General features: G+C 64.3%; 865 protein-coding genes, 5 tRNA genes, 3 other RNA genes, 3 pseudogenes and 4 riboswitches (1 of these 880 running past the window's edge). Of the genes and pseudogenes, 461 read left to right on the plus strand and 415 right to left on the minus strand.

Going from position 1 to position 893,246, the window contains the following annotated elements; all coding sequences use genetic code 11:
• Window positions 1-310: 310 nt before the first annotated feature.
• Entirely contained in the window at window positions 311-1,306 is a 996-nt protein-coding gene (locus tag EUU22_RS10925) for a KpsF/GutQ family sugar-phosphate isomerase (RefSeq protein WP_129332032.1), read from the plus strand.
• A gap of 7 nt (window positions 1,307-1,313) precedes the next feature.
• Here the strand turns inward: EUU22_RS10925 and EUU22_RS10930 are convergent, their stop codons facing one another.
• The 11 genes from EUU22_RS10930 to EUU22_RS10980 form a co-directional block, all read right to left on the minus strand.
• Window positions 1,314-1,772, minus strand: a complete 459-nt coding sequence (locus EUU22_RS10930) for an NfeD family protein (protein WP_129332033.1) — start codon at window positions 1,770-1,772, stop codon at window positions 1,314-1,316.
• Window positions 1,773-1,775: 3 nt separating this feature from the next.
• Complete coding sequence (locus tag EUU22_RS10935) at window positions 1,776-2,789, minus strand: SPFH domain-containing protein (protein WP_129332034.1); 1,014 nt, start codon at window positions 2,787-2,789, stop codon at window positions 1,776-1,778.
• 92 nt (window positions 2,790-2,881) lie between these two features.
• Window positions 2,882-3,916: a ferrochelatase gene (gene hemH / locus EUU22_RS10940; RefSeq protein ID WP_129332035.1), complete on the minus strand. Its 1,035-nt coding sequence runs from the start codon at window positions 3,914-3,916 to the stop codon at window positions 2,882-2,884.
• Window positions 3,917-4,047: 131 nt separating this feature from the next.
• The gene (locus EUU22_RS10945) at window positions 4,048-5,892 is read right to left on the minus strand and encodes a 5'-nucleotidase C-terminal domain-containing protein (RefSeq protein ID WP_129332036.1); all 1,845 of its coding nucleotides are present in this window, start codon (window positions 5,890-5,892) and stop codon (window positions 4,048-4,050) included.
• A 278-nt stretch (window positions 5,893-6,170) separates the two neighbouring features.
• On the minus strand, window positions 6,171-6,533 hold the full coding sequence (gene omp10 / locus EUU22_RS10950) for an outer membrane lipoprotein Omp10 (protein ID WP_129332037.1): 363 nt from the start codon (window positions 6,531-6,533) through the stop codon (window positions 6,171-6,173).
• Between the two features lie 188 nt (window positions 6,534-6,721).
• Window positions 6,722-8,167 (minus strand): homospermidine synthase, encoded by a 1,446-nt coding sequence (locus EUU22_RS10955; RefSeq protein WP_129332038.1) that lies wholly within the window; start codon window positions 8,165-8,167, stop codon window positions 6,722-6,724.
• A gap of 117 nt (window positions 8,168-8,284) precedes the next feature.
• Window positions 8,285-9,229, minus strand: a complete 945-nt coding sequence (locus EUU22_RS10960) for a heme-dependent oxidative N-demethylase family protein (RefSeq protein ID WP_342635420.1) — start codon at window positions 9,227-9,229, stop codon at window positions 8,285-8,287.
• Between the two features lie 13 nt (window positions 9,230-9,242).
• Window positions 9,243-9,527 (minus strand): YciI family protein, encoded by a 285-nt coding sequence (locus EUU22_RS10965; protein WP_129332039.1) that lies wholly within the window; start codon window positions 9,525-9,527, stop codon window positions 9,243-9,245.
• The gene (locus EUU22_RS10970; RefSeq protein ID WP_129332040.1) at window positions 9,528-10,157 is read right to left on the minus strand and encodes an aminotransferase class IV family protein; all 630 of its coding nucleotides are present in this window, start codon (window positions 10,155-10,157) and stop codon (window positions 9,528-9,530) included.
• Entirely contained in the window at window positions 10,142-11,323 is a 1,182-nt protein-coding gene (locus tag EUU22_RS10975; RefSeq protein WP_129332041.1) for an aminodeoxychorismate synthase component I, read from the minus strand. The genes EUU22_RS10970 and EUU22_RS10975 overlap by 16 nt, the downstream gene beginning before the upstream one ends.
• A complete protein-coding gene (locus EUU22_RS10980) occupies window positions 11,320-13,176 on the minus strand; it encodes a M3 family oligoendopeptidase (protein ID WP_129332042.1) in 1,857 nt (618 codons plus the stop codon). The genes EUU22_RS10975 and EUU22_RS10980 overlap by 4 nt, the downstream gene beginning before the upstream one ends.
• A gap of 261 nt (window positions 13,177-13,437) precedes the next feature.
• Between EUU22_RS10980 and EUU22_RS10985 the strand changes: the two genes are divergently transcribed.
• Window positions 13,438-14,979 (plus strand): sigma-54-dependent transcriptional regulator, encoded by a 1,542-nt coding sequence (locus tag EUU22_RS10985; RefSeq protein WP_129332043.1) that lies wholly within the window; start codon window positions 13,438-13,440, stop codon window positions 14,977-14,979.
• Between the two features lie 120 nt (window positions 14,980-15,099).
• Window positions 15,100-17,004, plus strand: coding sequence for a peptidoglycan L,D-endopeptidase MepK (gene mepK, locus EUU22_RS10990; RefSeq protein WP_129332044.1), 1,905 nt, complete (start codon window positions 15,100-15,102; stop codon window positions 17,002-17,004).
• A gap of 94 nt (window positions 17,005-17,098) precedes the next feature.
• On the opposite strand, the gene EUU22_RS10995 is transcribed toward mepK, so the two are convergent.
• The 3 genes from EUU22_RS10995 to EUU22_RS11005 form a co-directional block, all read right to left on the minus strand.
• Window positions 17,099-17,365, minus strand: coding sequence for a DUF2312 domain-containing protein (locus EUU22_RS10995; protein ID WP_129332045.1), 267 nt, complete (start codon window positions 17,363-17,365; stop codon window positions 17,099-17,101).
• A gap of 93 nt (window positions 17,366-17,458) precedes the next feature.
• On the minus strand, window positions 17,459-17,764 hold the full coding sequence (locus EUU22_RS11000) for a DUF1244 domain-containing protein (protein ID WP_129332046.1): 306 nt from the start codon (window positions 17,762-17,764) through the stop codon (window positions 17,459-17,461).
• 14 nt (window positions 17,765-17,778) lie between these two features.
• Window positions 17,779-18,573, minus strand: coding sequence for an N-formylglutamate amidohydrolase (locus tag EUU22_RS11005; RefSeq protein WP_129332047.1), 795 nt, complete (start codon window positions 18,571-18,573; stop codon window positions 17,779-17,781).
• Window positions 18,574-18,824: 251 nt separating this feature from the next.
• Here EUU22_RS11005 and EUU22_RS11010 point away from each other — a divergent pair, with 251 nt between their 5' ends.
• Both EUU22_RS11010 and pyk read left to right on the plus strand, forming a co-directional pair.
• Complete coding sequence (locus tag EUU22_RS11010; protein ID WP_129332048.1) at window positions 18,825-19,253, plus strand: DUF1036 domain-containing protein; 429 nt, start codon at window positions 18,825-18,827, stop codon at window positions 19,251-19,253.
• On the plus strand, window positions 19,253-20,692 hold the full coding sequence (gene pyk / locus EUU22_RS11015) for a pyruvate kinase (protein WP_129332049.1): 1,440 nt from the start codon (window positions 19,253-19,255) through the stop codon (window positions 20,690-20,692). Before EUU22_RS11010 ends, pyk begins: the two co-directional genes overlap by 1 nt.
• 133 nt (window positions 20,693-20,825) lie before the next feature.
• On the opposite strand, the gene EUU22_RS11020 is transcribed toward pyk, so the two are convergent.
• The 6 genes from EUU22_RS11020 to EUU22_RS11045 all read right to left on the minus strand — a co-directional run bounded on the left by EUU22_RS11020 (window position 20,826) and on the right by EUU22_RS11045 (window position 24,687).
• A complete protein-coding gene (locus tag EUU22_RS11020) occupies window positions 20,826-21,815 on the minus strand; it encodes an alpha/beta fold hydrolase (protein ID WP_129332050.1) in 990 nt (329 codons plus the stop codon).
• 58 nt (window positions 21,816-21,873) lie between these two features.
• Window positions 21,874-22,476, minus strand: a complete 603-nt coding sequence (locus EUU22_RS11025) for a tetratricopeptide repeat protein (protein ID WP_129332051.1) — start codon at window positions 22,474-22,476, stop codon at window positions 21,874-21,876.
• 126 nt (window positions 22,477-22,602) lie between these two features.
• Window positions 22,603-22,728: a type B 50S ribosomal protein L36 gene (gene ykgO, locus EUU22_RS11030; protein WP_003497670.1), complete on the minus strand. Its 126-nt coding sequence runs from the start codon at window positions 22,726-22,728 to the stop codon at window positions 22,603-22,605.
• 176 nt (window positions 22,729-22,904) lie between these two features.
• Window positions 22,905-23,972 carry a 5-(carboxyamino)imidazole ribonucleotide synthase gene (locus EUU22_RS11035; RefSeq protein ID WP_129332052.1) on the minus strand — a complete coding sequence of 356 codons (1,068 nt, stop codon included), beginning with the start codon at window positions 23,970-23,972 and terminating at the stop codon, window positions 22,905-22,907.
• Window positions 23,969-24,466 carry a 5-(carboxyamino)imidazole ribonucleotide mutase gene (gene purE / locus EUU22_RS11040; RefSeq protein ID WP_129332053.1) on the minus strand — a complete coding sequence of 166 codons (498 nt, stop codon included), beginning with the start codon at window positions 24,464-24,466 and terminating at the stop codon, window positions 23,969-23,971. Before purE ends, EUU22_RS11035 begins: the two co-directional genes overlap by 4 nt.
• A gap of 17 nt (window positions 24,467-24,483) precedes the next feature.
• Window positions 24,484-24,687, minus strand: a complete 204-nt coding sequence (locus tag EUU22_RS11045) for a YdcH family protein (RefSeq protein WP_112689863.1) — start codon at window positions 24,685-24,687, stop codon at window positions 24,484-24,486.
• A gap of 229 nt (window positions 24,688-24,916) precedes the next feature.
• Between EUU22_RS11045 and EUU22_RS11050 the strand changes: the two genes are divergently transcribed.
• Complete coding sequence (locus tag EUU22_RS11050) at window positions 24,917-25,093, plus strand: YdcH family protein (protein ID WP_112689862.1); 177 nt, start codon at window positions 24,917-24,919, stop codon at window positions 25,091-25,093.
• Window positions 25,094-25,276: 183 nt separating this feature from the next.
• On the opposite strand, the gene EUU22_RS11055 is transcribed toward EUU22_RS11050, so the two are convergent.
• Both EUU22_RS11055 and EUU22_RS11060 read right to left on the minus strand, forming a co-directional pair.
• Entirely contained in the window at window positions 25,277-25,537 is a 261-nt protein-coding gene (locus EUU22_RS11055; protein WP_129332054.1) for an ArsR/SmtB family transcription factor, read from the minus strand.
• Window positions 25,538-25,617: 80 nt separating this feature from the next.
• A complete protein-coding gene (locus EUU22_RS11060) occupies window positions 25,618-26,382 on the minus strand; it encodes a sulfite exporter TauE/SafE family protein (protein WP_129332055.1) in 765 nt (254 codons plus the stop codon).
• A 104-nt stretch (window positions 26,383-26,486) separates the two neighbouring features.
• Here EUU22_RS11060 and EUU22_RS11065 point away from each other — a divergent pair, with 104 nt between their 5' ends.
• From EUU22_RS11065 to EUU22_RS11095, 7 genes are all read left to right on the plus strand, one after another.
• The gene (locus EUU22_RS11065) at window positions 26,487-27,140 is read left to right on the plus strand and encodes a thiamine phosphate synthase (protein WP_129332056.1); all 654 of its coding nucleotides are present in this window, start codon (window positions 26,487-26,489) and stop codon (window positions 27,138-27,140) included.
• 8 nt (window positions 27,141-27,148) lie between these two features.
• Window positions 27,149-28,255: a tetratricopeptide repeat protein gene (locus EUU22_RS11070; RefSeq protein ID WP_129332057.1), complete on the plus strand. Its 1,107-nt coding sequence runs from the start codon at window positions 27,149-27,151 to the stop codon at window positions 28,253-28,255.
• Between the two features lie 115 nt (window positions 28,256-28,370).
• Window positions 28,371-29,639: an MgtC/SapB family protein gene (locus EUU22_RS11075; protein ID WP_129332824.1), complete on the plus strand. Its 1,269-nt coding sequence runs from the start codon at window positions 28,371-28,373 to the stop codon at window positions 29,637-29,639.
• A 144-nt stretch (window positions 29,640-29,783) separates the two neighbouring features.
• Complete coding sequence (locus EUU22_RS11080; protein WP_129332058.1) at window positions 29,784-30,584, plus strand: inositol monophosphatase family protein; 801 nt, start codon at window positions 29,784-29,786, stop codon at window positions 30,582-30,584.
• 100 nt (window positions 30,585-30,684) lie between these two features.
• Entirely contained in the window at window positions 30,685-31,716 is a 1,032-nt protein-coding gene (locus EUU22_RS11085) for a flagellar motor protein MotA (RefSeq protein WP_129332059.1), read from the plus strand.
• Window positions 31,717-31,719: 3 nt separating this feature from the next.
• Window positions 31,720-32,751, plus strand: coding sequence for a peptidoglycan -binding protein (locus EUU22_RS11090; RefSeq protein WP_129332060.1), 1,032 nt, complete (start codon window positions 31,720-31,722; stop codon window positions 32,749-32,751).
• 80 nt (window positions 32,752-32,831) lie between these two features.
• Window positions 32,832-34,475, plus strand: coding sequence for an FAD-binding dehydrogenase (locus tag EUU22_RS11095; RefSeq protein WP_129332061.1), 1,644 nt, complete (start codon window positions 32,832-32,834; stop codon window positions 34,473-34,475).
• Window positions 34,476-34,495: 20 nt separating this feature from the next.
• On the opposite strand, the gene EUU22_RS11100 is transcribed toward EUU22_RS11095, so the two are convergent.
• Window positions 34,496-36,298 carry an ABC transporter transmembrane domain-containing protein gene (locus tag EUU22_RS11100; RefSeq protein ID WP_439329139.1) on the minus strand — a complete coding sequence of 601 codons (1,803 nt, stop codon included), beginning with the start codon at window positions 36,296-36,298 and terminating at the stop codon, window positions 34,496-34,498.
• A gap of 193 nt (window positions 36,299-36,491) precedes the next feature.
• Here EUU22_RS11100 and rpmE point away from each other — a divergent pair, with 193 nt between their 5' ends.
• Entirely contained in the window at window positions 36,492-36,713 is a 222-nt protein-coding gene (gene rpmE / locus EUU22_RS11105; RefSeq protein ID WP_112689852.1) for a 50S ribosomal protein L31, read from the plus strand.
• A 168-nt stretch (window positions 36,714-36,881) separates the two neighbouring features.
• Here rpmE and rcdA read toward each other — a convergent pair whose 3' ends face one another.
• The 3 genes from rcdA to EUU22_RS11120 form a co-directional block, all read right to left on the minus strand.
• Window positions 36,882-37,397 carry a protease adaptor protein RcdA gene (gene rcdA, locus EUU22_RS11110; RefSeq protein ID WP_129332063.1) on the minus strand — a complete coding sequence of 172 codons (516 nt, stop codon included), beginning with the start codon at window positions 37,395-37,397 and terminating at the stop codon, window positions 36,882-36,884.
• A 368-nt stretch (window positions 37,398-37,765) separates the two neighbouring features.
• Window positions 37,766-37,963 (minus strand): DUF1192 domain-containing protein, encoded by a 198-nt coding sequence (locus EUU22_RS11115; protein ID WP_114364212.1) that lies wholly within the window; start codon window positions 37,961-37,963, stop codon window positions 37,766-37,768.
• A gap of 3 nt (window positions 37,964-37,966) precedes the next feature.
• On the minus strand, window positions 37,967-39,250 hold the full coding sequence (locus tag EUU22_RS11120; RefSeq protein ID WP_129332064.1) for an MFS transporter: 1,284 nt from the start codon (window positions 39,248-39,250) through the stop codon (window positions 37,967-37,969).
• A 177-nt stretch (window positions 39,251-39,427) separates the two neighbouring features.
• Between EUU22_RS11120 and EUU22_RS25285 the strand changes: the two genes are divergently transcribed.
• Window positions 39,428-39,583, plus strand: a complete 156-nt coding sequence (locus EUU22_RS25285) for a hypothetical protein (protein WP_165351152.1) — start codon at window positions 39,428-39,430, stop codon at window positions 39,581-39,583.
• 4 nt (window positions 39,584-39,587) lie between these two features.
• Here the strand turns inward: EUU22_RS25285 and EUU22_RS11125 are convergent, their stop codons facing one another.
• A complete protein-coding gene (locus EUU22_RS11125; protein ID WP_129332065.1) occupies window positions 39,588-40,499 on the minus strand; it encodes a PhzF family phenazine biosynthesis protein in 912 nt (303 codons plus the stop codon).
• A gap of 358 nt (window positions 40,500-40,857) precedes the next feature.
• Here EUU22_RS11125 and EUU22_RS11130 point away from each other — a divergent pair, with 358 nt between their 5' ends.
• Window positions 40,858-41,532, plus strand: a complete 675-nt coding sequence (locus EUU22_RS11130) for an AAA family ATPase (RefSeq protein WP_245485003.1) — start codon at window positions 40,858-40,860, stop codon at window positions 41,530-41,532.
• A 67-nt stretch (window positions 41,533-41,599) separates the two neighbouring features.
• On the opposite strand, the gene EUU22_RS11135 is transcribed toward EUU22_RS11130, so the two are convergent.
• The 5 genes from EUU22_RS11135 to tkt all read right to left on the minus strand — a co-directional run bounded on the left by EUU22_RS11135 (window position 41,600) and on the right by tkt (window position 49,253).
• Complete coding sequence (locus EUU22_RS11135; RefSeq protein WP_129332067.1) at window positions 41,600-42,496, minus strand: fructose bisphosphate aldolase; 897 nt, start codon at window positions 42,494-42,496, stop codon at window positions 41,600-41,602.
• Window positions 42,497-42,799: 303 nt separating this feature from the next.
• Complete coding sequence (locus tag EUU22_RS11140; RefSeq protein ID WP_129332068.1) at window positions 42,800-44,002, minus strand: phosphoglycerate kinase; 1,203 nt, start codon at window positions 44,000-44,002, stop codon at window positions 42,800-42,802.
• A 97-nt stretch (window positions 44,003-44,099) separates the two neighbouring features.
• Window positions 44,100-45,908, minus strand: a complete 1,809-nt coding sequence (locus EUU22_RS11145) for a potassium/proton antiporter (protein WP_129332069.1) — start codon at window positions 45,906-45,908, stop codon at window positions 44,100-44,102.
• A gap of 272 nt (window positions 45,909-46,180) precedes the next feature.
• The gene (gap, locus tag EUU22_RS11150) at window positions 46,181-47,191 is read right to left on the minus strand and encodes a type I glyceraldehyde-3-phosphate dehydrogenase (protein ID WP_129332070.1); all 1,011 of its coding nucleotides are present in this window, start codon (window positions 47,189-47,191) and stop codon (window positions 46,181-46,183) included.
• Window positions 47,192-47,270: 79 nt separating this feature from the next.
• Window positions 47,271-49,253, minus strand: a complete 1,983-nt coding sequence (gene tkt / locus EUU22_RS11155) for a transketolase (RefSeq protein WP_129332071.1) — start codon at window positions 49,251-49,253, stop codon at window positions 47,271-47,273.
• Window positions 49,254-49,563: 310 nt separating this feature from the next.
• Between tkt and EUU22_RS11160 the strand changes: the two genes are divergently transcribed.
• The 3 genes from EUU22_RS11160 (at window position 49,564) to ssrS (ending at window position 50,490) form a co-directional block, all read left to right on the plus strand.
• Entirely contained in the window at window positions 49,564-49,836 is a 273-nt protein-coding gene (locus EUU22_RS11160; protein ID WP_129332072.1) for a DUF4164 domain-containing protein, read from the plus strand.
• Between the two features lie 38 nt (window positions 49,837-49,874).
• Entirely contained in the window at window positions 49,875-50,261 is a 387-nt protein-coding gene (locus EUU22_RS11165) for a cell division protein ZapA (protein WP_129332073.1), read from the plus strand.
• Between the two features lie 68 nt (window positions 50,262-50,329).
• Window positions 50,330-50,490: non-coding RNA, 6S RNA (gene ssrS, locus EUU22_RS11170), on the plus strand.
• Between the two features lie 10 nt (window positions 50,491-50,500).
• Here the strand turns inward: ssrS and EUU22_RS11175 are convergent.
• Complete coding sequence (locus EUU22_RS11175; RefSeq protein ID WP_129332074.1) at window positions 50,501-51,130, minus strand: LysE family translocator; 630 nt, start codon at window positions 51,128-51,130, stop codon at window positions 50,501-50,503.
• A gap of 189 nt (window positions 51,131-51,319) precedes the next feature.
• Complete coding sequence (locus EUU22_RS11180; protein ID WP_129332075.1) at window positions 51,320-53,326, minus strand: methyl-accepting chemotaxis protein; 2,007 nt, start codon at window positions 53,324-53,326, stop codon at window positions 51,320-51,322.
• Window positions 53,327-53,582: 256 nt separating this feature from the next.
• Between EUU22_RS11180 and EUU22_RS11185 the strand changes: the two genes are divergently transcribed.
• Window positions 53,583-54,221, plus strand: a complete 639-nt coding sequence (locus EUU22_RS11185) for an FMN-binding negative transcriptional regulator (RefSeq protein ID WP_129332076.1) — start codon at window positions 53,583-53,585, stop codon at window positions 54,219-54,221.
• A 4-nt stretch (window positions 54,222-54,225) separates the two neighbouring features.
• Here the strand turns inward: EUU22_RS11185 and EUU22_RS11190 are convergent, their stop codons facing one another.
• A complete protein-coding gene (locus EUU22_RS11190; protein ID WP_129332077.1) occupies window positions 54,226-55,470 on the minus strand; it encodes an SAM-dependent methyltransferase in 1,245 nt (414 codons plus the stop codon).
• A gap of 185 nt (window positions 55,471-55,655) precedes the next feature.
• Between EUU22_RS11190 and EUU22_RS11195 the strand changes: the two genes are divergently transcribed.
• From EUU22_RS11195 to EUU22_RS11205, 3 genes are all read left to right on the plus strand, one after another.
• Complete coding sequence (locus tag EUU22_RS11195; protein WP_129332078.1) at window positions 55,656-56,231, plus strand: 5-formyltetrahydrofolate cyclo-ligase; 576 nt, start codon at window positions 55,656-55,658, stop codon at window positions 56,229-56,231.
• 18 nt (window positions 56,232-56,249) lie between these two features.
• Window positions 56,250-57,074: a TIGR00282 family metallophosphoesterase gene (locus EUU22_RS11200; RefSeq protein WP_129332079.1), complete on the plus strand. Its 825-nt coding sequence runs from the start codon at window positions 56,250-56,252 to the stop codon at window positions 57,072-57,074.
• Between the two features lie 101 nt (window positions 57,075-57,175).
• Window positions 57,176-57,997: an MBL fold metallo-hydrolase gene (locus EUU22_RS11205; protein WP_129332080.1), complete on the plus strand. Its 822-nt coding sequence runs from the start codon at window positions 57,176-57,178 to the stop codon at window positions 57,995-57,997.
• A gap of 7 nt (window positions 57,998-58,004) precedes the next feature.
• On the opposite strand, the gene EUU22_RS11210 is transcribed toward EUU22_RS11205, so the two are convergent.
• Together EUU22_RS11210 and EUU22_RS11215 are read right to left on the minus strand one after the other, a co-directional pair.
• Window positions 58,005-59,336 (minus strand): GAF domain-containing protein, encoded by a 1,332-nt coding sequence (locus tag EUU22_RS11210; RefSeq protein WP_129332081.1) that lies wholly within the window; start codon window positions 59,334-59,336, stop codon window positions 58,005-58,007.
• Window positions 59,333-59,800 carry a pyridoxamine 5'-phosphate oxidase family protein gene (locus EUU22_RS11215; RefSeq protein WP_129332082.1) on the minus strand — a complete coding sequence of 156 codons (468 nt, stop codon included), beginning with the start codon at window positions 59,798-59,800 and terminating at the stop codon, window positions 59,333-59,335. Before EUU22_RS11215 ends, EUU22_RS11210 begins: the two co-directional genes overlap by 4 nt.
• Window positions 59,801-59,939: 139 nt before the next feature.
• Between EUU22_RS11215 and EUU22_RS11220 the strand changes: the two genes are divergently transcribed.
• Both EUU22_RS11220 and EUU22_RS11225 read left to right on the plus strand, forming a co-directional pair.
• The gene (locus tag EUU22_RS11220) at window positions 59,940-61,478 is read left to right on the plus strand and encodes a flavin-containing monooxygenase (protein WP_129332083.1); all 1,539 of its coding nucleotides are present in this window, start codon (window positions 59,940-59,942) and stop codon (window positions 61,476-61,478) included.
• A 153-nt stretch (window positions 61,479-61,631) separates the two neighbouring features.
• On the plus strand, window positions 61,632-62,378 hold the full coding sequence (locus tag EUU22_RS11225) for a YebC/PmpR family DNA-binding transcriptional regulator (protein WP_129332084.1): 747 nt from the start codon (window positions 61,632-61,634) through the stop codon (window positions 62,376-62,378).
• Window positions 62,379-62,477: 99 nt separating this feature from the next.
• On the opposite strand, the gene glmM is transcribed toward EUU22_RS11225, so the two are convergent.
• The 10 genes from glmM to ybgC all read right to left on the minus strand — a co-directional run bounded on the left by glmM (window position 62,478) and on the right by ybgC (window position 73,610).
• Window positions 62,478-63,833, minus strand: a complete 1,356-nt coding sequence (glmM, locus tag EUU22_RS11230) for a phosphoglucosamine mutase (RefSeq protein WP_129332085.1) — start codon at window positions 63,831-63,833, stop codon at window positions 62,478-62,480.
• Between the two features lie 236 nt (window positions 63,834-64,069).
• Window positions 64,070-66,007 carry an ATP-dependent zinc metalloprotease FtsH gene (gene ftsH, locus EUU22_RS11235; protein WP_129332086.1) on the minus strand — a complete coding sequence of 646 codons (1,938 nt, stop codon included), beginning with the start codon at window positions 66,005-66,007 and terminating at the stop codon, window positions 64,070-64,072.
• A 125-nt stretch (window positions 66,008-66,132) separates the two neighbouring features.
• Window positions 66,133-67,461, minus strand: a complete 1,329-nt coding sequence (gene tilS, locus EUU22_RS11240; protein ID WP_129332087.1) for a tRNA lysidine(34) synthetase TilS — start codon at window positions 67,459-67,461, stop codon at window positions 66,133-66,135.
• A gap of 13 nt (window positions 67,462-67,474) precedes the next feature.
• Window positions 67,475-68,446 (minus strand): tol-pal system protein YbgF, encoded by a 972-nt coding sequence (gene ybgF / locus EUU22_RS11245; protein ID WP_129332088.1) that lies wholly within the window; start codon window positions 68,444-68,446, stop codon window positions 67,475-67,477.
• Window positions 68,447-68,612: 166 nt separating this feature from the next.
• Entirely contained in the window at window positions 68,613-69,149 is a 537-nt protein-coding gene (gene pal, locus EUU22_RS11250) for a peptidoglycan-associated lipoprotein Pal (RefSeq protein WP_129332089.1), read from the minus strand.
• A 157-nt stretch (window positions 69,150-69,306) separates the two neighbouring features.
• Window positions 69,307-70,614, minus strand: coding sequence for a Tol-Pal system beta propeller repeat protein TolB (gene tolB / locus EUU22_RS11255; RefSeq protein ID WP_112689826.1), 1,308 nt, complete (start codon window positions 70,612-70,614; stop codon window positions 69,307-69,309).
• Between the two features lie 23 nt (window positions 70,615-70,637).
• Complete coding sequence (gene tolA, locus EUU22_RS11260) at window positions 70,638-71,744, minus strand: cell envelope integrity protein TolA (protein ID WP_129332090.1); 1,107 nt, start codon at window positions 71,742-71,744, stop codon at window positions 70,638-70,640.
• Window positions 71,745-71,753: 9 nt separating this feature from the next.
• Entirely contained in the window at window positions 71,754-72,212 is a 459-nt protein-coding gene (gene tolR, locus EUU22_RS11265) for a protein TolR (protein WP_129332091.1), read from the minus strand.
• Between the two features lie 26 nt (window positions 72,213-72,238).
• A complete protein-coding gene (tolQ, locus tag EUU22_RS11270; RefSeq protein ID WP_112689823.1) occupies window positions 72,239-72,958 on the minus strand; it encodes a protein TolQ in 720 nt (239 codons plus the stop codon).
• Window positions 72,959-73,151: 193 nt separating this feature from the next.
• A complete protein-coding gene (gene ybgC, locus EUU22_RS11275) occupies window positions 73,152-73,610 on the minus strand; it encodes a tol-pal system-associated acyl-CoA thioesterase (RefSeq protein WP_129332092.1) in 459 nt (152 codons plus the stop codon).
• A 125-nt stretch (window positions 73,611-73,735) separates the two neighbouring features.
• Here ybgC and EUU22_RS11280 point away from each other — a divergent pair, with 125 nt between their 5' ends.
• From EUU22_RS11280 to EUU22_RS11290, 3 genes are read left to right on the plus strand one after another with little or no spacing between them, the layout of a single operon-like run.
• Entirely contained in the window at window positions 73,736-74,956 is a 1,221-nt protein-coding gene (locus EUU22_RS11280) for an NAD-dependent epimerase/dehydratase family protein (protein ID WP_129332093.1), read from the plus strand.
• Window positions 74,953-75,825, plus strand: a complete 873-nt coding sequence (locus tag EUU22_RS11285) for a glycosyltransferase (protein WP_129332094.1) — start codon at window positions 74,953-74,955, stop codon at window positions 75,823-75,825. Before EUU22_RS11280 ends, EUU22_RS11285 begins: the two co-directional genes overlap by 4 nt.
• Window positions 75,822-76,712 carry an NAD-dependent epimerase/dehydratase family protein gene (locus EUU22_RS11290; protein ID WP_129332095.1) on the plus strand — a complete coding sequence of 297 codons (891 nt, stop codon included), beginning with the start codon at window positions 75,822-75,824 and terminating at the stop codon, window positions 76,710-76,712. Before EUU22_RS11285 ends, EUU22_RS11290 begins: the two co-directional genes overlap by 4 nt.
• Before the next feature lie 21 nt (window positions 76,713-76,733).
• Here the strand turns inward: EUU22_RS11290 and EUU22_RS11295 are convergent, their stop codons facing one another.
• The 6 genes from EUU22_RS11295 to ruvC are packed head-to-tail and all read right to left on the minus strand — an operon-like array spanning window position 76,734 to window position 80,245.
• On the minus strand, window positions 76,734-77,300 hold the full coding sequence (locus EUU22_RS11295; protein ID WP_129332096.1) for a DinB family protein: 567 nt from the start codon (window positions 77,298-77,300) through the stop codon (window positions 76,734-76,736).
• Window positions 77,301-77,328: 28 nt separating this feature from the next.
• Window positions 77,329-78,369, minus strand: a complete 1,041-nt coding sequence (gene ruvB, locus EUU22_RS11300) for a Holliday junction branch migration DNA helicase RuvB (RefSeq protein WP_129332097.1) — start codon at window positions 78,367-78,369, stop codon at window positions 77,329-77,331.
• On the minus strand, window positions 78,366-78,725 hold the full coding sequence (locus tag EUU22_RS11305) for a type II toxin-antitoxin system VapC family toxin (protein ID WP_129332098.1): 360 nt from the start codon (window positions 78,723-78,725) through the stop codon (window positions 78,366-78,368). Before EUU22_RS11305 ends, ruvB begins: the two co-directional genes overlap by 4 nt.
• Window positions 78,688-79,023, minus strand: a complete 336-nt coding sequence (locus EUU22_RS11310) for an AbrB/MazE/SpoVT family DNA-binding domain-containing protein (protein WP_129332099.1) — start codon at window positions 79,021-79,023, stop codon at window positions 78,688-78,690. The genes EUU22_RS11305 and EUU22_RS11310 overlap by 38 nt, the downstream gene beginning before the upstream one ends.
• A 59-nt stretch (window positions 79,024-79,082) precedes the next feature.
• On the minus strand, window positions 79,083-79,700 hold the full coding sequence (gene ruvA, locus EUU22_RS11315) for a Holliday junction branch migration protein RuvA (protein WP_129332100.1): 618 nt from the start codon (window positions 79,698-79,700) through the stop codon (window positions 79,083-79,085).
• 32 nt (window positions 79,701-79,732) lie between these two features.
• The gene (gene ruvC, locus EUU22_RS11320; protein WP_129332101.1) at window positions 79,733-80,245 is read right to left on the minus strand and encodes a crossover junction endodeoxyribonuclease RuvC; all 513 of its coding nucleotides are present in this window, start codon (window positions 80,243-80,245) and stop codon (window positions 79,733-79,735) included.
• A 173-nt stretch (window positions 80,246-80,418) separates the two neighbouring features.
• Between ruvC and EUU22_RS11325 the strand changes: the two genes are divergently transcribed.
• The 7 genes from EUU22_RS11325 (at window position 80,419) to serA (ending at window position 89,608) form a co-directional block, all read left to right on the plus strand.
• On the plus strand, window positions 80,419-81,420 hold the full coding sequence (locus EUU22_RS11325) for an LLM class flavin-dependent oxidoreductase (RefSeq protein WP_129332102.1): 1,002 nt from the start codon (window positions 80,419-80,421) through the stop codon (window positions 81,418-81,420).
• Between the two features lie 219 nt (window positions 81,421-81,639).
• Complete coding sequence (locus tag EUU22_RS11330) at window positions 81,640-83,961, plus strand: methyl-accepting chemotaxis protein (RefSeq protein WP_129332103.1); 2,322 nt, start codon at window positions 81,640-81,642, stop codon at window positions 83,959-83,961.
• A 246-nt stretch (window positions 83,962-84,207) separates the two neighbouring features.
• Entirely contained in the window at window positions 84,208-84,978 is a 771-nt protein-coding gene (locus EUU22_RS11335) for an outer membrane protein (RefSeq protein ID WP_129332104.1), read from the plus strand.
• Between the two features lie 168 nt (window positions 84,979-85,146).
• Complete coding sequence (locus EUU22_RS11340; RefSeq protein ID WP_129332105.1) at window positions 85,147-85,536, plus strand: hypothetical protein; 390 nt, start codon at window positions 85,147-85,149, stop codon at window positions 85,534-85,536.
• A 224-nt stretch (window positions 85,537-85,760) separates the two neighbouring features.
• On the plus strand, window positions 85,761-86,558 hold the full coding sequence (locus EUU22_RS11345) for an outer membrane protein (protein ID WP_129332106.1): 798 nt from the start codon (window positions 85,761-85,763) through the stop codon (window positions 86,556-86,558).
• A gap of 197 nt (window positions 86,559-86,755) precedes the next feature.
• Window positions 86,756-87,934: a phosphoserine transaminase gene (locus EUU22_RS11350; protein ID WP_129332107.1), complete on the plus strand. Its 1,179-nt coding sequence runs from the start codon at window positions 86,756-86,758 to the stop codon at window positions 87,932-87,934.
• Between the two features lie 78 nt (window positions 87,935-88,012).
• Entirely contained in the window at window positions 88,013-89,608 is a 1,596-nt protein-coding gene (gene serA, locus EUU22_RS11355; protein WP_129332108.1) for a phosphoglycerate dehydrogenase, read from the plus strand.
• 61 nt (window positions 89,609-89,669) lie between these two features.
• Here the strand turns inward: serA and EUU22_RS11360 are convergent, their stop codons facing one another.
• Window positions 89,670-90,602 (minus strand): AraC family transcriptional regulator, encoded by a 933-nt coding sequence (locus EUU22_RS11360; protein ID WP_129332109.1) that lies wholly within the window; start codon window positions 90,600-90,602, stop codon window positions 89,670-89,672.
• Between the two features lie 139 nt (window positions 90,603-90,741).
• On the opposite strand from EUU22_RS11360, the gene EUU22_RS11365 reads away from it, so the two are divergent.
• The gene (locus EUU22_RS11365; protein WP_129332110.1) at window positions 90,742-91,347 is read left to right on the plus strand and encodes a LysE family translocator; all 606 of its coding nucleotides are present in this window, start codon (window positions 90,742-90,744) and stop codon (window positions 91,345-91,347) included.
• A gap of 137 nt (window positions 91,348-91,484) precedes the next feature.
• Window positions 91,485-92,471, plus strand: coding sequence for a Tim44 domain-containing protein (locus EUU22_RS11370; RefSeq protein WP_129332825.1), 987 nt, complete (start codon window positions 91,485-91,487; stop codon window positions 92,469-92,471).
• Window positions 92,472-92,796: 325 nt separating this feature from the next.
• On the opposite strand, the gene EUU22_RS11375 is transcribed toward EUU22_RS11370, so the two are convergent.
• Window positions 92,797-93,375 (minus strand): transglycosylase SLT domain-containing protein, encoded by a 579-nt coding sequence (locus EUU22_RS11375; protein ID WP_129332111.1) that lies wholly within the window; start codon window positions 93,373-93,375, stop codon window positions 92,797-92,799.
• Window positions 93,376-93,544: 169 nt separating this feature from the next.
• On the opposite strand from EUU22_RS11375, the gene EUU22_RS11380 reads away from it, so the two are divergent.
• Window positions 93,545-94,855, plus strand: coding sequence for a capsular polysaccharide export protein, LipB/KpsS family (locus EUU22_RS11380; RefSeq protein WP_129332112.1), 1,311 nt, complete (start codon window positions 93,545-93,547; stop codon window positions 94,853-94,855).
• On the opposite strand, the gene arsC is transcribed toward EUU22_RS11380, so the two are convergent.
• The 5 genes from arsC to EUU22_RS11405 form a co-directional block, all read right to left on the minus strand.
• Window positions 94,852-95,274 carry an arsenate reductase (glutaredoxin) gene (gene arsC / locus EUU22_RS11385; RefSeq protein ID WP_129332113.1) on the minus strand — a complete coding sequence of 141 codons (423 nt, stop codon included), beginning with the start codon at window positions 95,272-95,274 and terminating at the stop codon, window positions 94,852-94,854. The two genes, EUU22_RS11380 and arsC, sit on opposite strands and share 4 nt — an antisense overlap.
• Window positions 95,275-95,276: 2 nt before the next feature.
• A complete protein-coding gene (gene arsB / locus EUU22_RS11390) occupies window positions 95,277-96,335 on the minus strand; it encodes an ACR3 family arsenite efflux transporter (RefSeq protein ID WP_129332114.1) in 1,059 nt (352 codons plus the stop codon).
• A complete protein-coding gene (locus EUU22_RS11395; protein WP_129332115.1) occupies window positions 96,335-96,877 on the minus strand; it encodes an arsenate reductase ArsC in 543 nt (180 codons plus the stop codon). Before EUU22_RS11395 ends, arsB begins: the two co-directional genes overlap by 1 nt.
• A 37-nt stretch (window positions 96,878-96,914) precedes the next feature.
• Window positions 96,915-97,268 carry an ArsR/SmtB family transcription factor gene (locus EUU22_RS11400; protein WP_129332116.1) on the minus strand — a complete coding sequence of 118 codons (354 nt, stop codon included), beginning with the start codon at window positions 97,266-97,268 and terminating at the stop codon, window positions 96,915-96,917.
• 1,179 nt (window positions 97,269-98,447) lie between these two features.
• Window positions 98,448-99,356 (minus strand): LysR family transcriptional regulator, encoded by a 909-nt coding sequence (locus EUU22_RS11405; RefSeq protein ID WP_129332117.1) that lies wholly within the window; start codon window positions 99,354-99,356, stop codon window positions 98,448-98,450.
• A 110-nt stretch (window positions 99,357-99,466) separates the two neighbouring features.
• Between EUU22_RS11405 and hglS the strand changes: the two genes are divergently transcribed.
• From hglS to EUU22_RS11425, 4 genes are read left to right on the plus strand one after another with little or no spacing between them, the layout of a single operon-like run.
• Entirely contained in the window at window positions 99,467-100,864 is a 1,398-nt protein-coding gene (gene hglS, locus EUU22_RS11410) for a 2-oxoadipate dioxygenase/decarboxylase HglS (protein WP_129332118.1), read from the plus strand.
• 8 nt (window positions 100,865-100,872) lie between these two features.
• Window positions 100,873-102,291: an FAD-binding oxidoreductase gene (locus EUU22_RS11415; protein WP_129332119.1), complete on the plus strand. Its 1,419-nt coding sequence runs from the start codon at window positions 100,873-100,875 to the stop codon at window positions 102,289-102,291.
• A gap of 49 nt (window positions 102,292-102,340) precedes the next feature.
• Window positions 102,341-103,867, plus strand: a complete 1,527-nt coding sequence (amaB, locus tag EUU22_RS11420; RefSeq protein ID WP_129332120.1) for an L-piperidine-6-carboxylate dehydrogenase — start codon at window positions 102,341-102,343, stop codon at window positions 103,865-103,867.
• A 5-nt stretch (window positions 103,868-103,872) separates the two neighbouring features.
• Entirely contained in the window at window positions 103,873-105,105 is a 1,233-nt protein-coding gene (locus EUU22_RS11425; protein WP_129332121.1) for a pyridoxal phosphate-dependent aminotransferase, read from the plus strand.
• A gap of 222 nt (window positions 105,106-105,327) precedes the next feature.
• On the opposite strand, the gene EUU22_RS11430 is transcribed toward EUU22_RS11425, so the two are convergent.
• Window positions 105,328-105,915 (minus strand): TetR/AcrR family transcriptional regulator, encoded by a 588-nt coding sequence (locus EUU22_RS11430; protein WP_129332122.1) that lies wholly within the window; start codon window positions 105,913-105,915, stop codon window positions 105,328-105,330.
• A gap of 97 nt (window positions 105,916-106,012) precedes the next feature.
• On the opposite strand from EUU22_RS11430, the gene EUU22_RS11435 reads away from it, so the two are divergent.
• From EUU22_RS11435 to EUU22_RS11445, 3 genes are all read left to right on the plus strand, one after another.
• Window positions 106,013-107,125, plus strand: coding sequence for an efflux RND transporter periplasmic adaptor subunit (locus EUU22_RS11435; RefSeq protein WP_129332123.1), 1,113 nt, complete (start codon window positions 106,013-106,015; stop codon window positions 107,123-107,125).
• Window positions 107,125-110,238: an efflux RND transporter permease subunit gene (locus EUU22_RS11440; protein ID WP_129332124.1), complete on the plus strand. Its 3,114-nt coding sequence runs from the start codon at window positions 107,125-107,127 to the stop codon at window positions 110,236-110,238. Before EUU22_RS11435 ends, EUU22_RS11440 begins: the two co-directional genes overlap by 1 nt.
• A gap of 315 nt (window positions 110,239-110,553) precedes the next feature.
• Window positions 110,554-111,366, plus strand: coding sequence for an oxidoreductase (locus EUU22_RS11445; RefSeq protein WP_129332125.1), 813 nt, complete (start codon window positions 110,554-110,556; stop codon window positions 111,364-111,366).
• A 345-nt stretch (window positions 111,367-111,711) separates the two neighbouring features.
• Here the strand turns inward: EUU22_RS11445 and EUU22_RS11450 are convergent, their stop codons facing one another.
• From EUU22_RS11450 to EUU22_RS11460, 3 genes are all read right to left on the minus strand, one after another.
• Complete coding sequence (locus EUU22_RS11450; RefSeq protein WP_129332126.1) at window positions 111,712-112,329, minus strand: outer membrane protein; 618 nt, start codon at window positions 112,327-112,329, stop codon at window positions 111,712-111,714.
• Between the two features lie 197 nt (window positions 112,330-112,526).
• A complete protein-coding gene (locus EUU22_RS11455) occupies window positions 112,527-112,883 on the minus strand; it encodes a hypothetical protein (RefSeq protein ID WP_245485005.1) in 357 nt (118 codons plus the stop codon).
• A gap of 154 nt (window positions 112,884-113,037) precedes the next feature.
• A complete protein-coding gene (locus EUU22_RS11460; protein ID WP_129332128.1) occupies window positions 113,038-113,391 on the minus strand; it encodes a hypothetical protein in 354 nt (117 codons plus the stop codon).
• Window positions 113,392-113,635: 244 nt separating this feature from the next.
• On the opposite strand from EUU22_RS11460, the gene EUU22_RS11465 reads away from it, so the two are divergent.
• The 3 genes from EUU22_RS11465 to EUU22_RS11475 all read left to right on the plus strand — a co-directional run bounded on the left by EUU22_RS11465 (window position 113,636) and on the right by EUU22_RS11475 (window position 115,510).
• Window positions 113,636-113,893, plus strand: a complete 258-nt coding sequence (locus EUU22_RS11465) for a hypothetical protein (protein ID WP_129332129.1) — start codon at window positions 113,636-113,638, stop codon at window positions 113,891-113,893.
• Between the two features lie 64 nt (window positions 113,894-113,957).
• Window positions 113,958-114,326, plus strand: a complete 369-nt coding sequence (locus tag EUU22_RS11470; protein WP_129332130.1) for a hypothetical protein — start codon at window positions 113,958-113,960, stop codon at window positions 114,324-114,326.
• Entirely contained in the window at window positions 114,323-115,510 is a 1,188-nt protein-coding gene (locus EUU22_RS11475; RefSeq protein ID WP_129332131.1) for a hypothetical protein, read from the plus strand. Before EUU22_RS11470 ends, EUU22_RS11475 begins: the two co-directional genes overlap by 4 nt.
• Window positions 115,511-115,910: 400 nt before the next feature.
• Here EUU22_RS11475 and EUU22_RS11480 read toward each other — a convergent pair whose 3' ends face one another.
• The 4 genes from EUU22_RS11480 to EUU22_RS11495 all read right to left on the minus strand — a co-directional run bounded on the left by EUU22_RS11480 (window position 115,911) and on the right by EUU22_RS11495 (window position 122,354).
• Window positions 115,911-117,023 carry an alpha/beta hydrolase gene (locus tag EUU22_RS11480; protein WP_129332132.1) on the minus strand — a complete coding sequence of 371 codons (1,113 nt, stop codon included), beginning with the start codon at window positions 117,021-117,023 and terminating at the stop codon, window positions 115,911-115,913.
• Window positions 117,024-117,094: 71 nt separating this feature from the next.
• Window positions 117,095-120,163 carry an efflux RND transporter permease subunit gene (locus tag EUU22_RS11485; RefSeq protein ID WP_129332133.1) on the minus strand — a complete coding sequence of 1,023 codons (3,069 nt, stop codon included), beginning with the start codon at window positions 120,161-120,163 and terminating at the stop codon, window positions 117,095-117,097.
• Window positions 120,160-121,233: an efflux RND transporter periplasmic adaptor subunit gene (locus EUU22_RS11490; protein ID WP_129332134.1), complete on the minus strand. Its 1,074-nt coding sequence runs from the start codon at window positions 121,231-121,233 to the stop codon at window positions 120,160-120,162. The genes EUU22_RS11485 and EUU22_RS11490 overlap by 4 nt, the downstream gene beginning before the upstream one ends.
• Complete coding sequence (locus tag EUU22_RS11495; RefSeq protein WP_129332135.1) at window positions 121,230-122,354, minus strand: efflux RND transporter periplasmic adaptor subunit; 1,125 nt, start codon at window positions 122,352-122,354, stop codon at window positions 121,230-121,232. Before EUU22_RS11495 ends, EUU22_RS11490 begins: the two co-directional genes overlap by 4 nt.
• A 103-nt stretch (window positions 122,355-122,457) precedes the next feature.
• On the opposite strand from EUU22_RS11495, the gene EUU22_RS11500 reads away from it, so the two are divergent.
• The 8 genes from EUU22_RS11500 to EUU22_RS11535 all read left to right on the plus strand — a co-directional run bounded on the left by EUU22_RS11500 (window position 122,458) and on the right by EUU22_RS11535 (window position 133,222).
• Window positions 122,458-123,102: a TetR/AcrR family transcriptional regulator gene (locus EUU22_RS11500; protein ID WP_165351153.1), complete on the plus strand. Its 645-nt coding sequence runs from the start codon at window positions 122,458-122,460 to the stop codon at window positions 123,100-123,102.
• Between the two features lie 567 nt (window positions 123,103-123,669).
• Entirely contained in the window at window positions 123,670-123,801 is a 132-nt protein-coding gene (kdpF, locus tag EUU22_RS11505; protein WP_205687897.1) for a K(+)-transporting ATPase subunit F, read from the plus strand.
• A gap of 13 nt (window positions 123,802-123,814) precedes the next feature.
• Entirely contained in the window at window positions 123,815-125,524 is a 1,710-nt protein-coding gene (gene kdpA, locus EUU22_RS11510; protein WP_129332137.1) for a potassium-transporting ATPase subunit KdpA, read from the plus strand.
• Between the two features lie 9 nt (window positions 125,525-125,533).
• Window positions 125,534-127,570 carry a potassium-transporting ATPase subunit KdpB gene (kdpB, locus tag EUU22_RS11515; protein ID WP_129332138.1) on the plus strand — a complete coding sequence of 679 codons (2,037 nt, stop codon included), beginning with the start codon at window positions 125,534-125,536 and terminating at the stop codon, window positions 127,568-127,570.
• A 2-nt stretch (window positions 127,571-127,572) separates the two neighbouring features.
• On the plus strand, window positions 127,573-128,142 hold the full coding sequence (gene kdpC / locus EUU22_RS11520; protein ID WP_129332139.1) for a potassium-transporting ATPase subunit KdpC: 570 nt from the start codon (window positions 127,573-127,575) through the stop codon (window positions 128,140-128,142).
• 8 nt (window positions 128,143-128,150) lie between these two features.
• Window positions 128,151-130,844, plus strand: a complete 2,694-nt coding sequence (locus tag EUU22_RS11525; RefSeq protein ID WP_129332140.1) for an ATP-binding protein — start codon at window positions 128,151-128,153, stop codon at window positions 130,842-130,844.
• On the plus strand, window positions 130,841-131,551 hold the full coding sequence (locus tag EUU22_RS11530) for a response regulator (RefSeq protein WP_129332141.1): 711 nt from the start codon (window positions 130,841-130,843) through the stop codon (window positions 131,549-131,551). Before EUU22_RS11525 ends, EUU22_RS11530 begins: the two co-directional genes overlap by 4 nt.
• Window positions 131,552-131,764: 213 nt before the next feature.
• Window positions 131,765-133,222, plus strand: a complete 1,458-nt coding sequence (locus tag EUU22_RS11535) for a TrkH family potassium uptake protein (RefSeq protein WP_205687898.1) — start codon at window positions 131,765-131,767, stop codon at window positions 133,220-133,222.
• A 292-nt stretch (window positions 133,223-133,514) separates the two neighbouring features.
• Here EUU22_RS11535 and EUU22_RS11540 read toward each other — a convergent pair.
• A tRNA-Met gene (locus EUU22_RS11540) sits at window positions 133,515-133,591 on the minus strand.
• A gap of 174 nt (window positions 133,592-133,765) precedes the next feature.
• Window positions 133,766-134,962, minus strand: coding sequence for a tRNA 2-thiouridine(34) synthase MnmA (mnmA, locus tag EUU22_RS11545; protein ID WP_129332142.1), 1,197 nt, complete (start codon window positions 134,960-134,962; stop codon window positions 133,766-133,768).
• Between the two features lie 205 nt (window positions 134,963-135,167).
• Here mnmA and dgcA point away from each other — a divergent pair, with 205 nt between their 5' ends.
• The 4 genes from dgcA to EUU22_RS11565 all read left to right on the plus strand — a co-directional run bounded on the left by dgcA (window position 135,168) and on the right by EUU22_RS11565 (window position 138,651).
• The gene (dgcA, locus tag EUU22_RS11550) at window positions 135,168-136,157 is read left to right on the plus strand and encodes an N-acetyl-D-Glu racemase DgcA (RefSeq protein WP_129332828.1); all 990 of its coding nucleotides are present in this window, start codon (window positions 135,168-135,170) and stop codon (window positions 136,155-136,157) included.
• A 49-nt stretch (window positions 136,158-136,206) separates the two neighbouring features.
• Window positions 136,207-137,613 (plus strand): pyridoxal phosphate-dependent decarboxylase family protein, encoded by a 1,407-nt coding sequence (locus tag EUU22_RS11555; RefSeq protein ID WP_129332829.1) that lies wholly within the window; start codon window positions 136,207-136,209, stop codon window positions 137,611-137,613.
• Between the two features lie 41 nt (window positions 137,614-137,654).
• Window positions 137,655-138,188: a homoprotocatechuate degradation operon regulator HpaR gene (gene hpaR, locus EUU22_RS11560; protein ID WP_129332143.1), complete on the plus strand. Its 534-nt coding sequence runs from the start codon at window positions 137,655-137,657 to the stop codon at window positions 138,186-138,188.
• 67 nt (window positions 138,189-138,255) lie between these two features.
• Window positions 138,256-138,651, plus strand: coding sequence for a VOC family protein (locus EUU22_RS11565; protein WP_129332144.1), 396 nt, complete (start codon window positions 138,256-138,258; stop codon window positions 138,649-138,651).
• A gap of 51 nt (window positions 138,652-138,702) precedes the next feature.
• Here the strand turns inward: EUU22_RS11565 and EUU22_RS11570 are convergent, their stop codons facing one another.
• From EUU22_RS11570 to EUU22_RS11580, 3 genes are all read right to left on the minus strand, one after another.
• Window positions 138,703-139,893, minus strand: a complete 1,191-nt coding sequence (locus EUU22_RS11570; RefSeq protein WP_129332145.1) for a ceramide glucosyltransferase — start codon at window positions 139,891-139,893, stop codon at window positions 138,703-138,705.
• Window positions 139,894-140,027: 134 nt separating this feature from the next.
• The gene (locus EUU22_RS11575) at window positions 140,028-140,633 is read right to left on the minus strand and encodes a DedA family protein (RefSeq protein ID WP_129332146.1); all 606 of its coding nucleotides are present in this window, start codon (window positions 140,631-140,633) and stop codon (window positions 140,028-140,030) included.
• Window positions 140,630-140,986 (minus strand): hypothetical protein, encoded by a 357-nt coding sequence (locus tag EUU22_RS11580; protein ID WP_129332147.1) that lies wholly within the window; start codon window positions 140,984-140,986, stop codon window positions 140,630-140,632. Before EUU22_RS11580 ends, EUU22_RS11575 begins: the two co-directional genes overlap by 4 nt.
• A 104-nt stretch (window positions 140,987-141,090) precedes the next feature.
• On the opposite strand from EUU22_RS11580, the gene ung reads away from it, so the two are divergent.
• The 3 genes from ung to EUU22_RS11595 all read left to right on the plus strand — a co-directional run bounded on the left by ung (window position 141,091) and on the right by EUU22_RS11595 (window position 143,975).
• Window positions 141,091-141,795 (plus strand): uracil-DNA glycosylase, encoded by a 705-nt coding sequence (ung, locus tag EUU22_RS11585; RefSeq protein WP_129332148.1) that lies wholly within the window; start codon window positions 141,091-141,093, stop codon window positions 141,793-141,795.
• Window positions 141,796-141,883: 88 nt separating this feature from the next.
• A complete protein-coding gene (locus EUU22_RS11590) occupies window positions 141,884-143,311 on the plus strand; it encodes an aldehyde dehydrogenase family protein (RefSeq protein ID WP_129332149.1) in 1,428 nt (475 codons plus the stop codon).
• 265 nt (window positions 143,312-143,576) lie between these two features.
• On the plus strand, window positions 143,577-143,975 hold the full coding sequence (locus EUU22_RS11595; RefSeq protein WP_129332150.1) for a DUF1236 domain-containing protein: 399 nt from the start codon (window positions 143,577-143,579) through the stop codon (window positions 143,973-143,975).
• 69 nt (window positions 143,976-144,044) lie between these two features.
• Here the strand turns inward: EUU22_RS11595 and EUU22_RS11600 are convergent, their stop codons facing one another.
• Window positions 144,045-144,938, minus strand: coding sequence for a DMT family transporter (locus EUU22_RS11600; RefSeq protein WP_129332151.1), 894 nt, complete (start codon window positions 144,936-144,938; stop codon window positions 144,045-144,047).
• A 197-nt stretch (window positions 144,939-145,135) separates the two neighbouring features.
• Between EUU22_RS11600 and EUU22_RS11605 the strand changes: the two genes are divergently transcribed.
• Complete coding sequence (locus EUU22_RS11605; RefSeq protein WP_129332152.1) at window positions 145,136-146,434, plus strand: adenylosuccinate synthase; 1,299 nt, start codon at window positions 145,136-145,138, stop codon at window positions 146,432-146,434.
• A 60-nt stretch (window positions 146,435-146,494) separates the two neighbouring features.
• On the plus strand, window positions 146,495-148,819 hold the full coding sequence (locus EUU22_RS11610; protein ID WP_165351154.1) for a hypothetical protein: 2,325 nt from the start codon (window positions 146,495-146,497) through the stop codon (window positions 148,817-148,819).
• A gap of 143 nt (window positions 148,820-148,962) precedes the next feature.
• Here EUU22_RS11610 and rpoH read toward each other — a convergent pair whose 3' ends face one another.
• The 5 genes from rpoH to EUU22_RS11630 form a co-directional block, all read right to left on the minus strand.
• Entirely contained in the window at window positions 148,963-149,865 is a 903-nt protein-coding gene (gene rpoH, locus EUU22_RS11615) for an RNA polymerase sigma factor RpoH (protein ID WP_129332154.1), read from the minus strand.
• A 189-nt stretch (window positions 149,866-150,054) separates the two neighbouring features.
• Complete coding sequence (locus tag EUU22_RS26275; RefSeq protein WP_439329141.1) at window positions 150,055-150,384, minus strand: YjiS-like domain-containing protein; 330 nt, start codon at window positions 150,382-150,384, stop codon at window positions 150,055-150,057.
• Window positions 150,385-150,454: 70 nt separating this feature from the next.
• Window positions 150,455-150,622, minus strand: a complete 168-nt coding sequence (locus tag EUU22_RS25290; protein WP_165351155.1) for a hypothetical protein — start codon at window positions 150,620-150,622, stop codon at window positions 150,455-150,457.
• A 95-nt stretch (window positions 150,623-150,717) separates the two neighbouring features.
• Window positions 150,718-151,548: a helix-turn-helix transcriptional regulator gene (locus tag EUU22_RS11625; RefSeq protein ID WP_129332155.1), complete on the minus strand. Its 831-nt coding sequence runs from the start codon at window positions 151,546-151,548 to the stop codon at window positions 150,718-150,720.
• A 106-nt stretch (window positions 151,549-151,654) separates the two neighbouring features.
• Window positions 151,655-152,680 carry an RluA family pseudouridine synthase gene (locus EUU22_RS11630; protein WP_129332156.1) on the minus strand — a complete coding sequence of 342 codons (1,026 nt, stop codon included), beginning with the start codon at window positions 152,678-152,680 and terminating at the stop codon, window positions 151,655-151,657.
• 93 nt (window positions 152,681-152,773) lie between these two features.
• On the opposite strand from EUU22_RS11630, the gene EUU22_RS11635 reads away from it, so the two are divergent.
• On the plus strand, window positions 152,774-153,157 hold the full coding sequence (locus tag EUU22_RS11635) for a hypothetical protein (RefSeq protein WP_129332157.1): 384 nt from the start codon (window positions 152,774-152,776) through the stop codon (window positions 153,155-153,157).
• Between the two features lie 10 nt (window positions 153,158-153,167).
• Window positions 153,168-154,001, plus strand: coding sequence for a TrmH family RNA methyltransferase (locus tag EUU22_RS11640; RefSeq protein WP_129332158.1), 834 nt, complete (start codon window positions 153,168-153,170; stop codon window positions 153,999-154,001).
• 7 nt (window positions 154,002-154,008) lie between these two features.
• Here EUU22_RS11640 and EUU22_RS11645 read toward each other — a convergent pair whose 3' ends face one another.
• The gene (locus tag EUU22_RS11645; protein WP_129332159.1) at window positions 154,009-155,199 is read right to left on the minus strand and encodes a coiled-coil domain-containing protein; all 1,191 of its coding nucleotides are present in this window, start codon (window positions 155,197-155,199) and stop codon (window positions 154,009-154,011) included.
• Window positions 155,200-155,339: 140 nt separating this feature from the next.
• The gene (locus EUU22_RS11650; protein WP_129332160.1) at window positions 155,340-155,930 is read right to left on the minus strand and encodes a DUF1134 domain-containing protein; all 591 of its coding nucleotides are present in this window, start codon (window positions 155,928-155,930) and stop codon (window positions 155,340-155,342) included.
• Between the two features lie 188 nt (window positions 155,931-156,118).
• On the opposite strand from EUU22_RS11650, the gene chpT reads away from it, so the two are divergent.
• Window positions 156,119-156,769 carry a histidine phosphotransferase ChpT gene (gene chpT / locus EUU22_RS11655; protein WP_129332161.1) on the plus strand — a complete coding sequence of 217 codons (651 nt, stop codon included), beginning with the start codon at window positions 156,119-156,121 and terminating at the stop codon, window positions 156,767-156,769.
• Window positions 156,770-156,944: 175 nt separating this feature from the next.
• Window positions 156,945-157,307: a response regulator gene (locus EUU22_RS11660; protein WP_112688588.1), complete on the plus strand. Its 363-nt coding sequence runs from the start codon at window positions 156,945-156,947 to the stop codon at window positions 157,305-157,307.
• Window positions 157,308-157,463: 156 nt separating this feature from the next.
• On the opposite strand, the gene ctrA is transcribed toward EUU22_RS11660, so the two are convergent.
• Entirely contained in the window at window positions 157,464-158,165 is a 702-nt protein-coding gene (ctrA, locus tag EUU22_RS11665) for a response regulator transcription factor CtrA (RefSeq protein ID WP_099058674.1), read from the minus strand.
• Window positions 158,166-158,613: 448 nt separating this feature from the next.
• On the opposite strand from ctrA, the gene EUU22_RS11670 reads away from it, so the two are divergent.
• Window positions 158,614-158,964, plus strand: coding sequence for a flagellar export protein FliJ (locus EUU22_RS11670; RefSeq protein ID WP_129332162.1), 351 nt, complete (start codon window positions 158,614-158,616; stop codon window positions 158,962-158,964).
• Between the two features lie 110 nt (window positions 158,965-159,074).
• Here EUU22_RS11670 and EUU22_RS11675 read toward each other — a convergent pair whose 3' ends face one another.
• A complete protein-coding gene (locus tag EUU22_RS11675; protein WP_129332163.1) occupies window positions 159,075-159,356 on the minus strand; it encodes a GNAT family N-acetyltransferase in 282 nt (93 codons plus the stop codon).
• A 170-nt stretch (window positions 159,357-159,526) separates the two neighbouring features.
• Window positions 159,527-159,802: a CtrA inhibitor SciP gene (gene sciP / locus EUU22_RS11680; RefSeq protein ID WP_112688600.1), complete on the minus strand. Its 276-nt coding sequence runs from the start codon at window positions 159,800-159,802 to the stop codon at window positions 159,527-159,529.
• A gap of 395 nt (window positions 159,803-160,197) precedes the next feature.
• Here sciP and EUU22_RS11685 point away from each other — a divergent pair, with 395 nt between their 5' ends.
• On the plus strand, window positions 160,198-160,902 hold the full coding sequence (locus EUU22_RS11685; protein ID WP_129332164.1) for a helix-turn-helix transcriptional regulator: 705 nt from the start codon (window positions 160,198-160,200) through the stop codon (window positions 160,900-160,902).
• Between the two features lie 11 nt (window positions 160,903-160,913).
• Here the strand turns inward: EUU22_RS11685 and EUU22_RS11690 are convergent, their stop codons facing one another.
• Entirely contained in the window at window positions 160,914-161,951 is a 1,038-nt protein-coding gene (locus tag EUU22_RS11690; protein ID WP_129332165.1) for a DUF2793 domain-containing protein, read from the minus strand.
• 167 nt (window positions 161,952-162,118) lie between these two features.
• The gene (gene cysQ / locus EUU22_RS11695; protein WP_129332166.1) at window positions 162,119-162,910 is read right to left on the minus strand and encodes a 3'(2'),5'-bisphosphate nucleotidase CysQ; all 792 of its coding nucleotides are present in this window, start codon (window positions 162,908-162,910) and stop codon (window positions 162,119-162,121) included.
• 447 nt (window positions 162,911-163,357) lie between these two features.
• On the opposite strand from cysQ, the gene EUU22_RS11700 reads away from it, so the two are divergent.
• The 6 genes from EUU22_RS11700 (at window position 163,358) to EUU22_RS11725 (ending at window position 168,891) form a co-directional block, all read left to right on the plus strand.
• Window positions 163,358-164,260, plus strand: a complete 903-nt coding sequence (locus EUU22_RS11700; protein ID WP_129332167.1) for a branched-chain amino acid ABC transporter permease — start codon at window positions 163,358-163,360, stop codon at window positions 164,258-164,260.
• A gap of 4 nt (window positions 164,261-164,264) precedes the next feature.
• Window positions 164,265-165,656 (plus strand): high-affinity branched-chain amino acid ABC transporter permease LivM, encoded by a 1,392-nt coding sequence (livM, locus tag EUU22_RS11705; RefSeq protein WP_129332168.1) that lies wholly within the window; start codon window positions 164,265-164,267, stop codon window positions 165,654-165,656.
• The gene (locus EUU22_RS11710; RefSeq protein ID WP_129332169.1) at window positions 165,656-166,531 is read left to right on the plus strand and encodes an ABC transporter ATP-binding protein; all 876 of its coding nucleotides are present in this window, start codon (window positions 165,656-165,658) and stop codon (window positions 166,529-166,531) included. The genes livM and EUU22_RS11710 overlap by 1 nt, the downstream gene beginning before the upstream one ends.
• Window positions 166,531-167,259 carry an ABC transporter ATP-binding protein gene (locus EUU22_RS11715; protein ID WP_129332170.1) on the plus strand — a complete coding sequence of 243 codons (729 nt, stop codon included), beginning with the start codon at window positions 166,531-166,533 and terminating at the stop codon, window positions 167,257-167,259. Before EUU22_RS11710 ends, EUU22_RS11715 begins: the two co-directional genes overlap by 1 nt.
• Before the next feature lie 21 nt (window positions 167,260-167,280).
• A complete protein-coding gene (locus EUU22_RS11720; protein ID WP_112688614.1) occupies window positions 167,281-167,634 on the plus strand; it encodes a DUF6867 family protein in 354 nt (117 codons plus the stop codon).
• Window positions 167,635-167,775: 141 nt separating this feature from the next.
• Window positions 167,776-168,891 carry a branched-chain amino acid ABC transporter substrate-binding protein gene (locus EUU22_RS11725; protein WP_129332171.1) on the plus strand — a complete coding sequence of 372 codons (1,116 nt, stop codon included), beginning with the start codon at window positions 167,776-167,778 and terminating at the stop codon, window positions 168,889-168,891.
• A gap of 200 nt (window positions 168,892-169,091) precedes the next feature.
• Here EUU22_RS11725 and EUU22_RS11730 read toward each other — a convergent pair whose 3' ends face one another.
• Both EUU22_RS11730 and EUU22_RS11735 read right to left on the minus strand, forming a co-directional pair.
• Window positions 169,092-170,012 (minus strand): response regulator transcription factor, encoded by a 921-nt coding sequence (locus EUU22_RS11730; protein ID WP_129332172.1) that lies wholly within the window; start codon window positions 170,010-170,012, stop codon window positions 169,092-169,094.
• A complete protein-coding gene (locus EUU22_RS11735) occupies window positions 170,005-173,394 on the minus strand; it encodes a hybrid sensor histidine kinase/response regulator (RefSeq protein ID WP_129332173.1) in 3,390 nt (1,129 codons plus the stop codon). The genes EUU22_RS11730 and EUU22_RS11735 overlap by 8 nt, the downstream gene beginning before the upstream one ends.
• A gap of 267 nt (window positions 173,395-173,661) precedes the next feature.
• Between EUU22_RS11735 and EUU22_RS11740 the strand changes: the two genes are divergently transcribed.
• From EUU22_RS11740 to ureG, 19 genes are all read left to right on the plus strand, one after another.
• Window positions 173,662-174,294 (plus strand): YjbE family putative metal transport protein, encoded by a 633-nt coding sequence (locus tag EUU22_RS11740; RefSeq protein WP_129332174.1) that lies wholly within the window; start codon window positions 173,662-173,664, stop codon window positions 174,292-174,294.
• Window positions 174,295-174,864: 570 nt separating this feature from the next.
• Window positions 174,865-176,154, plus strand: a complete 1,290-nt coding sequence (gene urtA, locus EUU22_RS11745) for an urea ABC transporter substrate-binding protein (protein ID WP_129332175.1) — start codon at window positions 174,865-174,867, stop codon at window positions 176,152-176,154.
• 213 nt (window positions 176,155-176,367) lie between these two features.
• The gene (urtB, locus tag EUU22_RS11750) at window positions 176,368-177,972 is read left to right on the plus strand and encodes an urea ABC transporter permease subunit UrtB (protein WP_129332176.1); all 1,605 of its coding nucleotides are present in this window, start codon (window positions 176,368-176,370) and stop codon (window positions 177,970-177,972) included.
• Window positions 177,969-179,138: an urea ABC transporter permease subunit UrtC gene (gene urtC, locus EUU22_RS11755; RefSeq protein WP_129332177.1), complete on the plus strand. Its 1,170-nt coding sequence runs from the start codon at window positions 177,969-177,971 to the stop codon at window positions 179,136-179,138. Before urtB ends, urtC begins: the two co-directional genes overlap by 4 nt.
• A gap of 4 nt (window positions 179,139-179,142) precedes the next feature.
• Entirely contained in the window at window positions 179,143-179,898 is a 756-nt protein-coding gene (gene urtD, locus EUU22_RS11760) for an urea ABC transporter ATP-binding protein UrtD (RefSeq protein ID WP_129332178.1), read from the plus strand.
• 175 nt (window positions 179,899-180,073) lie between these two features.
• Window positions 180,074-180,769, plus strand: coding sequence for an urea ABC transporter ATP-binding subunit UrtE (urtE, locus tag EUU22_RS11765; protein WP_129332179.1), 696 nt, complete (start codon window positions 180,074-180,076; stop codon window positions 180,767-180,769).
• A gap of 95 nt (window positions 180,770-180,864) precedes the next feature.
• The gene (locus EUU22_RS11770; protein ID WP_129332180.1) at window positions 180,865-182,016 is read left to right on the plus strand and encodes a CE1 family esterase; all 1,152 of its coding nucleotides are present in this window, start codon (window positions 180,865-180,867) and stop codon (window positions 182,014-182,016) included.
• Entirely contained in the window at window positions 181,959-182,777 is an 819-nt protein-coding gene (locus tag EUU22_RS11775) for an urease accessory protein UreD (protein ID WP_129332181.1), read from the plus strand. Before EUU22_RS11770 ends, EUU22_RS11775 begins: the two co-directional genes overlap by 58 nt.
• Window positions 182,778-182,803: 26 nt before the next feature.
• Window positions 182,804-183,106, plus strand: coding sequence for an urease subunit gamma (locus tag EUU22_RS11780; RefSeq protein ID WP_112688637.1), 303 nt, complete (start codon window positions 182,804-182,806; stop codon window positions 183,104-183,106).
• A gap of 19 nt (window positions 183,107-183,125) precedes the next feature.
• Window positions 183,126-183,431 carry an urease subunit beta gene (locus EUU22_RS11785; protein WP_129332182.1) on the plus strand — a complete coding sequence of 102 codons (306 nt, stop codon included), beginning with the start codon at window positions 183,126-183,128 and terminating at the stop codon, window positions 183,429-183,431.
• Window positions 183,431-183,787 (plus strand): GFA family protein, encoded by a 357-nt coding sequence (locus EUU22_RS11790; protein ID WP_129332183.1) that lies wholly within the window; start codon window positions 183,431-183,433, stop codon window positions 183,785-183,787. Before EUU22_RS11785 ends, EUU22_RS11790 begins: the two co-directional genes overlap by 1 nt.
• Window positions 183,788-183,829: 42 nt before the next feature.
• On the plus strand, window positions 183,830-184,249 hold the full coding sequence (locus EUU22_RS11795) for a lysozyme inhibitor LprI family protein (RefSeq protein ID WP_129332831.1): 420 nt from the start codon (window positions 183,830-183,832) through the stop codon (window positions 184,247-184,249).
• Between the two features lie 15 nt (window positions 184,250-184,264).
• Complete coding sequence (locus EUU22_RS11800) at window positions 184,265-184,909, plus strand: Urease operon accessory protein (protein WP_129332184.1); 645 nt, start codon at window positions 184,265-184,267, stop codon at window positions 184,907-184,909.
• Between the two features lie 4 nt (window positions 184,910-184,913).
• Window positions 184,914-186,626 carry an urease subunit alpha gene (gene ureC, locus EUU22_RS11805; protein ID WP_129332185.1) on the plus strand — a complete coding sequence of 571 codons (1,713 nt, stop codon included), beginning with the start codon at window positions 184,914-184,916 and terminating at the stop codon, window positions 186,624-186,626.
• Window positions 186,627-186,829: 203 nt separating this feature from the next.
• A complete protein-coding gene (locus EUU22_RS11810) occupies window positions 186,830-187,366 on the plus strand; it encodes a peroxiredoxin (RefSeq protein WP_165351175.1) in 537 nt (178 codons plus the stop codon).
• A 160-nt stretch (window positions 187,367-187,526) separates the two neighbouring features.
• Window positions 187,527-187,997, plus strand: a complete 471-nt coding sequence (gene ureE, locus EUU22_RS11815; protein WP_129332187.1) for an urease accessory protein UreE — start codon at window positions 187,527-187,529, stop codon at window positions 187,995-187,997.
• Between the two features lie 6 nt (window positions 187,998-188,003).
• Window positions 188,004-188,675: an urease accessory protein UreF gene (locus tag EUU22_RS11820; RefSeq protein ID WP_129332188.1), complete on the plus strand. Its 672-nt coding sequence runs from the start codon at window positions 188,004-188,006 to the stop codon at window positions 188,673-188,675.
• Window positions 188,672-189,109, plus strand: a complete 438-nt coding sequence (locus tag EUU22_RS11825) for a DUF3995 domain-containing protein (RefSeq protein ID WP_129332189.1) — start codon at window positions 188,672-188,674, stop codon at window positions 189,107-189,109. Before EUU22_RS11820 ends, EUU22_RS11825 begins: the two co-directional genes overlap by 4 nt.
• Window positions 189,106-189,717 carry an urease accessory protein UreG gene (gene ureG / locus EUU22_RS11830; RefSeq protein ID WP_129332190.1) on the plus strand — a complete coding sequence of 204 codons (612 nt, stop codon included), beginning with the start codon at window positions 189,106-189,108 and terminating at the stop codon, window positions 189,715-189,717. Before EUU22_RS11825 ends, ureG begins: the two co-directional genes overlap by 4 nt.
• 31 nt (window positions 189,718-189,748) lie before the next feature.
• On the opposite strand, the gene EUU22_RS11835 is transcribed toward ureG, so the two are convergent.
• The 7 genes from EUU22_RS11835 to EUU22_RS11865 all read right to left on the minus strand — a co-directional run bounded on the left by EUU22_RS11835 (window position 189,749) and on the right by EUU22_RS11865 (window position 199,361).
• Window positions 189,749-190,438: a Crp/Fnr family transcriptional regulator gene (locus EUU22_RS11835; protein WP_165351176.1), complete on the minus strand. Its 690-nt coding sequence runs from the start codon at window positions 190,436-190,438 to the stop codon at window positions 189,749-189,751.
• 400 nt (window positions 190,439-190,838) lie between these two features.
• Window positions 190,839-194,165 (minus strand): efflux RND transporter permease subunit, encoded by a 3,327-nt coding sequence (locus tag EUU22_RS11840; protein WP_129332192.1) that lies wholly within the window; start codon window positions 194,163-194,165, stop codon window positions 190,839-190,841.
• 14 nt (window positions 194,166-194,179) lie between these two features.
• The gene (locus EUU22_RS11845) at window positions 194,180-195,370 is read right to left on the minus strand and encodes an efflux RND transporter periplasmic adaptor subunit (RefSeq protein WP_129332193.1); all 1,191 of its coding nucleotides are present in this window, start codon (window positions 195,368-195,370) and stop codon (window positions 194,180-194,182) included.
• A 378-nt stretch (window positions 195,371-195,748) separates the two neighbouring features.
• Window positions 195,749-196,741: an ABC transporter substrate-binding protein gene (locus tag EUU22_RS11850; protein WP_129332194.1), complete on the minus strand. Its 993-nt coding sequence runs from the start codon at window positions 196,739-196,741 to the stop codon at window positions 195,749-195,751.
• Window positions 196,742-196,761: 20 nt separating this feature from the next.
• Window positions 196,762-197,631, minus strand: coding sequence for an ABC transporter permease (locus EUU22_RS11855; RefSeq protein ID WP_129332195.1), 870 nt, complete (start codon window positions 197,629-197,631; stop codon window positions 196,762-196,764).
• Complete coding sequence (locus EUU22_RS11860; RefSeq protein WP_129332196.1) at window positions 197,628-198,512, minus strand: ABC transporter permease; 885 nt, start codon at window positions 198,510-198,512, stop codon at window positions 197,628-197,630. Before EUU22_RS11860 ends, EUU22_RS11855 begins: the two co-directional genes overlap by 4 nt.
• A 60-nt stretch (window positions 198,513-198,572) precedes the next feature.
• Window positions 198,573-199,361 (minus strand): ABC transporter ATP-binding protein, encoded by a 789-nt coding sequence (locus tag EUU22_RS11865; protein WP_129332197.1) that lies wholly within the window; start codon window positions 199,359-199,361, stop codon window positions 198,573-198,575.
• 124 nt (window positions 199,362-199,485) lie between these two features.
• On the opposite strand from EUU22_RS11865, the gene EUU22_RS11870 reads away from it, so the two are divergent.
• A complete protein-coding gene (locus tag EUU22_RS11870; protein WP_129332198.1) occupies window positions 199,486-199,899 on the plus strand; it encodes a cupin domain-containing protein in 414 nt (137 codons plus the stop codon).
• Between the two features lie 89 nt (window positions 199,900-199,988).
• Here the strand turns inward: EUU22_RS11870 and hydA are convergent, their stop codons facing one another.
• From hydA to EUU22_RS11885, 5 genes are all read right to left on the minus strand, one after another.
• On the minus strand, window positions 199,989-201,443 hold the full coding sequence (gene hydA, locus EUU22_RS11875) for a dihydropyrimidinase (protein ID WP_129332199.1): 1,455 nt from the start codon (window positions 201,441-201,443) through the stop codon (window positions 199,989-199,991).
• A 10-nt stretch (window positions 201,444-201,453) separates the two neighbouring features.
• Window positions 201,454-201,798, minus strand: a complete 345-nt coding sequence (locus tag EUU22_RS11880) for a barstar family protein (protein ID WP_129332200.1) — start codon at window positions 201,796-201,798, stop codon at window positions 201,454-201,456.
• Complete coding sequence (locus EUU22_RS25980) at window positions 201,795-201,926, minus strand: hypothetical protein (protein ID WP_280956486.1); 132 nt, start codon at window positions 201,924-201,926, stop codon at window positions 201,795-201,797. Before EUU22_RS25980 ends, EUU22_RS11880 begins: the two co-directional genes overlap by 4 nt.
• Window positions 201,927-202,107: 181 nt before the next feature.
• Entirely contained in the window at window positions 202,108-202,473 is a 366-nt protein-coding gene (locus EUU22_RS26415) for a YxzC family protein (protein ID WP_500681143.1), read from the minus strand.
• Window positions 202,407-203,660 (minus strand): Zn-dependent hydrolase, encoded by a 1,254-nt coding sequence (locus EUU22_RS11885; protein ID WP_129332201.1) that lies wholly within the window; start codon window positions 203,658-203,660, stop codon window positions 202,407-202,409. Before EUU22_RS11885 ends, EUU22_RS26415 begins: the two co-directional genes overlap by 67 nt.
• 290 nt (window positions 203,661-203,950) lie before the next feature.
• On the opposite strand from EUU22_RS11885, the gene EUU22_RS11890 reads away from it, so the two are divergent.
• Complete coding sequence (locus tag EUU22_RS11890) at window positions 203,951-204,598, plus strand: TetR family transcriptional regulator C-terminal domain-containing protein (RefSeq protein ID WP_129332202.1); 648 nt, start codon at window positions 203,951-203,953, stop codon at window positions 204,596-204,598.
• Here EUU22_RS11890 and EUU22_RS11895 read toward each other — a convergent pair whose 3' ends face one another.
• The 6 genes from EUU22_RS11895 to EUU22_RS11920 form a co-directional block, all read right to left on the minus strand.
• A complete protein-coding gene (locus EUU22_RS11895) occupies window positions 204,599-205,528 on the minus strand; it encodes a DMT family transporter (RefSeq protein ID WP_245485007.1) in 930 nt (309 codons plus the stop codon).
• Window positions 205,529-205,642: 114 nt separating this feature from the next.
• Window positions 205,643-206,479: an EamA family transporter gene (locus tag EUU22_RS11900; RefSeq protein WP_129332203.1), complete on the minus strand. Its 837-nt coding sequence runs from the start codon at window positions 206,477-206,479 to the stop codon at window positions 205,643-205,645.
• Between the two features lie 3 nt (window positions 206,480-206,482).
• The gene (locus EUU22_RS11905; protein WP_129332204.1) at window positions 206,483-209,146 is read right to left on the minus strand and encodes a bifunctional diguanylate cyclase/phosphodiesterase; all 2,664 of its coding nucleotides are present in this window, start codon (window positions 209,144-209,146) and stop codon (window positions 206,483-206,485) included.
• A 273-nt stretch (window positions 209,147-209,419) separates the two neighbouring features.
• Window positions 209,420-210,733 (minus strand): NAD-dependent dihydropyrimidine dehydrogenase subunit PreA, encoded by a 1,314-nt coding sequence (gene preA, locus EUU22_RS11910; RefSeq protein ID WP_129332205.1) that lies wholly within the window; start codon window positions 210,731-210,733, stop codon window positions 209,420-209,422.
• A gap of 18 nt (window positions 210,734-210,751) precedes the next feature.
• Window positions 210,752-212,113, minus strand: a complete 1,362-nt coding sequence (locus EUU22_RS11915; RefSeq protein WP_129332206.1) for an NAD(P)-dependent oxidoreductase — start codon at window positions 212,111-212,113, stop codon at window positions 210,752-210,754.
• 117 nt (window positions 212,114-212,230) lie between these two features.
• Complete coding sequence (locus tag EUU22_RS11920) at window positions 212,231-213,112, minus strand: helix-turn-helix domain-containing protein (RefSeq protein ID WP_129332207.1); 882 nt, start codon at window positions 213,110-213,112, stop codon at window positions 212,231-212,233.
• Window positions 213,113-213,220: 108 nt separating this feature from the next.
• Here EUU22_RS11920 and pobA point away from each other — a divergent pair, with 108 nt between their 5' ends.
• The 3 genes from pobA (at window position 213,221) to EUU22_RS11935 (ending at window position 215,254) form a co-directional block, all read left to right on the plus strand.
• The gene (pobA, locus tag EUU22_RS11925; RefSeq protein ID WP_129332208.1) at window positions 213,221-214,390 is read left to right on the plus strand and encodes a 4-hydroxybenzoate 3-monooxygenase; all 1,170 of its coding nucleotides are present in this window, start codon (window positions 213,221-213,223) and stop codon (window positions 214,388-214,390) included.
• 184 nt (window positions 214,391-214,574) lie between these two features.
• A complete protein-coding gene (locus tag EUU22_RS11930) occupies window positions 214,575-214,973 on the plus strand; it encodes a DUF2325 domain-containing protein (RefSeq protein ID WP_129332209.1) in 399 nt (132 codons plus the stop codon).
• Window positions 214,970-215,254, plus strand: a complete 285-nt coding sequence (locus tag EUU22_RS11935) for a hypothetical protein (protein WP_129332210.1) — start codon at window positions 214,970-214,972, stop codon at window positions 215,252-215,254. Before EUU22_RS11930 ends, EUU22_RS11935 begins: the two co-directional genes overlap by 4 nt.
• A 19-nt stretch (window positions 215,255-215,273) precedes the next feature.
• Here the strand turns inward: EUU22_RS11935 and EUU22_RS11940 are convergent, their stop codons facing one another.
• The 4 genes from EUU22_RS11940 to EUU22_RS11955 all read right to left on the minus strand — a co-directional run bounded on the left by EUU22_RS11940 (window position 215,274) and on the right by EUU22_RS11955 (window position 218,054).
• The gene (locus EUU22_RS11940) at window positions 215,274-215,636 is read right to left on the minus strand and encodes a DUF423 domain-containing protein (protein ID WP_129332211.1); all 363 of its coding nucleotides are present in this window, start codon (window positions 215,634-215,636) and stop codon (window positions 215,274-215,276) included.
• Window positions 215,637-215,644: 8 nt separating this feature from the next.
• A complete protein-coding gene (locus EUU22_RS11945) occupies window positions 215,645-216,034 on the minus strand; it encodes a group II truncated hemoglobin (protein WP_129332212.1) in 390 nt (129 codons plus the stop codon).
• Window positions 216,035-216,261: 227 nt separating this feature from the next.
• Window positions 216,262-217,212, minus strand: a complete 951-nt coding sequence (locus EUU22_RS11950) for a trypsin-like serine peptidase (RefSeq protein ID WP_129332213.1) — start codon at window positions 217,210-217,212, stop codon at window positions 216,262-216,264.
• Window positions 217,213-217,358: 146 nt separating this feature from the next.
• A complete protein-coding gene (locus EUU22_RS11955; RefSeq protein ID WP_205687899.1) occupies window positions 217,359-218,054 on the minus strand; it encodes a hypothetical protein in 696 nt (231 codons plus the stop codon).
• A gap of 368 nt (window positions 218,055-218,422) precedes the next feature.
• Between EUU22_RS11955 and EUU22_RS11960 the strand changes: the two genes are divergently transcribed.
• On the plus strand, window positions 218,423-219,055 hold the full coding sequence (locus tag EUU22_RS11960; protein WP_439329142.1) for a recombinase family protein: 633 nt from the start codon (window positions 218,423-218,425) through the stop codon (window positions 219,053-219,055).
• Between the two features lie 196 nt (window positions 219,056-219,251).
• Window positions 219,252-219,554 (plus strand): hypothetical protein, encoded by a 303-nt coding sequence (locus EUU22_RS11965; protein WP_129332214.1) that lies wholly within the window; start codon window positions 219,252-219,254, stop codon window positions 219,552-219,554.
• Between the two features lie 130 nt (window positions 219,555-219,684).
• On the opposite strand, the gene EUU22_RS11970 is transcribed toward EUU22_RS11965, so the two are convergent.
• The 3 genes from EUU22_RS11970 to EUU22_RS11980 form a co-directional block, all read right to left on the minus strand.
• A complete protein-coding gene (locus EUU22_RS11970) occupies window positions 219,685-220,632 on the minus strand; it encodes a hypothetical protein (protein WP_129332215.1) in 948 nt (315 codons plus the stop codon).
• On the minus strand, window positions 220,632-221,210 hold the full coding sequence (locus EUU22_RS11975) for a DUF6932 family protein (protein WP_245485009.1): 579 nt from the start codon (window positions 221,208-221,210) through the stop codon (window positions 220,632-220,634). The genes EUU22_RS11970 and EUU22_RS11975 overlap by 1 nt, the downstream gene beginning before the upstream one ends.
• 157 nt (window positions 221,211-221,367) lie before the next feature.
• A tRNA-Arg gene (locus EUU22_RS11980) sits at window positions 221,368-221,444 on the minus strand.
• Window positions 221,445-221,783: 339 nt separating this feature from the next.
• On the opposite strand from EUU22_RS11980, the gene EUU22_RS11985 reads away from it, so the two are divergent.
• Window positions 221,784-222,248: a MarR family winged helix-turn-helix transcriptional regulator gene (locus EUU22_RS11985; protein WP_245485011.1), complete on the plus strand. Its 465-nt coding sequence runs from the start codon at window positions 221,784-221,786 to the stop codon at window positions 222,246-222,248.
• Window positions 222,249-222,261: 13 nt separating this feature from the next.
• Here EUU22_RS11985 and EUU22_RS11990 read toward each other — a convergent pair whose 3' ends face one another.
• A complete protein-coding gene (locus EUU22_RS11990; RefSeq protein WP_129332216.1) occupies window positions 222,262-222,741 on the minus strand; it encodes a hypothetical protein in 480 nt (159 codons plus the stop codon).
• 76 nt (window positions 222,742-222,817) lie between these two features.
• Window positions 222,818-223,786 (minus strand): quinone oxidoreductase family protein, encoded by a 969-nt coding sequence (locus tag EUU22_RS11995; RefSeq protein WP_129332217.1) that lies wholly within the window; start codon window positions 223,784-223,786, stop codon window positions 222,818-222,820.
• Between the two features lie 100 nt (window positions 223,787-223,886).
• On the opposite strand from EUU22_RS11995, the gene EUU22_RS12000 reads away from it, so the two are divergent.
• Entirely contained in the window at window positions 223,887-224,777 is an 891-nt protein-coding gene (locus EUU22_RS12000; RefSeq protein WP_129332218.1) for a LysR family transcriptional regulator, read from the plus strand.
• Here the strand turns inward: EUU22_RS12000 and EUU22_RS12005 are convergent.
• Genes EUU22_RS12005 through EUU22_RS12015 form a run of 3 tightly spaced genes read right to left on the minus strand, consistent with a single transcriptional unit; the run spans window position 224,743 to window position 227,937 of the window.
• The gene (locus EUU22_RS12005) at window positions 224,743-225,558 is read right to left on the minus strand and encodes a transglutaminase family protein (protein WP_129332219.1); all 816 of its coding nucleotides are present in this window, start codon (window positions 225,556-225,558) and stop codon (window positions 224,743-224,745) included. The two genes, EUU22_RS12000 and EUU22_RS12005, sit on opposite strands and share 35 nt — an antisense overlap.
• A 21-nt stretch (window positions 225,559-225,579) precedes the next feature.
• Window positions 225,580-226,524: an alpha-E domain-containing protein gene (locus EUU22_RS12010; RefSeq protein ID WP_129332220.1), complete on the minus strand. Its 945-nt coding sequence runs from the start codon at window positions 226,522-226,524 to the stop codon at window positions 225,580-225,582.
• 3 nt (window positions 226,525-226,527) lie between these two features.
• Window positions 226,528-227,937, minus strand: coding sequence for a circularly permuted type 2 ATP-grasp protein (locus tag EUU22_RS12015; RefSeq protein ID WP_165351156.1), 1,410 nt, complete (start codon window positions 227,935-227,937; stop codon window positions 226,528-226,530).
• Between the two features lie 345 nt (window positions 227,938-228,282).
• Here EUU22_RS12015 and EUU22_RS12025 point away from each other — a divergent pair, with 345 nt between their 5' ends.
• Both EUU22_RS12025 and EUU22_RS12030 read left to right on the plus strand, forming a co-directional pair.
• The gene (locus tag EUU22_RS12025; RefSeq protein ID WP_129332222.1) at window positions 228,283-229,188 is read left to right on the plus strand and encodes a DMT family transporter; all 906 of its coding nucleotides are present in this window, start codon (window positions 228,283-228,285) and stop codon (window positions 229,186-229,188) included.
• Between the two features lie 40 nt (window positions 229,189-229,228).
• Window positions 229,229-229,972 (plus strand): SDR family oxidoreductase, encoded by a 744-nt coding sequence (locus tag EUU22_RS12030; RefSeq protein ID WP_129332223.1) that lies wholly within the window; start codon window positions 229,229-229,231, stop codon window positions 229,970-229,972.
• Window positions 229,973-230,015: 43 nt separating this feature from the next.
• Here EUU22_RS12030 and EUU22_RS12035 read toward each other — a convergent pair whose 3' ends face one another.
• From EUU22_RS12035 to EUU22_RS12050, 4 genes are all read right to left on the minus strand, one after another.
• A complete protein-coding gene (locus EUU22_RS12035) occupies window positions 230,016-231,416 on the minus strand; it encodes a DEAD/DEAH box helicase (RefSeq protein ID WP_129332224.1) in 1,401 nt (466 codons plus the stop codon).
• A 229-nt stretch (window positions 231,417-231,645) separates the two neighbouring features.
• Window positions 231,646-233,013 carry a sensor histidine kinase gene (locus tag EUU22_RS12040; protein WP_245485013.1) on the minus strand — a complete coding sequence of 456 codons (1,368 nt, stop codon included), beginning with the start codon at window positions 233,011-233,013 and terminating at the stop codon, window positions 231,646-231,648.
• Window positions 233,013-233,678 (minus strand): response regulator transcription factor, encoded by a 666-nt coding sequence (locus tag EUU22_RS12045; RefSeq protein WP_129332226.1) that lies wholly within the window; start codon window positions 233,676-233,678, stop codon window positions 233,013-233,015. Before EUU22_RS12045 ends, EUU22_RS12040 begins: the two co-directional genes overlap by 1 nt.
• Window positions 233,678-234,175: a PepSY domain-containing protein gene (locus tag EUU22_RS12050; RefSeq protein ID WP_129332227.1), complete on the minus strand. Its 498-nt coding sequence runs from the start codon at window positions 234,173-234,175 to the stop codon at window positions 233,678-233,680. The genes EUU22_RS12045 and EUU22_RS12050 overlap by 1 nt, the downstream gene beginning before the upstream one ends.
• A 134-nt stretch (window positions 234,176-234,309) precedes the next feature.
• On the opposite strand from EUU22_RS12050, the gene EUU22_RS12055 reads away from it, so the two are divergent.
• Complete coding sequence (locus tag EUU22_RS12055; protein ID WP_129332228.1) at window positions 234,310-234,585, plus strand: PepSY domain-containing protein; 276 nt, start codon at window positions 234,310-234,312, stop codon at window positions 234,583-234,585.
• Window positions 234,585-235,157, plus strand: coding sequence for a cytochrome b/b6 domain-containing protein (locus tag EUU22_RS12060; protein ID WP_129332229.1), 573 nt, complete (start codon window positions 234,585-234,587; stop codon window positions 235,155-235,157). Before EUU22_RS12055 ends, EUU22_RS12060 begins: the two co-directional genes overlap by 1 nt.
• Before the next feature lie 52 nt (window positions 235,158-235,209).
• Here the strand turns inward: EUU22_RS12060 and EUU22_RS12065 are convergent, their stop codons facing one another.
• Window positions 235,210-235,494 (minus strand): hypothetical protein, encoded by a 285-nt coding sequence (locus EUU22_RS12065; RefSeq protein ID WP_129332230.1) that lies wholly within the window; start codon window positions 235,492-235,494, stop codon window positions 235,210-235,212.
• Between the two features lie 106 nt (window positions 235,495-235,600).
• On the opposite strand from EUU22_RS12065, the gene EUU22_RS12070 reads away from it, so the two are divergent.
• The gene (locus tag EUU22_RS12070; protein ID WP_129332231.1) at window positions 235,601-236,281 is read left to right on the plus strand and encodes a helix-turn-helix transcriptional regulator; all 681 of its coding nucleotides are present in this window, start codon (window positions 235,601-235,603) and stop codon (window positions 236,279-236,281) included.
• 228 nt (window positions 236,282-236,509) lie between these two features.
• On the plus strand, window positions 236,510-240,142 hold the full coding sequence (locus EUU22_RS12075) for a PAS-domain containing protein (RefSeq protein ID WP_165351157.1): 3,633 nt from the start codon (window positions 236,510-236,512) through the stop codon (window positions 240,140-240,142).
• Here the strand turns inward: EUU22_RS12075 and mnmC2 are convergent.
• Window positions 240,131-240,862, minus strand: coding sequence for a tRNA (5-methylaminomethyl-2-thiouridine)(34)-methyltransferase MnmC2 (gene mnmC2, locus EUU22_RS12080; RefSeq protein ID WP_129332233.1), 732 nt, complete (start codon window positions 240,860-240,862; stop codon window positions 240,131-240,133). The two genes, EUU22_RS12075 and mnmC2, sit on opposite strands and share 12 nt — an antisense overlap.
• Here mnmC2 and EUU22_RS12085 point away from each other — a divergent pair.
• The 5 genes from EUU22_RS12085 (at window position 240,861) to alc (ending at window position 245,420) form a co-directional block, all read left to right on the plus strand.
• Entirely contained in the window at window positions 240,861-242,039 is a 1,179-nt protein-coding gene (locus tag EUU22_RS12085) for an NAD(P)/FAD-dependent oxidoreductase (RefSeq protein ID WP_129332234.1), read from the plus strand. The genes mnmC2 and EUU22_RS12085 overlap by 2 nt on opposite strands.
• A gap of 113 nt (window positions 242,040-242,152) precedes the next feature.
• Complete coding sequence (locus tag EUU22_RS12090) at window positions 242,153-242,860, plus strand: DUF1045 domain-containing protein (RefSeq protein WP_129332235.1); 708 nt, start codon at window positions 242,153-242,155, stop codon at window positions 242,858-242,860.
• Window positions 242,861-242,970: 110 nt separating this feature from the next.
• Window positions 242,971-243,894, plus strand: a complete 924-nt coding sequence (puuE, locus tag EUU22_RS12095; RefSeq protein WP_129332236.1) for an allantoinase PuuE — start codon at window positions 242,971-242,973, stop codon at window positions 243,892-243,894.
• A gap of 1 nt (window position 243,895) precedes the next feature.
• On the plus strand, window positions 243,896-244,396 hold the full coding sequence (gene uraD, locus EUU22_RS12100) for a 2-oxo-4-hydroxy-4-carboxy-5-ureidoimidazoline decarboxylase (RefSeq protein WP_129332237.1): 501 nt from the start codon (window positions 243,896-243,898) through the stop codon (window positions 244,394-244,396).
• Between the two features lies 1 nt (window position 244,397).
• Window positions 244,398-245,420: an allantoicase gene (alc, locus tag EUU22_RS12105; protein ID WP_129332238.1), complete on the plus strand. Its 1,023-nt coding sequence runs from the start codon at window positions 244,398-244,400 to the stop codon at window positions 245,418-245,420.
• Window positions 245,421-245,438: 18 nt separating this feature from the next.
• Here the strand turns inward: alc and EUU22_RS12110 are convergent, their stop codons facing one another.
• The gene (locus EUU22_RS12110; RefSeq protein WP_129332239.1) at window positions 245,439-245,615 is read right to left on the minus strand and encodes a DUF2735 domain-containing protein; all 177 of its coding nucleotides are present in this window, start codon (window positions 245,613-245,615) and stop codon (window positions 245,439-245,441) included.
• Window positions 245,616-246,012: 397 nt separating this feature from the next.
• On the opposite strand from EUU22_RS12110, the gene EUU22_RS12115 reads away from it, so the two are divergent.
• The 6 genes from EUU22_RS12115 (at window position 246,013) to EUU22_RS12140 (ending at window position 249,402) form a co-directional block, all read left to right on the plus strand.
• Complete coding sequence (locus tag EUU22_RS12115) at window positions 246,013-247,047, plus strand: glutamine synthetase beta-grasp domain-containing protein (RefSeq protein WP_129332240.1); 1,035 nt, start codon at window positions 246,013-246,015, stop codon at window positions 247,045-247,047.
• A gap of 99 nt (window positions 247,048-247,146) precedes the next feature.
• A complete protein-coding gene (locus tag EUU22_RS12120; protein ID WP_114361235.1) occupies window positions 247,147-247,440 on the plus strand; it encodes a nucleotidyltransferase family protein in 294 nt (97 codons plus the stop codon).
• Window positions 247,437-247,802, plus strand: coding sequence for a HepT-like ribonuclease domain-containing protein (locus EUU22_RS12125; protein ID WP_129332241.1), 366 nt, complete (start codon window positions 247,437-247,439; stop codon window positions 247,800-247,802). Before EUU22_RS12120 ends, EUU22_RS12125 begins: the two co-directional genes overlap by 4 nt.
• A 2-nt stretch (window positions 247,803-247,804) precedes the next feature.
• Window positions 247,805-248,305: an ureidoglycolate lyase gene (locus tag EUU22_RS12130; protein WP_129332242.1), complete on the plus strand. Its 501-nt coding sequence runs from the start codon at window positions 247,805-247,807 to the stop codon at window positions 248,303-248,305.
• Window positions 248,302-248,658, plus strand: coding sequence for a hydroxyisourate hydrolase (gene uraH / locus EUU22_RS12135; RefSeq protein ID WP_129332243.1), 357 nt, complete (start codon window positions 248,302-248,304; stop codon window positions 248,656-248,658). The genes EUU22_RS12130 and uraH overlap by 4 nt, the downstream gene beginning before the upstream one ends.
• Before the next feature lie 3 nt (window positions 248,659-248,661).
• Window positions 248,662-249,402, plus strand: coding sequence for a metallophosphoesterase family protein (locus EUU22_RS12140; RefSeq protein WP_129332244.1), 741 nt, complete (start codon window positions 248,662-248,664; stop codon window positions 249,400-249,402).
• Between the two features lie 30 nt (window positions 249,403-249,432).
• Here EUU22_RS12140 and EUU22_RS12145 read toward each other — a convergent pair whose 3' ends face one another.
• From EUU22_RS12145 to puuD, 3 genes are read right to left on the minus strand one after another with little or no spacing between them, the layout of a single operon-like run.
• Window positions 249,433-249,873 (minus strand): potassium channel family protein, encoded by a 441-nt coding sequence (locus tag EUU22_RS12145; RefSeq protein ID WP_129332245.1) that lies wholly within the window; start codon window positions 249,871-249,873, stop codon window positions 249,433-249,435.
• 21 nt (window positions 249,874-249,894) lie between these two features.
• Window positions 249,895-251,214: a guanine deaminase gene (gene guaD / locus EUU22_RS12150; RefSeq protein WP_129332246.1), complete on the minus strand. Its 1,320-nt coding sequence runs from the start codon at window positions 251,212-251,214 to the stop codon at window positions 249,895-249,897.
• Window positions 251,211-252,449 carry a urate hydroxylase PuuD gene (gene puuD, locus EUU22_RS12155; RefSeq protein ID WP_129332247.1) on the minus strand — a complete coding sequence of 413 codons (1,239 nt, stop codon included), beginning with the start codon at window positions 252,447-252,449 and terminating at the stop codon, window positions 251,211-251,213. Before puuD ends, guaD begins: the two co-directional genes overlap by 4 nt.
• Window positions 252,450-252,663: 214 nt before the next feature.
• Between puuD and EUU22_RS12160 the strand changes: the two genes are divergently transcribed.
• Window positions 252,664-252,996, plus strand: a complete 333-nt coding sequence (locus EUU22_RS12160) for a hypothetical protein (RefSeq protein WP_129332248.1) — start codon at window positions 252,664-252,666, stop codon at window positions 252,994-252,996.
• Here the strand turns inward: EUU22_RS12160 and EUU22_RS12165 are convergent.
• From EUU22_RS12165 to EUU22_RS12185, 5 genes are all read right to left on the minus strand, one after another.
• Complete coding sequence (locus EUU22_RS12165) at window positions 252,972-253,916, minus strand: LysR substrate-binding domain-containing protein (protein WP_129332249.1); 945 nt, start codon at window positions 253,914-253,916, stop codon at window positions 252,972-252,974. The genes EUU22_RS12160 and EUU22_RS12165 overlap by 25 nt on opposite strands.
• A 334-nt stretch (window positions 253,917-254,250) precedes the next feature.
• On the minus strand, window positions 254,251-255,051 hold the full coding sequence (gene xdhC / locus EUU22_RS12170) for a xanthine dehydrogenase accessory protein XdhC (protein ID WP_129332250.1): 801 nt from the start codon (window positions 255,049-255,051) through the stop codon (window positions 254,251-254,253).
• Between the two features lie 36 nt (window positions 255,052-255,087).
• Entirely contained in the window at window positions 255,088-257,427 is a 2,340-nt protein-coding gene (gene xdhB / locus EUU22_RS12175) for a xanthine dehydrogenase molybdopterin binding subunit (protein ID WP_129332251.1), read from the minus strand.
• A 261-nt stretch (window positions 257,428-257,688) separates the two neighbouring features.
• Complete coding sequence (xdhA, locus tag EUU22_RS12180; RefSeq protein ID WP_129332252.1) at window positions 257,689-259,158, minus strand: xanthine dehydrogenase small subunit; 1,470 nt, start codon at window positions 259,156-259,158, stop codon at window positions 257,689-257,691.
• Window positions 259,159-259,190: 32 nt separating this feature from the next.
• A complete protein-coding gene (locus tag EUU22_RS12185; protein ID WP_129332253.1) occupies window positions 259,191-259,964 on the minus strand; it encodes a 3-hydroxybutyrate dehydrogenase in 774 nt (257 codons plus the stop codon).
• A gap of 243 nt (window positions 259,965-260,207) precedes the next feature.
• Here EUU22_RS12185 and glpK point away from each other — a divergent pair, with 243 nt between their 5' ends.
• From glpK to EUU22_RS12210, 5 genes are all read left to right on the plus strand, one after another.
• The gene (glpK, locus tag EUU22_RS12190; RefSeq protein ID WP_129332254.1) at window positions 260,208-261,701 is read left to right on the plus strand and encodes a glycerol kinase GlpK; all 1,494 of its coding nucleotides are present in this window, start codon (window positions 260,208-260,210) and stop codon (window positions 261,699-261,701) included.
• A 104-nt stretch (window positions 261,702-261,805) separates the two neighbouring features.
• Window positions 261,806-262,852, plus strand: coding sequence for an LLM class flavin-dependent oxidoreductase (locus EUU22_RS12195; RefSeq protein ID WP_129332255.1), 1,047 nt, complete (start codon window positions 261,806-261,808; stop codon window positions 262,850-262,852).
• A gap of 60 nt (window positions 262,853-262,912) precedes the next feature.
• The gene (gene map, locus EUU22_RS12200; RefSeq protein WP_129332256.1) at window positions 262,913-263,662 is read left to right on the plus strand and encodes a type I methionyl aminopeptidase; all 750 of its coding nucleotides are present in this window, start codon (window positions 262,913-262,915) and stop codon (window positions 263,660-263,662) included.
• 80 nt (window positions 263,663-263,742) lie between these two features.
• Window positions 263,743-264,006, plus strand: a complete 264-nt coding sequence (locus EUU22_RS12205; RefSeq protein ID WP_129332257.1) for a CopG family ribbon-helix-helix protein — start codon at window positions 263,743-263,745, stop codon at window positions 264,004-264,006.
• Window positions 264,003-264,320 (plus strand): type II toxin-antitoxin system RelE/ParE family toxin, encoded by a 318-nt coding sequence (locus tag EUU22_RS12210; RefSeq protein WP_129332258.1) that lies wholly within the window; start codon window positions 264,003-264,005, stop codon window positions 264,318-264,320. Before EUU22_RS12205 ends, EUU22_RS12210 begins: the two co-directional genes overlap by 4 nt.
• A 27-nt stretch (window positions 264,321-264,347) precedes the next feature.
• Here the strand turns inward: EUU22_RS12210 and EUU22_RS12215 are convergent, their stop codons facing one another.
• On the minus strand, window positions 264,348-264,578 hold the full coding sequence (locus tag EUU22_RS12215) for a hypothetical protein (protein WP_129332259.1): 231 nt from the start codon (window positions 264,576-264,578) through the stop codon (window positions 264,348-264,350).
• A 166-nt stretch (window positions 264,579-264,744) separates the two neighbouring features.
• Between EUU22_RS12215 and EUU22_RS12220 the strand changes: the two genes are divergently transcribed.
• Both EUU22_RS12220 and bacA read left to right on the plus strand, forming a co-directional pair.
• Window positions 264,745-265,923 (plus strand): YbfB/YjiJ family MFS transporter, encoded by a 1,179-nt coding sequence (locus tag EUU22_RS12220; RefSeq protein ID WP_129332260.1) that lies wholly within the window; start codon window positions 264,745-264,747, stop codon window positions 265,921-265,923.
• A 158-nt stretch (window positions 265,924-266,081) separates the two neighbouring features.
• Complete coding sequence (gene bacA / locus EUU22_RS12225; protein ID WP_129332261.1) at window positions 266,082-267,338, plus strand: bacteroid development protein BacA; 1,257 nt, start codon at window positions 266,082-266,084, stop codon at window positions 267,336-267,338.
• 43 nt (window positions 267,339-267,381) lie between these two features.
• Here the strand turns inward: bacA and EUU22_RS12230 are convergent, their stop codons facing one another.
• Entirely contained in the window at window positions 267,382-268,383 is a 1,002-nt protein-coding gene (locus EUU22_RS12230) for a polysaccharide deacetylase family protein (RefSeq protein ID WP_129332262.1), read from the minus strand.
• 219 nt (window positions 268,384-268,602) lie between these two features.
• On the opposite strand from EUU22_RS12230, the gene EUU22_RS12235 reads away from it, so the two are divergent.
• The 3 genes from EUU22_RS12235 to der all read left to right on the plus strand — a co-directional run bounded on the left by EUU22_RS12235 (window position 268,603) and on the right by der (window position 271,427).
• Window positions 268,603-269,181, plus strand: coding sequence for an NnrU family protein (locus EUU22_RS12235; RefSeq protein WP_129332263.1), 579 nt, complete (start codon window positions 268,603-268,605; stop codon window positions 269,179-269,181).
• Between the two features lie 106 nt (window positions 269,182-269,287).
• On the plus strand, window positions 269,288-269,959 hold the full coding sequence (locus EUU22_RS12240) for a tetratricopeptide repeat protein (protein WP_129332264.1): 672 nt from the start codon (window positions 269,288-269,290) through the stop codon (window positions 269,957-269,959).
• 34 nt (window positions 269,960-269,993) lie between these two features.
• On the plus strand, window positions 269,994-271,427 hold the full coding sequence (gene der / locus EUU22_RS12245; protein ID WP_129332265.1) for a ribosome biogenesis GTPase Der: 1,434 nt from the start codon (window positions 269,994-269,996) through the stop codon (window positions 271,425-271,427).
• A 3-nt stretch (window positions 271,428-271,430) separates the two neighbouring features.
• On the opposite strand, the gene EUU22_RS12250 is transcribed toward der, so the two are convergent.
• Complete coding sequence (locus tag EUU22_RS12250) at window positions 271,431-272,477, minus strand: glycosyltransferase family 4 protein (RefSeq protein ID WP_129332266.1); 1,047 nt, start codon at window positions 272,475-272,477, stop codon at window positions 271,431-271,433.
• A gap of 185 nt (window positions 272,478-272,662) precedes the next feature.
• Between EUU22_RS12250 and bglA the strand changes: the two genes are divergently transcribed.
• Window positions 272,663-274,327 carry a beta-galactosidase BglA gene (gene bglA / locus EUU22_RS12255; protein WP_129332267.1) on the plus strand — a complete coding sequence of 555 codons (1,665 nt, stop codon included), beginning with the start codon at window positions 272,663-272,665 and terminating at the stop codon, window positions 274,325-274,327.
• A gap of 2 nt (window positions 274,328-274,329) precedes the next feature.
• Window positions 274,330-274,770 carry an aminoglycoside 6'-N-acetyltransferase gene (gene aac(6') / locus EUU22_RS12260; RefSeq protein ID WP_129332268.1) on the plus strand — a complete coding sequence of 147 codons (441 nt, stop codon included), beginning with the start codon at window positions 274,330-274,332 and terminating at the stop codon, window positions 274,768-274,770.
• Window positions 274,771-274,810: 40 nt separating this feature from the next.
• On the opposite strand, the gene eglC is transcribed toward aac(6'), so the two are convergent.
• From eglC to EUU22_RS12295, 7 genes are all read right to left on the minus strand, one after another.
• The gene (gene eglC, locus EUU22_RS12265; protein ID WP_129332269.1) at window positions 274,811-276,238 is read right to left on the minus strand and encodes an endo-1,3-1,4-beta-glycanase EglC; all 1,428 of its coding nucleotides are present in this window, start codon (window positions 276,236-276,238) and stop codon (window positions 274,811-274,813) included.
• A gap of 137 nt (window positions 276,239-276,375) precedes the next feature.
• Window positions 276,376-278,070 (minus strand): adenine deaminase, encoded by a 1,695-nt coding sequence (ade, locus tag EUU22_RS12270; RefSeq protein WP_165351158.1) that lies wholly within the window; start codon window positions 278,068-278,070, stop codon window positions 276,376-276,378.
• A gap of 177 nt (window positions 278,071-278,247) precedes the next feature.
• Window positions 278,248-278,658 (minus strand): carboxymuconolactone decarboxylase family protein, encoded by a 411-nt coding sequence (locus tag EUU22_RS12275; RefSeq protein ID WP_129332271.1) that lies wholly within the window; start codon window positions 278,656-278,658, stop codon window positions 278,248-278,250.
• Window positions 278,658-279,470, minus strand: a complete 813-nt coding sequence (locus EUU22_RS12280) for a cyclase family protein (protein WP_129332272.1) — start codon at window positions 279,468-279,470, stop codon at window positions 278,658-278,660. Before EUU22_RS12280 ends, EUU22_RS12275 begins: the two co-directional genes overlap by 1 nt.
• A gap of 88 nt (window positions 279,471-279,558) precedes the next feature.
• A complete protein-coding gene (locus EUU22_RS12285) occupies window positions 279,559-279,996 on the minus strand; it encodes an SAM-dependent methyltransferase (RefSeq protein WP_129332273.1) in 438 nt (145 codons plus the stop codon).
• A 3-nt stretch (window positions 279,997-279,999) separates the two neighbouring features.
• Window positions 280,000-280,869, minus strand: a complete 870-nt coding sequence (locus EUU22_RS12290; RefSeq protein WP_129332274.1) for an aldose 1-epimerase family protein — start codon at window positions 280,867-280,869, stop codon at window positions 280,000-280,002.
• An 80-nt stretch (window positions 280,870-280,949) separates the two neighbouring features.
• A complete protein-coding gene (locus EUU22_RS12295; protein ID WP_129332275.1) occupies window positions 280,950-281,351 on the minus strand; it encodes a rhodanese-like domain-containing protein in 402 nt (133 codons plus the stop codon).
• A gap of 237 nt (window positions 281,352-281,588) precedes the next feature.
• Between EUU22_RS12295 and EUU22_RS12300 the strand changes: the two genes are divergently transcribed.
• Window positions 281,589-282,386 carry an SDR family NAD(P)-dependent oxidoreductase gene (locus EUU22_RS12300; protein WP_129332276.1) on the plus strand — a complete coding sequence of 266 codons (798 nt, stop codon included), beginning with the start codon at window positions 281,589-281,591 and terminating at the stop codon, window positions 282,384-282,386.
• Between the two features lie 101 nt (window positions 282,387-282,487).
• Here the strand turns inward: EUU22_RS12300 and EUU22_RS12305 are convergent, their stop codons facing one another.
• Window positions 282,488-283,594, minus strand: coding sequence for a branched-chain amino acid ABC transporter substrate-binding protein (locus EUU22_RS12305; protein ID WP_129332277.1), 1,107 nt, complete (start codon window positions 283,592-283,594; stop codon window positions 282,488-282,490).
• A gap of 216 nt (window positions 283,595-283,810) precedes the next feature.
• A complete protein-coding gene (gene aptA / locus EUU22_RS12310) occupies window positions 283,811-285,139 on the minus strand; it encodes an omega-aminotransferase AptA (protein WP_129332278.1) in 1,329 nt (442 codons plus the stop codon).
• Between aptA and EUU22_RS12315 the strand changes: the two genes are divergently transcribed.
• Window positions 285,138-285,422, plus strand: a complete 285-nt coding sequence (locus tag EUU22_RS12315) for a hypothetical protein (RefSeq protein WP_129332279.1) — start codon at window positions 285,138-285,140, stop codon at window positions 285,420-285,422. The two genes, aptA and EUU22_RS12315, sit on opposite strands and share 2 nt — an antisense overlap.
• Window positions 285,423-285,514: 92 nt before the next feature.
• Here the strand turns inward: EUU22_RS12315 and EUU22_RS12320 are convergent, their stop codons facing one another.
• The 5 genes from EUU22_RS12320 to EUU22_RS12340 all read right to left on the minus strand — a co-directional run bounded on the left by EUU22_RS12320 (window position 285,515) and on the right by EUU22_RS12340 (window position 289,781).
• Window positions 285,515-285,832 (minus strand): ArsR/SmtB family transcription factor, encoded by a 318-nt coding sequence (locus EUU22_RS12320; protein ID WP_129332835.1) that lies wholly within the window; start codon window positions 285,830-285,832, stop codon window positions 285,515-285,517.
• 115 nt (window positions 285,833-285,947) lie between these two features.
• Window positions 285,948-286,697: a HugZ family pyridoxamine 5'-phosphate oxidase gene (locus EUU22_RS12325; RefSeq protein WP_129332280.1), complete on the minus strand. Its 750-nt coding sequence runs from the start codon at window positions 286,695-286,697 to the stop codon at window positions 285,948-285,950.
• A gap of 119 nt (window positions 286,698-286,816) precedes the next feature.
• Window positions 286,817-287,863, minus strand: a complete 1,047-nt coding sequence (gene choV / locus EUU22_RS12330) for a choline ABC transporter ATP-binding protein (protein WP_129332281.1) — start codon at window positions 287,861-287,863, stop codon at window positions 286,817-286,819.
• The gene (gene choW, locus EUU22_RS12335) at window positions 287,863-288,735 is read right to left on the minus strand and encodes a choline ABC transporter permease subunit (RefSeq protein WP_129332282.1); all 873 of its coding nucleotides are present in this window, start codon (window positions 288,733-288,735) and stop codon (window positions 287,863-287,865) included. Before choW ends, choV begins: the two co-directional genes overlap by 1 nt.
• A gap of 89 nt (window positions 288,736-288,824) precedes the next feature.
• Window positions 288,825-289,781, minus strand: coding sequence for a choline ABC transporter substrate-binding protein (locus EUU22_RS12340; protein ID WP_129332283.1), 957 nt, complete (start codon window positions 289,779-289,781; stop codon window positions 288,825-288,827).
• Between the two features lie 233 nt (window positions 289,782-290,014).
• On the opposite strand from EUU22_RS12340, the gene EUU22_RS12345 reads away from it, so the two are divergent.
• The 5 genes from EUU22_RS12345 to EUU22_RS12365 all read left to right on the plus strand — a co-directional run bounded on the left by EUU22_RS12345 (window position 290,015) and on the right by EUU22_RS12365 (window position 294,480).
• The gene (locus EUU22_RS12345; protein WP_129332284.1) at window positions 290,015-290,596 is read left to right on the plus strand and encodes a thymidine kinase; all 582 of its coding nucleotides are present in this window, start codon (window positions 290,015-290,017) and stop codon (window positions 290,594-290,596) included.
• 129 nt (window positions 290,597-290,725) lie between these two features.
• Window positions 290,726-291,109, plus strand: a complete 384-nt coding sequence (locus EUU22_RS12350; protein ID WP_129332285.1) for a c-type cytochrome — start codon at window positions 290,726-290,728, stop codon at window positions 291,107-291,109.
• 186 nt (window positions 291,110-291,295) lie between these two features.
• Window positions 291,296-292,153, plus strand: coding sequence for a hypothetical protein (locus EUU22_RS12355; protein ID WP_129332286.1), 858 nt, complete (start codon window positions 291,296-291,298; stop codon window positions 292,151-292,153).
• A gap of 88 nt (window positions 292,154-292,241) precedes the next feature.
• Window positions 292,242-293,153: a prohibitin family protein gene (locus tag EUU22_RS12360; protein ID WP_129332287.1), complete on the plus strand. Its 912-nt coding sequence runs from the start codon at window positions 292,242-292,244 to the stop codon at window positions 293,151-293,153.
• Window positions 293,154-293,370: 217 nt separating this feature from the next.
• Window positions 293,371-294,480 carry a DUF2333 family protein gene (locus tag EUU22_RS12365; protein ID WP_129332288.1) on the plus strand — a complete coding sequence of 370 codons (1,110 nt, stop codon included), beginning with the start codon at window positions 293,371-293,373 and terminating at the stop codon, window positions 294,478-294,480.
• 57 nt (window positions 294,481-294,537) lie between these two features.
• Here EUU22_RS12365 and EUU22_RS12370 read toward each other — a convergent pair whose 3' ends face one another.
• Window positions 294,538-295,254 (minus strand): helix-turn-helix transcriptional regulator, encoded by a 717-nt coding sequence (locus tag EUU22_RS12370; RefSeq protein WP_129332289.1) that lies wholly within the window; start codon window positions 295,252-295,254, stop codon window positions 294,538-294,540.
• Window positions 295,255-295,417: 163 nt separating this feature from the next.
• Window positions 295,418-295,879 (minus strand): Lrp/AsnC ligand binding domain-containing protein, encoded by a 462-nt coding sequence (locus EUU22_RS12375; RefSeq protein WP_129332290.1) that lies wholly within the window; start codon window positions 295,877-295,879, stop codon window positions 295,418-295,420.
• A 110-nt stretch (window positions 295,880-295,989) separates the two neighbouring features.
• Here EUU22_RS12375 and putA point away from each other — a divergent pair, with 110 nt between their 5' ends.
• On the plus strand, window positions 295,990-299,109 hold the full coding sequence (gene putA, locus EUU22_RS12380) for a bifunctional proline dehydrogenase/L-glutamate gamma-semialdehyde dehydrogenase PutA (RefSeq protein WP_245485015.1): 3,120 nt from the start codon (window positions 295,990-295,992) through the stop codon (window positions 299,107-299,109).
• A 199-nt stretch (window positions 299,110-299,308) separates the two neighbouring features.
• Window positions 299,309-300,988 carry a formate--tetrahydrofolate ligase gene (locus tag EUU22_RS12385; protein ID WP_129332291.1) on the plus strand — a complete coding sequence of 560 codons (1,680 nt, stop codon included), beginning with the start codon at window positions 299,309-299,311 and terminating at the stop codon, window positions 300,986-300,988.
• A 125-nt stretch (window positions 300,989-301,113) separates the two neighbouring features.
• On the opposite strand, the gene EUU22_RS12390 is transcribed toward EUU22_RS12385, so the two are convergent.
• From EUU22_RS12390 to EUU22_RS12410, 5 genes and pseudogenes are all read right to left on the minus strand, one after another.
• Entirely contained in the window at window positions 301,114-301,566 is a 453-nt protein-coding gene (locus EUU22_RS12390; protein ID WP_129332292.1) for a cupin domain-containing protein, read from the minus strand.
• Complete coding sequence (locus EUU22_RS12395; RefSeq protein WP_129332293.1) at window positions 301,563-302,201, minus strand: TetR/AcrR family transcriptional regulator; 639 nt, start codon at window positions 302,199-302,201, stop codon at window positions 301,563-301,565. The genes EUU22_RS12390 and EUU22_RS12395 overlap by 4 nt, the downstream gene beginning before the upstream one ends.
• A gap of 211 nt (window positions 302,202-302,412) precedes the next feature.
• Window positions 302,413-302,712 (minus strand): annotated as a pseudogene (locus tag EUU22_RS26280) (extensin family protein); the annotation flags it as partial.
• Window positions 302,713-302,752: 40 nt separating this feature from the next.
• Entirely contained in the window at window positions 302,753-303,880 is a 1,128-nt protein-coding gene (locus EUU22_RS12405) for a M24 family metallopeptidase (RefSeq protein WP_165351159.1), read from the minus strand.
• 281 nt (window positions 303,881-304,161) lie between these two features.
• Window positions 304,162-304,962: an extensin-like domain-containing protein gene (locus tag EUU22_RS12410; RefSeq protein ID WP_245485017.1), complete on the minus strand. Its 801-nt coding sequence runs from the start codon at window positions 304,960-304,962 to the stop codon at window positions 304,162-304,164.
• Window positions 304,963-305,254: 292 nt separating this feature from the next.
• On the opposite strand from EUU22_RS12410, the gene EUU22_RS12415 reads away from it, so the two are divergent.
• The gene (locus EUU22_RS12415; protein ID WP_129332297.1) at window positions 305,255-307,444 is read left to right on the plus strand and encodes an anthranilate synthase; all 2,190 of its coding nucleotides are present in this window, start codon (window positions 305,255-305,257) and stop codon (window positions 307,442-307,444) included.
• 524 nt (window positions 307,445-307,968) lie between these two features.
• Here the strand turns inward: EUU22_RS12415 and EUU22_RS12420 are convergent.
• Together EUU22_RS12420 and EUU22_RS12425 are read right to left on the minus strand one after the other, a co-directional pair.
• Window positions 307,969-308,283 carry a HigA family addiction module antitoxin gene (locus tag EUU22_RS12420; protein WP_129332298.1) on the minus strand — a complete coding sequence of 105 codons (315 nt, stop codon included), beginning with the start codon at window positions 308,281-308,283 and terminating at the stop codon, window positions 307,969-307,971.
• Window positions 308,255-308,539, minus strand: a complete 285-nt coding sequence (locus tag EUU22_RS12425) for a type II toxin-antitoxin system RelE/ParE family toxin (RefSeq protein ID WP_129332299.1) — start codon at window positions 308,537-308,539, stop codon at window positions 308,255-308,257. The genes EUU22_RS12420 and EUU22_RS12425 overlap by 29 nt, the downstream gene beginning before the upstream one ends.
• A 207-nt stretch (window positions 308,540-308,746) precedes the next feature.
• Between EUU22_RS12425 and EUU22_RS12430 the strand changes: the two genes are divergently transcribed.
• From EUU22_RS12430 to EUU22_RS12440, 3 genes are all read left to right on the plus strand, one after another.
• Window positions 308,747-309,652, plus strand: a complete 906-nt coding sequence (locus EUU22_RS12430; protein ID WP_129332300.1) for a cation diffusion facilitator family transporter — start codon at window positions 308,747-308,749, stop codon at window positions 309,650-309,652.
• Between the two features lie 12 nt (window positions 309,653-309,664).
• The gene (gene queF / locus EUU22_RS12435) at window positions 309,665-310,129 is read left to right on the plus strand and encodes a preQ(1) synthase (RefSeq protein WP_129332301.1); all 465 of its coding nucleotides are present in this window, start codon (window positions 309,665-309,667) and stop codon (window positions 310,127-310,129) included.
• 163 nt (window positions 310,130-310,292) lie between these two features.
• Window positions 310,293-312,515: a putative bifunctional diguanylate cyclase/phosphodiesterase gene (locus EUU22_RS12440; protein WP_165351160.1), complete on the plus strand. Its 2,223-nt coding sequence runs from the start codon at window positions 310,293-310,295 to the stop codon at window positions 312,513-312,515.
• 27 nt (window positions 312,516-312,542) lie between these two features.
• On the opposite strand, the gene EUU22_RS12445 is transcribed toward EUU22_RS12440, so the two are convergent.
• The 5 genes from EUU22_RS12445 to EUU22_RS12465 all read right to left on the minus strand — a co-directional run bounded on the left by EUU22_RS12445 (window position 312,543) and on the right by EUU22_RS12465 (window position 316,517).
• Window positions 312,543-313,298, minus strand: a complete 756-nt coding sequence (locus EUU22_RS12445) for an amino acid ABC transporter ATP-binding protein (protein WP_129332303.1) — start codon at window positions 313,296-313,298, stop codon at window positions 312,543-312,545.
• Entirely contained in the window at window positions 313,295-313,975 is a 681-nt protein-coding gene (locus tag EUU22_RS12450) for an amino acid ABC transporter permease (RefSeq protein ID WP_129332304.1), read from the minus strand. The genes EUU22_RS12445 and EUU22_RS12450 overlap by 4 nt, the downstream gene beginning before the upstream one ends.
• A gap of 200 nt (window positions 313,976-314,175) precedes the next feature.
• Complete coding sequence (locus EUU22_RS12455; protein WP_129332305.1) at window positions 314,176-314,949, minus strand: amino acid ABC transporter substrate-binding protein; 774 nt, start codon at window positions 314,947-314,949, stop codon at window positions 314,176-314,178.
• Between the two features lie 247 nt (window positions 314,950-315,196).
• Complete coding sequence (locus tag EUU22_RS12460) at window positions 315,197-315,769, minus strand: HupE/UreJ family protein (protein WP_129332306.1); 573 nt, start codon at window positions 315,767-315,769, stop codon at window positions 315,197-315,199.
• A 235-nt stretch (window positions 315,770-316,004) separates the two neighbouring features.
• Window positions 316,005-316,517 carry a hypothetical protein gene (locus EUU22_RS12465; RefSeq protein WP_129332307.1) on the minus strand — a complete coding sequence of 171 codons (513 nt, stop codon included), beginning with the start codon at window positions 316,515-316,517 and terminating at the stop codon, window positions 316,005-316,007.
• A 250-nt stretch (window positions 316,518-316,767) separates the two neighbouring features.
• On the opposite strand from EUU22_RS12465, the gene EUU22_RS12470 reads away from it, so the two are divergent.
• Window positions 316,768-318,261, plus strand: a complete 1,494-nt coding sequence (locus EUU22_RS12470) for a protein adenylyltransferase SelO (protein WP_245485019.1) — start codon at window positions 316,768-316,770, stop codon at window positions 318,259-318,261.
• A gap of 6 nt (window positions 318,262-318,267) precedes the next feature.
• On the opposite strand, the gene EUU22_RS12475 is transcribed toward EUU22_RS12470, so the two are convergent.
• Window positions 318,268-318,825: a cysteine hydrolase family protein gene (locus tag EUU22_RS12475; RefSeq protein ID WP_129332309.1), complete on the minus strand. Its 558-nt coding sequence runs from the start codon at window positions 318,823-318,825 to the stop codon at window positions 318,268-318,270.
• A gap of 84 nt (window positions 318,826-318,909) precedes the next feature.
• On the minus strand, window positions 318,910-320,013 hold the full coding sequence (locus EUU22_RS12480) for a saccharopine dehydrogenase family protein (RefSeq protein WP_129332310.1): 1,104 nt from the start codon (window positions 320,011-320,013) through the stop codon (window positions 318,910-318,912).
• 126 nt (window positions 320,014-320,139) lie between these two features.
• Between EUU22_RS12480 and EUU22_RS12485 the strand changes: the two genes are divergently transcribed.
• The 8 genes from EUU22_RS12485 to EUU22_RS12520 all read left to right on the plus strand — a co-directional run bounded on the left by EUU22_RS12485 (window position 320,140) and on the right by EUU22_RS12520 (window position 328,101).
• A complete protein-coding gene (locus tag EUU22_RS12485) occupies window positions 320,140-320,571 on the plus strand; it encodes an Lrp/AsnC family transcriptional regulator (protein WP_112690878.1) in 432 nt (143 codons plus the stop codon).
• Window positions 320,572-320,718: 147 nt separating this feature from the next.
• Window positions 320,719-321,300 (plus strand): ATP-dependent Clp protease proteolytic subunit, encoded by a 582-nt coding sequence (locus tag EUU22_RS12490; RefSeq protein ID WP_129332311.1) that lies wholly within the window; start codon window positions 320,719-320,721, stop codon window positions 321,298-321,300.
• A 102-nt stretch (window positions 321,301-321,402) separates the two neighbouring features.
• The gene (locus EUU22_RS12495; RefSeq protein WP_129332312.1) at window positions 321,403-321,615 is read left to right on the plus strand and encodes a hypothetical protein; all 213 of its coding nucleotides are present in this window, start codon (window positions 321,403-321,405) and stop codon (window positions 321,613-321,615) included.
• A 441-nt stretch (window positions 321,616-322,056) separates the two neighbouring features.
• Window positions 322,057-322,782, plus strand: coding sequence for a c-type cytochrome (locus tag EUU22_RS12500; protein ID WP_129332313.1), 726 nt, complete (start codon window positions 322,057-322,059; stop codon window positions 322,780-322,782).
• 80 nt (window positions 322,783-322,862) lie between these two features.
• Window positions 322,863-323,456, plus strand: coding sequence for a NapC/NirT family cytochrome c (locus tag EUU22_RS12505; protein WP_129332314.1), 594 nt, complete (start codon window positions 322,863-322,865; stop codon window positions 323,454-323,456).
• Window positions 323,457-324,033: 577 nt separating this feature from the next.
• Window positions 324,034-325,230, plus strand: a complete 1,197-nt coding sequence (locus tag EUU22_RS12510; protein ID WP_129332315.1) for a benzoate/H(+) symporter BenE family transporter — start codon at window positions 324,034-324,036, stop codon at window positions 325,228-325,230.
• A gap of 363 nt (window positions 325,231-325,593) precedes the next feature.
• Window positions 325,594-327,306: a 2-isopropylmalate synthase gene (gene leuA / locus EUU22_RS12515; protein ID WP_129332316.1), complete on the plus strand. Its 1,713-nt coding sequence runs from the start codon at window positions 325,594-325,596 to the stop codon at window positions 327,304-327,306.
• A 3-nt stretch (window positions 327,307-327,309) separates the two neighbouring features.
• Complete coding sequence (locus EUU22_RS12520; RefSeq protein ID WP_129332317.1) at window positions 327,310-328,101, plus strand: alpha/beta fold hydrolase; 792 nt, start codon at window positions 327,310-327,312, stop codon at window positions 328,099-328,101.
• A 10-nt stretch (window positions 328,102-328,111) separates the two neighbouring features.
• Here EUU22_RS12520 and EUU22_RS12525 read toward each other — a convergent pair whose 3' ends face one another.
• Complete coding sequence (locus EUU22_RS12525) at window positions 328,112-329,020, minus strand: metallophosphoesterase family protein (protein ID WP_129332318.1); 909 nt, start codon at window positions 329,018-329,020, stop codon at window positions 328,112-328,114.
• 40 nt (window positions 329,021-329,060) lie between these two features.
• Between EUU22_RS12525 and EUU22_RS12530 the strand changes: the two genes are divergently transcribed.
• Window positions 329,061-329,552, plus strand: coding sequence for an NUDIX domain-containing protein (locus tag EUU22_RS12530; protein WP_129332319.1), 492 nt, complete (start codon window positions 329,061-329,063; stop codon window positions 329,550-329,552).
• Here EUU22_RS12530 and EUU22_RS12535 read toward each other — a convergent pair.
• A complete protein-coding gene (locus EUU22_RS12535; protein WP_129332320.1) occupies window positions 329,518-330,543 on the minus strand; it encodes a glutathione S-transferase family protein in 1,026 nt (341 codons plus the stop codon). The two genes, EUU22_RS12530 and EUU22_RS12535, sit on opposite strands and share 35 nt — an antisense overlap.
• 262 nt (window positions 330,544-330,805) lie before the next feature.
• On the opposite strand from EUU22_RS12535, the gene EUU22_RS12540 reads away from it, so the two are divergent.
• Window positions 330,806-331,306: a GNAT family N-acetyltransferase gene (locus tag EUU22_RS12540; RefSeq protein ID WP_129332321.1), complete on the plus strand. Its 501-nt coding sequence runs from the start codon at window positions 330,806-330,808 to the stop codon at window positions 331,304-331,306.
• A gap of 12 nt (window positions 331,307-331,318) precedes the next feature.
• Here EUU22_RS12540 and EUU22_RS12545 read toward each other — a convergent pair whose 3' ends face one another.
• Genes EUU22_RS12545 through EUU22_RS12555 form a run of 3 tightly spaced genes read right to left on the minus strand, consistent with a single transcriptional unit; the run spans window position 331,319 to window position 332,432 of the window.
• Window positions 331,319-331,741, minus strand: coding sequence for a GNAT family N-acetyltransferase (locus EUU22_RS12545; RefSeq protein WP_129332322.1), 423 nt, complete (start codon window positions 331,739-331,741; stop codon window positions 331,319-331,321).
• 44 nt (window positions 331,742-331,785) lie between these two features.
• Window positions 331,786-332,097, minus strand: a complete 312-nt coding sequence (locus tag EUU22_RS12550; protein WP_129332323.1) for a helix-turn-helix domain-containing transcriptional regulator — start codon at window positions 332,095-332,097, stop codon at window positions 331,786-331,788.
• Between the two features lie 11 nt (window positions 332,098-332,108).
• Window positions 332,109-332,432 (minus strand): type II toxin-antitoxin system RelE/ParE family toxin, encoded by a 324-nt coding sequence (locus EUU22_RS12555; RefSeq protein ID WP_129332324.1) that lies wholly within the window; start codon window positions 332,430-332,432, stop codon window positions 332,109-332,111.
• A 249-nt stretch (window positions 332,433-332,681) separates the two neighbouring features.
• Here EUU22_RS12555 and EUU22_RS12560 point away from each other — a divergent pair, with 249 nt between their 5' ends.
• Window positions 332,682-333,017, plus strand: coding sequence for a nuclear transport factor 2 family protein (locus EUU22_RS12560; RefSeq protein ID WP_129332325.1), 336 nt, complete (start codon window positions 332,682-332,684; stop codon window positions 333,015-333,017).
• A gap of 9 nt (window positions 333,018-333,026) precedes the next feature.
• Here the strand turns inward: EUU22_RS12560 and EUU22_RS12565 are convergent, their stop codons facing one another.
• Genes EUU22_RS12565 through EUU22_RS12580 form a run of 4 tightly spaced genes read right to left on the minus strand, consistent with a single transcriptional unit; the run spans window position 333,027 to window position 339,841 of the window.
• A complete protein-coding gene (locus EUU22_RS12565) occupies window positions 333,027-335,096 on the minus strand; it encodes a hypothetical protein (protein WP_129332326.1) in 2,070 nt (689 codons plus the stop codon).
• Window positions 335,097-335,098: 2 nt separating this feature from the next.
• Window positions 335,099-337,900 (minus strand): DUF4159 domain-containing protein, encoded by a 2,802-nt coding sequence (locus EUU22_RS12570; protein WP_129332327.1) that lies wholly within the window; start codon window positions 337,898-337,900, stop codon window positions 335,099-335,101.
• Window positions 337,897-338,814: a DUF58 domain-containing protein gene (locus EUU22_RS12575; RefSeq protein WP_129332328.1), complete on the minus strand. Its 918-nt coding sequence runs from the start codon at window positions 338,812-338,814 to the stop codon at window positions 337,897-337,899. The genes EUU22_RS12570 and EUU22_RS12575 overlap by 4 nt, the downstream gene beginning before the upstream one ends.
• A gap of 13 nt (window positions 338,815-338,827) precedes the next feature.
• Window positions 338,828-339,841, minus strand: coding sequence for an AAA family ATPase (locus EUU22_RS12580; protein WP_129332329.1), 1,014 nt, complete (start codon window positions 339,839-339,841; stop codon window positions 338,828-338,830).
• A gap of 158 nt (window positions 339,842-339,999) precedes the next feature.
• Here EUU22_RS12580 and EUU22_RS12585 point away from each other — a divergent pair, with 158 nt between their 5' ends.
• From EUU22_RS12585 to EUU22_RS12595, 3 genes are read left to right on the plus strand one after another with little or no spacing between them, the layout of a single operon-like run.
• Window positions 340,000-340,617 (plus strand): DUF1285 domain-containing protein, encoded by a 618-nt coding sequence (locus tag EUU22_RS12585; protein ID WP_129332330.1) that lies wholly within the window; start codon window positions 340,000-340,002, stop codon window positions 340,615-340,617.
• Window positions 340,614-341,261 (plus strand): CoA pyrophosphatase, encoded by a 648-nt coding sequence (locus tag EUU22_RS12590; protein WP_439329144.1) that lies wholly within the window; start codon window positions 340,614-340,616, stop codon window positions 341,259-341,261. Before EUU22_RS12585 ends, EUU22_RS12590 begins: the two co-directional genes overlap by 4 nt.
• A complete protein-coding gene (locus tag EUU22_RS12595; RefSeq protein WP_129332331.1) occupies window positions 341,258-342,514 on the plus strand; it encodes a CCA tRNA nucleotidyltransferase in 1,257 nt (418 codons plus the stop codon). Before EUU22_RS12590 ends, EUU22_RS12595 begins: the two co-directional genes overlap by 4 nt.
• 6 nt (window positions 342,515-342,520) lie before the next feature.
• Here the strand turns inward: EUU22_RS12595 and EUU22_RS12600 are convergent, their stop codons facing one another.
• From EUU22_RS12600 to hemF, 3 genes are all read right to left on the minus strand, one after another.
• Entirely contained in the window at window positions 342,521-342,709 is a 189-nt protein-coding gene (locus tag EUU22_RS12600) for a DUF1059 domain-containing protein (protein ID WP_112690834.1), read from the minus strand.
• A 103-nt stretch (window positions 342,710-342,812) separates the two neighbouring features.
• A complete protein-coding gene (locus EUU22_RS12605) occupies window positions 342,813-343,079 on the minus strand; it encodes a hypothetical protein (RefSeq protein ID WP_129332332.1) in 267 nt (88 codons plus the stop codon).
• A 104-nt stretch (window positions 343,080-343,183) separates the two neighbouring features.
• Window positions 343,184-344,098: an oxygen-dependent coproporphyrinogen oxidase gene (gene hemF, locus EUU22_RS12610; protein WP_129332333.1), complete on the minus strand. Its 915-nt coding sequence runs from the start codon at window positions 344,096-344,098 to the stop codon at window positions 343,184-343,186.
• Between the two features lie 163 nt (window positions 344,099-344,261).
• Between hemF and EUU22_RS12615 the strand changes: the two genes are divergently transcribed.
• Together EUU22_RS12615 and EUU22_RS12620 are read left to right on the plus strand one after the other, a co-directional pair.
• Entirely contained in the window at window positions 344,262-344,522 is a 261-nt protein-coding gene (locus EUU22_RS12615) for a hypothetical protein (protein ID WP_129332334.1), read from the plus strand.
• Window positions 344,523-344,665: 143 nt separating this feature from the next.
• Window positions 344,666-345,622: a flagellin N-terminal helical domain-containing protein gene (locus EUU22_RS12620; RefSeq protein WP_129332335.1), complete on the plus strand. Its 957-nt coding sequence runs from the start codon at window positions 344,666-344,668 to the stop codon at window positions 345,620-345,622.
• A 36-nt stretch (window positions 345,623-345,658) separates the two neighbouring features.
• Here EUU22_RS12620 and EUU22_RS12625 read toward each other — a convergent pair whose 3' ends face one another.
• From EUU22_RS12625 to EUU22_RS12635, 3 genes are all read right to left on the minus strand, one after another.
• Window positions 345,659-346,798 carry a cell envelope biogenesis protein OmpA gene (locus EUU22_RS12625; protein ID WP_205687900.1) on the minus strand — a complete coding sequence of 380 codons (1,140 nt, stop codon included), beginning with the start codon at window positions 346,796-346,798 and terminating at the stop codon, window positions 345,659-345,661.
• Window positions 346,799-346,879: 81 nt separating this feature from the next.
• Entirely contained in the window at window positions 346,880-347,344 is a 465-nt protein-coding gene (soxR, locus tag EUU22_RS12630; protein WP_129332336.1) for a redox-sensitive transcriptional activator SoxR, read from the minus strand.
• A gap of 79 nt (window positions 347,345-347,423) precedes the next feature.
• Entirely contained in the window at window positions 347,424-347,891 is a 468-nt protein-coding gene (locus tag EUU22_RS12635) for a tRNA (cytidine(34)-2'-O)-methyltransferase (protein WP_129332337.1), read from the minus strand.
• Window positions 347,892-348,274: 383 nt separating this feature from the next.
• Between EUU22_RS12635 and EUU22_RS12640 the strand changes: the two genes are divergently transcribed.
• The 6 genes from EUU22_RS12640 to EUU22_RS12665 all read left to right on the plus strand — a co-directional run bounded on the left by EUU22_RS12640 (window position 348,275) and on the right by EUU22_RS12665 (window position 355,924).
• Entirely contained in the window at window positions 348,275-350,134 is a 1,860-nt protein-coding gene (locus tag EUU22_RS12640) for an ABC transporter ATP-binding protein (protein ID WP_129332338.1), read from the plus strand.
• A gap of 113 nt (window positions 350,135-350,247) precedes the next feature.
• Window positions 350,248-352,161 (plus strand): ABC transporter ATP-binding protein, encoded by a 1,914-nt coding sequence (locus EUU22_RS12645; RefSeq protein WP_129332339.1) that lies wholly within the window; start codon window positions 350,248-350,250, stop codon window positions 352,159-352,161.
• Between the two features lie 337 nt (window positions 352,162-352,498).
• Window positions 352,499-353,077, plus strand: a complete 579-nt coding sequence (gene petA / locus EUU22_RS12650; RefSeq protein WP_129332340.1) for a ubiquinol-cytochrome c reductase iron-sulfur subunit — start codon at window positions 352,499-352,501, stop codon at window positions 353,075-353,077.
• 13 nt (window positions 353,078-353,090) lie between these two features.
• Window positions 353,091-354,359 (plus strand): cytochrome b, encoded by a 1,269-nt coding sequence (locus EUU22_RS12655; protein ID WP_129332341.1) that lies wholly within the window; start codon window positions 353,091-353,093, stop codon window positions 354,357-354,359.
• Between the two features lie 23 nt (window positions 354,360-354,382).
• The gene (locus tag EUU22_RS12660; RefSeq protein WP_129332342.1) at window positions 354,383-355,261 is read left to right on the plus strand and encodes a cytochrome c1; all 879 of its coding nucleotides are present in this window, start codon (window positions 354,383-354,385) and stop codon (window positions 355,259-355,261) included.
• A 120-nt stretch (window positions 355,262-355,381) separates the two neighbouring features.
• Window positions 355,382-355,924, plus strand: coding sequence for an adenine phosphoribosyltransferase (locus EUU22_RS12665; protein ID WP_129332343.1), 543 nt, complete (start codon window positions 355,382-355,384; stop codon window positions 355,922-355,924).
• A 19-nt stretch (window positions 355,925-355,943) separates the two neighbouring features.
• Here the strand turns inward: EUU22_RS12665 and EUU22_RS12670 are convergent, their stop codons facing one another.
• Window positions 355,944-356,426 carry a MaoC family dehydratase gene (locus EUU22_RS12670; RefSeq protein WP_129332344.1) on the minus strand — a complete coding sequence of 161 codons (483 nt, stop codon included), beginning with the start codon at window positions 356,424-356,426 and terminating at the stop codon, window positions 355,944-355,946.
• The gene (locus tag EUU22_RS12675) at window positions 356,423-356,893 is read right to left on the minus strand and encodes a MaoC family dehydratase (protein WP_129332345.1); all 471 of its coding nucleotides are present in this window, start codon (window positions 356,891-356,893) and stop codon (window positions 356,423-356,425) included. Before EUU22_RS12675 ends, EUU22_RS12670 begins: the two co-directional genes overlap by 4 nt.
• Window positions 356,894-356,959: 66 nt before the next feature.
• Between EUU22_RS12675 and EUU22_RS12680 the strand changes: the two genes are divergently transcribed.
• Complete coding sequence (locus EUU22_RS12680) at window positions 356,960-357,616, plus strand: Crp/Fnr family transcriptional regulator (RefSeq protein ID WP_129332346.1); 657 nt, start codon at window positions 356,960-356,962, stop codon at window positions 357,614-357,616.
• 112 nt (window positions 357,617-357,728) lie between these two features.
• Window positions 357,729-357,935 (plus strand): YgaP family membrane protein, encoded by a 207-nt coding sequence (locus tag EUU22_RS12685; protein WP_129332347.1) that lies wholly within the window; start codon window positions 357,729-357,731, stop codon window positions 357,933-357,935.
• Between the two features lie 82 nt (window positions 357,936-358,017).
• On the opposite strand, the gene ychF is transcribed toward EUU22_RS12685, so the two are convergent.
• Window positions 358,018-359,121 (minus strand): redox-regulated ATPase YchF, encoded by a 1,104-nt coding sequence (gene ychF, locus EUU22_RS12690; protein ID WP_129332348.1) that lies wholly within the window; start codon window positions 359,119-359,121, stop codon window positions 358,018-358,020.
• A gap of 230 nt (window positions 359,122-359,351) precedes the next feature.
• Here ychF and clpS point away from each other — a divergent pair, with 230 nt between their 5' ends.
• Window positions 359,352-359,663 carry an ATP-dependent Clp protease adapter ClpS gene (gene clpS / locus EUU22_RS12695; RefSeq protein ID WP_129332349.1) on the plus strand — a complete coding sequence of 104 codons (312 nt, stop codon included), beginning with the start codon at window positions 359,352-359,354 and terminating at the stop codon, window positions 359,661-359,663.
• A gap of 9 nt (window positions 359,664-359,672) precedes the next feature.
• Here the strand turns inward: clpS and EUU22_RS12700 are convergent, their stop codons facing one another.
• From EUU22_RS12700 to EUU22_RS12720, 5 genes are all read right to left on the minus strand, one after another.
• Window positions 359,673-360,131 carry a GNAT family N-acetyltransferase gene (locus tag EUU22_RS12700; protein WP_129332350.1) on the minus strand — a complete coding sequence of 153 codons (459 nt, stop codon included), beginning with the start codon at window positions 360,129-360,131 and terminating at the stop codon, window positions 359,673-359,675.
• Window positions 360,132-360,135: 4 nt separating this feature from the next.
• Window positions 360,136-360,852, minus strand: coding sequence for an aminoacyl-tRNA hydrolase (pth, locus tag EUU22_RS12705; RefSeq protein ID WP_129332351.1), 717 nt, complete (start codon window positions 360,850-360,852; stop codon window positions 360,136-360,138).
• An 80-nt stretch (window positions 360,853-360,932) separates the two neighbouring features.
• Window positions 360,933-361,649, minus strand: coding sequence for a substrate-binding periplasmic protein (locus EUU22_RS12710; protein WP_129332352.1), 717 nt, complete (start codon window positions 361,647-361,649; stop codon window positions 360,933-360,935).
• A 32-nt stretch (window positions 361,650-361,681) separates the two neighbouring features.
• A complete protein-coding gene (locus EUU22_RS12715) occupies window positions 361,682-364,051 on the minus strand; it encodes a putative bifunctional diguanylate cyclase/phosphodiesterase (protein WP_129332353.1) in 2,370 nt (789 codons plus the stop codon).
• 229 nt (window positions 364,052-364,280) lie between these two features.
• Window positions 364,281-364,883 (minus strand): 50S ribosomal protein L25/general stress protein Ctc, encoded by a 603-nt coding sequence (locus tag EUU22_RS12720; RefSeq protein WP_129332354.1) that lies wholly within the window; start codon window positions 364,881-364,883, stop codon window positions 364,281-364,283.
• Window positions 364,884-365,256: 373 nt separating this feature from the next.
• Between EUU22_RS12720 and EUU22_RS12725 the strand changes: the two genes are divergently transcribed.
• From EUU22_RS12725 to EUU22_RS12735, 3 genes are all read left to right on the plus strand, one after another.
• The gene (locus EUU22_RS12725) at window positions 365,257-366,216 is read left to right on the plus strand and encodes a helix-turn-helix domain-containing protein (RefSeq protein ID WP_129332355.1); all 960 of its coding nucleotides are present in this window, start codon (window positions 365,257-365,259) and stop codon (window positions 366,214-366,216) included.
• 137 nt (window positions 366,217-366,353) lie between these two features.
• A complete protein-coding gene (adh, locus tag EUU22_RS12730; protein WP_129332356.1) occupies window positions 366,354-367,868 on the plus strand; it encodes an aldehyde dehydrogenase in 1,515 nt (504 codons plus the stop codon).
• Window positions 367,869-368,033: 165 nt separating this feature from the next.
• Complete coding sequence (locus tag EUU22_RS12735) at window positions 368,034-368,423, plus strand: DUF779 domain-containing protein (RefSeq protein WP_129332357.1); 390 nt, start codon at window positions 368,034-368,036, stop codon at window positions 368,421-368,423.
• Window positions 368,424-368,484: 61 nt separating this feature from the next.
• On the opposite strand, the gene EUU22_RS12740 is transcribed toward EUU22_RS12735, so the two are convergent.
• The 7 genes from EUU22_RS12740 to lgt form a co-directional block, all read right to left on the minus strand.
• Window positions 368,485-370,758 carry a methyl-accepting chemotaxis protein gene (locus EUU22_RS12740; protein WP_129332358.1) on the minus strand — a complete coding sequence of 758 codons (2,274 nt, stop codon included), beginning with the start codon at window positions 370,756-370,758 and terminating at the stop codon, window positions 368,485-368,487.
• Between the two features lie 139 nt (window positions 370,759-370,897).
• Entirely contained in the window at window positions 370,898-371,830 is a 933-nt protein-coding gene (locus EUU22_RS12745) for a ribose-phosphate pyrophosphokinase (RefSeq protein WP_129332359.1), read from the minus strand.
• Between the two features lie 112 nt (window positions 371,831-371,942).
• A complete protein-coding gene (locus tag EUU22_RS12750; protein WP_129332360.1) occupies window positions 371,943-372,686 on the minus strand; it encodes a hypothetical protein in 744 nt (247 codons plus the stop codon).
• 97 nt (window positions 372,687-372,783) lie between these two features.
• Window positions 372,784-373,935, minus strand: coding sequence for a M24 family metallopeptidase (locus EUU22_RS12755; protein ID WP_129332361.1), 1,152 nt, complete (start codon window positions 373,933-373,935; stop codon window positions 372,784-372,786).
• Window position 373,936: 1 nt separating this feature from the next.
• Complete coding sequence (gene pgeF, locus EUU22_RS12760; protein ID WP_129332362.1) at window positions 373,937-374,731, minus strand: peptidoglycan editing factor PgeF; 795 nt, start codon at window positions 374,729-374,731, stop codon at window positions 373,937-373,939.
• Window positions 374,732-374,854: 123 nt separating this feature from the next.
• Window positions 374,855-375,955, minus strand: coding sequence for a class I SAM-dependent methyltransferase (locus EUU22_RS12765; RefSeq protein WP_129332363.1), 1,101 nt, complete (start codon window positions 375,953-375,955; stop codon window positions 374,855-374,857).
• Window positions 375,956-375,974: 19 nt separating this feature from the next.
• The gene (gene lgt, locus EUU22_RS12770; protein ID WP_129332364.1) at window positions 375,975-376,814 is read right to left on the minus strand and encodes a prolipoprotein diacylglyceryl transferase; all 840 of its coding nucleotides are present in this window, start codon (window positions 376,812-376,814) and stop codon (window positions 375,975-375,977) included.
• A gap of 197 nt (window positions 376,815-377,011) precedes the next feature.
• Here lgt and EUU22_RS12775 point away from each other — a divergent pair, with 197 nt between their 5' ends.
• The 4 genes from EUU22_RS12775 (at window position 377,012) to EUU22_RS12790 (ending at window position 379,434) form a co-directional block, all read left to right on the plus strand.
• Entirely contained in the window at window positions 377,012-377,272 is a 261-nt protein-coding gene (locus tag EUU22_RS12775) for an accessory factor UbiK family protein (RefSeq protein ID WP_129332365.1), read from the plus strand.
• Window positions 377,273-377,761: 489 nt separating this feature from the next.
• A complete protein-coding gene (locus tag EUU22_RS12780) occupies window positions 377,762-378,262 on the plus strand; it encodes a type III secretion system chaperone family protein (protein ID WP_129332366.1) in 501 nt (166 codons plus the stop codon).
• 3 nt (window positions 378,263-378,265) lie between these two features.
• A complete protein-coding gene (gene proC / locus EUU22_RS12785) occupies window positions 378,266-379,078 on the plus strand; it encodes a pyrroline-5-carboxylate reductase (protein WP_129332367.1) in 813 nt (270 codons plus the stop codon).
• The gene (locus EUU22_RS12790) at window positions 379,075-379,434 is read left to right on the plus strand and encodes a tRNA-binding protein (protein ID WP_129332368.1); all 360 of its coding nucleotides are present in this window, start codon (window positions 379,075-379,077) and stop codon (window positions 379,432-379,434) included. The genes proC and EUU22_RS12790 overlap by 4 nt, the downstream gene beginning before the upstream one ends.
• A 12-nt stretch (window positions 379,435-379,446) precedes the next feature.
• On the opposite strand, the gene EUU22_RS12795 is transcribed toward EUU22_RS12790, so the two are convergent.
• The 4 genes from EUU22_RS12795 to EUU22_RS12810 are packed head-to-tail and all read right to left on the minus strand — an operon-like array spanning window position 379,447 to window position 382,690.
• A complete protein-coding gene (locus EUU22_RS12795) occupies window positions 379,447-380,034 on the minus strand; it encodes a DUF1349 domain-containing protein (RefSeq protein ID WP_129332369.1) in 588 nt (195 codons plus the stop codon).
• 21 nt (window positions 380,035-380,055) lie between these two features.
• Entirely contained in the window at window positions 380,056-381,435 is a 1,380-nt protein-coding gene (locus EUU22_RS12800) for an ATP-binding protein (RefSeq protein ID WP_129332370.1), read from the minus strand.
• A gap of 37 nt (window positions 381,436-381,472) precedes the next feature.
• Entirely contained in the window at window positions 381,473-382,177 is a 705-nt protein-coding gene (locus EUU22_RS12805) for a response regulator (protein ID WP_129332371.1), read from the minus strand.
• Entirely contained in the window at window positions 382,178-382,690 is a 513-nt protein-coding gene (locus EUU22_RS12810) for a MarR family winged helix-turn-helix transcriptional regulator (protein ID WP_129332372.1), read from the minus strand.
• A gap of 292 nt (window positions 382,691-382,982) precedes the next feature.
• Here EUU22_RS12810 and EUU22_RS12815 point away from each other — a divergent pair, with 292 nt between their 5' ends.
• Window positions 382,983-383,630 carry an MBL fold metallo-hydrolase gene (locus tag EUU22_RS12815; protein WP_129332373.1) on the plus strand — a complete coding sequence of 216 codons (648 nt, stop codon included), beginning with the start codon at window positions 382,983-382,985 and terminating at the stop codon, window positions 383,628-383,630.
• Window positions 383,631-383,697: 67 nt separating this feature from the next.
• Here EUU22_RS12815 and EUU22_RS12820 read toward each other — a convergent pair whose 3' ends face one another.
• The 6 genes from EUU22_RS12820 to EUU22_RS12845 form a co-directional block, all read right to left on the minus strand.
• Window positions 383,698-384,108, minus strand: coding sequence for a BA14K family protein (locus tag EUU22_RS12820; protein ID WP_129332374.1), 411 nt, complete (start codon window positions 384,106-384,108; stop codon window positions 383,698-383,700).
• 148 nt (window positions 384,109-384,256) lie between these two features.
• Window positions 384,257-384,472, minus strand: coding sequence for a cold-shock protein (locus tag EUU22_RS12825; RefSeq protein ID WP_112690789.1), 216 nt, complete (start codon window positions 384,470-384,472; stop codon window positions 384,257-384,259).
• Window positions 384,473-384,936: 464 nt separating this feature from the next.
• Window positions 384,937-385,827, minus strand: a complete 891-nt coding sequence (locus EUU22_RS12830; protein ID WP_129332375.1) for a DMT family transporter — start codon at window positions 385,825-385,827, stop codon at window positions 384,937-384,939.
• A gap of 93 nt (window positions 385,828-385,920) precedes the next feature.
• Complete coding sequence (locus EUU22_RS12835; RefSeq protein WP_205687901.1) at window positions 385,921-387,069, minus strand: PQQ-dependent sugar dehydrogenase; 1,149 nt, start codon at window positions 387,067-387,069, stop codon at window positions 385,921-385,923.
• 97 nt (window positions 387,070-387,166) lie between these two features.
• Window positions 387,167-387,571: a hypothetical protein gene (locus EUU22_RS12840; RefSeq protein WP_129332376.1), complete on the minus strand. Its 405-nt coding sequence runs from the start codon at window positions 387,569-387,571 to the stop codon at window positions 387,167-387,169.
• A 245-nt stretch (window positions 387,572-387,816) separates the two neighbouring features.
• Window positions 387,817-388,746, minus strand: coding sequence for an EAL domain-containing protein (locus EUU22_RS12845; RefSeq protein ID WP_129332377.1), 930 nt, complete (start codon window positions 388,744-388,746; stop codon window positions 387,817-387,819).
• Window positions 388,747-388,966: 220 nt separating this feature from the next.
• Here EUU22_RS12845 and EUU22_RS12850 point away from each other — a divergent pair, with 220 nt between their 5' ends.
• Window positions 388,967-390,169 (plus strand): pyridoxal phosphate-dependent aminotransferase, encoded by a 1,203-nt coding sequence (locus EUU22_RS12850; protein WP_129332378.1) that lies wholly within the window; start codon window positions 388,967-388,969, stop codon window positions 390,167-390,169.
• Between the two features lie 73 nt (window positions 390,170-390,242).
• Here EUU22_RS12850 and EUU22_RS12855 read toward each other — a convergent pair whose 3' ends face one another.
• The gene (locus EUU22_RS12855) at window positions 390,243-391,442 is read right to left on the minus strand and encodes an OpgC family protein (RefSeq protein WP_129332379.1); all 1,200 of its coding nucleotides are present in this window, start codon (window positions 391,440-391,442) and stop codon (window positions 390,243-390,245) included.
• 333 nt (window positions 391,443-391,775) lie between these two features.
• Between EUU22_RS12855 and EUU22_RS12860 the strand changes: the two genes are divergently transcribed.
• Entirely contained in the window at window positions 391,776-392,042 is a 267-nt protein-coding gene (locus tag EUU22_RS12860) for a DUF2188 domain-containing protein (protein ID WP_114361361.1), read from the plus strand.
• Between the two features lie 174 nt (window positions 392,043-392,216).
• Here EUU22_RS12860 and EUU22_RS12865 read toward each other — a convergent pair whose 3' ends face one another.
• Complete coding sequence (locus tag EUU22_RS12865; RefSeq protein WP_129332380.1) at window positions 392,217-393,113, minus strand: LysR family transcriptional regulator; 897 nt, start codon at window positions 393,111-393,113, stop codon at window positions 392,217-392,219.
• A gap of 96 nt (window positions 393,114-393,209) precedes the next feature.
• Here EUU22_RS12865 and EUU22_RS12870 point away from each other — a divergent pair, with 96 nt between their 5' ends.
• Window positions 393,210-394,226 carry an NAD-dependent epimerase/dehydratase family protein gene (locus tag EUU22_RS12870; RefSeq protein WP_205687902.1) on the plus strand — a complete coding sequence of 339 codons (1,017 nt, stop codon included), beginning with the start codon at window positions 393,210-393,212 and terminating at the stop codon, window positions 394,224-394,226.
• Between the two features lie 47 nt (window positions 394,227-394,273).
• On the opposite strand, the gene EUU22_RS12875 is transcribed toward EUU22_RS12870, so the two are convergent.
• The 4 genes from EUU22_RS12875 to trxB all read right to left on the minus strand — a co-directional run bounded on the left by EUU22_RS12875 (window position 394,274) and on the right by trxB (window position 398,009).
• Complete coding sequence (locus EUU22_RS12875) at window positions 394,274-395,386, minus strand: alkene reductase (protein WP_129332381.1); 1,113 nt, start codon at window positions 395,384-395,386, stop codon at window positions 394,274-394,276.
• An 87-nt stretch (window positions 395,387-395,473) separates the two neighbouring features.
• A complete protein-coding gene (locus EUU22_RS12880; RefSeq protein ID WP_129332382.1) occupies window positions 395,474-395,767 on the minus strand; it encodes an ArsR/SmtB family transcription factor in 294 nt (97 codons plus the stop codon).
• A 350-nt stretch (window positions 395,768-396,117) separates the two neighbouring features.
• Window positions 396,118-397,014 carry a LysR family transcriptional regulator VtlR gene (locus EUU22_RS12885; RefSeq protein WP_129332383.1) on the minus strand — a complete coding sequence of 299 codons (897 nt, stop codon included), beginning with the start codon at window positions 397,012-397,014 and terminating at the stop codon, window positions 396,118-396,120.
• Between the two features lie 20 nt (window positions 397,015-397,034).
• Window positions 397,035-398,009, minus strand: a complete 975-nt coding sequence (gene trxB, locus EUU22_RS12890) for a thioredoxin-disulfide reductase (protein ID WP_129332384.1) — start codon at window positions 398,007-398,009, stop codon at window positions 397,035-397,037.
• Window positions 398,010-398,239: 230 nt separating this feature from the next.
• On the opposite strand from trxB, the gene EUU22_RS12895 reads away from it, so the two are divergent.
• The 3 genes from EUU22_RS12895 (at window position 398,240) to EUU22_RS12905 (ending at window position 400,297) form a co-directional block, all read left to right on the plus strand.
• Window positions 398,240-398,707, plus strand: a complete 468-nt coding sequence (locus EUU22_RS12895; protein ID WP_129332385.1) for an Lrp/AsnC family transcriptional regulator — start codon at window positions 398,240-398,242, stop codon at window positions 398,705-398,707.
• Window positions 398,708-398,726: 19 nt separating this feature from the next.
• Entirely contained in the window at window positions 398,727-399,572 is an 846-nt protein-coding gene (locus EUU22_RS12900) for a glycosyltransferase family A protein (protein ID WP_129332386.1), read from the plus strand.
• 80 nt (window positions 399,573-399,652) lie between these two features.
• A complete protein-coding gene (locus EUU22_RS12905; RefSeq protein ID WP_129332387.1) occupies window positions 399,653-400,297 on the plus strand; it encodes a glycosyltransferase family 29 protein in 645 nt (214 codons plus the stop codon).
• A gap of 5 nt (window positions 400,298-400,302) precedes the next feature.
• Here the strand turns inward: EUU22_RS12905 and EUU22_RS12910 are convergent, their stop codons facing one another.
• On the minus strand, window positions 400,303-401,322 hold the full coding sequence (locus EUU22_RS12910; RefSeq protein WP_129332388.1) for a polysaccharide pyruvyl transferase family protein: 1,020 nt from the start codon (window positions 401,320-401,322) through the stop codon (window positions 400,303-400,305).
• 169 nt (window positions 401,323-401,491) lie between these two features.
• On the opposite strand from EUU22_RS12910, the gene EUU22_RS12915 reads away from it, so the two are divergent.
• Window positions 401,492-402,418: a WaaZ-like lipopolysaccharide core biosynthesis protein gene (locus tag EUU22_RS12915; protein WP_245485021.1), complete on the plus strand. Its 927-nt coding sequence runs from the start codon at window positions 401,492-401,494 to the stop codon at window positions 402,416-402,418.
• Window positions 402,419-402,433: 15 nt separating this feature from the next.
• Here the strand turns inward: EUU22_RS12915 and EUU22_RS12920 are convergent, their stop codons facing one another.
• The 3 genes from EUU22_RS12920 to EUU22_RS12930 all read right to left on the minus strand — a co-directional run bounded on the left by EUU22_RS12920 (window position 402,434) and on the right by EUU22_RS12930 (window position 405,395).
• Window positions 402,434-403,489, minus strand: a complete 1,056-nt coding sequence (locus tag EUU22_RS12920) for a glycosyltransferase family 4 protein (protein ID WP_129332389.1) — start codon at window positions 403,487-403,489, stop codon at window positions 402,434-402,436.
• A gap of 31 nt (window positions 403,490-403,520) precedes the next feature.
• A complete protein-coding gene (greA, locus tag EUU22_RS12925) occupies window positions 403,521-403,997 on the minus strand; it encodes a transcription elongation factor GreA (protein ID WP_129332390.1) in 477 nt (158 codons plus the stop codon).
• 162 nt (window positions 403,998-404,159) lie between these two features.
• A complete protein-coding gene (locus tag EUU22_RS12930; protein WP_129332391.1) occupies window positions 404,160-405,395 on the minus strand; it encodes a T6SS phospholipase effector Tle1-like catalytic domain-containing protein in 1,236 nt (411 codons plus the stop codon).
• 211 nt (window positions 405,396-405,606) lie between these two features.
• On the opposite strand from EUU22_RS12930, the gene EUU22_RS12935 reads away from it, so the two are divergent.
• Window positions 405,607-406,458, plus strand: a complete 852-nt coding sequence (locus EUU22_RS12935; RefSeq protein ID WP_129332392.1) for a DMT family transporter — start codon at window positions 405,607-405,609, stop codon at window positions 406,456-406,458.
• A 67-nt stretch (window positions 406,459-406,525) separates the two neighbouring features.
• Here the strand turns inward: EUU22_RS12935 and EUU22_RS12940 are convergent, their stop codons facing one another.
• The 6 genes from EUU22_RS12940 to EUU22_RS12965 all read right to left on the minus strand — a co-directional run bounded on the left by EUU22_RS12940 (window position 406,526) and on the right by EUU22_RS12965 (window position 414,218).
• Window positions 406,526-408,067, minus strand: a complete 1,542-nt coding sequence (locus tag EUU22_RS12940; RefSeq protein ID WP_129332393.1) for an MFS transporter — start codon at window positions 408,065-408,067, stop codon at window positions 406,526-406,528.
• 136 nt (window positions 408,068-408,203) lie between these two features.
• Window positions 408,204-408,680, minus strand: coding sequence for an SRPBCC family protein (locus EUU22_RS12945; RefSeq protein ID WP_129332394.1), 477 nt, complete (start codon window positions 408,678-408,680; stop codon window positions 408,204-408,206).
• 1 nt (window position 408,681) lies between these two features.
• A complete protein-coding gene (locus EUU22_RS12950) occupies window positions 408,682-409,131 on the minus strand; it encodes an SRPBCC domain-containing protein (protein ID WP_129332395.1) in 450 nt (149 codons plus the stop codon).
• A complete protein-coding gene (locus tag EUU22_RS12955; RefSeq protein WP_129332396.1) occupies window positions 409,128-409,475 on the minus strand; it encodes an ArsR/SmtB family transcription factor in 348 nt (115 codons plus the stop codon). The genes EUU22_RS12950 and EUU22_RS12955 overlap by 4 nt, the downstream gene beginning before the upstream one ends.
• 97 nt (window positions 409,476-409,572) lie before the next feature.
• The gene (carB, locus tag EUU22_RS12960) at window positions 409,573-413,055 is read right to left on the minus strand and encodes a carbamoyl-phosphate synthase large subunit (RefSeq protein WP_129332397.1); all 3,483 of its coding nucleotides are present in this window, start codon (window positions 413,053-413,055) and stop codon (window positions 409,573-409,575) included.
• Window positions 413,056-413,273: 218 nt separating this feature from the next.
• Window positions 413,274-414,218 carry a phosphatase PAP2 family protein gene (locus EUU22_RS12965; RefSeq protein ID WP_129332398.1) on the minus strand — a complete coding sequence of 315 codons (945 nt, stop codon included), beginning with the start codon at window positions 414,216-414,218 and terminating at the stop codon, window positions 413,274-413,276.
• Window positions 414,219-414,403: 185 nt separating this feature from the next.
• On the opposite strand from EUU22_RS12965, the gene EUU22_RS12970 reads away from it, so the two are divergent.
• Both EUU22_RS12970 and ypfJ read left to right on the plus strand, forming a co-directional pair.
• Entirely contained in the window at window positions 414,404-415,888 is a 1,485-nt protein-coding gene (locus tag EUU22_RS12970; protein WP_129332399.1) for an amidase, read from the plus strand.
• A 103-nt stretch (window positions 415,889-415,991) separates the two neighbouring features.
• On the plus strand, window positions 415,992-416,909 hold the full coding sequence (gene ypfJ / locus EUU22_RS12975) for a KPN_02809 family neutral zinc metallopeptidase (RefSeq protein ID WP_129332400.1): 918 nt from the start codon (window positions 415,992-415,994) through the stop codon (window positions 416,907-416,909).
• 42 nt (window positions 416,910-416,951) lie between these two features.
• On the opposite strand, the gene EUU22_RS12980 is transcribed toward ypfJ, so the two are convergent.
• Window positions 416,952-417,437 (minus strand): SRPBCC family protein, encoded by a 486-nt coding sequence (locus EUU22_RS12980; protein ID WP_129332401.1) that lies wholly within the window; start codon window positions 417,435-417,437, stop codon window positions 416,952-416,954.
• 50 nt (window positions 417,438-417,487) lie between these two features.
• Here EUU22_RS12980 and EUU22_RS12985 point away from each other — a divergent pair, with 50 nt between their 5' ends.
• Together EUU22_RS12985 and EUU22_RS12990 are read left to right on the plus strand one after the other, a co-directional pair.
• Complete coding sequence (locus tag EUU22_RS12985) at window positions 417,488-417,811, plus strand: ArsR/SmtB family transcription factor (RefSeq protein ID WP_129332402.1); 324 nt, start codon at window positions 417,488-417,490, stop codon at window positions 417,809-417,811.
• A 190-nt stretch (window positions 417,812-418,001) separates the two neighbouring features.
• Window positions 418,002-419,399, plus strand: coding sequence for an MATE family efflux transporter (locus tag EUU22_RS12990; protein WP_129332403.1), 1,398 nt, complete (start codon window positions 418,002-418,004; stop codon window positions 419,397-419,399).
• 41 nt (window positions 419,400-419,440) lie between these two features.
• Here the strand turns inward: EUU22_RS12990 and carA are convergent, their stop codons facing one another.
• Complete coding sequence (carA, locus tag EUU22_RS12995; RefSeq protein ID WP_129332404.1) at window positions 419,441-420,646, minus strand: glutamine-hydrolyzing carbamoyl-phosphate synthase small subunit; 1,206 nt, start codon at window positions 420,644-420,646, stop codon at window positions 419,441-419,443.
• A 329-nt stretch (window positions 420,647-420,975) separates the two neighbouring features.
• On the opposite strand from carA, the gene EUU22_RS13000 reads away from it, so the two are divergent.
• On the plus strand, window positions 420,976-421,425 hold the full coding sequence (locus tag EUU22_RS13000; RefSeq protein WP_129332841.1) for a GatB/YqeY domain-containing protein: 450 nt from the start codon (window positions 420,976-420,978) through the stop codon (window positions 421,423-421,425).
• A 55-nt stretch (window positions 421,426-421,480) separates the two neighbouring features.
• On the opposite strand, the gene EUU22_RS13005 is transcribed toward EUU22_RS13000, so the two are convergent.
• Window positions 421,481-421,810 carry a BrnA antitoxin family protein gene (locus EUU22_RS13005; protein WP_129332405.1) on the minus strand — a complete coding sequence of 110 codons (330 nt, stop codon included), beginning with the start codon at window positions 421,808-421,810 and terminating at the stop codon, window positions 421,481-421,483.
• Window positions 421,776-422,048, minus strand: a complete 273-nt coding sequence (locus tag EUU22_RS13010) for a BrnT family toxin (RefSeq protein ID WP_129332406.1) — start codon at window positions 422,046-422,048, stop codon at window positions 421,776-421,778. Before EUU22_RS13010 ends, EUU22_RS13005 begins: the two co-directional genes overlap by 35 nt.
• A gap of 418 nt (window positions 422,049-422,466) precedes the next feature.
• Between EUU22_RS13010 and dnaG the strand changes: the two genes are divergently transcribed.
• The 3 genes from dnaG (at window position 422,467) to EUU22_RS13025 (ending at window position 428,101) form a co-directional block, all read left to right on the plus strand.
• Window positions 422,467-424,464, plus strand: a complete 1,998-nt coding sequence (gene dnaG / locus EUU22_RS13015) for a DNA primase (protein ID WP_129332407.1) — start codon at window positions 422,467-422,469, stop codon at window positions 424,462-424,464.
• 401 nt (window positions 424,465-424,865) lie between these two features.
• Complete coding sequence (gene rpoD / locus EUU22_RS13020; protein WP_129332408.1) at window positions 424,866-426,914, plus strand: RNA polymerase sigma factor RpoD; 2,049 nt, start codon at window positions 424,866-424,868, stop codon at window positions 426,912-426,914.
• A gap of 170 nt (window positions 426,915-427,084) precedes the next feature.
• A complete protein-coding gene (locus tag EUU22_RS13025) occupies window positions 427,085-428,101 on the plus strand; it encodes a DUF930 domain-containing protein (RefSeq protein WP_129332409.1) in 1,017 nt (338 codons plus the stop codon).
• Between the two features lie 8 nt (window positions 428,102-428,109).
• Here EUU22_RS13025 and EUU22_RS13030 read toward each other — a convergent pair whose 3' ends face one another.
• On the minus strand, window positions 428,110-428,715 hold the full coding sequence (locus EUU22_RS13030; RefSeq protein WP_129332410.1) for a LysE/ArgO family amino acid transporter: 606 nt from the start codon (window positions 428,713-428,715) through the stop codon (window positions 428,110-428,112).
• 92 nt (window positions 428,716-428,807) lie between these two features.
• Here EUU22_RS13030 and EUU22_RS13035 point away from each other — a divergent pair, with 92 nt between their 5' ends.
• Both EUU22_RS13035 and EUU22_RS13040 read left to right on the plus strand, forming a co-directional pair.
• Complete coding sequence (locus tag EUU22_RS13035; protein WP_129332411.1) at window positions 428,808-429,698, plus strand: LysR family transcriptional regulator ArgP; 891 nt, start codon at window positions 428,808-428,810, stop codon at window positions 429,696-429,698.
• A gap of 97 nt (window positions 429,699-429,795) precedes the next feature.
• On the plus strand, window positions 429,796-430,155 hold the full coding sequence (locus tag EUU22_RS13040; protein ID WP_280956496.1) for a YybH family protein: 360 nt from the start codon (window positions 429,796-429,798) through the stop codon (window positions 430,153-430,155).
• Between the two features lie 6 nt (window positions 430,156-430,161).
• Here the strand turns inward: EUU22_RS13040 and EUU22_RS13045 are convergent, their stop codons facing one another.
• Window positions 430,162-430,629 (minus strand): heme-degrading domain-containing protein, encoded by a 468-nt coding sequence (locus EUU22_RS13045; protein WP_129332413.1) that lies wholly within the window; start codon window positions 430,627-430,629, stop codon window positions 430,162-430,164.
• A 99-nt stretch (window positions 430,630-430,728) separates the two neighbouring features.
• On the opposite strand from EUU22_RS13045, the gene EUU22_RS13050 reads away from it, so the two are divergent.
• Both EUU22_RS13050 and EUU22_RS13055 read left to right on the plus strand, forming a co-directional pair.
• Complete coding sequence (locus tag EUU22_RS13050; RefSeq protein ID WP_129332414.1) at window positions 430,729-431,148, plus strand: secondary thiamine-phosphate synthase enzyme YjbQ; 420 nt, start codon at window positions 430,729-430,731, stop codon at window positions 431,146-431,148.
• Between the two features lie 134 nt (window positions 431,149-431,282).
• The gene (locus EUU22_RS13055) at window positions 431,283-431,660 is read left to right on the plus strand and encodes a hypothetical protein (protein ID WP_129332415.1); all 378 of its coding nucleotides are present in this window, start codon (window positions 431,283-431,285) and stop codon (window positions 431,658-431,660) included.
• A 77-nt stretch (window positions 431,661-431,737) separates the two neighbouring features.
• On the opposite strand, the gene EUU22_RS13060 is transcribed toward EUU22_RS13055, so the two are convergent.
• The gene (locus tag EUU22_RS13060) at window positions 431,738-432,478 is read right to left on the minus strand and encodes an SIMPL domain-containing protein (RefSeq protein ID WP_129332416.1); all 741 of its coding nucleotides are present in this window, start codon (window positions 432,476-432,478) and stop codon (window positions 431,738-431,740) included.
• Window positions 432,479-432,628: 150 nt separating this feature from the next.
• On the opposite strand from EUU22_RS13060, the gene EUU22_RS13065 reads away from it, so the two are divergent.
• Window positions 432,629-432,704: transfer RNA gene (locus EUU22_RS13065), tRNA-Ile, on the plus strand.
• Window positions 432,705-433,249: 545 nt separating this feature from the next.
• On the opposite strand, the gene EUU22_RS13070 is transcribed toward EUU22_RS13065, so the two are convergent.
• The gene (locus tag EUU22_RS13070; protein ID WP_165351162.1) at window positions 433,250-433,576 is read right to left on the minus strand and encodes a GYD domain-containing protein; all 327 of its coding nucleotides are present in this window, start codon (window positions 433,574-433,576) and stop codon (window positions 433,250-433,252) included.
• Between the two features lie 716 nt (window positions 433,577-434,292).
• Here EUU22_RS13070 and EUU22_RS13075 point away from each other — a divergent pair.
• The 3 genes from EUU22_RS13075 to EUU22_RS13085 are packed head-to-tail and all read left to right on the plus strand — an operon-like array spanning window position 434,293 to window position 438,575.
• Window positions 434,293-435,000 carry an ABC transporter ATP-binding protein gene (locus tag EUU22_RS13075; protein WP_129332417.1) on the plus strand — a complete coding sequence of 236 codons (708 nt, stop codon included), beginning with the start codon at window positions 434,293-434,295 and terminating at the stop codon, window positions 434,998-435,000.
• 6 nt (window positions 435,001-435,006) lie between these two features.
• On the plus strand, window positions 435,007-437,367 hold the full coding sequence (locus tag EUU22_RS13080) for an ABC transporter permease (RefSeq protein WP_129332418.1): 2,361 nt from the start codon (window positions 435,007-435,009) through the stop codon (window positions 437,365-437,367).
• A 5-nt stretch (window positions 437,368-437,372) separates the two neighbouring features.
• A complete protein-coding gene (locus EUU22_RS13085) occupies window positions 437,373-438,575 on the plus strand; it encodes an efflux RND transporter periplasmic adaptor subunit (RefSeq protein WP_129332419.1) in 1,203 nt (400 codons plus the stop codon).
• 294 nt (window positions 438,576-438,869) lie between these two features.
• On the opposite strand, the gene EUU22_RS13090 is transcribed toward EUU22_RS13085, so the two are convergent.
• Window positions 438,870-440,132 carry an AGE family epimerase/isomerase gene (locus EUU22_RS13090; RefSeq protein WP_129332420.1) on the minus strand — a complete coding sequence of 421 codons (1,263 nt, stop codon included), beginning with the start codon at window positions 440,130-440,132 and terminating at the stop codon, window positions 438,870-438,872.
• A 189-nt stretch (window positions 440,133-440,321) separates the two neighbouring features.
• Between EUU22_RS13090 and metH the strand changes: the two genes are divergently transcribed.
• On the plus strand, window positions 440,322-444,095 hold the full coding sequence (gene metH, locus EUU22_RS13095) for a methionine synthase (RefSeq protein ID WP_129332421.1): 3,774 nt from the start codon (window positions 440,322-440,324) through the stop codon (window positions 444,093-444,095).
• Window positions 444,096-444,259: 164 nt separating this feature from the next.
• Here the strand turns inward: metH and EUU22_RS13100 are convergent, their stop codons facing one another.
• The 6 genes from EUU22_RS13100 to EUU22_RS13125 all read right to left on the minus strand — a co-directional run bounded on the left by EUU22_RS13100 (window position 444,260) and on the right by EUU22_RS13125 (window position 450,515).
• Entirely contained in the window at window positions 444,260-445,411 is a 1,152-nt protein-coding gene (locus EUU22_RS13100; protein WP_129332422.1) for an ABC transporter substrate-binding protein, read from the minus strand.
• An 88-nt stretch (window positions 445,412-445,499) separates the two neighbouring features.
• Window positions 445,500-446,561 carry an ABC transporter ATP-binding protein gene (locus EUU22_RS13105; protein ID WP_129332423.1) on the minus strand — a complete coding sequence of 354 codons (1,062 nt, stop codon included), beginning with the start codon at window positions 446,559-446,561 and terminating at the stop codon, window positions 445,500-445,502.
• A gap of 11 nt (window positions 446,562-446,572) precedes the next feature.
• On the minus strand, window positions 446,573-447,364 hold the full coding sequence (locus EUU22_RS13110; protein WP_129332424.1) for an ABC transporter permease: 792 nt from the start codon (window positions 447,362-447,364) through the stop codon (window positions 446,573-446,575).
• A complete protein-coding gene (locus EUU22_RS13115) occupies window positions 447,361-448,236 on the minus strand; it encodes an ABC transporter permease (protein WP_129332425.1) in 876 nt (291 codons plus the stop codon). The genes EUU22_RS13110 and EUU22_RS13115 overlap by 4 nt, the downstream gene beginning before the upstream one ends.
• Window positions 448,237-448,348: 112 nt before the next feature.
• On the minus strand, window positions 448,349-449,413 hold the full coding sequence (locus EUU22_RS13120) for an ABC transporter substrate-binding protein (protein ID WP_439329152.1): 1,065 nt from the start codon (window positions 449,411-449,413) through the stop codon (window positions 448,349-448,351).
• A gap of 190 nt (window positions 449,414-449,603) precedes the next feature.
• Window positions 449,604-450,515 carry a MurR/RpiR family transcriptional regulator gene (locus EUU22_RS13125; RefSeq protein WP_439329146.1) on the minus strand — a complete coding sequence of 304 codons (912 nt, stop codon included), beginning with the start codon at window positions 450,513-450,515 and terminating at the stop codon, window positions 449,604-449,606.
• Window positions 450,516-450,658: 143 nt separating this feature from the next.
• Here EUU22_RS13125 and EUU22_RS13130 point away from each other — a divergent pair, with 143 nt between their 5' ends.
• The 7 genes from EUU22_RS13130 (at window position 450,659) to hyoA (ending at window position 462,513) form a co-directional block, all read left to right on the plus strand.
• Window positions 450,659-451,432: an N-formylglutamate amidohydrolase gene (locus tag EUU22_RS13130; protein WP_129332427.1), complete on the plus strand. Its 774-nt coding sequence runs from the start codon at window positions 450,659-450,661 to the stop codon at window positions 451,430-451,432.
• A gap of 112 nt (window positions 451,433-451,544) precedes the next feature.
• Window positions 451,545-453,098 (plus strand): amino acid permease, encoded by a 1,554-nt coding sequence (locus EUU22_RS13135; protein ID WP_129332428.1) that lies wholly within the window; start codon window positions 451,545-451,547, stop codon window positions 453,096-453,098.
• Between the two features lie 112 nt (window positions 453,099-453,210).
• Window positions 453,211-454,581: a glutamine synthetase family protein gene (locus EUU22_RS13140; RefSeq protein ID WP_129332429.1), complete on the plus strand. Its 1,371-nt coding sequence runs from the start codon at window positions 453,211-453,213 to the stop codon at window positions 454,579-454,581.
• Window positions 454,582-454,605: 24 nt separating this feature from the next.
• On the plus strand, window positions 454,606-455,991 hold the full coding sequence (locus EUU22_RS13145) for an aldehyde dehydrogenase family protein (protein WP_129332430.1): 1,386 nt from the start codon (window positions 454,606-454,608) through the stop codon (window positions 455,989-455,991).
• Entirely contained in the window at window positions 455,988-457,133 is a 1,146-nt protein-coding gene (locus tag EUU22_RS13150; RefSeq protein WP_129332431.1) for an iron-containing alcohol dehydrogenase, read from the plus strand. The genes EUU22_RS13145 and EUU22_RS13150 overlap by 4 nt, the downstream gene beginning before the upstream one ends.
• A 218-nt stretch (window positions 457,134-457,351) precedes the next feature.
• Window positions 457,352-458,071, plus strand: a complete 720-nt coding sequence (locus EUU22_RS13155) for an AAA family ATPase (RefSeq protein ID WP_129332432.1) — start codon at window positions 457,352-457,354, stop codon at window positions 458,069-458,071.
• Window positions 458,072-458,166: 95 nt separating this feature from the next.
• Complete coding sequence (gene hyoA / locus EUU22_RS13160) at window positions 458,167-462,513, plus strand: NACHT domain-containing antiphage protein HyoA (protein WP_129332433.1); 4,347 nt, start codon at window positions 458,167-458,169, stop codon at window positions 462,511-462,513.
• 136 nt (window positions 462,514-462,649) lie between these two features.
• Here the strand turns inward: hyoA and EUU22_RS13165 are convergent, their stop codons facing one another.
• The gene (locus tag EUU22_RS13165; protein ID WP_129332844.1) at window positions 462,650-463,978 is read right to left on the minus strand and encodes a L,D-transpeptidase; all 1,329 of its coding nucleotides are present in this window, start codon (window positions 463,976-463,978) and stop codon (window positions 462,650-462,652) included.
• Window positions 463,979-464,153: 175 nt separating this feature from the next.
• On the opposite strand from EUU22_RS13165, the gene EUU22_RS13170 reads away from it, so the two are divergent.
• The 3 genes from EUU22_RS13170 (at window position 464,154) to EUU22_RS13180 (ending at window position 465,789) form a co-directional block, all read left to right on the plus strand.
• On the plus strand, window positions 464,154-464,987 hold the full coding sequence (locus EUU22_RS13170; RefSeq protein ID WP_129332434.1) for an aldose 1-epimerase family protein: 834 nt from the start codon (window positions 464,154-464,156) through the stop codon (window positions 464,985-464,987).
• 79 nt (window positions 464,988-465,066) lie between these two features.
• Entirely contained in the window at window positions 465,067-465,405 is a 339-nt protein-coding gene (locus tag EUU22_RS13175) for a protein tyrosine phosphatase family protein (RefSeq protein WP_129332435.1), read from the plus strand.
• Between the two features lie 42 nt (window positions 465,406-465,447).
• Window positions 465,448-465,789 (plus strand): RidA family protein, encoded by a 342-nt coding sequence (locus EUU22_RS13180; RefSeq protein WP_129332436.1) that lies wholly within the window; start codon window positions 465,448-465,450, stop codon window positions 465,787-465,789.
• 6 nt (window positions 465,790-465,795) lie between these two features.
• Here the strand turns inward: EUU22_RS13180 and EUU22_RS13185 are convergent, their stop codons facing one another.
• Window positions 465,796-466,821: a LysR family transcriptional regulator gene (locus EUU22_RS13185; protein ID WP_129332437.1), complete on the minus strand. Its 1,026-nt coding sequence runs from the start codon at window positions 466,819-466,821 to the stop codon at window positions 465,796-465,798.
• Between the two features lie 112 nt (window positions 466,822-466,933).
• On the opposite strand from EUU22_RS13185, the gene EUU22_RS13190 reads away from it, so the two are divergent.
• The 4 genes from EUU22_RS13190 to EUU22_RS13205 all read left to right on the plus strand — a co-directional run bounded on the left by EUU22_RS13190 (window position 466,934) and on the right by EUU22_RS13205 (window position 469,078).
• A complete protein-coding gene (locus EUU22_RS13190) occupies window positions 466,934-467,236 on the plus strand; it encodes a monooxygenase (protein WP_129332438.1) in 303 nt (100 codons plus the stop codon).
• 11 nt (window positions 467,237-467,247) lie between these two features.
• Window positions 467,248-467,529: an antibiotic biosynthesis monooxygenase family protein gene (locus EUU22_RS13195; protein WP_129332439.1), complete on the plus strand. Its 282-nt coding sequence runs from the start codon at window positions 467,248-467,250 to the stop codon at window positions 467,527-467,529.
• A gap of 220 nt (window positions 467,530-467,749) precedes the next feature.
• Complete coding sequence (locus EUU22_RS13200) at window positions 467,750-468,076, plus strand: hypothetical protein (protein WP_129332440.1); 327 nt, start codon at window positions 467,750-467,752, stop codon at window positions 468,074-468,076.
• 132 nt (window positions 468,077-468,208) lie between these two features.
• On the plus strand, window positions 468,209-469,078 hold the full coding sequence (locus tag EUU22_RS13205) for a metallophosphoesterase (protein WP_129332441.1): 870 nt from the start codon (window positions 468,209-468,211) through the stop codon (window positions 469,076-469,078).
• Here EUU22_RS13205 and EUU22_RS13210 read toward each other — a convergent pair.
• The gene (locus EUU22_RS13210) at window positions 469,075-469,776 is read right to left on the minus strand and encodes a helix-turn-helix transcriptional regulator (protein WP_129332442.1); all 702 of its coding nucleotides are present in this window, start codon (window positions 469,774-469,776) and stop codon (window positions 469,075-469,077) included. The genes EUU22_RS13205 and EUU22_RS13210 overlap by 4 nt on opposite strands.
• 130 nt (window positions 469,777-469,906) lie before the next feature.
• Between EUU22_RS13210 and EUU22_RS13215 the strand changes: the two genes are divergently transcribed.
• The 5 genes from EUU22_RS13215 (at window position 469,907) to EUU22_RS13235 (ending at window position 473,004) form a co-directional block, all read left to right on the plus strand.
• On the plus strand, window positions 469,907-470,536 hold the full coding sequence (locus EUU22_RS13215) for a LysE family translocator (RefSeq protein WP_129332443.1): 630 nt from the start codon (window positions 469,907-469,909) through the stop codon (window positions 470,534-470,536).
• A 369-nt stretch (window positions 470,537-470,905) separates the two neighbouring features.
• Entirely contained in the window at window positions 470,906-471,349 is a 444-nt protein-coding gene (locus EUU22_RS13220) for a c-type cytochrome (protein ID WP_129332444.1), read from the plus strand.
• Between the two features lie 95 nt (window positions 471,350-471,444).
• Window positions 471,445-472,362: a c-type cytochrome gene (locus tag EUU22_RS13225; protein WP_129332445.1), complete on the plus strand. Its 918-nt coding sequence runs from the start codon at window positions 471,445-471,447 to the stop codon at window positions 472,360-472,362.
• A gap of 52 nt (window positions 472,363-472,414) precedes the next feature.
• Entirely contained in the window at window positions 472,415-472,669 is a 255-nt protein-coding gene (locus EUU22_RS13230; RefSeq protein WP_129332446.1) for a type II toxin-antitoxin system HicA family toxin, read from the plus strand.
• A complete protein-coding gene (locus tag EUU22_RS13235; protein WP_129332447.1) occupies window positions 472,666-473,004 on the plus strand; it encodes a type II toxin-antitoxin system HicB family antitoxin in 339 nt (112 codons plus the stop codon). The genes EUU22_RS13230 and EUU22_RS13235 overlap by 4 nt, the downstream gene beginning before the upstream one ends.
• Window positions 473,005-473,096: 92 nt before the next feature.
• Here the strand turns inward: EUU22_RS13235 and EUU22_RS13240 are convergent, their stop codons facing one another.
• Window positions 473,097-473,333 (minus strand): DUF1127 domain-containing protein, encoded by a 237-nt coding sequence (locus EUU22_RS13240; RefSeq protein ID WP_129332448.1) that lies wholly within the window; start codon window positions 473,331-473,333, stop codon window positions 473,097-473,099.
• A gap of 455 nt (window positions 473,334-473,788) precedes the next feature.
• Between EUU22_RS13240 and EUU22_RS13245 the strand changes: the two genes are divergently transcribed.
• The 4 genes from EUU22_RS13245 to EUU22_RS13260 all read left to right on the plus strand — a co-directional run bounded on the left by EUU22_RS13245 (window position 473,789) and on the right by EUU22_RS13260 (window position 475,607).
• A complete protein-coding gene (locus EUU22_RS13245) occupies window positions 473,789-474,013 on the plus strand; it encodes a hypothetical protein (protein WP_129332449.1) in 225 nt (74 codons plus the stop codon).
• A 16-nt stretch (window positions 474,014-474,029) separates the two neighbouring features.
• A riboswitch (cobalamin riboswitch) is annotated at window positions 474,030-474,244 on the plus strand.
• A 126-nt stretch (window positions 474,245-474,370) separates the two neighbouring features.
• Window positions 474,371-474,556, plus strand: a complete 186-nt coding sequence (locus tag EUU22_RS13250; protein ID WP_112690132.1) for a CbtB domain-containing protein — start codon at window positions 474,371-474,373, stop codon at window positions 474,554-474,556.
• A 12-nt stretch (window positions 474,557-474,568) separates the two neighbouring features.
• Window positions 474,569-475,315, plus strand: coding sequence for a CbtA family protein (locus EUU22_RS13255; RefSeq protein WP_129332450.1), 747 nt, complete (start codon window positions 474,569-474,571; stop codon window positions 475,313-475,315).
• Between the two features lie 7 nt (window positions 475,316-475,322).
• Window positions 475,323-475,607 carry a hypothetical protein gene (locus EUU22_RS13260; RefSeq protein WP_129332451.1) on the plus strand — a complete coding sequence of 95 codons (285 nt, stop codon included), beginning with the start codon at window positions 475,323-475,325 and terminating at the stop codon, window positions 475,605-475,607.
• Window positions 475,608-475,616: 9 nt separating this feature from the next.
• Here the strand turns inward: EUU22_RS13260 and EUU22_RS13265 are convergent, their stop codons facing one another.
• Both EUU22_RS13265 and EUU22_RS13270 read right to left on the minus strand, forming a co-directional pair.
• Window positions 475,617-476,183 (minus strand): type 1 glutamine amidotransferase family protein, encoded by a 567-nt coding sequence (locus EUU22_RS13265; protein WP_129332452.1) that lies wholly within the window; start codon window positions 476,181-476,183, stop codon window positions 475,617-475,619.
• Window positions 476,184-476,208: 25 nt separating this feature from the next.
• A complete protein-coding gene (locus EUU22_RS13270; protein WP_165351163.1) occupies window positions 476,209-476,781 on the minus strand; it encodes a GNAT family N-acetyltransferase in 573 nt (190 codons plus the stop codon).
• A gap of 207 nt (window positions 476,782-476,988) precedes the next feature.
• Between EUU22_RS13270 and EUU22_RS13275 the strand changes: the two genes are divergently transcribed.
• On the plus strand, window positions 476,989-477,555 hold the full coding sequence (locus EUU22_RS13275; RefSeq protein ID WP_129332454.1) for a nucleoside 2-deoxyribosyltransferase: 567 nt from the start codon (window positions 476,989-476,991) through the stop codon (window positions 477,553-477,555).
• Between the two features lies 1 nt (window position 477,556).
• On the opposite strand, the gene EUU22_RS13280 is transcribed toward EUU22_RS13275, so the two are convergent.
• The 3 genes from EUU22_RS13280 to EUU22_RS13290 all read right to left on the minus strand — a co-directional run bounded on the left by EUU22_RS13280 (window position 477,557) and on the right by EUU22_RS13290 (window position 479,875).
• Entirely contained in the window at window positions 477,557-478,015 is a 459-nt protein-coding gene (locus EUU22_RS13280) for a cupin domain-containing protein (protein ID WP_129332455.1), read from the minus strand.
• Window positions 478,016-478,125: 110 nt separating this feature from the next.
• Window positions 478,126-478,944 carry a class I SAM-dependent methyltransferase gene (locus tag EUU22_RS13285; protein WP_129332456.1) on the minus strand — a complete coding sequence of 273 codons (819 nt, stop codon included), beginning with the start codon at window positions 478,942-478,944 and terminating at the stop codon, window positions 478,126-478,128.
• Between the two features lie 10 nt (window positions 478,945-478,954).
• Window positions 478,955-479,875, minus strand: a complete 921-nt coding sequence (locus EUU22_RS13290) for a metal-dependent hydrolase (protein WP_129332457.1) — start codon at window positions 479,873-479,875, stop codon at window positions 478,955-478,957.
• Window positions 479,876-480,191: 316 nt separating this feature from the next.
• On the opposite strand from EUU22_RS13290, the gene EUU22_RS13295 reads away from it, so the two are divergent.
• Window positions 480,192-480,602, plus strand: coding sequence for a universal stress protein (locus tag EUU22_RS13295; RefSeq protein ID WP_129332458.1), 411 nt, complete (start codon window positions 480,192-480,194; stop codon window positions 480,600-480,602).
• Window positions 480,603-480,629: 27 nt separating this feature from the next.
• Window positions 480,630-480,947 carry a TraR/DksA family transcriptional regulator gene (locus EUU22_RS13300; RefSeq protein ID WP_129332459.1) on the plus strand — a complete coding sequence of 106 codons (318 nt, stop codon included), beginning with the start codon at window positions 480,630-480,632 and terminating at the stop codon, window positions 480,945-480,947.
• 114 nt (window positions 480,948-481,061) lie between these two features.
• On the opposite strand, the gene EUU22_RS13305 is transcribed toward EUU22_RS13300, so the two are convergent.
• Window positions 481,062-481,595 carry an MAPEG family protein gene (locus EUU22_RS13305; RefSeq protein ID WP_245485025.1) on the minus strand — a complete coding sequence of 178 codons (534 nt, stop codon included), beginning with the start codon at window positions 481,593-481,595 and terminating at the stop codon, window positions 481,062-481,064.
• A gap of 63 nt (window positions 481,596-481,658) precedes the next feature.
• Between EUU22_RS13305 and trhA the strand changes: the two genes are divergently transcribed.
• Complete coding sequence (gene trhA, locus EUU22_RS13310; protein WP_129332460.1) at window positions 481,659-482,312, plus strand: PAQR family membrane homeostasis protein TrhA; 654 nt, start codon at window positions 481,659-481,661, stop codon at window positions 482,310-482,312.
• Window positions 482,313-482,321: 9 nt separating this feature from the next.
• Here trhA and EUU22_RS13315 read toward each other — a convergent pair whose 3' ends face one another.
• Window positions 482,322-482,768 carry an ABZJ_00895 family protein gene (locus EUU22_RS13315; RefSeq protein WP_129332461.1) on the minus strand — a complete coding sequence of 149 codons (447 nt, stop codon included), beginning with the start codon at window positions 482,766-482,768 and terminating at the stop codon, window positions 482,322-482,324.
• Between the two features lie 126 nt (window positions 482,769-482,894).
• A complete protein-coding gene (locus EUU22_RS13320) occupies window positions 482,895-483,464 on the minus strand; it encodes a helix-turn-helix domain-containing protein (RefSeq protein ID WP_129332462.1) in 570 nt (189 codons plus the stop codon).
• Window positions 483,465-483,490: 26 nt separating this feature from the next.
• On the opposite strand from EUU22_RS13320, the gene EUU22_RS13325 reads away from it, so the two are divergent.
• From EUU22_RS13325 to EUU22_RS13335, 3 genes are all read left to right on the plus strand, one after another.
• Window positions 483,491-483,991, plus strand: coding sequence for a GNAT family N-acetyltransferase (locus tag EUU22_RS13325; RefSeq protein WP_129332463.1), 501 nt, complete (start codon window positions 483,491-483,493; stop codon window positions 483,989-483,991).
• A gap of 124 nt (window positions 483,992-484,115) precedes the next feature.
• Entirely contained in the window at window positions 484,116-485,246 is a 1,131-nt protein-coding gene (locus EUU22_RS13330) for an AI-2E family transporter (protein ID WP_129332464.1), read from the plus strand.
• A 107-nt stretch (window positions 485,247-485,353) separates the two neighbouring features.
• Window positions 485,354-486,643, plus strand: coding sequence for an NAD(P)/FAD-dependent oxidoreductase (locus EUU22_RS13335; RefSeq protein ID WP_129332465.1), 1,290 nt, complete (start codon window positions 485,354-485,356; stop codon window positions 486,641-486,643).
• Window positions 486,644-486,820: 177 nt separating this feature from the next.
• On the opposite strand, the gene EUU22_RS13340 is transcribed toward EUU22_RS13335, so the two are convergent.
• Both EUU22_RS13340 and EUU22_RS13345 read right to left on the minus strand, forming a co-directional pair.
• On the minus strand, window positions 486,821-487,408 hold the full coding sequence (locus EUU22_RS13340; RefSeq protein WP_129332466.1) for a dihydrofolate reductase family protein: 588 nt from the start codon (window positions 487,406-487,408) through the stop codon (window positions 486,821-486,823).
• Between the two features lie 35 nt (window positions 487,409-487,443).
• Entirely contained in the window at window positions 487,444-488,325 is an 882-nt protein-coding gene (locus EUU22_RS13345) for an NmrA family NAD(P)-binding protein (protein WP_129332467.1), read from the minus strand.
• Window positions 488,326-488,447: 122 nt separating this feature from the next.
• Between EUU22_RS13345 and EUU22_RS13350 the strand changes: the two genes are divergently transcribed.
• Complete coding sequence (locus tag EUU22_RS13350) at window positions 488,448-488,870, plus strand: winged helix-turn-helix transcriptional regulator (protein WP_129332468.1); 423 nt, start codon at window positions 488,448-488,450, stop codon at window positions 488,868-488,870.
• A gap of 83 nt (window positions 488,871-488,953) precedes the next feature.
• On the opposite strand, the gene EUU22_RS13355 is transcribed toward EUU22_RS13350, so the two are convergent.
• A complete protein-coding gene (locus EUU22_RS13355; RefSeq protein ID WP_129332469.1) occupies window positions 488,954-489,712 on the minus strand; it encodes a polysaccharide deacetylase family protein in 759 nt (252 codons plus the stop codon).
• A 376-nt stretch (window positions 489,713-490,088) separates the two neighbouring features.
• Between EUU22_RS13355 and EUU22_RS13360 the strand changes: the two genes are divergently transcribed.
• From EUU22_RS13360 to EUU22_RS13395, 8 genes and pseudogenes are all read left to right on the plus strand, one after another.
• The gene (locus tag EUU22_RS13360) at window positions 490,089-492,197 is read left to right on the plus strand and encodes a S9 family peptidase (RefSeq protein WP_129332470.1); all 2,109 of its coding nucleotides are present in this window, start codon (window positions 490,089-490,091) and stop codon (window positions 492,195-492,197) included.
• A gap of 97 nt (window positions 492,198-492,294) precedes the next feature.
• The gene (locus EUU22_RS13365) at window positions 492,295-492,816 is read left to right on the plus strand and encodes a DUF1697 domain-containing protein (RefSeq protein WP_129332471.1); all 522 of its coding nucleotides are present in this window, start codon (window positions 492,295-492,297) and stop codon (window positions 492,814-492,816) included.
• A gap of 283 nt (window positions 492,817-493,099) precedes the next feature.
• The gene (locus EUU22_RS13370; RefSeq protein ID WP_165351164.1) at window positions 493,100-494,128 is read left to right on the plus strand and encodes a class I SAM-dependent methyltransferase; all 1,029 of its coding nucleotides are present in this window, start codon (window positions 493,100-493,102) and stop codon (window positions 494,126-494,128) included.
• Window positions 494,125-494,745: a LysE family translocator gene (locus EUU22_RS13375; protein WP_129332472.1), complete on the plus strand. Its 621-nt coding sequence runs from the start codon at window positions 494,125-494,127 to the stop codon at window positions 494,743-494,745. The genes EUU22_RS13370 and EUU22_RS13375 overlap by 4 nt, the downstream gene beginning before the upstream one ends.
• A gap of 122 nt (window positions 494,746-494,867) precedes the next feature.
• Window positions 494,868-495,014: pseudogene (locus EUU22_RS13380) on the plus strand (DUF1697 domain-containing protein); the annotation flags it as partial.
• Window positions 495,015-495,211: 197 nt separating this feature from the next.
• A complete protein-coding gene (locus EUU22_RS13385) occupies window positions 495,212-495,922 on the plus strand; it encodes a hypothetical protein (protein ID WP_129332473.1) in 711 nt (236 codons plus the stop codon).
• 155 nt (window positions 495,923-496,077) lie between these two features.
• Window positions 496,078-496,608, plus strand: a complete 531-nt coding sequence (locus EUU22_RS13390) for a hypothetical protein (RefSeq protein ID WP_129332474.1) — start codon at window positions 496,078-496,080, stop codon at window positions 496,606-496,608.
• A gap of 99 nt (window positions 496,609-496,707) precedes the next feature.
• Window positions 496,708-497,025 carry a hypothetical protein gene (locus EUU22_RS13395; RefSeq protein WP_129332475.1) on the plus strand — a complete coding sequence of 106 codons (318 nt, stop codon included), beginning with the start codon at window positions 496,708-496,710 and terminating at the stop codon, window positions 497,023-497,025.
• A gap of 24 nt (window positions 497,026-497,049) precedes the next feature.
• Here the strand turns inward: EUU22_RS13395 and EUU22_RS13400 are convergent, their stop codons facing one another.
• Window positions 497,050-497,787, minus strand: a complete 738-nt coding sequence (locus EUU22_RS13400; protein ID WP_129332476.1) for a cation efflux transmembrane domain-containing protein — start codon at window positions 497,785-497,787, stop codon at window positions 497,050-497,052.
• Between the two features lie 87 nt (window positions 497,788-497,874).
• On the opposite strand from EUU22_RS13400, the gene EUU22_RS13405 reads away from it, so the two are divergent.
• Entirely contained in the window at window positions 497,875-498,288 is a 414-nt protein-coding gene (locus EUU22_RS13405; protein WP_129332477.1) for a MerR family transcriptional regulator, read from the plus strand.
• Window positions 498,289-498,835: 547 nt separating this feature from the next.
• Here the strand turns inward: EUU22_RS13405 and EUU22_RS13410 are convergent.
• Window positions 498,836-499,567, minus strand: coding sequence for a hypothetical protein (locus tag EUU22_RS13410; protein WP_129332478.1), 732 nt, complete (start codon window positions 499,565-499,567; stop codon window positions 498,836-498,838).
• Window positions 499,568-499,594: 27 nt separating this feature from the next.
• On the opposite strand from EUU22_RS13410, the gene EUU22_RS13415 reads away from it, so the two are divergent.
• Entirely contained in the window at window positions 499,595-500,782 is a 1,188-nt protein-coding gene (locus EUU22_RS13415; RefSeq protein WP_129332479.1) for a helix-turn-helix domain-containing protein, read from the plus strand.
• Here the strand turns inward: EUU22_RS13415 and EUU22_RS13420 are convergent.
• Window positions 500,763-501,176, minus strand: coding sequence for a type II toxin-antitoxin system VapC family toxin (locus tag EUU22_RS13420; RefSeq protein WP_129332480.1), 414 nt, complete (start codon window positions 501,174-501,176; stop codon window positions 500,763-500,765). The two genes, EUU22_RS13415 and EUU22_RS13420, sit on opposite strands and share 20 nt — an antisense overlap.
• Entirely contained in the window at window positions 501,173-501,421 is a 249-nt protein-coding gene (locus EUU22_RS13425) for a type II toxin-antitoxin system VapB family antitoxin (protein ID WP_129332481.1), read from the minus strand. Before EUU22_RS13425 ends, EUU22_RS13420 begins: the two co-directional genes overlap by 4 nt.
• Window positions 501,422-501,537: 116 nt before the next feature.
• On the opposite strand from EUU22_RS13425, the gene EUU22_RS13430 reads away from it, so the two are divergent.
• From EUU22_RS13430 to EUU22_RS13445, 4 genes are all read left to right on the plus strand, one after another.
• Complete coding sequence (locus EUU22_RS13430; RefSeq protein WP_129332482.1) at window positions 501,538-501,816, plus strand: metal/formaldehyde-sensitive transcriptional repressor; 279 nt, start codon at window positions 501,538-501,540, stop codon at window positions 501,814-501,816.
• On the plus strand, window positions 501,813-502,781 hold the full coding sequence (gene dmeF, locus EUU22_RS13435; protein WP_129332483.1) for a CDF family Co(II)/Ni(II) efflux transporter DmeF: 969 nt from the start codon (window positions 501,813-501,815) through the stop codon (window positions 502,779-502,781). Before EUU22_RS13430 ends, dmeF begins: the two co-directional genes overlap by 4 nt.
• Window positions 502,782-502,871: 90 nt before the next feature.
• Entirely contained in the window at window positions 502,872-503,216 is a 345-nt protein-coding gene (locus tag EUU22_RS13440; protein ID WP_129332484.1) for a YkgJ family cysteine cluster protein, read from the plus strand.
• A gap of 218 nt (window positions 503,217-503,434) precedes the next feature.
• Window positions 503,435-504,037 carry a superoxide dismutase gene (locus EUU22_RS13445; protein ID WP_129332485.1) on the plus strand — a complete coding sequence of 201 codons (603 nt, stop codon included), beginning with the start codon at window positions 503,435-503,437 and terminating at the stop codon, window positions 504,035-504,037.
• Between the two features lie 93 nt (window positions 504,038-504,130).
• Here the strand turns inward: EUU22_RS13445 and EUU22_RS13450 are convergent, their stop codons facing one another.
• The 7 genes from EUU22_RS13450 to EUU22_RS13480 all read right to left on the minus strand — a co-directional run bounded on the left by EUU22_RS13450 (window position 504,131) and on the right by EUU22_RS13480 (window position 510,672).
• On the minus strand, window positions 504,131-504,553 hold the full coding sequence (locus EUU22_RS13450) for a VOC family protein (protein ID WP_129332486.1): 423 nt from the start codon (window positions 504,551-504,553) through the stop codon (window positions 504,131-504,133).
• Between the two features lie 238 nt (window positions 504,554-504,791).
• Window positions 504,792-505,427, minus strand: coding sequence for a LysE family translocator (locus tag EUU22_RS13455; protein ID WP_129332487.1), 636 nt, complete (start codon window positions 505,425-505,427; stop codon window positions 504,792-504,794).
• Between the two features lie 175 nt (window positions 505,428-505,602).
• The gene (locus tag EUU22_RS13460; protein ID WP_129332488.1) at window positions 505,603-505,890 is read right to left on the minus strand and encodes a YciI family protein; all 288 of its coding nucleotides are present in this window, start codon (window positions 505,888-505,890) and stop codon (window positions 505,603-505,605) included.
• Between the two features lie 78 nt (window positions 505,891-505,968).
• A complete protein-coding gene (locus EUU22_RS13465; RefSeq protein WP_129332489.1) occupies window positions 505,969-506,553 on the minus strand; it encodes a TetR/AcrR family transcriptional regulator in 585 nt (194 codons plus the stop codon).
• 159 nt (window positions 506,554-506,712) lie between these two features.
• Window positions 506,713-508,365 (minus strand): thiamine pyrophosphate-binding protein, encoded by a 1,653-nt coding sequence (locus tag EUU22_RS13470; protein WP_129332490.1) that lies wholly within the window; start codon window positions 508,363-508,365, stop codon window positions 506,713-506,715.
• Between the two features lie 2 nt (window positions 508,366-508,367).
• The gene (caiB, locus tag EUU22_RS13475; protein WP_129332491.1) at window positions 508,368-509,564 is read right to left on the minus strand and encodes a succinate--glutarate CoA-transferase; all 1,197 of its coding nucleotides are present in this window, start codon (window positions 509,562-509,564) and stop codon (window positions 508,368-508,370) included.
• 175 nt (window positions 509,565-509,739) lie between these two features.
• Window positions 509,740-510,672 (minus strand): alpha/beta fold hydrolase, encoded by a 933-nt coding sequence (locus tag EUU22_RS13480; protein ID WP_129332492.1) that lies wholly within the window; start codon window positions 510,670-510,672, stop codon window positions 509,740-509,742.
• 281 nt (window positions 510,673-510,953) lie between these two features.
• Between EUU22_RS13480 and ettA the strand changes: the two genes are divergently transcribed.
• From ettA to EUU22_RS13500, 4 genes are all read left to right on the plus strand, one after another.
• Window positions 510,954-512,603, plus strand: a complete 1,650-nt coding sequence (gene ettA / locus EUU22_RS13485) for an energy-dependent translational throttle protein EttA (RefSeq protein WP_129332493.1) — start codon at window positions 510,954-510,956, stop codon at window positions 512,601-512,603.
• A gap of 160 nt (window positions 512,604-512,763) precedes the next feature.
• Window positions 512,764-513,774: an ArsR/SmtB family transcription factor gene (locus EUU22_RS13490; protein ID WP_129332494.1), complete on the plus strand. Its 1,011-nt coding sequence runs from the start codon at window positions 512,764-512,766 to the stop codon at window positions 513,772-513,774.
• A 1-nt stretch (window position 513,775) separates the two neighbouring features.
• On the plus strand, window positions 513,776-514,684 hold the full coding sequence (metF, locus tag EUU22_RS13495; RefSeq protein ID WP_129332495.1) for a methylenetetrahydrofolate reductase [NAD(P)H]: 909 nt from the start codon (window positions 513,776-513,778) through the stop codon (window positions 514,682-514,684).
• Window positions 514,685-515,155: 471 nt separating this feature from the next.
• Complete coding sequence (locus EUU22_RS13500) at window positions 515,156-516,577, plus strand: cation:proton antiporter domain-containing protein (protein WP_342635421.1); 1,422 nt, start codon at window positions 515,156-515,158, stop codon at window positions 516,575-516,577.
• A 7-nt stretch (window positions 516,578-516,584) separates the two neighbouring features.
• Here EUU22_RS13500 and EUU22_RS13505 read toward each other — a convergent pair whose 3' ends face one another.
• From EUU22_RS13505 to EUU22_RS13520, 4 genes are all read right to left on the minus strand, one after another.
• A complete protein-coding gene (locus EUU22_RS13505) occupies window positions 516,585-517,775 on the minus strand; it encodes a lytic murein transglycosylase (protein ID WP_129332496.1) in 1,191 nt (396 codons plus the stop codon).
• 147 nt (window positions 517,776-517,922) lie between these two features.
• Window positions 517,923-518,702 carry a glycoside hydrolase family 25 protein gene (locus EUU22_RS13510; protein WP_129332497.1) on the minus strand — a complete coding sequence of 260 codons (780 nt, stop codon included), beginning with the start codon at window positions 518,700-518,702 and terminating at the stop codon, window positions 517,923-517,925.
• A gap of 127 nt (window positions 518,703-518,829) precedes the next feature.
• Window positions 518,830-519,495 (minus strand): class I SAM-dependent methyltransferase, encoded by a 666-nt coding sequence (locus EUU22_RS13515; RefSeq protein ID WP_129332498.1) that lies wholly within the window; start codon window positions 519,493-519,495, stop codon window positions 518,830-518,832.
• Window positions 519,495-520,742 carry a BtaA family protein gene (locus EUU22_RS13520; protein WP_129332499.1) on the minus strand — a complete coding sequence of 416 codons (1,248 nt, stop codon included), beginning with the start codon at window positions 520,740-520,742 and terminating at the stop codon, window positions 519,495-519,497. Before EUU22_RS13520 ends, EUU22_RS13515 begins: the two co-directional genes overlap by 1 nt.
• Before the next feature lie 216 nt (window positions 520,743-520,958).
• Between EUU22_RS13520 and EUU22_RS13525 the strand changes: the two genes are divergently transcribed.
• Window positions 520,959-522,332: a serine hydrolase domain-containing protein gene (locus EUU22_RS13525; protein ID WP_129332500.1), complete on the plus strand. Its 1,374-nt coding sequence runs from the start codon at window positions 520,959-520,961 to the stop codon at window positions 522,330-522,332.
• Between the two features lie 2 nt (window positions 522,333-522,334).
• On the opposite strand, the gene EUU22_RS13530 is transcribed toward EUU22_RS13525, so the two are convergent.
• From EUU22_RS13530 to EUU22_RS13540, 3 genes are all read right to left on the minus strand, one after another.
• The gene (locus tag EUU22_RS13530; protein WP_439329147.1) at window positions 522,335-523,252 is read right to left on the minus strand and encodes a transglycosylase SLT domain-containing protein; all 918 of its coding nucleotides are present in this window, start codon (window positions 523,250-523,252) and stop codon (window positions 522,335-522,337) included.
• A gap of 124 nt (window positions 523,253-523,376) precedes the next feature.
• A complete protein-coding gene (locus tag EUU22_RS13535; RefSeq protein ID WP_129332502.1) occupies window positions 523,377-524,012 on the minus strand; it encodes a LysE family translocator in 636 nt (211 codons plus the stop codon).
• A 49-nt stretch (window positions 524,013-524,061) separates the two neighbouring features.
• Window positions 524,062-525,276, minus strand: coding sequence for a pyrophosphate--fructose-6-phosphate 1-phosphotransferase (locus EUU22_RS13540; protein ID WP_129332503.1), 1,215 nt, complete (start codon window positions 525,274-525,276; stop codon window positions 524,062-524,064).
• Between the two features lie 352 nt (window positions 525,277-525,628).
• Between EUU22_RS13540 and EUU22_RS13545 the strand changes: the two genes are divergently transcribed.
• The 28 genes from EUU22_RS13545 to EUU22_RS13680 all read left to right on the plus strand — a co-directional run bounded on the left by EUU22_RS13545 (window position 525,629) and on the right by EUU22_RS13680 (window position 559,730).
• Entirely contained in the window at window positions 525,629-526,363 is a 735-nt protein-coding gene (locus EUU22_RS13545) for a J domain-containing protein (RefSeq protein WP_129332504.1), read from the plus strand.
• Entirely contained in the window at window positions 526,360-527,121 is a 762-nt protein-coding gene (locus EUU22_RS13550) for an N-acetylmuramoyl-L-alanine amidase (protein WP_129332505.1), read from the plus strand. Before EUU22_RS13545 ends, EUU22_RS13550 begins: the two co-directional genes overlap by 4 nt.
• A gap of 267 nt (window positions 527,122-527,388) precedes the next feature.
• Window positions 527,389-527,916 (plus strand): lytic transglycosylase domain-containing protein, encoded by a 528-nt coding sequence (locus tag EUU22_RS13555; protein ID WP_129332506.1) that lies wholly within the window; start codon window positions 527,389-527,391, stop codon window positions 527,914-527,916.
• Window positions 527,917-528,089: 173 nt separating this feature from the next.
• Window positions 528,090-529,277 carry an FAD-dependent oxidoreductase gene (locus EUU22_RS13560; RefSeq protein WP_129332507.1) on the plus strand — a complete coding sequence of 396 codons (1,188 nt, stop codon included), beginning with the start codon at window positions 528,090-528,092 and terminating at the stop codon, window positions 529,275-529,277.
• 71 nt (window positions 529,278-529,348) lie between these two features.
• Window positions 529,349-529,779: RNase P RNA component class A (rnpB, locus tag EUU22_RS13565), an RNA gene on the plus strand.
• A gap of 405 nt (window positions 529,780-530,184) precedes the next feature.
• Complete coding sequence (gene mraZ / locus EUU22_RS13570; protein ID WP_129332508.1) at window positions 530,185-530,625, plus strand: division/cell wall cluster transcriptional repressor MraZ; 441 nt, start codon at window positions 530,185-530,187, stop codon at window positions 530,623-530,625.
• Window positions 530,626-530,639: 14 nt separating this feature from the next.
• The gene (gene rsmH, locus EUU22_RS13575) at window positions 530,640-531,665 is read left to right on the plus strand and encodes a 16S rRNA (cytosine(1402)-N(4))-methyltransferase RsmH (protein ID WP_129332509.1); all 1,026 of its coding nucleotides are present in this window, start codon (window positions 530,640-530,642) and stop codon (window positions 531,663-531,665) included.
• Window positions 531,666-531,668: 3 nt separating this feature from the next.
• Complete coding sequence (gene ftsL, locus EUU22_RS13580) at window positions 531,669-532,043, plus strand: cell division protein FtsL (RefSeq protein WP_129332510.1); 375 nt, start codon at window positions 531,669-531,671, stop codon at window positions 532,041-532,043.
• Window positions 532,043-533,788, plus strand: a complete 1,746-nt coding sequence (locus tag EUU22_RS13585; RefSeq protein WP_129332511.1) for a peptidoglycan D,D-transpeptidase FtsI family protein — start codon at window positions 532,043-532,045, stop codon at window positions 533,786-533,788. Before ftsL ends, EUU22_RS13585 begins: the two co-directional genes overlap by 1 nt.
• Window positions 533,789-533,854: 66 nt before the next feature.
• On the plus strand, window positions 533,855-535,315 hold the full coding sequence (locus tag EUU22_RS13590) for a UDP-N-acetylmuramoyl-L-alanyl-D-glutamate--2,6-diaminopimelate ligase (protein WP_129332512.1): 1,461 nt from the start codon (window positions 533,855-533,857) through the stop codon (window positions 535,313-535,315).
• Window positions 535,312-536,745 (plus strand): UDP-N-acetylmuramoylalanyl-D-glutamyl-2,6-diaminopimelate--D-alanyl-D-alanine ligase, encoded by a 1,434-nt coding sequence (locus tag EUU22_RS13595; protein ID WP_129332513.1) that lies wholly within the window; start codon window positions 535,312-535,314, stop codon window positions 536,743-536,745. Before EUU22_RS13590 ends, EUU22_RS13595 begins: the two co-directional genes overlap by 4 nt.
• A gap of 25 nt (window positions 536,746-536,770) precedes the next feature.
• On the plus strand, window positions 536,771-537,871 hold the full coding sequence (gene mraY, locus EUU22_RS13600) for a phospho-N-acetylmuramoyl-pentapeptide-transferase (protein ID WP_129332514.1): 1,101 nt from the start codon (window positions 536,771-536,773) through the stop codon (window positions 537,869-537,871).
• Window positions 537,872-537,878: 7 nt separating this feature from the next.
• Window positions 537,879-539,288, plus strand: a complete 1,410-nt coding sequence (gene murD, locus EUU22_RS13605) for a UDP-N-acetylmuramoyl-L-alanine--D-glutamate ligase (RefSeq protein ID WP_129332515.1) — start codon at window positions 537,879-537,881, stop codon at window positions 539,286-539,288.
• Between the two features lies 1 nt (window position 539,289).
• On the plus strand, window positions 539,290-540,444 hold the full coding sequence (ftsW, locus tag EUU22_RS13610) for a putative lipid II flippase FtsW (RefSeq protein ID WP_129332516.1): 1,155 nt from the start codon (window positions 539,290-539,292) through the stop codon (window positions 540,442-540,444).
• A 6-nt stretch (window positions 540,445-540,450) separates the two neighbouring features.
• The gene (gene murG, locus EUU22_RS13615; protein ID WP_129332517.1) at window positions 540,451-541,569 is read left to right on the plus strand and encodes an undecaprenyldiphospho-muramoylpentapeptide beta-N-acetylglucosaminyltransferase; all 1,119 of its coding nucleotides are present in this window, start codon (window positions 540,451-540,453) and stop codon (window positions 541,567-541,569) included.
• Window positions 541,566-542,981, plus strand: coding sequence for a UDP-N-acetylmuramate--L-alanine ligase (murC, locus tag EUU22_RS13620; protein WP_129332518.1), 1,416 nt, complete (start codon window positions 541,566-541,568; stop codon window positions 542,979-542,981). The genes murG and murC overlap by 4 nt, the downstream gene beginning before the upstream one ends.
• Window positions 542,978-543,952, plus strand: a complete 975-nt coding sequence (gene murB / locus EUU22_RS13625) for a UDP-N-acetylmuramate dehydrogenase (protein ID WP_129332519.1) — start codon at window positions 542,978-542,980, stop codon at window positions 543,950-543,952. Before murC ends, murB begins: the two co-directional genes overlap by 4 nt.
• Before the next feature lie 358 nt (window positions 543,953-544,310).
• Window positions 544,311-545,237 (plus strand): D-alanine--D-alanine ligase, encoded by a 927-nt coding sequence (locus tag EUU22_RS13630; protein WP_129332520.1) that lies wholly within the window; start codon window positions 544,311-544,313, stop codon window positions 545,235-545,237.
• A gap of 29 nt (window positions 545,238-545,266) precedes the next feature.
• Window positions 545,267-546,151 (plus strand): cell division protein FtsQ/DivIB, encoded by an 885-nt coding sequence (locus EUU22_RS13635; protein WP_245485064.1) that lies wholly within the window; start codon window positions 545,267-545,269, stop codon window positions 546,149-546,151.
• On the plus strand, window positions 546,148-547,479 hold the full coding sequence (gene ftsA, locus EUU22_RS13640; protein ID WP_129332522.1) for a cell division protein FtsA: 1,332 nt from the start codon (window positions 546,148-546,150) through the stop codon (window positions 547,477-547,479). The genes EUU22_RS13635 and ftsA overlap by 4 nt, the downstream gene beginning before the upstream one ends.
• 92 nt (window positions 547,480-547,571) lie before the next feature.
• The gene (ftsZ, locus tag EUU22_RS13645) at window positions 547,572-549,305 is read left to right on the plus strand and encodes a cell division protein FtsZ (RefSeq protein WP_129332523.1); all 1,734 of its coding nucleotides are present in this window, start codon (window positions 547,572-547,574) and stop codon (window positions 549,303-549,305) included.
• A gap of 284 nt (window positions 549,306-549,589) precedes the next feature.
• A complete protein-coding gene (gene lpxC / locus EUU22_RS13650) occupies window positions 549,590-550,546 on the plus strand; it encodes a UDP-3-O-acyl-N-acetylglucosamine deacetylase (protein ID WP_129332524.1) in 957 nt (318 codons plus the stop codon).
• 263 nt (window positions 550,547-550,809) lie between these two features.
• Window positions 550,810-551,658, plus strand: a complete 849-nt coding sequence (locus EUU22_RS13655; RefSeq protein ID WP_129332848.1) for an outer membrane protein assembly factor BamD — start codon at window positions 550,810-550,812, stop codon at window positions 551,656-551,658.
• 34 nt (window positions 551,659-551,692) lie between these two features.
• Complete coding sequence (recN, locus tag EUU22_RS13660) at window positions 551,693-553,366, plus strand: DNA repair protein RecN (protein WP_129332525.1); 1,674 nt, start codon at window positions 551,693-551,695, stop codon at window positions 553,364-553,366.
• Between the two features lie 66 nt (window positions 553,367-553,432).
• On the plus strand, window positions 553,433-554,881 hold the full coding sequence (gene cls / locus EUU22_RS13665; RefSeq protein ID WP_129332526.1) for a cardiolipin synthase: 1,449 nt from the start codon (window positions 553,433-553,435) through the stop codon (window positions 554,879-554,881).
• A gap of 38 nt (window positions 554,882-554,919) precedes the next feature.
• Window positions 554,920-555,735, plus strand: coding sequence for an endonuclease/exonuclease/phosphatase family protein (locus tag EUU22_RS13670; RefSeq protein WP_129332527.1), 816 nt, complete (start codon window positions 554,920-554,922; stop codon window positions 555,733-555,735).
• A gap of 66 nt (window positions 555,736-555,801) precedes the next feature.
• A complete protein-coding gene (gene ligA / locus EUU22_RS13675; protein WP_129332528.1) occupies window positions 555,802-557,955 on the plus strand; it encodes an NAD-dependent DNA ligase LigA in 2,154 nt (717 codons plus the stop codon).
• A 113-nt stretch (window positions 557,956-558,068) separates the two neighbouring features.
• Complete coding sequence (locus EUU22_RS13680) at window positions 558,069-559,730, plus strand: U32 family peptidase (protein WP_129332529.1); 1,662 nt, start codon at window positions 558,069-558,071, stop codon at window positions 559,728-559,730.
• 46 nt (window positions 559,731-559,776) lie between these two features.
• Here the strand turns inward: EUU22_RS13680 and EUU22_RS13685 are convergent, their stop codons facing one another.
• Window positions 559,777-560,607, minus strand: coding sequence for a GGDEF domain-containing protein (locus tag EUU22_RS13685; protein ID WP_165351165.1), 831 nt, complete (start codon window positions 560,605-560,607; stop codon window positions 559,777-559,779).
• A gap of 234 nt (window positions 560,608-560,841) precedes the next feature.
• Window positions 560,842-562,899, minus strand: coding sequence for a DEAD/DEAH box helicase (locus tag EUU22_RS13690; RefSeq protein WP_129332531.1), 2,058 nt, complete (start codon window positions 562,897-562,899; stop codon window positions 560,842-560,844).
• A gap of 258 nt (window positions 562,900-563,157) precedes the next feature.
• Between EUU22_RS13690 and EUU22_RS13695 the strand changes: the two genes are divergently transcribed.
• Entirely contained in the window at window positions 563,158-563,775 is a 618-nt protein-coding gene (locus EUU22_RS13695; RefSeq protein WP_129332532.1) for a 3'-5' exonuclease, read from the plus strand.
• An 86-nt stretch (window positions 563,776-563,861) separates the two neighbouring features.
• On the plus strand, window positions 563,862-564,350 hold the full coding sequence (locus EUU22_RS13700; RefSeq protein ID WP_129332533.1) for a CreA family protein: 489 nt from the start codon (window positions 563,862-563,864) through the stop codon (window positions 564,348-564,350).
• 360 nt (window positions 564,351-564,710) lie between these two features.
• Here EUU22_RS13700 and EUU22_RS13705 read toward each other — a convergent pair whose 3' ends face one another.
• A complete protein-coding gene (locus EUU22_RS13705) occupies window positions 564,711-565,175 on the minus strand; it encodes a chemotaxis protein CheW (protein ID WP_112688099.1) in 465 nt (154 codons plus the stop codon).
• A 257-nt stretch (window positions 565,176-565,432) separates the two neighbouring features.
• Window positions 565,433-566,221: a DUF2189 domain-containing protein gene (locus EUU22_RS13710; protein WP_129332534.1), complete on the minus strand. Its 789-nt coding sequence runs from the start codon at window positions 566,219-566,221 to the stop codon at window positions 565,433-565,435.
• A 136-nt stretch (window positions 566,222-566,357) separates the two neighbouring features.
• Between EUU22_RS13710 and EUU22_RS25295 the strand changes: the two genes are divergently transcribed.
• The 3 genes from EUU22_RS25295 (at window position 566,358) to EUU22_RS13720 (ending at window position 568,259) form a co-directional block, all read left to right on the plus strand.
• A complete protein-coding gene (locus tag EUU22_RS25295; protein WP_165351166.1) occupies window positions 566,358-566,516 on the plus strand; it encodes a hypothetical protein in 159 nt (52 codons plus the stop codon).
• Window positions 566,517-566,661: 145 nt separating this feature from the next.
• Window positions 566,662-567,261 (plus strand): SCO family protein, encoded by a 600-nt coding sequence (locus EUU22_RS13715; RefSeq protein ID WP_129332535.1) that lies wholly within the window; start codon window positions 566,662-566,664, stop codon window positions 567,259-567,261.
• Window positions 567,262-567,383: 122 nt separating this feature from the next.
• The gene (locus EUU22_RS13720) at window positions 567,384-568,259 is read left to right on the plus strand and encodes a 50S ribosomal protein L11 methyltransferase (protein WP_129332536.1); all 876 of its coding nucleotides are present in this window, start codon (window positions 567,384-567,386) and stop codon (window positions 568,257-568,259) included.
• 217 nt (window positions 568,260-568,476) lie between these two features.
• On the opposite strand, the gene EUU22_RS25300 is transcribed toward EUU22_RS13720, so the two are convergent.
• Window positions 568,477-568,650 (minus strand): hypothetical protein, encoded by a 174-nt coding sequence (locus EUU22_RS25300; RefSeq protein ID WP_165351167.1) that lies wholly within the window; start codon window positions 568,648-568,650, stop codon window positions 568,477-568,479.
• A 291-nt stretch (window positions 568,651-568,941) separates the two neighbouring features.
• Between EUU22_RS25300 and EUU22_RS13725 the strand changes: the two genes are divergently transcribed.
• Window positions 568,942-570,777 (plus strand): aminopeptidase P family protein, encoded by a 1,836-nt coding sequence (locus EUU22_RS13725; protein WP_129332537.1) that lies wholly within the window; start codon window positions 568,942-568,944, stop codon window positions 570,775-570,777.
• Here the strand turns inward: EUU22_RS13725 and EUU22_RS13730 are convergent.
• Complete coding sequence (locus tag EUU22_RS13730; RefSeq protein WP_129332538.1) at window positions 570,767-571,078, minus strand: AzlD family protein; 312 nt, start codon at window positions 571,076-571,078, stop codon at window positions 570,767-570,769. The two genes, EUU22_RS13725 and EUU22_RS13730, sit on opposite strands and share 11 nt — an antisense overlap.
• Window positions 571,075-571,794 (minus strand): AzlC family ABC transporter permease, encoded by a 720-nt coding sequence (locus EUU22_RS13735; RefSeq protein WP_129332539.1) that lies wholly within the window; start codon window positions 571,792-571,794, stop codon window positions 571,075-571,077. The genes EUU22_RS13730 and EUU22_RS13735 overlap by 4 nt, the downstream gene beginning before the upstream one ends.
• A 136-nt stretch (window positions 571,795-571,930) precedes the next feature.
• On the opposite strand from EUU22_RS13735, the gene EUU22_RS13740 reads away from it, so the two are divergent.
• Complete coding sequence (locus tag EUU22_RS13740; RefSeq protein ID WP_129332540.1) at window positions 571,931-572,179, plus strand: DUF2164 domain-containing protein; 249 nt, start codon at window positions 571,931-571,933, stop codon at window positions 572,177-572,179.
• Window positions 572,180-572,209: 30 nt separating this feature from the next.
• On the opposite strand, the gene panB is transcribed toward EUU22_RS13740, so the two are convergent.
• From panB to pncA, 3 genes are all read right to left on the minus strand, one after another.
• Window positions 572,210-573,037, minus strand: coding sequence for a 3-methyl-2-oxobutanoate hydroxymethyltransferase (gene panB / locus EUU22_RS13745; protein WP_129332541.1), 828 nt, complete (start codon window positions 573,035-573,037; stop codon window positions 572,210-572,212).
• Between the two features lies 1 nt (window position 573,038).
• Window positions 573,039-573,911: a pantoate--beta-alanine ligase gene (panC, locus tag EUU22_RS13750; RefSeq protein ID WP_129332542.1), complete on the minus strand. Its 873-nt coding sequence runs from the start codon at window positions 573,909-573,911 to the stop codon at window positions 573,039-573,041.
• Window positions 573,912-573,998: 87 nt separating this feature from the next.
• A complete protein-coding gene (pncA, locus tag EUU22_RS13755; protein ID WP_129332543.1) occupies window positions 573,999-574,625 on the minus strand; it encodes a bifunctional nicotinamidase/pyrazinamidase in 627 nt (208 codons plus the stop codon).
• A 190-nt stretch (window positions 574,626-574,815) separates the two neighbouring features.
• Between pncA and EUU22_RS13760 the strand changes: the two genes are divergently transcribed.
• Window positions 574,816-575,901 (plus strand): cache domain-containing protein, encoded by a 1,086-nt coding sequence (locus EUU22_RS13760; RefSeq protein ID WP_165351168.1) that lies wholly within the window; start codon window positions 574,816-574,818, stop codon window positions 575,899-575,901.
• Between the two features lie 12 nt (window positions 575,902-575,913).
• Here the strand turns inward: EUU22_RS13760 and EUU22_RS13765 are convergent, their stop codons facing one another.
• The 6 genes from EUU22_RS13765 to EUU22_RS13790 form a co-directional block, all read right to left on the minus strand.
• Complete coding sequence (locus tag EUU22_RS13765) at window positions 575,914-577,887, minus strand: glycosyltransferase (RefSeq protein WP_129332545.1); 1,974 nt, start codon at window positions 577,885-577,887, stop codon at window positions 575,914-575,916.
• 3 nt (window positions 577,888-577,890) lie between these two features.
• Window positions 577,891-579,084: an HlyD family secretion protein gene (locus tag EUU22_RS13770; protein WP_165351169.1), complete on the minus strand. Its 1,194-nt coding sequence runs from the start codon at window positions 579,082-579,084 to the stop codon at window positions 577,891-577,893.
• Between the two features lie 217 nt (window positions 579,085-579,301).
• Window positions 579,302-581,386 (minus strand): penicillin-binding protein 1C, encoded by a 2,085-nt coding sequence (gene pbpC / locus EUU22_RS13775; RefSeq protein ID WP_129332547.1) that lies wholly within the window; start codon window positions 581,384-581,386, stop codon window positions 579,302-579,304.
• Window positions 581,386-586,839 (minus strand): alpha-2-macroglobulin family protein, encoded by a 5,454-nt coding sequence (locus EUU22_RS13780; RefSeq protein WP_439329148.1) that lies wholly within the window; start codon window positions 586,837-586,839, stop codon window positions 581,386-581,388. The genes pbpC and EUU22_RS13780 overlap by 1 nt, the downstream gene beginning before the upstream one ends.
• Window positions 586,840-586,983: 144 nt before the next feature.
• Window positions 586,984-588,207, minus strand: coding sequence for a TIGR03862 family flavoprotein (locus EUU22_RS13785; protein ID WP_129332849.1), 1,224 nt, complete (start codon window positions 588,205-588,207; stop codon window positions 586,984-586,986).
• A 22-nt stretch (window positions 588,208-588,229) separates the two neighbouring features.
• The gene (locus EUU22_RS13790) at window positions 588,230-589,819 is read right to left on the minus strand and encodes an MBL fold metallo-hydrolase (RefSeq protein WP_129332549.1); all 1,590 of its coding nucleotides are present in this window, start codon (window positions 589,817-589,819) and stop codon (window positions 588,230-588,232) included.
• 261 nt (window positions 589,820-590,080) lie between these two features.
• Between EUU22_RS13790 and EUU22_RS13795 the strand changes: the two genes are divergently transcribed.
• The 3 genes from EUU22_RS13795 (at window position 590,081) to EUU22_RS13805 (ending at window position 593,973) form a co-directional block, all read left to right on the plus strand.
• Window positions 590,081-592,423 carry a glucose/quinate/shikimate family membrane-bound PQQ-dependent dehydrogenase gene (locus EUU22_RS13795; RefSeq protein WP_129332550.1) on the plus strand — a complete coding sequence of 781 codons (2,343 nt, stop codon included), beginning with the start codon at window positions 590,081-590,083 and terminating at the stop codon, window positions 592,421-592,423.
• Window positions 592,424-592,535: 112 nt separating this feature from the next.
• On the plus strand, window positions 592,536-593,588 hold the full coding sequence (locus tag EUU22_RS13800; RefSeq protein WP_129332551.1) for an endonuclease/exonuclease/phosphatase family protein: 1,053 nt from the start codon (window positions 592,536-592,538) through the stop codon (window positions 593,586-593,588).
• A 91-nt stretch (window positions 593,589-593,679) separates the two neighbouring features.
• The gene (locus EUU22_RS13805) at window positions 593,680-593,973 is read left to right on the plus strand and encodes a DUF6074 family protein (protein ID WP_129332552.1); all 294 of its coding nucleotides are present in this window, start codon (window positions 593,680-593,682) and stop codon (window positions 593,971-593,973) included.
• 36 nt (window positions 593,974-594,009) lie between these two features.
• On the opposite strand, the gene EUU22_RS13810 is transcribed toward EUU22_RS13805, so the two are convergent.
• From EUU22_RS13810 to EUU22_RS13820, 3 genes are all read right to left on the minus strand, one after another.
• Window positions 594,010-595,374, minus strand: coding sequence for a virulence factor family protein (locus EUU22_RS13810; RefSeq protein ID WP_129332553.1), 1,365 nt, complete (start codon window positions 595,372-595,374; stop codon window positions 594,010-594,012).
• A complete protein-coding gene (gene mprF, locus EUU22_RS13815) occupies window positions 595,371-597,953 on the minus strand; it encodes a bifunctional lysylphosphatidylglycerol flippase/synthetase MprF (RefSeq protein WP_129332554.1) in 2,583 nt (860 codons plus the stop codon). The genes EUU22_RS13810 and mprF overlap by 4 nt, the downstream gene beginning before the upstream one ends.
• A 278-nt stretch (window positions 597,954-598,231) precedes the next feature.
• Window positions 598,232-600,823: an ATP-dependent helicase gene (locus EUU22_RS13820; RefSeq protein ID WP_129332555.1), complete on the minus strand. Its 2,592-nt coding sequence runs from the start codon at window positions 600,821-600,823 to the stop codon at window positions 598,232-598,234.
• Window positions 600,824-601,103: 280 nt separating this feature from the next.
• Here EUU22_RS13820 and EUU22_RS13825 point away from each other — a divergent pair, with 280 nt between their 5' ends.
• Both EUU22_RS13825 and EUU22_RS13830 read left to right on the plus strand, forming a co-directional pair.
• Window positions 601,104-602,276 (plus strand): efflux RND transporter periplasmic adaptor subunit, encoded by a 1,173-nt coding sequence (locus EUU22_RS13825; RefSeq protein WP_129332556.1) that lies wholly within the window; start codon window positions 601,104-601,106, stop codon window positions 602,274-602,276.
• On the plus strand, window positions 602,273-605,401 hold the full coding sequence (locus tag EUU22_RS13830) for an efflux RND transporter permease subunit (protein WP_129332557.1): 3,129 nt from the start codon (window positions 602,273-602,275) through the stop codon (window positions 605,399-605,401). The genes EUU22_RS13825 and EUU22_RS13830 overlap by 4 nt, the downstream gene beginning before the upstream one ends.
• 5 nt (window positions 605,402-605,406) lie before the next feature.
• Here EUU22_RS13830 and EUU22_RS13835 read toward each other — a convergent pair whose 3' ends face one another.
• Window positions 605,407-606,369 (minus strand): alpha/beta hydrolase, encoded by a 963-nt coding sequence (locus EUU22_RS13835; protein WP_165351170.1) that lies wholly within the window; start codon window positions 606,367-606,369, stop codon window positions 605,407-605,409.
• Window positions 606,370-606,542: 173 nt separating this feature from the next.
• Between EUU22_RS13835 and EUU22_RS13840 the strand changes: the two genes are divergently transcribed.
• The 3 genes from EUU22_RS13840 (at window position 606,543) to EUU22_RS13850 (ending at window position 613,590) form a co-directional block, all read left to right on the plus strand.
• A complete protein-coding gene (locus EUU22_RS13840; protein WP_129332559.1) occupies window positions 606,543-607,952 on the plus strand; it encodes an FAD-binding oxidoreductase in 1,410 nt (469 codons plus the stop codon).
• Between the two features lie 111 nt (window positions 607,953-608,063).
• Window positions 608,064-611,825: an AsmA family protein gene (locus EUU22_RS13845; protein ID WP_129332560.1), complete on the plus strand. Its 3,762-nt coding sequence runs from the start codon at window positions 608,064-608,066 to the stop codon at window positions 611,823-611,825.
• Between the two features lie 100 nt (window positions 611,826-611,925).
• Window positions 611,926-613,590 carry a hypothetical protein gene (locus EUU22_RS13850; RefSeq protein WP_129332561.1) on the plus strand — a complete coding sequence of 555 codons (1,665 nt, stop codon included), beginning with the start codon at window positions 611,926-611,928 and terminating at the stop codon, window positions 613,588-613,590.
• 22 nt (window positions 613,591-613,612) lie between these two features.
• Here the strand turns inward: EUU22_RS13850 and EUU22_RS13855 are convergent, their stop codons facing one another.
• From EUU22_RS13855 to EUU22_RS13880, 6 genes are all read right to left on the minus strand, one after another.
• Window positions 613,613-613,852, minus strand: coding sequence for a ribbon-helix-helix domain-containing protein (locus EUU22_RS13855; protein ID WP_245485027.1), 240 nt, complete (start codon window positions 613,850-613,852; stop codon window positions 613,613-613,615).
• A 65-nt stretch (window positions 613,853-613,917) separates the two neighbouring features.
• Window positions 613,918-614,121 (minus strand): DUF4169 family protein, encoded by a 204-nt coding sequence (locus EUU22_RS13860; protein ID WP_129332562.1) that lies wholly within the window; start codon window positions 614,119-614,121, stop codon window positions 613,918-613,920.
• Between the two features lie 54 nt (window positions 614,122-614,175).
• On the minus strand, window positions 614,176-614,685 hold the full coding sequence (locus EUU22_RS13865; RefSeq protein WP_129332563.1) for an SspB family protein: 510 nt from the start codon (window positions 614,683-614,685) through the stop codon (window positions 614,176-614,178).
• A gap of 123 nt (window positions 614,686-614,808) precedes the next feature.
• Window positions 614,809-615,187: a transfer-messenger RNA gene (gene ssrA / locus EUU22_RS13870) on the minus strand.
• 174 nt (window positions 615,188-615,361) lie between these two features.
• Window positions 615,362-615,586, minus strand: coding sequence for a hypothetical protein (locus EUU22_RS13875; RefSeq protein WP_129332564.1), 225 nt, complete (start codon window positions 615,584-615,586; stop codon window positions 615,362-615,364).
• A gap of 114 nt (window positions 615,587-615,700) precedes the next feature.
• Window positions 615,701-616,081 (minus strand): AprI/Inh family metalloprotease inhibitor, encoded by a 381-nt coding sequence (locus EUU22_RS13880; protein ID WP_129332565.1) that lies wholly within the window; start codon window positions 616,079-616,081, stop codon window positions 615,701-615,703.
• Between the two features lie 267 nt (window positions 616,082-616,348).
• On the opposite strand from EUU22_RS13880, the gene EUU22_RS13885 reads away from it, so the two are divergent.
• The 7 genes from EUU22_RS13885 (at window position 616,349) to EUU22_RS13915 (ending at window position 622,080) form a co-directional block, all read left to right on the plus strand.
• Window positions 616,349-616,657, plus strand: a complete 309-nt coding sequence (locus EUU22_RS13885; RefSeq protein WP_129332566.1) for a DUF2853 family protein — start codon at window positions 616,349-616,351, stop codon at window positions 616,655-616,657.
• Between the two features lie 93 nt (window positions 616,658-616,750).
• Window positions 616,751-617,545 (plus strand): thymidylate synthase, encoded by a 795-nt coding sequence (locus tag EUU22_RS13890; protein ID WP_129332567.1) that lies wholly within the window; start codon window positions 616,751-616,753, stop codon window positions 617,543-617,545.
• Window positions 617,546-617,581: 36 nt separating this feature from the next.
• Window positions 617,582-618,103, plus strand: coding sequence for a dihydrofolate reductase (locus tag EUU22_RS13895; RefSeq protein ID WP_129332568.1), 522 nt, complete (start codon window positions 617,582-617,584; stop codon window positions 618,101-618,103).
• 140 nt (window positions 618,104-618,243) lie between these two features.
• Complete coding sequence (gene hflK / locus EUU22_RS13900) at window positions 618,244-619,317, plus strand: FtsH protease activity modulator HflK (protein ID WP_129332569.1); 1,074 nt, start codon at window positions 618,244-618,246, stop codon at window positions 619,315-619,317.
• A gap of 2 nt (window positions 619,318-619,319) precedes the next feature.
• Entirely contained in the window at window positions 619,320-620,246 is a 927-nt protein-coding gene (gene hflC, locus EUU22_RS13905; protein WP_165351171.1) for a protease modulator HflC, read from the plus strand.
• 12 nt (window positions 620,247-620,258) lie between these two features.
• On the plus strand, window positions 620,259-620,444 hold the full coding sequence (locus EUU22_RS13910) for a DUF2065 domain-containing protein (protein ID WP_129332571.1): 186 nt from the start codon (window positions 620,259-620,261) through the stop codon (window positions 620,442-620,444).
• A gap of 94 nt (window positions 620,445-620,538) precedes the next feature.
• The gene (locus EUU22_RS13915; protein ID WP_129332572.1) at window positions 620,539-622,080 is read left to right on the plus strand and encodes a Do family serine endopeptidase; all 1,542 of its coding nucleotides are present in this window, start codon (window positions 620,539-620,541) and stop codon (window positions 622,078-622,080) included.
• Between the two features lie 129 nt (window positions 622,081-622,209).
• On the opposite strand, the gene EUU22_RS13920 is transcribed toward EUU22_RS13915, so the two are convergent.
• Together EUU22_RS13920 and serB are read right to left on the minus strand one after the other, a co-directional pair.
• Window positions 622,210-622,758, minus strand: coding sequence for a GNAT family N-acetyltransferase (locus EUU22_RS13920; protein ID WP_129332573.1), 549 nt, complete (start codon window positions 622,756-622,758; stop codon window positions 622,210-622,212).
• 15 nt (window positions 622,759-622,773) lie between these two features.
• Entirely contained in the window at window positions 622,774-623,664 is an 891-nt protein-coding gene (gene serB / locus EUU22_RS13925; protein WP_129332574.1) for a phosphoserine phosphatase SerB, read from the minus strand.
• Between serB and miaA the strand changes: the two genes are divergently transcribed.
• Window positions 623,663-624,556 carry a tRNA (adenosine(37)-N6)-dimethylallyltransferase MiaA gene (gene miaA, locus EUU22_RS13930; RefSeq protein WP_129332575.1) on the plus strand — a complete coding sequence of 298 codons (894 nt, stop codon included), beginning with the start codon at window positions 623,663-623,665 and terminating at the stop codon, window positions 624,554-624,556. The genes serB and miaA overlap by 2 nt on opposite strands.
• Window positions 624,557-624,583: 27 nt before the next feature.
• Here the strand turns inward: miaA and EUU22_RS13935 are convergent, their stop codons facing one another.
• Window positions 624,584-626,623 (minus strand): ATP-binding protein, encoded by a 2,040-nt coding sequence (locus EUU22_RS13935; RefSeq protein ID WP_129332576.1) that lies wholly within the window; start codon window positions 626,621-626,623, stop codon window positions 624,584-624,586.
• 333 nt (window positions 626,624-626,956) lie between these two features.
• On the opposite strand from EUU22_RS13935, the gene EUU22_RS13940 reads away from it, so the two are divergent.
• A complete protein-coding gene (locus EUU22_RS13940) occupies window positions 626,957-628,735 on the plus strand; it encodes an acetolactate synthase 3 large subunit (RefSeq protein WP_129332577.1) in 1,779 nt (592 codons plus the stop codon).
• Window positions 628,736-628,751: 16 nt separating this feature from the next.
• A complete protein-coding gene (gene ilvN / locus EUU22_RS13945) occupies window positions 628,752-629,324 on the plus strand; it encodes an acetolactate synthase small subunit (protein ID WP_129332578.1) in 573 nt (190 codons plus the stop codon).
• A 92-nt stretch (window positions 629,325-629,416) separates the two neighbouring features.
• Here ilvN and EUU22_RS25610 read toward each other — a convergent pair whose 3' ends face one another.
• Both EUU22_RS25610 and EUU22_RS13955 read right to left on the minus strand, forming a co-directional pair.
• On the minus strand, window positions 629,417-629,887 hold the full coding sequence (locus tag EUU22_RS25610) for a metalloregulator ArsR/SmtB family transcription factor (protein ID WP_205687903.1): 471 nt from the start codon (window positions 629,885-629,887) through the stop codon (window positions 629,417-629,419).
• Between the two features lie 164 nt (window positions 629,888-630,051).
• Complete coding sequence (locus EUU22_RS13955; RefSeq protein WP_129332579.1) at window positions 630,052-630,897, minus strand: aldo/keto reductase; 846 nt, start codon at window positions 630,895-630,897, stop codon at window positions 630,052-630,054.
• 177 nt (window positions 630,898-631,074) lie between these two features.
• Between EUU22_RS13955 and EUU22_RS13960 the strand changes: the two genes are divergently transcribed.
• The gene (locus EUU22_RS13960) at window positions 631,075-631,668 is read left to right on the plus strand and encodes a LysE family translocator (RefSeq protein ID WP_129332580.1); all 594 of its coding nucleotides are present in this window, start codon (window positions 631,075-631,077) and stop codon (window positions 631,666-631,668) included.
• Here EUU22_RS13960 and EUU22_RS13965 read toward each other — a convergent pair.
• From EUU22_RS13965 to EUU22_RS13985, 5 genes are read right to left on the minus strand one after another with little or no spacing between them, the layout of a single operon-like run.
• Entirely contained in the window at window positions 631,660-632,139 is a 480-nt protein-coding gene (locus EUU22_RS13965) for a DUF2269 family protein (RefSeq protein WP_129332581.1), read from the minus strand. The genes EUU22_RS13960 and EUU22_RS13965 overlap by 9 nt on opposite strands.
• Window positions 632,139-633,425 (minus strand): SDR family oxidoreductase, encoded by a 1,287-nt coding sequence (locus tag EUU22_RS13970; protein ID WP_129332582.1) that lies wholly within the window; start codon window positions 633,423-633,425, stop codon window positions 632,139-632,141. Before EUU22_RS13970 ends, EUU22_RS13965 begins: the two co-directional genes overlap by 1 nt.
• Window positions 633,426-633,475: 50 nt before the next feature.
• Window positions 633,476-634,261 carry an anti-sigma factor family protein gene (locus tag EUU22_RS13975; protein WP_129332583.1) on the minus strand — a complete coding sequence of 262 codons (786 nt, stop codon included), beginning with the start codon at window positions 634,259-634,261 and terminating at the stop codon, window positions 633,476-633,478.
• On the minus strand, window positions 634,261-634,815 hold the full coding sequence (locus EUU22_RS13980; protein ID WP_129332584.1) for an RNA polymerase sigma factor: 555 nt from the start codon (window positions 634,813-634,815) through the stop codon (window positions 634,261-634,263). Before EUU22_RS13980 ends, EUU22_RS13975 begins: the two co-directional genes overlap by 1 nt.
• Window positions 634,799-635,173, minus strand: a complete 375-nt coding sequence (locus EUU22_RS13985; RefSeq protein ID WP_129332585.1) for a COG4315 family predicted lipoprotein — start codon at window positions 635,171-635,173, stop codon at window positions 634,799-634,801. The genes EUU22_RS13980 and EUU22_RS13985 overlap by 17 nt, the downstream gene beginning before the upstream one ends.
• A 227-nt stretch (window positions 635,174-635,400) precedes the next feature.
• Between EUU22_RS13985 and EUU22_RS13990 the strand changes: the two genes are divergently transcribed.
• A complete protein-coding gene (locus tag EUU22_RS13990) occupies window positions 635,401-636,528 on the plus strand; it encodes an ATP-dependent DNA helicase (protein ID WP_129332851.1) in 1,128 nt (375 codons plus the stop codon).
• Between the two features lie 15 nt (window positions 636,529-636,543).
• On the opposite strand, the gene EUU22_RS13995 is transcribed toward EUU22_RS13990, so the two are convergent.
• Together EUU22_RS13995 and EUU22_RS14000 are read right to left on the minus strand one after the other, a co-directional pair.
• A complete protein-coding gene (locus EUU22_RS13995) occupies window positions 636,544-637,044 on the minus strand; it encodes a DUF4405 domain-containing protein (protein WP_129332586.1) in 501 nt (166 codons plus the stop codon).
• Between the two features lie 130 nt (window positions 637,045-637,174).
• Window positions 637,175-637,870 (minus strand): MerR family transcriptional regulator, encoded by a 696-nt coding sequence (locus EUU22_RS14000; RefSeq protein WP_129332587.1) that lies wholly within the window; start codon window positions 637,868-637,870, stop codon window positions 637,175-637,177.
• Window positions 637,871-638,264: 394 nt separating this feature from the next.
• Between EUU22_RS14000 and EUU22_RS14005 the strand changes: the two genes are divergently transcribed.
• Window positions 638,265-639,017, plus strand: coding sequence for a pyridoxine 5'-phosphate synthase (locus tag EUU22_RS14005; protein WP_129332588.1), 753 nt, complete (start codon window positions 638,265-638,267; stop codon window positions 639,015-639,017).
• Window positions 639,018-639,065: 48 nt separating this feature from the next.
• Here the strand turns inward: EUU22_RS14005 and EUU22_RS14010 are convergent, their stop codons facing one another.
• Window positions 639,066-639,944, minus strand: coding sequence for an NAD(P)H-binding protein (locus tag EUU22_RS14010; RefSeq protein WP_129332589.1), 879 nt, complete (start codon window positions 639,942-639,944; stop codon window positions 639,066-639,068).
• Window positions 639,945-640,116: 172 nt separating this feature from the next.
• On the opposite strand from EUU22_RS14010, the gene EUU22_RS14015 reads away from it, so the two are divergent.
• On the plus strand, window positions 640,117-640,488 hold the full coding sequence (locus tag EUU22_RS14015) for a winged helix-turn-helix transcriptional regulator (protein WP_245485070.1): 372 nt from the start codon (window positions 640,117-640,119) through the stop codon (window positions 640,486-640,488).
• A 12-nt stretch (window positions 640,489-640,500) separates the two neighbouring features.
• On the opposite strand, the gene EUU22_RS14020 is transcribed toward EUU22_RS14015, so the two are convergent.
• Complete coding sequence (locus EUU22_RS14020) at window positions 640,501-641,427, minus strand: bifunctional helix-turn-helix transcriptional regulator/GNAT family N-acetyltransferase (protein WP_129332591.1); 927 nt, start codon at window positions 641,425-641,427, stop codon at window positions 640,501-640,503.
• 61 nt (window positions 641,428-641,488) lie between these two features.
• Complete coding sequence (locus EUU22_RS14025; RefSeq protein WP_129332592.1) at window positions 641,489-642,208, minus strand: aspartate/glutamate racemase family protein; 720 nt, start codon at window positions 642,206-642,208, stop codon at window positions 641,489-641,491.
• Window positions 642,209-642,369: 161 nt separating this feature from the next.
• On the opposite strand from EUU22_RS14025, the gene EUU22_RS14030 reads away from it, so the two are divergent.
• Complete coding sequence (locus EUU22_RS14030; RefSeq protein ID WP_112688210.1) at window positions 642,370-642,834, plus strand: Lrp/AsnC family transcriptional regulator; 465 nt, start codon at window positions 642,370-642,372, stop codon at window positions 642,832-642,834.
• A gap of 3 nt (window positions 642,835-642,837) precedes the next feature.
• On the opposite strand, the gene EUU22_RS14035 is transcribed toward EUU22_RS14030, so the two are convergent.
• The 4 genes from EUU22_RS14035 to EUU22_RS14050 all read right to left on the minus strand — a co-directional run bounded on the left by EUU22_RS14035 (window position 642,838) and on the right by EUU22_RS14050 (window position 644,181).
• A complete protein-coding gene (locus EUU22_RS14035; protein WP_129332593.1) occupies window positions 642,838-643,227 on the minus strand; it encodes a DUF4087 domain-containing protein in 390 nt (129 codons plus the stop codon).
• Window positions 643,228-643,381: 154 nt separating this feature from the next.
• Window positions 643,382-643,618 (minus strand): hypothetical protein, encoded by a 237-nt coding sequence (locus tag EUU22_RS14040; protein WP_129332594.1) that lies wholly within the window; start codon window positions 643,616-643,618, stop codon window positions 643,382-643,384.
• A 58-nt stretch (window positions 643,619-643,676) separates the two neighbouring features.
• A complete protein-coding gene (locus EUU22_RS14045) occupies window positions 643,677-643,907 on the minus strand; it encodes a hypothetical protein (protein ID WP_129332595.1) in 231 nt (76 codons plus the stop codon).
• A gap of 58 nt (window positions 643,908-643,965) precedes the next feature.
• Entirely contained in the window at window positions 643,966-644,181 is a 216-nt protein-coding gene (locus EUU22_RS14050) for a hypothetical protein (RefSeq protein WP_129332596.1), read from the minus strand.
• A gap of 745 nt (window positions 644,182-644,926) precedes the next feature.
• Between EUU22_RS14050 and EUU22_RS14060 the strand changes: the two genes are divergently transcribed.
• Entirely contained in the window at window positions 644,927-645,565 is a 639-nt protein-coding gene (locus EUU22_RS14060) for a TetR/AcrR family transcriptional regulator C-terminal domain-containing protein (RefSeq protein ID WP_129332597.1), read from the plus strand.
• A gap of 66 nt (window positions 645,566-645,631) precedes the next feature.
• Window positions 645,632-646,651, plus strand: a complete 1,020-nt coding sequence (gene ilvC, locus EUU22_RS14065) for a ketol-acid reductoisomerase (protein ID WP_114361523.1) — start codon at window positions 645,632-645,634, stop codon at window positions 646,649-646,651.
• A 111-nt stretch (window positions 646,652-646,762) separates the two neighbouring features.
• Here ilvC and EUU22_RS14070 read toward each other — a convergent pair whose 3' ends face one another.
• Window positions 646,763-647,137: a hypothetical protein gene (locus EUU22_RS14070; protein ID WP_129332598.1), complete on the minus strand. Its 375-nt coding sequence runs from the start codon at window positions 647,135-647,137 to the stop codon at window positions 646,763-646,765.
• 227 nt (window positions 647,138-647,364) lie between these two features.
• On the minus strand, window positions 647,365-647,850 hold the full coding sequence (locus EUU22_RS14075; protein WP_129332599.1) for a cupin domain-containing protein: 486 nt from the start codon (window positions 647,848-647,850) through the stop codon (window positions 647,365-647,367).
• A 69-nt stretch (window positions 647,851-647,919) separates the two neighbouring features.
• Here EUU22_RS14075 and EUU22_RS14080 point away from each other — a divergent pair, with 69 nt between their 5' ends.
• On the plus strand, window positions 647,920-648,558 hold the full coding sequence (locus tag EUU22_RS14080; RefSeq protein ID WP_129332600.1) for a TetR/AcrR family transcriptional regulator: 639 nt from the start codon (window positions 647,920-647,922) through the stop codon (window positions 648,556-648,558).
• A 186-nt stretch (window positions 648,559-648,744) separates the two neighbouring features.
• Complete coding sequence (locus EUU22_RS14085; protein ID WP_129332601.1) at window positions 648,745-649,971, plus strand: aminotransferase-like domain-containing protein; 1,227 nt, start codon at window positions 648,745-648,747, stop codon at window positions 649,969-649,971.
• Window positions 649,972-650,061: 90 nt separating this feature from the next.
• Here EUU22_RS14085 and EUU22_RS14090 read toward each other — a convergent pair whose 3' ends face one another.
• Window positions 650,062-651,969 (minus strand): CASTOR/POLLUX-related putative ion channel, encoded by a 1,908-nt coding sequence (locus EUU22_RS14090; protein WP_245485029.1) that lies wholly within the window; start codon window positions 651,967-651,969, stop codon window positions 650,062-650,064.
• 308 nt (window positions 651,970-652,277) lie between these two features.
• On the opposite strand from EUU22_RS14090, the gene EUU22_RS14095 reads away from it, so the two are divergent.
• The 10 genes from EUU22_RS14095 to EUU22_RS14140 all read left to right on the plus strand — a co-directional run bounded on the left by EUU22_RS14095 (window position 652,278) and on the right by EUU22_RS14140 (window position 662,341).
• On the plus strand, window positions 652,278-653,018 hold the full coding sequence (locus EUU22_RS14095; RefSeq protein ID WP_129332602.1) for an NUDIX hydrolase: 741 nt from the start codon (window positions 652,278-652,280) through the stop codon (window positions 653,016-653,018).
• A 50-nt stretch (window positions 653,019-653,068) separates the two neighbouring features.
• Window positions 653,069-653,998 carry a PhzF family phenazine biosynthesis protein gene (locus EUU22_RS14100; RefSeq protein WP_439329149.1) on the plus strand — a complete coding sequence of 310 codons (930 nt, stop codon included), beginning with the start codon at window positions 653,069-653,071 and terminating at the stop codon, window positions 653,996-653,998.
• 127 nt (window positions 653,999-654,125) lie between these two features.
• Window positions 654,126-654,201: transfer RNA gene (locus EUU22_RS14105), tRNA-Lys, on the plus strand.
• A gap of 153 nt (window positions 654,202-654,354) precedes the next feature.
• Window positions 654,355-654,747 (plus strand): hypothetical protein, encoded by a 393-nt coding sequence (locus EUU22_RS14110; RefSeq protein ID WP_129332604.1) that lies wholly within the window; start codon window positions 654,355-654,357, stop codon window positions 654,745-654,747.
• Window positions 654,748-655,098: 351 nt separating this feature from the next.
• Complete coding sequence (locus EUU22_RS14115) at window positions 655,099-657,711, plus strand: mechanosensitive ion channel family protein (RefSeq protein WP_129332605.1); 2,613 nt, start codon at window positions 655,099-655,101, stop codon at window positions 657,709-657,711.
• A gap of 111 nt (window positions 657,712-657,822) precedes the next feature.
• Window positions 657,823-658,086 carry a hypothetical protein gene (locus EUU22_RS14120; RefSeq protein ID WP_129332606.1) on the plus strand — a complete coding sequence of 88 codons (264 nt, stop codon included), beginning with the start codon at window positions 657,823-657,825 and terminating at the stop codon, window positions 658,084-658,086.
• Between the two features lie 187 nt (window positions 658,087-658,273).
• Window positions 658,274-659,098, plus strand: coding sequence for a response regulator (locus EUU22_RS14125; RefSeq protein WP_129332607.1), 825 nt, complete (start codon window positions 658,274-658,276; stop codon window positions 659,096-659,098).
• A 102-nt stretch (window positions 659,099-659,200) separates the two neighbouring features.
• Window positions 659,201-660,547 carry a diguanylate cyclase gene (locus tag EUU22_RS14130; RefSeq protein ID WP_245485033.1) on the plus strand — a complete coding sequence of 449 codons (1,347 nt, stop codon included), beginning with the start codon at window positions 659,201-659,203 and terminating at the stop codon, window positions 660,545-660,547.
• Between the two features lie 109 nt (window positions 660,548-660,656).
• Window positions 660,657-661,583, plus strand: coding sequence for an ABC transporter ATP-binding protein (locus tag EUU22_RS14135; protein WP_129332609.1), 927 nt, complete (start codon window positions 660,657-660,659; stop codon window positions 661,581-661,583).
• On the plus strand, window positions 661,580-662,341 hold the full coding sequence (locus tag EUU22_RS14140; protein WP_129332610.1) for an ABC transporter permease: 762 nt from the start codon (window positions 661,580-661,582) through the stop codon (window positions 662,339-662,341). The genes EUU22_RS14135 and EUU22_RS14140 overlap by 4 nt, the downstream gene beginning before the upstream one ends.
• Window positions 662,342-662,356: 15 nt before the next feature.
• Here the strand turns inward: EUU22_RS14140 and EUU22_RS14145 are convergent, their stop codons facing one another.
• From EUU22_RS14145 to EUU22_RS14155, 3 genes are read right to left on the minus strand one after another with little or no spacing between them, the layout of a single operon-like run.
• The gene (locus EUU22_RS14145) at window positions 662,357-663,058 is read right to left on the minus strand and encodes a TIGR02281 family clan AA aspartic protease (protein WP_129332611.1); all 702 of its coding nucleotides are present in this window, start codon (window positions 663,056-663,058) and stop codon (window positions 662,357-662,359) included.
• Window positions 663,055-663,276 carry a DUF1289 domain-containing protein gene (locus EUU22_RS14150; RefSeq protein ID WP_129332612.1) on the minus strand — a complete coding sequence of 74 codons (222 nt, stop codon included), beginning with the start codon at window positions 663,274-663,276 and terminating at the stop codon, window positions 663,055-663,057. Before EUU22_RS14150 ends, EUU22_RS14145 begins: the two co-directional genes overlap by 4 nt.
• A gap of 36 nt (window positions 663,277-663,312) precedes the next feature.
• The gene (locus EUU22_RS14155; RefSeq protein WP_129332613.1) at window positions 663,313-664,095 is read right to left on the minus strand and encodes an adenosylcobinamide-GDP ribazoletransferase; all 783 of its coding nucleotides are present in this window, start codon (window positions 664,093-664,095) and stop codon (window positions 663,313-663,315) included.
• A gap of 128 nt (window positions 664,096-664,223) precedes the next feature.
• Between EUU22_RS14155 and cobT the strand changes: the two genes are divergently transcribed.
• Together cobT and EUU22_RS14165 are read left to right on the plus strand one after the other, a co-directional pair.
• Window positions 664,224-665,246: a nicotinate-nucleotide--dimethylbenzimidazole phosphoribosyltransferase gene (gene cobT / locus EUU22_RS14160; protein ID WP_129332614.1), complete on the plus strand. Its 1,023-nt coding sequence runs from the start codon at window positions 664,224-664,226 to the stop codon at window positions 665,244-665,246.
• Window positions 665,239-665,646, plus strand: a complete 408-nt coding sequence (locus EUU22_RS14165; protein WP_129332615.1) for a diacylglycerol kinase — start codon at window positions 665,239-665,241, stop codon at window positions 665,644-665,646. The genes cobT and EUU22_RS14165 overlap by 8 nt, the downstream gene beginning before the upstream one ends.
• Before the next feature lie 31 nt (window positions 665,647-665,677).
• On the opposite strand, the gene EUU22_RS14170 is transcribed toward EUU22_RS14165, so the two are convergent.
• On the minus strand, window positions 665,678-667,213 hold the full coding sequence (locus tag EUU22_RS14170; protein ID WP_129332616.1) for a sensor histidine kinase: 1,536 nt from the start codon (window positions 667,211-667,213) through the stop codon (window positions 665,678-665,680).
• 122 nt (window positions 667,214-667,335) lie between these two features.
• On the opposite strand from EUU22_RS14170, the gene EUU22_RS14175 reads away from it, so the two are divergent.
• From EUU22_RS14175 to EUU22_RS14190, 4 genes are read left to right on the plus strand one after another with little or no spacing between them, the layout of a single operon-like run.
• On the plus strand, window positions 667,336-667,914 hold the full coding sequence (locus EUU22_RS14175) for a thermonuclease family protein (RefSeq protein WP_245485035.1): 579 nt from the start codon (window positions 667,336-667,338) through the stop codon (window positions 667,912-667,914).
• 19 nt (window positions 667,915-667,933) lie between these two features.
• Window positions 667,934-668,545: a glutathione S-transferase family protein gene (locus tag EUU22_RS14180; protein WP_129332618.1), complete on the plus strand. Its 612-nt coding sequence runs from the start codon at window positions 667,934-667,936 to the stop codon at window positions 668,543-668,545.
• An 11-nt stretch (window positions 668,546-668,556) separates the two neighbouring features.
• Window positions 668,557-669,201, plus strand: coding sequence for a uracil-DNA glycosylase family protein (locus EUU22_RS14185; protein ID WP_129332619.1), 645 nt, complete (start codon window positions 668,557-668,559; stop codon window positions 669,199-669,201).
• Window positions 669,202-669,258: 57 nt separating this feature from the next.
• The gene (locus EUU22_RS14190) at window positions 669,259-669,747 is read left to right on the plus strand and encodes an Lrp/AsnC family transcriptional regulator (protein WP_129332620.1); all 489 of its coding nucleotides are present in this window, start codon (window positions 669,259-669,261) and stop codon (window positions 669,745-669,747) included.
• Window positions 669,748-669,766: 19 nt separating this feature from the next.
• On the opposite strand, the gene EUU22_RS14195 is transcribed toward EUU22_RS14190, so the two are convergent.
• The 3 genes and pseudogenes from EUU22_RS14195 to EUU22_RS14205 form a co-directional block, all read right to left on the minus strand.
• Complete coding sequence (locus EUU22_RS14195) at window positions 669,767-670,456, minus strand: DNA alkylation repair protein (protein ID WP_129332621.1); 690 nt, start codon at window positions 670,454-670,456, stop codon at window positions 669,767-669,769.
• Window positions 670,453-671,331 (minus strand): annotated as a pseudogene (locus tag EUU22_RS14200) (NAD(P)-dependent oxidoreductase); the annotation flags it as partial. The pseudogene EUU22_RS14200 and the gene EUU22_RS14195, both read right to left, overlap by 4 nt.
• 94 nt (window positions 671,332-671,425) lie before the next feature.
• A complete protein-coding gene (locus EUU22_RS14205) occupies window positions 671,426-672,235 on the minus strand; it encodes a class I SAM-dependent methyltransferase (protein WP_129332623.1) in 810 nt (269 codons plus the stop codon).
• Window positions 672,236-672,395: 160 nt separating this feature from the next.
• Here EUU22_RS14205 and EUU22_RS14210 point away from each other — a divergent pair, with 160 nt between their 5' ends.
• Window positions 672,396-673,115, plus strand: coding sequence for a DUF2270 domain-containing protein (locus tag EUU22_RS14210; protein ID WP_129332624.1), 720 nt, complete (start codon window positions 672,396-672,398; stop codon window positions 673,113-673,115).
• 7 nt (window positions 673,116-673,122) lie between these two features.
• Here the strand turns inward: EUU22_RS14210 and EUU22_RS14215 are convergent, their stop codons facing one another.
• The 4 genes from EUU22_RS14215 to EUU22_RS14230 form a co-directional block, all read right to left on the minus strand.
• On the minus strand, window positions 673,123-673,389 hold the full coding sequence (locus tag EUU22_RS14215; RefSeq protein WP_112685169.1) for an usg protein: 267 nt from the start codon (window positions 673,387-673,389) through the stop codon (window positions 673,123-673,125).
• A gap of 240 nt (window positions 673,390-673,629) precedes the next feature.
• Complete coding sequence (locus EUU22_RS14220; protein WP_129332625.1) at window positions 673,630-674,460, minus strand: ABC transporter permease; 831 nt, start codon at window positions 674,458-674,460, stop codon at window positions 673,630-673,632.
• Window positions 674,457-675,257, minus strand: a complete 801-nt coding sequence (locus EUU22_RS14225) for an ABC transporter permease (RefSeq protein ID WP_129332626.1) — start codon at window positions 675,255-675,257, stop codon at window positions 674,457-674,459. Before EUU22_RS14225 ends, EUU22_RS14220 begins: the two co-directional genes overlap by 4 nt.
• A 113-nt stretch (window positions 675,258-675,370) precedes the next feature.
• On the minus strand, window positions 675,371-676,147 hold the full coding sequence (locus tag EUU22_RS14230; RefSeq protein ID WP_129332627.1) for an ABC transporter substrate-binding protein: 777 nt from the start codon (window positions 676,145-676,147) through the stop codon (window positions 675,371-675,373).
• A 364-nt stretch (window positions 676,148-676,511) separates the two neighbouring features.
• Between EUU22_RS14230 and EUU22_RS14235 the strand changes: the two genes are divergently transcribed.
• Window positions 676,512-678,752 (plus strand): OmpA family protein, encoded by a 2,241-nt coding sequence (locus EUU22_RS14235; protein ID WP_129332628.1) that lies wholly within the window; start codon window positions 676,512-676,514, stop codon window positions 678,750-678,752.
• 59 nt (window positions 678,753-678,811) lie between these two features.
• Here EUU22_RS14235 and mobB read toward each other — a convergent pair whose 3' ends face one another.
• The 4 genes from mobB to moaA all read right to left on the minus strand — a co-directional run bounded on the left by mobB (window position 678,812) and on the right by moaA (window position 682,039).
• Window positions 678,812-679,345: a molybdopterin-guanine dinucleotide biosynthesis protein B gene (gene mobB, locus EUU22_RS14240; protein WP_129332629.1), complete on the minus strand. Its 534-nt coding sequence runs from the start codon at window positions 679,343-679,345 to the stop codon at window positions 678,812-678,814.
• Window positions 679,342-679,962, minus strand: coding sequence for a molybdenum cofactor guanylyltransferase MobA (gene mobA, locus EUU22_RS14245; protein ID WP_129332630.1), 621 nt, complete (start codon window positions 679,960-679,962; stop codon window positions 679,342-679,344). Before mobA ends, mobB begins: the two co-directional genes overlap by 4 nt.
• The gene (locus EUU22_RS14250; protein ID WP_129332631.1) at window positions 679,959-680,834 is read right to left on the minus strand and encodes a DMT family transporter; all 876 of its coding nucleotides are present in this window, start codon (window positions 680,832-680,834) and stop codon (window positions 679,959-679,961) included. The genes mobA and EUU22_RS14250 overlap by 4 nt, the downstream gene beginning before the upstream one ends.
• 215 nt (window positions 680,835-681,049) lie before the next feature.
• Entirely contained in the window at window positions 681,050-682,039 is a 990-nt protein-coding gene (moaA, locus tag EUU22_RS14255; protein WP_439329153.1) for a GTP 3',8-cyclase MoaA, read from the minus strand.
• A 205-nt stretch (window positions 682,040-682,244) separates the two neighbouring features.
• On the opposite strand from moaA, the gene EUU22_RS14260 reads away from it, so the two are divergent.
• Together EUU22_RS14260 and EUU22_RS14265 are read left to right on the plus strand one after the other, a co-directional pair.
• Complete coding sequence (locus EUU22_RS14260; RefSeq protein ID WP_129332633.1) at window positions 682,245-682,607, plus strand: gamma-butyrobetaine hydroxylase family protein; 363 nt, start codon at window positions 682,245-682,247, stop codon at window positions 682,605-682,607.
• Between the two features lie 21 nt (window positions 682,608-682,628).
• Entirely contained in the window at window positions 682,629-683,216 is a 588-nt protein-coding gene (locus EUU22_RS14265; RefSeq protein ID WP_129332634.1) for a TMEM175 family protein, read from the plus strand.
• Window positions 683,217-683,229: 13 nt separating this feature from the next.
• On the opposite strand, the gene EUU22_RS14270 is transcribed toward EUU22_RS14265, so the two are convergent.
• Window positions 683,230-683,697, minus strand: coding sequence for a MarR family winged helix-turn-helix transcriptional regulator (locus EUU22_RS14270; RefSeq protein ID WP_129332635.1), 468 nt, complete (start codon window positions 683,695-683,697; stop codon window positions 683,230-683,232).
• 48 nt (window positions 683,698-683,745) lie between these two features.
• Between EUU22_RS14270 and EUU22_RS14275 the strand changes: the two genes are divergently transcribed.
• Both EUU22_RS14275 and EUU22_RS14280 read left to right on the plus strand, forming a co-directional pair.
• Window positions 683,746-684,678, plus strand: a complete 933-nt coding sequence (locus tag EUU22_RS14275; protein WP_129332636.1) for an alpha/beta hydrolase — start codon at window positions 683,746-683,748, stop codon at window positions 684,676-684,678.
• Between the two features lie 46 nt (window positions 684,679-684,724).
• On the plus strand, window positions 684,725-685,333 hold the full coding sequence (locus tag EUU22_RS14280) for a pyridoxamine 5'-phosphate oxidase family protein (protein WP_129332637.1): 609 nt from the start codon (window positions 684,725-684,727) through the stop codon (window positions 685,331-685,333).
• 4 nt (window positions 685,334-685,337) lie between these two features.
• Here the strand turns inward: EUU22_RS14280 and EUU22_RS14285 are convergent, their stop codons facing one another.
• The 3 genes from EUU22_RS14285 to fumC form a co-directional block, all read right to left on the minus strand.
• Window positions 685,338-686,408, minus strand: a complete 1,071-nt coding sequence (locus EUU22_RS14285; RefSeq protein ID WP_129332638.1) for a GGDEF domain-containing protein — start codon at window positions 686,406-686,408, stop codon at window positions 685,338-685,340.
• A 224-nt stretch (window positions 686,409-686,632) separates the two neighbouring features.
• Complete coding sequence (locus EUU22_RS14290; protein ID WP_129332639.1) at window positions 686,633-688,240, minus strand: fumarate hydratase; 1,608 nt, start codon at window positions 688,238-688,240, stop codon at window positions 686,633-686,635.
• Window positions 688,241-688,389: 149 nt separating this feature from the next.
• Entirely contained in the window at window positions 688,390-689,781 is a 1,392-nt protein-coding gene (fumC, locus tag EUU22_RS14295; protein WP_129332640.1) for a class II fumarate hydratase, read from the minus strand.
• Window positions 689,782-690,163: 382 nt separating this feature from the next.
• Between fumC and EUU22_RS14300 the strand changes: the two genes are divergently transcribed.
• Entirely contained in the window at window positions 690,164-692,062 is a 1,899-nt protein-coding gene (locus EUU22_RS14300) for a L,D-transpeptidase family protein (RefSeq protein WP_129332641.1), read from the plus strand.
• 18 nt (window positions 692,063-692,080) lie between these two features.
• Here EUU22_RS14300 and EUU22_RS14305 read toward each other — a convergent pair whose 3' ends face one another.
• Window positions 692,081-692,758 carry an HAD family hydrolase gene (locus EUU22_RS14305; protein ID WP_245485037.1) on the minus strand — a complete coding sequence of 226 codons (678 nt, stop codon included), beginning with the start codon at window positions 692,756-692,758 and terminating at the stop codon, window positions 692,081-692,083.
• 153 nt (window positions 692,759-692,911) lie between these two features.
• Between EUU22_RS14305 and rpiA the strand changes: the two genes are divergently transcribed.
• The 3 genes from rpiA (at window position 692,912) to gor (ending at window position 695,683) form a co-directional block, all read left to right on the plus strand.
• Window positions 692,912-693,604, plus strand: coding sequence for a ribose-5-phosphate isomerase RpiA (gene rpiA, locus EUU22_RS14310; RefSeq protein ID WP_129332643.1), 693 nt, complete (start codon window positions 692,912-692,914; stop codon window positions 693,602-693,604).
• 24 nt (window positions 693,605-693,628) lie between these two features.
• Complete coding sequence (locus EUU22_RS14315) at window positions 693,629-694,174, plus strand: DUF2059 domain-containing protein (protein WP_129332644.1); 546 nt, start codon at window positions 693,629-693,631, stop codon at window positions 694,172-694,174.
• Window positions 694,175-694,294: 120 nt separating this feature from the next.
• Window positions 694,295-695,683, plus strand: coding sequence for a glutathione-disulfide reductase (gor, locus tag EUU22_RS14320; protein ID WP_129332645.1), 1,389 nt, complete (start codon window positions 694,295-694,297; stop codon window positions 695,681-695,683).
• A 31-nt stretch (window positions 695,684-695,714) separates the two neighbouring features.
• On the opposite strand, the gene EUU22_RS14325 is transcribed toward gor, so the two are convergent.
• Together EUU22_RS14325 and EUU22_RS14330 are read right to left on the minus strand one after the other, a co-directional pair.
• Entirely contained in the window at window positions 695,715-697,004 is a 1,290-nt protein-coding gene (locus EUU22_RS14325; protein WP_129332646.1) for a vWA domain-containing protein, read from the minus strand.
• 191 nt (window positions 697,005-697,195) lie between these two features.
• A complete protein-coding gene (locus EUU22_RS14330; RefSeq protein WP_129332647.1) occupies window positions 697,196-698,098 on the minus strand; it encodes an alpha/beta hydrolase family protein in 903 nt (300 codons plus the stop codon).
• Window positions 698,099-698,377: 279 nt separating this feature from the next.
• Between EUU22_RS14330 and EUU22_RS14335 the strand changes: the two genes are divergently transcribed.
• Window positions 698,378-699,754 carry a class II 3-deoxy-7-phosphoheptulonate synthase gene (locus EUU22_RS14335; protein ID WP_129332648.1) on the plus strand — a complete coding sequence of 459 codons (1,377 nt, stop codon included), beginning with the start codon at window positions 698,378-698,380 and terminating at the stop codon, window positions 699,752-699,754.
• Window positions 699,755-699,867: 113 nt separating this feature from the next.
• On the plus strand, window positions 699,868-700,284 hold the full coding sequence (locus tag EUU22_RS14340) for a GFA family protein (protein WP_129332649.1): 417 nt from the start codon (window positions 699,868-699,870) through the stop codon (window positions 700,282-700,284).
• Here EUU22_RS14340 and EUU22_RS14345 read toward each other — a convergent pair.
• Both EUU22_RS14345 and EUU22_RS14350 read right to left on the minus strand, forming a co-directional pair.
• Entirely contained in the window at window positions 700,218-701,171 is a 954-nt protein-coding gene (locus tag EUU22_RS14345) for a hypothetical protein (protein WP_245485039.1), read from the minus strand. The genes EUU22_RS14340 and EUU22_RS14345 overlap by 67 nt on opposite strands.
• A gap of 175 nt (window positions 701,172-701,346) precedes the next feature.
• Window positions 701,347-703,287, minus strand: a complete 1,941-nt coding sequence (locus tag EUU22_RS14350) for an LTA synthase family protein (protein ID WP_439329150.1) — start codon at window positions 703,285-703,287, stop codon at window positions 701,347-701,349.
• Between the two features lie 181 nt (window positions 703,288-703,468).
• Here EUU22_RS14350 and EUU22_RS14355 point away from each other — a divergent pair, with 181 nt between their 5' ends.
• The 3 genes from EUU22_RS14355 (at window position 703,469) to bluB (ending at window position 706,983) form a co-directional block, all read left to right on the plus strand.
• The gene (locus EUU22_RS14355; protein ID WP_439329151.1) at window positions 703,469-705,136 is read left to right on the plus strand and encodes an NAD+ synthase; all 1,668 of its coding nucleotides are present in this window, start codon (window positions 703,469-703,471) and stop codon (window positions 705,134-705,136) included.
• A gap of 28 nt (window positions 705,137-705,164) precedes the next feature.
• Window positions 705,165-705,995 carry a TolB family protein gene (locus EUU22_RS14360; RefSeq protein WP_129332651.1) on the plus strand — a complete coding sequence of 277 codons (831 nt, stop codon included), beginning with the start codon at window positions 705,165-705,167 and terminating at the stop codon, window positions 705,993-705,995.
• Window positions 705,996-706,039: 44 nt separating this feature from the next.
• Window positions 706,040-706,244, plus strand: a riboswitch (cobalamin riboswitch).
• 46 nt (window positions 706,245-706,290) lie between these two features.
• Complete coding sequence (bluB, locus tag EUU22_RS14365) at window positions 706,291-706,983, plus strand: 5,6-dimethylbenzimidazole synthase (RefSeq protein ID WP_129332652.1); 693 nt, start codon at window positions 706,291-706,293, stop codon at window positions 706,981-706,983.
• 31 nt (window positions 706,984-707,014) lie between these two features.
• Here bluB and EUU22_RS14370 read toward each other — a convergent pair whose 3' ends face one another.
• The 5 genes from EUU22_RS14370 to EUU22_RS25305 all read right to left on the minus strand — a co-directional run bounded on the left by EUU22_RS14370 (window position 707,015) and on the right by EUU22_RS25305 (window position 712,555).
• The gene (locus EUU22_RS14370; protein WP_129332653.1) at window positions 707,015-708,082 is read right to left on the minus strand and encodes a DUF2865 domain-containing protein; all 1,068 of its coding nucleotides are present in this window, start codon (window positions 708,080-708,082) and stop codon (window positions 707,015-707,017) included.
• 174 nt (window positions 708,083-708,256) lie between these two features.
• Window positions 708,257-708,901 carry an acyl-homoserine-lactone synthase gene (locus tag EUU22_RS14375; RefSeq protein WP_129332654.1) on the minus strand — a complete coding sequence of 215 codons (645 nt, stop codon included), beginning with the start codon at window positions 708,899-708,901 and terminating at the stop codon, window positions 708,257-708,259.
• A gap of 161 nt (window positions 708,902-709,062) precedes the next feature.
• Entirely contained in the window at window positions 709,063-709,812 is a 750-nt protein-coding gene (locus EUU22_RS14380) for a helix-turn-helix transcriptional regulator (RefSeq protein WP_129332655.1), read from the minus strand.
• A gap of 150 nt (window positions 709,813-709,962) precedes the next feature.
• A complete protein-coding gene (locus EUU22_RS14385; protein ID WP_129332656.1) occupies window positions 709,963-712,275 on the minus strand; it encodes an NADP-dependent malic enzyme in 2,313 nt (770 codons plus the stop codon).
• A 103-nt stretch (window positions 712,276-712,378) separates the two neighbouring features.
• Window positions 712,379-712,555 (minus strand): lipoprotein, encoded by a 177-nt coding sequence (locus tag EUU22_RS25305; protein WP_165351172.1) that lies wholly within the window; start codon window positions 712,553-712,555, stop codon window positions 712,379-712,381.
• Window positions 712,556-712,741: 186 nt separating this feature from the next.
• Here EUU22_RS25305 and EUU22_RS14390 point away from each other — a divergent pair, with 186 nt between their 5' ends.
• From EUU22_RS14390 to EUU22_RS14415, 6 genes are all read left to right on the plus strand, one after another.
• The gene (locus EUU22_RS14390) at window positions 712,742-713,338 is read left to right on the plus strand and encodes a TetR/AcrR family transcriptional regulator (protein ID WP_129332657.1); all 597 of its coding nucleotides are present in this window, start codon (window positions 712,742-712,744) and stop codon (window positions 713,336-713,338) included.
• 108 nt (window positions 713,339-713,446) lie between these two features.
• Window positions 713,447-714,328, plus strand: coding sequence for a UDP-2,3-diacylglucosamine diphosphatase (locus EUU22_RS14395; protein ID WP_129332658.1), 882 nt, complete (start codon window positions 713,447-713,449; stop codon window positions 714,326-714,328).
• 173 nt (window positions 714,329-714,501) lie between these two features.
• Window positions 714,502-715,644 carry an ABC transporter permease gene (locus tag EUU22_RS14400; protein ID WP_245485043.1) on the plus strand — a complete coding sequence of 381 codons (1,143 nt, stop codon included), beginning with the start codon at window positions 714,502-714,504 and terminating at the stop codon, window positions 715,642-715,644.
• A gap of 10 nt (window positions 715,645-715,654) precedes the next feature.
• Window positions 715,655-716,476 carry an ABC transporter ATP-binding protein gene (locus tag EUU22_RS14405; protein ID WP_129332660.1) on the plus strand — a complete coding sequence of 274 codons (822 nt, stop codon included), beginning with the start codon at window positions 715,655-715,657 and terminating at the stop codon, window positions 716,474-716,476.
• A 9-nt stretch (window positions 716,477-716,485) separates the two neighbouring features.
• Window positions 716,486-717,856, plus strand: coding sequence for an MlaD family protein (locus EUU22_RS14410; protein WP_129332661.1), 1,371 nt, complete (start codon window positions 716,486-716,488; stop codon window positions 717,854-717,856).
• 31 nt (window positions 717,857-717,887) lie between these two features.
• Entirely contained in the window at window positions 717,888-718,508 is a 621-nt protein-coding gene (locus EUU22_RS14415; RefSeq protein WP_129332854.1) for an ABC-type transport auxiliary lipoprotein family protein, read from the plus strand.
• Between the two features lie 85 nt (window positions 718,509-718,593).
• On the opposite strand, the gene EUU22_RS14420 is transcribed toward EUU22_RS14415, so the two are convergent.
• Complete coding sequence (locus EUU22_RS14420; protein WP_129332662.1) at window positions 718,594-724,083, minus strand: apolipoprotein A-IV repeat region-like domain-containing protein; 5,490 nt, start codon at window positions 724,081-724,083, stop codon at window positions 718,594-718,596.
• Window positions 724,084-724,551: 468 nt separating this feature from the next.
• On the opposite strand from EUU22_RS14420, the gene EUU22_RS14425 reads away from it, so the two are divergent.
• Both EUU22_RS14425 and EUU22_RS14430 read left to right on the plus strand, forming a co-directional pair.
• Window positions 724,552-724,935, plus strand: a complete 384-nt coding sequence (locus EUU22_RS14425) for an Hpt domain-containing protein (protein WP_129332663.1) — start codon at window positions 724,552-724,554, stop codon at window positions 724,933-724,935.
• Between the two features lie 160 nt (window positions 724,936-725,095).
• The gene (locus EUU22_RS14430) at window positions 725,096-725,416 is read left to right on the plus strand and encodes a 2Fe-2S iron-sulfur cluster-binding protein (protein WP_129332664.1); all 321 of its coding nucleotides are present in this window, start codon (window positions 725,096-725,098) and stop codon (window positions 725,414-725,416) included.
• Window positions 725,417-725,704: 288 nt separating this feature from the next.
• Here the strand turns inward: EUU22_RS14430 and EUU22_RS14435 are convergent, their stop codons facing one another.
• Window positions 725,705-726,322 (minus strand): DUF922 domain-containing Zn-dependent protease, encoded by a 618-nt coding sequence (locus tag EUU22_RS14435; protein WP_129332665.1) that lies wholly within the window; start codon window positions 726,320-726,322, stop codon window positions 725,705-725,707.
• Between the two features lie 106 nt (window positions 726,323-726,428).
• Between EUU22_RS14435 and folP the strand changes: the two genes are divergently transcribed.
• On the plus strand, window positions 726,429-727,289 hold the full coding sequence (folP, locus tag EUU22_RS14440) for a dihydropteroate synthase (RefSeq protein ID WP_129332855.1): 861 nt from the start codon (window positions 726,429-726,431) through the stop codon (window positions 727,287-727,289).
• Window positions 727,290-727,297: 8 nt separating this feature from the next.
• Window positions 727,298-727,807, plus strand: a complete 510-nt coding sequence (gene folK, locus EUU22_RS14445) for a 2-amino-4-hydroxy-6-hydroxymethyldihydropteridine diphosphokinase (protein WP_129332856.1) — start codon at window positions 727,298-727,300, stop codon at window positions 727,805-727,807.
• Here the strand turns inward: folK and EUU22_RS14450 are convergent, their stop codons facing one another.
• The 4 genes from EUU22_RS14450 to EUU22_RS14465 all read right to left on the minus strand — a co-directional run bounded on the left by EUU22_RS14450 (window position 727,808) and on the right by EUU22_RS14465 (window position 731,687).
• A complete protein-coding gene (locus EUU22_RS14450; RefSeq protein ID WP_129332666.1) occupies window positions 727,808-728,359 on the minus strand; it encodes a hypothetical protein in 552 nt (183 codons plus the stop codon).
• Between the two features lie 125 nt (window positions 728,360-728,484).
• Window positions 728,485-729,564 carry a YcjF family protein gene (locus EUU22_RS14455; protein WP_129332667.1) on the minus strand — a complete coding sequence of 360 codons (1,080 nt, stop codon included), beginning with the start codon at window positions 729,562-729,564 and terminating at the stop codon, window positions 728,485-728,487.
• Window positions 729,561-731,024 carry a YcjX family GTP-binding protein gene (locus EUU22_RS14460; RefSeq protein ID WP_129332668.1) on the minus strand — a complete coding sequence of 488 codons (1,464 nt, stop codon included), beginning with the start codon at window positions 731,022-731,024 and terminating at the stop codon, window positions 729,561-729,563. The genes EUU22_RS14455 and EUU22_RS14460 overlap by 4 nt, the downstream gene beginning before the upstream one ends.
• 153 nt (window positions 731,025-731,177) lie before the next feature.
• On the minus strand, window positions 731,178-731,687 hold the full coding sequence (locus EUU22_RS14465; RefSeq protein ID WP_129332669.1) for a SixA phosphatase family protein: 510 nt from the start codon (window positions 731,685-731,687) through the stop codon (window positions 731,178-731,180).
• A gap of 273 nt (window positions 731,688-731,960) precedes the next feature.
• On the opposite strand from EUU22_RS14465, the gene dksA reads away from it, so the two are divergent.
• Window positions 731,961-732,380, plus strand: a complete 420-nt coding sequence (gene dksA, locus EUU22_RS14470) for an RNA polymerase-binding protein DksA (RefSeq protein WP_112685083.1) — start codon at window positions 731,961-731,963, stop codon at window positions 732,378-732,380.
• Between the two features lie 96 nt (window positions 732,381-732,476).
• On the opposite strand, the gene EUU22_RS14475 is transcribed toward dksA, so the two are convergent.
• Entirely contained in the window at window positions 732,477-733,787 is a 1,311-nt protein-coding gene (locus tag EUU22_RS14475; protein WP_129332670.1) for a flagellar biosynthetic protein FliO, read from the minus strand.
• 279 nt (window positions 733,788-734,066) lie between these two features.
• Between EUU22_RS14475 and cckA the strand changes: the two genes are divergently transcribed.
• Window positions 734,067-736,670, plus strand: coding sequence for a cell cycle histidine kinase CckA (cckA, locus tag EUU22_RS14480; protein WP_129332671.1), 2,604 nt, complete (start codon window positions 734,067-734,069; stop codon window positions 736,668-736,670).
• Between the two features lie 138 nt (window positions 736,671-736,808).
• Here the strand turns inward: cckA and EUU22_RS14485 are convergent, their stop codons facing one another.
• Both EUU22_RS14485 and EUU22_RS14490 read right to left on the minus strand, forming a co-directional pair.
• Window positions 736,809-737,735: a pseudouridine-5'-phosphate glycosidase gene (locus EUU22_RS14485; RefSeq protein ID WP_129332672.1), complete on the minus strand. Its 927-nt coding sequence runs from the start codon at window positions 737,733-737,735 to the stop codon at window positions 736,809-736,811.
• A gap of 28 nt (window positions 737,736-737,763) precedes the next feature.
• A complete protein-coding gene (locus EUU22_RS14490; protein WP_129332673.1) occupies window positions 737,764-738,708 on the minus strand; it encodes a carbohydrate kinase family protein in 945 nt (314 codons plus the stop codon).
• A gap of 243 nt (window positions 738,709-738,951) precedes the next feature.
• Between EUU22_RS14490 and recA the strand changes: the two genes are divergently transcribed.
• The 3 genes from recA (at window position 738,952) to EUU22_RS14505 (ending at window position 744,170) form a co-directional block, all read left to right on the plus strand.
• Window positions 738,952-740,040, plus strand: a complete 1,089-nt coding sequence (gene recA, locus EUU22_RS14495; protein WP_129332674.1) for a recombinase RecA — start codon at window positions 738,952-738,954, stop codon at window positions 740,038-740,040.
• Between the two features lie 156 nt (window positions 740,041-740,196).
• Window positions 740,197-742,860, plus strand: coding sequence for an alanine--tRNA ligase (gene alaS / locus EUU22_RS14500; protein ID WP_129332675.1), 2,664 nt, complete (start codon window positions 740,197-740,199; stop codon window positions 742,858-742,860).
• Window positions 742,861-742,946: 86 nt separating this feature from the next.
• Window positions 742,947-744,170, plus strand: coding sequence for a GGDEF domain-containing protein (locus EUU22_RS14505; RefSeq protein ID WP_129332676.1), 1,224 nt, complete (start codon window positions 742,947-742,949; stop codon window positions 744,168-744,170).
• A 32-nt stretch (window positions 744,171-744,202) separates the two neighbouring features.
• Here the strand turns inward: EUU22_RS14505 and EUU22_RS14510 are convergent, their stop codons facing one another.
• Both EUU22_RS14510 and EUU22_RS14515 read right to left on the minus strand, forming a co-directional pair.
• Window positions 744,203-744,826 (minus strand): glutathione S-transferase family protein, encoded by a 624-nt coding sequence (locus EUU22_RS14510; RefSeq protein ID WP_129332677.1) that lies wholly within the window; start codon window positions 744,824-744,826, stop codon window positions 744,203-744,205.
• 127 nt (window positions 744,827-744,953) lie between these two features.
• The gene (locus EUU22_RS14515; protein WP_129332678.1) at window positions 744,954-746,168 is read right to left on the minus strand and encodes an NADP-dependent isocitrate dehydrogenase; all 1,215 of its coding nucleotides are present in this window, start codon (window positions 746,166-746,168) and stop codon (window positions 744,954-744,956) included.
• 229 nt (window positions 746,169-746,397) lie between these two features.
• Between EUU22_RS14515 and EUU22_RS14520 the strand changes: the two genes are divergently transcribed.
• The 7 genes from EUU22_RS14520 to EUU22_RS14550 all read left to right on the plus strand — a co-directional run bounded on the left by EUU22_RS14520 (window position 746,398) and on the right by EUU22_RS14550 (window position 752,854).
• Complete coding sequence (locus EUU22_RS14520; protein ID WP_129332679.1) at window positions 746,398-746,928, plus strand: hypothetical protein; 531 nt, start codon at window positions 746,398-746,400, stop codon at window positions 746,926-746,928.
• A 23-nt stretch (window positions 746,929-746,951) separates the two neighbouring features.
• Window positions 746,952-747,482, plus strand: coding sequence for a hypothetical protein (locus EUU22_RS14525; RefSeq protein ID WP_129332680.1), 531 nt, complete (start codon window positions 746,952-746,954; stop codon window positions 747,480-747,482).
• Window positions 747,479-748,042 (plus strand): hypothetical protein, encoded by a 564-nt coding sequence (locus EUU22_RS14530; RefSeq protein WP_129332681.1) that lies wholly within the window; start codon window positions 747,479-747,481, stop codon window positions 748,040-748,042. Before EUU22_RS14525 ends, EUU22_RS14530 begins: the two co-directional genes overlap by 4 nt.
• A 66-nt stretch (window positions 748,043-748,108) precedes the next feature.
• Window positions 748,109-748,933 (plus strand): RNA methyltransferase, encoded by an 825-nt coding sequence (locus tag EUU22_RS14535; RefSeq protein ID WP_129332682.1) that lies wholly within the window; start codon window positions 748,109-748,111, stop codon window positions 748,931-748,933.
• A complete protein-coding gene (gene murI, locus EUU22_RS14540; RefSeq protein WP_129332683.1) occupies window positions 748,914-749,717 on the plus strand; it encodes a glutamate racemase in 804 nt (267 codons plus the stop codon). Before EUU22_RS14535 ends, murI begins: the two co-directional genes overlap by 20 nt.
• 144 nt (window positions 749,718-749,861) lie before the next feature.
• Window positions 749,862-751,154: a hemolysin family protein gene (locus EUU22_RS14545; protein WP_129332684.1), complete on the plus strand. Its 1,293-nt coding sequence runs from the start codon at window positions 749,862-749,864 to the stop codon at window positions 751,152-751,154.
• Window positions 751,155-751,327: 173 nt separating this feature from the next.
• The gene (locus EUU22_RS14550; RefSeq protein WP_129332685.1) at window positions 751,328-752,854 is read left to right on the plus strand and encodes a helicase HerA domain-containing protein; all 1,527 of its coding nucleotides are present in this window, start codon (window positions 751,328-751,330) and stop codon (window positions 752,852-752,854) included.
• A gap of 37 nt (window positions 752,855-752,891) precedes the next feature.
• On the opposite strand, the gene pepT is transcribed toward EUU22_RS14550, so the two are convergent.
• Both pepT and EUU22_RS14560 read right to left on the minus strand, forming a co-directional pair.
• Entirely contained in the window at window positions 752,892-754,133 is a 1,242-nt protein-coding gene (pepT, locus tag EUU22_RS14555) for a peptidase T (protein ID WP_129332686.1), read from the minus strand.
• A 127-nt stretch (window positions 754,134-754,260) separates the two neighbouring features.
• Window positions 754,261-755,250, minus strand: coding sequence for a TerC family protein (locus EUU22_RS14560; RefSeq protein ID WP_129332687.1), 990 nt, complete (start codon window positions 755,248-755,250; stop codon window positions 754,261-754,263).
• A 428-nt stretch (window positions 755,251-755,678) separates the two neighbouring features.
• Between EUU22_RS14560 and rpsD the strand changes: the two genes are divergently transcribed.
• From rpsD to EUU22_RS14580, 4 genes are all read left to right on the plus strand, one after another.
• Entirely contained in the window at window positions 755,679-756,296 is a 618-nt protein-coding gene (rpsD, locus tag EUU22_RS14565; RefSeq protein WP_129332688.1) for a 30S ribosomal protein S4, read from the plus strand.
• Window positions 756,297-756,364: 68 nt separating this feature from the next.
• Entirely contained in the window at window positions 756,365-757,291 is a 927-nt protein-coding gene (locus EUU22_RS14570) for a glutaminase (RefSeq protein WP_129332689.1), read from the plus strand.
• A gap of 61 nt (window positions 757,292-757,352) precedes the next feature.
• A complete protein-coding gene (gene ttcA, locus EUU22_RS14575) occupies window positions 757,353-758,240 on the plus strand; it encodes a tRNA 2-thiocytidine(32) synthetase TtcA (RefSeq protein ID WP_129332690.1) in 888 nt (295 codons plus the stop codon).
• A gap of 2 nt (window positions 758,241-758,242) precedes the next feature.
• Window positions 758,243-759,064 (plus strand): inositol monophosphatase family protein, encoded by an 822-nt coding sequence (locus EUU22_RS14580; RefSeq protein WP_129332857.1) that lies wholly within the window; start codon window positions 758,243-758,245, stop codon window positions 759,062-759,064.
• A 35-nt stretch (window positions 759,065-759,099) separates the two neighbouring features.
• Here the strand turns inward: EUU22_RS14580 and EUU22_RS14585 are convergent, their stop codons facing one another.
• Window positions 759,100-760,305, minus strand: coding sequence for a multidrug effflux MFS transporter (locus EUU22_RS14585; protein ID WP_129332858.1), 1,206 nt, complete (start codon window positions 760,303-760,305; stop codon window positions 759,100-759,102).
• A gap of 145 nt (window positions 760,306-760,450) precedes the next feature.
• Window positions 760,451-760,786 carry a Grx4 family monothiol glutaredoxin gene (gene grxD, locus EUU22_RS14590; protein WP_129332691.1) on the minus strand — a complete coding sequence of 112 codons (336 nt, stop codon included), beginning with the start codon at window positions 760,784-760,786 and terminating at the stop codon, window positions 760,451-760,453.
• On the opposite strand from grxD, the gene EUU22_RS14595 reads away from it, so the two are divergent.
• Window positions 760,776-761,009 carry a hypothetical protein gene (locus EUU22_RS14595; protein WP_129332692.1) on the plus strand — a complete coding sequence of 78 codons (234 nt, stop codon included), beginning with the start codon at window positions 760,776-760,778 and terminating at the stop codon, window positions 761,007-761,009. The genes grxD and EUU22_RS14595 overlap by 11 nt on opposite strands.
• Window positions 761,010-761,109: 100 nt before the next feature.
• Here the strand turns inward: EUU22_RS14595 and EUU22_RS14600 are convergent, their stop codons facing one another.
• The 3 genes from EUU22_RS14600 to EUU22_RS14610 form a co-directional block, all read right to left on the minus strand.
• On the minus strand, window positions 761,110-761,343 hold the full coding sequence (locus tag EUU22_RS14600; protein WP_129332693.1) for a BolA/IbaG family iron-sulfur metabolism protein: 234 nt from the start codon (window positions 761,341-761,343) through the stop codon (window positions 761,110-761,112).
• 28 nt (window positions 761,344-761,371) lie between these two features.
• Window positions 761,372-763,594 carry a phosphoribosylformylglycinamidine synthase subunit PurL gene (gene purL / locus EUU22_RS14605; RefSeq protein WP_129332694.1) on the minus strand — a complete coding sequence of 741 codons (2,223 nt, stop codon included), beginning with the start codon at window positions 763,592-763,594 and terminating at the stop codon, window positions 761,372-761,374.
• Window positions 763,595-763,700: 106 nt separating this feature from the next.
• Complete coding sequence (locus tag EUU22_RS14610) at window positions 763,701-765,119, minus strand: aminotransferase-like domain-containing protein (RefSeq protein ID WP_129332695.1); 1,419 nt, start codon at window positions 765,117-765,119, stop codon at window positions 763,701-763,703.
• Window positions 765,120-765,205: 86 nt separating this feature from the next.
• On the opposite strand from EUU22_RS14610, the gene EUU22_RS14615 reads away from it, so the two are divergent.
• Complete coding sequence (locus EUU22_RS14615; protein WP_245485045.1) at window positions 765,206-765,460, plus strand: YjiS-like domain-containing protein; 255 nt, start codon at window positions 765,206-765,208, stop codon at window positions 765,458-765,460.
• A 35-nt stretch (window positions 765,461-765,495) separates the two neighbouring features.
• Here EUU22_RS14615 and EUU22_RS14620 read toward each other — a convergent pair whose 3' ends face one another.
• The 6 genes from EUU22_RS14620 to purC all read right to left on the minus strand — a co-directional run bounded on the left by EUU22_RS14620 (window position 765,496) and on the right by purC (window position 768,657).
• On the minus strand, window positions 765,496-766,068 hold the full coding sequence (locus EUU22_RS14620; RefSeq protein ID WP_129332696.1) for an acyloxyacyl hydrolase: 573 nt from the start codon (window positions 766,066-766,068) through the stop codon (window positions 765,496-765,498).
• 185 nt (window positions 766,069-766,253) lie between these two features.
• Window positions 766,254-766,637, minus strand: coding sequence for a hypothetical protein (locus EUU22_RS14625; protein WP_129332697.1), 384 nt, complete (start codon window positions 766,635-766,637; stop codon window positions 766,254-766,256).
• A 47-nt stretch (window positions 766,638-766,684) separates the two neighbouring features.
• On the minus strand, window positions 766,685-767,359 hold the full coding sequence (purQ, locus tag EUU22_RS14630; RefSeq protein WP_129332698.1) for a phosphoribosylformylglycinamidine synthase subunit PurQ: 675 nt from the start codon (window positions 767,357-767,359) through the stop codon (window positions 766,685-766,687).
• On the minus strand, window positions 767,356-767,613 hold the full coding sequence (locus EUU22_RS14635; protein ID WP_129332699.1) for a hypothetical protein: 258 nt from the start codon (window positions 767,611-767,613) through the stop codon (window positions 767,356-767,358). The genes purQ and EUU22_RS14635 overlap by 4 nt, the downstream gene beginning before the upstream one ends.
• Window positions 767,614-767,631: 18 nt before the next feature.
• The gene (gene purS, locus EUU22_RS14640; RefSeq protein ID WP_112685021.1) at window positions 767,632-767,874 is read right to left on the minus strand and encodes a phosphoribosylformylglycinamidine synthase subunit PurS; all 243 of its coding nucleotides are present in this window, start codon (window positions 767,872-767,874) and stop codon (window positions 767,632-767,634) included.
• 18 nt (window positions 767,875-767,892) lie between these two features.
• A complete protein-coding gene (purC, locus tag EUU22_RS14645; protein ID WP_112685019.1) occupies window positions 767,893-768,657 on the minus strand; it encodes a phosphoribosylaminoimidazolesuccinocarboxamide synthase in 765 nt (254 codons plus the stop codon).
• 232 nt (window positions 768,658-768,889) lie between these two features.
• On the opposite strand from purC, the gene EUU22_RS14650 reads away from it, so the two are divergent.
• The gene (locus EUU22_RS14650) at window positions 768,890-769,201 is read left to right on the plus strand and encodes a DUF1476 domain-containing protein (RefSeq protein ID WP_129332700.1); all 312 of its coding nucleotides are present in this window, start codon (window positions 768,890-768,892) and stop codon (window positions 769,199-769,201) included.
• A gap of 37 nt (window positions 769,202-769,238) precedes the next feature.
• Here the strand turns inward: EUU22_RS14650 and EUU22_RS14655 are convergent, their stop codons facing one another.
• From EUU22_RS14655 to EUU22_RS14665, 3 genes are all read right to left on the minus strand, one after another.
• Complete coding sequence (locus EUU22_RS14655) at window positions 769,239-771,755, minus strand: sensor domain-containing protein (protein ID WP_245485047.1); 2,517 nt, start codon at window positions 771,753-771,755, stop codon at window positions 769,239-769,241.
• A gap of 113 nt (window positions 771,756-771,868) precedes the next feature.
• Window positions 771,869-772,417 carry an RBBP9/YdeN family alpha/beta hydrolase gene (locus tag EUU22_RS14660; protein ID WP_129332701.1) on the minus strand — a complete coding sequence of 183 codons (549 nt, stop codon included), beginning with the start codon at window positions 772,415-772,417 and terminating at the stop codon, window positions 771,869-771,871.
• An 86-nt stretch (window positions 772,418-772,503) separates the two neighbouring features.
• Window positions 772,504-773,961 (minus strand): ferredoxin reductase family protein, encoded by a 1,458-nt coding sequence (locus tag EUU22_RS14665; RefSeq protein ID WP_165351173.1) that lies wholly within the window; start codon window positions 773,959-773,961, stop codon window positions 772,504-772,506.
• Window positions 773,962-774,132: 171 nt separating this feature from the next.
• Between EUU22_RS14665 and EUU22_RS14670 the strand changes: the two genes are divergently transcribed.
• A complete protein-coding gene (locus EUU22_RS14670; RefSeq protein WP_129332703.1) occupies window positions 774,133-774,597 on the plus strand; it encodes a low affinity iron permease family protein in 465 nt (154 codons plus the stop codon).
• Between the two features lie 12 nt (window positions 774,598-774,609).
• On the opposite strand, the gene purB is transcribed toward EUU22_RS14670, so the two are convergent.
• The 4 genes from purB to rpe form a co-directional block, all read right to left on the minus strand.
• Window positions 774,610-775,911, minus strand: a complete 1,302-nt coding sequence (gene purB / locus EUU22_RS14675) for an adenylosuccinate lyase (RefSeq protein ID WP_129332704.1) — start codon at window positions 775,909-775,911, stop codon at window positions 774,610-774,612.
• Between the two features lie 61 nt (window positions 775,912-775,972).
• The gene (locus tag EUU22_RS14680; protein ID WP_129332705.1) at window positions 775,973-776,494 is read right to left on the minus strand and encodes a hypothetical protein; all 522 of its coding nucleotides are present in this window, start codon (window positions 776,492-776,494) and stop codon (window positions 775,973-775,975) included.
• Between the two features lies 1 nt (window position 776,495).
• On the minus strand, window positions 776,496-777,230 hold the full coding sequence (locus EUU22_RS14685) for a DUF2259 domain-containing protein (RefSeq protein ID WP_129332706.1): 735 nt from the start codon (window positions 777,228-777,230) through the stop codon (window positions 776,496-776,498).
• Complete coding sequence (gene rpe, locus EUU22_RS14690) at window positions 777,227-777,904, minus strand: ribulose-phosphate 3-epimerase (RefSeq protein ID WP_129332707.1); 678 nt, start codon at window positions 777,902-777,904, stop codon at window positions 777,227-777,229. The genes EUU22_RS14685 and rpe overlap by 4 nt, the downstream gene beginning before the upstream one ends.
• Window positions 777,905-778,049: 145 nt before the next feature.
• Between rpe and EUU22_RS14695 the strand changes: the two genes are divergently transcribed.
• Window positions 778,050-778,805, plus strand: coding sequence for an SDR family NAD(P)-dependent oxidoreductase (locus EUU22_RS14695; RefSeq protein WP_129332708.1), 756 nt, complete (start codon window positions 778,050-778,052; stop codon window positions 778,803-778,805).
• Between the two features lie 17 nt (window positions 778,806-778,822).
• Here EUU22_RS14695 and EUU22_RS14700 read toward each other — a convergent pair whose 3' ends face one another.
• Window positions 778,823-779,887, minus strand: coding sequence for a branched-chain amino acid ABC transporter substrate-binding protein (locus tag EUU22_RS14700; RefSeq protein WP_129332861.1), 1,065 nt, complete (start codon window positions 779,885-779,887; stop codon window positions 778,823-778,825).
• Between the two features lie 201 nt (window positions 779,888-780,088).
• Between EUU22_RS14700 and EUU22_RS14705 the strand changes: the two genes are divergently transcribed.
• From EUU22_RS14705 to EUU22_RS14735, 7 genes are read left to right on the plus strand one after another with little or no spacing between them, the layout of a single operon-like run.
• Entirely contained in the window at window positions 780,089-780,583 is a 495-nt protein-coding gene (locus EUU22_RS14705) for a flavin reductase (protein ID WP_129332709.1), read from the plus strand.
• Window positions 780,584-780,607: 24 nt separating this feature from the next.
• Window positions 780,608-781,537, plus strand: a complete 930-nt coding sequence (locus tag EUU22_RS14710) for an AAA family ATPase (RefSeq protein WP_129332710.1) — start codon at window positions 780,608-780,610, stop codon at window positions 781,535-781,537.
• Between the two features lies 1 nt (window position 781,538).
• On the plus strand, window positions 781,539-782,810 hold the full coding sequence (locus tag EUU22_RS14715; protein ID WP_129332711.1) for a vWA domain-containing protein: 1,272 nt from the start codon (window positions 781,539-781,541) through the stop codon (window positions 782,808-782,810).
• The gene (locus EUU22_RS14720; protein WP_114361626.1) at window positions 782,794-783,123 is read left to right on the plus strand and encodes an XdhC family protein; all 330 of its coding nucleotides are present in this window, start codon (window positions 782,794-782,796) and stop codon (window positions 783,121-783,123) included. Before EUU22_RS14715 ends, EUU22_RS14720 begins: the two co-directional genes overlap by 17 nt.
• Window positions 783,123-783,827: an XdhC family protein gene (locus tag EUU22_RS14725; protein WP_129332712.1), complete on the plus strand. Its 705-nt coding sequence runs from the start codon at window positions 783,123-783,125 to the stop codon at window positions 783,825-783,827. The genes EUU22_RS14720 and EUU22_RS14725 overlap by 1 nt, the downstream gene beginning before the upstream one ends.
• Complete coding sequence (locus EUU22_RS14730; RefSeq protein ID WP_129332713.1) at window positions 783,824-785,455, plus strand: NTP transferase domain-containing protein; 1,632 nt, start codon at window positions 783,824-783,826, stop codon at window positions 785,453-785,455. The genes EUU22_RS14725 and EUU22_RS14730 overlap by 4 nt, the downstream gene beginning before the upstream one ends.
• A gap of 4 nt (window positions 785,456-785,459) precedes the next feature.
• The gene (locus EUU22_RS14735; RefSeq protein ID WP_129332714.1) at window positions 785,460-785,801 is read left to right on the plus strand and encodes a TfoX/Sxy family protein; all 342 of its coding nucleotides are present in this window, start codon (window positions 785,460-785,462) and stop codon (window positions 785,799-785,801) included.
• On the opposite strand, the gene EUU22_RS14740 is transcribed toward EUU22_RS14735, so the two are convergent.
• The 6 genes from EUU22_RS14740 to EUU22_RS14765 form a co-directional block, all read right to left on the minus strand.
• Window positions 785,789-786,196: an NUDIX domain-containing protein gene (locus EUU22_RS14740; protein WP_112684983.1), complete on the minus strand. Its 408-nt coding sequence runs from the start codon at window positions 786,194-786,196 to the stop codon at window positions 785,789-785,791. The two genes, EUU22_RS14735 and EUU22_RS14740, sit on opposite strands and share 13 nt — an antisense overlap.
• Entirely contained in the window at window positions 786,196-787,680 is a 1,485-nt protein-coding gene (locus tag EUU22_RS14745) for a DEAD/DEAH box helicase (RefSeq protein WP_129332715.1), read from the minus strand. The genes EUU22_RS14740 and EUU22_RS14745 overlap by 1 nt, the downstream gene beginning before the upstream one ends.
• A 148-nt stretch (window positions 787,681-787,828) precedes the next feature.
• Entirely contained in the window at window positions 787,829-788,452 is a 624-nt protein-coding gene (locus EUU22_RS14750; RefSeq protein WP_129332716.1) for a LysE family translocator, read from the minus strand.
• Window positions 788,453-788,510: 58 nt separating this feature from the next.
• Window positions 788,511-789,800: a M23 family metallopeptidase gene (locus tag EUU22_RS14755; RefSeq protein ID WP_245485049.1), complete on the minus strand. Its 1,290-nt coding sequence runs from the start codon at window positions 789,798-789,800 to the stop codon at window positions 788,511-788,513.
• Between the two features lie 160 nt (window positions 789,801-789,960).
• Window positions 789,961-790,788, minus strand: coding sequence for a ferritin-like domain-containing protein (locus tag EUU22_RS14760; RefSeq protein WP_129332717.1), 828 nt, complete (start codon window positions 790,786-790,788; stop codon window positions 789,961-789,963).
• Between the two features lies 1 nt (window position 790,789).
• Window positions 790,790-791,266: a peroxiredoxin gene (locus EUU22_RS14765; protein ID WP_129332718.1), complete on the minus strand. Its 477-nt coding sequence runs from the start codon at window positions 791,264-791,266 to the stop codon at window positions 790,790-790,792.
• 123 nt (window positions 791,267-791,389) lie between these two features.
• Between EUU22_RS14765 and EUU22_RS14770 the strand changes: the two genes are divergently transcribed.
• Complete coding sequence (locus EUU22_RS14770; RefSeq protein WP_129332719.1) at window positions 791,390-794,800, plus strand: hypothetical protein; 3,411 nt, start codon at window positions 791,390-791,392, stop codon at window positions 794,798-794,800.
• A gap of 57 nt (window positions 794,801-794,857) precedes the next feature.
• Here EUU22_RS14770 and tyrS read toward each other — a convergent pair whose 3' ends face one another.
• Complete coding sequence (gene tyrS / locus EUU22_RS14775) at window positions 794,858-796,111, minus strand: tyrosine--tRNA ligase (RefSeq protein WP_129332720.1); 1,254 nt, start codon at window positions 796,109-796,111, stop codon at window positions 794,858-794,860.
• Between the two features lie 124 nt (window positions 796,112-796,235).
• On the opposite strand from tyrS, the gene EUU22_RS14780 reads away from it, so the two are divergent.
• Window positions 796,236-797,381 carry an anhydro-N-acetylmuramic acid kinase gene (locus tag EUU22_RS14780; RefSeq protein WP_129332721.1) on the plus strand — a complete coding sequence of 382 codons (1,146 nt, stop codon included), beginning with the start codon at window positions 796,236-796,238 and terminating at the stop codon, window positions 797,379-797,381.
• A gap of 112 nt (window positions 797,382-797,493) precedes the next feature.
• Entirely contained in the window at window positions 797,494-798,663 is a 1,170-nt protein-coding gene (locus tag EUU22_RS14785) for a GGDEF domain-containing protein (protein WP_129332722.1), read from the plus strand.
• Between the two features lie 70 nt (window positions 798,664-798,733).
• On the opposite strand, the gene EUU22_RS14790 is transcribed toward EUU22_RS14785, so the two are convergent.
• A complete protein-coding gene (locus tag EUU22_RS14790; protein WP_129332723.1) occupies window positions 798,734-799,411 on the minus strand; it encodes an alpha/beta hydrolase in 678 nt (225 codons plus the stop codon).
• 218 nt (window positions 799,412-799,629) lie between these two features.
• Here EUU22_RS14790 and EUU22_RS14795 point away from each other — a divergent pair, with 218 nt between their 5' ends.
• From EUU22_RS14795 to EUU22_RS14850, 12 genes are all read left to right on the plus strand, one after another.
• Complete coding sequence (locus EUU22_RS14795; protein WP_129332724.1) at window positions 799,630-800,796, plus strand: cysteine desulfurase family protein; 1,167 nt, start codon at window positions 799,630-799,632, stop codon at window positions 800,794-800,796.
• Between the two features lie 143 nt (window positions 800,797-800,939).
• Window positions 800,940-802,409 (plus strand): Fe-S cluster assembly protein SufB, encoded by a 1,470-nt coding sequence (gene sufB, locus EUU22_RS14800; protein ID WP_129332725.1) that lies wholly within the window; start codon window positions 800,940-800,942, stop codon window positions 802,407-802,409.
• A 210-nt stretch (window positions 802,410-802,619) separates the two neighbouring features.
• Entirely contained in the window at window positions 802,620-803,375 is a 756-nt protein-coding gene (gene sufC / locus EUU22_RS14805; RefSeq protein WP_129332726.1) for a Fe-S cluster assembly ATPase SufC, read from the plus strand.
• A 23-nt stretch (window positions 803,376-803,398) separates the two neighbouring features.
• Window positions 803,399-804,673 (plus strand): Fe-S cluster assembly protein SufD, encoded by a 1,275-nt coding sequence (sufD, locus tag EUU22_RS14810; RefSeq protein WP_129332727.1) that lies wholly within the window; start codon window positions 803,399-803,401, stop codon window positions 804,671-804,673.
• Window positions 804,666-805,910 carry a cysteine desulfurase gene (locus EUU22_RS14815; RefSeq protein ID WP_129332728.1) on the plus strand — a complete coding sequence of 415 codons (1,245 nt, stop codon included), beginning with the start codon at window positions 804,666-804,668 and terminating at the stop codon, window positions 805,908-805,910. Before sufD ends, EUU22_RS14815 begins: the two co-directional genes overlap by 8 nt.
• A 10-nt stretch (window positions 805,911-805,920) precedes the next feature.
• On the plus strand, window positions 805,921-806,301 hold the full coding sequence (locus EUU22_RS14820) for an SUF system Fe-S cluster assembly protein (RefSeq protein ID WP_112684953.1): 381 nt from the start codon (window positions 805,921-805,923) through the stop codon (window positions 806,299-806,301).
• Window positions 806,302-806,379: 78 nt separating this feature from the next.
• On the plus strand, window positions 806,380-806,772 hold the full coding sequence (sufA, locus tag EUU22_RS14825) for a Fe-S cluster assembly scaffold SufA (RefSeq protein ID WP_129332729.1): 393 nt from the start codon (window positions 806,380-806,382) through the stop codon (window positions 806,770-806,772).
• Window positions 806,773-806,958: 186 nt separating this feature from the next.
• Window positions 806,959-807,408, plus strand: coding sequence for an Lrp/AsnC family transcriptional regulator (locus tag EUU22_RS14830; RefSeq protein WP_129332730.1), 450 nt, complete (start codon window positions 806,959-806,961; stop codon window positions 807,406-807,408).
• A gap of 2 nt (window positions 807,409-807,410) precedes the next feature.
• The gene (locus tag EUU22_RS14835) at window positions 807,411-808,037 is read left to right on the plus strand and encodes a LysE family translocator (protein WP_129332731.1); all 627 of its coding nucleotides are present in this window, start codon (window positions 807,411-807,413) and stop codon (window positions 808,035-808,037) included.
• Between the two features lie 139 nt (window positions 808,038-808,176).
• On the plus strand, window positions 808,177-808,989 hold the full coding sequence (locus EUU22_RS14840; RefSeq protein ID WP_129332732.1) for a hypothetical protein: 813 nt from the start codon (window positions 808,177-808,179) through the stop codon (window positions 808,987-808,989).
• A gap of 23 nt (window positions 808,990-809,012) precedes the next feature.
• On the plus strand, window positions 809,013-809,360 hold the full coding sequence (locus tag EUU22_RS14845; RefSeq protein ID WP_342635424.1) for a LysE family transporter: 348 nt from the start codon (window positions 809,013-809,015) through the stop codon (window positions 809,358-809,360).
• Window positions 809,361-809,482: 122 nt separating this feature from the next.
• Window positions 809,483-811,075, plus strand: coding sequence for a hypothetical protein (locus tag EUU22_RS14850; RefSeq protein ID WP_129332734.1), 1,593 nt, complete (start codon window positions 809,483-809,485; stop codon window positions 811,073-811,075).
• A gap of 71 nt (window positions 811,076-811,146) precedes the next feature.
• Here the strand turns inward: EUU22_RS14850 and EUU22_RS14855 are convergent, their stop codons facing one another.
• From EUU22_RS14855 to gcvT, 5 genes are all read right to left on the minus strand, one after another.
• Window positions 811,147-811,473 carry a flagellar basal body rod C-terminal domain-containing protein gene (locus tag EUU22_RS14855; RefSeq protein ID WP_129332735.1) on the minus strand — a complete coding sequence of 109 codons (327 nt, stop codon included), beginning with the start codon at window positions 811,471-811,473 and terminating at the stop codon, window positions 811,147-811,149.
• 242 nt (window positions 811,474-811,715) lie between these two features.
• Window positions 811,716-811,850 carry a hypothetical protein gene (locus EUU22_RS25985; protein ID WP_280956494.1) on the minus strand — a complete coding sequence of 45 codons (135 nt, stop codon included), beginning with the start codon at window positions 811,848-811,850 and terminating at the stop codon, window positions 811,716-811,718.
• Window positions 811,851-811,957: 107 nt separating this feature from the next.
• On the minus strand, window positions 811,958-814,822 hold the full coding sequence (gene gcvP / locus EUU22_RS14860) for an aminomethyl-transferring glycine dehydrogenase (protein WP_129332736.1): 2,865 nt from the start codon (window positions 814,820-814,822) through the stop codon (window positions 811,958-811,960).
• Window positions 814,819-815,181: a glycine cleavage system protein GcvH gene (gcvH, locus tag EUU22_RS14865; RefSeq protein ID WP_129332737.1), complete on the minus strand. Its 363-nt coding sequence runs from the start codon at window positions 815,179-815,181 to the stop codon at window positions 814,819-814,821. The genes gcvP and gcvH overlap by 4 nt, the downstream gene beginning before the upstream one ends.
• An 83-nt stretch (window positions 815,182-815,264) precedes the next feature.
• Window positions 815,265-816,398, minus strand: a complete 1,134-nt coding sequence (gene gcvT, locus EUU22_RS14870; protein ID WP_129332738.1) for a glycine cleavage system aminomethyltransferase GcvT — start codon at window positions 816,396-816,398, stop codon at window positions 815,265-815,267.
• Between the two features lie 153 nt (window positions 816,399-816,551).
• A riboswitch (glycine riboswitch) is annotated at window positions 816,552-816,640 on the minus strand.
• A 226-nt stretch (window positions 816,641-816,866) separates the two neighbouring features.
• Here gcvT and EUU22_RS14875 point away from each other — a divergent pair.
• Together EUU22_RS14875 and EUU22_RS14880 are read left to right on the plus strand one after the other, a co-directional pair.
• The gene (locus EUU22_RS14875) at window positions 816,867-817,238 is read left to right on the plus strand and encodes a hypothetical protein (protein WP_129332739.1); all 372 of its coding nucleotides are present in this window, start codon (window positions 816,867-816,869) and stop codon (window positions 817,236-817,238) included.
• Between the two features lie 93 nt (window positions 817,239-817,331).
• A complete protein-coding gene (locus EUU22_RS14880) occupies window positions 817,332-818,384 on the plus strand; it encodes a copper chaperone PCu(A)C domain-containing protein (protein ID WP_129332740.1) in 1,053 nt (350 codons plus the stop codon).
• An 80-nt stretch (window positions 818,385-818,464) separates the two neighbouring features.
• Here the strand turns inward: EUU22_RS14880 and EUU22_RS14885 are convergent, their stop codons facing one another.
• Entirely contained in the window at window positions 818,465-818,740 is a 276-nt protein-coding gene (locus EUU22_RS14885; protein WP_129332741.1) for a hypothetical protein, read from the minus strand.
• Window positions 818,741-819,030: 290 nt separating this feature from the next.
• Here EUU22_RS14885 and EUU22_RS14890 point away from each other — a divergent pair, with 290 nt between their 5' ends.
• The 10 genes from EUU22_RS14890 (at window position 819,031) to cobO (ending at window position 830,111) form a co-directional block, all read left to right on the plus strand.
• The gene (locus tag EUU22_RS14890; RefSeq protein ID WP_129332742.1) at window positions 819,031-819,567 is read left to right on the plus strand and encodes a flavodoxin domain-containing protein; all 537 of its coding nucleotides are present in this window, start codon (window positions 819,031-819,033) and stop codon (window positions 819,565-819,567) included.
• A gap of 59 nt (window positions 819,568-819,626) precedes the next feature.
• Entirely contained in the window at window positions 819,627-820,004 is a 378-nt protein-coding gene (crcB, locus tag EUU22_RS14895; RefSeq protein ID WP_129332743.1) for a fluoride efflux transporter CrcB, read from the plus strand.
• A 94-nt stretch (window positions 820,005-820,098) separates the two neighbouring features.
• On the plus strand, window positions 820,099-821,091 hold the full coding sequence (locus tag EUU22_RS14900) for an RluA family pseudouridine synthase (RefSeq protein ID WP_129332744.1): 993 nt from the start codon (window positions 820,099-820,101) through the stop codon (window positions 821,089-821,091).
• The gene (locus tag EUU22_RS14905) at window positions 821,088-821,759 is read left to right on the plus strand and encodes an HAD-IA family hydrolase (RefSeq protein WP_129332745.1); all 672 of its coding nucleotides are present in this window, start codon (window positions 821,088-821,090) and stop codon (window positions 821,757-821,759) included. Before EUU22_RS14900 ends, EUU22_RS14905 begins: the two co-directional genes overlap by 4 nt.
• On the plus strand, window positions 821,752-822,543 hold the full coding sequence (locus EUU22_RS14910; protein ID WP_129332746.1) for an ATP12 family chaperone protein: 792 nt from the start codon (window positions 821,752-821,754) through the stop codon (window positions 822,541-822,543). Before EUU22_RS14905 ends, EUU22_RS14910 begins: the two co-directional genes overlap by 8 nt.
• Before the next feature lie 62 nt (window positions 822,544-822,605).
• A complete protein-coding gene (locus EUU22_RS14915) occupies window positions 822,606-823,073 on the plus strand; it encodes a hypothetical protein (protein ID WP_129332747.1) in 468 nt (155 codons plus the stop codon).
• Window positions 823,074-823,135: 62 nt separating this feature from the next.
• Window positions 823,136-823,503: riboswitch (cobalamin riboswitch) on the plus strand.
• 169 nt (window positions 823,504-823,672) lie between these two features.
• On the plus strand, window positions 823,673-824,197 hold the full coding sequence (gene cobU / locus EUU22_RS14920) for a bifunctional adenosylcobinamide kinase/adenosylcobinamide-phosphate guanylyltransferase (RefSeq protein WP_245485051.1): 525 nt from the start codon (window positions 823,673-823,675) through the stop codon (window positions 824,195-824,197).
• Window positions 824,198-824,200: 3 nt separating this feature from the next.
• Window positions 824,201-825,280 (plus strand): cobalamin biosynthesis protein CobW, encoded by a 1,080-nt coding sequence (cobW, locus tag EUU22_RS14925; RefSeq protein ID WP_129332749.1) that lies wholly within the window; start codon window positions 824,201-824,203, stop codon window positions 825,278-825,280.
• 275 nt (window positions 825,281-825,555) lie between these two features.
• Window positions 825,556-829,455, plus strand: a complete 3,900-nt coding sequence (cobN, locus tag EUU22_RS14935; RefSeq protein WP_129332750.1) for a cobaltochelatase subunit CobN — start codon at window positions 825,556-825,558, stop codon at window positions 829,453-829,455.
• 23 nt (window positions 829,456-829,478) lie between these two features.
• Window positions 829,479-830,111, plus strand: a complete 633-nt coding sequence (cobO, locus tag EUU22_RS14940; protein WP_129332751.1) for a cob(I)yrinic acid a,c-diamide adenosyltransferase — start codon at window positions 829,479-829,481, stop codon at window positions 830,109-830,111.
• Window positions 830,112-830,124: 13 nt separating this feature from the next.
• Here cobO and EUU22_RS14945 read toward each other — a convergent pair whose 3' ends face one another.
• The 3 genes from EUU22_RS14945 to EUU22_RS14955 all read right to left on the minus strand — a co-directional run bounded on the left by EUU22_RS14945 (window position 830,125) and on the right by EUU22_RS14955 (window position 832,196).
• Entirely contained in the window at window positions 830,125-830,940 is an 816-nt protein-coding gene (locus tag EUU22_RS14945; RefSeq protein WP_129332752.1) for a helix-turn-helix domain-containing protein, read from the minus strand.
• Window positions 830,937-831,299 carry a nuclear transport factor 2 family protein gene (locus tag EUU22_RS14950; protein ID WP_129332753.1) on the minus strand — a complete coding sequence of 121 codons (363 nt, stop codon included), beginning with the start codon at window positions 831,297-831,299 and terminating at the stop codon, window positions 830,937-830,939. Before EUU22_RS14950 ends, EUU22_RS14945 begins: the two co-directional genes overlap by 4 nt.
• A 111-nt stretch (window positions 831,300-831,410) precedes the next feature.
• Window positions 831,411-832,196, minus strand: coding sequence for a TSUP family transporter (locus EUU22_RS14955; RefSeq protein ID WP_129332754.1), 786 nt, complete (start codon window positions 832,194-832,196; stop codon window positions 831,411-831,413).
• 333 nt (window positions 832,197-832,529) lie between these two features.
• On the opposite strand from EUU22_RS14955, the gene EUU22_RS14960 reads away from it, so the two are divergent.
• From EUU22_RS14960 to EUU22_RS15005, 9 genes are all read left to right on the plus strand, one after another.
• Window positions 832,530-833,855: a sirohydrochlorin chelatase gene (locus EUU22_RS14960; RefSeq protein ID WP_129332755.1), complete on the plus strand. Its 1,326-nt coding sequence runs from the start codon at window positions 832,530-832,532 to the stop codon at window positions 833,853-833,855.
• Between the two features lie 25 nt (window positions 833,856-833,880).
• On the plus strand, window positions 833,881-834,525 hold the full coding sequence (locus tag EUU22_RS14965) for a precorrin-8X methylmutase (RefSeq protein WP_129332756.1): 645 nt from the start codon (window positions 833,881-833,883) through the stop codon (window positions 834,523-834,525).
• Complete coding sequence (gene cbiE / locus EUU22_RS14970) at window positions 834,518-835,747, plus strand: precorrin-6y C5,15-methyltransferase (decarboxylating) subunit CbiE (protein WP_129332757.1); 1,230 nt, start codon at window positions 834,518-834,520, stop codon at window positions 835,745-835,747. The genes EUU22_RS14965 and cbiE overlap by 8 nt, the downstream gene beginning before the upstream one ends.
• Window positions 835,744-836,487 carry a precorrin-2 C(20)-methyltransferase gene (gene cobI, locus EUU22_RS14975; protein WP_129332758.1) on the plus strand — a complete coding sequence of 248 codons (744 nt, stop codon included), beginning with the start codon at window positions 835,744-835,746 and terminating at the stop codon, window positions 836,485-836,487. Before cbiE ends, cobI begins: the two co-directional genes overlap by 4 nt.
• The gene (gene cobJ, locus EUU22_RS14980) at window positions 836,484-838,436 is read left to right on the plus strand and encodes a precorrin-3B C(17)-methyltransferase (RefSeq protein WP_129332759.1); all 1,953 of its coding nucleotides are present in this window, start codon (window positions 836,484-836,486) and stop codon (window positions 838,434-838,436) included. Before cobI ends, cobJ begins: the two co-directional genes overlap by 4 nt.
• Window positions 838,437-838,683: 247 nt before the next feature.
• Window positions 838,684-839,466 carry a precorrin-4 C(11)-methyltransferase gene (gene cobM / locus EUU22_RS14990; protein WP_129332760.1) on the plus strand — a complete coding sequence of 261 codons (783 nt, stop codon included), beginning with the start codon at window positions 838,684-838,686 and terminating at the stop codon, window positions 839,464-839,466.
• A gap of 3 nt (window positions 839,467-839,469) precedes the next feature.
• Window positions 839,470-839,775: a DUF1905 domain-containing protein gene (locus tag EUU22_RS14995; protein WP_129332761.1), complete on the plus strand. Its 306-nt coding sequence runs from the start codon at window positions 839,470-839,472 to the stop codon at window positions 839,773-839,775.
• Between the two features lie 83 nt (window positions 839,776-839,858).
• Window positions 839,859-840,314, plus strand: a complete 456-nt coding sequence (locus EUU22_RS15000) for a GFA family protein (protein WP_129332762.1) — start codon at window positions 839,859-839,861, stop codon at window positions 840,312-840,314.
• Between the two features lie 76 nt (window positions 840,315-840,390).
• Window positions 840,391-841,350, plus strand: a complete 960-nt coding sequence (locus EUU22_RS15005) for a nucleoside hydrolase (RefSeq protein ID WP_129332763.1) — start codon at window positions 840,391-840,393, stop codon at window positions 841,348-841,350.
• Window positions 841,351-841,372: 22 nt separating this feature from the next.
• Here EUU22_RS15005 and EUU22_RS15010 read toward each other — a convergent pair whose 3' ends face one another.
• Window positions 841,373-841,756 (minus strand): nuclear transport factor 2 family protein, encoded by a 384-nt coding sequence (locus EUU22_RS15010; protein WP_245485053.1) that lies wholly within the window; start codon window positions 841,754-841,756, stop codon window positions 841,373-841,375.
• Between the two features lie 231 nt (window positions 841,757-841,987).
• Here EUU22_RS15010 and EUU22_RS15015 point away from each other — a divergent pair, with 231 nt between their 5' ends.
• Together EUU22_RS15015 and EUU22_RS15020 are read left to right on the plus strand one after the other, a co-directional pair.
• Window positions 841,988-842,329: an ArsR/SmtB family transcription factor gene (locus EUU22_RS15015; RefSeq protein ID WP_129332764.1), complete on the plus strand. Its 342-nt coding sequence runs from the start codon at window positions 841,988-841,990 to the stop codon at window positions 842,327-842,329.
• Entirely contained in the window at window positions 842,316-842,744 is a 429-nt protein-coding gene (locus tag EUU22_RS15020) for an SRPBCC family protein (protein ID WP_129332765.1), read from the plus strand. The genes EUU22_RS15015 and EUU22_RS15020 overlap by 14 nt, the downstream gene beginning before the upstream one ends.
• Before the next feature lie 24 nt (window positions 842,745-842,768).
• Here EUU22_RS15020 and EUU22_RS15025 read toward each other — a convergent pair whose 3' ends face one another.
• The gene (locus EUU22_RS15025; protein WP_129332766.1) at window positions 842,769-843,461 is read right to left on the minus strand and encodes a cobalt-precorrin-6A reductase; all 693 of its coding nucleotides are present in this window, start codon (window positions 843,459-843,461) and stop codon (window positions 842,769-842,771) included.
• Window positions 843,445-844,581 (minus strand): cobalt-precorrin-5B (C(1))-methyltransferase, encoded by a 1,137-nt coding sequence (locus EUU22_RS15030; protein ID WP_129332767.1) that lies wholly within the window; start codon window positions 844,579-844,581, stop codon window positions 843,445-843,447. The genes EUU22_RS15025 and EUU22_RS15030 overlap by 17 nt, the downstream gene beginning before the upstream one ends.
• Window positions 844,582-844,675: 94 nt before the next feature.
• Here EUU22_RS15030 and cobA point away from each other — a divergent pair, with 94 nt between their 5' ends.
• From cobA to EUU22_RS15055, 5 genes are all read left to right on the plus strand, one after another.
• Entirely contained in the window at window positions 844,676-845,518 is an 843-nt protein-coding gene (gene cobA / locus EUU22_RS15035) for a uroporphyrinogen-III C-methyltransferase (protein ID WP_129332768.1), read from the plus strand.
• On the plus strand, window positions 845,515-846,819 hold the full coding sequence (locus EUU22_RS15040) for a cobyrinic acid a,c-diamide synthase CobB (RefSeq protein WP_129332769.1): 1,305 nt from the start codon (window positions 845,515-845,517) through the stop codon (window positions 846,817-846,819). Before cobA ends, EUU22_RS15040 begins: the two co-directional genes overlap by 4 nt.
• Window positions 846,816-847,820, plus strand: a complete 1,005-nt coding sequence (gene cobD, locus EUU22_RS15045; protein ID WP_129332770.1) for a threonine-phosphate decarboxylase CobD — start codon at window positions 846,816-846,818, stop codon at window positions 847,818-847,820. Before EUU22_RS15040 ends, cobD begins: the two co-directional genes overlap by 4 nt.
• On the plus strand, window positions 847,817-848,800 hold the full coding sequence (gene cbiB, locus EUU22_RS15050; protein ID WP_129332771.1) for an adenosylcobinamide-phosphate synthase CbiB: 984 nt from the start codon (window positions 847,817-847,819) through the stop codon (window positions 848,798-848,800). The genes cobD and cbiB overlap by 4 nt, the downstream gene beginning before the upstream one ends.
• A gap of 84 nt (window positions 848,801-848,884) precedes the next feature.
• Window positions 848,885-849,313: a L,D-transpeptidase gene (locus EUU22_RS15055; RefSeq protein ID WP_129332772.1), complete on the plus strand. Its 429-nt coding sequence runs from the start codon at window positions 848,885-848,887 to the stop codon at window positions 849,311-849,313.
• Window positions 849,314-849,384: 71 nt separating this feature from the next.
• Here the strand turns inward: EUU22_RS15055 and EUU22_RS15060 are convergent, their stop codons facing one another.
• Window positions 849,385-850,110, minus strand: a complete 726-nt coding sequence (locus tag EUU22_RS15060) for a Crp/Fnr family transcriptional regulator (protein WP_129332864.1) — start codon at window positions 850,108-850,110, stop codon at window positions 849,385-849,387.
• Between the two features lie 207 nt (window positions 850,111-850,317).
• Between EUU22_RS15060 and hemN the strand changes: the two genes are divergently transcribed.
• From hemN to EUU22_RS15100, 8 genes are all read left to right on the plus strand, one after another.
• A complete protein-coding gene (hemN, locus tag EUU22_RS15065) occupies window positions 850,318-851,667 on the plus strand; it encodes an oxygen-independent coproporphyrinogen III oxidase (protein ID WP_129332865.1) in 1,350 nt (449 codons plus the stop codon).
• Window positions 851,668-851,772: 105 nt separating this feature from the next.
• Window positions 851,773-852,051 carry an acyl carrier protein gene (locus EUU22_RS15070; protein ID WP_112831921.1) on the plus strand — a complete coding sequence of 93 codons (279 nt, stop codon included), beginning with the start codon at window positions 851,773-851,775 and terminating at the stop codon, window positions 852,049-852,051.
• 22 nt (window positions 852,052-852,073) lie between these two features.
• Entirely contained in the window at window positions 852,074-852,553 is a 480-nt protein-coding gene (locus EUU22_RS15075) for a 3-hydroxyacyl-ACP dehydratase FabZ family protein (RefSeq protein ID WP_129332773.1), read from the plus strand.
• Between the two features lie 133 nt (window positions 852,554-852,686).
• Window positions 852,687-853,889 (plus strand): beta-ketoacyl-ACP synthase, encoded by a 1,203-nt coding sequence (locus tag EUU22_RS15080; RefSeq protein WP_129332774.1) that lies wholly within the window; start codon window positions 852,687-852,689, stop codon window positions 853,887-853,889.
• Between the two features lie 14 nt (window positions 853,890-853,903).
• Window positions 853,904-855,190 carry a beta-ketoacyl-ACP synthase gene (locus EUU22_RS15085; protein WP_129332775.1) on the plus strand — a complete coding sequence of 429 codons (1,287 nt, stop codon included), beginning with the start codon at window positions 853,904-853,906 and terminating at the stop codon, window positions 855,188-855,190.
• 56 nt (window positions 855,191-855,246) lie between these two features.
• Window positions 855,247-856,275: a zinc-binding dehydrogenase gene (locus tag EUU22_RS15090; RefSeq protein WP_129332776.1), complete on the plus strand. Its 1,029-nt coding sequence runs from the start codon at window positions 855,247-855,249 to the stop codon at window positions 856,273-856,275.
• A 4-nt stretch (window positions 856,276-856,279) separates the two neighbouring features.
• A complete protein-coding gene (locus EUU22_RS15095) occupies window positions 856,280-857,218 on the plus strand; it encodes a lipid A biosynthesis lauroyl acyltransferase (protein ID WP_129332777.1) in 939 nt (312 codons plus the stop codon).
• 207 nt (window positions 857,219-857,425) lie between these two features.
• Window positions 857,426-858,154: a PAS domain-containing protein gene (locus tag EUU22_RS15100; protein WP_129332778.1), complete on the plus strand. Its 729-nt coding sequence runs from the start codon at window positions 857,426-857,428 to the stop codon at window positions 858,152-858,154.
• Between the two features lie 42 nt (window positions 858,155-858,196).
• Here the strand turns inward: EUU22_RS15100 and EUU22_RS15105 are convergent, their stop codons facing one another.
• Entirely contained in the window at window positions 858,197-858,715 is a 519-nt protein-coding gene (locus tag EUU22_RS15105) for a hemerythrin domain-containing protein (protein WP_245485054.1), read from the minus strand.
• Between the two features lie 291 nt (window positions 858,716-859,006).
• On the opposite strand from EUU22_RS15105, the gene ccoN reads away from it, so the two are divergent.
• The 9 genes from ccoN to gnd all read left to right on the plus strand — a co-directional run bounded on the left by ccoN (window position 859,007) and on the right by gnd (window position 868,821).
• Window positions 859,007-860,635, plus strand: coding sequence for a cytochrome-c oxidase, cbb3-type subunit I (gene ccoN, locus EUU22_RS15110; protein ID WP_129332780.1), 1,629 nt, complete (start codon window positions 859,007-859,009; stop codon window positions 860,633-860,635).
• A 14-nt stretch (window positions 860,636-860,649) separates the two neighbouring features.
• Window positions 860,650-861,381 carry a cytochrome-c oxidase, cbb3-type subunit II gene (gene ccoO / locus EUU22_RS15115; RefSeq protein ID WP_129332781.1) on the plus strand — a complete coding sequence of 244 codons (732 nt, stop codon included), beginning with the start codon at window positions 860,650-860,652 and terminating at the stop codon, window positions 861,379-861,381.
• Between the two features lie 10 nt (window positions 861,382-861,391).
• A complete protein-coding gene (locus EUU22_RS15120) occupies window positions 861,392-861,544 on the plus strand; it encodes a cbb3-type cytochrome c oxidase subunit 3 (RefSeq protein ID WP_112684844.1) in 153 nt (50 codons plus the stop codon).
• A gap of 3 nt (window positions 861,545-861,547) precedes the next feature.
• A complete protein-coding gene (gene ccoP / locus EUU22_RS15125) occupies window positions 861,548-862,411 on the plus strand; it encodes a cytochrome-c oxidase, cbb3-type subunit III (protein ID WP_129332782.1) in 864 nt (287 codons plus the stop codon).
• A gap of 283 nt (window positions 862,412-862,694) precedes the next feature.
• Complete coding sequence (ccoG, locus tag EUU22_RS15130; protein WP_129332783.1) at window positions 862,695-864,284, plus strand: cytochrome c oxidase accessory protein CcoG; 1,590 nt, start codon at window positions 862,695-862,697, stop codon at window positions 864,282-864,284.
• The gene (locus EUU22_RS15135; protein WP_129332784.1) at window positions 864,281-864,826 is read left to right on the plus strand and encodes a FixH family protein; all 546 of its coding nucleotides are present in this window, start codon (window positions 864,281-864,283) and stop codon (window positions 864,824-864,826) included. Before ccoG ends, EUU22_RS15135 begins: the two co-directional genes overlap by 4 nt.
• The gene (locus tag EUU22_RS15140; protein WP_129332785.1) at window positions 864,823-867,123 is read left to right on the plus strand and encodes a cation-translocating P-type ATPase; all 2,301 of its coding nucleotides are present in this window, start codon (window positions 864,823-864,825) and stop codon (window positions 867,121-867,123) included. The genes EUU22_RS15135 and EUU22_RS15140 overlap by 4 nt, the downstream gene beginning before the upstream one ends.
• Window positions 867,120-867,275, plus strand: a complete 156-nt coding sequence (gene ccoS / locus EUU22_RS15145) for a cbb3-type cytochrome oxidase assembly protein CcoS (protein WP_129332786.1) — start codon at window positions 867,120-867,122, stop codon at window positions 867,273-867,275. The genes EUU22_RS15140 and ccoS overlap by 4 nt, the downstream gene beginning before the upstream one ends.
• A gap of 124 nt (window positions 867,276-867,399) precedes the next feature.
• Entirely contained in the window at window positions 867,400-868,821 is a 1,422-nt protein-coding gene (gene gnd / locus EUU22_RS15150; protein WP_129332787.1) for an NADP-dependent phosphogluconate dehydrogenase, read from the plus strand.
• A 34-nt stretch (window positions 868,822-868,855) separates the two neighbouring features.
• Here gnd and EUU22_RS15155 read toward each other — a convergent pair whose 3' ends face one another.
• Window positions 868,856-869,890, minus strand: a complete 1,035-nt coding sequence (locus EUU22_RS15155) for a LacI family transcriptional regulator (protein ID WP_129332788.1) — start codon at window positions 869,888-869,890, stop codon at window positions 868,856-868,858.
• 450 nt (window positions 869,891-870,340) lie between these two features.
• On the opposite strand from EUU22_RS15155, the gene EUU22_RS15160 reads away from it, so the two are divergent.
• From EUU22_RS15160 to EUU22_RS15200, 9 genes are all read left to right on the plus strand, one after another.
• Window positions 870,341-871,576, plus strand: coding sequence for an ABC transporter substrate-binding protein (locus tag EUU22_RS15160; RefSeq protein ID WP_129332789.1), 1,236 nt, complete (start codon window positions 870,341-870,343; stop codon window positions 871,574-871,576).
• Window positions 871,577-871,736: 160 nt separating this feature from the next.
• A complete protein-coding gene (locus EUU22_RS15165) occupies window positions 871,737-872,639 on the plus strand; it encodes a carbohydrate ABC transporter permease (protein WP_129332790.1) in 903 nt (300 codons plus the stop codon).
• Complete coding sequence (locus tag EUU22_RS15170; protein ID WP_129332791.1) at window positions 872,632-873,576, plus strand: carbohydrate ABC transporter permease; 945 nt, start codon at window positions 872,632-872,634, stop codon at window positions 873,574-873,576. Before EUU22_RS15165 ends, EUU22_RS15170 begins: the two co-directional genes overlap by 8 nt.
• A 5-nt stretch (window positions 873,577-873,581) precedes the next feature.
• Window positions 873,582-874,673 (plus strand): ABC transporter ATP-binding protein, encoded by a 1,092-nt coding sequence (locus EUU22_RS15175; RefSeq protein WP_129332792.1) that lies wholly within the window; start codon window positions 873,582-873,584, stop codon window positions 874,671-874,673.
• Between the two features lie 55 nt (window positions 874,674-874,728).
• Window positions 874,729-877,188: a beta-mannosidase gene (locus tag EUU22_RS15180; RefSeq protein WP_245485056.1), complete on the plus strand. Its 2,460-nt coding sequence runs from the start codon at window positions 874,729-874,731 to the stop codon at window positions 877,186-877,188.
• A 65-nt stretch (window positions 877,189-877,253) separates the two neighbouring features.
• Window positions 877,254-878,015 (plus strand): sugar phosphate isomerase/epimerase family protein, encoded by a 762-nt coding sequence (locus tag EUU22_RS15185; RefSeq protein ID WP_129332793.1) that lies wholly within the window; start codon window positions 877,254-877,256, stop codon window positions 878,013-878,015.
• A gap of 28 nt (window positions 878,016-878,043) precedes the next feature.
• Entirely contained in the window at window positions 878,044-879,177 is a 1,134-nt protein-coding gene (locus EUU22_RS15190) for a Gfo/Idh/MocA family protein (RefSeq protein ID WP_129332794.1), read from the plus strand.
• 202 nt (window positions 879,178-879,379) lie between these two features.
• Window positions 879,380-880,432 (plus strand): L-glyceraldehyde 3-phosphate reductase, encoded by a 1,053-nt coding sequence (gene mgrA, locus EUU22_RS15195; RefSeq protein WP_129332795.1) that lies wholly within the window; start codon window positions 879,380-879,382, stop codon window positions 880,430-880,432.
• A gap of 238 nt (window positions 880,433-880,670) precedes the next feature.
• The gene (locus tag EUU22_RS15200; RefSeq protein WP_129332796.1) at window positions 880,671-882,284 is read left to right on the plus strand and encodes a glycoside hydrolase family 43 protein; all 1,614 of its coding nucleotides are present in this window, start codon (window positions 880,671-880,673) and stop codon (window positions 882,282-882,284) included.
• Here the strand turns inward: EUU22_RS15200 and fghA are convergent.
• The 10 genes from fghA to lipB all read right to left on the minus strand — a co-directional run bounded on the left by fghA (window position 882,281) and on the right by lipB (window position 889,235).
• Window positions 882,281-883,114 (minus strand): S-formylglutathione hydrolase, encoded by an 834-nt coding sequence (gene fghA, locus EUU22_RS15205; protein ID WP_129332797.1) that lies wholly within the window; start codon window positions 883,112-883,114, stop codon window positions 882,281-882,283. The two genes, EUU22_RS15200 and fghA, sit on opposite strands and share 4 nt — an antisense overlap.
• 24 nt (window positions 883,115-883,138) lie before the next feature.
• The gene (locus EUU22_RS15210) at window positions 883,139-883,801 is read right to left on the minus strand and encodes a DUF1345 domain-containing protein (RefSeq protein ID WP_129332798.1); all 663 of its coding nucleotides are present in this window, start codon (window positions 883,799-883,801) and stop codon (window positions 883,139-883,141) included.
• Window positions 883,802-883,896: 95 nt separating this feature from the next.
• Complete coding sequence (locus EUU22_RS15215; protein WP_129332799.1) at window positions 883,897-884,343, minus strand: YaiI/YqxD family protein; 447 nt, start codon at window positions 884,341-884,343, stop codon at window positions 883,897-883,899.
• A 7-nt stretch (window positions 884,344-884,350) separates the two neighbouring features.
• The gene (locus tag EUU22_RS15220) at window positions 884,351-884,608 is read right to left on the minus strand and encodes a BrnA antitoxin family protein (RefSeq protein ID WP_129332800.1); all 258 of its coding nucleotides are present in this window, start codon (window positions 884,606-884,608) and stop codon (window positions 884,351-884,353) included.
• Window positions 884,571-884,960, minus strand: coding sequence for a BrnT family toxin (locus EUU22_RS15225; protein WP_342635423.1), 390 nt, complete (start codon window positions 884,958-884,960; stop codon window positions 884,571-884,573). Before EUU22_RS15225 ends, EUU22_RS15220 begins: the two co-directional genes overlap by 38 nt.
• A complete protein-coding gene (locus EUU22_RS15230) occupies window positions 884,932-885,393 on the minus strand; it encodes a GNAT family N-acetyltransferase (protein WP_129332802.1) in 462 nt (153 codons plus the stop codon). Before EUU22_RS15230 ends, EUU22_RS15225 begins: the two co-directional genes overlap by 29 nt.
• Window positions 885,390-886,517, minus strand: coding sequence for an S-(hydroxymethyl)glutathione dehydrogenase/class III alcohol dehydrogenase (locus EUU22_RS15235; protein ID WP_129332803.1), 1,128 nt, complete (start codon window positions 886,515-886,517; stop codon window positions 885,390-885,392). Before EUU22_RS15235 ends, EUU22_RS15230 begins: the two co-directional genes overlap by 4 nt.
• Before the next feature lie 135 nt (window positions 886,518-886,652).
• On the minus strand, window positions 886,653-887,369 hold the full coding sequence (locus EUU22_RS15240) for a hypothetical protein (protein WP_129332804.1): 717 nt from the start codon (window positions 887,367-887,369) through the stop codon (window positions 886,653-886,655).
• A 97-nt stretch (window positions 887,370-887,466) separates the two neighbouring features.
• A complete protein-coding gene (locus EUU22_RS15245; protein ID WP_129332805.1) occupies window positions 887,467-888,396 on the minus strand; it encodes a DMT family transporter in 930 nt (309 codons plus the stop codon).
• Between the two features lie 80 nt (window positions 888,397-888,476).
• Window positions 888,477-889,235 carry a lipoyl(octanoyl) transferase LipB gene (gene lipB, locus EUU22_RS15250; protein WP_129332806.1) on the minus strand — a complete coding sequence of 253 codons (759 nt, stop codon included), beginning with the start codon at window positions 889,233-889,235 and terminating at the stop codon, window positions 888,477-888,479.
• Window positions 889,236-889,427: 192 nt separating this feature from the next.
• Here lipB and EUU22_RS15255 point away from each other — a divergent pair.
• A tRNA-Leu gene (locus tag EUU22_RS15255) sits at window positions 889,428-889,512 on the plus strand.
• A gap of 77 nt (window positions 889,513-889,589) precedes the next feature.
• On the opposite strand, the gene EUU22_RS15260 is transcribed toward EUU22_RS15255, so the two are convergent.
• Window positions 889,590-890,084 (minus strand): peptide deformylase, encoded by a 495-nt coding sequence (locus EUU22_RS15260; protein ID WP_129332807.1) that lies wholly within the window; start codon window positions 890,082-890,084, stop codon window positions 889,590-889,592.
• Window positions 890,085-890,262: 178 nt separating this feature from the next.
• Here EUU22_RS15260 and mgtE point away from each other — a divergent pair, with 178 nt between their 5' ends.
• Window positions 890,263-891,681: a magnesium transporter gene (gene mgtE, locus EUU22_RS15265; RefSeq protein WP_129332808.1), complete on the plus strand. Its 1,419-nt coding sequence runs from the start codon at window positions 890,263-890,265 to the stop codon at window positions 891,679-891,681.
• Between the two features lie 66 nt (window positions 891,682-891,747).
• Window positions 891,748-892,134, plus strand: a complete 387-nt coding sequence (locus EUU22_RS15270; protein WP_114361723.1) for a MerR family transcriptional regulator — start codon at window positions 891,748-891,750, stop codon at window positions 892,132-892,134.
• Between the two features lie 6 nt (window positions 892,135-892,140).
• Here the strand turns inward: EUU22_RS15270 and EUU22_RS15275 are convergent, their stop codons facing one another.
• Together EUU22_RS15275 and EUU22_RS15280 are read right to left on the minus strand one after the other, a co-directional pair.
• Complete coding sequence (locus EUU22_RS15275; protein ID WP_129332809.1) at window positions 892,141-892,617, minus strand: methyltransferase family protein; 477 nt, start codon at window positions 892,615-892,617, stop codon at window positions 892,141-892,143.
• Between the two features lie 12 nt (window positions 892,618-892,629).
• Window positions 892,630-893,246 carry the 3' portion of a heparan-alpha-glucosaminide N-acetyltransferase gene (locus EUU22_RS15280; RefSeq protein ID WP_129332810.1) on the minus strand. The gene runs 352 nt beyond the window's last position, so only the last 617 of its 969 coding nucleotides appear in the window; its start codon lies beyond the right edge, outside the window; the stop codon is at window positions 892,630-892,632.

The following is an 893,246-nucleotide window of genomic DNA, read 5'->3' on the forward strand; positions in this document are numbered from 1 at the left end:
GAGGCGGCGGCGGCAAGGCTGCCGGCGGTCAGGCAGGCGGCCAACAGGCGCGGGGCCCGCGGGCGCTTTCCTCCGGCTCCGCTTCTTGCGATTGAATTCATGGGGTCCAGGCTCGGCGATCGCTTGAAAATGCTTACCCAAACGTAAAGCCATGTGGTTAACGTTTGGTTGCGACCACACCCGCCGGAGCACGGTGCCGGGCCACTCCCTGTGGCTGCAACGCCACTAAGTTGTGCAAGGAATGTGGACCGAAAGCCGCAGCAGGCACGGAAATGTGGACAAGAAAAGGCAAAAGCAGTATGGGTCGCCCATGATCAAGCGCGCCGTCAAACTTGTCGAAGCCGGGGCTATCGAATCCGCCCTGCGCACCGTTGCAACCGAAAAGAGTGGTTTGGACGCCCTGCAGGGTGCCCTTACCGGATACCTGGCAGGTCCCTTCTGCAACGCGATCAAGGTGATCGGAAGCATTTCCGGTCGCGTGGTCGTCAGCGGTGTCGGCAAGAGCGGCCATATCGGTTCCAAGATTGCTGCGACCTTCGCGTCGACGGGCACGCCCTCCTTCTTCGTTCACCCGGTGGAAGCCAATCACGGCGACCTCGGTATGATCGCCCGCGACGACGTGATCCTGGCGATGTCCTGGAGCGGCGAGAGCACCGAACTGCACGGCATCCTCTCCTATTCGCGGCGCTTCTCCATTCCGCTGATCGCGATGACGGCCGGCGAGACCTCGACGCTGGCGCGCGAAGCCGACATCGTGTTGCTGCTGCCCAAAGAACAGGAAGCCTGCCCGCACGGTCTCGCCCCGACGACCTCGACGATGATGCAGCTTGCCATGGGTGACGCGCTCGCCGTTGCGCTGCTCGAAGCGCGCGGCTTCACGGCGCTCGATTTCCGCACCTTCCATCCGGGCGGCAAGCTCGGCGCGATGCTGACGCACGTGACGGACATCATGCACACCGGCGACAGCATCCCACTGGTGCCGCTCGGCACCTCGATGCCGGACGCCATCACCATGCTGTCGATGAAGCGCTTTGGCTGCGTCGGCGTCGTGGACGGTAAGGGCACGCTCTGCGGCATTGTCACCGACGGCGACATCGCACGTCATCTCGCGCGCAACCTCGCGGAGCTGACCGTCGACGACGTCATGACGCGCAATCCGAAGATCGTCGCGCCGGCGACGCTTGCGACCAGCGCGATGGGCCTGCTCAACCAGCACAATATCTCGGCGCTCTTCGTCGCCGACGAGGACCGCACGCCGCTCGGCATCGTGCATTTCCACGACCTGCTGCGGATCGGCGTCGCCTGATCTCCGGTCAGGCCGCCTCCACCACCAGATCCCGTCCTGTCCCTGAAACCACCTTCACCTTGGTGCCGGCCGGTAGGTCCGGCCCCATGACAGGCCAGTAGGTGTCGTCGAGACGGATGCGCCCCCGACCATTGACGATCGGTTCGGGGAGGGTCGCCGTGCGCCCGACGAGGCTCGCGCCCCGCTGGTTGAGCAGCGGTTCGTCGGTCGCCTGTTCGCCGGAAGACAGGAAGCGACGGCCGGCAAAGGTCGAGACCACAGCAAGGGTGGCAAAGACGAGAAACTGCAGCTGCCAGACCCAGAAGCCCATCGTCCAGAGCAGGATGGACAGGAGGCCCGTCAATAGTGCGGCAATCCCGATCCAGACGAGGAAGACGCCGGGCAGGGCCAGCTCGGCGGCCAGCAGAAGAAAGCCGAGGAGCCACCAGCTCCAGGGGCCGAGTTCGCTGATCAGGCGCATCAGCATGGCTCAGCTCTCCTCGCTCGGCCGGTCTGCGGCGAAGGGGTTCACCGCCGGTGTCGAACGGCTCGGGCTTACGCGCGGCCGCGGCGGTTGGGGTGCTGCCTCGCCGAAGACCTCGCGGGCGATGGCGCCGATGCCGCCGAGCGTGCCGATGAGGCTCGAGGCTTCCATCGGCATCAGCACGACCTTCGAATTGGAGGCCGTGCCGATCGAGGTCATCGCCTCGGTGTATTTCTGCGCCACGAAGTAGTTGATCGCATTGATGTCGCCGGCGGCGATCGCCTGCGATACCATCTGCGTCGCCTTGGCTTCCGCTTCCGCCAGACGTTCACGGGCCTCCGCCTCGCGGTAGGCGGCCTCACGCTGGCCTTCGGCTTCGAGGATGGCCGATTGCTTGGCGCCCTCCGCCCGCAGGATCTGCGCGTTGCGATAGCCTTCGGCTTCGAGCACCTGGGCACGCTTCTCGCGCTCGGCCTTCATCTGCCGCGCCATGGCGTCGACGAGATCGGCCGGCGGGCGGATGTCCTTGATCTCGACGCGGGTGACCTTGATGCCCCAGGGGCCGACCGCCTCGTCGACGACCCTGAGCAGCCGGTCGTTGATCGCCTCGCGGTTCGAGAGCAGCTCGTCGAGGTCCATCGAGCCCATGACCGAACGGATGTTGGTCATGGTGAGGTTGAGGATCGCATTTTCGAGATTGGCGACCTGATAGGCCGCCTGCGCGGCGTTCAGCACCTGGTAGAAGGCGACGGCGTCGGCGGAGACGCTCGCATTGTCCTTGGTGATGACCTCCTGGGTCGGAACGTCGAGGACCTGTTCCATGACGTTCAGCTTGGCGCCGATCCGCTCGATGAACGGGATAATCAGGTTGAGGCCCGGCTCCAGCGTACGGGTATAGCGGCCGAAGCGCTCGATGGTGTAGCGGAAGCCCTGCGGCACCGTCTTGATCCCGGCAAACAGGACCAGGATGACGAGTGCCACGAGTGCAATGACGACGATGTCCGAACCGGCGAGACCCATTTCTGCCCTCCTCTACACGGTGTCGTAGCAGTTGATCACTTCGGCACGTTAAGCGCAAGAAACAACAGCGGGTTTCGCCGGGAGGAGGTGCGTCAGACCCAGCCCTGCAGCTCGCGGCGCACAACCTTTTCGAGCACGCGCATGCCTTCGGGGCTGTCGTTGAGGCAGGGGATGTGGACGAACTTCTCGCCGCCGTGCTCGTGGAAACTCTCCGCGGCCTCGCCGGCGATCTCCTCCAGCGTCTCCAGACAGTCGGAGACGAAGCCCGGATTGATGACCGCGATCCGTTTTACGCCCTCGTGTGCAAGCTTCTCGACGGTCTTGTCGGTGTAGGGCTGCAGCCATTCCTCCGGCCCGAACCGCGACTGGAAGGTCACCATGAACCGATCCTTCGGCAGGCCGAGACGCTCGCGCAGCAGCCGTCCGGTCTTCTGGCAGAAACAGTGATAGGGATCGCCCTGCTTGAAATAGGATTGCGGGATGCCGTGGAAGGAGGCGAGCAGCATTTCCGGCTGCCAGTCGAGGCCGGCGAGCGTCTTTTCCACCGAGACCGCCAGTGCGTCGATGTATTCCGGGTCGTCGTGATATTGCGGCACGGTGCGCAGCGCCGGCTGCCAGCGCATCGCCATCAGCTTTTCGAAGGCCTTGTCGTTGACGGTCGCCGTCGTGGAGGCGGCATATTGGGGATAGAGCGGGAAGAGCAGGATCTTGTCGCAGCCCGCCGCCTGCAGCGCGTCGATCTTCGTGGCGATGGACGGCTGGCCGTAGCGCATCGCCCAGTCGACGACGACGTTTGGAAGGTCCCGGAGTGCCGCTGTCAGCAGCTCGGACTGGCTGCGGGTATAGGTGCGCAGGTAGCTCTCGTCCTTCTCCTTGTTCCAGATTTCCGCATAGGCCTTGCCGACCTTCTGCGGGCGGGTGTTGAGCACGATGCCGAAGAGGATCGGATACCATTTCCACGGCGACCACTCGATCACGCGCTTGTCGGTCAGGAATTCCTTGAGGTAGCGCCGCATCGAGGCGTAGTCGGTGCCGTCCGGCGTGCCGAGATTGACCAGGAGAACGCCGACTTTTCCGAAGCGAACGGGCGGGTGGTTGGCTGGCAGGTGGGTGAGATCGGCTGTCATTGTCTGTGCTCGTCCTGATCCTGTGTCGCCGCCTCGCAGATTGGGTGAGCGCGGCGCGCGTGAGCCTTTTCTAAAAAGAAAAGCCGGTCCGGGGAAGCCCGGGCCGGCCAGATGTCTGCAGGAAAGCAAGCTTATTTCGCGGGAACTTCGAGTTCCTGGCCGACCATCAGGAAGTCGGGGTTCTTCAGCTTGTTGGCTTCGGCGATCTTCGACCACATCATGCCGTCGCCGAAGAGCTCCTTGGCGATCTTCCAGAGGCTGTCGCCGGCTGCCACCGAATAGGTCTTGACGGTTGCAACCGCCGCGTCGGCAGCCGCCGGTGCGGGGGTTTCCTTCGCGGGTGCCGTTGCGGCCGGGGCCTGTGCAGCGCCGGCGACTTCCGCAACACGGCCGTCGGTATAGGGCTTGTAGGGGCTGTTTTTGGCGATGTACTCGGCCACCACCGTTTCGAGGCCCGGACCGTAGTCGTAGGCGTTGGTGCCGGCGGTCGCGAAGATCTTGTAGCCGTCGCCGCCCGCACGCATGTAGTTGTTGGTCGCGACACCGTAGGTCTTGGCCGGGTCGAGCGGGACGAAAGCATCGCCCTCCTTGACCTCGACGGAGATCACGCGGCTGCCGGCCGGCTTCGATTTGTCGAAGCTGTATTTCAGGCCGGCGACCTGCGGGAAGCGGCCGGCACCTTCCTCGATCTGGCCGAGGCCGTTCTCGAGTGCCGCGACGATGTCGGCGCCCTTCAAGTGGAAGGTGGCGAGCGTGTTCTGGAACGGCAGCACGGTCAGCACTTCGCCCATGGTGACGACGCCGCCGTCGATCGAGGCGCGCAGGCCCCCGCCGTTCTGGATGGCGATCGTGATACCCTGATCCTTGACGCGGTCGACCATGGCGTCGGCGACGAGGTTGCCCATCGAGCATTCCTTGACGCGGCAGACCTCGCGCGAGCCGTCGATGACATCGGCCGACTGGCCGATTTCCTTCTTCTTCAGTTCGTCGATCGGGCCTGCGAGTTCCGCGACCTTCGCGGTATAGCCTTCGTCCGGCTTGACGGAAGCGTCGAGGAGCTTCGGCGCACCCTCGGCCGACTTGACCACGCCGGCATCGTCGAAGACGACCTTCAGGTCGCCCAGATACTTCGAATAGGCGTAGGCGGTCACGATCGGCACGTCGACGCCCGACGGTGACTTGACCAGCGTCGGGTAGGGGCCGGCAGCCTTCTCGTCGGTGCTCGAAAGCAGCGTGTGGCTATGCCCGCCGACGATGACATCGATGCCGTCGACGGCCTTCGCGATCTCCTGGTCCTTGACGTAGCCGACATGCGAGAGCAGCACGATCTTGTTGACGCCTGCGGCCTGGATTTCCTTCACCGCATCCTTCAGATAGCCGATCTCGTCGGCGAAGAGCACATCCTTGCCGGGCGAGGAGGTTTCGTCGGTGTCGCTTGCAAGCACGGAGACGATCGCGACCTTCTCGCCGCCGAATTCCTTGACGATATAGGGCTTGTATTTGTCGGCGATCGGCGTGTTGAGGCCGGCGAGCGTGTTGCCGGAGATCATCGGGAACTTGAGCGCCGCGATGAAGCGGGCGAGCTCTTCCGGACCGTCGTCGAATTCGTGGTTGCCGATCGCCATGGCGTCGAAGCCGATGCCGTTCATGAACTCGGCGATCGGTGCGCTCTTGTAGGTCGTATAGAAGAGGGAGCCCTGGAACTGGTCGCCGGCGTCGAGAACCAGCACGTTGGTGCCGGAGAGTTCGCCACGACGGGTGTCGATCGCCGTCTTCATGCGGGCGATGCCGCCGAAGCACTCGTTCTTGCCAGCCTCTTCCTCCGAGCAGGTCGAATCGTACTTGTTGATCGCCTCGATACGCGAGTGGAAGTCGTTGATGTGCAGGATGTTCAGCTCGAAATCCGCAAAGGCTGCGCCCGCCGAGAGGGCGAGCACGGACACACTCAACAGGCCCAATCGAAATTGTTTCAACATCGGTTTTCTCCTGATATCTGCGGCCTACTTCTTCAGCCGCCGTTCGTATTTCCGCTCGGTATTCAAAGGACTACACTTTGCGGCGATGTTTCCACCAAGTGCCTGCGACCGCAAGAGCAAATGCGCGTGGTCCCCGTCGCTCGACACAGACGTGGTAAACCGGCAAAGCGACAGTTGCGCGAAGAGACGGGTGGTCTTGAGGTCCGCGGTGCGGAAGGCGCACGAGAACGACGCCGGGCCGGTGGCCCGGGCGCTTCATCTGCGAGAATGGAATGCGATCAGGACCGGCGGGCGAGCGAGAACTGTGCACCGCTGTCGGAGGTGCAGTTCAGCTGGTTCGGCGTCACCAGTGCGCAATTGACCTTCGACTGCGTGTTGCGGACGAGCGAGGTCATGTTGATCTCGACCAGGCGATCCGAAATGTTGGCGTAGGTGCCGGAAGCGAGGAGCTGGTTCGTATCGGTCGTGCGCGTGTTGAACGTGCCGCCGGAGAAGGTGGAGGTGATTCCGTTCGGATCGACCCACGTGCCTTCAACGGTCGTCGCCTGACGAACCGGTGGCATCGGGCGCGGGCCACTGGAGTAACATGCCGACAGCGCCGAGGCGCATACCAGCAGAACGCCGAGATTCCTGATTTTCATTCGTGTTTCCCCACATAGTCCGGGCCAGCCTTGACCCGGAACCATGCCGCCAACAAATGGTGAAAGCAAGGCCAAGTATCCGCCTTTGCGCGGTTTTCCAACGTCGAGCGCCGGCGCTTGACCGTTGGCAAAAGAAAACCCGCCGCGCGAGGCGGCGGGCAAGGAGCGGGTGCCCCGGACTGCCTGGATCAGCGAACGAGGATGTTCCGGAATTGCCACGGGTCCTTGGTGTCGAGGTCTTCGGGGAAGAGGCCTGGGCGGCCGTCGAGCGGCGTCCAGTCGGTGTAGTGGCCCTCGACCGGGCCGAGATAGGGCGACTGGACTTCCAGGCAGCGCTTGTAGTCCATCTCGTCGGCCTCGACGATGCCTGCTTCCGGGTTTTCGAGCGCCCAGACCATGCCGGCGAGCACGGCGGAGGAAACCTGCAGGCCGGTGGCGTTCTGGTAGGGGGCGATGCGGCGGGTCTCTTCGACCGACAGGCGCGAGCCGTACCAATAGGCGTTCTTCTCGTGGCCGTAGAGCAGTACGCCGAGTTCGTCGATGCCGTCGACCAGCTCGTCCTCGTCGAGCACGTGCAGCACCGGCTGCGGATTGCCGCCGTTACCGAACATCTCATGGAGCGAGAGCACCGCGTCGTTCGCCGGGTGGTAGGCATAGTGGCAGGTCGGGCGGAAGGTCACTTCGTCGTCCTTGTCGCGAACCGTGAAGTAGTCGGCGATCGAGATCGACTCGTTGTGTGTGACGAGGAAGCCGTATTGCGCGCCCGGCGTCGGGCACCAGCTCCGCACGCGGGTATTGGCGCCTGGCTGCTCGAGGTAGATGGCCGCCTTGCAGCCCTTCTTGTGCTTCTTGGCGTTCTTCGGCATCCACTTTTCGTGGGTACCCCAGCCGAGTTCGGCCGGCTGCAGGCCTTCCGAGATGAAGCCTTCGACCGACCAGGTGTTCCAGAAGACGTCGAGCGGCTTCGGATGCTTCGTGCGCTGGGTGTCGCGCTCGGCGATGTGGACGCCCTTTACGCCGACCTTCTTCATCAGGCGGGCCCAACCTTCGCGGTCGTTCTGGTCCGGCTCGTCGAACTTGAGACCGATCTCGTTGGCGAGATTGACCAGCGCCTGCTTGACGAACCAGGACACCATGCCCGGGTTGGCGCCGCAGGTGGAGACGGCCGTGGTGCCGCCGGGATTCTTCTTCTTTTCCTGACGCGCCGTTTCGCGCAGCGCATAGTTGGTGCGGTCGGCATTCTTCATGTTCTTGTCGAAATAGAAGCCGAGCCAGGGTTCGACGACGGTGTCGATGTAGAGCACGCCGAGCTTGCGGCAGAGCTTCATGAGATCGAGCGAGCCGGTGTCGACCGAGAGATTGACGCAGAAGCCCTGGCCGGTGCCGTCGGTCAGCAGCGGCGTCAGCAAGGTCTTGTAGTTGTCCTTGGTGACATGCGCCTGGATGTGGCGGACGCCATGCTCGGCAAGCAGGGGAGCTTCGTCGTTGCGCGGGTCGATGACGACCATCCGGCTCTTGTCGAATTTGAAGTGACGTTCGATCAGCGGCAGCGTGCCGCGGCCGATGGAGCCGAAGCCGATCATCACGATTGGGCCTGTGATCTCTGCGTGAACCGGATAATCTTGCTTGCTCATTCCACTCTCCTTCAGATGCGCAGTCGACCGCGCGGGCGCCTGCAGAACCTCGCTGCAACGGCCTTTCCGGTTCTCGGAACGCTCTAGATCATAAATTACTGACACAATAAAGAGGCCTCAGGCGGCGCCGTTCTTCTCTTTGTTTGCCGGGAACATGTCGCCGCGCAGGCAGGAAACGAGTTCGTCCCTCTTTTCGGCAAGCCCCTTGTAGTTCACCTGTGCCGCGGTGAGCGCCTCCAGCTGTTCGGCCAGCTTTGCGGCGAGCTCGGCGCCGGCCGGATGGGTGGCGAAAGCGCGGATGGGATCGAGATAGATGCGGATCGTGAAGACGATGTCGCCGGAGACCGGGAGCTTGCGCAAGGTCTGCCGTTCGACCCTGACGATCGCCCTGTCCGCCGCGACTGCCGTCGACGAAGGTTCGACGGGAAGCTTCGCCGTCTGCGGATGGAAAAGGGCGTGGCGCCAGTTGATCGACCAGTTGAACCGTTCGGCCGGCTGGTCTGGATGGAGACCGTCGAAGATGCGATTGACGAGCGTGGCATTGCGCGTGCCGGCCTGAAAACCGGGGACGGCCGCGTGAACCTCCTCCATCGGGCGGCCGAACTTCTCCTTCAGCGACCACGAAGAGGGGAAGGAGAGATGGGCGGCGGCAATCTGCCAGCCGTTCTCGCGCCGGCGCATCAGGACGAGATCGTCCTGCACCAGGAAACCCGCCCGCAGAAGCGGCGGCATCGCCGCGTCGGAAAGGTCGACCGAATGGCCGGCGACGTGCATCACACTGCCGGAGCGGCGGTAGATCTCTCCATGTTCCCGCTGAAGGTAGTCGGAGAGCAGGTCGAGGCATTCCTGCTGACCGGCACGGGTGTCCGGCGCTTCCATGAAGATCTCGTCGGCATAAAGGCCGAAGAGGCGCCGTTTCTCGGCAAGCTCGCCTGCGAGCTGTTCGTCCGGCTCGGTCCAGCGGCGGAGGTCGAGCGGGCGCAGGCCGATGGTGAAGGGCGTCGACGAGCCGTCATAGGGAGTGCGGGGCGGCCTGGCGGATGTCGTGGTGGTCATCTCCATGGCCGCCGCTCCCTCAGGATTTCAGGATTTCGAAACCGGGCGCCGCCGTCGTCAGCAGCGTCTCGGTGACCTCGCAATCGGCGATGCCATTCGTCACGAAGGGATCGGTGGCGGCAAAAGCCTCGATCTCGGCGCGGTCGCCTGTCGCAAGAATGACGCCGCCGGTCCGCGGCACCTTGCGTCCAGAGGCGAGAAACCAGCCGCGCTCGTAGCCATGCTGGAGCCAGGCGAGGTGTTCATCCATGAAGCGGTCGGCTTCTTCGAGGCTCTTCTTGTAGGTGAGCGAGAGTATCAGCATTCAGGTGTCGCTTTCGATGAGTTCGGCCCTGATCAGGCCGCGCAGGGAGTTGCCGACGAAGAACGGCTGGTCCTTGAGGTCCTGCGGACGCAGCAGCGAGCTGCGGGCCTTGCGCTCGCGGATCAGTTCGGCCCGGAGGATGCCCGGCAGCAGTCCGCTCGACAGCGGCGGCGTGATGAATTGCCCGCCGATATCCTCGACGAAGACATTGGTGATCGTGCCTTCGCAGACCTCGCCGCGCTGGTTGAGGAGGAGAACCTCGTCGGCTTCTTCGGGCGTGAATTCCGCTCTCGCGGCCTCGTAGGGTTCCCGGCGCGTCGTCTTGTGGCGGAAAAGGGCATCCTCGGAATCCATCCGGGTCATGGCGATGCGCACCTTCCACACCGTGTCGGGCGCCTGCGGCTCGAAGGGTGTCGCCGTCACTTCGACCTGTCCGCGGAAGTTCATGGTGAGCCGGACGCGCAGCGGCTTATCACCAGTCTTCAGCGCCTTGAGCTTGGCCTCGACGTTCTGCGGCTGGCGAAATCCCAGCGCGTCGGCAGAGCGCGCCAGCCGCCGCAGGTGCTGGTCGAGCCGCCGAAAGCCTTCGCCCGGCTGCCACCGCATGGTTTCGATCAGCGAGAAATCCATTGGTCCCCTACCGCGAATCGCGCCTTCAGCAGGCATTCCTCGTATTCCGCCCCGGCGTTCGAATCGAAGACGATGCCGCCGCCGACATTGAAGATCGCCTCTCCGTTCTTGAAAAGCGAAAGCGTGCGGATGGCAACCGAAAAACGCATCGGCCCCGCCGGGTCGATGTAGCCGATCGCGCCGCAATAGACGTCCCGCGGCCCGACTTCCAGGTCGTGCAGGATTTCCATGGCGCGCATCTTCGGCGCGCCGGTGATCGACCCGCAGGGAAAGAGCGCGGCGAAGATGTCGGCTATGGTGATGCCGGGCGAGAGCTTCGCGCGCACATGGCTCACCATCTGGTGCAGCGTTGGATAGGTCTCGATCTCGAAGAGCTTCGGCACGGAGAGCGTTCCGACCTCGCTGATACGGGAAATGTCGTTGCGCAGCAGATCGACGATCATCCGGTTTTCGGCCTGGGTCTTCTCGTCGGCGAGCATGGCGGCGATGATCTCGCGATCCTCCGCCGACGTCTTTCCGCGGGCGGCCGTCCCCTTCATCGGGTGGGTCTCGATGAAACCGCCCTTGTCTACGGCGAAGAAGAGTTCCGGCGAGCGCGACAGGATGACCGGTCCCTCGAGATCGACGAGCGCGCCGTAGCGTACCGGCTGACGCTCGATCAGCGACCAGAAGGCGGCGAGCGGATCGCCGTCCCAGCGGGCGCGGATCGGCATCGTCAGGTTCGCCTGGTAGCAATCTCCCTCGCGCAGATGCCGGTGCAGCCGGTCGAAGCGGCGCTGATAGGACGGAAAATCCCAGGCCGCGTGCGGCTCGGTGATGAAGGGCGCATTCTCCTTCCGCTGCCGGGGCGCCGCCAGAGGGTGATCGTCGCCGGCCGGTGCATCGAAGACGCCGAAGCAGACGAGCGGCGTTTCGCGATTTTCGGCGGCGAGCGGCGCGAGCTTCTTCTCGAAGAGGTATCCGGCCTCGTAGGAGAAGAAGCCGGCGAGCCACTTGCCGGCCCGGTGGGCCTCATCGAGGCGCGCAAGTGCGGGGAAGAAGCCGTCGGCGTCATGGGCGACGATGATCTCCGACGGCGCGGCAAAGACCGTGCATTCGCCGCGCGTGTCGTCGCGGAATAGAACATAGCGGCCGGCCTCGGCCGGCGATGCGGCGGGCGTCGTCATGGAGTGTCGTCGAGCGCTTCCAGTTCGTCGATGAGGCTTTCGATCATCGACAGGCCCTTGGCCCAGAAGGACGGATCGGTGGCGTCAAGGCCGAAAGGCTTCAGGAGTTCGGAATGGTGCTTGGTGCCGCCGGCCTTCAGGAGCTCGAAATACTTGTCCTGGAAGCCCGCCTCCGCCTGCCGGTAGACCGCATAGAGCGAATTCACCAGGCAGTCGCCGAAGGCATAGGCGTAGACATAGAAGGGCGAATGGATGAAGTGGGGGATATAGGCCCACCACGTCTCGTAGCCTTCCGAGATGCTGATCGCGGGTCCGAGGCTTTCGGCCTGTACCGACAGCCAGAGTTCGCCGATGGTCTCGGCCGTCAGTTCGCCCTCCTTGCGGGCGGTGTGCACCTTGCGCTCGAATTCGTAGAAGGCGATCTGGCGGACGACCGTGTTGATCATGTCCTCGACCTTCTGCGCCAACATCGCCTTGCGTTCGCGCCGGTCCTTCGTCTGGTCGAGAAGGGCGCGGAAGGTCAGCATTTCCCCGAAGACCGAGGCGGTCTCGGCGAGCGTCAGCGGCGTCTGGCACATCAGCGCGCCTTGCGCGCCGGCCAGCACCTGATGCACGCCGTGGCCGAGCTCGTGGGCGAGCGTCATGACGTCCCGCGGCTTGCCGAGGTAGTTGACCAGGACATACGGGTGGGCCGAGGGCACCGTCGGGTGGGCGAAGGCGCCCGGCGCCTTGCCGGGCCGTGCCGGCGCATCGATCCAGCCGCCATCGAAGAAACGGCCGGCGATCGCCGCCATTTCCGGCGCGAACCGGCCATAGGCGGAAAGCACGGTCTCCTTCGCCTCGTCCCAGGGGATTACGCGGTCGGAGCTTTCCGGAAGCGGGGCGTTGCGGTCCCAGTAATTGAGCGTGTCCATGCCGAGCCACTTCGCCTTCATCGCGTAGTAGCGGTGCGAGAGCCGCGGGTAGGCGGCCTTGACCGCGCTTGCCAGCGCATCGACCACGTCCCGCTCGACGCGGTTGGAAAGGTGGCGGCTGTCGGCGATGTCCTCGAACCCGCGCCAGCGGTCGGAAATGTCCTTGTCCTTGGCGAGCGTGTTCGTCACCAGAACGAAGATGCGGATATTCTCCTTGAAGGTCGCCGAGAGCGCGAGCGCCGCTACCCTGCGGCGTTCCGGATCGGCATCCTGCAGAAGGTTGAGAGTGGCTTCGAGCGGCAGCGCCTCGCCGTCGATGGTGAAGCGGAGGCTCGCCAGCGTCTCGTCGAAGAGCCGGTTGAAGGCGCCGGCGCCCGTCATCGACTTTTCGAGGAAGAGCTGTTCGATCCGGTCCTCGAGCTGGAAGGGCTTGTCCTTGCGCAGGTCGACGATCCACGGCCGGTAGTGTCCGGCGGCCGGGTCCCGGTCCATGCAGGCGTTCATGACCGCGTCATCGATGCGGTTGAGTTCGAGCGTGAAGAAGAGGAGGTGTCCCGAAAGATCGGTCAGCTTCGCCTGAACGTCGCCGAAGAACTTGCCGTTCGCGGTGTTCGTCATGTCCGAGTAGTAGGTGAGGCCGGCATAGGAGGCGAGGCGGCCCAGCAGGTCGTCGAGCGCCTCGTATTCGCCGAGCGCGGCACCGATCCCCTGTTCGCCGGTGGCGGCCGCCGCTTCGGCGAGCTTGCCCTTCCATTTCGCTTCGAAGGCGAGCGTGTCCTTCTCCGCCTTTTCGAGGTCGCGCGTGAACTCCGCGGAGGTCGACGATGGATAGAGATCTTCGAGCTTCCAGACCGGCAGCGTTCCGAGTGCGGGCGCGCTCTCGGCGGCCACGGCGGGTTCGGCGGCGAGCACGATGGCGGGGGTCCGGTGTGGGCGCATGGGGCAGTCCTTCCGTTTCAAAGGCGATTGGGGGTCAGGTTTAGAGCAGTCGGCGCCCGATGAAAACCGTACATCGCGACGGAAATTTGCCCGCAGAAGGCATGCCTCCGGCCCGGTTTCACGGGGCAACCTGTGCAAAAACGCGATTCGCTAAAATGCGAATGTTTTTGAAAACCGGATTTTCAAGCCTCTCCGGCAGCCTCGGGGCTCGAAGGTTCACAAACGCATGATGCGTCGGAATGATTCCGGGGAGCTCGAAAAGTGACAGCACACATTCTCGTTATTGACGACGATCCGCAGGAGCGTCGTTCGCTGAAGGCCGTGATCGAAAGCCGCGGTCATGCCGTGCACGTGGCCGAAAATGATCAGGCGGGCCTCGAAGTCCTGAGAAAAATGCGCGGCGAGATCGACGCCGTGCTGCTCGATCTCAAGTCGGGGGAGGGGAACGGCCTCTCCGTGCTGTCGTTTCTCGACCGCCTGCGCTCCGACGTGCCGGTCATCGTCCAGACGGCCGAAAGCGGCACCGACCTGGCGGTGGAGGCGATGCGCGCCGGCGCATTCGACTTCGTGGTCAAACCGACCTCTCTCGAACGGATCGCCACGGCCGTGTCCAATGCCCTGAAACTGCATGAGAGCGATGTCTCCGGCCGTCCGCTCAAGCGCGGACGTTCTGCCTCGGTCTCGTTCAGCGACATCACCGCGGCAAGCGCCGGCATGGCGCGCGTGCTCGAGCTCGGCCGTCGCGCCGTCCAGTCGCACCTCCCGATCATGGTCGAGGGCGAGGCAGGCGTCGGCAAGGAAATGCTCGCCCGCGCCATCCATTCCGCAAGCGAGAGGTCCGGCCGGCCGTTCGTCGCCGTCAACTGTGCGGCGATCCCGCACGCGACCATCGAAGCCGTGCTGTTCGGGCGTCCCGACCAGGACGGAGCCGACGAGGGCCTCATCGGCAAGTTCAAGGAGGCCGACGGCGGCACCTTGTTCATCGAGGAGATCGGCGACCTTCCGCTGCACGCCCAGGCGAAGCTCCTCGAGGCCGTTCAGAAAGGCGAGATCGTCGCTGCCGGCGGCCGCAGTCCCCAAAAGGTCGACGTCCGGATCATCGCCTCGACCAGCAAGGACCTCATCGAGGAGGTCAAGGCGAGCCGCTTCCGCGAAGATCTCTACTACCGCCTCAGCGTCTTCCCGATCACCGTCCCGGCACTGCGCCGCCGGAAGGAGGACATCGTCCACCTGGCACGCGCCTTCGCCGAACGGTTTTCCGCCGAGCAGCGTCTCCAGCGGCCGCTCGGCATCGGCTCGGGCGCGCTCGCGCTGCTGACCGCCTACGACTGGCCGGGTAATGTCCGGCAACTCGAAAACGCCGTGTTCCGCGCGGTGGTTCTCGCCGAGGGCGGCGAACTGACCGAGCGGGATTTCCCGCAGGTCGCCGCGCAGCTTCCGGGTCGCGGCGGGCCGTTTGCGACCTCGCTTACGCGCACCCCGCCACCTGCCGCAAGCGAGCCGCCAGGCACGATATCCGGTTCCCCGTTCGTGGCCGAATCAGGGCACGCCCCGTCGGCCGCGCTCTCCGCCGCCGCGGCAAATGTGGCAGCGAGGGCGAATGTGATCGTCAGCACCGACGAGAGCGGCAATGTCCGCAAGCTTGCGGAGGTCGAAGAGGAACTGATTCGTTTCGCGCTCAAATTCTACCGTGGCCAGATGAGCCAGGTCGCGAGAAAGCTCGGAATCGGGCGCTCGACGCTCTATCGCAAGCTCAGGGACTACGGAATCGATCCGGACAACCCGCAGAAGGATGCAGCTTGAGCAAGGTCAATGCAGCCCCGTTAACGCTCGGGTAAATATATTCCGTTACCAGCAGTAAATCACTTGTTAGACAAGCGTTCACTATATATGGATTGAGTGCAAATCTGTGGCAGTTTTGCCATGGTGTTACCGCATTTGGCATTCATCTGGATAGCGTGGGACGCAGTCTTTCGGACGGGGATTGAATTGCAGATTACGGATGCAACGATCGCGCCTTTCGGCTGTGCCGGGCGCAACGGAAAAGCTGCAAACGCGATTTCTGCCGTCAGGCATCTCTTCCTGGCCTTCGTGTTCGCGGTTCTTTCGCTAACCGCATTTGTCGTTTCCGCCTCTGACGCTGCGGCGGAAACCCGCACGTTGAAGATTCATTTCGTCCATACGGGCGAAAAGGCTTCCATCACCTTCAAGCGCAACGGTCGCTACGATGCGAGCGGTCTGAAGCAGCTCAACTACATTCTCCGTGACTGGCGCCGCAACGAGCCGACGAAGATGAACCCGCGGCTCTTCGACCTCGTCTGGCAGGTCTACCGGCAGGCGGGCGCCAGCGGTTACATCAACGTCGTGTCCGGCTATCGCTCACCCGAGACGAACTCGATGCTGCGCAAGCGCTCCAAGGGCGTCGCCAAGGAAAGCCAGCATATGCGCGGCACGGCGATGGACTTCTATATCCCGGGCGTTTCGCTGAAGACGCTGCGCGAGGTCGGCATGAAGATGCAGGCCGGCGGCGTCGGCTACTATCCGAATTCCGGCTCTCCCTTCGTCCACATGGACGTCGCGGGCGTTCGCTCCTGGCCGCGCATGTCGCGCAATGAGCTCGTCCGGCTCTTCCCGAACGGCAAGACACTGCATCTTCCGAGCGACGGCAGGCCTCTGCCCGGCTACCAGCAGGCCATGGCCGAGTACAAGCAGCGGCTGAGTTCTTCCGATATCGTCGTCGCCGACAACAAGACGCCGGGCAAACGCAAGAACCTTCTCGCCTTCCTGTTCGGAACCGGCGACGAGGACGAGGAAGAAGATGTCGTCGTGCCGAGCGAGCGCCCGGCCACCCGGCAGCAGCCTGTCCTGACGAATTCGCCGCCTGTCATGATGGCCTCGGCAGCACCGCCTCCGGGTGTGGAAACCGCGGCTGCGCCCGTCGTCGAGGCCGCGCCCGCCGAGGCTGCGCCGACGACGTCGGTCGACAACGCACCGGTGCCGCTGTCGCGTCCCTCGCTCCGGCCGCAGACCGGCGATACCAGCCTTGCCGTCGCCCTTTATTCTCCGGCCCGCAATCCGGCTGAAGAGGCGCTGTCACAGGTGGCTTCCGCCACGCCGCAGGGTAGCGAGAACTTCGCCGATCTCGAGACCTACAAGATCCCGGTTCCGACCCTTCTCGGCCAGCGCGGCATGAAGGGCGACGCCGAGAGCGAGATCCTGACGGCGTCGGTCGATCCCACCCAGGCCGGCGAACAGGCCGAAGATTTTGCCGTCCCCGTTCCGATCGGCCGTCCGGCCGTCGCCGAGGCTCTGCTCGCCCAGGCCGACGGCCAGGAAGAGGCGGAGGCCGACGAGGTCGAACAGGCGATCCTGTCGCCTGAAGCCGCCGCGGCGCTTGAGGAGAGCCGTCAGGCCGACGCGGCCGCCGCGGAGACGAAGGAAGCGCCGGTCGAGGTCGCCGCCCTTCATCCGCAGGCCGAGCCCTCGTCCCGGTCCGTCGATTTCGGCGACGTCTTCGACGCTCCGGCGGCGCAGAAGCCGGCAACGTCCGGCATCGAAGCCGGCCTGCCGGCCAAGGGTGGGCGTCCGAGCCGCGCCGATGCCGAGGCCGCGCGCGTCGCGATGACCGGCGGTACGGCACTCACCCAGACGATGCTGTCGCAGTGGGCGATCAGCCAGAACAAGTTCGAAACCGTGGCGAAGCCGGTCAAGGCGCCGCGGGTCGTCAGCCGCGCGCTCAGCGCCGAGCCGGCGAAGATCTACCCGGTCGGCTTCAAGGGCGATGCCCAGCCGGTCGATTCCGGTCGCTTCGGTCCGGTGACCCCCTGACCGACCCGGAACGTTCGGCAGGAACGGGATTTCCAGCAAAAAACCCGCCGGCATCGCCGGCGGGTTTTTCGTTCACAGGCCGTGAGGCTTGCGTTTACTGCGCGTCCGGCGGGGTTTCGATCATGCCGAGCGCATGCAGGTAGGTGTCGAGGATCAGGTCCTCCTCCATCCGCTCCTGCTCGTCCTTCTTGCGCAGCGCGATGACCTTCTTCAGGATCTTGGTGTCGAAGCCCATGCCTTTGGCTTCGCCGTAGACATCCTTGATATCGTCGGCGATGGTCTTCTTTTCTTCTTCCAGCCGCTCGATCCTTTCGACAAAGGCGCGAAGCTGGTCGCGGGCGACGCCGTGGGCATCAGACATGAAATTCTCCTGTATCTCTGGAAACGAATTCGGATCGGTGCTGACCTGCCGCGAAGCGCGGCCCGCGTCAAGACCGGTTCGACGGCTGTGCCCTCATTCCTTCGGTCTGTTGCGCTCGAACGCCGCCTTCTGTTCCTCGTTCGCCTCGCTCTGGTGAAGCGCCTTCCACTCCTCGTAGGGCATGCCGTAGACGTGTTCGCGAGATTCGTCCTTCGAGAGGTCGGTGCCCGCCTCGCGGGCCGCGTCGAGATACCAGTTGGCGAGGCAGTTGCGGCAGAAGCCGGCGAAGTTCATCAGGTCGATGTTCTGCACATCGGTGCGCTTGCGCAGGTGGGCGACCAGCCGGCGGAAGGCTGCGGCTTCGAAATCCCTCTGCTGTTCGGGTGTGAGATCCGTCATGGTTTGCCTCCTCCTCAGGTCTCGTAGGCGCCGGTGCGCGAGGCGAAGCGCTGATAGGCATGCAGCGCCGGATCGGCGTTGAGCGCGGCGAAGATCGGCGCCAGCCGTTCGGCCCAGGCGTCGATGCCGACGTCTCCCGCGATCAGGTCCTGGCGCACCTCGAGCAGCGCATGGGGTATGCCTTTCGTCATGCAGTGGCGGTACATCGTATCGCCCTTCAGCGCACCGTCGTAGGGTTCGTTGTCGCCGACCACGAGGTCTCCGGAGGCGCGCAGGCCATCAAGGAGAGGGCGCACGGCACGGTCGTCGGTGTCCCACAGGACGGCTGCGTGCCAGGGGCGGGGAACGCCCTTCCATGCCGGCGTGAAGGAATGCAGCGAGAGCACGAGCGGTGCCTTGCCGGAGTTCGCCGCGACGCTCTCGATCGTCTCGGAGACGGCGCGGTGATACGGCCGGTGAAACCGCTCGATGCGAGCCTGCCATTCCTCCGCGGTGATCGGATGATTGCCCGGAATGATCGCTCCGTCAGAGATCTTCATGACCAGCGTCGGGTCGTCTTCGCCGCGGTTGGGATCGATCAGCAGCCGCGAGAAGCAGCCGAGCACGGCGGGTACGCCGAGCCGGTCCGCCAGCCGGCGGGTCAGGCCTTCGATCCCGATGTCGTAGGCGATGTGGCGGCGGAAGGCTTCCTCGGGCAGGCCGAGCCGGCCGTACTCGTCGGGGAGCCGGTTCATCGCATGGTCGGCAAGCAGCACCATGCCGCTGTCATAGTGACCGGGTATGATTTCGAATGCAGGGAAGTCTTGCATGGATGAGGGGGTGCCCGTTTGGCTTTGCGGTTTGATGACATGGGGGAAAGCGGAGCGCAAGCTTTCCCATACGTCACGTTTGTGCCAAGATCGCGGTCGATGCTTCAGGTCTGAAATTTAATCGATTAGACTTAAGTTGACATTCCCGCCTCATCATCGCAAGAAAGCAACCGATGCACCAGAATGGAGTTCGATCGGAAATCGTGCCGAAGCGAAATTCGACCAAGAGCGCGCGCGGAAACGTGCGCAACATGAAGGGCCTGATCATTGCCGGAGCCTTCCTTGCTCCCCTGGTGACGGCTGGTGCAGCACATGCCGAATTCAGGGTTTGCAACGGTACGCAGAACCTGGTCGGTGTCGCCGTCGGATACCGCGCCGCGGAAGGGTGGATCACGGAGGGCTGGTGGCAAGTGCCGGCCGCGACGTGCGCGACCCTGATCGAGGGCGAGCTCCAGTCACGTTATTATTATCTCTATGCTGAAGACGCCGCACGCGGCGGCCGCTGGGCCGGCGACATCAAGATGTGCGTCGCCGAGAACGAATTTAAGATCGTCGGCGTACAGGATTGCTACGCGCGCGGCTATCAGCAGATGGGCTTCAAGGAATATGACACCGGCCGCCAGGGCAGCTGGATGGTCCAGCTTTCCGATACGCCCGGCACGCAAGAAAGCCAGAATTGATGAAGCGTAACCGCAAGGTCAAGATCCTCGCCACCCTCGGACCCGCATCCTCCGAAGAATCCATGATCCGAAAACTGCACGAGGCGGGTGCAGATCTCTTCCGCATCAACATGAGCCATGCCAACCACGACGTGATGCGCACGCTGATTGCGCGCATCCGCAGCGTCGAGGCGGCCTGCGGCCGGCCGATCGGCATCCTCGCCGACCTGCAGGGACCGAAGCTCCGCGTCGGCAAGTTCGCAGCGACCACGGTCGAGCTCGTTCCGGGCCAGACCTTCACGCTCGACAATCGCGACGAGCCCGGCGACGACACCCGTGTCTACCTGCCGCATCCGGAAATCCTCGAGGCCGTGAAGCCCGGCCACCGGCTCTTGATCGACGACGGCAAGCTGCACCTGCGGGCGGAAAAATGTGACGGCAAGAGCATCGTCACGACGGTCGTCTCCGGCACCAAGATCTCCGACCGCAAGGGCGTGAGCCTGCCTGACACGCTGCTCGGCGTCGGTGCTCTCACCGACAAGGACCGCGCCGACCTCGATGCGGTGCTCGCGACCGGCGAAGTGGACTGGGTCGCGCTTTCCTTCATCCAGCGCCCTGAAGACCTCGCGGACGTTCGCAAGGTGGCGCGCGGCCGCGTCGGCCTCATGTCCAAGATCGAGAAGCCTCAGGCGATCGAGCGCATCGACGAGATCATCGAGCTCTCCGATGCGCTGATGGTGGCCCGCGGCGACCTCGGCGTCGAGATGCCGCTCGAAGCGGTTCCCGGCCTGCAGAAGCAGCTGATCCGCGCCTGCCGCAAGGCGGGCAAGCCGGTCGTCGTCGCGACCCAGATGCTGGAATCGATGATCTCCGCGCCGGTTCCGACCCGCGCGGAAGTCTCCGACGTCGCGACCGCCGTCTTCGAGGGTGCGGACGCGATCATGCTTTCGGCCGAATCCGCATCCGGCCAGTACCCGGTGGAAGCCGTCTCGACCATGGCGTCGATCGCCTTCACCGTGGAGCGCGAGCCGCATTATCCGGGCATCATCTATGCGCAGCGTGCCCAGCCGGAGGCGACGGGAGCGGATGCCATCTCGCTCGCCGCCCGGCAGATCGCCGAGACGCTGAAGCTCTCATCCATCGTCTGCTACACCTCTTCCGGCACGACCGGCCTGCGCGCCTCGCGCGAGCGCCCGGAAGTGCCGATCATCGCGCTGTCGCCGGTCATCCAGACGGCGCGCCGTCTCTCGGTGGTGTGGGGCCTGCATTGCGTCGTTTCGGAAGAGCCGACGGACCTGGACGACATGGTCAACCGCGCCTGCCGCATCGTCGTTCAGGAAGGATTCGGCAAGCCGGGCGACCGCATCATCATCTCCGCCGGTGTCCCGCTCGGCACGCCGGGCTCCACGAACATGCTGCGGATCGCCTATATCGGGTCGGACGGCCTGAGCGGCGTCTGACGACCTCTGCCGCGAACGCCGAACGAAAAGCCGCCTCCAGGGCGGCTTTTTTGTGCGTGGTTGAAGGGCGTTCGTGTGGGGCTGCTGGCCATGCAGCCGCATGGCGGGCGCCGGTGCCGCAACACCACCCGCTTTAACGCTCCGGCTCCAGCCTCTGCGCCATGGCCTGCAGGTCGTGTTTGCGGCCCGCAATCTTCTCCATCGCCGAAATTGCGAGATGACGTGCGGCATAATCCGGCTTGTGGCCGAGGCCCTTGATCCAGACGAGTTCGGATCCCTCGATGTCGCGGGCTAGTCCGCGAGAATGGATTTGCGCCAGAACGATGTCGTCGCTGTCACCCGTGACGATCACCGTCGGCGCCTTGATCTCGCGATAGCGGGGCGAGAAACGCGACACATAGCCGTGCAGATTGGCGACATCTTTCGCATTGGCGCGGAAGGTGGCGGGGCGCAGAACGAGAGCAGGGGCGGTGTCTGCGACATAGGTATCGGGACGTGGATTGGGGGCGAAGACGTTACGGGTGGCGGCTTCCAGCCGCGCCATGCCGGCATGCAGCGCCACCGTATGGCAGAAAAGGGGGCCGAGGACCGGCGTGGAGGCCAGGCGATAGTACCAGTCCACGCCACCCGGCCAGGGATGCGTCGCTGGCGCAAGGAACAGCAGGCCCACGGTCTTGTCGGGGTACAGAACGCCGAAGCTCGCCGCGATCGCACCGCCGAAGGAATGGCCGACGATGATCGCCCGCTCGATGCCGCGCTTTTCCATGAGCAGCGCGATGGCCGCCGCCTGGCCGTCCGGATAGGCGTTTTCCGAACCGCCGCGTTCGGAATAGCCGTGACCCGGGCGGTCGACGAAGAGCAATTCGGCGCGGTCCCGGAGCGGTTTCAGGAACGTCGTTGCCTGGTCGCGCAGATTGCCGCTGGCGCCATGAATGAAGACGATGGGCGGAAGGTCCGGATTCCGCCCGGCCGGGACGTGCAATGCGTTGATGGCGAAACCGCCGAGATCAGTTTTCTCGCCGATATTGGGGACGCTCTGTTCGATCGCGCGGGCCCGCAGCGCAGTGCCGGCGGCAGAGAGCGATGCGATACCGACAAGCGAGGCGAGGGCGGAAAGGAGCATGATTCGAATTCGGAAGGTTCGGGGCCGGGTCAGAGGCTGTGGATCGACGGAGGCACACTCACGTCCGGCTGCCGGCGAGCTTCTCCGAGAGCTTCGTCACCAGGTCCTGTGCTTCTCGGTCGGCCGGGTAGATCTCGAGGTAACGTTCCCACGCCTTCAGCGACATTTCCTCCCGGCCGCGTTCCGCGAGGATCGCCGCCATGCCGGCGAGCGCACCGAAGTGACGGGGCTCGATCGCCAGCACATGCTCGATGTCGGACATCGCCTTGCCGTAGTCGTTCATCGTGTAATGCAGCGTGGCGCGCTGGTTCCAGGCGCCGGCGAAGTCCGGTCTCAGGGTAATCGCCTGATCCAGGAAGTCGAGCGCGGCAGGATTGCGCCTCTCCTTGATCGCCTCGGCCGCCCACTGCATCAGGAGGTCGATGGTCGGGCTGCCGGAGGTGTTCCAGTGGGTGGTGATCTCCGCGGCGATTTCGCTCGCCGCTTCCGGGTCACGTTCTCTCTTCAGGTCCGTCAGAAGGGCCTGGATGTCTTTGACCGATTCGTCGCCGAGCGTCTGCGCCTCGGTCTCCGTGGAGGTGGGGCCGATGTCCTGGGAGAGGGCCGGACCGCAGGCGACAAGGAGGCCCGCAATCATGAACGTGCAACGAAAATAGCGCATGCGGTTATGATAGACCGCCTGCGCTATGTTTCAAACTCAAAATCAAGAGAGGGCGCGGCTGTCGCTTCTCTCCATTCGCTCCGGAAAATCCGGCCGATGGCGTGCGACGGCGGCGCGTCCCGCAGATCAGCCCTGGCGGGCCTTGAAGCGCGGGTTCTGCTTGTTGATGATGTAAACGCGACCCTTGCGGCGAACCAGACGGTTATCGCGATGACGGGCCTTGAGCGCTTTCAGCGAATTCTTGATCTTCATTTTCCTGATCCGCAACGGTTGCCGGGGAACTTTCGATTCGCCCGTTGTCTTCAACAATCAAAAGCGCGCCGCGGGGCGCGCTCCTTTAGGGTTGGTGGCCAATAGCCCGACAAAGCCCTTCGTGTCAACCGGTTGGACCGGTTTTCCAGCGCCCTGCGCCGGATTTTCCTGCCTTATCAGCGGCGTCCTGCTGTGAGTTCGGTGACGTGTCCCATCTTTCGGCCGGGGCGCGACTCGGTCTTGCCGTAGAGATGGACGAGCACGTCCGGGCGCGAAAGCCAGTTGGGCACCTGCAGGATGTCGTCGCCGATGAGGTTGGTCATCACGCAGTCGGAATGGCGCCGGGGATCGCCGAGCGGCAACGAGGCGATCGCCCGGATGTGCTGCTCGAACTGCGAGACGACACAGGCCGCCTCGGTCCAGTGGCCGGAATTGTGCACCCTCGGGGCAATCTCGTTGGCGACGAGACTGCCGTCCGGCAGGACGAAGAATTCGATCCCGACCACGCCGACATAGTTCAGCGCGTCGAGAAGCTTCTTCGCCGCGTCGCGGGCGGCCTCTGCCGTCGCGTCCGTGATGCGGGCAGGCAGCGTCGAGGTGTCGAGAATGCCGTCGCGGTGGACGTTCTCCGCCGGATCGTAGCAGGCGACGGCACCGTCGGTCCCGCGGGCGGCGATGATCGAGATTTCACGCTCGAAGGGAACGAAGCTTTCGAGGATCAGCGGCACGCCGCCCAGGGCCTCGAAGGCGCCGGCCGGGCTTTCGTCCGCCGAGCGGAAGACGCGCTGGCCCTTGCCGTCATAGCCGAGGCGGCGGGTCTTCAGCACGCCACATCCGCCGAAATCGGCAAGCGCCGCCTCGAGCTGCGCCTGATTGTCGATCGCATGGAAACGCGCGGTCGGAATGCCGCAGCCGTTGAGGAACCGCTTCTCCGTCAGCCGGTCCTGCGCCACTTCGAGCGCCTTCGGCGGCGGATAGACCGGAACGTTGCGGGCGAGCATCTCGGCGGCCTCGACCGGCACGTTCTCGAACTCGTAGGTGACGATGTCGCAATCGGCCGCAAGCTCGGCGAGCGCCACCGGATCGGCATAGGCGGCGGTGATCTGGCGGTTCGCCAGCTGCGCGGCCGGACAGTCGGCCTGCGGTTCGAGGATGATCGTGCGGAAATTCAGACGGGAGGCGGCCATCGCGAGCATGCGGCCGAGCTGGCCGCCACCGATGATGCCGATGGTGCGGGCGCTCATGCTTCGTCCATGGGGTATTCAGCGACGGTGGCGGTCTGGCGCTCCCGCCATTCGTCGAGCCGGTCTGCGAGGTCTTCGTCGGAAAGCGCCAGCACGGCGGCGGCCAGCAGCGCGGCATTCACCGCGCCGGCCTTGCCGATCGCGAGCGTGCCGACCGGAATGCCCGCCGGCATCTGCACGATCGACAGCAGGCTGTCCTGGCCGGAAAGCGCCCGCGACTGCACCGGAACGCCGAAGACGGGCAGTGGCGTCATCGCCGCGGTCATGCCGGGCAGATGAGCGGCGCCGCCGGCACCGGCGATGATGACCTTGAAGCCTTCGTCACGCGCACCCTTCGAGAAGGCGACCAGCCGGTCCGGCGTTCGGTGGGCGGAGATGATGCGGGCCTCGTAGCTGACGCCGAGCGCGTCCAGCGTGTCGGCGGCATTCTTCATGGTTTCCCAGTCGGACTGGCTTCCCATGATGATGGCGACGGGAGGGCGCTCCTCGGTCATCGTCGTGGCCCTTTCTTTCAGGCGATGATATCGGGAATGATCTGGTCTTCGAGCTTGCTCATCCGGTCCTTGATCACAAGCTTCTTCTTCTTCATGCGCTGGATGCGCAGGACGTCGCATCCGGTCGCCGTCATCGCGTTGATCGCGACGTCGTAGTCCTCATGCTCCTGGCGGAGTCTTGCCAGCTGAAGCCTGATGTCCGCCTGTTCCTGATCGGGCATGTTCTCGTCCCCATGTCGTCTTTGCATCTTTGTCGGATGCGCCGAAGATTCGCGCAAGCTCCTATCACCAAATGCGGGTAACGGGAAGTTATCCTTGATCCCGAATTTGCGGCGAGAAGTCGCTGCTTTGGCCTTCGACAAAACACATTCTTCATGTCACACTGCTGTCGTAATGCCTGAGGCCCCAGCGGTGGACGGCTGGAGGCAGGCGAAAGGAAGGACGTATCAAATGACCATTCAGGCTCATCTTGAATCGCTCGAAAAGAAGCACGGAGCCCTTGAGGAGAGGCTTCACACTGCTCTTACTTCTCCCTCCGTCGATGACAAGGAAATCGCAGAGATCAAGCGCCACAAGTTGCGCATCAAGGACGAGATCGAACGTCTTAGGTCGTCCACCCGACACTGACATTTCTCGTTCCCGCCGGGCAGGCCGTCGGACCCGCCCCGGCTGAGAGACAGTTTTCCGATCATCCTTATAGGCCCCGGAAACCAAAGCGGTTTTCGGGGCCTTTCATTGTCGGATGGATTGCCGGGAGGCGACACGTGCGAGGTGAGGGCAAGCGTCTGTAAAGGACAGGGACCGGGGGTCTCAGATCCAGAACTGGTCGAGCCAGAGGTTCATCCGGTTGAAGCCCGGCGTGTTGACCGCATAGATGCGCTTCGTGCCGGATGTGGTGACGGTCACGAGATTGCAGTCGAGGAGGGCCTTGAGGTGCTGCGAAACGGCCGGCCGGCTGATCGGCAGGCCCTTGGCAAGATCGTTGACGGTCCTGGGGGCGCGGCGAAGCTCCTCCAGGAGATGGCGCCGGTTCGGGTCGGCAATCGCTGCAAAGGGATCCGAGTTCGACATGGCGTCAGCCTACGGCAAGTGGAGCCGCCCGGCAAGACGTGATGTGCAGTGCAGCAAGCCGTCCGCTGCGCCGCCGGGGCCTAGAACTGCAGGCCATCCCAGATGAGTTTCGCCGCGGCGACGAGCACCATCCCATACATCAGCGGATAGAAGACCGCGGGCTTCAGGTAGCGGACGACGCGGGCGCCGATCAGGGTCGAGACGAGCGCGACCGGCAGCAGGGTGGCCGAGACGGTGAGATTGGTGCTGTCGAGGCTGCCGAGCGCGAAATAGGGGATGACCTTGATCGCGTTGACGATGGCGAAGAAGCGCGTGCTGGTGCCGGTATAGGTCTGCGGATCGAGTTTCAGCGGCAGCACATAGATCTGGAAGGGCGGACCACCGGCATGGGCGACGAAGCTCGCATAGCCGGAAAGGCTGCCCCAGACGGTGCCGGCGACCGGGCGTTCAGGCGCGGCCGGCGGTTCCTCGTGCCGTCTCGGACCGAAGGTCTCGACGAAATAGCGGACGGCGAAGAGAAGCGCGATGCCGCCGAGGATGAGCCGCATGGCGTTTGCCGAAACATAGGCCGAGGTCGCCCAGGCGATGGCGATGCCGAGGATCGCGCCCGGCAGCATGGCGAGGAGCGTCGGTCGATTGTTGTGCTTGCGCCAGGCCCAGAGCGCCACCGCATCCATGACGAGCAGGATCGGCAGGAAGATCGCCGCCGCCTGCAGCGGCGGCACCACGAGCGCCATCATCGGGACGCCGATCAGGGCGAGCGCACCGCCGAGCCCTCCCTTGGAAAGGCCGACGAGGGCGACGGCCGGTATCGCGGCGGCGAAGAACTGTATGTCGGGCAACATTTGTTTCCATTGATCCTTGGACGAGACCGGTCTATCGGATTCACTTGAACAAAACGAGGGTGGAATTCCGCACCCCGCAGATTTCGCCGAAAATGGATTGACCGATGACCGGACCTGAAGACCGCTGCCGCCTTGTGCTGATCGTGCCCGACATTGCCGATGCGGAGGAAAAGGCCCGCATCGTCGGTGACGCCCTGAGGGGCGGAGACGTCGCCTCCGTCATCGTGCCGCAATACGATCTCGACGACACCGCCTTCCAGAAGCATGCGGAGAAGCTGGTGCCGGTCATCCAGGCGGCGGGTGCAGCCGCGCTCATCGTCGACAACAGCCGTGTCGCCGGACGTGTGAAGGCCGACGGCCTGCACATCACCGGCAATGCGAAGGCGCTCGCCGAGGCGGTGGAGAAGCATGCGCCGAAGCTGATCGTCGGCGGCGGCAACGCGATGGACCGCCATCATGCGCTGGAGATCGGTGAGGTACAGCCGGACTACATCTTCTTCGGCCGGCTCGACGGCGACATCAAGCCGGAGGCGCATTCCAAGAACCTGGCGCTCGGCGAGTGGTGGGCGGCCATGGTGGAAATCCCGACGCTGGTGATGGGCGGCAACGATCCCTCCTCGGCGCTCGCCGTCGCCGAAACCGGCGTCGAGTTCGTGGCGCTCGGCAAGGCGGTGTTCGCCGATCCGGCGCAGGCCGCGAGTGTGGTTGCATCGGTCAACGCCGTTCTTGACGAAAAAGCGCCACGGTTTGAAGATTGAACCTCGACATGCGGTTCATTCGATATTCTCTCGGCATCCTGATTTCGTCCGTCTCCATTGCGCTCTGGAGTGGTTATGCCGCGCCCGCTCGGGCGCAGGGCAAGGATGAGGCGCTCACCCGCCCGCTGCCGGCGGACGCAGGCAAGCTGGAACGCGGCGACCGCCCGACCTCCGGCAAAGGGGCAGCCGAGGGTGGGGCGGAACCGTCATCGAAGGGGCTCACCCTTTTCGAACGCATGGGGGCACCACTTCCCGACCTGCCACCCGAGCCCGAATACAAGGGACCGGTCGACGAGGCCTACGGCGCCTTCCAGCGCGGGCTCTATCTCACCGCGATCGACAAGGCGCTGCCGCGGGCGCAACTCGGTGATCCGGCGGCGCAGACGCTGATTGCCGAGATGACCTCGCGCGGCTTCGGGGTGAAGCGCGACGAGAAGGCCGCGGCCTTCTGGTACGGGCAGGCGGCGGCGGGCGGCGATCCGGCGGCGATGTTCAAGTACGCGCTCCTCCTCATGGAGGGACGCGATGTCCCGCGCGACAAGGCCAAGGCCGACGACTACATGCGCAAGGCCGCGGAGGCCGGCAACGCCTCGGCGCAGTTCAACTGGGCACAGACGCTCGTCTCCGACAATCCGGGTGACAAGGGCCTGAAGCTTGCGCTGCCCTTCTACGAGAAATCCGCTGAGCAGGGGATCGCCGACGCGCAATACGCCGTCGCGCAGGTCTACAACGCGCTCAAGGACCTTCCCGAAGAGAAGAAGTCGAAGGCTCGCTACTGGCTGCAAAGGGCCGCGCGCGCCGGTTTCGACACCGCCCAGCTCGACATGGGGATCTGGCTGGTGAACGGCGTCGGCGGCGAGCGGAACTACGACGAGGGCTTCATCTGGCTGGGCATCGCCGCCAAACACGGCAATGTCGTCGCGCAGAACCGCCTTGCACATCTCTACGTCAATGCGCTCGGTACGCGCCCCGATCCGGTTGAGGCGGCGAAGTGGTATGTCCTTTCGCGCCGCGCGGGGCTCAAGGACCCGGCGCTCGAGGACTTCTATCTCGGACTGACCGACGAGCAGCAGAAGCAGGCGATCGAAGCCGCGAACAGGTTCCGGCGCGGCTGAGCGTCCGGTCGCGTCGCTTCTGCGTCCGCGGACACCGACATTTGCGCTGGCGGTCGCTGCGGCGGAATGCGATGTTCCGAATCGGACGGGCATGTCACCGCTGGCAGGGGGCGGGATGGACGAGATCGAACTCTATCAGCGGCTTGGACTGGCGATTGCGATCGGGGCAGCGGTCGGCGTCGAGCGTCACTGGCGCGCGAAAGACGAGCCGGAAGGTGCCCGGGCGGCGGGCATCCGCACCTTCACGATGATCGGCATGACCGGCGGCGTCGCCGGTCTTGTTGAAAAGTATCTTCCCTCCGGCGTCGCCGGATCAGGAATCGCCGTCACGGGCTTCCTGGTTGCGATGACGCTGGTGGTCGCCGTCTTCGAGCTGCGCGAGGCGATCGCCTCGAAATCCTTCAGCGTCACCTCCGTCGTCGCGGCCATGCTCACCTTCGGCCTCGGCGTCGTCGCGGTTCTCGGCAACATGACGCTCGCGTCGGCCGGCGGTGTGGCGCTGCTCGCGATCCTCGCGGCAAAGCAGTTTCTGCATCAGGCGATCCAGCGTCTGCAATGGGTGGAACTGCGCTCGGCGGTCATCCTGCTCACCATGACCTTCGTGCTCCTGCCTGTCATCCCCAAGGAGCCGATAGGACCCTTCGGCGGCGTCTCCCCGGCAAGCCTTGTGCTCGTCGCCATCACGCTCGCCTCGATCTCCTTCGTGGGCTATGTCGCGGTCCGCATCCTCGGCTCCTCGCGTGGCGATCTCGTTGCCGGGGCCATCGGCGGCCTCGTCTCCTCGACAGGTGCGACGATCGCGTTTGCAAGGCGCGCGCGCGACGGCGAGCCGAACCGAACGCTCGCCGCCGGGGTGATCGCGGCGGGTGCGGTGTCGCTTGCGCGCACCGCCTTCCTCGTCGGAACGCTCGCACCGTCGCTGCTGCCTTCGCTGCTGCCGCCGCTCGGCGTCGGCGGCGCCGTGATGACGGTTTACGCGCTCGTGCTTGCCGCGCGCGTTCCGTCGGGCGACGGCGCACGGATGCCGCAGAACCCGTTCGAACTGTCGGCGGTCGCCAAGATGGCCCTGCTCCTCGTCGCCGTCGCTTTCCTCGCGCGCGCCGCTGCCGCCTATTTCGGTGCGACCGGCCTCATCCTCGCGGCGGGCCTGACGGGGCTCGCCGATATCGATGCCACGACGGTTGCCGTCGCCGGCATGCTTCCGACGCTCGACCGGGAAACGGCGGTCGAGGCGATCGGCGTCGCCGTGCTCGCCAACACCGCGGCCAAGGCTGTCTATGCTTCGGCGCTTGCCGGCGGCGCCTTCGGCCGCCATCTCTGGGCAGCCTCGATCCTCGCCTCGCTCGCCGCTTCGGTCGTCCTCCTCGCGTCGTTGGCATCCTGAAGGCTGCCGCTTGCCCGCGATGGTGGCCGAGGCCCCTTGAATTCGGGCGATTTTTGTGGTCTTGAACCGGCTCCGCGATCCTTCAGGCGCCGCCGCTCACCGAAGCCGCGCGCCTCGCCGCAAATTTCAAGGAAAAACACCGAAATGGCCCGTTCAGCTCTCCTCAATGTCATGGTTCAGGCCGCGCTCAAGGCCGGCAAGTCGCTGGCGCGCGATTTCGGCGAGGTCCAGAACCTGCAGGTCTCAGTGAAGGGACCCGGTGACTTCGTCTCTCAGGCCGATTTCCGTGCGGAGAAGATCGTCAAGGAAGAGCTCCTGAAGGCGCGCCCGACCTACGGCTTCCTCGGCGAGGAGGGCGAGGAGATCATCGGCACCGACGGCTCCCACCGCTGGCTCGTCGATCCGCTGGACGGTACCACCAACTTCCTGCACGGCATTCCGCAGTTCGCCGTCTCGATCGCGCTCGAACGCAATGGCGAGGTCGTCGCCGGCGTCGTCTTCAATCCCGCGACCGACGAGCTCTTCACCGCCGAGCGCGGCGGCGGCGCCTTCCTCAACGACCGCCGCCTTCGGGTCGCTGCCCGCAAGACTCTTTCCGATTGCGTCATCGGCTGCGGCATCCCGCACCTCGGCAAGTCGAATCACGGCAAGTTCCTGCTCGAGCTGCGCCACGTGATGGGCGAAGTCTCGGGCGTGCGCCGCATCGGATCGGCCGCACTCGATCTCGCCTATGTCGCGGCGGGCCGCTTCGACGGCTTCTGGGAAACCCACCTCAACGCCTGGGACATCGCGGCCGGCCTGATCCTCATCCGCGAGGCGGGCGGCTTCACCAGCGATACCGACGGCGGCACCGACATGCTGTCGACCGGCACCGTCGTCGCCGGCAACGAATACATCCAGAAGGCGCTCCTCGAGGTCATCGGTCGGCCGGTGCCGAAAGCCTGACACCGTGTCGCCGGCTGTGGCCGGCGGGCGACTCCCCCTTCAATTCGTCTCAATTTTCCACTAGCCTCCCGCAGCAAGATCCCGGGAGGCTGAGGACGATATGGTGAAAGTGAAGCTGGCGGACCTGGAAGCGGCCGAGACGGGGACGGGGAACTACGAGCACAAGCTCTCGAGCCCGATGCCCTTCTTCACCACCATGCTGATCTTCCTGATCATCGTGGGCTTCATCATCGCGATTCTCTACCGGCAGGCCCACGCGGCCTTCGTCACCAATCCGGGGCTGAACGGGCTCATCCTCGGCGTTCTCGCGGTCGGGATCATCCTCGTCTTCACCCATGTCCTGGCGCTGCGACCGGAAGTGCGCTGGTTCAATTCCTTCCTCGCCGCCGGCAGCGCCGACAAGGTCGGGCGTGAGCCGCGCCTGCTCGCGCCGGTGCGTTCGCTGATCGGCAGCCGGCGCGACCTTGCGATCTCGACGGCCTCGCTGCGCTCCATCCTCGATTCGATCGCCACGCGCCTCGACGAGTCGCGGGACACGTCCCGTTACCTGATCGGGCTTCTCGTCTTCCTCGGCCTGCTCGGCACCTTCTGGGGCCTGCTCGGCACCATCAGTTCGATCACCGCGGTCATCCAGTCTCTCGACCCGACGTCCGGCGACAGCGCCGACGTGCTGCAGGCGCTGAAGAACGGGCTCACCGGGCCGCTGAGCGGCATGGGCACGGCGTTTTCGTCCTCGCTGCTCGGCCTTTCCGGTTCGCTCATCCTCGGTTTCCTCGACCTGCAGGCGGGTCGCGCGCAGAACCGTTTCTATACCGAACTCGAAAACTGGCTCTCCTCGGTGACGGATGTCGGCTCCGACCTCATGGTCGCCGAGACGCCGGCCGTCTCCTCCGACGACATGAAGCGGCTGATCGGTCAGATGCACAAGCTGATGACCCAGCAGGCCGGCGCCAGCAACGAACGCTCGGTCGCCGCCGTCGCCAACCTAGCGGAGGGCATCCAGGGCCTCGTCAAGAACATGCGCAACGAACAGCAGATGTTGCGCGACTGGATCGAACAGCAGCAGGAAGACGCCCGCGCCATGCGCAAGGTCCTCGAACGGTTGAACGACAAGATGGGCGGGGACGAGTAACCGATGGCCCTTGCGCGCAACCGCCGCCGGGAACGGGGCGTCGACTACTGGCCGGGCTTCGTCGACGCGCTCTCGACATTGCTTCTCGCCATCATGTTCCTGCTGACCGTCTTCGTGCTGGCGCAGTTCATCCTCAGCCGCGAAATCTCCGGCAAGGACGAGGTGCTCAACCGGCTGAACAGCCAGATTGCCGAGCTCACCGAATTGCTGGCGCTCGAAAAGAGCGGCAAGCAGGACCTCGAAGACACGCTTGCGACCCTGCAGTCGTCGCTCGCCACGTCCGAAAGCGAGCGCAGCCGCCTGCAGCAGCTTCTCGCGAGCGGTGCGGGTTCGGCGGAGGCTGCCAATAGCCGCATCGGCACGCTCAACCAGCAACTCGACCAGGAGAAGGAAGTCAGCGCCCGGGCGCTAAGCCAGGTGGAACTGCTGAACCAGCAGATCGCCGCACTTCGCGCGCAGATCGCCGCCGTCGAGCAGGCGCTGCAGGCATCCGAGGCCAAGGACCAGACGTCGCAGGCGAAGATCGCCGATCTCGGACGTCGCCTCAACGTCGCTCTCGCCCAGCGCGTGCAGGAGCTCAATCGCTATCGCTCGGACTTCTTCGGCCGGTTGCGCGAAATTCTCTCCGACCGCGAGAACATCCGCATCGTCGGCGACCGCTTCGTCTTCCAGTCGGAGGTGCTCTTCCCGTCCGGCAGCAGCGACCTCAATCCGGAGGGCGAAGTCGAGATGGCCAAGCTCGCGACGGCGCTCATCGATCTCGCCAAGGAAATCCCGGCGGAGATCAACTGGGTGCTGCGCGTCGACGGCCATACCGACAACGTGCCGCTGCTCGGCACCGGCCGCTATGCCGACAATTGGGAGCTCTCCTCGGCACGCGCCATCGCGGTGGTGAAGTTCCTGATTTCTCGCGGCGTGCCGGCCAACCGGCTGGTGGCTGCGGGCTTCGGCGAATTCCAGCCGATCGCCGAGGGCGACAGCCCCGACGCACGCTCGCAGAACCGGCGTATCGAGCTGAAGCTCACCGAGCGATAAGTCGCCTGCCTCGGCGGGCAGGGTTGTCAAACCCTTACGTGTTCGTAAAAGTAAGAAACGGACACGGGGAGGGGCAGACGATGGATTTCGACGTACTGGTGATCGGGGGCGGACTTGCCGGGCTCGTGGCGGCGACGGAGGCGGCGGATCGCGGGCTCAGGACCTGCATCCTCGACCAGGAGGGCGAGCAGAGCCTCGGAGGCCAGGCCTTCTGGTCGCTCGGCGGCCTCTTCTTTGTCGACAGTCCCGAACAGCGCCGGATGCGCATCCGCGACAGCTACGAGCTGGCACGGCAGGACTGGTTCGGATCGGCCGGCTTCGACCGGCCCGAAGACCACTGGCCGCGGCTGTGGGCCGAAGCCTATCTGCAATTTGCCGCCGGCGAAAAGCGCGACTGGCTGCACAGGCAGGGGCTGCGCTGGTTTCCTGTCGTCGGCTGGGCCGAGCGCGGCGGTTCGCTCGCCGCTGGCCACGGCAACTCCGTGCCGCGCTTCCACGTCACCTGGGGAACGGGGCCGGCGGTCATCGAGCCATTCGTCCGCCGCGCCCGTGCCGCAGAGGCCGCGGGCCGTCTCACTTTCCGTTTCCGTCATCAGGTCGACCGGCTGATCGTCACCAACGGTGCCGTCACGGGCGCACAGGGAACGATCCTCAAGCCGGACGCCATCCAGCGCGGAGGCGCAAGTTCGCGCCATCCCGTCGGCGAGTTCGAGATCAGTGCGGGCGCGGTGATCGTCACGTCCGGCGGCATCGGCGGCAACCACGACCTCGTGCGCAAGAACTGGCCCGTGGAGCGGCTCGGCCCGGCGCCGAAATCGATGGTCGCCGGCGTGCCGGCCTATGTCGACGGCCGCATGCTCGCGATCGCCCAGAGCGCGGGCGGGCGCATCGTCAACGGCGACCGCATGTGGCACTATACCGAAGGCCTCAGGAACTACGATCCCATCTGGCCGAACCACGGCATCCGCATCCTGCCCGGGCCGTCCTCCTTCTGGTGCGATGCCGACGGCAACCGCTTCGAGGCGTCGGCGATGCCGGGCTTCGATACACTGGCGACGCTGAAGGCGATCCGCGTGCGCGGCCACGAATACAGCTGGTTCATCCTGACCAAGGCGATCATCAAGCGCGAGTTCGCGCTCTCCGGCTCGGAGCAGAATCCCGATCTCACCGGCAAGGACATCCGTCGTCTCCTGTCGCGCCTCGGCCGTAATCCGCCGGGGCCGGTGCAGGCGTTCATGGACAAGGGCGAGGATTTCGTCGTGCGCGACAACCTTGAGGATCTCGTCGCCGGCATGAACGAGCTGACCGGCGAGCACCGGCTCGGCGTGCAGCACGTCCGCGCGCAGATCGAGGCCCGCGACCGGGAACTCGACAATCCCTTCAACAAGGATGCACAGATCACCGCAATCCACGGCGCCCGCAAATATCTCGGCGATCGATTCATGCGCACGGCGAAGCCGCACCGGCTTCTCGACCCGAAGGCCGGACCGCTGATCGGGGTTCGCCTGCACGTGCTGACGCGCAAGACGCTCGGCGGGCTGCACACGGATCTCCATGCGCGCGTGCTCGGCGCAAACGACGAGCCTATCCCCGGCCTCTATGCCGCCGGTGAAGTCTCCGGCTTCGGCGGTGGCGGCATGCACGGCTACAATGCGCTCGAGGGCACCTTCCTCGGCGGCTGCCTGTTTTCCGGACGCGTCGCCGGGCGCTCGGTCGGGGCCTGACGCGAGAGGGCGAGGCGCCGCTACTTGGCGGCGGCGCCGAGGTCCTGCGCCCCGGTTTCGAACTGCAGGCGGGCGAGCTTCGCATAGAGCCCGCCCTCGCGGATGAGGCTCTGGTGGGTGCCTTCCTCGGCGATGCGGCCGTCGTCGAGGACGAGGATGCGGTCGGCCTTCAGCACGGTCGCGAGGCGGTGGGCGATGACGATCGTCGTCCGGTTCTGCATCAGCCCGTCGAGCGCCTTCTGCACCAGTGTCTCACTTTCGGCGTCGAGCGCCGAGGTCGCCTCGTCGAGCAGCAGCAGCGGCGCGTTCTTCAGCAGGGCACGGGCGATCGCGATCCGCTGCCGCTGGCCGCCGGAAAGCGTGATGCCGCGTTCGCCGACCTGGGTATCGAAGCCCTTCTCCAGGCGGTCGATGAACTCCCGCGCCTGCGCGGCCTCGGCCGCGGCGATCACCTCGGCGCGGCTTGCATCCGGTGATCCGAAGGCGATGTTGTCGTGGATCGAGGAGGCGAAGATCGTGACGTCCTGCGGGACGATGGCGATGCGGGCGCGCAGCGCATCGGGCGCGACATCGCGAACGTCGAGCCCGTCGAGCCTGACTGCGCCGCTCACCGGATCGTAGAAGCGCAGCATCAGCGAGAAGACGGTGCTCTTGCCGGCACCCGATGGGCCGACGATCGCCACCGTCTCGCCGGGCTCGACCTTGAAGCTCAGGCCTTTCAGCGCCGAGCGGCCCGGATGGCTCGGATAGGAGAAACGGACGCCGTCGAACTCGACCCGGCCGGTCGCCGGTTCGGGAAGCGCCCTGGGGGAGGCAGGGGCGGCGATCGCGGGTTCCTCGTGCAGCAGTTCCATCAATCGTTCGGCGGCGCCGCCTGCCTGGGCAAGCTCGCCCCAGACTTCCGAAAGCGAGCCGAGCGCGCCTGCGGCGATCACCGAATAAAGCAGGAACTGACCGAGCGTGCCCGCGCTCAGCGTTCCGGCCAGCACACTCTGTGCACCATACCAGAGAACGGCGACGACGCTGCCGAAGACGAGGGTGATCGCAAAGCCGGTCAGGAAGGCACGGGAGCGGATCGCCGTGCGGGCGGCCGTATAGGCGCTTTCCACCGCATCGCCGTAGCGGGCCGTGGCGATCGCCTCGCCGTTGAAGGCCTGCAGCGTGCGCGTCGCGCCGATCGTCTCGCTCGCATAGGCGGTGGCGGCGGCAAGCGTGTCCTGCGCCGCGCGGGAGCGCTTGCGCACCGACCGGCCGAAACCGACCAGCGGAAAGACGATCACCGGTATGGCGATGAGGACGAGAACCGAAAGCCGCGGGCTGGTGTAGATCATCATGCCCACGGCGCCAAGACAGAGGATGGAGTTTCGAAGCGCAAGCGATGCGCTCGCGCCCACCGCCGACTTGATCTGCGTCGTGTCCGCGGTCAGCCGCGAGACGATTTCGCCGGACTGGTTGACGTCGAAGAAGGAGGGCGAAAGCCGCGTCACGTGCTCGAAGACGGCGCGCCGGAGGTCGGAGACGACCCGTTCGCCGATCGAGATGACATAGTAGTAGCGCATGGCGCTGGCGAGGGCGAGCAGCACCGCCATGACCACCAGCATGCCGAAATAGCTGTTGATGAAGCCACGGTCTGCGCCGCTGAAGCCGTGGTCGATCATCCGCCGGACGGCGAGCGGCAGGGCGAGCGTCGTTCCTGCGGCGAGCGCCAGGAAGAAAAGGGCAGCCGCGACCATGCTCCGATAGCGCATCAGGTAGGGCAGGAGCCCGCCGAGCGGCTTCAGCGAACGTCTTCTTTTCGACTCGGGCTCGGTAACGTCGGACACCTTGGCATTTCTCCCATTCGCCGTTCGCGCTCGTGCGCTCGGGCCTCTTGTTATCCTTGCGCCCTTCATGTATAGGCACGGCATCGAATTGGGAAGCCGTGGCCTGATCGGGACTATGGCTTCATTTATTAAATAGGTTCCGAAGATGCAAACGCGGCTTTTCGGTTCCTCCGCCACAAGCAGGAAGATCGTTATGAAGGCTGACATCCATCCCGAATACCACATGATCAAGGTGGTCATGACCGACGGCACCGAATACGAAACCCGTTCGACCTGGGGTTCGGAAGGCGCTGTCATGAACCTCGAAATCGACCCGAAGTCGCACCCGGCCTGGACGGGCGGCAACCAGCAGCTCATGGACCGCGGCGGCCGTCTTTCGAAGTTCAACAAGCGTTTCGGCGGCCTCGGCCTCTGATTGCTTCGAAGCTTCCGCTTCAGTTTCCAAAGCCCGGCCTCGCGCCGGGCTTTTTGCTTTTATGGCTTCGGTATCGGCAAGATGGTGCCTTTCGGACGTCTGCCGAAAACGAAAAATCCCGGCGAGGCGATGCCTGCCGGGATGATCTGATGCGCCGCTTGCCTTCGTTCAGTTGCTGGTGAAGGCGGTCCGCAGGAGGTCGAGCTGCGCCTTGACGCTGTTCTCGTTGTCCGGGACGACTGCAGCTTCCGCCGGGCGGTAGATTTCGCGGTCGAGGAGGGCGATGCGGTTCTGCAGGCGCAGCGAGCGTTCGACGAGATCGCGGAAGGCTTCCGGCAGGTCGTTCCAGCCGGGCGCCGACTTGTCGACGTTGAAGCCGTCGAGGCGAACCTTGCTCTTCTCCGACAGGACCTGGTCGCGGCTCATCTCGCCATTGTTGACAGCCCGCTGCAGCAGCAGCCACGAGGCCATCTGCATAAGCCGCGTGGTCAGTCGCATCGACTCGGCTGCGTAGAGAACGGAGGCCATGCGCGGCAGGACCTTGGCGGCGGAGCGTCCGGGACCGTCGAGATAGGCGGCCGTCTCCTCGACCAGCCCCATGCCTTCCGAATAGATAGCCTTGAACTGGCTCGAAGTGGCAGCGCGACCGGCAAAGCTGATCGTATTCACACCGACTTCCGACATGGTCATCACCCCTGTTTTACGCATAACTCTTGCGGCCGCATCTTGTTGCATTCCCGAAGAATGCCCGCCGGCTCTTATGACGTCACGATGCTATCAATAGCTTAAACGCGCAAGCCAAATCTTAAGGAAAGGTTAATTCCCACAGTTTTGCCGAGCGTCCGTCATAAGGCCAAAAAAAGAGCCGCGAAAGCGGCTCTCAAGGTAAAACAGGGAGAAAATCAGACCTATTCGCCATGAGGAGAAACTGCCTGAATCCAGAAGCTCTGGATGAAAGTTACATTAACTAAAAAGAGTTAATGAATGGTTAACCGCTTCCCCCGGTAGTGTTGTTCCTTGTGACAGCCGGCGATATGCCGGTGAGCCGATGGCTATACTTTCGGGCGGAACAGGCTCTCGGCCGCAAGCTTGCCGGCTTGCTTGCGCTGCCGCTCGGCGTCGAGGCGGGCGATCTCCTCTTCCAGCAGGCCGATGCGCGCCGTCAACTCGTCGGCGGAAAGCATCGAGAGATCGGAGCCGATCTCGTGAACCGTCTTCTTTTTCGGACGTTCGTCGTCGCTCATGCTCATGGCTTAGTTCTCCTGGCTGGCGGGCTCGGTCTCCGCGACATCGGTGAGCGGCGCTGCACGGGGATCGAGATTGAGACTTTCCGGCGTGCTGGTCGGTGCGGCCCCGACCGGGATCTTCGGCACGTAGTCGCGTTCTCCCGCTGGCACCGCCGGACGCAGGCGGCTGCGGTAGATGGCGTAGGTGGTCAGAAGCCCGTGCGACGTGGCCGTGACGGCAAAGAGCGCGTAGGGGCCGAGTTGCGTCATCACCGGGCCGCCGAGCGTCGGGCCGATGATCGTGCCGATGCCGAAGAGCAGCAGAAGGCCGCCGGAGACCTTCACGAAGTCGTCGGCGCGGGCGAAGTCGTTCGCATGCGCAACGGCGATCGGGTAGAGCGCGTTGGCGGCGGCGCCGTAGAGCGCGACGAAGCCGATCAGGACATAGGCGTCGTGCGGCTGGACGAGCGCCAGGATCACGGCGGCGAGGGCGGCGATGCCCGACAGCGCCGCCAGCACGTAGCGGCGGTCGGTGGTGTCGGAGAGCTTGCCCGCCGGAAACTGCATCATCGCGCCGACGAAGATGGTGAGACTCATCATCACCGCGATCGTCGTCGGGGAAAGGCCGGCGCGCGCGCCGAAGACGGCACCGAGCGTGCCGTAGGCGCCGTTGGCGATGCCGATCAGCAGGATGCCGACGAAGGAGATCGGCGAATTGCGGTAGAGGCTGCGGAGATCAAGGCTGACCGATTTCAGCGGCTGCGGCGTCGCCGCCGTCGACAGCGTCGTCGGCAGCATGGCGAGGCAGTAGAAGATGCCGCAGAACATGAAGAGGATGGTGGTCGACGGATCGCCGAGCGGTACCAGCATCTGCCCTCCGACGACCCCGATCAGCGTAATCGAGATGTAGAAGGAGAAGATCATGCCGCGGCTCTCATTGGTCGCGCGCTCGTTCAGCCAGCTCTCGATGATCATCGAGGTGCCGGCGGTGCAGAAGCCGGTCACGGCCCTCAGCACCACCCACCAGTATTGGTCGACCTGGATGCCGGTCAAAAGCGCGATGATGGCGATCAGAGAGATGAAGCTCGAGAAGGCGCGCACGTGGCCGACGCGCATGACCAGCTTCGGCGCGAAGAAGCAACCGAGCACGAAGCCCGTCGCCCAGGACGTGCCGAGCAGGCCGAGGATCTCGTTCGAATAGCCCTCCGCGGACCCGCGCACGGGCAGAAGCAGCCCGTGCAGGCCATTGCCGAGGAAGAGGAACAGGGTGCCCAGGAGGAGGGCGAGGACGGGCAGCAAGTTACGGCGCATGGGTGCGATTCGCAGCCTTCTGTTCGAAGCTCATGAGGGTCGATCGGCCCTAGTGGTCGACTGAAACGTCACAGATTGCAAGATCAGCCTGACAAAGATCAGTCTTGCTCCGGCGTCCTTGAGAAGCAAAAGTGTCCGCCGTATGACGCTTTCCCGATTCTTCCGCAAGGACCTGCAATGACCAAAGCGATCGCCGCGTTCCTGATCCTCGCCATGGTCGTGCAACTCATCAAGCCGCTCGGGGTTCCCGGGCTGCGCAAACGCGGCGATTTCTGGAAGCTGGCCGTCGTAGCCTTCGCAATCTGGTCCGTCGTGCTTCTGATCCGCCCCTGACTGCTCAGAGCGAGATGGTGCCGCGCATCACCTCGACGCAGTCGCCGGAGATGTCGACGGTGTGGACATGGCCGTCGCGCTTTTCCACCGCGACATGGATATGGCTTGCGCGTCCCATCTCCACGCCCTGTTCCACGAGATAGCTGAAATGACCGTGCGGCGCCGGCTCCAGGGAGGTCAGGAGCGCACCGAGGGCGGCCGACGCGCTGCCCGTCGCCGGGTCTTCCGGAACGTTGTCGAGCGGCGCGAACATGCGTGCGCGGATATGTCCGCCGCCGAGACGGGTGTAGAGGAAGAGCGGGCAATCGCTCTCCTCCGCGGCGAAGGTGGCGGACATTTCTTCCAGCGTCTCGACGTTCGGCTTGGCGCTGCCCAGCGCATCGAGATCGGAAAGTTCCGCGACGATGAATTTGAGACCGACCGAGGCGAACAGGGGGACGTGGTGGTCGGCGACGACGTCGCGCGGGGAGAGGCTTGCGGCGCGGGCGAGAAGCGGCACCGGAACCTGGGCGCCGAGCGAAAGCGGCTGTGGTGCCCGGATCGTCGCCCCGCGCACGGTGTCGCCGGACCGGCGGAGCGTAACGGTGACGAGGCCCGCCTTTTCCTCGAAGCGCAGCGCCTCTCCGACGGACTGGCCGAAGATCCGGGCCAGCCGCCCGACGACGAAGGCGGTGCCTACATTCGGATGGCCGGCGAAGGGAACCTCGGTGGTCGGCGTGAAGATTCGCACCCGCGCAGTATTGCCGATGTCGTCCGCCGGCAGCAGGAAGGTCGTCTCGGAATAACCGAACTCGGCGGCGATGCGCTGCATCTCCTCCGCCGTCAGCCCGCTGCCGTCGAGAACGACGGCGAGCGGATTGCCGCGAAAGCGGTGCTCGGTGAAGACGTCGACGGTGACGAACGGACATTCCCGCATGCCTGGCACTCCCTGATTGCGATCCCGGTCGTATGTATAACGAAAAGGCCCGGCAACGTGCCGGGCTTTCGTGTCATTGTGACAAAGAGGCGAGCGTCAGGCGGCGTTTCCGAGGATCAGATGCCGTTGGCGGCGAGGCTGTTCAACGGGGCTCGATGGGGGAAGGCGCACACCCTTCTATGTATGCCGTGCTCACGGGGCGAATTACGTGGGCTCTGAGCAACTTCAGATTGTCATATGCTCACGCAACTTGCAATATGGAAGCATGTTGTACCTTGATTCCATCTCTCGGCGCGAAGATCGTCCACGCCCAGAGTACTATCCTTTCTCGGTTCCGAGTTTGATGAGACTCGATCGATTGACGTTTCATACGCCGATCACTTTCCTCGCCGGTGAAAATGCGACCGGCAAGTCCACCCTTCTGGAGGCTCTTGCCGCCGGCATGGACGCTTACGCGATTGGTGCATCGGGGCGGGTGGTCGATGATCCTTACCTTTCGCACGCTCTGGAGCTCGCCGGTACGTTCTACTTCTCTCGCCGACGCGCATCTCGGATCAGGATGTTCCTACGGTCGGAAGACGTGTTGGGTCATATCCGCTCCTTGAACGAGGAGAGACTGGAGGACTTCCGCTACGAAATGGAGAAGCAAGAACGCGCTGACCTACCGGACTACGATGAGGTGAAGCGATCGATCATCCGAGGAAATGAACTCGACGGACGGTCTCATGGAGAGCGCTTCCTCCATATTCTGGGTGAGAGGCTGCACGGCGGCGGCCTTTACTTCCTGGACGAGCCTGAGGCTCCGCTGTCTCCCGTCAATCAGATCCGTCTGGCGCAAATGCTGCGAGGCGCGAGTAGGGCAGGAGGACAGTTTATTGTAGCCACACATTCGCCGGTGCTGCTCGGACTGCCGGAGGCAACGATTTACGAGTTCAATGACGACGGCATTGTGCAAAAGCGCTATGAGGAACTGACAAGCGTTCGCCTTTTGAAACGGTTCCTGGCAGCGCCTGAGCGTTATCTCGATGACTAGCGTGCGGCGAAAAAGCCCGGCAACGTGCCGGGCTTTCGTGTCATCGTGACAAAGAGGCGGGGCCGTATCAGGCCTTGTTGACGCTCGCGTTGTAGATCTGATCGATCGTTTCGGTGAGGCTCGCGTCGAACTCCGCGTCGCTCATCGAGACGCGCAGCTTTTCCGTCAGCGCGCGCGAGAAGCTCGCGATCATGCCGTGGTTGTGGCTGAGCTTTTCGCAGGCGTCCGCCGTGGTGTAGCCGCCGGAAAGGGCGACGACGCGGACGACCGACTTGTGGGCGACCAGAGGCGCGTAGAAATCGGCGACCGTCGGGATCGTCAGCTTCAGCATGACGGCTTCGCCCGCCGGAAGCTTGTCGAGCTGCGCCGCGATCTCGTCGCGAAGAATGGCTTCGGCCTCGACCTTGGTCGGGCTCTTGATCGAGACTTCGGGCTCGACGATCGGGACAAGTCCCTGGCCGATGATCTGGCGTGCGACCTCGAACTGCTGCTTCACGACGGCGGCAATCCCGGCCTTGTCGGCCTGAGCGATCACCGAGCGCATCTTGGTGCCGAACATGCCCTTTTCGCGACCGCGGATGAGGAGGGCGTCGAGATCGGGCATGGCCTTCATCATCTGAACGCCGTTCTGTTCGGCTTCGAGGCCCTTGTCGACCTTGAGGAAGGGCACGACGCCGCGCTTTTCCCACAGATAGGACGGAACAGGCTGACCGCCGACGTCGCCGTCCATGGTCCGCTCGAACAGGATGGCGCCGATGACCTTGTCGCCGGTAAAGGCGGGCGCGCTCATGATGCGGACGCGCATGGCATGCATCAGGCGGAACATTTCCTCGTCGCCCTGGTACTCGGACTCGGAAATGCCGTAAAGGCTCAACGCTTTGGGTGTTGAACCACCGCTTTGATCCAGCGCCGCAATGAAGCCGGGTGCAGAGGTGATCTTGTTCAACATCTTCGCGTCTACCATATCTCACTCCTATCCCTACGATGGCGCGATACGCGCACACGTAGTTCGTTGATGTTACGACCAATCGGCTACGCCGAATTGATCATTGCCCGGATCGATATCGCTTGGATGTTCGGCTATTTCGCCTTCCTTCCGGGGTGCAACTGGCCGATAACAGAAGTTTTCCCAAAGGCAAATCCCGGTCTAATTGATTGAAACGATTGAAATTATTTCAATCGTTTAAAATAGCTGAAATCTTTGAACCGGGTGCGACGGCGGCGCGGAATGCGGACGATCCGCGCCGCCTCGTGGCATCTAGGGCGCTCAGGCCGTCCTGGACAGGACTGCGACGCCCGGCAGTTCCTTGCCTTCCATCCATTCGAGGAAGGCGCCGCCGGCCGTCGAGACATAGGTGAAGTCGTCGGCGACGCCGGCATGGTTCAGCGCCGAGACGGTGTCGCCGCCGCCGGCGACCGAGACCAGCTGGCCTTCCCGGGTGCAGTCGGCCGCATGGCGGGCGGCGGCGACCGTCGCCTTGTCGAAGGGCGCGATCTCGAAGGCGCCGAGCGGGCCGTTCCAGACAAGCGTTGCTGCACGGCCGATCCAGGCATTGACTGCTTCGACCGATTTCGGCCCGACGTCGAGAACCATGGCGTCGGCGGGGATCGCGTTGATGTCGACAGTCTCGTTGTCGGCACCGGCCTTGAACTCGCGGGCGACCACGCCGTCCGAGGGAAGGACGATCGCGCAGCCGGCGGTCGCGGCTTCGAGCATGATCTGCTTTGCGGTGTCGGCGAGGTCGTGCTCGCAGAGCGACTTGCCGACATTGGTGCCGTTGGCCGCGAGGAAGGTATTGGCCATGCCGCCGCCGATGACCAGCGCATCGACCTTCTTCACCAGGTTCATCAGGAGGTCGATCTTGGTCGAGACCTTGGCGCCGCCGACGATCGCCACCACCGGACGTGCCGGATTGCCGAGACCCTTCTCGAGTGCCTCCAGCTCGGCCTGCATGGTGCGGCCGGCATAGGCGGGCAGATGGTGGGCGAGGCCCTCCGTCGAGGCGTGGGCGCGATGGGCGGCGGAGAAGGCGTCGTTGACGTAGATGTCGCCGTTCTTGGCGAGCTCGGCTACGAATTCCGGCGTGTTCTTTTCCTCGCCCTTGTGGAAGCGGGTGTTTTCGAGGAGCAGGATGTCACCGTTGTTCATCTTTGCGATGGCGTCAGCCGCGGGCGCGCCGATGCAGTCGGAGGCGAAGGCGACGCGCTGGTCCAGCACTTCCTCGACCGCCGGTGCGATCAGCGAGAGCGACATGTCGGCGACCGGTTCGCCCTTCGGCCGGCCGAAATGGGCGAGCAGGATGACCTTCGCACCCTTCTGCGAAAGCTCGCGAATGGTGGGCGCCACGCGCTCGATGCGGGTGGTGTCGCTGACCTTGCCGTCGGTCACCGGAACGTTGAGGTCCACACGGACCAGTACGCGCTTGCCGGCGATGTCGGTCAGATCGTCGAGTGTCTTGAAAGCCGCCATGGTGATACTCGTCCCTCCAGTCTCTTTGGGTTCTAAAACGTGAGGGCCGGACATTACTACGCCTGCCCCGTGACGCAAGGCGAGGGCGGGGCAAAATTCACTCGGCCGCCTTGCGGACCTTGCGCAGATAGTCGCGCAGCGCGTGGGCAATCTCCCGAAGATTGAGGAAGATCGGCAGGTTGGTAGCCGGTGCCACCGGTTCGAGCGACACGCCGACCGAGGCAATATGTCCCGTCTCGTCGATATCGCGGACGATGAGGACGATCGTGCCGAGACGGACGCGATCGGCATAGTCCGCCTTTCCGCCGAGGCGCTGCTCGATCAGCTCGGCGACGGTGATTGCGCGCTCCGCCTCGTTCACGAGCAATGGTCCGTAGGCCTGGTCGAGATTGTCGACGCGGGTCGAGGGCGCGATCGCGAACATGCCGAAGAACTCGCTGTCGTTCTCGTCCACCGGCGCCTTGCTGGCGAACAGGCGGTCGAGCAGGCGGGAATAGCCCGGCGCGATGAACAGATAGACCTGGTCGTGTTCCTTGAGCCGGCCGGCATACTGGTAGCGCATCGACTTGCCGTCGCGGATGACGAGCGACGGCATCGCCCAGCGGGGAATGCGTTCGCCGCGCAGCACCGGGCTGTCGGCGACGACGCGGTAGGCGAGCAGTTCGTGGTGGGCGGCGCCCGGCAGGTCGAGCTCCAGCTTGTCGATCGCGCCGATGCGCGGCGGGATGATGAGGCCGAGCTTGCGGGCGACGGGTTTGATCGTCCAGCCCTGCAACAGCAGCGAGATCATGACGACGATGAAGGCGGTGTTGAAATAGATCTGCCCGCCTTCCAGTCCACCGAGGATCGGAAGGATTGCAAGCAGGATCGAGACCGCGCCACGCAGGCCGACCCAGGCGATGAAGCCGGTTTCGCGCTGGGTGTAGTCGAACGGGAGCAGGCAGAGCCACACCGCCAGCGGACGAGCCACGAAGACGAGGAACAGGCCGAGGATGACCGCCGGCAGGAGGATCTGCGGAAACTGCGAGGGGGTGGCGAGCAGGCCGAGCACGAGGAACATGACGATCTGGGCGAGCCAGGTCATGCCGTCCTGGAAGCGGGTGATCGAGCCGCGGGCGGGGATCTTCTGGCTGCCGGCATAGATGCCGGCCACATAGACGGCGAGGAAGCCGCTGCCGCCGACCGCGCCGGTATAGGAAAAGACGAGGAGGGCCATCGTCAGCATGAAGATCGGTGCGAGCCCCCGCTCGACGGAAATCCGCTTGAGTACGAAGACGATGACCGCGCCGCCGATCAAACCGAGCGCGAGCCCGAGCCCCATCTGCTCGACGAAGAGGCGCAAGAGCGCCATGTCGAAGCCGGAATAGCCCTTGCCGGTCGACAGCAGCTGAACCAGCGCCATGGTGAGGAAGATCGCCATCGGATCGTTGGTGCCGGACTCGACTTCCAGTGTCGAGCGCACCCGGTCGCGGATGTTGATGCCGCCGATGCGCAGCAGGAAGAACACCGCCGCCGCGTCGGTGGAGGCGACGATCGAGCCGAGGAGGGCTCCTTCGAGGAAGGAGAGGTCGAGCAGCAGGTGCGCGAGCGCGCCGAAGAGGCTGGCGGTCAGCAGCACCCCCACCGTCGACAGCATCAGCGCCGGCGTCGCCGACAGCCGGAACGACTGCAGCGAGGTGCCGTAGCCGGAATCGAACAGAATGATCGCGAGCGCCACGGAGCCGAGCGCATAGGCGAGCGAATTGTTGGAAAAGTCGATTCCGAGACCGTCGACGCCGGTCACGAGGCCGATCAGCAGGAAGAGCAGGAGGAGGGGTGCGCCGAAGCGGAAGGCGAGCAGGCTCGAAAACGCCGCGAGGAGGACCAGCGCCGTGCCCACCAGCGTCATCGCATAGAATTCGTCCACCTGCTCATCCCCCTCGTTGCCGCCCGCATCGTGTCGTCCCGCTCCTGCCGAATCATACCGGCCCCGCAGGCGCAGCACGAAAGTGTCGGCAACGCTTTCCGCCCCGGTGTAGGGGTCGGTGTAGGGCTGGGAACGATCTGGCAGGACTGCCGAAAGACGAGAGTCGTACTTGTCGCCCGCAATCGTGATCAGAGTAGGGCGGGAGCGGGAAAAATGAAAGGCGGACCGGTATCCCGGCCCGCCTCTTCGAGGACAATCGTTGGGTCGATCGCTCAGATGAGCTTGCCGAGCGCGACTGCCGTGTCGGACATGCGGTTCGAGAAGCCCCATTCGTTGTCGTACCAGGTGAGGATACGGACGAAATTGCCTTCGAGCACCTTGGTCTGGTCGATCGCGAAGATCGAGGAGTGGCTGTCGTGGTTGAAGTCGCGCGAGACCAGCGGTTCCTCGGTGTAGCCGAGAATGCCCTTCAGGGCGCCGTTCGAAGCAGCCTTGATGGCCTCGTTGATTTCCTGGGCGGTGGTGTTCTTCTTGGCGACGAACTTGAAGTCGACGACCGAGACGTTCGGGGTCGGCACGCGGATCGAGGTGCCGTCCAGCTTGCCCTTGAGGTGCGGCAGGACCAGGCCGACGGCCTTTGCGGCGCCGGTCGAGGTCGGGATCATGGAGAGCGCTGCGGCACGGGCGCGGTACAGGTCCTTGTGCATGGTGTCGAGCGTCGGCTGGTCGCCGGTATAGGAATGGATCGTGGTCATGAAGCCATGGTCGATGCCGACGGCGTCGTCGAGCGTCTTGACGACCGGCACCAGGCAGTTGGTGGTGCAGGACGCGTTGGAGATGACCAGGTGATCCTTGGTCAGCTTGTCGTGGTTGACGCCGAAGACGACGGTCAGGTCGGCACCATCCGCGGGAGCCGAGACGATGACGCGCTTGGCGCCGGCCTGGAGATGCAGGGCGGCCTTGTCGCGCGCGGTGAAGATGCCGGTGCATTCCATGGCGATGTCGACGCCGAGTTCGCCATGCGGCAGGGTTGCCGGATCCTTGATCGCCGTGACCTTGATCGGCTTGCCTCCGCCGACGATGATCGTGTCGCCTTCGACCTTCACCTCGGCCGGGAACTTGCCGTGGATCGAGTCGTAGCGCAGAAGGTGGGCGTTGGTTTCGACCGGGCCGAGGTCGTTGATCGCGACCACTTCGATGTCCGTGCGACCGGACTCGACGATGGCGCGCAGCACGTTGCGGCCGATGCGGCCGAAGCCGTTGATGGCAACTTTAAGAGTCATGGCGTTCACTCCCCTGTAGAAAAGAATTCGAAACTAATGGATCGCAGGGCGTTGGCAATCGCCCTGCGACAATTTGACGTTAGCCAAGCTTTGCTTCGGCGGCGGCAACCACGGCCTCGGCAGTGATGCCGAAGTGCTTGTAGAGCTCCTTGTAGGGGCCGGAGGCGCCGAAGGAGGACATGCCGACGAAAATGCCGTCGGAGCCGATGACGCTGTCCCAGCCCTGGCGGATGCCGGCTTCGACACCGATCTTCACCGGTGCATTGCCGATGATCGCCTGACGGTAGGCTTCCGGCTGTTCGGCGAAGAGCTCGAAGCAGGGGACCGAGACGACGCGGGCGGGAATACCCTTGCCGGTGAGCTCGGCCTGTGCCTTCAGCGCGATCTCGACTTCCGAGCCGGAGGCGAAGATCGAGACCTTCGCGTCGCTTGCCGAGACGAGTTCGTAGGCGCCGCTGGCGCAGAGGTTCTTCTCTTCATATTCGGTGCGTGCCGCGACGAGGTTCTGGCGCGTCAGCGCGAGACCCGAGGGGCGGTGCTTCTGCTCGAGCGCGATCTGCCAGCATTCCGCCGTTTCGGTCGCGTCCGCCGGACGGAACATCAAGAGGTTCGGAATGGCGCGCAGCGCGGCCATGTGCTCGACCGGCTGATGGGTCGGGCCGTCCTCACCGAGGCCGATCGAATCGTGGGTCAGCACGTGGATGACCCGGATGCCCATGAGCGCGGCAAGCCGGATCGACGGACGGCAATAGTCCGAGAAGATCAGGAAGCCGCCGGAATAGGGGATCAGCCCACCGTGCAGCGCGATGCCGTTCATGGCGGCGGCCATGCCGTGCTCGCGGATGCCGTAATGGATGTAGCGGCCGGAGAAGTCGGTCGGCGTGATCGACTTCGTCTGGCTGGTCTTGGTGTTGTTCGAGCCGGTCAGGTCGGCGGAGCCGCCGATCGTTTCTGAAAGCACGCCGTTGATGACTTCGAGCGCATCCTCGGAGGCCTTGCGGGTCGCGACCGTCGGCTTCGTTTCGGCGAGCTTCTTCTTGTAGGCGTCGATCGCCGCGTCGAAACTGCCCGGCAGGTCGCCGGCGAAGCGCCGGGTGAATTCCGCCCGCTTGTCGGCGTCGGCGGCTGCGAGGCGTCCTTCCCAGTCCTTGCGGGCCTTCGTGGAGCGCAGGCCGGCCAGGCGCCAGGCGTCGAGCACGTCGGCGGGAATGGTGAAGGCTTCCTCGCCCCATCCGAGCTCCTTGCGGGCGGCGACGATCTCGTCGGCGCCGAGCGGCGAGCCGTGGACCTTGTGGGTGCCTGCCTTGTTCGGCGCACCGTAGCCGATCACCGTCTTGCAGGCGATCATCGTCGGCTTGTCGGACTTGCGGGCTTCCTCGATCGCGGCGGCGATCGCTTCCGGATCATGGCCGTCGACAGAGAGCGTGTTCCAGCCAGAGGCGCGGAAGCGCGCATGCTGGTCGGTCGAGTCGGAAAGCGAAATCGCGCCGTCGATCGAGATGCCGTTGTCGTCCCAGAGTACGATCAGCTTGTTGAGCTTCAGGTGACCGGCGAGCGTGATCGCTTCCTGGCTGATGCCTTCCATGAGGCAGCCGTCGCCGGCGATCACATAGGTGTAGTGATCCATCAGCTCGGCGCCGAACTCGTTGGTGAGCTTCTTTTCGGCGATCACCATGCCGACGGCGTTGGCAATCCCCTGGCCGAGCGGCCCGGTCGTCGTCTCGATGCCGGAGGCGTGGCCGTATTCGGGATGGCCGGCGGTCTTCGCGCCCAGCTGGCGGAACTGCTTGATGTCCTCGATCGTCATGTCCTCGTAGCCGGTGAGATAGAGGAGGCTGTAGAGGAGCATGGAGCCGTGGCCGGCGGACAGCACGAAGCGGTCGCGGTCGGGCCAGAGCGGGTTCTTCGGATCGAACTTCAGGAAGCGGGTAAAAAGGACGGTCGCGACATCGGCGGTTCCCATCGGCATGCCGGGATGGCCGGAATTGGCCTTCTCGACGGCGTCCATGGCGAGAAATCGGATCGCATTTGCCATCCGGTTGTGTTTTTCGGGAGAAATCATAGTTTTTCCGCTTGTTCCGAGTCACTGGGGATGTCCGCACCTGCCGCGGACCGCCTGAAGGCGGCTGATCCATAGCAGGTGAGGCGCGCGAGTCAACAAATCCGCTGGGTTTGCGGTTCCGATCCGCCTAGATTTCGCCTCGCCGGAACGCCGCGACGGGCGGGTTCGGCCGTCGTCCACAGGATAGGCAAATCCGCGCCTCTCCGGTTTTATTGACGGGTGGCAATACAAGCGAATACTGTCGAAGAAACACGATGGCGGGCTTCGGTGTCCGATTCGGTGGACTTTTTTCGGAAGGCCGGGACAAGCAATGTCGACGGACAACACGGTTGAGGCGGCGCTCGGCGCCCTGCGACAGGCGATTTCCGGCCTGGAGAACGCCGTCGACATGCGCTTCGAGGCGGAGCGCGAGAATGCCGAGGTCGAAAGCGAGGTCAAGCGCGTCCACGCCGACCGCGCGCGGCTCGCCCAGGAACTCGACCAGGCGGAATTTCGCGCCAACCGGCTCGAGGAAGTCAATCGCGAGGTCTCGCGGCGGCTGGTGACGGCCATGGAAACGATACGGGCGGTGCTCGACCGCTGACGTCGGCGGGTGCGTGGTCTCGATATGCGGAAGGGCGTATGGCACAGGTAACGGTGACGATCGACGGGAAAGCCTACCGCATGGCCTGCGAGGAGGGCCAGGAGGCGCATCTCGTCGAGCTTGCGACCCGGTTCGACAACTACGTCTCGCATCTGAAGTCGCAATTCGGCGAGATCGGCGATCTGCGGATCACCGTCATGGCCGGCATCATGGTGATGGACGAGCTTTCGGAAATGAACCGCAAGATCGCCGAACTGGAGCGCGAGCTCGCCGGGCTCCGCGAGGGCCGCGATACGGCCGACGCCGGCAACCGGCGCAAGGAAGAACTGCTCGCCGCGACCATCGCCGAGCTCGCCGAGCGGCTGAATGCGATCACCCGCAAACTGACGGCCCGCCCTTCGGGCACTGCTGCGCAGGAAAGCTGAGCCCCGAAGCTTTTTTTTTGGCGACGTGACCTCTGGCGCGGCGGGGCATTTGGCCCTATATCAGGGATCGCGGTCTGCGCCTCACGACAGGAAACCACAATCCCTGGGGCCATACTCGATCCAGAGGGAGCTGTCCCTGGCCAGGCCCGTGGGCTTGGACACACGGCGCCCACCTACTTTTGTAGGCGCCCAGGATCGTAAAAACTCCATCGGTTGCCGTGGATCGCACTTCTCTTTTCTTACATCGACGGCCGCTGCGCGAGGGCGAGCATCGCCCCGAAGGCGATCATCATGCTGCCACTCACCCGGTTCACCCAGCCGAAAGACGACTTCCCCTTCGCGAAACGGCCGAGCCGTCGGCCGGCGATCGCATAGAGGGTGATCGCGATCACTTCCAAAACGAGGAAGATGACGCCGAGGACCGTGAAGCTCAGCGCGTAGTTCGCGGCGTCGAGGAACTGCGGGAAGAAGGCGGTGAAGATCAGGATCGCCTTCGGATTGCCGATCGCCACCCAGAACTCCTGTTGCGCGAGCTTCTTCATAGAAAGGGCGGTCCTGATCTCCGCGGCGCGCTCGATCTGCGGCGCACCGGCGCGCAGGATCTTGATGCCGAGCCAGACCAGATAGGCGGCACCCGCCCATTTGATGGCCGAGAAGGCGATCTCCGAGGCGATCAGCAGTGCGCCGAGGCCGACCGCCGTGATGACGATCATGATCGCGAAGGCGGCGAGGCGGGCCATGGAGGCGGCCAGCGCGACGCCGACGCCCCAGCGCATGCCGTTGGTGAGCGCGAGAAGATTGTTCGGCCCGAACGCCATGTTGAGGGCGAAGCAGGCGGGAATGAACCACAGGATCGTGTGCAGGGACATGGGCGTACCGGTTCGAAAGAGGAGAAACTGTTTGTAGCGGGCGTACTGCACCTTCGCAACAGGAAGTGGTATTGACCCGCAAATGCCCTGTTGCCTAACTGGGCCGTTTCGTTCGTGCCCGGGAGAGTGCCATGTACCAGCCGCCGCGATCGTTCGCGACGGCTTTGTGCTTGTGGATGCCCGAGCCGGTCAGAATTCCTCCCAACTGTCCTGCGATGTCGCCGGAGCGGTGTTGTTGCTGCCGAAAGCCTTGGCGAGGGTTCCGACCATCTTGCGCGCCGGAGAGGCGACCGGTCGTGCCTGGGCGGACGCCGGACGTGGGGACGCGGCGCGCGGCAACTGCTCCGCGGACTGGTAGGCCGGAGCGCTCACGCCGCGGTCGCTCATGCGGAACTGCGAGACAAGGCCGGCGAGACCGCGCGCACTGTCGGCGAGACGGTGCGTGACGGCCGTCGCCTCCTCGACCATTGCCGCATTCTTCTGCGTGAACTGGTCCATATGGTTGACGGAGCTGTTGATCTCGTTGAGCGCGGTCGATTGCTCGCGAGACGCGGAGGCGATCGCGGAGATGTGCTCGTTGATCACCGCCACCTGGTTCGAGATCTCGCCGAGCGCCGCACCCGTCTGCTGCACGAGCGACACGCCGCCCGCGACCGCTTCTCCGGATTTGTTGATCAGGACCTTGATGTCCTTCGCGGCGTTGGCGGAGCGCTGAGCCAGTTCGCGGACCTCCTGCGCGACGACGGCAAACCCCTTGCCGGCTTCACCTGCACGGGCCGCCTCGACACCGGCGTTGAGCGCCAGCAGGTTCGTCTGGAATGCGATCTCGTCGATGACGTTGATGATCTTGGATATTTCGCTCGACGCCTGCTCGATGCGGCCCATGGCATCGATCGCATCGGAGACGACCTTGCTGGAGCTTTCCGTGCTTTGGCGCGCCTTGATCGCCATGTTTGCCGCTTCGTCGGCCTTCGCGGAAGAACCGCGGACGGTCGAGGTGATCTCCTCTAGCGCGGCCGAGGTCTCTTCGAGCGATGCCGCCTGCTGTTCGGTCCGCTTCGACAGGTCGTCGGTCGCGGAGCGCATCTCCGCGGAGCTCGCATCGATGCCAGCGGTCTCGGCCCGCAGTTCCGCCATGGTACCGGCGAGCTTTCCGACCGAGTTGTTGAAATCGACGCGGAGCTTGTCAAGGTTGCCGGCAAAGGAACGTTCGATGCGGACCGTCAGGTCGCCGTCGCTCAGTTTCTGGAGAGAACCGGCGAGAACTTCGACCGCGTCCTGAACGGCACGTGCGTCTTCAACCTTGGCCAGTTCGCGCTCTTGGCGTTCACGCTCGCTGCGGGCTGCGGTATCGGCCGCCTCGCGTTCGATCTCGATCTTCTGGATCGCGCTTTCGCGGAAGATGTTGATGGCGCGGGCGAGCGCACCGATCTCGTTTCTGAGATCCTGATCCGGTACTGCGGTGTCGAGATGCCCGGAGGCGAGACTGTCGGCGACCGTGGTGAGACGCGGCAGGGCGCCGACGATACGGCGGACCAGCAGGGCGATGAGGGTTGCGGCGATCGCCAGAACGATCAGTGCGGTGATCCCGATCGCGTAAATCATCTCGGCCGCGATGCTGTTGATTTCGGCCTTGCGGACGCCGGCATAGAGGATGCCGATCACATCACCTTTCGGCGAGAAGATCGGCTGATAGATGGTGTAGTACGGCGTTTCCAGGATCACGGCCTCGCCGCGATAGACCTGCCCCTTTGTCACGAAGGGATAGACGGCGCCTTTCTGGCCGAGTGCCGTACCGACGGCACGGTTTCCGTCCGGCTTGATGATATTGGTGGTACGGCGCCAGAAGTCCTTGCTCTGCGGATCCCAGGCGAAGATCGTCGCGGTCTGGCCGGTCATACGGCCGATCGTGTCGATCATGGTGTGATCCGTGAATTCCGTCGGGATCGACTCCATCTCGATCCGCGCGACGTTGCCGTCCTTCCCCCAGGTCACCTTGGTCCCGGGGAGATCGCGTTCGATGAAGGTGGCCGCCGTCCGCAGGCTAGCGTTCTGGCCGGCGATGGCCTGTTCCTGGATGCGGTTCTCGATGCTGTCGGAGATGACCCAGGAGACCGCACCGAGCGACGCGACTAGGATGATCACCGTCGTCACGGTAATTGTTTTCGTTATGCCGAAACGCGAAAAGATCTTCATGCAGAAGCGCCCCTTGGACATTGGCTTTCGCATTACTCTACGGCCTTGGGGTTAACCCTTGGTTTTCCGGGAAAATCGAAAATGGAAGTTGACGAATGCCAAGATGGCGGCGTGCGACAGCCCCTTCTTGAGCAAGAGGGCAGAGAGGCCTTTCGTTTCGCGTACGGGGACTCGGCTTTGCAAACGGGACCAGTCTTGACCCGCAATCGCGCTGCTGCCTAATTGGGCCGTTCCGTCTGCACCCCGGAGAGTGCCCATGTACCAGCCGCCGCATCATCGCGAGGACCGTCGCGAGGTCCAGCATGCCCTTATCCGGAGCCATCCGCTCGGGCTGCTGATTTCGTCCGGCGAAGGCGGGCTTCTCGCCAATCCGATACCCTTTCGGCTGGTGAACACGGATCTGGGGATGGGCACGCTTCAGGCGCATATGGCGAGAGCCAATCCGCAATGGCGGGCCCTTGCCGCCGGCGCGGAGGTTCTCATCGTCTTCCAGGGCGCCGATCACTACATCACCCCGGCCTGGTACGAGACGAAGCGCGAGACCGGCAAGGTCGTGCCCACCTGGAATTATGCGATCGTCCAGGTGCGGGGCACGGTCCGGGTGATCGAGGACAGCCAGTGGCTCCGCGCGCAGGTGAACCGGCTGACCGACGGCCACGAGAGCAGGCGGATGATTCCGTGGGCCGTCGGCGATGCGCCCGACGACTTCATCACCGCACAGCTCAAGGGCATTGTCGGCATCGAGGTGCAGATCACCGCCATCGAAGGCAAATGGAAGGTCAGCCAGAACCGTAACGAGGCCGATCGCCGCGGCGTTGCCGAAGGTCTCGACGCGGAGGGCAGCGAAACGGCCGGAGCTATGGCTGGCATGGTGCGCGAATGGGGCGGCCTCTGAGCGGTCACACCCGCAGATCCAGTTGCTTCTCCCGCTCGATGTAGCTGCGCTGCAGGTCGGTCACGTAATCGCGGACGATGGGGACCGCATCGCGGGTCCGTGACAGCTGCAGGTGGAAGACCATCTGGCTGCCGGCGCGGAACATCATCTCGCAGCTGATCAGATAGAATTCCCACATGCGGGCGAAGCGCTCGTCATACATGGCGACAACCTTGTCGCGATTGGCCTCGAAGCGCCGGCACCAGTGGGCGAGCGTGGTCGCGTAATGCACGCGCAACACCTCGATGTCGGTGACCCACAGGCTGTTCCGCTCGGTGACGGAGACCACTTCCGACAGGGCCGGGGAATAGCCGCCGGGGAAGATATACTTGCGCAGCCACGGGCTCGTCGTTCCGGGCGGGCTCATGTGCCCGATCGAATGGATGACGGCGACGCCGTCGTCCGGCATCAGCGCGTTCAGCTTCTTGAAGAACTCGTCGTAGTGCTGCACGCCGACATGCTCGAACATGCCGACCGAGACGATTCGGTCGAACGTCTCCGTCACGTCGCGGTAGTCCTTCAGTTCGAAGCGGACGCGCCCCGCAAGGCCGGCATCGGCCGCCCTCTTGGTCGCAAGCGCGTGCTGCTCCTTCGACAGCGTCACGCCGACGACCGCGACGTCCTCCAACTGTGCGAGGTAGAGCGCGAGATCGCCCCAGCCGCAGCCGATGTCGAGCACCTTCATGCCGGGTTTCAGGTCGAGCTTTGCCGCGAGCAGCCGCAGCTTGTTGCGCTGCGCTTGCTCCAGCGTCTCCTCCGGTTCGCGGAAATAGGCACAGGAATAGAGCATGTTCTCGTCGAGGAAGAGCTTGTAGAAGTCGTTGCCGAGGTCGTAGTGATGGGCGACGTTCTGCTGTGCCTGGCCCTTGCGGTTCGACTGCTCGCGCTTGCGGAACCGCATCCGCACCGCGCGGATCGCCTTCTGGATCGGATAGGAGCCGAGCGACAGCCGGTTGATCGAAAAGAGCATCAGGAAGTCGCGCAGGCTCGAACCTTCCTCGAAGCGCATGGTGCCGTCCATGTAGGCTTCGCCGGCGACGAGCTCCGCCTTGAAGACGAGGCTGCGGTAGAGCTTCGGATCGGTGAGCCGCATCGTCACCTGCGGCCCCTCCTGCAATCCGCCGAAGACGTGCCGCTTGCCCTCGGCGTCGATGACCGTCAGCCGGCCCGTCTTGATGAATGACTTCAGCATATGGGAAAGCAGGAACATGCAGACCTCGCGCGCTGGCCGGAACGGTCTGCATGTTAGCGCATTCCTCAACCGTTGCGAGTGGCAATTGTCGGCGACGCCGACAGGGCCGGGACGACTTGCAATGGCGCACATAGCGGCTAATACGAAGTCTCAACGGCATAAGGTGCCGCGCGGATCGGTCGGCGGTAGCGCAGGGAGACGGAATGACGGGGAATGCGGCGATGAAGGCGCAGTTGCGCAAGGAACGGCTCGAGCGGCGGGACGCGATCCCCGCCGACACGCGGATCGAATACAGCCTGGCGATCGCCGCCTTCGGCGAGGCGCTGGCGTTCGAACCCGGAGCGGTCGTTTCCGGCTTCCTGCCGATCCGTTCCGAGGCCGACATCCGCCCGCTGATGGCCCGGCTGCGCGAGCGCGGTGCGCGTCTCTGCCTGCCGGTGGTGCTCGACCGCGAGACCATCGTCTTCCGGGAACTCCTTCCCGGCGGCGAGCTCGTCTCCACCGGTTTCGGCACGCGCGGGCCGGGGCCGGACGCGGCGGAGCTCGATCCGGACATCTTGCTGGTGCCGCTCGCCGCCTTCGACGGCGGCGGTCACCGCATCGGCTACGGCGCCGGCCATTACGACCGGGCGATCGCGCGATTGCGGCAAAAAGGGCGTGATCCCCGGCTGATCGGCATTGCATTCGCCTGCCAGGAAGTGGCACATGTCCCCTTCGAACCGCACGACGTCCGGCTGGAAGCTGTGGTGACGGAGAATGGCATGCGGACTTTTGGATGATGATGACTGGATACGTGAATGCGGTTGCTTTTTCTCGGTGACATGGTCGGCAAGACGGGACGGACGGCGGTGTGGGAGCGGCTTCCCGGCCTGATTTCCGACCTGAAACTCGATTTCGTCGTCGTCAACGGCGAGAACGCCGCCGGCGGCTTCGGCATCACCGAGGACATCTACCTCGAAACCATCAATGCCGGCGCCGATGTCGTGACCACCGGAAACCACGTGTGGGACCAGAAGGAGGCCGTCTCCTTCTGCGAGCGCCACGACCAGTTCTTGCGCCCCGCCAACTATCCGGCGGGGACGCCCGGCAAGGGCTCCGGCGTCTTCTACGCCCGCAACGGCGCGCGCGTGCTCGTCGCCAACATCATGGGCCGGGTCTTCATGCATCCGGAGCTCGATGATCCCTTCACCTCGGCGGAGGCGATCCTGTCGGCCTGCCCGCTCAAGGAACAGGCTGACGCCATCGTCTTCGATTTCCACGCCGAGGCGACCAGCGAGAAGCAGTGCTTCGGCCATTTCGTCGACGGCCGGGCGAGTTTCGTCGTCGGCACCCATACGCACGTCCCGACCGCCGACCACCAGATTCTCAACGGCGGCACGGCCTATATGTCGGACGCCGGCATGTGCGGCGATTACGACTCCTCCCTCGGCATGGACAAGGAAGAGCCGCTCAATCGCTTCATCTCGAAGATGCCGAAAGGGCGGTTCGAGGCGGCGCACGGGCCGGCGACGATCTGCGGCGTCGGCGTCGAGATTTCCGACCGCACCGGTCTTGCCGAGAAGATCGCGCCGCTCCGGATCGGGCCGCGGCTCACCGAGACGATCCCGGATTTCTGGCGGTAAGCCCGCCGCGGCGGCTCTAACGCAAATGTGAGCCTCTCCGGCTTTACCTGGTCGCTGTCCTGGCCCATCCTCTGCCATCGGATGGATGGTGCGGGGCCGGCATGATGCTGCGACTTGCCATAGCGTTCATTTCCCTGATCTTTGCCGCCGTCGGTGTCCGCGCCGAGGAAGAACGTCCGCCGGTCAGCGAATGCCAGCTTGTCGCCGAAACCCTGCCGAAGGCGACATTCGTGCGCTTCGATGCTTCCCCCTCGCTCCAGTTGGCCGCGGCCGACCACACGGTGACGATCACCTATCTCGGCCACTCGACCTTCCTCATCGAAACGCCCGGCGGCATCTCGATCGCGACGGACTATAACGGCTGGCTGCGCTCGCCGCGCATGCCGGACGTGGTGACGATGAACAAGGCGCATTCGAGCCATTACACGCTCGCGCCGGATCCGGCGATCGCCAATGTCCTGCACGGCTGGAGCGATACGCCCGGCGACAAGGCGGTGCATCAGGTCGTGGTCGGCGACGCCTATATCCGCAACGTCACCACCGACATCCGCAGCTTCGGCGGCTTCGAGGCGAACGGCAATTCGATCTTCATCTTCGAGGTCGCAGGTCTCTGCATCGGCCATCTCGGACACCTGCACCACGAGCTGACGGACGGGCACTTCGCCGAGATCGGTCGGCTCGACGTCGTCATGGTTCCCGTCGACGGCGGTCTCACCATGGGTGCCGACAGCATGAGCCGTACGGTCAAGCGGCTGCGCTCGGCGCTGATCCTGCCGATGCACCGCCGCGGTCCGCCGATCGCCGATTTCCTCGCGATGTTCGACCAGAGCTTCGACTGGAAGCTCTCCGACAGCGCCGCCGTCACCGTCTCCATCGCCACGCTGCCGCAAAAGCCGCTGATCCTGGTGCTGAGGGGCGTCTGAGATCCGCCTACCGGCGGGTAAGGCGAACTTCGCCCTCGACGGCGAGCCCGATCTTGCCGCGGCCGAGTTGCTGGAGGCGGATCGGCAGGTGCTTCTCGTCGAGCCGGCGCCGCAGCAGCAGAAGGCGGGTTTCGAGATTGTCCTTGTAGTCGGGCAGGCGGAGACTCGTGTCGAGACGGATCTCGCGGTTGGTGAACTCCCGCCGTCCGCCCTCGAGATACTGGCCGAGCATGTGCACCAGCAGCCGCCCCGCCACGCCCTTGATCACGTAATCGCCGTTGATGAAGACGCTGTCGTCGAACGGGTGATGGGCGATGTCGATCCGGCGGCCGCCGGGAGCGGTTGCGACATCGGCCGGGAAGGCGGCTTCCGGATCGAAGGACATGCGTTCGCAGAGCGCGAGCGACGCCGCCGCCTGCCGGGCGACGATCGAAAGGGCTGCTTCGTCCTCGCGGGTGAAGGCGAGGCGTCTCCCGCTCTCGACGAAGAGGACGCCCTCGACATGTCCCTGGACGAGGAGCGGCACGGCGATCTGGCTCATCGCGTCCGCCATGCCCGGCAGCACGATCTCCCGCGTCCGGTTTTCGTCCGGCGAGGAGTGGCGCACCGCCGACCCGAAGCGGCGGATGCGGCTCATGTCGCTCACCTTGACGATCCTGCCGCTCGCTGCCGCCGATCCGATCAACCCCTCGCCGTACGGCACCTCGGCGCCGATGCCCGAGGGGACATAGCCGGTGCTGCCGATCGCGGTGATCTGCGCCTTTTCTCCATAGCTCTGGAAAAGCAGGGCGTGGCCGAAGCCGAGATGTTCAAAAATGCCTCCGAGGAGCGCGTCGACGATGCCACCCGCATCCGTCGCCGCGGCGATGTCGGCGACTATTTTCTCGGCGGCGACGAGCCGGTCCGGCCGCGGGCGTGCGGAAAGCGCGCTCGTCTCGACCGGCGAAGGGATCGCCTCGATGTCGGCCACGCGGAAGACGTCGACGCAGCGGAGCCGCATGACGTCGCCCATACCGACCTGGGCGCTGCCGGCGGCGACCTCCCGCGCGAGACGGTCGAACAGGGCGCCATCCTCCAGCGTGTAGGCAAAGGCGAGCTGCAGGCGGAACTGCGCGCCCGTGAGGCCGTCGACGACGACGAGGGTCGCTTTCGGGTTGAGGCGGATATTGGCGGCGGTCTTGGCGAAGAACTGGTTGGAGAGCGCCACGTGTTCGTCGTCGACCATCGACACGTGGGAGAGATACGAAATGTTCGGCACGCCTTCGGGGTCGGCGGTGGCGATGATCGAGGGAATGACGCCCTCGAAACACGCTTCGAGATCACGGAGGACAATCGTCATGTTGCCGCGCTCCAGAGTCTCGAGCCCGCCTTCGCCCCCGGCGTCTGCACGAAGACCGAAGCGACGTCGACCGTCACCAGCCGCGCGTCGCGGTGGCTGAGCCAGGGGGCGATGATCTCCGGCGCAATTCCGAGGCGCATCAGCGCGGAGACCATGGCGACCATGTAGCGTTCCGAGCGCGCAATCTCGTCCGCCTCGGCGTCTCGCACCTCCGCCTTGCCCTTGATCTGGTAGGTCACGTAGTCGGCGGGGCGCGAGAAGGTCGCGGCAATTTCGCCGTTCGCCCTGAGGTTGGCGATCGTGCCCGGCCACTGCCAGGCGGAGACGACGATGGCGATCCGGCGTCCGTCGAGCGGCCATGCGCCGACGCCGCGGCCGACCTCCGGACGGCGGTCGGCATCCGCCGTCCCGATGATCTGCATCACCGGGCTTTCGATGAAGGCCGCCAGTTCGTGGTCCAGCATGGAATCTCTCCTCTTTCGACATGCATAGCGCAGCCCGCGAAGTTTTAGGATTCCCGCCGCCCGGCTTAGCAAGCTTTTAGGAAACGGCCGCCGCCGAAGCGCCTATTGGCAAGGCTCCCAGCGAACGAAGGAGAGCAGGATGAAACAGCAAACGACAGCGATGCCCGAGAATTGCGTCGCCGTGATCGGCGCCGGACCCGGCGGACTTGCCGCAGCGAAGTGGCTCATGGCCCACGGGCTTGATCCGGTCGTCTTCGAAGCGTCCGCCCGGTTGGGCGGCCAGTGGAACTCGGCCTGCGCGACGAGCGCCGTCTGGCCGGGCATGCGCACGAACACGAGCCGGATCATGACGGCCTTTTCCGATCTCGACCACGCGCCCGGCAGCGCGACCTATCTCACCCAGGACGAGATGCTCGACTATCTCGAGCGCTATGCCTTCGTCTCGGGACTGTTGCCGACGCTGCGGCTGTCGACCCGGGTGGAGAGCCTCGAAGCTGCGGCCGGCGGTGGCTGGCTCATCCGCTCGGCGAGCGGCGGGCGCGAGCGCTCGGAGGTCTTCCGGCGGGTTGTGGTGGCGACGGGTCGCTGCGGTACGCCGTCGGTCCCGGAGATTTCGGGCCTCTCGGGCTTTTCCGGATCGCTCGGCGCAATCCACGCCGCCCAATATAACGGCGCCGAGCGCTATCGCGGACGACACGTGCTCGTTGCCGGTTGCTCGATCAGCGCGCTCGAGATCGCCTCGGAGCTCGCCTATGGCGGCGCGCGGGTCACGGTCGCCAATCGCCGCCAGCGCTATGTCCTGCCGAAGCTGATCTCCGGCGTGCCGACCGAGCACGCGATGTTCAACCGCGCCGCAGCCCTCCTCGGCGGCGTGTTGCCGCCGCCGGAGCTTGCCGCGGGGCTGCGGGCCAAGGTGCTCGCCGTCGCAGGCAATCCGGCGCAGTTCGGGGCACCCGCACCCGACGACGACATCTTCGCCGCCGGCATCACCCAGTCGCAGCAGTTCCTGCCGGCGGTGGCGGAAGGGCGCATCGCGGTCATGCCGTGGATCGAGGAGATCGATGGAAACCGTGTCCTCTTCCGCGGCGGCCGCCGGGGCGAGTTCGACGGCATCATCCTCGGGACCGGCTACCGCCTGTCGCTGCCCTTCCTCGATGCCGCGACGGCCGCGACACTCGGCCTCGACGACGTGCACATGGACCTCCATGATCACACCTTCCACCCCGACCTGCCGGGTCTCGCCTTCCTCGGCCTCTACGATCTCGTCGGTCCCTACCTGCCGGTGCTCGAACTGCAGGCCCGCTGGATCAGCTATTGTTTCGCCGGGGTCGTGCCGATGCCGTCGCAGGCGGAGATGGCGGAAGGCGTCGGGCGGGCGCGGGCCATGCGCGCCGGGCCTCCGGCAGTGCCGATGCATGTCGCCGCCCTCGGCTTCGCGCGCAATGCCGGGGTCGACCCGGATCTTTCCGCACGGCCGGATCTCGAACGGGCGCTGCTCTTCGGTCCGCTCTCGGCCGTCTCCTTCCGCCTCGACGGTGCGGATGCGCTCCCCGATGCGACCTTGCGGGTGCAAGGGGCCGCCGCCGCCTTCGGTGCCGTCGCCCATCCCGCCTTCACGGCGGAGGAGCAGGCGATCCGCGGTCTCGTGCGCCGCGAGGCATTGTCTTCCGCCGCCTGATCCTCCGGGGCCGCCGCCGGGCGGCCCCTCGCAACCGCCCGCCGTTCGCCGCGGGGAGCCTGCGGTGGCGGAAATGCCCCTGCCGCACTTGAACCGGGCGGTTTTCGCTCTTATAAGGCGCCATTCCCAACAATAAGTGTGATCAGGGGTGCCATGGCTGGCCATTCACAGTTCAAAAACATCATGCACCGCAAGGGCCGTCAGGATGCCGTGCGGTCGAAAATGTTCTCCAAGCTCGCGCGCGAAATCACCGTTGCCGCAAAGACCGGTCTGCCCGATCCGACGATGAATGCGGCACTTCGCCTGGCTGTTCAGAACGCCAAGGCGCAGTCGATGCCGAAGGACAACATCGAACGCGCGATCAAGAAGGCATCGGGCGCCGATGCCGAAACCTATGATGCCATCCGATACGAGGGCTATGGTCCGGGCGGCGTTGCCGTCATCGTCGAGACCCTGACCGACAATCGCAACCGCACCGCCTCTTCCGTGCGCTCCACCTTCTCCAAGGCCGGCGGCGCACTCGGCGAAACCGGCTCGGTTTCCTTCTCCTTCGACCATGTCGGTGAAATCACCTACAAGCTTTCCGTCGGCGACGCCGACAAGGTGATGGAAGCGGCGATCGAAGCCGGCGCCGAAGACGTCGTCACCGACGAGGACGGCCACACGATCTACTGCGGCTTCGAGGACATCAACGAAGTCTCGAAGGCGCTGGAATCGACCCTCGGCGAAGCCGAATCCGTCAAGGCGATCTGGAAGCCGCAGAACACGATCGAAGTCGACGAGGAAAAGGCGCAGTCGCTGATGAAGCTCATCGACACGCTGGAAGACGACGACGACGTGCAGAACGTCTACTCGAACTTCGAAGTCTCCGACGAGGTCATGGCCAAGCTCTCGGCCTGATCGTCAAGTCACGACACAAAATGAGGCCCGGTTGCCTGCGCAGCCGGGCCTTTTTCTTGTTTGCTCGTGACGTCCGAGTATGACTCCCCTACTGAGAGCTTAAGCCGCCGCGCCGCGGGCGCCGCCGATCACGCCGACGAGGTCGTTGACGATGCGCTCGATCTGGCTGCGGTCGTCGCCTTCCGCCATCACGCGGATCAGCGGTTCGGTGCCGGAGGGGCGGATCACCAGGCGGCCGCTCTTGGCGAGCTCGCTCTCGGCGTCGGCGATCGCCTGCTTGACCGTCTTGTCCTCGAGCGGCTTGCCGCCGGAGATGCGGACGTTGCGCAGGAGCTGCGGCACGGGATCGAAGCGGTGGCAGATCTCGCTCACCGTCTTGCCGGTGCGCTTGACGCAGGCGAGAATCTGCAGCGCCGCAATGATGCCGTCGCCGGTGGTGCCGAAGTCCGAGAGCACGATGTGGCCCGACTGCTCGCCGCCGACATTGTAGTGGTGCTGGCGCATGTACTCGACGACGTAGCGGTCGCCGACCTTGGTGCGGGCGAGATTGAGGCCCTTGCCGTTGAGGAAGCGTTCCAGCCCGAGATTGGACATCACGGTCGCCACGATGCCGTCGCCCTTGAGGCTCTGGTCGTTCGCCCAGGTCTCGGCGATCACCGCCATCAGCTGGTCGCCGTCGACGATGGCGCCGTTCTCGTCGACGATGATGACGCGGTCGGCGTCGCCATCGAGCGCGATGCCGATGTCTGCGCGCACTTCGTGGACCTTCTTCTGCAGCGCCGAAGGATGGGTCGAGCCGCAATCGAGATTGATGTTGGTGCCGTTCGGCTCGTTGCCGATGGTAATCACCTCGGCGCCAAGCTCCCAGAGCGCGGCGGGAGCCACCTTGTAGGCGGCGCCGTTGGCGCAGTCGATGGCGATCCGGAGGCCATGCAGGGTGACGTCGCGCGGCAGGGTGCGCTTGACGAACTCGATATAGCGATAGATGTCGCCGTCGACGCGCTTGGCGCGGCCGATTTCCTTGGCCGGGGCGAGCTGCGCATAGATGTCCTTGTCCAGGAGCTCCTCGATCTGCTGCTCGATCTCGTCGGAAAGCTTGTAGCCGTCCGGCCCGAAGAGCTTGATGCCGTTGTCGGCAAAGGGATTGTGCGAGGCGGAGATCATCACGCCGATGTCGGCGCGCAGCGAGCGGGTCAGCATGGCGACCGCAGGGGTCGGGATCGGTCCGAGCAGGAAGACGTCGAGGCCGGCGGCGGTAAAGCCCGCGACGAGGGCGTTCTCGAGCATGTAGCCGGAAAGGCGGGTATCCTTGCCGATCACCACGCGGTGCCGATGCTGGCCGCGGCGAAAGATCGTGCCCACGGCAATGCCCACCCGCATGGCGAGATCCGGCGTCATCGGAAAGACGTTGGACTGTCCACGGATACCGTCCGTACCGAAATAGCGACGTGACATGTGTACTCCCGAAAGTGCATTGGCGGTGCCGCGGGTGGTTTCAGGCTCCGCCGCGCGACTACACGCAGACGGGCCGGGACGCGGCACCCTCTCGGGCTGCTCTTGCCACAAAACGCGCGAAACGGCACGTAAATTCGCGTCAATGTCCAATATATCCTGTTACCGGAAACGAAAGGGACCGCCGGTCTTTCGAGCGGCGGTCCCGTGTTTCTGCAGGTATGCCTGCGAGGGAGGGGTCAGTGCGGCTGGGGTTCCAGACCGCCCTCGGCCTCTCCGCCCTTGGCGCCGGTGTCCTTCTTGACGCCCGTCGTCGGCACGGCCGAACCGCGGCTCGGCGGCGTGTCGTCGCCGAGGTCGCGGGCGGGCTTCTCGCCCTTCAGCAGGGCCTTGATCTCGTCGCCGGTCAGCGTTTCGTATTCCAGCAGGCCCTCGGCCAGCGCGACGAAGTCGTCGTGCTGCCCGGTGAGGATGCGGTGTGCGTCGACATAGGCCTCGTTGATCAGGCGGCGCACTTCGTTGTCGATCTTCTGCGCGGTCGATTCCGAGACGTTGCGGCTCTGCGAGACGGAATGACCGAGGAAGACTTCCTGCTGGTTCTCGCCGTAGGCGACCTGGCCGAGTTCGTCGGAGAAGCCCCACTGGGTGACCATGGCGCGGGCGAGCTTGGTCGCCTGCTCGATGTCGGAGGCGGCGCCGGAGGTGATGTTCTCCTTGCCGAAGGTCAGTTCCTCGGCGACGCGGCCGCCCATCATGATCGCGAGCCGCGAGACCATCCACTTGTAGCTCATCGAGTAGCGGTCGCCCTCGGGAAGCTGCATGACCATGCCGAGGGCACGGCCGCGCGGAATGATCGTCGCCTTGTGCAGCGGATCGGCGATCGGCACGTTGAGCGCGACGATCGCATGCCCTGCCTCGTGATAGGCGGTCAGCTTCTTCTCGGCCTCGGTCATGGCGGACGAGCGGCGTTCCGCGCCCATCATGATCTTGTCCTTGGCGTCTTCGAATTCCTGCATGGTGACGACGCGCTTGTTGCGCCGCGCCGCCATCAGCGCCGCCTCGTTGACGAGGTTCATCAGGTCGGCGCCGGAGAAGCCGGGCGTGCCGCGGGCGAGCACCTTGAGGTCGACATTCGGCGCCAGCGGAACGTTGCGGGCATGGACCTTCAGGATGCGTTCGCGGCCGACGATGTCCGGGTTCGGGACGACGACCTGGCGGTCGAAGCGGCCCGGACGCAGAAGCGCCGGATCGAGAACGTCGGGACGGTTGGTCGCGGCGATCAGGATGATGCCTTCGTTGGCCTCGAAGCCGTCCATCTCGACGAGCAACTGGTTGAGCGTCTGTTCGCGCTCGTCGTTGCCGCCGCCGAGGCCAGCGCCGCGATGACGGCCGACCGCATCGATTTCGTCGATGAAGATGATGCAGGGCGCGTTCTTCTTCGCCTGCTCGAACATGTCGCGGACGCGGCTTGCGCCGACGCCGACGAACATTTCGACGAAGTCCGAACCCGAAATGGTGAAGAAGGGCACGTTGGCCTCGCCGGCGATGGCGCGGGCGAGCAGCGTCTTACCGGTACCGGGCGGGCCGACCAAAAGCACGCCGCGGGGAATACGTCCGCCGAGGCGCTGGAACTTCTGCGGGTCGCGGAGGAATTCGACGATTTCCTCGAGGTCCTGCTTGGCCTCGTCGACGCCTGCGACGTCATCGAAGGTCACGCGGCCATGGGCCTCGGTGAGTAACTTCGCCTTGGACTTGCCGAACCCCATGGCGCCGCGCGATCCGCCCTGCATCTGCCGCATGAAGAACAGCCAGACGCCGAGGATCAGCAGCATCGGCAGAAGCGTGCCGAGATAGCTGAGGAAGCCGGAGGAACCGTCGGTCTCGGGGCGGGCGACGATCATGACGTTCTTCGACTGCAGCTTTTCGAGCAGCATGTCGTCGATGACCGGCGCATAGGTCTGGAAGGCCGTTCCGTTCTCGACATAGGTGCCGGCGACGCGATTGCCGGTGACGGTGACGTCACGGACGCGGCCGGAATCGACTTCACGAAGGAACTGCGAATACGGGATTTCGCGCGAGCTGGTCTGAGACGGCGACGTCTGGAACATGCTGAAGAGAGCGATCAACAGCAAGGCGATGATGGCCCATAGCGCGAAATTACGAAAATTTGGGTTCATTGAACTCCCCGAACAGAAACAGCCTGCATTGCCTGCGGCCGGTATGATTGTCCATTAACATAGGATTGCGGTGCCGCATTGCCAAGGAAAACCGACCTCGCGAATGCGTTTTCCGTCAACAAGACCTAAATTGGCGCAACGGGATACAGGGACCTGCCGAAGAGCGCGGCCAGAACGTCGGCGGCGGCGAGATCGAAAACCGGCAGAAAATGGTCGAAGGGGGCGAGCACCGGCTCGACCGAAACGGCCTCCACCTCGGCGGCCGCGACGGGTACGCCGCGTTCCGGGGAGATAACATGCGGCAGAACCCGTGCCCGGTGCCGCGCAAGGAGACGGGGGACGGGCCGGTCGTCATCGCCGGCGGGCAGGTCCGGGCCGGGTCCGATCCGGATTTCCTCCTCGCCACCGTTCGTGACGAGAAACCGGTCGTCCCAGAGCGCCGTTCGTCCCGGCGCGATGGTGACTTCCGGCAGATTGCGGTTTTCCCGCATCAGATAGAACCCGTCGGTCCGCTTCCAGCAAAGCGTGCGCGCCGCCGTCGTCCGGCCATGTCCGGGTGCAAGCGCGAGGGCGGTGACGCGATCCATCTGCTCGCCCGCCGGCAGATAGGACCGGCCGCCGAGGACGGCGAGCAGGAACGCCAGCGCATGGCGCAGCACCTCCGGTTCGGCGTCGAATGCTTCGGGCGCGAGCCGGATGATGGTTCCGTGCCGGACCGTGGCGGTGGCACGCAGCAGGTTCGCGGCTTCTGCGGAAAGACGAATGCGGCGGGTGGCGGCGGTCCGGTCGACGTCCGGGGCCGCCTGCGACAGCGCCATGCGGGTGCGGACGCGCTCATAGCCGGGATTGACGTTGCTCGGGTCGTCGATCCAGCCGAGGCCGTTCCGGGTCAGGAAGGCGCGGATCGCCGCGCGCCGGACGGAAAGGAAAGGCCGCACGATCCAGAGCCTGCGGTCGTAGAGGGTGGCGGGGGCCATGCCGGCAAGACCGTGCGGGGAGGGGGCACGGGCCGTGCGCATGGTGATCGTTTCCGCCTGGTCGTCGACGGTATGGCCGGTCACGACCAGATCTGCGTGGCGTTCGACGGCGATATCGGCCAGGAGACGGTAGCGCGCTTCCCGTGCGGTGGCGGAAATGCCGGTCGCGGGCTTCTCGCCGAGCCAGCGGCGGGTTTCGTGCGGGATGCCGAGGTCGCGGCAGAATTCGGCGACGCGCGCGGCTTCGTCGGCGGAGTCCGGCCTCAGGGCGTGGTCGATCGTGGCGGCGAAAAGAGTGTGGGGCTGGTCGCCTGCGGCAATGCGCCGGTGCAGGGCGAGGAGAAGGCCGGTGGAATCGCTGCCGCCGGAAATCGCGACGAGGATGCGCGAGGGCTTTGCGAGCGAACCGAGAAACTGCGAGATGGCGTCTTCGGGCGAGGTGTCCCGCTCGGGCAGGATGTCTGCGGGCGCGTCCATCGCGACGGCCGCGTCAGCAGCTCAGGCGCTTCTGTTCGGTCGCAACCTTGTTGACGACGGCGCGCGAGGCCTTGGGGTAGCGGCGCGTCACTTCCTTGAGCGTGGCGCAGGCGGTCTCGGTATTGTCGAGGGCTGCAAGCGACATGCCGAGCTTCAGCAGCATTTCCGGGGCCTTCGGCGAGGAGCCGTAAGCCTGGTGTGCGTTGAGGAAGGTCTTCGCCGCCTCGTTGAACTTGCCCTGGGAATATTGCGCCTCGCCCAGCCAGAAATGCGCATCGGCCGCCTTGCGGCTCTGCGGATAGCGGCTCAGGAAGTCGTTGAACTCGTTCTCGGCAAGGCCGTAGTCGCCGGAAAGCACATGGCCATAGGCGACCTGGTAGACGTCGGACTCGCTGCCGAGCGAGGCGACTTCGGCACCGCCCGCGGCGGCCGGCGTGTCGACGCCGGGAAGGTTGCTGCCGCTCTCAGCGCCGGGGTTGATCGAGGCGGAGACGGGCATGCCGCTCGAATCGAGCTCGATCGAGCCGAGCGTCTGCTCCGGCGTTCCGAGCGCCGCGCCCGAGGGATCCCCGGCGGATGCCGGGGGCTCGGTGGTGATGACGCGGGCGACCTCGTCCTGCTGCGTGCCGCTCTCGACCGGGGCCTTGAGCGCCCCGCTCTTGGTCGACTTCGACTTCTCCAGATCCTGGAAGCGGAATTCGTTGTCTTCCTGGAACTTGCGGATCTGCTCCTGCATCTGCAGGAGCTGGTAGCTCATTTCCTCGACCCGGCCGTTCAGGGCGCGGATCTCTTCCTCGAGCTGGAGTACGCGGACGGAGGCGTCGTTGCTCTGGGCGAGCACGACCGGCTGCCGCGCGTTGGTGCCCGCCGGGGCCTGTGCCGCCGACGAACCGATACCCGGCATAAGCTGCATGGAGCTCGCGGTGCCGTACAGTCCCCCCAGCGAGACCGTCGCGAGCATCGCGGCCATGGCAAGTCGTTTCATGTCAAGTTTCCTGTTTCGATCTGATCCTCGCGCACGCCGGCGCGGACAGCCGATTCTTTCCAATCGCGGGTAAAAAGCAACTGAAGTTCGGCCAAAGTATGGAGAAAAGACGGAAGGCGGCCCCCTTGCAGGGACCGCCTTCGACAATCGGTCGGAATGCCTGTTCTCAGAGGCCGGCGCCGCCGCCGAGCACGGTGACCGCGCGGCGGTTCTGCGACCAGCAGGAGATGTCGTCGCAGACGGCGACCGGACGTTCCTTGCCGTAGGAGATGGTCTTCATGCGGTTCGCCGGAACGCCGCGCGAGGCGAGGTAGTCGCGGGTCGTGGCGGCACGGCGGGCGCCGAGAGCGAGGTTGTATTCGCGGGTGCCGCGTTCGTCGGCATGGCCTTCGACGGTGATCGCGTACTGCGGATACTTCATCAGCCATTGGGCCTGGCGGTCGAGCGTCTGCTGGGCGTCGGCACGGATCGAGGACGAGTCGGTGTCGAAGAAGATGCGGTCGCCGACGTTCACGGTGAAGTCCTGCTGCGAACCCGGGGTGCCCGCACCACCGGCACCAAGGCCGAGGTCGGAGGCGCTGTTCGGAAGGTTCTTCTTCGAGGCGCAGCCGGCGAGGGCAAGCGTGAGGGCCAGCGCGACGATGGCGGGGTTGCGCGCGAGTTTCTGCATGCGGCTCGTGGCCGGAACGTAAGTACGGCTCATCGCCGGTCTCTCCTTGAATGTCTTCGGTTAGGGTTGCCGGACTCTAACCGTTCTAGGTTAACCGGCATCGAATGAACATGGTTAACAGGGTCCTAAAACACCGCTGAAAGCCGCTGATTTGCAGCACTTTGCGGCAAGAAAGAGGCGCAATTGCGCCTCATTCGAGGAGCGGCGACCAGGCCGGGTCCGAGGCGTAGGACGGCGTCTGGATCATCTGCTCGTTATAGCCGGTGAGATCGATCGAATAGAGCTGCGGCCCGCCGGCGCCGGCTGCCTGGCGGAAGAACATGATGACGCGACCGTTCGGCGCCCAGGTCGGGCCCTCGTTGTGGAAGCCGGTCGTCAGGATGCGTTCGCCGGAACCGTCGGGCTTCATTACGCCGATCGAGAACTTGCCGCCCGACTGCTTGGTGAAGGCGATGAGGTCGCCGCGCGGCGACCAGACCGGCGTCGAATAGGAACCGTCGCCGAAGGAGATGCGGGTCTGGCCGGAGCCGTCGGCGCCCATGACGTAGAGCTGCTGGCGTCCGCCGCGGTCGCTTTCGAAGACGATCCGCCCACCGTCCGGGGAATAGGAGGGCGAGGTGTCGATCGCCGCGGTGTTGGTGAGCCGCGTCGTCGTGCGCGAGCGCAGGTCCATCGTGTAGATGTTGGCGTTACCGTCCTGCTGCAGGCTCATGATGACCCGCTGGCCATCGGGAGAGAAGCGCGGGCTGAAGGTCATGCCGGGGAAGTTGCCGACGACTTCGCGCTGCCCGGTTTCGAGCTGCAGGAGGTAGACACGCGGCTGCTGGCCTTCGAAGGACATGTAGGTCACTTCCTGGCGGCTCGGCGAGAAGCGCGGCGTCAGCACGATGTCCTTGGTGTTGGTCAGCATGCGGACGTTTGCGCCGTCCTGGTCCATGATCGCGAGCTGGCGCTTGCGGTCGGCCTTGGTGCCGCTTTCCGAGACGAAGACGACGCGGGTGTCGAAATAGCCCTTCTCGCCGGTGATGCGCTCATAGATCGCATCGGCGATGATGTGGGCGACACGGCGCCAGTTCTCCGGCTGGGTGAAGAACTGCTGGCCGGTCATCTGCTGGCCGGCGAAGGTGTCCCACAGGCGGAACTCGGCGCGCAGTCGTCCGTCGCCTTCCTTGCTGATCCGGCCGACGACGAGCGCCTGGGCGTTGACGACCTTCCAGTCCTCGAAGCGCGGGGCCTGGTCGGGGTTGGAGACCTTCTCGATGAAGGCCTGGCGGTTGACCGGGGCGAACAGCCCCGAGCGTTTCAGGTCCGCCTCGATCACCTGGGATATCCGGGCGCCGATGTCGTCACCCGACACGAAGTCGGTGACGGCGATCGGCAGGGGTTCGACATTGCCCTTGTTGATGTTGATCTCGACGAGCGCGTTCGCCGGCGTTGCGAAGGCGCCGGCAAGGCCGACGATCACCGCCAGATATCGAAGAAGATTGAGCTTCATCATTCGTTTCAGGCCTTTAGCTTTTTTTACATCATTTCGCTGGGGTCGAAGTTCACGACGACCTCCGACCAGGCGTCATATTTGTCGGGTGGAAGATTGGTGAAGGGCGCCGAGCGCAGGACTGCACGCCGCGCGCTCGCCATCATGACCTGCTGCGTGGAGGCTTCGCCGCCGCTGGCGGTGACCTCCGGATCTCCGACCAGGTTGCCGGCTTCGTCGAGCCGGAAGCGGACCTGGATGACCATGCCCTCCATTCCGGCGAGGCCGGGAATGAACGACCAGTTGTTCTGGATCACGCCTTTCAGCGCATCCATCTCGCTCTGGCTGAGCTTCGAGCCGCCGGTGGTCTTCTTGCCGCCGAACGCCGCCTTGTCCTGGGAGGCCTTGGCGCCGCCGGCCGTCGGATCGTTCTTGTTGAGAAGCGCTGCGATCTCGTCGGCGTTGAAGTCGCTTTCCTTCGACGACTTGGACTTGGCCGATTCCTGATTCTTGTCGGCCTTCTTCTTGTCCGGGCTCTTCGCCGTCTGGGTCTCCGCCGGCTTCTTCTCCGCCGGCTTTTCGGCGGGCTTCGGCTTTTCCGGTTTCGGCTTGGCGGCCGGCAGGGGCACGCTTTCCGGCAGCGGGATTTCCTCGGCCGCCGTTTCCTCGGGCTTGGCTTCCGGCTTCGCCTCGGGCGCCGGCTCGGGCTTCGTTTCGCTCGGCGGCTCCGCCTTGGCGACCTCGGTCGAAGGATTGGTCGCCGTGTCTTCCTTGATGATGTCCTGGACGTCGTTGGTCACGTCGTCCTGCTTCGGCTGGACCTTCTCGACCTTTTCCGGCGCGGCGGAGGATTCGGCATTGTTCGGCTTGGCGTTCGGGGTCGGCACCGATTTCAGGTCGACCTTGTTGTCGCCGAGGTTCTCGGCGTTCTCCACAGAGGTCGGCTTCTGCGTCGGCACGGGCGCGGACTTCTCGGCGACGGGCGCCTTCTTGTCGCCCTGCTGGATCTGGGTGATCTCCTCGATCGGCACGATGTCGACCGGCAGCGCCTCGACGTCGGCGACGTCGAAGGACTGGGGCGCGCTGATGGTGACCAGCGCCATGACGAGCGCCAGCACATGCAGGACGGCCGATGTGATGAGACTGCCTTTCATAGCGTCCGATCACTTTTCCTGTTCTTGCAGCGTCACGAGGCCGATGTTCTTGTAACCGGCCGCGGAAATGCGGGCCATCACCTTCATCACGGTGCCGTAGGCGGCGGTGGTGTCGCCGCGCACGTAGATGCGTTCGTTGTAGCCGGTGGTGGCGATTGCCTGCAGCTTGGCGACGACCTCGTCGATGGCGATCGGGGTCTCCTGCAGATACACCTCTCCGGCCGGATTGACCGAGATGGTGATCGGCTGGGTGTCGGCGTTCATCGCCTTCGCCTGCGTTTCCGGCAGGTCGATCGGCACGCCGACCGTCATCATCGGCGCGGCCACCATGAAGATGATCAGCAGCACGAGCATGACGTCGACGAGCGGCGTCACGTTGATGTCGCTCATCGGCTTCTTCTTGCCGCCGCCACGACGCGAGCCGCGGCGACCGCCGCCACCGCCATTCGATCCAACAGACATTGCCATCGGTCAGTCTCCGTAACCGGCCGCCCTTACTGGGCGGCCTGACGCGGTTGCAGCTTCTCGTCGATCTGGCGCGAGAGGATGGCCGAGAATTCGTCGGCGAAACCTTCCATGCGGGCCGTCAGCTTGCCGGCATCGCCGGAGAAGCGGTTGTAGGCGATAACCGCGGGAATAGCGGCGACGAGGCCGATCGCGGTCGCGAGCAGCGCTTCGGCGATACCCGGGGCGACGACGGCGAGATTGGTCGACTTCGATCCGGCGATCGCCTGGAAGGAGGTCATGATACCGACGACGGTGCCGAACAGGCCGACGAAGGGTGCGGCAGAGCCGATGGTGGCGAGCGAGCCGAGGCGGGCCTCCAGCTGTTCGGATTCACGCGCGAGCGTCACGTCCATGGCACGGTCGATACGCATCTGCAGGCCGATCGGCGAACGGGCGCCGCGTTCGAAGCTCTTCTTCCATTCCCGCATGGCGGCGACGAAGATCGCGCCGAGGCCCGTATTGTTGCGCTCGGCAAGCGTCCGATAGAGTTCCTCGAGCGACTGGCCCGACCAGAAAACCTGCTCGAACTGGTCGAACTGCCGCCGCGCCCTCGTGTAGCTCATCGTCTTGTCGATGACGATCGCCCAGGTCCAGACCGAGGCCGAAAGCAGCCCCAGCATGACCAGTTTCACCACGAAGCCCGCCTGTATGAACAGACTCCAGAGGCTCACGTCCTGCGTCGCTGCCGCCAAATCAACTGCTTCCATCGCTTTGTAATCCCCGAAATCCAAACGCCCGGCACGAGACCGGGCGGTTCAAGATTGCTTGCCTATAAGGAGTCCGGTCGCCATCCGCTTCAAGCTCCCAGAACGCCTTGTTGCGTTCAATTTTGGTCAAACGAAGGCGTGCATCGCACAAATCTGCGTGCCGCCAGTAAGCCCCGATATGGTTAAGATATCGTTAGTGCGGCGCTTGTGCGCTCGATGTGAGGAACTGTGCCGCGAGCGTCTCCGGCAGGCGGCGCGGGCGCCCGAGCCGGTTGACGACGGCGATGGTCACCTTTGCCGCGATCAGCAGCTGCTCGCCACGGCGGATCTCCTGCTTGAGCACCATCTTGGCACCGCCCGCCTTCGTCGTCGTCGTGGAAATCTCCAGCACGTCGTCCATGCGCGCCGGGCTCTTGAAGTCGATCTCCATCCGGTGGACGACAAAAACGAGGCCTTCGTCGTCGATGCCGAGCAGCGTGCTCTGTTCGACGCCGAGGCAGCGCAGATAGTCGGTGCGGCCGCGTTCCAGGAAGTGCAGGTAGCGGGCGTGATAGACGAGGCCGGAGAAGTCGGTGTCTTCGTAATAGACCCGCTGGAGCAGGCGATGGCCGGTTTCGACGAGCTCGCCGCATATGGAAATCGCTTTGTTCATCAAATGCTTATCCTTTTACACTCTCAATAGCTCAGGGTTTTGTGGAGCCGGACCGGCGGCATTGTAGTTCTGTCACAAATGGGCATTATCAGAATTCGAGCGCAACCGGCACAGGAGTCGATACCATGCGAATAGCAGTGATGGGCGGTGATGGTTTTGTCGGCTGGCCGACGTCCTTGCATCTTTCCGATGCCGGCCATGATGTCCACATCCTCGACAATCTCTCCCGCCGCTGGATCGACACCGAGCTCGGCGTCCAGTCGCTGACGCCGATGGATTCCATTCAGGAGCGCACCCGCGTCTGGCATGCGGAAACCGGGCGTCGCATTCATTTCCACCTTATCGATCTCGCCCGAGACTACGAGCTCTTGAAGAACTGGCTCGCCGAATACCGGCCGGATGCGATCATCCATTTCGCCGAGCAGCGGGCGGCGCCTTACTCCATGAAGAGCGACCGCCACAAGAACTACACAGTCAACAACAACATCAACGCGACTCACAATCTGCTGAATGCGCTGGTCGAGCTCAACCTCGACGCTCACCTCGTGCACCTCGGCACCATGGGTGTCTACGGCTATTCGACGGTCGGTGCCGCAATCCCCGAAGGCTATCTGCCGGTCGGCGTCGAGACGACCTCCGGCGAGACGGTCTCTCAGGAAATCCTCTACCCCGCCAATCCCGGCTCGATCTACCACATGACCAAGTGCCTGGATCAGCTTCTCTTCCAGTTCTATGCCAAGAACGACGGCCTCAGGATCACCGATCTCCATCAGGGCATCGTCTGGGGCACGCACACCGAACAGACCCGCCGCCATCCGCAGCTCGTCAACCGCTTCGATTACGACGGCGATTACGGCACCGTGCTCAACCGCTTCCTGATCCAGGCGGCGATCGGTTATCCGCTGACGGTGCATGGCACCGGCGGGCAGACGCGCGCCTTCATCCACATCCAGGATTCGGTGCGCTGCATCGAGATTGCGCTCAACAATCCGCCGGCGCGCGGATCGCGGGTCGAGATCTTCAACCAGATGACCGAGACGCACCGGGTGCGCGACCTCGCCGAGATGATCGCCGGCATGACCGGTTCGGAGATCGCCTGGCTCCCCAATCCGCGCAAGGAAGCCCCGGAAAACGACCTTGTCGTCAGGAACGACAAGTTCCTCGGCCTCGGTCTTCAACCGACGACGCTTCAGGGCGGGCTGCTCGACGAGATCGTCGAGGTGGCGAAGAAGTTCGCCTACCGCGTCGACCGTTCGCGCGTGCCGGCCGTCTCGGCCTGGACGAAGGACATCGCCAAGACGATCAACCGCGATCCCGAAGGCAAGAAGCTGAAGTCCGTATCATGATGATGGGCAGCGAAACCGTGCGGGGCATCCGCTCCGCAACGGCGGCCCGTTCGCGGGAAGCCTACGTCACGCTCGTGACCAATGCCGACTACGCCATGGGCGCCACGGCGCTCGCCCGCTCCATCCGCCTCACCGGCAGCCGGGCCGACATCGTCGTGCTCCACACCGGCGGCGTCGGGGCGGCCGATCTCGCGCCGCTGGAGGCGCTCGACTGCCGGCTGGTCGAAGTCGAGCACCTGCCGCTCTCGGACGCCTTCAACGCGCGGCATGCCCGCGGGCGGCTGCATGCGGATGCGCCCTTCACCAAGGGGCGGAAGCCCTCCTTCCACACACCGCTCGACAATTTCTGCAAGCTCCGGCTCTGGCAGCTCATCGACTACCGCGCCTGCATCTTCATCGATGCGGACGCCATCGTCCTCAGGAACATCGACCGGCTGTTCGAATATCCGGAATTTTCCGCGGCGCCGAACGTATACGAGAGCCTTGCGGACTTCCACCGGCTGAATTCCGGCGTCTTCGTCGCCCGGCCGTCGCTGCTCACCTTCGAGGCGATGCTGCACAGCCTCGACCGGCCGGACGTCTTCTGGCGGCGCACCGACCAGACCTTCCTCGAAGCGTTCTTTCCGGACTGGCACGGCCTGCCGGTCTTCATGAACATGCTGCAATACGTCTGGTTCAACCTGCCGGAACTCTGGGACTGGAAGGCGATCTCGGTGCTCCACTACCAGTATGAGAAGCCGTGGGAAGCCGATCACCCGAAGAGTGCCGCGCTCCGGCCGCTGATCGATCTCTGGCACGCCTATCACACCGGCGAGGGGATACCCGACCTCGCCGCGCTTGCCAATCCCGCGCGGGCGGAGGTCGCATGAAGGTTCTGGTGTCCGGCGGAACCGGCCTCGTCGGGCGCTACGTCGTCGAGGAACTGCTCGCCGCCGGATACTCGGTCGTGGTCGCCGGCCGGCAGGCACCGCCGCCCGGCCATTTCTCCCGCCCGGTCGGGTTTCGGCCGCTTGCCCTCGATCCGGAAGCTGACCACGCGGCTGCCTTCGACGACGTCTATCATTTCGTCCACGCCGCCTTCGACCATCTTCCCGGAAAGTATCGCGGTGGCGAGGGGAGCGACCCTGACGGCTTCCGGCGGCGCAATCTCGACGGCACGGTGGCGCTCTTTGAGGCGGCGAAGAAAGCCGGGCTGCGGCGCTGCGTCTTCCTGTCGAGCCGCGCGGTCTATGACGGCTGCCGCCAGCCGGCGCCGTTCCGGGAGGATATGGTGCTCGCGCCCGAGAGCCTCTACGGCGAGGTCAAGCTGACCGCCGAACGGGTGCTGTCCGACCTTTCCGCGCCGGGTTTTGCGGGCACGAGTCTGCGGCTCACCGGCGTCTACGGCGATCTCCGGCCGAACAAGTGGGACAGTCTCTTCGCGGACTATCGCGCCGGCCGGCCGGTCGCCGCCCGCGCCGGCACCGAGGTGCACGGCCGCGACGTCGGCCGGGCGGTGAAGCTGCTGCTCGAGGCGGACACGTCGAAGGTGGCGGCACAGTCCTTCAACGTTTCCGACATCGTCGTCGACCGCCGCGACCTCATTTCGCTCTACGGAGCGCTCGTCGGCTGTCCCCATCGGCCACCGGAGGCGGCCGATCTTGCGGGGATCGGGGAGATGGCGACGGACGGCATCCGGGCGCTCGGCTGGCGGCCGGGCGGGCGGGCGCTGTTCGAGGCGACGATCGGCAGCCTTGCCGGTCAGGACGCCGGCTGACGCCGGCGTTCGCGGATACCGTCAGCGCATCAGCTCCGCCTCGCTCCAGCCGAGTGCCGCCATGGCGTCCCGCCGCGCCTCCGCATCGTCGCCGACGATGAACTCGTCGAGCTGCGGCGGCTTCACGCTGGTGCCGGCGAGCATGGCATGGACCTGCCCGCGATGGTGCGTCTGGTGCTGGAAGAGGTGGCTCAGGATGTCGTCGCAGCGATCGTGCTGCACGCGGTCACCGCGATGAACCGCGACGATCCGCGCGAGGTCGCCGGCCGTGAGCCGGTCGCAGAAATCGAGGAGCCGCCGGTCGACGGCCGCCTGTGCTTCCGCCAGTCCCGGCAGGTCGTGAAGCGGTTCCTCGTCCTCCCAGGCCTTCGGCCCGAGCCTCCCACCTTCCAGTGCATCGACATAGAACCAGTCGACGACGAGGATGTGGTTGAGGGTCTTGAGGATCGAGGGAAAGAAGCTGGTGCGCGCCGCCTCCAGCTCGCCCGGCCGAAGGCGCGCACAGGCCTGATACAGCCGCCAGTTGGCGAGCGCATTGTTGCGCGCGAGCTTACGGAAGACGCGGGTGGGGTCGGTCAGGTCGTCCATCGCTGCACTCCCTTCGTCTGTGATCGGACTATTCATCCTCCAGCGTCAGCCGGAACTGCGCGGCCTCGAGGTCCTTCGGCGGCTGCAGGCCGAGGTGTTTCCACGCGGTCGCCGTGAGCACCCGCCCGCGCGGCGTGCGCTGGATGAAGCCCTGCTGGATCATGTAGGGCTCGATGATGTCCTCGATCGCGTCGCGCGGTTCCGAGAGGCCTGCGGCGATCGTCTCGATGCCGACAGGGCCGCCGCCGAAATTGACCGCGATCATGTTGAGATAGCGTTTGTCGAGCTGGTCGAGGCCCATATTGTCGACCAGGAGGCGCGTCAGCGCCTCGTCGGCGATCTCCCGCGTCACGGCCTCGGCGCGGGCGACTTCGGCAAAGTCGCGCACGCGGCGGAGCAGCCGGCCGGCGATGCGCGGCGTGCCGCGGGCGCGCCTTGCGATCTCGCGCGCGCCTTCGTCGGTCATGCCGAGTCCCATCAGCCGTGCGCCCCGCCGGACGATGCTTTCGAGTTCCTCGACCGTGTAGAAGGAGAGCCGCACCGGAATGCCGAAGCGGTCGCGCAGCGGCGTCGTCAGCAGGCCGAGACGGGTGGTCGCGGCGACGAGGGTGAACTTCGAGAGGTCGATCTTGACCGAGCGGGCGGCCGGGCCTTCGCCGATGATGAGGTCGAGTTGGAAATCCTCCATCGCCGGATAGAGGATTTCCTCGACCGCCGGGTTCAACCGATGGATTTCGTCGATGAAGAGAACGTCGCGCTCTTCGAGGTTGGTCAGAAGAGCGGCCAGGTCACCCGCCTTGGCGATGACCGGACCGGAGGTCGAGCGGAAATTGACGCCGAGCTCCTTCGCCATGATCTGGGCGAGCGTCGTCTTGCCGAGGCCGGGCGGGCCGACGAACAGCACGTGGTCGAGCGCCTCGCCGCGTCCCTTCGCCGCGTCGATGAAGATCTTCAGGTTCGCCCGCGCCTCGGCCTGGCCGGTGAACTCGTCGAGCGATTGCGGGCGCAGCGTGGCGTCGATGTCCTCGCCGCGCTTGTCCGGGGAGAGGATGGGGTTCGGTGTGCTCATGCGAGGAGTTCCATGCCGGGTATATAGCGGGCGGCTTGTTGGTCAAAGGTGACGGTCTTCAAACAGCCTGCTTTCTTTGCCAGCGCTGCGATCACATGGTCGGCGATATCGAACTTCTCCAATCGATCCGCCGTGAATACGCCGGCCACGAAGTCAGGATCTTCAAAAACGATTTCACGGCTCTCCAGCAGTCCCTGAAACAAGAGGGCGATCTTCCGATTGTCGATGCGATAGCTCTTGTTCATGACCCAGCATGTCTCGACGAAAACCAGGACTGAAACATAAGCGGGGCTTTCTGCCGATCGGCCCCGAAAGAAATCAACCGCTCTTGCGTGTTGTGCCGGATCGTCCGCCATCAGAAATCTTAGAAGCACGTTGGTGTCTATTCCAATCACGCACAATTCTCCGATCGTCGTCGGCTAAGGACTGAGCAATCGCGTCATCGATCTCGTCGATTGTCATGCCGGCGCCGGTCGCGGGAACCCCCAGAATTCCGGCGAACTCCATGATGCTCCTGGTTTTTGCCTTCAACTTGACTTCCCCGTTCTCGATCACGAAATCGATGCGATCGCCGGGGGTCAAATCAAGGAACTTCCTGATCTCGATGGGAATGGTCGTTTGTCCCTTCGACGTCAGTTTTGCTCCGTAGCCCATTACCGTCTCCTGTCCTTACTTTTGTATAATAGTAAGGAATTTTGTTGCGGGCAAGGATGTCACCGCGAGAGCTCCTTCAGCCCCAGCCGGATGAGCTTGGCGCTGTCGGCGCCTTCGCCGGCGGTCTTGAGGGCCGCCGCCACGGCGTTGGCAGCCTGTTCGCGCGAATAGCCGAGATTGGTGAGCGCCGAGACGGCGTCGGAGACCGGGGCAGGGGCGACGCCTTCGCCGAGCTCCTGCTTCAAGCCGATCGTTCCCGCCGCCTCGCCGGCGAAGGCGGGCGCCTTGTTCTTCAGTTCGGTGACGATGCGCACCGCGACCTTCGGCCCGACACCCGGCGCCCGCGAGATCGACGTCTTGTCCTGTAGCGCGATCGCGTTGGCGAGTTCGGACGGGGTGAGCGTCGAAAGCACCGCGAGCGCGACCTTGGTGCCCACGCCCTGCACGCTCTGCAGCAGGTTGAACCATTCCCGTTCCAGCGCCGTCAGGAAGCCGAAGAGCTTCAACTGGTCCTCCCGGACATAGGTCTCGATGAAGAGCACGGCCGCCTCGCCGGCGGAGCCGAGCTTCGAGAGCGTGCGCGAGGAGCAGTGGGCGATGTAGCAGACGCCGTGGACGTCGATCAGCGCGTAGTCGCTGCCGATTTCCTCGATGGTGCCTTTGAGCTTGCCGATCATGAAGTGTTCCGTCGGGTGGTGGGTGCGAATTGTCAGCCGGTGGCGAGAACCCTGCGCATCCGCTCGCCGCCGCGATTGTGGGCGTGGCAGATGGCGATCGCTAGCGCGTCGGCGGCGTCGTTGCCCTTGAACTCGGCCTTCGGCATCAGGATCTTCAGCATCATGTGGATCTGCTGCTTCTCTCCGTGGCCGACGCCGATCACCGATTTCTTCACCGCGTTGGGTGCATACTCGGACACCGGCAGGCCGGCGCGGGCCGGAACCAGCATGGCGACGCCGCGCGCCTGGCCGAGCTTCAGCGTCGCAACCGCGTCCTTGTTCACGAATGTCTGTTCGACGGCCGCCTCGTCCGGCCTGTAGGAATGGACGATCTCGGCAAGCCCGTCATGCAGCTGGCAGAGGCGCGAGGCGAGATCCATGTCTCCGTCCGAGGTCACGGTACCGGAGGCGACGAAACGCAGGCTGTTGCCGAGCGTCTCGATGACACCCCAGCCGGTGCGCCTGAGGCCCGGATCGATACCGATGATGCGAATCGCACTTTGCATGGCTCACCCTATTCCGTCTCCCGGAGGGTTTGCCAGCAAAATGTGAACAAAACAAAAACATTCAACAACAAGGGATCGTGATCGCCGCCGCGCCGGCTTCGGGGTGGCAATCGCCATCCGCCTTTCTAAATAGAGTTTTCCGACCACGAGAGAACGAGACGCAGGGGCTGCCGATGATACCTTTTTCGATCCTCGACCTTTCACCGATCGCCGAGGGACACACCGTCGGCGAGGCGCTGGACGCGTCACGACGAATGGCGCAGAAGGCCGAGGCCTGCGGCTACAACCGCTTCTGGCTCGCCGAGCACCACGGCATGCCGGGGATCGCCAGCGCCGCCACCTCGATCGTCATCGCCCATGTCGGTGCAGCCACCTCGCGCATCCGCATCGGCTCGGGCGGCGTCATGCTGCCCAATCACTCGCCGCTCGTGATCGCCGAGCAGTTCGGCACACTGGAGGCGCTCTTTCCCGGCCGTGTGGACCTCGGGCTCGGACGGGCTCCGGGTACCGACATGCGCACCGCGCGCGCCCTGCGCCGCAACCTCGAAGCCTCCGCCGACAGCTTTCCGCGTGACATCATCGACCTGCAGCGGCTGCTCGGCCCGAGGCAGGAGGAGCAGGCCGTGATCGCGGTCCCCGGCAACAACAGCAACGTCCCGCTCTGGCTTCTCGGGTCGAGCCTCTACAGCGCCCACCTCGCCGCGGCACTCGGCCTGCCTTACGCCTTCGCCTCGCATTTCGCGCCGGACCAGTTGATGGAGGCGATCGCGATCTACCGCGAGCGCTTCGAACCGTCGGAACAGTTGCAGAAGCCCTATGTCATGGTCGGCGCCATGGCGGTCGCGGCAGGGACAGATGCCGAGGCGCAGCGCCTCTTCACCTCGGCGCAACAGCAGTTCATCAATCTGAGGCGCAATGTCCGCCGGCCGTTCCCGCGCCCGGTCGAAACGATGGACGGGCTCTGGTCGGATGCGGAGCGGATGGGCGTCGAGCATACGCTGCGCTATGCGGTGGTCGGCGCGGCCTCGACCGCGGAAGAGAAGCTCTCCCGTTTCCTCCAGGAGACCGGTGCCGACGAGCTCATCATTTCGACGCCCGTCCATGACGTCGAGGCCCGGCTGCGGTCGATCGAGATTTTCAGTACCTTCTCAGGGGTAATGAAACCTGCGCGCTGAGGTCGGCGGAACGCGTGATTTGTCGCTGCCGAAGGTATTTTCATCGGCTTTTCAGCGCTTTTGTGAGATGTTGCCCGCCAAATTAACCGGCATTTAAGCAAAGCTTCCCAAGGGTAGAGTATCACGGTCCGTCTGGTGCCGCGCTCCCCCGCGAGCCGACGAGCCGTCTCAAGGGGAAATGCGTCGCAAAGGCGCAATGCGGGAAGGCTGGATAGAGTAATGCATTACCGGTTCAATTCACTGTCCTCGAAAGTCATTGGCATTTTTCTTCTGCTCACCGCGGCGTCGGTCGGCGTGCTCAACGTTCTCGCCTATTACACATCGAGCAGCATCTTTGGCCGCCAGACCTACCACGCGATGGAGAGCACGCTCACCTTCCGCGGCGACATGCTGAAGGAACAGCTCACGCAGATGGAGAATCAGGCGACCTCGATCGCCAAGATCGAGAGCCTGCAGCAGTCAGTGACCTCGCTGAAGAGCGGCTGGAACACTATCGTGAAGAATTCGGGCGATGCCCGCGCGGAACTGCGTTCGGTCTTCGTCGACAAGAATCCCAATCCGGCCAACGAGCGCGAGAAACTCGTGAAGCCCGAGGGCCCGAGCGGCTTCTACTACGGAGCGCACGAGAAAACCCAGGCCGAGGTCGCCGGCTTCCTCGCCGACACGCAGTTCCGTGACCTGCTGATCGCCGACCAGACCGGCAATATCGTCTATTCTTACAAGAAGGACCGCACCTTCGCCGAGAACGTGACGGCCGGCGAATTCCAGGCGTCCGGTATCGGCCGTGCCTTTGCCGCCAGCGCGGAAGCCGCCGCCGGGGCGACGGAGGATGCAGCCCCGACGCGCTTCTCCGGCCTCGTCGTCGGCAGCGATCCGTCCTCGCCCGACATCTATTTCGCGGTGCCGGTCGTGAAGTTCGGCGCCTTCAAGGGCACGATCCTGTTCCAGCTCAAGGAAAGCGCCGTCGCCGGCATCCTCTCCAAGGGGATCACCACCGAGAGCGGCGAGCGTTCGGCGATCCTTTCCACCGACGGAACCGGCATTGCGCTTTCGCCGGACGGCCACCTCGCCGACATCTCTGCCGCGCCCTTCGGCTTCAGCGCCGATGCGATGGCCGCGACCGACACGGTGATCAACGATTTCGACCGTGACGGCGACGCCGCCCGCGCCTATGCGCGACCGATCGAGTTCGGCGAACACGGCTTCCTCGTCGTCGAAAGCATCGGTCTTTCCGAACTCAATGCCGGCTCCCTCGAGATCGCCGGCATCCTGACGGCGATCGCCGTTGCCGCGCTCGCCGTCATGGCGGTTGCGACCGGCGTCCTCACCCGCCGCCTCTTCGCGCCGCTCGCAAAGCTTGCGACCGTCACCGGCGACGTTGCGAACGGCAAGCTCGACGACGTGGTCGGCAACCAGGACCGCAAGGACGAGATCGGAACCATGGCGCGCGCGCTGGAACGTTTCCGCACGGCGCTCATCGAACAGCATCGCCTGGAAGCCGCAAACGAGGAAAACCGCGAAAAGTCGGAAGCCGAGCGCCGCCAGCGCTTCGCCGAGCGCGAAGCCGAGGCACGCACGCTGCAGGCGGTCGTCGAGGCGCTGGACGAGGGTCTCGACCGGCTCGCCGGCGGCGATCTCGCCTTCCAGATCACCCAGGTCTTCCCGCAGGATCTCGAAGGCCTGCGGCACAACTTCAACAAGGCGCTCTCCACGCTGAGCCAGACGCTCTCGGGTATCGGCGGAAACTCCGTCGCCGTCCGCGAGGGCTCGGAGGAAATGCGTGCCGGCGCCGACCAGCTTGCAGCGCGCACGGAGCGTCAGGCGGCCGCCATTACCGAAACCGCAAGCGCGATCAAGGCGATCACCGACGCGGTGAAGACGCAGATCGCCCGCGCCGAGGACGCCGAGCGGCTGGCCCGCAACGCCAAGAACGACACCGAGCATTCCGGGCACATCATGCGTGACACGATCGCCGCGATGGAGGCGATCCAGACGTCCTCGCAGCAGATCAACCGGATCATCGGCGTGATCGACGAGATCGCCTTCCAGACCAATCTTCTCGCGCTCAACGCAGGTGTCGAGGCGGCGCGTGCCGGCGAAAGCGGCAAGGGTTTTGCCGTCGTCGCCCAGGAAGTGCGCGAGCTCGCCCAGCGTTCGGCAGCGGCCGCGAAGGAGATCGCGAGCCTCCTTGCGAAGTCGACGAGCGAGGTGGCGAACGGCGTCTCGCTGGTGGAAAGGGCCGGCTCTGCGCTCCAGGGCATCGGCGCGCATGTCGTGGCGATCAACGGACAGATCGGCGAGATCATGGAATCGACCCGCGAGGAAGCGCAGACGCTGGTCGAGATCAACAGCTCCGTCGGCCAGATCGACATCATGACCCAGCAGAATGCGGCGATGGTCGAGGAAACGACCGCCGCCATCCACCGTCTCGCTTCCGAAGCGGTCGAGATGGACCAGCGGCTCGGTCAGTTCCAGCTCGCCCAGTCCGGGCGTGCGGGAGACGACCGGTACGGCCACGACGCGATGCGCCGCGCCGGCTGATCGCACCGCGATCCTCGCTGACGCATACTATAGTGCCGGCCCACGGGCCGGCATTTTCTTTGCCGATAGTGGCGACCGCTACACCTGAAAGTACCGGTTACAGTAAAGACCCTCAAAAAATATGGTTAAGTACTAGAGTTAACGAGTACGCTTAATGCCGTGTTAACTCCGATTTGCGATCTTTCTGTCGAACAAGCACACGGCGCCAACCCCACGGCCGAAAAAAGGTGCGCGGAGTAACGACAGATGACCAGATTGCCCATCGCATTTGCAGCAATGCTTCTTGCAAGTACGTCGGCGTTCGCTGCCGACCTTTACGTCGAGCCTGATCCGCAACCGGTGGCGCCGGCCTTCGGCGGCTTCTACCTGCGTGGTCACCTCGGCATGAGCAACCAGCAGCTCGGCAGCCTCGAACACACGCTCTTCGACGACGTCGAGATCCACGAATTCCTTGATGAGGGCGGCTTCGACAGCGCGCCGCTCGCCGGCATCGGCGTCGGCTACCAGTTCAACGACTGGCTGCGCGCAGACGCCTTCGTCGAATATCGCGGCGACGCGAGCTTCTCCGCGCTCGACCGCTACGGCCACACCGGCGCGGCGGGCACCGTCTGGGACGGCACCAACGACTATTCGGGCACCAAGTCGGAATGGCTCTTGATGGCGAACGCCTATGTCGACGTCGGCCACTGGTACGGCATCACGCCCTATGTCGGCGCCGGTATCGGCGCGTCGCGGAACACGATCTCCCACTTCAAGGACGTCAACGTTCCGACGGCGGGCGTCTCTTACGGCGACACGGCCTCGACCTGGAACTTCGCCTGGGCGCTCCATGCGGGCCTCGCCTATCAGGTCACGGACCGCATGACCCTCGACCTCGGCTATTCCTACATGAACCTCGGGGATGCCAAGACAGGCGATCTCAAGGCCTATGACGGCTCGGTGACCAACGAGCCGATGCACTTCAAGGACATCACGTCCCACGACATCAAGCTCGGCTTCCGCTATTCGCTGCAATAGCCGCGCGTCGGGTGAACGCATGCCGAAGGCCGCCGGAGAGATCCGGCGGCTTTTTTCGTTGCGGGGCGTTTTTCTTGCCGCTGTCAGCTTCCCGTCAGGTGCCGGTCAGGCATCCGTCAGCCAGTGTTGAGTATTCATAATCCCATCTTCAACACGGAGGACAAACCAATGAAGACCTACACCGCAGTATTCGCCGCCCTTCTCGCCGCTTCCACTTCCTCGTTGCTTGCCGCTCCCGCCATGGCGAGCGAAGGTTGCTCCACCGTCGCCCAGTGCCTCGGCCACGAGACTGCCTCCGCCGACAGCAACCGTTCGAGCGACGACAACGGCATGGGCGACACCGACCGCAATCGCGAACGCTACGGCAATGACGACAACGGAAATGATGACAACGGCCGCGGCGACGACAACGGCCGCGATGATAACGGTCGCGACGACAACGACCATGGTGCCGGCCATGACAACGGCAACGACAGCGATCACGGCGCCGGCCATGACGGTGGCAACGATCACGACGGCGGAAACGATCACGACGGCGGCAACGACAACGACGATTGATCGCCTGCCCGGAACGCTTCCGGCATTGCCTCCTCGCTTCGAAGCCGGGAGCGTCGACGGGACGAGGCCGCCTTCGGGCGGCCTTTCCGCGTTCAGGGAGGCCCATTCCTTAACGAACATGCTTAACCGACATGCTTAACGGCGGGTTAACCAGTCGCCGGCATAGTGCGGGCTGATGATCGTTGGTCCGGGCGGCGCGCGCTTGCCCGAACAGGAAAAATGCCATGAAGCCGGCCCGTCTTTTCGCAATCACCGCACTTGCCTTTACCGCCGTCGCCGGTTCGGCGCGCGCCGAAGACAAGGACCTCATCGATGCACCGGAAGTCGATATCACCGCAGGCGAGCCGAAGGCCGGGCTCTATCTGCGCGCCGATCTCGGCTATTCCCCCTGGACCGGCGACGACGATGCGTCCTACCGCTTCAATGATGGCGTCAATTCGGGCGACTTCGATGATTCGCGATTCGGCAAGCCGCTCTCCGGCGGCGCCGGCATCGGCTATCAGTTCAACGACCTCTTCCGCGCCGACCTGACGGGCGAGTTCTTCGAGGGAACCTTCGAAGGCTCCGGACGCACCGCGCAGCCCTGTTCGGGTGCGGCGCCCGCCGGCACCGGTTGCTCCTATGACGGCAGTGCGGATTTCCGCGCCTACGGCTTCATGGCGAACGGCTATGTCGATATCCTGAACGTCTCCGGCTTCACCCCCTACGTCGGCGCCGGCATCGGCGCGACCCATGTCGCCTGGGGAACCTTCACCGCGAGCCCGAGCTGCGTCGACGGCAGCGGCGCTTGCGGCGGCGCGACCTTCGCCGACGCGCGCTACGCCGGCGAGGACGGCTGGCGGTTCACCTATGCCCTGATGGCGGGCATCAGCTACAGCGTCAGCGACCGCGTGAAGCTCGATATCGGCTATCGCTTTTCCGACATCGCCGGTGGAGCCATGTTCTCCGGCGGCGGCTCGAGCGAGGATGCCGGCCTCAGGCGTCACGAATTCCGCGCCGGCGTGCGCGTGAGCCTCTGGTAGACAGAGGTTTTTTCATCGTACCACGAGAGTTTGCCGGACCACGTGCCGGCGACGTGCGACGTTTTGACTGCAACGGTTGCGGCAAAAATTTTCCGGATCGCGACACAAAGCGCTTGACTGGAAAAGGGCGGAGGACTAACGACGACGGCGGGACACCTCTCCCCAACGAGAGGCTAATTACCTGGAAGGGTATCTATATGGCTGATATCGTCGCCCCCGCCGCGCGTCCGGCGAACACTCACTTTTCTTCTGGCCCCTGCTCGAAGCGCCCCGGTTGGTCGCTCGAAGCGCTCGCTGATGCTCCGCTCGGTCGTTCGCACCGCGCCAAGGTCGGCAAGACCAAGCTGAAGCAGGCCATCGACCTCACCCGCGAAATCCTGAACGTGCCGGCGGACTACCGCATCGGCATCGTGCCCGCCTCCGACACCGGCGCCGTCGAGATGGCGCTCTGGTCGCTGCTCGGCGAGCGCGGCGTCGACATGCTCGCCTGGGAAAGCTTCGGCGCCGGCTGGGTCACCGACGTGGTCAAGCAACTGAAGCTTCAGGACGTCCGCAAGTTCGAAGCGGCCTACGGCGAGCTTCCCGACCTTTCCGCCGTCGATTTCGACCGCGACGTGGTCTTCACCTGGAACGGCACCACCTCGGGCGTCCGCGTCCCGAACGCCGACTTCATCCCGGCGGACCGCAAGGGCCTGACGATCTGCGACGCCACTTCGGCGGCGTTCGCGCAGAACCTTGACTTCGCCAAGCTCGACGTTGTCACCTTCTCCTGGCAGAAGGTGCTGGGCGGGGAGGGCGGCCACGGCATGCTCATCCTCTCGCCGCGCGCCGTCGCGCGTCTCGAAAGCTATACGCCGGCCTGGCCGCTGCCGAAGATCTTCCGCATGACCAAGGGCGGCAAGCTGATCGAGGGCATTTTCACCGGCGAGACCATCAACACGCCGTCGATGCTCTGCGTCGAGGACTATATCGACGCGCTCCTCTGGGCCAAGTCGATCGGTGGCCTCGAAGGCCTGATGGCCCGCGCCGACGCGAATGCGAAGGTGATCGCCGACTTCGTCGCGGCGAATGACTGGATCGCCAACCTCGCCAGGGACCCGGCGACGGCCTCCAACACCTCCGTCTGCCTGACGATCGTCGACAAGGACGTTCTGGCGCTCGACGCCGACGCGCAGGCCGCCTTCGCCAAGGGCATCGTCAACCTGCTCGACAAGCAAGACGTTGCCTACGACATCGGCGCCTATCGCGACGCGCCGTCCGGACTTCGCATCTGGGCCGGTGCCACCATCGAGACGGCCGACATGGAAGCGCTGATGCCTTGGCTCGCCTGGGCCTATCAGACGCAGAAGGCGACGCTTTCCAAGGCTGCGGCCTGACACCGATCCGGCTTCGCCCGCGGGCGAAGCCCTCTTTCCCGAATTCTGACACACGAACTCTTTGAAGGAGGCCTCGTCATGGCACCTCGCGTTCTCGTATCCGACGAACTGTCGGAAACCGCCGTCCAGATCTTCCGCGATCGCGGCGTCGAAGTCGATTTCCAGCCGAAGCTCGGCAAGGACAAGGAAAAGCTCGCCGAAATCATCGGCAACTATGATGGTCTCGCCATCCGCTCCGCCACCAAGGCGACGGAAAAGCTGATCGCCGCCGCGACCAATCTCAAGGTCATCGGCCGCGCCGGCATCGGCGTCGACAATGTCGACATCCCGGCCGCCTCGCGCCGCGGTATCATCGTCATGAACACCCCGTTCGGCAACTCGATCACCACCGCCGAACACGCGATCGCGCTGATGTTCGCCGTCGCCCGCCAGATCCCCGCCGCCGATGCCTCGACCCAGGCCGGCAAGTGGGAGAAGTCGAAGTTCATGGGTGTCGAGATCACCGGCAAGACGCTCGGCGTCATCGGCGCCGGCAATATCGGCGGCATCGTCTGCAAGAAGGCGATCGGGCTCGGCATGCATGTGCTGGCCTATGACCCCTTCCTGTCGAAGGAGCGCGCCGAGGAGATGGGCGTGACCAAGGTCGAGCTCGACGACCTGCTCGCCCACGCCGACTTCATCACCCTGCACGTGCCGATGACCGACAAGACCCGTGGCATCCTGGGCAAGGAAGCGATCGCCAAGACGAAGCCCGGCGTGCGAATCATCAACTGCGCCCGCGGCGGCCTGGTCGACGAGGCGGCGCTTGCCGAAGCGATCAAGTCCGGCCATGTCGCCGGCGCCGGCTTCGACGTCTTCGAGGTTGAGCCCGCGACGGAAAGCCCGCTGTTCGGCCTGCCGAACGTCGTCTGCACGCCGCATCTCGGCGCTTCGACAACGGAAGCGCAGGAGAACGTCGCGCTCCAGGTTGCCGAACAAATGTCCGACTACCTGATCAAGGGCGCGGTCTCCAACGCCATCAACATGCCGTCGATCACGGCGGAAGAGGCGCCGATCCTGAAACCGTTCATCCGGTTGGCCGACGTGCTCGGCTCGTTTGCAGGCCAGGTCACCGAAAGCCCGATCAAGGAAATCGAGATCCTCTACGACGGTGTCACCGCGACGATGAACACCAAGGCGCTGACGAGCGCGCTGCTCGCCGGCCTCATCCGCAACCAGGTCTCGGACGTCAACATGGTCTCGGCTCCGATCATGATCAAGGAGAAGGGCATCGTGCTCTCCGAGGTCAAGCGCGACAAGACCGGCGTCTACGACGGCTACATCAAGCTCACCGTCGTCACCGAGCGCCAGACCCGTTCGGTCGCCGGCACGGTGTTCTCCGACGGCAAGCCGCGCTTCATCCAGATCAAGGGCATCAACATGGATGCCGATGTCGGCGCGCACATGATCTACATCGCCAATACCGACGTTCCCGGCATGATCGGCTTCATGGGCACGACGCTCGGCGATGCCGGGGTCAACATCGCCAATTTCCAGCTCGGCCGCGAGAAGGAAGGCGGGGATGCGATCGCGCTTCTCTATGTTGACGAGCCGGTCAGGCAGGATGTCCTCGACAAGCTGACTGCCCACCACGCGATCAAGCAGGCGAAGCCGCTGATCTTCAACGTCGACTGATTTTCCTCCTCCCAGGGAAATGACCGAAGCCCGGCGCGATTATCGTCCGCGCCGGGCTTTTTCATGCCTGCCCGCGGCTTTCCCGGCGGAAGCGCGCGGGCGAGACGCCGAAGGCCGCCTTGAAGCGCAGGGAGAAGGAGGGCAGCGAGCGGTAGCCGCAGCGCTCGGCGATGTCGGTGACATCGAGCGCGGAACGGGCGAGCAGCGCCCTTGCCTTCGCCAGCCGCCAGGCGGTGAGATACTCGATGGGCGGCAGGCCGACATCGGCGGCGAATTCCGCGGCGAACCGGCTGCGGGACATGCCGGCGACTTTCGACAGCAGATCGACCGTCCAGTCGCGCTCCGGTGCGTCGTGCATGGCGTAGAGGGCGCGCGAGAGCCGCCGGTCGGCGAGCGCGGCGACAAAGCCGGTGCGCGCCTCCTCGTCCATGGAAAGCCGGCGGATCGTCTGGATCAGGATGATCTCGACGAGCCGCGTGACGATCGCCGGCATCCCCTGTTTCCGGCCCGTCGCCTCCATCGTCAGTAGCCGGAGTGCCGCGGCGGCGGCCGCTTCGTCCCGCAACTCGGCCGGGCGGACGACCAGAAGCGCCGGCAGTCCGGCAATCAGCGGATGGGGGATCGCCTCGTCGAAGGCGCAGAAGCCGCAGAGCAGGCGTGTCGCCGGATTGCCGCCGGCGCTCAGTACCCCGTCTTCCGGCGGATGCTTCGCGAGCACCTCGGCAAGATCCGTGGGCGGCCGGGTCGGCAGATCGGAGACGATCTGCACGTTTCCGTGCGGCACGATCGCCAGGTCGCCTTCGACGAGCCTCTGCGGTTCCTCGTCTCCGACGCGGATCCAGGCCTCGCCGTCGAGCACCACGTGAAAGCGGATATGCTGCCGCTCCTTCGGCAGGCCGACCGAAAACGCCTTCGGAAACGCCGCCTCGAAGTAGAGCCGGGTTTCGAGCCGCAGCGCCGAAAATATCCCTGTAAGCAGGTCGTTCTTATTCATGTCGGTCGATCTCGGGACGTTTGGATAAAAACACGGGATGATCCGAGGCTGCGCTCCCACCTCTCCGATGTCAACATCCGAGCGTGATCGGAGTCACCGATCGCATTGTGCCCTCAAACAGACCACCCTGGAGGTCCCCATGTTCTCCGGAAATCTCTTCGCCCTTGCCGGCTTCGCCCTGGTCATGTCGATCTCTCCGGGGCCGTCGAACGTCATGCTGCTCGCCTCCGGCATGAATTTCGGTTTCGTCCGTTCCCTGCCGCTGCTCTTCGGCGTGACCTGCGGCTTCCTGTCCATGGTCCTGCTCGTCGGCCTCGGGCTCGGCGAAGTGCTGGCGATGTCGCCGGCCGTCTACCTCGCGCTCAAGATCCTCTGCGCCGTCTATGTCCTCTGGCTCGCCGTGAAGATCGCCCGCAGCGGCGCGGCCGGCACCGCCGGCGACCCCTCGATGGCCCGGCCGATCGGCTTCATCGAGGCGGCGCTCTTCCAGCTCGTCAATCCGAAGGCCTGGGCGGTGGCCCTGATCGTCACGGCCTCCTACACCGATCCGTCCCGCTATCTCGCCAGCCTGATGCTGCTGATCTTGGTCTTCGCGGTGGTGAACGTGCCCTCGATCGGCGTCTGGTCGCTCTTCGGGCAGGCGCTGCGGCGTGCCATCGGGGAGGGCAGGCGCATCGTCTGGTTCAACGGCGCGATGGCCGTGCTGCTCGTCGCCTCCATGCTTCCGGTGCTGCTCCGGGCCTGACCAAGGGGCTGATCCGTCGCGGGCCACGACTTTCCGGTTGATTTCGGCGTTTTGCCCTTCAACTCGCTCGCCACCCTCTCCATATGGTAGGCGTATCGGTCGCCATTCCGGCGGCGGAGGAAATGCAGGAAGGCATGATGCGGCAATACGGAAAATTCTTCGGGATACTGGCGATCGCGCTTGCGGTCGTCGTCAGCGTGGCCGATCTCGCGGAGGCGCGACGCGCCGGAAGCTTCGGCGGGTTCGGCAGCCGCGGCACCCGTACCTACAGCGCCCCGCCCGTCACCCGGACAGCACCCGCGCCGGCTTCCCCGATCGAACGCAGCATGACGCCGCAGAGCCAGGCCACCCGCCCCGCGACCGCCCCGAACCCGACGGGACGCACCGGTGGCCTGTTCGGCGGTCTCGCCGGCGGCCTGATGGGCGGCCTCCTGATGGGCGGCCTGTTCGGCATGCTCCTCGGCCACGGCATGGGCGGTGGTTTCGGCTTCCTCGGCCTTCTGCTGCAGGGCGCGCTGATCTTCTTTGCCATCCGCTTCGCGATGCGCATGTTCGGTAATCGCGAGACGGCCTATTCCGGCGCCGGTTCCTCGGCCCGCAGCAATGTCGCGAGCGGCCCCGGCTTTCATATCCCGCGCATGGGCGGCGTCGATTTCGGCGGCTCGCCGGCATCCGCCGCGCCGCGCGCACCGTCCGCCTCCGCCGACGAGATCGGCATCAGCCAGGCGGACCTCGACCGCTTCGACGGCCTGCTCAAGGAAATGCAGACAGCCTACATGGCCGAGGACTATTCCGCGCTCCGCCGCATCACCACGCCGGAAGCGATGTCCTATCTCGCCGAGGAGCTGAGCGAGAACGCCACCAAGGGCGTGAAGAACGAGGTGCGCGACGTCCGCCTGCTGCAGGGTGATGTCGCCGAAGCCTGGCGCGAGGGCAATGTCGACTATGCGACCGTCGCCATGCGCTACGAGAGCATCGACGTCCTGCGCGACCGCGCCACCGGCAAGGTGGTGAGCGGCGACCCGGACAATCTCTCCGAATCGACCGAGATATGGACCTTCGTCCGCCGGCCCGGAACCGACTGGCAGATTTCCGCCATCCAGGCGACGGGCGAGGCCGAGTAGGGCTGCCGGTCCGGGATTGCCTCTTCTCCCCGCCGGGGAGAAGAGGAACGGACATCGCTCATCCAGACCAGATCAAATGCGGCAGGAAGGACATTGGTGGCCTGTCGCATGCGAACGAGGTTCCCGTCATGCCGGGCTCGACCCGGCATCCAGTCGCGCGATGTCCATCGCGCGGAAAGACGTCTTCGCTCTTATAAGAATGAGTTCTTTCGGCTCGCCGACGCTCGCCGTCGGGATCCCGGATCAAGTCCGGGATGACGGCGAATGAGGGGCTGTACCGACCAAAGGCGGAGGAGGTGGCCCTGTCCACCCCGCGCCGTCCTTCTCAATCCGGGCAGCTCTGCAGCTGGCGGGCGTAAGTATAGGTGATCTCGGTGAAGCGCTTGGCGCCGGAGAGCGCCTCGCTGTTGTTCCTCCAGCTGCCCTTGGCGTAGCCGGCATGGCCGGAATGGTAGGCGAGGTAGAGCTGGTAGGGATCGTTGAGCGGGATGCCGTTCTTCATCGCGCTTTCGCGGTGATACCAGGCGATGAAGGACATCGCGTCGGAGAAATCGGTGCGCCGTGCCGACCAGCGTCCGGTCTCGCGCTGATAGCGCTCCCAGGTGCCGTCGAGCGCCTGCGAATAGCCGTAGGCCGTCGATTTGCGTTTCCACGGAATGAAACCGAGGAGCTTGGTGCGCGGCGGGCGCGCATTGTGCTTGAAATTCGATTCCGTGTAGATCGTCGCCATCAGGATCGGCACGGGCACGCCGTATTCCCGTTCGGCACCCTTTGCCGCCCGTCGCCAATTGTTGAACAGCCCGTCACGCTGCTCGAATATCGCGCAGGCATTTCGGGTCTGGCTCGGCGGTTTCGCACAAGCGGTCAATGCCAGCAGAAGGCCAACGACAATTACGCCACGCATCGCTAATCCTCACTTCGACTGGCAATCCTATTAGGTAAAATTTAACGAAAGGTTTTCCGATCGGCGTTTTGCGTCGTCGTGCTGCTTCGCGGCCGGAACTGGCGGATCGCGTGAAGACAGGGTAAAGGCAGTTTCAGGTTGTCCGTGGCCAGCGAGCAAGGAACATTCAATGAGCACCCGGCCGACGCCCCTGCCGGTCGTCGCCTTCCATATCCACCAGTGGAAAAGGCGGCTGCTGGAGGCCTATTTTCCGGAATGGCGCTTCCACTACATCCCCTTTCACCTCGGTGACGACGAGTTCCGCACCGTCTGGGCGCCGCGGATCGCCGCGCTCGGAAAGACCGCCTTCGTGGTCTGGGGGCCGAACCTGCCGGAGGCGGCGCGCGCCTACGCAGCGGCGCACGACATTCCGGTCCACTTCGTCGAGGACGGCTTCCTGCGCTCGCTGCAGTCGAGCGCCGGGCAGAGCGCGCCCTTCTCGCTGACGGTCGACGGCAGGCGCCCCTATTTCGACGCCCGCGGCCCGTCCGACCTCGAGAACCTCCTGAAGACCCATGATTTCGAGGCCGATCCGGCGCTTCTGTCGCGGGCGAGCGCCGGGATCGCCGCGCTGCTCGAGAGCCGGGTCAGCAAGTACAACGCGCCACAGGCCGCGCGGACCGCACCGGCAACAGGTGACGGACGCCGCAGCGTGCTGGTGGTCGGGCAGGTGGAGGACGACGCCTCGATCCGCTTCGGCTGCGACCGGCTCTTCCGCAACAACGATCTCGTGCGGCTGGCGGCTCAGGAAAATCCCGGCGCCCGCATCGTCTACAAGCCGCATCCCGACGTGCTGAAAGGCGTGCGCAAGGCGCAGTCCGATCCGAAGGCGGTCGCGCATCTCTGCGAGATCCTGACCGATCCGGTCCCGCTCCCGGACGTGCTGGAGGCTGCCGACCACGTCTACACCATCACCTCGCTCGCCGGCTTCGAGGCGCTCTTGCGCCGCAAGCCGGTGACGGTGATCGGTTCGCCCTTCTATGCGGGCTGGGGCCTCACGGACGACCGGCAGGCCAATCCGCGCCGCGGCCGCAAGCTCAGCCTCGAGGCGCTGTTTGCCGGCGTCTATCTCCTCTATCCGCGCTATTTCGATCCGCTGACGGGTGCGGCAAGCAGTTTCGAGGCGTGCCTCGCACAGATGGTCGCGTGGCGCGAGGAGGGTGTGCCGGCGGAAAGCCGTCGGCTCGTCGGCACGCGCCGCCGCGCCGCACCCTGGCGGCCTTCCGGTCCCTACGGTTTGCTCGGCTGGCGGCATCTCCTGCCGCCGCTGGTCGCACCGCTCGTCGCGCGCCTCGGCTCGGCCGAAGATGCGGCAAGCTACAGGTCCGACCCGATCGGCTTCTTCCGGGAGCTTTCCGATCCCGGTTTCCGCAGGCTCGGGCGGCTCCTCTATCCCTTCGACGACGACCGCTTTGCGGACGGCTTCGACCGGGCGCCCTAGAGGCGCTCGCCGCTCTCGCCGAGAACCTGTTCGCCGTCCTCCTTGGCGAAGGCGCCCTTGAAGGCGTCTGCCGGCAGGATGTCGAGCACCGCTTCCGAGGGCCGGCAGAGCCGCGTGCCGAGCGGCGTCACCACGAAGGGCCGGTTGATCAGGATCGGATGGGCGAGCATGGCGTCCAGCAATTGCGCGTCGGTGAGCGCCGGGTCGTCGAGGCCGAGCTCGGCATAGGGCGTGCCCTTCTCGCGGATCGCCTCGCGCACGGAGAGCCCCGCGTCGCGGATCATCGCGGCAAGCTCTTCCCGGCCGGGCGGAGTCTTCAGGTATTCAACGACCGTCGGCTCGATGCCGGCGTGGCGGATCAGCGCCAGCGTGTTGCGCGAGGTGCCGCAGGCGGGGTTGTGGTAGATGGTCACGTTCATCTTCAGGCCTTTTCGGTGGAGATGCCGCGGGAGACGGCGGCGCCGCGTTCGTACCATCCCTTGCTGCGGTTGACGATCCAGACGACCGACAGCATGACCGGAACCTCGATCAGCACGCCGACGACGGTGGCGAGTGCCGCACCCGACTGGAAGCCGAACAGGCTGATCGCCGCGGCGACGGCGAGCTCGAAGAAGTTCGAGGCACCGATGAGGGCGGACGGGCCGGCGACGCAGTGCTCCTCGCCGGACCAGCGGTTGAGGAGATAGGCGAGCCCGGAATTGAAATAGACCTGGATCAGGATCGGCACGGCGAGCAGGCCGATGACCGCCGGCTGCGCGATGATCTGTTCACCCTGGAAGCCGAAGAGCAAGACCAGTGTCGCAAGCAGCGAGACGAGCGACAGCGGCTGCAGTTTCGCGAGCAGGCGCTCCAGCCGGATCGGTGTGCCGGCGGCAAGCAGCCGGCGCCGCAGGAGCTGTGCCACCGCGACGGGGATGACGATATAGAGCACCACCGAGAGCACCAGCGTGTCCCACGGGACGGTGATCGCCGAGAGCCCGAGCAGCAGCGCCACGATCGGCGCGAAGGCGACGACCATGATCGCGTCGTTCAGCGCCACCTGCGTCAGGGTGAAATGCGGCTCGCCCTTCGTCAGGTTGGACCAGACGAAGACCATCGCCGTGCAGGGTGCGGCGGCGAGGATGATGAGGCCGGCGATGTAGGAATCGATCTGACCCGCCGGCAGGTAGGGGCGGAAGAGCCAGCCGACGAAGAGCCAGCCGAGCAGCGCCATCGAGAAGGGCTTGACCGCCCAGTTGACCAGCAGGGTGACGCCGATGCCGCGCCAGTGGCGGCCGACTTCGGCCAGCGCTGCGAAGTCGATCTTCAGCAGCATCGGCACGATCATCAGCCAGATCAGCACGGCGACCGGCAGGTTCACCTTGGCGACTTCCAGCGCGCCGATCGCGTGAAAGAGCGGCGGGAAGAGATGGCCGAGCGCGATGCCGGCGACGATGCAGAGGCCGACCCAGACGGTCAGGTAGCGTTCGAACGTGGACATCAGGCGACCTTTCCGCCGGCCGTATCGGCCGCTGCATGGCTTGCGCCCTCCATGGCGCCGATCTGCTTCAGCCGGGTCTGCAGCGCGAGCTTGTCGATCGAGGAAAGCGGCAGGCTGGTGAAGACGGTGATGCGGTTCTTCAGGAAGCGGGCGGCCTGGCCGAAGGCGCGTTCCTTATCGAGATCGGAGCCCTCGACGGCGGCCGGGTCCTCGACGCCCCAGTGGGCGGTCATCGGATGGCCGGGCCAGACCGGGCAGGCCTCGCCGGCGGCGTTGTCGCAGACGGTGAAGATGAAATCGATCTCCGGCGCGCCGGGCTCGGCGAACTCGTCCCAGCTCTTCGAGCGGTAGCCGTCGGTCGGATAGCCGAGGGCGGCGAGCGTCTTCAGCGCCAGCGGATGCACCTCGCCCTTCGGCCGGCTGCCGGCGGAGAAGGTGCGGAAGCGTCCGTTCCCCTCCTTCGCCAGGATCGCCTCGGCGAGAATGGAGCGGGCGGAATTGCCCGTGCAGAGGAAGAGCACGTTGTAGATCCTGTCGGTCATGGTCGTCGTCCGTCGGTTGTTTGCGGCGTGAGGGCGGTCATTGTGCGCGGGCCGCCGGCGGGCAGCAGGGCGCGAGGTCGGCGATCAGCGGCGCGCAGAGTTCGGCATTGCCGCCGCAGCAGTCCTTGAGGAGATAAAGCGTCATCGCCCGGAAGCGGGCGAGATCGGCGCGGTAGAGGATCGACCGGCCCTGCCGCTCGCCCGTCACCAGCCCCGCCTGGGCCAGCGTCGAAAGATGCGCCGACATGGTGTTCTGCGGCACGCCGGCAAGCCGCGCCAGCTCTCCCGCCGGCACGCCGTCCGGTTCCCGCGCCACCAGCAGGCGAAAGGTCTGCAGCCGTGTCGGCTGGGCAAGGGCGGCCAGCGCCGCGATGACGTTCTTCTCATCCATATATCCAGAATAATGGATGGATTGGCTGTGTCAAGGCAGGAGAGGGGCCGCATGTCGGTGCGACCCCCACCTCCCCCTTGAGGGGGGAGGTCGCGCGGAACGCGCGGGTGGGGGTGACGACATCACGGATCACCCCATCCCGGACCTGCGGTCCTCCGGGTTGAGCCGCGTGTCTCAACCCGTTCTTCGAACCCCGCCGCAAGGGGAGGGTGAACCCCGCCGCGTCTCTTTCCTCGCGCTCGAAGACCGGCCGTGCCCGCGGCGACGTCGCGCTCTCCCTCTTCTCCCCGCCGGGGAGAAGTGCCGAGCGGAGCGAGGCGATGAGGGGGCGGGATGGCACCGCGCAAACTATCTGGCGAGGGCGAGCAAGGCCCCCCTCATCCGGCCTTCGGCCACCTTCTCCCCGCCGGGGAGAAGGGGAAAACCGCCCCCCCCCACTGCGGCTCACCGCAAAAATTCCCCAACAAAATCAATCCACGACATCCTTTTTCATTCACCCCCTTCCGACCTGTCGTAGAATCAACCCGTTCCGCCATCGGATACACCGGACCATGCGAAGTCCGGCGAGGCGGGACCGGCGCCGGGGTGGACGACTGTCGCAGGTCGAAAGCTCCGGCCGCTGCAACGGTCTCCCTCCGCGGGAGGCGGAAGGCGAGAAGGTCCGGACCGGTTCGCCGTCACCGCCGCTAATGCGGGCGTGCCTTGGAGGCACACAGACAGGCGCCCTGGGAGCTTGAAAAAGCCCCCCGGCGAAAAGACGGCGGGGTGGAACGCGCGGCGGAAATGCCGCTCCTCCATCTGCCGGCGAGGGTCAGGCCGGACGGTACCATCCGGCGGGATCTTCCCGGGCCACCGGCCAGGCGTCAGCGAAGGTCCGTCACCGGACGGATGAGCGCTCGATGCCGATCCGCGCCGGCCGATGTCGAGACTTCAGAGTTTCGGCAAAGGCGCCGCCATGCCAGAGAGACGCATGCAGCGGGAAAGAACGCCGAACGGGGCGCCGCAAGGAGCCACATACTTGATACTCTGACAGGCCCCCTGCGGCGCCGCGTCCGAGACTGAAGTGACCCGACCCGGAGGGAGCGATCCCGACCGGCGGCGGAGCTTGAGGGATTTTTGACAGTCTGGCGGTATCGGGGCGGCAATCAAGCCCTGGCATGGTCGCCCTGCGTGGACGGATCAGGCACCCTCTCCGGTGCGGACCTGCGACAGGAGCCAGTTCTGGAAATCCGTGGCGAGCGAACTTCCCTTCATGTCCTCCGGCGTGACGATGTAGTAGCTGTTGTCGGTCGTAATCGGCCGGTCCATGACGGCCACGAGGCCGCCGGACTCGAGTTCGCCTTCGATCAGGTAGCGCGGGACGAGGGCGAATCCCATCCCGGCGACGGCCGCCTCGATGACCATGTTGAACTGGTCGAACCGGTTTCCATGAAACGCATCGAGGGCTTCGAGGCCGTTCATCGAGAACCATTCCCCCCACAGCCTCGGTCTCGTGGTGAGATGGAGAAGCGGCGCCCTGGACAGGTCGGAGGGAACCTCCGCCGGAAACCGCGCGACCAGCGCGGGGCTCGCGACCGGTACGATCGTCTCGCCGCAGAGATAGGTGCATACGGCATGCGCCCAGATCGGCTGCCCGTAATGGATGGCGACATCGAAGCGATCGACCCCGAAATCGAACGGTTCCGACCGCGATGCGACATTAACGACCGTGCCCGGATGCAGGTCGAGGAATTCGGGCAGCCGCCGCACCAGCCATCGGCTTCCGAAGGTCGGCAGCGTCGCCACGGAAAGCACCTTCTTGCCGTCCGACGAGGCCTTGGCGCGCAGCACCATGTCCTCGGTCCTTTCGAGCAGCTGCCGCACTTCCGGCAGAAGGACCTGCCCGGTGGCGGAGAGCACCACTCTCTGCCGGATGCGCTCGAAGAGCGTGATGCCGAGCTGCTCTTCAAGCGCCCTGATCTGCCGGCTGACGGCGCTCTGGGTCAGGTTGAGCTCGGCGGCGGCCAGCGTGAAATTTCCGTGCCTGGCACAGCATTCGAAGGCCTGGAGGACGGTTATGTCCGGGATCATCGCGCGGTTGAGTTTCATTCCGTTCTCGCATCAAGCCATCAGAAAGCGTCGCATTACAGCCCGAATTCGCATCGGTATAGTGCAGAATATGAATGAACCGCCTGTAGTCAACTGCGAGTTGGGCCCCCATGACAAAAACTGAATTCGTTTCCTCCGACAGCATCCGCGCCGCGTTTTCGGCGGCCATGTCGGCGATGTACCGCAACGAGGTTCCCGCTTACGGGACCCTGATGTCGCTGGTCGCCCAGGTGAACGAGGGGGTGCTTGCCGAAGACCCGGGGATGAAGCAGCGTCTTGCCGAGACCGATACGCTCGACCGGATCTCCGAGGAGCGTCACGGCGCGATCCGGCTCGGCACGGCGCAGGAGCTGTCGACGATCCGGCGCGTGTTCGCGGTGATGGGAATGCATCCGGTCGGCTATTACGACCTTTCCACCGCCGGCGTTCCCGTCCATTCGACGGCCTTCCGCCCCGTCGGCGACACGGCCCTGAAGCTCAACCCGTTCCGCATCTTCACCTCGTTGCTCCGGCTGGACCTCGTCCGGGACGAGCAGCTGCGCGCGGATGCGGCGGAGGTCCTGTCGAAGCGGAAGATCTTCACCGACGGGGCGCTCGAACTTCTCGACAAGGCCGAGAAGCAGGGCGGGCTCGACCGGGACGACGCCTCGCGGTTCGTCGAGGAGGTCCTGCAGACCTTCCGCTGGCACGACAAGGCGATCGTCAGCGCCGAAATGTACCGTCGCCTCCACGATGCCCACCGTCTCGTCGCCGACGTCGTGTCCTTCAGGGGTCCCCACATCAATCACCTGACGCCCCGCACGCTCGACATCGACGAGGTCCAGCGCCGGATGCCGGTCGAGGGGATTTCTCCGAAGGCGATCGTGGAGGGGCCGCCGACCCGTCAATGCCCCATCCTGCTGCGCCAGACGTCCTTCAAGGCGCTCGAGGAAGCGGTGGCGTTCGAGGACGGCAAGGGTGGCTGGCGCTCCGGTTCGCATACGGCCCGTTTCGGCGAGATCGAGCAGCGGGGCGTGGCGCTGACGCCCAAGGGCAGGGCGCTCTACGATCGTCTGCTGAACGAGACGCGCGAGCGCTGCCGGCCGGCGGCGGACGGCTCCAACGCCGCCGAATACGAGGCGGCTCTCGCCGACGTGTTCAAGGCGTTCCCCGACGACTGGAACGCGATCCGCAAGGCCGGGCTCGGCTACTTCAGCTATTCGCTCACCCCGGCCGGCGAAAAGGCCGACAGGACGGGCATGGACCTCGAAACCGCGATCGCGAACGGCCTCGTGCAGTTCGACCCGATCACCTATGAGGACTTCCTGCCCGTCAGCGCTGCCGGCATATTCCAGTCCAACCTCGGCGACGATGCCACGCAGGAATTCGTTGCCAGCCCCAATCAGCGGATGTTCGAGCGGGATCTCGGCGCGAGCGTACTGGACGAATTCGCCCACTATGCCGCGATCATGCAGGCGTCCATCGATCGTTGTCTCGGCGACGGCCGGCTGGCGGCGGCTGCGGAGTGACGGCTTCGATGGATCTGTCCGCGCATATTGCGGCGCTCCGCAGCCTGATCGGTGAAGCCGCCGTGCTCGACGATCGGGCTGACATGGCGGCCTATGCGACGGGTGCACGCTACGACGAGGGCCGCGCGGCCTTCGTCGCGCGACCCTCGACGACCGAACAGGTGTCCGCCGTCGTCTCCTACTGCGTCCGCAACGATATCCCCCTGGTGCCCCAGTCGGGGAACACGGGTCTCGTTTCCGGCTCCACGCCCGATACGACCGGGACGCAGGGGGTGCTGAGCCTCGATCGCCTCACCGGTGTTTTCGATCTCGACGTCGCCAACCGCTCCGTGCGGGCGGGTGCGGGGCTCCGTCTCTCCGATCTCAACGCGCGGCTCGAAGACGCAGGCCTGTTCTTCCCGATCGATCTCGGCGCCGACCCGCGTCTGGGCGGGATGCTCGCCACGAACACCGGCGGGTCCAGGTTCCTGCGATACGGGGACGTGCGTCGCAACACGCTCGGACTGAAAGTCGTTCTTGCCGATGAAGAGGGGACGGTGCTCGATCTCTCGGACGAATTGCGGAAGAACAATACCGGTGTCGACTTCAAGCAGATATTCATCGGAACGTCCGGCGCCTACGGCGTGATCACCGAATGCGTGCTGAACCTCGAGGCGCTGCCGCGTCAGGTCGCGACCGCCTTGCTGATGCCGGCCTCGATCGATCGCGTGCCTGAACTTCTCTCCCATATGGAAGCTGCGCTCGGCGGCTACCTCTCGGCCTTCGAGGGCATGTCGGGCAACGCCATCAGCGCCGCGCTCGACCACGTCCCCTCGCTCCGCAACCCGTTCCAGGGCGGCATTGTCCCCGAATTCGTGATCCTTGCGGAGATTTCGAGATCGAATGCTCCGCGGAAGGGTGAACAGAGCCTCGACGAGGTGCTGGAGACCGTGCTGGAAGAGGTCTGGGAGACGCATGAAGGCCTGCTCGCGGACGCACTCGTTGGCCCGCCGCAGGAAATCTGGGCCATGCGTCACGCGCTGTCCGAAGGCGTCAAGCATCGTGGCCGGCTGATCGCGTTCGACCTTTCGTTTCGCCGCGGCGACGTCATGGCCTTCCTCGCCCGGATGAGGAGGGAGCTGCCGTCGAACTTCCCCGATGTCGCCATCTGCGACTTCGGCCACGTCGGTGACGGTGGCGTGCATTTCAACCTCGTCGTCGCAAGGGACGATGCCCGGCTGCAGGACGACGGCTTCGAAAACGCCCTGAGGACCTGGGTATTCGATATCGTCGTTCGGGATTTCGGCGGAAGTTTCAGCGCCGAGCACGCGATCGGCAGAAAGAACCAGGCCTATTACGATCGATACACACCCGCGGAGATACGCAGGCTGGCAACCGGACTGAAGGCGGTCCTGTCGCCCGGCCGGATCGGCGCCGCGCGCTTTTGAAAAATGGTCGGCGTCAGCCGCAAAACAGGGAATTCAACGGAGAACGACAATGACAAATGCCGTCGATGTAAAAAAAGAAGCCGCAAGCCTGCTCGACAAGCTGGGCGTGAGCCGCGACACGTGGACCGGGGGCGACATGCCGGCCTACAGCCCCGTATCCGGTGAGGAGATCGGCCGTCTCAGGACCGTCTCCGCTGCGGATGCCGGCAAGATGATCGACGACGCCCACGAGGCGTTCCTGCAGTGGCGGCTCGTTCCGGCGCCGAAGCGCGGCGAGCTCGTCCGTCTGCTCGGCGAGGAGCTGCGTGCGTCCAAGGCGGATCTCGGCCGGCTCGTCTCGATCGAAGCCGGCAAGATCACGTCGGAGGGCCTCGGCGAGGTCCAGGAGATGATCGACATCTGCGACTTCGCGGTCGGCCTGTCGCGCCAGCTCTACGGTCTCACGATCGCGACGGAACGCCCCGGACACCGCATGATGGAGACCTGGCATCCGCTCGGCGTGGTCGGCATCATTTCCGCGTTCAACTTCCCGGTCGCCGTCTGGGCGTGGAATGCGGCGCTTGCTCTGGTCTGCGGCAATCCCGTGGTCTGGAAGCCGTCCGAAAAGACGACGCTGACTGCCCTTGCCGCCGATGCCATCCTCAAGCGGGCGATCAGGCGTTTCGGCGATGCCCCGGCAAACCTCTCCCAGGTTCTCGTCGGTGACCGCGCGATCGGCGAGGTCCTCGTCGATCATCCCAGGGTGGCGCTCGTCTCGGCGACGGGCTCGACCCGCATGGGCCGGGAGGTCGGTCCGCGCCTCGCCCGGCGCTTCGCCCGCTCGGTCCTCGAACTCGGCGGCAACAATGCCGGCATCGTCTGCCCCTCGGCCGATCTCGACATGGCACTCCGGGCGATCGCGTTCGGCGCCATGGGCACGGCTGGCCAGCGCTGCACGACCTTGCGCCGGCTCTTCGTCCACGAAAGCGTCTACGACCAGCTCGTGCCGCGCCTGAAGAAGGCCTATCAGAGCGTCTCCGTCGGAAACCCGCTGGAGACCTCGGCGCTTGTCGGTCCGCTCATCGACAAGCCGGCATTCGACGGCATGCAGAAGGCGCTCGCCGCGGCCAAGGCCGAAGGCGGCTCCGTCACCGGCGGCGAACGCGTCGCCGAGGCCGGGAAGGATACCGCCTACTACGTCAAGCCCGCTCTCGTGGAGATGCCGCGGCAGGCCGGGCCGGTGCTCGAGGAAACCTTCGCCCCGATCCTCTACGTGATGAAGTATTCGGACTTCGACCAGGTCCTTCGGGATCACAACGCGGTGTCTGCTGGGCTTTCCTCCTCGATCTTCACGCTCGACATGCGGGAGGCCGAGCGCTTCCTGTCTGCCGACGGTTCGGATTGCGGCATCGCCAACGTCAACATCGGTACGTCCGGTGCCGAGATCGGCGGCGCGTTCGGCGGCGAGAAGGAGACGGGCGGCGGTCGCGAGTCCGGATCGGATGCCTGGAAAGCCTATATGCGCCGGGCGACCAACACGGTGAACTACTCCAAGGCCCTTCCGCTCGCCCAGGGCGTGTCGTTCGAGATCGAGTGAGCGCCATGGCCGATATCGCAGTACCCCCTGTAGCCGAGTTCCGGTCGGCGTCGCGCATCGCCTCGATCGGCGTCTCGAAGATCCTCATGATCGGCGCGCGGGCCGCCGCCCGCAAGCGCGAAGGACGGCCCGTCATCGTCCTCGGGGCGGGTGAACCGGATTTCGACACCCCCGAAAACATCAAGGAAGCCGCGAAGGCGGCGATCGACCGTGGCGAGACGAAATACACCGCGCTCGACGGGTCGCCCGAGCTCAAGAAGGCGGTGGCGGAGAAATTCCGCCGCGAAAACGGCGTGGACTACGCCGTCGACGAGATCACGGTCGCCACCGGCGCCAAGCAGATCCTGTTCAACGCCTTCATGGCCAGTCTCGATGCCGGCGACGAGGTCATCATTCCCACGCCGTACTGGACCTCCTATTCGGACATCATCGAGGTTTGCGGCGGCGTGCCGGTGCTCATTCCCTGTGATGCGGCATCCGGGTTCCGGCTGACGGCCGACCGCCTCGAAAAGGCGATCACCCCGAAGACGAAGTGGGTTCTGCTGAACTCGCCTTCCAATCCCTCCGGAGCGGCCTATGGCGAGGCGGATTATCGTCCGCTGCTCGACGTGCTTCTGCGCCATCCGCATGTCTGGCTCATGGTCGACGACATGTACGAGCACATCGTCTATGACGACTTCGACTTCGTGACCCCGGTCGCGCTGGAGCCCGCATTGAAGTCCCGCACGTTGACCATCAACGGTGTCTCCAAGGCCTATGCCATGACGGGGTGGCGCATCGGCTATGCGGGCGGTCCGAAGGCGCTGATCAAGGCGATGGCCGTCATCCAGAGCCAGGCGACCTCATGCCCGAGTTCCGTCAGCCAGGCTGCGGCGGTCGAAGCGCTGAACGGACCTCAGGACTTCCTCGCGGAGCGGCAGGCGAGCTTCAGGCGGCGGCGCGATCTCGTCGTGTCCGCCCTCAACAAGATCGACGGCATCGAGTGCCGCGTGCCCGAAGGCGCGTTCTACACGTTTGCGAGCTGTAAGGGCATGATCGGCCGCACGGCGCCCGACGGGAAGCGGATCGAGAGCGATACCGACTTCACCGACTATCTTCTGGAGACGGTGGACGTCGCCGTCGTTCCGGGCTCGGCATTCGGCCTTTCTACGTATTTCCGCATTTCCTATGCGACGTCGGAGGCGGAACTGACCGAGGCACTCTCGCGGATCGCAGCAGCCTCCGCGGCCCTCGCCTGACAAGCGAAGACACCGCGCAGCGGTGTCTTCCAGCACAAGTATTCCAGTGCCGGGGTGTCGCGCCGAGGGAAACCATCCGCGCGACGCCCAGTCTGCCCCCCAGACCGTCGGCGGCTTATCGGCAGTAGTCGCGATCGGTTACCCGAACGCTCATCTGTGACCCGCCGGTGCTGCAGATGAACGAGCCGCTCTCGGGCTCGACAAGAGACGGCCCGCTGCTGTTCAATCGCCCTTCTTAGAGGCCGCGATACGCTTCACCTCCGCGGCCGCTGTTTCCAGCAGCCGGTCCGACAGTTTCTCGCCCGTCAGGATCCGGGAGAGAGACATCGCGCCGACCATGAGCGAAAGTGCTGCCATTGCCTTGCGCGACGCGTCTGCGTCATCGCTGGCCGGCATCATTTCTTCGAGGACTTGCAGATGTGCCTTGATGCCATCCTGGAATGGCTTGCGGACCTCCGGGCTCTGGCGAGCAGCATCGGCGCCGAGAGCCACCAGCGGGCAGCCATCCCCCGTTTCTCCGCGGTGTCCTGGAGAAAGATAGAAATCGATGACGGCCTGGAGCGGATCGGAACTCGAAGCCGCCGCCGATGACCACCTGCGGGTCGCGCTTTCCATAGCTCGCTGCGACGCAAGTGCCGCAAGATCATCCTTGGATTCGAACTGCTTGTAGAAGCCGCCCTGGGTGAGGCCGGCCCCCTTCATCAGATCCTTGAGGCCGATGCCGTCAAAGCCCCTCTCGCGAAAGAGCCTGCTGGCGACATTGATGACCGTCTCGCGGTTCGCCTCGGCCTGGGCGCGACTGACTCTCATGACTGCCTCCATTTAGATTACTATTGACATCTATATGTCATTTAGAGTTAGGTTGCAATCTAAGAATTGTGTCGCCACCGTCAAGAAGGTCAGTGTCATGAAACGTAAGATCCTCCTCTCAACCGTGGCAGTGGCTGCTCTCGTCGGTGCCGCCGCTGCGTTTTTCCTGCTTCCATCCACGAACAGGGATGCGGAGGCGGCAGATCCCCGCAGTCTGCCTCCGCTCGTCAGCGTGACGAAGGTCAAGACCCCGGATACCGCGAACCGAAGCTTCACCGGCACGGTTGCTGCCCGGGTGCAGAGCGATCTCGGCTTTCGGGTTCCCGGAAAGATCGTCGAACGGCTCGTCGGCCTTGGCGAAGAAGTCAAGGCCGGGCAGCCACTGATGCGGGTTGACGATACAGACCTGCGTCTTGCCCTGTCGGCAAAGCGCAATGGTGTTGCCGCGGCCAAGGCAACATTCGTTCAGGTGCAGGCCGACGAGCGGCGGTATGCTGCCCTCGTCAAGAACGGCCTGGCAGCGTCTCCGCAGAAATACGAACAGTCGAAGGCCGCGCTCGATACCGCGACCGCCCAGCTTGCTGCGGCCGAAGCAGAGGCGAAGGTCGCCGAAAACGAGGCGGCATATGCAGTCCTCGTGGCAGACGCGGACGGCACGATCGTCGAGACGCTCGGCGAACCGGGGCAGGTGGTCTCGGCGGGCCAGCCGGTTGTCCGGTTGGCGAAGGCGGGACCTCGCGAAGCGCTCGTCTGGTTGCCGGAAAATCTTCGTCCCGAGCTCGGCGCCGTCGCGAAGGCGAAGATCTATGGTAACGGCACCGAAGAGGAAGCGGCGCTCAGACAGATTTCCGACGCTGCCGATCCTCAGACCCGCACCTATGAAACACGCTGGGTCTTGCAGGGGTCTGCGGCGTCCGCGCCACTCGGGGCAACGGTCACGATCAGCCTGCAGAACGAAGCGGCACAGTCACATGCCGAAGTCCCCGTCGGCGCACTGCTGGATGACGGCGTCCGCATGGGCGTCTGGGTCTTGAACGAGCAGACTTCCAGTGTGCACTTCCGGGAAGTGAAGGTCGAACGGATCGGCGAGGAGAGGGCCGTCGTCTCAAATCTAATGACCGGGGAGGTCATCGTCGCCCTCGGCGCGCATCTGCTTCAGGACGGCGCAAGCGTGCGCACCGGTGTAGAGAAGGCAGAGGCGGCAAACTGATGAGCTTCAATCTCTCCGCACTCGCCGTTCGTGAGCGAGCCGTCACCCTGTTCTTCATCGTCCTGCTGGCCGCGGCCGGCGCCTATGCGTTCGTCAAGCTCGGTCGGGCCGAAGACCCGTCGTTCACGATCAAGACGCTCACGGTTACGTCTGTCTGGCCGGGCGCGACCGCGCGTGAGATGCAAGATCTCGTCGCCGAGCCGCTCGAAAAGAGGATACAGGAACTGACCTGGTACGATCGTGTGGAAACGACGACGCGGCCGGGTTACGCCTTCCTGACCGTCACGCTCAAGGACAATACTCCGGCTTCGGCTGTCGAAGGAGAATTCTACCAGGCGCGCAAGAAACTCGGCGACGAAGCCCGAAATCTGCCTGCCGGCGTCATTGGTCCTTTTGTCAACGACGAGTATTCCGACGTCAGTTTCGCCCTTTATGCCCTGAAAGCAAAGGGCATGGCGATGCGCGACCTCGTGCGGCAGGCCGAGACGATCCGTCAGGACATGCTTCACGTCCCTGGCGTCAAGAAAATCAACATTCTCGGTGAGCAGCCGGAACAGATCTTCGTCGAATTTTCCTACTCCAAGCTGGCAACGCTCGGGATCTCTGCACAAGACATCGCTGCTGCCCTGCAGCGGCGCAACACCGTGACTCCCGCAGGATCGATTGATACGCAAGGCCCCCAGGTCTTCATCCGGTTCGATGGCGCCTATGACAGCGTCGAGTCGATTGCCGATACGCCGATCGTCGCCGCCGGACGCATCCTCAAGCTGTCGGATTTCGCCGAGATTCGTCGCGGATACCAGGACCCTCCCACCTATCTCATTCGCCACGACGGCGAGCCCGCCATCATGCTGGGCGTGGTGATGCAGCAGGGTTGGAACGGTCTGGAACTCGGCAAGGCCCTGGAGGAGCGGTCCTCGACCATCGCGCAAGCCCTCCCGCTCGGCATGACGCTCGCGAAAGTGAGCGATCAGGCGGTCAATATCGAGGAAGCGGTCGGCGAGTTCATGCTGAAATTCGCCATGGCTCTCGGCGTCGTCCTGTTCGTGAGCCTCATCAGCCTCGGCTGGCGCGTCGGTATCGTCGTCGCACTTGCCGTTCCGCTGACGCTCGGCGTGGTCTTCCTCATCATGCTGGAGACCGGACGCTTTTTCGACCGCATCACGCTCGGCGCATTGATCCTGGCGCTCGGTCTGCTCGTTGACGATGCCATCATCGCCATCGAAGTCATGGTGGTGAAGATGGAAGAAGGCATGGACCGCATCAAGGCGGCCGCCTATGCTTGGAGCCACACGGCCGCCCCGATGCTGTCGGGTACCCTCGTCACCATCATCGGGCTGATGCCGGTCGGCTTCGCCAGATCCACCGCCGGCGAATATGCCGGCAACATCTTCTGGATCGTCGGCTTTGCGCTGATCGTCTCGTGGATCGTGGCGGTGATCTTCACGCCCTACCTCGGCGTCAAGATGCTGCCGGCGATCAAGCCGGTGGAAGGTGGCCACCACGCCATCTACAACACACCGAATTACCGGCGCCTTCGTGGTCTGATCGAATTCGCCGTCCGTCACAAGTTCCTGACCTGTGGCCTTGTCGGTGTCGCCATGGCCGTCTCGGTCATCGGCATGGGGTCCGTAAAGCAGCAGTTTTTCCCGACGTCGGACCGTCCCGAGGTTCTGGTGGAAGTGCGGATGCCGGAAGGGACCAGCATCGAGACGACGACCGAAACGGTCGAGAAACTCGAAGGCTGGCTGAAGGAACAGCCCGAAACGAAGATCGCGACCAGCTATATCGGTCAGGGCGCACCGCGCTTCTTCTTCGCCATGGCACCCGAACTTCCGGACCCGGCATTCGCCAAGATCGTTGTACTGACGCCGGACGCGGAAGCACGCGAGGCTCTCAAGCACCGCCTGCGGACGGCAATCGCCAGCGGTCTCGCTCCGGAGGCTTATGTGCGGGTGACGCAACTCGTCTTCGGCCCTTATACGCCGTTCCCGGTCGAGTTTCGTATCATGGGACCGGACCCGGATGAACTGTACAAGATCTCCGAACAGGCTCTCGCGCTCATGAAGACTGTTCCCGATGTCCGCCAGACGAACCGCGACTGGGGCAACCGCACTCCTGTCCTGCGTTTCATTCCCGACCAGGACCGGCTCAACCTCATCGGCCTTTCTCCGGCAGAGGCTGCCCAGCAGATGCAGTTGTTGCTGAGCGGGGTTCCGATCACACAGGTGCGCGAAGACATTCGCAACGTTTCCGTCATTGCGCGCAGTGCCGGCGAAAACAGGCTCGATCCCTCGCGGCTGGCGGACTTCTCGCTGATGAGCAGGAACGGTCGTCCGGTGCCACTCGACCAGATCGGCCACTCCGAAATCCGTTTCGAGGAGCCGGTCATGAAGCGCCGTGACCGCACCCCTGTCGTCACGATCCGTTCGGACATCAACGAGGCGACGCAGCCGCCGGAAGTCTCCAAGGAAATCCTGAAGGCCCTGCAGCCTCTGATCGCCTCGCTTCCGGTCGGATACCGGATCGAAATGGGTGGCAACATCGAAGAGTCACTGAAAGCGAATACGGCACTTGTCCAGATCTTCCCGGCGATGATTGCCGCCATGCTCATCGTCATCATCCTTCAGGTTCGGAGCCTGTCGACGATGACGATGGTCATGCTGACCGGGCCGCTCGGCCTTGCGGGCGTCGTTCCCGTCCTGCTCATGTTCAACCAGCCCTTCGGCTTCAACGCCATCCTCGGCCTGATTGGACTGGCCGGCATCCTGATGCGAAACACGTTGATCCTGACGGAGCAAATCAAGGAAAACCAGGCGGCGGGTCTCGATGACTATCATGCCGTCATCGAAGCGACCGTGCAGAGGACGAGACCCGTCATCCTGACGGCGCTTGCTGCCGTGCTCGCATTCATCCCGCTGACGCATTCGGTCTTCTGGGGATCCATGGCCTATACGCTGATCGGCGGCACGGCCGTCGGAACGGTGATGATCCTGCTGTTCCTGCCGGCCCTTTATGCGACCTGGTTCCGTATCAGGCCGCCCAAGGCAGAAGCGCACCCGCAGCCCGGCCAAGAGGTTGAGGGTTCCGAACTGGCGCTGGCAGCTGAGTGACCCGATGTCGCGCCGTGACAGCTGGTTCTTCGACTGGACGCGGGCGCTGGGCGATTTCTCTGATCCGAACATGCGCTCGTCTCCGCAGGCAGGCTGTGGATCGTCGAGGACTGAGCGTCTGATGCCGTCGTGCAATTCATCGACATTTTTGGCCTTTCCCGCTCAACACCCCTTGATTTTTTATATTATGGATGACATCTATCATTAAGATAGATTTCGAACAACATCTATTTTTCCTCATGTCGCCGGTTCGTCCGTGCTGGTGACAAGCGGTTGACCTGGAACAGAAGATAGATCGCAGCAAAGGAGGCCACTGTGCCCAAACAGAAAGTTGTCGTGATAACAGGGGCGTCTTCAGGGATCGGCGAGGCCACGGCCCGTCTTCTCGCGCAGAACGGCTACTGCGTATTCGGGGGTGCACGTAACCCGAGCCGGGCGAGGCCGATCTCCGGCGTCAAATTCGGGACACTTGATGTGACCGATGATGCATCGGTCGTGAGCTTTGTCGATTGGGTTCTGTCCGAGGCCGGAAAGATCGACATCCTGATCAATAATGCAGGGGTTTCCCTGGCAGGCCCGGTCGAACAAACGTCGATTGCCGAAGCAACGAAGGTCTTTGATGTCAACGTCTTCGGCCCGCTGCGCATGATCCGGGCGGTCCTGCCGTCGATGCGGAGTGCGCGCAGCGGTCTCATCGTCAATATCAGCTCGGTTCTGGGCTTCCTGCCGGCGCCGTTCATGGGCATCTACGCGAGCACCAAACACGCGCTCGAGGGCATGTCCGAATCTCTCGATCACGAGATCCGGGATTTCAACGTGCGCGTCATCCTGATGGAACCAGCGTTCACGAACACCAATCTCGACGTCAATTCGGCGAATACGGAGGCGCCCTTGGGCGTGTATTCCAGCCAGGTCGAGGCGACGATGAAGACCGTCGTGGCACAGATCAAGTCTGCACCGGGTCCGGAGCTGGTCGCAGAGAGGATTCTTGCAGCCCTCGAGGGCCCGTACAAGATGCGTCAGCCCGTAGGACGCCAGGCAACTCTCCTCAGCCGATTGCGCAGGTTCGTGCCGGCAAAGGGCTTCGACGGAAGCCTGCGAAAGTCGTTCGGATTCCGCAAGGCCTGACTTGCGGAGAACGTGATGCCAAAACCGGGTCGGCTCGCACGCTCCAAGCATGCGGGCACCCGAAGGCACCATACTCGCGAGAGGCGTCTTGATCTGCCGAACCGGAACGCGGCGTAGGATCGAACGGCCGAGCTCTCCGATCCTTCGGGAATTCTCAAAAGTGGTATCGAACCTGCACTGGCCGACATCTTCATCCGGGAACATCCTGCGATATTCCGCTCGGGGAGCGCCGCGCGTTCAGTGGAAGGAACGGGCTTGAATAGCCGATGAGCCGGGGAGGGCCCGACTCATCGTGATCGCCGTTTTGGTGCTGGAGGTCTGGACGATCGAGGGGCGTATTCGGCCCTAGAACTTGTAGCTCGCGCCGACGAGAACCTTGTGCTGGGTCGCTCCGAAATCCCCGATCGCCGAGCCGAAATCCTTCTTCCCGAAATCGGAGTACCGATACTCGCCCCTCATCAGGATATTGTCGGTGATCGCATATTCGACGCCGCCGCCGGCGGTCCAGCCGATCAGGATATCATCCTTCTTCCCGGTGCCGGGCACCTCCACCTTGCCCCCTGCAGCGGTGGCGCCGACGGTTGCAAAGACCAGGGTCCGGTCAAGAGCGTAGCCGACGCGCGCCCGACCGGAAGCTTCCCATTCGAGCCCTGCATCGTTCTTGTCGTCGAAGTTGTAGTTGAAATCGTTCTCGATGCCGTAGACGATGTTTCCGGACTGGAAGTTGTAGCCGGCATGGAGGCCCGCGAGGCCGCTGTCGACATCCTGGTCCGCCCCGAGGACGGTCGTCTTGTTCCAGGAATATCCGCCTTGCGCGCCGAGATAGAAGCCTGACCAATCATAGGGCGTGTACGCCTGCTGCTCGGGAGGGCTGGCGGGTTCCTCGAAAACGAGGTCGGCGGCGGCTGCAGGCAGGGCTGCCGCGATTGCCAGGACGGTGAGGGTTGTCAGTCTGATCTGCATGGGGTACCTCGTCTTTGCTGGGGAAAGAGAAGACGCCGCTTGATGCGGCGCCCGGCTCATGAAGCGAAACATGGCGCAAGCCAATGTTGCGGAGTGTCCTTTGATGTTGCGTTTTGTTGCGGCGCTCGGGCCTCGGGTCAGGTCCGACGGACTTGCGGATCGATCACCGATGGAGGGTTCTTGCACCGCGTCGAGCGTCAATGGGCTTCGTGGACCACGCCGACGATCTCTCCCCGGCGGGATACGCTCACAAGCAGGTCGTCGCCGTCTCGTGATGCCCTCAGCAGATATCGTTCGCCCACGTTCGTCACGTCCCTGACACGATAGCCACGGCGCTCCAGGAGGCGGATCGCGTCATATGGGCCGAAACTCGCCCAGCGGTTCGTCCAGCCGTCCCTCGTGTCGTGACGGCGATTCCACCGCCGAAGAGACTCGCCCTCGGCCCGACCTTCGCCAGAATAGACACCCGACGGCTGGTCCTCGTAGATGACGACTTGGGCCCGAGCTGCAGGACTGGACCCCATTGTCGTGGCAATGGCCATTCCGACCGCCATGAAACGCTTCCTCATCGCTCAACCTTTCCTTTTTGCCTGGTTTACGACGCACTGCTGCCGCAGGAGCACAGCCGCGTGATCATGACCGTCACCGTTTCCGATGGTGTGCTTTTTGATTGAGAAATGTTGCGCGGAAGGGCCGTGATCTTGCCCCTCAGACGATTGCCGTCGAGGTGAGGCTGTCCACGATGACTGTCGCGACGTCGCAGGCGATCACCACCTGAAGCAGGAAGATCAGCACCCCCTGCCGATTGCGTCGACGTTCGCGTTGGCCACCGTTCACCCAGGGCGTCGGCGCCGACGTAGGATATCTGATCCAGAATATGGCCAGCCAGGGGATGTCGAAGACTGCGAACTGAAGCGCCGTCGCGCCGAGAAGCCAGAAGACCACGTTGCCGCCCAGGCAGACAAGGCAGACAAGGCGGTTCTGGGGATGGACCCGCCTCGTCGAGGCCCGCCATGCTTGCGCGACCTGCGACGGCATATTGCCGATCTTCGTGTTGTTCACTGTTTCTGTCGCCTTTGCGGAGTGGAAGTCCGGCAGCAGGGCAGCAGATCCTGAGGGCGCTGTGTGTTGAGTCTTGTTGCGGGAGATTTTTTGATGATCGCGAAGGTCCGGACACATGCGGAGAAATGGCGACCGTGTGGAGAGGTCTGAAGACCGTGTACGCCTGCTGCAACAAAACTGAACAAATCAGAACGTTGCTTTGCGTTTGAAGCTCTAAGGATGAGCTTCGAAAGGAGCACCTTCGATGTTGTTTTCACCGTCCCGAGAACCGGAACCTCAGGTTCTGATCGTCCTGGAGAGTCTCCGGACCTCCATGCGCATTCAAGCGCTTCTGTCCCGATATGGGGTGTCGGCTACCCCGGTCTCGCTCGCCGCACTGGACGAAGACCGGCCGTTCACGGGCTCCCGGCTCGTCGTGACCTATACGGCCATGATCGGTCGCGTCAGGTCGGCGCTGGACCTGCCGGTGGTCAATGTCGAGACACAAAACGCAACACGATAGAACACCAGTTGACATCGAACCGGCTATTGACAGGAGCCAGACAGTCACAGAGGGCATTCTCTCGATGCATACATATTCCGCCGTGGCCGACCGACTGCAGGTTCTGGTCTGCCTGTCCAACCCCAGAGGGCTGTTGCTCGTGAATGAAATACTGACCCGGGAAGGCTTTGCGGTTACGACGGCAAGTACTGTGGGCGAATTCGAGGATGCGATGCGGTTGGGCGGGTTCAGTGCGATTGTGACGGCGACCGAGGCTATCGGCACGATCCGGGAGATAACGAGGCTGCCGGTCGTCAATATCCGGGCGTCCATCCGCGAATGGGCGGACGCGCAGACGGGCGATCGTAGCTGCCTATTCGACAGGGCGGCCTTCGTGGCCGGGCTCCGGAGCGCCGCCACAAGCAGCCTCGTCGGACCGGGGACGAGCCGATGACCGGAAGGCGCGCGGTTCCGGTCGCAAAAGCGAACCCGCCCGAGCATATCGGCAAGCGGATCGTCCTGCACTTTCCCGGTTTCGAGCCGCTGGATGCGCACAAGCACCGCCAGCGCTACGAGCGTTCACTGCGAAAGACGACGACGGTCTGGGGTTTTTCAGCCGACGCAGGCCCGATCCGCGGCCCTGGCGCCTGCCGGTATTTCGACGTCGAAAGTCAAGGCGCAACGTGGTGCACGTCGAGCCGCATCCATATCTTCGACCACAACGACATCGTCGAGCAACTGAACGGACGGCCGCTTGCCCGGCGGCTGGCCCTTGGGTTCGTCGGTGCCGCTCGCGTCGTTCTCGGAGGTGGCGCATTTGCCTATTTCCGGCACGCCTGGCGCTTCGGCCTGTTTTTCGTCTTTCCATTCCTGCTTGTCGGGCTGGCGATGGCGGCGAGCCTCGTCATCGCCGCATATCCGCACTGGCTTGGTCTTGCTCCGTGGCACTATCCGCTGGCGATCGTGCTTGCCTACGCCTTCTTCTTCTCGATTTTCCTTCCGTGGTCGGATCGGTTTCACACCCTGCATCTGTTCTCCGACTGGGAGATGGCGGTCGCGCTGGCGCATCTCGACCGGCCCGACGTCCTCGGCTGGCTCGAGGACTGTGCGGCGTCGGCCAGGGCGGCGCTCTGCGAGGAGGCGGACGAATATGTCATCAGCTCCCACAGCATGGGTTCGAGTGTCGCCGTGCATGTCCTCGGAATGCTGCTCGAAAGGGAGCCCGACTTGCTCGAAGGAAAGCGCGTGGCCTTCGTCACGCTCGGAGGAGCGGTTCTGCAATGTGCCTTGCTGCGCCCGGCCAGGATGCTGCGGGCGCGGGTGGGTGTGATCGCCCGCGCGACGGAAATATCATGGCTGGACATCCAGTGCCTGACGGACGCGGTCAATTTCTATAGGTCGAAGGTGGTTGCGCTCGCCGGACATCCGGATGCCCCCCAGGCCCAAATCGCGTTCATCCGCATCAAGCACATGCTGTCCCCGGAACGCTACCGGCGGATCAAGCGGGATCTGTTGCGCGTCCACCGGCAATACGTTCTCGACGGCGACCAGCGCGCATCCTTCGACTTTTCGCTGATGACGGCCGGACCACTTCCCGCCGTGTGGTTCGCAAACGACATACGCGCTCACATGCCGTAGATTGGCCGTGACGATCCGATTCCGAGATGTCTCATGACGTCTTACCCCACGGTCGAGGGATCTCGTGTCAAAATTCCGGAAATTCGCGGCCGGCGACGGAAGCACGATGCGCTTGGCACTGTAATGGTGGTAGCGGGAGAGTGCTTCCGCCAATACCGTGCGACGGTCGATATCGTATGCTGAGCCGGTTTCGTGGCGGGTCCAACATTGGCGGGCGGCGTGGTGCCCGGAGATCGATGTGCCGCGGATCGCCGTCCGGCATTCGCGCGTCACGTCGTTCACAAGATCAGGGACGTGGCGGCGCCTGCTGCACGCGAAATTGACGATGGACTTGCTCGAGTGCCCACCGCGCATTGCCTTTCCCAACGGCGAATGGAATGTCGACCTCGGTGGTAGCAAGCTATGGGAGCCTTGGCGCGTTCGAAGGTCTCGTGAGAAGATGACCGACGGCGTCGAAGACGAAGACACCGGGGCTGATCGAAGCCTCGGTGCCCGGCTGATACTGTCTCTTGATCTGTCCGGCCGATTTGGCGAGGTTCACATACCTGTCATGCCCGAGGCCATCATTGTCTTCGATCCCGGTGATGTCGACCAGCCGAAGATTATGATCTTCTGCTGCCGCGACGACTCTTGCATCGTCGACATCCGATGTCCCGACCCGCGGCCGCTCGCGGCCGAGGAAGCTCGATGCGCCGAGCGCCTTGTCCTCTTTGGAGACCAGCAGGGTAATGGGGCGAGGCAGCCGGCCGATGTCGTTCAACTGGGAAAGGAAGAGATCGACGTCGATATCTGCCGCTGCCAGAACGATATCGAGTTTCTGGGTGGTGCTCGACTGCTTCTCGAGTTCCAGCTGGCGCACCGCCTCGATGGCGAGCAGCGACCCCATGCTGTGGGCGAAAAGCACGATGTGTTTGACGCCCTGTGTTCGACCGATCAGGACGAGCAACCTCGTAAGTTCCGTCCGTGAAGCCAGGGCTTCGTCCTTGTCTGCGACATAGCCGGTGAGGCTTGCCTGCGACGGCCAGGAAAAAAGGATCGGCGGTGGCAGCGTCCTGGCGTCGGCGCCGAGTTGCGCGGTCCGGAAAAGTGCCTCCTGATGGCTGTAGTTGTAGCCATGCACGAAGACGCCGACAGTCCCGTCGTCGTCGACGGTGCGCTCAACTTCGGCCGAGAACTGCGACAGGGTCAGATCATCATGGTCCGTGACGATGAATTGCCGTCGCGGATCGGCGGGAACCGTTGGATAAATGATGCTGGCGGCGGGTCGGTTCGCGGGAACTGAAAACCGATACCGTTCGAAGCCCAGATTGTCCGATCGCCGGCCCAGCGGATCGTCGTCCTTTGATCTCAATTTCCGGTTTGTCGCCGCAAGCACGATGACTTCGTGCGCCGGCTGCCCGAGCACGCGTGGTGTCAGGACTTCCTCGGTGGGACGGGAGACGCATCCCGTGACCAGCAGCATCAATGTCGCGACCAAAAGGAGTCGCCAGGCGTCGGGGCGGAAACGGAGCATCTGCGGGCCTTTTCGCAGGGGGTACCGGGTACCGGGATAGGAGGGCGCCCGGGTTATGCCCGGGCGCCTGCTCACGGAGTGACCTCGCCGGTCATCTCGTCGGGCTTGCGAATGCGGAACCAGACGACATAGAGCGCCGGCAGGAAGAGCAGCGTCAGCACCGTCCCGACGATGATGCCGCCCATCATCGCGTAGGCCATCGGGCCCCAGAAGATCTCGCGAGCAATCGGGATGAGTGCAAGAGAGGCGGCGGCCGCCGTCAGCATGATCGGACGCATGCGGTGTTCGGCGGCCTCGCGGACCGCGTCCCAGGCATGCCTGCCGGATTTGCGCAGCGTGTCGATCTCGACGACCAGAATGACCGAGTTGCGGATGAGAATGCCGATCAGTGCCAGCACGCCGAGGATCGCGACGAACCCCAGGGGTGCACCGCTCGGCAGCAACGCGCCCACCACGCCGATCAGGCCGAGAGGGGCGACGATGACCACCATCAACAGACGCTGGAAGCTTTGCAGCTGGAACATCAGGATCGTCGCCATCGTGAGCAGCATCAGCGGGACGACGGCGGCGATCGGCGCCTGGCTCGTTGCGCTGCTTTCGACGGAGCCGCCGGTTTCCACGCTGTAGCCGCCCGGCAGCTTGGCCGCGAAGGCGTCGATGGCGGGCTTCAGTCGCTGGTCGATTGTAGCCGGCTGGGTGTCGTCCGCAATCGCCGCCTTGACCGTGATCGTCGGAATGCGGTCACGGCGCCAGATCACCGGTTGCTCCAGTTCGTAGCGGAAGTTGGCGATCGAGGCGAGCGGAACCGATTGGCCGTTGCTGCCGGGCAGCTGCAGGTTGCGCAGCGTCTCGATCGACTCCCGCTCGTCCTTGGTGGCGCGAGCCACCACATTGACCAGATAGATGCTGTCGCGGATCTGGGTGATGGTCGAACCGCCCGTTATGTTGTTGAGCGACGTCGCGATGTCGGACGAGCTGACGCCGAGCTGGCGGGCCTTGTCCTGCAGCACATCGACTTTCACTACCCGGGCCGGCTCGTTCCAGTCGAAGACGATACTGGTGAGGCGCGGGTCCTGGCCGACGATGCCGGCCAATTCCTGGGCATAGGCGCGCACCATCTGCGGGTCGGGGCCACCCACGCGATACTGGACGGGACGACCGACCGGAGGGCCGAGTTCCATCTGCTTCACGAAGACGTCCGTCCCCGGATATTCCTCCTCGGCGGCGGTCTTCAGCTTGGCCATCAGGCGGTCACGCGCGTCGATATCCTTCGCGACGACGACCATCTGTCCGAAATTGTTCGTCGAAGGCTGGACGTCGAACGAAAGCACAAAGCGCTTGGCGCCCTGCCCGACATAGGAGGTCCAATGGTCGACATCGGGGTCGCCGGCGATGTGCTTGGCCTCGAAGGCATCCATATCCGCCTTGGTCTGGGCGATGGTATAGTTCTGGCGGGCCGTCCAGTCGATAATCAGCTCAGGCCGATCGGACGCCGGGAAGAACTGCTGCTGCACGAAGCCCATGCCGTAGACGGAAAGACCGAACATCGCCACGGTGGCCAGGATCGTTGCCTTGGGCCAATGCATGCAGGCGGCGAGAATCCTGGAAAACACGCGCGCCAGCAGGCTCTTCTGTTCGTGATGCGCCTTCATCGTCTTCGGCAGCATCAACACGCCGAGCAGGGGGGCAAACAAGACCGCGACGATCCACGAGACGATCAGCGAGATCGCGATGACCACAAAGAGCGAGAAGGTGAATTCACCCGCCGCACTGTCGTTGAGACCGACCGGTATGAAGCTCGCGACGGTCACGAGCGTGCCGGTGAGCATCGGAAAGGCGGTCGAGGTCCACACGGCCGTTGCCGCCTTGGACAGGGGTTGGCCGTGCTCCAGCTTGGATACCATCATCTCAATCGCAATCATCGCGTCATCCACCAGCAGGCCGAGTGCGATGATGAGTGCGCCGAGGGAAATGCGCTGCAGCGAGATGCCGAGATATGCCATGAAGACGAAGGTGATCGCCAGAACCAGCGGGATCGAGACGGCGACGACGAGGCCGGCGCGCATGCCAAGGCTGAGGAAGCTGACGACGAGAACGATGGCGATGGCCTCGAAGAGGGCCTTGGTGAAACCGCCGACGGCCTCGTCCACGACGACCGCCTGGTCTGCCACGTGATGCACGCCGATGCCGATGGGCATGCCGGCGATGACCTTGTCCATCTTTTCCGACAGCGCCTCGCCGAAGTTCAGCAGGTTGGCGCCGGGCTTCATGCCGATCGCCAGTCCGATGGCGGGCTTGCCGTTGACGCGGAAGAGCGGCTGCTCGGGATCGGAATAGCCGCGCGTGATCTTGGCGACGTCGCTCAATCGGAAGAAGCGGTCGTTGACGCGCAGGTTGATGTCACGCAGCGCATCTTCGGTGGCGAACTGGCCGGAAACGCGCAGGTTGATGCTCTCTTCACCGGTACGCAGCGTGCCGGAGGCGACGACGGCGTTCTGGTTCTGAAGCGTCTCGATGATATCGCTCTGGCTGAGGCCGAGCGCCGCCGTCTGCTTCGTCGAGAATTCCAGATAGACGACCTCGTCCTGCGCACCGATCAGGTCCACCTTGCCGACATTCGGCACGGAGAGAATCTGCTGGCGGGCTGCCTCGAGATAATCGCGCAGCTGGCGCTGGCTCAGCCCGTCGGCAGTGAAGGCGTAGATATTGCCGTAGACGTCGCCGAAGCTGTCGATGAAATAGGGACCCTGGACACCCTGAGGCAGGTTGGGCGTGATGTCACCGATCATGTTGCGAACCTTGACCCAGGTCGGCTTCACGTCCGCGGCCTTCGTATTTTCCCGCAGGTTGACGTAGATCGTCGTCTGCCCGGGCGTGTTGATGCTCTTCGTGTAGTCGAGCGATTCAAGTTCCTGCAGCTTCTTCTCGATCCGGTCGGTGACCTGACTCGTCATCTCGTCCACGGAGGCGCCGGGCCAGGAGGCCTGGATCAACATGGTCTTGATGGTAAAGTCCGGATCCTCCTCGCGACCGAGATTGATGTAGGACAGGACGCCCGCGACACTGGCGAGGATCATGAAATACCAGACGAGCGACTTGTGCTGGAGCGCCCATTCGGAAAGATTGAATTTCGTGTTCATTGCGGCATCTCGTCTGGGATTCTGACAGGTTGATCATCGGCGAGTGAATTGACACCCGCCGTCACGACACGCTCGCCTTCGTCAAGGCCGCTGAGGACGTCGACACCGCCGGCGGCGGATGGACGGATCGTTACGGTACGGCGCTGCACCTTCCTGGCGGCCGGATCGACCACCCAGACGAAACGGGCGCCGTCATCGCCGCCGATCGCCGTTTCCGGCAGCCAGAGGTGGCCTTCGCTCGGTGCGACGGGTGTCGCGGTGATCGTGCTTCCGAGCCTGAAGCTGTCCGGCGGGCTCTCCAGCGCGATCTTGGTGCGGCGGCTGCGTGTGGCCGCGTCCGCCTGCGGGGACACCTCGCGCACCGTGCCCGTGACCTTCACCTCCGGGTTGGCCTGCAGGATCACCTCGAAGGGGGTGCCGATCGCGGTCAACTGGTTGTAGCTGTCGGGAATGTCCACCACGGCATCGCGTGCCTCCAGGCGCGCGATCGTCAGTACGGTCTGGCCTGCGGTTACCACTTGCCCGACTTCGGCGGAGAGGGATGATACGACCCCGTCCGATTCCGCGTTCAGGACTGCATAGTCCAGCTGTTCGCGCGCTTTCGTCAGGCTGGCCCGCAATTGCTGCAGGGTCGCCTCGGCCGCCTCGCGTGACTGGACGGCCTCTTCCACCTGCTCCTTCGTCGTGGCGTTGGAGGCGAGGAGCGTCCGTTGGCGCTGCTCGTTTACCCGAGCCAGATCAAACTTGGCCTCGGCCGAGGCGAGGTCGGCTTCCGCCTGCCTGACGGCCAACTCGAGGCTGGTGGCATCCAGGCGGGCGAGTTCCTGGCCCTTTTGCACAAGGTCGCCGACATTGACGTCACGCGAGACGATGCGGCCCAAAACCTGGAAACCGAGATCCGTACTGAACTTGGCCTCGACGGTTCCGACAAAGCCGAAGGTGGTTGCCTCGCGTGGCTTGGCCAGCATGGAGAGCACGGGCCGCACCGGCGCCTCGGTCGCCTTTTCCTCCGAGCATGCGCTGAGGCCGGCCGACAGCAGGATGAGAGGGAGGAAGAACTTGAACCTCATCGGGTCGACTCCTCGGTGTAGGAAACGGACTGGTTCTCGCGGAGGAACTGGCCGCCTTCGACGACGATCAGTTCGCCGGCTTGCAGGCCGCCGGAGAGTACGACCCTCGAGGCGTCGTATCGTTCGATGATGACTGGCTTCATCCGGGTGATCTTCGTATCGGGGTCCACGACCCAGACCGCCGGCTTGCCGGCCTTGGAGAACATCGACTGCCACGGAATGGAAACGCGCTCCCGCCGGGCCAGGACCACATTGGCGATAATGGCCGAGCCGAGCGTCATTTCCGCCGGCGGATTGGAAATCGCAAGCTTCACGCGCACCGTGCCGAGCGATCGATCGAGTGCGGGGCTCACCTCGCGCGGCGTCGCCTGCGCCTTGACGTCGGGGCGCGACAGCAGCGCGACCTCCATCGACTGCGGCACGGTGCGGCTGATGGCCGATTCCTGCACGTTGAAGACGGCGTCGCGCTCGCCGTCGTGCGCCAAAGTGAAGACGGTGGTGGAAGCCTGGACCACCTGGCCGGTCTCGACATCGCGATCGGTGATCGTACCATCGGCATCGGCGCGCAACTCGGTCTGCTGCAGGGCCTCGATCGCCGTCTCGAGCTTGGCGCGCGCGGCTTCCAGGTCCTTTCCGGCCGACTGGTACTGCTGCAGCGCGCTGTCGAGATTCTGCTGCGACATGGCGCCGGTCTGGGTCAGCGCCTTGCGCCGGGTAAGAACCGAGCTCGTCATGCGCAGCGTCGCCTCCTGCGACGCGACTGCTGCCCGCGCCGACTCCAGGTCGGCCTTCTGCTCGGTTGGATCGAGTGTCGCCAGCACCTGACCGGCCATCACATGGTCGCCGACGCCGGCGGTGCGCGAGATAACGCGGCCGCTGATCTTGAAGGAGAGGTCGCTTTCGACGCGTGCCTTGATCTCGCCCGTCGCCGACGCGCGGACGACATCACTCGTCACCGTCGCGGCCTCGACCCTGACATGGGCGGCATCGGCCGTCGCTTGTTTGTTTCCTGCGTCGCAAGCAGTGAGCGCAAGAACCGAGAGCGCGGCGAGTGTCGGTGCCGCTCCGAATCTACGGTCCCATCTGGCGCGTTCGGGCGCCCTGGCTGACGTCTGTGGCATATCTGTTTCCCGGGAGTCTGTGGGTGAAAGGCATTTTATTCATCACGTGTTGAATATAATCCGCGAATGCGCTATGCTTGTCAAGTATCAAGAGGAGAGAGCGTTGACAGACGGACAGAAGCCTTCGGAACGTGGTCGTGGGCGCCCGAAGAAGGGCAGGGAACTGGATGTTGATGCGCTGTTCGAGGCCGCGGTCGCCAATTTTGCGGAATGGGGTTTCGAACGTGCGTCGCTCAGAAAGATCGCCGGTCAGGCCGGCGTCGACGTCGCACTGATTTCCTATCGTTACGGCTCAAAACTGGCGCTCTGGATGGCAGTGGTCGACGCCGTCGCGGAGGAGACCCTCATCCGCATCCGCGAGTCACAGGAACTCTGCCGTGAACTTCCGCCGAATGAACAGATGGATCGTCTCTGCAGAGAGATGGTCGATCTCGTCGGCGCCCGCCCGCTCTTCGCGCAGCTTCTGATCAGCGAAATCATGACGAATGCGGACAGCGAGCGGAAGGCGCTGATCGAAGAACGGCTTGCCCGGCCGGTCTATGAGCTGCTGCTCGGATGTGTCAGGACGATACGGGGGCCGGATGATGGCCCCCGGGAGGTTGACACGGGCCTTTCGCTGATTGCGGCAATGTCCATGATCGGCTCTGTCATCTCGACGCAGATTTTCTTTCAGCGGTTGATTCCGGCTGCGGGAGACAAGCAGCAACTGTTCAGGCAGTTGGCCGTTCTGATGCGTCGGCTGATCTGACCAGCGCCGCTCCAGATTGCCGGCGGCGGTGGCTATCGGTTGCGACCTTCATCCCCACATGCGGTGAGCGACGACTTCCGCATCGGGATAAGGCTCGCAATGCTGTCGTCAGTCGAGAGGGTGGCGCGTGTGCACTAGCTGTACAATCTCAGGAGGTTGTTCATCCTTCAGGGTCCTCGGCTGGAGTTTGGCGACTGCAGCCTAAACCTCTTCCGGATGAACAACCTCTTGAGATTTCACAGCTAGCGGCAGGTTCGCGCCCTCGTATCTGGCGTGGTCTGCAGCCCATTCGCATCCCATAAATGGACATGTCATGCTAGTGCGAAACGGCATGTTAAAGCCAGACGCGACCATTCGGTGGGCCGGGCAATACGCCGCCCGCCAGGCTGGGGACGCATCGATAGCTGAGCGCTGCAGCACCTCCTTATCATTTCTTTATCTCCGCCCCGGCTCTTCCCAATCGAAAACTGACGCGTGGTCGCCGTAGCGTTCGCCTGTTCCAACAGGAGAATCCGGACATGTCCGACATTGTCTTTCTGACGCTGGGCTGCGGCACGCTATTGCTGCTTGTGCTCTACGCCCGCGCGCTCGAGCGGCTATAAGGAGGCTGTCATGTTTGAGCCTCTCATCGGCCTCGTGGTCGTCATCGCGCTCGGCGCCTATCTGGTGGCGACGCTTCTGCGGCCCGAACGTTTCTGATCTAGAGCCTGTCATGACTATCATCGGGTGGCTCCAGATCAGCCTTCTCTTCATCGCGGTCCTCCTCGTCATCAAGCCGCTCGGGCTCTACATGGCGAAGGTGTTTTCCGGCGAACGCACCTTCCTTTCGCCCGTGCTCGGGCGGATGGAAAACGACCTCTACCGCCTCGGCGGTATCGAGCCCGGCAGGGAGCAGAGCTGGCTCGCCTATACGACCGCCATGCTCGTCTTCTCCCTGGCGGGCTTCGTCATCCTCTATGCAATCCTGCGCCTGCAGGCCTTCCTGCCGCTCAATCCGCAAGGCTTTGCCGGCATGTCGCCGGATCTTGCCTTCAATACGGCGGTTTCGTTCGTCACCAACACCAACTGGCAGAATTACGCCGGCGAGACGACCCTCAGCCATTTCAGCCAGATGGCCGGCCTGACGGTGCAGAACTTCCTGTCCGCCGCCACCGGCATGGCGCTTGCCGTCGCTTTCACCCGTGCCTTCGCCCGGTCGAAGGTCGCGACGCTCGGCAATTTCTGGGTCGATGTCACCCGCGCGACACTCTATGTGCTGCTGCCGCTCGCGATCGTCGTCGCGCTAGCCTTTGTGGCGATGGGGCTGCCGCAGACCCTCGATCCGTCAGTGACGGCCACGACGCTGGAAGGCACGCAGCAGGTCATCTCGCTCGGACCCGTCGCCTCGCAGGAGGCGATCAAGCAGCTCGGCACGAACGGCGGCGGCTTCTTCAACGCCAACGCCGCCCATCCCTTCGAAAACCCGACGGCATTCTCCGATTATCTGAACATCTTCGCCATGCTCTCGATCTCGGCGGCACTGGTCTACAGCTTCGGTCAGATGGTCGGGAACCGGCGGCAGGGCTGGGCACTGCTGGGCGCGATGGCGATCCTGCTGGTCGGCGGCGTCGCCGTCACCTACTGGGCAGAGGCCCAGGGCAATCCCATCCTGACGGCGCTCGGCGTCGACCCCTCCCTCGGCAACATGGAGGGCAAGGAAGTCCGGTTCGGCCAGGCCATGACGGCACTCTACGCCGCCGTGACGACAGGCCTTTCAGACGGCGGCGTCAACGGCATGCACGGCTCCTTCACCGGTCTCGGCGGCCTCGTCCCGATGTTCCTCATCCAGCTCGGCGAAGTCCTGCCCGGCGGTGTCGGTTCAGGTCTCTACGGCATGCTGGTCTTTGCCATTCTGTCGGTCTTCGTCGCCGGCCTGATGGTCGGGCGGACGCCGGAATTCCTCGGCAAGAAGATCGACGGCCGGGAGATGAAATACGCGATGCTCGCCGTACTCATCCTGCCGCTTGCCATCCTCGGCTTCACCGCAGTATCGGCCATGCTGCCCTTCGCCGTCGCCAGCATCGGCACGTCCGGTCCGCACGGACTGTCGGAAATCCTCTATGCCTATACCTCGGCCGCCGGCAACAACGGCTCCGCCTTCGGCGGGCTCACGGGCAACACGGCCTGGTACAACACGACGCTCGGGATCGCGATGCTTCTCGGCCGTTTTGGCTATGTCGTTCCGGTGATGGCGATCGCCGGATCGCTCGCCGCAAAAGTCAAGGCCCCCGCCTCCGCCGGAACATTCCCGACGGACGGATCGCTCTTCATCGGACTCCTGATCGGCATCATTCTCATTCTCGGCGGTCTTCAGTTCTTCCCCGCGCTCGCGCTCGGTCCGGTCGCGGAGCATCTCGCGATGCTGGCCGGCCAGACTTTCTGAGGGAATCTCATGTCTCACAAACCTCCAAGTCCCAGCCTTCTCGATCCGGCCATCCTTTTGCCCGCAGCGAAGGACGCCGTCCGCAAGCTCGACCCGCGACAGCTCGTCCGCAACCCGGTCATCTTCGTCACCGAAGTCGTCGCGACCCTTGTCACACTGCTCTTCCTGCGGGATCTCGCCGCCGGTCCGTCGGTGGCATCCTTCTCCGGCCAGATTGCCGCCTGGCTGTGGTTTACGGTTCTCTTCGCCACCTTCGCCGAAGCGGTCGCCGAAGGGCGCGGCCGCGCGCAGGCGGACAGCCTCCGGCGCGCGAAATCCGAACTTGTCGCGCGCAGGCTCTCTTCGGGCGGCGTGACGGAGATCGTGCCGGCGACCAGTCTGAAGGTCGGAGACCTCGTTCTCGTTGCCGCCGGCGAACTGATCCCGGGCGACGGTGAGGTCATCGAGGGTGTCGCCTCGGTGAACGAAAGCGCGATCACCGGGGAGTCCGCGCCGGTCATCCGCGAGTCCGGCGGCGACCGCTCGGCCGTCACGGGCGGCACGCAGGTGCTGTCCGACGAGATCAAGATCAGGATCACCGTCGCGCCGGGCTCATCCTTCGTCGACCGCATGATCGCACTCATCGAAGGCGCGCAGCGTCAGAAGACACCGAACGAGATCGCGCTGTCGATCCTGCTCTCCGGCCTGACACTGATCTTCCTGTTCGTCTGCGCCGCGGTCTGGGGTCTCGCGGGATATTCCGGCACGGTGCTGTCGGTCACGGTTCTCGCCGCGTTGCTCGTGACCCTGATTCCCACGACGATCGGCGGGCTGCTGTCAGCAATCGGTATCGCCGGCATGGATCGCCTGGTGCGCTTCAACGTGATCGCCACGTCGGGTCGCGCGGTGGAAGCAGCCGGCGATGTCGATACGCTGCTCCTCGACAAGACCGGCACGATCACCTTCGGAAACCGGATGGCAAGCGACTTCATCCCCGCTCCCGGGGTCAAAACCGGCGAACTGGCCGAGGCCGCGCTTCTTGCGAGCCTCTCGGACGATACCCCCGAAGGCCGCTCGATCGTCGCCCTCGCGACGGGCGACTTCGGCATTCCCATGCCCGATGCCCGCCTCGATGCCGTCATCGGCTTCACCGCCGAAACGCGCCTTTCCGGTGTGGATCAGGGTGGCCGCAGGCTGCGCAAGGGTGCCATCGACGCCGTCCTGAGGTTTGCCAGCGTCGCGGAAGAGGATACGCCCGCCGAGTTCCAGAGGGCCGTCGATGCGGTCGCCCGCGGCGGCGGCACGCCGCTCGGGGTGGTCGACGGGGGGCGGCTGCTCGGCGTGATCCATCTGAAGGATGTGGTCAAACCGGGCATCAAGGAACGCTTTGCAGCGCTTCGCGCCATGGGTATCCGGACTGTGATGGTCACCGGCGACAACCCCGTGACTGCAGCGGCGATCGCCTCTGAGGCGGGTGTCGACGACTTCCTCGCCCAGGCGACGCCTGAGGACAAGCTCGCCTACATCCGTCGCGAGCAACAGGGAGGACGCCTGATTGCCATGTGCGGCGATGGTACCAATGACGCGCCTGCGCTCGCCCAGGCCGATGTCGGCGTCGCCATGCAGACCGGCACGCAGGCTGCGCGCGAGGCTGCCAACATGGTCGACCTCGATTCGAGCCCGACTAAGCTCATCGAGATCGTCGAGATCGGCAAGCAGCTTCTGATGACACGTGGGTCCCTGACGACCTTTTCGATCGCCAACGACGTGGCCAAATATTTCGCCATCATTCCTGCGCTCTTCGTCGTCACCTATCCGGCGCTCGATGCACTCAACATCATGCGCCTTGCCTCGCCGCAGTCGGCCATTCTTTCGGCCGTCATCTTCAACGCGCTGATCATCGTGGCGCTGATCCCACTCGCGCTCAAGGGTGTGGCCTACCGCCCGTCGGGCGCGGCCGCGCTGCTTCGCCGCAACCTCCTGGTCTACGGCGTCGGCGGCCTGCTGCTGCCTTTCGCCGGAATCAAGGCCATCGACATCGCCGTCAGCGCACTTCATCTGGTGTAACCATGCTCAAGCATCTCAGACCCGCCCTCACTCTCGTCGTGACCATGACCGCGCTCACCGGTCTTGCCTATCCGCTGGCGATCAACGGGATTGCCCAGGTCGTGCTTCCGGTTCAGGCCAATGGCAGCCTGATCGAGCGCGACGGCAAGGTCGTCGGCTCCTCCCTGATCGGGCAGAACTTCACATCCGACCGCTATTTCTGGCCCCGTCCCTCCGCGACAGGGCCCGAACCCTACAATGCGGCTGCATCCTCCGGCTCGAACCTCGGCGCAACGTCCGTGAAACTTCGCGACCGCGTGGCGGCCGACATGGAGAAGCTCAAGGGCGCGGGGATCGGAGAACGCGTTCCCGCGGACGCCGTCACGGCGTCCGGCTCGGGCCTTGACTCGCATGTCTCTCCCGCCTACGCGATGGCACAGGTAGCACGCGTCGCGAAAGCGCGTGGCCTGAGTGAAGCCGCCGTCAGGGATCTCGTCGCCCGGCAGGCGGAGGACCGCATACTCGGTTTCATCGGAGAACCACGCGTGAATGTGCTGGAACTCAATCTCCAGCTCGACGCCTTGAAGACATGAGATGATTGATGGCGGACAAAGACCGCGATTTGGACCGAAGGCCCGATCCGGATGCCCTGCTTGCACTGGCGACGGAAGGCCGCCGGGGCAAGCTGACCGTATTCCTGGGCGCGGCACCCGGCGTCGGGAAGACCTATGCCATGCTGACGCGCGCGCGGCGACTGAAGGAAGAAGGAACCGACATTGTCGTCGGCCTCGCGGAGACGCATGGGCGCTCGGAAACCGCCTCCCTGCTTCGTGGTCTGGACGTTCTTCCCCGACTGAAGGTGCCATACAAGGGAAGAGAGCTCGAAGAGTTTGACCTCGATGCAGCCCTCGCGCGGCATCCCCAGGTCATCGTCGTCGACGAGATCGCCCACAGCAACCCCGAGACCGCACGCCATCCGAAACGGTATCAGGACATCGAGGAACTGATCGCCGCCGGCATCGACGTCTGGACCGCCCTCAATATCCAGCACCTGGAAAGCCTCTCGGACCTCGTTGCCGATATCACCGGCGTGGTGGTGCGCGAAAGACTGCCCGATACCGTCCTGAAGAACGCGGACGAGGTCGTGCTCGTCGACCTGCCGCCAGCCGAACTGATCGAGCGGCTGAAGGAGGGAAAGGTCTACGTGCCGGAGAGCGCCAAGCGCGCCACGGAGAGATTCTTCAGGCTCGGCAACCTGACTGCTCTCCGCGAAATCGCCCTGCGGCGTACGGCCGACCGGGTCGATGACCAGGTCGTCGCCTATCTTCGGCAGAACGCAATCGAGGGAACCTGGTCATCCGGCGAGCGTCTTCTCGTCTGCATCGGACCTGGCGCACTGTCGGAAAAGGTCGTTCGGGTCGCGAGCCGGCTGGCAACCGGCCTCAATGCGCCCTGGACGGTCGTGACGGTAGAGGCGGCGGACCGCGAAACCAACGACGTCGCGGCGCTGCGCCGGGTGGAGGAGACCTTTCGCCTTGCTGAACGGCTGGGTGCGGAAACCAAACGCATCACCGGCAACGACTTCGTCCGGGATATACTTGCCTTCGCGCGCAAGGAACATGCGACCCAGATCGTCATCGGGATGTCACGCCGCAGCGGGTGGCGCCATCTCTTCCGACCGTCGCTGACGACAGCGCTCGCGAAACGCGCCAAGAGTATCGGCATCCATCTGGTGACGGCGGAAAAGACACAAGAGCCGCAAACCGCGAAACGATCCCGCCGGTTCGAGTTTGCCGGCGTACGCCGGTCGGCTGCAACCGCCATCGTGCTCGTGGCAGCCACGACGGCGCTCGGTCTGCTCATCGACCGCGTCGTGATGCTCCCGAACATCTCGCTGCTCTTCCTTCTCGCGGTCCTCGGCGCAGCCGTTCACGCCGGCTATGCCGCGGCCCTGTTCGCAGCTTTGCTGTCGACATTTGCCTATAATTTCTTCTTCATCGATCCCCGGCACACGCTGACGATTGCCGCCCCGCATGAGGTCTTCGCGCTTTTCGTCTTTCTCACCGCGGCCGTGATCGCCGGTAGTCTTGCCTCGCGTATTCGCGAGCAGGCTGACGTCGCAAGCGTGCGCGCCAATGCACTCCAGTCGCTCTACGACTTCTCGCGCAAATTGTCCGGCACGGCCAAGGCCGACGACGTGCTTTGGGCTGCGGTCACACAGCTTCACTCGAGCCTGAAGCGCAGCGTCGTGATCCTGACCCCCAGCGGACCTGATCTGTCCGTCGCCGCAGCCTGGCCACCCGACACCGACCTCGGGGTCTCCGACGTTACCGCCGCCCATTGGGCCCACGACAAGCAGGAACCCGCCGGCAGCGGTACGGGGACGTTGCCGAGCAGCCAATTCCAGTTCCGGCCACTCACGAGCCCCCACGGCGTAGTCGGGGTGTGCGGCTACGCATGCAGCGATACTCCCCTGGACATCAATGCGGAGCGGGCCCTGTCGGCGATTCTCGACCAGACGGCGACCGCAATCGACAGGGCGCGCCTTGCCGAGCAGGCGGTCGAGCAGTCGGCGCGCCTTGAAGGCGAGCGCTATCGCGAGGCTTTGCTCTCTTCCATTTCCCATGATCTGAAGACGCCGCTTGCGACGATCACGGGGGCCGTTACCAGCCTGCGCCAGCTCGGCCGGAAGATGAGTGCCGAAAGCCGCGACGATCTCCTCCAGACGATCGAGGAGGAAAGTGCCCGGCTCGCCCGCTTTGTCGGCAACCTGCTCGACATGACCCGCATCGAAGCCGGCACGTTGAATGCAAAAAGAGACTGGGTCGACGTCGGCGACATGGTGCGCTCCTCGGTCGACCGGGCGCGAAAATACTTCCCCGGCCAGAGCATCGAAACGGGCATTTCGCCGGATCTGCCTCTCTTGCGCGGCGACAGCGTCCTCCTGGGACAGGTTCTGTTCAACCTGCTCGACAATGCGGTGAAATACGGCGGTGGCGAACCGGTCAGTATCTATGCCCGGCGTGACGGCGAGGATATCCTCGTCTCCGTGACAGATCTCGGCAAGGGTGTTCCGGCGGAAGACCTGGAACGCATCTTCGAGAAATTCTACCGCCGCGGCCGGAGCGACGGCAGGTCACTCGGAACGGGTCTCGGCCTGTCGATCGCACGTGGATTCGTCGAGGCAATGGGCGGCCGCATTTATGCCGAAAGTCCGGCGCTGAAAAAGAGGGGAACACGTGTCGTGATGCGTTTTCCCGCAGCCGAAACGCCAGCTGAAGTACAGACCCGATGACAGCCCATCGCATTCTGGTCGTCGACGACGAGCCGCAGATCCAGCGTTTCCTGAGGCCGGCCCTGTCGGCGGCCGGCTACGATGTCGTCGAAGCGGGGACCGGCCAGGAAGCCCTGAGATCACTGGCGACTGCGGCGCCCGACGTCATGATCCTGGATCTCGGATTGCCGGATATGGACGGCAAGGACGTCATCGCCAATGTGCGGGGATGGTCCGAGATTCCGATCATCATCCTGTCCGCACGCGGACACGAAAGCGAGAAGATCGCTGCGCTCGACCTCGGCGCCGACGACTACATCGAGAAGCCGTTCGGCATTGGGGAACTGACTGCGCGCATCCGCACGGCGTTGCGGCACGTGGACCGGACCGAAGTCGCCGCTCCGGCAATCGCGGCGGATGGGCTCCTGATCGACAGCGTGAAACGTCTGGTCACACGCGGCGGCGAACCGATCAGGCTGACGCCGAAAGAATACGACCTTCTGCTTCTGCTTGCGAGGCATGCCGGGCGCGTCGTTACCCACCGGACCTTGCTCACGTCCGTTTGGGGACCGGCCCACGGCGAGGACCTGCACTATCTGCGGGTCTTCATCGGCCAGTTGCGTCAGAAAGTCGAACGCGACGCGTCCTCGCCCAGTATCATCCTCACCGAACCTGGGGTCGGCTATCGTTTCCTCCGCGACGGCGACCACGATCAGGCGGCGGGTTGAACCCCAGGCGAATCGACGCGATCGGCGGACATCCGACAATCGGCGTCTTTATCTTTTCTTTATGTGCATCCGCCAATTCCCAATGGAATCCTTAGCCCGGCAAACGCACTATCCGTGAAGTTGACGGCTTGTGGCCGTCGCGCCGAACGCAGGACGACTCACCCAACCTGTCGCGTGGCCTCGCCCATCCGAACAACACGCCGGTCCCCATCCGTGACTGTCGATCGCATCCGCTTCATTCTTTTCCTCAACGGACTGCTTTTGTGGCCATTGGCCACCATGATGCTGTTGCCGGCCATGATCGATCTGATCGATCGCAATACGGCCGATGCGCTGCGTTTTCTTGCTATGTCCGCGATGACGGCCATGACCGCCAGTCTGCTGGTGTTTGCTTTCCGTCAGGAGGGGACCAGCTTTTCGGATCGGCGGACCGGCTTCCTCATGACCGCAAGTGCATGGGTGGTCGTCTGCGTTTTCGGGGCGCTTCCACTCCTTGGAGGTTCCGGCGAGGTGAGCTTCACCGACGCCATGTTCGAATCCGTATCGGCGCTGACCACGACGGGGTCGACAGTTCTCTCCGGTCTCGACGACATGCCCCGTGGCATCCTGTTATGGCGGTCCCTGCTGCAATGGCTCGGAGGGGTCGGGATCATTGCCATGGCGATGAGTTTCCTTCCGACGCTGCGTGTCGGAGGGATGCAGCTCTTCCTCTCGGAATCCTCCGATATCTCCGGGAAACCCTTTGCCAAGGTCAGCCAGATCGTCCGGAGCATCCTGGTGGTCTATCTCGGCCTGACGCTTGCCTGCGCCGTCGGCCTGATGCTGGCGGGCATGCCGACCTTCGACGCCGTCAATCATGCGATGACAACGATCGCAACCGGTGGCCTCTCAACCAAGGACGCCTCCATCGGTTACTACCGGTCGGTGCCGATCGAGGTGGTCACCGAGATATTCATGGTGATGGGCGCTTTGCCGCTGGCATCCTATGCCATATTCATCGCGCATCGCGGCAAGAGGCCTTTCATCGACGAGCAGATCAAGGCCTTCATCTTCGTGCTCCTCGCAGCAATCGGACTGTCGACAACCTGGAACGTGATGCAGGGAATGGAGCCTCCGACTGCGCTGCGCCTGTCCGCGTTCAACGTGACGTCGGTCCTGACCGATACGGGCTTCGCGACAACCGATTTCTCGGCTTGGGGAAGCTTTGCAGTCGGCCTGTTCTTCCTCCTCTATCTGATCGGCGGCTGCGCGGGTTCCACCGCGGGCGCGATCAAGATATTCCGGTGGCAGGTCCTGTTCCTGAGCGTGCGACGAAGCCTCCAGTTGATGATCTACCCCAACGCCGTTGCCCGTGTCCGTTATCAGGGCAATCCATTGAGTGACGACGTCATCAACAACGTCCGGAATTTCTTCTTTCTCTACATTCTGACACTGCTCGTTCTCTCGCTCGGCGTGATGGCCACTGGCGTCGACTTTCTCTCGGCGACCACATCGATCGCCCAGGGCATGGCGAATGCCGGACCCGGCCTCGGTCCGCTGGTGGGGCCTGCGACCACCTTTGCAGCCATTCCCGACACAGCCAAATGGTTGGTAATGGCGGCGATGCTTCTCGGCCGGCTGGAACTTCTGACCGTCTACGTGATGCTGATGCCGGCCTTCTGGTCACGGTAGGAGGAACGATTTCAGCTTATGCGGAAGGTCTATCCATCGTCGGACTTCTTTGTCTCCGAAAGACGAGGCCCGGCGAAACGGGTTGACCACAGGCGGGATAAGGCGATGACAGAGATCCGGACGGGCCCGTGCCGGCGCATTGGTCTGCCCGAGAGCAGCATCACCGCCCGCGCAGTTCGTTCTACGGCCCTAACTCTGGCGGGAAACCGCGCGTGAACGCATCGTCGTACCCGACGGCCATGCCGCCGACGGGCGAGGGCGATAAGCCAGTTCTTTGAAAATAAAGGGGAATTGGTAGCGGGAGAGGGACTTGAACCCCCGACACGCGGATTATGATTCCGCTGCTCTAACCACCTGAGCTACCCCGCCACAGGCACCGTGAAGAGGTCATTTCGACCACCCCGGCGTCAGGATGAGCGGCTTATAAGGTGCCGCTCCCGTTGGTGTCAAGCGCCCGATCATCTTTTTGAGGCGCTTTTGCAATCTCGTCCGCCGGTGGCCTTTTGCGGCCATTCTGCGCGGCGTTTTCCGGCGCTTTCGCCCTCAGGCGGCGGCAGGTGCCGAAAGCAGCGCCTTCAGCGAAGCCTCCGCCGGGGCGGAGCGTTCGGAACGTTCGATGAAGCCGCCGCCATAGACGCGGGCATCGGGGCCGGGGGCCGAATAGAGCACGCAGGCCTGTCCCGGGGCGACGCCGGCCTCGCCGATTTCGAGGTCGACATAGACGCCCCTGTCGTCGGCGTGCAGCACCGCCGGTGCGGGCGGGCGGGTCGAGCGGACCTTGGCGAAGCAGGCGAAGCCGTCGGCGGCTTCTTCGCGAAGCGTCTGGTCGCCGAGCCAGTTGATGTCGCGCAGATACACCCGGCGGGTGTCGAGCGCTTCCTTCGGGCCGACGATCACGCGCCGCGAGCGGGCGTCGAGATAGACGACGTAGAGCGGCTCGCCGGTCGCGACGCCGAGACCCTTCCGCTGCCCGATCGTGTAGTGGAGGATGCCCTCGTGATGACCGAGCACGCGGCCGTCCATGTGCACGATGTCGCCGCCGAGCGCCGAATTCGGCCGGAGCTTGGTGATGATGTCGGCATACTTGCCCTGCGGCACGAAGCAGATGTCCTGGCTGTCGGCCTTCTTGGCGACGACGAGCCCCATTTCCTCGGCGAGCGCGCGCGTTTCGGCCTTGGAGAGGCCGCCGAGCGGGAAGCGCAGGTAATCGATCTGTTCCTGCGTCGTCGCGAACAGGAAATAGCTCTGGTCGCGCTCGCTGTCGACCGGACGGAAGAGTGCGCGGTGGCCGGGATCGTTCGCCAGCGGCATCGCCCGCGAGCGGATGTAATGGCCGGTCGCGAGCGCATCGGCGCCGAGTTCCTTCGCGGTCGCGAGCAGGTCGGCGAACTTGACCGTCTGGTTGCAGGCCACACAGGGGATCGGCGTCTCGCCGGCGACATAGCTTTCCATGAACGGGTTGATCACCGTGTCGCGGAAGCGCTGTTCGTAGTCGAGCACGTAATGCGGGATGCCGAGGGTCTCGCAGACGCGGCGGGCGTCGTCGATGTCCTGTCCGGCGCAGCACGAACCGGCGCGGTGGACGGCGGCGCCGTGGTCGTAGAGCTGCAGCGTGATGCCGAGGACGTCGTAGCCCTCGCGCTTCAGAATGCCGGCGACGACCGAGCTGTCCACCCCGCCCGACATGGCGACGACGACGCGCGTATCTTCGGGCCTCTTGTCAAAATCCAGTGTGTTCACGGGCGGTCCGCCAGTCTTGAAATCGGTAACGGGTGTCTCTGGCAGGCCTTTGTCGCCTGCCGCCGGGGCGCACAGTCGCGCTCGTCCGGCCAGTCCGGGATCTTAACCCGATCGTCGCAGGGATATAGAAAGGAATGTCCCCGCACGCAAGGGGGCGGTGATTCGCGGGCTCTCCCGCGACAGCTACACGAAGAGGCGCGACGCGATGAACCCGGCCCTTTCCCTCGCCGTGACGGAGGAGCGCTTCCCCGTCGCCGGCGCCTTCACCATTTCGCGCGGCTCGCGCACCGAGATCCGCGTCGTCACCGTCGAACTTTCCGATGGGACGTTCCGCGGACGCGGCGAATGCGTGCCCTATGCCCGTTACGGCGAGACGGTGGAGGGAGTCGCCGAAACGATCCGCTCGCTCGAGGACGATCTCCGCCGGGGTCTCGACCGCGTCGCCCTGCAATCGCGCCTGCCGGCGGGAGCCGCACGAAACGGGCTCGACTGCGCCTTCTGGGACCTCGAAGCCAAGCGCGCGGGCCGGCCGGCCTGGCAATGCGCCGGACTTGCCGCACCTCTGCCCGTCGAGACCGCCTATACGCTCTCGCTCGACACGCCGGAGAAGATGGCGGACGCCGCCTCCCGCAATGCCGGGCGGCCGCTGCTGAAAGTGAAGCTCGGGGGCGAGGGCGACCTCGAACGCATCGAGGCGGTGAGGGCGGGGGCGCCGCGGGCGAAGATCATCGTCGACGCCAACGAGGGCTGGACGGTCGAGCAGTATCTGGCTCTGGCGCCGACGCTCGTGCGGCTCGGTGTCGCGCTGGTCGAGCAGCCGCTCGCCGCCGGAAACGACAGTGCGCTTGCGGAGATCGAACGCATACTGCCGGTCTGCGCCGACGAGAGCTGCCACGACCGGACCTCGCTTGCGCATCTTTCCGGCAAATATGACGCGGTGAACATCAAGCTCGACAAGACCGGCGGGCTCACCGAGGCGCTGGCGCTCCGGGACGAGGCGATCGGGCAGGGGTTCGACATCATGGTCGGCTGCATGCTCGGCACCTCGCTCGCCATGGCGCCGGCCTTCCTCGTCGCGCAGGGCGCGCCCTACGTCGACCTCGACGGGCCGCTGCTGCTCGCCTCCGACCGCGACGATCCGATCCGTTACGAGGGCTCGCTGATGCAGGCGCCCGATACGGCGCTCTGGGGCTGAGCGGCAGGTGCGCATATCGATGACAGAGGAAGAGGGGCAGGGGCAGGCAATGGACAGCGACGAATTCCGCATGTGGTCGCGGCGGGTGGCGGATTGGGGCGTCGACTATCGCGAGAGCCTCCGCGAGCGCCCGGTGCGCGCCAGAACGAAGCCCGGTGACATCGCCCGGCAGATCGCCGACTCGGCGCCCGAGGCGGGCGAGCCGATGGAGGTGATCTTCGCCGATTTCGAGCGGATCGTGCCGGACGGACTGACCCACTGGCAGCATCCGCGCTTCTTTGCCTATTTCCCCGCCAATGCGGCGCCGGCCTCCGTCGTCGCCGACTATCTGGTGACGGCGATCGCCGCGCAATGCATGCTCTGGCAGACTTCGCCGGCGGCGACCGAAATGGAAACGCGGGTCGTCGACTGGCTGCGCCAGGCGCTCGGCCTGCCGGTGGGTTTTGCGGGCGTCATCCAGGATTCCGCCTCGACCGCGACGCTTGCCGCCGTCCTGGTGATGCGCGAGCGTGCGCTGAAATGGGCGGGTAATCGCGAGGGGTTGTCCGCGCACCCGGCGGTGCGCGTCTACGCCTCGGAGCAGGTGCATACCTCGGTCGACCGCGCGATCTGGATTTCCGGCATCGGCGCCGACAACCTCGTGCGCATCCCGACCAAGGGGCCACTGCACGGCATGGACCCGGAGGCGCTCGATGCGGCAATCCGTGCCGATCTGGCAAACGGCCTTCTGCCCGCGGGCGTCGTCGCCTGCACCGGCGGCACTTCGATCGGCGCCTGCGATCCGATCGACCGGGTGGCCGAGGTCGCCCATGCATACGGCCTCTATCTGCATGTGGATGCCGCCTGGGCCGGCTCGGCGATGATCTGCCCGGAATTCCGTACGCTGTGGGAAGGGATCGACGGGGCCGATTCCATCGTCTTCAATCCGCACAAGTGGCTCGGCGCCCAGTTCGACTGCTCGGTCCAGTTCCTCAAACACCCCGAAGAGCAGGTTCGCACGCTCGCCATCCACCCGGAATACCTGAAGACGCACGGCCATGACGGCATCATCAACTATTCGGAATGGTCTGTGCCGCTCGGGCGCCGCTTCCGGGCGCTGAAACTCTGGTTCCTCATGCGCCACCACGGCCTCGAAGGCCTGAGAACGATGATCCGCAACCACGTTGCATGGTCGGTCGAACTCGCTGGACGGCTTGCGGCCGAGCCGGACTTCGAGATCGTCACGGAGCCGGTGCTGTCGCTCTTCTCCTTCCGCCACAGGGGCGGGGAGGATGCGGACCGGCACAATCTCGCGCTGGTGCAGGCGATCAACGACGACGGCCGCATCTATCTCACGCAGACGCGCGTCGCAGGCGCGATCGCCATCCGCTTCCAGGCCGGGCAGTTCGACATGACCCGCGACGACATGGAGGTGGCGTTCGCGACGATCACCGAGGTTGCCCGCAGTCTGAAATGACGCGGCGTGGCGGGTTCGAAAGGTTCCGGGACGGAAACAGAATGGCGGACGAGACGGTCGAGCAGGATGTGGCGAAGGAAGGCGGGCAGCCGCGCGTCCGGCTGCGGCATTTCTCCCGCTCGCTGCCGATGCTGCTTCTCAGGGCCCGGGAAGCGATGATGCGGCATTTCCGCAATTCGCTGCGCGTGCACGACATCACCGAGCAGCAGTGGCGCATCCTTCGCGCGCTGGTGACGGCTCCGGAAATCGAGGTGACGGAACTCGCCCGGGCGACGTTCCTGCTCGGGCCGAGCCTCTCGCGCATCCTGAAGGATCTCGAAACGCGGCGGCTCATCGAGCGTCACCAGGACGAGAATGACCTCCGGCGCTCCCGGATCGCGATCAGCAAGACAGGCCTGGCTCTCATCGAGAAGGTCTCGCCGCAATCCGAAGAGATCTACTGCGAGATCACCCGCGCCTTCGGCGCCGAGCGGATGCGGGCGCTGCAGAAGCTCCTGGAGGAACTCGAGGCGGTGGTGAGCGGCCTTGAAGGTCGACGCCTTCCGGAGGAGAAGGGCGAGGGCGACGAGCGGTGAGCGGGCGCCGTCCGCTCCTGTTCCGGGGTGCTCCGCACGACGATTTTCAGCCACACAGGAGTTGGTCTTGGCAAAGATGATACATTCGATGATCCGCGTGCTCGACGAGGCCCGCGCGACGGATTTCTACCGCAAGGCGTTCGGGCTCGAGATTGCCGAACGGCTCGACTTCGACAGCTTCACGCTCCTCTATCTCAGCAGTCCGGAGAGCGAGTTCGAGCTCGAGCTGACGATCAACAAGGGGCGCGAGGAGGCCTATGCACCCGGGGACGGCTATGGTCACCTCGCGGTTTCGGTCGATGATCTCGACGCGGAGCACGCGCGCTTCGCCGAACTCGGGCTGAACCCCGGCAAACTCGTCGAGTTCAACCGCGACGGGGTTCTGTTCGCCCGGTTCTTCTTCGTGACCGATCCGGACGGCTACAAGATCGAGGTCCTGCAGCGTCACGGGCGCTTCAAGTAAGATGCGACGAATGCGGCCGGGGCGACGCGTCCCGGCCGCGCTTCCTGTTCCTCAGTGCCAGGCGGAGCGGAATGCCCGCGCCTTCGCCTTGGTCCGGTCGATTGCGTGGCGCAGGCGGTAGGCATTGCGCGGGGAGAGGTGCTGCTGCACGGCCATGGAATGGCCGCGCCAGACGAAGCCATTGCCGAACCACGCCGATACCCAAAGGACCGGCAGCGCGAGATCACGCAGCACGAGGGCGAGCGGCGTGTTGCGGCCGAGCGGCCAGCCGAAGGCACGGATGACGAGAAGCTCGCAGCCGTACCAGACGGCGGCATAGGCGAGCACGGCCGCGGGCGACCAGAGACCGGCCACGCTACCGACGATCGCGCCGGCGAGCGGGAAGGCGCCGCCGACCAGGATTTCCGGCAGGAAGAACAGCGGAAACGACACCCGCCGCAGGCGTGCCCAGCGGAGTTGTCGCCGCCAGATGCCCTGCCATGTGCGGCGTCCGAGCGGTTGCGGAAAGGGAATGTCGACGAGACGGACCGAAAGCCCGGCTTCGCGCACGATCTTGGTGGAAGCGGCATCTTCCGCCACCTCGTCGGCGAGGCGGGCGAAACCGCCGGCGCGGTCGAGCAAGCCGCGGTGGAAGAGCATGGTCTTGCCCTGGGCGAAGCCGAGACCGATTTCGTCGGCGAGCATCTGCCAGCGCGCCTGGAAGCTGTCGAGCCAGGCGGCCTCGACTTCGGCTGCAAAACCGAGGGGTTCCGTGCCGGCCGGCGGCGAGCACACCATGCCGGTGTCGGGCTCCCAGCGTGAGAAGAGCTGCGAGAGATAGTCCTTCGGCGCGAGCACGTTGCTGTCGGCGATCACGATCCACGGGTAGCGCGCCGCGTCCCAGCCCTTCACGAGGTTGTTCAGCTTCGGATTGATGCTGACCTGATTGTTGCCGACGAGGAGTGTCGAGGGAATGTCCGGATGCTCCGCCATCAGCCGTTTCACCAGCGGAATGGCCGGATCGCCGGCGTCCTCGACGCAGAAGACGACTTCGTAGACGGGCCAGTCGAGAAGAAAGGTCGAGCGCAGCGTCGCCTCGAGATTGTTCTCGATGCCGCAGAAGGGCCGCAGGATGCTGACGGCCGGCCGGGCGGTCTGCGCCGGGTGGGCCTTTGGTCTGGTTCTTGTCTTCCGGCGGTAGATCCAGCCGAGGCTGACGAGGTGGATAAGCAGGGCAGTCGCGCAGAACGTCATGATCAACATGGTCACGATCCTTGTACCATCCGCTGCCTGATACTATCGCCTCATGACAATTCTGCAAAAGGGTATTGCCCTCCTGCTACGAAAGATGGGGACGGACGCGAATGCCGGAATCCGTTGCCTGCGAGACCTGTCGGTCAGGTGCTGCCGGATTTGCCGCGGCGGAGGACGGTGACGAGCCGCCAGCCGAGGAGAAGCGCCACGATCCCGGCGGCGAGGAAGCCGCTCGCGTCGCCGACGATCTCGGCGACGGCGAGGATGTTGTCGCTGAAGACGATTCCGAGCCCGACATGCAGCGTGACCCACACCGCCTCGCCGGCGACGCCGACCGCGGTGAAGTGCGCCCAGGAAAAGCCGGTCGCTCCGGTCACCAGGTTCACATAGGGGCCGAGCGGGCTGAAGAGCCAGCGGGTGAGAAAAATGCCGATCGTCGCATGGCGGGCGATCTCCTGCGTCGCGCGGTCGAGCGCGGCCTTGCCGGCGGGCTTCCTCGCGATGCGGCCGGTGACCGCCCGGCCGGCGAAGCGCCCGATGACGTAGCCGATCTGGTCGCCGCCGACGGCCGCGGCAAACGCAGTCACGAAGACTGCCGTCAGGCCGAAATCGCCGGCGGCGGCGAAGGAACCCATCAGCATCATCACCAGCGAGGCGGGAAGCGGCAGCCCGAGGCAGCTCAGGCCCGCCACCGCTGCAAGCAGCGGCAGTCCGTAGACCGGGACGAGCGCGAGCAGGGTGTCGCTCATCGATGGGGGCCGCTTTCGCGGAGCTTGGCGATCGCCTGCTCGATCTCGGCGCGGAACTCCTCCGGGGTCATGCCGCGGTCGCGGGCGAGCTGTTCCACCGTCGGGCGCCGGCCGCTGCCGGGTGGCCCAACTCCCAGCGCATCCGCCAGCGCCTCGCGCGGCAGGTCGTAGGAGCGGGCGATGTAGCCGATCGTCATCCAGGTCTCGATCGGCTGGTCGCGATGCTCCGGTGCGCTCCAATAGATAACGTAGAAGGCGAAGCGTGCCGCAAAGAAGAGCGCGAGCGCCGAGGCCGCGAGGAAGGCGAGAAGCAGCACGCGGTGTTCGCGCCAGAGGATTGCCGCTCTCTTCATGTCCGGTCGTGCCTCATCCCGTCCGCGAGGACGGCCGCACTTGACTCGGTCCGCCGTCCTCTTTCATTCAAGGACGAGTTAACCGCAAAAGACGATGGCCGACAATGAGCGCAGCAGACGTCAGACTGGAGGAGAGCTGGAAACGGGTCCTCGGGCCGGAGTTTTCAAGCCCTTACATGCAGCAATTGCGGGAGTTCCTCGTCGCCGAGAGGGCGAACGGCAAGCGGATATTCCCAAAGGGTGCGGAATATTTCCGGGCGCTCGACCTGACGCCGCTCGGCAAGGTGCGGGTGGTGATCCTGGGCCAAGATCCCTATCACGGCGCCGGCCAGGCGCACGGGCTCTGTTTCAGCGTGCAGCCGGGCGTGCGCATCCCGCCGTCGCTCGTCAACATCTACAAGGAGCTGGAAACGGACCTCGGTATCCGCCCGGTCCGCCACGGCTTCCTCGAAAGCTGGGCGAGGCAGGGCGTGCTGCTGCTCAACAGCGTGCTGACCGTCGAGGAGGCTCGCGCCGCCTCGCATCAGGGCCGCGGCTGGGAACGCTTCACCGATGCGGTGATCCGTGCCGTCAACGACGAGTGTTCCTCCGTCGTCTTCATGCTCTGGGGCTCCTATGCGCAGAAGAAGGCGGCCTTCGTCGATCGCGAGCGCCATCTGGTGCTGAGGGCGCCGCATCCCTCGCCGCTCTCGGCGCATAACGGCTTTTTCGGCTGCAGGCATTTCTCCAAGGCGAACGAGTTTCTGCGTTCACGGGGGCTGGAACCGATCGACTGGCAGTTGCCGACCGATCCCGTGCTTTCGCAATAAACTGCCGCTGATCATCTGCCGCCGTGCTTGCGGCCATGGCCTGCCTGTCGGATAGTGCGGCCCTGTCGTCCAGATCGGGAGCCCGCGCATGAGCAATCGCCTCAAATTCTTCATCGATGGCCAGTGGGTCGATCCGGTTCAACCAGCGCTGCTCGACGTCATCGATCCGTCGACCGAAGAGGTGTTCACGCAGATTGCCATCGGGTCGGCCGCCGATGTCGACCGGGCGGTGGCGGCGGCAAAGGCGGCATTCCCGGCCTTTTCCATGACGTCGCGGGAGGACCGGCTTTCGCTTCTCGAGCGCATACTCGCCGCTTACAACGACCGCATCGACGACATCGCCGAGGCGGTCAGCCGCGAGATGGGCGCGCCGCTTCCCTTCGCCCGTGATTCGCAGGCGACCTCAGGCTCGGCGCATCTCGAAACGACCATCGAGGCGCTGAAGACCTTCGCCTTCAGCGAGAAGCGCGGCACGACGATGATCGTGCGCGAGCCGATCGGCGTCTGCGCCCTCATCACCCCGTGGAACTGGCCGCTCAACCAGATCGCCTGCAAGGTGGCGCCGGCTATCGCCGCCGGCTGCACCATGGTGCTGAAGCCGTCGGAGATCGCACCGATCACCGGCGTCATCTTCGCCGAGATCATGGAGGCGGCGGGCACTCCGAAGGGCGTCTTCAACCTCGTGCACGGAACCGGGCCGGATGTCGGCCAGCCGATGGCGAGCCATCCCGATGTCGACATGGTCTCCTTCACCGGATCGACGCGCGCCGGCGTCGCCGTCGCCAAGGTTGCGGCCGACACGGTGAAGCGGGTGGCGCAGGAACTCGGCGGCAAGTCGGCAAACATCATCCTGCCGGATGCCGATCTGGAGGTTGCGGTGCGCAAGGGCGTCGCCGGTTGTTTCGGCAATTCCGGGCAGTCCTGCAACGCGCCGACGCGCATGCTGGTGCCGGCCGACCGGCACGACGAGGCGCTGGCGGTCGCGAAAGCCGCCGCGGAACCCTTCGTCGTCGGTGATCCCCGTTCGCCGGACACCCGGCTCGGCCCGGTGGTCAGCCACGTCCAGTTCGACAAGATCCAGGCGCTGATCGAGGCCGGCATTCGCGAGGGGGCGACGCTGGTCGCCGGCGGGCCGGGACGGCCGGAGCATCTCAACCGTGGCTATTATGTGCGCCCGACGGTGTTCGGCAACGTTACGAACGACATGACCATCGCACGCGAAGAGATCTTCGGGCCGGTCCTGTCGATCCTGCCCTACAAGGATGAGGAAGAGGCGATCGCGATCGCCAACGACACGGTCTACGGGCTTGCCGCCTATGTCCAGTCGGGGGATATCGGCCACGCCCGCAGGGTGGCGGCACGGCTCCGGGCCGGTTGCGTCCATATCAACTATCCGGCGTGGGACCCTTATGCGCCCTTCGGCGGCTACAAGCAGTCCGGCAACGGCCGCGAATACGGCGAGTGGGGCCTGCACGACTTCCTGGAGGTCAAGGCGGTCATCGGCTACGGCGAGTGAGTGTCGGCGCATCCGTCCGCAGATTGCCGCCTTTTCGCCGCTCCGGCGCCTGAATTGCTCGGACGAAGGGCAGGGGCCGCGAAGAAAATATGCGGTCTCCGGTCTTCGATCTGACTTCTTTCTTCTCCCGGATTTTAAAGGGATTTTTGTCTTTTTCGACCCTCGTCAAGGCAGTTCCCGACCCGGTTTTGAGCGTATTTCCCGGAACAAAAAAACGAGATTCACGGTTTCCCGGCCATGGCAAACAGCCAGAAAGGATGAAGCCATGAAGACGAAACTGCTAGCTATCTCCGCCCTTGTTTTCGGTGCACTCGCCGGGACCAGCGCGGCGCAGGAAGGCACCGTGACCGGTGCGGCGGGGGGTGCCGTGACGGGCGCCATCGTCGGTGGTCCGGTCGGTGCTGCGGTCGGTGGTGTCGTCGGCGCAATCGCCGGGACGGCCGTCGCTCCGCCGCCACCTGAAGTCATCACCTATGTCGAGCAGCAGCCGGCGCCCGCCACGGCCGTGGTCGTCGACCAGCCGATTGCCGTCGGCACGACGCTGCCGCAGGAGGTGGTCCTGGTTCCCGTTCCGGAGAACCCGACCTACGCCTATGCGGTGGTCAACCAGCAACGGGTGATCGTGGACCCGCAGACCCATGTGGTCGTGAGCGTGGTCCAGTAACACCCGACCCAGCAAGATCCGACCTTGTCGAAGGGAGCCGTGAGGGCTCCCTTCTTCGTTTTACGTGCCTTATTTACCCGCCGTCGCGGGCTTGCCCCATTCGGCGATCGCGATCCCTCCGAGCACGAGGACGAGCGCGACGACGTGGAAGAGCTGCACCGGCTCGGAAATGAGGGTGACCGAGAGCAGTGTGCCGAAGACCGGTACGAGATTGATGAAGAGGCCTGCGCGGTTGGCGCCGATGCCTTCGACGCCCTTGATGTAGAAGATCTGCGAGATGAGCGACGGGAAGAGGGCCGCATAGGCGACGAGCGCCCAGCCGGTGAGGTCCGGCGCGACCAGATTGCCGGCGGCTGCCTCCCAGAAGACGAGAGGCAGGGCGCTCAGGGTCGCGCCGAGGGAAGCGCCCGCCATCATGCTCTTCCAGTGCAGCGGCGGCTTCCAGCGCAGGCCGACGGTGTAGATCGCATAGGCGACCACCGCCAGCAGCAGCAGGGCATCACCGTAGTTGAGGGTCAGTGCGAGCAGGGCCGCGAGGTCGCCGTGGCCGGCCGTCAGGGCGACGCCGACGAAACTGATGAGGAAGCCGACGATCTGGACGAGGGACACGGGTATACGGAAGAAGGCGAAGTTCAGCACGAAGATCAGGACGGGGATGCCGCCCTGTTCGATCGCGCCGTTGACCGCGCTGGTATACTGCAGGGCGGTGTAGAGGAAACCGTTGAACGCCGTGTAGCCGATGGCGCCGTAGGCAAGCAGCAGAAGCCAGTTGCGCCGGAGCACCGGCCAGTCGGCCTTGAGCTGCGGTACGGAAATGGCCGAGATCAGGATCGCGGCGATCGCCCAACGGGAGAGATTGAGCGCCATCGGGCTTATGTGGCCGATCGCCAGCTTGCCGACGATGGTGTTGCCGCCCCAGAAAAGCGTGCAGACGGTGAGCAGAATATAGGAACGAAAAGGCAAGCGGCTTACCTTCGGATTGGGACGGGAACGGCCGGCGCGTCGCGCCGGTCCGGCCTTCGGGATAGGCGAGGGAGGGGGCATTGTCACGCAAAAAGCCAAATCGCCTTTCACAAACAGGTCGATTTTAAAAAAGCAACACAGTATAGATGCGCGGGTTTGGACAGGGCGCAGCCAGCGCAGATAGGCAGGATTTCGAAATGACGAACGTCGTGGTGGTCGGGTCGCAATGGGGTGACGAGGGTAAGGGCAAGATTGTCGACTGGCTCTCCGAGCGCGCCGATGTCGTGGTGCGTTACCAGGGCGGACACAATGCCGGCCATACGCTGGTCATCGATGGGGTGAGCTACAAGCTCTCGCTCCTGCCCTCCGGCGTTGTCCGGCCGGGCAAGATGGCCGTGATCGGCAACGGCGTGGTCGTCGACCCCCATGCACTCGTCGCCGAAATCGGCCGGCTCGAAGCGCAGGGCATCAAGGTCACGCCGGAAAACCTGAAGCTTGCCGACAATGCGACGCTGATTCTCTCGCTGCACCGGGAACTGGACGGCATGCGCGAGGACGCGGCTTCCAATTCCGGCACCAAGATCGGCACGACCCGTCGCGGCATCGGTCCGGCCTACGAGGACAAGGTCGGCCGCCGCGCGATCCGCGTCATGGATCTCGCCAACACCGAGGCGTTGGCGGGCAAGGTCGACCGTATCCTGACCCACCACAATGCGTTACGTCGCGGCTTCGGCGTTCCGGAAGTCAGCCATGAAGCGATCATGAAGGAACTGACGGATGTCGCAGACCGCATCCTCCCCTTCATGGATACCGTCTGGAGCTATCTCGACAAGGAGCGCCGCAAGGGTTCGCGTATCCTTTTCGAAGGCGCGCAAGGGTCGCTGCTCGACATCGACCACGGCACCTATCCCTTCGTGACCTCGTCGAACACCGTCGCGGGCCAGGCGGCCGCAGGCTCCGGCATGGGGCCGGGCGCGCTCGGTTATATCCTCGGCATCACCAAGGCCTACACGACCCGCGTCGGCGAGGGGCCGTTCCCGACGGAGCTCACCGACGAGATCGGCCAGTTCCTCGGCGAACGTGGCCATGAATTCGGCACCGTGACGGGCCGCAAGCGTCGCTGCGGCTGGTTCGATGCGGCCCTCGTTCGCCAGGCAGTCGCCACCAACGGCATTTCCGGTATCGCGCTCACGAAGCTCGACGTTCTCGACGGTCTCGACGAGATCAAGATCTGCGTCGGCTACACGCTCGACGGCAAGGAGATCGATCATTTGCCGGCGAGCCAGGGCGACCAGGCTCGCGTCGAGCCCGTCTATATCACGCTCGAAGGCTGGAAGGATTCCACCGTCGGCGCCCGCAGATGGGCCGACCTGCCGGCGCAGGCGATCAAGTATGTACGCCAGGTCGAGGAACTGATCGGGGCGCCGGTGGCGCTGCTTTCGACCAGCCCCGAACGTGACGACACCATACTTGTGACCGACCCGTTTGAGGATTAATGTCGGAATTCTTTAACGAATTGTCCGCCGGCCTGAGCCGGCGATCAAGAGAAAGTGCTCATGGCTGATTTCATTTCGGTTATCCGGCGTGCCGTCGACGGCCTGTCGAACAACACACCGGAGATGCGTGCGAAGGTCTATGAAAAGGCCCGGAGCGCGGTGGCGCGGCAGCTGGAGAACATGTCGCCGCGTCCGCCGGAGGAGATGCTGCGTCGCCAGATGGACAAGCTCGAAGCTGCCATCCAGGAGGTCGAAGCCGAGCACATCGAAGCCCTGCCGGAAGAGCCGGAAGCCGCCATGCTGGAGGAGGCGCTGGGGATCGCCCCGGCCGCCGCGGCCCATGCCGAGCCGGAACCTGAACCTGAACCGGAACCGGAAGCCTATCAGGAGCCTGTCGCCGAAGAAGGCCACGCGCCTCACGAGGCCTACGCGGAGCCGGCAGAGGAACAGGCTGAGGAAGAAGCCGAGGCCGAGCTTTATGAAGAGCCTGCCGCGCCGGTCTCTCCAGCGTATGCGGTGGAACCCGCAGAGGACGAGCACGCAGAGCCTCCGGCAGAGGAACATGCCGAGCCCGCCTACCACTACGAGGAGGCCGAACCCGAGCATGTCGCGTGGGGCGCGGAGGGCGAACACGCCGCCACCGCGCCGGCCGAGGAAGCTTACCCCGGCGAGCCCTGGCCGCATGCGGCCGAGGAACAGCCGGTAGAGGCGGCGGAGGAGGAGGAGGAAGAGCGGGCCGTCGAGCCGGAAAGCGAGCTGCCTGTCGTTTCCGCGGAGCCCGAGGTCGGGGAAGCCGCAGCCGAAGAGCCGGTAGCCGCAGCACCTACCGCCTGGTCTGAGAGCGTTCCGGACTACGGCCGTACCTACGGCGACTGGGCGGAGACCGCGCGCGAGGAAGAAAAGCCGCACGAATTCGAAGCGCCGGAAACGGCTGCTGCTGCGCCGGCCTCGGCCATGCCTGAGGCGGCGTTCGAGCCTTGGGAGACGACGGAAGAACCGCAGCCGCAGGAGACGCCGGCTGCTGCCGCGCCCGCCGGAAAGGCAGCCTCGCACGATATCGATCTGCTCGACTGGGACACCACGGCCTACCAGCCGCCGGCCGGCGTCGACGGAAGCAAGGGCGGCGAGGCGCAGAACTTCGACGACTTCGCCGATTGGTACGCAGCGGTGGCGACGCCGGCAGCCGGGGCGGCGCTCGAAGCAGGCGATGCCGCGGAGGGCCAGAAGGCGGCTCGCGCGGCCACCGAGACGACGGCCGGCGGGACGGTTCCTCCGGCGGAGAAAGCTCCAAGCAAAGCCTATCGCATCCAACAGACCAAGCGGCGCAACTATGCGCCGATCGCGGTCGGCGTGCTCGTCGTGGCCGCACTTGCCGGCGGCGGCTACGAACTCTGGGCGAACCGTGATGCGGTGACCACCTTCGTCGGCGACTCCGTCAAATCGCTGACGGCGATGGTTGCCGGCAACGGGACGGAAACGACGCCGCCGCCCGCAGAGACCACCACGACCGAGACGCCGGATGCGACGGCTACTCCGCCCGAGGCGGGGGCCGAGACAAAGGCTCCCGACGCCAACACCAAGGCACCGACGCCTGCCGAAGACGGCGCGGTCAAGGGGCAGAAGTTCACTCAGCGCCTGCTGGCGGATGGAAGCGAAGTCGATGAAGGCGCCGGCACGGCCGCCGGAAACGCCGGCACCGAAGGGCGCTCGATCTCCGAACAGAACGTAGACGGCACTCAGCCCTCCGGCCAGGCCGGGGCGACGGCCGACGGCACCACCGCCGGCGCGACCACGCCGCCGCCGGTCGATATGAGCAAGCCCGTCGCCGGCGAGAAAGCCTTCCTCTACGAGGAACGGCTCGGCCAGACGGCACCGACGGCGATCGCCGGCGCCGTCCAGTGGACGGCGCTCAACGACACGAGCGAGAACGGTCGCCCCAATCCGGCGATCCAGGGCAAGCTCTCCATACCGGATCGCGGCCTTTCGGCGCTGATCACCATCAAGCGGAACGCTGACAACTCGCTGCCCGCGAGCCACCTGATCGAGGTCGTCTTCTCGGTGCCGGCGGATTTCGAAGGTGGGGCGGTCGACAACGTCCAGCGCATCGCCATGAAGCGGACGGAACAGGACCGCGGCGACCCGCTGGTGGCGGTTTCCGCGAAGATCACCGACGACAGCTACCTGATCGCGCTCAACGACTTCCAGGATGTGGTCGCGCGCAACCTCGACCTGCTGCGTACCCGCAACTGGATCGATATCCCGGTGACGTACCGCAACGGTCGCCGGGCCCTGCTGACGCTCGACAAGGGTACCGCCGGCGTGGCCGTGTTCGACGAGGTCCTGAAGCAGTGGGCGGCGCTCGACAGCGGCGGCAACGGCGGCTGACGGCAACAAAAAAGGGTTTCGGGAGCTAGCCCGAAACCCTGTGTCACAAAAGGCGGAGAGGCGGCACGGATGCCGCCGCGAAAGCGTGTGTCAGACCGCGCGTCCGCCTGCCGACGGACCGGCGGCATCCGGGAAATCCGAAATCAGGCTTCGACCACGCTCAGCGCGGAGGCGCGCTGGAGCGCCTCCTTCTGCACGGCTTCCTGCACCTTCTCGAAGGCGCGGACCTCGATCTGGCGGACGCGTTCGCGGCTGATGTCGAATTCCGCCGACAGGTCTTCCAGCGTCACCGGATCCTCCGCCAGACGGCGGGCCTCGAAGATACGCCGTTCACGATCGTTGAGGACACTCATGGCACGGGCCAGCATGCGCCGGCGCGTTTCCAGCTCGTCCTGCTCGATGAGGACATCTTCCTGGCTGTCGTGTTCGTCGACGAGCCAGTCCTGCCACTGGCCGGATTCACCCTCGGCGGCACGGATCGGGGCGTTCAGCGACGCGTCGCCGGAGAGGCGGCGGTTCATCGAGACGACCTCGTCCTCGGAGACGTTCAGCTTGGTGGCGATTTCCGTCACCTGCTCGGGTTTCAGGTCGCCTTCCTCGATCGCCTGGATCTTGCCCTTGAGGCGGCGGAGATTGAAGAACAGCCGCTTCTGATTGGCGGTCGTCCCCATCTTCACCAGCGACCAGGAGCGAAGGATGTATTCCTGGATCGCGGCCTTGATCCACCACATGGCGTAGGTCGCCAGGCGGAAGCCGCGTTCCGGATCGAATTTCTTGACCGCCTGCATCAGGCCGACATTGCCCTCGGAGACGACTTCGCCGATCGGCAGGCCGTAGCCGCGATAGCCCATGGCAATCTTGGCGACGAGGCGCAGGTGGCTGGTGACGAGCTTGTGGGCGGCATCGCGGTCGTTATGCTCGGCATAACGCTTGGCCAGCATGTATTCTTCCTGCGGCTCAAGCATCGGAAATTTACGGATTTCGTCGAGATAACGGCTCAGGCCGGCTTCGCCGGCGGCGATGATAGGCAAAGTATTGCGGGCCATAAAGCACCCCCTTCCTTGTGTCGCGACGGTCCCCTTGAGTGACCCCAGTCGATAGGCGGACCGATCGGCATGGCTTCCGGACGAAGCCCATGCCGAGCCATATGCCAGATAAGTACGGCAAAACGGTGATTCAAGCCATCCTCACTGTGTTATATCATTACAATTCGGTAACCTCGACCGTCTTCGGGGTCACAAGCGCGTGAGGCGTTCCAGCCCGTATGACTGGCGCCTCCGATAGCGTTCGAAATCGCCGTCGAACTGGCCGCGCGATACGCCGATGTCCTTCAGCGTCTGGTCGGAAAGGCCGTGAAGCGCGTTCCTGTTGCGCCGCCGCTCCCGCATCCTGCGAAAGAAGGTCGCGACGCCGCCGAGCCACGAAGCTGCATGTGTGGCTCCGCCCGCCGGACGGTCGGTCGCGCCACGGTTCATCGTCATTTCGGCAGAGGTTCCGTGCCCGGCCGAAGGAAGGTCGAGCACATTCCACCGCGGGCGTGTCCGCCCCGGATCATGGTTGTCCATCACTTTTTCTCCTGTCAGAAAGGACCGGCCCGTCCGGGCCGGCCGTCAAGCAGAGGCGGTTCGTCTCGCCTCAGTTCTGCATGTGTGCCGCTGGCTCGCGGCCGATCGCCTGGTAGGCTTCCCGCAGGGCGTCCGCACATTCCTGGCAACAGACCTCCACGGTCTTGCCGCCGATCCGCACGGCGATGCGGGTGTCGTCGAGCTTGCAGTCACAGGCAGCACATGTGTCGTTCTTCATCATCCGCTCCTTTGCATCGGCTGTTTGTTTACGATCTAAAAATGCCTCTTTCGCCGGTCCGCCGCTGTCAGATTCTTTAGCGATCTATCGCCGGTTCAACGCAATCCGACGAACCGCTGGAATTCCGCCGGCGTGCGGCCATAGGCCTGGCGGAAGGCGGCACTGAAGTGGCTGTGGCTCGAAAAGCCGAGTTCGAGGCCGAGCGCCGTCAGGTCGTCATAATCCCCCAGAAGGTCGAGCGCCTTGGCGAGCCTCAGACGCAATTGGTAGCGATAGAGCGGCACCCCCTCGACCTGCTGGAACACCTGGGTGAGATAGACGGGGGAGACGCCGGCTTCCGCGGCGATCTCGCCGAGCGTCCAGCGGCGAGCGAGGTCGGAGGAGAGCACGAGCTTCGCCCGGTCGGCGAGTTTCCTGCGGCCGTAGCTCGACGACGAGCCGCCGCCGGTGTTGCGCCGTCCGACGGCGCGGCGAACGAGCGTCAGCGCCAGCGTCTCGCCCTCCAGCATTTCGGCGGTGCCGGTGGCGAGGCCGTGACGCAGCAGGGCGACGAGCGCCTGGGCGCGCGCATCGATCTGCAGCTTCTGTTTGTTGAAGGCGAAGGCCGGAATTTTGGTCGAATGGGTGTCGGGAACAAGTTCGGCAAACAGCGCTTCCGGCATCGCAACGCTCAGGCAGGCATCGCCGCCGGCGACCGGATGACTGACCCGATAGGCTTCGCCGCGGTTGAAGAGGAGCACCTGGTTCGGCTCGGCGACGACGTCCTCTTCGCCGATGCGCCGCACGAAGACGCCGCGGTAGGGGAAGACGAGGCAGGTCTGCGACGCCCGTTCTTCCTCGCCCATCTCGCGGCACGCGCCGTCGCAGATGACGTCGCGAACGGCGACGCTCTCCGTATCGAGCAGCAGGTTCACCACGAAGGCCATGGCCGGTTCTCCAGTTTGGGATGAAGAACATAACGCGAACAAGCGCGTTCCGCCACCCGTTTCTTGAGAAAATCGACCGTTATGAATCGTTGTCCGGCGTCGAGGCTCAGACCGCGCGCAGGGCCTCGATCACCTTGACCATGTCGTCCGGCAGGGGCACTTCAAAGCGCATGACCTCGCCGGTGGAAGGATGCTCGAACTGCAGCAGATAGGCGTGCAATGCCTGGCGCGGGAAGCGATTGACGATTGTCCTTGCGGGTTCCGGCAGCAGGTTCGCCTTGGTGCGGAAGGCGGCGCCGTAATCGACATCGCCGATGAGCGGATGGCCGATATGGGCCATATGAACGCGGATCTGGTGGGTGCGGCCAGTCTCCAGCCGGCATTCGACGAGCGAGGCGATGCAGGTGGCGTCCGGCTTCTCGCCGTAGCGTTCGAGCACCTCGTAATGGGTGATCGCCTCGCGCGCGTCGTCGCTCTCCTCGCGCTTGACGGCCCGCTTGGTGCGGTCGCCGCCGCGGCCGAGCGGCGCGTCGATCGTTCCGTGCAGGCTCCGCGGCCGGCCCCAGACGATTGCCTGGTAGGCGCGTTCCAGCGGGCCGGTGCGGCCATGGTCGGCGAACTGGTCGGCGAGGTGGCGATGGGAGAGGTCGTTCTTGGCGACGACCATGACGCCCGAGGTATCCTTGTCCAGCCGGTGGACGATACCCGGCCGCCTGACCCCGCCGATCCCCGAAAGGCTGTCGCCGCAATGATGAATCAGCGCGTTGACGAGCGTGCCGGTCCAGTTGCCGGCTGCCGGATGGACGACGAGGCCCGGCGGCTTGACGACGACGATCAGGTCCTTGTCCTCGTAGACGACGTCGAGCGGGATATCCTCGCCCTTCGGCTCCGGGTCTTCCGGCTCCGGCATCACGATTGCCAGACGGTCGCCGGGGTGGATCTTGCGCTTCGGCTCGGTGGTCGGATTGCCGTTCAGCGTGACCGCGCCCTGTTCGATCAGCGCCTTCACGCGGCTGCGCGAGAGGCTTCCTTCGAGATGGGCGGCAAGCCAGGCATCGATGCGGCCTTCGGCATCGTCGCCGGCAATCAGCTCTTTCCTTGCGCTTTCGGGTTGGTTAAAGGGGTCGTTCATCCCTGCGATCCTGCGTAACGGCGGTTTTCCGCCCGGCTCGCTCTCGATCAGAACGGGCCACGGCCGGTCGCTCCGAAGGAAAGGCAAGCGTATATGACGAATTTCGAGCCAGAAGAACAGGAAGAAAAACCGCTCGATCCGGCGCTGGAAAATGTCCGCCGAAAGATGGTGCGTCTGCAACTCGTCTCCGCGGGCATCATGTTCGTCAGCCTTATGGCGGTGTTGGCGGCGGTTGTCTACAAGGCGACCAAGACCGAGACCCGCGAACCGGTCGCATCAACCTCGCTTGCCATCCCCGCCGACCAGCCGGTGACGGCGACGGCCAGCCTGCCGCAGGGCTTCACGGTCCAGTCGACTGCGCTTTCGGGCAGCCAGATCCTGTTCTTCGGTCAGATGCCCGACGGTACGCGCAAGGCACTCGTCTTCGACATCACCGTCGGCCGCGTCGTCGCGGACGTAACGGTCACCGGGCAGTGACCCCAGCCGTATGACGCCGGCGCGCGAAAGAACGGAGATCACCGATCCGGACGATCCGCGCATCGCGGAGTTCCGGCATATCCGCGAGCGCGATCTCACGGGGCGGGAAGGACGGTTCGTCGCCGAAGGCACGGTCGTCCTGCGCATGTTGGCGGCGGCGCACGGGGCGGGCCGCGGCATCCGGGCGGAGAAGATCCTGCTCCTGCGTAACCGGGCCGCCGGTCTCGCCGACATCCTGTCGCTCTTTCCGGCGGATGTTCCCGTCTACGAGGCGGAGGCTCCTGTGATCGATGCGATCGCGGGCTTCCATCTTCATCGCGGTGTGCTGGCGCTAGGCGTTCGCGACGCCGCGCCTCCACTGATGGAACTGTTGCGGGCACTGCCGGATGATGCGCTGGTACTCGCCGCCTGCGGCATCTCCAACCACGACAATATCGGCGCGATGTTCCGCAATGCAGCCGCCTTCGGGGCGAGCGCCGTGGTGCTTGACGAAACTTGTTGCGATCCGCTCTACCGCAAGGCGCTCCGCGTGTCGGTCGGATCGGTGCTCACCATGCCCTTTGCGCGCGAAGGCTCGATCCTCGACATGCTCGGGGCCCTCGCCGAAGCCGGGTTTGCGATCTGGGCGCTGTCGCCGAAGGGTGAGACGGAAATCCGCGACATCGCGCCGTCGCCGCGCCTGGCGCTGGTGATGGGAACGGAAGGCGAAGGGCTGCCACCCGCGGTGCTGTCGCGGTTCCACACAGCCCGCATCGCCCAGTCCCCGGACCTCGACAGCCTGAATGTCGGGACGGCGAGCGGGATTGCCCTCTACAGCGCGGCGATGGCCAAGCGCATCCTCTGAAAAACCGTTATTCGGGCGTCGTCGGAACGGCCGCCGCCGGCAGCGACGGATCGAAGGCCACTGCGCGTTCGGCGAGCGACTTGCGAGCCTCGGCGCTACGGACGGGAACCTTGGAGAGCAGCGCGCGGATGGGCGAGCCGGCGCCTTCCCGGCGGGCCGTGAGCGCGATCATCTTGGCGGCGATCTCGGCGATCTCCTCCCGCAGCGCCTCGTCGTTTGCGGGCGACGTCGCCTTCATCAGTCGCTCGGTGAGCGCCGTGTGGCGGTGGCGCAGTTCCTCGGCGAGCAGATCGGGGTCGATCGCGGCCGCCGGCTGCATCAGCACCAGCGGGTCTTCGGTGGCTTGCTCGGGAATGTCGATCTCCTTGATGTCGGGCGCGGAAATATTGGCGGCGCGAAGGGCGCGGAGCGCCGCCCGCACCTGGCGATTGCCGGCCTTCAGATTCTCCCTGAGCGTGGCGATCTCCTTCGTCCGGCGTTCGATGACGGCATCCTTGTCCACGACCTCGGCCATCAGCCGCGCCAGCCGGTCGTCGAGCCGCAGGAGCTTGTCTTCTTCCTGCGCCAGCCGCATCTCTGCGTCCTTGGCGCGGCGGGTGGCGAGCTTCGTCTCCCGCCCCAGCTCGTCTCGCTCGGCCCGCAGCGTCTGCACCCGCATCTTCAGGTTCTCGATCTCGGTGTCGCGACCGCTCTTCTCGATCTTCAGGTCGTCGATTTCGCGGTTCATCCGGGAAATGCGCACGACGAGGCGCTCGATCTCGAGGTCCTTGGCGACGGCCGCCTCCTCGGTGCGCTTCAGCGTCGCGTGCAGATGCAGCGCCTCGCTCTCGGCACGCCGGATCTCCGCACGGAAATTCGCGGCCTCGACGCTCATCTCGTCGATCTGGGTGCGGAGGTCCTGGCTTTCCGCGGAGAGCCGGCCGGCCTCCGTGGCGAGCGTCTCGTTCTTGAGCTTGAGGTCGACGGACTTGTCTCGCTCGCGCTTCAGGTCCTGCGACATCCGGGCGTTCTCGGCGGCATAGACGGCGCGGGCCATGTCCTTCTGGGCGCGAACTTCGCGCGGGCTGAGCGGCACCGTCGCCTTCAGTCGCTTCTCGGTATAGCGGACGATCCGCTTGTGGACCGACGGCGCGACCAGCATCACCAGGAGAACCGCCGAGAGGAAGCCCAATCCGAACAGCAGTGCATATTCAATCACGATCGCGCCATCTCGACTGAGCTATTGCGGACACCCTGCCTGTCATTAAACACGCGGCTTGCTGGAGAACAAGCGGGCCTGAGAACGGGCGAACGGGAAAGTCTCCCGATTTGCCGTTCCCCGACAAAGCGTCTGCCCGCTCAGAAGGGGTTCCAGGTCGGCTGGCGGGTGAGCTTCAAGTAGCCGACATTGATGCCGAGACGGGCGCCGACACCGGTGCGGATCGGCACGAGGACGATGTTCTGGTTCTTCAGCACGGTCATGCCGAGGCCGGCGACCACGTAGGCCGACCCGCTGACGCCGCCGTAGCGGGCAAAGAGACTGTCGATGCTCGGCAGGTCGTAGACCAGCATCATCGCGCGCGTGCCGTTGCCGCCGTAATCGAGGCCGAGGGAAGGGCCCTGCCAGAAGACGTCGTGCTGGCCGGCATTCTTGGTGTAGAGCATGCCTTCGCCGTAGGTGAGGCCGGCGATGAAGGCGCCCGAGCCTTCCTGGCCGAGGATGTAGCCGTTCGGCAGTCCGTACTGGGAAAATGCCTTCTCGATCACCTTGGCGAGCGCGCCGCTGGTTTCACCGAAGAAGCTGTGGCCGGCGTCGACGATTTCCTGGGCGGTATATTCGTCATTCGCGGCGGCGACGGGCGCCACGTGGAAGCCCATGCCGACAAGAAGGACGATCGCCGCCATCAGCGCACGAAGGCCTGCGGTCTCGCGGATGAAGTCAGGGCGCATGGTTTCCTCCAAACTTTCGATGCGGGTGCATCACTATGCCGAGTAAAACTATTTAGTCGTGATCGCCTTAATAATCGGTTTACCAAATATGGTGTCATTATGGCGCGAGGATTCCCGCCCGAGCGGGAAGGCCGCTTGCTCATGGCGCCCTGTTTCTTAACGGGCGACCGCGCCTCCAGGAGATACCGATGCCGAAGAACGCCAACCTCACTCTCGCCGGTCCCGATCTGGCAGCGCTGCTGTGCAGCCGGGTCTGCCACGACGTGATCTCGCCGGTCGGAGCGATCAACAACGGGTTGGAACTCCTCGACGAAGGCGGCGCCGACGAGGATGCGATGGAACTCATCCGCACCAGCGCGCTGAACGCCTCGGTGCGACTGAAATTTGCCCGTCTGGCCTTCGGTGCCTCCGGATCGGTCGGCGCTTCCATCGACACCGGAGAGGCGGAGAAGGCCGCGCGCGACTTCGTTGCCGCGGAAAAGAAGACCGAACTCGCCTGGAACGGTCCCCGGGCGATCATCGCCAAGAACCGGGTCAAGCTTCTGCTCAACCTCTTCCTCGTCGCCTACAGCGCCATTCCGCGGGGCGGTTCGGTCGAAGTAACCCTCGAAGATCCTGAATTCGAAGCGAAATTCCGCATCACCGCGAAGGGACGCATGATGCGGGTGCCGGCAAAATTCGCGGAGATCTGCTCCGGCACCATTGAGGAGGCGATCGACGCCCACTCGATCCAGCCTTACTACACGGTGCTTCTCGCCCAGGAATGCGGCATGGAGATCAAGTATTACCAGACGGACGAAGAAGTCGTCTTCACCGCCGAGCTCGTGCCGGCGGCCTGAGCGCTCCTCGTGCCGCCAGACCGGCCATCTGCGCAGGGCGCGCGTGCCCCGCGCGGAATGCCGGCGAGCCTGCCCCGCAACGGGACAAAAGGCGGTAACCTTTCCTTAGCGGTCTCACCCTAGACTATCCTTCGGCCCAGTGCTGCAATTCGGGGTGGAAAACCGGGAGTCTCTGATGCAACGTCTGATGATCGCAGACAGTTCGGATATCGTCCGCAAGGTCGGCAAGCGTATCCTCTCGGAGATCGGTTTCCTCGTTCTCGAAGCCGCTTCCGCCCGCGATGCGCTGCTGCGCTGCGAGACCGAACTTCCCAACATCATCATCGTCGATGCAGGCCTCGACGGGGCGCTCGATCTCATCACCAACATCCGTGCGCTGCCGGACGGCAAGAGCGTGCTCATCTATTACTGCGTGATCGAGGCCGACCTGAAGACGATGATGGCAGGCAAGCGTGCCGGGGCCAACGAATTCCTGCTGAAGCCTTTCGACCGCAAGATCCTGACGCAGATCTTCACCGGCAAGGCGATCGCTGCCTGACCTGAGACCCAGAAGCATTTGCCGACCGCCCGTCCGCCCGGTCCCGCCGTGGCGGACGAACCGTTTTTGCACACCGGGTTTCCGAGCAAAACGGCAGGCACAAAAAAACCTGCCCCGAAGGGCAGGTTCCAGGAATGCGGGGAGGGGATGGCCCTGTCAGGCCGTTTCCATGTATTCCGAACCGTCCGGCTCGCGCAGGACATAGCCGCGGCCCCAGACGGTTTCGATGTAGTTGGCGCCGCCGGCGGCGTTGGCGAGCTTCTTGCGGAGCTTGCAGATGAAGACGTCGATGATCTTCAGTTCCGGCTCGTCCATGCCGCCGTAGAGGTGGTTGAGGAACATTTCCTTGGTGAGCGTCGTGCCCTTGCGGAGCGAAAGGAGCTCCAGCATCTGGTATTCCTTGCCGGTCAGGTGAACGCGCTGGCCGCCGACTTCGACCGTCTTGGCATCGAGGTTCACGATGAGTTCGCCGGTGATGATGATCGACTGGGCGTGGCCCTTCGAACGGCGAACGATGGCATGGATGCGGGCGACGAGCTCGTCCTTGTGGAACGGCTTGGTCATGTAGTCGTCGGCGCCGAAGCCGAGGCCGCGGACCTTGTCTTCGATGCCGGCCATGCCGGAGAGGATGAGGATCGGGGTCTTGACCTTGGAAAGACGCAGCGTGCGCAGGACCTCGTAGCCGGACATGTCGGGCAGGTTCAGGTCGAGCAGGATAATGTCGTAATCGTAGAGTTTTCCGAGATCGACGCCTTCTTCACCGAGGTCGGTGGTGTAGACGTTGAAGCTTTCGGATTTGAGCATCAGCTCGATGCTCTGCGCTGTGGCGCTGTCGTCTTCAATGAGTAGAACCCGCATAATTATCCCCTTTACCGCCGCCGAAAGGTCGAGTTGGCCCCCTACGCGATACGGATCCAGTCGTTGCCTGATTTGAAGGCTGCCACCAAATGGTTAACAAATTCTGATTCCCTCTGACAAGGTGTACCGAATTTATTAAGCAAAGATACCAGTCTCCTGTTTTTTCACAGATTTCGGGCATCGCCATAAGTGAATCAACTTGCGAGGAAAGCACGCTAACCGATTCATTTGACTCATCATTGTCGCAGGCCATTTTCGGACCCTGGCATTTACCGACCCTTAAATGATCGTCCCTATCATTAACGATGCCCGTAAACGAAAGGTTACCAGCGGTAGTTTTTTGTTAACCCCGGCGGACTTTTTGCAGTGACTGATTCGTCCGAACGGCATGGGCAGGTAGTTTTTGAGCATGTGTGGCGGGGGGTCTCGCATCACGGGAGTATTGCGTATGAAGTCGCGTGAGAGCCTATTGCGCCTGAAGGAATTTCAGGTCGCGGAGAAGCGTCGGCAATTGCAACAGCTGCAGACTATGATGTCCGAATTCGATCGCATGGCGAAGGAACTCGAGAACCAGATCATTCTCGAGGAAAAGAAGTCCGGCATTTCCGATCCGAACCATTTCGCCTATCCGACCTTTGCCAAGGCGGCACGCCAGCGCGCGGACAATCTCCAGATCTCGATCCGGGAACTGAAGGTCCAGCAGGACGCAGCCGAACTGGCGCTGGAAGAGGCGGAGGCCGAAATGGCAAAGGCCGCCGCGCTCGGGGAGCGCGACAGCCAGATGCGCGCCCGCGCATAGGTGGACGCCCCTCAAGGGCGCCCGGGAACGAACTGCAAAATGCCGCGACCTGTGGTCGCGGCATTTTCGTTTTTAGGTGGAAATATCGGCGGGAACGGTCCGTCGATCGCTCAGAACTGGATGACGTCGTTCCATTCCGGATGGCGGTTCGCCTGGGCGCGGAAAAAGGGGCAGAGCGGAATGATCTTCCAGCCGCCGGTGCGAGCCTGCTCGATGACGTGAACGGCAAGTGCCTGACCGACACCCTTGCCGCGAAGAGCTTCGGCGACCTCCGTATGATCGACAATGATGAGGCGAGGGGAGGTACGCGAATAGGTCATGACGGCATCGGCGCCGTCCAGGGTCGCGCGGTAGCGGCCACCCGATCCAGTCTCTTCGTGGCTGAAATCCATCTTCCTGCTCCTCGTTGGGGGACAATGTTGCGGCGGGGGACGCCGGTGACTCGACCGGCAGGCCGCGCTTCAATATGGGAGGCGGATTGCAAAACGAAAAGGCGCTCGATGTGTTCGAACGCCGGATCGTGGGAGAAAGGGTTCAGCCGGGAGGGGCTGCCCGGTACAGCTCAGTGGCGATACTGCTGGATGCGGGTGGTGCGAAGACCCGGCAGGCCGTGGTCGTTGATCGAAGATTGCCAGGAAAGGAACTCCTCGACCGTCAGCGTATAGCGCTCGCAGGCTTCCTCGAGGCTCAGCAGGCCACCCCGCACCGCGGCGACGACTTCCGCCTTCCGCCGTATGACCCAGCGGCGCGTATTGGCCGGGGGCAGATCGGCGATGGTCAGGGGACTGCCATCGGGGCCGATGACGTATTTTACTCGCGGGCGGATCATATCGGTCATTGGACTCTCTACACATACTCAAGACCACACGAGCGCATGCTAGCCGGGCATCTTTAAAAATTGCCTAAGCAGGCAGTTACGATTTGATAAGAATTCTACCATTTTACCGACTGTGGTTTCCGCTGCGCGTTTCTGCGGCTGCCGCTACGTAAATTTGAGCGAAATGCATAGGAGTCATTCCTAAAGAACAGTATTCGTTTTCGCTAAACCATGTATAAAGCCCGCAAACAACGCGGACGGAAGTGCATTTTCTTCGCCGCGAGGCCTTCGTTTCGACGAGCGCTCCTCCTCCGCCCATAAAGACGGATCGTTCTTGCGTCTCGGCCGCGCGGGCCAATTGCATTTCGTCATCGACAGCCATTTTCAGGAAATGCCCGCGAGGGCATGAGGACATCATGTTGACAGGCCGCAATCACGCATACCGTATGTCGGACGAGGCGCCGGTCGAGGAGGAGCTTTCCTCCGAGCAGAAGCTTTCCGGCCTGTTGCGGCGCTTCGGACTGGATTTCTATCTGGTTGCGGCCTTCCCCGCGTCGCAAGCCCCGGCTTTCGCCGACAGTCTCGTCGCCTCGAACTGGCCCTCCAGTCTCATCAAGGCCTATGACCGGAGCGGATGCTATAGGGAGAGCGCGCTCGTTCGCCGGCTCCGTGACACGCTGCAGCCCCTGTCCTTTTCGGAGTGGCCGTTTCTCGATGGGCGCCTGCAAGGAAATGCGGCGCCGATCGACGTTTCCGGCGGCTTCGAGAGGACGCTCGCCTTCGCCATCCAGGACCGGGACCGCCAGCGTCTGATCTTCGCCTTCTCCGGACGACGGCGACCGCTCGGCGAGGACGAGGTCGCGATGCTCTATCTCTCCTGTCTCGCTCTCGTCGACGACGGCCTCGGCCTCGCGCGCCCGTTGCCGGCGGAACCGCTGAGCGGTCGCGAGCTCGATTGCCTCAGGTGGTCGGCCGAGGGCAAGAGCAGCGACGAGATCGCGATCATCCTCGACATCTCCCCGCACACGGTCGTGAGTTATCTGAAGAATGCGCTGCGCAAGCTCGGCGCGGTCAATCGCATGCAGGCGATCGCCCGCGCCTGCCGGCTCGGACTGATCTAGGCCGATCGACCCTAGATCATCACCGCCGAGAGCTCCGTGCCGCCATAGCCGAACCGGAGTTCGGCGCTGCCCCCGTGCCTGAACGAGAGTTCGTCGCCGGCCGAGAGCCATGTCACAACCATGGCCGATTGAAACGTCCCGGAGGAGAGGGCAGGGCCGTTGATCGTGCTGATGCTGGTCGTTCCGTTGACTGTGAGCGCGATCTCATGCCCGGCGGAGGACAAGAGGGCAGCGCCGATACTCACCTGATAGATGCCGGTCGCCGGAACCGTGAGCGCGTGGCCGTATCCCGAACCGAGAGCCGGTCCGAGTGCAAACCCTCCCTGGACGACATGAAGGTCGTCGAAACCGGTATGGCTGCCGTCGGCCGGTGCGAGGGTCGAGGCCGCGAGCGAGGCGCGCACGGCGGGGCGTCCGGTCATCTCGACGACGCCCGCGGCTGAGATCGCGAGCGCGGTCGTCCAGCTGCTGCCGTCGGGGCTCACCTTGATCGCGAAGGCGTCGGAGCCTGCAAGCCCCATCTCGGCGCGTCCCTGCCAGCCCGACTGGAACAGCAGCGAAGCCGTCTCGGCGGCGGCGGCCTTGTTGATCTTCACCTGGTGGCCGTGGCCGGCATGGCTGAAGAGAGTTGCGTCGGCGGCGACGGCGAGCCGGTTGTAGCCGTCGGCTGCGGCGTTGATGCCGAGCGTCTCGACTGCGGCGTCCGCCGGCAGCGGCAGGTCGTTCCAGCCACCCTCGGCGAAGACGACCAGTCGCCCACGCTGCAGGTCGAAGGCACGCCAGCCCGGGCGAGGCGTGATGAAGATCCAGCTGCCGTCCTGGCGAAAGGCGAGCCTGCCTTCCTTGCCGCTCCAGGCACCGGCCGCAGGTGCAGCCGTCCAGTAGCAACCGCCGTCCGCGGCATCCGCCGGCGGCGAGGCCGATGTGCCGACGATCACCAACTGGACGAGGGCGTCGAGCCGCTGCAGCGCCTCGTTGTGGGTGACGTGCTTCTGGGCCTGGGCGGGGAGGAGGTAGGGCAAAGCGAGGTTGGCTGTGGCGTCGGTCATGGCCGTGCTTCTCCGGTTGGTGCGCCGGCCGATGCCGGTCGATGCCGGCACAGGTTGCGACGCAGGTTCGGAGAATTGTCCCACGGCCCACGGGAGGGTGAACGAAAACGGGTTCCGTTCATTGAAAGGAAAGAGTTTTTTCGCCCGTTGCCGCGATGCCGCCCGCCTCAGACCGGCTGACGCCGGCCCCAGGCGATGAAGGAGGGATTGGCGAAGTCGCTGTCGGTCGCCTGTCCGACCTTGCCGTAGCGGAGCGGCAGGCCGTCGAGGTCGAGCGTCATGCCGCCGGCCGCTCTCAGCACCGCGTCGCCCGCGGCGGTATCCCATTCCATCGTGCGGCCGAAGCGCGGATAGACGTCGGCGACGCCCTCCGCCAGCAGGCAGAACTTGAGGGACGATCCGACGGATGTCCGCGACGACACGCGCTGCCGGTCGAGGAACGTCTCGGTCTCCGGCGTGCTGTGCGAACGGCTGGCGACGGCAACCATCTCTTCGGCGACCGGGCGGGCGTGAATGGCCTTGCGGGCGGATATGGTGAAGTCCGGCGCGATCAGGAGCTTTTCCGCACCCGCGGACGATCCGCTGTAGGCGACACCCCTGGCGGGGGCGTAGACGACGCCCGCGACCGGTGCGCCGTCGACGACGAGCGCGATGTTGACGGTGAAGTCCTCGCGGCGGTTGACGAATTCCTTCGTCCCGTCGAGCGGGTCGACGAGGATGAACGGCCTGCCCGCGACTTCGGGCACCTTGCCGGCGGCGGCGGATTCCTCGGCGACGACCGGGGTGTCCGGAAGAGCAGTGGCGAGAATTGCGAGAATGATCCGCTCGGCGCGCTCGTCGGCCTCGGTCACGGGGGAGGCGTCGTCCTTCAGCCGGACGGTCGCACCCGCCTCGAAAACCTCCATGATCGCCCGCCCGGCACTGACCGCCGCTCTTTCGAAGGTGTCCAGTACTTGCATCCCGCGTCCTCCTTCATTGCCGCGCTCCGGGAAAGGCCGACCGTCAGAAAGCGGCTGGCCGTCACCGTTAAGCTATGGCAAGATTGATGAAAAGCCGACGGGTGTTTTCTGCCGCCGTTTTCACCGGCGACGGCGGTTCCGGACGTCGGCCGGGTGCCGCACACGGCCGTCGCCGCCGCCGCGGAAGGCCCGCATGGCGACAGGCCCTCCCCGGCAATTCGGTGGGATTCCCGGCATTGGCTATTTCCGAAGCAACTTACGTCGCTTTTTTGGGTGATTTGCCGCGGAAATCGCCAAATCTGTGGGGGAAACCAACAAAATGTGCGTAAGGAAGCTTTTGCGCTTCACATTTTCACCGAAAACGCTATCAAATCCCGTCAACCGAAAAAACCCGGAACGGGGAAACTAAAAAGGGACGCGTTGACGACCGCGTCTGGGGGATAACATATGGAGTATTTCGTCCAGCAGCTCATAAACGGGCTGACTCTCGGGTCTATCTATGGCCTCGTGGCCATCGGCTACACCATGGTCTACGGCATCATCGGCATGATCAACTTTGCCCATGGTGACATCTTCATGCTCGGCAGCTTCGCTGCCTTGATCGTCTTTCTCATCCTGACATCGTTCTTCGCAGGCATTCCGGTCGCGCTCGCGCTGCTGGTGATGCTGGTCGTTGCAATGCTGATGACCGGGTTGTGGAACTGGGTGATCGAACGCGTCGCCTACCGTCCGTTGCGTGGTTCCTTCCGGCTTGCGCCGCTCATCACCGCAATCGGCATGTCGATCGTGCTCTCGAACTTCATTCAGGTCGCACAGGGTCCGCGCAACAAGCCGATTCCGTCGCTCGTCAGCGACGTCTATCATCTTGGCGCAGTCACCGTTTCCCTGAAGCAGATCATCATCGTCGTCGTCACGGCGGTGCTGCTTTCGATCTTCTGGTACATCGTTAACAAGACGCCGCTCGGCCGTGCGCAACGAGCGACCGAGCAGGACCGCAAGATGGCGGCACTCCTCGGCGTCGACGTCGACCGCACCATTTCGATCACCTTCGTCATGGGTGCTGCACTCGCAGCGGTCGCCGGTACCATGTACCTGATGTATTACGGGGTCGCCTCGTTCGCCGACGGCTTCACGCCGGGCGTCAAGGCGTTCACGGCCGCGGTTCTCGGCGGCATCGGCTCGCTTCCGGGCGCAGTTCTCGGCGGGCTGCTGATTGGTCTCATCGAGTCGCTCTGGTCGGCCTACTTCACGATCGCCTACAAGGATGTCGCGACCTTCGCGATCCTGGCTTTCGTGCTGATCTTCAAGCCGACCGGCATTCTGGGCCGTCCTGAAGTCGAGAAGGTGTGATCCGATGGCGAATACTGCAACCGTGCAAAACAACGCCCAGTCGGGTCGTCTCGCGAAGGCCTTCAAGGAAGGCATCTTCGCCGGCGTGCTCGCGCTCGGCATGTTCATCCTCTACATCGGCATCAAGACCGACCAGGACATCTCCAACACGTTGATCTGGTATCCGCGCTGGGGCCTGCTCGCCATCTTCGTCGCGATTGCCGCAATCGGCCGCTTCCTGATGGTCGGCTTCCTCTCGCCCTGGCTTGCCGACCGCAAGTCGAGCCGGGCCCAGGTTCCGGTCCACGAGGTCGAGGCCAAGGCGAGCTTCTTCCACAAGCACTTCCTGAAGATCGCGCTGCTGGCCCTGGTTCTCTATCCGCCGGTCATCGTCGCCGTCTACGGTGTCCAGGGTTCGCTGAAGTTCGTCGACAACTTCGGCATCCAGATCCTCATCTACGTGATGCTTGCCTGGGGCCTCAACATCGTCGTGGGTCTCGCCGGTCTGCTCGACCTCGGCTATGTCGCCTTCTACGCGGTCGGTGCCTATTCCTACGCGCTGCTGTCGCAGCAGTTCGGGCTCTCCTTCTGGGTTCTGCTGCCGATCTCGGGCATCCTTGCCGCCTTCTGGGGCATCATGCTCGGCTTCCCGGTCCTCAGGCTGCGCGGCGACTACCTGGCGATCGTGACGCTCGCCTTCGGTGAGATCATCCGTCTGGTGCTGATCAACTGGACCGACGTCACCAAGGGTACCTTCGGCGTCTCCGGCATTCCGAAGGCGACGCTGTTCGGCATCAAGTTCGACGCCTCGCCCGACGGCTTCGCCAAGCTCTTCGGTCTGCCGATGTCCTCGGCCTACTACAAGATCTTCCTCTTCTACCTGATCCTCGCGCTCTGCCTGCTGACGGCCTATGTGACCATCCGCCTGCGCCGCATGCCAATCGGTCGGGCCTGGGAAGCGTTGCGCGAAGACGAGACCGCCTGCCGTTCGCTCGGCATCAACACGGTGACGACGAAGCTGACGGCCTTTGCCATCGGTGCGATGTTCGGCGGCTTCGCCGGCTCCTTCTTCGCTGCCCGCCAGGGCTTCGTCTCTCCGGAATCCTTCGTGTTCCTGGAATCCGCCGTGATCCTCGCAATCGTCGTTCTCGGCGGCATGGGTTCGCTGACGGGCATCGCGGTCGCCGCGATCGTCATGGTCGGCGGAACCGAACTGCTGCGCGAAATGGAGTTCCTGAAGCAAATCTTCGGACCGGACTTCACGCCGGAGCTCTATCGCATGCTGCTCTTCGGCCTTGCGATGATCATCGTTATGCTCTTCAAGCCCCGCGGCTTCGTGGGCTCGCGTGAACCCACCGCCTTCCTCAAGGAGCGCAAGGCGGTATCCGGAAGCTTTACCAAGGAAGGTCACGGCTGATGACCTCCGGAACCGAACACATGACGAATGACAACATCCTGAAGGTGGAACATCTGTCGATGAAATTCGGCGGACTGATGGCCATCAACGACCTCTCCTTCGACGTGCGGCGGGGCGACATCACCGCCCTCATCGGACCGAACGGCGCCGGCAAGACGACCGTGTTCAACTGCATCACCGGCTTCTACAAGCCGACGATGGGGATGCTCACGCTCACCCAGCGCTCGGGCAAGCAGTACCTGCTCGAGCGCCTGCCGGACTTCGAGATCACCAAGCAGGCCAAGGTGGCGCGTACCTTCCAGAACATCCGCCTCTTCTCGGGGCTGACGGTTCTCGAAAACCTGCTGGTCGCGCAGCACAACGCCCTGATGCGTGCGTCGGGTTACACCGTTCTCGGCCTGCTCGGCCTGCCGGCCTACAAGCGGGCGGCCAAGGAGTCGGTCGAGAAGGCGGCGCACTGGCTCGAAAAGGCCGATCTCGTCGATCGCGCCGACGATCCGGCGGGCGATCTGCCCTACGGTGCCCAGCGGCGTCTCGAGATCGCGCGTGCCATGTGCACCGAGCCGGAACTCCTCTGCCTCGACGAGCCCGCAGCCGGCCTCAATCCGCGTGAATCGGCGGCGCTCAACACCCTTCTTCACAGCATCCGGGGCGATACCGGGACGTCGATCCTGCTGATCGAGCACGACATGTCGGTGGTCATGGAGATTTCCGACCACATCGTGGTGCTCGAATACGGTCAGAAGATCTCGGACGGCACGCCGGATCACGTGAAGAACGACCCGAAGGTCATCGCGGCCTATCTGGGTGTCGAGGATGAAGAGTTGGATGAAGCGATTTCTGAGGTCGAAGCCGTATCGGGAGGGCAGAACTGATGTCCACTGAACCGCTTCTCAAGGTAAAAGACGTCGAGACCTATTACGGCAACATCCGTGCGCTCGGCGGGGTGAACGTCGAGGTTCATCAGGGTGAAATCGTGTCGCTGATCGGCGCCAACGGCGCCGGCAAGTCAACGCTGATGATGACGATCTGCGGCAGCCCGCAGGCCCGTTCCGGTCAGGTCGTCTTCGACGGCACGGACATCACGCGGATGCCGACGCACCTGATCGCGCGTCGCCGCATCGCCCAGTCGCCGGAAGGTCGCCGCATCTTCCCGCGCATGACGGTCTTCGAAAACCTGCAGATGGGCGCGGGGCTCGACAACCTCAAGTATTTCAACGAGGACGTCGAGAAGATCTTCACCCTCTTCCCGCGCCTCAAGGAACGCCAGCACCAGCGTGGCGGCACGCTTTCGGGCGGCGAGCAGCAGATGCTCTCCATCGGCCGCGCCCTGATGGCGCGCCCGAAGCTCCTCCTCCTCGACGAACCCTCGCTCGGCCTCGCTCCGCTGATCGTCAAGGGGATCTTCGAGGCGATCAAGAAGCTCAACAAGGAGGAGGGGCTTACCGTCTTCCTCGTCGAGCAGAATGCCTTCGCGGCTCTCAAGCTGTCCGACCGCGCCTATGTGATGGTCAACGGCCTCGTCACCATGAGTGGCACCGGCAAGGAACTCCTCGCGGACCCGCAGGTTCGCGCGGCCTACCTTGAAGGCGGCCATCACTGATCGGGTTAGGGGGAATTTGACATGCAAGGATTGTTTTTCGAGACCGACACCGGCGTCCGCTACGTCCTGCGGTTCCTGGTGCTGCTGCTCGGTTTCTGGACCGCGTGGCGGACGGGCAAGGCCGTCGCCGAAGGCTGGCAGCACTATCCGACGGTGATCGTCTATACGCTTTTGCTCGGCGTCGTGATGCGCTTTCTGCATTACGCGCTCTTTCAGGGGCCGTTCATCAGCCCCTTCTATTATGTGATCGACGTTGCTCTGCTGCTGGTCTTTGCGACGGCCGGATACCGGGTTCGACGGACCCGTCAGATGGTTGATAACTATTACTGGCTTTATGAGAAGACCTCGGCCTTCTCGTGGAAGAAGAAAGATTGACAGCCACGTTTTTCTTGTCACAGATTGCGACAAGAAGGGGTTGGCTCTCATACAGAGTGGAACAGATTTCCGGCGCAGTGATGGTGGGTATTGCGTACGGTTTCAGAAACCTAACCTGCCTAAAAAATTGGGAGTAACAATATGAAGAAGCTTCTTCTTTCTGCTGTTGCGCTGACGGCCATGGTGGCCTACGGCGGCAGCGCCTGGGCCGAGGTGCTCGTCGGCGTCGGCGGTCCGCTGACTGGTCCGAACGCCGCTTTCGGTGCTCAGCTCCAGAAGGGTGCTGAACAGGCTGCAGCCGACATCAACGCTGCCGGCGGCATCAACGGCGAGCAGATCAAGATCGTTCTCGGCGACGACGTCTCCGACGCCAAGCAGGGCGTTTCGGTTGCCAACAAGTTCGTTGCTGACGGCGTGAAGTTCGTTATCGGTCACTTCAACTCCGGCGTTTCGATCCCGGCTTCGGAAGTCTACGCCGAAAACGGCATCCTGCAGATCACCCCGGCATCCACCAACCCGCAGTATACCGAACGGGGCATGTGGAACACTTTCCGCGTCTGCGGTCGTGACGACCAGCAGGGCGAGGTAGCCGGTGCTTACATCGCCGACAAGTTCAAGGACACCAAGGTCGCCGTCGTTCACGACAAGACCCCGTATGGCCAGGGCCTCGCCGATGAAACCAAGAAGGCGATGAACGCTGCCGGCGTCACCGAAGTCCTGTACGAAGGCATCACGCCCGGCGACAAGGACTACTCGGCTCTGATCGCGAAGATGAAGGAAGCCGGCGTCGGCCTCGTCTACTTCGGCGGTCTGCACACCGAAGCCGGCCTCATCATGCGCCAGATGGCCGACCAGGGCCTGAAGGCGACCCTGATGTCGGGCGACGGCATCACCTCGAACGAACTGGCCTCGATCGCCGGCGACGCCGTCAACGGCACGCTGATGACCTTCCCGCCGGATCCGCGCAAGAACGCCGCCGCTGCCGACGCCGTCAAGAAGTTCCGCGACGCCGGCTTCGAACCGGAAGCCTACACCCTCTACTCCTACGCTGCTCTGCAGGTGATCGCCGAAGCCGCCAAGAAGGCCGGCACGAACGATTCCGAAGCGGTTGCCGCCGCGCTGAAGGAAAAGGGTCCGTACGCCACCGTTATCGGCGAACTCGGCTGGAACGAGAAGGGCGACATCACGCGTCCGGACTACGTCATGTACACCTGGAAGAAGGGCGAGGACGGCAAGTACTCGTACTTCCAGGACTAATTCGATCCATCACGGGATTGACGGAAAGCCCGGCCTCGTGCCGGGCTTTCTGCGTTATCGGGGAGCGAATAGGGAATAGGGAATAGGGAATAGGGGGTGTGTTCTCGGGGCAATTGACACGGGAGCGAGCCTTAATCTCACCTACTCGCCACTCGCCACTCGCCACTCGCCACTCGCTACTCGCTACTCGCTACTCGCCCTTACGCCTCATGCAGCACGTTCGCGGCCTTGACGGCGGCGGAAGCGCGGTTCTCGACGCCGAGCTTCACGTAGATCTGCTCCAGGTGCTTGTTGACGGTGCGGGCGGAGAGGCCGAGGATTTCGCCGATGTCGCGGTTGGATTTGCCCTTGGCGATCCATGCGAGAACCTCGGATTCGCGCGCGGTGAGGGCGAAGGACCGGCGTAGGGCCTCGTCGCTGTTCTTGGCGCCGGCCGTCAGGCGGAAAAGGTATTCGTCGGCTCCGATCGCGCCGAGAAACGCAAAGTGCAGCAAGGCATCGCCGGATGGCGGATACGAAAAGGTGGCCTCCCCGCCCTGTCCCTGCTTGCCGCGTGTCGCCATCCAGCCGGCGACGACGGGTGCCATGAGATCGGCGCCGTCGTCGCGGCCGGTCGCCTCGCTGATCAGCCGCGAAGCCTGTGGCGTCGACCAGCGCACACCGCCGTCGGCCCGGAAGGCGACGAGATGGCGGCCGGTGGCGTCGAGCGCCACGCGGGCGCTGCGGGCGGAGCGGGCATTGGCGAGATGCACGCGGATGCGGGCGCGAAGCTCGTCGATGTTGATCGGCTTCGTCAGGTAGTCGACGCCGCCCGAGTCCAGGGCGTGCACGACATGCTCCGTTTCGGTGAGGCCGGTCATGAAGATCACCGGCACCGGCGCGACGGCCGCGTCGGCCTTCAGCCTGCGGCAGGTCTCGAAACCGTCCATGGTCGGCATCACTGCATCGAGGAGGATCAGGTCGGGGCTGATGCGCCCGACGATCGACAGCGCCGCCTGCCCCGAGGTCGCGATCAGCACCGAGAAGCCGGATTGCTCCAGCGCTTCTGTGAGGAAACCGAGCGCCTCCGGGCTGTCGTCGACGAGCAGCACGATGTCGCGGGGTTGGAGCGCGTCAGCCACGGGTTTCGACCCTTTCCGTCTCGTAGGTCTTCAGGAGAGCGAGATAGCCCGGAATGTCGAAGGACTGCACATGGACGCGCAGCGCCTCGGTGAAGGCGAGATGGTCCGGGTCCGCGCCGATCTCGCCGAGCTTTGCCTCTATGCCGCGGATATAGCCGATCTCTCCGAGCCGAACGAGTTCATCAATGTGACCGGCGGCAGGGGGCTTCGGCCTTTCCGGCGCACCGGTCTTTCGCGTCGTAACCTGCTCGTCGGCATAGGTCCAGTCGAGGCCGAGATACTTCGCGAGCTTGTCGCGCAGCCGGCGCACGTCGACCGGCTTTGCGATCGTGTCATTGTGGGCATCGCTGCCGCCGTTCGATACCGAGCCGTCGCCGATATTGGCGGAGAGCATCAGGATGGGGGCGGTCTGACCTGCCTCCCGCAACCGCTCCACGAGCTGCCAGCCGTTCATGCCGGGCATGGAAATGTCGACGAGAAAGAGGTCGGCCTTGACCCCCTCGATCAGGGTCAGGCATTCCGGCCCGCCGGCGGCAGTCAGCACCACGAAGTCGAGCGGCGCCAGCACCTCGCGCATCAAGTCGCGGTGGTCCTCGTTGTCGTCGACGACGACGATGGTCCGGCGCGGTCCGGTATAGGAGACGATCTTCCGCTCGGGCGCCGGCGCGGTGTTCGGCCGGTCGACGGCCGAAAGCATCAGTCGCACGCGGAAGGTCGATCCTTTGTCGCGCTCGCTCAAGACGCCGATCTCACCGCCGAGCGTATTGGTGAGCAGCTTGGTGATCGTCAGGCCGAGGCCGAGGCCGGGGAGGGGGCGGACATTGTCGGCCTCGCCGCGCTGGAAAGGCTCGAAGATCCGCGTGAGTTCCTTCTCGGCGATGCCTCGCCCGGTATCGGAAACCGTGAAGGTCGCGACCTGGCTGCGGTAGTCGACCTTGAAGCTGACGCTGCCGCGGTCGGTGAACTTGATCGCGTTCGAGAGCAGGTTGACGAGGATCTGGCGCAGCCGCTTCTCGTCGGTGCGGACATATTGCGGCAGGCCGCGGGCGCGCTCGTGGACGAAGACGAGCCCCTTGGCCTCCGCCTGCGGGCGGAACATGTCGGTGATCTGGTCGAGGAAGTCCTGGATGTCGAGTTCGTTGGAATAGACCTGCAGGCGGCCGGCCTCGATCTTGGAGATGTCGAGGAGACCGTCGATGAGGCCGGAGAGGTGATCGGCGGAACGGCGGATGACTCGAATAGCGGATTGCCGCTTCGGCGGGATCGTCTCGTCGCGCTCGAGGATCTGCGCGTAGCCGAGCACCGCGTTGAGCGGCGTGCGCAATTCGTGGGAGAGGCCGACGACATAGCGGCTCTTGGCGCGGTTGGCGGCTTCCGCCGTCTCCTTCGCCGTCTGCAGGGCGGCGTCGGTCTTCCGGTGGGCGGCGATCTCCTTCAGGAGCAGCGTGTTCTGGCGGGAGGATTCCTCCTCTGCGACAACCCGGCTGTCATGGGCGAGCACGTAGAACCAGCTGGCGACGCCGGCAATCACCGAGAAGACGAAGAAGACGATCAGCGCAGTGCGGTCGACCACCGCCGCGGTCTGCGGGGAGGCGGCGCCGACCTGGTGGGCGATGAGCGTCAGGATGGCGCCGATGCCGGTGATCGCCACGATGGCTGTGAGGGTGTAGCGGCCGAGTCGGGTCGACAACCTGGTGATGATGCTTTCCGGCAGGAAGGAACGGGCGACGACCGCCGTCTGCGCGTCGAGCCGTGCGTGCGGCTTGCACATATCGTGGCAACGGCTGTCGAGCGAACAGCAGAGCGAGCAGATGGGCGCGGCGTAGGCCGGGCACCACGCCATGTCCTCGGGCTCGAAGGGGTGCTCGCAGATGGAACAGCTGATCGCGGTGAGGTTTTTCCAGCTCTGCCGCGGCTTGCGGGCGAGATAGTACCGGCCGCTCGTCGCCCAAGCGATCAGCGGGGCGATCACGAAGGCGACGAGCGTCACATAGGTGGCGAGCGAGGCCATCAGTGGACCGAACAGCCCGAAATGCGCGGCAAGCGCGAGGCCGCCGGAGGCGACGAGGGTGCCGAGTCCGACCGGGTTGACGTCGTAGAGATGGGCGCGTTTGAACTCGATGCCGGGGGGCGCGAGCCCGAGCGGCTTGTTGACGAAGAGATCGGCGGAGACGGTGCAGAGCCAGGACATCGCGACGATCGAGAAGATGCCGAGCGTTTCTTCCAGCAGCCGGTAGATGCCGAGTTCCATCAGCAAGAGCGCGATCGCCACGTTGAAGACGAGCCAGACGACCCGGCCGGGATGGCTGTGGGTGAGGCGGGAGAAGAAGTTCGACCAGGCGAGCGACCCGGCATAGGCGTTCATCACGTTGATCTTCAGCTGCGAGACCACCACGAAGCCGGCCATCAGCAGCAGGGCCGCCGTATGGTTCGGGATCATGTAGCCGAAGGCAGTCACGTACATGCGCGCGGGATCGGCGGCTTCGCCGACGGGGACGCCGGTCGAGAGCGTCAGCACGGCGAGGAAGGAGCCCGCCAGCAGTTTCGGCACGCCGAGCACGACCCAGCCGGCACCGGCGAGGAAGACGGCGATGCGGTGATGGAGCCTCTGCCCGCCCTCCGGCGGCAGGAAGCGAAGGAAGTCGACCTGTTCGCCGATCTGCGGCATCAGCGCGAGGATGACGGCGGAGGCCGCACCGAAATCCACGAGGTCGAAGGCGGCGTTCTCTCCCATGGCCGCGGCCGGATGGCCGATGCCGGCAAAGGCCCGCCAGAGGTCGATCGTCTCCCAGTCCATGACGGCGATGAAGGCGAAGGGCAGGACGTTGAGCACGATCCAGAAAGGCTGCGTGACCAGCTGGAATTTCGAGATCAACCGCACGCCGTAGGTAACGAGTGGAATGACGACTGCGGCCGAGACGATGTAGCCGATCCACGGCGGCACACCGAAGGCGAGGTCGAGCGCTCCGGTCATGATCGACGCCTCGATGGCGAAGAGCATGAAGGTGAAGCTCGCATAGATCAGCGAGGTGATGGTGGAACCGATATAGCCGAAGCCGGCGCCGCGGGTCAGAAGGTCGATGTCGACGCCGTGGCGGATGGCGTAGCGGGTGATCGGTACGCCGACGAGTAGCATGACCAGCGCCGCCGCGAGGATCGCAAGACAAGCATTCGTGGTACCGTAGGACAGCGTGATGGTGCCGCCGATCGCCTCCAGCGCCAGGAAGGAGATGGCGCCGATCGCCGTCTGCGAGATGCGCGAGGACGAAAAGCGCCGCGCGCCCTTTGCCGTGAAGCGAAGGGCGTAGTCTTCGAGCGTCTGGTCGGCGACCCAGCGATTGTACTCGCGACGGACGGGGATGATGCGTTGGCGTGCGGCCATGCCTAAAAACTGGCGCCTTCTTCGAAGTGACTATTGTCTGTGCATTTTCATGGGAATCGCGCGAATGGCAAGGGCGATTTGCCGGGTACGCGCTTTGCGGCAGGGCGGCTCCCGCCTACGATGTGACGCGGTGCGTGCGGAATATCGGTCATTCCGTGATTTTCCTGCGCGAAACGGGCCGGCCGGGGAAATTGCCCTTTCGCGTGGTCGACCCGTCGGTTAAGCGGTGGGTGCAGGTAGTCACATCGGAGTGGGTCGACGGAGATGATGGAACTTTTTACCGCAGCTGGATTGGCGGCGTTTTTTCAGGTCGTTGCCATCGACCTCGTGCTCGCGGGCGACAATGCAATCGTGATCGGGCTGGCGGCCGCAGGACTTCCGGCGGCACAGCGGCGAAACGCAATTCTCGTCGGCGTTGCCGCCGCCACCATCTTGCGCATCACCTTCGCAACGGCGACCGCCTTCCTCCTGACGGTCGTCGGCCTGCAGCTTCTCGGCGGACTGATGCTCGCCTGGGTCTGCTGGAAGATGTGGTCGGAACTGCGCAGCGCCGCGCACGAACCGCACAAGCAGGGCGAGACCGACGACACCGAGCTCACCATCAAGGAAAAGACCTTCCTTCTGGCGGCGACGGAAATCGTCATCGCCGACGTCTCGATGTCGCTCGACAACGTGCTCGCGGTCGCCGGTGCGGCGAAGGAGCACATGATCATCCTTGCTTTCGGCCTGATCCTTTCGATCACGCTGATGGGGCTCGCCGCCAACCTGGTCGCGACCCTGCTGCATCGCCACCGCTGGATCGCCTATGTCGGCCTCGGCGTCATCAGCTACGTGACGGTCAGCATGATCTATCACGGCTTCCTGGAAGTCTGGCCTGTCGCTCTCGGCTATCTCGGCTAGGCGCCCGCGTCTGCACTTTCCATCGGCTGTGCGCCGGTCGCCGCAAGGTGGCCGGCGTTTTCCGTTCCCGGGCTCCGGATGGCGATCATGCCGTGTCCCGTCAGCTTTCTGTCAGCGTCGTCCTGCTAGAACTCTTTCCATCGGGAAACGAGACGACGACGTCTCGCGACGGATTGGGGAGGAGAGGACGATGAACGCGACCGGTGTCGAAAACGGGGCGACCAAGCCCGTCCGGTGCGCTGGAGACCAGCGCCGCACCTTCTCCTGATTTTGCCGCCTGCTGTCCTGTCGCCGAGCCATCGCCAGGGACCGTCTCGCTCTGCCGCCGCAACGAGCGACACCCCCATTTGCGCTCTGTTGATGCCGGACACAGGCGAGCAAGGGGCCGTCACGTTCCCTGAAATGTGACGGCCCCACCTTCTCGCCGCGATCCCGCGGCGCAAGCTTTCCCCCCTCGGGATACGTCAAACGACGTATGTGGTTTTGCACCGCAGCAGCCGATAGTTCCCCCAGCAACGGCGAACGCCCAGACGGCCCGGTTGCGGAACTTACAAAGAGGGGAACAATCAGATGAGACTGAAGGCACATCTTTGCGGCGCGCTCGCCGCCGCCATGCTGTCGACGACGGCGTTTACCGTCGCCTTCGCCGCCGACGACACGATCAAGATCGGCGTCCTGCATTCGCTGTCCGGCACGATGGCGATCTCGGAGACGACGCTCAAGGACGCCATGCTGATGCTCGTCGACGAGCAGAACAAGAAGGGTGGCGTTCTCGGCAAGAAGCTCGAAGCCGTCGTCGTCGACCCGGCCTCCGACTGGCCGCTGTTTGCCGAAAAGGCCCGCGAACTGATCGAGAAGGACAAGGTTGCGGCCGTCTTCGGTTGCTGGACCTCGTCGTCGCGCAAGTCCGTCCTGCCGGTCTTCGAAGAGCTGAACTCGATCCTCTTCTACCCGGTCCAGTACGAGGGTGAAGAATCCTCGCGCAATATCTTCTACACCGGTGCCGCGCCGAACCAGCAGGCGATTCCGGCCGTCGACTACCTCGCCAACGAGGAAGGCGTCGAGCGTTGGGTGCTGGCCGGCACCGACTACGTTTATCCGCAGACGACCAACAAGATCCTGAAAGCCTATCTGATGTCGAAGGGCGTTGCCGAAGAAGACATCATGATCAACTACACGCCCTTCGGTCACTCCGACTGGCAGACCATCGTCTCCGACATCAAAAAGTTCGGCTCGGCCGGCAAGAAGACCGCCGTCGTCTCGACCATCAACGGTGACGCCAACGTTCCCTTCTACAAGGAACTCGCCAACCAGGGCATCAAGGCTGAAGACATCCCGGTCGTCGCCTTCTCCGTCGGTGAGGAAGAACTCGCCGGCCTCGATACCGCGCCGCTCGTCGGCCATCTCGCTGCCTGGAACTACTTCCAGTCGGTCGATGCCGAGGTCAACGCCGAGTTTATCAACACCTGGCATGCCTTCACCAAGAACGACAAGCGCGTGACCAACGACCCGATGGAAGCTGCCTATATCGGCTTCAACGCCTGGGTTAAGGCCGTCGAAGCCGCCGGCACGACCGACACGGACGCCGTTCTCGACTCGATCATCGGCGTCTCGGTCCCGAACCTTTCGGGCGGCACCTCGACCGTGATGCCGAACCATCACATCACCAAGCCGGTGCTGATCGGCGAAATCCAGGCCGACGGCCAGTTCGAAATCGTCCAGGAGACGCCTGCCGTCGTCGGCGACGAATGGTCCGACTACCTGCCGGACTCCAAGGACCTGATCTCGGATTGGCGCAAGCCGATGTCCTGCGGCAACTTCAATGTCGCCAGCGGCAAGTGCGGCGGCAAGGGTAGCTGATCGGCTGATCCACCTCCCCCTTGAGGGGGGAGGTCATCGCGAAGCGATGGGTGGGGGTGATCTTGCGTCCAGTATCACCCCACCCCGAACCTTCGGTTCGACCCTCCCCCTCAAGGGGAGGGTGGTTACGAACCGGCAACGTCCGGAGCCACCCTTTCTCTCGACGGGGAGAAGATGGCCGGCAGGCCGGATGAGCGGCGACTGGGGACCCGCATGATGATCCGCTTTCTTGTATTCCTGTCTTTCTTCCTCTCCCTCGCCGCGCCCTCGCTGGCGCAGAGCGATCCCAAGGATTTGATCACCGCGCTCGGCAAGGCGAATTTCAAGCAGGCAGAAGAGCTGCTCGGTGAGATCGCCGCAACCGGCGATCCGCGCGTTGTTCCCGCACTTGAGGCCTTCGCGGAAGGCGATCTCTATGTCCGCAAGTCCGACGGTCAGGTGTTCATCACGAAGGCGGCGGGCGGGAACCTCGCAGCGATCGATCCGCTGACGGGCGAGACGGTTGGCGAGGCGCCGAAGGCGACCTTCACCAAGATCAAGGTCAACAACAATCTCCGCCGCGCCATCCGTTCGGCGCTCGGCGGGCTGACGCTGCTCAGCCCCGATCGCGGTGTGCGCCTTGCGGCCGCGCAGGCGGTCCTGCAGTCGCCGAGCGCGGAAAATCTCGAACTCGTAGAGGCGGCGCTTGCCAAGGAAACGGATGTCGAAGTGAAGGGGCGCATGGAAGAGGCCCGCGCCGTCTCCGTGCTTGCCTCCGACCGCAGTGCCGACGAGAAGCGGGCAGCGATCGAAACCGTCGCCTCGCTCGGCGGTCGCGAGGCGATCGGCATCCTGATGTCGGTGTCCTCCACGATTGACGAGAGCCTCAGGCCAGACCTCGACGCGGCCATCTCCAGCATCGAGAGCCAGCTGATGCTGTGGGATGCGGGCCAGAACGTCTGGTACGGCATCTCGCTCGGCTCGGTGCTCCTGCTCGCGGCCATCGGGCTTGCGATCACCTTCGGCGTCATGGGCATCATCAACATGGCGCATGGCGAGATGGTGATGATCGGCGCCTATTCCACCTTCATGGTGCAGCAGGTCATCCGCACCAGCTATCCGCATCTCTTCGACTGGTCGCTGGCGATCGCGCTGCCAGTCGCCTTCCTGATGACGGCGGCGATCGGCCTCGTCATCGAGCGCGGCGTCATCCGTTTCCTCTACGGCCGGCCGCTCGAAACCCTGCTCGCCACATGGGGCATATCGCTGATCCTCCAGCAATCCGTGCGCACGATCTTCGGTCCGACCAACCAGGAGGTCGGCAATCCCTCATGGATGTCCGGTTCCTTTGCGCTCGGCGGCATGACGATCACCTGGAACCGCCTCTGGATCGTGCTGTTCTCGCTGACGATCTTCTTCGCGCTGCTGACGCTGATGAAGCGCTCGTCCTTCGGCCTGCAGATGCGCGCCGTGACACAGAACCGCCGCATGGCGTCTTCCATGGGCATTCGCACGCCCCTCGTCGATGCCTTCACCTTCGCGCTCGGCTCAGGGATCGCCGGCATCGCCGGTGTGGCGCTCAGCCAGATCGACAATGTGAGCCCCAATCTCGGCCAGTCCTACATCATCGACAGTTTCATGGTCGTGGTCTTCGGTGGGGTGGGCAATCTCTGGGGCACGCTGGTCGGGGCGCTCTCGCTCGGCGTGCTCAACAAGTTCCTCGAACCATCCGTCGGTGCGGTGCTCGGCAAGATCCTCGTGCTGGTCCTCATCATCCTCTTCATCCAGAAGCGTCCGCGCGGCCTCTTCGCGCTCAAGGGAAGGGCGGTGGAAGCGTGATTACCGGCTTCATCCTGCGTGCACTCGAAGGTAAGATCGTTATTGCCGTCGGCATCCTCGTCGCTTTCGCCCTGCTCATTCCGGCGCTCAACCTCATGACGCCGCCCGATAGCCCGCTGCATGTGCCGACCTACATCATGTCGCTCCTCGGCAAATATCTCTGCTATGCGCTCTTGGCGCTCGCGCTCGATCTCGTCTGGGGCTATTGCGGCATCCTCTCGCTCGGCCACGGCGCTTTCTTCGCGCTCGGCGGCTATGCGATGGGCATGTATCTGATGCGCCAGATCGGATCTCGCGGCGTCTATGGCGACCCGATTTTGCCGGACTTCATGGTCTTCCTGAACTGGAAGGAACTGCCGTGGTTCTGGCACGGCATGGACCTGTTCCCAGTCGCCATGGCGATGGTGCTGATCGTGCCGGGACTGCTCGCCTTCGTCTTCGGCTGGTTCGCCTTCCGGAGCCGCGTCAACGGCGTCTATCTGTCGATCATCACCCAGGCGATGACCTATGCGCTGATGCTTGCTTTCTTCCGCAACGACATGGGCTTCGGCGGCAACAACGGGTTGACCGACTACAAGGAGATCCTCGGCTTCTCCGTCCAGGCGGACGGGACGCGTGCAGTGCTCTTCGCGCTCTCGGCGCTCTTCCTGGCGCTTTGCCTCGTGCTGGCATCCGCCATCACCCGCTCCAAGTTCGGCAAGGTGCTGGTCGGCGTGCGCGATGCGGAAAGCCGCGTGCGCTTCCTCGGCTATCGGGTGGAGAACATCAAGCTCTTCACCTTCACCGTCTCGGCGATGATGGCGGGCGTTGCCGGTGCGCTCTTCGTGCTGCAGGTCGGCATCATCAACCCGGGTGAATTTGCCCCCGCCAACTCGATCGAAGTGGTCGTGTGGACGGCCGTCGGTGGACGCGGCACGCTGATCGGGCCGATCATCGGAGCGATCCTCGTCAACGTGGGAAAGAGCTATTTCACCGGCGCGTTCCCGGACCTCTGGCTTTTCGCGCTGGGTGGCCTCTTCATCGGCGTCACGCTCTTCCTGCCCAAGGGCATCGTCGGCACCGTGCAGCAGTATCTCGCGCGTCGGAGGGAATATCGGGATGCCGCCGACAAGGATGCGGCGGACTCAGGCGCGAAATCCCAACCGGCCCCGGTGGCTGCGGAGTGAGACCATGAGCGACAAGACGACGTCCAGCCTGCTCTATCTCGACGGTGTCTCCGTCTCCTTCGACGGCTTCAAGGCACTGAATTCGCTGTCCTTCATCGTCGAACCCGGCGAGCTTCGCGCCATCATCGGCCCGAACGGGGCCGGCAAGACGACGATGATGGACATCATCACCGGCAAGACACGGCCCGACGAGGGCGAGGTCTTCTTCGACGGCGGCAAGATCGATCTGACGAAGAAGGACGAGGCGGAGATCGCGGAGCTCGGGATCGGCCGCAAGTTCCAGAAGCCGACCGTCTTCGAAAGCCATACGGTCTGGGACAATCTTGAGCTGGCGCTCAACCGCAAGCGCGGGGTCTTCGCGACGCTGTTCTATCGCCTTAGCGCGGAGGACAAGGCCCGCATCGAGGAAATCCTCGAAACGATTCGTCTCACCGGCCGCAAGGACGATCTCGCCGCCAATCTCTCCCACGGCCAGAAGCAATGGCTGGAGATCGGCATGCTACTCGCTCAGGAGCCGAAGCTTCTGCTCGTCGACGAACCGGTCGCCGGCATGACCGATGCCGAGACGGCGGAGACGGCGGTGCTCCTCAAGGAGATCGCCAAGACCCGTTCGGTGGTCGTCGTCGAGCACGACATGGGCTTCATCCGCGACCTCGGCGTCAAGGTGACGTGCCTCGCGGAAGGCTCGGTGCTCGCCGAAGGATCGATCGATTTCGTCTCGAACGACCAGAAGGTCATCGAGAACTATCTGGGGCGGTGATGTTCAGGCGCGCTATTCCCCTCCCCAACCCCTCCCCACAAGGGGGAGGGGTTGTCTCTGCCTCAGACCTCGGACGTCGGGGCCGGTGCTATCGGCTCGGTCTCTCCCCCCTTGTGGGGGAGATGGCCGGCAGGCCAGAGGGGGTCTCTATATTGCTCATTCGGGGGATGAACCCATGCTGACAGTCGACAACATCAACCTCCACTACGGTGCGGCGCAGGCGCTGCGTGGCGTGTCGATCAATGCCGAGATGGGCAAGATCACCTGTGTGCTGGGACGCAACGGGGTGGGCAAGTCCTCGCTGTTGCGGGCGATCACCGGCCAGCACCCGGTCTCCGCCGGCACGATCGCCTTCGACGGCACGAAGCTCGACGGCATGGCGCCGTTCAACCGGGCGCGCACCGGGATCGGCTACGTGCCGCAGGGGCGTGAAATCTTTCCGCTGCTGACGGTCAAGGAAAACCTCGAGACCGGCTACGCGCCGCTCGCCCGCAAGGATCGGTTCATTCCCGACGACATCTTCAGCCTGTTTCCCGTGCTGCAATCCATGCTGGGACGGCGCGGCGGCGATCTGTCGGGCGGACAGCAGCAGCAACTCGCGATCGGGAGGGCCATGGTGACGCGGCCGAAGATCCTCGTGCTCGACGAACCGACCGAGGGTATCCAGCCGTCGATCATCAAGGATATCGGCCGGGCGATCCGCTATCTGCGCGACACGACGGGCATGGCGATCCTGCTCGTAGAGCAATACCTCGACTTCTGCCGGGAGCTCGCCGATCAGGTCTACATCATGGATCGCGGCGAGATCGTGCATCAGGGGACGGCGGAAACGCTCGACACGCCGGAGGCGCGGCGCCACCTGACGGTATGACGTGTTGCGGATCATTTATGAGATGTTAGTAATATATGCTTGATGCTGAGGGGGAACGTGGTATTTACCCGCGTCTGCTAACAGAAGGCACAGCCATGACATCCAGCGCGGTCCGAAAGCCGTTGCGGGCGCGAGACCTCGTTGGTCTGCTTGCGACGGGCGTTCTCTTTTTTGCGTTCATGACAGGCCATGCATCGGCGGCGACCGGCTGCGGAACACCGATGCCCGCCGGTCGTCACGACATGACGATCCGTTCTGCGGGGCATGACCGGCACGCGGTCTACTTCATCCCGTCGACCTATACTGGCGACCGTAAGGTGCCGCTGGTCTTCGATTTCCACGGTTCCAACAGCCATCCGCGCGGCCAGCTCAATCGCAGTCGGTGGGACGAGGTGGCCGAGCGCGAGGATTTCATCGTCATGGCGCTTCAAGGGAGCCTCGACGGCGCGCTTGCCGGCACCCATGCCTGGAACGTACCCGGCGTGAAGCCGCTGCCCGGTGTCAGCCGCGAGGGTAGCCTCGACGAAGGCACGTTCATCCGCGATGCGGTCGAGAAGGCCGAGGACACGTTCTGCATCGATCCGGACCGCATCTATGCCTCCGGCTATTCGGGCGGCGGGCGGATGCTGTCACAATATGTCTGCGACGGGCACGACGATTTCGCCGCCGCCGGCTTCGTGATGGGGCTGCGCGCGGGCTATCCCGAGCAGGAGGATGGGGTGTGGCGTCCGCACAAGGAAAGCTGCCATCCGGCCAAGGCGATCTCGATCATCGCGTTTTCAGGCCTCAAGGACCACGTCAACCCGTTTGCCGGCGGTGGACAGCCCTATTGGCAGTATGGTGGCGAGGCCGCGGTCGGGCGCTGGGCGGAGCTCAACGGCTGCGAAGGTCGTCCGCTCATCGATACGGGCGAGACGGTGACGGTTTCGAGCTATTCGGGCTGCCGCCGCGGGACGGACGTGGTGTCCTACGTGATCGCCGGGGCCAGCCACGACTGGCCGGCGCGAACTGTCCGCTTCCGCTTTGCCTCGAGTGGGGATGAGACGGTCCGCGAGGTTGATGCCACGGACAGAATGTGGGAGTTTTTTCGCAATGCGGGAGGCAAGCTGATGGCCGGAACGGCGACCACGACAGCTTGCGCCGCGAACACGATAACCGCCTCGACGACAGAAGGCGGGCAGGGGACAACGTGCAGCCGGCAAGTGATATCAGACCTCAGCGCGCCCGGGGCGTCGGAAGGCTTGTGACGAAAGCGCTCGGCGGTCGCACGCGCATCGCCGAGCTCTACCAGGAAGGGGCGGCCAAGATCCGGTTGCCCGAGACCTTTACCGCCGAACTGGAGGCGGTGTTCATCAATACCGGCGGCGGGCTCACGGGCGGCGACCGCATGGACTGGTCCGTCGCCGCCGGTCCCGGCACCTTCGTGACCGCGACGACCCAGGCCTGCGAGAAGATCTACAAGGCCTCGTCCGGAACCGCCTCGGTCGAGACGCGGGTCAGCGCCGCGGCAGGCGCGCGCGTCCACTGGCTGCCGCAGGAAACGATCCTCTTCGACAACGCCTCACTCACCCGCCGGCTGGAGGTCGACCTCGACCCGTCCGCCGAATTCCTCTGCGTCGAGGCGGTTCTGCTCGGCCGCAAGGCGATGGGTGAGGGCGTCTCCCGCGGTCTCCTGCGCGACCGCTGGCGTATCCGGCGCGGCGGGCGGCTGATCCATGCCGAAGAACTCCGGCTCGACGGCGATATTGCGGCGTTGACGGCCTCGAAAGCAGTTCTCGGCGGCGATGTCGCCTTCGCCACCGTGCTTTATGTCGGGCCTCTCGGGGAGGCGCTGCTGCCGCAGGTGCGCGCGATCCTCGGCGACGGACCGGGTGGCGCGAGCCGATGGAACGGCAAGCTCGTCGTGCGGATGACCGCCGCCGACGGCTTCCGGCTCAGACAAAATCTGGTTCCAATCGTTTCGGCCTTGCGCGCAGGCGCGACTATGCAGAAAGTCTGGAATCTCTGACAGTCGTCAAGAAGAGTGGAGCGGGCATGAACCTCACGCCGAGAGAAAAAGACAAACTCCTGATCGCCATGGCGGCCATGGTGGCGCGCCGCCGGCTCGAGCGGGGGGTGAAGCTCAACTATCCGGAAGCGATCGCGCTCATCACCGACTTCGTAGTGGAAGGCGCGCGCGACGGGCGTTCGGTCGCCGACCTCATGGAGGCCGGGGCGCATGTGATCACCCGCGACCAGGTGATGGAGGGCATCGCCGAGATGATCCACGACGTGCAGGTCGAGGCGACCTTTCCGGACGGCACGAAGCTCGTGACCGTGCATGAACCGATACGTTAAGCCATTGGAGGACTGATTCATGATCCCCGGTGAAATCATTGCCGCAAAAGGCGAAATCGAGCTGAATGCCGGCCTTCCGACCGTGACCGTCGAGGTGTCCAACACGGGCGACCGGCCCGTACAGGTCGGCAGCCACTATCACTTCTTCGAGGCCAATGCCGGCCTCTCCTTCGACCGCGAGACGGCGAGAGGGATGCGGCTCGATATTCCGGCCGGAACGGCGGTGCGCTTCGAGCCGGGCCAGACGCGGCAGGTCACGCTGATCCCGCTTTCTGGCAAGCGCGAGGTCTACGGTTTTCGGCAGAAGATCATGGGAGCACTCTGATGGCGGTTTTGCATTATCACGGAAGTTGCCAGTGCGGGGCGGTGGATTTCGACGTCGACGTCGATCTCGGGCACACGGTGGTGTGCAACTGCTCGCGCTGCCGGCGCCTCGGATCGGTTCTGGCCTTCGCGCCGCGGGAGGCCTTCAAGCTGAATTCCGGCGAGGACAATCTCACCGAATACCAGTTCAACAAGCACCTGATCCATCATCTGTTCTGCAAGACCTGCGGCATCCAGAGCTTCTCCTTCGGAGAGACGCCGGACGGAAGACAGATGGTGGCGCTCAACGTCAATACGCTCGACGGCGTCGACGCCCGCTCGCTTCCCTCGCAGGCTTTCGACGGCGCATCGGTCTAACTGCATTTTCAGCCAAGGGTTTCAATCGCCATGAGTTTTTCCATGTCTTCCCGCTACGGCTTGGCCACGACCCTTCTCGCCGGCCTTACTTTCGTGGTTCCCGCCGCGGCCGAGGATGAGCCCGAGGTTGACTGCCAAAACGCGATGACCCAGTTCGACATGAATGTCTGCTCGCAGCGGGACTACGAGAAGGCCGACAAGTCGCTGAATGCCCAGTGGTCGAAGACCAAGAAGGTGATGGCCGACTGGGATGCCGAGCTTGATGCAGAGAACAAGGGGGCGGTCGAGGCCCTGCTGGCGGCGCAGCGCGCCTGGATCCAGTACCGCGACAATCAGTGCAACGCCGTCGGCTACAGCGTCTGGGGCGGAAGCATGTATCCGATGATCGTTTCTTCCTGCCTGGCGGACCTGACCGCCAAGCGGACCAAGGAACTCGAAGAACTCGCGAACGGCGTCGAGTAGCAGGACCGCAGGCGGATGGGACGACGGATCGTCATTGTCGGAAACGGTGAGGTGCCGCAGGGTGCAGCGGAGGCGATCGACGCAGCCGACATGGTCGTGCGCTTCAACGAATGCCGCAATTTCGGTTCTAGCGGCAGCCGCACGGACGTCGTTGCCGTCTGCAATACCGGCCGGCCGGCGCTCACGATGCTCTCCTCGCCCGAATGGCGAGCGAGCCGGCCGGTCGCCGACTGCCGGGAAATCTGGTCGGTCCGTGACCCGGAAAAATTCCGCGCGCTGCATCCGGCGCTGATGCTGACCCATCCAGAGCTTACGGATTTCTGCGATGACTACACCGATGCGCTCGCGGCCTTCGCAGGCGACATCGGCAAGACCCACGTGATCATCGACCGGTCCGTGCACGAAGCCGTTGATGCCGCGCTCGTGCCGTTCGATCCGGGCGACTACGTCGTTCCGAGCAGCGGCTTGGTCGTCGTGGCAAGCGTCCTCGCGCGGGCAGAGGGCGCCGGTGACGACGTCGTCCTGACCGGCTTTTCGCATGAAGGCTGGGACGGCCATCCCTTCGCCGCCGAGCGGCGTCTCATCGATTCCTACATTGCCGCGGGCAGGCTCAGCCGCCTACAGCGCACCGATTTCGTCTCTCCCCCGGAAGGAGCCTGATCCGATGTCCTACAAGATGTCCCGCGCCGCCTACGCCTCGATGTTCGGTCCGACGACCGGCGACAAGGTCAGGCTCGCCGATACCGAACTCTTCGTCGAGGTCGAGAAGGACTATACGACCTATGGCGACGAGGTGAAGTTCGGCGGCGGCAAGGTCATCCGCGACGGCATGGGCCAGAGCCAGGTGACGCGCGCGGCGGGTGCGGTCGATACGGTCATCACCAATGCGCTGATCGTCGACCACTGGGGGATCGTGAAAGCCGACATCGGACTCAAGGACGGGCGCATCGTCGCGATCGGCAAGGCCGGCAATCCCGACACGCAGCAGGGCGTCACGATCATCGTCGGGCCGGGTACCGAGGCGATTGCGGGCGAGGGCAAGATCGTGACCGCCGGCGGCATGGACAGCCACATCCACTTCATCTGCCCGCAGCAGATCGAGGAGGCGCTGATGTCCGGCATCACCTGCATGCTCGGCGGCGGCACCGGACCTGCGCACGGGACGCTCGCCACCACCTGTACGCCCGGTCCCTGGCACATCGCGCGGATGATCGAGGCGGCGGATGCCTTCCCGATGAACCTCGCCTTTGCCGGCAAGGGCAATGCCTCGCTGCCGGGGGCGCTCGAAGAGATGGTGCTCGGCGGCGCCTCGTCGCTGAAACTGCACGAGGACTGGGGAACGACGCCGGCGGCGATCGATTGCTGCCTCTCGGTCGCCGACCAGTACGATGTGCAGGTGATGATCCACACCGACACGCTGAACGAGTCGGGCTTCGTGGAAGATTCGATCGGCGCCATCAAGGGCCGGACGATCCACGCCTTCCACACGGAAGGGGCGGGCGGCGGACACGCGCCGGACATCATCCGCATCTGCGGGCAGGCGAACGTCATCCCGTCTTCGACGAACCCGACACGACCCTATACGGTCAACACCATTGCCGAGCATCTCGACATGCTGATGGTGTGCCATCACCTGTCGGCGTCGATCCCGGAAGACATCGCCTTTGCCGAAAGCCGCATCCGCAAGGAGACGATCGCGGCGGAAGACATCCTGCACGACATTGGCGCCTTCTCGATCATTTCCTCCGACAGCCAGGCGATGGGCCGCGTCGGGGAGGTGGCGATCCGCACCTGGCAGACCGCTGACAAGATGAAGCGCCAGCGCGGGCGGCTGCCGCAGGAGACCGGCGACAACGATAATGCCCGGGTGAAGCGCTATATCGCCAAATACACGATCAACCCGGCGATCGCCCACGGCGTCAGCCATGAGATCGGGTCCGTCGAGATCGGCAAGCGGGCGGACCTCGTCCTCTGGAACCCGGCCTTCTTCGGCGTCAAGCCGGACATGGTGCTGATGGGCGGGACGATCGTCGCCGCACCGATGGGCGATCCGAACGCCTCGATCCCGACGCCGCAGCCGGTGCATTACCGGCCGATGTTCGGCGCCTACGGCAAGGCGCGGACCAATTCCTCCGTCACCTTCGTCTCCCAGGCCGCGCTCGATGCCGGGCTCGCAAAGAGGCTCGGCGTTGCCAAGCGACTCGTCGCCGTCAGGAATACCCGCGGGGGCATTTCCAAGGCGTCGATGATCCACAACGACCTGACGCCGGAAATCGAGGTCGATCCGGAAACCTACGAGGTGCGCGCCGACGGCGAGCTCCTCACCTGCGAGCCGGCGACGAAGCTGCCGATGGCTCAGCGGTATTTCCTGTTCTGACGATCGGCTGAACAGCCGCTGCGTGGCTGCGACGATGGTGGGCGCCTCAGCTATGCGCTCGCCGCAACCCAGCCATGCATCCGCCCTGCGACGATGTTTCATGCTGCGTTGCAACCAGTTTTACGCTAGTTCTAATTCGCAAGTTCGGCGCTCCGTCCCCGATGCGCCGGCGACCGTGTTTCCCATGCAAGGAGATTGCTATGCTGATCGGCAAGAAAGTGCCCCACGTCACCTTCCGTACCCGCGTCCGTGACGAGTCCGTCGGCGGTCCGAACCCCTATCGTTGGCAGGACGTCACCTCGGACGACTACTTCAAGGGCAAGCGGGTCATCCTGTTCTCGCTGCCGGGCGCCTTCACCCCGACCTGCTCGACCTACCAGCTTCCCGACTTCGAGAAGATGTACAACGAGTTCAAGGCCGAAGGCATCGACGAGATCTACTGCATCTCGGTCAACGACGCCTTCGTCATGAACGCCTGGGGCAAGCAGCAGAACCTCGAGAACGTCAAGCTGATCCCCGACGGTTCCGGCGAGTTCACCCGCAAGATGGGCATGCTGGTCCGCAAGGACAATCTCGGTTTCGGCATGCGCTCCTGGCGCTATGCGGCGATCATCAACAACGGCTCGATCGAACAGTGGTTCGAGGAAGAAGGCTTCTCCGACAACTGCGAAAGCGATCCCTACGGCGTTTCCTCGCCGCAGAACATTCTCGCGAAGCTGCAGGAAAAGCAGGCGGCCTGAGGCTTTCGCGGCTCCTGGTTCCGAGGGCGTCGGCCGGCTGGCCGGCGCCCTTTTTGGTGTGTTTGGGAAGATGTGCTATCGTTAATTGTGATTACAACTTCAGTGTTGCGGTGCACGCTCAAATTCTGCATTTTTCCGGGATAGTCAGTTCGGATTAGCCATGCAGCGTATCACGACCTATCTCTCGGCCGGCACATCGGCCGCTCTTCCCGTCGGCACGGTGGTGCTCGCCCATGACGAGCGGCACCTGAGGCGGAAGCTCCTTCACCTCACCGACGGTGACATGGTCATGCTCGACCTCAAGGAACCGGTGGTCTTCGGCGACGGAGACCGGCTGGTCCTCGACAATGGCGACCAGGTGGAGATCCGGGCGGCGAAGGAACCACTCTACGAAATCGTTCCGCGCGACGCTCTGCACCTGGCGGAACTCGCCTGGCACCTCGGCAACCGCCACATGTCGGCGCAGATCGAGGCGGATCGCATCCTCATCCTGCGCGACCGGGTGATCCGGGAGATGATCGAACTGCTTGGGGCGCGGGTGGTCGAGATCGTCGAAGCCTTCCAGCCGATGCGAGGGGCCTATCACACCCATGGCGACAACAACGGCCACGTACACGGCGGCCGCGAATGAGCGGCCATGCGTGAACGCCCGGCAGTCGAGGGCCTGTTGCGGCTGATGGCCTGGCTTTCGCCGGCTTTCCCGGTCGGCGGCTTTGCCTATTCCGGTGGCCTCGAAGCCGCGGTCCAGTCGGAACACGTGTCGTCGGCCGAGACGCTGAAGGACTGGCTCCTGACCCTGCTTCGAAACGGCAGCCTCCGAAACGACGCGGTGCTGCTTGCCGAGGCCCACCGCGCTGCGGCCGAGGATGAACGGCTGCGGGAGGTCGCCGAGCTCGCCACGGCTCTCGCCGGATCGGCCGAACGCCATCTCGAAATCTCACGACAGGGCGGCGCCTTTCTTGCGGCCGCGAGCGCCTGGCCCGGCTCTGTTCCGGATGTGCTCGACGACGGAACGGCCTACAGCGTCGCGGTCGGCGCCGTCGCTGCCTCGAACGGTGTCGGCCTTGCCGAGACCGTCGCCGCCTTCCTCCACGCTGCGGTGTCGCAGCTCGTCTCGGCGGCGATCCGCCTCGGCGTCCTCGGGCAGAGCCAGGGTGTCGCGCTCCTCTCCTTCCTGGAAGAGGTCATCGCCGAGCAGGCGGAGAAGGCGGTCTCGTCGACGCTCGAGGATCTCGGCAGCGCGACGCTCGTCGCCGACCAGATGAGCCTCAGGCACGAGACCCAGCATTCGAGGCTGTTCCTCTCATGACCGCGCTCGCCCTTCTCCTCGCCGTCCTGCTTCTCGCGATTGCGGCCCTTCATCTCGCCTGGGCAGCCGGTTCGAGCTTTCCGGCTGCGAGCGAGCGGGAACTTGTGCGGATGGTGGTCGGCTTCAAAGGGCAGGAGCATATGCCGCCGCCGGCGGCCGCCGTGCTGGTTGCCGCCGCGCTCGCCTTTTCCGCCTATGTTGGGCTTGCCCTTGCCTCCCTCTGCGCCTGGCCGCTTTGGGACTGGTCGCTTACATCCCTGGGCATGATCCTTGCGTTCGTCTTTCTCGCCCGCGGCGTTGCGGCCTATCTGCCGGCCTGGCGGGCGCGGGTTCCGCAGCAGCCTTTCGCGAGGCTCGACCGGCGCTATTATGGGCCGCTCTGCCTCGTGATCGGCGCGGGCTTCATACTTCTTGCAACGGGATACACGGCATGAAATCGGCAAACGGACCCTTGCGCATCGGCATCGGCGGCCCGGTGGGCTCCGGCAAGACGGCGCTCACCGAAAAGCTCTGCAAGGCGCTGCGCGCCGACTATTCGGTCGCCGTCGTCACCAATGACATCTATACGCGCGAGGATGCCGATGCACTCGTGCGCATGCAGGCGCTCTCCTCCGACCGTGTGGTCGGCGTCGAGACCGGCGGCTGTCCGCACACGGCGATCCGCGAGGATGCGACGATCAACCTGCAGGCGATCGCCGACCTCAATCGTCGCTTTCCCGATCTCGACGTCGTCTTCATCGAATCGGGTGGCGACAATCTGGCGGCGACATTCTCGCCCGATCTCGCCGACCTGACGATCTATGTGATCTCCGTCTGCCAGGGCGAGGAAATCCCGCGCAAGGGCGGGCCCGGCATTACCCGGTCGGACCTTCTGGTGATCAACAAGAAGGATCTCGCTCCTTACGTCGAGGTCGATCTCGACGTGATGGATCGCGACGCACGCCGGATGCGCAACGCCAAACCCTACGTCTTCTCCGACATGAAGCGCGGCGCGGGTGTGGAGGATATCGTGCAGTTCATCAAGGAAACCGGCGGCCTCTGACCGCCGGCTGTCGTGTCCGGCAGGCCTCGGTTCAGATCTGTTTCAGCGCGCTGATATCGTTGATCTGGATGATGCGGCCGCGCACCGTGACGCCGGCCCGGCGGAGCGACGAGAAGGCACGCGACAGCGCCTCGGGCGCCAGTCCGAGCTTGCCGGCGAGCAGGCTCTTCTGGAAAGGCAGGCGGATCGACGCGGAGCTGCCGTCCTGCGGGCAGTTGTCGAGCAGGTAATGGGCGACGCGCTGGGGTGCCGTCTGCAGCCGGTCGTTGGCGATGCAGTCCATGCTGCTGCGCAGGTGCGCGGACAGGCACTGGATCACGGCTTTCGCCACGTCCTTTTCCTGCTCGGCGAGCTGGCGCACCTTCTGCAGTTCGAAACGCGCGACCACGACGTTTTCCGCTGCCTGGGCGTTGTAGAGGTAGCGGTCGCCGCACGCGAGCAGGCATTCGGCGAAAGTGTCTCCCGGCCCGCAGATGCGGATGTCGGCCTCGCGGCCGTCTCTGTTCAGCCGGTAGAGCCGCACATAACCGGTGAGGACGCAGTAGAAGTATTCCGCCGCCTCGCCTTCCCGGAAGAGAATGTCGCGGGCCTCGAAGTTGGTGACGGTCGCAAGGTCGAGCATCCGCGCCATCGAGGCAGGGCCGAGGGATTCCATAAAGGAACTCTTCAGCAGTATGTTCTTGTCGCGTGTGTTCAGCTTCAATGTCTTGTTCACAGGTATCACCATTCCTGCCGGCCTTGCGTGGCAGACGCAGGGCTCGTTGCCGGTTTCTGGGAGATGGTCATCGATCCGGCTTCGCTGGGAGTCGTTTCCGTCCGAGCAGTACACGCCGCCGGCGGTCCTCGGCCCGTGTTTCCCCGGCCGCTCCGAGCCGCCGTTCCACTGCCACGGTCAACCCGCGGCGAAGGTCCGACCACGCCTCACTCCCAAAACCGGGAAACGACCTACGCTGCACTCATTCCCCAGTGCGAGGCAGGATAAGCAAGGGCGGGAAGTGACGATTTGATTTCGATCAATCGCCTCGCGCCCATTCGCGAAAAATCGACAGCCATGAGCCTGTATAACAACGAAAAAGAGCCGGTTTCCCGGCTCTTTCTCCGTTTGCGGTGTGTATGTCGATTTACTCGGCGGCGAGCGGGCGAATCGGCACGAGCTTGTTCGAATCCGCCGGTACCGGGGTTCCTCCGGAGGCGCGCTTTTCGATGCTGGCCAGACGGTGCTCGATGGCAGCCAATGCCTCGTCGTTCCTGCGGGTGCGCTCGCTGAGCTCTTCGGCGCTGAGTGTCTCTTCCTCCTCTTCCTTCCGGCCGACCAAGCGGCCGAAGATCCAGCCGAGCAGGTGCGACAGGTCGTCCATGATCAGGAAGAAGGCCGGCACGACCAGCAGGCTGAGGGCGGTCGAGACGATGATGCCACCGATCACCGCGATCGCCATCGGCGCGCGGAAAGAGCCGCCTTCGCCGACGCCCATGGCGGACGGCAACATGCCGGCAGACATGGCAATCGAGGTCATGATGATCGGCCGGGCGCGCTTGCGGCCGGCTTCCACCATCGCCTGGACGCGGCTCATTCCGCGGTTGCGCATCTCGATCGCGAAGTCCACGAGCAGGATGGCGTTCTTCGTGACGATACCCATCAGCATCAGGATGCCGATCAGTACCGGCATGGAGAGCGCGTTCTGGGTGATGATCAGCGCCACCGCCACGCCACCGATCGCGAGCGGCAGCGAAAACAGGATGGTGAAGGGCTGGAGCACGTCCTTGAAAAGCAGGATCAGCACGACGAGAACCAGCATCAGGCCCATCAGCATCGCGTTGCCGAAGCTCGCGGTCATCTCGGCCTGGATCTTCGCATCGCCGCTTTCTGCCAGACGCACTGCCGGCGGCAACTTCGTCTCGTCGACGATGCGTTTGAACTCGGCGGTCGCGGTATCGAGCGCCGTTCCCTGCGGAACGTCGGAGCCGATTGCCACGACGCGACTGCGGGCATTGCGTTTGATCGAGCTCGGGCCCTCCGAGTAGTCGACGTCGGCGATGCTGTAGAGCGGCACGGTCTGGCCGGTTGCGGTCTGCACCTTCAGGGCCCGGATCGCGGCGAGGTCACGCCGGACATCGAGCGCCATCTGCACGCGGATCGGGATTTGCCGGTCGTCGAGCGAGATCTTGGTGAGCTGCGCATCGATGTCGCCGATGGTGGCGACACGCACGGTCTGGGCGATCTGCTGCGGCGTGATGCCGAGGCGGGCGATCTCGTCCTTGTGCGGGCGGATCTGCAGTTCGGGCCGGGGCAGGGCACCCTCCGAGCTGACATTGGCGAGGATCGGCGAGGCACGCAGCCGCGATTCCAGGAGACGGACCGCGTCGTTCAGGTCCTGTTCGTTGGTGGAGAGGAAGTTAAACGTGAGTTCACGCTCGGCGCGGTCGTTCACCTTGGAAATGCGAACGTCGGGGATCGAACGGACCTTGGCGAAGACCTCCTTCTCGACCTCCCACTGCGGGCGGGTGCGGCCCTTCTCCTCGATTTTCGGCAGATAGGAGCCGATCAGGGGCAGCGAACCGAGTCCCTTGTTCACGAGAACCTTCACCAGCGAATGGTCGATGTTCTGCAGGATGATGCGGACCGTTGCGCGGCGCAGCTCCAGGTCGCCCTTGGGCGAGGCGCCGCCGAGCACGAAGACGCTTTCGACACCCTCGAGATCGCGGACGGCCTCATAGACCTGGTCGCTGGCGGCGGAGGTCTCCTCGAGCGTCGCATTCGGCGGCAGTTCGACCGAGAGCACGATGCGGGAGGAATCGTCCGGCGGCATGAAGCTGCCCGGCACCTGCGACAGCAGCGCCATGGAACCGACGAGGAAGAGGATCGCCGCGGCAAGCGTCGCGTAGCGCGAGTACCACTTGCTCGTCGTTCCGGTCACCAACCGGGTGTAGGTCTTCATCAAGCGGCTGTCGTTGTCGTGATGGTCCTCCATGCCGTCTTCCGCGCGCATCAGGTAGGCCGCCATCAACGGCGTGATGAAGCGGGCGACGAGAAGCGAGAACAGCACCGAGAAGGCAACCGTCAGGCCGAACTGGATGAAATACTGTCCGCCGATGCCGGGCATGAAAGATACCGGCACGAAGACGGCGATGATCGTGAAGCTCGTCGCGATGACGGCGAGGCCGATTTCGTCGGCGGCCTCGATCGCCGCCCGATAGGGCGTCTTGCCGAGCTTGATGTGGCGGGCGATGTTCTCGATCTCCACGATCGCGTCGTCGACCAGGATACCTGTCGCGAGCGTGAGTGCGAGGAAGCTCACGAGGTTCAGCGAGAAGCCCATGAGGTCCATCACCCAGAAGGTGGGTATGGCCGAGAGCGGCAGGGCAACCGCGGCAATCAGCGTCGCACGCCAGTTGTGGAGGAACAGGAACACCACGATGACGGCGAGGATCGAACCTTCCATCAGCGTGTGGAGCGCCGCCTCGTAGTTGCCGTAGGTGAAGTAGACGGAATCGTCGACCATCTCGATCTTGACGTCGGGATGAGCCTCCCGAACCTGATCGAGCTTCTTGGCGACCGTCTCGGCGACCGACACTTCGCTCGCTCCCTTGGCGCGGAAGACCGCAAAGGTGACGGACGGCGTGCCGTTGAAGCGCGAGAACGACTTCGGCTCCTCGTACGTGTCCTTGATCGTCCCGAGATCGGCGAGCTTGACGAAGCGTCCGTTGGGCAGCGCGATCGTCGTTTCCGCGAGACGCGCGACATCCTTGGCGTCGCCCAGTGTGCGGATCGTCTGTTCGTTGCCGGCGACCTGGCCGCGGCCGGAGCCGAGATCGAGGTTAGTGCCGCGAAGCTGGCCGTTCACGTCGGCCGCCGTGATGCCGTGGGCATCGAGGCGGTCGGCGTTCAGCGACACCAGGATTTCGCGATCGGAGCCGCCGTAACGGTCGATGCGGCCGATGCCGGGCTCGCCCTGCAGCGCGCGCTTGATCGTGTCGTCGACGAACCAGGAGAGTTCCTCGAGCGTCATGTTGGGCGAAGAGACGGCGAAGGTCTGGATCGCCTGACCCTCGACGTCGACCTTGGAGACGATCGGTTCGTCGATGCCGGCCGGCAAGTCGCCGCGGATCTTGTCGATCGCGTCCTTGGTGTCCTGGACGGCCTCGTCTGTCGGTTTCTCGATGCGGAACACGACGACCGTCTGGGACTGGCCGTCGGTCACCGTCGACTGGATCTCGTCGATGCCACTGATCGAGGCGACGGCGTCCTCGATCTCCTTGGTGACCTGCATTTCCAGTTCGGCGGGCGACGCGCCACTCTGGGTGATGGTAATCGCCACCACCGGCACGTCGATGTTCGGAAAGCGGGTGATCGGCAGCGTGTAGAACGACTGCAGGCCGACGACCACCAGAAGGGCGAAGGCGAGCAGCGGCGCAATCGGATTGCGGATCGACCAGGCGGAGAAGTTCATGGGTTAACCTCGGGTCAGTTCGACACGGCAGTCTGCTGTTCACGCACGGGATTGATGTGATCGCCGTCTCCGACGAAAGCACCGGCCTTGGCGACGACCTCGTCGCCTTCCTTCAGTCCGCTGACGACCTGCACGAAACCGTCGTCCTGGATGCCGATCTCAATCGCCGTCTGCTTGACGACGCCGCTCTCGACCTTGCGGGCGAAAGAGCCGCCGCGCTCGGTGGTCACCGAGGCGAGGGGAAGGGCAAGCGTGGTCGCCTCCTCGACGATGATGTCGGCCTTGGCGTACATGCCGGCGCGCGCGCCGGAATCGTCGTCGATTGCGATGTGCACGGCGCCGAGGCGGGTCTGTTGGTCGACGACCGGGGCAATCAGCCGAACGGTGCCGGTGAGCGTGGAGCCGCCGCCGGCGACGGTGATATTGGCCTTCTGGCCGACCTTCATTTTCAGGATGTCGGTTTCCGAAACATCCGCGACCAACTCGATCTGGCCGTCACGGATGACGGTGAAGAGCGGTTGGCCGGCGCCGCTCGCAATCGCACCGATCTTGGCGGTACGTGAGGCGACGACACCCGCGGCCGGCGTCTTGATATCGGTACGGGCGAGCTTCAGGTCGATGTCGGCGATCTGGCTGTCGACGACCTTGATATCGGCTTCGGCAATCGCGATCGCCTGTTCGGTGCTGTTGACCTTGGCCTTGGCGCTGGTCGCGGCGGTTTCCGCCTGTTCGATTTGCGACGTCGAGACGGTGCCGGACTTGCCGAGCGTGGTCGCACGCTTGTACTGCCGTTCGGCTTCCGCAGCGTTCGCTTCCGCATCGGCCAACTGGGCCTTGTACTGGGCGAGCGCCGCCTCCGCCTTGGCCCTGGTCGCGACGAGCTGGCTCTTCTGCAGAAGCAGGCTGTCGTCGGAGAGACGGGCGAGCACGCCGTCTGCTTCCACCCGGTCGCCGATATCGGCTTCGAGCGAGCGGATCGACAGTCCCTCGACCTGCGGCTGGACGTAAATCTCCTCGACCGGCTTGATGGTGCCGGTCGCAACGACGCGATCGACGAGCTTCCGGACCTTCGCTTCGCTGACGACGATCGACGGGAGGATCTGCTCGGTCTTGGCTGCCGGTGCCTCCTCGGCGGTAGCGGTCAGCGGCGCGAGAACGGTGCTCAGTGCCAGCAGCACGGCCGTCGTGTTCAGGTATCGACTCATCTGTCCCTTCCGAGGTTCAACTTCAAGAAATTCGCTGTTCTAAAATCGGAGAATGGCCGTAGAAGTCCGGCGGGAGTTCCGTAACTCTTTACGGAAGCCGTATATCTTCTCTGAACGCGACCGACAATTCTTCCCGAAGGCACTTCAAGCGGTTTACGTGGGTTTGGTAAAGGCTGCTTGCAAGGCCCTCCAAAGCGCTTTGCGCGCGAAATATTAGGCTGCCGTTTCAGGTAAATCAACGCCTGCAGCGCACACGGCCGCCGTTACATCCAGTTTTGACCGAGGAACGGCCGGACTGTGCCCGTCTCGCAACAGCAAGACGCACGGGCGATAACCCGTGCGTCCTGGTCGTTCTTGTCGCTCTGGCGTCGCCGAAGACTACTTCAGTGCGGCGTCGGTGATGTCGTGGGTAAAGGCGCCTTCCGGTTCCTTGGTGATGACCGGATCCGAGCCGCCGCCGAGCAGCGTCGCGACCGTGCGCTTGTAATCGGCCTCGTCGAGCGCGCCGTTCGAGCCGGCGGTCAGCTTGGCGACTTCGCCCATCATGCGCTTCTGGTGCTTTTCGGTCTGGGCGCCGGAGGCGTCGTTGTCGAGAACGATCCCGGCGGCGTCATCCGGGTTTTCCTCGGCCCATTTCCACCCCTTCATCGAAGCGCGGACGAATTTGACCATCTTTTCTTTGAAGGCCGGATCCTTGAGTTTGTCCTCAAGAACATAGAGGCCGTCTTCGAGAGTGGCCACGCCTTCCTTCTCATAGGGGAAGGTGACGAGGTCTTCCGCCTTGATGCCGGCGTCGATGACCTGCCAGTACTCGTTGTAGGTCATGGTCGAGATGCAGGCGGCCTGCTTCTGCAGCAACGGGTCGACGTTGAAGCCCTGCTTGAGCACGGTCACGCCGTCCGGCGATCCGTCGGTCTTGATGCCGAGATGGGCCATCCAGGAGAGGAACGGATATTCGTTGCCGAAGAACCAGACGCCGAGCGTCTTGCCCTTGAAGTCTTCCGGCTTGGTGATGCCGGTCTCCTTGAGACAGGTCAGCATCATGCCGGAGGACTTGAACGGCTGGGCGATGTTGACGAGCGGCACGCCCTTCTCGCGGGTGGCGAGTGCGGAGGGCATCCAGTCGACGATCACGTCGGCGCCGCCGCCCACCAGAACCTGCGGCGGGGCGATGTCCGGGCCGCCGGGCTTGATCTCGACGTCGAGGCCTTCCTCTTCGTAGAAGCCCTTGTCCTTGGCGACGTAGTAGCCGGCGAACTGCGCCTGCGTCACCCATTTGAGCTGCAGGGTTACCTTGTCGGCGGCTGCGGCCTGCATCGCCATCAGCGAGACGGCGCCGGCCAGCAGCAGAGATGCGATTTTCGTTTTCATTCCTGTTCCCTCTTTTTTGTTCAAGCCTGTCCACCACGGACAGACGGATGCCAGAAGGTGACGGCGCGCTCTGCCAGCGCCACCACCCCGTAGAAGATCGAACCGGCGAGCGCGGCGACCGCGATCTCGGCCCAGACCATGTCGACATTCGAACGCCCCACTTCCGTGGAAATCCGGAACCCCATGCCGACGATCGGGGTGCCGAAAAATTCTGCCACGATCGCGCCGATGAGCGCCAGCGTGGAATTGATCTTCAAGGCGGTGAAGATGAACGGCCAGGCGGCGGGCAGCCTGAGCTTCACCAGTGTTTGCCACCAGCTCGCGGCGTAGGTGCGCATCAGGTCGCGCTCCATATGGCTTGCCGAGGCGAGGCCCTGGACCGTGTTCACCAGCATCGGGAAGAAGGTCATGATGACGACGACGGCGACCTTCGACTGCCAGTCGAAGCCGAACCACATCACCATGATCGGCGCGACGCCGACGATCGGCAGCGCCGACACGAAATTGCCGATCGGCAGCAGGCCCTTCTGAAGGAAGGGCGAGCGATCGATGAGGATCGCGACCGCAAAACCGAGGCCGCAACCGAAGACATAGCCGGTCAGCACGGATTTCAGGAAGGTCTGGCGGAAGTCGGCCAAGAGCGTCGGCACCGATCCGACGAGCTTTGTCCAGATTGCCGAGGGTGCCGGCAGCAGGATCGACGGGATCGCAAAGCCGCGCACGACGCATTCCCAGACCACCAGCAGCGTGATGCCGAAGATCAGCGGAACGGCGATGCGGGCCGCCCGCCTCGCGGCCGGTGCCGCAAAATGCCGGCGCACCAGCCATTCGTTCATGCCCCAGGCGCCGAGCCAGAACAGGACGGCGAAGATCAGATAGGCGCTGTTCACGGCTTTTCCCCCATGCGCTTCAGGACGGCGGAATGGGCCATGCCGACGATGGTGACGAGAACCGCGGCAAGGCCCGAGGCCATGAAGAGGGCAGCCCAGATCTGGATCGTCTGCCCGTAATAGGAACCGGAGAGCAGGCGGGCGCCGAGCCCCGCCACCGCCCCGGTCGGCAATTCGCCGACGATGGCGCCGACGAGCGAGATGGCGATCGCCACCTTCAGCGAGGTGAAGAGATAGGGCATCGAGGCCGGCCAGCGCAGCTTCCAGAAGATCTGCGAACGGCTGGCATTATAGGTGTGCATCAGGTCGAGCAGGATCGTATCCGGGCTTCTCAGTCCCTTCACCATGCCGACGACGATCGGGAAGAAGGAGAGATAGGTCGAGATCAGCGCCTTCGGCAGCAGGCCGGAAACGCCGATCGAGTTCAGCACCACGATGATCATCGGCGCGACCGCGAGGATCGGGATCGTCTGGCTGGCGATGACCCACGGCATGAAGGAGCGGTCCATGGCGCGGTTGTGCACGATCGCGACCGCCAGCAGGACGCCGAGCAGCGTGCCGATGCCGAAGCCCGCCAGCGTCGCCGAGAGCGTGATCCAGGCGTGATAGACGAGGCTGCGCTTGGACGTGATCGCCTTGCCGACCGTCGTGTCCCAAAGCTCGACGGCAATCTGGTGCGGCGCTGGCAGGACCGGCCGTTCCTGGTTGAACGTGCGCTCGGCCACCTGCTCGAAGGTCAGGACCTCGTTGTCGCGGGCGGCCTGGTCGCGCACGAAGGGCGCGTTCAGGTAGACGACCAAGAGGTGCCAGATGACGAGGATCGCGAAGAGGACGGTCAGGATTGGCAGGACGCGGTCGCGGAAGTAGGAGGGAGAGGTCATGGGCCTTCCTCCGCCGTCAGGAATTGTCGTAGGGGAGGGGACTTTCTTGCCGGGCGAACACTATTCATCATAGGAATGCCCCGCCTTCAGGCCCTCGCGGACGCGGTGGGCGATTTCGAGGAACTCCGGCGTCTCGCGGATGTCGAGCGGGCGCTCCTTTGGCAGCGTCGAGTGGATGATGTCGGTGACGCGCCCGGGCCGCGGGCTCATGACGACGATCTTGGTCGAGAGATAAACCGCTTCGGGGATCGAATGGGTGACGAAACAGATGGTCTTGTTGGTCGCCGCCCAGAGCTTCAGCAACTGTTCGTTCAGGTGGTCGCGGACGATTTCGTCGAGGGCGCCGAAGGGTTCGTCCATCAGCAGGAGGTCTGCGTCGAAGGCGAGCGCGCGGGCGATCGAGGCGCGCTGCTGCATGCCGCCGGAGAGCTGCCAGGGAAACTTCTTGCCGAAGCCGGTGAGGTTCACGAGCTTCAGCGTCTCCTCGATGCGCCGCTGCTGCTCCTCTCTGCCGTATCCCATGATCTCCAGCGGCAGGGCGATGTTCTTCTCGATCGTCCGCCAGGGGTAGAGGGCGGCCGCCTGGAAGACGTAGCCGTAGGAGCGGTCCTTGCGGGCGTTCTCCGGCGTCATGGCGTTGACGGTGATGTCGCCGGAGGTGTGCTTTTCGAGGTCGGCGATCACCCTCAGAAAGGTCGTCTTGCCGCAGCCGGAGGGACCGATGAAGGAGACGAAGTCACCCTTCCCGACCTCGAGATCGACGTTCGACAGGGCATGGACGGGACCGTCACTGGTCTGGAAGACCAGACTGAGGTCCTTAGCGGAGACGACGGAGCTGGGTGCATTCATGCGTTGGAACCATTCGGCTTTCTTGCAAAGGCATCAGGCCTCTTGCATTCTGTCAATGAGGCGCCGCGAGCTCGCGGCGAAAGGGAAACGGCGGCACGGCCGCCAGGGAGCAGAGGTCGCGACCATGGAAGCATCATCGAAACCCACCTGCCGGATCGTCAAGCCCGGCAACACCTATGACGGCAAGCAGGGGCTCAGCTATTTCGAGGGGATCGCGGCGGAGACGGTCGGCTCGAAGGGCATTTGCATGCATTTTCTGACGATGCCGCCCGGCGCGCGCGCCAAGGCGCACCTGCACGAGAGCCATGAAACCGCGATCTACTGCCTCTCCGGCCAGGCGCATACCTGGTACGGCGACCGGCTGGAAAACCATGTGATCCTGCACGCGGGCGAGATGTTCTACATCCCGGCCGGCGTGCCGCACCTGCCGGCGAACCTTTCCAGCACACCGTGCTCGGCGATCATCGCCCGCACCGACCCGAACGAGCAGGAAAGCGTCGTGCTGTTGCCCGAGCTGGATGGGTTCGTGGAGGTGTGAGGCCAGCCGCACCCGATCTCCCCCCTTGAGGGAGAGATGCCCGGCAGGGCAGAGGGGGGTGGATCGCACCGGGAACGCCATGCTTCGCTTCACACCCCCGTCGCCGGAATGCCGGTGCGCTCGACCTTGCGGGGGGCGACCAGTTCCTTCCAGGTGGAGAGCGCCTTGTTGACCGCCTGGAACGGCTCGCGCCTGACGAACTCGCCATGGCCCTCGCGCGTCTTGACGGTCGATTCTTCGATCGCGACCATGCCGCGGGTGAGCGTGAAGCGCGGCAGGCCGGTCACCTGCTTGCCCTCGAAGACGTTGTAGTCGATCGCCGACTGCTGGGTGCCGGCCGAGATGGTCTTCGAGCGCTTCGGGTCCCAGACCACGATGTCGGCGTCTGCGCCGACAAGGATCGCGCCCTTCTTCGGATACATGTTGAGGATCTTGGCGATGTTGGTCGAGGTCACGGCGACGAACTCGTTCATCGTCAGGCGGCCGGTCGCAACCCCGTAGGTCCAGAGCATCGGCATGCGGTCTTCGAGCCCGCCGGTGCCGTTCGGGATCTTGGTGAAGTCGCCGACGCCGAAGCGCTTTTGGTCAGTGGTGAAGGCGCAGTGGTCGGTCGCGACACAGGAGAGCGAGCCCGACTGCAGGCCGGCCCAGAGCGAGTCCTGATGCTGCTTGTTGCGGAAGGGCGGGCTCATGACGCGGCGGGCAGCATGGTCCCAGTCCTTGTTGAAGTACTCGCTCTCGTCGAGCGTCAGATGCTGGATCAGCGGTTCGCCGTAAACGCGCATGCCTTTCTGGCGGGCGCGGCGGATGGCTTCATGGGCCTGTTCGCAGGAGGTGTGGACGACGTAGAGCGGAACACCCGCCATGTCGGCCAGCATGATCGCACGGTTGGTCGCCTCGCCCTCGACCTCGGCCGGTCTCGAATAGGCGTGCGCCTCCGGTCCGTTGTTGCCCTCCGCCAGCAGTTTGGCGCACATGGCGGCCACCACGTCGCCGTTTTCCGCATGGACGAGCGGCAGCGCGCCGAGTTCGGCGCAGCGCGAGAAGGAGGCGAACATCTCGTCGTCGTTCACCATCAGCGCGCCCTTGTAGGCCATGAAGTGCTTGAAGGTGTTGATGCCCTTGTCCTTGACGACGGTTTCCATCTCGTCGAACACGCGCTTGTTCCAGCCGGTGATCGCCATGTGGAAGGAGTAGTCGGCGTTGGCGCGGCTCGTCTTGTTGTGCCACATCTGGAGCGCGTCGAGGAGCGACTGGTCAGGCGCCGGCAGACAGAAATCGACGACCATGGTCGTGCCACCGGCAAGGCCCGCGCGCGTGCCGCTCTCGAAGTCGTCGGAGGAATAGGTGCCCATGAACGGCATTTCGAGGTGGACGTGCGGGTCGATGCCGCCCGGCATGACGTAACAGCCAGAGGCGTCGAGCACCTCGTCGCCGGAAAGGTTCGGGCCGATCTCGACGATCACCCCGCCCTCGATCCTGACGTCGGCCTTGTAGGTGAGATCGGCGGTAACGACCGTGCCGCCCTTGATGACTGTGCTCATGATCCAATCCTCATCCGTAATACGCTAAAGCCAGAATTGCGCCACCGCCTGCCTCGGTGCGGCGCCAGTTTACAAATGCCGCCGATTCCAAAAGATCGTTCCACTGCTGCGGCGCCGCTTGCTTGAAGAGCTTATGGTTGTCGATTCGTATGGTCAGCACCTGTCCGGCAGCTACGTTCAGTTTCGACAGGCCCGCGTCCGGTTCGTCGAGATAGCTCATGCAATCGATCCAGGCATCCATGTTCCGGCCGTAAAAAGCTGGAAAACCAAACACTGCGGCGAATTCGGAGTGGAAGTCATCAACGCCAATCAAGCGGTTGCCATCCATCACGATCACGGCATCGGTCTTGCTCAAGCCACGACCTCCGCGGATTCCAGGGTCGTTTGGAGCCGGACATTGTAGTCACCGCCATCGAGAACCATGAAGCCGATGAAGCGCCGTCCGATCTCGACGATGACGCCTCCCTGGATAACTGCGCTCATATCGTTTCACCCCCTGTTTTGTTCACTATTGATGGTTCCGAACCATTGCGATGGGCTGCTCGCCTTTGGCAGTCCCTCACCTAGCCGTCCAGCGTCGCCAGAATCGTCTGCTGTCCTGCGCGGCGTTCTTTCAGCGCCTGATCGCTCCCGAAGCGCCGCGGATTCGCGAATACGGCCGCGCTCATTCCATTTCCTTCGAAACCATCCCTGCATCCTCAAAAAGTTCTCTGAGGTTGTCGTCGGAGTGAAGGTATTGCCCAGGGGATGAATTTAGATCGCACCCAAAAATCAGCATGAGACCTCGCCAGATCCTTTCTCGTTCGTACATGGGCGAGAAATCCAACAGGTTTTCATCACTTTTCCGAACAAGTGCAGCCGCCCACCGATCAGCTGTCTCCCGAGAAACTCTACCCGTAAGAACGTCTGACGCCATTTGTGAGACTTCGGATAGGCTTATGCTTTCACGGGTTGGTTTTGCCGTCACCCCACAATCTCCGCGGTTTCCAGCACGGCGTGGAAGAGCACGTCGGCGCCGGCGGCGGCCCATTCCCTGGAGATGTCTTCGGCCTCGTTGTGGCTGAGGCCGCCGACGCAGGGGCACATGACCATGGTCGCGGGCGCGACCTTGGCCGCCCAGCAGGCGTCGTGGCCGGCGCCGGAGATGATGTTCATGTGGCTGTAGCCGAGCCGTTCGGCGGCCTTGCGGACACGCTCCACCAGAACCGGGTCGAAGGTGACGGGATCGAAATGCCCGACCGCCTCGACCGAGCAGCCGACGCCGAGCGCCTCGCAGATCGCGGCCGCCTCTTTCTCGATCCGCGCGCGCATGGCGTTGAGCTTGGCGAGGTCAGGGGTGCGGATGTCGACGGTGAAGACGACCTTGCCCGGCAGCACATTGCGGGAATTGGGCGAGAAGAAGACCTGCCCGACGCCGCCGACGGCGCCCGGCTGGTTCTCCATGGCGACCGTCTGCACCATTTCCATGATGCGGGACATGGCAAGCCCGGCATTGACGCGCATCGCCATCGGCGTCGAGCCGGTATGGGCCTCCCTGCCGGTCAGGGTGAATTCCAGCCACCAGAGACCTTGACAGTGGGTGACGACGCCGATCTGCTTCTCCTCCGCTTCGAGGATCGGCCCCTGCTCGATGTGATACTCGAAATAGGCATGCATCTTGCGGGCGCCGACCTCTTCGTCGCCCTGCCAGCCGATGCGCTTCAACTCCTCGCCGTAGGTCTTGCCTTCGGGGTCCTTGCGGTCATAGGCGTAGTCCAGCGTATGGACGCCGGCGAAGACGCCGGAGGCGAGCATGGCCGGTGCAAAGCGCGCGCCTTCCTCGTTGGCCCAGTTGGTTACGACGATCGGATGCCGGGTCTTGATGCCCAGATCGTTCATCGAGCGGACGACTTCGAGGGCGGAGAGGACGCCGAGCACGCCGTCGAACTTGCCGCCGGTCGGCTGGGTGTCGAGATGCGAACCGACATAGACGGGAAGCGCATCCGGATCGGTGCCGGGGCGGGTCATGAACATGGTGCCCATCTTGTCGACGCCCATGGTGAGCCCGGCCTCGTCGCACCACGTCTTGAAGAGATGGCGGCCCTCGCCGTCGGCGTCGGTCAGCGTCTGGCGATTGTTGCCGCCGGCGACGCCGGGCCCGATCCTCGCCATTTCCATGAGTGAATCCCACAGGCGATCGCCGTTCACGCGCAAATTCTCGCCGGGTGCAGCCGTCATTGCAAAGTCCTCACCAGTTTTTCGACGGGGCCATGCAAGGCGCATGCCCTCTTTTTTGTTCCCGTGGTCCCCGGCGGCCTCTTCGTGCCTTGTCCGGTGTCACATCCCTAGTTGCCTTTGTCAGACAACTGACGGATAATTTGACCGATTGGTAAACATTACTACTTCCATCGCCGCACTCAAGCCGGAAAAATCAAAAAGACACGACAATTTGGCGGGCAATTGCCGAAAAGATGTGCAGCGGAAAAAGGCAGTGACAGCGGCGGTCGACGGGCAACAGGAGGAACGGCATGGCGATACCGAGGGCGGCACAGACGCAGCGCCGGACGCGCATCCAGGAGGAGAAGGAGGAGGTGATCCTCGAAGCCGCCCTGGACGTGTTTTCCCGCCGGGGCTTCCGGGGTGCGACCATCGACCAGATCGCCGAGGTCGCCGGCATGTCGAAGCCGAACCTGCTCTATTATTTCCGCACCAAGGAAGCGATGCACCGTACCCTGATCGACCGGGTGCTCGACACTTGGCTCGAGCCGCTGCGCGCCTTCGACGCGGAAGGTGATCCGGAGGAGGAGGTGCGCTCCTACATTCGGCGCAAGCTCGAAATGGCGCGTGATTTTCCGCGCGAAAGCCGTCTCTTCGCCAACGAGATCCTGCAGGGCGCGCCGAACATCGAGGATGTGCTCAAGGGACCGCTGAAGGCGCTGGTCGACGAGAAGGCGGAAGTGATTCGAAGCTGGATTCGCGACGGCAAGATCGTCGACTGCGATCCCTACCACCTGATCTTCTCGATCTGGTCGACGACCCAGCACTATGCCGATTTCGACGTTCAGGTGCGGGCCGTTCTCGGTGAAGGCCGGGCCTGCGACGATCGTTTCGAGGATGCGGCGCGTTTCCTCGAAGCCTTCTTTGTGCGCGGGCTGATCCCCGTAACGGGCCGCTGATCAGTCCGGCAGCCGCGCCATCAGGAGGAGGCCGCCTGCGGTCACCAGCGCGCCGGCGAAGACGGAGGCTGAAGCCCAGCCGTGGCCGATCAGGCCTTCCAGGACGATGATGAACGTCGGCGTCAGGTAACCGTAGCCGAGCACCTTCGGTGCTGGAAGGCGCATCGAGGCGAACTGTAAGAGGAAGAAGGTGATGCCGGTGGTAACGACCGCGAGATAGAGCGCCGCAAACCAGACGAAGCCGGGCAGGGCGGCGTAGTCGATGCTCGCGAGCTGCGGCGTCGCCGGGATAAGAATGAAGAAGAGCGTGCAGACTGTCGCCCAGAAGACGAAGACGATCGCCGGTTCGCCGCGATTGAAGCGGCGGAGCAGCGGCACGTAAGCCGCGTGGCAGAGCACGCCGACGAAATAGATGAGCTCGCCGCGACCGACGTCGAAGGCGAGGAGTGCAGCGAGGTCGCCGCGAAAGATCACCCAGATGGCGCCGACGGCGGCCAGCAGCAGGCTCAGCAGAACGTTCGGCCGGGTGCGCTGACGCATCAGCATCCAGGCGAAGACGGCGCTTGCGAGCGGCATCAGCGTGAACACCGCGCCGGTCGCAACGGGTGCTGTGAACTGCAGCGCGATGAACATGGTGACCATGTAGACCGCCATCAACAGGCCGAGGACGAAGAAGCGCGCCGGTTCGGAGGGCAGGCTGAAGCGGTGTCGGAACACGCCGAAACACAAGGTCCCGATGACGGCGACGGTTGCCCCATAGCGCACCGCCTGCAACGCGATCGGCGGCATCGAGCGTGTGGCAAGGCCGCCGATCGAGAAGGACGAGGCGATCAGCATGGCAAAGAGCAGCATGGCGAGATGGGCCAGCAGCTTCTGCCGCCCGGTGGCGTGGACATTGTGCCTGTTTGCGGACGTTTGCTCGTTCGTCATGACCATTCCCTGTCGATCGCGACGCACGCCGCGGCACCGCCGTAGCATGGCGCGCGGGTGCCCGGAAGAAGTGATTTCGGTGCGAGCCTCGTGCCGGCGGCCTGCGGACACCGGTCAGCGCATGCGGAGAATCATCGCGCCGGCGGCGATGATGAGTGCAGCGGCGATCCTCGCGCGGCCGACCTTTTCCTTGAGCACGAGCCCGGAGATCGCCGCGCCGAACAGGATCGACGTCTCCCGGAGCGCTGCGACGACCGCAACGGGCGCGAGCGTCATCGCCCAGAGCGCGATGCCGTAGGAGGAGAGCGTCCCGATGCCGCCGATCAGCCCGAGATGCCAGTTGCCGGCGGTGTAGCGCCGGAAGACATCAGGGCGGGTGAGGAGGGCCCAGAGCACCAGCGGCGGGCCGGTGAGGAGCGAAAGCCAGAGCGTGTAGGCCGCCGGCGACCCGGAGAGCCGGACGCCGGCGCCGTCCACCAGTGTGTAGCCGGCGATGACCACGGCGTTCATGAGGGCGAGCAGAACGCCGGTCCGGCTGTCGCGTCCCGGGATGCCACCCGTCATGCTGAGGATGCCGGTGGAGATGACGGCGACGCCGATCCAGCCGGCCGTCGAAAGGGGGTCTCCGATCCAGGCGGTGCTTGCGAGCGCGACGAGCAGGGGTGCTGTTCCACGCATCAACGGATAGGTCTGGCTCATGTCGGCGGCATGGTAGGCGCGGGCGACGAGCACGAAGTATCCGACCTGGAGGACGGTCGATGTGGCGATGAAGGGCCAGCTCGCCGGTGCCGGAGACGGCAGGAAGGGAAGCACGACCGCGGCGATCAGCGAGGCGGAGCCCGCGACGAGCACCGTCGTCAGGAGCTTGTCACCGGCGCCCTTGACGAGTGCGTTCCATGTTGCATGCAGGGCTGCGGCGAAAAGGACGATGACGAAGACGGAGAGGGCCAAGGATTACGCCGATCGGCTGTTGTCTGTGGCAGCACCCTGCCGTTCCTTCGCAAACTGCAGGAAGGCCGCCCCGTCCATGGGGCGGGCGAGCGCGTAACCCTGCAGGGACTGGCAACCGAGGTCGCGCAGTATTGCGGCGTGCTCCATCGTTTCCACGCCTTCGGCGACGATCTCGATGCCGAGCGAGCGGCCGATATCGACGATCGAGCTGATCAGGCGGCGCTGTGCCGGCGACTCGATGATCGGATAGGTCAGTTGCCGGTCGATCTTCAGCCGGCGCGGGGAAATCTGCAGCAGCGACAGGATGGAGGCATAGCCGGTGCCGAAATCGTCGATCTCGATGTCGATGCCGTGGCGCCTGATCCGTTCGATATTCTCGACGATCGCCGAACCCTTGTCATCGAAGGAGATCGACTCGAGCAGTTCGAAGGACAGGCTTCCGGGCAGAAGCTCCAGCCGGGCGAGGTGCTGGAACAGGCTTTCGTCGAAGAGACGCTGCGCCGAGATGTTGACCGAGACCTTGCTGATGTCGAGGTCGTTGGCCCGCCAGCGTGCGAGCTGGAACAGCGCCTGGTCGAGGATCAACGCGTCGATCTGCGAGACGACGTTGAGGTTCTCGGCGACCTTGAGGAACTTGTCGGGGCCGAGAATGCCGAGTTCCGGGTGGTCCCAGCGCGCAAGCGCTTCGACGCCTGAAATCTCCAGCGTATGGGCGTCGAACTGGGGCTGGAAGTAGGCGACGAAGCCGTTCTGCTCAAGCGACCGGAGGATGGCGTCCGCGGTCTTCTTGGTATGGATGGTCAGCGATTTCAGGTCGTCGTTGTAGCGTTCGACGCGGTTGCGACCGTGCCGCTTCGCCTCGTAAAGCGCAATGTCGGCATTGACGAGCAACTCTTCGATCTGCATGTCCGCGTCGGCGCGCGAGGCGACGCCGATGCTCGCGCCGATGCGGCACTCGTGTCCTGCATAGTTGAGGGGATGGTTGATCGCATCGATGAGCCGCTTGGCAAGATCGAAGTGTTCGCGTTCGTTGAAGGCGCCCGCGCAGACGACGACGAATTCGTCACCGCCGATGCGGGCAACGAAATCCTCCGCTCGGATGCTCTCGCGCAACCGAAGTGCCGCCTGTCTCAGGATGTGATCGCCCGCGCCGTGCCCGAGCGTATCGTTGATGTCCTTGAAGCGGTCGAGATCGATGTGAAGCAGTGTGAAGTGTTCCGGGTCCCCGGCCTTTTCGCCGAGCGTCGCAAGATACTGGTCGAGATAGCGCCTGTTCGGCAGGCTGGTCAGGGCATCGTGGAGCGAGTTGTGCTCCATGTGCTGGCGGGCGAGCTCGAGCTCGCGGTTCTGCGATTCCGCCTGCGCTTTGGCCTCACGCAGTTCCTGCTGCAGCGTGATGTCCGCCGTGACGTTCCAGTTGACCCCCACCATCTTCCGGCGAAGGCGGGAGTCACGGTAGGTGGTGCCGAGCGCGCGGATATGACGGACCTGGCCGGATGGGGTGACGATGCGGAATTCGGTCGCGTAGTCCGTGCCCTCATCGAGGCAGGTGTGAAAGACCCTTTCAGCCTCCTCCAGATCGTCCGGATGGATCGCGGTCCGCCACAGCTCGTAGGTGTTGCGGACGGCGGACGTCTGCACTCCGTAGAGTTGCGCCATCCGTCCGTCCCAGTCGAGGTTGCCGGTCGCCAGGTCGAGTTCCCAGACCCCGATCTTCGAGGCCTCGAGAGCGATGTCGAGCCGGTGCGAGAGGGCGTGAAGCTCTTCCTGGTGACGGGACAGGACGGCAATATTCTTTTGCCGTTCCCGCAGAAGGCGGGCGACCCAGATGACCGGTGCCAGGATCATGGCGCCGACCGCCAACATCAACAGGCGCGAGACCCACATCTCCGCCTGGGGCTGGCTCCAGCCGCCTTTCGGGACCGCGGCGATCTTCCAGCTCTCGTGGCCGAAGTTGATGAGCATGCTGACCGGCGTCTTCGCGAATATCGCGGAGTCGCCGTAAAAGGTCTCGATCAGCCGGCCGCCTTCGGTCGTCGCAATGGCGATGTCGATGCCGAGGGAGTTGGCGAAGAGGCCGCTGTCGGCGAACAGCTTCTCGATGTCCACGACCCCCGAGATGATGCCCCACAGCGAAGGCGCGGCGCCCGCCTTCTCGACCATGACCGGGTAGCGCACGATAAGGCCGCGGCCGCCCTGGATGAGGTTGATGGGGCCGGTGACGACGAAGTTTCCGGTCTCCGCGGCCTTAAGTGCGCCGTCTCGCTGGGCCGCGTTGGTGCGGTAGTCGAGGCCGATGACGGCCTTGTTGGGTTCGTATGGATAGGCGTAGGCGACCTTCAGATCGGGAGCACCGACGACGTTGCGCAGTTGTGATTTCGCGCTCAGGATCCGTTTCGAGAGCGCCGCGAACCGGTCCCCGTCGATCGTCTGTTCTGTTTCGAGCGCCGCGACGAGGCCTTTGAGCAACTGGATGTTCGCGCTCATGTTGCCTTCGAGCTTGGCCCGGATGAGCCCGAGATTTTCCGTCACTTCGGCCCGAAGATTGTCCATGCTGATTTGCTGGCGCTGCTTTTCCGCATAGGCCATGGAAATCGCGACCGCCGCCACGACGATGATCGCCGGCAGGTAGTAGGGCAGGACGGACCGGAAGTATTTCCAGGTCATACGTCTGTCGTCGGTGGGGATCATGTTCGAAACGGATCAATAAACGGATTGAGTGGCGACAAAAACTAAGGAGACCTCCCTTGTACAAACTGCAGCATGGAGGAAACCCTTGAAGAATTTCTGAATCGAGTTGTGGACGCCCTGATACCTTACCTTGGGTGGCTGACGGCACGAACGGGCGGCCGAAGGAGCGCCGCAAAAGAAGACAGGGCCGCGGTTTGCGCGGCCCTGCAATACGATCAGATTTCTGAGGCGACAGGAGCGTCGCGAAGACTATTCCGCCGCCTGCACCGCCATCGGATTGTTCGGATGGGTCGTCCAGTTGGCGTAGTTCGGGTCGACCGGCCTCCCGGTACGCTGGTCGATCGTGCCGGGTTCGAGGCCCACCATGGTGATGCAGTTCTCGACCGGACAGACGTTGACGCAGAGATTGCAGCCGACGCATTCCTCTTCCTTGACCTCGAAGTGGCGAACACCGTCGACCATGTTGGTGATCGCCTGATGCGAGGTGTCCTCACAGGCGATGTGGCAGCGGCCACACTTGATGCAGGCGTCCTGGTCGATGTGCGCCTTGGCGATGTAGTTGAGGTTCAGGTATTTCCAGTCGGTGACGTTCGGCACCGCGCGGCCGCAGATGTCGTCGAGGCTGCGATGCCCCTTGGCGTCCATCCAGTCGGAAAGTCCGGTGATCATCTCCTGGACGATCTTGAAGCCGTAGGTCATGGCCGCGGTGCAGACCTGCACGTTGCCGGCGCCGAGCGCCAGGAACTCCGCCGCATCGCGCCATGTGGTGACGCCACCGATGCCGGAGATCGGCAGGCCATAGGTCTCCGGATCGCGGGCGATCTCTGCCACCATGTTGAGCGCGATCGGCTTGACGGCCGGACCGCAATAGCCGCCATGGGTGCCCTTGCCGCCGACCGTCGGGTTCGGCGCGAAGCTGTCGAGGTCGACCGAAACGATCGAGTTGATCGTATTGATCAGCGACACGGCATCGGTGCCGCCGGCCTTCGCCGCGCGGGCCGGCTTGCGGATGTCGGTGATATTCGGCGTCAGCTTGGTGATGACGGGCATGCGGGTGTACTGCTTGCACCAGCGCACGACCATTTCGATATATTCCGGCACCTGACCGACCGCGGCACCCATGCCGCGCTCGGACATGCCGTGCGGACAGCCGAAATTGAGCTCGATGCCGTCGGCGCCGGTTTCCTCGACGAGCGGCAGGATAGCCTTCCACTCCTCCTCGACGCAGGGGACCATGATCGAGGCGATCAGCGCGCGGTCCGGCCAGTTCTTCTTGACCATCTTCATCTCCTGCAGGTTCACCTGCAGCGGACGGTCGGTGATGAGCTCGATGTTGTTGAGCCCGAGAAGCCGGCGATCGGCACCCCAGATCGCGCCGTAGCGCGGGCCGTTGACGTTGACGACCGGGGGGCCTTCCGAGCCGAGCGTCTTCCAGACGACGCCACCCCAGCCGGCCTTGAAGGCGCGCTCGACATTGTAGGCCTTGTCGGTCGGCGGCGCAGAGGCAAGCCAGAACGGGTTCGGTGACTTGATGCCGACGAAGTTGTTGCGAAGATCAGCCATGATATCTCTCCCGATCGTTCAAGCGACAGCGGTGACACCCGCCGCCGCAGCGGCGAGAGACCGGTTGATGCTTTCGGCCGCGTCGCGGCCCATGGCGACGGCGGAAACCGTCAGGTCCTTGCCGCCGGCCGCGCAGTCGCCGCCGGCCCACACACCGGGAAGAGAGGTGCGGCCATCGGCGTCGATCGCGATTTTGCCGCCCTCGAGCTTCACTCCGTCGAGGCCGAGCGGATCGAGCCTCTGGCCGATCGCCACCAAGACCTGGTCGGCCTTGATCTCGGCGGTGTGGCCGGTGCCCTTCATCATGCCGTTTTCGACGTGAGTGTACTCGAAAGTGATGGCCGAGACATGCCCGTGGTGATGGGCGACCTCCTTCGGTTGCAACCAATGGCGGATGGTGACGCCCTTCGAAGCGGCGAGGTCCTGCTCGAACTCCGAGGCGTTCATGTGCTCCTTGCCGCGGCGATAGCAGATCGTCACGTTTTCGGCGCCGAGCAGCTTCGCCTGCACGCCGGCGTCGATCGCAGTCATGCCGCCACCGATGACCACGACGTCGCGGCCGACCGGAACGTCGCCCTTGCTCGTCGCCTCGCGCAGGTTGGCGATGAACTCGACGGCATCCGCCACGCCGTTGATGTCGGCGCCCGGAATACCGAGCATGTTGACGTTGCCGAGGCCGGTGCCGAGGAAGACGGCGTCGTGTTTCGCCTGGAGGTCCGCCAGCGTGAAATCGCGGCCGAGCATCTCGCCGTTGATGACGTCGATATTGCCGATCGAGAGCACGTAGTCGACTTCCGTCTGGGCGAAGTCGTTGGTCGCCTTGTAGGCTGCGATGCCGTATTCGTTGAGGCCGCCCGCCTTCTCGCGGTGATCGTAGATGGTCACGCGGTGGCCGTGCATCGCAAGCCGGTGTGCGCAGGCGAGACCCGCCGGGCCGGCGCCGACGACGGCGACGCTTCTGCCGCTCGAGGCCGCAGGCTGATAGAACTGGCGCCCCTCGTCGATCGCGAGATCGGTGGCGTAGCGCTGCAGCCGGCCGATCTCGACCGGGCGCTCCTCGGCCGTGTTGCGCACGCAGGCCTCCTCGCAGAGCGTTTCGGTGGGACAGACGCGGGCGCACATGCCGCCGAGGATGTTCTGGTCGAAGATCGTCTTCGCCGCGCCGGTCGCGTTGCCGGTCGCGATCTGGCGGATGAACATCGGAATGTCGATGGCCGTGGGACAGGCCGTCATGCACGGCGCGTCGTGACAGAAATAGCACCGGTCGGAGGCCACCAGTGCCTCGTGGTCGCCGAGGCGGGGGTGCAGGTCGGAGAAATTCTTTGCATATTCGGCAGCGTCGAGCCGCCCGGCCTTCAGGCCCGGTTCCAGTCTTCGCATCGCAGTTCCCTCTTTTTTATGGCGCGATTGCCATGACGGTAACTCAAGACAAAAAATTTATCAAACGGTAAAATTTCGTCGTCGAGGCATGGCGGAACACCTGCGATGTAACGGGTTTCAGCCGCCGAGTAGGGTACGTTCGCGGTCCCGATAGCGGGCGGGGGAGAGGCCCGCGTGACGGGAGAAGAATCGGCTGAAATAGGCCTGATCCTCGAAGCCCAGGCCGTCCGCCACCTGCTGGATCGTGATGCCGGCGAAGACGAGGTCGCGCTTGGCTTCGGAGATGATGCGTTCGGCGATGAGACGGCTCACCGGCTTTCCGGCGATTGCGCGTGCGACGCGGTTGAGGTGGGTGACCGAAACGCCGAGTTCGCGTGCATAGAACGTCACCGGCCGGTGTGAGCGAAAGCCGTCGTTGATGAGCGTGGTCAGTTGTTCGAAGCGTACCTGATCCCTGCCGGACTCCATCGCGTCGGTCATTCCGCCCATCCGGAAGACGAGGAGAAGCGTCGAGATAAGCATCGCCTCCAGAAGCGGCGAGGGGCTGTTGCCCGCCTGTGTAATCTCGCCTTCGATGCGGTTCAGCGTTTCGCCGATGTAGGGCGTATCCGGATGATCCGTCGGCATCTCAGTCAGGCGAGGGTGGGACAGCCATTCCGCGATCCCCTTGTGCGCCGGCAGCCGGGCGGGAAGCCGTTTCGACATCAGTGTGATGACGGCGCCGTCGACGTCGGTCGAGAAACGGAAGCCGTGCTCATGCCGCTCCGGCACGACGATCACGACCGGTGCCGTGAAGGGGTGCCATTCGCCGCCGATCAGCGCTTCACCCTTGCCGTGGCGGATGTGCAGAATTTGAAAAAGACACGCGTGGCGGTGCCGCTTGATCTCCCAGCCGTGGAGGCGGCTTCGGCTGGCGATTGATTCTGCATGAACCCAGAATTCCGGGATTTCGGCGGTATCCTCGCCGTAGAGGGCATAGGTCGGAACGCGCGTGTTCATTCTGGGTCGCCGGCGTGATGTTCGAAACGTCCAAGTATTTGCCGGAATTTTCCATTGTGGGCAAGCGGCGCGGGCTTATCATTTGGCAAGAAATCAGGGAGGATTTCCATGCGCACTCAAGTCGTCATCGTCGGCTCCGGTCCGTCCGGGCTGCTGCTCGGCCAATTGCTCGCCAATGCGGGTATCGACAATATCATCCTCGACCGCGTCGACCGTGACTACATTCTCGGACGTATCCGCGCCGGGGTGCTGGAGGTCGGGGCCGTCGACCTGCTCGACCGTGCCGGCTGCGGCGAGCGGATGCACAAGGAAGGTCTCGTGCACGACGGCTTCGAGCTTTCGTTTCTCGGGCGGCGTCAGCGCATCGACCTGAAGGGCCTCACCGGCACGTCGGTCATGGTCTACGGCCAGACGGAAGTCACCCGCGACCTGATGGATCATCGCGCCGCAACCGGCAGCAAGACGATCTACGATGCCGCCAATGTCACGCCGCATGATTTCGACAGTGCTTCGCCCTATGTCACCTACGAGCAGGACGGGGTCACGCACCGTATCGACTGCGACTACATCGCCGGCTGCGACGGCTTTCACGGGGTCTGCCGCGCATCGGTCGAGGGCAAGGGCCTGCGCACCTTCGAGAAGGTTTATCCTTTCGGCTGGCTCGGCCTTCTCGCCGACGTTCCGCCCGTCCATCACGAGCTCATCTACGCCAATCACGCGCGTGGCTTTGCGCTTTGTTCGCAGCGTTCCCATACGCGCAGCCGCTACTATGTGCAGGTGCCGCTGACGGACAAGGTGGAGGACTGGTCGGACGATGCCTTCTGGGACGAAATCCGCCGGCGGCTGCCGCAGGACGTGGCCGAAGCGATGGTGACCGGACCGTCGATCGAAAAATCGATCGCGCCGTTGCGGTCCTTCGTGGCCGAGCCCCTGAGGTTCGGGCGGCTCTTTCTCGTCGGTGACGCCGGACACATCGTGCCGCCGACCGGCGCCAAGGGCCTCAACCTCGCCGCCTCCGACGTTCACTACCTTTTCGAGGGGCTTCGGGAATATTATGCCGAGAGGAAAGCCGCCGGGCTCGACGCCTATTCGTCCCGCGCGCTGTCGCGCATCTGGAAGGCGGAGCGCTTCTCCTGGTCGATGACCATGCTGCTCCATCGCTTTCCCGAGGACGGCGACTTCGGCAGCCGGGTGCAGGAGGCGGAGCTCGACTACCTCTCCTCCTCGCAAGCCGCACAGACTGCGATGGCGGAGAACTATGTCGGCCTTCCCTACTGAGGCCGCGAACGCGCGGACAGGGTGCAGCGGCGGGGGAAACCCCGCCGCTTTCGCTTCCGGAATAAAGATGAGGGTAATTCTCAAGTTTATTCTTTACTGTGAAACTCATGTTTTGTAGGTTGCGTGCCGCAGCGGCCGAATTCCCGCCGCTGCCGGGGCAAAGGCAACCGACAGAAGGTGGAGCATGGCGAAGAAAAACAGGAAGAGCAGCCCTCGAAATGCAGCCGAGATGGCGGCAGCACCGGAAGCGGGCGGCCGGTCCTCCGGCGAGGTCCGCAGCTTTCTCTATGTCGGCGGACGCGATTGCCAGGTTGCTCATCTTCGCCAGATCGCCAGCAGCTACGGCGCGGAACTGATCCATCACGACGGCGGTTTGCGGGAAGCAGTATCGCGCATCGACACGGTACTTCCCTCGGTCGACTGCGTGTTCTGCCCGATCGACTGTATCAGCCATGACGCGTGTCTGAGGGTGAAGACCGGCTGCAAGAAGTTTGGCAAGGCGTTCATTCCTCTGCGCAATGGCTCGAAGTCCAGCCTGGAGCGGGCGCTCCAGACGATGAGCGAAAGGAATGATGTCTCATGAACCATGATGGTTTCGATCCCGCTCTGCTGATCGGTCTCCAGAAACTCGCCGAACGGCACGGCGACGGCCTCGCCACGGAGCTCGGCGAGCGGCTGGCAGATCAGGCCGGGCGGAACGCCGCCGGCGCCGAGGTGGTCGCCATTCCGGGCCTCCACCAGAGGCCGGTTACCCGTCTGCCGCACGGCGCCTATAGCGGTGGCGAAAACGGACGCGGCGCGGCAAACGTCATTCCGTTTCCGCTGCCGCGCTGGAAGCGCAACGAGAAGCGGCGGCAGAGCTGATCCGCTTCTTGCGGTGGCTCTAGTCCTGTCGGGTACGGAAGAAGGCGCCAAATCCGGCGATCAGCCAACCGAGCATCATCAGGATGCCGCCCGTCGGGGCGGCCATCGGAAAGAGGCTTTCGCCGGCGAACTGTTTCATCGACAGATCTCCGGCAAAGAGCAGCGTGCCGGCGGCGAGCACCAGTCCGGCGGCGGTCGCCGTGCGGATCTGCCGGTGGCCCGCGTAGAGCGCGAGCAATGCCGGCGCATGGGCGAGGCACATCATCGAGGCCGGACGCAGCAGGCCTTCCGAACCGAGATGGGTGGCGGCCGCGGCGAGCCCGACGCCGGCGGCGCCGATGAGCCCCGCGAGCAGCAGGAGGAGGGGACGAATGCGTTCCATCCGGCGTGCTATTCCTTGTTCTGCATGTGATGGGCAAGCCGTTCGACCGGGTCCCAGATGATGTTCCGCAGCATTTCGCTCTCGATCGTCTCGTCGAGTGCGCGGCGGAAGCAGAGCAGCCATTCGTCGCGCTCGGCCGGGCCGATCTCGGCGATCATGTGGCGACGGCGCAGCATCGGATGGCCGCGTTTTTCCATATAGAGCTGCGGACCGCCGAAATAGCCGGTCAGGTATTCGTAGAACTTCTCTTCGCTGCCGCTCAGATCTTTCGGGTGGACGGCGCGGCAGCGGGCCGCTTCCGGCAGCGTATCCATGAGATGGTAGAAATGCCGGACCAGCGCACGCACCGTCGTGTCGCCGCCGATCGCTTCGTAGAGCGTGATTACGTCTTCAGTCACCGATAGAACCTCAAGGAGCCGCCATGCTCTACATGGCGGGTTTGAAGCGGTAGCGCAACCATGCGGGCGGCTCTGCGGCGATCGGGCACATGCCCGGGACGAGCGGTAAGACGTCGTCGATCGCCTTCCTTCGTCTGCGGATGCCCAGCGGCACGGAGACGAGGGCGGCGGCAGGCGATCGACGCCGGCCCGGGGTGGCCCGGGTCAGGGCATCCGGCGTGGCCGGATCAATTGTCGCATTTCGCCTGGCGCACGTGCTCCATCAGCCGTTCGGTGTCGGCGGTGAAGAGCGGGCCGTTCTCCTCGTCGTCGACGCCTTCGAGATGGTGCGAGTTGAGGCTGATGACGAGATTGTCGTCGACGCCGCCGTCCACCTTGAAATTCGCGAACCATGCGCCGCCGCTGTTGCCGCTGCGCATCGGGTTACCCTTCATGGTGACGATTCCGCCGGAGATCGACGACCACCGGCCGTCAACCTTGTAGAGGTAGCGCCCCTGGTCATAGTTGTTCGGATAGCCGACGGCGGTGATCGCATCGTCCTCGGGTTCGCCGGTGCGAAGCGCGAGCGGCGGCCGGCCGTCATCGACATCCGTCAGGATGAAGGCGTAGTCGTAGGCGAAGTTTTCCGACGGCGTGTGATAGGACGTGAAGAGCGACATGCATTTCCAGCCGACGTCCTGCGTGGTGACGCCGTTCGTGTAGCCGCGCTGGAAGAGGAAATCGCTGTTCCAGTCGTGGGCGTCGTCGGTGTCGTAGACGCAGTGCGCCGCGGTCAGCACGACCTTGAAATCCTCGGTGAACTGGGCGGTGCAGGCGTAGAGCTTGCCGTCGGCCTTGCGGAAGATGAGCCGTCCCGTGCTCCAGTAGGGATTGGCGGCATCGGGATTGTCGACGCGCTCCGGCACGCCCTGTTGCCCGAGGTTGGATTTCCGCTCGATTTCCGGCGCGCCGGGGCTCAGCTCGCGGAAGCGCTGTTTCATTTCCTCGAGCGCTTCCGGGCTCACGGTTCTCTCCGGCAAGGGAACGGCAGTCTCGACGTCCTCCGCGGAGAGCATGTCGCCGCCGGTGTTCTTCAGGTTCTCGATCTTCAGCCCGTTCGCCGCGGCGTCAGTTGCGACGGCAAGGAGGGTGGTCGCCGCCAGGCTCGCCCCGGCGAAGCGGATGGATGTGCGTTTCATGACCTTGGCCTTTCTCGTCGGGCAAGGCCTTCGGCTCCCCGCAATGGTGGGAGACGGCGCCTTTGACCTTCGGTTTCGTGGAAAGCGTGACCTCACGGGAGCCCGGCGGCCGGCCCGGATCGAACCGGCCGCCGGGGCGGGGGCGATCAGAGCAGCAGCGGCGTCCGCAGCTCGATGAGCCCCTGCTCGAGCAGGCCCTTCGACGAGGCTTCGGGGACGAAGACGCCGCGGTCCGGATCGTATTTCAGCGTCATGGAATTGACGCCGCCGCCGAACTTCGCGACCGCCGTGTGGCCGATGATCTTGGTGATGATCGTCTCGCTGGAGAACTGGCTCTGCAGCCAGATGTAGATGGTGGTAAACGGCGTCATCTGGATCTGCTGGGTGGCGAGCACCGTCTGGGCGGAAATCGGCTTGCGCTCCGCCGGCTTCTTGTTGATGAGCGCCGACTGCGACAGGCCGAAGGTAAGATAGGGATACTGCGAGTTCGGCATGTCGTTGTTGGCGGCAAATGTGCCACCCGGGATCGACGCGTCCTTCTGGAAGGGGTTGAAGACGGCTGCCGAGGTGAACGGATAGTAGCCGGCGTCAAGTGCCGGGCCGGGCGTCACCTCGGAGAGCTTGGTGATGCTCGCGCCCTGGGCGACCGCGGTGGTGGAGGCGAAGACCCAATAGTCTTCGGTCCATTCGACCGTGGTGGACTGGAACGGGTCGATCGACAGCCAGATGACGTTCGGGTCGCCGCTGCCGACCGGCTTTGCGAGCGTGATGCGCTGCTGGGCGGCCTTGATGTTCTTCAGGTCGTCCGGTGCGATGTTCAGGGTCAGGCTATAGTTGGGCATTTCCCTTATCCTCTTTTCTCGGTTGAACGATGCGCTTCGGAAGGCGCCTTCTGCGTCTCGAAAGCGTTCCTATTTGCGCAATCGCCGGAAACCGATCTGCAACCGATGATTTTGCTTGGGTTGCGATCGTTTCCCGGAGGCGAGACGGGAGTCTTGTCTGATGTTGGAAAATTACGTTTGTTTTTCAATCGTGTAGGTGATAACCGCTGCGGGTGGCAGCAAGTGTCGGCGATCGGCTCGTCGATCCGAAATGCATACTTATAGATGTATTTTCTTATTGACCAATACCTAAAGATGTGCTCAAAAGGGAACGTTTATGATACATATCGCCCTCGTGACCCGGGGCTTTCCGGGGGAGGGCGGCGACCTTGGAACTGGATGCGCTTTCGACGATGCGGATTGGTTATGCGCGTGTATCGACGTCCGACCAGAACATCGACCTGCAGTTGCAGGCGCTCGCGCAGGCCGGATGCGACCATGTCTTCACCGACCAGGGCCATTCCGGCGCCTCGCGCAACCGTCCGGGTCTTGCGCAGTCGATGGGCCGGCTGAGGCCCGGCGACACGCTCGTCATCTGGCGGCTCGACCGGCTGGGGCGCTCGCTCTCGCATCTCATCGAGGTCGTGACCGAGCTCGGGCGCCGCAACATCGGCCTCTACTCGATCACCGAGGCGATCAACACGGCCTCGGCCGGCGGCATCCTGATCTTCCACATCATGGGGGCGCTCGCGGAATTCGAGCGGACGCTGATCTCGGAGCGGACCAAGGCCGGCATGTCGGCGGCGCGCGCCCGCGGCCGGCGGATCGGCCGGCCGGTGAAGCTTCCGCCCGACAGCGTCGCCGGCGCGATGCAGGCGATCGGCGCGGGTGAGCTCTCGGCCACCGATGCCGCCCGCGAGCTCGGGGTGAGCCGCGCCACGCTCTACCGGGCGATGGGACGGAGCAGGCGGCACGCGGGCGACCGCGGCGCGCTGGAGCTGCTGGGCGAGGCGCTCGCCTGACCGGCGGGATTTGACATCGGGCGAGGGCGCCCGGATGGCCGTCTCTCTCCCTCCGCGTGCCTCACGTCCCGGACGCGAACCGCCATCGGCCTTTTTGGGGCCTTCTTCCGCTTTTCAAGTGGTTATGCGGCCGGCGGGCTTGCGCGTGTCGCGTGCGTCATGGGACGCTCTGCCCGAATTTCGTCAGGGGGAACACATGAGACGCATGATCGCCGCCGTCATCGCAACGGCACTCGCAACGCCGGCCGCCGCCGCGCTTTCAGGCTTTTACGACAGCGCCGAGCGGATCAACACCATCCTCGCCAGCAGCGACGTCGCAAACGCCGTCCGCCAGGCGCCGATCGGCGCGATCTCCAACACCGGCACGCGCAAGGACGGCGCCAGCGAATGGCAGGTGCGGACGCAGGAATGCGATCTCACTGTCTACCTCGTGCCCATCCTGCCCGAAGGACCGGGCAAGACGACTTATCGGGTGGAGGTTCCGGGGACGTGTGAGTGAGGGGCTTGGGTGGCGTGCGGCGCTGGCGCAGCGGTGTTATCTGCGAGTCTATTGCAACGACGTGGGGGCGACCATGGGGCATTGGACATTTCACATTTGATCTATCCATGGATCAAAATCGGCGGAGGTCCTAGCCTTCTAGTCGAGGCTCAAGGTTCTCTAGTGTGACTTGTTCACGTAAAAGCTTAGAACTGCGAAATGTTCTGGTATAGCGCAAAAATGCTTTCACAGGCTTCAGAAGCAATTTTTCTTTGAAAGCTTGATCTGCCACGTACTTGTCGACTAGATCGTCCGTCGCAGAACCCTTTAGAACGCCATCCCGATCTTTTACTTCCAGTTCAAATGTCTGAGCGTCGGGTAGGACGCCAAGCAGAACACCGTCGAGCGTCACACTTTCCTCTTGCACCTCCACGTCCGTCAATCGATTGGAAAGGCGGTTGATATCGTCGAGGCCGAGGATGATTTTCTGTTCGGCACCTACAATTTTCGCTGTTGCGCCGGCATCCTTGAGCACCTTTGTGAATTTCTGGACAGCGCTGATGAGGCGAGGTGCCGCCGCATCGATGGTCACGTTGAAGTCTTCATCCGTAGCCGTGTTCAAGCTCGCCAAGAATCCTGTTGCACGCTCTACCGCTTTTTTGAGCGGAGTATCGAACATGTCCGTCTGGGGTAGCGACAACTCTTCCAGGATGAAACCCATAGAGCCGCGAACGATATCCCGAATGTAAAGCTTTGAGCGCTCCGCACCTTTGATTTTGCCTTTCGTGGCAATTTGCTGGTCGTTAAGTGTTGCTAGCGAGGCGGCAATGATCTTCTGATAGGTGGCAAGTGCATCAGTCGAGAAGTCCAGCCGAATGTCGCCTTGACCGACAACCGGAAGGCCATCGAATATCAAAGCGACGCTCGCACATGTCGCGGTGCTGACCTGAGCGGTCTCGATCTGGCGAGTAAGCTCCGCGAGCCTTTGCTCCCACATAAGGCGCGCGGTACCCCATGGGTTGGCCGGCAATATTTCGAGCTGGCGTTGCGCGAACGCTTTATCCGCTTCCAGGGCTTCGATGGATAAGAGGTTTGCCACTATGAACCTCCCAACAATCCAAGCGCTTCAGCATCTGTGCGTTGGTCCAACAGCACCGCCACAAATCCTTTCCATGCGAACGTCACCTTCTGATGCGAGAACAGACTGTACCAGTACATTACGTCTTGAAGAAGGTTGCCAAAGGGGAGCTCTTGGATAAGGAGAGCGTATGTATCGAGTTCAAATCGCGCCTTATTCAATGGCTGGTTTTGAATTTCATCTTCCCAAAATTTGAAGCCTTCGTCAGTTTGCCACAGCTCAGGATGCTGCAGAAAGCGGGCAGGCGCGTCTAGCAGCGAGTATACGTCAATGTCGCCGGGATCGCGGCCACTGTGACGTTCGACGTCCTCAACGAAACTCCCATCTAGAAATTGAATTCCAGACACATAACCATTCTCATACATTAGCGCCCGATAGGCCAAGAGATTGCGCAATAGCTGCTTGCGCCGAGGCGTCGTCCCGAGGCTATGAATCAATTCAGTGGATGTAATGAAATACGGCGAGCGATCACGGTCCACGGCAGTTGAACCTGCAACAGGTGGCAACAATCCACTTGCATTAAAAGAAGGTAAAGGCATCAAACCCCCCGCTGCCATGCATGTACCAGCATCGCGTTTCCGGGTAAATATTCTACTTACAGTGGGTTGTGCCAAGGTTGTGGCGCACTTCGTTCAGCTTCGGACGAGGAGGACTGCCCTTGTTCTTGATTTTTCCGAAACGGACCTTGAAAGAAAATGGCGCACCCGACAGGATTCGAACCTGTGACCTTTGGAATCGGAATCCAACACTCTATCCAGCTGAGCTACGGGTGCTCCGTCGGCCCTTGCGGCCGATGCGCTGACGAAGCGGTCATAGCCTAGACTCGGTTCGCCTGCAATCGTGAAAATGAACGGAGCGAGTGTTTGCCCGGGCCTTCGGTTACCTCTCCCGCCGCTCCGGCAACGCTGCGGGCGGGAACCGGCGAGTTCCGTCTCCCGATCCGCCGAAGGCATTCGCGAAAAAGACATACTATTACGGAATGCATTTGTTTCGCAGTCACTTGGCCGGCGAGGCTTGTGCCGGTCAGGTGTTCTTGTACTATGACGGAAGGCTTCGTCGGGAATGCGTGCGGCATCCTCCTGCGGAGCGGAGTGGGGGAGAATGGCGTAAGCATGCCGAAAACAAGAAACGGGGAACCAAATCCATCGTCGGCAATCGACTTTTCCATGATGGAGGACGCGGTCGGGTATCGTTTGCGCCGGGCACAGCTGGCGGTCTTCCAGCAATTCAACGAGGCCTTCGCCGCCAAGGATCTTCGCCCGACCGACTTTGCGGTCCTGCTGCTTTTGAGCTGCAACCAGGGCCTGAAGCAGAGTGAAGTCGCCGAGGCGCTCGGCATCCAGCGGGCGAATTTCGTCGCGATCGTCGACGGTCTCGAAGAGAAGGGGCTGGTGGAGCGCCGGAAGTCGGAAAAGGACCGGCGCGTGCAGGCGCTCTACACGACCAGGGCGGGTTCCGACTACCTCAAGGAGCTGATGCCGATCTGGGCGGAGCACGAGGAACGCCTCATCGCACGGCTCGGCGGCACCCGGGAGCGGGACCAGTTGATCCATTTGCTGAAACGCCTCTGCGACTGACGACACCGCCGGCTCAGGTGAGCCGGGCGAGCGCCTCGTCAATCAGCAGATTGGCGACCTTCATCCGCGTGTTGGCGGCCTCGCGGAAGGATTCGTGGACGCCGTCCGGGTGGTTGGCGCGGGCAAACCGGCGCCGCTTTTCGGCAAGCGTCGCGGCGGTGTCCTCTGCCGAAAGCGCGAGATCCTCGGCGATTTCCTGCGGCGCGAGGCGCGCGAGGTGCTCCGGCATGACCGGCGGTGCTTCCGCCGCAGGCGCAGCCGCCTTCTCCTGCGGCGGCACCGGGAAGGCTTGCGCCGATTCGTCCTCGGCCATCAGGTCACGATAGAGATCTTCGGCCCGCCGTCCGTCCGTCGCGGGCGCGGCGGCCGCCTCGCGGACGAAGCCGGAGGAGAGCCCCGAAACACGGTGGGCGCGCGGCTCGTCGTCGTCCTCGGCGGCGCGCTCCGCCGCGAGCCGTTCCACCACCGACTGGAAAACCGATCGTCCGAACACCCTGCTCTCCGCCCGGGAAGCCTGCTTCGCGTGGCATTCTAGAGCGCCAGCATGGTGCCGGACTGACCTCGCCTCGTCAGCCGGGGATCGCGAGACGCGCGGCGCCGGTCGTCCGCCCGGCCTCCATGTCGCGGTGGGCCGTCGCGGCCTCGGCAAGCGCGTAAGTTTGGCCGGCGGGGAGCTCAAAGCCGTCGCGCAACAGGGCGAACCATTCGCGCGCCGCGGCATGGTAGGCTTCACCATCCTGCGCCAGTGCGAGGATGCTCGGCCGGATGAAGAACCGGTTGCCGAGCGCCGCCGGCTCGATGGCCGGCACCGGCCCCGCGACCTGACCGACATTGGCGAGCGTTCCGAAGGGACGCAGGACCTTGAGCGTTCTCGCCGTCGTATCCGCTCCGATGCCGTCGATCGCCAAGTCGACGCCATGGCCGCCGGTGAGACGCAGCGTTTCGTCGACGAAGTCGGTTTCCCTGTAGAGAATGGCGTGGTCCAGTCCGTGGCGGCCGGCGAGTTCCGCCTTCTCGGGTGAACCGACTGTGCCGATCGTGCGGGCGCCGATCCGTTTCGCCCACTGTGCGAGGATCAGGCCGAGCCCGCCGGCCGCGGCGTGAATGAGCACGGTGTCTCCGGTCTTCACCCGCCCGACGGTGACGAGCAGCATATGGGCGGTCAGACCCCGCAGCAGCGAGCCGGCAATCTTCTCGTCCGGCAGGTCGTCGCCGAGACGAAGGACCCGGCCCCGGGGCAGGGTGCGGACGGTGGCATAGCTCCCGGCCGGAAGGCCGGCATAGGCCACCCGGTCGCCGACCATGAGGTCGGTGACGTCCGCCCCTACCGCCTCCACGACGCCGGTCGCCTCGACGCCGGGAACGGCCGGCAGCGGAAGCGGATAGAGGCCGGAACGGTGATAGACGTCGACAAAGTTGACGCCCGCCATCGTCTGGCGGATCCGGACCTCGCCGGCGGCAGGCGGTATGACCGGCTGTTCGGCGCTTCGGAGAACGTCGGCGGTGCCGGGTTGCGCAAATTCCATGACCAAATTCATCGTCTGCTCCTGTGTGCTGAAGGTCCGGCACCGTTTTAAATCAGCAGGCGAATGTGCAATATTGCAGAAGTATGCAGGCCATCTGTGGATATTTGCACATATGAATTGGGATGATTACCGCATTTTCCTGGTGCTCGCGCGGGCGGGCAGCCTGTCGCGCGCCGCCGATCTCCTGAAGCTCGACCACACGACCGTCGGTCGCCGCGTCGCCGCTCTCGAGGCGGACCTGAATGTCCGGCTCGTTCACCGGCTGCCGCGTTCGATTCACCTGACGGTGGAGGGCGAGCGCCTTGCCGAACTCGGCGGCGAGGCGGAAGAAGCACTGGCCAGGGTCGCAAGGGTGGCAAGCGGCGCCGTCGCAGATGTCCGTGGCGTCGTCCGCATTTCCGCGCCGCCGTCGCTGGCCCTCGCCGTCCTTGCACCGGATGCAGCGGCCTTTCGAAGGCGCCACCCCGGCATCGTCCTCAGCCTGATCGGGGAAAAGGCCTTCGCGAACCTGAACCGTCTCGATGCCGACATCGCCCTCCGGCTCTCGCGGCCAGTATCGCCGGGACTTGTGGCCCGCAAACTCGGCGAGGTGCGGTTTTCTTTCTATGCGGCGGTGACCTACGATCGCCCGGAGGCGGAGTGGGATTTCATCGGCTACGACGACGGCGACGACCCGTTGCCGCAGCAAGCGTGGTTGCAGGCCCGGCTCGGTGGCCGTGCGTTCGTCATGCGCAGCAATGACGCCGCAAGTCAGGCTGCAGCGGCGGCCTCGGGGGCGGGCGTGGCCCTGTTGCCGGAATATGTGGCTCGCGCGGATGCAAGGCTGGTCCGCCTGCCGAGCCGGCTCCAGACGCCCGCGAGGGAGCTATGGCTCGTCGTGCACGAGGATCTGCGCCGCGCGCCGCGTGTCCGGGCCGTTCTCGACTGGCTCGTCGAACTCGTCCGCAACGATCCCGCCTTCGGAAACGTCAGTTCTGGCCCTGCGCCTGCTCCTGACGCCTGACGACGACGGCGACCGCGAGGTTTTCTCCCGCCGGGCCGATCCGCATGCCGGAGACCGGCGCGGCGTCCGCATAGCAGAGGCCGGAGGCGATCCGCACGTAGCGCGCGTCGGGGCAGACGCGGTTTGCCGCATCGAAACCGACCCAGCCGAGCCCCGGCAGGTGCACCTCGGCCCAGGCGTGGGTTGCCGTCTGCTCCTCCTGTCCGTCCATCATCAGATAGCCGGAGACGTAGCGAGCGGGGATGTCGAGGCTCCGGGCGGCTGCGATGAAGATATGGGCATGGTCCTGGCAGACGCCGTGGCCGGCCTTCAGCGCCTCCTCGGCGGTCGTCTCGGTGCCGGTCATGCCCGGCTGGTAGCGCACGCTCGCGTGGATCGTGTTCATCAGCGCATGCATGCGGGAGAGCGGGTCATCCTCGGTGACGCCGCGGGCGAGCTCGCGCACCTGCTTGCCCGCCTTCGTGCGCGGCGTATCGCGCAGAAAGAGCCAGAGCGGCGTGTCGCCGACATGCGGGCCGAAGACGCCGGTGCGGTCCTCGGTTTCGACCTCGCCGGAGGCGACGATATGGAGGCCGTCGCCGCCCTCGCTGGCGACGAGCTGCACGCGATTGCCGAAATGATCGTCGAAGCCGGCTTCGATCGCGGCACCGTCCAGGCCGACCTGCCAGGAGAGGACCGTCTGGCCGGGCGAGGTCTGCGGCGTCAGCCGCAGCCTCTGGAGCGAGTAGGAGACCGGCTGGTCGTAGCGGTATTCGGTCGTATGGGTAATCTTCAGCCGCATGGCGCGTTCCATCCGTTCGAACTAGCTGTAGAACCGGTATCCGTCGGAAATCTCCCGACCGAGCTGGTGGTTGCGGGCGATGAAATTGCCGAGGAATTCGTGCAGTCCCTGGTCCATGATCTCGGCGACGGAGGCTGAGCGCAGGCTGCGACTTACGTCCTCGGCCGTGTCGTGGGCCGGCAGCCGCTCGCCGTATTCGCGGGCGATGTAGCCGAGATTGCTGGTGATCTTCTCGTAGGAATAGGCGAGCGAGCGCGGCATCTGCACGTTGAGGATCAGGAAGTCGGCGATGTTGGCGGCGCGATGGTCGCCGCCCTCATAGACCCAGCGGTAGGACCGGTGGGCCGATACCGAGCGCAGGATCGATTCCCACTGCATGTTGTCGAGCGAGGAGCCGACATGGCTCACCGCCGGCAGCAGCACGTAGTACTTCACGTCGAGGATACGGCTCGTATTGTCCGCCCGTTCGATGAAGGTGCCGATCCGGGCGAAGTTGTAGATCTCGTTCCTCAGCATCGACCCGTGGAAGGCGCCGCGGATCAGGCCCGTCCGGTTCTTGATGGCATCGATCACTTCCGGCAGGTCCGCCGGCTTCAGACGCCGCGCGAGCGTCTGCCTGAGACTGATCCAGCACTCGTTGGTCGCTTCCCATGTTTCGCGGGTGAGCGCCGTGCGTACCATACGGGCATTGTTGCGGGCCGCGTCGATCGAGGAGGCGACGCTCGAGGGATTGGCCGGATCGCGCAGCATGAAATCGATCGCGTCAGCCGCGGTCAGCGTGTCATGGCCGGCGCCGAAGGCGTCGCGCACGCCGGCACTCTGCAGCACCGCATCCCAGTCCTCGTCCGAGGTGCTGCTGCGGGTGAGTGATACCCTGAGACCGGCATCGACGAGACGGGCGACGTTTTCGGCCCGCTCGATGTAGCGGAACATCCAGTAGAGGCCGTTGGCAGTTCTTCCGAGCATCCGTCAGTCCTCCAGAACCCAGGTGTCTTTGGTGCCGCCGCCCTGGCTGGAATTGACCACGAGCGATCCCTGCTTGAGGGCGACGCGGGTCAATCCGCCGGGGATGATCTGCACCTTGTCGGAGACGAGCACGTAGGGCCGCAGGTCGACATGGCGCGGCGCCATACCCTTGTTGACGAAGATCGGCACCGTGGAAAGCGAAAGCGTCGGCTGGGCGATATAGTTCGAGGGCTGAGCCTTGAGCTTGGCCGCGAAGGCGGCGCGCTCCTTCCTTGAGGCGGCCGGGCCGACCAGCATGCCGTAGCCGCCGGAGCCGTGAACCTCCTTGACGACCAGTTCTTCGAGATGCTCCAGCACGTATTTCAGGCTGTCGGGCTCGGAGCAACGCCAGGTCGGCACGTTTTCGAGAAGCGCCTTGCGGCCGGTGTAGAACTCGACGATTTCCGGCATGTAGGAGTAGATCGCCTTGTCGTCGGCAATTCCGGTGCCGGGTGCATTGGCGATGGTGATGTTGCCGGCGCGGTAGACGTCCATGATCCCCGCAACGCCGAGGCAGGAATCCGGCCGGAACGTCAACGGATCGAGGAAGTCGTCGTCGACGCGGCGGTAGAGCACGTCGATCGCCTCGTAGCCGCGGGTGGTGCGCATCTTCACCTTTCCGTCGATGACGCGCAGGTCCGAGCTCTCGACGAGCTCGACGCCCATCATGTCGGCCAGGAAGGAATGCTCGTAATAGGCGGAATTGTAGATGCCGGGCGTGAGGACGGCGACACGCGGCTTGCCCTTGCATCCGGGCGGCGCGAGCGAGGCAAGGCTCTGGCGCAGAAGTTGCGGATAATCCTCGACGCGCCGGACCTTGTTGACCTGGAAGAGCTCGGGGAACATCTGCATCATCGTTTCCCGGTTTTCCAGCATGTAGCTGACGCCGGACGGCGTGCGGGCGTTGTCCTCCAGCACATAGAACTGGTCCTCGCCGGTTCTGACGATGTCGGTACCGACGATGTGGGTGTAGACGCCGCCCGGAGGCCTGAAGCCGATCATCTCCGGCAGGAAGGCATCGTTTCGCTCGATGAGCCGCGCCGGGATGCGTCCGGCACGAACGATTTCCTGCTTGTGGTAGATGTCGTCGAGGAAGGCGTTGAGCGCCAGCACCCGCTGCTCGATTCCCTGGGCGAGACGGCGCCATTCCCGGCCGGAAATGACGCGCGGAATGATGTCGAAGGGGATCAGCTTTTCCGAGGAATCGGCATGGCCGTAGACGGCGAAGGTGATGCCCGTCTTGCGGAAGATGTTTTCCGCATCCCTCGACTTCGCCACCAGTCTTGCCGGGTCCTGTCGGGAGTACCAGTCGTAATAGTTCCGGTACGGCGTCCGCGGTTCCTTGTCCGCGATCAGCATTTCATCGAACGTCAATGCGCCCCCCTTTGTCGTTCTTGGCTCCGCAACTGCATCTTCAACGATGCAAGAAGCGTGCACAATCGGGAATACCTACTTTTTTCGGTGGTCGTTCTCCGTCCGCTGCGCGACATCGCCTGCGCTTTTTCGGCGAACTTTCGTGGCCGGCGCCGCGATGCGGGCGGCGCGAAGGCCGGTTGCGGCCCGGATATGCTCTCACCTGCCTGAAATTTGGGCTTTGGTGAGTGCTCAATTTTTAGGCGTTTCTGCCGATCAGCGGAATTGATGGCTGCGATCAACAAAACTCCTTTGAGCTTGTCCTTCACCCCCGCTAACCGGTAATCACCCGACCCGGAGAACCCCGTGACACTTGCCCGCCTCGCGCCCATCCTCTTCGTGTTTCTCTGGTCGACAGGCTGGGTGGTGGCGAAGTTCGCCGACCGTTTTGCCGATCCGCTGACCTTCCTCGCGCTGCGCTACGCGGTTGCGGCTGTACTTTTCTACATGGTCTGCCGTTGGACGGGTGCGGCATGGCCGAAGAAGCCGGCGGCATTCTTCCATGCGCTGGTTTCCGGCGTCCTGCTCCATGGCTTCTATCTCGGCGCCGTGTGGTGGGCGATCGGGCAGGGTGTCCCGGCGGCGATTTCCGGCATCATCGCCGGCCTGCAGCCGTTGATGACCGGGATTGCGGCGAGCCGTCTGGTCGGCGAGCGGCTCACTCCGTCGCAAAGGTTGGGACTGCTGCTCGGCTTCATCGGCATCGCGATTGCGGTGCTGCCGAAGGTCTTCGCCGTCGACGCCTTTGCCATTCCCGGCTTCGCGGTTGTCGTCAACATCGTCGGCATGGCCTTCGTCAGCGGTGGCACGATTTACCAGAAGCGTTATCTGCACGAAGGTGACATCCGCACGGTCGCCACGCTGCAATATGTCGGCGCGTTCGCTTTGACGCTGCCGGCCGCCTACCTGGTCGAGGACATGCGGATCGAATGGAGCCTCGGGCTTTTTGCGACGCTCGGCTGGGCGGTGCTCGGGATTTCGATGGGGGCGGTGATGCTGCTCCTTTACCTGATCCGTCGCGGCGACGTGTCGAAAGCCGCCTCGCTCATCTATCTCGTCCCGCCGCTTGCCGCCGTCGAGGCGGCGATCGCCTTCGGTGAACAATTGACCCTCTGGATGATGGCGGGAACGGCGCTGGCGGTCATCGGCGTCTATCTCACCAACAGGAACACCCGGCCAAGTCCGGAATCGGGTGTCGGCGCCCGGCGGTGAGCGGTATCCGGAGCCTCCCTCAACAAAAGGAGAGAGGTTCATGCTGCAAGACAAGATCGCCATCATTACCGGAGCATCGAGCGGTATCGGGCGCGCAACCGCCTTGCGTTTCGCGAAGGAAGGTGCCGCCTTGGTCGTCAATGCACGCAGCGAAGACGCGCTTTCCCGCCTCGCCGACGAGATCGCGCGCACGGGCGCGAAGGTCGTTGCCGTTGCGGGTGACGTATCCGACGCGGAAACCCACCGACGGTTGGTCGATGCTGCCCTCGAAAACTTCGGCCGGCTCGACATGGCGATCAATAACGCGGGCACGGTCGGGCCCTACAAGCCGCTCGCCGATGTTACCCTCGAGGAATGGCAGGAGACGCTCGCCGTCAACCTGACCGGCGCGTTCCTCGGTGCGAGGGCGCAAATTCGCGCCATGCTCGAGACGGGCGGCGGCTCCATCGTCTTTACGTCGTCGTTCGTCGGCACGAGTGTCGGCATTCCGGGAATGGCGGCTTACGGTGCATCGAAGGCGGCGCTGATGGGACTGGTCAAGGGAATCACCGCCGATTACGGCGGAAGCGGTATTCGCTGTAATGCCCTGCTGCCGGGTGGTGTCGATACGCCGCTTGCCGGCGATGCGGCACAGAAGGAATGGGCGGCCGGCCTGCATGCGATGAAGAGGATCGCCGATCCGGAAGAGATCGCTGCCGCGGCGCTGTTTCTGGCGAGCCCCATGGCGAGTTTCGTCACCGGTTCGGCGCTCTATGCCGATGGCGGCAACGCAGCGGTGAAGTGAAAAGAGAAGAGGCGGCGGGTCGAAACCCGCCGCCTCTCTGAAATCAGGCTTCGCGGCGACGTCCGCCGGCATTGCCGGAGCGTGCGGGACGGCCCTGGCCGAAGCCGTTGCCAGAACGGTTGCCACCCTTGCGGTGACCCGGCTTGCCGGCCGGACGACCGTCGGCCTTGGCGCCGCCTTCGGACTTGCCGCGGCCCTGGCCGCCTTGGTGGTTGCGGTTGTTGCCGCCACCGCCGGCGCCGCCACGGCGCTGCGGACGAACCGGACGCGAGAGGTTCGCCGGCGGTTCGCCGGAGGCGACCGGGATGTCGATGCCCATCAGCTTTTCGATGTCGCGCAGCAGGCGGCCTTCATCGGGACCGCAGAACGCGATCGCGATGCCGTCGCGGCCGGCGCGTGCGGTACGGCCGATGCGGTGGACATAGGCGTCAGGCACTTCCGGAAGGTCGTAGTTGAAGACGTGGCTGACGGCCGGGATGTCGATGCCGCGGGCGGCAACGTCGGTTGCGATCAGCGTCTTGATCTCGCCGTCGCGGAAGCCCTTCAGCGCGCGTTCGCGCTGGCCCTGGCTCTTGTTGCCGTGGATCGAGGCGACCGAATAGCCGGTGATGTCGAGGTGCTTCATCAGCTTTTCCGCACCGTGCTTGGTGCGCAGGAAGACAATGGAGCGGCCGTCCGGATTTTCCGTCAGGATCTTCTTCAGCATCTCGGTCTTGGCGTTCTGGCCGGCGACGAAATGGACGTGCTGCTCGATCTTGTCGGCAGCCTTGCCGGGCGGCGTCACCTCGACTTTCGCGGGATTGGTCAGAAAGTTTGCGGCGAGATCGGCGATGGTCTTCGGCATGGTGGCCGAGAACAGGAGCGTCTGGCGCTTCGGCGGAACCATCTTGGCGATCTTGCGCAGGTCGTGAATGAAGCCGAGGTCGAGCATCTGGTCGGCTTCGTCGAGGACCAGGTGGCTGACATGGCGCAGCGTCACGGCCTCGCGGGAGATCAGGTCCAGCAGCCGGCCGGGGGTGGCGACGAGGATGTCGGTGCCACGTTCCAGCTGGAACTGCTGCTTGTTGATCGAGGCGCCGCCGACGACCTGGGTGATCTTGAGCGGCAGCTTGGCGCAGAAGGCGCGCAGGTTGTCGCCGATCTGGTTCACCAGTTCGCGGGTGGGGGCGAGGATGAGAACGCGCGTGGAGCGGGCCTGCGGCCGGGTTTCGCTCGCCATCAGGGCCTCGATGATCGGCAGGCCGAAGGCGGCCGTCTTGCCGGTGCCGGTCTGGGCGAGGCCGATCAGGTCCTGGCCTTCCATGACGAGCGGGATGGCCTGCGCCTGGATCGGCGTCGGGGTTTCGAAACCCAGGTGGCCGAGGGTCTTCACGATTTTCTTGGACAGACCAAGTTCATCGAAATTGTTCAAAGCATTTTGCCTTTCGGGGGCGCCAAAAACCATCGACCGGATCGCGGGCTTGCGAGCCGGTTGGCATTGGCGTCAAGAACCCCGCGTGATTTGGGAACTTGTAAGTTGGAAAAAGCTTCCAGCGCAGCGGCGGACATCTCCGCCGGTCAATTCACGCGCCTTGCCCTTCTTCGCGTCTCAGTTGTCGCTGGGCTCGCTCACGCGGCGGCCGGAAGGTGAAAGCACACGGGATGTGGGGCCTGCGGGCAGGAAAGTCAAGCAGTTATTTTGCAGCGCAGCGTGCCGGTTCGAAGCCGAGGATCACCCGCAGCCCGCCTTCCTCACGGTTCTCGATGCGCAAATCGATCTCGTAGGCGGTCGCGATATCGCGGACGATGGCCAGTCCGATCCCGGTCCCCGGTTTCTGGGTGTCGAGCCGTATGCCGCGCTCCGTCATCAGGCTAATGCCCTCGGCGTCGGCACCGGGACCGTCATCCTCGACGATGAGCACGGTTTTACCGCCCGTCTCGACATGGCGGACCGAAACCCAGCTACGGCTCCATTTGGAGGCGTTTTCGAGGATATTGCCGATCAGCTCGTGCAGGTCGTGCGGGTCGACGTCCAGCACCGTGTCCGGCGGTATCGAGACTCTCCAGTCGAGTTGCTCGCCGAGCGGTGTCCGTTTCAACGTTCTCACGATGGTCTGGACGGTGTTGCGGAGATCGGAGACGGAACGATGCAGCTCCGCATTGACGGCGAGGCGGCTGCGGGTCAGTTCGCGGTCGACATGGGCCTGCATGACGGTCGCGATATGGGCGAGTTCATGGGCAAGTTCGGTCTCGCCCTTTTCACGCAGCGTCTCTGCGTCATTGGCGAGAATCGTGAGTGGTGTCTTCAGCCCGTGCGCGAGATCGCCGGCGGCGGCGCGTGCCCGTGTGAGGATTTCCGACTGCGAATCGAGCAGCCGGTTGACGGCTTCGACCACGGGGCGGAGCTCCTCCGGAAACCGGCCCGTCAGCCGATCCGCCTTGCGCTCCCGGATGCGGTTCAGTCCCTCGCTGACCGACGAGATCGGACGCAGACCGAAAGTCAACTGGGCAAGCGAAGCGGCTATCAGGAAGATCGCGAGCGCTGCGGCGTAGGGCAGCATGTCGCGGGCGAATTCACCGCCGGCCTTCGCCAGTTCCGCAGCGTCGATGGCGGCTGCGATGCGTATTTCGCGCTCGCCCTCCGGGGCCGCCAGGATCACCTTGCGTTCCTGGACGATGAGATCTGATTCATCCGGTCCCTTCAGGTGATATCGGTGGATCTCTCCGCTTTCGTGGACATCGACCGGAAGGGCCAGCACGTAGTCCCACAGCGAAGGCGAGCGCAGCGTCTGCTTGCGCACGTCGTCCTCAGCCTGCCAGTAGAGTCCGCCATAGGGCATCTGGAAACGCAGGTCGGTTGGCGTTTTCGGCAGTTCGAGCTTATCCTCTGCCGTCACCCGCAAGGCGCCGGCGATGTTGTTGATGTGGTTCGTCAGCTCCTGGTCGACGCGCCGTTCGAGATTGGTCCTGAAGAGCTCGATGAAGACGAGGCTCGCCATCGTCAGGGCCAGGAGAACGCTGGCGACCGAGACGAGGAAGAAGCGGCTGCGGATGGAGTGCATCAGCCGGCATCTCCGGCGATGCGATAGCCGTAGCCGCGTCTGGTTTCTATGATCTCGCGGCCGAGTTTGCGGCGCAGGCGGCCGATCAGCACTTCGACCGAATTGCTCTCGCGTTCGAAGTCCTGTGCATAGAGCTGTTCGGTGAGCTCTGCCTGGGAGACGTTGCGCTGGCGGTTATGTGCCAGATGGACCAGACAGCGATATTCGAGCGGCGTCAGACTGACCGGCAATCCCTCGCGCTTGACCGACTTGGTCCTCGGATCGATTTCTATGCTGCCTATCATCATGACGGGCGTCGACTGGCCGCAGCTGCGGCGGATGATGGCGCGCAGACGCGCCAGAAGTTCCGGGACCTGGAAGGGCTTGGTGAGATAGTCGTCGGCGCCGGCGTCGATGCCTTCCACACGCTCCTGCCAGTTGCCTCGGGCCGTGAGGATCAGGACGGGCATGGCCCTGCCACCGCTTCGCCAACGCTTCAGAACGGACAATCCGTCCATACCGGGCAGGCCGAGATCGAGCACGACGGCGGCGAACTCTTCCGAATCGCCGGTGAACCAGCCGCATTCGCCGTCGGTTTCATGGGTCACGACGAAACCTTCGCGCTCCAGATGAGCGATAACGTTCCGGGCAATGAGCCGGTCATCTTCGACAAGCAGGAGCCGCATCAGTCGTTCTCGATATGCAGGATGCCGCCGGTCGCGGCGTCTATGTTGACTTCGACGACGCGGCCGTTCGGTTTCAGCACGCGGAACTCATAGACGGGGCGCTTGCCCTGGCGGAGGAGGTCGACGGAGACGATGTCGCCGCTGACGCGCTGGCGGAGGATCTTCTGAAGCGTCGCAAGAGACTTCATCTTGCCGAGGGCGACCGCCTTCTGGATACGGTCGCGGCTGTCGTCATGGTCACTGGACGAGGAGCTGCCGCCGCTTCCCCCGCCCGACCCGCCGTCGTCGCCGCCGCCGTCGCCACCGCCGTCGTCACCACCGCCATCATCGCCGCCGTCGTCGTGACCGTCGTCGCCGGAATCGCTGTCGGAGCTCTCGTGCCCATCATCGTGACCATCATCATCCGCATACACGTGTGGAGTCGTCGCCAGCAGGACGGTAGCAACCAGCCCTGCGAGCGAGAGTCGCGACAGCCAGTCCCCAAGTCTCCTACTCATGGACGCGATCTAGCATCTTCAAGCTGACATTTCCCTGACAATTGTCGTCAGTTATCGATCAGCATCCCTCGACTAGCTTCCACATCAACGGTCGGCGGCAATGGTGCCACGGCCGGTTGCAAAAGGATGTTCCCATGAAAAAGACCTTTATCGCTTCGATCTTCGCTCTTACCGCCCTCGGTGCCGTTGCTCACGCGGAAGAAAGCACCTCCTGCGACGTTGCGAAGGACAAGTGGATGGCCGAGGACGCCCTGAAGGCGAAGCTGACCGGCGAAGGCATGGAAGTCCGCAAGATCAAGGTCGAGAACGGCTGCTACGAAGTCTATGGCATCGACGCCAAGGGCGGCAAGGTCGAAGCCCTCTACAACCCGGAAACTGGCGAGCAGGCCGGCACTGCCGGAGCCGACTGATGAACGAAGCCGTGCGGAAAATGCCCGGCACTGCCTCCGGCCGCGTTTCGCGGCCGGAAGTGGTGAAAGTCTGGGACCCGCTGGTGCGGTTGTTCCACTGGTCGCTGGTCGGCTTCTTCGCCTTTTCGTACCTGACCGGCGACGAATGGAAATCGGCCCACATCATTTCCGGTTACGTGATCGCCGGACTGATTGCGTTCAGGGTACTGTGGGGGCTCTTCGGCAGCCACCATGCCCGGTTTTCGAGCTTCGTCTACAGCCCGTTCACGGTCCTGTCGTTCCTTCTCGATACCGCCCGCATGCGCGCAAAGCGCTACGTCGGCCATAATCCGGCAGGCGGGGCCATGGTGGTGGCGCTTCTCCTGATGATCGCGGGGATCGTCACCAGCGGCTACATGATGACGACCGACACATTCTGGGGCGTCGAATGGGTCGAGGAAGCCCACGAGATATTCGTCTACGCGACGCTCGCGCTGGTCGCGCTTCACATCTGCGGCGTCGTTCTCGCCAGCGTGGAGCACAGGGAAAACCTCGTGCGTGCCATGATCACCGGCTGGAAAAGGGCCGAATAAAAGAAGACCGGCGGCAGGCCTTCGCCTGGCGCCGGATGTCCCCTTCCGGAGCTCAGACCTCCGAAAAATGCCCCATCAGGTTGATCCCCGCGACATGCGCCATGAACGGCGCGAAGGCCGGGTCGCTCTCGACCTTCTTTGCCGCCGACTTCGCGTCGTCGAGCGACCGCCACGTCACCATGTCGGCGAGCTTGGCGCTGCCGTCGGCGGCGGCGAGCGTCCTCCAGCCGAGGTAGCCGGGGAAGGTGGAGAGAATCGCCTTTATGCTTTCGCGTGCGGCGATGGCGCTCTCCCGGTCCGCGACGTCGTAGACCACCAGTTCGTATGCCTTTTCCATGTCGTGCTCCTTGTCTTGACTGCCGGCCGGTTGACCGGATGGCGCGGTTTAAGCACAGTCCTGCTGACAGCCTTGTGGCCACAATCGTTCAGCCGAGTGCAGAATCATGCGTCCAGCCGACCGTCTTTTCCGAATCATCCAGCTGATGCGCGCCACCGGTCGGGCGATGACGGCGGCCGAGATCGCCGAGAAGATGGAGGTCTCCAGGCGCACGATCTATCGCGACATGGAGCATCTCGTCGGCTCGGGGGCGCCGATCGACGGCGAACCTGGCGTGGGCTACCTGCTACGCGAGGATTTCGATGCGCCGCCGCTGGTCTTCACCTTCGAGCAGTTGGAAGCGCTCGCTTTCGGGGTGCGGGCAGTGCAGATGCTGGGCAATGATTCGCTCGGCCGGGCGGCCCGCGAGGCGCTGGAAAAGCTCGAGGCGTCGCTGCCGAAGGAGCATGTCGAAAGACTGCGGCGGGCGCCGCTCCGGGCATTCCGCAGCGGCAGCCAGGGGACGATCCCCGCCTCCTTCGATCTCGTCCGGAAAGCGATTTCCCCTCGCCGCAAGATGGAGATCGGCTACCGCAGCCTGTCCGGAGCGGTGACCCGGCGCGTCGTCCGGCCGCTCGGCCTCAGCGCCTTCGGGAATCTATGGTTGCTGACGGCCTGGTGCGAACTGCGGGACGGCTTCCGGGACTTCCGTCTCGACCGCGTCGAAGACGCGATCCTGCTCGACGAGACATTTCCTGCCGACGCGGAGAAGAGCTTCGAGCGCTATCTGGATGGCCTTGCCGGGTGAATGGAGCGCCGGTCGCTCCTTTCAGGCTGGGGCAAGTCTTGCGGCGTAGCTTTCCCGCGTCTTCCCGTATCGAACACCTTCCTCGGTCCCGATTCTCTTGCTCCATCCCTCGTCTTTCCACGGCCGACCGACAACGAGCGCACAGTCCGACGTGCCTGCCGGCCGTTCGGATGCGGTGGTGACGGACCGTTTACCATTGAGCGGCATCTTCGCTTCGGGGGACGAGTGATGACGAAGGCGCGTGATTTGCTGGAAAGGGTGTGCGGCAAGATCTCTGATCTGCCCGATCCTGCATGCGTCAAGGACGGCGAGCTTCGTTACGTCGCGGCCAACGAAGCCTATGCGCAACTTTTCGGCCTTCATCCCGAAGAATTCACAGGCAAGATGGACGGGGAGCTTTTCGATCACGCAGCCTGGGGTGACCGCGACGACCGCGAGCGCCGCGCGGTCGTCTTCGGGGAGGAGCAGACAGTTCTGGTTTCCGATCGCGCCGGGCGGTCGCGTCGGCTGATGATCGAGCGGTTCTCCGACGAGGACGGCCGTTCATACCTCTTTGCGAAGGCCGGCGAGGTGGACGAGAGGCAGGCTGCTGTGCCTTTGGCGCCAACGCCGGACGCGGAGGAATCAAGCGCGTCCCTGCACCGCCAGATCGAGAGGCTGCTGCGTTTCCTGCCGGTCGGCGTCCTGTTGCTCAGCAACGAACTCGTCATCGAATACTTCAACGATGCCTTCGCAGGCATGCTCGGGAGCAGCCGGCCGGAACGGCTCATTGGTATGAGCTACCGGGATTTCGTCCGCAGGAACTATGATCGTGGCGTCTACCGGCACGGGGACGAGGTATTCGAAGACTTCTATGCCCGTCGGCTTGCACAGATCCTGAACGACAAGGGACAGGGCAGCACCGCGCAGTTCGAGACGACGCGGGGATTGGTGCTGTCCGTCGTCGCCCAGCATCTGGACGGCGGCAAGATACTGGTTACCTATTCGGATGTGACGCCATTGCACCGGCGTGAGCAGGAAAGCGTCCTCTATCGCACCACGATCGAGCAACTGCCGGTTCCCGTGTTCATTCGTGACAAGGAGCATCGCTTCATCTTCGCCAACAAGGCTTACGAAGAGATGCACCAGTGCACGCTCGAAAGCGTGTACGGGCTCGACGAGGAGCAGATGTTTCCGGAGCTCGGCGCGGAGTTCTACAAGGACAATGTCGAGGTGCTGCGGACCGGCGCCTTGTTCGAACGCGCCGCCGATGTGACCCTTCCGGACAGTCGCCCGGCGGCCATCGTCACCCGGATGAGCCGGATCATCACGCCCGACCAGACCCCATACCTCGTCGGCTCGATTTCGGACGTGACCTTGCTCAAGGCGCGCGAACAGCAATTGCTGGAAGCGCAAGCCCGGACCGAGAAGCTCTACGACGATCTCGTCAGCATCTTCCGAATCATGCCGGTTGGCGTCGCGATCCTCGACCGCGACCTGAACGTTGAGTTTGCCAACGAACAATGCGCCACAATATGGGCTTGGCCCGAAGGCACACCGCTCGAGGGCAGGCCGTTTCGCTACTATTGTGAGCTCAACAAGAAAAGAGGTTGGAGCTGGCCGGAAACCGAGTTCGAGGAAGGGTATCGGCAGCGTGTCGCCGCCTTCAGCGAACTTCGCGGGTCTGTGACCCGCGAGATGGCCTATGCCGACGGGAAGTACGTGCTGAGCACCGCCACGCGCCTCAATGGCGACCGAATCTTGCTGACATACGCCGATCTCACCGAGGTGCGGAAAAAGGAACGCGAAATCGGCGAGACCCAGGCCAAGCTCGAACAACTCGGCCAGTTCATGCACGATGCGACACGGGTGATGTCGCAGGGCCTCGCTTTCGTCGAGGACGGCGTGATCCTGCAGTCGAACGAGGCGCTCGCGCGTATCCTGAACGTCCCGGCGAAGCTCGTGGAACCGGGCCAGAGCTGGCATGCCTCCTTCGCCTGTTGCGCGCGGCGCGGCGATTTCGGCGCCGAGCCGATGGAACGGCTGCGCAAATGGCAGGAAAAGATCGAGGCGCAGAAGGGGTTCTCCGAGGTCTTCCTCGCCGATGGCAAAACCTGGGTCCAGGTCGATGCGACGGTGAGCAGCCACGGGCACTGGATGCTCGTCTATTCTGACATCACCGAGATGAAGAAGCGCGAGCAGGAACTGACGGTTCTTCTTGCGCGCAGCGAAGCGGCCGACAGGGCGAAGTCCGAATTCCTCGCCAACATGAGCCACGAAATCCGCACGCCGATGAACGGCGTGCTCGGCATGGCGGAACTGCTGGCCGGCTCCAATCTCGACACCCGCCAGAAGACCTTCGTCGACATTATTGTGAAATCCGGCAATGCCCTGCTGACAATCATCAACGATATTCTCGACTTCTCGAAGATCGACGCCGGACAGATGCAGCTGCGCAAGATGGCGTTTGACCCGATCGACGCGGTCGAGGACGTGGCGACGCTGCTTTCGACCGCGGCCGCCGAAAAGGACATCGAACTCCTCGTCGATGGCGATGCCGCCGCCCGCCACGTGATCATCGGCGACGCCGGCCGTTTCCGCCAGATCGTCACCAACCTGCTCGGCAACGCCATCAAATTCACCGAGAAGGGACATGTGCTCGTCACCCTTTCGAGCGAGCCCGCCGGAGACGGCGAGGTGACGGTGACGTTGAGGATCGAGGACACCGGCGTCGGCATTCCGGACGACAAGCGGCGGACGATCTTCGAGAAATTTTCCCAGGTCGATTCGTCCTCGACCCGCCGGCACGAGGGGACTGGGCTCGGGCTTGCGATCACTGCAGGCCTCGTCGGGCTCTTCGGCGGCAGCATCGACGTCGAGAGCGAACCTGGACTTGGCTCGGTCTTTACCGTCCGCCTGCCGTTCAAGACGGCCGGCAGCCGCCACCAGCACCGCACGCTGCCTTCGAACGTCGAGGGCGCGCGCGTGCTCGTCGTCGACGATAATGCGCTCAACCGGAAAATTCTTGCCGAGCAGCTCGTCGGCTGGGGATTCGATGGTCTGGCCGTCGACGGCGGTGCGGCTGCCTTTGCGATTCTCGAAGAGGCCTGCCGTCTCGGCGTGGCGGTCGATGCGCTGGTCATCGACGACCAGATGCCGGGCATGAGCGGCGTCGATCTGGCGCGCCGGGTTCGCGACGATTCTCGTTTCGGGGAGGTGGCAATCGTCTTCCTGACCTCGATGGACGCGGTCGGCGATGAACGTGCCCTTGACCGGCTCAAGGTCGACGCCCAGCTGATGAAGCCCGCCCGCAGCAACCTTCTGCGGAACGCGATCATCGATGTGGTACGCGCTGCGCGCCTTCGCCGCAGCCTCTCCACCAAGCACACAGAGCCGGGCCTCGTATCGGCCCGCCCGCGCTCCTTGCCCGCCGCGACGGCGCAGATGCAGGCGGATGCCGCCACGACCGGCTACGAAATCCTGGTGGCGGAGGACAACGAGGTCAACCAGATCGTTTTCACGCAGATCCTTCAGGCGGCCGGCCTGAGCTTTTCCATCGTCACCGACGGGCAGGCGGCCGTAAACGCCTGGGAGCGGCATTGCCCGCGTCTCATCCTGATGGACGTTTCGATGCCGGTCATGAACGGGCTTCAAGCAACGCAGACGATCCGTGAGTGCGAGAGGGTGGCGGGAGACGGCCGGCATGTCCCGATTATCGGCGTCACCGCCCATGCGCTCGACAGCGACCGGGACATCTGCCTCGGTGCAGGCATGGACGACTATCTCTCCAAGCCGGTCGGACCGGAACAGCTTGCCGCCAAGATGGAGCGTTGGCTCGCGGGGACCCGGGACGCGGAGAAGGCCGTCGGTTCAGGCGCCTGAACGGACCGGCTTCACACCGCAGAGCATTTCCCGCTTTCCGGCGAAGCCCTTTCGCCGTTCGACCTCGAAGCCTGCGGCAATCAGGTTCCGCCTGACGAATCCCGCCGCCGCATAGGTTGCGAAGGTGCCGCCTTCGACAGTCGTCGCGAAGACGGCGTTCATCAGTTCGGCCGACCACATGGCACTGTTGCGGGACGGTGCAAAGCCATCGAGATACCAGGCGTCGAAGGCAAGGTCGGTGCCTGTTACCGAGGCGAGGGCGTCGCCGCAGACGACCGTCAGTCGGGTCGCCTCGTCGAGGGCGATGTCGATGGTGCCGCCGGGTTCGGATGGCCAGAGCGCCGCCAGCGCCTCACGCTCCGCATCGATCTCCGGCCAGCGGGAGAGGGCGCGCGAAAGATCGCTCGCCGACATCGGATAAAGCTCGAAGGAGACGAAGTGCAGCACGCCGCCCGGCCTGCGGGTGAGCTTCCACTGCCGCCAGGTTTCGCAGGCATTGAGGCCGGTGCCGAAGCCGAGTTCGCCGATTCGGAAGAGCCCGTCCGTCTCCCAGCGCGAGGGCAGGGCGTTGCCGGACAGGAAGACATGGCCGCATTCGAGCCGGCCGTCCGTCTGGCAATAAAAGTGATCGCCAAAGGCGGCCGAATAGGGCATATCGCCCTCGTGCCACAGGAGCGTGCCGCTGTCGCCGGCCGTCGGTGTCGAAGTGGAACCTGTCATGCAACTAGCCGATACTGCTCATGTTCGCGCGGGTCAATCGCGCGCCAGCCTGCTGATCGTCGGTGGCGGCGTCATGGGTCTCTGGGCGGCCGTTCAGGCCGAGCGCCGCGGCATCGATACCCTGCTGATCGACAGCGGCGAGATCGGGCACGGGGCGAGTGGCGGCCTCATGGGTGCGCTCATGCCGCATATGCCGGACAACTGGTCGGACAAGAAGCAGTTCCAGTTCGAGGCGCTCGTCTCGCTGGAGGAGGAGATTGGTCGCCTCGAGCGTGAGACCGGCGTTTCGGCGGGCTACCGGCGCAGCGGCCGGCTCATCCCGCTGCCGAAGCCGCATTTGCGGGTGATCGCGGAGAAGCACGAGAAGGAGGCCGGCGAGCGCTGGATCGCCGGTGACCGCAGTTTCGCATGGGGCGTGCGTGACGCATCGCCCTGCGGAGACGGCTGGCCGGCGGCCGAACACGCCGCCTCGGGCCTCGTCTTCGATACGCTCGCCGCGCATGTCTTTCCGCGTCGCGTCTCCGCTCTTCTCGGCGCCTTCCTGCGTTCCGCACGGCATGTGCGAATTCGCGAAGGCGTCGAACTCGACCGCATCGATGCCGCTCGCGGCATTGCGACCCTCGCCACCGGAGAGGAGATCGCATTCGGTCATGCGATTGTCGCTGCCGGATACCGCTCGTTCCCGATCCTGGAGGCGCTCGGCGCACCGCTTCCCCGTCCGCTCGGACAGCCGGTGAAGGGGCAGGCCGCCTTGCTCGCCGCCGACATCGATCCCGACCTTCCGCTCCTCTATCTGGACGGTCTCTATATCGTTCCGCATGAGGGCGGGCGCGTCGCAGTCGGCAGCACCAGCGAAAACCGCTTTGCCGATCCCTTCTCGACCGACGAACAACTGGACGAGATCGTCGCGCGAGCGCGTATCCTCGCACCCTGGCTGGAAAAGGCCGCGGTCGTCGAGCGCTGGGCCGGCTTGCGGCCGAAGGCGATCGACCGCGATCCGATGGTGGGAGAGCATCCCGAACACCGCAACGTGATCGCACTGACGGGTGGGTTCAAGGTCAGCTTCGGCCTCGCGCACCGGCTTGCAAACGCCGCACTGCAGCTCGTCGAAGGCGTTACGCTGGTCCTTCCCGCGTCTTTTCAACTTTCCAGCCACATCGCCGTCGCTTCTCGTTAAGCGAGAAATTTCAACGGCCTCCCGTCGTCATATTGTCACGCAAATCACCTATCTGCTGCGTGTAACGGCGATTGCTAAAATGCGTCGCCAGGACGCCACGCGGAGAAGTTGCGATGCGGTATGCGATCTATTTCACGCCGCCCCCGGGCGATGCCCTGACTCATGCCGCGTCGGTCTGGCTCGGACGGAACGTCTTCAGCGGCCTTCCGGTCGATCATCCGGTCGTGCCCGGTCTCGGCCTGCACGAGATCGCCTTCCACACGGCGCTGCCGCGCCGCACCGGCTTCCATGCGACCTTCAAGGCGCCGTTCCGGCTGGCGGAGGGGCAGACCGAATCGTCGCTTCTCAACCGTCTCATGCGGTTTGCCGGCAGCATCGAGCCGGTCGCGCTGCCGCGGCTGGAGGTCGCCCGGCTCGGCGATTTCTATGGCCTCCTGCTCTCGAGGACCTGCCCGCCGCTCGACCACCTCGCGGCCTCTGTCGTCCAGGAATTCGATGCCTTCCGTGCGCCGTTCAGCGAGGCGGAGATCGAGCGTCGCAGCCCGGAAGGACTGTCGGCATCGCAGCTTGCCAATCTCCACCGCTGGGGCCACCCTTACGTGATGGACGAGTTCCGCTTTCACATGACGTTGACGGGACCTCTGCTCGGCAAGGATTTTCAGAGGGTGGAGGCGGCGCTTCGCCACCATTTCGATCCGGTGCTGCAGGAGCGGCCGGTGGTCGCCAATCTCGCGCTCTTCGTCGAGCGCGAGCCGGGCGCGCCCTTCCAGGTGCATTCGCTGCACCCGCTCGGCCGGATTTCGGTACGCAAGATCGCCTGACGGCCTGTCGCGATCGTTGATGTGGCGCTGCAGCATGCGTCGTCTTTTCCGTCTCGACATCGCCGGTCTCCATGCTTACCGTTCGGCATCCGCATGACGAAGGTGATTTGATGCTGAAGGACGATTATCCGCGGGATCTCGTCGGCTACGGCCGCACCGCTCCCGATCCGAAATGGCCGAACGATGCCCGCATTGCCGTGCAGTTCGTGGTCAATTACGAGGAGGGCGGCGAAAGCTCGATCCTCGACGGCGACCCGGCGTCCGAAAACCTGCTTTCCGAAATCGTCGGTGCGCAGCCCTGGCCGGGTCAGCGCAACCTCAACATGGAATCGATCTACGAATACGGCTCGCGGGCCGGCTTCTGGCGGCTCTGGCGGATGTTCACCGAGCGCAAGGTGCCGGTGACCGTCTACGGCGTGACGCTCGCGATGGCGCGCAATCCGGAAGCGGTCGCTGCCATGAAGGAAGCCGGCTGGGAGATCGCCAGCCACGGCTACCGCTGGCTCGAATACAAGGACTTTCCGGAGGAGGTCGAGCGCCAACACATTCTCGAGGCGGTGCGCCTTCACAAGGAACTGACCGGTTCGCATCCGCTCGGCATGTACCAGGGCAAGCCTTCTGAAAACACGCTCAGGCTCGTCATGGAGGAGGGCGGCTTCCTCTATTCCTCCGACAGCTATGCCGACGATCTGCCCTATTGGGTGAAGGGCGTGGACGGAAAGCCCTTCCTCATCATTCCCTATACGCTCGAAACCAACGACATGCGGTTCGCGACGCCGCAGGGCTTCAATTCCGGCGACCAGTTCTTCACCTATCTGAAGGACGCCTTCGACGTGCTCTACGAAGAAGGAAAGAACGGTGCGCCGAAGATGATGAATGTCGGTCTGCACTGCCGTCTCGTCGGACGACCGGGCCGCGCCGCGGCGCTCGCCCGCTTCATCGACTATGTGCTCTCGCACGAGAAGGTCTGGGTGCCGCGGCGGATCGAGATCGCCCGTCATTGGCACGAACACCACAAGCCGGACAGCATCTGACATGGTGACCCGAGACGACTTTATCTCGCGCTTCGGCGGCGTGTTCGAACATTCGCCCTTCATAGCCGAGCGTGCCTTCGAGGCCGGAGCCATTCGCGAACCTTTCACCGCCGCCAGCGTGCACGCGGCGATGTGCACGGCATTCCGTGCCGCGAGCGACGCGGAACGGCTCGATGTCTTGCGCGCCCACCCGGACCTCGCGGGGCGGCTGGCGATCGCCGGCGAACTGACCGAGGACAGTCGCAGGGAACAGGCCGGCGCCGGCCTCGACCGGCTGTCGCCGGCGGAGCACGCCCGTTTCACCGCGCTCAACGAGGCGTATACGGAAAAGTTCGGCTTTCCCTTCATTATTGCCGTGAAGGGGCTGAGCAGGGACGACATCCTGTCCGCCTTCGAAACCCGCATCGCCAACAGCCGCGAGCAGGAATTCGAGACCGCCTGTGCGCAGGTCGAGAAGATCGCCCGGCTTCGCCTCGAAAGTCTCATTCCGGAGAACGACTGACATGCCCGAAATTTCGACCGTCCTCCTGCCGGATTTCGCGGCAGGCTGCGTCAACCTTGCCTCGGCCGGCCTCGGAGCGAAGGGCGTCTATGCGACCGACGCGTTCTTCGCGCCGCTGGAGCGCATGCTGAACGACGTGCCGGCAAGCTTCGATCCAGAACTCTACGACGACAACGGCAAATACATGGACGGCTGGGAGAGCCGCCGCAAGCGCGTGCCCGGCCACGACTGGTCGGTTATCCGGCTTGCCATGCCGGGTCGTATCGCCGGCTTCGACGTCGACACGCACTTCTTTACCGGCAATTATCCGCCGCACTGCTCGATCGAGGCCGCCTACGTGGCGGACGGCGATCCGACGGACGCGACCGAATGGACCGAGCTTCTGCCGAAGAGCCCGCTCGGCCCTTCGGCGCAGCACTTCTTCGCGAATGCCGATCGGGAGCGGGTGTGGACGCATCTTCGCCTGCACATCTATCCCGACGGCGGCATTGCCCGGTTGCGGGTCTACGGGACGGCCTTTTTCGACTGGTCGAAGGTCGGCGCGGACGAGGAGATTGATCTCGCCTACATCTTTCACGGAGCCAAATCGCTGGCCTGGTCGGATGCCCATTACGGCCATCCCGACAAGATGCTCGAACCGGGGCGCGGCCTCAACATGGGCGACGGCTGGGAGACCAAGCGCCGCCGCGGGCCGGGTCACGACTGGGCGGTGATCCGCCTCGGCCATCCCGGCATCATACGCCGGGTGGTCGTCGACACGCACTTCTTCAAGGGAAACTATCCCGACACATGCGAATTGCTCGGCGCCTATCTGCCCGAGCTCGGCGACACGCTGTCGGAAGCCGACATTGCGGCGTCGGAGGCCTGGAAGCCGGTTCTTTCCCGCCAGAAGCTGGAGATGGATAAGGTCCACGAGTATGCCGGCGAGGCGATCACCGATATCGGGCCGGTTACCCATGTGCGCTTCGCCATGCATCCCGACGGCGGCGTCATGCGCCTGCGGCTTTTCGGTGTGAAGGCCTGATTTGGAATCCGGGGCGCGCTATTGCTTGCGCGCCTCTTCTTCTTCGCGGATCGCTTCCTCGTGATACCAGCTACCGCAGCCGCTGTCGTAGATCAGCGGACGGGGGCGGTTCTCCTGCGCGTCCTTCAGCCTCTGGATGTTGCGAACCGGGAACTCGTAGATCTTCGCAGATTCCCGAACGATGTTCGTCGCCATACTGCTGCCTCTCGTTTTCCATCGTGCACCGGGAACGCCCGAGCACGATGATTTGTTTCTAGCAGCTTTGAAAGCGGAATGCACATCAAATGTGCTATATGCCTAAAGTTTAGGCGCTTTTGCGTCAAAAACGATGCTGGGCATGAATTCATCACCGCGTTCTCGCGCCGGCGGTTAAAAGTGAGGCAGGTCAGCCTCCATGAGGCGAACCGAAATTGTTAAGGAATCTTCATATTTCGGGCCGGCCTTTACGCCCGCGCCTGCGACAAAACGTGCCGGTCCGCGCGTGCTCGACCGCAGTTGGCACGGTTCCTGCTTTCTTTGAGGCGGAATGGCGTCGCCCGGAGGTTCCACCTTTGTCGACGTCGGATGAGTGCCCACTGAAGAGAGACCAAGGATGACCAAGTACAAACTCGAGTATATCTGGCTCGACGGTTACAAGCCGGTAGCGAGCCTGCGCGGCAAGACGCAGGTCAAGGAATTCGACAGCTTCCCCACCCTCGAACAGCTCCCGCTCTGGGGTTTCGACGGCTCCTCGACGATGCAGGCCGAAGGTCACAGCTCCGACTGCGTGCTGAAGCCCGTCGCCGTCTATCCGGATCCGGCCCGCACGAACGGCGTTCTCGTCATGTGCGAAGTCATGATGCCGGATGGCGTCACGCCGCATCCGTCGAACAGCCGTGCCACCATTCTTGATGACGAGGACGCCTGGTTCGGCTTCGAACAGGAATACTTCTTCTACGAAAACGGCCGTCCGCTCGGTTTCCCGGAACAGGGCTTCCCGGCGCCGCAGGGCCCGTATTACACCGGCGTCGGCTACAAGAACGTCGGTGCGATCGCCCGCGAGATCGTCGAAGAGCACCTCGACCTCTGCCTCGCCGCCGGCATCAACCACGAAGGCATCAATGCCGAAGTGGCCAAGGGCCAGTGGGAATTCCAGGTTTTCGGCAAGGGCTCCAAGAAGGCTGCCGACCAGATCTGGATGGCACGCTACCTGCTTCTCCGCCTCTGCGAAAAGTACGGCATCGACGTCGAGTTCCACTGCAAGCCGCTCGGCGACACCGACTGGAACGGCTCGGGCATGCACTGCAACTTCTCGACCAAGTACATGCGCGAAGTGGGCGGCAAGGAATACTTCGAAGCCCTCATGGCTGCCTTTGCCAAGAACTGGAAGGAGCACATCGACGTTTACGGTCCGGACAACCACCTGCGTCTGACCGGCAAGCACGAGACGGCTCCGTGGAACAAGTTCTCCTACGGTATTGCCGACCGCGGCGCCTCGATCCGCGTTCCGCATTCCTTCGTCAACAACGGCTACCGCGGCTATCTCGAAGACCGCCGTCCGAACTCCCAGGGCGACCCCTATGCGATCGCCTCGCAGGTTCTGAAGACGATCTCGGAAGTTCCGCTGGCGGCTTCTGCCGCGGCCTGAAGCCCGACGAACGAACTGACATTGCGGCAGCGCCGGCGAAAGCCGGCGCTGTTTTCGTTTGCGCGGGCCTTCGCTATATTGGCGAAAGGAGACAAAGCGATGCGCCCCTCGGAAGCATTGGAGAAGAACAGGCAGGCGATCCGCGAAGCGACGAAGCGCTTCAACGCGGCGAACCCGCGTGTCTTCGGCTCGGTTGCCCGCGGGGAGGATCGGCCGGACAGTGATCTCGATATTCTGGTAGACGATCTTCCGGGCTCTACGTTGTTTACTCTCGGGGGACTACAGTCGGCGCTGGAAGACCTTCTGCAGGGCGTCCCTGTGAATCTCCTTACCCCAGGTGATCTCCCACCGGAGATCCGATCGCGAGTATTAGCCGAGGCGAGACCGGTATGAATGCCTCAGAACGCCTGCCGTTACTGCTGCGGGAGATGAGGCAGGCTGCCGGCGAGGCCAGGCAGATGCTGGGAGACCGGTCGTTCGAAGAGTTCGAGCGTGATCTGGTGCTGCAGCGGGCCATCGGCATGATCCTGCTCATCGTCGCGGAAGCCGCAAGCCAGGTGACAGCGAAGGCTCCCGAATTTGTCGCCGAGCACCCGGATATACCCTGGACGGCTATGCGCGGTATGAGAAACCGCATGGCGCACGGTTATCTTTCGGTCAATCTACGTGTGGTATACGAGGCCGCTCTCGTCGAGGCGCCGGCTTTGGCCGCGACGCTGGACGGCATTCTCAACCGATCCGCGCAAGGGGAATAGGATTGTCTCAGGCCCTCACGGTCCAGCCTCTCACTGCCGAAGCCTTCGCGCCCTTCGGTGAGGTGATCGAGGCCGATCCCTCGACCATGCGTCTCATCAACGGCGGCACGACGGAACGCTTCCACGCACTGTTTTCGCCGGACGTCGCGGGCGAGGGTGCACGGGTGATCGTCAACATCTTCCGTGGGCAGCCGCGCGCCTTCCCTTACGAAATCGGCATGATGGAGCGTCATCCCCTCGGCAGCCAGAGCTTTTCTCCGCTTTCCGGACGGCCCTTTCTCGTCGCCGTTTCATCCGACGAGGATGGAAGGCCGGGGTGCCCGCAGGTTTTTCTCGCGCGGCCGGACCAGGGCGTCAACTATCGCCGCAATGTGTGGCACCATCCACTGATCGCCGTGGGAGCCGTGAGCGATTTTCTCGTCGTCGACCGCGACGGGCCCGGCAACAATCTGCAAGAATACTTCTTCGATACCCCGTTCACGATTCTGGAGCCGCATTTATGACTGGTCTCACCACCCATGTTCTCGACACCGCGCTTGGAAAGCCTGCCGAGGGCATGAAGATCCAGTTGCTTCGCATGAACGGCGAGGAGGCGGAGATCATCTGTACCGTGTTCACGAATGCGGACGGACGCATCGACGGAGGTGCGATCCTTTCCGGCGAGGATTTCAAGGTTGGCCAGTATGAACTGCTCTTCCATGCCGGCGACTATCTGCACGGACAGGGCGCGCCGCTGACGGTTCCCCCCTTCCTCGACGTGATACCGATCCGGTTCGGCGTCTGCGATCCGCAGGCGCACTACCATGTCCCGCTCCTCCTTTCGCCCTACGGATATTCGACCTACCGGGGCAGCTGAGCGATGATCTTCGCCGTGATCGCCGACATCCACGGCAATCATCTCGCCCTCGAGGCGGTGCTGGAGGATATCCGCCGGCTCGGTATCGACGCGATCGTCAATCTCGGCGATTGCTTTTCCGGACCTCTGGAGGCCGGGAAAACGGCAGAAGTCCTGCTCGGACTGGGTCTTCCGACCGTGCGCGGCAACCATGACCGCTACCTCGTCGAGCAGTCGGTGGAGGCGATGGGACCGTCGGACGCTCACGCTTTCCGGCAGCTCGACGAGCGCGGTCGGGACTGGATCAGGGACTTGCCGTTCGACATGGTCTGGCGGGACGAGGTCTATCTCTGTCACGCGACGCCGAAGGACGACAGCACGTACTGGCTGGAGACGGTTACGTCCGAAGGGCACGTCGTGTCGCGTCCGGCTACCGAAATCGAAGCGTGGGCGGCGGGCGTTTCACAGCCGCTCATTCTCTGCGGCCACACCCATCTGCCCCGCACCGTGCGCCTTTCGGACGGGCGCCTCGTCGTCAATCCCGGCAGCATCGGCTGCCCGGCCTATACCGACGATCGGCCCTATCCGCACAAGGTCGAGGCCCGCAACGTGCATGCCTGTTACGCCGTCTGCGAGAAGCGCGGCGATGCCTGGGCGGTTGCGTTCCGGCAGGTGCCCTACGATCACATGGCGATGGCGGAGCTCGCCGCCGCGAATGGACGGCCGGACTGGGCGAGCGCTCTCGCCACGGGCTTCATCCGGTAGCAGGAAGAGCGCGGTCTACGGCGCTTCCCCTCAGAAGTGTTCACCCGAGCGGAACGGGCCGACGCGGATGCCGGCGGCGACGAGGTAGGCCGTCGACCAACCGATCAGCAGAAAGCCGCACACCCCTTCCAGAGCCGTGAGCATGCGCCAGTCGGAATGGGCGACGATGTCGCCGTAGCCGACGGTGGCGAAGGTAATCGTCGAAAAATAGAGTGCTGTCGGAAAGTCGGACATGATTCCTAACAGTTCGTAGCAGAGCGCCCACAGCCAGACCTCACAGGTCAGGACCGCGAAGACGCCGATGACGACGCTGTTCATCGCGATCATGTGGCTGCGGTGACCATGCAGTCTCCAGCGATCGGTGATCCAGCCCATGGCGTGGGTCACCCAGATCAATCCGAAACTGTGGATGACCACGTTCAGGGAGATCATCACGGTTCCGACGAAGAGGTTCAGCATCAGCCAGGCCATGATTGATCTCCAGGGGATGGTTCAGGCTGGCGACAGCGACTGTTTCATCGGTCTGCCAGCCACATAGGCCTCGACGACGGAGCGGTCGTCGCCGAGCGTTTGCAGGAGGAACAGTTCTTCCGTGACCGTGCTCACCGTTTCCATCCGGAGCTTCATCACCGGCGTGGCGGCGGCATCGAGGACGATGAAGTCGGCGTCGGTGCCTGGTTCCAGTGTGCCGATCCGATCGGAGAGCGACAGGGCCTCCGCATTGCCGAGCGTCATGTGGTAGAAGCTCTCGAGCGGATTGAGGCGCTCGCCCAGCAATTGCTGGATCTTGTAGGCCTCGGCCATGGTCGCGAACATGGAATAGCTCGTGCCGCCGCCGACATCGGTCGCGACCGCGATCCTGAGCGGCTTGCCGCGCCGCTCGTATGTCCGCCAGGGAAAGAGCCCGGAGCCGAGAAAGAGGTTGGAGGTCGGGCAGTGCACCGCGACCGAGCGGGTTTCGCTCATCGCGTCCGCCTCGCGCTCGGAGAGATGGATCGCGTGTCCGAACAGGCTCTTCGGTCCGAGCAGGCCGTAGCGGGCGTAGATGTCCGTATAGTCCTTCGCCTCGGGGAAGAGCTCGCAGGTGTAGCGGATCTCGTCGTGGTTTTCCGAGAGATGGGTCTGGATGTGGAGGTCCGGGAATTCGCCGGCCAGCGTGCGGGCGGCCTCCATCTGTTCCGGCGTCGAGGTGATGGCAAAGCGCGGCGTGATCACCACGTGGTTGCGGCCGCGGCCATGCCAGCCGGCGATGACCGCCTTCGTTTCCTCGTAAGCCTGTTCCGGCGTGTCGAGGAGACCTTCCGGGGCATTGCGGTCCATCATCACCTTGCCGCCGAGCATCAGCATGCCGCGCTTCAGGCTCTCGGCGAAATAGGCATCGGCGGAGGTCTTGTGGACGGTGCAGTACGCGACCGCGGTCGTCGTGCCGTTCCTCAGCAGTTCGTCGAAGAACTCGGTCGCGATCCGTCCGGCATGGGCGGCGTCGGCGAAACGGCGCTCCTCCGGGAAGGTGTAGGTGTTCAACCATTCGAGCAGGCCGCCGGCATAAGAACCGATCACCTGCATCTGCGGGAAGTGCAGGTGGGTGTCGATGAAGCCGGGCATTAGGAGATGCGGGCGGTGGTCGATTTCGCGCGTCCCCTCCGGCGCCTTGTCCCTCACCGCTGCATAGGCGCCGCAGGCGACGATCCGTCCGTTCTCGATGACGAGCGCGCCGTCGTTCTCGTAACGATAGCAACCTTCGTCGCTCGCCGATTCCGGTTTGCGGAGAAAGGAGAGAAGCCGGCCGCGGATAATCGTCCTGTCGTTCATCGGGTCCTGTTTTCCTCCACGGCGCTTTCGAACCATGCGACGAGCAGCGCGCGTTCCTCGCCGCTCACCTCTGTTATGTTGCCGGGCGGCATGGCATGGGTGCGTCCCGCCTGCAAGTAGATTTCCCGTGCATGGGCCGCGATGTCCGCATCCGTTTCAAGCCTAACGCCCTTCGGCGGCCGCGGGATCCCTTCCCATACGGGCTGCTCTGCATGGCACATGGAGCAGCGCGACTGGACGACGTCGCGCGCGGCGGAGAAATGTGCGTTTTCGGCAAACTGCCGGTAAGCGGGCGCAACCGAACTTTCCTCGCCCTCCGCCGGCGGCTTCTGCACGGTCGAGAGCCACATGATCACAATGAAGATCACCGTCGTCAGCATCCAGGTCCAGAGCGGGCGGCCCTTGCGGGCATGCACGGTGTTGAACCAGTGCCGGATGGTGACGCCCATCAGGAAGACCAGCGCTGCGATCACCCAGTTGTAGGCCGTGGCGAAGGCCAGCGGATAGTGGTTCGACAGCATGAAGAAGATGACGGGCAGCGTCAGGTAGTTGTTGTGCAGCGAGCGCTGCTTGGCGATGACGCCGTATTTCGGGTCGGGCGTGCGGCCAGCGATCAGGTCGGCGACGACGATCTTCTGGTTCGGGATGATGATGAAGAAGACGTTGGCCGACATGATCGTCGCGGTGAAGGCGCCGAGATGCAGGAAGGCTGCGCGGCCGGTAAAGACCTGCGTATACCCCCAGGCCATGGCGACCAGCGCGACATAGAGCAGCGCCATCAGACCCCAGATGTTCCTGCCGAGCGGCGACTTGCAGAGAAGGTCGTAGATGATCCAGCCGACCGCGAGCGACCCGACGGAAAGGCCGATCGCCTGCCACTGGGTGAGATCGAGCACGTGGCGATCGATGAGGAAGAGGTCGGCGCCGCCGTAGTAGACGATGCAGAGCATCGCGAAGCCGGACAGCCAGGTGGCGTAGGACTCCCATTTGAACCAGGTCAGGTGCTCCGGCATCGTGGCCGGCGCGACCAGGTATTTCTGGATGTGGTAGAAGCCGCCGCCATGAACCTGCCATTCCTCGCCATAGGCGCCGACCGGCAGATGGGGGCGCTTCACCAGGCCGAGGTCGAGCGCGATGAAATAGAAGGACGACCCGATCCACGCGATCGCCGTGGCCAGATGCAACCAGCGCGCCGCAAACGACAGCCATTCCCAGGCAATGGCGAATTCATACATCGACAACCCCTCATGGAGAACCGGCCTCCCGAGTCGGCAGATTGCAGAAAAAGGCGAGGCGAGGGAAGGGGTGAAGCCCGTGTCGCGCCTCGGTCCACGGGAACTTAGCTGCGCTCGTTCCGTTACGAGCTTCAGGGAACAACGCTGTGCGGCACGATTGCGCCGTCGCGGCTTTTCACCCGCCTGCCCGAGGGCAGGAGAAGGAGCGTAGGACATGCGCAGTCTTCCGGCGTGGCTTATGATGATCCTTGCGCTGCCGGCCTATGCCCACGACGCTGCAACCGGCTGGTCCTATGACGCCTTCTGCTGCAACGGCGATCATGCGAGTGGGGACTGCCAGACGATCCCGTCGACGAGCGTCAGGGTGACGCCGAACGGCTACGAGATAACGGTCGGGCCGGGGGACCATCGGCTGGTGACCCGGCGTCACGATTTCAAGTTACCGCAAGGCGGCGCGCGGCGCTCGCAGGACGAGGAATACCACCTCTGCCTCTTCCCCGACGAGGACACGTTGCGCTGCTTTTATGCGCCCGACATGGGTTTCTGACCTTCGACGTCGAAGGTCGGCACCGTCTTGCGGAGGAATTCGCGGAAGGCGCGGATCTTCGGCGAGTTGCGCCGCGCTTCCGGGTATACCAGCCAGTAATGCCCACCATCGTCGCCCAGTATGTCGAAAGGCTGCATCAGACGTCCGAGGGCAACGTCGTCAGAATAGAATTCCGGTGTGAGGATCGCGACTCCGTGCCCGGCGATCGCGGCGGCCGCCTCGAACGCCTGCGCGCCGAGCTTGCTGCTCTGTCTGTGGGCGAGGTCAGCATCGGGAAGACCCGCGGCCGAAAACCAGGCCTTCCACCAGGGGTCAATGGGATCGATGATCCTGAGCTTCAGCAAATCCTCGGGCTTCGTGATGCCGCCGATGCTTGCCGCGAGCGCCGGGCTCAGCATCGGCGTGAAATGGCCGCGCATGAGGAAGTGACGCCGCAAGCCCGGCCAGTCACCCTTGCCCCAGCGGATGGCGAGATCGGTCTCGGTCCGGGCAAAGTCGATCAGCGTGTGGGAGGTTTCGAGCCGCACGGCGATCGTCGGATTTTCGAGCTGGAACGAGCCGAGATGGCGCGCAAGCCACCGTGCGGCGAAGGTCGCCGTGCAATGGATGTTGAGCATCTCCTCGCTCGACTTGCGCACGCCAGCGACGGCCTCATGCAGGGCGCGGAAGGCATCTCCGACCTTCGGCGCGAGCCTTGCACCGGTGTCAGTCAGCGTGATCTGCCGCGGCCGGCGCAGGAAGAGCGGCTCGCCGATATTCTCCTCCAGCAGCTTGATCTGGTAGCTGACGGCCGTCTGGGTCATGCCGAGTTCCTCGCCGGCGCGGGTGAAGCTCATGTGGCGGGCGACTGCCTCGAAGACGCGCAGCGCATTCAGCGGAAGCTGTCTCGCCATCTTCATGCATAAGTTCTCCTGATCCATGCAGACGATCATTCGATTGGATTGCGACCGCGCAGGGGCGCATTCTACGGCCGTGTCCAACGAATGGAAGGGCGAAAAAATGCTTCTCGATCCGGAAAATAGGGCTGGAGGTTCAACCGACGCCGGGCGCAGATTTCGTCTCTCCGGTCTCGGTTTGCTGCGACGCCTCTTTCGTCCACGCACCAACAGGCTTGATGTCGGTTCGATGCCGGACTCATTTTTGCGAGATATCGGTTTGTGCGACGGTCGCCGGCCGCGGAGGTCGACCTGCGGCGCGGACGAGCTGCGAACAGCCTTGCTGTGCCATCCGCCGCGCAGTGTCTGACGGCTGCGGTCACTTCCCGAGAAGAACAGCTATCAGTTCCGCAGCCACCATGGCGGCGATGACGGACGGTCGCTTGTCCCTGACCGCGTCGCCGCCGATCGGCAGGACCAGCCGGGCGAGCCGTTGCGAAGCGAAACCCTCACGCCGCATGGCGCTCTCGAACGTCGCCCGCTTGGTTGCCGAACCGATCATCCCGACATAGGCGAGATCGTCGCGCGCGAGCGCCTCGCGGGCGATCAGGAAATCGAGGGCATGGTCGTGGGTGAGGATCACCGCCGCACCACCCGGGGCGATCTCTGCCACCAAGGCTTCCGGCAGGGCGGCGAGCCGTCCCGCAACGCCGCGGGGAAGGTTTTCGATGGCCTTGGGACGGGTTTCTACGACAGTGGTCGCGACCGGGAGCGGCGCGAGCGCGGCGGCCAGCGCCAGGCCGACATGGCCGGCGCCGAAGACGAAGACCTGCGGCAGCGCTTTCCGCGCCGTCTCTTCGCGGGCGAGAAGCTGGCGACGTTCCTCGTCCCTAAGCCGTTTCAGGTCGATCACGACGCGGCCGCCGCAGCACTGGCCGATCTCCGGGCCGAGCGGCAGGTCGATCTCGCCTTCGGTGTCTCCCTCGGCGAGCATGGTGCGCGCCCTCTCGATCGCCAGCAGTTCCATCTGCCCGCCGCCGATCGTGCCCCATAGCGCTGCGGGTGCGACCAGCATGTACGCCCCGGCCTCGCGCGGGGTCGAGCCCTTCGCCTCGCGGACGTCGACAAGGACGAGCTCGGGATGGCCGGTGAGGAAGTCGGGGAGAGAGGGCGATGTCATCCTTGGATACCCCTCCTGCAGCGCGGGGATCATGCCTCAGCCGCCGGCCTTCAGCCGCTCGACGGCCATCAGTACTCGCTCGGGCGTGGCAGGGGTGTCGAGTCGCGGGCAAACCTTGTAGTCGGCGACGCTGGCGATGGCCATGGAGAGCGCTTCGAGCACCGAGATCGCCAGCATCAGGGGCGGTTCGCCGACCGCCTTGGAGCGGCCGATGGTCGGCTCGGCATTCTCGGACCATTCAGCGAGGCGCGTGTTGAAGATTTTCGGCCGGTCGGAGGCGAGCGGGATCTTGTAGGTCGACGGCGCGTGGGTGCGGAGCCTTCCCTTGTCGTCCCACCAGAGCTCTTCCGTCGTCAGCCAGCCCATGCCCTGGATGAAACCGCCCTCGATCTGACCGATGTCGATCGCCGGATTGAGCGACTTGCCGACGTCATGCAGAATGTCGGTGCGCTCCATCACGTATTCGCCGGTCAGCGTGTCGATCGACACTTCCGAGCAGGCCGCACCATAGGCGAAATAGTAAAAGGGCGTGCCGCGCCCGGCTGCCCGGTCCCAATGGATCTTCGGCGTCTTGTAGAAGCCGGCGGCCGAAAGCTGGACGCGGGCGAAGTAAGCCTTCTTCACGAGGTCGGGGAAGGGGATTTCCTGATCGCCGACCCGCACCCGGTTCGGCAGGAACTCCACCTCGTTCGCGGGTACCTGATAGTGCTCGACGGCGAAGGCGACGAGCCGCTCCATGATCTGCCGGGCAGCGTCATAGGCGGCCATGCCGTTGAGATCGGAGCCGGAGGAGGCGGCGGTCGCCGAGGTGTTCGGCACCTTGCCGGTGGTCGTCGCGGTGATCTTGATGCGGTCGATGTCGACCTGGAAGGCATCGGCGAGCACCTGCGCCACCTTGGTGTAGAGCCCCTGACCCATCTCGGTGCCGCCGTGGTTCAGGTGGATGGAGCCGTCCTGGTAGACGTGGACCAGCGCGCCGGCCTGGTTGAACGCCGTCAGGGTGAAGGAAATGCCGAACTTCACCGGCGTCAGCGCGATGCCCTTGCGGATGACCGGGCTTCCCGCATTGAAGTCGATGATCGCCTTGCGCCGGGCCTGATAGTCGCAGCTCCGTTCGAGTTCGTCGACGATGCGGGCGATGATGTTGTCCTCCACCTTCTGGTGGTAGGGCGTGACGTCACGGCCCGAGCCGGGGGCGCCGTAGAAATTCGCCTTGCGGACCTCGAGCGGGTCCTTGCCGAGCGCATAGGCGATCTCCTCGATGATCCGCTCGCCGCCAAGCATGCCCTGCGGGCCGCCGAAGCCGCGGAACGCCGTGTTGGAAACACTATGCGTTTTCAAGGGTTGCGAGGTCAGTCTCACATGTGGATAGAAGTAGCTCGAGTCGGCATGGAAGAGCGCACGGTCGGTGACCGGTCCCGAGAGATCGGCCGAGTAACCGCAGCGCGCGGCGAAATTGGCGACGAGGGCATGGATTCGTCCGTCGCCGTTGAAGGCGACGTCGAAATCCATGCGGAAGTCGTGGCGCTTGCCGGTCATGGTCATGTCCTCGTCCCGGTCGGGACGGAACTTGACGGCGCGGCCGAGCTTCTTGGCCGCAAGTGCGGCGAGAGCCGCGAAGAGGGCGCCCTGGGTTTCCTTGCCGCCGAAGCCGCCGCCCATGCGCCGGACGTGGACGGTGACGGCATTCGAGGGGATGGCGAGCACATGGCCGACGACGTGCTGGATTTCCGACGGGTGCTGGGTGGAGGACCAGACCTGCACCTCGTCGTCCTCGCCGGGAATGGCGAGCGCCACATGGCCTTCGAGATAGAAATGCTCCTGCCCGCCGATGTGCATCTCGCCGATCAGTCGGTTCTCGGCATTGTCGAGTTCGGCCTTCGGCGTGCCGCGTTCGAGCGTCATGCCGGCGGTGACGAGCGGTGCGCCGTTGTCGATCGCGCCGTCGATATCGGTCCAGTACGGCAGGTCGCGATATTCAACGCGCGCAAGCCGGGCGGCGCGGCGGGCGGCGTCGCGCGTTGTCGCGATCACCGCGAAGACGGGCTGGCCGTGGAACTGGACCTCTTCGGTCGCCAGCAGCGGCTCGTCGTGATGGCCGCCGGAGGAGATGTCGTTGACGCCCGGCACGTCGGCGCCGGTCAGCACCGAGACCACGCCGGGACAGGCCTTCACCGCCGAGAGGTCGATCGAAAGGATTTCGGCATGGGCGCGGTCGGAAAGACCGAGTGCGCCGTGCAACAGGCCAGCGGGTTCGGGAATATCGTCGATATATTCGGCACTTCCGGCAACATGCTTGTGTGCTGAATCATGGCGCAGGGCCTGATGCATCGGGCCATTGATGTATTTGTAGGTCTCGTAGGTCGGCTTATGCATGGGAAAGGCCTCCGTGCGGGGCTATCCCCCTCTGCCCTGCCGGGCATCTCCCCCACAAGGGGGGAGATCGGCGCGGGGCTGGCGTCTGGACGATCGCCAGCGCTTGGGAATTCGTTGTGCGTGTTTCAGCGAATGGTACGGGAGTTCTTCTCGACGAAGCTCCGAGATTCACGGCGAAGTCCGCGCTGTGGGCAGCGGCCCGTCTCCCCCCTTGTGGGGGAGATGTCGGCGTAGCCGACAGAGGGGGGTGTCGTTGTCGCATCACGCCTCCTCCTCCGCAAATCGCTTCAGCTCCTGCGGTGTTCCCGAGGCTTCGAGGAAAAAGCGTGTCAGCAGGTTCTTGGCCGCCAGCTGCCGGTATTCGGCGCTCGCCCGCCAGTCGGTGAGCGGCTTGTAGTCGTCGTCGAAGGCGGGGCGAGCGGAGGCGATCGTCGCCTCCGTCCACGGCCTGCCGAGAAGCGTCGCCTCGACGGCCGAGGCCCGCTTCGGGGTGGCCGCCATGCCGCCGAAGGCGATGCGGACGTCGGCCACCGTGTTGCCGTCGCCGCGGGTGAGCAGGAAGGCGCCGCAGAGTGCGGAAATGTCCTCGTCACGGCGCTTGCTGACCTTGTAGACGGCAAAGTGCTGTCCGGCGCGCGGACGCGGCACGAAGAGGCTCTCGACGAACTCGCCGGGGCGGCGGTCCTGCTTGCCGTAGGCGATGAAGAACTCCTCGAGCGGCAGGACGCGCCGGCCGTCGGCGGAGCGCAAGGTCACGGTTGCCCCGAGTGCGATCAACGCCGGCGGCATGTCGCCGATCGGCGACCCGTTGGCGATATTGCCGCCGATGGTTCCGACATTGCGGACCTGCTGGCCGCCGATGCGGTCGATCAACCGGCCGAGGGCGGGGATTTCGGCCCGAAGCGTCGCGGAGGCCTGCTCGTAGGTGACGCCCGCGCCGAGCGTGATGCCGTCGGCGCCGGTCTCGATTGCCTGCAGCTCGTCCAGGTGATTGATGAAGACGACCGGGTCCAGATCACGCATCTGCTTTGTCACCCAGAGTCCGACATCGGTGGCACCGGCGACGACGGTCGCGGAGGGTTCTGCAGCGAGCACGGCCGCGAGCGCTGCGACCGTCCCCGGCACGATCAGCCGGCGGCCATCCTTCCCGGTGGCGATGGTCTCCCCGGTCTTCAGTTCCCAGAGTCTTGCGGTGATCGCGGTGCGGTCCCGTTCGAGCGGATCGAAGAGGGCGCTCGGCCGCGTCCCGGAGACGAGCTCCGCCGCCTTGACGATCGGCTCGTAGCCGGTGCAGCGACAGAGATTACCCTGCAGCGCCTTTTCGATCTCGGCGCGCGAGGGATCGTCGTTGGAAAGCCAGAGGCCGTAGAGCGACATCACGAAACCCGGCGTGCAGAAGCCGCATTGCGAGCCGTGGCAGTCGACCATCGCCTGCTGGACCGGATGCAGCGTGCCGTCGCGGGCTGCGAGGTGTTCGACCGTCACCACGTGGGTGGCGTGCAGGGAGCCGAGGAAACGGATGCAGGCATTGACGGTCTCGTAGCGCAGTGCACCGTCGCAGAGGCGCCCGACGAGAACGGTGCAGGCACCGCAGTCGCCTTCCGCGCAGCCTTCCTTGGTGCCGGTCAGGCTGCGGTCGAGGCGCAGGAAGTCGAGAAGCGTGCCCGTCGGATCGACGTCCCTCAGTGCGACGTCCTCGCCGTTGAGGATGAAGCGAATACAGTCGGTCATGCGATGCCTTTCCGCTGTCTGAACCGTCAAGGTTACTGCGCTGTCCAGCCGCCATCAATGGAGATGTGCGTGCCGGTGATCTGGCGGGCGGCATCGCTCGCCAGGAACAGCGCGACGGCGGCGACTTCCTCGACGGCGACGAAGTCCTTGGTCGGCTGGAACTTCAGCATGACGTCGGACTTCACCTGTGCCTCGCTGATCCCGCGCGCTTTCGCGGTGTCGGGGATCTGTTTCTCGACGAGCGGGGTCAGCACGTAGCCGGGGCAGATGGCGTTCACCGTCACGCCGAATTCGGCGAGTTCCAGCGCCGCCGTCTTGGTGAGCCCCATGATCCCGTGCTTGGCGGCGACATAGGCGGCCTTGAACGGCGAGGCGATCAGCCCGTGGGCGGAGGCGACATTGATGATGCGGCCGTGGCGCTTCTCCTTCATCGCCGGAATCGCCGCGCGCATGGTGTGGAAGGCGCTCGACAGGTTGATCGCGATGATCTGGTCCCATTTCTCGACCGGGAATTCCTCGATGGCCGCGACGTGCTGGATGCCGGCATTATTGACGAGGACGTCGACCATGCCGAACTCGGCGGCGGCCGTCGCCATCAGGTCGGCGATTTCCTCCGGTTTCGTCATGTCGGCACCGTGATAAATGGCGCGGCCGCCCTTTTCCTCGAGGCTCTTGCGGATCGCCTCGATTTCCGCGGCGTTGCCAAACCCGTTGATCACGAGATTGTCGCCTTCGGCGGCGAAGCCGCGGGCGATCGCAAGCCCGATGCCGCTGGTGGAGCCGGTGACGACGACGGTTCTGGCCATTTCAGTTTCTCCCGAGAACTTCTTTCTGGAACAGCGCGGCGTTCTGTTGCGCCGCAGCAGTTCAGCGAGGTTATGCGCAAACGGGCGATGGTGGCAATTGCGTTGTTGAGAGGCGCACTCGTCTTTTGCCGATGCCGTGGAAGAGGGGCTACCGGATCGCCGCGCTTTCTTTTTGACAAGCATCCGGCAGTCGTATTGAACTCTCGCCCGGAGAAGAAACTGCGCGTATCGGGGAGGAAGCGTATGGGCGGATTTGTGCTTGCGATCGACCAGGGGACGACATCGAGCCGGGCGATCGTTTTCGACGGCGACATGCGGATCGTCGGCATCGGCCAGAAGGAATTCCCGCAGCGCTTCCCGAAATCCGGCTGGGTGGAGCATGATCCGGAGGACATCTGGCAGAGTGTTGTCGCCTCGATCCACGACGCCTTCGGTCGCGCCCGAGTCGAGCCGCACCAGATCGCCGCGATCGGCATCACCAACCAGCGCGAGACCGTCGTCGTATGGGACCGCGAAACCGGCCGGCCGCTGCAGAACGCCATCGTCTGGCAGGACCGCCGCACCGCGAGCTATTGCGACAAGCTGAAGCGCCAGGATCTCGAAAAGCTCTTCGTCAGGAAGACCGGGCTGCTGCTCGATCCCTATTTCTCCGGCACCAAGCTTTCCTGGCTGCTTTCCAACGTGAAGGGGGCACGGGCGAGGGCGGCGAAGGGTGAACTCTGCTTCGGCACGATCGACACCTATCTCATCTGGCGGCTCACCGGCGGTCGCGCCCATATGACCGACGCCACGAATGCCTCGCGGACGCTGATGTTCAACATCGCGACCAATGAATGGGATTCCGAGCTTCTCGAAATCCTCCGCGTTCCCGCCGCGATGCTGCCCGAGGTGAAAGACTGCGCGGCCGATTTCGGCGTGACCGATCCCGCCGTCTTCGGCGCGGCCGTCCCGATCCTCGGGGTTGCCGGCGACCAGCAGGCGGCAACGATCGGTCAGGCCTGTTTTGCGCCGGGCATGATGAAGTCGACCTACGGTACCGGCTGCTTCGCACTCCTGAACACCGGCAGCGACATGGTCCGCTCGAAGAGCCGGCTGCTGACGACGATCGCCTACCGGATCGACGGCAAGACGACCTATGCGCTTGAAGGCTCGATCTTCATCGCCGGTGCGGCGGTGCAGTGGCTGCGCGACGGGCTGAAGATCATCGGCGACGCCCGCGAGACCGGTACGCTCGCCGAAATCGCCGATCCCGGCCAACAGGTCTATCTGGTGCCGGCCTTCACCGGTCTCGGCGCGCCGTGGTGGGACCCGGAAGCGCGCGGCGCCGTCTTCGGCATGACGCGCAATACCGGGCCTGCCGAATTCGCCCGCGCGGCGCTCGAAGCCGTCTGCTACCAGACACGTGATCTGCTGGACGCCATGCACAAGGACTGGCGCAATGGCGGCGACGAGACGGTGCTGCGCGTCGACGGCGGCATGGTTGCCTCCGACTGGACCATGCAGCGGCTCGCCGACCTCCTCGATTCCCCGGTCGACCGGCCGGCGATCACCGAGACCACTGCGCTCGGTGCCGCCTTCCTCGCCGGCAGCCGCGCCGGCGTCTGGCCGGGCATGGAGGAATTTTCCAAGGCCTGGGCGCGTGACCGCCGCTTCGAACCGGCCATGGACGAGAAGACCCGTGCGATGAAGCTCAAGGGCTGGCGGAACGCCGTTCGGCGCACGCTGAGCGATTTCTAAGGCCGATCGACCCGGCGAACACTGTGTCGCCGGGGCCATCCCTTGTTTCGGGTGCGCCGGCTGCTATCTGTCATGCGGTTCAACACCTGCCAGGGGACAGATCCATGGAGCTCGGCCTCTACACCTTTGCCGACGTCGATCCGAATGCCGTAGACAAGGGAGCCGAGGGCGCCCGCCGGCTCGCGAACCTCATGGAGGAGATCGCGCTTGCCGACGAGGTCGGGCTCGACGTCTTCGGCATCGGCGAGCATCACCGGGCCGACTATGCCGTCTCCTCTCCGGCGACGATCCTCGCGGCCGCCGCCGTCAAGACGAAGCGGATCAGGCTCACCAGTGCTGTTTCCGTCCTGAGTTCGGACGATCCCGTCCGGGTGTTCCAGCAGTTTGCGACCGTCGATCTTCTGTCGAACGGCCGCGCCGAGATCATGGCGGGTCGCGGTTCCTTCATCGAGTCCTTCCCGCTCTTCGGCTACGATCTCGACGATTACGACAAGCTCTTCGCCGAGAAGCTCGATCTCCTGATGACGCTCCGTGAAGAGGAGGTCGTCAGCTGGTCCGGCGAGACGCGGGCCGCGATTCCCGGTCGTGGCGTCTATCCGCGACCTTTGCAGGAGCCGCTGCCGCTCTGGATCGCCGTCGGCGGCACGCCGCAATCGGTCGCCCGCGCCGGCGTGCTCGGCCTGCCCCTGGCGCTTGCAATCATCGGCGGCCAGCCGCGTCGTTTCGCGCCGCTCTTCGACCTCTACCGTGAGAGCGCGCGGCGCGCCAACCGCGATCCGGCGACGCTGAAGACCAGTATCAACGTCCATGGTTTCGTCGCCGACACGACCGAGAAGGCGGCGGACGTCTTCTACGAGCCGCAGGCGGCGGTGATGAACCGCATCGGTCGCGAACGCGGCTGGGGGCCGACCAACCGGCAGCATTTCGACCAGTCGCGCGGACCGGAGGGCGCGCTCTTCGTCGGCGATCCGGAGACGGTCGCGGAGAAGATCGTCGCCCACCACAAGATCTTCGGCAATGACCGCTTCCTGCTGCAGATGGCGATCGGCCTCATGCCGCACGGGGAGGTGATGCGGGGCATCGAGCTCTTCGGCACAAAAGTCGCGCCGCTGGTCAGAAAAGCGTTGACGCCCGCGGAAACGGGCGCGTAAGCAGCCCGAAACAGCCGCAACCGGCCACCGCCCGGTCTGCCTGCGCGTGAAAGAGCACGAATGATTGTTTCCAGTGAAGACGAACTCAACGGCCTGAAGGAGATCGGCCGCCTCTGCGCGGTCGCGCTGAAAGCCATGGGGGCGGCGCTGGAGCCGGGGATCACCACCCGCGAACTCGACATGATCGGCCGCAAGATCCTCGAGGATGCCGGCGCCCGCTCGGCACCCGAACTCTGCTACCAGTTTCCCGGCGCCACCTGCATCAGCGTCAACGAGGAAATCGCCCACGGCATCCCCGGCGACCGGATCATCAGGGCAGGCGATCTCGTCAACATCGATGTTTCGGCGGAGAAGGGCGGTTTCTTCGGCGATACCGGCGCCTCTTTCGCCGTGCCGCCGGTCACGGCCAAGAACGAGCGGCTTTGCCGCGACGGCAAGCGGGCGCTCTGGGTCGGCCTCAACCAGATCCGCACTGGGCAGCCGCTTGCCAATATCGGCAATGCGATCGGCACGTTCGCGAAGAAGAACCGCTACACGCTGATCACCAACCTTGCGAGCCACGGCGTCGGCCGTTCGCTGCACGAGGAGCCGAAAGAAGTCGCGACCTGGCCCGATCCGGACGAAACACGGATCATGGAAGAGGGACTGGTCTTCACCGTCGAACCCTTCCTGTCGCTCGGCGGACACTGGGCGGAGGACGGCGACGACGCCTGGACGCTCTACAGCGAGCCGAAGGCCCCGACCGTCCAGTTCGAGCACACGCTGGTCGTCACCCGCAACGGACCGCTGATCCTGACGCTCGCCGACTGAGAGCGGGCGGCAAGGCGCCTCCGGTTTGACCGCGACCCTGTTCGGGACTATCTTCGTATTACAAACGGAGGTGAAAAGCGATGTCTGTCAAGCGTGAGCTATCCGATCCGATCAGCCTTCGCCTGCCGGTCGACGTTCTGTCGGAGATTGAGGAGGTGGCCCGGACCTGCGAGCGAAGCCGCAGCTGGGTCATTGTCCGGGCGCTGAAATCCTATCTGGCAAACGAAGGGCGAGACGTTCTCGAGCTTGCAAGCGCGCGTCGGGCGGTCGATGCCGGCGATGTCCGCGATCTCGACGAGGTGCTCAAGGAGGTCGAGGCGATCGTCAAGGGAGCCGCTGCTTGAAGGTGCTGCTCGCCCCGGAGGCCAGGAACTACGTTTCGTCCGAGGCGCGATATCTCAAGGCACGCAGTCCACAGGCCGCGCGACAGTTTGCCGACAGTCTGAAGCAGCTCAAGGAACACCTGTCACAGTTTCCGCATATCGGAAGGGTGTCTGACGAGATTCCGGTGCCAGGCGTCCTTTGTTTCGTCATGGGCGCTTATCTGGTCGACTATGAAATCCGCCCCGACATTATCGTGATCCTCGGCATTCGCCACGGTCAACAACGCCCGCCGGGGATGCCCCTCGATGATGACTTTGATTTCGAAGGGCCGTGAAGGCGGATCGCCGGCCGCCCTCTCGTCTCAGGCGGAGAACGCGACGGCGACGCCGCGCTTCTTGAAGTAGGACTGCATGATCTTGCGGCCCTGGCGGTTGGACTGGGCGAGCTTCGCGGTCTCGAACACCGCTTCCCTGATGCCTTCGCGAGTCATGGCCGCCTTCAGCGCCGCGATGTGGAGATCGATCTCCTCGTTGTTGTTGTTGAGCGAGGCGTAGATGTTGTCGATGGCCTGGCTCAGGGTGAGGTCGCTCATGGGATGCTCCTTCGGATTGTCGCTTCTCACTAGCGATTTTTGCCGAGGGAGCAAGCCGGGTTCGTCTGCGACGGGTGAGTCCGCCGGAGGAATCCATCGCGTTCGGTTGACCCTCTGATCAGTATTTGTGGTTTGTGAGGCGCCGCTCGCGATGCCATAAGGCGGCATGAGCAGCCGGCACCGCTTCGATCCGAGCCTCCTTTCGACCGCTGTTGCCGGGGCGGCCGCCATGGCGTCGGCCATGGGCTTCGGCCGCTTCGTCTTCACGCCGATCCTGCCCGGCATGATCGCCGACGTGCCGCTTTCCTCCTCCGACGCTGGGCTCGTCGCTGCCGGCAATTTCGCCGGCTACCTCGCCGGCGCGATCCTCGCCGCCTTCGGCTGGGCCGCGGGCCGTGAAAGGCTGATCGCGCTTGTCGCCCTTCTCGTGAGCTCAATCGCGCTGGCCGCCATGGGCGTAACCAGCAGTGTCGCACTCTTCGTGGTCATCCGCTTCGTCGCGGGTGTCGCCAGTGCCTTCGCGATGATCTTCACCTCGTCGATCGTGCTGACACTTGCCGCCGCGAGAAGGAGCGAAGGCGTGCAGTCCGCCCATTTCGGCGGCGTGGGAGCAGGAATCGCGCTCTCTTCGCTGATGGTGTTCCTTACTGCGGCGTGGAGCGGGCACGATCCTTCGGCATGGCGAATGGAGTGGCTGACAGGGGCAGCGGTGACGCTCGTGCTCTTTGCCGTCGTCTGGATGCTGTTGCCGCCGGCGCCCCGCGCGGCCGGTCCTGCGAAGGAGGCGCCGCTTGCATGGCGGCTGCCGCTGACGCTCCTCACGCTTTCCTACGGTCTCTTCGGCTTCGGCTACGTGATTACGGCGACCTTCATCGTTACCATGGCGCGGATGAGCGAGGCGGGTGCCGCCGTCGAATTCCTCACCTGGTTCCTGACCGGCATCGCCGCGGCCTTGTCGATCGCTGCGTGGCGGCCGCTGCTTGCCCGCCTCGGTCTCGCGGGGCTCTATTTGACCGGCCTGCTGGTCGAGGCGGCCGGCGTTCTGGCTTCCGTCGCGTTGCCGGGGATCGCGGCACCACTTGCCGGCGGCGCGCTGCTCGGTGCCACCTTCATGATGATTACCGCCTACGGTCTGCGTCTCGGACGGTCGCTCGCGCCGGAGAGCCCGCGGCGCGCGCTTGCCTTCATGACCGCCGCCTTCGGCATCGGGCAGATCATAGGTCCGCTGGTCGCCGGCTGGGTCGCGGAGGCGACCGGCGGTTTCACTGTGGCAAGTATCCTTGGCGCGCTGGCGCTCCTTCTCGCGGCAGTTATGGCGGTGCCGGTGTGGAAACGCGTCGGTTGAGGACGCGTCGGGGCGGGTCGCCGAAGGATTGCGCACAGCACGTTACAATGCGGTAACAAACCCCTGACAGCATTGCTGGCAACATCGTTCTGCCCTAGTTTCGCGACAATCGAGACGTCCGACGAAGCCGACAGCACCTGCCAGGAAAGTACCCGCCCGTGTTCAAATCATTCTTCCCGAAGCCCAGACTGTTCTTTCTCTCGGCTGCGTTCTGGTCGCTTGCTGCGATCCTCGTGTGGTATGCGGGCGGCAGCGATCTCGGTGCCATAATCGGGCTTCCGCCGTTGCCGGCAGGGCAGCAACCGCCGATCGGCGCCTCGCTGTTCTGGTCGACACCGTTCCTCTGGTTCTACATCTATTACACCGTCGTCGTCGCGATCTTCAGTGCCTTCTGGTTCATCGTCAGCCCGCATCGCTGGCAGCGCTGGTCGGTGCTGGGCAGCGCGCTCATCATCTTCACGACCTATTTCAGCGTTCAGGTGAGCGTCGCCATCAACGCCTGGTACGGTCCGTTCTACGACATGATCCAGAAGGCCTTGTCGCAGGCCGGTTCGGTCACCGCCGGCGAGCTCTATATGGGCATGCTCGGCTTTGCCGGGATCGCCTTCATCGCGATTACCATCGGCGTGTTGAGCCGGTTCTTCGTCAGCCACTGGATCTTCCGCTGGCGCACCGCGATGAACGAGCACTACATGGCTTACTGGCCGAAGCTTCGGGTCATCGAGGGGGCTTCCCAGCGAGTGCAGGAAGACACCATGCGTTTCTCGTCGACCGTCGAGAGTCTCGGCGTCAGCCTCGTCAGTTCCGTGATGACGCTGATCGCGTTCCTGCCGGTTCTGTTTACCCTCGGCGCGAACATCACCGAACTGCCGCTCATCGGCAACATCCCTCATGCGCTCGTATGGGCGGCGATCTTCTGGTCGGTTTTCGGGACCGTCTTCCTCGCGGCCGTCGGCATCAAGCTTCCGGGGCTGGAGTTCCGCAACCAGCGTGTCGAAGCCGCCTACCGCAAGGAACTGGTCTACGGCGAAGATGATCCGTCGCGTGCGCGGCCGATGACGGTGGCGGAACTCTACGACGAGGTGCGCCGCAATTATTTCCGCCTGTATTTCCACTACATGTATTTCAACGTCGCCCGCATCTTCTATCTTCAGGCCGACAATCTCTTCAGCCTCGTCGTGCTCGTGCCGTCGATCGTCGCCGGCAAGCTGACACTCGGATTGATGACGCAGATCAACAACGTCTTCGATCAGGTCAGGGGCTCGTTCCAGTATCTCGTCAATTCGTGGACGACGATCGTCGAGCTCCTCTCCATCTACAAGCGCCTGCGCGCCTTCGAGGCGACGATCGACAACGAGCCGCTGCCGGAGATCGACCAAGAATATATGCGGGAAAACAACGAGCTTCCCGCCTAGCGATAACGGGAGATCGCCCGGCGGCGCCCGCCGGGCAGCCTTCCTAGTTGGAGGCCGGGGTCGTGCTATGCTGGCCCGTTTCGATGACGTGCATGGCCTCCGTATAGCTGACGCAGGCGACGTCGGACCGGCCGCAGACGTCCGCCACCAGCCGTTCGAGCGCCCGCCAGTAGGCGCCGCCGTTCATCTCGACGAAATGGAAGCCGAACTGCAGGGGAATGCGCTCGCCGTCATATTGCGCGTCGAAGGCGCTCTTGAAGGCGGTATAGGCGCGTTCCTCGTATTCGATCGACTTCGACGGATTGTCGAGGCCGGCCGAATGGCGGATGAAGAGATTGTAGTCCATGCCGAGGATCTGTCGGTCGCGCGGCCCCTCGGGGATCAAGGGCAGGGCGAAGCGGACGAGCCCGCCCTTGTTTTCCGGCCATTGCGGCCCCTTGGCCACGCCGCTCGCGTCGTAGACGAAGCCCGCAGCTCGTTCGGCCTCGGTGAGGGCCTTGGTGGCCGAGAGATAGGGCGCGCGAAAGCCGGTGATGCCGTTCTCGACGAAGTCCTGCCACTCCTTCGGCTCCCGGTCGCCGACGCCGTTTGCTTGCCACGCAGCCTTCAGCACGGTGTCGAAGCTCGAGAATTCTTTAAGCCAGTCTTCGCGCGTCCAGTCTTTGCCGTCGAAGTGGCCGCAGGCGTGGTTCGCGATCTCGTGACCCTCCAGATGCGCCTGCCAGATGTGATCGAGGCGGGCGGCGGCATCCTCCTTGTTCGGTGCAAAGCCGACATTCGACCGGCCGGCCTTCTGGCCGGGTGCCGTATAACCCTTCTTCGCCTCGCGCGGGATGAGATTGGTGCAGGAGAGGAAATAGGTGAATTCGGCGCCGACCTTCTTCGCCATCGCCCGGCTCTTCTCCCAAAGCTCGTTGCTGCCCGCCCCGTCGAACGAGATTACGAGGATCTGCGGACGCATGACCGAGAGCGGCTGGTCCACGGCTGCAGCCCCGGTCACGGGCAGGAGGAGGGCGGTCGAGAGGAGAAGAAGCGAGCGGTGCATGACGATCCTGACGATGGGGCGGCTTGCGGCATTCGAGCCGCCGGGCGCCTTGTCTCATTTTCGGGCGATGCCGGACGAAAGGCGCCACGCGCCTTTCCCGGAGCCCTCGCGGGGGAGCGGATTTCCTGTCATCAAATTGGGGCGAAGCTTTGAACGTGCTGGCAATTTCGTCCCTCGCACTCTATTCCATTGGTAACAATCAAAACGGGGTTCGGAACGATGGCTTTGCTTGTCCTTGGGATCGTGTTGTTTCTCGGCATACATCTGACGCGGATCGTGGCGCCCGGCTTCCGTGACGCGATGGTCGCGAAGCTCGGCGAGCAGCGCTGGAAGGGGCTCTATTCGCTGGCGAGCTTCGCGGCGCTCGTGGTGCTCGTCTACGGTTACGCGAACGCGCCGATTATCGACCTCTACTATCCGCCGGTCTGGACTGCGCATCTGACGCTGACCCTGATGCTGCTCGCGATGATTGTGCTGGTGGCGAGCCTGCTTCCGGCAGGGCACATCGCCGCCAGAACCAAACACCCGATGGTGCTTTCGGTGAAGATCTGGGCGTTCGCCCACCTGCTGGCGAACGGCGACCTGCGCTCCGTCCTGCTCTTCGGCTCGTTCCTCGCCTGGGGCGTCGTCGTCCGCATTTCGCTGAAGCGGCGGGAAAGGGCGGGCGAGTTGAGGCCGCGGCCGTTCGTTTCCGCCCGCTACGACCTGCTGGCGATCGTGATCGGCGCGATCGTCTGGGGCCTCTTCATCGCGAGGCTTCATGCCTTGCTGATCGGGGTCCCGCCGATCGTCACGTAGGCTTTGCAAAGGATTCGCGGCATTCCCACTTACAAGGCCCGAAAAATCGGGTAGAAGGCCGCTCACGAACATAAAGGCATGAATGGCCGGCAGGCCGGAGACAACGATGGTTGACAATAACGACAGCTTCATCCGCGAAGTGAACGAAGAGCTTCGCTCGGATCAGGTCAAGCAGGTGTGGCGCCGCTTCGGCAAGTACATCATCGGCGCTGCCGTCCTGATCGTGGTCGGCACGGCCGGATACCGCGGCTACGAATACTGGCAGGATCATCGGTCCTCGACCGCCGGCGACCAGTTCCTCGCGGCCCTGACGCTCGCCAGCGAGGGCAAGCGGGACGAGGCGCTTGCCGCGCTCGCCGCGCTCGAGAAGGATGGCTACGGCGCCTACAGCGTACTCGCGCGCATGCGGGCGGCAACCGTGCAGGCAGAAAAGGGCGAGACGCAGGCGGCGATCGATGCCTTCACCGCGATCGGTAAGGACACTTCCGTTCCGCAGGTGATCCGTGACGTGGCGCGCCTTCGCGCCGCCTGGCTTCTGGTCGACACCGGCACCTACGAGCAGGTTTCCGCCGAAGTCGAAGTGCTCGCGGCACCGCGCGAAGCGCTGCGCCACTCGGCCCGTGAAGTGCTGGGGCTCGCCGCCTACAAGGCCGGCGACATGGCGAAGGCTCGCGAGTGGTTCGAGCAGATCACCGAAGACAACGAAACCCCGGGCAACGTCTCCAGCCGCGCGCAGATGATGCTCGACAACATCGTCGCCTCCGGCAAGGCGCCGTAAGCGGCACACCGGCGGCAGCCAGAAAGCAAGGTCCATGACTTTTACCGTCGCCATCGTCGGTCGTCCGAATGTCGGCAAGTCCACGCTCTTCAACCGCTTGGTCGGGAAGAAGCTGGCGCTCGTCGACGACACGCCGGGGGTGACGCGCGACCGCCGTCCGGGCGCGGCGAAGCTCATCGACCTGCGTTTCACGATCATCGATACCGCCGGTCTCGAAGAATCCGGTCCCGAGACGCTGCAGGGCCGCATGTGGGCGCAGACGCGCGCGGCGATCGACGAGGCGGATGTCACGCTTTTCGTCGTTGACGCCAAGGCCGGGCTGACGCCCGCCGACCAGACGCTCGCCGAGATGCTGCGCAAGAGCGGCAAGCCGGTGGTGCTCGTCGCCAACAAGTCGGAGGCCCGCGGCTCGGATGGCGGCTTCTACGACGCCTTCACCCTCGGGCTCGGTGAGCCGTGCCCGATCTCGGCCGAACACGGTCAGGGCATGCTCGACCTGCGCGACGCGATCGTCTCGGCGATCGGCGAGGACCGCGCCTTCCCGGAAGCGGACGAGGTGGCCGTCACCGATGTCGACGTGCGCGAGCCGCTCGGAGCGGAAGGCGCCGCCGAAGACGAGGAAGTCGAGCCGGAATACGACGAGACGAAGCCGCTTCGGATCGCCGTCATCGGCCGTCCGAACGCCGGCAAGTCGACGCTCATCAACCGCTTTCTCGGCGAGGATCGCCTGCTGACCGGTCCGGAAGCCGGCATCACCCGCGACAGCATTTCCGTCGAATGGCAGTGGCGCGGCCGCACCATCAAGATGTATGACACCGCCGGCATGCGCAAGAAGGCGAGGGTGCAGGAGAAGCTCGAAAAGCTCTCCGTCGCCGACAGCCTGCGTTCGATCCGCTTCGCCGAATTGGTCATCATCGTCTTCGATGCGACGATCCCCTTCGAGAAGCAGGACCTGCATCTCGTCGATCTCGTCGCCCGCGAAGGCCGTGCCCCGGTGCTCGCCTTCAACAAGTGGGACCTGATCGAGGACCCGCAGGCATTCCTTGCCGATCTCCGCGAGAAGACAGAGCGGCTGCTGCCGCAGGTGCGCGGTATCCGGGCGGTGCCGATCTCGGGGCAGACCGGTTACGGCCTCGACCGGCTGATGCAGTCGGTGGTCGAGACAGACCGCGTCTGGAACCGCCGCATCTCGACGGCCAAGCTCAACCGCTGGCTCGAAAGCCAGCAGGTGCAGCATCCGCCGCCGGCCGTCTCCGGACGCCGGGTGAAGCTCAAATACATGACGCAGGTGAAAGCCCGGCCTCCGGCCTTCATGATCTCCTGCACCCGTCCGGAAGCGCTGCCTGAATCCTATCTTCGCTACCTGACGAACGGGCTCCGAAACGATTTCCAGATGCCGGGCGTACCGATCCGCATCCATCTGCGGGCGTCCGAAAACCCGTTCGAAGGCAAAAAGAAGAAGCGGTAAGCTTTATCCGGTCGCCGTCGCCCAGCGCGGCGATGGCCGCGCCTTGGCGGCCTCGACATTGTCGAGAAACTGTCGCGTCGCACGCTCCCACGAAAAGGTTTCGGCTAGGGCTCTCGCGTCCTCTCCGGGACAGGCAAGCGCTGCCTCGCAGGCGAGGCGCAGATCTTCATTCAGAACGCCCGCCTTGCCGTCTCCCGGAATGATGTCGACCGGCCCGGTGACGGGGAAGGCGGCAACCGGCACGCCGGAGGCGAGGGCTTCGAGGATGGTGTTGCCGAAGGTGTCGGTGCGCGAGGGGAAAACGAAGACGTCAGCCTCAGCATAACACGCGGCGAGTTCTTCGCCGAACCTGGCACCGGTGAAGGTGACGTCCGGATAGCGTCTCTGCAGGTTTTCCCGTTCAGGACCGTCGCCGACGACCACCTTCGAGCCCGGCAGGTCGAGGTCGAGAAAGGCCGGCAGGTTCTTTTCCACCGCGACGCGCCCGACCGTCATGAAGATCGGTCGCGGCAGGCCGAAGGGACGTTCCGTGCGAGGTCTCGGGTGAAAGAGGTCGAGGTCGATGCCGCGGCTCCAGAGGCGGAGATTGTCGAGCCCGTGTCCCTCGAGCTCGCGCTTCAGGCTCTCCGTCGCGACCATGCAGACGCCGCCGCCATTGTGGAACCAGCGGACATAGGCATAGAGCCAGGACATCGGCACAGGGATCCGGGCCGCGACATATTCCGGGAAGCGTGTGTGGTAGGTGGTCGAGAAGCCCATGCCGTGCTTCAGGCACCAGTGACGTGCCATCAGTCCAAGCGGCCCCTCCGTCGCGATGTGGATGTAATCCCGCGCGTGGCTCTCGATGGCGCGGGCGACCCGGCTGTAGCGCGCCATAGACAGCCTGATCTCCGGATAGGTCGGCATCGGGATGCTCGGATAGGCATCCGGGGTGATCATCGCGACCTCGACGCCCATGCGCGCGAGCTCGCGATTGGTGTTCTCGATGGACCGGACGACGCCATTGACCTGCGGCCGCCATGCGTCGGTGACGATGACAATTCTGGGCATGCCTGGACGAACTTTTCCTCGGCACCGGAAGGCGGGAACCCTCCGCTTTCTTCAGGCTTTATGTGGCCGCAGTGTTACAGGTTGATGTCACACGCCTGTTCACAACACCGGGTGCTGGCCTCGTTGCCGCCTTCGCCTATACTGCCTGCAAAGAATTCCGACCGGCCAGAACCGAAAGAGTCTCGATGCCCTCTCCCGACCGCAAAAGCAGTACCCGAACCAGCCAACCGGACTGGTGGCGGGGCGCCACGATCTACCAGGTCTATCCGCGATCCTTCCAGGACACGAACGGCGACGGTATCGGCGATCTCAAGGGGGTGACGCAGCGGCTCGGCTACATCGCCTCGCTTGGGGTGGATGCCATCTGGCTCTCGCCCTTCTTCACGTCGCCGATGGCCGACATGGGCTATGACGTCGCCGACTATTGCGACGTCGACCCGATGTTCGGGACGCTCGCCGATTTCGACGAACTGATGAAGGAGGCGCACCGGCTGGGCCTCAAGGTCATCATCGACCAGGTTCTGTCACATACCTCCGACCGGCATCCCTGGTTCGAGGAAAGTCGCGCGCATCGCAACAATCCGAAGGCGGACTGGTATGTCTGGGCCGACCCGAAGCCGGACGGTACGGCGCCCAACAACTGGCTCTCGGTGTTCGGCGGGCCGGCCTGGGAGTGGGACGGCGTGCGCAAGCAGTATTACATGCACAATTTCCTCGCGAGCCAGCCGGACCTCAACTTCCACAATCCGGAGGTTCAGGCGGCGCTCCTCAAGGTGGTCGAGTTCTGGCTCAAGCGGGGGGTAGACGGCTTCCGCCTCGACACCGTCAACTACTTCTTCCACGACCGGGAGCTCCGGGACAATCCGGCGATGGTGAAGGACGACGACGCGCCGGGTCTCGACGCGCCCGACGTCAATCCCTACGGGATGCAGAACCACCTCTACGACAAGACACAGCCGGAGAACCTCGTCTTCCTCGAAAGGCTGAGGGCGCTGATCGATCGCTATCCGGGGCGCACGACGGTCGGCGAGGTGGGAGATGGCGCTCGCTCGCTGAAGACCGTCGCAGCCTATACCGGCGGCGGCGACAAGCTGCACATGTGCTACACCTTCGACCTTCTCTCGCCGGACTTCACCGCGAACCACATCCGTGCGTGCGTCGGCGCGGCGGAGGAGATGATCTCCGACGGGTGGATCTGCTGGGCCTTTTCCAATCACGACGTCACCCGCCACGCCAGCCGGTTCGCGCAAGCGACCGACGAGCGCGAGGCCGTGGCAAGGCTCTCGATCAGCATCCTTGCCGCTTTGCGTGGCTCCATCTGCCTCTATCAGGGGGAAGAGTTGGGGTTGCCGGAAGCGGAGCTTTCCTTCGAGGACCTGCGCGACCCCTACGGCATCCGGTTCTGGCCGGCTTACAAGGGCCGCGACGGGTGTCGCACGCCGATGGTCTGGACGTCCGGCGGCAACCATGCCGGCTTTTCGTCGGGACACAAGTCATGGCTGCCGGTGCCGCGCGAGCACAAGGCTCTGTCGGTCGAGGTGCAGGAGGCCGCGGAGGCTTCCCTTCTCAACCACTATCGTCGGGCGCTTGCCTTCCGCAAGGCGCATCCGGCGATCATCGAGGGCGGGCTGACCTTCGTGGACATGGAGGAGGATGTCCTCGCTTTTGTCCGCGACAAGGGCAAGGAACGGCTGCTCTTCGTCTTCAACATGCGTCGTGGACCGCAGGAGGTGGCTCTGCCGGCCCATTTCACGGTCAAGGAGGTGCTGGCGCTGCCCGGCTGCTCGGGACGTGTCGAAAAGGGGCATCTGCGGCTCGGCGCCCTCGACGGTTGCTGCATGAGGGTTTGAGCATGAAGGTCCGCCGGGCGAGTGTCGACGATTTGGCCGCGTGGGGCAGGTTGCGCCTGCAGCTCTGGCCGGAGATATCGCCGGATGAGCTTGTCGACGAGCAGGCCGCGATGCAGGAGGCTCCCGACCAGTTCGCCGTCTTCCTCTGCGAGGAGGATGGCAGCGTCTCCGGCTTTGCCGAGGCGAGCCTTCGTCAGGATTATGTCAATGGTTGCGAAACCTCGCCGGTCGTCTTTCTCGAAGGCATCTTCGTCGCGCCCGAGTACCGCCGTCGCGGCGTCGCCAGGCGGCTCGTCGCCGCCGTCGAGGACTGGGCGCGCGAGATCGGCGTGCGCGAACTCGCCTCCGACGCCGAACTTGCGAATACGATTTCGCACCTGATGCACAGGCATCTCGGTTTCGAGGAGACGGAAAGGGTGGTCTATTTCCGCAAGGAGCTGTGACCGGCTCCGCTTTCCGTCTCCTGTCGTCAGTCGCTGTTGCCTAAAGCAGCCACTCCGAAGTCTGCTGTTGCTGCGCCGGCATGACGTCGTCGAGCGAATAGGCCTTGATGTAGTCGATCTGCATTTCGGCGCCACCCGCAAGTCCGTCGGCAGGTGTTCCGGCCGATCCGCCGACGGCGAGGTTGACGATCATGTACATCGGATCGTGCATGTCGGCCGGCGTATCGGCGCGTGCGACGGCTACGTCGTCGAAGTACCAGACAATCTCCTCTTCCGTCCAAAGCACGCCGTAATTGTGAAAGCCCTCGGTGCCGGAAACCTGTACCGCGGTCGAGGTGGTGGTGCGCTGGCCGGTCTCGTTCGAATGGACACTCACATGCACGGTATTCGGGTCCTGTCCCCGCATCTCCACGACGTCGAGTTCCGGTGGCCAGGAGCCGTCTGCCGGCAGCAGCCAGAAGGCCGGCCAGGTTCCCTGTTCGTCCGGCATGTCGGCGCGGATTTCGAAATAGCCGTAGGTCTGCGCGAAGGAGGAATAGGTCGTCAGCATGCCCGAGGTGTAGTCATAGCCCTCGATTTCGGACTGGATGGATGGGGGCGCCTGTTCGGCGGTGATCGTAAGGACGCCGTTTTCCACGGAGAAAGGATTGACCTCCGACGTGCCTTCATAGGCCGGGTTGATGTACCATTGCAGCTCGCCATTGCCGGCAAGGGAGCTTCCCTTCTCTGGCGCCCACCAGAACTTCGGGTCCCATGTCCCGCCGCTGCCGTCGTTCAGCGAGAGAGTGTTGAAGTCATCCGAGAAGGTCTGCGTCAGATGGGAGCGATCGAGGGAGAGCCGGAACTGGTTTGCCCCGAGATCTCCGACCGCGACGTCCGCGAAGACGAGGCTTTCGCCGTCGCCGAGATCGAGCCGAACGTCGGTACCTTCCTGGGTCAGGTGAGAGGAGACCTCGGCGAAGGAGGTGAAGGCATAGCCTTCGAGGCGGATCGTGTCGTCGGCGCGGAAATCGGTGATGAGGTCACTGCCGTTGCCCTTGTCGACGATGAAGATGTCCGCGCCGCCGCCACCGGTCAGCACGTCGTTGCCGGCACCGCCGTCGAAGGTCTGGCGGTTCGAAGAGCCGCTGATGATGTTGTCGAGGTCGTTGCCGAAGGCGTGGCGGACATCGCCGGTGACGCTGAGGTTCTCGAAGTTCTCCGGCAGCGTGTAGCTCATCCAGGTCTTGATCGTGTCGATGCCTTCGCCCGGTGCTTCCACGGCGCGGTTGATCGTCGAGTAGAGATAGTAGATGTCGTCGCCGGTGCCGCCGTACATGGTGACGTTGACCGAACTGTCTCCCCAGATCGAATCATTGCCCGCCGTGCCGTAAAGGCTCGGGCCGGAGCCGGTCGCGGAGAACCAGGCGGTGGAGGTGCCGCTGTAATAGAGGGGAATGCCGAGGGCGTTTTCTACGGATCGGGCCATGGGTACCTCTTTCGTTTCCGATCCCCAAGCCCACCTTGTGCAACCGTAGCATGCGGATGCACATTCGTCAGTATGCGTACTGAATAAAAATCTCGCAGGTGCGAAAAGGTTCCCTCAGCGGTGTCCGCGACCTCGTTTCACACGAGCAGCATGAACTTGTCGACGTCGACCATGCCGCGGTCGGAAATCTTCAGATGCGGGATGACCGGCAGCGGCAGGAAGGCGACCTGCAGGAAGGGTTCCTGGAGCGTGGTGCCGAGCGCATAGGCCGCCTGGCGGAGATGATGGAGCGTGTCGCGCACGGTCTCGTAGGGTTCGAGGCTCATCAGCCCCGCGACGGGGAGGGCGATTTCGCCCGTCACCTTGCCGCCATCGACCACCACGAAGCCGCCCTTGATCTCGCCGAGGCGGTTGGCGGCGAGCGCCATGTCATCCTCGTTGACGCCGACGACGCAGATATTGTGGCTGTCGTGCCCGACGGTCGAAGCGATCGCGCCGCGTTTCAGCCCGAAGCCCTGGACGAAGCCGTTGGCGTGGTTGCCGTTCTTGCCGTGGCGCTCGATGACGGCGACCTTGATGATGTCGCGGTCGAGATCGACGGCGGTCTGGTTGCCGGAGGTCGGCAGACGGTAGCGACGGTGTTCGGTGATGATCTTGCCGGGCAGGACGCCGATCACGGGCGTCTCGCGTTCCGTCACCGGCACGCCGAAGTCGGCCGCCTTCACGATCCGCGCCTTGACGCTGTCCAGGCCGACGGGGGCGACCGGCTTGCGGGTGGCGAAGAGTTCGGGCGTCACACGCCGGCCGGCGGCAAACACCATCTCGGCCTGGCAGTTTTCGAGGCTGTCGACGACGACGAGGTCGGCCCGCCAGCCCGGCGCGACGAGACCGCGGTCGCGGAGCCCGAAGGCGCGTGCGGCGGAAATCGAGGCGGCGCGGTAGACGGCGATCGGCTCGACCCCGTTTCTGATCGCCTCGCGGATCATGTAGTCGAGATGGCCCTGTTCGGCGATGTCGAGCGGGTTGCGGTCGTCGGTGCAGAGCGCGAGGAAGGGCGAGAGCCGTTCAGTGAGGATCGGCATCAGGGCGTGGAGATCCTTCGACACGGACCCCTCGCGCACGAGGATGTGCATGCCCTTGCGGATCTTTTCGAGCGCTTCCGTGGCGGTGGTGCACTCATGGTCGGTGCGGATGCCGGCTGAGAGATAGCCGTTCAGGTCGTTGCCGGAGAGAAGCGGCGAATGGCCGTCGATATGGCCGCCTTGGAAGGCTTCGAGCTTGGCCATGCAGACGGGATCCTTGTGGATCACGCCCGGAAAATTCATGAATTCGGCAAGCCCGATGACCTTCGGATGGCTGCGGAAGGGCAGGAGCCGCTCGATCGGCAGGTCGGCGCCGGAGGTTTCGAGATGGGTCGCCGGAACGCAGGAGGAGAGCTGGACACGGATGTCCATGATCGTTTCCAGCGCGCTGTCGAGGAAGAACTGGATGCCCTCGGTGCCGAGCACATTGGCGATCTCGTGCGGATCGCAGATGACGGTCGTTACGCCGTAAGGCAGCACACAGCGGTCGAACTCGTGGGGTGTCACCAGCGAGCTTTCGATGTGGAGATGGGTGTCGATGAAGCCCGGCACGGCGATGCGGCCGGAAATGTCGATTTCCTCGCGACCGCGATAATCGCCGCATGTGCCGACCACCGTGCCACCGCAGATCGCGATGTCGGATGCCACGAGTTCCCCGGTAACGAGATCGAAGAAGCGCCCGCCCTTGAGCACGATATCGGCCGGCTCGCGTCCCGTTCCCTGATCGATGCGGCGTTCGAGGTCGGTCATGCGGCGTCTCCGATTCTTGTCCATCCGGCATCACTGTAGCGGCTGACGAGGGGCGTGGGGAAGGGCCGAGCTGTCGGCGTTGCTTTGGCAAACGCCTCCTCGTGCGGCGCCGTCGTCCCGGCGCCAGGTCGAATCGGTTTCCGTCAGCCGTTCCGTCGTCGAAATCTGCCCGACCTATCAGTCCGCGGCTTGCGCCGCATCGAAGCGGGCGTCGACGGGGACGCCGAGCGCGACCGCGAGCGCATTGGTCTGGCTGGCGAGCGCGATGACGTCGAGGAGCTCGGCATGCATCTGCGGCGTCAGACCTTTCACCCTGGCCGCCGCCGAATGGGAGTGGATGCAATAGCTGCAGCCATTGACGACGGACACGGCGATATAGATCAGCTCCTTCACCAGAGGGTCGAGCGCGCCCGGTGCCATGACCGATTGCGCCTTCTCCCAGACGGCCCGAAGCTGGGTCGGATCATGGGCCAGGACCCGCCAGAAGTTGTTGACGTAATCGGTCCCGCGGCGTTCGCGGATTTCGTTGAAGACGGCGAGCGCTTCCGCACTCGCCTCCTTGTCGGTGAGCAGGGGAAAGACCGCCATCAGACAAGCGCCAGAATGCGGGCAGGGCCGCCGGTGCCGCCCTTGTGCTTCGGTGCGCCGACGACGATCGTCGCGCCCTTGACCGGCAGCTCTTCGAGGTTGTTCAGGCATTCGATCCCGTAGCGCCCGGCCGGCAGCCAGGTGTTGTGCACGGCGAAGTCGGCCGAGTTGCCAGGGTCGAGCGACAGCGTGTCGACGCCGATGGCGGCGACGTCGAGCGTCGCGAGCAGATCGGTTGCCGACTTCCCGAAGCCGGGGAAGGCAAACTTGCCGGCGCCGTCCGTCCGGAAGGATGGGTCGGTCACCTTCTTCGACCAACCGGATCGTAGTGCCACCACGGCACCCTTCGGGATCTCGCCGTTGGCGCTGATCCAGGCCTCGATGTCAGCGGCCTCGACCGTCGCGTTGGCGTCGTCCTTCGCCTTGTCGGTTATGTCGATGATGGCGAGCGGCGCCACCAGCTTTTCCGGTTCGATCTGGTCGACGCTCTTGCCGTCGGCGCTGAAATGGAACGGTGCGTCGATGTGCGTGCCGGTGTGTTCGAAGATCGTCAGCTTGTGGATCTGGTAGCCGTTCTTCGCGATCTCCACGGCCCACTCGTATTCGATGCCGGGATTGCCGTCGAAGGTCGGGAAGGACCCGTCATAGGCGTGGGTCAGGTCCACCACCTTGCCCGGGCTCTGCTGTGCCAGCACCGGCGTCTTCACGCCGCTCCCGACGACCGCGGCGCCCGCAATCGCCATGCCCGTGAACAGGGAGCGTCGCGACAGCATGTTCTGCTTCACATTCTCGATCACGCAATGATTGCACATCGGGTTTCATCCTCTCCAAATGGACTGGCAGGGAGAGAGTAGCGGATGGGGAGGGTTCGGCAAGTGGCAGGGCCGGCCCGAGAGCGGGTCAGGCGGAGGGAAGCGCCAGTTCCTTCAGCGGCTTGCCTCCGTCGATAAACAGCCTGCCGTGCGGTGCGAGAGCGGCGGCGATCCTTTTCAAAGCCTGCTCTCCGGCTTCGGGGTGGCGCCCGTCGAGGGCGCCGACACGGATCGCCACGGCAAGATCGAACGGGTCCTCGCCGTCACCCAGCGCGAATTCCTCGGCGCTCGCCTGCCGGAAGGACAGGGCATTCGGGAAAGTGAAGGCGGCGAGCGAGGCACGCGCCGCGTCGACGGCCTTGGCGGACCGGTCGATGCCGAGGATGAAGCACGCGCCCGACAGCCGCTCGGCGATGAGGCGGGCGAGGACGCCGGGGCCGCAGCCGATCTCGAGGATACGCATGCCGGACGTCAGCGGCAGGGCATCGGCGATCTCGACGTGACGTTGCGATGCCTTTGCCGCCATCGTCTATTCCCTGATCTCGACCGCAAACCCGAAACGCATGCTCTCGCCCGCCGCCAGAGCCACCGTATAGGGTCTCTCGACCAGTTCGGCCGTGCCGCCGGCATGGGCCGCCATGCCGTGCCAGGGCTCGATACAGAGGAAGGGGGCGCCGGGTTTCTGCCAGAGCGCCACATTGGGCAGGTTTTCGAAGATGAAGTGGAGCTTCGGTCCGTCGTCCGCACCGTAGGCGAGGCCGGTGCCGGCGTCTTCGGGGAAGATCAGCGCATCGTTTTCGAAGAGTGAAGGTTCGAGCTCCAGCCGTCCCGCCTCGAAGGGCGAGCCGTGCAGAGTCTTTCCGATCAGGCCGTTCTCCAGTTGTATGACGCCCGGTTCGGCGCCGTTGTCGAGGATCACCCGATGCGTCTTGCCTGCCGCGCCGGGCAGGGGCCAGAGAAAGGCCGGGTGAAAGCCGATGCCGAAGGGCAGCGGGCTCTCTCCCGGATTGTTCACCTCGGCGGTAACGGTCAGGGTCCGGCCGTCGAGGCGATGCTCGACCACGAGGCTGAAATCGAAGGGATAGACCTCACGTGTCGCCTCCGTCGAGACGAGGCGATGCCGGCAGGCAGCTTTCGTGCGATCGATGAGGTCGAAGACGCGTCGCCGGGCAAAGCCGTGCTGCGCCATGGGATAGGTCTTGCCGTTGACGGCGATGAGGTCGCCCGGCGCCTTGCCGACGATCGGAAACAGGATCGGCGAGCGACCCGTCCACCATCGGGCATCGCCGTTCCAGAGAAAATCGCGACCGTCTGCGGTTCGCAGCGACTGCATCTCGGCACCGAGAGGATGCACTTCGACGGCAAGCTCTTCGTTCTCGATCAGAATTGTCTCGGACATGGTCACACCCGCCTTTCACGTGCCGACCATAGCGCATGGGTACCGGCCGTCGCCAGCGCCAACACGCGGCGCGTCCCGGTTTACGTCCGCGGTTTCGCCGCTACTGCCTCGACCGGATGGCCGGCCGTCCGCCATGCGGTGAAGCCGCCCTCCAGATGGCAGACGCTCTCGAGCCCCATCTCCTGCGCCGTCTTCGTCGCGAGCGCAGAGCGCCAGCCGCTCGCGCAGAAGAAGACGAAGCGACTGTTCCCGGCGAAAACGGGCTTGTGGTACGGGCTCTCGGGGTCGATCCAGAATTCCAGCATGCCGCGCGGACAGGAGAAGGCACCTTCAATCGTGCCTTCCCGTTCCCGCTCCCGCGGATCCCGCAGGTCGACGAAGATCACGTCGCCGCGCCCGTGCAGTGTCCTCGCCTCTGCCGCGTCAATTGCCTCGACGACCGCATTCGCCTCGTCGAGCAGGGCTTTGTACCCCTTCTTCATTCCTGTCCTCCTACGGCGCAAGGACGCCGCTCTCCCGTTCTGTCGCCGCATGGGACCATAGCAGCCCGGCCGTCGCTGTCACCGGATGCCTTGGTCTGAGGCAGCACTATACATTCAACCATGTGGTTGACTATCTTGCTGAAACGGTCTATGAAAGGCAACATTCAACCATATGGTTGAATTATGTCTGTGATGTGCGGCAGGGCCTGCCGTTCGCACCATCCCGCGGAGGTTTCCATGCTTCTCTCCAACAAGAACATTGTCATTTTCGGCGGCTCGGGAGCGATAGGTTCCGCGGTCGCCGGCGCTTGCCTCTCCGAGGGCGCCAGGGTTTTCATCGGCGCACGGGATGCGCAGCGCCTCGCGGCGGCGGCGTCGTCGCTCGACATAGGGCAGGGGATGCCGGCGACCTTCGTCGTGGATACGCAGCAGGCGGATATGGTCGCCCGCTCCATCGTTCAGATCGCGGCGCAGGTGGACGAGATCGACGTGGTGATGGACGCGACGAGTGTGCCGCATGACCAGGGCTCGCAAATCGATACTCTCGATCTCGGCACCTTCATGACCCCGGTCCACGGCGTTCTCACGTCGCTGTTCAACACCACGACGGCCACACTGCCGCATATGGGCAAGAGGCGCCAGGGTCTCGTGCTGACGCTGACGACGCCGGGCGGTCGCACCGCCGTGCCGGGTCATCTCGGAAACAGCGTCGCGTCCGCCGGCGTCGAAGCCTTTACGCGGGTGCTCGCCGCCGAACTCGGCCCGCGCAACATCCGCGCAGTCTGTCTCGGTCCGCACGCGCTCTCCGATGCGCCGAAGGCCGGCTCCTATACGGCGAAGCTGTTTGCGCCGAAGGCGGCCGCAATGGGCATGACCGTCGATGAATGGCTCGGCGCGGCGGCCGGCACCACCATGCTCGGACGTCTGCCGACGCTGAAGGACGTCGCCCAGACGGCGGCCTTCCTGATGTCGGACAGGGCGCGCGCCATGACGGCCGCCTATGTGAACCTCACCTCGGGCATGATCGCCGACTGAGGCGGCGACAGACCGGTCACGGGCGTTCCCTGCCTCGCCCAAAACGCAAGAAGGCGGCTCTGTCGCCAGCCGCCTTCCCGATTCTCTGTCGTTTCGCGACCCTACTCGGCCGGGACGATCTTGCCGTCTTCCCACTTGTAGAGCGAGAAGGCCTGCGAAGTGAGGTCGCCGGTTTCGCCATAGGTGACCTTGCCGATCGCGGTTGCGATCGGTTCGCCGCTCTTCAGCGCCGTTGCGACGGCTTCCGCATCTTCGGCGCTTCCGGCCTTCTCGATGCCGGCCTTCAATACTTCGACGGCCGCATAGGCGTTGAGGGTAAAGGCTTCGGCCGGAATGTTGGCGGCGGCGAGCGCATCGGCGGCTGCCTTCGAGTCCGGGTTCTTCAACGCATCGGAGGCATTGGTGAAGACAGTGCCGGCCGCGGCTTCGGTGCCGATCGTCCAGAACTCGGTGTTCGACAGGCCGTCGCCGCCGATCAGCGTCGCGTTGACGTTGACGTCGCGCATCTGGCGGACGAGCAGGCCGGCCTCCGGATGGTAACCGCCGAAGTAGACGACGTCGACGTTCTCGGCCTTGAGGCGGGTGGTCAGCGCGCTGAAGTCCTTGTCCCCAGGCGTGAGTGCGTCGTTGAAGACTTCAGTGATGCCGCCTTCGTTCAGCGTCTTCTTGAAGGCGTCGGCGAGACCTTTGCCGTACTGGCCCTTGTCGTTGATGATGGCGATCTTCTTGCCCTTGAACGCGCCGAGCACGTATTTCGCGGCGACTTCCGCCTGCTGGTCGTCACGGCCGCAGGTGCGCAGGATGTTGGTGAGGCCGCGGTTGGTGAGGTCCGGGGCGGTAGCGGTCGGCGTCACCATGAGGACGCCGTTTTCGGCAAGGACGTCGGAGGCCGGAATGGCGACACCCGAGGTCACCGGGCCGACGACGAAGCGGACGCCTTCGCCGACCAGCTGGTTCGCTGCCGAAACGCCCTGTTTCGGTTCACCGGCGTCGTCGGCGACCTTCAGGACGACCTGCTCGCCGAGAATGCCGCCGTTCTTGTTGATTTCCTTGACGGCGGTTTCGGCGCCGTTCTTCACCTGCTCGCCATAGGCGGCGACCGGGCCGGTCAGCGGTGCGATCAGGCCGAGGACGATTTCGGCATGGGCTGCTTGTACGAATGCCAGCGAGGCAACCAGGGCGGTGCCCGTCAAGAGTTTCAGGTTCATTTTCGTCTCCTTGGATGGGCCCTTCGGCCCGGGCTCGGCACCGTTCGTCTCCCGCGGCTTCCGGTTCGGGAACTGCCGGATCGGTGCTTCGTTGATGGCTATCGAAGTCGCGGATGCGACAATAGCGTGAAAGGCGAGGAAAGGTAACATGCCTTGCGTGCAAAGGCGCGCCGGCGGGGTAGCCTCCCCCGCCGGGCGGGGGAGGGATCTTGTGGATCAGATGTTGTTCAGCAGAACCTTGCGGAGCTTGCCGAAGAGTTCGTCGATCTGCTCCTTGGTGATGATCAGCGGCGGCGACAGGGCGATGATGTCGCCGGTGGTGCGGATCAGCAGCCCGTCTTCATAGGCCTTCAGGAAGGCGTTGAAGGCGCGCTTGGTCGGCTCGCCGGCGATCGGGGCGAGCTCGATTGCGCCGATGAGGCCGATATTGCGGATATCGATCACGTTCGGGCAATCGCGCAGCGAATGGAGCTGTTCTTCCCAGTAGGGAGCAAGCTCGGAGGCGCGGGTGAGCAGCCCTTCGTCACGATAGGTGTTGAGCGTGCCGATGCCGGCCGCGGACGCGATCGGGTTGCCGGAATAGGTGTAGCCGTGGGCGAACTCGATGAGATGTTCGGGGCCGGTCATGAAGGCGTCGTGGATCTCGGAGGTGACGAAGACGGCGCCCATCGGGATCACGCCGTTGGTGAGGCCCTTGGCGGTGGTGATGATGTCCGGCTTGACGTCGAAATACTGCGTGGCGAACGGCGTGCCGAGGCGGCCGAAGCCCGTGATGACTTCGTCGAAGATCAGCAAGATGCCATACTTGTCGCAGATTTCGCGCAGGCGCTGCAGGTAGCCCTTCGGCGGGATCAGGACGCCGGTGGAGCCGGCGACCGGCTCGACGATGACGGCTGCGATGGTCGAGGCGTCGTGCAGGTTAACCAGACGTTCCAGATCGTCGGCGAGGTCCGCACCGTATTCCGGCTGCCCCTTGGTGAAGGCGTTCTTGTCCGGCTGGTGGGTATGGCGGATATGGTCGACGCCGGTCAGCAGGGTGCCGAACATCTTGCGGTTGCCGACGATGCCGCCGACCGACATGCCGCCGAAGTTGATGCCGTGATAGCCGCGCTCGCGGCCAATCAGGCGGGTGCGGGTGCCTTCACCCTTCACGCGCTGGTAGGCGAGTGCGATCTTCAGCGCGGTGTCGACCGACTCGGAGCCAGAATTGGTGTAGAAGACGTGGCTCATGCCGTCCGGAGCAATGTCGACCAGCCGGTTGGCGAGCTCGAAGGCCTTCGGATGGCCGAGCTGGAAGGCCGGTGCGTAGTCGAGTTCGCCGGCCTGCTCCCGGATTGCCTCGGTGATCTGCGGACGGCAGTGACCGGCGTTCACGCACCAGAGACCGGCTGTGCCGTCGAGGACCTGTCGTCCATCATGCGTGGTGTAGTACATATCCTTCGCCCCGACGAAGAGGCGCGGCGCTTTCTTGAACTGCCGGTTGGCGGTAAACGGCATCCAGAAGGCGCGCAGATCGTTGGGGGTGGAATTCAGGCGGTTGGACATGATGCTCTCCATGGCCGTTGATTTTGCGGGCGGCCATTTCCCGATTGGCTGCAAAACTGCCGAAAAAAGCGAATGGCAGGGCCAAATTATCAAGGCATGGACAAGCGTCAACCCGGCATCACAAAACGTCATGGATGCCCTGTTTTCCGGTTATGGGTGCGCTCGGAAACTCGCTGGAAAGGGCGGGCTTTCAGCGGGATTGACGACCATCCTTCGCGCCTCCCGCGATCGCCGTGAAAAACAATGGCCGGCAGATCGTGGATCCACCGGCCAGCGTCATTAGCATGCTCGTCAGTTGAAATCGCCGCTGTATCGAACGCGGGCGTTCAGTGCCCTTTCGACAGCTTCTTCGTCCCCCTCATGTGGGCTTCTTGCTTATGCGGCCGTCTTGTTAGCATTTGCCTCGCAATAAATGTCTTCCAGCGTCTCAAGAATCTTGATGACGGATTCCGACGAACTGGAATAATAAATCGTCTGCGCGTCGCGCCGTGTCTTCACGAGCTTCTGCGCACGCAACTTCGACAGATGCTGGGACAGCGCCGACTGGCTGAGCCCGACCTGGGTTGCGAGAACGCCAACCGGCACCTCACCCTTGACGAGGCTGCAGAGGATCATAAGTCGCTTGGGATTTGCCATCGCGGACAGAAGTCCTGCAGCAACGGTTGATTGTTCGGACAATGATTTGGTTTTCATACGTTCAGTCTTCCCTATGTACGCCACCTTCCAGTTGCGAAAGTGTCGTTTACAATCAGTCAATTAAGCCGCAACGAAACTCTAGCGATCCAAGAAAAATTGTATATGCCTAAATTTAAGGTATCGGTTTTTCTGTATTAGTCAGAGCTGATAACAGGTCCTTGCGCCTAGTAATTAAGCTACTGAATTCGTAACGAATGAGTGAATCTCCGCATATCAGGTCGATTCCGGCCATGTCGAGCCCGCAAAACGCCCATTTTCCGGGCTTTTGACCGCATTTGGCGGTGGCGATCGCATTGGCCAGATCCGGTGCCATTTTAGCTAAATCTTGTAGTGCCTCCGACTCGTTCCCGGCAATGTCTCCCGCCTCCGGCGCGACGATCCGGAAGTCTTCGCCGGTCAGGAGGTAGGCGCGGCCGAAACCGCCGTTGAGGCTTGCCGACTGCGGCACGAGCCGGAAGAAACCGAAGTCGCCGAAGTCGATGTAGAGCCCGGACTTCGGATGGCGGGCGATGAAGCGCGCCCGCAGCCGCCCATGCTCGGGGCTGTCGCGATCGATGGCCTCGGCGAGGCACTGGACCGTCACGCGGGGATGGGCGAGGGGGTCGCCCTTGCCGGGAACGCCCGCCAGCAGCGAGGCGCGCGGATCGTTCTTCAGGGCCCGCGTGTGCGCCGAGAGCGCCGAGACGAGGATCACCGCCGAACCGTCTGTATCGGTTCCGAGCAGCACGCGGCTCACGACGGGAAATCCCGTTTCCGGATCGAGGACGGCGAGGGCGACATACCGGGCCGAGCGCAGCAGCCCTCGGGCGAGCCTGCGCGCCTCGTCGTCGGTTTCCCGAATGACCGATGGTTTGTCTGTCATGTCTTCCGCCCGCCTCTCCTCTGCGAAAGGCCGGCGGCAGTCACCCCGTCGCTCGCACGACGCCCGATCCGTACCGGTGCCGCCGAACGCTGCGACACCGACGCTTGTCTTCGCGCCGTTCAGCCTCTCTGCCGGTGCCTCGTCAGCCCGGCCACGATGTCTTCGGCGGAAATCGATCCGATGACCGCGCCGTTGTCAACCACGCCGATTGCCCCAGGTTGACGCGCCATCGCGTCGAGGATGTCGACGAGCGGCGTTTCCGGCTTTGCCGTACCCATCACAGCGCTGCGTGTGGCGGTTCCGTCGATGCCCATACGCATGACGTCGCGAGCGGTCAGCATGTTGATCGGGTTCATGTGCTGGACGAAGTCCGCGACGTACTGATCGGCGGGATTTTTGACGATCTCCTGCGGCGTGCCGCACTGGATGATGCGTCCGCCCTCCATGATGGCGATGCGGTTGCCGATGCGGAAGGCTTCGTCGAGGTCGTGGCTGACGAAGAGAATGGTCTTCTTCAGGCGGCTCTGGAACTCGAGCAACTCGTCCTGCAGGCGGTTGCGGATCAGCGGGTCGAGCGCGGAGAACGGCTCGTCCATCAGAAGGATCGGCGCGCCGGTGGCAAAGGCACGGGCGAGGCCGACACGCTGCTGCATGCCGCCCGACAGTTCCTGCACCTTGCGGCCCGCCCAGGCCGTCAGGTTGACCAGTTCGAGCTGCTCGCCGACGATTTTGTGGCGTTCGGCATCCGGAACGCCGGCGAGCTCGAGGCCGAAGCCGACGTTCTCGGCGACCGTCCGCCAGGGCAGGAGGCCGAATTGCTGGAACACCATCGACACGGAATGCATGCGCAGGTCGCGCAGTTCGGCGGGGTCGCACTTGTAGGGATTGGTGAACTTGCCCCGGTTGGACACGCTGACGTCGCCGCGCACGACCGGCGCGAGCGCGTTGACGGCGCGCAGCAGCGTCGACTTGCCGGAGCCCGAGAGCCCCATCAGCACCAGGATTTCACCTTCCTCGATGGTGAGCGAGGCATTGGCGACGCCGAGCACCAGGCCGGTCTCGGTGCCGATCTCGTCGCGCGTCTTGCCCTTGTCGACCAGTGCAAGCGCCCGCTCCGGGTTGGCGCCGAAGACGATGGAGACGTTGTCGAACTTGACCGCGGTCATCATGCGTCTCCTTCGTCGGAAGACCGGAATATACGGTCGAGAATAATGGCCAGGATGACGATGCAGAGACCGGAATCGAAGCCCTTGGCGATGTTGACGGTGTTCAGCGCGCGCACGACCGGCACGCCGAGCCCGCTTGCACCGACGAGCGCGGCGATGACCACCATCGAGAGCGACAGCATGATGGTCTGGGTCAGGCCGGCCATGATCTGCGGCATCGCGAAGGGCAGTTCGACCTTGCGCAGCACCTGGGAGGGCGTGGCGCCGAAGGCCTGGGCCGCTTCAACGAGCGACGGCGGCGTCGAGATGATGCCGAGCCGGGTGAGGCGGATCGGAGCGGGGATGGCGAAGATGACCGTCGCGATGAGGCCGGGGACCATGCCGAGGCCGAAGAGAATGAGTGCGGGGATCAGGTAGACGAAGGTCGGGATCGTCTGCATGAGGTCGAGCATCGGGCGAACACCGGCATAGAGCCACGGACGGCGTGCGCAGGCGATGCCGATCGGGACGCCGACCACCATCGAGACGCCGGTCGCCGCGAGCACCAGCGCCAGCGTTTCCATCGTCTCTTTCCAGTAGCCCTGGTTGTAGATGATGAGAAGGCCGATGAGCGTGAAGGTCGCGACACCCGCTGAACGTCTGACGAACCAGGCGACCGCCGTGAAGACGAGGATCATGAAGAGCGGATAGAGGTCTTCGAGCGCGGTCCCTTTCAGGTACGGTGCCTGCAGGACGAAGAGCATGGCGTTGATGGACGCGTTGAGGATCGCGGCAATCGCATCGAAGAAAATCTTAAGGTTGGTGGTCAGCCACGCGACCACTTCCTTCGCTCCAACCCCGATCGGGATCTTGTAGTCGGTCAAGAAGTTCATGAATGTTCCCGGAATCTGGCGCCAAACAAACGCTCATAAAGCTCGCGCGGGAATGGTGCCATTCCCGCGCGCTTGTTTCAACGAACCGATCAGAAACCGATCGCCGACTTCGCCGCTGCAAGAGCGTCGCCGCCGTCCTTGGTGGTGACGCCGGCGAGCCAGGGTTCGACCGCCGAACCGTTTTCCTTCAGCCATTCGGTCGCGGCGGCTTCCGGATCCTTGCCGTCATTGAGGATCTTGCCCATCACGACGTTTTCCATGTCGAGCGAGAAGACGAGGTTCTTCAGGAACTTGCCGACGTTCGGGCACTCGTCGAGATAGCCGGCGCGAACGTTGGTGTAGACCGAGGCGCCGCCGAAGTTCGGACCGAACGTCGCGTCGCCGCCCGTCAGGTAGGTCAGCTTGAAGTTGGAGTTCATCGGGTGCGGAGCCCAGCCGAGGAAGACGACCGGTGCGCCTTCCTGTTCGGCGCGGGCGACCTGGGCCAGCATGCCCTGTTCGGAAGACTCGACCACTTCGAAGCCTTCGAGACCGAAGTCGTTCTTCTCGATCATCTCGAGAACGAGACGGTTGCCGTCATTGCCGGGCTCGATGCCGTAGATCTTGCCGTCGAGTTCATCCTTGTGCTTGGCGATGTCGGCGAAGTCCTTGATGCCGAGCTCGGCGCCCTTGGCGTTGGTGGCGAGCGTGTACTTCGCGCCTTCCAGGTTCGGGCCGAAGGATTCGACGGACTTGTCGTCGATGTAGGGCTTGATGTCGTTGCTCTGGCTCGGCATCCAGTTGCCGAGGAACACGTCGATGTCCTTGTTCTTCATCGAAGTGTAGGTGACCGGAAGCGAGAGCACGGTCACCGAGGTGTCGTAGCCGAGCGACTTCAGGATGACCGATGCCGTGGCGGTCGTCGAGGTGATGTCCGTCCAGCCGACGTCGGAGAAGCGAACCGTGGAACAGCTCTCCGGCTCGGCGGCGAAGGCCGAGGCGGTTCCGAGCACAAACACGGCGGCAGCCGTGGCCATCGAGAGACGGCGCAGTTTGGTCTTTTGCATTGGTGGTACTCCCTTTTGTTTTTAATGTTCCCAAGTCAACAATCTATACAGCACAAAAGCAAGCGCACCTGCGTGTTTGCGCCGCCTTCCCCACCCCCTTTGCGACGTTCCAAAATTTATTCGCCCGGAAAGCGCGCCGGGCGCCGCCTGCCGAAAAAGCTGTGATTCTCCCCTCTGCGGGCTTCCATTCGGGCGAGCTTTTCCCGAAAGCGGCGGTGATCGGAGACGCAAGCATGGCAAAGCTCTATTTCAACTACGCATCGATGAACGCGGGCAAGTCCACGATGCTCCTCCAGGCCTCCTACAATTACCAGGAGCGAGGCATGCGCACGGTGATCTTCACCGCAGCCTTCGACGACCGCGGCGGTGCGGGCAAGGTCGCTTCCCGCATCGGGCTTTCGACGGATGCGCTGACCTTCGACGCGCGAACCGATCTCTACCGCGCTATCGAGGAGCTTGCCGGCGAGGGGGCACTCGCCTGCGTCTTCGTGGACGAGGCGCAGTTTCTCACCGAAGCACATGTCTGGCAGCTTGCACGGGTCGCCGACCGGATGTCCATTCCGGTCATGGCCTATGGTCTGAGGACCGACTTTCAGGGGCGGCTTTTCCCTGGCTCCATGGCGCTGCTTGCGCTTGCCGACGAACTGAGGGAAATCCGCACGATCTGCCATTGCGGTCGCAAGGCGACGATGGTCGCCCGCTACGATGGCGCCGGAAACCTCATCCGGGAGGGGGCGCAGATCGACGTCGGCGGCAACGAGAAATATGTCTCCTATTGCCGCCGGCACTGGGATGAGAAGTTCAACTGCAGCTGAATTTTCGAGGATCTCGGAGGCTTGCCCGCCGCCGCGGCAACCCGTCCAGTGGCAAAGGCCTTAAAATCGTCTATCTTCCCGTCGTCACTGGTTACCCAGGGGCATCAACGACGTGGAGAGAGGTATTCTATGAAAATCAACTGTCTTGTCCTGGCCGCTGCGCTGGTCCTGCCTGCAGGTTTCGCCGCTGCCGACGGCGACCCGGTTGCGGGCGCCAAGGTGTTCAAGCAATGCGCTGCCTGCCACACGGTCGACGGCAAGAACAAGGTCGGTCCGACGCTTCAGGGCGTGGTTGGCCGTCCGGTCGCCACCGTCCAGGGGTTCAAGTATTCCAAGGCCATGACCGAATTCGGAGCTGACGGCAAGACCTGGACCGAGGACCTTCTGAAGTCCTACCTTCCCAAGCCGCGCGAACTCGTGAAGGGCACGACGATGACCTTCGCGGGTCTCAAGAAGGAAGACGACATCGAGAATGTCATCGCTTACCTGAAGGACCCGGCCGCGGCGAAGTAAACCGCGCCTACGGTATTGGAGCGAAGCCTCGTCACCCGCCGGTGACGGGGTTTTTCTTTGCGTGCGGCCCGGTGCCGGGCAGGAGGTCGGGCACGCGGAACGGGTCGGGTCGGAGATTTCTGCTGATCTTCGGCCGTCCTCCGTGCTAACCGTTGATCGGTCGGCAGACGACAGGAGGCAAGGGCGATGGCGAGGCTTCAGCTTTTCGACGCCAAGGTCGAGAGGGTCCGCGCTGCCTTCGAGGACCTGCGGCGTGAGACGGCGCACGCGATCGATCTGCTCGGGAGAATCGCATCGGCCGAAACGGCAATCGATGAAGCCGAGCTCGACATCGAAAACAGCCGCGTAGCCGAGGTCGTCCGGCATCAGGAGCCGATCCTGGCCACGGCCGCCGACCTCGTCCTTCTCCTCGATGAAGCGACCGGGGACACTGCCGTCGCCTTCGACGGCATGAAGCGGTTCACGCGTTTCGAGCACTTTGTCTCGTTCTTCTCGGTGCGAAAGGCCCGAAGAATGCGGCATGTGCGCATGGAGGAGCATTCGTTTTCCGCAAGCCTCGGGGACCTGCTTTCGAAGTCCGGCGCAATTCTTCACCTGCTCGAGGGCGAGCGCGCGATTGCGCGCGACGAGCAGCAGAAGGCGGAGGCGGACCTCGTCCGTCTGATCGAACGCCGGAAGGGAACGGCTCGTCTGCTCGACCTTCAGGCGGCGCAGGCCGGAGACGCCGGGCTCTTTGCCGAAGAGGCACTGCTGGAGCGTTCCACGTCGATGTTCCGGACGCTGGTCGAGGCGCTGAACGACAGGCTTGCCTCCCTGCAGACGCTGCTCGCCAAGCTGGCGGTCGATGGAAGGCAGCGCCTCCTTCTCTGCCGGGCGGTGGAAGGCTGGGGCCTCGCGGGTGTCGGGCCGGAGGTCGGAGGTGACGTTCACGCCGCCGGTGCAGGCGGAGAGGCTCGCGACATCCTGCGTGGCAAGGCCCGCTCCGACGATGCCTTCGCCCGCCGTTTCGGCGGGGTTCTGGAAAAGCACGGCGCGTCCGGTTAAGAGTTCGAGAGGGGCGGCCGCGTCGTGCGCGGCTGCGGTGTGTCGGCGCTGTCGGACGACATCGCAAAGGATGAGTTCAGGGGGACAAATGGCGAAGCTTGTATTGGGACGCGCGCTCGCAGGAGATGGTGACGGATCGTCGGTCGGCGGAAGCCGCCGGGCGAAGATTCTGCTCTACCTCGCCGTTGCGGCTCTGGTCGCCGTTGCGGCGAGCAAGTCGTTCTACACGGTCGACGAGGGCGAACGGGGTGTGATCCTGCGGACGGGTGCGGTGGTCGGCACGGCCGAACCGGGGCTCGGCTTCAAGATCCCGTTCCTCGACCGGATCGTGAAGATCAGCGTCCAGAGCCGTGCGCAGATCTACGAGCAGGTCGAGACCTATTCTCGCGACCAGCAGGCCGCGACGATGAAGCTTTCCGTCAACTACCGGCTTCCGGCGAACGAGGTCGAGCGCATCTATGCCGAATACGGCAGCGAGGACGGCGTGGTGCAGCGCCTGATCGACCGGCGCGTCTTCGAACAGGCGAAGAACGTCTTCGGCAAGTTCAACGCGGTGACCGCCATCCAGGAGCGCATGCGGCTCAATTCCGAGACGGAAAACGCGATCCGCGATGCGGTGAAGGGACCGGTCCTCATCGACAGTGTGCAGATCGAGAACATCGACTTCTCGGACGCCTACGAACAATCGATCGAGAACCGCATGCTGGCCGAGGTAGAGGTGCAGAAGCTCCGGCAGAATGCCGAGCGGGAAAAGGTGCAGGCGGAGATCACCGTGACCCAGGCCAACGCCCAGGCGCAGGCCGTTCGCGCGCAGGCCGAGGCACAGGCGGCGGCGACGCGGCTTGCCGGCGAGGCGGAAGCCGACGCCATCCGGGCGAAGGGGGCGGCGCTGCGCGACAACCCGGCGCTGATCGACCTCATCGCTGCGGAGCGTTGGAACGGCCAGTTGCCGGCGACTATGATTCCGGGCTCAGCCGTTCCCTTCATCGGGACCAAGTAGGGGCGGTTTCTCCGTACCGCGTCCTCTGCCGACTGGCGTCACCCGAGCTTGCGGGGGACGCTGTGTCGCGCTTGGTCTCGGCGGAAGCTGCTTCTATGATGCTGTCAAAGGCGATCGGCGGGTGCTTAGCCAGGCTGTTGCATCCCGCCCCGCGGCGACATATCTGCTTGACGAGAGAAAGTGTTCGCCAAGTCTGCGACGGCACAAGGAGACGACCATGCTTGATCCGATCATCGCGTTCTTCCACCGTGTGTTCAGCGCTGTCGGACGGGGCGTGGGGCTGGTGGTCGCAGCGCTGCTCTGGCCGTTCCTCGCGGTCCATGGCTGGTATTCGCGCCGCACCTGGCTGATCCGCGGCCCCATTCTCCTGTTCCTGGCCATCGTCGTCGCCTTCTATGCCCAGTTCTTCTGGCGCACCCAGGTCTGGTACAACTTCGATCCGGAATTCGTTCAGGCCTACAAGTTCGAGGAGCGTGCGGTTCCCGCCGGTCAGCCGATCGCGGAAAAGCCCGGCACCTGCGAAGGCTCCGCGATCGTCAGCGTCGTCTCCGACCTCACCGATACCAACGTCAACAAGAACACCTGGATATCCTCGACGCTGTTCTACAAGCTCGGCCTTTTCGGCGTCGACTGGGACCACACGCCCTTCTTCGACAACAAGGCGTCCTTCCAGCGCGGCGTGAACCAGGTCGCCCGCCGCATGGCCATTGAACTCGTCGACAATCTCGGGCGCGTGCGAGGCACCTCCAGCATCAACAACGATCTGCAGGAAGCCCGCGGCAACATCCAGTTCGACGAGGGAACCTGGTACTTCGGAACCAGTCCGTTCGGCTTCAAGACGCCGACTCCGAGCTTCTATCGCGCGGCGATCCGCAACTGGGCGAAGTTCAATGCGGATCTCGCCTCCTGCAAGGCCGTCTTCGACCCGCGCGCCGACAATCTCGTCCAGCTCCTCGACCGCATGGCGAGCGATCTCGGCAGCACCTCCGACATCCTGCGTCGCCGCTCCGAGGAGTTCAACGCCGGCTGGTTCGATACGCGCGCGGACGACCGTTTCTGGTTCGCATACGGTCAGCTTTACGGCCAATATGCCATGCTGCGGGCGGCGCGTGCCGACTTCGTCGACGTGATCCGGGAGCGCAACCTGACGGCCATATGGTCGGAGATGGAAAAGCAGCTGCAGGCGGCGCTGAAGATTCAGCCGGCGATCATCTCGAACGGAAGCGAGGACGGCTGGATCATGCCGACGCATCTCGCCACCATGGGCTTCTACCTGCTTCGCGTCCGCTCGAACATGGTGGAACTGCGTTCGGTGCTCGACCGCTGAGGCAGGCGTCGGGACCCGGCGGGACAGGCCTCGCCGGGAGACGCGATACAAGGGGCGTCAGATCAGCTTTAGGCGGATCGCCTTGGCGACGAGCTGCGTGCGGTTGACGCAGTCGAGCTTCTTGATCGCGTTCATCATGTAGGCGTTGACCGTGTGGTCGGAGAGGGACAGGATTTGCCCGATCTCCACCGATGTCTTGCCCTGTGCGGTCCATCGAAGCACTTCGAGTTCGCGCGCCGAGAGAAGATTGGCGCAGGCCTTCTCGGCACGGCGAATGCGGTCGAACATGTCGAAGGCCTGCAGCGTGATCATGCTCAATTCGTTGATTTCCGCCTGCGTCAGTCGCGGACGGCTGCCGTCATAGCGGAAGTAGTAGCGGCTGGAATCGACCGAGGTCAGCGGAAAGACGAGGCCCATCTTCAGGCCGTATTTCCGTAGGAGATCGAACATGACCGGCGGAAAGTCGAAGTCGCAGGCGCCGTCGTCATCGACCGTCCAGCATTGCGGCATGACCGACCGGCTGAGTTGCGGCAGGACCGGGCAGTAGCGCAGCAGGCGGTTGCTGTCGAATTCTCGGATGTATTGTGCAGGAAGTGTGGTCTCGAGGAAATGCGGGGCCAGGAACTCGTCGTCCGGGGACGGGGTGGTGAGCACGGAGACATGCTGCAGCCCGAAACGCTCTGCGACCCTCATCATGCATTCCATGAAGCCGGAACGTGTTTCTATGCTCGAAATTTCGCTGCTGAGAAGCGACTGTCGTTGGGCGGCTATCATCTGACGGGGTTCGAATTAGACCTGTTGTAATGTTAACTTTAACGAATATAGCAGAACGATTGAAAAGTCAGCTTTTTTTAGCGGTGTCGTTAACCGGTGATAAGAGCAATTTTAGGGTGCTTCAATTTATCCTTAAATTCCAATATGTTATCTTTTCTATGTTTCAGACGGGAAGGAGCGAGCCGGCTTTCACTTCCTCCATTACTGCATAGGTATGCGTCTCGCGCACGCCCGGAAGTGGCAGAATCACTTCGGAGAGAAACTGCCGGTAGGCCTCCATGCCGGCGACGCGTGCCTTGACGAGATAATCGAAGCCGCCGGCGACCATGTGGCACTCGATGACGTCATCGCTGCGCTTCACCGCCGCCGCGAAAGCGTCGAAGACGTCCGGTGTGGTACGGTCGAGCTTGACTTCGATGAACACCAGCAGGCTGCGGCCGAGTTTCTGTGGAGACAGGACCGCCATGTAGCCGGTGATGAAGCCGTCGCGGGTCAGCCGCTTGACCCGCTCGGCCGTGGCGGTGGGCGACAGATTTACGCGTTCGGCCAGTTCGATATTGGTGAGCCGGCCTTCCTGCTGAAGGGCGCGGAGGATCTTGCGGTCGAGGCGGTCCAGCTCTTTCATTTTTTCCTACGGATATCGACATTCGTGGATAATTTCACTGACTATATATCAAAATACGGCGAGTATCGCTAGTATGTTGTCGATATGTTGCCGATAACACGGAGGTGACAATGATCAACGCAGACATGCCCGCAGTTCCGCCCTTCAGCGCCCCCTTTGCCGGCGACGACGATGCCCTTCTCGGGCAACTCGCCTCGGAACTTTCCTTCACGCCTGCCCAGAATACGGCGATAGACCGCCGCGCGACGCGCTTTATCGAGGCGATCCGTGACAATTCCGGCTCGATCGGCGGGGTGGAGGATTTCCTGCGCGAATACGGCCTTTCCACCCGCGAGGGGCTGGCGCTGATGGTGCTCGCCGAAGCGCTGCTGCGCGTGCCCGACGCGCTGACCCAGGACCGGCTGATCGAGGACAAGTTGAAGGAAGGCGGCTGGAGCGAACACGAGGCCCACGGCGACAGCTGGTTCGTCTCGGCTTCGGCCTGGGCGCTCGGCCTGTCCGCCCGCGTCATCCGTCCCGGCGAGACGCCAGAAGGCGTCGTGCGCGGCCTCGTCAAGCGGCTCGGACTTCCGACGGTGCGCAGCGCCACCAAGCAGGCGATGCGGTTCCTCGGTCATCACTTCGTGCTCGGCGAGACGATGAAGGATGCGCTGTCGCGCGCCGCCAAGAGCGAGGAGAAGGGCTATCGCCATTCCTTCGACATGCTGGGCGAAGGCGCGCGGACCTCGGCCGACGCCAAGCGTTATTTCCAGTCCTATGCCGACGCGATCGAGGCGATCGGCGCCTTCATGGCGAAGAACGGCAAGGGCAAGCGGCTGCCCGACCGCATGGGCATCTCGGTCAAGCTCTCGGCGCTGCATCCGCGCTATCTCGCGACCCACCGCGAACGCGTCATGCGCGAGCTGGTGCCCGATCTCCTGAAGCTTGCGCAGATGGCCAAGGCCCACGAGCTCAACTTTACCGTCGACGCGGAAGAGGCCGACCGGCTGGAGCTTTCGCTCGATGTGATCGCCGCCGTCTTCGCCGATCCCTCGCTTGCCGGCTGGGACGGCTTCGGTCTGGCGATCCAGGCCTATCAGAAGCGCGCGCCGCAGGTGATCGACTACATCGACGATCTCTGCACGGCCCATGGCCGGCGGATGATGGTTCGCCTCGTCAAGGGCGCCTACTGGGATACCGAGGTCAAGCGTGCGCAGGAGCGGGGGCTCGACGACTATCCGGTCTGGACGCGCAAGCCGGCGACGGACCTCGCCTATCTCGCCTGCGCGAGCCAGCTTCTGTCGAAGCGGGCCCGCATCTTCCCACAGTTCGCGACCCACAACGCGCTCACCGTGTCGACCATCCTCGAGCTTGCGGGCGCCGACCGTTCCGGCTTCGAGTTCCAGCGCCTCCACGGCATGGGCGAGGCGCTCTACAACAGCCTCCTCTCCGGCGAGGATCGCGTCGCCTGCCGCATCTACGCACCGGTCGGCGGCTACCGCGACCTGCTCGCCTACCTCGTCCGTCGCCTGCTCGAAAACGGTGCCAATTCCTCCTTCGTCGCGGTTGCCGGCGACAAGAACGTGCCGGTCGCCAAGCTGCTGGAGCGGCCGGTCGAGCGGCTCGGCCTCGATCAGGGCCGCAGCGTCCGCCACGGCCAGATCCCGCGGCCGCTGCAGATCTACGGCGCCCGCAAGAACAGCGCCGGCTTCGAGTTCGGCCATCGCGAAAGCCTCGCGCAACTGGTGAAAGACCTTTCCGCGGCGAGTTTCGGCATCGCCGCCGTGCCGCTCGTATCGGGCGTCGCACCTGCAGGCGAAGCGCAGCCCGTCCTTTCTCCTGCAGACCGGTCGCGCCGCATCGGGACGGTGGTGAACGCGACCGCCGCCGATGTCGACAAGGCCTTCGTCGCGGCCCGCAAGGGCTTCGTCGCGTGGTCGCGTGAGCCGGTCGAGACGCGAGCCGCCTGCCTCGAACGGATGGCGGACCTTCTCGAAGCCGATCGCATCCGCTTCGTCGCGCTGCTCTCCGCGGAAGCCGGCAAGACGCTCGACGACGGCATTGCCGAGGTGCGCGAGGCGATCGATTTCTGCCGCTACTACGCCGCCGAGGCACGGCGGCTCTTCGCCGAGCCGGAAGCGATGCCCGGCCCGACCGGTGAGGACAACCGCCTGCTCTGGCGCGGCCGCGGCGTCTTCGCCTGCATTTCGCCGTGGAACTTCCCGCTGGCGATCTTCCTCGGCCAGGTCTCGGCCGCCCTCGTCGCCGGCAACGCGGTGCTCGCCAAGCCCGCGCCGCAGACGCCGCTCGTCGCCTACGAGGCGGTCCGGCTCTTCCACAGGGCCGGCGTTCCGGCAGACGTGCTCTGCCTGCTGCCGGGCGCGGGTGAGGTCGGTGCGGCGATCGCCGCCCATCCGAAGCTCGGCGGGCTCGCCTTCACCGGCTCCACCGCGACCGCCCAGGCGATCAACCGCTCGCTTGCCGCCAAGAACGGCCCGATCGTGCCGCTGATTGCCGAAACCGGCGGCATCAATGCGATGATCGTCGACGCGACCGCGCTCGGCGAGCAGGTCGCCGACGACGTCGTGATGTCGGCCTTCCGCTCGGCCGGCCAGCGCTGCTCGGCGCTCAGGATCCTCTACCTGCAGGAAGACATCGCCGACGGCATGCTGGAGATGATCGAAGGGGCGGCGCGTGAGCTGAACCTCGGCGATCCGGCACGCGTCACCACCGACGTCGGACCGGTGATCGACGAGAAGCAGCAGGCAATGCTGACCGGCCATGTCGAGGACATGCGCAAGTCGCAGAAGGTCCGTTATGCCGGGACGGTTCCGAATACCGGTGTCTTCGTCGCCCCGCACATCATCGAGCTCGACCGGCCGGAGGCGCTGACCAAGGAAGTCTTCGGTCCCGTCCTGCACGTCGTGCGCTGGAAGGCGAAGGACCTGCCGAAGGTTGTCGAGGCGATTGCCGCGACCGGTTACGGGCTGACGCTCGGCGTCCACAGCCGCATCGAGGCGACGGTGCGTACTGTCGCCGAAGCGCTCGACGCCGGCAATGTCTACGTCAACCGCAACATGATCGGCGCGGTCGTCGGCACCCAGCCCTTCGGCGGTTCGGGCCTTTCCGGCACCGGCTTCAAGGCGGGCGGACCGGCCTACCTGATGCGTTTTGCGCAGGAGCAGGTGGTCTCGGTCAACACGGCCGCCGCTGGCGGCAATGCGAGCCTGATCGCCATCGGCGAAGGCTGAGGACGAACCAGGTCGCCCGGTTCCCGGGCGACCTCTCTCCGATACCCGGGCCTGCGCCATTTGGTCCCGAAATTGTCGGGGCCAAACGCTTGCTGGCCCGCGGTCCGCCGGTTAAGGATCAGGTATATCACGCCGTTTTCGCGCAGGCGGTGAGCGCCTTGCCCGGTTTCAGGACGTGAGACGAAGGGGAGGCGTGTGCATGACCGGCATGAAATCCGACATCGAGATCGCGCGAGCGGCGACGAAGAAGCCGATCATCGAGGTCGGGGCGAGACTCGGAATTCCGCCGGAAAAGCTGGTTCCCTATGGCCACGACAAGGCGAAGGTTTCGGCCGATTTCATCAGGTCGCTTTCCTCCCGGCCGGACGGCAAGCTCATCCTCGTCACCGCGATCAACCCGACGCCGGCGGGCGAGGGCAAGACCACGACGACGGTCGGCCTCGTCGACGGCCTGAACCGCATCGGCCGGAACGCGATCGTCTGCATCCGCGAAGCCTCGCTCGGGCCCTGCTTCGGGGTGAAGGGCGGGGCGGCCGGCGGCGGCTATGCGCAGATCATCCCGATGGAGGACATGAACCTCCATTTCACCGGCGATTTCCATGCGATCACCTCGGCGCACAACCTGCTTTCCGCCCTCATCGACAACCACATCTACTGGGGCAACGAACAGGCGATCGACAGCCGCCGCGTGACCTGGCGCCGCGTCATGGACATGAACGACCGGGCCTTGCGCGAGGTCGTCTGCTCGCTCGGCGGTGTGGCGAACGGCTATCCGCGCGAAACCGGCTTCGACATCACCGTCGCCTCCGAAGTGATGGCGATCCTTTGCCTTGCCGAGGATCTTGCCGACCTCGAACTGCGTCTCGGCGAGATCATCATCGGCTATCGCCGCGACAAGAGCCCGGTGCGCGCCCGCGACATCAGGGCCGACGGCGCGATGGCGGTGCTCCTCAAAGACGCCATGCAGCCGAACCTCGTGCAGACGCTCGAAAACAATCCGGCCTTCGTCCACGGCGGGCCCTTCGCCAACATCGCCCACGGCTGCAATTCGGTGGTCGCCACCCGCACGGCGCTGAAGCTCGCCGACTACGTGGTGACCGAAGCGGGCTTCGGCGCCGACCTCGGGGCGGAGAAATTCTTCGACATCAAGTGCCGCAAGGCCGGCCTGCAGCCGGCGGCGGCGGTGATCGTCGCGACCGTCCGGGCGCTCAAGATGAACGGCGGGGTAAAGAAGGACGAGCTCGGGCAGGAGAATGTTGCAGCCGTCGTCGCAGGCGCGGAAAACCTCGCCCGCCATATCGAGAACGTCCGCAAGTTCGGCGTACCGGTCGTCGTCGCAATCAACCATTTCGGCTCGGATACCGAGGCCGAGATCGAGGCGGTGAAGCGCTGCGCCGCCCGCCAGGGCGCCGAGGCGATCCTCTGCCGGCACTGGGCGGAGGGCTCGGCCGGCATCACCGAGCTCGCCACGCGGGTCGCCGACCTGGCGGACGCCGGCACCGCGCATTTCTCGCCGCTCTATCCCGACAAGCTGCCGCTCTTCGAGAAGATCGAGCGCATTGCCCGCGACATCTACCGCGCCGGCGAGGTGACGGCCGACAAGCAGGTGCGCGAGCAATTGCGGCTCTGGGAGGAGCAGGGCTATGGCGGGCTGCCGGTCTGCATCGCCAAGACCCAGTATTCCTTCTCCACCGATCCTGGCCTTCGCGGCGCACCGGAGGGGCATGTCGTCAACGTGCGGGAGGTGCGGCTTTCCGCCGGCGCCGGCTTCGTCGTGGCGATCACCGGCGAGATCATGACCATGCCCGGTCTGCCGCAATCCCCCGCCGCCGAGCGGATATTCCTCAATGAGCAGGGCTATATCGAGGGGTTGTTCTGAGGGGGCGACGGCGTGTTGTGGGCAGGACGCTGCGCACTTGAACTGGCGGCAACCGCGGTTCTGTTGTCAGCCGGTCACGACACCAACCATGTCCGCGACCGGCTCATTGTTTCGCGCAAGCCGTCTCACGCGGCCATGGTGATCGGCTCAATGCCGTGGCGCTGCATGGCGGCACCGATTCCCGCAAAGTCAGGTTCGGCCTGCGGCTCGACAGTGCCGATGTCGCGGAAGAAGGCGATCATCGACTTTTCGATCAGCACCAGCATGCGCACTGGCTTGCCACTATCATTGGAATAGTTGTGCGGCGCCATTGGCGGAATGCGCACCGCCGTGCGGGGACCTGCCAACACCACCTGCGGCGCCCCATCAGCACTGAAGTTGTGTACGGTGAGCTCGCCCTCGAGGATGTAGAACATTTCGGACGAGGCATGCGTATGAGGTGGTGTGCCGGAGCCTGCCGGCACTTCGATGTCGAGCAGTTCGAGGTTTGATCCGGGCAGGCCGCCGAGGAAGCGGATGCGGTCGGCGACAACCCACAGGGTTTCGCCTCCATTCGCGGCGATGACGTCGAGATTCATGGTTTTTTCTCCGTTGTTTGCGATGGGACGTCCGCCTCTGCATGGCCCGGGTCGACCGCGGACAGGATCAACTCGAGCGCCCAGGATGCGGCCTCGCCGGCCTGGGCGCCGGTAAGACCGCCGTAGTCCTTCAAGACCTCCCAAGCGGGAGCCGAGAAGAGCAGGTGCGCCAGCGCCTCGACCTTGCGGGCTTTGGCTGGCGAAAGTTGACAGAGGACAGGCTCCAGCGCACCGGCGAACAGCGCGCGCCGTCCAGTGACGGTATCCAAGCGCATCTCGCGCCCGGTGCGGGAATGGAGCTCGGCACGCATCGCCGCCTCATGTGCATCAAAGCGCGGAAAGGCCTCGCGCGGACCGTCGACCACGTCACGCACGCTGTGCGGAGCCGGGGAAGCGCCGATCTTGGCATTGAGCCACGGCCAGAACGCGCAAATCAGTTCCTCCTTGGTGGCGAAGTGGCGGAAGATTGTACGCCTCTCGACGCCGGCCTTCTGCGCGATTGCCTCTATACCGATCTCGTCGGGTGCGTTGGTCTCGCTCATCAGTGTGTAGAGCGCGGCAAGAATCGTCTCGCGCGTCTGGCGCGCTTTTTCTTCGCGCAACGGACTGTTGTAGGATCGTGTGGCGCCGGACATTGCAGGTCCTCCGAATTTGATGTCACATCATGTGTCATCAAATGTAAGGCTTGTCAATTGATGACACTGCAAGTGACGTCAATTTATTTGCTGAAGGCATGATCGGGCAATCGCGCGTTGCGCCGAGCGTCGTCTTCCGGCCCCCGGTCGGAAGTTCATCATGGTTGACCCTATGTCCGTTCCCGCGCCCCCACCCCCATCTCTCCCGCCTTCACCGGCAATACCGATAGCCGCCCGTTCGCTTCATCACGTCGAGATGCATGTGGTCGCGGTGGGCGTCGTCGCTGCCCGGCGAGAGGATGGTGGTGAAGTATAGGCAGGCGGCGGCGTTCAGCGGCCGCTGGAGGGCGGCGGCGCGATCACAGAGATGAGAGATGACGGCAAGATCGTTGCCGACGAGGATGTAGGCCAGACCCTCGTGGTCGCGCAGGTGCATCGGCAGGTTCAGGATTTCCTGTTGGATCGATACGTCGAGCGCAGAGATCGGCTCATCCAGTATCAGGATGAGCGGCGGTCCCTCCCCAGAGCGAGCGTTCGGGGCCGCGACATTTTCAGATGTCCAGAGGTAAGTTGGATAGCCGGCGAAGAGCGCCATTTTCTATGACGTAATTCTGCTCGAGACGTATTCCACCCCGGAGATTGTCACCGTACAAGCCGGGTTCGAGAGTGAACGTACAGCCCTCTTCAAAGATGTCGTTCGAACCCGAATTTATGAACGGGCGCTCGACCGGATCCAAGCCAAGCCCATGGCCCAAGTGATGGTCAAAGCGCCAATCATCGCGGTGGCTATTCAGGAGGGATGCAACCTCCTGGAAAACTGTCCCGCATCGAACGCCCGGCCGGATCATGTCTTCGGCTATTGACAGTGCATGAACAACGCGGCCGAAGGCTTCCTCCTGCACTGGCGCTCGTGTCCCCGATACAGCGAAAGTCCGGCACATATCGGAGAAATAGTTTGCGACAACCGCTCCGGCATCCACCGGCAGAAGATCGCCCTCCACCAGAGGCACGGGGCGAGGCCGGCCGCCTGGCTGTCCCCCGCGAAAATCGTTGCCTAGCTCCCCCATCGTCTGTCCCGCAGCCACAATTGCAGCTCCCTGAAATAGGGCAAACACTTCGGTTTCCAGAAGTCCGGGGGCGATATGCGGCGCAATCGCGCGGTACCCAGCTTCATTGGCGGCAATGGCCGCGGAGATTAGCGCGACTTCATCCGGGTACTTGCGTCGGCGCATCGACGAGATATGCCCGGATATCGGTGTGATGGTCTGTCCTGCGATATCGGTGCAATCCGCGCCAAGCGCCTTCGTTTTAGCCAGGCGGATATCCAACGCCGCAAGTCCCGCTCGCTCGCGGTCTTCGAAAGTGGTCGCGAACATCGAATCGTCGAACCGGACTGTTTCATCGGCGTAGACGTCAGATCCCATTGAATTGCCGACCGAGATCAAACCGAAGCCGTCACGGCCGACGAACCCCGAGGCTGGCGAGCTTCTCCATCCTCGCAATCCAAAAAAGTATGTCAGGTGCTGAGGTCGCGTGATCAGGGCCCCATCCAGGCCAACCTCAACAAGCCAATTGGAAAGGCGCGTGCGACGCTCCCGGCACCCTGCGTCTTGCAGTCTTGCCAATGCCGCGAGGTCCACAATATTTCTCTCGGGATAGAGCGAGGTGGGTAGGCTCATGGACAATCTTCTCCAACTTCGTCTCGCTCCTCTTTCGAGCCGACGCAGCATTCAAACTATTATCATCTATTGCTATACAATGCGGGCTTCTCTCTACAAGCTGGCATACGGTGTGAGGATGATCCGCCGGACAATGAACGTCCGACGCGGCCCCAGCAAAGGCTTGCGATGGTTGGTACTTTCGTTCCAATTGCGGGCCGTGACCTTCCGAGCCCAAGTCGGTCATCTATCGCGGGCGAGCGGAGGTCCGCTCCCGCCGCAATCCCCTGCGCGCGCCCCCTTCACCGGCAATACCGATAGCCGCCCGTCCGCTTCATCACGTCGAGATGCATGTGGTCGCGGTGGGCGTCGTCGCTGCCGGGGGAGAGGACGGTGGTGAAGTAGAGGCAGGCGGCGGCGTTGAGCGCGCGCTGAAAGGCGGCGGCGAGGTCTGAATCTTCGCTTGCGACGATCTTCATCGGCACCGGGCCCTTCTCGAATTCGAGCGCGGAAATGTCGACGGCGTTGCCGCGGGCGTGTTCGGAAATCTTGCCCGTGTCCGCACCGTTGCGCTTGCGGCAGACATAGCCGGACGCCTGATGCACGGCCTTCAGCCTGCCCATGTCCGGCAGGCCGAGGCGTGCTGCGGGCTCGACGAGATCGCGGGTCATGCGGGCAAGCTGCAGCAGCGTCTCGCAGCGCGCCGTCACCTCGGGTTCGATCGCGACCTCGGCCGAGAGCCGCGTCATCGCAACCGGCTTGTCGATGCCGCAGCCCTCGCCGTCGTCGATGCGCGGGAGCGTCCTGAAGGCCGCACCGAGCGCGGTCAGTTCGGCCGTGCAGGCGTCGAACGCTGCCTTGTCTTCGGTTTCGATCGGCGGTGGCGGAGGAGGGGGCGGCTCGGCCGGTTCCCTTTCCTTCTTCTCCGGTTCCGGTGCCGCCGGTGCCTGCCTTTCCTTCGGCTTTTCAGCGGGCACGGGTGGCCCGACGGCGGGCGCTCGGTCGGCCAGAGGTGGTTTGGGCAAGGGGACCGGAGGATTGTCCGGGGCGGCCATGGCGGGGGCGGCGGCGAGCGCTGCCGCCAGCAGAAGAAGTCTCGGCAACCGTCCTGTCTCCGTTGTCGGGCCTGTCGACAACGGTTGGCGGCGCATTTGGTTTCATCGATAGACGGAACGGCGGTACGCCAAGGCCTCTTGCGCGGCCGCCGGGTTGACGGTATGAGATTCCGCATGACGACGTTTTTGAACATCGGTAACTGGTGGTGGGCTCGCTAACGCGGCCTTGACCAGTCATGTCCAGAGACAAGTGACCCAAAGCCGCCCGGAAAACCTGAGGCGGCTTTTTTGTATTCAGGCGCCTCCATCCGGGCCTTGAACGACGGAGTGAAGAGAGAGCATGACGACGATCATTCGGGATGATGGCGGGGAGACCTATACCACCCGCGGCGGTATCAACGTGACGCGCTCGCGCCGGGCGGCGCCCTATGCCGATGCCATCAACGGCTACATCGACAGGCTCGACGAGCACCGTGGTGCGGTCTTCTCCTCCAACTACGAATATCCCGGCCGCTATACGCGCTGGGACACGGCGATCGTCGATCCGCCGCTCGGCATTTCCTGCTTCGGTCGCAAGATGTGGATCGAGGCCTATAACGAGCGCGGCGAGGTGCTGCTCTCCTTCATCGCCGCGAGGCTACGCACCGTCGGCGAGATCACGCTGGGTGCCGCGACGGCCCGTCGCCTCGACCTGACGGTCAACGAGCCCGACCGCCTCTTCACCGAGGAGGAACGCTCGAAGATCCCGACGGTGTTCACCGTGCTTCGCGCGATCACCGATCTCTTCCATTCCGAGGCGGACAGCTCGATCGGCCTTTTCGGCGCCTTCGGCTACGATCTCGCCTTCCAGTTCGACGCGATCAAGCTTTCGCTCGAACGTCCGGAAGACCAGCGCGACATGGTGCTCTTCCTACCGGACGAGATCCTTGTCGTCGACCACTACTCCGCCAAGGCCTGGATCGACCGCTACGATTTCGAGAAGGACGGCGTGACGACCGAGGGCAAGGCGGACGCGATCGCGCCGGAGCCGTTCAGGGCGACCGACACGATCCCGCCGCGCGGCGACCATCGGCCGGGCGAGTATGCCGAGCTCGTGGTCAAGGCGAAGGAGAGTTTCCGCCGCGGCGACCTCTTCGAGGTGGTGCCGGGGCAGAAGTTCATGGAACGCTGTGAATCGAAGCCGTCGGAGATTTCCAAGCGCCTGAAGGAGATCAACCCGTCTCCCTATTCCTTCTTCATCAATCTCGGAAACCAGGAATATCTCGTCGGGGCCTCGCCGGAGATGTTCGTGCGCGTGTCCGGCCGGCGCATCGAGACCTGCCCGATCTCCGGCACGATCAAGCGCGGCGCCGATCCGATCGCCGATAGCGAGCAGATCCTGAAACTCCTGAATTCCAAGAAGGACGAGAGCGAGCTCACCATGTGCTCGGACGTCGACCGCAACGACAAGTCTCGCGTCTGCGAGCCGGGCTCGGTCAAGGTCATCGGCCGCCGCCAGATCGAGATGTATTCGCGCCTGATCCACACCGTCGACCACATCGAGGGGCGGCTCCGCGACGGCATGGACGCCTTCGACGGCTTCCTGTCGCACGCCTGGGCGGTGACGGTGACGGGTGCGCCGAAACTCTGGGCGATGCGCTTCATCGAGGCGCACGAGAAGAGCCCGCGCGCCTGGTATGGCGGGGCGGTCGGCATGGTCGGCTTCAACGGCGACATGAACACCGGCTTGACGCTCCGGACCGTGCGGATCAAGGATGGGATCGCCGAGGTGCGCGCCGGCGCGACGCTCTTGAACGATTCCATACCGGAAGAGGAAGAAGCCGAAACCGAACTGAAGGCATCCGCCATGATTTCTGCCATTCGCGATGCGAAATCCGGAAACGACGAGAAGTCGAAGCGCGGCGTCGCCGCGGTCGGCAAGGGCGTGAACATCCTGCTCGTCGATCATGAGGACAGCTTCGTCCACACGCTCGCCAACTATTTCCGCCAGACCGGCGCCACCGTGACGACCGTGCGCACGCCGGTCGCCGACGAGGTCTTCGACCGCATCAACCCGGATCTCGTGGTGCTTTCGCCCGGACCGGGTACCCCGAAGGACTTCGACTGCAAGGCGACGATCAAGAAGGCGCGGGCGCGGCAATTGCCGATCTTCGGCGTCTGCCTCGGCCTGCAGGCGCTTGCCGAAGCCTATGGCGGGGAGCTCCGCCAGCTCGCAATCCCCATGCACGGCAAGCCCTCGCGCATCCGCGTTCTGGAACCCGGCATCGTCTTCTCCGGCCTCGCCAAGGAAGTGACCGTCGGCCGCTACCACTCGATCTTCGCCGATCCGGCGACGCTCGACCGTGACTTCATGATCACGGCGGAGAGCGAGGACGGCACGATCATGGGCATCGAGCACACCAAGGAACCGGTGGCGGCGGTGCAGTTCCACCCGGAATCGATCATGACGCTCGGTCAGGACGCCGGCATGCGGATGATCGAGAACGTGGTCGCGCATCTCGCCCGGCGCGCGAAGGAGAAGGCGGCGTGAGCAGGTGATGGCGGGGCGCTTCGGCGCCCCGAGCCTTCTAGAAGAGGCTCCAGACGCTACCTGCAGATATCAGAGCTGTCCCAAGTACGTAGAGGCTTCGGAATACCCATTGGTTCACACGCTCGCTAAGCGTGATGCCCTTGAATGATTGGATACTCCACCCTTGCACGGCCAGGGTCGCCCAGAGCAGTATTGCTCCGCCTGCCAGGGAGACGGCGATGTCCCAAAAATCGCTGGCGCCTGAGAGTTGGCCGAGAGCCCACCCCGACAATCCCCCTGCAACCATCGCACTTACTGCCCAGAGGAACGCCGAAGAATAGCCTTTCCTCACTTTGTGGATACTGTCTGATCCCTGTCGGGGGCCTCCCCCATTTAGCCTGACGTTGTCTTCGATCTCCTCTTGGATGAATTTTTCCGGAGATACTGCCATCAGCCACACAAGGCGAGCCTTCTGAGCAAGGGACAATGGAGTTGGCTTGGGAGACGTCATGTGTACCATCTCGGTTTTCTAGAATTTCTGCGTGTCACGCCGCCCTCGGCTCGATCCGCTGCAGCTCGTCCTCTATTTCTCTCCGGCGCTCCAACAGATCATAGTCGGCCTGCAATCCCAGGAAGAACCCTTCCGACAGACCGAAATAGCGCGCCAGCCGAAGGTCGGTGTCCGCCGTTACGGCCCGTTTTCCGAGGACGATCTCGTTGATGCGGCGGGGAGGGACGTTCACGGCGCGCGCCAGCGCATTCTGGCTCAGCCCCATCGGCTTCAGGAAGTCTTCGAGAAGAATGCCGCCCGGATGCGGGTTCGGCAGATGGTCAGTCATGGTAGTCGACGATTTCGACATCGCTCGGCCCTCCGTCATGCCACTTGAAGCAGATGCGCCACTGTTCGTTGATCCGGATGCTGTAGTGTCCGGCTCTGTCGCCCTTCAGCGCTTCCAGCCGGTTTCCCGGCGGAACGCGCAAATCCTGAAGCACGCGGGCGTTGTTCACCATGCGCAGCTTCCGCAGGGCGACCGCTTGGATGTCCGGCGGCAGCTTCCGGCTCCGCAACCCGCTCCAGACGCGTTCAGTTTCGGGATCGGCGAAGCTCCGGATCATGTCGCATTATAACGTGATACGTTATAGATGGCAATGGTGGCGCCTTCATTCGGGGTGCGCGTCCGAACCGGGAAAGCACTCCGCCTTTGACAAAACCCGTTCCTTCCTTCATATGCACCGTCAGAAACCGTCCACCATCCGTGGGCGGTTTCGTCGTTGTGGAAGTAGCGAATGCAATTCGCTTGCAAGTGCAGGGGCGGCAGGAAGATGGCGACAGAGAGCAGCAACGGCCTGGTAAAGCGCCTGGCCTTCTGGGGCATTCCCCTTTCCATCGGGGTCATGGCGCTGAAACTCGTTGCCTGGAAGGTGACGGGGTCGGTCGCGCTGCTCTCCGACGGCCTGGAATCGACGGTCAACGTCGTGGCGGCGGTGGTCGCCTTCTTCGTCATCCGCTACGCCCAGAAGCCGGCGGATTCGAGCCATCCCTACGGCCACCACAAGGCGGAGTATTTCTCCGCCGTCCTCGAAGGCGTGCTGATCGTGGTTGCGGCGCTGCTGATCCTCCAGGAGGCGGTCGCGGCGCTCCCCAATCCGAAGCTTCTCGAAGCGCCGGTGTTGGGTCTCGCCATCAACTCGCTGGCGGGCGTGATCAACGGCGCCTGGGCACTGACACTCATTCGCGTCGGCAAGACGCATCGCTCCCCGGCGCTGCAGGCCGACGGCCATCACGTGCTCTCCGACGTGGTGACATCGGGTGGTGTTCTGATCGGCCTTGTGCTTGCCATAGTCACCGGCTACGCGATCCTCGATCCGCTGCTTGCCATCCTCGTCGCGCTCAACATTATCTTCCAGGGCTGGAAGGTGATTTCCCACTCGGTTGCCGGCCTCATGGACCAGGCGGTCGAGCCTGAGGAAGAAGAGGCGATCAAGCAGGCGATCAAGGAGAATTGCGAGGGCTCGCTCGGGGTGCATTATCTCCGCTCACGTCGCGCCGGTGCCGCCACCTTCGTCGCCTTCGACCTGGTGGTGCCCTCCAGCATGACCGTGGGGGATGCCCATGTGATCTGCGACCGGCTGGAAATGGCCTTGCACAAGGCCTTGCCCGGCACGCGCGTCACGATCCATGTCGAGCCGGAGAACGAAATGGCGCACGGCAACGGCGTCGAAATCTGAAGGAGTTTCATGATGAGCAAGACCGACGTTTCCGGCCTGACCCAGCTCGGTCAGTCCGTCGAGGCGCCCACCGCCCCCGAATCCGCAGTCCTCGAGCGCGTGCCGAACGGCAATGCCGGGACCGACTACGTCGTCCGCTTCACCGCGCCTGAATTCACGTCTCTCTGCCCGATGACGGGCCAGCCGGATTTCGCCCATATCGTCATCGACTACATTCCCGGCGACTGGCTGGTGGAATCGAAGTCGCTGAAGCTCTTCCTCTTTTCCTTCCGCAATCACGGTGCTTTCCACGAGGATTGCTCGATCTACATCGCCGGACGGATCATCGATCTCCTGCAGCCGAAATGGCTCCGGATCGGCGCCTACTGGTATCCGCGCGGCGGCATCCCGATCGACGTGTTCTGGCAGACGGGCGAGGCGCCCGCCGGCGTATGGCTTCCCGACCAGGGCGTTCCGACCTATCGCGGCCGCGGCTGAGTGAGGAGCGGCGGTGGCGCAAACGGCCGGTCCTCATCATGGGGCTGGATCGATCGCCGCCTTGCACCATGTTTTCCGTTAGCATTTCATAAACTGTGAACGGAAGTCGCCCGTTAACACTGGGCGTGCGATGGCTGCAGGGTCAGGGAGGGTATGGACAGGCATGGAACAAGGCGCCAACCGTCGCAGGGCCGCGATTTTTCCGCTCAAGGTGGTCCTTCTCACCGTCTGCGGCATCATCGCACTCGTCGTCGCCGCGCAGGTCTTCCTCACCTGGGCCACCCGGGTCATCGATACTCAGTCGGAGGCCCGACAGGTCCAGATCGCCGAGCACGTCATCGGTCAGTTGCGTTCGCAGGTCGCCCATGACCAGGAAAGCTCGACGGTCTGGGACGAGGCCGTGGAGAAGGTGCGTGAGCCGCCGAGTCCGGAACGCGACGAGTGGATCGACGGCAATCTCGGAAGCTGGATGATCACGTATTTCGGCCACGATGCGGCGTTCGTTCTCGATGCGACCGATCGGCCGATCTACGCCTATGCCGACGGCGAAATCGGCGGTGCGGACACGTTCGAGCGCTTCCGCCCGGTCGCCGAGCCGTTGGTGTCGCATCTGCGCGACATCCTGCGCAGGCAGGACAAGAGTCAGGTCAGCGATCGCGTGCTCTCTCCAGGCGCCAGTGATTTCAGCAGGATAGGCGAGCATCCGGCGATCGTCAGCGTCAAGCCCATGGTGTCCGACAGCGGCGAAATCGAGCAGGTTCCGGGGCAGGAATATGTGCACGTCGCGGTGAAATATCTCGACAGTGACTTCCTGCAGGAGCTTTCGAGGGAATACGGTTTCGACGGTCTCTTCTTCTCTCCGGTCTCGCAGAAACTGCCGGGCACGGCCGAGTTGCCGATCGTTTCCGACAGCGGTGAGGTCGTCGGCTATTTCCGCTGGGTTCCCTATCACCCGGGATCGGCATTCCTCGTCTCGATCTCGCCGGCGCTCGTCGGTGCACTGGTGTTGCTGGTCGTCACGCTTGCGCTCTTCCTTCTCGCCCTTTACCGGCGCCTCAAGGTGAACCGTGCGCAGGAGGAGCGTATTCGCTTCCTCGCCAATCACGATGCGCTGACGGGGCTCCTCAACCGCTCCGCCTTCGAACGCGAGCTGGATGCCGCGCTGACACCGGCCAGGGGCGTCGTGCCGCAGATCGCCGTGCTCTACCTCGACCTCGACCGCTTCAAGCAGATCAACGACACGCTGGGACACGGTGCCGGCGACAGCGTCATCCGCGACGTGGCGAAGCGGATCGGGGATCTGCTGCCGCGGAACGCCCATTTCTGCCGCGTCGGTGGCGACGAGTTCAACATCTTCGTGCCTTTCGCGGAGGTGTCCGAGGTCGAGGCGCTCGGTTCGAAGATCGTCGCCTCGATCGCCGAACCCTTCGTCGTCGACGGCAAGACCACCTTCGCCGGTGTCTCGGTCGGTGCCGCCTATTCGCCTCTCCACGGCGCGGACCGCGGCGAGCTCACCCGCAAGGCGGACGTCGCGCTCTACAACGCCAAGGCAAGCGGGCGCGGGCGTTTCACCGCCTTCGGCGTCCACATGGACGTCATCATCAGGGAGCGGGCGGAGATCGAGCGGGACCTGCACACCGCACTCGAAAAGCCCGGGCAGTTCGAGGTTCTCTACCAGCCGAAATACCGGGCGCAGACCGGTGACCTGATCAGCGTCGAGGCGCTGGTGCGGTGGTACCATCCGACTCGCGGCTGGCTTTCGCCGACCTTCTTTATCCCGATCGCCGAGGAGACTGGCCTCATCAAGGCCCTCGGGCGAGATGTTCTCGAGGAGGCCTGCAGGGCGGCGGCGAAATGGCAGATCGGCAGCGTGGCAGTCAACGTGTCGCCGATCCAGTGGCGGACCCCTGCCTTCGCGTCGGAGGTCAGGTCGATCCTCGAGACGTCCGGCCTCGATCCGCATCGACTGGAGCTCGAAATCACCGAAACGGCGTGGATGGACAGCACCTCCACCTGTGTCGCCAACATACAGGCTCTTCGCGAGCTCGGCGTCGCAATCGCCCTCGACGATTTCGGCACCGGTTTCTCCACCTTCGGGCGCCTGCACGACACGGAGGTCGATCATATCAAGATCGACAAGTCGTTCATCGACGGGCTCGGCAAGTTGCGCGGCGACGAGGCCATCGTCCAGGCGATCGTGGACATGGCGCATGCCAGGGGATTGAAGACGACCGCCGAGGGTGTGCAGACGCCGGAACAGAGCGCATTCCTGACGGAGATCGGCTGTGACGAGCTGCAGGGTTTCCTGTTTTCGGAACCCGTCTCGGTCGGGGACATCGACAAGCTGCTCGCGGCCGGCGGTAAGCCGACACGCCCGCAGTCGTGACCGAGGACCAGGTGGTGGCGTCGCCGCTCAGAGCGTCTGCGCGGCGCTGATCGAGGAGACGAAGCGGCGGGTGCGTTCGCGTTGCGGATCGCGGAAGATCTGGTCGGCGCTCCCCTGTTCCACCACCTGACCGGCTTCGAGAAAGACCACCTGATTGGCGATCCTCGAGGCGAGGCGCAGATCATGCGTCGCCATCACCATGGTCGTGCCTTCGCTCGCGAGCTTGCTCAAGACGTCCACGACCTCGCCCGCGAGTTCCGGATCGAGCGCGGATGTCGGCTCGTCGCAGAGGAGAACCTTGGGGGAGGGGGCGAGCGCGCGGGCGATCGCCACGCGCTGCTGCTGCCCGCCGGAAAGATTGGCGGGCCAGGCATCCGCCTTGTGGGCCATGCCGACCTTGGTCAGGAGTTCGACGGCGCGGGCGCGTGCCTTTTCGCGGGGCCACTTCTGGACGACGAGAAGGCCCTCCATCACGTTTTCGATGGCCGTCCTGTGCGGGAAGAGCTGGAAGTTCTGGAAGACCATGCCGGTCTCGCAGCGGATTTTCTGGATCGCCGTCCAGGGTGCCTTGCGGTCCGGCGCGAACTCCACCCGGTCGTCACCGACCTGGACGGACCCGGAGCTCGGGAGTTCGAGAAGGTTGATTGACCGCAAGAGCGTGCTCTTGCCGCCACCGGAGGGACCGACGAGCGCCGTCACGCTGCCTTCCGGAAAGGTGAGCGAAATGTCGTTGAGGATCACGGCCTCGCCGAAGCGCTTCACGATGTGGGACAGTTCGATCATCGGTTGGCCTCCAGCATGCCGCCGTAGCGGCCGAAACGGACCTCAAGGCGCGATTGCAGCGCCGAGAGGACTGAGCTCATGGCGAGGTAGATCAAGGCGGCCTCCACGTAGAGGATCAGCGGCTCATAGGTCGTGGCGACGATGCGCTGCGCCGACTGGAAGAGTTCCGGCACGGTGATCGCGGCAGCGAGCGAGGTATCCTTGACCAGCGAGATGAAGGTGTTGGAAAGCGGCGGCACGGCGACCCGGCCCGCTTGCGGAAGGATCGTGCGGCGCATGGCCTGGCCCCAGGTCATGCCGGTCGAGTAGGCGGCCTCCCATTGTCCCTTCGGTACCGATGCGATCGCCGCGCGGATGATCTCGGAGGTGTAGGCGCCGACGTTCAGCGTGAAGCCGATCAGCGCGGCCGGAAAGGCGTCGAGCAGGATGCCGATGCTCGGCAGGCCGTAGAAGATGACGAAGAGCTGCACCAGGAGCGGCGTGCCGCGGATCACCCAGACGTAGAAGCGGGCGACGAGCACCAGCGGCCTCGGCGCGAAGAGCCGTGTCACGGCCGTGACGAGGCCGAGCGACAATCCGAGCACGAAGGAGAGAAGCGTCAGCGGAATGGTGAACTTCACCCCGGCCCAGAGCAGGGTCGGGAGAGAATCGGTCATCAGTTGCAGCCAGTGCGACATGGCATCGTCCTTGTGGGCGCGGACTAAAATGGTTTTGCGGCAAAGGCGAACCAACGCCCCTGCCGCGTGTCAGTCAAGCTCGGGGAGGTCGCTGCAAAGCAGCGGGCGGGGTGAAACCCTTCCAGCCGAGAGGAAAAGGTCCGGCGTGGTCACCCCACCCCGGACCTTCGGTCCGACCCTCCCCCTCAAGGAGAGGGTAGTTACTTCGAAACGTCGGCGCCGAAATACTTCTCCGAGATCTTCTGGTAGGTGCCGTCGGCCTTGATGTCCGCGAGCGCCTTGTTGATCGCGGCGACCAGTTCCGGATCGCCCTTGCGGACGATGATGCCGGAATAGTCGGCATCGGCCTTCTCTGCGACGATCTTCACCGGCGCATCCGGCTTCTGCGTCTTGAAGTCGAGGAAGGAGAGGCTGTCGTTGATCGTGGCGTCGGCGCGGCCGGTCAGCACGAGCTGGATCGACTGGTCGAAGCCGTCGGTGCCGACGAGCTCGGCACCGGCCTCCTCGGCGAGCTTGCCGAAATTGCTGGTGAGCGACTGGGCCGACTTCTTGCCCTTGAGATCCTCGAAGCCCTTGATGTCGGCGTTGTCGTCCTTGACGATCAGCACGGCCTTGGAGGCGATGTAGGGATTGGAGAAGTCGTACTTCTGCTTGCGGGCCTCGGTGATGCCGACCTGGTTGATGACGGCGTCATAGCGGTTGGCGTCGAGGCCGGCGATCAGGCCGTCCCACTTGCCTTCCACGAATTCCGCCTTCACGCCGAGCTTCCCGGCCACGGCTTCACCGATCTCGACGTCGAAGCCGACGAGCTTGTTTTCGGCGTCGTGGAAGGTGAACGGCGCATAGGTGCCTTCGGTGCCGATCTTGAAGACGCCGGCCGACTTGATCTGGTCGAGGTTCTCACCCGCGAGAACCGGGGCGAAGGTCAGGGTTTGCAGCGCTGCCGCTGCAGCGATCGTCTTGAGCCAGCTCATCGTGTCTTCCTTTCGGGTCATTCTTCGAATGGCGTTTTAAATGTCAGATCGGGAAAGCGTTGGGAGGAGAGAAAAGCGCGAATTAAATGAGCAAATGAGAATATTTTGCTCATGTCCCAGGTACGCCTGCTCCGTCGCCATGGCGCTGCCGGCGTGCCCAAACGCAAAACCGCCGCGAAGGTTCCCGGGCGAACCCGGCCGTCGCGGCGGTTGGAGGAGAGGGCGGCCTCTGCCGCCCCGTAGCGGATCAGCCGAAGACGAGCGCCGCGCCGCCGAGTGCGGTCGCAGCGCCGAGAAGGCGGGTGGTGATTGTTCCCATGCGCGAAAGGGAGATGCCGAGGCCGACGCCGGCTGCATGCAGGAGCGCCGTGGAGACGAGGAAGCCGAGGCCGAACTGGACGGCGCCGGCGGCACCGAGTTCGCCGCCGTGGGCATGGCCGTGGAAGAGGGCGAAGAGGCCGACGATCGCCGCCGAGGCCGCGACCGGAAGGCGGACGGCGGTTGCGACCAGCAGGCCGAGGCCGATGACGGAGGCGAGCACGGCCGGCTCGACGAAGGGCAGGCCGATGCCGGAAACCGCAAGCAGGAAGCCGACGGCCATGGTGGTCACGAACGCTGCGGGAACGGCGAAGAGCGCCCGCCCGCCGATCTGCGAGGCCCAGAGGCCGACGGCGACCATGGCGAGCACGTGATCGGCGCCGCTGAGGGGATGCGACACGCCCGCCATCAGGGAACCGTGCTCGGTCGGATCGAGGTGGGCGAAGGCCGGCGCCGTGGCAGCGGCGATGAAGGCGGCGGAAAGTGAAAGTCGTTTGAACATCTCTTGTCCCTCGGTTTGGTCGACACGGCGCCCGGACATCGGTCGCGCCTGCCTGAAGCTATAGGCCATCCGAACGTGTGACGTAAGCCGGTCAGTCCGGTTCGGCGGCAATTTTCGTATGGCGAAAATATGCACACCAAAAAAAACGATCCCGGAGCCTTTGCGGCGCCGGGATCGGCAATTGCGACATCGTCTGCGGAACGCCGCGCCGTCAAGGTGGCGGGAGAAGTCCGCCTTACTTCTGGGCGTCGAGAACCTCGGCGCAACGTGACAGGCTGAGGCCTTCGCCCGTCGTGTCGTTGCTGGCGCGAATCGCGCGAATGCGATCGGTCGCGTCGACGGTGATCTGCACTTCGCAAAAGAGTTCTTCGACGCGGGCGGGGGAGATCATCTGCGGCTGCTGCGGGACATAGACGCCCATGCTGCTCGTCGTCGTCTTGGTGACGGTGACGCCCGGCTCCTTCTCGCGGCTCGTCGTCTTGGTGACGGTCTTGCCGTAGACCGGCTGCTCGGCGGGCGTCGAATACTGTGCGGGGATGTACTGCGTCTTCTCCCCGCCGCGCCAGGTGTAGATCGTGTTGCCGGTGCCGGTGCGGAATTCCGAGACCGGTGGCCCGTAGCGGGAGAAGAAGAGTTCGGCCGGCTGGCCAATCCAGCGCGACTGGATGACGGTGTTGGCTTCTTCGGTGGTTGTGCAGCCCGCGAGCGTTGCAGCCGCAAGCGCCAATGCGGCGAGACGGATCTTCATGTCGGATACCCCTGTCGTTTCCCAGCCATCCGGCGAACCGCTTCTCCCGCAGCGATGACTGCGCGTGTTTTCGATCCGTCGGCATATGTCGCGGACGTTAGTTCGCCGGCAAAAGGCGAGACAACAGCGCATGCGCGGTCCGCCCAAAAATGGGCGGAAAAACCCCCGGAAAAGCGAAGGGCGGCCGCTTTCCACGACTTACCGCTTGCCCCGTCTGCAAGCGACCCCATATTCGGAATGTCTGCCATCTGTGCACGAATTCCGGGAAGGAGACGCAAGCTTGATCGCCTTCGACAACAGCTATGCCCGTTTGCCCGAGCGCTTCTTCAGGCCCGTCCAGCCTCGCCCGGTCGCCGCACCGCGCCTCATCCGTTTCAATGCCCCCCTTGCCGACGAGCTCGGCCTCGATCTCGACGCGCTCGACGACGATGCACTTGCCCGCCTTTTCAGCGGCAATGCCCTGCCGGAAGGCGCTCTTCCGGTCGCCATGGCTTACGCCGGGCACCAGTTCGGCAATTTCGTGCCGCAGCTCGGCGACGGGCGGGCGGTCCTGCTCGGCGAGGTTCTCGACCGCGACGGCCGCCGCCGCGACATCCAGCTCAAGGGGGCAGGCGAGACGCCGTTCTCCCGGCAGGGCGACGGCCGCGCGGCGCTCGGGCCGGTGCTGCGGGAATATGTCGTCTCCGAGGCCATGCATGCGCTCGGCGTGCCGACGACACGGGCGCTCGCCGCGGTGCTGACGGGTGAGCCGGTCTATCGCGAGACGGTGCTGCCCGGTGCGATCCTCACCCGGGTGGCGGCGAGCCATGTCCGCATCGGCACCTTCCAGTACTTCGCCGTTCGCGGCGATATCGACGGTCTGCGTGCGCTCGCCAGCCATGTGATCGCCCGCCACTATCCGGAACTTGCGGAATTCCAGGATCCCTATCCCGCGCTTTTCCGGGCGGTGGCCGCCCGCCAGGCGGCGCTCGTTGCTCGCTGGATGTCGATCGGCTTCATTCACGGCGTGATGAACACCGACAACATGACCGTTTCCGGCGAGACCATCGATTTCGGCCCCTGCGCCTTCCTCGACGAATACGATCCGCGCAAGGTGTTCTCGTCGATCGACCAGCGCGGCCGTTATGCCTATTCCAACCAGCCGGGCATCGCGCAATGGAATCTGGCGCGGTTCGCCGAGACCCTACTGCCGCTGATGGGCGGGCGCGAGGACGAAAACGTCGAGGCCGCCAACGAGGCGCTTGCCGAGTTCGGTCGCATCTTCCAGGTACGCTGGCTCGAAGCCTTTCGTGCCAAGCTCGGCCTTGACGGAGACGAACCCGAGGACCTGCCGCTCGTCAACGATTTCCTCGCCCTGATGCATCGCGGCGAAGCCGACTTCACGCTGACCTTCCGGGCGCTTGCCAAGCTCGCGGGCGGCGGGCCGGATGCGCCTCTGCTGGCAAACTTCTCGGATGCGGAGGGAGCCGCGGACTGGCTTTCCCGCTGGCGCGAGCGCATGAGCGCCGATCCGCGGCTGCCCGTCGAGCGCCAGGCGGCGATGGAGGCGGTCAATCCTGCGGTCATCCCGCGCAACCACCGTATCGAAGAGGTGATCGCCGCCGGAATGGCGGGCGACTTCGCCCCGTTCGAGCGGATGCTGGAGGCGACGGCGAGACCTTATGAGGAGCGGCCGGAATTCTCCGCCTTCATGGAGCCGCCGAAGCCGGAGGAACGGGTCGCGCGGACCTTCTGCGGTACGTGACCAGTTCTAGAATGTGATCTCCGCCGACGGGCGAACGCTGACCACGCGCTCGCCAGCATCGAAGCCGTCGAGGGTCGCGTTGTGGTGGGCGACGATCTCGTCATAGGTGAGCGCGCCGGCATCGCCGGTCATATGTCCGTCGGCCACCAGCACGACGTCATAGCCGAGCGAGACCGCGCGCCGCGTCGTCGTGTCGACGCAGAACTGGGTCATGCAGCCGCCGATCACGAGCGCGTCGACGCCCAACTCGTCGAGCCTTTCCTTCAGGTCGGTTTCGAAGAAGGAATCGCAAGCCTGCTTGTGGACCACCACGTCACCGGCCTCCGGCGCGATCTCCGGGCGAAGGTCCCAGCCGGGCGTGCCGAGGGCGAGGCGATGCCCGGCCGGGCCGTCATGCTGGACCAGGATGACCGGGATGCCCGCCGCTCTTGCCTTGTCCTTCAACGCTTTCAGCCGTTCGACAGTGGCGTCGAGCGCGCCGTCGATCGTCGGCTGGCGGTCCGGCGTCGCCTTGCCGGCCAGGATTGCGTTCTGGACATCGATGATCAGCAGAGCCTGCGGCATGAGGAGCCTTTCGGAAACGAAAACGGGTGAGAGTGCGGACACTCTCACCCGGATGTCTGATTCGCCAGAGCGAAATGCGGCGGCTTACGACGCCTTCGGCAGGCGCAGCGTTTCCGGATCGTAGACCCGGCCGAATCGGTTCGCGAGGAAGCGTTCGAGGCTGACCTCCTCCTGGCGGACGAAGCCCTGCTGCGGCAGTTCGCCGTTCGCCAGCATGTCGAGCACGGTGCAGATGCCGGCGGCGGTGGTGATCTGGATGGCGCTCATCTTGCGGCCGGCGACGACGCCCGCATAAACCTTGTTGGCGTAGGTATCCTGCATGAAGCGGCCTTCGCGGGTGCCGCAGACGGTGACGAAGACCACCACGACGTCCTGCATGGTGGCCGGCAGGGCGTTCTCGAAGAGGTCCTTCAGTACGTCGCGGCGGTTCTTGAGGTTGAGGTCGTTCAACAGCGCCTTCACGATCGCCTGGTGGCCGGGATAGCGGATGGTGCGGTAGTTCATCGTGCGCACGCGGCCTTCGAGCGTCTTGCAGAGCGTGCCGAGGCCACCGGAGGTATTGAAGGCCTCGTAGGTGACGCCGTCGAGCGAGAATTCCTCGCGCTCTTCCATGGCCGGGACCGTGACGAGCTTGCCTTCGACGATCGCCTCGCAGGGCTCGATGTATTCGTTGATCAGCCCGTCGGTGCTCCAGGTCAGGTTGTAGTTCAGAGCGTTCGACGGATATTGCGGCAGGGCACCGACGCGCATGCGTACGCTATCCAGCGTGTCGAAACCGGTCGCGAGGTCATGGGCGACGATCGAGATGAAGCCCGGCGCCAGCCCGCATTGCGGGATGAAAGCGCCTTTCGCGCCCTCAGCGAGGGCTTCCACCTTGCGGGTGGTGGCGACGTCCTCGGTCAGGTCGAGATAGTGGATGCCGGTGCGCGCGGCGGCTTCGGCGATCGCGCCAGTCAGGTGGAACGGCGCGGCGCTCAGGACCGCGAACTTGCCCGAAAGCAGGGCGTCCAGCGCAGCGCTGTCGGAGATGTCGACGGCGGCGGTGGAAACGGCCTCGTGTGGTGCGATCGCGTCCAGCTGTTCGCGGCTGCGGTCGGCCACCGTCACGCGGTAGTCGCCGGTCGCGGCGAGCATGTGGGCGATTGCGCCGCCGATCTTGCCTGCGCCGATTACGACAATGTCCTTCATTGATGTCCCCCCTGGAAGAATGAAATCAGATAGCATCAGAATGACGCCGTGATTGATCGTTTCATAGCGGCAGATTGTGCGATATGATGTGCTCAGTTCGGCAAACAGACAAAGGAAATAGACAAAATGCAGGTTTCGGCCAAGGATCAGGAACTGCTGGCGCTGCTCGGCGAGAATGCCCGCATGCCAGTCGCGACGCTGGCGCGCCGGCTCGGCCTGTCGCGGACGACCGTGCAGGCGCGGCTGGAGCGACTGGAGCGCGACGGCGTGATCGCCGGCTACGGGCTGAAGCTGTCGGACGCCTATCTGAGCGGGCTCGTGCGGGCGCACGTGCTGATCACCATTGCGCCGAAGTCGCTCTCGGCGGTGACCGCCGAGCTTGCCGCGATCCGCGAGGTGACGACGCTCCATTCGGTCAACGGTCCCTTCGACCTGATCGCCGTCATCGCCGCCGCCTCGATCGCCGAGCTCGACCGGCTGATCGACCGGATCGGCGAACTGGCGGGCGTCGAGCGCACGCTCTCCTCGATCATCCTGTCGACGCGCATATCGCGGTAGCCGCGGGTCTCCGGATGGCCTGCGGCTTTCCGTTTTCCTTCGCTAACCGCCTGTTCACCGGTTCGGTGCTTCCCCTTTTTCCCGCATTGTTTTAGGACTTGAGTCGCACTATGTGCGGGAGAGTGAACCCCAAGTGGAGAATGTCCGATGAATGAAGACGACGACGACAAGAGCAAGGAACTGCCGCTCGGCAAGGAAACGGAAGCGAACCTCTTCAAGTCGCGTTCGATCTTCATCTATGGCGGGATCACCCAGGAACTCGCCCAGAAGGTCTGCACCCAGCTCGTCGCACTGGCTGCCGCCAGCGACGACGACATCCGCGTCTTCGTCAATTCGCCGGGCGGGCACGTCGAGTCAGGCGATTCGATCCACGACATGATCAAGTTCATCAAGCCGAAGGTCTGGATCATCGGTACCGGCTGGGTCGCCTCCGCCGGCGCGCTGATCTACGTCTCGGTTCCGAAGGAACAGCGCCTCTGCCTGCCGAACACCCGCTTCCTGCTGCACCAACCCTCCGGCGGCACCCGCGGCATGGCCTCCGACATCGAGATCCAGGCCCGCGAGATCATCAAGATGAATGAGCGGCTCAACAAGATCTTCGCAGCCGCCACCGGCCAGCCGGTCGAAAAGATCGCCAAGGACACCGACCGCGACTACTGGCTGTCGGCGGAGGAAGCCAAGAACTACGGCCTCGTCTCCCGCATCATCGAGAGCCAGTCGGACATCTGAGCCAATAGGCCCGGAGATCGAATTTTGCCCCCGTCGGAGAAATCCGGCGGGGGTTCGTGTTTGGGGGCTTGGAGTCAACCCGTTGATACGTGGAGTTCGGCTGTGACAGGAGAACAAGAAGCATTTTCCGGACGTCTGATCCGACTGATCAAGATCGCTTGGGCACTGTCGATCATGACGATAGCCACCGCTACGGGTGTCTACGTCGGATGGGAGACCCATGGCCTTGCCGGAGCCGTCGCGCTCGGTTTCGTTGGTGTCGTGGTCGGCGGGTTCCTCAGCGCACCATCTTTGCTCCTGCAGATGATAAGCTGACTCCTTCCGCAGAAGGAGCGGTCGCTGGCCTCCGACATCGCACTTCGTCCCGTATTGCTGCCAAGTTGGTCGCCGGACAAAGGTTTGCCGGGCGCGCGCTCGCGGCGTTCTCACGAGCTCAAAAATCCGCGGCTTGCCTCACCAGATCAGCGCACTCCAGGCGCGCGCGTATCATCAAGATTTCGTGTCCGACATGACCTGTGTCAAGGCGCGCGGCGTGGACGGAGTGGTGAAATGAGGTGCGCTGCGACTCCTGCGTTTTGCGGGAAATCGTGGTGCAAGGGGCTGGTTGAAATGAGAGAGGCTCGATGTCGGGGGACAGCATTCAGGTCGAGCCTTGTCGGCGTATAAGTTTGTCTTGCTTCAGGCGGCTCAAAGACGGGGCGTCCGGCATTCCGCTGGACCCCTCTGGCAAAAGGCCAGCTAAATCAGGAGGCAATAATGATTTCAAGACATGGAATAGTTCGGACGATTGTAGCGAGCGCGTTGGCTCTCGGGGGTATGATTGCCGCGCCGGCTAGCGCGGCCGATGTCGACCAGCGCTCGGTTGCGCGGGGCGGGCGTCTTTATGACAAGTGGTACAAGGAGATCAAAGTCGATGCTCCGACCGTGTCACATCCGCTTTATCCCGCGGCGAACGAGAAATACGCCAAAGATCCTGCTTCGAACTGGCGCTGTAAGGAATGTCATGGCTGGGATCGTCAGGGTGCCGCGGGCGGCTATGCCAAGGGTAGCCATGCAACCGGAATTATCGGCATCGACGGTATGTCCGGGGGCGATCCTGCGGCTGTCATCGCGATCCTGACCAGCGAGGGGCATGGCTATGGCGACAAGCTTTCGCAGCAGGATCTTGCCGACCTGGCGAATTTCGTCGTGTATGGCAAGGTTGAGTGGCCGGCGTACATCGACCCCGAAACAAAGGAGCCAAAGGGTAATGCCGAAGCGGGCAAGCAGGTCTTCAATACGATCTGCGCCAACTGTCACGGTCTCGAAGGAAAGTTGCCCAAGGAGATGCCGCCGCTCGCTTCGCTCATGAGCAACCCATGGGAAGTGATGCACAAGATCCTGAATGGCCAGCCCAATGAGGCCATGCCAGCGCTGCGCGCGATCGACAACCAGGTTGCGGCCGACATTCTTGCACATCTGAAGACCCTGCCCGAGCAATAGGCGAAGCGCAGGATTTCAGCCAGCCACCGGAAGCCGGGGACGCTTCCGGTGGTCTTTTCAGATGAAAAAGGATTGCAAGGATGCTGGGGTTATTGCGGAGGTTTTGGGGTTGGTACGCCCGCCCGCCTGTCATGATCGGTCAGGGTATTTTGCTGACGATCGGCCTGATCGCGGGGGTGGTGTTCTGGGGCGGATTTCATACCGCGATGGAGGCGACGAATTCGTTGGCGTTCTGTACATCCTGCCACGAGATGCGGGATACGGTTTATGTCGAGTATCAGCAGTCGGTGCATTATCGTAACGCCTCGGGCGTGCGGGCTATCTGTTCCGATTGCCATGTTCCTCATGAATGGGGACCGAAGACGCTGCGCAAGATTCAGGCTGCCGGCGAGATTTGGTCAAAAGTGACCGGGAAAATCGACACGCCGGAGAAATTCGAGGCACGTCGCCTCGAGCTTGCGACCCATGTCTGGAAGACGATGAAGGACAGCGATTCCCGCGAATGCCGTAATTGCCACAGCTTCGACGCTATGGATTTCGCGCATCAGCGCCCGAGGGCGCGCGAAAAGATGGAGCCGGTTGCAACCGGCAAGTATCTGGGGGATGGCTCGACCTGTATCGATTGTCATAAAGGTATTGCGCACAGGCTGCCGAAGGTGGAGCGCGACGACTGACCAGGGAGATGCCTGGTCTCGTGGCGTAGATTCTCAGACGACTGGTCCGATTCCGATATCTGCATCCCTTTGCTGCACCCGTGAGAGCAAATGTCGGAATCACAAGGACGATCAGCCGTCTTATGATTCTGGTGGATTTTTCGAGTTTGACATTTGAGTTGAGCGGGTGTCGCGAACAGGACTCAAATGTCAAATTCATTCCACGAGCTCCCTTGGCGGCGCTACTCATGGCTTCGGTCCGCGAGCCGACTGGAGACATTCAGCAATGAATGTCTGGCCGGATGCCGCGGCGTCGATGTGACCGGTGTCTGTAATAGACGTCCGTCTTAGGTCACGGCCGCTGAAATTTGTCTCCCGCACATAGGGGCACCTGCCGCCGCGGTGCCAGTCTCACATCTGCGTCTTTCTCACCGAATGCGCGTGTCCACGTTGCTGTTTCTTCACATCCGATCGGCACAGTTCACCGCGTCATCTTCCTCTCCCTCTCCGTACCCGTTTGTCGCAACCCTGCCTTGCCAAGGTCCGGCTTTTTTGATCTTCCATCGGCATTCTCCATCCGCCGTTTCCGAGTCCCGCCATGTTGAAAGACCTTTCCGCGCAAAGCCTGTTCATGGGGCTCTTGACCGCCTTCGTCGGTTTTGCGAGCTCGTTTGCCGTCGTGCTGCAGGGCCTCAAAGGGGTTGGGGCGACCGATCTCGAGGCCGCGTCGGGCCTGATGGCGCTCTCCCTCTCCATGGGCGTGTGCGGCGTGGTGCTGAGCCTCGTCACCCGCCTTCCAGTGTCTATCGCGTGGTCGACGCCAGGCGCCGCACTGCTCGCGACCGCGGGCGTGCCGGAGGGCGGCTTTCCGGTCGCGATCGGGGCCTTTCTCGTCTGTGGCGTGCTGATCGTCGTCGCGGGACTCTTCCGGCCGCTCGGCCGGGCGGTCGCGACAATCCCCGCGCCGCTTGCCAATGCCATGCTCTCCGGCGTCATCCTCGGGCTCTGCTTCGCGCCCTTCAAGGCGATCGCCTTCGATCCCCGGCTCGGCCTGCCGATCCTCGCCGCCTGGGCCGTGGTCGCGGCGTTCAAGCGGCTCTATGCCGTGCCGGCGGCGCTTGCGGCCTTCGCGCTGGTCATCGCCTTCGGCGTCGAGCTGCCGGACGGGGCGATGGCAAGCTGGGCGGCCTCGCTTGCGCCACCCGTGGAGCTCGTCATGCCGGCCTTCACGCTGCCATCGCTGATCTCGATTGCGCTGCCGCTCTTCATCGTCACCATGGCCTCGCAGAACATTCCCGGCATCGCGGTCTTGAAGGTCAATCATTACAACCCGATGCCGGGGCCGCTCTTTGCGGTGACGGGCCTCTTCTCGCTCTTTTCCGCGCCCTTCGGCGGCCATGCGGTGAACCTTGCGGCGATCACGGCGGCCATGTGCGCCGGCGAGGACGCCCACCCGGACCCGAAGAAACGCTACTGGGCGGCGGTTGTCTGCAGCCTCGGTTATGTGGTGTTCGGGCTGCTCGCCGGTGCCGTCACCGCCTTCGTCTCGCTCGCCCCGCCGATCCTCATCCAGGCGGTGGCCGGGCTTGCGCTGATTGCCGCCTTTTCCGGTTCGGCGGTCGCCGCCTTCAAGGAGGTCGAGACGCGGGAAGCCGCCGCCGTCACCTTCCTGATCACCGCCTCCGGCGTCTCCTTCGGCGGCATTTCGGGCGCCTTCTGGGGGCTCGTCGCCGGCGGTCTGATGATGGCGCTGACCGCCCTTGTCCGCCATCGGCGCGACGGGCAGAAGCGATAGAGTCATGCATTTGTCGAGGCGCGGTGCGCATCAGGTGCTTGCAAGGCGTAGATCGGCCCGGTATATAGCGGGCATGAAGATTTCGGGCGACACGATCACGACCGTTTCCGCCGCCTGCCGTATTCCGGCCGGCGCGCCGGTGCTCGCCCTAAACTCGCTTCTTCTTCTTGGCCTTATCCGCGGTTGCCGGGTCCACTGAGGAGCGCCCGGCGGCCGATAAGCCCGTCCGGCTCAGCTCCTCGAAAAATCCATGAAATCAGTTTAATGCAGTCCCGACGGGACCCAGGCATTTTTCGTTCGCTCCGGCCGCGATTGTCAGGCCCTTCAGAGCGGCGGTGAATGCGGGAAAAGGAAGAAACGACGATGAACATCAAGACCCACATCGCCAAGCAGGGCATGCCGGAAGCCGCGGTGAAGTACCGGCCCTATCCGCAGATCGACATTCCGGACCGCACCTGGCCGGGCAATGCCATCACCAAGGCGCCGATCTGGTGCTCGGTGGACCTGCGCGACGGCAACCAGGCGCTGATCAACCCGATGGGGCACGACCGCAAGGCCCGCATGTTCCAGCTGCTCATCGAGATGGGCTTCAAGGAAATCGAGATCGGCTTCCCCTCGGCCTCGCAGACGGATTTCGACTTCGCCCGCTGGTGCGTCGAGGAGGGCAATGTGCCCGCGGACGTGTCGCTGCAGGTTCTGGTCCAGTGCCGGCCCGAGCTGATCACCCGCACCTTCGAGGCGCTGGAAGGCGCACACAAGCCGATCATCCACCTCTACAACTCGACCTCCGAGCTGCAGCGGCGCGTGGTGTTCGGCAAGGATGTCGCGGGCGTCAAGCAAATCGCCGTCGATGCGGCGAAGATGATCACCGACATGGCGGCGAAGGCCGGCGGCGGCTATCGCTTCGAATATTCGCCGGAAAGCTTCACCGGCACCGAACTCGACGTCGCGCTGGAAATCTCGAACGCGGTCATCGACATCATCAAGCCGACGGCCGACAACAAGCTGATCCTCAACCTGCCGTCCACCGTCGAGATGTCGACACCGAACATTTATGCCGACATGATCGAATGGATGTGCCGCAACATCGACAACCGCGAGAACGTCATCGTCTCCCTGCATCCGCACAATGACCGCGGTACGGGGATCGCGGCCACCGAACTCGGCCTGATGGCCGGCGCCGACCGCGTCGAAGGCACGCTCTTCGGCAACGGCGAGCGCACCGGCAATGTCGACATCGTCACGCTGGCGCTCAACATGTTCACGCAAGGGGTTGATCCGAAACTGGATTGTTCCGATATCGAGCGGATCAAGGCGGTCTACGAATATTCGAACCAGATGGTCATTCCCGAGCGCCATCCTTACGTCGGCGAACTCGTCTACACGGCCTTTTCCGGCTCGCACCAGGACGCCATCAACAAGGGCATGAAGGCGAGGCGAAAGGCGAATTCTCCGGTCTGGGAAGTGCCGTATCTGCCGATCGATCCGCAGGACGTCGGCCGCACCTACGAAGCGATCATCCGCATCAACTCGCAGTCCGGCAAGGGCGGCATCGCCTATATCCTGCAGGAGGACTACGGCATCAACCTGCCGCGCAACCTGCAGGTGGAGTTCCGTGAAGACATCCAGCGGATCACCGACGACGAGGGCGTCGAGCTGCCGTCGAAGCGCATCTACGAGCGCTTCCTCGAACGCTACGTGATGCAGCCCGAGGCGCGGCTGAAATTCGTCGACCACCACACCTATCCCGACACCGAGCACAAGGGCATGCGCATCGTCGCGGCCGAGATCACCGACGGCGGCGAGGTGAAGCGCATCGAGGGCAGGGGAACCGGTCCGATCGACGGCTTCATCAACGCGCTCTCGACCTATCTCGGCTTCGAGATGTCGGTGCAGGACTATTCCGAGCATTCGCTGCAGCACGGCTCGAATGCCTCGGCGATCGCCTATGTCGAGGTCTCCCATCCGGGCGGAACGCTGTTCGGCGTCGGCATCAACACCAACATCGTCGCAGCCTCCCTCGAAGCGATCATCTCGGCGGCGAACCGGGTGCTGGAAGAGCGCGCGAAGGCCTGAGCGATGGGCCTTTACGCGGAGGTCCGGGGCGACGTCGGAGCTGCGGCGGCACCGCTGGTGCTGCTGCACGGCTTCGGCGGCACGTCCGGCATCTGGGCGGAGGTGCTCCGGCACCTTCCTCCGGATATCCCCGTTCTCGCCTATGACCTGCCGGGTCATGGGCTTTCGCTTGCCGCCGATGACCTCGGCGGCGCCGGGCGGATGGCGAAGGCGGTCGCCGCCGATCTCGCTGCGCGGGGGATCGAGCGCTTCCATGTCGCGGGCCATTCCCTCGGCGGGGCCATCGCCGCGATCCTCGCCCTGAGGGCGCCGGAGAAGGTGGCGAGCCTGACGCTCGTCGCGCCGGGCGGCTTCGGCCCGGAAATCAACGGGTCGGTGCTTTCCGCCTTCGCTCTCGCCGAGACGGCGGAGGAGATGCGGACTGCGATGGAGGCGATGGTCGCTCCGGCCCATGCGATACCGCAGGACGCGGTGGACGCGATGCTTGCCGCGCGGCAAGTGCCGGGTGCACGCGCGGCGGTCGGGATAGTCCTGAAGGCCATCCTTTCCGAAACGACGGAGGCCGGCGAGCCACGACAGGGCACATTGCCGGTCGGCGATCTCCGCAGCCTGCCGATGCCGAAATATCTTCTCTGGGGGATCGAAGACCGCATCCTGCCGGTCGGACAGGCTCAGTCGCTCGAAGGGGCGGCGGCGATCCGGCTCCTGCCCGCGGCGGGGCACATGCTGCCGGAAGAATGCCCGCAAGAGGTGGCGCGTCTTCTCGTGGCCGCGGTGGGAGCGGTCGCGGCCTGAACGCTGCGGATTATTCGATCAGGAACTGGTGGTGATCGACCTTCATCTGGCCGCTCGCGCCGGAGATGCAATGGCGGTCCCATTGCAGCCGCCAGGCATTCGGTTCTCCGCTGATCGAGAAGAGGTTGTAGCCGGCCGGCGGCTTGTGGCTTCCCGGCCCCTGCGAGGCGGCGGCGATGCCGACGACCGGAACCTTGCGGCCGTGGCTTTCCAGCCAGTAAAGCGTATTGAAATGGGTGTGCCCGTGCAGCACGAGCTCGGCGCCGCCGACCGAAATCGCCGCGGCGAAGCGGCGGATGCCGATCATGCGCTTGTGCGAGGAGGTCGCGCCGCGGATCGGCGGATGGTGGATCATCACCACCCGAAAGAGGCCCTCCTCGCCCGCGGCCTTCAGCAGTTCTGCCGTCTCGCGCGCCTGGCGCTTGCCGAAGTAGCCGGTAGCGGAGAAGGGCGGGGTGGCGAGCGATGTCGAACAGCCGATCAGGGCGACGGGACCGCGGCGGCGGATATAGGGAAAGAGCTTGTGGCCTTTGCGCCAGATCAGCGGATCGTCGTCGCCGCGCATATAGTCGTACCAGGCCTGCACGGACTCGTCGTGCGCGCCGGGAACATAGGCGTCGTGGTTGCCGGGAACCACCGAGGTGTCGAGCGGCCCGCCCGCCTCCTTCAGCCATTCGGCGGCGCGGCGGATCTCGATGCCGGAGGCGAGATTGACGAGGTCGCCGGTGATCGCTAGGTGGTCCGGCGCGTGGCGGCGCAGATCGGCAAGTATCAAATCAAGTGCATTGGCGAAAAGATGCTTGCGTCGGTTGCGGTGCCAGTTCACATATCCGGTAATGCGCTTCGAGGCGAGTTCACGGATGGTCAGGGCGGGCAGCGGCCCGAGGTGAACGTCGGAGATATGCGCGAGCTTGAACATGGCGCCTTCATAAAGGCGCAGCAGACCCGGAGCAAGCCCGATGGGGGAGGACAGGACAATCGAAGAGAAACGCAGCGCCGCCGCCCGGCTGGTTACACGCATGTTGCACGGCTATTTCGCGATTTCCCGCGGCATGACTCTCGGCGTGCGGGCCGCCTGTTACGACGAGGCTGGCCGCATCTTCCTCGTGCGCCATTCCTATGTACCCGGCTGGCACATGCCGGGCGGCGGCGTCGAACGGCGCGAAACGGCGCTGCAGGCGCTGTCGAAGGAGCTGCGCGAAGAGGGCAATCTCGAAATGACCGGCCCGGCGCAGCTCTTCCACGTCTATTTCAACACCCGCGTCAGCCGCCGCGACCACGTCCTGTTCTACCGGGCGAACGTGGTGCAGACGGCGCCGCGCAAGCCAGATCTGGAAATCGTGGAGAGTGGCTTCTTCGCTCTCCACGACCTCCCTCACGGCGTGACGCCGGCGACGCAGCGACGCCTGCGGGAGCTCAGCGGCGAGGTTCCGCCCGACGATCTCTGGTGAGTGCTGCGGCTTCGCAGAGCGCCTCGCGGCCGTGCGGCCGGTCGAGGTCGAGCTCCGGGCCCACGGGCACGACGCCGGTCGGGTTGATCGTCTTGTGGCTGCGGTAATAGTGCGCCTTGATATGGGCCATATTGACCGTGCCTGCGACGCCCGGCACCTGGTAGAGATCGCGCAGGTAGCCCGAGAGGTTCGGATAGTCGGCGATCCGGCGGATGTTGCACTTGAAGTGGCCGACATAGACGGCATCGAAGCGCACCAGCGTGGTGAAGAGCCGCCAGTCGGCCTCCGTCAGCCGGTCGCCGAAGAGGTAGCGCTGGGTCGAGAGCCGGCCGTCGAGCCAGTCGAGCGTCTCGAAGAGCGGTAGCACGGCGCTTTCGTAGGCCTCTTGCGTGGTGGCGAAGCCCGCCTTGTAGACCCCGTTGTTGACGGTGTCGTAGATCCGGGCGTTGATCACGTCGATCTCGGCGCGCAGTTCCTCCGGACAGAAGTCGTCGGTCGAGCCGGTCAGCCCGTCGAAGGCGCGGTTGAACATGCGGATGATCTCGGCCGACTCGTTCGAGACGATCGTCTGCCGCTTCCTGTCCCAGAGGACGGGCACGGTGACGCGGCCGGTATAGGACGGGTCCGCCCTCACGTAGATGTCGGCAAGCGTCTTCGCGCCGAACAGGTGGTCGACGGTGCCGCCGTCCTCGCCCTTGAACTCCCAACCCTTCTCCAGCATCAGCGGGTCGACGACCGAGACCGAGATCAGGTCCTCGAGCTTCTTCAGCCTGCGGAAGATGAGGGTCCTGTGCGCCCAGGGACAGGCATAGGAGACGTAGAGGTGATAGCGCCCGGCCTCCGCCTCGAAGCCGCCCGTGCCGCTCGGGCCGGGGGTGCCGTCCGCCGTCACCCAGTTGCGGAAGGCCGACTCACTTCGCCGGAAATGCCCGGCGGTCGCCTTGGTGTCGTACCATACGTCGTGCCAGACGCCCTCGACGAGCATGCCCATGACGGATTTCCTTCCTGCTTTGCGGTCTCTTGCCCGGGAAAATATGCCATGGGCCGGCAATTGCGAGATGCCGATTGCTGAACACTGCGTTTTTCCGATGGACGGCAAAAAAAAATGCTGCTATCGGCGTCGATACCTTATCTGGAAAGACAACCGATGGCCGAAACCCGGACCCTGCGACGACGCTGATGTTTTACCCGACGTGCTTACGCGCGTCCCGTGAACCATTTTTCCCTGTCTGTCTGCCGGTCCTGGTCTTCCCATGAAAAATCACCAGCTTGTCTACCTCACCGAGGATGCGTCGCATGACGCGGCCATCGAACTCATCAACGAAGAAGCCTTCGGCCCCGGCCGGCACACCCGTGCCGCCGCGCGCATCCGCGAGCAGGGGTCGCATGACCGGACGCTTTCCTTCATCTGCGCCGACGACGGCGAAACCATCGCCTCGGTGCGCATGACGCCGGTCACCGCCGGTTCGGTGAAGGGCCATCTGCTCGGGCCGCTCGCCGTGCGGCCCTCCCACAAGAACATGGGCATCGGCCGCGAGCTCGTCCGCATCGCCGTCGAGGCGGCGCGGCGTGCCGGATCGGAAGCCGTCATCCTCGTCGGCGACCCGCCCTATTACATGCCGCTCGGCTTCGAGAAGGTGGCGTGGAAGGCGCTGGAATTCCCGGGCCCGGTCGATCCCGGCCGGGTGCTCGCCGTGCCGCTTGCCGCCGATGCCCACGAACGGCTCAAGGGCGTGATCGCCTGGCGCCCCTGAGGCGCAGTCTGCTCAGCCGAGCCGCTTCTTCATCCAGGTGATCGAAAAGTCGCCGGCGAAATTCTCCAGTGCCCCGAAGACCTCGTAGCCCTGCCGCGCATAGGCGCGGCGGGCGTCGGGGTTGATCGTGTCGATATAGGCGCCGGTGCAGCCGCGCGCCTTCGCTTCGTCCTCAGCCATCTGCAGCAGGCGGCCTGCGAGGCCTCGTCCGCGAAGATTCTCCGGAATGTAGAGGAGCGTCACGTAGAGCCAGCCGCGCCCGGTATAGCCGACGAGCCCGCCCTCGACCTTTCCCTCACCGTCACGGATCGGAATCATCAGGTCGCGCCGGTCGGTCGGCCCGAGCATCCCGTCGTTATGGGCGAGGATCGCATCACGGATCGCGTCGCGCGCTTCGTCGGGGACGGTATCGGAGAGAGTGAGATCGAGGGACATGGGGCGAGGCTAGGGGGAAGCGGGAGAGGAGTCGAGGGGGGCCTTCAGGCGTTAGAACCCTGTTTTTCGAGCGGCTGGACCGAGAGGCGGAGGCCCATACTTCGAAGGAGAGCGCTGAGGCTCCGCAGCTCCGGATTGCCCTTTTCGGAGAGCGTCCGATAGAGCTGGGTCGGGTTGAGGTCCGCCGACTTCGCGACAGCCGTCACACCGCCGAAGGCCTTCGCCATCTGGCGCAGTGTTACCAGCAGCTCGCCCTGGTCACCATCGGCCAATATCGCATCGAGGGTCGCCGCTGCGAGTTCCGGGTCGTCACGGAAAAGTGCGGCCATGGCGTCGTCGTGAGACTGATCTTTCATTTTCCGCATCCTCAATCCAGGCGGCTCAGCCAGTCCTGCCAACAAGAGCAGGCTCGCTCGATATCCGCTTCCTGTGTTCGCTTGCTTCCAGCGCACAAGAGCAGAACCACTGTCTTCCCGGATCGTCCGTAGTAGACACGGTATCCGGGACCTACATCGACACGCAATTCGTAGACGCCACTTCGCAGAGCCTTGAAGTCTCCAAAGTTGCCCTGTTCGAGCCGGTTCAGGCGCCTGATGATTGCCGTCTTGGCAAGCGGATCGCGCAGGCCGGCAAGCCATTCGACAAAGAGATTTCGACCGTCGCGCGTCAGGTAGTGCCGGATTTCTAGCATGAAATAAGGTTCGTTTAAAGACGAATTTTGTGGGCTGTCTATTGCCGGCCGACGGCAGCCGCAATCGATTGTCGAAAAGCTACACCCGGGAATTAGTCAAGCACGATGCCATCTTCTCGAGTATCGCGCGACTATAGGTGGTGATTTGCTTGAATTCCAGTATCGACGGATAAGCCACCGTCCTTTTCCGCCCAAACCCGGAACTTCCTCGCCCTCCCGACATTTTCACGAACGTGAAAGGAGGCCCGGATGATGGATTTCTGGAAGACGGAAGAGCGTCTCTGGCGCGAGGGTGCGCCAGCCTACGAAGAGCTGATGACCGGGGACTGCATCATGGTTTTCGGTCCGGTCGGTATTCTGGAGCGCGACCGCATCGCCGAGAGCATACGCGCCGCGCCGCGCTGGTCCTCCGTCGAAATGTCGGACCAGATCGTGCGCGAGCACGGCGGCAAGGTGGTGATCCTGGCCTATCGTGCGCGGGCGGAGCGCGAAGGTGGCGGGGCTTACGATGCCTGCTGTACGTCGACCTATATCCGCGAAGGAGACGTCTGGCGGATCGCGCATCATCAGCAATCGCCGGTCTAGCGGACTGCCCTACCGTCCCTCGCGCCACCACATGGCCGACATCGCAAGGAGCAGCACGGCAAGGCCGGCGAAACCGGCAAAGAGCGGTAGCGTGTCGATCCCCTTCAGCACCGTCTCGTCGGTCATGCGGATCGGCATCCGCTTGTCGTCGCTGACGCGGATGTCGCTTCTGACCGGCAGGATATCGGGGATGCGCAAGCCGCCGCGGCCATCATCGAGCCGGCCGAGATAGCCCTTGCTGCGCTCGGCAATCGGCTGCAGCGCCCCGGTCGTCGAGATCATCGCCTTGAATTCCTGGGCATCGGCCGCGCCGACATGGGCGAGCGTCGAGAGGTCGCCATTGGTGATCTTGAAGAGGCCGGTCTCGTCCATCCGCCTTTCGCCGCGGTAGAGGCCGGGGGCAATCTCGGTAAGCGGCAGGCTTTCGGTCTTGCCGGAGGGGGATTCGACCACCGCCGCGCCCGGCGCGTCGCCGATCGTCTGGCGGGTCACTTCGAGCAGATGGCCGGAGGCCCTGGCCGTCAGCGCCTCTTCCTCCAGTTCCGGCTCCTTCATCAGCCAGTGGGCGATGCGGCGATAGAGCGAGACGTGCGGCCCGCCGCCCTCGAAACCGCGCGCCCAGAGCCAGCCCTGGTCGGAGAGCAGCATGGCGACGCGGCCTTCGCCGGCGCGATCGAGGACGAGGAGCGGCCGGTCGCCGTCGCCGGTCATCACCGTCTCGCCCTTCGGCGGTTCGACGTCGACGGTGCGGAACCAGCGGCCCCAGTGCGGTGGCTCGACGGCGGACCCGTCGAGGCCGCGGGTGACGGGGTGGCGCTTGCCCTTGTCGGAGAGCCGCGGATAGAAGCCGACCTCGTGCATGGTGCCGAGGGGTGCGGCCGGCAGAACGGTTTCCAGCGGCGTCAGCGCAATCGAGTCTTCGCTCGCGTGCTCGGGGCCTGCGGCGATCAGCAGCGCGCCGCCCTTCCTCACATATTCGGCGATGTAATCGTAATAGAGGATCGGCAGCACGCCGCGGTGCTGGTAGCGGTCGAAGATGATGAGGTCGAAATCCTCGATCTTCTCGACGAAGAGCTCGCGCGTCGGGAAGGCGATCAGCGACAGCTCGTTGATCGGCGTGCCGTCCTGTTTTTCCGGCGGCCGCAGGATGGTGAAGTGGACAAGATCGACCGAGGCGTCGGATTTCAGGAGGTTGCGCCAGGCCCGCTCGCCGGCATGCGGCTCACCCGAGACGAGCAGCACGCGCAGGTTCTCGCGGATGCCCTGGATCAGATGGACCGCCTGATTGTTCGCTTCGGTCACCTCGCCGGCGACAGGATCGACGGCAAGCTCCACCACATTGGTGCCGCCGCGCGGCACCTTGAACGGGAACGGCGTCTCCGCTCCTGGGGTCGCGTCGACAATCGCCGTCTGCTCGCCGTTGATCGAGACGGTTACCCGTGCCGGCGCATTCGTCGAGCGTCCGTCGTCGAAGACGCGGAAGGTGAGTTCCTGCTCTTCCCCGACGATGCCGAAGCGGGGTGCGCGCAAGACCTCGATGCGCCGGTCGTGCTCGTCGGCCTTGCCGGTGACGAGGCCGTGCACCGGACCCGCAAAGCCGAGCGACTGGCCGGCGCCGGGCACGTCGTGCACCTGGCCGTCGGTCAGCAGGATTGCGCCGCCGACCCGCGCGGGCGGCACGTCGGAAATCGTCGAGTTCAGCGCCTCAAAGAGCCGGGTCGAGGGAGAATCCGAATTCTCCGCGGCGCCTGCCTCGACGATGCGCGGCTCGATGAGCGGGAAGCGCGCCAGACGTTCCTTGAGCGCAGCCAGCGCCTTGTCGGTCATCTCCCGCCGTCCCGCCGTCTCCTGGCTCTGGCTGCGGTCGACGACGACTGGCACGACGGTCGTCAATTGCTCGCGGTTTTCCTGAAGCAGCAGCGGGTTGGCGAGTGCGGCAAGCACGGCGAGCGCGGCGGTGAGGCGGAGCGCCGTTCCCCGAATGGAGGCGCGGAAGCCGAGTGCCGCAAGGGCGAGCGAAATGACCGCGAGGGCGGCGAGGACGGGGAATGGCAGGAAGGGGGCGAACTCGATCGTCATCGTCACTGCCCCAGCCGCTCGAGCAGGGCGGGGATGTGCACCTGGTCGGCCTTGTAGTTGCCGGTCAGCATGTACATCATGATGTTCACGCCGGCGCGGAAGGAGAGTTCCCGCTGCCTTTCGTCGGGCGGCACGGTCGGCAGCATGGAAGCGCCGTTGGCGTCGATCGCCCAGGCGCCGAGCAGGTCATTGCCGGTGATGAGGACTGGCGAGACCCCGTCGGCGGATGAAACGACCCCGCTATTGCTGTTGCGCGCCTCCTGGCGTGCCTCGACCCAGAGCGGGCTGCCGCTGTAGCGGCCGGGAAAGCCCGTCAGCAGGTAGAAGGAGCGCGTCAGCACGTGGTCCGAGGGCACCGGTTCGAGCGGCGGGATGTCGATGTTGGCGAGGATCGCCCGCAGCCGCTCGCCGTTCTGGCTCGGACCCTCGTCACCGCCGAAGCTCGCATACTGGTCGCGCGTGTCGAAGAGGACGGTGCCGCCCGCGCGCATATAGGCGTCGATCCGGTTGATCGCGGCGGCAGAGGGCATCGGCGCCGTCGCCGAGACCGGCCAGAAGATGATCGGATAGAAGGACAACTCATCGGTCTCGATGTTGAGCCCGACCGGCTCGGCGGGTTCGAGTGTCGTGCGGTAGGTCAGGAATTCGGTGAGCCCGGCAAGTCCGCGCTCCGAGAGACTGTCGACGTCCGGCTCGCCGGTGACGACATAGGCGAGATGGGTGTTGTCGAGCCGCTCCAGGAGCTTTTCGTCGCCGGGCCGGGCATCGGCCGCATGGCCGCTGTCCGGGTGGAAGGCGAGGACCGCGGTCAGGGCAATCGCCGCTGCGAGGCCCTGCCGGCGGCGTCTGCCGGTGAAGACGCCGTTCATGAAGAGCACGATCAGGCTGTCGGCGAGCAGAAGCAGGAACGCGAGCGCGAGCAGCGGCGGCTTCAGCGGCGTCGCGGCATCGCCGGTGAGCGTCTCGCGGGTCACGGCCGCCGTCGGATCGACGGGAAGCGGCAGGAGTTCGGCGCTGGGTTCGAGCAGGTTTAGCGCAACGAAGCCATCCTCGCTGCCGTAGAGGCCGGGCGGATTGTCGAAGGTTGCGGCGGCCGGCCGGCCGGCGCCGAGATTGATCGGCCTCGCCGTCGCGGTGTCGGTGGTCATCGCGCCGCGCGCCGTCAGCAGGCGGTAGGGTGGCAGCGTCGCTGCGGCGGTGCCGTTGCCCTCCGCGCCCGCGCCGGCGTGTGACAGCTGCACGATCCGCCGCAGCATCTCGACGAATTCGCCGGAAATCGGCAGGTCGGACCAGGTCGCCTCGGCGCTGACGTGGAAGAGGACGATGCGGCCGGCGCCGTTCTCGCGGACGGTCACCAGAGGCGTCCCGTCGTTGAGGCTCGCCCAGGTGCGTTCCTGAAGATCGGGGGTGGGTTCGGCCAGCACCTGTCGCTTGATCAGCACGCCGTCCGGCTTCTTCATGCCCGCGAACGGACCGGTTTTCGGGAAATCGGCGAGCGGTTGCGGTTCGGCCCAGGACATGGCGCCGCCGAGCACGCGCTCGCCTTGCCGGAGCACGACCGGGAGCAGCGGATCGTCGGCCGGTGCGGCGGCGAGGCGCGGACCGGCAAAGCGGATGACGGTGCCGCCCTTGGCGATCCAGCGCTGGAGCGGCTCGTAGAGTTCGCCGGGCAGGCGGCCGATGTCGGCGAGAATGATCACCGAGGGGCTTTGCGCCAGAAGTTCCGGGATCGCGGCGGCAAGGTCGGCATTGTTCGAGCGGATCAGGTCGGCGTAGGGCGCCAGCGCGCGCTCGGTGTAATAGAGCGGCGAGAGCAGCGGCTGGAAGCCATCGTCCGGTTCGCCGGAAATCATCGCCACGCGCCGGCGGCGGAAGCCGTCGTCGAGCAGGTGGGTGGCGCCGGCATTGGCGGCACCGGTGACGGCAAGCCGGGTGAAATCGTTCCGCAGCTCGAACGGAGCGGCGACGGTGGCCTTGGCAACCGTCTCGCCGGGCGAAAAGCGCACATCGCCGGTGGCGATCGCTCGTCCCTGCCGGTCCTGTGCATCGATCGTCAGGCGGCTCTCGCCGGCGGAAGGCAGCCGGGAAACCGTGACGTCCAGTTCGTTCGCACCGTTTACGGCGCTGGTGATCGCGACCGCACCGCGTCCGTCACCCTCGACGAGGCGCAACTGCCGGGGCGCGAGCGCGGACAGTTGCTTGACCGTATCATCCTCAGTGGTGGCGGCGACGCCGTCGCTGAGGAAGACGAGCGAGCCGGGTGCTGTTCCGTCGAGCGCCTCCTTGAGAGCCGTGATGGCGCGCGGGCGATCCGGTGTCAGCGGCTTCGGTTCCGCGGCACGCAGCTTCTTCAGCGCGGCGGCGGCCGTCGCCGGAACCGCGTCGTGGGTCGCATCGGCGGTGAAGGCAATTGCGACGGGAATGTCTGCACCATCCGCCTCGGCGATCAGGCCCTCGGCCGTCGCAACGCGGCGATCCCAGTCGGCGGCGGCGGCCCAGCTGTTATCGACGAGGAGGACGAGCGGGCCGTCGCCCGAAACGGATGCGGTGCGCGGATTGAGCACCGGATCGGCGAGCGCGAGGATCACGAGGGCGGCAATCACCATCCTGAGGAGCGTCAGCCACCAGGGGCTCTTGTCCGGCGTCTCCTCGCGCTTCAGCACGGTCGCGAGAATGCGCAGCGGCGGGAAAACCTCCGTCCGCGGCCGCGGCGGCGTGAGCTTCAGCAGCCACCAGATGAGCGGCAGCGCGGCGAGCACGATCAGGATGGCCGGCGTCCCGAAGGCGAGAGGAAGAAAGCTCATCGCACTCCTCCCGCGGGCTGCGGCGGATTGCCGGAGAGATACATGTGGACGGCGACGAGAGCCTGCGAGGCGGGCTGGTCGGTCCGGTGGGCGACGAAGCTCCAGCCGAGCCGCCGCAGCGCTTCGCCGAGGCTTTCGCGGCGGGCGAAATAGGCACGGCGATAGTCTTCCTGCAGCCGTTCGGCACGGCCGGAAACCAGTTTCTCGCCGGTTTCCGGATCGGTGAAGATCGTCCGCCCGCTATAGGGAAAGGATTCCTCCGCCGGGTCGGCCACTTCGACGACGTGGCCACGCAGGCCGCGCCGGGCAAGCGGGGCGATCCGTTCCATGATCCGCTCGGCATCGTCGAGGAAATCGCCGATGAGCACGATGTCGCTGATCCCGCGGATCATCGCCGTCTCGGGCAGACCCGCGGTCGGCGGCGCGTGCATGATCGCGGCGGCGAGCCGTTCGGAAGCATTGCGCGAGGAGACGGGGTCCATGACGCCCGGACAGCCGATGCGCTCGCCCGAGCGGGCGAGGATTTCGGCGAGCGCCAGCATGATGACGAGTGCGCGGCCTTCCTTCGAGACGGGTGCGAAGGAGGACTGGTACATCATCGACGGCGACATGTCGGCCCAGAGCCAGACGGTGTGCGCGGCCTCCCATTCGCGGTCGCGGACATAGGTGTGGTCGTCGCGGGCCGAGCGCCGCCAGTCGATGCGCGCGAGGCTCTCGCCCTCCGCATAGGGCCGGAACTGCCAGAAATTCTCGCCGATGCCGCGCTTGCGGCGCCCGTGCCAGCCGGCGATCACCGTGTTGGCGATCCGTCTCGCCTCGACCATGCAGTCGGGCACGAGCGCGGCGCGCTGGCGCGCGCGCGTCAGAGCATCGCTTCCGGAGGTCTGCTCGACGATCTGGCCGATTGCTGCCACGCTGACCGCCTTTCTAGCCCCGCGCCTGCTTCACCAGGTCGAGGATCACATCGCGCACCGTCATGCCTTCCGCGCGGGCGGCAAAGGTCAGCGCCATGCGGTGTTCAAGAACGGGCTCGGCGAGTGCCATGACGTCGTCGAGCGAGGGCGCGAGCCGCCCCTCATAGAGCGCGCGGGCGCGGGCGCACAGCATCAGCGCCTGTCCGGCGCGCGGGCCGGGACCCCAGGCGACGTTCTTGTCCGTGCCGGCGTTCCCGTGGCCCGGACGGGCGGAGCGGACGAACGCCAGGATCGCGTCGACCACGGTTTCGGAGACGGGCATCTGGCGGATCAGCTTCTGGATGTCGATCAGGCGAGCGGCATCGATGACGCTCGACGGCTTCGCCTCGGTGACGCCGGTGGTTTCGAGCAGGATCTGCCGTTCCGCCGAAAGCTCCGGATAGCCGACGTCGACCTGCAGCAGGAAGCGGTCGAGCTGCGCTTCGGGAAGCGGATAGGTGCCTTCCTGCTCCAGCGGGTTCTGGGTGGCGAGCACGTGGAAGGGGGAGGGCAGGTCGTAGTGCTGCCCGGCGATGGTGACGTGATATTCCTGCATCGACTGCAAGAGTGCCGACTGGGTACGCGGGCTCGCCCGGTTGATCTCGTCGGCCATCAGGAGCTGTGCGAAGACGGGACCCTTGACGAAACGGAAGGATCGCCGCCCGGTCTCGTCCTGGTCCATGACCTCGGTGCCGAGAATGTCGGAGGGCATGAGGTCGGGGGTGAACTGGATGCGGCTCGCCTCCAGGCCGAGCACGCTTCCAAGCGTTGCGACCAGCTTGGTCTTGGCAAGACCCGGTACGCCGACGAGCAGGGCATGGCCGCCGGAGAGGATCGCGAGCAACGTGTTTTCGACGACCCGTTCCTGGCCGAAGATCACCTTGGAGACTTCCCGGCGCACCTCGGCGATGTCGGACAGCGCCTTCTCGGCCGCGGCGATGATGGCCTTTTCGTCGAGCAAGGGTTCGGCCGACTTCATCATGCCCATGATCTTCTCCCTCTGGTTCCGGCGTCAGGTCCTTCGTACCATGCCGCCGTTCTTCCGTCGCATCTAAAAGAAGTTATTCCCCAATCGGCGGCTGACAAGCGTGCGCGGAATGACTATCTCGTGACAGACAGCGAATATCGGCAAACCGGGACGCAAAAATGGCAGGCGAAACCCTGAAGGCAACGACGGATGCGGCCGGACTGGCGGCGCTGGTCGCGCGTGCCTCCACCCAGACCGCGGGCAGGGGGCTACCACCGGTCGAGCGCTGGAACCCGCCGTTCTGCGGCGACATCGACATGGAAATCCGCGCTGACGGAACCTGGTTCTACATGGGAACGCCGATCGGACGCGAGGCGCTGGTGCGTTTGTTCTCGACCGTTCTCAGGAAGGACGAGGACGGCAGAACCTATCTGGTGACCCCCGTCGAGAAGGTCGGCATCCGGGTCGAGGACGCGCCCTTTCTCGCCGTCGAAATGGGTGTCAGCGAAGGCGACGGCGAGCCGGTGCTCACCTTCCGTACCAATGTCGGCGATGTCGTCGAGGCGGGACCGGATCACCCGCTGCGCTTCACCGTTCACGGCGAGAACCATGAATTGAAGCCCTATCTCCATGTGCGCGGCCGGCTGGAGGCGCTCGTGTCGCGCGCCGTCATGTATGACCTCGTCGAGCGCGGCGAGGTGATCGACATCGACGGAGTGGAGATGTTTGCGGTCCGCTCCGCCGGCGAAATCTTTCCCGTCATGCGGGCGGACGAACTGGACATGCTGTCGCGATGACCCTTTCGATGCTCACCCCCCGCTTTTCCGCCGCCGACTTCCGGCACAGGGCGCTGAACCAGATCGGCGCGCCGCTCGAGCATGCCTGGCGCGAGCACGGCGATCATCTGCTCAATCCGGAGACGCTGCAGGAGATCGAAGGGCTTCAGTTCAAGGATGCCGCCGTGCTCGTCCCGGTCGTCGACGACGGAGACGACGGTGCCAAGGTGATCCTCACGCAGCGGACGACACGGCTGCGCAAGCATTCCGGCCAGATCGCCTTTCCCGGCGGCGGCATCGACGACACCGACATCTCGCCCGAGGAGGCGGCGCTGCGCGAGGCACAGGAGGAGATCGGCCTCGACCCCGTCTATGTCGAAACGGTCGGACGGCTGCCGCAATATCTCTCGGCGACCGGCTTCCGCATCTTCCCGGTGCTGTCGGTCGTCCGCCGCGGCTTCACCATCACGCCCAACCCGCACGAGGTGGAAAGCGTCTTCGAAGTGCCGCTCTCCTTCCTGATGAACCCGGAAAACCACCAGCGCGACAGCCGCGACTGGCGCGGTATCCTGCGCCACTACTACGTCATGCCCTATGGCGAGCGCTATATCTGGGGCATCACCGCCGGCATCATCCGCACGCTTTATGAAAGGCTCTATGCATGACCAACCTGTCGCAGGAGCCCTGGTTTCGCGACCCGGCACTCATCCGTGTCATGGACCTCCTGAACGCCGAAGGCGGCGAGGGGCGGGTCGCAGGCGGCGCCATTCGCAACAGCCTCATGGGGATTCCCGTCGCCGACATCGACATTGCGACGACGCTGGAACCGGAGGAGGTGACCGCGCGGGCGAAGGCCGCCGGCATCAAGTCTGTGCCGACCGGCATCGACCACGGCACGGTGACGCTGGTCGTCGATGGCAAGCCGTTCGAGGTGACGACGCTTCGCCATGACGTGGAAACCGACGGGCGGCGTGCGACCGTCAGGTTCGGCGCGGACTGGCAGGCAGATGCGGAGCGTCGCGACCTGACGATCAACGCCCTCTATGTCGACCGGGCGGGCGAGGTGATCGACCTCGTCAACGGCCTGCCGGACGTCGAGACGCGGACGGTGCGGTTCATCGGCGACGCCGACAAACGCATTGCCGAGGACTATCTGCGTATCCTGCGCTTCTTCCGCTTCTTCGCCCATTACGGTGCCGGACGGCCTGACGCCGAAGGGCTCAAGGCCTGCATGCGCGCGCGCGGCAAGCTCGCAACGCTTTCGGCCGAACGGGTCTGGTCGGAACTGAAGAAACTGCTCAAGGCCTCCGACCCGAGCCGTGCGCTTCTGTGGATGCGCCAGTCCGGTGTGCTCACCGAGATCCTGCCGGAGACGGAGAAGTGGGGGATCGACGCGATCCACGGGCTGGTCGCCGCCGAACAGGCGCTCGGCTGGCATCCCGATCCGATGCTGCGGCTTGCGGCGATCGTGCCGAAGGATGCCGCGCGCCTTGCCGCCATGGCCGAGCGGCTGCGGATGTCGAAGGCGGAGGCGCGCTTCCTCGATCATTTCGCGCGTGCACCGAAGCCGGATATTGCAGTCAAGGATGCCGCCTTCGATCGCGACCTCTACCATCATGGCAAGGAGGGGCTGGCGACGGTGCTCAAGCTGGAGCTTGCCACGGTGCGGGCAAAGGGCGAGGACGATCCGGCGGTGATGGCGCGGGTGGCGCGGCTCTCGGCGCTTCTGAAACGGGCCGACGCCTTCGAAAAGCCCACCTTCCCCGTCAGCGGCGCCGATCTGCTCGCTGCCGGCATTCCGCCGGGGCCGGCGGTCGGAAAGACGCTGAAGGCGCTGGAATCGGAATGGGTTTCCGGAAATTTCTCGATGGACCGGGCGAGGTTGCTCGCCCGGCTCGAAGAGATGCGCATTTCCTGAGCGGGTTCAGGCCGTCACCTTCTCCGTGGTGACGATGCGGGCCTTGATGTTCTCGATCATGTTCTCGCGGATGATGGTTTCGCCATGCGTGGTCCGCATATGCTCGACCGCGCGGCGCACGACTTCCGCCTCCTCGTCCGCCCGGGTGTGCCACGGGCAGCCGGGCACGAGCGAACCGCATTCAAACAGTTTCATTGCCTTCTCCTCTTCCTTGGGTTCGACCCTTCTTCTAATCGGCAGGAGCGAGCATAGGTTCCCTGCCGCCCGCGCGGCGGAGGCACGGCGGGTGAAAACAAGGTCACACCTGCTCGGGCATCGCCCAGGCGTTGAACACCGAAGGGGCCGCCTTCGGCTTCCAGCCGCGGATCAAGGTCTTCACTGTTTGATCGGTGTCCAGCGCGCTGAGATCACGGCCGGCGAGACGAAGTCTGACTTCCTCCACGAAATAGGAGTGGGGAAGGTCGACGCCGCCCGACGCCCTGAGTTCTTCCGCGAGGCGGTCGATGATGCGCTCGGTTTCGGCAGCGTTTTCGTTGTTCTTGGGAGCGCTAGTCGAACGGGCCATTGCATTTCTCCTCCTGCAAACCGCGGGGGAGAATAGCACGACGTTAGGGATCACTAAAATATAAAATTCGTTAGGGTTTGTGATTCAATCAGCGCGGTCGGCCTTCACGGCCAGCGCACGACCGGGGGTAGCGAAGACAGGATCGACTCGACGTTTCCGCCGGTCTTCAGCCCGAAGATCGTGCCGCGGTCGTAGAGAAGATTGAACTCGACATAGCGCCCGCGCCGGACGAGCTGTTCGTCGCGATCGGCCTCCGTCCAGTCGTTGTTGAAGTTCGAGCGGACGATACGCGGGTAGACGAGATTGAAGGCGCGGCCGACATCCTGCACGAAAGCGAAATCGGCGGCCCAGCCGCCCTGTTCGGGCCCGGAATGCAGCCAGTCGAAGAAGATGCCGCCGATGCCGCGCGGCTCGTTGCGGTGCTTCAGGAAGAAGTATTCGTCGCACCAGGTTTTGAAGCGCGGATAGTCCGCGACGGCCGCATGCTTGCTGCAGGTGATCTCCATCGCCCGGTGAAAGAGGCGGCTGTCGGGGTCCTCCTGGGTGCGTCGGCGGTCGAGCACCGGCGTGAGGTCGGCGCCGCCGCCGAACCACTGGCTGGTCGTGACCACCATGCGGGTGTTCATGTGAACGGCGGGAACGTTCGGATTGACCGGATGGGCGATCAGCGAAATGCCGGAGGCCCAGAACCGCGGGTCTTCCTCCGCACCGGGCATCTGCTTGCGGAATTCGGGCGAGAATTCGCCGTAGACGGTCGAGGTGTGGACGCCGACCTTCTCGAAGACGCGGCCTTCCATCATCGACATCCGGCCACCGCCGCCCGCACCGCCTTCGCGCAGCCAGTCCTTGCCGACGAACCGGCCGGGCGGCTGGTTGGAAAGCGGTCCCGCCAGCTCCTGTTCGAGGGCTTCGAAGGAGGCGCAGATGGTGTCCCTCAGCGTCTCGAACCAGGCGCGTGCCTCGTTCTTCTTCTCTTCGATGTTCTCGGGCAATTCCCGTGGCAGGTCGGGTCTTTCCATTCTCAAATCCTTGTCTCCGGCCGTCCTGGACGAGTCGGCCGCATCGCTCCATGGCTTAGCAGGTCACCCGGCGGCGAGCCAGAGAGGCTCCCCGCCGTCCCCCGAATTTCGACTCGCAAACGGGCGGCTGCGCGACTACATTTCAATGCAGGCGAGGTGTTCGATGGCGAAGATACCCGGCTTGCCGCCGCTCGACGGTCTGAGGAAGGAAATTGCCAAACATCGGAGGGCGAAGTCCCGTTCCGAGGCCGGACATTTTGTCCGCGAAACCTTCTGCCTGTCGCGCGAGGAGGCGAGAGCCAAGGCCAAGGAATGGTTCGACGCCTTCCCCAAGGCCGCCTACTGGACCGAGGTCGAAAGCTGGCGACAGCTCGACGGTGACCGCATCGAGTTCACCATGCGGCGCCTTCCCTCCGCCGACTGACCTTTTCTGGTCCTATCCGGTGTTTCCCTCTCTCGGCGGCAAGAACCGATAAAGTTTTATCCATGCGCTGAAAGCTTTCGAAATGCCGGTTTGGCACTCTCCGGGCATCTGTCCGCAATGATTTCGGAAAGCACCAAGAGAGAATGAGTCTTCTGCAGCCCCTGTCCTCCGCCGCAACGTTCGCGCGCGCCAGCGAACGCGTCACGACATCCGCGGTCGTGCCGGCTCGCGCCGTCGCCGCACGGAAAGTCGACGCGCCCGCCGAAAACGACGGCTACTGGTCGATTACCGCAAGCCTCGGGACGGGAGGCCTGTCGCTGTCGAGCGCCGCAGACGCGACGGGGCGTGCCGCCGCGCTGACCGATATCGCCGCTCTCGGCATTGAGACGACCACCGGCATCGTCATGGACATTCGCGACCGGCTGATAGAGGCCCGCTCACCAGGCGCCGACCGCAATGCGCTGAATGCGGAGATCGGCGCGCTCAAGGAGCAATTGGCGGCGACCGCCGCCTCGAGTACCTATGACGGACAGAACTGGCTCCATCTTGAGGCAGGGCAGCGGCCGAAGGTGCAATCCGTCGTCGCCTCGGTGTCGCGGTCGGGACCGGGCGAGCTTGCCGTCAATCTCGCGGATTTCGACACCGGTCGCTCCGTGGTCACCAGCAGCGAGAACGCGGCTGACGGTGTGCTCACACGTGCCCATGCCGGGCTGACCCGCAGCGGCGGCACTTACGCCTATTTCCTTCTCGACGCCAACGCCGCGGTTCCAACGTCCTCGCCGGTGCGCGAGGTTGCTCTTGCCGACAGCACCAACTCGGCGGAACTCGATGGAATGATCGCCGCCGTCGACAGCATGCTGACCGGCCTCTACGAGGCCGGCGCCTCGCTCGGCGCCATGCGCAAGGGCATCGCCGGCGACGACGGCTTCCTCGACAGCATTCCGGAGATGATCGAAAGCGCCGTCGGTGAACGCATCGAAACCGCAATGACCGGTGACGAGGCCTTGCGTGCGGCGCTGCAGGTCCGCGACCAGCTTCAGGCGGCCGGCCTCAACATGGCAAACGGCGACATGCGGGCACTATCCGACCTGTTCCGCTGACGGCTTCGTCTCGACCGTCAGGCGTAAGGTGCCACGTCAGTGGATGGAGTTCTTCTTCGGAGCTCTCCGCCGTGCCGCAGGTCTGCGTACGCCGGGTGCGGCGGGGGCGTTTTCAGGCACAACCGAGACCTCCTCGTCCTTCACCGTGTCGGCGGCATCTGCGACGGGGATATTCTCTGCAAGAGGCTCCACGTCCGCCGGAGCCGGCGTGGCGGTCTCGACGACGGCCGGCAGGCTGTGTCCGATGATCTCCTTCAACACCCTGGTGACGTGCAGCGAACCCGGCAGGTCGGTGTTCGTCGAATGTCCGGCGAGCGGCACGCGGATATCGGTGTCGATCTGCGGACGGGAATTGACCTCGCCGTACCAATCCAGTTCGCCGACTACGTCGACGACGTCGGTGAACTCTGGCGGCATGACGATGCGCCCGCCGAAGGTCACGATCCTCAGTCCCTCGGCAAGCGCGCGGAGGCGCTGGCGGTTTGAGCGCCGCAGCTCGTAGAGCGCTTCGGAGAGCACCCGGTTGCCGCTCGAATGGGCCGCCAGCATATGGAAGGAGAGACGCGGATCGCCGAGCAGCTCCGCCGCCGTGTCCGCGTCGAGGCACGAGCGGCGCTCGGGCTCCGGCTTCAGACGGCGTTGTGCGTAGGCGCCGAGCTGCGGGCGGCCGACCGCATCGTCCAGCGTTTCCATCTGGCTGCGGAAATGCCCGAGCCAGCCGAAGAAGAAGCTTCCGCCCATCGTTTCGACGACAACGTCTCCGAGGCCGTAGCCGGAGACGATCGCCGCGACGGGGGCGCCGACGGCGTCGGCGACGTTGCGGGCGAAGGCCGCCGCGCCGATGGCCGAACCGCCGACGCCGGCGATCGCCAGCACATGGACGTCCTTGCCGCCGCGCAGGAGGTATTCGTCTACGCTGTCGCACAAGGTCAGCATGCCGGCGCCGGTCGGCGGCACGATCATGATCAGCCCCTCGGCGGTGATGGAGTCGCTGATATAGAACACTTCCTCGGAGGAAAGCGCCTTCACGTCATAGAAGAGCGCATCGAGACCGGTGTTGCGCGCTCTCAGCGCTTCCAGCGCCACGTTGCGGAACGGCCGGCGCTGCAGTCTTTCAGGAAAGCTCAGGCTGCGCGCGAACTGCGTCAGGCCCAGGGTGAATGCCGTATCGAACATAAGGCCACCTCGTCGTTCTTTCGCGCTGCAGCATGACACAACGGCCGGACTTCGCCAAGCGCGTGTTTGCCGCAACCGTCTTCAACTCTCAAGCAGATGCGGTCCGCCGCCCTTTTCGGCCAGCGCGTCCATCGGATTTCTGAGCGGGCAGTCGTTCATGGACAGGCATCCGCAACCGATGCAGCCGGTCAGATGATCCCTCAGCGACTGCAACTGGTCGATCCGTCTGTCGAGTGCGTCGCGCCAGCGTTCAGAAAGCCGCCTCCAGTCCTCGGCCGTCAGTGGCCGGTCGTGCGGCAGCACGGAGAGCGCCTCGCCGATCTCCGCAAGCGGAATACCGGTCTTTTGTGCAACCTTGATGACGGCGACACGCCGGAGCACCGAGCGGGGATAGCGGCGCTGGTTGCCACGATTGCGGTTGCTGTGGATCAGACCCTTGGCTTCGTAGAAATGCAGCGTCGAGACGGCAATGCCGCTGCGCTCGGCGACCTCGCCGACGCTCAGTTCGCGCCGCGGCGTTTCGGGATGTGATTTCTTCGCGACCATGTTGACCTCAATATTGGTTGAGGTCTTATACGGTGAGGCAAGCGCTTTTCCAAGTGGCGGCAGAGATGCCGCCCGGCGGTCAGGCTTGCGCGAACCCGGTCTGCCGCAGGGCCTCGCCGGCAATCATTGCCGCCGACATGGCGACGTTGATCGAGCGCTGGCCCGGCACCATCGGAATGATGACGCGCGTCTCGGCGGTGTCATGGACGAGATCGGGAACGCCGGCGCTTTCCCGGCCGAAGAGAAGGATGTCGTCGGGACGGAAGACAAAGTCGGCATAGGGGGTGGCGGCCCTGGTCGATGCCAGGACCAGCCGGCGGCCGGTCGCCGCCCGCCAGGCCTCGAAGCGTTCCCAGTTGACGTGGCGCACGAGCGAGACGGCGTTCAGATAATCCATGCCGGCGCGCTTCAGGTTGCGGTCGGAGATGTCGAAACCGGCCGGCTCGATGATGTCGACGCCGAGGCCGAGGCAGGCGGCGAGGCGAAGGATGGTGCCGGTATTGCCGGGAATGTCCGGCTGGTAGAGGGCGATGCGCAGCAAGGTCATGGCGCGTTTCTTAAGCCAGGTGGAACCGCAAGCTCAAGTGCCGGTTCGGCGAGCGGTCGAGTTGTGGTCAACGGGCAACACCGCGGCAGCGATGCGCGCTGAAGGAGCAGATTGATGCTTTTCAATTCGGCGGGAGGCGGTTAGGTTTCGCATCTCTTCAACACGCAACAGGGAGGCCTTGATGATACCCACTGGCGTTATTTGCCTCCCGGTCCCGGACATGCATCCGACGGCGTGGTAGCGATCAGCTCGCTCCTTTTCTGATTTTCCGTTTTGTTCAAGGCGCAGTTCCTATGGGTTGCGCCGTCCGTTCAAACCCCTGATTCCGTTTGTTGCGGCATCGCCGCGCGGTGTCGACAGGGGCAAGACGAGTGGAGATATTCATGTTTGGCTGGTTCGAACAGCGACTCAATCCCTATCCGGCGGGTGTTCCGACCCTGCCGCCGAAAGGGCTCTTCCGCTTCTGCTGGTACTATTCAAAGCCGGCGGCCCCGTGGCTTCTCGGCGTGGCGATCTGTACCGCGCTGATCGCCGTCGGCGAGGTGACGCTCTTCCGTTTCCTCGGCGACATCGTCGACTGGCTTTCCAAGGCCGACCGCGAAACCTTCCTGCAATCGGAGGCCCCGCGGCTCGTCGGCATGGCGCTCGTCGTCCTCGTCGGGCTGCCGCTCGTCGTTGCAATCGACTCCCTCATCATGCACCAGGTGCTGCTCGGCAACATGCCGATGATTGCGCGCTGGCAGATGCACCGCTTCCTGCTCCGGCACTCGATGACCTTCTTCGCCAACGAGTTCGCCGGGCGCGTCGCGACCAAGGTCATGCAGACCTCGCTTGCGGTGCGCGAAGGGGTGATGAAGGTGCTCGACGTCTTCGTCTACGTCGTCACCTATTTCATTTCGATGATCGTGATCGTCGCCACGGCCGATCTGAGGCTCGTCGCGCCGCTCGTCATCTGGGTCGTCGTCTACGTGTCGATCGTCAGCTATTTCGTTCCGCGGCTGCGGAAGGTCTCGGCCGATCAGGCGGATGCACGCTCGATGATGACGGGCCGGATCGTCGACAGCTACACCAACATCGCGACGGTGAAGCTGTTCTCGCATGCCGGCCGCGAGGAAGACTATGCCCGCAACGGCATGGACGAGTTCCTCGTCACGGTTCACCGGCAGATGCGGATGGTGACGCTCTTCCACGTGCTCGTCTACGTCAACAACTGTATCGCGCTCTTCGCCGTCGGATCGCTGTCGATCTCCTTCTGGCTGGGCGGCTCGATCTCGGTCGGGGCGATTGCGATCGCCATCGGCCTCGCCATGCGCATCAACGGCATGTCGCAGTGGATCATGTGGGAGGTCTCGGCGCTCTTCGAGAACGTCGGCACCGTCTATGACGGCATGAAGATGATGACCAAGGCGCACGATGTCGTCGATGCGCCCGGCGCCAGGGCGTTGACGGTGGAAAAGGGCGAGATCGTCTACGATCACGTCCGCTTCCACTACGGCAAGGCGAAGGGCGTCATCGAGGACTTCTCGCTGGTCGTCAATCCGGGCGAGAAGGTCGGTCTGGTCGGCCGCTCCGGCGCCGGCAAGACGACCCTGATGAACCTGCTGCTGCGCTTCTACGACCTCGAGAAGGGAAAGATCCTGATCGACGGTCAGGACATTGCGATGGTGTCGCAGGACAGCCTGCGGTCGATGATCGGCGTCGTCACGCAGGATACCTCGCTCCTGCACCGCTCGATCCGCGACAACATCGCCTACGGCCGTCCACAGGCGAGCGACGCGGAGGTGATCGAGGCGGCGAAGCGGGCGAATGCCTGGGAGTTCATCGAAGGGCTCGTCGACTACAAGGGCCGCACCGGCCTCGACGCCCAGGTGGGCGAACGCGGCGTCAAGCTCTCCGGCGGCCAGCGGCAGCGCATCGCGATCGCCCGGGTGTTCCTCAAGAACGCCCCGATCCTGGTGCTCGACGAGGCGACCTCGGCGCTCGACTCGGAAGTCGAGGCGGCGATCCAGGAAAGCCTGTTCTCGCTGATGGAGGGCAAGACGGTGATCGCGATCGCTCACCGGCTTTCGACGCTGACGCAGATGGACCGGCTGATCGTGCTCGACAAGGGCCGGATCATAGAGACCGGCACCCATAGTGAACTGGTGGCGCTCGGCGGCATCTATGCCGATCTCTGGAACCGCCAGTCCGGCGGCTTCCTCGCCGACCACGACCTCGACGAGACGGAGCAGGCGGCGGAGTAACTCCGCCGCCTAAGGCAACAGGCGCTACGCTTCCCGGCCGCCGCCGCATCGCGCTCCGTGGTGCGGCGGCGGTCGTCCTTTCCGCGGCGCGGGAATCCGCCTATATCCCTTTCATGCTGTTTCGTCCGATCGCCCGCCTCTTCGAGAACTGGATCGACCCCTTTGCGCGTTCGGACGACCTGCGTCCGCCGGAAGGGACCGCGGCGTTCATCTGGTTCTACGTGCGCCAGGCGAAATGGGCCTTCGTCGCCATGGCTGTTCTCGGCGGTGCGGTCGCCATGCTGGAGGCGGCGCTCTTCTGGTTCGTTGGCAGGCTCGTCGACCTTCTCGACACCGTGCCGCGCGGTGCCGGGTGGGACGGGCTGCTCGCGGCACACGGGGTGGAGCTTGCCGTGATGGCGCTGACCGTGCTCGTCGTGCGCCTCGTCGTGGTGACGCTCGGCGCGCTGGTCGAGGAACAGGTGATCGTCCTCAACTTCTTCAACCTCGTGCGCTGGCAGGCGCATGTGCATGTCGCGCGGCAGGCGCTCTCCTTCTTCCAGAACGATTTTTCCGGCCGCATCGTCACCAAGGTCTGGTCGGCAGGGCAGGCGACCGGCGACCTGATGACCTCGCTGCTGCAGGTCGCCTGGTTCATGGTCATCTACACGGTCTCCACCATGGCGCTGGTCGCCCAGCTCGACTGGCGGCTCGCGGCCGTCATCGCCGGCTGGGTGGTCATCTTCCTCGTGCTTGCGCGCTATTTCGTGCCGCGCATCCGCCGCCACGCGCGGGCGACGGCGGAGGTCGCCTCGATGCTGAACGGCCGGCTCGTCGACAGTTATTCCAACATCCAGACGCTGAAGCTCTTCGGGCGCGAGCGCGAGAACGACCATTATATCCGCGCCGGCTTCGACCGGTTCCAGGCGACGCTCACGCCTTTCGCCCGGCTCCTGACCGGCGTGCGTGCGGCGCTTGCGACGCTCTCCGGCGTGATGATCCTGATGGTTGCCGCTCTTTCCGTGGACCTCTGGTTCAAGGGCGCGGTCACCGCCGGCGGCGTCGCCTTCACGCTCGGCCTCGTGCTGCGCCTCAACATGCTGCTCGGCCGCATGATGACGCAGATGAACAGCATCATGCGCAATATCGGTACGATCCAGAACTCGGCGGAACTCGTCTCGAAGCCGCTGGCGCTCGTCGACCGTCCCGGCGCCGGAGAACTGAAGGTGGCGCGGCCGGAAATCCGCTTCGAGGACGTCTCCTTCCACTACGGCAGGAAGAGCGGCGTCATCGACCACCTGACGCTGACCGTCCGCCCCGGCGAGAAGGTCGGCATCGTCGGCCGCTCGGGTGCCGGCAAGTCGACGCTGGTCAACCTGCTCTTGCGCTTCTACGACCTCGAAGGCGGGCGCATCCTGATCGACGGGCAGGATATCGCGACCGTGACGCAGGAAAGCCTGCGCCGGCAGATCGGCATGGTGACGCAGGATACGGCGCTTCTCCACCGCTCGATCCGCGACAACATCCTGTTCGGTCGCCACGATGCCGATGAGAAGGAACTCGAACGGGCGGCGGAACGGGCCGAGGCGCTCGATTTCATCCTGAGGCTCGAGGACCAGCGCGGGCGACGCGGCTTCGAAGCGCATGTGGGCGAACGCGGCGTGAAGCTTTCCGGCGGCCAGCGCCAGCGGATCGCGATCGCCCGAGTGATGCTGAAGGACGCACCGATCCTGGTGCTGGACGAGGCGACCTCGGCGCTCGACAGCGAGGTGGAGGCGGCGATCCAGTCCAATCTCGACCGGCTGATGCAGGGCAAGACGGTGCTGGCGATCGCCCACCGGCTCTCGACGATCGCGGCGCTCGACCGGCTCGTGGTTATGGACAGGGGCCGGATCGTCGAGGAGGGGACCCACGCCGAGCTCGTCGCCGCGGGCGGGCTCTACTCCGACCTCTGGGCGCGCCAGTCCGGCGGCTTCCTCGGTGCGGGTGAGCGCGAAACGGGTGAGGGCAGGGCGTCGCCCGTATCGGCACCGATGTCCCGGCGCTGAGCGCAGGCGCCTTGCCGCGGTGGCAGGTCGGTCTGGACTACCGCTTGCCGGAGGCGGTGAAGCTGACGAATGACAAGCCGGTAGATGCCTTCTACGCCTTTCGGAGGAGGTCCGATGTCGCCTGAAAGCCCCTCGTGTGACGCGGACGGAACTCTCCCAAGATTTTCCGCGACATTGTGCCCCCATCCCCCTGCCAAGGCTGGACATATTTTGTTATCGGGCTTAGAACGCGCCAAATTGGCGGGGAATCTGTGGCGCAACTGTGTCTGCGCGCAGGTTTCCTGTCGCGGATGCAATGCGGTTTATCGCAGAATTTTGCGAAGAGGATGGTTTGACCGTGAGCGAACACGACATCAATAGCGAGACCTTGGGCGAGCCTTCTCGCCGCGACTTTCTTTATCTGACGACCGGTATGGCCGGTGTGGTCGGTGCCACTGCGGTTGCCTGGCCCTTCATCGACCAGATGCGTCCGGACGCCTCGACGCTCGCGCTTGCTTCGATCGAAGTGGACGTTTCCGCGCTCGAGCCCGGCATGTCGCTCACCGTCAAGTGGCGCGGAAAGCCGGTGTTCATCCGCAACCGCACCGACAAGGAAGTCGAAGAGGCCAAGCAGGTCGCGCTCACCGATCTCAAGGATCCGGTCGCCCGCAACGCCAACATCGATCCCACCGCGGAAGCAACCGACATCGCCCGCTCGGCCGGTGACGGCAAGGAAAACTGGATCGTGATGATCGGCTCCTGCACCCATCTCGGCTGCGTTCCGCTCGGCCAGGCAGGCGATTTCGGCGGCTGGTTCTGTCCCTGCCACGGCTCGCACTACGACACCGCCGGTCGTATCCGCAAGGGTCCTGCCCCGCAGAACCTTGCCGTTCCTACCTTTGCATTCGTTTCCGATTCTGTGATCAAGATCGGTTGAGGGGATTCATAATATGAGTGGTCATTCTAGCTACCAGCCGTCGAGCGGCCTCGGGAAGTGGGTCGACGCGCGGCTGCCTCTGCCGCGCATGGTCTATGACAGTTTTGTCGCCTATCCTGTTCCCCGCAACCTGAACTATGCCTATACGTTCGGCGCCATGCTGTCGGTGATGCTCGTTGTGCAGATCCTGACCGGCGTGGTTCTCGCCATGCACTACGGCGCGGAAACGACGATCGCCTTCAACTCGGTCGAAAAGATCATGCGCGACGTCAACCACGGCTGGCTGCTGCGCTACATGCACGCCAACGGCGCGTCGTTCTTCTTCATCGCCGTCTATCTCCACATCGCCCGCGGTCTCTATTACGGTTCCTACAAGGCACCGCGCGAAATCCTCTGGATCCTCGGCGTCGTGATCTACCTGCTGATGATGGCGACCGGCTTCATGGGCTATGTTCTGCCCTGGGGTCAGATGTCCTTCTGGGGCGCGACCGTCATCACCGGTTTCTTCACCGCCTTCCCGGGGGTCGGCGAATGGATCCAGCAGTTCCTGCTCGGCGGCTTCGCGGTCGACAATCCGACGCTCAACCGCTTCTTCTCGCTGCACTACCTGCTGCCCTTCATGATCGCCGGCGTCGTCGTCCTGCATGTCTGGGCGCTGCATGTCACCGGCCAGACCAACCCGACCGGCGTCGAAGTGAAGTCGAAGACGGACACCGTTCCCTTCACGCCCTATGCGACGCTCAAGGATGCCTTCGGCGTTTCGGTCTTCCTGATCGTCTACGCCTGGTTCATCTTCTACCTGCCGAACTACCTCGGCCATCCCGACAACTACACGATGGCCGATCCGCTGAAGACCCCGGCCCACATCGTTCCGGAATGGTACTACCTGCCGTTCTACGCGATGCTCCGCGCCATCACTTTCAACGTCGGCCCGATCGACTCCAAGCTCGGTGGCGTTCTGGTGATGTTCGGCTCGATCATCATCCTCTTCTTCCTGCCCTGGCTCGACACATCCAAGGTTCGCTCGGCCGTCTACCGTCCGTGGTACAAGCTGTTCTTCTGGCTGTTCGTCGCCGACTGCATCCTGCTCGGCTGGCTCGGCTCGCGTCAGCCGTCCGACCTCTACACGCTGATGGCCCAGCTCGGCACGCTCTACTACTTCGGCTTCTTCATGGTGATCATGCCGCTGCTCGGCCTGTTCGAAAAGCCGCGCCGCGTTCCGAACTCGATCACCGAGGCGGTTCTCGAAAAGAGCGGCAAATCCGCCGCAACCCAGGCCTGAGCGCGCGAAAGAGGGATCATAAGATGAAAAAGCTTGTAACGAGCATCGCGCTGATCGCCGCCATGGCAGGCTTCGGCGCCTCTTCCGCGCTCGCGCAGGAAGAACACGATGTGGCTGCGGCGGCCGAACACGCCGCGGCAGCCGGTCACTACCCGATCTTCAAGCCGAAGAACGTCGACTGGACCTTTGCAGGTCCGTTCGGCAAGTACGACAAGGGCCAGCTTCAGCGCGGCCTGAAGGTGTACAAGGAAGTCTGCTCGGCCTGTCACTCGATGAGCCTGGTCTCGTTCCGCACGCTCGAGGATCTCGGCTACTCGGAAGAACAGATCAAGGCGTTCGCCGGCGAGTACGAAGTCCAGGACGGCCCGAACGCCGACGGTGAGATGTTCACCCGCAAGGCCGTTCCGTCCGACCACTTCCCGTCGCCGTTCCCGAACAAGGAAGCGGCAGCCGCCGCCAACAACGGTGCCGCTCCGCCGGACATGTCGCTGCTCGCCAAGGCTCGCGGTGTCGAGCGTGGCTTCCCGACCTTCATCTTCGATATCTTTACCCAGTATCAGGAAGGTGGCCCGGACTACATCTACTCGCTGCTGACCGGTTACCAGGATGCGCCGGAGGGCGTAACGGTTGGCGAAGGCACCTACTTCAACCCGTACTTCGCCGGTGCCGCGGCGCTCTCCATGGCACCGCCGATCGCCGACGACCAGGTGACCTACGACGACGGCACCCCGCAGACGCTCGACCAGTACGCCAAGGACGTCTCGGCCTTCCTGATGTGGGCTGCCGAGCCGCACCTCGAGGAGCGCAAGCACACCGGCTTCATGGTCATGGTGTTCCTCGCGATCTTCACCGCTCTGGTCTACTTGACGAAGAAGTCGGTCTACGCAAACAAGGAACACTGATCGCCTGCGATCGGGACTTCGAAAGGCGGTCTTCGGGCCGCCTTTTTTGTTGGTCGGAAATGCCGGACTTGCTACTGTCCGGCGCAATCTTCCCGAAATGTGAATGACACTGGACAGACAATGAGCAACTTCGCGCTTGAGCTCGCATCCTCCATCCGCTCGATCCCCGACTATCCGAAGGCCGGCATCATCTTTCGCGACATCACCACGCTGCTCGGCAACCCGCGGGCCTTCCGCCGGGCGGTCGACGCACTCGTACAGCCGTACGCCGGCATGAAGATCGACAAGATCGCCGGCATGGAGGCGCGCGGCTTCATTCTCGGCGGCGCGGTTGCCCACCAGCTCTCCGCCGGTTTCGTGCCGATCCGCAAGAAGGGCAAGCTTCCCCACGACACGGTCAGGATCGCCTACAGCCTCGAATATGGCGTCGACGAGATGGAGATGCATGTGGACGCCGTGGAGCCGGGGGAGAAGGTGATCCTCGTCGACGACCTGATCGCAACCGGCGGCACCGCCGTCGGCGCGGTCCAGCTCCTGCGCCAGATCGGCGCCGACGTCGTTTCCGCGTGCTTCGTCATCGACCTGCCGGATCTCGGTGGACGCAAGAAGCTCGAGGCGCTGGGCGTCGAGGTACGGACGCTCGTCGAATTCTCCGGCCACTGAACCTGGCGGGATACCGCGTTCAGGTTTCGTCTTCCGGCACGAATTCGAGAATGTTGCTCTCGAACCGCAGCACCGGCTCGCCGTTCTGGTTTAAGCCTTCCGCAAGGCCGGTATTGAGGATGAGCCCGGGCCGGGAGGCCAGCGGTCGGCTGTCGAGACTGGTGAGCGAGTAGCTGACGACGTCGCTCACATAGACCGGCTTCAGCCATCGCAGCTCGGCGAAGCCCGGCGAGGGGCCGAGCCGGGGCGGTACGATGCCCTCGGCGGCAAGGCGTTTCGTCTCGGTCTTCCAGAAGTCGATGAAGCATCGCATCCAGCAGGCGCAGGTGTGCCAGCCGGAGGCGCAGAGTGCCCCGAACACGTAGTTCTTCGCCGCCTCGGCGTCGACATGGAAGGGCTGCGGGTCGAATTTTTCGGCAAAACGGACGATGTCTTCGGCGGAGAATGTCGCCGAACCGAGCGCAAGGCGTGTGCCGGCGGGGTAGAGGTCGAGCATTCTCATGCGGAGGCCTTTTCGGGGTTGCGCTGGCGCACCATGATGGAGTTGCGGGCGGAAAGGACGAGCTCTCCGCGCTGGTTGAAAAGCTCGTGGCCGAAGGTGACGATGCCTAGGCCGGGGCGCGAACGCATCGGTCGGGTGGCCTCGACCGTTGAATGCCCGCTCAGCGTGTCGCGGGAGAGAACCGGCTTTCGCCACTGCATGGCGTCGATCCCCGGCGCGCCTTCGGAGGCCGTCGCCCCCACGTAGCTGTCGATCATCATGCGCATGAAGAGGCTGCTCGTATGCCAGCCGGAAGCGGACAGGCCGCCGAGAATGCTCGCACGGCCCGCCTCTTCCGAAAGATGCATCGGCTGCGGGTCGAACTCCTTCGCGAACTCGATGATCTCCTCGGCGGACACCGTCCGCGGCCCGAGCTCGAAGCGTCGCCCGGGCGTGAAGTCCTCGTAGTGGAGCCGTTCGGCCTGCATCCGCTGTTTCCTCTGTCCGGCAAGTGTGCACAATGGAACTTATGCCCCGGAATCGCTGGAGGGTCCATGGCAGGTTGGCTCGATCAGGCAGGCTTTCTCCACATGCTGGAGCCGGAGGTGCGTGCGCACCTCGCCAGCCTGAGGCCGCAGCACGTGCCGGAGCGCACGACGCTCTTCCGGCCGGGTGACAGAGCCGAGGTCTTTCTCATTCTTCTCTCCGGCCGGATCGGGGTCTACATGACCGGACGCAACGGCCGCGAACTTCTCCTCTATTCCGTCTGTCCCGGCGAAACCTGCGTGCAGACGACGCTCGGCGTGCTCGGCGGCGCGCCGTACACGGGTGAGGCGATCGCCGAGACGGATCTGGTTGCGGTCATGGTGCCGCCGCAGATGTTCGACGACCTGCTGGCGACATCCGCCGCCTTTCGCGGCTTCGTCTTCCGTGCCTTTGCGAGCCGCCTTTCCGAACTGATGCTGCTGCTGGAGCAGGTGGCTTTCGTGAAGGTCGAGCGGCGCCTTGCGAAGTCTCTGCTCGAGCGGGCACGCCCGGAAGGGATCGTCGTTGCCACCCACCAGGAGCTTGCCGCTATGATCGGCTCGGCGCGCGAGGTGGTGTCGCGGCGCCTGGAGGAACTTTCGGCCCGCGGCGTGGTCAGCAGCGAGCGCGGACAGATCCGCATTCTCGATCCCGTGCAGCTTCGGCGGATGGCGTCTGCCGACTGACGGGCGAGGTTCGATTCATATTTCGGACGACGTGACTAAGTCACTGACGCGGTGCGGCGTTCGGCTATGCTGCGATCTTGCGAAGTGTCTTCCAACACGGAAAGGAAAGCCAATGTTCGCCAAGAATGTCGGGACGGTCGACCGGGTCGTTCGTATTGTCGTCGGCCTCGTGCTGCTGTCGCTGTTCTTCTACTATCCAGGCGCGTGGTGGCGCTATTATGCGCTGATCGGGATCGTGCCCCTGTTGACGGGGCTCTTCGGAACCTGCCCGCTTTATTCGATGCTCGGCATCTCCTCCTGCCCGGCAAAGAAGGCGTAAGGCGTTCCCACCGCTCAAAAGAGAAAGGCATCGCCACGGGGGTGGCGATGCCTCTTTTGTTGTGTGACCGGAGCGGCTCCGCTCAGGTGTTGAAGCGGAAGTGGATCACGTCGCCGTCGTTGACGACGTATTCCTTGCCTTCGTCGCGGGCCTTGCCGGCCTCCTTGGCGCCGACTTCGCCGCCATAGGCGATGAAGTCGTCGTAGCCGATGGTAAAGGCGCGGATGAAGCCGCGTTCGAAGTCGCTGTGGATGACGCCGGCGGCCTGCGGCGCCTTGGTGCCGCGGACGATCGTCCAGGCGCGGCATTCCTTCGGGCCGACGGTGAAGTAGGTGATCAGGTCGAGAAGGTGGTAGCCGGCGCGGATCAGCCGGTCGAGGCCCGCCTCTTCCAGGCCGAGTGCGGCGAGGAACTCCTTCGATTCCTCTTCCGGAAGCTGGGCGACCTCGGCCTCGATGGCCGCGGAGATGATGACCGTCTCGGCCCCTTGCTCCTTCGCCATCTCAGCGACGGCTTCGGTGTACTTGTTGCCGGTGGAGGCGTCGGCTTCCGCGACGTTGCAGACGTAAAGGACCGGATGCGAGGTGAGGAGGTTCAGCTCCTTCAGGATCTGGATCTCGTCGGCGCCGAGCGTCTTCAGGAGCAGGCGCGCGGGCTTGCCGTCCTGCAGCAGCTTGATGACCGCTTCCATGACGGGAAGCTGCGCCATGGACTCCTTGTCCTTGCCGGTCGCGCGCTTGCGGGTCTGCTCGACGCGGCGCTCCAGGCTTTCGAGGTCTGCGAGCATCAGCTCGGTCTCGATCGTGTCGGCGTCGCCGACCGGATCGATGCGGCCTTCGACATGGGTGATGTCCGGATCCTCGAAGCAGCGCAGGACGTGGACGATGGCGTCGACCTCGCGGATGTTGGCGAGGAACTTGTTGCCGAGGCCTTCACCCTTGGAGGCACCGCGCACCAGGCCGGCGATGTCGACGAAGGAGATGCGGGTCGGGATGATTTCCTTCGAGCCGGCGACCGCTGCGAGCCTCGGCATGCGCGGATCGGGAACGGCGACCTCGCCGGTGTTCGGCTCAATCGTGCAGAAGGGATAGTTGGCGGCTTGCGCCGCTGCCGTCTTGGTCAGCGCGTTGAAGAGGGTGGACTTGCCGACATTCGGCAGTCCGACGATACCGCATTTGAAGCCCATGGCTTGAATACCTGCTCAGCTTGAGAATTCCGTTGCTGCCTTTTGCGAAATGGGCGGGGCAAGGTCAAGGGCTGTCGTCATCAGAGGGTCGATCGGAGCACCGTTCGGCGTCTCCGCGTTGTCGTCTGCCGCAGCGCCGGGAGCGAAATCCTTGAATGACGCCCGCCGGCGAGGCAATATCGTGTCTTCAGGCGCTTTGCCCATCCATCTGTCATCGCGGGAGTGTTCCGATGAGTGACAATGATATTGCGGTCAAGGTAAAACCGGCCACCAAGCCAAAGATCGAGCGGCCGAAACTCTACAAGGTCATCCTCGTCAACGACGACTACACGCCCCGCGAATTCGTCGTCGTCGTGCTGAAAGCGGTTTTCCGCATGAGCGAGGACATGTGCTACCGGGTGATGATCACGGCGCATCAGAAGGGAAGCTGCGTCGTCTGCGTCTATGTGCGCGACATCGCCGAGACCAAGGCAAGGGAAGGCACGGAGCTCGGCAAGAAGGCGGGCTTTCCGCTGATGTTCACGACCGAGCCGGAGGAATAACGGAAAGTCTCAACGGGGTGGAATTCGGCGGATTTCCAGCCCGTACTTGGTCATATCGAAGCCGCAGCTTCTATAGAAGTCGAGCGTGCCCGCACGCTTGGCACCGGTCATCAGCCGCACCGTGTAGCAACCGGCGTCAAAGGCGGTGTCGATTGCTGCTTGTATCGTTCGCCGTCCCAGACCGCCGCGGCGATGTCTGGCGTCGGTGACGACGTTTTCGATGAAGGCGTAGGGCATGCCGCCGCGGGTCAGATTGGGCACCACGATCAGCGAGCAGGTGCTGGCAAGCGTGCCGTCGACGAAGGCGCCGAATACGGTGAGACCGTCGCGAGCGAGGATTTCGTCGAAGCGCATCTCCGCAAGTTCGGGCGTCAGCGGCAGATCGTTCTCGATCAACTGACCATAGAGTGCCAGCAGACCTTGAAGATCTGGCTTTCCGAGCGCCCGAACCTCGACCGGGTTCACCATCGGATCAATCGTCCTTCTTGGAAAACATCCGTTTCAGCATCTCCGCCATCGGCCCGGTTTCGGGCAGCTTCTTCGGCTGGACGTTGTTGCGGGCCTGGCGGATGTGCGACTGGCCGGCCGGCTTTTCCGCCTTCGGCTTCGTCGGCTCCTCCTTGCCGCCGGTCGCAAGTGCGAGCTTGTTCATCAGCTTCGACTCGTCCGGCTGGAGCAGGAGGTCGGCATTGTCGGCGATTGCATCGAGCAACGGATCGAGCCAGGTGTGGTCGACCTTGGCGAAATCGCCGAGCACGTGGCCGTGCACGCGCTCCTTGTCGCCGGGGTGACCGATGCCGAGCCGGAGCCGGCGGTAGTCCTTGCCGCAATGGGCGTCCAGCGACTTCAGCCCATTGTGGCCGCCATGGCCGCCGCCGGTCTTCATTCGCGCCTTGCCGGCGGGAAGGTCGAGTTCGTCGTGGATGGCAACGATGTCGGCAGGCTTCAGCTTGTAGAAGCGCATGGCTTCCCCGACCGCTTCGCCGGAAAGGTTCATGAAGGTCTGCGGCTTCATCAGCAGCACCTTCTCGCCGCCGATCTCGCCTTCGGCGATCTCGGCCTTGAACTTCTTGCTCCAGGGCGAGAAGCGGTGGCGGCGATGGATCGCATCCACCGCCATGAAGCCGATATTGTGCCGGTTCTCCGAATACTTGGCGCCCGGATTGCCGAGGCCGGCGATGATGAGCATGGGACGGTCCGCCTTTGGAATGGGTCTGTGATCCACCACCGCGAAACGACGCGGATGTCAACCCCTGCGGGACGTCCGCGTCAGTTGAGGACGCGCATTCCGTACTTGGTGAGGAGCGCTTTCTGCGTGCCGTCGGCAATCAGCTTGTCGAGGCCCGCCTGCATCTTGCCGAGCAGATCCTCGGGAAAGTTGACGTTGCAGGCAACGCTGAATTTCTGCTCCGTCAGCACGAAGCGCTTCTCAAGCGGGTGGCCCTCTTCGCGCAGCTGGAGATAGTAGCGTTCCGAGATCGGCATCATGTCGATGCGGCCGCTCAGGAGCTTCTTCAGCGTGAGGTCGAGGTCGGTCGCGAGGTCGATCTTCGGGAAGCCGTTCCGCTCCAGCAACTGCTGGGTATAGTCGTTGCGCTGGGTTCCGACGACGTATTCGCGTGCCTCGGCAATGGTGACCGCCTTGATGCCGGAGCCTTCTCTCGCCACCATGACGTTGCGGTCGATCGCGAGCGGCTCCACCCACTTGAACCGAGTGTTGCGCTCGGCGATGTGCGCGGTGGTGAACACGCAGTAGAGCGGCTCGCTTTCGGCAAGCGCGATCGCGCGAGCCCACGGCATCATCTCGATCGTGTAGTCGATGCCGGCCTCCTTCATCAGCGCGACGACCTGCTCGTAGCCGAGGCCGCGATACTCGTTGCCTTCGCGGAAATTGTAGGGTGGGTATTCCTCTGTCGTGAAATGGACGGTCTCGGCTGCGGCGGCCGGCGCCGTGCCGAGCAGCAGAAGTAATGCAAGCCTTTTCATGTCATGCCATCCTTGCTCGTTCTTGCCGCGGTTCAGGCGACGGAGGTAACTTTTCGTTTGATGTCGTAGGCTGCGATCAGCTGTTCCACGGGTTGCGGTCGCGCGAAAAGATAGCCCTGTCCGCAGTCGACGCCGAATTCGCGAAGGAGGTCGCGCTGTTCCGTCGTCTCGACGCCTTCCGCGGTCACCGAGCATTCCATCTTGTGGGAAATGGCGGTGATGCCCTCGACCAGCATACGGCTCTTGTTGCGCAATTCCGCCTCGCCGGACGCGAGGGAACGGATGAAGGACTGGTCGATCTTCACGATGTCGACGGGGAAGCGGCTGAGATAGCTGAGCGACGAATAGCCGGTGCCGAAATCGTCGAGTGCGATGCGGCAACCGATGCGGCTGAACTCGTCGAGCACCATGCGGATTTGCGGGTTGTCGTGGAGAAGCGTCGCTTCGGTGATCTCGATGACGAGGCGTTGCGGATCGATGCCGTGGCGTGCGGTCAGCGCCGTCAGCAGCATCGGCAGCGCCGGTTCGAGCTGCAACGGCGAGAAGTTGACCGCGAGATAGGCACGGTCGTCGCCGGACGCCCGCGTCAGCGCGACGAGATTGGCCAGCGCCTTTTCAAACACGCGATTGCCGATCCGGCCGATGGCGCCGGTTTCCTCGGCGATCCGGATGATGTCGCAGGGCGGCAGCAGTCCTTTCAGCGGATGGTTGAGGCGCATCAGTGCCTCGTATCCGGTCACGTGTCCGTCGCCGAGGTCGATGATCGGCTGAAAATAGGCCTCGAACCAGTCGCTCCTAAGCGCCTCCTCGATGTCCTGCTCGATTTCCGCCCTCTGGCGCGTCGTGTCCTGGAACAGCGGGTCGTAGAGCAGCGCGCCGTTCTTGCCGTCGCGCTTTTTCGTGTACATCGCCATGTCCGACTTCTGCAGCAGTTCTGCGGCATTGTGCGCATGGCGCGGATAGAGCGCGACGCCGATGCTGGCGCTCAGCCGCACCGTCGATCCGCTGACGAGAAGGGGTTCCTCCAGCATGCCGCAGAGGCGATGGGCGAGGGCGAGTGCATCCGCTTCGGCATTGTCGGAGCGAAGCAGGATCGCGAATTCGTCGCCGCCGATGCGCGCGGCGATGGCAGCCGGCGGGAGCTGCTGCCCCATGAGTTCGACGAGCCGGCGCAGAACCGTATCGCCGGCCTGGTGGCCGAGATTGTCGTTGATCCACTTGAAGCGGTCGAGATCGACGAAGATGCATGCGAGTTCGCCGTGGCGGGCATCCGTCTCCCGGATTTCCTCGTCGAGGGCGCTCTCGAAGCCTTGCCGGTTCAAGAGGCCGGTCAGATGGTCGGTTACCGCCTGGCGGCGGACTCTCGCTTCCGACCGCTTGAGCTCCGTCACGTCGGTCATCACGCTCAAGGAAAGGCCGGTCTCGCCGTCGCGGGCGGCCTTACCGCTCTCGACGATCAGCACGTCCATGACGCGGCCGTCCTTGCAGACGAACTTGGTGGTGCATTCGACCACCTTGCGATCGCTCGGTTCCTCGCGGTGCACCAGATACTCGTCGCGCACCTGGGCATCGACGAGATCGGCAAAGTGCCTGCCGACGACCTCGTCGCGAGCATAGCCGGTGGCGAGCAGCCAGTAGTCGCTGACGCCGGTGATCCGGTCGCTCTCGTCGATCGAGAACAGCATCGCAGGGGTCAGGTTGTAGATGTCCGTCGCCCGCCGATGGGCGATCTTGAGTTCCCGTTCCTCCTGCTCCAGCTGCGTCTGCATGGCGTTGAAGCTCTGCGCGAGCCGGCCCATCTCGTCGTTCGAATTCCAGTCGACGTGGTGGCGCGATCCGAGCCTGCGGGTCGCCTCGATGGCAGCCGTCAGCTTCAGCAGCGGTTTCGCGATCATGATGCGGTTGCCGAGGATGGCCGCGCCGACCATCGCAAGGATCGCGACGATGAAAATGCCGATGAAGACGCCTTCGGCCTCCCGCAGAGCCGAGAAGATGCCTAGTCGGTGGTAATAGACGGTGATGGTGCCGACGGTCTTCGGGCCGTCCAGCGTCTTGTAGATGATCGGACGATAACGAGATTGGATGCCGCCCTTGGGCCAGGGCGGCATCGGCGGCATGGAGACGTTGATGCCGCCGGACACATCGCGGACCCGGACCTTGGTGATCGCCTCGTCGGAGGCGATCGCCGCGGTAATCTGCTCGGCACTCTCGAGATCGAAGTCCCAGAGCGGCTTTGCGAGAGCCTGGGCGTTGGCGTCGAGGAGGATCTCGACGCGGTCGTTGAGCTCCTTCGCCGCGCGTTCCGATGACAGGGCGAGGAAGAGCGCGAGAAGAGGGATGACGAGGATGCCGACCGCGATCGCGATGATCGCGAGAAAACGGCTTTCGACCGACCGTCTCATGGCTTGCCGCAGCCAGGAATTGGTTGATCGGATAACGCGTCTGTCACGATGTCATGCCCCCTTGCACCCTGCACAGCGGATAAGGCTGACATCAAATCATTAAATCTCGCTAAAGCCCGCCCGAGCCATCCGGGTGCCGCGCCGGCCCCGCATATCGGGAGGCGCAAACGAAAAATCCCGCCTCCTTTCGGAGACGGGATCGCAGATGTCGGAACTTGCCGGCGCGCGATTACGCTTCGGCAGCTTCCTCGCCTTCGGAGACACCACCGGCCGGAGCGACGATGGTTGCGATCGTGAAGTCGCGGTCGGCGATGACCGGGGTCACACCGGCCGGCAGCTTCACATGCGAGATGTGCAGGCTGTCGCCGATCTTGTGGCCGGCGAGGTCGACGGTGATGAATTCCGGGATCGCATCGGCCGGGCAGTGCAGTTCGACTTCGTGACGGACGACGTTCAGGACGCCACCGATCTTGATTGCCGACTTGTCTTCATTGATGAAGTGAACCGGAACCTGGACGGAGACCTGGCTGTTGGCCGAGACGCGCAGGAAGTCGACGTGCAGGACGAAGTCGCGAACCGGATCGAGCTGGTAGTCCTTCGGCAGGACCTTGATCTTGTCGCCGCCGACCTCGATCGTGGCAACCGTGGTCATGAAACCGCCGCCATGGATGCGCTTGGTGACTTCGTTCGTGTCGAGCACGATGGAAATGGGGGCCTGCTTGTCACCGTAGATGACAGCGGGAATGGAACCGTTGCGGCGAAGTTCACGGGAGGACCCCTTACCTACCCGTTCGCGTGCTACGGCCTTGAGCTCGTAAGAAGAGTGGCTCATGGCTTTGTCCTTTCAAGGTTATTTGGAGAGTTCCGGGGCAGGGCGAATGCATCTGCCGCACGAAACCGAGGTGTCTTGCGACGGCCTCATCCGCGTTGCCTCCAAGGGTGTCTACGCGGACCGGGGCGCTATAGACCAGAAGGCCGTGAAAGGCAAGCGCAAGCCAGCAATTGCAGGGCTTTTCGCGCGGGTGAGGGCACATTCACCCGAACTTCGCCTTGCCGGGCGGCAAGAAGTGGCCGGGGCGCGCCCGTATGTGTCTCAAAACTGCGACAGATGCGACCACGATCTTCGCTCCGGCCTTGTATAAGCGGATGGTGATTGAAAGATAGGCCGTGCGCAGGCATGATGACATATGCTTTGGGAGGAGCAGATGCCTCGGCAACCCAATCACTCGGACTTGGTCTATCACACCGCGTCGCAGAGCTCGGCCGCCGCCAGTTCGCCGATCGTGGCGTCGTGGCGTCGCTGCCTCGACCTTCATCAGCTCCAGCCGGAGGAATGCCGCAAGCCGGAACGTGTCGAGGAGGCGGTCTTCCGCTCCGCCCGCGAACAGGCAGGTCATCTCGTCTCCGCCTGCAGCGAGGAGGTGGACCGGCTCTATCAGACCGTCGGGCGGTCGGGCTGCTGTATCCTTCTCTCCGATCGCGACGGCGTGGTGCTCGATCGCCGTGGTGCCCCGGGCGACGATGCGGATTTTCGCGAGCTCGGGCTCTGGCCGCAGGCCGTCTGGAGCGAGGCGAGCGTCGGAACCAATGGCATCGGCACGGCTCTCGCCGACCAGCGTGCGGTGATGATCCACCGCGACCAGCACTTCCTGAGCGCGAACACCGGCCTGAGCTGCGTGACCGCGCCGATCCGCGACCATCTCGGACGCATGGCCGCGGCACTCGACATCTCGACCTGCCGGAACGACGTTACCGACATGACGCTGGCGATCCTGTCGCAGGCCGTGCGCGATGCGGCCGTCCGCGTCGAGGCGACGCTTTTCAGGCTTGCCTTTCCGGGCGCACGTATCGTCATGGTGCCGACGGCGAGCGCCGGCTCGGTCGCGCTTCTCGCGGTCGACGGCGATGACCTCGTGCTCGGCGCGACCCGGGCCGCGCGCCTGGCGCTGAAGCTCGATGACCAGCGGATCGCGCAAGGGCTGCCCGCCTCCGACGCGCTCTGCGAAGGCAGGGGCGAGGGTGTTGCCGATCTCGACGAGGCGGAACGCGCTGCACTTCGCCGGGCACTCTCGCGCACCAATGGCAACGTCTCGCAGGCTGCCCAGGTGCTCGGCATCAGCCGTGCGACCCTGCACCGGAAGATGAAGCGTTTCGCGCTTCAGTGATGCCGCCGCAAGTGTCGCAGAACTGAAACAGTGTGCGCTGCGGTATACCGTCCTCCCCCTATCCGTGAAGGGCTTTGCCGGCAATCATTCTCCCATCGGTCCTGAGGAGGGACCTCGACCCAGGGAGGATGACTTTCATGAATATCCAAGTCCAGACCATTGCCCAGAGCCCGTTCAAGCTGCGCTACGGCAATTTCATCGGCGGCGAGTGGCGCGATCCCGTCAACGGCCGCTACTTCGACAACATCACGCCGGTGACCGGCGGCAAGCTCTGCGAGGTTGCCCGCTCCGACGAGCACGACATCAATCTCGCCCTCGATGCGGCACACGCAGCCAAGGACAAGTGGGGCCGGACCTCGACCACCGAGCGTGCGAACATCCTGAACAAGATCGCCGACCGCATGGAAGCCAACCTCGAGCTTCTGGCGCGCGCCGAAACCTGGGACAACGGCAAGCCGCTGCGCGAGACGATGGTCGCAGACATCCCGCTCGCCATCGACCACTTCCGCTATTTCGCGGCCTGCGTCCGCGCCCAGGAAGGTTCGATCGGCGAAGTCGATCACGACACCGTTGCCTACCATTTCCATGAGCCGCTCGGCGTCGTCGGCCAGATCATCCCGTGGAACTTCCCGCTGCTGATGGCGGCATGGAAGGTCGCCCCGGCGCTTGCCGCCGGCAACTGCATCGTGCTGAAGCCGGCCGAACAGACCCCGGCCTCCATCCTCGTCCTGATGGACCTCGTCGGCGATCTCCTGCCGCCGGGCGTACTCAATGTCGTCAACGGCTTCGGCCTCGAAGCCGGCAAGCCGCTCGCGACCAGCCCGCGGATCGCCAAGATCGCCTTCACCGGCGAGACCTCGACCGGCCGGTTGATCATGCAGTATGCCTCGCAGAACCTGATCCCCGTCACGCTGGAGCTCGGCGGCAAGTCGCCGAACATCTTCTTCGAGGATGTCATGCGCGAGGACGACGACTACCTCGACAAGGCGCTCGAAGGCTTTGCGATGTTCGCACTCAACCAGGGCGAGGTCTGCACCTGCCCGAGCCGCGCGCTGGTGCATGAGAAGATCTACGACCGCTTCATGGAGAAGGCGATCAAGCGCGTCGAAGCCGTCGTCCAGGGTGATCCGCTCGCCATGTCGACCATGATCGGTGCCCAGGCCTCCTCCGAGCAGCTCGAAAAGATCATGTCCTATATCGACATCGGCAAGCAGGAAGGTGCGGAAGTGCTGACCGGCGGCTACCGCAACCAGCTGCCCGGCGAGCTCTCCGGCGGCTACTACGTCAAGCCGACGGTCTTCAAGGGCCACAACAAGATGCGCATCTTCCAGGAGGAAATCTTCGGACCGGTCGTTTCGGTCACGACCTTTAAGGACGAGGCAGAAGCGCTCGAAATCGCCAACGACTCGCTCTACGGCCTCGGCGCCGGCGTGTGGAGCCGCGATGCGAACACCTGCTACCACTTCGGTCGCAACATCCAGGCCGGCCGTGTGTGGACCAACTGCTACCATGCCTACCCGGCCCATGCGGCCTTCGGTGGCTACAAGCAGTCGGGTATCGGCCGCGAGACCCACAAGATGATGCTCGACCACTACCAGCAGACCAAGAACATGCTGGTCAGCTACAGCCCGAAGGCGCTCGGCTTCTTCTGAGGAAGTCTTCACCTCCCCCTCGAAAAGGGGGAGGTCGCAGCGGAGCTGCGGGTGAGGGTGATCGGCACCTCCACAAAGGGCCACCCCACCCCGGCACTTGCGTGCCGACCCTCCCCCTCAAGGGGAGGGTTTCGTGTGTCTGCAACGCTCTCGGAAGGAGCTGAGATGACCGAAAATCCTGTCGGCGAGCCGCGCGTGATCGCAACCGATGCGGCGCTCGATCTTCTCGCCGAGATCCGGCGAGACCACCCCGACATCCTTTTCCACCAGTCCGGCGGATGCTGCGACGGCTCCTCGCCGATGTGCTATCCGGCGAGCGAATATCGGGTCGGCGAGACGGACGTGAAGCTCGGTGAGATCGGCGGCGTGCCGTTCTACATCAGCGGCAGCCAGTACGAGGTCTGGAAACACACCCAGCTCATCATCGACGTGGTGCCGGGCAGGGGCGGGATGTTTTCGCTCGACAACGGTCGGGAGCGGCGGTTCCTCACGCGGTCGCGGCTGTTCGGTTCCGGCGAGCCCGCGTGCGGCATTCCTGCCGCGCCCCGACCCTGAACATGAAAACGCCCGCGGGCACCGGGCGCCGCGGGCGGATGTTGTCGTCGCTGTTGCCGTTTCAGGCGGCCTGGCGTCTCGCCGTCGCGGCGGTTCGGTCGGTCGCGAAACGGTTCACCTGGCCGGTGAGGCCGTCCGCCTCGTGCGCGAGCGCAAAGGCGCTGGCCGTCGTCTCTTCCACCATCGCGGCGTTCTGCTGCGTCACCTGGTCGAGTGCATTGACCGACGAGTTGATCTCGGCGAGCCGCATCGACTGCTCGCGGGAGGCCGCGGCGATCGCGCCGATCTGGTCGTTGATCGCGGCGATGTTCGTCTCGATCTGCTGCAGGCTCTCGCCGGTTTTCAGCACCAAAGCAACACCGCCTTCGACGTCCGCCGTCGACGTGTTGATGAGCTGACTGATGTCGCGGGCAGCCCCGGACGACCTCTGGGCTAGTTCGCGGACTTCCTGGGCGACGACGGCAAATCCCTTGCCGGCCTCGCCCGCGCGGGCCGCTTCGACGCCGGCGTTCAGCGCCAGAAGGTTCGTCTGGAAAGCGATCTGGTCGATGACGTCGATGATCTGGCGGATCTTCGAAGACGAGCTTTCGATGCGCTCCATGGCGGTGATCGCCTCGCCGACGACCGACGACGACGTCTTCGCACCGGCAAGGCTCTCGGCCGCGACCTGCACCGCCGTCTCGCAGCGCTTCAGGGCGTCGTTGACGGAGCCGGTCATGTCGCCGAGCGCCGCGGCCGCTTCCTCGAGCGACGCCGCCTGCCGTTCGGTGCGATGTGCGAGATCCTCCGACGCGGCCTTGAGGTCGGCGGAGCCACCGCGGATCGTGTCGGCGCTTTCGCTGATCGCGCGGATCGCCTGTTCGAGATGTTCCAGCGACTGGTTGAAGTCGAGGCGGAGGTGATCGAGCGAGGACACGAAGGGCGTGTCGATCCGCACGTTCAGCTTGCCGCCGGCGAGTTCCTGCAGTCCGCCCGCAAGGGCGGACACCGCGTATTCGAGTTCCTGTGCGCTGCGGGCCTTCTCCGCCTCGCGCTGGTGGCGCTCCCGCTCGATTTCCTCGTTCCGCTCTTCGGCCTCCGTTTCCATCCGGTCCTTTTCAAGGGCGCTGATGCGGAAAGCCTCGAGTGCGCGGGCCATCACGCCGATCTCGTCCGGTCTGCCGGCGGCGCGGATGTCGATGTCCTTGTCGCCCTTGTTCAGGCGGTTCATCAGCCCGGCGAGGTCGGTCAGCGGACGCGTCAGGTAGGCGGAGACGAGCAGGCCGAGCCCGCCCATGATGATGAGTACGGCGAGCGTTGCGATCAGTGCCCATTTGGCGAGATCGTTAGCCGAAGCCAGCACCTTGGCTTCGTTCTGGCCGATCACCAGCAAATGCTGTTCGCCGAACAGGGGAACGGGAAGGTAGGAATAGAAGACCGGGGTCTCGCCGGTACGGGCCACGACGGTGCCGGGTTCGGTCGATTTCAAGGCAGCGATCAGCTCGGGCGCGACCTCGCCGCTGCCGGTGATCGTGCCGCTGCGCACGCTTCCGTCGGCGCCGAGCAGGAAGGCGTCGTCGATCGTTGTGCCGAGGCCCTCGGGCGTCAGGGCGGCGGCCAGCTTAGACGCGCCGACACGGATGAAGATGGTACCGCGCTTTTCGACCTTGCCCCAGACCGAGATCGAGAGCGGCTTGGCGATGAAGGCGGACGTGCTGGCGTCTTCCGCATCGAACGACACGAAGCCCAGTTCATGGCTCTCGTCCAGCGCACCGGCCTCCGAGGCTTGGTAGAGCGGCTCGATTGGCTTGTTGCGGTCGTCGTCCATGGTCGTCAGGAATTCGGCGCCCTTGGTCACGGTATAGATGATCTGGCCATTGACGGTGGCGATGTAGATATCGCTGATATTGGCGTTCTTGCGCGCAGCCATCAAGGTCCCATGGATCGTCGCATGGCGCACGCCGTAGAGCAGCTTGGTGGCGGAACCGTCGAAGGCTGCGCGCTCCTCGGCCGACTTGGTCGCGTCGCCAAAGGTCTTGCGGACATCTGCATCCTCGCCCCAGATCGCCGTCCCCATGTTCTCGATGGCCTCGCCGATCGAACTGTTGTGTGCGAGTTCGTCCAGCGCCTGGCCTATGCGGTCCTGATAGGCATTGAGCGCCTTGGCCTGATTGGCGGCCACCGACTCCAGCCTGAGTTTGCTGGCCTCGATCAGGCCCACCTTGCCGATCTGGTAGCTCAGCAGGCCGACCGTCATGCAAGAGACAAGGGTGGCTCCGACGACGAGACCGGCGAACTTCGCCTTGACGGACGACAGGGGACGGATCCTGTCCGTCTGAATACTGTTTCGCGACATCAAGTGTGCTCCTCCCGCGACGATGTTGCGCGGAAGTGTCGCGGAAATTGCTTACGGCAATCTTAAGTAAACACTGTCGAATGTCCGGATGCGCGACGATCCGGGCATCCGTCATTGTTCGCGAGAAGGGAGGCGAGCCTCAGTCGAAGAGGCTCGAAACCGACGCTTCCGCACTCGTGCGGTTGATCGCCTCGCCGAGCAGGTTCGCTGTCGTCAGCACGCGGATGTTGTGGGCGGACTGGACGGCGGTCGTCGGCTGGATGGAGTCGGTGATCACCAGTTCGCGCAGCTTGGAGGAGGCGACGCGGGTCACGGCACCGCCCGAGAGCACGCCGTGGGTGATGTAGGCGGTCACGCTGGTCGCGCCGTTCTTGAGCAGGGCCTCGGCGGCGTTGCAGAGCGTGCCGCCCGAGTCGACGATGTCGTCGATCAGGATGCAGTCCTTGCCGGTCACGTCGCCGATGACGTTCATGACTTCGGATTCACCCGGACGATCGCGGCGCTTGTCGACGATCGCGAGCAGACAGTCGAGACGCTTGGCGAGTGAGCGCGCGCGCACGACGCCGCCGACGTCGGGGGAGACGACCATCACGTTCTTGAGGTCGTAGTGCTCCTTTACGTCGCGGGCGAGGATCGGCACTGCGTAGAGATTGTCGGTCGGGATATCGAAGAAGCCCTGGATCTGGCCTGCATGCAGGTCGAGGGTCAGCACGCGGTCGGCGCCGGCTTCGGTGATGAGGTTGGCGACCAGTTTCGCCGAGATCGGGGTGCGGGGCCCCGGTTTGCGGTCCTGGCGGGCATAGCCGAAATAGGGAAGCACGGCGGTGATGCGGCGGGCGGAGGAACGACGGAACGCATCGATCATGATGAGCAGTTCCATCAGGTGGTCATTGGCAGGAAAGGACGTCGACTGGACGACGAAAACATCCTCACCACGTACGTTTTCCTGGATCTCTACGAAAATTTCCTGGTCCGCGAACCGCCGAACGGTGGCTTTCCCAAGAGGAACATTGAGATAATTGCAGATCGCCTCGGCCAATTGCCGGTTCGAATTCCCCGCGAAAACCTTCATTTTGGCCCGCCTGTTGTCATGCTGAATGGGCGCTTTTTAGCGTCCTTGAACCTGAATGCAAGAGGCCTTGCGGTCGCGGCCACGAAATTCGTGAAAAGTTTGTGACCAGTGGTCATCCGCCGTGTCCGGCCAGCCAGCCCGTATACTCGTTCATGGTCTTGGTCGCGATCTGCTGCATCAGCGAGGCGGGAACGCCGGCCCAGGCCTCGGCCGCGGAGGATGGGACGACCTCCTGGCCCTGGATGCGGTGCAAGCGGCTGCCGCTCTGGTTGAGGATATCCCAGACATAGACAATCGTGACCTGTCCGCCTTCGGAGAAGGCCGAGAAATAGCCCTTGAGGATGTGGTCGGCCGCCGGGTCGTTCGAGCCCTTGATCACCAGCCCGCGGGCGCGGGCCTCGGCCCCGAGCTGACGTGAAAGCGGCGTCACGGCCTGGATCGGTGCGCCGATGATCGGCAGGAAGCGGATCGTGCCCTTTGCGGGGGCGAGGGCGGCCGTCTGTGTCGGCGGCGGTGCAGTCTGGGTCGGTGGTGAGGATTGTGCCGCCGGCAGCTGCTCGGTCGTCACGCCTCCCGCCGGTGGGGGAGGCTGCATCGGTCCGTTGCCGGCGGCGAGCGCTTGCGCCTGGGCTTCTAGCGTATTCTGCGGCGGCGTCGTATAGCCCTGACCGGCGAGCGGCTGCTGCCCTGGCGGAACACCGGCCATCTGGTCGGTGTCGGATTGGGTGACGGGGGAACTGGCCACCTGCATTCCGCTGCCGACATCGGCTTGCGGAGTCAGGGCATCAGTGGTGTTGCAGCCGGAGAGGGCAAGCGCCAGGATCAGCACGGTCGATGCTACTGCGATCCACTTCATCCGGCCATTTGCCCTTCCTGTTCGGTCAAGCCTTCGTCCGCATTGTTATCGGGTCCGGGGAGGGGCCTGTCAATTCCCCAGGATTTCACGAGGCCGCTCAGCGGACGAGGAGTTCCAGCGGATGCCTCGACAGCGCCCGCGGTGCGTCGTCCGTCGTCAGGTAGGTGTGGCCGAGGGTCATCGCTGTTTCGCGCTCCGAATCCATGACGATCATGTGCACGAAGAGCGACATGTCGGGCAGGATCTCCTGCGGATTGCCGGCATGGAACATCTGGTGCTCCATCCAGGACGGAGAGAAGCGCGCCCCGAGGGAATAGCCGCAGGCATTCAGCCTGTGCCGGGTGAGACCCCGTTCGTCCATGATGCGGGCATGGGTGTCGAAGACGTCGCCGAAGGTGTTTCCCGGACGAAGGACCGCCTCGATCTCGCGGATCGCAGCTTCGCAGGCCGTATAGAGCTCGCGATGGCGTGCGGTGACTTCGCCGATGACGATCGTCCGCATCATCGCCGCGTGGTAGTGCGCGTCGACGCCCGCCCATTCGAGCGTCAGCTGGTCCTTTGCGGAAAGCGTGCGGCGGCCGGACTTGTAGCGGCAGAGAAGCGCGTCGGCACCGGAGCCGATGATGAATTCGTTGGCCGGATAATCGCCGCCGCCGGCAAGAATGGTGCCCTGCATCGCCGCGAGGATTTCCGCCTCGCTGCCGCCCGCTCCGACGAGTGGCAGTGCGGCGTCGAGCGCATCGTCGGCCAGCGCCGCCGCACGCTCGATATGGCCGATCTCGGCCGGGCTCTTCACCAGCCGGAGATTGCTGACGAGGTAGGAGGTATCGACGATCTGGCCGAAGGTCGTCAGCTGGTTGTCGAGGAGACGCGCGACACGGCCGGTCATGCCGTGGGTGTCGTATTCCACGCCGATGCGGCATCCGAGGAGGTCCATGTCGCTCAGCAGGTTGCGCAGGTCGACGGCCGGATCGGCATTCACGCGGTCCACCCAGACGACGATGTTCTCGATCGTCGAGGTGTGGCGCGCCTGGCGCAGGTCGGCCGAGCGGGTGAGCAGCGTCATCGAGCCGTCCGCCTTCACCACGAGCGACTGGAAGAAGCAGTAGCCGAAGGTGTCGTAGCCCGTCAGCCAGTACATGCTCTCCTGGGCGAAGAGCAGCAGGGCATCGAGCTTCTCCTCCGCCATGCGGGCCGTCAGGCGGTCGAGCCGGGCAGCGTATTCGCTCGCGTCGAAGTGCAGCGCCATGTCAGTCCTCCATGATTGCAATTGCGGAAATCTGGCGACCGTAATCCGGTTCTCCGGCATGGGTGGTCCGGCGATAGGAAAAGAAGGAACCGGGATCGGCATAGGTGCAGAGGCCGAGGCTTTCGGCCCTGAGGCCGGCATCCGTGAGCCGCTTCAGGGTGAGGCCCTGCAGGTCGAACATCGCATGTCCCTCCCTGTCCGAAGGGGAGAAGAAGGCTTCGTAGGCCGGGTCCTGTTCGAGAAAGCGGGCGATGAACTCGGGGCCGACCTCGTAGTTCTGCGCGCTGATCGAGGGGCCGAGGCAGGCGACGATGCTTTCGCGGGCGGCGCCGAGCTGTTCCATGGCGGCGATCGTGTTTTCCAGCACGCCGGTGAGTGCACCCTTCCAGCCGGCATGGGCCGCACCGATGACGCCGTTTTCCGGGTCGGCGAAGAGGATCGGCCCGCAATCGGCGGTAAGGACGCCGAGGATCACGCCCGGCGTAGCGGTCGCCAAGGCATCGGCCTGTGGCCGCGAGCCGTCATAATGCGCGTCGACCACCATCACGTCCGGCGAATGGACCTGATGGACGGTTGCGAGCCGCTCGGGCGGCAGGCCGAACCAGCGGCTGACACGGCTGCGGTTCTCGCGCACGCGCTCGGGCGCGTCGTGGGAGCCGAGCCCGACGTTCAGGCCCTGATAGAGGCCTTCCGAGACGCCCCCCCTGCGGGTGAAGAAGCCGTGGCGAAAGCGATCCTTCCCGTTCTTCGACAGGAGCGCACTTTCGATAGGCTCTGGAGACGCTTGATTCTGCATGGCTTTCCGGTGTCCGCGTTTGGTGAGAGTGATGTTCGTCCACCTGCCGGGTCTTGTGAAAGAGACGGCGCCTTCTGGCCCTGCCGGATTTGGCGGGATGGTGACCCAAGCCCGCCGCCTCTGTCAATCCGCAGGCTTGAAGGGGGGAAGCGGCACGGCGGGGCTCGAAAGCGCGAGAACCTTGAAGAGCTCGCCCATTCGCCCTTCACCGGCACCGGCCAGCCGCTCGACCGCCTGCACGATCTCCGTCTGGGTCTTGGCGTCCTTGCCCCGGCCGAGCGCGGATGCGCGTTCCTCGATGCCGAGGCCGACGAGAAAATCGCCCTGGTGCATGCAGCCGTTGACGTGCACGCCAGCGGCGCTTGCGGTCATCGCAAGCTGCTCGAAGTCGACGTGGCTCGTCAGGTCGGCCATGCCGGGATGGGCGAGCGCCGGATCGAATTCATGGGCGAGAACCGCTTGCAGGGTGTCGCCATAGGCCGTGGCCATATGGCCGTAGTCGATGATGAGCGCAGTTCCGCCGGAGGCGCGCAGCCTCCCGCACATCGTTTCCAGCACCGCCTGGCGGGCGGGTGCGATTTCGAAGATGGTGCCGTCCGGCGGCAGGTTGCCGGCCGTCGGCAAGAGAGCGGGGTCTATGCCCGAGACGCCGACGGCGAAGGTCAGCTTGTCGTCGGCGTCGAGACCGACCATGCGCTCGCGAAAGCCCGTCGGCGTCTTCACGAACTGGCGGATCGGGATCGCGTCGAAGAGTTCGTTCGCCGCGACGAGGACAAAGCCTGCGGGCACTTCGTCGAAGCTTTCATGCCACGTGATCTTGTCTTCGTAACCGGCGAGCGTCTTCCGCTGCACCTCGCGAAGGCGTCCGCTGGTTTCGACCAGATGGACGGTCGCCGCCTCGTAGAGCGCAGGGGCGATCCGGGCGATCACCCGCAGCATGTCCGACATCATCGTGCCGCGCCCGGGCCCGACCTCGACGAACCGCACAGGCTGCGGCTCGCCATGGCGGCGCCACGCGATTACCATGAAGACGCCGAGCATCTCGCCGAAGAGCTGGCTGACTTCGGGCGCGGTCACGAAATCGCCGTCGCTGCCGAACGGATTGCGCGTCTTGTAGTAGCCGTATTCCGGGTCTGCGAGGCAGATCGCGAAATAGTCGGTGACGCTGAGCGGCCCGTTGGCGCGGATGAGCGCCTTGATCTTGGTGGCAAGCGGTGTGGTCACGGTCGTCGCCTCTCGTTTTTCAACGGCCGCTCGCCCGGCGCGCGCGAAGGATTGCCCAGAGCCCCGCCGCCAGCATGGGCAGGGACAGCACCATGCCCATGGTGAGCCAGTTGCCGGCAAGATAGCCGAGCTGCACGTCGGGCTCACGGAAGAACTCGACCGTGATGCGGGCAAGCGCATAGAGTGCGACGAAGGCGCCGGTCACCGTTCCCGGCCTGCGCAGCGCCTTGAAGACGCGCGCGAGGATTTGCAGGACGATGAACATCAGGAGCCCTTCGAGGGCGGCCTCGTAAAGCTGGCTCGGATGACGCGGCATCGGGCCGCCGGTCGGGAAGACCATGGCCCAGGGCACGTCGGTAATGCGGCCCCAAAGCTCGCCGTTGATGAAATTCGCAAGCCGCCCGAAGAGGATGCCGATCGGCGCGACGCTCGCGACGATGTCGAAGAGGCTCCAGAGCGGGATCGCATGGCGGCGGGAAAACAGGATCATTGCGATGGTGGCGCCGAGAAAGCCGCCGTGGAACGACATGCCGCCGTTCCAGATCTGGACGGCGCGGATGGGCTCGGCGAGCACCGCATCGAGATCGTAGAAAAGGATGTAGCCGATGCGGCCGCCGAGCACGATGCCGAGCGCGACCCAGACGAGGAAGTCGTCGAGGTGTGCGGGCGAGCAGGGGGGCGTGTCCTTCGGCCAGAGCGCCGTGTTGGCCAGCATGCGGCGGGCGATGAACCAGCCGAGCATGATGCCGGCGACGTAGGCGAGGCCATACCAGCGGATCGCGATCGGCCCCACGGCGATGGCCACGGGATCGATTGCCGGAAAGCTGAGGATGGAAAGCAGGGCGGCGGCTGACTGCACGGTTGCACCTTCGTTATTGTCGGCGGAAAATGGCGTTCCGAAATGGGGCGGTCAAGATGGATTCTGGACGGCCGGCAAGCTGCCCGGCCCTCCCGGCAAGATTATGGCTTGCATCGCTCCCGGCAAATGCCTACCTCAAACCCCATGAATGAAGGCGCCGGCGGACGGCGTCGACCGCGAAAGAGGAGCCGATCCCGATGTCCACTGGACCGAACCGCATTCTGGACGAATTCGCCAAGCTGATGACCGATGCGGCCGGCGCCGCCCAGGGCGTTCGCAAGGAGATGGAGACCGCCTTCCACGCACAGGCCGAGCGCTGGCTGAACAACATGGACGTGGTGAAGCGCGAGGAATTCGAGGCCGTCCGCGAAATGGCGGTGAAGGCGCGCGAGGAAAACGACGCGCTGCTCGCCCGTATTGCCGCACTCGAAGCAAGGCTCGACGCCAAGGACAAGTGAGCCGTTCGGCTCCTTCACGACCGACGATCGACACCGCCGCCGAATCTCCGGAAGTCGCCGAACTTCCAGTGGGATTCGGCGGCGGTTGCGTTTGCGGCGGGGCGTTTTGGCGGGAGATGCGCCGACCGTCGGATTCGCCCCTCGTTGCAAGCGAAAATAATCGTTCTCGTTGTCCACATGTGGACAGCGGCCGAAAAGCCAATCGGCAGAGTCGCTTAAGCCTGCTTGCCGAGATTGTGCAACAGGGCCTGTCCACAGCCCCGTCGGCCGAAACGCATTTCTGGGCTGGTACTTCAACTTCGCCATTATACACTGATTTTAAATGATGATTCGAAACGGGCCATCACAAGTTTCGGGCAGGGTGCGTATGGTGTCCTGATGGCTGCGGGGGAATCATTCCCAGTGTTGCTTCCGGCAGAATGATGTCTGTTCGTTTGTGTGTGCCTCCACGCGAATTGTCGCCTTTCGCTCCGGTCAAGAAGGTGCTGCATGAGCCTTATGGAAATGGAATTTGAACGTCAGTCCAATCCGGTTGACATGATCGAGTTCGTTGCAGCCAACAACGACTGGTCGTTCGAGCGCTCCGGAGAAGACGAGATCGCCATGACGGTCGAGGGCCGCTGGGCGGACTACCACGTGTCGTTCTCGTGGATGGAAGAATTCGAGGCGCTCCATCTCGCCAGCGCCTTCGACATCCGCATTCCGGATTCCCGCGTCAACGAGGTCATCCGGCTCCTCTCCTACATCAACGGCCAGGTGCTGATGGGGCATTTCGACCTGTGGCGGCAGGAGGATGTGATCATCTTCCGCCAGTCGCTGCTGCTCGCCGGCGGCGCCGAGCCGACCAACCGTCAGGTCGAGGTCCTGCTTTCGAGCGCTGTCGAGGCCTGCGAGGCCTATTTCCAGGCCTTCCAGTTCGTCGTCTGGTCGGGGATGGATGCCAAGAGCGCGATGGACGCGGTTCTCTTCGAAACCGCCGGAGAGGCCTGATCCATGGCTGCGACCGGCAACATCGTCCTCGTCGGCGCTGGCAACATGGGTGGCGCCATGCTGGCGGGGTGGCTGAAGAGTGGCATTCCGGGTTCCGCGATCACGGTCATCGATCCCGGCCCGTCCGAAGCCATGCTGGCGCGGATCGGGGAAGCCGGCGCCACCTATACCAGCGAGGTGCCTCAGGGGCTTTCGGTCGGTATTCTCTTCCTGGCGGTCAAGCCGCAGGTCATGGCCGCGGTGCTGCCGCCGCTGAAGCCGCTGGTCGGTCCCGAGACTGTCGTTGTCTCGGTCGCCGCCGGCAAGACGCTCTCGTTCATGGAAAGCCATCTCGGCGCCGCGCCGATGGTGCGCGCCATGCCGAACACGCCGGCCATGGTCGGCCGCGGCATAACGGGCGCCTTCGCCAACGCCGGGGTCTCCGAGGCGCAACGGCAGGTCGTCGACGGATTGCTCAAGGTTTCCGGCCCGGTCGAATGGGTATCCTCCGAAGCCGACATCAATGCCGTCACCGCGCTCTCGGGCAGCGGCCCGGCCTACGTCTTCTATCTCGTGGAATGCATGGCTGAGGCAGGCCGCAAAGCGGGCCTGCCGGCGGACCTCGCCATGCGCCTTGCACGGGAGACTGTCTCGGGGGCTGGTGAACTGCTTCACCAGTCCCCAGACGACGCCCAGCGTCTGAGGCAGAACGTTACCTCTCCGGGCGGCACGACGGCCGCCGCACTTTCGGTCCTCATGGCGGACGACGGCATGCAGCCGCTCTTCGACCGGGCGGTCGAGGCTGCCCGCAAGCGCGCCGAGGAGCTCGCCGAATGAGCGAGGCAGAGGGAACCGGCGAACTGATCAGCTACGGCGATTTCGAGAAGGTCGACATCCGCGTCGGCACGATCATCGAGGTCGAGCCGTTTCCCGAAGCCCGCAAGCCGGCCTGGAAGCTCAAGATCGATTTCGGCCCCGGGATCGGCGTGAAGAAATCCTCCGCCCAGATCACCGTCCACTATGGCGCCGCCGAGCTCGTCGGCCGTCAGGTCCTCGGTGTTGTCAATTTCCCGCCGCGCCAGATCGGCCCCTTCCGCTCGGAAGTGCTGACGCTCGGCTTCGAGGACGAGACCGGCGCCATCGTGCTCGCCGCCGTCGAGCGGTCCGTGCCGAACGGCGGCAAGCTGATGTGAGGCCGTCCGGCCTCAGTGGATGTCGCGGCTCAGCGGATCGGTGAGGATGAAGCGGTGGAAGGAGACGTCGAAGCCGGCCCTCTGCGGCGAGCAGGCGGTTACGCCGACCTCGAGCGACGTCAGGTCCGGCGGAAAATAGCCCAGGCGTGCCATTTTCCAGATGTCGGTTTCCGAAATCCGGTACTGGACAAAAAGCGCATCCGCGAGACGGGTGACGCGGGCTTCCACCGCACCATGTCCGTCGGGCAAAGCGAAGGCCGACCAGTCCGAACGGCCGGCAACGGTCACGACCGTGCTGAAATGGCGGCAGCCGTCGGTGAACTCGACGCCGCATTTCATCCAGTTCTCCGCGTCGTGGCGCAGCATCAGGCCTGCCTGATCGTATAGCGCCTCGTAGCGGCCGCTGAAGGCGGTTTCCACGGTGAATTCCCCGTCGCGGCGGCAGTGGAGGAAATGGCCGTTGTCATGGTGGAAGCCATAATAGGTCCGCTGCCAGAAATCGGTCCGGTCGCCCGTCGCAAGCCGCAGTTCGCCGGTCGTGACCTCCAGCCGAGGAGGCGGATTAAACCAGCTCATGCCGTTCCAGTCGCCGGTCGTCATGCGTCTGTCCTCACCTTCTGATTACGCCGGAATGCGAACCGTCGCCCGAAGGCCGCCGAGCGGGCTGTCGCCGAGGGTGATGTTGCCGCCGTGGCTGCGGGCGATATCGAGGGCGATCGCAAGGCCGAGTCCCGTTCCCGACGAGTCGAGATTGCGGGCGCTGTCCAGGCGGAAAAAGGGTTTGAACACCTCCTCCCGCATCTCCGGAGCGATCCCCGGTCCGTCGTCGTCGAAGGTGATCGTCAGCCATTTGGCGCTGTGCTTCGCCTCGATGTCGAGGCGGTTTGCATAGCGGCTGGCGTTCGAGACGAGATTGCCGACGAGGCGGGTAAAGGCATTCGGACGCACGGTGACGTCGTCCTCGCCCTCGATCGTATAGGAAAGTGCCTTGCCTTCGCGGGCGAAGTCGTTGCGCAGTTTTTCAAACAGCGTGCTGAGCTGCAGCGAGCCGACGTCTTCCTCGGCCTCGCCGCGTGCGAAGGCCATGTAGCCTTCGAGCATCGACTGCATGTCCTCGACGTCCTTGTTCATGCTTTCGAGCTCGGGATTGTCGCCGGCGAGCGCAAGCTGCAGCTTGAAGCGGGTGAGGATGGTGCGCAGGTCATGGCTGACGCCCGTCAGCATGGCGGTGCGCTGCTCCATCTGGCGTTCGATGCGTTCGCGCATCAGGATGAAGGCGAGACCGGCGCGGCGGACCTCGTCGGCGCCGCGCGGAACGAAGTTCTCCGCCTTCTGGCCCTTGCCGAAACTCTCGGCGGCGCGGGCGAGCGCCAGGATCGGCCGGATCTGTCCGCGCAGGAACAGGATCGAGATGACGATCAGCACCAGCGAGGTCCCGACCATCCAGACGAGAAAGATGTGGGTGTTCGAGGCATAGGCCTGGTTGCGCCGGGCGAAGATGCGGAGGGTGCGGTCCTCGAGCTTGATGCGGATCTCGACCAGACGGGAATCGCCCACCGTGTCGATCCAGAAGGGCCGGTGAACCTGATTTTCGATCTGGTCGCTGAGGATCTGGTCGAGGATGGAGAAGAAGGGTTTCGGGCGCGGCGCGGGGAGTTCGCCGCCGGGCTCCAGCGAGATGGTGAGGTTCATCTTCTCGCGGGCGATGCGCACGATGTTCTCAAGATCCTGCTCGTCCGGATAGAGCTCGATGAACTCGATGATCGAGGCGATGTCGCGCGTCACCGCAGCCGAAAGCCGGTCGGTCACCATCTGCCAGTGGCGTTCCATGAAGACGAAGGCGAGCACCGTCTGCAGGATCAGCATCGGCAGGATGATGATCAGCAGAGACCGCGCATAGAGCCCCGTCGGCAGCCGGTGCCGCAGCCAGCGCGAGAACGCCCGGTAGCCGCTGCCGCCGGAGCGCTCGTGATCTCGCCGGATGCTTTCGAACAGGGCCATGGTTTCCTTTACTGCCGTCGTGTCGTCCGGTGTTCGCCTAATCCATGCTGAGGCGGTAGCCGATCCCGCGCACGGTCTGCAGCCAGACCGGGTTGGCCGGATCATCCTCGATCTTGCGGCGCAGACGGTTGATCTGCACGTCGATCGTCCGCTCGCCGACCTCGGTATCGTTGCCGACGAGCTCGTGGCGAGGAATGGTGTCGCCGGCACGGCTGGCGAAGAGCACCATGATCTCCTGTTCGCGGTCGGTCAGGCGAATAAGCTCCGAGGCCTTTTTCAGCTCCCGCCGGGAGAGCGAGAAGGTGTAGGGGCCGAACATGACCTGCTCGATCTTCGGCGCGTCGGTGACGGTGTTTCGCCTCAGGATGTTGTTGATGCGCAGCACCAGTTCGCGTGGATCGAAGGGCTTGGCGAGATAGTCGTCGGCGCCCGCTTCGAGCCCGGCGATGCGCGATTCCGCCTCCGAACGCGCCGTCAGCAGGATCACCGGGATGTCCTTTTCGTCGGCGATGCTGCGCGTGAGCGAAAGCCCGGATTCACCCGGCATCATCACGTCGAGGACCAGAAGATCGAAATTCAGCCCCTCCAGCTTGCGCCGCGCCTCGCCGGCATCCGCCGCGACGGTGATGCGAAAGCCCTGTTCCGTCAGGTAGCGGTGGAGCAGGTCGCGGATGCGCGTATCGTCGTCGACCACGAGGAGGTGGGGCGCGTCGTCGGCGATGATCGTCGTCTTCTTTGCCATTCATTCATCTCCGGACGTCTGCGGCTCGCCGGCCGCCGGCGTTTGGGTCATGCCTTCAAGGAAGCGTTTCACCGTCTCCCTCATCTCGGGGGTGAACCCCTCGAGTGCCCTTGATATGCGCAGTGATTGCGGTTGGGAGAGGGCAAGGGCGAGTTCCCGGCCGGCAAGCGTCGGATAGAGCCGGCGCTGACGGCGGTCCGCCGGACCGGCGATCTGGCGGATATAGCCGGAATCGATGAGTTCCTTCAGCACGCGGGCGAGGCTCTGCTTGGTGATCTGCAGAATGCCGAGGAGATCGGCGACCGTCATCCCCGGGCGGCGGCTCACGAAGTAGACGACGCGGTGATGAGCGCGGCCGTAACCGATCTTGGCGAGGATCGCGTCCGGGTCCGAAACGAAATCGCGGTAGGCGAAGAACAGGCGCTCGATCGTGTCGAAATCGATCGTCGTGTCGTCGACGACCGGCATTTGCGGAAGTTCCTTCCTGGCAGTCTTGCCCGCAGACTGTCGCATCACTTTGTCGTTTCCTTTCGTTCGGCCCGTCCGGCATTCGTCGGCAGGCATCGGGTCGATGTGCCGATATCGCCGCCAAAACTAAGCGGAGATCACCGGAAACACCAATGGAAATAGCGCTATCGCACAGTTTCCGGGGGCTGGGAGAATGCGTTGCCTGACACAGGTGGCAGCCACTGTCGCCGATACAGGCAGGATTGCGCCGATCCGGCACGCCTTGATTTTCGTTTTCGGCCAGACATGTTATGCGCCATGCCGACAAACGACGAGACCGGAGCTTCGAGAGAACGTCATGGGACAGTTGCAGGCCGGAATCATCCCGGTCACACCCTTTCAGCAGAATTGCACCATCCTCTTCGATTCGCAGACGAAGGAAGGGGTCGTGATCGATCCCGGCGGCGATGTCGACGTTATCCGGCAGGCCATCGAGCGCAACGGCATCACGATCAGGGAAATCTGGCTGACGCATGGCCATATTGATCATGCCGGCGGCGCGGACGAACTCAGGGAGGTGCTCGGCGTCCCGGTCGTCGGTCCCCACGAGGACGATCTGCCCTTGCTCCAGAGCCTCGAGAAACAGGCGCTGATGTTCAACGTGCCGATGGCGGTGCGTAACGTGATCCCCGATCGCTGGCTGAAGGATGGCGACCAGGTTTCCTTCGGCGAGCACGTCTTTGAAGTTTACCACTGCCCGGGCCATGCGCCGGGGCATGTCATCTTTTTCAACCGGGCGCAGAACTTCGCCCATGTCGGCGACGTGCTCTTCAACGGCTCGATCGGCCGCACCGACCTGCCGGGCGGCGACCACCAGACGCTGCTGAATTCGATCAGGGACAAGGTCCTGCCGCTCGGAGACGATGTTGGCTTCATCTGCGGCCACGGACCGGGCGGCCGGATCGGCGAGGAACGCCGCACGAACCCCTATCTCCGGGGGCTCTGAGGCTTTCCGAAACGAACGATGCGCCGGCGAGGCGGCGCATCGGGTATTCGAAGACCTGGATCGCAGATCAGCCGGCGGTGCAGAAGTGCTCGCGGCCGTCATAGCCGACATAGGTGCCGGAACGCGGGTTGAAGCTGCGGTAGCGGTCCGAGCAGTAGCGGTACCACTGCGGCGACCAGGGCTCGAGATCATAGTTGACATAGGTGCGGCGCGGTGCCGCCGGGTATTCGTCGACATAGGCCGGCTCCGGCTGGACGTAGACCGGCGGACGCTCGACGTAGACCGGGTCAGGCTCGACGTAGCGCGGCTGAGCCAGCGCGCTGCCCGCTGCAACACCGGCCGCCAGCCCGACGACTCCGGCGATGATCGCGGCATCGTTGCGATGGTGGCGATGGCCGGCCAATGCGGGCGTCGAAACCGATACTGCGACGGTCGCGACCGCTGCCGACAAGAGGGTGATCTTTGCGAACTTGCTCATGGCGTTGCCTTCCTGCGTCTGCGAATCTTTTCGCATTGTCTATCCGACGATGAGGAGAAGTTAAGGCAGCCGACCTGAACGCAAGCTGAATAAAAAAACCCGGCAGTTATGCCGGGCCGCTACGCGAAGACGAAAGCCGTCGTGAAGGTCAACCGGCGATCTGCAGGTTGACTGCCTTCGGGCCCTTGCCGCGACGGTCCGGCTCGGTGTCGAAGCTCACTTTCTGGTTTTCGCTCAGACCGGTCAGTCCGGAAGCTTGAACAGCGGAAATGTGGACGAAGATGTCCGCACCACCGTTATCGGGCTTGATAAAGCCGAAGCCCTTGTCGGTATTGAAGAATTTTACAATGCCAGTCTCGGCCATGCGTCAGGTCCTTTTCTCTCTGCCCGAAATCGCGGGCAGCATTGCAAGTTCACCCCAATTCGGAGTGGTGCAGGCGCGTCTTGACGCAGGAGGAAAGGAACCCCTTTTAAACAACCAAAAACGCCGAACCAGTCTTCTCGACCGCTTCGCCGCTCGGCTGCCCGGATATCTTTTGCGCATCCGGAGCGCTTTGGTTTTAAGGTCTTCCCGTGCTCGTAAAACTGCCCGAACGGCGCAACAGTGCTTTCTTTATAAAAGATTGGCAAGCGAAACTTTTTAGACGAGGATGACCAACGCATTGTAGCCATAAGGTTTTATGGGATTTCATTGAAATCCTTCGTCATTTTTACGAGTTTTCGCGGACTAGCCCGAAAGGGTTATATCGAGCTAGTCCGATAGGAGTATGACGGAAGGAACTGCTCGCTCGACGGGTGTCGAGAATCGCCTGCTCGCCGTCCACATCGTCAGGCGATTACCACCCTGCGTCGTGCCAGTTCCGGCACAAGTTCCACCATCAGCATCGCCGCAAACATGATCGCACATCCCGCATAGCCGATTGCCGGAAGCGAATCGCCCATCAGGACCGCGCCGAAGAGCGCGCCGAACAGGGCCTCCGAGGAGAGAAAGATCGCCGCCTGCGGCGCGGTCGTATAACGCTGGCCGACGATCTGCAGGACGAAGGCGAGCCCGGAGGAGAGAAGGCCCGCATAGAGGATCTCCGTGAGCGAGCCGCTGATGGCACCGGTTGTGATCGGTTCCAGCGCCGCGCCGCCGAGGGTTCCGCCCAAGGCGCAGACGCCGAACTGCAGGGCAGCGAGCGCGAGCGGCCTGCCGCTTTTCCCGACCGCGATCGGGGTCAGTGTGATCTGGACGGCGAAGAGCACGGCGCAGACCATGACGAGGAGGTCGCCGTCGGTCAGGCCGGAAAGGGAGCCGCCGCTCAGGAGCAGGATGCCGAGGAGTGTCAGCACCGCCGCGGGCCAGACGATCCAGTGCGGCCTGCGGCGCAGGATGAGAACGGCGATTGCGGGAACAAGGACGACGTAGAGCCCGGTGAGGAAGCTCGCATTGGTGACGGTGGTCGTCTTGATGCCGATCTGCTGCAGCGTCTGGGCGACGAAGAGGACTGCACCGATCACGAGGAAGGCGATGACATCGCCGGTCGCCAGTGGCCGGGTCGCATTTTTCGCCTCACGCCAGGCAAAGGGCAGCACGGCGAGGAAAGCGAGGCCGAAGCGAATGCCGTTGAACCAGTTCGGCCCGAGCATGTCCATCGCGCTCGATTGCGCGACGAAGCCGCCACCCCAGATGGCGGCGGCAAGCAGCAAGACCAGGTTGGCCTGAATTCGGGACATCGCGTGGCTCTCTCTCGGGGAGGTGGGATGGCGGCAAGCGTTATCAGGCGGTCGCCCAGGCGGCAAGCACCCGCGGCAAGCGAGGCGGGAGGGTCAGGGCGCGCCGGCGCGGGAAACCCGCAGAAGCGCGCCGTCGTCCTCGTCGGTCACCAGCAGCACCGCGCCATCGGGCGCGACCTTGACGTCTCTCAGCCTGCCGAATTCTCCCTCGAACAGCCGCTCCTCATGCGTGGGGGCGCCGTTGTCGTCGCGCTCGACGCGGGCAAGCAACTGGTATTTGAGCGCGGCGACGAGGAAATTCCCCTCCCATTCGGGAAACATCTTGCCGTGGTAGATGTCGATGGCGCCGGGAGCGATCGACGGGTCCCAGTAGTAGATCGGCTGTTCGTAGCCTTCCGCCGCCTGGCCGACACCGATCTCGGCTCCGGAATAGTGCTTGCCGTAGGCGATCACCGGCCAGCCGTAGTTCTTGCCGGCCGTGACCGCATTGATCTCGTCACCGCCGCGGGCGCCGTGCTCGACGACGAAGAGCTTTCCGTCCGCGGGATCGATGACGATCCCCTGGGGATTGCGGTGGCCGATCGACCAGATCTCACGGGCGGCCGTCTCGCTTCTGGCGAAGGGGCTGTCCTGCGGAATGCTCCCGTCCGGCTCGATGTGGAGGATGGAGCCGGCATGGTCGCGCGGGTCCTGGGCACGGTCCATCTCGCCGCGTTCGCCGATGCCGAAGAACAGGCTTCCGTCGGCAGCGATCGCGATCCGCGAGCCGAAATGGACTTCTGTTTCGGTGAAGCGGTTCATCTGGAACAGCTTCACCAAGTCTTCCAGGCGATCCTCGTCCGGAGCGAGCGTGGCGCTGAAGAGCGCCGTGCCCTGTCCGCCGGGACCGGGGATCGAGGCGGTGAAGTAGAGCCTGCGGCTGCCGGCGAAATCCGGCGCGAGCGCCACGTCGAGCAGGCCGCCTTGTCCCTCGGCATAGACCTTCGGCAGACCGGACACCGGTTCTCCGACCTTGCCGTCGCGGATGATCCGCAGGCGTCCCGGCCGTTCCGTGACGATGTAGGCGCCGTCCGGCAGGACTTCGACGGCCCAGGGATGGTCGAGGCCGCCGGCGACCTTCGTGACCTCCAGGGCGGCCTTCTGCGAGGGATACTCTTCGGCGAGCGCGGGGGAGGCGGCGAGACCGAGCAGCGGCGCGACCACGGCCAACATTCGCGTGTCAAACGATCGTCTGATGGGCATGATACCTCCCGTTCCTTCCCGCCTCTCTCATGCGGAATATCGGAAGGTTGCGCCGAATTGGCAAGATTGTCGCCGGTCACGAGCCGGTGACGGCGCTTTACCGCCCGCGGCGTTTCTGCTCCGCCTGGACGACATCACGAATGCTCCGGCGCCAGAGGGAGATACTGGCCGATGCCATCCCCACGAAGCCGATCATCATCAACGCCATCAGCACGCGCCGGTCGACCGAGCTGGCAATCCCGGCGTCGCGGGGTCGGACGACGGCCGTGATCGAGCCGGTGGTGAGCGGAGAGACGTCCGGCTCCGGCGCGATGGTCGCACCGGCGGCTCGCAAGGCGGACGGGGTCGCCGCGCCGGGGGCCAGGTCCGCCTGCGCGGCGCTCGCCGGTGACGGCGCGAGTCCGGGTCCCCATGCAAAGAGAAGGGCCGCGGTGAGAAGCACGGTTGCGGCGCTCGCGCGTATGCCCTTGCGCGCGGCCTTTTCCTTATTGTCGATCAGCATGACAGAAGCCCTCGGGATACTCTTTGCCTCCCGGCTATGAAGCTCCAGGCCGATCCGCAATCGGCAGAAGGACTTCGCAAACGGGGAGCGGGTACTTTCGCGGATGCCGGCGTCCTGTTTGCCGGTTCCATTCAGAGAGTGCGCCGCCTTTGTGGACATCTCCGGGGCGGGAATGGGGCGCCGGTGTGTCTTTCCGCGGCAATTGCGCGGCAGGCTTAACGCTTCGTGAACACCGTGCGCGGTCGTCAGCTGCGGCGCTTGCCAAAGACGGGCGTCGTCCGCTGGGGCCCCGCCTTCGCGACGGCGTGACCAGCCGCCGCGGGCGCGGGCTGAACCGGTATCGGCAGGTCCGTATGGCGGTCGGCGAGCGGAAGGATGATCTCGGGATATTCCGCGTTGAAATTCGTCGGCGCGATCTCGGGCCTGGCGAGTGCATAGCCCTGCATCAGCGACACGCCGAGTTCCTCGCAGAGGTCGACCTGCCACATCTCCTCGAGGCGTTCGAGGATCGTCTCGGTGCCGTGCTCGGAAAGCTGCCGCACGACCACGCGCAGCAGCGCGAAGCCCGCGGAATTGTGCATGTAGTCGCGCACCCAATCGCCGTCGAGGCGCACGAAGTCGGGTCGCAGCGTGCGGACCCGCTCGATGTCGGTATCGCCGGCGCCGTGGTCGGTGAGCGAGACGCGGAAACCGGCTTCCTTCAGGCGCTCGACATGGCGCGTCAGCCTCGGCAGCTCAATGCTGGATGCGCCGGAGATGTCGCAGATGATGCGATCGGGCTCCATGCCGGCGCTGTGAGCCGTCAGGCGAATACGGTCGAATTCGATACGCAGGCGCGTCGGGTCCGGATAGAGCGCCGGGTTGAAGCTGACGAGGGCCATGGCCCGCTTTCTATGCAGCAGACCGGCGTTCAGGATGTGGATGGTCCGCAGCAGGCTCTCGATTTCCGGGAGGTCACTCGGCTCGACGAGCGGGAAGAAGTGCGCCGGGGCGAAGGGCTCGCCGTTGCGCTCGGCGCGCACCAGGCCCTGAAAGGAATGGATGTCGAACACCTTCGGGGAGAGCTGGCGGAAGACGGGTTGCAGCGCACATCTGAGGACGAAAGGACCGTAGACGGTCGACCATGCGCCGTCCTCGCCCCGGACCAGGTTGTTGAAGATGCTCGCTGTGGTCATTCAGAACGGCCCGCACGGATGAATTTCTGCCCGCATGCTTCCGTTCTATCGCGGAAGGCTTACCTGCCGATTAATCGCGTGACCATCCGGCCGGCCTTGCGTTTTCGCGACATTGTGGCCGGATTTGGCTTGAAACAGCGGGGTGATTTCGCCATAGAACTTGAACCTGGAGCCCTGCACCTCGTGGTTCCCCCGTTCAACAGCTTCAGGACACACAAACATGGCATTTCTCGCCGACGCCCTTTCGCGCATCAAGCCTTCCGCGACCATTGCCGTCACGCAGATGGCCCGGGATCTCAAAGCCCAGGGCAAGGATGTGATTTCGCTGTCCGTCGGCGAGCCGGACTTCGACACGCCGCAGAATATCAAGGACGCAGCGATCGCGGCGATCCAGCGCGGCGAGACGAAGTACACGCCGGTTTCCGGCATCCAGCCGCTGCGCGAGGCGATCGCCGCCAAGTTCAAGCGCGAGAACGGGCTGGACTACAAGCCGAGCCAGACGATCGTCGGCACGGGCGGAAAGCAGATTCTCTTCAACGCCTTCATGGCGACGATTAATCCGGGCGATGAAGTCGTGATCCCGGCGCCCTACTGGGTGTCGTACCCGGAGATGATCGCGCTTTGCGGCGGCACGCCGGTCTTCGTCAAGACGACGATCGAGAACAATTTCAAGCTGACGGCCGAGCAGCTGGAAAAGGCGATCACGCCGAAGACCAAGTGGTTCATGTTCAACTCGCCGTCGAACCCGTCGGGTGCGGCCTACAGCTATGACGAACTCAAGGCGCTGACCGACGTCTTGATGCGGCATCCGCATGTGTGGGTGCTGACGGACGACATGTACGAACATCTCGTGTTCGGCGATTTCGTCTACTACACCCCGGCCCAGGTCGAGCCCGGCCTTTACGACCGCACGCTCACCATGAACGGCGTTTCCAAGGCCTATGCGATGACCGGCTGGCGTATCGGCTACGCTGCCGGCCCGATCGAGCTCATCAAGGCGATGGACATGATCCAGGGCCAGCAGACCTCCGGTGCCTGCTCGATCGCCCAGTGGGCCGCCGTCGAGGCGCTCAACGGTCCGCAGGACTTCATCCCGGCGAGCAAGAAGGCCTTTGAGGAGCGCCGCGATCTGGTGGTTTCGATGCTGAACCAGGCGAACGGCCTCGTCTGCCCGAAGCCGGAAGGCGCCTTCTACGTCTATCCGTCCTGCGCGGCGCTGATCGGCAAGAAGGCTCCCTCGGGCAAGGTCATCGCGACCGACGAGGACTTCGTCATGGAATTGCTCGCCACCGAAGGTGTCGCGACCGTTCACGGCTCGTCGTTCGGCCTCGGACCGAACTTCCGCGTCTCCTACGCGACCTCGAACGACAAGCTGGAAGAGGCCTGCCGCCGCATCCAGCGTTTCTGCGCCGACTGCAAGTAACCAGCCGGATGATGAGAACCGGAAAGGGCGGGGCCGCGAGGCTCCGCCCTTTTCTTTTTGGCGAGCAGGAACGTCAGCCCGCGACGCTCGGCGCCGGGCTCGAGGGCGGCCCGAGGAAGCGGTCGCGTTCCCGCCAGAGGGCGGGCAGGCTGAGCAGTGCGAGCGATCCGAGCGCGATCATCGTCTTGGTGAGCTGCGTCAGTTCTTCGGTTCGCCCGTCCACGTAGAAGATCACGTACACGATCAGCACGTGCCAGACATAGATCTGCAGCGAATGACGGCCGAGGAGTTGCAGGTAGCGCAGCGAAAAGAGGCCGGCCAGCGTCGACGCGATCCGGCGGATCACCGCGTGATCGTGGCGGGGACCGGCAATCAACAGCCAGGCTACGCCATAGGCGGCGGCGGCGAAGTTCAGCAGATACACCGGCCCGAAATCGGCGCGAACCTCCATCAGGCCGAACTTCTCGAGAACGATGCCCGGCATCAGGCCGTGCGCCGTCAGGAGCCTCAGCGGCAGGAAGAACAGGCAGACCGCCAGCGACATCTTGGCGAGGAAGGTATGGTCGGGATGAAAGACCTCCTTCCACTCCACCTTCTTCATCGAGGTCAGCGAACCGGCGATGATCCCGGCGAAGAAGACGATCTGCCAGCCGAGCAGGTTGAAGCTCGCGCGGATGCCCTCCTTCTGCGGCGAGGCGCCGAGCCAGCCGTCGAGTGGATAGGTAACGAGCCGGTGCAGCCCGAGCTGGCCGGTCATCCAGACCAGCAGCGAGGCGATGGCGACGGTTCGCCAGCGGCCGATGATGCAGAGCCAGATCACGACCGGTGCGGCTACCATGTAGATGATGTATTGCGGCAGGATGTCCATGAAGGTCGGCTGAAACAGGAAGCCCGCGATCGTTCCGAGCCGCAGCGGGTCATCGAGCCGGGTGCCGCCGAGCCAGTCCTTCCAGATCACGGATGCGCCGGGCAGCAGCAGCTGCAGCGCCAGGATTACGAGTACGATGCCCATCGCATAGCGATAGAGCTCCAGTGCGCGTGCCCACAGCTTGTCGCGACCGACGGCGTAGCCGCTCTTCATCATCTTGCGCGCATAGACCATCCCGGACAGCAGCCCGGAAAGAAAGACGAAGCCTTGGGCGTCTTCCACGAAGGCGAGGTTACGGTGATTGATCTGGACGAGCCACAGCCCGCCGGCGAAAACCAGATGGTTGAGCAGCATGAAGACGAGGAAGTAGCCTCGCATGCCGTCGATGAGGTCCAGTCTCTTCAATAGCTGTGCTCCCGACTCGCTTAGCCCCGCCCGGCGCGGAAGCGTTGTTGTCGTTCATTTTGGTCACATTGCGGCGCAACACGCCGACGGCCACGAGGGCTGACCGGGAAACGGCGGTGAGGACCGAAGGTTCCAGGTGCTCGCGCGGAAGTGATTTCGTTTGCCGGAACACGTGGCGGAGGAGGGGCGTCCTACCGCCGCAGGCCTATCGCAAGCTGTTCCGGACAAAGCGTTTTCGGCGTATCATGATCCTTGTGCCGCCGCCTCGGTTTGCAGATCGGCGGCTTTGATGAGATAGTGCCGTGGGCGAGAAAACGCATCCAGGAGACATGCATGGTCAAGGTCACCTACGAAATCGTGCCGCACGACGGTGGATGGGCGTACAAGCTTGGCGATGTCTATTCCGAGACCTTCGCCAGCCATGACGAGGCGCTCGAAGCCGTTCGTATCGTGGTCCAGGAACAGCAGGTCGGCGACGAGCCGGTCGAGATCAGCTACCAGGACGAGTCCGGCAAGTGGCGTGAAGAATACAGCGACGGCGGCGACCGGCCGGAGGTCGAGATCATAGACCGGTTCCGTCCCGGCGAAGCGTCCGTCTAGGTCCACCGGCGACCCGATGCCGTGCCTTCGGTCTCGCGGCGGCCGACGCCACGATCGCCGTCGCGATCCGGCCTTGCCATCGAGTCGCATCAAGGAGATGGCGGCATCAGTTCATCCCCGATGACAGCGTTCTCCGAGGCTGTAGGGTTCCGCGCGAATGTTCGGATCTGACTGCTATTTCCTTGCAATATAGGCGAGCAGTCCCTTCACGAGTGCGTCGAAGGTGACGCGGCATCGTGGCGTGGTCTTCAGGTCCTCATGCATGACGACGTAGGTCTCCAGCGAAAGATCGAGCGCTCCGGCAAGCAACCCGACCAGATCCTCGTCGCGGCGGGCGAGCCCCGTCTGGCACATGCCGATGCCGAGGCCCGCGCGGATCGCGGCCAGCTGGGCAAGGTTGCTGTCGGTGCGGAAGGAGAAGTCGAGCGCTGCAAGATCCGGCTTCTCCTTCAATAGCGCGCGCACATAGGCGAGTTCCCGGTCGAAGCCGATCAGCCGGTGGCCGGCAAGATCTCCGAGGCTTTGCGGCGTGCCATGGCGGGCGAGATAGCGCCTGTGGGCGTAGAAGCCGAGCGGGATCGCGCCGACGTGCCGGCTGAGGAGCACCTCCTGCCGGGGTGCGGTCATCCGCACCGCGACGTCGGCCTCCCGGCGCAGCAGGTCCTCCACCGCGTCGGAGAGCGAGAGTTCGACGGAAAGCCCGGGATGGTTCTCCTGAAGCCCGGCAAGGATCGGTGGCAGCACTTCGACCCCGATGACCTCGCTGGCGCTGATGCGCACCGTGCCCTTCACCTCGTCGGGCGCGGCGCTTGCCATGCGCGAGAGTGCGGCGGCCGTCGCGGCCATCGTCTCGGCGTGGCGTTTCATCTGCAATGCCGTCTCCGTCGGCAGGAGCCCCCGCGGCGTGCGCAGGAAGAGCGGCGTGCCGCTTGCCGCGTCGAGCGCATCCAGGTGGCGCCCGACCGTCGGCTGCGTGAGGCCGAGCACGCGGGCGGCGCCGGAGAGCGATCCTTCCTCCAGCACGGCGAGGAAGGTGCGGTAGTGGTCCCAGCTTTCGGGTTTAGTGTTCATACATTTATGTATATCAACTGAAGAGAATATCGCAATTCCGTATATCTTCTTTTCCGTGCATCCTCCGGGCATCAGAACAACACACGGAGCAATGTCATGACAGAAGACCTGATTTCACCACCGACGGCGCTGGTGCTGGGGGCTACGGGAGGCATCGGCGGTGCCATGGCCGCGAAGCTTGCGGGACGCGGCTACCGCGTCCGCGCGCTGCACAGGAATGCGTCGGCGATGGCGGCGCGCAATCCCTCGATCGACTGGCGGCAGGGCGACGCGATGAACCGCGCCGATGTCGTGCGGGCGGCGGACGGTGTGTCGCTGATCGTGCATGCGGTCAATCCGCCGGGCTATCGCGACTGGGCGCGTCTGGTGCTGCCGATGATCGACAACACGATCGCCGCGGCGAAGGTGGCCGGCGCCCGCATTCTGATGCCCGGTACCGTCTACAATTTCGGTCCTGAGACCTTCCCGGTCCTCGACGAGGAGAGCCCGCAGCGGCCGGTGACCGTCAAGGGAAAGATCCGCGTCGGGCTCGAAGAACGTCTCGAAGCGGCGGCGGCAGGTGGCGTGCCGGTGATCATCGTCAGGGCAGGGGATTTCTTCGGGCCCGGCGCCGGCAACAACTGGTTCGCCCAGGGGCTGGTCAAGCCCGGCGCTCCGCTGAAGGCGATCACGCTGCCGGGCGCCCCCGGCGTTGGTCACCAGTGGGCCTACCTGCCGGACGTCGCCGAAACGATGATGCAGCTCGTCGAGCATGCTGATTGTCTGCCGTCGTTCGCCCGGTTTCATATGGAGGGCGTCTTCGACACGGATGGGCTGCAGCTTGCCGAAGCGATCCGCCGCGTCGTCGGAAAGCCGACGTTGCCGATCCGCCGCTTCCCGTGGCTCTTCGCGCGCCTCGCTTCGCCCTTCGTCCCGCTCTTCCGGGAGATCATGGAGATGCGTTATCTCTGGCAGCAACCGCTGAGGATGAGCAACCGACGTCTCGTCGAGGTGCTCGGTGCCGAACCGCACACGCCGCTGGACCGTGCCGTCGCCGAGACGCTGGCAAGCCTCGGCTGCCTGCCGAACCGACAACCGGCGGACGGGCGGCTGCTCGCCGCCGCCCACGGCTGAGCATTTCGGTTGCCCCGCAGCGAATGCCGCGGGGCATGCCGCCTTTCTCAGGCGAGGACGGGGTAGTCCGTATAGCCTTCTGCGCCGCCGCCGTAGAAGGTCGCGCGGTTCGGCGTGTTGAGTTCGGCATTTTCCTTCAGGCGGCGCACCAGATCGGGATTGGCGATGTATTCGCGGCCGAAGGAGACCATATCGGCATAGCCGCTCGCCACGGCGGCCATCGCGCTCGCCCGGTCATAGGCGTTGTTGGTCATCCAGACCGCCTTGCCGCCCTTGCCGCGATAGGCGGCCTTCAGTCCGGCCCAGTCGAACGGCCTGTCGCCCTGCCGGAAATCGCGGTCGCCGCCGGTTGCCCCCTCGATCACATGGATGAAGGCGAGGTCGAAGGCGGCGAACTGTTCGACGAGATGGTTGAAGAGCGGTTGCGGGTCCGGGTCGGAAGCGTCGTTCGCCGGCGTCACCGGCGAAATGCGGATGCCGGTGCGGTTGCCGCCGATCTCCTTCGCCACGGCTTCCACGACCTCGAGCGCGAAGCGAACACGGTTCTCGATCGATCCGCCATAGGCGTCGGTGCGGTGGTTGGTGCCGGAGCGCAGGAACTGGTCGATCAGGTAGCCGTTGGCACCGTGGATTTCGACGGCGTCGAAGCCGCAATCGATCGCATCGCGGGCGGCACGGCGGTAATCCTCGACGATGCCTGGAATTTCAGAGAGTTCGAGCGCCCGCGGTTCGGAGGTGTCGACGAAAGCGCCGCTACCGTCCTCGCCGATGACGTAGGTCTTCGACCTAGCGCGGATCGCCGAGGGGGCGACCGGTGCGGCACCGCCCGGCTGCAACGAGGTGTGGGAGACGCGTCCGACATGCCAGAGCTGGACGGCGATATGGCCGCCCGCCTCGTGCACCGCGTCCGTCACCTTCCGCCAGCCGGCGAGCGCCTCCGGCTTGTAAAGCCCCGGCACCTGGGCGTAGCCCTGGCCCTGCTGGGTGATCGCCGTGCCTTCGCTGATCAGCAGCCCCGCCGTCGCGCGCTGCACGTAATAGGTCACGTTGAGGTCGTTCGGGATTGCGCCCGGCGAGCGGTTACGGGTCAGCGGCGCCATCGCGATGCGATTGGGCAGAAGCATGTCTCCGAGCTGGATCGGATCAAAAAGCGTGGTCATGGGAGGGGTGCCTTTCGGGAAGATGAGAGGCGTTCGTCTGCCGGTGGGAGGAGGAAGGGCGAGCGCCGCCGGCGGAGGATGGCCGCATCAGAGCTTCGAGGCAATAGCCCTCAGGAACGCACGGATGGTTTCCTCGTTGCGCTTGTAGAAGACCCACTGGCCGACGCGGGTGGAGGAGAGCAGGCCCGCCCTCTGCAGCGTCGAGAGGTGTGCCGAGACGGTCGACTGCGACAGGCCGCAACGTTCGAACTGCCCGGCGCTGACACCGACCTCGAAGGGGTGCTGCTGCGCCTCGAAGTGGTCGTGCGGATTCTTCAGCCACGTCAGCATTTCGACCCTGGCCGGATGTGCAAGCGCTTTGAGGACTTCATCAAGGTTCATGTCCGTCGTTTCCCTTTCCGCGTCTCCCGCGTTGAAATATGAGCCTGCGCACGAGAATCAACACCTGCGAATGCGATATATTTCGAAAATACGAGATAGTGCCAGCCCCGAAGGGGAACGGAAAAGGACAAAAAAAAGAGGGCCACCGGATCGCTCCAGGGCCCTATAAGTGTGAAGGTCAAAAAACCTCCAGAGGGGAACAGCTGCTGCGGTGGAACTGGGAGGAAAAGCCACCATGTGCATCAGCTATGTGCGATATGGTCGTTATTTGTGCAGTGAACAATGCATTATAATGCATGTCTGTCATGCGTATGTTGCAGACCTACGGAAATCCGCACGCGCCGCGTGAATTAGAAGTTCCAGTTCCTGGCCTTCGCCACGATGAAATCGCGGAATGCTTTCAGCTTCGCCGCGTTCTTCATCTCGTCCGGATAGCAGAAATAGGTGTCGAAGGACGGCACGTCGGCGCTGGTCACGAGCTGCAGCAGGCCGGGGTCGCGGCCGACGATGTAGTCCGGCAGCATCGCGATACCGATGCCGAGCAGGCAGGCGCGCTTGATCGAGGTGAGGCTGTTGATCTGCAGGTGCGGGTGGCGCGGGTTGTCGGAGGTGCGGCCGGCAACTTCCAGCCAGTTGACGTCGAGCAGGTAGCTCGGCGCGGGCTCCCCGAAGGTGATGATGCGGTGGTTGTCGAGGTCCTCGATCGACTGCGGCTCGCCGTAGCGGTTGATATAGGAGGGGGCCGCATAGACGTGCATGTGCACGGTGAAGAGCTTGCGCTGGATGAGGTCCGATTGCTGCGGCTGGCGCAGGCGGATCGCGCAGTCCGCATGGCGCATGTTCACGTCCAGCTCCTCGTTGTCGAGGATGAGCTGGATCGACATGTCTGGATAGAGCTGCAGGAACTCCTGGATCTTGTCGGTGAGCCAGCCCTGGCCGAGGCCAACGGTCGTCGTGACGCGGAGCTTGCCGCTCGGCTTCTCCGTCGTCTCGGTGAGCTGCATCTTCACCGTCTCGAGCTTCAGCAGCACGTCGTGGGCGGTGCGGTAGAGAAGCTCGCCCTGTTCAGTGAGGATGAGGCCGCGCGCATGGCGGTGGAAGAGCTTGACGCCGACTTCCTGTTCCAGCGCGCTGACCTGGCGGCTGATCGCCGACTGGGACAGATGCAGCTTGTCCGCGGCGTGCGTGAACGAGCCCGCCTCCGCTGCCGCATGAAATATGCGCAGCTTGTCCCAGTCCAGTGGCATCCCGCCGCCTCTCATCATGGTTACTCCGCCGCTTCGGCCCGGGTGGAAACGGCCGTCAGGTAGCGTTCGGCCTCGAGGGCGGCCATGCAGCCCATGCCGGCGGCGGTGATCGCCTGGCGGTAGACGTCGTCGGTCACATCGCCGGCGGCGAAGACGCCTTCGACGCTGGTGGCGGTGGAGTCCGGTGCCGTCCAGAGATAGCCATTGGACTTCAGTTTCAGCTTGTCCTTGAAAAGTTCGACCGCCGGGGCATGGCCGATGGCGACGAAGACGCCGTCGATCGCCATTTCGGAGATCGCGCCGGTCACGGTGTTCCTGAGGCGCACGCCGGTCACCGACGGCGGCATCGGCGGTTTGGCTGGCTCACCGGTGATCGCGTCCACTTCCGTGTTCCAGACGACCTTGATGTTGTCCTTAGCGAAGAGGCGTTCCTGCAGGATCTTTTCCGAGCGGAAGGAATCGCGGCGGTGGACGACCGTCACCGACTTCGCGATGTTCGACAGATAGAGCGCTTCCTCGACCGCCGAGTTGCCACCGCCGACGACGATCACGTCCTTGTTGCGATAGAAGAAGCCGTCGCAGGTCGCGCAGGCGGAGACGCCGAAGCCCTGGAAATGCTGCTCGCTCTCAATACCGAGCCACTTCGCCTTGGCGCCGGTCGCGATGACCAGCGTGTCCGCCGTCCAGACCGCGCCCGAATCGGTGCGGACCGTGAAGGGCCGGCGATCCATGTCGACCTCCGTCACGAGGTCGTTGACGATCTCGGCGCCCACATGCTCGGCCTGTTTCAGCATCTGCTCCATGAGCCAGGGGCCCTGGATCGGATCGGCGAAGCCCGGATAGTTCTCGACATCGGTCGTGATCATCAACTGGCCGCCCTGTTCCATGCCGGCGATCAGCACGGGGCTCAGCATGGCGCGCGCCGCGTAAATCGCGGCCGTGTAGCCGGCCGGGCCGGAGCCTATGATCAACACCTTGGTATGGCGGGCAGTCATGGTTGTTCCTTTCAGGGATGTCGCAGAAGATGAGCGATCGATTCGCATCGGGGCCATATGTCTGCCGCCCCATTTATGATTGCTCCATGCGTTTATTCAAGGTCAGCCTTGCAATAACGGCACGGCATCCACACCGTACCGCAATAATTCTGCCTCGCGGGGACGGTTTCTTGCGTAATTGCCGGAATGCGGTACATATCCGCCCAGTCACATCTGAGAAGGTTTCTCCCTTGTTCCGCGCCGAGCTGGACGCCATCGACATCCGTATCCTCCGCGAGCTGCAACGCGACGGCCGCATCACCAATGTCGAGCTCTCCGAGCGCGTCGGCATTTCCGCGCCGCCCTGCCTGCGGCGGGTGCGAAAGCTCGAGGAGGCCGGCATCATCGAGGGCTACCACGCGTTCCTCAATGCACCCAAGCTCGGCTTCGATCTCGTCGCCTTCTGCATGGTCGGCCTCAAGCACCAGTCGGAGAGCAACCTCAAGGCGTTCGCCGCGGTGACCGAAAGCTGGCCGGTCGTCCGCCAGGCCTGGATGGTCTCCGGCGACAGCGACTTCTTGCTCCATTGCGTCGCCGAGAACCTCACCAAGTTCCAGGACTTCGTGATCGAGGTATTGACGGCCAACGACCACGTCCACACCGTCCGCACCATGCTGACCATCCGGCAGGTGAAGCGGCTCGGGCTGGTGGAGATTTGAACGCGGGGATACCGGTCGCATGCTGACTTCCAAGAACGTGCTGCTGTGCATCTTCTCCTATAATATGGGGAGCACTCTCGAGCGCTGCATCCTGTCGACCTTCAAGATGTGTCCCGGCTTCGACGTCGCACTGATCGACGACCAGAGCGAGGACGACGTCACCAAGGCGGTGATCGAGAAATACCGCCCGCGCATGAAACTCTGCGTGACCTCGACGGAGGACAAGCAGGGCCGCCGCCACGGCAATCTCTACGGCAATATCCAGCGCATGTGCCGCTATGCGGAGGAGGAGGGATATGACTTCATATTCCTTATCCAGGACGACATGCAGTTCGTTCGCCCGTTCGACGACGCCATCCTGAAGCAATATGGCGAGCTTTTCGCATCCGACGACAAGGTTCTCCAGGTCGATCCGCGCTTCCTGCGGAAGGGCTACGCCTACGACATTCTCGAAGATGTGAAGGCCTACCGCTTCCCGGACGGCGACAATCGTCGCTCTTATGCTGATGTCGGCATCCTGCGCCTGTCGACGCTGAAGAAACTCGGCTGGACGTTCCGCGAGAGCGAAGCGGAGAACAAGAAGGTTCTCGCCGATCTCGGCTACGTCCGGCTCTTCCCGTTCTCGCCGATCGTGATGCACGTTCCGTTCCCGAGGACCTATCGCGCCGGCAAGCTGAAGACGTCGCTGCTTCCGATGCGGCGCGGGGAGTATGAATTCCACGAGATGACGCCGCGCGAACGGGAGCGGATGGACCGGCGCAAGCTGCAGGAGATCCCGTATTTCCGGCGCTTCCTGCGACCCAAGAACATGCTGCTGGCGAGGCTTGTCTATGCTCTGGTCACCGATGCGTCGGCGCTTCGCTAAGAGCGACGCGTCAGCCCCCGACAAGGCCTCCTCCGGCGCATTCGTCCGGAAGTGAGATCTGTTCTATCTGGACGTTGTGCATGCGAAAGATCGAGAAGAAGTATCTGCGCGTCGTCGGCGCCCTGCGCCGGCTCCTCGGGCTGCAATATCGTTCGCCGCTCGGCGAGCAAGACGTATTCGAGCTGGTCCGCGACAGGCGCGTTGCACTCGTCGGAAACTCGCGGGCGCTCTCCGGCACGGTGTTCGGCACGGAGATCGACGCTCACGATCTCGTCGTCCGGTTCAACAGCGCTCCGATCCCGTCCGCTGTTTCCCACGGGGCGAGAACGGACATTATCGCCACCAGCATCGAGCTCGAGAAGTCGATCATGGCCGAACGCGGCGCGAGCCATCTCTTCTGGATGTCGCCGCCGCGCAATGCCCTTCAGCACTGGATCGTGCGATGGCCATCATTCTTCCTCTACCCGCGGGCGAGCCATAAGGCCCTGTGCTCCAGGGTCGGCAACCGGCCGACCACCGGGCTGATGGTCATCGAGCTCCTCAGCCGCTCTCCCTGCACGGCGGTCGACCTCTACGGCTTCGACTTCTACCAGAGCGGCTCGCTTTCCGGCGGGCAGACGAAGGCGACGTCCCCGCATGACTACGATACCGAAGAGGATTTCGTCCTGCGTCTGATGGTCTCGGACAACCGCTTCGCGCTGCATCGAGCCGATTCCGACGGTTGAGGCGCTCAGGCTCGTCGTGCCAGGCGGGCGATATCGTCGAAGAGGGCCGCGGTCCGTGTCCGGCACATGGCGATGCCGTCTTCGATTGCCCGCATCTCCTCTGCGGAATAGGCGAGGATGTCGGGGCGGGCGAGCAGGTCCGGCAGGTCGTCGATCCCGATTAGACGTTTGTCGCCGAGGCCGAGATCGTGCATCAGCGCCCCGATCTTCCAGGAATTCGATTCGATCGCCAGGAATGGCGTCCGGGTGAAGAGGCAGAAGCAGACCGCGTGGAAACGGCCCGTCACATGCAGGTAGCCGTGCTGGAGGGCGTCGATGAAGCCGGCTTCGTCCCTGTTGAACAGCACATTGCCGTGCTTCCAGCCGAATGCGGCGGCGTGGAGGCGGATATAGGCCTCGCGCAGGAGCCTGAGCGGCGTCGCCACATGCGGCTTGCTCGCCTTGATCGTCTTCAGGATCGGGAGCAGGCGGGCGTCGACGCGTGAATCGGCGAGCGCCAGCAGCCGGCGCGAGACCTCGCGCGAAACGGAATCACCGACCAGCAGCAGGTCGCGTGTGACGCCCGGCGCGGCCTCCTCGAAACCGCCGGAAAGGGAGAGGTCCGGGACGAAGCCGACGTCACGGCCTGCATGACGGCCGGCCTCTTCCGCGCTCCAGGAGTCGCGCGTCGAAATGATCGCCATCTTTTCCAGATAGCGGGACCATTCCTTCGGATTTTCCTGGTAGATCGCGTTGATTAGCGCGACCGGCTTGTCGCCGCGGGCGGGGTGATCGACCACACGGAGAAGCCGGGCTCCGGCTTTGGCGCCGTGATGGAGCGTTCCTTCGCCGTTGATGACAATGACGTCGCTCTTCGCCATGGCGTCGAGGAAGGACCGGTCGTTCTCCCAGTCGTTGCGCACGCCGCTGCGGGTGAGCACGCGAATGCCGCGGCTTGCGAGGTTTTCCTCGATGAGGCGCATGACCCGGAAACAGCCGAAATGGCTGTCGCCTCGGGTGTCGTTCAGGATGACCGCATTCGCCACAATTCACGTTCCTTCGGCGCTGCACCTTGCCAAGCCGGCACAGGCGTCTTTATCTGTCCGCCCGACGGAGGATCAAGCCTTTTCGGCGGGAAGGTCCGGCAGGGACGGCGTTCCGGCCGAGAACGGGCGAGATGCGGCCGAGGGGCGTGCAGCGAGAATTGGAGTGCGGGTGTCTGGATCGCGGTCGAAACCTCCGCTGTGGCGGAAGGCAGTCAAGCTTCTCGTGCGCCTCGTCCGCGGCGCTTCCTTCGCCCATGCCTACGCCTGGACGCCCGGCCTTTCCCTCGCCAAACCGGAGGGTAGCGAAGACATCGGAGAGATCGTCTACCGCGGGCGCGCGGTCGGGGGCTTGCTCCATCCCGATGTCCTGACGAAACGTGCCGGCGCGGAGATCTTCGTCATCGGCTCCGGCCCGTCGGTGATGCAGACGCGGGTCGCGGACACGGATCCCTCGACGGCGATCCTCCTCAACGGGGCGATGAACCTGATCGGCAAGGAGATCGGAACGCCGCTCGCCGTCGCCGTCGAGGACGAGCGTTTCGTCTGGCGGCATTTCGACCTGATGCGCGCGAAGATCGATGCCGATACGCTCTGCCTCTTCTCGGTCGGCGTCATCCGCGCGATCTGCGAGATCGACCGCTCCTGGCTCGCGGACAAGCGCATCATCCTGATCGACGACATCCGCAAGCCGTGCGGGGCGAGGCGCCGCAGCACCGCCGAGCTTGCCGGCATCGCCTGCGCCACCTTGTCGGACGACGGCATCGCCGGCTTTTCGGACGATCCGTCCGTCGGCGTCTTTCAGGGCGGTTCGGTGGCGATCAGCGCGATCCAGTTCGCCGCCTGGTGCCGGCCGCGGACGATCGGGCTCTTCGGCATCGACATCTCGAATGCGGACCGGCCGCGCTTTTACGAGAAGGCCGGGGACACGGCGAAGTCCGGCATCGCCGGCGCCGAGGCGCGCATCGTCGGGCACGTCCTGCTTGCGCACGCGATCTGCCACCGGCGAGGCATCGAACTCGTCAACTATTCGCCCGTTTCGGCACTGCGCGGGACCGCGGTCGGTTACGATCCGCGGTTTGCGGTGACGACCGGCTGACGGCGCTCTTCGCCTTCACCGCGCGAGCGATGCGTAGATCTCTCCGAGCCGGCGGGCTTCGCCTTCGATGCTGAAATTTTCGGTGACGTGGGCGAGCGCCCGGGCGCCCGCGGCGGATAGGCGTGCCGGATCGTCCATGAAGGTGCCGGCGGCGGCCGTCATTGCTGCGAGGTCGTCTGCCGGGATGACGACGCCCGTCTCCCGTTCTCCGGTGACGATCAGTTCGGGAAAAGCGCCGACATCGGTCGCAACCACAGGCACGGCGGTCGCCATGGCCTCCAGCGGCGTCAGGCCGAAGCCCTCCCAACGCTGCGGCGCGACGAAGAGGTCGAGCGCCCGGTACCAGTCGTTGATGTTGGTGTGCTCGCCGACGAAGAGAATGCGGTTCGAAAGGCCGGCTTTCGCCACCCGCTCCTTGAGTTCCGTCTCGAAGGCGGCATGCGAGGCGGTCGCCCGGCCCGCGACGATGGCGATCCAGTCCGGCCGGCCGGGAAGCAGGGCGATCATCGTGTCGACGAAGAGGTCGGTGCCTTTCTGCCGGCGCACGCGGCCGAAGCAGCCGGTGATCTTCCTTTCGGGATCGAGGCCGACCGCCTGCTTGGCCGCAGTCTTGTCGGCCGGCGGAAAGAAACGTGCCGTGTCGATGCCGTGCATGACGACGCTATTTTCGACCTTGAGATAGGCGGCGGTGCGGGCGCTCGTCGCGACGACGGCGTCGACGCGGTCGACCAGCGCCTTGGTCCAGCGCGTGTGTCTGCGCTGCGAGGCTGAGGTGAAGAGAACCTTGATCGGCATGCGCAGGAGATCACGCAGCACGAGGCCGGCGAGCATCTCGTTGTTGCGGCGCGCGTGCCAGACGCGCGTGTGCCCGCTTCGCGGTCTCTTCCAGAGCCGCAGCAGGTCGGCATAGCCGATCCGCGGAAGCGAGGAGGGAAGGCCGGGCCCGAGGGTTGCAACCTTCTGCCCGAGCCGGTTCTGGACGGGAACGAGCTGGATGATCGTCGAGGTGACGCCGGAAAGCCTCTGCTTGAAATTCGGCGCGATGACCTCGACGTCGGCGATATCCGTCACGCGGGCAATCCTTGTTCCGGCGGCAGGGGTCTCAGCCCCACTGCACCGCCAGGATCTCGTAGGCCTTGGAGCCGCCGGGGGCGACGACTTCGATCGAGTCGCCGACTTCCTTGCCGATCATGGCCCGCGCGATCGGCGAGGAGATCGAGATGCGGCCGGCCTTCACGTCGGCTTCCTGGTCGCCGACGATCTGATAGACCTTCTCTTCGTCCGTGTCTTCGTCGACGAGCTTCACCGTCGCGCCGAACTTGATCTTGGAACCCGACATCTTCGAAAGGTCGATGACTTCCGCGCGTGCAATCAGGTCCTCGAGTTCCGTGATACGGCCCTCGTTGTGGCTCTGGGCTTCCTTGGCGGCGTGGTACTCGGCATTTTCGGAAAGGTCGCCATGGGCGCGCGCTTCCGCGATCGCCTCGATGATCCGCGGGCGCTCTTCCTGTTGCCGCCAGCGCAGTTCTTCCTGCAGCTTGGCGAAACCGTTCTGCGTCATCGGTACCTTTTCTACCATTTCGACTTCCTTCGCATGTGGTGCCTGCATGGCGCAGACATAAAAGAAAACAGGTTCCGGAGCGGTACTCCGGAACCATGTCTCAAATCACTTCGGTGGAAGTTATAGCAGCACGGCCGGAATTTCCAGAGTTTTTGTCGAGACCTCCTGCGGCGTTCCGGCCTACCAGGGTTCGATCCGGTAACGGGCGGGAAGGTTTTCCGGCCGATAGGAACCGTTCGCCAGGGGCGCGGCCATGCGGTCGACGACCGATTGGTGGACGAGGGCATCCGCGGGGATGAAACGCGGGTCGGAAAGCGGCAGATAGACGCCGCCGGCGGTGCCGCTTCGCCGCCACGAACTGTCCGGGACCCGTCGCGGCACGAGTTCCAGAAGGCGCCAGCCGAGATTCATGCTGTCGTGATCCGCGCCCGTGGCGTCCGGCGCGACATAGGGCTTCTGCGGGTTCTGTCCGAGCACGATCTCGTTTACCGTGCGCGTGATCACCTCGAGCCCCTTGCCGGTCGCTTCCCGGATCATCCAGGCGAGCGGGATCTTGATGAGTGCGCTTTCCCTTTCCGGATGACCGCCGCCGACGTCTCCGTGGCAGCCGGCGAACCAGACCTCCTTGACGTCCTGGGGCGGCGGCTCCTCCTTCGGCCGGAACGGGCTTCCCCAGTATGGCTGATCGATCTCCCAGTATTGCGGTCGGAACATCGTCCGCCGCTCGTCGATCGCCAGCGCGTGGCGAACGATCTCGACGCTCGGATTGCGCCGGGTGAACGGATGCGTCTTCAGCCGCACACCCGAGGGGCCGTGTTCGATCACCGAGCCCACCGTATCAAAGAGCCCGAGCATCCTGATCTTCGGACGGAAGGTCTTCAGCGCCCGCTCGTGCAGCCGCATGACGGAAAACGCCGAAGGCGTCTCCTCGCCGGGACCGGCATCGCTCTCCCGCGGCGCTACGAAATCCGGGATCGCCTTGTAGGCGCTGTAGGCATAGTCGACGAGGTTGAGGTTGTGCCGGCTGACGAGGCCGAGGGCATGGATGAAGCCGGCTAGCACTCTCGCGGTGTAGGCGCCGCGGCTGAAGCCGAAGAGAAAGAGGCGGTCTTCTTCGCCGTCCTTCCTGCTGCCCCGGCCGCGTGAAGCCGCCTCATAGTTCTCGACGATGAAGCGGTAGGCGTCCTTGACGTTCTGGTCGAGGCCCCAGCCGGTGCCCATACCCCATATCTCCACTGCATCACGATAGGGCTTCAGCCAGGCGTTCACCGCGCCGAAGGTGCCGACGCCCGGATCGTAGTAGACGATCTGGTCGGTGTTTCGTTTGAGCGCCCCGAAGAGGCGCAGGATGTTGGTCCTGTCCTCGGCAATCTCGTTCGACGTGCCGTCGAACAGGAGGACGATGTTCTTCGCCATGGCGCATGCTCTCCTCATGCGTGTCCGAGGAAAAGCCTAGCGCATTGCGCTAGTTGGTTCAAACCGTCCACCGCCGCAATCGGACAGGTGCGCACCGGCCGTCGCACGGGAGGATTGATTGACGCTAAGTCTGCCCCGGCGGATAATGACGGGTGCGGGGCCATCTCCTGTGCGAGCCAGACGCTGCGCCGGGTCCTGGGGGAGGGGTGCCATGAAATCGACGGCGGCACTGACACTTGCGGCCATGATCGCGTTTGCGGCCAACTCTCTTCTGGCGCGGCTTGCGCTGGGCGCAGGCTCGATCGACGCCGCAAGCTATACGGCGCTGCGCATCGTCTCCGGTGCCGCCTTCCTCTTCTTCGTCATTTCCCGCCGTCCAGGGCAGGTGCGGATGCAGGAAATACCCGGCAACTGGCTCGCCGCCACGGCGCTTTTTGCCTATGCGATGGCCTTCTCGCTCTCCTATCTGATGCTTGGGGCCGCGACCGGCGCACTCATCCTCTTTTCCTCCGTTCAGGCGACCATGGTCGGTTACAGTCTTGCTCGCGGAGACAGCCTCAGCCTGCGCGAGCTTGCCGGCTTTACGATTGCGTTCCTCGCCTTCGTCTATCTGATCCTGCCCGGCGTTGGTCGGCCCGATCTCACCGGATCTCTGCTGATGGTGATTTCCGGAATATCCTGGGGTGTTTACACGCTCAGAGGGCGTGGCTCGACCACTCCGTTGCGTGATACTGCCGGCAACTTCCTGCGCGCCTCCGCCTTCTGCCTGCCGCTCGCGCTCTATGCCATTTGGGGTGGCAAGGCATCGGAGAGCGGCGTTCTGCTCGCACTCGCCTCCGGCGTCGTGGCCTCCGGCCTCGGCTATTCGATCTGGTATCGGGCGCTGACGGGGCTCACGACCTTCCAGGCGGCGCTCGTGCAGCTCTCCGTCCCCGTCATTGCCGCATTCGGCGCGATCCTATTCCTTAGCGAGACTCTGACCGTGCGCTTCGCAATCGTCAGCCCCATCGTCCTCGGCGGCATAGCTTTCGCAATCGTCGCAAAACAGAGGCGGCGCGTATGAGGTGTCGAAAGGCCGAAGAGCAGGCATGCGCTGCGATCAGCGTCGGAGCGTTGGCGGCCCGACCTTCTCAATGCGCGGAGTTGCTCTCGATTGCCGGGGCGGCGCTGTAGACGCGGCGGGCGACGAGGGCGAGCAGCACGAGCGTCACCGCGGCGAGCGCGCAGGAGACGGCGAAGCCGAGGGAGAAGCTGCCGCGGGCGAGATCGAGCCACGGGGCCGCGGTCTCGCCGAGGCTTCGGGCGGCGTCGACCGCGCCGGCAAGCGTCGAGCGGCTCGATTCGGCCATCGGCGGCGGCAGGCCGTCGAGGTTGGCACCGTCCATTTCGAATCGGTAGACGACGCTGCCGAGGCTTCCGAGCAGGGCCACACCCAGCGCGCCGCCGAATTCCGCGCCCGTTTCCGAGATTGCCGAGGCCGCACCGGTTCGTTCGGGCGGAGCCGAGCCGACGATCAGCCCGGTCGTCGTCAGGATCACCGGCACGAAGCCGATGGCGATCAGGCCGCTTGCGCAGAGCACACCGAAGAGGCTCTGTTCATAGGCGGCGATGCCCATTGCCGCGGCACCGAACGCATTGACCACGAGCCCGAGCAGCACCGTTCTCACCGAGCCGAGCCGGTTGGTAATCCGGTAGGCCTGCAGCGACATGACCGTGAAGACGAGGCCCGGCAGACCCGACCAGAGCGCAGCCTCAAGCGGCGAGAGGCCGAGGACGAGCTGCAGGTACTGGTTCTGGAACAGGAATATCCCGAAGACGAAGAAAACGCCGGCGAGATTGACGAGCAGCGAGGCCGTGAACGCCGGTATCCGGAAGAGGGCGAGATCGATCAGCGGATCGGCGAGCCGCTGCTGCCGCCGGACGAACAGCGCTCCGACGGCAAGGCCGACCGCAACCGGCAAGAGATGGGCGACCGTCATGCCTTCGGTTGCGACCTTCTTGAAGCCGTAGATGACCGGCAGCACGGTTGCGAGCGACAGGGCCACGCTCGGCAGGTCGATCCGGCCGGCGCTGCCGCTGCGATATTCCGGCAGCAGGAAGGGCGCCGCGGCGACGAGCACCAGCATCACCGGCACGTTGATCAGGAAAACCGAGCCCCAGTGGAAATACTGCAGCAGGACGCCGCCGATCAGCGGCCCGATCAGCCCGCCGAGCGCGAAGGCGGTACCCCAGACGCCGATCGCGCGGTTGCGTTCGCCTTCGTCGGCAAAGAGGTTGACGACGAGGGAAAGTGTCGACGGCGCGATGGTGGCGCCTGCGACGCCGAGGCAGGCGCGCGCGACGATCAGCATCGGGGCGCTGGTCGAAAAGGCAGCGAAGATCGACGCCGCACCGAAGGCGGAGGCGCCGAGCAGGAGCACCTTGCGCCGGCCGATCCGGTCGCCGAGCGTGCCCATGGTCACGAGGAAGCCCGCCACCATGAAGCCGTAGATGTCGTTGATCCACAGCAGTTCGGCCGCCGTGGGATCGAGATCGGTGACGATTGCCGGCATGGCGAGGAAGAGCACCGAAAGGTCCATGGAATAGATCAGACAGGCGATCGACAGGATCGCCAGCCCAACCCATTCGCGGCGGCCGGCCTTACCGGCCGGCGTGTCAAGCGGCGTGTGCATGGAACGCTCCTTCTGGAAGAACCGCAACCATGCGGCAAGTCGCGCTAATAGACAAATATCAAATTTTGATGGGGCGACACCGGGTGCCGCTCGCGGACCGTCGAGAGGAGCACATGCGGCAACGCGGCGGTGACCGTCAGCGACCAGCCGCGCGTGCCTTGCGTTGCACGTAGGCGTCGAGCTTGGCGAGTGTCTGGTTGCCGCCCTCGACGGCGCCGAACTCCAGGGTCGCATCGCGGGCTTCCTTCGTCGCGAAGACGAGGATCAGCGAGACACGGGTCTTTCCGCCCTCATCTTCGAAGGTGATAATGCCGCTGAAGTGGGCCGCTTCCCCGAGTTCGGCGCCGTGCTCGTAGGCAATGCGCGAGGGCGGGGAGATTTCCGTGTACCGGATCCAGTTCGGCCATACCTTTCCGTCAGGGCCGTACATCGTGTAGTGCCAGAGCCCGCCGACGGCGAACTCCATCGCATGCGTCTCGTTGGTGAAGCCGTTCGGTCCCCACCAGGCATCCAGATGCCGGGCATCGGAAAAGGCTTCGAAGACCAGTTCGCGCGGCGCGCTGACGGTGCGTTCCACACGCAGGATTTTTGCAGGATCGAGGACATCGGACATCTCAGTGTACTCCCTTGCGTTGGCGGAGGAGGGCTTCCAGCCGGTCGAAATTCTGCTCGTTGGCGGCGTGGAGAAACCGTTCCAGTTCCAGGTTCTCCTCCGTCCGGTCGAACAGCATCCGCCAGGTCAGCCGGGCGCCGCCGTCGTCTTCGTCGGTGAAGGTCATTTCCAGCGAAAAGGCATGCACCGGCTCGTGATGGAAGGCGCGGATGCTCCTTCCATGGGATACATCCTCGAAGGTCCAGCGATTTTGGAAGTCGGTGCCGTTCGAGGCGGTCATGGTGACGAGCCAGATGCCGCCCGGCCGGAGGTCGAATGCGGTAATGCGGTTGGTGAAGCCGTGCGGTCCCCACCAGCGCGCCAGCTTTTCCGGATCGGCGAACGCGTCGAAGAGTGTGGGGCGATCGACCGGAAACAGGCGTTCGTTGAGGATTTCGATCTTGTCGCTCATTTGCCTTCCTCTTTTGCGCGGTCCTTCTGCAGGGTGGCGAGATAGGTATCCAGCCGGCCGAGCCTGTCCTCCCAGAGCTTCCGGTAGTCCGTCAGCCAGTCGTCGACGCCCTTCAGCGGTTCGGGCTCCAGCCGGCAGGGGCGCCACTGCGCGGAGCGTCCGCGCGAGATCAGCTTTGCCCGCTCGAGCACCTTCAGGTGCTTCGAGACGGCGGGCAGGCTCATGTCGAAGGGGGAAGCCAGTTCATTCACCGTCGCCTCGCCCTCCGCGAGCCGGGCGAGAATGGCGCGGCGCGTCGGGTCGGCGAGGGCGAAGAGCGTTTCGGAAAGCGGATCGGTCTGCATGATTAACCATTCAGTTAAATAACTTATCGGTTAAATATAGGACAAAAAGAAGCCGGTCAAGGGGTGTCTTGACCGGCCTTCGCGTTTTGGTTCCTTCTCAGAAGTAGCTCTGCAGCGGGCGGACTTCGAGCTGACCGTTCTTCAGCGCCCGGATCGCCTCCGCCGCGGCCAGTGCACCAGCCATGGTGGTGTAGTAGGGCACCTTCTGCATCAGCGCGGCACGGCGCAGCGACTTGGAGTCCGAGATCGCCTTGTTGCCGTCGGTCGTGTTGATGACGAGCTGGACCTGGCGGTTGCGGATCGCATCCTCGATATGCGGGCGGCCTTCGAGCACCTTGTTGATCTTGATGGCGTCGATGCCTTTCTCGGCGAGGAAGCGCTGGGTGCCGCCGGTCGCCATGACCTTGAAGCCGATGTCGGCGAGCAGGCGCACCGCCGGCAGGACCCGTTCCTTGTCCTCGTCGCGGACCGAAACGAAGACCGTTCCGTCGCGCGGCAGTTCGACGCCGGCGCCGAGCTGGCTCTTGGCGAAGGCGAGGGCGAAATCGGTGTCGAGGCCGATGACTTCGCCGGTCGAGCGCATTTCCGGGCCGAGCAGGGTGTCGACGCCGGGGAAGCGGGCGAACGGGAAGACGGCTTCCTTGACCGCGATGTGCTTCAGGTTGCGCGGATCGGGCTTGGCGCCGTAGGCGGCGATCGCCTGGTCGAGCTTCTCGCCGGTCATGATCCGGGCGGCGATCTTGGCGATCGGCGCACCGATGGTCTTGGCGACGAAGGGCACGGTGCGCGAGGCACGCGGGTTGACTTCGAGAACGTAGATCGTGCCGTCCTTGATCGCGTACTGCACGTTCATCAGGCCGCCGACATTGAGCGCTTTCGCCATCGCCTTGGTCTGGCGTTCCAACTCGTCCAGCAGTTCAGGGCTGAAGGAGCGCGAGGGCAGCGAGCAGGCCGAGTCGCCGGAGTGGATGCCGGCTTCCTCGATGTGCTCCATGATGCCGGAGACGAAGACGTTCTCGCCGTCGCAGAGCGCGTCGACGTCGACCTCGACCGCATTGGTGAGGTAGCTGTCGAACAGCAGCGGGTTCTTGCCGAGCAGCGTGTTGATCTGGCCGGTCTTGTCGTTCGGGTAGCGCTGCTTGATGTCTTCCGGAACGAGGCCCGGAACCGTGTCGAGCAGGTAGGACTGCAGCATGCTCTCGTTGTGGATGATCTGCATGGCGCGGCCGCCGAGCACGTAGGACGGGCGAACGACCAGCGGGAAGCCGATCTCGGAGGCGACCAACCGGGCCTGCTCGACCGAATAGGCGATGCCGTTGTTCGGCTGCGTCAGGTCGAGCTTCATCAGGAGCTTCTGGAAGCGGTCGCGGTCCTCGGCGAGGTCGATCGCATCCGGCGCGGTGCCGAGGATCGGGATGCCGTTCTTCTCGAGCGCCTCGGCGAGCTTCAGCGGGGTCTGGCCGCCGAACTGCACGATGACGCCGACGAGCGTGCCGTTTTCCTGCTCGGCGCGCATGATCTCGATCACGTCCTCGGCCGTCAGCGGCTCGAAATAGAGGCGATCGGAGGTGTCGTAGTCGGTCGAGACGGTTTCCGGATTGCAGTTGACCATGATCGCTTCATAGCCGGCGTCCTTCAGCGCGAAGGCGGCATGGCAGCAGCAGTAGTCGAACTCGATGCCCTGGCCGATGCGGTTCGGGCCGCCGCCGAGGATGACGACCTTCTTGCGGTCGGAGACCAGCGCTTCGGAACGGGCATTGCCGACGAAGGGCGTCTCGTAGGTCGAATACATGTAGGCGGTCGGCGAGGCGAATTCGGCCGCGCAGGTGTCGATGCGCTTGAAGACCGGGCGGACACCGAGCGAATTGCGCAGCATCGCCACGTCCTTCGGCTTGCCGCCGGTCAGCGAGGCGAGGCGGGCGTCGGAGAAGCCCATGGCCTTCAGCATGCGCAGGTTCTCGGCGTCTTCCGGCAGGCCGTGTTCGCGGATGCGGGCTTCCATGTCGACGATCGCCTTGAACTGGGCGATGAACCACGGATCGATCTTGCAGCCTTCGTGCACTTCCTCCGGCGACATGCCGAGGCGCAACGCCTGGGCGACCATGCGCAGCCGGTCAGGCGTCGGCGTGCCGATCGCGGCGCGGATGGCGTTCTTGTCGTCGCCCTGACCGAGGCCGGGGATCTCGATCTCGTCGAGGCCGGTCAGCCCGGTTTCAAGGCCGCGCAGCGCCTTCTGCAGCGACTCTGCGAAGGTGCGGCCGATCGCCATGACTTCGCCGACCGACTTCATTGCGGTGGTCAGCGTCGGCTCGGCGCCGGGGAATTTCTCGAAGGCGAAACGCGGGATCTTGGTGACGACGTAGTCGATCGACGGCTCGAAGGAGGCCGGCGTTGCGCCGCCGGTGATGTCGTTTTCGAGCTCGTCCAGCGTATAGCCGACGGCGAGCTTGGCCGCGACCTTGGCGATCGGGAAGCCGGTGGCCTTGGAGGCGAGCGCCGACGAGCGCGAAACGCGCGGGTTCATTTCGATGACGACGAGGCGGCCGTCCTTCGGGTTGACGGCGAACTGCACGTTCGAGCCGCCGGTCTCCACCCCGATTTCGCGCAGCACCGCGATCGAGGCGTTGCGCATCATCTGGTATTCCTTGTCGGTCAGGGTCAGCGCCGGCGCCACCGTGATCGAATCGCCCGTGTGCACGCCCATCGGGTCGATGTTCTCGATCGAGCAGATGATGATGCAGTTGTCCGCCTTGTCGCGGACGACCTCCATTTCATACTCCTTCCAGCCGAGCACCGATTCTTCGATCAGCACTTCGGTGGTCGGCGAGGCGTCGAGGCCGGAGCCGACGATCTCGAAGAATTCCGAGCGGTTGTAGGCTATGCCGCCGCCAGTGCCGCCCATGGTAAAGGAGGGGCGGATGATCGCCGGCAGGCCGACGTCGTCGAGCGCCTGGGCGGCGATCGCCATGGCGTGGTTCATGTAACGCTGCTTGCGGTCGCTCTCGCCGAGGTTCCACTGGTTTTCCAGTTCATCGAGGGCCTTGTCGAGCTCGGCGCCGGAGAGCTTTGCCTTCAGTTCTGCGCGCGCGGCCTCGTGGGTCTTGCGGTCGGCATCCTTGATCTCGGTGGCGTTCGCCAGCATCGACTTCGGCGTCTCGAGGCCGATCTTGGCCATGGCCTCGCGGAACAGCGCGCGGTCCTCGGCCTTGTCGATGGCGGCGGGCTTCGCGCCGATCATCTCGACGTTGTAGCGGTCGAGCACGCCCATGCGCTTCAGCGAAAGCGCGGTGTTGAGCGCCGTCTGGCCGCCCATGGTCGGCAAGAGCGCGTCCGGGCGTTCCTTGGCGATGATCTTGGCGACGACTTCCGGCGTGATCGGCTCGACATAGGTCGCGTCGGCGAGGCCCGGGTCAGTCATGATCGTCGCCGGATTGGAGTTGACCAAGATGACCCGGTATCCTTCCTCCTTCAGCGCCTTGACGGCCTGGGTGCCCGAATAGTCGAATTCGCATGCCTGACCGATGACGATCGGCCCCGCGCCAATGATGAGGATGGACTTGATATCTTGGCGCTTCGGCATCGGCGTCTTCCAATTTCTTGTTGCGCGAAAAACCGGCCAGGGCAATTCACCGGCCGGCGCGCAAGGAGGGTCTTTTCAGGCTAGAAGCGGCTTATAGGGAATTGTTTGCCGTAGCGGAACCCCAAAATTCATCGCGCGCGAGGAAAGTTGGGGAGGGCGCCCGCGGCGCACGCATACGGGGCCGAAAGCGGGCCGTTGCGCCAGTCGTTCGCTCGCAATCAGCCGCTCCGGCTCTCGGCGAGTACCCGAGCAGGTCCGCCCGCCCGCCGGACCGGCAATCCGGAGACTCCCCACACGACCGCGACGGCGGCCAGGGCCAGCAGGCCTCCGGCAAGGACATCGACGAGATAATGTCCGCCATGGGTGAGGGTCGAGAAGGCCATCAGGGCGTTGAGGAGGAGAAACGGGTAGCGAAGCCAGCCCGTTCCGAACGTGAACGCGATGCAAAGAACGGCAGTGGCGGTATGGACAGAGGGAAAGGTCAGCAGCCCTTGAAGCTTGCCCATGGACAGAACGAACGCCGCCCGCTCGCGCACGGCATGGAACTCCTCCAGAAACTGGTAGCCGAAATGGGCGTTGATCGCGTTCAGCGAGGACGGTTCGATCCCGTAGGTGACGTAGGCCGCAGCGGCGGGGAACCAGACGGAGACCGTACTCGCCCCGATGCAGACCAGGCCGAAGCCGAATACGAGTCCGAGGCCGTGTTGCGGGCGACCGCTGACGATCAACAGCACCGGCAGGAGCAGCACCTGAAACGCGAAGGAGGTGTAGGCGAGCATCAGCGTCCACGCCAGCAACGGAAACCCGTCGATGTAGCGTATCAAGCCCCTGCCGTCGAAGCCAAGCACCTCGTCGGCCTTCCTCAGGAAATCATCTGCAAGCGGGTAGTCTTGGGAGATTGCGAGATAGCTTCCCACGGCGACGAGGAGAGACAATGCTATCGTGAATGCCAGCGCTTCCATCATCAGCGAGAGACGGAGCGAGCCACGCCTGGCGCAGATGCGGCCGGCAAGTGCCAGCGTCACAACCGTGGCAGCAACGGTTTTGAAGGACGCATAGTCGATGCTGATCTTCGATCGCACGAGAAAACCGGCGACGACGAGGGTACATGCCAGAACGACAAATGCGAGCCAATTGCGAAGATTGACCACCTCCCTTGTCATTCGTCTCTCCAGTTGTGTTTTTCGTCACTGCAACCGTTTGCATGCGCAACTTAAGATTTAGTTTCTTTCCTGAGGGGACAAAGTGCAGCGGTGCGTTGTATCGGATGCCCACGCCGCCGGTACGATCAGCAGACTTGTCCCTGTGTCCGCGCGTGCTAGCCTGCGGCCTCCTTTGGGGGGCTCACATGTTTGACGACTATTTGAATTACGATGCGCTCGGACTGGCGGAACTGGTCCTGCGGAAAGAGGTGTCGGCGCGCGAACTCGTCGATACGGCGATCGCCCGCATCGAGCGGGACAATCCGAAGCTCAATGCCGTCGTCCGGCCGATGTTCGATACGGCGCGGCGCCAGGCCGGAGAGCTGGCGGGAGAGGGGCCGTTCGCCGGCGTTCCCTTCCTCGTCAAGGATCTTCTCGCCCAGGTCGAAGGCGTGCCGACCTCGAACGGCAACAGGCTCTGGGCGCGCATTCCGGCGACCGGCGAGAACGAGCTCGTCAGGCGCTGGCGCAAGGCCGGCGTGATCTTTCTCGGCAAGACCAACACGCCGGAATTCGGTTTGACGCCCTACACCGAGCCGGAGGTCTTCGGCCCCTGCCGCAATCCGTGGAACCCGAGCCTGACACCGGGCGGATCGAGCGGCGGCTCGGCGGCGGCGGTCGCGGTCGGCATGGTGCCGATGGCATCGGGCGGTGACGGCGGCGGGTCGATCCGCATTCCCGCGTCGGCCTGCGGCCTCTTCGGCATGAAACCGACGCGCGGCCGCACGCCCGTCGGCCCCTTCATCGGCGAGGCCTGGTCGGGCTTTGCCGGCGAGCACGTACTGACGCGCTCGGTGCGCGATTCGGCGGCCATGCTCGATGCAACCCACGGACCGGATGTCGGCACACCGCATCCGCTCCCCGCCTATCCCGGTTCCTGGCTGAAGGCGGTCGGCCGTCCGCCGGGGAGGCTTAGGATCGCGGTCTCCGATACGCCGATGCTCGGACGGGAGGTGGCGCCGGAGGTGAAGGCCGCCTTCGCCGAGACGGTGCGGCTTCTGGAAGACCTCGGGCATGAGGTGGTGGAGGCGGCACCGGCCGTCGACCGCACGGCGTTTTCCATGGCCTTCCTGACGGTGCTTGCCGCCGAACTGCGCGCCGATATAGCATTCACCGCGGAGGTCGCCGGCGTGAAAATACGGCCGGAGGATTACGATCCGTCCTCCTTCGGGCTTGCGCTCCTCGGCCAGGCCTTCTCCGCCGCCGAGCTCGCCGCGGCGCTGCGCTACCTGAAGCTTGCCGCCCGGTCGATTCTCGGCTTCTTCGAAACCCACGACGTGCTGATGACGCCGGTCCTTTCGAGCCTGCCGGTCAAGATCGGTGCGCTGCAGCCGAAACCGATCGAAAGGACGCTCATCCGGGTGATGGGGCACATCCGCGGCGGATGGCTCCTGAAGAAGCTCGGCATCGCCGAGCAGCTCGCCGCCGAGACCTTCGGGTTCATCCCCTGGACGCCGGTCTTCAACGTCACCGGACAGCCGGCGATGTCAGTGCCGCTCCACTGGTCGCCGGAGGGCCTGCCGGTCGGGATGCATTTCGTCGGACGCTTCGCCGACGAGGAGACGCTCTTCCGGCTCGCCGGGCAACTGGAACAGGCCCGGCCGTGGAAAGACATGCGCCCGAACCTCTGACAACCGTCGCAGACTGCGCTGCTGCGAATGGTCGGCGGGAACGCTTTCGGTTATAGACTGTTCTTGCGGATAGAATAATGAAGCCGGAAGAAGAGGTGCCGACATGGAATGGAGAGGCCGACGTCAGTCGCAGAACATCGAGGATCGTCGCAGCGCCTCGGCCGGCGGCACGGGCATGGGGCGCGATCCGTTCGGTCGCTCGGGCCTGCGCATCCCGGTCGGGCGGCGCGGCGGGGGCTTAAGCTTCTCGACCATCATCATCCTGATCGTCCTCTACTTCGTCCTGAAGATGATGGGCATCGACATGTTACAAATGCTGGAGGACGGCTCGACGGGCGGCCCCGGCTACGAGCAGACGACGCAGCGGGAACTCTCGCCGCAGGAGAAGGAGGTCGGCAACTTCGTCGGCGTCGTGCTCGCCGAGACCGAGGACACCTGGAACACGATCTTCTCGGCGTCCGGAGAGCGTTACGAAGAGCCGAGGCTGGTGCTCTTTTCCGGCGTGACGCGGTCGGCCTGCGGCACGGCGTCGTCGGCGACGGGCCCGTTCTACTGTCCGGGCGACCGCAAGGTCTATCTCGACACGGACTTCTTCCAGCAGCTCGCGAAGCAGTTTGGCGCTTCCGGCGATTTCGCCCAGGCCTATGTCGTCGCCCACGAGGTCGGCCATCACGTGCAGAACCTGACGGGCATCCTGCCGAAGTTCAACCAGATGCGCCAGACGATGGGCGAGGGCGAGGCAAACCGCATGTCGGTGCGCGTCGAGCTGCAGGCCGATTGCTTCGCCGGTATCTGGGCCAAGCAGACCGACCAGAAGGGGCTTCTCTCCGCCGGCGACATCGAGGAGGCGCTGAACGCCGCACAGCAGATCGGCGACGATACGCTGCAGAAGCGCAGCCAGGGCTATGTCGTTCCCGACAGCTTCAACCACGGCACCTCGGCGCAGCGGATGACGTGGTTCAAGCGCGGCTATGACGCCGGCAAGGTCGAGGCCTGCGACACCTTCAAGGGCGACGTCTGATCGTCGGCGCTCAGGCGGACGCCGCAGCCGGCGTCCGCCGGCCTACCTGAACATGCCTTCGCGCAGGTTGATGCCGTATTCGAGCCAGGCCTTCATCGCGCAGAGCATCTGCATCCAGCCCTGACAATTGCCGTAGGAGGCGCGGAGCCCCCCTTCCGTCGGGTGCCAGCCTTCTTCGGCGATGGTGACGAGCGTGCGTCCGTCGTTGAGCGGTTCGAACTCCATCGTCACGGTGGTCTTGTATCCGGCCGGTGTCGTCACCGCGTCGCCCTCGGCGGGCGAGCCTTCGTTCGCCTCCCAGCGCAGCACGATGCGGCGATCCTTTGCGACCTCCACCACCTCGACGGGGAAGGCGCCCGGAAAATCATGGAAATCCCAATAGACCGTCGCGCCGGTCTCAAGTCGTCCCTTGGCGCCGCCCGTGGTGAAGTAGCGTGAGAGCGTGGCGGGGTCGACGACGGCTTCGAAGACCTCGCCCACGGGTTTGGAGATATGCGCAGACACTCTGAACTTCAGCGGACCGTTCATGGTCGTCTCCTCCTCTTGGCAGAGCTCCAATCATGTTATAAAAATATAACATGTCAAGTGCGAATCAGGAGGATCTGGTCTTCAGGGCGCTGGCCGCGCCGGTGCGGCGGGCGATGCTCGACCGACTGAAGGCGGGACCGCTGACGACCGGGGCACTTTGCGAGTCTTTTCCCGCACTTGACCGCTGTACGGTGATGCAGCACCTGAAGGTGCTGGAAGGCGCCGACCTCGTCATCGTCAAGCGGGAAGGGCGGGAGCGCCACAACATCCTGAACCCGTTGCCGATCAAGGCGATCCATGACCGCTGGATCGGCGCGTATGCGGCGAATGCCGTCTCGCTGCTGGACCGTTTGAAGCGGGACCTTGAAAGCTGAACGCTTCGCCGCCATCCGCGCGAGCCCGGCCGATTTTGCACGGCACCATAAGGCGAATTGATATGTCGACGAGTTTTGCTGAAGGAACGCCCTTTCGGGTTGCGCGTTCCGGACAGCTCGCGTAACGGTGATGCTGTCCGCCGCTTGCCAGATTTCCTGCAAGCGGCTTTTTTCGTCCAGGGTTCTGAACATGACCACGCAAACCGCAGTTCGGCCGGTCGGCTTCTCCAACAGCTGGAGCGCGCATGTCCGCGCAACGCTGGCGCTCGGGATTCCGCTGATCGGCGCGCAGCTCGCCCAGCTCGGCATCCACACGACCGACGTCGTCATCGTCGGTCAACTGGGTGCGCAATCGCTTGCGGCGATGGTTCTTGCCGGCCAGTTCTTCTTCACGATCTTCATCTTCGGTTCGGGGCTTTCGATCGCCGTCGTGCCGATGGTGGCACAGGCCTATGGCCGGGGTGACGTTGTCTCGGTCCGCCGTTCGCTGCGCATGGGCATGTGGGCGTCGATTGCCTATTCGCTGTTGACGATGCCGCTCTTCTTCAACGCGGAGCGGATCCTGCTCGCGCTCGGCCAGAAGCCCGAAGTGGCGGCGCTGACTGCCGGCTACGTGATGATCGTCCAGCTCGGGCTCTTGCCGGCACTGCTCTTCGCCGTGCTGCGGGCGCTCGTGAGCGCCATCGGCAGGGCGGGGATCGTGCTCTATGTGACGCTCGGCGTTCTGCTGATGAACGGTGTGCTGGCCTATGGCCTCGTGCTCGGTCATTTCGGCCTGCCGGCACTCGGCATGACCGGGGCCGCGATCGTCGCCGTCTGCGTGCAGTGGGCGAGCTTCCTCGCCATGGTCGTCTATATCCAGAGCCTCGAACAGACCCGCAAGTACGAGCTCTTCGTCCGCTTTTGGCGGCCGGACTGGCACGCGCTCTGGGAAGTCGTGCATCTCGGCCTGCCGATCAGCGTGACCGTTCTCGCCGAAGTGAGCCTCTTTACCGCCGCCTCGCTGCTGATGGGGCGGATCGGCACGATCGAGCTCGCCGCCCACGGGATCGCGCTGCAGCTTGCGTCCATCGCCTTCATGATCCCGCTCGGTCTCTCGCAGGCCGCGACGGTTCGGATCGGTGTCGCCCACGGCCGCGGTGATTATGGCGAACTCGTGCGGGCGGCGATCGCCGTGCTGGCCATCGCCAGCCTGATCGCGATCGCCGGCGGCATCCTGTTCTTCTCGTTACCGCGGGTGCTCAGCAGCGTCTTCATCGACACCAACAAGCCGGAGGCGCCGGCGGTGCTCGATTTTGCCACGCACCTCGTGGTGGTCGCCGGCATCTTCCAGCTCGTCGACGGGCTGCAGGCGATCGCCAGCGGCCTGCTGCGCGGGTTGAAGGATGCGCGCGTGCCGATGGTGATGGCGCTCATCGCCTATTGGCCGATCGGCTTCTTCCTCGCCTGGCTGATGGCCTTCCCGCTCGGGCTCGGCGGGGTCGGTATCTGGCTCGGCTTCCTCGTCGGGCTCGGCAGCGCCTCGTTCCTGCTCTGCGCCCGCTTCTATCTCAGGGTGCGTTACGAAATGCGAACGGCCCGGCAGTGATTGCCGGGCCGTCGAAATGATCCGCTAATAAAAGAGTCCGATCAGCGCTCTGCAAGCGCCATCTCGCCCTTTCTCTCGCGCACCATGTTCATGAAGCGGCGGAAGAGATAGTGGCTGTCCTGCGGACCGGGCGAGGCCTCCGGGTGATGCTGGACCGAGAAGACCGGCTTGCCGACGAGGCGAAGGCCGCAATTCGAACCGTCGAAGAGCGAAACGTGAGTCTCCTCAACGCCTTCCGGTAGCGACTTCGAGTCGACCGCGAAACCGTGGTTCATCGAGACGATCTCGACCTTGCCGGTGGTGAAGTCCTTCACCGGATGGTTGGCGCCGTGGTGGCCCTGGTGCATCTTTTCGGTCGTGCCGCCGAGGGCCAGCGCCAGCATCTGGTGGCCGAGGCAGATGCCGAAGACCGGGAGCCCGCTGTCGATGAGCTTGCGGATGACCGGTGCGGCGTAGACGCCGGTCGCGGCCGGGTCCCCCGGGCCGTTCGAGAGGAAGACGCCATCGGGATTGAGCGAAAGGATGTCCTCGGCGCTGGTCGTCGCCGGCACCACCGTCACCTTCGCGTCGAGCCCTGCGAAGAGGCGCAGGATGTTGCGCTTTACGCCGTAGTCGACGCAGACGACATGGTATTTCGCGTCTTCGGCGCCGAGCGTGCCGAAGCCCTTGTTCCAGACCCAGGGGGTTTCCGTCCAGACCGAAGACTGGCCGGAGGTCGCGACCTTGGCGAGGTCGAGGCCTTCGAGGCCGCTCCAGGCCTTCGCTTCCACCTTCAGCGTATCGAGGTCGAAGACGCCGGCCGGGTCATGGGCGATCACCGCGTTCGGGGCACCGTTCTCACGGATCCAGGCCGTCAGCGCGCGGGTGTCGACGCCGCAGAGGCCGATGATGCCACGGGCCTTCAGCCAGGCATCGAGGTGCTGGGCGGCGCGGTAGTTCGAAGGGTCGGTGATGTCGGCCTTGAAGATCACGCCGACGGCGCCGTGGCGGGCGGCAGGCGTCAGGTCTTCGATGTCTTCCGCATTGGTGCCGACATTGCCGACATGCGGGAAGGTGAAGGTGACGATCTGGCCGAGATAGGACGGATCGGTCAGGATTTCCTCGTAACCGGTGAGCGCGGTGTTGAAGCAGACCTCCGCCTGCACCTTGCCCGTTGCGCCGATCCCACGGCCTTCGATCACGGTGCCGTCGGCGAGAACGAGAAGGGCGGTTGGCTTGCGGGTGGTCCAGGGGGCTGTCGCGGTCATATTCCGTTCCTTGGTTTAGCCGTCTGCCCCCGGTTCCCTTGAAGAACCGGCTGACAGTGGCCATCTTCTGTCGCAGATCGAGGCTGCGCGGCAAAGCGCGCTTGAAGCCCTGATTACATTTTCGTGCAGGTGCCGGAAAATAGACGGATCGCTCCGCCAGGTCAATTCTTCACTGTGGAAACCGTGGAATTAACGTCCATCGGATTCAACGGCTTGTCTAATTGATTTGCCTGTGCGGGCGTCACTGGCTATTACTGCGGGTCAATTGACAAGGAAAAGCCACAATCGACCCCGCCGGCCCAACGGCTTTTTCGCGGAGAAAGAACATGATGCGAGACGTGCTCGCCAATTCCCTCAAGGATGCCCTGAAGGCCAAGGATACGTGCCGGACCTCGACGTTGCGGCTGATCCAGGCTGCAATCAAGGACCGGGACATCGCCAATCGCGGACTGGGCAAGGACCCGGTCAGCGACGACGAAATCATGCAGATCCTCGTCAAGATGATCAAGCAGCGGGACGAATCCGCCCGCATCTACGAGGATAACGGACGTCCGGAACTCGCCGCCCAGGAGCGCGAGGAAATCGGCGTCATCAAGAGCTTCATGCCCGAGCAGTTGCCGGAGGAAAAGGTGCGCGAGCTCTGCGCCTCCGTCATCACCGAGACCGGCGCGCAGGGCCTGCGCGACATGGGCAAGTGCATGAACGCTCTCAAGGAGCGCTATCCCGGCCAGATGGACTTCGCCAAGGCCTCCGGCGTCGTCAAGGAACTTTTGAAGTAGACAGCGCCTTTTGAAACGGACTGACGCAACTCCGCCTCCGGGCGGAGTTTTTCGTTCAGCGCTTCGAGCGCTTCTGCTCGGTCACGAAATGGCGCAGGACCGCATTGATGCGGGTCTGGTAGCCCTTGCCGGTCGCCTTGAAGAAGTCGACGATATCTTCATCGAGCCGGATCGAGATCGCCGTCTTCTGCGGCGGGGTCACCGCGACCGCCTTCGACCAGTCGATGTCGATCAGGTCCTGCCAGTCGGGATCGTCACGCATGGCCGCGACGATGTCCTCGTCGGTCATGGCGTCGACGCGCTTCCAGTCGGTTCTGTCCGCGCCGGCGGACAGCAGCTTGTCCACGTCCTCAGCCGTAAGCTTGATGATACGCTCTTTGCTCATTCTTCCGCGCAACCCTTGCTGAGATTATCCTGCAGACATCGCCTCTCATCGTGTAGATCACGGCGATAAGTTTGTTTGTTCCTTCGCATATGGCCAAGGTTCGTCGTTCACCGTTCTTGTCCGATGCGAACTCGAGGCGCTGACCTTTCAACGCCGCAGCCGCCTGCAGGAAATCGATCCCGTGTTTGGCGATATTCTTGATTCGCTTGTCTTCGTCCCAGTCGAAACTCTCAGTCATCTATAACTTTCTCCGGAACTCCATATCGCGTCCACTACATCTCATTCGGAGTGCCGAATTTAGCTTGGCGTTCCGAATTATATCTTCCGTTGGACTATTTCCGAAGGTGTCGAGCCCGTCATAGTCCGAATGATATTCTGTGAGCGACCGCGATTGGTCTGGGTATGTTAAAGATGAGCGTCGACTGGCGCCTCCTCGTGAATTGATCGCCGTGTACGGCTGTATCTATTCTTGTATATACAGAATGTCTGCCTTGACGTCAATGCGCTCAGAAGCAAGAAGCGTCGCCTGAACATCAGACGGGCGGCTCTCCAGACTGCTCTTCCACTCGCCTTGTGAATAACGGGTATGGATCATCGCCGTGATGGTATTTGCCGTGTGGGCGGCCTATATGGATGGATCGACCCCGAGGACATTCATGCGTTTTTCCCAACCCTTTCTCGACGAGATCCGCGACCGCGTGCCGATTTCGGCGGTGATCGGCCGGCGCGTGTCCTGGGACCGGAAGAAGACCAACGTCTCGCGTGGCGACTACTGGGCGTGCTGCCCCTTCCACGGCGAGAAATCGCCGAGCTTCCACTGCGAGGACCGCAAGGGGCGCTATCACTGCTTCGGCTGTGGCGTCACCGGCGACCATTTCCGCTTCCTCACCGATCTCGAAGGCCTGAGCTTTCCGGAGGCGGTCCAGCAGATCGCCGACATGGCCGGGGTGCCGATGCCGGCGCCCGATCCGCAGGCCGAGCGGCGGGAGAAGGAGCGCACGACGCTCCTCGACGTGATGGAGATGGCGACCGTCTTCTTCCAGGAGCAGCTGCAGACGGCAAACGGCGCCAGGGCGCGGGCCTATCTGCGCGAGCGCGGCCTTTCCGGGCGAACGATCGAGACCTTCCGCCTCGGCTACGCGCCGGAGAGCCGCAACGCGCTCAAGGAACATCTCGCCGGCAAGGGCGTGCCGAAAGAACAGATCGAAGCCTGCGGCCTCGTGCGCCACGGCGACGACATTCCCGTCTCTTACGACTACTTCCGCGACCGCATCATGTTTCCGATCCTGTCGTCGCGCGACAAGGTCATCGCCTTCGGCGGCCGCGCGATGGCGCCGGATGCGCTGGCGAAATACATGAACTCGCCCGAGACGGAGCTCTTCCACAAGGGCAGCGTGCTCTACAACTTCTCCCGTGCGAGGCGGTCGATCCAGGGGGCGGGCGGTGCCGATACCATCATCGCGGTGGAAGGCTACATGGACGTCATCGCGCTCGCCCAGGCGGGTGTGGCGAATGCGGTCGCGCCGCTCGGCACGGCGCTCACCGAAAACCAGCTCGACCTCATGTGGAAGATGACGCCTGTCCCGGTGCTCTGCTTCGACGGAGACGGTGCGGGCCAGCGGGCCGCCTTCCGCGCCGTTGATCTCGCCCTTCCGCATTTGAAACCCGGCCGCTCCGTCCGCTTCGCGCTCCTTCCGGACGGCAAGGACCCGGACGACCTCGTCAAGCACGAGGGCCGCGCGCCCTTCGACAAGGTGCTCTCCGAGGCGCGCCCGCTCGCAGAGATGGTGTGGCGGCGCGAGGTTGGGGGCGGAGGCTTCGATACGCCGGAAAAGCGCGCCGAGCTCGAGGCACGGCTGAAACAGGTGGTGTCCGTCATCGCCGACGAGAGCGTCCGGCGCCACTACCAGCAGGACGTCCGCGACCGCCTCAACGCCTTTTTCCAGTCGAGTGCGCCGGCCGGGCGCGGCGACCGCCGCGGCGGTTTCGAGCGCGGCCAGAGGCAGGGACAGGGACAGGGTAGGGGCGGGGTCCCGGGTCAGGGCTACGGCCAGCGCGGCGCGGCGGTCTCCGAACGGCTGGCGCGCTCCGGCATGGTGAAGGGGCGTTCCGACCAGCCGACTCTTCGCGAGAGCGTGCTGGCGCTGACCGTCGTCAATCATCCGCAGATCCTGCAGGACGATTACGACGAGGTCGCCCATATCGAATACGAGAACCGCGACCTGCAGCGGCTCTGGTCGGCGCTCCTGACCGCGGCGGCGGGGGCCGGCGCGCATCTCGATCGCGACCACCTGACGGCGAAGCTTGACGAGCAGGGCTTTTCCGAGCTCATCCGCAGCCTCGACCAGCAGATCCGCAACGCGCGGCTCTGGACGGCGACCGAGATCGCCGCCGGCGAGGATGCCCGCGAGGGCTATCGGCAGGCCCTGTCGCTGCACAAGCGGGCGCGGGCGTTGAAGAAGCAGAGGCTCGAACTCGAGCGCGAGATCGCGGACGCGACGGAGGCCGAGGATGCCGAGCGCATCGACCAGCTGATCGGCGCGCTGCACCAGGTACAGCTCGAGATCACCCGCATGGAGAACCAGGAGGCGATCGTCGACGGTTTCGGCGTGATGTCGGGACGGGTGAAGGGCGCGGCGACGGGGCACCACTAGCCGTCGGCGGAAACATGGGTGGGGAAGGCCTTTCCCCCTTGTCTTCTGCGGTTTCGATCCTACATCTGCGGTGATAAACGAGCATGATGGCTCGTAGCCGTGGTTTTTCTCCAATTTTCCTGGGTATTGACGCCTGGAGAGCTTGACGCCGGGAAAATTTGTGGGAATCACCAGAACAGGCATTTGTAGGTGAATTGGATCAGGGCGGATCTATATTACCATGTGCGGTCATTCGAAAGCGCAGATGTGCGGCGTGGCCGTTGGTACTCCCGTAGTTAATCGGGGATTAAAGATCATTCCGTTAGGTCAGTGACTGTGATTCGCGGCGGACATGGCCCCGTTCGAGCCTGTCCGTGTGGCATCACGTGGTAATGACAGCGTCAGGGAAAGCGACGAGATACATGGCAACCAAAGTCAAAGAAAACGAAGAAGCCGACAGCGAACGCGACGTTTCGACGGACGGTCCGCTTCTCGACCTTTCCGACGACGCGGTCAAGAAAATGATCAAGGCGGCGAAGAAGCGCGGCTATGTCACCATGGACGAGCTGAACTCCGTGCTGCCTTCGGAAGAAGTCACTTCGGAACAGATCGAAGACACCATGTCCATGCTTTCGGACATGGGCATCAACGTCATCGAGGACGAGGAGGCCGAAGAGGCCGCTTCCGACGACGATGACGGTGGTGACGACGGCGAGGAAGGCGGCGAACTGGCGCCGACCGCCGGCACCGCGCTCGCGACCGCCAAGAAGAAAGAACCGACCGACCGCACGGACGATCCCGTGCGCATGTACCTGCGCGAGATGGGCTCTGTCGAGCTTCTCTCCCGCGAGGGCGAAATTGCCATCGCCAAGCGCATCGAGGCCGGCCGCGAGACGATGATCTCGGGCCTCTGCGAAAGCCCGCTCACCTTCCAGGCGCTGATCATCTGGCGCGACGAGCTGAACGAAGGCACGACGCTGCTGCGCGAGATCATCGATCTCGAAACCACCTATTCCGGTCCCGAGGCCAAGGCTGCCCCGCAGTTCCAGAGCCCGGAGAAGATCGAGGCCGACCGCAAGGCGGCCGAGGAGAAGGAAAAGACCCGCCGTGCCCGCGCGCCGAGCGGCGAAGACGACATCACCAATGTCGGAGGCGAAGGCCTGCCTCCGGAGGAAGAGGAAGAAGACGAGGACGAGAGCAACCTGTCGCTGGCGGCGATGGAAGCCGAGCTGCGTCCGCAGGTCATGGAAACCCTCGACCTCATCGCCGATACCTACAAGAAGCTGCGGAAGCTGCAGGACCAGCAGGTGGAGGCGCGTCTCGCCTGCGCCGGAACGCTGTCGTCCGGCCAGGAACGCCGCTACAAGGAACTCAAGGACCAACTGATCACGGCCGTGAAGTCGCTGTCGCTCAACCAGAACCGCATCGATGCGCTGGTCGAGCAGCTCTACGACATCAACAAGCGTCTCGTTCAGAACGAAGGCCGGCTGCTGCGTCTCGCCGAATCTTACGGCGTCAAGCGCGAAGCCTTCCTCGAGCAGTATCAGGGTGCGGAACTCGACCCGAACTGGATGAAGTCGATCGGCAATCTGGCGGCGCGCGGCTGGAAGGAATTCGCCCGCGAGGAAAACCAGACGATCCGCGACATCCGCTCGGAGATCCAGAACCTCGCCCAGGAAACCGGCATCTCGATTTCGGAATTCCGCCGCATCGTGCACATGGTGCAGAAGGGCGAGCGTGAAGCGCGCATCGCCAAGAAGGAGATGGTGGAAGCCAACCTCCGTCTCGTGATCTCGATCGCCAAGAAGTACACGAACCGCGGCCTGCAGTTCCTCGACCTCATCCAGGAAGGCAATATCGGCCTGATGAAGGCGGTCGACAAGTTCGAGTATCGCCGCGGCTACAAGTTCTCGACCTACGCCACCTGGTGGATCCGGCAGGCGATCACCCGCTCGATCGCCGACCAGGCCCGCACGATCCGCATTCCGGTGCACATGATCGAGACGATCAACAAGATCGTCCGCACATCGCGCCAGATGCTGCACGAAATCGGCCGCGAGCCGACGCCGGAAGAACTGGCCGAAAAGCTCGCAATGCCGCTCGAAAAGGTCCGCAAGGTCCTGAAGATCGCCAAGGAGCCGATCTCGCTCGAAACCCCGGTGGGCGACGAAGAAGATTCGCATCTCGGCGATTTCATCGAGGACAAGAACGCGCTGCTGCCGATCGACGCCGCCATCCAGGCGAACCTCCGGGAAACCACGACCCGCGTTCTCGCCTCGCTCACCCCGCGTGAAGAACGCGTGCTGCGCATGCGCTTCGGCATCGGCATGAACACCGACCACACGCTCGAAGAAGTCGGCCAGCAGTTCTCGGTCACCCGCGAACGCATCCGCCAGATCGAAGCCAAGGCACTCCGCAAGCTCAAGCACCCGAGCCGCTCGCGCAAGCTCAGAAGCTTCCTGGACAGCTGAGAAGCGGTTTGCAGAATAAGTGAACGAAGGCCGGCGAGAGCAATCTCGCCGGTCTCTTTGTTTTTGTCGCGGTGGCGCTTCTCGTTGCCTGCGGGTAACGGCGCGCATTTCTCTTCGGCCGCGGGTCGTGCGGACTTTATCCCGTCTGCTTTCCGACTTACATGCTCTGCATGAACGACGAGACGGTAAGGCCGCGCAGCAGCAGCACTCTCCGATGGGGCATACCGGCCTCCGTCGTGCTGCATCTCGTCTTCGCTGCCGTCCTCTTCTTCGAGCTGCCCTTCGAGATGCCCGCGCCGCAGAAGGAGGAGAGCGTCAGCGTCGAGATCGTGCCGCCGCCGGAGGAGAAAAAGCCGGAGCCGCCGCCTCCTCCGAAGGAGGAGAAGAAGGAAGAACCTCCGCCGAAGCGGGAGGAACAGAAGCCAGAGCCTCCACCCGCCGCCGCAGAGGGGCAACCCCCAGGCGGACGCGTGCCGATCCCGACGCTGCGTCCGGTCTTCGCCTTCGGCGAGAAGGACAGCGGCCCGCGTGAAGCGCTCGACGGCAATGCAGCCGAGGAACCGGCGGCAAAGCCTCCGGAGGAGAAGCCGCAGGTGGAGCCCAAGCCTCCGGTCGAGACGACCGAGAAGAAAGAGCCCGCGGCCGGGGCGAAGCCGCAGCCGAAGATCGATCTTCCGAAGGCCGACATGGCGGACGAGACGGCGAAGCCAGGCGCCGGCGATCTTGCCGCGGAAACGATCGCCGCGCTCGAGGAGGCCGCGCCGGAGAGCCCGCCGAAGGCCGAGCCGAAGCCGGAAGCGCCGACCGAAGCGGACGTGCCGAACGATCTGCCGGAGGTGAAGACGCTCTTTTCCACCGCGATCACCGACAACCCCGTCGCGATGACGGCGATGGGCGACATGCCGCGGGAGGAGCGCGCCGCCGAGCTCTGCGTGACCGAACTGCGCGAGCAGCTCCGCCGTGCCTCGCCGCCCTACCGGCCGGAACTCCTGCCGTCCTTCGGGCTGAAGACCGGGACGGTGCTCGACGTCCGCAACGCCGCCTTCCGGGCGAGTGCGCGCTGGTACGAGCTGCGCTTCCGCTGCGAGCTCGACGCGGACGCGATGACCGTGCGCTCCTTTGCCTTCGCGGTCGGCAAGGAAATCCCGAGGAGCGAGTGGAAGAGCCGGGGCTTTCCGGTCTTCTGAGTCTCTCGTTACCCGAGAAGCGCGAGGCGACCGGCGATCGTCCACATGACGAGTGCGATCACCCCGTCCAGCAGGCGCCAGGCGGCGGGGCGGGCAAAGAGCGGGCGCAAGAGCCGTGCGCCGTAGCCGAGCGAGAAGAAGAACAGGAAGGAGCCGGCCGCCGCACCGAGCCCGAAGGCGGTCTCCCGGCCCGGATACTGCGTCGAGATCGAACCGAGCAGCACGACCGTATCGAGATAGACGTGTGGGTTCAGCCAGGTGAGCGCAAGGCAGGTCGCGAGCGCCGCCGCAAGGCTCTGTGCCTCGGTGGCGGAGGGGTCTAGGGCGGCGTTGCCGGCGATCGCCGCGCGCAGGCTTTTCAGGCCATAAAAGGCGAGAAAGGCGACGCCGCCGAAGCGCAGCGCCGGCTCGAGCCAGGGCAGGGCGCCGGTCGTCGCGCGAAAGCCGGAGACGCCGGCCGCGATCAGCAGGGCATCGGAGGCGGCACAGGTGAGGCAGATTGCGAAGACGTGTTCGCGCCTCAGCCCCTGACGGAGCACGAAGGCGTTCTGCGCCCCGATCGCCACGATCAGGCTGAGGCCGAGGAAGAAACCGGAAATCGCTGCTGTTGTCATCGGACCTCTCTGTCAGAAATGGTCTTTGACTACGCCGCGGCGAAAGATTAGAAAAATTAAATTTCTGCGATCTGAATAAGAGAAATTTACCGATGATGGATTATGCGCTGCTGGATGCGCTCGCAACCGTTCTCCGCTCGGGGAGCTTCGAGAAGGCGGCGCGCCTTCTCGGCCTGACGCCTTCGGCGGTGTCGCAGCGAATAAAACTCCTCGAGGAACGTCTCGGCCTCGTGCTCGTCGTCCGCGGCCAGCCCTGCACGGCGACGCCGGCGGGCCAGAAGCTCTTCCGCCACGCGGAGGAGGTGGCGCTGCTCGAAAACAGCCTGCGTGAGGAGATCGGCATCACCGGGATCGCCGCCGAACGTCCGAGCATCCGCATCGCCGTCACTGCCGACAGCCTGGCGACCTGGTTCGTTTCGGCCATGGCGGCGGTCGACGACTGCCTGTTCGACCTTGTGCTGGACGACCAGGACCACAGCGCCGAATGGCTGCGGCGCGGCGAGGTGCGTGCGGCCGTCAGCGGCGACAGCGGCGCGGTGCAGGGCTGCGACAATCGTCCGCTCGGGTCGCTGCGCTATCTCGCGACGGCGAGCCCGGCCTTCGTCCGGCGCTGGTTTCCCGACGGCGTGACGCCCGCGGCGCTCGCTGCCGCGCCGTGCCTCACCTTCAACGCCAAGGACATGCTGCAAGCGCGCTGGATCGGAAAGGTGTTCGGGGAGGCGGTGGCGACGCCGACCCACTGGCTGCCTTCGTCCGAAGCCTTCGTCGACGCGACGCTTGCCGGCATCGGCTGGGGCATGAACCCGGAGGTGCTGGTGCGCGACCTGATCGCCGAAGGCAGGCTGGTGCCGCTGGTCGCGGACGCGCCCTACGACGTGCCGCTCTACTGGCACTGGAGCCGGTCGGTGCAGCCGGCGATCCGCGGCATCACCGCGGCAGTGATAGAGGCCTCCGGCGCCGTCCTGCTGCCGCCCGAAACATGAGCGCCGGCTGCCCCTTGCCGCGCTGACGATCGCGCGCTAACTCCTCGTAACAGGTGGAGGAAGTGGGGGAGAACAAAGATGCGCTCTCAAGAGCCAGATCGATGCGAGTCTTGCGGCGCTCAACCGCCGCGATTTCGAGGCCCTGATGGGGCTCATCGACGATGATGCGGCGCTCGACATGCCGGACGGCAGCCGGGTGATCGGCGCGGATTCGATTCGCAATACGCTTGCGGCCTTCGTGCTCGGCCGCGACATCCGCTTTTCCGACATCGTGGTGATGACGGGAGAGGCGGATCTCCGTGGCGCGGCCGAGGTGACGCTTTCGGCCGTCACCAGGGCGGCGCCCGGCGAGGACGAGCCGGCGGAGGCACGGGTTTCGCTGCCGGCGGTCCTCGTCTTCGAGCGCGACGGCGGGCCGTTCCAGAGGATCAGCCTCTTCTGCGCGACGCCGCTCTGAGCTGGTTTACGACAGATAGTCTTCGAGGACCTTGATGATCATCGCGTGGTCTTCCTCCGAGGCAAGCCCGGAGACGGTGATCGCGGCGACGACCCCGGTCCCGGTGACGCGGACCGGAAAGCTGCCGCCGTGAGAGGCGTAGTCGAGCGGATCGAAGCCGTGGTCGGGACCGAGCGCACGACCCTTGAGGCGGTAGCTCTCGCCGACGCGCATCGACGACTTGTGGAGTCTCAGCGTCACGTTGCTCTTGCGCCGCGCCCAGTGGTCGTTGTCCGGCGACGAGCCGGGGAGCGCAGCATGGAAGAGGGTGCGGTCGGGCGTCCGGATGTCGATCACCACCGGGGCTTCGTCCCGCCTTGCGGCCCGGACCAGCCGCTCGCCGATCTCGTAGGCCACCGTCTCGTCGAAGGCCGCAAAGACGAGCGCTTTCTCCTGCGCCTCGAGTGTGTCGATCAGGCTGGTGTCCGTGCTCATGGCGTGCTCCTCTGCTGAACGTGACGGTCGCCGCGGACCTTGCGGCGACGGGGCATCGAATGTCAAATCATCCCCATGCCGGCCGACGAGGAGGTGACCATGCCGCAGACCATTCTCACCATCGCGACCTCGGGGCAGGGGCTCTACGAGTTCACCGAGGAGGCGCGCCGCTTCGTTTCCGGCCATGGCGGCGAGGGCCTGCTGACGCTCTTCGTCCGCCACACCTCCTGCTCGCTGCTGATCCAGGAAAACGCCGATCCTTCCGTGCAGGACGACCTCACGCGCTTCCTGCGCCGGCTGGTGCCGCCGGCCGACGATCCCTCGATGCGCTGGATCACCCACGACAGCGAAGGGCCGGACGACATGCCGGCGCATATCAAGGCGGCGCTGACGCCGGTTTCGCTTTCCGTGCCGGTCAACGACGGCCGGCTGCTCCTCGGCACCTGGCAGGGCATCTATCTCTTCGAGCACCGCGACCGACCGCACCGTCGCTCCGTCGTCCTGCACCTTTCGCGGTGATTCGCCACTTGCGGCCGATGAACGGCAAGTGAACGGCGGGTTCTGACAGCGTTCAGCCCCACGCGGCTAATGTCCTCCCAATCGACAAGGCAAACGGAACCATGGGTTCCTCGCCACTGACCAAGGAGGAAGACATGCGCAACATTCTCGCAAAGGCAGGGCTTGCGGCCCTCATCGCCCTCGGCGCGGTTTCTGCGACGGCCGGCTCGGCTGCGGCAGGCGCGGATTTCGGCGTCGGCATCTATATCGGCGAACCCGGCTATTATCCCGGCGAGCGCCACGGCTGGCGCGACCGCTACGAGCGCCATGATCGCTACGACCGTTACGAGCGGCGCCAGTACCGGCCCTGCAATCCCGCCCGCGCGGTCGAGAAGGCCCGCTGGAACGGCCTTCGCCATGCCCGCGTCCGGCGCGTGACGCAGCACAGTGTGGTCGTCTCCGGCTATCGCTACGGCGAACGCGACCGGATGGTCTTCGCCAACGTTCGCGGCTGCCCGATCACCCGCTACTGATCGCGCCCACACCGCTGGGGGCGCCGGCCGCTCCTGCCCCGGGTCAGGGGCAGGGGAGGCCGTTCGCATTTTTCCGCCTACTGCTTGATGGCGTAGGTGATGTTGACCGTCACGCTGTAGCTGTTCTCGCCGGCCTCGATCGGTGCCGGCGCTCCCGCCATCATGTCCTTCTCCATCGCCGCGCGGAACACCGGCTGCGGCATCGGCCGGGCGAAGTTCTCGCTGATCTCGACGACGCGGCCGAGCGTCACGCCGGCGGCTTCGGCGAGCGTCTTCGCCTTCGCGATCGCCTCGGCGGCAGCCGCCTTGCGGGCCTCGCTGATCGCGGCATCCGGCTTGTCGTTGGTGAAGACGATGCTGCCGCCCTGGTTGACGCCGAGCCGCACCGACTGGTCGATGATCGCGCCGAGCTTGCCGAGATCGCGCACCCGCACCGTGAGCCCGTTGGTCACCGCATAGCCGATGATTTCCGGCTCGCGGATCTGTTCGTCGTCGTTGCGGTCGCGGTAGCGCGGCATGACGGAGAAATCGCTGGTCTGCAGGTCGCGCGCCTCGATGCCGCCGGCCTTCAGCTCGGCGATGACCTTGCCCATCGCCTCGGTGTTGGCGGCGAGCGCCTCGGCGGCGGTCGGCGCCTCGCGCAGCACGCTCAGGGAAAGGACCGCGAGATCCGGGGCCAGTTTCGCCTCGCCCTCGCCGGAGACGACGATGGTGGCCTCGCGCAGCTTTTCCTCTTCGGCGAAAGCGGCGGCAGGGGAAAGCGTGGCGGCGCAGGCGAGCGCCGCGAATGCGAGGGAAGGCAGGATACGGCTCGTCATCGTCTAATCCTCTGGTTGATGGGTCCCTTCGCATAGCGTGATGGCGAGTGATTGTGTAGCCATTGCGGCAATGGCTTGTCGCCTCCACCGAATTGCGTTAGAGCGGGACCTTGCCGGCGGGGACCATTGCCGCCGGCGGCGCCTGGCGCCGGGCCTGTAGCTCAATGGTCAGAGCCGGCGGCTCATAACCGCTTGGTTGGGGGTTCGAGTCCCTCCGGGCCCACCATTATTTTCAAAGACTTACATAGAAAATCACTGCTGAGAGCCGATAAGTGAAGGCCCTGTGGCAACAGTCTTCAGTTTTCGTTGCCATAAAGAAAAGGCCTGCCACAAAGCAGCGGCCCCGTTCGCTTGAATGGCCAAATCGATTCTTCACACGCCATGCCGTTTCAATATGGCCATGCCGCATCCGTGCATGAGTAGAACGCGCAATCCTTCCCCCTCGGGGTATCCCTTCCTGAGCTTATCGATTGTGGCCCCTGACGACATATGTGGGCTGCCAGAGTCCGGTTCATCGAAATGGCTTTCGAAAGCCTTTTCGCCCCGCTCCCATGCCGCTAAATGCTGACGAAACGGTCAAGCCCGCCACGTTCCCGCAGCGGACCTGCGCTTTCCGGTTTGATAAAGACTCGGTCAGCGCCTGGATTCCCGGTATGGCCCCGGTGACCGTGAATGTACCGGCACTGACGGGCGCAGAAGGTCGGGTGAGCCGGCCTGCTTTGTTGCCTATTGCGCCCCGCGGCCCCAGGAAGCGCGGCGGCAACAACGCGCCTACGCCGCCGGTGGACGATATCGAATCGACTTTGCCTTTTGCAGGGCTTCCATCGTATCCTCCACGCTGAGAAGGACAGTCGTCTCGATAGAGCTGAGCGCGCCGCCTGCGCCGATGGCAAGGGCGACAGCCGCCATCGAAACGTTATCAGGCGCCTCCCAGAGATTCCAACCGTCATGTTCGCCAAAGGCATACCAGAACCCGTGGAGCTTTCCGCCCACGGATTCAATGTACGTACGTGCCGCCTCGCGGCGATCCTCGGGGTTTTCGATCATGCGCGCCCACGTCTCGGGCGTGTAGCTGAAGCGCGTAAGATACATGGCCATGGTTTTGCCTCCTCCGTCAGAAGAACGCAGTTAAAGCTCAAGCCGGGAAGAACGCGAGTCATTTTCAGTGTCCGGGTGGAAACGCAAAGCCTCAAGCGCCGTCGCGGTTCCTCCAGCGGACCTTCAGTATGCACTCGCCTTCTGCATATTGCCTGCAGTTGGGTGCGCGTCGATGGTCCGGCATTGGTTTCGTCGCAAGTCGTTGCCTCGCACCGCCTGAACCGGGGTTTCACCTGAAAAATCCGAGGTTCAGGCGGCTTGCGCGCGCCTCAGGCCTCGATTTTTCGTTCTTCCATGCGAGGGGGGCAAAGTTGCGGACACCTCTCCGTCGCCCCGGCGACGTCTCCCCAAAAAGGGGAGATCGCTACGAAAGTGGAAAAGGCCGCCGTTGGTGGCCCGGTGTTCTCGAATTGTCAGGAAAAGGCCAGCACGGGGGCCGAGATGATGAAAAGGCCGACCACGGTGATCGCTGCCAGTTTCAGTCTCCGGATACGCCGGGTACGCACGCCACTCCAATCATACGCCATCACAGATCCTCATGATCAGTCTGCACGACAGGGCTGCATTCGCGGTTGGCGAGTATGCCCACAAACAGTGTTTCCTGCAAGCAGGTGTTAGGTCGCGGAACTGGTGCGAGGCTTGCGGGGCGTTGACAAATGTCAACGCGGGGCCGGGCGCCCTGCTTTATGGTCGCGCCACATGTTGTAAGGTGAGCCATGGCCGAGCCACTCTTCCTCGTCGAGAACGTCACCAAGTCGTATCAAACCGGCGACGTGGAAGTGCAGGCCTTGCGCGGCATCAACCTCACCCTCGAAGGCGGGGAAATCCTCGTCCTGCTCGGGCCGTCCGGCAGCGGCAAGTCGACGCTTCTCAACATCATGGGCGGGCTCGACCAGGCGACGTCGGGCCGGGTCCGCTTCGCCGACCACGAGCTGACGAGCCTCTCCGAGCGGCAGTTGACGCTCTACCGGCGCGACCATGTCGGCTTCGTCTTCCAGTTCTATAACCTGATCCCGAGCCTGACCGCCTGGGAGAACGTCGCCCTCGTCACCGAGATATCGCGCGATCCGATGAAACCGGGCGAGGCGCTGGAAATGGTGGGGCTCAAGGAGCGGATGGACCATTTCCCGGCGCAGCTTTCCGGTGGCGAGCAGCAGCGCGTGGCGATCGCCCGGGCAATCGCCAAGCGGCCGGAAGTGATGCTCTGCGACGAGCCGACGGGGGCGCTCGATTCGAAGACCGGCATCCTCGTGCTCGAAGCGCTCTGCCGGATCAACGAGGAACTGAAGACGACGACGGCGATCATCACCCACAACGCCGCGATCCGGCAGATCGCCCACCGCGTGCTGACCTTCCACGACGGGCGGATTTCCGAGACGGTCGTCAATACCGAGCGCCTGCCGCCGTCTTCCGTCGTCTGGTGACGCGCCATGTCGATGCTCGACCGCAAGCTCTTCCGCGACATCCTGAGGCTCTGGGCCCAGGTGCTGGCGGTCGCGCTCGTCATGGCCTGCGGGGTGATGACGATCATCCTGGCGATCGGCGCCTACCGGTCGCTCGAAGAGACGCGCGCGGTCTTCTACGAACGCTACCGGTTCGGCAACCTCTTCGTCACGGCGAACCGGGCACCGCTTCACCTGAAGGAACGCATCGCCGCGCTGGAGGGCGTCGGCGGCGTCGATCTCCGGATCGTCGACTACGTGCTGCTCGACATGCCCGGCATGGCCGAGCCGGCGACCGGCATCGCCGTCTCGATCCCCGACAGCGGCCAGCCGGCGGTCAACCGGCTCTATATCCGCAGCGGCCGCCTGCCGGAGCCGAACCGCCCGCACGAGGCGGCGGTGCTCGAAAGCTTCGCGCTCGCCCACCGGCTGACGCAGGGCAGCACCTTCGACGCGATCATGAACGGCCGCAAGCAGACGCTGACGGTGACCGGCATCGTGCTGTCGCCTGAATACATCTATGCGATCGGCCCCGGCGACATGGTGCCCGACCCGCATCGCTTCGGCGTCTTCTACATGACCCGCACGGCGCTCGAAGGCGTCATGGACATGGATGGCGCCTTCAACGACGCCTCGCTGACGGTGCTTCGCGGCGCCGACACCGACGATCTCGTCGGCGCGATCGACGACCTGCTCGATCCTTACGGCGGGCAGGGCACGTATCTGCGCAAGGACCAGATCTCGCACACCTTCCTCGACAACGAGCTCATCCAGCTGCGCGCGATGGCGGCGATCATCCCGCCGATCTTCCTCTTCGTCGCGGCCTTCCTCGTCAACATGATCCTGACGCGGCTGATCACGCTGGAGCGCGAGCAGATCGGGCTTCTGAAGGCGCTCGGCTACCGCGATTTCGAGGTCGCCTGGCACTATGCCAAGCTCACCATCGTCATCGCGCTCATCGGTGTGGTGATCGGTTTCGGTGCCGGCAACTGGATCGGCCGTGGGCTGACGCGGCTTTATGCGGAATTCTTCTCGTTTCCGTTCCTGATCTTCCGCGAGAGCGTCGATCTCTACGCGATTTCGGGCGGCATCAGCGTGGCGGCGGCGATCGCCGGCGCCGGCAAGGCGATCTGGTCGGTGATCGTGCTGCCGGCGGCGGTGGCGATGCGGCCGCCGGCGCCGGTGCGTTTCCGCTCGCTCTTCCACCGGCAGCTGAGCTCCAGGCTGTTCTCGCAGCTGACGATCATGGCGGTCAGGCAGATCATCCGCACGCCGGTGCGCTCGCTGCTCACCTCGCTCGGGGTCGCGCTTTCGGTGGCGCTCCTCGTCGTCGCGATGTTCTCGTCGGACTCCGTCGACTACATGGTGGAGCAGATCTTCTTCCGCATGGAGCGGCAGGACGCGACGCTCCGGCTCGACCGTGAGCGGTCGCCGGCCGCTCTCGATGCGATCCGGCACATGCCGGGGGTGACGCGGGCCGAGCCGTTCCGCTCGATCGCCGTCAAGCTGCGCAACAAGAACCACGAGAAGGACCTCGCCATCCTCGGCATGCCGGAGGACGGCGAGCTCGGGCGGATCATGGATGCCGACATGCGGCCGCTCGAACCGCCGTCCTCGGGGCTTCTCGTCATCGGCCGTGTCGCCGAAGCGCTGGAGCTGAAGGTCGGCGACATGGTGGAGGTGGAACTGGTCGAGAAGGACCACCGGCAGATCGACGTACCGGTGACCGGCATCGTGCAGAGCCTCGTCGGCATCGACGCCTATATGCGCATCGACGCGCTCGACCGACTGATCGGCGACGGGCGGCGCATCTCCGGCGCGCGAATCTCGGTCGATCCGGTGCTGAAGGAGGCGCTCTACGACAGCGTGAAGAACACGCCGGCGGTCGCCTACATCATGCTGATCGGGCTCTCGCGGCAGCAGTTCCGCGCGACGATCGAGAAGAACATCGCGACGATGACGACGGTCTATACGACGCTCGCCATCATCGTCGCCTTCGGGCTCATCTACAATTCCGCCCGCATCCAGCTTTCGGAGCGGGCGCGGGAGCTCGCGAGCCTGCGCGTGCTCGGTTTCACGCGCACGGAAGTTTCGAGCGTGCTGCTCACCGAGCTCGCCGTCGTCGTCCTCGTCGCGCAGCCGTTCGGCTGGCTGCTCGGCTACCTGTTTTCGATGCTGGTGATCGAAGGGCTCGCCAGCGACCTCTTTCGTGTCCCCTTCGTCGTCAATTCGCAGACGTTCGCGATCGCGAGCCTCGTCGTCATGGGAGCGTCGCTGGTGTCGGCGCTGATCGTCCGGCGGCGCATCGACAGGCTCGACCTCGTGAGCGTGCTGAAGTCCAGGGAGTAAGGTGCATGTGGTCCAAATGGCTGAAACGGGCGGGCTTCCTGCTGGTCGTCGCCGCGATCATCGCGGGATTTGCCTATGCGCTCCGGGAAAAGCCGCAGCCGGTCGATACCGGCGTGGCCGAACGCGGGCCGCTCCGGGTGACGATCTCGCAGGAGGGGATCACGCGGGTGCGCGACGTCTATGCCGTCTCGGCGCCGATCGCCGGCCATCTCGCCCGCACGGTGCTCGACGAGGGCGACCAGGTGAAGGCGGACGTGACGCTGGTGGCGGCGATCCATCCGCTCGACCCGCCGCTGATCGACCGGCGTAGCGAGGCGGAGCTCGCCGCCGCACGTGATGCCGCGCGCGCCGCCGTCTCGATGGCGGAGACCGACTACCGGCGGATCAAGTCCGACCTCGATTTCGCGCGCGACAACCTCGAACGCGCCGTCCAGCTCGCCAGGACCCGTTATATCGCCGAGAGCCAGCTGCAGAAGGCCCGCACCGACGTCGAGGTGGGGGAGGCGCAGCTTGCCTCGGCGGCGGCGGCGATCGAGCTTCGCAAGGCCGAGCTTGCGAGCGCGGAGGCCCGCCTCATCCAGCCGGCCTCCGCGCCGGCCGACCGGGACGGCAGCTGCTGCGTCTACGTGACGGCGCCGGTCGACGGGGTGGTGCTGACGGTTTTCGCAAAAAGCGAGCAGCCGGTCGCGACCGGCACCAGGATCGCCGAGATCGGCGACCCGTCCGACCTCGAAGTGGCGGTCGATCTTCTCTCCTCGGATGCCGTGCGGATCGCGCCCGGTGCGAAGGCGGAGATCGTCGACTGGGGCGGCGACCGGGCGCTGCCGGCGGTCGTGCGGCGCATCGACCCGGCGGGTTTTACCAAGGTTTCGGCGCTCGGGATCGAGGAGCAGCGGGTCAACCTCGTGCTCGACCTGCAGGAGAGCGATCCGCGGCTCGGGCACAATTTCCGCGTCTATGCGCGGCTGACACTGTGGGAAGGGGAGGACGTGCTGCAGGTGCCGCTGAGCGCGCTCTTCCGCGACGGGCGCAACTGGAACCTCTTCGTCATCCGCGACGGGCGCGCGCGCCAGACGGAAGTCGGCATCGGCCACATGAACGACGAACATGCCGAGGTGCTCTCCGGGCTCGAACCCGGCGACGTGGTGATCCTGCATCCGAGCGACACGCTGAGCGACGGCAGCCTCGTCGAGCCGCGGCAGGAGTGAGGGACCGACATCGGGTCTGGATCCTCGGGTCGAGCCCGAGGATGACAACCTCTCATGTGTCGCCGGGAGCGTTGCAGATATCTCCGCACTCCAGGAGGTCCGCTTTGAGCACCGAGGTCCCCCACCCTCGGTCATCCTCGGGCTCGACCGAGGATCCACGAACACGCTCCGTCACATCGATCCGTTCCATGGTCGAGTGCGCCGGTCGGCTGACGGCGCTCCTTCTTGTGTGAGCGTCGGACTGCCCCGGTCGCTTCGCGATATTCTCCCCCGCCAAGGGGGAGAAGGAAGGCCTCAAACCTCCAAAGTCGGGCCGCCGGTTTCGGAGATGACGCGCGTGAGGCTCGCGGTTGCCGGGAAGAGTGGGATCAGGCAGGCCTGCAGCGCGTGGTAGATGTCGCCCTTGCCGGGGAAGATGGTGGTCGCCGGCGAAAGATCCTCCGTCAGCTCCTCGAACCAGCCGCCATGGGTGCGGTCGAGGCTGTGGCGGGTGATGAAGCTCCAGATGCGGCGGTAGCTCTCCTCGTGGAAATCGCTCGGCAGGTGTTCGGCGAGCCAGTGGGCGGCGCCGGCGCCCTCGCAGAGCGGCCACCAGAGTTTTGAACGGCGGGCGGGCGCGTTCTCCCAGTCGAGCGTGTAGAAGAAGCCGCCGTGGGTGCGGTCCCAGCCGAGCGACATCGACTGGAAGAACAGGCCGCGGGCGGCCTCCGGCATCCAGTCGTGCCGCTTGCCGCCGAGCACCCAGAGCTGCAGGACGAGGCGAGCCCATTCGAGCCAGTGGCCGGGCGTGGTGCCGGAGGGGCGGAACATCTCGTTGCCGCGGTAGTCGCGGTCGAGCTGCCAGTTCTCGTCGAAATGCTCCGGCACCCGCCAGCCGCATTCGCCGGCGCGGCGGCGGATGACGAGATCTGCGATGTGCTCGGCCTTTTCGAGGTAGTGGCGTTCGCCGGTCGCCTCGAAGGCGGCCATCAGCGCCTCGGTGAGATGCATGTTGGAATTCTGGCCGCGATAACCGGGGACCGGCGACCAGTCGGCGGAAAACTCCTCGGCGATCGCTCCGTGGGTATTCTCCCAGAAACGCGTCTGGAGGATTTCGGTGACGTCGTCGAGCATGGCTTCGGCGAGCGGATGGCCGACGATCTTGGCGGAGGAGGCGGCGAGCAGCACGAAGGCGTGGCCGTAGCCCTGCTTGGTGGCATCGACCGGACCGTTGTCGTCGACCTGCCAGAAATAACCGCCATGCTTTCGGTCGCGGTGGCGGTTCCAGAGGAATTGCATGCCGTGGTCGACGACATCGGCCGATCCGGGCCGGCCGAGCAGGTCGCCGATCGCAAAGCAGTGGACCATGCGGGCGGCGGCGTGGATGCCGCGGACTGGATTGCCGGCGACGAGCGGCGTGCCGTCGCGCTTCAGGTCGAAGAAGCCGCCCTTCGGATTGACGCTCGCAAACTGGAAGACGTCGAAGAGCTCGTCGGCCCGGTCGAGAAGCCATTTGCGGTGATAGGGCCGATCGGCCCAGCGATAGGCGAGGCCGGTGTGCTTGGCGGTTTCGGGCATGGCGTCCTCCGTCACGTGCTCCTTCTAATCGGTTGAATTCTATATCGGTCCGTCGCGGCCGTGTCACCACGGGAACTTGTTGCGGCGTCGGAAGTTGCCTTATCGATCGGACGGAAGATAAAGGCATGTTGACATAAACATATCTTTATGTGATTTGCGAATGTCGCGATCGGAACAGGGGAGTGCGCCATGCTCGACACATTGTTTGATACGGACGTCGTCAGGCGCGACGGAGCGGAGATTTCGGCGGCCCTCGCCAAGGTCGCGCGCGAACGCATCCTGGTCATCGACGGCGCGATGGGCACGCAGATTCAGCAGCTCGGTTTCGGCGAGGACGATTTCCGCGGCGATCGCTTCATCGGCTGCGCCTGTCACCAGCAGGGCAACAACGACCTGCTGACGCTCTCCCAGCCGAATGCGATCGAGGAAATCCATTACCGCTACGCCAAGGCCGGCGCCGACATCCTCGAGACGAATACCTTTTCCTCGACCCGCATCGCGCAGGCGGACTACCGGATGGAAGGGGCGGTCTACGACCTCAACCTCGAAGGTGCGCGGGTGGCGCGGCGGGCGGCGATCCGGGCCGAGCGCGAGGACGGCCGGCGCCGCTTCGTGGCGGGCGCGATCGGGCCGACCAACCGCACGGCATCGATCTCGCCGGACGTCAACAATCCGGGCTACCGCGCCGTCCGCTTCGACGACCTGCGGCTCGCATACGGCGAGCAGATCGACGGGCTGATCGACGGCGGCGCCGACATCATCCTGATCGAGACGATCTTCGACACGCTGAACGCCAAGGCGGCGATCTTCGCCTGCGAGGAGCGTTTCGCGGAGAAGGGCATTCGCCTGCCGGTGATGATCTCCGGAACGATCACCGACCTTTCCGGCCGCACGCTGTCCGGCCAGACGCCGTCGGCCTTCTGGTACTCCGTCCGCCACGCCCGGCCGTTCACGATCGGGCTCAACTGCGCGCTGGGGGCGGATGCCATGCGGCCGCACCTGCAGGAACTTTCGGGTGTCGCCGACACCTTCATCTGCGCCTATCCGAATGCCGGGCTGCCGAACGAATTCGGGCAGTATGACGAGACGCCGGACGACATGGCCCGCCAGGTCGCGGCGTTTGCGCGCGAGGGGCTGGTCAACGTCGTCGGCGGCTGTTGCGGATCGACGCCCGAGCACATCCGGGCGATCGCCGACGCCGTCGCCGGCTCGGCACCGCGGCAGGTTCCCGAGCACCGGCCCTTCATGTCACTCTCCGGGCTCGAACCCTTCGTGCTCACCAAGGACATTCCCTTCGTCAATGTCGGCGAGCGCACGAACGTCACCGGATCGGCGAAATTCCGCAAGTTGATCACCGCCGGCGACTATGCAGCCGCGCTCTCGGTCGCCCGCGACCAGGTGGAGAACGGTGCGCAGATCATCGACGTCAACATGGACGAGGGCCTCATCGATTCCGAAGGGGCGATGGTCGAGTTCCTGAACCTGATCGCCGCCGAGCCGGACATCGCCCGCGTGCCGGTGATGATCGACAGCTCCAAATTCGCGATCATCGAGGCCGGCCTCAAATGCGTGCAGGGCAAGGCGGTGGTGAACTCGATCTCGCTCAAGGAGGGGGAGGAAAACTTCCTCGCCCAGGCGCGTCTCGTCCACAACTACGGCGCGGCCGTCGTGGTGATGGCCTTCGACGAACAGGGGCAGGCGGATACCTATGCCCGCAAGGTCGCGATCTGCGAGCGGGCCTACAGGCTGCTCACCGAAGAGGCGGGCTTTGCGCCGGAGGACATCATCTTCGACCCGAACATCTTCGCGGTCGCGACGGGTATCGAAGAGCACGACAATTACGGCGTCGACTTCATCGAGGCGGCGCGCACGATCCGGGAGAAGATGCCGCTCGTGCACATCTCGGGCGGCGTCTCCAACCTCTCCTTCTCCTTCCGCGGCAACGAGCCCGTGCGCGAGGCGATGCACGCCGTCTTCCTCTACCACGCCATCCAGGCGGGCATGGACATGGGCATCGTCAATGCCGGCCAGCTCGCGGTGTACGAGAGCATCGATCCGGAGCTGAAGGAAGCCTGCGAGGACGTGGTGCTCAACCGCCGCAGTGACGCGACGGAGCGCCTGCTGACCGTCGCCGAACGCTTCCGTGGCGCGGCGGGCAAGGAGGCGAGGGCGCAGGATCTCGCCTGGCGCGAATGGCCGGTCGAGAAGCGGCTGGAGCACGCGCTCGTCAACGGCATCACCGATTTCATCGAGGCGGATACGGAGGAGGCGCGCCTCGCCGCGGAACGTCCGCTGCACGTCATCGAAGGCCCGCTGATGGCGGGCATGAACGTCGTCGGCGACCTCTTCGGAGCCGGCAAGATGTTCCTGCCGCAGGTGGTGAAATCCGCCCGCGTGATGAAGCAGGCGGTCGCGGTCCTTCTTCCCTACATGGAGGAAGAGAAGCTGCTGAATGGCGGCGATCAGCGCCAGAGCGCCGGCAAGGTGCTGATGGCAACCGTCAAGGGCGACGTCCACGACATCGGCAAGAACATCGTCGGCGTCGTGCTCGCCTGCAACAATTACGAGATCATCGATCTCGGCGTCATGGTGCCGGCCTCGAAGATCCTCGAAACTGCGCGCGCCGAGAAGGTCGACATCATCGGACTGTCCGGCCTCATCACCCCGTCGCTCGACGAGATGGTGCATGTGGCTTCCGAGATGGAGCGGGACGGCTTCGACATCCCGCTGCTGATCGGCGGGGCGACGACGAGCCGCGTCCACACGGCGGTCAAGGTGAGCCCGCAATACAGGCGCGGGCAGGCGGTCTACGTGACCGATGCGAGCCGGGCCGTCGGCGTCGTCTCGGCGCTGCTGTCGCCGGAGGCGAAGGACGGTTATGTCGAGACGGTCCGCGCCGAATACCAGAAGGTGGCCGAGGCACATGCGCGGTCGGAACGCGACAAGCAGCGGCTGCCGCTCGCCCGCGCCCGCGAGAACGCGATGAAACCCGACTGGGAGAGTTACCGTCCGGCGAAGCCGAGCTTCCTCGGCACGAAGGTCTTCGACCACTATGATGTCGCGGAACTCCTCGACTACATCGACTGGACGCCCTTCTTCCAGACCTGGGAGCTGAAGGGACGCTACCCGGCGATCCTCGAGGACGAGAGCCAGGGTGAGGCGGCGCGCCAGCTCTTCGCCGATGCGCGGGCGATGCTCGACAAGATCGTCGCCGAAGGCTGGTTCCGGCCGCGCGCGGTCATCGGCTTCTGGCCGGCGAATGCCGTCGGCGACGACATTCGCCTCTTCACCGACGAGAGCCGGAGCGAGGCGCTTGCGACCCTGCATACGCTCCGCCAGCAGGTTTCGAAGCGCGAGGGGCGGCCGAACGTCGCCCTGTCCGACTTCGTCGCGCCGGCGGCGAGCGGGGTTCAGGACTATGTCGGCGGCTTCGTGGTGACGGCGGGCTTCGAGGAGATCGCGATCGCCGAGCGCTTCGAGCGGGCGAACGACGACTATTCCTCGATTCTCGTCAAGGCGCTCGCCGACCGTCTGGCGGAAGCCTTTGCCGAGCGGATGCACGAGCGCGTGCGTCACGAGTTCTGGGGCTACGCGGCGGACGAGGCCCTCACCAACGAGGAGCTGATCGGCGAGGCCTATGCCGGCATCCGTCCGGCACCCGGTTATCCCGCCCAGCCGGACCACACCGAGAAGCGGACGCTCTTCGACCTTCTGGACGCCGAGGCGGCGACCGGCGTGGAGCTCACCGAAAGCTATGCCATGTGGCCGGGCTCTTCGGTCTCAGGCCTCTACATCGCCCATCCGGAAAGCTACTATTTCGGCGTGGCGAAGGTGGAGCGGGACCAGGTCGAGGACTATGCTGCGCGCAAGGGGATGGCGGTTTCCGAGATCGAACGCTGGCTTGGGCCGGTGCTCAACTACGTGCCGGTGAAGACGGACGAACGCGCGGAAGATGCCGCCTGAAAGGCGAGACCTTGATTCAGCCCCCGTCGGCAAGTGCTTGATTTCGGATTCGAATTCGTCGCCGCTGTCCTGCCTCGGGTGCTGCTTCAACAGCGTCGCGAAATGATTCCGGTGCATGCGGCAAGCTATTGGCCGGAAACGGAAATCCGTGATCCAGGAAGGCGTCAGGCGCCCCTGAAACGGGCCATCACGTCGTTGCGTCCGGCATCGAACATGGTGACGGCGACGCCGAATTCGAGCGGCGTGAGCGCGGCCGCCTCCGGATAGATGATGCGGTTCGACGTCACTTCCTCCGGCAGCAGCGCCAGCACGCGGCTGTCGGTCGTCGGGGCGCCGTTGGCGATGTGTTCCCGCATGGCGACCGCCGGATCGAGAAGGAAGTCCAGCAGCGCATAGGCGGCCTCCTTGTGCGGGGCGCCGACCGGGATCGCATAGAAATCGCACCAGAGCTCGCCGCCGTCAGCGCCGATCACGTATTCGATCTCCGGCAGGTCGCGATGAAGCTGCGCGGCGTCGTTGGTCCAGCACATGCTGAGCCAGGCGTCTTCCGACCGCATCGGCGCCTGGTAGTCGCTGTCGATCGCGTAGAGGTGGGGCTTCGCGCGGAGCAAGAGCTCCCCGGCCTTTTCGAGCTCCTGCGGGTCGACCGAATTGAAGGCGTAACCGAGGGCGACGAGCGCATTGCCGACCGCGGTGAGCTGATAGTCATGGATGATCGTGCGGCCGCTGGCTTCCGTCTGCGCCAGGTCGAAGAAGTCTTTCCAGCGGACGACGGGACTGGCGATGCGGCCGGTGTTGACCGCCATTCCGGTGGTGCCCCAGTTCTTCGGCAGGGCGTAGGTCCTGCCGGCGACCGTTCCGGCGGCGGCGAAGCGGCCGTCCACCGCCGAGGCGCCGAAGTTGCGGACGCGGCCGAGATCGATTTCCTCCAGCAGGTCGCGGGCGACGTAGTTCGGGATCGCGTAATTGGTCGGGACGCAGAGATCGCAGAGGAAGGCGCCGGAGCGCACGGCGGCGTACATGTCCTCGTTGGAACCGTAGGCCTTGACCTCCACCTCGACGCCGGTCGCCGCGGTGAAGGCTTCGAAGGAGGCCGGGTCATGATAGTTCGGCCAGGTGGCGAGCGAGACGCGGCGGCCGAGATCGGCGGCGGATGCGCGGCGGGGCGCGAGGGATGTTCCGCCCAGCATTGCCGCGGCGAGGCCGAGGCCGGTGACGCCAAGGAAATGTCGGCGTGTGACCGAACCGTTCTTCCAGCGGAGAAATTCGTCCCTGAACCGGTCGGCTGCCGCCCGGTCGTTACCGCTCGTGCTCATGTCGCAGATCCCCTTGCCGGGCGGAGTGGTAGAGGCCCAAGCTGGAGGGAAACTGGCGCGGGCGGCTTCCGCCGTCCGCGGCCAGAAGTCACTCGCGAAGCAGCAAGAGATCGCCGGCGTCGAGCCGCAGCGCAACCGTGTCGCCGACGGCCGGCGGCTTGACGCCCGGATCGTTGAAGCTGTCGAAGGAGATGACATTGCCGCCGACGCCGACGCCGGTGCGGATGACCGAACCGAGGAAGTGGCTGGAGACGACCCGGCCCGTGAGCGACAGGTTGCCGTTCGGACGCTCGGTGAGCGAGACAGCTTCCGGCCGCAGCGCGAGCTGGACGGTGGCGCCGGCCTTGTTGGCGGCAAGCGGTTCCTTGAGCGAAATCACCTGTTCGCCGATGCGCACGGTGGAGGCGGCAGGATCGGCGACGACGGCGTCGATGATGTTCAGCGTTCCGACGAAGGAGGCGACGAAGCGGGTCGCCGGCCTGTTGTAGATGTCGAAGGGCGTACCGATCTGGTCGGCGCGGCCGGCATTCATGACGACGACGCGGTCGGAAATCGACAGCGCCTCCTCCTGGTCGTGGGTGACGAAAACGGTGGTGATGCCGAGCTGCTGCTGGATCTGGCGGATTTCCTCGCGCAGCGAGACGCGGATCTTGGCGTCGAGCGCGGAGAGGGGCTCGTCAAGCAGCAGCACCTGCGGCTTCGGCGCCAGCGCGCGGGCGAGCGCGATGCGCTGCTGCTGGCCGCCCGAGAGCTGGTAGGGATAGCGCTCGGCGAGATGCTCCAGATGGATGAGCGCCAGCATCTCCTTCACGCGCTTCTCGATGTCGGCCTTCGCCATGCCGTGGATCTTCAGGCCGAAGGCGACGTTGTCGAAGACGTTCATGTTCGGGAACAGCGCATAGGCCTGGAAGACCATGCCGATGTTGCGCCGGTTGGGCTTGAGGTTCGCCTGGTCGCGGCCGTCAATGGTGATCGTGCCGCCAGTCGGCGTCTCGAAGCCGGCGACCATGCGCAAGATCGTCGTCTTGCCGCAGCCCGACGGGCCAAGGAAGGAGATGAACTCGCCCTTGTCGATGGACATGTTGAAGTCGTGCACGACTTTGACAGGCCCGAAAGACTTCTGGATGTGGGAGAGTGTCAGAAAGGTCATGCGTTTCGTCCTCAGGCGGGGCGTTGGGTGGTTTTCTGGAAGCGGGAGACGAGCTGGATCAGGCCGAGGCACCCCCAGGTGATGGCGAAGGCGATGACCGACAGCGCAAACGGTTCATAGGGCTTGTTGGCCCCGATGCGCTGCAGATACGGACCGAAGGCCGGACGGTCGAGCAGGGCGGCAAGCGTGAATTCGCCGATCACGATCGCGAAGGTGAGGAAGGCGCCGGAGAGCACCGCCGGGATGACGTTGGGCAGGATGACCCTGGCGAGAATGGTGGTCCATCCGGCTCCGAGGCTCTGCGCCGCTTCGGTGAGCGTGCCGACGTCAATCGTCCTGAGGCCGGTGTCGACGGCGCGGTACATGTAGGGCAGGGCGAGAATGGTATAGCCGAAGGCCAGCAGCAGATTGGTGCCGAGCGCCGATCCGGTCAGCGGCAGCCAGCTCGCCGTGTTGTAGAGCCTGATATAGCCGAACACGATGACGATCGCGGGGATGACCAGCGGCAGCAGGGTCAGGAATTCGACATAGGGGCGCGCCCACGGCATCTTGAGCCGCACCCAGAAGGCGGTCGGGACGACGAGCAAGACGCCGAAGACGATCGTCACGAGCGCCATGACCACCGAATAGCTGAAGGTCTGCTGGAACTGCGGGTCGCCGAAGACCTTGGCGTAGGCGTCGAAGCTGTAGACCCCGCGTCGGGCCTTCAGCGAGAATTCGAACAGGCCCGCGAGGGGAACGAAGAAGTAGAGCAGGCCGAAGATCAGCGCGGCCCAGCCGAGGATGCGTGTCCAGACGCTCATTTCAGCCACCTTTCGGCGCGGATACGCAGCCAGATATAGATGATGTTGGCAACCGCCGTGACGACGATCATGCCGAAGGCCATGGCATAGCCGAGATGCGGATTGCCGAGCACGTCGCCGCGAATCTGGGCGTAAAGCTGGATCGGCACGATGTTGAGGCTGGATCCCGTCAGGGCGATCGCCGTCGCGACGGCGCCGAAGGCATTCGCGAAAAGCAGCGCGAACGTGCCGAGCAGGGACGGGAAGAGGATCGGCAGCGCGACCATGCGCCAGTATTGCAGGGCGGTGGCGCCGAGCACCTCGGCCGCTTCTCGCCATTCCCGGCGCAGGCCCTCGAGCGCTGGCGTGATGATCAGGATCATCAGCGGGATCTGGAAGAAGAGATAGGTGACCGTCAGACCCCAGAAGCTCAGGATATTGAACCCGAGGTCGCGCTGGAGGACGATCCCGAAATTGCTGCGAAGGAAGACCGTGACAAGGCCGACCGGGCCGAAGGTCGCGAGGAAGGCGAAGGCGAGCGGAACGCCCGCGAAGTTGGAAGCCACGCCGGAAAAGGTAAGCAGCGGCGACTTGACCCACCGCGGGACGGTGCCGAACACGACAGCTGCAGCCATGGCAAAGCCGATCAGGCTGCCGAGTGCGGCCGAGGCGACCGAAATCTTCACCGAAATCCAGTAGCTCGAGGGAATCGTCCCGGAGTTCAGGTCGATGATGTTCTGCAGGGTGAAACTGCCATCGCGCGTCTGGAAGGCGCCTATGACGATGTGCATCGTCGGCAGGATCAGAAACATGGTCACGAACAGGGCAAAGGGCACCAGGCCCAACCATGTCAGGGGTACACGCAATCGACGTGCCGGGGGAGCTTCGTTCATCTAGGGGCCTTCGCGGCGGCAATGGTCAAAATTTTACGAAGTAAGGCTTAGAACTTCGAGAATGGCAAGCTCCGGTCCGACAGGCGGACCGGAGCCTCAACTTCAGGTCGGCTTACTGAACGTTGGCGCCGACGACCTTGTCCCAGCCGCCGGTGACGGCAGCCTTGTTGGCGTTCTGCTCCTCGACGGTCGGGAAGACGGCGGCTTCGTAGCTTTCAGCCGGCGGCAGCTTGTCGAGCAGGTCCTGCGGAACCTTGCCTGCCTTGGACATGGCGTTGAAGCGGGCCGGGTGGCAATAGCCCTTCAGCCACAGGTTCTGGCCTTCGTCGGAGTAGAGGTATTCCATCCACAGCTTGGCAGCGTTCGGATGCGGGGCGTAGGCCGAAATACCCTGGACGTAGACGCCTGCGAGGACACCCGTCTTCGGAACGACGATGTCGACCGGCGGGTTGCCGGCGAGTTCGTCGCGCCATGCAAGGACGTTGTAGTCCCAGGCGATGGCGATCGGCGTTGCGCCCTGGGCGATCGTGCCGGCCTTGGCGATGACCGGAACGAAGTTGCCGGCCTTGTTGAGCTCGGCGAAGTATTCGAGGCCGGCCTTGCCGGACTCTTCGCCGGCCTTGGCGCCCTTGTGCAGACCGGCGGCGAGAACGCCGAGGATGGCCTGGTTGGACGCGCGCGGGTCACCGGCGAGAGCGACCTGGCCGGCATAATCGGGCTTCAGGAGGTCGGCCCAGTCGGCCGGGGTTTCCTTGACGAGGTCCTTGTTCACGATGAAGGACAGAACGCCGTAATAGTCGCCGTACCAGTAGCCTTCAGCGTCCTTGACGGTGTCCGGGATTTCGTCCCAGGTGGAGACCTTGTAGGGCTGCAGCAGGCCTTCGGCCTTCATCTGCGGACCGAAAGCGAGGCCGACGTCGACGACGTCAGGCGCCTGCGGGCCCTTGTTGTCCTTGTTGGCCTTGATGGCCTCGACCTCGTCGGCGGAGCCGGCGTCCGGATTGAGCTCGTTGACCTGGATTTCCGGGTATTTGGCCTTGAAGCCGGCAATGACGTCGCCATAGCCGCACCAGCTGTGGGGGAGGGCGATCGTGGTCAGCGAGCCTTCCTTCTTGGCGGCTTCGACGAGTTCGGCGCTCGGTTCGGCGACGGCGACGGCGGTAGAGGCAATGACCATGGCGGTCGAGAGCGAGAGTAGGCGACGGAAGTGGCTAGTCACGGAAGTTCTCCTTGTTTTGTTTGAAGGCGACGCGCGTCTGATATTCGGGTTCGATGATAGTTATGTGACGGCTCGCGGTCCCGCGCGTCGGGACGGCGTGTTCTTCTTCTCCGTTGAATTTTAACGTTTTTCCCTTTCCCCTCCTGGATCAACGCAATTTGCGAAAAAGCCGGGCCTGCTCGAACAGGCCCTCGAGTGTCTTCATGCGCTCGCGGGTCTCGTCCCATGCCGAGCTCTGGACCGCCTCGATCAGCGCCTCGACGACGAAAAGGGTCACGACCGAGGAATCCCAGGCGGACGGTGCTTCGATCTGGACCTTGAAATTGTGCAGCGCGTGCTTGACGACCGGCGAGGTCCACTGGTCGGTAAAGAGGATGATCTGCACGCCGGCGGTCTTGGCGACAGCGGCAAGCGTCGCCATGTCCGCCTCGTAGCGGCGAATGTCGAAAATCACCAGCACGTCGCCGGCGTTCATGTTCAGCACGTGCTGCGGCCACGAACTGGCGTTCGACGACATCAGCGTCGTCTTCGGCCGAATGACCTGCATGTGGGTGAAGAAGTATTCGGCGAGCGCCCCGGTAATGCGGCCGCCGACGAAATAGACGCTGCGCTTCTTGTCGGCGAGGAGCTTCGCCGCTTCGTCGAAGGTGGCGGCGTCGAGCTCGCTCAGCGTCTGGCGCATGTTGTTCATCACCGCTTCGGCGAAGCGGTTGAGCACGTGGGTGCCCGGCGCATTGGAGGCCCAGCGGTCGTGCTTGGCGATCGGATTGGAGATCGAGGCCTCGAGCTCCTGGTGCAGATGTGCCTGGAACTCCGGATAGCCCTTGTAGCCGAGCTTCTGCACCATGCGCGCGACCGTCGGCGTGGAGACGCCGGCGTTTTCCGCGACGGTGGTGATGCTGCCCAGGCCGGATACGGGGTAGTTATCGAGCAGACTCTCCGCCAGCCTCCGTTCGGCGGGGGTCAACCCTCCGAAATGAGCATGGATTACGTCCGACACTGTCTTCGACGTCGTGAGCACGAGTTTTCTTGTTCCCCAGTCCGGTCTCCGCCGGCCCATGGGAAATTTATCAACCGTGCCCGGCACGGTGTCAATCCGCATCTTGAAGAGAAATTTTCAGAGCCGGATTGACTTAGGACAAAACGTGAAGAATTCTCTTCGGAAGGTAGAGAGGCGCAAAGTCTCCGGGGAGAACGGCCGAAATGCTCCTGAGAGCGAGTATCCTGACGTCCGCGGACGGAAATGCCGCAGCCATTGAAAAAGCGGATGCCTCGGGTCCGTTCCTGTTTGTGTGCGAGCACGCGAGCCGGCGCCTCCCCGAGAATGTCGGCAATCTGGGGTTGTCCGAAGAGGCGCTCTCGAGCCATATCGCCTGGGATCCCGGCGCGCTCGCCGTTGCCCGCCATCTCTCGTCCCAACTCGACGGTGCCCTGGTGCACCAGCGTTTTTCGCGTCTCGTCTACGACTGCAACCGCCCGCCGGAATCCCCGGGCGCCATGCCGGAAAGCAGCGAGATCTACGATATACCCGGCAATGTCGGGCTTTCGCCAGCGGAGCGCTATGCCCGCACCGCCGCCCTCTACATCCCGTTTCATGACCTGATTTCCTCGACCATTGCCGACCGCGAGGCGCGGGGGCAGGCGACAGTCATGGTAACGGTGCATAGTTTCACCCCGGTCTACCGCGGCGTCCGCCGGGAGGTAGAGATCGGCATCCTGCACGACACGGATCACCGTCTCGCCGATGCCATGCTCGATAATGCGGCCGGCGGTCCCTATCGTGTCGCCCGCAACGAGCCCTACGGCCCGGAGGATGGTGTGACGCACAGCCTTCGGCTCCATGCGCTGCCGAAGGGATTCATGAATGTCATGATCGAGGTCCGCAACGACCTGATCGCGAACGACGCCGACCAAAGGGTCATGGCCGGCTATCTGGCGGATTTGCTCCGTAAGGCTTTCGAGGCTTGCCAGAACTAACAAAAAAGACCCGTGGGAGCAGTTGGACTGCGCCGCCGACGTCAAAAGGCGCGGCGGAAAATGCATGGAATTGCCCGCAATCCCGTGGGCGATCGGTTAATTGGGGGACGTCATGTCAGATTATACCGAAGCAGACAAAAAGCACGACCTGCATATATTGCACTCCATGGGTTATGCCCAGGAGCTGGAGCGGCGCATGAGTTCGTTCTCGAACTTCGCGATCTCGTTCTCGATCATCTGCATCCTGTCCGGCGGCATCAATTCGCTGGGCCAGGCGACTTCCGGCGCAGGCGGCGCCGCCATCGGGCTCGGCTGGCCGCTCGGCTGCCTAATCTCCGGCATCTTCGCCCTCGGCCTTGCCCAGATCGGTTCGGCCTATCCGACGGCCGGTGGCCTCTATCACTGGGGGTCGATCCTCGGCAACCGGTTCACCGGCTGGCTCGCGGCCTGGCTCAACCTGCTCGGTCTCGTCACCGTTCTCGGGGCCATCAACGTCGGCACGTTCTACTTCTTCTTCGGCTCCTTCGGTTCCTATTTCGGCATCGAAGACACGTTGACGCACCGCGTCGTGTTCGTGGCGCTGATCACCGGCGTCCAGGCACTGATCAACCATTTCGGCATCGGGCTCACGGCGAAGCTCACCGACTTTTCCGGCTACCTGATCTTCGTGACCGCGATCCTGCTGACGATCGTCTGCCTGATCTCGGCCCCGAGCTACGAAATCGGCCGCCTCTTCACCTTTGCCAACTACACCGGCACGGAAGGTGCGTCCCTCGTCTGGCCGACAACCGTTTCGGGCACGATGGCCTTCCTGCTCGGCCTTCTGCTGCCGATCTATACGATCACCGGCTACGATGCCTCCGCCCATACCTCCGAAGAGACGGTCAAGGCCGCCCATTCGGTTCCGAAGGGAATGGTCACCTCGGTCATCTGGTCGGCGGTCTTCGGCTACCTGATGCTGTGCTCGTTCGTTCTGATGATCCCGAACATGGACGACGCCGCCAAGCAGGGCTGGAACGTGTTCTTCTGGGCGATGGACGCGCAGGTCAACCCGACGATGAAGGAGATCCTCTACTTCCTCATCTTCCTGTCGCAGTTCCTCTGCGGTCTGGCGACCGTCACGTCGCTGTCGCGCATGATCTTCGCCTTCTCGCGTGACAAGGGTCTTCCGGCTTCCTCCGCGCTTGCGAAGGTCAGCCCGAAACACCGCACGCCGGTTGCCTCGATCTGGACCGGATCGATCCTTTCGGTGCTGTTCGTGTGGTTCACCTCGGCAATCACCATTGCCGGCACACCAGCCTATTCGATCGTCGTGTCCTGCACGGTCATCTTCCTGTTCCTCTCCTTCGCGCTGCCGATCGCGCTCGGCTTCGTGGCCATCGGCACGCCCAAGTGGCCGGCGATGGGACCGTGGAACATGGGCATCGGCGTCTATCGGCTGATTGCCGTCCTGGCCATCCTCGCCATGGCGATGATCTTCTACATCGGCATTCAGCCGCCGAACGACTGGGCGCTGCCGATCACCGTCGGCTTCCTCGTCATCACCGGTGTCGTCTGGTTCGTCTTCGAAAACAAGCGCTTCAAGGGCCCGCCGATCGGCGACGAGGTCAAGAAGCGTGCAGCCGAGATCGCAGCCGCCGAGAAGGCGGTCGGCGAGACGGCCTGAGCCGAGACGAAAAGCCTGAAAGGTCCGGCCGCGGGGAGCGGCCGGATCATCCCACCACGACCCGGCCGGCGATTGCCGGCGCAACGATATCCCTTTCATGGGCGGAGACACGATGAGCACCAGCTACACTTTTGACGATCTGAAGATGGATGTGGCCGAGGGCCGCATCGACACCGTTCTCGCCGTGCTGGTGGACATGCAGGGCCGGCTGATGGGCAAGCGTTTCCAGGCCGAGTTCTTCGTGGAGAGCGCCTACAAGGAAACCCACAGCTGCAACTATCTGCTTGCGACCGACATGGAGATGGAGACGGTCTCCGGCTACAAGGCGACGAGCTGGGAAAAAGGCTATGGCGACTACACCATGAAGCCGGACCTCTCGACGCTGCGCAAGACGCCCTGGCTCGAAGGCACGGCGCTGGTCATCTGCGACGTCCTCGATCACCATACCCATGCGGAGGTTCCGCATTCGCCTCGTGCGATCCTGAAGAAGCAGGTCCAACGCCTCGAAGCGATGGGCATGAAGGCCTTCATGGCCACCGAACTGGAATTCTTCCTGTTCGACCAGACCTATGACGATGCGCGGATGTCCGGCTACCGCGACCTGCAGCTCGCCTCGGGCTACAACGAGGATTACCACATCTTCCAGACGACCAAGGAAGAAGACGTCATGCGTGCGATCCGCAAGGGTCTGCAGGGCGCCGACATTCCGGTCGAGAACTCCAAGGGCGAGGCGTCTGCCGGCCAGGAGGAAATCAACGTCCGCTACGCCGACGCGCTTTCGATGGCCGACCGGCATGCGATCATCAAGAATGCCTGCAAGGAAATCGCCTGGTCGCGCGGCAAGGCGATCACCTTCCTCGCCAAGTGGAACTACAGTGCCGCCGGCTCGTCGTCGCACATCCACCAGTCGCTGTGGAGCGCCGACGGGAAGACGCCGCTGTTCTTCGACGAAAACGGCGAGCACGGCATGTCGTCGACGATGAAGCACTACATGGCCGGCCTTCTCGCCCATGCGAGCGAGATCACCTATTTCCTCGCGCCCTACATCAATTCCTACAAGCGCTTCATGGCCGGCACCTTCGCGCCGACCAAGGCGATCTGGTCGAAGGACAACCGCACCGCCGGCTACCGCCTTTGCGGCGAGGACACCAAGGGCATCCGCGTCGAGTGCCGCGTCGGCGGGTCCGACCTCAATCCCTACCTCGCCATGGCCGCGCTGATTGCCGCAGGCATCGACGGCATCGAGAAGAAGCTTGAACTGGAGCCGGCCTTCGTGGGAGACGCTTACGGGGCCCGCGAGGTTCGCGAGATTCCCCGGACGCTGCGCGCGGCAACGGAATCGCTGCGCAACTCGGCCATGCTCCGGGCGGCGCTCGGCGACGACGTGGTGGACCACTATGTCCGCGCGGCCGAATGGGAACAGGAAGAATACGACCGCCGCATCACCGACTGGGAAGTGGCGCGCGGTTTCGAGAGAGCTTGAACCACACAGACAGGATTTAAGATCATGACAATGATCCAATGTATCTCGCCGATCGACGGATCGGTCTATGCCGAGCGCGAGGCGATGTCGCTCGAGGCGGCGAAGGATGCCGTCCAGCGTGCGCGCAAGGCGCAGAAGGCCTGGGCGCGGCGGCCGCTCGAGGAGCGGGTGCAGCTCGTGCTGAAGGGCGTCGCCCGCCTCAATGAGATGTCGGACGAGGTCGTTCCGGAACTGGCCCACATGATGGGACGGCCGGTCCGCTACGGCGGCGAGTACAAGGGCTTCAACGAACGCTCGAACTATGTCGCCTCGATCGCGGCGGATGCGCTCGCGCCGTTGGTGATCGAGGACAGCGCGACCTTCGAGCGCCGCATCGAGCGCGAGCCGCACGGCGTCGTGCTCGTCATCGCACCGTGGAACTATCCCTACATGACGGCGATCAACACGGTGGCGCCGGCGCTGATGGCCGGCAACACCGTCGTCATCAAGCATGCCACCCAGACGCTGCTCGTCGGCGAGCGCATGGTGCGCGCCTTCGTCGAGGCCGGCGTTCCGGAAGACGTCTTCATCAACCTCTTCCTCGACCACGCCACCACCACGGCGCTGATTGCGACCGGCAGCTTCAACTTCATCAACTTCACCGGCTCCGTCGAGGGCGGACGGTCGATCGAGCGGGCGGCCGCCGGCACCTTCGCCGGCCTCGGGCTGGAACTCGGCGGCAAGGACCCGGGCTATGTGATGGAGGACGCCGACCTCGACGCCGCCGTCGACACGCTGATGGACGGCGCGACCTACAATTCCGGCCAGTGCTGCTGCGGCATCGAGCGCATCTACGTGCACGAGAGCCTCTACGACGCCTTCGTCGAGAAGTCGGTCGCCTGGGTCTCCAACTACAAGCTCGGCAACCCGCTCGATCCGGAAACGACGCTCGGGCCGATGGCGCACCGGCGCTTTGCCGCCCATGTGCGCGAGCAGATCGCCGCCGCCGTCGCCAAGGGCGCCAAGGCGCTCGTCGATCCGAAACTGTTCCCGCAGGATGACGGCCACGCCTACCTGATGCCGCAGATCCTGGTGAACGTCGATCACTCGATGTCGTTCATGAAGGACGAGACCTTCGGTCCGGCCGTCGGCATCATGAAGGTGAAGAACGACGCGGAAGCGATCGAGCTGATGAACGACAGCCCTTACGGCCTCACCGCGTCGCTCTGGACGCAGGACCCGGCGCGCGCGGCCCATATCGGCCGCGAGATCGAGACCGGCACCGTCTTCATGAACCGCGCCGACTATCTCGACCCGGCGCTCTGCTGGACCGGCTGCAAGGAAACCGGCCGCGGCGGATCGCTGTCGGTCATCGGCTTCCAGAACCTCACCCGTCCGAAATCCTACCACCTCAAGAAGGTCACGAAATGAATATCGTCGCAAACTGGAGCTATCCGACCGCCATCAAGATGGGCCGGGGGCGGATCAGGGAGCTCGCCGACGCCTGCAAGTCGCTCGGCATGAAGAAGCCGCTGCTCGTCACCGATCGCGGGCTGGCCTCGATGGCGATCACCCAAGGCGCGCTCGACGTCTTGGAAGAGGCGGGCCTCGGCCGCGCGATCTTCGCCGACGTCGACCCGAACCCGAACGAGAAGAACCTCGAAGCCGGCGTCAAGGCCTTCAAGGACGGCGGTCATGACGGCGTCGTCGCCTTCGGCGGCGGCTCGGGCCTCGACCTCGGCAAGTGCGTCGCCTTCATGGCCGGCCAGACGCGGCCGGTCTGGGACTTCGAGGACATCGGCGACTGGTGGACGCGGGCGAACGTCGAGGGCATCGCCCCGATCGTCGCGGTGCCGACGACCGCCGGCACCGGCTCGGAAGTCGGCCGCGCCAGCGTCATCACCAATTCGCAGACCCATGTGAAGAAGATCATCTTCCATCCGAAGTTCCTGCCGGGCGTCGTCATCGCCGACCCGGAACTGACCGTCGGCATGCCGAAGATGATCACCGCCGGCACCGGCATGGACGCCTTCGCCCACTGCCTTGAGGCCTATTCCTCGCCGTTCTTCCATCCGATGAGCCAGGGCATCGCGCTCGAAGGCATGCGGCTCGTCAAGGAATTCCTGCCGCGCGCCTATGCCGACGGCACCGACATCGAGGCGCGCACCAACATGATGGCCGCCGCCGCCATGGGCGCGGTCGCCTTCCAGAAGGGGCTCGGCGCGATCCACTCGCTCTCGCATCCGATCGGCGCGGTCTACAACACCCATCACGGCATGACGAACGCCGTGGTGATGCCGCCGGTGCTGCGCTTCAACCGCGCGGAGATCGAGGAGAGGATCGCGCGCGCCGCCGCCTATCTCGGCATCGCCGGCGGCTTCGACGGCTTCTACGACTACGTGCTGGCGCTGCGTGCCGAACTCGGCGTGCCGGACAATCTCTCGGCCATGGGCATCAAGCCCGACCGCATCGACGAGCTGACCGCGATGGCGATCGAGGACCCGAGCTGCGGCGGCAACCCGGTCAAGATGACCTTCGAGAACACCAAGGCACTCTTCCTCGAATGCTTCTGAGGCGTTTTACCCTCGGTTGACATGCAAGGGCCCGCGTTCCCAGGCGCGGGCCCTTTTTCTTTTCCGCATCAATGGTCTGGCGGGTGCCGGGGCGGTCGCGGACGACGGGCCGTTTGCCCTTTGTTAACCATAATGAACGAGAGTGACGGGCATCGACGCCATGAGCGCGGTGTCGGAGTGAGCGATGTCGGCTCGCCGCACTTTCGAGGACACACAACATGCCAGTCATCTCATTCGCCAACGCCAAGGGCGGTGCCGGCAAGACCACAGCGGCGCTGCTGCTCGCCACCGAACTCGCCCAGCAGGGTTTTCGCGTTGCGATCATCGACGCCGACCCGCAGCACTGGATCAGCCAGTGGCACGAGCTTTCCGGTCCGCAGCGCAATATCGAGGTGATCTCCGAAGTCTCCGTCGCGTCGCTGCAGGGGCACATCGCCGAATGCGCGCGCACGGCCGACTATACCGTCATCGACCTCGCAGGCGCCCGCGACGCGATCGTGACCACCGCGCTCGGCCTTTCCGACCACGTGATGATCCCGGTTCAGGGCTGCGCGATGGATGCCCGCGGTGCCGCACAGATCCTCGATCTCATCGGCCTCATCGAGGAGAAGGGGAGGCTCTCGATCCCGCATTCGGTGGTGCTGACCCGCGTGACCTCGATGGTAACGACCCGCGCGCTGCTCGCGATCAAGGGCCTGTTGCAGGCCCGCGGCGTCAACGTCGTCAACACGCCGATCGTCGAGCGCAACGCCTTCCGCGAGATCTTCGACTGCGGCGGCACGCTGCACACGATGGACCCGGCAAAGATCAGCAATCTCGACCGGGCGCGTGAAAACGCCCGCGCCTTCGCGCTCGAAGTCATGCGCGTGCTGCCTGTGAGGGTCGTGCGCTCGCAGCCCGCCCGCCGGTTTCTGCGGGTGGTCGGCAACGCGGCGTGAGGGCGGCAACAGAGTGAGAGGGCCGCTGGCTGGGGGGCACCCGGCCGGCGGTTTTTTTTGTTGTGGGGCGTTGATTCTGGTAAACCTTGGGCACCATGAACCAAGTTGGCAGAATCAGCGCGAATAACAATGATGGCTTCATCGAGCTCGGAAGAACATTCCATGAGCTTTCCAAATACGCCAGCGATGAAGACAGTGTTGATATAGTTCAGACCTCCCACGTGGGCGAGAGCCTTTCATGGGACGACCTGCTGACGGGTTACCGTACCGTCATCCTCGCGGAGGCAGGTGCCGGGAAAACCTCGGAAATCCGGAATGCAGCATCGAATCTGCGAGCAGAGGGGAAGGCTGCGTTCTTTCTACGGCTCGAATATATTCCCGCCGACATCGATCTAGCCTTCGAGGTCGGGGCGCGCGATCAATTCGACGAATGGTTGGGGCACTCGGACGAGGGATGGCTGCTGCTCGATTCCGTAGACGAAGCGAGGCTGCGCCACCCGAAAGACTTCGAACTTGCAATTCGTAAGCTCGGCATGTTGCTCGGATCGGCAAAAGATCGAGCCCATATAGTTATCACGGGTAGAACGACGGCGTGGCGCCCTCAAACCGATCTTGCTTGCTGTGTCACTTATCTTCCTTATCGTCCGACAGAGAAACAGCCCACGCCTCCTCCTGCGTATGAAACCGAAGTGCAGACAGCGGAAACTGTTGTTGAACCGGATGAGAAGCGCGATCCTGAACCGGTTTTCAAAATTGTCACTCTCGACAATTTGACTTCGGAGCAGGTCGCCCGATTTCTGGAGTCAATAGGCATCGTAGACAGTAAGCTGTTTCTCAACGCCGTGGAGCGTGCCGATGCATGGTCCTTTACGGCGCGTCCCCAGGATTTGAAAGAGCTGGCCGAATTCTGGCTCGATAATGGCCGCATCGGCAGTCGCCTGGAAATCATGCGAAATAGTATCGATCGACGCCTTGCGGAAAGAGATCAAGGGCGCGCCGAATCTCGCCCCCTTGCAGAGGATCGTGCCCGTTATGGCACGAGACTCTTGGCAGCCGCCACGACCTTGTCGAAAGAGCAAACTATCCGAGTTCCGGACGGCGCCGATAACGGCAAAGGCATCCCGGTCAAACAGGTGCTTCCGGACTGGACCGAGACGGATCAGCTCACCTTGTTGTCCCGCCCAGTATTCGATGAAGCAATATACGGGGCGGTAAGGTTTCATCACAGGTCAGTCAGGGAATATCTGGCTGCCGAATGGTTCGCCGACCTGCTTGCTCGCGGGACGTCGCGTCGGACAATCGAGAATCTCTTTTTCCGCGAGCAATACGGCATCACGATCGTGACACCAACATTGCGGCCAATTCTGCCATGGCTTGCCTTGCTCGACGAAAAGATAAGGCAACGGATTATCGAGACTGCGCCCGAGGTCGTGTTCGAGGGCGGAGATCCCAGCCAGATACCGATTGAAGACCGGCGCCGGATTTTGCGCGACGTATGCGAACAGATTGCCACGGGAACAGACAGACGGTCAGTGCAGGATTATGCCGCCGTGCAACGCTTCGCCAATGCAGATCTCGCGGATGATATTCGAGAACTGGTTCGCACCTACAAGGATCATGAACTTCGGGCTTTTCTGCTGAGGATGGTTTGGCTGGGGCAAATCACCGGGGTCCTTCCGGAAGTGCTCGAAATCGCCCTCTCGCCAACCTCAGAAATATATGAGCGTCGCACGGCTTTTCGAGCCTTGCGGGCAGTCGGGTCCGACGAAGACAATGAGAAAGTTCGAAATAGCTTTCTGACCGAAGCGCCGACGCTCAACCGCGACTTGCTCGCTGAGCTCCTCGAAGAACTCGAACCCACGCCAGCGACCGTGGAATGGCTTCTTGCGGCTATTGCGAAGTCGGATGGCAAACAATCTTACTCCGTCGACAGCCTATCCGATCACGTAGCGAACTTCGTCGACGGAACCCCTCTTGACCTCTTAGAGCCGCTTGTCGAAGGGCTTAACCGCCTTCTTGGCCAGCAACCGGTCGTCGAGCGGCGCTATGTCGAAGTCTCGCAACGGTTTGAATGGCTGCTGGTCCCGGCGATGAGGGCAGTGGAACGCCTTATTTTGGCTCGGCGTGAATTCGCTCTTCAGCCGCCCTCTCTGGATACGATTCACAAATTGTCTTCTGCGCGGGCATATCAGAGCGATGAGGTTAGACATGACAGGACCGATTTTGCGGTCCTCTTGTCCGAATGGCCCGAATTGAACCGCGCGCAATTCTGGTTCGAGGTGGAGCGCTCACGATCCAGCCTCGAAAACAAGAGTGAGAGATTGACCACTGTATGGGGCGTATCTGTTTTGGGTGGGTTCTGGCAGTTCGGCTCAGACGACTTTGAATATGCTGTTGCGCAAATTCACGAGCAAACAGAGCTTGATAACAGGTTGGTGGCCCTATCGCTGGCCTTCGATATTTATCGCAGTGCCGGTCGCCCCAAAGGATGGCGCGAGAGACTCAAACGGGCAGCTTCGCAGAACGAGGAGTTGGCAACCCAACTGCGTCGCTATCTTAAACCGCCGGCAGATCAGGAGCGCCGTCGCTTCAAAGATCAGGAACGAAAGTGGAGAAAGCGGCGCGAGAAGTATGCGGAGAGACAGCTACGCGAGCGCGATGACTCGCGGGCATATCTGCAAAAGAACCTTGAGACGATCAAAGCCAAGGCTCGCGACAATCCCGGCGCCGCACTAAATGAACTGCGTTACCTATTCGATCGAAGCCGCGATCAGCACCGCATAGCAGGGCGCTGGACGGAGTATAGCTGGCGAAAATTGGTCGACGATTTCGGAGAAGAAGTCGCTCAATTCTACCGGGATGCCGTGGCGGATTTTTGGCGAAACAATGTCCCCGAACTTCGATCGGAAGGTGCGGAGATGAATAAGACTTCGCTCAGTACGATTCTCGGTTTGGCAGGGCTCGAAATCGAGTCTCACGAGGTCCACAATTGGTCTCAAAATCTGACTGACGACGAAGTGAGATTGGCTTGCCGCTATGCCTCCTTCGAACTGAACGGCTTTCCGCCATGGTTTCAGCAGCTCTTTGAAGCAAATCCGCAGGTCGTTGAAGATTTTCTTTTCGGCGAAATGCTCTATGAACTGTCGATCGAAACGCCCGAGGGACGGACGCACTATCTGCTTGATGATGTGAGCTGGTCGGGCCAATGGGCCTGGGATCGCTTGGCCCTGCGGATTGTTGATTGGCTGCAAATCAATGAGCCGATCAATCTCGAAAATCTTCGGATGCTTCTCAAAATTATTCAGGGATCATCTATTCCAGATTCCGAGATTGCAGCATTGGCGCAGCAAAAATGCGCCTCGCTGGAAAGCAGCGGGAATCTCGCCCTGTGGTACGCCGCGTGGACGGGCGTCGATCCGGAACACGCTATTCCTCGCCTTGCCTCGCAGATAGTTGCGATTCCGGGGGACAAGGAGCAAACCGACTTCGCAATGAGTTTCGTCACTCATCTGTTCGGGGGCCGCCGCAATGAGAACGGCGGCGCTCGCTCCGCTTTCGAGCAGGCCGGCCACTTGAAGCAACTTTATCTCCTGATGGCCCGATATATCCGCCGAGAAGATGACATAGAGCGCGCGGGAACAGGCGTTTATTCCCCCGAGCTACGGGATGATGCTCAAGATGCTCGGAATCATCTCTTCGATATGCTGGTAAAACTGCCCGGCAAGGACGCTTTCCTTGCTCTTTCGGAGATCGCCGCCATGCAGCCCGAGCGGCCTTGGCTGCAACGTCTAGTCAAGGAAAAGGCGGAACGGGAAGGCGATATCGAAGCGCTCTCCCCGATCCAGGTGCGCCAGCTCAACGACAAGCTTGAAAATACACCGACGGATCACCGCCAATTGGCAGACCTCGCATTCATGCGGCTTCTTGACCTCAAGGATGATCTCGAAAACGGCGATAGCAGCATCGCTGTTATCCTGAGAGCCGTGGCAAAGGAAACCGATATACGGAAATATATCGGCCGGGAGCTACGAGAAAAGGCCTTTGGTCGCTACGTCATTCCGCAGGAAGAAGAACTTGCCGACGCGAAGAAGCCGGATCTGCGTTTTCACGGCGTCGGTTTCGATGCGCCTTTGCCGGTGGAACTGAAGATCTCGCACAGATGGAGCGCGTCTGAACTGTTTGAACGTTTGGAAAACCAGCTCTGCGGCGACTACCTTCGCGATAACCGGTCCAATCGTGGAATTTTCGTGCTCGTCCATCAAGGTAAGCAAGCGAAGTGGGACCTTCCGGAGGGGAAACGTAAAGTGGACTTCGAAGGGTTAATTGCAGCTCTCCAACAGAGATGGCTGGAAATTTCTCCGAAGTACTCCAACGTTGATGATATTCAGGTCATCGGTATCGATTTGACCAAGCGAGATAAGAAAACCTCCCACGAGGATTAGATACACGTTGTGTATACGTGTGATAGCCCCGGCGCATCGGCCAAATCGAGCGCGCCGGATGCCAGTCAGCAATAGGCTATGACGCGACTGTCGGCGACATAGGTGCCACGGCATTCCGTCAGCTCCGCTCCCCCCCTCAATCCACGAATTCGACCGTCACCCCCGGCGAGACCATCTTGGCGAGTTCGGTGGCGTCCCAGTTGGTGAGGCGGATGCAGCCGTGGCTCTGGGTGCGGCCGATCTTTGCGGGTTCGGGGGTGCCGTGTATGCCGTAGGTGGGCTTGGACAGCGCCATCCAGACCGTGCCGACCGGGCCGTTCGGGCCCGGCGGGATCGCGAGCACCTTGTTGTTGCTGCCCTGCTGGAAATTGATCTTCGGATTGTAGGTATAGCCGGGGTTCAGCGCCACGCGCTCGACGGTGACGATGCCGGACGGCGAGGGGGTGTCGGCCGAGCCGATGCTCGCCGGATAGGCGGCGAGGAGGCTTCCGTCCTCGCCATAGGCGAAAACCTGCTTCTTGCCCTTGTCGGCGACGATGCGGGCGACCTTGCCGGTCTTCGGCTTGCCGGGCTCGACGACCTTGATGATCGTGCCGGGGATGGTGAAATCGACCCCCGGATTGAGCGCGCGCAGGTAGTTCTCGTCCATGTGGAATTTTTCGGCGAGCATTTCCACGGTCGAGGTGTAGGCGAGCGAGGGGAGTTGCGCCTTGAGGCTGTAGTCTTCCGGAATGGAGGCGACATAGGGGCCTGCGGCGTCGCCCGGCGTGATCGTGTAGGAGGTCACCGCCATGCCGCCCGACATGCGCAGGCGTTCGAGGATGTCCTCGGCATTGTTCGGGTCGATGGTCTCGCCGGTCATCTCCTGCCAGGCGACGAGCGCCTTGTTGACGTTCTGGCCCATCTTGCCGTCGATGACGCCCGGCGAGGTTCCTTCGCGGTCGAGGAAGACCTGCAGCGCGGTGATCTCGAGCTGCGAGAGATTGCTTTTGACCGGAATGTCCGGCGTGACGATGGTCTGCGGCGCCTGGTCGACCGGCGGCGGCATGTCCGGACCGCCCGACGGCATGTCCGGCAGCGGCTGGTCGAGCGGCGCGCGGTCGACCGTGCCCCGTTCGGGGATCGCGCCGGTGACGACGCCGTCATCCTCAAAGCCGGGGGCGGGGGCGCCGAAATCCTCGTAGACCGGCTCCCCCGAACCGGGGTGGCGGCGGGGGAAATAGGTGTCTGCGCGCACTTCGGTGGCGATCACCCGGCCGCGGCGGTCGATCAGCACGCGGCGGCCCATCCGGTCGCGGCTCACCACGACCTCGCCCTCTTCGGGCGTGTAGCCGAGAATGTCGCCTTCCGGCGTCACCAGCAGGGTGTCGCTGCGATAGGGGTCGAACCCTTCTTGCGCCTCGGCCGCCGTCCACGCCGCCGAGCCTGCGGCCAGCGTTGCTACTACCAGTCCTGCTTTCCACATGTCGGCCACGATGACGAAGTTCCTCAGATGAATGTCGGCTGCGACAGACGCGACAAATTTGACACTAGTGTGGAAAAGGTGAATTCATGGTGAATATTGACCTAATCGTGATCGCCGGCGTGCCGCTTTCCTCCAAGCGGGGGTCGCGCGAAAAACCTTCCCGCAGGAGCAATTCATGATCGAATTCAAGGGGCTCTCCGGCCCTTCGCTGACCCTCGACCAGAGCTCCGTGCTCGACATCGGCGCCTGTATCGTCGACGGCGTCGACCTTGCGCCGGGGCGGGCGATCCCCGACGACGGCGATCCGCGAATCGATCATTCGCTGGAAGGCTTCCTCTTTACCTGCGGCCCGGACCATATCCGTCATCCCGAACCGGTCGGCGAGGGGCGCGGCACCTATCCGCTGCACGGTTCCTTCTCGTCGCATCCGGCGGAAATCCTTTCCTTCGAGACCGTCGAGGGTAACGCGGAAGCACGCGCGGTTGTTTCGGTTCGGCTCGCCGACGGCGGCAGCGCGAGACTGGAGCGGCTCTGGCGGATCGACGGGGAGACCGGCGAAGTGCACCTCTCCGACCGGGTGACGAACAGCGGGGAGGCGCCGTTCCCGGCGATGCTCATGTATCACATGAACGTCGGGGCCCGGCATTTCGACGACGGCGTGCGGCTTTCCGGCGCCATGCTCGACGGCGGCGGCTTTCCCTGGGCCTTCGGGGCGGACCCCGGCGGGGTGTTCTGCGTGGCGGCGGTCGGGGAGGGCGAGCCGTGGGCGGAGGTGCGCCTCGGGCCGATCCGGGCGATCGGCGGCAGGACGCTGCGCGTCCGTTTCCGGACCGACACGCTGCCCTTCCTGCAGATCTGGCGCAACCAGCAGGCGCCGGCGAACGTTCTCGGCATCGAGCCGGTCTCGCATCGCTGGGAGCCGCGCAGCGTGCTCGCCGAGCGCGGCGAACTCGAGCTCATCGCGCCCGGAGAGGCGCGCGACTACGCGCTTTCCTTCGCGTTCGTGTGATTGCAGGCGGCGGGCGATTGACGCCCGTCGGCCTTGATCGTAGAGCTTTGTCCCGCATCAGGAAGGGAGCGCCCGCGCCATGGACATCAGGCAGATCGACGAGGAATACTCGGTCACCGGACAGATCACCGTGTCGGACCTCGACACCATTTTCGAACTCGGCTTCCGCTCGGTCGTCTGCCACCGGCCTGACCACGAGGAGCCGGGCCAGCCGCTGTTTGCCGAGATCGAGCGGCGTGCTGCGGAACTCGGCCTGAAGATCGCCCACGTGCCCGTCGGCCCGATGGGCGTCACCTCGGAAGCCGTCGCCGGCATGGTCAACGCGCTCGACGATTTCGAGCGGCCGATGCTCGGCTATTGCCGCTCCGGCGCCCGCTCGACCGCCATCTACCAGAAAAGCCTGCAGCTGCGCGACTGAGCGGCTGCCGCCTTCATCCTTCGACACAACAGGAGAATTGACATGAGCATCAAGCGCATCGAACCCGGCGCCCGCATGAGCGGCGCGGTCGTCCACGGCAACACCGTCTATCTCGCCGGTCAGGTCGGCGAGGGCGCGACCGTCACCGAACAGTCGAAGTCGGCGCTCGCCGAAGTCGACCGTCTGCTCGCCGCCGTCGGTTCGGACAAGTCGAAGATCCTGCAGACGATCATCTATCTCTCCGACATGTCGACCTTCGCCGAGATGAACGCCGTCTGGGAAGCCTGGATCGACCCGAAGAACCCGCCGGCCCGCGCCACCAGCCAGGCCGCTCTCGCGACGCCTGCCTACAAGGTCGAGTTCGTCGTCACCGCGGCGATCTGATCACCGTCATCTGGCGGATGAGAGGCCGGGAGAAATCCCGGCCTCTTTCGTTTTAGGGCAACCCGGCGCGATCAGGTCCCCGGTCTCTTTCGCCGCCGCGGCGGCGTGGTCAGCTTCCCGCCTCGGCGTCCACGGATCGATGTCCGCGCCGCCGCCGAGGCGCTCGACGAGGAAGTCGATGAAGAGCCGCGTGCGGGCCGGCAGAAGCTCGCGGTGCGGAAAAAGTACGTGGATGTGGAGCGCGCCGGCGTCGTAGCCGTCGAGCAGCGGCACGAGATCGCCGTTCGCCAGCGCCTCACCGCAGACGAAGCTCGGCAGGAGCCCGATGCCGGCACCGGCGAGTGCCGCCTGCAGGAGCGCCTCGGCGCTGGTCGACAGCATCCGCGGTGAAATCCGCACCTGTTCCTCCCTTCCGTCACGCGCAAGGCTCCAGGTGGTCCAGGGCTGCGGCACGGCGAAGGTGAGGCAGGCGTGATCGGCGAGCGCGGCGGGTGTCTGCGGCCGGCCGTTTCGCTCCAGGTAGGCGGGGCTCGCCACCAGATGGAAGCGCGAGAGCGCGATGCGCCGGCCGATCAGGCTGGTGTCGAGGCTGCGGGCGATGCGGATCGCCACGTCGAAGCCCTCCTGGACGATGTCGACCGACCGGTTCGAGAGGTCGAGAACGAGGTCGATGTCGGGATGCCGCTCCAGAAACGAGGCGAGGATGACGGGCAGATGCCGGTTGCCGAATTCCGTCGGCGCGGTGATGCGGAGCGTCCCCTGCGGGCGGGCGCTGTCGGCGCCGGCCTCCGCCTCCGCCGCCTCGATCTCGCGCAGAACGCGGGTGCAGCGCTCGTAATAGAGCGCGCCGGCCTCCGTTACCCGCACCTGCCGCGTGGTGCGGTTGAGGAGCCGCGCGTCCGTGCGCTTCTCGAGGTGGCCGAGATGCTTGCTCACCATCGCCGGCGAGAGGTCGAGACTGCGGGCGGCGGCGGCAAGCCCACCGAGTTCGACCACGCGCACGAAGACCTGCATGCTTTCGAGCGTATCCATCGGGCCGTCATTCACTCCTGGTTACGGGACCGTTCATCGGCGGCAGGCTTCTGCCCGGCCGCCGCCGGCCATAGAAGTGCGCCATTCGTCCGAAACGATCAAGGAGGCCACCATGGCGGCGCTGCTGCAAATCGATTTTCCGTTCGAAGGCCCGTGGGGCGATGCGATGACGGAGGCCCTTTCCGGGCTCGCCGCCGATATCGCCTCAGAGGAGGGCCTCCTCTGGAAGATCTGGACCGAGAACCCCGCCGAGCGCCGTGCCGGCGGCATCTATCTCTTCACCGACGCCGAAAACGCCGCACGCTACGCGGAGAAGCACGGCGCGCGGCTGAAGGGTTTCGGCATCGACGAAATCGCCTGCCGGTCCTTCGCGGTCAATCCGGGGCTTTCGGCCATCACCCGCGCCACGCTCTGAGGACATTCGTCATGTTCACCAGCCTTGCCGAGGTCAGGATCGGCGAACTCGCCCGTTTCCTCTCCGTCTTCGCCACCGCCGGCGCCGCCATGCGTCGCAAGCACGGCAGCACCGGCGCCCGCGTCTTTGCCGCCGGCGAGGGCCGGGTCTTCGTGCTGATCGACTGGCCGAGCGAGGAAGCCTTCCTCGCCTTCCGCGCCGACCCGGAGGTGCCGGCGACGATGGCCTCCGGCGGCACGCTCGCCCCGCCGAGTTTCACCGCCCTCGAGTTCGTCGCAAGCTTCCCCGCCTGAGCGGGCCAGCTCGGCGCCAGCCATGCGGATCGCCCCCAACCCTCCGGCATGGTCGCCGCCGCGCGCCCGGTGCATTCCTGCGCCGGGCGCCTTCGCTCCCGATGCGCGACCTTCCGCCGCGTTGTCCGGCGACGTCGCTGCTTGCCGGCGAGGCCGGATGGTGGAACAATCCCCGGCGACTGGACGTTTCGCAATCCCTTGAAGACAAAGAGGAGCGACCATGGCCGACAATCCGATCCAGGAACAGATGCGCGAACTTCAGGCCCAGATCCGGGAACTCCGGGAAACGCTCGGGCTCCAGGGCGAGCGCGCCGCAGGACAGCTGCGCCAGCGCGCCACGGCGGCTCTCGAAGGGGCGAGCCGCACGGCGGGCGATGCGGCGCAATACGCCCGCAATGAAGCGGCGACCGTCGCCGGCGTGGTGCGCGAGCATCCCGCGGCAACTTCGACGGCGCTCCTGATGGCCGGCCTCATCGGCGGTCTGGTGGGCTATTTCATCGCCACCTCGTCAGAGGCGCACCAGCGCTCGCATTACCGCTGGTACTGAAGAGACGGCCGGGGAGACGAAGGGCGGGGCGATCTTTCGCCCGCCCGTCTTCGTGCGCTGGTCTCTTGTCATCGCACCGTCACATCCGCATCCTAAGAGCGCCCCTCCGCCAATATTGACCGCAGGCGTCTCGTGACCTCTTCCGCTCCCCGTCTCCGTTTCGGCATCATCGCCGATCCGCAATATGCCGCCGCCGAGCCCGATCTCCGGCTAGACCGCTATTTCACCAAAAGCCTCGACAAGCTTGCTGAGGCGGTCCGCCGGTTCAACGCCGAGGAGCTCGACTTCGTGCTGACCCTCGGTGACGTGATCGACCGCGGTTTCGAGAACTTCGACGCCGTGCTCTCCGTCTATGCGGGGCTCCGCCACGAATGCCTGTTCCTGCCCGGCAACCATGATTTCATTGTCGAGGAGGCGCGGCTCGGCGAGGTGCATCGAAGGCTCGGCATGGCCGCCCCCTATTACGACCTCGTGCGCAACGGCTGCCGCATCGTCGTCATCGAGGGGAGCGACATCTCGCTCTTCGCGCCGCCGGCCGCCGATCCCCGCCGCGCCGCCGCCGAAGAGATGCTTGCAACGCTGCGGCGGGCGGGAGCCGCCAATGCCCAGATATGGAACGGCGGTGTCGGCGAAGCCCAGCTCGCCTGGCTTTCCGGGCGGCTGGCGCTCGCGGAAGAAGCCGGCGAGACGGTGATCGTCATGGGCCACTATCCGCTCTTCCCGCACAACGAGCACAATCTCTGGAACGCCGAGGCGGTGGCCGGCCTGCTCGTCCGTTCGCCGGCAGTCGCCGCCTATTTCTGCGGTCACAACCACGCCGGCAATTACGGCGAACTCGGCGGCACCCATTTCGTCAATTTCCGCGGCATGGTCGATACCGAGCGGGAGAACGCGTTCGCCCTCGTCGAGGTCTTCGACGACCGCATCGACATCACCGGCTTCGGCCGCGAGCCGAGCCGGAGCCTCGGGCTCCCCGTGACCGCGCGGCGCGGCTGGCCCTAACCGTTGACGGCCGCGTCCTCCGCCCGCCAGCCGTTTACCCAGAGCGCCCGCAGCCGGTCGCCTTCGCCCTTGAAGAATCCGTCCGCCTCGGCGCAATGCTCGATCCGGTCGGCGCGGAAGCTGCGCAGCGCCTGCCGCAGCTCGCACCACGCGACGATGGTCGCGGTCTGCGAATAGTAGATGAGCGCGATCGGCCGGATGATGCGCTCGCTCGCCCGTCCGAGCTCGTCGCGATAGTCGATCTCGAGCTTGCGCTCGTCGCGGATCGCCCGTCTAAGGAGCGCCAGGTCGACGCCGGCAGGCGAGGGGGCGGATGCGCCCCAGGCGTAGAGCGCCTTCGTTTCCAGCGTGCGGCGGAGCGGCGGCGGCACAGCACCGGCGATCTTTTGGTTGACCCGTTTCGCTGCCCGTTTCAGCCCTTCGTCGCCGGTGCGTTCGAGGAGTGCGAGCGCCAGCACGACTGCCTCGGTTTCCTCGATGGTGAACATCAGTGGCGGCAGGTCGAAGCCGGGACGCAGGATATAGCCGAGCCCGCGCTCGCCCTCGATCGGCACCCGCATCGCCTGAAGGGCGGCGATATCGCGGTAGATCGAGCGCTCCGTCACTTCGAGCGCCTCGGCGATCGTCCGCGCCGTCACCGCCTTTCGCGCCGTGCGCAGGATCTGGATGATCTCGAAGAGCCGCGAGGCCTTGCGCATTTTGTGATCCTCCCCGAGAGGGTCTCCTGACAGGACGCTGTCAGTTGCTCCTCGCTAGATTTCCGATCAACAGGCTGATTTTTCGTCCGAAACCACGACGCAGCCGATCCGCTCTCGCAAGGATACTGACATGACTTACACGGAAAATCTCTGGCTTTTCTTCCTCCTGATCCTCGGAATCATCATCGTGCCGGGCATGGACATGATCTATGTGCTCGCCAGTTCGCTTTCTGGCGGCCGCCGACAGGGGCTGACGGCGACCGGCGGCATGATGACCGGCGGGGCGGTGCACACGCTCTACGGCACGCTCGGCACCGGCTTTCTCGTCGCCTTCGCGCCGCGCTTCTTCCTGCCGCTTCTCGTCCTCGGCGCCGCCTATATGATCTGGGTCGGGTTTTCGCTCGTCCGCAGCTCCATCACCGTCTCCTCGGTCGAAGGGGTCGGACGGCGGAGCGGCTGGACGACCTTCCGGCAGGCGGTGACGACCTGCCTTTTGAACCCCAAGGCCTATATTTTCGTGCTTGCCGTCTATCCGCAGTTCCTCAAACCCGTCTACGGGCCGATCTGGCTGCAGGGGCTCGTCTTCGGCGTCATGACGGTCCTGATCCAGGGCCTCGTCTACGGCGCGGTGGCGCTTGCCGGAGACCGCGCCCGCAGCCTTCTCACCAACAGCCCGGCGATCACCGTCTGGATCGGCCGCGGCGCCGGCGCGCTTCTCATCACCGCCGCCGCCGTCACGCTGTGGGAGAGCCTGCGGTGAGGCGGAGATTGCCGGCCGAGGTTGTTGGAACGCTCAACCTCCTCCGTCACCCCGGACTTGATCCGGGGTCTAGCCGCGGCGCGTCCGCGCCGCGAGGGACTCCTCTCGCGATCAAGGACTTGATCGCGCTGGATGCCGGATCAAGTCCGGCATGACGGCGGTTTTGCGGTTGCGCCGCCGATCGCCGGCCGTCTTGATCACCGTTTTCCGGCAGCTCCGACAGGTATCGACTTCGTGAACAGGATCAAGGATTTGCCGCCCGCACCCGGCATCACCGGATTGTGACTTCATTCCGCCGCGAACATCCGGCAATCATCGGGCGTTGGTGTCAACGCCGGCGCGGCCGGTCATTGAACGGGAGTATTTTCTATGAAGCTGAGATTTGTCGTGGCAGCGGCCGTCGCCGCCGGTTTGGGAATGGGCACGGCTTTCGCCGCCGGAGAACCTCAGGTCGTGCGTCAGGAAATGATGGAGAAGGTCGGCGACGCGATGGGCGCCATCGGCGCAATCGTCAAGGGCAAGGCGCCCTTCGATGCCGCGGTGGTGAAGGGCTCGCTGACCACGATGAAGGAAGTCGCCTCGACCTTCCCGGAAAATTTCCCCGCCGGCTCCGAGACGGGCTTCAAGACAGAAGCGAGCCCGAAGATCTGGGAAAACACGGATGACTTCAAGGCCAAGGCGGCCAATCTTGTGAAGGTCGCCGATGCGCAGCTCGCCGCTCTTCCGACCGACCAGGCGAGCACCGGCGCGACCATGAAGGCGCTCGGCGAGGCTTGCAGCGCCTGTCATGAGACGTACCGGCTGAAGAAGTAATCGCGCGGGCGAGACGCGACGAAGCGGGTTCCGGCCGAAGGCGGCCGGGCCCCTTTCGGCATATCGCATTCGTCCTGCGTGCTTTCGGAGGTGTCATGGCACGGAAAACCCTGAAGGCGCTCGGCGCCCTCGTCGTCCTCGGGATCGCCGGCGGCGCCGGTTTTCTCTTCGTCACCGCGCCGGCCCCGCAGGCGGCTTCCGTATGGGCGGATCTCGGTGCGCCCGACCTCGAAAACGGCCGGCGCATCTTTTTTGCCGGCGGCTGCACGAGCTGCCATGCGGCGAAGGGTGCGGCGGGCGACGATCGCCTGGTGCTCTCCGGCGGAGCGCCGCTCCAAAGCCCCTTCGGCACCTTCTATGCGCCGAACATTTCGAGCGACGCGGCGGCCGGTATCGGCTCCTGGACACTCGCCGAGTTCGGCAATGCGATGACCCGCGGCGTCGGCCGCGATGGCGAACATCTCTATCCGGCCTTCCCCTACGGCTCCTATGCGCGGATGACGCCGAAGGACGTCAACGACCTCTTCGGCTTCCTGAAGACGCTGCCGGCGAGCGACAAGACGGCGCCGGACCACGCGCTCTCCTTCCCCTTCAACCAGCGCCTACTGCTCGGCGGCTGGAAGTTCCTCTATTTCTCCACCGGCCCGCGCGTCGAACTCGCCGATGCCTCCGATGTGGCGAAGCGCGGCCAGTATCTCGTCGAAGGGCCGGGCCATTGCGGCGAATGCCACACCCCGCGCGACGGCTTCGGCGGCTTCAAGGCCCGGCTGTGGCTCGCCGGCGGGCCGAACCCGGAAGGCAAGGGCACGATCCCGAACATCACCCCCGGCTCGAAGACCATGGGTTCCTGGACCGAGGACGACATCGCCACCTATCTCGAAACCGGTTTCACCCCCGATTTCGACAGTGTCGGCGGTGCGATGGTCGAGGTCCAGAAGAACATGGCCGAGCTGCCGGCCGAGGACCGCGCGGCGATCGCCGCCTACCTGAGGGCCGTCCCCGCGGTGGAATAGGGCTGAGCGTCATATTGCTTGCAAAATGTGCTAGCATCCTCCATATTGAGGCATGAACGGTCGGCATCGAAAGACATTGCTGGCGATTTTCAGGGAGCCGGTGTCCGGCTCCATCGTATGGTCCGATGTCGAAAGTCTGCTGATCGCGATCGGTTGCACCCTGGTGGAAGGAAGCGGCTCGCGCGTTCGTTTCGAAAAGGACGGGCTGCTGGCCCTCTTCCATCGGCCGCACCCGGAGAAGGAAGCCAAACGTTATCAGGTCCGTGATGCGCGACGCTTTCTGGAAATGCTGGGAATTGTGCCATGAACACCATGACTTACAAGGGTTTTTCGGCCCGCGTCGAATTCGATGGCGAGGACGATATTTTCGTCGGCCGCTTGGCCGGGATCGACGATGTGGTCGGCTTTCACGCCGATACAGTGGAGGGGCTGAAAGCCGCCTTCCATGAGGCCGTCAACGACTATCTGGAAACTTGCCGAAAGCTCGGGCGGGCGCCGATGAAGGCCTATTCCGGCAAGATGATGTTCCGCGTCGCACCCGAACTGCATGCGCGTGCCGCAAGGGCTGCCGAACTTTCAGGCAAGAGCCTGAACCAGTGGGCGGAAGACGTTTTTGCCGAGGCCGTGGGCGGGAAGATCTGACCATCAGTCAGGCGGGCGCAGACGCGGAATGACCGGTGCCCCGATCACTCCGCGTCCAGCATAAGGCCCTGCGGCACCGCCCGGTGCCGCTGTCACAGCCGGATGTCCCAGAGGGTGAACGTCGCCTTGCCCCGGGGGTCGTAGGCCTCTGGCAGGCCGACGTCGCGGCGCAGGCGATTCGAGAAGTGCGAGAGCTGTCCCTCGATCCTCCGGCGCCGGTGGGCTGCCGCGACCAGCGCCAGCGCGCTCCTCCAGAAACCGAATTTCCGGCAGAGTTCGTCGGCGACGACGGGCAGGGCATCAACAACCAATACGTGTTCTTTGTGCATGATCTTCCGTCCCGGCGCGCTCACGCGGCCAGGTCCTTTCGAAGTTGCGATGGATGGACCGGCGCGGACGCGGATGCGCGCAAGGCACAGCCGTATCAGTCGGTCACGTTAAGGTCGGTTCTGGAATGCCTGAGCGGCGGAAATCCGGGCTTTAGAAGCCGAATACAGAGGTTCGGCGTCGCACCGGCATATGGATGCCAGACGCTGCGAAAGCCGTTCCGCCGAAGAGGCGCGCGGATGTGGTGGTGAGTATCATGTCACGCCTCCTGTGCTGTGAGTTGCGGATGAGCGTAACGTACACGAGATTTTCCGATCTTCAAGTCTGCAATCGCGAATTGCAGATTTTGCGGCAGGTCTGTTGCCGATGCGCAACATGGTGGCTCAGGGGCTCCAGCGCCACGCAAGTCCTCCGCCGTTAGTCTCCGGAGACTCGGAAGACGCGAAGGGGGCGGGAAATGAGCTTGGAAAGGCGACGGATGGAGCAGGCATTGCGGCGTCTGCTCGACCGCTATCCCGATCCCATGCTGCATCGCTGGGTCATGGAGACGGTCGGCGCCCTCCAGGCGCGGCTGAAGGCGATCGTCGATCCCGGCGAGCGCGACCAGGCCCAGCGCGCGGCACTCATCCTCATCAAGACGACGCTGCAGAATTGGTCGGAAAAACCGCCGGTGCGCCATTGACGGCGGTGGCCGGACAGTTGATATTCGGCAAGATGGTTCCTTGGAGGTCGCGCTGCCTCGGGGAATAATAGGGAATACGATAGGGGAGACCCCAGAGGGACCCGATTCGTGGCTGCCCCCGCAACTGTGAGCGGAGAACGTCCGGCGCCAAGGCCACTGGAGATATCCGGGAAGGCCGTCCGGACGTGATGACCCGCGAGCCAGGAGACCTGCCATCGCACTGAACCGCCTGCCGGACGGGGTTGTTCCGGGCAGCCGTCGATGCGCTTCCTCCTCCGGAGGGCCGCCGTCAGACCGGTCCTGTCCTTCGCCTCCGTCCAGGGCGACGAGTTTTCATTGCTCCTCGGAGGGACAAACATGACCGCAAATACTGCCGCTTCCACCCTTTCCACTTCCGGCCTCAAGGCCGGCGCGCTGCTGCCCTCGATGATGAGCGTCCTCTTCGGCCTCTTCATGATCGGTTTCGTCGGCTTCTCGCAGCTCGACGTGGTCCACAACGCGGCCCACGACACGCGCCACGCCAACGCCTTTCCCTGCCACTGACGGGTGGGCGAAATGCATCTCTTCCGATCGCTGGTCTTCGTCTCGGCGCTGGTCGGGCTGATCGTCGGCGCGGTCATCAGCCTCGTGCAGTATGTCGGCACCGAGCCGCTGATCTTTGCCGCCGAGGTCTATGAGACTGCCGCGCCGGCATCCCCCGAGCTCGGCGGCCATGATGGCCATGACCATGGCACGGCGGCAGGCGCGGAAACCGCGGCCCCTGCGGCCTCCCACGAGCATGAACATGCGGCGGATGCGTGGGCACCGGCCGACGGGTTCGAACGCCACTTCGCGACGCTCGTCGCCAACGTGCTCACCGCCACCGGCTTCGCGCTGGTGCTGAACGGGCTCATGCAGGCGACGCGCCAGCCGGCGGGCTGGCGGACCGGGCTTGCCTGGGGGCTCTGCGGTTTCGCAGCCGTCATGCTCGCGCCGACGCTCGGGCTGCATCCGGAACTGCCGGGCACACCGGCCGCGCCGCTCGGCGAGCGGCAGGTCTGGTGGATCGCAACGGCGATCGCGACCGCGGGCGGCATCGCGCTCCTCTACTTCAAGCGCACCCCCTTGGCGGCGGCTGCGGCACTCGTGCTGATCGCGCTGCCGCATGTGGTCGGCGCCCCGGTCGCGCCGGAAGGCGAGGCGGCACTCGCCCCGGAGGTGCTGTCGCGCCGCTTCGTGGTCGTCGCGACCCTGACGAGCCTCGTCTTCTGGGCGCTGCTCGGCAGTCTCTCGGGCTATTTCCGCCAGCGCATGGAAGCCTGAGGCCGCCATGGCCGGCGCTCCCGCTTACGACTGGCGCATCGATCTCGATGCGCTGGTCTTTTCGCATCCCGCCTCCGGCAGCCGCTGCTTCGTCCATCGGCTCGCCTTTCGCGCCCTGACGAGAAACGCCTCGCCGACCGCGCAGGAGTGCATGAGATGGTTTGTCCGCCATCGCGCCGCCTTCGAGGCGGCCGCGGACGAGAAGGCGGGGCGTGGCCCCGTTCCGGGCAACGCCTTCAACCTGAACAGCCGCGAAATTCGCCGGGCGCTGCGGATGCTGCGCGCAGGCTGACGGTCGTGCTCAGCGGTGCTCGGCCGAAAAGGCCGAAAGCTCCGCTTCCGCCTCCGGACCCCACAGATCGAGCGCCTTCAGCATCTCGACGGTGAACGTATAAGGTGCCGTGCCTGGCGCCGTCACCACCTTGCCGTCCGAGACCGCCTGCGGCCGGTCCATATAGTGCGCAGCGCCGTGATAGCCGGGATACTTCTGGTGCGAGGCGAGAGAATTTCCGGTATGGGCGACGCCGTCGAGGATGCCGGAGCCGGCGACGGCGCTTGCCGCCGCGCAGATGCCGCCGACGACCTTTCCGGCGTCATTGAAGGCGCGGACGAGGGGCGAGAAGTCCGGCGCCACTCCTTTTTCCCAGGAAAGACCGCCCGGCAGCACGAGCGCGTCGAAGCGCGCCGGATCGAGATCGGCGAAGGAGAGGTCGGGCGTCACCTTCAGCCCGCCCATGGAGGTGACCGGTCGGCCGTCGGGCGAGGCGGTCAAGACCTCGACGCCGAGATAGGCGCGGGCCGCCGCCATCAGCAGGGCGCATTCCCAGTCGGCGAAGTCTTCGGCAAGGGCAATGGCGATGCGGGTCATGAACCGTCTCCGTCTTGGTTTCCGTTCAGGCGAGGGCCTGCAGGTAGCGCATGCCGGTCACGGGACGCGGCACGAAGTCGAGATGCTCGTAGAAGCGATGGGCGGCGAAATTGCCGGTGGCGGCACTCACCGAAAGGTAGTCGCAACCGGCGCTGCGGGCAACCTCGCGGGCGCGCTTGACGAGATGGTGGCCGATGCCGTTTCCGCGCTGGCCGTCGCGGACGTAGAGATGGTGAAGGTCCATGCCGCGTTTGCCTTCCTGGGCCTTGTAGAGCGGCACGAGGATGGCGTAGCCGATCAAGTTCTCGCCGCCGTCGGCGACGAGCGCGGTGATCCACGGCACGGGGCCGAAGAGGTCGCGTTCGAGCTTGTCGGGCGTCATCGCCGAGGCGTCGCCGTGATGGGCGGCGAGCGCGGCGATCATCTCGTTGAGTTCCGGCAGGTCGGTCGCTCGCGCGTGGCGGATCACCACGACCGGCGGCCGGGGCAGGGTGATGTCTGTGTCTTCGGTCATTGTCGCTTCCCTCTTTCGCTCGGTGCCGTCAGGGGAAGCTGTCTTCGAAAACAACAAGGCCGCCTGACGGCGGCCTGTTGACATGATGATCTGTCGGGCCGCCCTTTACCGGTAGGCCCAAAAATACGTGCAGGTGATGAGTGCGCGTGCGTTGATCATGTCGCGAGAGATGCGCCGATTTCAATCGATTGTCAATGTCGACTTTGTCTCTCCCGGGCTGGCTCCGCTATGGCGGTCCGCGAGGCCGCTTGCTAGAAGGGTTTTCCCTCCTCCACGAACACGGCGTCGCCCATGCCCCTCAAGCTCTATCTCGCCGGACCGGAAGTCTTCCTCAAGGACGCCCGTTCGGTCCTCGATGCCAAGGCCCAGCTGACGCGCGCCTACGGCTTCGAGCCGGTCAAGCCCGGCGACATCTTCATCGCGCCGGCGCCGACGCCGCGCGAATTCGGCCTGCGCATCAGCTCGGTCGACGAGCACATGATGAATTCGGCCGACGGCATCATCGCCAACCTGACGCCCTTCCGCGGCATCGCGGCCGATGTCGGCACCGCCTTCGAGCTCGGTTACATGTGCGCCCAAGGCAAGATCGCCTGTGCCTACACGAACGTCGCCGACAGCCATTTCGACCGCGCCATGCGCCATTACGAGGGTTCCGTGTCGAAGGACGAAAACGGCCGCTGGCGCGGGCCGGACGGCATCTCCATCGAGGATGTCGAGATGATCGACAACCTGATGCTGCATGGCGGTGTCGTGCGCCGCAGTGGGCTCGTCGCCGTCCATGCCGCCGCGCCCGACGCGCTCTATTCCGACCTCACAGCCTTCGAGCAGTGCCTGAAGTTCATCGCAGAGCGGCCCTAGATCACCGCACAACCGGTTCTCCGGCCTTCGTCGTCAGGCGCTTCTCGAAGTTCACCTTGGTGAGCAGCAGGTCCTTGTCGGCATAGTGCACCACGTCGTCCGGCGAACGGGTGCCGACGACGAGGTAGCTTGCCGGCGCGTCGGAGCGGTTCTCCAGCCGGTGGCCGACCGCAACCCCCGCCTTGAAGGTCGCGGCATCGCCTGGATGCATCTCGGTCAGGTTGTCGCCCTCGTTGAGCGTCACCGTGCCGGCTATGACGAAGATGAACTCGTCCTCCTTCTCGTGCCAGTGCTTGTGGGAGGAGAAGGACCCCGGTGGCAGGGTTTCGAGAAAGGCGCCGAATTGGGTGAGCCCGCCGGCATCCGAGAGCAGCAGCGCCCGGTAGGAGCCGAGTTCGGCATTGATGCCGCTGCCGGTGGCTTCCTCGACCGGCGCGTCTTCCTGTCTCACGATCGGCATCGGTTCCTCCCGTCTGGTGGCAGGTGCCCCTCTCGTCCCTCGGCGGGGCAGGGGAAGAGGACGAGAGGGTGTCCTCTCGTGTCCGGCGACGGCACGGACAGGTCGCCGACCTACTGCGTCTTGCGATACCGCCGCGCCACGTAGATGATGCTGCCGCCCTTCAGGCCCTTGTAGAGCATAGAGCCCTTCGCGCCGGAGAATTCGGCCATGAACTGCTTCAGGAACCAGGCCCGGCCGATACGCTCGCGCTTGCGGGCCTCGGCCGCGTCGAGGGCGGCGACGACGTTCGTCGAGATGTTGCGGCTTGCCACGCATTCCAGGCCGGGTGCCGCGAGCTGTGCGTCGAGGGCGGAAAGCTGGCTCTTCGGGCGCATGTCGGCGAAGGTGAACCAGCCGCCGGGCTTGAGCACGCGGGCGACCTCGCGGGCGAAGGCTTCGACGTCGCCGTAGCAATGGGAGGATTCGATGTTGACGACGATGTCGAACGAGGCGTCGGTAAAGGGCATCTTCTCGGCATCGCCCTGCTCGAAGGTGAGCTTCGGCGTGTCGGCGTTGAGGCTTCGGGCGCGGCGGACGGTCTCGGGCGAATAGTCGAGCCCGGTAACGGCGGCGGGGGCGAAATAGCGGGCGACGTAGCGCGCGCCGCCACCTCTGCCGGAACCCACCTCGAGCACCCTTGCGCCCTCGACCGGCAGGCCTTCCATCGCCTGCTGGTAGAGCCCGATGAAGGCGCGCTCCTTTTCGTCCTCGGGGCGGAGCGGGAACGCCGGTCCATCGCCGACGTATCCGTAGTTCATGAAGCGCCAGTCGCGATCCTTCCAGAACAGCGAAAGCAGGTTGTAGACGCGTCGCCAGATCCATTTCTGGGCGCGCGGGAACCGGCCGGGCGTGGCGATATCGAGGACGCTGGAAAAGAGACGGCTGCTCATCGCTACACTTTCACTCCGCGGCCGGGGCAGCCGGCGCGGACGCGGCTTCGAGTGTTGTGAACTCGCGATAGAGCCAGTCGCGGCCCTTGCGGATCAGTTCGTGGTCGTCCTTGTTCAGGGGACTGAAGCCCGGCAGATAGTATTTCAGCACCAGCGGCGCGCACTTGCGCCAATAACCGGGCGCGAAGAACAGGACCCACAGAAGGCGCGCCCAGAAACGCGGGCCGGTCTTGACGCCGTCTACCTTGGCGAAGAGCGTCAGGTTGCGCAACGTGATTACCAGAAAGGTCCAGGCGACGGCATTGAAGGCCATGGTGCGCAGCATGTAGCGCTTGAAGCCGGAGTATTTCGGCGTCGCGGCCTTGAAGACATGGAGCGCGACGGCCTTGTGCTCCAGTTCCTCCAGCGCGTGCCACATCCACAGGCGGCGATAGGCGGGCGCGGCATTCTCCAGGAATTGCGGATTGCGCAGCGTCACGGTGGAGAGCGTCGCCGTCAGGTGCTCGATGGCGCAGGTGACGGCTAGCCGGAAGATCGGGATCTTGTCGCTTCGCAGCGTCTTGCGCACCGGCTCTTCCATTGCTTCGACATCGTAGCCGAGCTTGCCGAGGGCCTCGTTGTATTCCTCATGCTCGCGGGTGTGGAACGCCTCCTGCACCGCGTAGCCGTTGATCTCGGCGGCGAGCTGGCGATCAGGCAGCTTCGGCGCGTAGTATTTCAGCGCGCGGATGAAATAGCGCTCTCCTTCCGGCAGGAAGATGGAGAGTCCGTCGATGAGGGCCGTCTTGTGGAAATCTCCGTCCAGCCACTGGCGGGTCGGATTCTCGAGGATGCCGAAGCGAATGTCGCGCGGGATGATGTCCTCATCGTCGCTCGCCGGAGCAGCCCCCGTCCAATGAGCGCCCGGCCTCATGACCTGCGGTTCAGCCATCGTGCAGTTTCCCGTTCTGCTGGAACCCGGGCCGCGTCGCGCGCCGGGACTTCTCTCTGCGAGGGACTATACTAAACGCGGGTGTGCTGGCAACAGGGCGCCCCTCGCGGCGGCAGGGCCGTCGCCCGCTCCCTTGCCGCCGGCGTGTGGCCGCCGTATCCTGCGCGGAGAAGGAGCATGATCGATAACGAACCATCGGCGCCGGCCGGTTCAAAACTTGATCTTGATCAATGCGGAAGGAGCCCGGTCGCAGGATTATAGCATCAAAAGGGCTGGAAAAGGCAGGGGTCCTCCTGCCGTGACAAGGAGAGAGCTGATGTACAAGAAGATCATCGTACCGGTAGACTGCGCCGCGCTCGACAAGGGCGAGAAGATCCTGCGCAAGGCGGCCTCCCTGCTCGACACCGGCGGTGAAATCGTGCTCATGACGGTGGTCGAGGACATGCCGGGCTATCTCGCAATCGATCTTCCGGTGGACATCATCGAAAACGCCATCAAGGACAGCAAGGCCAAGCTCGTCGAGCTCAAGGAAAAGACCGGGATCACCGCCCGCGTCGAGATCCGCAGCGGAGCCGCCGCCCGCGAAATCCTTGCTGCCGCGAGCGAGCACAAGGCCGAGCTGATCATGATCGCCTCGCATGTGCCGGACTTCTCCAACTACCTGATCGGCGCGACGGCGGACCGGGTGGTGCGCCACGCGAAGTGCTCGGTGCTCGTCGATCGCTGAGACGGAAAAGGCAAGGAAACACCCGGAATGGATATAAAGAAGTACGAGAACATCCTGCGCCAGCGCCATCTCGAAATCCTCGCGAGGCTCAACAAGATCGACGCCGATCTGAGCGAGCAGAAGAGCCCGGATTTCGAGGACCAGGCGACCCAGGCCGAGAATGACGAGGTGCTCGAGGAATTCGGCCAGGTCGGCGAGACCGAGCTGAAGGCGATCGACGCGGCGCTGAAGCGCATCGAACAGGGCACCTTCGGCATCTGCGTGACCTGCGGACAGCCGATCTCCGAGGAACGGCTTGATGCCGTACCGCACACGCCCTTCTGCCAAGACTGCGTGCCCGGCTGACGCCGGCTGCCAATACCCCTCCCGGACGGGCCGGCCGGTGGGATCTTCGGACGACGATCATGTCGCCCAGGATCCCGCCGGCTTTTTCTTTGGGCGACGGCGGATGGCTTCGCTTCAGTGGAGCAGGGCGCCGACCGTGCCGCCGACGAGCAGCACCAGTGCGATCAGGATGGTGAGGGCCGCGCCCGGCCCGCGGCGTCTGGCGTCGGCATAATATTCCGTGGCGTAAAGCACCCGCGCACCCGTCCAGCAGAGGCCGAGGATGCCGGCGACCGGATCGGAGACGTAGGCGCCGAAGAGCCAGAGCGCCGGCAGGAAGAGCACGAGCTGCTCCACGGTGTTCTGTTGAACGCGGAAGATGCGCTCGAAGGCCTCGTCGCCGGTGACGCGCGGCGCCTCGACACCGAACTGCTTGCGGGCGCGGGCGACCTTGATCATGAACCAGGCATAGGCGACGAGCGCGGTGAAGGTGGCGAGAACCGTGAACCGCATGGCTGCTCTCCTCGAATAGGGCGCCGTCGTCGCCTCGTTGCCGGCCTGTCGCGAAGTCCGGCAACGGTCGATCGAGACGCCTGCGGATTTGTAGGCCGAAGCGGTGGGCCGCGCAAGCGCCGCCGACCGCTTGCCGGACGTCGCAAATTCGCCCATGATGGCGACTATCCGGACGGGCGAAGACCGCCGGACAAAGACCTCAGGGGACAGACTTATCCGATGACTGAACCGTTCCGCTTCGGGCGGCCATACGATTTCCACGAACTGGTGGCCGACGGCATCGTCCACGGTGTCGGCGTGGTGTTCGCACTGATCGGCGCCACGGCGCTGATCTTCTATGCGACCGTCTGGACGAGCTATGCGGAAATGGCCGCCGCCTGGATCTACGGCCTCGGCCTCGTCATCGCGCTTGCCGTCTCGTTCACCTACAACATGTGGCCGCATTCGCGCACCAAGTGGATTCTCCGCCGCTTGGACCATTCGGCGATCTTCGTGCTGATCGCCGCCACCTACACGCCCTTCCTGGTCAAGGGCGCGCATGACTGGGCGATCTTCGCCCTGCTGATCGGCATCTGGCTCATCGCCGGCGTCGGCATCACGCTCAAATGCCGCTATCCCGGCCGCTACGACCGGCTGGCGATCCTGCTCTATCTCGCCATGGGCTGGAGCGGCGCGCTGGCACTCGGCCCGATTTCGCAGACCTTGCCGAGTATCACCCTGCTCCTGATCATCGTCGGCGGCTGCATCTATTCGGCCGGCGTGATCTTCCACGTCTGGGAACGGCTGCGCTTCCAGAACGCCATCTGGCACGGTTTCGTGGTCACTGCCGCCGCCGTTCACTACTCGGCGGTCGTCACCGCCTTGAGCTTCTGAGAAGGAACGTCAGGCCTTTTTCGGCTTGCGAGCCGCCTTGGAACCTATGCGAAAAGCAGTGGCGGTAACCACCCAGGCGATCAAAGCGCCAAAGGCCAAGCCAAAGACGATGGTGCCGATAAGGATACCGGGATCCGACGCCAATTGTCCGAAGAGACTGCCTGTGAGGACATATGAAAAAGCACCGTGTAGGATTTCTAGCAGGAATTGAGGCACCAATAGTACGGCCGAAATTCGCCAGCACTCGCCCCATTCGGCCATACGATCCTCCTGCTTGCGGAAGTAGGTGCCAGCCCAAACGCCGCTGGCGTATGTGACGGCAAAACTGAGACTGGAGCCGATGTCATCGACGACGTTGTAAGCGAGAAGTAGCGCAACCGCGACCATCCCGGCGATTGTTATTGCGAGAGATACAAAGAAATAACGGATAGCGAGCGGCACGATGAAACTGGGCAAAGAGATAACTCCTATCGAAAAGCCTGTGATGAAAACAAAAACAACCTAAAGGCGATTCCCAGTCGCGTTCAAGGGCCGAAATCCAGTTGAGTGATCGGTTGGCCTGCTTCCGGCCGGTCACTGCTTTTACCTCCCCTTGGTCAACACCACCGCGTAGCGGCAGGGCCTGTCGCCCTCGTTCCTGAAACAGCAGTCGGCCGGCGGCCCGAGCGCCAGGCAGTCGCCCTGACGAAGCCGATGCACCGTCTCGCCCTCCACGAAAGTGAGCGCGCCGTCGAGCACCCAGACAAGCTGCCGCAGGAAGGTGAAGGCGGCGGCGCCATAGGGCACCTCGGCGCCCGGCGGCAGCTCGACCTCGATGATCTCGAGCGGCATGTCGACGACCGGCGAGACATGGCGGCGGCGATAGCCGGTCGCCGGGTCGGTCCAGACCGGCTGTTCGTCGCTGCGAAGGAGCCGCCTTCCACTGGCTTCCGCCCGGGCGACCAGCGTCGAGACGCTGAGCGACAGGGCGCCGGCGAGCCTGCCGAGGAGTGCGGCCGTCGGACTGCTCTCGCCGCGCTCCACCTTGTGGATCATCGCGCGGGAAACGCCGGCGCGCTCGGCGAGATCGGAGAGCGACCAGCCGCGCGAAAGCCGCTCGACGCGAATTCTCTCCCCTAGACAGCGATCCAGATCGTCTGGTATGTTTGACATATATTCACTATAGTGGACAATTCGCCATGAAGCAACCGATCCTGATCCGCGACGCGACCGAGGCCGACCTTGCGGCGATCCGCGACATCTACAATGACGCCGTCGAGCACACGACGGCGATCTGGAACGAGCAACTGATCGATGTCGAGAACCGCCGTGCCTGGATGGAGCTGCGCCGCGCCAGGGGCTTTCCGGTGCTCGTCGCCGAGCTGGACGGCAAGGTCGCGGGCTACGCTTCCTACGGCGACTGGCGGGCCTTCGACGGCTATCGCCACACGGTCGAGCACTCCGTCTACGTCCACAAGGACGCCCGCGGCGCCGGAATCGGCAGGACGTTGATGGAGGCCCTGATCGGGCGGGCGCGCGAGGGCAGGGTGCATGTGATGATCGCCGCGATCGAGGCCGGCAACAGCGCCTCGGTCCGGCTTCACGAGACGCTCGGTTTCCGCCTCGTCGGCGTCCACCGGGAGGTCGGCACCAAGTTCGGCCGCTGGCTCGATCTCGCGATGATGGAACTCATGCTCTGAGAGAGCCCCCGTTGCGCGGCAAGGCGCGTTCTTTCCCGCATGGAACACCCCTTGCGCTCGCGCGTTCCCTGACAGGTTTCGGGGTCCATCGGCCCCGAAGGGGCAGGTTCGAGGGGAGCGCGCGATGAACGACCGGCCGGACATCCGGCATCCGCCGACCGCGGTGCCCGCGACCGCGCCGCAGCCGCCGCGGCGAAAGGGACGGGGTCGGGCCCCGCGCCGCACCGCGCTCGACCTCGCACAGAGCTGGGCCGTCATCGGCATCTTCGCCATTGTCGCGACCGGCGGCATCTATGTCGCCGCGGCGGTCCTGATGCCGGTCACGCTTGCCGTCGTCGTCGGGCTGATCCTCGGCGCGGCTGCCGATAGGCTCGGCAAGCTCGGCATACCGCCGATGCTCGCCGGTCTCATCCTCGCCACCGTCGTCGTGACGACCCTCTTTCTCGGGGCCAATGCGCTGGTGCAGCCGCTTGGCCACTTCGCCGAAGAGGCGCCGCGGCTGATCGAAGCTGCAGTCGAGCGGGTGCTTCCCTATCTCGAGCGGATCGAGTGGTTGCACATATCGGAAGCGAGCCTGCGCGGCGGCCCGGTCTCGGCGGAGGCGCTGCTGCAGAACACCGGCGCCATCCTGACGACGATTGCCGCCGGCGTCACGCCGGCGCTGCTGCAGGGACTCATCTTCTTCGTCGCGCTGGCGCTCTTCCTCGGCAGCCGCCACTCGCTGCGCCGCGGGCTGATTATCGCCTTTCGCGACCGCAGCCGCCGGCTCTCGGCGATCCGCGTGCTGAATGCGATCGAGAGTTCGCTCGGGAGCTACTTCGCCGCCGCTACGCTGCTCTACAGTATCGTCGGCGTCGCGATGACCGTGATTGCCTTCGTCGGCGGGCTGCAGATGCCGCTGCTCTGGGGACTGCTCGCCTTCATTTCGAGCTATGTGCCCTTCCTCGGCATCACCGTGACCACGTTTTCCGTCGCCGTCGGCGGCCTCGTCACCCACGACAGCGTGCTCGTCGGCCTTGCGCCGGCCATGGTCTTCTTCGTCGTTCACGGGCTGGTCGAGAACCTCCTGACGCCTGCGGTGATGGGCCGCCGGCTGGAGATCAACCCGTTCGTCGTCTTCGTCGCTATCGTTTTCTGGACCTGGATGTGGGGCGCCGTCGGCGCGGTGCTGGCGCTGCCCTTGTCGCTCATCGGCATGGCGATCCTCGATGAGCTGCTGCCTGAACGGACCGTGCATCCGAAGCTGCCCGGCTGAGGTTGCCCGTTTTTTTATTGACAATTGATGGAAATCAAATCAAATCTACGAAGCTTCGTATATATGGTGACAAATAGATATATGCCTGACGAAGCGGGAGGTTCTTTATGGCTCATGTCGTTGTTCTCGGTGCCGGCCTCGGTGGCACCATCATGGCCTACGAGTTGAGGGACGTGCTGTCACGCGAGGATCGCGTGAGCGTCATCAACAAGGGGTCGGTCTATTCCTTCGTACCGTCCAATCCGTGGGTCGCCGTCGGCTGGCGCGAGCGCGAGACGGTCGAGGTCGATCTGGCGCCGGCGTGCAAGCGCCGCGACATCGCGCTCTACCCGCAAGGGGCGAAGCGCCTGCATCCGGCAGAAAACCGCGTCGAGCTCACCGACGGCACCTCCGTCGACTACGATTACCTGGTGATCGCGACCGGTCCGGAACTCGCCTTCGACGAGATCGAGGGCTTCGGCCCAGAGGCCTACACCCAGTCGGTCTGCCACATCGATCACGCGCTTGCCGCGAAGGAAGCCTTCGACAAGCTGGTCGCCAAGCCGGGTCCGGTGGTGATCGGCGCCGTGCAGGGTGCCTCCTGCTTCGGTCCGGCCTACGAATTCGCCTTCATCCTGGAAAAGGCGCTGCGCGACGCCAAGGTGCGCGACAAGGTGCCGATGACCTTCGTCACCTCCGAGCCCTATATCGGCCATCTCGGCCTCGACGGCGTCGGCGATACCAAGGGCCTGCTCGAAAGCGCGATGCGCGCCAAGCACATCAAGTGGATCACCAACGCCAAGGTGCAGAAGTTCGAGGACGGCAAGGTGATCGCCGACGAACTCAACGAGGACGGCTCGGTGAAGACCACCCACGAGGTGCCCTCGGCCTATACGATGATGCTGCCGGCCTTCCGCGGCGTGGAAGCGGTGCGCGACATCGAGGGGCTCACCAATCCGCGCGGCTTCATCCTCGTCGACCGGCACCAGCAGAACCAGAAATTCCAGAACGTCTTCTCGGTCGGCGTCTGCGTCGCCATCCCGCCAATGGGCAAGACGCCGGTTCCGGTCGGCGTGCCGAAGACCGGCTTCATGATCGAAAGCATGGTGACGGCGACCGCGACCAACATCGCCCGGCTCGTCCGCGGCGAGACGCCGAACGCCGAAGGCACCTGGAACGCCGTCTGCCTCGCCGACTTCGGCGACGGGGGCATCGCCTTCGTGGCGCAGCCGCAGATCCCGCCGCGCAACGTCAACTGGTCGTCGCAGGGCAAGTGGGTGCACGCCGCCAAGATCGGCTTCGAGAAGTACTTCCTGCACAAGATCAAGAGCGGCCGCGCCGAGCCCTTCTACGAGAAGCTCGCTTTGCAGGTGCTCGGCATCGACAAACTGAAGGCCGTGAAGTTCGACAGCGAGTGAGCGGGCGCGGTCGGAAGGCCGCACGCTGCAGGGCAGTGCTGCCTGTTTCCGTCATGCCGGCCTTGAGCCGGCATCCAGCGCGATCAAGTTTTTGATCGCAAAAGGACTTTTTCACGGCGTGGACCTGCCGCTGCTGGACCCCGGGAGCTAGACAGCCCCAGCAATCGTGAACCGCGCTCAGGTGGTCGGAGCGTAGCGATTCACCACGATACCGCATTCATAGGCTTTTGAACCAAGGAGGCAGAGCTTGCGAACGCCTGCCTGGTCGAAGATGCGAGTTCCGCCGCCAAGGGTCGCCGGATTGACGTAGAACTGGAATTCGTCCACCAGCCCGGCCGCGATCAACGACGAGGCAAATCCTGCACCGCCGAAAACAGCGATGTTGCCACCACCCTCGGCCTTCAGTGCTCCGACCTCACGCGGAAGGTCTCCGCTTCTGACCACTGTGCGCTCCCATCGGGACACTCCGAGCCTGTCGCTCAGCACCACCTTCGGCACGTCGATGACGCGCTGCGCAAAGGCATAGAACGGGTCCTGCGGATATCGCTTCGCCGCTTGCCCCCAATGGGACAGATAACCGTCGTCCACCATCTTGCGGCTTAGCAATATGGTGTCGACGGACCGGATATAGGTATTGAAATCTCGCTTGAGCGCTTCGTCCCAGCGGTTCTCGTCGCCCCAACCCCAGACCTGCCAGTCATGGTCGCCAGCGGCGCCGACAAAGCCGTCGACCGACACCTGCATCTGAAGGATGAGTTTTCGCATTGTTGAAGCCTCCGGTTCCATGAATGATTGCCGGTTCAGGCGACGTGACGTGAAGCACTGAAAGCATCTTCGGCCCATTGCTCCAGCGTGGTCGGGGTGGTGTTACGTGGGCTCGGCTCCTCGAGCGCCCAGCGCTGGCCGTTGTTGAAACTCGTCGCCGTTTCGATCACCGCGTCCGCGAAGCTCGGTGACATGCCGATCTCGATCATGCCGGCATGGGCATCCGCGTATGGTAAGGTCTGGTAGGCGACGTTCCGGCCGATGGCTTTCCCGAGGATCTCGGTTGCGGTAGCGAGCGTGTAATGCCCGCCACCGTGCAGTTCGATCACACGGTCCTGTGGCCAATCCTCAGTCATCAGCAGATCGGCGGCGCGCTCGCCGACGTCGCGTGCGGCGATCAACGGCATCGGCCGATCGCCACAGAAAGGCGTTGCAAACACAGCGGATGCCGACTGTTCGACGAAACCCATTCCCTTCACGAAATTCTCGTTGAAGAATCCCGCTCGGAGATACACCAGTTCGTGGATGCCAAGTACCGCCATCCGGTCTTCCATTTCGGCTGCGCCCAGCGATGTCCCCATCCTCAGGTGGGCGTTGAGGCCGCTCAACAGGACGGCGCGTCCGATGCCCGAAACCGAGATCGCCTCGACCAGTCGATTGCTAACCTCTTGCTCGAAACGACGAAGGTCCGGTGCTTGAACGTCAAACGGGATCATAACGTAGGCGCTGTCCGCGCCGCGAAAGGCGCGATTCAACGCATCCTGATCAGAGAGTGCAACTCCCAGGCTGCGAGCCACGCCCCTCACGATATGACCCTGCTGCCGTAATTTGGCCGATAGTACTGCGCCGACCTCACTGGTGGCGCCGACGACCACGATGGTGCGCTTGCCGCGTTCCGATTGATCTCCGTGGGTCATGCCATATCCTTTCTCAAGAACGATGAAAGCAAGCTCGGCTCTATTTACGCTTTACAAATGAAACCATTGACTCTGATTTAAATTGGTGTCAATAGTAAATCGATTTAAAAATGGAACCAGATATGTCAGGCAAGGCGAAATCGAACTGTCCCATCAACCTGTCCCTCGAGGTGATCGGCGACCGATGGACGCTGCTGATTATTCGCGACATGCTGTTCGCCGGCAAAAAGCACTTCAGAGAGTTCCTGCAATCGGATGAAGGCATCTCCTCGCGCACACTCTCTGACCGGCTGCAGAGCCTCCAGGAGGAAGGGATCGTGACACGTCACGATGATCCCGGACACAAGCTCAAGGCGGTCTATTGTCTGACGCAGGCCGGGTTAGACCTCCTGCCGATACTGGTGAATCTGGGCGTCTGGGGGAACCGTCATCGTACTGCCGACCCGCAACTGGGCGCGGTAGCGGAAGAGCTTGCAGCAGGTGGATCTGAGGCAATCGCGCGGATGAAGAGGCGATATGTGTCGGCGCAATCCGACGCGGATTGAGTTCCAGCGCCATACGCGACTTCGACCTCTATTCTCCATCCCGGCCAAGTGTCTGGCCTTTCCGTCTTCCGCAGGTGAGAAGCTCACTGCCCGACGGCGGCGAGTTCGGCCGCTCCGGCGGTCGGCGCGGCAAGGCCTTCGTCGAGGCGGACGAAGGCGACGCCCTTTTCCTTCAGTGCATGAATGGCGCGGGCGACGCCTTCGCCGGCCGAACGGCTCGGCTGGTTGACGTGCGCGATGATGACGTCGCCGTCCTTCGCCGCCGCGATCCGCTTTTCCGCCATGCCGGCGATGAGGCCTGCGCCCTGGTCGCCGTTCACCGAATAGCCGGCGATGCGGTAGCCCATCTTCTCGATTTCCGCGATCGCGGACGGGCTGTAGCGGGCGGTCGCACCACGGAACCAGCGCGGCGGCTGCGATCCGGCCGCGACGATCGCCCGTGCCCCGCCCTCGACCTCGGCGGCGACCGCGGCCGGCGAGCCCGCCGCCGGAATGCCGTAGACGGCAAGCGGCCGGTCGACCGCCGGCACGTGGTTTTCGCCGTGATCCTCGATCTCGAAGAGGTCCGGCCGGCTCTGCAGCCGCTTCATGACATCCGGATTGCGCCGCACCCAGCGGGTGGTGACGAAGATCGTCGCCGGGATTTCCTCGCGGAAGAGTTCGCCCAAGATGCGCTCGTCGGCAGCCCCCGAGCAGGCGTCGAGCGTCAGCGCTACACGCGGTGCCGCCGCGCCGCCGCGGGCGATCGTAAGCTTCGGCTCGACGAGCCCGTCACGGGCCTCGGCGGTTGCGCAGACGAGGAGAGAGGCCGCGAGCGTCGCGGAAAAGATGGAAAGGCGCATGGGAGACCGGCAAAAGGAGGGACCTCGCCTCCTTCCGTCGCCAAGACGCCGGAATTGTGGCGGTCGCCTCATATCCCCTCGGCTGCGATGCTGAGGCCGCTTCGTCTCCCATCAAGGAAGGTACGGCAGGCGCCATGCCGCGGGCCGATCTCCCCCTTGAGGGGGAGATGCCCGGCAGGGCGGAGGGGGGTGAACCCGTTGACGGGGCTACCCATCACCCCCCTCTGTCACTTCGTGACATCTCCCCCACAAGGGGGGAGACCAAGCGGGGGCGTCCGCCACTCTGCGCCGTCCCGCCGATTTCGCCTTGATAGGCCGGCGCCCGGTCTCTATCTGTCCGAGGAGCAATTTCCCCACCTCAAGAGAGGCTTCGCCCTTGTCCGTATTCCCGAACCTGCCCACGCCGCCCGCCGCCGAGAAGAAGCCTGTCTCCGACACCCGCCACGGCATCACCCGCACCGACGACTATGCCTGGATGCGCGCCGAAAACTGGCAGGCGATGTTCAAGGATCCTTCGCTGCTGGACGCGGAGCTGCGCCGGCATCTCGAGGCCGAGAACGCCTATATGGACGCCGCCATGGCCGACACGAAGGCGCTGCAGGAAAAGCTCTTCGCCGAGATGAAGGGCCGCATCAAGGAGGACGATTCGTCGGTGCCGATGAAGGACGGACCCTTCGCCTACGGCACCGCCTTCGTCACCGGCGGCGAGCAGCCGCGCTATTTCCGCATCCCGCGCGACGGCGACCACAAGGACGAGGCGATCCGGAAGCTTCTGCTCGACGGCGACAAGGAAGCCAGGGGCAAGGACTATTTCCGCCTCGCCGGCCTCGACCACACGACCGACCACGCCTTCGGCCTCTGGGGCTATGACGACAAGGGGTCGGAATATTTCACGCTTCGGGTGCGCGACCTTGCGACCGGCGAGGATCTGCCGGACGTGATCGAGAATACCGGCGGCGGCGGCGCCTGGGCGCCGGACGGCAAGAGCTTCTTCTACACGCTGCAGGACGACAACCACCGCCCCTCCAAGGTCTTCCACCACATCATCGGTGAGCCGCAGTCGTCGGACCGGCTGGTCTACGAGGAGAAGGACCACGGCTTCTTCATGGGCGTCGGCGGCTCGCTGCTCGACGATTTCATCTATATCGACATCCACGACCACGAGACGAGCGAGTTCCGCATCCTCTCGACGAAGGATCTTTCCGCCGAGCCGCTGCTGGTCGCGGTGCGCGAGGAGGGGGTCGAATATTCGCTCGCCGAGGGCGGCGACGTCTTCTTCATCCTGACGAACGACGGCAGTGCCAAGGATTTCAAGATCATGGAGGCGCCGGTTACCGCGCCGGGCAAGGAAAACTGGAAGGAAGTCGTCGCCCACGTGCCGGGCCGCCTGATCCTCAACCACATGGCCTTTGCCCGCCATCTCGTCTGGCTGCAGCGCCGCAATGGCCTGCCGGAAATCATGATCCGCGACCGTGTATCCGGCGAGGAGCACGCGATCGCCTTTGCCGAGGAGGCCTATTCGCTCGGGCTCTCGGGTGCCGCCGAATACGACACCGACGTCATCCGCTTTTCTTATTCCTCGATGACGACGCCCTCGCAGCTCTTCGACTACAGCATGGCGACCCGCGAGCGCACGCTGCTCAAGACCCAGGAAGTGCCCTCCGGCCACAACCCGGACGACTATGTCACCCGCCGGGTCTTCGCCCCCGCGCATGACGGCGAGAGCGTGCCGGTCACGCTGCTTTACCGCAAGGACACGGCGCTCGACGGCTCCGCGCCCTGCCTGCTCTACGGCTACGGCGCCTACGGCATCTCGATTGCCGCCGGCTTCAATACCAATTGCCTGTCGCTCGCCGACCGAGGCTTCGTCTATGCCATCGCCCATATCCGCGGCGGCAAGGACAAGGGCTTCCAGTGGTACGAGGACGGCAAGATGGAAAAGAAGGTCAACACCTTCAAGGACTTCATCGCCGCCGCCGACCATCTGGTGAAGGAGGGTTTCACCTCTCACGACAAGATCATCGCCGAGGGCGGATCGGCCGGCGGCATGCTGATGGGGGCGGTTGCCAACATGGCGCCGGAGAAATTCGCGGGCATCATCGCCGCCGTGCCCTTCGTCGACGTCTTGAACACCATGCTGGACGACACCCTGCCGCTCACGCCGCCGGAATGGCCGGAATGGGGCAATCCGATCGAATCGGAAGAGGAATATCGCTGGATCGCCGCCTACAGCCCCTACGACAATGTCGGCGAAAAATCCTATCCGCCGATCCTCGCGCTCTCCGGCCTCACCGATCCGCGCGTGACCTATTGGGAGCCGACCAAGTGGGTGGCGAAGCTGCGCGAGAAGGCGCCGGACGCCGGCCCCTATCTCCTCAAGACCAACATGGCCGCCGGCCACGGCGGCAAGTCCGGCCGCTTCCAGCGCCTCGAGGAAATCGCCTTCGAGTATGCGTTTGCGGTGAAGGTGGCGGGGAAGATGTGAGGGGGCGTTCGTTTCTCTAAGCCATTGCCCCTCCGCCGTCTCGCGCTAAGTCTGTAACGGCGGCGGCGCGCCGCCTTCCGCCCGAAGAGGAGAGACGATGCCCGCCTATGTCGCCCTGATCCGCGCCGTCAATGTCGGCGGCACCGGGAAGCTGCCGATGGTGGAGCTGAAGACGCTCGCCGAAGGCCTCGGCTTCGGCGAGGTTTCGACCTATATCCAGTCCGGCAACCTGATCTTTCGCGACGGCGGCGATCCGGCGGAGATCGCCGCGCGGCTCGACCATGCGCTCGGCGACCGTCTCGGCAACCCCCCCGGCGTCTTCGTCCGTACGCCGGCGGAGCTCGACGCCATCCTCGACAACAATCCCTTCGCGGCGATGGCGCCGGAGCGCGTGCTCGTCAGCTTCTTCGGCGAACCGCCCGGCGACGACGCCCTGCACGGCTTCCTCGCCCCCGACGGCGAGGAGGCGGTGGTGCGCGGGCGGGAAATCTACGTGCACTACCCGATCGGCTCCGGCCGCTCGAAGATCAGGCTCCCGGCGCTGAAAGTCGGCACCTCGCGCAACATCAACACCGTCGCCCGGCTGGCTGAACTCGCTGGTGGGATCGAGGAGGGGTGAGCGCCTCTGCCCGCATGGTGGGTTCCAGCGGCTCGAAGAGATTGCGTCTGGATTTGCGTTGCGGTGAAGGCTGCGGACAAGATGTGAAAGGGGCGGAATGACATTCGCTGGAGAACGAGACTATCCGTACAGACGGCGGACGAAGGCGCACTACCGTCTCTGTAGACACTGGGGTGCAGCGAGAACGCTCTGAACGCACCGGAAATCTTGTTCCGTCATTTTTCTTGCACGCTATGGTAATAAATAATAGGTGCGTACAATCGAAAATTCGACGGGATACCCAATGGAAAGCAATCAGAGTTTCGTCATGGAATGTGATCGCGCCCCTCGCCTGAATGAGATGGCAGACTTCTTTTCTACGACAGCGGGCGGCAGATCAGGGGCCCCCTTGAAGATGCCGGACGTCGATCGCCGCCTTTTCCAAGGTGATCGATCCCTAGCAGAATTTATAGACGCGCATCGTCTCCTTTGGGGGAACTTTGATCCCCACTATTTCAGCAGCATCCCCTACCGCTTGGAGGAAGAGGCGAGGCTCGGCGATGCCATGTTCCGGTATGGAATGAACATCGCGCGACCCGATCAGCCGGCGAATTTCTATGTGTTGGGTTCAGCGGAAGGTACATTTGCCCGAACGCTCGCTCAGGCTGGCGGAGGCTGCATTCGAACACTCTCATGCAGTCCAAACAAAGAAAATGAAGAGAGTTTCTATTCCTATGGCGTGCCCCCATTTGCGGAGTTCTTTCTTGGCCCATTTCACCACCTGACCAAACAGGTCATTCGCGCGAGTGATCGTTTGCGACACTTTGACTCCGGATTTGACATCATTCTGGAAGACACCACCTTCCAGATGTACTCACCCAATCGATCCGCTCAGATTCAATTCGTCAAAGGGCACCTCAAGGACGATGGAATTATGATCTTCGTTGAGAAATTCCGCCAGGACGATGAGAACGAATATCTGCGGCGAGAGTTGCAGAAAGATTACGGCTATAAATCACGTTTTTTCACTTCGTCTGAAATCGAGAGCAAGAACGCCGCAATTCTCAAACGCATGAATCAGAACGAGAACACGATATCCGCGATGAGCGTCGCGCTGGCTGAGCATTTCAAGTATTCGTACATCACGTGGAATAGCGGAAATTTTTGCACAATTGCGGCGGGTAATAGTGCTCAAAACCTCTCCCGCTACATATCCTCTATGGTTCCCCCCTGTATTCCGAATGAGTATGTATATACGAGCACGCCTCTGTCACTTCTCCGTTCTGCTATCCCTGATCTGCAATTTCGAACCTACCAGACAAATGCCGCATGACATTCTCGGTTTGGATTTCGTTCGCACTATTGACGGCACTTCAGACCGCCAGCCCTGGGCCGGCGGTCTCACTGCTGATATCGACAGGTTTGCGAAGCGGCATTGCTGCCACCCTGGCGTTGATCCCTGGCATTTTCCTGGGGGATCTGACTCTAATCGCCGTAGCATTTGCGTTGACCACCGCGCTCTTCTCCGTTTCCGAAGCAGTCTTCGATGGAATCAGAATAATTGGGGGAGCTTACCTTCTATTCCTGGGCATCAAGACCATAGTCGGTGTTCGTTCCGCGTTGACGGAAAATGAGAAAGCAGAGGAATCGAGAAAGACTTTCAATCAGGGTTTTTTCACGTCCATCCTCAATCCTAAAGGCCTCTTGTATTTTGCAACATTTTTGCCGCAGTTTATCTCACCTGAAGGATCATATGATTTTCAATTCGCCGTTCTCGGGGCGACCTTTTTGGTGGTCGGGCTGATCAACGATACATTCTATGCAGTTACTTCGTCATACGGGAGCCGGTATTTGACTCTTCCGATACGAGGAGGCCTGATCGTCGTTGCGGGCACTTCGCTGCTCCTGACCGGCGCCTACGTCTTTTTGAAATACTTTGAAATACTTTGAGAGTAACATCCGGAGGCGTCGACCTGCGCTCCTGATGGTCCGAGTTAGAAACTAGTGTTGTCCATGTTCTGTTCCTGCCTGGGCCGGATTGCAGAATCATATGGGGTCGCTCGGTTGAGGCTGTTCACGGATGCGAAATCTACGTGCACTACCCGATCGGCTCCGGCCGCTCGAAGATCAGGCTTCCGGCGCTGAAGGCCGGCACCTCCCGCAACATCAACACCGTCGCCCGCCTCGCCGAACTCGCCGGTGGGATCGAGGAGGGGTGAGGGGGGAGCGTGCGCTCGGCTTTGCCGGAACGGCGCGACCCTCAAGGAGGGCCGTGATGTATTGGACGACATATTCTCGAGCATGTCCGCAGATTTTCAAAAATACAGCCGGTTTTCAGGGCTTACTCTCTTCATCAGATGGCACTACCAGTATCTGCATATTGTCGTTCCTTTCGCCTTCTAGTGGATAGAGCTATATGCGTAGAAAGAACCGGGTACTCCTTCTGGGCTCGCTCGCGTTGGTCGTCGTCTATCTGATCTGGCTTACGTTCTTTGCCTTTCCCGATGTCACGGTACGCTATCGCATCGATGCGGATTTCGAGGTCGACGGCAGTCCTGCCCGGGCATCCGCCGTCTGGGAGATCATCTACAAGTCGCATCCGACCATGAACGGCAGTTGGCAAGGCATCACAACAAGGATGAATACCGATTCCGCCATAGCCAAACTGGCGGATGGTGGTTTCTTGTTTGTTCGCGTCGATGGGCCGGATCTCAATTATTATCGTTATCAGATAGACGAGTGGAACCATCCTAATCTCATTCCGCTCAAGCTCCTTCATCTCGAACGGGCAGGAGACCGGGAGACCATCGACGCGCTGAGGAAGGCTGCCTCCGAGCGTCGGACAATGTCGTTCGGGCTGGATCTCCTGCCGCGCCTCTGGATTCTGCCCAACCCCAAAGACCCTACGACGCTCTATGAACCAGAAGTCTGCGATCAGACGGGTCAGTGCTCCATCAGGTTTGTAAGAGGCACGATCACGTTCGTCAGGGACCGCGACACTTTCGACATAACCTCAGCCTTTCCATGGCTTGCGGTGCGGCAAGCCCTTTGGACAAAGACGCAAATCGAGAGAATTCCACCCACGCAAGACTATCCCGCTACCTACATGTTCACCAGGAGACTTTGATGATTTCTGTGCAGGATGCTGCCCGCTCTGAACACGCCGTCGGGTGCTGAAGCCAAAGAACCGCGGAATTTCCCCGTGCAAGGTCCCTGCCGGTTTCGCGACCCTCACTGGTCTGGCATTATCTGCATCAAGGACTGCCGAGGGGAGGGCAGGACATGTCGACGATCATTCCGCTTCTGGCGCTCGGCGCGATCATCGTGGTGCTCGTCGCTGCGGTTCGCTCGGTCAGCCGGGCGGACAAGGCCCGGTGGCCACCCTATCCGCTGATCGACGCCACCGAGGAGGAGATGGCCCGCCGTGCCGCGGAGTTGCGCGACCGTCTCTCGCGCGAACCTTTCGGCGAGGCGCGTGCGCAGGCGCTCTGGCGCCGGTTGATGTCGATCAACGACGGGGAGGGGCTGATCGCCGAGTTTCATCGCGACTTCTGCGGCCAGGGGCTGATTCGAAGGGGCGACCGGGTCGTCCTCTGCGATATCTTCGACGGCGGCGGCGCCACCGGCGAGATGATCGCCGCGTGGCGGGAGGAGACGGATTTCGTCACCTTCTTCGCCCGCCAGTCGGACTTCAGCTGCAGCGGCTGGGATATCGGCGAGCCGGTGTTTTTCACCGAGGACGCCTGGTATCGCAACAACCAGCGCCTCACCGCGCGTTCCATAGACCGCTTCGTGGGCGGCGCCGCTAGCTGATTTGCCCCCGGCTGGCAATGGCACCGTGCGGCCTGACGCAAGTTTCGCGCAAGCTTCAAAAGTTAACGAAAGGTTAACGAGTGTAGAAGCGAGCGTGAAATGCGGATCGAAAGCGGCCTCGGCGGCTATTCCTATCAGAACCGGTATGTGCGCACCGTCACCGAGACGGAAGAGATTGCCGCCGAGACGACGGCTGCTGCAAATCCGCGCCGCGCCGGCGGGCCCGCTTTCAGCAGCACGCTCGTCTCCGCTTCGCTTGCCACCGCACTCTGGAGCATCGACGGCGGCCGCCGGCCGATTGCGACGGCAGGGTCCGCCGAACCGGTCGCCGAGGGCGGCGAGGCCGAGCGCTCCCAGCTCGAACAGGTCGAGGCGCTCTACCGCGAGTTCGATTCGGGCGAAGACGCCGAAGGCTGAGCCGGAACGGCGCCGTTCCTCCCGTCAATGCACGTGATCGTGGCGATGGCCGTGGGCTTCATGCCCTGAAACGGCGTGATCGTGGTCCGTGCTGCAGGCGGCGCTGCCGCAGCATCCGCGGTCGGCTACCTCCGCCAGCGCCGCCGGGCCGCCGCGGCGCCATTCCTGCCAGGATTGCCGCAGGATCTGCACCGACGAATTGAGGAAGAGGCCCGCCATGACGGCGGCGACGGCGAGGTCCGGCCAGGCGCTCGCGCTGCCCCAGACGCCGAGGGCGGCGATCATCACGATGACATTGCCGATCGCATCGTTGCGCGAGCAGAGCCAGACGGAGCGGACATTGGCGTCGCCGTCCTTGTAGCGCATCAGCAGCAGCACGCTGGTGACGTTCGCGGCGAGTGCCAGGAAGCCGATGGCACCCATCACCGGCGCTTCCGGCATGCCGTCGAAGAAGACCCGCCAGATCGTGCTGGCGAAGACGAAGAGCCCCATCAGGAAGAGGCTCGCGCCCTTGCCGGCGGCGGCCAGGCTGCGCACGCCGAGCGGTGCGCCGATGACGGCGAGCGAAATGCCGTAGGTGACGGCATCGGCAAAGAAATCGAGCGCGTCGGCCTGCAGCGCCTGCGAGCGCGCGAGCTGGCCTGCCGTCATCTCGACTGCGAACATGCCGGCATTGATGGCGATCACCGCCCAGAGGCGGCGCTTGTATTCGGCGGAGACACCCTCGAAGGTGCCGTGGCTGTGGCCGCAACTGGCACTCATCGCTCTTCCTTTCCTCTTGATCCTCAGATGCTGTACCCTACCTAATCTCTCTAGCGACTAGAGGTTCAAGAGGGCGAGGCGAAAAAAATGCTGTCAATCGGCGACATGGCGAGGCGCACCGGGGTGAAGATCCCGACGATCCGCTACTATGAACAGATGGGACTGATTTCCGCGGCGGACCGGACCGGCGGCAACCAGCGCCGCTACGAGAAGCGGGATATCGAGCGTCTCGCCTTCATCCGCCATGCGCGCGACCTCGGCTTTCCGATCGAGGCGATCCGCGAGCTTCTGGCCCTCAGCGACCATCCGGAACGGCCGTGCGAGCGTGCGGACCAGATCGCCGGCGAACAGCTCGCCGAGGTGCGCGAGAAGATCGCCCGGCTGCGCAAGCTCGAACAGGAGCTCGCCCGCATCGCCGCCTGCTGCGACGGCCACAGCGTCGGCGACTGCCACGTCCTCCGTGCGCTCTCCGACCACGGCCTCTGCGAGGGCGAGCACTGAGGGGGGCCTCGTCCTCCGTCATGCCGGGCTCGACCCGGCATCCAGCCGCGCGATGTCCATCGCGCGTGGAGACCTCTTCGTCTGCATGGAGGTGAGTCCTATCGGCTCGCCGACGCTCGCCGGCTGGATGCCGGATCAAGTCCGGCATGACGGCAGCTGCACGCCCGCTTCTTCCTCTTCCCCCTCAAGGGGGGAGATCGAACCGTGGCCGCCGCCTCGAACCGCGGTGTTCACCCTCCCCTTGAGGGGGAGGGTCGGACCGCAGGTCCGGGGTGGGGTGATCGCTGGCGACCGACGCAGTATCACCCCCACCCGCGCGTTCCGCGCGACCTCCCCCCTCAAGGGGGAGGTGGGAGGGCCTCGTCGCGGGTCATCTCCTCGTCCCCCGTCATGCCGGGCTCGCCCCGGCATCCAGTCGCGCGATGTCCATCGCGCGGGGAGACCTATTCGCCTTCACAGAGGTGAGTCCTATCGGCTCGCCGACGCTCGCCGGCTGGATGCCGGCTCGAGGCCGGCATGACGCGGACCTGTATTGCCCCTGCCCACCTCACTCGATCCGCACCCGCACCATGTCGCCGCGGACGTGGATCGCCGGCTTTGCCCCCGGCGTGTTGGGAAGCTTGCTGTCGACATAGGAGGCCGTCGCCTCGACGAGGTAGCTGACCGGCGTCGGCACGAGGAAGCGCAGGCCGGCGTCGAGCATGCTGCCGGCGAGGGCGACGGTCTCGTTCTGCATGACCCTGTCGAAGACGACGCGCGCCCGGAGCGCCGCGCCCGAGAGCGAGAGCTGGCCCGCATGGCCGTGGAAGCCGACATCGCCGGCATCGCTGTGCACGTCGACGGACGAGAAGTCTCCCTGGAGATCGGTCTGCGAGGCCTGCTGGTCGATGGCGACGGCCGCCTCGGGCTTCAGCCGGGCGGAAAGCGTCATCGTGCAGTCGGACCAGCGGTAGAAATGCGTGCTGCCGAGATCGACGACGAGGGTGTCGCCGTCGATGCGCATGCCGCCCTCCGGGCAGGAGACGGGAAACCAGCCGGAGCGCCAGACGGCACCCCAGCCGCGGCGCTCGCCCTCGAGCCTTGCTTCATACGGTCCGTCGGTGGCGGCCGAGATGAAGAGCCGGCCGGCCTCGCCCTCGACGCGGATCTTCGAGACGGCGGAAAGGTCGAGCGGTCCGGCGGCCGTGGTGCGGGTGGTGACGAACGCGGCCGCGCCGTCGAGCGCTGCGGCGGCGAGCACGAGGCCGAGGAGGGAGAGGAGGACGGTTCTGGTCTTCATGGGGAGGGCTCCGGTTCGGGTTGACGAATGCCGCCATCCGGCACGCCGCGTCGCTTTCCCGCGACCTCGATTGCGTTTCCGGTCGACCGAAAACGCGGTTGCGGTCATGATGGCGGCCTCGATCCCGCCGGTTGTCGCTTCATGCTCCTCGTTCCGCTTCCTTTCCTCGTCTCGCTCCTGCTTCTCGTCTTTCTCGCCCGGCTTCTGCTGGAGGGGCGCGAGGCACTCGGCCGCAACCGCCTGTTCGTGGTGCTGATCGGCCTCTACGTCGTGCAGACGGCGCTGGTCGGCATCCGCTGGGGCTACGGCGTGATCGCCGTGCTGCCGGCGCTGCCCTTCCTTGCGAGCTTCATTCCGCCGCTCTCCTTCCTCGCCTTCCGCGAGCTTGCGGAGGAGGAGGGGGCGTTGTCCGCCCGCGACTGGCCGCATCTCCTGCCGCCGCTTTGCGTGGCGGCGATGCTCGCCGGCTTCCGCGATCCGGTCGATCTGGTGCTGATCGCCGAATTCGCGGGCTACGGGCTGGCGCTTTTCTGGCTTGCCCGCCTCGGGCCGGACGGCCTCGTCGCGTCCAGACTCGACGGGACGCTGCGCTCCTACCGCTCGTTGCAGCTGACGGCGCTGGCGCTGATCGGCTCGGCGGCGACCGATACCGCCGTCAGCCTCGATCTTCTGCTTGCCGGCGGCCGCCATGCGCCGGCCGTCGTCTCCGCCGCGACCACGTTCATCCTGCTCCTGCTCGGGATCGCCGCCGTCACTGCCGGTGCGGAGGAGGCCGACGACGCGCCCGAGACGGAGCCCGAACCGCAGGCCACGCCGCCGCTTGCGACCAGCGCCGATGCCGAGGTTGCCGCGGCCCTCGACCGGCTGATGGCCGGCCAGCGGCTCTTTGCCGATGCCGGGCTCAATCTCGGCCGCATCGCCCGGCGGCTCGGCCTGCCGGCGCGGGCGGTTTCAAACGCGGTCAACCGCGTCCACGGCATGAGCGTCTCGCAATACGTCAACAATTTCCGCGTCGCCGAGGCCTGCCGGCTGCTAGCCGCCAGCGACATGCCGGTGACCCGCATCGTCTTCGAGGCAGGGTTCATGACCAAGTCCAACTTCAACCGCGAATTCCTGCGCGTGACCGGCATGAACCCGACCGCCTGGCGCGCGGCGGCGCCGCCTCCGCCTGCCGATGCGTCCTCCTCCGCGGCGCTCAGAAGTCGAAGGGGTTGACCAGATCCAGCCCGCAGGTGCGGTAGTCGGCGGTGTTGCGCGTGGCGAGCCGCCCGCCGTGGGCTTTTGCGATCGCGGCGATCATGCCGTCCGGGGCCGTCATCATGGCGCCCTTGCGGATGGCCTCGCCCATGATCTCGCCGTAGACGAGCGCCGCCTCCTCGCCGAAGGCGAAGATGCGGCCGGCGAAGCGTTCGCGCCATGCCGCGAGGCCCCGGGCGAGACGCGGCGCCCGCTCGTCGTCGCGGATTTTCGCGATCCCGTAGGCGAGTTCACCGATCACCACCGTCGAAAGCGCCAGTTCCGCATCGTGGCGGGTGAGCCACGCGACGACCGCCTCGGCGGGAGCCTTCTTCAGCGTTTCCGAGACGATGTTGGTGTCGAGGAAGATCAAAGGTCGGGCCCTTCATGCGGCCGGCGGTCCTGTCGGATGACCGCGTCGAGGTCGATCTCCGTACCGAACTCGGCGCCGAGACGCCGGTAGAAGGCCTCGGCCGGCTCGCGTCCGCTGCGGCTCTGGTCATAGGCTTCCAGCGCCCGCTCGACAATGTCGGCGATCGTGCGGTTTTCGCGCCGCGCCAGCCGGTGGGCGAGGTCGCGCGCGCGGGCGCTGCGTACGGAAAGCTGGGGTTCGGCCATGACATTCTCCTTCTGCCACGAAATGTAATGCACGTGCGTTTTGCCATCAAGATGGCTTCTGCCATCTAGCCATCTTCCTTGCCTTAATCGCAAAAAATAGGGTACCCCCCTATGCTATGAGCCATACGACGAAGAACAAGGCGAAGCTTCTGGCCCGGGTGCGGCGGATGAAGGGCCAACTTGCGGCGATGGAGACGGCGCTGGAGGCCGGCGCGCCCTGCCACGAGATCCTCAACATGGCGGCCTCCGTGCGCGGCGCGATGACCGGGCTGACTGCCGAGCTGATCGAGGACCATATCCGCGGCCATGTCGCGAACCCGGAGACCGACCCGGACCCCGAGCGGGCGAAGGGGGCGGGCGAGCTTATCGATGTCATAAGGACCTATCTCAGATGATTTCGGCCGACAGCAGTTCCGGCGCGTCCCTGCGCCATTCCCACGTCTTCCTCGGCGAGGACCACGACCGCAACGAGCGACGCACCTGGCTGGTGATCGCGATCACCGCGACGATGATGGTGGTCGAAATCGTCGCCGGTGGGCTGACGGGATCGATGGCGCTCACCGCCGACGGCTGGCACATGTCCACCCATGCCGCCGCCCTGTCGATCTCGGCGTTTGCCTATCGCTTCGCCCGCCGCAACGCCCGCAATCCGCGCTTCACCTTCGGCACCGGCAAGCTCGGCGATCTCGCCGGGTTCACGAGTGCCGTCGTGCTGGCGCTGATCGCGCTTTTCATCGCCTGGGAGAGTTTCCTGCGCTTCACCGCGCCGGTGCCGATCGATTTCTCCGAGGCGATCCTGGTCGCCGCCGTCGGGCTCGTCGTCAATCTCGTCTGTGCCCTGCTGCTACGCGGGGATCACCATCATCACGGTCATCAGCACGGCGAGGCGCCCCATCATAACGACCACCATGGGCATCATGCCGGCCACGGCGATACCGACCGCAACCTGCGCGCTGCCTATCTGCATGTGATGGCCGATGCGCTGACCTCGGTGCTGGCGATTGCCGCGCTGCTCGCCGGCAGTCTCTATGGCTGGTTGTGGCTCGATCCGGTGATCGGCGTCTTCGGTGCGCTGCTCATCGCCCGCTGGGCGACGTCGCTGATCCGCGATGCCGGCGTGGTGCTGGTCGATTACGTGCCCCCGGACGAGGACCTGCCGGAAGAGATCGCCACCATCATGCGGGCCGAGCGCTGCGAAGTCACAGACCTGCATGTCTGGCGCCTCGGCCCCGGCCATCACGGGGCGATCGTCGCGGTCGTCACGGAAAAGCCGCGGCCGCCCTCCTACTACCGCGAAAAGCTAGCCGCGATCCACGACCTCTCGCACGTCACCGTCGAGGTGGAGCCGCAACGGACGTGAGGGGCGCAGGCGGCAGCGGTGCGTGATCGTGCCATGCCGTCCCTGCCGAAAACGCTGGATTTCCCGCCCGCACCTGCTTAGGGAAGGGCCATGCTCGAAACCTCGCCGCCCGATATCTTCGATTGCCAGACCTGCGGGGCGTGCTGCGCCCACTCGGCCGACTGGCCGCGCTTCTCGCTGGAGAGCGACGAGGCGCTTGCGCTGATCCCGGAAAAGCTCGTCGCCGACGATCTCTCCGGTATGCGCTTCGAGGAGGGCCGCTGCGCGGCACTCACCGGCGAGCTCGGAAAGCATGTCGGCTGCGCCGTCTATGCCGTCCGGCCGATCGTTTGCCGCGACTGCATGCCGGGTGATGCCGAGTGCCGCATGGCGCGGGCGGAGAAGGGCTTCGACCTCGCCGACCTGCCGGCGCCAGAGGTCTATGAACACGGCTGAGCCGGGCGCAGGGCCAACTTTCTTCCGCCTTGTTTTTTCAAGAGGATATGGTCCTTCGACGGGTGAGCATTTTCATTCCTCCGGCGGCCTGCCTGCGGGAAAGACTTTGCCGCTACCCGCGACAATTTGATCTTTGGCAGGTTGCCTCCGGGGGCTTCCGCTCCTATGTTCCCGATCGATCGATTTTCCGCATTCTGTTGCCAAGAGGAGATATCACCATGGCTTTCGAATTGCCCGAACTTCCCTACGCCTACGATTCGCTCGCCCCCTACATGTCGGCGGAAACGCTTGAATATCACCACGACAAGCACCACAAGGCCTATGTCGACAACGGCAACAAGCTTGCCGTCGACGCGGGTCTCGCTGATCTCTCGGTCGAGGAGGTCGTCAAGAAGTCCTTCGGCACCAACCAGGGCCTCTTCAACAACGCCGCCCAGCACTACAACCACGTCCACTTCTGGAAGTGGATGAAGAAGGGTGGCGGCGGCAACAAGCTGCCGGGCAAGCTGGAAAGCGCGATCGCCTCCGACCTCGGCGGCTACGACAAGTTCAAGGCGGATTTCATCGCCGCCGGCACCACCCAGTTCGGCTCCGGCTGGGCCTGGGTCTCCGTCAAGGACGGCAAGCTCGAAATCTCCAAGACCCCGAACGGCGAGAACCCGCTCGTTCACGGCGCGACCCCGATCCTCGGCGTCGACGTCTGGGAACACTCCTACTACATCGACTACCGCAACCTGCGTCCGAAGTACCTCGAAGCCTTCGTCGACAACCTGATCAACTGGGACTACGTCCTGGAGCGCTACGAAGCCGCAACGAAGTAAGCTCCGGTCCTTCGCCGGAATTTTTGGGACCCGGTGCCGTGAGGCGCCGGGTTTCTTCGTCGGGGAGTGCCGCCACGTGGTTCTGCCTGCGGCTCAGAGCCCGAAGGTGACGAGGCCGTTTGCGTCGATCGCCCAGGCCGGGTTCCAGGCAATCTCCCAGGCGTGGTCGTCGGGATCGGCGACGTAGCCGCGAAAGCCGCCGTGGAGCGGTTCGTCGGCCGGTCGCAGCAGTGTGCCGCCGGCCTCGACCAGCCGCTGCAGGATCGGCTCGACCTCTTTTCTTTCCCGCACATTATGGGCGAGCGAGAAGGCGCCCGGCGCAAGCAGGCCGCGCCGGTTCATGTCGGCCGCGAGCGCGTCCTTGCGGAAGGTCCCGAGCACGAAGCCGTTCATCTGGTAGAAGATGATTTCGGGGTTTTCGAAGGCCGGCGACCAGCCGAAGCCCTCGACGTAGAAGCGACGCGATCGGGCGAGATCGGCGATGCCGAGCGTGATGATGGATATCTGTTGCTGCATGACCAAGCACCTCTCGTTGGCGCAGACACCATGCCTGCGCGTTCAAAGGTCTTGGGCCGTTGCCGCGGCAACGGAAGGACCCGCATTCGCGGGGGCCGGGCCAACCGCACCGACCTAACCTGTTTCAGACGAGGTCAATATAGGGCGGTCGCGCCGGCTGCCAAGAGGCCGGCGTCGAAAATGGCCGGGCAGCATGCCAGACATCCGGCGGCCGCAACGGCAAGATCGCGGCGGTCTCTTACGAACCTGCCCGCCGGTAGAATGCCAGAGAGCCGGCGAGGGCCAGCAGAGCGCCGCCGCAGATGCGGTCGAGCCAGAGCGCTCCGGACGTGCGCAACATCCTGACGGCCTGCGATCCGAGTGCGGCATAACCGAACATCACCAGGAAATCGATGCCGGCGAAAACGAGGGCAAGTATCAGATATTGTTGGCTCTGGGGTACCGAGGGATTGATGAACTGCGGCAGGAAGGCGGAAAAGAACAGGTATCCCTTCGGGTTCGTCACGGCAACGAGGAAGCTCTTGAGAAGGAGTGACCACGCCGAACCGGTCCCATCCTCTCCGCTCGCGCGAAGGGATACGTCAAGCGTTCCTCTGGAGCGCATAAGCATGACGCCGAGGAAGGCGAGATAGCCGACGCCGACCCATTTGACGACCGCAAACCAGAATTCGGAGGCTGCGAGCAGGGCGCCGAGCCCGAGGGCGACCGCCCCGATCAGGACAAAATCGGACAAGACTGCGCCGATCATGCCGAAGCAGGCACGCCGCATCCCGAAACGCGAACCATTGGTCAGTGCGAGCAGCACGGTGGGACCGGGTGTCGCAATCCCGATGAAGGCGACCAGAGAAAATGCAAGAACGGTCACGTCAGTCATTTTCTTCTCTCCATAGACGAACAGCCGCTGCGGCCACTCATCTTAGCTTCCCACTTTTGCTTCGGTTTTGCGATTGATTTGCGCCGGCCGACAACGGCAATAGCCGGCGGCGCGCGCCCGCTCGAAGGCGGGGCGTAACTGCCCTTCAGGTATCGGGAAGGGCAGGGTTCAATTGTTATCCTTTGAGGAACAGGAGCCGTTCATCAACGCGGCCGGGGGTGATCTCATCGACCTCCGCACTTACCACGCGCTCCGTCACGAATGGATCCTTCTGCACCAGCGTATCGAGATCCTCCCGGCTGATGTTATGCGCGAGGATTGCGCCGCCTGCACCCGGCTGAAGGCTGCCGACCAGGAGAAAGATCCCGGCCTCGAAGCCGTCCTTGATCCAGGCATTGTGGCCCTCCATGAACTGAGCGGCCTTTGCCCTATTGTCGGAAAATCTGAGAAACACGATGAACATGCAATGCTCCGTTTTGTGTTGGGAGGGCTGGGGTATAGTTTCCTGCACTGACGCTTCGGCGCGCCACGCGCGGGCCGGTCATTCCTGCCCGGACCTTTTGGCCGCTATGTCGCTCAGCCATGCCTTCATCTGGTCGATCTCGCGCTGGATGAAGTCCTGATCCTGGAAGGCATTGTAAAGGGTTGCCGCGCCCTGGCTTCGTGACAGGAGCTGCATCGCTAGTGCATCCGCGTCGACCTCCCGGCCGAGAGCGGCGAACTGTCGGCGAAGCCAGGTCCGGAAGAGCGTGAAGAGCCTGTTCGCGTCCGTCCGGGCGGTGTGGTTCAGCTTCGCAAGCTCGCTCGTCAGCGTGCCGATCGGGCATCCATACAGCCTGATCTTCTCGCCGTTGACGGTCAGTATGTCGATGAAGCGGCCGATCCGTTCTTCCGGTGTCTTGCCCTCCGTCTCCCATCGTCCGAGCATCTCGCGGCGATCGGCCAGACGCTTCTCGATCACTGCGTCCAGAATGTCGTCCTTTGTCTTGAAATGGTGGTAGAAGTTGCCGCGCGAGATCTTCAAGCGCTCCGCGATGTCGGCGAAGGATGTGTGCTCATATCCCTGGCGATAGAAAAGGTCGTCCGCGACGGCGACGATGTCGTCGCGAGTCTCGCTGTGTGCCATCGGCATGCCTCCTTACGAGCGATCTAGGTCAAGTGTCCTAATCGAAAATTAGGTCGATTGTCCTAGATTGTCAACGGGCATGTTCCAGCGGAGGCAGGTGTTTCGGACCGCTCTCGGAGGCCGGGCGCGCCCGACCTCCTTTGCTGGTTGCTGTTTCTGTTACGCCTTCTCGCGGATTTGCGTCAGCGTGCGTGCGGGCGTGATCGCTTCCGGGTCGAGCTTGATGTCGAGGATCGCCGGCTTGCCGGAAGCGCGGGCGCGCTCGAACGCTGCGGCGAAATCCTCGGTCTTCTCCACCACTTCGCCATGGCCACCATAGGCGCGGGCGAGGGCTGCGAAATCCGGGTTGGTGAGGTCGGTGGCGCTGACGCGGCCCGGATATTCCCGCTCCTGATGCATGCGGATGGTGCCGTAGATGCCGTTGTTCACCAGGCAGACGATGATCGGCAGGTTGTAGCGCATCGCGGTCGCGAATTCCTGGCCGTGCATCATGAAGCAGCCGTCACCGGCAAAGCAGACGACCTCGCGTTCGGGGAAGAGCTGCTTGGCGGCGACCGCGGCGGGAAGCCCGTAGCCCATCGAGCCGGAGGTCGGGGCGGCCTGCGTGTTATAGGCGCGGAAGCGGTGGAAACGGTGGACCCAGGTCGCGTAGTTGCCGGCGCCGTTGGTAAAGATCGTGTCCTTCGCGGTGTTCTCTTCCAGCCACTCCATGATCGGCCCCATATGGACCGCGCCAGGGCCGGTCGAAGGCGGCGTCGACCAGGAAAGATAGGCGGCGTGCATCGCCTCGGTCCGCGCGGCCCAGACGGGCGACTGCGGTGCCTGAACCGTCTTCAGGGCGGCGACGAAATCCCCCGGCGCGGCGCAGATCGCCAGATCCGGGCGATAGACGCGGCCGAGTTCCGACGGATCGGGATGGACGTGCACCAGTTTCTGCGACGGGTAGGGGACGTCGAGCAATGTGTAGCTCGAGGACGGCATCTCGGAGAAGCGACCGCCGAGAAGGACGACGAGATCGGCCTCCTTGATCTCCTTCGCCAGCGCCGGGTTGATGCGGATGCCGACATCGCCGGCGTAAGACGGGTGCAGGTGGTCGAAGAGCATCTGGCGGCGGAAGGAGCAGCCGACCGGCAGCTTCCAGCGATCGGCGAAATCCTCGATCGTCGCGACGGCGTCCTCGCTCCAGCGGGTGCCGCCGAGGACGAGCATTGGCCGCTCGGCCTTCGCGAGCATCTCCGCGAAGGCGGCGATCTGGGCGGCACCCGGATGGCTTTCGACCGGGGTGGCGGGCCGTGCCGCCGGCGCCTCGACCAGTTCGACCAGCATGTCCTCCGGCAGCGTCAGGACGACGGGGCCGGGGCGGCCGGAGGTCGCCGCGGCGAAGGCGCGGGTCACGAATTCCGGAATGCGGGCCGCGTCGTCGATCTCGCCCACCCACTTGGCGAATTCGGTGAAGGCGCGGCGGTACTCGACCTCCTGAAAGGCTTCGCGCTCCTTCATGTCGCGGCCGATCTGGCCGATGAAGAGGATCATCGGGATCGAGTCCTGCCGGGCGATGTGGAGGCCGGCCGAGGCGTTGGTGGCGCCGGGGCCGCGGGTGACCATGCAGATGCCGGGCTTGCCGGTGAGCCGGCCCCAGCAATCGGCCATCATCGCAGCGCCGCCTTCCTGGCGGCAGACGATGGTCTCGATGCCGCTGTCGCGCAGCGCATCGAGCACGGCGAGATAGCTTTCGCCGGGCACGCAGGACACGCGCTCGACACCATTGGCGAGCAGCGCATCGACGATCAGTTGTCCGCCGGTCTTCTTCATCTTCAAGCCTTTCCTTCGATGTCCGCCAGCTCGGCGAGAACCTCGTCCTGGTGTTCGCCGATGCGCGGGCTCGGCCGTTCGTAGCGCAGCGGGGTCTTCGAAAGCACGATCGGCGTGCGCACGCCCGGAATGCTGTTGCCGTCGACGTCGGCGAGATCGATGCGCAGGCCGCGCGCCTTCACCTGCGGGTCGTCGAACATCTCGGCGATCGAGTTGATCGGGCCGGCCGGCACGGCATTGCTCTCGCAGGCGGTCAGGAGATCGCGCTTCATCCATTTCGCGGTTTCGGCCGAAACGATGCGGCGCACCTCGGTCTTGTTGGCGACGCGCGCCTTGTTGGTCGAGAAGCGTTCGTCGTCGGCGACGGCGGCGATGCCGAGAATGGTGCAGAGGCGCCTGAACTGGCCGTCATTGCCGACGGCGAGGATCAGGTGGCCGTCGGTGGTCGGCACGACCTCATAAGGGGAGATGTTCGGATGGGCGTTGCCGAGGCGGACCGGCGCATTGCCGGAGACGAGATAGTTCATGTTCTGGTTGGCGAGCACCGCGGCCATGACGTCGAGCAGGGCCATGTCGACGTGCTGGCCCTCGCCCGTCTTCATCGCGTGGATCAGCGCCGCCTGGATGGCGGTGACGGCATAGATGCCGGTGAAGATGTCGGCGATTGCGACCCCGGCCTTCATCGGCTGGCCGTCCGGCTCGCCGGTGATCGACATGAAGCCGGACATGCCCTGGACGATATAGTCGTAGCCGGCGAAATTGGCATAGGGGCCGTTCTGGCCGAAGCCGGTGATGGAGCAATAGACGAGCTTGGGGTTGATCGCCTTCAGGCTCTCGTAGTCGAGGCCGTACTTCTCCAGACCGCCGAGCTTGAAGTTCTCGATCACGACGTCGGCGGTGGCGACCAGCCGGCGGACGATGTCGCGGCCTTCCTCCGTGCGGAAATCGACGGCGATCGAACGCTTGTTGCGGTTGGTCGAGTGGTAATAGGCGGCCGAGAGGTTCTCTCCGTCCTTGCCCTCGACGAAGGGCGGGCCCCAGGCGCGGGTGTCGTCGCCGCCCTCGGGGGTCTCGACCTTGATGACGTCGGCGCCCATGTCGGCCAGCATCTGCCCGGCCCAGGGACCGGCGAGGACGCGGGCCAGTTCGATCACGCGAATGCCGGCAAGCGGCGGGCGGGGCTCTCGGGCTTCGGTCATGCGGCGTCCTCTTTCTCGGGGCGGGCTATCTTGCTGCTGCCGAATAATATCCGTCCCCGTCCGCCTCCGAGGCGGATGCTAAGCACTTGCTATAGCGCGGAAATGTCCATGCGGCACTTGAATTTCGCGCATGGGATCATTCCGTTTCGGACGCCGAAGCGCTTCGGAGGGACGCTCAACGGCCGGCGAGTACGCGCTCCGCCCAGGTGGCGAAATCGGCGATCGCCTCCTCCCGGCCGAACTCGTTCAGTGTCTCGTGGCGCATCTCGTCGTAGATCCGGGTGGTGACGCCGGTGAAGCCGTGGCGTTCGAGCCGGCGTCCGAGCCAGGCGATCTCGCGGCCGCCGCGTGTTGCCGGATCCTTGCCGCCGCCGACGAGGTGGATCGGCAGGTCCTTCGGCAGGCGGGCGAGCATGGCCGGTGCGGGGGCACGGAAGGTGAGCGCGAAGACGTCGCGCCACATCGAGATGCTCGCCTCGAACCGGCAGAGCGGGTCCCGGTCGTATTTCTCGACTTGCGTGCGGTCGCGGGAGAGCCAGTCGCTGTCAGACTGCCGGCCGGGGATGGAGCGGCCCCAGGCGCGAAAGGTCGCAAGCGGCAGGACCGTGCTCGGCACGTCCGAGCCTTTCAACACCTGTTCGGCATAGAGCACCGCCTCGGCGAAGCGGCCGGCAATGCCGGGGTTGAAGTTGGAATTCCAGACGGCGAGGGCCTGGAAATCCTGCGGGTGCGAGACCGCGGTGTTGAGCGCGATCAGCCCGCCCATGGAATGGCCGAAGAGCAGGACGGGAAGGGCGCCATGGCGGGAGACGGCGAGGTCGCGCATCGCCTTGACGTCGGCGATCACCTTTTCGACACCGCCGGCCGGTGCGAAGCGGCCGAGCGGCGCCCCTTCGGCGACTGTCTCGCCGTGTCCGCGGTGGTCGTGGGCATAGACCGCGAAGCCGCGCGCGGCCATCGCCTCAGCGAAACCACGGTAGCGGCCGGAATGTTCGACGAGGCCGTGATTGACGAGCAGGATCGCGCGCGGCGTGCCTTCCGCCGGCGCATGATGAAAGGCGAGCCTGGCGCCGGAGGGTGCCTCGTGAAAATCGGTCGTTTCAAACATCGGTGATCCCGTCTCCGGTTGAATTGTGGTCTCGTAACGTCAGTCTAAAGTTATTTGCGCTCAATCTGCGATCATCGCCTGTCCGGCCCCCTTCAACCGCTGCTGCCTCGCGTTTTGCCGGATCAGGTCCTTCGGTGTCAACGAGAGTGGAACCGACGAACGTCTGCCCTCAGTGTTCATCGTGATCCCACTTCCCGCCGGGGATTGGCAGTTGCCCCGCAGGGCCCTTTCGCCTACATAGCGGCACATCCAGTTCTTTTCCCCCGGGGAGCATATTTTCCATGGCACGGCAGTTCATTTATCACATGGCCGGACTGAACAAGTCCTACGGCAACAAGAAGATCCTCGAGAACATTCATCTCTCCTTCTACCCGGACGCCAAGATCGGCATTCTCGGCCCGAACGGCGCCGGCAAGTCGACCGTGCTGAAGATCATGGCTGGTCTCGACAAGGAGTGGACCGGCGAAGCATGGCTCGCGGAGGGCGCCACCCTTGGCTATCTCGCGCAGGAGCCGCAGCTCGACGAGGGCCTCAACGTGTTCGGCAACGTCATGGAAGGGGTGGCCGACAAGAAGGCGATCCTCGACCGCTACAACGAACTGATGATGAATTATTCCGACGAGACCGCGGAAGAGGGCGCGAAGCTCCAGGACATCATCGACAGCCAGAACCTCTGGGACCTCGAAAGCCAGGTGGAGATGGCGATGGAAGCGCTGCGCTGCCCGCCGGGCGATGCGACGATCGACAATCTCTCGGGCGGTGAAAAGCGCCGTGTGGCGCTCTGCCAGCTGCTCCTGCGCCAGCCCGACCTGCTGCTGCTCGACGAACCGACCAACCACCTGGACGCGGAAACGATCGCGTGGCTCGAAAAGCACCTGCGCGAATATCCGGGTGCCATCCTGATGGTCACCCACGACCGCTACTTCCTCGACAACGTCACCGGCTGGATTCTCGAACTCGACCGCGGTCGCGGCATTCCCTACGAGGGCAACTATTCCGCCTATCTGACCGCGAAGGCGAAGCGCCTGGCACAGGAAGAGCGCGAGGAAGGCAGCCGCCAGAAGGCTCTGTCGCGCGAGCAGGAGTGGATCGCCTCCAGCCCGAAGGCTCGCCAGGCGAAGTCGAAGGCCCGTATCCGTGCCTATGACGAGCTGGTGGCGGCGGCCGAGAACCGGCGTCCCGGCGAAGCGCAGATCATCATTCCGGTCGGCGAGCGGCTCGGCAATGTCGTCATCGAGGCGGAGAACATCACCAAAGCCTATGACGGACGCGTGCTCTTCGAAAATCTCTCCTTCAAGCTGCCGCCCGGCGGCATCGTCGGCGTGATCGGCCCGAACGGCGCCGGCAAGACGACGCTTTTCAGGATGATCACCGGCCAGGAGAAGCCCGACAGCGGCGAGATCCGCATCGGCGATACCGTCCACCTCGGCTATGTCGACCAGAGCCGCGATTCGCTCGATGGATCGAAGAATGTCTGGGAAGAGATTTCCGGCGGTAACGACATCATCAAGCTCGGAAAGTTCGAAATGAATTCCCGTGCCTATTGCGGCGCCTTCAACTTCAAGGGTGGCGACCAGCAGCAGAAGGTCGGCAACCTGTCGGGCGGCCAGCGCAACCGCGTGCATCTCGCCAAGATGCTGAAGGCCGGCGGCAATGTCCTGCTGCTCGACGAACCGACAAACGACCTCGACACGGAAACGCTGTCGGCGCTCGAAGACGCGCTCGAAAACTTCGCCGGTTGCGCGGTCATCATCTCGCACGACCGCATGTTCCTCGACCGCCTCGCGACCCACATCCTCGCCTTCGAGGGCGACAGCCATGTCGAATGGTTCGAAGGCAACTTCGAGGACTACGAGAAGGACAAGATCCGCCGCCTCGGCCCGGATGCGGTCAACCCCAAGCGGGTGACCTACAAGCGGCTGACGCGCTAACAAAGGCGTTGGTGAAAAGACGACAAGCCCCGGTTTTTCCGGGGCTTTTCCATTTCTGGGGGCGATGCGACCCTGCATGGCGGTGGGGCGCCCGAATTTGCGCTTGCATAAGTGGCGCGATAGACATAAACATATCTTTATATCTTGATTGGGGATTGAAATGGCGAAGCCGATGGAATTTGGCGTGGATGCGCTCGTCGAACTGCTGAAGGCGGCGGGGGAGCCGACGCGGCTTCGGCTTCTCGCCCTGCTTTCCGCCGGCGACCTGACGGTCACGGACCTGACGGAAATCCTCGGCCAGTCGCAACCGCGCATCTCCCGGCACCTGAAGCTTCTCGGCGAGGCCGGGCTGATCGACCGCTACCAGGAGGGAGCCTGGGCCTATTTCCGCCTGAAGCAGGACGGCGACGCCGCCGCGCTTGCCGGCATCATCCTCTCGGCGGCCCGCGTCGACGATCCGGTTCTGCTCCGCGACGGCGAGCGGCTTTCCGCGGTCAAGCGCACCCGCGCCGACAAGGCGCAGGCCTATTTCAGCCGCAACGCCTCCGAATGGGACGAGCTTCGCCGGCTGCACGTGGACGACCGGCAGGTCGAGGCGGCACTTCTCGGCGTGCTCGGACCGGAGCAGGTGGATGCGCTCCTCGATCTCGGCACGGGCACCGGCCGCATCCTGCAGCTTCTTTCCGACCTCTACCGCCGCGCCGTCGGCATTGACGCCAGCCGTGACATGCTGGCGGTGGCGCGTGCCAATCTCGACAAGGCCGGCATCCTCAAGGCGACGGTGCGCCACGGCGACATCCTCAACCTGCCGCTCGACGGCAGCGAATACGACCTCGTGACGATCCACCAGGTGCTGCACTTCCTGGTGCAGCCGGAGCTGGCGATCGGCGAGGCGGCGCGGATGCTGAAGACCGGCGGACGGCTGGTGATCATCGACCTTGCGCCGCACAGCCTCGAACACTTGAGGGACGAGCATGCCCATGTCCGGCTCGGCTTCTCGCATCCGGTGATGGCCGACTGGCTCGCCAAATACGGGCTCGCCGTCGAGAAGGTGGTCGACCTGCCACCGGCAAGCCCGGCCACGCAGGCGCTGACCGTCACCATCTGGGTGGCACGCCGGCAGGGCGGCGAGGGCACCGCAGCAGACAGCATTGAAAATCGGGAGGAATGACATGACGCGGGACGATCGACATCCGCAAGGCAAGAAGCGGCTCGGCATCTCGTTCGAGTTCTTTCCGCCGAAATCGGAGGAGATGGAAGGGCAGCTCTGGACGACGATCGAGGCGCTCGCCGGCTGGAATCCCGACTTCGTTTCCGTGACCTACGGGGCCGGCGGCAGCACCAAGGCGCCGACGCTGACGACGGTGCGGCGGCTGATCGCCGACACCACCCTGCCGACGGCGGCGCACATCACCTGCGTCGACGCGACGCGCGAAGAGGTCCGCCACGTGGCGGAGGAGTTCATCGCCGCCGGCGTGCGCCGTTTCGTGGCACTCCGGGGCGACCCGCAGAGCGGAGTCGGCGCGGCCTATGCCCCGCATCCGGGCGGGTTCGCCAATGCCGCCGAGCTGGTCGCGGGACTGAGGGACATCGGCGACTTCGACATCTCGGTCTCGGCCTATCCGGAAAAGCATCCGGAGAGCCCGGACGTTGCCGCCGACATCGATATGTTGAAGCGCAAGGCCGATGCTGGTGCGGCGCGGGCGCTCACCCAGTTCTTCTTCGACAACGACGTCTTCGAGCGCTATCTCGAACGGGTGCGGGCGGCGGGTGTCACCATCCCGGTCGTGCCGGGTATCATGCTGATCCAGAACCTCACGCAGCTGAAGCGCTTCGCCTCGCTCTGCGGCGCGAGCATCCCGACCTTTCTCGACGAACGTTTCGCAGGGCTCGACGACCAGCCGCAGGCGCGTGCGGAGGTTGCCGCCGACGTTGCCGCCGAGCAGATCGAGGACCTCGTCCGCCGCGGGATCACCGATTTCCATCTCTATACGATGAACAGGGCGCCGCTGGTCTCTGCCGTGTTGCAGCGGCTCGGCCTGGAGCGGAGCGGCGACGCCCGGTCCGGCGCCGCGGCGTGAGCGGACAAGTCGCCTGAACTGAAAAGGCGCATACCGTTCGCCGTCGGTATACGCCTTTTTAAGAATTCTTGCATATTCTGGCCGGTACGGACGCTGATTATGCCCTGGTCCGGCGCCTGTTCGTCTGGTGACTCAGATGAACAGCATGGTGGCTATGAAAACAAACGCTGCACCGACGATCAGGACATTCAAGGAATTGGTAAGTCCCATGTGTGCCTCCTTGCGTTGACCGGGGGATAATATGTCCTTTCTGTGTCAGATGGGAAGCGAATTGTGTGCTGCGATGCAGTGATCGCGGCCTGCCAACACCCGTCAAATTGTCGCATCGCCCTGAAAATCAAGGCCTCGATGCGTCGCATATTTTCAGTGAATTTGTTTAACAGACCTGCGCCGGCCGCTCTCCTTCGGCCGCAGTTCGTCTCCGGATGAGACGCCGGCAAAGCCGGTGCCCCGTCGGGTGAAGCGGCTGATTTGCCTCGGGCGGCGTCGCGTGCATCATGGCGCAGAACGAGAATCGCGCGAGGAGGAATTCCGCTGGACACCGCCGTTGCCGAAAACGCCGGCCACGCCACCGCGCTCGTCGGCATTGCAGCCGTCGTCGCCGTCGCGGCCCTGCTCGGTCTTTTCTTCCTGTGGCTGCGCCAGCCGCCGCTCGTCGGTTTCATCGCCGCGGGCGTGGCGCTCGGCCCGACCGGCGCCGGCCTGATCTCGAGTTCCGAGAACGTCGCGGTGCTCGCCGAAATGGGCGTTGTGGTGCTGCTCTTCTTCATCGGCATGGAACTGTCGGTCAAAGCCTTCGTGCTGTCGCTCCGGCAGGCGCTTCTGGTGATGGCCGGGCAGTTGCTCGCGGCCATGGTGCTCGCGCTCGGGATCGCCACGCTCTCCGGTGCGTCGAACTCCGAGACGATCATCCTCGGCTTCATCATCGCACTTTCCTCGACGGTGGTCGCCATGAAGATGCTGGAGGAGATGGGCGTGCTGCGCGGCGACGCCGGGCGGATCGCCGTCGGCGTCTTGATTGCGCAGGACATCGCGGTGGTCCCGATGCTGATCTTCGTTTCAAGCCTCGGCGGCGAGGGGGCCGATTACCGGCTGATCGCGATCCGCATGGCGGTGGCGCTGGCGCTGCTCGGCGGGCTCCTCTGGTGGTTCGGACGGCACATGAAGCTCAAGGTGCCGTTTGCCGAGGCGATCGAGGACAAGGTGGAGATGCTGGCGCTCGGTGCGCTCGCCGTCTGCTTCACCGCCGCGGCAGTTTCCGGTGTGGCCGGGCTTTCGCCCGCCTACGGCGCCTTCCTCGCCGGCATCATCGTCGGCAATTCGACGCTGCGCAGCCGGGTGATCCCGGTGATCGAGCCGATCCAGAGCCTGTTGCTCGTCGTCTTCTTCCTGTCGATCGGCCTGTTGATCGACCTCGACTTCATCGCCGAACGCTTCTGGCAGGTGCTGTTCGTCTCGCTCTTCGTGATCGCGGCGAAATCGGTGCTCAACATCTTCCTCCTGCGCAAAACCGGGTCGAGCCCGCAGACGGCGCTGGTTGCCGGCCTCTCTATGGCGCAGATCGGAGAATTCTCATTCGTGCTGTCGTCGGCGGGCTATGCGGCGGGTGCGCTCGGCTACGACCTCTTCCGGCTGTCGATCGCCGTCTCGGCCGTCTCGCTGCTCGTCTCGCCGCTCTGGGTCAACGTGATGCATCGGCTGGAGAACATGGCCTCCGAGGGGCTCGAGAACTACCGGCAGGCGCTCGCCGTAGCCTATGCGCACGAGTTGCACGAGGTGAGCCGCGGGCGGGACGTGCTGGCCCGCGGCGTCGACTGGTTGCGGGTTCGCCTCAGGGCCGCCCGCGTCGCCTACGAACAGCGCCGCCGCGCGCGTCGCGGCGGCGACAGCTGATTGTCACTCAAAGGGCGTTGAGGAGCGCGGGCGTCGCCCAGCCGTCGGCGGGAATGCCGAGGCGCTGCTGTTCCTTCTGCACGGCGACGCGGGTACCGGCGCCGAGGATGCCGTCGATCTCGCCGACCTCATGGCCGAGGGCCTGCAGCCGCGTCTGCAGGGCCTTCATCTCGGTGTCGCTGAGGCCCGGTTCCGGATTGCCCTTCTGGTAGGGCTCAGCTCCCATCAGGCGGGTGGCGAAATAGGCGGCCGAGGTCGTGTAGATGAAGGACTTGTTCCATTCGAGATAGACGCTGAAGTTCGGATAGGTGAGGAAGGCCGGCCCCTTGCGACCCTGCGGCAGGACGAGACCGACGGGGAGGGCGGCGGAGGCAGTGTTGCCGTCACGCGGCGAAACACCGAGCGCGAACCAGTCGCCCGCGGTCATGCCGCCTTCGAGGCCGGTCTTCTCCCAGGGGAGATTTTCCGGAAGGGTGACCTCCTGGATCCACGGCTCGCCGGCGCGCCAGCCGAGGCTCTGGATGAAGCGGGCGGCAGTCAGGATCGCATCCGGCGAACTCTTCTTGACGTTGACGTGGCCGTCACCGTCGCCGTCGAGGCCGTAGGCGACGATATCCTTCGGCAGCATCTGCACCTGGCCGATCTCGCCCGCCCAGGCGCCGGTATTGGTCGAGGGGTCGAGGTCGCCGTGCTCAACCATGGTGATGAGGTTCAAGAGCTGCGGACGGAAGAGCTCCGGGCGGCGGCAGTCGTGAGAGAGCGTCACCAGCGCGTTGCGGGTGTTGAAATCGCCCTGCACGGCGCCGAAGTCGGTCTCCATCGCCCAGAAGGCGGTGATGACGCCGGGCGGCACGCCGTATTCCCGCTCGGCCTTGGCGAAGACGTCGGCATAGTCCCGCATCTTCTGTCGGCCGATGTCGAGGCGCGCCTGGCTGACGGTGCGCTTGGAAAATTCGAGGAAGGTCTGCTTGAAGACACCCTGGGCGCGGTCGCGCGACAGCACCTTCTGGTCGATCGCGGCGCCGGCGAGCGCCCGGTCGGCGGCTTCGGGAGATGCGCCGTTCGACACGGCCTCGGTCTTCACGCCCTGCAGGAAGGCAGCGAGATCGCCGCCGCACTCGGCCGCACCGGCGACGGCGGTCGAGGCGAGCAGGCTTGCGAGGGTGACGATGGTGGTCAGGCGGGTACGGGCGGACATGCGGACTTCCTCATGGGTTTCGGTGGACGTGGTATCGGAAGAGATTTTGGCCAAAGCGAGGAAAGGCCGCCGGCTTCGGGCGTCCTTGTGGAGGCCGGGCGCGCTGGCGTCACGCCCGGTCGCCGAACGTTGCTGCGCGGGATTCCGTTACTGCGAGACGGAAGCGACCCATTTCTTCCAGTTCTGCTCGGTGCCGGCGAAGACGTTGATGTCGGTCTGGCCGCGAATGCCCGGAACGACACCGGTCGAGGTGTACTGCCAGAAGGCCCAGCGGCGGTCGGCATAGATGTCCTGCGGGTGCTTGGCCACGGAGCGGACCCAGAAATGATAGTCCTGGAAATAGCCGGCGAGGTTGTCGCGGTGGAAATCGACGGAGGTGTAGATGATCGGCCGCTTGCCGTAATAGGCCTCGATCCGGTCCATGAACCGCTTCATCTCGGCGCGCACGGTGGCGGCGTCCGGCCTCAGCGTGCAGGTCTTGGAGGTCGGGTTCCACTCGACGTCCAGCACCGGCGGCAGGTGCATCGAGGCCTTCGGTACGTTGCGGATGAACCAGTCGGCCTGTTCGTCGGCGGTCGAGCAGAAATAATAGAAATGGTAGGGTGCGTGCGCGAGGCCGGCTGCTGCCGCTGCGCGCCAGTATTCGTCGAAGCGGGAATCGACCCTGTCCTTGCCCTCGGTCGCCTTGATGAAGACGAAGGAGACGCCGGACTTGCGCACCGAGGTCCAGTCGACGTCGCCGTTCCACTTCGAGACGTCGATGCCGTGGACCTTGTGTCGGTAGGGTGTGTTGTCGCCGAAATCCTGCGGGTCGGTGTCCTGAAAGCGCGGCTTGATCGACGATGTTTCCATCAGATCGTAGCTCGCGGAGGTGCAGCCGCCGAGAAGCAGGAAAAGGGGCAGGAAAGCCAGGACAAGCAACCGCATCGAAGGCCCGTAGATGATGTTTTGAACCGTACTCCTGAGGCGGCGCACACGAACGCAGGACACAACAGGTGCAAGCCCAATTGTGGCACTATCATCGTTAAAAAGCCGTTATTTGCAACTGCCGATATCAGCCGGGCATCCGCACGATCGCGAGCCAGGCATAGCCGCGGCCCACGGTTTCGAAGCGGAGCTCCGCGCCGGCGGCCTTCGCCCGCGTTTCCAGGGCCTCCCTGAGCGTCGCGCGCGGGGTGACGTGGAAGCGGGAAAGCCAGGCTTTCAGCAGGCGCCGGAACCAGACCGGCAGGCGCTCCTGCTGGCCGAAATCGACGATGTGCAGCGAGCCGCCGGGGGCGAGTGCCACAATTGCCGCGTCGATCGCGCTCTCCCAGTCCGGGATCATCGAGAGCGCGTAGGAGATCATGATCCGGTCGAAACCGGCAGTCCCGAACTCTCCGGCGGAAAAGTTCGTCGCGTCTGCGAGCCGGAATACGGGCAGCGGCCGGCCACGGAAATTGCGCTCCGCCTGGGCGAGCATCTCCGCCGAGATGTCGAGGCCGAAGAGCCTGGCGTCGCGATAGCGGCGGGCGGCGAGCAGGAGATTGCGGCCGGTGCCGCAGCCGACTTCGAGAAGGGAGCCGTTTTCCGGCACGGCGAGTTCGCCGATCAACCGGTCGCGGCCGAGGAGATAGTATTTTCGCGTCAGGTCGTAGATGTGGCGCTGATAGCGGTACATGCGATCCATGCGGTCGGCATGGCCGTTGCGGTCGTCGTGCCCGAACAAGATCTCCGCCATCAGCCTTTTCTCGCGTAGATGTGGAAGCCGCCGTAGATCGCCGAGCGGTCCCCGGCGCCGAGCTCGCGCGAGCGTTCGGCAAGATAGTGCCACTGGTCGAGGAGGGCGGGCGAGAGACGGCCGTCGAGCACGCTGCGTTCGGCGGCGGTGCGGAAGATCACGCGCGCTCCGGGAGCGGCGGTGCGGGTGATCTCGCTCCAGAGGGCATTGAGTTGACGGTCGTTCATCCAGTCCTGGGCGTCGAGGAGGACGAAGCGATCGACGCTTGCCGCCGGCTTGCCGGCGAGAAGTTCGGTGAAGCTCGCGTGATGGACGGTGACACGACCGGCATTGGTGCGGATCGCGTCATAGTTTTCGCGGGCGAGATAGGCCGGCAGACGGCCTTCGTCGGGACCGGGATAGCGGCGGGCGAAGGCCTGCCAGGCGAACCAGTTCTCGGCGACGGGAAAGTCGCAGGCGAGCTTTTCGAGACGGCTCTTGAGGACCGCGGCGATGCTTTTGCCGTCCGAAAGGCTCGCGAGCTCGTCATATTGCTGCGGCGGGATGCCGAGCCCGAAGAGCGAGCTCTTGCGCCGCGTGATCCAGCGCACCAGAGGCTTGTCGAAGAGCGGAGCGATCTGCGTATCGAAGTAGTGCCGCTGCTCGGAAAGCGTCTTCGCCTTGGTGATGCGGTCGAGGCGAACGCCGTGCAGGGAGGCGAGCAGATGACCGGCGGCGATGAAGCGTCCGAGCAGGCCGGTGCGGCAGAAGTTGCCGTTGAAGGCGGTGATCCGCCGGCGGCCGTCGAGCCGGCGCCCGTTCCAGTAGCCGCGGCTTTCGGCATCGAGATTGGGCGCGATGAAGCGGTCGAAATTGCAGCTGTTGGTGCGCATGCCCGCCGCGCCGAACATCCGCACGACGGCCGCGTGGTCGGGCAGGTACCGGAAGGCGGCGAGCTTCAGCCGGTTCAAGGCCACGTGGTGCAGGTTCAAGTCGACGACGTCAATGCGCTCGGGCGAGCGCGAGAGATAGGCGAGCATGTTGCAACCGCCCGAGCCGATGGTGACGAGCCGGTGGCCCTCGCCGAGCTCCATCGCGGCCATGTCGACCTCGGGGTCTTCCCAGATCTGCGGATAGACGAGGCCGGAAAAGAGCATGCCGAACAGCCGTTCGGAGAGGCCGTCGCGGCTCAGCGCCCTGTGCTGGAGGAGTGCGGCCTTCAGTTTGCTGCTGCGGGGAAGTTCGGTCTCCGGGGCGAGGTCGGTCATGGGGAAGGCCATCCGTTGAAGGTTTCCGGCGTGTAGCGCGGCGATGCAACAGTTTGATGAAGCGCCCTGTTCACAGGCGATTGGATCGGTTTTGGTCGGGGAGAAAGGCGGTCAGGTTTCCCGGCCGTGCTTCAAAGGCTTTGCGGGAGACGAGGCGGCGGCGCTATGGTGCGGCCGCAAGGGGTGGCGAGCGCCCGGAAAGAGGAGCGGACAAGGATGAGACTGGTCAGGCGGATCGTGAAGGGCTTCTTCCTGTTGCTCGCGACGGCGGTCGCAGCCGCGGTGGTCTGGCTCGCCGTGGCGCCGCCGGCCCTGCTGCGGGTCGGCACCGGCTACGCCGCCAAGATCGTCTGCTCGAACGTCTTCGTCGCCGGGCGCGATCCCGACGAGGTGCTGAGGGTCGACGTCCAGGCGCCGGGCCATCCGCTGCTGAAGCTCGTCGGCCTCGACACCGATCGGGAGAAGAAGCGGGTGACCGCGCGGCTTCTCGGCTTCATCGCGCCGAGCAGCGCCGTCTACCGCGAGGGCCTCGGCTGCGCGAGCGCCCCGGACGGCGGCGGTGCGATGGCCGGACCTATTCCCGCGCCGTCGCCCGGACAGTTTGCGGCAGCCCCCACCGATGTGCCGTGGCCCGACGGCGAGGCGGCGACGCCTATTGATCCGAAGCTCGGTGCCGTGCTCGGCGATGCCACGCTTGCCGGTCCCGGCATGCGGGCTGTTGTCGTCATCAAGAACGGCCGGCTTGTCGGTGAGGCCTATGGTAACGGGTTCTCGCCCACGACGCCGCTGCTCGGCTGGTCGATGACCAAGACCGTCAATGCCGCGATCATCGGCCGGCTGATGAGCGAAGGGCGCATCGCGCTCGACGACCGTGCGCTGCTGCCCGAATGGAAGGGCGACGACCGCTCCGCGATCCGTGTCCGCGACCTCTTCGCGATGGAGAGCGGCCTTGCCTTCAATGAGGAATACGGCGACGTGACCGACGTCACACGCATGCTCTACCTGGAGCCGGACATGGCGGCGTTTGCCGCCACGCGGCCGCTCGCAGCGGAGCCGGGCACGGTCTTCAGCTATTCCTCCGGAGGAAGCGTGCTGCTCTCGAAGATCTGGATGGACCGGATCGGAGACCGCGAGGCGGCGCTCGGCTATCCGCGGAAAGCTCTGTTCCAGCCGCTCGGCATGGCGAGCGCCGTCCTCGAGGCGGACGAGGCGGGAACGCTGGTCGGCAGTTCCTACATGTATGCGACGGGCCGCGACTGGGCGCGCTTCGGCCAGTTCCTGCTGCAGGACGGTGTCTGGAAGGACGAGCGCCTGCTGCCGGAGGGCTTCGTTGCGGCGATGCAACGGCCGACGCGGGCCTCGAGCGGCACCTATACGGAAATCCAGGCCTGGGCAGTGGGGCCGGGGGATGAGCCCGACAGCCGTTTCGGCCTTCCCGACGATACGTTCTGGGTCGCCGGCCATGACGGCCAGACGATCACGATCGTTCCGTCGAAGAAGCTGGTGGTGGTCCGCCTCGGGCTCACGCCCTCGAAGCTCGGCTATCGTCCGCAGCTGCTCGTGAAAGCGATCGCGGACACGCTCGACTGATCCTATTCGAGGACGTCGAGCATGCCCTTGCGCTTGGCGTCATAGTAATAGCCGCGGGCGTAGAGGCGCACCGCGCCATCATTGCTGTTGTCGGCCACCAGCCAGGCGCCGCGCAGATACTTGGCCGCGTACTTGATGTTGGTCTCGGCGTCGAAGAGGCCGGAGGCCGGGCCTTCGTAGCCCATCGATTTCGCCGTGTTGTACTTGATCTGCATGAGCCCGTAATGGCCGTTGTTGTAGGCCTGCGGGTTGTAGGTGCTCTCGCGGCGGACGACGCGGTGGAGGAGCGCCTCGGGGATCTTGTAGACGGCGGCATATTTGCTGATGAGGGCGTTGATGACCGTCGGACCCTTGGCTGCCTGCGGCACCGTCTCCTTCTCGACCACCGGAGGCGCGCCGGGCGGGGAGATGTCGAACTGTGCGTCGAGGGCTGCGAGCGACGAGGATGCCGACGGTGCCGCATAGGCGAGTGCACCGGCCGGTTTCTGCGTCGGAACCACGGTCTGGATCGCCGTCACTTCCGCGGGCAGCACGGTTTCGGCACTTGCCAGTTCCGGAACCGCGTCGGGCTTGGCCGGCATGGCGGCGGTCTGCATGGCGAGCTGTTCCTGGCCGGTGGCCATGGCCAGCGCCGCGGGTGTCGCTGCCGGATTGGCGAGCGCGATCGCCTTGAAGGTCGGGACCGGCGCCGGCGTCGAGGTTCCGGGGATGATCGGGCCGGGTTCGGCGCCGGCGGTCGAAATCACGGCAGCGTTCGATTCGGCGGTCGCTGGCGTCGCCGCGGCGGTCTGCGCGACAGGCGTGCCGGCTGCGGGATTGGCCTTCAGTTCCTGCTTGGCCGCCTGGTCCATGCTGCTCGTACAGCCGGCGATTCCGGCGAGAAGCAGGGTGGCGAGTCCGAGCGGGGTTTTGCGGTCCAATCGAGAAATCATCCGGCCATCCGTATGGAAACGACGACTGCCGCGAAGCAGCTTACGAAAAGTTAACATGGGTTTTCATAGCCGCTGGGCGGAATTGCGGCAAGCCCGCCGCAATTCGGCGGTTTCAGGCGGCGATCTTGCGATAACCCGCGGTCACGGCGCCGGCGGCGATCAGCAGCGTGCCGCCGGTGCGATTCACCGCCTTGCGGACGGAGCGCTTGCGGATGAAGCGGCGGGCTGAGTCGGCGACGAACACGTAGACCAGCGCATTGATGATCGCGAGCGTGACGAAGGTCACCTCGAGCGCGACCACCTGTTGCAGGAAGGGTGCCGACGGTGCCATGAACTGCGGCACGAAGGCGACGAAGAAGACGATGCTCTTCGGGTTGAGGGCGGTGACGGCAAAGGCGTGGCCGAGAATGCGCAGCGGCTTTTCTTCCGGCAGGTTGTCGTTGTCGGCGATCGGCTCGTCACCGACCGGCGCCCGCCAGAGGCGGATGCCGAGATAGACGAGATAGGCGCCGCCGATCCACTTCATGATCGTGAAGGCGGTCGCCGAGGTGGCGAGCAAGGCACCGAGCCCGGCGACGGAGGCCGTCATCGCGACGAGGTCGCCGAGAGCGACCCCGGTGACCGTGGCCAGCGCCGTCTTGCGCCCGTGGCCGAGCGCATAGGAAATGACCAGCAGAATAGTCGGTCCGGGGATCGCCAGAAGCACCGCCGAGGCGGCGGCGAAAGCCAGCCAGTGTTCCAGTGACATTTGCCTTACTCCTCTCTCGAAGGAAGCAAGCCACCTTTCTCAGGGGCCGTCAATCGGCCGGGGTGAATTTCTGGCCGATGTAATCCATCACTTCCGCAAACCACGGCGTATTGACGTCGAAGGCCTTGCCGCCCTTGATGCGCGGGAACTCGATGGTGCGCAGCTTGCCGCCCTGATCCTCGTCGTGGCCGGTGACCCCGGACACCTTGTTCAGAGCACTTTCGACGGCGAGGTCGACCATGCTCTGGATCAGCCGCAGGTCCTCGTAGTTGGCCGGTGCCGAGCGGGCGTAATAGCCGGACTTCTGCACCATCGAGCGCTCGGCGTCGAGGAGCTTGGCGAAATGCTTCTGGAACCAGTTGCCGACGTTGATCGTGTCGATCTTCACATGGCCGAAGGCGTCGCGCTTGACCTCCTCGCCGGCGGCCTCGCGGTCGGCGACGATCTCGTGGAGGCATGCGCCTTCCGAGACGAAGAGGGTGACGAAGCCGGTGCGGTCCATGATCTCCTTGAGGCGGGCGGCCTCGGCTTCGAGGTCGAAATGGGTTTCCGGCAGGTAGAGGCCGTCGATGTTCTTGAGCTGAGTGTTCATCATCAGCCCTTCGACATACTCGTTGTTGCGCGTCCGCTGGATGTAGGCACGCGCGGTCGCGGCGGTCAGCCAGCCGCAATGGCGGCCCATGACCTCGTGGATCACCAGCGTGCGGGGCGCGGCGCTCTGTTCATTGGAGACGTGGTCGAAGAAGCGGGCACCGACTTCCGCCGCCGTCCAGGCGCCGAGCGTCTGGCGGATCGGTACGACGTCGTTGTCGACGGTCTTCGGCAGGCCGACCACGGTGAGATTGTAGCCGTTGGCACCGAGGAAGGCAGCGAGGTCGGCCGCGGTCGTGTTGGTGTCGTCACCGCCGATCGTGTGGAGGATGGTGACGCCGTCGGCGGCGAGACGTTCTGCGGCGACCCTCAGCGGGTTCTCGCCTTCCTTCACCAGGCCGCGCTTGGCGCAGTCGGCGCCGTTGGTCAGCTTGACGCGGCTGTTGCCGATCGGTGAGCCGCCGTAGCGATGCAGGAGGTGCGCCTTCTCGCGCATGTCCCGGGTGATCTCGATCTTGTCGCCGAGCAGAACGCCCTGGTAGCCGGAGCGGTAGGCGATGAGTTCGACGTCGGGGGCGATGTCCGTGTAGCGTTCGATCAGTCCGCCGACTGCGGACGACAGGCAGGGGGCGAGACCGCCGGCGGTCAGCATTGCAACTTTCTGTTTGGCCATCGTTCCTCCTTCAGCGCCTCGTGGCGCTTCTCGATACAAGCGTTCGGCGCGAATGGATGCGACAGACGGGCAGGGCTGTAAAGGGAAAATATGAGGAAATCCGGGCATTTCTGGCCCTTTCCGCCATAAGGGCGGCAGTGTCGCCGATATAATCGATTCAATCCGTCGACGGCCTGCGGGCAAGGCTGTGGATAAGAACGGGAGCCTGCGGAGCGCTGGCATCCGGCTCTTCCGCGACCGCCGGAACCATTGTCCGCTAGCGCGGTTGGACCACCGGATTGTGAACAAACTTTAACCCGGCCGAAGACGGGCTCGGCTTGCTTTTTTGCCGTTTATCTGGTGATGCTTGGTCATGATTTTCGATTTCGCCTGCGAACAGTTATCGTCGTTGTGGGACAGGTTGCTCGGCGCGATCGGCGACGCAGCAGGCAGCGTGCTGTCCGGCATTGTCGAGGCAGTTCGCACCGTGTTCGAGGGCGATCCAGAAACCCGCAGGCGGGTTTCCTTCTCCGTGGCGATCATCGCGCTTTCTGCGAAGATGGCAAAGGCCGACGGCGTGGTGACGGTGAGCGAGGTCGACGCCTTCCGCCAGATCTTCGATTTTCCGGCCAAGGAGGCGCAGAACGTCGCCCGGCTCTACAATCTCGCGCGCCAGGACATCGCCGGCTACGAAGCCTATGCCGGCAAGATCATGAAGATGTGCGGCACGGGCAAGGGTTGCCCCGTTCTCGAGGACATCGTCGACGGCCTCTTCCATATCGCCAAGGCCGACGGGCTGGTGCACGAGAAGGAAATGGCCTTCCTCTCGCGCATCGCCGACATCTTCGAGATATCGGAGGAGCGGTTCGAGGCGATCACCGAGCGCCACGTGAACCCCGACGGCAATCCCTATGCCGTGCTCGGGGTGCAGCCCTCGGACGATTTCGCGACGATCCGCAAGCGCTACCGGGCGCTCGCCGCCGAGCATCACCCCGACCGCCTGCATGCCCGCGGCGTACCCACGGAGTTTCACGCCGTCGCCCATCACCGCATGGCCCGGCTCAACGCCGCCTATGCGGCGATCGAGAAAGAACGCCGCGCCGCATGAGCCTCTTCATTCCCGACTTCAGGGGTGCGCGGGTCCGGCCCTCGCCGAATCATGGCGAGCGCGCCGGTGGGCGGCTGCCGGACATGATCCTCCTCCATTACACGGGCATGCCGTCGGAGGAGGGGGCGCTCGAATGGCTCTGTCGGCCGGAGAGCCAGGTTTCCAGCCACTATTTCATTCACGAGGACGGGCGGATCGTGCAGCTGGTGCCGGAGAGCCGTCGCGCCTGGCACGCCGGCAAGAGCTGCTGGGCCGGTGAAAGCGACGTCAATTCGATGTCGATCGGCATCGAGATCGCCAATCCCGGTCACCCGGCCGGGCTGCCGCCGTTCACCGACGAGCAGATCGAAGCAGTCGTCGAATTGTGTCGCGATTGCGGCAAACGGTGGAGTATCGCCCCTGAACGGGTGCTCGCGCACTCCGATGTCGCCCCTGTCCGCAAGGTCGATCCGGGCGAAAATTTTCCATGGGAAAGGCTTCATGCCGCGGGTGTCGGCCACTGGGTGGCGCCCGTGCCGATCAGCGGTGGAAGATTTTTCCAAAAGGGTGATTGCGGCCGGCCGGTCGAAGCCTTGCAGTCGATGCTCTCGCTCTACGGCTACGATATTGAAATTTCGGGACAATATTCCGAGCCGACGGAAGGTGTCGTCGCCGCGTTCCAGCGCCATTTCCGTCCCGAACGGGTCGACGGCGTCGCCGACAGCTCGACCATAGAGACGCTGCACAGACTGCTCGCGGCGCTGCCGAAATACACCTGACTCCGACACCTGCCGAAGGCCCGTGACGGCCTTCCGGAAAGGGGCCGAAATACCCCAAATCCCCACAGGTCACAGGAATTCCATATTGCCGGGCTTTAAAAGCTCTCGCTGAAACGCGGCAAAGTTCCCGAAGAGGTGACGGCCGCACAATAACAACGATGAGGGCAGGTGCGACGTCGTTCCCTGAACGGGACGGCGTGGAAGGATGCTTTTGCGCAAAGAAGAACATGCGCCATAGCCCCACTGGTTCGGAGACTGGCTTTTCACATGCAGAAATTGATTGTTGCTGCCGCGGCATGCACCGCTATCCTCATGTCCGGCATCGGCGGAGCAAATGCTCGTGACGACGACAGACGCAGCTTCTCGGCGCCGCTAAAGGTCGTCAAACGGGACGCAGGTTTCCCAACCGCACCGTCCTTTTCCCAGAGCCCCTATACCCAGATCATCTCGAAATATGCCAAGGCCTACGGCGTGCCGGTCAATCTCGCCCACGCCGTCGTCCGGGTCGAGAGCAATTTCAATCCCAGGGCCCGCGGCAGCGCCGGCGAAATCGGCCTCATGCAGATCAAGCCGGCGACGGCGCGCATGATGGGCTATTCCGGTTCCTCGAAAGGGCTCTACGATCCGGAAACCAATATCCGCTACGGTATGAAGTATCTTGCCACCGCCCACGAACTCGGCGACGGCAAGACTTGCTCGACCATCCTCAAATACAATGCCGGCCACGCCGCCAAGCGCATGAACCCGGTGTCGAAGCGCTATTGCGGCAAGGTCCTGGCGCTGATCGGCACGTGACCGCCGGGTGTTCGCTCCCGCGGCGGCTCGCCCGCGGGAGGACCTGCCGGCAACGTCCCGGCGTTTGATCTCGGTCCAGAACCGAATTCGCAATTTGTGAGAGACTGATTCAAGTTAGATTTGCAAATATCTGAACGAGAATCATAATCACGAATATGCGGGCGGGAACGGGCATGAGTGATCGCTTCAAATTCATCGTCGTCGGGCGGGGCATGATGGGGGCCGCCGCCGCGCGGCATCTGACCCTCGAAAGCAAAGGGGTCGCCGTCATCGGACCCGACGAGCCGGCCGATCCCGCACGTCACGAAGGCGTCTTCGCCAGCCATTACGACGAGGCGCGGATTACCCGCACGATCGATCCGGACCCCGTCTGGGCGGCGCTCGCCAACCGCTCGATCGCCCGCTACCGGGAACTCGAACGGGAGAGCGGCGTCGATTTCTACCACGAGGTCGGCTGTCTCATCGTCGGACCGAAACGGGGCGGGAGCGATCCCTATGTCCAGCGCATCTGCGAGGCAGCCGATCGCACCGGCGTTGCGCCGCAGATGCTTGAATGCACGGCCCTTGCCGAACGCTTTCCCTATTTCTCCTTCGGCGCCGGGCAGGAGGGTGTCCACGAGGCGGCGGGGGCGGGATATCTCAATCCGCGGCAGATGGTGCGGGGGCAGTCCTGTCTCGCCCACCGGCAAGGGGCGACGCTGATCGCCGAGACGGTGGTCTCCGTCCGCGACGACATCCGCGGCGTGGCGGTCAGGACCGCCGAAGGCAATACCTATTATGCGGACCGCGTGCTGGTCGCCGCCGGCGGATTCTCGATCGCCGAGCATTTGCTGCCGCGACCCGTCGATCTCAAGGTCTATGCCCGCACGGTCGCCTTCTTCGAGATACCGGAAGCAGATCTTGAAGCCTTCGCCGGCATGCCGTCGCTCATCCACCATCCCGACGATCCGCTCGACCACATCTATCTCTTGCCGCCGGTTCGCTATCCCGACGGCAAGGTCTATCTGAAGATCGGCGGCGATCCGGACGACCTCGAACTTGCGAGTGAGCCGGAGGTCCGTGCCTGGTATCGAAGCGGCGGGCGCGAGACGACCCGAAGGCACCTGACGCGAATCGCAGCCGAACTGGTTCCCGGCGTGGTGAAGGCGAACGTCACCATGGGGGCCTGCGTCACCTCGTTCACCCCGAGCGGCTATCCGGCGATCGGCTATGTCGACGAGGAGCGGATCGCGGTCGTCACCGGCGGCTGCGGCGCTGCGGCGAAAAGTTCCGACGAGATCGGCCGGCTCGGTGCCCGGCTGCTGCTCGACGGCGCATTGTCGCCGGAGGATCAGGCGGTTTTCGCGCCCCGTTTCCGATAAAGTGCGAAGCAGCACGTCCGGACTGACGTTTTCTGTGGTATTTGCCGCGGCAGTCCACTATCTAGCGCTTGCCAGTCGGCCGGGCAGCCGCGCTCTACCAGTGCCGAAAGGCGGTAGGGTGAGGAAAGTCCGGGCTCCACGGAAACACGGTGCCGGATAACGTCCGGCGAGGGTGACCTTAGGGATAGTGCCACAGAAAGGAAACCGCCCCGCCTGCTTTTCCGTCCGAACGAGGACGTAAAAGTCGGCGGGGTAAGGGTGAAAGGGTGGGGTAAGAGCCCACCGCGTCGCTGGTAACAGGGACGGCACGGTAAACCCCACCGGGAGCAAGACCGAATAGGGATGACGCGGGTGTCGCGCAAGCGGCGCCACAGCCGGTTTCCGGGCCAGTCATCCGGGTGGGTTGCGTGAGGCAGCGTGCAAACGCTGTCCCAGATGAATGGCTGCCACGTTCCGGGCGACCGGAGCCATACAGAACCCGGCTTACAGGCCGACTGGCACTCTTCCTTTTTTCTCCCGCGGCGGCTTCGACGGCCGTCCGCGTCTTCGTCGCCAACCCATTGAAAGTCTTCGAGAAATGCGTGTCCGATCGAAGCCCTGCGGGGCGCCGCGATCGGCCGCACGCGCGCTCGTCCCTAACCTTTCGTTAAGCTTAACCGCTTATAAACATTTGACGCTCTTCGAGAGCTTCGAGCCGCCCTGTCCCATTGACGCCCATACTGTCCCATGATATCCCATACGAGTACCGTTTCAGGGTGGTTCTCCACCCCAAGAATCGAAGGTCAGGGAGCGTCGCCCGCGTCGGGTGGCCTGCAGTTCTCCCTGTCTTTGGAGGCGGTGCACGTGTTCTCGCGTTTCAGGGGGTGGATGGTTCATCTCCTGTCGAAAGGAGCGGCGGCAGGTTTTGATGGACCGCTTCTTGTCCAATGTGACAAACCGAATCGATACGAAGGGGCGGGTGTCCGTTCCGGCGGTGTTCAGGTCTGTCCTGGCGAGGCGCGATATCCAGGAGCTTTACTGTCTCCAGGATTTCGTGTTTCCGGCGGTCAATGTCGGCGGTCCCGATCTGCTGGAGCGATACGAACGGCAGATTTCCGTCGAGGATCCGTTTTCGCCGCTGGCGAACGAGATGTCGCTGCTCGTACATGGTGGCGGCGTCTTCATGAAGCTCGATGCCGAAGGGCGGTTGATGGTGACCGACTTCATCCGCGACTTCACGGGCATCACGTCGGAGGTCGCGTTCGTCGGTCGGGCGGATCATTTTCAGCTCTGGCAGCCGCAGGCCTTTCTCGAGGCGCAGGCGGCGGCGAGGCAGGCACGCAAGCTACGAGGGTTGCGGCCACAGTAAGGCGGGGACTTGGAATGGTGGCTAATCCTGGCGCAGAAATCTCTGGTGCCGACGGCGGACCGGTTCGCCACATTCCAGTCCTGCTGCCCGAGGTGCTCGCGGCGCTCGAACCGGCACCCGGCAAGATCATTCTCGACGGCACCTTCGGGGCCGGCGGCTATACGACTGCCATCCTCGATGCTGGGGCGGATGTCGTCGCGCTCGACCGCGACCCGACGGCGATCGCCGCCGGCCAATCGCTGGTGGCGGCGCGCGGCGGTCATCTGACGCTCATCCATTCCCGATTTTCCGAGCTCGACCTCCATGCGCCCGCCGACGGGCTCGACGGTGTCGTGCTCGACATCGGTGTCTCGTCGATGCAGATCGACGAGGCCGAGCGCGGCTTTTCCTTCCAGAGGACCGGTCCGCTCGACATGCGCATGTCCGCCGAGGGCGTCTCGGCGGCGGACGTCGTCAATCGCGCCAAGGTCGGCGATCTCATCCGTATCTTCGGCTTCCTCGGCGAGGAAAAACAGGCGGGGCGCATCGCCCGGGCGATCGAGAAGAAGCGGGCGAGCGAGCCGTTCCGTACGACGCGCGACCTCGCCGGCCTGATCGAGATCGTGACGCCGCGCAAGGCGAAGGACAAGATTCATCCGGCCACCCGCGTCTTCCAGGCGCTGCGCATCTTCGTCAACGACGAGCTCGGCGAACTGGCGCAGGCGCTTTTTGCGGCCGAACGCGCGCTGAAGCCCGGCGGCCGTCTCGTGGTCGTGACCTTCCACTCGCTCGAAGACCGGATCGTCAAAAAGTTCTTCACCGAGCGCTCGGGCAAGGCGTCCGGCTCGCGCCACCTGCCGATGGTGCAGGGAACGCCCGCGACCTTCGAACCCGTCGGCAAGGGCATGGTTGCGGCAAGCGATGCGGAGGCGGATGCCAATCCGCGCGCCCGTTCCGCCAAGCTTCGGGCCGGCATCCGCACGAACGTGAAGGCACCGAAGGCGGACATGTCCATCTTCGATCTGCCCGACCTCGCCAGCCTCGACCGGATCGGAGGATGAGTCATGCTGAAAACCCTTGATCTCATAATGATCGGCACCATGGTCGCGGCTGCGACCGTCACCTATTCGATCAAGCATCATGCGGATGAAAAGCTGCAGGAGGTTCGCCGTCTCGAGGCCGAGATCAAGCTCGAGAAGGATACGATCGATCTCCTGAAAGCCGACTGGGCGCTTCTGACCCAGCCGAACCGGCTCGAGCGGCTGCTCGCCGTCTACGGGCCGGAATTGCAGTTGCAGCCGACGGCGCCCGAACAGCTCGTGCAACCAGTCGAACTGCCGATGTTGAAGAGTGAGGTGCCCCAGCCCGAAGTGGCCGAGGGCGAGAAGAGCAAGGATCCCGTCTCGGATCTCATCACAACAGGATCGGTGAAGCCCTGATGTCTTTCCTCTCACGCATCATGCTCTTGAAAAGCCAGGCGCATTTCGCGACCGGCAGCGACCGCGCAGCTGGCGGCAAGACCGTCGCCATCAAGGGAACCGGCAAGCGAAAGTCGGAACTCGCCCGAAAGCGCGTCGGCCTGATGATCGCCGGCTTCGTCGTCGCCTACGGCGTGATCGGCGGGCGGCTCGTCCAGTACGGCTACGCCCACCCCGAAACCGTCTCCAGCATCATGCCGGCCGACCGGCTGATGGCGTCGCGACCGGACATCCTGGATCGCAACGGCGAGGTCCTGGCGACCGACATCCGCACCGTCTCGCTCTTTGCCGAGCCGCACAAGATCGTCGATCCCGACGAAGCGGTCGAGAAGCTCGCGACGGTGCTGACGGATATCGACATCAAGGGAACCTACAAGAAGCTCTCCTCCAACTCCCGCTTCCAATGGCTGCGCCGCCAGCTCACGCCGAAGCAGCAGAGCCAGATCCTGGCACTCGGCATTCCCGGCATCGGCTTCCGTCCGGAGAAGCGCCGCTTCTATCCCGGCGGCACCACGGCCTCGCACATCGTCGGCTATGTCAATATCGACAACCGCGGCATGGCCGGCATGGAGCGCTACATCGACAGCCAGGGGCTGGCCGACCTCACCGCGCTCGGCATGACCACCGACACGCCGCTCGAGCCCGTTCGCCTGTCGATCGACCTTCGCGTGCAGAACATCGTGCATGACGTGGTGGTCGACGCGGTCAAGAAATTCGAAGCGCTCGGCGCCGGCGCCGTCGTCCTCGACGTCCACACCGGCGAAGTCCTGGGGATGGTCTCGGTCCCGGACTTCGATCCCAACAATCCGGCCGCGAGCGCGGAGGAAGGCTGGCTCAACCGCATGTCGAACGGCACGTTCGAGATGGGGTCGACCTTCAAGTCCTTTACGCTCGCGATGGGCCTCGATTCGGGCAAGGTGAAACTCTCCGACACCTTCGACGCCCGTTACCCGATCCGCATCGGCCGCTATACGATCAAGGACTTCCACGGCAAGAACCGCATCCTGAGCGTGCCGGAGATCTTCCAGTATTCCTCGAACATCGGCACCGCCAAGATCGCCGACACGGTGGGCACGGAAGGGCACAAGGCGTTCTTGGAGCGCATGGGTCTCACCACGCGCATGCAGACCGAGCTGCCGGAGGTCGCGACCCCGAGCCAGCCGCGGGAATGGAAGAAGATCAACTCGATCACCATCTCCTTCGGCCACGGGGTCTCGACGACGCCGCTGCAGACCGCGGTTGCAGGCGTCGCGCTGATGAACGGCGGCAAGCTCATTCAGCCGACCTTCCTGACGCGCACGCGGGAGCAGGCGGACCAGGTGGCCCAGCAGGTCCTCCGTCCCTCGACCAGCGACGACATGCGCTACCTGTTCGCTGTGAACGGCATCAAGGGCTCCGGCAAGAAGGCGCGGGTCGAGGGCTTCAACGTCGGCGGCAAGACCGGCACGGCGGACAAGGTCGTCAACGGGCGTTATGTCAGCGACAAGAATTTCAACGCCTTCCTCGCCGCCTTCCCGATCGACAATCCGCAATATGTCGTGCTTACCGTCATCGACGAGCCGAGGACGGACAAGGGCAATGGCGCGGCGCTCGCCGGCAACTCGGCGGCCCCGATGGTGGCGGACATCATTCGCAGAAGCGCCGCAATTCTCGGTGTAGAACCCAAATTCGGGGAAGACGGCTCGGCGCTGCTCGTCTCTTATTAGAAAAACGCTCGAATTATGCAGGCGATTCGCGAGCGAGTCGCCTGTTCTGCAAGGAAACGGAAATACATGCGACTGCGCGATCTGGCCGGTGACGAGTTTCGGACACTGAAGGAACAGCTTGGTGGCGAGGTCGGCGATCTCGCGATAACGGGTCTTTCCGCCGACAGCCGCAAGATTGCCTCCGGAATGCTGTTCGTGGCCGTCGCGGGGACCAAGGCCGACGGTGCCGCCTATGCCGCGGATGCCGTGGCACGCGGTGCGGTCGCGGTCGTCGCCGGTCATGCGATCGAGGCGGACGTTCCGGTCTTCACGGTTTCCAATCCGCGCCGCTTCCTGGCGCTCGCGGCCGCGCGCTTCTACGGTGCGCAGCCGGCGACCATGGTCGCCGTCACCGGCACGGCCGGCAAGACCTCGGTTGCCTCCTTCACGCGGCAGATCTGGGCCGAAGCCGGCCATCCGGCGGCGCAGATCGGCACCACCGGCGTCGTCTCCCCGTCGCGCAACGACTACGGTTCTCTCACGACGCCCGATCCGGTGGCACTGCATAAGCTGCTCGCCGAGCTTGCGGCGGAAGGCGTGACCCATGCCGCGATGGAGGCCTCCAGCCACGGCCTCGACCAGTGTCGTCTCGACGGTGTCCGGCTTTCGGCCGCCGCCTTCACCAATCTCGGCCGCGACCACATGGACTACCATCCGACGGTCGAGGAATACATGGCCGCCAAGATGCGGCTCTTCGATACCCTGTTGCCCAAGGGGTCTCCGGCGGTGATCTTCGCCGACGATCCGTGGTCGGCCGAGGCGATCCGCGTCGCCCGTGCCGCCGGCCACGACGTGCGCACGGTCGGACGCAACGGCGATTTCCTGACGCTGAAGCGCGTCGAGCACCTTCGCCACAAGCAGGTGGCCGAGGTGCATTTCGGCGACGAAATCCATGAGGTCCATATCCCGCTCGCCGGCGATTTCCAGGTCGCCAACGCGCTGGTCGCCGCGGGGCTCGCGATCTCCACCGGCGTTCCGGTCGCGACGGCGATGAAGGCGCTCGAAAAGCTGCAGGGTGCTGCCGGCCGTCTCGAACTCGTGGCCCATACCGTGGGCGGGGCGCTCGCCTATGTCGACTACGCCCACAAGCCGGATGCGCTCGAAAACGTCCTCAATTCGGTCCGTCCGTTCACCACCGGCCGGGTCATCGTCGTCTTCGGCTGCGGCGGCGACCGCGACCGCGGCAAGCGCCCGATCATGGGCGAGATCGCTTGCCGGCTCGCCGACGTGGTGATCGTGACCGACGACAATCCGCGCTCGGAGGTCGCCTCCGAAATCCGTGCGGAGATCATGGCCGCCGCACCGACGGCGACCGAAATCGGCGACCGGGCCGCGGCGATCCGTCATGCGGTCACGATGCTGAATTCCGGCGACACCCTGATCGTCGCGGGCAAGGGGCATGAGGAAGGACAGACGGTCGGCGACGTGACGCTGCCGTTCTCCGATCATGCCGAACTGCGCAAGGCACTGGAGGAGCTTGGACATTGACATTTCTCTGGACGACGGACGAGATGATCGAGGCGATGGCGGGCCGGCCGTTCGGTACGCCGCCCGAAGGCATCACGGGGATCTCGATCGACAGCCGCACGATCGCCGACGGCGAAGCCTTCTTCGCCATCAAGGGTGACCGCGTCGACGGACACGATTTCGCGAGCCTCGCCGTGGCCAACGGTGCTTCCCTGCTCGTCGTCGCCGAGGCCAAGCTTCCGGCGCTCGGGCGCGTCACCGTTCCGATGATCGTCGTCGAGGACGTGCTGGCGGCCCTGGAAAAGCTCGCGGCCGCGGCGCGCGACCGTTCGTCCGCGAAGATCATCGCCGTCACCGGCTCGGTCGGCAAGACGACGACCAAGGAGATGCTGCGCAGGGCGCTGGAGCCTTCCGGCAAGGTGCATGCGGCCGTCGCCTCGTTCAACAATCACTGGGGCGTGCCGCTGACGCTTGCCCGCATGCCGGCGGATACCGAATTCGGCGTCTTCGAGATCGGCATGAACCATCCGGGTGAAATCCGCCCTCTGGTGAAGCTGGTGCGTCCGCATGTGGCGATCGTCACCACGATCGCCGCCGCCCATCTCGGCAACTTCGCGAGCCTCGAAGAAATCGCCGCAGCCAAGGCCGAGATCTTCGAGGGCGTCGAGCCCGGCGGGCACGTGCTGCTCAATCGCGACAACGCGCAGTTCGGCTTTCTCGAAAAGGCGGCGCAGGACGCGGGCGTCGAGAACGTCCACAGCTTCGGTCAGCACGCCAAGGCGGAGTTCCGCCTGGCGGAGTTCGACGGCGCGGCGGAAAGCTCGACGCTCTGGGTCTCCTTCGGCGGCGAAACGCGGGAGGTCGTTATCGGCGCGCCCGGCCGCCACATCGCCGAAAACGCCGTTGCGGTGCTCGGAGCCGTTTCGCTCGTCGGCGCCGACGTGGACGCCGCGGCAGACGCCTTCGGCTCGCTTTCGGCCGTCAAGGGACGCGGCGAGCGGCATATGCTGAAGGCCGGCAACGGCAGCTTCACGCTGATCGACGAGAGCTACAACGCCAATCCGGCCTCGATGCGCGCGGCGATCGCCGTGCTCGCGGCGGCTCATCCCCGCGGCGACGGACGGCGGATCGCCGTCATCGGCGACATGCTGGAGATGGGCGAGTTTTCAGCCAAGGTTCACGCCGAACTCGCCGGGCCGCTGCTTGCCGCCGGCATCGAGCATGTCTGGCTCGCCGGTCCGGAAATGGCGGCGCTTCGCGACGCGCTTCCGGAGAGCGTCCAGGTGGAATACCGCGAGACGACCGCGGAGCTTGCCGATTTCGTGGTGGCGTCCGTCCGCCCCGGCGACGTGCTCATGGTCAAGTCCTCGCTCGGCACCGGTTTCGGGAAGATCGTCGCGGCCTTGCTTGACAATTATCAGGCGGTCGCCGACATCGGGCGCCGCGATTAATTCTGGGGTTTCGGAAAGGGCTCTTATGCTGATCTGGCTTGTGGAACTGGAAGACCACCTGCAATTTTTCAATCTCTTCCGGTATATCACGTTCCGCACCGGTGCTGCCTTGTTCACCTCGGCACTGATCGTCTTCCTGTTCGGGCCGGCGATGATCGCCTCGCTCCGTATCCGTCAGGGTAGGGGCCAGCCGATCCGCGCCGACGGACCGCAGACCCATTTCAAGAAGGCGGGTACGCCGACGATGGGCGGCCTGATGATTCTCGCCGGCATCGTCGTGTCCTCGCTGCTCTGGGCCGATCTTTCGAGCGTCTACGTCGTCTCGACGCTGCTCGTCACCCTCGGTTTCGGCGCGATCGGCTTCTACGACGATTACCTGAAGGTGACGAAGCAGACGGAGAAGGGCTTTTCCGGCAAGGCGCGCCTCGGCATCGAATTCGTCATCGCCGGCATTGCCGTCTACTTCATGATGAACACGGCGCTGACCTCCGGCCCGCAGGGTTCGACCCTCGGTTCGTCGGTCGCCTTTCCGTTCTTGAAGGACTTCCTGATCGACCTCGGCATCTTCTTCGTGCTCTTCGGCGGCTTCGTCATCGTCGCCGCCGGGAACGCCGTCAACCTGACGGACGGCCTCGACGGGCTGGCGATCGTGCCGGTGATGATCGCCGCCGCATCCTTCGGCATCATCGCCTATCTGACCGGTAACGCGGTCTTCTCGAACTACCTGCAGATCAATTTCGTGCCGGGCACCGGCGAGCTCGCCGTCGTCCTCGGTGCCGTCATCGGCGCCGGCTTAGGCTTCCTGTGGTTCAACGCCCCGCCGGCGGCGATCTTCATGGGCGATACCGGTTCGCTCGCCCTCGGCGGCCTCATCGGCACCGTCGCCGTCGCCACCAAGCACGAGATCGTCATGGCGATCATCGGCGGCCTCTTCGTCATGGAGACGCTGTCGGTCATCATTCAGGTCGGCTACTTCAAGATGACCGGCCGGCGCGTCTTCCTGATGGCGCCGATCCACCATCACTTCGAGAAACTCGGCTGGACCGAGAGCCAGGTGGTGATCCGCTTCTGGATCATCGCCGTCGGGCTCGCCATGCTCGGCCTCTCGACCCTCAAACTCCGGTGAGGGGACGATGATCCCGGTCACCACATTCAGGGGCAGGAAGGTCGCACTCTTCGGGCTCGGCGGGTCGGGGCTCGCGACCGCGAAGGCGCTGATTGCCGGCGGGGCCGAGGTTCTCGCCTGGGACGACAATCCCGACAGCGTGGCGAAGGCTGGCGCAGAAGGCGTTGCGACGCAGGACCTGCACGATGCCGACTGGGGGGCGTTCGCCGCCTTCGTGCTGTCGCCTGGCGTGCCGCTCACCCATCCGAAACCGCACTGGACGGTCGGGCTGGCGCGCGCCGCGAGCGTCGAGGTGATCGGCGACGTCGAGCTCTTCGTGCGTGAGCGCAGGGCCCACTCGCCGGATTGCCCGTTCATCGCCATCACGGGCACCAACGGCAAGTCGACGACCACGGCGCTGATCGCCCATATCCTTTCGGCGAGCGGCAGGGACACCCAGCTCGGCGGCAATATCGGCCGGGCGGTGCTGACCCTCGACCCGCCGAAGGCCGGACGCTATTTCGTCATCGAGTGCTCGTCCTACCAGATCGACCTTGCGCCCACGATCGACCCGACCGCGGGCATCCTGCTCAACGTCACGCCGGACCATCTCGACCGGCACGGCACGATCCAGCACTATGCCGACGTCAAGGAGCGTCTCGTCGCCGGCAGCGATACGGCGGTGATCGGCGTCGACGACAGCTACTCGGAGCTGATCGCCGATAGGATCGAACGCGCCGGGACCAGGGTCGTGCGTATTTCGAAGCGGCAGCCGCTTGCCGACGGCTTTTACAACGACGGCCACCGGATCATCGAGGCGCATGGCGGCGCGACCGCGGTCGTCGCCGATCTCAACGGCATCCAGACGCTGCGCGGCAGCCACAACGCCCAGAACGCGGCGGCGGCGATCGCCGCCTGTCTCGCCGTCGGGGTCAGCCCCGAGGAGGTCCGGGCCGGACTCCGCTCGTTTGCCGGACTCAAGCACCGCATGCAACCGGTCGGGCGCCGCGGCGAGGTCGTCTTCGTCAACGACAGCAAGGCGACCAATGCGGAAGCGGCCGCACCTGCGCTTTCGAGCTACGACCGTATCTACTGGATCGCCGGCGGGCTGCCCAAGGAGGGCGGGATCGCGAGTCTTGCGCCGCTCTTTCCGCGCATCGCCAAGACCTACCTGATCGGCGAGGCGGCGTCCGCGTTTGCGGCGACGCTCGGCGAGGCGGTGACTTACGAGATTTCCGGCACGCTCGAACGGGCGGTCGCCCACGCTGCCGCAGACGCTGCGGCGGACGGCCAGCCCGTCGCGGTGATGCTTTCCCCGGCTTGCGCAAGCTTCGACCAGTACAAGAACTTCGAGGTCCGCGGCGACGCCTTCGTTCGCCACGTCGCGGCGCTCGAAGGGATCGAAATGCTGATCGACGCTCCTGAAGGAGGCAACTGACATGGTGAGCCGCGTAGAGAGGGGGCCTGTGGCCGAGTGGTTCTGGACCATAGACCGCCTGTTCCTTGTGACATTCGTCCTGCTGATGGGCATCGGCTTCATGCTCTCCTTCGCGGCCTCGCCGGCGGTTGCCGAGCGCCTCGGTCTCGACAGCTTCCACTTCGTCAAGCGCCATGCGGCCTTCATGCTACCGGCACTCGGCGTGATGTTCGGCCTGTCCTTCCTCACGCCGCGCCAGGTGCGGCGAACCGCGATCGTGATCCTCGCCGTCTCGCTGCTGATGATGGTGCTGGCGCTGTTCTTCGGCATAGAGGTCAAGGGCGCGCGGCGCTGGGTGACGCTCGCCGGCATCTCGATCCAGCCGTCGGAGTTCATGAAGCCCGCCTTCGTCGTCGTCTGCGCCTGGCTTTTTGCCGAGCATGCCCGCCAGCCGGAAATCCCCGGCAATTTCTTCGCGATCATCCTCTTCGGCATGGTCGCCGCACTGCTGATCGCCCAGCCCGACCTCGGTCAGACGATCCTCACCTCCGTCGTCTGGGGAGGCATGTTCTTCATGGCCGGCATGCCCTGGCTCTGGATCGTCCTTCTCGGCGGGCTCGGTGGAGCGGGCCTCGTCGGCGCCTACCTGACGCTGCCGCACGTCGCGGGCCGTATCGACCGCTTCCTGACGGGCGAGGGCGACACCTTCCAGGTTGATACCGCACGCGAGGCGATCATCCGCGGCGACTGGTTCGGACAGGGGCCGGGCGAGGGCATGGTCAAGCGGATCATTCCCGACAGCCATACCGACTTCATCTTCTCGGTCGCGGCCGAAGAATTCGGCATCGTCTTCTGCATCGTTCTCGTCTCGATCTTTGCCTTCCTGGTGCTGCGCGGCCTCAACCACGCCTTCAAGGAGCGCAACGACTTCAACCGGTTCGCGGTTGCTGGCCTCGTGCTGCAGATCGGCGTGCAGTCGCTGATCAACATCGGCGTGAACCTAGAACTCCTGCCGGCGAAGGGCATGACGCTGCCGCTCATTTCCTATGGCGGCTCGTCGATGATCGCGATCTGCGTGACGGCGGGCTTCATCCTGGCGCTCACGCGCCGGCGGCCGGAGAAGCGTGCACAGGAGCGGAGCCTGTTCCGCTCGGTCCACGGCGTCCCGGCGGAGTAAATCGTAATGGCAAAAGGCCTTATCCTTCTCGCCGCCGGCGGAACCGGCGGACACCTCTTTCCGGCCGAAGCGCTCAGCCACTCGCTGGTGGACCGCGGCTATACGGTTCATCTCGTCACCGACAACCGGGCCGAACGCTATGCCGGCATGTTCCCCGCCGAGATCATCCACACCGTGCCGTCCGCGACGATCGGCTCCAAGAGCCCGGTCGCGGTGGCCAGAGCGCTCCTGACGCTCTGGCGCGGCTATCGGGCCGCCCGGCGGCTGATCCGGGAGCTGAAGCCGCTCGCCGTCATCGGCTTCGGCGGCTATCCGACCCTGCCGCCGCTGCTGGCGGCGGTCCGTCTCGGCATACCGACGGCGATCCATGAACAGAACGCCGTGATGGGCCGCGCCAACAAGGTGCTCGCAAGCCGCGTGACGGCGATCGCCGGCGGCTTCCTGCCCGAAGGTGGGACCTACGCGAACAAGACGACCGTCACCGGCAATCCGGTGCGGCCGGCGGTGGCCGCCGCGTCGAGCGTCCCCTATGCCCCGTCGCGGGAAGGCCAGCCCTTCCGCCTCGTCGTCTTCGGCGGCAGCCAGGGTGCGCAGTTCTTCTCCACCGCCGTGCCGGATGCCGTCGCACTCCTCGAAGAGGCGCTACGGCACCGGCTCACGGTGACCCAGCAGGCGCGGCCGGAGGATGCCGAGCAGGTAATCGCCCGCTACCGGGCGCTCGGGATCACCGCGGACGTCTCGCCCTTCTTTACCGACATGGCGGCGCGCATTGCCGCCGCCCATCTCGTCGTCTGCCGCTCCGGCGCTTCGACGGTTTCGGAACTCTCGATCATCGGGCGCCCCTCGATCCTCGTGCCCTATCCTTACGCACTCGACCACGACCAGGCGGCCAACGCCGCCGCACTCGCGGCGAACGGCGGCGCCGAGGTCATCCAGCAGAAGGACCTCTCCGTCGAGCGGCTCGCCGGCCTTCTCAGGGCGGCGATGAACGAACCCGAGCGGCTTTCCGGAATGGCAGAGGCGGCGCGGCGATCTGGCATGCCTGATGCATCGAACTTGCTTGCCGATCTCGTAGAGGCTATTGCCGGCAAGACGCGAGCGCATGTGAAGGGAGCCAAATCATGAAAATGCCGACGACAATCGGCCTGGTCCATTTCATCGGCATCGGTGGGATCGGCATGAGCGGTATCGCCGAGGTGCTGCACAATCTCGGCCATCGCGTGCAGGGGTCCGACCAGAGCGACGGGGCCAACGTCCAGCGCCTGCGCGCCAAGGGCATCGAGGTCTTCGTCGGCCACAAGGCGGAGAACCTCGGCGACGCGGAAGTCGTGGTCGTCTCGACGGCGATCAAGAAGGACAATCCGGAACTCGTCGCCGCGCGCGAAAAGCTGCTGCCGGTCGTGCGCCGGGCGGAGATGCTCGCCGAACTCATGCGCTTCCGCAACGCGATCGCCATCGGTGGCACCCACGGCAAGACGACGACGACCTCGATGGTCGGCGCGCTGCTGGAAGCGGGAGGACTCGACCCGACCGTCATCAACGGCGGCATCATCAACGCCTACGGCACCAATGCCCGCATGGGCGAGGGCGAGTGGATGGTGGTCGAGGCCGATGAATCGGACGGCACCTTCCTCAAGCTGCCGGCGGAGGTGGCGATCGTCACCAATATCGATCCCGAGCACCTCGACCACTACGGCAATTTCGACGCGGTGCGCGCGGCCTTCCGCCACTTCGTCGAGAACGTTCCCTTCTACGGCTTCGGCGTGATGTGCCTCGACCATCCGGAAGTGCAGGCGCTGGTTGGCAAGATCGAGGACCGCAAGGTCATCACCTACGGCGCGAACCCGCAGGCCGATGTCCGCTTCTCAAACGTCCGGCTCGAAGGAACGCACTCGACCTTCGACGTCGAGATCCGCCGGCGGCGCACGGGCCGGGTCTTCTCCTTCAAGAATCTGACGCTACCGATGCCCGGCCGTCACAACATCTCGAACGCCTGCGCGGCGATCGCCGTCGCCAACCGGCTCGACATTCCGGAAGAGGCGATCCGCAAGGGGCTTTCGGGCTTTTCTGGCGTCAAGCGCCGATTCACGCTGACCGGGACCTGGAACGGGGTGTCGATCTTCGACGACTACGGGCATCACCCGGTCGAGATCAAGGCCGTGCTCAAGGCAGCACGCGAAGCGTGCAGCGGGCGGGTCATTGCGATCCACCAGCCCCACCGCTATACCCGTCTTTCGAGCCTCTTCGAGGACTTCGCCAACTGCTTCAACGATGCCGACTGCATCATGCTGGCGCCGGTCTATGCGGCGGGCGAGGACCCGATCGAAGGGGTAAACGCCGAGGCGCTGGTCTCGCGTATCAAAGCGAGCGGCCACCGCGACGCGCGGTATCTGCCGGGACCGGAAGGCCTCGCGCCGATCGTCGCGGAACTGGCCAGACCCGGCGACTTCGTCGTGCTCCTCGGAGCGGGCAACATAACCCAGTGGGCTGCCGCCCTGCCCAAGGAACTGGAAGCGATTTCGGAAGGTCGGAAATGAAACAGGTCGATGGAGAAAAGCTGCTGGCCTCGCTTGGGGACGGCGTCAATCAACTGCGCGGGCGTCTGACGCCGGATGCGCCGATGGACCGGGTCACCTGGTTCCAGGCCGGCGGCCTGGCCGAGCTCATGTTCCATCCGCACGACCTCGATGACCTCGTCGCCTTCCTGAAGCTTCTGCCGGAGGAGGTGCCGCTGACCGTGGTCGGCGTCGGTTCCAACCTGCTCGTGCGCGATGGCGGGATTCCGGGCGTGGTGCTGCGGCTCTCCGCCAAGGGCTTCGGCCAGGTGGAGCTTGCCGGCGAGAACCGTATCCGCGCCGGTGCCATCACCCCGGACAAGCACCTCGCCGCAATGGCGATGGACCACAATATCGGTGGTTTCCACTTCTATTACGGCATTCCGGGCAGCATCGGCGGAGCGCTGCGCATGAACGCCGGGGCCAACGGCGGCGACACCTCCCAGCGTCTGGTCGAAGTCGAGGCGGTCGATCGCAAGGGCAATGTCCATGTGCTCTCTGCGGCCGACATGGGCTACAGCTACCGGCATTCCACGGCGCCCGCCGACCTGATCTTCACCAGCGCGGTGTTCGAGGGCTATCCCGAGGAGAAGGCAAAGATCCGCGCCGACATGGATGCCGTGCGCCATCACCGGGAAACGGTACAGCCGGTCAAGGAGAAGACGGGCGGCTCGACCTTCAAGAACCCGGAAGGCCATTCGGCCTGGGAACTCATCGACGAGGCGGGTTGCCGCGGGCTGATGATCGGCGGCGCGCAGATGTCGTCGCTCCACTGCAACTTCATGATCAATATCGGCCACGCGACCGGGTACGATCTCGAGTATCTCGGCGAGACCGTGCGCCAGCGGGTCTTCGAGAATTCCGGCGTCAAGCTGCAGTGGGAGATCAAGCGGCTCGGCATCTTCATGCCCGGACGCGAGATCAAGCCGTTCATGGGTGTGACCGAAGAATAAGCATCCCTGCGGACGAGGGGCGTCGCCCCGGTCATCGCGGGAATCATCGAAGACGGGCGGCGATTCCGCCCGTTTTTTCGTTTCCGGCCCCTCTTGCACGTCGTCGTGGAGCGTCGGAGGCTTGCCGCCGGCGCCTCCCGTTCGTCCGCAAAAATCCATAAAAGAAGATAGATATCAACGTCATAACAAGTTCGTCCGGTGTTCGGCGCTTGAAAAAAATCAGCACCCGAGGCGTGTCGGTTAACGAAAGTAAACGCTTCATTAACCTTAATGTCGTTTTACTCAGACAACGGGTCATGTCTCGCCCAGATGGCGACGGACCTCAACAATGTTCGGTCTTTCTGAGCCGGGGGCGTAAATGAGTGGCAAGCATGTAGCCGTCCTTATGGGTGGTCTTTCTTCGGAGCGGCCGGTGAGCCTGTCTTCCGGGAATGCTTGCGCCGAGGCACTGGAAGGCGAGGGCTACCGCGTCACCAAGATCGACGTCGGTCGCGACATCGGTCAGGTGCTCGCGGAGTTGCGGCCGGATGTGGCGTTCAATGCGCTTCATGGTCCCTTCGGCGAGGACGGCACCATCCAGGGTGTCCTCGAATACCTGCAGATCCCGTATACCCATTCCGGCGTGCTCGCCTCGGCGCTTGCCATGGACAAGGGGCAGGCGAAGATCGTCGCGGCAAATGCCGGCATTCCGGTCGCGGAGGCGCGGGTGATGTCGCGTTTCGACATCGGTTCCGAGCATCCGATCAAGCCACCTTATGTCGTCAAGCCCGTGCGTGAAGGTTCGAGCTTCGGCGTCGTCATCGTCAAGGAGGATCAATCCCATCCGCCGCAGGTGCTGACGTCTTCCGAATGGCGCTACGGCGACCGGGTCATGGTCGAGCACTACGTGGCTGGACGCGAACTCACCTGCGGCGTCATGGGGGACCGGGCGCTCGGTGTCACCGAGATCGTCCCGCAGGGTCACAGCTTCTACGACTATGATTCCAAGTATGTCGCCGGTGGCTCCCGACACGTCTTGCCTGCGGAAATTTCACCGAAAATTTACCAAAAAATACAAGAATTGGCCCTGAAGGCGCATCAGGCGATCGGCTGTCGCGGCGTGAGTCGGTCGGATTTCCGTTACGACGACCGGTTTTCCGAAGACGGCGAGCTCATCTGGCTGGAGATCAATACCCAGCCCGGCATGACCCCGACCTCGCTGGTTCCTGAGATGGCCGCTCACGCCGGCTTCGGCTTTGGTGAATTCGTTCGTTGGATGGTGGAGGAAGCATCGTGCTTGCGCTAGGCGGCAGAAAGCATAAGTCCCGGGCCGGGATTTCGGCTGCGTCGCCGACCGGCGAGGCGGTGGTGCTTCCGCGTCCGCTGCGCCGTGTCGCGCGCTTTGTGATCGGGCTCTGCTCCGGCCGAATCGGCATCCCGCCGTATGTCGGACGCCTCTCCTTCGTCGGCTATTGCTCCTTCGTCGGCATCTACGGTGTCGTCACGGGCGGCCACGGGGCGCAGGTTACGCAATCGCTGACGTCTTTCGCCGGTTTTGCCATCGAGGACGTCAAGGTCGCCGGCAACGAGCAGACCTCGGAAATCGACATCCTGCAGCTTCTCGGGCTCGACGGCACGACGTCGCTGCTCTCGCTCGATATCGATGCTGCCCGCGACCAGCTTTCCAAGCTTCCCTGGGTCGAAAGCGCCGAGGTCCGCAAGGTCTATCCTTCGACCATCGAGGTCGCCCTGCACGAGCGCAAGGCCTACGGAATCTGGCAGCACGGCACGGAACTTTCGCTGATCGAGCGCAATGGCAGCGTCATCGGCCCGCTGCGCGACAACAAGTTCGCGACGCTGCCGCTCTTCGTCGGTCGCGACGCCGAGACGGCGGCTGCCTCCGTCGATCAGGAGTTCGCCAAGTGGCCGCAGATCGCCGGCCGCGTGAAGGCCTTCGTTCGCGTCGCAAGCCGCCGGTGGGATCTTCACCTCGACAACGGCGTGGTCGTGAAGCTTCCCGAGGAGGCTCTCGATGACGCGCTCGCACTGCTCTCCAAGCTCGATGCCGAGCAGCAGGTGCTTGCACGAGACATCGCGGCAATCGACCTGCGGCTTCCCGATCGCACGACGATCCAGCTGACGCCCGAAGCGCAGGCGCGTCGTCAGGTGGTGCTGGAACAGCGAGCCAAGGCCCTCAAGAAGGCGGAGCAGAGCATATGAGCCTTTTCGGTAGTTCCAGTTTCGGTCTGCCGCGCCTGAAGCCCCTTTCGGCGAAGCGGTCGCACGTCGTGTCGGTCCTCGACATCGGCTCGACCAAGGTCGTCTGCATGATCGGCCGGCTGACGCCGCGCAAGGAAAGCTCCGTCCTTCCGGGTCGTACCCACAATGTCGAAATCATCGGCATCGGCCACCAGCGCTCCCGCGGCGTGAAATGTGGCGTGATTGCCGACCTCGATGCTGTCGAGAGCGTCGTCCGCCTTGCCGTCGACGCGGCCGAACGCATGGCCGGCCTCACCGTCGAGAGCCTGATCGTCAACGTCTCCGCCGGACGGCTCACCAGCGACGTCTACACGGCGACCATCGACCTCGGCGGCCAGGAAGTCGAATCGAGCGACCTGAAGAAGGTTCTCGTCGCTGCCGGCCAGCAGTCGCAGCGCCACGACCGCATCGTCCTGCATTCGCTGCCGACGGGCTTCTCGCTCGACGGCGAGCGCGGCATCCGCGATCCGCTCGGCATGTACGGCGACGAGCTCGGCGTCGACATGCACGTCGTCACCGCGGAACGGCCGGCGCTGCGCAATCTCGAACTCTGCGTCAACCGTGCGCATCTCTCGGTCGAAGGCGTGGTCGCGACCCCCTACGCCAGTGGGCTTGCCGCTCTCGTCGATGACGAGGTCGAGCTCGGCTGCGCGGCGATCGACATGGGCGGCGGCATGACGACCATCTCGGTCTTCGCCGAAGGCAAGCTCATCCATACAGACGCGATCGCGATCGGCGGCCATCACGTCACCACCGACCTCGCGCGCGGTCTGTCGACCCGCATCGAGGACGCCGAACGCCTGAAGGTCGTCCACGGCTCGGCGCTCTCAAACAGCACCGACGAACGCGACGTGATCTCCGTTCCGCCGATCGGCGAGGACGATCGCGACCAGCCGACCCAGGTGCCGCGCTCGCTGGTGACGCGAATCATCCGCGCGCGTATCGAGGAAATTCTCGAAATGCTGCGCGACCGGATCCAGCAGTCCGGTTTCAGCCCGGTTGTCGGCAAGCGCGTCGTCCTGACGGGCGGCGCCAGCCAGCTGACCGGCCTTCCGGAAGCCGCCCGCCGCGTGCTCGCACGCAATGTGCGGATCGGCCGACCGATGGGGGTCGCCGGCCTGCCGGTGGCGGCCAAGGGGCCGGCGTTCTCGACCGCGGTCGGTCTCATGATCTACCCGCAGGTCGCGGATCAGGAAACGCATGCGGGGCAGGGCGGGTTGTTCTCGCCCTTCAGCAACGGGAACAGCCGGATCGCCCGTGTCGGGCAATGGCTGAAAGAGAGTTTTTGAGTTTCTGCCTCGCCGTGGCGGCGCAAGGCAAGAAGAGTTGAAGAGATCAGGCCGGCGTGGCGATGCGGCCGGAGAAAGAAGGAACGGGTAACATGACCATTAAGCTGCAGAAGCCAGACATCACCGAGCTGAAGCCTCGGATCACGGTATTCGGGGTCGGTGGCGGTGGCGGCAACGCCGTCAACAACATGATCACCGCCGGCCTCCAGGGCGTCGACTTCGTCGTCGCCAACACCGACGCGCAGGCGCTCACCATGACGAAGGCGGAGCGCATCATCCAGCTCGGCGCCAGCGTCACCGAAGGTCTCGGTGCCGGCTCGCAGCCGGAAGTCGGTCGTGCAGCCGCCGAGGAATGCATCGACGAGATCATCGATCACCTGAACGGCACCCACATGTGCTTCGTCACCGCCGGCATGGGCGGCGGCACCGGCACGGGTGCGGCTCCGGTCGTCGCCCAGGCTGCCCGCAACAAGGGCATCCTCACCGTCGGCGTCGTCACCAAGCCCTTCCATTTCGAAGGTCAGCGCCGCATGCGCCTTGCGGAATCCGGTATCGAGGAACTGCAGAAGTCCGTCGACACCCTGATCGTCATCCCGAACCAGAACCTCTTCCGCATCGCCAACGACAAGACCACCTTCGCCGACGCTTTCGCCATGGCCGACCAGGTGCTCTACTCCGGCGTGGCATGCATCACCGACCTGATGGTCAAGGAAGGCCTGATCAACCTCGACTTCGCCGACGTGCGCTCGGTGATGCGCGAGATGGGCCGCGCGATGATGGGTACCGGCGAAGCCTCCGGCCCGGGCCGCGCGATGCAGGCCGCGGAAGCGGCGATCGCCAACCCGCTGCTCGACGAGACCTCGATGAAGGGTGCACAGGGTCTCCTGATCTCGATCACGGGTGGCCGCGACCTCACGCTCTTCGAAGTCGACGAAGCCGCGACCCGCATCCGCGAGGAAGTCGATCCGGACGCCAACATCATCCTCGGCGCGACCTTCGACGAAGCGCTCGAAGGCCTGATCCGCGTGTCGGTCGTTGCGACCGGCATCGACCGCACCGCTGGTGCCATGGCTCCGAAGACCTACGAAGCACCGGCCGCCCGGCCGATCATGCGCCCGGCCGCGGCTGTCGCTCCGGCTCCGGCGCCGGCTCGCCCTGTCGTCGCTCCGGCTCCGAAGACCGCCGACCCGGTTGCCGAGACCATCCGGTCTGCCGAATCGGAGATGGAGCGTGAACTCGAGATCGCCATGGCCCGCCAGATGGCTCCGGCCCCGGCCGCAGCTCCGGCCCAGCCGGAATTCCGCCCGCAGAGCAAGCTCTTCACCGCACCGGCACCGGCCGCTCCGCAGCAGCCCGTCGTCCGCGAACCGGTTGCCGCTCCGGCTCCGGTCATGAGCCGCCCGGTCGCTCCGGTCGAGGCTGCCCCGGTCCGTGTCGAGGCGGTCGCCCAGCCGGTCCGCCAGACGGTCGAGCAGGTCCGCATGCCGAAGGTCGAGGACTTCCCGCCGGTCGTCCGCGCCGAGATGGATCACCGGGCGAGCGCCGCTCCGGCCCCGCAGGACGAACGTGGCCCGATGGGTCTCCTCAAGCGGATCACGAGCTCGCTCGGCCGTCACCACGAGGAAGAGCCGGTCAACGCCGACATGACGGCCTCCGCTCCGGCCGCCGCCTCGCAGCAGCGCCGTCCGCTTTCTCCGGAAGCGAGCCTCTATGCGCCGCGCCGCGGCCAGCTCGACGACCAGGGCCGCACGGTGCCGCAGACGCGCGTCGCGCATGAGGACGACCAGCTCGAAATCCCGGCCTTCCTGCGTCGCCAGTCGAACTGAGGCTCGTCGCAGAGCGATTTCGGCGCCCGGGTCGCGAGGCCCGGGCGCCTCTGTTTTCCGCACCTGCGAAGGCGCGATGATTGTGCAATGGTTCCAATCGGTTGCCTTCGTTACAATGCGAAAGAAACAGTGATTTGTGCTATCGGGGCGCGCTCCATATGTATGGGGTCGGGACAGGGCTGGATTCGGCATGCAATTCCGATTTCGTGGCCCCCAAACGGATAAGCGGCAGGCGCGTTCGCCAGGCGAAACAGCCATGTCGCAGCAGATAGAGGCACTCTTCTATGGCAATCGGATTGCTGGGTTTTCAGACCACCATCGCGGCACCGGTCACGCTGACCGGGATCGGCGTGCACTCGGGGACCCCTGTAACCATCAGCTTCCTCCCGACCGAGGCCGGCACGGGGATCGTGTTCCATCGCCAGCATGGAAACGGGACGGTGACGGAATTGCGCGCGGTTTCCTCGCAGGTCGGCAATACCGATCTCTGCACCGTGCTCGGGACCTCGCCGGCCACCTCGATCGCGACGGTCGAGCACGTGATGGCGGCGATTTATGCGCTCGGCATCGACAACCTGATCATCGAGGTCGACGGGGCGGAAATGCCGATCATGGACGGCAGCTCGGCGCCGTTCATCGAGGCGATCGACCAGGTCGGCGTCAAGAATCTCGGCGTGAAGCGCCGGTATATCCGCGTCACCAAGCCGGTGCGGATCGAATCGGGCGCATCCTGGGCCGAGTTCCGTCCGCATGACGGCACCCGTTTCGAAGTGGAGATCGATTTCGACAGCCCCCTGATCGGCCGCCAGATGTGGCAGGGCGAGATGACGGCTGCGGCCTTCCGCAACGAGCTGTCGCGTGCCCGCACCTTCGGCTTCATGCGCGATGTCGAGCGGCTGTGGGCCGCCGGCTTCGCGCTCGGTTCGTCGCTCGAAAACTCGGTCGTCATTTCCGACGACAATACCGTCGTCAACATGGAAGGCCTGCGTTATGCCGGCGACGAATTTGTTCGCCACAAGACGCTCGACGCCGTCGGCGACCTTGCCATGGCGGGTGCGCAGTTCATCGGCTGCTACCGGTCCTATCGTGGCGGTCACAAGCTGAACGCCAATGCGCTCAAGGCGCTGCTCGACGACCGCAGCGCCTACGAGGTCGTCGAAGCGCCGGTGCGCAGCCAGCAGGTTCGCGCCCGCGAGTTCGTGGCGGTCAACGTTCCGGAATTCGCGCCCTGGTCCGCCTGACCTCGGACAGATGATGCGAAAGGCCGCCCGTCGAGGCGGCTTTTCTTTTTTCGAAGACGGGGAAGGGACGAACTGCGGCGAAGCCTCTGTGTGCGATCGTCCAAATTCGGGATTTCCTCCGCGGCTTGCCACAAAATTGCGTCAAATCACCATCATTGCGTTGCTCTCCTCACGCTTTTATGGCTAGAAACGCCAGTTGGAAGCGGCGGTATTCACGCGGCGCTGCAATCGGGAACTGTCGAATGAGTGAAGTCAAGTCGGGAATGCTTAGAACCGCCGCCCGGATCGCCGGTGTGTTCTTGATGATCACTGCGACAGGTTCCCTGCTGGCATCGTGCCAGTCGGACCCCGATATCGACATCACCAAGCTCGCCGCCGAAAGCGAGCCGGCGGAAGTGCTGTACAATCAGGGCCTTGCCAACATCAAGGCCGGCAACATGGCCGAGGCCGGGCGCAAGTTCGACGCCGTCGACCGCCAGCATCCCTTCTCGGAATGGTCGCAGAAGGCGCTGGTGATGAGCACCTTCGTCAAGTACCGGCTCGGGCGCTATACGGAAGCGACCGCGACCGGCAAGCGCTACCTTGGCCTCTACCCGCGCGCAGACGACTCGGCCTATGTGCAGTACCTCGTCGGCCTTTCCTACTGGAAGCAGATCAGCAACGTGACGCAGGACCAGAAGGCATCGAACCAGACGATCGAAGCCATGCAGAAGGTGGTCGACGAGTATCCGGACTCCGAATATGTCGACGACGCGCAGGCGAAGATCCGGTTCGCGCGCGACCAGCTCGCTGGCAAGGAAATGCAGATCGGCCGCTACTACCTGGAGCGCAAGGAATATCTGGCGGCGATCTCGCGCTTCCGCGTCGTCGTCGAGAAGTATCCGACGACGAACCAGGTCGAGGAGGCGCTCGCCCGTCTCGTGGAATCCTACTACGCCCTCGGCGTCGTCGAGGAAGCGCAGACCGCCGCGGCCGTTCTCGGGCACAACTACCCCGACAGCCAGTGGTATGCCGACTCCTACAAACTCCTGAAGACCGGTGGTCTGGAACCGCGTGAGAATGCCGGCTCCTGGATTTCCCGTGCCGGCAAGAAGCTCCTGCTCGGGAGCTGATCGTCAGTCTCAACCAGGCGAGATCTGAAAGCCCATGCTGGTCCAGCTATCGATCCGCGATATCGTTCTGATCGAGCGGCTCGACCTTGCCTTCGAGGCGGGGCTCTCGGTGCTGACCGGGGAGACGGGCGCCGGCAAGTCGATCCTGCTCGACAGCCTGTCGCTGGCGCTCGGCGGGCGCGGCGACGGCTCTCTCGTCCGCCACGGTGAGGACAAGGGCCAGGTGACGGCCGTGTTCGACGTGGCCGACGCCCATCCGGTCCGCCTGCTGCTGCGGGAGAACAGCGTCGACGAGGATGGCGATCTCATCTTCCGGCGGGTGCAATCGGCGGACGGCCGCACCCGCGCCTTCGTCAATGACCAGCCGGTGAGCGTGCAGCTGATGCGCCAGGCAGGCCAGTTGCTCGTCGAGATCCACGGCCAGCACGACGATCGTGCACTCGTCGACACCGACGCGCACCGTACCCTTCTCGATGCCTTCGCCGGACTGACGGAGGAGGTGGAGGAGCTTTCCGATGCCTATCGCCGCTGGAAGGATGCCGACCGGCAATTGAAGGCGCACCGTGCACGGGTCGAGGCAGCAGCCCGCGAGGCGGAATATCTTCGCGCCTCCGTCGAGGAACTGGAGATCCTCTCGCCGCGCGACGGCGAGGAGGACGAACTCGCGGACCGTCGCTCGCAGATGCAGAAGGCGGAGCGCATCGCCGGCGACATCGCCGAGGCGTCCGAGTTTCTCAACGGCAACAGTTCCCCCGTGCCGATGATCGCGTCGCTGATGCGGCGCCTGGAGCGCAAGAGCCACGAGGCGCCCGGCCTTCTCGAAGACACCGTGCAGCTTCTCGACGCGGCGCTCGACACCCTCTCCAACGCCCAGATGGAAGTCGAGGCGGCCCTGCGCCGGACCGAATTCGACCCCCGCGAACTGGAGCGGGTGGAGGAGCGTCTGTTTGCGCTGAGGGCGGCCGGGCGCAAGTATTCCGTGCCTGTCACCGAGCTTCCGGCGCTCGCCGAGCGGATGGTCGCCGAGCTCGCGGACCTCGACGCCGGCGAGGAGCGGCTCGGGCAGATGGAGGCCGCGGTCGCCGAGGCCAAGGCCGCCTACGACCACCGGGCTGCCGCACTTTCCTCCAAGCGGGCGAATGCGGCGACGGCGCTTTCCGAGGCCGTGATGGCGGAACTGCCGGCCCTGAAACTCGAGCGCGCCCGCTTCATGGTCGAGGTGAAGTCCGATCCGGAGGCCGCCACGGCCGAAGGCATCGACATCGTGGAATTCCACGTCCAGACCAATCCGGGCACCCGGCCGGGACCGATCATGAAGGTCGCCTCGGGCGGCGAACTCTCGCGCTTCCTGCTGGCGCTCAAGGTGGCGCTCGCCGACCGCGGCTCCGCGCCGACGCTCGTCTTCGACGAGATCGACACCGGCGTCGGCGGTGCCGTGGCGGATGCGATCGGCCAGCGGCTGAAGCGGCTCTCCTCCACGGTACAGGTGCTGTCCGTCACCCATGCACCGCAGGTCGCGGCGCGCGCTGCAACGCATCTCTTGATCTCCAAGGGGCCGGTCGGCGACGCCGGCGACAAGATCGCGACCAGGGTCGCGACCATGGAACCGGAGCACCGTCGCGAAGAGATCGCACGCATGCTCGCCGGTGCCTCGGTGACCGACGAGGCGCGGGCGGCGGCGGCACGGCTTCTCGCCGGCGAAAACTGACGACGAACCGCTTTCGCGGCACGCGGCGATTGCATTCCGGCTACAAACCTGTTTCCCTCCGCTTCGATGTTCGAGACGCTGCAAAGCTACTGGCCGGAGGTCCTTGCCGTCCTGTCGATCGGGATGGGCACGATCGCGGCCGTTCATGCGGCGATGACCAAGCGCGAGGTGCGCTCGGCGATCGGCTGGGTCGGCATCATCATCCTTTCCCCGATCGTCGGTGCGCTGATCTATGCGGTCGTCGGCGTCAACAGGATTCGCCGCAAGTCCATCCTGCAGCGGCGGCCGCATCGCCACGAGGCGATCCGCCGCGTTCTGTCGCAGTTCAGCCTGCCGGCCGGCGAGGTCGAGCGGCAGTTCGGCCGGCCGATGGCCGCGTTGAAGGTTCTCGGCGATCGCGTCACCGGCTACTCGCTCTCCTCCGGCAACAGCCTTTCGATCCTTTCCTCCGGCGACGAGACCTATGATGCCATGGCCGCGGCGATCGAGGGCGCCCGGCGCTCGATCATCGTCGAAACCTACATTTTCGACCGCGATGCGGCGGGACTGAGGATCGCCGATTGCCTGATCGCTGCCCACAGGCGCGGCGTCGAGGTGCGGGTGCTGGTCGATGCCGTCGGCGCCCGCTACAGCACGCCGAGCATCCTGAGCTACCTGAAGGACGCCGGCGTCGCGACTGCCGCCTTCAACGGCAAGGTCATCCTGGGGCTCCGCCTGCCTTATGCCAATCTTCGCACGCACCGGAAGATCATGGTGGTCGACGGCGCGGTCGCCTTCGCCGGGGGCATGAATATCCGCGAAGGGTTCATGGGCAAGGACGGCGCCCGCGACACCCATTTCCGGCTGACCGGGCCGGCCGTCGCCGACCTGCTGGCGGTGGCGGCGGAAGACTGGATCTTCGAGACGGGCGAGGAGCTGAAGAGCGATGTCTGGAACGTCTCGGTCGGCGACGCCGGGCCGGGAACGCCGTCCTTCGTGCGCGTGATCGCCTCCGGCCCCGACACCAATCTCGAATGCAATCACAAGGTCCTGATGGGCGCGTTTTCGGTTGCGGAGCGATCGATCCGCATCGTCTCGCCCTATTTCCTTCCCGACAACATCCTGCTCGGCGCGCTGGCGACCGCCGCAAGGCGCGGCGTGGCGGTCGACATCGTTGTCCCCTCGCAGAACAACCTCGCCATCGTCAGCCGCGCCATGATGGCCCAGTTCGACCAGATCCTGAAGGACGGTTGCCGGATCTGGAGCGCAAAGGGTCCGTTCGACCATTCCAAGCTGATGACCATCGACGGGCAATGGAGCTTCATCGGGTCCTCGAACCTCGATTCCCGTTCGCTGCGGCTCAATTTCGAGGTCGACCTCGAAGTCTACGATCCGCATTTCGCCGAACGCATCGACGCGAGAATCGCCGCCTCCCGCGAAGGGGCGGAGGAGATCACGCTCGAGGCACTTCGCCACCGACCTTTCATCCTGAGGCTTTTTGACCGTGTCCTCTGGCTCGGTTCGCCCTATCTTTGAGAAGGTCGATGTTTGTCTTGGGAAAAAGCAGTTTAGGCATGAGAAGAAAGACCGGAAACATCGCGAAGACGATGATCAGCTCGATCCGGAACCGGCACGACCGGCCGGCGGCGCACACGCCGCATCACCGCACCGAAGAGAGCATGGTCGTCGCCTCCTACAATGTCCACAAATGCGTCGGCACCGACGGACGGTTCGACCCGGAACGGGTAATGGAAGTGATCCGCGAGATGGATCCGGACGTCATTGCGCTGCAGGAGGCGGACGAGCGATTCGGTGAGCGGTCGGGGCTCCTCGACTTGCCGCGGCTCAGGCTGGATCTGGGGCTCACGCACATCCCCGTCCTGCACAAGCCGAAGTCCCACGGCTGGCGCGGCAACGTGCTGCTCTTCAAGGAAGGGGCGGTCAAGGACGTTCACCAGGTCGCGCTGCCGGGGCTCGAACCGCGCGGTGCCGTCGTCGCGGAAATCGATCTCCACCGCGGTCTCGGGCTTCGCGTCATCGCCGCCCATCTCGGGCTCTTGCGCTGGGCGCGGCGCCAGCAGGCGGACGTGATCGTCGACATCATGACGGAGCGGGAGGAAAAGCCGACGGTGCTGATGGGCGATTTCAACGAGTGGCGCCTCGGCGAGGGTTCCTCGCTCATGCGGTTCGAAAAGGTCTTCGGCCCGCTTCCGCCGCCGGTGCCGAGCTATCCGGCGCGTCTGCCGGTGCTTGCCCTCGACCGCATCATGGCCAACCGGTCGGGGCTGGTCGCCGATGTCGTCGTGCACGACTCGCCGCTTGCCCGCGAGGCCTCCGATCACCTGCCGATCACCGCCCGGATCGACATTTCGAAAGCGGTTGTCGACTGAGCGGAGGTGTCTTTTCATTCGCGAGAATTCGGCTAATACCGGCAGGTCCCATTCTGGAGAGCGGCGATGGCGAATGACACGATTGCAGTCGAGGATCTGACCGAGGAGCAGGCAGCCGCCGAGCTCGCACGGCTCGCAAAAGAGATCGCCCATCACGACGCGCTCTATCACGGCAAGGACCGGCCGGAGATTTCCGACGCCGCCTATGACGCGCTGAAACTGCGCAACGACGCGATCGAGGCGCGGTTCCCCGTACTCGTCCGCGAGGACAGCCCGTCGCGGCGTGTCGGGGCGGCGCCCGCCGGCGCCTTCGCGCAGGTCGTCCATGCCCGGCCGATGCTCTCGCTCGACAACGTGTTCACCGACGAGGACGTCGCCGACTTCGTCGCCTCGGTCTACCGGTTCCTCGGCCGCCTGCCGGACAATTCGATCGCCTTTACCGCCGAGCCGAAGATCGACGGCCTCTCGATGTCGATCCGCTACGAAAACCGCCGGCTGGTGACGGCCGCGACCCGCGGCGACGGCACGACCGGGGAGAACGTCACGGCGAACATCCTGACCATCCGCGAAATCCCGCGCGAGCTGCCGGCCGGTGCGCCGGACGTCGTGGAGGTCCGCGGCGAGGTCTACATGGCGAAGAGCGACTTCTTTTCGCTCAACGCGCAGATGGAAGCCGAGGGCAAGCAGACCTACGTCAATCCGCGCAACACCGCCTCCGGTTCGCTGCGGCAGCTCGATCCCAAGGTGACGGCAAGCCGCAAGCTGAAGTTCTTCGCCTACGCCTGGGGCGAGATGACCAATATACCGGCGGATACCCAGATGGGGATCGTCGAGACGTTCCGCGAATGGGGTTTTCCGGTCAACCCGCTGATGAAGCGCCTGCATTCGATCGAGGAAATTCTCGCGCACTACAGAGAAATCGGCCTGATGCGCGCGGATCTCGACTACGACATCGACGGCGTCGTCTACAAGGTCGACCGCCTCGACCTGCAGGAGCGCCTCGGCTACCGTTCAAGGAGCCCGCGCTGGGCGACCGCGCACAAGTTCCCGGCCGAGCAGGCGCTGACCAGACTTCTCGACATCGACATCCAGGTCGGCCGCACCGGCGCACTGACCCCCGTCGCGCGGCTCGAGCCGATCACCGTCGGCGGCGTCGTCGTCACCAATGCCACGCTCCACAACGAGGACTACATCAAGGGCATCGGCAATTCCGGTGAACCGATCCGGGAAGGCCGCGACATCCGCATCGGCGACACGGTGATCGTGCAGCGGGCGGGCGACGTCATCCCGCAGATCGTCGACGTGGTTCTCGACCGGCGGCCCGATGATGCCGTACCTTACGAGTTTCCGCGGACCTGCCCGGTGTGCGGCAGCCATGCCGTGCGCGAGGTCAACGAGAAGACCGGCCGGATGGATTCCGTCCGTCGCTGCACCGGTGGTTTCGTCTGCAGCGCGCAGGCAAAGGAGCATCTGAAGCACTTCGTTTCCCGAAACGCCTTCGACATCGAGGGGCTCGGCACCAAGCAGGTCGATTTCTTCTTCGATTGCGGCGACCCGTCGCTCGAGATCAAGACCGCGCCGGATATCTTCACGCTCGAGCGGCGGCAGCAGGCGGCGCTGAACAAGCTGGAGAATCGCGACGGCTGGGGGCGCACGAGCGTCACCAAGCTCTTCGAGGCGATCAACAGCCGGCGCGAGATCGCGCTCCACCGGCTGATCTTCGCGCTCGGCATCCGCCATGTCGGCGAGACGACGGCCAAGCTGCTGGCACGCTCCTACGGCACCTACGACGCGTTCCAGCGTGCGATGCAGGAGGCGGCACCGATGCACGGCGACGCCTGGAACGAGCTCAACGCCGTCGAAGGCATCGGCGAGGTGGTCGCGACCTCGATCGTCGAGTTCTTCAAGGAACCGCGCAATGTGGAAGTCGTCTCGCGGCTGCTTCAGGAGGTGACGCCGCTTGCCGCCGAACTGCCGGTCGCAACCGGAAGCCCGGTCGCCGGCAAGACCGTCGTCTTCACCGGCTCGCTTGAGAAATTCACGCGTGACGAGGCGAAGGCGAGGGCGGAAAGCCTCGGCGCCAAGGTCGCCGGCTCGGTGTCGAAGAAAACCGACTATGTCGTCGCCGGTCCCGGAGCCGGCTCGAAACTCGACAAAGCGCGCGAGCTCGGCGTCGCGGTGATGGACGAGGACGAGTGGCTGGCCCTGATCGGCGGCTGACGGACACGGGTTTTCTGCGAACGGGTCGCGTCTTGCTGGCCCCGTCGTCGCTTCTGGTGTATAGGCCTGCCAGATTGCGCGCCAGGGCGCGCCCGAGAAGGTTGATCCATCCGATGACAGCAATTGCCAGACGTTCCGAACTCCTGATGCCCGCCGGCTCGCTCGAGCGGTTGAAGGTGGCCGTGCTCTACGGAGCGGACGCCGTCTACATGGGCACGCCCGACATGTCGCTCCGGACCAAGTCGCAGCTTTCGCTGGACGACGTGAAGGAGGGCATTCGCTTCGCCCATGAGCACGGCGTGCGCGTCTACCTGACGCTCAACCTCTTCACCCATAACAAGGATGTGCCGAAGGTCGCCGACTACGTCGCGATCTTGAAGGATGTGCAGCCCGACGGCGTCATCGTCGCCGATCCCGGTGTCTTCCATTACCTGCGCAAGCACGCACCGGAGCTGAAGCTGCATGTCTCGACGCAGGCCAATGTCTGTTCGTGGCTGACAGTCGATGCGTGGAAGGAGCAGGGCGCCGAACTGGTGGTGCTCGCCCGCGAGGTGACGTTCTCGGAGCTCACCGAGATCCGCGAGAAATGCCCCGACGTGCGGCTCGAAACCTTCGTCCACGGCGCCATGTGCATGACCTATTCCGGGCGATGCCTGCTCTCCAATTTCATGGCCGAGCGCGGCGCCAATCAGGGCAACTGCGCCAATTCCTGCCGCTGGCAGTACAAGGTGCATCTGAGGCTCCGCGACGGTACGATCAAGGAGCTCGAAATCAACGAGCACAACGAGGGCCTCTTCGAGTTTGTGCTGGAGGAAGGCGCTCGTCCCGGCGAGCTGATGCCGATCGAGGAGGATTCGCGCGGCTCCTATATCCTGAACTCCAAGGATATGTGCCTGATGCCGAAGCTCGACGACTACCTGAAGCTCGGCATCGACAGCCTGAAGGTCGAAGGCCGCAACAAGTCGCCCTATTACGTGGCGACGGTCGCGCGCACTTATCGCCGGGCGATCGACGACTACTATGCCGATCCGGAAAACTGGTCGCCGGAACCCTATATGCGCGAACTGGAGACCGTCGGCAGCCGCGGCTTCACCATCGCGTTCCACGAGGGGCGGCTGCAAAACTACGCGCACAACTACGAGAACACCAAGACCTTCGGCACCTGGGAGTTCGCCGGCATCATCCAGGAGGTCCGCGAGGACGGCTTCGTCGTCTCGGTGAAGAACAAGCTCGAAGCCGGCGACGTGCTGGAACTCATCCCGCCGAAGGCGACGGACGAGACCGTCTTCCTGCGGCTCTATGACTTCCGCCATGCCGATGCGCCGGACGTCGCGCTCGAAACGGTCAATGCCGGGCCGCAGCGGCCGATCCTCGTTCCGTTCACCGCCTTCGACCGCGAGAAGGTCGAGGACCTGATCGCCAAGTTCCCGCCCTTCACCATCATCCGCAAGGAAGCGCCGCTCACCGAGGAAGAATGGCAGCGGCTGCGCGTCGACAAGGTGGCGCAGAAGATCGAACTCGGCCAGACGGTCTACGAGGGCGCCTACCGCAACGGTGTGAAGAAGCTGCAGGAGGCGATTTCCGAGGACGTGATGGAGAAGCGCTCGAAGACCTCACGCAAGGGCGCGGAAGGTTGCTGCGGGCGCGGCTGCAACGGGTGTCTGATGTTCTGGAACGACCCGGAATACGCCAGGGCCCGCGAACTCCTGGCGAAGAAGAAGCACGGCGAGATGCTGGAGCGGGACATGCGCGAGGTCGCTCCGGCAGCGGAGTGAGGGCGGCGGGGCGGTGGCGTGACGCCGGCGCTTGCTTTGGACGACTTCAGCCAGCCTGTGCGGACGGTTCCGTCGCCGGCGGGTTTGCTGTCGCCAGTGCGGCGAGTTCGCCTTCGTCGACGATCCGGTTGCGGCCCGAACCCTTGGCGAGATAGAGCGCCCGGTCCGCGGCGGAGTAGGCGGCCGCGTAGTCGCGCCCGGTCGCGATCATCGCAAGGCCGCCGGAGACGCTGACGCGGATCGTCTGGCCTCCTGCGAAGATCACTCGCGCTTCGATCGCGCACCGCGCCCGGTCGGCGGCCAGCCGGGCGTCCTGCATCGCCATGTCGCGGAAGAGCACGGCGAACTCCTCGCCGCCGATGCGGGCGACGAGGTGATGATCGCCGGCAAGCCTGGCGAGCTCATGAGCAACGGCCACGATGACGTCGTCGCCGGCCAGATGGCCGTAGCGGTCGTTGATCTGCTTGAAGCGGTCGATATCGAGCAGCAGGAGGACGCCGCGCTCATCCGCCGTGAGCTCCTCGGTGAAGGCGCGCCGGTTCGGAAGCCCGGACAGCATGTCGGTGCGGCTCTGGCGGAGATATTCGAGCCGGGCATCTGCGAGCGCGGTGATCGAACGTCCGACGACGGTGGTTGCCAGTACGCCGAGCACCAGAGTGAGCGGGACGCCCATGACGGTGCCGATGACGATGCCTTGCCAGACAGAGTACGGTAGCAGGCCGAGCGCGTGGAAGAGGAGGTGGAGGAATACGATCATCACCCAGGCGACAAGGGCCATGCGGGCAGAGAGGTGCAGCGCGTATCGCAGCACGATCGCGCGGTCGTTGAAGTCGGTCAGGCTGATGTTCGGTGTCAGCCAGTGCTCCAATAAATTCATCAACATACGCGCTCTTGTGGATGTATTATCTTAGGAATGGCCATGCCGGAGGCTGCACTTTGCTCGGCTATCCGGAGGTGTCTGCAAGGAAATAGCGCGCCATCCCTTAACGCCGTCTTCCGCGACGTCCTTCCGGCGGCGGTCTCTGCGGTCATGCCTAAGGCGCGGTAAATACAGCCTCCGGCAGTGCGTGCACTGCCGGACGACGAGAACCGTGCGGAGAGCCGGGAGCCGTCAGCCTTTCGGCTTGCCCTTCTTCGGGCCGCCGTTGCCGGCTCCGCCGAACTTGCCTTTCGGCTTTCCTGCGAAGTCCTTCTTGCCGGCAAAATCCTTCTTGCCGGCAAAGGTTTTCCCGTCGCCCTTCGGTCGGTCGCTCCGGCGATCATCGGAGGCCCGGTCCCGGTCGGACCATTCGGGTTTCGCCTTCTTGGCGTAAGGCTTCTGCGCGGGGCGGTCGTTGCGGTCGTCGAAGCGTTTCGGCCGTGCCGGAGCATCGGCCCAGACCTCGGCATCCACCGCCGAGAGGTCGTCACGGCGCGGCCGGCGACCGGTCTCCTCGGTCTTTTTGGCGTAGGATCGCTTTTCGCCACGGGGTGCGAATTCCTCCCGTTCGCGCGGCGGCCGCGGGGCTCTCTCTTTGGGCGGCGCGGAGAAATCCGGCGTGCCGGGAAGCTGCCGGACGGTAATCCCGCGTTCCAGAGCGCCGCCCGTTCCGATCGCCTGCAGGAACGTGTCGAGGCCGTCCTGTGCGATCTCGACGAAGGTTTCTTCCGGCTGCATCTTGATTGCGCCGATCTCGTTCTTGGTGATCTTGCCGTTGCGGCAGAGCATCGGGATCAGCCAGCGCGGCTCGGCATTCTGCCGCCGGCCGACCGAGAGCGAGAACCAGACGCTCGGGCCGAAATCGCCGCGTGGCTTGGTGGCGGCGCTCGACGGGTTGGCGTAGTCGGGCTCGCGGCGCTGCTTGCTCGCTTCGAGATTGACGGGAATGAGATCTTCCGGTGCGGAACGGCCGGCACGATAGGTGCGGAGGAAGGCGGCGGCGACCTTCTCCGCCCCGTGGGTCGCCAGAAGGTCCGCGATCGTCGACTGTTCGTCCTCGGCCACGGCGTCGGCGAAGGCTTGGTCGGCAAGAATGCGCTCGCCGTCTCGGGCGAGGACGTCGTCGGCGGACGGCGGGTTCGCCCAGACCGGCGTGATCCGTGCGCCCTGCAGCAAGCGCTCGGCCTTGCGGCGCTGGTTCACCGGGACGATCAGTGCGGAAATGCCCTTGTTGCCGGCGCGGCCGGTGCGGCCCGAGCGGTGCAGCAGCGTCTCGGAATTGGTCGGCAGGTCGGCGTGGATGACGAGCTCGAGGCCCGGCAGGTCGATGCCACGGGCGGCGACGTCGGTCGCGATGCAGACGCGGGCGCGGCCGTCGCGCATCGCCTGCAGCGCATGGGTGCGTTCGTTCTGGCTCAACTCACCGGAAAGGGCGACGACCGAGAAACCGCGATTGTGGAGCCGTGCCGTCAGGTGGTTCACCGCCGCGCGGGTCGAACAGAAGACGATGGTGTTGCGCGCCTCGTAGTAGCGCAGCACGTTGATGATGGCGTTCTCGCGGTCGGATGGAGTGACGGCGAGCGCCCGATATTCGATGTCGACATGCTGCTTCTGCTCGGAGGTCGTCGCGATGCGGCGGGCATCGCGCTGGTAGCTGCGGGCGAGATCGGCGATCGAACGCGGCACGGTCGCGGAGAACATCAGCGTCCGGCGGTCGTCCGGCGAGGCTTCGAGGATGAATTCGAGATCCTCGCGAAAGCCGAGATCCAGCATCTCGTCCGCCTCGTCGAGGACGACGGCGCGCAGCGCCGACAGATCGAGCGCACCGCGGGTGAGGTGGTCGCGCAGGCGGCCCGGCGTGCCGACGACGATGTGGGCGCCGCGTTCGAGCGCGCGGCGCTCGTTGCGGATGTCCATGCCACCGACGCAGGAGGCGATCGTCGCGCCGGTGAATTCGTAGAGCCATTCGAGCTCGCGCTTCACCTGCATGGCGAGTTCGCGCGTCGGGGCGATGGCGAGCGCCAGCGGTGCCCCGGCGCGACCGAAGCGGCTTTCGCCGGCCAAAAGCGTCGACGCGAGCGCAAGCCCGAAGGCGACGGTCTTGCCAGAGCCGGTCTGGGCGGAGACGAGCGCGTCCCGTCCCTCGAGCTCGGGGTCGAGCATTGCCTGCTGCACGGGGGTGAGCGTCTCGTAGCCGCGCTTGCGCAAGGCCTCGGCGATCGCCGGAACGATGCCGTCAAAATCAGTCATGGAAATCGTCTTTCGAAATCAGGAGTGTCTGCGGTCCGATGTGCCGCGCCCGCCGCTTGCGGGCATGTTTGGGCCGTTCCTACCCGTGTTGCCCGCGAAAGTCGAGGGGGAAGGGCGGAAAAGGCAGCGGAGGGAGGGCTTTCATGGTCGGAGACCGCAGGATTGTTGTGTGCAGGCCGTCCGGAGGAGTATTCCGGCATTTGTCCGTCCGACGCCTTCGGCTATGACGGATGAGGACCACTGGAAAGGCCGCAGACTTTGAGAGCCATCGCCATTGACTTCGAGACCGCGAGCGAAGCACGCGCCAGCGCCTGTTCGATCGGGCTTGCCTGGATCGAGGACGGTGCGGTCGTGCGCGTCGAGGAGCGGCTGATCCGTCCGCCGGGCATGCGCTTTTCGTCGTTCAACATCGCGATCCACGGCATTCGTCCGGAGGACGTGGCCGACCAGCCGGAATTCCCCGACGTGATGGCGGAGTTCTTCGGCGACTTCCACGGTGCGGCTATGATCGCGCACAACGCGTCCTTCGACTTTTCGGTGCTGCGGGCGAGCCTCGATTTCTATGGCCTCGCCTATCCGGAACTCTCCTACTACTGCAGCGTCAAGCTTGCGCAGCGCCACTGGCCGGACCTGCCCTCCCATCGGCTGAACAGCCTCGCCGACCATCTCGGGCTTTCCTTCTCCCATCACAACGCCGCTGAGGATGCGCGTGTCTGCGCGCTCGCGACGCTCGCGATGGCCGAGGAGGCCGGTGTCGGCGGGATCGGCGCGCTCGCCGAGCGGACCGGCGTCAATCCGGGGCGGCTGCACAGGGGCGGCTACGAGGCGTGCTCCTTTGCCAAGCGGGCGCGGAAGGCGCCGGCCCTGCAGGAATAGGGTTTGCGCTCCTCGGCAGGCGCGGCGCTTGTCGCAGGCGGGGTCCGACGCCACATAAGATCCGAGTACAGCACAGGAGCGAAGCCATGTCCTTCCGGAAGCCGATTTTTGCCGCAGCACTCGTTCTCGCGGGCAGCATTCCCGCCGCCGCCGAAGTGGTCGGCAAGGTGGGCGTGGACTGGGTCGGCAACGACATCGTCATCGAGGCGGTCACCGATCCGCAGGTGAAGGGCGTTACCTGCCACGTCACGTATTTCGACCGCTCGATCATCGACCGCCTTTCCAAGGGAAACTGGTTCGAGGACCCGTCGAACAACTCGATCGCCTGCCGTCAGACCGGTCCGATCGAGATTGGCGATATCGATCTCTCCGAAGAGGGCGAGGAGGTGTTCCGCGAAGGCATGTCGCTGATCTGGAAGAAGCTGGTCGTCAACCGCATCTACGACAAGGCGAACGACACGCTCATCTATCTCGTGCATTCGCGCCAGGTGGTGGAGGGGTCCGCGAAAATGGCGATCTCGACCGTTCCGCTGTTCGACCAGCCGGTGACGTGGACGAACGGCAAGCCGCGGTGAGACCGGATGCCGGCGGCGGCGCTGCGTCCCAAAATGACCCAAAAAAGGTCGGGCAGTCGTCGCGAAAACGCGACAGGGCGCGATTTTCCACCTTCAGATGTGAGGGGATTTGAGGCAGGATACAACCGATGTGTTGTGAAATCGGCGATCTACCCCATCACCAGATTCCACAGGCATGTCTTGCCAGTATGACTCGGCCGAAGGCTGCTGCCGGACGCCGATAGAAATGCAAAGGCCCTGGAAACGAGTGTTTCCGGGGCCTTTTCCATTCCGGGAAATGTTCATGCGGCTACGGTAGACGCCGCGAGCGACCGGCCTTCCGGAGGTTGCCGCATGCGTCTCAGTCGAGGTGTAGGCGGGTCACGCGGCTTGCGCGAGTTCGTCGGCGATGACGGTGTCGAGGTTCAGGAAGCAGACCATCGACTTTTCGAGCGCGACGATGCCGCGGCAGAAGGCGCGCTGGGCTTCCGGAATGATTTCCGGTGCCGGCTGCAGGTCTTCGGCGCGGATCGTCATCATGTCGGAAACCTGTTCGACGAGGAGCCCGACGAGCTTGCCGGCGATGTCGGTGACGATGATGGCGGCACGCTCCGAGGGTTCCGTCATCTTCATCCCGAGCCGGCAGGCCATGTCGATGACCGGGATGACGGCGCCGCGCAGGTTGATGAGGCCGAGGACATATGGCGGTGTGTGCGGCATCGGCGTCACCGGCGCCCAGCCGCGGATTTCGCGGATCGCCATGATGTCGATGCAGAATTCCTGGTCGCCGAGATGGAAGGATACGATTTCCAGATAGGCGCCTGACTGCTTGATTGCGTTCGTCATGTCTGAACTCTTCCCGGTTTGCCGGCGGCGCGGATCGGGTCCGGTCGGCGCGGCGGCATTGCGTCGTCCGCTGCGTCTCGACGGAGCCGTGCTCCGCTTTCGCGTTGGTGGTGCATGATCACTGCGGAGAACCGAGGAGATGGATCGGCCATCCCGGCGGACGTGATGTCCAAACGATCCTTACGGAATCATCTTCGCCCTGCGAGACTGGCAGAGATTTCTTAAACATCCGCTAATCTTGGGGGCTCTGCGCCTCTTCAGTCGAGCGCCACAACGCGCCGGTAGAGATGCCAGGTCGCGTGTCCGAGAACCGGCAGCGCGACGAGCAGGCCGGCAAACAGCGGCACCATCGCCAGGATGGCTGCCGCGGCGACGATGACGCCGAAGCCCAACATCGCCACCGGATTTTCGACGACGGCACGCACGCTGGTGATCATCGCGGTGACGAAGTCGATGTCCCGGTCGAGCAGCAGCGGCATCGAGATCACCGTCACGCTGAAGAGGGCGGTCGCGATGACGGCGCCGACGATGCTGCCGACGGCAAGGAAAAGCAGGCCTTCGGGCGTGGTGGTCACCACCTCTACGAAGACCGGGAGCGAGGCGGAAATCTTGAAGCCGAGGAAAAGCGCAAGCAGCAGGCGCACCTGGTAGATCCAGACCCAGAAGACGAAGAGCACCACGAAGGCCATCCAGGACAGCTGGCGCTCCCGCTGCTGGAAGACTTCCGCCAGGATGCCGCGCCACGTGATCGGCAGCCCGGACTCGTCGCGGCGGCTCACCTCGTAGAGCCCGACGGCGACAAAAGGCCCGATCAACGGAAAGCCAATGGCGATCGGGATGATCATCCAGGGCTGGTGGTAGAAGCTGAGCATGACGACGATGAAAAGGCCGCCGAGAGCATAGATGCCGCCGAAGAACAGGCCGAAGAGCGGGTGCCGGGCGAAATCCTTCCAGCCCTCTCGCAGCGCGGCTTTCACATCTGCAAGGCCGACCGACCTGATGCGGATCTTGTGCGGCGGCACTGCGCCTATCGCCTGTTCTCCCATGCGTCCCTCCCAAGACTTCCGGCAGATATTCCGGAAGGAAGGATTGCAGATCAGCGGCCTTTGTCCATCTTTTTCGCAAAGCTCGCGCGCAAGATTGGGACTTCTCCCGGGCGGCCGGAGGAGGTATGAAGACCGCATGGAACAGCAGGCGAGAAAATCTCCGGCATTTGCCCTTTGGGCCGTGCTTTTCGGCGCCGGCGCGATGGTGACGGGCGCCGTTTTCGCGGGCTGGCTGAACTACGGTTCGGCAATCGTCCTCGCCTATATGGAAAACGGGCTTTCCAACTGCTTCTGAGGCGACGGCGAGACAAATCCGCGCGCTTTTCCAAGATAACCGCCTCTTGAATTGCGCTGGCCGCCGCCGGGTTGTATCAGCGGGACATGATGTGCGCCGGAGCGACTCCCGTGCGTTCGGCCCGATAGAAACAGGACAGGGATACATGAAGACGCTGCGGATCATTCTCTGGGGAGGCGTTCTCGTTTTCGCGGGGCTGCTCGGATGGCTGACGTTCCAGGTCACGCAGTCGAAGGAGCAGATCTCGGAAGCGCCGTTCGGCGTGCCGTTCGAGCTCGTCGACCAGACCGGCAAGCCGATCACCGAACAGGCCTTCCGCGGCAAGCCGACGGCGCTCTTCTTCGGCTTCACCCATTGCCCGGAAATCTGCCCGACGACGCTCTTCGAGCTCAACGGATGGCTGGAGAAGGTCGATCCGGACGGCACCCGGCTGCAGGCCTATTTCGTGACCGTCGATCCGGAGCGGGATACGCCGGAAATGCTCAACAACTACATTTCCAATGTCACCAAGCGGGTGATCGGCATCGCCGGTTCGCCGGAGAAGGTGGCCGAGGTCATCAAGGGCTTCCGCGTCTACGCCAAGAAGGTTCCGCTCGACGAGAAGGACCCGAACGGCGACTACACGATGGACCACACGGCATCCGTCTTCCTGCTCGATGCCGAGGGCCGGTTCAAGGGCACCATCTCCTACGGCGAGAATCCGGACGTGGCGGTGCAGAAGCTCGAAAACCTGAAGAACGGTTGACACCGACTGCGGTCCTGCAGGCATCTCCCAGGTTGCCAGCGGCGGCCCGGCGTTGTACCGGAGACGACGACAGAGGGCAGGACCGGTGGTCCTGCCCGTTTCCATGACCAGGAAGGCCCGTCGTGAGTGAAATCCGCCTCTACGTAAGCGTCACCGAAAAGGTGGCGAACGACATCCTCGAGCTGATGACCAATTTCTTCGGCGAGGAGGATTACGCGATCGCGACCACCGAGATCGATGAGAAGAACGACGTCTGGGAAGCCTCGATCTATCTGATGGCCGACGAGGAGGCGGAGGTCCACGAACGCCTGCGTGAAATGCTCGCCGAAGATTTTTCGTCGCTCGAGATCGAGCGCGAAGTCATCCCCGACATCGACTGGATCGCCAAGTCGCTCGAGGGGCTGACGCCGGTTCGCGCCGGGCGCTTCCTCGTCCACGGCTCGCACGACCGCGACAAGGTCCAGGTGAACGACCTCGCCATCGAGATCGACGCCGGCCAGGCCTTCGGGACCGGCCATCACGGTACGACGGCGGGATGCCTCGAAATGATCGCCGACGTCACGCGGGCGGAGCGCCCCCGCAATGCGCTCGACCTCGGGACGGGAAGCGGCGTGCTGGCGATTGCGGTGCGCCGCCTGCTGCCGATCCCGGTGCTCGCAACCGACATCGATCCGATCGCCGTGCGCGTCGCGAAGGAAAACGCCCGCCGCAACGGCATTGTCTCAGGCATCGAATTCCGGGTCGCGCCCGGCTTTCATTCGACCGCGTTCGGCAAATATGGTCCGTTCGACCTGATCATCGCCAACATTCTCGCGCGGCCGCTGATGAAGATGGCGCCACAGCTGGTCGCCAACCTTTCGGGCGGCGGTTCGGTCATCCTGTCGGGGATTCTCGCTAGCCAGCGGTGGAAGGTGATCGCCGCCTACAATAGCGCCGGGCTGAAGCACGTCCGCACGATCTGGCGCAACGGCTGGGTGACGATCCACCTGCGCGGCTGAGGCGGGCGAGGGCAGAGGCTTGCTGCATTGCAGTATTGCTTCCGACGCATAGCTCAACGCAGGTCCGGAAATACGAAAGGCGGCATCCGGAGATGCCGCCTTTCCGATCAGATCGACTGATCGATGCATGGGCTCGGGAGGAGGAGAAGCCCACGCGTGTCGCGTATTCCGGCGCCGGCGCAGACCTGGGAGGAGGAGGGGCCTGCGCGGCATTCGATCAGAATACGGAGCTTGTCGCCCGCTTGCGGCGGAGTTCCGCGCGGCTGGTGCCAATGGATTCCAGCGTCTTGTCGTCCAGCGACAGCAGGGCATCGTTGACATAACGGCTGACCTGACGCTCACGCGCTTCGATCACGCGCTGATACGCCCTGCGGAGGAAAGAGCTTGCCATCTTCGTGTTCCTTTCGTGCCGGGCGGTGATCCCGCCCGTTCGATGAGTTGAATATAGCGACTCCGGCGCGGCGCGGGAGAGGGGAATACCTCATGGGTGTTATGCGCTATGTGCATGGATGGCTGGCTGCTTGGGCACTGCTCCTGTTGTTCTGAACAAAAAGGAGGCAGGCTGCCGTCGATGTCGGCTGATGTTGCCTTTTCTCCGCGTACGCCGATCGGAGAAAACGTGATGAACCGGGCTCGGCTCTTGCTATAAGGCAAATCAGTCATCAGTCAGAGCGAGTCCGCCATGTTCCAGTCCTTCGAGGTGAAGTCCACTCCACAGTTCGGTCGCGCGCGCGTCGAGGCGCTGCGGGCGCGGTTCACCGAACTCGGCATCGACGGTTTCCTGGTGCCGCGGGCCGACGAGTATCAGGGCGAGTATGTTCCTGAATCAGCCGAGCGGCTCGCCTGGCTCACGGGGTTTACCGGCTCGGCGGGGCAGGTTCTCGTCACCATGGCGGAGGCGATCGTCTTCGTCGACGGCCGCTATGTGACGCAGCTTGCCGAACAGGTCGATCCTTCCGTCTTCAAGGGCGGGGATCTCGTCGGCGAGCCGCCGCACAAGTGGATCGTGGCCCACGCGCCGAAGGGATTCCGCCTCGGCATCGATCCGTGGCTGCACACCGGCGCGGAAGTCCGGCGGCTGGAGAAGGCACTCGCGGCGAAAGACGGCGCGCTGGTGCTGCTCAGGGAGAACCCGCTGGATGCGTTCTGGACCGACCGGCCGGCCGAACCGCTCGGCGCCGTCTCGATCCAGTCGCAGTCCTATTCCGGTGTTCCGGCCGAAGAGAAGATCGCCCGCATCGCCCGGGAACTCGGCGAGAAGGACCTCTCCGCCGTCCTCGTCACCGATCCCTCGTCGGCCGCGTGGATCTTCAATATCCGCGGCGGCGACGTGCCGCATACGCCGCATCCGCTGGCGCGCGCGATCATCGAGGCGAACGGGCATGCCGTGCTCTTCCTCGACAAGCGCAAGACCGGGATCGAGGCGGAGACCTATCTCGCCGGGCTCTGCACGCAGGTGGAGCCGCTGGAACTTTCGCCGCGGCTCCAGGCGCTCGCCGCCTCCGGTGCGCGCATTCTCGTCGATCCCGACCTGACGCCGTTCGCCCTTTCCGAGTTGATCCGCGATCACGGCGGCACGGTGGTCGAGGGCAACGATCCGGCGAAGATCCCGCGGGCGGTCAAGAACACCGTCGAACTCAACGGCTCGGCCGTCGCCCATGTGCAGGACGGCGTCGCTGTCGTCGAGTTCCTCTCGTGGTTCGACCGCCAGCGGCCGGGCACGGTGACGGAGATCGGCGCGATCCAGGCGCTCGAAGAGGCCCGCCGGCGCGTCGGCGAGCGGATGCAGAACCCGCTCAAGGACATTTCCTTCGACACGATTTCCGGCACCGGCGAGCATGCGGCGATCATGCATTACCGGGTGACGACCGAGACCGACCGGACGATCGATTCCGGCGAGCTTTTCCTCATCGATTCCGGTGCGCAATACGTGAACGGCACGACCGACATCACCCGCACGGTCGCCGTCGGGCCGGTGTCGGACGAGAAGAAGCGCTTCTTCACGCTGGCGCTCAAGGGCATGATTGCGATCAGCACCGCACGGTTCCCGAAGGGGACACGCGGCTGCGACCTCGATCCCCTTGCGCGCATCGCGCTCTGGAAGGCGGGGGCGGATTTCGCCCACGGGACCGGCCACGGCGTCGGCTCCTATCTCTCCGTCCACGAGGGGCCGCAGCGTATTTCGAGGCTTTCGACCCAGGAGCTGCTGCCGGGCATGATCCTGTCCAACGAGCCGGGATACTACCGCCCCGGCGCCTTCGGCATCCGCATCGAAAATCTCGTCTATGTGCGGGAGGCCGAGCCGGTCGAGGGCGGCGACATGCCGATGCTCGGCTTCGAGACGCTGACCTATGTGCCGATCGACAAGTACCTCGTCGTCACCGACCTCCTGACGGGGGAGGAGCTCGACTGGCTCGACGCCTATCATCGCCGCACACGCGAGGAGTTGATGCCGCTCATCCCGGATGACGAGACGCGGGCCTGGCTCGAGCGGGTGACCGAGCCGTTCAGCCGATGAAATAGCGCATCGCCATCACCGCGATCCATCCGGAAACGAGGAGCGGGATGGCGGAGAACCGCAGGCCGACGGCAAGGGCGACCGCCATGGCGACCTTGACGTCGGTGCCGCCGGTGAAGAAGGCGGGCGCGACGAGCGTCGTCAGCACGGCGGCCGGAACGGCGCTCAACGCCGCTTCGAGGCGCGGCGGTACTGTCTTCAGTCGCGCGATCAGCAGATAGCCGCCGATCCGGGTGAGGTAGGTCGCGACCGCCGCGGCGACGATCAGGAGCGTCATGTAGGGGGTGAGGAACTCACTCATTCGCCGGCCTCCGCGCCGGCCGGTGTCGGCAGCGGCGCAGCAGCTTTCGGCGGCAGCAGTGCCGCGAGCGCCACGCCGGCGAATGCACCGATGCTGACGTGCCAGGGAGTGCCGACCATGCGGTAGGCAACGATGGAGACGGCGGCACTGACGGCGACCACCGACAGGAAGTTCGCCCGGCGGCGGAAGCCGAGGACGAGCCCCATGAAATAGATCGGCAGCAGCACGTCGATGCCGATCGCCGCCGGATCGCCGATCATGCTGCCGAAGAAGGCACCGACCGCGGTCGTCGCCACCCAGCCGACGTAGATCGTCGCGGCGAAACCGAAATACCATGCGAAGGAGACGGACCGGCCGGTCTCACCACGCGTCAGCGTTTCGGCGAACTGCGGATCGGTGAGCAGGAAGAAGGAGAGCGCCTTCTGGAGTAGCGAGAAATGCCGGATGAAGGGCGCGATCGCCGCCGAATAGAGGATGTGGCGGAAGTTGACAGCGAAGATCGACAGCACGATCACCCACATCGGCACGTCGTGGCCGAAGAGCTCGATGCCGACGAGCTGGCTCGCGCCGGCAAAGACGATGGCGCTCATGAGCGTCGCTTCCGCGACCGTCTGCCCGTTGGCGACGGCGACTGCGCCGTAGAGCGCGGCGAAGGGTATGGTCGAGATCAGGATCGGCGTACTGCCGCGCAGTCCGTCGAAAAGGTCGGATTTCATGGAAGGCTTCCTTTTGCGGAAGAGATAGAGGCGAGGCGCCCGTCGGACAATTGAATTTGCCTGATGGATCGATTGATTCGCCTTACTTGTCGTGGCACGCTCCGGTGGTAGCGATCCTCGCCGAAGGAGCAGGCGGATGCCGAAACTGGATTTCTCCAACGACGATCAGGCGGCGATCGTCGCGCGGGTGAGGGACTACTTCCTCTCCGAATTCGACCTGGACGTCGGGCGGTTCGAGGCCGAGGCGATCCTGGTCTTCTTCGCCAAGGAGATCGGCGCGCATTTCTACAATCGCGGCCTTTACGATGCGCAGTCGGTGATCGTGAACCAGGTGGACGTCATCAACGACGCGATCTACCAGCTCGAAAAGGCGCCCGGCGACTGAAGGGCGCCGGGCCGGATTGTGTGTCCTGCCCTACTTCTTCGGACGGACCTGAAAGGTATGTTCGGGGCCCGGAAATGTCCGCGCCCGGACCTCCGTCGCATAGTCCTCGGCCGCCCTGGAGATGACGTCGGCCAGTTCAGCGAAGTGCTTGACGAAACGCGGCCTGAAATCGTTGAACAGGCCGAGCATGTCGTCCGACACGAGCACCTGGCCATCACAGGCGGGCGAGGCGCCGATGCCGATCGTCGCAGCCGACACTGCGCCTGTGATCTCCCGGGCGAGCGGCTCGACCGTTCCCTCGATCACCATGGCGAATGCGCCGGCTTCGTCGATGGCGCGGGCATCCCTGCGGATCTTGTCGGCTTCCTTGTCGGTGTGGCCCTTGGAGCGGTAGCCGCCCGAGGTGTTGACCTGCTGCGGCATCAGCCCGACATGGCCGAAGACCGGCACGCCGCGGGACACGAGGAAGGCGACGGTTTCCGCCATTTCCTCGCCGCCTTCGAGCTTGACGCCGTCGCAACCGGTTTCCTTCATGATGCGGGCGGCGGTGCGGAAGGCCTGTTCCTTCGATTCCTGATAGGAACCGAAGGGCAGGTCGACGATGACGCAGGCGCGGCTGACGCCCCGCATAACGGCCTGGCCATGGGCGATCATCATCTCGACGGTGACGCCGACCGTGGTGTCGAGACCGTAGAGCACCATGCCGAGGCTGTCGCCGACGAGCAGCAGGTCGCAATGCGGGTCGAACAGGCGTGCCATCGGCGTCGTGTAGGCGGTGAGAGAAACGACGGGACGCTCACCCTTGAGTGCCGTGATGTCATTCGGGGTCAGCCGCTTCTGGCGGGGCGGGGTGCTCATGTCAGGCGGCCTCCATGCCGTTTTCGGGTGCGATGTCGATCACGCGGTTGTCGAGCAGCTTTGTCCTGCCGATGCGGATATAGAGCAGGATGAGCGCTGCGTCCTCGATGGTTTCGAGCGGTGCCAGTGTGTCCGGGTGGCGCACGGCGACAATCTCCGGCGTCGCGAGCGGCTCGCCGCGGACGAAGGCGTCGAGTTTCTCTTCGAGCTCGGCAGGATCGCGCAGACCGTCATCGATCAGGCGCCCGGCTTCGTCGAGGGTGCGCGGCACGATCACGGCCGCACGGCGCTCCTCCGCCGAGAGATAGACGTTGCGCGACGAGCAGGCGAGGCCGTCCGCCTCGCGCACGGTCGGGACCGGAACGATCCGCACCGGCTGTGCGAGGTCCTCGACCATGCGGCGGATGATCGCCACCTGCTGGTAGTCCTTCTCGCCGAAATAGGCGGTGTCCGGCTGAACGATGTTGAAGAGCTTGGTGACGACAGTCGCGACGCCGGCGAAGTGGCCGGGTCGGGCCGCGCCTTCGAGTTCGCTTCCGAGTTTCGGCACGTCGACCACCGTTTCCATCGGACGCGGATACATGTCCGCGACGGCCGGAGCGAAGAGGAAATCGACGCCGGCGGCTTCGAGCATCGCGCTGTCGCGCGCGAGATCGCGGGGATACTTGTCGAGGTCCTCGTTGGCGCCGAACTGCAGCGGATTGACGAAGATGGAGACCACCGTCACGTCGTTCCCGGCCCTGGAATTTGCCACGAGCGTCATATGCCCGTCATGGAGATAGCCCATGGTCGGCACGAAGCCGACCGTCTTCCCCGCCCTTCTGAGCGGTGCGAGGCGCAGGCGCAACTCCTCGATGGTGCTGACCGTTTCCATCCGGCCTCCTCCTTTTCGCACTTGCGAAGGCTCACTAGCGCGCGCGTGAAAAAAAGGCAATTGATGAAATCGGGGGCAGGCCTTCGGCTAAGGGAGTATGTCGGCGCTGCGGACGATCTCGACGCCCTTTTCCCGCATCTCGGCGATCGCCGTCTTGACGCCTTCCGGGTCGATGCCGCGGCTCGCATCCTCGATGAAGCGGACCTTCACGCCGGGCAGCATTTCCACGGCATCGATTGCCGAGAACTTCACGCAATAGTCGGTCGCAAGGCCGCAGATGTCGACCTCGCTGACGCCCTTTGCCTTCAGATAGTCCGTAAGCCCGGTAAGCGCCGCACGGTCGTTGTCGCGGAAGGCGGAATAGCTGTCGACGGCCGGGTTCTGACCCTTGCGCTGCACATGGTCAATGTGGCTCACGTCGAGGTCCGGATGGAAGGCGGCGTCTTCAGTTCCCTGCACGCAATGGTCCGGCCAGAGCATCTGCGGCTTGCCGGAGAGTTCGCCCATCTTGAAGGGCGTTTTGCCCGGATGGGAGGAAGCAAAACTGCCGTGGCCCGGCGGATGCCAGTCCTGCGAGGCGACCACGAGGTCGTATTTGCCGCTCGCCATCAGGGCGTTGGCGACCGGAACGACCTCGTCGCCGCCGGCGACCGGCAGGTTTCCGCCGGGGCAGAAACCGTTCTGGATGTCGATCAGCAGCAGGGCTCGGGTCATCGTGGTTCCTCGGTTCGCGTTCACTAGGCAGGATGGCAACCGCTCTTTGCCGGATCAAGGGCAAAAGCACTCCCACTGCGGTTCGGAGCGGATAAATACCTGATGCATAAAGATGATCCCGCTTCTCTTGCACGGCGGACCGGTGGCGCTATTCTTCCGCTGGTTGAGGACGGGTGAGGAGACAGTGCACATGCCGACACGGAGATTGCACCGGAAGGCACCGTCTTTGACTGCGGTCACCTTTGCCTTCGTGGCGGCGAGCGCGGTCGTGGTCGGCCTCATGCTGTTCTTCCTGATGCGCGAGCGGCTCCAGACCTACGGGCGTGACACCATGGCGACGGCGATTGGCGTCCGCGCCGCCGGTGTCCAGACCGCGCTTGAACATCTCCTCTACGATGAATGGTCGCGTCTCAAGGCGCTGGCGCGGGAGGTTGGGGCCGACGACCCTCAAACGATCCGGACGAAGCTGCAGACACTGGTCGGCGAGGGAGATGGGCTCTCCTGGGCCGGTTATGCGGGGATCGACGGGGCGATTCAGGCGTCCTACGCGGACGCCATGCTCGGGGAAAGCGTTTCCGTGACCTCATGGTTCCAGACGGGTCTGAGAAAGCCGACTGCCGAGGATGTTCGCGAAACTGTGTCACCGGCGTCAGGGCAGGGTCGCTCGCAGCCCTCCGTGATCTTCGCAGCGCCGGTGCGCAATGCAGACGGTCAGGTCCGCGGGGTACTCGCTGCCCGTCTCGACCTGTCCTCTGCCACGATCCTGCTGCGCGACATGGCGAGGGCACTCAATATCGATCTCGTGCTCATCGATTCTGCGGGTGTCGTGCTTATGCAGACACGCGGGCGGGCCGAAGACGCGCCGGACCTGCCGAGCCTTCAGGCGGCCCGGGCGGGGGCATCGATCGTCAGCCTCGAACGCTGGCCCGACGGCAGGTCGTATTTCAGCGCCGTGGTGCCGGAGATAGCCTATCGTGACCTACCCGCACTCGGATGGAGCCTCGTCGCACGCGTTCCGGCCGATCTGGCGGTAGCGCCGGCGGAGCAAGTATCACGCGGCATGATCTTCTATCTCGCGAGCTTCGGGCTGATGTTGCTGCTGCTGACGATGATCTTCGTGGAATCCTTCATCCGTCCGTTCGGCTTGCTGGCGCGGACCGCGAGCAAGATCGCCGACGGTGCCGAGGTCTATCCGCCGGACACCAATCGCACGCGCGAACTGCAGATGATCACGGCGGCGATCGTGCGTCTCCAGACGCGGCTTCACCGGCATTGAACCCGAGACGTTCTAGCGAATGTGAGAACCGAAGACGAGATCGTGCAGGATCGCACCGATTCTCGTTCGCGTAACACCGGGCGCTGACCCCTCGGCATAGAGCCTGCGGAGCAGCGCTTCGTACTGTCTGTCGGTCGTGTCGAGCGAGATCAGGCCGCCGTCGGACGTGGTCTCGATGACGTAGCCGGAGACATCCCCGACATCCCTTACGGAGATTTCGACGGGCGAGCCTTCCGCCAGGACCACGCCGCGTACGCGCGCCGACTGCTGGGTGAGATCGGTGAGCCAGACACGGTGCAGGCCGTCGTCGAGACGCATCAGCACGCGCTGCGGCCGATCGTCGAGATGGCTTTCGATGCGGGGCATTTCCACGCAGACCATGATCGTCACGGCGAGCGTCATCAGATTGTAGAGGCTCCAGAACAGCACGATCGACTTGCCTTCTCCCGCGTCGCTGAAGACGAAGCGGTCGGAGACGAGACCGATGAAGAGGCCGACGAGAGTAAGGGCCACGAGGACGAGAAAGGGTGCCATGAGGCGCCACTGCACGACGAACTGGCTGCGATCCCCGCCCTTCGCCGTCACCTTGAAGCTGCGGTTCTTCGGCCGGATCAGCCCGGTCCAGGTCGCACGCATGATCGGGATCGCGCCGAGCAACTGGCTGACGTCGTTGACGATCGGAATGACGAGGCCGCGGGAGATGAAGTTGAGGGCAAAGAGTGTCCAGACGTAATAGGCGCCAAAATGCGAGAGGATTTCCGGCACCGAGGCGTAGACGGCGATCGTGCCGAAATACCAGTAGAGCAGGGGATAGATGAAGGCGGCGAGACGAAACGGATAGGTCGTTACCCAGTAGAACAGGCTGTCGAGGACGCTCCAGCGGTCGCGCAGACGTAGCGGCTGGCGCAACGAGAAGGGGCCGTAGTCGCTGCGGACGATCTGCATCAGGCCGAGGCACCAGCGTGTGCGCTGGGTGACGTATTCCTTCAGGCCCTCCGGCGCGAGACCTTCCGTCAGTGCCTCGTTGAGGTAGGCGGTGTGCCAGCCCTTTGCCTGTAGCACCAGCGTCATCAGGAAATCCTCCGTCACGCTCTCGGTCGGGAACCCGCCGACGTCGACGAGTGCCTTCCATCGAATGACGGAGGAGGTGCCGCAGCAGAAAGCGATATCCCACCCGTCTCGACTCGGCTGCAAATGATCGAAGAAGAAGCGCTGTTCGTCCGGATAGGAGCGGCTCAGCCCGAGATTGTGCTGGATCGGGTCCGGATTGAAGAAGTGCTGCGGCGTCTGCACGAGCCCGACATTGTGGCGATGAAACAGGGCAAGGGCGCGCTTGAGGAAATTGCGATGCGGCACGAAATCGGCGTCGAGGACGGCGACGAAGTCCGGCACATCGCCGCTCTCGGCAAGCCTTGCGATCGCATGGTTGAGATTGCCCGCCTTCGAGCCCTTGTTGTCGGACCGGCGGATGTAATTCACCGCCTGTTCACCGCAGTAGTCCGCAAGCCAGTCACGGCGGCCGTCATCGAGGACGTAGATCGTGGTGTGCAGGTGCTCGAGCGCCTTGGCGCCCGCGATGGTGCGGGCGAGCACATCCTTCTCCTCGTTGTAGGTGGCGATCAGCACGACGACCCTGGGAGGAGGGGCGGGAAGCCACCAGTTGCGCGCCGCCGTTGCTTCCGGCGAGCGGTTCTTGCGACGCATCAGGATGACGAAGGCGCTGAAGGAGGAGGCGAGGGCGGCGGCTTCGATCAGGAAGAAGCTCCAGGTGACGAGGCAGTCCCAGGTGACGCCGAAGGGCGCGAGCGTCTCCGTCGCGCGCCAGACGATGTAGCGGGCCGAGAGAACGATGGCGACAGCAAAGATAACAACACGGTGCGCAACAGTTTCCCGACGCAACACGAACGGCGTGACGAGAGCGATGCCGAACACCACCGCCACCACCGCGTATGCCGACTGCAGCTCGGTCGGGTGGAGGTCGAGCATGGGCTACCGCCAGAACTGCCGCAGCCAGTCGAGCGGCCGCGCCTCGAAGAACGCGCGGCCTGTCCTGCCGATGGCGCAGCGCAGTTCCTCATCATTCAGCAGGGCCGGGACGAAAAGGGTGACATCAAAGCGCTCCAGATGCCGCGGGCTCGCCGCGACGGCGAGATTTCGGTAGACGCCCTGCGCGCCGGGCCCGGCAAGGCGGATGATCGTTCCGTCGAAGACGTGTGTTTCTCCGGTCGGGCGAAACTGTGCCCGCTGGCCATGCTTGAGCGTGTTGTAGGTACTCTCCGTCACGCTCAGGGTGACCATCGTGGAATCGCAGTCGACCAGTTGGAAGAGATCCTGTCCTTGTTCCACCCGCTCGCCGCCGGTCGTCATCATCGTCCAGAGGATGCCGTTGACGTTGGTCGTGAGGTTGGCATGTGAGGTGCGGGCAAAGCGCAGACGTTCGGCGTTCAGGCGTTCGCGCTGGGCCGTGAGAATGGTAGTCTGGGCAGTGAGCGCGGTCGTCAGTTCCGATTCCTGCCAGCGCAGCTCGCTGATCCGCTGCTCGGAATAGGGCGCGTCGTTGTAGCCGTCGCCGAGAAAGACGCCGCGCTCAGCGGCCCTGAGACTGACCTCCACGGCCGCCGTCTGGGCCTGAGCCCTTTCAAGCTCGCGCTCGGCGACCCGCAGGCGGGATTCCGCCTGTTCGAGCTCGCTCATCCGCTCCGCGCCGGTCGTGGTGAGCCTGGTCGCCCGGTTCAACATGTTCTGATAAAGGTGGATCTGCGCCTGCCATGCCTCCTCGGCCGCCCTGGAGGCCGTGAACTCCGCCTTCATCTGTTCGAGCCTCTGACTCCGGTAGAGGCCCGCCCGCTCTTCGAGCTTGGCGATCGCTTCCCGAACTGCGTCGAGTGCGCCTTCGAGCCGCGCGCGTTCGGCCTCGGCTCTCGCTCTCTCGTCGACGAGGTCGGAGATCCGGGAATTGTTGGCGAGATCGTCATCGATGAAGCCGAGCGTCTGGCCGGCACGCACCCGTGCGCCAAGCACCGGCGTGTCGAAGGTCAGGAGACCGGCGATCGGGGCTCTTGCCGTGGTCAGTCGGGCATTAATGACGGCGTCCGCGCTGGCGCCGGCAAGGTGCTCTCCGATGATGACGAACAATGCCAGCCCGACGAGAAGAATCCCGATGGTCAGCCGTGCAAGTCTCATCCGCCGCCTCCCGTATTCCGTGTTGAGAGCTCCGTGGCCGGCCATTCAAGATAGCCGGAAACGGCGAGGGCTGCAGCTGGAAAGAGTATTTGTTAACCGCAAAAGTTGAATCCGGTTAACGGGATGGCGCGGTCTCTTCGTGATCAACAGGAGCTTGAGGTGGCCATGACGGGGTGGCTGCGTGCCGTTCCGTTACACCCCATGTGGTCGGCTGTCTTCAGTGCAGGAAGACGCCGACGCTCGCTGCCCGTCCGGCGGCGTCGATGACGGTCAGCGTCGAGAAGCCGACGCCTTCGGGCGTCCATTCCGTCGTGCGGCTGCGCGAGCGGTCACCCAGCGGAACGCCGTTCGCAAGCCAGCGGAAGGGCGCGCGGCCGGCTTGCAGCTTGACGACGAGGGGGAGCGGCTTGCCGTCGGGTCCGGTGCCGAGTTCGACATGGGCACCTTCCGGCGGATAGACGATGCGCGGCGCCTTCTCCCGCGTCGATGTCGAGAGCAGGCCGTTTGCGCCCATGGAATAACGCCGAAGCGCGGACGGAAGGTCGGCCTGCGCGATGCGCTCGGCGCCGGGCGGCGGAGAGGGTAGCGGGGTGCCGCTGACGCCGGACTTGGAGAATGCCTGGAAGAGGATCGGTGCGGCCGAACCGTAGCCGGTGATGCCGGGGACGGCGGCGTTGTCCGGGCGCCCGACCCAGACGCCGAGCACGTAGCGTCCGTCATAGCCGACCGACCAGGCGTCGCGATAGCCGTAGCTGGTACCGGTCTTGTAGGCGATGCCGAGCGGACGGCTGCCGAGCGGCGGCAGGACGCCGCGCAGGATATCCGTGACGTTCCAGGCGGCGACGGGCTCCATCAGCGGTGCGCCCTCGATCGGTGCGGCTTCCTCCCGCACCCCGTCACCGAGGTGGATCGGCGAGCCGCGATTGGCCAGAGCCGCATAGGCCTGGACGAGGTCCTTGAGCGTCACGCCGGCACCGCCGAGCGCGATCGCCAATCCCGGCGCCTCGCCGGTCGGCAGTGCCAGACGAACACCGGTCCGGCGCAGCCGGGACAGCAGTTCGGCCGCGCCGACGGCATCGAGCAGGCGCACGGCCGGCACATTGAGCGAAAGCTGCAGCGCCTGGCGGATGCTGACGTCGCCCTGGTAGGTCATGTCGAAATTACGCGGCCGGTAGCCGAAGAAATCGGCAGGCCGGTCCTCGATGATGGTCTCCTGCGCGATCAGACCCTGCTCGAAGGCGAGTCCGTAGATGAAGGGCTTGAGGGTCGAGCCGGGCGAGCGCTCCGCTCGCGTCATGTCGATCCAGCCGTAACGGGCGGCATCGAAATAGTCGGCGGAGCCGACCTCCGCGACGATCTCGCCGGTCGTGGCGTCGGCCATCAGCATGGCGAGCGAGGTCCGCACCGGCAGATCGACGGCCGCCTGACGGGCGACGGCTTCGAGCTCGGCCTGCACGGATTTCCGGAGCGTCGAGCGATGGATACGGGCCTGCGGATCACCGCGCCGCGCCGCCTCTGCGAGATGGGCGGCGAGCGCGGGCAGTGCCAGCCGCTCCTTCGGCACCGGTGCAATCCCGGCGCGGGCGACCTCGCGCGCTTCCATCATGCCACTGGCCTGCATGCGTTCGAGAACGCGTTGCCGGGCGGCGCGAGCGGCTTCCGGGTTGCGGTCGGGGCGGCGCAGTTCGGGAAGCTGCGGCAGGGCCACCAGCAGGGCCGCCTCGGCGACCGTCAGCCGCTTCGGCTCCTTGCCGAAATAGGCGAGGCTTGCCGCGCGCACGCCCTCTAGGTTTCCGCCATAGGGGGCGTGGGTGAGATAGAGGTCGAGGATCTGTTGTTTCGATAGCCGGCGCTCGATCTGCAGTGCGCGGAGGATCTGCAGGAACTTTGCCGAAAAGGAGCGCTCCCGGCGCGGCTCCATGAGGCGGGCGACCTGCATCGACAGCGTCGAGCCTCCCGAGACGATGCGTCCGTTCGAGGCGAATTGCAGCGCTGCACGCGCGAGGGCAAGAACGTCGACGCCCGAATGGTCGTGGTACCGGCGATCCTCATAGGCGAGCAGCATTTCGACGAAGCGCGGATCGACGTCGGCACTCGTCGTCCTCAGCCGCCAGCGCCCCTCGGCCGTGGCGAAGGCCCTGAGCAACTGCCCGTCGGCGTCGAGCAGCTCCGTCGACACGGCGTCGTCGGCGGCAATCGGCGGCGGATACGCCTTGTCGAGCGTGTCGAGCCCCCAAAGGGCACTCGCAGCCACGAGGACGGCGAGGCCGGCGGCGGCACCGATCTTTTTCCAGCCGCGCATCAGGGTGCCGCCTTGACCTCCATGCGGCCGGTCGCGGTCCGCGCGGAGTATTCCGGCCGGTACATGTCCTCCACCTGCGCCGCCGGATGGGCGTAGGTGCCCGGTGTCACGGCGCGCACGACGTAGGCGAGGGTGATTTCCTCGTCATTGTCGGCAGGCCGGTCGATCGCCGCCACGAAGCGGTCGTTGCGGAATTCGAGATGCGCCGCTTCCGTCTCGCCGATCCAGTCGAAATTCTCGAGCTGGGCGCTGTCGACGAGGCTCGGATTGTCGATCTCGAAGCCGGCCGGCAGAAGGTCGGTGATGAGGATCTGCGAGGGCCAGCTGTCGGCTTCCGTGACCGAGAGCACGACGACATAGCGTTCGTTCTGCTGTGCTTCCGTGACGTTCGCCTCCTCCCCGTCGAGCGTGTAGTAGGTGCGCTCGATGGTGAAGCCTTCGCCGCCGGCCGGGGACGCTTCCTTCGGTGCTGCGACCGTGGTCACCGCCGCGGCGATCGGCGCGCTGCTCCGGTTGGTGAGCACGACGGGTTGAGCGAGCAGATGGTCGCCCGGAATGGTCGCCATGTAGCCGCCGGTATGGCTCGCGCCGTTGACGTCGACCTTCAGCGTGTCGTCGCCCTTCTGCAGTGCGCGGGCGGCGAGCAGCGTCCAGGTCTGCTCCTGGGTGCTGGTGTAGCGCTTCGTCGAAAGCTCGCGCGAGACGGTCTTGGCGAGCCCCGAGAGGATCGGCGGCACCGGCCGGCTCTCAGCGGCGAGCGCGAGGATCGCCGCGCCGTCGCGCAGCGTGCTGCCGTAATAGTCGGAGTAGCTGAAGCTGACCTTGGTCAGGACGGCCTTTTCCGTCATGCCGGCGGCCTCGGTGAAGATCGCCTTGGAGCGCTGGCCGTCGCCATAGAGTGCGAGTGCCGCGGCGAGATGGGCCTTTGAGAGCGGCGTCGGGAACTCGCCGAGGCGGGTGTCGGCATAGTAGCGCAGGTCGCTGATCGCCGCCCGCTTGTTGCGCGCAAGCACGTAGAGGGCATAGGCGAGCTCGTCGCCACGGTCCTTGACGTCGATGTCGTATCCGGTCTGGTTCTGCAGATTGTCGAGTGCCTGGATCATCGCCTGGTCCGGCACCTCGAAGTTCTGCTCGCGGGCACGGGTCAGGAACTCGGTGACATAGGAATCGAGCCAGAGATCACCGTAGCCCGGCGACCACAAGCCGAAGCTGCCGCTCGACGACTGGTAGGAGAGCACGCGGTAGATCGCGTCCTGCACGCGCTTGGTGATTTCCTCCTGCTGCGGCAGGCCGGAGACGGCCGACAGCTCGTTGAAATAGAGGAGCGGCAGGGCGCGGCTGGTGGTCTGCTCGGCGCAGCCGTAAGGGTAGCGGTCGAGGCTCATCAGCAGGGCAGGGATGTCGAAGCCTTCGGCGCGCATGACGTTCAGGCTGACCGAGGCATCCTGCAGGATGCTGTCGGCGAGCAGTTCGCCGTCGACGATCAGGCTCTTGCCGGCGGCGATCGTCAGTGTGCGGCGCTCGGCGACGGGCAGGGTGGCCGGACGGACGGGGATTTCCAGCGACTGGTCGATGGAAAGGCCGGCGCCGGTGAGTGCGATGTCGATCCGTCCGGTCCCGGCTTCGGTTCCGGCAAGCGGCAGGTTGATCGCGGTCTTTCCGCCCTGGGTCAGGCTCACCGTCTGGCTGGCGGCCGAGGCGTCGACCGCGAGCGCGGTGTTCGTCGTGACCTGAAGCTGGTAGTCGCCCGATGGTGCATCTGTCGCGGCAATCTCGAGCCTCAACCGGCTCTCGTCGTCGGGGCTCAGGAACCGCGGCATGCTGGCGGTGACGACGACCGGATCGCGGATGACGACATCGGTGCTGGCATGCCCGACGCCTGTCTTGCTCCAGGCGACCGCCATGACGCGGGCCGTGCCGTTGAACTGCGGGATGTCGAAGCTCACTTCCGCCTTGCCTTCGCCGTCGAGTTTCAGCGGGCCGGAGAAGAAGGCGACCAGTTTTTCCGTCGGCGGCTTGCCCTGCAGCGGCATCTGGCCACCGTCGCCACCGGTGCGAAGCCGCCCCATGGCGCCGAGCGAGCCGTCGATCAGGCGGCCATAGAGATCGCGGATTTCGAGGCCGAGGCGGCGTTGGCCAAAGTACCAGTCCTCCGGATCGGGCGCCTCGTAGCGCGTGAGGTTCAGGATGCCGACGTCGACGGCGGCGACCGTGACATAGGCCTCCTCACCGATGCCGGCACCCTTCACCTGAACGGGAATGGTGAGCGGCTGGCGCGGCAGCGTCTTTTCCGGCGGCGAGAGGCTGACCTCGAGCTTGTTGGCGCCGGGATCGACGGCAAGCCAGGTGACACCGATAGCCCGCATCGGCATGCGGCTTTCCTGGGCCTCGCCGGGACGGAAGAGGGTCGCGGTCACATAGGCGCCGGCACCCCACTTGTCTGTGACCGGCAGGTCGACCTCGCCGCCTTCGGCGGGGATCGTCGCCGTCTGCGTGGTGATCAGGTTGTCGGTGCCGACGGTCACCAGCAGTTCGCCGGCGAAGCGCGGCGACACCTTGAGCTTGGCGGTCTCGCCGATCGCGTAGTTTTCCTTGTCGAGCCCGATTTCCAGCGCGTCGGGCGTCTCCGTGGAACTTGCCTCGACGTACCAGCCGGCCTCGAACTCGACGCTGCTCGCCGGGCCGTCGGCAGCGGCGGACTCGACTTCGAGGCGATAACGTCCCCAGGCGACGGGCACCGAGATCGCAGCGCCGTCGGCGGTCACGTCAACGGTGCCGTCGGCGATCTGTTTCGTGGTGATGATCGGCTCGTAGGTCCAGGAGCTGCCGTCGCGGTACCATTGGTAATTGCGCTCGAGGTTGACGAGGCGCCACTTGGCACCCTGGAGCGGCTGCTTTTTGCCCTCGGCGTCGATCGCGATCACATGGAAGCGGGCCTGCGTGTTCTCGGCGAGATCGCCGGAGAATTCCGGCTTGATGCCGATCATCGGCCCTTCGGGGCGGACCGGCAGCGTCAGCGTCCGTTCAACGGCGCGACCGCCGCCTTCCTGCATGCGCACGACGACATTGGCGTTCAGCATCTGCGTCGTCGAGGGCACCTCGTCCAGCGATACTTCGAAGCTCGCTTTACCTTCTTCGTCGAGGACCGGCAGGTCTTCGAGCGTCACGCGGGTCTCTTCATCCGTCTCCTCGTCCACGAGGCCGAACTGGTAGTTTTCGAAGGCAGCGCTGGTGCGGCTGCGCTTCAGGTTGACCTCGCCTTCGAGAGCCAGGCCCGCCGCCGGCGCGCCGTAGAGGTAGCGGCCGTCGACGTCGACGGTCACCGGCGTGCCGATCGCGATGTCCTTCGCCTCGCTCGTCAGGTCGAACTCGGTGCGGTCGGGCACGAAATCGTCGACGAGGAACTGTTTCTGGCCGATCGCTGCTTTCTTGGGATCAGTGTAGATCTGCATGGTCCAGGTGCCGCGCATGGCACTTGCAAGCAGTGGCAGGTCGACGGCATAGCCGCCGAGCTTCGAATCCGTCTCCACCATGCGGCGGTATTCGACGCCGTCCGGCCGCGTGAAGACGAAGGTGAGCGGCAGGTCGGTGATGGCGTTCGCACCGGTGTCGCGGGCAAGCGCGGCCGCATGAACCGTCTCGCCGGGCCGGTAGATGCCGCGTTCCGTCCAGGGCAGGATGTCGATTGCGCCCGGCGCCGGACGACCTGTCACGCCGCGGTCGGAGAGGTCGAAGCCCGCGCGTTTCATGTCGAGGAAGACGTAGTCGTCCTCGCCCTTCTTCGCCGTGATCGCGGCGGGCGCGAGTGCCGCTCCGCCACGGATCAGCCCGGCGTCGAAGCGCGCGTGGCCGTCGGCGTCGGTCACGGCAGTTCCGAGAACTTCGTTGTTGGTCGCCAGCAGTTGCAGTTCGACGCCGGAAAGCGGCTTTGCGCTTGCGAGCGAGCGGGCGAAGACGTTCAGCCCGTCGGTACCGGCAAAGGTCTGCAGCCCGATATCGGAGACGAGGAACCACTGCGTGGCACGCTGGTTCCAGTCCTCGACGCGGCTGCCGGCCGCCGCCGCCGTCAGCACGTAGATGCCCGGCTGACGCGTCGGCAGGGCCTCGTCGACGGGGAAGCTCGTGACGACGTCCTTGTTGAGCTCGCTCGTGATCTCGATCTTGCCCTGCCAGACGAGTTCGCCGGATTCGTCCTCGATCCGGCTCGCGTCATAGCCGTCGAGCTGGGTCAGGAATTTCGACTGCGCGAGCATCGGGGCAATGTTGCGCTCGCCGATGCGATAGAGTTTCAGGTCGGCGCTGTCGGTGTTGACCGAAACGATCGGAATGCCGCGCCGGGCGGTCGACGGCAGGACGAAGCTGTCGCCGGTGAAGCGGACGGTCGGCGAACGGTCGCGGACGTAGATCGAGAGGTCGACCTGCGAGAGCAGCGGCTCGTCGACGGAAGAGGGCAGGCCCGCGCGCAGGGCAAGGGTGTAGCGCTGGCCATGCTGCAAGCCCTCGACGCAGATCTGGTTGTCCTTGGCCTCCACCGCCTTGGCCGGAGCTCCGTCGAGGAGGACGAAGGGCGCATAGTCGACCCCGCGCTTGACGAGCGGATCGGAGAACTGGACGCAGGCACGCGGTGTCGCGCTGTCGGTGTCGATCGTATGCTCGACGACGCGGAAGCCCTTGGTCTCGCGCAGTTCGTTGTAGGCGGTCTGGACGGTCTTTGCCGTCACCAGCGCGAGGCTCGCCTTGTAGGAGCTGAGCGCGGCGCGGTAGTTCTCGCTGTTTTCGAAGGACTTGGCGAGCACGGCGAGCACGTCGGCACGCGCCTGCGCGGTGCGGGTGAGCTGATAGCCGTTCAGCGCCATTGCGGCGGCCTCGGCGGCGATGTCGGTCCGGCCGGTGACCGTATTGAGCGAGCGGGCGGTTTCCGTCCACAGGCCGGCATCGTCCGGCGTGACGGACAGTGCCGCCTTGAAGACGGCCAGCGCCGAATCGTAGTTGCCGGCGGAGAGTTCGTTGTTGGCGAGCATCAGGAGGCCGGCCTGCCCGAGCTGTTGCTGATCTTCGGTGATCGAGAGATTGTCGCGCATCGCCTGCGCATCCTGGCGCAGCTGGTCGGAGACGAAGGGGAGGCGGGACGGTGCGCCGATGTCCGGTTCGGCGGCAGTGACGACGATCTTGCCGGCGATGGCGCCGGGGAAGGTGTCGAGGCGGCTGAAGTCGGATTTCAGGAAGCACCACTTCACCTTCGGATTGTAGGTAAAGGCGCGGCAGGACTGGTCGGCGATGCAGCTTTGCTGACACTGGTCGAGGGAGACGTTCTGCTCGGTCCTGAGATCGAACCCGAAATAGTCGCCGTCCCTGGTGATAACGACCGAGCGCGTCGGCTCGGCGGAGCCGGCGGCGAACGCCGAACTCAAGAGGCTGAAGGCAAAAACGAAGAAACCGATAGACTTGCGCATCGACATGCCCCCTCTACGCTGTCCGTCCAGACGGCTAAAGTGTTCTGACTAAAGCGGTCGGTTGTCAATCACGCGCATGCACCAGTCATGCGTCAGTCAGGTCGAAAACTGGGTAAACGTGTACGTGGAAGGCTTGCCTCGCGCTCAACCATACCTTGCTTGTTCATGCAACCATGATTCCATGCCCTCGGCGGCGGCCTTTCCCGTGGCAAGGCAGGCGGTCAGCAGATAGCCGCCGGTCGGCGCTTCCCAGTCGATCATCTCGCCGGCGACGAAGATGCCCGGAAGCGCCTTCAGCATGTAATGCTCGTCGACGGCGTCCCAGCGGATGCCGCCGGCGGAGGAGATCGCTTCGGCGATCGGACGGGGGCGAAGAAGCGGCACCGGCAGCCGCTTGATTGCCGCGGCGAGCGCGTCCGCCGTTGCTTTCCCCGCGTCGGGGACAAGCTCCCGGACGAGCGCGGCCTTGACGCCGTCGATCCCGGCGCCCTTGCGCAGCCTTGTCGAGAGACTTGCCTTCGGGTCCTGTCTTGCAAGGTCGCGGGCGATGCGTTCGCGCACACGCCCCGGCGCGAGGTCGAGGACGAGGCTCACCCGGCCCTCACGCTCCAGCGCGTCCCGGAGGCTCGCGGCGTGGGCGTAGACGAGGCTGCCCTCGATGCCGTGGCGGCTGATCACGAATTCGCCCGGCAGTGTGCCGGCAGCCGAGGAGGCAGTGACCGCCTTGACCGGCTCACCCGCGAAGCGTTCGCGGAAGCTCTCGCTCCAGGTGACGTCGAAGCCGCAATTGGCCGGCCGGAAGGGGGCGATGTCGACGCCCTTCTCGCGAAGCGGCGCCACCCAGGCGGCGTCCGAACCCAGTCTCGGCCAGCTCGCGCCGCCGAGGGCGAGGAGTGTCGCCTTGCTCGCCACGCGCTTCTCGCCGTCCGGCGTTTCGAAGAGGAGGTTGCCACCCGCAAAGCCTGTCCAGCGGTGGCGGGTGCGGATCACGACACCCTGCGCATCGAGCCGCCGCAGCCAGGCGCGCAGCAGCGGCGAGGCCTTCATCACCTCAGGAAAGACGCGGCCCGACGAACCGACGAAGGTCTCCGTCCCGAGCCCTGCGGCCCAGTCGCGGACTTCTTGCGGGGTGAAGGCATCGAGGGCGGCACGGAGCCTTGGCGAAGCGTCGCCGAAGCGTTCGGCAAAGCGCTCGAACGGCTCGGAATGGGTGATGTTGAGGCCCGACTTGCCGGCGAGCAGAAATTTGCGCGCGACCGTCGGCATCGCGTCGTAGACGGTTACCGCATGGCCGTGGTGCGACAGCCGCTCCGCCGCGGCGAGGCCGGCCGGTCCGCCGCCGATGATCGCGACGTCTGTTTGCTCCACCGAAACAACCATCCGCTATCCGTTACTCGGCAAGCGCACGGCGCAGCTTGCGCAGGATCACGCCGCGAGCCTTGTCGTCGGCCGCCTTCGCCAGCTCCTGCTGCAGGTCGAGGACGAGGGACTGGAAGTCGTTGTGCCAGTCGCGGTGGCCGACGCGTGCGGGGTCGATGCGTGGTTCCGGCAGTTTCTCCGAGATGTCGACGGCACGCTCCGGCCTGAGTTCGAAGGCGCCGTCGAGATGCGGCACATTGATCTTCTCCTCGGCGAGGAAGGCGGAGGCACGCTTGCGCAGGCCGGCGATGCCGTCCTCTTCGCCATGGACGAGGAAGAGGCCAGCGCGGATCGGCTGGCGCGTCTGCAGCCATGCAGCGAGCTCCGGCCCGTCGGCATGGCCGCTGTAGATGTCGAGACGGCGAATGCGGGCACGGACATTGATCTCGTCGCCCTGGATGCGGACGATGGAGGCGCCTTCCTCGAGAATCCTGCCAAGCGTGCCGGTCGCCTGGAAGCCGACGAGCAGCACCGTCGCTTCGTCGCGCCAGAGCCAGTTCTTCAGCCGGTGACGGATGCGGCCGGCCTCGCACATGCCGCTCGCGGCGATGACGATGTGGAAGCCGCGCATCAGGTCGAGCGCCTTCGACTGTTCGACCGTTTCGGTGAAGCGGACGTTGCGGGCGTGCAGGGCGTCTGCGAGCAGGTGACCGCTCTCCAGCTCACGGGCGTGGCGAAGGAATATCTCGCTCGCGCGTGTGGCAAGGGGTGAATCGATGATGACCGGGCAGGTCGGGATCTTCTCAGACCGCATCAGGAAGACGAGGTCGGCGAGCAGTTCCTGCGTCCGCTCGACGGCGAAGGAGGGAATGAGGAGCGCGCCGTCCGGATGATATGCGTCGGCGACTTCGGCTCGCAGGGCCTCGCGCCGGGTCGTGTCGTTCGATTCCTCGCGGTCGGTATCTCCATAGGTGCTTTCGCAGATCACATAGTCCCAGCCGGACGGCGCCTCGGGATCGTATTGCAGCAGTTTGTGGCTGGGGCCGATATCCCCGGAGAAGAGGATGCGCAGCGTCTTCTGCGGCGTCTCGACCTCCAATTCCACCGAGGTGGAGCCGAGGAGGTGGCCGGCGTTCCAGAAGCGGAACCGCACGCCGTCGGTCGCCTGCTGCCACGCCTCGAGTTCCACCGGGCGCAGCAGCGTGACGGCGATCGCCGCATCGCGGGCCTCGTAGATCGGCGTCACCGGATCGCGGCCGCGGCGGAGATTGCGGCGGTTGAGGAACTCGACTTCGCTTTCCTGGATGTGGGCGGAATCCGGCAGCATGACCGAGCAGAGGTCGATCGTTCCGCGGGTCGCGTAGATCGGCCCCTGATAGCCCATGCGGGAGAGCTTCGGCAGCAGGCCCGAATGGTCGATATGGGCGTGGGTGAGGATCACCGCGTCGATCGCAGACGGGTCGAAAGGAAAATCCCGGTAATTGAGTTCCTTCTCGGTCTTCGAACCCTGGAAGAGCCCGCAGTCGACGAGGATCTGCCGCTTTCCGACCTCCAGCCGGAAGCAGGACCCGGTGACGGTTCCGGCGGCGCCGTGAAAGCGAAGGACGGGATGGTCGTTCATGGGCGGCTCCTCCAAATTGCTGTTCAACGGCATTCAATGTAGCCCGGACGGGACAGTCGTCATTTGACAGGCATCAATCCCTGATAAGCCCCAACGGGCGTGCGCGTCCACAGGCCTGAAACGGAAAACCTCCGCATTTCGTGAACGATACCTCAAGGCGGCGCCGCGTCGTCGACGGAACTTTTACGGAAGCCTCCAGTTGAGGCCGAGGCAGCCCCGGCCGAGGGCGCGACCCCGTATTCCGATCGCAGGGGATCTCGTATGACCAGAATCATCTCGATAATCGTCTTCGGCGTGCTTGGGCTCGTCCTCCTCGCCGGAGGGATACAGCTGCTCATGCTCGGCGGCAGTCCGTTCTATCTTGTCGCCGGCGTCGTGCTTGGCCTTACTGCATTGCTCATCGTGATGCGGCGAGCACTCGCGCTCTGGCTCTACGGGATCTTCATCATCTTCAGCCTCGGCTGGGCGATCTTCGAGGTGGGCTTCGACTGGTGGCAGCTTGCCGCCCGCGGCGGGCTCGTTATCGCTCTCGGGCTTTTGCTCCTACTGCCGGGCGTCAGGCGGCAGCTCGGCGATCCCTATGCTGACGAGCCGCGGCCAGCGAGCGCGATTCCTGTCGCGATCCCCGTCGTCATAGCGCTCATCGTTGCCGGCTTCTCGATGGCCACCGACCCGGCGGACGTCTCGGGATCGCTGCCGACGGAGGCAGCGGTCGCGCAGCCCAATTACGGTGGCAACGTGCCCGATGACGAGTGGCACCAGTATGGCCGCACACCCTTCGGCCAGCGCTATTCGCCGCTCGACCAGATCACCCCGCAGAACGTTTCTTCGTTGAAGGTTGCCTGGGAATACCGGACCGGCGACGTCAAGGGGCCCGACGACGTCGGCGAGACGACCTATCAGGTGACCCCTCTCAAGGTCGGGGACACGCTCTATCTCTGCACGCCCCACAACTGGGCGATTGCCATCGATGCCGCCACCGGTAAGGAGAAGTGGAAATATGATCCGAACGTCGGGCTCAATCCCGACCGCCAGCACCAGACCTGCCGTGGGGTGACCTACTATGCCGATCCGGCGGCACCTGCGGGTAGTCCGTGTGCCGCGCGCGTCTATCTTCCGACCTCGGATGCACGGCTGATCGCGCTCGATGCCGCCAGCGGCTTGGTCTGTACCTCGTTCGCCGACCAGGGTGTACTGCACCTCGAAACCGGCATGCCGTACAATCCCGCAGGCTACTACTACTCGACGTCGCCGCCGGTGGTCGCGCGGGGCAAGATCATCATCGGAGGGGCGGTCAACGACAATTACTCCACCAAGGAGCAGTCCGGTGTCATCCGCGCCTTCGACGTCGAAACCGGCGCGCTCGTCTGGAACTGGGACAGCGGCAACCCGGGAGAGACCGTACCGCTGCCGCCCGGCCGTACCTACACGGCCAATTCGCCGAATAGCTGGTCGGTCTTTTCCGTCGACGAGCAACTCGGCCTCGTCTACGTGCCGCTCGGCAATCAGGTTCCCGACCAGCTCGGCATGAACCGCAGCGACAACATCGAGAAATACTCCTCTTCGATCGTCGCGCTCGATGTCGACACCGGCCGCGACCGCTGGGTCCGGCAGACCGTGCACCACGATCTCTGGGACATGGATGTTCCCGCACAGCCGGTGCTCGTCGATCTGACGGGCAAGGACGGAGCCGCCGTGCCGGCCCTGGTCGGGCCGACGAAACAGGGGGACATCTACGTTCTCGACCGGCGCACGGGCGAACCCGTCGTTCCGGTGCGGGAGATGCCGGCGCCGGGCGGTGCGATCGAGGGCGACTTCACCGCGCCGAAACAGCCGATCTCCGATCTGACGCTCAGGCCGCCGCGCCTCAGAGAGCGCGACATGTGGGGGATCACGCTGATCGACCAGATGGTCTGCCGCATCAAGTTCCACCAGCTCCGCTACGAGGGGCAGTACACGCCGCCGTCGCTCGAGGGCACGATCGTCTATCCGGGCAATTTCGGCGTCTTCAACTGGGGTTCGGTCGCGGTCGATCCGGCAAGACAGGTGATGTTCGGCATGCCGACTTATCTCGCCTTCACCTCGCGGCTTGTGCCGCGCGACCAGATCGCGCCGAAGGGAGAGGACGAGAAGGCGAGCGAGCAGGGGCTCAACCGCAACGAGGGGGCACCCTACGGCGTCTATATGGGACCGTTCCTTTCGCCGCTCGGCATTCCCTGCCAGGCGCCGCCCTGGGGCTATGTCGCCGGCGTGGACTTCAAGACCGGCAAGACGGCCTATATGCACCGCAACGGCACCGTCTACGACATGACGCCGCTGCCGCTTCCCTTCAGGGTGGGCGTGCCGGGGATCGGCGGTCCGATGATCACCAAGGGCGGCGTCGCCTTCCTCGCGGCGACCGTGGACGATTATCTGCGCGCCTACGATCTGACGACCGGCGAGCAGCTCTGGGAAGCGCGTCTGCCGGCGGGCGGACAGGCGACGCCGATGAGCTATGCCCTGCCGGACGGCAGGCAATATGTGGTGATCGTCGCGGGAGGGCACGGTTCCGTCGGCACCAAGCCGGGCGACTATGTGATCGCCTACACCCTGCCCGGGCAGTAGTCGCCGTCCGTCCCGGTTTCCGGCTCGCGGCAGCGCGACGCTGGCTGGAAATTTCGCGCCATGCGTGTATGATCCCTGCTGTCCCGGCGTCTCGGGCGGACAGGGGGAAGTCATGCCGAATTATGCCGACCTCAAGCGGATCACCGACGTCGACAAGCGCAAGCGGATCGTTCGCGGCCTCAAGGCGCTCCGGGCCGGCATCAATGCCGAAGGCGGCGCGATCCCGCCGAAAACCGCGTCCGATACCCTGCTGCTCGCCTCGTGGAACCTCCGCGAATTCGACTCCGGCAAGTACCGCTTCCGCGACGTCGAGCCTTACCACTACATTGCCGAGGTCATAAACCGCTTCGACATCGTCGCGATCCAGGAGGTCCGCAAAAGCCTGTTTCCGCTGCAGCAGTTGAAGCGCATGCTGGGGAGCTGGTGGGATTTCCTCGTGACCGACGTGACGCTCGGACGGTCCGGAAATTCCGAGCGCATGGCCTTCTTCTACGACCGCCGCAAGGTCGATTTCACCGGGCTTGCCGCCGAACTGGTACTCGAGGAGGCGATCCCGGCGGCCGGCCGCCAGGTGCAGTTCGCCCGCTCTCCCTATGTCGCCGGCTTCCGGGCGGGCTGGGCTTATTTCACGCTGGTGACGGTCCATATCTATTACGGTGAGGGCGTGCCGGTCGATGCGCGGCGTCTCGCCGAGATCACCGCGCTCGGCAAGACGATCGCGAGCAATGCCGGCGATCTTTCCAGCGCCAACGTTTACGGTCCGGAGGACAAGCCGAAGCGCGACAACCTGCTGCTGCTCGGTGATTTCAACATCTTCAACCGCAAGGACGTGACGATGGAGGCCCTGACCGCGGCGGGCTTTCGCGTTCCAGACGCGCTGCAGAGCATTCCCGGCTCGAACGTCACCAAGGACAAGCATTACGACCAGATCGCCTATTACAAGGAGCTCCGCAGCATGCGGCCGACGGGCAGGGCTGGCGTCTTCGACTTCTACGACTGCGTCTATCGCGAGGACCAGGAGGCCGACTACGCCGCCGACCGGCAGGAGAAGCCCGGCCGCAGTTTTCGCGACTGGCGCACCTACCAGATGAGTGACCATCTGCCGATGTGGGTCGAGTTCCAGGTCGACGACAGCGACGCCTATCTGGATGAGCTCGGCGCCTGAAACGACCGAAAACGATCCATTTTCAAGGTGAGGCAACCGAACGTTAACCATGACCGTCCTAGACAGGAAGCATCACGTCAGGATGGTATGGATGACCGTAATCAAGACCGAGTATCCGGCAGCAATGCCGAAGGTCGCTTTTTTCCCGCTCAAGGGACGTCGCGCCCTCATTCGCCGGTGCGCCCTCGAACTCGACGAGAGGAACGGGGAGGCTGCCGTCACCTATTGGCGCACCACCTGCCGTGGGCTCGGGGCCGAGCTGCTGGAGCGGGGCTGCCCGGAGCCGGAGATGCGCCGGCAGATCCTCGACTTCCAGGACATGGTGCAGCAGGAACTCCAGTGGCTGCATTGCGGCGACCGCCGCCGGGGCCGCGCCGACAGCTAAGCGCCGGCCGCCCTTCGAAGGCAGGTCCAGTAGGTTCTATTCGCCGAGTCGCGTCTTCAGCGATGCGAGGATGCGTCCGGCAAGCGCTTCGTAGTCCTCGTCGAAATGGTGCCCGCCGGTGATGCCGATGCTCTCGACGCCGCGGGTCTTCAGCGTCGGGCAGGGATCGTCGTCTTCCTCCGTGCCGTAGATGCACTGGACGCGCTTCGGATCGATCTTGGCGATGTCGTCGACCGGATCGCCGGCGCCGTCGCCGGAAACGCCCAGCCAGCCCTCGACCGAAATCTCGTAGTCGACCTGATGCGACAGCGCCATCAGGGTGACCTGCGTGACCCGCGCCCTGTCGTCCGGCGGCAGCAGGTTGTAGGTCGCCGGCAAAACGTCGGCGCCGAAGGAATAGCCGGCGAGCAGCACATGGCGGACCTTCCACTTGCGGCGATAGGTGTCGATGATCCGTGCGAGATCCTCCGCCGTTTCCTGCGGGGTACGCTTCGACCAGAAATAGTGGAGCGAGTCCACGCCGACGACCGGGATGCCCTTTTCCTGCAACACCGCACCGACCTGCCTGTCGAGGTCGCGCCAGCCGCCGTCGCCCGAATAGATGATCGCCATCGTATCCATGGCGGGCGTGGCCTCCAGCAGCGTGAGCGGAAGCCCGAGCGGGTCGTCGGCATTGCCGCCGGCATCGACGCGGTCGCCGAGGGTCTGGGCGAGGGCGTCGCCGGCGGAGTCTTCGACGTCCCGGACCTCGATGTCACTATGATCCTTCACCAGCGAGGCGACGTGGTCGCGACCAGCCTTGTCGGCCGCGGGCGAGAAGAGAACGGTCACCGGCGCCGGCAGCGGGCCGTCGGTCAGGCCGTAGACCATGCGGTCGCCGATCCGCTCTTTAGTGGCGGGCGTGCAAAGCTCCTTGTCGAGCGGAATGCCGGCCACCGGGGCGACGGCGATCGCCTCGCCGATGGTCGCTGCCGGGCTTTGGGCGATCATCGCGAGGGCGAGTGCGGCACCTTCGCCGATCCCGGCGACGATCGGCAGATTGAAAAAGCTCGTTCCCGCCGCCCGCTGGACCTGGTGGGCGAGGGATTCCACATCCGAAATCATGTAGACGCAGTCGCTGTCATCGGCGCGCAACGCCTTCAGATAGGCGGGCAAGTCGATGCCGACGACGATCGCGCCCTTGTCGACGAGCGCCCGTGCCTGCTGCTCCTCGTTGTCACCCCAGCCGCCGGCGTCCGAAATCAGGAAGATGTCGGCACGTACCTCGCCCTCCGGAAGAAGGATGTGGTTGGCCGGGATCATGCCCGGCTGGTAGGTGGCGGGTGCCTGGGCGGCGGCGATGCCGCAGGAGACGAGAAGGCCTGCGGCGAGCCCGAGGCCGGAAAGTCCGAGAGATTTCATTTCGCTACCACGCCTTTCATGCCGCCGCTGATCAGGAAGGTGATGTCCATGAGGGCCAGCGCCGCGCCGGTGCCGTTGGTGACGGCGAGGTAGCGCGGCTCCCATTGCGGATGGAACTTGGACTTGAAGGCCCTGAGCCCCTTGAAGTTGTAGAAGCGCTCGCCGTGCTCGAAGACGAGGCCGCCGATGCGGTCCCAGACCGGCGCGGTCTCGCGCCGTGACATGCCGGAGAGAGGCGCCATGCCGAGGTTGAAGTGGGAGAAGCCCGCCTCGCGCATATGCTTCATCAGGCTGATGAAGAGGAAATCCATGGCCCCGCGCGGCGCGTCGGGCGCAAAGCGCATCAGGTCGACCGTCGCCTCCGACTTCGTGGCCGTCGTCATCACGGTGGCGAAGGCGACGATCCTGTCGTCCTTGGTGAGGATCGCCACCGGCTGCGTCAGCACGTATCCGGGATCGAAGGCGCCGAGGGAGAACGATTTTTCGCGCGTGTTGTGGTGGGCGAGCCAGGCGTCCGAGATCGCCTTCAGCTCGCCGAGAATCGGCGGCACGTCCGGCGGTTCGACGATCGAAAAGACGAGCCCGTCGCGCTGGCCGCGATTGTACGACTGGCGCAGACCCGCAAGGCGACTGCTGGCGAGGTCGAAGTGCCCGAGATCGACGGTCGCGAGTTCGCCGAGCTTGAAGGCGCGAAGACCCGCATCGATGCAGGAGGGCAGCAGCGCCGGCGTGATCTGGTAGAAAACGGCGCGACCGCCCGAGGCGCGGGCCATGTCGACGAACTGCCAGACGAGATCAGCGAAATCCTCGTCCGCCCCGACAGGGTCGGCGAGCGCGATCCAGGACCGCCCCTGGATGCCGTACATGATGAAGGCCTTGCCGCTCTGCGAGAAGAGCAGTCTCTTGTCGCCCATGCGCACGAGGTTGGCGTCGGCGACGTTCTGATCTTCGACGATCGCCACTGCACGCGCGAGATCATCCTCTCGTGCCTCGTCGGGCCGGTGGGCGACCGGGCGCAGAAGGCTGAACATCGCGACCACCGCCGAACTGATCGCAAGTCCGAGCAGTGCCCGCAGGCTGCGCGGGGCTTCCTCGGAAAACTCGAACTGCCACCAGAGTTCGCGGCTGTACTGGGTGTCGCGGTAGACGAAGAGCAGGACGCCGGCGGCGCCGACGACGGTCACGGCCATCGCCGTCAGCCAGGCGGGACCCAGCGCCTGGCCGAAGAGTGAGGCGTGTCGGGTGAAACTTGCGGCGCTGGCGAGCATCGCGGCGATGAAGAGGCCGAGCGCGATGGCCTCGAAGACGGCGAGCGCCTTCATCAGCGAGAAGAGGAAGGCGATGGCCGCGGCGGCGAGCCCGACCCACCACGCGCCGTCGAGACGCTGGGCGATGCCGCGCGACGCGACGACGAGGACGAGGCCGAGAATGCTCGACAGGAAATGTGCCGCCTCGACGATCGGCAGGGGCAGGAGCCCGGCGAGAAAATCAAGGTCGCCGTCGGGTGTCGGCGTGACGCTCGAGAAGATCAGCATGGCGCCGAGCATCAGCGCATAGGTGGAGAGGAGTGCGGGCACGAGCCGCGCGGCGATCTGGACGATCTCGGCGGCGAGCGGCTGTTTCGCGAAACTCCGCAATTCGCCGACGACCGCGAGCGCGAGCGCGAGCAGCAGCGGCAGGACGTAGTAGACGAGGCGGTAGAGCACCAGGCTGCCGAGAAGCTGGTCGGCGCTGATGGTGTTGCCGAGGCCGGCGATCATCACCGTCTCGAAGACGCCGAGGCCGGCGGGAACATGGCTGAGGACGCCGAGCACGACGGCCGTCGCGTAGATCGCGAAGAAGGCGGGCCAGCCGACATGTGTCTCCGGCAGCAGGACGTAAAGGGCCGACGCTGACCCCGCGAGATCGAAGGCGGTGACGAGGAACTGCCGCGACGACGTGCGCGTGTCGGGAAGCCGGAGCGTCACGCCCGCGATAGTGATTTCGCGTCCGTTTCTGCCGAGGAAGACGAGGACGGCCAGCAGCACCACGACGGCGACGGCACCGAAGCGAAGCGCCGGACCGTTCAGGCCGACGATGTCGGCGATGCGTGGCGCAACCACCAGCAGCGCGAGCGCGCTGACTGCGGCGAGGCCGAGGCCGAACGAGAGCGTCACAAACGCGATGACGCGGGCGATTTCGCCGGGCTGGAGCCCGAGTTTCGAATAGGCGCGGTAGCGGATCGCGCCGCCGCTCAACGGGCCGAAGCCGGCGGTATTGCCGACGGCGTAGGCGATAAAGGCGGTCGTCACGACCGACGGCAGCGGCAGCTTGCGCCCGATATAGTCGATGGCGTTGGCGTCGTACAAGGCGAGCGCGCCGTAGCTGAGCGCGGTGAAGAACGCCGCCCAGAGGAGCGACCACCAGGAGGTATCCCCGAGGGCTGTGAGGACGTCGTCATAGCGCACCTCCGCGGTCAGGCGGTGGATCGCGAAGATCATCATCGTGAACACGGCAACGACGGCGGCGGCCGTCAGATAGCCGCGGTAGCGGGAAAGGAGCCGGCTTGCACCGGAATGCGTTTCACTGTCGGGCAGCATGCCGTTGTCCCTTGCGGAAGGTCTGGCGGGTTTCGCATGATTCGATGACAGGCCCGTGCCGACGACCGGGCGCGGACCGGGCAGGGGACTTTAGCGTGCAGCCGGATCGGTGGAGGTCGGCCGGCATCATCTCTCGTCGATCCTTGTCGAGGCTGACGCGGCCTCGGGGGCGGGGACGCGCGTGATTGAAGCCTCTTTCAGACAACGAGAATGCGAAGGAATAGTGGCAAGTGGCCGGACGGTGGCGGGGCTGGGTACGTCGGTGGGTTGCGAGGGGCTCACACCCGCTCGACGAACCCGTCCAGCACGCGTTTCTGGCCGGCCCGGTCGAAATCGATGGTGAGCTTGTTGCCCTCGATCGCCGAGATGTTGCCGTTGCCGAACTTGACGTGGAAGACGCGGTCGCCGAGCTTGAACTTCGACGGTTCGGAGCTCGTGGATTTTGCCACCAGCTCGCCCTCGATCGTCCGACCGCGCGGGCCGCTCTCGCCGTAGCCGATGCGCTCCACCGCATGGCCGGAGCGGGTGCCCCAGTTGTCGCGGGTGGCGTCCGACTTGTTCTGCTGGGCGCGCTTCCAGCCGGGTGTCGAATAGGAGTTGGCGAAGGGATCGGCGCGATCGAAGCGCGACTGGCCGTAGCCGCCGCGGCCATAACCGCCATAGGAACTCTCGGCTTCGGCGACCTCGACGTGACCCTGCGGCAGTTCATCGAGGAAGCGCGAGGGCATGGTCGACTGCCAGAGGCCGTGGATGCGGCGGTTGGAAACGAACCAGATGTGGCAGCGGCGCTTGGCGCGGGTGATGCCGACATAGGCAAGGCGGCGTTCTTCCTCTAGGCCGGAGCGTCCGCCTTCGTCGAGCGCGCGCTGGTGGGGGAAGAGGCCTTCTTCCCAGCCCGGCAGGAAGACGGTGTCGAATTCGAGCCCCTTGGCGGAATGCAGCGTCATGATCGAGACGGCGTCCATGTCCTCGTTCTGCTCGGCATCCATGACCAGTGAGACGTGTTCGAGGAAGCCGCGCATCGATTCGAAGGCTTCCATCGAGCGGACGAGTTCCTTGAGGTTTTCGAGCCGGCCCGGAGCCTCCGCCGACTTGTCGTTCTTCCACATGTCGGTATAGCCGGACTCGTCGAGGATCTGTTCGGCGAGCTCGGTATGCGGAGTCGTTTCAAGGCGTTCCGACCAGCGGCGGAAGTATTGAATCACGTCGAAGAGCGCCTTGCGCGCCTTCGGCTTCAGCTCGTCGGTCTCGACCATTTCGGCGGCCGCGGCGAGCATCGGGATGTCGCGCGCGCGGGCATAATCGTGCAGCGCCCGGACCGTGGTGTCGCCCAAGCCGCGCTTCGGGGTGTTGACGATGCGCTCGAAGGCGAGGTCGTCGGCCGGCTGGCAGACGAGGCGGAAATAGGCCATGGCGTCGCGGATTTCGAGGCGCTCGTAGAAGCGCGGGCCGCCGACGACGCGGTAGTTGAGACCGAGGGTCACGAAGCGGTCTTCGAATTCGCGCATCTGGAAGGAGGCGCGCACGAGGATCGCCATGTCGTTGAGGGCGTGCTTCTTGCCGTCGGCATCGCCGCGCTGCAGCCGTTCGATCTCCTCGCCGACGGCACGGGCCTCCTCCTCGGAATCCCAGGCGGCGTGAACCATCACCTTCTCGTCGTCCGGCTCGGTGCGGTCGGTGAACAGCGTCTTGCCAAGGCGTCCCTCGTTGTGGGCGATCAGATGGCCGGCGGCGCCAAGAATGTGCTCGGTGGAACGGTAGTTGCGTTCGAGCTTGATGACCTTGGCGCCGGGAAAATCCTTTTCGAAGCGCAGGATGTTGTCCACCTCCGCCCCGCGCCAGCCGTAGATCGACTGGTCGTCGTCGCCGACGCAGCAAATGTTGACGGTGGGCTTTCCCTTCTCCCCAGCGGGGAGAAGGTGGTCCGAAGGACCGGATGAGGGGGCCTGTCCGCCAAGGTGCGTGGGTGCCGCCCCCTCACCCGGCGCTTTCGCGCCACCCTCTCCCCGCTGGGAAGAGGAGGGGGCCGGCCGCTGCGCCAGCAGCCGGAGCCACATGTACTGGGCGGTGTTGGTGTCCTGGTATTCGTCGACGAGAATGTACTTGAAGCGCTGGTGATAGTCGCGCAGCACGTCCGGATTGGCCCTGAACATGCGGATCGGATGCAGCAGAAGGTCGCCGAAATCGCAGGCGTTCAGCGTCTTCAGCCGGTTCTGGTAGGCGGCATAGAGCTCCCGTCCCTTGCCGTTTGCAAAGGCGCGGGCGTCGCCCTCCGGGATCTGCGCCGGATCGAGGCCCTTGTTCTTCCAGGTGTCGATCATCGCCGCGAACTGGCGGGCGGGCCAGCGCTTGTCGTCGAGCCCTTCGGCCTGGATCAGCTGCTTGATCAGGCGGATGACGTCGTCGGTGTCGAGGATGGTGAAATCGGACCTGAGCCCAACGAGTTCTGCGTGGCGGCGAAGGATCTTCACGCCGATCGAGTGGAAGGTGCCGAGCCAGGGCATGCCCTCGACGGCGCCGCCGACCAGCATGCCGATGCGTTCCTTCATCTCGCGGGCGGCCTTGTTGGTGAAGGTCACCGCGAGGATTTGCGACGGAAAGGCGCGGCCGGTGGCGAGAATATGGGCGATGCGCGTCGTCAGGACGCGCGTCTTGCCGGTGCCGGCGCCGGCGAGAACGAGCACCGGGCCCTCGGTCGTTTCGACGGCCTCCCGCTGTTCGGGGTTGAGGCCGGACAGATAGTCCGGGGTGCGGGCCTGATCGCGGGCGGCCATGGCGCGTGCGGCAATTCCGCCGGTCGCCGGCCCTGCCGGCTTGCGCGGCGGCGGCTCCTCATCGAAGAAGGGAATGTCGTCGTAACCGTTACTCATGGCGCCCAATGTAGTGATTCGGACCGGAAAGGCGAGTCAAGTCGTTCTGGTTTCATTCCGCCCCGGACCGGTTCGCGGTTCTTCTACAGGAAATTTCCGGTGACGCCACCGATCCGCTTTCGTCTCCGCCGGCCGATGACAATTTGGTAATGTTCGCCGTCAGGTCTTGCCGAGGATCGACCCTGCGGAAATATTGGCGCATATATCGACCGAATTTGGACGCCTCCGATCGTCCGCGCCTCCCGCGCGGCTGTCCGGCAGTCCTCGCCGGAGCTTTTGAATGCCCCTCTGGAAACAGGTGATTGTTATTCTCGCGGTGGTTGCCGCTTTCGTCGTCGGTTGGGCCCGTTTCGTGCCGGGAGCCGGAGACGTGCTGCGCCGGATGGGAGCGCCTGCCGGGCTGGTTGCGGTCCTGACACCCGCCGATGAAACGGCGGCACCGGACGCCAAGGGCGGCGCAGGCGGCGAAGGCAACCGCCGTGGCGGCAATGGCGCACCGCTCGTCGTCGTGCAGCCGGTCGGCATCGGCACGGTCAACGACCGGCTGTCGGCGATCGGAACGGGTGATGCCATCCGCTCAGTCGCGGTGATGCCCCAAGTCGACGGCGCGCTTGCGAAGGTGGCGATCGTTTCGGGACAGAAGGTCGCCAGCGGCGATCTGTTGGCGCAACTCGACAACGACGAGCAGACGATCGCGCGCGACCAGGCGCGGGTGGCGCTGAAGAGCGCGAGCGAGAAGGCGAACCTCTACGCCAACCTGAAGTCCACGGTCTCGCGCATCGATGCCTTCGACGCGCAGATCGCCGTCGAGGCGGCGAAGCTTGCGCTCGATACCGCGGAACTCAACCTGAAACGGCGCGACATCGTCGCCCCGATCGACGGCATCGCCGGCATCATTACGGTCAATCCGGGTGACAACGTTACCACTTCCACCGTGATCGCCACGCTCGACGATCGCTCGGAGATTCTCGTCGATTTCTGGGTGCCTGAACGCTTCGCGCCGATCCTCAAGGTCGGCCAGGCCGTGGAGGCGACCGCCGTCGCACGCCCCGGCGAGCTTTATCGCGGGACGGTCGAGGCGATCGACAACCGCATCGACGAGGCGAGCCGCACGCTGCGTGTGCGCGCCCGCATCGGCAACGAGAACGACGACCTGAGGGCCGGCATGTCGTTCACCGTCACCATGGCCTTTGCCGGCGAGGACCACCCGTCGGTCGATCCGCTCGCGGTCCAATGGGACGGCGACGGTGCCTTCGTCTGGCGCATAGGAAGTGAAAACAAGGCCGAAAAGGTGCGTGTCCGGATCGTCCAGCGCAATCCGGACACCGTTCTGGTCGATGCCGACCTGCGCCCCGGCGACAGGGTCGTGACCGAAGGCATCCAGCGGGTGCGCCAGGGCGGGACGGTTCGGCCCGCCGGAGAGGAGACCGGCGTTCCGGTCGCGAGCCAATGAACGGGCCGTTTTCGGATTTCCCCGGCGGCGGCAGCGCCGGCTTTACCGCTCTCTTCGTCAGGCGGCCGATCCTCGCACTGGTCTTCAATGCGCTGATCGTGGTTGCGGGGCTTGCGGCCTTCTACGGCATTGAGGTTCGCGAACTTCCGGACGTCGACCAGCCGGTGATCACCGTGCGGACGACCTTCGACGGTGCCTCGCCCGAGACGATCGACCAGGAGGTGACGACGGTCATCGAAGGTGCGGTGGCGCGCGTTTCGGGACTGAAGAACATGTCCTCGACCTCGCAATTCGGCCAGAGCCGGGTCACGCTCGAATTCTCCGACAGTACCGATCTCAACGTCGCCTCCACCGACGTCCGGGATGCGATCTCGCGCGTCACCAACGATCTGCCCGACGACGCGGACGAGCCGCGCATCGTCAAGGCGGACTCGGATTCGCAGCCGATCATGCGGCTCGCCGTGACCTCGGACCGGATGAGCCTCGATGACCTCACGCTTCTGGTCGACAACCAGATTTCCGACCGTCTCGCGACGGTGGACGGCGTTGCCGACATCGAGATCTACGGCGACCAGGAGAAGATCTTCCGCATCGACGTCGACCAGGCGGCGCTGGCAAGCCGCGGCCTTACCGTCGCGTCGCTGGCATCCGCGCTCTCCAACCTCGCCTTCGACGTGCCGGCGGGTTCGCTCACCAGCCCGACGCAGGACATCGTCGTGCGGGCGACCGCCGACCTGAGGACACCGGAGGATTTCGGCAATCTCATCATACAGAACCGGGTGCGGCTGAGAGACGTTGCGACCGTGACCTTCGGCGCCGACACGGGAACGACGAGCCTGCGCTCGAACGGCCGGGTCGGGATCGGCCTCGGGATCATCCGCCAGGCGCAATCGAACACGCTCAGCATTTCCGAGGGCGTGGCGGCTGCGGTCGCCGAGCTTTCGAAGACCCTGCCGGAGGGCACAGAACTGCGCGTCACCAGCGACGACGCCGTCTTCATCCGCGGCTCGATCGAGGAGGTGGTCCGTTCGCTGGTGCTGGCCGCGGTGATCGTCGTTGCGATCATCTATCTCTTCCTGCGTGACGCGCGGGCCACGATCATTCCGGCGGTGACCATGCCGGTCGCACTCATCGGCACGGCGGCGGCGATCTATCTCGCCGGCTTTTCGATCAACATCCTGACCCTGCTTGCGGTCGTGCTGGCGACCGGCATGGTCGTCGATGACGCGATCGTGGTGCTCGAAAACATCGTGCGAAGGCGCGGGCAGGGGCTAGGTCCGCGGGCCGCCGCCGTTCTCGGCACGCGGGAAGTGTTCTTCGCCGTCATCGCGACGACGGCGACGCTCGCCGCCGTCTTCGTGCCGCTCTCCTTTCTGCCCGGCCAGGTGGGCGGACTGTTCCGTGAGTTCGGCTTCGTGCTCGCCTTCTCCGTCGCGCTCTCGGCGCTCGTGGCGCTCACCCTTTGCCCGATGCTCGCTTCGCGGCTCCTGAAGCCGCACGAGCACCGGGAGGGCGGCGATCCGCTCGGCCGTTTCGGCGACGCCTTCTCGCGCTTCTACCGCCGGACGCTCCATGCATGTCTTGCGGCCCCGCTGGTGGTCTTCGCCGTCGCGGTACTGTTTTCGCTTTCCGCGCTGGCAGCCTTCTCGCTGATCACCAGCGAGCTCACGCCGCGGGAGGACCGCTCGGCGCTGTTACTGAGGGTGACAGCGCCGCAGGGCGTCAGCCTCGACTTCATGCGCGACCAGATGCAGCGGATCGAGGAGAACCTCGAACCGCTTCGCAAGAGCGGGGAGATCGCCAATCTCTTCTCCATTTCGGGTTTCGGCAGCAGCAAGAACAGCGGCTTCATGGTCTTGACGCTCGCCCCTTGGGAGGAGCGCAGCCGCAGCCAGGACGAGATCGCCGCCGACGTCAATGCGGCGGCGGCACGGGTGCCGGCGGTCAGAGCCTTCGCCATGCAGCCGAACAGCCTCCGGATCCGCGGCGGCGGCAGCGGCCTGCAGTTCGCGCTCGTCGGCGCGGACCACCAGACCCTGACGAGCGCGGCGATCCGGCTCGTTGCGGCGATGGAAGAGAGCGGACGCTTCGACGGTCCGCGGCTCACCAACGATATCAGCCAGGCTCAGCTCTCCGTCACCGTGGACCGCGAACGCGCCGCCGAACTCGGCATCGATTTCACCGGGCTGTCTCAGGCCCTGCAATCGCTCCTCAACGGTCGTTCGATCGCAGACGTCTTCGTCGACGGGGAGGCCTATCCGGTGAAACTCGCCTCCACCACCCGTCCGATCGACGATCCGACCGACCTCGAGAATGTCTTCCTGAGAACCGCCGACGGCAAGACGGTGCCGATGTCGGTGATCGCCTCGCTGCGGGAGAAGGCGGTCGCGCCCTCGCTGACACGCGAGCAGCAGCTCGCCTCGGTCGCCGTCACGGCGGGCCTGCCGGCCGGGCTTTCGCTCGGCGATGCGCTCGACGAGATGCAGACGATCGCCGCACCACTGCTGCCGCCCGGCGTGCGCATCATGCCGCTCGCCGAAGCGAAGACGCTGACGGAAAACTCGAAGGGCATGGGTGCGACCTTCGGCTTTGCGATCGTCATCATCTTCCTCGTTCTGGCGGCGCAGTTCGAGAGTGTGATCTCCTCACTCATCATCATGGCGACTGTGCCGCTCGGTCTCGCCTGCGCCGTCTTCGCGCTGGTCCTCACGGGTTCGTCACTCAACGTCTACAGCCAGATCGGGCTCGTCCTGCTGGTCGGCGTCATGGCCAAGAACGGCATCCTCATCGTCGAATTCGCCAACCAGTTGCGTGACCGCGGGCAACCGGTGCGCGAGGCGATCGAGAATGCGGCGAACCTGCGCCTGCGGCCGGTGATGATGACGATGATCTCCACCGTCCTCGGCGGTGTGCCGCTGGTGCTCGCGACGGGAGCGGGCGCCGAGGCGCGCGTCGCGCTCGGCTGGGTGATGGTCGGCGGGCTCGGGCTCGCGACGGCGGTGACGCTTTACGTGACACCGGTCGCCTATCTGGCGCTGGCGCGCTTCTCGAAGCCGCACGCGGACGAGGAAAAGCGCCTGCAACAGGAGATGGCGATCGCGACCGCGGTCGAGGCCGGCGAGTAGGCGCGTCAGCCCTCCGGCCGTTCGGTGCCGGGGCCGGTGACAGTGTAGACGTTTCCGGCCGGTTCGCGGTGCAGGTAGCGATTGGAGAGCGCGGCGCTGCCGCGGCGGAGGATTTCGCCGAAGACCTCGTCGATCACCTCGTTGCGCTGGCCCGAGACGAAGAAGTAGTGCCGCCAGCTCTCGGGATCGAGGACGATGTAGTCCGCATTGCCGGCGAGCGGTTCTTTGCTGCCGTCGAGGTTTTCGAGCGAGCGTCCGAGTCTTGCCTCGCCGAACATCGTCGTCGCCACCTGGAGGGCGGGATCGTCCTTGTTGATGAAGACGAAGATCTCGTTTGCGAAGGTGAGCTTCTCCATCCAGGCGCGATGACCGGGCAGCCCCGTCTCCGGGACGGCGAAGAGAATGCGCGCCGCAAGCCCCTTCGGCAGCGCGGCGTCAGCCTCGCCGACATGGCGGAAGACCTCGCCGGCAAGCGAGTGGGCGACGATCACGAGCGGCCTGCCGGCAAGGGTTCCGCCGGGTGCTTGGCGTTCCGACGTCTGCTGCATGAGCGCGATGAGCCGCTCGCTCGCCGCCTTCGCATTGAGGACGGGAAACTCCGTCACCGATATCCACGAGGGCCAGCGGAACATGATGACGTCGGCCCCGGCGCCTTTGGCGAGTTCCCCCATGGTGTAGAGACCGAAGTCGCCGTCCGGGTCGGGGCCGAAGCCATGGACGTAAAGGACGAGCGGCTTTTGTTGCGCGTCGGCGGCAGAAAAGCTGGCGATCGCGGCGTCGAACTCCGAGAGGGCGAAGTGCCGACCGTCGGCCGTGACGAGCGAGAAGCTTTCGTCCGAGGTGCTTGCCGCGCTCGTCTGCGGATGCAGGATCGCCGCGACGATGCCGTCGTAGTTCCACCAGGCATAGCCGGCGGCCATGCCGATCGCGATGAACACCAGAGTGAGATATTTGAGGAACCTGACCATCCCCGCATTCATAGGTGATCGCAATCGGTTTCCGCAATGCGGCCGGATGCGGCAGCGCTGTGAATTGCTCGCCGCCACCCGGCCTCGTCACTGGACAACAGGCGAGCTCCTGGCCCATACCTCGAAGGAGGTCGCGCGGCGCGCCGGAGCGTCGGGACAGGGAGAGTGACGACATGGCGATGAAGGACGTGCAGCCGGGGACCCGCAACGAGGAGGGGATCGCGGCCGTCCTCGGCATCCTCAAGCAGACCTTCGGGGAGCGTTTCCAGACCGGCCAGTCCTTCCGCGAGCAGCACACCCACACGACCACCTATCTGCCGGCCCAGCTTCCTGACGGCGTCGTCTTCGTCGAGAGCGCCGACGACGTGAAGACGGTGGTGAAGACATGTGCCGCCCACAAGGTGCCGATGATCCCCTTCGGTACCGGCTCGTCGCTGGAGGGGCATCTGAACGCGCCGAGCGGCGGGATATCCGTCGACTTCAGCCGCATGAACAGGGTGATCGAGGTGAATGCCGAGGACCTCGACTGCACCGTCGAGCCGGGCGTGACGCGCGAGGAGCTCAACACCTACCTGCGCGACACCGGGCTCTTCTTTCCGATCGACCCTGGGGCGAACGCCTCGATCGGCGGCATGACGGCGACGCGCGCCTCCGGCACCAATGCCGTGCGCTACGGCACGATGAAAGACAATGTGCTTTCGCTCACCGTCGTCACGGCCGACGGCGACGAGATCAGGACCGCCCAACGGGCGAAGAAATCGTCGGCGGGATACGACCTCACAAGGCTCTATGTCGGGTCGGAGGGGACGCTCGGCATCATCACATCGGTGACGCTGAAGCTGCAGGGCATCCCGGCGAAGATCGGCGGCGGCGTGTGCGCCTTCCCGAGTCTCAAAGCCGCCTGCGACGCCGTCATCATGACGATCCAGATGGGCATTCCGGTCGCCCGCATCGAGCTTCTCGACGAGATGCAGATGAAGGCCTGCAACGCCTATTCGAAGCTCTCCTATGCGGAGAAGCCGACGCTCTTCCTCGAATTCCACGGCACCGAGGAGACGGTGGCGCTGCAGTCGGAGCAGTTTTCCGAAATCGCCGCGGAATGTGGCGCCGACGAATATCGTTACACCGCCAATGCCGAGGAGCGCGCCCAGCTCTGGAAGGCGCGGCACAATGCCTACTGGGCCGGCCGGGCGCTGGCGCCGGAACTGAACGGCCTTTCGACGGATGTCTGCGTGCCGATCTCAAGGCTCGCCGATTGCGTCGCCGAAACCCAGGCGGATATCCGTGAGACGGGACTTCTGGCGCCGATCGTAGGCCATGCCGGGGATGGCAATTTCCATGTGCTGATGCTCTTTGACGACAAGCAGCCGGAGGACCTCGCCCGCGCCGAGGCCTTCATGGCCCGCCTGAACGGCCGCGCGCTCGCGATGGGCGGCACCTGCACCGGCGAGCACGGGGTCGGCCAGGGTAAGATGTCCTATCTGGAACAGGAGCTCCACTCGGCCCTGCCGGTCATGCGCGCGATCAAGAAGAGCCTCGATCCGGACAATATCTTCAATCCGGGCAAGATCTTCCGTCTCTGAGGGGAAGGATGCCGATTCCGAGATTTGGGCTGGCGATTGCCGTTGCGGAATGCAAATATCGCGTCGGGCCACTGGTATCTTTGAGTAGGGAGCAACGGGAGTCGACGGGTCGTGCTCGGACGCATATTGGTGGCACTCGGTGGTCTCTTGGTGGCGGCGCTCTTTGCGGCGCTGCTGGCGCCGTTCTTTGTCGACTGGACGAATTTCCGTTCTGATTTCGAGGATCAGGCGAGCCGTATCCTCGGCAAGAAGGTCACCGTCCACGGCGCGGTCGAGGCCCGCATCCTGCCATTTCCCTCCGTCACGCTGCATGACGTGACTGTCGGGTCGGACCGCGACGGCGCGCCGCTCGTCAGCGTCGCCCGCTTCTCGATGGATGCGGAACTGGCGCCGTTCCTCTCCGGCGAAGCGCGCATCTTCGACATGCGCATCGAGGAGCCGAAGGCGCGCATCCGATTGCTCTCCGACGGAACGCTCGACTGGGCGCGGGGCAGCACGGCCGATATCCCGGCGCGGACCGTCGTGCTCGAGCGCGTGCACGTGAGCGACGGCGTGGTCGAGTTCATCGACGAGCAGTCGGGCCGCACCCGGATCGTCTCCGGTTTCGACGCCGACATGTCCGCACGCTCGCTTGCCGGCCCCTGGACCGTGGACGGGCAGGCCTCCGTCGACGGCGAGGCCGGCCGGTTCCATCTTGCGAGCCTGCAGCCGGACCCGAGGAGCGGCGCCGTGCCGCTGAACATCCGTCTCCTGCCGGACACGCGACCCTTCGAGATCGATCTTTCCGGTGGCCTGACGCTGAGCGGCGGCAAGCCGCTCTACAAGGGGAGCTTCCTGGCGAGCTGGCTGATCGCCGAGGGCGAGGCTGCCGAGCAGCAGGCGTCGGGTGCAAAGCCGGTCGCGCCCAAGGTGAAGGGCGAGTTCGAGCTGACGAACGAGCGCGTGCGTGTGCCGTCCTACCGGCTGGAGCTGGGCGACGCCGCAAATCCCTATGCCGTTACCGGCGAGGCGACGCTGGACACGGGCGCGCGCCCGGAGTTCCTGCTGACGGCCGACGGCCAGCAGATCGACATGAGCCGTATCGGCGAGGAGGCTCCGAGCGGCAAGACGAGCCGGCGTGTCGCCATTTCGATCCGCGAGCGTATCGAACGGCTGATCGCCATTGCCGCCCGTATTCCGATCCCGTCGGTTCCCGGCAAGGCGAGCCTGGCGCTGCCGGCGATCGTCGCCGGCGACACCGTGCTGCGCGACATCCGGCTCGACATCCGGCCGGCCGGCACCGGCTGGACGGTCGAGCGTGCTCTCGCGACGCTGCCCGGCCGCACGCAGGTGGAGGCGGGCGGCACGCTGGATCTCAAGGGCCAACCGTCGTTCCGCGGCGACCTGCTTGTCGCCTCGACGCAACCTTCGGGGCTCGCCGCGTGGATTACCGGCGATGTCGATCCGGCGATCCGTGAGATGAAGACTGCCGGCTTCTCGGCGAAGGTGGACCTGACGCGCGAGCTGCAGCGCTTCGAACGGCTGGAACTCGCGATGGGAGTTGGCATTCTCAACGGCCGCGTCGAACGCGAGTCGCGCGACGGTACGGCGCCGAACCTCTCGGTCGACCTCACCGGCAACGAAATCGACCTCAACGCTATGCGTGCGCTTGCGACGCTGGTTGCCGGCGACGAAGCCGGAGTGAACCTCTTCGCGCAGCGGATCGCCGGACGCCTCAAGGTCGAGAGGCTGGCCGCCGCCGATATCGTCGCGAAGAACGTCGACACGGTCTTTACCGCCGATGGCGAGACGATGGCGGTGGAGCGTCTGCAGATCGGCGACCTTGCGGGCGCGAAGATCACCGCGACGGGGAAAATCGAGAGCGCGCTTTCGGCACCGACCGGCGAGGCCGACCTGACCTTCGCTGCCGCGGACCCCGGTCCGTTCCTCACGATGTTGAAGGCGCATGTTTCGGCCCATCCGGCGCTCGATGCGCTGGTCCGCAACGCCTCGTGGTATGCCGGGACGGATATCAAGGCGCATGTCGCGCTTTCGGGTCCGGATGCCGCCATGTCTGTCAAGCTGAGCGGTGTGGCGAACGGCAGTCGTGTCCATCTCGACTACGGCCGCGAGACTATTCCGCCCAGACCGGGCGCCATGACGCTGGACGCGAGCCTCGAAAACGCGGACGCGCAGGTTCTCTTCGGACAGGCCGGACTGGAGCCGCTCCCGATACCGTCTTCCGAACCCGGCCGTCTCTCCGTCTCGCTCAACGCTGAGGCGGATGAACCGGCTGACACGGTGGTGACATTCTCCGGGACTGAGACATCGCTAACGGCCAAGGGACGGCTCGATTTCCGGGCCGGAAGTTTCCTGCAAGGCAACCTCCAGGCATCGCTGCGTAGCGGCGACATCGAGCCGTATCTGATGATCGCCGGTATCGGCCTTCCGCAGTCCGGTGCCGGTCTTCCGGTGACGCTGTCAGCGGATGCGGAGATCGGCGACGCTACAGCGAAGATCGACACGATCGAGGGCGCCTTCGCCGGGAATGCCGTTCGCGGCACCTTCTCGCTCGACTGGAAGGAGCCGGGCCTGCGCGTCGGCGGTGCGCTCGAACTCGATACGGTCGACCTCGCCTGGCTGGCAGAGGCTGTGGCCGGGCCCGTTACCGATCCTGCGACGGGGGACCTCTCCTCGGCGAGCGTCGTGGCGCCGATGACCGTTCCCGACCTCGATCTCTCGCTCCGTTCATCGACGTTCTGGCCAGGCGTCCTCGGAAAGGTCTCCGATTTTTCAGGCCATCTGACGGGCCGCACGGGCGAACTTGTGCTGGAGGATGCCGCGGGCACGTGGCTCGCCGGCGATCTCAAGGGGCGGATCAGTCTTTCGAATGCCGAGAAGACGGCCTTCCTGCAGAGCCGCCTGACGCTGGAGCACGGTGATCTCGCAGCCGTCTTCGCCGGTGCTGCCAGCGACGGTGTGACGCCGCCGCAAATCACCGGGCGTTTCGACCTGACGGCGGTCGCCGAGGCGACTGGCGGGACCGTCGCGGACCTCGTCTCGTCGATCAACGGTTCGGGCGAGATACGGCTGTCGGATGTCGTCGTTCCGCACTTCGACCTCGGCTATCTGCCACCGCTGCTGGCCGCCGCCGACCTCATCGAGGGAGAGGTCGACGAAAGCAAGGTGCGGCCGCTCGTCGAGAACCTGGTTTCGGAAAAAGGCGCTTCCCTCGAGGCGCTGGCCATCCCCTTCAATATCGGCGACGGTGTCGTGCGGGCGCAGAATGTCGTCGCCGGCAACGCACTCGCGAGGCTCGGCGGCGACGCGAAGGTCGACCTGCAGAGCGGCGAGACGGAGGCCGTCGTCACCGTTTCCCCGGAGGTGGGGGCGGACGCTCTCGCCGGGGCCGCTCCCGACATCCGCATCAGGCTCTCCGGTCGCCTGCCGGCGCCGGAGCGCTCGCTCGATGTTACGGATGTCACCAACTATCTTTCAATGCGCGCCTTCGAGCGGGAGCGTCGCCGCGTGGAGACGCTGCAGTCCAACGTGCTCGAGAAGCAGCGGCTGAGGCGTGAGGTGGCGCTCTACAAGTTCCGGGCGGTGGAACGCGAGAAGGCCGAAGCGGCGGAACGGGTCCGGCTGGAGGAAGAAGCGCGCAGGCGGGCAGAGGCCGACGCCCTGGCCCGCAAGGCGGCAGAGGAAGAAGCCGCGCGCCGTGCAGCCGAAGAGGAGGCTGCGCGGCAGCGGGCGATCGAACAGGGTGAGCAGACGACGCAACCGCCCGCAGAAGAGACCGCTCCGCCCGCGGACGGCACGACGCCTTCCGGGCCGACGACCGGCGGGACGCCACCGGTGAATTTGCAGTTCGAGGATCTGCCGGGCGTGAACTGACCGGTATCAATGATCCCGACCGTGCGAGGGGGTACGGCAGGGGAGTGGACGGCGCGCCGGGCGATGGCTTTCCGGCGTGTACAGGACAGGGGGACATGACATGCGCATACTTCGATATTTCGTTCAGGCGTTCTCCATGTTGCCGCTTCTTCTCGCGATGGAAGCCCGCGCTGAGGAGCGCTATGTCACCTTCGCCGAGAATCGCGGCTGGACGGTGAGTTACGACCGGGAGCAGAACAACTGCATCGCCGTTCCGAAGGTCTCCGACGGGCTCTATTTCATCCGCTCGTCGAGCCGCGAGATCGTCGTCATGATCGCCGGGCCGAAATTCGCCTGGGTGACCGACGGGCAGGACTACAAGGTCGAGATTCGCACCGACCGGGAGCGCTGGGACGGCACGATGCGCGCCGATACCGACGAGGGCTTCGGAGGCCTCTATGTCTCGGACCCGAGTGAGAGCTTCATGTCGGCGCTGCGGGGCGCATCGCGGCTCAGCCTTCGGGTGGACAACGTCAATTACGGCCCCTATTCGCTCAGCGGGTCGAGCGACACGCTGAAACAGATCCTCGGCTGCGCCCAGGCCGTGGAACGCGGCGAGTTCAAGCCCGCTGAACCCGACTACATCGGCATGAACAGCCTCGTGTCGTGGAAGTCGGAGGATTTCGGAAAGAGCTACACGTCGGAAGGGTGGACGCTGGCGCTCAAGGGCCAGGACAATGTCGACGGCACGGCGACCGCCTATCTCGAAGTCTCCCGCGAGGGGAAGGGGTCCGCGACCATCAAGGCCGAGAGCGTTCCCGAGGGGCGGGGCTTCGGCAAGCTCGGCATCTACAAGTTCGACTGGTCCGATCCGGCCGTCCTCTTCACCTCCTATACGGGCGGCGCCCATTGCTGCATCGAGGCGCGGGTGGCGCTCTCGACGGATGACGGCATCAATATCATTGACCTCGGCCAGTTCGACGGCGACGTGGTTCATCCGGTCGATCTCGATGGCGACGACATCTACGAGTTCGAGCTTGCCGACCAGCGCTTCCTCTACGCCTTCGCGCCTTATGCTGGCTCGGTGCCGCCGGTGCAGGTGCAGGCGTTGCGCGACGGCAAGTTCATCGACGTGACCAAGGAGGCAGCGTACCGGCCGGTCGTCGAGCGGGCGCTGCTGCGGACGATGAAACTGTGCGGAGAGGAACAGTATCCCGGCGCATGTGCGGGGGCTCTCGCCAACGCCGCTCTTCTCGGCCTCTACAACAGTGCCTTCGAGTTCATGGTCTTCGACGAAATCAACGAGAAGCTCGAGGACAGCTATCTCAAGTGCTCAGATTCCGCCGCCTGCCGAGGACGGGGGGATTTCAAGGATTTCCAGGAAGCGGTCGCCTTCCGGCTCAAGGACTGGGGCTACGACACCGAGCCGGCGCTCAGCGAACCGGCGGCGGCGTTCTTCGGTGAGCTCGCCAAAACGAAGACGGGGTATAGCGCGCCCGGCGACACGACGGAGGGCGGTTGCGCGATGGGGCCGACCCGTTTCGAAGAGGCGCCGGCGAAGGGTATCGTCGCCGTCAGCGGCTATGAGTACACCTGTCATATCGGGCGGGCCGACGTGCTGCACGACAGCGTTGTCACCGAGGCGTTCTGCACGGGCGAGGGGGAATACTGGCTCGACCGCCAGATCTTCGAAAAGGATGGAGCCGACCTCTGGCAGCATTCGCTGAGCCGCATGGAGTCGGGGCTGAAGCCGGTCAAGGCCGCGCCCTGTCCGGCAAAACCGTAAGTGAAAAGGCGGCCTGCGTTTCCTATTCTTCCCGGAAATGCCGGCCGCTCTTCAGCCAGTCGAGCACGTAGAGCCTGAGCGCGGAGGAGAGATTGCTTTCCGGCGGACGTTTGTCGTCGATTTCGGCGACGAGGGCGGCAAGCGGCAGGGCGCGCTCGGCCGCGATGATCTTCAGCTCGTCCCAGAAGGCATCTTCGAGGGAAAAACTCGTGCGGTGGCCGTGAAGGGTCGCCGAGCGCTTGCGAATCGCAGCCGTTGCCAAACTAATTCAAGTCCCTGAGAAAGTGAGTCCTGAACTGCCCCTAAGATATTGAGGCTGAATCGCTATCAGGATTTGCTGCCGTCCGGCGCCGGGCGTTCGAGCTTGCCCTGATCGAGCGTTTTTTCGGCCTTTTCCCGGACTGCGCGCGTCAGGTCCTTCTCGGCCCTGGTGCGTCCGAAGAGGGCGCGGTTCTGCTCGGCGGTCTTGTCCTTCTCGGCGCGCGCCTTTGCCTTCTTGAACTGGCGGAGGTTGACGACGTCTGCAGCCATGACTGGTGCTCCGGCAAGGCTCGGGGCGGGAACGCCCCCGCCCGGGCGAGCCTGCTAATGCTTCTTGCGGAAGGCGTCGAGGGAGACGACCGAAGCCGGCTTCTTGTCCTCTTCGCCGTCCTTGGCTGCGACCGGCTCCTGCGGTTCCTCGGCGGCGGCCAGCGGATAGGCGGTGATCTCGGCGCTCTCCTCGTCCTCGTCGGCCAGCGGAACATCGAATTCCAGCTCGAAATTGACGGACGGGTCGTAGAAGCCGCGGATCGCGTTGAAGGGGATGACGAGCTTTTCCGGCGTGTCGGAGAAGGAAAGGCCGATCTCGAACTGCGTTTCGGTGACCTTCAGATCCCAGAACTGGTGCTGGATGACGATGGTCATCTGCTCGGCATACTTCGCCTTCAGGTGCTGTGAAATCCTGACACCCGGCGCACCGGTCAGGAAGGTGATGAAGAAGTGATGATCACCCGGCAGGCGGCCTGTCGCCGCCACTTCCGTCAAAACCTTTCGAATGACACCGCGCAGCGCGTCCTGAGCCAGAATGTCGTAGCGAATATGGTCCTGCCCCATGTGATCCTGTCTTTCTTCTGTGACGTCTTTTCCAAGGCTATATGCCATGGCACCGGATGCGGGGAAAGCCCCGGTTGGCGAGTCTTACGGAAGCATAATACATGAATTGTCATCAAGGGAGTAGGTGAAGGCTTCTGTTGCCAGGTGCCTTCGAACCCCGCCTTCAGGTGCTAACCAGAAGGGCTTTAGTGTGGGTTTCCCGCACCGCCATTAGGCAGCGAGAGCATAACCCTGAGCGTTGTTGTCGTTTGCAACTACTCTTGTGACCCGATAACGGCGGTATCATGCCGAGCAAAAGTTCGATCTTTACGCCCTTGTCGATCCTATTTCGCCCCCATCAAAAGCCGGTCCGGAAAAAGCTCCGTCACCGACCGGTTTTTGGTGGAGGCGCCGGGTACCGCCCCCGGGTCCAATAGGTTTATTACACCGACCGTTTATTGCCATAGCCGGCCCGAGAGCCGGCACTCCCCATATAGGTCGTTCCGGGGCGGATGAAAAGGGTGGGACGCTGCCGTTTTTTCAGTCGCGGCGTGCGGAGGGGGAAAAGGCGGCCAGACGGGGCGCGCGCGCGGAGGGCGAGGGGTGGCGCCTCCGCGGGCGCTCTCCTGCGGATGCAGGGGCGACCTTTGCCGCCCCTGCCGCTGCCTGCACTGTGGGGAATGGGGCGCTGTGCTCCTCAGAACTGGACGTTGACGATGAAGAAGACGGTCATGTCGTTGTTGACCGTGTAAGTCACCGTATAGTTGTGCCCGAGGTATGGGATTTGTGCATTGCCGCCCTGCGGGTTGATATTCTCCTTGTTGACGTTGACCCACGCTTGGACAGCGTTCGCAAAGGCTATCGCATCGAGGCCAAGGTTCTGGACGGCGCTCAGGCCGGACGGCTCGTATTCCACTCTCATTTCAACACCTCTCGTTTCGCTTGGTTCAAAGCCCACGCCGAGGCTGAGAGGGAGGATGATTTACATCTATGGTTGTGTCAATATGAAATACATCTAAAGGTTAAATTGAGCGGCTCAGTCGTGCATGCGCCGCATCGCGACAAGGGTTCCGTCGACGAGCCGGCCGAAGAGGATGCCGCGGACCGGTTCGAAGGTGACGATCACGGTTTCGTCCCTGCCGAGCAAAGACAAGCCGCGCGGCACGGGCTTCCATGCGCGAACCGAGGCGAGCGCTCCCGTGCAGGCGGTGGCGCGGGCGACGAACCTGCCGTCGTTCCGTTCGCTCCGCAGTTCGACCGTGCATTCGCCCGTGCCGCCGGACTGGACGTTCCATCGGCCGACGAATTGCTCCGGGCCGGCGCCGGCGGCTTTTGCAGAGAGCAGCGTGATGGTCATGGCAAACAGGAACCACGCGATACGGGACGCGGATGCAGGAATCAGTCTGCCGGGAGTCATCGGTCTCTCGCTCTTTTCGCCGGCCCGGATCTTCTGCCGAATTCGACAAGTATTCACCAGCCCTTCAGTGGCGCTTTCAAGAAAGGACCGAAATTGGACGGCGGCGCTTCACCATGCTGCAGGCGGTGCGACACGACGCTTCCGGAGGCGGAAAGAACACGTCCGGGTGCGTCAACCGAACTTGTTGACGGTTTTCTCGGCCGGGAGCATCCTTCACCTGCAATGAATGCAACGAACGCGGCATCGAGTATCGGCGGAGACAGGAACATGAAGGACTATCTTGCAGATGTTCACAAGTACGACAGTTCGGCGGATGAAGCGGCGGTCGGCCGGATCGTCCGACATCTCGGCATCGCACTCCGCGACAGGGATTCCGCGCTGGTTTCCTGCTCGTCGGAAACGGAACTCGCCCGCGTGAAAGAGAGCTGGTGCGGCAAGAAGCTCGGCGTCGACGGCGATGCGGCCGACGCGGCGATCAAGAGCGCCTGCGTCGCCATGGCCGACGATCGTTCGAAGTCGCGCGTGACCTTCTATTATCTGGTCGCCAAGCAGCTCGGAAAGCTCGACGCCGTCTGACGCGTCCAGTTCTCGGGGAAAAGATCGAGAGATGCTTGGTTCTGCCGCCGTCGACCTCTAGTATGAGGGTCCGGATGAATCAGCGGCGGAACCATGAAGCAATATCTCGACCTTCTGAGCCATGTCCTGGAACACGGCAGCGACCGGGGCGACCGCACCGGCACTGGCACGCGTTCCGTCTTCGGATACCAGATGCGCTTCGACTTGTCGGACGGCTTTCCGGTCCTGACCACCAAGAAGCTGCACCTGCGCTCGATCATCCACGAGCTTCTGTGGTTCCTGCGTGGTGACACGAACATTGCCTATCTGCACGAGCACGGCGTGACGATCTGGGACGAATGGGCCGACGAGAGCGGCAATCTCGGTCCCGTCTACGGCGCGCAGTGGCGCTCGTGGCCTGCGCCGGACGGACGGCGGATCGACCAGATCGTCAATCTGGTCGAGGGCATCCGCAAAAATCCCTATTCGCGCCGTCATATCGTCAGCGCCTGGAACCCGGCGGAGGTGGACAACATGGCGCTGCCGCCTTGCCACTGCCTGTTCCAGTTCTACGTCGCCGATGGGCGGCTCTCCTGCCAGCTCTACCAGCGCTCGGCTGACATCTTCCTCGGCGTGCCCTTCAACATCGCCTCCTACGCCCTGCTGACCATGATGGTCGCGCAGGTGGCCGGCCTCGAGCCCGGCGACTTCGTCCACACGCTCGGCGATGCGCATCTCTACGCGAACCATTTCGAGCAGGCGAAGCTGCAACTGACGCGCACGCCGAAACCTCTGCCACGAATGCGGATCGATTCTGAGGTGAAGGACATCTTTTCCTTCAGGTTCGAAGACTTCACGCTTGAAGGCTATGAAGCCGATTCAACCATCAAGGCACCGATAGCGGTCTGACGTCCGCAACGGGGAGAACACGTGCGGGAGAGTGGCATGAGCTCCATCAAGACCACGATCGTCGTTGCCGTCGCCGAGAACGGCGTCATCGGCCGTGAGGGCGAGATGCCGTGGAGGCTCTCGACCGATCTGAAGCGGTTCAAGGCCCTGACCCTCGGCAAACCGCTGGTGATGGGGCGCAAGACGTTCGAATCCATCGGCCGGCCGCTACCGGGACGCCCTCATGTGATCGTCAGCCGCAGCGCCGGTTTCCGTCCCCAGGGTGTCGAAGTGGTGGAAACGCTCGATGCGGCGATGGCGCGCGCGCGGGCCATCGCTACGGCAACCGGTGCCGACGAAATCTGTATCATCGGCGGCGGCGAGATCTACCGGCAGGTACTCCCCTTCATCGACGAGCTGCATGTGACCCATGTCGAGGCCGAGGTCGAGGGTGATACGACCTTTCCGCCGATCGATCCCGCGCTTTTCGAGAAGGTCATGGAGACCTCCGTGCCTGCGGGCGAAAAGGATACGTACCCAACACGTTACGCAATCTATCGCCGGCGGGATGCGGCATAGTCGACTATTTTACCGTTCTTCCGAAGAAGTTCACGCCGTTCCGTTGAAAGCGGCTCGCGCGATACCTATAACGGTCCGAGGATCGTCGCATCCATGCGGTGCGGGCGAGGCTGGGAGCATTTTCAACAGAAGAGGTCTTGATGCCCTGGAGCAATCAGAACGGCGGCGGCCCTTGGGGCGGCGGCGGCAATAATCAGGGTCCCTGGGGGCAGGGGCCGAACCGTCCACGCGGCGGCGGCAATACCCCACCCGATCTCGAGGAACTCATTCGCCGGGGCCAGGACCGCTTGAAGAACATCGTTCCGGGCGGGTTCAACGGCGGGGTCATTTTCGCCCTGGTCGTCGTGCTCGCCGCCTTCTGGCTGATCCAGTCCATCTATACGGTGCAGCCGGACGAGCGCGGTGTCGAACTGCGCTTCGGCAAGCCGAAGGACGAAGTCTCGATGCCGGGCCTGCACTTCCATCTCTGGCCGCTCGAAACCGTCGAAATCGTCAAGGTGACGGAGCAGCAGCAGAACATCGGTGCCAAGGCGTCCTCGACCTCGACGGCCGGCCTGATGCTCTCGGGCGACCAGAACATCGTCAATGTGCAGTTCTCGGTGCTGTTCACCGTGACCGACCCGAAGGCTTACCTGTTCAACCTCGAAAGCCCGCCGGAGACGCTGCAGCAGGTCGCCGAAAGCGCGATGCGCGAGGTGGTGGGCCGCCGTCCGGCACAGGACATCTTCCGTGACGCGCGCCAACAGATCGCCGCCGACGTGAAGAGCATCATCCAGGGCACGATGGACCATTACGGCGCCGGCCTTGCGATCAATGCGGTCGCGATCGAGGATGCGGCACCGCCGCGCGAGGTCGCCGACGCCTTCGATGAGGTGCAGCGCGCCGAGCAGGACGAGGACCGTTTCGTCGAGGAAGCCAACAAATACGCCAACCAGCAGCTCGGCCAGGCGCGAGGCAAGGCGGCGCAGATCCGTGAAGAGGCGGCCGCCTACAAGGACCGCGTCGTCAAGGAGGCCGAAGGTGAGGCCCAGCGCTTCGTCTCGATCTACGAGCAGTACACGAAGGCGCCGGACGTCACCCGCAAGCGTCTCTATCTCGAAACCATGGAGCAGGTCCTGAAGAACTCGCAGAAGGTCATCATCGACGAGCAGGAGGGGGTCGTTCCCTACCTGCCGCTCAACGAACTTGGCCGCAAGCCGCAGGGGGGCAACTGATCATGTCCAATCGTCTGCCCTATTTCCTGATCGCGTTCGCAGCCCTGCTGCTTCTGGTCTATTCGTCGGTCTTCGTCGTCAACGAGCGCCAGCAGGCGATCGTCGTCCGCTTCGGCCAGATCCAGGCCGTGCACAAGGAGCCCGGCCTCTACTTCAAGCTGCCCTTCGCCTTCATGGATGCGGACCGGGTTCAGTATGTCGAGGATCTCGCCTTGCGCCTCGACCTGGACAACATCCGCGTGCAGGTCTCCGGCGGCAAGTTCTACGAGGTCGACGCCTTCGTGGTCTACAGGATCACCGACGCCCGTCGTTTCCGCGAGACGGTTTCCGGTGACCGCGAGTCCGCCGAGGCACGCCTGCGTACCCGTCTCGATGCGTCGCTGCGTCGTGTCTACGGCTTGCGCGGGTTCGAGGCGGCGCTCTCCGACGAGCGTTCGTCGATGATGCAGGAGGTTGCAGCCGCCCTCAAGGCCGACGCGGAATCGCTCGGACTCACCATCGAGGACGTGCGCATCCGCCGCACGGACCTGACGCAGGAAGTCTCCCAGCAGACCTTCGAGCGCATGAAGGCGGAACGTCTCGCCGAGGCCGAGCTCATCCGCGCCCGCGGTAACGAAGAGGGCCAGCGTCGCCGCGCGATCGCCGACCGCCAGGTCGTCGAGTTGCAGGCCGAAGCCCAGCGCGATTCGGAAATCCTGCGCGGTCAGGGCGATGCCGAGCGCAACCGCATCTTCGGCGAGGCCTATACCCGCGATTCCGATTTCTTCGAGTTCTATCGCTCGATGCGGGCCTATACCGGCGCCTTCGAAACGCCGGAGGGAAGCAGCATGGTGCTCTCGCCGAAGTCGGAGTTCTTCCGGTTCTTCAACGGCTCGGGCGGCCAGCCGTCGGCGCAACCGCCACAGCCTGAACCGCAGGCCGGCAACTGACCGGATCTGACGATGTCGGATCTGATCACCGGATTTGCATTTTTCCTGATCATCGAGGGGCTGGTGTACGCACTGGCCCCTCACTTTCTGGTGGCGATGGCGAAACTCCTGCCGGAGATACCCGAGCAACACCTGCGATTTTCCGGCCTTGCCGCGGTGGCACTCGGGGTGGCGATCGTCTGGATGATGCGCGGGTGAAAGCCATTCCTCCGGTCATCAATCCGCCTTATGGTTCGGGCACTAGACCGAATAGTTCGGGCCCTGGACCAACAATGACAAACGGGGAAACTTCATGACTGCGAACGCCTCCACGAGATCGAAGCGCCTGATGACCGGCCTTCTCGGCGTGGCCCTCGCCTTTGGGGCGACGATGGGGCCTGTGGGGCTGGCGGAGGCGCAACCGACGGGCCCGGAGTCGGTGGCAAACCTCGCAGAAGGCCTCATCGGAGCCGTGGTCAACATCGCCACCTCGCAGAACGTGAAAGAGGAAGAGCGCGGGCCGATGCCGCAGGTGCCCGAGGGCTCGCCCTTCCAGGAGTTCTTCGACGATTTCTACAAGAACCGCGAGGGCGGCGGCAATCAGAAGGTCAATTCCCTGGGGTCGGGCTTCGTCATCGATCCGAGCGGCTTCATCGTCACCAACAACCACGTGATCGAGAACGCCGACGACATCGAGGCCATCTTCTCGGACGGTTCCAAGCTCAAGGCCAAACTGGTCGGCACCGATCCCAAGACCGATCTTTCTGTGCTGAAGGTGGAACCGCCGAAGCCGCTGACGGCGGTGAAGTTCGGTGATTCCCGCAAGATGCGCATCGGCGACTGGGTGATGGCGATCGGCAACCCGTTCGGGCTCGGCGGATCGGTGTCGGTCGGCATCGTCTCGGCGCGTGGCCGCAACATCAATGCCGGCCCCTACGACAATTTCATCCAGACCGACGCCGCGATCAATAAGGGCAATTCCGGCGGCCCGCTGTTCAACATGGACGGCGAGGTCATCGGCATCAATACGGCGATCATCTCGCCGAGCGGCGGTTCGATCGGCATCGGTTTTGCCGTGCCGACGGAACTTGCCGAAAACGTCATCCGCCAGCTCAAGGAATTCGGCGAGACGCGGCGCGGCTGGCTCGGCGTCCGCATCCAGCCGGTGACCGACGCGGTCGCGACGAGCCTCGGGCTGAAGAGCAATAAGGGCGCGCTCGTCAGCGGTATCATCAAGGGCGGTCCCGTCGAGAACGGCCAGATCCGGACCGGTGACGTCATCCTCCGCTTCGACGGCAAGGATATCAGCGAGAGCCGCGATCTCGTGCGCAGCGTGGCCGAGAGCACGGTCGGGGCCGAGGTCGAGGTCGTGCTCGTTCGCGACGGGAAGGAACAGACGGTCAAGGTGAAGCTCGGTCGCCTCGAAGACGAGCCTGCCGAGGCCGAGAGCGAGGTGACGGAAGCCCCCTCCGGTGAGGAGACGCTGCCGCCGCAGGCCGGAGAGCCGCAGCCGGGCGACCAACCCTCCGGCGAAGCGGCCCCCGGTGCTCCGGCAAGCGTGGACAGGCTCGGGCTCTCGCTCGGCGCTCTCGATGACGCGGCGCGCCAGAAGTTCTCGATCGCCGAGAGCGTCGAAGGCGTGGTGATCACCGCCGTCGAGGCCGGTTCGGCGGCTGCCGGAAAGGGCCTCGTCGCCGGCGAGGTCATCGTGGAGGTGGCGCAGGAATTCATGGAGACGCCGGACCGCGTCGCCGAAGTGCTGCAACGCCTCAAGAGCGAGGGACGCCGCAGCGCCCACATGATGATCGCAAACCCCGCCGGCGACCTGCGCTTCGTGGCGATCCCGCTCGAATAGAGCCCCGTATCAGGGCGAGCGGGTTGCCGCCCGCTTGCCTGATCCTGTGGTCGAGCTCTGCGCATCAAGCCTTTGGCGCAGAATCCGTTTTCGGAAGCTGGGGCGTGTGCATTGGCGCCCGTGGGGCGATCAGACGTCGCTTCTGCCGATCCGGTAGAGGACGTGGCGCTTCAGGTGCGGATGGGTGTCGGGTACACGCGGATGGTCGAAATCTCCGTCGACGTCGCGCCTCATGCCGATCCGCTGCATGACCGCCTGCGAACGGAGGTTGGCCGCGACCGCGAAGGAGACGACTTCATCGAGTGCCTTTTCCTCGAAAGCGAACCGCAGCAGCGCACGGGCCGCTTCCGTCACGTAGCCGTTGCCCCAGAAGCGTGTGGCAAGCCGCCAGCCGATCTCGACCGTGCCTTCGGGGAGGATCGGAGCGATCTTCGCTTCGGCAAGGCCGCAGAAGCCGATCGGTTCGGCCGTCTCCTTCAGCCCCAGCGCATAGAAGCCGTAGCCGGTCTCCTCGATCATGCCGCGCAGGAGGTCCATCATCGCGTCGGCTTCCGCATGGGAGCGACGCATCGGAAAGAACTCCATCACCTTCGGATCGGCATTGATCTCGCGAAAGAGGTCGCGGTCGGTATCCGTCCAGTTGCGGATGACGAGCCGCGGCGTTTCGGTGATGACCATGGCGTCCCCGGACGGTCAGGGCAGTATGAAGTCGGTCTTGCGATAGCCCTGCAGGTAGAGGAGGGCGGTGAGATCGCAGTGGTCGAGCCGGATTTTCGCCTGAGCCGCTACCGCGGGCTTGGCGTGCAGCGCGACGCCGCTGCCGGCGAGGCCGAGCATGGCGAGGTCATTGGCACCGTCGCCGACGGCGATTACGTCGTGCGGGGTGATCCCGAGCCGCTCGCAGATTTCGGTGAGCGCATCGACCTTGGCCTGCTTGCCGAGGATCGGCTCGGCCACTTCGCCGGTCAGGTAACCGTCCTTCTCGAGCAGGATATTGGCGCGGTTCTCGTGAAAGCCGAGGCGATCGGCAATGGGGTTGGTGAAAACGGTGAAGCCGCCGGAGACGAGCGCCGTGTGGCCGCCGCGGGCCTTCATCGTCGCGATCAGTTCCGGTCCACCTGCGGTCAGCGTGATGCGCTTCTCGATCACCTCGTCGACGACGGAGATCGGCAGGCCTTTCAGGAGGGCCACGCGTTCGCGCAGCGCCGGTTCGAAGGCGATCTCGCCGTTCATCGCGCGGGCGGTGATCAGCGCGACCTTGTCCTTCAGTCCCACTTCGGCGGCGAGCTCGTCGATGCATTCCTGGCCGATCATCGTCGAATCCATGTCGGCGATCAGGAACTTCTTGCGCCGGTGGTCGGCATCCTGGATCGCGAGGTCAACCGGAGCCGTGTCGAGAATCGCCCGGATATCGACGTTCGCCTCGACCGGATCGCTGCCGTCCTTCAGCACGATGTCGCAGGCGATGCCGTCGGCGAGCCAGTAGAGGCCGGAGGCGCCGACCGCTTCCGCGGCCTTCTCGGCAAGGGCCGGGGTGACGGCGGGATTTGACGGATTGGCAAGAAGCGTGGCAACGAAGGCCATGATGAGGAACCCTGTGGACGATATCGACGCGATCCTGATAACCGGGCCGACCGCAAGCGGCAAGTCCGCGCTGGCGCTCGCTCTGGCGAAACGTCACGGCGGCGTGGTCGTCAATGCCGACAGCATGCAGGTCTACGACACGCTGCGACTTTTGACGGCGCGGCCTTCGGACGAGGAGATGGAGGGTGTCCCGCATCATCTCTACGGCCACGTGCCGGCGGGCGCGACCTATTCGACCGGCGACTGGCTGAGGGAGGTCAGCGAACTGCTCCAGCGCCTGAAGGCGGATGGAACGCTGCCGGTGATCGTCGGCGGCACCGGCCTCTACTTCAAGGCGCTGACTGGCGGGCTTTCCGAGATGCCGCCGATTCCAGCCGAGATCCGGGAGACCTTGCGGCAACGTCTCGCCGAGGAGGGAACGTCTGCCCTCTACGCGCTGCTGGAACGTGATGACCCGACGACCGCGGCGAAGCTCAATCCGCAGGACGGGCAGAGGATTCTCCGGGCACTCGAGGTGGTGGCGGCGACCGGCCGGTCGATTTCCGAGTTCCAGGGCAAAGCGGGGCCGGTGATCGTCGATCCGGCGCGAGCGCGGAAGCTCATCGTGCTGCCGGAGCGAGATATTCTCTATTCGCGCATCGACAGGCGCTTCGCGACGATGCTCGAAAACGGGGCGATCGAGGAGGTCGAGGCGCTGCTGGCGCTGAGCCTGCCGCCGGAGATGCCGGTGATGAAGGCGATCGGCGTGTCACAGATTGCGGCGATGCTGAAAGGCGAGATGAGTCGCGATGAGGTCATCGAAAGGGCTTCTGCCGCCACTCGGCAATATGCGAAGCGTCAGATGACCTGGTTCCGAAACCAGATGGACGAAAGCTGGGAGAGGACGCGGTAGGGCCGTTCCGCTCTGCCCGATCCCGTCTCAGTCCTTGCGGTAGAGGCTGGAGAGAGGCTTCTTCAGGATGCTTTCGCGAAGTGACAGGCCGGGCTCCCGGCGCGAGGTCGAAGCAGGCTGCTGCGGTTCGACAGGCCGGTCGGCGGGCTGAAGGCGGGATTCGTATTCGTGGCGGGGCGCGGGATCGTAGAAATCGGTTCGGCGCCGCAATGGCGGCATGTCTTCGCCTGCGCGGTTCCCCATCGGCAGCATGTCCGGACGATAGGGCTCAATCGAAGGCGTGTCCTGCACCATGGAGGGAGTGGAGGCTGCGAAGGGATCGCCACGGTGTGCGGGCAGGTCGTCGACGAACGACGCCGGCTGCTCGGCGGCCTCGTAGCTGCGTTGGAAGGCGGAGATGTCCGGTCCGGAGACCGCGCGCATACGGCTGACGACATTGCGGAGGTCGACGGTGTCCGGGGTCTCGTCGGACCCCTTGACGGTGACCCCGTTCGCCTTCGGCAGGTGGTTCTGCTCGACACGGGTGAAGCGCATGCGCATCGGCACCGCGATCGCCTCGCCGAAGGCGATCGCTTCGCCGTTGCCGATCGAGGAGATGAAGCTGGTGGTGGAGATCGACGAGTCCGGGATGGCCGAGCGGATGATCTCCTGGTCGCGGTCGTTGGAAAGCCGCATCGCAAACAGCGTCGAGCATTGCGAGAGGATGGTCTGGTCGAGTTCGCCCGGCCGCTGCGTGATGATGCCCAGCGAACAGCCGTACTTGCGGCCTTCCTTGGCGATACGGGCGATCGCCTGGCGCGTCGGGAAGAAGCCGAGATTGGGATCTGCCGGCACGTAGCGGTGCGCTTCCTCGCAGACGACGAGCATGTGAACGGCGCCGTTCGACCAGAGCGCCAGTTCGAAGGCCATGCGGCAGAGCACCGAGGCGACGGAGTTCACCACCTCGGAGGGGATGCCGGCGAGCTGGAAGGTCGAAATCGGCCGGTCGTCGCCGGGAATGCGGAAGATATGTCCTATGGTCTCCAGGATTGTATCGTTGATCGTGTTGTTGGAGAACATGAAGTGGTAGCGGGGATCGTTGATCGCCGACATGATCCGCATCTTCAGCGACCGCAGGAAGGGCTTCTCGCCCCGGCCTTCGAGGCGTCCGATGCGTTCGTCGATCAGTGCCAGAAGGTCGGCGATGCGATAGGGCACCGGCGTGTCGGCGGTGATCGAGCTCTTCTCGTTGGCGCGGCGCATCAGCCCGTTATCGCTGCCGCGGAAGGCGCGCTTGGCCTCCGGCATCAGGTCGCGCAGGATATCGAGTTCCTCCGGCACCGGCGGGCGGCCGCGAAACACGACTTCGGCGAATTCCTCGAGCTTCATCAGCCAGAAGGGAAGGTCGAGCGTCTCGGTGTCGATGACCACGGCGTGCTCGGGGAAGGCAGCGGCGAATTCGTTGTGCGGATCGAGGATCAGCACACGCAGCTTCGGGTCCGCCTTGATCGCCTGGCGCAGAAGCAGCGAAACGGCCGTCGACTTGCCGACGCCGGTGGAACCGACCACCGCGAAATGCTTGGAGAGCATAGAGGGAATATGGATCGCGGCGTCGATGCTCTCGTCCTGCGTGAGCTTGCCGATCACGCAGACATCATTCTTGCCGCTGTCGTAGATGCGGGAGAGATCGGCGGTGCGGATGCGGTGGGCGACGGCCCCGAGATAGGGATAGCGGGAAATGCCGGTCGAGAACTCCTCGCGGCCGTTCATGCCGACATGCACTTCTCCGAGAAGCTCGACCTCGATCAGGAAGGTATTGTCGAGGTTCTCGCCCCACGCCTTGGTGTCCGTCTGCATGGAGTAGACGAGAGCGACGACGCGATTGCTGCCGACGGAAATGGAGATCAGGCGTCCGACGGACCAGAGTTCGCTGAGCTCGGTGCCACCGGCTTCGGCGACGGCGGCGACGGTGGCGCGCGACCCGTTGCATGCGACAACGCGCCCCAGCATGCGATTGCCGGGCCGCAACTGATCGCGGCGATCCTGTTCGCCGGCCGTACCCGACGTGTGGAGGTCGTTGTTACGCAATAATAAACTCCCTGCTCCGACCGCTTGTAGCAAGAGAGGTTTAATAAGCGGTGTAAGGGCTTGACGGCTGCAAGGCGTGCCGTCCTTTCGGGCACGACGGCGCTTTTTGCGGCGAATGCGCGTTGACGGGGTCTGAATTTCTGTCTATCACTTCCGACCATGACTATTTCGGCAGTTCTTATCGTGGTGGGAAAGCGCATGGGCAGGATGGTGTAACCATCCGGCGACAGCCACCCATGCGCTAGATGACAGGCTCCTCAAGGGGCCTTTTTTTATGGCCAGAACCGGGGTGAAAACCCTGACAGGAAATCCAGAAGGCAAACGGAAACAGGCATGACGGGAACAGACAATCAGATGACCGGCGCGGAGATCGTCCTCAGGGCGCTGAAGGACAACGGGGTTGAGCACATCTTCGGTTATCCGGGCGGTGCGGTGCTTCCGATCTATGACGAGATCTTCCAGCAGGACGAGATCCAGCACATCCTCGTGCGCCACGAGCAGGGTGCCGGCCACGCCGCCGAAGGTTACGCCCGCTCGACCGGCAAGGTCGGCGTCATGCTCGTGACCTCCGGTCCCGGCGCGACCAATGCGGTCACACCGCTGCAGGATGCGCTGATGGATTCGATCCCGATCGTCTGCATTTCGGGACAGGTTCCGACGCCGCTCATCGGCTCCGACGCCTTCCAGGAATGCGACACCGTCGGGATCACCCGGCCCTGCACCAAGCACAACTGGCTGGTCAAGGACGTCAACGATCTCGCCCGCATCATCCATGAGGCTTTCCGCATCGCGAGAACCGGTCGTCCGGGTCCGGTCGTCGTCGATATTCCGAAGGATGTCCAGTTCGCGACCGGCACCTACACGCCGCCGGACGCGCATCGGATCCAGAAGAGCTACCAGCCGAAGGTCCAGGGCGACGCCCGTGCGATCCAGGCTGCCGTCGAACTGATGGCGAACGCCCGTCGCCCGATCATCTACAGTGGCGGCGGCGTCATCAATTCCGGTCCGGAAGCCTCCAAGCTGCTGCGCGAACTGGTGTCGCTCACCGATTTTCCGATCACCTCCACCCTGATGGGGCTCGGCGCCTATCCGGCCTCGGGCAAGAACTGGCTCGGCATGCTCGGCATGCACGGTTCCTACGAGGCCAACATGGCGATGCACGACTGTGACGTCATGGTCTGCATCGGTGCCCGTTTCGACGACCGCATCACCGGCCGCCTCAACGCCTTCTCGCCGAACTCGAAGAAGATCCACATCGACATCGATCCGTCGAACATCAACAAGAATGTCCGGGTCGACATTCCGATCGCCGGCGATGTCGGGCATGTCCTCGAAGACATGGTTCGGCTCTGGCGGGCGCTTCCGAAGAAGCCGGATGCCGGCCAGACGGCGGAATGGCGCGACAGCATCGCCCGTTGGCGGGCGCGCAACAGCTTCGCCTATACGCCGTCGAGCGACGTCATCATGCCGCAATACGCGATCGAGCGGCTTGCGGCTCTCACCAAGGATCGTGATACCTACATCACCACCGAAGTCGGCCAGCACCAGATGTGGGCGGCGCAGTTCTTCGGTTTCGAGGAACCGAACCGTTGGATGACCTCGGGCGGCCTCGGCACCATGGGGTACGGCTTCCCGGCGGCGATCGGCGTGCAGATCGCCCACCCGGAAAGCCTCGTCATCGACATTGCCGGCGACGCCTCGATCCAGATGTGCATCCAGGAAATGTCGTGCGCCGTGCAGTACGAGGCGCCGGTCAAGATCTTCATCTTGAACAACCAGTACATGGGCATGGTCCGCCAGTGGCAGCAGCTCCTGCACGGCAACCGCCTGTCGCACTCCTATACCGAGGCGATGCCGGACTTCGTCAAGCTCGCGGAGGCCTATGGTGCCGTCGGCCTGCGCTGCGAGAAGCCGGGCGACCTGGACGCCGCCATCCTGGAGATGATCAACGTCAAGAAGCCGGTGATCTTCGACTGCCGCGTCGCCAACCTCGCCAACTGCTTCCCGATGATCCCGTCCGGCAAGGCACACAACGAAATGCTGCTGCCCGACGAGGCCACCGACGAGGCGGTCGCCAACGCCATCGACGCCAAGGGCCGCCAGCTCGTTTGATTTCAAGGGGTTTACAATGAACGCACACCTTCAGCCCACGGGCTCCGCCTACTTCATCGCCCCGGAAACGGCGAGCGTCGAAAGCCATACGCTCTCGATCCTCGTCGACAACGAGCCGGGTGTCCTTGCCCGTGTCATCGGCCTTTTCTCCGGCCGCGGCTACAATATCGAAAGCCTCACCGTCTCGGAAACCGAGCATGAGGCGCATCTGTCGCGGATCACCATCGTCACCCGCGGGACGCCGAGCGTGCTCGAGCAGATCAAGACGCAGCTCGAGCGCATCGTTCCGGTCCACCGCGTGGTGGACCTGACGGTACGTGCCCGCGAGCTCGGCCAGGAACGGCCGATCGAGCGTGAGGTGGCTCTCGTGAAGGTCACCGGTTCCGGCGAGATGCGCGCCGAAACCCTTCGCCTTGCCGACGCCTTCCAGGCGAAGGTGGTGGATGCGACCGTCGACCACTTCATCTTCGAGATCACCGGGAAGTCGTCGAAGATCGACCAATTCGTGGCGATCATGAAGCCGCTCGGGCTGAACGAAATCTGCCGCACGGGCATCGCCGCGATGAACCGTGGTTCGCAGGGAATGTGAGGCAATCTCTGCCGATCGACTGGACGGGCGGCCCTTGTGCCGCCCGTTTTGCTTTAGCATTTAGCAAGGGAAGGTTTTGGGGGAACGGTGCCTCAAAACATCGACATCTGGGCGGGCGCGGGCTTCTCCACGTTTCCCGCATCCGCGTCGGGCTCCGCCGGCGCGACCTTCTCCGCTGAACCGGATTTCCCGGCGCCTTTTGTGCGGGTTCCTGCCGGCTTCTCGTCCTCGGGCGGCGCCGGGGTCGCGTGCCCGGTCATGCCGACGTCCTGCAGAAATCCCGCAAGGCATGGTTCCAGCACCTTCTGTGCCAGCGCATAGTGGACGAACTGGCCGCGCTTTTCGCGGGAGACGAGACCGGCGCCTTCGAGGATCGCAAGGTGTTGCGAGATGGAGGGCTTGGCCATGACGAAGTGCGAGGCGATCTCGCCGGCGGTCAGGCTGGAGGCGGCGAGATGCCTCAGCATCGCCCGGCGCGGTGCTGCCGCGAGCGCCTGAAAGATCTTCTGCTCCAGCTTTTCGTCTCTACCGGTTGCTGCCGTCTTCTTGCCGCGCTTCTGCATGTCTCGTCGCCCTGTTTGCATCGACGCAGATATTTCCGGAATTGCGGCGTCAGGCAATCCCCTCGGGCGTCCTCCGGCGGGTGGACGACAATTAGTTAACAAGCTAATTCGGCAATTCGCGTCAGGTGGCTTGCCCGGCAACTCGTCGATGCGAGGGCTCCGCTTCAGATCATCGCCAGCGGCATCTTGTGCTCAGGCGCGGGGAAGACCGCGTCGAGCGCTGCCCAGTCGTCCTCGGTCACCTGCAGATCGACGGCGTCGCGGTTCTCGCGCACGCGCCGGAGGTTCGACGACTTCGGGATGGCAATCACCCCTTCGCGCCTCAGAAGAAAGGCGAGGGCGACCTGCGCTGGCGTCGCCTGATAGGCCTTGGCGATGTGGATGAGCTCCGGGTGATGGGCGAGCCGGCCCTGCTCGATCGGCGAATAGGCCATGACCGCCACGCCGCGGGCCCGGCACCAGGGAAGCAGGTCGTATTCAATACCGCGCTGGCCGAGATTGTAGAGCACCTGGTTGGCCGCACAATTGGCGCCGTCGGGCAGGGCGAAAAGCTCCTCCATGTCGGCAACGTCGAAGTTCGACACGCCCCAGGCGCCGATCTTGCCGGCAGCCTTCAGTTCCTCGAAGGCGGCGACGGTATCGGCGAGCGGATGTTCGCCGCGCCAGTGGAGGAGATAGAGGTCGAGACGGTCGGTCTTCAGACGCCTGAGGCTGGCCTCGCAAGCCGCGACCGTGCCGGCGCGGCTTGCGTTCCACGGATAAACCTTGCTGACGAGGAACACCTCGTCGCGGCGGTCCTCGAGCGCCGTGCCGACCACGCGCTCGGCGCCGCCCTCGCCGTACATCTCGGCCGTATCGATCAGCGTCATGCCGAGATCGAGGCCGAGCCGCAGGCTGTCGATCTCCTCGCCGGCGCGGGCTTTCACCTCGCCCATCTGCCAGGTGCCGAGTCCCAGCGCGGGAACGGAGACGCCGCCGGGCAGGGTGACGGTCGGGATCGGATCGTGCATCGCTTCTTCCTTCTGGCATCTGTCAGGCGAGCATAGCAGGCGACGTCGGACCGACAAGCTGTCGGCACAGTCCGGATCGGACGGGCTTGCGTGTCACTGCAACAATTCCGCGCTGGACCGGCCGATCGCGTCGACTATGTTGACCTGACGAAAAACAAGTTTCCCGACAGGATGGCCATGACCTCCGAAATGCTGATCGCGCTGACGCTGTTTGCCTTCTCGACCTCGATCACGCCGGGGCCGAACAACATGATGCTGCTCGCCTCGGGCGTGAATTTCGGTTTCCGCCGCACGGTTCCCCATATTCTCGGAATCGAGCTCGGCTTCGGGGCGCTGATCCTCGCCGTCGGCCTCGGTGTCGGGACGATCCTGTCGACCGAACCCCGGCTCTATCTCGGCCTCAAGGTGCTGGGCGGCGGTTATCTTCTCTGGATGGCCTGGCACATCGCCATGACGCGGCAGATGGGGGAGGCGGCGAGTGAGGCGCGTCCGTTCAGTTTCATTCAGGCGGCTCTCTTCCAGTTCGTCAATCCGAAGGCCTGGGTCATGGCGGCCGGCGCGGTCGCCGCCTATCAGAGCCCGAATTCTTACATCCGCGATTCCGGCCTGATCTTTCTCGCCTTCATGTCGGTCGGCATTTTCTGCACGGCCGCCTGGGTCGGGTTCGGCTCTGTGCTCAAGGGCTGGTTGTCCGATCCCGTCAGGCTCAAGTGGTTCAACATCACCATGGCGGTGCTGCTGGTCGCGAGCCTGTGGCCGATGCTAGAATAACGCGATCGAGGGTCTGGCAAGCATCAGCCAGATGATCGCGAGGACGGAGAAGAAGGCGGGAAAGCCGCAGGCGAACCAGATCCTGTAGAGCGATGCGAAGGCCGGCGGCAGTGCCGTGCCGCCCAAGGCGGCCGCACGCGCGATATCGCGCAGCTTCAACTGGATCCAGACGACCGGCAGCCAGAACAGGCCGGTGACGACATAGAGCGCCAGCGCGATCACGATCCAGCCCTCGGTGAGCGGCCAGCCTATGGTTTTGGCGAGCAGGTATCCGGTGATCGGCTGCACGAACACGGCGGTTGCCGTGAAGACCGTATCCGCAAGCACGACCGTGCCCGCGACATGGGCGATGACCGCCGGGTCGCGTGTGTGCCGTGCAACCACCATGAAGAAGGCGATGCCGGCGCCCGTTCCGAGCAGCACTGTCGCGCCGATGACATGAAGGAAGCGGAGGAAAATGTCGACGGGCATCAGCGGTTGTCCAGGATGGCGAGGCTTGTGAGCGTGAGCAGCGCCGAGGGCAGGACCTTGACCAGCGGACCGAGCGGATCGAGCCAGAGAGCCGGCTCCACGACGGATGCGGCGACGAGATAGAGCGCGGTGACGGCGAGCATGCCGAGGAGGGCGCGACGAGCGAGCGGACGCAGGAGCACGCAGACCCCGAGTGTCACGTCGAGAAGGCAGGAAAGCAGTGTCGCAGCCGTCGCGGCCGCCGGCGGCAACAGTGGCAGGAAGTGGCTTGCGGCCCGCTCGACGTCGGCAAGCGGCAAAAGGCCCGAGAGCAGCCAGAAGAGCGACAGAGTGACGATCGCCGGCGCCTTCATGAGGTAGAGGCGGGCAAACCAGAGGTCCTGAACGCCGGACGGATGGGCGGCAAGCGTCTCTGAAAGCGTCCGCATGGCGAACGGTGGCGGTTCCCCGTCATTGCTGCGGGTGACGCCGCCTTCCATCACCGTCATGGCGGTCGAGCGCAGTGGTGACTGCCAGCCGAGACGGCCGGCGAGATCGGCGAGTAGCGTAACCGTTCGCCCGAGGATCTCCGGCACGACGACCGTCGGGGCAGGAGCGAGACCGAGCCAGCGGCGATGCAGTGCAAGCGTCGTCTCGAGCGTCAGCCGCGCGGGTGCGGCAAGCTCGATGTCGCTGCCGGCCGGGATCGTGCCCCCGACGGCGAGTGCGACGGCGGTCGCCACATCCTCGACATCCACCGTCTCGACCGGGCTTTCGGCGTGGATGAGCGGCTGGACGAAGGGGAAGGCGGCGAGCGCCCGCAGCAGGGCAGTTCCGCCGAAGGCATTGCGCCCGACGACAAGCGCCGGCCGCAGGATGACGAAGGGCAGGCCGCTTTCTGCAAGTGCAGCATCGGCCCGGTGCTTGGTCGCCAGAAACGGCAGGTCGGCGCCGGTGCCATCGACGCGGGCGGAGATCTGCATGATGCAGTGGATGCCGCTCGTCTTCGCGGCCTCGTAGAGCGCGAGCATGGCATTCTGCTGGGAGGCGGCGAGATCGTCCGTAAGGCCGTCCTGCAGGGCGCCGGCGCAGTTGATGACGATCTCGAACCCGTCGAGGTGCGGCCGCCATGCTGCTGCGGTCTGGAGGTCGGCCAGATCGGCGGCGATCCATTGGACTTCCGGCCAGCGGGCGCGTGCTCTTGCGACACTGCGGGCGAGCCCGGTCACGGCATGGCCGTCGGCGGCCAGCCGTTGCATGACCGCCGAACCGATGAAACCTGTACCGCCGAGAATCAGGATGCGCATGGCCGAGACTAGCAGGTTGGACGCGTGTCGTCAGACCAGAGCTGGGCCGATCATCCCGCGAACTGCTGGTAGCATTCCTCGGCGATCTCGCGGAGCCGTTCGCGGGAGATTTCGCCGCTCAGCGCATAGCCGACCGGTCCGTCGATCCAGTAGAAGGTCTCGATGGTGCCTTCGGTCGCGTAGCGGAAGCTCGTCGTGCGGTTGGCGTCGTTGCGCCCCGCGAGCACGGTAATCCGCTCGCCGCCGGCATCCTCGTACATCAGCATGGCGCCGGCCTTTCCGCCGACAGGCACCAGCCGGCCACCGACCAGGTGGTAACCGAACCGCGAAAGGTCGGGGATGCTGAGCGGATGATCGAGCCGCTTGCCGAGCCAGGCGGCGAGGTGCTCCTGCTCGTCGGCGCCGACCTCCACCGGATGGCGGACATCGCTCGCATAGATCAGGAAGGCGGACCGCGCCTCTTGCGGCAAGGCGGCGACCGTCTGCGGCGAAAGGGGCGCCCTTTCCAGGAGAGAAGGCATCGTCTGTCCGATGGCGATACCCGCGCCAAGAAGGACCAGCGACGCCGTCATCTGCCGGAGGGGGAGGTGCCATGACGACCTTGGTGCCTTCGTCTCCGGTTTCAACAGGAGTTCAGGATCGCGCGGGTCGCTGCGGGCATGGCCGGAGAAGAGTGCGCGGATGTCGTCGTTCTGCGCCCGCCAGTCGGCGACCATGGCGGCGTCTTCCGGGTGTGCCGCGAGCCAGGCCTCGACCTCGCGGCTGCGTCGGGCATCGAGCTGTCCGTCGACATAGGCGTGCAGGTCTTTTTCGTCGATGGAGCCGGGTTCGGGCATTACTTTGGTCTCCGGAGCGTAACGATATTCTGTTCGGCCAGCACCAGCCGCAGCCGTTCACGGGCGCGGGAGAGGCGCGACATGACGGTCCCGATCGGAACACCTAAGATGTCAGCGACCTCCTGATAGGCGTAGCCTTCGACGACCACAAGCATCAGGACGGAGCGATATTCCGGGGCAAGTCCGTCGAGGGCGGCTTGCAGGCGATCACGCTCGAGCGGATCGGCTGCGGTTGTCGGCGCTTCGAGGTGGTCTGCTTCACTGATGTCGACGGCGGGAAACCGGCGGGCGTTGCGGCCGCGATTGTGGTGCAGGTTGGTCATGATCGTGTAGACCCAGGCTTTCAGGCTGCCGCCACGCCAGCTCGCGCGTTTGGCAAGCGCCGTCTCCACGCAATCCTGCAGCAGGTCCTCGCCGTCGAAATCCGAACGTGTGAGGCTGCGCGAATAGCGCCGCAGGCCGGGCAGCAGCGCCAGCATGTCCCGTTCGAAGATGCCGGTGCCGGGGATTGGGTTCCCCGGCACCACGTTTTCCTTGTCAGGGCCTTGCGGCATCCCACACACCTTTCACGCCGTCGCCGGTGGCATCGCCTTCCTTCTGGTCCTTAACCCAGAAGTAGAGCGGCATGCCGTCCTTCGCCCACTGCATTGCGCCGTCCTTGCGGGTCACCAGTGAGTATGCACCTTCGGCCTTTGCTCCGGAAGCGGCGAGGAAGGGAGGCCAGTTCTTGGCGCAGTCGTCATAGCAGTTCGAAACGCCCATCTTGTCGTTCTTGAACGTGTAGAGCGTCATGCCGTTGTCGCCGGCGACGACCTCGCCCTTGTCGGTCTTGACGGTCTTGACCGGCGCCTGCGCAAAGACAGGACCGGCGAGTGCGGCAATGGCGAGAGAAAGAAGGAGACGGGATCTCATGGGGGAACCTCCGAGTGTTGTCCGGCACGTCCCGATCGGCCGTACCTGATGCATAAGACACTCGAACAGTGCGTTCTATTCCCTGCCTGATGAAGAAATTCGCCGGAACCTGCGGGCAGGGGAGCGGGGCGCTGCGATCCGGCGAAGAGAAGCGCCTCGGAAGAGCGGCTCCCGGGGTCTTCTCCGCCGCGCTTGCCAAGCGGGGGGAATCCTGCCAAGCACGGCGCATGCAGTTCGCACCCCAGCAGGACGATGCCCTGAAAGCCGTTTCGAAATGGCTGAAGGAGGGCAGGCAGCCGGTTTTTCGCCTGTTCGGCTATGCCGGCACGGGCAAGACGACGCTTGCTCGCCATTTCGCCGAGCACGTCGATGGCGACGTGCTGTTTGCAGCGTTTACCGGCAAGGCGGCGCAGGTGCTGCGCTCGCGCGGTGCGTCGAATGCCAAGACCATCCATTCGCTGATCTACCGACCGCGCGGCGAGGAGGCGGTCGAGGACGAAGAGACCGGCAAGACCTCGATTTCGCCGATGTTCGCCATAAACCGCCAGAGCCCGGTCGCGAAGGCTGCGATGATCGTCATCGACGAGTGCTCGATGGTCGACGAGCAACTCGGCCGTGACCTGATGAGTTTCGGGACGCCGATCCTCGTGCTCGGGGACCCCGGCCAGTTGCCACCGGTATCGGGCGGCGGCTTCTTCACCGACCACGAGCCGGATTTCCTGTTGACGGACATCCATCGCCAGGCGCGCGACAATCCGATTATCGAACTTGCCATGCACATCCGCGAAGGCAAGGAGATCATGCACGGCGACTACGGGACGGCGAAGGTGATTTCCAAGAACGAGGTCTCGCAGGATCTCGTCCTCGAAGCCGATCAGGTGCTGGTCGGCACCAACCGCACGCGGCGGCGCTACAACAAGCGGCTTCGGGAGCTAAAGGGTTTTACCGCGGAGTACCCGCAGGCGGGCGACAAGCTCGTCTGCCTGCGCAACGACCAGGTGAAGGGGCTGCTCAACGGTTCGCTCTGGCAGGTCATGACGTCCTCGCGGGAAACGGTGAAGCCCGGCATCAACCTGCTGATCAGGCCCGAAGACGACGACATGGACCGGGGTGCCGCCAAGATCAAGCTCCTGAAGGCGGCGTTCGAAGACATCGAGACCGAAATTCCCTGGACGACCCGCAAGCGTTACGACGAGTTCGATTACGGCTATGCGCTGACGGTGCACAAGGCGCAGGGTTCGCAGTGGAACAACGTCGTTCTCTTCGACGAGAGCTTTGCCTTCCGCGACACCCGCGAGCGCTGGCTTTATACGGCCGTCACCCGCGCGGCGGAAACGCTCACCATCGTCCGGTGAGCGTTTCGGGCGCCTCTATTGTTTCAGCGTCGTCAGAGCCATCACGACATCGCGTTCCGTCTTGCCGGAAGCGGTGGCGATCTCGGTCAGCGGCTTGCCGGGCTCGGCGGCGGCGAAACCTTTTTCCTTGAGTGTCGCGACGAAGGTTTCCTCGGTCTGGCCATAGAGTGGCGCGATCTGGCCCGGCGTGCCGCCGACCACCAGCTCGATCATCGCAACCTGCGGGCTGACGCTCGTCGCTCCGGTCATCGCCGGCCAGGCGAAGGCGATCCCGGCGGCAAGGGAGAGGCCGAGCGCGATCGCCATCGGCGGGCGCTTGAAGTAGCTCACGAAAGGGCGCCAGTTCCGCCAGATGTGCAGCAGGAACGGCGCGACCAGCACCATGCTCAACAGTTCGTGCATCTCCCGGAACGCGCTCGTGCCGAAGTGAAAGAAGAGGGCGACACCGGAGACGAGCGAGATCAGGAAGAGACCGGTGGTGAGCGGCGTGGCGTAGCGGGAAAGAAGTGCAGGCATTGTTCTTGTCCATCGTTGTTGGCGATGGAGCCGTGATAGGCGGAGTCGAGCCCGCGGTCGTGTTACAAAGTTGTTAGGTACGACAATTGTCAAGTATGCGACAACCTGTCCGCGCGGCGCTCTGCCGGATCTACGAGGCAATGACTCCGGACAGCACAGCCTTCGCCACGGCCTGGAAACGGTTGCTGGCATCGAATTTGCGGATGATCGCCGCTTCCATGGCCGTGATCTCTTCGCCTGCTATGTTGAGGGTGCGGGCGATACGCGTCGGCGTGTAGCCCTCGGCGATCAGTTCCAGGCAGCGCCGTTCCAGATCGGAAAGCTCGACGCCGTCGCGCATGTCGGCAACGGAAGCCTGTTCGCCCGCGCCGTCGGGAGAGAGGAGGGCGATGATCTGCTGCATCTGCCGGCGGATGGTGGAGAGCGCGGCTATGAGTTCGCGCTTGCGGGCGACGAGTGCCTGCTGAAAGATCTCGCTCGCCTCCTCCTCCGAGGCCACGGTCGCAAGTTCCTCCATCAGCTCCTGGATGACGGCGATCGGCATGCCGATCTCGCGGCACGCATTGATGAGCGCCATGCGCGCGATGTCCGCGTGGGTATAGACGCGCATCAGGCCAATGCGACCCGCCTTGATGAGGCCCTTCTCCTCGTAGAAATGCAGCGTGCGATGGGTGATGTGGAACATGTTCGCCATGTCGGCTATGGCGACCGGCTCTGCCGGAAGGCTGCCGGGAAGCGGTATCTGCGGCAGGTGGCCGGGAAAGCCGCCGTCAAAGGACAGTGATCGATTGCCCTGTTGCGGGCCCTCCTGCAACCGTTCCGCCATGATGTCCCCCTCGCTTTCTCGCGTCTACATCGTCTCGTCTACGTCTTTCCTGCTTGACCCTCGATGATCCGTGTCAAGCCTTTCGGGCGCGGCGGCGCAAGGCTTTTGGACATGGAGCTTCCTGAATAAACGTGCAGATTAACGACCTCCTGCGAAGGTTGTAAACCTCTGCAGGTGCCCAAGTTTGGTGATTGCAACCAGACCGGTCGGAATGGATGGTCTCCGGTGGGTTTACCACTATCCAGGATTGCAACTTGGTGTGGCTGCTGCAACCGACCACGGTCGATTTCCATCAAGACTTCACATGAAGCCATGTGTTTTTGTCGTTGGCGTTCTTTCGAGCGATGCCGTAAATGACGATCTGCAAGACCCACGCCCTCATGGAACCGCGCCGATGCCCGCCAAGCTTTCCGTCAATCTGAACGCCATCGCGATGCTGCGAAACCGCCGGGATCTGCCCTGGCCGGATCTTGCGCATTTCGGGCGCATTGCCCTTGCGGCCGGCGCGAGCGGCCTCACCGTCCATCCGCGTCCGGACCAGCGTCACATCCGCTTCAGCGATCTGCCGGTGCTGCGGGCGCTGATCGACGACGAGTTTCCCGAGGCCGAATTCAATATCGAAGGCTACCCGACCGAGGAGTTCCTGGCGCTCTGCGAAGCGGCGGAGCCGGAGCAGGTGACGCTGGTACCGGACGATCCGAGCCAGGCGACCTCGGACCACGGCTGGGACTTCGCCGGGCAGCAGGATTTTCTGAAAACGGTTGTTGCCCGCCTCAAGGGCAAGGGCATGCGCGTTTCGCTCTTCGCCGATGGCGACGGCGATGCGCAAGCCATGGCGCTCGCGGCGCAGACCGGCGCAGACCGGGTGGAACTCTATACCGGTCCCTACGGTGGCTGCTACGACGATCCGGAGCGTGCGGCCAAAGAGATTGATCTTCTCGGACGAACTGCCGATGCGGCGATTGCCCGCGGCCTTGCCGTCAATGCGGGACACGATCTGACGGTCGCGAACCTGCCGCCGCTCGCCCGCCGCATCCCGCAGCTCGCCGAGGTCTCGATCGGCCACGGGCTCACCGCCGATGCCCTGGAATACGGCATGGCGGAAACGGTACGCCGTTTCCGCCATGCCTGCGGCCAGAAGGTCTGAGACGGGCGGCTTGGATCGTCCCGGACCCTTCCGTCGCAAGGCCTGGGATCAGCCGAGAAGCGCCTTGTTGGCGGTCAGGAAGCTCTTCAAGTCCTGCGGCGCCCTGCCGGAGAGCATCTCGATATCCTTGGTGGCGACGTCGAAGCCGCCTTCGCGGACGTTCGTGTCGAAGGAGACGAAGGTCGGGATGAAGAGTTCGGGCACGCCGGCCGCCTTCATGCCGCCTGCGAGCTGTTCGTCCGTCAGGTTGACGACGGCGAGCGGCTTGCCCGTCGCTTCACGCACGAGGGCGGCGATCTCGTCGGTGGTGAACGCGGTCGGACCAGTGAGATTGTAGACGGCGTTCGCGGATGCCTCCGACACGAGTGCGCCGGCGATGGCGCCGGCGATGTCGGCGCGGGCGGCATGCGCGTTGCGACCCTTGCCGGCTGAGGTGTACCAGCTACCGGACGCCAGCGCCTGCGGCAGGCTCATGAAGAGGTTTTCCATGTACCAGGCGTTGCGGAAGATGGTGTAGGCGAGGCCGCTGTCGCGGATCGCCTGCTCGGTCCCGGCGTGGTCCGGCGCGAAGCTGACGAGGCTGGTCTCGGGGTTGATCATCGACGTGTAATAGATCCGCCCGACGCCGGCAGCCTTGGCGGCGGCGACGGCCGCGCGGTGCTGGCCGATGCGGTGACCGGGGCGATCGAGCACGTCCGTCGAGATGATCAGCAGCCGGTCGATGCCGGCGAAGGCGGCGGCGAGGTCTGCATCGTCGAAGTCGACGCGGCGGGTCTCGACACCCTTCGCTGCCAGATCGGCGAGCTTGGCCGTATCCCGGCTGCCGGCGACGATGTCGGCAGGGGCGACCTTGCCGGTGTCGAGAAGGTTCTGGATGACGAGGCGGCCGAGATGACCGGAGGCGCCGCTGACGAGGATCTTGCTCATGGTAATTCCCTTGATGCTTGGGCGGCGATGCCGTCCGTGTTATGGCGCTCTCAAAAAGAGAGTAGCACTAATTTGGGAATTGACCTGCGCTTGTAAAGAAGGCAGTTTTTCGTGACCACGTTACCGAAAGGGAACCACCATGACCGTCGCGAGCTTCGATTTCAAAACCAAGATGTCCGGTTTCGGCGGCGAAGACTCTCCCTTGGAAAACTGCCCCGTGCGGACGGTCATCGACCATATCGGCGGCAAATGGTCGACGCTCATCCTGTTGGCGCTGTCCGAAAAACCTTATCGTTTCGGGGAGTTGCGGCGGCTCGTTCCGGATATCTCGCAACGCATGCTGACGCAGACGCTGCGCGACCTGCAGCGCGACGGCTATGTCCACCGGACCGTGTTTCCGACGAAGCCGCCGAGCGTCGAGTATCGGCTGACCGACCTCGGGCACTCGCTCTACGGCGCGCTGGCGGGCCTGCTGCAATGGGCGGAGGACAATTACCTCACCGTGCGCGAGGCACGGCGGCGGTTCGACGTCGAGGGTGCCTGACGCTCATCGGCGCTAGAGATCGAGCGCCCAGGTCTGGCCGTTCAGTTCCGGCCCGAACAGTGTGTGGCGGCCCTCCGACTCGAGCTTGAAACCGGCCTTGATGTAGATGTGCCTCGCCGCGTGCAGGATGTCGTTGGTCCATAGCGTCATGCGCCGGTAGCCGCTGCGGCGCGCAAATTCGATGCACTGCTCGACCAGCAGGCGCCCGAGCCCGAGCCCGCGGGCCGCTTCGTCGACATAGAGCAACCGCAGCTTGGCGACGCCGTCGCCGCCGTCCATCACCAGCACCGAGCCGATCCGGACGCCGCTCCGCTCGGCGATCCAGCACCGCTCCTTCGCGGCGTCGAAATTCGCCAGGAATTTAGAGGCGACGTCGCTGACGAGCGCCTCGAACCGGTCGTTCCAGCCGAATTCGCGGGTGTAGAACTCCGCCTGCGACTGCACGATCCAGCCGAGGTCGCCCGGCCGGTGCGGCCGCAGCACGGGCGGCGCGGCGTTGCGCCTGTCGGTGTCGAGCAGACGGGAGATAGTCGCCATCGCAGTGACGAGCGCTCCGCGTTCGGAGCGGCCGAGGTCCTCCAGCATCGTTGCGAGCTGGTCGCGGGAAAGCTCCGCGAGGAGCTTGCGTTCGGTGGCACCGTCGGCGGTCAGCGTCAGAAGCTGGCTGCGACCGTCGGCGGGATCGCGGGTCTGCTCCACCAGCCTTCTCGTCCGGAAGGCCTTGAGGATGCGGCTGAGATACGCCGGATCGAGGTGCAGGTCGCGGACGAGTTCGGCGGCCGAGGCTTGCCCACGGGCGCCGAGCTCGTAGATCACGCGCGCTTCCGCCAGCGTGCAGTTCGCCTTGAGATAGGCGCGATCGAGAATGCCGATGCGGTCGGTGTAGAACCGATTGAAGGCACGCACGGCATCTATGGTCGTCAGGTCTCTGTCCGGCATCGTTTTCTCCTTCGAATACCGGATAGAACAGAAATGAGACTACAACAACGAAATAATTGACTCAGGCAACCAATTGCCGATCGGAACTGACGTCCGACAAGGCAAACTCGACCGCAGCGGCCGCATGAATGCGTGTCGAATCGAAGCCGGGCAGAGAGAACTGGTCGGGGTCGATCAGCAGGCAGATCTCGGTGCAGCCGAGAATGACGCAATCGGCGCCGGCGGCCTTCGCCTTGTCGATGATCGCGAGGTAGGTGTCGCGGGAGGTGTCGACGACCTTGCCGGCGCAGAGTTCGTCGAAGATGACGTCGTGGACCGTCTGCCGGTCCGTTTCGTTCGGCACCATGGGATCGAGACCCTGCTTGCGCATGCGCTCGGTGTAGAAGCCGTGCTCCATGGTGTAGCGGGTGGCAAGGAGGAGCGGGCGCTTGAAGCCCGCGGCGCGGATCGCTGCCGCCGTCTCGTCGATGATGTTGATGACGGGAATATCGACGCGCGCGGCGACGGCGTCGGCGACGAGATGCATGGTGTTGGTGCAAATCAGCACGCAATCGGCGCCCGCCGCTTCGAGGCCTCGGGCGCATTCGGCCAGGCGGTTCTCGGCGAGATCCCAACGGCCGGCCTTCTGATAGCCGACAATTTCGGCGAAATTGACCGAATGCATCAAGACTTCGGCCGAGGCGATGCCGCCGAGGCGGCTGCGAACCATCTCGTTGATGTGACGATAATAGACTGCCGAGCTTTCGAAGCTCATGCCGCCGATGAGGCCGATTGTCTTCATGGTCGCGTTCCCTTGCTGGACTTTGCCGGAATTATCCGGCCGATTCCGAGCAAGTGGATTGCAAACTTCGGATGCGGGCTGCTAATGTATGCATCAGGATTGCGCAAGAAACATTGAACGCGCGCGCGGTGTGCGCGAACTGTCTCGAATCGAGGTGGGAGATGCTGGACGAACGTGATCGAAAGATTCTGGATGCGCTGCAGCATGACGCGGCAATACAGGTTTCCGAGCTTGCCGATCTGGTTTCGCTGTCACCTTCGGCCTGCTCGCGCCGCATCCAGCGGCTGGAGGAGGCCGGGTATATCGCGCGGCGGGTCGCGATCCTCGATCGTGATAGGGTCGGCGTGCCGACCACCGTCTTCGCGCTGGTGAAGACCTCGCACCACTCGGAAGACTGGACGGAAGCCTTCCGTCGGGCAATCAGCGACATTCCGGAGGTCGTGGAGGCGCATCGGCTGACAGGCAGCTATGACTACCTGCTGAAGATCGCCGTTCCGCGGGTCGAGCAGTATGATGTCGTCTACCGGCGACTGGTGCGCCGTATCGAACTCTTCGACGTCTCGGCCTTCATATCGATGGAGACGCTGAAGGCCGGCGAGGCTGTTCCGGTCAACTATGCGGAATGAGGATTATTCCGGAGTCGGCAAGCTCTTGTCGGCGCTGCACTTGGCGATCGCGAGCTGCTTGAACGAATAGATCGCGGTGATCCGGCCGGCTGAGGTGTCCTGCGGATCGGTATTGCGCTCCGTCTCGACCTTCATGCAGCCGCAGGCATAACCGTAATAGCCGTTGGTCTTGACGAAATCGCCGGCGGAGATATCGCCCATGTTTTCCATGCCCAGCGCTTCGGTTTCCGAGCCCTGGGTTGCGATGATCCAGATGCCGTCGCGGTCGTCGAGCCAGTAGTTGCCGGGGGTGGGGTTCTGCACCCAGCCGCAGCGATTTTCGGCCGCAAGGACGATACTCGGCAGTGCGGCCAAAGCGCCGGCGATCAGCAATGTAGAGATATGGGCCCGCATTGGTGTGCTCCGTGGAGGATTGAGATCCGGCAAGCCATAGCGCGACCGCGCTCTTCCGCCAAATGCCAAAACTGGTGCGAAGCCCTATCGATGCAATCGGGCCCCGGAGCTTGCGCTCCGGGGCCGTGGGCCAATACAGACCGGGGGGGAGGGATCAGTTGTTGCCGTTGGTGGGCTCCAGCGACGTGGCGCCGCGGTCGTTCGTGTAACGGTAGTCGTTACGGCTCTGGTCGCTGATGGAGCCGGTGTGGAAGAGGCTGGTACCGGCCGGCGCCTGCTCGTAGCTCGCCTGTGGTTCGCCGGAGACGTCGCGGCCGTTGGTCGGCTCGAGCGCGAAGGCGGAGGTGGCGAGAGTGGCGAGGACGGTTGCTGCTGCGATGATGGTCTTCATGATGTCATTCCTTTTCGTTCTTTTCCGTCATGCGGGGAGTTTTCCCGCATGAAACAAATCAGTCGTGGCTGGGCTCCAGCGACGTGGCGCCGTGGGCGTCCGCCGTCCGGTAGTCGTCACGGCTCTGGTTGCTGACGGAGCCGGTGTGGAAGAGGCTGGTGCCGGCCGGCGCCTGCTCGTAGCTCGCCTGGGGTTCGCCGGAGACGGTATGGCCCTTGGTCGGCTCGAGCGCGAAGGCGGAGGTGGCGAGAGAGGCGAGGACGGTTGCTGCTGCAATGATGGTCTTCATGATGTCATTCCTTTTCGTTCTTTTCCGTCATGCGGGGAGTTTCACCGCATGAAACAAATCAGTTGTTGCCGTTGGTGGGTTCCAGCGACGTGGCGCCGCGGTCGTTCGTCTGGTCGCTGATGGAGCCGGTGTGGAAGATGCTGGTGCCGGCCGGCGCCTGCTCGTAGCTCGCCTGAGGTTCGCCGGAGACGGTATGGCCCTTGGTCGGCTCGAGCGCGAAGGCGGAGGTGGCGAGAGAGGCGAGGACGGTTGCTGCTGCAATGATGGTCTTCATGATGTCATTCCTTTTCGTTCTTTTCCGTCATGCGGGTAATTCATCCGCATGAGGCATACCTATGATTGTAGCGACGGGCGGAGATCGTCCGTTCGCAATGATGAGGGGTCACCTGCCGACGAAGGTGCGGGCGACCAACTCGACCGTGCGGTCGGTATTCCTACGGTAGACTTCGTTCACCTGGTCGCCGCTTAAGGCGAAGAAGGTGCTGGAAGTTCGAACCGGCCGGCGCCATCCAATGGACGGATGCGTATCCGCCAGAGGTGACCCTGCCAGGGAGCGGTTCGATGGCGAAAGCCGCGGCACCTGCGTGGGAGGTGATTGGCGCTGTTGCCGCCGCGAGAGTCTTCATGCTCAACTCCTTAGTCGCTTCTCGAACTCGTTGGCTTTGTTCGTCGAACTCGGCGGTTCGATGAGAGATATCTGGCGCCATTCTTCTGCGTTTACAAGATCGAATTGTGCGGCATAGAACCAGTTGGTTCGATGTCGTGAACCAGATCGCCGCTGCCCCTCTTGAAACAAAAATCGTTTAAAAATAAAAGCTTACAAATACGATGTGTACGCATTGTTGTGCGAAATGAATGATTTCCTGCAAATTGACCTCAACTTAATGTGACCGCCGACCCCACCGTCTTTCATGGGTTTTCCCTGTCGACGTCGTCCATCACAGGGCCCTTGACGCCGCAAAGGGGAGGCGGTACATACGACGAGTACCGTACAGTACGGTACTTCAAGGAGACCAGCCTTGCAGACCGACGACTCCACGTCCACCGAGTTCACACCGCGCCAGAGCGCCGTGCTGGCCGAGGCGTTGCGTCTTCTGGTCGAGGGCGGCGACAAGGCCCTGACGACGGCTGGGCTGGCGCGGGCGGCCAATTGCTCGAAGGAGAGCCTCTACAAGTGGTTCGGTGATCGCGACGGCCTGCTTTCGGCGATGATCTCGTATCAGGCGAGCAAGGTACGGACCTTCGAGCGCTCTGGCGAGCGACTGACCGCGGAAAGCCTGACGCAGCATCTGGAGCTCTTCGCCCGCGATCTTCTGGGCGTGCTTGCAGGCGACGTGTCGCTGGCGCTCAACCGGCTGGCGATCGGCCAGACGAGCCGCGACGGATCGAAGCTCGGCCGGATGCTGCTCGAACGCGGACGGCGCCAGATCGACCGACGCGCGCGCGCGCTCCTGGAAAGCGGGCAGCGTGACGGTCTGCTGCGCTTTGTCGACGGCGAGGAGGCCTACCGGACCCTTTACGGCCTGATCGTTTCGGACATGCATGTGCGCATGCTGCTCGGCGAAAAGCCGGATGTCGAAAGTTTCGGAGCCCGGGCGGCGAGGGCGGTTTCGTCCTTCCTGACGCTCTACGGCACGGAGAAGATGCTGGCGGACTGAGGATTTTCCGAAGGGTCGCCGGATACGAACTGGTATAAACGGACAAAGCATAGGGAAGGAAAGACAATGCGCGTCTATTACGATCGTGATGCCGACTTGAACCTCATCAAGTCGAAGAAGGTTGCCATCATCGGCTACGGCAGCCAGGGCCGTGCGCATGCGCTGAACCTCAAGGATTCCGGCGCGCAGAACGTCGCCATCGCCCTCAAGGCGGGCTCGGCGACCGCCAAGAAGGCCGAAGCCGACGGCTTCAAGGTCATGACGGTTGCCGAAGCGGCCGGCTGGGCCGACCTGATGATGATGGCGACCCCGGACGAACTCCAGGCCGGCATCTACAAGTCGGAAATCGCCCCGAACATCCGCGACGGGGCGGCGATCGCCTTCGCCCACGGCCTCAACGTCCACTTCGGCCTGATCGAGCCGAAGGCGTCCATCGACGTCGTTATGATCGCGCCGAAGGGCCCGGGCCACACCGTTCGCGGCGAATACCAGAAGGGCGGCGGCGTGCCGTGCCTCGTCGCCGTTCACCAGAACGCGTCCGGCAATGCCCTTGAGCTCGCTCTCTCCTACGCCTGCGGCGTCGGTGGCGGCCGTTCGGGCATCATCGAAACCACCTTCCAGGAAGAGTGCGAAACCGACCTCTTCGGCGAGCAGGTCGTTCTGTGCGGCGGCCTCGTCGAACTCATCCGCGCCGGTTTCGAAACGCTGGTCGAAGGCGGCTACGCCCCGGAAATGGCCTATTTCGAGTGCCTGCACGAAGTGAAGCTGATCGTCGACCTGATCTATGAAGGCGGCATCGCCAACATGAACTACTCGATCTCCAACACCGCCGAATGGGGCGAATACGTCACCGGCCCGCGCATCATCACGGCTGAAACCAAGGCCGAAATGAAGCGCGTCCTGCACGACATCCAGACCGGCAAGTTCACCTCCGAGTGGATGCAGGAATGGCATTCGGGTGCTGCCCGGTTCAAGGGCATCCGCCGCATGAACGACAAGCACCAGATCGAGGAAGTCGGCGAGAAGCTGCGCGGCATGATGCCGTGGATCGGCAAGAACAAGCTCGTCGACAAGTCGAAGAACTGATCGACTTTCGCCTGTAGCGAACCGACGGATGAAGGCCGGGGAGGGTGACCTCCTCGGCCTTTTGTTCGCTTGTGAGGGGCGGGTGTCTCCGCACCTGCGATGAACCGTCCGTCAGGCGGCCTTGGCGCGGTTGGTGAAGACCACGGCCACGAACAGCAGCATCGACAGGATGGTGACCAGCGAGCCGATCGAGGCCAGACCTTCCGTGATGCCGAGGACTGCGAGCGCTATTCCGGGTGCCAGCAGCACGACGCCGAGCGAGGCGACGGCGACATGAATCTTCGCCAGTCTTGTTTCCGCTGCCGTCGGGACGGCGTGATAATAGAGGCCGTAAAGCGCCACCGAAACCCAGCCCACGAGGTTGAGGTGGGCGTGGGCGGGCGCGAGCACATGGTCATGGCTGGCTCCCATGTAGATGCCGAGCGACATCGCGACGAGAGCGTAGAGGCTGGCGCTTGCCAGGCAGAAGAACGGTAGTCCACGCATTGTGATTTCCTCTCCTTTCTTGCGGAGGCGCCGCAGGATCCCCTCTGCTTACCGGCCCCCGGATTTTTACTGTACAACAAGGTCTTCGCGACGTCTTCGTCCCGTCTTTTCCGCCCGTGCAGTTTCGGGGGCTGATCACCGTCGCGCGGAGGGCAGATAGCGGCTGCCGGCGGTCGGCGCTTCCTAAAACTTCCCTAACTCAGTCGCCCTGCAGGTGACGTCGCCGGTCAGGCTGTCGGCGGCAGAAGCTCGATCCCGTAGCGTGAAGCCGCGGCGGCGATCATCGCGATGTCGGGAGGCGACATCGGCGGAAAGCTTGTCGTCGCCGGATCAACGACGTCGCCGACGGCGTCGAAGAAGCCTTCGTGGAAGCCGCCCGGAAGGTTGATGATCAGCATTCTCGCCGGCCTGTCGCCGGGGTTGCGGAAGGCGTGTGGCGTGTTCGGCGCGACATGGACGAAATCGCCCGGGCCGCAGAGGTGCGTCTTTCCATCAAGCATGAACTCGAACTGCCCTTCCGTGACCAGAAAGGCTTCCTCGTCCCTTTGCGTGTGGGGTGGTGAACCGGCGCCCGGCGCCGTCTGGCATTCCGCGAGGGAGAAACTGCCGCCGGTCTGGGCCGACCGCGCACGGAAGGTGAGAAGATTTCCGAGAAAGTGAAGTGTCTTCGACGGAACGGTCATGCCGTCCGGATTTTCAACTGTGGCATCCATGGTTGCGTCCTCCTGGCTTTATGCTACATTTGCATCGTAATGAGATTTGCGTCTCATAAAGAGGTAGGAATGACCGGTCAAGAGAAAAGTTTCGAACGTGTAAATCAGAAGCGTCGTACCCGCGCCGAGTTGCTGCGCGCTGCGCAGGACCTGACTGCGAAGGGCCAGCAGCCGTCGGTCGCCGACGTGGCCGATCATGCGGGCATCTCGCGAGCGACTGCCTACCGCTATTTCTCGACCTCGGAAGATATGATCCGGGAGGCGGCGCTCGACGCGGTGGCAAGCAGCATAGGCATCGAACTTCCGAAGGAGGGCGACGGGGTTGCTTCGGTGCCACTCCGGGTGGAGAGCGTCGTCCGGCAGGTCTACGACATGGTGGAAACGAACGAAGCGATGTTCAGGGCGCTGCTGGCAAGCAGCGTCAGCGGCAAGGGCGAGGCCAAGAGAGGTGCACGTCGCATTACATGGCTGACCGCGGCGCTCGAACCTCTGCGCCAGACGCTTCCGCATGACGATTTTCGGCGGCTGGTTCACGGCCTGGCCCTGATGACCGGGATTGAAACGCTCGTGGTTCTGAAGGATGTCTGCGATCTCAAACCCGGCGAGGCCCAAGAGGTCGTCCTCTGGGCGGCAAAGGCACTGCTCGCGGGCGCGTTGGATCGGTCCGTCGAACCAGCTGGAGAGGGGGCGTTGCATGGCCCGCGGTAGGCCCGGCCGGCGGATCCGGGGCACCACGTTCTCCGGAGTGTTGCCTCTGCCACCGCGTCGGGTCGGGATCCACTTCGGACCACGAGTCGGGTCATTTTTGTTGTGCTGCAATATAGGTCAGTATTGTTGACTTAACGATGCATCCATGATCTTCTCGGTGTTCCAGAACATACCGAGGAAACACCCATGCTGAACTGGGAAGCGATCTTCGCGACGCGCTCGTCGCGGATGCGTGCATCGGAAATCCGTGAACTGCTGAAACTGCTGGACAAGCCCGACATCATTTCGTTCGCAGGCGGGATTCCCGATCCGAAGCTCTTTCCCGACGAGCAGTTCAAGGCGGCCTATGCCGACGTCTTCGCGGGCGAGGGTGCCGGCGCGGCGTTGCAATACTCGGTGAGCGAAGGCTACAAGCCGCTGCGCGAATGGCTTCAGGGCGAGATGGGCCGGATCGGTATCGATTGCACGGCGGACAACATCTTCATCACCTCCGGTTCGCAGCAGGCGCTCGATTACATCGGCAAGCTCTTCCTCTCGCCGAAGGACACCGCGCTCGTCGGCTGGCCGACCTATCTCGGCGCGCTGCAGGCCTTCAACGCCTATGAGCCGACCTTCGACCAGCTCACGCTTTCCGGCAACCGGACGCCGGAGAGCTATCGGGGCGCGGCGCAGAAGGCGGGCGGCGAGGTGAAGTTTGCCTATCTTTCAACCGACTTTGCCAACCCGACCGGAGAGACGGTCGACCGCGCCGGACGCGAGCGTCTTCTCGCCATGGCCGAGGAACTCGACATTGCGGTCATCGAGGACGCCGCCTATCAGCATCTGCGCTACGAGGGAGAGGCGATCCCGCCGATCCTCTCGCTCGAGATTGCGCGGAAGGGCTCGATCGAAAATACGCGCACGATCTATTGCGGCAGTTTTTCCAAGACGCTGGCGCCGGGCCTGCGGGTCGGCTACGTCGTCGCCGCCACGCCGGTCATCCGCAAACTGGTCCTGATCAAGCAGGCAGCCGACCTGCATTCCTCGACGATCAACCAGATCGCCATCGCGCAAGTCGCCGAGCGCTATTTCAAAGAGCAGGTCGCCAAGATCAAGTCGGCGTATAGCGCCCGCCGTAACGCGATGCTCGCTGCGCTCGACCGCTATATGCCCGCAGGCGCGACCTGGACGAAGCCGGAGGGCGGCATGTTCATATGGGTCACCTTGCCGGAAGGCATGGACGGGGCCGCGTTGCTCGCCCGTTCCGTGGAGACGGAGAAGGTGGCCTTCGTGCCCGGCCAGGCCTTCTTCGCCGACCGTTCCGGCACCAATACGATCCGGCTCTCCTTCTCCTGCGCCGACGAGGCGATGATCGACGAGGGCATCAAACGGCTCGGACGGCTGATCGGCGGGGTGATCGCAGCGGCGGCCTGAAACGTTCCGCCCGAGTGAATGCACGAAGGCCCGCCGGAGACGACGGGCCTTTCTCGTGCGGGATGCCGCCCGCGATGGCGAGCGCGCCTTTCAGTCGCGGGCAAGCACGATCACCATGTCCTTCTTGTCGAAGGAAATCATCTCGGTGCGGTTCGGATTGACCGTGACGCCGCCGAGATTGCGCTCGTCTGGATCGTCCTCACGCTGCCGCCGGTAACCGATCGCGATCTCACCCCGACGCAGCGCCGAAAGCGCGATCGTGTGGAAGTTCACCGGCCTGTCGACCGCGACATAATCCGGCAGCGGGCGGAGGTAGATTTCCGACCCTTCCTCGTCGAGCAGTTCCCCGAAGATCGCGGCCATATATTCGTTCTCCGAGGCCTGCGCGAGCATCAGGCTGACCAGCTTGTTGCTGACGACGAAATCGTCGGCGCGCGTCACCTCCGCGAGTTCGCGGTTGCGCACATCGATCATCTCGCTGACGACACTGACGTGCTTGCCGGCCCGCTCCGCGATCTTGCGCAGCTGCAGGAGCGTGATCAAGGTCCGGGTATCGGCCGACTGAGCGCTCATGTGGTCGCTGTAGCCGAGGACGAGGACGTGGTCGTAGGACGGAACGTCGAGCGCCTCGAGCGCGGTACGGCTGCTCGTGTCGATCACCTTGTACTCAACGGTGAAACCCGATCCGGGCACCGCGAGCGAGGCGGCCTCCTGCTCGAACTGCGGCGTGTCGGCGGCAATCGTGAGCAACGAACCGGGAGCGACGTAGCGTGCAAGTTCCGTTGTGATCAGCGGGCCACGCCGGTTCCAGCCGAGAATGAGTGTTCGCTCGGGGCGGCGCTCTCGCATAACGACGGGCAGGATCGCGTCCTTGGCACAAACGGCCGGAGTGGACGAGATTCTGATCGAGGCGTCGTCCTCGGCGATGATGATCGCCTTCTCTCCGGGTTCGAAGACGCGGTTCGGAGACGGGTTGAGGTGTACCTTGCCTTCCTTGTCGCAGATGCCGATCAGCGTCGAGCTGTCGTAGGACATCGCGGCGGCGCCAAACGGCTTGCCTGCGAGCTCCGGCTGGTCGAGCGTGTAGATCTCGCATCCGTCGAAGTCGAGAAGTTCCGAATAGACGGCGCTGAGGCCAGCCTGGCGGCTGGAATGGACGACGATCCGCGAGATCAGGTCGTCGGCGAGCACGAGCTGCATTTCGCGCCCTCCGACGATCGTCGCGACCTCTGCATTTGCCGCGTCACGGATCTCGGCAGCGATCTTGTACGGTGCCGTGCGGCGGTTGGGATCGTTGACGAGCGCGAGCACGGTCTTGATGACCTGCGAATCCGGATCGTCAGTGTCGGGTGAGAGGACGATCACCGACCGCGAGGTCTGCGGGCTCAGGATGGCGAGGTCGTAGAGATTCGTCGGGTCGCCGCTGCGGCAGATGATCCTGGTGTTCTTGAGATCGCCGACCTTGGCGGCAATTTCCTCTTCCATTTCCACCTTGTCCCTTGCCGCCATGACGACGATGCGGGCGTGCTTGCGACTCTGGTTGGCGATCACCAGTTCCGAAATGATGTCGAAGATCGAGGTCGACCAGTTGAGAATGATCGTGTGGTCGTTCTCGATCACGTGAGAGCGGCCCTTGCGCAGTTCGTCGAGCTTGCCTTCGAGGCCGGAGCTGATCACGCTGATGAGGGCGGAGAAGACGAAGATGCCGGCGAACGTTACGGCGAGCGATACCCCGCGGAAGCTCCAGCCCTGGTCGCCGCCCATCGTGCCGGCGTCCATGGTACGCATCAGCGATTCCCACGCCGCCTCGACGAAGGTGACCGGCGAGCCGTCGTCGGGGCCGATTCCGCTCAGGGAGAGAAACGCGGCGGCAACGATGATGACGACGAGCGAGACGAGCGCCAGCCAGCCGATCAGCGCGACGGTTCCTGCCGACATGCTCTTGTCGAATTCGTAGCGCAACCGCGCCCGCCAGTTGGTGTTCGTCCTCATGCTCATGCCTTGCTTCATTTTCCCGGTGTACGGTGATCGCAGGAATTCTCTCCCCACATCAACAGGATAGCGGCTCAGGGGAGATGTCGACCCAATAAAAGTCCGGGACCCGAGCAGATACCGTCCAAGCGCTTCTTCGCGAAGGCTGAAAACGGATCGATCGTTCGGCCATCGGTGTGCAGCAGCACGAGATTTGACAACTGGTCGCGGCCTCGTCACTTTCCGCCCGGACGCTTCCCTTGGGACCGTCCGGCCTCGCGCTACCGCGGACGATGTCTGCACCACCTCGTCTCTGCCACTTCGGGATTTATCCAATGAACCTTGCGCCGGATCGTTCTGAACTCCTGTGGCCGCCGGAGAAGACGCTCTTTCAGGTCCGGCAGGTCACGCTGGCGGTGGAACCGGGCGATCATCCCTTTCATCTGGCGGAGCGGGAGGCGGCGGCACTCAACTGGCGCGAGGAGGTTTCGCGCAATCCGGCGCTGTTCGACGGAAAGATCGTGTTCCAGCGGCGCCTGAATTTTCAGGACGGAGCGATCAGCGGGACGGGGCACATCGTTCCCTATTCGACCTTCCTCTGGTGGCGCAGTCAGCCTGCGCCGACGAGTGGCTTCCATCTCTTCGGTTTCCCGGTGATTGTCTCGTCGGACGGCGCGATCATCGCCGTCAGAATGTCCGAGCACACCGCCAATCCCGGACAGGTCTACTGCGCTGCAGGCTCGCTCGACGATGGTGACGTCGTCGAAGGACATTGCGACCTCCTCGGCAACATGCTGCGCGAAGTCAGGGAAGAGACGGGCCTCGAACTCTCGACGGACGACACCGACGGCCAGTTGTTTGCCAGCCACCTGCGGCGGCGCGTGACGGTCTACCAATTCTTCCGCCGAGGCGAGAGCGCCGCCGAACTCGTGACCCGCATCGAGGAGCATATGCGCAGCGAGGAACGCCCGGAGATCGCAGGCGCCGTGGCGATCCGTTCGTCCGATCCGACTGCACATCGCTATGCCGCGGCCATGCTGCCGCTCATCGACTGGTTCTTCGCCGGGGACCGTTGACGCCATCGCTTGCGCCTGCGCTGCGGCTGGGGCAGTGTGCGGGCGACGGAATGCGGCGAGGAGAGAGATTGGTGCGGCGATACTGCATCTATGACGTGTTTACCGACAGCAAGCTTGCAGGCAATCCGCTTTGTGTCGTTTTCGACGGCGACGGATTGACCGACTTCGAAATGCAGGCGATCGCCCGCGAGACGAACCTTTCCGAGACGGTCTTCGTGATGCCGGCCGCAAATGCGACGCATACCGCTCGTATCCGCATCTTTACCCCGGCGCGGGAGCTGCCCTTCGCGGGACATCCGACCGTCGGCACGGCGGTCGCACTTGCCGAGAGGGAAGGGGCGAACGGTGCGACCGAGCTCGTCTCCGTGCTCGAGGAAAACGTCGGCCCGGTGCGCTGCGCTGTCCGGCTGCGCGAAGGCGAGGCGAGTTTTGCCGAATTCGACCTGCCGCGCACGTCGACCCGGATCGATCTTGCTTTTGATCGCCAGGCCCTCGCCGAGGCACTCTCCCTCAAGCCGCAGCAGATCGGATTCGAGAATCACGTGCCCTCGCTCTGGAGCGCCGGTGTTCCCTTCATCATGATTCCCGTCCAGAATATCGGCGCGGTCGAGCGGGTCGATTTCGATCCGCAGTTCTGGGAGAGAATCGCGCCGTTCGCCGAAGGGGGCCTCGCTTCGGCCTATGTCTATTGCCGCGGCGGCATCCATCACGGAGCGAAGTTCCATGCCCGCATGTTCAGCGCCGACATGGGTATCTCTGAGGATCCCGCGACCGGCTCGGCGGTCGCGGCACTCTCCGGCGCCGTCCATCACTTCGACGCGCTTCCTGATGGCCATCACCCTCTGCTGGTGGAACAGGGCGTGGAAATGGGGAGGCCCTCCTATATCCACCTCCATATCGACGTTGCCGACGGCGAGATTGCACGGGCGCGTATCGGCGGTCAGGCCGTTCGTGTGGCGTCCGGGTCCTTAGAGCTTTAAAAACAAGGCGTTAGACTGCGCGTGTGATTTTTTTCCGCCGGAGCCGCAAGTTTTTTTGCTCGGGCGCTGGACAAGTTCCGCGATCCTGTTTATACGCCCCCTCACGCCGCCAGACGGCGCGACGGTCGGGTGATTAGCTCAGTTGGTAGAGCAGCTGACTCTTAATCAGCGGGTCGTAGGTTCGAGCCCTACATCACCCACCATTTTTATCTTAACCATTGAAATTTCATCATTCCCGCTGAGAACTGTCGAGTGAAGAAAATCGACGGTTATGAAAAATTCTATGTTTTTCGGTCAGCTATCTGTCAGCTTCTGTTCCTTACAACCGCTCCCGTGTTCAACGAGGAGTGCACAAAATGAACAAGTTTCTGGCAACCACTGCAATGCTCACCCTGATGGCTTCTGCTCTTGTCTCCGGTCCGGCCCACGCCGGCGGTTGCGCGACGGTTGCCGCATGTCTCGGTCTCTCGTCTTCGTCCAGCACGGGCGGCTCCGACGACGGTGATCAGACCGCAAGCAATGACGACAATGGGACCGATGACGACGTGAACGGTACCGACGACGACAACGGCTCGGATGACGATCACAACGGATCGGACGACGACAACGGGTCGGACGACAGCGGCGACGACGATCATGGCGACAACCACGACGGTGGAGACCATGATGGTGGCGATCATGACGGCGGCGGCGACCACGATGGCGGTGACCATGATGGTGGCGATCACGACGGTGGCGACGACGATTGATCGGCTTTGGTCGGGCGGGAGGCTGACGGATCACGCCTCCGCTCTCCTTGGTGCGGGCGTCCAACTGGCGAACAGCCAGTGCGGAACGACGCTGGTACCATGCGGGCAAAATCGGAATACCAGGGGTGGCGATCAGCCGCCCCTTTTTGCGTCCGGGTGATGCCGACGGGGAGGTAGCGGCTCGCCGACGATGGTCGCCTTATGTTCTCGTTACCTTTCTGTTGTTCACGCCGTGTTCTCGCTATTTTCCCCGAATCTGCGATTTTTGCCTGTGGATAACTGTGGATAACTCCGTGTCTGCCGTTGCCGGCGCTCTCAGTGCCGATTCTCCGGCGACGCGTCGCTTGCGCCATGATGTTGCCGGGATCATGGAGCCGTTCCTTTTCTTTCGTGGCGTCAGGTACTATTGTCCGCCACGTTCCGCCACCAGCGAATGAAGGACCAGCCTTGTCGTTTCTCCGCATTCTCTTCCTCCTCCTGCTGACTGCGGGGGCAGGGGCTTTTCTCCTGTCACCCGTCGGGACGCATGTTGCCCAGGCGCAGGAGCCGGTCGTCGTACAGGACGTAACCTTGGAGCAGAAGGCGGCCGATCACATCGCGGACGTGAGGAAGCGGCTCGACGCGCTCGCCGCGGACGTCGAGCGCCGGGCGAGCGACGATGCCGCGCTGACCGATATCAAGGTGCGCGTCGATTCGTTGATCCGCGACGTCCTGAAGGTGTCCGTCGACCTGCGGCCGCGCCTGAACGAGATCAAGTCGCGGCTCGACCAGCTCGGCGAACCGCCGAAGGACGGGCAGCCGGCGGAGGCGCCGGCGGTCACGCAGGAACGTCACAAGCTCACTGCCAACCGGCTGGAGATCAACACGCTGACGGGGCAGGCCGAGGACATCTCGATCAAGGCTTCGGAACTATCCAACAGAATCACGAAGATGCGCCGTGATCTCTTTGCCGAGCAGTTGTTCGCTCATACAGAGATATCGATGGATGTGTTCTCGGAGGCGGCGAGCTCGTTTTCGAACGAAGCCTCCGATTTTCAGCGCACACTCGGCAGCTGGGTGACGTTCATCCTGAAGTTCAAGCGCGTGCCGCTCGGCATCGCGGTCATGCTTTCGCTCTCGCTCGCTCTCGTCTTGATGTTCGTCGAATACCGGCTGTTCGGGCGACTGATAAAGCGCGATCCGGCGATCGAGGCGCCGACCTACATGAGCCGCCTGTCGGTCGCATTCTGGTCGACCATCCTGCCCACGCTGGCGCTCTGCGCCTTCCTCGCGGCGACCTACTTCTTCCTGGACACGTTCAAGGTGCTCCGGCAGGACGTCGCACCGATGATGGCCGTCACCTTCGCGTTTGCGGGGCTGGTCGTGTTCGTCGGCCTGCTGACGCAAGCGGTCCTTGCGCCGAAGGCGCCCACCTGGCGGCTGATCCGGGTTTCCGACCGCGGCGCGCGCCATCTCGTGACGGCCGTCCTCCTGATGGCGGTGATCAACGGGCTCGACTATGTCTTCGGCACCATCAGCGAGGCGCTCGGATCGCCGGTTGTCCTGACGGTGTTCAAGAGTTTTCTCTCCTCCACGCTGGTCGGCCTCATCATCTTCGCCGTTTCCTTCATGACGCCGGTCGTCGCCGAGACAGGCGACGCACGCGCGCCGGGGCGTCCATGGCCGCGGTGGGTGGCGATATCGCTGCGGCTCGTCGGGCTCGGGCTGATCTTCCTCAGCGCCGTAGGCTATGTCGGGCTCGCGCGCTTCCTCGCAACGCAGATCATCGTCAACGGCGCGGTGGTCGTCACGATGTATATCGGCATCCTGTCGGGAAAGGCGATCTCCGAACCCGACCGCTTCGGTGACACGCGGGTCGGCCGCCATCTCGAACGGCGCTTCCTGCTCAATCCGGTCGCACTCGACCAGACCGGCATGGCGGCTGGCCTGCTGATCTACCTCTTCGCGCTGTCGATCGGCATTCCGCTGATCCTGATCTCCTGGGGTTTTCAGCCGGGCGACATCGAGGCGTGGCTCTTCACCATGTTCACCGAGGTCAATGTCGGCAGCATCCGGTTTTCGGTGTTCGGCATCCTCGGCGGCATCCTGCTCTTCGTTCTGGGCCTCATTGGAACCCGCTGGTTCCAGAAGTGGCTGGACGGCAGCATCATGGCCCGCTCGCAGGTCGATCCCGGCGTGCGCAATTCGGTGCGCACGGCGATCGGCTACCTCGGCACGGCACTCGCGGGGCTGATCGGCGTCTCCGCCGCCGGCATCGATCTATCGAGCCTGGCGCTCGTCGCGGGCGCGCTCTCGCTCGGCATCGGCTTCGGGCTGCAGAACATCGTGTCGAACTTCGTCTCCGGGCTCATCCTCCTGGCGGAACGGCCGTTCAAGGTCGGCGACTGGGTCGCCACCGGGACGACGGAGGGTTTCGTGCGGCGCATCTCGGTGCGCGCGACCGAAATCGAGACCTTCCAGCGGCAGTCGATCATCGTGCCGAACTCCGAGCTCATCAATGCCTCCGTCGGCAACTGGACACACCGCAACAGCCTCGGTCGTGTCGATATTCCGGTCGGCGTCAGCTACGACAGCGACCCCCGGCAGGTCATGGCGATCCTCGAGGAGATCGGGCAGACCCACGACGGTGTGCTGCGCAATCCCGAGCCTTTCGTCATTTTCGACCGCTTCGGGCCGTCGTCTCTCGATTTCCGTCTTTGCTTCTTCATCGGCGATGTCCTGAATTCCCGCGGCGTCAAGAACGACATCCACGTCACGATCCTGGAACGGTTCCGGGCGGAAGGGATCGGGATACCATTCCCGCAGCAGGACGTTCACCTGCACATGCGCCCCGCCGATGATGCGAGGCGTCCGGGCGAGCGACGGGGCGGTGGCGGCCCGATGCTTGCAGCGGTCGACGAACTGCCGGGTATGGCGGACGACGGCTTGCCGGCGGACGAGGCGAGTGGCAATTTGCTGCGATAAGGGTGTTCAGGCGGCGTTCAGGCCGGGCACGATAAACGAGGGGTGTCGGGTGAAGGGATTGCCGGAAGCCGACGGTGAGCAGGGGAGGCGTCCGCGAGACGCCGCGAAACGATGACGAGACTGGTACTGAGTGTTCTCCTTTCGACGTGCATGGCCGCCGGTGCCCTGGCGGCAACGGTCATCAACAGCGGATCGTCGACGGTGGTTCTGCAGGTCGTGGAAGACGGCTCGCGCGTCGAGCTTGCGGTCGACGCCGGCGCGAGCGAGAGCTTCTGCCCTTCCGGCTGCTTCGTCACGCTTCCAAGCGGTGACCGCATTGGCCTTGAAGGCGGCGAGACCGTCGAGATCAAGGACGGCACGGCCACCGTGAAGTGACGGCCGCGATCCGACGCGGCGAGCCAATCCGAAACATTGCTGGTCTCACAGACGACGGGCGGCCAAATGCCGCTCCTTCGCCGGAGCGTAAGTGTCCTCAGATGCTATTCGACGGGGCGCGGATTAATAGTTCCGCAAACCATTCGGTCTAACGTCCGGCGTCGATAAAAAGCAGCAAAGGCGCTCCATGACTTTCCTTGGTATTTCGGGCATGCAGTATACCGGAGAATCCTTTCCGGATGCGCGTATCATCGTCGCGGAAGATTCGAACGTCTTTACCTCGATGATCCGCACGAGGCTCAAGGAGCTCTTCAACATCGACGTGGAAATCTGTCGCTCTTTCGAGGACCTGCAGGCAGCGAACGAGCTGTCGGACGAGCCGGTGACGCTGGCGATTTCCAACATAAACCTGCCCGGAGCCGAGAAGGGCGAGGCGCTGGAATACCTGATCGACCTCAATATCCCGACGATCATCTTCACCGGGACCTTCCAGGAGCAGTTGCGCGAAAAGCTGCTCGCCAAGGACATCGTCGATTATATTCTGAAGGACAATATCTTCGCCGTCGAAATGCTGGCGGAGTCGGTCTGCCGCTTCCTAACGAATCATCGTCACCACGTTCTTGTTGTGGATGACAGTCCGACAGCGCGCGCTTTGCTGTCGAGCCGGTTGAAACGCTACAATTTTCGCGTCAGTCTGGCGGAAAGTGGTGCGAAGGCGCTCGAAATACTTAGGGCAAATCAGGATATCGGGCTGGTTATCACTGATTACAACATGCCCGATGTCGACGGCTTCGAACTGACGAGACGGATAAGGGGGGTGAGGGGGTCTCACGAGCTGCGGATCATCGGGGTGTCTTCCTCGACGGATCGCCTGCTATCGGCACGTTTCCTCAAGGTCGGCGGCAATGATTTCATGTTGCGGCCGTTCATCGACGAGGAGTTCTACTGCCGGGTGAACCAGAATCTCGACACCCTGACCCAGATAAAGGCGGCACAGCAAAGACTCTCCTGAGGCTGGCCGTACGCAAGTGACGAGAATGGGGTCGGGTGCGCGAGCGCCCGACCGATACCTGCATCTATCGTGCCACTCATTCGGCTTATGGAAGTAAGAGCAATGTCTTTGCCAACCGAAATGACTGCGGATACCAGGCCCACCTCGCGAAGGAAGGGGCATGTTCTGGTCATAGAGGATTCGCGAACGCTCTCCTCGATCCTGGCTCACCGGTTCGAAAAGGAACATGGCCTCAGGGTCACCCACTGCGCGACGACTGAGGACTTCCGGCACGCTGTCGCCGGGAGGGCCCGGCAATACGACGTCGCGGTGGTGGATCTGAACCTGCCCGACTCGCCCGACGGCCAGATCCTCGATCAGGTGGTTCAACACGATATCCCGGCCGTCGTCTTCACGGCCGACTTCAATCGCCACATGCGCGAGCGCGTGGTCGCGCGCGGCGTCGCCGACTACGTCATCAAGAACAACGAGCGGGCGATCGACATGGTGATTGGCGCCGTCGAGCGCATTCTCGCCAACCGCAGCGTCCGCGTCCTCGTCGTCGACGACGTCCCCTCGGCCCGCAAGATGCTTGCCGATCTCCTCAAGCTGCAGCAGTTCCAGGTTTTCGAGGCCTCGACGGGAACGGAGGCGATGACCATGCTCGAACAGCACCCGGGCATCGAACTCGTCGTCACCGACTACAACATGCCCGACATGGACGGCTATGAACTGACGCGCCGCATTCGGCGGGTGCATACGTCCGACCGGGTCCGGATCATCGGCATCTCCTCTTCGGCGGACCGGCTGCTCTCGGCGAGCTTTCTCAAGGCCGGCGCCAATGATTTCGTCTACCGTCCCTTCGTGGTCGAGGAGTTGCAGTGCCGGATCGGGCACAATGTCGAGACGCTGTCGCAGATCCGGCAATTGCGGCTGGCCGCCTTCAGCGACTATCTGACGGGGCTGCGCAACCGGCGCCATTTCTTCGACGAGGGACCGGCGATCGTCGCCTCGTGTCTCGACCGTGACGAGCCCTGCAGCATGGCGATGCTCGACATCGACCACTTCAAGCGGCTGAACGACACCTGCGGACACGAGATCGGCGACCGGGTGCTGAAGGCGGTCGCAACCCGCCTGCGGGAGACGCTCGACGACACGGACCACATGCTCGCGCGGCTCGGCGGCGAGGAATTCGGGATCCTGCTGGTCGGCATGGACATCCAGCAAGCGAGCGATTTCTGCGAGATGCTGCGCCGTCAGATCGCGGACGTCAGGGTCGCGCTCGACGACGCCGACCTTGGCGTGACCGCCTCCATCGGCGTGGCACAGGTCGAGGGGCAGGAGAACTTCAGCAATTACCTCAATGCCGCGGATCAGTTCCTCTATCTCGCCAAGCGCTATGGCCGAAATCGCGTCTATTCCGAACTCGCCATCCTGCAGGAACTGACACTGAAGCCTGTCGGGACCTGAAAGCCGGCAAGAGCGAAACGGATCGACAAGTCGCGCAGAGGGTGGGGTGGTATCCCGGCTCGACGTTTCTATATAGAGGGTTCACGACCCTCCAGGAGCTTCTTTCCCCATGTCTCCGATCCTTTCCATTCGTGATCTCAAGAAGACCTATGCCAACGGTTTCGAGGCCCTCAAGGGTGTCTCGCTCGACATTTCCGAAGGAGAGATCATCGCGCTTCTCGGCCCGAACGGTGCCGGCAAGACGACTCTGATCTCGATTGCCTGCGGCATCGCCAATCCGAGCGGCGGCCAGGTGCTGGTGGCCGGTCACGACGTCGTCAGCGAATTCCGCAAGACGCGGTCGATCATCGGCCTCGTCCCGCAGGAACTGACGACCGATCTTTTCGAGACCGTGTTCAACACCGTGAGCTTCTCGCGCGGTCTCCACGGCAGGAAGCCGGACCCGGCCTATATCGAGAGTATCCTCCGCGAGCTGTCACTGTGGGACAAGCGTGACAATGCGCTGCGTGAGCTTTCCGGCGGGATGAAGCGGCGCGTGCTGATCGCAAAGGCGCTGGCGCACCAGCCGCGCCTTCTCTTCCTCGACGAGCCGACGGCAGGCGTCGACGTCAACCTGCGTAAGGACATGTGGCAGCTCGTCTCGCGGCTGCGCGAGGGCGGCGTGACGGTGATCCTCACGACGCACTATATCGAGGAGGCGGAAGAGATCGCCGACCGGATCGGCATAATCAACCACGGCGAACTGCTCCTGGTCGAGGACAAGGACACGCTGATGCGCAAGCTCGGGCGCAAACAGCTCGCCATCGATCTCGTCGAGCCGATCGATGCCGTGCCGCCGCATCTCGCCGCCTGGCAGCTCGAGCTTTCCCCCGGCGGCACGCGACTCATCTACGATTACGACCGGCAGACCAATCACGGGGGCATCACCGGCCTCCTCTCCGCCATCGAGGCGGCAGGGGTGCGGTTTGCCGACCTTTCTACGCGGCAGTCGTCGCTCGAGGACATCTTCGTTTCGCTCATCGGAGAACAGGCATGAACGTCGAGGCGATCAAGGCGATCTATTTCTACGAGATGGCGCGTACTCGCCGGACACTGCTTCAGAGCGTGGTGTCGCCGGTGGTCTCCACGGCGCTCTACTTCATCGTCTTCGGTGCGGCCGTCGGCTCGCGCATGCAGGAGATCGGCGGGGTCGCTTACGGCGGCTTCATCACGCCCGGCCTCATCATGCTGACGCTGATCTCGCAATGCGTGGCGAACGGATCGAGCGGAATCTATTTCCCGAAGTTCACCGGAACGATCTACGAGGTTCTTTCATCCCCGGTCGCGATGACGGAAATCCTGATCGGCTATGTCGGGGCGGCGACCACCAAGGGTATGATCATCGGTCTCATCATCCTGGCGACGGCCGCCTTCTTCGTCGATCTCTCGATCGCGCACCCGGTCCTCATGCTGTTCTTCATGCTGATGACCGCCGTTACCTTCAGTCTCGCCGGCTTCATCATCGGTATATGGGCGAAGAATTTCGAGCAGTTGAGCCTCGTGCCCATGCTGGTCGTTCCGCCGCTCATCTTCCTCGGCGGTACCTTCTATTCGGTCGAAGTCCTGCCGCCGTTCTGGCAGACGGTCAGCCATTTCAACCCGGTTTTGTATCTCGTGAGCGGTTTCCGCTGGAGCTTCTTCGAGATATCGGACGTTGAGCCGCTCATCAGCATTTTGATGATCGTTGCCTTCCTCGGGCTCTGTCTCGGTTTTCTCTCGTGGGTGTTCAGAACGGGGTACAAACTTCGCAACTGATGACGAAAGGCCGGATCAGTCCCTGAGGCGCAGTTCGTCCGACTGCATCTGCAGCGACTGCAGGGTGGACAGGAAGCTCATGCCGAGCAGGCTTTGGTCGAGTTTGCCATCCTCGACCACGAGCCCCTCGACATCCGTGCGAAGAATCGGGCCGATCGCCACCTGCCGGAGCCTCGCCGGTGCGGCCATGGCGCGGCCATTGGCCGTCAGGATCGTCCGGGTGAAGTTCAGGCGCGCCGGATCGATGCCGATCCGCAGGGCGTCCTCGTAACTCAGGGCGACCGAACTCGCGCCCGTGTCGACGACCATCGGCACCGATACGCCGTCGACATCGACGCTCGTCACGAAATGACCGCCGAGGGATTTCTGCAGCACCACCTCGGCGCCGCCGTCGCTTGCCGTCACCACCACGGCCCGGCCGGGGACAAGCCCGGCCAGCAGCCGCTCGCCGACGGAGCGGAGCTCGCCGCGATAGAGATAACCGGTGACCAGTGCCAGGATGATGAGCAGCCAGAGCGCCATCTGGCGCACCGTTTCGCCGAGGCTTCGCCGGCTTGCAAGGATGCCGACGGAGAGCAGCAGGGCGAAGGGCAACAGCCGGATCATCTCGCCGAAACTGTCGTCGTCCATGCCGAAGTTGCGGGCGCCGCCGTTGGTGAACAGGAGGACGACGAGGCCGAAGCCGAGAATGAGGAAGACGACGAGGAGCCGCATCAGCCGTTCTCACGCTCCCGCGCCATACGGCTGCGGCGGGTCTCGCGGCGCGGCTTGCGCTCGACGGTTTCGAGCCTTGCGGGGAGGCTGGTCATGATCGTCCTGCGCTCGGCGTCCGAATAGGAGGTCCAGAGTGCGATCTCGTCCCTGGTCCGGCCGCAGCCGAAGCAGAAACCGGTCTTCGTGTCGATCGAGCAGACGAGGATGCAGGGCGATTCCATCGGCGGTCCTTGTGGTGCGTCCTCTATATCGTCCGGTCAGGAACTCACTGCAAGGGCGATGAGCGCTGCGGCCTCGCAGACCTGCTGCGTCGCGCCGATCGTATCGCCGGTATGGCCCTGGAGCTTCTTCCTGGTCAGGGAGGTGAAGACGGCGGCGGCGAAGGCCGCTGTCGCCAGGGTGACGATCGTCGTGAAGAGCGACGTGGCGGGCAGAACGAAGAGGACCGCGAGGATCGCGCCGCTCACGAGCGCCGTCTGCAGGGCGGGCTTCTCCGGCATGCCCGCAGCGGCGGCCACCCCTTGTGTGCGGGCGGAGGGCAGCGCCGACCAGTGCCAGACCATCAGCGTTCGGCTGAGCGCGGCGACGCCGACCACGCAGGCCGCCGCGGCAAGCGACGAAGTCTCCATCGCGAGCTCAGAAAGTGCGGCGATCCTGAGGCTGAGAATGAGCACCAGCGCTACCGCGCCATAGGAGCCGACGCGACTGTCCTTCATGATCTCAAGCGCGTGTTCGCGGTCACGTCCGCCACCGAAGCCGTCGGCCGCGTCGCCGAGGGCGTCCTCGTGGAGGGCGCCGATTGTCAGCACCTGCGTCGTGATGGCGCAGACCGCGGCGAGCAACGGGCCGGCGCCTGCCGCGAGCATGAACGCGAGAACCGCGGCACCAGGCAATGCAATCACCACCCCTGCCGCGGCGAAGGCACGCACCGTTCGCGAGAGCCTGCCGTCAGACCCCTCGAAGACATGTCCCGGGACGGGGATCCGGCTCAGGAAACCGACGGCCCTTGCCGTATCGTTGAGGAATTCGCGCAAAACCATGGCCGCCTGGTGCTCCGTTGCGTTCGCGACAGCATTGGCCGCAATTTCGGTTGTTGCGGTGGCCGGCGCTCAGTATTAGAGGAACCCACAAAGCCGATTTGGCGGAAAAAGACAAGGAAGCCTCCTTCATGACTGTGACCGGCCTGCCGTTCGACGATTTCCGTGCGCTGCTGCGCGACCTGCCGGGGCCGGAGGCCGCCGCCCTCGTTGCCGCGCGTGACCGGGACCGGCAGCTGACCAAGCCGCCGGGTTCGCTCGGCCGGCTCGAGGAGATCGCCATGTGGCTCGCCGCCTGGACCGGTCGTCCGCCGGCGGTCAATCGTCCGCTGGTGGCGATCTTCGCCGGCAACCACGGCGTCACCAAACACGGCATCACGCCGTTCCCGCCATCCGTCACCCAGCAGATGGTCGAGAATTTCGCCGCCGGCGGAGCCGCGATCAACCAGATCTGCTCGACCTTCGACCTCGGGCTCAAGATCTTCGACCTCGCGCTCGACTACCCGACCGGGGACATCACCTGCGAGGCCGCACTCTCCGAGCGTGACTGCGCCGCCACCATGGCCTTCGGCATGGAAGCCATCGCCGGCGGCACCGATCTGCTCTGCATCGGTGAGATGGGGATCGGCAATACGACGATCGCAGCGGCGATCAACCTCGCACTCTACGGCGGCACGGCCGAGGAATGGGTCGGTCCCGGCACCGGTTCGCATGGCGAGCTTTTGGAACGCAAGATCAACGCCGTGAAGACGGCCGTCGAGTTCCACCGCGCCCATCTCGACGATCCGCTCGAGGTCCTGCGGCGCCTCGGCGGGCGCGAGATCGCCGCCATGGCCGGCGCCATCCTGGCCGCCCGCGTGCAGCGCATTCCGGTCCTGATCGACGGGTACGTTGCGACCTCGGCCGCGGCTATCCTCAAGGCTGCCAATCCCTCGGCGCTCGACCATTGCCTCATCGGCCACGTGTCCGGGGAACCGGGCCACCTGAAGGCCATCGAGAAGCTCGGCAAGACGCCGCTTCTGGCGCTCGGCATGCGCCTCGGCGAAGGCTCGGGTGCGGCCCTTGCCGCCGGGATCGTCAAGGCCGCAGCGGCCTGCCATTCCGGCATGGCGACGTTCGAGAGCGCGGGCGTGAGCAACCAGACCGATGGCTGAAGAGAAGCGCCACACCGCGGCCTCCGCCGACGACACGAGCAATCCCATCCGCAAGGAAACGGGCATCGCGCATTTCTTTGCGGCCTCACGTTATTCGCTGCAAGGTTTTCTGAGGCTTTACGAGGAGTCGGCCTTCCGCCACGAATTGCTCGCCTTCGGCGCCGGTCTTGTCCTGCTGTGGCTGATCGGCGCCAGCTTCAGCGAGGTCGTGACCTACCTCGTCCTGATGCTGCTGCTCTTCGCCGTCGAGGCCCTCAATACGGCGATCGAGGAGCTTGTCGACCGGGTGTCACCGGAAATCTCGACGGTTGGACGCAACGCCAAGGATCTCGGTTCCTTCGCGGTTTTCTGTCTTCTTGTCGCGAATGCCGGGTTCTTCGCCTATACCGTCTTCTTCTGAAGACCGCTCAGTGGCGCGCTGACCGTCAGGTTCAGGCGAACTGCCGCCGGCGCGGCTGCACGGCCTGCGTTTCGGAGACGGCCGGAATGCTCTGCAGCACGCGGCGCGCGGGCAGGATGGCGATCACTTCCGTGCCTTCCCGCAGTTTCGACTTCAGCTTGAATTCGCCGCCGTGCTTGGCAAGGATCGCCTGCACGATCGGCAGGCCGAGGCCGGTTCCCTGTTCTGCGCTCTTGATCGCGACCGAGCCCTGTCCGAAGGCCGAGAGCACGATCGGGATTTCGTTTTCGGGGATGCCGGGGCCGTTGTCGCGGATCGAGACGTACTGGCCGCCGCCGGCGGTCCAGCCGGCCTTCACGAGGATTTCGCCGCCCTGCGGCGTGAATTTTACCGCGTTCGACAGCAGGTTCAGGATGACCTGACGGATCGCCTTCTCGTCGGCCCAGACGTCGGGCAGGTTCTCTTCGAACTGCTCCTCGATGGTGATGTTCTTGCCCTTCGCGCGCAGTTGCACCATGCCGATGCAGTCTTCGGCGAGGTCGAGCAGCGAAACCGCTTCTTCATGCAGTTCGAACTTGCCCGCCTCGATGCGCGACAGGTCGAGAATCTCGTTGATCAGGTTGAGAAGGTGCTGGCCCGAGCGATGGATGTCGTCGGAATATTCTTTGTAGAGCGGGTTGTTGAGCGGCCCGAGCACTTCCGTCGCCATGACTTCGGAAAAGCCGAGGATGGCGTTGAGCGGCGTGCGAAGCTCATGTGACATCGAGGCGAGGAAGCGAGATTTGGCGAGGTTCGCCTCTTCGGCCCGTCGACGCGCCTCGTCGGAAAGGGATTTCGCCACCTCGAGCTCCGCGATGAGATCGTCCTTCTCGCTCTGGAAGGAGAGAAGCTTGAGGTTGTTCTGATAGAGGCGGAGCGTGATGAAGAAGAAGAACACGAGCGCGATCGTGAACATGCCGAGGAGGCCGGCCTCAAGAGGAGCGCGCGTCGTGGAGGTGGTGTAGATGAGGGCTGCCACCGTCGGAAGGAAGCCGAACACCACGGCACCACGCAGGAGCATGTTGGCCATTGCGGTAACGGACAGGACGATAAGCAGCACTGCGCCCTTGAAGAGGACGAAGGTGTCGCCCGTACAGTCGTCGCAGCCCTGTAGGGCAAAGACCGCCCAGCACACGCCCATGCCAGTCTGGCCGAGGAGCAGAAGGCGACGCCATCTCTTGATCGCAAGCGTCGCCCGGTCGCGTTTGGAGATGTGACGGGCGAGCAGGATGTTGAGTGAGTGGACCGTGAGGGTCAGCAGTGCCCAGGAGTATATCCACGGAGCGAGGCTGACATAGGCGCCGAGGCCGCCGGCGAGCAGGACCATGAACGGCACGACCGCCGCTCCCTGGAGGGCCGAGTCGACGTGCATTCCGAGCAATTCGCGATCGAAGGCCGGGGATCCGGAGTGGCTCGATTGCAGCCGTTCGCGCATCGTGCGAACCGCTTTCGACACAGCCTTGTTACGGTGGCTGCGGGAAAGGTCGACGATGTTCTTGTCGGCCGTGGTCGGGACGCCTTTACTCATGCTTCAAAATGTCGTCTGTCGCGCGATGATGCGAGGCTAACGGCAAAAGATTAAGAAGATGCTCTCGAAAAGGATTTGTTTGCCATGCTCGAAAAGCCTTCGTTCGTGAAGAAGGCCGGATTGTGACGGGTTTTCGGCGCAGTCTTCGCGACGGCGTGGTCGGTGTCGCCATGTTGCTGCTCGCGCTGCTGATCATCGCCAAACTCGATCGGGATGGGGAACGGGACTTCTCCGGCGACCTCGTCGCCATCGACGGGGATACGCTCGCCAATGGCAAGGGCCGGGCGAGGCTCGAAGGCATCGATGCGCCCGAGCTCTCGCAGACATGCAGACATCACGACGGAGAGGCGTGGCGCTGCGGTGTCGAGGCAAGGCGCCGCCTCGCGGCGCTGCTGGCGGCTCCGAGCTTACACTGCAAGGGCGGCGCGTTCGATCGCTATGACCGCCTTCTGGTGCACTGCCGGACGGGAGAGGTCGACGTCAACGCGTTCATGGTCCGGGAGGGGTTTGCCGTCTCCTATGGCGGCTATCCGGCGGAGGAGGCGGCCGCCCGCCGGGATGGCGTCGGCATCTGGAGCGGGGAATTCGACCGCCCGGAGGTGTGGCGACGCGCGAACAGCCTGGATGCCGGCGAGATGGCGGCCGCCGATACGGGCGACCTTCTTTTTGCTTTTCTCCGGCGCCTCTTTGGTATCAATTGACCGACCACGGAGGATACAGATGAAGCTTTACGATGGCGGACGGGCGCCCAATCCGCGCCGGGTGACGGTGTTTTTGAAGGAGAAGGGCATCGAGGTCGAGATCGTGCCCGTGGACATGAACACCCTCGGTCACAAGGCGCCGGAACTCACCGCCAAGAACCCGCTGCAGCGCCTTCCGATCCTCGAACTCGACGACGGGACAGTGCTTTGCGAGTCGGTCGCGATCTGCCGTTATTTCGAGGAGCTTCAACCCGATCCGCCGCTCTTCGGGATCGATGCCAAGGACCGGGCGATCGTCGAGATGTGGAACCGCCGCGCCGAGCTCATCTATTTTGCCGCCGTTGCCGCAGCCTTCCGGCACATCCATCCGGCCATGGTGTCGTGGGAGGTGCCGCAGGTGCCGGAATGGGGTGAGGTCAACAAGCCGAAGGCTGTCGAGTTCCTGCGGTTCCTGAACGACGAACTTGCCGGGCGGCCTTATGTCGCCGGACAGCGCTATACCATCGCCGACATCACGACGATGATCGCCTTCGACTTCATGAAGCCGGCACGCATCACCTGTCCTGACGAGTTCGCCCATGTGTGGCGCTGGTACCGCGAGGTCGCGTCCCGTCCGAGTGCGGCGCTCTGACGGGCGCGCCGATGGCCGATGATCGGCTGGAGGAATTGCGTCGGGAGATTTCGCTGTGCCGGATTTGCCGAGACCATCCGCAGGGCGGGCCAGCATACCGCCTGCCGCACGAGCCGCGCCCGGTCGCCGTCCTTTCCGGGACGGCGCGCATCCTGATCGCCGGTCAGGCGCCCGGTCTTCGGGTGCACGAGACGGGCTTGCCCTTCAACGACGCCTCAGGCGACCGCCTGCGGCAATGGATGGGCGTGGATCGCGAGGCCTTCTACGACCCGGATCGTTTCGCCATCGTTCCGATGGGGTTCTGCTTTCCCGGCTACAACAGCAAGGGTCACGACCTGCCGCCGCGGCCTGAATGCGCGCCTGCCTGGCGCGATCGCGTAATCGCCGCGATACCGCAGATCGAGCTCGTCCTGGCGGTTGGGCAATATGCGCAGGCCTGGCACCTCGGCAACCGGCGGAAGCGAACGCTCGGCGACACGGTGCGGCGCTGGCGTGACTACTTCCACGACGTCGACTCGCCCGGCCCGAGAGTGCTGCCGCTGCCGCATCCGAGCTGGCGAAACACGGTATGGCTGAAGAAGAATCCATGGTTCGAGCAGGAGTTGCTTCCGGTCCTGCGCGAGGAAGTGGATCGTTTGTGTTCTTCGCCTTTGTAAGCTTTCAAAACGGAAAATCTCCGCTATACCGGGAATAATTTTCCGAAGGATCATGGCATGGACCGTCTCGACCGAAAGATTTTGCGCATACTCCAGGAAGACTCCACGCTCGCCGTGGCCGATCTGGCCAAGAAGGTCGGGCTTTCCACGACCCCCTGCTGGCGCCGAATCCAGAAAATGGAGGAGGATGGCGTCATTCGCCGCCGAGTGGCGCTTCTCGATCCCGGCAAGGTCAACACCAAGGTCACCGTCTTCGTGTCGATCCGCACCAACACCCATTCGATCGAGTGGCTGAAGCGCTTCTCCGAAGTGGTGGTGGATTTTCCGGAAGTCGTCGAATTCTACCGCATGAGCGGCGACGTCGACTATCTGCTGCGCGTGGTGGTGCCGGACATCGCCGCCTATGACGCCTTCTACAAGCGGCTGATCGCCCGCATCGAGATCCGCGACGTCTCTTCAGCCTTTGCCATGGAGCAGATCAAGTACACGACCGAGCTGCCGCTCGATTACATGCTCCTCGACAACCAGAAATCCCAGGAGGACTGAGCACGTCCCGTCGGGGCGGTCAGTCCTTCAGGCGTTCCAGCACTTTTTCGCTCGTAAGCTCGCGCACGGCATCCTTGCCGGTCCAGCGGGCGGTCTTGTCAGCACCGGTGGCGAGCTTCTGCGCCAGCGCGAGCGCCGGGCCGTGGCAATTTCGGCTGCGCTTGCCGATGTTGCGGAGCGCCCAGTTCACCGCCTTTCTGACGAAGTTGCGTTCGTCCTGCGCATGGGCTTCGACGAGCACCAAGTAGCCGAGGATCAAACCGTCCGGCTCCTTCTTCAGGTGCACAGCGGCGGAGGCGATCATCGAAAAGGCGGTGCGGCGCACGAATTCACGCGCATCGGCGGCGAATTCGGGAATGAGGTCCTCGAGTCGTGCGGCCACGAAGAGGTCCGCGGCGGCATCGACGATCTCCCAGGAGGCGAAATCGCCGGCGAGGCGGCGCGCCGTCGCGGCGTCCAGCGTCTTCGGGTCGAGCGTGTAGAGCGCCAGCATCCTTGCTTCCCGGATGCCGGTCTCCCAGAGTTCGAGCGCCCGGGCAGGGTTCTTCTTCACCTGCCGGGCGATCTTTTGCATCACCGGGTTGGAGATGCCGAGCGCATTGTCGGTCTCGATGCCGAACCGGCCCATGCCGGCGATGTTCTCGTCATTCCTCAGCGTTCTGAGGAAGGTGACGATCTCACCTGTGGTCGCGGCCGGTCCGAGGGTCATTTTTCCAGCCGCGCGAGAAGCGAGGAGGTGTCCCAGCGCCTGCCGCCGAGCTTCTGCACCTCGCCGTAGAACTGGTCGACGAGTGCGGTGACGGGCAGGGCGGCGCCGTTGCTGCGGGCTTCCGAGAGCACGATGTCGAGGTCCTTGCGCATCCAGTCGACGGCGAAGCCGAAGTCGTACTTGCCCTGGTTCATCGTCTTGTAGCGGTTTTCCATCTGCCACGAGCCGGCCGCGCCCTTGGAGATGACTTCGATAACCTTTTCAATATCGAGGCCGGCTTTCTTGCCAAAGTGAATCCCTTCGGCGAGGCCCTGGACGAGGCCGGCGATGCAGATCTGGTTTACCATCTTGGTGAGCTGGCCGGCACCGGCGGGGCCCATGAGCCCGACCATTCGCGCATAGGCGTCGATCACGGGCCGCGCGCGTTCGAAGACTTGTTCGTCACCGCCGCACATCACCGTCAGCACGCCGTTCTCGGCACCTGCCTGACCGCCGGAGACGGGAGCGTCGATGAAGGCGCAGCCTCTGGCCTTCGCGGCCTCATAGAGTTCGCGGGCGACCTCGGCAGAGGCGGTGGTGTTGTCGATCAGCACGGCGCCCGCCTTCATACCGGAAAGAACGCCGTCCGGGCCGATGGTCACGGAGCGGAGGTCGTCGTCGTTGCCGACGCAGGTGAAGACGAAGTCAGCATCGCGGGCCGCGTCCGCCGGGGTAGTGGCCGACCGGCCGCCGTGCTGCTTCACCCAACTCTCGGCCTTGGCGGCCGTCCGGTTGTAGACGGTGAGGTCATGGCCTCCCTTCGCCTTCAGATGTCCGGCCATGGGATATCCCATGACGCCCAGTCCGATGAACGCAATCTTGGCCATGCCGTCTCTCCCAAAAGTTCGTTTGCAGCGAAAGCTTTAGAGGAAAGACGCCGGCTCCTCAATCGCGATCTCCGGGAGAGGCGGACCGATTATCGGCGACCGTTCAGCCCTTCAGGCGCGCAATCACCAGATGGCCGGGGCTCGGCTCGCCATCCTGCATGCGGACGTTGATGTCATCGATCTCGATGATCTCGAACCCGGTCTGTTGCAGCCGTTCGCGGATATAAGCCTCCGAATGCAGGAAGCGCTGGTGCGGGCCGACGATGTAGGCGCGGCCGTCCTCGGCGGAGAGGGTTTCGGAGGAAAAAGCGAAGATGCCGCCCGGCACCATGTTTTCGGACGCGCCGAAGAAGAGCGGCTCGAGCGCGCCGAGATAGGGCAGCACGTCCGTCGCGGTGATGAGGTCGAAGGCCTCCTCGTCGTTATCCTCGAGGAAGTCCTCGACTTCGGCGACGTAGAGCGTCTCGTAGAGGTCCTTTTCGTGGGCGAGCTCGACCATGTTCTCCGAGATGTCGATGCCGGTGATGTCGCCGACCATGTCGCGGAGCGTGCCGCCGGTGAGTCCGGTGCCGCAGCCGAGGTCGAGCATGCGCCGGAACGGACCGAGGCCGAGTGCCTGCAGGCGCTGGCGCACCATCATCGGCACCGCGTAGCCGAGCTGTTCGACGAGGATGTCCTCGAAGGCTTCCGCGTGCTGGTCGAAGAGGGTTTCGACATAGGCGTCGGGGGCCTTCGGTGGCGTCTCACCGCGACCGAGCGCGGCTATGCGGACGGCCGCCCCGCCATGGTCTTCGGGGTCGAGCGCCAGTACTTCCTCATAGGCCTTGACGGCAGCGTCGATGTCGCCCACTTTTTCGAGCGCGAGCGCGCGGTTGTAGGCCTCTGCTAGGGCTTCCTCATCGATCTTTGCCATGTTCAGGTTCCTTGGGAGGCGTAGCTGTTCCAGCGCCGTTGGCGCGAGGCTCGGGTCTACAGGCTCCGGGTGCATTTGGCAATGCAGGCGCCTGGAACCGCAGGGCCGACTTTCCCGTTGTGGAAAGTGATCAGATGACTCTTGCGTTCAGGGGGGAGAAATGGCCGATGAGCCTTCATTGGGGGCGGCGGTGCGTGAGCCGAGCAGCGCGCCGACGCTGCCCGTCACGTCCGCCGAGAAGGCGAACCTGATTATTCATTACTACCGCGGCGAGATCGGCCGCATGATCAGCTGGCGCGACCGTATCGATCGGAGCTCCAACTGGGCGATCACCGTTGTCGCCGGTCTGCTTTCGGTGTCTCTGTCGACACCGACGTCCCATCACGGCGTCGTGCTTTTCGCCATGCTGCTGGTCTCACTGTTCCTGTTGATCGAGGCCAGGCGCTATCGCTTCTTCGACGTCTATCGCGCGCGTGTGCGGCAACTCGAGCGCTACTACTTTGCCCAGGCGCTGAGCCCACAGGACGGGCTTAGCCCGGACTGGGCGGAGGCTATCGCCAAGAGCCTGCGCCAGCCGACCTTCCTCATCGGCTACCGCGAGGCTTTTTTCCGCCGCATCCGCCGGAACTACTGCTGGATGTATCTCATCCTCCTGCTTGCCTGGACACTCAAGATATCGACGCCGAAACTCCTGCCGGACCAGCCGCGTGCGGACATGGTCCATTCGCTGGCGCAACTGGTCGACAATGCAGCGCTCGGAGCCGTACCGGGCTGGGTCGTGCTGGCGATTGTCGGCCTCTGGCACGCGGGAATTCTCTATGCTGCCTTTCACAAGGAACCCGACGAGGGCGAATTCGCCCACGGCGAGGTCCATGTGTGACATCCTCTCAGTGGAGGATGAACTCACCCTTCAATGCACGCCACTCGTTGGCACCGATCAGCCGGCGGTGGACGTAGCAGACGGAATGGAGCGGTCCGTCGAGCTTCTCCTGCCAGAATTTCAGGAAGCTCTTCATCTCCGGAAATTCCGGCGCGAGATCATAGTGTTGCCAGACATAGGTCTGCAGCACTGCCGGGTGGTCGGGCATTCGGTAGAGGATTTGTGCGGTGGTCAGGCCGTAGCCCTTCAGCATCATTTCCATGTCGTGGTTCATCGCAGCCTCGCAACGCTGTTCCCATTGCTTTCCCGCCGGAACGAATGGCGTTTGCCGCTTCTGTTGTACCCCGACGGGGTCTTTACCAGACACAATCATGGAAGCACCGCTTTGCTTAAGCGAGGCTTAATATTTGCTCGAATTTCGGAAAATGTACGTTTTCAATCAGATGGTTGGCAGCGTTCGCCGCCGAGTGCTGCCAGCGCCGCCCTGCCTGTCTTGCGGGGCGGCGCCGTGAGGTTACCGTTTGAGGTGGCGGGTCAGGCGGGCTTCGAGAGCCGCCCAGACGTGGCGCATGGTCTCGACGATCGACAGGTAGAAGACCGCAGCCCAGAGATAGGCCTGATAGTCGAAGGTGCGCGAGAAGGTGTAGCGGGTCTGGCCCATGAGATCGAGGACGGTGACGACCGCGACGACCGCCGAGCCCTTGATCATCAGCACGATCTCGTTGCCGTAAGGGCGAAGTGCGACGATGAGGGCCTGCGGCAGGATGATCTTCCAGAACGTGACGAAGCGCGAGAGGCCGAGAGACTTCGCGCCCTCGATCTGGCCGTTCGGAACGCTCTGGATCGCGCCGCGCAGGATTTCGGCCTGGTAGGCGGCCGTGTTCATGGTCATCGACAGCAGTGCGCAGTACCAGGCCTCACGGAAGAACCACCAGAGGCCGAGCGCCTCGATCTGCGGACGGAAGCTGCCGAGACCGTAATAGATGAGATAGATCTGGGCGAGCAGCGGCGTCCCGCGGAACACGTAGACATAGGCGTAGGAAATCGCGTTCAGCACCCGGTTCTTCGACATCCTGGCAAAGGCGATCGGCATCGAAAGGACGGCGCCGAAAAAGATGGAGGCGAAGACGAGCGTTGCCGTGACCCAGAGTCCGGAGAGGTAGCGCGGCCCGTACTTGACGAATTTGTCGGTGTCCCAGTTGCTGACCATCATGTAGGCCAGCGAGAGCGCCAGCAGCGCCCAGAGGGCGAGCCCGGCATAGCCGATCAGGCGGCTCGCGGTCGGCGGCTTGGGCGGCATGACGGGGGCGGGGCGGGGAGCGATGAGTTCGGTCGTGTAGCTCATCGGCGTGCCTCCGCACGATGGCTCCAGCGGTCGATGAGGCTCAGCCCCCCGGAAGACAGGACGGCGAGTCCGAGATAGAGGCCGCAGGCCAGCACGTAGAAGAAGAAGGCTTCCTTGCTGACCTTCGCGGCAACGCCCGTCTGGCGCAGGATGTCGGTGAGCCCGATGACCGAAACGAGTGCCGTATCCTTCAGAAGGTTCATCCAGAGGTTTCCGAGGCCAGGCAGGGCAATACGGATCAGCTGCGGCAGGATGACGAGGCGCATCGTTCGTGCGCGGTGGAGGCCGAGCGCGTCGCCGGCTTCGTACTGACCCTGTGGAATGGCGCGGAAGGCCGAAAGCAGCACTTCCGAACAGTACGAGGAAAATACGACCGACAAGGCGATCATGCCGGAAACGAAGGCGTTGATTTCGACGCGTTCGTCGTAGCCGAAGGCGTTGAGCACGGCCTGGATCGCCATCTGCAGGCCGTAATAGACGATGAAGAGCGTGAGGAGCTCCGGAAGGCCGCGGAAGATCGTCGTGTAGATGCCGCCGGCCAGCCTCAGGATCTTGTCCTGCGACTGCATGGCGAGCGCGATCATGAAGCCGATCAGCAGGCCGATGGGCAAGGTCGCCAAGGATAGCGTCACGGTGACCTTCACGCCAAAGGCGATTTCGTCGCCCCAGCCTTCGGTGCCACACGACACGAGAGAGGAGCCGAAGAGAGTGAAGAGGCCTGCCGGTCCGCAGAACGGATCAAACGTATACTGCACCCAGGCCCAAAGTGCGCCGATCGCGGAAAGTAATCCGCTCATGCCTAGTCCCCTGTCGCGGTCTGCGCCGCCTTGTCTTTATTTCCGCTTCGCCGAAACGTAAATGGCGGAAGAACCTGCCTTCCGCCATCCGTGAGCGATTTCCAGTCCGGCGATTATTCGCCGTAAACGTCGAAATCGAAGTACTTGTCGTTGATTTCCTTGTACTTGCCGTTCGCACGGATCGCGGCGATCGCGGCCGTGAACTTGTCGGCGAGCGCGGTCTCTCCCTTGCGGACGGCAATGCCGGCACCTTCGCCGTTGATCTCGATGTCGACCGGCATGGGCTGGAGGATCTTGCAGCACGCGCCGGCGTCGCTCTTGACCCATTCCGACAGGACGACGATGTCGTCGATGACCGCATCGGCGCGGCCGTCAGCGAGGTCGAGCTTGTATTCGTCGGCGGTCGGATAGAGCTTCAGCTCCGAGTCGGCGAGATGCTTTTCGGCATAGTTGGCGTGAGTCGTCGAGGACTGCGCACCGAGAACCTTGCCCTTCAGGTCCTCGACCGACTTGATCGGCGAGTCCTTCGCAACGGCAATTGCCGGCGGCGTATTGTAGTACTTCTTCGAGAAGTCGACCTTTTCCAGCCGTTCCGGTGTGATCGACATGGAGGCGATGATCGCGTCGAACTTCTTCGCCTGCAAGGCGGGGATGATGCCGTCCCAGTCCTGGGTGACGAATTCGCATTCGACCTTCATTTCTTCGCAGAGTGCCTTGGCGATGTCGATGTCGAAGCCGACCAGGGTGCCGTCGGCCTGCAGGTTGTTGAAGGGCGGGTAGGCGCCCTCGGTGCCGATGATCAGCTTTTCGCCTTCGGCCATGGCGCTGCCCGCGAAAAGCGACAGGGCGGCAATAGACACCGCTGCAAAGAAACGGGTGGAGATACGCATAGTGATCCTCTCTGTTGGTCATCCGCGCGGTTGTTGTTCCCGCGCTCACTGGGATGGCGGCACCGAACGTGCCGGGCCTGCGGCGATATTCCTACTCTTTTTCGCGGAAAATCAACAGCAAAGACGCCGTTATCCAAAAAACGCATGAGACTGTCGAGTTCGCGGCATGACGAGCAACAGTATTGCTCACGGCGCTTAATTCCGCCGGCGCATGAAACTTTTTCCGTTCAGCTACGGTTAATTTGTCGCAAACTACGGTCCGTTGATCAGGAGCGGGAGGACTAGTGAGGCGGACACAACAATGCCGTCTTCTCTTGTTCGCTCCTCGAAAGTGCGTGGAGACACGCGTCACAAGGAAAACGAAATGACTTTGAGATCAAAACTGTTCGCCACGGTCGCCCTGCCGGTTCTCTCGGCGGCCGTCGTCGTGGAGCCGGTGGCCGCGCGCGCCGTCTCGCAGGCTCAGGAGGCTGTCGCCCCGTCCGCTCGCGGGGAGCAGGGAATTCTTGTCGCGCAGGTCACCTGCGGCGACGGAAGCGAGGCCGAGTCGGCCGACGCATGTCCGCAGGCTCCGGCAGAGGAACAGGCCCCCGCCGAGGAGCAGCCGCCAGCCGAGGAGCCGCCGCCGGTAGAGGAACAGGCTCCCCCTGAGGAGCAGGCGCCCGTCGAGGAACAGGCTCCCGCTGAGGAACAGGCGCCGGCTGAAGAGCCGCCGCCCGTCGAAGAACAGGCCCCGGCCGAAGAGAAAGCGCCTGTCGAAGAACAGGCTCCGGCAGAGGAGCAGCAGGCTCCTGCTGAGGAGCAGGCTCCTGCCGAGGAGCAGCCGCCTGTAGAGGAACAACAGCCCCCTGCGGAAGAGCCGCAGGCTCCGGCAGAGGAGCAGGCCCCGACCGAAGAGCAAGCGCCCGTCGAGGAGCAGCAGGCTCCCGCAGAAGAGCAGGCTCCGGCAGAGGAACAACAGGCTCCGACTGAGGAACAGGCGCCTGCCGAAGAGCAGCAGGCACCGGCCGAAGAACAGGCGCCGGCCGAGGAGCAGCAGGCACCGGCCGAAGAACAGGCGCCGGCGGAGGAACAACAGGCTCCGGCCGAGGAACAGGCGCCTGCCGAAGAGCAGCAGGCACCAGCCGAAGAACAGGCGCCGGCGGAGGAACAACAGGCACCGGCCGAAGAACAGGCACCGGCGGAGGAGCAGGTACCTGCCGAGGAACAGCAGGCACCCGCCCCGGACGCTACTCAGGGTGAGGCTCCGGCCACTCCCGACCAGTCGTCCGCCGACCAGGCTCCGGAACAGCAGGGTGAGCAGGCCGTGATCCCGGCCGTAGAGCCCCCGGAAGAGGCACCCGTCCCGGAAATCGTCGACACTCGCACCGAAGAAGAGAAGCTGCAGATCGCCGAAGACCCCTCCAAGACGGCCGAGACGGTCGTCCTGCCGGTCGACAATGGCGCCGCCGTTCTCGACAGCGACAAGGATGCGGACAACACCGGAGGCGAGGGCGTGCGTGAACAGCGCATGCAGTTGAGGTCGGAAGAGCCGGTCGCGCCGCCGCCGGAGAGCGATGCGGCTGCGCAGGCCGAAGCAATCCAGGTCGAGCAACAGACCCTCGATGCGGCGATCAAGGAAGAGGGAACTAGGCTCGATGCTGCCCCCACCTTCCAGGTTCCGCAGACGGTCATCAACAACGTGACGAACGTCACCAATGTGACCAACAACACGGTGATCCAGAACAACGTGTCCAACCAGGTCACGGAAGTGAAGGTCATCGAGCAGATCGACGACCGGACGATCATCAATGTCGGCAACCAGATCGTCGTTCGCGGCGACGAGCGCCAGCGTATCCGTTACGACGCCGAGGACAGCTACTACGAAGAGCTGTCGCGTGGTCGCGTCCGCGAGACCGTGGTGCGCGGAAGCGGAACGCGGATCGTCACGATCTACAACCGCTACGGCGATATCATCCAGCGCTCGCGAATCACGGAGGACGGCGACGAATACGTGCTGTTCTACGCACCCGAGGCCGACACGGACCGCCCGCGCGTCTATGTCGACGTGGGCTACAGCCTGCCGCCGATGCGTCTTACGGTTCCGCTCAACGACTACATCGTGACGATGTCGGACGCTCCGGACCGTGACTATTACGACTTCCTCGCCCGGCCGCCGGTCGAACGGGTGGAACGCGTCTACTCGATCGAGGAAGTGAAGTCGTCGGCCCGCCTGCGCGACAAGGTTCGCCGTATCGATCTCGACACCATCACCTTCCCGTCGGGCTCTGCCGAAGTGCCGCTCGCCCAGGCCAAGACGCTCCGCAAGGTCGCCGCGGCGATGGAGAAGGTGCTGGCGAAGGACCCGGGTGAGGTCTTCCTCATCGAAGGTCATACGGATGCTGTCGGTTCCGACCGCTCGAACCTCGTGCTTTCGGACCAGCGCGCCGAAACGGTCGCCAACCTGCTCACCGAGGTTTACGGCATCCCGCCGGAAAACATGACGGTCCAGGGGTATGGCGAGCGTTACCTCAAGATCCGCACGCAGGCTGCCGAACAGCAGAACCGGCGCGTGACCATCCGTCGTGTCACGCCGCTCGTGCGCCCGGTTGCGGCAAACCGTTAAGCGCTACGGGAAGACAAAAGGAAGGGCCGCCGGCATCCGCCGGCGGCCCTTTCGTCTGTTCAGGCGGCTGCGGGGGAACGTGGTGGCAGGCCGGTGACGCGGGTGACGAAATCAGCGATCGCAATCGTGTCGTCGAGGTCGAACAGCGGCAAGGCAGTGTCGGTCACGGGATGATCGGCGGCAATCGCGACGATGTACGGATCGGTGGGCGCGAGCGGTTCGCGGCTTGTCGCGTCGAGCCGTCGCGCTTCGATCTTCGGAATCGGTTCGCGCTTGTATCCCTCGACCAGCACGAGATCGCAGGGTGCAATCCGTGCCAGGATGTCCGCGAAGCTCGGTTCCGGTGCGCCGCGCAGCTCGTGCATGATGGCATAGCGCGTTCCAGAAACGATCGTCACTTCATGGGCACCCGCCTCGCGGTGGCGGTAGCTGTCGGCGCCGACCTTGTCGATGTCGAAGTCGTGGTGGGCGTGTTTGATCGTCGAGATCCGGTAGCCGCGCCGGGTGAACTCGGCGACGAGGCGGACGGCGAGGCCCGTCTTGCCGGAATTCTTCCAGCCGGAAATGCCGAAGATTCTTGGCGTTGCGGTCATCCGTCTTCCTCCTCCAGAAAGGCTTTCGCGAAGGCGAGTTCGTCGGGCGTGTTGACGTTGTAGAACGGATCGAGCAGCCCATGTTTCGTTGCGATCGGCGGAAAATCGACGGCCGTCGACGTGTGGCGCGCGATGAACACTTGAAGTTTGCGATTTCCGGGATCTGCCAGCCATTCCTCGAGATCGTCGGCAAGCGTAAGCGGCCAGAGCGCGACCACCGGATGCCAGCGTCCTGCGGACGAGGCGACGACGATGGCGTCGTCCGCGGGCAGGGCGGCCTCCAGTCGTTCCACGAGATCAGGCGGAAGGAACGGCGTATCCGCCGGTGCCGTCACGATATGCCGTGGCTTCGGCATCAGGTTTTCGGCATGACGCAGGCCGGCGAGCACACCCGCGAGCGGTCCCGGATGGCCGGAGATGGTGTCCGGCACGAGCGGCAACCCGAGCGCGGCATCGGCGCCCTCGGGGGCGTTGACGGCGAGCGACGAAACCTGCGGGGCCAACCTTTCAACGACATGCCGGATCATCATCTTGCGGCCGAGCAGTACGGTCGCCTTGTTCTCGCCCATGCGGCGGGAGAGACCGCCCGCGAGAATGATACCGGGTGGTCTGGTCATCCGTCGGCCTTTCGCTTGTTCTCGCGGTAGAAGGCATAAAGACCCGACGCGATGACGATCGCAGTACCGGTCATCATCCAGACGTCCGGCACTTCGCCGAAGACGACGAGCCCGAGGCCCACCGCCCAGAGGAGGCTGGTATAGCGGAACGGTGCGATGAAGGATATCTCGCCGGTGCGCATTGCCATGATGATCGCCTGATAGCCGATGAAGACGAGTACGGAGGCGAGCGCGAGAAGCCCGAACAATTCGCCGGTCATCGGCTGCCACCCGCCGAATGGCTGGACGAGCAGGGCGCCCGCCACTGCATTTCCTGCCGCTGAAAAGAGCGTGACGCTGAGCGACGACACGCCCGCGTGAATGCGCTTCGTCACGAGATCGCGGGCGGCGGCGGAAAACACGCTGCCGACGACGTAGAGGGAGGCGAGCGTGAAGCCTTCAGGACCCGGCCGGATGATGATCATGACGCCGATGAAGCCGACGATGATCGCCGTCCAGCGGCGCCAGCCGACCGGCTCGCCGAGGAAGAGGGCCGCCCCGAGGGTGACGGCGAGCGGCAGCGATTGCAGGATGGATGCGGCGTTGCCGAGCGGGATCTGTCCGAGTGCCGAGAGATAGGCGATCGCCGCCGTCACCTCGAAGAGGACGCGCAGCGCCACCATCGGCTGGAAGAGCGTGCGGATATGGTCGAGCGCGTTCATGCGACGGGCGATTATGTAGACGAGCACGCTCGTCATCACCCCGCGAATCAGCATGATCTGCCCGACATTCATGTACGGCGTCACCGCCTTGATGACGGCATCGTTGCAGGTGAAGCCTGCCATCGACATCATCATCAGGATGGCGCCCGTGGTATTCCTGGACAGTTTCATTCCATATCTTTCCGGGGAGGGGATTCGCCCCCAGGACCTGGAGGTGTTCTTCCGCGACGGAGAGCGCGGACCGCCCGCCGGCGAATCTGCGAAATCGTCACGCCGTGGAGAGGACACGGCAATGCGGCGTCGTGCAACATCAAATTCGAATTTGCTTGCATGTTGCGATCACGGGCGTCGCGGCGGAGAAGAAATGGCTGGCGGAACGCGGCGGATCAGCCGCCGGTCACGCTCATATGGCGGGCGACGGCGGGACGGCGATGGTCGCGATCGATGATGAAGTCATGACCCTTCGGCTTGCGCGAGATGGCCTCGTCGATCGCTGCTGCAAGCAGGGTATCGTCGTCCGAGGCTCGCAACGCTGCTCTGAGGTCGGCCGCATCGTCCTGGCCGAGGCACATGTAGAGCGTGCCGGTGCAGGTGAGGCGCACCCGGTTGCAGCTTTCGCAGAAGTTATGGGTGAGCGGCGTGATGAAGCCGAGTCGTCCGCCGGTTTCCTTCACCTCGACATAGCGGGCCGGGCCGCCGGTGCGATAGGGAATATCGGAGAGGGTGAACTGCGTCTCCAGCCGCTGCCGCACGGTCGAAAGCGGCAGGTACCGGTCCGTCCGGTCCTCGCCGGTCTCGCCCATCGGCATGGTTTCGATCAACGTCAGGTCCATGCCGTTGCTGTGGGCGTAGCGCAGCAGGTCCGCAATCTCGTCCTCGTTGAAGTCCTTCAACGCGACGGCGTTGAGCTTGACGCGAATGCCTGCCTTCTGTGCCGCCTCGATGCCCTCCATTACCTTGGCGAAGTCGCCCCAGCGGGTGATCTCGGCGAATTTCCGCGGATCGAGGGTATCTAGCGAGACGTTGATGCGCCGGACGCCACAGTCGGCGAGTTCGGCGGCGAAACGGGCGAGCTGCGAGCCGTTGGTCGTCAGCGTGAGCTCGTCGAGGGCTCCGCTCTCCAGATGCCTTGCGAGGTTCCGGATGAGGAACATGATATTCTTGCGCACCAGCGGCTCTCCGCCGGTGAGCCTCAGCTTGCGCACGCCCTTCGCGATGAAGGCCGAACAGAGCCTGTCGAGCTCCTCCAGCGTGAGGAGGTCCTTCTTCGGCAGGAAGTTCATGTTTTCCGCCATGCAATAGGTGCAGCGGAAATCGCAACGGTCGGTGACCGACACACGCAGATAGGAGACCATGCGGCCGAACGGGTCGATCATGGGCGCGCTATCGGGCGCCGGGCCTGTGGCCTTTCCGAGCGAGCCGGGACTGTAGTTCAAGGCGTCTCCTCCGTTTTGAGGATAATCTGGTGACAACCTTGCGTCTCGTCAAGCAATCAACTCGGGCAGGATCGCGGCAAAATGGCTTGCACAGGCCGGAGGCGCCGCTTAGTTCTTCTTTCCAGCAACGCGGGGACTATCGATCATGAGTGATTTCTGGCCGACCGAACTGAAGGTTTCCAAAGACCGCCGGCAATTGTCGGTCGCCTTCGACGACGGCGCGTCCTTCGCATTGCCGGCAGAGATGCTCCGGGTTCTGTCACCCTCTGCGGAAGTCAAGGGCCACGGCCCGGGACAGGAGGTGACGGTACCCGGTAAACGCAATGTGTCCATCACCGCAGTTCATCCGACCGGCAACTACGCCGTGCGTATCGCCTTCGACGACGGTCATGACAGCGGTATCTTCACCTGGTCCTATCTGCGGGAACTCGGGCAGAGGGGCGGCGAGCTCTTCGCCGAATACGAGCGCAAGCTTTCCGAGAAGGGACTGAGCCGGGATCGTCTGTAAAAGCGAGAGAGGGGCAGTGGAATGAATACCGCACGGCTAGAGGCATTCAGCGACGGCGTTCTTGCGATCGTGATCACGATCATGGTGCTGGAACTTAAAATACCCCATGGTGCAGAGCTCTCGGCGATTGTTCCGCTGCTGCCGGTGTTCCTGAGCTATGTGTTGAGCTTTGTTTACGTGGGGATCTACTGGAACAACCATCACCATCTGCTGACCTTCGGTACCCGCGCCACGGCGCGCGAGATGTGGGCCAACATGCACCTCCTGTTCTGGCTGTCGCTTGTACCGTTCGCCACCGGATGGGTGGGTGAGTCCCACGGCTCGGCGATGCCGGCCGCCTGCTACGGCTTCGTCATGCTGATGGCCGCCATCGCGTACAAAATTCTTCAGATACAGATCATTTCGTCGTCGGGTCGCCGTGATGAACTCAGGGCCGCACTCGGTCGCGATGTCAAAGGCCTGATTTCGCCGGTCATCTATCTGGCGGCGATCGGCCTCGCCTTCGTCATGCCCATGATCTCTTACGCGCTCTACGCCCTGGTCGCATTGATGTGGATCGTGCCCGACCGGCGGCTCGAACGGGTTGTCGGCGAAAAACGGGCGGCCTGAACAGCCCGCGGGACTAGCCGGCGGTTTCTTCCTCAGCCTGCAGCCGGGCAATCAGGAGCTCCATCGACTCGGCCATGGCGAGGCACTGGTCGATCGGCGTCACCGAAAGCGTTCTTTCGATCAGTTCGGTCTGGATCGTCATGGCGCGTTCGGTGACGTCGCGACCATTCTCGGTCAGGAACAGGCGCAATACGCGCTTGTCCTTCGGATCGTCGCGCCGCGAAATCAGTCCGCGCTTTTCCATCTGGGGCAGCAGCATGCTCATGTTCGAGCGGCCGACCAGCAGTTTGCGCGCCAACTCCTGCTGCGAAATCCCTTCATGTCGATAGAGATTGATGAGGATGTCGAGATGCGGGGTCTTGATATCGAGCGGCGCCAGGGCCCGTCCGAGCGCCGTCTGCATCATCTGGCAAGCACGGCCGACGGCGATCCAGCTTCGAAAACGCGGATGGTCCCACGGAAGGGATTGATTTTTGTTCATCGTTGTACTTTTATTGTTCAGCATTGAACATCGTTGGAGAATCCCAATATGGCATCCTTCGCGCTCGAGGTCACCCGTTTCGGCTTCTCGCTCGCCGGTCTTCTGTCGCCCGGTCTTTCAGGGCGACTGGCTTTCTCGCTCTTCTGCCGCACGCCACCCCGTCGGCCGAAAGACGGCAAGGCGGCCTCCGCCCTCGCCACCGGCGCCGAGCAACTGGCGGGAGCCGAACGAATCGTGCTGCCGGTCTCCCGGGGCGCGGTGGCGGCCCGCCGCCTTGGTGCCGCATCGGCCGATGCGCCCCGTGTGCTCATCGTCCACGGCTGGGGCTCTCGCGCGGAATATCTGGCGCGGCTCGCCGCCGACCTTCACAAGGCAGGGGCCGAAGTGGTGCTGCTCGATCTGCCGGGACACGGGCATTCCTCGGGGCGGCATCTGAACCTGCGGCTTGCGGCGGAGGCGATCTGCGCCGTTCAGGAGCGGCTCGGCTTCTTCGACGTTGCGATCGGCCATTCCTTCGGCGGGGCTTCGGTAATGACTGCGATCGGCGGCATCTTTCCCGGCGCCTGTCGCTTTGAGCCGGGCAGGGTGGTGCTCCTTGCCGCGCCGAGCAACATACACTGGGTGATCGACGGCTTCTGCGGGATGCTGAAGCTGCGCCCCTCCGTCCGTCGGGCCATGGTGAAGCGCGCCGAGGCGGTTGCGGGTTGTCCTGTCGATGCGCTCGACACCGTCCCGATCGCCGCGCGGATCGGCCGCGAGATCCTCGTCCTGCACGCAGAAGAAGACAAGGAGGTGCACGCCGAACACGCCCGCCGCCTCGAAAGAGCCGGTCCTCACGTGACCGTCCGGTGGGCCAATGGCTTCGGGCACCGCAGGATCGTGGCGGCGCCGGATATCATCGCGGAGATCGCCTCCTTCGTCTTTGACGACGGCGCAGGAATTGCCGACGAACCGGAGCGGCGACTGTCGTCATCCTGTTAGGAAATCGGCTATACACGGGATGGCTTGTTCCACCCCGGAGGTTTCGATGAAGACAATCCGTACCGTCGAGGAGCTCGTGGCGCGTTATGGCGAACCCGGCGAGGCCTCGCTGGTGAAGGTCACGTCCTTTCTCACGCCGGCGTATCGGCGGATGATCGAGGCATCGCCCTTCGTCGCGCTCGCGACAATCGGAGAGGACGGGCTCGACTGCTCGCCGCGCGGCGATCCCGGCGGCGCGGTACGCATCGAGGACGAGCGCCGTCTCGCTCTGCCGGACTGGCGCGGCAACAACCGCATCGACTCGCTCCGGAACATCGTGCGGGATCCGCGCGTCGCGCTGATGTTCCTGATCCCGGGCTCGAACAGTGTGGTGCGGGTGAACGGCACGGCCGTGGTTTCGGTGGACGAGGCGCTGATCGACAGTTTCGAGGTGGAAGGCAAGCACCCGCGCAGCGTCGTGGTCGTCACCGTCGGCGAGGTCTATTTCCAGTGCGCCCGCGCCGTCATGCGCGCGGATCTCTGGAACGTCGACCGCTTTGTCGATCCGAAAAGCCTTCCGACACCCGGAGACATGCTGCAGGCGGCGAAAGCGGATTTCGACAAGGATACCTATGACCGGGAATGGCCGGCGCGGGCCGCCGGGACGATGTGGTAGGCGGTCAACGACGGTAGATGAGCCAGCTCTTGGTGAAATCTTTCTTCATGCCGTCCTCGAACTGCCGGCTACAGTTACGGCCGGCATTCTTCGCACAATAGAGGGCGATGTCCGCCTTCGCGTAGAGCTCGCCCGGATCCTCGGCAGCGTTCGCCATGCACAGACCGAGAGAGAGCGTGATCGGTCCGTAATTAACCCCGGTCCTGGAATTCTTGAACGGTGTCAGTTCCAGCGCCTGGCGCACGCGCTCGCACATCTGCATGATCTCGTCGGGCGTGTTTCCGTCGACGATGATCGCGAATTCCTCGCCCCCGGTGCGGGATACGAAGACGTCTTTGCGGACATTCGTGCGGATGACGGTCGCGACCGACGCGAGGATCTTGTCGCCGACAGGGTGACCATAGCTGTCGTTGATCTTCTTGAAGTGGTCGATGTCGGCCAGCACAAGGCCGGTCAGCGGCAGGTTGAAGCTGCCGTCATAGATCGCCGCAAGCTTCTCGTCGAAGGCGCGACGGTTCGCGATGCGCGTCAGCGAATCGGTATTGGCGATGCGTTTGTATTCGTCGAGTTCCTTGCGGACCTCGGCCATTTCCTGCGACTTCTGCTCGACGCTCTCGACGGTCTTCTCGCCGTGCGCCATGGTGTCGCCGGTCGCTTCCTGCAGGAGCGTGATTGCGCTGCGCAGGAGTTCGGCGCTGTTCTTGCTCTTGTTGTTGATGCGGGTGCATGTCTCGCCGAGCAGCTTGTTGTAGCTCTCGAGCGAACTCTGCTCCTGCTTCAGCAGTCCCAGCAGACCGTCGAGCTCCGTCACGATCCGGCTGTGAACATTCTCCATGATGCGCGACTGGTGGTGGCGCCCGAAATACTGTTCGCCGAGCGTGTCGAGTTCTTCCTGCGTCGCCTTGCTGCCGAGCGCGGAAAGCTCGCGCGTCAGTGCGGGATTGGAGCCGATATAGGCTTCGTAAAAAAGCTCGTAGTTACGCGGGATCGGCGCCACGCCCATGGTGCGCATGGCGTAGGTAATCTGCGCGGCGATGTCCGGAACCGGCGCCTTCGGCGTCACGCCCGTGTTCATCGCGAAATCCCCCCTTCCTGTATCCCCTGATTCGTCTTGTTAAGATAAACTTCAACTGTTTGGAAATGCTTAATTCGACCAACCCCAATTATAGTCGGGTTTCTTGCTGTCTGGTATTTGAGAAAATTCTTTAAAATGCTGATATTGCTTGTATCTCGTCTTTACATAAAGAACGGCGGAGCGCCGTCTGACGCTCCGCCGTTAATTTCTGCCCGGTTGTATTTTCAGTCGAGCTTGAATTCCTGGAAGAAATCATTGCCCTTGTCGTCGGTGACGATGAAAGCCGGGAAGTCCTCGACTTCGATCCTCCATACCGCCTCCATGCCGAGTTCCGGATACTCCAGAACCTCCACCTTCTTGATGCAGTCCTTGGCAAGACGCGCCGCCGGGCCGCCGATGGAGCCGAGATAGAAGCCGCCGTGCTTGTTGCAGGCTTCGCGCACCGCGCGTGAGCGGTTGCCCTTGGCGAGCATCACCATCGAGCCGCCGAACGACTGGAACTGGTCGACATAGCTGTCCATGCGGCCGGCCGTCGTCGGGCCGAAGGAGCCGGATGCATAGCCAACGGGGGTCTTTGCCGGCCCGGCATAGTAGACCGGATGGTTCTTCATGTAGTCCGGCATGCCTTCGCCCTTTTCCAGCCGTTCGCGGATCTTGGCATGGGCGAGGTCGCGGGCGACGATGATCGTGCCGGTGAGCGAAAGGCGGGTCTTGATCGGGTGCTTCGTGAGCTCGCCGAGGATCGCGCTCATCGGCTGGTTCAAATCGATCTTCACGACGTTGGACGAAAGGGCCTTCTCGTCGATTTCCGGCATATACTTCGACGGATCGGTTTCGAGCTGCTCGATGAAGATGCCGTCCCTGGTGATCTTGCCGACGGCCTGGCGGTCGGCGGAACAGGAGACGCCGAGGCCGATCGGCAGGGATGCGCCGTGGCGCGGCAGGCGGATGACGCGAACATCGTGACAGAAATACTTGCCGCCGAACTGCGCGCCGACGCCCATCTGCTGGGTGAGCTTGTGGATTTCCTTTTCCATTTCGAGGTCACGGAAGGCGTGGCCGGATTCGGAGCCCTCCGTCGGGAGGTCGTCGAGGTAGCGGGCCGAGGCGAGCTTGACCGTCTTCAGGTTCATTTCGGCCGAGAGGCCGCCGATGACGATCGCCAGATGATAAGGCGGGCAGGCGGCGGTGCCGAGCGTCAGGATCTTTTCCTTGAGGAAATCGATCATGCGGTCGTGGGTCAGCAACGAAGGCGTGCCCTGGTAGAGGTAGGTCTTGTTGGCCGAGCCGCCACCCTTGGCCATGAACAGGAACTTGTAGGCGTCCTCGCCTTCCTCGTAGATGTCGATCTGCGCGGGAAGATTGGTGCGGGTGTTCTTTTCCTCGAACATCTTCAAGGGCGCGAGCTGCGAGTAGCGCAGGTTCTTCTTCTCGTAGGCATCGCGCACGCCGTGCGCCAGCGCCTCGTAGTCGCCGCCTTCGGTCCAGACCTTGCGGCCTTTCTTGGCCATGATGATCGCCGTGCCGGTGTCTTGGCACATCGGCAGTACGCCGCCGGCGGCGATATTGGCGTTCTTCAGGAGGTCGTAGGCGACGAAGCGGTCGTTGTCGGTCGCTTCCGGGTCGGAGAGGATCGAAGCGAGCTGCTTCAGGTGTCCCGGGCGAAGCAGATGGTTGATATCGGCGAAGGCCGTCTCGGCGAGCAGGCGCAGGCCCTCGGGATCGACGGTGAGGATTTCCTTGTCGTTGAAGGTGGTCGTGGACACGTAGTCCGAGGAAATCTTGCGATAGGGGGTCTTGTCTTCGCCAAGCGGGAAAAGATCGTCAGCCATTTTCGGAAAACCTTGGAAGCGATGGGATGGGATGGCGTGGTTTACGGGCACCGGTCGCAAAGATCAATGATTCTAAGGTTGCGGTGCCGTCGCGTCCTGAACATCCTCGGGCGCCTGCCGCCGTCTCCGGATCGCGAAAGGGCGCACGGTCAGGAGGGGCCGATCATCTTTTCCGGGCGTACGACCGCATCATATTGCTCTTCGCTGACCAGCCCGCTTGCGAGCGCCTCCGCCTTCAGTGTCGTGCCATTCCTGTGAGCGGTCTTGGCGATCTTCGCGGCATTGTCGTAGCCGATCACCGGGGCAAGCGCGGTCACCAGCATCAACGAGTTTTCGACACCCTTCTTGATGTTGTCCTCGCGGGCCTCGATGCCGGTGACGCAGTTGTCGGTGAACGACCGGGCGGCGTCGCCGAGGAGTTGCACCGACTGCAGGAAATTGTACGCCATCATCGGATTGTAGACGTTGAGTTCGAAATGGCCCTGGCTGCCGGCGAAGGTGATCGCCGCGTGATTGCCGAAGATGTGGGCGCAGACCTGTGTCAGTGCCTCCGACTGCGTGGGGTTGACCTTGCCCGGCATGATCGACGAGCCCGGTTCGTTTTCGGGCAGCGCCAGTTCGCCGAGCCCCGCACGGGGGCCGGAGCCGAGGAACCGGATGTCGTTGGCAATCTTGAAGCAGGCAACCGCCGCGGCATTGATCGCGCCGTGGGCGAAGACCATGGCGTCGTGGGCGGCGAGCGCCTCGAACTTGTTCGGTGCGGTGACGAAGGGCAGGCCGGTGATCGTCGCGATCTCCTCCGCCACCTTCTCGGCAAAGCCGACCGGCGCATTGAGGCCGGTACCGACGGCGGTGCCGCCCTGGGCGAGTTCGTAGAGACCCGATAGCGTGAGTTCGATCCGCTTGACCGCCGAGGCGACCTGGGCCGCGTAGCCGGAAAATTCCTGCCCGAGGGTGAGCGGCGTGGCATCCTGCGTGTGGGTGCGACCGATCTTGATGATATGGGCGAAGGATTTCGTCTTGGCATCAAGGGCCTGGTGCAGATGTTTGAGATTTGGAATCAGGTGGTGGACGATCTGCTCTGCGCAGGCGATGTGCATGGCCGTCGGATAGGTGTCGTTCGACGACTGGCTCATGTTGACGTGGTCGTTCGGATGCACCGGCTTCTTCGAGCCCATCACGCCGCCGAGCATTTCGATCGCCCGGTTGGAGATCACCTCGTTGGCGTTCATGTTGGACTGCGTCCCGGACCCGGTCTGCCAGACGACGAGCGGAAAATGGTCGTCGAGCGTTCCCTCGATCACCTCCTGCGCGGCATCGACAATGACATTGCCGATCTTCGGATCGAGGATGCCAAGGGCCATGTTGGCACGCGCCGCCGCCTGCTTGACAATGCCTAGCGCCCGTACGATCGAGAGTGGCTGCTTTTCCCAGCCGATCTTGAAATTGCCGCGCGAGCGTTCCGCCTGGGCGCCCCAGTAGCGGTCGCCCGCCACTTCGACAGGGCCGAACGTATCGGTTTCCGTGCGCGTCTTCGTCATCACTCCCACCTTCTTGCCGGAGATTGTCGCGTCCTTCAGGTGTTAATCTAGTCCGGCGCCCGACGGGCGCAATCGCCTGACGCAAATTTGAAAGGCAGCCCCGACCGCGATCGCCTGAGATTTCCATTCAGGGTTGCGGCAGTGCTGCGGTGACGACCCGGTCCGGTCGGTTGTTTGGGAAAAATTAACGATATATTCGACTAGAATACGCGCTGTTTTCCGGAACGCCGCGCGGGCAGTCACATAATTTTTACGGGGCCGACGGCTCTGACCAGTCCGTGCGACCTTTTCATTGGAGAGCCGTTGGGCTAGTCGTCCGCGAAACGTCGATGATGGGCGAATCCGGCTTGCCGCAGCACCTGACTGGAAATTGAGAGAACGAATGACCCGATACAAGACCATTGCGCTGACGGCGGTATTTGCTGCGTTCACGGCCCTGAGTACTGCGCCGCGTCCCGCGGCCGCGATCACCCTGCTCGACATGCTGCGCGGCGGTCCGGGCGCAGACAATCGCCAGCGGGGCAACGATACCTTCTTCGGCCGGCGTCTTCCCGGTGTCTCCGATCCGGTGGCCGATCCCGAACCGCTGCCGAAGGTCAGCGGACCGCGCTACTACACCTACAAGCCGGAAGCGACGCGCCCGGTGACGATCACCGCGCCCGCCATGGCTGCCGCTCAGCCAGCAGTCACCGGTTCCGACGCTTCGACGACCGCGAGCATCGCACCGGTCGATCCGCAGTTGGAGCAGCGCCGGCTGCTCTCTGAAACGAAGTCGCGTGCGCCTGACGATATCGCCGCCGCTGTCGAGGCCTATTACAATGCCGGCCGTCCGCTGATCTGGGTGAGCGAAAACGGTATGACGGAACGTGCCCGCTCTGCGCTTGCCACGTTCGCCGAAGCGGATCTCGTCGGACTGGTCCCCGAGGATTATCTGGTCGCGGCACCGGCCGAGGCGGCTGCGGACGCGGACCCGCTTGGCCGTCAGCGCGAGCTCATGGCTTTCGAACTTTCGATGTCGATCAAGGCGCTGACCTATGTCGGAGACACGGTTCGCGGTCGCGTCGACCCGAACAAGCTCTCCGGCTACCACGACATCAAGCGCAAGACGGTTAACTTCAAGCCGGTCCTCAACATGATGCGGCTCAGCCCCGATGTCGGCGCCTACCTCAAGAGTCGTATGCCGGCAAATCCGCAGTTCCAGGCGCTGCAGGCGGAACTCGTCCGCCTCAAGGCGGAGCAGAGCGATCCGTCCCAGACGATCACGATTGCCCCGGGTACGCTCCTGAAGCCTGGTGTCACCAATCCGGAACTTGCCAACGTCATCGCCGCGATCAAGCTACGGGCCTCCGAGGCGCTGAAGACGGAGCATGCTGCGACGCTCGCCGCCTATACGGGGACGCCGGAATACACGCCTGAACTCGTCGCCCTCGTCGAAGGCTTCCAGAAGGAGAGTGGCCTGCATCCCGACGGCGTCGTCGGCAAGGCGACCATCCGGACGCTGATGGGTGACAGCAATGCCGCCAAGATCGAGAAGCTCGTGGTGGCGATGGAGGAGTTGCGCTGGCTGCCCGCCGATCTCGGCTCCCGCTACGTCTTCATCAACCAGCCGGCCTTCACGGCCTACTACGTGAACGAGGGGCGTCCGGAACTGTCGATGCGGGTCGTGGTCGGTTCCAAGGCGAACCAGACCTACTTCTTCAACGACCAGATCGAGACCGTCGAGTTCAACCCGTACTGGGGTGTGCCGAAGTCGATCATCATCAACGAGATGCTGCCGAAGCTGCGCCAGGATCCCGGCTACCTCGACCGTCTGGGTTACGAGGTGAGCTATGGCGGCCGCAAGGTCTCGTCGAGCGCCGTGGACTGGAATTCGACGCACAATGTCGACGTCCGCCAGCCGCCGGGAAGCGACAATGCGCTCGGCGAGCTGAAGATCCTCTTCCCGAATGCCCATTCGATCTACATGCACGACACGCCGTCGAAGAGCTTCTTCAAGCGTGACATGCGGGCGCTGAGCCATGGCTGCGTGCGTCTCGCCGAGCCGCGCCGGATGGCCGCCGCGGTGATGGGAACGACCGTCGAGGACATCGGTGCGCAAATCGCCGCCGGCCAGAACCGTGCGGTCCAGGTGCCGCAAAAGATCCCGGTCTATGTCTCGTATTTCACGGCATGGCCGAACAAGGATGGCGTCATCGAGTATTTCGACGACGTCTACGGGCGCGACGAATACACCCGCAAGGCTTTCGCGGTTACGAGCGAAGCCCGTTCGGCGCGCAGCTGATCGCGACCTGCGGGGAGGTCATCTCCCCGCAAGCATCTCCTCGAGGAGGGCGGGCGTCAGCTCGTCGAAATGGTTGATGAGCCGGTCAGCGCCGAGCTCCTCGACCGGCTTGTCCGAATAGCCGAAGGGCACGACGATCGACGGAATGCCGGCGTTCTTCGCGGCGAGCACGTCGTTGATGCTGTCTCCGACCATGATGGCGCGTCGCGGATCGCCGCCTGCCTTTTCGATGGTGCCGGTCAGATGGCCAGCGTCCGGCTTGCGGACCGCAAACGTGTCTCCGCCGGCGATGACCGCGAAACGGTCGGCGAGGCCGAGTTTCTCGATCAGCGGAATCGCCAGTTCCTCGATCTTGTTGGTGCAGACGGCCAGGCCGTAGCCGGCCTCGGCAAGTCTCGCAAGCGCCTCGGCAAGACCGGGAAACGGCCGGCTCTCGCCGGGCATCTCCGATTTGTAATGAACGATGAAGCGGTCGAGCAGCGGCGCCAGCTCGTCCTGCGTCAGCGGCACGCCGCGGAGGCGGAAGGCCCGTTCGATCATCGCGCGCGCGCCGTGTCCGACGAGGTGCGTGAGGTCCTCGTAACCGACCGGATCGAGCCCGGCCGCTGCTATGGTGTGATTGAGGCTGCTGATCAGGTCCGGTGCCGTGTCTACCAAGGTGCCGTCGAGATCGAAGACGATGATGGGGGCGGTCAATCCGGGTCTCCGCTGGTACGAGGGGTGCTCCTCAAAGCCGGTTATGGCATGGACAGGCGAATTGCAACCACGATGCCGCATGCTGGGGGCTTTCGTTTGTTCCATGAGCCGTGTAAACAGCTTCACGACGAAACAGACTGGAGCTGAAGGCGTATGGACGCCCGCGAAATGAAGATCAAAGCCGCTGCTGCGGCACTGGAGCACGTCCGCGACGGGATGCGTCTCGGCATCGGAACCGGCTCTACCGCGGAAGAGTTCGTCCGGCTTCTCGCGGAAAAGGTCTCCGCAGGCCTGCGCGTCGAAGGCGTTCCGACGTCGGAGCGTACCGCGCGGCTCTGTGTGGAACTCGGTGTGCCGCTCAAATCGCTCGACGAGCTTCCCGAACTCGATCTCACCATCGACGGTGCCGACGAGGTGGACGGGCGGCTGCGCCTCATCAAGGGCGGCGGCGGCGCGCTTCTGCGCGAAAAGATCGTCGCAGCGGCCTCGCAGCGCATGATCGTGATCGCCGACGAGAGCAAGGTCGTCGACACGCTCGGCCGCTTCCCACTGCCAGTCGAGATCAATCCTTTCGGCCAGGCCGCTACCCTCATCGCCATCGAAAAGACCGCCTCCAGGCTCGGCCTTTCCGGCGAACTCAAGATGCGAGCTTCCGGCGACGGACTTTTCAAAACGGACGGTGGACACTTCATCGTCGACGCATCTTTTGGCCGCATTCCTGATGCAGAGGCCTTGGCGAGAGAATTGAATTCCATCCCCGGCGTCGTGGAACACGGGTTGTTCATCAATCTGGCAACGCTCGCCATCATCGCTGGTCCGGCCGGCGCGCGTGTGCTTGAGGCATAATACTAGACAGGAGCATTGAATTTCATGATCAAGTATTCCGGTTTCGGCCGTCTTGCGTCTGCCGCCGTCGTTCTCGGAGGGCTCATGCTCGGCGCCTCCGCCAAGGCGCAGGATATTTCTCCGGAGCACCTGCAGGCCGCGCGGACCGCGATCACCGTTCTCGGTGTGACCGATCGCTTCGACAACATCCTCCCCGCTGTCGCTGATCGTCTCAAGACGCAGCTGATCCAAGCCTATCCGAACCTGCAGGACCAGATCTACGGCGAGGTCGACAAGCAGGCGCTTTCGCTGGCCGCCCGCCGTGGCGACCTGGAGAAGGAGGCGGCGATGGTTTATGCCAAGGCCTTCACGGCCGAAGAACTGAAGGTGATTTCCGACTTCTACAGCAGCGATGCGGGCAAGAAGCTCCTGAAGGACGGACCGATTGCCACCCGCGAACTGATGAAGGCCGCCGACATCTGGACCGCCGGCGTTGCCCGCGACCTCGAAAAGCAGACCAACGATGCCCTTCTGAGCGTCGTCGGCGCGCAGGCTCCCGCCGCTGATCCGGCCGCTGCACCGAAGCCGTAAGGCGATCACGAATTCGTTTTCGCAAAGCCCGGAAGCTCTTCCGGGCTTTTCTTTTGGCTGGTACCCGCCCTATATCGGGGGCGGTTTCACCGGCCTTTTGTTGTTCTCCAGGAGTTTCTGATGGCGGATTTCGATTATGACCTGTTCGTGATCGGCGGCGGTTCCGGCGGCGTGCGCAGTGCACGGCTCGCGGCCTCGCTCGGCAAGCGCGTGGCGATCGCGGAGGAATACCGTTTCGGCGGCACCTGCGTCATCCGCGGCTGCGTGCCGAAGAAGCTGTTCGTATACGCTTCGCAGTATCACGAGCACTTCGAGGATGCCGTGGGCTACGGCTGGTCCGTCGGTGAAACCAGCTTTAACTGGAAGAAGCTGATCGCTGCGAAGGACAAGGAGATCGGCCGGCTCGAAGGCCTCTATCGCAAGGGGCTGGAGAACGCAGGGGCGGAAATCCTGGAGACACGCGCCGAGCTGACGGGACCGAACAGCGTCCGGCTGGTGAAGAGCGGCCGGGTCGTCACCGCGGAACGGATCGTCATCGCCGTCGGCGGCGCACCCAATCCGCACGCCTCGCTGCCGGGGCACGAGCTCTGCATCTCGTCCAACGAGGCCTTCCATCTCGAGGAACTGCCCCGTTCGATCGTGATTGCCGGCGGCGGCTATATCGCGGTCGAGTTCGCGAACATCTTCCACGGTCTCGGCGTCGACACCACGCTCATCTACCGGGGCATGGAAATCCTGTCGCGGTTCGATCAGGACATGCGGCGTGGCCTGCATGAGGCGATGGAGGCGAAGGGTATCCGCATTCTCTGCCACGACGTGATCGAGAAGGTGGAGAAGACGCCGGCCGACGGCCTCCGGGTAACGACGAAGAACAACGATGTCCTCACCGCCGACCAGGTGATGCTGGCTCTCGGCCGCGATCCGAACACCAGCGGGCTCGGCCTCGAGGTGGCCGGCGTCGTCACCAATGAGCGCGGCGCGATCGTCGTCGACGAATATTCGCGGACCAATGTGCCGGGGATCTTCGCGTTCGGTGACGTCACCGACCGGGTACAGCTTACGCCGGTCGCGATCCATGAGGCGATGTGCTTCATCGAGACCGAATACAAGAACAATCCGACCCGGCCAGACCATGACTTGATAGCCACCGCGGTCTTCTCACAGCCGGAGATCGGCACCATCGGCCTTTCCGAGGAGCAGGCCGCCAAGCGTTATCCGGAGATAGAGGTCTACCGCGCGCAGTTCCGGCCGATGAAGGCGACGCTCTCGGGACGCAATGAGAAGATGGTCATGAAGCTGATCGTCAATGCCGCGGACCGGAAGGTCGTCGGGGCGCATGTGCTCGGCCACGACGCCGGCGAGATGGCGCAGCTTCTCGGCATCACGTTGAAGGCGGGCTGCACCAAAGACGATTTCGACCGGACCATGGCGGTGCATCCGACGGCGGCAGAAGAGCTCGTGACCATGTACAGCCCGAGCTACCGTGTGAGGAACGGCGAGCGCGTCTGACAGACGCGCTCACTCTCGTCGATTCCACCGATCAGCTGGAGAGCCGCGGCGTGCCGATGACCTTCTGGAAGAGGGCTTCCATCGCCTCGGTAATGCCCTCCGTCGGGCTTACCTCGAAATAGAGGCCCGGCGAGGCGCATGCGCGCATCCGGTCGGCGATCTCGCTCTGGAACGGTTTGATCCACGTATTATACCAGGAGTTCTGGGGCAGGGGCAGGTAGGTCGTATAGAGGGCCGCGATCTTGATGCCCTTCTTCTTCAAGGGCTCGCAAACCGAATAGTCGATCGGCTCCTGACAGCGTGTGCCGGTCGTCTTTTTGGTGCAGCACGACCCCTTGGCACTGTCCGTCAACCCGTCCGAGACGAAGAAGACCACCTTTTCAGGGTCGGTCTTGTTCTTGCCGCTGCCGCCCTTCTTGATGATCTTCTCGAGATTCTTGAAGGCGTTGTCTAGATCTGTCGCCTGGTCGTGATTGTAGTTCTGGTATGGGATTGACATCAGGTCGATGGCGTTCGCTGCAGTGCGCACCGCGTTCATGTCCGACGACAGCGTCGAGATCTCCGTAAGCTTCGTATCCTTTGCCGAGGTGCCAAAGGTGTAGATGCCCATCCGGTATTGGCTCGGATAGCGTGCTGCATCCGTGGCGCTATAGGTGAGCTGCTGAACGGCCTCGCGAACGACGTCGATCCGCATGGCGACGCCGAGGTCCTTGGCCAGGTCGTAATAGTCGTAGCTCTTCGATTCGTCGTGGCATGCAAAGGCGCACTTGTCCGAGGTGTGGCGTTCCATCGTCTCGATGTCCGCCATGGTCGCGCCGACACCCATCGACGGGGTATTGTCGAGCAGCATGTAGAAGTCCATGAAGGTGCCGGTGTTGTAGGTCGCCGTCGCCGTTCCGGTCACTTCAATCATATCGTGGTTGAGAAGCCTCAGGAAGCTCGTCGGCACCTGCGCCTTGAAGGTGACGACAGCGTTCATCGTGTCGTCCTGCTTCGTTATGTCGATGGAAAGGTCCGTCAATTTCGTGACCATGCCCGACGGCAGCTGACCGTCGAACAGCTTGCGCGCATCCTTCTCTGCGACGACGATCGTGCCGTTCTCGGAGGAGTTGATCGCCGCCAGCACGCCGACAGACTGGGTCGAGAGTGCGCCGATCGCCGCGGCGTCGGCGGCAGCAAGCAGCGCCGACCGCTGTTCGATTGCATAACCGACGTCGATGGCCATGCCGATTGTGCCGAGAAGCGGAAGGGCAAGGAGCGCCGTCGTAGTGGCAAAATTTCCCGAACGATCTCTAAAATACTGCGCAAGTGAAAGATGCATTTCAGTCTACCTGATTTCGAGGATCCGCGCGCTCATCGCACCGTAATCCACCCGGCCAACATCCCGGGCTGTATCAAAATTTGTGCATCCCTATTATTTTAGAGTTAATTGTACAGTCCGGGCGCAGGCTTTCAGCTCTTGAGATTAACGTCTGGTTAAATTCGGTGTTTCTTTGAGGATATTCGTTTCCGTTACTTTGTGCCGGCCACGCCGACAGCGAAGTCGCTACCCGCTCCGACCTCCAGCCAGTCTGTCGTCGGTTTCCACAGCCGTTCGCGATGGGCGGAACGGAAAAAGCCCAGATGGCCGATCGGCATGTCCGGAGACACCGGCGAGATCCAGGCGGTCTGCCTGGGTGCCCGGACATAATGCTTCAGGATCGCGTGCTGTGCCCGCGCGGTTCCCCAGGGGTCGTCGGTAAGGCCGATGGCAAGGATCGGCGTCTCCACCTCGCCATAGCGGCGGGCCGCATCCATGGAGGGATCGGCGAAGAAATATTCGGGGTTGCGGTCCCAGCGCGCCCACTGGCGGAAGACGCTGCCGGGAAGGGTCTCCCCGAGGCCGATCCAGCCGGGTACGCGGCCGGTCAGCATGGCAAGCGGTACGCCGATGAGGTTCATCGCTGTGAAGACCTTGAGGGGAACGTTCGTGTAGCGCCAGTGACCCGACATCACCGCCACCATCAGGTAGCGCAGGAAGCGCTGGTGCCGGCCGCAGAGCCCGAGCGCCTGCCCGCCGAAGGACTGGCCGACGCCGACCATCGGGTGGTCGGGTGCGACCGCATCGAGGACGTCCACGGCGGCCGGCATGTCCTTTTCTGCCCAATCCGCCATCAGCGGCTCGCTTTTCCAGCCCGAGGGCGGCTTTGATGCCGACACGCCGCGATAATCGTAGGTTAGAACGGCGCGGAAGCCACGGTCCTGCACGAGATAGGTCGCGAAGCGATTGTAGAAGCCGCGAGGTACGGCCGCGGCCGACGAGATGAGGGCGAGGGGACCTTCGCCGGTGCCGGCAAAGAGAGTTCCTTTCAGCGGAAAGCCGTCATCGGCCTCAAATGTGATGTCCTTCCCGATCACTGCGGCATCGCTCGACATTGGCTCCTCCCGTTCGGCGCAACGCGGCCACCGATATGCCTCGATATTAACGTTTACGTCAATGTAAGTTTTCTTGTGAGGCGCCGCCTCGGCGGTGTACCGCTCCGCGGGAGCCGGGCAGGTCGCGATCGAACGACGCAGCCTGCGGTCTCGCCTGCATGATGGGCGAGGCGCGGCTTCGCCCGAAGTTCGGCTTTCCAAGTCGGCGATAAGAGTTTATAAGCCGCCCATTCGACGGCAGGAGGCCGTCGCACTGCGTGAACAGGTTAGGTTACGATCATGGCACAGAATTGGACCCCGAACAGCTGGAGGCAAAAGCCGATCAAGCAGGTTCCGGCCTATCCGGATGCGGCAGCACTTGCCGATGCGGAAGCGCGTCTTGCCAAGTATCCGCCGCTTGTCTTTGCCGGTGAAGCCCGCCGCCTGAAGAAGGCACTCGCCAACGTCGCGGAAGGCAACGGATTCCTGCTGCAGGGCGGTGACTGTGCCGAAAGCTTCGCCGAACACGGCGCCGACACGATCCGTGACTTCTTCCGCGCCTTCCTGCAGATGGCTGTCGTCCTGACCTTCGGCGCCCAGTTGCCGGTGGTCAAGGTCGGCCGCATCGCAGGCCAGTTCGCCAAGCCGCGCTCTTCCGATTTCGAGAAGCAGGACGGGATCGAACTGCCGAGCTACCGCGGCGATATCATCAACGGCATCGAATTCACCAGCGAAGCCCGTATTCCGAACCCTGAACGCCAGATCATGGCGTACCGGCAGTCGGCGGCGACGCTGAACCTGCTGCGCGCCTTCGCGATGGGTGGTTACGCCAATCTCGAGAACGTGCATCAGTGGATGCTCGGCTTCGTCAAGGACAGCCCGCAGGCCGAGCGTTACCGCAAGCTTGCCGACCGTATCTCCGAGACGATGGACTTCATGAAGGCCGTCGGCATTTCGTCCGAGAACAATCCGAGCCTGCGCGAGACGGACTTCTTCACCAGTCACGAAGCCCTGCTCCTCGGCTATGAAGAGGCGCTGACCCGCGTCGACTCGACCTCCGGCGACTGGTACGCCACCTCCGGCCACATGATCTGGATCGGCGATCGCACCCGCCAGGCGGACCACGCCCATGTCGAATACTGCCGCGGCATCAAGAACCCGATCGGGCTCAAGTGCGGCCCGTCACTGCAGGCCGACGATCTCCTGAACCTGATCGACATCCTGAACCCGCAGAACGAGGCCGGCCGTCTGACGCTGATCTGCCGCTTCGGCCACGACAAGGTCGCGGAACATCTGCCGCGCCTCATCCGTGCCGTCGAGCGGGAGGGCCGCAAGGTCGTCTGGTCGTGTGACCCGATGCACGGCAACACGATCACGCTCAACAACTACAAGACCCGTCCGTTCGAGCGGGTGCTGGCGGAAGTCGAGAGTTTCTTCCAGATCCACCGCGCCGAAGGCTCGCATCCGGGCGGCATCCATATCGAGATGACCGGCAAGGACGTGACCGAGTGCACCGGCGGTGCCCGTGCAGTCACGGCCGACGATCTGCAGGACCGTTACCACACCCACTGCGACCCGCGGCTCAATGCCGACCAGGCGCTCGAACTCGCCTTCCTGCTCGCCGAGCGGATGAAGGGTGGACGTGACGAGAAGCGGATGATGGCTGCGAATGCCTGATCGCTGCGGCGTGGGGTCGATGAATTCGGCTGATCGCTAGGTGAAGAAGACTGAAGTTGACGGACCGGGCCGGCTTGGTGAAGCTGGCCCGGTCTTTGTTTCTGGAGGTCTTCATGGTTCAAGTCCGCGACGGGCGCTGCAATTGCGGTGCTGTCCGTTTCCGCGCGAAGGGTGAGCTCGCGGACATCATCGGTTGTCATTGCTCGCAATGCCGTCGGCAGACCGGTCTCTATTATGCGGCGACGAACGTCGACAGGGACCGACTGGAGATCGAGGGCGGGGAAAACGTCAGCTGGTACCGTTCCAGCGATACCGCGCGCAGGGGCTTCTGCCGAACCTGCGGTTCTGCGCTCTTCTGGGAGGCGGACGGTGCCGACTATCTATCCGTGATGGCGGGCGCCTTCGACCAGCCGACCGGCCTTCGCTTCGGCTACCACATCTACTGTGCCGACAAGGCGGACTATTACGACGTCGCCGACAGTGCCCCGAGGTTCTCCGTGGGAAGGACGTCCGCGCCGATGGGCGACTGACCGCTGGCGAGGCGTTCGTCCTCCCGCCGAAGCTTTTCGACGGCGTGGTGGAACGCCTCCTCCAGCGCCGCAAACTTCGTCGACTGCCAGTGGAAATAGTCGCCGACGAAACGGCGCGAGAGCCAGAGGCTGCCGCGGCGGCGCGGCAGTTCCCAGCCGAGCAGCCCGTCCGTCTCAGCCTTCTTGAACATGCGCTTCAGGTTCGTTGACGAGACGGTGTAGCTTTCTCCAAGCTGCGCCAGCGTCGTCGGCCCGACGAAGGTTTTTTCGGCCGCCGGATCGTATCCGTCGATACGCGAGATCAGGTCGTGGAGGACAATGCCGCCGAGATCGGACCAGAGGAAGTGTCCGATCGTCTCCGGCGGGTCGCGCCAGTCGGGGTGCTCGACGAGCTTGGCCGCCGCATAGGGCTGGGCGATGCGGAAGATGCGCGGGTCTGCGTTGCTGGTTGCCTCGCGGTCGCCACCGTCCAGCCGGTCGAGACAGGCCATATGCGCCGTGAACCAGCTGATCATGCCGGCATTGCTGGGCTCCGTCGCTTCGAGGACCCGTACGCGGCGGTCCGGCACGCCGGGCACGTCGCGCAGGAACTTGTAGGCGACAAGTTCCGCCAGATAGGCGGTTGCCGTGTTGCGGCTCGCCGCGCCGACTTTCATCACGACCTCGACGAAACGCGTGGCGGTGAGGCCCGAGAGCGGATCGTCATCCGTGCGCTGCAGGTTCAGCGCATAGAGCGACTGCGTCATCAGCCATTTGCGGTGGCTCGCCTTCAACCGCGAAAGCCGCGGCGTGCGCAGGTGGATGCCGATCAGATGGTCTGCGATCTGCTTTTCAATGGCAGGAAACAGCGGATGGCTAACGATTTCGGCACGGGTAAGGGTTCGCATGGGATGCTCGAAAACAAAATCAGCGCGTCATCAGAAAAAGGGTGGGCCGTACCTTGCGTTGGGGACGCGCCGTAAGGCCCGGAGAAGGTCATCTTCTCCTCCTAAGAGATTTATAGATCCTTTGTGTGTCAACGTTTTTCTGGTTCGGGGAAAAACGTCGACCCGCAGATTACCGTCAGGAGGCCGGCCCGGAGAGGCGTTCGGCCTGTTCGGGGAAGAAGCGCTCCGCGCTGAAGCCGTCGCCAAACATCATGTCGTGCTGCAGGTAGCGGTAGTCACGGACGATCGGGTCGAGCTTCTTGCCGGCCTTCGACCAGTCCGGGACGGCGCCGGCGGTGCGCTGGACCAGCTGATGGCGGTCGATTGCTTCATAACGCTCGTGCACGGCGCCCAGAATGCCGGTGTAGAAGGGGTGTTCATAGCCGGCGAGCTTCACGACGTGATAGGAAAGGAAGGCGGGACTGATGGAGCCGAGGTCCTTCTGCACGCCCTTCTTCGAGGACCAGACGACCAGCGGCGTTTCGTGTTCGCGCTTCATGACGTCGAGCGGAGCCGAGCGGGTGGCCACCTGGTCGGGCATGTAGCCGCTTTCCGTATAGACGGTTCCGAGCGGCGGCAGATGGTCGCCGAAGATGACGATGATCGTTTCGCGACGGCGCTTCTTTGCCCAGTCCATCAGCATCTTCAGGCTCTGGTCGGCCTCGCGGACACCTTGGGCGTAGGTCGCCAGCGACTGCGTGCTGGCCGGCGAGAGCGTCGGACCGTCGATCGCGATGGTGTTCTTGGCGTAGCGGTTCGGCTCGTAAGGGCCGTGACCCTGTAGGGTCACGCCGAAGAAGAAGAAGGGCTTTTGAGTGCGATCGGCCGCGCGCATGACCTCCTTGGTGAACGCTTCGTCGGAGGCGAAGATGCCGCGCTTGTCCATCACCGGCATGTTTTCTTCCGACAGGAAGCTCTCGAAGCCGAAGGATTCATAAACGTTGGCGCGATTCCAGAACCAGCTCTGGAACGGATGAAACGACTTGGCGACGTAGCCCTTCGAGCGGAAGAAGGTGGCGAGCGACGGGACCGGACCGCGGACATACTGCTGATACGGGATGCTGCCGTAGGGCAGGAACGCGTTGGAGAAGCCGGTCAGCGCCTCGAACTCGACATTGGCTGTCATCCCGCCGAACTCCGGCGAGAAGATGTTGCCCGACGCGTTCTTGCGGATCGTCGGCATGGGGTCGGGCGAAAGCCGGACATTGCCGAGCCGGGTCGGATCCCACAGTGACTCGCTCATCAGCATGATGACGTCAGGATGTTCGCCGGTATCCGCCGCGGCGAGCGGCGCACCCTGCGGGATGGCCTCGATCGCCTGCACCCCGTAGCCTTCCGGCGCGGTGACGTTCGCCATCGGCAGGTTGAAGGCAAAGGCAAGCAGGAAGCCGTTGTGCAGATAATTCTCACGCTGGTCCCACATCATCGGAATGATGTTCAAGCGGTCGCGCAGCGGCGAATATTCGGCATAGTCCATCAGCGAGAGGAAGCTGCCGATGAGCGGCACGCCGACCAGCAGGCGGAAGAGCTTTGCCGGACGGGAGAGCGACGGAAAGCGGCGCCATGCGAAAAACCACAGATAGACGAGGGCGACCAGGGTTGCGACCAGGCAGCCGCCGATCGCCACCGCCAAATAAGGCCGTGCCGCCACCATGACCGGCAGCAGTTGCAGGATCTGGCGGCCGAACAGCATGTCGCTCGGATAGAGCGGGTCGGACAGGAAGAGCTGCTTCTGGGCCGATATGAAGGCGGGAATGACGGCGAGCGGCACCAGGACCAGCGCCGACTGGTAGGCGCGACCGAGAAGCGCATCGGTTGCCGCAAAAAGCAGGAAGAGGATGCCGACCGCTGCCGGGCCGGGACGGTCCGTGGCGATCAGGAAGCGCAGGGCTTCATGGAGATTGCCGCGGGCGATCCACTCCGTCGTGAGAACCGTCAGGACGGCGAGAAGCAGAAGATTGCCGAGGCGAACCGCCGCCCAGGCATAGCCGTTCCGTCGGTTCGCCTTCGCGGCGACGGAAGCGACGGCCCTGTCGGGCGTGATGGAAATAGCCGGATCGGAAACGATCTCAACCAAGGCACTCTCCAAGTTTGGGCGGCTGTCGGAAAACTGTCGTTCCTCTGTCACATAACTGTCATGAACGCCAGATGAACCGGCCGTTCATGAGAAAGTTCCACGCTGTTTTCCGCGCTGGATTTGGTCTTGTGGCGTTGCGGCTGCGTCCGGCTCGCGTTAAACGAGAGGTATGAGCGACACCATGAACCGCCCCGACACTTTTCGCATCGCAATCGCGCAGTTCAATCCGACTGTCGGCGACGTCGCCGGCAATCTCGCCAAGGCTCGCGATGTGCGCAGCCAGGCCGCCGCCGCCGGCGCCGATCTCGTGCTCTTCACCGAGCTCTTCCTCTCCGGTTATCCGCCGGAGGATCTGGTGCTTAAGCGAGCCTTCCTCAGGAACTGCCTCGCGGCAGTGGAGCAACTGGCGGCCGACACCGCCGACGGCGGGCCGGGGGTGGTCATCGGTTTCCCGCGGCAGGGCGAGAAAGGCCGGCACAATTCGGTTGCCGTTCTCGACCGGGGGCAGATCGTCGCGACCCGTGACAAGATCGACCTGCCGAACTACGGCGAATTCGACGAGAAGCGCGTCTTCATTGCCGGTGAGATGCCGGGTCCTGTGAATTTCCGGGGAGTCCGCATCGGTATCCCGGTTTGCGAGGATATCTGGGGAGATCTCGGCGTCTGCGAGACGCTGGCCGAAGCGGGTGCGGAAATCCTCCTGGTGCCGAACGGCTCGCCCTATTACCGCGCGAAGATCGACGTGCGCTACCAGATTGCCCTGAAGCAGGTGATCGAGTGCGGACTACCGCTCGTCTACGCCAACCAGGTGGGTGGGCAGGACGAACTCGTCTTCGACGGCGCAAGCTTTGCCTTCAACGCGGACAAGTCGCTCGCCTTCCAGATGAACCAGTTCGAGGCCGAGCTCTTGGTCACGACCTGGAAGCGCAGTGGCGACGGCTGGCGTTGCGAGGAACGGCCGATCGCCCATGTGCCGGAGAACGAGGAGGCGGATTACCGCGCCTGCATGCTCGGCCTGCGCGACTACGTCAACAAGAACGGTTTCAAGAGCGTGGTGATCGGCCTTTCGGGCGGCATCGACTCCGCGCTCTGCGCGGCGATTGCTGTCGACGCGCTCGGCGCCGAGCGGGTGCGGACGGTCATGCTGCCTTACCGGTACACGTCCGAAAGCTCGTTCTCGGATGCCGCGGCCTGCGCGAAGGCGCTCGGCTGCCACTACGACATCGTGCCGATCGGTGAGCCGGTCGATGCCTTCATTTCGGCGCTCTCTGAGCTCTTCGAGGGAACCGAACCGGGCGTGACGGAGGAGAACCTGCAGGCGCGCACGCGCGGCACGATCCTCATGGCGATCTCCAACAAGTTCGGCGCCATGGTCGTGACGACCGGCAACAAGTCGGAAATGTCGGTCGGCTACGCGACGCTCTACGGCGACATGAACGGCGGCTTCAATCCGGTCAAGGACCTCTACAAGATGCAGGTCTACGCGCTTTCGGGCTGGCGCAACAAGAACCTACCGCAGGGCGCGCTGGGGCCCGCGGGCGAGGTCATTCCGGCCAACATCATCTCCAAGGCGCCGTCCGCAGAATTGCGGCCGAACCAGACCGACCAGGATTCGCTGCCGCCCTATCCGGTGCTGGACGACATCCTCGAATGCTTGGTGGAGCAGGAGATGTCGGTCGAAGAGATCGTCGCGCGCGGCCATGACGTTGCGACCGTCCACCGGATCGAACATCTGCTCTACCTCGCCGAGTACAAGCGCCGGCAATCGGCGCCCGGCGTGAAAATCACCCGCAAGAACTTCGGCCGCGACCGGCGCTACCCGATCACCAACCGGTTCCGGGACCGCTGATCACGCCGGCCCCTCGGAGGAGGCGAGCATGCGCAGTTCCGTAGAGATCTTCGACTGCAAAAGCCGCACCTCTCGGGTCGTCTGGCAGACGGAGGCGCTGGTCGAGGCACCGAACTGGACGCCGGACGGCGCCTATCTAGTGATCAACGGCGACGGCCTGATCTACCGGCTGCCGATCGATGGAAGTGTACTGCCGGAGCGGATCGACACGGGCTTCGCAAGCGGCTGCAACAACGACCACGGGCTTTCTCCCGACGGCACGATGCTCGCGATCTCCGACAAGACCGAGCACGGCAAGTCCTGCATCTACATCCTCCCCGCGGCGGGCGGCGTGCCGCGGCAGCTGACCGCGAGGCTGCCGTCCTACTGGCACGGCTGGTCGCCCGACGGGCGGCAGTTCGCCTATTGTGGAATCCGCGACGACGAATTCGGCATCTACACGATCTCCATCGACGGCGGCGAGGAGCGGGAGCTGATCCGCGGCGGCGGGCACAATGACGGCCCCGACTATTCGCCGGACGGGCAATGGATCTACTTCAACTCCGATCGCAGTGGGCTCATGCAGATCTGGAAGATCCGGCCTGACGGCACGGGGGTCACGCAGGTGACCGACGACGGCTTCGCCAACTGGTTTCCGCACCCCGCGCCGAAAGGCGATGCGCTGATCTTCCTCTCCTACGGGGCCGACGTCGAAGGCCATCCGCGCGACAAGCACGTTTCGATCCGGCGGATGGACATTGCGACCGGCGAGACAGAAACGCTCATCGAGTTCTTCGGCGGACAAGGTTCCTTGAACGTGCCGAGCTGGTCTCCCGACGGCGATGCTTTCGCCTATGTCCGCTATTTCCCCGTTGAGTGAAACAGGATTGCGCGCAGCGGGACTTGCCACCGGCGGCGAACTGTGAACAATCGGCCGCGTCAGGTGCCCGCGGGTGACGCGGGAGAATCGGGAATCCGGTGACAATCCGGAACGTGCCCAACGCTGTGTGGCGGATGCCTGTCGCAACGAACCGGTCTTCCGGTTCGCGTCACTGGCCTTTCTGGCCGGGAAGGTGGCGACGGGCAGTCGAAGCCGAGTCAGAAGACCGGCCTGGCGAGATAGACTTGGCCCGCGCGGACGGCGGGCGGTCCTTTGCATTGTTGGGGATTTGACGATGCCGGACGAACCGATGGACCACATGGTCCGGGCCGGTGCGTTTTCCGCCGAGGAACGCGCCGCCATCTACAGAGCCATAGAAACCCGCCGTGACGTGCGCGACCAGTTCCTGCCGGACCCGCTGCCGGACGATCTCGTCTGGCGGCTGCTTTCCGCCGCCCATCACGCGCCGTCGGTCGGCTTCATGCAGCCGTGGAACTTCATTCTCGTGCGCGATGCCGAGCGGCGAGAGGAAGTCTGGCGCGCCTTCAGCCGCGCCAATGAGGAGGCCGCCGGAATGTTCTCGGGCAAGAGGCGTGACGACTATCGTGCGCTGAAGCTCGAGGGCATCCGCAAGGCGCCGCTCGGCATCTGCGTGACATGCGATCCGACGCGCGGTGGTCCGGTCGTCCTCGGCCGCACGCATAATTTCAGCATGGACCGCTATTCGACCGTCTGCGCGATCCAGAACCTGTGGCTTGCGGCGCGCGCCGAAGGCGTCGGCGTCGGCTGGGTCAGCATTTTCCACGAGGACGAGCTCAAGCGGATCCTCGCAATCCCGGAGCATGTCGAGGTGATCGGCTGGTTCTGCCTCGGCTACGTCGACACGCTTTACGGAGAGCCGGAACTGGCGGTGAAGGGCTGGCGGCAGCGTCTGCCGCTCGAGGATCTGGTCTTCTCCGAAACCTGGCAGGAGAGGCCGGCCGTCTGATATCCGGCGGATGGCCGCGGCCATCCGTGCCCTACTGCTGAACCGGTTGCGGGCCGGAGAGCGCAGGATGCCTGAGGTCGATGCCGCTCGTCTCGCTCGGGAGGAAGACCGGGCCGACCCGGCGCACCTTCTTCTCCGCGGGATCGTAGGGCCGCTCGACGGGTGCGGACGGCTGGGCTTGTCGGGGAACCGGCTTGCCGGCCGTCTTCAGGTCGATGACGGAAGAGCCGTAGTCGGGGACGTTGGCGCCGGTCGCCTGTTCCTTCATCTTGCGATAGAAGTCCGTGAGGTTGCAGGTGCAGGAGGGTTGCTCGCCCTTGCGCCGGCTTTGGTAGGAGAAGGCCGTCGGCGACTGCCGGTACGGCCTGCCGGTCACGGTCGAGATCATCTCGCCGCTTTCGGGTTCGGTGACAGAGCGGAAATAGAGCTCGGTCTCAATGCCGGGGCACATTTGCCGGCAGAGCTCCGCGTCGCGCCGGAAGGTGAGCGGCGTCGTGTTCGAGGAGATCGGGAAGAAGGCCCCGTCGCAGCTGCGCACGCAAAGCGTCTGCAGGTCGCCGGCGCCGTTCTGCCAGCCACCCGTCGGGAAACCGTCCGTACCGACGCGCGGCGCCACCATGTCGAGATAGGGCGTGCGAGGTGGATCGGCCGGCGTGACGTCCGCCTCCACCGGCTCTTCGTCGCAGCGGTTGGCATCCATCATCTCGATAATCTTCTGACGGACCTCGTTGCGCTGCGCGCCGCCGCTTCGCGCTGCATCGCGCCGGTCGGCAAGCTGTTGTTTTTCCGCCTCCAGCCGTTTGATGTCGGCGGAAAGTGCTGTGCATTCGGGACGGTTCGTTGCTGTGTAGTCGGTGACACTCGGAGAGCCGCAACGCTCGTCGAAGAAGCGCTGGCGAGCCTTGCGGATCTCGAAATTCTGCCGCGCGATGGCGCTTGAGAAGCGCCGCATCGCGGCGGTATCTCCGACCACTTCCGGCTCGCTCACGAGGCTCGCCCGCAACCTGTCGCAGATCATCGATGCATGGGAGACGGCCGGAACAGGAAGGGTCGCAAGGACCATCACGGATAGCAGGGCGAGGCTACGGCGGTACGGCAATTGGCGTTCCCGATCGGCGAATGACAGGCGTTGCTCGGATCGACTTGCCTATAGGCGCAATCATCATAGATGGCGAGCATCATTCCGCCAACCGGAAGCTCAATTTTGGCTTAACAGGCAGCGCCGGCCGGAAGCTTCCCTCCGGCCGGTACCAGACCGGCAAACGCGACACTGTCAGGCGACGCGGGCCTGTTCGAGCGTCATCGGTTCTTCCAGCACGCGCTGGTCGATGCCGGCGACCTCCTTCATCCGGTCGAGCAGGTTCTGGGTCACTTCCCAGGCGATGGCGACCGCGTAGACGGAGCCGATCTTCTGCGGATCGGCAATCCGTTCGCCGGGGCATCCCATGCGGCGGAACATGCGTTCGAGGAACACGTCGGTTACCGTGACGATGTGCGTGAGCCCGGAGGCGAGCCCGAGCTCGCCGACACCGCACATCAGCTCGGCGGCGGCAATCGTCACCTGGTTCGAACCCCGGTCCTGCGAGATTTCCGGATCGATGCAGAAACGACTCGATTCCCAGATCGCGGCACTGCGGATCGGCGGCTTGTCGCCGAGCAGGACCGGGAACGTGTCATCGAGCATGTTCGGACCGAGGGTGGGAAGCAGCCGCAGGGCACCCCGCAGGCGCTTGGTCTCGGGCGAGTAGGAGAGGACGTAGATCGGATTGGCGTCGTCGTAGTGATCGATCTCCCAGTCGCCCTCTACCTTGACATCCCACTTCAGGAGGTCGTGAAAGACCCGCTTGCGCAGGCTGAACACGTCCGCCATCTCTTTCGAATGGCGATCGCGGTTGGCTCCGTTGATAATCCTAATCATGCCGGTCTCCCTTCTAAGGTCAGGGAGAAAAATTCGCTTCTTCAGCCAGAAATTGAAACTGGCGGTAGGGACAGTTTAAGTGATTGCAATTTGCGATTATTCTCGCTTGCCCATTATGCAATGCCGGCGCCGCCCACAAATCTTCGGTGGACGTCGGCGTTCTATTCGGAGCGATTGTCCGGCCCGGAGATGAGACCCTGCCAGACGGCCTCGGCGACGGCCTGGGTATTGCTGACAACGTTCAGCTTCCGTCGGGCGTTAGACATGAAATAGCGAACGGTGCGCTCCGAAATGCCGAGGATGACGGCGATCTCCCAATAGCTCTTGCCGGCTGCGGCCCAGCTGAGGGCCTCCTTCTCCCTGCCGGTCAGGATGGAACGCGCGTTCTGGCGATGCGGGCCTTCCTCGGCGGTCTCCAGCACCGCCGCGTGGAACTTTGCAGCGAGAGTATGAAGGTCCCGGTCATAGTGACGGCGAAACTGACGCCAGTCGCGTGCGTCCGCGACGCTGATTGCGAAAAGGGCCGCATGTCCTTCCCGTGAGGCAAGAGGATAGCACACGCCGGTGGTCGGCAGGGCATGTTCGCGGGCGACGGAGAGGAGGAACTGCGCACTCGGAATCGTTTCCGGCAGCATGGACCAATCGAGTGGCCGCACCGAGGTCAGGGCGTGCTTGAGCAGCGGCGTCAGGACATGCGGACCGAGAGCCGTGACGGCCCGGACCACATGTGGCCCGTAGGTGTGGTGGATACGATGCAGCCTGACTCCGGTCGCCGCAGGGATGGCGTCGATATAGAGGATGTTCGAGATTCCGAACTCAGCCTGCATCCTTTTGAAAAACGGCTGCGGTCGAACGACCTCTTCGCTTTCCAGCCAGTCCAGCAGGTCAAAATAACCCTTCTGGTTAATCATTATCTGACCCTGACAAATCTATGGGATAAGATCGTCCAGCAAAAATGGCTTGTCCAGCGCATTTTTCATGCGCCGGAAGAGGTCTGATGGTGCGCGTTTGTTGTGACAGGAAGCATGCGTCGCGGCGATATCGCCGCGGCGCGCGCATCGTTATGCGGGTTGCGTGGCTTCCACGACGGCGAGTGCTGCCATGTTGACGACGCCGCGTGAGGTGACCGACGTCGAGAGCACGTGGGCGGGTAGCGCAGCGCCCAGAAGGATGGGGCCGACGTGCAGGGCATCCATCATCGTCCGCACGAGGCCGAGCGAGATGTTGGCGGCATCGAGGTTCGGGAAAACCAGGAGATTGGCTTCGCCGGTGAGCGTGCTGTCGGGCATGGCGCGTTTGCGCAGCGCCTCCGAGAGCGCCGATCCGCCCTGCATTTCACCGTCGACCTCAAGCTCGGGAGCCCGCTCGCGGATGAGGCGCAAGGCCTCCCGCATCTTGCGGGCGCTTTCGGAATCGCGCGAGCCGAAATTCGAGTGGGTGAGGAGTGCCGCCTTCGGGGTGATCCCGAAGCGGCGGATCTCGTTTGCAGCAAGCACTGTCGTTTCGGCGATTTCCGCAGCCGTCGGGTTATAGGTCACGAAGGTGTCGGTGAAGAAGATCGCCCCGCGCTGGGAGATCAGCAGGCTGAGGCCCGAGAAGGCGCAGACGCCCGGCTTCTTGCCGATGATCTGGCCGACGTCGCGGAGATGGCGGTCGAAGCGACCCTCGACCCCGCAGATCAGTGCATCGGCATCACCGCGGCGAACCGCGAGCGCTCCGATGACCGTGTTGTTGGTGCGCACGATCGTGCGGGCGGCTTCCGGATTGATGCCGGCGCGACCGACGAGCCCGAAATATTCCTCGACATAGTCGCGGTAGCGCGGATCGTCTTCCGGATTGACCACCTCGAAGTCGGTGCCGGGACGAATGCGCAGCCCGAAGCGCTGGAGGCGGTTTTCGATGATCGGCGGGCGGCCGATCAGGATCGGCTGGCCGATGCCTTCCTCGAGCAGCACCTGTGCGGCGCGCAGCACGCGTTCGTCCTCGCCTTCGGCGAAGATGACGCGCTTGGCCGGTGCCTTCTTGGCCGCCGTGAAGATCGGCTTCATGACGAAGCCGGAGCGGAAGACGAAGCGATTGAGCTGGTCGAGATAGGTATCGAAATCGGTGATCGGCCGGCGGGCGACACCGCTTTCGGCTGCGGCCCTCGCAACCGCCGGAGCGATGCGCAGGATCAGGCGGGGGTCGAAGGGCGAGGGGATGAGGTAGTTCGGGCCGAAGGTCGGGGATTCACCGGAATAGGCCTTCGCCGCCACTTCCGAGACCTCTTCCCGGGCTAGCGCGGCGATCGCGCGCACTGCCGCCATCTTCATCTCTTCGTTGATGGTCGTGGCGCCGCAATCGAGCGCACCGCGGAAGATGTAGGGGAAGCAGAGAACGTTGTTCACCTGGTTCGGGAAGTCCGAACGGCCGGTGCAGATCATCGCATCCGGGCGTGCCGCGCGTGCGAGATCCGGCATGATTTCCGGAGTCGGGTTGGCGAGCGCCATGATCAGCGGCTTCTCCGCCATGCGGGCGAGAAGCTCCGGCTTCAGGACGCCGGCGGCCGACAGGCCGAGGAAGACGTCCGCGCCCTCGATCGATTCCGACAGCGTGCGCTTGTCGGAGGGCTGGGCGTAGACGGACTTCCAGCGGTCCATAAGGGCTTCGCGACCGACATAGACCAGACCTTCGATGTCGTGGACCCAGATGTTCTCGCGGCGGGCGCCGAGCGTGACGAGAAGGTTGAGACAGGCGAGTGCGGCCGCACCGGCACCCGAGGCGACGATCTTGACGTCCTCGATCTTCTTGCCGGCAAGTTCGAGCCCGTTGAGGATCGCGGCGGCCACGATGATCGCGGTACCGTGCTGGTCGTCGTGGAAGACGGGAATGGACATCTTTTCGCGGAGCTGCTGCTCCACTTCGAAGCATTCCGGCGCCTTGATGTCCTCCAGGTTGATGCCGCCGAAGGTGGGTTCCAGCGCGGAGATCGTCGAGACCATCTCGTCGACGGCCGGCGCGCTGATCTCGATGTCGAAGACGTCGATGCCGGCGAACTTCTTGAAGAGGACGGCCTTGCCTTCCATCACCGGCTTCGAGGCGAGCGGGCCGATATTGCCGAGGCCGAGCACCGCGGTACCGTTCGATACCACGGCGACGAGATTGCCGCGCGCGGTGTAGTCGAAGGCGGTGTCCGGCTCGTCACGGATGGCGAGGCAGGGCGCCGCCACGCCCGGGGAATAGGCGAGTGCCAGGTCGCGCTGGTTACCCAGTGGCTTGGTCGCCTGGATTTCGAGTTTCCCCGGCCTCGGGTAGTGATGGTAGAAGAGCGCCTGTTCGTCGAGGTCGCCGGAGGCGGGGGCCGGTTGCGGCTTCGTCTTGTCCTGAGAATTCATCGTGCCCACTAACATATGTCTCTAAAGTCGAGACTCCTGAATACACGAAAAGTCCTCGGGGGGAAGTGTCTTCGGACGCTCTCCGGCTCCTCTCTGTCGCTTCTTAGACACCCGGGCTGAAAAGCGGCGGAAGCGAGGTGGCGTGCACGCCGTATTTGGAGGTGGTGCATTTGCCGTCGGCCGTCTGCTGGCAGGCGTCGGCCTTGTCGATCGAGCCGGTGGTTTGCGAGCAACCGGCGAGGGCCGCGGCGATGAGTGTGGCGAGGACGATCTTTTTCATTTTCTGGGCTCCTGGGGGCGGCCGTCGCGGATGGTCCGCGCGGTCATCATGTGAACTTACGAGTTCTATATTGAACATCAATGTTCAAATTTCAACGGAAACGTGATAGAAAGATCGAGATGAATTGACGCAGGCCGAATTCCTGTAATTTTACGGGAGAGGGAGTGCGTCGAAAGGAAATGCGCCTTGAGTATCAGAACCCGGATCCGCGACGCGGCGATCTGTCTCTTTGCAAGAAAGGGGGGCGATCGGGTCACCATCAGCGAGCTTGCCGACGAGGCCGGCGTCGCGCGCGGCACCGTCTACAACACCATTCCCGATCCCGGCGCGCTTTTCGAGGACATTGCCGGTGACCTCGCGCGGGAGATGCAGGAGCGGGTGGTGGCCAGCATGGCGGACCTGACCGACCCCGCATTGCGGATGGCGTGCGGCGTCAGGCTGTTCATCCGCCGGGCGCATGAAGAACCGCACTGGGGCCGGTTCCTCGTCCGTTTCAGTCTCACCAACCGGGCGCTGCAGGGATTGCTCACCAGTTCCTCGACGGAGGACATCCTCAAGGGCGTCGAGCAGGGTCGCTATGTCGTGCCGCGGGAACAGGTTACCTCGGTGGTGGCCATGATCGGCGGGACGACGCTCGCGGCCATGCTTCTCGTGCAGGAGGGCCACAGGGCCTGGCGAGAGGCCGGCAGCGAGGCTGCCGAGCTGCTGTTGGTGGCGCTCGGGGTGGATCGGGAGGAAGCGAGGGCCATCGCAACGCAGAGGTTGCCGCCGCTGGCCGACTGAGCGCATCGCGTGGGGACTCCCGGCAGAGGCGGTGCAATCCCCAAGCCCGTGTCATCAAGCTGAAACACGACTCTGGTTTTAGAGGCTGAGAACGCCAATACCCAGAGGATGACCCTCGTGAGTACACACGCGGATACCCGCCAATTCCGGACGCTCTTCATCTCGGACGTCCATCTCGGTTCGAAGGCCGCGAAGGCGGACTTTCTCATCGACTTCCTGCGCTATCACGAGGCCGAAACGATCGTGCTCGTGGGCGACATCGTCGACGGATGGCGGCTGAAGCGCAGCTGGTATTGGCCGCAGGACTGCAACGACGTGGTGCAGAAGCTGTTGCGCAAGGCACGCAAGGGCACGCGGATCATCTACATTCCCGGCAATCACGACGAATTCCTCCGCGGTTTCCCCGGCAGTCACTTCGGCGGCATCGAAGTCGCCGAGCGCATCGTGCACGAGGCGGCGGACGGCAAGAAGTACCTGGTGCTGCACGGCGACGAATTCGACGTCGTGGTACGCAACGCCCGTCTTCTCGCCTATCTCGGCGACTGGGCCTATGACACGGCGATCGCCGTCAACGTTCTCCTGGCGGCTGTCCGGCGCCGCCTCGGTATGCCTTACTGGTCGTTTTCCGCCTGGGCGAAACTGCAGGTGAAGCAGGCGGTGAATTTCATCGGCGAGTTCCAGAAAGTCGTCGTCGAGGAGGCGCGCCGCAACGGCGTCGACGGCGTGATCTGCGGCCACATCCACCATGCGGTGATGGAAGAGATCGACGGCATCCGTTACATCAACACCGGAGACTGGGTGGAAAGCTGCACGGCGATCGCCGAGCATCACGACGGCCATTTCGAACTCATCTCCTGGGATCATCTGATCCAGACCCCGACCGCCAAGGGAATCACCCGGGCGGCGAGCCCGCTGACGATCCCGATCCGGGTCGTAAAACCGACCGAGGCGGATGCTGAAGCGGCCATGGTGCCCTCGGCCCACCCCTGACGGCCCGGAATATCCGACAAAGATGTGGTTTCGCGGCTACGCAGGCCGCCAAACTCCGCAACATGGATTCCAATGAGGGCACGGGCAGTTATACTGCCGCCTCATCTGGTGTAAGCCCGTTGCAGTTGCGAATCGTCGCTCGAGAACCGTCAGCCTGTGAGAGACGTCTGATCTTGAAGGATCATCCAGGAACCGCTGCGATCGAAGAAGGCAGCCTGCCGGACGGCGGGCGGCGGCTGATCCTGTCCGGCACCTGGCGCAACAATACGCTCGCCGGCGTGCTGCCGAGCATCGGACGCCTCGGATCCGACGGTGGTGCTGCGGTGGAGATCGATCTCTCCGGTATCGACGGGATGGATACGGCGGGCGCATGGCTCGTCCGGCGCATCGTCACCGGCCGCGAGGCAGGCGGCAGCAAGGTCAGCCTGACGGGCGGCACGGCAGCCATGCAGGAGCTCATCCGGGCGCTCCCGGCGACGGTCGAAGCCCCGCATCACGACGAGAAGAAGGAAGCGCTGTTCATCCGGACTTTCGGCCCTGTCGGCGTGATGATGGCGCATCTCTGGCAGGACACCGTGTCGATGATGTATGTCCTCGGCTCGGCGGTGCGCGGCGCACAGATGAAGCTCGGCCGCGGCGCGGGCGTATCGCCGGCTTCCGTGGTCAACCAGCTCGACCACATGGGGGTACGGGCCGTTCCGATCATCGTGCTGATGTCCTTCCTGATCGGTGCCATCATCGCCCAGCAGGGGGCCTTTCAGCTGCGCTATTTCGGTGCCGAAATCTTCGTGGTCGACCTCGTCGGCATTCTGCAGTTGCGCGAGATCGGCGTGCTGCTGACGGCGATCATGATCGCCGGCCGCTCGGGAAGCGCGATCACCGCCGAAATCGGTTCGATGAAGATGAGGGAAGAGATCGACGCACTGAAGGTCATCGGTCTCAATCCGGTGGGCGTCCTCGTCTTTCCGCGGCTGGTCGCGCTGGTCGTCGCGCTGCCGCTTCTGACCGTCGTCGCCAATTTTGCGGCGCTCTATGGTGCGGCTCTCGTCGCCTGGGGCTATTCCGGAATCACCTTCGACGTGTTCACGACCCGGCTCAACGAGGCGATCGACTATTCGACTCTCGCCTCCGGTATGATCAAGGCGCCGTTCATGGCGCTGATCATCGGCATCGTCTCGGCGGTCGAAGGCATGAAGGTCGGCGGCAGCGCCGAGTCGCTCGGTCGCCACGTCACGACGTCCGTCGTGAAGTCGATCTTCGTCGTCATCCTCGTGGACGGGCTCTTCGCCATGTTCTACGCCGCGATCGACTTCTGACGGGGGCACGATGAACGAAGCCTCTACAGCACCGGCGACACAGGAAAGGGAAACGGTCCTGTCGGTCCGCGGCCTCACCGTCGGATTCGGCGACAATATCGTGCTCGACAATCTCGATCTCGACGTCTATCGCGGCGAAATCCTCGGCTTCGTCGGGGCCTCCGGCGCGGGCAAGTCGGTGCTGATGCGCACCGTGCTGCGTCTGTTGCCGCGACGCGCCGGCAGCATCCGCATTCTCGGCGCGGACTACGACAAGGTCAGCGAGACGGAACGGATGAATCTCGATACCCGTCTCGGCGTGCTGTTCCAGCACGGCGCGCTGTTCTCGGCGCTCACCGTCAAGGAGAACATCCAGCTTCCGATGCGCGAATATCTCGACCTGCCGCAGTGGCTGATGGACGAACTCGCCTATCTCAAGATCAGTCTGGTCGGCCTCGATAGGGATGCCGCCGACAAGTATCCCTCCGAGCTTTCCGGCGGGATGACCAAGCGCGCGGCGCTCGCGCGTGCCCTTGCGCTCGATCCCGACCTCGTCTTCCTCGACGAACCGACCTCCGGTCTCGACCCCATCGGGGCGGCCGAGTTCGATGAACTGATTGCCCAGCTTCGCGATACGCTGGGGCTCACCGTCTACATGGTGACGCACGACCTCGACAGCCTGTTTTCGGTGTGCGACCGCATCGCGGTGCTCGGGCAGAAGCGGGTCTTGGTCGAGGGAACGTTAGACGATATGCTCGCCTGCGATGACGAATGGGTGAAAACCTATTTCAGGGGCAAGCGGGCTCGATCCATCCCACGGCCGGGACATTCCGGCGACAATCCGGTGAAGTGACAGGTCTCCATGGAAACCAGAGCCAATTACGCAATCGTCGGTTTTTTCACGGTTTTCGTCATCGCTGCCGCTTTCGGATTCGTTTATTGGATGGCCGAATACGGCAGGGGTGGCCCCGTCGCCGCGCTGACCATCAAGATACCGGGTTCGGCGAACGGCCTGAGCATCGGCTCGCCGGTGCGCTTCAACGGTATTGCCGTCGGCACGGTGCGCAGCCTCGTCATCGACAAGGACGATCCGAAGTTTTCGATTGCCAATACAGAGGTCCAGGCCGACGCTCCGGTCACGCAGTCGACCAAGGCCGTTCTCGAAATCCAGGGCCTCACGGGAGCGGCCTATATCGAGCTCTCCGGGACCGAAGCGGGCGGCGAGAACATCCTGCAGCGGGAGCTTTCGACCGGCGAACCGGCGGTGCTGGTGGCGGAGCAATCGAGCGTGACCAACCTGCTTTCGACCGCCGACAAGATCCTGAGGCGCGCCGACGACGCGATCGGCCAGTTCCAGGGCTTCGTCAACGATGCGCGCGGACCGCTCACCAACACGATCAAGAACGCCGAGACATTTTCCAAGTCGCTCGCCGACAATGCCGACGGCATCGACAAGTTCCTGAAGAGCGTCAGCGATCTCTCGGATTCGGTGTCGGGTCTTTCGGGTCGGCTCGATTCCACGCTGTCGGCTGCGGAGGACCTGTTCCGGGCGCTGAATTCGGAAAAGATCGACAGGATTCTCGCCAATACGGAGAAGTTCACCGGCAGCCTCGCCGAGACGGCCGACAAGGTCGGTCCGGCGATCGACAGCTTCAAGGAGACCGCCGAGACCTTCCAGAAGTTCGGGGTATCCGCCGAGGAGACGCTCGCCCATGTGCGTGAGCTGGTCGCGGCGGTCGACCGGCAGAAGGTCTCGAAGGTGGTGGACGACGTATCCGTCGCCTCGGCGGACGCACGTGCCGCTGTCGCCAACTTCCAGCAGTTCAGCGAAAAGATCACCGCCCGCCAGCCGGACATCGACCAGGCGATCACCGATTTCACGCAGCTCGGAAACAAGCTCAACAACGCATCCGACCAGCTCGACGGTATTCTGAAGAAGGTCGATGCCTTCCTCGGTTCGGGCGAGGCGGACTCGCTGAGCGTCGAGGCGCGCAAGACGCTGGTCTCCATTCGCAACACGGCGGACAACCTGAACGCCCGGATCGGCCCGATCGCCGACAATTTCGCGCGCTTCTCGAACACCGGGCTTCGCGACATCCAGGCGCTCGTCGACGATACCCGCCAGACGGTTCGCGGGCTCGACGACGCAATCAACAATTTCGACCGGAACCCGCAGAGGTTGCTTTTCGGCGGGGAAACGGTCAAGCAATACGACGGGCGGACTCGGCGCTGACGGTCCGAAGGCCGGAAGGGACAAGGTGGGCATGGGAGAATCGGAATTCGATTTGCGCAGGCGGCGCCTCCTGTGGGGCATCGTGGTTCTGCCTCTGATTGGTGCTGGGCTTGGCGGCTGCGGAACGGCGCCGGCGAAGAACGACACGTTCGATCTTTCGGTGGCGGCGACCGTCGAGACGAAGGCTCAGGCGAAGAAGCGCCAGATCCTGATTGCCGACCCCTCTGCGCTGAAGGCGCTGGACAGCGACCAGATCATGGTCCGCGTCTCCTCCTCCGAAATCCAGTACCTGGCGAAATCGCAGTGGAGCGACCGCCTGCCGCGCATGGTGCAATCGAAGCTCGTCGAGGCGTTCGAGAATACCGGCCGGATCGGCGGCGTCGGCAAGCCGGGGCAGGGGCTCGCGATCGACTATCAGCTCGTCACCGATATCCGCGCCTTCGAGATCGACACGACCGGCAGCGACCGCGCCGTGGTCGAGATATCGCTGAAGCTCGTCGATGACCGCAACGGCACCGTCAGGGCGCAAAAGGTGTTTTCCGCCAGCGTTCCCGCTGCGGGAGCGTCGAGTCCGTCTTATGTCCGCGCGCTCGATCGTGCCTTTGCCGAGGTCACCGGCGAAATGGTCACCTGGACGCTGACGCTGCTCTGAACCTGTTCGTCCTGCAGAAACGAGAAAGCCCCGGAATGGCGGTCACCATTCCGGGGCTTTCTCGTTGTGGTTTACGCCTGTCGGCTCAGCCGAAGCGGCCGGCGGCGTGGGCGAGCATCGTGTAGACCTTGCCTGTATCGGAGGTCAGGTAGGACTGGGTGACCGTCTTGTCTCGATCGGTGCGGGCGACGTCTGCGAGCAGCTTCTCGAAATCGGCGATGTAGCGGTCGACGGCGATGCGGAATTCCGGCTCGCGGTCGTACTTGCGCTTGATCTCGTCGAAGGTCTGCTGCCCCTTCAGCGTATAGAGCCGACGGGTGAACACGTCGCGCTCGCCGCGCTGGTAGCGCCGCCACAACTCGACCGAGGCGTCATGGTCGATGGCGCGGGCGATGTCGACCGACAGCGAGTTCAGCGATTCCACCATGTGGCGCGGATTGCGGCTGTCGGAGGCCCGCGGTGCGGGTTCGGTCGCCTTGGGCTGGGCGGCACGGCCTTGTGGACCGTTCGGCTCCTGTTCGTCGCGCGAGGCGCCACGAAGCAGGTCGCTGATCCAACCGCCAGTCTCCTGTCGTGCCGGTGTCGTCGACACGGCTGCCTTCTGCTCGAGCCCGAAGCTGCCACGAAGGGCAGGGGTCTCGACCGGTCGGGCGGGTACCGGCTGCGGGCCGGGAACCACGGCGGGAGCGGGAGCTGCGACCTTCCGCGGCGGTTCGGCCGGGCGGGTCTCAGCCGGCTTGCGGACGACGGGCTCGGCGATCTCGAGTTGCTGGGTGGAGCGACCGACGAGCTGCGAAATATCCTGCAGCGCCTTGATCTGTTCGGCGACCGCGCGGCGCATCGCAGCCGCACTCTCCTTGGCTTCTTCCGGAAGATCGAAGGCACCGCGCTTCAGTTCGCCGCGGGTCGCATCGAGTTCCTTGCGGATATCCTGAGCCGAGCGACGGATCTCGTCGGTGGCGCCGGAGAAGCGGGTAACTGCTTCCTCGACCGCCTCGCGCATGACTTCCCGCAGGTGATTGGCGGCGCCGTCGGACTTGCGGCCGGCTTCGCCGAGCAGCCGCTCGACATCTCCGAGCGAGGAGGAGAGGCCGCCCCGCAGGCGATCGGCCAGCTCCCCGGAGCGCTGTTCAGCCTCCGACAGCGTCTTCTCGATCGACTTGTTGGCCTCCTCGCCGGCCGAGAGCAGCGCGTCGCGCATGTTGGTGGCGGTAGACTGAGCCTGCTTTTCGGTGTCGGACAGGATCTTGCCGATGTCGGCGAAGGAGGACTGGATGCTCTGGCGCAGATTGCCTGCAACCTGGCCGGAGCGCTGTTCGGCCCGCTCGAAGGCGGACTCGACCATGGAGCCGAGGCCGCGCATCGTCGTCTCGATCTCCTCCGAACGCTTGACGAGCCCGACTGCGAGGTCGCGCAGTGACTGCTGACGTTCCTCCAGCGTGCCGACGAGGTTCGACTGCGCCGCACCGAGAAGCTCGGAGGCCTGGCTCAGCACCTTGGAGTGTTCGCCGAAGCGGCCAACGATCGAAGAGACCTGAGACAAGGTCTGGTCGGAGACGGAAGCGAGCTTTTCAAGCTTGCCTTCGAGAAGGCGGCTCGAGGTCTGCAGGAGGTCGGCGGCCTGGGCCGTCGTGTCCGCAAAGCGCGCCGTCGTCTCGCCGAAGCGCTCGTCGGCAGCGGCGATGTTCGACGCTGCCTGCTCGACCATTTCCGTGAGCCCCGAATTGCTCTCGGCAAGCCGCTCGATGAGCGTACCGGCCTTTTCGGCAAGGCTCGCCTCCACGGCGCCAAGCGCCTGAGCGGCATGTTCCGCGCGTTCGGTCAGGGCATCGAGCACCGCGCCATTTTCCGCACGCAGCCGTTCGGCGCTCTCGCGAGCGGCCTCGGTGATCCGTTCGGCGGCGACGCGCCCCGTTTCGGCATAGCCGGCGATGACCGGCACGGCCTTCTCGTCGATGATCCGCGACAGTTCCGCAGAGCGGCCGGCGAGCATGGAGTTTAGTTCGCGGGTCCGCTCGTCGAGAACGGTGCGGATCGCGTTACCGCGTGCTTCGAGCGCCTTGTCGACCGAGTCCATCGTGGTCGCGAGTTCTTCGGTGTTTCCGGCAAGCGCTTCACGGATGGCGGCGGCGCGCGCTTCGAGCGTGCTGCCCGCATCGGCGAGCGTGCCGGCGAGAGAAGCGATCCGCGTGTCGACGATCGCTTCGGCTTCCGCGATCTTGCCGGCGATCGCATCGCCTGCCTCGGAGAAGGTGCGGGCGACTGACGCGGCCTGTCCGGCGAGACGGTTCTGGGTCTCCTCGATACGGTTCGCGAGGTCTTCGGAGCGTTCCTCGACCGCGCGGCTGAACTCGGCGCTGCGCGCCCCGATCCGGTCGGCGAAGTCGGCGCCGGAGCGGTTCAGCAGTTCGACCGAGCGCATGGCTTCGGCGTCGAGGGTCTGAGCGGCCTCACCGACGGCGCTGCGCAGTGCGGCGGCAAGCCCGGCCGCCTTGCCTTCGATCGTCCGGTTGACCGCATCAAGACCGATGTTGAGCGCGCGGTCCATGGTGGACAGGCGGTCGTCGATGATCGCGGTGCGGCTGTCGAAGGATTCGGCGACGCGGCTCGTGCCTTCTTCCAGAACGCGCGACACGCGTTCGGTGGCCAGCGAGCCGACCCGCTCCATGTCCTCGATCTTCTCCGACAGGCGTGCGGCGAACTTCTCGCCGGCGTCGCCGACGCGGCTGTCGACGCCATCGAGACCGTCGCGAATGCGGTCTTCGAGCGTGCCGAGGCTGGTCTCGATCTTGCTGCTCGTCTCGTCGAGACGGGCGGTCATGCCGCCGACCGAGCGTTCCACGCGGTCGGAGAAGTCGGCGGCCGTCCTGGTGATCTCGCCGGCGGCTTCGCTGAACTGGCCCGCGATCGATCCTGCCGTCCCGCGGAGCCGCTCTTCGAGCGCCTTGCCGCTTTCGTCGATGGTGCGGCGCAGGGATGCTTCCTGCTCCTCGAGCGACATTTCCAGCATGCCGGTGCTTGCCGCGATGGAGGCACCGAAAGAGGTGCCCTGTTCGGCAAGCGTGTTCTCGATCTGCTCGCGCGCCTCGCGGAGCGTGAGGCTGATCGAGTTGGTCCGGTCCTCGAGGGTAGCCCGAATGCGGTCATGGTTCTCGCCGAGGGAGCCGTCGAGCCGCGCCACGCCGGCAGCGACGCTGTCGGCGATGCGGGAAGCACCGTCCTCGATCGTCCTCTCGACGCGGCTGCTGCCACCATCGAGGGTGGAGGACAGACGCTCGGCATGGCGCGCGAGGGAATCGTCAAGCCGCTGCTGGTTGTCGGCGTAGGCGCTGCGGATCGCCTCGCTCTTGTCCGCGAATGCTGCTTCGATCTGCCGGTCCGCATCGGCCACCGTTTCGACGATCGCTGCCGCCCGGCGGTCAAGGACGCCCGAAAGACGGTCTTCGGTACCGGAGATCGTCTCGATGATGGCGTCCGCCCGGCCCGAGAGCGTCTGGTCGAGCCGCAGATGACCTTCCGACAGGGCTGCGGCGATCTGGTGCGTCTTGTCCTCCAGCGTGGAGGCGAGGCGGTTCTCCGTGCCGGAGATTGCCTCGACGAGTGCTTCGGCGCGACCGTCGAGTACCTGATCGAGGCGCTGCTGGCCTTCCGAGAGCGCTTCGGCAATTTCGCGGCTGCGGGTTTCCAGGGTTTCCGCAAAGCGATCCTGATTGCCGGCGAGCGCATTGATGACGGATTCCGTGCGGCTCGAAAGCGTGTCTTCGAAACGCGTCTGGTTCGAGGCGAGCGCATTGTAGAGTGCGCCGCTGCGCTCTTCCATGATCGCGTCGATCCGGCTCTGGGCGGCCTTCAGCGTCTCGTCGAGCGCCTGGGCCTTGCTGGCCAGTGCGTCGGCGATTTCCTTGGCGCGGCCGGCCAGGGCGTCGTCCATCAATTCCTGACCCGTGCCGATCGCCGTCGCGAGCGCGAAGGACTGATCCGTCAGGGTCGAGCCGAGGCGCTCGATGCTGGAATTGAGAATGCCGTCGATCGCATCCGTGCCGCCGCTGACGGTTTCGTTGATCCGTGCGAGGCTCTCCATGAGCTTGCTGTCGAGGCTGCCGGCGCGCTGGTCGAAGGCGCTCGCAAATTCCGCCACGCGTTCGTCGAAGGCCGCGTTGATCTGGCCGACGGTCGCCTGGAGGCGGTCTTCGAAAAGGCCCGAGCGCAGGTCGAGGTCGACGATGGCATCGTCGGCGCTGGACTGGAGGCTCCGGCGGAAGCTCGCACCCTTCTCGTCGAGCGTGGTGTTGAGCTTGCTGAGAACTTCGTCGAGCGAGCCGGTGATGCCGCGCTCGCCGCTCGTCAGGCTCTCGGCAATCTCGCGGGTGCGTTCGACCAGTGTTTCGTTGAGCTGGCGGGCGCGTTCGTTGAGGGCGGCGTTCAGCTTCTCGGTATTGGTGTCGAGCGACGAGGCACGCGTCTCGAATTCGCCGAGAAGGTCCTGGCCGCGCTGCGCGAGCGTGCTGGTCAACTGCTGCAGGCGCGTGTCGAACTCACTGGCGAGCGAGATGCCGGAGGCGGACAGCGTCTGGACGAGGTTTTCGGTCTTGTTGGAAAGAAGCGTTCCGAGCGACGTCGCGGCCGCGTCGGATTTTTCCATTAGCGCCGCGGCGCGGGTGTCGATCAGGGACGCGAAGGCCTCGCCGGAGGTCGCGAGCCGGACGGAAATCTCCTCCGTCGCCAGCGACAGCTCTTCCTTCAACTGTTCATGGGCGCCGACGATCGAACTGCGGATGCGTTCGGCGTGGTTGACGATCGCATCGCGTTCCGCGCTCAGTTCCTGGACGAGGCCGCGTACCCGCAGTTCGTTGTCGGTGTAGCTGCGCTCGAGCGCCGTCACTTCGGAATGGACGAGCGTTTCAAGTTCGGTCGCCCGTGCGATCGTCCGTTCGATGCCCTCGTTCATGGCCGAGACTTCCCGGCGAACGGCCTGGCCGACCGTCATGATGCGCTCGGAGGCGATCGTTTCCGGTTCGGAGAGGCGAAGGGCGACTTCCGCCATCGAACGGGCAGCGTTGCGCAGGTCGCGGGCGCGCGCCATCATGATCGAGAAGGCGAAGATGAGCAGGACGGGGATGACCGTTCCGAGGAAGATGGCGACAAGGCCGGGAACCGCCGACGTGCCGGCGGCGTTCCAGATCTGTTCGCTGTAGAGAAGCTGCGCCAGGCCGAGTGCGCCGACGACCCAGAGGGTCGAGACGATCGCGGCATTGCGCAGTGCCCCGCGCATGGAGGCGCCTTCGAGCGACTTCATCACCATTGTCGGGCTGCGGCGCGATGCGTCGTTGGCCGGTTCGAACACCGGCGACTTCGCCGCCGTCTCGGAACCTAAATCCGCCGAACGTGCCGCCTTTCGGGCGGGGGTGGGGCGCTGCTGTTGGGGCCTGCCGGACACTTTGCTCTCCCGAGCGTCAGGCGCCTTGGCAGCCTGCGGCGACGAGATCTCTTCCTCGTCGAAATCGATCCGCAGTGCCGCTTCGAGAGCCTGAAAGGCGCTTTCGTCAATCGACTCGTTGGTCTTCTTGTTCGCCATAGGGTTACGCCTCGCTACGCATACCAAGCCGATCTGGTCGCCTTACCCTCGCAACAATGCTCGGGGCCGCCGATCGGCCGAACTCGGGACTTTCCCGCTGCCGCCACGCCACGGGAAATCCCCTTGCAAACAAGGCCGGAATGCCCGCTTCTTCAAGCGCCGATGAAAAGCTTCCTTATCATCATCCGACCTCCGGGCAAAGCTTTGCAGCCTATGCCCCTCATATCCGTATCGTAGTGACACATTCGGGTATGCGTTACAATTAACCGGCCCCGGCATCCCCCGGACAGCGGGTTGTTGTTAACAGTTATTTTACGGATTGCGGATGCGAAAAGCCTGCAATGCCGGGCATTTAGGAGCTGTTAACCATAGCGATAGGTTTTCCCGCCAAACGGGCGCCGTTTTAAGCGGATGGCGCCCAATTTCAACCGAGGATCGTCACCGGACTGGAGTACGGAGGTGGCCACAATGGCAAAGACCAGCACGAAGATATCCGAAGTTTCCCCGGACGAGGCACCGGCGGGCGAACACTGCCGGTCGCGGGCAAGGCCCGTCGATCTCGTCTATCTGGCAGCGCGCACGCGCGCCGACCGCGCGGCCGAGATGGAAATCCTGCAAGCCTTCGTCAGTCAGGTGCGGCAATGTTTGCGATCGCTGGTGCCCGGTGGCGACGCCGCGGCCAACAGGACGGCGGCGGCAAGGCTGAGGGCGACGGCCATGGCCGTCGGCGCGTTCGCATTGTCGGCGACGGCGGAGGCGGTCGAAAGGGACGGAACCGATCCCGATGCAATCGAGTCCGTCTATTCGTGTGTCATCGAGGCGGAAAACTTCGTCTCGGGTCTCTGTCGCTGAGGGCGCGGCGCCGGCTGGCAGCTCGCGCCAGCGCCGATACCTCGCCGGTGCGACACACAGTCCCGTGAAGCCGGCTGTCCCGGCGGGCGAAAATGTTGACGGCCCGGATTTTTTCGTGAATGACTTCGGCCGTCTTTCACTAGCCTTTCTGGATGCCTTCATGACCAAGCTGAATATCATCGCGTTCGACGGCACACGTTTCGAGATCGACGCCGCCGACGGCTCCACCGTGATGGAGAACGCGGTACGCAACTCCGTCCCGGGCATCGAGGCCGAATGCGGTGGCGCCTGCGCCTGCGCGACCTGTCACGTCTATGTCGATGAAGCCTGGACCGACGCGGTCGGCGCACCATCGGCCATGGAGGAGGACATGCTCGACTTCGCCGTCGACGTGCAGCCTAATTCGCGCCTCTCCTGTCAGATCAAGGTGACGCCGGCGCTGGACGGTCTCGTCGTCAAGGTTCCGGAGCGTCAGGGCTGAGAGCTGGCAAAAAAAAGCCTCGCTCGTCAAGGAGCGAGGCGAGGGGGGCGCACCGCCAACAGGCGAGGGAGGAGACACCTGCTACCCGAAGATGCGCCGGGGAGAACCTGACATATCCGACTCTGGCCGTATGAACTCTCTTTAATCACACGTATAATTCCGTTCTTTAGCAAGTTCTACTGCTAGAAATAGCTGGTTATTCACAGGGCAGAACGCAAGTTCCACTCAAGTTTGAAGGGCAAAAGCCGGCATTTTTGAACGGTGGCGGGGTGCCGACGGCGGAAAACGTCAGGGGTTCCGCTTCGATCGGTAGTTGAGGATGCGAATCATCCGCTTCTCGAAGTTCGCCGCCTCGACACGGTCGAAGCGCATCTGATCCTTGTCGTGCGCATCGATGATCCGGCTGGTGGTTTCGGCGACCTTGATCTCCATGGCGAGGCACTCGCGTTGCGGGCGGAGGCCCTTGAGGCTGGTCTCCAGCTTGCGGGCGTATTGGCGTGCGATTTCGGCGTGTCGTTCTTCGTGACGGCGAATATCGCTGGAGAGCGCATCCCAGATCAGCGCGAGGTCCTTTCCGGCACGCTTGCGGTTTTTCCACTTCGGCAGCACGAGCTGCGTCTTCAGCGTCACCTTCGCGGAGCCGACACGGCAGCGGCCACCGGACTCGACATAGGTCACGTCTCCGCCGAAACGGATGCGCGTGGCGCCGGGATGGCGGGCGCCCGTCGACATCGTGTACGGACCCCGCCGCTCCAGTTCGCGGTCGAGGTCCTGGGCGGTCGTGCCGCCGATCTGGAAATAGCTGACCGTCTTGTGGACGATCGTCTCGGCGGTCGCCTGGCTGCTCAGGAGAGCGAGGATTGCCGCGACGGAAACGAGATACCGGGGGCGGCGCGCAATCTTCATGCTGGATATCCGCTATGTTGTATTCGATAGGACCTTGGGGCATAGGCCCGGCAAGTGCAATATCGCACATGTATCTTTTTTCGCTTCGGGAGGATTCGCCGTGACGATGCAGGCAGGCAAGACGGACTGGCTTCTCGCCCACGGGCGGCGCCTCGATCTCTCGCGCGGACGATTGATGGCGATCGTCAACGTGACGCCGGATTCCTTCTCCGACGGCGGCCAGCATTTCGGCGCCGAGAGCGCGGTGGCCCACGGTCTGCGGTGCCTCGAGGAAGGTGCGGACATTCTCGACATCGGCGGCGAGTCCACCCGGCCCGGCGCTGCCGAAGTCTCGCCCGCCGAGGAGCAGGACCGAATTCTTCCGGTCATCGAGCGGCTGACGCGAGAGAGCGATGCGCTGATTTCGGTCGACACCTACCGTGCGGAGACGGCGCGGCTCGCGATTGCCGCCGGCGCCCATATCGTCAACGACGTGCACGGGCTGCAAAGGGAGCCGGATATCGCAAAGGTGGCGGCGGAGACGGGGGCAGGGCTCTGTATCATGCATACGGGACGCGGTCGTGAGAAGCTCCCCGACATGATCGAGGATCAGTTCGTTTTCCTCAATCGCTCGCTGGAGATTGCGGAGGCTGCCGGCATCGCCCGCGGAGCGATCGTCCTCGATCCCGGCTTCGGCTTCGCCAAGGAAACGGAGGCGGAAAACGTCGAACTCATGGCTCGTTTCGACGAACTGAGGGCTTTCGGACTGCCGCTTCTCGTCGGAACCTCCCGCAAGCGGTTCCTCGGGACGATCACCGGCCGCAGCACGCCGGAGCGTGACCCGGCGACCGCGGCGACGACGGTGCTGCTCAGGATGAAGGGAGCGGCCGTTTTCCGCGTCCATAATGTCGCGATCAACAGGGACATGCTTGCCGTCACGGATGCCATTCTGGATGCAGAACGGCAGGTGAAGGCGGGTGAACGGTGAACAACGACATGCTGGAATGGCATCGGGCGACGCTCGGCCTCGGCGGCAATATCGGTGATCCGGTGGCGGCCATGGCGGCTGCACTGCAGAGGCTCGATGCGCGGGAGGACTGCCGCGTGGTCGCGGTCTCGCGGCTCTACCGCACGCCGCCCTGGGGCAAGACCGATCAGGCGGATTTCTACAATGCCTGCGCCGCGATTGAGACCCGGCTTTCGCCGGAGGCGCTGCTCGATGCCTGCCTCGACATCGAACGTGATATGAAGCGGGTGCGGATCGAGCGCTGGGGGCCGCGGACGATCGACATGGACGTGCTGACCTATGACGCGCTCGAAACCCGGACGGACCGGCTCGAGATTCCGCATCCGCGGATGAGTGAGCGAGCCTTCGTGCTGATGCCGCTCGCCGACATCGCGGCTTCGATGGTCGTCCGCGGACGTTCCGTCGCGGCGTGGCTCGAGGAGAGTGACAGGACCGGGATCACGACCGCCAGCGACGACGGCGAATGGTGGCGTCGATAATTACTTCTTGAGCGAGGCGGAGGCGTCGGCATCCATTTCGCGATTGAGCGAAAGGCCGATGACGGGGATCATGCGATCCTCGACCTTGACCGAGATGGTGATGTTCATCGCCGTCTCGTTCTGTACGCGGGCGACCATGGCGCCGTTCAGCTTGGCGCGGTTGATGCCCATGACGACCTTGTTGCCGCTGACCGTGCCCGAAACGATGTCGAGCCCCTTGCCATCGGCGCCATCGAGGAACTTGCCCTGATAAGTGTTGCCGACCTGCGTGATGACCGCGCTCATGGGCTGCGAGAAGACGCCGACGCGGCAGGTGCCGTCGAGCTTGAGGCCGGTTTCGCCGCTTGACGAGATGCCGGTCAGGTTGCAGGTGAATTTGGTGCCCTTGTACTTGCCGGCGACGATCTCGCCCGGCCCTTTCCAGATCCCCGAAACGGAATCGAAGAAGCGCTTGTCGCGGGATGCCGCTTCGGCGGACGGCGCGGACAGAACCGCGGCGGCGACGGTGAGAGCGGCGAGAGAGCCGATAAAGGACAAAGAACGAAACGACATCGGTTCACCCTGGCACGAGCAACGAAGGACCCGTCTGACATCTAACGCGAGAATGGTTAATGCTTGGTTTCCTCGGCCGCGGGCCGTTTACCCTGTTGCAGGAAAACGAGTCGGAAACCGTCCGGCTATTCCTTGCGGACGCCGGGAGCCGAAGTCAAGCGCGGAGCGAGATCGGCGACGAAATCGCCGATGCCGGGACGTTTCAGCGCCTTGAACGGCAGGGGCCGGCAAAGATCCATGGCGGCGATGCCGATGCGTGCGGTCATCAGGCCGTTTATGACCCCTTCTCCGAGCCGTGCCGAGAGCCGCGAGGCCAGCCCGTGGCCGAGAATCTGCTGCGCCAGTCCGTCACCGACGGCGATCGATCCGGTGACGGCGAGATGGGCGAGGACGTCCCTGAAGAGGCGCATCATGCCGAAGGTGCCCGGCCTGCCGCCATAGAGTTCGGCCATGGCCCGGATCAGGCGGACGACCTCGAACAGGACATAGGCGAGGTCTACGATCGCCCGCGGGCTGACGGCGGTCACGACCGAGACGCGCTTGGCACTTCCGAGGATCAGCGCACGCGCCTTGAGATCGAGCGGCGCGAGCAGCTCGCGTTCGGCAAGCGCGATCAGGTGCGGTGCGTCGATGATGTCGTCGCGGGCCGCTTCGAGCGTCGCACGTCCGCGTGCGGTCTCCGGCCGACCGGCGACCAGCTTGACGAGGCGCTCGACGATGGCGCGGGCGGCGCGCGGGCGGGTGCCGGCTGCGGCCGCCTCCGCCTCGGTTTTGAGGGTCTGGACCGCATCGAGCCGCCAGATGCCGAGTATTTCGCGGCCGACGGCGATGGCAAGTGCGGCCAGGCCGACCGCGAGCACCGCGAGGGCGGCATAGCCGAGCCAGTCGGAACGGGTGAAGAGATCGCGCAGGAGGCTATCGATCCAGAGCCCGAGCGCCAGCGAGATCAGAATCGAAAAGGCGCCGAGCGCCAGCTTTGCGAAGGAAAAGCGCCGCGGCCGCGGCGTCGCGACCGGAGCGTCGGCAATCTCCGACAGGTCGTCTACCGAGAGAAACGGATCGTCGGCTTCCGCGACCACTGCAACTTCGTGATCGAAGCTGCGTGGTGGTCGGGCCTGCGGCTGCACAGGCTGTTTCGGCGCTTCGACCGCGAAGGCGGCAGGGCGACGCCCGTCTTCGGGCGGGTGGGACGGCGGCTTCGTCATGCGAGTTTGTCCCCCAGCAGGAACTGCAGGGCCCTGTCGAGCCTTATGTGCGGAACGGAAAGGGTAATGCCGCCCCCGGTCTCCTCGACCTGTGGCGGACGGAAGCGCACGATGTTGAGTTCCGGCAGATAGGCGCCGTGGCCGGCTTCATCCACGCCGCGGAAGAACCGCTCGGGATCGGCCGGCAGATCGCCCGGGAAGATCGCAGTCTTGCGGTTGCCGTCGAAGCGTTCCGTACCGACGGTCTCGCCTGCCATCGGCGTGCCGACCACCACCGGCAGTTCGTCGCCGTTCTGTTTCACCGTCGCTTCGCGCGTCGCACGGACGGAGGCGATCGCCATCACCTCGATGCCGGCCCCGGTCATGCCGATGCGGGTCGTCGCCCGGTCGACGAGACGGCGGGTGATCGCCTCCAGCCGGTCGTGGCTCTCGTGGTGCAGGTGGTCGGCCTTGGTCGCGGCGACGAGCACCCGGTCGATGCGCCGGCGGACGAGTGCCGTCAGGAAGGAGTTCGAACCCGCACGGAAACAGGCGAGCACGTCGGTGAGGGCGCGTTCGAGGTCCTGTACGGCTTCGGGTCCGCGATTGATCGCCTGCAAGGCGTCGACCAGCACGATCTGCCGGTCCAGCCTGGCGAAATGTTCGCGGAAGAAGGGTTTGACCACCACCGTCTTGTAGGCTTCGTAGCGGCGTTCCATCATCGCCCGCAGGGAACCTTTCGGCGCCCTGCTGTCCGGCAGGTCCGGCATGGGTGCGAAGGTGAGGGCAGGCGAGCCGTCGAGGTCGCCGGGCATCAGAAAGCGTCCGGGCGGCAGCGTTGAGAGCGAGCGCTCGTCCGCCTTGCAGGCCCTGAGATAGGCGGTGAACCGTTCGGCGAGTTCCCGGGCGAGCGTCTCGTCGGCCGGCGCGTCGACGTCGACCGTTGCCGTTCGTTCCAGCCATTCGCGCGAAAGTTCCGCGCGGATTCCGGTTCGCGCAAGTTCCACCGTGGCGGCGCTGAAGTCGCGATAGTCCTGGCCGAGCAGGGGCAGATCGAGGAGCCATTCGCCGGGATAGTCGACGATGTCGACGGAAAGCCGGCCGGGGGAAAACAGGCGGTTCCAGCCGCTTGCGCTTTCATAGGCGATCGTGAGGCGCAGTTCGGAGATCGCGCGGGTGGAATCGGGCCATATGCGGTCCTTCACGAGCGCGCGGATGTGATCCTCGTACTGGAAGCGTGGCACGGCGTCGTCGGGTTGCGGCTCGAGCCTCGTCGCAGAGATGCGTCCCGACTGCAAAGACTCGAAGAGCGGCAGACGGCCGCCATGCAGGAGATTGTGGATGAGCGAGGAGATGAACACCGTCTTGCCGGCGCGGGCGAGGCCGGTCACGCCGAGGCGGATCGACGGGTTGACGAGGTTTGCCGCCCGGTCTGCCAGATTGTCGAAGGCGATCACGGCCTCGTCGGCGAAGGATGTCATGGATGGCAAGTCGGATGTCCCTGCGGCAGCGTCACGGTTTCGGCTGAACGTCCGGAAGACGGGCCGAGCGCGAATATAGGGATCCTGCAGGCGAGGCGAAAGGGAGGTGCGGCATATCCGCGGCCTTTCGCCGCCCGGGCAGCGGAAAGGACTTCAGCCGTCCACGAAATCCAGGAGGATCCACGGCCGGCTGTCGGGTGCGGTGTCGGCCGCGCGTTCGAGGACGGCTAGGCCGGCCGTCGGGAAACCTTCGGGTACCGCGGTCTGCGCGGCCTCGCTGCCGGCGAGCAGGAACAGCACCTCTTCGATGGACGGATTGTGCCCGACGACCATCACCGAGCCGTAATTCCTGAGATCCGCGAGGATGTCCAGATAGGTTTCGGCGGGGCAGTTGTAGAGTTCGTCGAGATAGCGGAACTCGGTCCGTGTCGCATAGGCCCCGCGGAAGGCGTCGGCCGTTTCGCGGCAGCGTCGCGCGGAGGAGCTCAGGATCAGGTCGGGCCGGTAGCCGCGCTCGATCGCGCGTTCCGCGACGCTTGCCGCCTCCTCGCGACCGGCGTCGCTCAGTGCCCGGTCGAAATCCCGTTCGCCCGGTTGCGCCCAACCGGATTTTGCGTGCCGCAGCAGGTAGATACGATTTTGGGGGGGCGTCACCGAGGTCATCCGTTCAGCTTTCTGCGACTGCGCGTCCCCTCTGACTAGCTTCACAGAGGGATGGCCGTCAACTGGCCTTCCGTAGTGCTCCTTCACGCAAGGGGAAGTGCGGCAGTGACCGGCAGCGAGTACCTTGTTTTTGGAAATAATGCTTAAGAAATAGACATTTAGCTTAATTATATGACAGAATTAAAAATGGTTTAAAGCCGGTTGTAAGGCTTGAATGCGCTTTAGCGAAAGGATATACAGCCGCCCATTGAGATGTTCTTCAGGAGAATCGCGTTGAGTGAGAAGATCGATCTTAGCAATTATGTGCTCTCGGAAGACGATGAGTTCATGAACGCGAACCAACGGGCCTACTTCCGCGCAAAGCTCATAGCCTGGAAAAACGACATCCTTCGTGAAGCCCGCGAGACGCTCGACCATCTTGCCGAGGAAAGTGCCAACCATCCCGATCTGGCCGACCGTGCATCATCAGAGACGGATCGTGCCATCGAGCTTCGGGCCCGCGATCGGCAGCGCAAGCTGATCTCCAAGATCGACGCGGCGTTGCAGCGTATCGAGGACGGCACCTACGGGTATTGCGAGGAAACCGGTGAGCCGATTGGACTGAAGCGGCTGGACGCCCGCCCGATCGCCACGTTGTCGATCGAGGCGCAGGAGCGCCACGAACGACGCGAGAAGGTTTACCGGGACGAGTGACCGGATTTTCAAAGCCCGCTCTTCCGAGCGGGCTTTTTTGTCGCGTCACCGTTTTCCGATTGGCTCGAACACAGCGGCCGCCCCGGTCCACGAAGGTCAGCCGTCGCGGCTTGCCGACATCTCTCCGAAGATCCGGGCGATTTCCTTCTGCAGGCTTGGCTCTTCAGCCGCCTCGGCGGGACGGTTGCCGGCGGCTGCCGGCTTCGATGCGCCGACGACGGGCGGAACGCCGACAGGGCGTTCGGGCCTGATGGCGGGCGCGGGCGGAATGTCGGCGGCGGGAGCAGGCGTCGCCGCCGTCGTTGCCGCGAGGTGACGTTCCATCTCTTCTTCAAGAACCCGTTCGAAATCGCTCGGTATGCGCTGCTTGGGCGCCTCGTCCGCCTTTGGTTCTTCCGGAGAAGGCTGCGTTTCGGGTGCGCGTTCCGGTTCCGCGGCGGCAGTCTCCGCCAATTCCGGCATGACGCGGCCGCGGGCTGCTTCCAGGATGTCCGCCGCGTCGGCCGGAGCGAGAGAAAGATCGTCGTCCTGCGTTGGAGCAGTTGTCGCGGTAGCTTCGATCGGTTGGACAACGGCGGCCGTGAGCGGTTCCGCGGGGGTGACGGGTGTGGTCGCAGTGACGGGCGGGCGGTTTGCCGGCACCTCGGGCTGCGGCTCGACTGGGGCCGGGGCCGCCGCCATTTCCAGCACAGGCCGTTCGGGCGTCGTCACCGGCGCGGTCGTGGCCGTGACATCATCCTTGACGAGCATGGGACCTGCGGCCGGCTGAATTGGCGCCGGGCTCGGCGGGGCGGCGGCCGGTGCGGCCTCCGCGACCGGAGCCGGCTGCGCCGTCGGTGTCCTGGTCAGCGCCGGCTCGATTTCCGCAGCCGCAGCGATGGTCCGGACGGGTTCTGCGATCGGCTTGACCGGTGCCGCCGGCTGCCGAGCCTGTTCGCGGCGAACAGGTGCTGCGACCGGTTCGGGACGACTTGCTGGAAGCTCCGGCTCGGGCCGGACAGCCGCGATCGCAGCCGCCGGTCGGGAAATCGCCACAGGCTCGCGGCCGGCCGACCGGTCTTCGTGGGTGAGCGGGACGGTCTGCGACGGCGATACGGGCGTCGCAGACAGGTAGGCGCGCTCGTCGCCGATACCGCTTTCGATGACGATATCGGTCGGTCCACCGATCATGACGAGATGTTCGACATTGTCGCGGCGCACCAGCACCAAACGGCGGCGTGCATCGACCGCGGCCGCATCGAGGACCTGCAGGCGCGGCTGCCGGTTGCGTCCGCCGCGCACGAACGGCGACGGTGCCCGTTTGCGCAGCAGCCAGAGCACGATGAACAGGCACAGGAGCGCCAGGCTGACACCCAGTGCCGCGACCAGGAAACGATTGCCGTAAGCGGCGACGAGTTCTTCGATCATGTCGGCCCTCCTTTTTTCCCGCTTTGTGACAGAAGACCGCCGGCAGCGCAATGCGATCACCCGGCAGCGCCCTCCCTCAGGCGCTCCCGAACAATCCGGCTGGCCGGATGTTCTGCGTCAAATGCGGCTTTCCTGTGGGATTGCCTGTGTATGATGCTCCTCAAACTGGGAGGGCGGAGCTTTTTGCCGTCCTTGCAAGTTGCTAAACATGGCATACACGTCCGATTCTGCCGATCTTCTCCTGTCGGCGGATTGTGGGGCGGCAACGACGAGGCGTTCATGACGAGATTGCAGCAGGCCGGCGACAGCGATGCGCCCTTGGTCGACCGGGGCAGCCGATCCGGTGCGGCCGTACGCATCATCGTGCTGGCGGTCGTGCTCCTCGCCGCCGCGGTCGCCTTCGTCATCTTCAAGGATCAACTCGACAACGAATTCGTTCTCGGCATCCTCGGCGTGCTGGCGATGATGGGAATATTCTTCCTCGTCTCGGCGATGATCGGGTTCGTCGCCGTCATGCCGCAGTCGCAGTCCGATACGCTCGCCCGTAGCTTTCTGGCGAGCCAGCCCGAAGGCACGCTGATCACCGACGACAGCGGCCGCATCATCTTCGCCAACGCCGCCTACGGGCGGATCACCGGCGCAAGGAAGGCGACGGAGGTCCAGACGCTCGAAGCCCTGCTCTCGCGCCATCGGGAATCGGGCGAGGCTCTCTATAGGCTGACGAACGGACTGCGCTCCGGCCGCGAAGGCTACGAAGAGTTTCGTCTGCTGAAGCCGCTCGGTCCCGTGACCGGCAACGGCTCCGGCGCGCACTGGTACCGGCTGAAGGCCAGACTGCTGCCGCTCGAGGACAGCGCCAAGGTACTGCAGATCTGGCAGATCACCGACATCACCTCGGAACGAGAGGACCAGGAGCGCTTCTTCAAGGAACTGCAGCACGCGATCGACTACCTCGATCACGCACCGGCGGGGTTCTTCTCGGCCGGGCGAAAGGGCGAGATCTACTATCTCAATGCGACGCTCGCTGAATGGCTCGGCATCGATCTCACGCAGTTCTCTCCGGGGTCGCTCACCGTCTCCGAACTGGTCGCGGGCGAGGGGATGGCGCTCATCGAATCGGTGCAGGCCGCCCCCGGTTCCACCAAGACGGAGACCTTCGATCTCGACCTGCGCTGCGCCAACGGCCAGAGCCTGCCGGTACGGCTCATCCATCGCGTCCGTGCCGCCCGCGACGGCGCGCCGGGCGAAAGCCGCTCCATCGTGCTTGCGCGGCGGGACGATCACAGCGGCGACCAGTCGGCATCGATCGCCTCGATGCGCTTCACGCGTTTCTTCAACAACACGCCGATGGCGATCGCATCCGTCGACGGCGAGGGCCGGATTCTCCGGACCAACGCGCCCTTCCTCAAGCTCTTCTCGGACCTCGTCAGTCGTGACGACGTCGATCGTGGCGCGAGCCTCGACGTCGTCTTCCACGAGAGCGAACGCGAGCGCTTCAGCCAGGCGCTTGCCGCCGCGAAGAACCGCCAGGTCGACATCGCGCCGATCGACAGCCGGCATCCGCAAAACGAGAACCGGCACTTCCGTTTCTACGTCAACGCGGTCATCGACCAGAGCGACGAGGCGCCGGAAGAGGCGGCGATCGTCTATGCCGTCGACGTGACCGACCAGAAGGCGCTGGAAACCCAGATGGCGCAGACGCAGAAGATGAATGCGGTCGGAACGCTCGCAGGCGGTATCGCCCACGACTTCAACAACGTGCTGACGGCGATCCTGCTTTCGTCCGACCATCTCCTGCTGCAGGCCCGGCCTTCCGATGCGAGCTTTGCGGATCTCATGGAGATCAAGCGCAACGCCAACCGTGCCGCGGTGCTGGTGCGGCAGCTGCTGGCCTTCTCGCGCAAGCAGACGATGCGCCCGTCGGTGCTGAACCTCACCGACGTCATCGGCGACCTGCGGATGCTGGTCGATCGGCTGATCTCCGGTACGGCGGTGAAGCTGGAAGTGGATTACGGCCGCGACCTGTGGCCGGTGAAGACGGACCTTTCGCAGTTCGAGCAGGTGCTGATCAATCTCTGCGTGAATGCGCGCGATGCCATGCCGCAGGGCGGGAAGATCACCATCTCCACCCGCAACATCTCGGCGGAAGAGGCGGCCGCCTTCCACTATCGCGAACTTCCTGCCGAGGAGTTCGTGCTGGTCGAGGTGGCCGACACCGGAACCGGCATCGCGCCGGAGATCATGGAGAAGATCTTCGAGCCCTTCTTCACCACCAAGGAAGTTGGCAAGGGCACCGGCCTCGGCCTCGCGATGGTCTACGGGATCGTCAAGCAGTCCGGCGGCTACATCTATCCGGAATCCGAGGTCGGCAAGGGAACCGCCTTCCGCATCTTCCTGCCGCGGCACGTGGCCGAAATCGTTCCCGTTCCCGCCGGCGGGGAGGCCGGAGCCGCGGATACCGAAGCGCGTCCGGCGGCGACAGCCTCGGAGCCGACCGACCTCACCGGCAAGTCGGCTGTCGTTCTCCTCGTCGAGGATGAGGAAGCGGTGCGGCGTGGCGGCAAGCGCATGCTGGAAACGCGCGGATATACAGTTCACGAGGCCGGTTCGGGTGTCGAAGCGCTCGACATCATGGACGAGCTCGACGGCGCCGTGGACATCGTCGTCTCCGACGTGGTGATGCCGGAAATGGACGGGCCGACGTTGCTTCGGGAACTGCGCAAGAAGTATCCGGACCTGAAATTCATCTTCGTCTCCGGGTATGCCGAGGACGCGTTCGCCCGCAACCTGCCGGCCGACGCCAAATTCGGCTTCCTGCCGAAGCCATTCTCGCTGAAGCAACTCGCCGTTGCCGTTCGTGAAATGCTCGACGGTGACGACTGAGCCGGCACCACGCTCGGTGCAACCCTGAACACGTCGAAGAAACCGCCTGGATGCGGTCCGACCGGCAGGAAATTGTCCGAAAAACAGATTACGTTGGGGAAGTGGCGTTACGTTACGTAATGCCACTTCCCGTGATGTTCAGTCGTTCATTGCGACCGCGATCTCCGCGGCGAGACGGGCATTGTTCTCGACCAGCGCGACGTTGGTCTTCAGGCTGCGGCCGGCCGTCAGGTGGAAGATGTTGTCGAGCAGGAACGGCGTCACGTCCTTGCCGGTCACCTCTTCGCGTTCGGCACTGGCGAGCGCGCGACCGATGTAGATCTCCATCTCCTCACGCGGAATCTCGTATTCCTCCGGCACAGGATTGGCGATCAGCAAGCCACCTTCGATGCCGAGTTGCTCGCGCATCCGCTGGAAATTGGCGATGGCCGCCGGACTGGAGAGCGAGAGCGGGCTGCGCAGCCCGGAGTTGCGCGACCAGAATGCGGGAAATTCCTCGCTGTCGTAGGTGACGACCGGAACGCCGCGGGTTTCCAGGAATTCGAGCGTCTTCGGAATGTCGAGGATCGCCTTCGGGCCGGCCGAAACGACGATCACCGGTGTACGCGCGAGTTCCTCGAGGTCGGCGGAGATGTCGAGGCTTTCCTCGGCGCCGCGATGGACGCCGCCGATGCCGCCGGTGGCGAAGACCGAGATGCCGGCGCGGCTTGCAGCGATCATGGTCGCGGCGACGGTCGTGGCGCCGCTGCGGCGTTCGGCGAGCGCGAAGGCGATGTCGGCGCGCGAGAGCTTCATGACGCCGGTCATCTGCGCAAGCGCCGCGATCTGCGCGTCTTCGAGGCCGATGTGCAGGATGCCGTCGATGACGGCGATCGTCGCCGGCACGGCGCCCTGTTCGCGAATGATCGTTTCGACGCTGCGCGCCATTTCCAGGTTGCCGGGGAAGGGCATGCCATGGGTGATGATCGTCGATTCCAGCGCTACGATCGGCGCGCCGCGAACCTTGGCGGCAGCGACTTCCTTCGAATAGACGATCGGCAGCAGGGGCGAAATGGCTTTGGTCATGGGAGCTTCCGGGTTTCGTGACTGCAGGTCATGACAGGATTTCTACGTCCGGCACAAGGGGCATATACGAATTGGCGAGATCGCGGGAGAGGTTTTCCGCGGTCGCATGCGGCGAGCACACGGTGATGGCCGCAAGCGCAGCTCCGTGACGCAGCGCCTCGCCGAGCGCCCGGCCTTCGATGCGGGCCGAGATGACGCCGGAGGCGAAGGCATCGCCGGCGCCGGTGACGTCGACCACGGTCTCCAGCCGCGGCGGTGACAGGACCGCTGTTCCTGTCTCGTCGAACGCGACGACGGCCCCGGCGCCGCAGGTGACGACGCCGCCCTTGAGGCCCTTTTCCCTGAGGAGCGCAGGCCAGCCGGCGGGATCATCGGGACGGGAACCGCAGAGTGCCTCGGCCTCTGCCGCGTTCATGAACAGCATGGCAAGACCGGCAAGGCAGGGCAGGAGACGCACGACCTTCGCCGGGGAGATGGCGATCGCGAAGACCGGCAGATCGCGGGCGCCTGCCGCGGTGGCGAGCGCTGCGAGTGTCTCCGCCGGCAGATTGGCGTCGCAGAGCACATGGCGCGCCTCGCCGAGCGCGGCGCGAAAGGAAAGGGTGCGGGTGCGGCGTGGCCCGAACAGGTCATAGAGCTCCATGTCGGCGAGCGCGATGACGAGATTTCCGTCCGCTTCGAGGACCGCCGTGTAGCTCGGCGTGGCGCGATCGAGGAAGACGACCGGGCAATCGTCAATGCCGACGCGAAGGGCTTCGGCCGAGACGGCCATGCCTGCCGCATCACCGCCGCGCGGCGCGATCAGCCTGACCTCATGGCCGAGCCGGGCGAGATTGCGGGCAGCGTTGAAGCCGCCGCCGCCCGGTTCCTCGAACCAGCGGCCGGGATTGCTCGCTCCCATGACGGTCGTGCCGGCAATCCGGCCGCGGCGGTCGATATGGGCACCGCCGACGACGAGAAGGGAACCGCTCATGCGCGCTTCCCGCAACATTGCGGGCGCGACGAATCGCAAGCCGCCGCAAGTGCGGCGAAAGCACGGCGGCGCATGAGCGACGGTCCATGGCATGTCGTCTGAAACATAAAGTGAACATCCTGCGAAGTCGCAAGTCTATTCAGCAGGTTGAACAGGGATTGCCAGATGAGAACAAAACGTGTACGCATGGTCCGTCGGCTGCTTCATTGCCTATGCGGCTTCAATAACCTAAAGGTGGATCGAATGGCACAAAATTCTTTGCGGCTCGTAGAGGACAAATCGGTGGACAAAAGCAAGGCACTTGAAGCGGCACTTTCGCAGATCGAGCGGAATTTCGGCAAAGGGTCGATCATGAAGCTCGGCGCGAATGAGAGCGTGGTCGAGATCGAGACGGTTTCCACCGGGTCGCTGAGCCTCGACATCGCACTCGGGATCGGTGGCCTGCCGAAGGGGCGTATCGTGGAAATCTACGGCCCCGAAAGTTCGGGCAAGACGACGCTCGCACTGCAGACGATCGCCGAATCGCAGAAGAAGGGCGGCATCTGTGCCTTCGTCGACGCCGAGCATGCCCTCGATCCGGTCTATGCCCGCAAGCTGGGGGTCGATCTGCAGAACCTCCTCATTTCGCAGCCGGACACCGGCGAGCAGGCGCTCGAAATCACCGACACGCTGGTGCGCTCCGGCGCGATCGACGTGCTCGTCGTCGACTCGGTCGCCGCACTTACGCCGCGCGCCGAAATCGAGGGCGAGATGGGCGACAACCTGCCGGGCATGCAGGCCCGCCTGATGAGCCAGGCGCTGCGCAAGCTCACCGCCTCGATCTCCCGCTCGAACTGCATGGTCATCTTCATCAACCAGATCCGCATGAAGATTGGCGTAATGTTCGGCTCCCCGGAAACGACGACCGGCGGCAATGCGCTCAAGTTCTATGCCTCCGTCCGCCTCGACATCCGCCGCATCGGCGCCGTCAAGGAGCGCGAGGAGGTCGTCGGCAACCAGACCCGCGTGAAGGTCGTCAAGAACAAGATGGCGCCGCCCTTCAAGCAGGTCGAGTTCGACATCATGTACGGCGAGGGCGTCTCCAAGACCGGCGAGCTCGTCGACCTCGGCGTGAAGGCCGGGATCGTCGAGAAATCCGGTGCCTGGTTCTCTTACAACAGTCAACGGCTCGGCCAAGGGCGCGAGAATGCCAAGATTTTCCTGCGGGACAATCCGGAGCTCGCCCAGGAGATCGAGATGGCGCTACGCCAGAACGCCGGGCTGATCGCCGACCGCTTCCTGCAGAACGGTGGCCCGGACGCCGGCGAGGGCGACGGCTCCGCGGACATGTGATCCGCATTCATTTCGATGACCGACGGAGCGCCGGTCCGATATCGGAAGATGTCGGGCCGGTTTTTTTCCGTGCGGCTGGACAGTGCCGGTCACGGACGATAAAAGCCTTTGGTTTTTAGGCTTTGGCCGGCATCCGGCAGCAATGAAGGGCGTGACATGAGCGGCGTAAATGACATCCGGTCGACTTTTCTCGATTACTTCAAGGCGAATGGCCATGAAGTCGTGTCGTCGAGCCCGCTCGTACCGCAGAACGACCCGACGCTGATGTTCACCAATGCCGGCATGGTGCAGTTCAAGAACGTCTTCACCGGCCTTGAGCAGCGTCCCTACAAGACGGCGGCGACCGCGCAGAAGTGCGTGCGCGCCGGCGGCAAACACAACGACCTCGACAATGTCGGCTATACCGCGCGTCACCACACCTTCTTCGAGATGCTCGGCAACTTCTCCTTCGGCGACTACTTCAAGGAGAGGGCGATCGAACTTGCCTGGAACCTGATCACCAAGGAGTTCGGGCTAGCCAAGGATCGTCTCTGCGTGACAGTCTACCATACCGACGACGAGGCGTTCGGCCTGTGGAAGAAGATCGCCGGCCTTGCCGACGAGAAGATCATCCGCATCCCGACCAGCGACAATTTCTGGGCGATGGGCGATACCGGTCCCTGCGGTCCCTGCTCGGAGATCTTCTACGATCACGGCGCGCATATCTGGGGCGGCCCGCCCGGCTCGCCGGAGGAAGACGGCGACCGCTTCATCGAGATCTGGAACCTCGTCTTCATGCAGTACGAGCAGATCACCAAGGAAGAGCGCGTCAACCTGCCGCGTCCGTCGATCGACACCGGCATGGGCCTCGAGCGCATCGCGGCCGTCCTGCAGGGCCAGCACGACAACTACGACATCGATCTCTTCCGGGCGCTGATCGAGGCTTCGGTCGAGCTGACCGGCGTCAAGGCGGAGGGTGAGCGTCGTGCCAGCCACCGCGTTATCGCCGACCACCTCCGTTCGGCCGCCTTCCTGATCTCCGACGGGGTCCTTCCCTCGAACGAGGGCCGCGGCTACGTGCTCCGTCGTATCATGCGCCGCGCCATGCGCCACGCAGAGCTTCTCGGTGCCCGCGAACCGGTCATCTATAAGCTTCTGCCGGTGCTCGTGCAGCAGATGGGCCGGGCCTATCCGGAACTCGCGCGCGCCGAAGCGCTCATTTCCGAGACGCTGAAGCTCGAGGAAACGCGCTTCCGCAAGACGTTGGAGCGCGGACTGAGCCTGCTGTCGGAGGCGACGGCCGATCTTTCGAAGGGCGACAGCCTCGACGGCGAAACGGCCTTCAAGCTCTACGATACCTACGGCTTCCCGCTCGACCTCACGCAGGATGCGCTGCGCAACCGCGGCATCGGCGTCGACCTCACCGGTTTCAACGACGCGATGCAGCGCCAGAAGGCCGAAGCGCGCGCCCACTGGGCCGGCTCCGGCGACAAGGCGACCGAGGCGGTATGGTTCGAGCTCAAGGAGAAGTTCGGTGCGACCGAATTCCTCGGTTACTCCTCCGAAAGCGCGGAGGCCGAGGTGCAGGCGATCGTGAAGGATGGCGCGGTCGTCGACAGTGCCTCCAAGGGCGACACCGTGCAGGTGGTCGTCAACCAGACGCCGTTCTACGGCGAATCGGGTGGCCAGGTCGGCGACACCGGCTTGATCGCCGGCGACAATGTCAAACTCGCGGTTTCCGAGACGCAGAAGAAGGGCGAGGGCCTTTTCGTCCACACGGCGACGATAACCGAAGGCAGCCTGCGTGCGGGCGATGCAGTCGTGATGACCGTCGATCATGTCCGTCGCTCGCGACTGCGCGCAAACCATTCGGCGACCCACTTGATCCACGAGGCACTGCGCGAAATTCTCGGCACCCATGTCGCCCAGAAGGGATCGCTTGTCGCGCCGGAACGCCTGCGTTTCGACGTCTCTCATCCGAAGCCGATGTCGGCCGAGGAGCTGAAGGTGGTCGAGGCGATGGCGAACGAGATCGTCACCCAGAACACGCCGGTAACCACGCGCCTGATGAGCGTCGACGATGCGATCGCCGAGGGAGCGATGGCCCTGTTCGGCGAGAAGTACGGCGATGAAGTCCGTGTCGTGTCGATGGGCACCGCCATCCACGGGCCGAAGGCCGGCAAGCCCTATTCGGTCGAGCTTTGCGGCGGAACGCACGTCTCCGCGACCGGTGAGATAGGCCTCGTGCGCATCCTTTCGGAAAGTGCCGTCGGCGCCGGCGTGCGCCGTATCGAGGCGGTGACCGGGGAGGCGGCGCGCGCCTATCTCTCGGAGCAGGACGAGCGTGTGAAGCAGGTCGCGACGGCGCTCAAGGTGCAGCCGGCGGAAGTGGTCACGCGCGTCGAGCAGCTCGTCGAGGAACGCCGCAAGCTGGAACGCGAACTTGCCGAGGCCAAGCGCAAGCTTGCCATGGGCGGCGGCGGCCAGGCTGCTGCCGACGAGGGAGCCCGCGAGGTCGGCGGCGTGAAATTCCTCGGCCGCGTGCTGAAGGGCGTTGAAGCCAAGGACCTGAAGGGCCTCGTCGACGAGAGCAAGGCAGGCCTCGGTTCCGGCGTCGTCACGCTGATCGCGGTCTCCGAAGACGGCAAGGCGAGCGTCGTCGTCGGCGTCACCGATGACCTCACCGGCCGCTACAGCGCGGTCGAACTCGTGCGCCTCGCCTCGGCAGCCGTCGGCGGCAAGGGCGGCGGCGGCCGGGCGGACATGGCTCAGGCCGGTGGTCCGGACGGCGAGAAGGCGGATGCGGCGATCGCGGCCGTCGAGAAGGCGCTCGCCGCCTAGGGCGGCGGCGCGGCGGGTCTATCGGGCGGCATTTTCGAAATCTTCACGCTTGCCGTCTAATGCGGTCGTGACGATTTGAGGATGCCGTGGCCAGTCTCTTTCACGTTCCGACATTGATGGCCTGCCTGCTCGCCATCTGGGCGGTCTTCGCCATTCTTCTGACGATGGCATGGCATCAGGAGCGGCATCGTCCGGAGCTGGCGATCTGGAGCATCGGCTTCTGGCTGGGCGCCTTCGGCGCCTTGTTCCTGTCGATGCGGACAATCCTGCCTGAGGCGTTGACGATCGGGCTCGGAAACGGCCTGCTCATCCTGGCGACCGGGCTCGCCTGGCTCGGGTTCCGCGCCTTCGATGGTCTGTCGTTGAAATTCTGGGTGCCAGTCGTTCCGACCGCCATCTGGATCGCGGCATTCCTTTTCTGGCCTGGTTTCCAAGACGACGTGAATGCCCGGATCGCACTGGTCTCCGTGCTGATCGTCATCCTCAGCCTGATGTTCGTCCGCAGCATGTGGCAGGGGGAGGCGATCGAGCCGCTGCCCTCGCGCAAACTGGTGCTGGGCACGATGGCCATTCACGCCACGATCAACGCCGTGCGCCTGCCGCTGGTGATTATGGCGCCGGTGGTGGAGCAGGGTGGTGTCGCCCTTTCCGTCTGGCACGGTGCATTCACGTTCGAAATCGTCGTCAACACGCTCTTCTGCGGCATGGCGCTCTTTTCGCTCGGTCGCGAGCGAGTGACGGCGGAATACAAGCGCGCCTCCCAGATCGACGCCCTGACCGAGATCTTCAACCGGCGCGCCTTCAGCGAACATGTCGAAGCCTACCGCCGCCGCGGCGTCGAAGGTGCGATTGCGCTTCTCGACCTCGACCACTTCAAGCGCATCAACGACACCCATGGTCACGGCGCGGGCGACAAGGTGCTTTGCGCCTTCGTCGCCATGGTTCGGGATATCTTGCCTGATGGCATCATCTTCGGTCGGTTGGGCGGCGAGGAGTTTGCCCTCTATCTGCCGGGCCGCGAGCCTGGCGAGGCCTATGCCATCTGTGACCGGCTCCGTCGAGCGGTCGAGAACCTTCCGGTCGACTGGAACGGACATCGCCTCCGTCTGACCGTGAGTATCGGTCTCTGCGGCGATGTGCCGGCGGGTGTCGATCTCGGCACGGTTCTCGGTTTCGCCGACCGGTCGCTTTATGCGGCCAAGCGCAACGGCCGCAACCAGATCGCCTTCGCAGACGGTGCAGAAGGCCTTGGTCAGTTTCTCCCGGGCTCCGTGCCGGAGACCGCACTCCACCAGCAACACGGGCCCTGAACGATCCGCGGATCAAGCGTGTCGCGCCGGGATCAGGCGCCTTGCATTTCCCGGGTTGCCGCCTCGTCGAGTGCTGCGGCGCGGGCAGCGGCGGGCCGGCTGCCGACACGTCCCAGATAGCTCTCGAAAGCGGAACGCTTCTCGATCGACCCGGTGTGCAGGCCCCAGCCGATATGCGATCCGACATAGACATCGGCTGCGGTGAAGCGGTCGCCAGCCACGTAGGACGACTGCGATACGGCATGTTCGAGCGTGTCCATCACATCCTCGAACGAGCCGTAGCCGACCATGCGCTGCCTGTCGGGGGGAACCTCGAAGCCGAGCGCGCGGTTGGAGGTCACTGCCTCAAGTGGACCGGCGGCGAAGAAGAGCCAACGATAGTAGCTGCCGCGCTCAACCGCCGGCGGCGCAAGTCCCGCGTCAGGGAAGGCATCGGCGAGATAGGCGCAGATCGCGGCGCATTCGGTGACGACCGTCTCGCCGTGGCGGATCGATGGTACCTTGCCCATCGGATTGACGGCCCGGTATTCGGGCGATTTCATCGGTGCGCCGAAGGGCACGATCTCGGTCCGGTAGGGCTGCCCGGTCTCCTCCAGCATCCAGCGGACGATCCGCCCGCGCGACATCGGATTGGTGTAGAAGGTCAGTTCCGTCATGCGTGGTCCTCCTCCATGCTGCCACTCGTGGTTTCGCGTGGATGGAAGTTGAACGCTGCAACGCGGGCGGACGCAACAAAAAACCCGGCGCGAGGCCGGGTTTTCGTCATTGTCGGTTGCCGATGGCTCAGGCGGCCATGGCCTTCTGCAGGTTCTCGTCGACCTTGTCGAGGAAGGCGGTCGTGGAGAGCCACGGCTGGTCGGGGCCGATCAGCAGTGCCAGGTCCTTGGTCATGAAGCCGCTTTCGACGGTGTCGACGCAGACCTTTTCGAGCGTCGTCGCGAAACGGGCCAACTCGGCATTGTCGTCGAGCTTGGCGCGGTGTGCGAGGCCGCGGGTCCAGGCGAAGATCGAGGCGATCGAGTTCGTCGAAGTTTCCTGGCCCTTCTGGTGCTGGCGGTAGTGGCGGGTGACCGTGCCGTGCGCGGCTTCGGCTTCCACCGTCTTGCCGTCGGGGGTCAGCAGCACCGAGGTCATCAGGCCGAGCGAGCCGAAGCCCTGCGCAACCGTGTCGGACTGCACGTCGCCGTCGTAGTTCTTGCAGGCCCAGACATAGCCGCCGGACCACTTGAGCGCCGATGCGACCATGTCGTCGATCAGGCGGTGTTCGTAGATGATGCCGGCTTCGTCGAACTGTGCCTTGAACTCGTTCTGGTAGACCTCTTCGAAGATGTCCTTGAAGCGGCCGTCATAGGCCTTGAGGATGGTGTTCTTGGTCGACAGGTAGACCGGCCACTTGCGCATCAGGCCGTACATCATCGAGGCGCGGGCGAAATCGCGGATCGACTCGTCGAGGTTGTACATCGCCATGGCGACGCCGGCGCCGGGCGCCTGATAGACTTCCTTCTCGATCACCTGGCCGTCTTCGCCGACGAACTTGATGGTCAGCGTGCCCTTGCCGGGGAACTTGAAGTCGGTCGCCTTGTACTGGTCGCCGAAGGCGTGACGGCCGACGACGATCGGCTTGGTCCAGCCCGGAACGAGACGCGGCACGTTCTTGCAGATGATCGGCTCGCGGAAGATGACGCCGCCCAGAATGTTGCGGATGGTGCCGTTCGGGCTCTTCCACATTTCCTTGAGGCCGAATTCCTTCACGCGGGCTTCGTCCGGGGTGATCGTCGCGCACTTGATGCCGACGCCGTGCTTCTTGATGGCGTTGGCGGAATCGATCGTGACCTGGTCGTTGGTGGCGTCGCGGTTCTCGACCGAGAGGTCGTAATATTCGATCTGCAGATCGAGGTAGGGCAGGATCAGCTTTTCTTTGATGAACTGCCAGATGATGCGGGTCATCTCGTCGCCGTCGAGATCGACGACCGGATTTGCAACCTTGATCTTCTTCATGAATGCCTCTTGAGCGCTGCGGATCGAAATCCTGAGGGTGGTTAAAGCGAAAATCCGGAGCGCTATAGCATTGCACGCTCGTCAGGCAAAGGCGCGGGCCTGCGAATGTGAGGGTTTTTATCACCAAAGTTGGACGGATATATCGCGCAATTTGGACCGCTCCGCCGATTGCCGTTTCTTGCCCCCGAGATAGAGTGCCCGGACCTTTCTTTCCGCGGAAACACCTTCGATGAAAACGCCGAGATCCTTTCTCCTGCTGGCCTCGCTGGTTGGCGCACCTGTCGCTGCGTTCGCCGCCGATCCGACAGTGCCGGTCAAGACCGTCATCGAGGTTGCCGCTGGGAACTGGTCGGAGACCAGTCCGACTGCAAACGACGTCTTCGACAACGAGCGTCTCGGCCAGCTTTTCAGCGCCGACTTCGCGAACGTCTATCGCGAGGCGTCGAAGCACCCTGCCTACGATCCGCCGGAGGGTGAGACGACCGGGAGCCCGTTCGACTACGATCCGATCGCCGGCGGCCAGGAGGGCTGCGCCTTCGAGAATATCCGCGTCGAGGACGATGGCGAAGGCCAGGTGACGGCGCTCTTCAACAACCGCAAGTGCCTCGGGGACGATCCCGCCTACAAGGAGGACACCGTCCTGATCTTCCATGTGGTCGAGGAGCAGGGACGCACGGTCATCGACGACATGTACCGCCTCGAGGACGGGCAGTCGGGCAAGTCCCTGAAGGACGAGCTCAAGGATATTGCCGGCCAGTGACGGTCGGTCAGGGAGACTTGGAAATGAAGACGATTGTTGTTGCCACATGCATGTCGTTGCTCGCCGGCGGGGCATTCGCCGCCGACGCCGACGAGCCGGTCAAGGTGCTGATGGAGATGGCGGCCAGCAATGCCGCCGTCGAGCCCGGTCCGAACGCGGTCTACGCCGACTATTTCGCGCCCGGCATGCTGCTCATGTATTTCAGCGACGGCTTCGTTCGCGAGTTCACCACGGCGCTGCTCAAGCAGAAGGAAGGGCACAGTCAGGTCCTGATCGACTGGGACCCGGTGATTGGCGGTCAGGACGGTTGCGCGCCGAAGGACGTGACCTATGGCAAGCCCGAGACGAAGGGCGCCGTCACCGAGGTGCTTGTCAGTTTCAAGCGCAGCTGGTGCTACGAGGGTGACGCCGAGACCAAGGAAGAGGTCACCCAGGTGACCTATCGGCTGGTCGAGGAGGGCGATGAGACTGCCGAAAAGCACTTCGTGATCGACGACATCCATTTCGCGAACGACGTGCCGCTGCGCATCTCGCTCCAGGAGTTGGCGAAATGAGAAAGGCCGTCTTTCTTACTGCAACCCTCCTCGTCGCGAGCGTGACCAGCGCCTTCGCAAACGAACCGCGGGATCCGGTCGTCGCCCTGATGGCTGTCGCCGACGGCATCGAAGGCAACAGCGAGGCGAGTGACTATTTCGACGAGGTTCTCCTGACGTCCATCTACAGCGCGAGCTTCGCCCAGGTCTATCGGATGGCAGTGCTCGGCGACCAGCTGCTCGATCTGCAAGGGGAAATGACCGGCCAGGACGAAGTCGTCGTCAGCCAGGACCCTTGCGAGATGAAGGACCTGAAGATCGTTCCGCGGCCGGCGAAGGACAAGGTGACGCCGGTCGACGTCTATTTCGACGTCTCGTCCTGCTGGGGGAACGATCCGCACCTCGATCAGCCGTCCCTGACCGTCCACGTGGTATCGGAGAACGGCCGCTACGTCATCGACAACTTCTGGAACAGCGATTACGACGGCGGCCGGCTCGAGACCTCGGTCAAGGCGAAGTTCGCGGCGCTTGCCAAGCGGTATGTCGACGACATGCTGACGAGCCGTTTCTCTCCCGAATAGCTGCCGTCTTTGCCTCCGCCCGATTTTGTGCCAAGGGAGACGCCGAATTCCTTGGAAGGGTATGAGATGGCAGGCACCAACAGCGAGCGCGAACTTCTGGCAGAGGGGCCGGCGATCATTCTCGTCGAGCCGCAACTCGGCGAGAACATCGGCATGGTGGCGCGCGCGATGGCGAATTTCGGCCTCTCCGAGCTTCGCCTCGTCAACCCGCGTGACGGCTGGCCGAGCGAGAAGGCGCGTTCGGCGGCATCGAAGGCCGACCATGTGATCGACGCGACGCGGGTCTTCGAAACGCTCGAAGAGGCGATCGCCGACCTGAACTTCGTCTATGCGACGACGGCACGCGAGCGATACGGTTTCAAGCCCGTGCGCTCGCCCGTGGTCGCGGCTGAGACCCTGCGGCAAAAGTTCGTCGTCGGCGAGAGAACCGGCATCCTCTTCGGGCGCGAGCGCTTCGGCCTCAGCAACGAGGAAGTGGCCCTTGCCGACGAGATCGTGACCTTCCCGGTCAATCCCGCTTTCGCGTCGCTCAATATCGCACAGGCCGTGCTGTTGATGTCCTACGAGTGGATGAAATCCGGCATGGACGACCTGACCGTCACCGCCTTCCAACCGGTCGAGCAGCGCCCGGCGACGAAGGAGGAGGTCCAGGGCCTATTCGAACATATCGAGGAGGCACTGGACGCGCGCGGCTATTTCCGCCCTCCCGCAAAAAAGCCGAAAATGGTCGACAACCTCCGCGCCGTCCTCTCGCGCCGCGCCTTTACCGCACAGGAAATCAGCGTGTTCCGCGGGGTGATCTCATCTCTCGACCGGTTCCCCCGCCTGAATCCACGGGGGAGTGCAGGGCCGGTCAATCAGGCAGGCGAAGATGGCGGCGATGACGCGTGAACTGAAGCCCGTACTCGTATTCGATTCCGGCATTGGCGGCCTGACCGTGCTGCGGGAGGCGCGGGTGCTGATGCCGGAACGCGGCTTCATCTATGTGGCCGACGATGCCGGCTTCCCCTATGGCGGATGGGAAGAGGAACCGCTCAAGGCCCGCATCCTCGATCTTTTCTCCGATCTGCTCGGCACCTACGACCCTGAGGCGGTGATCATCGCCTGCAATACCGCCTTTACGCTTGCCGGCGCCGATCTTCGCGCCCGCTTTCCCGAAATGCGCTTCATCGGCACCGTGCCGGCGATCAAGCCGGCGGCCGAGCGCACCCGTTCCGGCCTCGTTTCGGTGCTCGCGACACCGGGAACCGTCAAGCGCGCCTATACCCGGGATCTCATCCAGTCCTTCGCCGGCCAGTGCCATGTCCGGCTCGTCGGCTCGCAGAATCTCGCGGGCATGGCAGAAGCCTATATCCGCGGCGAATCGATTGCGGACGACCTGGTGCTCGACGAGATCATGCCGTGCTTCGTCGAGATGGACGGACGGCGCACCGACATCGTTGTGCTCGCCTGCACGCACTATCCGTTCCTCGCCAATATCTTCCGCCGATTGGCGCCGTGGCCGGTGGACTGGCTGGATCCGGCGGAGGCGATCGCCCGCCAGGCCCGGCGTCTCGTACCGCCGGCGTTCGATGCGGAACACCCGGAACAGCATGATTTCGCCGTCTTCACCTCCGGCAATCCCGATTTTTCCACGCGGCGGCTGATGCAGGGGTTTGGTCTCAGGACTTGCTGACGGGAGTTTTTAGTGTCCGTAGACTTGCCCTTCATCGGAAATGCTCAATTTTCCTACGGTATTTTGAAAAGCGTCTTCAATATATGCTAGTGGTTCGCTGATGCGCCCTCGCGGTGCGTCGATCAACGGAGCTCTCGAACTGCCTTGGCCATAGAAATCATCATCGTGATTTTGCTCACCGTCCTGAACGGCGTCCTCGCAATGTCGGAAATGGCGGTGGTTTCCTCCCGCTCCGCAAGGCTCAAGGTGCTCTCCGAGCAAGGCAATCACGGCGCGACGGTCGCCATCCGGCTTTCCGAGGAGCCCGGCCGATTCCTGTCGACGGTGCAGATCGGAATCACGCTGGTCGGGGTGCTGTCCGGTGCCTTCTCGGGGGCGACCCTCGGTAGCCGGCTCTCGGACTGGCTCTTGTCGCAGGGTATCTCCCCGGCTTTTTCGGACGCCATCGGCGTCGGCTCCGTCGTCGTCCTCATTACCTATCTGTCGCTGATCATCGGCGAACTCGTGCCGAAGCAGATCGCCCTTCGCAATCCCGAAATCATGGCGGCCCGCATCGCCCGTCCGATGCTGGTCCTCTCGAAGATTTCCGCCCCGCTCGTCTGGCTGCTCGATAATTCCGGCCGACTGGTCCTGAGCCTGCTCGGCCAGAAGGAGATGGCCGCCGGCACGGTGACCGACGAGGAGATCAAGTCGGTTCTCGCCGAGGCCCAGAGCGCCGGTGTCATCGAAACCGAGGAATCGGCGATGATCTCCGGTGTCATGCGCCTGGCCGACCGGACCGCGCGCGGGCTGATGACGCCGCGTCGCGACGTCGAAGTTCTCGATCTCGAAGACAGCATCGAAGAAATCCGCGAGCATCTTCGCCACACCCAGCATTCGCGCCTGCCGGTGCGCGACGGCACCTCGGACGAAATCATCGGCGTCCTTTTCGTCAAGGATTTCTACAACGCCGTCGTCGCCGAAGGCGAGGATTTCGACCTGCGGTCGATCGTCACCGAAGTACCGATCGTCTCCGACTTCTCGAGCGCGATCGACATCATCGAGGCGATGCGGAAGGCACCGCCCCACATGGTGCTGGTCTATGATGAGAACGGCCATTTCGAAGGCATCATCACCTCGGGCGACATCCTGGAGGCGATCATGGGTGCTTTCCTGGAGGACGAGACCGAGGAGCGTGCGATCGTCAAGCGCGACGACGGTTCCTTCCTGGTTTCCGGATGGATGCCGATCGACGAATTCGTCGATCATGTGCGCGTCCGCGTGGAGGAGGACCCAGACTATACGACGGTCGCCGGTTTCGTCATCGACGTGCTGAAGCACATCCCCGAGCTCGGCGAGAGCTTCATCGCCGACGGCTGGCGCTTCGAGGTGATCGACCTCGACGGCCGGCGCATCGACAAGCTGCTGGTGGCTCCGGCGGAACAGGGCGAGATCTGATCGCCTTGGTGCCTTTCAGGGTGAGGATCGATTTCACCTGACTGGCCGCCCTCCATTGCCTGTGGGTTTCCGCAATTGAAATGGCGAAATACGCCGAGGTCTTTGATAGGTAGGCAGGACGAGTGCCGGGCCGGAAAGGCCGGGCTTGTGATTCGAAACGAGAGGTAGGCAAGTTGCAGGTCGGGATCGATATGGGAACGGTGGCTGGCGGCCAGCCGGCCAAGCTCGATATCGAGGAGCTGCTCGCCACCCGTCTTCTGGTGCAGGGCAATTCCGGTTCCGGCAAGTCGCATCTCTTGAGGCGCCTGCTCGAACAGTCGGCGCAGTGGGTGCAGCAGGTCGTCATTGATCCGGAGGGCGACTTCGTCACGCTCTCGGATAAATACGGCCATCTCGTCGTCGACGGGGAGCGCACCGAAGCCGAGCTTGCCGGCATCGCCGACCGCATCCGCCGCCATCGTGTTTCCTGCGTGCTGACGCTGGAGGGGCTCGAAATCGAGCAGCAGATGCGCGCGGCTGCCGCCTTCCTCAACGGCATGTTCGATGCCGACCGCGAGTTCTGGTATCCGGTGCTCGTCGTCGTCGACGAAGCGCAGATGTTTGCGCCCTCCATGGGCGGCGACGTCTCGGAGGATGCGCGGCGCATGTCGCTCGGCGCCATGACCAACCTGATGTGCCGCGGGCGCAAGCGCGGCCTCGCCGGGGTGATCGCCACGCAGCGCCTTGCGAAGCTTGCGAAGAACGTCGCGGCCGAAGCCTCGAACTTCCTGATGGGGCGCACCTTCCTCGATATCGACATGGCACGAGCCGCGGACCTGCTCGGCATGGACCGCCGGCAGGCGGAGATGTTTCGCGACCTGAAGCGCGGCAATTTCGTCGCCCTCGGCCCGGCGATGTCGCGCCGGCCGCTGCCGATCGTCATCGGATCGGTCGAGACTTCCGCGCGTTCCTCCAGCCCCAAGCTGATGCCGCTGCCGGAGGCGCCGCAGGACGTCGAAGACCTGATCTTCACGCCGGACCCGGAGGAACTCGCCCGCCCGATCGTCCGCCGCGCGCCGCCGCAGCCGCGCCCGACGACGGATATTCTGGCCGAGCTGTCGCGCGCGACGCCTGCGGCCTCCACCCCGGTCGCGGCCGAAAGCCGTCCCGGCGCCCTGGAAATGTCGCCCGAGGAGCGGGAGGAGCGCCTCTCTGCTGTACTCGCCGAAATCCTCGACGATCCGCAGGCCGCCTACCGAACCGATTCCGTCCTCTACCAGGAGTTCCTCGTCCGCGCCCGCATGCGCCGGATCGGCGGTCCGCCGATGGCGATGGGCGAGTTCCGTCGACGGGTCGCCGTGGTACGCTCGGGAGTCGACGCGGAAACGGCGGCGTCGGACGCCTGGAAGGCGGCGCTTTCTCTGGCGGAAGGTGTTTCGGAGGACCTGCAGGGCGTCTTCCTGATGATGGCGAAGGCGGCGATCCGCAAGGAATCCTGCCCGTCGGACCTGAGGATCGCGCGGGCCTACGGCACCCATTCGGCGCGGCGTGCCCGCAGGCTCCTCGGCTATTTCGAGGAGCAGGGGCTCGTTGTCGTCCACACCGATTTTTCCGGCAAGCGCATCGTCGCCTTCCCGGACCTCGAGGCGGAAACGGCGCCCGGAAGCGCCGATGCGGCGGACGACCAGCCGGCGCCGACGGATCATTTCGCGGCGGAGTAGCTCCTACTCTTCTTCCGGCTTGGGAGCTTCCGGGCCCTCAGGCCCGCTCTTCCCAGACCTTCACCAGTTCCACGATCGTCTTCACTGCCGTTTCCATATCCTGCACGCTCACCCATTCGAGCGGCGAATGATAGGCATGGCCGCCGGTGTAGATATTGGGGCAGGGCAGGCCCATGAAGGAAAGGCGTGAACCGTCGGTGCCGCCGCGGATGCTGGTGACCTTCGGCTCGAGCCCGAGGCGGCGGGTCGCTTCCAGCAGGTTTTCCATCACCTCCGGATGGCGGTCGAGGATGATCTTCATGTTGCGGTACTGTTCCTTGACCGTGAAGGTGAAGGTCGAGCCCGGATAGCTTGCCATGACCTCCTCGGTGATCGCCTTCAGGAGCGTCTCCTTTTCGGCGAGGCCCTTTTCCTCGCAATCGCGGATGATGAAACCCAGTTCCGCGCCCTCCATCGAGGCGTTGACTCCGACCGGATGGATGAAGCCCTGCCGCTCTTCGGTCGTCTCCGGCGCCTGGTCTTTCGGCAGGCGGGCAATGATGTCGACGGCGATCTTGATGGCGTTCTCCATCTTGCCCTTGGCGGTGCCGGGATGGATCGCGACGCCCTTGACCGTGATGGTCACGCCGTCGGCCGAGAAGGTCTCGTTCTCGATCTCACCGACGGTCGAGCCGTCCATCGTGTAGCCGAACTTCGCGCCGAGCTTTTCCAAGTCCACCTTGTCGGCGCCGCGGCCGATCTCCTCGTCGGTGGTGAAGAGGATCTTGACCGGCCCGTGCGGTATCTCGGGATTTCGGACGAGGAACTGCGCTGCGGACATGATTTCGGCGACGCCCGCCTTGTCGTCGGCGCCGAGCAGCGTCGTGCCGTCGGTTGTGACGATGTCATGGCCGATCTGATCCTTCAGGTCCGGGTGTTCCGAAACGCGGATGACCTGGCTCGTGTCGCCGACGAGGCGGATGTCGCCGCCTTGGTAGTTCTTCACGATCTGCGGTTTGACGCCGGTGCCGGAAAAGTCCGGGGCCGTATCCATGTGGGAGCAGAAGCAGATCGCCGGCACATCCTTGTCCGTGTTGGCCGGGATCGTCGCATAGACGTTGCCGTGTTCGTCGAGATGGGCGTCGTCGAGGCCGAGCGCTTTCAGCTCCTGCTCCAGAAGCCGACCGAGGTCTTTCTGCTTTTCCGTAGAGGGTTGGGCCTGCGAGGTCGGATCAGACTGCGTATCGATCACGACGTAGCGGAGAAAGCGGTCGAGAACGGTGTCATGGGGAAGGGACATGGCGGATATCCGATTCTGGCTGAAGGTGACGGCGAACTTAGCGCGCCGGTCACGCCGCGGGAATGCCGGTTTCGGGAAAAGAAGACCGCGCCGGCAGGTTCTGGCGCGGCGATTGGCAGGATGGATGTTATTCGGCGGGCTTGGCGGATGCCGGCGTGCCGCGGGTTGCCCAGAGCGAGCCGAGAATGCCGGCAGCAAGGATCGCGACGGTGACACCCAGTGAGACCACCGGCGGGATCTTGGCAAGCCCCAGCATATCGGCGACGAAGATCTTCGAGCCGATGAAGATCAGCACGACCGACAGCGCATATTTGAGATAGGTGAAGCGATGGATGAGGGCGGCCAGCGCAAAGTAGAGCGCCCGCAGGCCGAGGATCGCGAAGATGTTCGACGTGTAGACGATGAACGGGTCGGTGGTGATCGCGAAGATCGCCGGGATCGAATCGACGGCAAAGACGAGGTCGGCGAACTCGATCAGGATCAGCGCCAGCATCAGCGGCGTCAGATAGGTTTTCAATCTGCCCGTCTTCGGGTCGGCTTCGCGGGTGAAGAACCTGTCGCCACGCAGCCCGTCGGTGACGGGCAGACGCTTGCGCAGCACTTTCAGAACCGGGTTGTTCTCCACGTCATAGGGTTCGCTGCTCGAAAACAGCATCTTGATGCCCGTAATGATCAGGAAGGCGGCGAAGAGATAGAGAACCCAGCCGTAGTTCTCGACGACGGCTGCACCGGCGGCGATCATGATGCCGCGCAGTACGATCACGCCGAGAATGCCGTAGAGCAGGACGCGGTGCTGGTATTCGCGCGGGATGGAGAAATAGCCGAAGATCATGGCGATGACGAAAATATTGTCCATCGCCAGGCTCTTTTCGATCACGAAGCCGGTCAGATATTCGACGCTCGCCTGCTGGCCGAACTGGCTCCACACGAAACCGGAGAAGAGAATGCCGAGCGTCATGTAGAAGCCGGACATCAGCAGGCTCTCCCTGATGCCGATCTCGTGGCTCTTCCTGTGAAGAACGCCGAGGTCGAGGGCGAGCAGAGCGATTACGGCGGAAATGAAGGCGAGCCACATCCAGACGGCGGCGCCCTGGAAATCAACCCATAGGAAATCCATGACATAATCCATGCCGGATCAGGTTGGTTGGAAGAGCACCGACATCACGGTCGATCCGGCGATACACGTCAGAGGGGCCCGGTGCCGCGGATGGAGGTGGGAAGCCGGCCGGAGGTGTTCAAGAGGCGGGCGACGGAAAACGAAGGCTACGAGCCGAATGGCGTCCCCATGGTCCCGGAAAGACAGAACCAAGCAAACTCGGCCGCGTTTGCAGGGTGCTTGTTGACAATTCCGCGACTTCCCCCTAAAGACAGCGCCAGCACCGGGTGGCGACGCCCGGTGTTTCATTTGACATGTCCCGTGGCTGCTCCGTTGCTGACGTGAGCCGCCTGTCAGGAGAAGCCGGAAGGCGATCCAGAGGAGGGCGTGTTTCCTAACAGAGCGGGGCCGGAAGGCGCCGCCATAAGAAGACGTCGAAAGGAAATACGATGAGCAAGCGCGCATCATCCAAGTACAAAATTGACCGCCGCATGGGCGAGAACATCTGGGGCCGTCCGAAGTCCCCGGTCAACCGCCGCGAATACGGCCCGGGCCAGCACGGCCAGCGCCGCAAGGGCAAGCTCTCCGACTTCGGCGTGCAGCTGCGCGCCAAGCAGAAGCTGAAGGGCTACTACGGCGACATCCGCGAGAAGCAGTTCCGCGCGGTCTACGAAGAAGCCAACCGCCGCAAGGGCGACACCGGTGAAAACCTGATCGGCCTCCTGGAATCGCGCCTCGACGCCATCGTCTACCGCGCGAAGTTCGTGCCGACCGTCTGGGCTGCCCGCCAGTTCGTCAACCACGGCCACGTTACCGTCAACGGCGTTCGCGTCAACATCGGTTCCTACCGTTGCAAGGCCGGCGACGTCATCGAAGTTCGCCAGAAGTCCAAGCAGCTGGTTACGGTTCTGGAATCGGTCCAGCTCGCCGAGCGTGACGTTCCGGACTACATCGAAGTCGACCACAACAAGATGGTCGCGACGTTTGCCCGCGTTCCGACGCTCTCCGACGTTCCGTACCCGGTCGTCATGGAACCGCAGCTGGTCGTCGAATTCTATTCGCGCTAATTGCGTGCTATCCGGAATTCAGGAAAGCCGTCCCTCGGGGCGGCTTTTTTGTTAGGAGGACTGTCTTCATGGATCTTCAGGCACTTCTCGACGGGATTGTCGCAGAACTCGCGGAACGACGGGGCGAGGGCAAGGTGGCGGACTATATCCCCCAGCTTGCCAAGGTGGACCCGCACCAGTTCGGGATCGCGGTGACCACGGTTGACGGCAAGGTTTACGAGGCCGGCGACGCCGCGGTGCCTTTCTCCATCCAGAGCATTTCCAAGGTCTTCATGCTGACGCTGGCGCTCGGCAAGGTCGGCGAGGCGCTCTGGCGCCGGGTCGGGCGGGAGCCGTCCGGCACGGCCTTCAACTCCATCGTCCAACTCGAGCATGAGCACGGCATTCCCCGTAATCCTTTCATCAATGCCGGCGCCATCGTCGTCTGCGACCTCGTCCTCGCCGGCTACAAGCCGAAGGAGGCGATCGGCGAATTCCTGCGCTTCGTCCGCTCGCTCGCCGATGACGACACGATTACCATCGACAAGGCGGTGGCGCAGTCGGAAACGGCGACGGGCTACCGCAACTATGCCCTCGCCAACTTCATGCGTTCGTTTAATAACCTCCAGCATGATGTTGATCATGTTCTCGGAGTTTACTTTCACCAATGCGCGCTTGCGATGACCTGCCGGCAATTGTCGCGGGCCGGGCTCTTTCTGGCGGCGCGCGGTGCGGACCCGATCGGCGGCTATTCCGTGGTGTCGGAAAAGCGCGCGCGACGTATCAACGCCCTGATGCTCACCTGCGGCCACTATGACGGCTCGGGCGATTTCGCCTTCCATGTCGGCCTGCCGGGCAAGAGCGGCGTCGGCGGCGGCATCATGGCGATCGCGCCGGGCAAGGCGTCGATCGCCGTCTGGTCTCCGGGACTGAACAAGGTCGGAAACTCCGCACTCGGCACCGTCGCGCTCGAAATGCTTGCCTCGCGCACCGGCTGGTCGGTGTTCGGGGCTTGATCTTCACGCGCCGAGCAGGCATTGCCAGTGCGAGCCATCCCGGCCGTCCCGGAGCCAGACGATGACACTTTCGACGTCCGCCGAGCAATTCGACGCCGATGCCGGCGATGATGGGGAGATCGCGGACGCGGTTTCGGCCCATCCGGTCTTTGCCAATGCCCCGCGCTCGGTAGGCTTCAACAAGTTGCGCAAGCGGCTGATACGGCAGATTCGGCAGGCGATCGCAGATTTCGACATGCTGAAGGGGCAGAAGCGCTGGCTGGTCGGCCTTTCCGGCGGCAAGGACAGCTATGGGCTGCTGGCGCTGCTTCTCGATCTCAAATGGCGGGGCCTGCTGCCGGTCGATCTCGTCGCCTGCAATCTCGATCAGGGGCAACCGAACTTTCCCAAGCACGTGCTGCCCGACTATCTGAAGTCGATCGGCGTTCCGCACCGGATCGAATACCGCGACACCTATTCGGTGGTGACGGAGAAGGTGCCGCAAGGCGCCACCTACTGTTCGCTCTGCTCGCGGCTCAGGCGCGGCAATCTCTACCGGATCGCCCGCGAAGAGGGCTGCGAGGCGCTGGTGCTCGGACATCACCGCGAGGACATCCTCGAGACCTTCTTCATGAACTTCTTCCACGGTGGCCGGCTCTCGGCCATGCCGGCGAAGCTGCTGAACGACGAAGGCGACCTGATGGTGCTCAGGCCGCTCGCCTATGCCGCGGAGGAAGATCTCGCGCGGTTCGCCGCCGCCATGCAGTTTCCGATCATCCCCTGCGATCTCTGCGGCTCCCAGGACGGGTTGCAGCGCAATGCGATGAAGGAAATGCTGGCCGGTATCGAAGCGAAGATGCCCGGGCGCAAGGACGCCATGTTGCGGGCGCTCGCCCATGTCGACCCGTCGCATCTGCTCGATCCGAAGCTCTTCGACTTCTCCTCCCTCTCGCCGACAAAGGACGAATGACCATGGTCGATCTCGACATCGCTGCGCTCGCCAACGTGCTTCAGGAGGCGGCGTATGCCGAGATCCTGCCCCGCTTTCGCAATCTCGGGGACGGCGACATCCGGATGAAGACAGAGGCGATCGATCTCGTCACCGAGGCCGACGAGGCGGCCGAGCGGATGATCCGCGACCGGGTGGCGGAACTGCTGCCGGATGCGCTCTTCGTCGGCGAGGAGTCGGTTGCCGCCGATCCGGCCCTTCTCGGGAAGATCGGAGATGCCGATCTCGCCGTCGTCGTCGACCCGATCGACGGCACCTTCAACTTCGCCGCAGGCCTGCCGCTGTTCGGCGTGATGATGAGCGTCGTCTCCGAAGGCGAGACCGTTGCCGGCATCATCTACGACCCGATCGGCAACGACTGGGCGATCGCGGAAAAAGGATCAGGCGCCTGGCTCTGCCGCACCGATGGCTCGCAGGAGCGGATGGCCATGCGGCCCTCGCAGCCGCTGTCGCAGATGATCGGGATCGCCAATACGGGCTTCTTCGAGATCGAGAAGCGTCGCAAGCTGCTGGTCAATCTCGCCGAGGTGCGTCTCTTCACCAGCTATCGCTGCGCGGCGCACGAATACCGCCTGCTCGCCCAGGGGCACATGGATTTCGCCATGTACAACAAGCTGATGCCCTGGGACCATCTCGCCGGCACGCTGATCGCACAGGAGGCGGGCGCTTACGCGGCCCGCTTCGACGGATCGCCCTACCTTCCGCACCATACGGCTGGCGGCTTGCTGATTGCCAATGACGAGGAGAGCTGGCGGGAGCTCATGGCGAAGGTCTTCACCATCTGAGACAAAAAAACCCGGTCAGACCGGGCTTTTTCTTGTCAGCGCGGGGCGTTCTGCGGCCGGAACAACTGTCCCTTCTCGGCGATCAGCACGAAAACCAGGCCGATCACCGAGACGATGAAATAGCCGGCCACCATCGGCAGCGCCGTTCCGTCATATGCCTGGCCGATTGCGGCCCCGATCAGCGAGCCGCCGACCGTGCCCATGAAGCCGAGCACCGAAGATGCCGTTCCGGCGACATGGCCGAGCGGCTCCATGGCGAGCGAGTTGAAGTTCGAGCCGATCCAGCCGAACTGGAACATTGCCAGCGCGAAGAGCACGAAGAACAGGGGGAAGGGCATCGGCTGTGGCCCGAGGACCTGCACCAGCAACCATACGAACGTGATGGAGATGAAGCCGACCAGCGAGGCATGCGAGAGCCGTCGCATGCCGAAGCGTCCGACGAGGCGCGAATTCACGAAGGACGACAGCGCCATGAAGGTCGCGACGCCGGCGAAGGCGACCGGGAACCATGTGCCGAGTTGATAGATGCCGACATAGATCTGCTGGGCCGAATTGATGAAGCCGAACAGCGCGCCGAAGATGAACGTGCTCGCCAGCGTGTAGCAGAGTGCCACCCGGTCGGTGAGCACGATACGGAAACCTTCGAGGATCGACCGCGCGGTGAACGGCCGAACGTCCGCCGGTGACAGCGTTTCCGGCAAGCGGACATACATCCAGCAGCCGACGAGCGTTGCCACCGCCGCCATGAAGACGAAGATCAGGTGCCAGTGGCCGAGCAGCATGATGACCTGACCGGTGCCGGGAGCGACGACCGGAATCACCATGAAGACCATCATGATCAGCGACATGACTTCCGCCATCTGACGGCCGCCGTAGACATCGCGAACGACGGAGATGGTGATGACACGCATGGCGGCCGAGCCGAGACCCTGGATAAAGCGGAGCACGAGCAGCGCGCCGAAGCTCGGCACCAGCGTGACGGCGAGGGAGGAGAGAACGTAGACGCCGAGGCCGAACAGCATCGGCTTGCGGCGGCCGAAGCGGTCGGCGACCGGGCCGTAGAAGAGCTGCGCGATGCCGAAGCCGATCAGGTAGGCCGAGACCACGTACTGGCGGTGGTTCTCGTTGGTGACGTCGAGTGCGCTGCCGATCTGTTGGAGCCCCGGCAGCATGATGTCGATCGCCAGCGCATTCAGCGCCATCAGGAACGCCATCAGCGCGATGAATTCCGGCCGTCCCATGCCCTTGAGCAGGGAAGGACGCGATTCCAGTGGTTTGTTCATCGAATCCATTCCTGAAAAACAGCGAGAAGGCGCCGTGGGAGGCGGCGCCTTGGCAAGTTGAACGCGTCATGGATGTCCGCGGCGTATGCCGCGGATCGGGATATCAGGCGGCGCCGCGGGCGCTGATGCCCTGTTCGGCGAGATGCTTCTGCAGTTCGCCCGACTGGAACATTTCGCGGACGATGTCGCAGCCACCGACGAATTCGCCCTTGATGTAGAGCTGCGGAATCGTCGGCCAGTTCGAATAGTCCTTGATGCCCTGGCGGATCTCGTCATCGGCGAGCACGTTGATGCCCTTGTAGTCGACCCCGACGTAATCGAGGATCTGCACCACCTGACCGGAGAAGCCGCACTGCGGGAACTGCGGAGTGCCCTTCATGAAGAGAACCACGTCGTTGCTCTTCACTTCGTTGTCGATGAGTTCGTTGATGCCGCTCATGGCAAAATCCTTTCACATGCGGTTCAAGTGCCGCTGCTTCGTCTTTCGCTTAGATAACATGGCGAGCCGAGATTTCCAGCCGCCAATTGAAAAAAGCCAGAAACAGGCGAAGGGTGTGTCCTATCGGCTTCGGCGGTTGATCCGGCGAGCCGCGCGCGCCGTCTTGCCGGCGCTGCGCGTGATGCTCTTCTGCCGCGAGGCGGACGTCCGGTGGGCGACATGAGAGCGCCGTCGGCGCCTCGTGAGCCCCGAGACGATGCTCCTGATCAGTGCCGCGATGAATTCGCCGAGGACGCCCTTCACGGTCGTGACTTTCCGCCGGCCTATTCGGGAACCGAGGTCTGCAAGGCGAGCGCATGCAGGACGCCCCCCATGCTGCCCTTCAGCGCGTCATAGACCATCTGGTGCTGCTGCACGCGCGTCTTGCCGCGGAACGCCTCCGCGACAACCTCTGCGGCGTAGTGATCGCCGTCTCCGGCCAGATCACGGATCACGACGCGGGCCCCGGGGATGCCAGCCTTGATGAGATCCTCGATGTCGCCGGGTTTCATAGCCATGATCGGTACTCCTTCCTTGCGGGCGGCCTCAGGCCAGTTCTCCGCTCATGAAGTCAGGGAACCACGATTCATGGGCCGAGCGCAATTGCTCAATTGCCACCGGGCGAGCCTGTCCCAGCTTGACGGTCGAACCGCCGGTCCGGCCGATCCACGGGCAGAAAACGCCGGCCGCTTCGGCGCGGACGAGCACCGCATCGACGTTCTCTTCCTTGACGGTCACGACGTAGCGGCCCTGGTCCTCACCGAAGAAGACCGGGATCGGATCGGCGTCGTTGAGTGCGTTGATGCTGGCGCCGATGCCCGAGGCCATCGCCATTTCGGCGACCGCGAGAGCAAGGCCGCCGGACGAGCAGTCGTGGACGGCAGTCGCGAGCCCGTCCTCGATGAGGCCGCGAACGAATTCGCCCGCCTTCTTCTCTTCGACGAGGTCGACATGCGGGGCAGGGCCGTCGGCGCGGCCGTGAATATCGCGCAGGTAGACCGACTGGCCGAGATGCGTGCCCCAGCTGGAAGGTGCGCCGGCGAGCAGGATGGCTTCGCCCTGGGCGGCAAAGCGGATGCGGGCCATCTTCGACCAGTCATTGAGCAGGCCGACGCCGCCGATCGTGGGGGTCGGCAGGATCGCCTGGCCGTTGGTCTCGTTGTAGAGCGAGACGTTGCCCGAGACGATCGGGAAGTCGAGGGCCTTGCAGGCCTCGCCGATGCCTCTGATCGCAAAGACCAGCTGGCCCATGATCTCCGGGCGCTCGGGATTGCCGAAATTCAGGTTGTCGGTCGCAGCGAGCGGCAGGGCGCCGGTCGCGGTGATGTTGCGCCAGCATTCGGCGACCGCCTGCTTGCCGCCCTCGAACGGGTCGGCCTCGACGTAACGCGGCGTTACGTCGGAGGAGAAGGCTAGCGCCTTGGTCGGGTGGGTGTCGACGCGGACGACGCCGGCGTCGCCGCCCGGAAGCTGCAGCGAGTTGCCCTGGATCAGCGTGTCGTACTGTTCATAGACCCAGCGGCGCGAGCAGTTGTTCGGCGAGCCGACGAGCTTCAGGAGGGCATCGGCGATGTCCGCCTGCGGGATGTCGTTTTCTGCGAGAGGCGCCGGCGCCTTCGGCTCGACCCACGGGCGGTCGTATTCCGGAGCCTCGTCGCCGAGTTCCTTGATCGGCAGGTTCGCCACTTCCTCGCCCTGGTGCAGGACGCGGAAGCGCAGGTCGTCGGTCGTCTTGCCGACGATCGCGAAGTCGAGACCCCACTTGTGGAAGATCGCCTCGGCCTGTTGTTCCTTTTCCGGGCTCAGGACCATGAGCATCCGCTCCTGGCTTTCCGAGAGCATCATCTCGTAGGCGGTCATGCGTTCTTCGCGGACCGGCACCTTGTCGAGATCGAGCTCGATGCCGAGGTCGCCCTTGGCGCCCATCTCGACGGCCGAGCAGGTGAGGCCGGCAGCACCCATGTCCTGGATCGCGATGACCGCGCCGGTCTGCATGAGTTCGAGGCAGGCCTCGAGCAGGCACTTTTCGGTGAAGGGGTCGCCGACCTGGACGGTCGGACGCTTTTCCTCGATCGATTCATCGAATTCGGCGGACGCCATGGTCGCGCCGCCGACGCCGTCGCGGCCGGTCTTGGCGCCGAGGTAGACGACCGGAAGGCCGACGCCCTTGGCCTGCGAGAGGAAGATGGCGTTCGACTTCGCAAGTCCTGCGGCAAACGCATTGACGAGAATGTTGCCGTTGTAGCGGGCGTCGAACTCGACCTCGCCACCGACCGTCGGCACGCCGAAGGAATTGCCGTATCCACCGACGCCGGCGACAACGCCGGCGACGAGATGGCGGGTCTTCGGATGATCCGGCGCACCGAAGCGAAGCGCGTTCATCGCGGCGACCGGGCGGGCGCCCATGGTGAAGACGTCGCGCAGGATGCCGCCGACGCCGGTCGCAGCGCCCTGGTAGGGCTCGATGAACGAGGGGTGGTTGTGGCTTTCCATCTTGAAGACGACGCAATCGCCATCGTCGATATCGACGACGCCGGCGTTCTCACCGGGGCCCTGCAGCACGCGCGGCCCCTTGGTCGGCAGGGTCTTCAGCCACTTCTTCGAGGACTTGTAGGAGCAGTGCTCGTTCCACATGGCGGAGAAGATGCCGAGCTCGGTGAACGTCGGCTCGCGACCGATCAGCTCCAGAATCCGGTCGTATTCCTCGGGCTTGAGACCGTGGGCGGCGACGAGTTCAGGCGTGATCGGAATGGCGTTCGGAATGGTCATGATCTTCTCTGGATCGTTGGGACGGCGGCTTTGGACTGCCTATAGCCCATGCGCGGCCAAACCGCGATAGGGAAATTGCCCGTTTTCAACCTGATCCGGAGGAGATTCAGGAATCGGTTTCGTACGCGGCCGGGCCTCCGTCCAGCAACCGCCGGAGGGTATGGAGACCGGCGAGCACGGCTTCCCGCTCGCGGCCTTCGCTGAAGCCCACGCGCACGTGGTGATAGACGCGGGAGGAGCGGCCGGCCTTGAACTCGTCCTCGTCGTCGATCAGGACGCCCTCGTTGAGCGCCGCCTGCTTGAAAGTCCCTGAAAGCCAAGGCTCCGGCAATTGCAGCCAGAAGAACGGAACGCACGGGTGAGAGCGGAACACGTGGCCGGCAAAGATATCGCGCACGTGCCGCTCGCGGATGCCGATCTCCTCCACGACGCGCGCGCGGATCTCGTCGGCCGCGCCCGAAAGCACGAGCTGTGCGCTGAGCTCGGCGAGGATGAAGGGCATTCCGCCGGATGTCATCTTCTGGGTGACGCGCAGGCGCTGCGAAAAATGATCGGGGGCCGCGACCCATGCGCCGCGAACACCGGCGGCGACCGCTTTCGACAGGCCTCCGACGAGAAAGGTTCGGTCGGGTGCAATTTCCGCAAGCAACGGAATGCGGTCCCGCACCAGCGCGCCATAGATGTAGTCCTCGATCAGGAAGACGTTGTACTTGCGCGCGATATCGGCGATCTGCCGCCGCCGCTCCTCGGGCAGGGCGCTCAGGGTCGGATTCTGTCCCGAGCTGATGATGAAGGCGAGCTTCGGGTGCTCGCGTGCGCAGACCCTTTCGAAGTCCTCGGGCAGGATTCCGTCCCGGTCGGAATCGACCAGGCAGACCTGGCGGCCGATCAGGGTCGCGCTGCGCGCCACCTGCGAATAGGTCAGATGTTCGCAGAGCAAACGGTCGCCGGGGTTGGTCACCGCCGCGATGATGGCGACGACGGCGGCATGAACACCGAGATGCGGCGTGATTGTCTCTGCGTCGGGTGCCCAGTCGCCGCTGGCCAGCCACCGGCGACCCGCCTCCAGCCAGTGCGGGGCGAGCGTCCGGGTGTAGCTCGCAAGCTCGCCCGGATAGTCGCGGGCGATATCCTGCATCAGCTGCGCGACAAAAGCCGCCTGTCCGACGTCGACGGCGGCCGTGGTGTCGAAGCGCAGTTTTCCGGCGGGGGCCGTCAACGGTCTCGTCCCGCCGAACCGGGCAACGACCGGATCTCCGGCCGGCGCGGGCGCTTCCCGCTGTGCCGCGAGCACGTAGGTGCCCCGTCCGACTTCACCGGACACGAGGCCGCGCTCGCGCAACAGGTTGTAGGCCCTGGAGATCGTCCCGATCGTGACGCCCATGTCGTAGGCGATATCCCGCTGCGGCGGCAGCTTCGCGCCGTCTGAGAGGCGACCGAGCTTGATGTCACGCTCGGTCGCGTCGGCGATGCGAACATAGAGGGGGCCTTCGGTCGAGGCGAGGTCTGGAAGCCAATTTGTCATGGTGACATTTTTCTAGATTGTCATCATTTGACTGTCAATCCATACAAATTGTACCCCATCTTGATCAAGCCTCTTCGGAGATGACAATGACAATAGAAACGGTATGCCGGGACAGAAGAGAGCCGGACGACGCTGCGCCGCTGCGGCATCGCGTGATGGCGGCAGTCAGGGCTCTCGCGAACGCGGTGGCCCGGCGCAGGCGTGTCCGCAGAACCCGGATCGATCTTGCCGGACTGACAGCCGACCAGTTGCGCGACATCGGGCTGACGCAGCGTCAGGCCGATGTCGAAGTCCGCCGCTCGCTGTTTCTCGCGATCGACAGGACGGTGTCTCCAAAGTGAATTGCCGACGGGCGGCGGCCTGTCCTTGATCGGTCCTAGAACTTGTAGCCGATCAGGACGCCGCCGCGGGTGAGCCCGTTGTTGGTGTCGCCGCAGAGGTTGGCGTGCGAGGAGTGCTCCAGCTGGGCAACGACCCGCCAATGGGCGTCGAGGCTGATGCCGGCTGCGGCATATTCGTGAAACAGAAGCGCGCAGCCGAGCTTGGGGCCGTCCGTTCCGTCGTTCCTGAGGTCGCCGTTGTGCAGGGTGCCGCCGGCGCCGCCCTCGAGGAAAAACCCGTCGCCGAGATCGACGGTCCAGCTGAAGCCGGCGAACAGCTGGCTCGCTTCGCCGGCGGAGCTGATGGCGGCGCCTGCGTGGACGCGTGGCCGGATGAGTTTCTGAAGGCCATCGGACTCGTTGTGTCCCCACGGATCGAAGAAGACCATGGCCTCGACGAAGCCGCCCTTCTCGTCGTTGGTGTCCGTCTTGTCGGCGGCCATCAAGCCGCCAAGACGCACCTCGTCGAACAGGTGGTCTTGCGCAGCCGCTGACCCCGACCAGGCAAGTGAAAGCATGACCACCGCCGTTCCGAGGCGCCGAATCTTGGCAGCAGTGGCAGTACCCATTGATCGAGGCTCCTCCTGCAGGTCACCTCCGAAGCGAAGCTCGGGAAGGTTGCGCGGAGGATAGGCTGACGGCGTTTATTAGTGCAACAGGAAAAGCGTATACTCGCGGTGATGCTTCTGCGCTTGCCGGCTGAAGCCTGCTTTTCCACAGGCACACGTGTTTCAATTACGCCGTGGAGGCGGGATCAGCAGTTCTTGTCGCCCTTGGACCACCGGTTCACGTCGCGCACGATGCGTGCGCGGACCGGCTGATCCATCATCGGGCCGAACGCATCGAGACGTGCCGGGTTTCCTTCCGCCTGCACGACAAGGAGCGGACGGATGTCGCCGCTGTTCTTGCGAACCAGCAGAATTCGCGGCCGGCCGGAATAGGAATCGAGCTCGGGCGCCATGGCGTAGCCCTTGAAGTCGCCGTCGCCCGATTTGATCCAGCAGGTGTTGGCGCCGACCGCGACCCTCTCCATGATGTCGAGCGCGGAATGGCCGCGCGTCGGCCTCGGCGTGTCCGATTGGCAGGCGGTCAGCGCGAGTGCGCCGGAAAGGCTGAGCACGGCGAGGGCAGGACGCATGAGCGGGGTTCCGGGTTCGTGGCGCGGATGATCGTCGACAGGCGGTGTCAGGCTGCGATGACGTCGAGAGCCGAGGCGAAGAGGCCGCGGCCGTCGCTGCCGCCGTGAGCAGCCTCGATCAGGTTTTCCGGATGCGGCATCATGCCAAGGACATTGCCCCGGGCGTTGATCACGCCGGCGATGTCGTGAATCGAGCCGTTCGGGTTGGTGCCCTCGGCGTAACGGAAAACGACCTGGCCGTTGTCCTCAAGGCGCTTCAGCGTCTTGTCATCGGCGAAATAGTTGCCGTCGTGGTGGGCGACGGGGCAACGGAGAATCTGGCCCTTCGAATAGGCGCGGGTGAAATCCGTCTCGGCGTTGACGACCTCAAGCTTGATTTCCTTGCAGACAAATTTCAGCGAAGCGTTGCGCATGAGCGCGCCCGGCAGCATGCCCGCCTCGACGAGAATCTGGAAGCCGTTGCAGACACCGAGCACCTTGGTCCCGCGTTCTGCCGCCGCCTTGACCGCTTGCATCACCGGCATCCGAGCGGCGATCGCGCCGCAGCGCAGATAGTCGCCATAGGAGAAACCGCCCGGAATGACGATCAGGTCGACGCTTTCCGGAATCTCCGTCTCGGTCTGCCAGACGGTGAGCGGGGCCTTGCCGGAAATCTTGGTGAGCGCCGCGATCATGTCGCGGTCGCGGTTGAGGCCGGGAAGTTGGAGGACGGCTGATTTCATGGCTGATGTTCGAACCTTGCTTGGGCTTCCTGAAGCTCACGCAGCTCCAGACGGTTTTCGATGCGGTCGAGGCGGTTTTCGACGTGGCCGATTGTCACTCGCAGATTATTGATGTCGCCCTGCAACACGTGCAGTTGGGATCTCAATGTCTGATTGTCCGCGCGCAACTCTCCGATGGCAATGTCGACCTTGTCAAATCGCTGATTGAGCTTCTTCAGCAACTCAAACATCAGTTCGCTGGTCACCTCGGCCACGGCCGGCTCCTTCAACCCTCAGGCGATGGAGATAGTATAGTTCTCGATGACCGTGTTTGCGAGGAGTTTCTCGCACATGGCCTTGAGGTCGGCTTCCGCCTTGGCCTTGTCGGCGCCTTCGAGTTCGAGATCGAAGACCTTGCCTTGGCGGACATGGTCGACGCCTTCGAAACCGAGCGCAGAGAGGGCGCCTTCGATCGCCTTGCCCTGCGGGTCCAGAACGCCGTTCTTCAGAGTTACGGTCACGCGTGCCTTGATCACTAGAGGCTTCTCCTGTCCTTACTTGACCAGAACCGGCCCGGTGCCGCGCAGCGGTTCATTCAAATTGATGATGCCGAGGCGGCGGGCGACTTCCTGATAGGCTTCGAGCAACCCGCCGAGATCCTGACGGAACCGGTCCTTGTCCATCTTTTCCTTGGTTTCGATATCCCAAAGGCGGCACGAATCGGGGGAGATCTCGTCGGCCAGAATGATGCGCATCATGTCGCCCTCGTAAAGGCGGCCGCATTCGATCTTGAAGTCGATCAGCTGAATCCCGACGCCGAGGAAAAGGCCGCTCAGGAAGTCGTTGACGCGGATGGCGAGCGCCATGATGTCGTCGAGTTCGGCGGGATTGGCCCAGCCGAAGGCGGTGATGTGCTCCTCCGAGACCATGGGGTCGTCGAGCGCATCGGACTTATAGTAGAATTCGATGATCGAGCGCGGCAAAACCACGCCTTCCTCGATGCCGAGGCGGCGGGCGAGCGAGCCGGCGGCGACGTTGCGCACGACGATCTGGAGCGGAATCATTTCCACTTCCTTTATCAACTGCTCGCGCATGTTGATCCGGCGGATGAAATGGGTCGGAATGCCGATCTTGTTCAGATGCGTGAAGACGTATTCGGAGATGCGGTTGTTGAGCACCCCCTTGCCGTCGATGACGTCGTGCTTCTTCTTGTTGAAGGCGGTGGCGTCGTCCTTGAAGTGTTGAATCAGCGTGCCCGGCTCAGGTCCTTCATATAGGATCTTGGCCTTGCCCTCGTAAACACGGCGGCGACGGTTCATGGCTGGTTGTCTCTGCTGTTGGCGTCACATCGCGGACGCGTGGATCGATATGCTGCGGTCCCATAGCGGAAAACAACGGTTTTCACAATGCGGGTGTTGTCCGTTTCGATCAAATCCTCAGATCCCGGACGGACGGCCCTGTGTCCGCCTAACTTCGCATTGGACTTTGACGGGGGTTTTGATTAATGGGGGGCAGAAACCCTTTGATGGCGCTAGTTTTTGGGAGACGCAGATGAGCGGCATGAGCGATCGCGAAAAGGCATTTGAAAACAAGTTCGCGCATGATCAGGAACTGAAGTTCCGGGCCGAAGCGCGGCGCAACAAGCTGCTCGGTTTCTGGGCGGCCGCGCTGATGGGCAGAGATCCGGAGGCCTATGCCAAGGAAGTGGTCGCCTCGGACTTCGAGGAAGCGGGCCATGAAGACGTTTTCCGCAAGGTTCGCGACGATCTCGCCGCCGCCGGCGTTTCGGTCGACGAGGAGGAGCTGCGCGTCAAGATGAGCGACTTCCTCGCGCAGGCCGTCGATCAGATCCAGAGCGAATAATACTCCCCGCGGGCGCGGTCCTTGCGACCGCGCCGCCTCACAGCGCGCGCCAGCCCTGTGCGCGCAGGAAGGCGAACGTGTCTTCCATCGCCATCGGTTTTGCCAGGCCGTAGCCCTGCAGCACGTCGCAACCGAGTTTGGCGAGCACGCGGACCTGCTCCCGTGTTTCCACCCCTTCCGCGACGATCTTCACGTTCAGTGAACGCCCTATATCGATGATCGAGCCGACCAGACGGCGCTGCTCGGGCGATCGAGCCACGCCGCGCACGAGCTCGCGATCGATCTTCAGGGAGTCCGGGCCGATGCGCAGAAGGCTCACGATCGATGCGTGGCCGGTGCCGAAATCGTCGATCTCGATGCCGATTCCGAGCTTGCGGATGTGGGCGAGATTGGCGCGTGCCTGTTCGTCGGATTCGTCGAGGAAGATCGATTCCAGAAGTTCGAACGAGATGGTGCCGGGCTCGAAGGAGAGGGCGGCGAGCTTTTGAGTGAGATGCGGATCGTGGAGGCGACGGGTCGAGACGTTGACCGACACCTTGGGAACGCGAAGTCCTTCGGCTCGCCAGCGTGCGGCATCCGCGACGGCCTTTTGCAGCAGTAGCCCGTCGATCTGCGCGACGACGCCGATCTCTTCGGCAACCGCGAGGAATTCGGCCGGCGCCAGCAGGCCGCGCTCGGGATGTCTCCAGCGGGCGAGAGCCTCGGCTCCGACCACGTCGAGGCTGCGGGCGCAGAACTGGAACTGGTAGTGCGGGACGAATTCGTCGTTTTCAAGCGCGCGCAGCAGATCGTCGGCGAGGCGATGCGCCGTCACCATCTGGTGGCGACGGTCGCGGCAGAAGAATTCGTAGCGGTTACGCCCGGCATTCTTGGCATGATAGAGGGCGATATCCGCGTTGAGCAGCAGCTGACGTGCGTCGATGCTGCCGCCGCGCTCGAGTGCGATCCCGATGCTCGCTCCTGCGCGGCATTCGTGCCCCTCGAAGACGATCGGCCGCCGCAATTCCGCGATCAACCGCTCAGCCATGACTGCGAGGACGTTCTCGTCGCCGTCATAGGCAACCAGGAAGACGAATTCGTCACCGCCGATACGGGCAACGAAATCACCATCATCGCGCATGGCGTCGCGCAATACGCGTGCGGCGTGGCGCAGCAGCTGGTCGCCGGCATTGTGGCCGAGCGTGTCGTTCACCTGCTTGAACCTGTCGAGGTCTATGTGCAGGGCCGCGAGCCCCTTGCCGCGCTTGTCGCAGTCGGCGACGATCTGGTCCAGCATCTGGTCGAGGTAACGGCGGTTCGGAAGGTCGGTCAGATAGTCGTGAAGGGCGATATGCTCGATGCGCGCCTTGGCCGCTTCGAGCTCCGCGTTGCGCGCTTCGGCGAGTGTTTTCGCCCTTTCGAGTTCCCTGTGCAGGAGAACGTCACCGGTGACGTCCCAGTTGGCGCCGATCATCTTTCGATGACCGTCTGAATCGATGAAGGGCAGGGTGCGCGAGCGAATGTAGTGCGTCGAACCATCCCGGAGGATCACACGATACTCATCCGAGAACGGCAGCAGGTTGGCGACGTGGCGGTCGACTTCGCCGAACACGTGCTCGCGATCGTCCGGATGCAGCATGCTCTCCCAGAGCCCGCCGATCTTGACTTCCTCTTTCCTGTCGATGCCGTAGAGGGCGAACATCCCGTCGTCCCAGTCCGAGGTTCCGAGATCGAAATCGGCCTCGAACACGCCCACGCGGGAAACGTCGAGGGCGACCTTGAGCCGCCGCGAGAGGTGGGTGAGCCGCTCCTCGGTCTGCTTGCGCGTCGTGATGTCGGTATCGGTTCCGATGATTCGCAGGGGACGACCGTCGGCGTCGCGCTCGACACAGGAGCCTCGGCATTCGATCCACAGATAGTGGCCGTCCGTGTGCCTTTCGCGGTAGTCGAAGGTCATAAAGTCGGGGTCACCGGCAGTCTGCCGTTCGACACAATGGGCGACCCTTTCGCGGTCCTCAGGATGAATGCGCTGGAGCCAGGCATCCGTCTCGGACGGAATGGGTTCGTCTGGGCCGATGCCGCGCATCTGCCGCCAGATGTCCGAGCAGTACCATTGGTCGAGGTCGGCGCGGTATTCCCACACTCCAGAGGAAGAGCCCACGAGCGCGCTGTGCCAGCGGTCCTCCGACGCCTCGCAAGCCGCCAGCCGGTTCTTCAGGGAGCTGATGTCCGCAAGGGTGACGACAAAGAGGTCACTCTCCTGCGGGCATGGTGCAACCGACCCGATGAGCCAGGCTTTGCCGTCGTCGATGCCGAGTTCGAGGCCGTGCTGTGCGCCGCCGCCTGCGGATGCAGAGAGGAGGGCAGAGGCGAACTGCGCCCGGCAAGCCGGGGTGAAGAGGTCGCAGAGGCGATCGGCGCCTTTCAACAGCGCATGCGCGGCCGCATTCGCCGCCTTCACCGCGGTTCTGACATCGATGACAAGTGCCGGTGACGGAACGGCGCCAAGCAGGTCAGCCCCCTTTTCCAGGCGCCACTCGTCGTTCTTTCGGCAGCTACCTTCGGCCTGTGGCAATTCCAGCGCTCGCGTTTACATGGACATTTCGGTCGAAACGCTAGTAGCGCCGGATTAAGATCGAATTAAGCCGATATATGTCGGCTTGTTCCGTACCGGGACGCCGTCCCTCGTCAAAGCCTGGCCAGAAACTGCGCGAAGACCATCGTGCCTTCCGGCCATGGGCCGTGGCCGGACTCGGCGTTGATGTGCCCGCACTCTCCGGCATCAAGAAGCAGCGAGCCCCAGGCGTTCGCGATATCCTCGGTCTGCTCGAACGCGCCGAAGGGATCATTCCGGCTTGCCACGGTGATTGACGGAAACGGCAGGGGATCGCGTGGGTAAGGTCCGAAGGTCATCAGGTGTTTCGGCCTGATCTGCGGATTCGCGACGTCCGGCGGCGCGACAAAGAAGGCGCCTGCAATTCTTCCGGTGAAGCGGGGCACTGCGTGGATGGCGGTCGCCACACCCAGTGAATGCGCGACGAGTACCACGGGTCGCGTCGAGGCATTCACCTCCTCAACCACCCGGTCGACCCAATCCTCCTTGACGGGCTTTGACCATTCCGCCTGCTCCACACGGCGGGCCGTCGAGAGCTTCGCCTGCCAGCGGCTCTGCCAGTGATCGGGCCCGGAATTGGTGTAACCGGGAATAATGAGGATATCGACGTCGGACGCTTTCATGCCGCTTATCTGCGTTCGCGAAGGCGCCGCGTCAAGACGAGCGCGGCGGCCGCAGGCAGAAAATGGCCTCTTCTGCCGAGCTAACGTCAGAGGGCCGCCGTCAGAGCCACGGCGAAGGTCGCACCGTAGACCAATGCCATTACCGAGATGAAGCGACGCCTGACCATCCGGCAAACCGCATCGTCGCCGGCGTCGAAGTCGAAGCGTTCCATGACGATCCGGCCAGGCGGGACACCAGCCTCCACGAGCAAGCCGACGGCAGTCTCCATCATGGCGGGCGGACCACAGATGAAGGCGGTGACTGCAGCGGGGTCAAGGCCGTCGACAATTCGAGCGAGGTGACCGGCATCGCAGGTTCCTTTTTCACAGCCCGCCTCGTCGTCCATGTCGGTCAGGAAAATCGCCCTGAAATCATGTCCTGCCATCAGGTCCTCGATTTCCGTCCGGACCACGTGGTCGGCGGCCGAGCGGGCGCCGGCGATCAGCCGAACCGGCCGCGGATCACCTGTCGCTGCGAGCGTGCGAACAAGGCTCAGCACCGGCGCTATGCCGATGCCGCCGGCGAGGAGGAGGACCGGGCCGTCGCCGGCCTCACGCAGCGTAAAGCTTCCGTGCGGCCCGTCGACGCCCACCCGCGTGCCGGGAGCGATGTTGCTTGCGCTGCCGCTCATGTCCCCGGCGTTGCGGATCAGGAAGCGCAATTGCGGCAGATCAGAGGGAGCGGAGGCGATCGAGAAGGGATTGTCGGTGACGGTGTGGCGGCGGCCGATCGTCAGCCAGGCGAACTGGCCGGCGGCGAACGAAAAGCGTTCGGGCGTATTCGTCGTCAGCACGAGCTCGGCGATCGAGGGGCTGAGCGCGCGCGCCGAGGCGACCGTGAACCCGCTGCGGAAGGCATGGACGGGCCTGAGGACATAGACGACGAGAAGCGACGCCAGCGCAACGAGGGCGATGACGAGCAATGCGGATGCGCCCAGCGGGTCGGCCATGAAGCGTGCGTTCGTGAACGCGTGGTGGAGCCCGAGCAACACGAGGGCCACCGCCATCGCGCCGTGACCGAGCCGCCATCCCTGGTAGGGCAACAGTCTTCCGCGCAGATATTTGCCGGTGAGGATGAGGAGAACCGCAAGCAGCGTCGCGATCACACCAGTGAAGAGGTCGGCACGCAGTAGATATCCCAGCAACCTTCGCGTCATTGCCGCGACACCGCTCTCGCCGGCTCGAACGAGGAAGAAAACGATATGGAGACCCAGCATTCCGAGAGCGCCGACGGCGGCGAGCCGGTGAAAGCCCATGGTCCGATCGAGGCCGATCCGGCCGGAGATGGTTTCGAAGCGGCCCGATGTCACGAACTGCATCAGGAACATGGCAAGTGCTGCTACGCCTGCAGTGCGCGCAAGCAGCGGAAACACCGTCGCTCCCTGCGGCCCCCCGTTGAACGATGCGAGCAGGACCGGGCCGGCTGTCAGGACGACGTAGGCAATGGCAAGCGCCGGCGCGGACAAGCCGACGAAGCGACCTGCGGCTGACCTGGGCTGCGGCATTCGATCGTTCTCCGTTGGACGGGCGCCATTTGGCGGACGTATTGCCATTTCCGTATGCACGAATGTTCTGCGGTCGGTCTTGACGCAAGTCAATGTGGAGCGTGTTCGCTCACGCCGGAACGTCGAGGCATTTTGTGCGTTTACCAGCGACTTTTCTTCGGCGGAGCACAAATGGCAGAAAAAATCAGTATCTTCGCGCGGTTTGCGACTGCGGTTTCGGAATGGACCGGGCGTCCTGCCGTCTTCGCTCTCGCGCTTGCATCGATTGTGGCCTGGGGACTGACCGGCCCCGTGTTCGGCTTCAGCGAAACCTGGCAACTGGTGGTCAACACCGGCACGACCATCATCACCTTCCTGATGGTCTTCGTGCTGCAGAACGCGCAGTCGCGCGACACCCGCGCGATCCAGACCAAGCTCGACGAACTGATCCTTACCAGCAAGGCGGAGAACCGGTTCATCGGTATCGAGAATCTCGACGAGGAGGAATTGAAGCGTCTCAATGCGCTTCTCGGTGAAGCGGCCAAACGCGACCGACACGCGCGGGAGACCGCCCTTTCGGCCCAGGACGACGGTCCGGAGGCAGGAAGAGGCGAGACGGACGAGGCGCCGCCGCTCGAACGGGCGGCGCCTCGCTGAGCGGACGACGGCTCAGCCGAAAACGCGCTTGAAGATCGTATCGACGTTCTTGGTGTGATAGCCGAGGTCGAACTTTTCGCGGATCTGCTCTTCGGAGAGCGCCTTGCGCACGTCTTCGTCGGCGAGCAGTTCTTCGAGGAAGTCCTTGCCCTGTTCCCAGACCTTCATGGCGTTGCGCTGGACGAGGCGATAGGCGTCCTCGCGCGAGACGCCTGCCTGCGTCAGTGCCAGCAGCACGCGCTGCGAATGAACCAGTCCGCGGAACTTGTTGAGGTTCTTCAGCATGTTCTCCGGATAGACGACGAGCTTTTCGACGACGCCGGCAAGCCGGTTGAGGGCGAAATCGAGCGTGATCGTCGTGTCGGGACCGATGCCGCGCTCGACGCTCGAATGGCTGATGTCGCGCTCATGCCAGAGCGCTACGTTTTCCATCGCCGGCACGACAGACATGCGCACGAGGCGGGCGAGACCGGTGAGGTTTTCCGTCAGGACCGGATTGCGCTTGTGCGGCATGGCCGACGAGCCCTTCTGGCCGGGGGAGAAGAATTCTTCCGCCTCCAGCACTTCCGTGCGCTGCATGTGGCGGATTTCGATCGCGACGTTCTCGATCGAGGAGGCGATGACGCCGAGGGTGGCGAAGAACATCGCGTGCCGGTCGCGCGGGATCACCTGCGTCGAGATCGGTTCCGGCTTCAGGCCGAGCTTTTCGCAGACATGTTCCTCGACGCGCGGATCGATGTTGGCGAAGGTGCCGACGGCGCCGGAGATGGCGCCCGTCGCTATTTCGGCGCGCGCGGCTTCGAGGCGCGCACGGTTGCGGCTCATCTCGGCATAGAAGCGGGCGAAGGTCAGGCCCATCGTCGTCGGCTCGGCATGAATGCCGTGGCTGCGGCCGATGCGGATCGTATCCTTGTGTTCGAAGGCGCGGGTCTTCAGCGCCGCGAGCACGCGGTCCATGTCGGCAAGCAGGATGTCGGCGGCGCGCACGAGCTGGATGTTGAAGGTCGTGTCGAGCACGTCCGACGAGGTCATGCCCTGGTGGACGAAGCGGCTGTCGGGGCCGACGAATTCGGCAAGATGGGTGAGGAAGGCGATGACGTCATGCTTGGTGACGGCTTCGATCTCGTCGATCCGTGCGACGTCGAACTCCGCCGCGCCACCCTTCTCCCAGATGGTCTTTGCCGCTTCCTTCGGGATCACGCCGATCTCGGCGAGCGCGTCGCAAGCGTGGGCCTCGATCTCGAACCAGATGCGGAACTTGGTTTCGGGCGACCAGACGGCGACCATTTCGGGCCGGGAATAGCGGGGGATCATAGGCCTATCTTTCCTGGAAAGCTGCGGGATGGCGTCGCTTTAGCAAAGACCGCCGGCAATCTCAACGGTTGCGGCGTGCCAGCAGCAGGCTTGCCGCGAGGAGGAAGACGAGTCCGAACGGCAGGAAGAGCCGCAGACCCAGGACTGAGAACTGGAAGACCGCCGATGCGGAGGTGAAGACGAACTGGAACGCCCAGATCCACGTGCCGAAAGGCGCATGCCACTGCGCATAGAAGGAGCGGTACTGCATGGCGAAGAGGAAGGCTGTGAAGGCGACCGTACCGACGGAAAGAAAGAGGAAGCCGGCGGCAAAGCGCGTCTCGATGGGGCGCTCGAGGCTGAAGAAGCGGGTGACGGGCACGGCGGTCAGCCATCCGAGCATGCCGCCGCCCAAAAAGAGCAGGAGCAACTGGTCGCGGTGTGCGTAGGGTGTCCAGTGCAGCATCCACATCGCGAGCAGGCAGGAAAGCGCCATGACCGCGCCCCAGACCGGCGCGCCGAGAAGCCAGAGGCCGAGCGACGGGACACTCGCCGCAAGACGGGCACGCAGGTTGAGCGGCGAGGGGCGGGAGGCCTGGAGCATGTCAGGGATGTACCGGCACGGCGATCCACCGTCCGTCGCGCCCCTCGAAGCCGAAGCTCAGCACGAGGACGAGGGCCATGTGGACCGGAGGTGTTCCCGATGGCGTATGGGTCACGACGCCAGCGAGACGATAGCCGGTCGCGCAATTGCGGCTTGCGGGCAGGCGGTCGTCCTCATGGACCAGGTCGTCGGAGGCGGCGCCGTCGCGCTCCGTGAGCCGCAGCCGGAAGCCCTTGACCTCATCGACGATGTCCTTGCAGGCCGGCGGTGGGGGAAGCGCATATTCCTCCAGCGCCAGCGTATGGGGCTTGCCGAAGGGCGGATCGCCGGGGAAGGGCAGATACCGAAGCCGGTGCGCGTCGGAGTCGACTTCCGTCATCGGGTTTAGGGTGACGACCTGCCCAGGTTCATCGGCAAGACCATTGCTTTCGATGAGCGGGGACGCCTTCTGCGCCGCTTCGGCACGGGCGGCCCCGAGGCCGGCCTGCTCGTCGTCGATCCGCACGCGGATCGGCGTTCCGGGAAGGTAGGCGTCCTTCACCGTGTCGAGAAAGTAGATGTTCGAATAGGGAAAGCCGGAGCCGTCCTGGACGCCGTATTCCTCGAAGGCGTAGATCTTGCCGTCGCCGGAAAAACCGATCGACCGGAAGCCGGCGATGTCACCGGCGAGGGCCGGCGTCGCGGCGAGCGCGAGACCGGCCGTCAGTCCTGCAAGCGATCCCCGCAATCCCCTCAACGACGTCCCTCTTCGGCAGCCTTTCTCAGACTGTCGACCGTTTTGCGGTAGTCGTCAACGCCTTCGCCCTTGTAGATCGCCGAGCCCGCGACCAGCACGTTGGCGCCCGCCGAGGTGACGAGCGGGGCGGTGGTCGCGGTGATCCCGCCGTCCACCTGCAGCATGATCGGGCGATCGCCGATCATGTGGTTTGCCTGGGCGATCTTTTCGACCATGGCCGGGATGAATTTCTGCCCGCCGAAGCCCGGATTGACGCTCATGATCAGGAGCAGGTCAATGTCTTCGAGCACATGTTCGAGAACCGAGACCGGGGTCGCCGGATTGAGCGAGACGCCGGCTTTCTTGCCGAGCGCCCGAATGGTCTGCAGGGAGCGGTGAAGGTGCGGGCCGGCTTCGGCATGAACGGTGATATAGTCGCAGCCGGCCTCGGCAAAGGCTTCGAGATAGGGGTCGGCGGGCGCGATCATCAGGTGGCAGTCGAAGACGGCCTTCGTGTAGGGACGGAGTGCCTTGACCACCGCCGGGCCGAAGGTGATGTTCGGCACAAAGTGGCCGTCCATCACGTCGAGGTGGATCCAGTCTGCACCCGCTTCCACGACGTCGGCGACTTCCTGGCCGAGCTTCGCGAAATTGGAGGCGAGGATCGAAGGGGCGATCAGCAGCGGGCGGGTCATGGCTCTTTCCTTGTCGGCGGTGACTTTGGCGTGGCCTTAACATTGCGGGCCCGGCGCGGCAACCGTACGAAGGGCGTGCATGGTGAGCTACTTGACGTAGCCTCCTCGCCGGGCCATCCCTGCGGGTGGTTTTTGGAGGCGGGGCATGAAGCGGTTTGCAATCATCACCGGAGGAAGTTCGGGGATCGGTCGACACTTGGTGTCGGCCTTCACCGAGGAGGGCTATGACGTTGCCTTCAGCTACGTCGGAGCTGTCGAGGATGCGGAGACAACGGTTGCCAGCGCCTCCGGTGGCGGGCGGGTCATGGCGGTGGCCTGCGATGTCGGCGATGCCGCGGCCGTGGAGCGTTTCGTCACCGAAGCCGAGGCGTGGGCGGGGCAGGCGCCTGACGTGCTGGTCAACAATGCCGGTATCCAGACCTGGTCGCCGCTGCTCGAATTGTCCGAGGAACGCTGGGACGCGGTCATCCGCACTAATCTCAAGGGTACGTTCCTGAACACGCAGATCGTCGCCCGGCACATGATCAGCGCCGGCAAGGGCGGGTCGATCATCAATATCGGCTCTGGCTGCAACAAGTACGCCTTTCCACGGCTCGTTGACTACACGGCGTCGAAGGGCGGCGTCGAACAGTTTACCAAGGTCGCGGCGGTCGAGCTCGGCCCGAGCGGCATCCGCGTCAACTGCGTCGCACCGGGCGCAATCGAGACCGAGCGGACGAAGATGGAAGCGCCGGACTATGCCGAGACGTGGGGTGCGGTGACGCCGCTGCGCCGCGTCGGCACGCCTCGGGACATTGCCGGTCCGGTGCTGTTTCTCGCAAGCGAGGCGGCGGGGTTCGTCACCGGTCAGACGATCTGGGTCGACGGCGGCGTGTTTTCGCAGCCGCAATGGCCGTATTGAACCGCGCCGGCGCGGCGCTACTGTCCGACGGCGCCGACGGGTACGAAGCGTCCGTCCCGCCACTCCATCAGCACGTAGGGATTGTCGACCAGTTCGTGGCCGGCATCGAAGGTGACATTGCCGATTGCGGTCTCAAAACCGGTTCCAACCAGCGCCTCGGCAACGGGCATGCCCATCGCCGAGGAGAGGCCTGCGGCATCGGCGACCAGCTCGACGCTCGCAAAGGCCGGCAGCACGTAGCCTTCCGGGACGATGCCCTTGCCGCGCAGGAGAGCGACGGCTTCCTGCGCCGAGGGGAAGGTGTCGTATTCCGGAAGGGCGACGGCCAGGGTTCCGGCGGCGAGCGCGACCGGCTGGTCCGCCGCCCGCATGGCGTCGCCGCCCATCAGCGTCAGCGTCGCCTTCTCGGTCGCCGCGTCGCGGGCGATGATCGCCACGTCGTTGCGGTCGCCGCCGACGAAGACGCGGGTGGCTCCGGCCTTCTTGAGACGCCGCACCAGCGCCACCTGCTGTTCCTGACCGGGGCGGTAGGTATCGGTGAAGACCGGCTTCATGCCTCGCTCCTCCATCCCCGCTCGGACCGCCTCCACGAGCTCCCGACCGTGGATCGTACCGTCCTCGATCAGCGCGACGGCATCTCCGGACCAGTCCCGCAGGATCACCTCGATCACCTTTTCCGCCTCGTCGTCCGCTGTCGGTGCCATCCGGAAGAACGGCCATTCGTTCTTCAGGGCATCCTCCATCAGCACCTTCCAGCGGACCGAAAGGGTGATCGCGGGAATGCCGGCCTCCTTGAGGAGCGGCGGCGCCCCGTCAAGCGACTCACTGCAGAGAAAACCGATCGCTGCCGTGACCTTCGCGTCCCTGAGCTGTTCACCGATCGCCTCTCCGCTGCCGGCTTCGCAGGTCTCGGCGACGAGATGCACCTCTATCCCGAGCCTCTCCGCCGCCGCTTCGGCGCCGTCCTGCATCTGTTTGCCGAGAAGCGCGAAGGGGCCCGACTGCGGCGCGACCACGCCGATGCTTGCCGCTGCCGCATTCGTTGCCGCAAGGCAGGTTGCGGCAAGCAGCATCGACAGCATGCGAAGGCGGGGCTTCAAATTCTTGTTCTCCCTTGCGAAACCGGCGCAGCTTAACCGAGACGTCCGGCCGCACAAACCGCAAATTGGCCGGCGGACGGCGGTTTTCGAAAAATCGTCACCGTTGTGGAAAATGTAAACCTTGCAAGCCATATTGTGGGCAAACCAATGTGCGGCGAGCGCTCTCGCCCCGGAGACAAGCGATTGTTGAACACGCAGCAGATGGATCCCGTCCTTTATCGGGAGGCGATGAGCCGGTACGCGGGCCACGTCCAGATCGTCACGACGGAATATGAGGGCGTGCGCCGCGGTGTCACGATCACGGCCGCCTGTTCGGTATCGGATCGTCCGCCGATGCTCCTCGTCTGCCTCAACAACAACAATCCGAACAACGCGGTGTTCTTCGAGGCCGGCTATTTCGCGCTCAATACGCTCGGCGCGCAGCATGAGGCGCTCGCCAACGCCTTCGCCGGCTTCGGCGTGAAGGAGGCCGACGCCCGCTTTGCGCTCGCGAAGTGGCAGGTGCTCTCGACCGGTGCGCCGGTGCTGGCCGATGCAGTGGCGGCCTTCGACTGCAGGGTGACCGACCGCAAGGTGACGGCGACCCACACGGTGCTCTTCGGCGAGGTCGCGGCGGTCCACTTTGGGCCGCGCGAGCCGGCGCTCATCTATCTGGACCGCGGCTACCACAGCTTGTAATCTCCTCCTGAAAAGGGAGGAACAATGGCCAACTTACCGGTAGAGGGCATCCCGACGACGATCGACGAGATGCTCGCCCTCTTGTCGTCGCACGACTATCTCGCAAGCCGATCCCTCGCCACCGTTCTCTTCCTCGCGCTGAAGATGGAACGTCCGCTCTTTCTCGAAGGCGAGGCTGGCGTCGGCAAGACCGAGATCGCCAAGGTGCTGTCCGCGGCGCTCGACAGGCCGCTGATCCGGCTCCAGTGCTACGAGGGGCTGGACGTCGCCTCGGCCGTCTACGAGTGGAACTATCCGGCCCAGATGCTGGAAATCCGGCTCTCCGAGGCGGCGGGGATATCTGATCGTGACCGGCTGGAGCACGACATCTTTTCGGAACGCTATCTTATCCGCCGGCCGGTGCTGCAGGCGCTGACCAGTGAAGGCGGTCGCGCGCCGGTCTTTCTGATCGATGAACTCGACCGCACCGACGAGGCTTTCGAAGCCTTCCTGCTCGAAGTGCTTTCCGACTTCCAGGTGACGATCCCGGAATTCGGCACGGTCAAGGCAGCGCACCCGCCGATCGTGATCGTCACCAGCAACCGGACGCGCGAAGTCCACGATGCGCTGAAGCGTCGCTGCCTCTATCACTGGGTCGATTATCCCGATGCCCGGCAGGAGCTGGAGATCATTCGTCGCAAGGTGCCTGGCTGTAACGAAGCCCTGTCGCGGCAGGTCGTCGCCTATGTGCAAAAGCTCCGGACCGTCGATCTCTTCAAGAATCCCGGGGTCGCCGAGACGATCGACTGGGCGACGGCGCTGACCGAGCTCGACCGCGTGGCGCTGGACCCGGAGACCATTTCCGACACGTTGGGCACGCTCTTGAAATATCAGGACGACATCGCCCGCATCCAGGGCGGTGAAGGCCGGAAGATCCTTTCCGAGATCGAGGCCGAACTACGAGCGGTGGGCTGAGATGGAGAGGGAGGCCGGCAAGAGGGATGGGCTCGTCGTTCCGCCGGTTCCGGTCGGCGACGGCCGGCTTGCCGACAACATCGTCTTTTTCGCGCGGGTACTGCGCAAGGCCGGCCTGAAACCCGGCCCCGGCTCCGTCGCCGATGCGATTGCCGCGGTCGATGCGATCGGGATCGGCTCGCGGGAGGAATTCCACGCCGCGCTTTCCGCCGTCTTCGTCAAGCGGCACGAGGACCAGACGGTGTTCGACGAGGCCTTTCGGCTCTTCTGGCGCTCGCGCGACCTCGTCGGCAAGATGATCGCGATGATGTCGCCGGTGGCGCCCGACCGCAGCGAGAAAGACAAGGCGAGGGCCGGAGCGGCGAGGGTGAACGACGCGCTCTTCGCCGAACGGCAGCGCGAAGGCCGCGAACAAGAGGAGCCGGAACTCGAAATCGATGCGCGCTTCACCGTCTCCGGAAGCGAAGTGCTGCGGGGCATGGACTTCGCGCAGATGTCGGCCGAGGAACTGGCGCTGGCACGCAAGGAGATCGGCAGGCTTGTGCTGCCGTTCGACGAGGTGCCGGTGCGCCGCTACCGCGCATCCCATCGGCCGCAATCGGTCGACCCGCGGGCGACGATGCGGGCCTCGATGCGGACCGGCGGCGCGCTCATCCTTCCGCGCTTTCGCGAGCGTCGCACGATGCACCCACCGCTGGTGATCCTCGCCGACATTTCCGGCTCGATGAGCCAGTACACCCGCGTCTTCCTGCAATTCCTGCACGCGATGACGGAGCGGCGCCGGCGCGTGCACACCTTTCTCTTCGGTACCCGGCTCACCAATGTGACGCGGCAGATGCGCAATCGCGATCCCGACGAGGCGCTCGAACAGTGCGCGGGCGCGGTCAAGGACTGGTCGGGCGGTACACGCATCGGCGAGACGCTCCGCGAGTTCAATCGCAAATGGTCGCGCCGCGTGCTCGGCCAGGGTGCGGTGGTTCTTCTGATCACCGACGGGTTGGAGCGGGAGGACGTCGATCTCCTCGTTCACGAGATCGACCGGTTGCACCGGTCCTGCCGTCGCCTGATCTGGCTCAACCCGCTTTTGCGTTTCGACGGGTTCGAGGCGCGGGCGCGCGGCGTCAGGGCGATGCTGCCGCATGTCGACGAGTTGAGGCCGGTGCACAATCTCAACGCGCTCGGCGACCTCATCGCCGCACTCGGCGATGGCCGCAGCGGCGGCGGCGATCCGCGGCGTTTTCTGCCGGAGGGGCATCATGGCACACGACATTGACGAGATCGATCCGCTGACGATCGCCGAGACATGGCTCGATGAGGGCCGCAAGGTCGCGGTTGCGACGGTCGTGGAAACCTGGGGCTCGGCGCCGCGACCCGTCGGCAGCCATCTGGTGATCGACGGTGAGGGTAATTTCCACGGTTCCGTCTCCGGCGGCTGCGTGGAGGGTGCGGTCATCACCGAGGCGCTCGACGTGCTGGAGAAGGGCGAGCCGAGAATGCTCGAATTCGGCGTCGCCGACGAGACGGCCTGGCGGGTCGGTCTTTCGTGCGGCGGCCGCATCCGCGTCTATGTCGAAAGGCTCGGCTGATGGATCCTCGGCTTCTGAAAGAGCTCAATGCGGCGCGGCAGGCGCGCAAGGCTGCCGTACTGGTGACCAGCCTTGAGGATGGCCGCAGCCGTCTGGTTGTCGAGGGGGAGGCGATCGGGGGCGATCTCGGCGAGGAGGTCACCGCACGCCTGCGCTCCGGCAAGTCCGGCTCAGTCGAGATCGATGGACGTCCGCACTTCCTCAACGTCTACCTGCCGCCGCCGCGCATCGTGGTGATCGGCGCCGTCCACATCAGCCAGGCCCTCTATCCGATGGCGCGCATCGCCGGCTTCGACCTGACGATCATCGATCCGCGAACGGCCTTTGCCACCCCGGAACGCTTCGCCGGCGGCGATCTCGTCGCCGAGTGGCCGGAGGACGCGCTGAAGGCCCGCCCGCTCGACGGCTATACCGCGCTCGCGGCGCTCACCCATGATCCGAAGATCGACGACTATCCCATTGCGATGGCATTGAAATCTGGATGCTTCTACGTGGGCGCGCTCGGTAGCCGGAAGACCCACGGCAAGCGCGTGGAACGATTGAAGGCCGAAGGTTTCGGCGATGGCGAGATCGCCCGAATTTCCGCACCGATCGGCCTCGACATCGGGGCCGCGACCCCCGGAGAGATCGCGGTCGCAATCCTTGCCGACATCATTCAGGCGTTCCGCCGCCGCGAACTCGCACGGGAGGGAGCTGGCGGATGATTTTCGGCGAATTTCCGGTCGAGGACTCCGAAGGGCTGATCCTCGCCCATTCGGTCCGGCTGCCGGAGGGACGACTCGGCAAGGGACACAGGATCACCGATGCGGATGTGGCGCGGCTCCAGGCGGCCGGCGTGGTGTCGGTCATCGCCTGCCGCATTGAAGCGGATGACCTCGGCGAAGATGCCGCGGCGGCGATGCTGGCGGAGGCGATCGACCCCGCGCATCTGCGTTTCTCGCCGGCCGCGACGGGCCGGGTGAACATCTACGCCACCTGCAACGGCCTCTTCACCGCCGATCGCGCGGTGGTCGACCGTTTCAACCGCATCGACCCGGCGATCACCTTTGCCTGTCTTGCCGATCACAGCGACGTCCGGGACGGCGACATGCTCGCGACCGTCAAGGTCATCCCGCTCGCCGCGCCGCGTGCGAGCGTCGAGGCTGCGGCTGCCGTCTTCAGCGAGGCGTCGCCGATCCGCCTCAAACCCTATCGGGCGCATGCCGTCTCGCTTGTTGCGACCGAACTGCCGTCCTTGAAGCCGTCAGTGATGGACAAGACTGCCCGGGTCCTCGAGCAGCGTCTCGCCGCGTCTGGCAGCCGGCTCGTCGGCGAGCGGCGCGTGGCGCACCGGGCGGACGCCGTGGCCGCCGCGATCGAACAGGCGCTGGCAGAACCGCAGAACGCGCCGCAGATAGTGGTGCTGTTCGGCGCATCCGCCGTCGCCGATCCCGCCGACGTGCTGCCGGAGGCGATCCGGATGGCGGGCGGAACCGTCGAGCAGGTGGGGCTGCCGGTCGATCCAGGCAATCTTCTCGTCCTCGGCCACGTCGGTGATATGCCCATCATCGGTGCGCCGGGCTGCGCACGCTCGCCGAAGGAGAATGGCTTCGACTGGGTCCTGAACCGGCTCCTCGCCGGCGAGAAGCCGACGGTGCACGACCTGACCGGCATGGGAGTGGGAGGCCTCCTGATGGAAATCCCGAGCCGGCCGATGCCGCGCGAGATCGCCGACGAGCCGGCACGGCCGCGCGTCGTCGCCGTCGTCCTTGCCGCGGGCAGGGCGAGCCGGATGGGCGAGGGTGGGCGCCATAAGCTGCTCGCGGAGTTTTTCGGAGAACCGCTCGTGCGGCGCTCGGCGCGGATATCACTCGAGAGCGGCGCGGACGGCGTCGTGATCGTGACCGGCTATCGGGCGGCCGATATCCGCAACGCCCTCGAAGGGCTCGCCGTCGACATCGTCGATAACCCGGAGTACGCGAGCGGCATGGCGAGCTCGTTGAAGGCCGGGTTCGCGAGCCCGGCAGCGCGGCGCTCCGACGGCATTCTGGTGATGCTCGCCGACATGCCCGGTCTCGACACACAGGACCTGCGGCGCCTGATCGAGGTATTTGGCAAGGCCGGCGGCCGGGCGATCGTCCGGGCGGTCGCGGGCGGGAAGCGCGGCAATCCGGTGATCCTGCCGCGCTCCACCTTCGAGGCGGTCCAGGCCCTCGAAGGCGATGTCGGCGCTCGTTCGATCGTCGAAGGCTCGGGGCTCGCCGTCATCGACGTCGAACTCGGCGAAGCGGCCCATCTCGATGTCGATACGCCCGAGGCGGTGCTGTCCGCCGGCGGTTTGCTCAAAGGGTGAGAGAATGGAGAACGACGCGCTCGAAGAGATCTTCCAGTCGCTCGGTCGTGTGACGATCCGGCGGATGTTCAGCGGCAAGGGTATCTATCACGACGGACTGATCCTGGCGCTCGTCGTCGACGGGGAGCTTCTCCTCAAGGCCGACGAGGTGAGCGCACCGGCCTTCGAGGAGGCGGGTGCGCGGCGCTGGGTCTACAGTGGCAAGGCGCGGAAATCGCCTGTCCGTATGCCCTACTGGTCGGTGCCGGACGCGGCCTACGACGATCCGGAGGAAATGGCGAAGTGGGTGCGGCTTGCCTATGAGGCGGCGCTCAGGGCACCGCCGGCGCGTGGTCAGCGCAAGTAGGGAAGAAGGGCCGCGGTGAACGCCGAAAGCGGTTGCGGCAGGTCGTCGAGGGAGAACCAGCCGATTTCGGCGATCTTGTCCGGCTCGGTCAGTTGCGCCTCTCCCTGCACATCGCTCGTCCGGTAGAGGAGCGAAATCCAGTGCTGGCGGTCGGCGTCGATGATCTGCTCCGTCGCACAGACGAATTCGATCGCGCCGACCGAGAGACCGGTTTCCTCTTCGGCCTCGCGCTTTGCTGCCTGTTCGGCGGGCTCGAGGTGGTCGACCTTGCCGCCGACGATGTTCCAGAAACCGGCTTCCGGCGCCTTCAGACGGCGGGCGAGCAGGAGTTTGCCGTCGCGCAGGATTGCGAGCCCGACGCCGACGCCCGGGAAATTGACGCCGGGAAGACCCATCAGGCCTTGGCCTGGATCAGCATGAAGGCCGGGATGTCGTCGCCGAAGCCGACCGGGGTCGGGCCGTCGTCGCGGTCGCGGTAATGGCTGCGGCGTTCACGGCGATCGTCGTTGGCCGGGTTCGGCGTCCTGCCTCCGCGGGCCGGACGCTCTGCGTGGCTCGGCCGCTGATCCTTCTTCCGCTCTGCCTTCACGCTTTCCGTCCTTGCTGGCGTCTCTTCGATCTCGACGGCCACAGTCTGCTCGATCTTCTTTTCAGATTTGTGACCTGCAGCGTCGCGGCGTCCGCGACCCTTGTCCTTCGCTCCGCGGCGAGCGCGCGATTCGTCGTGCTCTGCGGGCGGCGGCAATGCGGTAAGATCGCCGTTCTGCCATTCGATCTTGGCGCCGATCAGCTTCTCGATGGCATCCAGGTGCTTGGTGTCGGACCTGGTGACGATCGTGAACGCTTTGCCCGAACGCCCGGCGCGGCCGGTACGACCGATGCGGTGGACATAGTCCTCGGCATGGATCGGAACGTCGAAGTTGAAGACGTGGCTCACGTCCGGGATGTCGAGACCGCGGGCGGCGACGTCCGAGGCGACGAGCAGGGTGATCTGGTTGTCCTTGAAGCCTGCGAGCATGTTGGTGCGCGAACGCTGGTCCATGTCGCCGTGCAGGGCTCCGACGGAGAAGCCGTGGCGTTCCAGCGAACGGAACAGGTCGGCGACATCCTTCTTGCGATTGCAGAAGATGATCGCGTTCTTGAGGTCATCCTGCTCGCGGATGAGGTTGCGCAACACCTCCCGCTTCTCGTAGTCCTTGTTGTTGGAGGCGACGAGCCGCTGGGTGACCGTCTTCGCCGTCGACGACGGCGGGGCGACCTCGATCCGCTCCGGATTCTGCAGGAAGCGGTCGGCCAGCTTCTGGATTTCCGGCGGCATGGTCGCCGAGAAGAACAGCGTCTGGCGGGTGAACGGGATCATCTTGGCGATGCGCTCGATGTCGGGGATGAAGCCCATGTCGAGCATGCGGTCGGCCTCGTCGATCACCAGGATCTCGACGCCGGTCATCAGGAGCTTGCCGCGCTCGCAATGGTCGAGCAGGCGGCCGGGGGTGCAGATCAGCACGTCGGCGCCGCGTTCGAGCTTGCGGTCCTGTTCGTCGAAGGAGACGCCGCCGATCAGCAGGGCGACGTTGAGCTTGTGATTCTTGCCGTACTTCTCGAAGTTCTCGGCGACCTGCGCGGCGAGTTCGCGCGTCGGCTCGAGGATCAGCGTGCGCGGCATGCGTGCGCGGGCGCGGCCCTTTTCAAGCAGCGTCAGCATCGGCAGCACGAAGGAGGCGGTCTTGCCCGTTCCCGTCTGTGCGATACCGCAGATGTCGCGGCGCTGCAGCGCGAAGGGAATGGCACCGGCCTGGATCGGGGTCGGGGTCGTGTAGCCGGCATCGGTGACGGCTGAAAGTACTTTTTGGCTCAGGCCAAGGTCAGAAAACGTGGTCAATGGGGGATCTGTTTCTGTTCCGGTTCTTGCGAACACAATTCGAACGCCTGCGAAGCGCCGGCGTCAACGTAAGCGCGGGATAGTGCCAAAATCCCCGAAAGTCAAGAAAACTGGACGATCTGTCGTAATAAAGGGTGAATGTAATCGCTCAACTGCCGCGATGCGTCATCATTACTGCCGCACCGGCCATGGCAAGCACACCGCCGGCCCCGCGATTGACCGCCTTTACTATGCGTGGCGTCGTCAGCAAGCGGCGCGCCCGGTGCGCGAGCCAGACGTGCCCGCCGATCACCACAACCTCGATGACGACGATTGCTGCGGCCAGTGAAAGATAGTCGGCCACACGGAAGTCTGCACCGACGAAGTTCGGTAGCAGTGCCAGGTAGAAGAGCGGCATTTTCGGATTGCCGAGGTTGAGCGCGACTGCCGTCAGACAGACGGCGACGAGGTCGCGCCGATGTTCGAGCGGTCGCGCCTCCGGGAGAGTAGGCTCGGCGGTCCACAGACGGATGCCCATGTAGACGAGATAGGCGGCGCCTGCATAGCGGACGACCGTCATCAGCAGGCCCATCTCGCCGGCGATCATCGAAAGACCGAAGGCGGCGAGCGCAAGATAGATCAGGATGCCGATCACGGTGCCGATCCCGTAGGCGATCCCCGAGGCGGGACCGGCGGAGACGGTACGCGCCATGATCGTCATGTTGTCGGGACCGGGGCTCGCGGCGAAGACGAAGAAGGCGGCAGCAAAGGCCAGGAGGGGGGTCGTGTCCACGCGCGTATTCCTCTCGTCTCGGTAGTCGAGCTATACTCTAGCGTGTAACGATCTCGCGTCAATCGATCAGCGCGGAGAGCTTCAGTCCGGCATTGACGAAATGCATCGGATCGATCGGCGCGCCGTTGCGGCGGACTTCGTAGTGAAGGTGGGGACCGGTGGAGCGGCCGGTGCTGCCGGATTGGCCGATGACGTCTCCGGGCGCGATCTCGTCGCCGACCTTGACGAGAATGCGCGACATGTGTCCGTAACGGGTGGTGAAGCCCATGCCGTGGTCGATCTCGACCATGTTGCCGTAACCGCCGACGGCGCCGGCCGTGATCACCTTGCCGCGTCCGGAGGCGCGGATCTCGCCGCCTACCGGGGAACGGAAGTCGATTCCCGCGTGGAGTGCCAGCCGGCCGAGGAACGGATCGCGGCGATTGCCGAACCCGCTCGTGATGTCGCGGCCGGGCGCCGGATTGCCGAAGGGCAGGTCTGTCGCCGTTTCGCGTGCCGTCTCGAGTCGGGCGAGCGCATTGTCGAGGCCGTCCAGCGAAGACTCGAAGGAAGTGGCGGGCTGCGGTGCGAGGTAAGGACCGCCGATCGCGTCGGCACCGGCAGCGGGCGTTTCCTGATGCACGTTCACACCGCTGCGGGCGAGGATAGTCTCGATCTGGTCGGCGGTCTCGACGGCACCGTCGGTGAGATCGCGGATGCGGTCGAACTGTTCCTGTTCGATATCCTTCAGGGAGATCGTCACCCGCGAAAAGATGCGATCGGTGCGGTCTGCGACCGATTCGCTGGCCGGCGCGTAGCCGAGCGCGGCGACGTCCGTTCCCTGTGGTTCTTTTGCAGGCGTGCCGAGCAGGCTTTCGATCGCCTTGACACCGCCCGAGAGGCTGGCCTGCTTTGCGCCGATCACGGGTCGGGCGGCGGGAACGGGAGCTTCCGTTTCGAGGCCGGATTGTTCCGCCCGGTCGAGCAGGGCGCCGAGCCGTCCGTCACGGGAAGACAGCGCCATCTGCTGTTCGAGCAGCTTTTCAACCTTCTCCTCGACGACCTGCTGGTCGAGGAGCTGCCGGGAGGTCACGCGGTCGACCTGCGCGCGCAGCGCTGCGATGCGATCCTCGTAGACATGCTGCATACGCGCCTGCCGCGCCATGGAGGCGCCGATCAGATTGTCGCGCATGACGAGATAGGTGGTGGCGCCGAGATAGCCGATCGCCATGACCCCGAAGAAGCAGAAGGCAAGCGCCGCCATCCACGGGCGGACTGTCATGTGGCGGATCCTGTCGCCGCTTGCGAGAATGATGACGTGCTGGGTCCGACGCTTTCCGAAGACGTGATGGCCTGCTCTTGCGGTCACGGGCTTTCCTCAACTGGGCCGGTCGGACACCGCGCGAGACATTCCTTCTCGCAACGGGAGAGCTGGAGCTTCTTCGGCTCCCGCTGGCTCGTCGCAATTAGACATTGTTAAGGTTAACAAAGACTTGAATTCAGTGGTCGCGGGAGGTGGCGGGCGGGCGTCAACCGTTGCTTGTCGAGGTGAGCGAGCGGTAGAAGGAAGGTGTCAGGCCGGCTTCCGCGCGGGCGAGATCGTTGAAGGGGGCCTTGAGTGCGCCGCGGAAGTTTGTGCGCACCAGGTCCTGGAAGGTCCGTGCGGGATCTTTCCTTTCTCGTGCGCAGAGGAAACGGAACCACTTGGCGCCGATCGCCACATGGCCCTTCTCGTCCTCGTAGATGACCTTGAGCACCTCGGCGCTCTCGACATCGCCGGTTTCGCGCATCTTCTCCTGCAGCGAGGGGGTCACATCCAGCCCGCGCGCTTCCAGGATCAGAGGGACCACGGCGAGCCGCGCCGTCAGGTCGTTGCGGGTCGAATGCGCCGCCTGCCAGAGGCCGTCATGAGCCGGCATGTCGCCATAGTCGGCGCCGAGGGCGCGAAGGCGTTCGCGCACCATGCCGAAATGCTTGGCCTCCTCGAACGCGACCTGCATCCAGCCGTCGAAGAAGGAGTGCGGGACCGGCTCGGTGGCAAAGCGCGCGACGATGTCGAGGGCGAGATCGACGGCGTTGAGTTCGATATGGGCGAGGGCGTGCAGGAGGGCTATGCGACCGGGGAGTGTGTGCAGCGAGCGCTTTTCGACGGCCTTCGGCGGCACGAGTTCCGGCCGTGCGGGACGACCGGGGCGCTCGGGCAGTTCGGGATCGAGCGGCGAGCGCAGTGAGAGCCTGCGGGCATGCCAGCGGCGGGCGGCCTCCTGCGCAAGTGCGGTCTTACGGTCGAGGTCGCTCGCGCTGATCGCCAGCGTTGCTCCGGCGCGCAGCGACCCGATGTCGTTCAACTCGGGCATTTCAGGTGTCCCCGAGCGTGGCGGCGGCGTCGAGCACCTCTTGGGCGTGGCCCTTGACCTTGACCTTGTCCCAGATTCTGACGATGCGGCCGTCGCGGCCGATCAGGAACGTCGTGCGGACCACCCCCATGAAGGCGCGGCCATACATGCTCTTTTCGCGCCAGACGCCGTAATCGGTCATCACTTTCGCGTCTTCGTCGGAGGCGAGGATGACCGTCAGCCCGTGCTTGGTGATGAACTTGTCATGACTCTTCACCGGGTCGGCGGACATGCCGATGACGACGGCGCCCTTCTTCCCGAACTCGGCGGCGAGCGCGGTGAAATCGATCGCCTCGGCGGTGCAGCCTGTCGTGTTGTCCTTCGGATAAAAGTAGAGGACGACCGGGCGCCCGGCGAAGTCCTTTAGCGACACCGTACCTCCACCGTCGCGGGGGAGCTCGAAATCCGGTGCCAAGTCTCCAGGTACCAATTCCGCCATGGGATAACCTTTCTTTTGCCCGTTTTATGGATGAAATACGCGGCCATCGATATATAGTCCGCACGGCTGCAGTCCAACATCGGATTGCGTCGGGAGCGGGCAAACGGAGACAGTCGCCAGCACATGGGAGAAATCCGCGGCGAAAAGGTAAGGTTCAGCAAGAAAGACATCGTTCCCTTGCACGACCTGCCGTCTGCGCGCGCCGAGGATCCGCTGATCGTGCATTGTCCGGCACGATCCACATGGTTTGGCAGGACCGCGCGCTTCACATTCGGTCTGTTCCTGCTCGCCGCTGTCCTGTGCGGCGGGTTTTTCGTCGTGATCGAAAGCGGAGCGCTCGACGCCACCTTCGCGGGCGGCGCGCAGCGCGTTCTGAACGGCGCGCTTGCCCCGCAATATCGTGCCGAAGTCTCCGGCACGGCCGTACGGTTCTCAAAGGAATGGAAGCTCGCCGTCGAGGCGCGTGATGTCTCCGTGTACCGCCAGAGCGACGGGCTCGTCGCGGCGGAGACGGAAGCGGTCCGTCTCGTCGTCGACCCGATGGCCCTGCTTTCCGGCCGGTTCTCGGTGAGCGAGATCGAGGCGGACGGCGTATCCGTCGACGAATCGCTGTTCTCGTCCGGGCCGCCGCCCGACTTCACCAAGTTCAGGGTCGATACAATCCCGACGCTGCTCGAGTCCGCCTTCGCGCAGCTCGATCTGGTGCAGGGTTTCATTTCGAAAGGCGGCCTCGATCGCATGCGCCTCGACGGCCTCGAGATCGCGATGGGCAAGGCGCGCGCGCGGCCAGTCCTGCTTTCAGTCCGCAATCTCGTGATGGAACGCGGCGTGGATGCATCGTTGACGATCGCAGGAACGCTGGCGATCAACGGCTACGAAAGCCCGATCTCGGCGAAAGCAGCGAATGTGGACGGGCTGACGCGCTCCTTCAGCGCGTGGATCGGCGACGTGCGCCTCACGCCTTTCCTGCTCCGGCGCGATTCGCACGGCGATCCCCGCCAGGGATATGACGGCTCCGCGGAGGTGACGATCTCCGCCCGGCGCGGAACCGCGGCGGAGAAGCCGGCCGTTTCGATGATCGCGCAGACCCATGACGGTACGCTCTATCAGGACGGAAATCCGCAGGACGTGACGCACGGCACGCTCAATTTCGCCTATGACTTCTCCAAGGACACGATCGAGGTCGCGTCTTCGCGCATCGATTTCGGGCCGATGGTCATGCCTATCTCCGGCGGATTGATCGACCTCGACCGCTTGCCGGGAAGCGAAGCGGCGGGCCCCGGAATCGGCATCGACCTGCTCGTCGACCAAGGGCTGGCCAGCGTGCCGTCCGCCGGTGAGCAGCCTTTCCCCTTCTCCTTCAAGATATTCGGGCGCTTCCTCTACGATACCGACGAACTGCAACTCGACACGTTGAGTGTCTCGACGCCGATGGGGCAGATGACCGGATCGCTCCGGGCACGCTTCTTCGAAGGCGAGGGGCCGGAGGTCAGCTTCGGCGCACGCTTTGCGAACATGCAGACGACCGTCATCAAGCAGCTGTGGCCGTACTGGATCGCGGACAAGCCGCGCCGATGGGTGCTCGCGAACATCTTCGGCGGCACGGTGACCGAAGGCTCGGTCCAGGTCTTCATTCCGAAGGGGCGCATGTCGGTCGAGCCGCGGCCGCTGCACCTCGACGAAAACGAGCTCAGGATCAGTTTCGACATCGTCAACGCCCGGATGAACGTCACGGGGGATATCCCGCCGTTGCGCGACACCGATGCGCATTTCGAGCTTTCCGGACCGAAGGTGACGACGATCATAAAATCGGCGACCTCCTACTTCCCCTCGGGCCGCAGCGTGAAGGTTGAGGGCGGCGAGCTGGTTCTCGGCGAGATCTACACCAAGCCGCTGATGGCGGATATCAAGATCGCCGTCGCCGGCAGCGCGGACTCCGTCGCCGAACTGGTCTCGTTCCGCCCGATCAACGCCCTCAAGCGCGTCGGTTTCGAGGCTGCCGACTTCAAGGGAACGGTCAAGGGAACGGCCGAGGTGCGTCTCGGCCTGATATCCGAGCAGAACCCGCCAGAACCGGCGTGGAAAGCCCACCTCGATCTTGCCGGCGTCGATCTCGCAAAGCCTTTCTCCGGGCGGAAGATCGACAACTTGAACGCGGCTCTCGACGTCGATCCGCTGGCTGCGCACCTCGAAGGCAAGGCCGACATCGATGGCGTGCCGATGGAGCTTGCGGTTACCGAACCCGTCGAGAACGATCCTGAGTTTCGCCGTGAGCGCCACGTCAAGGTGGTGCTCGACAAGGCAGGTGTCAGTCACTTTGCTCCGGGTCTGGACCAGATCATCGACGGACCGGTCACGGCCGAGCTCGATCGCATCGACGAGAAGCGACAGGCAGTCACAGCCGACCTTTCGCGAGCCGCAGTCACAGTCCCGTGGCTCGGCTGGACGAAAGGAGCCGGGATTTCAGCTAAGGCGAAGTTCGAAGTCGTCGAGGGCGAGAAGCAGTCCGTCATCGACAAGTTCGTCCTCGATGGCGATGGTTTCGGCGTCAGCGGTGCGATGACGGTCGACAAGAACGGCCTCGTTTCTGCCGATCTCTCGCGCGTCAGGCTGTCGCCGAGCGACGATTATTCGGTCGTGGTGCGCCAGGCCAAGGGCGGCTATCAGGTCGCGGTCAACGGCAAGTCGGCGGACGTCCGCTCGCTGATAGACCGGATGAAATCGCCGGCGAAAGGCGCGGACGGCGAGGCCGGGGCCGATCCGAGCGTCCGCATCGACGGCAAGCTCGACCGCATGATCGGTTTCGGCGACGAGGTGCTTTCGAACGTGACGCTCGAATACGCGACGCGTAGCGGCAAGCTCTCCGCGCTCGACTTTTCGGCCATCACCACGAAGGGCCAGGCCATTGTCGGGCAGATGCGCCGGCCGTCCGGCCTCGGCGAAATGTCGGTGACGAGTGGCGATGCGGGCGCCGTTGCGCGCTTTGCCAACCTCTACAGCCGGATGAACGGCGGGTTGCTGAACCTGAAGATGAAGGAGAACGCCAACGGCATCTGGAACGGTTCCGTCGACCTGCGCAATTTCAGCCTCGACAACGAGCAGCGCCTGCAGTCGATCGTCTCGACGCCCGCCGGGGCCGACGGGCGGAGCCTCAACAAGGCCGTCAAACGGGACATAGACGTCAGTTCCGCACGCTTCCAGCGTGGCTTCGCCCGGCTGATCTACAGCGACGAGACACTGCGGATCGAAAACGGCGTCGTGCGCGGCGAACAAGTCGGCGCGACCTTCCAGGGGCTCGTTCGCGACAGCCAGGGGCGGATGGACCTCACAGGCACTTTCATGCCGGCCTACGGGCTGAACCGCCTCTTTGCCGAGTTGCCTGTGATCGGCATCCTGCTTGGCAACGGCCGCGACCGCGGCCTTCTCGGCATCACCTTCAAGCTCACGGGCGCGACCGAGCAGCCGAAACTCGTCGTCAATCCGCTGTCGATCATCGCGCCCGGCGTCTTCCGGCAGATCTTCGAATTCCGGTAAGAAAAAGCCGGCGCGTCGGGCGCCGGCTTGTGTGTGTGCGATCGGGATGCGGCCGGATCAGGCCGGGCGCACCAGAATATGCTTCTTCTTGCCGAGCGAGAGCTTGATCACGCCGTCCGTCGTGACCTCGCCGGCGCCGACAGCCATGCGTTCGTCGGCGACCTGCTTGTCGTTGATGCGGACCGCGCCGCCTTGGATGTGACGGCGGGCTTCGCCGTTCGAGGCGGCGAGACCCGCCCGGACGATCAGGCTGAGCAGGCCGACGCCGGCTTCGAGTTCGCCGGTCGGCACTTCGATCGACGGCAGGTTGTCGGCGATCGCGCCTTCCTCGAAGGTCTTGCGGGCGGTTTCGGCGGCTTCCTCGGCCGCGGCGCGGCCGTGCAGGATCGCGGTGATCTCGGTCGCGAGGATCTTCTTCACCTCGTTGATTTCCGAGCCGGCAAGGGTCGACAGGCGTCCGACCTCGCTCATCGGCAAGGTGGTGTAGAGCTTCAGGAAGCGCGGCACGTCCGCATCCTCGGTGTTGCGCCAGTACTGCCAGAAGTCATAGGCCGACAGCATGTCCGCGTTGAGCCAGACGGCGCCGGTGGCCGACTTGCCCATCTTCGCGCCGGAAGAGGTGGTCAGCAGCGGCGATGTCAGGGCGTAGAGCTGCGGCGTGCCCATGCGGTGGCCGAGGTCGATGCCGTTGACGATGTTGCCCCACTGGTCGGAGCCGCCCATCTGCAGCCGGCAGCCGTAGCGCTTGGCAAGTTCGACGAAGTCGTAGGCCTGCAGGATCATGTAGTTGAATTCGAGGAACGACAGCGAGTGTTCGCGCTCGAGCCGCGTCTTGACGCTGTCGAAGGACAGCATGCGGTTGACCGAGAAGTAGCGGCCGACGTCGCGGAGGAATTCGAGGTAGTTGATCGAACGCAGCCAGTCGGCATTGTTGATCATCAGCGCGTCCTTCGCACCTTCGCCGTATCGGAGGTAGTTCGAGAAGACCTTCTTGATCGAGGCGATGTTGTTCTCGATGGTCTCGATGGTCATGAGCTGCCGTGCCTCGTCCTTGAACGAGGGGTCGCCGACCATGCCGGTGCCGCCGCCCATCAGCGAGATCGCGCGGTGGCCGGTCGCCTGGAACCAGTGCAGCATCATGATCTGGATGAGCGAGCCGGCATGCAGGGAGGGTGCCGTCGGGTCGAAGCCGATATAGGCGGTCACGGTTTCCTTCGTCAGCAGATCGTCGAGGCCGGATTCATCGGAAATCTGATGAATGAAGCCGCGCTCTTGCATCGTGTGGAGGAAATCGGACTTGAACTTCTTCATGACGACAGGGCTTTCTGGAAAACGGAATGCGGGAGTGGCGGCGCTTTAGCATTGTTTTTTGAAATGTGCACCTGTTTCGGTCATGAATGTTGGCGTGCGAGCAGGCGAATCGGCAGGGCAGGCCATGGCAGAAATCTTCACCGCGATCGGACTGATGAGCGGCACGTCGATGGACGGCATCGACGTGGCGATGCTGGAAACCGACGGCGAGGGCATGGTCGTGCGGCGGCAGAACCTCTCCGTCTCCTACGATCCGGCCTTTCGCGATCGTCTAAAGCAGGGTCTCGAAGACGCCAAGGCCATTACGAAACGAGACGAACGGCCAGGAAGCCTTGCCGGTCTCGAACGTGATCTGACGCAACGTCATGCCGAGGCTGTCCGATTCTTCCTTCGTGAAAACAATATTTTGCCTGGCGATGTTGATGTCGTCGGCTTCCACGGTCAGACGGTTCTGCATCGCCCTGATGAGGCACTGACGGTGCAGATCGGCGACGGTGCACTGCTGGCGCGGGAGATCGGCATTCCTGTCGTCTACGACATGCGGGCGAACGACATGGCGCATGGCGGGCAGGGCGCGCCGCTCGTTCCCGTCTATCACGCCGCGCTCGCCCGCAATCTCGACAATCCGCAGTGGCCGGTCTGCTTCGTCAACATCGGCGGCATTTCCAATCTCACCTGCGTCGGCTCCGACAGTGCGATCGTCGCTTTCGACAGCGGGCCTGGCAATACGCTGATCGATCAGTGGGTGGAGACTCATGCCGGCATTCCTTTCGACCAGGGTGGGCGGATCGCCAGCGAAGGCCGGGTGCTTCCGGCACTCGCCGAACGCTATCTCGCCAATCCGTTCTTCACCGACGAGAAGCGCCGGTCGCTCGACCGCAACGATTTCCGGCCGCCGGAGGGCGGCGATGCCGAGCTTTCCGATGGTGCCCGGACGCTCGCCTTTGTGACGGCGGCGGCGATCTTCAGGTCGGCCGAACATCTGGACGAGATGCCGAAGACGTTCGTGATCTGCGGCGGCGGGCGCCACAACGACACGGTGATGAAGGATTTGATGGCGCTGGCCGGGCGGACCGGCGCGACGCTGCTGACCGCCGAGCAGGCGGGTTTCGACGGCGATGCCATGGAGGCCGAGGCCTGGGCTTATCTGGCCGTGCGTTCACTGAAGGGCCTGCCCTTGACCTTTCCGGGGACAACCGGCGTGGAAAAGCCGGTCACGGGCGGTCTTGTCGCAGGGGCGGATGCGATCTTTTCTTGCGCGCGACATTAATTCTTTGTTTTATATGCTTCGCATATAGTATCGTAGATTGCGCGTTATTGCTTACTCGCGCATTGCGAGCGTTCTACGGCCATGAGTGGCCCGGGGGTGGGTGTTTAGCAGGATGGACGCGGCATTTTCGCTTCTGGTCGTGAACTTCGTCATCGCCCAGATCTTCGTGCTCGTGTTTTGCGTCGCTGCGTTCAAGGGACCGTCACGTCGTTCCGGTCTCGGCTTTGCCGTCGCCTTTTCCGTCGCTTCGCTGTCGGCGATCTGCGAAGCGCTGATTCCGGTTACGGGCTATGTCCGCTTCTTCGCGATCGGCGCGTTCGTGACCATGTTCGGCGGCTTCTGCCTGCTCGCGCGCAGCATCACGCGACACTATGGGCTCTGCATTGCGGATGGCGTCTTCGTGCTGCTGTTCGCGTCGGGCGTGTTTGCCGACTTCGTGATCTACGACCTGCCGCGCGGAACGGTCGTCCATTCGCTTGCCTACCAGACTCCCTTCTTCCTGACGATGGCGCTTTCGGCCGTCGCCGTCTACCGCTCCGGCCGCCGTTCGGGAGCGGACTTGGTGCTGCTTTCCATGCTTGCCCTGAGTGCCGCCTTCTTCCCGCTCAAGGCCTATGTCGCCGTCGCCGTGGGAGCGGGCGGTACAGCCGGCGGCTACTTGTTCAGCAAGTTCGCGCTGGTGTCGCAGGGGCTCGGCGCGGTGCTGATCGTGGCGACGGGGCTCGCAATGGTGGGTGTCTTCGTCAAGGAGGCGATCGAGGACGCGGTGGCGAAGTCCGACATCGATCCCCTTTCCGGCATCTTCAATCGACGCGGATTCGCAAGGCGCGTGGCGCCACATCTGGAGCGGGCGAATGCTTCCGCGGCCGGCGCGCTGATCCTGGCCGACATCGATCATTTCAAGCGGATCAACGACAATTTCGGTCACCATGTCGGTGACATCGTCATCCAGACCTTCGCCCGCGTGCTGCGCGAGGCTGCGCCAACCGACGCCGAGGTGGCGCGCATCGGTGGCGAGGAATTCGCGATCTACATTCCGGCGGTCGACAGCGAGCTTGCGCGCGAATGCGCCTACAACATCCGTGGCGCCATGTCTGCGGTCGGTCTCGGGCAGTTCTGCGACAACGAGACGATCACCGCGAGCTTCGGCGTCGCTTCGATCTTCGGCGGTGACACGCTCGAACGGGCCATGCAGCGGGCGGATACCGCCCTCTATGCCGCCAAGGCGGCCGGCCGCGACCAGGTGCGACTGGCCGGCGCCTCCCAGGCGCTCGCCTCCTGAAGCAGAAAAAGAAGAGGCGCGGCTCTTGCGGGCCGCGCCTCCTGTCTATCGGTGTCGAACGACCGAGATGTCAGCGGATGCGCTTGGCAGCCGGCTCCGGCACCAGTTCGCCGTCGAGACGGCGATCGAGGTAGTCCTCGCATTCCATCAGAAGGCTCTCGGTCTGGCCGGAGAAGAAGTGGTTGGCGCCGGGGATCGTCTTGTGGGTGATCAGGATGCCCTTCTGGGTCTTCAGCTTGTCCACGAGCCCCTGGACATCCTTCTCCGGCGCGACCTTGTCGGCGTCCCCGTGGATAATCAGGCCGGAGGACGGACAGGGCGCGAGGAAGGAGAAGTCATAGGTGTTCGGCTGCGGTGCGATCGAGATGAAGCCTTCGATCTCCGGGCGGCGCATCAGGAGCTGCATGCCGATCCAGGCGCCGAAATTGTAGCCCGCGACCCAGCAGCTCTTGGAATCGGGATGCAGGCTCTGCACCCAGTCGAGAGCGGAGGCGGCGTCGGAAAGCTCGCCCGCCCCGTGGTCGAATTCTCCCTGGCTGCGGCCGATGCCGCGGAAGTTGAAGCGCAGCGTCGTGAAACCGCGCTTCTGGAACATGTAGAAGAGCTGGTAGACGATCTGGTTGTTCATCGTGCCGCCGAACTGCGGATGCGGATGCAGGATGATCGCGATCGGCGCGCTTTTTTCCTTGGACGGCTGGTAGCGGCCTTCGAGGCGGCCGGCCGGGCCGTTGAAAATCACTTCGGGCATGGATACTCCGGTCTTTCGTGTTTTTTTCGGTTCCAGACTGTCCACAGGGCGGCACGATGACTTGACGAATGCAGTCAGCTTTTCTAGAACAAAGTTTAGAACCGTTCGAAACTGGATGATGGGTCACCCATTGTTGGACGTGTCATAAGGCAAGCCCGGCGGAAATTTCAAGAAAAATGCGCCGAGCGGGCCGGAATGGGTCAAAAGCGAAAATAGTCATGGCGAAACAACGCATCTACATGGACTGGAACGCGACGGCGCCTTTGCTCGGCGAAGCGCGCGCGGCCATGCTCGATGCGCTGGCCGAACCGGGTAATCCGTCGTCGGTACATGCCGAGGGACGCGCGGCCCGCGCCATGGTGGAGAAGGCCCGCCGGCAGGTCGCAGCACTTGTGGGCGCGGAACCCTCGCACGTGACCTTCACCAGTTGCGCGACCGAAGCTGCGAACCATGCGCTGACGCCCGAATTCCGCATGGGACGGGCGCCGCTCGTCGCCTCGATGCTCTACGTTTCGGCGATCGAGCATCCGGCGCTGCGCGAGGGCGGCCGTTTTGCCGCCGATCGTGTCCGCGAGATCCCGGTGACCGTTTCCGGCGTCATAGATCTGGGCGCGCTGGAGATGGTGCTCGCCGCTCGTCCGAAAGAAGAGGGCTTGCCGCTGGTTGCCGTCATGCTCGTCAACAACGAGACGGGCGTCATCCAGCCGGTCGCCGATGTCGCCCGTGTCGTGCACGCTCACGGCGGACTGCTGGTGGTCGATGCCGTCCAGGCCGCCGGCCGTATCACGATCGACATGGGCGTGCTCGGCGCCGATTTCCTCATCCTGTCATCGCACAAGATCGGTGGTCCCAAGGGTGCCGGCGCGCTGGTTTCCCGTGGCGAGACGTTGATGCCGGTGCCGCTCCTGAAGGGCGGCGGGCAGGAGAAGGGGCATCGTGCCGGGACGGAGAACGTCGCCGCGCTCGTCGGCTTCGGCGCCGCCGCGCAATGGATGTCCGAAGACCTTGCCGAACGAAATGCGGCAATCGGCGCCTTGCGGAACCGCCTCGAAGAGGGCATGCGTACAGCGGCCTCCGACGTCGTCATCCACGGCGCGGGCGCGGCGCGGGTCGCCAATACCTGCTTCTTCACGCTGCCGGGACTGAAGGCGGAAACCGGGCAGATCGCCTTCGATATCGAGGGGCTCGCCCTGTCGGCTGGCGCGGCCTGCTCATCCGGCAAGGTCGGGCAGAGCCATGTGCTGACGGCTATGGGCCATGATGCGAAGACCGGCGGGCTGCGCATCTCGCTGGGCCCGTCGACGACGGCGGACGAGGTCGAGCGGGCGATCGAGATCTTTTCGCGCGTCGCATCGCGGCGCAAGATGGCCGGCGAGGCGGCCTGACACGGGATAAACTTGCGGAAAGTCAAATTTCCGCTTGCGGTGAGGGGTGAAATACACGCCTCTGACAATTACATAAGGGGCGGTTTCCGCTTCTGCGTTATCAAGCTGCCGGACCTTGGACCCGGCAAGATTGGAGAACGAGCATGGCTGCCGTACAGGAAACAATCGATCAGGTCCGCCAGATCGATGTGGATCAGTACAAGTACGGTTTTGAGACGATGATCGAAGTCGACAAGGCTCCGAAAGGCCTGTCGGAGGATATCATCCGTTTCATTTCCGCAAAGAAGAACGAACCGGAATGGATGCTGGAATGGCGTCTCGACGCCTATCGCCGCTGGCTCACCATGGAGGAGCCGACCTGGGCGCGCGTCCACTATCCGAAGATCGACTTCAACGACATCTATTACTATGCCGCTCCGAAGACCGCGGAAGGCCCGAAATCCCTCGACGAGGTCGATCCGGAGCTTCTGAAGGTCTATGAAAAGCTCGGGATTCCGTTGAAGGAACAGGAAATCCTGGCCGGCGTGGAAAAGTCCAAGATCGCGGTCGACGCCGTGTTCGACAGCGTCTCGGTCGTGACGACCTTCAAGGAAGAGCTGAAGAAGGCCGGCGTGATCTTCATGTCGATTTCGGAGGCGATCCGTGAGCATCCCGATCTCGTCCGCACTTATCTGGGCTCGGTCGTTCCGGTCTCCGACAACTACTATGCGACGCTGAATTCCGCGGTCTTCACCGACGGCTCCTTCGTCTTCGTGCCGAAGGGCGTTCGCTGCCCGATGGAGCTTTCGACCTATTTCCGCATCAACGAGAAAAACACCGGCCAGTTCGAGCGCACGCTGATCATCGCCGAGGAAGGCGCCTACGTCTCCTATCTCGAAGGCTGCACCGCCCCGCAGCGCGACGAAAACCAGTTGCACGCGGCGGTCGTCGAGCTCGTCGCCCTCGACGACGCCGAGATCAAGTATTCCACAGTCCAGAACTGGTATCCGGGCGACAAGGAAGGCAAGGGCGGCATCTACAACTTCGTCACCAAGCGTGGCGATTGCCGTGGCAAGAATTCCAAGATCTCCTGGACGCAGGTCGAGACCGGCTCGGCGATCACCTGGAAATATCCGTCCTGCATCCTGCGCGGCGACGGTTCGCGCGGCGAGTTCTACTCGATCGCCGTTTCCAACGGCTACCAGCAGGTCGACAGCGGCACCAAGATGCTGCATCTCGGCAAGAACACGTCGAGCCGCATCATCTCGAAGGGTATTTCCGCCGGCCGCTCGAACAACACCTATCGCGGCCAGGTGTCGATCCACCGCAAGGCCGAGAATGCACGCAACTTCACCAATTGCGACTCGCTCCTGATCGGCGACAAGTGCGGCGCGCATACCGTGCCGTACATCGAGGCCAAGAACACGACGGCGAAGGTCGAGCACGAGGCGACCACCTCGAAGATCTCCGAGGACCAGAAGTTTTACGCGATGCAGCGCGGCATCCCCGAAGAGGAGGCGATCGCGCTGATCGTCAACGGCTTCGTCCGCGACGTCATCCAGCAACTGCCGATGGAATTCGCCGTCGAAGCGCAGAAGCTGATCAACATCTCGCTCGAGGGAAGCGTGGGGTGATGATGACGGTGGGAGCACACGCACGGCCAAAGGCTGTCGTCACCTCGGGCTTGTCCCGAGGATCTGCTGCCGGAAAGGCTGAACGCGACGCGCGCAATTGATTGACCAGTAGATCCTCGGGACAAGCCCGAGGATGACGGAACTTCCGGCATTACGCCACCAAGGATCGACAGGCGGCCCTTTAACCGCCCTAAGAACAGGAACACAGACATGCTTGAAATCAGAAACCTGCACGCCCGCATCGCCGAAGACGGCACCGAAATCATCCGCGGCCTGAATCTCACCGTGAAGGCCGGCGAAGTGGCGGCGATCATGGGGCCGAACGGCTCGGGCAAGTCGACGCTCTCCTACATCCTGTCGGGCCGCGAGGACTACGAGGTCACCGAGGGCGACATCCTCTACAACGGCGAGAGCATCCTGGAGCTCGACCCGGCAGAGCGCGCGGCAAAGGGCATCTTCCTCGCCTTCCAGTATCCGGTCGAAATTCCGGGTGTGGCCACCATGCAGTTCCTCAAGGTGGCGATGAACGAGCAGCGCAAGGCGCGTGGCGAGCCGGAACTGACGACGCCGGAGTTCATGCGCCGCGTGAAGGAAGCATCCGCCGAACTGAAGATCGCCCCCGACATGCTGAAGCGGCCGCTCAACGTCGGCTTCTCCGGCGGCGAGAAGAAGCGCGCCGAAATCCTGCAGATGGCGCTGCTCGAGCCGAAGCTCTGCATCCTCGACGAAACCGACAGCGGCCTCGACATCGACGCGCTGAAAATCGTCGCCGACGGCGTCAACGCACTGAAGTCGCCGGACCGCGCGGTGATCGTCATCACCCACTACCAGCGGCTCCTCGACTACATCGTGCCGGATACCGTCCACGTCCTCTACAAGGGGCAGATCGTCAAGACCGGCGACAAGAACCTGGCACTCGAGCTGGAAGCCGGCGGCTACGCCGACATCATCGGGCAAGCGGCCTGACCGGCCGGGAAGGAGTCCTGACGATGACCCTGCAAGCAGCCAATAGACTGACGGCGGCGGAAAGCCAGCTGATCGACAGCTATTCACACCAGATCGGTGAACTGCCCGGCGACGGCGGTGTTCTCGCCGCCCGCGACCGGCTCTTCGACGAGCTGAAGCGCGGCGGCCTGCCGACGCGCCGGGTCGAGGCGTGGCACTATACGGACCTGAAGAACCTGCTGCGCGCCGTTCCGGAGTTCGTGCCGGCGACGGATGCGCAGACGGCCGCGCCTGTCGTCGCGGGTTCGAACCTGTTTGCCGTGTTGCAGGGTGTGGCCCGAGAGGTCCGCGCGCCGCAAGGTGTCGGCGTCCAGGCGTTCAGCAGCATGCTGGCCGACGGTTCGGCCGCTGCCCGGCTCGTCGCTCACGACCGCGACGATACCGTCGGACGCATCAACAGCAGCTTCGTGCGCGACGGCTTTGCCGTCTCTGTCGAGGCCGACACGGTTGTCGAGGCGCCGATTGAGCTGCAGTCCGTCCATGGCGCCGGTCAGCTTCATGTCCGCTATCCGGTCACGTTCGGGGCGAAGAGCCGTGCGACGGTGATCGAGCGGCATATCGGCAATGGGGCGGGTGCGGCGCTCGTCTCCGCCGTCAGCGATCTCGTCCTCGGTGACGACGCCGACGTGACCTGGATCATCCTTCAAGCGCAAGGCAAGGACGATACCCATCTCGGGCAGATCAAGGCCGAGCTAGGGGCCGGGGCAAAATTCCGCCTCTTCATCATCAATGCCGGCGGCAAGCTGGTGCGCCAGGAGGTTCATGTCCGCACCGCCGGCGAGGGCTCCGATTTCACCCTGCGCGGCATCAACCTGATCGGCGGCGAGAGCCATGTCGACGTCACGATGACCCTCGGCCACGATGTCGCGAACACCACCTCGACCGAGATCGTCCGCAACGTGGTCTTCGATCGCGGACGCGGCGTTTTCCAGGGGATGATCAGGGTTGCCCCCGATGCGCAGAAGACGGATGCGCGCATGGCCTGCAACACGCTGCTTCTCTCCGACGACGGCGAATTTTCGGTCAAGCCGGAGCTCGAGATTTTTGCCGACGACGTGCAGTGCGCCCACGGCGCCACTGTCGCCGACATCGATCACAATCATCTCTACTACATGATGTCGCGCGGCGTTCCGGAGAAGCAGGCGCGGGCACTTCTCGTGCGAGCCTTCGTCGCCGAGATCGTCGAGGAACTGGAAGGCGAGGCACTGGTCGAGGCGCTCGAAGCGTTGATCTCCGACTGGCTGGAACACCATGGCTGATCTCTCTTCGACAGTTGCGGGTTACGACGTCGATCGCGTCCGGCAGGATTTTCCGATCCTCTCGCGCGAGGTCTACGGCAAGCCGCTCGTCTATCTCGACAACGCCGCCTCGGCCCAGAAGCCGAGGCAGGTGATCGACGCGGTGTCGCGCACCTATGCGCACGAATATGCCAACGTCCATCGCGGCCTGCATTTCCTTTCGAATGCGGCGACCGAGGCCTATGAGGGCGCACGCGAGAAGGTGCGGCGTTTCCTCAATGCCGGATCGGTGGACGAATTGGTCTTCACCAAGTCCTCGACCGAGGCGATCAACACGGTCGCCTATGGCTGGGGCATGACGCATGTCGGCGAGGGTGACGAGGTCGTGCTGTCGATCCTCGAGCACCATTCGAACATCGTGCCCTGGCATTTCCTGCGCGAGCGCAAGGGGGCCAAGCTCGTCTGGGTGCCGGTCGACGACGACGGTGCCTTCCACATCGAGGATTTCGAGAAGTGCCTGACCGAGCGCACCAAACTCGTCGCGATCACCCACATGTCGAACGCGCTCGGTACCGTGGTGCCGGTCAAGGAAGTCTGCCGCATCGCCCATGAGCGCGGCATTCCGGTACTCGTCGACGGCAGCCAGGGCGCCGTGCACATGCCGGTCGACGTGCGCGATATCGATTGCGACTGGTACGCCGTCACCGGCCACAAGCTCTATGGTCCATCCGGCATCGGCGCGCTCTACGGCAAGACGGAGCGGCTGAAGGAAATGCAGCCCTTCATGGGCGGCGGCGAGATGATCGTCGAGGTGACCGAGGACCGTGTGACCTACAACGACCCGCCGCACCGGTTCGAGGCCGGCACGCCGCCGATCGTTCAGGCGATCGGCCTCGGCCATGCCCTCGACTACATCGACAGCCTCGGCCGCGAGGCGATCGCGGCCCATGAGGCGGGACTTGCCGCCTATGCCGAGGAACGGCTGCGGGCGATCAATTCCCTGCGCATCATCGGCAATGCGCCGGGCAAGGGGGCGATCTTCTCCTTCGAGCTTGCGGGTATCCATGCCCATGACGTCTCGATGCTGATCGATCGCCGCGGGGTAGCTGTCCGGGCGGGCACGCATTGCGCCCAGCCGTTGCTTGCGCGCTTCGGCGTGACCTCGACCTGCCGCGCGTCGTTCGGCCTCTACAATACCCGCGCCGAAATCGATGCGCTGGCCGATGCGCTCGATTATGCGCGCACATTCTTTGCTTGAGGAGCCGCTCATGAGTGTGAACGAGAGCGAACAGAAGCCGGACTTCCGCGAGGATATCGTGCAGTCGAACATTCCGCAGGAAGAGCTTGCACGCCTTTCCGACGACATCGTCGCGGCGCTCAAGACCGTCTACGATCCGGAAATCCCGGCCGACATCTTCGAGCTGGGACTGATCTACAAGATCGACATCGATGACGACCGCATGGTGAAGATCGTCATGACGCTGACGGCGCCGGGTTGCCCGGTGGCGGGCGAGATGCCGAGTTGGGTTCAGAACGCCGTGAGCGCCGTTGAAGGCGTGTCCGGAGTCGAGGTGGAGATGACCTTCGATCCGCCGTGGACGCCCGACCGCATGTCGGAAGAGGCCCAGGTGGCGGTCGGCTGGTATTGATCGTCGTCAAGGCCGGGACTACATTTGAAGAACCGAAGCGCCGGACCTTGAACCCGGCTGCGGCAGGAGACACAGGAAATGGGCTTTCAAGTCATGACCATGACGGACGCTGCCGCTCGGCGCGTCCGCGCGATCGTCGCAGGTTCCGGCCCGGATGCGCAGGGTGTCCGCGTCGGGATCAAGAAGGGCGGTTGCGCCGGCATGGAATATACGATCGAGCTCGTGACGGCGCCGAGCGCCAAAGATGATCTCATCGAACGTGACGGTGCGAAGGTCTGGATCGATCCTGCCGCCGTCCTCTATCTGCTCGGCACCGAGATGGACTTCGAGACGACGAAGCTGCGTTCCGGATTCACCTTCAGCAATCCCAACCAGACCTCGGCCTGCGGCTGCGGGGAGTCGGTCGAACTGAAGGCGGCAGACCTCGCCGAGCTCGCACGCCAGAAGGACGCGGCGGTGACCGCTGGCTGAGCAGCCGGCGGGCGTTCAACTGCTCGGCCCCTGTCCCCGATAGCTGCTTCTTCAGCTGTCAGCGGCCGCCCGAAGGGCGCGCGGCTTTAGAGCTCGCAGGCGTGGCGCCTGGAGGCTCTTCGCTTCCGTGTGAATTTTCTGCAAAAACTATTGCTCTACGTTCCGCAATTTGTATAGTTTGCGGCCATGGATATAATAGACCACAAAATCATCTGTCTTCTCGCCGAGGATTCGCGGCGCTCGCTCAGCGACATCGGTGAGCATGTAAGCCTCTCCCCGTCGGCTGTCAACGAACGCATGCGGCGACTTCTGGCGTCGGGTGCGATCAAACGTTTCACCGTGGACGCCGATCATGCCGCGCTCGGCATGGACATCCTCGCCTTCGTCTTCGTGGCGCTCGACGCGCGCGCCAACGAGGAGGCGTTCCGTGCCTATATGAACGGCCATCGGGCGATCGCCGAATGTCATCACATCACCGGCGCATGGTCCTATCTCATCAAGATTCGCGTCAGTGCGCTGACCGGCATCGAGGATTTTCTCGCCGATCTCAAGGCACGCGGCTTTCTTGCCCGCAGTGAGACCGTGATCGCACTCTCGACCATAACCGAAACCCCGTTCACGCCGCCGGAGATCTGATAATGGCGGTCGCGCTCGTCGCTAAGGGTATCGTCCTCGGTCTGGCGATCGCGGCGCCTCTCGGGCCGATCGGTGCGCTCTGCATCAACCGCACGCTCGAGCGCGGCTTCTGGGCCGGTGTCGCCGGCGGCCTCGGAACGGCGCTTGCTGACGGTACCTACGCCTTGATGGCGGCGGCGGGCTTCGCCGCCTTCGCCTTCGCGCTTGATGCGGTCTCGCTGCCGCTGCAACTCATCGGTGGGGCGTTCATGCTGTGGCTCGGCTGGACGAGTTTCCGGCCGCGTCCACCGGTCACCGCGGCCACGGTCGGCGCGCGGGACCTCGTCGCGACCACCATATCGACCTTCTTCCTTACCATCACCAACCCGGCGACAATCCTCTCCTTCGCCGCCATTTTCGCCGGCCTCGGGCTCGCCGGAGCAGGCGATCGCTGGAGCGCGGCCCTGCTGGTTCTCGGCGTGTTCGCCGGCTCGATGCTCTGGTGGTTCTTTCTCTCCGGACTGGTGGCGATGCTGCACCATCGCCTGCCGCCGTCCTTCGCCCTCTGGGTCTCGCGCGTCTCCGGCGGCGTCCTTCTTGCCTTCGGTGCCATCGCGATCGGTATGGGCGTGAAGGGACTGCTCGGCTGACGCCCATTTTTGGGCAAATTCGGTCGAAATCGCCTATTCGCCGATGACAGCCTCGCCGCCCCCGTGTCATTGCTGACCGGTGGGCAGAGAAGGGGGTGCCTGCAGGATCGTCATTTTCCCCCCGGGATCCGTTATTTCCATGCGAAAGATTTTCTGCTCCGCGGCCATCGCCGCGCAACTCACCATGGCATTCACGTCCGTCGCGCCGCATCAGGCGTTGGCTGCAAGCGCCCATGCCCACAAGCTGCGTTCCCCTCATTTCGTCGTGACGGCGCTCGAAAAGAAGGGGATCAGGGTCATCGACCTCCGACGCAAGGCGCAGGTCTATTTCCTCCATGTCTCCGACAGCGCCGGCACCGAGGCGATCGTCGCCATCGACGGCTACAGCGCAGAGATCATCGGCCTGATGGTGCTGGCGCTCGGGCCGGGAGTGGTCGCCACCTCGACCGGCTCCAGGGGCAACCACTTCGTCGATCTGAGCTACAGCTTCGGCTATGAGGTCGAGTATAGCGTTTACGAGAGCTATACCGTCGTCACCACCGAAGAAATCTCCATCACCGAGGAATACACCGAAGTCACCTACGAGGAGAGCGAGGAGGTGACGTATACCGAGGTCGAGGAGACGGTCGAAGCCGACCTCGACAGTGGGACCGCTGAGGACGTGGCCGGTGACGAGCTGGCCGACGGCAACAATGACGAGGCCGACGCGGCGGCCTACGACGAGGTTCCGGACCATGCCGCCGACGAGATGGGTGTCGACGAAGCGAGCGATGATGTTGCCGACGACGGTGCCGACGAAGCCGTTGCCGACGACGGCACGGACGACGCTGGCGCTGATGATGACGGCATGGACGACGCCGGTGCCGATGATGGCGGCGATGACGGCATGGATGATGCCGGTGCCGATGATGGCGGCGACGAAGTCATCGAAGACGGCGGCGACGAAGGCTGAAGGGCGTTAGGGACGACGGTTCGCTGACCCCGTCCCGCCGCTCAGCACGATCGGGCGCGGCTATTGCCGCGACCACCGTATCGACCTTCTTCCTAACCATCACCAACCCGGCGACCATCCTCTCCTTCGCGGCCATTTTCGCAGGCCTCGGTCTCGCCGGTGCAGGGGATCGCTGGAGCGCCGCCCTTCTGGTCCCCGGTGTTTTCGCCGGCTCGATGCTCTGGTGGTTCTTTCTCTCCGGGCTCGTCGCGGTGCTGCGCCATCGCCTGCCGCCGTCCTTTGCTCTCTGGGTCTCGCGCATCTCCGGCGTCGTCCTGCTCGGTTTCGGCCTGGTCGCCATCGCCATGGGGATCGCCGCGCTCGTCTCGTGAACCGTCCGACCCGACGGCCTGTCTTCGTCCGTTCCCTTGACGATTGACATTGCGGAGCCGCTCCGACGCGCTTCATAATCGCCGCACGCCTGGGCGGCGGACGAGCATCAGGGGAGACCCGCATGAGCGCGAGGAAGAAGATCGGTTATGCGATCGCATCCGTGGCCGCATTGGCGATAGTCGCCATCGGCCTGATCGTGGCTTCGACGACCTCGAAGATCAGCGGCATCTTCAAGGCCAATGAAAGCCTGAAGAGCGAGGGCTATTATCTCTCCGAATTCGAGTTCCAGATGTTGGGCATTGCCTATCATCTGGACCACGGAAGCTATCGCCTGGCGCTTTCCCGGCTCGACGCGATGCACCGCAAAATGACGACAGGCGAGGGACTGGTGAAGATCCCGCAATTTGCGAATGCCGTTGAGAGACTGGACTTCTATCTGAACCTGCAGAACCCGCGCACCGGCGCTTTCTATTCCGTCGAGGGCGATCCGCTGGTGAGCTGTTTCGGCGTCACCGCCAACATGATCAACTTCATCGAGGAACTCGCGCATGATGCGGCAAGGCCGTTCCGCCTCAAATACCCGCTGAAATTCCTCGACGAGATCGACACGCCAGCCGAACTCGAGCGCATGATGGACGATGCCGGTTCGGTCGGCTGGATCGGCGCGCGGTTCAAGGCGCCCTATGTCAGCCTGATCGAGCTGAACGACCTTATGGAGCAGGACGAGCGGCTGCATGTCTACGGCTTCAGGGACGATGTGAAGCTTGCCTTCCACCAGTGGTTCTACGACCATCAGGATCCGGAGACCGGCCTGTGGGGCCCGCTCGACCGGGCCAGCGGCAAGGTGCTGGACGGCGGTGACGTCGGCGACAGCGGCAAGGTCATCAAGATGTTCGTCGACAACGACGGCAACGACATCCTTCCACAATTCCCGCTGCGATACGTCGACCGGATCTTCGCCTCTTCGCTCGATCAGCTTGCCGAACCCATCCCGACCAGGCTCGACGACCTGCATCGCTGGATCCTGACCAAGGACCGCGGCCTCCGCTTTCTCACGCGCTACCTTTGGAAGAAGGCCCCGGCGGCGGAGAAGGAACGGGCCCGCGCCCTCATGCAGGATTTCGTCAGGGTCCGGTTCGAGCACTATTTCGTCCGGACCGACGGTGCCTTCAGCCTCTACCCTGGCGCCGCTCACGCCGATCTCGACGGCACCGGCGAGGCGGTCGGCATGTACGACTATGTCGGCGCACTCTCGCCCACCAAGCAGGCGCGCCTGTGGGGCGGGCCGGCGGAGACTATTGCCGATCTCGGAATGCGCAAGGTCGCTAAGATCGGTCCGGCCGAAATCGCCGCGATCGCCGATCGGACGGAGGTGAATTCAATGCGCTTCTACCGCACCGAGCCTGGGAGCGATTTCCTGCACCACGCCGTGGGTGTCCTCTATCCCCGCGAGACGCACGCGCCCGACCTGGTCGATCTGCTGCCGCGCATCGCCGCCTGGCTCGACGTTACCGCGCAGACGATGGGCAACTGGATTACTCGGGACAGCATCGCCGAGGAACTCGCGGCCGTGCAGGTCGATGGAGCGCCCGTGCTTGGGTCGGACGCGGCCGTCACCCTCGACGCGATGTTGAAGGAGGAGGCACGCCTCGTCGTCATCGGCTTCGACGCGCTTCAGGTGCCGCGATACCGGCTGGTGCTGGAAAAGATGTAGGCACGGCCGGGGCTTGTGGCTCTCCGACGAAAATGGACCGCAGACGGGAAGCTTCAGCCTGTCTATTGGCGTCAATCGCGCTTGATGCTCAACAGGGCGTCCCACATATCGGCGCCGGTCTCGAACGCGGAGGCATTGGCCTTGAAGCCGCTCTCGCTTTCGATCAGCGATACCACTTCCTGCGTCAGATCAACATTCGATCCCTCGTCGAAGGTGGCGGCACCTGACGGCGACACGGAGGCGCTGACGCCGCAGGCGTCTTCGCTGGAGAAATTGGTCTTCAGTCGGTCATAGCGCGGCGTCATCGCATTGGCGATATTGTTGGCCGTTGCCGCGGCACGCGTCTGCTGGACCTGCATGCCCGAAACGGCGATGTTCATGATTGCCGAAATACTCATGTCCTTGCCCTGACGTTGTACGCGAGTGGCGCCACGCTAGGCTATCGGCGTTTGCACTGCGTGAAGAAGCAGGGTTGACGAATTGGATGCTCTGCGGGTGGCATATGCGTCGAAACGGGACGACGACACCTTCTTTCCAGTCGGGGCAATAGATAATCACGGAAATAGGAAATTAGCTCGATGGCGAAATATGCTATCGCGCTCGACCGGTCGGTGGAACCGCGCGGTTTGTGCGCCGCCGCCTACTTGCGCGAGACGGCAAGCCAGCCGACGAGTCCGATCGGAATGCCGACGGCGACGCCGATTGCCACGTTGTCGAGGACGGTGGCGCCGAGAGCGGCACCAATTCCTACGCCGATTGCGATCCAGAGTGCCATGCTTGCCACCCTACTCGCGTTCGATGGCCCTTTTGCGACTCGTGCCCGAAATAAAGAGAGCCCGCCTGGTGGGGCGGGCTCTCGGGTATTCGGGTGAAGAAGGCCGGTTACTCCGCGGCTTCGGCGTATTCGCTCATCGGCGGGCAGGTGCAGACGAGATTGCGGTCGCCGTAGACGTTGTCGACGCGGTTGACCGGCGACCAGTACTTGTCGACCCGGAAGGCGCCGGGCGGGAAGCAGGCCTGCTCGCGGCTGTAGGGCCGGTTCCACTCGCCGACGAGGTCCTCCACCGTGTGGGGGGCATTCTTCAGCGGGTTGTCGTTGCGGTCCATGCGGCCTTCCTCGACGGCGCGGGCTTCCTCGCGGATCGCCAGCATCGCGTCGCAGAAGCGGTCGATCTCGGCCTTCGTCTCGCTTTCGGTCGGCTCGATCATCAGCGTACCGGCGACCGGCCAGCTCATGGTCGGGGCGTGGAAGCCGCAGTCGATCAGGCGCTTCGCTATGTCGTCGACGGTGGTGCCGGAGGTGTCGGCGAGCGGGCGCGTATCGATGATGCACTCGTGCGCAACACGGCCGCGCTCGGACTTGTAGAGCACCTCGTAGGCACCCTTCAGGCGAGCGGCGATGTAGTTGGCGTTGAGGATCGCCACCTTGGTCGCCTGCGTCAGCCCTTCGCCGCCCATCATCAGGCAGTAGCTCCAGGAGATCGGCAGGATCGAGGGCGAACCGTAAGGTGCCGCCGAAACCGCACCCGAGCGGCCGTCGGTCGCCACATGGCCGGGCAGGTAGGGAGCCAGATGCGCCTTGACGCCGATCGGTCCCATGCCCGGGCCGCCGCCGCCATGCGGAATGCAGAAGGTCTTGTGCAGGTTCAGGTGGCTGACGTCGGAGCCGATGTCGCCGGGGCGGGCGAGACCCACCATGGCGTTCATGTTGGCGCCGTCGAGGTAGACCTGACCGCCGTGCTCGTGGGTGATCCGGCAGATTTCCCGCACCGTCTCCTCGAACACGCCGTGGGTCGAGGGGTAGGTGACCATGCAGCACGACAGCGTGTCGGCATACTGCTCGGCCTTGGCGCGGAAGTCGTCGAGGTCGACGTCGCCGTTCTCCTTCGCCTTCACCGGCACCACCTCCATGCCGGCCATGTGCGCGGAGGCGGGATTGGTGCCGTGCGCGGAGGTCGGGATGAGGCAGACCGTGCGGTGGGCGTCACCGCGGGCGAGGTGATAGTTGCGGATTGTCAGCAGGCCCGCATATTCGCCCTGCGCACCGGAGTTCGGCTGCATGGAGAAGGCGTCGTAGCCGGTGACGGCGCAGAGCTTTTCGGAGAGGTCGTCGATCATCTCCTTGTAGCCGAGGGCCTGGTCGGCCGGCACGAAGGGATGGATGTCGGAAAATTCCGGCCAGGTGATCGGCAGCATTTCCGCCGTCGCGTTGAGCTTCATCGTGCAGGAACCGAGCGGGATCATCGCCCGGTCGAGCGCGAGGTCGCGGTCGGAGAGCCGGCGGATGTAGCGGGTCATCTCGCTTTCCGCGCGGTTCATGTGGAAGATCGGGTGCGTCATGTACTCGCTCTTGCGGAGCAGGTCCTTCGGCAGCCGGTAGCCGGGCTCGAATTCGGCGAGCACGAAATTGCCGCCGAAGGCGCGCCAGACCGCTTCCAGCGTCGCCGGGCGCGTGCGCTCGTCGAGGCTGATCCCGATCTTCGTCTCACCGACCTTGCGCAGGTTGACACCTTCCGCGCGGGCTGCACGCAGCACGAGACCCTGCATGTGGCCGACATCGACGGTGATCGTGTCGAAGAAGGTTTCCGGCTCGACCTTGTAGCCAAGCTTTTCCAGCCCCTTCGCCATCAGGACAGCCTTCTGGTGGACGGCCTGGGCGATCGCCTTGATGCCCTTCGGTCCGTGGAAGACGCCGTACATCGAGGCCATGACGGCAAGCAGCACCTGGGCGGTGCAGATGTTCGACGTCGCCTTCTCGCGGCGGATGTGCTGTTCGCGGGTCTGCAGCGACAGGCGGTAGGCACGGTTGCCGCGGGCGTCGACCGAGACGCCGACCAGGCGGCCGGGCATCGAGCGCTTGTAGGCATCCTTCACCGCCATGTAGGCGGCATGTGGGCCGCCATAGCCGACCGGAACGCCGAAGCGCTGGGTCGAGCCGACGGCGATGTCGGCACCCATTTCGCCGGGGGCCTTCAGGAGCGCCAGTGCCAGCGGATCTGCAGCGACGGCGGCGATTGCGCCGGCGTCGTGGAGCTTGGCGATCAGGCCGGTGAAGTCGTGCACATGGCCGTAGGTGCCGGGATACTGGAAGAGCGCCCCGAAGACCTTCGCCGGGTCGAGGTCGGTGAAGGGATTGCCGACGACGACCTCCCAGCCGAGCGGCGCCGCGCGGGTCTCGATTACCGCGATGGTCTGCGGGTGGCAGTTCTCGTCTACGAAGAAGGCCTTCGCCTTCGACTTGGCGACACGTTCGGCCATGGCCATCGCCTCGGCACCGGCAGTCGCTTCGTCGAGGAGCGAGGCGTTCGCGACGTCGAGACCGGTCAGGTCGCAGATCATCGTCTGGTAGTTGAGGAGCGCTTCGAGGCGACCCTGCGAAATCTCCGGCTGATACGGCGTGTAGGCGGTGTACCAGGCCGGATTTTCGAGGATGTTGCGCTGGATGACCGGCGGGGTGATCGTGCCGTAGTAGCCCTGGCCGATCAGCGAGACCAATGCCTCGTTCTTGTTGGCCGTCTCGCGCAGCTTGTCGAGCGCCTCGCGCTCGGTCATCGGGGCGCCCCAGGTGAGCGGCACCTGCTGGCGGATGGAGCCCGGCACGGTGTCGTCGATCAGCGCGTCGAGGCTCGGGTAACCGATCAGCGCCAGCATCTCCTCCATCTCCGCCGGCGAGGGGCCGATATGGCGGCGGTTGGCGAAGTCATAGGGCTGGTAATCGGTGAACTGGAATTCGGTCGGCGTGCTCATGCGATCAGCTCTTTGTAGGCTGCTTCATCGAGCAGCTTTTCGACGTCGGAGGGGTTGGCGAGCTTCAGCTTGAAGAACCAGCCGGCACCCTGCGGGTCGGAGTTGACGAGCGAGGGATCGTCGACGATCGCCTGGTTGACTTCGGTCACCTCGCCGTCGAGCGGGCAGTAGACTTCGGACGCGGCCTTGACCGATTCGACCGTCGCGGCGTCGCCGCCCTTCTTGAAGCTTGCACCGACGTCCGGAAGCTCGACGAAGACCAGGTCGCCGAGCTGTTCGGCGGCGTGGGTGGTGATGCCGACGACCGCGACGTCGCCCTCGATCTTGAGCCACTCATGTTCTTCGGTGAATTTCAGCATGTGATGTTCCTCTCTTGACGTGTTGGGGAGCGACCCGTCCTCACGCTGGCAGCAGCCGGATGAGGGCGGTCGCGGTCATGGGGTCAGCGCTTGTAGGTCTGCGCGACGAAGGGGAGCGCGGCGACGGTCATCGGCAGGTACTTGCCGCGGACCTCCGCATAGACGGTCGTGCCGACCGCCGCGTGGGAGGAGGGCAGGTAGCCCATGGCGACCGGGCCGCCGGCCGACGGGCCGAAGGTGCCGGACGTGACTTCGCCGATCTCGCTCGTGCCGTTCTCGTCGCTGTAGATCTTCGCATGCGAGCGCACCGGCGCCTTGCCGTCCGGCTTCAGGCCGACGCGGCGGCGGGCAGGGCCATTCTCGAGTTCGGAAAGGATGCGATCTGCACCGGGAAAGCCGCCTTCGCGGGCGCCGCCCTTGCGGCGGGCCTTCTGGATCGCCCATTCGACTGCGCCCTCGACCGGCGAGGTCGTCGTGTCGATGTCGTTGCCGTAGAGGCAGAGCCCGGCTTCGAGGCGGAGCGAATCGCGGGCACCGAGGCCGATGGGGTCGCAGTCGGGATGGGCGAGCAGGGCCTTGGCGAGGTCCGTCGCCCTGTCGGCCGGCACGGAAATCTCGAAGCCGTCCTCGCCGGAATAGCCGGAGCGGGAGACGATGCAGGCAATCCCGGCGATCGTCGCGTCACGCACGTCCATGAACTTCATCGAAGCGACGTCGGGAGAAAGCGAGGCGAGCACGGCCTCGGCCTTCGGCCCCTGAAGGGCCAGCAGGGCGCGATCGAGGAGCTCGACCTTGCAGGTGTCGCCGAGGTTTGCCTTCATGTGCGCAACATCGGCATCCTTGCAGGCGGCGTTGACGACCACCAGCAGGTGATCGCCGCGATTGGTGATCATCAGGTCGTCGAGAATGCCGCCGTTGGTGTCGGTGAAGAAGCCATAGCGCTGGCGACCTGCCTTCAGACCGAGAATGTCGACGGGGACGAGCTTTTCGAGGGCGAGGGCTGCGTCCTCCACGCTGCCGCTCTTGGCGCGCAGGATCACCTGGCCCATGTGCGAGACATCGAAGAGCCCCGCCTTTTCGCGCGTGTGAAGATGTTCCTTGAGGACACCGGCCGGATACTGCACCGGCATGTCATAGCCGGCAAAGGGCACCATCTTGGCGCCGAGCGACAGGTGGAGGTCATAAAGGGGGGTGCGTTTCAGTTGGGCGGTATCCAAGGGGCGCCTCCGGTTTTCGCGCTCGATGCGCTGGCTCAGATCATGGCGCGCGAATGCCCGCCGGTTACATGAGCCCCCTCTGTCCGTTTGCCTGAGATTGTTATCCCTTCGGCGCGCGTCCCGTCAGACGGAACGCTTCTCTCCAGAGTCCAATGGCACCTTGTGGTCCTTTCGCCTGAGAGTTTCCGGGGCGGTTGCTCCTTCGGCACCGGATCGAACCGGCTTCTCCCAACAAGATGGCTTGGCATTATCTGGCAAGGCTGGCCCTTGGCAAGAGGCTTGCGTCGTTGTGAAGCAAATAATTGTCGCTGTCGTTTCCATCCGTCGAGGGAGGTCACGTTGCGGCGGCGGGGTTTGTTCTTGATCAAAGACAGCTGCGGCGTGACGTCCGAATGTGGAGACGGTTGCACAGGGTCGTTGATTCCGGCGCGAAAGACGCTAAGGATGATGCCGCCCGGAGGTAGTGGAATGACGAAAGCGAAGTGGATCGGTGGCGGTTTGGTGCGCATGTTCTGCGCGCTCGCCGTACTGTCGCTCGCCTTTGCACACAAGCCTCCGCAAGTGATGGCGGCGGCGCTCGAAACGGCGTCCTACGTCCTTCCCGACGGCAGCTACGCCGACCTCTGCGTCGGCGACGTGGCCATCAAGCATCCTGCTGTGAGCGGCTTCTGCGAAGCCTGTATTCTCGCCGCGGGAACGCTCCTGCCGGCGCCGCCGGACGAGGGATGGCTGCTCTCCTCCTTCGCAAGCCTCGACAACGAATCGGTCGTGGTCGCGCACTATCCCGGCCCCGAAGCTGTCGAGCGTCCGCGCTCGCGTGCGCCGCCGGTCTTCGCCTGATCTTTCGAGAATTTTCGTCAGAAACAATGCCGCCCTGCGGCGCGTTCCGGTCGCCTCCCATTCTGTTTCGGAGGACCGGTCAGGAGAACAATAATGAAGACCGTCAATTCCCTTCTCGCTTTCGCTGCTGCCGGCCTTGCCGCCGGAGCCGCCTTCGCCCATGCGAGCCTTTCGAACGGCCCGGTCGATCCGGAATCCTATGTCACTGCCGTGCTGCAGGTGCCGCATGGCTGCGACGGCAAGGCGACGAACGAGGTTCAGGTCAAGCTTCCCGAGGGTTTCGTGTTCGCCAAGCCGATGCCGAAGCCCGGTTGGGATCTCGAGGTCATCAAGGGTGACTATCAGAAGGCCTACGACAACCACGGCAAGAAGGTGACGTCCGGGCCGGTCGAGATCCGCTGGAAGAACGGCAGCCTTCCGGATGACAACTTCGATACCTTCGCAATCAACGGCAAGGTGTCCGGGGTCGAGGGCGGCAAGGCGCTTGCCTTCGTCACCACCCAGCTCTGCGGTGCGGACGGAAAGGTCGTCTGGGACCAGGTGCCGGCGGAGGGTGCGGATCCGCATTCCGTGAAATCGCCGGCTCCGCTGCTTCGCGTTGCCGCAGGTGATATGGCGGCGATGCCGGCGGACATGCATGCCGGCCATCACATGGGTGCTCCGGTCGTTCAGGTCGCCAATCCCGGCGGTCAGCAGATGAACGGCGCGATGGCCGGTTCCGGCATGGGTGTCGTCAATCCGGGCGGAATGGAGCCCGCGAAAGTCGGCGACCTCGAACTGACCGCCGGCTTCACCAAGGCCATGCTTCCGGGCCAACCGGTCGGTGGCGGTTTCGTCGTCATCAAGAACACCGGCTCGACCGACGATGTGCTGGTTGCTGCCGCGTCGGACGTTGCCGACCACGTCGAGCTCCATGAAATGGCCATGGAGAACGACGTCATGAAGATGCGGCCGGTCAAGGACGGCATTCCGGTTCCGGCCGGCGAGACGGTCGAACTGAAGCCCGGCGGCCTGCACATGATGTTCATGGGCGTCAAGGAGCCCTTCGTGGAGGGCGGCACGGTCAAGGTGACGCTGACCTTCAAGAATGCCGGCTCCGTCGATCTCGTCCTGCCCGTCGGCCCGGCCGCGCCGAAGAAAATGTAAGCAGGCGCCGGAGCTCAGCTATAAAGGAGCGCCGCGGACGAGGTGTCCGCGGCGCTTTTTGAATCAGTGCCGAAATATCCTCAGGAGGTAGAACCGAGATAGGCGGCGAGCGCTTCCTTGAGCGTCGCCTGCTCATGCTTCGTCTGGCCCGCCGTCAGGAAATGCAGCGACAGCGCCGGCGGCTGCACGACGGTGAGGATTGCACGCAGCCTGAAGTCGTCGCCCTTGGCGGCGCGTTCCGCAAAGACCTGCAATTGCTCCTCGACCAGCGTGCCGCGAGGAACACGCTGGGGCGGTTTGGTTGCTTCCATCGCATAGGCGGCCGTGGTGGCCGACACTGTCACTACCTGGGGCATGGTTGTCACCGGTATCTCTATCCCCGCAGGATACCGCATGCATCTCTACGGACTGCTAAATCCGGCAGGAGCATTTTAGTCAAATTCGATGGACTGCGCGGCGGTCTGTCGAAGCTGCGGCGAAAGGCGTCGAAGGAACCACCCGAAATGGCGCCGGGGCAGGCTTGCAATCGCTCGCCGATCTGTCATTTTGCTTGCAAATTCAGGCGTCCGCTCGCTGATTTCAACGGCGGCAAACGGTAGGTATGCGGTGGCTCTGGCGGGTTGCCGGCAAAGGGACGGAGGGGAAAATGAACATTCTCATTGGCTTTGTCAGCATCGAAGGACAGACGCGCAAGATCGCCGAGAAGATCGCCGAGCATGTCGAGAAGGCAGGTCATCGCGCCGTCTTCTTCAACGTCACTTCCATGGCCGAATATGCGCTGGAGCGGCCGGAGGCGGTGATCCTCTGCGCTCCGATCCACGCCGGGCGCTATCCCGCGCCCTTCGTCGATTTCGTTCGCCGCGAGAGGGATTTTCTGAAATCGGTGCCGAGCGCCTTTGTGTCGGTCTCGCTGTTCATCCGCAGCGAGTTCGAGGAGGAGCGCGAAGAGGCGCGTCATTTCCCCGACACCCTGATGGCCGAGACCGGCTGGACGCCCGGCAGGGTGCTCAATGCCGCAGGTGCACTGCGCTACACCGAATACGACTTCTTCAAGCGCTGGATGGCGAAGCGCCTTGCCGCGCGTGAGGGTGCGCCGACCGATGCCAGCCAGAACTTCGAGTTCACGGACTGGGCCGAGCTCGAGCGTTTCGTCGCCGATTTCCTCGCGGGCGTAAGGGCGTGAGGCGACAGGTCGAATGACAGAGCCCGCCCGGCCGGGCCCGACGAGATGGAAGGCGCAACGTGAACCAGATCATACTCGTAGCCGCCGGTGGTGCGGTCGGCTCGGTCTGCCGCTATCTCGTCGGTGTCGGTCTGCTTCGGCTGGCCGGTCCGGCCTTTCCCTGGGGCACCCTCGCCGTCAACCTTGTCGGCTCGTTCGGTATCGGAATTTTGGCGGAACTGATCGTTGTGCGTTTCGGCGCCTCGGCGGAGATGCGGCTACTGCTGATTACCGGCTTTCTCGGCGGGTTCACGACCTTCTCCGCCTTCGCGCTCGACGCCGTCTCGCTGTTCGAGCGGGGCGAAGCGTTTTCGAGTCTCGTCTATGTTGGCGCGAGCGTGGGTCTTTCGCTGGCGGCCACCGTTGCCGGTATCGGTCTCATGCGCTCAATGCTCTGAGACAGCTTTTAAGCTTCCCTTCGGCAGGCGAAATGCTCTAAAGGCCCTGATGCGCGGCGTTCGGGCCGTGCGGAAATTTGTCGAAAGAGCGGAAATGGCGGGCGTCGAGCATATCAAGGTGGATGCGGACGAGGCCGGAATGCGGCTTGACCGTTGGTTCAAGGTGCACTTCCCGGGCCTCGGTTTCGGTGCGTTGCAGAAGCTTCTGCGATCCGGACAGGTGCGTATCGACGGCGGCCGGGCGAAGAGCGATACGCGCGTTCAGCCGGGCCAGATGATCCGCGTGCCGCCGCTCGACGTCGACGCCAAGGCGAAGACCGGACCGATCGCCGGCAAGGACCTGAAACATTCGGGCGACGGCGAACTTCTCTCGCGCATGCTGCTTTACGAGGACGAAAAGGTTTTCGTGCTCAACAAGCCGGCCGGGCTCGCCGTGCAGGGCGGCTCGGGTGTGACCCGCCACATCGACAAGATGCTCGAGGCCTGGACGAACAAGAAGGGCGAAAAACCGCGTCTCGTCCATCGTATCGACCGCGACACCTCCGGCGTTCTCGTCGTCGCCCGCTCGCGGGGCGCAGCACAGAAGCTGACCGCCGCCTTTCGCGAGCGCGACACCCACAAGATCTACTGGTCGCTGGTCAAGGGCGTGCCGCGCAAGCACGAGGACAAGATCTCGACCTGGCTCGTCAAGGAGCAGACCCCCGACGGCGATCGCATGCGTGTCGCCAAGCACGGCGAGGAGGGGGCGGACCACGCCGTCTCCTATTACCGGGTGATCGACACCGCCGCCCAGAACCTCGCCTGGCTTGAAATGGAGCCATACACCGGGCGCACCCATCAGCTCCGCGTCCATGCGCTCTATATGGGACATCCGATCATCGGCGATCCGAAATACTTCATCGACGATCCGAACTGGGATTTCCCGGGCGGCATCCAGAAGCGGCTGCATCTCCATGCCCGTTCCATCGACATTCCGCATCCTTCCGGCGGGCGGCTGAAGGTCACCGCGCCGCTGCCGCCGCACATGGTGCAGAGCTGGAACCTGCTCGGCTTCGACGAGGCCGACGGAGCGAGGGACGAGGAATGAAGCTCGTCCTCTTCGATTGCGACGGCACGCTCGTCGACAGTGTCGGCCTCATCCACGCGGTTATGACACGCACCTTCCTTCATTTCGGCCATGCCGCGCCGGATGTCGAACACACCAAGGCGATCATCGGCCTGAGCCTCGATCTCGCGATCGCCACCATGCAGGGCAAACCGGACGTCGACCACGAGGCGGGAGCGATGGCGCTCTACTACAAGGCGGTTTTCGCCGAGGTGCGCGTCGAGCAAGGCTTCGAGGAGCCGCTCTATGACGGGATTGCCGAGGTGATCGCGGCGATGGTTCGCCGTGACGACCTCTTGATCGGAGCGGTGACCGGCAAGTCCCGCCGCGGCCTCGACGGCGTGCTTGAAACCCATGGGTTGAAGCCCCATTTCGTCGTTTCACGGACGGCGGACGAATGTCCGTCGAAACCCAATCCGGCCATGGTCCTGGAGTGCTGCCGCGAAACCGGCATGGATGCGCGGGATGCGGTCGTGATCGGCGACGCGATCTACGACATGCAGATGGGCAAGGCCGCGGGCGCCCGGGCGATCGGCGTCTCCTGGGGCTATTCGACGACCGCCGCCCTGCTGCTTGCGGGCGCCGACGCCGTCGTCGACCACCCAGCTGACCTTCTGGCCCATGTCATGAAAGGAACCGTCGATGCGTGACCTTCTCAGCGATTTCGGCCCCGAGCCGAGCGATCCGGACCCGGTGCGCCGGGCGCAGATCCAGATGCAGCGGCCGCAGGCCAAGCGCTTCTACATCGAAGTCGGCACGCGGAGCGAGGATGATGGTGTCGCCGTCGTGCTCGACGGACGCGGTGTGAAGACGCCGGCGAAACGTGCGCTACGGCTGCCGACGGCCGAGGCCGCCGAACTCGTCGCTTCGGAGTGGCGCGCACAGGGCGAGACGATAGACCCGGCGACGATGCCGACGACCCGGCTTGCCAATACCGCGATCGACGCCGTCGCCGATCAGGTCGATGCCGTGTTCGAGGACATCGTGCGCTACGCCGGCAACGACCTGCTCTGCTACCACGCGGAATCGCCGCAGGAACTCGTCGAACGCCAGGCGCGACAGTGGGGACGGGTGATCGACTGGGTGGCTTCCGCCCACGGTGCCCGCTTCGTTCTCGCCGCCGGCATTGTCCACCAGGCGCAGCCGCAGGTGGCGATCGATGCTTTCGCCAAGGCGCTCGACGCCTATCGGACGCCGTTCGAGCTCGCGGCGCTGCACGTGGTGACGACGCTGACCGGCTCGGCGATCCTGACGCTCGCCTTCGCCGAAGGCTTTCTTTCCGCTCCCGAGGTCTGGGCGCTCGCCCATCTCGACGAGGACTGGACGGAGGAGCATTGGGGCGTCGACGAGGAGGCGCGGGCGCGCCGGGCCAAGCGCTTCGAGGAAATGGACGCCGCGGCGCGCCTATTCCGGGCGGTGCGGGCAGCCGCTTAACGCGGCGCTAACCATAATGGTGACAGGCTCTCCGAACCGAATCGGGGTCGGATCAGCCTGTCATGTTTCTGCGGTTCTGCCATGCCGCCATCGCGCTTCTCCTTTCCGTGCTGCTGTCGTCGTGCGGCATGGCCGGGGCGGGCTTCTTCACGCCGCGCAAGGTCTACGATGTCCGCGACCTGACGGTGCTCGCCGATGTCCGGGTGCCGAAGGCGGTGATCATCGGCACCGACAGCCGCATTGCCGCAGCGATTGCTGCAACAGTGCCACGGCCGGAGGCACCGCCGGTGGTTCTCTCGGTGCGGATCGGCTCCTACCGGCCGGACATTTCTCCGCTCAACCGCCGCAGCGAGGCGACGGTGACAGTAACGGCCGTTTCGGTCATCGACGGTTCTCCTGTCGCGATTGCGACCTTCCCGGTGACGAGTGGAACGGAAAATCCGGATTTCGAGGCGGAGGCGCTCGCCGAGGCGGCCGCCGCGCGCATCCGCTCGCTCTTCGTCTTGAGCATGCCGTCGGCACGTCAGTGAGGGGCTGCGGGACGGCTTGCCGGCGTCCCGTTCGAATTGACTTCACCGTCGCTTGCGCCTAAGCAGTTTCTCATTCGGATGGTTTCCGCGTCGTCGATACGGGGCGGAACGAAAAAGGGAATGCGACGGTGGGGACCCAAGCCGGGCCTGCCAATCGCAGCCGACCCCGCGACTGTAGAGCGGTGAGGGTCCTTCATCCGGCGAACCGGAATATCCGCGACGGGTCCGCAAGGGGCGGACGGCGGGTTCTTCGGGGAAACCGGAAAAGCCACTGGAGTGGCGACACGAACAGCCGGGGCCGGGACGCCTCTATTTCTACGAATCGTCCGCCCTTCGTGTCGCCTCGAAGCTCCGGGAAGGTGAGAGAGACCCGCTGGCGCCAGGCGCCTCAACCGCGAGCCAGGAGACCTGCCACCCGTGCCGGGCTTTGAAAGCCCATCCTGGGGAAAAATCCCCGTTGCCAGCACGGAGGTTGTCGTGGCGACATCTTGTGACGGCGGGATCGTGCGATCCCGCATTTCCACATCCCTTCCGCCGGGCCGCGTGCCCGGCCTCTTCCTATGCCCGTCCTTCCGGCGCTCTGCCGCGGAGGTCAGCCCTTGAGCGCGGCTGCCGGCCATTGCGTGTTCGTGCTCGGCGGCGCCCGTTCGGGCAAGTCGCGGCACGCGGAGGCGCTTGCCGAGGCGAGCGGGCTCGAACGCCACTATGTCGCAACGGGACGCGCCTTCGACGACGAAATGCGCGAACGCATTGCCCTGCATCGCGAAAGCCGCGGCGGGCGGTGGGCGACCCATGAGGAGGCGGTGGACCTCGCCGACCTTCTCCGGCGCATCGACGCGCCGGGCCGTGTCGTGCTCGTCGACTGCCTGACGCTCTGGGTCACGAACCTGATGCTGGACGAACGCGATGTCGCCGCCGAAAGCGCGCGCCTCGTCTCGGTCCTGCCGACGCTCCAGGCGCGGCTCGTCCTCGTCTCGAACGAAGTCGGGCTCGGCATCGTGCCGGAAAACCGCATGGCGCGCGAATTCCGCGACCATGCCGGACGGCTCCACCAGATGGTCGCGGCGGTCGCGACCGAAGTCTATTTCGTCGCGGCGGGACTGCCGCTGAAAATGAAGGGTTGAACCATGCTGCAGCAGAAGATCCCGGCAACTGTCATCACCGGCTTCCTCGGCGCCGGAAAGACGACGATCATCCGCAACATGCTGATGAATGCCAACGGCAAGAAGATCGCGCTCATCATCAACGAATTCGGCGACCTCGGCGTCGACGGCGAGGTGCTGAAGGGCTGCGGCGCCGACAATTGCAGCGAGGACGACATCATCGAGCTCACCAATGGCTGCATCTGCTGCACGGTGGCCGATGATTTCGTGCCGACCATGCAGAAGCTGCTCGAACGCGACGAGCGGCCGGATCACATCGTCATCGAGACCTCCGGTCTCGCCCTGCCGCAGCCGCTGGTCGCCGCCTTCAACTGGCCGGACATCCGCACCCGCGTGACGGTCGACGGCGTCGTGACCGTGGTCGACAGTGCCGCGGTGGCGGCGGGTCGTTTCGCCGACGACCACGACCGGGTCGACGCAATGCGCGAGCAGGATGCCTCGCTCGACCACGACAGCCCGCTCGAGGAACTCTTCGAGGACCAGCTCACCTGCGCCGATCTGATCGTCCTCAACAAGACCGATCTGCTGGACGGCGACGGGATCGCCGCGGTCCGCTCCGAGGTTGCGGGACGCATCAACCGCAAGCCGACGCTGGTCGAGGCGAGGAACGGCGAGGTTCCGGCGATCGTGCTCCTCGGCCTCGGCGCCGGCTCCGAGGCCGATATCGAAAACCGCAAGTCGCACCACGAGCTGGAGCACGAGGCAGCTCACGCCTCGGGCGAGGGACACGACCACCTGCACCATCACGACCACGACGAGTTCGAGAGCTTTGCGCTGCGACTTCCGGCGATCACCGATCCGGCCGCCTTCGTCGAGCGGCTGAGAGCCGTCATCGAGGCGCATGACATCCTGCGGCTCAAGGGCTTCGTCGATGTGCCCGGCAAGCCGATGCGGCTCGTCGTCCAGGCGGTCGGCTCGCGCATCGACACCTATTTCGACCGGCCCTGGGCGACCGGCGAGAAGCGCGAGACCCGCCTCGTCGTCATCGGCCTGCACGACTGGGATTTCGCCGCCGTGGTCGAGGCGGTCGAGAAGGCGGCCTGAGGACCGGTTGAGCCCATGAATTCGTCGATCACCCCCCTCTGGCCTGCCGGCCATCTCCCCCTCAAGGGGGGAGATCACCATGCGGCGACGCTCGGTCATTCTGTTAGCATTACAGAGGGTCGGTTGGTTGAAGCACGGGTCAAAAGGGGTTGCCGCGAGGCGCGACTTGGCCGCTTCCGATCTCCCCCCTTGAGGGGGAGATGGCCGGCAGGCCAGAGGGGGGTGATGTCAATGCGACACCCCCCGATACGAGCTCTTGGGGAAGCGACGCGGCCATGCATCTTCTCCTAGCCCAGAAAGGCTCGATCAGCGACGGCGAGGAGGCGATCGACCTCGGCCAGAGCGCCGGCGACATCGTCTTCCTGACGGCGGCCGACACCGAGCTTTCGGCGATCGCCGCGGCGGTGCGGGCGCGCGGTGAGGACGGCGCCCGATGGCGTCTCGCGAGCCTGATGGCGCTGAAACATCCGATGTCGGTCGACACTTACGTCGAGCGGACCGCACGCCACTCCCGGCTGATCGTGGTCAGGGCGCTCGGCGGCGCGAGCTATTTCCAGTATGCGCTGGAGGCACTGCACGCGGCGGCACAACGGTCGGGCGCGACGATCGCCGTGCTTCCGGGTGACGACAAGCCGGACGAGGGGCTTTCGAGCTTTTCCAATCTTCCCGCGGAGGATCTCGCATCGCTCTGGGCCTACCTGATCGAGGGCGGTGACGCCAATGCCGGCGGCTTCGTCGCCTATGCCGAGGCGCTCGTTGCCGGGACCGAAAAGCCCGAGCCGGCGCGACCGCTGCTCAAGGCCGGAATCTGGTGGCCGGGTCGCGGCGTGATCGGCGTCGAGGAATGGAGGCGGTGTAGCGGTTTTGTCCAAGCATCGATGCCCGTCGTCGCCGTCTGCTTCTACCGCGCGCTCGTCCAGAGCGGCGAGACGAAACCGGTGGAGGCGCTGATCGAGGCTCTCGCGACCGAAGGGCTTGCCGCATTGCCGGTCTTCGTCTCGAGCCTGAAGGATGCCGTCTCCGTCGATACCCTCAGGGCAATCTTTGCCGAGGCGTCGCCCGCGGTGGTGATCAATGCGACGGGCTTCGCCGTATCCGCGCCGGGGGCCGAGCGCCGGGCGACCGTGCTCGACGAGGGCGGGGCCGTCGTCCTGCAGGCGATCTTTTCGGCTTCCGCGAAGGAGGCATGGCAGGCGTCGAGCCAGGGTCTTTCGGCACGCGATCTCGCCATGAACGTGGCACTGCCCGAAGTCGACGGACGGGTGCTCGCCCGTGCCGTCTCGTTCAAGTCGGCGGCCCGCTTCGACGAGCGCGTCGAGGCGAACATCGTCACCCACGAACCGGAGCCGGGGCGGACGGCCTTCGTCGCGGCGCTCGCCGCCCGCTGGGCGCGTCTCAGGCAGACGCCGGCGGCCGGGCGGCGGGTCGCGCTTATCATGGCGAACTACCCGAACCGCGACGGCCGTCTCGGCAACGGCGTTGGCCTCGATACACCGGCCGGAACGATCGAGGTGCTGCGCGCCATGGAGAAGGCCGGCTACGCGGTCGGCCATGTGCCGGAGAACGGCGACGCCTTGATGGCGCATCTGATGGCCGGTCCGACGAATGCCGCGAATGACGGTCGGGAAATCCGCGAAACGATTTCGCTCAATCAGTACAAGGCCTTCTTCGAAAAGCTTCCGAAAGCGATTCAGGAAGAGGTCACGGGGCGCTGGGGCGCGCCGGAGAGCGATCCCTTCTTCATCGACGGGCGGTTCGCGCTGCCGCTGTCACGCTTCGGCAATCTGCTCGTCGGCATCCAGCCGGCCCGCGGCTACAACATCGATCCGAAGGAGAGCTATCACTCTCCGGACCTCGTGCCGCCGCACGGCTATCTCGCCTTCTATGCGCATCTGAGGACTGTTTTCGACGCCCATGCGGTGGTCCATATGGGCAAGCACGGCAACCTCGAATGGCTGCCAGGCAAGGCGCTGGCGCTGTCGGAGACCTGCTATCCAGAGGCGGTGTTCGGCCCCTTGCCACATCTCTATCCCTTCATCGTCAACGATCCGGGCGAGGGTACGCAGGCGAAGCGGCGGACCTCGGCCGTCATCATCGACCACCTGACGCCACCGCTGACGCGCGCCGAAAGCTATGGGCCGCTGAAGGATCTGGAAGCGCTCGTCGACGAATATTACGAGGCTTCGGGCGGCGATCCCCGACGCCTGAAGCTGCTGAAGAAGCAGATCCTCGATCTCGTCGCCGACATCGGGCTCGACGAGGATGCCGGGATCGCCAAGGGCGAGGCGGAGGAAAGCGCGCTCGAAAAACTCGACGCCTATCTCTGCGATCTCAAGGAAATGCAGATCCGCGACGGCCTGCACATTTTCGGCCTTGCGCCGGAGGGCCGGCTCCTGACCGACCTGACCGTCGCGCTGGCCCGCGTGCCGCGGGGCCTCGGCGAGGGCGGTGACCAGAGCCTTCAGCGGGCGATTGCCAAGGATATACTTGAAAGAGAAGCCCCCTCCCCAACCCCTCCCCACAAGGGGGAGGGGCTTCCGCTTGCGCCCGACGCTTCCGTCGAACGCCAAGGCCAGTCGCGGTTGCTCTCCCCCCTTGTGGGAGAGATGGCCGGCAGGCCAGAGGGGGATTTTTCGCACAAGCAGGCCGTCTTCGATCCCCTTGATTGCGTGATGTCCGATCCCTGGAACGGACCGCGGCCGGCGATCCTCGCCGAGGTCGACGGCCAGCCATGGCGTACGAAGGGAGACACCGTCGAACGCATCGAACTGCTCGCAGCAAGGCTTGTCGCGGGCGAGGCGACGTGTCCCGAAACGTGGGGCCGGACCCGCGCCGTGCTCGACGAGATCGAAACACGGCTGAAGCCGTCGGTCGTCGCCTGCGGTCCGGCCGAGATCGCGGGTCTTCTCGCTGGTCTCGACGGCCGCTTCGTGCCGCCCGGTTCCTCCGGTGCGCCGACGCGCGGACGACCGGACGTGCTGCCGACGGGCCGCAATTTCTACTCGGTCGACAGCCGCGCGGTGCCGACGCCGGCAGCCTATGAGCTCGGCAAGAAATCCGCCGAGCTGCTGATCGCCCGCTACGTGCAGGACCACGGCGAGTGGCCGACCTCCTTCGGTCTGACCGCCTGGGGCACGTCCAACATGCGCACGGGCGGCGACGACATCGCCCAGGCGTTGGCGCTCCTCGGCGTCAAGCCGCTCTGGGATATGGCGTCCCGCCGCGTCACCGGCTTCGAGATCGTTCCGCAGGCCATTCTCGGACGGCCGCGTGTCGATGTGACGCTCAGGATTTCCGGATTCTTCCGCGATGCCTTTCCCGAACAGATCGCCCTTTTCGACCGCGCAGTCCGCGCCGTCGGCGCCCTCGACGAGGACGAGGCCGACAACCCGGTCGCCGCCCGCATGCGCGACGAGGTCGCGCGGCTGCGCGAAGCGGGGATGGACGAGGCCGCTGCCGCCCGCCGGGCGGGTTACCGGGTCTTCGGTTCCAAGCCCGGCGCCTATGGCGCGGGCCTGCAGGCGCTGATCGACGAGAAGGGCTGGGAGCGCCGCGTTGATCTCGCTGAAGCCTATCTTGTCTGGGGCGGTTATGCCTATGGTGCCGGGGAGGAAGGCAAGGCCGAACGCGGGCTCTTCGAGGAGCGGCTGCGATCGGTGCAGGCGGTGGTGCAGAACCAGGACAATCGCGAGCACGACCTTCTCGACAGCGACGACTACTACCAGTTCGAGGGCGGCATGACCGCGGCGGTCGAGCATGTTTCGGGCCATCGGCCGAGCGTTTATCACAACGACCATTCCCGCCCGGAGCGGCCGGTCGTGCGCTCGCTCGAGGAGGAGATCGGCCGTGTCGTGCGGGCGCGCGTCGTCAACCCGAAGTGGATCGAGGGCGTCATGCGCCACGGCTACAAGGGTGCCTTCGAGATCGCCGCTACGGTCGATTACATGTTCGCCTTTTCAGCCACGACCGGTGCGGTCCGCGACCATCATTTCGAGGCCGTCTACCGGGCCTTCGTCCTCGACGAGCGGGTGCGTGACTTCATGGCGGAGAAGAACCCGGCGGCGATCGAGGAAATGTCGGCACGCCTGATCGAGGCGATCGACCGCGGGTTGTGGACGCCGAAGAGCAATTCGGCGATGTTCGACCTCTCGCGGCTCGCCGGCGGTAAGCACTGAAATTACATCTGGAGGATGACACCATGACTGACGAGCTTTCCGGCGCCTCGCCTGAGGATCTTGCCCGCCATGCGGAGAAGATGGCCAAGAAGAAGGCCGCGCGCGACAAGATCATGGCCACCAAGACCGACGAGAAGGGGCTGATCATCGTTCATACGGGCAAGGGCAAGGGCAAGTCGTCCGCCGCCTTCGGTATGATCTTCCGCCATATCGCGCACGGGAAGAAGTGTGCGGTCGTTCAGTTCATCAAGGGCGCCATGTCGACCGGCGAGCGCGACCTGATCCTGAAACACTTCTCCGATATTTGCGAATTCCATACCATGGGCGAGGGCTTTACCTGGGAGACGCAGGACAAGGCGCGCGACATCGCGATGGCGAAGGCCGCCTGGGAGAAGGCCAAGGAGCTGATCCGTGATCCCGCCAATTCCATGGTGCTGCTCGACGAGATCAACATCGCCATCCGCTATGACTACATCGACATCGGCGAGGTCGTGGAGTTCCTGAAAACCGAGAAGCCGGAGATGACCCACGTCGTGCTGACCGGCCGCAACGCCAAGGATGAACTGATCGAGATCGCCGATCTCGTGACCGAGATGGAGCTCGTCAAGCATCCGTTCCGTTCCGGCATCAAGGCACAGATCGGCGTCGAGTTCTGAGCCCGGGCCGCCGCTACTCGCGGTCGCCCGGCTGAACGGGCAGCGCCTTCAGGATCTCCGCCGTCCGTGCATCGGCTGGAAAGAAGGATTCGATCGCCAGTTCCGACAGCGTGATGTCGAGCGGCGTGCCGAACACCGTCGTCGTCGACAGGAACGACAGTACCCCGGCCGCAGTTTCGATCTGCAGCGGGACGGCGATGTCCCCAAGGTCTTGCGTTTCCTCGGCCGCCGCATGCGCCGCTGTCGCAGGCCGGGGCAGGGCCATCAACTCGTCGAGAAGATCGCGGAGCACGGGATCACCGCTTGCGGCGATCTGTTGCTGCAGCCGTTCGAGCAGATGGTTGCGCCAGACGGCGAAATTGACGATCCGTCGGGCGAGGCCGTCCGGATGCAGGCTGAGACGCAGCACGTTGACGGGCGGCGCAAGCAGGCTCTCGTCCTCGACGCCGGCGAGCAGGGGGCCGAGAGCTGCGTTGGCTGAAACGAGCGTCCAGTGGCGGTCGACCGCGAGCGCCGGGAATGGTTCGTGCCCTTTCAGGATCATGTCGATGGCCTGCCGCGCTGCGACGAGCGCCGGGTCGTCGAGCGATCTCTGCGCGAAGACGGGTGCGTAGCCGGCGGCGATCAGGATCGGGTTGCGCTCGCGCAGCGGCACGCCGAGCCGCTCGGTCAGGTGCAGCAGCAGGTCGCGGCTCGGTGCCGCGCGCCCGCTTTCGATGAAGCTCAGGTGTCGCTGCGAGATTTCGGCATCGAGCGCAAGATCCAGCTGGCTCAAATGGCGGCGGCGCCGCCATTCTCGCAGGATGTCGCCGAGGCTCGCGGCGGTCATGCGGCCGCCGGAACCTTGTCGAGGAAGCCGTGAACCTCTTTCAGTCGGCCGTCCTCGATGATCGCGAAGTCCGTTCCCTGGATCATGTCATCGTTGTCGGCGGGGCCCAGCTTCCAGGAAAAGCGCAGACGGTCGCCATAGCCGTCCGCCGAGACGAGGGCGAAGCGGAAGCCGGGAAAACGGGCCTGAACGGCACTGACCAGCCCTTCGATTTCCGCATGGCCTTCACCGGACATCAGCGGGTCGACGTAGGTCGCGTCTTCCAGCCAGCTCTCCCGGATCAGCGTGCGGCGCCGGGTGGCGTCGGTCTCGTTCCAGACGGCGATGTAGCGTTCGGCGATCGTGTTTGCGTTGTCCATGATCTTTGCTCCTTGTGACTGCCCGGTTCGTCCAGGCAGTCCGATCATCGGCAAGGAAGGTCATAGCATCAATTACCTCGCAGGTAATCGAACGACGATTGCAGTTGGCCCTTACACCCCGAGCCACACCCTCACCGGATTGGCCGGGTCGGCGAGCAGCTTCGTGGCAAGCGCGAGGCAGGTGACGACGAGAAGTGGCCGAATGATCTTCGCACCGTTGCGCATCGCAAGCCGCGAGCCGGTCTGGGCACCGAGAAACTGGCCGAGACCCATCAGGAGCCCGATCTTCCAGAGCACGGCGCCGGTCATCAGGAAGACCAGGAAGGCGCCGACATTGGAGCCGAGGTTCAGGAGCTTGGTGTGGGCCGTCGCCTTCAGCATGCCGAAGCCGGCAAGCGAGACGAAGGCGAGCATGAAGAAGGAGCCCGTTCCCGGACCGAAGATGCCATCGTAGAGGCCGATCGCCGGAACGACGGTCACGCCGAAGAGCGTGTGCGAGAGGCGGCGGTGCCGGTCCTCGTCGCTTAGGTTCGGCTTGAAGGCGAAATAGAGGGCGATCGCGACGAGGAGGAAGGGCATCAAGACCCGCAGTGCCTCGCCGGGGACGATGGTCGCGATCATCGCGCCGATGGCGCCGCCGAGGACCGCCATCGCCGCCATCGGGCGCTGCGCCTTCAGGTCGACATGGCCCTTGCGCGCATAGGCGAGCGTCGCCGAGAGCGCGCCGAATTGCGACTGCAGCTTGTTGGTGCCGAGCGTCTGGAGCGGCGGAATGCCGGCGATCAGCATGGCGGGCAGGGTGATCAGCCCGCCGCCGCCGGCGATCGAATCGACGAAGCCCGCGACGAAGGCCGCGATGAACAGGAGAACGAAGGCTTGCAGGGCGAGATCGGCCACGAAACGACTCTTTCGGGAGCGGTTGAGAACGGCCGGCACTCTTGCACCAGCGATCCACGCCGGGCAACCGTCTTGCCGCATGTCGTCTGTCGCCGGTCGGGGCCGTGGCGCAGACTCCACAGCTTCCGGCGCAATCCGGTTTGACCGCGGCGGTGCGCTTCGGTAAACCACTCGCTAATGTGCGACGGCGCCTGTTTGACAGGCTGGAAATAGTCCGGTGCGGCCGACCCAAGTCGGGGGCCAAGTCCGGAGCTGTCCCGATGGCCGCAGGACCGCTCGACGGTTCTGGCGCTTCGTACATGTCGAGAGCAACGAAGCAGGAGGCCCGAACGAATGACGGAAAAACTCGGAATCATGGTCTGCGGCCACGGCAGCCGCAACCAGAACGCCGCGCGCGAATTCGCGGTGATCGCGGAGGCGCTGAAGGCCCGCAATCCCGACCTTCCGGTCGAATACGGCTATCTGGAATTCTGCAATCCGGTGATTTCCGCCGGCCTCGACAAGCTTCGCGCGCAGGGCGTCACGCGGGTACTGGCGATCCCCGGCATGCTCTTTGCCGCCGGCCACGCCAAGAACGACATCCCGTCGGTGCTCAACACCTATCAGGCCCAGAATCCCGGCATGGTCATCGAATACGGGCGCGAGCTCGGCATCGACCTCAAGATGATCCGCGCCGCCGGCGACCGCATCCAGGAGGCGATCGACAAGGCGAACGCCGAACTCGGCTTCGTCGACAAGCACGAGACGCTGCTGATGGTCGTCGGCCGCGGCTCCTCCGATCCGGACGCCAATTCCAACGCCGCCAAGGTCATGCGCATGCTGTGGGAAGGCATGGGCTTCGGCTGGGGCGAGACCTGCTATTCCGGCGTAACCTTCCCGCTCGTCGAGCCGGGTCTCACCCACGCGGCCAAGCTCGGCTACAAGCGCATCATCGTGTTTCCGTATTTCCTCTTCACCGGCGTTCTGGTGAAGCGGATCTATTCCTACACGGACGAGGTGGCGGCGCGTCATCCCGAGATCCAGTTCGTCAAGGCGAGCTACCTGAACGACCATCCGCTCGTGCTCGAAGCCTTCCAGGACCGGGTGAAGGAAGTCCTCGAAGGAGCTGCGGTGATGAACTGCCAGATGTGCAAGTATCGCGAGCAGGTGCTCGGTTTCGAGGCCGATCTCGGCCAGCCGCAGGAAAGCCATCACCATCACGTCGAAGGCATCGGCGGCGGGCTGGAAAACTGTCCGTGCAAGGGCGACTGTGATGCCTCCTGCCGCGATCCCGATTTCTGCAAGGAGCATGGTTTGCCCTGGACTCCCGTCCATTCCCATGCCGAGCCGAACGACCTCGAACCGGCCTTTGACTACGCGGCTTCGACCACGCTCGGCGGCAAGTACGGCCATCTGCTGAATGCAGCGCCGGATGCCGAACTCGACGCGGTGATGAATGCCCCATCCAGCGGCAAGCCCCATGTCCACGAGCATGGTCCCAACTGCGGCTGCGGCCATCATCACCACGACCACGGTCACGATCATCACCACCATCATGACCACGACCATGGACATGCACACCATCATGGCCACGGGCACAGCCATGATCGCGGCCACCATCACGCGCCTTACCCGCATGCCGACCATCCGCACGGCCCGAAGTCGATGCAGAAGAGATGATGAAGCGTTTCTCAGGGGGTGACCATTGACCGTCCCCCTCGACTACATCCGCGATCCCGTAGAGATCTACCGCCGGTCCTTCGAGACGATCCGGGGCGAGGCCGATTTGTCGCGCTTTGCCAACGGCATGGAAGCGCTCGCTGTCCGGTTGATCCATGCCTGCGGCATGGTCGATCTCGCCGGTGATATCGCCTTTTCGGAGGGCGCCTTCGAGGCGGGGGCTGCGGCGCTCGCCGGCGGTGCGCCGATCCTCTGCGATGCCGAAATGGTCCGCCATGGCATCATCCGCCGGCTGCTGCCGGCCGGAAACGAGGTGATCTGCCTTCTCGCCGACGAGCGGGTGCGCCCCAAAGCGGCCGAGATCGGCAATACCCGCTCGGCAGCCCAGGTCGATCTCTGGGGCGAGCGGCTCGACGGTGCTGTGGTGGCGATCGGCAATGCTCCGACGGCGCTCTTCCGGCTGCTCGAACGGCTCGATGTCGGCGCGCCGAAGCCGGCCGTTGTCCTCGGCTTTCCGGTCGGTTTCGTCGGAGCGGCCGAAAGCAAGGAGGCGCTGATCGCCGATCCGCGCGGCGTGCCGTTCATTGCCGTTCGGGGCCGTCGCGGCGGTTCGGCCATGGCGTCGGCGGCCGTCAATGCGCTCGCCGGAGGGTTGGGCACCAATGACTAGGCGCTGGCTCACCATCATCGGCATCGGCGACAACGGCCTCGAAAGCCTCACACCCGAGGCGCAGGCGCTTCTCTGGCAGGCCGAGACCATCGTGCTCGGCGAGCGGCTCGACGGCGTCCTCGAGGGCGGTCAGGTGCAGGGGCTGAAGCGTGTGCTCACCTGGAACGGCGGCTTCCGGGAGACGCTGTCCGAGTTGCTCAAGTTGCGTGGTACGCCGGTGACCGTGCTCGCGACCGGCGATCCGATGCATTTCGGCATCGGCGCGACGCTGCGGCGCTATGTGCCGGCGGAAGAGATGGTCGTGCTGCCGTCACCGTCGGCCTTCTCGCTCGCCGCCGCCCGGCTCGGCTGGCCGCTGCAGTCGGTGGCGCAGATCTCGCTCCATGGCCGGCCGCTCTCCCATCTCAACCGGCACCTGCTGCCGGGTGCGCGCATTCTGGCGCTGACCTCGGGAGCGGAGACGGTCCGCGACGCGGCGAGCCTTCTCGTCCGCCGCGGCTTCGGAGCCTCCGTGATCACCGTGCTCGACCATATGGGCGGTGCCGCAGAGCGGATCACCGTGATGAGCGCCGAGGCCTTTGCGGCGGAGACGCCGGCGATCTCGGAGTTCAACACGCTGGCGATCGATTGTGCCGCCGATGGACCGCTTCTCGCGCCGGTGCCCGGCCTGCCGGACGAGACCTTCGTGCATGACGGCCAGTTGACCAAGCGCGAGGTGAGGGCGGTGACGCTGTCGCTGCTCGCACCCTTTCCGAATGCGCTTCTTTGGGATGTCGGAGCCGGCTGCGGCTCGATAGCGATCGAGTGGCTGCGCTGCGGCATGGGCACACAGGCGGTGGCGATAGAGGCGCGGGCTGAGCGGGTGACGATGATCCGTACCAATGCCGAGACGCTCGGTGTTCCGGATCTGCAGCTGGTCGATGCCCCTGCGCCGGAAGGGCTCGAAGGGCTCGAGGCGCCGGACCGTGTCTTCATCGGCGGCGGCCTGACCCACGACGGCGTCTTCGAGGATTGCTGGGCGGCGCTGAAGCCCGGCGGCCGGCTGGTCGCCAATGCGGTGACGATCGAGGGCGAGGCGAGGCTTGCGGATCTCAGGGGCCTTCACGGCGGCGAACTCACCCGGATTTCGGTGTCGCGCGGTGCGCCGGTCGGGCGCTATTGCGGCTGGAAGCCGCTGATGCCGGTGACCATCTGGTCGGTGACGAAGGGGGACACTGCATGACCGGCAAGCTTTACGGCCTCGGCCTCGGCCCCGGCGATCCCGAACTGCTGACGCTGAAGGCGCATCGCATCCTGACGTCGGTTCCGGTGATCGCCTATCCGGCACCGGATACGGGGCCGAGCTTCGCCCGCCAGATCGCCGCTCCGCACCTTCCGGGAACACAGGTGGAAATTCCGATCGTCGTGCCGATGCGCGTCGAGCGCTTCCCGGCGCAGGAGATCTACGACGAGGCGGCGGAAGCGATTGCCGGCCGTCTCGAGGCCGGGCAGGACGTCGCGGTGCTGTGCGAAGGCGATCCCTTCTTCTTCGGTTCGTTCATGTATCTCTTCGAACGACTCTCCGGCCGCTTCGAGACGGAGGTCGTGCCGGGCGTCTCCTCGATGATGGCGGCGGCGGCGGCCCTCGGCCGGCCGCTCGCGGCGCGAAACGATGTGCTGAGCGTCGTGCCGGGCCCGCTCGACGACGATATCATGCGTGCCCGCATCGAGGCGGCGGGTGCCGTGGCGATCATCAAGGTCGGCCGGCACTTTTCCCGCGTCCGGGCGCTGATCCGCGCGATGGGGCTCGAAGCCGCCGCCGGTTACGTCGAGCGCGTGAGCCTTGCCGAGCAGCGCGTCCTGCCGCTCGCCGAAGTCGGCGAGGACGTGGCTCCATACTTTTCGATGATCCTTATCTACAAGGGCGGGGAGGGCTGGAATGCCGGCCTCTCGCCGCGGACCTCAAACGGAATGCCCTCATGAGCGAACTGAACAAACCGGCCGTCGTCATCCTGTCGGACAAGGCCCTCGATCTCGGCCGGCGCATCGCGCTTGCAACCGGGGGCGAGCTGCACGGCGCGAGCGCGCGCGTCACGTCCGCCGATCGCCTGTTCGATGATGTGAAGGCGCATCTGGCGGGGCTCTTCGCCGAGGGCCGGCCGATCGTCGCGGTCATGGCGTCCGGCGCCGTCATCCGCCTTCTCGCGCCGCTTCTCTCCGACAAGCAGGCCGAGCCGCCGGTGCTCTCTGTCTCCGAGGACGGTGCCTCGGTCGTGCCGCTCCTCGGCGGCCATCACGGCGCCAATGATCTGGCGCGGACGATCGCCGGCGCGCTCGATGCCCATGCGGCCGTGACCACTGCCGGCGACCTCCGGTTCGGTGTAGCGCTCGACGATCCGCCGGCCGGCTACGTGCTCGCCAATCCGGAGAACGCCAAGGCGGTGATGGCCGAGCTGGTCGCCGGGGCGAAGGCGAGGCTCGCTGTCTCCTCTCCCCAGCGGGGAGAGGGTGGCGCGATAGCGCCGGGTGAGGGGGCGGCACCCGACAAGTTCAGCCTTTTGTCCCCCTCATCCGGTCCTTCGGACCACCTTCTCCCCGTCGGGGAGAAGGGAACGGCGCCGCTCGCCGACTGGCTTACCGCCTCGCGCATCCCCTTCGCCGACGACGGGGGCGTGACGTTGGCCGTCACCGACCGCCCGAAGAAGGCAGGCCCGCTGGAACTCGTCTATCATCCAAAGACGCTGGTGCTCGGCGTCGGCTGCGAGCGGCACGCCTCTACCGACGAGGCGATCGCACTCGCCGAAAAGGCTCTTGCAGCGGGCGGACTGGCGCGGGAGAGCCTCGCAGCCGTCGCCTCGATCGACGTCAAGGCGGACGAGGCGGCGGTGCATGCCGTGGCCGCGCATTTCGGCGTGCCGGCCAGGTTCTTCGACGCCGCGACGCTGGAGGCGGAAACGCCCCGGCTCAAGAACCCGTCCGATATCGTCTTCGCCGAGGTCGGCTGCCACGGCGTCGCCGAGGGCGCGGCGCTCGCGGCCGTCGGGCCGGCCGGGGAACTCGTCGTCGAAAAGATCAAGTCGAAGGGCGCGACCGCCGCAATTGCCCGTGCGCCGGCGATCGTCGATCCCGAAACCATCGGCCGTGCACGCGGAAAGCTCTTCGTCGTCGGCATCGGTCCCGGTGCCGACCATTGGCGCTCGCCGGAGGTCTCGGCGATGGTTTCCGCCTCGACCGACCTCGTCGGCTATTCGCTCTATCTCGATCTTCTCGGTCCGCTCGCCGAGGACAAGGCGCGCCACGATTTCGACCTCGGCAAGGAAGAGGCGCGCGTCGTGCGGGCTATGGAGCTTGCCGGAGAAGGCCGGACGGTGGCGCTGGTCTGCTCGGGAGATGCGGGCATCTACGCCATGGCGACGCTGGTCTTCGAACTCTTCGACAAGGGCGGCATTTCGGACGCCGCGCGCCGCATCGAGGTGCAGGTTTCTCCCGGCATTTCGGCGCTGCAGGCGGCGGCGGCGCGCATCGGTGCGCCACTCGGCCACGATTTCTGCACCATCTCGCTCTCCGACCTCCTGACGCCGTGGGAGCATATCCAGCGACGCGTCAGGGCGGCGGGCGAGGGCGACTTCGTCATCGCCTTCTACAATCCGGTGTCGATGAAGCGGCGCACGCAGCTTGCCTGGGCGCGCGAGAAGCTGCTCGAATACCGCCCGGCCACCACGCCGGTGATCCTTGCCACCAATCTCGGCCGCCCCGGCGAACACGTCCGCACCGTGCCGCTCGGCGCGCTGAACGTCGACGATGTCGACATGCTGACGGTCGTCGTCGTCGGCTCGTCGGAAAGCCGCACGGTCGTGACCGGTGACGGCAAGACCTGGGTCTATACGCCGCGCGGCTATTCGGGGAAGGCGGATACGGGGATGGCGTCGTGAACTGGATGGCCGTGGCGCGTGCCATACCCCCCTCTGGCCTGCCGGCCATCTCCCCCACAAGGGGGGAGATTGGACTGCGGGAAACGCTGTCCGCTATGGCAAGGTGCGGGGCGAGCGAGGCGTGCCAAATGAGTTCAACGTCAGCGGGGGTGCATGAGGCTTGCCCCAGGCCGTTCTCCCCCCTTGTGGGGGAGATGCCCGGCAGGGCAGAGGGGGTTGAAGCCTTCGTAGACATGAGGAAAACAGCATGACTGTCTATTTCATCGGTGCCGGACCCGGCGCCCCCGACCTCATCACCGTCCGGGGCCTCAGATTGATCGAGCGCTGCCCGGTCTGCCTCTATGCGGGCTCGCTGGTGCCGGAGGAGATCGTCAAGGCGGCGCCCGAAGGCGCGATCGTCAAGGATACCGCGCCGATGCATCTCGATGCGATCGTCGCCGAGATGGAGGCGGCCCATGGCCGTGGCGAGGATGTCGCGCGCGTTCACTCCGGCGACCCCTCGATCTACGGCGCCATCGCCGAACAGATGCGCCGGCTCGACGCACTCGGCATCCCCTATGACGTGGTGCCGGGCGTGCCAGCCTTTGCCGCGACCGCCGCCCGGCTCAAGACGGAACTCACGCTGCCGGAAATCGCCCAGACGATCATCATCACCCGCACCGAGATGAAGGCGTCGTCGATGCCGGAATTCGAGACGCTGGAGATCCTCGGCAAGTCGCGGGCGACGCTCGCGATCCACCTGTCGATCCGCAACCTGCCGCACATTCGCGAGGTTCTCACGCCCTATTACGGTGAGGATTGCCCGGTGGTGGTCGCCTACCGTTCGACCTGGCCGGACGAGCAGTTCATCCGCACGACGCTGAAGGACATGCAGGCGGCGGTGCGCGAGGCGAAGATCACCCGCACGGCCCTCATCATGGTCGGCAAGGTCTTCGGCTCGGTCGAGTTCCGCGACAGCGATCTCTACAATTCGCAGTTCAGCCACGTGCTGCGGAACGTCGGCAAGAAGAAAAAGCAGGCGGCCGGCTGAACCATGGAACGCGCGGAGGGTTGGGACTTCGAGGCCGAGCTCTGGGAGTACAAAGGCAAGGGTGCCTGGCACTTCGTCACCCTTCCGCCCGAGGTCGGTTTCGCGATCCGCTGCGCCAGCGAAGGTCGCCGTCCCGGCTGGGGCATGGTGGCGGTGACGGCGGAAATCGGCGACGTCGACTTCCAGACCTCGGTCTTTCCCGACAAGGCGTCGGAAAGCTATCTGCTGCCGGTCAAGGCCGCGGTCCGCAAGGCGGCACGGGTGAAGGCCGGCGACATGCTGAAGGTCCGGATCGTTCTCCAGCGGTGAGTACGGACAATCGCGCGTTGTCCGGCTGTTGCCCTTCCACACGCGCACGCTATGGTGTGCCGGCGTCTGAAACGGAGATTCCCATGACAGCCGGAGGTAACGTGACGGAAGGTAGTTGCCGCTGCGGACAGGTGCGCCTCAAGGCGCGCGGCAGACCGATGCTGACCATGGCCTGCCATTGCACGGGCTGCCAGAAAATGACCGCAAGCGCCTTCTCGCTGAGCTCGCTCTATCCGCAGGATGCGGTGGAGGTAGGCGGACTGGAGCCGGTCATCGGCGGGCTCCACGGCGAGCTGCACCACTATTGCTGCCCCTATTGCATGAGCTGGCTGTTCACCCGCGCCGAGATGATGGGGCCGTTCGTCAATCTGCGCGCGACCATGCTGGACGATGCGTGCGATTTTCGCCCGTTCGTTGAGACCTACACGAGCGAGATGTTGCCCTGGGCGACGACGCCGGCGAAGCACAGTTTCGAGAAATTCCCGCCGATGGAGGCCTATGCCGGCCTGATTGCGGAATTCGCCGGAGCCGGCGCCTGACAGCTTGGCCTTCGCGTCCGAAATGCGATAAGACGGCTGCCTCATCTTTCGACAGCGACACACTCCCGGCGGTTTCATGCAAAAGGTCATCTTCGATACGGATCCGGGCGTCGACGACGCCATGGCGCTGCTCTTTCTCCATCATCATCCGGATGTCGACCTGCTCGGGGTCACGACGGTCTTCGGCAATGCCCGGATCGAGACGACCACGCGCAACGCGCTCTTCCTGAAGCGCGAGTGGAAGATCGACGCGCCGGTGGCAAGAGGCGCCGGCGAGACCTTCATCCCGCATCGCATCAGCCACGAACCGCCGACCTTCATCCATGGTGACGACGGTCTCGGCAATATCGGCGTGCCCGATGTTTTCGACGTGCCGCTCGATCCTCGGCCGGCCCATCGGTTCATTGTCGAAACTATCCGCGAGAACCCGGGCGAGGTGACGATCGTTGCCGTCGGACGCATGACCAATCTCGCCAACGCGCTGAAGGAAGATCCGGAGATCGTCGATCTCGTGAAGGAAATCGTCGTCATGGGCGGCGCCTTCGAGGTCAACGGCAATGTGACGCCGGCGGCCGAGGCCAATATCCACGGTGATCCGGAAGCCGCCGACATCGTCTTCACGGCCGAGTGGCCGGTGGTGATCGTCGGGCTCGACGTCACCCTCCAGACCGTGATGACCCGGAAGGCGCTCGCCGACATCCGCGACGCCGCCGGCACGCGCGCGAAACTCCTCTTCGACCTCTCGCAGTTCTACATCAAGTTCTACGAGGGGCGTGTGCCGGATGGCATGGTGGTGCACGACAGCTGCGCCTGTGCCTATGTCGTGGCGCCGGAGCTCTTCGAGACCCGCGCCGGCACGGTCCGCGTCGTCTGCGGCGGCATCGCCGACGGCATGACGATCCAGAAGCCGGACGGCCGCACCTTCGGCCCGAGCGACTGGGACGGGCTTCCCTCGCAGCGCATCTGCACCGGCATCGACGCGCCGGCCGTGCTGCAGCTCATCCACGACACCATCGTGTCGGTTAGGGAAGACTGAGAGTAGGGCGGTCGACTGACAGTCACCTCGTTGGTCGGTGCAGCCGAGGTTCGCCCAGCTTGAACCAAGCCTTGGTGATCTTGCCGCCTTCGATTTCGTAGATGCAGATGACGTCGACGTCTCCCGTACCCTCGGGAAAGGTACGGGTCACTGTTTCATGATCCACGACCATGTTTCCGACGACCGATCTCGTCTGCAGTTTTCCGAAGAGGTTTGGCTCTTTGAAACGTTCAACGTGACGCGAGCGAATTTCCGCCTTGCCGTCGGCGAGAAGAGTGGAAGGGAAGGCGTAGTATTTGCAGTCGTCCGCCCACCATTGCATGAACGCGTCGATGTCGCGGGCGTTATAGGCTTCCAACTGCATCCGAACGGGACGAACAACGTCGTTTGAGGCTCTGCTATCCAAAACGGCTTCCTTCTCTTGGGCCGGCGATGACCGACACGCCAATCTTGTCGCCGGGGCACTTCCGTTGCACCTTCGGCGTTCTGGTCGGTTCTCTGATCTTGCCACAGACATTCTTGCCGCGGGAACTGCAAAAGTTTCCGGTGAAGAGTCGCGATTATTCGTTTCGAAAATATTCACCCATGTGGTTGACTATGTGGTGAGTCTCGGATATTCAACCTTTAGGGTGAACAAATGGACGAAGACGCTCTGTCGCGAATTCTGAAAGCCGCCGGTGACACCACACGGCGACAAATCTTGACGCTGCTCGTTCAGGAAGGGGCGTTGAGAGTGACCGCGCTCGCCGCCCATTTCGACATGTCGCTGAATTCCGTCTCGAAGCATATCAAGGTGCTGGAGGAGGCGGGATTGGTCACCCGCCGGACGATGGGTCGCGAGCATTTCATCGCGGCCGAGCTCGAACCGTTGAAGCTCACCGAGAGCTGGTTCGCGCAACTGAAGTCCATCTGGGAGTTGCGCCTGACGGCGCTGGAAAATGCACTCGTTTCAGAGGAAAACGACCATGAGCGAACTTGAACTGACGGTAAGCCGTACGATCCCCGCCTCGCGCGACAAGGTCTTCAACGCCTGGCTGTCGCCGGGCATGCTTTCGAAAGTCATGCGCCCGCCGGGCACCACGAGCGAAGGGGCGAGAGTGACGAACGATCCGGTCAAGGGCGGCCGCTTCTCGATCGTGATGAAGACGCCGGAGAAGGAGATCCCGCATGCCGGCACCTATCTCGAGATTGATCCTTACTCGCGCCTCGCCTTCACCTGGGAATCGCCGTTCTCGCAGGATGACAGCGTCGTCACGATCGACTTTTCCGAGCCGCAGCCCGGCATGACGGACATCACCCTGAAACAGGTGAAGTTCCGCAGCGAGGAGGCGCGTCTCGGCCACATCGAGGGGTGGACCGCGATCCTCGGCTGTCTCGCCGAGACGATCGCCTGACCCGGAGACATCGTCGGGCGGCGTTCAGGCCGCCCGACCCACCATGACGACCGGCAGCTCCAGCTTCCTTGCCGCGACGATCTTGCCGTAGCCCGCCTCGCCGCCCGAGTTGCGGCAGACGAGGTGGGTGATCCGGTGCGCACGGAAGAGGTCTGCCTCCTCCTCGGGATCGGCCGAGGGCTTTCCTAAAATCAGATCGTAATCGGCAAAGCCGAGCGGTTTCTCCGGCGGGTCGACCATGCGAACGACGAAATGGCAATCCGTCCGCGATTCGAATGCGGCAAGATGCTGCCGGCCGAGCGCCAGAAAGACGCGGGCACCGGCGGGCAGGGCGGCTGCGGCCTCGTCGAGGCTCTCCACTTCGATCCAGTCGTCGCCTGGTTGCCTCTCCCAGGCGGGGCGCTCCGGCCGTTCCAGCGGTATCCCGGCCATCGCGCAGGCCAGCCGGGCATTCTGCGAGATCCGGTTCGCGAAAGGGTGTGTGGCGTCGATCACCTTGGCAATTCCGTTTTCGGCGATGTAGCGGGCGAGACCTTCCGCTCCGCCGAAACCGCCGATCCGGATGCGACCGGGGAGCGGCGCGGGATTGCTCGTGCGCCCGGCGAGCGAGGTGACGACATCCGCGCCGGCCTCGACCAGCCGGCGTGCGATCGTCGCTGCCTCCGCGGTCCCGCCGAGGATCAGGACTTTCTCCCGTCGGTCAACCGGCGCGGCCAAGGATCGTGCCTTCCCTGTCGGTGACGACGACGTCGACCTCGACCGGCGCGCCGCGCAGGACGTCGAGAGCGGCCTTTCGGGCGTCGGCGGCGACGACGGCGGCGATATCGATGCCCTCGCTCCGCAGGATTTCGAGGACTTCGAGCGCGGTGTTCGCCTCGTCAATCCTCTTCCTGATGGATTGATTCAGGTTTTCCGTGCAAGGCAGTGAAAGAAAATAGCTATTGTCGATCTGGCTGCGGGAGGAATGGAGGTCGAGCGCGCCCTGCGCGAGCTTGGCCATCTTGGCGAACCCCCCGGCGATCGTCAGCCGCGGCACCGGGTGGACGCGCAGGTATTTGAGAAGGCCGCCGGCGAAATCTCCCATGTCGAGCAGCGCCCCTTCGGGCAGGCCGTAGAGTTCCTGCGCGGTCTTTTCGGATGTCGAGCCGGTGGCTCCGAGGACGTGGGTTATGCCCTCTGCGCGCGCGACATCGATGCCGCGATGGATGGAGTGGATCCAGGCCGCGCAGGAGAACGGGTGCACGATGCCGGTCGTCCCCAGCACCGAAAGACCGCCCAGGATGCCGAGGCGCGGGTTCCAGGTCTGTTTGGCGATTTCCTCGCCGCCGGGAATCGAAATGGTAATCTCGATATCGGCCGGCAGGCCGTGTTCGGCGCAGAGCGTCTCCACTTCGCGGGTCATCATCTGTCGCGGGACCGGGTTGATCGCCGGCTCGTCGACGCCGAGGGGCAGGCCGGGCTTGGTGACGGTCCCGACGCCGTCGCCGGCGACAAAGCGGATACCGCTTCCGGGCGGCAATGGCCGCACCGTGGCGATTACGGTGGCGCCATGGGTGACATCGGGATCGTCGCCGGCATCCTTGACGATGCCGGCCGTGGCATAACCTTCTCCGAGACTTTCGAAGGCGAGCGCGAAGGCCGGCTCCTCGCCGCGCGGCAGGCGAATACTGACCGGGTCCGGGAACTCGCCGGTGATGAGCGCCGTCAGCGCCGCCTTCGTGGCGGCGGTGGCGCAGGCTCCGGTCGTCCAGCCGGGGCGCAGCGGTCCCTTGGGCTTCTCCCGGCTTTCGCCGGCAGTCCCCGTGGTCGTCTTCGGCGCTTCGGTCGTCTCGTTCATGGTTCTCTTATAGGCCAGCGTTTCGGCCTTCGAAAGCACGCAGATGGTGTGTCATGTGATTGCAATTTTGGGACTGCGGGCATAGAGCAAGGCCATGACTGAATTTCCGTTTTCCGATCTGCCGGCGATCGAGCCCGGTCATGTCTGGCTGGCGGGCGCCGGCCCCGGCGATCCGGGGCTTCTGACGCTGCTCGCGGCAAAGGCGCTCGGTGAAGCCGACGTCATCGTCCATGACGCGCTGGTCAACGAGGAGTGCCTGAAGCTCGCGCGTCCCGGCGCCGCCCTCGAATATGCCGGCAAGCGCGGCGGAAAGCCCTCCGCCAAGCAGCGCGACATTTCGCTGCGGCTGGTGGAGCTTGCGAAATCGGGCCTGAAGGTCCTGCGCCTCAAGGGCGGCGATCCCTTCGTGTTCGGCCGCGGCGGCGAGGAGGCGCTGACGCTGATCGAGCACGGCGTTCCGTTCCGCATCGTGCCCGGCATCACCGCCGGGATCGGCGGGCTCGCCTATGCCGGCATTCCGGTCACGCACCGGGAGATCAATCACGCCGTCACCTTCCTCACCGGTCATGATTCCTCCGGCCTCGTTCCGGACCGGATCGACTGGGAAGCGATCGCCAAAGGCTCGCCGGTCATCGTCATGTACATGGCAATGAAACATATCGGGCGCATCTCCGAACAACTGATCGCCGGCGGACGCAGCGCGTCGGAGCCGGTCGCCTTCGTCTGCGATGCCGCGACGGCTTCGCAGAAGGTGCTGGAGACGACGCTCGGCGAGGCGGAGCGGGCGGTCGCAGCCTCCGGCTTCGAGCCGCCTGCGATCGTTGTCGTCGGCGAGGTCGTGCGGTTGAGGCCGTCGCTTGACTGGCTCGGGGCGCTTTCCGGCCGCAAGTTGGTCGCCGATCCTTTCGCCGGCGACAACCGGAAGGACACGGCATGAGCGGGTTGATGATCGCAGCGCCGGCGACCGGATCGGGCAAAACGACTGTGACGCTCGGCCTCCTGCGCGCACTGAAGCGTCTTGGCCACCCCGTCGCGCCCGGCAAGGCGGGGCCGGACTATATCGACCCGGCCTTCCACGCGGCGGCGAGCGGCGAGGTCTGTCTCAACTTCGATCCCTGGGCGATGCGGCGCGAGCTACTGCTCGCCAATGCCGCCCTTCACAGGTCCGGCGGCAAGGACCTCGTCGTCGAGGCGATGATGGGGCTCTTCGACGGTGCCGCCGATGGCCGGGGCTCGGCCGCCGACCTTGCCGCCATCCTCGGGCTTTCCGTGCTCCTCGTCGTCGATTGCGCGCGCTCCTCCCATTCGACCGCCGCCCTCGTCAGCGGCTTTGCCAACTACCGGATCGACACCCGCATCGTCGGCGTGATCCTCAACCGCGTCAGCGGTGATCGCCATGAGGCGATGCTGCGCGATGCCATGGCCGCCATCCGCATGCCGGTGTTCGGGGTCATCCGCACGAACAAGTCGCTGGAACTGCCAGCACGCCATCTCGGACTGGTGCAGGCCGGCGAGCATGGCGAACTCGAAACTTTCATCGACCGGGCGGCCGACCTCGTCGCCTCCTCTTGCGACGTGAAGGCGCTGATCCGCACCGCGCGGCACATTCCCGACCGTGCTTCGGACGCCAACATCGCCCGGCTGATGCCGTTCGGCCAGAAGATCGCGGTCGCGCGCGACAACGCCTTCGCCTTTTCCTACGAGCACATGCTGATGGGCTGGCGTCGTCGTGGCGCGGAAATCTCCTTCTTCTCGCCGCTTGCCGACGAAGCGCCCGCGGACGACTGCGATGCGGTCTACCTGCCGGGCGGGTATCCGGAACTCTCCGCCGGTCAGCTCGCTGCGGCCGGAACCTTCCGCGCCGGCATGGTGGCCGCGCAGGCGCGCGGTGCCCGCATCTTCGGCGAATGCGGCGGCTACATGGTTCTCGGCGAGGCGCTGATCGACGAAGCGGGCGAGAGCCACCGGATGCTCGGCTTCCTGCCGCTGGTGACGAGTTTCGCCAGGCGCAAGCGCCAGCTCGGCTATCGCCTTGTCCGGCCACTTGCCGGGTCCTTCTTCACGACGGAGATGACCGCGCACGAATTCCATTACGCGACGATCGTCTCCGAAGGCGAGGGGGACCGGCTCTTCGCCGCCGAGGATGCGCTCGGCACGTCGCTCGGCGAGGTCGGCCTCAGGCGCGGTTCGGTCGCCGGTTCTTTCATGCATCTCATCGATATCTGCGAGAGCCGATGAGCGGCGTGATCGTGCATGGCGGCGGTATCGGCGCGGCGGCGGCGCTTTACGGCGGGCGCGTCGAGGACTGGCTCGATCTTTCGACCGGCCTCAACCCGTGCCCGCCTGCCGTCCCGGACGTTCCGGCCTCGGCCTGGCAGCGCCTGCCGGACCAGCATCTTCTCGATGCGGTGACGGCCGCGGCGCGTGACTTCTACCGCTCGGGCGAGATGTTGCCGCTTGCCGTACCGGGAACCCAGGCGGCGATCCAGATGCTGCCGCGCCTCGTTCCCGTCGGCGCGCGGGTCGCGATCCTCTCGCCGACCTATGGCGAATATGCACGGGTGTTCGCGCTCGCTGGCCTTGCCGTCGATGCCATCGCCGGACCGGACGATGTGCGTGAGGGCCATGCCGTCGTCGTCGTCGTCAATCCCAACAATCCGGACGGGCGTCTGCTATCGCGCGACGTCTTGAAGCACCTCGCCGTCGATCTTGAGAGCCGCGGTGGCTATCTCGTCGTCGACGAGGCCTTCGCCGACTGCGCGCCGGAGACGAGCGTCGTCGATTTTGTGCCCAGCGCCCCGAACCTCATCGTCTTCCGTTCCTTCGGAAAGTTCTTCGGCATGGCCGGAATCCGGCTCGGTTTCGTCGTCGCGCGGCCGGAGATTCGGGAGCGGATGGCGATCTGGCTCGGGCCCTGGGCCGTCTCTGGACCGGCTCTTTCGGTGACGGTCGCGCTCTTCCGCGGCGATCCGGACGCGATCCGCCGGCGGCTCGCCGAGCGCCGGGCGGCGCTGCAGCGGGTACTCACCGGGGCGGGCCTTCACGTCGCCGGCGGTACGGCGCTTTTCGCGCTCGTCGAAGACCCGCACGCGGAGCAACTCCATACCCATCTTTGCCGGGCGCACATTCTGACCCGCAAGTTCGACTATGCGCCGAACTGGCTGCGCATCGGCCTTGCGCCGGACGAGGCAGCGGATGCGCGCCTCGCCGCTGCCCTTTCGACCTGGAGCGGCGGATGAGCGTCACCGTCTTTGCGATCCTCTTCCTGGCGCTGGTGCTCGACCGTCTCGTCGGCGATCCCGCATGGCTCTGGCAGCGTGTTCGCCATCCGGTGGTGGTCTTCGGCGCAGCGATCGAGGCGCTCGACAGGCGGATGAACCGCGAGTCGCTCGCCGGCGCGATCCGCCGCCGCAACGGGGTTGTGGCAATCGTGCTGCTTCTCACCGGGGCCGCGCTCGCCGGCTGTATGCTGCACGGTTTCTTCGCCGCGCTCGGCCTTGTCGGTTTCCTCCTGGAGGTCGCGGTCGTCGCTGTCCTCTTGGCACAGAAGAGCCTGAAGGACCATGTCGTGGCGGTTGCCGATGGTCTGCGTCGAGAAGGACTGGCTGGCGGGCGCCGCGCCGTTTCGATGATCGTCGGACGCGATCCGGAGACGCTCGACGAGGCTGGCGTCGTCCGTGCCGCCATCGAGAGCCTTGCCGAAAATTTTGCCGATGGCACGGTCGCACCGGCCTTCTGGTACGCCGTCGCCGGCCTGCCGGGCATCTTCGCCTACAAGATGCTGAACACCGCCGATTCGATGATCGGTCACAAAAGCCCGAAATATGTCGACTTCGGCTGGGCATCTGCCCGCCTCGACGACCTCGCCAACTGGCCGGCGGCCCGGCTGTCGAGCCTGCTGATCGCCGCCGGTGCGGCGATACGTCAGGGGTGCGCCGCCGCCCGTTGTTCGCTCTCCGTCGCCTTCCGCGACAGCGGTCTCCACCGTTCGCCCAATTCGGGCTGGCCCGAAGCGGCGATGGCGGGTGCGCTGGACGTCCGGCTTGCCGGTCCGCGCATCTACGGCGGCCGGCTGGTCAGCGAACCGATGATCAACGGCGCCGGCCGGGCCACGGCCGAAGCGGGCGACATCGGTGCGGCCATCGGCATCTTCGAGGCCGCCTGCTCGTCGCTCGCCGTACTCGCACTCGGCCTGACGGTGGTCGCCATCCTGCTCTGAGGGGCCTTCCGGCCTATTGGTGTTTGTTTACGCCTTTTGCGCTAATATCAGTCGGTTCTCACGCTCAACGGGAGTGTTCGGGGGATGCGCCGGCTTGCCGCCTTGTTCTTGATCGCCGTCTTCTCGGCTGCCGGTCCTGCCGCGGCCTTCGCCGATACCGTCATCGCCCAGATCAGCCTCTCGGCGCAGACGATGCGGGTCTCGGTGAACGGCGAGCCGCAATACACCTGGAAGGTCTCCACCGCGCGCCGCGGTTACCGGACGCCGACGGGCATCTTCACCGCCCGCTGGGCCTCGCGCTATCACCGGTCGCGCAAGTATGACAACGCGCCGATGCCTTACGCGATCTTCTTCAAGGGTGGCTATGCCATCCACGGCACCTACGAGGTGAGGAGCCTCGGGCGGCCGGTCTCGCACGGCTGCGTGCGGCTCCACCCGGATAACGCGGCAATTTTCTTCGCGCTCGCCACCAGCAACGGCCTCGCAAACACGAAGGTCATCATTGCGCGTTGAGATGGCAACGCCGAACTGCGCCCGGCTTGGGCGGGTGTCGCGCGGTCCATGAGGTTGGTTTGCCGGTAGGATCAGTCGTTGCCGGCGACGCAGCGCAGCCGTTCGAGGCTCGGCACCGTGACGTGGCGGTTGTTCTCGATGACGATGATGCCTTCCTTGCGCAGCTTCGTCATCTGCCGGCTCACGGTCTCGATCGTCAGCCCGAGGAAATCGGCGATATCGGCACGCGACAGCGGCAGGTCGAACGTGCGCGGGCTCGCGTTCTCCGGATCGATGTGCGTGGCGATCAGGTGGAGGAAACTTGCGACCTTCTCCTGGGCCGTCTTGCGGCCGAGGGTGAGCATCCAGTCGCGCGCCTCGTCGAGTTCCTTCAGCGACTGCTCGTAGAGCATTCGCTCGAAATCCGGCGTCTCGTTGACGATGCGGTCGATCAGCGCCCGCGGGAACGTGCAGATCTCGGTGTCGGTCGCCGCCTCGGCGGTGACGGTGCTCTCTTCCTGATGCGGCCGGCCGAGGAAATCCGGCGCGAACTGCAGACCGACGATCTGCTGGCGGCCGTCAGCCATCATCTTGGAAAGCTTCACCACCCCGTTCAGGATGTTGCTGTAGGTGGAAACGGACTCGCCCTGGCCGATGACCTCGTTTCCGGCCTCCACCTTGCGGCGGGAGGAGTGCTTGTTGAGTTCCACCAACTGCGGAACGCTGAGGCTCGCGCAGACACCACCATGGCGTGCTTCACAGGCCTTGCAGACCGCAGGGCCTTCACACTCCAGAACGTTTCTCTTGAGGGCATCCATAATGTCGATCGGTCTCATCTGCCCGCCCATCCCTACGCCTGATCGCGCTTACAAGGAACGCCCTGTTTCGACCGCGAAAGGTGCCGCGCACCCTCCGGTTTTCTTATGCCGTAATTTTAACAGCAAATTGATCGAAGTCAAAGGCTGGGGGCCTGTCTACTGTTAATAATTAAGCAATTGCTTATCCTGACAATTGCGGTGAACTTCATGCGAGAAGGCCTTCTGGGCAAGTATTCCGGCGCGGTGCCACGTTACACGAGTTATCCGACCGCGCCACATTTTCACGAGGGCATCGGCTGCGACAAATATGCGCAATGGCTACAGAATCTCGGAAAAGGGCAAGATATCTCGCTCTATATCCACATTCCTTATTGCGATCGGTTGTGCTGGTTCTGCGCCTGCCACACGAAACACACGCTGAAATACGAACCGATCACGGCCTATCTCGAAGCGCTCCACAGTGAGATCGCCCGTGTCGGCGGGCTCGTCGATCGCGACGCGAAAGTGAGTGCGGTGCATTTCGGCGGCGGTTCGCCGACCATGCTGAAGCCGGAAGACATGATCGCCCTGATGGCGGCGCTGCGCGAACACTTCTCCTTCCGCGACGATGCGGAGATCAGCGTCGAGATGGACCCGAACGATCTCGATGACGCACGCTACGACGCGCTCGCCGCGATCGGCATGACCCGGGCAAGCCTCGGCGTCCAGGATTTCAATCCGGACGTGCAGAAGGCGATCAACCGTATCCAGACCTTCGAGCACACCAGAGGTGTCGTCGAGGCGGTCAGGGCGCGGGGCGTGCACTCGGTCAATTGCGACATTCTCTACGGCCTGCCGTACCAGACGCTGGAGACGCTGGAAGCCACCGTCCGGGATATCCTGTCGCTCGCACCCGACCGGATCGCGCTCTTCGGCTATGCCCACGTGCCGTGGATGAAGAAGCACCAGACGATGATTCCGGAAGAAGCGCTTCCCGGTGTTGAGATGCGTTTCCGCCAGATGAACCGCGCCGCCGAGATGCTGGTGGAGGCGGGTTACGAAGCGATCGGCATCGACCATTTCGCCCGGCCCGGCGACAAGCTCGCGATCGCGAGCCGCGAGGGGCGGCTCCGCCGCAACTTCCAGGGCTATACCGACGATGCGGCCGATGCGCTGATCGGTCTCGGCGCTTCCTCGATCGGGCAATTGCCTGAGGGCTATGTGCAAAATATGCCGGCGACCGGCGAGTACCAGAAGATGGCGCTGGGGCAGGGGCTGACGGTCGTGCGCGGGATCGAGCTCACCGATAACGACCGCATGCGTGCACAGGTCATCGAGGACCTGATGTGCCGCTTCGCCTTCTCCTTCGCCGACCTTCGAAACCGATTCCCCGAGATTGCCGAGAGGGTGATCGCCGAAGCACGGCAGTATGTCGCAAGCAATGGCGACGGCGTTTGCGAACTCGTCAACGACCAGTTCCGCATCACCGAGACCGGCAAGCCTTTCACCCGCAGCATCGCGGCGGTCTTCGACAGTTACCTCTCGACCGGCAAGGGTCGCCATTCGATTGCTGTTTGAGCAACACTGCAACGGCAAATTTTCCTGCCGGCGAAACAGGGCATTGGCTTTTGGGCGAGTTTTCCCTATGTGGAACTCGGATTTAAGACATATGAGGTAATTGGCGTGAGCGCTACATTCGACAAAGTTGCCGACATCATCGCTGAAACGAGCGAGATCGATCGCGAAACCATTACGCCCGAAAGCCATACGATCGACGATCTCGGCATCGACAGCCTGGACTTCCTCGACATCGTTTTTGCGATCGACAAGGAATTCGGCATCAAGATCCCGCTCGAGCAGTGGACGCAGGAAGTCAACGAGGGCAAGGTTTCCACCGAGGAATACTTCGTTCTCAAGAATCTCTGCGCGAAGATCGACGAATTGCGCGCCGCCAAGGGCTGATCGGCCCGGCGGACGAAGCACGATGCTGCTCGAATACTTCCAGATGATCGACAGGGTGGAGGCCGTGAGCCTCCGCGACGGCAAGCTCCGGGCACGCTCGGTCGTGCCGGAGAAGAGCCCTGTCTTCGAAGGTCACTTTCCCGGAATGCCGCTCGTCCCCGGCGTGCTGCTGATCGAGACGATGGCGCAGGCCTCGGGCTTCCTCGTGCTTGCCGTCAGCGGCTTTTCGGCTATGCCCTTCCTGATGTCGGTCGACGGCGCGAAGATGCGCAGCTTCGTCGAGCCCGGCGCCGTGCTCGACATCGAAGCCGAGCTCGAACACGACGGTTCGGGTTTCGCCGTCACCAAGGCGAGGATCGCTTCGGGCGGCAAGAAGATCTGCGACGCCCAGCTCAAACTGCGCACCATGCCGTTCAGCGAGGTGCCGCTCGCGGAGATCGTCCGCAACCGGGCGGTCGAGGTCGGGTTGATGGCGGCCCTCGAAGCGGACGGCGCCGCCTGAGCGACAGGCCGCCCCCGCGGATTTTTCGATAAGCCCTGTCGTCAGGCGAAAGCTATTGCCAGTGCCGCCGCGCAGGGCGTAGGGATGCGCCGGATGGAACGCCGGTCGAAGGATTCCGGCTGAAGGATAGAGAATGAGCAAGAAGCCGAACGACGTGGTGATCACCGGTATTGGCATCGTTACCTGCCATGGAACCGGCAAGGAGCCGCATATCGCCCTGCTGTCCGCCCCGGTCGCACCCGCGCCGGCGGTGGAGACGGAGAAATTCAGGCCGTATCCGGTCCACCGCCTGCCGGAGATCGACTGGTCGACGCAGATCCCCAAGCGCGGCGACCAGCGCCAGATGGAGAACTGGCAGCGGCTCGGCGTCTATGCGGCCGGGCTTGCTCTCGACGATGCCGGGCTGAAGGACAATGCCGAACTCTGCGGCACCATGGACCTGATCGTCGCTGCCGGCGGCGGCGAGCGCGACGTCAATGTCGATACGCTGATCGTCAACGAGGCCCTGCGACGCAATGATCGCGACAGGCTGCTCGTCGAGAAGCTGACGACCGAGCTTCGCCCGACCCTGTTCCTGGCGCAGCTTTCCAATCTCATGGCCGGCAATATTTCGATCGTGCACAAGGTCACCGGTTCCTCCCGCACCTTCATGGGCGAGGAATCGGCCGGCATTTCGGCGATCGAGACGGCCTTCGCCCGCCTGCGTTGCGGCCAGTCCACCCACACGCTCGTCGGCGGCGCCTTCATCGGCGAACGTCCCGATATCCTGCTGCTCGTCGAAGGCATCCGGGCGCATGCGACCGGCGAATGGCGGCCCCTGTGGTCGCGTTCCGAGGATGCCGGTGGCGGCATGATGCTCGGCTCGGTCGGCGCCTTCCTCGTGCTCGAAAGCCGGGAACATGCCGAGGCCCGCGGCGCCCATGTCTACGCCGTTCTCGACGCCGTCGAGGGTGATCGCGGCAGCCGTGATGGTGACCGCTTCGAAGCCCGCATCGAGCGCCTGCTCTCCGATGTCGCGGACGCAGCCTCCGATACGGTCGTCTTTTCCGGTTCGAGCGGCCTGCACGACCTGGCCCGTCGCGAAAAGGCCGTGCTCGACCGTCGCTTCCCTGCAGCGCCGCTGCGCGGCTACGGCGGCAGCACGGGCCACGGCATGGAAGCGCAGTTCCCGCTCGGGCTTGCACTTGCCGCCCTTGCTCTCGATGGCCACGTGAAGGTGCCGCCCTTCGATCCGGCCCATGAAGCGGCGATGGCCGCGCCCGCCCGCCATGCCGTCGTGACGACGGTGGGCTATGTCCACGGCGAGGGCGTCGCCCTCGTTTCGGCCGACGCGTGAGGAGGAACGGATCCATGACCGACAACCGCTTCAAGGATCATCTCGGGCGCCCCATCGTCGTCGTGACAGGCATGGGCGTGATCACTTCGCTCGGCCAGGGGATCGAGGACAACTGGAACGCGCTGACCGCCGGCAAGTCCGGCATCCATGCGATCAAGCGCTTCCCGACCGAGGGCATGCCGACGCGCATCGGCGGCACCGTCGATTTCATCGATATCCCTGCGGCCAATGCCGTCGAGCGGTCCTACGCGCTCGCGCGCGAGACCACGATCGAGGCACTGGGCCAGGCCGGCCTTTCGGGCGACTTCAACGGTCCTCTCTTCCTCGCAGCTCCGCCCGTCGAGCCGGAATGGTCGGACCGCTTCGCGCTCGCCGAGCGCGCGCCGCCGCCGGATCATGACGGCGATGTCTATGAGCGCTTCCTCGCCGCGATGCGCGAGAAGCCCGATCCGGTTTTCCTCGAAGCGGTGCAGTTCGGCTCGATCTCGGAACGGCTCGCCGACCGCTTCGGCACCCGCGGACTGCCGGTCACGCTCTCGACCGCCTGCGCCTCGGGCGCCACCGCGATCCAGCTCGGCGTCGAGGCAATCCGCCAGGGGCGCACCGAGCGTGCGCTGACGGTTGCCACCGACGGTTCGATCAGCGTCGAGGCGGTGATCCGTTTCTCCCTGCTGTCTGCTCTGTCGACCCAGAACGATGCGCCGGAAAAGGCGTCCAAGCCCTTCAGCAAGGATCGTGACGGCTTCGTGATCGCCGAGGGCGCGGCAACGCTCGTCCTCGAATCGATGGAATCGGCCGTCGCCCGCGGGGCGAAGATCCTCGGCGTCATGAAGGGATGCGGCGAGAAGGCCGATCATTTCCACCGCACGCGCTCCTCTCCGGACGGCGGCCCGGCAATCGCCACCATGCGCGCGGCGCTCGCCGACGCAGGGATCGGCGAGGGGGACATCGACTACGTCAACGCCCACGGCACCTCGACGCCGGAAAACGACAAGATGGAATACGGCGCGATGCTCGCCGTCTTCGGCGACCGGCTGAAGCAGATTCCGGTGTCGTCGAACAAGTCGATGATCGGCCACACGCTGACGGCGGCGGGCGCGGTCGAAGCGGTCTTTTCCTTCCAGACTATGCTGACGGGCACGATTCCGCCGACCATCAACTACGTCAATCCCGATCCGGCGATGGAGCTCGACGTGGTTCCGAACGTCAAGCGCGCGGCCGAGGTTTCCGCCGTGCTGTCTAATTCGTTCGGCTTCGGCGGCCAGAACGCCAGCCTTGTCATGACGCGTGAACCGGCTTAATCGGGACGCCACGAAAAAGAATGTATCGGAACGCCGAAAGGCGAAGGACGGGATTCATGCGCGCATTGCAGCTGGTCGATGACCGCAAGCTCGAAATTGTCGATCTGCCGGAACCGGAGGCGCCGGGTCCGGGCGAGGTGACGCTGCGGGTCAAGGCCGTCGCGCTCAACCACATCGACGTCTGGGGCTGGCGCGGCATGGCCTTTGCCAAGCGCAAGATGCCGCTGACGATCGGTGCGGAGGCTTCGGGCGTCGTCGAGGCGATCGGCCCCGGCGTCGGCAACATCCTGCCCGGGCAGCTCGCCGCGGTTTACGGTGCGCGCACCTGCGGCCTCTGCAAGCCCTGCCGCGAGGGTCGCGACAATCTCTGCGAACACGTCGGCGGCGTGCACGGCTTCCATCTCGACGGCTTTGCCCAGGAGAAGATCAACCTGCCGGCCCGTCTCCTCGTTCCGGCACCGCCCGGCGTCGATGCGGTCGGCGCGGCGCTTGCCCCGGTGACCTTCGGCACCGTCGAGCACATGCTGTTCGACAACGCCAGGCTCGAACCCGGCGAAACGATCCTCGTCCACGCAGGTGGTTCGGGCATCGGCACAGCGGCGATCCAGCTCGCCAAGAAGATGGGCTGCACCGTCATCACCACGGTCGGTTCGGATGACAAGATCGAGCCGGCAAAGGCGCTCGGCGCCGACCACGTCATCAATTACCGCACCGATCGATTCGAAGGTGTCGTCCGCAAGATTACCAAGAAGAAGGGCGTCGACGTCGTCTTCGAACACGTCGGCAAGGACACCTGGGCCGGCTCCATGTTGTGCCTGAAACGCGGCGGGCGGCTCGTCACCTGCGGCTCGACCTCGGGTGTCTCGACCGACATGAACCTGATGATGCTCTTCCAGCAGCAGCTGAAGCTGCTCGGGTCCTTCGGCTGCCGGATGGAGAACATGGCGAACGCCATGCAGAAGATGGCCCGCGGCATCGTGCATCCGGTGATAGACACCGAGGTGCACCTGGAGGACATCGACATGGCGCTTACCCGCATGGAGACCCGTCAGGTATTTGGCAAGATCATCCTCAGGATGGACTGACGCCTTGAAGCTCTTCGTCACCCGAATCGTCCTTGCCTTGCGCCACTTCCAGCAGTGGCTGGTGGCGCAACTCGCCTTCGGCTTCCTGACGGTGCTCAAGATTCTTCCGGCCGATCCGGCGATCAACTTCGCCGACTGGCTGATGCGCAAGGTGGGTCCGCGGACGCGGCGTCACGGGCTCATGCTCACCAACCTGCGCAATGCTCTCCCCGAGAAGTCCGAGGCCGAGCGGGAAGAGATCGCCATCGCGAGCTGGGGGCACATGGGCCGGCTCGCCGCCGAATATGTCTTCCTAGACCAGCTCTTCGATTTCGATCCGGAAAGGCAGGGCGAGGGGAGAATCGAGGTGAGCGGCATTCCGCTCTTCCTGGAGCTGCGCGATCATCCGCGCCCCTTCATCGTCTTCACCGCGCATACGGCGAATTTCGAGCTGCTGCCGGTCGCAGGTGCCGCCTTCGGCCTCTATGTCAGCGTGCTCTTCCGGCCGCCGAACAATCCCTATATCGCCGAGAAGGTCTTCGACTTTCGCAAGAAGCGGATGGGCAAGCTGGTGCCGTCCCATGCCGGCTCGTCCTTCGCGCTCGCGCGCCAGCTCGAAGCCGGTGGCGGGGTCGGTGTGCTGGTCGACCAGAAGTTCAAGAAGGGCGTCACCACGTCCTTCTTCGGCCGGCCGGTGAAGACCAATCCGCTCCTCGCCAAGCTTGCACGGCAATTCGACTGTGACGTGTACCCGGCGCGGTGCATCCGGCTTCCGGGCAACCGCTTTCGGCTGGAAATCGAACCGAAGATCGAGCTGCCGCGCACTGCCACGGGTCAGCTGGACGTCACCGCGACGGCCCAGCTGCTCAATGACAAGGTCGAATCGTGGGTACGGGAATACCCTGAACAGTGGCTCTGGTATCACGATCGCTGGAATATCAAGCAAAGCCTCGATCTCGGCTGACGAGCCCCGCATGTGTCATCCGGTTTCGGCCGGAATGGAGCGCTCCTTACCTGTGCAGAGCGACATTTACCCCTAAACTTGAGCTGTTGAGTCAGTCGGTTATTCATGTTACCCGACTCCTGATCGCATGATGGGAAATCTGTTCCAAATGCGACACCTTCGCGCGGCCCCACCCGCCGATGCCGGACCAGTGTGGAGTGCTCCCCGATGCCCGAAGCGACACGGAAAGACAGTCTGGACGCCCTCTTCGAGGCCGTCGCCTTGAAGAGCATGCAGCTTCGGCAAGCGGTCCGCGTCGGCGACGACCGCCTCGTCCGTTTGCTGGACAGGGAACTCGATCCCCTGATCTCGGCGGTGATGGACCATCGTGCCTCCTGCACCCACGAAATATACCAGCAATTGCGCTTCGTCAGTGGCCTTATCCGCGACGACGCGGACGACCGCTCCTGCGTGACGCGCCACGCGGGCGCCCTGTCGGCGCTTCTCGACCGGTATTTCGGCGACGAGGAGAAGCGGCAGGTGAAGGGATCAATCGGGCCGTCGCGAACGACGGCGCTCGACGGAGACGACGACCTTTTCAACGAATCGATTCTCAACACGCTTTCGGAGCAGGTTGCGGTCGTCACCACCGACTATCGCTATCTCTACGCCAACCCCGCCCACGCCTCGATCCTGAAGCGCCGGCAGATCGAAATCGTCGGCCGTCATGTGGCGGAGTTCATGCCCGGCAGCCATTTCGAGGATTTTACCCGCACGCGGCTCGACCGCTGCTTTGCCGGGGAGACGCTGAGCTTCAACTTCTCCTATCGCCCGTGGGGGCGCGACGGATCGGCCTGCTGCACGATGACGCCGTTTTCGGGCAATGACGGCCGGGTGGTTGGTGCGGTGGTGCTCATTCGCCGAAAGCAGGATACCTGCCGCAAGATCGCTGCGTAGGCAGGGGAAACGGAGACGGCGCGGGCATCGCCGCCCGCAGGCTCAGTGCTGGCCTTCCGGAGCCGCATCCGGCGGCAGGTGCGTCAGCAGGCAGTCGCGCTCGAAGGCGATGTGCCGGCGCATGCCTTCGAAGAAACCGCGCAACATGTATCCGACGGCCTCCATGTTGACGACATCGCCCGTGCCGAGCTTCAGCAAGGCATCCGTGAGTTCCTCGGCGAAGCATTCGTCCTCGCAGTGCTCAAACTTCAATCGCTCGATGGTTTCGCGAAGCTGAGGGCCTCGTTGTGATTCGATCCACGGAAACAGCACCGTCTCCTCGTATTCGTGGATGTTCTGGACGAGGGGTCCAAGCATCTTCGCGGCGTAGAGGCACTTCTGGCGGTCGACATTGGAGGGGAGGGAGTCGGCGATCTCCTCAAGCTCGTTGCAGAGAGCGAGTTGCTCGTCATGAGCCCGGCGCAGCCACGCAAGCGTCCGCTGATTGTCGTTGAGTGGTGCGGACGAAACCGGCGATCCCGACGTGGTTTCGGATCCCGTTCCGTTGGTTTTTGCTTTCATCACCGTCATCTCCGGTACCTCGTCGGCGCAATCGGGTCGCAGACTGCCCCTCGTTCCCCGCGCCCGCGAGGTCCAAGCGGGCCTTCTCGTGCTTGCCGAGCGGCCCTGCGGCATCATTTCGGGGTGGCTGCGACAATATTCACTTTTCCCTTAAGCGCCATTTTCCTGCATTGATTTAAATCAAGGTGCCTTGAGGCACTCGATGTCAATTCTGCACACAGCGCAGGAGGATTCTCCGCCCTATCAGGGGTCGTCCTGCGGTTGATCAGCAAGCCGTTGGGGGTTCCAACAATGAATTACACACTAGAAACTATGGTGATGGCGGTGCTCGCCTTCGCCGCGCTGCTCGGGGTGGCTTTCGCCCAGGACAGCCTGTTCGCTGTCCACATGACGGTGGCCTTCATCGTGCTGCTCGGCGGTACGGTCGTCATGCTGCGCCAGATGAAGTTCGCACCCGCGAACGCAAAGTCCGCCGCGCAGGTTAAATCCGAATATTTCGACGAGGTCGTGAAATACGGCGTCATCGCGACCGTCTTCTGGGGAGTCGTCGGCTTTCTCGTCGGCGTGGTCGTCGCCTTGCAGCTCGCATTTCCGGACCTGAACATTGAACCCTGGTTCAATTTCGGCCGCATGCGTCCGCTGCATACGTCGGCGGTCATCTTCGCCTTCGGCGGCAACGCTCTGATCGCAAGCTCCTTCTATGTCGTCCAGCGGACCTCGCGCCAGCGTCTTTTCGGCGGCTCGCTCGGCTGGTTCGTCTTCTGGGGCTATCAGCTCTTCATCGTGATGGCCGCGACGGGTTACCTGCTCGGCATCACCGAAGGACGCGAATACGCGGAACCGGAATGGTACGTCGACCTCTGGCTCACCGTCGTCTGGGTCGCTTATCTACTGGCCTTCCTCGGCACGATCATGACCCGCAAGGAATCGCACATCTACGTGGCGAACTGGTTCTACCTGTCGTTCATCGTGACGATCGCGATGCTGCACATCGTCAACAACCTCGCGGTTCCGGTGTCCTTCCTCGGCGTCAAGAGCTACTCGGCCTTCTCGGGCGTCCAGGATGCCCTGACCCAGTGGTGGTACGGCCATAACGCCGTGGGCTTCTTCCTGACCGCCGGCTTCCTCGGCATGATGTACTACTTCGTTCCGAAGCAGGCCGGTCGCCCGGTCTATTCGTACCGCCTGTCGATCATCCACTTCTGGGCTCTGATCTTCCTCTACATCTGGGCCGGCCCGCACCACCTGCACTACACCGCTCTGCCAGACTGGGCACAGACGCTCGGCATGGTGTTCTCGATCATGCTGTGGATGCCCTCGTGGGGCGGCATGATCAACGGTCTGATGACGCTCTCGGGCGCATGGGACAAGATCCGCACCGATCCGATCATCCGCATGATGGTCATCGCTATCGCCTTCTACGGTATGTCGACCTTCGAAGGCCCGATGATGTCGATCAAGGCGGTCAACTCGCTCAGCCACTACACCGACTGGACCATTGGTCACGTACACTCGGGTGCCCTCGGCTGGGTCGGCATGATCTCCTTCGGTATGGTCTACTACCTGACGCCGAAGCTGTGGAACCGCAACCGCCTCTACTCGCTGCGGCTCGTCAACTGGCACTTCTGGCTCGCCACGCTCGGCATCGTTCTCTACGCCGCCGTCATGTGGGTCGCCGGCATCCAGCAGGGCCTGATGTGGCGCGAATACGATGCGCAGGGCTTCCTGGTCTACTCGTTCGCCGAGTCGGTCGCCGCCATGTTCCCCTACTACGTACTGCGCGCCGTCGGCGGTGCGATGTACCTCCTCGGCGGTATCATCATGGCCTACAACGTCGTGATGACCATCCTCGGCTACGAACGGCAGGAAGCACCGATCCCCGGTTCGGTCGTCCCCGCCGCTGTCCAGCCGGCTGAATAAGAAGGAAGGCTCTCATGTCTATTCTTGATAAACACCAAGTCCTCGAGAAGAACGCGAGCCTTCTCCTCGTCGCATCGCTGCTGGTCGTGACCGTCGGGGGCATCGTCGAGATCGTTCCGCTCTTCTACCTCGAGAACACCATCGAGAAGGTAGAGGGAATGCGGCCGTACTCGCCGCTCGAACTCGCCGGTCGCAACATCTACATCCGTGAAGGCTGCTATGTCTGTCACAGCCAGATGATCCGTCCGTTCCGCGACGAAGTGGAACGCTACGGTCACTATTCGCTGGCCGCGGAGTCGATGTACGACCATCCGTTCCAGTGGGGATCGAAGCGCACCGGGCCCGACCTGGCGCGCGTCGGCGACCGCTATTCGAACGAATGGCACGTCCAGCACCTGAATGAGCCCCGGGACGTCGTTCCGGAATCGGTGATGCCGAGCTACTCGTTCTTGAAGACGACGCCGCTCAAGGTCGCGAACGTCACCGCGAACCTCGAGACCAGCAAGGTCGTGGGCGTCCCCTATACGGACGACATGATTGCGAATGCGGATGCGGATCTCGCCGCCCAGGCCGATCCGAATGCAGACACCTCGGGACTGCTGGCGCGCTATCCCAAGGCCAAGGTGGGTGATTTCGACGGCGATCCGGCCCAGCTGACAGAGATGGATGCACTCGTTGCCTATCTCCAGATGCTCGGCACGCTGGTGGACTTCACCACCTATGACGACGCGACCGGATATCGTTGAGGAGGGGCACATGGAAACCTACACGGCCATGCGCCACTTCGCCGACAGCTGGGGCCTGCTTGGCATGACCCTGTTCTTCGTCGGTGTGATCCTCTTCACCTACCGGCCCGGCGGCAAGAAACTTGCCGACGAGATCGCGCGCATCCCTCTCAAGGAGGACTAAGAGATGTCTGAGAAACATATTGACGAAATCAGTGGCGTCGAAACCACTGGCCATGAGTGGGACGGCATTCGTGAGCTCAACAACCCGCTGCCGCGCTGGTGGGTCTGGTTCTTCTACGCGACCATCGTATGGGCGATCGGCTACACCATCGCCTATCCGGCCTGGCCGCTCCTGAAGGACAACACGAAGGGCATGCTGAACTACACCAACCGTGCAGCGCTGACCGGGGAAATGACGGCGGCGAAGGCGGCACAGGCGGTCTATCTCGACAAGATCGCCGCCTTGCCGCTCGACCAGATCGTCGCCGACAAGGAACTGGCGCAGTTCGCCATGTCCGGTGGTGCGGCGGCCTTCAAGGTCAACTGCGCACCGTGCCACGGCTCGGGTGCCGCGGGTTCGCCCGGCTATCCGAACCTCAACGACAACGACTGGCTGTGGGGCGGCGATCTGGAGACGATCAAGACGACGCTCACTCACGGCATCCGCTATGATGCCGATGCCGACACCCGCGTGTCGGAGATGCCGGCCTTCGCCGACATCCTGCAGCCGGAGCAGATCCAGCAGGTTGCCGCCTATGTCTGGAGCCTGACGAACACGCCGTCGGATCCGGCACTCGCGGACGCCGGCAAGCAGGTGTTCACCGACAGCTGTGCAGCCTGCCACGGTCCCGATGCCAAGGGCCTGCGGGAGTTCGGCGCGCCGAACCTGACCGACGCGATCTGGCTGCGCGCGCAGGGCGAGCAGGGCATCGCCCAGCAGGTCGCCCAGCCGAAGCACGGCGTGATGCCGGCCTGGGGCGCCCGCCTCGGCGACACCACCGTCAAGGAACTTGCCGTCTACGTCCATTCGCTGGGCGGCGGCGAGTAAGCAGTGCCCCCCGGCGGCCGGAAACGGCCGCCGGACCCCGAGAATGCAATCAGGTCCCCTTTTCAGACCACGCCCTGTGCGTGGTCTTTTTTTGAGGGGGAACAGGGCGTCTCACGTCGCCGGCCCGCAGGCCCTCGGGTTCGGGAGTCCCGGGCGCGTGACCTTATGCCGCTGGCAGTGATGTTCACCCTTCGTTGCGGCGCTTCGCCGCCCCTTGATATAAGTCAAGGCGGCCATCCTGGCGAAGTGGGAAAAGGATGACCAGAATACGAGGTCCCCAGTCATGAATCTTCACGTCGACAAGAACAATCCGGCAGCCTCCGACGAGGTCGAACGCCTCGAGGCGGAACCGGTTATGTCCGCCAAGCAGCGGCAGCCGCTCTACAAGGCCCGCAAGAAAATCTTCCCGAAGCGGGCCGAAGGGCGATTCCGGCAGTTCAAGTGGCTCGTCATGCTCGTGACGCTCGGCATCTACTACCTGACGCCGTGGCTCAGATGGGACCGTGGCGAGTTCGCGCCCGACCAGGCCGTGCTGATCGACCTCGCTCACCGCCGCTTCTACTTCTTCTTCATCGAAATCTGGCCGCAGGAGTTCTTCTTCGTGGCGGGGCTTCTCGTCATGGCGGGTTTCGGCCTGTTTCTGTTGACCTCCGCGGTCGGCCGCGCCTGGTGCGGCTACACCTGTCCGCAAACGGTCTGGGTCGACCTCTTCCTCGTCGTCGAGCGGGCGATCGAGGGTGATCGTAACGCGCGCATGAAGTTGGAAACGGCGCCCTGGACCTTCGACAAGATCTGGAAGCGGGTGACGAAGCACGCGATCTGGCTGGCGATTGCGGTCGCGACTGGCGGCGCCTGGATCTTCTACTTCGCCGATGCGCCGATGCTCGCGATGGATTTCATCGAAGGGCAGGCGGCTCCCGTCGCCTACATGACCGTCGCCGTGCTCACCGCCACCACCTATCTCTTCGGCGGCCTGATGCGTGAGCAGGTCTGTGTCTACATGTGTCCCTGGCCGCGAATTCAGGCGGCGATGCTCGACGAGAGCTCGCTGGTCGTCACCTACAACGACTGGCGTGGCGAACCGCGCACCCGGGGCACCAAGAAGGCCGCCGCCGAGGGCAAGGTCGCCGGCGACTGCGTCGATTGCAACGCCTGTGTCGCCGTCTGTCCCATGGGCATCGACATTCGCGACGGGCAGCAGCTCGAATGCATCACCTGCGCGCTCTGCATCGACGCCTGCGATGCGGTGATGGACAAGGTCGGCAGGCCGCGGGGTCTGATTGCCTATGCGACGCTCGAGGAATACCAGTCCAACATGGCGCTTGCGACCGACAACGGCACCACGGAGATTCAGCCGAACCGTGTACGCAACGCCGACGGCAACTTCAGCGACAAGGTCCGCCACTTCAACTGGCGCATCATCTTCCGCCCGCGGACGCTTCTCTACATGGGTGTCTGGACGGCCGTCGGTATCGGGCTTCTCGTTGCGCTGCTCGGCCGTGACCGGCTGGAGATCAACGTGCTGCACGACCGCAATCCGCAATACGTGCTGGAATCCGACGGATCGATCCGCAACGGCTACACCGTTCGCCTCTTGAACATGGTGCCGAAGCCGCGCAACATGGAAGTGACGCTGGACGGCCTGCCGGGAGCGACCATGCGGGTGAACGGCATGTCGGAAGTGGACGTCCGCTCCTTCGTCGTCAACGTCGAGCCCGACGAGGCGACGACACTGAAGGTCTTCGTCACCGTTCCGGCCCACGAGATCGAGTCGAAGGTCGAGGAGTTCCGGTTCAACGTCAGGGACGTCGATAGCAAGGAAGCCGACAGCTACAAGGCTGTGTTCAACGCACCCGGAGAGAAACACAAATGAGCGTGCGTGAAGAAAAGACGGGATTCGTCTTCACGGGCAGGCATATGGCGGGCGTGATGGCGCTGTTCTTCGGAACGATCATCTCGGTCAATATCGTGATGGCCTATTTCGCCTCCTCCACGTGGAGCGGCCTGGTGGTCCCGAACACCTATGTCGCCAGCCAGCAGTTCAACGCCAAGGCGTCGGCGATCCGCGAGATGCTGGCCTCCGGCATCAGGGGCGAACTGGATGTTTCCGGCGAGGCGATCCGCTACCGGTTGACCCTTCCGGTCGACCAGCCAGTCGCGGCCGACAAGGTGACCGCGCACTTCAAGCGTCCGGTCGGCGAGCATCAGGATTTCGTTGCCGAGCTTTCGGCGCTCGGCGGCGGTCTCTACGGCGTAAGCCACGCCGTTCTGCCAGGCGAGTGGATCGTCGAGATAATCGCGGTCAAGGACGGCAAGACAATCATGCATGAGGCGCCGCGCATCGCGCTCGCTGGCGGCAGGATGATCCTGCTCGACGAGCGGCACGAGCACCCCGGTGAGGGAGGCAAGAAATGAGCTGCTGTGCGGCCGGAACCGAAGGGGCACTCGACATCGAGCGGGCGGGCCATGCGTTGCCGACGGCCGAGGAGCTGCGGCTCGCGAGCCGCGACCTCGGTGACGGCCTTCAGCAGATCGACCTCGCGGTGCCCGCCGTTCATTGCGGTGCCTGCATCACGACCATCGAGACTGCCCTACGGAAGCTCCCCGAGGTCGAGCGCGCTCGCGTCAACCTGACGTCGAAGCGCGTATCGATCGTGTGGCGGAAGGAGCAGGGCGGACGGCCGACGGATCCTTCGGTATTGCCACGGGCGATCGCCGCGACCGGCTACGAAGCCCATCTCTTCACGACGGCGGCGGAAGCGTCCGACGAGTTGCGCAACAAGCTGATCCGGGCGGTCGCGCTTTCGGGCTTCGCCGCCGGCAACATCATGCTGCTGTCGGTTTCGATCTGGTCGGGCGCCGACGCCGCGACCCGCGATCTCTTCCACTGGATCTCGGCGATGATTGCCGCGCCCGCGCTGATTATCGCCGGCCGGTTCTTCTATCAGTCCGCCTGGAATGCGCTGAAGCACGGCCGTACCAACATGGACGTGCCGATTGCGCTTGCGATCACGCTCTCCTATGTCGTCTCGCTGTGGGAGACCCTCCATCACGGTGAACATGCCTGGTTCGACGCTACCGTCTCACTGCTCTTCTTCCTCCTGATCGGCCGCACGCTCGACCACGTCATGCGTGACCGGGCGCGTTCGGCGATTACCGGCCTTGCGCGGCTCAGCCCCCGCGGTGCCATGGTGCTCGGCGAGAACGGCTCTCGCGACTACCGGCCCGTCGAGGAGATCCGCGTCGGAGACAGGATCGCGATCGCTGCTGGCGACCGGGTGCCGGTGGACGGCGAGATCGTCGCCGGTTCGAGCGACATGGATGTTTCTATCGTCAACGGCGAGAGCGCACCGCTTGCGGTCACCGCCGGTGACGGCGTGCAGGCGGGAACGCTGAGCCTCACCGGTTCGCTGGTCATCCTCGCGACGGCGACGGCGCGTGATTCCTTTCTCGCCGAAATCATCGGCCTGATGGAAGCCGCCGAAGGGGGCAGGGCGCGTTACCGGCGCATCGCCGATCGTGCCGCGCAGATCTATGCGCCGGCGGTTCACCTTCTCGCGCTTCTGACCTTCCTCGGCTGGGGCGTATTCGGTGGCGACTGGAAGCAGGCGATGCTGATCGCGATCTCCGTCCTGATCATCACCTGCCCGTGCGCGCTCGGCCTTGCCGTTCCCGTGGTGCAGGTCGTCGCGGCCGGGCGTCTTTTCCGCAATGGCATCATGGTCAAGGATGGTTCCGCCATGGAGCGGCTCGCCGAGGTCGATACGATCGCCTTCGACAAGACCGGCACACTGACACTCGGACGTCCGCGCTTCATCAACCGCTCGGAGGTCGATCCGAAGCATCTCGCGCTTGCGGCCAGCCTCGCAGCGCATTCGCGTCACCCGCTCTCGCGCGCGCTCCACGCGGCGGGCGGCAGCCCGTCGACGGAGTTCGACACGGTCCGCGAAATTCCGGGCGCCGGCATCGAGGCGGTGATGCCGGACGGTACCTACCGCCTCGGCAGCCGCACATTTGCCTGCCAGACCATCGACGACCGGGCGGCCGAGAACGACGCGACCTCCGAAGTCGTGCTGTCGCTCGACGGGCGCGAACTCGAGCGCTTCCGCTTCGAGGACACGGTACGCCCGGGCGCGGACGGTGCGATCGGCCGTCTGCTGGCACAGGGCTATTCAGTCGGCATCCTCTCGGGAGACCGAAAAGGCGTGGTCGCCTCGCTTGCGGCCCGTCTCGGCATCGACAACTGGCGCGCTGGCCTTTCTCCGCGTGAGAAGGCGGAACTGTGCGCGGCTGCCGGTGCCAAGGGGCAGAAGCTGCTGATGGTCGGTGACGGCATCAACGACGCACCGGCGCTGGCCGCCGCCCATGTCTCGATCGCGCCGGCGACCGCCGCCGATGTCGGCCGCCAGGCTGCCGATTTTGTCTTCATGCGTGAGAGCCTCGATGCGGTTCCGTTCGCCATCGAGGCGTCCCGCCGGGCAGGCCGGCTGATCCGCGAGAACTTCGCGCTCGCGATCGGCTACAACGCTCTCGCGGTTCCGATCGCGATCCTCGGCTATGCGACGCCGCTGATCGCAGCGATCGCGATGTCGAGTTCCTCGATCATCGTGGTCCTCAACGCGTTGCGGCTCAACCGGCTGGAAATGGCCGCTCAGGTCGCGGTGGATGGAAAGCCGTCTTTTGCCGGTCCGGAGGCTTCGTTCGCGTCATGAACATGTTGATCTACCTGATCCCGATCGCGCTCTTCCTCGGTGGCCTCGGCCTTTTCGCCTTCCTCTGGTCGCTGAAGAGCGGCCAGTACGAGGATCTCGAAGGCGCGTCCTGGCGCGTCCTCGACGACGGCGACGACCGGCCGGCGCGCTGAACGACAGCAGCTCTCCACGCGGCGACCTGCCGGCGGGGCCGGACCGCGCGCGGCAGATGACGGGTTGCCGCCCGTCACGATGAGTGCCACATATGCCTCCACTCGAAACGAAGGAGGCTTGCGCATGCAGACGGCTGAAATCGGCTTGATCGGTCTCGGGGTGATGGGGTCCAACCTCGCCCTCAATATCGCGGAAAAGGGCAACCGGATCGCGGTGTTCAACCGCACGCCTGCACGCACCGGCGAGTTCCTCGATGAGGCGGGCGATCTCGGGGCGAACATCGTCGGTTGCCTGACCACCGAGGAGTTCGTCGCCGCCATCCGTCCTCCGCGCCCGATCATCATCATGATCAAGGCCGGCGATGCCGTCGATGCGCAGATCGATGCGCTGATGCCGCATCTCGGTAACGGCGACATCATGATCGACGCAGGCAACGCCAATTTCCGCGACACAATGGCCCGCTTCGACCGGCTGAAGGATACCGGCTTCACCTTCATCGGCATGGGCGTGTCCGGAGGCGAAGAGGGCGCGCGCCACGGTCCGTCGATCATGGTCGGCGGTACGCCGGACTCCTATGCGCGCGTCGAGAACGTCCTGACCTCCATCGCCGCGAAATACGAAGGCGATCCCTGCTGCGCCTGGCTCGGTCCGAATGGTGCGGGCCACTTCGTCAAGACGATCCACAACGGCATCGAATATGCCGACATGCAGATGATCGCGGAGATCTACGGCATCCTGCGTGACGGTCTTGAAAAACAGGCTCCGGAGATCGCCGGGATCTTCGGCGGCTGGAACCGCGGGCGGCTCAATTCCTACCTGATCGAGATCACCGAGAAGGTGCTGCAGGCGAAGGACACGGTGACGGGTGCTGCGATCGTCGATATGATCCTCGACCGGGCCGGCCAGAAGGGCACCGGCAAATGGTCGGTCATCGAGGCACAGCAGATGGGCGTGCCGGCGACGGCGATCGAGGCGGCGGTCGCCGCCCGCAGCCTCTCGTCGATGAAGGACGAGCGCGTCGCGGCGGAGGCGATCTTCCCCGGCGGGCGCTCGCGCTTCGAGCTGCCGGCCGGGCTCGCGCTCGAAACGGAACTCGAACTGGCGCTCTTCGCCGCCAAGATCGCCGCCTATGCGCAAGGGTTCGCCGTGCTTTCCTCCGCCAGCCGCGCGTACGGCTGGTCGCTGCCGATGCCGACCATCGCGCGGATCTGGCGGGCCGGCTGCATCATCCGCTCGCAGTTCCTCGACGAGATCACCCGTGCCTTCACCGCCAATCCAGAGGCGGCCAACCTGATCGTCACGCCGGCCTTCTCCGCGATGGTGCGCGAGAGCCTGCCGTCGTTGCGCCGGGTCGTCGCAGCCGCCGTCACGGCAGGACTTCCGGTTCCGGCACTCGCCTCGGCGCTCTCCTACTTCGATTCCTACCGGCAGGCGCGGGGAACCGCGAACCTCATCCAGGCGCAGCGTGATTTCTTCGGCGCACACGGCTTCGAGCGCACCGACGGGCTCGACCGGCCGCACGGTCCTTGGGGCAGCGGCGCCTGACGAGCCATCGAAGCGTCGGTGAAGCCCGTTCCGGTCAGTCGGACCAGACCGGCTCGCTCATGCTCTGGAGATGCTCGGGTGCGATGCCGTCGATACGCGCGATCACCGCCTTGGCGAGTTCACGGCCGGCGTGGCGAACGTCTTCGAAGGCCGTGATGATTTCCGGGCGGATCCATTTGAGGATCGGTGCCGATTCCTTCGAAACGAGGTCGATGTCGCGGCCGACGCGCTTTCCCGCCGCCTCGATGCCGGCATTGACGGCGATGGTGGCGCTGCCGGACGAGGAGACGATGCCGTCCGGCGCGTCGTCGGAACGCATCAGGGCCTCGATCGCATCGCGGATGTCCTGCAGCGGCGCGTCGATGTTGAGGCCGAGCGGCACCTCCTTCGCGCCGTGCTCGCGCAGCCCCTTCACGAAGCCGGCCCGGGTGTGCGTGTAATAGGAGAGCTTGCTCGGCGGCTGGAGCAGCGCGATGCGCCTGCGTCCGCGACGGACGAGCCGCTCGACCGCCTGGTGGGCGAAGGCCTCGTTGTCGAAGTCGTGATAGGGGTGGACGAGCCCGGCATCTGTGCGCCCGTGGGTGGCGAACGGCATGTTCTGCTCGGAAAGCAGCCGCACGCGAGCGTCGTCCGGTTCGATCCGCGAGATGATGACGCCGTCCGCCGAGCCGGTATCGAGAATGTAGCGCACCGGCAGCATCGGGTCCTTGCTGTGGGAGTGCGGCGTCACCACGATGTGGTAGGGCGTTCCAGTCAGCACCTCGGATATGCCGAAGACCATCTGGCTCGAAAAGCCCATGATCTCCTCGTCGATGCTGAGCACCAGTGCGATGACGTTGGTCTTGCCGGTGCGCAGGCGCACGCCCGCGCGGTTCGGCTGGTAGCCGAGCTGGCGGGCGACCATGCGGACCCGCTCCTTCGTGTCCGCCCCGATATCCGGCGCATCCTTCAGCGCCCTCGAGATCGTGGTGATGCCCAAGCCCGTCATATAGGCGATGGTCTTCAGTGTCGGCCGTTCGGCTGTCGTGCCGGCCGGCCTGCGGACTTCGATCGCCTTACCCTTTTTCATATGTTCCCCGCCGCTTACGATGATCCGCATTATAGACACCGCCGAAGGCGCTGCAATCAATCCGGATCGGTCATTCAGAACAAGCGTAAGGTCACCAATCTGAAACGTTGCAGTGAATTTGTCGAGTGTTCTGGTGATAAAATTTTGACGGGAACAACCGTCGGTATTTGTCCACCGTGAACGTTGGCCTTTTTGCGCCTGCGAGAGAGAGGCGTAGCGCCGACGGCGTCGAGATATCCCGCAATTGCGCTAAATTTCTGGTCAAAATACAGAAAATTGGCATCGCTGCGGTGCAGCGACCGGACGACAGTTCGGGCGAAAATTCGTTAGCCAAATTCGTCCGTAGGTTGAAAATAGTGTTAAGAAAAGATTGTCGGGTCTTCCCGGTTGCGCGCGCCGAATGTTTCGCTTAGATTTTTTACGGCAACGTTTCAGTGAGGGAGGACACTCATGAATTTTCGTCGTATTGCCATTTTGCTCACCGCCGGCGTGGCGCTGCCGCTCGGGGCAGCTCAGGCGACTGATCTTGAAGTAACGCATTGGTGGACGTCGGGAGGCGAGGCCGCGGCAGTCGCCGAGCTCGCCAAGGCCTTCGATGCGACCGGCAACAAATGGGTCGACGGCGCTATCGCCGGCTCCGGCGGTACTGCCCGGCCGATCATGGTGAGCCGCATCACCGGCGGCGACCCGATGGGCGCCACGCAGTTCAATCACGGCCGACAGGCCGAGGAGCTCGTCCAGTCCGGCCTGATGCGCGACCTCACCGATGTCGCCACCAAGGAGAACTGGAAGGAGATCGTCCGTCCGGCGAGCTTGCTCGACAGCTGCACGATCGACGGCAAGATCTATTGCGCGCCGGTCAACATCCATTCGTGGCAGTGGCTGTGGCTTTCGAACGGTGCCTTCGAGAAGGCAGGCGTTGCAGTTCCGAAAAACTGGGACGAGTACGTCGCTGCCGCCCCGGCGCTCGAGAAGGCCGGCATCATCCCGCTCGCCGTCGGCGGTCAGCCCTGGCAGTCGGCCGGTGCCTTCGACGTGCTGATGGTGGCGATCGCCGGCAAGGACGTGTTCCATAAGGTGTTCAAGGACAAGGATGCCGAGGTAGCCGCCGGTCCCGAGATCGCCAAGGTTTTCAAGGCGGCCGACGATGCGCGCCGCATGTCCAAGGGCTCCAACGTGCAGGACTGGAACCAGGCGACCAATCTGGTGATCACCGGCAAGGCCGGCGGCCAGATCATGGGGGACTGGGCGCAGGGCGAGTTCGCGCTCGCCGGCCAGGTCGCCGGCAAGGATTATACCTGCCTGCCGGGCCTCGGCGTGAACGAGATTATCTCGACGGGCGGCGACGCCTTCTACTTCCCGGTGCTCAAGGATGAGGAGAAGTCCAAGGCGCAGGAGGTGCTGGCCTCGACGCTTCTCAATCCGGCGACGCAGGTTGCCTTCAACCTCAAGAAGGGTTCGCTGCCGGTGCGTGGCGACGTCGATCTCGCGGCCGCCAACGACTGCATGAAGAAGGGCCTCGACATTCTCGCCAAGGGCAACGTGATCGAAGGCACCGACCAGCTCATGTCTCCCGACAGCCAGAAGCAGAAGGAAGACCTGTTCTCCGAGTTCTTCGCCAATCCGTCGATGACGCCGGAAGACGCGCAGAAGCGCTTCGTCGACATCATCGCTTCGGCGGAGTGACCAGCGGTTTCGCCCCCCGGCCGGCGGCTTTCTCCGTCGGCCGGGATATCCTCCTCTCAGGGGAGGAGAGGCGAAGGTGTTCCGGTCGCGGTTACGGACGGTGCAAGCCGGTTCGCAGGACGCCCGATCGCCTTCGATCATGGACGAGGAGGACAGACCCATGACGGGCCAAACGCACGCCGGTCGACCCAACAAGCTCTTGCGCAATCTCAATGCGAAGATTGCTTCCATCCCGATGATACTCGTCGCCGTCGTCATCTTTCTCGGCGGCACGATCTGGACCGTGCTCTATTCGTTCACCAATTCGAAGCTTCTGCCACGGCTGAAATTCGTCGGCATCGAGCAGTACGAACGCCTGTGGGTGGCGCCGCGCTGGCTCGTCTCGATCGAGAATCTCGCGATCTACGGGGTGTTCACGCTGGTCTTCAGCCTGGTGATCGGCTTCGTCCTTGCGGCGCTGATGGACCAGAAGATCAGGTTCGAGAACACGTTCCGAACGATCTTTCTCTATCCTTTCGCGCTCTCCTTCATCGTTACTGGTCTCGTCTGGCAATGGGTGCTGAATCCCGAATACGGTGTCCAGTCGGTGGTGCGCAGCCTCGGATGGACGAGCTTCACCTTCGATCCGCTCTATAATTCCGAGATCGTCATTTACGGCGTCCTGATTGCGGGGCTCTGGCAAGGGACTGGTCTCGTGATGTGCCTGCTGCTCGCCGGCTTGCGCGGCATCGACGAGGACATCTGGAAGGCCGCGCGCGTCGACGGCATTCCGATGTGGAAGACCTACCTCCTCATCGTCATCCCGATGATGCGGCCGGTTTTCATCACCACCCTCGTCATCATCGCGAGCGGCATCGTGCGGGTCTACGACCTCGTCGTCGCGCAGACCAGCGGCGGCCCCGGCATCGCCTCGGAAGTGCCGGCGAAATACGTCTACGACTACATGTTCCAGGCACAGAACCTCGGACAGGGCTTTGCCGCGTCAACGATGATGCTGATCACCGTCTCCATCATCATCATCCCCTGGGCCTATCTCGAATTCGGAGGAAAGAAGCGTGGCTAATCCCGGCTCCCTCAACACGACCGCGGCCGCGCTCGACGCCTCTTCCGCCCGGCTCGGCTCCGAACCGCGTGGCGCCCGGCCCCGGCGGGTCCTCTCGTCGCGCAACATCATCATCTACGGCACGCTCTTCGTCGCTGCCGCTTATTACCTGCTGCCGCTCTACGTGATGGTGATGACCTCGCTCAAGGGCATGCCGGAAATCCGGCTCGGCAACATCTTCTCGCCGCCGGTGGAAATTACCTTCGAGCCGTGGGTGAAAGCGTGGGCGACCGCCTGCACGGGGCTGAACTGCGACGGTCTTTCGCGCGGCTTCTGGAATTCGGTCCGGATCACCGTTCCCTCGACGCTGGTGTCGATCCTGATCGCATCGGTCAACGGCTACGCGCTCGCCAACTGGCGCTTCAAGGGCGCCGACCTCTTCTTCACCATTCTCATCATCGGCGCCTTCATTCCCTATCAGGTGATGATCTATCCGATCGTCATCGTGCTGCGCGAGATGGGCATCTACGGCACGCTGACCGGCCTCGTCATCGTGCACACGATCTTCGGCATGCCGATCCTGACGCTGCTCTTCCGCAACTATTTCACCTCGCTGCCGGAAGAACTCTTCAAGGCGGCGCGCATCGACGGGGCGGGGTTTTGGCAGATCTATTTCCGGATCATGCTGCCGATGTCTCTGCCGATCTTTGTGGTGGCCATGATCCTGCAGGTCACCGGCATCTGGAACGACTTCCTGTTCGGCGTCGTATTCACGCGACCCGAATACTACCCGATGACCGTCCAGCTCAACAACATCGTCAACTCCGTCCAGGGCGTGAAGGAATACAACGTCAACATGGCCGCAACGCTGTTGACCGGCGCGGTTCCGCTCATCGTCTACTTCGTCTCCGGACGCCTCTTCGTCCGGGGCATCGCCGCCGGCGCAGTCAAGGGTTAAGCAAGATGTCGCATTCTGTTTCCATCAAGGATCTGTCTTTGAGCTTCGGCGCCGTGAAGGTGCTCGAAAACCTCGATCTCGATATCCGTGACGGCGAGTTCCTCGTCTTGCTCGGCTCGTCCGGCTGCGGAAAGTCGACGCTTCTCAACTGCATCGCCGGTCTGCTCGAGCCGACCGACGGTCAGATCTTCATCAAGGATCGCAATGTCACCTGGGAGGAGCCGAAGGACCGCGGCATCGGCATGGTGTTCCAGTCCTACGCGCTCTATCCGCAGATGAGCGTGGAAAAGAACCTCTCCTTCGGGCTGCAGGTCGCCAAGGTGCCGAAGCCGGAGATTGAAAAGCGTGTCGCACGCGCCGCCGAGATCCTGCAGATCGGGCCGCTCCTCAAGCGCAAGCCGGCGGAGCTCTCCGGCGGCCAGCGCCAGCGCGTGGCGATCGGCCGTGCGCTGGTGCGCGATGTCGACGTCTTCCTGTTCGACGAACCACTCTCGAACCTCGATGCCAAGCTGCGCTCGGAATTGCGCGTCGAGATCAAGCGGCTGCACCAGTCGCTCAAGAACACGATGATCTACGTCACGCACGACCAGATCGAGGCGCTGACGCTCGCCGACCGCATCGCCATCATGAAGAGCGGCGTCATCCAGCAGCTCGACGACCCGATGACGATCTATAACCGTCCGCGCAATCTCTTCGTCGCCGGCTTCATCGGCTCGCCGTCGATGAACTTCATCCGCGGTGAAATCGCCGAACGCGGTGGGCGTCGCGTGTTCCACACCGACGGAGTCGACTTCTCGCTCGACGGTTATGACGCGAAAGGCACGCTCGTCCCCGGCCGCAAGGTCGTCCTCGGCGTGCGTCCCGAACATGTCCTCGTCGACGAGGACATCGTCGGTTCGGATGAAATCCACGAGGCGGTGGTGGATATCGAGGAGCCGATGGGCGCGGACAATCTCCTCTGGCTCAAGCACGCGGGTCATGTGCTCGGCGTTCGCACCGCCGGCACACGCCGCTACCGCCCGGGCACGAAGGTGCGCCTCGGCTTCGACATGGCCGTCGCCTCGCTCTTCGACGCAACGACGGAGGACCGGATTTGATGGACGCAGGCAGTGCGGCGCTCCTGCCTCCGACATGGATGATCTGGATTGACCCATGATGAATGCTTCCGACACACAGACCACGATCGATCTCTCCGGCGAGTGGCAACTCTCCTCGCGCGACGGTGAGCACCGTTGCGCGATCCTGTTGCCGGGCGACGTGCATTCGGCCCTGCAGGTGGCCGGCATCATTCCGGACCCGTATATCGGCCGCAACGAGGAGCGCGTGCAGTGGGTCGCCGGGCGCGACTGGGTGCTGGAAAGGACCTTTTTTCTCGATCATGCCGACGGCTGCTTCTATCTTGACCTCGACTACGTCGACACGGTCGCCGTGGTCTTCGTCAACGACATCCCCGTGCTTTCCTCGGACAACTGCTTCCGTCGCTACCGGCCGGACGTGTCGGAGGCGCTGGAGCCCGGCGAGAACCGTATCCGCATCCTCTTGCATTCGTCGGTCGCGGCGGGCGCCGATCGGCAGGCCCGCCAGCCTTTCTACGTTCCCTATTCGACCGCCAACTCGCCGATCCCCAACGGCAACATGTTGCGCAAGCCGCAATGCCATTTCGGCTGGGACTGGAACATCGCGCTGGCGCCGCTCGGCCTCTACGGGACAGTTGCGCTGAAGGCGCTTGATCCGGCGCGCGTCGAACATCTCGCCACCCGCCAGGTGCACAACGAGGACGGCAGCGTCGATCTCCACATCACACTGACGCTTTATGCCGTCGAGCCGGCCGTCGTGCCGGTGCATTTCGATCTCGACGGCGAGCGGGTGCTGCTCGACTGCGGCATCGACGCCGGCGAAACGACGATCCCGCACGTCTTCCATATCGAGACGCCGCGGTTCTGGTGGCCGGCGGGCAGCGGCGAACAGGCGCTCTACCGCCTGACCGTCGAAATCCCCGGCGAGACGGTGACACGACAGATCGGGTTGAGGACCGTCGAACTCGTCACCGATGCCGACGAGACGGGCAGTCGCTTCGCCTTCCGCATCAACGGCCGGGAAATCTTCTGCCGCGGCGCGAACTCGATTCCGGCGGATGCGCTCTTTTCCCGGGCATCACGGGAGAAGACCGAGGACCTCTTACGCTCGGCGGTCGAGGCCAACATGAACATGATCCGCGTCTGGGGCGGCGGGTTCTACGAGCACGACTGGTTTTATGATCTCTGCGACCGGCTCGGCTTGATGGTCTGGCAGGACTTCATGTTCGCCTGCAATCTCTATCCCTGCACGGAGGATTTTCTCGCGAACGTCGCCGAGGAGGTGGACTACCAGGTCAAGCGCCTGTCCTCGCATGCTTCCATCGTGGTCTGGTGCGGCGACAACGAACTCGTCGGCGCGCTCACCTGGTTCCCGGAATCGCGCAACAATCGCGACCGCTATCTCGTCGCCTACGACCGTCTCAACCGCACGATCGAGCAGGGCTTGAAGAAGGCGGCGCCGGAGGCGGTCTGGTGGCCGTCGAGCCCGGCTTCGGGCTATCTCGACTACGGCGATGCCTGGCATGCCGACGGCTCGGGCGACATGCATTACTGGTCGGTCTGGCACGAGAACAAGAGCTTCGACAATTACCGCAGCGTCAAACCTCGCTTCTGCTCGGAATTCGGCTTCCAGTCCTACACCTCGCTGCCGGTCATCCGAGGCTTCGCCGAGGCGAAGGACATGAACATCGCCTCGCCGGTGATCGAGCTGCATCAGAAGAATGCCGGCGGCAACGAGCGGATCGCGGGCACGATGTTCCGCTATTTCCGTTTCCCGAAGGATTTTCCCAATTTCGTCTATCTCTCGCAGATCCAGCAGGGGCTGGCGATTAGGACGGCCGTCGACTACTGGCGGTCGCTGAAGCCCCATTGCATGGGCACCCTCTACTGGCAGCTCAACGACACCTGGCCGGTCGCCTCCTGGGCGAGCCTCGATTACGGTGGCGGCTGGAAGGCGATGCATTACATGGCCCGGCGTTTCTTCCAGCCGGTCACAGTCGCGGCGATCCCGTCGGAAGACGGGAAGGAGGTCCGCTTTTCGATGGTCAACGACACGCCGGAGCCGGCGGTGGTCGACATGAACCTCTTCGCGGTGACGCTCGGTGGCGAGAAGATCCCCCTGCGGATGGCGAGCGGTACGTGCCCGCCGGACAGGGCGGAAACCCTGCTGATCTTTGCCGCTGACGACATTCCGCCCGACTCTATCCTCGCCTGGAGCTTCATCGCCAACGGTACGAGCGGTGAGGGCCATTATGTCCACGGCACCTACAAGACACTCGAACTTGCGCCTTCGGGGCTGACGCTGAAGGCGGCACCGAGGCAGGGCGGCATAATCGAAATGACCGTCACCGCGCGCGGCCTCGCGCTCTTCGTGATGATCGAGTGCGATGTCGCCGGCCGCTATTCCGACAACGCCTTCGACCTTGCCGCCGGCGAGAGCCGCGTCGTGACCTTCACGCCGGCCGCGCCGCTCGCGCCGGGAACCGTGCCGGACTTTACCCTCTACGACCTCTATTCCTGCCAGGCAGCGACCTGATCCTTCTGCGGCCTGCCGACCAAGACCCCCGGGGCACCACCCGAACCCTACGAGGAGAAGACGTAATGACGAGACTCGGCTTCCAGCTCTACAGCGCCCGCAATTTCCAGCCCTTTTCCGAGGTCTTTCCGAAGCTCTCCGCCGCCGGCTACAAGGAGGTCGAGGGCTACGGCGCCATGTACGCCTTGCTCGACGATGCCGGCGTTGCGGCGCTGCGGGCCGATCTCGACCGCAACGGGCTTGCCATGCCGACCGCCCATTTCGGGCTCGACATGCTGGAGGGGGACCCGAAGCGCGTTCTCAAAATCGCCGAGACGCTCGGCATCGAGGCGATCTACTGCCCCTATCTGATGCCGGACAAGCGCCCGACGGACGCGCGCGGCTGGTTCGCCTTCGGCCAGCGGCTGCAGGAGGCCGGCAAGCCGGTTCGCGAGGCGGGCCTCGTCTTCGGCTGGCACAACCACGACTTCGAATTCGCCACCCTCGATGACGGCTCGACACCGCAGGAGCAGATCTTCGCCGGTGGCCCGGACCTCTCCTGGGAGGCCGACATCGCGTGGGTGATCCGCGGCGCCGCTGATCCGCTGGCGTGGATCGAAAGCTACGGCAAGCGCATCAGCGCCGTCCACGTCAAGGACATCGCGCCGGCGGGGCAGAACGCCGACGAGGACGGCTGGGCGGATGTCGGCCACGGTACCGTCGACTGGAAGGGCATTGTCGGTGCCCTGAAAGCGCATCCGGTCCGGCACTTTATCGTCGAGCACGATAATCCCAACGACCTCGACCGGCTGATCACCCGGTCGATCGCCTCCTTCAACAGCTACTGATCATCACAGAAACATTCGGAACGTCCCCATGACACGCGAACTCGGCGTCGGCATCATCGGATGCGGCAATATCTCCACGACCTATTTTTCCCTTGCCCCCCTCTTCAAGGGGCTGAAGGTGCTCGCTTGCACCGACCTCAACATGAACGCCGCCGAGCTTCGGGCGGAGGAATACGGCGTCAAGGCACAAACGGTCGACGAACTGCTCGCCAATGACGAGCTCGACATCATCGTCAACCTCACCATTCCCGACGCGCATTACGCCGTCTCGAAACGCATCCTCGAGGCCGGCAAGCACGTCTATTCGGAAAAGCCGCTGGTGCTGAGCCTCGAAGCCGGCGAGGATCTGCGCCGGATCGCGAAGGACAAGAAGCTCAGCGTCGGCTGTGCGCCGGATACCTTCCTCGGCGGTTCCCATCAGCTTGCCCGCAAATACATCGACGAGGGCGGGATCGGCCGCATCACCTCCGGCACCTGCCACGTGATGAGCCCGGGCATGGAGATGTGGCACCCCAATCCGGACTTCTTCTTCCTGCCCGGCGGCGGCCCGGTGCTCGACCTCGGCCCGTACTACATCGCCAACCTCATCAACCTCATCGGTCCGGTGAAACGGGTGGCCGCGCTCACCTCCATGGCGTCGGAGACGCGCACCATCACCAGCCAGCCGCGCGCCGGCGAGGTGATCCCGGTCCGCACGCCGACCAACATCCACGCGCTCCTCGAATTCGAGAACGGCGCGACGGTCACGCTGTCGGCGAGCTGGGATGTCTGGTCGCATCGCCACGGCAATATGGAGCTCTACGGTACCGACGGCTCGCTCTTCGTGCCGGACCCGAATTTCTTCGGCGGCGCGGTGGAGGCGAGCGGCCGCAACAAGGAGATCAAGCCGCTGGAAGGCTGGGATCATCCCTTCGGCATCGACAACCAGGAACATGCGAACGGCCCGCGCGCCAATTACCGCACGGCCGGCCTCGCCGACATGGCGGTCGCGATCCTCGAAGGCCGCGACGCCCGCTGCTCGCTCGACCGCGCGCTCCACGGCGTCGATGTGATGACGTCCATCCTGCAGTCGGGTGCGGAGGGCCGCTTCGTCGATCTTTCCACCACCTGCACGCAACCGCAGGCGCTCGGCATAGACGAGGCGCTGGCGCTGCTTCGCTGATTCCCCTCCCCAACCCCTCCCCACAAGGGGGAGGGGCTTTTCCGCAACCGCCTCTGGGATTTTGCGCCATCTCCGCTAAGTTGCGGCTAGCGGAGAGCGGGAGGCATCCCCGATCAGTCTCCCCCCTTGTGGGGGAGATGGCCGGCAGGCCAGAGGGGGTCTTTGCTTCCACCGAGCACATGCATCTGGGAGAGAACCATCCATGACCTATACCCCTGCCGAGAACCGCTACGAGCGGATGACCTACAATCGCTGCGGACGAAGCGGCCTGAAGCTGCCGGCGATCTCGCTCGGCCTCTGGCACAATTTCGGCAACGACACGCCGCATGCGACGAAGCAGGCGATCTGCCGGACCGCCTTCGATCTCGGCATCACCCATTTCGACCTCGCCAACAACTACGGCCCGCCGCCCGGTTCGGCGGAACTCGCGTTCGGCGAGATCCTGCGGACCGATTTCGCCGGCTACCGCGACGAGCTCATCGTCTCGTCCAAGGCGGGTTATGGCATGTGGGCCGGCCCCTACGGCGAGTGGGGCAGCCGCAAATACGTGATCGCCTCGTGCGACCAGAGCCTCAAGCGGCTCGGTCTCGACTATGTCGACATCTTCTATTCGCACCGCTTCGATCCGGATACGCCGCTCGAAGAGACCTGCGGGGCGCTCGACCACATCGTCCGGTCGGGCAGGGCACTCTATGTCGGGATTTCCTCTTACAATTCGAAGCGCACCCGCGAGGCGGTGGCGATCCTGAAGGCTCTCGGCACGCCGGTCCTCATCCACCAGCCGAGCTATTCGATGATCAACCGCTGGATCGAGGAGGACGGCCTCGTCGATACGCTTGAAGAGCTCGGCATCGGCTCGATCGTCTTCTCGCCGCTGGCACAGGGGATGCTGACGTCGAAATACCTGAACGGCATTCCGACCGGCAGCCGTGCCTCGCAGGAGAAGTCGCTCGATCCGGGCTTCCTCAACGAGAAGAACCTGGAGAACATCCGCGCGCTCGGCCGGATTGCGGAGCGTCGCGGCCAGACACTCGCGCAGATGGCGCTCGCCTGGGTGCTGCGCGGCGGGCGCATCACCTCGGCGCTCATCGGCGCCAGCCGTCCCGAGCAGGTCGAGGATTGCGTGAAGGCGTTGGAAAAGCCCGATTTCACCGCCGAGGAACTCGCCGAGATCGAGACCTATGCCAGGGAAGCTGACATCAATCTCTGGGCGGCGTCCGCCGAACGCAAGGGGCCGCCGCGGAAGAAGAAGTAAGATTGCTCTTACCTTCCCCTTGAGGTGGAGGGTCGGAGCGAAGCTCCGGGGTGGGGTGACGCGCAGGCTCAGTCGCCCGGGTCAGACGTTGATCACCCCCACCCGCCGCTTTGCGGCGACCTCCCCCTCAAGGGGAGGTGGGGCACAGCGCCGGCGGATGATCTCCCCCCTTGTGGGGGAGATGTCGGCGTAGCCGACAGAGGGGGTGTTTGCCGAGAAAAGGGAGGAGAAACGCGACATGATTATCAATCCCATCCTGCCGGGCTTCAACCCGGATCCGTCGATCTGCCGGGTCGGCGAGGACTATTTTATCGCGACCTCCACCTTCGAATGGTATCCGGGCGTCCAGATCCACCACTCGCGGGATCTGGTCAACTGGCGGCTCGTCTGCCGGCCGCTCAACCGCGCAAGCCAGCTCGACATGCGCGGCAATCCGGACAGTTGCGGCATCTGGGCGCCGTGTCTCTCCTACAACGAAGGCCTGTTCTGGCTCGTCTATACCGACGTCAAACGCTTCGACGGCAACTTCAAGGACGCGCACAACTACATCGTCACTGCGTCCTCCGTCATGGGTGAGTGGTCCGATCCGGTCTATGTGAACTCATCCGGCTTCGACCCGTCGCTCTTCCATGACGATGACGGGCGGAAATGGTTCGTCAACATGCAGTGGAACCACCGCACCGAGAGCTATGGCGGGACGCCGAAGCATCCGGCCTTCGACGGCATCCTGCTGCAGGAATGGGACGCGGAGAAGAAGCGGCTCGTCGGGCCGGTCAAAAACATCTTTCCCGGCAGTGCGCTCGGCCTCGTCGAGGGACCGCATCTCTTCAAGCGCAATGGCTGGTACTACCTGACGACCGCCGAGGGCGGCACCGGTTACGACCATGCGGTCACCATGGCGCGGGCGCGGACCATCGACGGCCCGTACGAGCTCCATCCGGACATTCACCTCATCACCTCGAAGGATCATCCGGAGGCGGTGCTGCAGCGCGCCGGCCACGGTCAGTATGTCGAGACGCCGGACGGCACGCCCTACCACACCCATCTCTGCGGACGGCCGCTGCCGCCCAAGCGCCGCTGCACGCTGGGCCGCGAGACGGCGATCCAGAAATGCGTCTGGCGCGACGACGGCTGGCTCTATCTGGAAGGCGGCGGCCCGGTCCCCGCAGTGGAGGTGCCGGCGCCGCGCGGCGATGTCGCCCGCGCGGAAGCTCCGGCCGTCATTGTACATGACTTTAGCGGACCGGAACTGCCGGTCGAGTTCCAGTGGCTGCGCTCGCCTGTGCCGGAACGGCTCTTCAGCCTCTCTGCCCGACCGGGTTTCCTGCGCCTCTTCGGCCGGGAAAGCATCGGTTCCTGGTTCGAGCAGTCGCTGGTCGCGCGGAGGCAGGAGCATCATCGCTTCCGCGCCGAAACGTCGCTCGAATTTTCGCCCGACACCTACCAGCAGGTCGCGGGCCTCACCCACTACTACAACCGCTACAAGTTCCATGCGCTCGGCATCACGCTGCATGAGAAACGTGGGCGGGTGATCACGATCCTGAGCTGCGCCGGCGATTATCCGAACGGTCGGCTGAGTTTCCCGCTGGACAGCGGGATTACCGTTCCCGAAGGCCGGCTCGACCTTTCCATGGAAATCCGCGACAACGACCTGCAGTTCTTCTGGCGGCCGGCCGGTGCCGTCGACTGGAAGCCGGTCGGCCCGGTGCTGGACGGCGGTGTCGTTTCCGACGAAGGCGGCCGTGGCGAGCACGGCTCCTTCACGGGAGCCTTTGCCGGCATGTTCGCCTTCGACATCACGGGTCAGGGCTGGCCGGCGGATTTCAGCCGGTTCGTCTATGAACGCCTCTAGCCGAGCCGCTCTGCGTGCCAGCGCAGGTGGTCGTCCATGAAGGTCGAGATGAAGTAGTAGGAGTGATCGTAGCGCTCATGCATGCGCAGTCTGAGGCCGATCTCGGTATCCTTGATCGCGTCCTCGAAGAGCCACGGACGCAGGCCGTTTTCGAGGAAGCTGTCGGCGCTGCCCTGGTCGATCAGGAATTCCGGGAAGCGGGCACCGTCGGCGACCAGCGCGCAGGCGTCGTACTCGCGCCATTTCGCCTTGTCGGGCCCCAAGTATTTCTCGAAGGCATCGACCGTCCAGTCGGCCGTCGACGGCTCGACGATCGGCGCGAAGGCGGAGCAGCTCTTGAAGCGCCCGGGATTCTTCAGCGCGATCGTCATCGCGCCGTGGCCGCCCATCGAATGGCCGAAGATGCCCTGCCGGTCCATGTCGACGCGGAAATGCTCGGCGACGAGCGTCGGGAGTTCCTCGGTGATGTAGGTGTACATCCGGTAGTTCTCGGCCCAGGGCGCTTCCGTGGCGTCGAGATACATGCCGGCACCCTTGCCCATCTTCCAGTTTGTGAGTTCGTCCGGCACGTCGTTGCCGCGCGGGCTCGTGTCGGGGCAGACGACAATCAGCCCGAGCTCGGCGGCCATGCGGCGATACTCGCCCTTTTCCATCACGTTCTGATGGGTGCAGGTGAGCCCGGAAAGATACCAGAGGACCGGCCGGCGCTCGAGCACGGCCTGCGGCGGCACGAAGACGGCAAAGGTCATCTCGCATTTGCAAGCGTCCGACTCGTGGGCGAAAACGCCCTGCATGCCGCCGAAGGCGGTGTTCTGCGACAGGATCTTCATCGTATCGTTGTTCCTTTTGCTGGTTCAGCCGGCGAGCGAGACCGCGGCGTTCACCGCGGCGGCCAGAAGGACCGTGTTGAAGAAATAGGAGACGACGGCATGCAGCAGGTTCAGCTTGCGCATGGCGGTCGTGGTCACGGCGGTATCCGAGGTCTGGGCGGTCATCCCGATGACGAAGGAGAAATAGAGGAAATCGTAGCCGCCGGGATCGGTCGTGCCGGGAAAGTCGAGGCCGCCCCTGTGTAGGCCGCTTTCGTGGGGCAATACCGTCTGGGGTCGCCAGTAGGCGTGGGCATAGTGCATCGCGGCCATGGTGTGGATGGTGAACCAGCCGGAGACAACGGCGCCGAAGGCGAGGACGAGCTTCAGCGCGCGGCTTTCCGCACCATTCAGCACGAAGAAGAGCGATACCATCGAAACGACGACGGCGGCGAGCGTGACCGTCAGGATCACCGAGGCCGGCTCGTCGGCGGTGTCGGCATGCCGTCGCAGGAAGGTGGCCGTCAGTCGTGGCAATCGCAGCCACATCAATGCCAGATAGCAGACGAAGAAGGCGATCGGCACCAGCTCTAGCGCCAGCTGCGGTGCGAGCGCCATGGCGATCGGCATCACCACGAGTGCAAAGACGAGCCCGCCCAGGAAGGGACCATGCCTATGTCCGATCACACGTTCGGAGAATTGCCGCATGCTGGTCTTGTTCCGTTTTCGTCTGCCCGCGGAAAGTCGGCGGCCGCGTGAATGCGGTGTCCGCTGTCGCAGGTTGCAGGTCTCCGTGCCGTCCGTCACTTTTTCACGCGACGGCAAAGCCTGTCAAAGGTTTCGAGGAATTGCGACCGGTCGCGCGGCGTGAAAGAAGCATTGTAGCCCTTGCTCTCGCCGGTCTCCCTGAGATGCGCCCCGAGATTGCGCATGGCCGTCGCCATGCCGATATTGGCCGTGTCGAAGACCCGCCCTGTCGGCCCGGTCACCAGGGCACCGGCGGCCACGCAACGTCCTGCGAGTGGCACATCGGCCGTCACGACGACGTCGCCGGGGCCGGCGCGCTCGGCGATCCAGTCGTCGGCGGCATCGAAGGCACCGGAGACGATGATGTTCTTCACCATAGGATCGCGGGACGGGCGCAGGCCCGAATTGGCGACGAAGGTGACTGGCAGGGCGTGGCGCTCCGCGACCTTCAGGATTTCCGCCTTCACGGGGCAGGCATCGGCATCGACATAGATTTCGGGCATGCCAAGACTACTTCTTCAAGCTGCGGGCATAAGATTCCAGCACCGCATTCATCCGGGTCTGGTATCCCTTACCTGTCGCCCTGAAGGCCTGCAAAACGGATTTCTTGACCCTCAACGTGACCTGTTCCGTTCCTTCCGGCTCGACCACAACTGCCTTCTTCCAGAAGGCGTCGTCGAGTTCGGGAATGTCGCTGGTGTCTATGTCTTCGTCTTGGAGCTTAGCCAGTTCATCCAGGCTGAGCTCGCTCTTGTAGCGCTTGGGCATAACGAGCGCGCTCCTTTCGCTTTGCCGGTCTTGCAGAGATCAGGCGTATCCGGCCGTTTCTATCGGTGTGGGTGACGACGACGATGGCGACCCCGTCGATTGCGCCGATGCTGTTGGTGCGAACTTCCCCGTAGTCAAATCGGTCGTCGGACGCGCTGATCACGACTCCTTCAAAAATCCGGCAAGCGGTCTCGAAGCTCAGCCCGTGCTTCGCAACATTCGAGGTGTTCTTTTCGTCATCCCATTCAAAGGTCATTGTAACTACAATCGCATCTACCGACAAGTGGATATAACAACACTGTGGCGTGTCAGCGCAGACCGACTTATGACGCTTGCCGCACCATGTCGACATGCAGGATGCCGTCTTCGAGATATTCTTCCGAAATCGGAACGAAGCCGAAGCCCGCGTAAAATCTCTGCAGGTGGCTTTGCGCCGATATCTCGATCGCCTCACCGGGATAGACCTTCTCGCAGGCGGTAATCGCCTCGCGCATCAGCGCTTCGCCGAGTCGCTTGCCGCGATGGGCGGGCGACACGGCGACGCGCCCGATGCGGGGCAGGTGGTCCGGCGTCGGCCGCCAGAGCCGCGCGCAGGCGATCAGGCCGCCGCCGTCCGTGAGCCGCAGATGCAGGCAATCCGCGTCGTTGCCGTCGAGTTCCGGATAGGCGCAGGCCTGCTCGACGACGAAGACGTCGACGCGCAGCTTCAGCAGTTCGTAAAGTTCGACGGCGGAGAGCTCGTCGAGCCTCCGCACGTCCACGTCATAGGCGCGGTGAGCGCTCAATAGAGCACCACGCTGCGGATCGATTCACCCTTGTGCATCAGCTCGAAACCCTTGTTGATGTCTGCGAGCGGCATGGTGTGGGTGATCATCGAATCGATCTCGATCTTGCCGTCCATGTACCAGTCGACGATCTTCGGCACGTCGGTGCGGCCGCGCGCGCCGCCGAAGGCCGTGCCCATCCAGGTGCGGCCGGTGACGAGCTGGAACGGGCGGGTCGAGATTTCCTGGCCCGCGCCGGCGACGCCGATAACGACCGACTTGCCCCAGCCGCGATGCGACGCTTCGAGCGCCTGGCGCATGACCTTCGTATTGCCGGTGCAGTCGAAGGTGTAGTCGGCCCCGCCGATCTGGTCGGCGCCGCGCTTGGTCATGTTGACGAGATAGGGCACGATGTCGTCGCCGACCTCCTTCGGATTGACAAAGTGTGTCATTCCAAAGCGTTCGCCCCATTCCTTCTTGTCGTTGTTCAAGTCGACGCCGATGATCATGTCGGCGCCGGCGAGCCGCAGACCCTGGATGACGTTGAGGCCGATGCCGCCCAGTCCGAAGACGATCGCCGTCGAGCCGAGCTCGACCTTGGCCGTGTTGATGACGGCGCCGATGCCGGTCGTCACGCCGCAGCCGATGTAGCAGATCTTGTCGAAAGGCGCGTCGGGGTTGACCTTGGCCACCGCGATTTCCGGCAGCACGGTGTAGTTCGCAAACGTCGAGCAGCCCATGTAGTGGTGGATCTTGTCCTTGCCGATCGAGAAGCGCGAGGTTCCGTCCGGCATCACACCCTGGCCCTGCGTCGAGCGGATCGCCGTGCAGAGATTGGTCTTGCGCGACAGGCAGGAGGGGCATTCCCGGCATTCCGGCGTGTAGAGCGGAATGACGTGATCGCCCTTCTTGACGCTCGTGACGCCCGGACCGACGTCGACGACGATGCCGGCGCCTTCATGGCCGAGGATCGCCGGGAAGAGGCCTTCCGGATCGGCGCCGGAGAGCGTGAAGTCGTCGGTGTGGCAGATGCCCGTCGCCTTGATCTCGACCAGAACCTCACCGGCCTTCGGCCCTTCGAGCTGGACGGTCATCACTTCGAGCGGCTTTCCGGCCTGGATTGCGACGGCGGCGCGTACGTCCATTGTTCTACTCCCTGAGATGTGTGAATCGGCCGTGACCTTGGCACGGGAGCTGCACCCGGCTCAAGGTCGAAGAGCGTCAGAGACTGCTCCGTTCGGGTTTCCGGTGCGGCAAAGAGGAGGTATCCAGGACAGAGGTCAGGCCACCAGCTGATCGTCGAGGAAGAAGGAGTCCGGGATCTGCAACCAGCGTGCCCGGGCGGCGGGTTCCTCCGGAGAGGGGTTTTCGGCCGCGATCCCTGCCTCTTTGAGAATGTCGAGCCATTCCGGCGCACGGATGCCTTTCGCCGAACCGTTGATCCGCAGGAGCGCCGCTCTCTCCCGTTCGCCGAGGAGAAGTCGCCCGTTGTCGCAGGCATGTTTCAGCACCCGCCGGACATAGGCAATGTCGGACGGCGAAAGGTGCCCATGTTCGGCCGCCCGGCCTGTCTGCAGGGGACCGCGCTCCTCTGCGAGTGCGATCGCAAGCTGGTCGAGGGCGAGGGCGGTCAGGGCAGCCGGTGCCGGCGGTGCGAGGTCGATCAGGTGGAGCAGAAGATCGAGCTCGTGCCGCGAGCGGACAAGGCCGTCCTCGATGAAGACCTGCTCGAACCAGAGAGCATTCATCGTGTCGAGCGAGCCCGCCGGATGGCAGCGGTTGATGATGTAGTCGGCCAGCGATTCGACGAAATAGTCGTGCCACTCGACACATTTTTCCGGACAGAGCGTGTCGAGCGCCAGCATCACTACGACGTCGTCGGAGGAACGGACACCCTCCGCAAAGGTATACTTGCGCAGCAGAAGGAGGTCGTCGGCCGTAAGCCTGTTCTTCCCGGCGATCACACATGCCGGAAAAGAGAGACGAAGTTCGCTCATCTTTGTTCCCGTTTCATCATGAAACTGGAAGCGAGCCTATGCGCGCCGGGTTTCCGGATGGTGAACGGACACGGTTAAACGGCGATGAACGACATCGCTAAATTGCCGCGCTTTTCGCGCGCTTCTGCTCGCGCCAGAGGATGAACAGGCCCGAGCCGACGATGATTGCGACGCCCGTCCACTTGGAAGCGTCGGGGAATTCGCCGAAGAGCGCGTAACCGAGCACGGTCGCGGCGATGATCTCGAAATACTGGAAGGGCGCGAGCACCGAGAGCGGCGCAAGCCGGAAGGCGCGCACGATCAGCAGGTGGATGTAGCCCGAGATCGAGCCGAGCAGGACGAGGAGACCGAGGCTGAGCCAGGAGGAGGGGAGCGACGGGGCGAGGTCACTCGCGCCCGTGCCGGTGCCGGCAAGGAGCGCGGCTCCCATGATGAGCGTGCCGCCGATCCCCGACATCGTCTGCATGGTCATCGGCGAGTCGGCCTCGCCGATCGCGCGATTGAGGAACATGTAGAGCGCGAAGAGAAAGGCGCAGGCAACGGGCAGCAGCGCCGTGAGCCCGAAGATCGCGTAGCTCGGCTGGATGACGATCATGGCGCCGCCGAAGCCGACGACGATCGCAAGCCAGCGCCGCCAGCCCACCCGCTCTTTGAGAAAGAGCGCCGAAAGCGCCGTGAGAATGAACGGCTCGACGAAGTAGATCGCAAAGACGTCGGCGAGCGGCATGTACTTGACCGCGGCGAAGAACATCAGGCTCGCCGCCCCGTGCAGGCAACCGCGCAGGAGGTTCATGTAGGGGCGCCTGGCGGCAAGCGCGTCACGCCTGCGCAGAAGGAAAAGCACCGGCAGCGTACAGGTCAGCTGAAAGAAGAAGCGGTAAAAGGTCACCTGTCCGGGCGACATGCCTTCCACGGTCGCCATGTATTTGGCGATCGCATCCATCACCGGCAGCACGAGCATGCAGGCAGCCATCAGGACCATGCCCTCGACGGGGCTCTGACGGCGGAGAGGCGTCGGGATCGTCATCGACTCGTGCTCCTTGGGTGCGGGAGCCCATGAAGCATGCCGAATGCTCGCAGATCAACCGTGCCGAGGAGCTCGTTCCGTCAGGCGCCGGCGATGGCGGACCTTCCTTCGCCCAGTGGCAAAGACGTTTCGGAAACCGTGGGGCCGAAGACCTCCTCGAAGGCGGAGCGCAGGCGGATGTCGACATCCGGCATCATCACCGGCAGGCCGAGGTCGACAAGGCTCGTCACGCCGTAGGCGGTGATCCCGCAGGGCACGATGCCGCCGAAGTGCGAGAGGTCCGGATCGACGTTGAGCGAGAAGCCGTGGAAGCTCACCCAGCGGCGCAGGCGGATGCCGAGTGCCGCCACCTTGTCCTCGGCCATGGAGCCATCGGCAAGCCGAGGCCTTTCCGGTCGGCGAACCCAGACGCCGACGCGATCCTCGCGGCGTTCGCCGCGCACGTTCATCTGTTCGAGCGTGCGGATGATGACTTCTTCCAGCGCGGCGACATAGGCACGGACGTCCTGGCGCCGCCGCTTCAGGTCGAGCATGACATAGCCGACCCGCTGGCCGGGGCCGTGATAGGTGTATTCGCCGCCGCGTCCCGTAGAGTGAACGGGGAAACGGTCGGGTTCCTTGAGGTCGGCAGGGTCGGCACTGGTGCCGGCGGTATAGAGCGGCGGATGCTCCAGCAGCCAGACGAGTTCGTCGGCGCGGCCGTCTGCGATCGCGGCGACCTCCGCCTCCATGGTGGCGAGCGCTTCCTCGTAGGGAACGAGGCCGTCGGAGATTCGCCAGCGCACCGGCGGCGAGCCGGGCAGGGGAAACATTTTCGCTTCGATTTCTGTGCGTTGCATGGTGGCGCCCGTCCTTTTCCCCTACTTGGCAAGAAAGCGCATCGACTTCAAGAGCCCGGAATTCCGGGCCTTCCGGAATGCCTCCACAGGGGCCCCAGAGGAATTATCAAAAAACTGTCACAGCGCCCTTGTGCACCCCGAACGCTTTTGCTACATGCAGCCCCGCCGGAGCAATTCGGCACCTACCACGATGCGGTCGTGGCGGAATTGGTAGACGCGCAGCGTTGAGGTCGCTGTGGGGCAACCCGTGGAAGTTCGAGTCTTCTCGACCGCACCAAAAACCCGGCTTCGGCCGGGTTTTTTGTTGCCTTACAGGCAGTTACGCCGCCAACGGGTCCGCGATCACACGCGTCCTCAGCCCCGTGCCTTCTCCCATTTCTTCGTCAATCGGTCGCGCTTCAGCTTCGACAGCCGCTGCAGCCAGAAGATGCCGTCGAGCTGGTCGATCTCATGCTGCATGCAGATCGCCGGGAAGCCCTCGAGTTCCTCCTCATGGGCCGTCCCATCGAGGTCCTGGTAACGGAGCTTGACAGCGCGAGGGCGGGTCACCGTTTCGGTCGCGCCGGGCATGGAGACACTGCCCTCGGTATGGCTCATCAGTTCGCCGGACGAAGACAAGACCTGCGGATTGACGTAGGTGCGCCGTCCGCCGATCTCCGGCAGGTCGAGCACCACGAGCCTTAGCAGGACGCCGATATGGGCGGCGGTGATCCCGACGCCCGGCGCCGCCTTCATCGTGTCGTAGAGGTCGTCGGCGAGTCTGGCGAGGCCGGGGCCGAAATCGCTCACGGGCGCACACGTCGCCTTCAGCGCCGGGTGCGGATAGGTGACCAAGGGGAGGACCGCCACGATATGCCTTTCTGTGCTGCGAATGCGTCGGAACAACAGGTTAGCAGGCTGTCTTCGCGTTTGCACACACCGGCACGCGATATCCTCGCTCGCGGTTGACAACGCGGTTTTTACCGCCATTCTCCAAGGCTGCCGGGATACGCAGGACGAGTTTATTTCTTAGGGTGAGGGCGCAGGCATGACGGATACCGGCGACGAATTCCTTGTTCGGCCCCCGCAGGACGAACTCCCCGACGACATTTATGCCGAGGACGGCTCCGTCCGTTCCGATTTCCTCGTCCTCGTTGGCGCGGCGATCGCCGACCGCGATACGCTGTTCCTGCGCCAGCGCGTCGCCCGGCTGCACGAATCGGAACTGGGTGACCTCATCGAGGCGATCCAGCCGGAGCAGCGTCTCGCCCTCGTGCGCCTCCTCGGCGACGACTTCGACCTGACGGCGCTGACCGAGGTCGACGAGGCGATCCGCCTGCAGATCGTCGACCAGATGCCGAACGAGCAGATCGCCGCGGCGATCGGCGAGCTCGATTCGGACGACGCCGTCTACATTCTCGAGGACCTCGACCACGAGGACCGCGAGGAAATCCTCGCCAAGCTGCCGTTCACCGAGCGGGTGCGCCTGCGCCGGGCGCTCGACTATCCGGAAAGCTCGGCCGGTCGGCGCATGCAGACGGAGTTTGTCGCCGTGCCACCGTTCTGGACGGTCGGCCAAACGATCGACTACATGCGCGACGAGGACGACCTGCCGGAGAGCTTTACGCAGATCTTCGTCATCGACCCGACCTTCAAGCTGCTCGGCACCGTCGACCTCGACCGCATCCTGCGCACCAAGCGCCAGATGAAGATCGAGACGATCATGCGTGAGACCAGCCACGCGGTGCCGGCCGAGATGGACCAGGAAGAGGCGGCGCAACTCTTCGAGCAATACGACCTCCTGTCGGCTGCCGTCGTCGACGAGAACGACCGGCTGGTCGGCGTCCTCACCATCGACGACGTCGTCGACGTCATCCAGGAGGAGGCGGAAGAGGACCTCCTGCGCCTCGGCGGCGTCGGCGACGAAGAACTGTCGGACAGCGTCGTCGAAACCTCGCGCTCGCGCGTGCCGTGGCTCGCCGTCAATCTCGTCACCGCCTTCATCTCGGCCTCGGTGATCTCGCTCTTCGAGGGCACCATCGAGCAGGTGGTGGCGCTGGCAATCCTGATGCCGATCGTCGCCGGCATGGGCGGCAATGCCGGTTCGCAGACGATGACCGTCACCGTGCGGGCGCTCGCGACCCGCAACCTCGATATCCACAACGCCTGGCGCGTCGCGCGGCGCGAGGCCGGCGTCGGCCTCATCAACGGGGCGCTCTTCGGCACGCTCGTCGGCGTCGTCGCCGCCATATGGTTCCGCGATGTCTCGATCGGCGGCATCATCACGACCGCCATGCTGATCAACATGTTCGCGGCCGCGATGGCGGGCATTACCATCCCGGTGCTGCTTCACCGGTCGGGCACCGACCCGGCGGTGTCCTCGGCGGTCTTCGTGACCGCGATCACCGACACGACCGGTTTCTTCAGCTTTCTCGGGCTCGCGACCTGGTGGTTCATGTCCAGCTGAACGACAAAATTGACTTGTACGTAAAAGTCAATAATATGACTGTTTCCAGATGAATCGGAACAGGCAGTGAAAAAGTATTACAGCATAACGGAACTGACGCGAGAATTCGGCGTCTCGACCCGGACCTTGAGGTTCTACGAAGACGAAGGCCTGTTGCATCCCGAGCGTCGCGGCCGAACGCGTCTCTATCGCGCTGCCGACCGCCGGCTGCTGCAGGAAATTCTGCGTGGCCGGCGCATCGGGTTCACCGTAGCCGAGATCCGCGAAATCGTCCAGGTTTACAAGGAGCCGCCGGGCGAGATCGGTCAGCTCAAGATGATGATGAAGAAGATCGACGAGAAGCGCGAGGAATTGCGCCAGAAGCGCAAGGATATCGACGAGACGCTCGCCGAACTCGACAACGCCGAGGAGGCTTGCCTCACGCGGCTCGTCGAGATCGGCGTCGGGACCTGACGCTTCTCAGATCCAGCGGCGGGTGCGCTGGCAGTATCGCTCGAACTCGATGCCGAAGCGGGCGAGCAGATGCATTTCCTCACAGCGGATCGCGACCACCGTCGTGACCACGGCTGCGGTGACGGCGGCGACGAAAAACCAGCTGTTGCCCGTCAACAGCCCGAAGGCGATCGTCATCAGCGTATAGCCGAGATAGATCGGATTGCGGGTGAAGCGGAACGGGCCGTTCGTCACCAGGCGCTGTGCGCAGCGGTTCGGAAGCACCGCCGTGTGGCATTCGAGGAGCGTCTTCACCGCCCAGATGTCGAGGGTGAGCGCGATGAGCGCGAGCACACCTCCGAGCGTCCAGAGGAGATAGCCCTCACGCGGCAGCGACGGCAGAAGGCCGACATAGCGATCGAGCAGCAACGCCGCGACGATCGCGACGCCGTAGAGCAGGGGTGGCCAGGGATACTTCAGCGGTTTCAGGCGGTAGGCGTTCATGATCATGTCCTGTCATTGGCTGACTGCGGTACACTCACGGGCTAGCTGCAACACACGTTCATCCTGATCCGGCTGGATTGCGCCAGACTGGAGAGGTTCGAAGAGGGACTGTTGCATCAGTTTGTCCAGGGTGCACGCGCAGAAGCGGCTGCAGAGCTCCGCCTGGCTGCCTTCGGCCCGGCAGCTCGTTTCGCAGCTCTGCAGATAGGACTGCATAGGATCAGGTTTCTGCGGCGGGACGATGATCGAGATCAAGTAGACGGTCGCGATCAACAGGGGCTGATGCAAAAGGTAGACGATGAGGCTGTGGCGGCCGGCAAAGCGCAGCACCGCCGGGCCTTGCGGCGCGTCGGCCAGCGTGTCGAGCCAGCCGCCGGCGCGCGCCAGGCGAGCCGCCGCGATCCCGAGCAGGAAGGCGCCGATCCAGGGAAGCAGCGGCACGTAGTCATTCGAACGCGGAAGATGCTCGGAAAGGCCGATCCACAGCAGGTAAGGCGCGTCGAAAACCTCCGAGCGGAGGTAGGCGGGCGCGGCGAGGGCGGCGAGAGCGGTAAGAACCGTCAGCGCCGGTGGCAGCCTGAGGAACAGGAGGCCGATCACGCTCGCCGCGGCAATATGGTGCAGAATGC

The sequence above is a fragment of the Ciceribacter ferrooxidans genome (genome assembly GCF_004137355.1).
Taxonomy (GTDB): domain Bacteria; phylum Pseudomonadota; class Alphaproteobacteria; order Rhizobiales; family Rhizobiaceae; genus Allorhizobium; species Allorhizobium ferrooxidans.

What these genes read in the sequence shown, in the direction of transcription:
- EUU22_RS10925 (WP_129332032.1), top strand. Translation starts at nt 311, where the DNA reads ATGATCAAGCGCGCCGTCAAACTTGTCGAAGCCGGGGCTATCGAATCC.
- EUU22_RS10930 (WP_129332033.1), bottom strand. Translation starts at nt 1,772, where the DNA reads ATGCTGATGCGCCTGATCAGCGAACTCGGCCCCTGGAGCTGGTGGCTC.
- EUU22_RS10935 (WP_129332034.1), bottom strand. Translation starts at nt 2,789, where the DNA reads ATGGGTCTCGCCGGTTCGGACATCGTCGTCATTGCACTCGTGGCACTC.
- hemH (WP_129332035.1), bottom strand. Translation starts at nt 3,916, where the DNA reads ATGACAGCCGATCTCACCCACCTGCCAGCCAACCACCCGCCCGTTCGC.
- EUU22_RS10945 (WP_129332036.1), bottom strand. Translation starts at nt 5,892, where the DNA reads ATGTTGAAACAATTTCGATTGGGCCTGTTGAGTGTGTCCGTGCTCGCC.
- omp10 (WP_129332037.1), bottom strand. Translation starts at nt 6,533, where the DNA reads ATGAAAATCAGGAATCTCGGCGTTCTGCTGGTATGCGCCTCGGCGCTG.
- EUU22_RS10955 (WP_129332038.1), bottom strand. Translation starts at nt 8,167, where the DNA reads ATGAGCAAGCAAGATTATCCGGTTCACGCAGAGATCACAGGCCCAATC.
- EUU22_RS10960 (WP_342635420.1), bottom strand. Translation starts at nt 9,229, where the DNA reads ATGGAGATGACCACCACGACATCCGCCAGGCCGCCCCGCACTCCCTAT.
- EUU22_RS10965 (WP_129332039.1), bottom strand. Translation starts at nt 9,527, where the DNA reads ATGCTGATACTCTCGCTCACCTACAAGAAGAGCCTCGAAGAAGCCGAC.
- EUU22_RS10970 (WP_129332040.1), bottom strand. Translation starts at nt 10,157, where the DNA reads ATGGATTTCTCGCTGATCGAAACCATGCGGTGGCAGCCGGGCGAAGGC.
- EUU22_RS10975 (WP_129332041.1), bottom strand. Translation starts at nt 11,323, where the DNA reads ATGACGACGCCCGCCGCATCGCCGGCCGAGGCCGGCCGCTATGTTCTA.
- EUU22_RS10980 (WP_129332042.1), bottom strand. Translation starts at nt 13,176, where the DNA reads ATGCGCCCACACCGGACCCCCGCCATCGTGCTCGCCGCCGAACCCGCC.
- mepK (WP_129332044.1), top strand. Translation starts at nt 15,100, where the DNA reads ATGGTGTTACCGCATTTGGCATTCATCTGGATAGCGTGGGACGCAGTC.
- EUU22_RS10995 (WP_129332045.1), bottom strand. Translation starts at nt 17,365, where the DNA reads ATGTCTGATGCCCACGGCGTCGCCCGCGACCAGCTTCGCGCCTTTGTC.
- EUU22_RS11000 (WP_129332046.1), bottom strand. Translation starts at nt 17,764, where the DNA reads ATGACGGATCTCACACCCGAACAGCAGAGGGATTTCGAAGCCGCAGCC.
- EUU22_RS11005 (WP_129332047.1), bottom strand. Translation starts at nt 18,573, where the DNA reads ATGCAAGACTTCCCTGCATTCGAAATCATACCCGGTCACTATGACAGC.
- EUU22_RS11010 (WP_129332048.1), top strand. Translation starts at nt 18,825, where the DNA reads ATGAAGGGCCTGATCATTGCCGGAGCCTTCCTTGCTCCCCTGGTGACG.
- pyk (WP_129332049.1), top strand. Translation starts at nt 19,253, where the DNA reads ATGAAGCGTAACCGCAAGGTCAAGATCCTCGCCACCCTCGGACCCGCA.
- EUU22_RS11020 (WP_129332050.1), bottom strand. Translation starts at nt 21,815, where the DNA reads ATGCTCCTTTCCGCCCTCGCCTCGCTTGTCGGTATCGCATCGCTCTCT.
- EUU22_RS11025 (WP_129332051.1), bottom strand. Translation starts at nt 22,476, where the DNA reads ATGCGCTATTTTCGTTGCACGTTCATGATTGCGGGCCTCCTTGTCGCC.
- ykgO (WP_003497670.1), bottom strand. Translation starts at nt 22,728, where the DNA reads ATGAAGATCAAGAATTCGCTGAAAGCGCTCAAGGCCCGTCATCGCGAT.
- EUU22_RS11035 (WP_129332052.1), bottom strand. Translation starts at nt 23,972, where the DNA reads ATGAGCGCCCGCACCATCGGCATCATCGGTGGCGGCCAGCTCGGCCGC.
- purE (WP_129332053.1), bottom strand. Translation starts at nt 24,466, where the DNA reads ATGACCGAGGAGCGCCCTCCCGTCGCCATCATCATGGGAAGCCAGTCC.
- EUU22_RS11045 (WP_112689863.1), bottom strand. Translation starts at nt 24,687, where the DNA reads ATGCCCGATCAGGAACAGGCGGACATCAGGCTTCAGCTGGCAAGACTC.
- EUU22_RS11050 (WP_112689862.1), top strand. Translation starts at nt 24,917, where the DNA reads ATGACCATTCAGGCTCATCTTGAATCGCTCGAAAAGAAGCACGGAGCC.
- EUU22_RS11055 (WP_129332054.1), bottom strand. Translation starts at nt 25,537, where the DNA reads ATGTCGAACTCGGATCCCTTTGCAGCGATTGCCGACCCGAACCGGCGC.
- EUU22_RS11060 (WP_129332055.1), bottom strand. Translation starts at nt 26,382, where the DNA reads ATGTTGCCCGACATACAGTTCTTCGCCGCCGCGATACCGGCCGTCGCC.
- EUU22_RS11065 (WP_129332056.1), top strand. Translation starts at nt 26,487, where the DNA reads ATGACCGGACCTGAAGACCGCTGCCGCCTTGTGCTGATCGTGCCCGAC.
- EUU22_RS11070 (WP_129332057.1), top strand. Translation starts at nt 27,149, where the DNA reads ATGCGGTTCATTCGATATTCTCTCGGCATCCTGATTTCGTCCGTCTCC.
- EUU22_RS11075 (WP_129332824.1), top strand. Translation starts at nt 28,371, where the DNA reads ATGGACGAGATCGAACTCTATCAGCGGCTTGGACTGGCGATTGCGATC.
- EUU22_RS11080 (WP_129332058.1), top strand. Translation starts at nt 29,784, where the DNA reads ATGGCCCGTTCAGCTCTCCTCAATGTCATGGTTCAGGCCGCGCTCAAG.
- EUU22_RS11085 (WP_129332059.1), top strand. Translation starts at nt 30,685, where the DNA reads ATGGTGAAAGTGAAGCTGGCGGACCTGGAAGCGGCCGAGACGGGGACG.
- EUU22_RS11090 (WP_129332060.1), top strand. Translation starts at nt 31,720, where the DNA reads ATGGCCCTTGCGCGCAACCGCCGCCGGGAACGGGGCGTCGACTACTGG.
- EUU22_RS11095 (WP_129332061.1), top strand. Translation starts at nt 32,832, where the DNA reads ATGGATTTCGACGTACTGGTGATCGGGGGCGGACTTGCCGGGCTCGTG.
- rpmE (WP_112689852.1), top strand. Translation starts at nt 36,492, where the DNA reads ATGAAGGCTGACATCCATCCCGAATACCACATGATCAAGGTGGTCATG.
- rcdA (WP_129332063.1), bottom strand. Translation starts at nt 37,397, where the DNA reads ATGTCGGAAGTCGGTGTGAATACGATCAGCTTTGCCGGTCGCGCTGCC.
- EUU22_RS11115 (WP_114364212.1), bottom strand. Translation starts at nt 37,963, where the DNA reads ATGAGCATGAGCGACGACGAACGTCCGAAAAAGAAGACGGTTCACGAG.
- EUU22_RS11120 (WP_129332064.1), bottom strand. Translation starts at nt 39,250, where the DNA reads ATGCGCCGTAACTTGCTGCCCGTCCTCGCCCTCCTCCTGGGCACCCTG.
- EUU22_RS25285 (WP_165351152.1), top strand. Translation starts at nt 39,428, where the DNA reads ATGACCAAAGCGATCGCCGCGTTCCTGATCCTCGCCATGGTCGTGCAA.
- EUU22_RS11125 (WP_129332065.1), bottom strand. Translation starts at nt 40,499, where the DNA reads ATGCGGGAATGTCCGTTCGTCACCGTCGACGTCTTCACCGAGCACCGC.
- EUU22_RS11135 (WP_129332067.1), bottom strand. Translation starts at nt 42,496, where the DNA reads ATGGTAGACGCGAAGATGTTGAACAAGATCACCTCTGCACCCGGCTTC.
- EUU22_RS11140 (WP_129332068.1), bottom strand. Translation starts at nt 44,002, where the DNA reads ATGGCGGCTTTCAAGACACTCGACGATCTGACCGACATCGCCGGCAAG.
- gap (WP_129332070.1), bottom strand. Translation starts at nt 47,191, where the DNA reads ATGACTCTTAAAGTTGCCATCAACGGCTTCGGCCGCATCGGCCGCAAC.
- tkt (WP_129332071.1), bottom strand. Translation starts at nt 49,253, where the DNA reads ATGATTTCTCCCGAAAAACACAACCGGATGGCAAATGCGATCCGATTT.
- EUU22_RS11160 (WP_129332072.1), top strand. Translation starts at nt 49,564, where the DNA reads ATGTCGACGGACAACACGGTTGAGGCGGCGCTCGGCGCCCTGCGACAG.
- EUU22_RS11165 (WP_129332073.1), top strand. Translation starts at nt 49,875, where the DNA reads ATGGCACAGGTAACGGTGACGATCGACGGGAAAGCCTACCGCATGGCC.
- EUU22_RS11175 (WP_129332074.1), bottom strand. Translation starts at nt 51,130, where the DNA reads ATGTCCCTGCACACGATCCTGTGGTTCATTCCCGCCTGCTTCGCCCTC.
- EUU22_RS11180 (WP_129332075.1), bottom strand. Translation starts at nt 53,326, where the DNA reads ATGAAGATCTTTTCGCGTTTCGGCATAACGAAAACAATTACCGTGACG.
- EUU22_RS11185 (WP_129332076.1), top strand. Translation starts at nt 53,583, where the DNA reads ATGTACCAGCCGCCGCATCATCGCGAGGACCGTCGCGAGGTCCAGCAT.
- EUU22_RS11190 (WP_129332077.1), bottom strand. Translation starts at nt 55,470, where the DNA reads ATGTTCCTGCTTTCCCATATGCTGAAGTCATTCATCAAGACGGGCCGG.
- EUU22_RS11195 (WP_129332078.1), top strand. Translation starts at nt 55,656, where the DNA reads ATGACGGGGAATGCGGCGATGAAGGCGCAGTTGCGCAAGGAACGGCTC.
- EUU22_RS11200 (WP_129332079.1), top strand. Translation starts at nt 56,250, where the DNA reads ATGCGGTTGCTTTTTCTCGGTGACATGGTCGGCAAGACGGGACGGACG.
- EUU22_RS11205 (WP_129332080.1), top strand. Translation starts at nt 57,176, where the DNA reads ATGATGCTGCGACTTGCCATAGCGTTCATTTCCCTGATCTTTGCCGCC.
- EUU22_RS11210 (WP_129332081.1), bottom strand. Translation starts at nt 59,336, where the DNA reads ATGACGATTGTCCTCCGTGATCTCGAAGCGTGTTTCGAGGGCGTCATT.
- EUU22_RS11215 (WP_129332082.1), bottom strand. Translation starts at nt 59,800, where the DNA reads ATGCTGGACCACGAACTGGCGGCCTTCATCGAAAGCCCGGTGATGCAG.
- EUU22_RS11220 (WP_129332083.1), top strand. Translation starts at nt 59,940, where the DNA reads ATGAAACAGCAAACGACAGCGATGCCCGAGAATTGCGTCGCCGTGATC.
- EUU22_RS11225 (WP_129332084.1), top strand. Translation starts at nt 61,632, where the DNA reads ATGGCTGGCCATTCACAGTTCAAAAACATCATGCACCGCAAGGGCCGT.
- glmM (WP_129332085.1), bottom strand. Translation starts at nt 63,833, where the DNA reads ATGTCACGTCGCTATTTCGGTACGGACGGTATCCGTGGACAGTCCAAC.
- ftsH (WP_129332086.1), bottom strand. Translation starts at nt 66,007, where the DNA reads ATGAACCCAAATTTTCGTAATTTCGCGCTATGGGCCATCATCGCCTTG.
- tilS (WP_129332087.1), bottom strand. Translation starts at nt 67,461, where the DNA reads ATGGACGCGCCCGCAGACATCCTGCCCGAGCGGGACACCTCGCCCGAA.
- ybgF (WP_129332088.1), bottom strand. Translation starts at nt 68,446, where the DNA reads ATGAAACGACTTGCCATGGCCGCGATGCTCGCGACGGTCTCGCTGGGG.
- pal (WP_129332089.1), bottom strand. Translation starts at nt 69,149, where the DNA reads ATGAGCCGTACTTACGTTCCGGCCACGAGCCGCATGCAGAAACTCGCG.
- tolB (WP_112689826.1), bottom strand. Translation starts at nt 70,614, where the DNA reads ATGATGAAGCTCAATCTTCTTCGATATCTGGCGGTGATCGTCGGCCTT.
- tolA (WP_129332090.1), bottom strand. Translation starts at nt 71,744, where the DNA reads ATGAAAGGCAGTCTCATCACATCGGCCGTCCTGCATGTGCTGGCGCTC.
- tolR (WP_129332091.1), bottom strand. Translation starts at nt 72,212, where the DNA reads ATGGCAATGTCTGTTGGATCGAATGGCGGTGGCGGCGGTCGCCGCGGC.
- tolQ (WP_112689823.1), bottom strand. Translation starts at nt 72,958, where the DNA reads ATGGAAGCAGTTGATTTGGCGGCAGCGACGCAGGACGTGAGCCTCTGG.
- ybgC (WP_129332092.1), bottom strand. Translation starts at nt 73,610, where the DNA reads ATGAACAAAGCGATTTCCATATGCGGCGAGCTCGTCGAAACCGGCCAT.
- EUU22_RS11280 (WP_129332093.1), top strand. Translation starts at nt 73,736, where the DNA reads ATGCGAATAGCAGTGATGGGCGGTGATGGTTTTGTCGGCTGGCCGACG.
- EUU22_RS11285 (WP_129332094.1), top strand. Translation starts at nt 74,953, where the DNA reads ATGATGATGGGCAGCGAAACCGTGCGGGGCATCCGCTCCGCAACGGCG.
- EUU22_RS11290 (WP_129332095.1), top strand. Translation starts at nt 75,822, where the DNA reads ATGAAGGTTCTGGTGTCCGGCGGAACCGGCCTCGTCGGGCGCTACGTC.
- EUU22_RS11295 (WP_129332096.1), bottom strand. Translation starts at nt 77,300, where the DNA reads ATGGACGACCTGACCGACCCCACCCGCGTCTTCCGTAAGCTCGCGCGC.
- ruvB (WP_129332097.1), bottom strand. Translation starts at nt 78,369, where the DNA reads ATGAGCACACCGAACCCCATCCTCTCCCCGGACAAGCGCGGCGAGGAC.
- EUU22_RS11305 (WP_129332098.1), bottom strand. Translation starts at nt 78,725, where the DNA reads ATGGCGGACGATCCGGCACAACACGCAAGAGCGGTTGATTTCTTTCGG.
- EUU22_RS11310 (WP_129332099.1), bottom strand. Translation starts at nt 79,023, where the DNA reads ATGGGCTACGGAGCAAAACTGACGTCGAAGGGACAAACGACCATTCCC.
- ruvA (WP_129332100.1), bottom strand. Translation starts at nt 79,700, where the DNA reads ATGATCGGCAAGCTCAAAGGCACCATCGAGGAAATCGGCAGCGACTAC.
- ruvC (WP_129332101.1), bottom strand. Translation starts at nt 80,245, where the DNA reads ATGCAAAGTGCGATTCGCATCATCGGTATCGATCCGGGCCTCAGGCGC.
- EUU22_RS11325 (WP_129332102.1), top strand. Translation starts at nt 80,419, where the DNA reads ATGATACCTTTTTCGATCCTCGACCTTTCACCGATCGCCGAGGGACAC.
- EUU22_RS11330 (WP_129332103.1), top strand. Translation starts at nt 81,640, where the DNA reads ATGCATTACCGGTTCAATTCACTGTCCTCGAAAGTCATTGGCATTTTT.
- EUU22_RS11335 (WP_129332104.1), top strand. Translation starts at nt 84,208, where the DNA reads ATGACCAGATTGCCCATCGCATTTGCAGCAATGCTTCTTGCAAGTACG.
- EUU22_RS11340 (WP_129332105.1), top strand. Translation starts at nt 85,147, where the DNA reads ATGAAGACCTACACCGCAGTATTCGCCGCCCTTCTCGCCGCTTCCACT.
- EUU22_RS11345 (WP_129332106.1), top strand. Translation starts at nt 85,761, where the DNA reads ATGAAGCCGGCCCGTCTTTTCGCAATCACCGCACTTGCCTTTACCGCC.
- EUU22_RS11350 (WP_129332107.1), top strand. Translation starts at nt 86,756, where the DNA reads ATGGCTGATATCGTCGCCCCCGCCGCGCGTCCGGCGAACACTCACTTT.
- serA (WP_129332108.1), top strand. Translation starts at nt 88,013, where the DNA reads ATGGCACCTCGCGTTCTCGTATCCGACGAACTGTCGGAAACCGCCGTC.
- EUU22_RS11360 (WP_129332109.1), bottom strand. Translation starts at nt 90,602, where the DNA reads ATGAATAAGAACGACCTGCTTACAGGGATATTTTCGGCGCTGCGGCTC.
- EUU22_RS11365 (WP_129332110.1), top strand. Translation starts at nt 90,742, where the DNA reads ATGTTCTCCGGAAATCTCTTCGCCCTTGCCGGCTTCGCCCTGGTCATG.
- EUU22_RS11370 (WP_129332825.1), top strand. Translation starts at nt 91,485, where the DNA reads ATGCGGCAATACGGAAAATTCTTCGGGATACTGGCGATCGCGCTTGCG.
- EUU22_RS11375 (WP_129332111.1), bottom strand. Translation starts at nt 93,375, where the DNA reads ATGCGTGGCGTAATTGTCGTTGGCCTTCTGCTGGCATTGACCGCTTGT.
- EUU22_RS11380 (WP_129332112.1), top strand. Translation starts at nt 93,545, where the DNA reads ATGAGCACCCGGCCGACGCCCCTGCCGGTCGTCGCCTTCCATATCCAC.
- arsC (WP_129332113.1), bottom strand. Translation starts at nt 95,274, where the DNA reads ATGAACGTGACCATCTACCACAACCCCGCCTGCGGCACCTCGCGCAAC.
- arsB (WP_129332114.1), bottom strand. Translation starts at nt 96,335, where the DNA reads ATGTCCACGTTCGAACGCTACCTGACCGTCTGGGTCGGCCTCTGCATC.
- EUU22_RS11395 (WP_129332115.1), bottom strand. Translation starts at nt 96,877, where the DNA reads ATGACCGACAGGATCTACAACGTGCTCTTCCTCTGCACGGGCAATTCC.
- EUU22_RS11400 (WP_129332116.1), bottom strand. Translation starts at nt 97,268, where the DNA reads ATGGATGAGAAGAACGTCATCGCGGCGCTGGCCGCCCTTGCCCAGCCG.
- EUU22_RS11405 (WP_129332117.1), bottom strand. Translation starts at nt 99,356, where the DNA reads ATGAAACTCAACCGCGCGATGATCCCGGACATAACCGTCCTCCAGGCC.
- hglS (WP_129332118.1), top strand. Translation starts at nt 99,467, where the DNA reads ATGACAAAAACTGAATTCGTTTCCTCCGACAGCATCCGCGCCGCGTTT.
- EUU22_RS11415 (WP_129332119.1), top strand. Translation starts at nt 100,873, where the DNA reads ATGGATCTGTCCGCGCATATTGCGGCGCTCCGCAGCCTGATCGGTGAA.
- amaB (WP_129332120.1), top strand. Translation starts at nt 102,341, where the DNA reads ATGACAAATGCCGTCGATGTAAAAAAAGAAGCCGCAAGCCTGCTCGAC.
- EUU22_RS11425 (WP_129332121.1), top strand. Translation starts at nt 103,873, where the DNA reads ATGGCCGATATCGCAGTACCCCCTGTAGCCGAGTTCCGGTCGGCGTCG.
- EUU22_RS11430 (WP_129332122.1), bottom strand. Translation starts at nt 105,915, where the DNA reads ATGAGAGTCAGTCGCGCCCAGGCCGAGGCGAACCGCGAGACGGTCATC.
- EUU22_RS11435 (WP_129332123.1), top strand. Translation starts at nt 106,013, where the DNA reads ATGAAACGTAAGATCCTCCTCTCAACCGTGGCAGTGGCTGCTCTCGTC.
- EUU22_RS11440 (WP_129332124.1), top strand. Translation starts at nt 107,125, where the DNA reads ATGAGCTTCAATCTCTCCGCACTCGCCGTTCGTGAGCGAGCCGTCACC.
- EUU22_RS11450 (WP_129332126.1), bottom strand. Translation starts at nt 112,329, where the DNA reads ATGCAGATCAGACTGACAACCCTCACCGTCCTGGCAATCGCGGCAGCC.
- EUU22_RS11455 (WP_245485005.1), bottom strand. Translation starts at nt 112,883, where the DNA reads ATGGCGGTCGGAATGGCCATTGCCACGACAATGGGGTCCAGTCCTGCA.
- EUU22_RS11465 (WP_129332129.1), top strand. Translation starts at nt 113,636, where the DNA reads ATGTTGTTTTCACCGTCCCGAGAACCGGAACCTCAGGTTCTGATCGTC.
- EUU22_RS11470 (WP_129332130.1), top strand. Translation starts at nt 113,958, where the DNA reads ATGCATACATATTCCGCCGTGGCCGACCGACTGCAGGTTCTGGTCTGC.
- EUU22_RS11475 (WP_129332131.1), top strand. Translation starts at nt 114,323, where the DNA reads ATGACCGGAAGGCGCGCGGTTCCGGTCGCAAAAGCGAACCCGCCCGAG.
- EUU22_RS11480 (WP_129332132.1), bottom strand. Translation starts at nt 117,023, where the DNA reads ATGCTCCGTTTCCGCCCCGACGCCTGGCGACTCCTTTTGGTCGCGACA.
- EUU22_RS11485 (WP_129332133.1), bottom strand. Translation starts at nt 120,163, where the DNA reads ATGAACACGAAATTCAATCTTTCCGAATGGGCGCTCCAGCACAAGTCG.
- EUU22_RS11490 (WP_129332134.1), bottom strand. Translation starts at nt 121,233, where the DNA reads ATGAGGTTCAAGTTCTTCCTCCCTCTCATCCTGCTGTCGGCCGGCCTC.
- EUU22_RS11495 (WP_129332135.1), bottom strand. Translation starts at nt 122,354, where the DNA reads ATGCCACAGACGTCAGCCAGGGCGCCCGAACGCGCCAGATGGGACCGT.
- kdpA (WP_129332137.1), top strand. Translation starts at nt 123,815, where the DNA reads ATGACTATCATCGGGTGGCTCCAGATCAGCCTTCTCTTCATCGCGGTC.
- kdpB (WP_129332138.1), top strand. Translation starts at nt 125,534, where the DNA reads ATGTCTCACAAACCTCCAAGTCCCAGCCTTCTCGATCCGGCCATCCTT.
- kdpC (WP_129332139.1), top strand. Translation starts at nt 127,573, where the DNA reads ATGCTCAAGCATCTCAGACCCGCCCTCACTCTCGTCGTGACCATGACC.
- EUU22_RS11525 (WP_129332140.1), top strand. Translation starts at nt 128,151, where the DNA reads ATGGCGGACAAAGACCGCGATTTGGACCGAAGGCCCGATCCGGATGCC.
- EUU22_RS11530 (WP_129332141.1), top strand. Translation starts at nt 130,841, where the DNA reads ATGACAGCCCATCGCATTCTGGTCGTCGACGACGAGCCGCAGATCCAG.
- dgcA (WP_129332828.1), top strand. Translation starts at nt 135,168, where the DNA reads ATGAACCCGGCCCTTTCCCTCGCCGTGACGGAGGAGCGCTTCCCCGTC.
- EUU22_RS11555 (WP_129332829.1), top strand. Translation starts at nt 136,207, where the DNA reads ATGGACAGCGACGAATTCCGCATGTGGTCGCGGCGGGTGGCGGATTGG.
- hpaR (WP_129332143.1), top strand. Translation starts at nt 137,655, where the DNA reads ATGGCGGACGAGACGGTCGAGCAGGATGTGGCGAAGGAAGGCGGGCAG.
- EUU22_RS11570 (WP_129332145.1), bottom strand. Translation starts at nt 139,893, where the DNA reads ATGTTGATCATGACGTTCTGCGCGACTGCCCTGCTTATCCACCTCGTC.
- EUU22_RS11575 (WP_129332146.1), bottom strand. Translation starts at nt 140,633, where the DNA reads ATGAGCGACACCCTGCTCGCGCTCGTCCCGGTCTACGGACTGCCGCTG.
- EUU22_RS11580 (WP_129332147.1), bottom strand. Translation starts at nt 140,986, where the DNA reads ATGAAGAGAGCGGCAATCCTCTGGCGCGAACACCGCGTGCTGCTTCTC.
- ung (WP_129332148.1), top strand. Translation starts at nt 141,091, where the DNA reads ATGAGCGCAGCAGACGTCAGACTGGAGGAGAGCTGGAAACGGGTCCTC.
- EUU22_RS11590 (WP_129332149.1), top strand. Translation starts at nt 141,884, where the DNA reads ATGAGCAATCGCCTCAAATTCTTCATCGATGGCCAGTGGGTCGATCCG.
- EUU22_RS11595 (WP_129332150.1), top strand. Translation starts at nt 143,577, where the DNA reads ATGAAGACGAAACTGCTAGCTATCTCCGCCCTTGTTTTCGGTGCACTC.
- EUU22_RS11605 (WP_129332152.1), top strand. Translation starts at nt 145,136, where the DNA reads ATGACGAACGTCGTGGTGGTCGGGTCGCAATGGGGTGACGAGGGTAAG.
- EUU22_RS11610 (WP_165351154.1), top strand. Translation starts at nt 146,495, where the DNA reads ATGGCTGATTTCATTTCGGTTATCCGGCGTGCCGTCGACGGCCTGTCG.
- rpoH (WP_129332154.1), bottom strand. Translation starts at nt 149,865, where the DNA reads ATGGCCCGCAATACTTTGCCTATCATCGCCGCCGGCGAAGCCGGCCTG.
- EUU22_RS26275 (WP_439329141.1), bottom strand. Translation starts at nt 150,384, where the DNA reads ATGGACAACCATGATCCGGGGCGGACACGCCCGCGGTGGAATGTGCTC.
- EUU22_RS25290 (WP_165351155.1), bottom strand. Translation starts at nt 150,622, where the DNA reads ATGAAGAACGACACATGTGCTGCCTGTGACTGCAAGCTCGACGACACC.
- EUU22_RS11625 (WP_129332155.1), bottom strand. Translation starts at nt 151,548, where the DNA reads ATGGCCTTCGTGGTGAACCTGCTGCTCGATACGGAGAGCGTCGCCGTT.
- EUU22_RS11630 (WP_129332156.1), bottom strand. Translation starts at nt 152,680, where the DNA reads ATGAACGACCCCTTTAACCAACCCGAAAGCGCAAGGAAAGAGCTGATT.
- EUU22_RS11635 (WP_129332157.1), top strand. Translation starts at nt 152,774, where the DNA reads ATGACGAATTTCGAGCCAGAAGAACAGGAAGAAAAACCGCTCGATCCG.
- EUU22_RS11640 (WP_129332158.1), top strand. Translation starts at nt 153,168, where the DNA reads ATGACGCCGGCGCGCGAAAGAACGGAGATCACCGATCCGGACGATCCG.
- EUU22_RS11650 (WP_129332160.1), bottom strand. Translation starts at nt 155,930, where the DNA reads ATGCGCCCTGACTTCATCCGCGAGACCGCAGGCCTTCGTGCGCTGATG.
- chpT (WP_129332161.1), top strand. Translation starts at nt 156,119, where the DNA reads ATGCCGAAGAACGCCAACCTCACTCTCGCCGGTCCCGATCTGGCAGCG.
- EUU22_RS11660 (WP_112688588.1), top strand. Translation starts at nt 156,945, where the DNA reads ATGCAACGTCTGATGATCGCAGACAGTTCGGATATCGTCCGCAAGGTC.
- ctrA (WP_099058674.1), bottom strand. Translation starts at nt 158,165, where the DNA reads ATGCGGGTTCTACTCATTGAAGACGACAGCGCCACAGCGCAGAGCATC.
- EUU22_RS11670 (WP_129332162.1), top strand. Translation starts at nt 158,614, where the DNA reads ATGAAGTCGCGTGAGAGCCTATTGCGCCTGAAGGAATTTCAGGTCGCG.
- EUU22_RS11675 (WP_129332163.1), bottom strand. Translation starts at nt 159,356, where the DNA reads ATGGATTTCAGCCACGAAGAGACTGGATCGGGTGGCCGCTACCGCGCG.
- sciP (WP_112688600.1), bottom strand. Translation starts at nt 159,802, where the DNA reads ATGACCGATATGATCCGCCCGCGAGTAAAATACGTCATCGGCCCCGAT.
- EUU22_RS11685 (WP_129332164.1), top strand. Translation starts at nt 160,198, where the DNA reads ATGTTGACAGGCCGCAATCACGCATACCGTATGTCGGACGAGGCGCCG.
- EUU22_RS11690 (WP_129332165.1), bottom strand. Translation starts at nt 161,951, where the DNA reads ATGACCGACGCCACAGCCAACCTCGCTTTGCCCTACCTCCTCCCCGCC.
- cysQ (WP_129332166.1), bottom strand. Translation starts at nt 162,910, where the DNA reads ATGCAAGTACTGGACACCTTCGAAAGAGCGGCGGTCAGTGCCGGGCGG.
- EUU22_RS11700 (WP_129332167.1), top strand. Translation starts at nt 163,358, where the DNA reads ATGGAGTATTTCGTCCAGCAGCTCATAAACGGGCTGACTCTCGGGTCT.
- livM (WP_129332168.1), top strand. Translation starts at nt 164,265, where the DNA reads ATGGCGAATACTGCAACCGTGCAAAACAACGCCCAGTCGGGTCGTCTC.
- EUU22_RS11710 (WP_129332169.1), top strand. Translation starts at nt 165,656, where the DNA reads ATGACCTCCGGAACCGAACACATGACGAATGACAACATCCTGAAGGTG.
- EUU22_RS11715 (WP_129332170.1), top strand. Translation starts at nt 166,531, where the DNA reads ATGTCCACTGAACCGCTTCTCAAGGTAAAAGACGTCGAGACCTATTAC.
- EUU22_RS11720 (WP_112688614.1), top strand. Translation starts at nt 167,281, where the DNA reads ATGCAAGGATTGTTTTTCGAGACCGACACCGGCGTCCGCTACGTCCTG.
- EUU22_RS11725 (WP_129332171.1), top strand. Translation starts at nt 167,776, where the DNA reads ATGAAGAAGCTTCTTCTTTCTGCTGTTGCGCTGACGGCCATGGTGGCC.
- EUU22_RS11735 (WP_129332173.1), bottom strand. Translation starts at nt 173,394, where the DNA reads ATGGCCGCACGCCAACGCATCATCCCCGTCCGTCGCGAGTACAATCGC.
- EUU22_RS11740 (WP_129332174.1), top strand. Translation starts at nt 173,662, where the DNA reads ATGGAACTTTTTACCGCAGCTGGATTGGCGGCGTTTTTTCAGGTCGTT.
- urtA (WP_129332175.1), top strand. Translation starts at nt 174,865, where the DNA reads ATGAGACTGAAGGCACATCTTTGCGGCGCGCTCGCCGCCGCCATGCTG.
- urtB (WP_129332176.1), top strand. Translation starts at nt 176,368, where the DNA reads ATGATGATCCGCTTTCTTGTATTCCTGTCTTTCTTCCTCTCCCTCGCC.
- urtD (WP_129332178.1), top strand. Translation starts at nt 179,143, where the DNA reads ATGAGCGACAAGACGACGTCCAGCCTGCTCTATCTCGACGGTGTCTCC.
- urtE (WP_129332179.1), top strand. Translation starts at nt 180,074, where the DNA reads ATGCTGACAGTCGACAACATCAACCTCCACTACGGTGCGGCGCAGGCG.
- EUU22_RS11770 (WP_129332180.1), top strand. Translation starts at nt 180,865, where the DNA reads ATGACATCCAGCGCGGTCCGAAAGCCGTTGCGGGCGCGAGACCTCGTT.
- EUU22_RS11780 (WP_112688637.1), top strand. Translation starts at nt 182,804, where the DNA reads ATGAACCTCACGCCGAGAGAAAAAGACAAACTCCTGATCGCCATGGCG.
- EUU22_RS11785 (WP_129332182.1), top strand. Translation starts at nt 183,126, where the DNA reads ATGATCCCCGGTGAAATCATTGCCGCAAAAGGCGAAATCGAGCTGAAT.
- EUU22_RS11790 (WP_129332183.1), top strand. Translation starts at nt 183,431, where the DNA reads ATGGCGGTTTTGCATTATCACGGAAGTTGCCAGTGCGGGGCGGTGGAT.
- EUU22_RS11795 (WP_129332831.1), top strand. Translation starts at nt 183,830, where the DNA reads ATGTCTTCCCGCTACGGCTTGGCCACGACCCTTCTCGCCGGCCTTACT.
- EUU22_RS11800 (WP_129332184.1), top strand. Translation starts at nt 184,265, where the DNA reads ATGGGACGACGGATCGTCATTGTCGGAAACGGTGAGGTGCCGCAGGGT.
- ureC (WP_129332185.1), top strand. Translation starts at nt 184,914, where the DNA reads ATGTCCTACAAGATGTCCCGCGCCGCCTACGCCTCGATGTTCGGTCCG.
- ureE (WP_129332187.1), top strand. Translation starts at nt 187,527, where the DNA reads ATGCAGCGTATCACGACCTATCTCTCGGCCGGCACATCGGCCGCTCTT.
- EUU22_RS11820 (WP_129332188.1), top strand. Translation starts at nt 188,004, where the DNA reads ATGCGTGAACGCCCGGCAGTCGAGGGCCTGTTGCGGCTGATGGCCTGG.
- EUU22_RS11825 (WP_129332189.1), top strand. Translation starts at nt 188,672, where the DNA reads ATGACCGCGCTCGCCCTTCTCCTCGCCGTCCTGCTTCTCGCGATTGCG.
- ureG (WP_129332190.1), top strand. Translation starts at nt 189,106, where the DNA reads ATGAAATCGGCAAACGGACCCTTGCGCATCGGCATCGGCGGCCCGGTG.
- EUU22_RS11840 (WP_129332192.1), bottom strand. Translation starts at nt 194,165, where the DNA reads ATGAACTTCTCCGCCTGGTCGATCCGCAATCCGATTGCGCCGCTGCTC.
- EUU22_RS11845 (WP_129332193.1), bottom strand. Translation starts at nt 195,370, where the DNA reads ATGAGTCGATACCTGAACACGACGGCCGTGCTGCTGGCACTGAGCACC.
- EUU22_RS11850 (WP_129332194.1), bottom strand. Translation starts at nt 196,741, where the DNA reads ATGAAAACGAAAATCGCATCTCTGCTGCTGGCCGGCGCCGTCTCGCTG.
- EUU22_RS11860 (WP_129332196.1), bottom strand. Translation starts at nt 198,512, where the DNA reads ATGACCTCTCCCTCCTACTTCCGCGACCGCGTCCTGCCAATCCTGACC.
- EUU22_RS11865 (WP_129332197.1), bottom strand. Translation starts at nt 199,361, where the DNA reads ATGAATGCACCCAGCTCCGTCGTCTCCGCTAAGGACCTCAGTCTGGTC.
- EUU22_RS11870 (WP_129332198.1), top strand. Translation starts at nt 199,486, where the DNA reads ATGGAAGCATCATCGAAACCCACCTGCCGGATCGTCAAGCCCGGCAAC.
- hydA (WP_129332199.1), bottom strand. Translation starts at nt 201,443, where the DNA reads ATGAGCACAGTCATCAAGGGCGGCACGGTCGTTACCGCCGATCTCACC.
- EUU22_RS25980 (WP_280956486.1), bottom strand. Translation starts at nt 201,926, where the DNA reads ATGAGCGCAGTTATCCAGGGAGGCGTCATCGTCGAGATCGGACGGCGC.
- EUU22_RS26415 (WP_500681143.1), bottom strand. Translation starts at nt 202,473, where the DNA reads ATGGGCCGCCGCCGGCGCCGACGTGCTCTTCCACGCCGTGCTGGAAAC.
- EUU22_RS11885 (WP_129332201.1), bottom strand. Translation starts at nt 203,660, where the DNA reads ATGACGGCTGCACCCGGCGAGAATTTGCGCGTGAACGGCGATCGCCTG.
- EUU22_RS11890 (WP_129332202.1), top strand. Translation starts at nt 203,951, where the DNA reads ATGGCGATACCGAGGGCGGCACAGACGCAGCGCCGGACGCGCATCCAG.
- EUU22_RS11895 (WP_245485007.1), bottom strand. Translation starts at nt 205,528, where the DNA reads ATGACGAACGAGCAAACGTCCGCAAACAGGCACAATGTCCACGCCACC.
- EUU22_RS11905 (WP_129332204.1), bottom strand. Translation starts at nt 209,146, where the DNA reads ATGACCTGGAAATACTTCCGGTCCGTCCTGCCCTACTACCTGCCGGCG.
- preA (WP_129332205.1), bottom strand. Translation starts at nt 210,733, where the DNA reads ATGGCTGATCTTCGCAACAACTTCGTCGGCATCAAGTCACCGAACCCG.
- EUU22_RS11915 (WP_129332206.1), bottom strand. Translation starts at nt 212,113, where the DNA reads ATGCGAAGACTGGAACCGGGCCTGAAGGCCGGGCGGCTCGACGCTGCC.
- EUU22_RS11920 (WP_129332207.1), bottom strand. Translation starts at nt 213,112, where the DNA reads ATGAACACGCGCGTTCCGACCTATGCCCTCTACGGCGAGGATACCGCC.
- pobA (WP_129332208.1), top strand. Translation starts at nt 213,221, where the DNA reads ATGCGCACTCAAGTCGTCATCGTCGGCTCCGGTCCGTCCGGGCTGCTG.
- EUU22_RS11930 (WP_129332209.1), top strand. Translation starts at nt 214,575, where the DNA reads ATGGCGAAGAAAAACAGGAAGAGCAGCCCTCGAAATGCAGCCGAGATG.
- EUU22_RS11935 (WP_129332210.1), top strand. Translation starts at nt 214,970, where the DNA reads ATGAACCATGATGGTTTCGATCCCGCTCTGCTGATCGGTCTCCAGAAA.
- EUU22_RS11940 (WP_129332211.1), bottom strand. Translation starts at nt 215,636, where the DNA reads ATGGAACGCATTCGTCCCCTCCTCCTGCTGCTCGCGGGGCTCATCGGC.
- EUU22_RS11950 (WP_129332213.1), bottom strand. Translation starts at nt 217,212, where the DNA reads ATGAAACGCACATCCATCCGCTTCGCCGGGGCGAGCCTGGCGGCGACC.
- EUU22_RS11955 (WP_205687899.1), bottom strand. Translation starts at nt 218,054, where the DNA reads ATGCCCAACTATAGCCTGACCCTGAACATCGCACCGGACGACCTGAAG.
- EUU22_RS11965 (WP_129332214.1), top strand. Translation starts at nt 219,252, where the DNA reads ATGAGACGCATGATCGCCGCCGTCATCGCAACGGCACTCGCAACGCCG.
- EUU22_RS11975 (WP_245485009.1), bottom strand. Translation starts at nt 221,210, where the DNA reads ATGCCTTTACCTTCTTTTAATGCAAGTGGATTGTTGCCACCTGTTGCA.
- EUU22_RS11985 (WP_245485011.1), top strand. Translation starts at nt 221,784, where the DNA reads ATGCCGAAAACAAGAAACGGGGAACCAAATCCATCGTCGGCAATCGAC.
- EUU22_RS11995 (WP_129332217.1), bottom strand. Translation starts at nt 223,786, where the DNA reads ATGAATTTGGTCATGGAATTTGCGCAACCCGGCACCGCCGACGTTCTC.
- EUU22_RS12000 (WP_129332218.1), top strand. Translation starts at nt 223,887, where the DNA reads ATGAATTGGGATGATTACCGCATTTTCCTGGTGCTCGCGCGGGCGGGC.
- EUU22_RS12005 (WP_129332219.1), bottom strand. Translation starts at nt 225,558, where the DNA reads ATGCGGCTGAAGATTACCCATACGACCGAATACCGCTACGACCAGCCG.
- EUU22_RS12010 (WP_129332220.1), bottom strand. Translation starts at nt 226,524, where the DNA reads ATGCTCGGAAGAACTGCCAACGGCCTCTACTGGATGTTCCGCTACATC.
- EUU22_RS12030 (WP_129332223.1), top strand. Translation starts at nt 229,229, where the DNA reads ATGCTGCAAGACAAGATCGCCATCATTACCGGAGCATCGAGCGGTATC.
- EUU22_RS12035 (WP_129332224.1), bottom strand. Translation starts at nt 231,416, where the DNA reads ATGGTTTTTGGCGCCCCCGAAAGGCAAAATGCTTTGAACAATTTCGAT.
- EUU22_RS12040 (WP_245485013.1), bottom strand. Translation starts at nt 233,013, where the DNA reads ATGCACTCCATCCGCAGCCGCTTCTTCCTCGTCTCGGTCGCCAGCGTT.
- EUU22_RS12045 (WP_129332226.1), bottom strand. Translation starts at nt 233,678, where the DNA reads ATGCGGCTCCTGCTTGTCGAAGATGACCGGCTCATTGCCCGGAACGTT.
- EUU22_RS12050 (WP_129332227.1), bottom strand. Translation starts at nt 234,175, where the DNA reads ATGAGTAGGAGACTTGGGGACTGGCTGTCGCGACTCTCGCTCGCAGGG.
- EUU22_RS12055 (WP_129332228.1), top strand. Translation starts at nt 234,310, where the DNA reads ATGAAAAAGACCTTTATCGCTTCGATCTTCGCTCTTACCGCCCTCGGT.
- EUU22_RS12060 (WP_129332229.1), top strand. Translation starts at nt 234,585, where the DNA reads ATGAACGAAGCCGTGCGGAAAATGCCCGGCACTGCCTCCGGCCGCGTT.
- EUU22_RS12065 (WP_129332230.1), bottom strand. Translation starts at nt 235,494, where the DNA reads ATGGAAAAGGCATACGAACTGGTGGTCTACGACGTCGCGGACCGGGAG.
- EUU22_RS12070 (WP_129332231.1), top strand. Translation starts at nt 235,601, where the DNA reads ATGCGTCCAGCCGACCGTCTTTTCCGAATCATCCAGCTGATGCGCGCC.
- EUU22_RS12075 (WP_165351157.1), top strand. Translation starts at nt 236,510, where the DNA reads ATGACGAAGGCGCGTGATTTGCTGGAAAGGGTGTGCGGCAAGATCTCT.
- EUU22_RS12085 (WP_129332234.1), top strand. Translation starts at nt 240,861, where the DNA reads ATGCAACTAGCCGATACTGCTCATGTTCGCGCGGGTCAATCGCGCGCC.
- mnmC2 (WP_129332233.1), bottom strand. Translation starts at nt 240,862, where the DNA reads ATGACAGGTTCCACTTCGACACCGACGGCCGGCGACAGCGGCACGCTC.
- EUU22_RS12090 (WP_129332235.1), top strand. Translation starts at nt 242,153, where the DNA reads ATGCGGTATGCGATCTATTTCACGCCGCCCCCGGGCGATGCCCTGACT.
- puuE (WP_129332236.1), top strand. Translation starts at nt 242,971, where the DNA reads ATGCTGAAGGACGATTATCCGCGGGATCTCGTCGGCTACGGCCGCACC.
- uraD (WP_129332237.1), top strand. Translation starts at nt 243,896, where the DNA reads ATGGTGACCCGAGACGACTTTATCTCGCGCTTCGGCGGCGTGTTCGAA.
- alc (WP_129332238.1), top strand. Translation starts at nt 244,398, where the DNA reads ATGCCCGAAATTTCGACCGTCCTCCTGCCGGATTTCGCGGCAGGCTGC.
- EUU22_RS12110 (WP_129332239.1), bottom strand. Translation starts at nt 245,615, where the DNA reads ATGGCGACGAACATCGTTCGGGAATCTGCGAAGATCTACGAGTTCCCG.
- EUU22_RS12115 (WP_129332240.1), top strand. Translation starts at nt 246,013, where the DNA reads ATGACCAAGTACAAACTCGAGTATATCTGGCTCGACGGTTACAAGCCG.
- EUU22_RS12120 (WP_114361235.1), top strand. Translation starts at nt 247,147, where the DNA reads ATGCGCCCCTCGGAAGCATTGGAGAAGAACAGGCAGGCGATCCGCGAA.
- EUU22_RS12125 (WP_129332241.1), top strand. Translation starts at nt 247,437, where the DNA reads ATGAATGCCTCAGAACGCCTGCCGTTACTGCTGCGGGAGATGAGGCAG.
- uraH (WP_129332243.1), top strand. Translation starts at nt 248,302, where the DNA reads ATGACTGGTCTCACCACCCATGTTCTCGACACCGCGCTTGGAAAGCCT.
- EUU22_RS12140 (WP_129332244.1), top strand. Translation starts at nt 248,662, where the DNA reads ATGATCTTCGCCGTGATCGCCGACATCCACGGCAATCATCTCGCCCTC.
- EUU22_RS12145 (WP_129332245.1), bottom strand. Translation starts at nt 249,873, where the DNA reads ATGGCCTGGCTGATGCTGAACCTCTTCGTCGGAACCGTGATGATCTCC.
- guaD (WP_129332246.1), bottom strand. Translation starts at nt 251,214, where the DNA reads ATGAACGACAGGACGATTATCCGCGGCCGGCTTCTCTCCTTTCTCCGC.
- puuD (WP_129332247.1), bottom strand. Translation starts at nt 252,449, where the DNA reads ATGTATGAATTCGCCATTGCCTGGGAATGGCTGTCGTTTGCGGCGCGC.
- EUU22_RS12160 (WP_129332248.1), top strand. Translation starts at nt 252,664, where the DNA reads ATGCGCAGTCTTCCGGCGTGGCTTATGATGATCCTTGCGCTGCCGGCC.
- EUU22_RS12165 (WP_129332249.1), bottom strand. Translation starts at nt 253,916, where the DNA reads ATGGATCAGGAGAACTTATGCATGAAGATGGCGAGACAGCTTCCGCTG.
- xdhC (WP_129332250.1), bottom strand. Translation starts at nt 255,051, where the DNA reads ATGACATCGCCCTCTCTCCCCGACTTCCTCACCGGCCATCCCGAGCTC.
- xdhB (WP_129332251.1), bottom strand. Translation starts at nt 257,427, where the DNA reads ATGCATAAGCCGACCTACGAGACCTACAAATACATCAATGGCCCGATG.
- xdhA (WP_129332252.1), bottom strand. Translation starts at nt 259,158, where the DNA reads ATGACCGACTGTATTCGCTTCATCCTCAACGGCGAGGACGTCGCACTG.
- EUU22_RS12185 (WP_129332253.1), bottom strand. Translation starts at nt 259,964, where the DNA reads ATGGCCAGAACCGTCGTCGTCACCGGCTCCACCAGCGGCATCGGGCTT.
- glpK (WP_129332254.1), top strand. Translation starts at nt 260,208, where the DNA reads ATGGGCGGATTTGTGCTTGCGATCGACCAGGGGACGACATCGAGCCGG.
- EUU22_RS12195 (WP_129332255.1), top strand. Translation starts at nt 261,806, where the DNA reads ATGGAGCTCGGCCTCTACACCTTTGCCGACGTCGATCCGAATGCCGTA.
- map (WP_129332256.1), top strand. Translation starts at nt 262,913, where the DNA reads ATGATTGTTTCCAGTGAAGACGAACTCAACGGCCTGAAGGAGATCGGC.
- EUU22_RS12205 (WP_129332257.1), top strand. Translation starts at nt 263,743, where the DNA reads ATGTCTGTCAAGCGTGAGCTATCCGATCCGATCAGCCTTCGCCTGCCG.
- EUU22_RS12215 (WP_129332259.1), bottom strand. Translation starts at nt 264,578, where the DNA reads ATGAGCGACCTCACCCTGAGCCAGGCCATCGACAACATCTACGCCTCG.
- EUU22_RS12220 (WP_129332260.1), top strand. Translation starts at nt 264,745, where the DNA reads ATGAGCAGCCGGCACCGCTTCGATCCGAGCCTCCTTTCGACCGCTGTT.
- EUU22_RS12230 (WP_129332262.1), bottom strand. Translation starts at nt 268,383, where the DNA reads ATGCACCGCTCGCTTCTTCTCCTCTCGACCGCCCTCCTCCTGCCCGTG.
- EUU22_RS12235 (WP_129332263.1), top strand. Translation starts at nt 268,603, where the DNA reads ATGGCTTTGCTTGTCCTTGGGATCGTGTTGTTTCTCGGCATACATCTG.
- EUU22_RS12240 (WP_129332264.1), top strand. Translation starts at nt 269,288, where the DNA reads ATGGTTGACAATAACGACAGCTTCATCCGCGAAGTGAACGAAGAGCTT.
- der (WP_129332265.1), top strand. Translation starts at nt 269,994, where the DNA reads ATGACTTTTACCGTCGCCATCGTCGGTCGTCCGAATGTCGGCAAGTCC.
- EUU22_RS12250 (WP_129332266.1), bottom strand. Translation starts at nt 272,477, where the DNA reads ATGCCCAGAATTGTCATCGTCACCGACGCATGGCGGCCGCAGGTCAAT.
- bglA (WP_129332267.1), top strand. Translation starts at nt 272,663, where the DNA reads ATGCCCTCTCCCGACCGCAAAAGCAGTACCCGAACCAGCCAACCGGAC.
- eglC (WP_129332269.1), bottom strand. Translation starts at nt 276,238, where the DNA reads ATGGCCCGATCCGTAGAAAACGCCCTCGGCATTCCCCTCTATTACAGC.
- ade (WP_165351158.1), bottom strand. Translation starts at nt 278,070, where the DNA reads ATGACCGACCTCGAACGCCGCATCGATCAGGGAACGGGACGCGAGCCG.
- EUU22_RS12275 (WP_129332271.1), bottom strand. Translation starts at nt 278,658, where the DNA reads ATGGCGGTCTTTCCCCTGCTCACCGACAAGGAGGCGAGTGCGGAAGCG.
- EUU22_RS12280 (WP_129332272.1), bottom strand. Translation starts at nt 279,470, where the DNA reads ATGTGCAATCATTGCGTGATCGAGAATGTGAAGCAGAACATGCTGTCG.
- EUU22_RS12285 (WP_129332273.1), bottom strand. Translation starts at nt 279,996, where the DNA reads ATGGCGGCAAAGGCATCGCAACGTCACGTCGAGATCGCCGATGCCCTG.
- EUU22_RS12290 (WP_129332274.1), bottom strand. Translation starts at nt 280,869, where the DNA reads ATGTCCGAGACAATTCTGATCGAGAACGAAGAGCTTGCCGTCGAAGTG.
- EUU22_RS12295 (WP_129332275.1), bottom strand. Translation starts at nt 281,351, where the DNA reads ATGAAGAAGGGGTACAAAGCCCTGCTCGACGAGGCGAATGCGGTCGTC.
- EUU22_RS12300 (WP_129332276.1), top strand. Translation starts at nt 281,589, where the DNA reads ATGCTTCTCTCCAACAAGAACATTGTCATTTTCGGCGGCTCGGGAGCG.
- EUU22_RS12305 (WP_129332277.1), bottom strand. Translation starts at nt 283,594, where the DNA reads ATGAACCTGAAACTCTTGACGGGCACCGCCCTGGTTGCCTCGCTGGCA.
- EUU22_RS12315 (WP_129332279.1), top strand. Translation starts at nt 285,138, where the DNA reads ATGATGCTCTCCATGGCCGTTGATTTTGCGGGCGGCCATTTCCCGATT.
- aptA (WP_129332278.1), bottom strand. Translation starts at nt 285,139, where the DNA reads ATGTCCAACCGCCTGAATTCCACCCCCAACGATCTGCGCGCCTTCTGG.
- EUU22_RS12320 (WP_129332835.1), bottom strand. Translation starts at nt 285,832, where the DNA reads ATGAAAACCAAATCATTGTCCGAACAATCAACCGTTGCTGCAGGACTT.
- EUU22_RS12325 (WP_129332280.1), bottom strand. Translation starts at nt 286,697, where the DNA reads ATGACAGACAAACCATCGGTCATTCGGGAAACCGACGACGAGGCGCGC.
- choV (WP_129332281.1), bottom strand. Translation starts at nt 287,863, where the DNA reads ATGACCGCGGTCAAGTTCGACAACGTCTCCATCGTCTTCGGCGCCAAC.
- choW (WP_129332282.1), bottom strand. Translation starts at nt 288,735, where the DNA reads ATGAACTTCTTGACCGACTACAAGATCCCGATCGGGGTTGGAGCGAAG.
- EUU22_RS12340 (WP_129332283.1), bottom strand. Translation starts at nt 289,781, where the DNA reads ATGCAAAAGACCAAACTGCGCCGTCTCTCGATGGCCACGGCTGCCGCC.
- EUU22_RS12345 (WP_129332284.1), top strand. Translation starts at nt 290,015, where the DNA reads ATGGCAAAGCTCTATTTCAACTACGCATCGATGAACGCGGGCAAGTCC.
- EUU22_RS12350 (WP_129332285.1), top strand. Translation starts at nt 290,726, where the DNA reads ATGAAAATCAACTGTCTTGTCCTGGCCGCTGCGCTGGTCCTGCCTGCA.
- EUU22_RS12355 (WP_129332286.1), top strand. Translation starts at nt 291,296, where the DNA reads ATGGCGAGGCTTCAGCTTTTCGACGCCAAGGTCGAGAGGGTCCGCGCT.
- EUU22_RS12360 (WP_129332287.1), top strand. Translation starts at nt 292,242, where the DNA reads ATGGCGAAGCTTGTATTGGGACGCGCGCTCGCAGGAGATGGTGACGGA.
- EUU22_RS12365 (WP_129332288.1), top strand. Translation starts at nt 293,371, where the DNA reads ATGCTTGATCCGATCATCGCGTTCTTCCACCGTGTGTTCAGCGCTGTC.
- EUU22_RS12370 (WP_129332289.1), bottom strand. Translation starts at nt 295,254, where the DNA reads ATGATAGCCGCCCAACGACAGTCGCTTCTCAGCAGCGAAATTTCGAGC.
- EUU22_RS12375 (WP_129332290.1), bottom strand. Translation starts at nt 295,879, where the DNA reads ATGAAAGAGCTGGACCGCCTCGACCGCAAGATCCTCCGCGCCCTTCAG.
- putA (WP_245485015.1), top strand. Translation starts at nt 295,990, where the DNA reads ATGATCAACGCAGACATGCCCGCAGTTCCGCCCTTCAGCGCCCCCTTT.
- EUU22_RS12385 (WP_129332291.1), top strand. Translation starts at nt 299,309, where the DNA reads ATGACCGGCATGAAATCCGACATCGAGATCGCGCGAGCGGCGACGAAG.
- EUU22_RS12390 (WP_129332292.1), bottom strand. Translation starts at nt 301,566, where the DNA reads ATGAATCTCGACGTCATCGCCGCGAATGGAGGCGAAACCCTGTGGGTT.
- EUU22_RS12395 (WP_129332293.1), bottom strand. Translation starts at nt 302,201, where the DNA reads ATGTCCGGCGCCACACGATCCTACAACAGTCCGTTGCGCGAAGAAAAA.
- EUU22_RS12405 (WP_165351159.1), bottom strand. Translation starts at nt 303,880, where the DNA reads ATGAGCCTACCCACCTCGCTCTATCCCGAGAGAAATATTGTGGACCTC.
- EUU22_RS12415 (WP_129332297.1), top strand. Translation starts at nt 305,255, where the DNA reads ATGACGACGATCATTCGGGATGATGGCGGGGAGACCTATACCACCCGC.
- EUU22_RS12420 (WP_129332298.1), bottom strand. Translation starts at nt 308,283, where the DNA reads ATGTCGAAATCGTCGACTACCATGACTGACCATCTGCCGAACCCGCAT.
- EUU22_RS12425 (WP_129332299.1), bottom strand. Translation starts at nt 308,539, where the DNA reads ATGATCCGGAGCTTCGCCGATCCCGAAACTGAACGCGTCTGGAGCGGG.
- EUU22_RS12430 (WP_129332300.1), top strand. Translation starts at nt 308,747, where the DNA reads ATGGCGACAGAGAGCAGCAACGGCCTGGTAAAGCGCCTGGCCTTCTGG.
- queF (WP_129332301.1), top strand. Translation starts at nt 309,665, where the DNA reads ATGAGCAAGACCGACGTTTCCGGCCTGACCCAGCTCGGTCAGTCCGTC.
- EUU22_RS12440 (WP_165351160.1), top strand. Translation starts at nt 310,293, where the DNA reads ATGGAACAAGGCGCCAACCGTCGCAGGGCCGCGATTTTTCCGCTCAAG.
- EUU22_RS12445 (WP_129332303.1), bottom strand. Translation starts at nt 313,298, where the DNA reads ATGATCGAACTGTCCCACATCGTGAAGCGCTTCGGCGAGGCCGTGATC.
- EUU22_RS12450 (WP_129332304.1), bottom strand. Translation starts at nt 313,975, where the DNA reads ATGTCGCACTGGCTGCAACTGATGACCGATTCTCTCCCGACCCTGCTC.
- EUU22_RS12455 (WP_129332305.1), bottom strand. Translation starts at nt 314,949, where the DNA reads ATGAGCTGGCTCAAGACGATCGCTGCAGCGGCAGCGCTGCAAACCCTG.
- EUU22_RS12460 (WP_129332306.1), bottom strand. Translation starts at nt 315,769, where the DNA reads ATGTTCAAACGACTTTCACTTTCCGCCGCCTTCATCGCCGCTGCCACG.
- EUU22_RS12465 (WP_129332307.1), bottom strand. Translation starts at nt 316,517, where the DNA reads ATGAAGATCCGTCTCGCCGCATTGGCGCTTGCGGCTGCAACGCTCGCG.
- EUU22_RS12475 (WP_129332309.1), bottom strand. Translation starts at nt 318,825, where the DNA reads ATGCCGCAGGCTCTGCTGATCATCGATGTCCAGAACGCAATCCTGGCC.
- EUU22_RS12480 (WP_129332310.1), bottom strand. Translation starts at nt 320,013, where the DNA reads ATGAAGGACATTGTCGTAATCGGCGCAGGCAAGATCGGCGGCGCAATC.
- EUU22_RS12485 (WP_112690878.1), top strand. Translation starts at nt 320,140, where the DNA reads ATGCAGGTTTCGGCCAAGGATCAGGAACTGCTGGCGCTGCTCGGCGAG.
- EUU22_RS12490 (WP_129332311.1), top strand. Translation starts at nt 320,719, where the DNA reads ATGAATGAAGACGACGACGACAAGAGCAAGGAACTGCCGCTCGGCAAG.
- EUU22_RS12500 (WP_129332313.1), top strand. Translation starts at nt 322,057, where the DNA reads ATGATTTCAAGACATGGAATAGTTCGGACGATTGTAGCGAGCGCGTTG.
- EUU22_RS12505 (WP_129332314.1), top strand. Translation starts at nt 322,863, where the DNA reads ATGCTGGGGTTATTGCGGAGGTTTTGGGGTTGGTACGCCCGCCCGCCT.
- EUU22_RS12510 (WP_129332315.1), top strand. Translation starts at nt 324,034, where the DNA reads ATGTTGAAAGACCTTTCCGCGCAAAGCCTGTTCATGGGGCTCTTGACC.
- leuA (WP_129332316.1), top strand. Translation starts at nt 325,594, where the DNA reads ATGAACATCAAGACCCACATCGCCAAGCAGGGCATGCCGGAAGCCGCG.
- EUU22_RS12520 (WP_129332317.1), top strand. Translation starts at nt 327,310, where the DNA reads ATGGGCCTTTACGCGGAGGTCCGGGGCGACGTCGGAGCTGCGGCGGCA.
- EUU22_RS12525 (WP_129332318.1), bottom strand. Translation starts at nt 329,020, where the DNA reads ATGTTCAAGCTCGCGCATATCTCCGACGTTCACCTCGGGCCGCTGCCC.
- EUU22_RS12530 (WP_129332319.1), top strand. Translation starts at nt 329,061, where the DNA reads ATGGGGGAGGACAGGACAATCGAAGAGAAACGCAGCGCCGCCGCCCGG.
- EUU22_RS12535 (WP_129332320.1), bottom strand. Translation starts at nt 330,543, where the DNA reads ATGGGCATGCTCGTCGAGGGCGTCTGGCACGACGTATGGTACGACACC.
- EUU22_RS12540 (WP_129332321.1), top strand. Translation starts at nt 330,806, where the DNA reads ATGAAAAATCACCAGCTTGTCTACCTCACCGAGGATGCGTCGCATGAC.
- EUU22_RS12545 (WP_129332322.1), bottom strand. Translation starts at nt 331,741, where the DNA reads ATGTCCCTCGATCTCACTCTCTCCGATACCGTCCCCGACGAAGCGCGC.
- EUU22_RS12550 (WP_129332323.1), bottom strand. Translation starts at nt 332,097, where the DNA reads ATGAAAGATCAGTCTCACGACGACGCCATGGCCGCACTTTTCCGTGAC.
- EUU22_RS12555 (WP_129332324.1), bottom strand. Translation starts at nt 332,432, where the DNA reads ATGCTAGAAATCCGGCACTACCTGACGCGCGACGGTCGAAATCTCTTT.
- EUU22_RS12560 (WP_129332325.1), top strand. Translation starts at nt 332,682, where the DNA reads ATGATGGATTTCTGGAAGACGGAAGAGCGTCTCTGGCGCGAGGGTGCG.
- EUU22_RS12565 (WP_129332326.1), bottom strand. Translation starts at nt 335,096, where the DNA reads ATGACGATCGAGTTCGCCCCCTTCCTGCCATTCCCCGTCCTCGCCGCC.
- EUU22_RS12570 (WP_129332327.1), bottom strand. Translation starts at nt 337,900, where the DNA reads ATGAGCTTTCTTCCTCTCGCCTTCGGGACGCCGGCCATCCTGATCGTG.
- EUU22_RS12580 (WP_129332329.1), bottom strand. Translation starts at nt 339,841, where the DNA reads ATGGGCATGATGAAGTCGGCCGAACCCTTGCTCGACGAAAAGGCCATC.
- EUU22_RS12585 (WP_129332330.1), top strand. Translation starts at nt 340,000, where the DNA reads ATGGCAGGCGAAACCCTGAAGGCAACGACGGATGCGGCCGGACTGGCG.
- EUU22_RS12590 (WP_439329144.1), top strand. Translation starts at nt 340,614, where the DNA reads ATGACCCTTTCGATGCTCACCCCCCGCTTTTCCGCCGCCGACTTCCGG.
- EUU22_RS12595 (WP_129332331.1), top strand. Translation starts at nt 341,258, where the DNA reads ATGACCAACCTGTCGCAGGAGCCCTGGTTTCGCGACCCGGCACTCATC.
- EUU22_RS12600 (WP_112690834.1), bottom strand. Translation starts at nt 342,709, where the DNA reads ATGAAACTGTTTGAATGCGGTTCGCTCGTGCCCGGCTGCCCGTGGCAC.
- EUU22_RS12605 (WP_129332332.1), bottom strand. Translation starts at nt 343,079, where the DNA reads ATGGCCCGTTCGACTAGCGCTCCCAAGAACAACGAAAACGCTGCCGAA.
- hemF (WP_129332333.1), bottom strand. Translation starts at nt 344,098, where the DNA reads ATGGAAAGACCCGACCTGCCACGGGAATTGCCCGAGAACATCGAAGAG.
- EUU22_RS12615 (WP_129332334.1), top strand. Translation starts at nt 344,262, where the DNA reads ATGGCGAAGATACCCGGCTTGCCGCCGCTCGACGGTCTGAGGAAGGAA.
- EUU22_RS12620 (WP_129332335.1), top strand. Translation starts at nt 344,666, where the DNA reads ATGAGTCTTCTGCAGCCCCTGTCCTCCGCCGCAACGTTCGCGCGCGCC.
- EUU22_RS12625 (WP_205687900.1), bottom strand. Translation starts at nt 346,798, where the DNA reads ATGTTCGATACGGCATTCACCCTGGGCCTGACGCAGTTCGCGCGCAGC.
- soxR (WP_129332336.1), bottom strand. Translation starts at nt 347,344, where the DNA reads ATGGTCGCGAAGAAATCACATCCCGAAACGCCGCGGCGCGAACTGAGC.
- EUU22_RS12635 (WP_129332337.1), bottom strand. Translation starts at nt 347,891, where the DNA reads ATGACCTTGCTGCGCATCGCCCTCTACCAGCCGGACATTCCCGGCAAT.
- EUU22_RS12640 (WP_129332338.1), top strand. Translation starts at nt 348,275, where the DNA reads ATGTTTGGCTGGTTCGAACAGCGACTCAATCCCTATCCGGCGGGTGTT.
- EUU22_RS12645 (WP_129332339.1), top strand. Translation starts at nt 350,248, where the DNA reads ATGCTGTTTCGTCCGATCGCCCGCCTCTTCGAGAACTGGATCGACCCC.
- EUU22_RS12655 (WP_129332341.1), top strand. Translation starts at nt 353,091, where the DNA reads ATGAGTGGTCATTCTAGCTACCAGCCGTCGAGCGGCCTCGGGAAGTGG.
- EUU22_RS12660 (WP_129332342.1), top strand. Translation starts at nt 354,383, where the DNA reads ATGAAAAAGCTTGTAACGAGCATCGCGCTGATCGCCGCCATGGCAGGC.
- EUU22_RS12665 (WP_129332343.1), top strand. Translation starts at nt 355,382, where the DNA reads ATGAGCAACTTCGCGCTTGAGCTCGCATCCTCCATCCGCTCGATCCCC.
- EUU22_RS12670 (WP_129332344.1), bottom strand. Translation starts at nt 356,426, where the DNA reads ATGAGAATGCTCGACCTCTACCCCGCCGGCACACGCCTTGCGCTCGGT.
- EUU22_RS12675 (WP_129332345.1), bottom strand. Translation starts at nt 356,893, where the DNA reads ATGCAGGCCGAACGGCTCCACTACGAGGACTTCACGCCCGGGCGACGC.
- EUU22_RS12680 (WP_129332346.1), top strand. Translation starts at nt 356,960, where the DNA reads ATGGCAGGTTGGCTCGATCAGGCAGGCTTTCTCCACATGCTGGAGCCG.
- EUU22_RS12685 (WP_129332347.1), top strand. Translation starts at nt 357,729, where the DNA reads ATGTTCGCCAAGAATGTCGGGACGGTCGACCGGGTCGTTCGTATTGTC.
- ychF (WP_129332348.1), bottom strand. Translation starts at nt 359,121, where the DNA reads ATGGGCTTCAAATGCGGTATCGTCGGACTGCCGAATGTCGGCAAGTCC.
- clpS (WP_129332349.1), top strand. Translation starts at nt 359,352, where the DNA reads ATGAGTGACAATGATATTGCGGTCAAGGTAAAACCGGCCACCAAGCCA.
- EUU22_RS12700 (WP_129332350.1), bottom strand. Translation starts at nt 360,131, where the DNA reads ATGGTGAACCCGGTCGAGGTTCGGGCGCTCGGAAAGCCAGATCTTCAA.
- pth (WP_129332351.1), bottom strand. Translation starts at nt 360,852, where the DNA reads ATGCTCATCATCGCCGGCCTCGGCAATCCGGGCGCCAAGTATTCGGAG.
- EUU22_RS12710 (WP_129332352.1), bottom strand. Translation starts at nt 361,649, where the DNA reads ATGAAAAGGCTTGCATTACTTCTGCTGCTCGGCACGGCGCCGGCCGCC.
- EUU22_RS12715 (WP_129332353.1), bottom strand. Translation starts at nt 364,051, where the DNA reads ATGAGACGGTCGGTCGAAAGCCGTTTTCTCGCGATCATCGCGATCGCG.
- EUU22_RS12720 (WP_129332354.1), bottom strand. Translation starts at nt 364,883, where the DNA reads ATGAGCCACTCTTCTTACGAGCTCAAGGCCGTAGCACGCGAACGGGTA.
- EUU22_RS12725 (WP_129332355.1), top strand. Translation starts at nt 365,257, where the DNA reads ATGCCTCGGCAACCCAATCACTCGGACTTGGTCTATCACACCGCGTCG.
- adh (WP_129332356.1), top strand. Translation starts at nt 366,354, where the DNA reads ATGAATATCCAAGTCCAGACCATTGCCCAGAGCCCGTTCAAGCTGCGC.
- EUU22_RS12735 (WP_129332357.1), top strand. Translation starts at nt 368,034, where the DNA reads ATGACCGAAAATCCTGTCGGCGAGCCGCGCGTGATCGCAACCGATGCG.
- EUU22_RS12740 (WP_129332358.1), bottom strand. Translation starts at nt 370,758, where the DNA reads ATGTCGCGAAACAGTATTCAGACGGACAGGATCCGTCCCCTGTCGTCC.
- EUU22_RS12745 (WP_129332359.1), bottom strand. Translation starts at nt 371,830, where the DNA reads ATGAAGGTTTTCGCGGGGAATTCGAACCGGCAATTGGCCGAGGCGATC.
- EUU22_RS12750 (WP_129332360.1), bottom strand. Translation starts at nt 372,686, where the DNA reads ATGAAGTGGATCGCAGTAGCATCGACCGTGCTGATCCTGGCGCTTGCC.
- EUU22_RS12755 (WP_129332361.1), bottom strand. Translation starts at nt 373,935, where the DNA reads ATGGCGCTGCACTTCGACGCGAGCGAATACGCTGCCCGGCTCGACCGC.
- pgeF (WP_129332362.1), bottom strand. Translation starts at nt 374,731, where the DNA reads ATGCAGAATCAAGCGTCTCCAGAGCCTATCGAAAGTGCGCTCCTGTCG.
- EUU22_RS12775 (WP_129332365.1), top strand. Translation starts at nt 377,012, where the DNA reads ATGTCCACTGGACCGAACCGCATTCTGGACGAATTCGCCAAGCTGATG.
- EUU22_RS12780 (WP_129332366.1), top strand. Translation starts at nt 377,762, where the DNA reads ATGAGCCTTATGGAAATGGAATTTGAACGTCAGTCCAATCCGGTTGAC.
- proC (WP_129332367.1), top strand. Translation starts at nt 378,266, where the DNA reads ATGGCTGCGACCGGCAACATCGTCCTCGTCGGCGCTGGCAACATGGGT.
- EUU22_RS12790 (WP_129332368.1), top strand. Translation starts at nt 379,075, where the DNA reads ATGAGCGAGGCAGAGGGAACCGGCGAACTGATCAGCTACGGCGATTTC.
- EUU22_RS12795 (WP_129332369.1), bottom strand. Translation starts at nt 380,034, where the DNA reads ATGACGACCGGCGACTGGAACGGCATGAGCTGGTTTAATCCGCCTCCT.
- EUU22_RS12800 (WP_129332370.1), bottom strand. Translation starts at nt 381,435, where the DNA reads ATGGCCCTGTTCGAAAGCATCCGGCGAGATCACGAGCGCTCCGGCGGC.
- EUU22_RS12805 (WP_129332371.1), bottom strand. Translation starts at nt 382,177, where the DNA reads ATGGCAAAGAAGACGACGATCATCGCCGACGACGCGCCCCACCTCCTC.
- EUU22_RS12810 (WP_129332372.1), bottom strand. Translation starts at nt 382,690, where the DNA reads ATGCGACAGTCTGCGGGCAAGACTGCCAGGAAGGAACTTCCGCAAATG.
- EUU22_RS12815 (WP_129332373.1), top strand. Translation starts at nt 382,983, where the DNA reads ATGGGACAGTTGCAGGCCGGAATCATCCCGGTCACACCCTTTCAGCAG.
- EUU22_RS12820 (WP_129332374.1), bottom strand. Translation starts at nt 384,108, where the DNA reads ATGAGCAAGTTCGCAAAGATCACCCTCTTGTCGGCAGCGGTCGCGACC.
- EUU22_RS12825 (WP_112690789.1), bottom strand. Translation starts at nt 384,472, where the DNA reads ATGGCCGAGACTGGCATTGTAAAATTCTTCAATACCGACAAGGGCTTC.
- EUU22_RS12830 (WP_129332375.1), bottom strand. Translation starts at nt 385,827, where the DNA reads ATGTCCCGAATTCAGGCCAACCTGGTCTTGCTGCTTGCCGCCGCCATC.
- EUU22_RS12835 (WP_205687901.1), bottom strand. Translation starts at nt 387,069, where the DNA reads ATGCCCATCAGACGATCGTTTGACACGCGAATGTTGGCCGTGGTCGCG.
- EUU22_RS12840 (WP_129332376.1), bottom strand. Translation starts at nt 387,571, where the DNA reads ATGCTGATCGACAATAAGGAAAAGGCCGCGCGCAAGGGCATACGCGCG.
- EUU22_RS12845 (WP_129332377.1), bottom strand. Translation starts at nt 388,746, where the DNA reads ATGACCACAGCGAGCATCTTCAACAACCTGGTCCGGGGCGAGGACGGC.
- EUU22_RS12850 (WP_129332378.1), top strand. Translation starts at nt 388,967, where the DNA reads ATGGCATTTCTCGCCGACGCCCTTTCGCGCATCAAGCCTTCCGCGACC.
- EUU22_RS12860 (WP_114361361.1), top strand. Translation starts at nt 391,776, where the DNA reads ATGGTCAAGGTCACCTACGAAATCGTGCCGCACGACGGTGGATGGGCG.
- EUU22_RS12865 (WP_129332380.1), bottom strand. Translation starts at nt 393,113, where the DNA reads ATGAACACTAAACCCGAAAGCTGGGACCACTACCGCACCTTCCTCGCC.
- EUU22_RS12870 (WP_205687902.1), top strand. Translation starts at nt 393,210, where the DNA reads ATGACAGAAGACCTGATTTCACCACCGACGGCGCTGGTGCTGGGGGCT.
- EUU22_RS12875 (WP_129332381.1), bottom strand. Translation starts at nt 395,386, where the DNA reads ATGACCACGCTTTTTGATCCGATCCAGCTCGGAGACATGCTTCTGCCC.
- EUU22_RS12880 (WP_129332382.1), bottom strand. Translation starts at nt 395,767, where the DNA reads ATGAACCTTGATGAAGTCCTCAAAGCGCTTGCACATCCGGCCAGGGTC.
- EUU22_RS12885 (WP_129332383.1), bottom strand. Translation starts at nt 397,014, where the DNA reads ATGCCACTGGACTGGGACAAGCTGCGCATATTTCATGCGGCAGCGGAG.
- trxB (WP_129332384.1), bottom strand. Translation starts at nt 398,009, where the DNA reads ATGACTGCCCGCCATACCAAGGTGTTGATCATAGGCTCCGGCCCGGCC.
- EUU22_RS12900 (WP_129332386.1), top strand. Translation starts at nt 398,727, where the DNA reads ATGCTGACTTCCAAGAACGTGCTGCTGTGCATCTTCTCCTATAATATG.
- EUU22_RS12905 (WP_129332387.1), top strand. Translation starts at nt 399,653, where the DNA reads ATGCGAAAGATCGAGAAGAAGTATCTGCGCGTCGTCGGCGCCCTGCGC.
- greA (WP_129332390.1), bottom strand. Translation starts at nt 403,997, where the DNA reads ATGGTAGAAAAGGTACCGATGACGCAGAACGGTTTCGCCAAGCTGCAG.
- EUU22_RS12930 (WP_129332391.1), bottom strand. Translation starts at nt 405,395, where the DNA reads ATGGCGAAGAACATCGTCCTCCTGTTCGACGGCACGTCGAACGAGATT.
- EUU22_RS12935 (WP_129332392.1), top strand. Translation starts at nt 405,607, where the DNA reads ATGAAATCGACGGCGGCACTGACACTTGCGGCCATGATCGCGTTTGCG.
- EUU22_RS12940 (WP_129332393.1), bottom strand. Translation starts at nt 408,067, where the DNA reads ATGCACACGCCGCTTGACACGCCGGCCGGTAAGGCCGGCCGCCGCGAA.
- EUU22_RS12945 (WP_129332394.1), bottom strand. Translation starts at nt 408,680, where the DNA reads ATGTCCGATGTCCTCGATCCTGCAAAAATCCTGCGTGTGGAACGCACC.
- EUU22_RS12950 (WP_129332395.1), bottom strand. Translation starts at nt 409,131, where the DNA reads ATGAGCGACAAGATCGAAATCCTCAACGAACGCCTGTTTCCGGTCGAT.
- EUU22_RS12955 (WP_129332396.1), bottom strand. Translation starts at nt 409,475, where the DNA reads ATGCAGACCGATCCGCTTTCCGAAACGCTCTTCGCCCTCGCCGACCCG.
- carB (WP_129332397.1), bottom strand. Translation starts at nt 413,055, where the DNA reads ATGCCGAAGCGCCAAGATATCAAGTCCATCCTCATCATTGGCGCGGGG.
- EUU22_RS12965 (WP_129332398.1), bottom strand. Translation starts at nt 414,218, where the DNA reads ATGACAAGGGAGGTGGTCAATCTTCGCAATTGGCTCGCATTTGTCGTT.
- EUU22_RS12970 (WP_129332399.1), top strand. Translation starts at nt 414,404, where the DNA reads ATGTTTGACGACTATTTGAATTACGATGCGCTCGGACTGGCGGAACTG.
- ypfJ (WP_129332400.1), top strand. Translation starts at nt 415,992, where the DNA reads ATGGAATGGAGAGGCCGACGTCAGTCGCAGAACATCGAGGATCGTCGC.
- EUU22_RS12980 (WP_129332401.1), bottom strand. Translation starts at nt 417,437, where the DNA reads ATGAACGGTCCGCTGAAGTTCAGAGTGTCTGCGCATATCTCCAAACCC.
- EUU22_RS12985 (WP_129332402.1), top strand. Translation starts at nt 417,488, where the DNA reads ATGTCAAGTGCGAATCAGGAGGATCTGGTCTTCAGGGCGCTGGCCGCG.
- EUU22_RS12990 (WP_129332403.1), top strand. Translation starts at nt 418,002, where the DNA reads ATGACCACGCAAACCGCAGTTCGGCCGGTCGGCTTCTCCAACAGCTGG.
- carA (WP_129332404.1), bottom strand. Translation starts at nt 420,646, where the DNA reads ATGACCGCGACAGCCCCCTGGACCACCCGCAAGCCAACCGCCCTTCTC.
- EUU22_RS13000 (WP_129332841.1), top strand. Translation starts at nt 420,976, where the DNA reads ATGCGAGACGTGCTCGCCAATTCCCTCAAGGATGCCCTGAAGGCCAAG.
- EUU22_RS13005 (WP_129332405.1), bottom strand. Translation starts at nt 421,810, where the DNA reads ATGAGCAAAGAGCGTATCATCAAGCTTACGGCTGAGGACGTGGACAAG.
- EUU22_RS13010 (WP_129332406.1), bottom strand. Translation starts at nt 422,048, where the DNA reads ATGACTGAGAGTTTCGACTGGGACGAAGACAAGCGAATCAAGAATATC.
- dnaG (WP_129332407.1), top strand. Translation starts at nt 422,467, where the DNA reads ATGCGTTTTTCCCAACCCTTTCTCGACGAGATCCGCGACCGCGTGCCG.
- rpoD (WP_129332408.1), top strand. Translation starts at nt 424,866, where the DNA reads ATGGCAACCAAAGTCAAAGAAAACGAAGAAGCCGACAGCGAACGCGAC.
- EUU22_RS13025 (WP_129332409.1), top strand. Translation starts at nt 427,085, where the DNA reads ATGAACGACGAGACGGTAAGGCCGCGCAGCAGCAGCACTCTCCGATGG.
- EUU22_RS13030 (WP_129332410.1), bottom strand. Translation starts at nt 428,715, where the DNA reads ATGACAACAGCAGCGATTTCCGGTTTCTTCCTCGGCCTCAGCCTGATC.
- EUU22_RS13035 (WP_129332411.1), top strand. Translation starts at nt 428,808, where the DNA reads ATGATGGATTATGCGCTGCTGGATGCGCTCGCAACCGTTCTCCGCTCG.
- EUU22_RS13045 (WP_129332413.1), bottom strand. Translation starts at nt 430,629, where the DNA reads ATGAGCACGGACACCAGCCTGATCGACACACTCGAGGCGCAGGAGAAA.
- EUU22_RS13050 (WP_129332414.1), top strand. Translation starts at nt 430,729, where the DNA reads ATGCCGCAGACCATTCTCACCATCGCGACCTCGGGGCAGGGGCTCTAC.
- EUU22_RS13055 (WP_129332415.1), top strand. Translation starts at nt 431,283, where the DNA reads ATGCGCAACATTCTCGCAAAGGCAGGGCTTGCGGCCCTCATCGCCCTC.
- EUU22_RS13060 (WP_129332416.1), bottom strand. Translation starts at nt 432,478, where the DNA reads ATGACGAGCCGTATCCTGCCTTCCCTCGCATTCGCGGCGCTCGCCTGC.
- EUU22_RS13070 (WP_165351162.1), bottom strand. Translation starts at nt 433,576, where the DNA reads ATGGCCATGTATCTTACGCGCTTCAGCTACACGCCCGAGACGTGGGCG.
- EUU22_RS13075 (WP_129332417.1), top strand. Translation starts at nt 434,293, where the DNA reads ATGGCCGAGCCACTCTTCCTCGTCGAGAACGTCACCAAGTCGTATCAA.
- EUU22_RS13080 (WP_129332418.1), top strand. Translation starts at nt 435,007, where the DNA reads ATGTCGATGCTCGACCGCAAGCTCTTCCGCGACATCCTGAGGCTCTGG.
- EUU22_RS13085 (WP_129332419.1), top strand. Translation starts at nt 437,373, where the DNA reads ATGTGGTCCAAATGGCTGAAACGGGCGGGCTTCCTGCTGGTCGTCGCC.
- EUU22_RS13090 (WP_129332420.1), bottom strand. Translation starts at nt 440,132, where the DNA reads ATGCCCGAAACCGCCAAGCACACCGGCCTCGCCTATCGCTGGGCCGAT.
- metH (WP_129332421.1), top strand. Translation starts at nt 440,322, where the DNA reads ATGCTCGACACATTGTTTGATACGGACGTCGTCAGGCGCGACGGAGCG.
- EUU22_RS13100 (WP_129332422.1), bottom strand. Translation starts at nt 445,411, where the DNA reads ATGAGCACGAGCGGTAACGACCGGGCGGCAGCCGACCGGTTCAGGGAC.
- EUU22_RS13105 (WP_129332423.1), bottom strand. Translation starts at nt 446,561, where the DNA reads ATGACCTTTCTGACACTCTCCCACATCCAGAAGTCTTTCGGGCCTGTC.
- EUU22_RS13110 (WP_129332424.1), bottom strand. Translation starts at nt 447,364, where the DNA reads ATGAGCGTCTGGACACGCATCCTCGGCTGGGCCGCGCTGATCTTCGGC.
- EUU22_RS13115 (WP_129332425.1), bottom strand. Translation starts at nt 448,236, where the DNA reads ATGAACGAAGCTCCCCCGGCACGTCGATTGCGTGTACCCCTGACATGG.
- EUU22_RS13120 (WP_439329152.1), bottom strand. Translation starts at nt 449,413, where the DNA reads ATGGTCATTGCCTCTACCGCCGTCGCCGTCGCCGAACCGAGCGCCGAA.
- EUU22_RS13125 (WP_439329146.1), bottom strand. Translation starts at nt 450,515, where the DNA reads ATGGGCCGGCGGAGACCGGACTGGGGAACAAGAAAACTCGTGCTCACG.
- EUU22_RS13130 (WP_129332427.1), top strand. Translation starts at nt 450,659, where the DNA reads ATGCTCCTGAGAGCGAGTATCCTGACGTCCGCGGACGGAAATGCCGCA.
- EUU22_RS13135 (WP_129332428.1), top strand. Translation starts at nt 451,545, where the DNA reads ATGTCAGATTATACCGAAGCAGACAAAAAGCACGACCTGCATATATTG.
- EUU22_RS13140 (WP_129332429.1), top strand. Translation starts at nt 453,211, where the DNA reads ATGAGCACCAGCTACACTTTTGACGATCTGAAGATGGATGTGGCCGAG.
- EUU22_RS13145 (WP_129332430.1), top strand. Translation starts at nt 454,606, where the DNA reads ATGACAATGATCCAATGTATCTCGCCGATCGACGGATCGGTCTATGCC.
- EUU22_RS13150 (WP_129332431.1), top strand. Translation starts at nt 455,988, where the DNA reads ATGAATATCGTCGCAAACTGGAGCTATCCGACCGCCATCAAGATGGGC.
- EUU22_RS13155 (WP_129332432.1), top strand. Translation starts at nt 457,352, where the DNA reads ATGCCAGTCATCTCATTCGCCAACGCCAAGGGCGGTGCCGGCAAGACC.
- hyoA (WP_129332433.1), top strand. Translation starts at nt 458,167, where the DNA reads ATGAACCAAGTTGGCAGAATCAGCGCGAATAACAATGATGGCTTCATC.
- EUU22_RS13165 (WP_129332844.1), bottom strand. Translation starts at nt 463,978, where the DNA reads ATGTGGAAAGCAGGACTGGTAGTAGCAACGCTGGCCGCAGGCTCGGCG.
- EUU22_RS13170 (WP_129332434.1), top strand. Translation starts at nt 464,154, where the DNA reads ATGATCGAATTCAAGGGGCTCTCCGGCCCTTCGCTGACCCTCGACCAG.
- EUU22_RS13175 (WP_129332435.1), top strand. Translation starts at nt 465,067, where the DNA reads ATGGACATCAGGCAGATCGACGAGGAATACTCGGTCACCGGACAGATC.
- EUU22_RS13180 (WP_129332436.1), top strand. Translation starts at nt 465,448, where the DNA reads ATGAGCATCAAGCGCATCGAACCCGGCGCCCGCATGAGCGGCGCGGTC.
- EUU22_RS13185 (WP_129332437.1), bottom strand. Translation starts at nt 466,821, where the DNA reads ATGGATACGCTCGAAAGCATGCAGGTCTTCGTGCGCGTGGTCGAACTC.
- EUU22_RS13190 (WP_129332438.1), top strand. Translation starts at nt 466,934, where the DNA reads ATGGCGGCGCTGCTGCAAATCGATTTTCCGTTCGAAGGCCCGTGGGGC.
- EUU22_RS13195 (WP_129332439.1), top strand. Translation starts at nt 467,248, where the DNA reads ATGTTCACCAGCCTTGCCGAGGTCAGGATCGGCGAACTCGCCCGTTTC.
- EUU22_RS13200 (WP_129332440.1), top strand. Translation starts at nt 467,750, where the DNA reads ATGGCCGACAATCCGATCCAGGAACAGATGCGCGAACTTCAGGCCCAG.
- EUU22_RS13210 (WP_129332442.1), bottom strand. Translation starts at nt 469,776, where the DNA reads ATGCGCAAGGCCTCGCGGCTCTTCGAGATCATCCAGATCCTGCGCACG.
- EUU22_RS13215 (WP_129332443.1), top strand. Translation starts at nt 469,907, where the DNA reads ATGACTTACACGGAAAATCTCTGGCTTTTCTTCCTCCTGATCCTCGGA.
- EUU22_RS13220 (WP_129332444.1), top strand. Translation starts at nt 470,906, where the DNA reads ATGAAGCTGAGATTTGTCGTGGCAGCGGCCGTCGCCGCCGGTTTGGGA.
- EUU22_RS13225 (WP_129332445.1), top strand. Translation starts at nt 471,445, where the DNA reads ATGGCACGGAAAACCCTGAAGGCGCTCGGCGCCCTCGTCGTCCTCGGG.
- EUU22_RS13230 (WP_129332446.1), top strand. Translation starts at nt 472,415, where the DNA reads ATGAACGGTCGGCATCGAAAGACATTGCTGGCGATTTTCAGGGAGCCG.
- EUU22_RS13235 (WP_129332447.1), top strand. Translation starts at nt 472,666, where the DNA reads ATGAACACCATGACTTACAAGGGTTTTTCGGCCCGCGTCGAATTCGAT.
- EUU22_RS13240 (WP_129332448.1), bottom strand. Translation starts at nt 473,333, where the DNA reads ATGCACAAAGAACACGTATTGGTTGTTGATGCCCTGCCCGTCGTCGCC.
- EUU22_RS13245 (WP_129332449.1), top strand. Translation starts at nt 473,789, where the DNA reads ATGAGCTTGGAAAGGCGACGGATGGAGCAGGCATTGCGGCGTCTGCTC.
- EUU22_RS13250 (WP_112690132.1), top strand. Translation starts at nt 474,371, where the DNA reads ATGACCGCAAATACTGCCGCTTCCACCCTTTCCACTTCCGGCCTCAAG.
- EUU22_RS13255 (WP_129332450.1), top strand. Translation starts at nt 474,569, where the DNA reads ATGCATCTCTTCCGATCGCTGGTCTTCGTCTCGGCGCTGGTCGGGCTG.
- EUU22_RS13260 (WP_129332451.1), top strand. Translation starts at nt 475,323, where the DNA reads ATGGCCGGCGCTCCCGCTTACGACTGGCGCATCGATCTCGATGCGCTG.
- EUU22_RS13265 (WP_129332452.1), bottom strand. Translation starts at nt 476,183, where the DNA reads ATGACCCGCATCGCCATTGCCCTTGCCGAAGACTTCGCCGACTGGGAA.
- EUU22_RS13270 (WP_165351163.1), bottom strand. Translation starts at nt 476,781, where the DNA reads ATGTCAACAGGCCGCCGTCAGGCGGCCTTGTTGTTTTCGAAGACAGCT.
- EUU22_RS13275 (WP_129332454.1), top strand. Translation starts at nt 476,989, where the DNA reads ATGCCCCTCAAGCTCTATCTCGCCGGACCGGAAGTCTTCCTCAAGGAC.
- EUU22_RS13280 (WP_129332455.1), bottom strand. Translation starts at nt 478,015, where the DNA reads ATGCCGATCGTGAGACAGGAAGACGCGCCGGTCGAGGAAGCCACCGGC.
- EUU22_RS13285 (WP_129332456.1), bottom strand. Translation starts at nt 478,944, where the DNA reads ATGAGCAGCCGTCTCTTTTCCAGCGTCCTCGATATCGCCACGCCCGGC.
- EUU22_RS13290 (WP_129332457.1), bottom strand. Translation starts at nt 479,875, where the DNA reads ATGGCTGAACCGCAGGTCATGAGGCCGGGCGCTCATTGGACGGGGGCT.
- EUU22_RS13295 (WP_129332458.1), top strand. Translation starts at nt 480,192, where the DNA reads ATGTACAAGAAGATCATCGTACCGGTAGACTGCGCCGCGCTCGACAAG.
- EUU22_RS13300 (WP_129332459.1), top strand. Translation starts at nt 480,630, where the DNA reads ATGGATATAAAGAAGTACGAGAACATCCTGCGCCAGCGCCATCTCGAA.
- EUU22_RS13305 (WP_245485025.1), bottom strand. Translation starts at nt 481,595, where the DNA reads ATGGGCGAATTTGCGACGTCCGGCAAGCGGTCGGCGGCGCTTGCGCGG.
- trhA (WP_129332460.1), top strand. Translation starts at nt 481,659, where the DNA reads ATGACTGAACCGTTCCGCTTCGGGCGGCCATACGATTTCCACGAACTG.
- EUU22_RS13320 (WP_129332462.1), bottom strand. Translation starts at nt 483,464, where the DNA reads ATGTCAAACATACCAGACGATCTGGATCGCTGTCTAGGGGAGAGAATT.
- EUU22_RS13325 (WP_129332463.1), top strand. Translation starts at nt 483,491, where the DNA reads ATGAAGCAACCGATCCTGATCCGCGACGCGACCGAGGCCGACCTTGCG.
- EUU22_RS13330 (WP_129332464.1), top strand. Translation starts at nt 484,116, where the DNA reads ATGAACGACCGGCCGGACATCCGGCATCCGCCGACCGCGGTGCCCGCG.
- EUU22_RS13335 (WP_129332465.1), top strand. Translation starts at nt 485,354, where the DNA reads ATGGCTCATGTCGTTGTTCTCGGTGCCGGCCTCGGTGGCACCATCATG.
- EUU22_RS13340 (WP_129332466.1), bottom strand. Translation starts at nt 487,408, where the DNA reads ATGCGAAAACTCATCCTTCAGATGCAGGTGTCGGTCGACGGCTTTGTC.
- EUU22_RS13345 (WP_129332467.1), bottom strand. Translation starts at nt 488,325, where the DNA reads ATGACCCACGGAGATCAATCGGAACGCGGCAAGCGCACCATCGTGGTC.
- EUU22_RS13350 (WP_129332468.1), top strand. Translation starts at nt 488,448, where the DNA reads ATGTCAGGCAAGGCGAAATCGAACTGTCCCATCAACCTGTCCCTCGAG.
- EUU22_RS13355 (WP_129332469.1), bottom strand. Translation starts at nt 489,712, where the DNA reads ATGCGCCTTTCCATCTTTTCCGCGACGCTCGCGGCCTCTCTCCTCGTC.
- EUU22_RS13365 (WP_129332471.1), top strand. Translation starts at nt 492,295, where the DNA reads ATGCCCGCCTATGTCGCCCTGATCCGCGCCGTCAATGTCGGCGGCACC.
- EUU22_RS13370 (WP_165351164.1), top strand. Translation starts at nt 493,100, where the DNA reads ATGGAAAGCAATCAGAGTTTCGTCATGGAATGTGATCGCGCCCCTCGC.
- EUU22_RS13375 (WP_129332472.1), top strand. Translation starts at nt 494,125, where the DNA reads ATGACATTCTCGGTTTGGATTTCGTTCGCACTATTGACGGCACTTCAG.
- EUU22_RS13385 (WP_129332473.1), top strand. Translation starts at nt 495,212, where the DNA reads ATGCGTAGAAAGAACCGGGTACTCCTTCTGGGCTCGCTCGCGTTGGTC.
- EUU22_RS13390 (WP_129332474.1), top strand. Translation starts at nt 496,078, where the DNA reads ATGTCGACGATCATTCCGCTTCTGGCGCTCGGCGCGATCATCGTGGTG.
- EUU22_RS13395 (WP_129332475.1), top strand. Translation starts at nt 496,708, where the DNA reads ATGCGGATCGAAAGCGGCCTCGGCGGCTATTCCTATCAGAACCGGTAT.
- EUU22_RS13400 (WP_129332476.1), bottom strand. Translation starts at nt 497,787, where the DNA reads ATGAGTGCCAGTTGCGGCCACAGCCACGGCACCTTCGAGGGTGTCTCC.
- EUU22_RS13405 (WP_129332477.1), top strand. Translation starts at nt 497,875, where the DNA reads ATGCTGTCAATCGGCGACATGGCGAGGCGCACCGGGGTGAAGATCCCG.
- EUU22_RS13410 (WP_129332478.1), bottom strand. Translation starts at nt 499,567, where the DNA reads ATGAAGACCAGAACCGTCCTCCTCTCCCTCCTCGGCCTCGTGCTCGCC.
- EUU22_RS13415 (WP_129332479.1), top strand. Translation starts at nt 499,595, where the DNA reads ATGCCGCCATCCGGCACGCCGCGTCGCTTTCCCGCGACCTCGATTGCG.
- EUU22_RS13425 (WP_129332481.1), bottom strand. Translation starts at nt 501,421, where the DNA reads ATGGCCGAACCCCAGCTTTCCGTACGCAGCGCCCGCGCGCGCGACCTC.
- EUU22_RS13430 (WP_129332482.1), top strand. Translation starts at nt 501,538, where the DNA reads ATGAGCCATACGACGAAGAACAAGGCGAAGCTTCTGGCCCGGGTGCGG.
- dmeF (WP_129332483.1), top strand. Translation starts at nt 501,813, where the DNA reads ATGATTTCGGCCGACAGCAGTTCCGGCGCGTCCCTGCGCCATTCCCAC.
- EUU22_RS13440 (WP_129332484.1), top strand. Translation starts at nt 502,872, where the DNA reads ATGCTCGAAACCTCGCCGCCCGATATCTTCGATTGCCAGACCTGCGGG.
- EUU22_RS13445 (WP_129332485.1), top strand. Translation starts at nt 503,435, where the DNA reads ATGGCTTTCGAATTGCCCGAACTTCCCTACGCCTACGATTCGCTCGCC.
- EUU22_RS13450 (WP_129332486.1), bottom strand. Translation starts at nt 504,553, where the DNA reads ATGCAGCAACAGATATCCATCATCACGCTCGGCATCGCCGATCTCGCC.
- EUU22_RS13455 (WP_129332487.1), bottom strand. Translation starts at nt 505,427, where the DNA reads ATGACTGACGTGACCGTTCTTGCATTTTCTCTGGTCGCCTTCATCGGG.
- EUU22_RS13460 (WP_129332488.1), bottom strand. Translation starts at nt 505,890, where the DNA reads ATGTTCATCGTGTTTCTCAGATTTTCCGACAATAGGGCAAAGGCCGCT.
- EUU22_RS13465 (WP_129332489.1), bottom strand. Translation starts at nt 506,553, where the DNA reads ATGGCACACAGCGAGACTCGCGACGACATCGTCGCCGTCGCGGACGAC.
- EUU22_RS13470 (WP_129332490.1), bottom strand. Translation starts at nt 508,365, where the DNA reads ATGAAGAAGACCGGCGGACAACTGATCGTCGATGCGCTGCTCGCCAAT.
- caiB (WP_129332491.1), bottom strand. Translation starts at nt 509,564, where the DNA reads ATGACCGAAGCCCGAGAGCCCCGCCCGCCGCTTGCCGGCATTCGCGTG.
- EUU22_RS13480 (WP_129332492.1), bottom strand. Translation starts at nt 510,672, where the DNA reads ATGTTTGAAACGACCGATTTTCACGAGGCACCCTCCGGCGCCAGGCTC.
- ettA (WP_129332493.1), top strand. Translation starts at nt 510,954, where the DNA reads ATGGCACGGCAGTTCATTTATCACATGGCCGGACTGAACAAGTCCTAC.
- EUU22_RS13490 (WP_129332494.1), top strand. Translation starts at nt 512,764, where the DNA reads ATGGCGAAGCCGATGGAATTTGGCGTGGATGCGCTCGTCGAACTGCTG.
- metF (WP_129332495.1), top strand. Translation starts at nt 513,776, where the DNA reads ATGACGCGGGACGATCGACATCCGCAAGGCAAGAAGCGGCTCGGCATC.
- EUU22_RS13505 (WP_129332496.1), bottom strand. Translation starts at nt 517,775, where the DNA reads ATGTCCGCCCGTACCCGCCTGACCACCATCGTCACCCTCGCAAGCCTG.
- EUU22_RS13510 (WP_129332497.1), bottom strand. Translation starts at nt 518,702, where the DNA reads ATGCGGTTGCTTGTCCTGGCTTTCCTGCCCCTTTTCCTGCTTCTCGGC.
- EUU22_RS13515 (WP_129332498.1), bottom strand. Translation starts at nt 519,495, where the DNA reads ATGGCGGAGATCTTGTTCGGGCACGACGACCGCAACGGCCATGCCGAC.
- EUU22_RS13520 (WP_129332499.1), bottom strand. Translation starts at nt 520,742, where the DNA reads ATGACCGACCTCGCCCCGGAGACCGAACTTCCCCGCAGCAGCAAACTG.
- EUU22_RS13525 (WP_129332500.1), top strand. Translation starts at nt 520,959, where the DNA reads ATGAGACTGGTCAGGCGGATCGTGAAGGGCTTCTTCCTGTTGCTCGCG.
- EUU22_RS13535 (WP_129332502.1), bottom strand. Translation starts at nt 524,012, where the DNA reads ATGTCACTGGAACACTGGCTGGCTTTCGCCGCCGCCTCGGCGGTGCTT.
- EUU22_RS13540 (WP_129332503.1), bottom strand. Translation starts at nt 525,276, where the DNA reads ATGGCCAAACAGAAAGTTGCAATGCTGACCGCCGGCGGTCTCGCCCCC.
- EUU22_RS13545 (WP_129332504.1), top strand. Translation starts at nt 525,629, where the DNA reads ATGATTTTCGATTTCGCCTGCGAACAGTTATCGTCGTTGTGGGACAGG.
- EUU22_RS13550 (WP_129332505.1), top strand. Translation starts at nt 526,360, where the DNA reads ATGAGCCTCTTCATTCCCGACTTCAGGGGTGCGCGGGTCCGGCCCTCG.
- EUU22_RS13555 (WP_129332506.1), top strand. Translation starts at nt 527,389, where the DNA reads ATGCAGAAATTGATTGTTGCTGCCGCGGCATGCACCGCTATCCTCATG.
- EUU22_RS13560 (WP_129332507.1), top strand. Translation starts at nt 528,090, where the DNA reads ATGAGTGATCGCTTCAAATTCATCGTCGTCGGGCGGGGCATGATGGGG.
- mraZ (WP_129332508.1), top strand. Translation starts at nt 530,185, where the DNA reads ATGGACCGCTTCTTGTCCAATGTGACAAACCGAATCGATACGAAGGGG.
- rsmH (WP_129332509.1), top strand. Translation starts at nt 530,640, where the DNA reads ATGGTGGCTAATCCTGGCGCAGAAATCTCTGGTGCCGACGGCGGACCG.
- ftsL (WP_129332510.1), top strand. Translation starts at nt 531,669, where the DNA reads ATGCTGAAAACCCTTGATCTCATAATGATCGGCACCATGGTCGCGGCT.
- EUU22_RS13585 (WP_129332511.1), top strand. Translation starts at nt 532,043, where the DNA reads ATGTCTTTCCTCTCACGCATCATGCTCTTGAAAAGCCAGGCGCATTTC.
- EUU22_RS13590 (WP_129332512.1), top strand. Translation starts at nt 533,855, where the DNA reads ATGCGACTGCGCGATCTGGCCGGTGACGAGTTTCGGACACTGAAGGAA.
- mraY (WP_129332514.1), top strand. Translation starts at nt 536,771, where the DNA reads ATGCTGATCTGGCTTGTGGAACTGGAAGACCACCTGCAATTTTTCAAT.
- murD (WP_129332515.1), top strand. Translation starts at nt 537,879, where the DNA reads ATGATCCCGGTCACCACATTCAGGGGCAGGAAGGTCGCACTCTTCGGG.
- ftsW (WP_129332516.1), top strand. Translation starts at nt 539,290, where the DNA reads ATGGTGAGCCGCGTAGAGAGGGGGCCTGTGGCCGAGTGGTTCTGGACC.
- murG (WP_129332517.1), top strand. Translation starts at nt 540,451, where the DNA reads ATGGCAAAAGGCCTTATCCTTCTCGCCGCCGGCGGAACCGGCGGACAC.
- murC (WP_129332518.1), top strand. Translation starts at nt 541,566, where the DNA reads ATGAAAATGCCGACGACAATCGGCCTGGTCCATTTCATCGGCATCGGT.
- murB (WP_129332519.1), top strand. Translation starts at nt 542,978, where the DNA reads ATGAAACAGGTCGATGGAGAAAAGCTGCTGGCCTCGCTTGGGGACGGC.
- EUU22_RS13630 (WP_129332520.1), top strand. Translation starts at nt 544,311, where the DNA reads ATGAGTGGCAAGCATGTAGCCGTCCTTATGGGTGGTCTTTCTTCGGAG.
- ftsA (WP_129332522.1), top strand. Translation starts at nt 546,148, where the DNA reads ATGAGCCTTTTCGGTAGTTCCAGTTTCGGTCTGCCGCGCCTGAAGCCC.
- ftsZ (WP_129332523.1), top strand. Translation starts at nt 547,572, where the DNA reads ATGACCATTAAGCTGCAGAAGCCAGACATCACCGAGCTGAAGCCTCGG.
- lpxC (WP_129332524.1), top strand. Translation starts at nt 549,590, where the DNA reads ATGGCAATCGGATTGCTGGGTTTTCAGACCACCATCGCGGCACCGGTC.
- EUU22_RS13655 (WP_129332848.1), top strand. Translation starts at nt 550,810, where the DNA reads ATGCTTAGAACCGCCGCCCGGATCGCCGGTGTGTTCTTGATGATCACT.
- recN (WP_129332525.1), top strand. Translation starts at nt 551,693, where the DNA reads ATGCTGGTCCAGCTATCGATCCGCGATATCGTTCTGATCGAGCGGCTC.
- cls (WP_129332526.1), top strand. Translation starts at nt 553,433, where the DNA reads ATGTTCGAGACGCTGCAAAGCTACTGGCCGGAGGTCCTTGCCGTCCTG.
- EUU22_RS13670 (WP_129332527.1), top strand. Translation starts at nt 554,920, where the DNA reads ATGAGAAGAAAGACCGGAAACATCGCGAAGACGATGATCAGCTCGATC.
- ligA (WP_129332528.1), top strand. Translation starts at nt 555,802, where the DNA reads ATGGCGAATGACACGATTGCAGTCGAGGATCTGACCGAGGAGCAGGCA.
- EUU22_RS13680 (WP_129332529.1), top strand. Translation starts at nt 558,069, where the DNA reads ATGACAGCAATTGCCAGACGTTCCGAACTCCTGATGCCCGCCGGCTCG.
- EUU22_RS13685 (WP_165351165.1), bottom strand. Translation starts at nt 560,607, where the DNA reads ATGAATTTATTGGAGCACTGGCTGACACCGAACATCAGCCTGACCGAC.
- EUU22_RS13690 (WP_129332531.1), bottom strand. Translation starts at nt 562,899, where the DNA reads ATGACTGATTTTGACGGCATCGTTCCGGCGATCGCCGAGGCCTTGCGC.
- EUU22_RS13700 (WP_129332533.1), top strand. Translation starts at nt 563,862, where the DNA reads ATGTCCTTCCGGAAGCCGATTTTTGCCGCAGCACTCGTTCTCGCGGGC.
- EUU22_RS13705 (WP_112688099.1), bottom strand. Translation starts at nt 565,175, where the DNA reads ATGACGAACGCAATCAAGCAGTCAGGCGCCTATCTGGAAATCGTATCC.
- EUU22_RS13710 (WP_129332534.1), bottom strand. Translation starts at nt 566,221, where the DNA reads ATGGGAGAACAGGCGATAGGCGCAGTGCCGCCGCACAAGATCCGCATC.
- EUU22_RS25295 (WP_165351166.1), top strand. Translation starts at nt 566,358, where the DNA reads ATGGAACAGCAGGCGAGAAAATCTCCGGCATTTGCCCTTTGGGCCGTG.
- EUU22_RS13715 (WP_129332535.1), top strand. Translation starts at nt 566,662, where the DNA reads ATGAAGACGCTGCGGATCATTCTCTGGGGAGGCGTTCTCGTTTTCGCG.
- EUU22_RS25300 (WP_165351167.1), bottom strand. Translation starts at nt 568,650, where the DNA reads ATGGCAAGCTCTTTCCTCCGCAGGGCGTATCAGCGCGTGATCGAAGCG.
- EUU22_RS13725 (WP_129332537.1), top strand. Translation starts at nt 568,942, where the DNA reads ATGTTCCAGTCCTTCGAGGTGAAGTCCACTCCACAGTTCGGTCGCGCG.
- EUU22_RS13730 (WP_129332538.1), bottom strand. Translation starts at nt 571,078, where the DNA reads ATGAGTGAGTTCCTCACCCCCTACATGACGCTCCTGATCGTCGCCGCG.
- EUU22_RS13735 (WP_129332539.1), bottom strand. Translation starts at nt 571,794, where the DNA reads ATGAAATCCGACCTTTTCGACGGACTGCGCGGCAGTACGCCGATCCTG.
- EUU22_RS13740 (WP_129332540.1), top strand. Translation starts at nt 571,931, where the DNA reads ATGCCGAAACTGGATTTCTCCAACGACGATCAGGCGGCGATCGTCGCG.
- panB (WP_129332541.1), bottom strand. Translation starts at nt 573,037, where the DNA reads ATGAGCACCCCGCCCCGCCAGAAGCGGCTGACCCCGAATGACATCACG.
- panC (WP_129332542.1), bottom strand. Translation starts at nt 573,911, where the DNA reads ATGGAAACGGTCAGCACCATCGAGGAGTTGCGCCTGCGCCTCGCACCG.
- pncA (WP_129332543.1), bottom strand. Translation starts at nt 574,625, where the DNA reads ATGACCCGAGCCCTGCTGCTGATCGACATCCAGAACGGTTTCTGCCCC.
- EUU22_RS13760 (WP_165351168.1), top strand. Translation starts at nt 574,816, where the DNA reads ATGCCGACACGGAGATTGCACCGGAAGGCACCGTCTTTGACTGCGGTC.
- EUU22_RS13765 (WP_129332545.1), bottom strand. Translation starts at nt 577,887, where the DNA reads ATGCTCGACCTCCACCCGACCGAGCTGCAGTCGGCATACGCGGTGGTG.
- EUU22_RS13770 (WP_165351169.1), bottom strand. Translation starts at nt 579,084, where the DNA reads ATGAGACTTGCACGGCTGACCATCGGGATTCTTCTCGTCGGGCTGGCA.
- pbpC (WP_129332547.1), bottom strand. Translation starts at nt 581,386, where the DNA reads ATGCGCGGCTGGAAAAAGATCGGTGCCGCCGCCGGCCTCGCCGTCCTC.
- EUU22_RS13780 (WP_439329148.1), bottom strand. Translation starts at nt 586,839, where the DNA reads ATGCGCAAGTCTATCGGTTTCTTCGTTTTTGCCTTCAGCCTCTTGAGT.
- EUU22_RS13790 (WP_129332549.1), bottom strand. Translation starts at nt 589,819, where the DNA reads ATGAACGACCATCCCGTCCTTCGCTTTCACGGCGCCGCCGGAACCGTC.
- EUU22_RS13795 (WP_129332550.1), top strand. Translation starts at nt 590,081, where the DNA reads ATGACCAGAATCATCTCGATAATCGTCTTCGGCGTGCTTGGGCTCGTC.
- EUU22_RS13800 (WP_129332551.1), top strand. Translation starts at nt 592,536, where the DNA reads ATGCCGAATTATGCCGACCTCAAGCGGATCACCGACGTCGACAAGCGC.
- EUU22_RS13805 (WP_129332552.1), top strand. Translation starts at nt 593,680, where the DNA reads ATGACCGTAATCAAGACCGAGTATCCGGCAGCAATGCCGAAGGTCGCT.
- EUU22_RS13810 (WP_129332553.1), bottom strand. Translation starts at nt 595,374, where the DNA reads ATGAAATCTCTCGGACTTTCCGGCCTCGGGCTCGCCGCAGGCCTTCTC.
- mprF (WP_129332554.1), bottom strand. Translation starts at nt 597,953, where the DNA reads ATGCTGCCCGACAGTGAAACGCATTCCGGTGCAAGCCGGCTCCTTTCC.
- EUU22_RS13820 (WP_129332555.1), bottom strand. Translation starts at nt 600,823, where the DNA reads ATGAGTAACGGTTACGACGACATTCCCTTCTTCGATGAGGAGCCGCCG.
- EUU22_RS13825 (WP_129332556.1), top strand. Translation starts at nt 601,104, where the DNA reads ATGCCCCTCTGGAAACAGGTGATTGTTATTCTCGCGGTGGTTGCCGCT.
- EUU22_RS13830 (WP_129332557.1), top strand. Translation starts at nt 602,273, where the DNA reads ATGAACGGGCCGTTTTCGGATTTCCCCGGCGGCGGCAGCGCCGGCTTT.
- EUU22_RS13835 (WP_165351170.1), bottom strand. Translation starts at nt 606,369, where the DNA reads ATGGTCAGGTTCCTCAAATATCTCACTCTGGTGTTCATCGCGATCGGC.
- EUU22_RS13840 (WP_129332559.1), top strand. Translation starts at nt 606,543, where the DNA reads ATGGCGATGAAGGACGTGCAGCCGGGGACCCGCAACGAGGAGGGGATC.
- EUU22_RS13850 (WP_129332561.1), top strand. Translation starts at nt 611,926, where the DNA reads ATGCGCATACTTCGATATTTCGTTCAGGCGTTCTCCATGTTGCCGCTT.
- EUU22_RS13860 (WP_129332562.1), bottom strand. Translation starts at nt 614,121, where the DNA reads ATGGCTGCAGACGTCGTCAACCTCCGCCAGTTCAAGAAGGCAAAGGCG.
- EUU22_RS13865 (WP_129332563.1), bottom strand. Translation starts at nt 614,685, where the DNA reads ATGGGGCAGGACCATATTCGCTACGACATTCTGGCTCAGGACGCGCTG.
- EUU22_RS13875 (WP_129332564.1), bottom strand. Translation starts at nt 615,586, where the DNA reads ATGAGAGTGGAATACGAGCCGTCCGGCCTGAGCGCCGTCCAGAACCTT.
- EUU22_RS13880 (WP_129332565.1), bottom strand. Translation starts at nt 616,081, where the DNA reads ATGACTCCCGGCAGACTGATTCCTGCATCCGCGTCCCGTATCGCGTGG.
- EUU22_RS13885 (WP_129332566.1), top strand. Translation starts at nt 616,349, where the DNA reads ATGAAGGACTATCTTGCAGATGTTCACAAGTACGACAGTTCGGCGGAT.
- EUU22_RS13890 (WP_129332567.1), top strand. Translation starts at nt 616,751, where the DNA reads ATGAAGCAATATCTCGACCTTCTGAGCCATGTCCTGGAACACGGCAGC.
- EUU22_RS13895 (WP_129332568.1), top strand. Translation starts at nt 617,582, where the DNA reads ATGAGCTCCATCAAGACCACGATCGTCGTTGCCGTCGCCGAGAACGGC.
- hflK (WP_129332569.1), top strand. Translation starts at nt 618,244, where the DNA reads ATGCCCTGGAGCAATCAGAACGGCGGCGGCCCTTGGGGCGGCGGCGGC.
- hflC (WP_165351171.1), top strand. Translation starts at nt 619,320, where the DNA reads ATGTCCAATCGTCTGCCCTATTTCCTGATCGCGTTCGCAGCCCTGCTG.
- EUU22_RS13910 (WP_129332571.1), top strand. Translation starts at nt 620,259, where the DNA reads ATGTCGGATCTGATCACCGGATTTGCATTTTTCCTGATCATCGAGGGG.
- EUU22_RS13915 (WP_129332572.1), top strand. Translation starts at nt 620,539, where the DNA reads ATGACTGCGAACGCCTCCACGAGATCGAAGCGCCTGATGACCGGCCTT.
- EUU22_RS13920 (WP_129332573.1), bottom strand. Translation starts at nt 622,758, where the DNA reads ATGGTCATCACCGAAACGCCGCGGCTCGTCATCCGCAACTGGACGGAT.
- miaA (WP_129332575.1), top strand. Translation starts at nt 623,663, where the DNA reads ATGATGAGGAACCCTGTGGACGATATCGACGCGATCCTGATAACCGGG.
- serB (WP_129332574.1), bottom strand. Translation starts at nt 623,664, where the DNA reads ATGGCCTTCGTTGCCACGCTTCTTGCCAATCCGTCAAATCCCGCCGTC.
- EUU22_RS13940 (WP_129332577.1), top strand. Translation starts at nt 626,957, where the DNA reads ATGACGGGAACAGACAATCAGATGACCGGCGCGGAGATCGTCCTCAGG.
- ilvN (WP_129332578.1), top strand. Translation starts at nt 628,752, where the DNA reads ATGAACGCACACCTTCAGCCCACGGGCTCCGCCTACTTCATCGCCCCG.
- EUU22_RS25610 (WP_205687903.1), bottom strand. Translation starts at nt 629,887, where the DNA reads ATGCAGAAGCGCGGCAAGAAGACGGCAGCAACCGGTAGAGACGAAAAG.
- EUU22_RS13955 (WP_129332579.1), bottom strand. Translation starts at nt 630,897, where the DNA reads ATGCACGATCCGATCCCGACCGTCACCCTGCCCGGCGGCGTCTCCGTT.
- EUU22_RS13960 (WP_129332580.1), top strand. Translation starts at nt 631,075, where the DNA reads ATGACCTCCGAAATGCTGATCGCGCTGACGCTGTTTGCCTTCTCGACC.
- EUU22_RS13965 (WP_129332581.1), bottom strand. Translation starts at nt 632,139, where the DNA reads ATGCCCGTCGACATTTTCCTCCGCTTCCTTCATGTCATCGGCGCGACA.
- EUU22_RS13970 (WP_129332582.1), bottom strand. Translation starts at nt 633,425, where the DNA reads ATGCGCATCCTGATTCTCGGCGGTACAGGTTTCATCGGTTCGGCGGTC.
- EUU22_RS13975 (WP_129332583.1), bottom strand. Translation starts at nt 634,261, where the DNA reads ATGCCCGAACCCGGCTCCATCGACGAAAAAGACCTGCACGCCTATGTC.
- EUU22_RS13980 (WP_129332584.1), bottom strand. Translation starts at nt 634,815, where the DNA reads ATGCCGCAAGGCCCTGACAAGGAAAACGTGGTGCCGGGGAACCCAATC.
- EUU22_RS13985 (WP_129332585.1), bottom strand. Translation starts at nt 635,173, where the DNA reads ATGAGATCCCGTCTCCTTCTTTCTCTCGCCATTGCCGCACTCGCCGGT.
- EUU22_RS13990 (WP_129332851.1), top strand. Translation starts at nt 635,401, where the DNA reads ATGCAGTTCGCACCCCAGCAGGACGATGCCCTGAAAGCCGTTTCGAAA.
- EUU22_RS13995 (WP_129332586.1), bottom strand. Translation starts at nt 637,044, where the DNA reads ATGCCTGCACTTCTTTCCCGCTACGCCACGCCGCTCACCACCGGTCTC.
- EUU22_RS14000 (WP_129332587.1), bottom strand. Translation starts at nt 637,870, where the DNA reads ATGGCGGAACGGTTGCAGGAGGGCCCGCAACAGGGCAATCGATCACTG.
- EUU22_RS14005 (WP_129332588.1), top strand. Translation starts at nt 638,265, where the DNA reads ATGCCCGCCAAGCTTTCCGTCAATCTGAACGCCATCGCGATGCTGCGA.
- EUU22_RS14010 (WP_129332589.1), bottom strand. Translation starts at nt 639,944, where the DNA reads ATGAGCAAGATCCTCGTCAGCGGCGCCTCCGGTCATCTCGGCCGCCTC.
- EUU22_RS14015 (WP_245485070.1), top strand. Translation starts at nt 640,117, where the DNA reads ATGTCCGGTTTCGGCGGCGAAGACTCTCCCTTGGAAAACTGCCCCGTG.
- EUU22_RS14020 (WP_129332591.1), bottom strand. Translation starts at nt 641,427, where the DNA reads ATGCCGGACAGAGACCTGACGACCATAGATGCCGTGCGTGCCTTCAAT.
- EUU22_RS14025 (WP_129332592.1), bottom strand. Translation starts at nt 642,208, where the DNA reads ATGAAGACAATCGGCCTCATCGGCGGCATGAGCTTCGAAAGCTCGGCA.
- EUU22_RS14030 (WP_112688210.1), top strand. Translation starts at nt 642,370, where the DNA reads ATGCTGGACGAACGTGATCGAAAGATTCTGGATGCGCTGCAGCATGAC.
- EUU22_RS14035 (WP_129332593.1), bottom strand. Translation starts at nt 643,227, where the DNA reads ATGCGGGCCCATATCTCTACATTGCTGATCGCCGGCGCTTTGGCCGCA.
- EUU22_RS14040 (WP_129332594.1), bottom strand. Translation starts at nt 643,618, where the DNA reads ATGAAGACCATCATCGCAGCAGCAACCGTCCTCGCCACTCTCGCCACC.
- EUU22_RS14045 (WP_129332595.1), bottom strand. Translation starts at nt 643,907, where the DNA reads ATGAAGACCATCATTGCAGCAGCAACCGTCCTCGCCTCTCTCGCCACC.
- EUU22_RS14050 (WP_129332596.1), bottom strand. Translation starts at nt 644,181, where the DNA reads ATGAAGACCATCATTGCAGCAGCAACCGTCCTCGCCTCTCTCGCCACC.
- ilvC (WP_114361523.1), top strand. Translation starts at nt 645,632, where the DNA reads ATGCGCGTCTATTACGATCGTGATGCCGACTTGAACCTCATCAAGTCG.
- EUU22_RS14070 (WP_129332598.1), bottom strand. Translation starts at nt 647,137, where the DNA reads ATGCGTGGACTACCGTTCTTCTGCCTGGCAAGCGCCAGCCTCTACGCT.
- EUU22_RS14075 (WP_129332599.1), bottom strand. Translation starts at nt 647,850, where the DNA reads ATGGATGCCACAGTTGAAAATCCGGACGGCATGACCGTTCCGTCGAAG.
- EUU22_RS14080 (WP_129332600.1), top strand. Translation starts at nt 647,920, where the DNA reads ATGACCGGTCAAGAGAAAAGTTTCGAACGTGTAAATCAGAAGCGTCGT.
- EUU22_RS14085 (WP_129332601.1), top strand. Translation starts at nt 648,745, where the DNA reads ATGCTGAACTGGGAAGCGATCTTCGCGACGCGCTCGTCGCGGATGCGT.
- EUU22_RS14090 (WP_245485029.1), bottom strand. Translation starts at nt 651,969, where the DNA reads ATGAGCATGAGGACGAACACCAACTGGCGGGCGCGGTTGCGCTACGAA.
- EUU22_RS14095 (WP_129332602.1), top strand. Translation starts at nt 652,278, where the DNA reads ATGAACCTTGCGCCGGATCGTTCTGAACTCCTGTGGCCGCCGGAGAAG.
- EUU22_RS14100 (WP_439329149.1), top strand. Translation starts at nt 653,069, where the DNA reads ATGCGGCGAGGAGAGAGATTGGTGCGGCGATACTGCATCTATGACGTG.
- EUU22_RS14110 (WP_129332604.1), top strand. Translation starts at nt 654,355, where the DNA reads ATGAACAAGTTTCTGGCAACCACTGCAATGCTCACCCTGATGGCTTCT.
- EUU22_RS14115 (WP_129332605.1), top strand. Translation starts at nt 655,099, where the DNA reads ATGATGTTGCCGGGATCATGGAGCCGTTCCTTTTCTTTCGTGGCGTCA.
- EUU22_RS14120 (WP_129332606.1), top strand. Translation starts at nt 657,823, where the DNA reads ATGACGAGACTGGTACTGAGTGTTCTCCTTTCGACGTGCATGGCCGCC.
- EUU22_RS14125 (WP_129332607.1), top strand. Translation starts at nt 658,274, where the DNA reads ATGACTTTCCTTGGTATTTCGGGCATGCAGTATACCGGAGAATCCTTT.
- EUU22_RS14130 (WP_245485033.1), top strand. Translation starts at nt 659,201, where the DNA reads ATGTCTTTGCCAACCGAAATGACTGCGGATACCAGGCCCACCTCGCGA.
- EUU22_RS14135 (WP_129332609.1), top strand. Translation starts at nt 660,657, where the DNA reads ATGTCTCCGATCCTTTCCATTCGTGATCTCAAGAAGACCTATGCCAAC.
- EUU22_RS14140 (WP_129332610.1), top strand. Translation starts at nt 661,580, where the DNA reads ATGAACGTCGAGGCGATCAAGGCGATCTATTTCTACGAGATGGCGCGT.
- EUU22_RS14150 (WP_129332612.1), bottom strand. Translation starts at nt 663,276, where the DNA reads ATGGAATCGCCCTGCATCCTCGTCTGCTCGATCGACACGAAGACCGGT.
- EUU22_RS14155 (WP_129332613.1), bottom strand. Translation starts at nt 664,095, where the DNA reads ATGGTTTTGCGCGAATTCCTCAACGATACGGCAAGGGCCGTCGGTTTC.
- cobT (WP_129332614.1), top strand. Translation starts at nt 664,224, where the DNA reads ATGACTGTGACCGGCCTGCCGTTCGACGATTTCCGTGCGCTGCTGCGC.
- EUU22_RS14165 (WP_129332615.1), top strand. Translation starts at nt 665,239, where the DNA reads ATGGCTGAAGAGAAGCGCCACACCGCGGCCTCCGCCGACGACACGAGC.
- EUU22_RS14170 (WP_129332616.1), bottom strand. Translation starts at nt 667,213, where the DNA reads ATGAGTAAAGGCGTCCCGACCACGGCCGACAAGAACATCGTCGACCTT.
- EUU22_RS14180 (WP_129332618.1), top strand. Translation starts at nt 667,934, where the DNA reads ATGAAGCTTTACGATGGCGGACGGGCGCCCAATCCGCGCCGGGTGACG.
- EUU22_RS14185 (WP_129332619.1), top strand. Translation starts at nt 668,557, where the DNA reads ATGGCCGATGATCGGCTGGAGGAATTGCGTCGGGAGATTTCGCTGTGC.
- EUU22_RS14190 (WP_129332620.1), top strand. Translation starts at nt 669,259, where the DNA reads ATGGACCGTCTCGACCGAAAGATTTTGCGCATACTCCAGGAAGACTCC.
- EUU22_RS14195 (WP_129332621.1), bottom strand. Translation starts at nt 670,456, where the DNA reads ATGACCCTCGGACCGGCCGCGACCACAGGTGAGATCGTCACCTTCCTC.
- EUU22_RS14205 (WP_129332623.1), bottom strand. Translation starts at nt 672,235, where the DNA reads ATGGCAAAGATCGATGAGGAAGCCCTAGCAGAGGCCTACAACCGCGCG.
- EUU22_RS14210 (WP_129332624.1), top strand. Translation starts at nt 672,396, where the DNA reads ATGGCCGATGAGCCTTCATTGGGGGCGGCGGTGCGTGAGCCGAGCAGC.
- EUU22_RS14215 (WP_112685169.1), bottom strand. Translation starts at nt 673,389, where the DNA reads ATGAACCACGACATGGAAATGATGCTGAAGGGCTACGGCCTGACCACC.
- EUU22_RS14220 (WP_129332625.1), bottom strand. Translation starts at nt 674,460, where the DNA reads ATGAGCTACACGACCGAACTCATCGCTCCCCGCCCCGCCCCCGTCATG.
- EUU22_RS14225 (WP_129332626.1), bottom strand. Translation starts at nt 675,257, where the DNA reads ATGAGCGGATTACTTTCCGCGATCGGCGCACTTTGGGCCTGGGTGCAG.
- EUU22_RS14230 (WP_129332627.1), bottom strand. Translation starts at nt 676,147, where the DNA reads ATGCGTATCTCCACCCGTTTCTTTGCAGCGGTGTCTATTGCCGCCCTG.
- EUU22_RS14235 (WP_129332628.1), top strand. Translation starts at nt 676,512, where the DNA reads ATGACTTTGAGATCAAAACTGTTCGCCACGGTCGCCCTGCCGGTTCTC.
- mobB (WP_129332629.1), bottom strand. Translation starts at nt 679,345, where the DNA reads ATGACCGCAACGCCAAGAATCTTCGGCATTTCCGGCTGGAAGAATTCC.
- mobA (WP_129332630.1), bottom strand. Translation starts at nt 679,962, where the DNA reads ATGACCAGACCACCCGGTATCATTCTCGCGGGCGGTCTCTCCCGCCGC.
- EUU22_RS14250 (WP_129332631.1), bottom strand. Translation starts at nt 680,834, where the DNA reads ATGAAACTGTCCAGGAATACCACGGGCGCCATCCTGATGATGATGTCG.
- moaA (WP_439329153.1), bottom strand. Translation starts at nt 682,039, where the DNA reads ATGATCGACCCGTTCGGCCGCATGGTCTCCTATCTGCGTGTGTCGGTC.
- EUU22_RS14260 (WP_129332633.1), top strand. Translation starts at nt 682,245, where the DNA reads ATGAGTGATTTCTGGCCGACCGAACTGAAGGTTTCCAAAGACCGCCGG.
- EUU22_RS14265 (WP_129332634.1), top strand. Translation starts at nt 682,629, where the DNA reads ATGAATACCGCACGGCTAGAGGCATTCAGCGACGGCGTTCTTGCGATC.
- EUU22_RS14270 (WP_129332635.1), bottom strand. Translation starts at nt 683,697, where the DNA reads ATGAACAAAAATCAATCCCTTCCGTGGGACCATCCGCGTTTTCGAAGC.
- EUU22_RS14275 (WP_129332636.1), top strand. Translation starts at nt 683,746, where the DNA reads ATGGCATCCTTCGCGCTCGAGGTCACCCGTTTCGGCTTCTCGCTCGCC.
- EUU22_RS14280 (WP_129332637.1), top strand. Translation starts at nt 684,725, where the DNA reads ATGAAGACAATCCGTACCGTCGAGGAGCTCGTGGCGCGTTATGGCGAA.
- EUU22_RS14285 (WP_129332638.1), bottom strand. Translation starts at nt 686,408, where the DNA reads ATGAACACGGGCGTGACGCCGAAGGCGCCGGTTCCGGACATCGCCGCG.
- EUU22_RS14290 (WP_129332639.1), bottom strand. Translation starts at nt 688,240, where the DNA reads ATGGCTGACGATCTTTTCCCGCTTGGCGAAGACAAGACCCCCTATCGC.
- fumC (WP_129332640.1), bottom strand. Translation starts at nt 689,781, where the DNA reads ATGACGAAGACGCGCACGGAAACCGATACGTTCGGCCCTGTCGAAGTG.
- EUU22_RS14300 (WP_129332641.1), top strand. Translation starts at nt 690,164, where the DNA reads ATGACCCGATACAAGACCATTGCGCTGACGGCGGTATTTGCTGCGTTC.
- rpiA (WP_129332643.1), top strand. Translation starts at nt 692,912, where the DNA reads ATGGACGCCCGCGAAATGAAGATCAAAGCCGCTGCTGCGGCACTGGAG.
- EUU22_RS14315 (WP_129332644.1), top strand. Translation starts at nt 693,629, where the DNA reads ATGATCAAGTATTCCGGTTTCGGCCGTCTTGCGTCTGCCGCCGTCGTT.
- gor (WP_129332645.1), top strand. Translation starts at nt 694,295, where the DNA reads ATGGCGGATTTCGATTATGACCTGTTCGTGATCGGCGGCGGTTCCGGC.
- EUU22_RS14325 (WP_129332646.1), bottom strand. Translation starts at nt 697,004, where the DNA reads ATGCATCTTTCACTTGCGCAGTATTTTAGAGATCGTTCGGGAAATTTT.
- EUU22_RS14330 (WP_129332647.1), bottom strand. Translation starts at nt 698,098, where the DNA reads ATGTCGAGCGATGCCGCAGTGATCGGGAAGGACATCACATTTGAGGCC.
- EUU22_RS14335 (WP_129332648.1), top strand. Translation starts at nt 698,378, where the DNA reads ATGGCACAGAATTGGACCCCGAACAGCTGGAGGCAAAAGCCGATCAAG.
- EUU22_RS14340 (WP_129332649.1), top strand. Translation starts at nt 699,868, where the DNA reads ATGGTTCAAGTCCGCGACGGGCGCTGCAATTGCGGTGCTGTCCGTTTC.
- EUU22_RS14345 (WP_245485039.1), bottom strand. Translation starts at nt 701,171, where the DNA reads ATGCGAACCCTTACCCGTGCCGAAATCGTTAGCCATCCGCTGTTTCCT.
- EUU22_RS14355 (WP_439329151.1), top strand. Translation starts at nt 703,469, where the DNA reads ATGAACCGCCCCGACACTTTTCGCATCGCAATCGCGCAGTTCAATCCG.
- EUU22_RS14360 (WP_129332651.1), top strand. Translation starts at nt 705,165, where the DNA reads ATGCGCAGTTCCGTAGAGATCTTCGACTGCAAAAGCCGCACCTCTCGG.
- bluB (WP_129332652.1), top strand. Translation starts at nt 706,291, where the DNA reads ATGCCGGACGAACCGATGGACCACATGGTCCGGGCCGGTGCGTTTTCC.
- EUU22_RS14375 (WP_129332654.1), bottom strand. Translation starts at nt 708,901, where the DNA reads ATGATTAGGATTATCAACGGAGCCAACCGCGATCGCCATTCGAAAGAG.
- EUU22_RS14380 (WP_129332655.1), bottom strand. Translation starts at nt 709,812, where the DNA reads ATGATTAACCAGAAGGGTTATTTTGACCTGCTGGACTGGCTGGAAAGC.
- EUU22_RS14385 (WP_129332656.1), bottom strand. Translation starts at nt 712,275, where the DNA reads ATGAATTCTCAGGACAAGACGAAGCCGCAACCGGCCCCCGCCTCCGGC.
- EUU22_RS25305 (WP_165351172.1), bottom strand. Translation starts at nt 712,555, where the DNA reads ATGAAAAAGATCGTCCTCGCCACACTCATCGCCGCGGCCCTCGCCGGT.
- EUU22_RS14395 (WP_129332658.1), top strand. Translation starts at nt 713,447, where the DNA reads ATGACCCTCGTGAGTACACACGCGGATACCCGCCAATTCCGGACGCTC.
- EUU22_RS14405 (WP_129332660.1), top strand. Translation starts at nt 715,655, where the DNA reads ATGAACGAAGCCTCTACAGCACCGGCGACACAGGAAAGGGAAACGGTC.
- EUU22_RS14410 (WP_129332661.1), top strand. Translation starts at nt 716,486, where the DNA reads ATGGAAACCAGAGCCAATTACGCAATCGTCGGTTTTTTCACGGTTTTC.
- EUU22_RS14415 (WP_129332854.1), top strand. Translation starts at nt 717,888, where the DNA reads ATGGGAGAATCGGAATTCGATTTGCGCAGGCGGCGCCTCCTGTGGGGC.
- EUU22_RS14420 (WP_129332662.1), bottom strand. Translation starts at nt 724,083, where the DNA reads ATGGCGAACAAGAAGACCAACGAGTCGATTGACGAAAGCGCCTTTCAG.
- EUU22_RS14425 (WP_129332663.1), top strand. Translation starts at nt 724,552, where the DNA reads ATGGCAAAGACCAGCACGAAGATATCCGAAGTTTCCCCGGACGAGGCA.
- EUU22_RS14430 (WP_129332664.1), top strand. Translation starts at nt 725,096, where the DNA reads ATGACCAAGCTGAATATCATCGCGTTCGACGGCACACGTTTCGAGATC.
- EUU22_RS14435 (WP_129332665.1), bottom strand. Translation starts at nt 726,322, where the DNA reads ATGAAGATTGCGCGCCGCCCCCGGTATCTCGTTTCCGTCGCGGCAATC.
- folP (WP_129332855.1), top strand. Translation starts at nt 726,429, where the DNA reads ATGCAGGCAGGCAAGACGGACTGGCTTCTCGCCCACGGGCGGCGCCTC.
- folK (WP_129332856.1), top strand. Translation starts at nt 727,298, where the DNA reads ATGCTGGAATGGCATCGGGCGACGCTCGGCCTCGGCGGCAATATCGGT.
- EUU22_RS14450 (WP_129332666.1), bottom strand. Translation starts at nt 728,359, where the DNA reads ATGTCGTTTCGTTCTTTGTCCTTTATCGGCTCTCTCGCCGCTCTCACC.
- EUU22_RS14455 (WP_129332667.1), bottom strand. Translation starts at nt 729,564, where the DNA reads ATGACGAAGCCGCCGTCCCACCCGCCCGAAGACGGGCGTCGCCCTGCC.
- EUU22_RS14460 (WP_129332668.1), bottom strand. Translation starts at nt 731,024, where the DNA reads ATGACATCCTTCGCCGACGAGGCCGTGATCGCCTTCGACAATCTGGCA.
- EUU22_RS14465 (WP_129332669.1), bottom strand. Translation starts at nt 731,687, where the DNA reads ATGACCTCGGTGACGCCCCCCCAAAATCGTATCTACCTGCTGCGGCAC.
- EUU22_RS14475 (WP_129332670.1), bottom strand. Translation starts at nt 733,787, where the DNA reads ATGATCGAAGAACTCGTCGCCGCTTACGGCAATCGTTTCCTGGTCGCG.
- cckA (WP_129332671.1), top strand. Translation starts at nt 734,067, where the DNA reads ATGACGAGATTGCAGCAGGCCGGCGACAGCGATGCGCCCTTGGTCGAC.
- EUU22_RS14485 (WP_129332672.1), bottom strand. Translation starts at nt 737,735, where the DNA reads ATGACCAAAGCCATTTCGCCCCTGCTGCCGATCGTCTATTCGAAGGAA.
- EUU22_RS14490 (WP_129332673.1), bottom strand. Translation starts at nt 738,708, where the DNA reads ATGAGCGGTTCCCTTCTCGTCGTCGGCGGTGCCCATATCGACCGCCGC.
- recA (WP_129332674.1), top strand. Translation starts at nt 738,952, where the DNA reads ATGGCACAAAATTCTTTGCGGCTCGTAGAGGACAAATCGGTGGACAAA.
- alaS (WP_129332675.1), top strand. Translation starts at nt 740,197, where the DNA reads ATGAGCGGCGTAAATGACATCCGGTCGACTTTTCTCGATTACTTCAAG.
- EUU22_RS14510 (WP_129332677.1), bottom strand. Translation starts at nt 744,826, where the DNA reads ATGACGGAACTGACCTTCTACACCAATCCGATGTCGCGCGGGCGGATC.
- EUU22_RS14515 (WP_129332678.1), bottom strand. Translation starts at nt 746,168, where the DNA reads ATGAAGAAGATCAAGGTTGCAAATCCGGTCGTCGATCTCGACGGCGAC.
- EUU22_RS14520 (WP_129332679.1), top strand. Translation starts at nt 746,398, where the DNA reads ATGAAAACGCCGAGATCCTTTCTCCTGCTGGCCTCGCTGGTTGGCGCA.
- EUU22_RS14525 (WP_129332680.1), top strand. Translation starts at nt 746,952, where the DNA reads ATGAAGACGATTGTTGTTGCCACATGCATGTCGTTGCTCGCCGGCGGG.
- EUU22_RS14530 (WP_129332681.1), top strand. Translation starts at nt 747,479, where the DNA reads ATGAGAAAGGCCGTCTTTCTTACTGCAACCCTCCTCGTCGCGAGCGTG.
- EUU22_RS14535 (WP_129332682.1), top strand. Translation starts at nt 748,109, where the DNA reads ATGGCAGGCACCAACAGCGAGCGCGAACTTCTGGCAGAGGGGCCGGCG.
- murI (WP_129332683.1), top strand. Translation starts at nt 748,914, where the DNA reads ATGGCGGCGATGACGCGTGAACTGAAGCCCGTACTCGTATTCGATTCC.
- pepT (WP_129332686.1), bottom strand. Translation starts at nt 754,133, where the DNA reads ATGTCCCTTCCCCATGACACCGTTCTCGACCGCTTTCTCCGCTACGTC.
- EUU22_RS14560 (WP_129332687.1), bottom strand. Translation starts at nt 755,250, where the DNA reads ATGGATTTCCTATGGGTTGATTTCCAGGGCGCCGCCGTCTGGATGTGG.
- rpsD (WP_129332688.1), top strand. Translation starts at nt 755,679, where the DNA reads ATGAGCAAGCGCGCATCATCCAAGTACAAAATTGACCGCCGCATGGGC.
- EUU22_RS14570 (WP_129332689.1), top strand. Translation starts at nt 756,365, where the DNA reads ATGGATCTTCAGGCACTTCTCGACGGGATTGTCGCAGAACTCGCGGAA.
- ttcA (WP_129332690.1), top strand. Translation starts at nt 757,353, where the DNA reads ATGACACTTTCGACGTCCGCCGAGCAATTCGACGCCGATGCCGGCGAT.
- EUU22_RS14580 (WP_129332857.1), top strand. Translation starts at nt 758,243, where the DNA reads ATGGTCGATCTCGACATCGCTGCGCTCGCCAACGTGCTTCAGGAGGCG.
- EUU22_RS14585 (WP_129332858.1), bottom strand. Translation starts at nt 760,305, where the DNA reads ATGGGACGGCCGGAATTCATCGCGCTGATGGCGTTCCTGATGGCGCTG.
- EUU22_RS14595 (WP_129332692.1), top strand. Translation starts at nt 760,776, where the DNA reads ATGCCGCTCATGGCAAAATCCTTTCACATGCGGTTCAAGTGCCGCTGC.
- grxD (WP_129332691.1), bottom strand. Translation starts at nt 760,786, where the DNA reads ATGAGCGGCATCAACGAACTCATCGACAACGAAGTGAAGAGCAACGAC.
- EUU22_RS14600 (WP_129332693.1), bottom strand. Translation starts at nt 761,343, where the DNA reads ATGGCTATGAAACCCGGCGACATCGAGGATCTCATCAAGGCTGGCATC.
- purL (WP_129332694.1), bottom strand. Translation starts at nt 763,594, where the DNA reads ATGACCATTCCGAACGCCATTCCGATCACGCCTGAACTCGTCGCCGCC.
- EUU22_RS14610 (WP_129332695.1), bottom strand. Translation starts at nt 765,119, where the DNA reads ATGACAAATTGGCTTCCAGACCTCGCCTCGACCGAAGGCCCCCTCTAT.
- EUU22_RS14615 (WP_245485045.1), top strand. Translation starts at nt 765,206, where the DNA reads ATGACAATAGAAACGGTATGCCGGGACAGAAGAGAGCCGGACGACGCT.
- EUU22_RS14620 (WP_129332696.1), bottom strand. Translation starts at nt 766,068, where the DNA reads ATGGGTACTGCCACTGCTGCCAAGATTCGGCGCCTCGGAACGGCGGTG.
- EUU22_RS14625 (WP_129332697.1), bottom strand. Translation starts at nt 766,637, where the DNA reads ATGCGTCCTGCCCTCGCCGTGCTCAGCCTTTCCGGCGCACTCGCGCTG.
- purQ (WP_129332698.1), bottom strand. Translation starts at nt 767,359, where the DNA reads ATGAAATCAGCCGTCCTCCAACTTCCCGGCCTCAACCGCGACCGCGAC.
- purC (WP_112685019.1), bottom strand. Translation starts at nt 768,657, where the DNA reads ATGAACCGTCGCCGCCGTGTTTACGAGGGCAAGGCCAAGATCCTATAT.
- EUU22_RS14650 (WP_129332700.1), top strand. Translation starts at nt 768,890, where the DNA reads ATGAGCGGCATGAGCGATCGCGAAAAGGCATTTGAAAACAAGTTCGCG.
- EUU22_RS14660 (WP_129332701.1), bottom strand. Translation starts at nt 772,417, where the DNA reads ATGAAAGCGTCCGACGTCGATATCCTCATTATTCCCGGTTACACCAAT.
- EUU22_RS14665 (WP_165351173.1), bottom strand. Translation starts at nt 773,961, where the DNA reads ATGCCGCAGCCCAGGTCAGCCGCAGGTCGCTTCGTCGGCTTGTCCGCG.
- EUU22_RS14670 (WP_129332703.1), top strand. Translation starts at nt 774,133, where the DNA reads ATGGCAGAAAAAATCAGTATCTTCGCGCGGTTTGCGACTGCGGTTTCG.
- purB (WP_129332704.1), bottom strand. Translation starts at nt 775,911, where the DNA reads ATGATCCCCCGCTATTCCCGGCCCGAAATGGTCGCCGTCTGGTCGCCC.
- EUU22_RS14680 (WP_129332705.1), bottom strand. Translation starts at nt 776,494, where the DNA reads ATGCTCCAGGCCTCCCGCCCCTCGCCGCTCAACCTGCGTGCCCGTCTT.
- rpe (WP_129332707.1), bottom strand. Translation starts at nt 777,904, where the DNA reads ATGACCCGCCCGCTGCTGATCGCCCCTTCGATCCTCGCCTCCAATTTC.
- EUU22_RS14695 (WP_129332708.1), top strand. Translation starts at nt 778,050, where the DNA reads ATGAAGCGGTTTGCAATCATCACCGGAGGAAGTTCGGGGATCGGTCGA.
- EUU22_RS14700 (WP_129332861.1), bottom strand. Translation starts at nt 779,887, where the DNA reads ATGCTGTCGATGCTGCTTGCCGCAACCTGCCTTGCGGCAACGAATGCG.
- EUU22_RS14710 (WP_129332710.1), top strand. Translation starts at nt 780,608, where the DNA reads ATGGCCAACTTACCGGTAGAGGGCATCCCGACGACGATCGACGAGATG.
- EUU22_RS14715 (WP_129332711.1), top strand. Translation starts at nt 781,539, where the DNA reads ATGGAGAGGGAGGCCGGCAAGAGGGATGGGCTCGTCGTTCCGCCGGTT.
- EUU22_RS14720 (WP_114361626.1), top strand. Translation starts at nt 782,794, where the DNA reads ATGGCACACGACATTGACGAGATCGATCCGCTGACGATCGCCGAGACA.
- EUU22_RS14725 (WP_129332712.1), top strand. Translation starts at nt 783,123, where the DNA reads ATGGATCCTCGGCTTCTGAAAGAGCTCAATGCGGCGCGGCAGGCGCGC.
- EUU22_RS14730 (WP_129332713.1), top strand. Translation starts at nt 783,824, where the DNA reads ATGATTTTCGGCGAATTTCCGGTCGAGGACTCCGAAGGGCTGATCCTC.
- EUU22_RS14735 (WP_129332714.1), top strand. Translation starts at nt 785,460, where the DNA reads ATGGAGAACGACGCGCTCGAAGAGATCTTCCAGTCGCTCGGTCGTGTG.
- EUU22_RS14740 (WP_112684983.1), bottom strand. Translation starts at nt 786,196, where the DNA reads ATGGGTCTTCCCGGCGTCAATTTCCCGGGCGTCGGCGTCGGGCTCGCA.
- EUU22_RS14760 (WP_129332717.1), bottom strand. Translation starts at nt 790,788, where the DNA reads ATGCCCGAGTTGAACGACATCGGGTCGCTGCGCGCCGGAGCAACGCTG.
- EUU22_RS14765 (WP_129332718.1), bottom strand. Translation starts at nt 791,266, where the DNA reads ATGGCGGAATTGGTACCTGGAGACTTGGCACCGGATTTCGAGCTCCCC.
- EUU22_RS14770 (WP_129332719.1), top strand. Translation starts at nt 791,390, where the DNA reads ATGGGAGAAATCCGCGGCGAAAAGGTAAGGTTCAGCAAGAAAGACATC.
- tyrS (WP_129332720.1), bottom strand. Translation starts at nt 796,111, where the DNA reads ATGAAGAAGTTCAAGTCCGATTTCCTCCACACGATGCAAGAGCGCGGC.
- EUU22_RS14780 (WP_129332721.1), top strand. Translation starts at nt 796,236, where the DNA reads ATGGCAGAAATCTTCACCGCGATCGGACTGATGAGCGGCACGTCGATG.
- EUU22_RS14785 (WP_129332722.1), top strand. Translation starts at nt 797,494, where the DNA reads ATGGACGCGGCATTTTCGCTTCTGGTCGTGAACTTCGTCATCGCCCAG.
- EUU22_RS14790 (WP_129332723.1), bottom strand. Translation starts at nt 799,411, where the DNA reads ATGCCCGAAGTGATTTTCAACGGCCCGGCCGGCCGCCTCGAAGGCCGC.
- EUU22_RS14795 (WP_129332724.1), top strand. Translation starts at nt 799,630, where the DNA reads ATGGCGAAACAACGCATCTACATGGACTGGAACGCGACGGCGCCTTTG.
- sufB (WP_129332725.1), top strand. Translation starts at nt 800,940, where the DNA reads ATGGCTGCCGTACAGGAAACAATCGATCAGGTCCGCCAGATCGATGTG.
- sufC (WP_129332726.1), top strand. Translation starts at nt 802,620, where the DNA reads ATGCTTGAAATCAGAAACCTGCACGCCCGCATCGCCGAAGACGGCACC.
- sufD (WP_129332727.1), top strand. Translation starts at nt 803,399, where the DNA reads ATGACCCTGCAAGCAGCCAATAGACTGACGGCGGCGGAAAGCCAGCTG.
- EUU22_RS14815 (WP_129332728.1), top strand. Translation starts at nt 804,666, where the DNA reads ATGGCTGATCTCTCTTCGACAGTTGCGGGTTACGACGTCGATCGCGTC.
- EUU22_RS14820 (WP_112684953.1), top strand. Translation starts at nt 805,921, where the DNA reads ATGAGTGTGAACGAGAGCGAACAGAAGCCGGACTTCCGCGAGGATATC.
- sufA (WP_129332729.1), top strand. Translation starts at nt 806,380, where the DNA reads ATGGGCTTTCAAGTCATGACCATGACGGACGCTGCCGCTCGGCGCGTC.
- EUU22_RS14830 (WP_129332730.1), top strand. Translation starts at nt 806,959, where the DNA reads ATGGATATAATAGACCACAAAATCATCTGTCTTCTCGCCGAGGATTCG.
- EUU22_RS14835 (WP_129332731.1), top strand. Translation starts at nt 807,411, where the DNA reads ATGGCGGTCGCGCTCGTCGCTAAGGGTATCGTCCTCGGTCTGGCGATC.
- EUU22_RS14840 (WP_129332732.1), top strand. Translation starts at nt 808,177, where the DNA reads ATGCGAAAGATTTTCTGCTCCGCGGCCATCGCCGCGCAACTCACCATG.
- EUU22_RS14850 (WP_129332734.1), top strand. Translation starts at nt 809,483, where the DNA reads ATGAGCGCGAGGAAGAAGATCGGTTATGCGATCGCATCCGTGGCCGCA.
- EUU22_RS14855 (WP_129332735.1), bottom strand. Translation starts at nt 811,473, where the DNA reads ATGAGTATTTCGGCAATCATGAACATCGCCGTTTCGGGCATGCAGGTC.
- EUU22_RS25985 (WP_280956494.1), bottom strand. Translation starts at nt 811,850, where the DNA reads ATGGCACTCTGGATCGCAATCGGCGTAGGAATTGGTGCCGCTCTCGGC.
- gcvP (WP_129332736.1), bottom strand. Translation starts at nt 814,822, where the DNA reads ATGAGCACGCCGACCGAATTCCAGTTCACCGATTACCAGCCCTATGAC.
- gcvH (WP_129332737.1), bottom strand. Translation starts at nt 815,181, where the DNA reads ATGCTGAAATTCACCGAAGAACATGAGTGGCTCAAGATCGAGGGCGAC.
- EUU22_RS14875 (WP_129332739.1), top strand. Translation starts at nt 816,867, where the DNA reads ATGACGAAAGCGAAGTGGATCGGTGGCGGTTTGGTGCGCATGTTCTGC.
- EUU22_RS14880 (WP_129332740.1), top strand. Translation starts at nt 817,332, where the DNA reads ATGAAGACCGTCAATTCCCTTCTCGCTTTCGCTGCTGCCGGCCTTGCC.
- EUU22_RS14885 (WP_129332741.1), bottom strand. Translation starts at nt 818,740, where the DNA reads ATGCCCCAGGTAGTGACAGTGTCGGCCACCACGGCCGCCTATGCGATG.
- EUU22_RS14890 (WP_129332742.1), top strand. Translation starts at nt 819,031, where the DNA reads ATGAACATTCTCATTGGCTTTGTCAGCATCGAAGGACAGACGCGCAAG.
- EUU22_RS14900 (WP_129332744.1), top strand. Translation starts at nt 820,099, where the DNA reads ATGGCGGGCGTCGAGCATATCAAGGTGGATGCGGACGAGGCCGGAATG.
- EUU22_RS14905 (WP_129332745.1), top strand. Translation starts at nt 821,088, where the DNA reads ATGAAGCTCGTCCTCTTCGATTGCGACGGCACGCTCGTCGACAGTGTC.
- EUU22_RS14910 (WP_129332746.1), top strand. Translation starts at nt 821,752, where the DNA reads ATGCGTGACCTTCTCAGCGATTTCGGCCCCGAGCCGAGCGATCCGGAC.
- EUU22_RS14915 (WP_129332747.1), top strand. Translation starts at nt 822,606, where the DNA reads ATGTTTCTGCGGTTCTGCCATGCCGCCATCGCGCTTCTCCTTTCCGTG.
- cobW (WP_129332749.1), top strand. Translation starts at nt 824,201, where the DNA reads ATGCTGCAGCAGAAGATCCCGGCAACTGTCATCACCGGCTTCCTCGGC.
- cobN (WP_129332750.1), top strand. Translation starts at nt 825,556, where the DNA reads ATGCATCTTCTCCTAGCCCAGAAAGGCTCGATCAGCGACGGCGAGGAG.
- cobO (WP_129332751.1), top strand. Translation starts at nt 829,479, where the DNA reads ATGACTGACGAGCTTTCCGGCGCCTCGCCTGAGGATCTTGCCCGCCAT.
- EUU22_RS14945 (WP_129332752.1), bottom strand. Translation starts at nt 830,940, where the DNA reads ATGACCGCCGCGAGCCTCGGCGACATCCTGCGAGAATGGCGGCGCCGC.
- EUU22_RS14950 (WP_129332753.1), bottom strand. Translation starts at nt 831,299, where the DNA reads ATGGACAACGCAAACACGATCGCCGAACGCTACATCGCCGTCTGGAAC.
- EUU22_RS14960 (WP_129332755.1), top strand. Translation starts at nt 832,530, where the DNA reads ATGACGGAAAAACTCGGAATCATGGTCTGCGGCCACGGCAGCCGCAAC.
- cbiE (WP_129332757.1), top strand. Translation starts at nt 834,518, where the DNA reads ATGACTAGGCGCTGGCTCACCATCATCGGCATCGGCGACAACGGCCTC.
- cobI (WP_129332758.1), top strand. Translation starts at nt 835,744, where the DNA reads ATGACCGGCAAGCTTTACGGCCTCGGCCTCGGCCCCGGCGATCCCGAA.
- cobJ (WP_129332759.1), top strand. Translation starts at nt 836,484, where the DNA reads ATGAGCGAACTGAACAAACCGGCCGTCGTCATCCTGTCGGACAAGGCC.
- cobM (WP_129332760.1), top strand. Translation starts at nt 838,684, where the DNA reads ATGACTGTCTATTTCATCGGTGCCGGACCCGGCGCCCCCGACCTCATC.
- EUU22_RS14995 (WP_129332761.1), top strand. Translation starts at nt 839,470, where the DNA reads ATGGAACGCGCGGAGGGTTGGGACTTCGAGGCCGAGCTCTGGGAGTAC.
- EUU22_RS15000 (WP_129332762.1), top strand. Translation starts at nt 839,859, where the DNA reads ATGACAGCCGGAGGTAACGTGACGGAAGGTAGTTGCCGCTGCGGACAG.
- EUU22_RS15005 (WP_129332763.1), top strand. Translation starts at nt 840,391, where the DNA reads ATGCAAAAGGTCATCTTCGATACGGATCCGGGCGTCGACGACGCCATG.
- EUU22_RS15015 (WP_129332764.1), top strand. Translation starts at nt 841,988, where the DNA reads ATGGACGAAGACGCTCTGTCGCGAATTCTGAAAGCCGCCGGTGACACC.
- EUU22_RS15020 (WP_129332765.1), top strand. Translation starts at nt 842,316, where the DNA reads ATGAGCGAACTTGAACTGACGGTAAGCCGTACGATCCCCGCCTCGCGC.
- EUU22_RS15030 (WP_129332767.1), bottom strand. Translation starts at nt 844,581, where the DNA reads ATGAACGAGACGACCGAAGCGCCGAAGACGACCACGGGGACTGCCGGC.
- cobA (WP_129332768.1), top strand. Translation starts at nt 844,676, where the DNA reads ATGACTGAATTTCCGTTTTCCGATCTGCCGGCGATCGAGCCCGGTCAT.
- EUU22_RS15040 (WP_129332769.1), top strand. Translation starts at nt 845,515, where the DNA reads ATGAGCGGGTTGATGATCGCAGCGCCGGCGACCGGATCGGGCAAAACG.
- cobD (WP_129332770.1), top strand. Translation starts at nt 846,816, where the DNA reads ATGAGCGGCGTGATCGTGCATGGCGGCGGTATCGGCGCGGCGGCGGCG.
- cbiB (WP_129332771.1), top strand. Translation starts at nt 847,817, where the DNA reads ATGAGCGTCACCGTCTTTGCGATCCTCTTCCTGGCGCTGGTGCTCGAC.
- EUU22_RS15055 (WP_129332772.1), top strand. Translation starts at nt 848,885, where the DNA reads ATGCGCCGGCTTGCCGCCTTGTTCTTGATCGCCGTCTTCTCGGCTGCC.
- EUU22_RS15060 (WP_129332864.1), bottom strand. Translation starts at nt 850,110, where the DNA reads ATGGATGCCCTCAAGAGAAACGTTCTGGAGTGTGAAGGCCCTGCGGTC.
- hemN (WP_129332865.1), top strand. Translation starts at nt 850,318, where the DNA reads ATGCGAGAAGGCCTTCTGGGCAAGTATTCCGGCGCGGTGCCACGTTAC.
- EUU22_RS15075 (WP_129332773.1), top strand. Translation starts at nt 852,074, where the DNA reads ATGCTGCTCGAATACTTCCAGATGATCGACAGGGTGGAGGCCGTGAGC.
- EUU22_RS15080 (WP_129332774.1), top strand. Translation starts at nt 852,687, where the DNA reads ATGAGCAAGAAGCCGAACGACGTGGTGATCACCGGTATTGGCATCGTT.
- EUU22_RS15085 (WP_129332775.1), top strand. Translation starts at nt 853,904, where the DNA reads ATGACCGACAACCGCTTCAAGGATCATCTCGGGCGCCCCATCGTCGTC.
- EUU22_RS15090 (WP_129332776.1), top strand. Translation starts at nt 855,247, where the DNA reads ATGCGCGCATTGCAGCTGGTCGATGACCGCAAGCTCGAAATTGTCGAT.
- EUU22_RS15100 (WP_129332778.1), top strand. Translation starts at nt 857,426, where the DNA reads ATGCCCGAAGCGACACGGAAAGACAGTCTGGACGCCCTCTTCGAGGCC.
- EUU22_RS15105 (WP_245485054.1), bottom strand. Translation starts at nt 858,715, where the DNA reads ATGAAAGCAAAAACCAACGGAACGGGATCCGAAACCACGTCGGGATCG.
- ccoN (WP_129332780.1), top strand. Translation starts at nt 859,007, where the DNA reads ATGAATTACACACTAGAAACTATGGTGATGGCGGTGCTCGCCTTCGCC.
- ccoO (WP_129332781.1), top strand. Translation starts at nt 860,650, where the DNA reads ATGTCTATTCTTGATAAACACCAAGTCCTCGAGAAGAACGCGAGCCTT.
- EUU22_RS15120 (WP_112684844.1), top strand. Translation starts at nt 861,392, where the DNA reads ATGGAAACCTACACGGCCATGCGCCACTTCGCCGACAGCTGGGGCCTG.
- ccoP (WP_129332782.1), top strand. Translation starts at nt 861,548, where the DNA reads ATGTCTGAGAAACATATTGACGAAATCAGTGGCGTCGAAACCACTGGC.
- ccoG (WP_129332783.1), top strand. Translation starts at nt 862,695, where the DNA reads ATGAATCTTCACGTCGACAAGAACAATCCGGCAGCCTCCGACGAGGTC.
- EUU22_RS15135 (WP_129332784.1), top strand. Translation starts at nt 864,281, where the DNA reads ATGAGCGTGCGTGAAGAAAAGACGGGATTCGTCTTCACGGGCAGGCAT.
- EUU22_RS15140 (WP_129332785.1), top strand. Translation starts at nt 864,823, where the DNA reads ATGAGCTGCTGTGCGGCCGGAACCGAAGGGGCACTCGACATCGAGCGG.
- ccoS (WP_129332786.1), top strand. Translation starts at nt 867,120, where the DNA reads ATGAACATGTTGATCTACCTGATCCCGATCGCGCTCTTCCTCGGTGGC.
- gnd (WP_129332787.1), top strand. Translation starts at nt 867,400, where the DNA reads ATGCAGACGGCTGAAATCGGCTTGATCGGTCTCGGGGTGATGGGGTCC.
- EUU22_RS15155 (WP_129332788.1), bottom strand. Translation starts at nt 869,890, where the DNA reads ATGAAAAAGGGTAAGGCGATCGAAGTCCGCAGGCCGGCCGGCACGACA.
- EUU22_RS15160 (WP_129332789.1), top strand. Translation starts at nt 870,341, where the DNA reads ATGAATTTTCGTCGTATTGCCATTTTGCTCACCGCCGGCGTGGCGCTG.
- EUU22_RS15165 (WP_129332790.1), top strand. Translation starts at nt 871,737, where the DNA reads ATGACGGGCCAAACGCACGCCGGTCGACCCAACAAGCTCTTGCGCAAT.
- EUU22_RS15175 (WP_129332792.1), top strand. Translation starts at nt 873,582, where the DNA reads ATGTCGCATTCTGTTTCCATCAAGGATCTGTCTTTGAGCTTCGGCGCC.
- EUU22_RS15180 (WP_245485056.1), top strand. Translation starts at nt 874,729, where the DNA reads ATGATGAATGCTTCCGACACACAGACCACGATCGATCTCTCCGGCGAG.
- EUU22_RS15185 (WP_129332793.1), top strand. Translation starts at nt 877,254, where the DNA reads ATGACGAGACTCGGCTTCCAGCTCTACAGCGCCCGCAATTTCCAGCCC.
- EUU22_RS15190 (WP_129332794.1), top strand. Translation starts at nt 878,044, where the DNA reads ATGACACGCGAACTCGGCGTCGGCATCATCGGATGCGGCAATATCTCC.
- mgrA (WP_129332795.1), top strand. Translation starts at nt 879,380, where the DNA reads ATGACCTATACCCCTGCCGAGAACCGCTACGAGCGGATGACCTACAAT.
- EUU22_RS15200 (WP_129332796.1), top strand. Translation starts at nt 880,671, where the DNA reads ATGATTATCAATCCCATCCTGCCGGGCTTCAACCCGGATCCGTCGATC.
- fghA (WP_129332797.1), bottom strand. Translation starts at nt 883,114, where the DNA reads ATGAAGATCCTGTCGCAGAACACCGCCTTCGGCGGCATGCAGGGCGTT.
- EUU22_RS15210 (WP_129332798.1), bottom strand. Translation starts at nt 883,801, where the DNA reads ATGCGGCAATTCTCCGAACGTGTGATCGGACATAGGCATGGTCCCTTC.
- EUU22_RS15215 (WP_129332799.1), bottom strand. Translation starts at nt 884,343, where the DNA reads ATGCCCGAAATCTATGTCGATGCCGATGCCTGCCCCGTGAAGGCGGAA.
- EUU22_RS15220 (WP_129332800.1), bottom strand. Translation starts at nt 884,608, where the DNA reads ATGCCCAAGCGCTACAAGAGCGAGCTCAGCCTGGATGAACTGGCTAAG.
- EUU22_RS15225 (WP_342635423.1), bottom strand. Translation starts at nt 884,960, where the DNA reads ATGTCGACATGGTGCGGCAAGCGTCATAAGTCGGTCTGCGCTGACACG.
- EUU22_RS15235 (WP_129332803.1), bottom strand. Translation starts at nt 886,517, where the DNA reads ATGGACGTACGCGCCGCCGTCGCAATCCAGGCCGGAAAGCCGCTCGAA.
- EUU22_RS15240 (WP_129332804.1), bottom strand. Translation starts at nt 887,369, where the DNA reads ATGAGCGAACTTCGTCTCTCTTTTCCGGCATGTGTGATCGCCGGGAAG.
- EUU22_RS15245 (WP_129332805.1), bottom strand. Translation starts at nt 888,396, where the DNA reads ATGACGATCCCGACGCCTCTCCGCCGTCAGAGCCCCGTCGAGGGCATG.
- lipB (WP_129332806.1), bottom strand. Translation starts at nt 889,235, where the DNA reads ATGCAACGCACAGAAATCGAAGCGAAAATGTTTCCCCTGCCCGGCTCG.
- mgtE (WP_129332808.1), top strand. Translation starts at nt 890,263, where the DNA reads ATGACGGATACCGGCGACGAATTCCTTGTTCGGCCCCCGCAGGACGAA.
- EUU22_RS15275 (WP_129332809.1), bottom strand. Translation starts at nt 892,617, where the DNA reads ATGAACGCCTACCGCCTGAAACCGCTGAAGTATCCCTGGCCACCCCTG.